General features: G+C 34.1%; 759 protein-coding genes, 7 tRNA genes, 3 other RNA genes and 1 riboswitch (1 of these 770 running past the window's edge). Of the genes, 364 read left to right on the top strand and 405 right to left on the bottom strand.

Annotated features, from left to right (window positions below; translation table 11 throughout):
- Positions 1 to 214 precede the first annotated feature (214 nt).
- Positions 215 to 1357: a tyrosine-type recombinase/integrase gene (locus BUB95_RS13465; RefSeq protein WP_073087332.1), complete on the bottom strand. Its 1143-nt coding sequence runs from the start codon at positions 1355 to 1357 to the stop codon at positions 215 to 217.
- Positions 1358 to 1447: 90 nt separating this feature from the next.
- On the opposite strand from BUB95_RS13465, the gene BUB95_RS13460 reads away from it, so the two are divergent.
- Entirely contained in the window at positions 1448 to 1825 is a 378-nt protein-coding gene (locus BUB95_RS13460) for a hypothetical protein (protein WP_073087462.1), read from the top strand.
- A gap of 458 nt (positions 1826 to 2283) precedes the next feature.
- Here BUB95_RS13460 and BUB95_RS13455 read toward each other — a convergent pair whose 3' ends face one another.
- From BUB95_RS13455 to BUB95_RS13445, 3 genes are all read right to left on the bottom strand, one after another.
- A complete protein-coding gene (locus BUB95_RS13455) occupies positions 2284 to 2922 on the bottom strand; it encodes a hypothetical protein (protein WP_073087330.1) in 639 nt (212 codons plus the stop codon).
- Complete coding sequence (locus BUB95_RS13450) at positions 2919 to 4244, bottom strand: tyrosine-type recombinase/integrase (RefSeq protein WP_073087328.1); 1326 nt, start codon at positions 4242 to 4244, stop codon at positions 2919 to 2921. The genes BUB95_RS13455 and BUB95_RS13450 overlap by 4 nt, the downstream gene beginning before the upstream one ends.
- Positions 4245 to 4299: 55 nt before the next feature.
- Positions 4300 to 4373: transfer RNA gene (locus BUB95_RS13445), tRNA-Met, on the bottom strand.
- Between the two features lie 127 nt (positions 4374 to 4500).
- Between BUB95_RS13445 and BUB95_RS13440 the strand changes: the two genes are divergently transcribed.
- Complete coding sequence (locus BUB95_RS13440) at positions 4501 to 4893, top strand: START-like domain-containing protein (RefSeq protein WP_073087326.1); 393 nt, start codon at positions 4501 to 4503, stop codon at positions 4891 to 4893.
- Positions 4894 to 4947: 54 nt separating this feature from the next.
- Positions 4948 to 5802 (top strand): aminotransferase class IV, encoded by an 855-nt coding sequence (locus BUB95_RS13435; protein ID WP_073087324.1) that lies wholly within the window; start codon positions 4948 to 4950, stop codon positions 5800 to 5802.
- Here BUB95_RS13435 and BUB95_RS13430 read toward each other — a convergent pair.
- The 5 genes from BUB95_RS13430 to BUB95_RS13410 all read right to left on the bottom strand — a co-directional run bounded on the left by BUB95_RS13430 (position 5799) and on the right by BUB95_RS13410 (position 10342).
- Positions 5799 to 6353, bottom strand: a complete 555-nt coding sequence (locus BUB95_RS13430) for a YqgE/AlgH family protein (RefSeq protein WP_073087322.1) — start codon at positions 6351 to 6353, stop codon at positions 5799 to 5801. The genes BUB95_RS13435 and BUB95_RS13430 overlap by 4 nt on opposite strands.
- Before the next feature lie 129 nt (positions 6354 to 6482).
- Positions 6483 to 6755: an HU family DNA-binding protein gene (locus tag BUB95_RS13425; RefSeq protein WP_073087320.1), complete on the bottom strand. Its 273-nt coding sequence runs from the start codon at positions 6753 to 6755 to the stop codon at positions 6483 to 6485.
- A gap of 194 nt (positions 6756 to 6949) precedes the next feature.
- Complete coding sequence (fmt, locus tag BUB95_RS13420; RefSeq protein WP_073087318.1) at positions 6950 to 7909, bottom strand: methionyl-tRNA formyltransferase; 960 nt, start codon at positions 7907 to 7909, stop codon at positions 6950 to 6952.
- Positions 7906 to 9801, bottom strand: coding sequence for a RecQ family ATP-dependent DNA helicase (locus BUB95_RS13415; protein WP_073087316.1), 1896 nt, complete (start codon positions 9799 to 9801; stop codon positions 7906 to 7908). Before BUB95_RS13415 ends, fmt begins: the two co-directional genes overlap by 4 nt.
- A 1-nt stretch (position 9802) precedes the next feature.
- Positions 9803 to 10342: an AAA family ATPase gene (locus BUB95_RS13410; RefSeq protein WP_073087314.1), complete on the bottom strand. Its 540-nt coding sequence runs from the start codon at positions 10340 to 10342 to the stop codon at positions 9803 to 9805.
- An 89-nt stretch (positions 10343 to 10431) separates the two neighbouring features.
- Here BUB95_RS13410 and BUB95_RS13405 point away from each other — a divergent pair, with 89 nt between their 5' ends.
- From BUB95_RS13405 to murA, 3 genes are all read left to right on the top strand, one after another.
- Positions 10432 to 10725 (top strand): DUF493 family protein, encoded by a 294-nt coding sequence (locus BUB95_RS13405; protein ID WP_073087304.1) that lies wholly within the window; start codon positions 10432 to 10434, stop codon positions 10723 to 10725.
- A gap of 88 nt (positions 10726 to 10813) precedes the next feature.
- Positions 10814 to 11464 (top strand): DUF4290 domain-containing protein, encoded by a 651-nt coding sequence (locus BUB95_RS13400; protein ID WP_073087302.1) that lies wholly within the window; start codon positions 10814 to 10816, stop codon positions 11462 to 11464.
- Between the two features lie 5 nt (positions 11465 to 11469).
- Positions 11470 to 12786: a UDP-N-acetylglucosamine 1-carboxyvinyltransferase gene (gene murA / locus BUB95_RS13395; protein WP_073087300.1), complete on the top strand. Its 1317-nt coding sequence runs from the start codon at positions 11470 to 11472 to the stop codon at positions 12784 to 12786.
- 180 nt (positions 12787 to 12966) lie between these two features.
- Here murA and BUB95_RS13390 read toward each other — a convergent pair whose 3' ends face one another.
- The 26 genes from BUB95_RS13390 to BUB95_RS13265 all read right to left on the bottom strand — a co-directional run bounded on the left by BUB95_RS13390 (position 12967) and on the right by BUB95_RS13265 (position 32086).
- On the bottom strand, positions 12967 to 13326 hold the full coding sequence (locus tag BUB95_RS13390) for a nuclear transport factor 2 family protein (RefSeq protein ID WP_073087298.1): 360 nt from the start codon (positions 13324 to 13326) through the stop codon (positions 12967 to 12969).
- A gap of 80 nt (positions 13327 to 13406) precedes the next feature.
- Positions 13407 to 13916 (bottom strand): hypothetical protein, encoded by a 510-nt coding sequence (locus BUB95_RS13385; RefSeq protein WP_073087296.1) that lies wholly within the window; start codon positions 13914 to 13916, stop codon positions 13407 to 13409.
- Positions 13917 to 14019: 103 nt separating this feature from the next.
- A complete protein-coding gene (locus BUB95_RS13380; protein ID WP_073087294.1) occupies positions 14020 to 14457 on the bottom strand; it encodes a hypothetical protein in 438 nt (145 codons plus the stop codon).
- A gap of 213 nt (positions 14458 to 14670) precedes the next feature.
- Positions 14671 to 15975: a cryptochrome/photolyase family protein gene (locus BUB95_RS13375; RefSeq protein ID WP_073087292.1), complete on the bottom strand. Its 1305-nt coding sequence runs from the start codon at positions 15973 to 15975 to the stop codon at positions 14671 to 14673.
- Between the two features lie 8 nt (positions 15976 to 15983).
- On the bottom strand, positions 15984 to 16451 hold the full coding sequence (locus tag BUB95_RS13370) for an SRPBCC family protein (RefSeq protein ID WP_073087290.1): 468 nt from the start codon (positions 16449 to 16451) through the stop codon (positions 15984 to 15986).
- 11 nt (positions 16452 to 16462) lie between these two features.
- Positions 16463 to 16927 carry a TspO/MBR family protein gene (locus tag BUB95_RS13365; RefSeq protein WP_073087288.1) on the bottom strand — a complete coding sequence of 155 codons (465 nt, stop codon included), beginning with the start codon at positions 16925 to 16927 and terminating at the stop codon, positions 16463 to 16465.
- A gap of 3 nt (positions 16928 to 16930) precedes the next feature.
- On the bottom strand, positions 16931 to 17098 hold the full coding sequence (locus BUB95_RS13360) for a Lacal_2735 family protein (RefSeq protein ID WP_143185608.1): 168 nt from the start codon (positions 17096 to 17098) through the stop codon (positions 16931 to 16933).
- Position 17099: 1 nt separating this feature from the next.
- Entirely contained in the window at positions 17100 to 17645 is a 546-nt protein-coding gene (locus BUB95_RS13355) for a glutathione peroxidase (RefSeq protein ID WP_073087284.1), read from the bottom strand.
- A gap of 3 nt (positions 17646 to 17648) precedes the next feature.
- On the bottom strand, positions 17649 to 18332 hold the full coding sequence (locus BUB95_RS13350) for an SDR family NAD(P)-dependent oxidoreductase (protein ID WP_073087282.1): 684 nt from the start codon (positions 18330 to 18332) through the stop codon (positions 17649 to 17651).
- A gap of 1 nt (position 18333) precedes the next feature.
- Entirely contained in the window at positions 18334 to 18561 is a 228-nt protein-coding gene (locus BUB95_RS13345; protein ID WP_073087280.1) for a hypothetical protein, read from the bottom strand.
- 3 nt (positions 18562 to 18564) lie between these two features.
- Entirely contained in the window at positions 18565 to 19257 is a 693-nt protein-coding gene (gene folE / locus BUB95_RS13340; RefSeq protein ID WP_073087278.1) for a GTP cyclohydrolase I FolE, read from the bottom strand.
- Positions 19258 to 19312: 55 nt separating this feature from the next.
- Positions 19313 to 19585: a TIGR03643 family protein gene (locus BUB95_RS13335; RefSeq protein WP_073087276.1), complete on the bottom strand. Its 273-nt coding sequence runs from the start codon at positions 19583 to 19585 to the stop codon at positions 19313 to 19315.
- Positions 19586 to 20011 carry a hypothetical protein gene (locus tag BUB95_RS13330; protein ID WP_073087274.1) on the bottom strand — a complete coding sequence of 142 codons (426 nt, stop codon included), beginning with the start codon at positions 20009 to 20011 and terminating at the stop codon, positions 19586 to 19588. It abuts the gene before it with no gap.
- 88 nt (positions 20012 to 20099) lie between these two features.
- On the bottom strand, positions 20100 to 21593 hold the full coding sequence (locus BUB95_RS13325; RefSeq protein ID WP_073087272.1) for a cryptochrome/deoxyribodipyrimidine photo-lyase family protein: 1494 nt from the start codon (positions 21591 to 21593) through the stop codon (positions 20100 to 20102).
- Complete coding sequence (locus BUB95_RS13320; RefSeq protein WP_073087460.1) at positions 21586 to 23067, bottom strand: cryptochrome/photolyase family protein; 1482 nt, start codon at positions 23065 to 23067, stop codon at positions 21586 to 21588. The genes BUB95_RS13325 and BUB95_RS13320 overlap by 8 nt, the downstream gene beginning before the upstream one ends.
- Positions 23068 to 23083: 16 nt before the next feature.
- Entirely contained in the window at positions 23084 to 23938 is an 855-nt protein-coding gene (locus BUB95_RS13315; RefSeq protein WP_317048465.1) for a hypothetical protein, read from the bottom strand.
- Between the two features lie 69 nt (positions 23939 to 24007).
- Positions 24008 to 25327: a DASH family cryptochrome gene (locus tag BUB95_RS13310; protein WP_073087268.1), complete on the bottom strand. Its 1320-nt coding sequence runs from the start codon at positions 25325 to 25327 to the stop codon at positions 24008 to 24010.
- Positions 25297 to 25449: a DUF2256 domain-containing protein gene (locus BUB95_RS13305; protein WP_073087266.1), complete on the bottom strand. Its 153-nt coding sequence runs from the start codon at positions 25447 to 25449 to the stop codon at positions 25297 to 25299. The genes BUB95_RS13310 and BUB95_RS13305 overlap by 31 nt, the downstream gene beginning before the upstream one ends.
- A gap of 1 nt (position 25450) precedes the next feature.
- Positions 25451 to 26872 carry an SDR family oxidoreductase gene (locus BUB95_RS13300; RefSeq protein WP_073087264.1) on the bottom strand — a complete coding sequence of 474 codons (1422 nt, stop codon included), beginning with the start codon at positions 26870 to 26872 and terminating at the stop codon, positions 25451 to 25453.
- Positions 26873 to 26895: 23 nt separating this feature from the next.
- Positions 26896 to 27531, bottom strand: a complete 636-nt coding sequence (locus tag BUB95_RS13295; RefSeq protein WP_073087262.1) for a flavin reductase family protein — start codon at positions 27529 to 27531, stop codon at positions 26896 to 26898.
- On the bottom strand, positions 27532 to 28842 hold the full coding sequence (locus BUB95_RS13290) for an ABC1 kinase family protein (RefSeq protein WP_073087251.1): 1311 nt from the start codon (positions 28840 to 28842) through the stop codon (positions 27532 to 27534). It lies immediately after the preceding gene.
- 20 nt (positions 28843 to 28862) lie between these two features.
- Positions 28863 to 29519 (bottom strand): TetR family transcriptional regulator C-terminal domain-containing protein, encoded by a 657-nt coding sequence (locus BUB95_RS13285; protein ID WP_073087249.1) that lies wholly within the window; start codon positions 29517 to 29519, stop codon positions 28863 to 28865.
- Between the two features lie 85 nt (positions 29520 to 29604).
- Positions 29605 to 30651, bottom strand: coding sequence for an ACR3 family arsenite efflux transporter (gene arsB / locus BUB95_RS13280; RefSeq protein WP_073087243.1), 1047 nt, complete (start codon positions 30649 to 30651; stop codon positions 29605 to 29607).
- A 2-nt stretch (positions 30652 to 30653) separates the two neighbouring features.
- A complete protein-coding gene (locus tag BUB95_RS13275; protein ID WP_073087241.1) occupies positions 30654 to 31271 on the bottom strand; it encodes an arsenate-mycothiol transferase ArsC in 618 nt (205 codons plus the stop codon).
- A gap of 10 nt (positions 31272 to 31281) precedes the next feature.
- Positions 31282 to 31755, bottom strand: coding sequence for a DUF6428 family protein (locus tag BUB95_RS13270; RefSeq protein WP_073087239.1), 474 nt, complete (start codon positions 31753 to 31755; stop codon positions 31282 to 31284).
- A gap of 1 nt (position 31756) precedes the next feature.
- Positions 31757 to 32086, bottom strand: coding sequence for an ArsR/SmtB family transcription factor (locus BUB95_RS13265; protein ID WP_073087237.1), 330 nt, complete (start codon positions 32084 to 32086; stop codon positions 31757 to 31759).
- A gap of 183 nt (positions 32087 to 32269) precedes the next feature.
- On the opposite strand from BUB95_RS13265, the gene BUB95_RS13260 reads away from it, so the two are divergent.
- Complete coding sequence (locus BUB95_RS13260; RefSeq protein ID WP_073087235.1) at positions 32270 to 33118, top strand: DUF2911 domain-containing protein; 849 nt, start codon at positions 32270 to 32272, stop codon at positions 33116 to 33118.
- A gap of 77 nt (positions 33119 to 33195) precedes the next feature.
- Here BUB95_RS13260 and BUB95_RS13255 read toward each other — a convergent pair whose 3' ends face one another.
- The 10 genes from BUB95_RS13255 to BUB95_RS13210 form a co-directional block, all read right to left on the bottom strand.
- Positions 33196 to 34992 carry a sodium:solute symporter family protein gene (locus tag BUB95_RS13255; RefSeq protein ID WP_073087233.1) on the bottom strand — a complete coding sequence of 599 codons (1797 nt, stop codon included), beginning with the start codon at positions 34990 to 34992 and terminating at the stop codon, positions 33196 to 33198.
- Between the two features lie 115 nt (positions 34993 to 35107).
- Positions 35108 to 37630, bottom strand: a complete 2523-nt coding sequence (locus BUB95_RS13250) for a PIG-L family deacetylase (RefSeq protein ID WP_073087232.1) — start codon at positions 37628 to 37630, stop codon at positions 35108 to 35110.
- 171 nt (positions 37631 to 37801) lie between these two features.
- Entirely contained in the window at positions 37802 to 38869 is a 1068-nt protein-coding gene (corA, locus tag BUB95_RS13245) for a magnesium/cobalt transporter CorA (RefSeq protein ID WP_073087230.1), read from the bottom strand.
- 12 nt (positions 38870 to 38881) lie between these two features.
- Positions 38882 to 39415, bottom strand: coding sequence for a mechanosensitive ion channel domain-containing protein (locus tag BUB95_RS13240; RefSeq protein ID WP_073087228.1), 534 nt, complete (start codon positions 39413 to 39415; stop codon positions 38882 to 38884).
- A 48-nt stretch (positions 39416 to 39463) separates the two neighbouring features.
- Entirely contained in the window at positions 39464 to 40414 is a 951-nt protein-coding gene (locus BUB95_RS13235; RefSeq protein WP_073087226.1) for a septum formation inhibitor Maf, read from the bottom strand.
- Positions 40415 to 40442: 28 nt separating this feature from the next.
- Positions 40443 to 41036 (bottom strand): Maf-like protein, encoded by a 594-nt coding sequence (locus BUB95_RS13230; protein ID WP_073087224.1) that lies wholly within the window; start codon positions 41034 to 41036, stop codon positions 40443 to 40445.
- Entirely contained in the window at positions 41036 to 41965 is a 930-nt protein-coding gene (locus tag BUB95_RS13225) for a geranylgeranylglycerol-phosphate geranylgeranyltransferase (RefSeq protein ID WP_073087222.1), read from the bottom strand. The genes BUB95_RS13230 and BUB95_RS13225 overlap by 1 nt, the downstream gene beginning before the upstream one ends.
- A 7-nt stretch (positions 41966 to 41972) precedes the next feature.
- Entirely contained in the window at positions 41973 to 42284 is a 312-nt protein-coding gene (locus tag BUB95_RS13220) for a hypothetical protein (RefSeq protein WP_073087220.1), read from the bottom strand.
- A 3-nt stretch (positions 42285 to 42287) separates the two neighbouring features.
- Complete coding sequence (locus BUB95_RS13215) at positions 42288 to 42818, bottom strand: KdsC family phosphatase (protein WP_073087219.1); 531 nt, start codon at positions 42816 to 42818, stop codon at positions 42288 to 42290.
- Positions 42819 to 42821: 3 nt separating this feature from the next.
- Complete coding sequence (locus BUB95_RS13210) at positions 42822 to 43610, bottom strand: Rossmann-like and DUF2520 domain-containing protein (RefSeq protein ID WP_073087217.1); 789 nt, start codon at positions 43608 to 43610, stop codon at positions 42822 to 42824.
- A gap of 217 nt (positions 43611 to 43827) precedes the next feature.
- Between BUB95_RS13210 and mscL the strand changes: the two genes are divergently transcribed.
- From mscL to BUB95_RS13170, 8 genes are all read left to right on the top strand, one after another.
- On the top strand, positions 43828 to 44262 hold the full coding sequence (gene mscL / locus BUB95_RS13205; protein WP_073087215.1) for a large conductance mechanosensitive channel protein MscL: 435 nt from the start codon (positions 43828 to 43830) through the stop codon (positions 44260 to 44262).
- Between the two features lie 95 nt (positions 44263 to 44357).
- Entirely contained in the window at positions 44358 to 47561 is a 3204-nt protein-coding gene (ccsA, locus tag BUB95_RS13200) for a cytochrome c biogenesis protein CcsA (protein ID WP_073087214.1), read from the top strand.
- Between the two features lie 78 nt (positions 47562 to 47639).
- Positions 47640 to 47828: a hypothetical protein gene (locus tag BUB95_RS13195; protein WP_073087213.1), complete on the top strand. Its 189-nt coding sequence runs from the start codon at positions 47640 to 47642 to the stop codon at positions 47826 to 47828.
- Positions 47829 to 47977: 149 nt separating this feature from the next.
- Entirely contained in the window at positions 47978 to 48361 is a 384-nt protein-coding gene (locus BUB95_RS13190) for an alkyl hydroperoxide reductase (RefSeq protein WP_073087212.1), read from the top strand.
- The gene (locus BUB95_RS13185) at positions 48346 to 48735 is read left to right on the top strand and encodes a DoxX family protein (protein ID WP_073087211.1); all 390 of its coding nucleotides are present in this window, start codon (positions 48346 to 48348) and stop codon (positions 48733 to 48735) included. The genes BUB95_RS13190 and BUB95_RS13185 overlap by 16 nt, the downstream gene beginning before the upstream one ends.
- Positions 48732 to 49148, top strand: a complete 417-nt coding sequence (locus BUB95_RS13180) for a hypothetical protein (protein WP_073087210.1) — start codon at positions 48732 to 48734, stop codon at positions 49146 to 49148. The genes BUB95_RS13185 and BUB95_RS13180 overlap by 4 nt, the downstream gene beginning before the upstream one ends.
- 134 nt (positions 49149 to 49282) lie before the next feature.
- A complete protein-coding gene (locus BUB95_RS13175; RefSeq protein WP_073087209.1) occupies positions 49283 to 50689 on the top strand; it encodes an MATE family efflux transporter in 1407 nt (468 codons plus the stop codon).
- 50 nt (positions 50690 to 50739) lie between these two features.
- On the top strand, positions 50740 to 51897 hold the full coding sequence (locus BUB95_RS13170) for a trans-sulfuration enzyme family protein (RefSeq protein WP_073087208.1): 1158 nt from the start codon (positions 50740 to 50742) through the stop codon (positions 51895 to 51897).
- Here the strand turns inward: BUB95_RS13170 and BUB95_RS13165 are convergent.
- From BUB95_RS13165 to BUB95_RS13155, 3 genes are read right to left on the bottom strand one after another with little or no spacing between them, the layout of a single operon-like run.
- Positions 51872 to 52561: a DUF2490 domain-containing protein gene (locus BUB95_RS13165; RefSeq protein ID WP_073087207.1), complete on the bottom strand. Its 690-nt coding sequence runs from the start codon at positions 52559 to 52561 to the stop codon at positions 51872 to 51874. The genes BUB95_RS13170 and BUB95_RS13165 overlap by 26 nt on opposite strands.
- 55 nt (positions 52562 to 52616) lie before the next feature.
- Positions 52617 to 54227, bottom strand: a complete 1611-nt coding sequence (gene pckA, locus BUB95_RS13160) for a phosphoenolpyruvate carboxykinase (ATP) (protein WP_234969271.1) — start codon at positions 54225 to 54227, stop codon at positions 52617 to 52619.
- 53 nt (positions 54228 to 54280) lie between these two features.
- Positions 54281 to 56119 (bottom strand): SLC13 family permease, encoded by a 1839-nt coding sequence (locus tag BUB95_RS13155; RefSeq protein WP_073087206.1) that lies wholly within the window; start codon positions 56117 to 56119, stop codon positions 54281 to 54283.
- Between the two features lie 276 nt (positions 56120 to 56395).
- Here BUB95_RS13155 and bshB1 point away from each other — a divergent pair, with 276 nt between their 5' ends.
- Positions 56396 to 57112: a bacillithiol biosynthesis deacetylase BshB1 gene (bshB1, locus tag BUB95_RS13150; protein WP_073087204.1), complete on the top strand. Its 717-nt coding sequence runs from the start codon at positions 56396 to 56398 to the stop codon at positions 57110 to 57112.
- A 45-nt stretch (positions 57113 to 57157) separates the two neighbouring features.
- On the opposite strand, the gene BUB95_RS13145 is transcribed toward bshB1, so the two are convergent.
- From BUB95_RS13145 to BUB95_RS13125, 5 genes are all read right to left on the bottom strand, one after another.
- Positions 57158 to 57233: transfer RNA gene (locus tag BUB95_RS13145), tRNA-His, on the bottom strand.
- Positions 57234 to 57368: 135 nt separating this feature from the next.
- Positions 57369 to 58940 carry a M28 family peptidase gene (locus tag BUB95_RS13140; protein WP_073087456.1) on the bottom strand — a complete coding sequence of 524 codons (1572 nt, stop codon included), beginning with the start codon at positions 58938 to 58940 and terminating at the stop codon, positions 57369 to 57371.
- A gap of 96 nt (positions 58941 to 59036) precedes the next feature.
- On the bottom strand, positions 59037 to 60071 hold the full coding sequence (locus BUB95_RS13135; RefSeq protein WP_073087202.1) for a M28 family metallopeptidase: 1035 nt from the start codon (positions 60069 to 60071) through the stop codon (positions 59037 to 59039).
- A gap of 53 nt (positions 60072 to 60124) precedes the next feature.
- Positions 60125 to 60454: an FUSC family protein gene (locus BUB95_RS13130; protein ID WP_073087200.1), complete on the bottom strand. Its 330-nt coding sequence runs from the start codon at positions 60452 to 60454 to the stop codon at positions 60125 to 60127.
- Positions 60455 to 60458: 4 nt separating this feature from the next.
- Entirely contained in the window at positions 60459 to 61238 is a 780-nt protein-coding gene (locus tag BUB95_RS13125) for a DUF3108 domain-containing protein (protein ID WP_073087198.1), read from the bottom strand.
- Between the two features lie 189 nt (positions 61239 to 61427).
- Between BUB95_RS13125 and BUB95_RS13120 the strand changes: the two genes are divergently transcribed.
- From BUB95_RS13120 to BUB95_RS13060, 13 genes are all read left to right on the top strand, one after another.
- A tRNA-Ser gene (locus BUB95_RS13120) sits at positions 61428 to 61515 on the top strand.
- Between the two features lie 235 nt (positions 61516 to 61750).
- Positions 61751 to 63001 carry a site-specific integrase gene (locus BUB95_RS13115; RefSeq protein ID WP_073087196.1) on the top strand — a complete coding sequence of 417 codons (1251 nt, stop codon included), beginning with the start codon at positions 61751 to 61753 and terminating at the stop codon, positions 62999 to 63001.
- Positions 63002 to 63184: 183 nt separating this feature from the next.
- The gene (locus tag BUB95_RS13110) at positions 63185 to 63448 is read left to right on the top strand and encodes a helix-turn-helix domain-containing protein (protein ID WP_073087194.1); all 264 of its coding nucleotides are present in this window, start codon (positions 63185 to 63187) and stop codon (positions 63446 to 63448) included.
- Entirely contained in the window at positions 63448 to 64959 is a 1512-nt protein-coding gene (locus BUB95_RS13105) for a hypothetical protein (protein ID WP_073087192.1), read from the top strand. Before BUB95_RS13110 ends, BUB95_RS13105 begins: the two co-directional genes overlap by 1 nt.
- Positions 64960 to 65058: 99 nt before the next feature.
- Positions 65059 to 65256 (top strand): helix-turn-helix domain-containing protein, encoded by a 198-nt coding sequence (locus BUB95_RS13100; protein WP_073087190.1) that lies wholly within the window; start codon positions 65059 to 65061, stop codon positions 65254 to 65256.
- Positions 65257 to 65259: 3 nt separating this feature from the next.
- On the top strand, positions 65260 to 67053 hold the full coding sequence (locus BUB95_RS13095; protein WP_073087188.1) for a site-specific DNA-methyltransferase: 1794 nt from the start codon (positions 65260 to 65262) through the stop codon (positions 67051 to 67053).
- 2 nt (positions 67054 to 67055) lie between these two features.
- Positions 67056 to 69701, top strand: a complete 2646-nt coding sequence (locus BUB95_RS13090; protein WP_073087186.1) for a DEAD/DEAH box helicase — start codon at positions 67056 to 67058, stop codon at positions 69699 to 69701.
- Between the two features lies 1 nt (position 69702).
- Positions 69703 to 70611: a DUF5655 domain-containing protein gene (locus BUB95_RS13085; protein WP_073087184.1), complete on the top strand. Its 909-nt coding sequence runs from the start codon at positions 69703 to 69705 to the stop codon at positions 70609 to 70611.
- 59 nt (positions 70612 to 70670) lie between these two features.
- Complete coding sequence (locus BUB95_RS13080; protein ID WP_073087182.1) at positions 70671 to 72980, top strand: hypothetical protein; 2310 nt, start codon at positions 70671 to 70673, stop codon at positions 72978 to 72980.
- On the top strand, positions 72980 to 76945 hold the full coding sequence (locus tag BUB95_RS13075) for a hypothetical protein (RefSeq protein WP_073087180.1): 3966 nt from the start codon (positions 72980 to 72982) through the stop codon (positions 76943 to 76945). Before BUB95_RS13080 ends, BUB95_RS13075 begins: the two co-directional genes overlap by 1 nt.
- On the top strand, positions 76938 to 77450 hold the full coding sequence (locus tag BUB95_RS13070; protein ID WP_073087178.1) for a hypothetical protein: 513 nt from the start codon (positions 76938 to 76940) through the stop codon (positions 77448 to 77450). The genes BUB95_RS13075 and BUB95_RS13070 overlap by 8 nt, the downstream gene beginning before the upstream one ends.
- 103 nt (positions 77451 to 77553) lie before the next feature.
- Positions 77554 to 78216, top strand: a complete 663-nt coding sequence (locus BUB95_RS13065) for a hypothetical protein (RefSeq protein ID WP_159432649.1) — start codon at positions 77554 to 77556, stop codon at positions 78214 to 78216.
- A gap of 457 nt (positions 78217 to 78673) precedes the next feature.
- Positions 78674 to 78961: a helix-turn-helix domain-containing protein gene (locus BUB95_RS13060; protein ID WP_073087174.1), complete on the top strand. Its 288-nt coding sequence runs from the start codon at positions 78674 to 78676 to the stop codon at positions 78959 to 78961.
- Between the two features lie 283 nt (positions 78962 to 79244).
- Here the strand turns inward: BUB95_RS13060 and BUB95_RS13055 are convergent, their stop codons facing one another.
- Positions 79245 to 79994 (bottom strand): hypothetical protein, encoded by a 750-nt coding sequence (locus BUB95_RS13055; protein WP_073087172.1) that lies wholly within the window; start codon positions 79992 to 79994, stop codon positions 79245 to 79247.
- Positions 79995 to 80203: 209 nt separating this feature from the next.
- Here BUB95_RS13055 and BUB95_RS13050 point away from each other — a divergent pair, with 209 nt between their 5' ends.
- Positions 80204 to 80392 carry a hypothetical protein gene (locus BUB95_RS13050; RefSeq protein ID WP_035325018.1) on the top strand — a complete coding sequence of 63 codons (189 nt, stop codon included), beginning with the start codon at positions 80204 to 80206 and terminating at the stop codon, positions 80390 to 80392.
- A gap of 172 nt (positions 80393 to 80564) precedes the next feature.
- On the opposite strand, the gene BUB95_RS14355 is transcribed toward BUB95_RS13050, so the two are convergent.
- The 6 genes from BUB95_RS14355 to BUB95_RS13025 all read right to left on the bottom strand — a co-directional run bounded on the left by BUB95_RS14355 (position 80565) and on the right by BUB95_RS13025 (position 84737).
- Positions 80565 to 80717 (bottom strand): hypothetical protein, encoded by a 153-nt coding sequence (locus BUB95_RS14355; protein WP_200777210.1) that lies wholly within the window; start codon positions 80715 to 80717, stop codon positions 80565 to 80567.
- A gap of 35 nt (positions 80718 to 80752) precedes the next feature.
- Positions 80753 to 80914: a DUF1328 domain-containing protein gene (locus tag BUB95_RS13045; RefSeq protein ID WP_073087170.1), complete on the bottom strand. Its 162-nt coding sequence runs from the start codon at positions 80912 to 80914 to the stop codon at positions 80753 to 80755.
- 59 nt (positions 80915 to 80973) lie between these two features.
- Positions 80974 to 81864 carry a mechanosensitive ion channel family protein gene (locus BUB95_RS13040; protein WP_073087168.1) on the bottom strand — a complete coding sequence of 297 codons (891 nt, stop codon included), beginning with the start codon at positions 81862 to 81864 and terminating at the stop codon, positions 80974 to 80976.
- 26 nt (positions 81865 to 81890) lie between these two features.
- Positions 81891 to 82379 (bottom strand): Dps family protein, encoded by a 489-nt coding sequence (locus BUB95_RS13035; protein WP_073087166.1) that lies wholly within the window; start codon positions 82377 to 82379, stop codon positions 81891 to 81893.
- Between the two features lie 242 nt (positions 82380 to 82621).
- Entirely contained in the window at positions 82622 to 83218 is a 597-nt protein-coding gene (locus BUB95_RS13030; RefSeq protein ID WP_073087164.1) for a methyltransferase domain-containing protein, read from the bottom strand.
- A 121-nt stretch (positions 83219 to 83339) separates the two neighbouring features.
- Complete coding sequence (locus BUB95_RS13025) at positions 83340 to 84737, bottom strand: OmpP1/FadL family transporter (RefSeq protein WP_073087162.1); 1398 nt, start codon at positions 84735 to 84737, stop codon at positions 83340 to 83342.
- A gap of 321 nt (positions 84738 to 85058) precedes the next feature.
- Here BUB95_RS13025 and sqr point away from each other — a divergent pair, with 321 nt between their 5' ends.
- The 6 genes from sqr to BUB95_RS12995 all read left to right on the top strand — a co-directional run bounded on the left by sqr (position 85059) and on the right by BUB95_RS12995 (position 89758).
- Positions 85059 to 86294 carry a type III sulfide quinone reductase, selenoprotein subtype gene (gene sqr, locus BUB95_RS13020; RefSeq protein ID WP_073087160.1) on the top strand — a complete coding sequence of 412 codons (1236 nt, stop codon included), beginning with the start codon at positions 85059 to 85061 and terminating at the stop codon, positions 86292 to 86294.
- 39 nt (positions 86295 to 86333) lie between these two features.
- Entirely contained in the window at positions 86334 to 86642 is a 309-nt protein-coding gene (locus tag BUB95_RS13015) for a TusE/DsrC/DsvC family sulfur relay protein (protein ID WP_073087158.1), read from the top strand.
- 18 nt (positions 86643 to 86660) lie between these two features.
- Positions 86661 to 87134, top strand: coding sequence for a DsrE/DsrF/DrsH-like family protein (locus tag BUB95_RS13010; RefSeq protein ID WP_073087156.1), 474 nt, complete (start codon positions 86661 to 86663; stop codon positions 87132 to 87134).
- A 74-nt stretch (positions 87135 to 87208) separates the two neighbouring features.
- Positions 87209 to 87991: an MlaE family ABC transporter permease gene (locus BUB95_RS13005; RefSeq protein ID WP_073087154.1), complete on the top strand. Its 783-nt coding sequence runs from the start codon at positions 87209 to 87211 to the stop codon at positions 87989 to 87991.
- Positions 87988 to 88770: an ABC transporter ATP-binding protein gene (locus BUB95_RS13000; RefSeq protein ID WP_083573382.1), complete on the top strand. Its 783-nt coding sequence runs from the start codon at positions 87988 to 87990 to the stop codon at positions 88768 to 88770. The genes BUB95_RS13005 and BUB95_RS13000 overlap by 4 nt, the downstream gene beginning before the upstream one ends.
- A gap of 4 nt (positions 88771 to 88774) precedes the next feature.
- Positions 88775 to 89758: an MlaD family protein gene (locus tag BUB95_RS12995; RefSeq protein WP_073087152.1), complete on the top strand. Its 984-nt coding sequence runs from the start codon at positions 88775 to 88777 to the stop codon at positions 89756 to 89758.
- 58 nt (positions 89759 to 89816) lie between these two features.
- On the opposite strand, the gene BUB95_RS12990 is transcribed toward BUB95_RS12995, so the two are convergent.
- The 10 genes from BUB95_RS12990 to BUB95_RS12945 all read right to left on the bottom strand — a co-directional run bounded on the left by BUB95_RS12990 (position 89817) and on the right by BUB95_RS12945 (position 96212).
- Complete coding sequence (locus BUB95_RS12990) at positions 89817 to 90185, bottom strand: GerW family sporulation protein (protein ID WP_073087150.1); 369 nt, start codon at positions 90183 to 90185, stop codon at positions 89817 to 89819.
- Positions 90186 to 90196: 11 nt separating this feature from the next.
- Positions 90197 to 90637, bottom strand: coding sequence for a hypothetical protein (locus BUB95_RS12985; protein ID WP_073087148.1), 441 nt, complete (start codon positions 90635 to 90637; stop codon positions 90197 to 90199).
- Positions 90638 to 90875: 238 nt separating this feature from the next.
- Positions 90876 to 91253 (bottom strand): DUF7670 domain-containing protein, encoded by a 378-nt coding sequence (locus BUB95_RS12980; RefSeq protein WP_073087146.1) that lies wholly within the window; start codon positions 91251 to 91253, stop codon positions 90876 to 90878.
- Between the two features lies 1 nt (position 91254).
- Positions 91255 to 91713 (bottom strand): pyridoxamine 5'-phosphate oxidase family protein, encoded by a 459-nt coding sequence (locus BUB95_RS12975; protein ID WP_073087144.1) that lies wholly within the window; start codon positions 91711 to 91713, stop codon positions 91255 to 91257.
- 107 nt (positions 91714 to 91820) lie between these two features.
- The gene (locus BUB95_RS12970; protein ID WP_073087141.1) at positions 91821 to 92495 is read right to left on the bottom strand and encodes an ABC transporter ATP-binding protein; all 675 of its coding nucleotides are present in this window, start codon (positions 92493 to 92495) and stop codon (positions 91821 to 91823) included.
- Between the two features lie 2 nt (positions 92496 to 92497).
- Positions 92498 to 93760 (bottom strand): ABC transporter permease, encoded by a 1263-nt coding sequence (locus BUB95_RS12965; protein ID WP_073087139.1) that lies wholly within the window; start codon positions 93758 to 93760, stop codon positions 92498 to 92500.
- Positions 93760 to 94839: an efflux RND transporter periplasmic adaptor subunit gene (locus BUB95_RS12960; RefSeq protein ID WP_073087452.1), complete on the bottom strand. Its 1080-nt coding sequence runs from the start codon at positions 94837 to 94839 to the stop codon at positions 93760 to 93762. Before BUB95_RS12960 ends, BUB95_RS12965 begins: the two co-directional genes overlap by 1 nt.
- 9 nt (positions 94840 to 94848) lie before the next feature.
- The gene (locus BUB95_RS12955) at positions 94849 to 95457 is read right to left on the bottom strand and encodes a WG repeat-containing protein (protein ID WP_073087137.1); all 609 of its coding nucleotides are present in this window, start codon (positions 95455 to 95457) and stop codon (positions 94849 to 94851) included.
- A gap of 83 nt (positions 95458 to 95540) precedes the next feature.
- Positions 95541 to 95840 (bottom strand): thioredoxin, encoded by a 300-nt coding sequence (gene trxA / locus BUB95_RS12950; protein ID WP_073087135.1) that lies wholly within the window; start codon positions 95838 to 95840, stop codon positions 95541 to 95543.
- A 3-nt stretch (positions 95841 to 95843) separates the two neighbouring features.
- On the bottom strand, positions 95844 to 96212 hold the full coding sequence (locus BUB95_RS12945; protein ID WP_073087134.1) for a hypothetical protein: 369 nt from the start codon (positions 96210 to 96212) through the stop codon (positions 95844 to 95846).
- Positions 96213 to 96341: 129 nt separating this feature from the next.
- Here BUB95_RS12945 and BUB95_RS12940 point away from each other — a divergent pair, with 129 nt between their 5' ends.
- From BUB95_RS12940 to BUB95_RS12875, 14 genes are all read left to right on the top strand, one after another.
- Positions 96342 to 98225 carry a PAS domain-containing sensor histidine kinase gene (locus BUB95_RS12940; RefSeq protein WP_073087132.1) on the top strand — a complete coding sequence of 628 codons (1884 nt, stop codon included), beginning with the start codon at positions 96342 to 96344 and terminating at the stop codon, positions 98223 to 98225.
- Entirely contained in the window at positions 98218 to 99264 is a 1047-nt protein-coding gene (locus tag BUB95_RS12935) for a response regulator (protein WP_143185611.1), read from the top strand. The genes BUB95_RS12940 and BUB95_RS12935 overlap by 8 nt, the downstream gene beginning before the upstream one ends.
- A 77-nt stretch (positions 99265 to 99341) precedes the next feature.
- A complete protein-coding gene (locus BUB95_RS12930) occupies positions 99342 to 100187 on the top strand; it encodes a universal stress protein (RefSeq protein ID WP_073087128.1) in 846 nt (281 codons plus the stop codon).
- A gap of 5 nt (positions 100188 to 100192) precedes the next feature.
- Positions 100193 to 100579 carry a hypothetical protein gene (locus BUB95_RS12925; protein ID WP_073087126.1) on the top strand — a complete coding sequence of 129 codons (387 nt, stop codon included), beginning with the start codon at positions 100193 to 100195 and terminating at the stop codon, positions 100577 to 100579.
- 289 nt (positions 100580 to 100868) lie between these two features.
- Complete coding sequence (locus BUB95_RS12920; protein WP_073087450.1) at positions 100869 to 101720, top strand: universal stress protein; 852 nt, start codon at positions 100869 to 100871, stop codon at positions 101718 to 101720.
- An 11-nt stretch (positions 101721 to 101731) separates the two neighbouring features.
- A complete protein-coding gene (locus tag BUB95_RS12915) occupies positions 101732 to 102589 on the top strand; it encodes a universal stress protein (protein WP_073087123.1) in 858 nt (285 codons plus the stop codon).
- Entirely contained in the window at positions 102586 to 103416 is an 831-nt protein-coding gene (locus BUB95_RS12910) for a universal stress protein (protein WP_073087121.1), read from the top strand. The genes BUB95_RS12915 and BUB95_RS12910 overlap by 4 nt, the downstream gene beginning before the upstream one ends.
- Positions 103417 to 103464: 48 nt before the next feature.
- Positions 103465 to 104334: a universal stress protein gene (locus BUB95_RS12905; RefSeq protein WP_234969270.1), complete on the top strand. Its 870-nt coding sequence runs from the start codon at positions 103465 to 103467 to the stop codon at positions 104332 to 104334.
- Between the two features lie 11 nt (positions 104335 to 104345).
- Positions 104346 to 104750 carry a hypothetical protein gene (locus tag BUB95_RS12900; RefSeq protein ID WP_073087119.1) on the top strand — a complete coding sequence of 135 codons (405 nt, stop codon included), beginning with the start codon at positions 104346 to 104348 and terminating at the stop codon, positions 104748 to 104750.
- 19 nt (positions 104751 to 104769) lie between these two features.
- On the top strand, positions 104770 to 105627 hold the full coding sequence (locus BUB95_RS12895) for an ATP cone domain-containing protein (protein ID WP_073087117.1): 858 nt from the start codon (positions 104770 to 104772) through the stop codon (positions 105625 to 105627).
- Entirely contained in the window at positions 105624 to 106997 is a 1374-nt protein-coding gene (locus tag BUB95_RS12890; protein ID WP_073087115.1) for an MBL fold metallo-hydrolase RNA specificity domain-containing protein, read from the top strand. Before BUB95_RS12895 ends, BUB95_RS12890 begins: the two co-directional genes overlap by 4 nt.
- A gap of 90 nt (positions 106998 to 107087) precedes the next feature.
- Positions 107088 to 107540 carry an Hsp20/alpha crystallin family protein gene (locus BUB95_RS12885; protein WP_073087113.1) on the top strand — a complete coding sequence of 151 codons (453 nt, stop codon included), beginning with the start codon at positions 107088 to 107090 and terminating at the stop codon, positions 107538 to 107540.
- A 70-nt stretch (positions 107541 to 107610) separates the two neighbouring features.
- On the top strand, positions 107611 to 108054 hold the full coding sequence (locus BUB95_RS12880) for a hypothetical protein (protein ID WP_073087111.1): 444 nt from the start codon (positions 107611 to 107613) through the stop codon (positions 108052 to 108054).
- A gap of 5 nt (positions 108055 to 108059) precedes the next feature.
- Positions 108060 to 108737 (top strand): hypothetical protein, encoded by a 678-nt coding sequence (locus tag BUB95_RS12875; protein WP_073087109.1) that lies wholly within the window; start codon positions 108060 to 108062, stop codon positions 108735 to 108737.
- Here the strand turns inward: BUB95_RS12875 and BUB95_RS12870 are convergent.
- Positions 108685 to 109395, bottom strand: coding sequence for a VIT1/CCC1 transporter family protein (locus BUB95_RS12870; protein WP_073087107.1), 711 nt, complete (start codon positions 109393 to 109395; stop codon positions 108685 to 108687). The genes BUB95_RS12875 and BUB95_RS12870 overlap by 53 nt on opposite strands.
- A 146-nt stretch (positions 109396 to 109541) precedes the next feature.
- Between BUB95_RS12870 and BUB95_RS12865 the strand changes: the two genes are divergently transcribed.
- The 4 genes from BUB95_RS12865 to BUB95_RS12850 all read left to right on the top strand — a co-directional run bounded on the left by BUB95_RS12865 (position 109542) and on the right by BUB95_RS12850 (position 113539).
- Positions 109542 to 110171: an NAD(P)H-dependent oxidoreductase gene (locus tag BUB95_RS12865; RefSeq protein WP_073087105.1), complete on the top strand. Its 630-nt coding sequence runs from the start codon at positions 109542 to 109544 to the stop codon at positions 110169 to 110171.
- Positions 110172 to 110226: 55 nt separating this feature from the next.
- On the top strand, positions 110227 to 110649 hold the full coding sequence (locus BUB95_RS12860; protein ID WP_073087103.1) for a hypothetical protein: 423 nt from the start codon (positions 110227 to 110229) through the stop codon (positions 110647 to 110649).
- A gap of 6 nt (positions 110650 to 110655) precedes the next feature.
- Positions 110656 to 111849, top strand: coding sequence for a DegT/DnrJ/EryC1/StrS family aminotransferase (locus tag BUB95_RS12855; protein ID WP_073087101.1), 1194 nt, complete (start codon positions 110656 to 110658; stop codon positions 111847 to 111849).
- A gap of 103 nt (positions 111850 to 111952) precedes the next feature.
- On the top strand, positions 111953 to 113539 hold the full coding sequence (locus tag BUB95_RS12850; RefSeq protein ID WP_073087099.1) for a family 16 glycosylhydrolase: 1587 nt from the start codon (positions 111953 to 111955) through the stop codon (positions 113537 to 113539).
- Here the strand turns inward: BUB95_RS12850 and ribB are convergent.
- The 8 genes from ribB to pheT form a co-directional block, all read right to left on the bottom strand.
- On the bottom strand, positions 113533 to 114681 hold the full coding sequence (gene ribB / locus BUB95_RS12845; RefSeq protein WP_073087097.1) for a 3,4-dihydroxy-2-butanone-4-phosphate synthase: 1149 nt from the start codon (positions 114679 to 114681) through the stop codon (positions 113533 to 113535). The two genes, BUB95_RS12850 and ribB, sit on opposite strands and share 7 nt — an antisense overlap.
- A gap of 31 nt (positions 114682 to 114712) precedes the next feature.
- A complete protein-coding gene (locus tag BUB95_RS12840; RefSeq protein ID WP_083573381.1) occupies positions 114713 to 116698 on the bottom strand; it encodes an LptF/LptG family permease in 1986 nt (661 codons plus the stop codon).
- A 3-nt stretch (positions 116699 to 116701) separates the two neighbouring features.
- Complete coding sequence (locus BUB95_RS12835) at positions 116702 to 117337, bottom strand: outer membrane lipoprotein periplasmic chaperone LolA1 (RefSeq protein ID WP_073087095.1); 636 nt, start codon at positions 117335 to 117337, stop codon at positions 116702 to 116704.
- Positions 117338 to 117364: 27 nt separating this feature from the next.
- Positions 117365 to 119788, bottom strand: coding sequence for an FtsK/SpoIIIE family DNA translocase (locus BUB95_RS12830; protein WP_073087094.1), 2424 nt, complete (start codon positions 119786 to 119788; stop codon positions 117365 to 117367).
- Positions 119789 to 119924: 136 nt separating this feature from the next.
- Positions 119925 to 120302, bottom strand: coding sequence for a diacylglycerol kinase family protein (locus BUB95_RS12825; protein WP_073087092.1), 378 nt, complete (start codon positions 120300 to 120302; stop codon positions 119925 to 119927).
- Position 120303: 1 nt separating this feature from the next.
- The gene (gene tpx, locus BUB95_RS12820) at positions 120304 to 120804 is read right to left on the bottom strand and encodes a thiol peroxidase (protein WP_073087090.1); all 501 of its coding nucleotides are present in this window, start codon (positions 120802 to 120804) and stop codon (positions 120304 to 120306) included.
- Between the two features lie 90 nt (positions 120805 to 120894).
- Positions 120895 to 121746, bottom strand: a complete 852-nt coding sequence (locus BUB95_RS12815; RefSeq protein WP_073087088.1) for a phosphatase PAP2 family protein — start codon at positions 121744 to 121746, stop codon at positions 120895 to 120897.
- A 2-nt stretch (positions 121747 to 121748) separates the two neighbouring features.
- Complete coding sequence (pheT, locus tag BUB95_RS12810) at positions 121749 to 124175, bottom strand: phenylalanine--tRNA ligase subunit beta (protein ID WP_073087086.1); 2427 nt, start codon at positions 124173 to 124175, stop codon at positions 121749 to 121751.
- A 196-nt stretch (positions 124176 to 124371) separates the two neighbouring features.
- On the opposite strand from pheT, the gene BUB95_RS12805 reads away from it, so the two are divergent.
- Positions 124372 to 125592, top strand: a complete 1221-nt coding sequence (locus tag BUB95_RS12805) for a peroxiredoxin family protein (RefSeq protein WP_073087084.1) — start codon at positions 124372 to 124374, stop codon at positions 125590 to 125592.
- A gap of 148 nt (positions 125593 to 125740) precedes the next feature.
- Here the strand turns inward: BUB95_RS12805 and BUB95_RS12800 are convergent, their stop codons facing one another.
- The 5 genes from BUB95_RS12800 to miaE (BUB95_RS12780) form a co-directional block, all read right to left on the bottom strand.
- Positions 125741 to 126175 (bottom strand): hypothetical protein, encoded by a 435-nt coding sequence (locus BUB95_RS12800; RefSeq protein ID WP_073087082.1) that lies wholly within the window; start codon positions 126173 to 126175, stop codon positions 125741 to 125743.
- Between the two features lie 6 nt (positions 126176 to 126181).
- On the bottom strand, positions 126182 to 126649 hold the full coding sequence (locus BUB95_RS12795; protein ID WP_073087080.1) for a helix-turn-helix domain-containing protein: 468 nt from the start codon (positions 126647 to 126649) through the stop codon (positions 126182 to 126184).
- A gap of 1 nt (position 126650) precedes the next feature.
- Positions 126651 to 127217, bottom strand: a complete 567-nt coding sequence (locus BUB95_RS12790) for a hypothetical protein (protein WP_073087078.1) — start codon at positions 127215 to 127217, stop codon at positions 126651 to 126653.
- A 240-nt stretch (positions 127218 to 127457) separates the two neighbouring features.
- Positions 127458 to 128852 carry a short-chain fatty acid transporter gene (locus tag BUB95_RS12785; RefSeq protein WP_073087076.1) on the bottom strand — a complete coding sequence of 465 codons (1395 nt, stop codon included), beginning with the start codon at positions 128850 to 128852 and terminating at the stop codon, positions 127458 to 127460.
- 11 nt (positions 128853 to 128863) lie between these two features.
- Entirely contained in the window at positions 128864 to 129445 is a 582-nt protein-coding gene (gene miaE / locus BUB95_RS12780; RefSeq protein ID WP_073087074.1) for a MiaE family protein, read from the bottom strand.
- Positions 129446 to 129609: 164 nt separating this feature from the next.
- On the opposite strand from miaE (BUB95_RS12780), the gene BUB95_RS12775 reads away from it, so the two are divergent.
- The gene (locus BUB95_RS12775; protein ID WP_073087072.1) at positions 129610 to 130698 is read left to right on the top strand and encodes a DUF2911 domain-containing protein; all 1089 of its coding nucleotides are present in this window, start codon (positions 129610 to 129612) and stop codon (positions 130696 to 130698) included.
- 75 nt (positions 130699 to 130773) lie between these two features.
- On the opposite strand, the gene BUB95_RS12770 is transcribed toward BUB95_RS12775, so the two are convergent.
- Complete coding sequence (locus BUB95_RS12770) at positions 130774 to 131271, bottom strand: ClbS/DfsB family four-helix bundle protein (protein WP_073087070.1); 498 nt, start codon at positions 131269 to 131271, stop codon at positions 130774 to 130776.
- Between the two features lie 74 nt (positions 131272 to 131345).
- Positions 131346 to 133907 carry a DUF559 domain-containing protein gene (locus BUB95_RS12765; RefSeq protein ID WP_073087068.1) on the bottom strand — a complete coding sequence of 854 codons (2562 nt, stop codon included), beginning with the start codon at positions 133905 to 133907 and terminating at the stop codon, positions 131346 to 131348.
- A gap of 129 nt (positions 133908 to 134036) precedes the next feature.
- Here BUB95_RS12765 and BUB95_RS12760 point away from each other — a divergent pair, with 129 nt between their 5' ends.
- Together BUB95_RS12760 and BUB95_RS12755 are read left to right on the top strand one after the other, a co-directional pair.
- Positions 134037 to 136028, top strand: a complete 1992-nt coding sequence (locus tag BUB95_RS12760) for a M1 family metallopeptidase (protein ID WP_073087066.1) — start codon at positions 134037 to 134039, stop codon at positions 136026 to 136028.
- Positions 136028 to 136909: a patatin-like phospholipase family protein gene (locus tag BUB95_RS12755; protein WP_073087064.1), complete on the top strand. Its 882-nt coding sequence runs from the start codon at positions 136028 to 136030 to the stop codon at positions 136907 to 136909. Before BUB95_RS12760 ends, BUB95_RS12755 begins: the two co-directional genes overlap by 1 nt.
- Here the strand turns inward: BUB95_RS12755 and BUB95_RS12750 are convergent, their stop codons facing one another.
- The 6 genes from BUB95_RS12750 to BUB95_RS12725 form a co-directional block, all read right to left on the bottom strand.
- On the bottom strand, positions 136910 to 137431 hold the full coding sequence (locus tag BUB95_RS12750; protein WP_073087062.1) for a DUF7935 family protein: 522 nt from the start codon (positions 137429 to 137431) through the stop codon (positions 136910 to 136912).
- 35 nt (positions 137432 to 137466) lie between these two features.
- Complete coding sequence (locus BUB95_RS12745; RefSeq protein ID WP_073087060.1) at positions 137467 to 139044, bottom strand: FMN-binding glutamate synthase family protein; 1578 nt, start codon at positions 139042 to 139044, stop codon at positions 137467 to 137469.
- A gap of 4 nt (positions 139045 to 139048) precedes the next feature.
- Entirely contained in the window at positions 139049 to 140317 is a 1269-nt protein-coding gene (locus tag BUB95_RS12740; RefSeq protein ID WP_073087058.1) for an amidohydrolase, read from the bottom strand.
- A 96-nt stretch (positions 140318 to 140413) separates the two neighbouring features.
- The gene (locus BUB95_RS12735) at positions 140414 to 141652 is read right to left on the bottom strand and encodes a T9SS type A sorting domain-containing protein (RefSeq protein WP_073087056.1); all 1239 of its coding nucleotides are present in this window, start codon (positions 141650 to 141652) and stop codon (positions 140414 to 140416) included.
- A 201-nt stretch (positions 141653 to 141853) separates the two neighbouring features.
- A complete protein-coding gene (locus BUB95_RS12730; RefSeq protein ID WP_073087054.1) occupies positions 141854 to 142498 on the bottom strand; it encodes a response regulator transcription factor in 645 nt (214 codons plus the stop codon).
- Positions 142499 to 142501: 3 nt separating this feature from the next.
- Positions 142502 to 145465, bottom strand: coding sequence for a sensor histidine kinase (locus BUB95_RS12725; RefSeq protein ID WP_073087052.1), 2964 nt, complete (start codon positions 145463 to 145465; stop codon positions 142502 to 142504).
- Positions 145466 to 145610: 145 nt separating this feature from the next.
- Between BUB95_RS12725 and BUB95_RS12720 the strand changes: the two genes are divergently transcribed.
- The 4 genes from BUB95_RS12720 to BUB95_RS12705 are packed head-to-tail and all read left to right on the top strand — an operon-like array spanning position 145611 to position 149961.
- Entirely contained in the window at positions 145611 to 147941 is a 2331-nt protein-coding gene (locus BUB95_RS12720; protein WP_073087050.1) for an ATP-dependent helicase, read from the top strand.
- Positions 147942 to 147992: 51 nt separating this feature from the next.
- Complete coding sequence (locus BUB95_RS12715; RefSeq protein WP_073087048.1) at positions 147993 to 148676, top strand: carboxypeptidase-like regulatory domain-containing protein; 684 nt, start codon at positions 147993 to 147995, stop codon at positions 148674 to 148676.
- Positions 148654 to 149322, top strand: a complete 669-nt coding sequence (locus tag BUB95_RS12710; protein ID WP_073087046.1) for a hypothetical protein — start codon at positions 148654 to 148656, stop codon at positions 149320 to 149322. The genes BUB95_RS12715 and BUB95_RS12710 overlap by 23 nt, the downstream gene beginning before the upstream one ends.
- An 18-nt stretch (positions 149323 to 149340) precedes the next feature.
- Complete coding sequence (locus BUB95_RS12705; RefSeq protein ID WP_073087044.1) at positions 149341 to 149961, top strand: L-threonylcarbamoyladenylate synthase; 621 nt, start codon at positions 149341 to 149343, stop codon at positions 149959 to 149961.
- On the opposite strand, the gene BUB95_RS12700 is transcribed toward BUB95_RS12705, so the two are convergent.
- Positions 149958 to 151169 (bottom strand): multidrug effflux MFS transporter, encoded by a 1212-nt coding sequence (locus tag BUB95_RS12700; protein ID WP_073087042.1) that lies wholly within the window; start codon positions 151167 to 151169, stop codon positions 149958 to 149960. The genes BUB95_RS12705 and BUB95_RS12700 overlap by 4 nt on opposite strands.
- An 88-nt stretch (positions 151170 to 151257) precedes the next feature.
- On the opposite strand from BUB95_RS12700, the gene BUB95_RS12695 reads away from it, so the two are divergent.
- A complete protein-coding gene (locus tag BUB95_RS12695) occupies positions 151258 to 151698 on the top strand; it encodes a DinB family protein (RefSeq protein WP_073087040.1) in 441 nt (146 codons plus the stop codon).
- A gap of 55 nt (positions 151699 to 151753) precedes the next feature.
- On the opposite strand, the gene BUB95_RS12690 is transcribed toward BUB95_RS12695, so the two are convergent.
- The 8 genes from BUB95_RS12690 to BUB95_RS12655 form a co-directional block, all read right to left on the bottom strand.
- Positions 151754 to 153295, bottom strand: a complete 1542-nt coding sequence (locus BUB95_RS12690) for an acyl-CoA carboxylase subunit beta (RefSeq protein ID WP_073087038.1) — start codon at positions 153293 to 153295, stop codon at positions 151754 to 151756.
- 7 nt (positions 153296 to 153302) lie between these two features.
- A complete protein-coding gene (gene accC / locus BUB95_RS12685; RefSeq protein ID WP_073087036.1) occupies positions 153303 to 154742 on the bottom strand; it encodes an acetyl-CoA carboxylase biotin carboxylase subunit in 1440 nt (479 codons plus the stop codon).
- A gap of 1 nt (position 154743) precedes the next feature.
- On the bottom strand, positions 154744 to 155220 hold the full coding sequence (locus BUB95_RS12680) for an acyl-CoA carboxylase biotin carboxyl carrier protein subunit (protein ID WP_073087034.1): 477 nt from the start codon (positions 155218 to 155220) through the stop codon (positions 154744 to 154746).
- A 76-nt stretch (positions 155221 to 155296) separates the two neighbouring features.
- Positions 155297 to 155977 (bottom strand): PrsW family intramembrane metalloprotease, encoded by a 681-nt coding sequence (locus BUB95_RS12675; protein WP_073087032.1) that lies wholly within the window; start codon positions 155975 to 155977, stop codon positions 155297 to 155299.
- Positions 155977 to 156531, bottom strand: a complete 555-nt coding sequence (locus tag BUB95_RS12670; protein WP_073087030.1) for an NUDIX hydrolase — start codon at positions 156529 to 156531, stop codon at positions 155977 to 155979. Before BUB95_RS12670 ends, BUB95_RS12675 begins: the two co-directional genes overlap by 1 nt.
- Before the next feature lie 2 nt (positions 156532 to 156533).
- Entirely contained in the window at positions 156534 to 157685 is a 1152-nt protein-coding gene (locus tag BUB95_RS12665; RefSeq protein WP_073087028.1) for an aminotransferase class V-fold PLP-dependent enzyme, read from the bottom strand.
- Between the two features lie 33 nt (positions 157686 to 157718).
- Positions 157719 to 158156, bottom strand: coding sequence for a hypothetical protein (locus BUB95_RS12660; protein ID WP_073087026.1), 438 nt, complete (start codon positions 158154 to 158156; stop codon positions 157719 to 157721).
- A 129-nt stretch (positions 158157 to 158285) separates the two neighbouring features.
- On the bottom strand, positions 158286 to 159374 hold the full coding sequence (locus BUB95_RS12655) for a M42 family metallopeptidase (protein WP_073087024.1): 1089 nt from the start codon (positions 159372 to 159374) through the stop codon (positions 158286 to 158288).
- 126 nt (positions 159375 to 159500) lie between these two features.
- On the opposite strand from BUB95_RS12655, the gene BUB95_RS12650 reads away from it, so the two are divergent.
- Positions 159501 to 160181 (top strand): DUF4294 domain-containing protein, encoded by a 681-nt coding sequence (locus tag BUB95_RS12650; RefSeq protein WP_073087021.1) that lies wholly within the window; start codon positions 159501 to 159503, stop codon positions 160179 to 160181.
- A gap of 2 nt (positions 160182 to 160183) precedes the next feature.
- Complete coding sequence (trhA, locus tag BUB95_RS12645; protein WP_073087019.1) at positions 160184 to 160810, top strand: PAQR family membrane homeostasis protein TrhA; 627 nt, start codon at positions 160184 to 160186, stop codon at positions 160808 to 160810.
- Here trhA and BUB95_RS12640 read toward each other — a convergent pair.
- From BUB95_RS12640 to BUB95_RS12610, 7 genes are all read right to left on the bottom strand, one after another.
- The gene (locus BUB95_RS12640; RefSeq protein WP_073087017.1) at positions 160807 to 161178 is read right to left on the bottom strand and encodes a VOC family protein; all 372 of its coding nucleotides are present in this window, start codon (positions 161176 to 161178) and stop codon (positions 160807 to 160809) included. The two genes, trhA and BUB95_RS12640, sit on opposite strands and share 4 nt — an antisense overlap.
- A gap of 70 nt (positions 161179 to 161248) precedes the next feature.
- Complete coding sequence (locus tag BUB95_RS12635) at positions 161249 to 161647, bottom strand: DoxX family protein (protein ID WP_073087015.1); 399 nt, start codon at positions 161645 to 161647, stop codon at positions 161249 to 161251.
- A 90-nt stretch (positions 161648 to 161737) separates the two neighbouring features.
- Positions 161738 to 162271 carry a GNAT family N-acetyltransferase gene (locus tag BUB95_RS12630; protein ID WP_073087013.1) on the bottom strand — a complete coding sequence of 178 codons (534 nt, stop codon included), beginning with the start codon at positions 162269 to 162271 and terminating at the stop codon, positions 161738 to 161740.
- Positions 162272 to 162276: 5 nt separating this feature from the next.
- Positions 162277 to 163569, bottom strand: a complete 1293-nt coding sequence (locus BUB95_RS12625) for an SRPBCC family protein (protein ID WP_073087011.1) — start codon at positions 163567 to 163569, stop codon at positions 162277 to 162279.
- A 72-nt stretch (positions 163570 to 163641) separates the two neighbouring features.
- Positions 163642 to 164070 carry a DUF4268 domain-containing protein gene (locus BUB95_RS12620; RefSeq protein WP_073087009.1) on the bottom strand — a complete coding sequence of 143 codons (429 nt, stop codon included), beginning with the start codon at positions 164068 to 164070 and terminating at the stop codon, positions 163642 to 163644.
- Positions 164071 to 164745, bottom strand: a complete 675-nt coding sequence (locus BUB95_RS12615; RefSeq protein ID WP_073087007.1) for a ZIP family metal transporter — start codon at positions 164743 to 164745, stop codon at positions 164071 to 164073. It abuts the gene before it with no gap.
- A gap of 9 nt (positions 164746 to 164754) precedes the next feature.
- Positions 164755 to 165486, bottom strand: coding sequence for an SAM-dependent methyltransferase (locus BUB95_RS12610; RefSeq protein WP_073087005.1), 732 nt, complete (start codon positions 165484 to 165486; stop codon positions 164755 to 164757).
- A gap of 88 nt (positions 165487 to 165574) precedes the next feature.
- Between BUB95_RS12610 and BUB95_RS12605 the strand changes: the two genes are divergently transcribed.
- Positions 165575 to 166738 (top strand): THUMP domain-containing class I SAM-dependent RNA methyltransferase, encoded by a 1164-nt coding sequence (locus BUB95_RS12605; RefSeq protein ID WP_073087003.1) that lies wholly within the window; start codon positions 165575 to 165577, stop codon positions 166736 to 166738.
- Here the strand turns inward: BUB95_RS12605 and thrC are convergent.
- From thrC to thrA, 3 genes are read right to left on the bottom strand one after another with little or no spacing between them, the layout of a single operon-like run.
- Entirely contained in the window at positions 166735 to 168033 is a 1299-nt protein-coding gene (gene thrC / locus BUB95_RS12600) for a threonine synthase (protein ID WP_073087001.1), read from the bottom strand. The two genes, BUB95_RS12605 and thrC, sit on opposite strands and share 4 nt — an antisense overlap.
- Positions 168034 to 168954: a homoserine kinase gene (locus tag BUB95_RS12595; RefSeq protein ID WP_073086999.1), complete on the bottom strand. Its 921-nt coding sequence runs from the start codon at positions 168952 to 168954 to the stop codon at positions 168034 to 168036. It lies immediately after the preceding gene.
- A gap of 2 nt (positions 168955 to 168956) precedes the next feature.
- Complete coding sequence (thrA, locus tag BUB95_RS12590; protein ID WP_073086997.1) at positions 168957 to 171404, bottom strand: bifunctional aspartate kinase/homoserine dehydrogenase I; 2448 nt, start codon at positions 171402 to 171404, stop codon at positions 168957 to 168959.
- 195 nt (positions 171405 to 171599) lie between these two features.
- Here thrA and BUB95_RS12585 point away from each other — a divergent pair, with 195 nt between their 5' ends.
- The 3 genes from BUB95_RS12585 to BUB95_RS12575 all read left to right on the top strand — a co-directional run bounded on the left by BUB95_RS12585 (position 171600) and on the right by BUB95_RS12575 (position 175155).
- Complete coding sequence (locus BUB95_RS12585; RefSeq protein ID WP_073086995.1) at positions 171600 to 173156, top strand: bifunctional ADP-dependent NAD(P)H-hydrate dehydratase/NAD(P)H-hydrate epimerase; 1557 nt, start codon at positions 171600 to 171602, stop codon at positions 173154 to 173156.
- 76 nt (positions 173157 to 173232) lie between these two features.
- Entirely contained in the window at positions 173233 to 174780 is a 1548-nt protein-coding gene (hutH, locus tag BUB95_RS12580) for a histidine ammonia-lyase (protein ID WP_073086993.1), read from the top strand.
- The gene (locus tag BUB95_RS12575; RefSeq protein WP_073086991.1) at positions 174781 to 175155 is read left to right on the top strand and encodes a hypothetical protein; all 375 of its coding nucleotides are present in this window, start codon (positions 174781 to 174783) and stop codon (positions 175153 to 175155) included.
- A 77-nt stretch (positions 175156 to 175232) separates the two neighbouring features.
- Here BUB95_RS12575 and BUB95_RS12570 read toward each other — a convergent pair whose 3' ends face one another.
- A complete protein-coding gene (locus tag BUB95_RS12570; RefSeq protein ID WP_073086989.1) occupies positions 175233 to 177791 on the bottom strand; it encodes an ATP-dependent Clp protease ATP-binding subunit in 2559 nt (852 codons plus the stop codon).
- Between the two features lie 259 nt (positions 177792 to 178050).
- Between BUB95_RS12570 and gyrA the strand changes: the two genes are divergently transcribed.
- Together gyrA and BUB95_RS12560 are read left to right on the top strand one after the other, a co-directional pair.
- Positions 178051 to 180579 carry a DNA gyrase subunit A gene (gene gyrA, locus BUB95_RS12565; protein WP_073086987.1) on the top strand — a complete coding sequence of 843 codons (2529 nt, stop codon included), beginning with the start codon at positions 178051 to 178053 and terminating at the stop codon, positions 180577 to 180579.
- 25 nt (positions 180580 to 180604) lie between these two features.
- Positions 180605 to 181882 (top strand): tetratricopeptide repeat protein, encoded by a 1278-nt coding sequence (locus BUB95_RS12560; RefSeq protein ID WP_073086985.1) that lies wholly within the window; start codon positions 180605 to 180607, stop codon positions 181880 to 181882.
- A 47-nt stretch (positions 181883 to 181929) separates the two neighbouring features.
- On the opposite strand, the gene BUB95_RS12555 is transcribed toward BUB95_RS12560, so the two are convergent.
- Together BUB95_RS12555 and BUB95_RS12550 are read right to left on the bottom strand one after the other, a co-directional pair.
- Positions 181930 to 182679, bottom strand: coding sequence for a C40 family peptidase (locus BUB95_RS12555; protein ID WP_073086983.1), 750 nt, complete (start codon positions 182677 to 182679; stop codon positions 181930 to 181932).
- Positions 182680 to 182688: 9 nt separating this feature from the next.
- Positions 182689 to 183867, bottom strand: a complete 1179-nt coding sequence (locus BUB95_RS12550) for an acetyl-CoA C-acyltransferase (RefSeq protein ID WP_073086981.1) — start codon at positions 183865 to 183867, stop codon at positions 182689 to 182691.
- A gap of 114 nt (positions 183868 to 183981) precedes the next feature.
- On the opposite strand from BUB95_RS12550, the gene BUB95_RS12545 reads away from it, so the two are divergent.
- The gene (locus BUB95_RS12545; RefSeq protein WP_073086979.1) at positions 183982 to 186033 is read left to right on the top strand and encodes an HD family phosphohydrolase; all 2052 of its coding nucleotides are present in this window, start codon (positions 183982 to 183984) and stop codon (positions 186031 to 186033) included.
- A 50-nt stretch (positions 186034 to 186083) separates the two neighbouring features.
- On the opposite strand, the gene BUB95_RS12540 is transcribed toward BUB95_RS12545, so the two are convergent.
- Positions 186084 to 187235 (bottom strand): TlpA disulfide reductase family protein, encoded by a 1152-nt coding sequence (locus BUB95_RS12540; protein ID WP_073086977.1) that lies wholly within the window; start codon positions 187233 to 187235, stop codon positions 186084 to 186086.
- Between the two features lie 118 nt (positions 187236 to 187353).
- Between BUB95_RS12540 and mnmE the strand changes: the two genes are divergently transcribed.
- From mnmE to BUB95_RS12530, 3 genes are all read left to right on the top strand, one after another.
- Complete coding sequence (gene mnmE / locus BUB95_RS12535) at positions 187354 to 188745, top strand: tRNA uridine-5-carboxymethylaminomethyl(34) synthesis GTPase MnmE (RefSeq protein ID WP_073086975.1); 1392 nt, start codon at positions 187354 to 187356, stop codon at positions 188743 to 188745.
- An 81-nt stretch (positions 188746 to 188826) separates the two neighbouring features.
- Positions 188827 to 188973, top strand: coding sequence for a hypothetical protein (locus BUB95_RS14350; RefSeq protein ID WP_200777209.1), 147 nt, complete (start codon positions 188827 to 188829; stop codon positions 188971 to 188973).
- A 123-nt stretch (positions 188974 to 189096) separates the two neighbouring features.
- Complete coding sequence (locus tag BUB95_RS12530; protein WP_073087444.1) at positions 189097 to 189435, top strand: DUF4870 domain-containing protein; 339 nt, start codon at positions 189097 to 189099, stop codon at positions 189433 to 189435.
- Between the two features lie 73 nt (positions 189436 to 189508).
- On the opposite strand, the gene dnaN is transcribed toward BUB95_RS12530, so the two are convergent.
- The 6 genes from dnaN to BUB95_RS12500 all read right to left on the bottom strand — a co-directional run bounded on the left by dnaN (position 189509) and on the right by BUB95_RS12500 (position 194821).
- A complete protein-coding gene (dnaN, locus tag BUB95_RS12525) occupies positions 189509 to 190627 on the bottom strand; it encodes a DNA polymerase III subunit beta (protein ID WP_073086973.1) in 1119 nt (372 codons plus the stop codon).
- A gap of 94 nt (positions 190628 to 190721) precedes the next feature.
- Positions 190722 to 192392 (bottom strand): gliding motility-associated ABC transporter substrate-binding protein GldG, encoded by a 1671-nt coding sequence (gldG, locus tag BUB95_RS12520; protein WP_073086970.1) that lies wholly within the window; start codon positions 192390 to 192392, stop codon positions 190722 to 190724.
- Positions 192379 to 192879 carry a hypothetical protein gene (locus tag BUB95_RS12515; protein ID WP_073086968.1) on the bottom strand — a complete coding sequence of 167 codons (501 nt, stop codon included), beginning with the start codon at positions 192877 to 192879 and terminating at the stop codon, positions 192379 to 192381. Before BUB95_RS12515 ends, gldG begins: the two co-directional genes overlap by 14 nt.
- Positions 192880 to 193602, bottom strand: coding sequence for a gliding motility-associated ABC transporter permease subunit GldF (gene gldF / locus BUB95_RS12510; protein ID WP_073087442.1), 723 nt, complete (start codon positions 193600 to 193602; stop codon positions 192880 to 192882).
- Between the two features lie 84 nt (positions 193603 to 193686).
- The gene (locus tag BUB95_RS12505; protein ID WP_073086966.1) at positions 193687 to 193983 is read right to left on the bottom strand and encodes a putative quinol monooxygenase; all 297 of its coding nucleotides are present in this window, start codon (positions 193981 to 193983) and stop codon (positions 193687 to 193689) included.
- Position 193984: 1 nt separating this feature from the next.
- Positions 193985 to 194821 carry an SAM hydrolase/SAM-dependent halogenase family protein gene (locus BUB95_RS12500; RefSeq protein WP_073086964.1) on the bottom strand — a complete coding sequence of 279 codons (837 nt, stop codon included), beginning with the start codon at positions 194819 to 194821 and terminating at the stop codon, positions 193985 to 193987.
- 233 nt (positions 194822 to 195054) lie between these two features.
- Between BUB95_RS12500 and BUB95_RS12495 the strand changes: the two genes are divergently transcribed.
- Both BUB95_RS12495 and BUB95_RS12490 read left to right on the top strand, forming a co-directional pair.
- Complete coding sequence (locus tag BUB95_RS12495) at positions 195055 to 196008, top strand: PhoH family protein (protein ID WP_073086962.1); 954 nt, start codon at positions 195055 to 195057, stop codon at positions 196006 to 196008.
- A complete protein-coding gene (locus tag BUB95_RS12490) occupies positions 196008 to 196964 on the top strand; it encodes a phosphoribosylaminoimidazolesuccinocarboxamide synthase (RefSeq protein ID WP_073086960.1) in 957 nt (318 codons plus the stop codon). The genes BUB95_RS12495 and BUB95_RS12490 overlap by 1 nt, the downstream gene beginning before the upstream one ends.
- 18 nt (positions 196965 to 196982) lie before the next feature.
- Here the strand turns inward: BUB95_RS12490 and BUB95_RS12485 are convergent, their stop codons facing one another.
- From BUB95_RS12485 to BUB95_RS12475, 3 genes are all read right to left on the bottom strand, one after another.
- Positions 196983 to 197945, bottom strand: coding sequence for a sodium-dependent bicarbonate transport family permease (locus BUB95_RS12485; RefSeq protein WP_073086958.1), 963 nt, complete (start codon positions 197943 to 197945; stop codon positions 196983 to 196985).
- A 94-nt stretch (positions 197946 to 198039) separates the two neighbouring features.
- Positions 198040 to 198351, bottom strand: coding sequence for a hypothetical protein (locus BUB95_RS12480; protein ID WP_073086956.1), 312 nt, complete (start codon positions 198349 to 198351; stop codon positions 198040 to 198042).
- 19 nt (positions 198352 to 198370) lie between these two features.
- Positions 198371 to 198631: a hypothetical protein gene (locus BUB95_RS12475; RefSeq protein ID WP_073086954.1), complete on the bottom strand. Its 261-nt coding sequence runs from the start codon at positions 198629 to 198631 to the stop codon at positions 198371 to 198373.
- 84 nt (positions 198632 to 198715) lie between these two features.
- On the opposite strand from BUB95_RS12475, the gene BUB95_RS12470 reads away from it, so the two are divergent.
- Positions 198716 to 199642: a LysR family transcriptional regulator gene (locus BUB95_RS12470; RefSeq protein ID WP_073086952.1), complete on the top strand. Its 927-nt coding sequence runs from the start codon at positions 198716 to 198718 to the stop codon at positions 199640 to 199642.
- Here the strand turns inward: BUB95_RS12470 and BUB95_RS12465 are convergent.
- The 3 genes from BUB95_RS12465 to BUB95_RS12455 form a co-directional block, all read right to left on the bottom strand.
- Positions 199639 to 200535, bottom strand: coding sequence for an alpha/beta hydrolase (locus BUB95_RS12465; protein WP_073086950.1), 897 nt, complete (start codon positions 200533 to 200535; stop codon positions 199639 to 199641). The two genes, BUB95_RS12470 and BUB95_RS12465, sit on opposite strands and share 4 nt — an antisense overlap.
- Before the next feature lie 13 nt (positions 200536 to 200548).
- Positions 200549 to 201652 (bottom strand): heparan-alpha-glucosaminide N-acetyltransferase domain-containing protein, encoded by a 1104-nt coding sequence (locus BUB95_RS12460; protein ID WP_073086948.1) that lies wholly within the window; start codon positions 201650 to 201652, stop codon positions 200549 to 200551.
- A gap of 284 nt (positions 201653 to 201936) precedes the next feature.
- Positions 201937 to 202635 carry a CPBP family intramembrane glutamic endopeptidase gene (locus BUB95_RS12455; RefSeq protein ID WP_073086946.1) on the bottom strand — a complete coding sequence of 233 codons (699 nt, stop codon included), beginning with the start codon at positions 202633 to 202635 and terminating at the stop codon, positions 201937 to 201939.
- Between the two features lie 238 nt (positions 202636 to 202873).
- Here BUB95_RS12455 and BUB95_RS12450 point away from each other — a divergent pair, with 238 nt between their 5' ends.
- The 10 genes from BUB95_RS12450 to acs all read left to right on the top strand — a co-directional run bounded on the left by BUB95_RS12450 (position 202874) and on the right by acs (position 213791).
- Positions 202874 to 204247, top strand: a complete 1374-nt coding sequence (locus BUB95_RS12450; RefSeq protein ID WP_073086944.1) for an alanine/glycine:cation symporter family protein — start codon at positions 202874 to 202876, stop codon at positions 204245 to 204247.
- Between the two features lie 100 nt (positions 204248 to 204347).
- Entirely contained in the window at positions 204348 to 204767 is a 420-nt protein-coding gene (locus BUB95_RS12445) for a transposase-like zinc-binding domain-containing protein (RefSeq protein WP_073086942.1), read from the top strand.
- A 174-nt stretch (positions 204768 to 204941) separates the two neighbouring features.
- Positions 204942 to 206180, top strand: a complete 1239-nt coding sequence (locus BUB95_RS12440; RefSeq protein WP_073086940.1) for a hypothetical protein — start codon at positions 204942 to 204944, stop codon at positions 206178 to 206180.
- An 11-nt stretch (positions 206181 to 206191) separates the two neighbouring features.
- The gene (locus BUB95_RS12435; RefSeq protein ID WP_073086938.1) at positions 206192 to 206452 is read left to right on the top strand and encodes a DUF4212 domain-containing protein; all 261 of its coding nucleotides are present in this window, start codon (positions 206192 to 206194) and stop codon (positions 206450 to 206452) included.
- Between the two features lie 26 nt (positions 206453 to 206478).
- Positions 206479 to 208245: a sodium:solute symporter family protein gene (locus tag BUB95_RS12430; protein WP_073086936.1), complete on the top strand. Its 1767-nt coding sequence runs from the start codon at positions 206479 to 206481 to the stop codon at positions 208243 to 208245.
- A gap of 68 nt (positions 208246 to 208313) precedes the next feature.
- The gene (locus BUB95_RS12425; protein WP_073086934.1) at positions 208314 to 208508 is read left to right on the top strand and encodes a hypothetical protein; all 195 of its coding nucleotides are present in this window, start codon (positions 208314 to 208316) and stop codon (positions 208506 to 208508) included.
- Positions 208501 to 211188, top strand: coding sequence for a sensor histidine kinase (locus BUB95_RS12420; RefSeq protein ID WP_073086931.1), 2688 nt, complete (start codon positions 208501 to 208503; stop codon positions 211186 to 211188). Before BUB95_RS12425 ends, BUB95_RS12420 begins: the two co-directional genes overlap by 8 nt.
- 17 nt (positions 211189 to 211205) lie before the next feature.
- Complete coding sequence (locus BUB95_RS12415; RefSeq protein WP_073086929.1) at positions 211206 to 211571, top strand: response regulator transcription factor; 366 nt, start codon at positions 211206 to 211208, stop codon at positions 211569 to 211571.
- A 68-nt stretch (positions 211572 to 211639) separates the two neighbouring features.
- Entirely contained in the window at positions 211640 to 211870 is a 231-nt protein-coding gene (locus tag BUB95_RS12410) for a hypothetical protein (RefSeq protein ID WP_073086927.1), read from the top strand.
- 13 nt (positions 211871 to 211883) lie between these two features.
- Positions 211884 to 213791, top strand: a complete 1908-nt coding sequence (acs, locus tag BUB95_RS12405; RefSeq protein WP_073086925.1) for an acetate--CoA ligase — start codon at positions 211884 to 211886, stop codon at positions 213789 to 213791.
- Positions 213792 to 213855: 64 nt separating this feature from the next.
- On the opposite strand, the gene BUB95_RS14345 is transcribed toward acs, so the two are convergent.
- Entirely contained in the window at positions 213856 to 214017 is a 162-nt protein-coding gene (locus tag BUB95_RS14345; RefSeq protein ID WP_200777208.1) for a hypothetical protein, read from the bottom strand.
- 67 nt (positions 214018 to 214084) lie between these two features.
- Between BUB95_RS14345 and BUB95_RS12400 the strand changes: the two genes are divergently transcribed.
- A complete protein-coding gene (locus tag BUB95_RS12400) occupies positions 214085 to 214741 on the top strand; it encodes an HAD family hydrolase (protein ID WP_073086923.1) in 657 nt (218 codons plus the stop codon).
- On the opposite strand, the gene BUB95_RS12395 is transcribed toward BUB95_RS12400, so the two are convergent.
- Positions 214738 to 216216: a helix-turn-helix domain-containing protein gene (locus tag BUB95_RS12395; protein WP_073087440.1), complete on the bottom strand. Its 1479-nt coding sequence runs from the start codon at positions 216214 to 216216 to the stop codon at positions 214738 to 214740. The genes BUB95_RS12400 and BUB95_RS12395 overlap by 4 nt on opposite strands.
- 120 nt (positions 216217 to 216336) lie before the next feature.
- Between BUB95_RS12395 and aceB the strand changes: the two genes are divergently transcribed.
- Both aceB and BUB95_RS12385 read left to right on the top strand, forming a co-directional pair.
- Positions 216337 to 217935, top strand: a complete 1599-nt coding sequence (gene aceB, locus BUB95_RS12390; protein WP_073086922.1) for a malate synthase A — start codon at positions 216337 to 216339, stop codon at positions 217933 to 217935.
- Positions 217936 to 218011: 76 nt separating this feature from the next.
- Complete coding sequence (locus BUB95_RS12385) at positions 218012 to 219640, top strand: isocitrate lyase (RefSeq protein WP_073086920.1); 1629 nt, start codon at positions 218012 to 218014, stop codon at positions 219638 to 219640.
- A 78-nt stretch (positions 219641 to 219718) separates the two neighbouring features.
- Here BUB95_RS12385 and BUB95_RS12380 read toward each other — a convergent pair whose 3' ends face one another.
- From BUB95_RS12380 to prfB, 5 genes are all read right to left on the bottom strand, one after another.
- The gene (locus BUB95_RS12380; protein ID WP_073086919.1) at positions 219719 to 220381 is read right to left on the bottom strand and encodes a 3'-5' exonuclease; all 663 of its coding nucleotides are present in this window, start codon (positions 220379 to 220381) and stop codon (positions 219719 to 219721) included.
- Position 220382: 1 nt separating this feature from the next.
- Positions 220383 to 222266, bottom strand: coding sequence for a DUF294 nucleotidyltransferase-like domain-containing protein (locus BUB95_RS12375; RefSeq protein ID WP_073086918.1), 1884 nt, complete (start codon positions 222264 to 222266; stop codon positions 220383 to 220385).
- 59 nt (positions 222267 to 222325) lie between these two features.
- Complete coding sequence (locus BUB95_RS12370; RefSeq protein WP_073086916.1) at positions 222326 to 222805, bottom strand: hypothetical protein; 480 nt, start codon at positions 222803 to 222805, stop codon at positions 222326 to 222328.
- A gap of 1 nt (position 222806) precedes the next feature.
- Positions 222807 to 223148, bottom strand: a complete 342-nt coding sequence (gene arsC / locus BUB95_RS12365) for an arsenate reductase (glutaredoxin) (protein WP_073086914.1) — start codon at positions 223146 to 223148, stop codon at positions 222807 to 222809.
- A 52-nt stretch (positions 223149 to 223200) separates the two neighbouring features.
- Positions 223201 to 224302, bottom strand: a protein-coding gene (gene prfB / locus BUB95_RS12360; RefSeq protein ID WP_143185607.1) for a peptide chain release factor 2 whose coding sequence is annotated in 2 segments (ribosomal slippage) — positions 223201 to 224238 and positions 224240 to 224302 — 1101 coding nt in all. Because the reading frame shifts where the segments join, the coding sequence is not laid out codon by codon here.
- Between the two features lie 105 nt (positions 224303 to 224407).
- On the opposite strand from prfB, the gene BUB95_RS12355 reads away from it, so the two are divergent.
- On the top strand, positions 224408 to 226822 hold the full coding sequence (locus BUB95_RS12355) for a zinc-dependent metalloprotease (protein WP_073086912.1): 2415 nt from the start codon (positions 224408 to 224410) through the stop codon (positions 226820 to 226822).
- Between the two features lie 83 nt (positions 226823 to 226905).
- Positions 226906 to 227925, top strand: a complete 1020-nt coding sequence (locus BUB95_RS12350) for a threonine aldolase family protein (protein WP_073086910.1) — start codon at positions 226906 to 226908, stop codon at positions 227923 to 227925.
- A 186-nt stretch (positions 227926 to 228111) separates the two neighbouring features.
- Here the strand turns inward: BUB95_RS12350 and BUB95_RS12345 are convergent, their stop codons facing one another.
- The gene (locus tag BUB95_RS12345) at positions 228112 to 228423 is read right to left on the bottom strand and encodes a YbaB/EbfC family nucleoid-associated protein (RefSeq protein WP_073086908.1); all 312 of its coding nucleotides are present in this window, start codon (positions 228421 to 228423) and stop codon (positions 228112 to 228114) included.
- Between the two features lie 79 nt (positions 228424 to 228502).
- Here BUB95_RS12345 and BUB95_RS12340 point away from each other — a divergent pair, with 79 nt between their 5' ends.
- From BUB95_RS12340 to BUB95_RS12330, 3 genes are all read left to right on the top strand, one after another.
- Positions 228503 to 230563 carry a S9 family peptidase gene (locus BUB95_RS12340; RefSeq protein ID WP_073086906.1) on the top strand — a complete coding sequence of 687 codons (2061 nt, stop codon included), beginning with the start codon at positions 228503 to 228505 and terminating at the stop codon, positions 230561 to 230563.
- Positions 230564 to 230634: 71 nt separating this feature from the next.
- A complete protein-coding gene (locus BUB95_RS12335; RefSeq protein WP_073086904.1) occupies positions 230635 to 231672 on the top strand; it encodes a cysteate synthase in 1038 nt (345 codons plus the stop codon).
- Positions 231673 to 231877: 205 nt separating this feature from the next.
- A complete protein-coding gene (locus BUB95_RS12330; protein ID WP_073086902.1) occupies positions 231878 to 233137 on the top strand; it encodes a cysteate-C-fatty acyltransferase in 1260 nt (419 codons plus the stop codon).
- A 51-nt stretch (positions 233138 to 233188) separates the two neighbouring features.
- On the opposite strand, the gene BUB95_RS12325 is transcribed toward BUB95_RS12330, so the two are convergent.
- Together BUB95_RS12325 and BUB95_RS12320 are read right to left on the bottom strand one after the other, a co-directional pair.
- Complete coding sequence (locus BUB95_RS12325; protein ID WP_073086900.1) at positions 233189 to 234307, bottom strand: GTP cyclohydrolase; 1119 nt, start codon at positions 234305 to 234307, stop codon at positions 233189 to 233191.
- 9 nt (positions 234308 to 234316) lie between these two features.
- A complete protein-coding gene (locus BUB95_RS12320; RefSeq protein WP_073086898.1) occupies positions 234317 to 235309 on the bottom strand; it encodes a transporter in 993 nt (330 codons plus the stop codon).
- 105 nt (positions 235310 to 235414) lie between these two features.
- On the opposite strand from BUB95_RS12320, the gene BUB95_RS12315 reads away from it, so the two are divergent.
- The 6 genes from BUB95_RS12315 (at position 235415) to bshA (ending at position 245312) form a co-directional block, all read left to right on the top strand.
- The gene (locus tag BUB95_RS12315) at positions 235415 to 235696 is read left to right on the top strand and encodes a DUF4834 family protein (protein ID WP_073086896.1); all 282 of its coding nucleotides are present in this window, start codon (positions 235415 to 235417) and stop codon (positions 235694 to 235696) included.
- Positions 235697 to 235727: 31 nt separating this feature from the next.
- A complete protein-coding gene (locus BUB95_RS12310) occupies positions 235728 to 238160 on the top strand; it encodes a YfhO family protein (RefSeq protein ID WP_073086894.1) in 2433 nt (810 codons plus the stop codon).
- A gap of 4 nt (positions 238161 to 238164) precedes the next feature.
- Positions 238165 to 239454: a glycosyltransferase family 4 protein gene (locus tag BUB95_RS12305; protein WP_073086892.1), complete on the top strand. Its 1290-nt coding sequence runs from the start codon at positions 238165 to 238167 to the stop codon at positions 239452 to 239454.
- A gap of 29 nt (positions 239455 to 239483) precedes the next feature.
- Positions 239484 to 240941: a lipopolysaccharide biosynthesis protein gene (locus BUB95_RS12300; RefSeq protein ID WP_073086890.1), complete on the top strand. Its 1458-nt coding sequence runs from the start codon at positions 239484 to 239486 to the stop codon at positions 240939 to 240941.
- Between the two features lie 189 nt (positions 240942 to 241130).
- Entirely contained in the window at positions 241131 to 244088 is a 2958-nt protein-coding gene (locus tag BUB95_RS12295) for a serine hydrolase domain-containing protein (RefSeq protein WP_073086888.1), read from the top strand.
- An 87-nt stretch (positions 244089 to 244175) separates the two neighbouring features.
- Positions 244176 to 245312 (top strand): N-acetyl-alpha-D-glucosaminyl L-malate synthase BshA, encoded by a 1137-nt coding sequence (gene bshA, locus BUB95_RS12290; RefSeq protein ID WP_073086886.1) that lies wholly within the window; start codon positions 244176 to 244178, stop codon positions 245310 to 245312.
- Positions 245313 to 245357: 45 nt separating this feature from the next.
- Here the strand turns inward: bshA and BUB95_RS12285 are convergent, their stop codons facing one another.
- Positions 245358 to 245834 carry a hypothetical protein gene (locus tag BUB95_RS12285; protein WP_073087438.1) on the bottom strand — a complete coding sequence of 159 codons (477 nt, stop codon included), beginning with the start codon at positions 245832 to 245834 and terminating at the stop codon, positions 245358 to 245360.
- 112 nt (positions 245835 to 245946) lie between these two features.
- On the opposite strand from BUB95_RS12285, the gene BUB95_RS12280 reads away from it, so the two are divergent.
- Positions 245947 to 248847, top strand: coding sequence for an FAD-binding and (Fe-S)-binding domain-containing protein (locus BUB95_RS12280; RefSeq protein ID WP_073086884.1), 2901 nt, complete (start codon positions 245947 to 245949; stop codon positions 248845 to 248847).
- On the opposite strand, the gene BUB95_RS12275 is transcribed toward BUB95_RS12280, so the two are convergent.
- Complete coding sequence (locus BUB95_RS12275) at positions 248848 to 249690, bottom strand: UDP-2,3-diacylglucosamine diphosphatase (protein ID WP_073086882.1); 843 nt, start codon at positions 249688 to 249690, stop codon at positions 248848 to 248850.
- A 186-nt stretch (positions 249691 to 249876) separates the two neighbouring features.
- Between BUB95_RS12275 and aroC the strand changes: the two genes are divergently transcribed.
- From aroC to BUB95_RS12240, 7 genes are all read left to right on the top strand, one after another.
- A complete protein-coding gene (aroC, locus tag BUB95_RS12270) occupies positions 249877 to 250947 on the top strand; it encodes a chorismate synthase (protein WP_073086880.1) in 1071 nt (356 codons plus the stop codon).
- A 52-nt stretch (positions 250948 to 250999) separates the two neighbouring features.
- On the top strand, positions 251000 to 252325 hold the full coding sequence (locus BUB95_RS12265) for a dicarboxylate/amino acid:cation symporter (protein WP_073086878.1): 1326 nt from the start codon (positions 251000 to 251002) through the stop codon (positions 252323 to 252325).
- Between the two features lie 137 nt (positions 252326 to 252462).
- The gene (gene gshB, locus BUB95_RS12260) at positions 252463 to 253500 is read left to right on the top strand and encodes a glutathione synthase (RefSeq protein WP_073086876.1); all 1038 of its coding nucleotides are present in this window, start codon (positions 252463 to 252465) and stop codon (positions 253498 to 253500) included.
- A gap of 9 nt (positions 253501 to 253509) precedes the next feature.
- On the top strand, positions 253510 to 254331 hold the full coding sequence (locus BUB95_RS12255; RefSeq protein WP_073086874.1) for a sulfurtransferase: 822 nt from the start codon (positions 253510 to 253512) through the stop codon (positions 254329 to 254331).
- A 2-nt stretch (positions 254332 to 254333) separates the two neighbouring features.
- Entirely contained in the window at positions 254334 to 254663 is a 330-nt protein-coding gene (locus BUB95_RS12250; RefSeq protein ID WP_073086872.1) for a hypothetical protein, read from the top strand.
- 5 nt (positions 254664 to 254668) lie between these two features.
- Positions 254669 to 255499 (top strand): N-formylglutamate amidohydrolase, encoded by an 831-nt coding sequence (locus tag BUB95_RS12245; protein ID WP_073086870.1) that lies wholly within the window; start codon positions 254669 to 254671, stop codon positions 255497 to 255499.
- Positions 255499 to 256656, top strand: coding sequence for a peptidase MATCAP family protein (locus tag BUB95_RS12240; protein WP_073086868.1), 1158 nt, complete (start codon positions 255499 to 255501; stop codon positions 256654 to 256656). Before BUB95_RS12245 ends, BUB95_RS12240 begins: the two co-directional genes overlap by 1 nt.
- Before the next feature lie 288 nt (positions 256657 to 256944).
- Here BUB95_RS12240 and BUB95_RS12235 read toward each other — a convergent pair whose 3' ends face one another.
- Genes BUB95_RS12235 through BUB95_RS12225 form a run of 3 tightly spaced genes read right to left on the bottom strand, consistent with a single transcriptional unit; the run spans position 256945 to position 261510 of the window.
- Complete coding sequence (locus BUB95_RS12235; protein WP_073086866.1) at positions 256945 to 257367, bottom strand: thiol-disulfide oxidoreductase DCC family protein; 423 nt, start codon at positions 257365 to 257367, stop codon at positions 256945 to 256947.
- Positions 257368 to 257389: 22 nt separating this feature from the next.
- A complete protein-coding gene (locus BUB95_RS12230; RefSeq protein WP_073086864.1) occupies positions 257390 to 259282 on the bottom strand; it encodes a tetratricopeptide repeat protein in 1893 nt (630 codons plus the stop codon).
- Between the two features lie 59 nt (positions 259283 to 259341).
- Positions 259342 to 261510 carry an endonuclease MutS2 gene (locus tag BUB95_RS12225; protein WP_073087436.1) on the bottom strand — a complete coding sequence of 723 codons (2169 nt, stop codon included), beginning with the start codon at positions 261508 to 261510 and terminating at the stop codon, positions 259342 to 259344.
- A gap of 115 nt (positions 261511 to 261625) precedes the next feature.
- Here BUB95_RS12225 and BUB95_RS12220 point away from each other — a divergent pair, with 115 nt between their 5' ends.
- Positions 261626 to 262300, top strand: a complete 675-nt coding sequence (locus BUB95_RS12220; RefSeq protein ID WP_073086862.1) for a uracil-DNA glycosylase — start codon at positions 261626 to 261628, stop codon at positions 262298 to 262300.
- Here BUB95_RS12220 and BUB95_RS12215 read toward each other — a convergent pair.
- Genes BUB95_RS12215 through BUB95_RS12185 form a run of 7 tightly spaced genes read right to left on the bottom strand, consistent with a single transcriptional unit; the run spans position 262293 to position 267097 of the window.
- Positions 262293 to 262892 carry a hypothetical protein gene (locus tag BUB95_RS12215; protein WP_073086861.1) on the bottom strand — a complete coding sequence of 200 codons (600 nt, stop codon included), beginning with the start codon at positions 262890 to 262892 and terminating at the stop codon, positions 262293 to 262295. The two genes, BUB95_RS12220 and BUB95_RS12215, sit on opposite strands and share 8 nt — an antisense overlap.
- 52 nt (positions 262893 to 262944) lie before the next feature.
- Entirely contained in the window at positions 262945 to 263799 is an 855-nt protein-coding gene (locus BUB95_RS12210) for a substrate-binding domain-containing protein (RefSeq protein WP_073086859.1), read from the bottom strand.
- A 1-nt stretch (position 263800) separates the two neighbouring features.
- Positions 263801 to 264001: a hypothetical protein gene (locus tag BUB95_RS12205; RefSeq protein WP_073086857.1), complete on the bottom strand. Its 201-nt coding sequence runs from the start codon at positions 263999 to 264001 to the stop codon at positions 263801 to 263803.
- A gap of 4 nt (positions 264002 to 264005) precedes the next feature.
- Entirely contained in the window at positions 264006 to 264878 is an 873-nt protein-coding gene (locus tag BUB95_RS12200) for a nucleoside phosphorylase (RefSeq protein WP_073086855.1), read from the bottom strand.
- On the bottom strand, positions 264868 to 265809 hold the full coding sequence (locus tag BUB95_RS12195) for a DUF1835 domain-containing protein (RefSeq protein ID WP_073086853.1): 942 nt from the start codon (positions 265807 to 265809) through the stop codon (positions 264868 to 264870). Before BUB95_RS12195 ends, BUB95_RS12200 begins: the two co-directional genes overlap by 11 nt.
- 2 nt (positions 265810 to 265811) lie before the next feature.
- Positions 265812 to 266141 (bottom strand): translation initiation factor, encoded by a 330-nt coding sequence (locus tag BUB95_RS12190; protein ID WP_073086851.1) that lies wholly within the window; start codon positions 266139 to 266141, stop codon positions 265812 to 265814.
- Positions 266142 to 266149: 8 nt separating this feature from the next.
- Positions 266150 to 267097 (bottom strand): isopenicillin N synthase family dioxygenase, encoded by a 948-nt coding sequence (locus BUB95_RS12185; protein WP_073086849.1) that lies wholly within the window; start codon positions 267095 to 267097, stop codon positions 266150 to 266152.
- 145 nt (positions 267098 to 267242) lie between these two features.
- Between BUB95_RS12185 and BUB95_RS12180 the strand changes: the two genes are divergently transcribed.
- Both BUB95_RS12180 and BUB95_RS12175 read left to right on the top strand, forming a co-directional pair.
- On the top strand, positions 267243 to 269243 hold the full coding sequence (locus BUB95_RS12180) for an alpha-ketoacid dehydrogenase subunit alpha/beta (protein WP_083573378.1): 2001 nt from the start codon (positions 267243 to 267245) through the stop codon (positions 269241 to 269243).
- 389 nt (positions 269244 to 269632) lie between these two features.
- Positions 269633 to 270112, top strand: coding sequence for an Hsp20/alpha crystallin family protein (locus tag BUB95_RS12175; protein WP_073086847.1), 480 nt, complete (start codon positions 269633 to 269635; stop codon positions 270110 to 270112).
- 409 nt (positions 270113 to 270521) lie between these two features.
- Here the strand turns inward: BUB95_RS12175 and BUB95_RS12170 are convergent, their stop codons facing one another.
- The gene (locus BUB95_RS12170) at positions 270522 to 271817 is read right to left on the bottom strand and encodes a dipeptidase (RefSeq protein WP_073086845.1); all 1296 of its coding nucleotides are present in this window, start codon (positions 271815 to 271817) and stop codon (positions 270522 to 270524) included.
- Positions 271818 to 272210: 393 nt separating this feature from the next.
- Positions 272211 to 272777 (bottom strand): ExbD/TolR family protein, encoded by a 567-nt coding sequence (locus BUB95_RS12165; protein WP_073086843.1) that lies wholly within the window; start codon positions 272775 to 272777, stop codon positions 272211 to 272213.
- Between the two features lie 172 nt (positions 272778 to 272949).
- Between BUB95_RS12165 and BUB95_RS12160 the strand changes: the two genes are divergently transcribed.
- Together BUB95_RS12160 and BUB95_RS12155 are read left to right on the top strand one after the other, a co-directional pair.
- Positions 272950 to 274464 (top strand): DEAD/DEAH box helicase, encoded by a 1515-nt coding sequence (locus tag BUB95_RS12160; RefSeq protein WP_073086841.1) that lies wholly within the window; start codon positions 272950 to 272952, stop codon positions 274462 to 274464.
- Between the two features lie 93 nt (positions 274465 to 274557).
- A complete protein-coding gene (locus BUB95_RS12155) occupies positions 274558 to 275268 on the top strand; it encodes a hypothetical protein (protein WP_143185606.1) in 711 nt (236 codons plus the stop codon).
- Here the strand turns inward: BUB95_RS12155 and BUB95_RS12150 are convergent.
- Positions 275243 to 275836, bottom strand: a complete 594-nt coding sequence (locus BUB95_RS12150; protein WP_083573377.1) for a pseudouridine synthase — start codon at positions 275834 to 275836, stop codon at positions 275243 to 275245. The two genes, BUB95_RS12155 and BUB95_RS12150, sit on opposite strands and share 26 nt — an antisense overlap.
- A complete protein-coding gene (locus BUB95_RS12145; RefSeq protein WP_073086835.1) occupies positions 275815 to 276621 on the bottom strand; it encodes a DUF1853 family protein in 807 nt (268 codons plus the stop codon). The genes BUB95_RS12150 and BUB95_RS12145 overlap by 22 nt, the downstream gene beginning before the upstream one ends.
- 82 nt (positions 276622 to 276703) lie before the next feature.
- Between BUB95_RS12145 and BUB95_RS12140 the strand changes: the two genes are divergently transcribed.
- Together BUB95_RS12140 and BUB95_RS12135 are read left to right on the top strand one after the other, a co-directional pair.
- Positions 276704 to 277822, top strand: coding sequence for a DEAD/DEAH box helicase (locus BUB95_RS12140; RefSeq protein ID WP_073086833.1), 1119 nt, complete (start codon positions 276704 to 276706; stop codon positions 277820 to 277822).
- A 125-nt stretch (positions 277823 to 277947) separates the two neighbouring features.
- Positions 277948 to 278526: a DUF4251 domain-containing protein gene (locus tag BUB95_RS12135; protein ID WP_143185605.1), complete on the top strand. Its 579-nt coding sequence runs from the start codon at positions 277948 to 277950 to the stop codon at positions 278524 to 278526.
- Here BUB95_RS12135 and BUB95_RS12130 read toward each other — a convergent pair.
- Both BUB95_RS12130 and BUB95_RS12125 read right to left on the bottom strand, forming a co-directional pair.
- Entirely contained in the window at positions 278523 to 280706 is a 2184-nt protein-coding gene (locus BUB95_RS12130; protein ID WP_073086829.1) for an acylase, read from the bottom strand. The two genes, BUB95_RS12135 and BUB95_RS12130, sit on opposite strands and share 4 nt — an antisense overlap.
- Before the next feature lie 62 nt (positions 280707 to 280768).
- Complete coding sequence (locus BUB95_RS12125; protein WP_083573376.1) at positions 280769 to 281689, bottom strand: peptidoglycan DD-metalloendopeptidase family protein; 921 nt, start codon at positions 281687 to 281689, stop codon at positions 280769 to 280771.
- 205 nt (positions 281690 to 281894) lie between these two features.
- Here BUB95_RS12125 and BUB95_RS12120 point away from each other — a divergent pair, with 205 nt between their 5' ends.
- The 3 genes from BUB95_RS12120 to BUB95_RS12110 all read left to right on the top strand — a co-directional run bounded on the left by BUB95_RS12120 (position 281895) and on the right by BUB95_RS12110 (position 289338).
- Positions 281895 to 286670 (top strand): T9SS type B sorting domain-containing protein, encoded by a 4776-nt coding sequence (locus BUB95_RS12120; RefSeq protein WP_083573375.1) that lies wholly within the window; start codon positions 281895 to 281897, stop codon positions 286668 to 286670.
- Between the two features lie 154 nt (positions 286671 to 286824).
- Positions 286825 to 288945 carry an elongation factor G gene (locus tag BUB95_RS12115; RefSeq protein ID WP_073086825.1) on the top strand — a complete coding sequence of 707 codons (2121 nt, stop codon included), beginning with the start codon at positions 286825 to 286827 and terminating at the stop codon, positions 288943 to 288945.
- Positions 288946 to 288957: 12 nt separating this feature from the next.
- Entirely contained in the window at positions 288958 to 289338 is a 381-nt protein-coding gene (locus BUB95_RS12110; RefSeq protein WP_073086823.1) for a hypothetical protein, read from the top strand.
- A 67-nt stretch (positions 289339 to 289405) separates the two neighbouring features.
- Here BUB95_RS12110 and BUB95_RS12105 read toward each other — a convergent pair whose 3' ends face one another.
- From BUB95_RS12105 to BUB95_RS12080, 6 genes are all read right to left on the bottom strand, one after another.
- The gene (locus BUB95_RS12105) at positions 289406 to 290395 is read right to left on the bottom strand and encodes a PorP/SprF family type IX secretion system membrane protein (RefSeq protein ID WP_073086821.1); all 990 of its coding nucleotides are present in this window, start codon (positions 290393 to 290395) and stop codon (positions 289406 to 289408) included.
- A gap of 29 nt (positions 290396 to 290424) precedes the next feature.
- Positions 290425 to 298638 (bottom strand): T9SS type B sorting domain-containing protein, encoded by an 8214-nt coding sequence (locus tag BUB95_RS12100; RefSeq protein WP_073086819.1) that lies wholly within the window; start codon positions 298636 to 298638, stop codon positions 290425 to 290427.
- 77 nt (positions 298639 to 298715) lie between these two features.
- Entirely contained in the window at positions 298716 to 301091 is a 2376-nt protein-coding gene (locus BUB95_RS12095) for a PorP/SprF family type IX secretion system membrane protein (RefSeq protein ID WP_073086817.1), read from the bottom strand.
- Between the two features lies 1 nt (position 301092).
- Complete coding sequence (locus BUB95_RS12090; protein WP_073086815.1) at positions 301093 to 302556, bottom strand: T9SS type B sorting domain-containing protein; 1464 nt, start codon at positions 302554 to 302556, stop codon at positions 301093 to 301095.
- Between the two features lie 127 nt (positions 302557 to 302683).
- Positions 302684 to 304000, bottom strand: a complete 1317-nt coding sequence (locus BUB95_RS12085) for a hypothetical protein (protein WP_073086813.1) — start codon at positions 303998 to 304000, stop codon at positions 302684 to 302686.
- Positions 304001 to 304252: 252 nt separating this feature from the next.
- Positions 304253 to 304705: a hypothetical protein gene (locus BUB95_RS12080; protein WP_073086811.1), complete on the bottom strand. Its 453-nt coding sequence runs from the start codon at positions 304703 to 304705 to the stop codon at positions 304253 to 304255.
- A gap of 378 nt (positions 304706 to 305083) precedes the next feature.
- On the opposite strand from BUB95_RS12080, the gene BUB95_RS12075 reads away from it, so the two are divergent.
- From BUB95_RS12075 to BUB95_RS12055, 5 genes are all read left to right on the top strand, one after another.
- Positions 305084 to 305632: a peptidase associated/transthyretin-like domain-containing protein gene (locus BUB95_RS12075; protein WP_143185604.1), complete on the top strand. Its 549-nt coding sequence runs from the start codon at positions 305084 to 305086 to the stop codon at positions 305630 to 305632.
- 196 nt (positions 305633 to 305828) lie between these two features.
- Positions 305829 to 306179, top strand: coding sequence for a hypothetical protein (locus tag BUB95_RS12070; protein WP_073086807.1), 351 nt, complete (start codon positions 305829 to 305831; stop codon positions 306177 to 306179).
- 4 nt (positions 306180 to 306183) lie between these two features.
- Positions 306184 to 307263 carry a hypothetical protein gene (locus BUB95_RS12065; RefSeq protein ID WP_073086805.1) on the top strand — a complete coding sequence of 360 codons (1080 nt, stop codon included), beginning with the start codon at positions 306184 to 306186 and terminating at the stop codon, positions 307261 to 307263.
- A 9-nt stretch (positions 307264 to 307272) separates the two neighbouring features.
- Positions 307273 to 308955: a patatin-like phospholipase family protein gene (locus tag BUB95_RS12060; RefSeq protein WP_073086803.1), complete on the top strand. Its 1683-nt coding sequence runs from the start codon at positions 307273 to 307275 to the stop codon at positions 308953 to 308955.
- Positions 308956 to 309050: 95 nt separating this feature from the next.
- The gene (locus BUB95_RS12055; protein ID WP_073086801.1) at positions 309051 to 311060 is read left to right on the top strand and encodes a M13 family metallopeptidase; all 2010 of its coding nucleotides are present in this window, start codon (positions 309051 to 309053) and stop codon (positions 311058 to 311060) included.
- Between the two features lie 37 nt (positions 311061 to 311097).
- Here BUB95_RS12055 and BUB95_RS12050 read toward each other — a convergent pair whose 3' ends face one another.
- Both BUB95_RS12050 and hpf read right to left on the bottom strand, forming a co-directional pair.
- Positions 311098 to 311541, bottom strand: coding sequence for a hypothetical protein (locus tag BUB95_RS12050; protein ID WP_073086799.1), 444 nt, complete (start codon positions 311539 to 311541; stop codon positions 311098 to 311100).
- A 13-nt stretch (positions 311542 to 311554) separates the two neighbouring features.
- The gene (gene hpf / locus BUB95_RS12045) at positions 311555 to 311860 is read right to left on the bottom strand and encodes a ribosome hibernation-promoting factor, HPF/YfiA family (RefSeq protein WP_073086797.1); all 306 of its coding nucleotides are present in this window, start codon (positions 311858 to 311860) and stop codon (positions 311555 to 311557) included.
- Between the two features lie 153 nt (positions 311861 to 312013).
- Between hpf and BUB95_RS12040 the strand changes: the two genes are divergently transcribed.
- The gene (locus BUB95_RS12040; RefSeq protein WP_073086796.1) at positions 312014 to 312679 is read left to right on the top strand and encodes a ferredoxin reductase domain-containing protein; all 666 of its coding nucleotides are present in this window, start codon (positions 312014 to 312016) and stop codon (positions 312677 to 312679) included.
- A gap of 10 nt (positions 312680 to 312689) precedes the next feature.
- Entirely contained in the window at positions 312690 to 313052 is a 363-nt protein-coding gene (locus BUB95_RS12035) for a DoxX family protein (protein WP_073086794.1), read from the top strand.
- On the opposite strand, the gene BUB95_RS12030 is transcribed toward BUB95_RS12035, so the two are convergent.
- Both BUB95_RS12030 and BUB95_RS12025 read right to left on the bottom strand, forming a co-directional pair.
- Entirely contained in the window at positions 313044 to 313322 is a 279-nt protein-coding gene (locus BUB95_RS12030) for a DoxX family protein (protein ID WP_234969269.1), read from the bottom strand. The two genes, BUB95_RS12035 and BUB95_RS12030, sit on opposite strands and share 9 nt — an antisense overlap.
- A gap of 150 nt (positions 313323 to 313472) precedes the next feature.
- Positions 313473 to 316028, bottom strand: coding sequence for a ligand-binding sensor domain-containing protein (locus BUB95_RS12025; protein ID WP_073086790.1), 2556 nt, complete (start codon positions 316026 to 316028; stop codon positions 313473 to 313475).
- 270 nt (positions 316029 to 316298) lie between these two features.
- Here BUB95_RS12025 and BUB95_RS12020 point away from each other — a divergent pair, with 270 nt between their 5' ends.
- The 13 genes from BUB95_RS12020 to BUB95_RS11955 all read left to right on the top strand — a co-directional run bounded on the left by BUB95_RS12020 (position 316299) and on the right by BUB95_RS11955 (position 330500).
- On the top strand, positions 316299 to 317579 hold the full coding sequence (locus tag BUB95_RS12020; RefSeq protein WP_073086788.1) for a Kelch repeat-containing protein: 1281 nt from the start codon (positions 316299 to 316301) through the stop codon (positions 317577 to 317579).
- Positions 317580 to 317664: 85 nt separating this feature from the next.
- A complete protein-coding gene (locus BUB95_RS12015; protein ID WP_073086787.1) occupies positions 317665 to 318975 on the top strand; it encodes a T9SS type A sorting domain-containing protein in 1311 nt (436 codons plus the stop codon).
- 6 nt (positions 318976 to 318981) lie between these two features.
- Positions 318982 to 321678: a M4 family metallopeptidase gene (locus BUB95_RS12010; RefSeq protein WP_073086785.1), complete on the top strand. Its 2697-nt coding sequence runs from the start codon at positions 318982 to 318984 to the stop codon at positions 321676 to 321678.
- 32 nt (positions 321679 to 321710) lie between these two features.
- A complete protein-coding gene (locus BUB95_RS12005) occupies positions 321711 to 321929 on the top strand; it encodes a hypothetical protein (protein WP_073086783.1) in 219 nt (72 codons plus the stop codon).
- A gap of 21 nt (positions 321930 to 321950) precedes the next feature.
- A complete protein-coding gene (locus BUB95_RS12000; protein WP_073086780.1) occupies positions 321951 to 322337 on the top strand; it encodes a hypothetical protein in 387 nt (128 codons plus the stop codon).
- A gap of 21 nt (positions 322338 to 322358) precedes the next feature.
- On the top strand, positions 322359 to 322685 hold the full coding sequence (locus BUB95_RS11995; protein WP_143185603.1) for a hypothetical protein: 327 nt from the start codon (positions 322359 to 322361) through the stop codon (positions 322683 to 322685).
- A 16-nt stretch (positions 322686 to 322701) separates the two neighbouring features.
- Positions 322702 to 325305, top strand: coding sequence for a PA3715 family protein (locus BUB95_RS11990; protein ID WP_073086777.1), 2604 nt, complete (start codon positions 322702 to 322704; stop codon positions 325303 to 325305).
- Between the two features lie 426 nt (positions 325306 to 325731).
- Positions 325732 to 325890 carry a DUF2158 domain-containing protein gene (locus BUB95_RS11985; RefSeq protein ID WP_073086775.1) on the top strand — a complete coding sequence of 53 codons (159 nt, stop codon included), beginning with the start codon at positions 325732 to 325734 and terminating at the stop codon, positions 325888 to 325890.
- A 71-nt stretch (positions 325891 to 325961) separates the two neighbouring features.
- Positions 325962 to 326046, top strand: a tRNA-Ile gene (locus tag BUB95_RS11980).
- Between the two features lie 157 nt (positions 326047 to 326203).
- Positions 326204 to 326803: a transcriptional repressor LexA gene (gene lexA / locus BUB95_RS14405; RefSeq protein WP_073086773.1), complete on the top strand. Its 600-nt coding sequence runs from the start codon at positions 326204 to 326206 to the stop codon at positions 326801 to 326803.
- Between the two features lie 147 nt (positions 326804 to 326950).
- Positions 326951 to 327967 carry a CBASS cGAMP-activated phospholipase gene (locus BUB95_RS11970; protein ID WP_073086771.1) on the top strand — a complete coding sequence of 339 codons (1017 nt, stop codon included), beginning with the start codon at positions 326951 to 326953 and terminating at the stop codon, positions 327965 to 327967.
- A gap of 14 nt (positions 327968 to 327981) precedes the next feature.
- A complete protein-coding gene (locus BUB95_RS11965) occupies positions 327982 to 329502 on the top strand; it encodes a nucleotidyltransferase domain-containing protein (RefSeq protein WP_073086769.1) in 1521 nt (506 codons plus the stop codon).
- Positions 329503 to 330230: 728 nt separating this feature from the next.
- Positions 330231 to 330500 carry a hypothetical protein gene (locus tag BUB95_RS11955; protein ID WP_073086766.1) on the top strand — a complete coding sequence of 90 codons (270 nt, stop codon included), beginning with the start codon at positions 330231 to 330233 and terminating at the stop codon, positions 330498 to 330500.
- Between the two features lie 82 nt (positions 330501 to 330582).
- Here the strand turns inward: BUB95_RS11955 and BUB95_RS11950 are convergent, their stop codons facing one another.
- The 3 genes from BUB95_RS11950 to BUB95_RS11940 all read right to left on the bottom strand — a co-directional run bounded on the left by BUB95_RS11950 (position 330583) and on the right by BUB95_RS11940 (position 332748).
- Positions 330583 to 331653 (bottom strand): alkene reductase, encoded by a 1071-nt coding sequence (locus BUB95_RS11950; protein ID WP_073086764.1) that lies wholly within the window; start codon positions 331651 to 331653, stop codon positions 330583 to 330585.
- A gap of 73 nt (positions 331654 to 331726) precedes the next feature.
- A complete protein-coding gene (locus BUB95_RS11945; protein ID WP_073086762.1) occupies positions 331727 to 332101 on the bottom strand; it encodes a hypothetical protein in 375 nt (124 codons plus the stop codon).
- A 50-nt stretch (positions 332102 to 332151) separates the two neighbouring features.
- A complete protein-coding gene (locus BUB95_RS11940; protein ID WP_073086760.1) occupies positions 332152 to 332748 on the bottom strand; it encodes a fasciclin domain-containing protein in 597 nt (198 codons plus the stop codon).
- 210 nt (positions 332749 to 332958) lie between these two features.
- Between BUB95_RS11940 and BUB95_RS11935 the strand changes: the two genes are divergently transcribed.
- Positions 332959 to 335250, top strand: a complete 2292-nt coding sequence (locus tag BUB95_RS11935) for a DNA topoisomerase 3 (protein WP_073086758.1) — start codon at positions 332959 to 332961, stop codon at positions 335248 to 335250.
- Between the two features lie 66 nt (positions 335251 to 335316).
- Here the strand turns inward: BUB95_RS11935 and BUB95_RS11930 are convergent, their stop codons facing one another.
- The 4 genes from BUB95_RS11930 to BUB95_RS11915 all read right to left on the bottom strand — a co-directional run bounded on the left by BUB95_RS11930 (position 335317) and on the right by BUB95_RS11915 (position 340085).
- On the bottom strand, positions 335317 to 335778 hold the full coding sequence (locus tag BUB95_RS11930; RefSeq protein WP_073086756.1) for a cold-shock protein: 462 nt from the start codon (positions 335776 to 335778) through the stop codon (positions 335317 to 335319).
- An 86-nt stretch (positions 335779 to 335864) separates the two neighbouring features.
- Positions 335865 to 336296, bottom strand: coding sequence for a DUF2452 domain-containing protein (locus BUB95_RS11925; protein WP_073086754.1), 432 nt, complete (start codon positions 336294 to 336296; stop codon positions 335865 to 335867).
- Between the two features lie 14 nt (positions 336297 to 336310).
- Entirely contained in the window at positions 336311 to 337585 is a 1275-nt protein-coding gene (locus tag BUB95_RS11920; protein WP_073086752.1) for an FAD-dependent oxidoreductase, read from the bottom strand.
- A 13-nt stretch (positions 337586 to 337598) separates the two neighbouring features.
- Positions 337599 to 340085, bottom strand: a complete 2487-nt coding sequence (locus tag BUB95_RS11915; RefSeq protein WP_073086750.1) for a zinc-dependent metalloprotease — start codon at positions 340083 to 340085, stop codon at positions 337599 to 337601.
- Positions 340086 to 340228: 143 nt separating this feature from the next.
- Between BUB95_RS11915 and BUB95_RS11910 the strand changes: the two genes are divergently transcribed.
- On the top strand, positions 340229 to 340513 hold the full coding sequence (locus tag BUB95_RS11910) for a DUF3817 domain-containing protein (RefSeq protein WP_073086748.1): 285 nt from the start codon (positions 340229 to 340231) through the stop codon (positions 340511 to 340513).
- Between the two features lie 38 nt (positions 340514 to 340551).
- Positions 340552 to 341784: a mechanosensitive ion channel family protein gene (locus BUB95_RS11905; protein WP_073086746.1), complete on the top strand. Its 1233-nt coding sequence runs from the start codon at positions 340552 to 340554 to the stop codon at positions 341782 to 341784.
- Here BUB95_RS11905 and BUB95_RS11900 read toward each other — a convergent pair.
- Together BUB95_RS11900 and BUB95_RS11895 are read right to left on the bottom strand one after the other, a co-directional pair.
- Positions 341781 to 342173 carry an acyl-CoA thioesterase gene (locus BUB95_RS11900; RefSeq protein WP_073086744.1) on the bottom strand — a complete coding sequence of 131 codons (393 nt, stop codon included), beginning with the start codon at positions 342171 to 342173 and terminating at the stop codon, positions 341781 to 341783. The two genes, BUB95_RS11905 and BUB95_RS11900, sit on opposite strands and share 4 nt — an antisense overlap.
- Positions 342174 to 343067, bottom strand: a complete 894-nt coding sequence (locus BUB95_RS11895; protein ID WP_073086742.1) for a DUF72 domain-containing protein — start codon at positions 343065 to 343067, stop codon at positions 342174 to 342176.
- A 153-nt stretch (positions 343068 to 343220) separates the two neighbouring features.
- On the opposite strand from BUB95_RS11895, the gene BUB95_RS11890 reads away from it, so the two are divergent.
- A complete protein-coding gene (locus BUB95_RS11890) occupies positions 343221 to 343637 on the top strand; it encodes a glyoxalase (protein WP_073086740.1) in 417 nt (138 codons plus the stop codon).
- On the opposite strand, the gene BUB95_RS11885 is transcribed toward BUB95_RS11890, so the two are convergent.
- The gene (locus BUB95_RS11885) at positions 343634 to 344311 is read right to left on the bottom strand and encodes a DUF2461 domain-containing protein (protein ID WP_073086738.1); all 678 of its coding nucleotides are present in this window, start codon (positions 344309 to 344311) and stop codon (positions 343634 to 343636) included. The genes BUB95_RS11890 and BUB95_RS11885 overlap by 4 nt on opposite strands.
- A gap of 253 nt (positions 344312 to 344564) precedes the next feature.
- Between BUB95_RS11885 and BUB95_RS11880 the strand changes: the two genes are divergently transcribed.
- Both BUB95_RS11880 and BUB95_RS11875 read left to right on the top strand, forming a co-directional pair.
- Positions 344565 to 344786 carry a hypothetical protein gene (locus BUB95_RS11880; RefSeq protein ID WP_073086736.1) on the top strand — a complete coding sequence of 74 codons (222 nt, stop codon included), beginning with the start codon at positions 344565 to 344567 and terminating at the stop codon, positions 344784 to 344786.
- Positions 344787 to 344899: 113 nt separating this feature from the next.
- Positions 344900 to 345337 carry a hypothetical protein gene (locus BUB95_RS11875; RefSeq protein ID WP_143185602.1) on the top strand — a complete coding sequence of 146 codons (438 nt, stop codon included), beginning with the start codon at positions 344900 to 344902 and terminating at the stop codon, positions 345335 to 345337.
- Between the two features lie 15 nt (positions 345338 to 345352).
- Here BUB95_RS11875 and BUB95_RS11870 read toward each other — a convergent pair whose 3' ends face one another.
- Positions 345353 to 346138: a tRNA pseudouridine synthase A gene (locus BUB95_RS11870; RefSeq protein ID WP_073087430.1), complete on the bottom strand. Its 786-nt coding sequence runs from the start codon at positions 346136 to 346138 to the stop codon at positions 345353 to 345355.
- A gap of 87 nt (positions 346139 to 346225) precedes the next feature.
- On the opposite strand from BUB95_RS11870, the gene BUB95_RS11865 reads away from it, so the two are divergent.
- On the top strand, positions 346226 to 346645 hold the full coding sequence (locus BUB95_RS11865) for a hypothetical protein (RefSeq protein ID WP_073086732.1): 420 nt from the start codon (positions 346226 to 346228) through the stop codon (positions 346643 to 346645).
- A gap of 149 nt (positions 346646 to 346794) precedes the next feature.
- Complete coding sequence (locus BUB95_RS11860) at positions 346795 to 347229, top strand: toxin-antitoxin system YwqK family antitoxin (RefSeq protein ID WP_073086730.1); 435 nt, start codon at positions 346795 to 346797, stop codon at positions 347227 to 347229.
- Here BUB95_RS11860 and hisIE read toward each other — a convergent pair whose 3' ends face one another.
- The 20 genes from hisIE to BUB95_RS11760 form a co-directional block, all read right to left on the bottom strand.
- Positions 347230 to 347829, bottom strand: coding sequence for a bifunctional phosphoribosyl-AMP cyclohydrolase/phosphoribosyl-ATP diphosphatase HisIE (gene hisIE, locus BUB95_RS11855; protein WP_073086728.1), 600 nt, complete (start codon positions 347827 to 347829; stop codon positions 347230 to 347232).
- Between the two features lie 43 nt (positions 347830 to 347872).
- Complete coding sequence (hisF, locus tag BUB95_RS11850) at positions 347873 to 348628, bottom strand: imidazole glycerol phosphate synthase subunit HisF (protein ID WP_073086726.1); 756 nt, start codon at positions 348626 to 348628, stop codon at positions 347873 to 347875.
- Position 348629: 1 nt separating this feature from the next.
- Positions 348630 to 349364: a 1-(5-phosphoribosyl)-5-[(5-phosphoribosylamino)methylideneamino]imidazole-4-carboxamide isomerase gene (hisA, locus tag BUB95_RS11845; RefSeq protein ID WP_073086724.1), complete on the bottom strand. Its 735-nt coding sequence runs from the start codon at positions 349362 to 349364 to the stop codon at positions 348630 to 348632.
- A 92-nt stretch (positions 349365 to 349456) separates the two neighbouring features.
- Positions 349457 to 350038, bottom strand: coding sequence for an imidazole glycerol phosphate synthase subunit HisH (gene hisH, locus BUB95_RS11840; RefSeq protein ID WP_073086722.1), 582 nt, complete (start codon positions 350036 to 350038; stop codon positions 349457 to 349459).
- Complete coding sequence (gene hisB / locus BUB95_RS11835; RefSeq protein WP_073086720.1) at positions 350038 to 351171, bottom strand: bifunctional histidinol-phosphatase/imidazoleglycerol-phosphate dehydratase HisB; 1134 nt, start codon at positions 351169 to 351171, stop codon at positions 350038 to 350040. Before hisB ends, hisH begins: the two co-directional genes overlap by 1 nt.
- On the bottom strand, positions 351171 to 352214 hold the full coding sequence (gene hisC / locus BUB95_RS11830) for a histidinol-phosphate transaminase (protein ID WP_073086718.1): 1044 nt from the start codon (positions 352212 to 352214) through the stop codon (positions 351171 to 351173). Before hisC ends, hisB begins: the two co-directional genes overlap by 1 nt.
- Before the next feature lie 41 nt (positions 352215 to 352255).
- Positions 352256 to 353539, bottom strand: a complete 1284-nt coding sequence (gene hisD, locus BUB95_RS11825; RefSeq protein ID WP_073086716.1) for a histidinol dehydrogenase — start codon at positions 353537 to 353539, stop codon at positions 352256 to 352258.
- Positions 353539 to 354396, bottom strand: coding sequence for an ATP phosphoribosyltransferase (hisG, locus tag BUB95_RS11820; RefSeq protein WP_073086714.1), 858 nt, complete (start codon positions 354394 to 354396; stop codon positions 353539 to 353541). The genes hisD and hisG overlap by 1 nt, the downstream gene beginning before the upstream one ends.
- Before the next feature lie 222 nt (positions 354397 to 354618).
- Positions 354619 to 355431, bottom strand: coding sequence for a prohibitin family protein (locus BUB95_RS11815; protein WP_073086712.1), 813 nt, complete (start codon positions 355429 to 355431; stop codon positions 354619 to 354621).
- 11 nt (positions 355432 to 355442) lie between these two features.
- The gene (locus tag BUB95_RS11810) at positions 355443 to 357470 is read right to left on the bottom strand and encodes a hypothetical protein (protein ID WP_073086710.1); all 2028 of its coding nucleotides are present in this window, start codon (positions 357468 to 357470) and stop codon (positions 355443 to 355445) included.
- Positions 357471 to 357472: 2 nt separating this feature from the next.
- Complete coding sequence (locus BUB95_RS11805; RefSeq protein WP_073086708.1) at positions 357473 to 358069, bottom strand: hypothetical protein; 597 nt, start codon at positions 358067 to 358069, stop codon at positions 357473 to 357475.
- A gap of 12 nt (positions 358070 to 358081) precedes the next feature.
- Positions 358082 to 358828, bottom strand: a complete 747-nt coding sequence (fabG, locus tag BUB95_RS11800; protein ID WP_073086706.1) for a 3-oxoacyl-[acyl-carrier-protein] reductase — start codon at positions 358826 to 358828, stop codon at positions 358082 to 358084.
- A 109-nt stretch (positions 358829 to 358937) separates the two neighbouring features.
- Positions 358938 to 359810 (bottom strand): succinate--CoA ligase subunit alpha, encoded by an 873-nt coding sequence (sucD, locus tag BUB95_RS11795; RefSeq protein WP_073086704.1) that lies wholly within the window; start codon positions 359808 to 359810, stop codon positions 358938 to 358940.
- A gap of 88 nt (positions 359811 to 359898) precedes the next feature.
- A complete protein-coding gene (locus BUB95_RS11790; RefSeq protein ID WP_073086702.1) occupies positions 359899 to 360282 on the bottom strand; it encodes a nuclear transport factor 2 family protein in 384 nt (127 codons plus the stop codon).
- Positions 360283 to 360284: 2 nt separating this feature from the next.
- Complete coding sequence (locus BUB95_RS11785) at positions 360285 to 361226, bottom strand: UDP-3-O-(3-hydroxymyristoyl)glucosamine N-acyltransferase (protein WP_073086700.1); 942 nt, start codon at positions 361224 to 361226, stop codon at positions 360285 to 360287.
- Between the two features lie 62 nt (positions 361227 to 361288).
- Positions 361289 to 361855, bottom strand: a complete 567-nt coding sequence (gene efp / locus BUB95_RS11780) for an elongation factor P (RefSeq protein WP_073086698.1) — start codon at positions 361853 to 361855, stop codon at positions 361289 to 361291.
- 18 nt (positions 361856 to 361873) lie between these two features.
- Positions 361874 to 362659, bottom strand: coding sequence for an acyl-ACP--UDP-N-acetylglucosamine O-acyltransferase (lpxA, locus tag BUB95_RS11775; RefSeq protein ID WP_073086696.1), 786 nt, complete (start codon positions 362657 to 362659; stop codon positions 361874 to 361876).
- 95 nt (positions 362660 to 362754) lie between these two features.
- Positions 362755 to 364161 carry a bifunctional UDP-3-O-[3-hydroxymyristoyl] N-acetylglucosamine deacetylase/3-hydroxyacyl-ACP dehydratase gene (locus tag BUB95_RS11770; RefSeq protein WP_073086694.1) on the bottom strand — a complete coding sequence of 469 codons (1407 nt, stop codon included), beginning with the start codon at positions 364159 to 364161 and terminating at the stop codon, positions 362755 to 362757.
- Complete coding sequence (gene lpxD / locus BUB95_RS11765) at positions 364148 to 365176, bottom strand: UDP-3-O-(3-hydroxymyristoyl)glucosamine N-acyltransferase (RefSeq protein WP_073086692.1); 1029 nt, start codon at positions 365174 to 365176, stop codon at positions 364148 to 364150. Before lpxD ends, BUB95_RS11770 begins: the two co-directional genes overlap by 14 nt.
- Positions 365177 to 365225: 49 nt before the next feature.
- Positions 365226 to 366452, bottom strand: coding sequence for an HD domain-containing protein (locus BUB95_RS11760; protein ID WP_073086689.1), 1227 nt, complete (start codon positions 366450 to 366452; stop codon positions 365226 to 365228).
- Positions 366453 to 366487: 35 nt separating this feature from the next.
- On the opposite strand from BUB95_RS11760, the gene porX reads away from it, so the two are divergent.
- The 6 genes from porX to BUB95_RS11735 all read left to right on the top strand — a co-directional run bounded on the left by porX (position 366488) and on the right by BUB95_RS11735 (position 371086).
- A complete protein-coding gene (porX, locus tag BUB95_RS11755; protein ID WP_073086687.1) occupies positions 366488 to 368041 on the top strand; it encodes a T9SS response regulator signal transducer PorX in 1554 nt (517 codons plus the stop codon).
- Positions 368042 to 368133: 92 nt separating this feature from the next.
- Entirely contained in the window at positions 368134 to 368589 is a 456-nt protein-coding gene (gene tsaE, locus BUB95_RS11750) for a tRNA (adenosine(37)-N6)-threonylcarbamoyltransferase complex ATPase subunit type 1 TsaE (protein WP_234969268.1), read from the top strand.
- A 156-nt stretch (positions 368590 to 368745) separates the two neighbouring features.
- Positions 368746 to 368889 (top strand): hypothetical protein, encoded by a 144-nt coding sequence (locus tag BUB95_RS14340; protein ID WP_200777207.1) that lies wholly within the window; start codon positions 368746 to 368748, stop codon positions 368887 to 368889.
- The gene (locus BUB95_RS11745; protein ID WP_234969267.1) at positions 368876 to 369382 is read left to right on the top strand and encodes a hypothetical protein; all 507 of its coding nucleotides are present in this window, start codon (positions 368876 to 368878) and stop codon (positions 369380 to 369382) included. Before BUB95_RS14340 ends, BUB95_RS11745 begins: the two co-directional genes overlap by 14 nt.
- 63 nt (positions 369383 to 369445) lie before the next feature.
- Complete coding sequence (locus BUB95_RS11740; RefSeq protein WP_073086685.1) at positions 369446 to 370645, top strand: alanine dehydrogenase; 1200 nt, start codon at positions 369446 to 369448, stop codon at positions 370643 to 370645.
- Positions 370646 to 370711: 66 nt separating this feature from the next.
- Positions 370712 to 371086 carry a hypothetical protein gene (locus tag BUB95_RS11735; RefSeq protein WP_073086683.1) on the top strand — a complete coding sequence of 125 codons (375 nt, stop codon included), beginning with the start codon at positions 370712 to 370714 and terminating at the stop codon, positions 371084 to 371086.
- Here the strand turns inward: BUB95_RS11735 and BUB95_RS11730 are convergent.
- Positions 371083 to 372255 (bottom strand): proline dehydrogenase family protein, encoded by a 1173-nt coding sequence (locus BUB95_RS11730; protein WP_073086681.1) that lies wholly within the window; start codon positions 372253 to 372255, stop codon positions 371083 to 371085. The genes BUB95_RS11735 and BUB95_RS11730 overlap by 4 nt on opposite strands.
- Positions 372256 to 372350: 95 nt before the next feature.
- Here BUB95_RS11730 and aroB point away from each other — a divergent pair, with 95 nt between their 5' ends.
- Positions 372351 to 373424 (top strand): 3-dehydroquinate synthase, encoded by a 1074-nt coding sequence (gene aroB, locus BUB95_RS11725; RefSeq protein WP_073086679.1) that lies wholly within the window; start codon positions 372351 to 372353, stop codon positions 373422 to 373424.
- Here aroB and BUB95_RS11720 read toward each other — a convergent pair.
- Positions 373421 to 374485: a DUF3667 domain-containing protein gene (locus tag BUB95_RS11720; RefSeq protein ID WP_073086677.1), complete on the bottom strand. Its 1065-nt coding sequence runs from the start codon at positions 374483 to 374485 to the stop codon at positions 373421 to 373423. The genes aroB and BUB95_RS11720 overlap by 4 nt on opposite strands.
- A 251-nt stretch (positions 374486 to 374736) precedes the next feature.
- Here BUB95_RS11720 and BUB95_RS11715 point away from each other — a divergent pair, with 251 nt between their 5' ends.
- Positions 374737 to 375393, top strand: coding sequence for a hypothetical protein (locus tag BUB95_RS11715; RefSeq protein WP_073086675.1), 657 nt, complete (start codon positions 374737 to 374739; stop codon positions 375391 to 375393).
- Between the two features lie 136 nt (positions 375394 to 375529).
- A complete protein-coding gene (locus tag BUB95_RS11710) occupies positions 375530 to 376819 on the top strand; it encodes a hypothetical protein (protein ID WP_073086673.1) in 1290 nt (429 codons plus the stop codon).
- 58 nt (positions 376820 to 376877) lie between these two features.
- Here BUB95_RS11710 and serB read toward each other — a convergent pair whose 3' ends face one another.
- The 9 genes from serB to BUB95_RS14430 all read right to left on the bottom strand — a co-directional run bounded on the left by serB (position 376878) and on the right by BUB95_RS14430 (position 383768).
- On the bottom strand, positions 376878 to 378101 hold the full coding sequence (serB, locus tag BUB95_RS11705) for a phosphoserine phosphatase SerB (protein WP_073086671.1): 1224 nt from the start codon (positions 378099 to 378101) through the stop codon (positions 376878 to 376880).
- A gap of 115 nt (positions 378102 to 378216) precedes the next feature.
- Entirely contained in the window at positions 378217 to 378699 is a 483-nt protein-coding gene (locus BUB95_RS11700) for an ABC transporter ATPase (protein WP_073086669.1), read from the bottom strand.
- A gap of 4 nt (positions 378700 to 378703) precedes the next feature.
- On the bottom strand, positions 378704 to 378895 hold the full coding sequence (locus tag BUB95_RS11695) for a hypothetical protein (RefSeq protein WP_073086667.1): 192 nt from the start codon (positions 378893 to 378895) through the stop codon (positions 378704 to 378706).
- A gap of 1 nt (position 378896) precedes the next feature.
- The gene (locus tag BUB95_RS11690) at positions 378897 to 379682 is read right to left on the bottom strand and encodes a (Fe-S)-binding protein (RefSeq protein ID WP_073086664.1); all 786 of its coding nucleotides are present in this window, start codon (positions 379680 to 379682) and stop codon (positions 378897 to 378899) included.
- 3 nt (positions 379683 to 379685) lie between these two features.
- Entirely contained in the window at positions 379686 to 380321 is a 636-nt protein-coding gene (locus BUB95_RS11685; protein WP_073086663.1) for a hypothetical protein, read from the bottom strand.
- 3 nt (positions 380322 to 380324) lie between these two features.
- Positions 380325 to 381629 carry a 4Fe-4S dicluster domain-containing protein gene (locus BUB95_RS11680; protein WP_073086662.1) on the bottom strand — a complete coding sequence of 435 codons (1305 nt, stop codon included), beginning with the start codon at positions 381627 to 381629 and terminating at the stop codon, positions 380325 to 380327.
- Positions 381630 to 381639: 10 nt separating this feature from the next.
- On the bottom strand, positions 381640 to 382587 hold the full coding sequence (locus BUB95_RS11675) for an MlaD family protein (RefSeq protein WP_073086661.1): 948 nt from the start codon (positions 382585 to 382587) through the stop codon (positions 381640 to 381642).
- Between the two features lie 59 nt (positions 382588 to 382646).
- On the bottom strand, positions 382647 to 383366 hold the full coding sequence (locus BUB95_RS14435; protein WP_317048464.1) for an N-acetylmuramoyl-L-alanine amidase family protein: 720 nt from the start codon (positions 383364 to 383366) through the stop codon (positions 382647 to 382649).
- A gap of 36 nt (positions 383367 to 383402) precedes the next feature.
- Entirely contained in the window at positions 383403 to 383768 is a 366-nt protein-coding gene (locus BUB95_RS14430) for an N-acetylmuramoyl-L-alanine amidase family protein (protein WP_317048463.1), read from the bottom strand.
- Between the two features lie 113 nt (positions 383769 to 383881).
- On the opposite strand from BUB95_RS14430, the gene BUB95_RS11665 reads away from it, so the two are divergent.
- Positions 383882 to 386671, top strand: a complete 2790-nt coding sequence (locus tag BUB95_RS11665) for a putative LPS assembly protein LptD (RefSeq protein ID WP_073086659.1) — start codon at positions 383882 to 383884, stop codon at positions 386669 to 386671.
- A 120-nt stretch (positions 386672 to 386791) separates the two neighbouring features.
- A complete protein-coding gene (locus BUB95_RS11660) occupies positions 386792 to 387172 on the top strand; it encodes a RidA family protein (protein WP_073086658.1) in 381 nt (126 codons plus the stop codon).
- 151 nt (positions 387173 to 387323) lie between these two features.
- Here BUB95_RS11660 and BUB95_RS11655 read toward each other — a convergent pair whose 3' ends face one another.
- The 3 genes from BUB95_RS11655 to BUB95_RS11645 all read right to left on the bottom strand — a co-directional run bounded on the left by BUB95_RS11655 (position 387324) and on the right by BUB95_RS11645 (position 390785).
- Positions 387324 to 388229 (bottom strand): DUF5694 domain-containing protein, encoded by a 906-nt coding sequence (locus BUB95_RS11655; RefSeq protein ID WP_073086656.1) that lies wholly within the window; start codon positions 388227 to 388229, stop codon positions 387324 to 387326.
- A gap of 83 nt (positions 388230 to 388312) precedes the next feature.
- Complete coding sequence (locus tag BUB95_RS11650) at positions 388313 to 389398, bottom strand: alpha/beta hydrolase family protein (protein ID WP_083573373.1); 1086 nt, start codon at positions 389396 to 389398, stop codon at positions 388313 to 388315.
- 211 nt (positions 389399 to 389609) lie between these two features.
- Positions 389610 to 390785, bottom strand: a complete 1176-nt coding sequence (locus BUB95_RS11645; protein ID WP_073086652.1) for a metallophosphoesterase — start codon at positions 390783 to 390785, stop codon at positions 389610 to 389612.
- 159 nt (positions 390786 to 390944) lie between these two features.
- Between BUB95_RS11645 and BUB95_RS11635 the strand changes: the two genes are divergently transcribed.
- From BUB95_RS11635 to BUB95_RS11615, 5 genes are read left to right on the top strand one after another with little or no spacing between them, the layout of a single operon-like run.
- Entirely contained in the window at positions 390945 to 391823 is an 879-nt protein-coding gene (locus BUB95_RS11635; RefSeq protein ID WP_234969266.1) for a sensor histidine kinase, read from the top strand.
- Entirely contained in the window at positions 391823 to 392515 is a 693-nt protein-coding gene (locus tag BUB95_RS11630) for a LytR/AlgR family response regulator transcription factor (RefSeq protein ID WP_317048462.1), read from the top strand. The genes BUB95_RS11635 and BUB95_RS11630 overlap by 1 nt, the downstream gene beginning before the upstream one ends.
- A 42-nt stretch (positions 392516 to 392557) precedes the next feature.
- Positions 392558 to 393328, top strand: a complete 771-nt coding sequence (locus BUB95_RS11625; RefSeq protein ID WP_394333622.1) for a TIGR02757 family protein — start codon at positions 392558 to 392560, stop codon at positions 393326 to 393328.
- Between the two features lie 43 nt (positions 393329 to 393371).
- Positions 393372 to 394568, top strand: a complete 1197-nt coding sequence (locus BUB95_RS11620; protein ID WP_073086642.1) for a sensor histidine kinase — start codon at positions 393372 to 393374, stop codon at positions 394566 to 394568.
- A 5-nt stretch (positions 394569 to 394573) separates the two neighbouring features.
- A complete protein-coding gene (locus BUB95_RS11615) occupies positions 394574 to 396061 on the top strand; it encodes a S10 family peptidase (protein WP_073086640.1) in 1488 nt (495 codons plus the stop codon).
- 164 nt (positions 396062 to 396225) lie between these two features.
- Here the strand turns inward: BUB95_RS11615 and BUB95_RS11610 are convergent, their stop codons facing one another.
- Entirely contained in the window at positions 396226 to 398115 is a 1890-nt protein-coding gene (locus BUB95_RS11610) for a M61 family metallopeptidase (RefSeq protein ID WP_073086638.1), read from the bottom strand.
- 97 nt (positions 398116 to 398212) lie between these two features.
- Between BUB95_RS11610 and BUB95_RS11605 the strand changes: the two genes are divergently transcribed.
- The 5 genes from BUB95_RS11605 to BUB95_RS11585 all read left to right on the top strand — a co-directional run bounded on the left by BUB95_RS11605 (position 398213) and on the right by BUB95_RS11585 (position 403451).
- Positions 398213 to 399220 carry a glycosyltransferase family 2 protein gene (locus BUB95_RS11605; protein WP_073086636.1) on the top strand — a complete coding sequence of 336 codons (1008 nt, stop codon included), beginning with the start codon at positions 398213 to 398215 and terminating at the stop codon, positions 399218 to 399220.
- Between the two features lie 78 nt (positions 399221 to 399298).
- Complete coding sequence (locus tag BUB95_RS11600; RefSeq protein WP_073086634.1) at positions 399299 to 401221, top strand: BatA domain-containing protein; 1923 nt, start codon at positions 399299 to 399301, stop codon at positions 401219 to 401221.
- Positions 401218 to 402471: a dihydroorotase gene (locus BUB95_RS11595; protein WP_073086632.1), complete on the top strand. Its 1254-nt coding sequence runs from the start codon at positions 401218 to 401220 to the stop codon at positions 402469 to 402471. The genes BUB95_RS11600 and BUB95_RS11595 overlap by 4 nt, the downstream gene beginning before the upstream one ends.
- Positions 402471 to 402800: a hypothetical protein gene (locus tag BUB95_RS11590; protein ID WP_073086630.1), complete on the top strand. Its 330-nt coding sequence runs from the start codon at positions 402471 to 402473 to the stop codon at positions 402798 to 402800. Before BUB95_RS11595 ends, BUB95_RS11590 begins: the two co-directional genes overlap by 1 nt.
- A 3-nt stretch (positions 402801 to 402803) precedes the next feature.
- The gene (locus BUB95_RS11585) at positions 402804 to 403451 is read left to right on the top strand and encodes an alpha/beta hydrolase (RefSeq protein WP_073086628.1); all 648 of its coding nucleotides are present in this window, start codon (positions 402804 to 402806) and stop codon (positions 403449 to 403451) included.
- On the opposite strand, the gene BUB95_RS11580 is transcribed toward BUB95_RS11585, so the two are convergent.
- Both BUB95_RS11580 and BUB95_RS11575 read right to left on the bottom strand, forming a co-directional pair.
- Positions 403448 to 403951 (bottom strand): hydrolase, encoded by a 504-nt coding sequence (locus tag BUB95_RS11580; RefSeq protein ID WP_073086626.1) that lies wholly within the window; start codon positions 403949 to 403951, stop codon positions 403448 to 403450. The two genes, BUB95_RS11585 and BUB95_RS11580, sit on opposite strands and share 4 nt — an antisense overlap.
- Positions 403952 to 403954: 3 nt before the next feature.
- The gene (locus BUB95_RS11575; protein ID WP_073086624.1) at positions 403955 to 404716 is read right to left on the bottom strand and encodes an MBL fold metallo-hydrolase; all 762 of its coding nucleotides are present in this window, start codon (positions 404714 to 404716) and stop codon (positions 403955 to 403957) included.
- Between the two features lie 86 nt (positions 404717 to 404802).
- Here BUB95_RS11575 and BUB95_RS11570 point away from each other — a divergent pair, with 86 nt between their 5' ends.
- The gene (locus BUB95_RS11570) at positions 404803 to 406257 is read left to right on the top strand and encodes a nicotinate-nucleotide adenylyltransferase (protein ID WP_073086622.1); all 1455 of its coding nucleotides are present in this window, start codon (positions 404803 to 404805) and stop codon (positions 406255 to 406257) included.
- 81 nt (positions 406258 to 406338) lie between these two features.
- Here BUB95_RS11570 and bcp read toward each other — a convergent pair whose 3' ends face one another.
- Complete coding sequence (bcp, locus tag BUB95_RS11565; RefSeq protein WP_073086620.1) at positions 406339 to 406797, bottom strand: thioredoxin-dependent thiol peroxidase; 459 nt, start codon at positions 406795 to 406797, stop codon at positions 406339 to 406341.
- Between the two features lie 36 nt (positions 406798 to 406833).
- On the opposite strand from bcp, the gene BUB95_RS11560 reads away from it, so the two are divergent.
- Positions 406834 to 407490 (top strand): endonuclease III domain-containing protein, encoded by a 657-nt coding sequence (locus BUB95_RS11560; RefSeq protein WP_073086618.1) that lies wholly within the window; start codon positions 406834 to 406836, stop codon positions 407488 to 407490.
- Positions 407491 to 407522: 32 nt separating this feature from the next.
- On the opposite strand, the gene BUB95_RS14335 is transcribed toward BUB95_RS11560, so the two are convergent.
- Together BUB95_RS14335 and BUB95_RS11555 are read right to left on the bottom strand one after the other, a co-directional pair.
- Positions 407523 to 407666, bottom strand: a complete 144-nt coding sequence (locus BUB95_RS14335; RefSeq protein ID WP_200777206.1) for a hypothetical protein — start codon at positions 407664 to 407666, stop codon at positions 407523 to 407525.
- A gap of 57 nt (positions 407667 to 407723) precedes the next feature.
- Positions 407724 to 408308, bottom strand: coding sequence for an RNA polymerase sigma factor (locus BUB95_RS11555; RefSeq protein ID WP_073086616.1), 585 nt, complete (start codon positions 408306 to 408308; stop codon positions 407724 to 407726).
- 233 nt (positions 408309 to 408541) lie between these two features.
- Between BUB95_RS11555 and uvrA (BUB95_RS11550) the strand changes: the two genes are divergently transcribed.
- Both uvrA (BUB95_RS11550) and BUB95_RS11545 read left to right on the top strand, forming a co-directional pair.
- On the top strand, positions 408542 to 411331 hold the full coding sequence (uvrA, locus tag BUB95_RS11550; protein WP_073086614.1) for an excinuclease ABC subunit UvrA: 2790 nt from the start codon (positions 408542 to 408544) through the stop codon (positions 411329 to 411331).
- A 2-nt stretch (positions 411332 to 411333) separates the two neighbouring features.
- A complete protein-coding gene (locus BUB95_RS11545) occupies positions 411334 to 411957 on the top strand; it encodes a hypothetical protein (protein WP_073086612.1) in 624 nt (207 codons plus the stop codon).
- Here the strand turns inward: BUB95_RS11545 and BUB95_RS11540 are convergent, their stop codons facing one another.
- The 3 genes from BUB95_RS11540 to BUB95_RS11530 form a co-directional block, all read right to left on the bottom strand.
- Entirely contained in the window at positions 411958 to 412467 is a 510-nt protein-coding gene (locus BUB95_RS11540; RefSeq protein ID WP_073086610.1) for a DinB family protein, read from the bottom strand.
- An 80-nt stretch (positions 412468 to 412547) separates the two neighbouring features.
- A complete protein-coding gene (locus BUB95_RS11535; protein ID WP_073086608.1) occupies positions 412548 to 413027 on the bottom strand; it encodes an Lrp/AsnC family transcriptional regulator in 480 nt (159 codons plus the stop codon).
- A gap of 73 nt (positions 413028 to 413100) precedes the next feature.
- A complete protein-coding gene (locus tag BUB95_RS11530; RefSeq protein ID WP_073086606.1) occupies positions 413101 to 414252 on the bottom strand; it encodes a M14 family metallopeptidase in 1152 nt (383 codons plus the stop codon).
- 302 nt (positions 414253 to 414554) lie between these two features.
- Here BUB95_RS11530 and BUB95_RS11525 point away from each other — a divergent pair, with 302 nt between their 5' ends.
- From BUB95_RS11525 to BUB95_RS11515, 3 genes are read left to right on the top strand one after another with little or no spacing between them, the layout of a single operon-like run.
- Positions 414555 to 414932, top strand: coding sequence for a helix-turn-helix domain-containing protein (locus tag BUB95_RS11525; RefSeq protein WP_073086604.1), 378 nt, complete (start codon positions 414555 to 414557; stop codon positions 414930 to 414932).
- Positions 414933 to 414975: 43 nt separating this feature from the next.
- Positions 414976 to 415362: a hypothetical protein gene (locus BUB95_RS11520; RefSeq protein WP_073086602.1), complete on the top strand. Its 387-nt coding sequence runs from the start codon at positions 414976 to 414978 to the stop codon at positions 415360 to 415362.
- 3 nt (positions 415363 to 415365) lie between these two features.
- The gene (locus tag BUB95_RS11515) at positions 415366 to 416151 is read left to right on the top strand and encodes a TerC family protein (RefSeq protein ID WP_073086600.1); all 786 of its coding nucleotides are present in this window, start codon (positions 415366 to 415368) and stop codon (positions 416149 to 416151) included.
- A 16-nt stretch (positions 416152 to 416167) separates the two neighbouring features.
- On the opposite strand, the gene BUB95_RS11510 is transcribed toward BUB95_RS11515, so the two are convergent.
- From BUB95_RS11510 to ychF, 6 genes are all read right to left on the bottom strand, one after another.
- A complete protein-coding gene (locus tag BUB95_RS11510) occupies positions 416168 to 417049 on the bottom strand; it encodes a pirin family protein (RefSeq protein ID WP_073086598.1) in 882 nt (293 codons plus the stop codon).
- A 3-nt stretch (positions 417050 to 417052) separates the two neighbouring features.
- Entirely contained in the window at positions 417053 to 419752 is a 2700-nt protein-coding gene (locus tag BUB95_RS11505) for a DNA gyrase/topoisomerase IV subunit A (RefSeq protein WP_073086596.1), read from the bottom strand.
- A 34-nt stretch (positions 419753 to 419786) separates the two neighbouring features.
- Positions 419787 to 420650 carry a hypothetical protein gene (locus BUB95_RS11500; protein ID WP_073086594.1) on the bottom strand — a complete coding sequence of 288 codons (864 nt, stop codon included), beginning with the start codon at positions 420648 to 420650 and terminating at the stop codon, positions 419787 to 419789.
- A gap of 26 nt (positions 420651 to 420676) precedes the next feature.
- Positions 420677 to 422530: a DNA topoisomerase IV subunit B gene (locus tag BUB95_RS11495; RefSeq protein ID WP_073086592.1), complete on the bottom strand. Its 1854-nt coding sequence runs from the start codon at positions 422528 to 422530 to the stop codon at positions 420677 to 420679.
- Between the two features lie 215 nt (positions 422531 to 422745).
- The gene (locus BUB95_RS11490; protein WP_073086590.1) at positions 422746 to 423504 is read right to left on the bottom strand and encodes a DUF481 domain-containing protein; all 759 of its coding nucleotides are present in this window, start codon (positions 423502 to 423504) and stop codon (positions 422746 to 422748) included.
- Between the two features lie 36 nt (positions 423505 to 423540).
- A complete protein-coding gene (gene ychF / locus BUB95_RS11485) occupies positions 423541 to 424635 on the bottom strand; it encodes a redox-regulated ATPase YchF (RefSeq protein ID WP_073086588.1) in 1095 nt (364 codons plus the stop codon).
- A 167-nt stretch (positions 424636 to 424802) separates the two neighbouring features.
- On the opposite strand from ychF, the gene BUB95_RS11480 reads away from it, so the two are divergent.
- On the top strand, positions 424803 to 425981 hold the full coding sequence (locus BUB95_RS11480) for a vWA domain-containing protein (RefSeq protein WP_073086586.1): 1179 nt from the start codon (positions 424803 to 424805) through the stop codon (positions 425979 to 425981).
- Positions 425982 to 426073: 92 nt separating this feature from the next.
- Here the strand turns inward: BUB95_RS11480 and BUB95_RS11475 are convergent, their stop codons facing one another.
- From BUB95_RS11475 to BUB95_RS11465, 3 genes are read right to left on the bottom strand one after another with little or no spacing between them, the layout of a single operon-like run.
- Positions 426074 to 426526 carry a pyridoxamine 5'-phosphate oxidase family protein gene (locus BUB95_RS11475; protein WP_073086584.1) on the bottom strand — a complete coding sequence of 151 codons (453 nt, stop codon included), beginning with the start codon at positions 426524 to 426526 and terminating at the stop codon, positions 426074 to 426076.
- A gap of 3 nt (positions 426527 to 426529) precedes the next feature.
- Positions 426530 to 427045: a GNAT family N-acetyltransferase gene (locus tag BUB95_RS11470; protein WP_073086582.1), complete on the bottom strand. Its 516-nt coding sequence runs from the start codon at positions 427043 to 427045 to the stop codon at positions 426530 to 426532.
- Complete coding sequence (locus tag BUB95_RS11465) at positions 427038 to 427268, bottom strand: hypothetical protein (protein ID WP_073086580.1); 231 nt, start codon at positions 427266 to 427268, stop codon at positions 427038 to 427040. The genes BUB95_RS11470 and BUB95_RS11465 overlap by 8 nt, the downstream gene beginning before the upstream one ends.
- An 86-nt stretch (positions 427269 to 427354) precedes the next feature.
- On the opposite strand from BUB95_RS11465, the gene BUB95_RS11460 reads away from it, so the two are divergent.
- Positions 427355 to 427729 carry a winged helix-turn-helix transcriptional regulator gene (locus BUB95_RS11460; protein WP_073086577.1) on the top strand — a complete coding sequence of 125 codons (375 nt, stop codon included), beginning with the start codon at positions 427355 to 427357 and terminating at the stop codon, positions 427727 to 427729.
- 40 nt (positions 427730 to 427769) lie between these two features.
- On the opposite strand, the gene BUB95_RS11455 is transcribed toward BUB95_RS11460, so the two are convergent.
- Positions 427770 to 429278 (bottom strand): HNH endonuclease signature motif containing protein, encoded by a 1509-nt coding sequence (locus tag BUB95_RS11455; RefSeq protein WP_073086575.1) that lies wholly within the window; start codon positions 429276 to 429278, stop codon positions 427770 to 427772.
- A gap of 210 nt (positions 429279 to 429488) precedes the next feature.
- Entirely contained in the window at positions 429489 to 429842 is a 354-nt protein-coding gene (locus BUB95_RS11450; RefSeq protein WP_073087424.1) for a 4Fe-4S dicluster domain-containing protein, read from the bottom strand.
- Between the two features lie 71 nt (positions 429843 to 429913).
- Between BUB95_RS11450 and BUB95_RS11445 the strand changes: the two genes are divergently transcribed.
- The 11 genes from BUB95_RS11445 (at position 429914) to BUB95_RS11395 (ending at position 439714) form a co-directional block, all read left to right on the top strand.
- Complete coding sequence (locus tag BUB95_RS11445; protein WP_073086573.1) at positions 429914 to 430960, top strand: acyl-CoA reductase; 1047 nt, start codon at positions 429914 to 429916, stop codon at positions 430958 to 430960.
- 84 nt (positions 430961 to 431044) lie between these two features.
- On the top strand, positions 431045 to 432106 hold the full coding sequence (serC, locus tag BUB95_RS11440) for a 3-phosphoserine/phosphohydroxythreonine transaminase (RefSeq protein WP_073087422.1): 1062 nt from the start codon (positions 431045 to 431047) through the stop codon (positions 432104 to 432106).
- Positions 432107 to 432124: 18 nt separating this feature from the next.
- The gene (locus BUB95_RS11435) at positions 432125 to 433075 is read left to right on the top strand and encodes a D-2-hydroxyacid dehydrogenase (RefSeq protein ID WP_073086571.1); all 951 of its coding nucleotides are present in this window, start codon (positions 432125 to 432127) and stop codon (positions 433073 to 433075) included.
- 93 nt (positions 433076 to 433168) lie between these two features.
- The gene (locus BUB95_RS11430) at positions 433169 to 433813 is read left to right on the top strand and encodes a DUF937 domain-containing protein (protein WP_073086569.1); all 645 of its coding nucleotides are present in this window, start codon (positions 433169 to 433171) and stop codon (positions 433811 to 433813) included.
- A gap of 198 nt (positions 433814 to 434011) precedes the next feature.
- Complete coding sequence (locus BUB95_RS11425) at positions 434012 to 434449, top strand: DUF6146 family protein (protein ID WP_073086567.1); 438 nt, start codon at positions 434012 to 434014, stop codon at positions 434447 to 434449.
- A gap of 26 nt (positions 434450 to 434475) precedes the next feature.
- The gene (locus BUB95_RS11420) at positions 434476 to 434970 is read left to right on the top strand and encodes a DUF6787 family protein (protein WP_073086556.1); all 495 of its coding nucleotides are present in this window, start codon (positions 434476 to 434478) and stop codon (positions 434968 to 434970) included.
- Positions 434967 to 435299, top strand: coding sequence for a hypothetical protein (locus tag BUB95_RS11415; protein ID WP_234969265.1), 333 nt, complete (start codon positions 434967 to 434969; stop codon positions 435297 to 435299). Before BUB95_RS11420 ends, BUB95_RS11415 begins: the two co-directional genes overlap by 4 nt.
- Before the next feature lie 80 nt (positions 435300 to 435379).
- Positions 435380 to 437779: a TonB-dependent receptor gene (locus BUB95_RS11410; protein ID WP_073086553.1), complete on the top strand. Its 2400-nt coding sequence runs from the start codon at positions 435380 to 435382 to the stop codon at positions 437777 to 437779.
- Between the two features lie 40 nt (positions 437780 to 437819).
- Complete coding sequence (locus tag BUB95_RS11405) at positions 437820 to 438377, top strand: type 1 periplasmic binding fold superfamily protein (protein ID WP_073087420.1); 558 nt, start codon at positions 437820 to 437822, stop codon at positions 438375 to 438377.
- Between the two features lie 71 nt (positions 438378 to 438448).
- The gene (locus tag BUB95_RS11400; RefSeq protein WP_073086551.1) at positions 438449 to 438916 is read left to right on the top strand and encodes a DMP19 family protein; all 468 of its coding nucleotides are present in this window, start codon (positions 438449 to 438451) and stop codon (positions 438914 to 438916) included.
- Between the two features lie 36 nt (positions 438917 to 438952).
- Complete coding sequence (locus BUB95_RS11395; RefSeq protein WP_073086549.1) at positions 438953 to 439714, top strand: CDP-alcohol phosphatidyltransferase family protein; 762 nt, start codon at positions 438953 to 438955, stop codon at positions 439712 to 439714.
- Here BUB95_RS11395 and BUB95_RS11390 read toward each other — a convergent pair.
- A complete protein-coding gene (locus BUB95_RS11390; RefSeq protein ID WP_073086547.1) occupies positions 439709 to 439984 on the bottom strand; it encodes a hypothetical protein in 276 nt (91 codons plus the stop codon). The genes BUB95_RS11395 and BUB95_RS11390 overlap by 6 nt on opposite strands.
- Before the next feature lie 223 nt (positions 439985 to 440207).
- Here BUB95_RS11390 and BUB95_RS11385 point away from each other — a divergent pair, with 223 nt between their 5' ends.
- Together BUB95_RS11385 and BUB95_RS11380 are read left to right on the top strand one after the other, a co-directional pair.
- A complete protein-coding gene (locus BUB95_RS11385) occupies positions 440208 to 442604 on the top strand; it encodes a DUF5916 domain-containing protein (RefSeq protein ID WP_234969264.1) in 2397 nt (798 codons plus the stop codon).
- A 46-nt stretch (positions 442605 to 442650) separates the two neighbouring features.
- Complete coding sequence (locus tag BUB95_RS11380; RefSeq protein ID WP_073087418.1) at positions 442651 to 443313, top strand: ABC transporter ATP-binding protein; 663 nt, start codon at positions 442651 to 442653, stop codon at positions 443311 to 443313.
- 2 nt (positions 443314 to 443315) lie between these two features.
- Here BUB95_RS11380 and BUB95_RS11375 read toward each other — a convergent pair whose 3' ends face one another.
- Complete coding sequence (locus BUB95_RS11375; protein WP_073086543.1) at positions 443316 to 444593, bottom strand: ammonium transporter; 1278 nt, start codon at positions 444591 to 444593, stop codon at positions 443316 to 443318.
- 196 nt (positions 444594 to 444789) lie between these two features.
- On the opposite strand from BUB95_RS11375, the gene fumC reads away from it, so the two are divergent.
- A complete protein-coding gene (gene fumC, locus BUB95_RS11370; RefSeq protein WP_073086541.1) occupies positions 444790 to 446187 on the top strand; it encodes a class II fumarate hydratase in 1398 nt (465 codons plus the stop codon).
- Positions 446188 to 446310: 123 nt separating this feature from the next.
- On the top strand, positions 446311 to 447549 hold the full coding sequence (gene hutI, locus BUB95_RS11365; protein WP_073086540.1) for an imidazolonepropionase: 1239 nt from the start codon (positions 446311 to 446313) through the stop codon (positions 447547 to 447549).
- Between the two features lie 74 nt (positions 447550 to 447623).
- On the opposite strand, the gene BUB95_RS11360 is transcribed toward hutI, so the two are convergent.
- Positions 447624 to 448508: a chromosome partitioning protein ParA gene (locus tag BUB95_RS11360; protein ID WP_073086538.1), complete on the bottom strand. Its 885-nt coding sequence runs from the start codon at positions 448506 to 448508 to the stop codon at positions 447624 to 447626.
- Between the two features lie 96 nt (positions 448509 to 448604).
- On the opposite strand from BUB95_RS11360, the gene BUB95_RS11355 reads away from it, so the two are divergent.
- Positions 448605 to 449633 (top strand): formimidoylglutamase, encoded by a 1029-nt coding sequence (locus BUB95_RS11355; RefSeq protein ID WP_073086536.1) that lies wholly within the window; start codon positions 448605 to 448607, stop codon positions 449631 to 449633.
- On the top strand, positions 449614 to 450078 hold the full coding sequence (locus BUB95_RS11350) for a GNAT family N-acetyltransferase (RefSeq protein WP_073086534.1): 465 nt from the start codon (positions 449614 to 449616) through the stop codon (positions 450076 to 450078). Before BUB95_RS11355 ends, BUB95_RS11350 begins: the two co-directional genes overlap by 20 nt.
- Here the strand turns inward: BUB95_RS11350 and BUB95_RS11345 are convergent.
- The 4 genes from BUB95_RS11345 to BUB95_RS11330 all read right to left on the bottom strand — a co-directional run bounded on the left by BUB95_RS11345 (position 450075) and on the right by BUB95_RS11330 (position 453446).
- Positions 450075 to 450551: a hypothetical protein gene (locus BUB95_RS11345; RefSeq protein ID WP_073086533.1), complete on the bottom strand. Its 477-nt coding sequence runs from the start codon at positions 450549 to 450551 to the stop codon at positions 450075 to 450077. The two genes, BUB95_RS11350 and BUB95_RS11345, sit on opposite strands and share 4 nt — an antisense overlap.
- A 58-nt stretch (positions 450552 to 450609) precedes the next feature.
- A complete protein-coding gene (locus BUB95_RS11340; protein ID WP_073086531.1) occupies positions 450610 to 451107 on the bottom strand; it encodes a hypothetical protein in 498 nt (165 codons plus the stop codon).
- A 1-nt stretch (position 451108) separates the two neighbouring features.
- Positions 451109 to 452797 carry a hypothetical protein gene (locus tag BUB95_RS11335; RefSeq protein WP_073086529.1) on the bottom strand — a complete coding sequence of 563 codons (1689 nt, stop codon included), beginning with the start codon at positions 452795 to 452797 and terminating at the stop codon, positions 451109 to 451111.
- A 97-nt stretch (positions 452798 to 452894) separates the two neighbouring features.
- Positions 452895 to 453446 (bottom strand): hypothetical protein, encoded by a 552-nt coding sequence (locus tag BUB95_RS11330; protein WP_073086527.1) that lies wholly within the window; start codon positions 453444 to 453446, stop codon positions 452895 to 452897.
- A 121-nt stretch (positions 453447 to 453567) separates the two neighbouring features.
- Between BUB95_RS11330 and BUB95_RS11325 the strand changes: the two genes are divergently transcribed.
- The gene (locus BUB95_RS11325) at positions 453568 to 456396 is read left to right on the top strand and encodes a trypsin-like peptidase domain-containing protein (RefSeq protein WP_073086525.1); all 2829 of its coding nucleotides are present in this window, start codon (positions 453568 to 453570) and stop codon (positions 456394 to 456396) included.
- A 61-nt stretch (positions 456397 to 456457) separates the two neighbouring features.
- Here the strand turns inward: BUB95_RS11325 and BUB95_RS11320 are convergent, their stop codons facing one another.
- The 5 genes from BUB95_RS11320 to BUB95_RS11300 all read right to left on the bottom strand — a co-directional run bounded on the left by BUB95_RS11320 (position 456458) and on the right by BUB95_RS11300 (position 463060).
- A complete protein-coding gene (locus BUB95_RS11320) occupies positions 456458 to 457693 on the bottom strand; it encodes a DUF6638 family protein (RefSeq protein ID WP_073086523.1) in 1236 nt (411 codons plus the stop codon).
- Positions 457694 to 457702: 9 nt separating this feature from the next.
- Positions 457703 to 458251 carry a hypothetical protein gene (locus BUB95_RS11315; RefSeq protein ID WP_073086521.1) on the bottom strand — a complete coding sequence of 183 codons (549 nt, stop codon included), beginning with the start codon at positions 458249 to 458251 and terminating at the stop codon, positions 457703 to 457705.
- Positions 458252 to 458353: 102 nt separating this feature from the next.
- Positions 458354 to 460315 carry an AAA family ATPase gene (locus tag BUB95_RS11310; protein WP_073086519.1) on the bottom strand — a complete coding sequence of 654 codons (1962 nt, stop codon included), beginning with the start codon at positions 460313 to 460315 and terminating at the stop codon, positions 458354 to 458356.
- A gap of 43 nt (positions 460316 to 460358) precedes the next feature.
- Positions 460359 to 461393, bottom strand: coding sequence for a hypothetical protein (locus tag BUB95_RS11305; RefSeq protein ID WP_073086517.1), 1035 nt, complete (start codon positions 461391 to 461393; stop codon positions 460359 to 460361).
- A 317-nt stretch (positions 461394 to 461710) separates the two neighbouring features.
- Positions 461711 to 463060 (bottom strand): microtubule-binding protein, encoded by a 1350-nt coding sequence (locus BUB95_RS11300; protein ID WP_073086515.1) that lies wholly within the window; start codon positions 463058 to 463060, stop codon positions 461711 to 461713.
- Between the two features lie 165 nt (positions 463061 to 463225).
- Here BUB95_RS11300 and BUB95_RS11295 point away from each other — a divergent pair, with 165 nt between their 5' ends.
- Entirely contained in the window at positions 463226 to 463999 is a 774-nt protein-coding gene (locus BUB95_RS11295) for an MBL fold metallo-hydrolase (RefSeq protein ID WP_073086513.1), read from the top strand.
- Between the two features lie 113 nt (positions 464000 to 464112).
- Positions 464113 to 464337, top strand: coding sequence for a hypothetical protein (locus BUB95_RS11290; protein ID WP_073086511.1), 225 nt, complete (start codon positions 464113 to 464115; stop codon positions 464335 to 464337).
- Positions 464338 to 464403: 66 nt separating this feature from the next.
- Here the strand turns inward: BUB95_RS11290 and ettA are convergent, their stop codons facing one another.
- From ettA to BUB95_RS11265, 5 genes are all read right to left on the bottom strand, one after another.
- Positions 464404 to 466095 carry an energy-dependent translational throttle protein EttA gene (gene ettA, locus BUB95_RS11285; RefSeq protein ID WP_073086509.1) on the bottom strand — a complete coding sequence of 564 codons (1692 nt, stop codon included), beginning with the start codon at positions 466093 to 466095 and terminating at the stop codon, positions 464404 to 464406.
- Positions 466095 to 466277 carry a CAL67264 family membrane protein gene (locus BUB95_RS11280; RefSeq protein ID WP_073086507.1) on the bottom strand — a complete coding sequence of 61 codons (183 nt, stop codon included), beginning with the start codon at positions 466275 to 466277 and terminating at the stop codon, positions 466095 to 466097. Before BUB95_RS11280 ends, ettA begins: the two co-directional genes overlap by 1 nt.
- A gap of 107 nt (positions 466278 to 466384) precedes the next feature.
- Positions 466385 to 467110, bottom strand: coding sequence for a pirin family protein (locus BUB95_RS11275; protein ID WP_073086505.1), 726 nt, complete (start codon positions 467108 to 467110; stop codon positions 466385 to 466387).
- A 33-nt stretch (positions 467111 to 467143) separates the two neighbouring features.
- On the bottom strand, positions 467144 to 467581 hold the full coding sequence (locus tag BUB95_RS11270; protein WP_073086503.1) for a MarR family winged helix-turn-helix transcriptional regulator: 438 nt from the start codon (positions 467579 to 467581) through the stop codon (positions 467144 to 467146).
- Between the two features lie 12 nt (positions 467582 to 467593).
- A complete protein-coding gene (locus BUB95_RS11265; RefSeq protein ID WP_073086501.1) occupies positions 467594 to 468124 on the bottom strand; it encodes an NADPH-dependent FMN reductase in 531 nt (176 codons plus the stop codon).
- A gap of 154 nt (positions 468125 to 468278) precedes the next feature.
- Between BUB95_RS11265 and BUB95_RS11260 the strand changes: the two genes are divergently transcribed.
- From BUB95_RS11260 to BUB95_RS11245, 4 genes are read left to right on the top strand one after another with little or no spacing between them, the layout of a single operon-like run.
- Positions 468279 to 469922, top strand: a complete 1644-nt coding sequence (locus BUB95_RS11260) for an acyl-CoA carboxylase subunit beta (protein WP_073086499.1) — start codon at positions 468279 to 468281, stop codon at positions 469920 to 469922.
- Positions 469923 to 469928: 6 nt separating this feature from the next.
- Entirely contained in the window at positions 469929 to 470753 is an 825-nt protein-coding gene (locus BUB95_RS11255) for a hypothetical protein (protein WP_073086497.1), read from the top strand.
- Between the two features lie 29 nt (positions 470754 to 470782).
- Positions 470783 to 471616 (top strand): hypothetical protein, encoded by an 834-nt coding sequence (locus BUB95_RS11250; protein WP_143185600.1) that lies wholly within the window; start codon positions 470783 to 470785, stop codon positions 471614 to 471616.
- 3 nt (positions 471617 to 471619) lie between these two features.
- Complete coding sequence (locus BUB95_RS11245; RefSeq protein WP_073086493.1) at positions 471620 to 472894, top strand: MFS transporter; 1275 nt, start codon at positions 471620 to 471622, stop codon at positions 472892 to 472894.
- On the opposite strand, the gene BUB95_RS11240 is transcribed toward BUB95_RS11245, so the two are convergent.
- From BUB95_RS11240 to BUB95_RS11205, 8 genes are all read right to left on the bottom strand, one after another.
- Entirely contained in the window at positions 472891 to 474051 is a 1161-nt protein-coding gene (locus BUB95_RS11240; protein WP_073086491.1) for a DUF3095 family protein, read from the bottom strand. The genes BUB95_RS11245 and BUB95_RS11240 overlap by 4 nt on opposite strands.
- A 19-nt stretch (positions 474052 to 474070) precedes the next feature.
- The gene (locus BUB95_RS11235) at positions 474071 to 475408 is read right to left on the bottom strand and encodes a M24 family metallopeptidase (RefSeq protein WP_073086489.1); all 1338 of its coding nucleotides are present in this window, start codon (positions 475406 to 475408) and stop codon (positions 474071 to 474073) included.
- 95 nt (positions 475409 to 475503) lie between these two features.
- A complete protein-coding gene (locus tag BUB95_RS11230; RefSeq protein WP_073086487.1) occupies positions 475504 to 475683 on the bottom strand; it encodes a hypothetical protein in 180 nt (59 codons plus the stop codon).
- 95 nt (positions 475684 to 475778) lie between these two features.
- On the bottom strand, positions 475779 to 476141 hold the full coding sequence (locus BUB95_RS11225; RefSeq protein ID WP_073086485.1) for a methylglyoxal synthase: 363 nt from the start codon (positions 476139 to 476141) through the stop codon (positions 475779 to 475781).
- 1 nt (position 476142) lies between these two features.
- Positions 476143 to 477003 (bottom strand): BadF/BadG/BcrA/BcrD ATPase family protein, encoded by an 861-nt coding sequence (locus BUB95_RS11220; protein ID WP_073086483.1) that lies wholly within the window; start codon positions 477001 to 477003, stop codon positions 476143 to 476145.
- A gap of 81 nt (positions 477004 to 477084) precedes the next feature.
- Positions 477085 to 478086 (bottom strand): type I glyceraldehyde-3-phosphate dehydrogenase, encoded by a 1002-nt coding sequence (gap, locus tag BUB95_RS11215; protein ID WP_073086481.1) that lies wholly within the window; start codon positions 478084 to 478086, stop codon positions 477085 to 477087.
- 23 nt (positions 478087 to 478109) lie between these two features.
- On the bottom strand, positions 478110 to 479096 hold the full coding sequence (gene pfkA / locus BUB95_RS11210) for a 6-phosphofructokinase (protein ID WP_073086479.1): 987 nt from the start codon (positions 479094 to 479096) through the stop codon (positions 478110 to 478112).
- Between the two features lie 146 nt (positions 479097 to 479242).
- Positions 479243 to 483622, bottom strand: coding sequence for a translocation/assembly module TamB domain-containing protein (locus BUB95_RS11205; protein WP_234969263.1), 4380 nt, complete (start codon positions 483620 to 483622; stop codon positions 479243 to 479245).
- Between the two features lie 183 nt (positions 483623 to 483805).
- On the opposite strand from BUB95_RS11205, the gene tsaD reads away from it, so the two are divergent.
- The 3 genes from tsaD to BUB95_RS11190 all read left to right on the top strand — a co-directional run bounded on the left by tsaD (position 483806) and on the right by BUB95_RS11190 (position 486278).
- The gene (tsaD, locus tag BUB95_RS11200; protein WP_073086475.1) at positions 483806 to 484828 is read left to right on the top strand and encodes a tRNA (adenosine(37)-N6)-threonylcarbamoyltransferase complex transferase subunit TsaD; all 1023 of its coding nucleotides are present in this window, start codon (positions 483806 to 483808) and stop codon (positions 484826 to 484828) included.
- A gap of 116 nt (positions 484829 to 484944) precedes the next feature.
- A complete protein-coding gene (locus BUB95_RS11195; RefSeq protein ID WP_073086473.1) occupies positions 484945 to 485574 on the top strand; it encodes a peptidylprolyl isomerase in 630 nt (209 codons plus the stop codon).
- Positions 485574 to 486278 (top strand): 16S rRNA (uracil(1498)-N(3))-methyltransferase, encoded by a 705-nt coding sequence (locus tag BUB95_RS11190; RefSeq protein ID WP_073086471.1) that lies wholly within the window; start codon positions 485574 to 485576, stop codon positions 486276 to 486278. The genes BUB95_RS11195 and BUB95_RS11190 overlap by 1 nt, the downstream gene beginning before the upstream one ends.
- Here the strand turns inward: BUB95_RS11190 and BUB95_RS11185 are convergent, their stop codons facing one another.
- Positions 486279 to 487010 (bottom strand): DUF1223 domain-containing protein, encoded by a 732-nt coding sequence (locus BUB95_RS11185; protein WP_159432648.1) that lies wholly within the window; start codon positions 487008 to 487010, stop codon positions 486279 to 486281. It abuts the gene before it with no gap.
- Positions 487011 to 487034: 24 nt separating this feature from the next.
- On the opposite strand from BUB95_RS11185, the gene BUB95_RS11180 reads away from it, so the two are divergent.
- The 4 genes from BUB95_RS11180 to BUB95_RS11165 all read left to right on the top strand — a co-directional run bounded on the left by BUB95_RS11180 (position 487035) and on the right by BUB95_RS11165 (position 490761).
- The gene (locus BUB95_RS11180; RefSeq protein ID WP_073086467.1) at positions 487035 to 487697 is read left to right on the top strand and encodes a DUF4159 domain-containing protein; all 663 of its coding nucleotides are present in this window, start codon (positions 487035 to 487037) and stop codon (positions 487695 to 487697) included.
- Between the two features lie 236 nt (positions 487698 to 487933).
- Complete coding sequence (locus BUB95_RS11175; protein WP_073086465.1) at positions 487934 to 488434, top strand: TrmH family RNA methyltransferase; 501 nt, start codon at positions 487934 to 487936, stop codon at positions 488432 to 488434.
- A gap of 53 nt (positions 488435 to 488487) precedes the next feature.
- Complete coding sequence (locus BUB95_RS11170) at positions 488488 to 489576, top strand: AI-2E family transporter (protein ID WP_073086463.1); 1089 nt, start codon at positions 488488 to 488490, stop codon at positions 489574 to 489576.
- Between the two features lie 6 nt (positions 489577 to 489582).
- A complete protein-coding gene (locus tag BUB95_RS11165) occupies positions 489583 to 490761 on the top strand; it encodes a THUMP-like domain-containing protein (RefSeq protein WP_073086461.1) in 1179 nt (392 codons plus the stop codon).
- Here the strand turns inward: BUB95_RS11165 and pdeM are convergent.
- The 9 genes from pdeM to BUB95_RS11120 all read right to left on the bottom strand — a co-directional run bounded on the left by pdeM (position 490751) and on the right by BUB95_RS11120 (position 498091).
- A complete protein-coding gene (pdeM, locus tag BUB95_RS11160) occupies positions 490751 to 491398 on the bottom strand; it encodes a ligase-associated DNA damage response endonuclease PdeM (RefSeq protein WP_073086459.1) in 648 nt (215 codons plus the stop codon). The two genes, BUB95_RS11165 and pdeM, sit on opposite strands and share 11 nt — an antisense overlap.
- Positions 491399 to 493852: a ligase-associated DNA damage response DEXH box helicase gene (locus BUB95_RS11155; protein ID WP_262508112.1), complete on the bottom strand. Its 2454-nt coding sequence runs from the start codon at positions 493850 to 493852 to the stop codon at positions 491399 to 491401.
- Positions 493849 to 495438, bottom strand: a complete 1590-nt coding sequence (locus tag BUB95_RS11150) for an ATP-dependent DNA ligase (protein ID WP_073086455.1) — start codon at positions 495436 to 495438, stop codon at positions 493849 to 493851. The genes BUB95_RS11155 and BUB95_RS11150 overlap by 4 nt, the downstream gene beginning before the upstream one ends.
- Positions 495435 to 496472 carry a ligase-associated DNA damage response exonuclease gene (locus tag BUB95_RS11145; protein ID WP_073086453.1) on the bottom strand — a complete coding sequence of 346 codons (1038 nt, stop codon included), beginning with the start codon at positions 496470 to 496472 and terminating at the stop codon, positions 495435 to 495437. The genes BUB95_RS11150 and BUB95_RS11145 overlap by 4 nt, the downstream gene beginning before the upstream one ends.
- Before the next feature lie 176 nt (positions 496473 to 496648).
- A complete protein-coding gene (locus tag BUB95_RS11140; RefSeq protein WP_234969262.1) occupies positions 496649 to 496924 on the bottom strand; it encodes a GIY-YIG nuclease family protein in 276 nt (91 codons plus the stop codon).
- A gap of 17 nt (positions 496925 to 496941) precedes the next feature.
- A tRNA-Arg gene (locus BUB95_RS11135) sits at positions 496942 to 497015 on the bottom strand.
- 135 nt (positions 497016 to 497150) lie between these two features.
- Positions 497151 to 497225 (bottom strand) — tRNA-Pro (locus tag BUB95_RS11130).
- Between the two features lie 25 nt (positions 497226 to 497250).
- Positions 497251 to 497334 (bottom strand) — tRNA-Ser (locus tag BUB95_RS11125).
- Between the two features lie 121 nt (positions 497335 to 497455).
- The gene (locus BUB95_RS11120) at positions 497456 to 498091 is read right to left on the bottom strand and encodes a rhomboid family intramembrane serine protease (RefSeq protein ID WP_073086449.1); all 636 of its coding nucleotides are present in this window, start codon (positions 498089 to 498091) and stop codon (positions 497456 to 497458) included.
- A gap of 56 nt (positions 498092 to 498147) precedes the next feature.
- On the opposite strand from BUB95_RS11120, the gene BUB95_RS11115 reads away from it, so the two are divergent.
- Positions 498148 to 499038, top strand: coding sequence for a lysophospholipid acyltransferase family protein (locus tag BUB95_RS11115; RefSeq protein WP_073086447.1), 891 nt, complete (start codon positions 498148 to 498150; stop codon positions 499036 to 499038).
- Here the strand turns inward: BUB95_RS11115 and BUB95_RS11110 are convergent.
- Both BUB95_RS11110 and glmM read right to left on the bottom strand, forming a co-directional pair.
- Positions 499035 to 500546 carry an aminotransferase class V-fold PLP-dependent enzyme gene (locus tag BUB95_RS11110; protein ID WP_073086446.1) on the bottom strand — a complete coding sequence of 504 codons (1512 nt, stop codon included), beginning with the start codon at positions 500544 to 500546 and terminating at the stop codon, positions 499035 to 499037. The two genes, BUB95_RS11115 and BUB95_RS11110, sit on opposite strands and share 4 nt — an antisense overlap.
- Positions 500547 to 500574: 28 nt before the next feature.
- Entirely contained in the window at positions 500575 to 501963 is a 1389-nt protein-coding gene (glmM, locus tag BUB95_RS11105; RefSeq protein ID WP_073086444.1) for a phosphoglucosamine mutase, read from the bottom strand.
- A gap of 71 nt (positions 501964 to 502034) precedes the next feature.
- Here glmM and BUB95_RS11100 point away from each other — a divergent pair, with 71 nt between their 5' ends.
- The 5 genes from BUB95_RS11100 to BUB95_RS11080 all read left to right on the top strand — a co-directional run bounded on the left by BUB95_RS11100 (position 502035) and on the right by BUB95_RS11080 (position 511315).
- A complete protein-coding gene (locus BUB95_RS11100) occupies positions 502035 to 502637 on the top strand; it encodes an acyl carrier protein phosphodiesterase (protein ID WP_073086442.1) in 603 nt (200 codons plus the stop codon).
- On the top strand, positions 502634 to 504337 hold the full coding sequence (gene ggt / locus BUB95_RS11095; protein ID WP_073086440.1) for a gamma-glutamyltransferase: 1704 nt from the start codon (positions 502634 to 502636) through the stop codon (positions 504335 to 504337). Before BUB95_RS11100 ends, ggt begins: the two co-directional genes overlap by 4 nt.
- A gap of 73 nt (positions 504338 to 504410) precedes the next feature.
- The gene (locus BUB95_RS11090; protein ID WP_073086438.1) at positions 504411 to 507653 is read left to right on the top strand and encodes a S41 family peptidase; all 3243 of its coding nucleotides are present in this window, start codon (positions 504411 to 504413) and stop codon (positions 507651 to 507653) included.
- Positions 507654 to 507759: 106 nt separating this feature from the next.
- Entirely contained in the window at positions 507760 to 508527 is a 768-nt protein-coding gene (locus BUB95_RS11085; RefSeq protein ID WP_234969261.1) for a hypothetical protein, read from the top strand.
- A 76-nt stretch (positions 508528 to 508603) separates the two neighbouring features.
- Entirely contained in the window at positions 508604 to 511315 is a 2712-nt protein-coding gene (locus tag BUB95_RS11080; RefSeq protein WP_073086437.1) for a zinc-dependent metalloprotease family protein, read from the top strand.
- Positions 511316 to 511390: 75 nt separating this feature from the next.
- Here the strand turns inward: BUB95_RS11080 and BUB95_RS11075 are convergent, their stop codons facing one another.
- Positions 511391 to 511918: a hypothetical protein gene (locus tag BUB95_RS11075; RefSeq protein WP_073086435.1), complete on the bottom strand. Its 528-nt coding sequence runs from the start codon at positions 511916 to 511918 to the stop codon at positions 511391 to 511393.
- A 121-nt stretch (positions 511919 to 512039) separates the two neighbouring features.
- Between BUB95_RS11075 and uvrA (BUB95_RS11070) the strand changes: the two genes are divergently transcribed.
- From uvrA (BUB95_RS11070) to BUB95_RS10940, 26 genes are all read left to right on the top strand, one after another.
- On the top strand, positions 512040 to 514868 hold the full coding sequence (uvrA, locus tag BUB95_RS11070) for an excinuclease ABC subunit UvrA (protein ID WP_073086433.1): 2829 nt from the start codon (positions 512040 to 512042) through the stop codon (positions 514866 to 514868).
- Between the two features lie 70 nt (positions 514869 to 514938).
- Positions 514939 to 515625 (top strand): LOG family protein, encoded by a 687-nt coding sequence (locus BUB95_RS11065; protein WP_073086431.1) that lies wholly within the window; start codon positions 514939 to 514941, stop codon positions 515623 to 515625.
- 9 nt (positions 515626 to 515634) lie between these two features.
- Positions 515635 to 516936, top strand: coding sequence for a T9SS type A sorting domain-containing protein (locus BUB95_RS11060; protein ID WP_143185599.1), 1302 nt, complete (start codon positions 515635 to 515637; stop codon positions 516934 to 516936).
- Entirely contained in the window at positions 516933 to 519770 is a 2838-nt protein-coding gene (locus BUB95_RS11055; protein WP_083573371.1) for a gluzincin family metallopeptidase, read from the top strand. Before BUB95_RS11060 ends, BUB95_RS11055 begins: the two co-directional genes overlap by 4 nt.
- A gap of 153 nt (positions 519771 to 519923) precedes the next feature.
- Positions 519924 to 522335: an alpha-ketoacid dehydrogenase subunit alpha/beta gene (locus BUB95_RS11050; protein WP_073086427.1), complete on the top strand. Its 2412-nt coding sequence runs from the start codon at positions 519924 to 519926 to the stop codon at positions 522333 to 522335.
- 140 nt (positions 522336 to 522475) lie between these two features.
- Positions 522476 to 523330 carry a polyphosphate kinase 2 gene (gene ppk2 / locus BUB95_RS11045; protein WP_073086425.1) on the top strand — a complete coding sequence of 285 codons (855 nt, stop codon included), beginning with the start codon at positions 522476 to 522478 and terminating at the stop codon, positions 523328 to 523330.
- Between the two features lie 10 nt (positions 523331 to 523340).
- Positions 523341 to 524150 carry a polyphosphate kinase 2 gene (gene ppk2 / locus BUB95_RS11040; RefSeq protein WP_073086423.1) on the top strand — a complete coding sequence of 270 codons (810 nt, stop codon included), beginning with the start codon at positions 523341 to 523343 and terminating at the stop codon, positions 524148 to 524150.
- A gap of 222 nt (positions 524151 to 524372) precedes the next feature.
- Positions 524373 to 525116, top strand: coding sequence for a hypothetical protein (locus tag BUB95_RS11035; protein ID WP_073086421.1), 744 nt, complete (start codon positions 524373 to 524375; stop codon positions 525114 to 525116).
- Between the two features lie 101 nt (positions 525117 to 525217).
- A complete protein-coding gene (locus BUB95_RS11030; RefSeq protein ID WP_234969260.1) occupies positions 525218 to 526390 on the top strand; it encodes a helix-turn-helix domain-containing protein in 1173 nt (390 codons plus the stop codon).
- Positions 526391 to 526510: 120 nt separating this feature from the next.
- Positions 526511 to 527005 carry a DoxX family protein gene (locus BUB95_RS11025; RefSeq protein ID WP_073086420.1) on the top strand — a complete coding sequence of 165 codons (495 nt, stop codon included), beginning with the start codon at positions 526511 to 526513 and terminating at the stop codon, positions 527003 to 527005.
- Between the two features lie 22 nt (positions 527006 to 527027).
- Complete coding sequence (locus BUB95_RS11020; protein WP_073086418.1) at positions 527028 to 527513, top strand: hypothetical protein; 486 nt, start codon at positions 527028 to 527030, stop codon at positions 527511 to 527513.
- Positions 527514 to 527525: 12 nt separating this feature from the next.
- Entirely contained in the window at positions 527526 to 527909 is a 384-nt protein-coding gene (locus tag BUB95_RS11015) for a hypothetical protein (RefSeq protein WP_073086416.1), read from the top strand.
- Between the two features lie 8 nt (positions 527910 to 527917).
- Positions 527918 to 528811, top strand: a complete 894-nt coding sequence (locus BUB95_RS11010) for a GIN domain-containing protein (protein ID WP_143185598.1) — start codon at positions 527918 to 527920, stop codon at positions 528809 to 528811.
- 99 nt (positions 528812 to 528910) lie between these two features.
- Positions 528911 to 529294: a DoxX family protein gene (locus tag BUB95_RS11005; RefSeq protein WP_317048461.1), complete on the top strand. Its 384-nt coding sequence runs from the start codon at positions 528911 to 528913 to the stop codon at positions 529292 to 529294.
- Positions 529295 to 529404: 110 nt separating this feature from the next.
- Positions 529405 to 530061 (top strand): hypothetical protein, encoded by a 657-nt coding sequence (locus tag BUB95_RS11000; RefSeq protein ID WP_073086410.1) that lies wholly within the window; start codon positions 529405 to 529407, stop codon positions 530059 to 530061.
- A complete protein-coding gene (locus BUB95_RS10995) occupies positions 530048 to 531109 on the top strand; it encodes a sensor histidine kinase (protein WP_073086408.1) in 1062 nt (353 codons plus the stop codon). Before BUB95_RS11000 ends, BUB95_RS10995 begins: the two co-directional genes overlap by 14 nt.
- A complete protein-coding gene (locus BUB95_RS10990; RefSeq protein ID WP_073086406.1) occupies positions 531102 to 531791 on the top strand; it encodes a LytR/AlgR family response regulator transcription factor in 690 nt (229 codons plus the stop codon). Before BUB95_RS10995 ends, BUB95_RS10990 begins: the two co-directional genes overlap by 8 nt.
- A gap of 1 nt (position 531792) precedes the next feature.
- The gene (locus BUB95_RS10985) at positions 531793 to 532263 is read left to right on the top strand and encodes a hypothetical protein (RefSeq protein WP_073086404.1); all 471 of its coding nucleotides are present in this window, start codon (positions 531793 to 531795) and stop codon (positions 532261 to 532263) included.
- Between the two features lie 548 nt (positions 532264 to 532811).
- A complete protein-coding gene (gene gcvT, locus BUB95_RS10975) occupies positions 532812 to 533894 on the top strand; it encodes a glycine cleavage system aminomethyltransferase GcvT (protein WP_073086402.1) in 1083 nt (360 codons plus the stop codon).
- Positions 533895 to 533921: 27 nt separating this feature from the next.
- Positions 533922 to 534752 (top strand): sugar nucleotide-binding protein, encoded by an 831-nt coding sequence (locus BUB95_RS10970; protein WP_073086400.1) that lies wholly within the window; start codon positions 533922 to 533924, stop codon positions 534750 to 534752.
- 51 nt (positions 534753 to 534803) lie between these two features.
- Positions 534804 to 535094, top strand: a complete 291-nt coding sequence (locus BUB95_RS10965) for a 4a-hydroxytetrahydrobiopterin dehydratase (RefSeq protein WP_073086398.1) — start codon at positions 534804 to 534806, stop codon at positions 535092 to 535094.
- A gap of 3 nt (positions 535095 to 535097) precedes the next feature.
- A complete protein-coding gene (locus tag BUB95_RS10960) occupies positions 535098 to 537152 on the top strand; it encodes a carboxy terminal-processing peptidase (protein ID WP_143185597.1) in 2055 nt (684 codons plus the stop codon).
- 143 nt (positions 537153 to 537295) lie between these two features.
- Positions 537296 to 538042, top strand: coding sequence for a YebC/PmpR family DNA-binding transcriptional regulator (locus BUB95_RS10955; protein ID WP_073086394.1), 747 nt, complete (start codon positions 537296 to 537298; stop codon positions 538040 to 538042).
- Positions 538043 to 538094: 52 nt separating this feature from the next.
- Entirely contained in the window at positions 538095 to 539591 is a 1497-nt protein-coding gene (locus BUB95_RS10950; protein WP_143185596.1) for a hypothetical protein, read from the top strand.
- A gap of 238 nt (positions 539592 to 539829) precedes the next feature.
- Entirely contained in the window at positions 539830 to 540294 is a 465-nt protein-coding gene (locus BUB95_RS10945; RefSeq protein WP_073086390.1) for a nuclear transport factor 2 family protein, read from the top strand.
- 103 nt (positions 540295 to 540397) lie between these two features.
- Positions 540398 to 542992 carry a zinc-dependent metalloprotease gene (locus BUB95_RS10940; RefSeq protein ID WP_073086388.1) on the top strand — a complete coding sequence of 865 codons (2595 nt, stop codon included), beginning with the start codon at positions 540398 to 540400 and terminating at the stop codon, positions 542990 to 542992.
- Positions 542993 to 543138: 146 nt separating this feature from the next.
- Here BUB95_RS10940 and BUB95_RS10935 read toward each other — a convergent pair whose 3' ends face one another.
- The 5 genes from BUB95_RS10935 to BUB95_RS10915 are packed head-to-tail and all read right to left on the bottom strand — an operon-like array spanning position 543139 to position 547732.
- Positions 543139 to 543687: a 1-acyl-sn-glycerol-3-phosphate acyltransferase gene (locus tag BUB95_RS10935; protein WP_073086386.1), complete on the bottom strand. Its 549-nt coding sequence runs from the start codon at positions 543685 to 543687 to the stop codon at positions 543139 to 543141.
- 1 nt (position 543688) lies between these two features.
- Positions 543689 to 544771, bottom strand: coding sequence for an iron-containing alcohol dehydrogenase family protein (locus tag BUB95_RS10930; RefSeq protein ID WP_073086384.1), 1083 nt, complete (start codon positions 544769 to 544771; stop codon positions 543689 to 543691).
- Positions 544772 to 544816: 45 nt separating this feature from the next.
- Entirely contained in the window at positions 544817 to 545524 is a 708-nt protein-coding gene (locus BUB95_RS10925) for an HAD family hydrolase (protein WP_073086382.1), read from the bottom strand.
- Positions 545525 to 546253: a 3-deoxy-manno-octulosonate cytidylyltransferase gene (gene kdsB / locus BUB95_RS10920; RefSeq protein WP_073086380.1), complete on the bottom strand. Its 729-nt coding sequence runs from the start codon at positions 546251 to 546253 to the stop codon at positions 545525 to 545527. It lies immediately after the preceding gene.
- Between the two features lie 48 nt (positions 546254 to 546301).
- A complete protein-coding gene (locus BUB95_RS10915; RefSeq protein ID WP_073086378.1) occupies positions 546302 to 547732 on the bottom strand; it encodes an ATP-dependent DNA helicase in 1431 nt (476 codons plus the stop codon).
- Between the two features lie 159 nt (positions 547733 to 547891).
- Here BUB95_RS10915 and BUB95_RS10910 point away from each other — a divergent pair, with 159 nt between their 5' ends.
- From BUB95_RS10910 to BUB95_RS10900, 3 genes are read left to right on the top strand one after another with little or no spacing between them, the layout of a single operon-like run.
- Complete coding sequence (locus tag BUB95_RS10910; protein WP_073086376.1) at positions 547892 to 548620, top strand: hypothetical protein; 729 nt, start codon at positions 547892 to 547894, stop codon at positions 548618 to 548620.
- A gap of 2 nt (positions 548621 to 548622) precedes the next feature.
- Positions 548623 to 549405 (top strand): DUF3822 family protein, encoded by a 783-nt coding sequence (locus BUB95_RS10905; protein WP_073086374.1) that lies wholly within the window; start codon positions 548623 to 548625, stop codon positions 549403 to 549405.
- A complete protein-coding gene (locus tag BUB95_RS10900) occupies positions 549380 to 549913 on the top strand; it encodes an RsmD family RNA methyltransferase (RefSeq protein ID WP_073086372.1) in 534 nt (177 codons plus the stop codon). The genes BUB95_RS10905 and BUB95_RS10900 overlap by 26 nt, the downstream gene beginning before the upstream one ends.
- A 43-nt stretch (positions 549914 to 549956) precedes the next feature.
- Here the strand turns inward: BUB95_RS10900 and rnpB are convergent.
- An RNA gene (gene rnpB / locus BUB95_RS10895) (RNase P RNA component class A) lies at positions 549957 to 550279 on the bottom strand.
- A 99-nt stretch (positions 550280 to 550378) separates the two neighbouring features.
- On the opposite strand from rnpB, the gene dnaX reads away from it, so the two are divergent.
- The 3 genes from dnaX to miaE (BUB95_RS10880) are packed head-to-tail and all read left to right on the top strand — an operon-like array spanning position 550379 to position 553251.
- Complete coding sequence (gene dnaX / locus BUB95_RS10890) at positions 550379 to 552100, top strand: DNA polymerase III subunit gamma/tau (protein WP_073086370.1); 1722 nt, start codon at positions 550379 to 550381, stop codon at positions 552098 to 552100.
- A gap of 3 nt (positions 552101 to 552103) precedes the next feature.
- Positions 552104 to 552667, top strand: a complete 564-nt coding sequence (locus BUB95_RS10885; protein ID WP_073086368.1) for a hypothetical protein — start codon at positions 552104 to 552106, stop codon at positions 552665 to 552667.
- Between the two features lie 2 nt (positions 552668 to 552669).
- Positions 552670 to 553251 (top strand): MiaE family protein, encoded by a 582-nt coding sequence (gene miaE / locus BUB95_RS10880; protein WP_073086366.1) that lies wholly within the window; start codon positions 552670 to 552672, stop codon positions 553249 to 553251.
- A 57-nt stretch (positions 553252 to 553308) separates the two neighbouring features.
- Here the strand turns inward: miaE (BUB95_RS10880) and BUB95_RS10875 are convergent, their stop codons facing one another.
- The 4 genes from BUB95_RS10875 to BUB95_RS10860 all read right to left on the bottom strand — a co-directional run bounded on the left by BUB95_RS10875 (position 553309) and on the right by BUB95_RS10860 (position 557463).
- Positions 553309 to 553848, bottom strand: coding sequence for a porin family protein (locus tag BUB95_RS10875; RefSeq protein WP_073087411.1), 540 nt, complete (start codon positions 553846 to 553848; stop codon positions 553309 to 553311).
- A gap of 95 nt (positions 553849 to 553943) precedes the next feature.
- Positions 553944 to 554849: a Ppx/GppA phosphatase family protein gene (locus BUB95_RS10870; RefSeq protein WP_073086363.1), complete on the bottom strand. Its 906-nt coding sequence runs from the start codon at positions 554847 to 554849 to the stop codon at positions 553944 to 553946.
- A gap of 1 nt (position 554850) precedes the next feature.
- Complete coding sequence (ppk1, locus tag BUB95_RS10865; RefSeq protein ID WP_073086361.1) at positions 554851 to 556905, bottom strand: polyphosphate kinase 1; 2055 nt, start codon at positions 556903 to 556905, stop codon at positions 554851 to 554853.
- A 63-nt stretch (positions 556906 to 556968) separates the two neighbouring features.
- Positions 556969 to 557463 (bottom strand): SixA phosphatase family protein, encoded by a 495-nt coding sequence (locus BUB95_RS10860; RefSeq protein ID WP_073086359.1) that lies wholly within the window; start codon positions 557461 to 557463, stop codon positions 556969 to 556971.
- A gap of 487 nt (positions 557464 to 557950) precedes the next feature.
- Here BUB95_RS10860 and BUB95_RS14255 point away from each other — a divergent pair, with 487 nt between their 5' ends.
- Genes BUB95_RS14255 through BUB95_RS10845 form a run of 3 tightly spaced genes read left to right on the top strand, consistent with a single transcriptional unit; the run spans position 557951 to position 570795 of the window.
- Positions 557951 to 567907 (top strand): Ig-like domain-containing protein, encoded by a 9957-nt coding sequence (locus BUB95_RS14255; RefSeq protein WP_073086357.1) that lies wholly within the window; start codon positions 557951 to 557953, stop codon positions 567905 to 567907.
- A 24-nt stretch (positions 567908 to 567931) separates the two neighbouring features.
- Positions 567932 to 568861 carry a PorP/SprF family type IX secretion system membrane protein gene (locus BUB95_RS10850; RefSeq protein WP_073086355.1) on the top strand — a complete coding sequence of 310 codons (930 nt, stop codon included), beginning with the start codon at positions 567932 to 567934 and terminating at the stop codon, positions 568859 to 568861.
- Between the two features lie 14 nt (positions 568862 to 568875).
- Positions 568876 to 570795: an OmpA family protein gene (locus tag BUB95_RS10845; protein WP_073086353.1), complete on the top strand. Its 1920-nt coding sequence runs from the start codon at positions 568876 to 568878 to the stop codon at positions 570793 to 570795.
- 347 nt (positions 570796 to 571142) lie between these two features.
- On the opposite strand, the gene BUB95_RS10840 is transcribed toward BUB95_RS10845, so the two are convergent.
- Both BUB95_RS10840 and pdxH read right to left on the bottom strand, forming a co-directional pair.
- Positions 571143 to 571640 (bottom strand): CAP domain-containing protein, encoded by a 498-nt coding sequence (locus BUB95_RS10840; protein WP_073086351.1) that lies wholly within the window; start codon positions 571638 to 571640, stop codon positions 571143 to 571145.
- 190 nt (positions 571641 to 571830) lie between these two features.
- Positions 571831 to 572478 (bottom strand): pyridoxamine 5'-phosphate oxidase, encoded by a 648-nt coding sequence (gene pdxH / locus BUB95_RS10835; protein WP_073086349.1) that lies wholly within the window; start codon positions 572476 to 572478, stop codon positions 571831 to 571833.
- A gap of 67 nt (positions 572479 to 572545) precedes the next feature.
- Between pdxH and BUB95_RS10830 the strand changes: the two genes are divergently transcribed.
- The gene (locus tag BUB95_RS10830; protein WP_073086347.1) at positions 572546 to 572959 is read left to right on the top strand and encodes a hypothetical protein; all 414 of its coding nucleotides are present in this window, start codon (positions 572546 to 572548) and stop codon (positions 572957 to 572959) included.
- Here BUB95_RS10830 and BUB95_RS10825 read toward each other — a convergent pair.
- From BUB95_RS10825 to rpsA, 6 genes are all read right to left on the bottom strand, one after another.
- Positions 572956 to 573861, bottom strand: coding sequence for a ribonuclease Z (locus BUB95_RS10825; RefSeq protein ID WP_073086345.1), 906 nt, complete (start codon positions 573859 to 573861; stop codon positions 572956 to 572958). The genes BUB95_RS10830 and BUB95_RS10825 overlap by 4 nt on opposite strands.
- Before the next feature lies 1 nt (position 573862).
- The gene (locus tag BUB95_RS10820) at positions 573863 to 574195 is read right to left on the bottom strand and encodes a ribonuclease Z (protein ID WP_073086343.1); all 333 of its coding nucleotides are present in this window, start codon (positions 574193 to 574195) and stop codon (positions 573863 to 573865) included.
- Positions 574196 to 574201: 6 nt separating this feature from the next.
- Positions 574202 to 575128, bottom strand: coding sequence for an aspartate carbamoyltransferase catalytic subunit (locus tag BUB95_RS10815; protein ID WP_073086341.1), 927 nt, complete (start codon positions 575126 to 575128; stop codon positions 574202 to 574204).
- Positions 575129 to 575132: 4 nt separating this feature from the next.
- Positions 575133 to 575672 carry a bifunctional pyr operon transcriptional regulator/uracil phosphoribosyltransferase PyrR gene (gene pyrR, locus BUB95_RS10810; RefSeq protein ID WP_073086339.1) on the bottom strand — a complete coding sequence of 180 codons (540 nt, stop codon included), beginning with the start codon at positions 575670 to 575672 and terminating at the stop codon, positions 575133 to 575135.
- Between the two features lie 56 nt (positions 575673 to 575728).
- Complete coding sequence (locus BUB95_RS10805; RefSeq protein ID WP_073086337.1) at positions 575729 to 577261, bottom strand: T9SS type A sorting domain-containing protein; 1533 nt, start codon at positions 577259 to 577261, stop codon at positions 575729 to 575731.
- 92 nt (positions 577262 to 577353) lie between these two features.
- Positions 577354 to 579195, bottom strand: a complete 1842-nt coding sequence (rpsA, locus tag BUB95_RS10800; RefSeq protein ID WP_073086335.1) for a 30S ribosomal protein S1 — start codon at positions 579193 to 579195, stop codon at positions 577354 to 577356.
- 235 nt (positions 579196 to 579430) lie between these two features.
- On the opposite strand from rpsA, the gene BUB95_RS10795 reads away from it, so the two are divergent.
- Entirely contained in the window at positions 579431 to 579805 is a 375-nt protein-coding gene (locus BUB95_RS10795) for a LysM peptidoglycan-binding domain-containing protein (RefSeq protein WP_073086333.1), read from the top strand.
- Between the two features lie 45 nt (positions 579806 to 579850).
- Here the strand turns inward: BUB95_RS10795 and cmk are convergent, their stop codons facing one another.
- From cmk to lon, 3 genes are all read right to left on the bottom strand, one after another.
- Positions 579851 to 580537 carry a (d)CMP kinase gene (gene cmk, locus BUB95_RS10790; protein WP_073086331.1) on the bottom strand — a complete coding sequence of 229 codons (687 nt, stop codon included), beginning with the start codon at positions 580535 to 580537 and terminating at the stop codon, positions 579851 to 579853.
- A 21-nt stretch (positions 580538 to 580558) separates the two neighbouring features.
- Positions 580559 to 581578, bottom strand: a complete 1020-nt coding sequence (gene porQ, locus BUB95_RS10785; protein ID WP_073086329.1) for a type IX secretion system protein PorQ — start codon at positions 581576 to 581578, stop codon at positions 580559 to 580561.
- Positions 581579 to 581675: 97 nt separating this feature from the next.
- Positions 581676 to 584129: an endopeptidase La gene (gene lon, locus BUB95_RS10780; RefSeq protein ID WP_073086327.1), complete on the bottom strand. Its 2454-nt coding sequence runs from the start codon at positions 584127 to 584129 to the stop codon at positions 581676 to 581678.
- Between the two features lie 227 nt (positions 584130 to 584356).
- Between lon and BUB95_RS10775 the strand changes: the two genes are divergently transcribed.
- From BUB95_RS10775 to BUB95_RS10760, 4 genes are read left to right on the top strand one after another with little or no spacing between them, the layout of a single operon-like run.
- Positions 584357 to 584908 (top strand): RNA polymerase sigma factor, encoded by a 552-nt coding sequence (locus BUB95_RS10775; protein WP_073086325.1) that lies wholly within the window; start codon positions 584357 to 584359, stop codon positions 584906 to 584908.
- Entirely contained in the window at positions 584908 to 585462 is a 555-nt protein-coding gene (locus BUB95_RS10770; protein ID WP_234969259.1) for a hypothetical protein, read from the top strand. Before BUB95_RS10775 ends, BUB95_RS10770 begins: the two co-directional genes overlap by 1 nt.
- On the top strand, positions 585440 to 586531 hold the full coding sequence (locus BUB95_RS10765) for a hypothetical protein (RefSeq protein ID WP_073086323.1): 1092 nt from the start codon (positions 585440 to 585442) through the stop codon (positions 586529 to 586531). Before BUB95_RS10770 ends, BUB95_RS10765 begins: the two co-directional genes overlap by 23 nt.
- Positions 586532 to 586576: 45 nt before the next feature.
- Complete coding sequence (locus tag BUB95_RS10760; protein WP_073087407.1) at positions 586577 to 587308, top strand: head GIN domain-containing protein; 732 nt, start codon at positions 586577 to 586579, stop codon at positions 587306 to 587308.
- 43 nt (positions 587309 to 587351) lie between these two features.
- Here the strand turns inward: BUB95_RS10760 and BUB95_RS10755 are convergent, their stop codons facing one another.
- From BUB95_RS10755 to glgA, 9 genes are all read right to left on the bottom strand, one after another.
- Positions 587352 to 588086, bottom strand: a complete 735-nt coding sequence (locus BUB95_RS10755) for a hypothetical protein (RefSeq protein ID WP_073086321.1) — start codon at positions 588084 to 588086, stop codon at positions 587352 to 587354.
- A 44-nt stretch (positions 588087 to 588130) separates the two neighbouring features.
- Positions 588131 to 589510: an MFS transporter gene (locus BUB95_RS10750; protein WP_073086319.1), complete on the bottom strand. Its 1380-nt coding sequence runs from the start codon at positions 589508 to 589510 to the stop codon at positions 588131 to 588133.
- Positions 589511 to 589583: 73 nt separating this feature from the next.
- Positions 589584 to 590411, bottom strand: coding sequence for a M48 family metallopeptidase (locus tag BUB95_RS10745; protein ID WP_073086317.1), 828 nt, complete (start codon positions 590409 to 590411; stop codon positions 589584 to 589586).
- A 76-nt stretch (positions 590412 to 590487) separates the two neighbouring features.
- Positions 590488 to 592890 carry a glycoside hydrolase family 31 protein gene (locus BUB95_RS10740; RefSeq protein ID WP_073086315.1) on the bottom strand — a complete coding sequence of 801 codons (2403 nt, stop codon included), beginning with the start codon at positions 592888 to 592890 and terminating at the stop codon, positions 590488 to 590490.
- A 151-nt stretch (positions 592891 to 593041) separates the two neighbouring features.
- A complete protein-coding gene (gene glgB, locus BUB95_RS10735; RefSeq protein ID WP_073086313.1) occupies positions 593042 to 594949 on the bottom strand; it encodes a 1,4-alpha-glucan branching protein GlgB in 1908 nt (635 codons plus the stop codon).
- 3 nt (positions 594950 to 594952) lie between these two features.
- Positions 594953 to 596587, bottom strand: a complete 1635-nt coding sequence (locus BUB95_RS10730; protein ID WP_073086311.1) for a trehalose synthase — start codon at positions 596585 to 596587, stop codon at positions 594953 to 594955.
- Between the two features lie 3 nt (positions 596588 to 596590).
- The gene (locus tag BUB95_RS10725) at positions 596591 to 598528 is read right to left on the bottom strand and encodes an alpha-1,4-glucan--maltose-1-phosphate maltosyltransferase (RefSeq protein ID WP_073086309.1); all 1938 of its coding nucleotides are present in this window, start codon (positions 598526 to 598528) and stop codon (positions 596591 to 596593) included.
- A gap of 144 nt (positions 598529 to 598672) precedes the next feature.
- On the bottom strand, positions 598673 to 599938 hold the full coding sequence (locus BUB95_RS10720) for a glucose-1-phosphate adenylyltransferase (protein WP_073086307.1): 1266 nt from the start codon (positions 599936 to 599938) through the stop codon (positions 598673 to 598675).
- A 5-nt stretch (positions 599939 to 599943) separates the two neighbouring features.
- Entirely contained in the window at positions 599944 to 601146 is a 1203-nt protein-coding gene (gene glgA / locus BUB95_RS10715; RefSeq protein WP_073086305.1) for a glycogen synthase, read from the bottom strand.
- A 164-nt stretch (positions 601147 to 601310) separates the two neighbouring features.
- Between glgA and msrB the strand changes: the two genes are divergently transcribed.
- Together msrB and lpdA (BUB95_RS10705) are read left to right on the top strand one after the other, a co-directional pair.
- Positions 601311 to 601790, top strand: coding sequence for a peptide-methionine (R)-S-oxide reductase MsrB (msrB, locus tag BUB95_RS10710; protein ID WP_073086303.1), 480 nt, complete (start codon positions 601311 to 601313; stop codon positions 601788 to 601790).
- A gap of 104 nt (positions 601791 to 601894) precedes the next feature.
- Positions 601895 to 603271, top strand: coding sequence for a dihydrolipoyl dehydrogenase (lpdA, locus tag BUB95_RS10705; RefSeq protein WP_073086302.1), 1377 nt, complete (start codon positions 601895 to 601897; stop codon positions 603269 to 603271).
- Positions 603272 to 603356: 85 nt separating this feature from the next.
- Here the strand turns inward: lpdA (BUB95_RS10705) and BUB95_RS10700 are convergent, their stop codons facing one another.
- From BUB95_RS10700 to BUB95_RS10690, 3 genes are all read right to left on the bottom strand, one after another.
- Complete coding sequence (locus BUB95_RS10700; protein WP_073086300.1) at positions 603357 to 603833, bottom strand: hypothetical protein; 477 nt, start codon at positions 603831 to 603833, stop codon at positions 603357 to 603359.
- 10 nt (positions 603834 to 603843) lie between these two features.
- The gene (aroQ, locus tag BUB95_RS10695; protein WP_073086298.1) at positions 603844 to 604260 is read right to left on the bottom strand and encodes a type II 3-dehydroquinate dehydratase; all 417 of its coding nucleotides are present in this window, start codon (positions 604258 to 604260) and stop codon (positions 603844 to 603846) included.
- Positions 604261 to 604332: 72 nt separating this feature from the next.
- Positions 604333 to 605217, bottom strand: coding sequence for a hypothetical protein (locus BUB95_RS10690; RefSeq protein WP_073086296.1), 885 nt, complete (start codon positions 605215 to 605217; stop codon positions 604333 to 604335).
- A gap of 130 nt (positions 605218 to 605347) precedes the next feature.
- Here BUB95_RS10690 and BUB95_RS10685 point away from each other — a divergent pair, with 130 nt between their 5' ends.
- The gene (locus BUB95_RS10685) at positions 605348 to 605692 is read left to right on the top strand and encodes a TM2 domain-containing protein (RefSeq protein WP_073086294.1); all 345 of its coding nucleotides are present in this window, start codon (positions 605348 to 605350) and stop codon (positions 605690 to 605692) included.
- A gap of 63 nt (positions 605693 to 605755) precedes the next feature.
- Here BUB95_RS10685 and BUB95_RS10680 read toward each other — a convergent pair whose 3' ends face one another.
- A complete protein-coding gene (locus BUB95_RS10680; RefSeq protein WP_073086292.1) occupies positions 605756 to 606355 on the bottom strand; it encodes a porin family protein in 600 nt (199 codons plus the stop codon).
- 152 nt (positions 606356 to 606507) lie between these two features.
- A complete protein-coding gene (locus BUB95_RS10675; RefSeq protein WP_073086290.1) occupies positions 606508 to 607029 on the bottom strand; it encodes a hypothetical protein in 522 nt (173 codons plus the stop codon).
- Between the two features lie 216 nt (positions 607030 to 607245).
- On the opposite strand from BUB95_RS10675, the gene xerA reads away from it, so the two are divergent.
- A complete protein-coding gene (gene xerA / locus BUB95_RS10670) occupies positions 607246 to 608157 on the top strand; it encodes a site-specific tyrosine recombinase/integron integrase (RefSeq protein ID WP_073086288.1) in 912 nt (303 codons plus the stop codon).
- Positions 608158 to 608206: 49 nt separating this feature from the next.
- Here xerA and rny read toward each other — a convergent pair whose 3' ends face one another.
- From rny to BUB95_RS10650, 4 genes are all read right to left on the bottom strand, one after another.
- Complete coding sequence (rny, locus tag BUB95_RS10665) at positions 608207 to 609784, bottom strand: ribonuclease Y (RefSeq protein WP_073086286.1); 1578 nt, start codon at positions 609782 to 609784, stop codon at positions 608207 to 608209.
- A gap of 61 nt (positions 609785 to 609845) precedes the next feature.
- A non-coding RNA gene (ssrS, locus tag BUB95_RS10660) (6S RNA) lies at positions 609846 to 609967 on the bottom strand.
- Positions 609968 to 610027: 60 nt separating this feature from the next.
- A complete protein-coding gene (locus BUB95_RS10655; protein ID WP_073086284.1) occupies positions 610028 to 610315 on the bottom strand; it encodes a cell division protein ZapA in 288 nt (95 codons plus the stop codon).
- A gap of 15 nt (positions 610316 to 610330) precedes the next feature.
- On the bottom strand, positions 610331 to 610621 hold the full coding sequence (locus BUB95_RS10650; protein ID WP_073086282.1) for a hypothetical protein: 291 nt from the start codon (positions 610619 to 610621) through the stop codon (positions 610331 to 610333).
- Between the two features lie 177 nt (positions 610622 to 610798).
- Here BUB95_RS10650 and BUB95_RS10645 point away from each other — a divergent pair, with 177 nt between their 5' ends.
- Genes BUB95_RS10645 through BUB95_RS10635 form a run of 3 tightly spaced genes read left to right on the top strand, consistent with a single transcriptional unit; the run spans position 610799 to position 615606 of the window.
- The gene (locus BUB95_RS10645) at positions 610799 to 612487 is read left to right on the top strand and encodes a M23 family metallopeptidase (RefSeq protein ID WP_073086280.1); all 1689 of its coding nucleotides are present in this window, start codon (positions 610799 to 610801) and stop codon (positions 612485 to 612487) included.
- 11 nt (positions 612488 to 612498) lie between these two features.
- Positions 612499 to 614967 (top strand): TonB-dependent receptor, encoded by a 2469-nt coding sequence (locus BUB95_RS10640; protein WP_073086278.1) that lies wholly within the window; start codon positions 612499 to 612501, stop codon positions 614965 to 614967.
- A 6-nt stretch (positions 614968 to 614973) separates the two neighbouring features.
- A complete protein-coding gene (locus BUB95_RS10635; protein ID WP_073086276.1) occupies positions 614974 to 615606 on the top strand; it encodes a hypothetical protein in 633 nt (210 codons plus the stop codon).
- Here the strand turns inward: BUB95_RS10635 and BUB95_RS10630 are convergent.
- Positions 615603 to 616748 (bottom strand): cysteine desulfurase family protein, encoded by a 1146-nt coding sequence (locus BUB95_RS10630; RefSeq protein WP_073087405.1) that lies wholly within the window; start codon positions 616746 to 616748, stop codon positions 615603 to 615605. The two genes, BUB95_RS10635 and BUB95_RS10630, sit on opposite strands and share 4 nt — an antisense overlap.
- A gap of 87 nt (positions 616749 to 616835) precedes the next feature.
- On the opposite strand from BUB95_RS10630, the gene BUB95_RS10625 reads away from it, so the two are divergent.
- Positions 616836 to 617786: a hypothetical protein gene (locus BUB95_RS10625; protein WP_143185595.1), complete on the top strand. Its 951-nt coding sequence runs from the start codon at positions 616836 to 616838 to the stop codon at positions 617784 to 617786.
- Here the strand turns inward: BUB95_RS10625 and BUB95_RS10620 are convergent.
- Complete coding sequence (locus BUB95_RS10620) at positions 617783 to 618337, bottom strand: Smr/MutS family protein (protein ID WP_073086272.1); 555 nt, start codon at positions 618335 to 618337, stop codon at positions 617783 to 617785. The genes BUB95_RS10625 and BUB95_RS10620 overlap by 4 nt on opposite strands.
- Positions 618337 to 618594 (bottom strand): hypothetical protein, encoded by a 258-nt coding sequence (locus tag BUB95_RS10615; protein WP_073086270.1) that lies wholly within the window; start codon positions 618592 to 618594, stop codon positions 618337 to 618339. Before BUB95_RS10615 ends, BUB95_RS10620 begins: the two co-directional genes overlap by 1 nt.
- A 42-nt stretch (positions 618595 to 618636) precedes the next feature.
- On the opposite strand from BUB95_RS10615, the gene BUB95_RS10610 reads away from it, so the two are divergent.
- Both BUB95_RS10610 and BUB95_RS10605 read left to right on the top strand, forming a co-directional pair.
- Positions 618637 to 618936, top strand: a complete 300-nt coding sequence (locus BUB95_RS10610; RefSeq protein ID WP_073086268.1) for a DUF2752 domain-containing protein — start codon at positions 618637 to 618639, stop codon at positions 618934 to 618936.
- A gap of 11 nt (positions 618937 to 618947) precedes the next feature.
- Positions 618948 to 619286 (top strand): CCC motif membrane protein, encoded by a 339-nt coding sequence (locus tag BUB95_RS10605; protein WP_073086266.1) that lies wholly within the window; start codon positions 618948 to 618950, stop codon positions 619284 to 619286.
- Positions 619287 to 619361: 75 nt separating this feature from the next.
- On the opposite strand, the gene rocD is transcribed toward BUB95_RS10605, so the two are convergent.
- The 3 genes from rocD to BUB95_RS10590 form a co-directional block, all read right to left on the bottom strand.
- Entirely contained in the window at positions 619362 to 620642 is a 1281-nt protein-coding gene (gene rocD / locus BUB95_RS10600; protein ID WP_073086264.1) for an ornithine--oxo-acid transaminase, read from the bottom strand.
- A gap of 137 nt (positions 620643 to 620779) precedes the next feature.
- Positions 620780 to 621166, bottom strand: a complete 387-nt coding sequence (locus tag BUB95_RS10595) for a DUF6768 family protein (RefSeq protein WP_073086262.1) — start codon at positions 621164 to 621166, stop codon at positions 620780 to 620782.
- Positions 621156 to 621704: an RNA polymerase sigma factor gene (locus BUB95_RS10590; protein WP_073086260.1), complete on the bottom strand. Its 549-nt coding sequence runs from the start codon at positions 621702 to 621704 to the stop codon at positions 621156 to 621158. The genes BUB95_RS10595 and BUB95_RS10590 overlap by 11 nt, the downstream gene beginning before the upstream one ends.
- 150 nt (positions 621705 to 621854) lie before the next feature.
- On the opposite strand from BUB95_RS10590, the gene rlmD reads away from it, so the two are divergent.
- Genes rlmD through BUB95_RS10575 form a run of 3 tightly spaced genes read left to right on the top strand, consistent with a single transcriptional unit; the run spans position 621855 to position 624644 of the window.
- Complete coding sequence (gene rlmD, locus BUB95_RS10585; protein ID WP_073086258.1) at positions 621855 to 623309, top strand: 23S rRNA (uracil(1939)-C(5))-methyltransferase RlmD; 1455 nt, start codon at positions 621855 to 621857, stop codon at positions 623307 to 623309.
- Positions 623309 to 623896 carry a DUF6452 family protein gene (locus BUB95_RS10580; protein WP_073086256.1) on the top strand — a complete coding sequence of 196 codons (588 nt, stop codon included), beginning with the start codon at positions 623309 to 623311 and terminating at the stop codon, positions 623894 to 623896. Before rlmD ends, BUB95_RS10580 begins: the two co-directional genes overlap by 1 nt.
- Positions 623877 to 624644 (top strand): DUF6048 family protein, encoded by a 768-nt coding sequence (locus BUB95_RS10575; RefSeq protein ID WP_073086254.1) that lies wholly within the window; start codon positions 623877 to 623879, stop codon positions 624642 to 624644. The genes BUB95_RS10580 and BUB95_RS10575 overlap by 20 nt, the downstream gene beginning before the upstream one ends.
- A gap of 112 nt (positions 624645 to 624756) precedes the next feature.
- Here BUB95_RS10575 and holA read toward each other — a convergent pair whose 3' ends face one another.
- Entirely contained in the window at positions 624757 to 625761 is a 1005-nt protein-coding gene (gene holA, locus BUB95_RS10570; RefSeq protein WP_073086252.1) for a DNA polymerase III subunit delta, read from the bottom strand.
- A gap of 89 nt (positions 625762 to 625850) precedes the next feature.
- Between holA and BUB95_RS10565 the strand changes: the two genes are divergently transcribed.
- The 3 genes from BUB95_RS10565 to BUB95_RS10555 all read left to right on the top strand — a co-directional run bounded on the left by BUB95_RS10565 (position 625851) and on the right by BUB95_RS10555 (position 628243).
- Positions 625851 to 626294, top strand: coding sequence for a type I restriction enzyme HsdR N-terminal domain-containing protein (locus BUB95_RS10565; protein WP_073087403.1), 444 nt, complete (start codon positions 625851 to 625853; stop codon positions 626292 to 626294).
- Positions 626294 to 627295, top strand: coding sequence for a glycosyltransferase family 2 protein (locus tag BUB95_RS10560; protein WP_073086250.1), 1002 nt, complete (start codon positions 626294 to 626296; stop codon positions 627293 to 627295). Before BUB95_RS10565 ends, BUB95_RS10560 begins: the two co-directional genes overlap by 1 nt.
- A gap of 90 nt (positions 627296 to 627385) precedes the next feature.
- Positions 627386 to 628243 (top strand): OmpA/MotB family protein, encoded by an 858-nt coding sequence (locus tag BUB95_RS10555; protein ID WP_073086248.1) that lies wholly within the window; start codon positions 627386 to 627388, stop codon positions 628241 to 628243.
- A gap of 54 nt (positions 628244 to 628297) precedes the next feature.
- Here the strand turns inward: BUB95_RS10555 and BUB95_RS10550 are convergent, their stop codons facing one another.
- The 5 genes from BUB95_RS10550 to BUB95_RS10530 all read right to left on the bottom strand — a co-directional run bounded on the left by BUB95_RS10550 (position 628298) and on the right by BUB95_RS10530 (position 635498).
- Positions 628298 to 631726 (bottom strand): VIT domain-containing protein, encoded by a 3429-nt coding sequence (locus BUB95_RS10550; RefSeq protein ID WP_083573370.1) that lies wholly within the window; start codon positions 631724 to 631726, stop codon positions 628298 to 628300.
- A gap of 20 nt (positions 631727 to 631746) precedes the next feature.
- Positions 631747 to 632352, bottom strand: a complete 606-nt coding sequence (locus BUB95_RS10545; protein ID WP_073086244.1) for a vWA domain-containing protein — start codon at positions 632350 to 632352, stop codon at positions 631747 to 631749.
- 91 nt (positions 632353 to 632443) lie between these two features.
- Complete coding sequence (locus BUB95_RS10540; protein ID WP_073086242.1) at positions 632444 to 633526, bottom strand: AMP-binding protein; 1083 nt, start codon at positions 633524 to 633526, stop codon at positions 632444 to 632446.
- Positions 633526 to 634461 carry a CPBP family intramembrane glutamic endopeptidase gene (locus BUB95_RS10535; RefSeq protein WP_073086240.1) on the bottom strand — a complete coding sequence of 312 codons (936 nt, stop codon included), beginning with the start codon at positions 634459 to 634461 and terminating at the stop codon, positions 633526 to 633528. Before BUB95_RS10535 ends, BUB95_RS10540 begins: the two co-directional genes overlap by 1 nt.
- The gene (locus BUB95_RS10530; protein WP_073087401.1) at positions 634458 to 635498 is read right to left on the bottom strand and encodes an o-succinylbenzoate synthase; all 1041 of its coding nucleotides are present in this window, start codon (positions 635496 to 635498) and stop codon (positions 634458 to 634460) included. Before BUB95_RS10530 ends, BUB95_RS10535 begins: the two co-directional genes overlap by 4 nt.
- Before the next feature lie 99 nt (positions 635499 to 635597).
- On the opposite strand from BUB95_RS10530, the gene BUB95_RS10525 reads away from it, so the two are divergent.
- A complete protein-coding gene (locus BUB95_RS10525) occupies positions 635598 to 636389 on the top strand; it encodes an SDR family oxidoreductase (protein WP_073087399.1) in 792 nt (263 codons plus the stop codon).
- Between the two features lie 77 nt (positions 636390 to 636466).
- Here the strand turns inward: BUB95_RS10525 and BUB95_RS10520 are convergent, their stop codons facing one another.
- The 5 genes from BUB95_RS10520 to BUB95_RS10500 all read right to left on the bottom strand — a co-directional run bounded on the left by BUB95_RS10520 (position 636467) and on the right by BUB95_RS10500 (position 640318).
- Positions 636467 to 636970 (bottom strand): mechanosensitive ion channel domain-containing protein, encoded by a 504-nt coding sequence (locus tag BUB95_RS10520; RefSeq protein WP_073086237.1) that lies wholly within the window; start codon positions 636968 to 636970, stop codon positions 636467 to 636469.
- Between the two features lie 12 nt (positions 636971 to 636982).
- The gene (locus tag BUB95_RS10515) at positions 636983 to 637756 is read right to left on the bottom strand and encodes a carbonic anhydrase family protein (RefSeq protein ID WP_073086235.1); all 774 of its coding nucleotides are present in this window, start codon (positions 637754 to 637756) and stop codon (positions 636983 to 636985) included.
- A 30-nt stretch (positions 637757 to 637786) separates the two neighbouring features.
- Positions 637787 to 638473 carry a DUF2490 domain-containing protein gene (locus BUB95_RS10510; protein ID WP_073086233.1) on the bottom strand — a complete coding sequence of 229 codons (687 nt, stop codon included), beginning with the start codon at positions 638471 to 638473 and terminating at the stop codon, positions 637787 to 637789.
- Positions 638474 to 638571: 98 nt separating this feature from the next.
- Complete coding sequence (gene menA / locus BUB95_RS10505) at positions 638572 to 639477, bottom strand: 1,4-dihydroxy-2-naphthoate octaprenyltransferase (protein WP_073086231.1); 906 nt, start codon at positions 639475 to 639477, stop codon at positions 638572 to 638574.
- 10 nt (positions 639478 to 639487) lie between these two features.
- Complete coding sequence (locus BUB95_RS10500) at positions 639488 to 640318, bottom strand: 1,4-dihydroxy-2-naphthoyl-CoA synthase (protein ID WP_073087398.1); 831 nt, start codon at positions 640316 to 640318, stop codon at positions 639488 to 639490.
- A gap of 324 nt (positions 640319 to 640642) precedes the next feature.
- On the opposite strand from BUB95_RS10500, the gene BUB95_RS10495 reads away from it, so the two are divergent.
- On the top strand, positions 640643 to 641065 hold the full coding sequence (locus BUB95_RS10495) for a hypothetical protein (RefSeq protein WP_073086229.1): 423 nt from the start codon (positions 640643 to 640645) through the stop codon (positions 641063 to 641065).
- Here BUB95_RS10495 and BUB95_RS10490 read toward each other — a convergent pair.
- From BUB95_RS10490 to BUB95_RS10470, 5 genes are all read right to left on the bottom strand, one after another.
- Positions 641058 to 641888 carry a CvfB family protein gene (locus BUB95_RS10490; protein WP_073086227.1) on the bottom strand — a complete coding sequence of 277 codons (831 nt, stop codon included), beginning with the start codon at positions 641886 to 641888 and terminating at the stop codon, positions 641058 to 641060. The genes BUB95_RS10495 and BUB95_RS10490 overlap by 8 nt on opposite strands.
- 136 nt (positions 641889 to 642024) lie before the next feature.
- Complete coding sequence (locus tag BUB95_RS10485; protein WP_073086225.1) at positions 642025 to 642363, bottom strand: DUF2853 family protein; 339 nt, start codon at positions 642361 to 642363, stop codon at positions 642025 to 642027.
- A 94-nt stretch (positions 642364 to 642457) separates the two neighbouring features.
- Entirely contained in the window at positions 642458 to 644218 is a 1761-nt protein-coding gene (gene menD, locus BUB95_RS10480; protein WP_073086223.1) for a 2-succinyl-5-enolpyruvyl-6-hydroxy-3-cyclohexene-1-carboxylic-acid synthase, read from the bottom strand.
- Positions 644219 to 644275: 57 nt separating this feature from the next.
- Positions 644276 to 645391 (bottom strand): chorismate-binding protein, encoded by a 1116-nt coding sequence (locus BUB95_RS10475; protein ID WP_073086221.1) that lies wholly within the window; start codon positions 645389 to 645391, stop codon positions 644276 to 644278.
- Entirely contained in the window at positions 645392 to 645817 is a 426-nt protein-coding gene (locus BUB95_RS10470; protein ID WP_073086219.1) for a PaaI family thioesterase, read from the bottom strand.
- A gap of 42 nt (positions 645818 to 645859) precedes the next feature.
- Here BUB95_RS10470 and BUB95_RS10465 point away from each other — a divergent pair, with 42 nt between their 5' ends.
- Positions 645860 to 646510, top strand: coding sequence for an alpha/beta hydrolase (locus BUB95_RS10465; protein WP_073086217.1), 651 nt, complete (start codon positions 645860 to 645862; stop codon positions 646508 to 646510).
- Positions 646507 to 647085: a GNAT family N-acetyltransferase gene (locus tag BUB95_RS10460; protein WP_073086215.1), complete on the top strand. Its 579-nt coding sequence runs from the start codon at positions 646507 to 646509 to the stop codon at positions 647083 to 647085. Before BUB95_RS10465 ends, BUB95_RS10460 begins: the two co-directional genes overlap by 4 nt.
- Before the next feature lie 219 nt (positions 647086 to 647304).
- Here BUB95_RS10460 and BUB95_RS10455 read toward each other — a convergent pair whose 3' ends face one another.
- The 11 genes from BUB95_RS10455 to dnaK form a co-directional block, all read right to left on the bottom strand.
- Positions 647305 to 647625, bottom strand: a complete 321-nt coding sequence (locus BUB95_RS10455; protein WP_073086213.1) for a YtxH domain-containing protein — start codon at positions 647623 to 647625, stop codon at positions 647305 to 647307.
- Between the two features lie 78 nt (positions 647626 to 647703).
- Entirely contained in the window at positions 647704 to 649083 is a 1380-nt protein-coding gene (locus tag BUB95_RS10450) for a serine hydrolase domain-containing protein (protein WP_073086211.1), read from the bottom strand.
- A gap of 373 nt (positions 649084 to 649456) precedes the next feature.
- A complete protein-coding gene (locus BUB95_RS10445; protein WP_073086209.1) occupies positions 649457 to 650362 on the bottom strand; it encodes a hypothetical protein in 906 nt (301 codons plus the stop codon).
- A gap of 219 nt (positions 650363 to 650581) precedes the next feature.
- Positions 650582 to 652069, bottom strand: a complete 1488-nt coding sequence (locus BUB95_RS10440) for an ArnT family glycosyltransferase (RefSeq protein ID WP_073086207.1) — start codon at positions 652067 to 652069, stop codon at positions 650582 to 650584.
- Positions 652070 to 652154: 85 nt separating this feature from the next.
- Positions 652155 to 653630, bottom strand: a complete 1476-nt coding sequence (locus tag BUB95_RS10435; protein WP_073086204.1) for an alpha/beta fold hydrolase — start codon at positions 653628 to 653630, stop codon at positions 652155 to 652157.
- Positions 653631 to 653633: 3 nt separating this feature from the next.
- Positions 653634 to 654026 carry a hypothetical protein gene (locus tag BUB95_RS10430; RefSeq protein WP_073086203.1) on the bottom strand — a complete coding sequence of 131 codons (393 nt, stop codon included), beginning with the start codon at positions 654024 to 654026 and terminating at the stop codon, positions 653634 to 653636.
- Between the two features lie 115 nt (positions 654027 to 654141).
- The gene (locus BUB95_RS10425) at positions 654142 to 655269 is read right to left on the bottom strand and encodes a helix-turn-helix transcriptional regulator (RefSeq protein WP_073086201.1); all 1128 of its coding nucleotides are present in this window, start codon (positions 655267 to 655269) and stop codon (positions 654142 to 654144) included.
- Positions 655270 to 655317: 48 nt separating this feature from the next.
- Entirely contained in the window at positions 655318 to 656271 is a 954-nt protein-coding gene (locus tag BUB95_RS10420) for an NAD(P)H-dependent flavin oxidoreductase (protein ID WP_262508113.1), read from the bottom strand.
- A 344-nt stretch (positions 656272 to 656615) separates the two neighbouring features.
- Positions 656616 to 657845, bottom strand: coding sequence for a class I SAM-dependent rRNA methyltransferase (locus tag BUB95_RS10415; RefSeq protein WP_073086197.1), 1230 nt, complete (start codon positions 657843 to 657845; stop codon positions 656616 to 656618).
- Positions 657846 to 657932: 87 nt separating this feature from the next.
- Positions 657933 to 658937 carry an NADPH-dependent aldehyde reductase Ahr gene (gene ahr, locus BUB95_RS10410; RefSeq protein WP_073086195.1) on the bottom strand — a complete coding sequence of 335 codons (1005 nt, stop codon included), beginning with the start codon at positions 658935 to 658937 and terminating at the stop codon, positions 657933 to 657935.
- A 282-nt stretch (positions 658938 to 659219) separates the two neighbouring features.
- Positions 659220 to 661127, bottom strand: a complete 1908-nt coding sequence (dnaK, locus tag BUB95_RS10405) for a molecular chaperone DnaK (RefSeq protein ID WP_073086193.1) — start codon at positions 661125 to 661127, stop codon at positions 659220 to 659222.
- A 249-nt stretch (positions 661128 to 661376) separates the two neighbouring features.
- Between dnaK and BUB95_RS10400 the strand changes: the two genes are divergently transcribed.
- A complete protein-coding gene (locus tag BUB95_RS10400) occupies positions 661377 to 661877 on the top strand; it encodes a hypothetical protein (protein WP_073086192.1) in 501 nt (166 codons plus the stop codon).
- 98 nt (positions 661878 to 661975) lie between these two features.
- Positions 661976 to 663400 (top strand): L-serine ammonia-lyase, encoded by a 1425-nt coding sequence (locus BUB95_RS10395; protein WP_073086190.1) that lies wholly within the window; start codon positions 661976 to 661978, stop codon positions 663398 to 663400.
- 3 nt (positions 663401 to 663403) lie between these two features.
- Here the strand turns inward: BUB95_RS10395 and BUB95_RS10390 are convergent, their stop codons facing one another.
- Positions 663404 to 663877, bottom strand: coding sequence for a 3-methyl-2-oxobutanoate hydroxymethyltransferase (locus BUB95_RS10390; protein WP_073086188.1), 474 nt, complete (start codon positions 663875 to 663877; stop codon positions 663404 to 663406).
- 113 nt (positions 663878 to 663990) lie between these two features.
- Between BUB95_RS10390 and panB the strand changes: the two genes are divergently transcribed.
- Genes panB through BUB95_RS10375 form a run of 3 tightly spaced genes read left to right on the top strand, consistent with a single transcriptional unit; the run spans position 663991 to position 666058 of the window.
- The gene (gene panB / locus BUB95_RS10385) at positions 663991 to 664809 is read left to right on the top strand and encodes a 3-methyl-2-oxobutanoate hydroxymethyltransferase (RefSeq protein ID WP_073086186.1); all 819 of its coding nucleotides are present in this window, start codon (positions 663991 to 663993) and stop codon (positions 664807 to 664809) included.
- A complete protein-coding gene (locus BUB95_RS10380; RefSeq protein WP_073086184.1) occupies positions 664810 to 665343 on the top strand; it encodes a GNAT family N-acetyltransferase in 534 nt (177 codons plus the stop codon).
- Between the two features lie 19 nt (positions 665344 to 665362).
- Entirely contained in the window at positions 665363 to 666058 is a 696-nt protein-coding gene (locus BUB95_RS10375) for an RluA family pseudouridine synthase (RefSeq protein ID WP_073086182.1), read from the top strand.
- 4 nt (positions 666059 to 666062) lie between these two features.
- On the opposite strand, the gene BUB95_RS10370 is transcribed toward BUB95_RS10375, so the two are convergent.
- The 5 genes from BUB95_RS10370 to BUB95_RS10350 are packed head-to-tail and all read right to left on the bottom strand — an operon-like array spanning position 666063 to position 670718.
- A complete protein-coding gene (locus BUB95_RS10370; RefSeq protein WP_073086180.1) occupies positions 666063 to 666914 on the bottom strand; it encodes a 5-oxoprolinase subunit C family protein in 852 nt (283 codons plus the stop codon).
- Positions 666907 to 667635, bottom strand: a complete 729-nt coding sequence (pxpB, locus tag BUB95_RS10365; protein WP_073086178.1) for a 5-oxoprolinase subunit PxpB — start codon at positions 667633 to 667635, stop codon at positions 666907 to 666909. Before pxpB ends, BUB95_RS10370 begins: the two co-directional genes overlap by 8 nt.
- A gap of 5 nt (positions 667636 to 667640) precedes the next feature.
- Positions 667641 to 668384 carry a 5-oxoprolinase subunit PxpA gene (gene pxpA / locus BUB95_RS10360; protein WP_073086176.1) on the bottom strand — a complete coding sequence of 248 codons (744 nt, stop codon included), beginning with the start codon at positions 668382 to 668384 and terminating at the stop codon, positions 667641 to 667643.
- Positions 668374 to 669597, bottom strand: a complete 1224-nt coding sequence (locus BUB95_RS10355) for an Nramp family divalent metal transporter (RefSeq protein WP_073086174.1) — start codon at positions 669595 to 669597, stop codon at positions 668374 to 668376. The genes pxpA and BUB95_RS10355 overlap by 11 nt, the downstream gene beginning before the upstream one ends.
- Entirely contained in the window at positions 669597 to 670718 is a 1122-nt protein-coding gene (locus tag BUB95_RS10350) for a DUF2891 domain-containing protein (protein ID WP_073086172.1), read from the bottom strand. The genes BUB95_RS10355 and BUB95_RS10350 overlap by 1 nt, the downstream gene beginning before the upstream one ends.
- Before the next feature lie 123 nt (positions 670719 to 670841).
- On the opposite strand from BUB95_RS10350, the gene BUB95_RS10345 reads away from it, so the two are divergent.
- Positions 670842 to 672998, top strand: a complete 2157-nt coding sequence (locus BUB95_RS10345; RefSeq protein WP_143185594.1) for a tetratricopeptide repeat protein — start codon at positions 670842 to 670844, stop codon at positions 672996 to 672998.
- Between the two features lie 4 nt (positions 672999 to 673002).
- Here BUB95_RS10345 and BUB95_RS10340 read toward each other — a convergent pair whose 3' ends face one another.
- From BUB95_RS10340 to tilS, 5 genes are all read right to left on the bottom strand, one after another.
- A complete protein-coding gene (locus tag BUB95_RS10340; RefSeq protein ID WP_073086168.1) occupies positions 673003 to 674541 on the bottom strand; it encodes a YifB family Mg chelatase-like AAA ATPase in 1539 nt (512 codons plus the stop codon).
- Between the two features lie 28 nt (positions 674542 to 674569).
- Positions 674570 to 675529, bottom strand: coding sequence for a YheT family hydrolase (locus BUB95_RS10335; protein WP_073086166.1), 960 nt, complete (start codon positions 675527 to 675529; stop codon positions 674570 to 674572).
- 241 nt (positions 675530 to 675770) lie between these two features.
- A complete protein-coding gene (locus tag BUB95_RS10330; protein ID WP_234969258.1) occupies positions 675771 to 677669 on the bottom strand; it encodes a CocE/NonD family hydrolase in 1899 nt (632 codons plus the stop codon).
- 128 nt (positions 677670 to 677797) lie between these two features.
- A complete protein-coding gene (gene ade / locus BUB95_RS10325; protein WP_073086164.1) occupies positions 677798 to 679450 on the bottom strand; it encodes an adenine deaminase in 1653 nt (550 codons plus the stop codon).
- A gap of 54 nt (positions 679451 to 679504) precedes the next feature.
- On the bottom strand, positions 679505 to 680818 hold the full coding sequence (gene tilS / locus BUB95_RS10320) for a tRNA lysidine(34) synthetase TilS (protein ID WP_073086162.1): 1314 nt from the start codon (positions 680816 to 680818) through the stop codon (positions 679505 to 679507).
- Between the two features lie 122 nt (positions 680819 to 680940).
- Between tilS and BUB95_RS10315 the strand changes: the two genes are divergently transcribed.
- On the top strand, positions 680941 to 681630 hold the full coding sequence (locus tag BUB95_RS10315) for a hypothetical protein (RefSeq protein ID WP_143185593.1): 690 nt from the start codon (positions 680941 to 680943) through the stop codon (positions 681628 to 681630).
- A 3-nt stretch (positions 681631 to 681633) separates the two neighbouring features.
- Here BUB95_RS10315 and pabB read toward each other — a convergent pair whose 3' ends face one another.
- Positions 681634 to 682932 carry an aminodeoxychorismate synthase component I gene (gene pabB, locus BUB95_RS10310; protein ID WP_073086158.1) on the bottom strand — a complete coding sequence of 433 codons (1299 nt, stop codon included), beginning with the start codon at positions 682930 to 682932 and terminating at the stop codon, positions 681634 to 681636.
- Positions 682933 to 683040: 108 nt separating this feature from the next.
- Between pabB and BUB95_RS10305 the strand changes: the two genes are divergently transcribed.
- The gene (locus BUB95_RS10305; RefSeq protein WP_073086156.1) at positions 683041 to 684396 is read left to right on the top strand and encodes a DEAD/DEAH box helicase; all 1356 of its coding nucleotides are present in this window, start codon (positions 683041 to 683043) and stop codon (positions 684394 to 684396) included.
- Between the two features lie 49 nt (positions 684397 to 684445).
- Here BUB95_RS10305 and BUB95_RS10300 read toward each other — a convergent pair whose 3' ends face one another.
- The 4 genes from BUB95_RS10300 to BUB95_RS10285 all read right to left on the bottom strand — a co-directional run bounded on the left by BUB95_RS10300 (position 684446) and on the right by BUB95_RS10285 (position 687401).
- Complete coding sequence (locus BUB95_RS10300) at positions 684446 to 684853, bottom strand: DUF2721 domain-containing protein (RefSeq protein WP_073087394.1); 408 nt, start codon at positions 684851 to 684853, stop codon at positions 684446 to 684448.
- 96 nt (positions 684854 to 684949) lie between these two features.
- Entirely contained in the window at positions 684950 to 686269 is a 1320-nt protein-coding gene (locus BUB95_RS10295) for a serine hydrolase domain-containing protein (RefSeq protein WP_073086154.1), read from the bottom strand.
- 93 nt (positions 686270 to 686362) lie between these two features.
- Complete coding sequence (locus tag BUB95_RS10290; RefSeq protein WP_073086152.1) at positions 686363 to 686992, bottom strand: hypothetical protein; 630 nt, start codon at positions 686990 to 686992, stop codon at positions 686363 to 686365.
- 10 nt (positions 686993 to 687002) lie between these two features.
- Entirely contained in the window at positions 687003 to 687401 is a 399-nt protein-coding gene (locus BUB95_RS10285; RefSeq protein WP_073086150.1) for a MotA/TolQ/ExbB proton channel family protein, read from the bottom strand.
- Positions 687402 to 687593: 192 nt separating this feature from the next.
- On the opposite strand from BUB95_RS10285, the gene BUB95_RS10280 reads away from it, so the two are divergent.
- Positions 687594 to 688652 carry a sensor histidine kinase gene (locus BUB95_RS10280; protein WP_073086148.1) on the top strand — a complete coding sequence of 353 codons (1059 nt, stop codon included), beginning with the start codon at positions 687594 to 687596 and terminating at the stop codon, positions 688650 to 688652.
- Positions 688645 to 689355 (top strand): LytR/AlgR family response regulator transcription factor, encoded by a 711-nt coding sequence (locus BUB95_RS10275; RefSeq protein ID WP_073086146.1) that lies wholly within the window; start codon positions 688645 to 688647, stop codon positions 689353 to 689355. Before BUB95_RS10280 ends, BUB95_RS10275 begins: the two co-directional genes overlap by 8 nt.
- A 92-nt stretch (positions 689356 to 689447) precedes the next feature.
- Here the strand turns inward: BUB95_RS10275 and BUB95_RS10270 are convergent, their stop codons facing one another.
- The 8 genes from BUB95_RS10270 to BUB95_RS10235 all read right to left on the bottom strand — a co-directional run bounded on the left by BUB95_RS10270 (position 689448) and on the right by BUB95_RS10235 (position 696684).
- On the bottom strand, positions 689448 to 690083 hold the full coding sequence (locus BUB95_RS10270; RefSeq protein WP_073086144.1) for a hypothetical protein: 636 nt from the start codon (positions 690081 to 690083) through the stop codon (positions 689448 to 689450).
- A gap of 137 nt (positions 690084 to 690220) precedes the next feature.
- Positions 690221 to 691066, bottom strand: a complete 846-nt coding sequence (locus tag BUB95_RS10265; RefSeq protein WP_073086142.1) for a hypothetical protein — start codon at positions 691064 to 691066, stop codon at positions 690221 to 690223.
- On the bottom strand, positions 691050 to 691592 hold the full coding sequence (locus tag BUB95_RS10260; protein WP_073086140.1) for a DinB family protein: 543 nt from the start codon (positions 691590 to 691592) through the stop codon (positions 691050 to 691052). Before BUB95_RS10260 ends, BUB95_RS10265 begins: the two co-directional genes overlap by 17 nt.
- 70 nt (positions 691593 to 691662) lie before the next feature.
- A complete protein-coding gene (locus tag BUB95_RS10255) occupies positions 691663 to 692118 on the bottom strand; it encodes a hypothetical protein (protein WP_143185592.1) in 456 nt (151 codons plus the stop codon).
- A gap of 13 nt (positions 692119 to 692131) precedes the next feature.
- Complete coding sequence (lpdA, locus tag BUB95_RS10250; protein WP_073086136.1) at positions 692132 to 693538, bottom strand: dihydrolipoyl dehydrogenase; 1407 nt, start codon at positions 693536 to 693538, stop codon at positions 692132 to 692134.
- 349 nt (positions 693539 to 693887) lie between these two features.
- The gene (locus BUB95_RS10245; RefSeq protein ID WP_073087392.1) at positions 693888 to 695486 is read right to left on the bottom strand and encodes a S41 family peptidase; all 1599 of its coding nucleotides are present in this window, start codon (positions 695484 to 695486) and stop codon (positions 693888 to 693890) included.
- A gap of 107 nt (positions 695487 to 695593) precedes the next feature.
- Entirely contained in the window at positions 695594 to 696220 is a 627-nt protein-coding gene (locus BUB95_RS10240; RefSeq protein WP_073086134.1) for a CPBP family intramembrane glutamic endopeptidase, read from the bottom strand.
- Between the two features lie 5 nt (positions 696221 to 696225).
- Positions 696226 to 696684: an Lrp/AsnC family transcriptional regulator gene (locus BUB95_RS10235; RefSeq protein ID WP_073086132.1), complete on the bottom strand. Its 459-nt coding sequence runs from the start codon at positions 696682 to 696684 to the stop codon at positions 696226 to 696228.
- 161 nt (positions 696685 to 696845) lie between these two features.
- On the opposite strand from BUB95_RS10235, the gene BUB95_RS10230 reads away from it, so the two are divergent.
- Positions 696846 to 698060, top strand: coding sequence for an aminotransferase class I/II-fold pyridoxal phosphate-dependent enzyme (locus tag BUB95_RS10230; RefSeq protein ID WP_073086127.1), 1215 nt, complete (start codon positions 696846 to 696848; stop codon positions 698058 to 698060).
- A gap of 8 nt (positions 698061 to 698068) precedes the next feature.
- Here BUB95_RS10230 and BUB95_RS10225 read toward each other — a convergent pair whose 3' ends face one another.
- Positions 698069 to 699103, bottom strand: coding sequence for a metal-dependent hydrolase (locus tag BUB95_RS10225; protein ID WP_073086125.1), 1035 nt, complete (start codon positions 699101 to 699103; stop codon positions 698069 to 698071).
- 84 nt (positions 699104 to 699187) lie between these two features.
- Between BUB95_RS10225 and nhaC the strand changes: the two genes are divergently transcribed.
- Together nhaC and BUB95_RS10215 are read left to right on the top strand one after the other, a co-directional pair.
- On the top strand, positions 699188 to 700678 hold the full coding sequence (gene nhaC / locus BUB95_RS10220) for a Na+/H+ antiporter NhaC (RefSeq protein WP_073086123.1): 1491 nt from the start codon (positions 699188 to 699190) through the stop codon (positions 700676 to 700678).
- Positions 700679 to 700781: 103 nt separating this feature from the next.
- Positions 700782 to 701420, top strand: coding sequence for a peroxiredoxin (locus BUB95_RS10215; RefSeq protein WP_073086121.1), 639 nt, complete (start codon positions 700782 to 700784; stop codon positions 701418 to 701420).
- Positions 701421 to 701475: 55 nt separating this feature from the next.
- Here the strand turns inward: BUB95_RS10215 and BUB95_RS10210 are convergent, their stop codons facing one another.
- Together BUB95_RS10210 and katG are read right to left on the bottom strand one after the other, a co-directional pair.
- On the bottom strand, positions 701476 to 701943 hold the full coding sequence (locus BUB95_RS10210) for an ankyrin repeat domain-containing protein (RefSeq protein ID WP_073086119.1): 468 nt from the start codon (positions 701941 to 701943) through the stop codon (positions 701476 to 701478).
- A 71-nt stretch (positions 701944 to 702014) separates the two neighbouring features.
- Positions 702015 to 704237: a catalase/peroxidase HPI gene (gene katG, locus BUB95_RS10205; RefSeq protein WP_073086117.1), complete on the bottom strand. Its 2223-nt coding sequence runs from the start codon at positions 704235 to 704237 to the stop codon at positions 702015 to 702017.
- Positions 704238 to 704502: 265 nt separating this feature from the next.
- On the opposite strand from katG, the gene BUB95_RS10200 reads away from it, so the two are divergent.
- The 3 genes from BUB95_RS10200 to BUB95_RS10190 all read left to right on the top strand — a co-directional run bounded on the left by BUB95_RS10200 (position 704503) and on the right by BUB95_RS10190 (position 706141).
- Positions 704503 to 705222: a hypothetical protein gene (locus tag BUB95_RS10200; RefSeq protein WP_073087390.1), complete on the top strand. Its 720-nt coding sequence runs from the start codon at positions 704503 to 704505 to the stop codon at positions 705220 to 705222.
- A 71-nt stretch (positions 705223 to 705293) separates the two neighbouring features.
- Complete coding sequence (locus BUB95_RS10195) at positions 705294 to 705530, top strand: putative signal transducing protein (protein ID WP_073086115.1); 237 nt, start codon at positions 705294 to 705296, stop codon at positions 705528 to 705530.
- Between the two features lie 44 nt (positions 705531 to 705574).
- On the top strand, positions 705575 to 706141 hold the full coding sequence (locus tag BUB95_RS10190; RefSeq protein ID WP_143185591.1) for a hypothetical protein: 567 nt from the start codon (positions 705575 to 705577) through the stop codon (positions 706139 to 706141).
- Here the strand turns inward: BUB95_RS10190 and BUB95_RS10185 are convergent.
- The gene (locus BUB95_RS10185) at positions 706138 to 707763 is read right to left on the bottom strand and encodes an ABC-F family ATP-binding cassette domain-containing protein (RefSeq protein WP_073086111.1); all 1626 of its coding nucleotides are present in this window, start codon (positions 707761 to 707763) and stop codon (positions 706138 to 706140) included. The genes BUB95_RS10190 and BUB95_RS10185 overlap by 4 nt on opposite strands.
- 212 nt (positions 707764 to 707975) lie before the next feature.
- Here BUB95_RS10185 and BUB95_RS10180 point away from each other — a divergent pair, with 212 nt between their 5' ends.
- Positions 707976 to 709364: a TlpA family protein disulfide reductase gene (locus BUB95_RS10180; RefSeq protein ID WP_073086109.1), complete on the top strand. Its 1389-nt coding sequence runs from the start codon at positions 707976 to 707978 to the stop codon at positions 709362 to 709364.
- A gap of 29 nt (positions 709365 to 709393) precedes the next feature.
- Here the strand turns inward: BUB95_RS10180 and fsa are convergent, their stop codons facing one another.
- From fsa to ffs, 5 genes are all read right to left on the bottom strand, one after another.
- Positions 709394 to 710047 (bottom strand): fructose-6-phosphate aldolase, encoded by a 654-nt coding sequence (gene fsa / locus BUB95_RS10175; protein WP_073086107.1) that lies wholly within the window; start codon positions 710045 to 710047, stop codon positions 709394 to 709396.
- Between the two features lie 93 nt (positions 710048 to 710140).
- Positions 710141 to 710533: a hypothetical protein gene (locus tag BUB95_RS10170; protein WP_143185590.1), complete on the bottom strand. Its 393-nt coding sequence runs from the start codon at positions 710531 to 710533 to the stop codon at positions 710141 to 710143.
- Positions 710534 to 710601: 68 nt separating this feature from the next.
- The gene (locus tag BUB95_RS10165; protein ID WP_073086103.1) at positions 710602 to 711009 is read right to left on the bottom strand and encodes a hypothetical protein; all 408 of its coding nucleotides are present in this window, start codon (positions 711007 to 711009) and stop codon (positions 710602 to 710604) included.
- A gap of 44 nt (positions 711010 to 711053) precedes the next feature.
- Entirely contained in the window at positions 711054 to 711854 is an 801-nt protein-coding gene (locus BUB95_RS10160) for an SDR family oxidoreductase (protein ID WP_073086101.1), read from the bottom strand.
- 86 nt (positions 711855 to 711940) lie between these two features.
- Positions 711941 to 712039, bottom strand: an RNA gene (gene ffs / locus BUB95_RS10155) — signal recognition particle sRNA small type.
- Positions 712040 to 712128: 89 nt separating this feature from the next.
- Here ffs and BUB95_RS10150 point away from each other — a divergent pair.
- The 5 genes from BUB95_RS10150 to BUB95_RS10130 all read left to right on the top strand — a co-directional run bounded on the left by BUB95_RS10150 (position 712129) and on the right by BUB95_RS10130 (position 716575).
- A complete protein-coding gene (locus tag BUB95_RS10150) occupies positions 712129 to 713154 on the top strand; it encodes a glutaminyl-peptide cyclotransferase (RefSeq protein ID WP_073086099.1) in 1026 nt (341 codons plus the stop codon).
- A 3-nt stretch (positions 713155 to 713157) separates the two neighbouring features.
- Positions 713158 to 713541: an acyl-CoA thioesterase gene (locus BUB95_RS10145; protein ID WP_073086097.1), complete on the top strand. Its 384-nt coding sequence runs from the start codon at positions 713158 to 713160 to the stop codon at positions 713539 to 713541.
- Between the two features lie 84 nt (positions 713542 to 713625).
- Positions 713626 to 714375: a hypothetical protein gene (locus BUB95_RS10140; RefSeq protein ID WP_073086095.1), complete on the top strand. Its 750-nt coding sequence runs from the start codon at positions 713626 to 713628 to the stop codon at positions 714373 to 714375.
- Positions 714376 to 714449: 74 nt separating this feature from the next.
- Positions 714450 to 716027 carry a hypothetical protein gene (locus BUB95_RS10135; RefSeq protein WP_073086094.1) on the top strand — a complete coding sequence of 526 codons (1578 nt, stop codon included), beginning with the start codon at positions 714450 to 714452 and terminating at the stop codon, positions 716025 to 716027.
- 2 nt (positions 716028 to 716029) lie between these two features.
- Positions 716030 to 716575 (top strand): hypothetical protein, encoded by a 546-nt coding sequence (locus tag BUB95_RS10130; protein WP_073086092.1) that lies wholly within the window; start codon positions 716030 to 716032, stop codon positions 716573 to 716575.
- A gap of 58 nt (positions 716576 to 716633) precedes the next feature.
- Here the strand turns inward: BUB95_RS10130 and BUB95_RS10125 are convergent, their stop codons facing one another.
- Positions 716634 to 717908 carry a serine hydroxymethyltransferase gene (locus BUB95_RS10125; protein WP_073086090.1) on the bottom strand — a complete coding sequence of 425 codons (1275 nt, stop codon included), beginning with the start codon at positions 717906 to 717908 and terminating at the stop codon, positions 716634 to 716636.
- 112 nt (positions 717909 to 718020) lie between these two features.
- Here BUB95_RS10125 and fahA point away from each other — a divergent pair, with 112 nt between their 5' ends.
- From fahA to BUB95_RS10075, 10 genes are all read left to right on the top strand, one after another.
- Positions 718021 to 719313, top strand: a complete 1293-nt coding sequence (gene fahA / locus BUB95_RS10120) for a fumarylacetoacetase (RefSeq protein ID WP_073087388.1) — start codon at positions 718021 to 718023, stop codon at positions 719311 to 719313.
- Positions 719314 to 719338: 25 nt separating this feature from the next.
- A complete protein-coding gene (locus tag BUB95_RS10115) occupies positions 719339 to 719947 on the top strand; it encodes a hypothetical protein (protein WP_073086088.1) in 609 nt (202 codons plus the stop codon).
- Positions 719948 to 720028: 81 nt separating this feature from the next.
- Positions 720029 to 721204, top strand: a complete 1176-nt coding sequence (locus BUB95_RS10110; protein WP_073086086.1) for a hypothetical protein — start codon at positions 720029 to 720031, stop codon at positions 721202 to 721204.
- A gap of 79 nt (positions 721205 to 721283) precedes the next feature.
- Entirely contained in the window at positions 721284 to 721859 is a 576-nt protein-coding gene (locus BUB95_RS10105) for a non-canonical purine NTP diphosphatase (RefSeq protein WP_073086084.1), read from the top strand.
- A 43-nt stretch (positions 721860 to 721902) separates the two neighbouring features.
- A complete protein-coding gene (locus BUB95_RS10100; RefSeq protein ID WP_143185589.1) occupies positions 721903 to 722742 on the top strand; it encodes a hypothetical protein in 840 nt (279 codons plus the stop codon).
- 77 nt (positions 722743 to 722819) lie between these two features.
- Entirely contained in the window at positions 722820 to 723998 is a 1179-nt protein-coding gene (locus tag BUB95_RS10095; protein WP_073086080.1) for a serine hydrolase domain-containing protein, read from the top strand.
- Positions 723999 to 724181: 183 nt separating this feature from the next.
- Entirely contained in the window at positions 724182 to 725354 is a 1173-nt protein-coding gene (locus tag BUB95_RS10090) for an Ntn hydrolase family protein (RefSeq protein ID WP_073086078.1), read from the top strand.
- A gap of 85 nt (positions 725355 to 725439) precedes the next feature.
- Positions 725440 to 725898 carry a hypothetical protein gene (locus tag BUB95_RS10085; RefSeq protein WP_143185588.1) on the top strand — a complete coding sequence of 153 codons (459 nt, stop codon included), beginning with the start codon at positions 725440 to 725442 and terminating at the stop codon, positions 725896 to 725898.
- 331 nt (positions 725899 to 726229) lie between these two features.
- On the top strand, positions 726230 to 728056 hold the full coding sequence (locus tag BUB95_RS10080; protein WP_073086074.1) for a DEAD/DEAH box helicase: 1827 nt from the start codon (positions 726230 to 726232) through the stop codon (positions 728054 to 728056).
- 233 nt (positions 728057 to 728289) lie between these two features.
- Positions 728290 to 729093, top strand: a complete 804-nt coding sequence (locus tag BUB95_RS10075) for a carboxypeptidase-like regulatory domain-containing protein (protein ID WP_073086072.1) — start codon at positions 728290 to 728292, stop codon at positions 729091 to 729093.
- Here the strand turns inward: BUB95_RS10075 and BUB95_RS10070 are convergent.
- Positions 729090 to 729452 carry a VOC family protein gene (locus BUB95_RS10070; RefSeq protein ID WP_073086070.1) on the bottom strand — a complete coding sequence of 121 codons (363 nt, stop codon included), beginning with the start codon at positions 729450 to 729452 and terminating at the stop codon, positions 729090 to 729092. The two genes, BUB95_RS10075 and BUB95_RS10070, sit on opposite strands and share 4 nt — an antisense overlap.
- Positions 729453 to 729482: 30 nt before the next feature.
- Entirely contained in the window at positions 729483 to 730139 is a 657-nt protein-coding gene (locus BUB95_RS10065; protein ID WP_073086068.1) for a TrmH family RNA methyltransferase, read from the bottom strand.
- Positions 730140 to 730180: 41 nt separating this feature from the next.
- Between BUB95_RS10065 and BUB95_RS10060 the strand changes: the two genes are divergently transcribed.
- Positions 730181 to 731395 carry a tetratricopeptide repeat protein gene (locus BUB95_RS10060; protein WP_073086066.1) on the top strand — a complete coding sequence of 405 codons (1215 nt, stop codon included), beginning with the start codon at positions 730181 to 730183 and terminating at the stop codon, positions 731393 to 731395.
- Between the two features lie 4 nt (positions 731396 to 731399).
- Positions 731400 to 732074, top strand: a complete 675-nt coding sequence (locus BUB95_RS10055) for an SIR2 family NAD-dependent protein deacylase (protein WP_073086064.1) — start codon at positions 731400 to 731402, stop codon at positions 732072 to 732074.
- A 37-nt stretch (positions 732075 to 732111) separates the two neighbouring features.
- Here the strand turns inward: BUB95_RS10055 and BUB95_RS10050 are convergent, their stop codons facing one another.
- Both BUB95_RS10050 and BUB95_RS10045 read right to left on the bottom strand, forming a co-directional pair.
- On the bottom strand, positions 732112 to 732312 hold the full coding sequence (locus tag BUB95_RS10050; RefSeq protein WP_073086063.1) for a helix-turn-helix transcriptional regulator: 201 nt from the start codon (positions 732310 to 732312) through the stop codon (positions 732112 to 732114).
- Entirely contained in the window at positions 732312 to 732758 is a 447-nt protein-coding gene (locus BUB95_RS10045) for a hypothetical protein (protein ID WP_073086062.1), read from the bottom strand. The genes BUB95_RS10050 and BUB95_RS10045 overlap by 1 nt, the downstream gene beginning before the upstream one ends.
- Positions 732759 to 733018: 260 nt before the next feature.
- Here BUB95_RS10045 and BUB95_RS10040 point away from each other — a divergent pair, with 260 nt between their 5' ends.
- Positions 733019 to 733765 carry a hypothetical protein gene (locus tag BUB95_RS10040; protein WP_073086061.1) on the top strand — a complete coding sequence of 249 codons (747 nt, stop codon included), beginning with the start codon at positions 733019 to 733021 and terminating at the stop codon, positions 733763 to 733765.
- 152 nt (positions 733766 to 733917) lie between these two features.
- On the opposite strand, the gene BUB95_RS10035 is transcribed toward BUB95_RS10040, so the two are convergent.
- Complete coding sequence (locus BUB95_RS10035; RefSeq protein ID WP_073086059.1) at positions 733918 to 735153, bottom strand: glycosyltransferase; 1236 nt, start codon at positions 735151 to 735153, stop codon at positions 733918 to 733920.
- Positions 735154 to 735157: 4 nt separating this feature from the next.
- Complete coding sequence (locus tag BUB95_RS10030; protein WP_073086057.1) at positions 735158 to 735637, bottom strand: heme-binding domain-containing protein; 480 nt, start codon at positions 735635 to 735637, stop codon at positions 735158 to 735160.
- A 45-nt stretch (positions 735638 to 735682) separates the two neighbouring features.
- Here BUB95_RS10030 and BUB95_RS10025 point away from each other — a divergent pair, with 45 nt between their 5' ends.
- The 3 genes from BUB95_RS10025 (at position 735683) to BUB95_RS10015 (ending at position 737917) form a co-directional block, all read left to right on the top strand.
- The gene (locus BUB95_RS10025) at positions 735683 to 736255 is read left to right on the top strand and encodes an adenylosuccinate lyase (RefSeq protein WP_073086055.1); all 573 of its coding nucleotides are present in this window, start codon (positions 735683 to 735685) and stop codon (positions 736253 to 736255) included.
- An 85-nt stretch (positions 736256 to 736340) separates the two neighbouring features.
- Entirely contained in the window at positions 736341 to 737684 is a 1344-nt protein-coding gene (gene purB, locus BUB95_RS10020) for an adenylosuccinate lyase (protein WP_073086053.1), read from the top strand.
- Positions 737681 to 737917, top strand: coding sequence for a hypothetical protein (locus BUB95_RS10015; protein ID WP_073086051.1), 237 nt, complete (start codon positions 737681 to 737683; stop codon positions 737915 to 737917). The genes purB and BUB95_RS10015 overlap by 4 nt, the downstream gene beginning before the upstream one ends.
- 28 nt (positions 737918 to 737945) lie before the next feature.
- Here the strand turns inward: BUB95_RS10015 and BUB95_RS10010 are convergent, their stop codons facing one another.
- The 4 genes from BUB95_RS10010 to BUB95_RS09995 are packed head-to-tail and all read right to left on the bottom strand — an operon-like array spanning position 737946 to position 740088.
- Positions 737946 to 738494 carry a DUF4252 domain-containing protein gene (locus tag BUB95_RS10010; RefSeq protein WP_073086049.1) on the bottom strand — a complete coding sequence of 183 codons (549 nt, stop codon included), beginning with the start codon at positions 738492 to 738494 and terminating at the stop codon, positions 737946 to 737948.
- 12 nt (positions 738495 to 738506) lie between these two features.
- A complete protein-coding gene (locus BUB95_RS10005) occupies positions 738507 to 739076 on the bottom strand; it encodes a DUF4252 domain-containing protein (RefSeq protein WP_073086047.1) in 570 nt (189 codons plus the stop codon).
- Positions 739077 to 739100: 24 nt separating this feature from the next.
- Complete coding sequence (locus BUB95_RS10000; RefSeq protein WP_073086045.1) at positions 739101 to 739589, bottom strand: hypothetical protein; 489 nt, start codon at positions 739587 to 739589, stop codon at positions 739101 to 739103.
- The gene (locus tag BUB95_RS09995) at positions 739576 to 740088 is read right to left on the bottom strand and encodes an RNA polymerase sigma factor (RefSeq protein ID WP_073086043.1); all 513 of its coding nucleotides are present in this window, start codon (positions 740086 to 740088) and stop codon (positions 739576 to 739578) included. Before BUB95_RS09995 ends, BUB95_RS10000 begins: the two co-directional genes overlap by 14 nt.
- 252 nt (positions 740089 to 740340) lie before the next feature.
- Between BUB95_RS09995 and BUB95_RS09990 the strand changes: the two genes are divergently transcribed.
- A complete protein-coding gene (locus BUB95_RS09990) occupies positions 740341 to 741780 on the top strand; it encodes a S41 family peptidase (RefSeq protein ID WP_073086041.1) in 1440 nt (479 codons plus the stop codon).
- 56 nt (positions 741781 to 741836) lie between these two features.
- On the opposite strand, the gene BUB95_RS09985 is transcribed toward BUB95_RS09990, so the two are convergent.
- A complete protein-coding gene (locus BUB95_RS09985; protein ID WP_073086039.1) occupies positions 741837 to 743711 on the bottom strand; it encodes a TonB-dependent receptor plug domain-containing protein in 1875 nt (624 codons plus the stop codon).
- A 64-nt stretch (positions 743712 to 743775) separates the two neighbouring features.
- A riboswitch (cobalamin riboswitch) is annotated at positions 743776 to 743992 on the bottom strand.
- 118 nt (positions 743993 to 744110) lie between these two features.
- Between BUB95_RS09985 and BUB95_RS09980 the strand changes: the two genes are divergently transcribed.
- From BUB95_RS09980 to BUB95_RS09950, 7 genes are all read left to right on the top strand, one after another.
- Complete coding sequence (locus BUB95_RS09980; RefSeq protein ID WP_073086037.1) at positions 744111 to 745277, top strand: ABC transporter substrate-binding protein; 1167 nt, start codon at positions 744111 to 744113, stop codon at positions 745275 to 745277.
- Positions 745267 to 746295, top strand: a complete 1029-nt coding sequence (locus BUB95_RS09975; protein ID WP_073086035.1) for a FecCD family ABC transporter permease — start codon at positions 745267 to 745269, stop codon at positions 746293 to 746295. The genes BUB95_RS09980 and BUB95_RS09975 overlap by 11 nt, the downstream gene beginning before the upstream one ends.
- Positions 746296 to 746297: 2 nt before the next feature.
- Positions 746298 to 747092 carry an ABC transporter ATP-binding protein gene (locus BUB95_RS09970; protein WP_073087386.1) on the top strand — a complete coding sequence of 265 codons (795 nt, stop codon included), beginning with the start codon at positions 746298 to 746300 and terminating at the stop codon, positions 747090 to 747092.
- A gap of 57 nt (positions 747093 to 747149) precedes the next feature.
- Positions 747150 to 748472 (top strand): DNA recombination protein RmuC, encoded by a 1323-nt coding sequence (gene rmuC, locus BUB95_RS09965; RefSeq protein ID WP_073086033.1) that lies wholly within the window; start codon positions 747150 to 747152, stop codon positions 748470 to 748472.
- 100 nt (positions 748473 to 748572) lie between these two features.
- Positions 748573 to 749298 carry a SatD family protein gene (locus tag BUB95_RS09960; RefSeq protein ID WP_073086031.1) on the top strand — a complete coding sequence of 242 codons (726 nt, stop codon included), beginning with the start codon at positions 748573 to 748575 and terminating at the stop codon, positions 749296 to 749298.
- Positions 749295 to 750008, top strand: a complete 714-nt coding sequence (locus tag BUB95_RS09955) for a DUF3307 domain-containing protein (RefSeq protein ID WP_073086029.1) — start codon at positions 749295 to 749297, stop codon at positions 750006 to 750008. The genes BUB95_RS09960 and BUB95_RS09955 overlap by 4 nt, the downstream gene beginning before the upstream one ends.
- A complete protein-coding gene (locus tag BUB95_RS09950; protein WP_073086027.1) occupies positions 750001 to 750537 on the top strand; it encodes an acyl-CoA thioesterase in 537 nt (178 codons plus the stop codon). The genes BUB95_RS09955 and BUB95_RS09950 overlap by 8 nt, the downstream gene beginning before the upstream one ends.
- Positions 750538 to 750640: 103 nt before the next feature.
- Here the strand turns inward: BUB95_RS09950 and BUB95_RS09945 are convergent, their stop codons facing one another.
- The 4 genes from BUB95_RS09945 to rpmH form a co-directional block, all read right to left on the bottom strand.
- Positions 750641 to 751471: a T9SS type A sorting domain-containing protein gene (locus BUB95_RS09945; protein ID WP_073086025.1), complete on the bottom strand. Its 831-nt coding sequence runs from the start codon at positions 751469 to 751471 to the stop codon at positions 750641 to 750643.
- A gap of 4 nt (positions 751472 to 751475) precedes the next feature.
- Positions 751476 to 752006: an ankyrin repeat domain-containing protein gene (locus BUB95_RS09940; protein ID WP_159432647.1), complete on the bottom strand. Its 531-nt coding sequence runs from the start codon at positions 752004 to 752006 to the stop codon at positions 751476 to 751478.
- 87 nt (positions 752007 to 752093) lie between these two features.
- Positions 752094 to 754946 (bottom strand): carbamoyl-phosphate synthase large subunit, encoded by a 2853-nt coding sequence (gene carB, locus BUB95_RS09935; RefSeq protein ID WP_073086021.1) that lies wholly within the window; start codon positions 754944 to 754946, stop codon positions 752094 to 752096.
- 101 nt (positions 754947 to 755047) lie between these two features.
- The gene (gene rpmH / locus BUB95_RS09930; protein ID WP_073086019.1) at positions 755048 to 755209 is read right to left on the bottom strand and encodes a 50S ribosomal protein L34; all 162 of its coding nucleotides are present in this window, start codon (positions 755207 to 755209) and stop codon (positions 755048 to 755050) included.
- A gap of 158 nt (positions 755210 to 755367) precedes the next feature.
- Here rpmH and BUB95_RS09925 point away from each other — a divergent pair, with 158 nt between their 5' ends.
- Complete coding sequence (locus BUB95_RS09925) at positions 755368 to 755946, top strand: tetratricopeptide repeat protein (protein ID WP_073086018.1); 579 nt, start codon at positions 755368 to 755370, stop codon at positions 755944 to 755946.
- Positions 755947 to 755955: 9 nt separating this feature from the next.
- Here BUB95_RS09925 and cls read toward each other — a convergent pair whose 3' ends face one another.
- Genes cls through BUB95_RS09910 form a run of 3 tightly spaced genes read right to left on the bottom strand, consistent with a single transcriptional unit; the run spans position 755956 to position 759059 of the window.
- A complete protein-coding gene (cls, locus tag BUB95_RS09920; RefSeq protein WP_073086016.1) occupies positions 755956 to 757404 on the bottom strand; it encodes a cardiolipin synthase in 1449 nt (482 codons plus the stop codon).
- A gap of 9 nt (positions 757405 to 757413) precedes the next feature.
- Positions 757414 to 758346 (bottom strand): lytic transglycosylase domain-containing protein, encoded by a 933-nt coding sequence (locus tag BUB95_RS09915; RefSeq protein WP_073087384.1) that lies wholly within the window; start codon positions 758344 to 758346, stop codon positions 757414 to 757416.
- 44 nt (positions 758347 to 758390) lie between these two features.
- Positions 758391 to 759059 carry an alpha/beta hydrolase gene (locus BUB95_RS09910; protein ID WP_073086014.1) on the bottom strand — a complete coding sequence of 223 codons (669 nt, stop codon included), beginning with the start codon at positions 759057 to 759059 and terminating at the stop codon, positions 758391 to 758393.
- A gap of 177 nt (positions 759060 to 759236) precedes the next feature.
- On the opposite strand from BUB95_RS09910, the gene BUB95_RS09905 reads away from it, so the two are divergent.
- Positions 759237 to 759533 (top strand): N-acetyltransferase, encoded by a 297-nt coding sequence (locus BUB95_RS09905; protein ID WP_073086012.1) that lies wholly within the window; start codon positions 759237 to 759239, stop codon positions 759531 to 759533.
- Between the two features lie 56 nt (positions 759534 to 759589).
- On the opposite strand, the gene BUB95_RS09900 is transcribed toward BUB95_RS09905, so the two are convergent.
- Together BUB95_RS09900 and mtaB are read right to left on the bottom strand one after the other, a co-directional pair.
- A complete protein-coding gene (locus BUB95_RS09900) occupies positions 759590 to 760093 on the bottom strand; it encodes a hypothetical protein (protein WP_073086010.1) in 504 nt (167 codons plus the stop codon).
- Between the two features lie 34 nt (positions 760094 to 760127).
- Complete coding sequence (gene mtaB / locus BUB95_RS09895; protein ID WP_073086008.1) at positions 760128 to 761447, bottom strand: tRNA (N(6)-L-threonylcarbamoyladenosine(37)-C(2))-methylthiotransferase MtaB; 1320 nt, start codon at positions 761445 to 761447, stop codon at positions 760128 to 760130.
- Between the two features lie 110 nt (positions 761448 to 761557).
- Between mtaB and BUB95_RS09890 the strand changes: the two genes are divergently transcribed.
- Positions 761558 to 763195: an ABC transporter substrate-binding protein gene (locus BUB95_RS09890; protein ID WP_073086006.1), complete on the top strand. Its 1638-nt coding sequence runs from the start codon at positions 761558 to 761560 to the stop codon at positions 763193 to 763195.
- Here BUB95_RS09890 and BUB95_RS09885 read toward each other — a convergent pair.
- The 4 genes from BUB95_RS09885 to BUB95_RS09870 form a co-directional block, all read right to left on the bottom strand.
- Positions 763149 to 763964 (bottom strand): TolB family protein, encoded by an 816-nt coding sequence (locus BUB95_RS09885; RefSeq protein ID WP_073086004.1) that lies wholly within the window; start codon positions 763962 to 763964, stop codon positions 763149 to 763151. The genes BUB95_RS09890 and BUB95_RS09885 overlap by 47 nt on opposite strands.
- 183 nt (positions 763965 to 764147) lie before the next feature.
- Positions 764148 to 764492: a hypothetical protein gene (locus tag BUB95_RS09880; protein WP_073086002.1), complete on the bottom strand. Its 345-nt coding sequence runs from the start codon at positions 764490 to 764492 to the stop codon at positions 764148 to 764150.
- Between the two features lie 3 nt (positions 764493 to 764495).
- The gene (locus BUB95_RS09875) at positions 764496 to 765671 is read right to left on the bottom strand and encodes a GlmU family protein (protein ID WP_073086000.1); all 1176 of its coding nucleotides are present in this window, start codon (positions 765669 to 765671) and stop codon (positions 764496 to 764498) included.
- A gap of 77 nt (positions 765672 to 765748) precedes the next feature.
- Positions 765749 to 766000 (bottom strand): type B 50S ribosomal protein L31, encoded by a 252-nt coding sequence (locus tag BUB95_RS09870; RefSeq protein WP_073087382.1) that lies wholly within the window; start codon positions 765998 to 766000, stop codon positions 765749 to 765751.
- 219 nt (positions 766001 to 766219) lie between these two features.
- Here BUB95_RS09870 and BUB95_RS09865 point away from each other — a divergent pair, with 219 nt between their 5' ends.
- The 7 genes from BUB95_RS09865 (at position 766220) to BUB95_RS09835 (ending at position 773005) form a co-directional block, all read left to right on the top strand.
- The gene (locus BUB95_RS09865; protein ID WP_083573366.1) at positions 766220 to 766744 is read left to right on the top strand and encodes a DUF4199 domain-containing protein; all 525 of its coding nucleotides are present in this window, start codon (positions 766220 to 766222) and stop codon (positions 766742 to 766744) included.
- A gap of 44 nt (positions 766745 to 766788) precedes the next feature.
- Entirely contained in the window at positions 766789 to 767739 is a 951-nt protein-coding gene (locus tag BUB95_RS09860) for a glycosyltransferase family 2 protein (protein WP_073085996.1), read from the top strand.
- A gap of 64 nt (positions 767740 to 767803) precedes the next feature.
- The gene (locus BUB95_RS09855; RefSeq protein WP_073085994.1) at positions 767804 to 769531 is read left to right on the top strand and encodes a phospho-sugar mutase; all 1728 of its coding nucleotides are present in this window, start codon (positions 767804 to 767806) and stop codon (positions 769529 to 769531) included.
- On the top strand, positions 769532 to 771358 hold the full coding sequence (locus BUB95_RS09850; protein WP_073085992.1) for an ABC transporter ATP-binding protein: 1827 nt from the start codon (positions 769532 to 769534) through the stop codon (positions 771356 to 771358).
- Positions 771359 to 771429: 71 nt separating this feature from the next.
- Positions 771430 to 771972, top strand: a complete 543-nt coding sequence (locus BUB95_RS09845; protein ID WP_073085990.1) for an RNA polymerase sigma factor — start codon at positions 771430 to 771432, stop codon at positions 771970 to 771972.
- Positions 771973 to 772034: 62 nt separating this feature from the next.
- Complete coding sequence (locus BUB95_RS09840) at positions 772035 to 772538, top strand: hypothetical protein (protein WP_073085988.1); 504 nt, start codon at positions 772035 to 772037, stop codon at positions 772536 to 772538.
- Between the two features lie 14 nt (positions 772539 to 772552).
- Positions 772553 to 773005 (top strand): hypothetical protein, encoded by a 453-nt coding sequence (locus BUB95_RS09835; protein ID WP_073085986.1) that lies wholly within the window; start codon positions 772553 to 772555, stop codon positions 773003 to 773005.
- 28 nt (positions 773006 to 773033) lie between these two features.
- On the opposite strand, the gene BUB95_RS09830 is transcribed toward BUB95_RS09835, so the two are convergent.
- The gene (locus BUB95_RS09830; protein WP_073085984.1) at positions 773034 to 774092 is read right to left on the bottom strand and encodes a WD40/YVTN/BNR-like repeat-containing protein; all 1059 of its coding nucleotides are present in this window, start codon (positions 774090 to 774092) and stop codon (positions 773034 to 773036) included.
- 147 nt (positions 774093 to 774239) lie between these two features.
- Between BUB95_RS09830 and BUB95_RS09825 the strand changes: the two genes are divergently transcribed.
- From BUB95_RS09825 to BUB95_RS09740, 18 genes are all read left to right on the top strand, one after another.
- Entirely contained in the window at positions 774240 to 775451 is a 1212-nt protein-coding gene (locus BUB95_RS09825) for an RsmB/NOP family class I SAM-dependent RNA methyltransferase (RefSeq protein WP_073087379.1), read from the top strand.
- Positions 775452 to 775462: 11 nt separating this feature from the next.
- The gene (locus tag BUB95_RS09820) at positions 775463 to 776461 is read left to right on the top strand and encodes an endonuclease (protein ID WP_073085982.1); all 999 of its coding nucleotides are present in this window, start codon (positions 775463 to 775465) and stop codon (positions 776459 to 776461) included.
- 136 nt (positions 776462 to 776597) lie between these two features.
- On the top strand, positions 776598 to 780323 hold the full coding sequence (gene purL, locus BUB95_RS09815) for a phosphoribosylformylglycinamidine synthase (RefSeq protein WP_073085980.1): 3726 nt from the start codon (positions 776598 to 776600) through the stop codon (positions 780321 to 780323).
- 89 nt (positions 780324 to 780412) lie between these two features.
- On the top strand, positions 780413 to 782188 hold the full coding sequence (locus tag BUB95_RS09810; RefSeq protein WP_073085978.1) for an AMP-dependent synthetase/ligase: 1776 nt from the start codon (positions 780413 to 780415) through the stop codon (positions 782186 to 782188).
- A gap of 164 nt (positions 782189 to 782352) precedes the next feature.
- Entirely contained in the window at positions 782353 to 782808 is a 456-nt protein-coding gene (locus BUB95_RS09805; RefSeq protein ID WP_073085976.1) for a MarR family winged helix-turn-helix transcriptional regulator, read from the top strand.
- 1 nt (position 782809) lies between these two features.
- The gene (locus tag BUB95_RS09800) at positions 782810 to 785218 is read left to right on the top strand and encodes a 3-hydroxyacyl-CoA dehydrogenase/enoyl-CoA hydratase family protein (RefSeq protein WP_073085974.1); all 2409 of its coding nucleotides are present in this window, start codon (positions 782810 to 782812) and stop codon (positions 785216 to 785218) included.
- 4 nt (positions 785219 to 785222) lie between these two features.
- Complete coding sequence (locus BUB95_RS09795) at positions 785223 to 786413, top strand: acetyl-CoA C-acyltransferase (RefSeq protein ID WP_073085972.1); 1191 nt, start codon at positions 785223 to 785225, stop codon at positions 786411 to 786413.
- 28 nt (positions 786414 to 786441) lie between these two features.
- Positions 786442 to 788247 (top strand): acyl-CoA dehydrogenase family protein, encoded by a 1806-nt coding sequence (locus BUB95_RS09790; RefSeq protein WP_073085970.1) that lies wholly within the window; start codon positions 786442 to 786444, stop codon positions 788245 to 788247.
- A 122-nt stretch (positions 788248 to 788369) separates the two neighbouring features.
- Positions 788370 to 789548, top strand: a complete 1179-nt coding sequence (locus tag BUB95_RS14330) for a nuclear transport factor 2 family protein (RefSeq protein ID WP_200777205.1) — start codon at positions 788370 to 788372, stop codon at positions 789546 to 789548.
- Positions 789549 to 789634: 86 nt separating this feature from the next.
- On the top strand, positions 789635 to 790678 hold the full coding sequence (locus BUB95_RS09780; protein WP_073085969.1) for a DUF6090 family protein: 1044 nt from the start codon (positions 789635 to 789637) through the stop codon (positions 790676 to 790678).
- Between the two features lie 54 nt (positions 790679 to 790732).
- Positions 790733 to 792538 carry a potassium channel family protein gene (locus BUB95_RS09775; protein ID WP_073085967.1) on the top strand — a complete coding sequence of 602 codons (1806 nt, stop codon included), beginning with the start codon at positions 790733 to 790735 and terminating at the stop codon, positions 792536 to 792538.
- Positions 792539 to 792540: 2 nt separating this feature from the next.
- A complete protein-coding gene (locus tag BUB95_RS09770) occupies positions 792541 to 793251 on the top strand; it encodes a DUF6090 family protein (RefSeq protein WP_073085965.1) in 711 nt (236 codons plus the stop codon).
- A 28-nt stretch (positions 793252 to 793279) separates the two neighbouring features.
- Complete coding sequence (locus tag BUB95_RS09765) at positions 793280 to 794023, top strand: DUF6090 family protein (RefSeq protein WP_073085963.1); 744 nt, start codon at positions 793280 to 793282, stop codon at positions 794021 to 794023.
- 40 nt (positions 794024 to 794063) lie between these two features.
- The gene (locus BUB95_RS09760; RefSeq protein ID WP_083573365.1) at positions 794064 to 794567 is read left to right on the top strand and encodes a RidA family protein; all 504 of its coding nucleotides are present in this window, start codon (positions 794064 to 794066) and stop codon (positions 794565 to 794567) included.
- Positions 794568 to 794681: 114 nt separating this feature from the next.
- On the top strand, positions 794682 to 795425 hold the full coding sequence (locus tag BUB95_RS09755) for a DUF6090 family protein (RefSeq protein WP_073085961.1): 744 nt from the start codon (positions 794682 to 794684) through the stop codon (positions 795423 to 795425).
- Positions 795426 to 795463: 38 nt separating this feature from the next.
- Entirely contained in the window at positions 795464 to 796210 is a 747-nt protein-coding gene (locus BUB95_RS09750) for a DUF6090 family protein (protein WP_200777214.1), read from the top strand.
- 121 nt (positions 796211 to 796331) lie between these two features.
- Positions 796332 to 797054: a DUF6090 family protein gene (locus tag BUB95_RS09745; protein ID WP_143185587.1), complete on the top strand. Its 723-nt coding sequence runs from the start codon at positions 796332 to 796334 to the stop codon at positions 797052 to 797054.
- Positions 797055 to 797117: 63 nt separating this feature from the next.
- On the top strand, positions 797118 to 797876 hold the full coding sequence (locus BUB95_RS09740; protein WP_073085955.1) for a DUF6090 family protein: 759 nt from the start codon (positions 797118 to 797120) through the stop codon (positions 797874 to 797876).
- A 91-nt stretch (positions 797877 to 797967) separates the two neighbouring features.
- On the opposite strand, the gene BUB95_RS09735 is transcribed toward BUB95_RS09740, so the two are convergent.
- Positions 797968 to 799299, bottom strand: coding sequence for a M24 family metallopeptidase (locus BUB95_RS09735; protein ID WP_073085953.1), 1332 nt, complete (start codon positions 799297 to 799299; stop codon positions 797968 to 797970).
- A 50-nt stretch (positions 799300 to 799349) separates the two neighbouring features.
- Here BUB95_RS09735 and BUB95_RS09730 point away from each other — a divergent pair, with 50 nt between their 5' ends.
- The 5 genes from BUB95_RS09730 (at position 799350) to BUB95_RS09710 (ending at position 804931) form a co-directional block, all read left to right on the top strand.
- Positions 799350 to 800498 carry a DUF6265 family protein gene (locus BUB95_RS09730; protein ID WP_234969256.1) on the top strand — a complete coding sequence of 383 codons (1149 nt, stop codon included), beginning with the start codon at positions 799350 to 799352 and terminating at the stop codon, positions 800496 to 800498.
- Between the two features lie 82 nt (positions 800499 to 800580).
- Entirely contained in the window at positions 800581 to 801912 is a 1332-nt protein-coding gene (locus BUB95_RS09725; protein WP_073085951.1) for a M28 family metallopeptidase, read from the top strand.
- Between the two features lie 5 nt (positions 801913 to 801917).
- Positions 801918 to 802721, top strand: a complete 804-nt coding sequence (locus tag BUB95_RS09720; RefSeq protein ID WP_073085949.1) for a M23 family metallopeptidase — start codon at positions 801918 to 801920, stop codon at positions 802719 to 802721.
- Between the two features lies 1 nt (position 802722).
- Positions 802723 to 804357, top strand: coding sequence for a M1 family metallopeptidase (locus BUB95_RS09715; protein ID WP_073085947.1), 1635 nt, complete (start codon positions 802723 to 802725; stop codon positions 804355 to 804357).
- A gap of 1 nt (position 804358) precedes the next feature.
- Positions 804359 to 804931 (top strand): YdeI/OmpD-associated family protein, encoded by a 573-nt coding sequence (locus BUB95_RS09710; RefSeq protein ID WP_073085945.1) that lies wholly within the window; start codon positions 804359 to 804361, stop codon positions 804929 to 804931.
- On the opposite strand, the gene BUB95_RS09705 is transcribed toward BUB95_RS09710, so the two are convergent.
- Both BUB95_RS09705 and BUB95_RS09700 read right to left on the bottom strand, forming a co-directional pair.
- Positions 804932 to 805660 (bottom strand): LytR/AlgR family response regulator transcription factor, encoded by a 729-nt coding sequence (locus tag BUB95_RS09705; protein ID WP_073085943.1) that lies wholly within the window; start codon positions 805658 to 805660, stop codon positions 804932 to 804934.
- Positions 805657 to 806703, bottom strand: a complete 1047-nt coding sequence (locus BUB95_RS09700) for a sensor histidine kinase (RefSeq protein WP_234969255.1) — start codon at positions 806701 to 806703, stop codon at positions 805657 to 805659. Before BUB95_RS09700 ends, BUB95_RS09705 begins: the two co-directional genes overlap by 4 nt.
- Before the next feature lie 187 nt (positions 806704 to 806890).
- Between BUB95_RS09700 and BUB95_RS09695 the strand changes: the two genes are divergently transcribed.
- The 5 genes from BUB95_RS09695 (at position 806891) to BUB95_RS09675 (ending at position 812702) form a co-directional block, all read left to right on the top strand.
- Positions 806891 to 809290, top strand: a complete 2400-nt coding sequence (locus tag BUB95_RS09695; protein WP_073085939.1) for an outer membrane beta-barrel family protein — start codon at positions 806891 to 806893, stop codon at positions 809288 to 809290.
- A gap of 19 nt (positions 809291 to 809309) precedes the next feature.
- On the top strand, positions 809310 to 809957 hold the full coding sequence (locus BUB95_RS09690; protein WP_143185586.1) for a hypothetical protein: 648 nt from the start codon (positions 809310 to 809312) through the stop codon (positions 809955 to 809957).
- Positions 809958 to 809971: 14 nt separating this feature from the next.
- The gene (locus tag BUB95_RS09685) at positions 809972 to 810574 is read left to right on the top strand and encodes a hypothetical protein (protein WP_073085936.1); all 603 of its coding nucleotides are present in this window, start codon (positions 809972 to 809974) and stop codon (positions 810572 to 810574) included.
- 80 nt (positions 810575 to 810654) lie between these two features.
- Positions 810655 to 811332: a hypothetical protein gene (locus BUB95_RS09680; protein WP_073085934.1), complete on the top strand. Its 678-nt coding sequence runs from the start codon at positions 810655 to 810657 to the stop codon at positions 811330 to 811332.
- 11 nt (positions 811333 to 811343) lie between these two features.
- On the top strand, positions 811344 to 812702 hold the full coding sequence (locus tag BUB95_RS09675; RefSeq protein ID WP_073085932.1) for an alpha/beta hydrolase family protein: 1359 nt from the start codon (positions 811344 to 811346) through the stop codon (positions 812700 to 812702).
- Positions 812703 to 812708: 6 nt separating this feature from the next.
- Here BUB95_RS09675 and BUB95_RS09670 read toward each other — a convergent pair whose 3' ends face one another.
- Both BUB95_RS09670 and BUB95_RS09665 read right to left on the bottom strand, forming a co-directional pair.
- Entirely contained in the window at positions 812709 to 814172 is a 1464-nt protein-coding gene (locus tag BUB95_RS09670) for a MoxR family ATPase (RefSeq protein ID WP_073085930.1), read from the bottom strand.
- 102 nt (positions 814173 to 814274) lie between these two features.
- On the bottom strand, positions 814275 to 815417 hold the full coding sequence (locus BUB95_RS09665; protein ID WP_073085928.1) for a vWA domain-containing protein: 1143 nt from the start codon (positions 815415 to 815417) through the stop codon (positions 814275 to 814277).
- 114 nt (positions 815418 to 815531) lie between these two features.
- Here BUB95_RS09665 and BUB95_RS09660 point away from each other — a divergent pair, with 114 nt between their 5' ends.
- A complete protein-coding gene (locus BUB95_RS09660; RefSeq protein ID WP_073085926.1) occupies positions 815532 to 818738 on the top strand; it encodes a VPS10 domain-containing protein in 3207 nt (1068 codons plus the stop codon).
- A 76-nt stretch (positions 818739 to 818814) separates the two neighbouring features.
- Here BUB95_RS09660 and BUB95_RS09655 read toward each other — a convergent pair whose 3' ends face one another.
- The gene (locus tag BUB95_RS09655) at positions 818815 to 819492 is read right to left on the bottom strand and encodes a Crp/Fnr family transcriptional regulator (RefSeq protein WP_073085924.1); all 678 of its coding nucleotides are present in this window, start codon (positions 819490 to 819492) and stop codon (positions 818815 to 818817) included.
- 108 nt (positions 819493 to 819600) lie between these two features.
- On the opposite strand from BUB95_RS09655, the gene BUB95_RS09650 reads away from it, so the two are divergent.
- The 3 genes from BUB95_RS09650 to ccoN form a co-directional block, all read left to right on the top strand.
- A complete protein-coding gene (locus BUB95_RS09650; protein WP_073085922.1) occupies positions 819601 to 821973 on the top strand; it encodes a heavy metal translocating P-type ATPase in 2373 nt (790 codons plus the stop codon).
- Positions 821974 to 822052: 79 nt separating this feature from the next.
- Positions 822053 to 822217: a cbb3-type cytochrome oxidase assembly protein CcoS gene (gene ccoS / locus BUB95_RS09645; protein ID WP_073085920.1), complete on the top strand. Its 165-nt coding sequence runs from the start codon at positions 822053 to 822055 to the stop codon at positions 822215 to 822217.
- A gap of 29 nt (positions 822218 to 822246) precedes the next feature.
- Positions 822247 to 824099: the 5' portion of a cytochrome-c oxidase, cbb3-type subunit I gene (gene ccoN / locus BUB95_RS09640; protein ID WP_073085918.1), read on the top strand. The gene runs 340 nt beyond the window's last position; only the first 1853 of its 2193 coding nucleotides appear in the window; it begins with the start codon at positions 822247 to 822249; its stop codon lies beyond the right edge, outside the window.

The following is an 824099-nucleotide window of genomic DNA, read 5'->3' as shown; positions in this document are numbered from 1 at the left end:
ATTCAGTCAGCTTTTCTACTTCATTAATGAATTCCGTGTAATCTTTCCAGTATTTTTCGTCTTTTGCGGTATCCATTTTTCAGCTTGCGTACAACTAGTTTATATGGATGATTGAATATTCTATAATGTGACAAATTGGAGGGATAACGATGATTATTCGTCAAATTTCTCATCTATATATTATTCAAAATCCAATTTTAAATATAGCTACTTTTTAGAGATTATCGAAAGGATTTTTAATTTCTGATAAACTAGTCGACGAAACATGGGTGTATATCATTGTAGTTTTAGGACTATTATGTCCCAAAAGCTCTTGTATATATCTTAAATCAGTGCCACTTTCGAGTAAATGTGTTGCAAAACTATGCCTAAGTGTATGTAAAGTAGCATATTTCTTTATGCCTGCTTTCTGAATTGCATTTTTTAAAACTTGTCTTGCGCTTACCTGTGTGTATGCTTCACCAGACCGACCCTCAAACAGAAAGGTATTAGGTTTGTAATGATTAATGTAAGATTCTAAAAGCGGAACGAAGCTAGGTGCTAAGAGCGTATAACGGTCTTTACGTCCTTTAGCCGCTTTGATATGTATTAGATGTCGTTCTGTATCAATATCTTTTACTTTAAGATTTAGAGCTTCGCCTATTCTTAAACCTCCTGAATAGACCAAGCTAAGTAGCGTTCGATGTTTAAGATTTGTTGTTGCTTCCAAAATTGATTTTACCTCTGGTTTACTTAATACCGTAGGCAGTTTTTTATCTTTTTTAGGTCGTCTGATTTCAAAATCTTCAATGGTAATTCCCTTAAAGTTTAAATAGTGTTTAATACCACTTATGCATTGGTTTTGGTAGGATACCGACTTATTAGTTTTAAAAATAAAGTCGTAGTTAAACTGTTCTATAGTTCTTTCAGAAATAGAATTAATATTCTTTAGATTAAGATACCTTAAAAACAATCCAGTCACCTCAACATAAGTGTGTACAGTATTCTCGCTAAATCGTTTTTGTTGCAACCATTTACCATATTTAATGAGTGTTTTATTCTGAATATCAGTAACAGGAGGTAACTTGTAATTGTCTAAAAAGTTATTGCTTGTTTTTTTAGTAGAAGACTTTGTTGATGTAGTTTTAAACGCAGAATAGTCTACGTACCAATTTTTATCTCTAAAATAGTTAAAGAGCTCATTTATAACAGTGTCATAGTATTTAATATAGAAAGTGTTATTTTTCTTACCTTGTTTAATACCATAGAACCGCTTGATATAGTCTTTTACTTCAGATGAATTATTGAAATGGATAACAACATAGTCCGTATTGTTATGCGTTACAGGTTCTAATGTTATGGTTGTTTTATTTTTCATATCATTTTTGTCAAAAATATAAATTGAAAAAACGATAGTAGTACTATATTCGATTATTTTACGTATAATATACTGTTAATAATGGAATTTATGCGATTAATAAAAAATTGTCTTTACTGTAATAAGAAGTTAATAGGTAGAACAGATAAAAAGTATTGTGACCCTCAATGCAAAAGTTCTCACCAATACCAAAGAGAAAAACAAAAACCAAAGCGCTTCTATAATAAGGTAGATAATCAATTACGCTTAAACCGAAAGTTATTGAAAGAATATAATAGAGCAGGGAAGGCGACAGTGCGAAGTGGTATTCTAATAAAAGAAGGCTTTAATCCGAAATTTTTCACACACTATTGGAAAAATAAAAAAGAAGATGTTTACTTTTTTGTTTATGAATACGGTTTTTTAAAACGAAAAGAAAACGGAATTGAAAAATACGTACTTATACAGTGGCAGGATTATATGAACTAAAAATAATAATTGTAGACAATTCATTGCGAATTTTATTGTAACAGGTTTGTTTTCCTGCTATTGCCAACAATAAAGATATTCAATACAGTTAGATAGCTATTACGACAAAATCAATAATGATAATTTCAACATCTTCTTTTGTTGCTGCCTTTCTGTTTTCAGTAGTAAGTACAGTTTTTTATAGTTGCGGCAATATTTCTTGATGCGGTATTAACGACCTCAGGCAAAGACCTTATTTTTATATTGGTTTAGCAACAACAACAGCAATAAAACAATTGTTGTTGTTGTTGTTGTTGAACGTTTAGTTTCTAAATAAAAATGAAGTTGAAAAATAAAAGTATAATAATCATTGAAGGCTTAAATATTAGCTACTAATTAAGCAGCAGCAATAATAGTTTTTATTGTTGCTGCAATATTTTAATGATTAGGGGAAATTAATAAACAACAATAATAATGCTTCATTGTTCAACATTAAATACCGTTTGCAATAAATAGGCATCAGCAGCAACATCTGTCAACAACACCCTCTTCTCAGTAGTTTTATTGTTGTTGATTTTAAGATTAGATATTTTGTCTTGATATACATTTAACTTAGAAGCAGGTTCTGCTTCTATTTTATTTCTGTTTTTTAGAATTGTATTGAACGAAGCAATCAGTTCTGATTGATGTTCTTTTAGAGCTCTCTTTTGAATTTCAAGAGTAGATTGAATGACATTAGAATAGCCATTAACATGATGCTTTGAATTGCTTGATAACCATTCACTAGACCAAAGCCAAGCTTTAACTTCTTCGAAATAGTTATTCATTAAGAAATCAAAAGACTTTTCATCGAGCTTTGATTGCAACTCTAGTAATTGAAAAATATTAGACTTTAATAGTTTATGCTTTTCCATGATGGCATAATCATCTATTCCCTCTTTATAGTTTGAAGCCTTATTGTCTTTATTTAGAAAGAAGAGTTGTTTTATAAATCCAATGTCTTCGAGTTGTTGTTTAGTGTCTTTAGATTTGCCTTCTACTAAATCATCAGGTAAGAAGAAGAGGATAGGTAACCTAATACTATCAATCAATGCTTGCATATCTTTATTTAAACTCATAGTAACTCTGAATAATCTTGTGGTAATTCTGCATCAATATCTCTAAGGTATTTTTCTAAAGCAGACATGGTAGCATGACCTGTAATTTGCATGAGCTTACTTTTAGCTGCGTAAGGTGAACTGTCTTTAGCTAATGCTCTATATAACTTGGTTATAAACGTATGTCTAAAGCTATATAGACCATAGTTGTCATTAAACCCAAATTCATCCTTAACAACCTTTTTAAAACGGCTAGTAAAATACCCTCTTCTATTAACCTCAGTAGCGTCCCATTGTTTTCCAAATCCGTTTGGTGTAAATAAAAGCGCATTTGGGTCTAGCCTTGATAAGTCTGGAAGTTCTGACAGCAATATCTCTGGAATAATCTTCGTTTTAAATGCTTTATTCTTTGCTTGAAACTGAACTATATTTTGTTCTAGGTTTAAGTCTTTAACCTTTAGCCTACACACTTCTATTGGGCGTAAAAGATTATAAGAAATAAACTTTATAAACAACAACAATACTTTATCGTTGTTTTCAAGATATTTAAATATTATTTCTTGCTCTTTGGCTGTATAGGTTTTATTCTTTCGAGGTTTAGCTTGTAATGGCTTTATTCGTTTAATGAAGTTTACAGAAATCAGTTCGTTATCTTCTAAACTTTGAAATATACTTCCTAGACAGGTACGGTAATTATTCCTGTTTCTTGCTGATGTACTTTGCAAAACTGAATTTAAAAAAGCAATAACATGTTTCTTTTCTAATTGATTAATGGTTTTAACATCGGGATAATTTGTATCTAAGTATTCAATCAGTTTATTACATCTGCTCTTATAGTCTGAAAGGGTAGATGCACCGACCAAATTCTTTTTAATATTCAATGCAAAATTAAAAGCTTCTGAAACTGTTCTTTCTTTTTCAAATTCGTTTTGAGCTACATTCTCAGAGGATAAACTAGATGCACCATTGGCAACAGCAATATTGCTTTTTGTTGTTGTTGCTTGCTGATTAGCTTTTCTTTTTTCGTAAAGCTCTTGATTATCAGCATAAGGGTTAAAGCCTTCATGAAGTAACTTAGAGAGACGCTTCTTATAAATATTTAAAATATAATAACGCTCTGTTTTTGTTTTATAACGATTTGTCTTTCCATAAATATTCTTACACCGTTCCTTTTTACCAGTCTTTGGATTTACATAAGAGAAATAGATATACCAACGTTTGGTTAAATCACCATTGGCATCGTAAATCTTAGGTTCTGAAAATAGACTTTTGTGTTCTGTTTCGTGTTCCAAATCGTGTTCTTTTTGGACATCTAAAGTAATTAAATCATAAATAGTTTGCATAAAAAAACGGTTTAGAGTGAACTAAACCGTTGACGTTTCTAGGAAACTAACTTTGTAGCGAGACCGAGATTTGAACTCGGGACCTCCGGGTTATGAATCCGACGCTCTAACCAACTGAGCTATCTCGCCGTTTGCGGGTGCAAATATATAAACAAATTCTACTTCAACAAACATATTGTTTCTAAAAAATATTTTCTCTATTATGTTTTAAACTAAACTAATATTATATATATTGAGCAAATAATAAATTGTTTTTATGGACGACAAAATAAAGTACGAGTTAGAATTTCCTATCCATGCGTCACCTTCATTATTATTTCAGTACATATCTACACCATCCGGTCTATCTGAATGGTATGCAGATAATGTAAATAGTAGAGGAGAGCTGTTTACTTTCATTTGGGATGGAAGTGAAGAGCAAGCCAAACTACTAGTAAAGAAAAGTGGTGAACGTGTAAAGTTTAGATGGTTAGAGGATGAAGAAGAAGGAAGTTCTTGCTATTTTGAAATAAGAATTCAAGTAGATGAGATTACTAAAGATGTATCTCTTATGGTTACAGATTTTGCCGAAGAAGATGAAATAGATGAGTCTAAAATGCTTTGGGAGAATATGATTGGAAGTTTAAAACAAGTTTTAGGTTCTGCTTAATAATATTGTAGATACAACACTTATCTTTGTCCCGATTTTAATCGGGATTTTTTTATGGTAAATTTTAATGGTGATTTGTTAGAAACTTCTGAAGCAAAACTCAATCTAGAAAATAGAGGTTATAAATATGGAGACGCTCTTTTTGAGACGCTTAGAGTTGTAAATGGCAAAATATTTTTTCTTGAAGACCACTACTTTAGGTTAATGTCTTCAATGCGAATTCTTCGTATGGATATCCCGATGAATTTTACTATGGAGTTCTTTGAAGAAGAAATTCTTAAGACTATTAAAGCTAACCCTTCTTTTAATAATTCTGCACGTATACGATTAAATGTAGATAGAGGAGATGGTGGAAAATATCTTCCGGATGATAATTCAAAACCTTCTTTTAATATTGTTGCAGAGCCACTCCAGAATCTTTTTTATCAAGTTAATCCGTTTGAAGATTATCGTGTGGATTTGTATAAAGATTTTTATGTGTCTCCAGGTTTACTTTCTGGACTTAAATCCAATAACAAGGTAATTCAAGTTATAGGTAGCATATATGCAAAAGAAAACAACCTTTCTAATTGTTTGGTTTTAAATACAGATAAATCAATTATTGAAGGTTTAAACGGAAATCTTTTTTTGGTAAAAGGCGAGAGTATTAAAACACCACCTTTGGAAGATGGTTGTTTAAAAGGCGTGATGCGTAAGCAAATTTTGAGTTTACTTCATAATAATCCTAATTATGATATTGAAGAAGCTTCAATTTCACCTTTTGAATTGCAAAAAGCAGATGAGTTATTCATAACAAATACTATAGTTGGAATTCAATCTATTGGAAGTTATCGTAAAAAGAAATATGCTAATACAGTCGCTGTAGATATCTTAAATAAGCTTAATGCTAGATTAAGACTTGGTAGTTAGTTATAACTCGGGTTTTCTGGAGCATTAGACCAAATAGAATATTCGCCTCCCATCTCTAACATCTTTTCTTTCCAGAATTCGTTACAGCATTTGGAGATTATTTTATTCTCATAAGTATTTTTGGTTACAAGCCAAGCGTGAGAGTCTAGTTCATCACTTAATTGTTTTTCTGCCCAACCAGAATAGCCAAGGAAAAATTTAATGTCTTCGCAATTAATTTTTTTAGAGTTGATTAGTTCTAAAACAGTCTCAAAATCACCGCCCCAAAAAATACCTTGAGATATTTCTATACTATTAGGAATTAATTCAGGTGATTTGTGTATAAAATAGAGATTGTCTTGCTCTACTGGGCCACCATTGTAAATTGGGAAGTCGGACTCAGTGCCCTCTACTAAATCTTTAAGATTATATTCCAATTTTTTATTAAGAATAAACCCTACTGAGCCTAGGTCATTGTGATCCGCAAGAAGCACTACCGCTCTATTGAAGGATAAATCTCCGATAATAGAAGGTTCAGCGATAAGAAGGCTTCCTTTTTCTGGTTTTTTCACAGTTGGTGTAGGATTTTTCTAAAAGAAAGATAATAATATTTTTTTGATACACAATCATTTACGCTCGCAAATTTGTGTATAAAAAAAGCCTGCTAAATAGCAGGCTTCAATATTGTAAACAAAAATAGCTTAGTTTACAGCATCGCTTAAGTCAGAACCTGCCTTAAACTTTACTACATTTTTAGCTTTGATTTTTATTGTTTTTCCAGTTTGTGGATTTCTTCCGTCTCTTGCAGCTCTTCTAGTAACTGACCAAGAACCAAAACCTACTAAAGATACGCGGTTACCTTTTTGTAAAGATCCTTCGATATCAATTAATAATCCGTCTAATGCTTTCTTAGCTGCAGCTTTAGTGATACCTGCATTTTCAGCCATGCTGTTGATTAAATCTGTTTTGTTCATAAAATGTTAAATTTAAATTATTAAATGTTTTGCTTTCAACATAAATGTTAAAATCAGTAACAAATTTATACGTATAAACGTGCTATGCAAGTAAAACCCTAGTAAATACGCGGTTTTGTTAATAACTTAGCGCATTTGTTAATAAAGGTATGCATTTCATCGATGTTTTCTCGAATCCTACTAGGGATAGGGGTTTAGAGCATTTTTGCGTTTTTTTCAAATTCGTAACCATTTAATAATGCTTTTGCATCCATTTTTCGCTTGTTTGGAAGCTGTAATTCTTCAATATTAATGAATCCATTTTTGCAGGCTACTTTTATTTTATTATCCGTAATTATTATAGCTCCATTTTCATAATCATGTAATTCTTCAATTTTTGAAACATCATATAGTTTTACGGACAGATTTTTATCACCACCATTATTTAGATAGCACCATGCTGTCGGAAAAGGATTTAAACCACGTATCTTATTATATATAGTATCTAAATTCTGTTCCCAATTTATTTTGCAATTATCTCTATTGAGCTTATAAGCTGTTTTTAAGTCTTTGGTTTCTGATTGAATTTTGGTTTCAACCGTATTTGTTTCTATGTGCTCAATTGTTTTTACCACCAAGTCACTTCCTAAGTGCATTAGTTTATCATGAAGCTGCCCTACAGTTTCATCAGCTCCAATATCAGTTTCTTGTTTTAGTATAATTGCACCAGTATCTATTTTCTCGTCAATAAAGAAGGTGGTAGCTCCTGTTTTTTCTTCACCATTAATAATAGCCCAATGTATAGGAGCCGCACCGCGATAGTTGGGTAGAAGTGATGCATGAAGATTAAATGTACCGTATTCTGGCATTTGCCAAACGACTTTTGGTAACATTCTAAATGCTACTACAATTTGAAGATTAGCGTTTAAAGATTCTAGTTCTTCGATAAACTCTTCAGACTTTAAGTTTGTGGGTTGCAGAATTTTTAACCCTTGCTCTAAAGCAAATTCTTTGACTGCGGAAGATTTTAATTTTCTACCACGGCCAGCAGGTCTGTCTGGAGCAGTAATAACACCTACAACCTTATAATTATGTTCTAGAATAGTTTTTAAGGTTTCCACCGCAAAATCTGGTGTGCCCATAAAGACTATTCGTATATCGCGTTTTTTTGTCATTTTAGTAAATATGTATTTCTATCAGTAATCTTGATGGTTTCTTGCTCTAAAAGTAGAGCTATGCTTTTTAATAATTCAGTTTGTTCGCATTGCAAAGCACTTAAGAGTTCTCTAGATGAGTGTTCTTTTGTTTTTAGCAATTCTATAATTTCTTTTTGAATTTCAGAATCTAATCTTTTTGAATTATTAGGGCTGTTAGCTAAGCATACTGAGCACTTTCCACAATTCTTGGCAGAAGATTCATCAAAATAGTTTAGCAATTGTATTTGCTTACATAAACCATCATTATTAGTATAATTAATAACTGAAGTGATTTGCTGACGTTTTAAGTTATTCTGTTGCTCTATAATAGGAATTATTGGATTAATTGTTTTTTCGTCCTCTCTGGGTTTTATAAATGTAATTTCAGAGTCTGTATTTGCTATTTTAAGGTCAATGATACTGTGAGTTTCTAAATCTTTTAAAATGGCGAGTAACTGATTTATAGTTGTCTCTGCCTTAGAAGCTACGAGCTCTAAATTTATTTTTGTTGGGTAATCTAAAATACCTCCGTAAGTTCTAAGTAAGGCTTTAATAGCCTTATTCTGATGCTTGTTGTTTTCTAAATAATGAAAAATGGCAGCATTATTTACTTTGAATTGTACGGTTGTTTTATAATTGAATTGTTGATTGAGTGAAATAATACTATTGTTATCTAATACTTTTAGAGCGTTGAAGGTCAAAGATGCTTTAAGTTGATAGATGTTGCAAAATGTTTTAAAGTTGAGTTGATATAATACATTTTGTCCTTCACCATATGATATCTGAAAATAGTTGCACAACTTCTTGTACACATATTTAATGGCATCTACTGAAGGAAGTGCACTTAAAAATTGAGATTTAAGTTTTTCTTCATCGATATTTTTTTTCAAAATAATGGCTACGGCATCTTGTCCGTTACGACCAGCTCGACCAGCTTCTTGATAATAGCTTTCAAGACTTTCTGGTAAATTATAATGAATAATAGTTTTTACATCAGCTTTATCAATTCCCATACCAAATGCTGTAGTGGCAACCATTATGTGTTTTTGATTGTTAGTCCAAAGTTGTAAGCGTTCTGTTTTTTCAGAAGTGGTAAGTCCTCCATGATAGAAGGTGGCATTAAACCCTTTAGAAATAAGAAAATCGCTCACACTTATGGTCGCTTTTCTACTACGAACATATATTATTGAAGCGCCTTGATTTTGTTGAAGTGTATGGACTAAGTGATAGTTTTTGTCTTCGGTATTAATAACACGATAGCTAATATTGTCTCTTTTAAAAGAGGCTTTAAATACCTTAGCATCTATAAAATCTAAAGAATCTATGATATCATCAATAACTTTGGATTTTGCAGTAGCCGTAAGCGCAATACAATTTACTGTAGGCTGAAGCTCTCTCAAAGTCACTATTGCACTATAAGCTGGCCTAAAATCATTTCCCCATTGGCTGATACAATGTGCTTCATCAACAGCGATAAGGTTCACATTCATTTGCTGTATACGTTCCTGAACTAATGTTTGTTGCAAACGTTCTGGCGATAAGTACAGAAACTTATAATTGCCATAGATACAATTGTCTAGCATAGTATCTAGGTCTTTATAAGATACCCCTGAAGAAATAGCCATGGCCTTTATGCCTTTTTGCTTCAGTGTATTCACTTGATCTTGCATTAAGGCCACAAGCGGTGAAATAACAACGCAAATTCCGGGTTTAATTAATGCAGGTATTTGAAAACAAACAGATTTTCCGCCACCAGTTGGAAGTAAAGCAAAGGTGTCATTATTTAGGAGTACAGACGTTATAATCTCTTCCTGAAGAGGTCTGAAAGCAGTATGATTCCAATAACGTTCTAATACTTCTATAGGGTGCATATTACAAATCTAAAGTCTGTAATATAAAGTTAACTCTTTCTTCAACAGTCCCAAAGGGAACTTCTAATAAATCGTAACCAAATCTAGTATAGGTTTTAGATAAATGCTCATGGATGATTTGAGATTCCTCAAAACTTTCATAACGTTCACTGTCTGGAGTAAAAATAGATTCCCACGGCGGCAGTATAAAAATACTATCATAAGTGTGATTTTTGCAAGATTCAACAAAATATTCGGGGTATTCATCACCTATAAAATCCATATACGCCAATACATCTGGAATACCTCTATCTAAAAATACGACTTCAGCGGTTTCATTAGAAGCCTTATTGTATTGCTCAGTTCTGCCTTCGAGAAGTTTCTGGCTAAATAAAAGAGGTTCAGTTAAAAATAACTGTTCAATTCCATCTTCACGCGCCTGAAGCGTCAATTGTCTAGAAATTTCTTCGTAGCACAAGTAGTCTTTTTCTAGTAAGGCATTAATGATTGAGGTTTTTCCTGTCCCAGGTCCGCCAGTTATTGCTATTTTCTTAGGATTCAAATCTAATATGAGTTTGGCACAAAATTCGTAATTAAAAATTAAATAAAAACTATAAACTTAAGTGTATCTTTGCATTTCAAATTTTGACTATGAATTCATCAGAAAAATCAGAAGCATTCTATAAAAAATTAAAAACTCAGCTGCAAGACACAGCACTCTGGCCATCAGAGTATTTGTACAAATTTATTGTGCCAACTAATGGAGGTCAAATCAAAAAACTAGATAATTTATTTAATAATTTAGGTGCAGTAATTACGACCAAAGAATCCAAAAATGGCAAGTACACAAGTGTTTCTGTTAATGTTAAGATGAAGAACCCTGATGCCGTAATTGCCAAGTACAAAGAAGTGGCCGAAAAAATAGAGAATGTAATTTCTTTATAATGTTGGTGTAGCTATCTAAATTTTTGTACTTTGCGACAGAACCAGTAACTACAGGTTCGCGATATATTTACTACACATTTTTACAATTTTGATAGACGATTTAGAATACAACACTGAGCGTGAACATTTAATTATTCCAGAATATGGACGTCATCTACAGAAGATGATAAACCACGCTAAATCTCGAGAAACTAAAGAAGAACGTAATAAGTTGGCAAAAGCCATTATTTCTGTAATGGGTAATTTACAGCCCCATTTAAGAGACGTTCCAGATTTTCAGCATAAGCTATGGGATCAGCTTTTCATAATGGCAGATTTTGATATCGATGTCGATTCGCCATACGATAAGCCAGAGCGCGAAGTTATACAAGCACGACCAGAGCCTTTAAAATACCCTCAAAATCATCCAAAATACCGTTTTTATGGTAATAACATAAAGACGATGATAGATGTAGCTATTACTTGGGAAGAAGGTGAAATGAGAGAAGCTCTAGTCTACACTATTGCTAATCACATGAAAAAGTCTTTCTTAAACTGGAACAAAGATACTGTTGAAGATGATGTTATTTTTGACCATCTTTTTGAATTGTCTAACGGTAAGCTTAATCTTAAAGAAAGTACTGAAGACTTAACAGACTCTACGAGTTTGCTGCGTGCTAAATCTAAATATGGAAATAAAAGCAGCAAGAAGAATACGAGTAATAAGAAGAAATATTCCAATAACAGAAAACGTTACTAAAACGTATGGGAACATTTAAAATTGAAGGTGGTCACCAACTCAAAGGAGATATTACACCACAAGGCGCAAAAAATGAAGCATTACAAATTCTTTGTGCTGTACTACTAACACCAGAAACTGTAAAAATTGATAATATCCCAGATATTGTTGATGTTAATAAGCTTATAAAGTTACTCGGTAATCTTGGTGTTGAGGTCAAAAAATTAGGGCCAAATTCTTATTCGTTTAAAGCTGAAAACGTAAATCTAGAGTATTTAGAGTCCGAAGCTTTCAAAATTGAAGGTAGAGGTCTCAGAGGATCCATAATGATTGTTGGTCCGTTACTTGCGCGTTTTGGTAAAGGTTATATACCAAAGCCAGGAGGCGATAAAATTGGCCGTCGTCGTTTAGATACCCATTTTGAAGGCTTTATAAAATTAGGAGCTACCTTTAGATATAACCGTGAGGATTATTTCTATGGCGTAGAAGCCGATGAACTTCATGGGACATATATGTTATTAGACGAAGCATCTGTAACCGGAACGGCAAATATTGTTATGGCTGCAGTTTTAGCCAAAGGCACAACAACGATTTACAATGCGGCTTGTGAACCTTACTTGCAGCAATTGTGTAAAATGCTGAACAGAATGGGCGCCAAGATTTCTGGTGTTGGTTCTAATCTACTAACAATTGAAGGTGTTGAAAGTTTAGGAGGTACAGACCATAGAATGTTACCAGATATGATTGAAATTGGTAGCTGGATTGGTCTTGCAGCAATGACTAAAAGTGAATTGACCATTAAAAATGTAAGTTGGGACGATTTAGGTGTTATTCCAAGTGTGTTTCGTAAAATAGGAATTACAGTAGAGCGTCAAGGTGATGATATTCATATTCCTGCACATACTGATGGTTATGAAATTCAGAGTTATATCGATGGTTCTATCTTAACCATAGCAGATGCACCGTGGCCTGGATTTACGCCAGATTTATTAAGTATTGTTCTTACCGTACTTATCCAAGCTAGAGGAAGTGCTGTAGTTCATCAAAAAATGTTTGAAAGTCGTTTATTCTTTGTAGATAAGTTAATAGATATGGGAGCAAAGATTATTCTTTGTGACCCACACAGAGCAACGATAATTGGTCATGATTTTAAATCTCAGTTAAAAGCAACAACTATGACCTCTCCAGATATTAGAGCTGGAGTTTCTTTACTAATTGCGGCATTATCTGCTAAGGGAACGTCTATAATTCATAATATCGAGCAGATAGATCGCGGTTACGAAAATATAGACACGCGATTGAGAGCCATTGGCGCTAAGATTGAGCGTTTGGAAGGGAATTAGAAATCACTCGATTGAGTAATTAAAAAAGCTTCAAGAAATTCTTGAAGCTTTTTTAATTGTCATTTTGATCGCAGTCAAAAAATCTTATTTATATATCAAATCATTAGATTTCTCCGTTTCAGTCGAAATGACAGCTATTTTTCTTTTCAAACAATCTACTTGTCTATTACAAGTATATTTTTACATAGAGTAGAAGTACTGCTCACTAGCAATTTTACCATCTTTTACCTCGTAGACGCATACTTCTTCCATTTGCTGTCTTCCTCTGTCTTTAAAGGTGCAATCAAAGCCCATTTTAGCTGTAAAGAAGTTACCTGCAACTACGGGCTCACTAATACTACTAGAATGAAAATCTTCTACGTTTTCTAACCATTCTTTGCTTTTATTCCATACGTTTTGTTTTCCTTCAATAATTTCTCCTGGCATGCCAGGCATTTCTCTACTCACAATATTTTCTGCGTATAGTTCGTTGATGCACTCCAAGTTTTTACCTTGTTCGCACATTTCTTTCCATTTTTTTGCAACATCCCAAGTGTTCATAATTTAATTGATTTAATTATTAGTGGCTTAAAGTTATATAAATCAGTTGATTATTGTGTTAGTGTAGTATTAATGTTTTACTATTTTATTTTTCCAATTTGTTTCAGAATCAGAAGTGTAATACCAAGTAAGACTCCAATTCCTCCAAGAATATAGCCTCCAAATTTGTCTTTGTTTCCACGGATAAAATAGGCTTCGCCATCTTTGTCAACAAATTGTACGGTTTTATTAAACCTCAAATCTCTATTTCTTTGGAGCGGTGTTTTGTCTGCATGGTAAACTGTAATTTCATCTCCAACTTTTAACTTATCTAATTGTTCAAATTTAGGACCAAAATCTCCTGTTTCTTTTCCAACAAATATGTCAAATACAAGAGGGAAATCCTCAATATGTATAAATCTATGATTTCCTTTATTTCTATAATTTATTTCTTGAAATGTTTTGTCAAAATAGTCTATTTTACCTGTCACGCTTTCAAACTCAGTTTTTTCTTTACTTCCTCTTATTGATAAGTAAATTCCAAATCCTACAATGGCTATGCAAGCAATAAGGGATGTATGAAATATTTCTTTAGGCTCTTTTTTAGTCATTTAGTTTTAGTTATTTATAAGAGTTTTAATAGTTTCCAAAATAGTATTGTGCTATTTGTAAAGAATTTCAGATGCAATTGATTATAAATATTATTGTTTACAGTTATTTTTTAATACGAATAAATTCAATCTGTTCGGATTTACAGTTACCTAAATTTGTTTTACCCCAAACATATTTTGTTATATTTTCACAATCAGCGTAAATTTTTCCGTTTTTAATTATCATATTTTTAAGTTTTGGTCTTTCTGATGATAGAAAGTCACTTTCCAATTCGGTAATTAATATTTCATTCTCTTTAACGGAAATAGTTCCACTTATCGAATTTTCAAGATTTTGTTTTTCTGCAAAAGTTTCTTCTGATATATCTATTGGCCATTCATCCATCAAAAAGAATTGTATAGAGTCCATTTCGGAACTTATCCTAAGCGCATAGAATAAATCGTTATTTACTGCTTTAAATTGTCCTCCATTTTTAAATTCATCTTCATTACAATTTTGAAGGAGTGAAGTCAGTAATAATAGCGGTAAAATTCTTTTCATATTTGATTTGTGTTAATTGCAGACAAGAGTTTTAGTAAATATAATCTGCAAAACATACAATTTGAAACTTTTTTATAAAATAAAAAGCCCTGAAAATCAGAGCTTTTTAAATTGTTTTTGAAATGGTTATTCCGTCTAAGACATTACTGTCTTAATACAGCAACGTACAATATTTTGTTTTATTGTATAGAAGAATAAAAAAAATGTAAACTATTAGTTTAGAGCCGCTTTGTAAGTTTCTAAACAACGCTCTCTAGCCATTTTGTGGTCTACCATTTTTTCTGGATAGGTATCGGATTCAAAATTTGTAACCCATTTTTTTATGTATGCCCTATTTTTATCAAATTTATCTATCTGAGTAGTAGGATTAAAAATCCTAAAGTAAGGTGCTGCATCCACACCAGAGCCTGCCACCCATTGCCAATTACCTACATTACTCGCCATTTCGTAATCGTGTAGTTTCTCAGCAAAATAAGCTTCGCCCCAACGCCAGTCTATCAACAAATGTTTGCACAAAAAGCTACCCACGAGCATGCGTACACGGTTGTGCATAAAACCAGTTTCATTTAGTTGTCGCATACCTGCATCGACCAAAGGATAGCCTGTTTTACCTTCGCACCATTTTTTAAAATCTTCTTCATTGTTTCGCCATTCAATTCTATCATATTTAGATTTAAAGGCTTTGTCTTTTGTATGAGGATAGTGCCAGAGAATTTGCATAAAAAACTCGCGCCAGATTAATTCTTTTAAAAACGTATTGTTCTCTTCATTCATGGCTTTTTTTACCATCTTACGTACACTAACAGTACCAAAACGCAAATGAGGTCCCAAGCGTGATGTTTTGTCCTTTGATGGGTAATTACGTGTGGCTTCATACTCTTGTATAAGCGTAGGTGTTACCTCATAAGGCGTGATTTCTTGAGAGGATTTTACAAAACCCATATCTGATAGTGATAGATTTGGTAACCTTGAATTTTTTACGACATTATCTAAATGTTGACTGGTGTAATGGATTTTAAAATCAAGGGTTTCAAAATTTTCAAGCCATGTGCGTGAGTAAGGTGTGTAAACCACATAAGGGTCACCATCTTTTTTTACAACTTCATCTTTTTCAAATATCACTTGATCTTTAAAAGTGAGAAATTCAATGTTTTTAGATGCTAAGAATTTTTCTATTTCAGTATCTCGTTCTGTTGCATAAGGCTCGTAATCTCTGTTGGTAAAGACTTTTTCAATTTCATAATCCTCCGCAAGTTGCTTGTATATCTCCAGAGGTGTTCCGTAATACATAGCAATACTGCTGTCGTATTCCTTTTGAAGTGTTTGCCTCATGTCTTGCAGTGTCTCGTATATAAACGTTACACGCGCATCGTCTTCTGGGAGTTTATCGAGAATTTCTTTGTCAAAAATAAAAATGGGTAAAACGGGATTATCGCCTTTTAAGGCTTCTAAAAAGCCAACGTTATCATCTAATCTTAAATCGCGTCTAAACCAAAATATATTGATAGGTTGCTCCATTGTATTGTTTAGTTTTCTAATTTACCAAATAATGCCTCCATTTGTTCTTTTCGGTAGTTGAATATAGATTCGAGTTTTGGTTTTACCAAAATAGGATGTAAAAGTTGACCAAGAATACCAAATGGAACTTTATAATCTATAATGTCTTCTATCTCCACTCCACCTTCAATTTTGTTTACAAAATGCTTGTGATGCCAAAACGCATAAGGACCGTATAATTGGTCATCTACAAAGTAATTTTTATCTACATATTGCGTAATCTCGCTCACCCATTTTGTCTTTATTCCAGCAAGTGGCGTGACGCTGTATTGCAAAACTTGCCCTGCATACATGGGTCTATCTGCTCCAGAAATTATTTTCATATTCATTTCCGGAGGTGTTAGTTTAGAAAGATTAGCAGGATTGCAAAGAAAATTCCACGCCTCGTCTAATGTAATTGGTAATTTTTGTTTCTTATGTAGTGTGTAAATTTTCATTACCTGAAAGCTTAATTGTTAAAAACTATATAACCGTTTAATGACGTTGCAATACAAAGCCATATCATGTAGGGAAGTAATAGATATTTAGCACACTTTAGCCTGTCGTTTCTAAAGGTTATAAAGTAGTAAAATATAACTAGCGTAAGTAATATTATGGTGATTAGCCCAATTTTTGTTAGGTGTTGGTTAAAAAAAATCCAATTCCAACTTACATTTAAAATGACTTGAAACGTAAATAAACTCCATAAAAATTTTGATGCTCTCAAATAAAATAGCTCGGCTAAATACCAAGAAAAGCAAAGCATTATAAGAGTCCATGCTGTTCCAAAAACCCAACCTGGAGGTGTCCAAGGTGCTTTATGAAGATTGTTATACCATGTTCCTGTAGAGCCACCATCCATTAACCAGCTTCCTAAAGCCAAGCCACCAAAATTAATGACAAGAAATAAAATGAAATAGTAGACTTTTTTCAAATCCTAAGATTTTAAGGCCTCTATTTGCTTAAGGATTTGTTCAGCTTCAGCGTATTTTTTATCACTTTCTGCTCGGTTGGTTGTTGATAGTCTATGCCAATCCGCCATGAGTTTTTCGTACTTTTTTTGAAGCTTATCCAGTTCTGAGGTTTTTTTAAAAAGTCCAAACATATTAATATGATTTAAAGTATGAAGTGATTCTTCCATTCATAGGCTTAGTAATAGAGTAGAAGTAGTCTAAAAATTCGCCTTGCTCATCAATTAAATACTTCTGAAAATTCCACTTCACTGTAGTGGTTTGTTTTCCATTTACACCTTTTGTGGTTAACCATCTGTAAAGCGGATGCTGATTAGCGCCTTTAACATCAATCTTCTCTGTAATTAAAAACGAAACGCCGTAATTAACTTCACAAAATTCTTGTATTTCATCAGAGTTGCCTGGTTCTTGTTTTCCAAATTGATTGCAAGGAACACCAATAACCACAACTTCATCAGAGTAGGTGTCATGTAACTCCTGCAACTCACGATACTGTGGTGTAAAACCACATTTGGAAGCGACGTTTACAAAGAGGATTTTTTTGCCCTTGAACTCGGATAAATCAATCTTATGACCTTGTAGAGAATTGATAGCAATATCATATATAGATTCTGTTGCATTTTGTTTTATGTTTTTATCTGTTGCTGTTAAAGTGCCGACAAATGCTTTTAATGGATTCATATATTATATTTTAAAACTCGTTATACCACAATCCATTTTAAAGACTTGGCCAGATAGAGAAGCGGCTTTATCAGACAATAAAAATGTTGCCATGTCTGCCACCTCTTGTGGTTGTAAATACTTTTTAAGCGGGTGACGCTCTTTCATGTTCTCTACCATGCGCTCGTTTCGTAATAATTTTGACGCAAGCTCAGTATCTGTTACAGTTGGTGCAATAGCATTAACTCTAACTGTTGGTGCTAATTCTGCACCAAGTGACTTGGTTAAGCCTTCTACAGCAGATTTAGATGCTGCAACTGACGCATGGAAAGGCATACCTAAATCTGAAGCTACTGTACTAAAAAAGACAACAGAAGGATTTTTTCCGTTTTTTAAAGCGGGTAAATACGATTGCACAGCTTTTACAGCGCCTATAACATTAATCTCAAAATCTGATTTAAAATCTTCAATACTTAATCTGTTGATAGGTTTTAGATTAATGCTACCAGGACAATACACTAAGCCATCAGCTTCAGAAATTTGGGGGAACTCATCATTTATAACATCACAATTATGATGCGTTAGATTTTCATGAGAAATTTCTGGAGCCGAACGACTTAGATTAATAACTTCATGGTGTTTTAAAAGGTTATTTACAATAGCATTACCAATTCCTTTGCTACCTCCGATTACTATATATTTACCCATATTATGCTGCTGTTAAAGGACGCCCTTTAAGTCGCTTTTCTATTTTTTGTTTTATTACTGTAAGACGCTTCATCAATTCCATTAATTTAGCATCTTTCTTTTCTTTATACACTTCATTAACAGCAAGAATAATATCTTTTGCTTCTCTAGCTGCTAAAATCCGGTCACTTGTGGTTTTGAATGAAAACTTCCTGTTTTCGAATTCAATTGCTCTTTTAATTGCATCCATAGTTTAACTGTTTATATAATTTTGAAGTTCATTAATTTTTTCGGGTGTATTAAAAACACCGCCATAATATGTTGTTACCGTAGCAGATGTGTCGTCCTTAACACCTCTTGAAGACACGCATAAATGCTTAGCATCTATAATCACTGCGACATCTTCAGTTTCTAATACGGTCTTGAGTTCGTTGGCAATTTGCTGTGTTAAGCGCTCTTGTACTTGAGGGCGTTTGGCATAATACTGCACAATTCTATTAAGCTTAGAAAGTCCAATAACTTTCCCTGATGAAATGTAAGCAACGTGTGCTTTCCCAATGATAGGTACAAAGTGATGCTCGCAATTAGAATAAAACGTTATATCCTTTTCTACCAACATTTGATTGTATTGATACTTATTATCAAACAATGCCACTTTAGGTTTATTTTTTGGGTCTAAGCCCGAAAATATTTCTTCAACATACATTTTGGCAACTCGGTCTGGTGTACCTTTAAGAGAGTCATCTGTTAAGTCCAAACCTAATACGTCCATTATTTCTGAAAATAAGATGGAGATACGTTCCTTTTTTTCGCTATCCGGCATATCAAAGGCGTTTGCCTTCATTGGTGTATCCAGGCTTGTAAAAAGGTGGTCGTCACCAATATCTTCAATACTGAAGCCATTTAAGGCGTGACCATTTTTTGTTTTTAATGTTTCTGTTTTCATAGAATCTTTTTAATGTGCTGTCTTTAAGTACTCCAAGCTTAAATCAAAGCACGGTTTATCGTTTTGATATAGAGTTATTAGAAATTGTTCGTTGACGTGAGCACTTAAATCTACCCTCGTCAAAATTTCGTTTTTTTTGATGTTTTGTTGCTCTTCCTTGTACGCGTTCTCTCCAGAGTCTAAAGCTACTCGGCTTCATCTCTCGACGCATAAGATTAATAACCTCTTGTTCTTTTAAACCAAACTGAAATTTTATGGCATCGAAAGTGGTTCGGTCTTCCCAAGCCATTTCAATAATTCGGTCTATATCTCGTGTTGTTAATTCCATTTATTGAGGCATACTGTATGCCATATCGTATTTTACTTTTTCGTCTAAAAGCTTATCAAAAAACTTCTTATTTTCTTTAAACGTTTTATTATCTCTAAAATGAACAAAACGTCCTTGGGCATGAATACTACTGCCGTTAGTTTTGTAAATTACTAATTGATAATATGGAATTATCCACGTGAAATTTTTGAGGCCTTGATTAATCATAATCAGTATACCCTTTGGTCGTAATTCAATATTACCATAATTGATATCCGAAACAACATTCATTATTGATTTCATGTTTGGGCTTACCTCGTCAATTATCATACGCTTGCTGCCCACACCATTCATCTTCAACTTCTGTACCAAAGAAAACTCTGAACCAACTAAGTCAGCTATAAGTTGTTTGTGTTCGGAATTAAAGTGTGTAGTATTTAATATCATAATAACTCAAAATTACAAATGTTTAACGTTTTATAATAATAGTTAAACAAAAATTAACAGAGAATTATGATTGTAAGAATTAAGCTTGCTATTCTGTTCTGAGCATTCGATTTCTGTCGCTAATTGTATGTCGTTTTAATATTCTAAAACTTTCGCGAATAACATCTGGGTCTTTTTTCATATTCCAAAGAATATCACTCGCTTTTTTACGATTTTCTTTTATATCTACAATGGGTTTAGGATAGTCTTTACCCAATTCAAAATTATAAAAAGCGGACTCCATAGGTGTCATAAGATACGGCTCATGAACAAAAGGTGTATCAAGATGAGCTAATTCTGGCACCCATTTTCTGATAAAAGTTGCATCGGGGTCGTGTTTAAGACTGTTAGTTGTAGGATTGTAGATTCTTAGATTATTTATACCTGTTTCGCCTGCTTGCATCTGCAATTGAGGAAAATGAATACCAGGTTCGAAGTCTAAGAATTGTTGTGACAAATGCGCTGAAGCATCTTGCCATGGTTGCCAAAGAATATGTGTAAAAAACGAAGCTAACATAGCTCGCATTCTAAAGTTTACGTAACCCGTCTCTATAAGGCAGCGCATACTTGCATCTACTAACGGAAAGCCGGTCTGTCCTTCTCGCCAAGCTATCTGGTACTTTTCCGAAACACTCTTTTTGAGTTTTTGGTAACCTTTATTCACACTGGCATGCTCCATAGTGTGCTCCATTTCAAACTTTTGAATAAAGTGTGCTTGCCAGCGTAAACGTGATAAAAAAGCCCCAATGTGTCGTCTGTCTATACTTTGCTGTTTTACCTCTTGACCTTTCTGAAAAATTTGCCGTATCGATACATTTCCCCAAGAAATATAAGGCGAAAATCGGCTACAACTTGTTCTTGAATTTTCTGGTTTAGAAATGTTGAACATATAGTCTTTATGTCGGCTTTCAAAAAAAGAATCGGCATATTTCCATGCTGTTGTGCTGCCTCCTTTTTGGAACTGGGTTTCCTTTGGTGTTTCTAAATTGGTAGGATTTAAAATAGTTTCTAAGGCTTTTAAATCTTCAAGATTAAGAAAATCAGCTGGTTGAGCATTAAACTTAAAAAGAGGTTCAGCCATGTAGGCTTCCCAATTTTCAAACCAATTATCTCTATTAACCAAACCTCGCTCTACACCGTTGTTTTTGGTTTCTACCCAGTTGATGAGGTTATTACGGCAATAGCGCTTAAACTCCTTATCTCTGTTGTAGGTCGCTAAAATTCCTGTTTCAACATGAGAAAATGTAGTCTCTATTTTATAAACCGATTGGATTTGATTTAAAATACTAAAGACATCTCCAGTAACGCTTAAAATACTCGTGTTCAGAGTTTCTAATCTAGAATTGATATCTCTAATCGATTCTTTTATAAAGTTGAAATGCCGCTCACTATAATGTGGGTCGTTAAGGATAAAATTCTCAAAAGGATAGAGCAGTAAGACACGATTTTTTGTTTCGAGTGCTCTGAAAATCACTTCATTATCTTCTAACCTTAAATCGCGTTTAAACCAAACAACATCTATATGTTCTTTATTTTCAGGCATTATCTAGAGTTTCAAAGAATTTTTCTGCTGCATCAAAGTGGCCTTCTAAGGTCTCTTTATTCATTCGGTCTAAATTGCCTAAAAGCATACCCAATCTAGGATTTCCAGAAAAGAAATCACGGTGTTTATCCATAAACGTCCAAAATAAGCCGTCCCAAGTGGTCTCCCAATCGGCTTTACCATAATTACTCATTTTTTTAATGTAATTACTACTGCTGATGTAGGGTTTTGTGGACATTAAACCACCATCTGCGTAAAGACTCATACCATAAACATTTGGCACCATTACCCAATCGTAAGCATCGATAAAGAGCTCCATAAACCATTGGTAGACCTCGTCTGGGTCAAATTCGCACAATACCATAAAATTGCCTAGAACCATGAGGCGTTCTATATGGTGGGCGTAAGCCGTTTTATTTACCTTTTTAATCACATCATCTACGGGCTGTATACCTGTTGTGCCATCATAAAAAGACGCAGGGATTTTTCGTTTAAAACCCCAAAAGTTTTTGGTACGTTCTTCTGTACCTTTTGCTTCGTAAACACCTCTTATAAATTCTCGCCAACCTAGAATTTGCCTCACGAAACCTTCTGTAGAATTTATAGGAACATCATTTTCTTCGGCATAGTCTAAGGCTTTATCTATAACGTCTTTAGGATTTAGAAGTCCAACATTAATAAGAGGCGAAAGCAAGCTATGATTGAGAAAGTGCTCTTCTTTTACAATGGCATCTTCGTAGGCTCCAAACTCGTGAAAACGCTGCTCAAAAAATTGTTGTAACCAAGCTTCAGCAGATTCAAAATTTATGGGGTAAACTATATAGTCGTTAAGTTCGCCATAATTTTTGCTAAAGTTGTTTTTTACATAGTCTTCTGCTTCTTTGTGGTGTTTTGTTTTATCAGGAAATTGGATACTAGGCGGGGTTTTATCTTTTGGATATTTCTTCCGGTTTTCGCCATCAAAGGTCCATTTGTCTCCTTTTGGCTCATCACCATTCATTAAAATATTTCTGTCTTTGCGTTCATTTTTATAGAACGAGGTTTGAAAGAATTTCTTTTTCGATGGTTTAAAAAATGAGCTTAATAAATCGTCTTTTTTGTTAATGAACAACGGATTATCATACCAAACAATGTCTAAATCATCACTACTTTCTTTGATGTGTTTTTCTAACCAATTGTCCGTTGGGTCTATGATGTGTACAGACTCAAACCCTTCATCCTTTAAATGCGGAAGTAATTCTCTGATATCACTGAGTTTGTCTGTGGCATTAATGTAGTTTACTTCAATGTCCTTGGACTCCAAGTAATCGGCATACGCTTTCATACTTGCGCGATGAAACGCAATTTTCTGTTTGTGAAATTTATATTGATTAAAAAACAGATATTCTTCTAACAAATAGACAGCATCAACCTGGTCTAAAACTTCTGATGTTTTAAAGAGTTGATGTGGGAATATTATTTGAATTTTTTTCATAAACTTTTTAGATTCTTTAATCTGAAATGTCATTTAAACTATTTTCATATTTATTATGAATTAAGATAATGGTTAGTCCAAATAAAACTGCGGCAATAATTAAAATAGTACTTACTAAACCGCTTACGCCAAAAGACATACGTATTAGAATGGTGGAAACTACAAACCCAGAATTTCTAATGATTTTATGAAACTTATCTGTGTAAAAGAAAGACACTAGGAGTATAACGACATCGACTAAAATCAGAACCGTAAAAAATTCGTCAAAAAACAGATTGTTTATGGTCTCAAAGCCAGATATAGTATTAGATGTATTTGATAGTCCTGCTGACCAGGTAATTAAAGTGATGATTGCCATAATAAAGAAGGTAGGCACTAGGAAAATGGCAATTAATTTTTTTCTTTCAATAAATCTATCAATCCTATCTACAATTCTATCCTTGTACTTAATCTTAATTTTTCCTTGCTTTTGAAATTGAAAAATCAAATAAAACAGTATAATTGAGGCTAAAATATCATAAGTAAACTGAAGGTCTCCCTTTATTTCAAACCAATTAGACGTTAATTTTATTTCCGATAAATCTTTAAATAATTTTCTGATTAGGATAAGCGTAATAATCTCATACTGTTTAGTAATGTATGTCGTGAAAGATTTTGGTAAATAATAAATGAGCAAATAAACCTCGTAAACTAATATAAAAGAGAACGGCGTGTATATTGCAGATATAGGATTCGTCAATAAATCTAATTCTGAAACAAAAGTAATAACATTAAATTTTGATAGATATATTAGTCCTAAGTGTACAATGAAGCCTAACAGTGCAACATACAATATCACCTTTTCAATCTTTTTTTTAGTTTTTTCAGACAAAAAAATTGAATAGAGTTTATCTAGGATTTTTATAGTATCAAACATTAGTTGTTTATCCTTAAAAATTTTTTAAAAAAGCGAAGCTTGTAACCAACGCCTTCTAAATTTACCATTGGTGTCATAGCGTTCGGCCTGTAAATCGACATTAAATTTTCGGTCTCTCGGATCGTTGCCAACGCCAGCTACATACATCCAATTGCCGTAATTACTGTGAACGTCGTAATCGAGCAGGAGCGACTCAAAATAGGCAGCGCCGATGCGCCAATCGAGTTCTAATTCTTTCGCAAAATACGATGCTACATTCTGGCGTCCACGATTACTCATCCAACCGGTTTCTTTAAGCTCTATCATGTTGGCATTTACGAAATCTGAATGGGTTTCTCCGTTAATCCAAGCGTTTATCTTGTTCTGGTTTCTGGACCATGCATAATCTTTCTTTAAGATGCCTTCGAGTTTAAAGATTTGGTTGCCATGTTTTAGCGATACATACTTAAAGTAATCGCGCCAGATTAACTCAAAGATTAACCAATAGGTTGATTCATTTTTGAAATGCTCCGCTTCAAACTTTTTAATTTGCCAATAAATTGTTCGGGCAGAAATACTTCCATTGGCCAGCCATGGCGAAAATTTAGAGCTGTAGTCTACACCAACTAGGCCATTACGCGTTTTTTTGTAAAACCCTAGTTTTTTAGTTTCAAAAAAATAATTATTTAATCGTTTTAGAGCTTCGGTTTCTCCACCTTTAAAAGGAAAAGCCGAATGTGGATGCGTTTCAAAATCCTCGAAACCTAAATCGGACAATGTTGGGATTTGAGTTGTGTTTTCAATACGATTCGAGTCTGCTTTCTTTTCTATTTGTACTTCATCTCTGATATCTACATATTTCTCCAGTTTTTTTCTGAAAACCGTAAATACCTGAGGCGTTTTATCAATCTCGAAATTGATATCTTCTGGATGATATAAAAACTGATTATAAGCTGAAAGAAATGTTATATTCTTATTGGTGGCAGAGATACGCGAAGCCACAACATCTTCAATAGCTTTTTCTTCATCGGTCCATTCATTTTGAAAATAAACAGCATCGATTTCGTATGTATCACGAAGCTGTGGTAGCGCAGCTTCAGGTTTATCGAAATAAACGAGTAAATCAATATTTTTTTTAGCTAAATTTTCTTTTAAATCGTTTAGCGTTTCTAGAAGAAATTTAGCTCTAAATTTTTCTGTTTTTTTAAATCCAAATTTATCCTGTTCAAAATGTCTAGGGTCTAAACAATAGACTGCAATAACACTATCACTTTCGTTGCAGGCTTTTGCGAGAACAGCGTTATCGTTAACGCGTAAATCGTTTCTGAACCAAACTAAACTTGTGTTATTTTTTGTTTTCTGCATCTTTCACTACAATATTTTACATTATCCCAATCCTTTGCCCATTTTTTTCGCCACGTAAACGGGCGTTCACAAATTGGGCATACTTTTGTTGGTAGGTTTTCTTTTTTTACGCCTCTAGGCATTTTATTTCTTAGTTACCAGTGCGTTAATCATTCCGTTAAATACAAATGCATGAAATGGTAATACGGCATACCAATATAATCGACCCCAAACACCTTTTGGTCTAAAGACAGCACGTTGAAATAGTTTGTCTTTTACGATTTTAAACTCTAACCACGCTTCACCAGGTAGTTTCATTTCAGCAAACAGTAAAAGACGTTTTTCTTTTTTATCTGCAAATAGTACACGCCAAAAATCGAGTGGGTCACCAGGTTCTAAATACGTGTCGTGTGTGCGTCCGCGTCTAAGACCAACACCACCAAAAAGTTTGTCTATATAACCGCGAATTTTCCATAATCTGTTAAAGCTGTACCATCCGTTGCGTCCACCTATACTCCAAATTTGGTTTATGGTAAATTCTTCGTCTTCAATAACGCGGCTTCTTACATCTTTAAAACAACCGTATTGTGGCAATTCGATATGCTTAGAAAGCTGGTCTTTAAAAACGCCACTACTTACAGCATCTTTCCAGCTAGAAATCACAGAATTTTGTTCAATTTTTTGAAAAGCCAATTCAACCGCTGTTTTGTAGGTCATTGGCTGAATATCGATATGCTCATTGATGTCACTTTCCTTACCAATAACTTCTACTTTCATACTATCCACAAGTGCCGAGGCCAATTGAAATGACGTTGATGTCACAAAATAAAGCCAATACGAAGATAACTTAGGTGTTAAAACCGGAAGTGTAACAATGTATCGTTTTAACTCTCTTACTTCTGCAAATTGCAGGAGCATTTGTTTGTAAGTCAATATTTCCGGACCAAAAATATCATAGGAATTGTTGTAAAGTTCTTTTTTACCTAAGGCCCCAGACAAATACGTTAATACATCTCGAATGCCAATGGGTTGTGTTTTTGTGTTTAACCATTTAGGCGTAATCATAAAGGGTAATTTCTCTACGATGTCTCTAATAATTTCGAAAGATGCACTTCCACTTCCTACAATTATTCCAGCTCTGAACGTCGTCAAGGCATAATTATCAGATTTTAAAGTTTGTTCAACTTGAAGACGAGATTTTAAATGCTTTGATAACGAGTCATCATTTACAATACCACTGAGATAAATAACTTGCTTGCACTGAGTCTTGTTAACGAGCTCTTTAAAGTTTTGAGCACATTTTTTTTCAAGTTCCTCGAAGTCATTACTAGAATTAGACATCGAGTGTATTAAATAATAAGCAACCTCGATATCATCTGGGATTTCTGCGAGTTCTGGCTCTAAAAAATCAACTTTTATAAATGTGCATTGTGGATGGTCTTCGATTTCATCCGGAATACGCTCCATGTCTCTTACACAGCAAACTAGTTCATGGTTGTCTTCTAGCAACTGAAGCGCTAGGCGCTTTGCTATGTAACCTGTAGTACCGGTAAGTAGAATTTTCATGATAGTGTACGCTTTTAAGCATTTTAATCTCTATGTGCAAATCCAGCTTTTGGACGTTGGTATTCTAATCGTGTTTTTAAATCAGGTACGGCATAACCGTCTAAACCATTAATAGTTACTACTTTTCCTTTGGATAAATTAATGAAACCATCTTTCTCAATTAATTCATCAGGCACATAAAGCTTTTCGATTTTACCAACGACTAAAATGGTGTTGTTGGCCTTGATGTGATATTCTTCAACAAAACTCATGGCGATTTGTATTGGGCATCCTGCTACAAATGGTGCATGAAAATGGTCTTTATATTCTTCTTGTAGTTCAGTAACATCAAACTCAGAAACAGATTTATCGTATTTGGCAGAGGTGTGATGCGCATCTGTTATGATTTGCTCATGGATATGATTTACGGTGTAATATCCTGTGTTTTTTAAATTTTCATACGTATGTCTAATTACAGTTGTAGGCCTCATAAAAACGCCTAATAATCCTGGATTAGAACCCATGTGGGTTAACGAGCTAAAAACAGCAAGATTGGAATTACCATCAGCGTCTTTTGTTCCGATAAGGTTTGCAGATTTATAACCAGAACAACTGTTAATTAAGTTGATGCGATACAAATGATGCATTTTGTTTATGTCTTCTAAACTGAATTCTGCCATCTAAAGATTGATAAAGTTGTTGATTTTTACATTTTCTGCCTTTAAATCGAACATGAGGTTATACAATCCGAAAAATGTACGATTGATATAAATAAAGTGTTTAGAGCCACGATTACCATTCATGTTTCTAAGCTCTGTACTCTTTGAATAGCGTTGTCCCATTTCGGCAACTTGGTTAAAGAAGTCTGGGTTTGAAAAATCAAACGTTTCACTATGAAAGGGTTGTGTAAACAAGCTCAACAAGTCATGAAACATGGCGCTAAAAAATGCTATTTCTTCTTTTGTATCATCTTCACGTAAGATTTCTAATTCGTATAATTTTTTTGTGAAAAATGTTTCGTCTTCCAAGCTTTCTTTCTTTGCTAATTCAAAATAAGGCACGTAAAACGATTCTGGAATTTCCTTCATACAACCAAAATCTAAAGCGATTAATTTCCCTTCTTCAGAAATTAGGAAATTACCTGGATGTGGGTCTGCATGTACTTTTCTTAGTTTATGGATTTGATACATGTAAAAGTCCCACAGCGCTTGACCTAGTTGATTTGAAATGTTCTGGTCAGTGTTATGTGCAACAAATTCAGATAAATGTTCACCTTTCATGTAATCCATGGTGATGATACGCTCAGAAGACAATTCCTCGTAATAATTAGGAAACTCGAGATTTGGAATGTGTTTACAAGCTTCTACAACCGCTTTACTTTGTTCAATTTCTAGTAAATAGTTGGTTTCTTCGGTAAGCTTGTTTTCTACTTCCTTGAAGTATTTATCAGAATCTTTACCTTTAATATTAAACATTTTTATAGCAATTGGTTTTACCAGTGCCAAATCGGAAGCAATACTTTCTGCAACCCCAGGATATTGAATTTTCACAGCAAATTTTTTCCCATCCTTTTCTGCAAGGTGGACCTGCCCAATACTGGCAGCGTTTACTGAGGTTGCGTTGAAAGTATCGAACAAATCTTCGGGGTGTTTTCCAAAATATTTTTTGAACGTTTTTATCACCAATGGAGGTGATAATGGGGGAACCGAAAATTGTGATAATGAGAACTTTTCGACATACGCCTTAGGCAAAATACTTTTTTCCATGCTAAGCATTTGCGCCACTTTAAGCGCACTTCCTTTAAGCTTTTTAAGGCTATCGTAAATGTCTTCTGCGTTATTTTGATTGAGACGTTCTTTGGCATCTTCCTTAGAATTTACCATTTTGTCTCCGTAATATTTTAGATAATTAACACCAACTTTTGCACCCGTAGAAACTAGTTTAGTTGCTCGAGAAATTTTACTAATGGGTATGCTGTCTATGGTTTTCATTTATGCTGAAGGTATCAGTATTAGTTGTTATGCATTCTTTCTTTGAACAAGAATTTGCCAAAGTCAATAATGCTTTTTAGCGGTGTTGTATCTATTAAATCGAAACTTGCTTTTACAGATTTCTCTATAAAAATATCGGTCTTTTCAAAAGACGGTGAGGTGTCATCTAACCAGAATTTCATAGTTACTAATAATTGAAACCATGCAGATTCCTTTAAACCTCTGTTTTGAAGTTTTTCTAATTGTTCTTGCTTTAAATCGATAGTGTTTATACCAAGACGTTCTATGTAGTTATTAAAACTTTTCTTTAAGTGCGAAAGTACTTTTAAAGATTTCATACCTTCTTTTTGGTTTCCTATAGCATGAACGACATAACTTCTGTTCGCGGTTAAGTTTTCAAAAAAGGTGTAGTAAAAACTAAGTAGTTTGTTACGCGCATCAAAAGACTGATAGTCTTCGCTTTTTTCTAAAGCAGTGAGTGTATTATCGAAAAATACTTTAAAAATAGATTGTTCTAAAGCTTCAAACGACCCAAAATGCTCATAGAATTTAGACTCTTCAAAATTATTATCTTTTGCAAATGCATAAACAGATTTTGGTTTATGGTCGTGCATGAGCACGTAATCCATGTAAAATGTGATTAGGTCTGTTTGTGAGATTGATTTTTTCTTTGCCATTGTATTGATTTTACAATGTAAAGATACTATTTGTTTAACTATTTTAATACATAGTTAAACAAAATTTAACTTATAGAATTAGATTCTATGATACATTCCCTAAATAAAACCTTTTTCGTAACCAAAACGATACACGAACTAATAAGATTAGTGCAGGTACTTCGACCAATGGACCAATGACTCCAGCAAAGGCTTGACCTGAGTTTAGCCCAAAAACAGCAATAGCTACGGCAATAGCCAACTCAAAATTATTTCCTGCTGCGGTAAAAGCTACTGACGCCGTTTTATCATATTCCGCTCCCATAGCTTTTGTAACAAAAAAGCCAACAATAAACATTAACGCAAAATAGATGAGCAAAGGAATGGCTATAATTAGGACATCAAACGGAATTTGAACAATTAATTCACCTTTTAACGAAAACATGATTACAATGGTGAATAATAGCGCTATTAAAGTTAAAGGAGAAATTGTTGGAATAAATTTGGTCATATACCAATCTTCACCTTTAAGTTTAACTAATATGAGTCTACTCAATATTCCTAGTGCAAACGGAATGCCTAAATAAATTGCAACACTTTCTGCAATCGTTACTATAGAAATATCTACAATAGCACCTTGAAAGCCAAAATATGGAGGTAATATTGTAATAAAAATCCATGCATAAAAACTGTAGGCAAATACTTGAAAAACACTATTTAAAGCAACTAATCCAGCACCATATTCGGTATTTCCTTCTGCAAGGTCATTCCAAACCAACACCATGGCAATACAGCGTGCCAAACCAATTAAAATAAGTCCTACCATGTATTCTGGATAATCTCTCAAAAACGTAATGGCCAAAACAAACATTAATACAGGACCAATTACCCAATTAAGAACAAGAGAAATCGAAAGAATCTTTGTATTTCTAAAAACCTTTGGCAACAACGCATAATTGACCTTAGCCAAAGGAGGATACATCATTAAAATTAAACCAATGGCAATAGGAATATTAGTTGTACCGCTGTTGAATGTATTTAAGATTTCTGGAAAAGATGGTATAAAATAACCAATTGCAACACCTACTATCATTGCTGCAAAAATCCAAAGCGTTAGATTTTTATCAAGAAAACTTAATTTTTTTTGTGCCATTTTTAGGATTTGATTTTTGAGAATACATATTTCATTTCTGTAGCAATTTGAAGACTACGCTCTTCGTATTTTTTAAATTGAAGCGGTGTATTATCATACGCCTTGGGGTCGTCGTATCTCACAGCAATACGTTGTTCTGCACCAGCAATGAATGGACAATTTTCATCGGCATGCGAGCAAGTCATTACTGCAGCGAAGCTTTTTTTGGGATTGAAATTTGCATCAAAGGTTTTTGAAAAACACACGATAGGATGCCGGTCTTCAGCGTATTTTACAGCATAAACCGGATTTTTTTCGTTTGATAGTTTATTAATTTGAAACCCTTGATTTACAAGCGTATCTCCCACAACAGGAAACATCGCAGTGGCTTCTGTTCCTCCAGAATAGCAAAATACATTGCCAATATTGAATTTGTAAGCCATCGTTTGTGCCCAAATCTGAGATAAATGGCTTCGACGCGAATTATGAGTGCAAATAAAATTAAGGTTTACTGGAAGATTTTTATCCTTTTTTGATTGAATGAATTCTACTAGCTCACTAAGTATACCTTTTCTTTCTTCTGATATTGTAGATGGCTCTAGAGTTTCAATCAGATGATTTAATTTTTCGTTCACATCCATTTATTCGATTTTAACAACAACCAGAATCTGGTGTACAACAAGATGTTGCTTGATTTTGTAATTCTGAAAGTTTTAGTTTAGGTTTTAGGGTTGGTATTCCACAATTATCTTTTGCTAAACAATTGGTTTGCTTAGAGGTCAATAAAAAGCTTTTGCCATCAAAGCCTAATCCGTATTTTCCGATGGTGTCCGATTGATACTCGACTTCGATATCTACGTCTCTTAACTTTAATTTTTCTTCAGAAAGCGTTATAATATTTAGTAGTTTTTCTGGGTGCAAACGATGGTCGTAATCGTTAGCTTCCCAAAGTTGAAAGTTAATCACACTTTCTTGACGCAGTGTTCCACCACAGTCTATAAAAGTTTTTGAAATTTTCCCTACTTCTGTGACATGAAAATGACTAGGCACTAACTCGCCATTTGGGAGTTTGAATTCAATCGTTTCAAGCGTTTCGAGGTGTTTTTTTATTTCTGAAAGTGTCATTTTAACAGCAATTAGTATTCGTTATGTCTTGATTCAAAAACTGATTTATGATAGATTTCATTTCAGTCCATTGTTCTTTATCTATGCAATAGCACACGCTAGTGCCTTCGATGTTACCTTTGATTAATCCAATAGTCTTTAATTCCTTGAGATGTTGAGAAATAGTGGATTGTGCCAAACCGATTTCATCAACTAAATCACCACAAATACAAGTGTCTGTGTTAAAAATATGTTGTAAAATGGCGACTCTTGCCGGATGCGCAAATGCTTTTGCTAAAAGCGAAATCTTGTTTTGTTGGTCTGTAAATATTTCAGATCTGACAAGTCCCATATGGCTACTTTATTTGTTTATTGCAATATTACGATTAAGTATTTTTCTAAACAAGATTTATCTTTAAAAAAGGACAGAATTGGTAATTATTATAGGTACCTATTTTAAGTCTTTCTTAACATTAGTAGGAGTATTGAAGTCGTAATTTTACGGTGAAAAATTAAACACTAACACCATATTAAAATGAAAAAAATCGTATTATTTGCATTTGCCCTAGCACTAATGTTTAGTGTCAATGCACAGATTGAAACACCACAGCCAAGTCCAAGTGCGAAATTGGAACAAAAGGTGGGATTAACAGATATTACTATAGAATATTCAAGACCTGGAGTAAAAGGAAGAACAATATTTGGAGAGTTAGAGCCATGGGGCACTATTTGGCGTACAGGTGCTAATAAGAATACTACCATAACATTTAGTGACGATGTTACTTTCGCTGGACAAGACGTTAAAGCAGGAACGTATGCCATATTTACAAAGTTGAATTCTGCTAAGCAATGGGATGTTATGTTATATAGCGATACTGAAAACTGGGGAGCACCACAAAAATGGGACGATAGCAAGGTCGTAGCAACAGCAAAGGTTGATGTTGAGGAAATTCCTTTTAATGTTGAAACATTTGCTATTGATATTAACAACATTACTGATAATGGAGGAACGCTTGAGTTAATTTGGGAGAAATCTTATGCAGGTATACCTTTTACAGTACCAACAGATAAAACGGTTAGCGCTGCAATTGATAGAGTAATGAATGGTCCATCTGCAAATGATTTATATGCTTCGGCTGTGTACTACATGAACGCAGGAAAAGACATAAATAAAGCCAAAGAATGGATAGACAAAGCTTTAAGTATGATTGAAAAGCCACGTTTCTGGCATTTAAGACAAAAATCATTGATTTATGCAGCAGCTGGCGATAAAACTGGAGCTATAAAAGCTGCAAAAGCTTCACTAGCTGATGCTGAGGCATCTGGTAATGCTGGATACGTAAAAATGAATAAAGACTCATTAAAAGAGTGGGGCGCAATGTAATTTACAGTGCTATTAATACAAAAAAGCGACTGCACTTCGAGAACCTCAGTGACCAGTCGCTTTTTTGTTTTGATTTTTTAGTCTTTATTTCTTAATAATTGAATCATATTGGCAATAAGAATAACCAATACGCAACCAAATAAATTGAGCCATAAGTAAGGCATCCAATCGTACCACCAACCAATAATTATGATTACTTGAGTAATAAGAGCTCCGGTAAAAACGGCATTCCCTTTTATATGTTTAAAGAAAAAGGCCAATAAGAATATGCCTAGCACATTTCCATAGAAAATAGAACCAATAATATTTACTAGCTGAATAAGATTCTCTGCCAAGTTAGCAAAGCAGGCGATAATTATTGCTACGATGCCCCAAGCCAATGTAAATAATTTAGTGACTTTAACCATGTGTGCTTCGTCTTTTTCACCTTTAACGTTTCTGCCGTATAAATCTATTGATGTAATTGTGGCCAATGCATTTATCTCAGAAGCAGTCGAAGACATGGCGGCAGACAGAATTACCGCAAGTAGCAGGCCAATGAGTCCAACAGGTAAATGGTTAAGTATAAATCGGATAAACATGTAATCCCTATCATTTGTTTGGGTGTCTTTTGCTGAAGACTTATACAAAGTATCTAATTCTTCGGATTTTGCTATGTAATTTTCACTTTTAGGGTTTGCAGAGAGTTTATCAACCTCCGACTTCAAATTGTTGTATGCTATTGTATAATCAGAATCAATAGCTTTTTTTATTAAGAATTTAGACTCTAATCGATATGCTTTTTCTATACTATCTAACCTATAAGCTTGTGTTTTTAAACTCTCATTATTCCCTTTAGCCATTAAGAGGCTTAGTGCTTTTTTCTCATTAAAAAGGATATTTTGTTTTTGCTGTAGCGTTCTGTATTCGTCGCCATATTCTGAAGCTAACACAGTCTCGGTTGATGCGTCAATAAAATTTAATGGCGCTGGGTTAAATTGATAAAAGACAAATACCATAACTCCAACGAGTAGTATAAAAAATTGCATTGGAACTTTTAGAAGACCATTAAAGATAAGTCCCATTTGCATTTGTTTCATGCTTTTCCCAGACAAGTAGCGTTGTACTTGACTTTGGTCAGTTCCGAAGTAAGAGAGTGCTAAAAATGTTCCGCCTATAAGTCCAGACCAAACGGTATATCTATTTTCTAAATCGAACGAAAAGTCCAAAACTTCCATACGACCACTTGAACCAGCAATCTCCAAAGCATCCGTAAAGGATACCTCGTCAGGAATTAAATTTAAAGTGATAAATAATGCAGCTAACATTCCAGCAAAAATCACAAACATTTGTTGCTTTTGTGTTACAGTTACTGCCTTTGTTCCACCAGAAACTGTGTATATAATTACTAGAAAACCAATGATAACGTTAAGATAAATAATGTTTATTTCTAATACGATTGAAAGAATAATAGCTGGAGCAAAAATGGTAATTCCTGCTGCTAATCCGCGCTGAATTAAAAATAAAATAGCAGTAAGACTACGAGTTTTTAAATCGAAACGATTTTCTAAGAATTCGTAAGCTGTATAAACTTTTAAGCGATGATATAACGGTATAAAAACAGCACAAATAATAACCATGGCTATTGGTAAGCCAAAATAGAATTGTACAAAGCCCATACCATCAGAAAACGCCTGTCCTGTTGTAGACAAAAAGGTAATGGCGCTAGCTTGAGTGGCCATAACGGACAAACCTATTGTCCACCAACGTGTTGTGTTTCCGCCTTTTATGTAATCTTGTGCGCTTTTATTATGTCTTGTAACCCAAGTACCATAACCCACGATGGTTAAAAGTGTTGCTGAAAGTACCGTCCAATCTATCCAACTTAATACCATGCTAAAATGCTTGAGTTATAAAATAAAATAGAATGATATAAATTAAGTTTGCCACTAGAACTAAAGTGTATGACTTTAACCATGGCTGTTTTTCGTGTGTTTGTTTATCCATGATTTAGTCGTTTAATTTTTTGTTTGGTGTGTTTTCTTTTCCTGCAGAGAGCATATTGGCAAATAGTCGATAAGCTCCAGAGACACCAGCTGGGAATTCTCTAAAGAAACTTAACCCTGTATAAATGTAATTTCCTTTGCCATACTTGGCAATGAGTAAACTCCCTTTTTTAGGAGATTCCCCTTTATCATTAGTAGAAAACAAAGGAGTAAATTCGTCTGACCATTCATTTGGAAAATATAATCCTCGTTCTTGAACCCAACCTTCAAAATCTTTTTCTGTGATTTTATTCGGGAAGTTTAGAAGTGGATGATTAGGTTCTAGAATTTGTATCTCTGCATTTTCATCCGTAACTCTATCGCGCGATAATTTTAGTTCATATGGTGCAATATTATCAGCTTTTAATCTTCTACTTGTGTTGTATTGTACGATAAGATTACCGCCATCATTAACGTAGTCTAAAAGGAATTTTTGTTTGAATTTTAAATCGTCTAATATGTTGTAAGCTCTAATACCAATAACAATAGCATCAAAATCGCTAAGATTGTCAGATGTAATCTGGTCAGGTTTTATAATAGTAACATTGTAACCAATTTGTCTCAAACTTTCTGGAACTACATCACCAGCGCCTTCTATATAACCAATGTTATTTCCAGCTTTCTTTATATCTAATCGTACAATTTTACTTTCGCTTGGGAGATATACGGTCTGATAAGGAATGTGACTGTAGTCGATTTCTACAAGTTCTCTAGTGTAGAATTCTCCATCTATATTTATCATAGGTGTTATTAAACCTTCGGCCTGATTTTTTGGAGGAATTACAGTGAACACTAAAGTTTGCTCATCATTTTTATTAACAATTTCAATCTTTTGCTTAGCAGGATAGACACTCCAATCATTTGGATAAGCAAGCTGTACATAGCCTTCAATATTATCTTTCCCAGCTTTTACAATCACTTCGATATCTCGCTGTTTGTCATTATCGAAAATGAAAACCTTGTCTTTTAAACTAGCAGAAACTGGAGGTACAATCTCAAACGGACGATATAATTCACCTTTTTCTGGTTTAGAATAGCGATATACCACAGGTTTTGTGATGGGTACTGAAACACCATCGATATTTAAATTAAAAGTGACATTTATAGCTCTTGGAGTTTCTGGTTTTCCTATCAGTGATTGCTTTTCAACATTGTACATGCCTAAGCTTCCCTTTTTGTTGAGCCAATATGCATTTGTATAGTTTATATTTGACGGAATGGTAATGCCTTCTTCCAAATTAATACGCTGATTTTGTGATAAGACGATGTTTTTTTCAATCGCATTGTCTAAAGATGTCATATTATAAGACACCAATTGAATACTTGTATTACTGCGATTTAAGGCTTCAAATCTTAAGTTGACCCTTTCGTTTTTGGTTGCAGTTGGGCTACCTGCAGAAACTTCTAAATACAAACCGGCACAAGCTTCGATAATACGTTTTAATTCTTCTGTTTTAATCGTTTTCCAATGCTCATCTTTTACATTTTGAAGGAGTTGATATGCACGAAGCAATTGGGGAATATGAGATGAAGGATTAGCGAAGTTGAAGTTGTTTTCAATATTACTTAAAATCTCCCCAATAGCTTTTCCACCTTCGATTCTATTCCATGTGATATCTATTCCAGCAAAAGGATTATCACCGTTTAGGGCTTCGCCTTTTAAAAACTCAATATATTCTTCTTGAGTTCCACGAGACGTCATACGACCAAAACCTTGACATAAGTGTTGACTACTGGCTATAGAAGCTAGCTCGTTATTAGACATGCCTTTTAGAGGATAATATACACCAACATCAAAATTGAGCATGTTGCTTTTATCAATTTTATCAAAAGCATCACGACTGCCGTAGCGCCACCAAGACGTATTGTAGAAGATTCGCTTTGGTTGCCAAGTTTCTGTGTATTTTAACTGAGAAGGATACTTTGTGGCGTCGTTAACCAAATCGAAAGCTTCTAGACTCAACATAGCAGAGCTTGTATGATGTCCGTGTGTTTGTCCCGCACGTCTGTGGTCAAAACGGTTGATGATAATATCTGGTTTAAATTGTCTGATATTCCAAACGACATCGGCTAAAACGTCATCTTTATTCCAAATGCTTAATGTTTCGTCCGGATGTTTGGAATAGCCAAAATCATTTGCGCGTGTAAAACGTTGTTCGCCACCATCAACACCTCTTGCAGCGAGTAATTCTTGAGTACGCATGATGCCTAAAAGCTCTCTAATTTCTGGTCCGATAAGGTTTTGCCCACCATCACCACGCGTTAGAGAAAGGTAAGCTGTACGCGCTTTAATTTGGTTAGACATGTAGGCAATTAGACGTGTATTTTCGTCATCTGGATGGGCAGCTACATAAAGTACAGAAGCTAGAACATTTAGCTTTTGAAGTGCTTCATATATTTCTGATGAATTTAATTTTTTTGGTTGTTGCGCATTCACAGAACATGTAAGAGCAATAAGTAATAGAATACCTAGTTTTATGCGATGCATAGTGTTTGAGTTAGTTACTCGAAAATCGAGATTTAAATTTACGGACTAAACTACAAATCTCAAGATTATTTAATAAAACTTATGTTGAGTTAGCCCAAATCTTAGCTGCTCAAAGGTAAAAAAGTTACTAGGCTGTCTATTGGATTTTAGATTTATTTAACGGTTGCAGAGTTACAACCATTTTTTTCTTTTGAAATAAATAATCATTCCCACAAAAAGTAGAATCATAACGACCCAAAGAATAAAATAGCTGTACTTGTAATCAAGCTCAGGTATATATTCAAAATTCATCCCATAAATACCTGCAATGAATGTAAGAGGAATGAATATGGTAGCAATAATGGTTAGAACTTTCATTACTTCATTCATTTTGTTGCTAATGGTTGTCATATACATATCCATTAAACTCCAAATCATTTCGCGATAGATATCTATGTTTTCTGAAACTTGAATTAAGTGATCGTACACATCTCTAAAATAGGCAAGGGTGCGTTTGTTTATAAGACTATTTTCAGATTTTTCAATACGACTTATGATTTCTCGGAGTGGAAAAATAGCACGTCTTACTTTAAGGATTTCGCGCTTTAGTTGTTGTACTTCTATATTGATGCCCTCTCTTTGTGTGCCAGCAAATAGTTCTGTTTCTAAGTCTTCAATTTTATTGCCTAAGGTTTCAATGACGCTAAAATAATTGTCGACAACAGCATCAATAAGCGTATACATGAGATAATCTGATTTTAACCCACGTATTCTTCCTTTGTTTTGGCGGAGTCTATCCCTTATGGTATCAAAAACATCGCCTTCGGCTTCTTGAAATGTAAGTACGTAATTTTCTCCTAAGACAAAACTTACTTGCTCTACTACAATATTTTCGGAATCATCATAATACAACATTTTTAAGACCACGAACATGTAATCATCGTATTCATCAATCTTTGGGCGTTGCCCTGTGTGTGTTATATCTTCTAGGACTAAAGGGTGGAGGTTGTATTGATTACCGATATTTGATATTTCTTCGGTATAATTAAGGCCATTAATATTTATCCAAGTAACAGAAGGCGTTTCTTTGTAAGAAGCTGCGTCTTCTATGTTTAGTAGTACGGTTTCTTCAATATTTTCTTTGGTATAGTCAAAAGAATGTATATGAAGTTTTTTATTGGTTTTTTTCCCTGTATATATAACAGAGCCAGGTACTTGCCCGACGTGTTTTTTGTAATTTTCGGTACGCTTTTTAGTCATAATAGGGTTAATTTACAAAATACTACTATCATCTAGCGCATCTTTTTGTATAAGCGTTACTGGTTTTTGTAAAATGAGATTGTTTGGGTAAGTGACTAAGTCACCACTATCTTCTCTAAGAATAAGCTGAAAAGCTCTAATATCTTCTATGATAGCTACAACAGGAAAATCTTTATCATGTATTTTGATTTTGTCTCCTACTTTATAAGGAAAAGAAAAAAACATAATCACACCAGAAGTGACATTACTTAGAATAGACCAAATAGCAAAAAGCGCGATACCTATTACTGCAAATATTGAGGAAAATAGTAAGGAAATATCTCCAAAATCTGCTCCAAGTATAAAGGCCTCTACTAAAACACCAAGGAGAAATATGGTTACTGTGGCATAGCGACCAATGAGGTTGGCTCTGGCTTCACTTGTTCCACTAGATTTTCCGATTTTTTTTACGGCAACAACTATCATAGCCCTTATGATAATAAGCACAATGATTAGAATTGCTGAATATATAAGTTCAGTTTTATAAGTTGCGAAAAAGTTATTCATTCTATTATTTGTTAGTCATTAACAAATATAGGGTAGTTTTTCTTTTGATTATTCTAGACCAAGTGTATTTCTTAAGCTTTCGTCTGCGTTAGAGTTTTTACCCCAATAGGCTGATTTTATAGTTTTGATTTTTGTAGCCTTAGTAGTGAGCATCTTAGCATTAGGTCCATAACCATCTTTGTAACTTTCTTTCCAACCTAAGATATCATAAGGAAATTCAGAATTAAATTCAATACGCAACGTTCGGTTTAAATCTGGATAAAATAACGAGTAATAGTTTTTATCAAAACTTGCGATGGCTTTATAAGACTTAAATTCACTATGTTTTAGTCGTATATATTCTAAAGATGGTATTACATCTATTTTCCCAGTAGGAAGCGATTGCGGATTAATACGTAGTTGCGTCCAAAGTTCGTTTTCTGTTATTGCTTTCTTAATATTTAGCTTTTGGTCGCCTTCGGATTGAAAGTAGGAGTGCGACTTAATTTCAAAAACCTCTCTATTATTAAGCTGTGCGTAAACATGGCCACACCATTCTTGAATTGAAGCTGATACTTTTATTGCGTGTTTGTTATTAGAAACAGGATAAAATGTACTCTGCATTATCGAATACGGGTAGATACCTGTATTAAAATTTTTAGTAGCGTTCAATTTTAAAACAGGAATATTGTCTTTACTGTAGTTATCTGCCTTTACTTGCTCCTCTGGTAAAAAATCTTCGGTAACAAATACGAGGACTGCTTTCCCGTCTCTTATTTCGCCATAACGGGCTTGCTCAAGTCTATAAGACGAAATTTCAGCTTCGCCAGCATACCAATACTCATTAAAATTTTTTGAGGGCTGAAAAGCTGGTTTTGATATCTCAGATTTTATTTCTGCTTTTGCAATAACTGGACTTTCTGATTTTTGTTTTAAGCTTTCATCTTTACAAGAAATTGCAATAACAAAAGCACATATAAAACAGACAAAAACAGCTATGCTTTTTACGGAATTATTCATTTCAATTTTTTGTTTTAAAGATACAAACTTATTCGCCTTTTGAAATGTTAATTAACGTTTCATAAAGCAAATGGGTAGGTAAGCCAACTACGTTATTATAAGAGCCTTTTATTTCTGAAATCCCAATGGCTCCAATCCATTCTTGTATGCCATAAGCACCAGCTTTATCAAAGGGTTTGAAGTTGTTGATGTAATACCAAATCTCTTGGTCAGTTAAATTTTTAAAGGTAACTTCTGTAGTTGTATTTACTAAAATTTGTTGCTTAGTAGTGGTAAAACAAACAGACGAAATAACACTGTGCGTATCGCCGCTCATAGACTCCAACATGTTATATGCTTCCTGTTCATCTTTGGGTTTTCCTAATGCTTTTTTATTATGCCAAACAATAGTATCGCTTGTAACTAGTATGTCCTTTGGTTTTAATTCTGAAAGAAGTGGTTCTGCTTTAAGTTTAGATAGGTAATCTGTGATTTCTTCAATCTTGAGATGTTTTGGATAAACTTCTTCAACAGGTTTTAAAATAACTTCAAAATCTAAATCCAAAGATTTAAAAAAAGCATGACGTCTTGGTGAGCCCGAAGCCAAAATAAGATGATATGGTTTTAGAAGTTCTTTAAGCATTATTTGACCAAAATAAATTGAAATAATAGTAAAGATAAAATACCCATAAGCATCACTAGTTTTAGAACTGTACTAATATGTATAAACTCTTTTTTATGCTCGGCACTGTAGATTTTTATACTACAATATAACATTGGCGCTACAATAAATAATAATACATAGCCCAGAGCAATAGGCTGTTGATACAAATTGTTTGAAAGGTAGAAAATGATAACCAATAACGGTATTAAAGACAAAACAAACACTAATTTTGTCGCACGATGTCTTCCTAGGATTATAGGTATACTTTTTACATCAATTTTATAATCGCCATCAATATCCTCAATGTCTTTAACTAACTCACGAAATAAGTTGAGCATAAATGCAAAAACAGCATAATCTTTTATGAGGTCTAAAAAAAAAAGTTGCGAAACTGTATTTGTTTCATTCATAGCAGGAACTAAATCACAAATACCAACCAAAAGAATGCTAAAACTTACCAAGCTAGCAACTACTAGGTTTCCGATTAACGTAATTTTTTTTAGATAGGTGGAATAGATGTAAAGTAAGCCAGAAGTGAGTATAAAAAGCAGAACAAAATTCGATTTTTCAACGGCGTTGGATATAAAATAACCAGCGATAATTCCGATTACATTCAACGCTATGAATAGGTAAGTGGCATTTGTTTCGCTAATATGCTTACCAATAATTACTTTATTCGGTTTATTAATTTTATCTGCTTCTACATCTTCAATATCATTGATAATATATCCAGCAGCAGCGATACAAACTGTTGAAAAAACTAGAAGAATAAAACCTAAATTTGTTAGTGCTGTGTCAAAACCATAGCTAATTTTTAGAGGCTCTAATAAGGCATATTTAATTAGTGCTTGAGCTAAAATGATTAATAATAAATTCTTCCAACGAATAAGTTTAAGGATGTACGTCATAAAACTATTAGCGTGACATTATTTGTTGAACAAGGTGAAATACAGAATAGGCGAGTCCGCTAAATAAAATTACTGTGACAATAACGGTACGCTGATTTGCAATACGCTCTTGTTTTCTAATTTTTTCTTTAATTTTTTGCTTATCAGCTTTGGTTAAGTTTTTATGTAGGAAATGCATTTTGTAATGCAAATGTGCCTCTAGGTCAAGTTTTTCCTTGTATGAAGAAAAAGGTTTCTTAGAACTTTGATTAAAAGTCGCTTGACTATTACCAAAACCTATATATCCAAATCCTGTGCTATGTCTTCTTCCTCTTGGCAATATTTAGTCGTATTTAGCATTAAAATTACCATACCATTTTCCTTGAACTTTAAGAACTTGCTCAATAACATCTCTTGCAGCGCCTTGTCCGCCATTTTTATGCGAAATGTATTTGGAAACTGCTTTTATCTCTGGTACAGCATCTTGTGGACAACAGGGTAAAGCCACCAATTTCATAACAGGATAATCTGGTATGTCGTCACCCATGTATAGGGCTTGAGAATCTGCAATTCCTTTTTTATTAAAATAATCTTCAAGCTGCTCAATTTTATTATGTGCACCTAGATAGATGTCTTTAATACCTAATCCATTAAGTCTTTTTCTAACACCTTCGTTAGAACCACCAGAGATGATACAAACATTGTACCCCATGTCTACAGCAGTTTTTAGAGCAAAACCATCTTTAATACTCATTGTTCTTAGCATTTCGCCTTCTGTAGTTACAGTTACTGTTCCATCAGTAAGAACACCATCAACATCAAAAATAAATGTGGTAATATCGTTGAGATATTCTTTGTAGCTTTTATCGTCCATGTATTAGTTTTTCTTTTTGCTGTTGAATTTGTATTTAATACCGTGTGTTTTTTGAATAGACTGGGTTAGTAATTCGTAAATATCACGATGCTCTTCATTTTCTAGAAGTTTTATATGACGTTTTAATGTTTTCTTATCGTTACGCTTTGCTGGTCCGGTTTGCGACATGTAAGGCGACATTTCCTGAACTTTGTTTGCAGTCTCTAAGATAAGAGGTTTTAATATATCAAAATTAATATGTTTTGCATCGCTAATCTCATGAGCAATACGATACATTTGATTACTAAAGTTATTTACAAATACAGCAGAAAGATGAAGCGTTTGTCTTTGTTCGGTCGATATTTTATAAGGCTTGCTATCAATAGCTTCAGCCAAATCTTTAAGCATTTGCAGTTTAGTTTTTTCTTCGGTTTCTATACAAATAGGAACATTACTAAAATCCATTTCAGCCTCTTTTGAAAAACTCTGAAGCGGATAAAACACGCCTCTTGTATTCTTTTTATCTAAGTCATGCAGACTTACGCTTCCCGAAGTATGGACAACAAAACGATTTGTAAAAGGAAGTGTTTTAGATAAGCTAGCAACAGCATCATCACTTACTGCCATGATATATACATCTGCTTCTTTGAGTTGAGACAAATCGTTTATAACTTCAGTATCGTTTTTATAGGATTTTATAGCCTCAAAAGAGCGATTGTACCATTGTTTCACAACAACAGATTCAGCATTTAAAAATGCTCTATATAGATGAGAAGCCACGTTACCAGCTCCGATTAATATTACTGAAATCATAATGCTAAAATACTAAGAAATGTAGCAGGACAAAAATTTGATGATGCTCAAATTAAAGCGCGAAAGATTTTATTTTTACACTTTCTTAAATCTAAAAATAAATGAAACATCCATGACTAATTTTTGTACCTGAAACAGAATAATTATCAAAGATGTTTTATACCTAAACTAAGTAGAGCCAAAGTGAAAGCATTCAACAAACAATAAAAACAGATACATGAAATTATTAAAAGAATTTAAAGAGTTTGCAGTAAAAGGGAATATGATGGATATGGCCATAGGTATCATCATTGGTGCTGCATTTAATAAGGTTATCGATGTTTTAGCAAAACAGGTATTATTACCACCATTATCGCTACTATCTGATGATGTAAATCTCGAAAATCAAAAGCTAATACTGCGAGAAGCAACTTCAAAAGTAGATGAAGTTTCCATTGCCTATGGCAAACTTGCAGAGGTTTTCTTAGATTTTTTAATTATCGGATTTACAGTGTTTGTAGTTGTAAAGGCAATGAATCGATTAAAACGCAAGGCTCAGGACTCGAAAGACACTACGGTAAGTACACCTAAGGATATAGAATTGTTAAGTCATCTTACAGAGTTAATGGAAGAGCAAAATCAGATTTTGAAAACACTAAAGCCTTCAAAATAATTGAAAGAAATTTAACAACTTTTAGCAATAAAGTTAGCTTAGAAAAATCGGTGAAAAGACTTATCTTTGCACGAGCTTAAAATAAGCCATTCGCTATGCAAAAGAAAATCGCTAATTTCCTATTTTCCACAAGACTTACTGGTATTTTATTTATTGTTTTTGCTGTTGCTATGGCAGTTGGTACCATTTTAGACCGTAATATGGAAACCTCACCAACACCTTACACAAGAGAATTAATCTATAATGCTTGGTGGTTCGAGGCAATTATGGTCTTTTTTCTTATCAACTTTTTTGGAAATATTGGTAGATATCGATTATGGCGAAAAGAAAAATGGGCGACTTTAATTTTACATCTTTCATGGATTTTAATTATTGTAGGAGCTGGAGTAACGCGATATATTGGTTATGAAGGTGCAATGCCTATTCGTGAGGGAGAAACGGCAAATCAAATGCTTTCGCTTAAAACATATATCAAAGGGCGAATCGTTGGAGATTACAAAGTGAAAGGGCAAAACCAACAACGAAATGTCGAAGAAGAAGTTGACTTCTCTCCACGGTTAAATAACGATTTCAATAAAACTTACGATTATGGCGATACTGAAGTCACCATAGCTCTAAAAGATTTTATAGTTGGTGCTGAAAAAGATATTATTCCTGAAGATAATGGAGAAGCCTATCTTAAAATTGTTGAAGCTGGTAATGGAAAACCTCATAATCATTTCTTAAAAGATGGTGAGATTGAAAATATCCATAACATCCTCTTTACGCTTAATAAGTATCAAGAAGGTGCTATAAATATTACTAACACAGAAGAAGGGCTTTTTATTCAGTCGCCTTACGACGGTGAATATTTAACCATGGCAACAATGACTCAAGGTAAATTGGTTAAGGACAGTCTACAACCATTAGCCTTGCGTTCTCGCTATGTAATAGAAAATATGCAAATTGTATTCCCTAAACCTGTGGTTAAAGGAAAGTTTGGCGTTGTAAAAAAATCTAAAATTCTTAAGAACGATGAAGATGGTGTGGTTTTAGATATCACTGCTAATGGTGAAACCAAAGAAATTGGTTTATTAGGGGGACAAGGGTCTTACAATGGTTTTGAAAACATAAATGTTGGTGGTTTAGATATCGAACTATTTTATGGATCAAAAATTATTGAGTTACCATTTTCAATTAAACTAAACGATTTTATAGCCGAAAAATATCCAGGTACGCAGAATGTCCCTAAATCTTTTGAAAGTAAAGTCACCGTTTTTGATGGAGATAAAGAAGATTTTGATTACAGAATTTACATGAACCATGTGTTAGACCACAAAGGTTTTCGTTTTTTTCAATCAGGTTACGACCCAGATGAAAAAGGAACTATCTTATCTGTAAATCATGATATGTGGGGAACCTACATTACATATGCTGGGTATTTACTGCTTTATTTTGGTTTATTAGCTATTATGTTTGCCAAGCATACCCGTTTTGATGATTTACGAAAGCAACTCGAAAAGTTAAAAAAGAAAAAGGCTAAACTCCTAACAGTTCTATTTTTAAGCTTTGGTCTGTTTAGCTTTTCGCAAGAGCATTCAGCTGATGATGGTCACGACCATGGAGCTGCTATTGAACGACCTCAGAAAGCGCTGCTTGATTCTATTTTAAAAGCTAATATAACACCACAAGAACATGCAGATAAGTTTGCAAAAATGGTGATACAAGATGTTAGCGGTCGTATGATGCCTATGCACACCTTTGCGTCTGAGGTTTTAAGAAAGCTGAGTAAAAAAGATACTTACGAAGACTTTAGCGCAACTCAGATTTTCTTATCAATACAAGAGAGTCCTCAGCTTTGGTATAATATGCCAGTAATTTATCTCACACCGAGAAAAGCAGATACGGTTAGAAGTATTATAGGTGTTGGGACTTCAGAAAAATATGTGAGTTTATTGGATTTTATTAATCCAAACGGAACAAATAAACTAGACCCTTATCTAGAGGAAGCCTTTAGCGCTGCCATACCAAACGGTACGCAAAAAGAAATAAAGATGGCTTATGAGCGTCTGAGCTTACTGTCTGGTATTATTGAGGGACGTTCTCTCAAAATATTTCCTGTTCCTAATGATGAAAATAACACTTGGATTTCATCTTACGAATATAAATCAGGACGTTTTAATAAAGAAATAAAAGAAACAGATTCGCTTTACGGTAATTTTATTAGAAACGGATTTAGTTATTATTTAATGACGTTGAATGCTGCAAAGCAGAAAAATGATTTTACAAATGCTGACAGACTTTTAGAGGATTTTAAATCCACACAGAAAAAGTACGGAAGCGAAGTCATGCTTACTGACGCTAAAGTAGAAACAGAAATAGCTTATAATAAGTACGATATTTTTAAGAGATTATTTAGCTGGTATATGTACGCAAGTACTTTGCTTTTTATTTTACTAATCTGGCAAATATTGAAGCATAGGAGTAAGGCTCTAGAAGTTGCAGTTAAAATCTTAGTTGGTGTCATTGTATTTTTATTTGTTCTGCACATAGGAGGATTAATAGCACGTTGGTATTTATCGGGGCATGCACCTTGGAGTGACGCTTATGAATCTATGATTTATGTCTCTTGGGCAACGATGTTGTTTGGATTATTGTTTGGTAGAAAAAGTAGATTAACGATAGCCGCGTCTGCTTTTGTAGTGTCTGTAATTTTAATGGTAGCCCATTGGAATTGGATGGACCCAGCCATTGGAAATCTTCAACCTGTATTGCAAGGGTATTGGTTAATGATACATGTGTCAGTAATTGTTGCAAGTTATGGTCCTTTTGCTATAGGAATGATTTTAGGTCTTGTGGCTTTATTCTTAATGATAATGACTAATAACGAGAACAAAGAGCGAATTAAAATCAATATTAAAGAAATTACTATTATAAATGAATTGGCTCTAACGGTAGGTTTGGTTATGCTCACTATAGGAAACTTCCTTGGCGGCATGTGGGCAAACGAAAGTTGGGGACGCTATTGGGGCTGGGACCCAAAAGAAACTTGGGCCTTAATTAGTATTATGCTCTATGCGTTTGTAATTCACATGCGCTTAATTCCAGGTTTACGAAGCAAATGGCTTTATAATTTGTTTTCGGTCTTGACTTTTGGTAGTATTTTAATGACCTATTTTGGTGTTAATTTTTACCTTTCGGGGCTTCATGCATATGCAAGTGGAGACCAAATTATTAGTTTTCAGTTTATAGCTATAACGGTTGTTATCATAAGCATCATAGCCTTTTTTGCTTATAGAAAATATAAGGCTCATTACTGATAGAATTATTTTTCTTTCAGATTATATACAACCAAATTCTATTTTGTGTAACTTGTTACCGTTAAACCAACCTTTTAGATGAATTACTTCAAAAAATTAGGGACTGCCAACTTTCTTATGTTAGCGTTATGTGCAATCATAATTATTGTAGCAGAGTACTTATTTTTAACTGGTGATAAATTGCACGGTATTTTTGTAGGTCTCTGGGCTCCAACCTTACTAGGTGTAATGATTTACCTTAAAATCATTAATAATGGAGGCAGATGATATCGTATTTTGGTTTTCCATTATTGTTTCTGCACTAGTGGCGCTTTGGGCTATAATTATTATTAGAGCCTATAACAACATTGGTAAAGATTAGTTAAATGCTTTAATTTGACTAGTAGCAGGTCTTAATTTTACATAAAATTATAGTTATGAAATTAACACTTCGCTTAGCAGCTATTTACAATATTTTATGGGGAGCTTGGGTCGTTTTATTCCCAAATCATTTTTTTAATTTGGTAGGCATGCAACCACTAAATCATCCTATGGTTTGGCAAGGCATGGGTATGGTTATTGGTGTTTATGGCTTAGGTTATTGGTGGGCATCTTATAACCCTATGAAGCATTGGCCAATCGTAGCTGTTGGGTTTTTAGGTAAAATTTTTGGGCCTTTAGGTTTTATTTTTAATTACTTAAAAGGAGATGTTCCTTTTGAATTTATATACACACTACTTACAAACGATTTTATCTGGTGGATACCTTTCTTTTTAATTCTGAAGAATGTCCACACAGATTATAAATGGAAATTATCGTGATTATAGTTCTTCGTGTTTTACTAATTACTTTTTATGCTTTTGCTGGAATTTATCATTTTATAAATCCTGAATTCTACTATCCATTAATTCCAGATTATTTACCATTTCCTGAGCTTATAAATTACCTCAGTGGTTTTTTTGAGATTATTTTGGCTATTGGAGTAGTGGTACCAAAAACACGATTATTAGCCGTAAAAGGTCTAATTTTAATACTCATCGCATTTATTCCATCTCACATTTATTTTATAACCGAAGGCGGTTGTATGTCTGAGTCGCTATGCGTACCGCTTTGGGTAGCTTGGGTGAGGTTAGTTCTAATTCATCCTTTGCTCATTCTATGGGCTTGGTCAGTAAGAAAAACAAATAAGGTATGAGTTTAGAGTTAGTTCGATTGTTAGTTGATGCTGGATTTTTAGTACTCATTTGGGCAGTACAATTGGTAATCTATCCAAGTTTTGCATACTATTCTCAATCTAATTTATTGTTATGGCATCGCAGTTATACAAAGCGCGTTACCATAATCGTGTTACCATTAATGTTTAGCCAACTCATTTTAGGAATAATACATTTATACCAAGTTCAAAATTGGTACAGTATTTTAAGTTTAGGTATAATTGTCACACTTTGGCTTTTAACATTTCTCATTTTCGTACCGCTACATCAAAGTATAGACAAGAATAAACCTGTTACCAACGCTTGTAAAAAGCTGGTAAATTACAATTGGTATAGAACATTCCTTTGGACAATACTATTTCTAACCAGTATGCTATATTTTCTTTCTATTTAAAAAATAATGTGCATATTTGTGACATTATGATTGCATAAGTCCACTTCGGAAAAGAAAAATTATCGCTAATACTTCAGCGGTGTAAGTGTATTCTACAGTCTAGAATACTATGTTTTATTATACATTTCAATATTATGCAATCCAATAAAATTTCATTAAAACAATTTTTTAAATATTTAAAAATCGCGGTCTCCGGGAAGGAGCAAGATTTTACAACAGGTAGTATCCGTCGTGCAGTTTTTATGCTTTCTATACCTATGATTTTAGAAATGTTGATGGAATCTATCTTCGCCATTGTAGATATTTTCTATGTTTCAAAAGTTAGTGTTAATGCAGTGGCTACAATTGGTTTAACGGAGTCCGTAATTACCTTGGTTTATGCTGTGGCTATAGGATTAAGTATGGCGGCCACTGCTATCGTCGCCCGAAGAATTGGTGAAAAAGATAAAGAAGGCGCATCTCAAGCGGCAGTACAAGTGATTTTCTTGGGTGTTGTTGTAGCTGCTTTTATTAGCGTTATGGGTATTATATATCCTAAAGAAATTCTTGGTTTAATGGGAGGTGAAGCTGACCTCATTGAAGAAGGTTATGGTTATACCCAAATACTTATGGGAGGAAACGTAACTATAATGTTACTTTTTCTAATTAATGCCATATTTAGAGGTGCTGGTGATGCCTCTGTAGCCATGTGGGCTTTAATAGTTTCTAATGGACTTAATATTATTTTAGATCCATTATTTATTTTTGGATTTGGGCCAATTCCAGCTTATGGTGTACAAGGCGCTGCAATAGCCACAACCATAGGAAGAGGTACGGCAGTTATTTTTCAGCTGTTTGTCTTGTTTTACGGATGGAGTCGTATCAAAGTTGGTTTTAAAGATTTGGTAATTAGAGTCGCCGTGATGTTTAATCTTATAAAAGTTTCCCTTGGAGGTATAGGGCAGTTTTTAATCGGAACCTCCTCCTGGGTGTTTCTAATGCGTATTATGAGCGAGTTTGGGAGTGAAGTTTTAGCAGGTTATACTATAGCTATTCGTGTTATGATGTTTACGTTAATGCCTGCTTGGGGTATGAGTAATGCAGCAGCGACCTTAGTTGGTCAGAATTTAGGTGCTCAAAAACCTGAACGCGCAGAACAATCTGTTTGGAAAACTGGAAAGTATAGTGCTATTTTTATGGGTATAGTTTCCATTGTTTACTTATTATTTGCACCTCAGATTATACAACTATTCTCTCAAGAATCAGAAGTTGTAAAGAATGGTGCGTTATGTCTAAGAATTATTGCTGCTGGTTATGTCTTTTATGGATACGGTATGGTGGTAATTAATGCTTTTAATGGTGCAGGAGATACTAAGACGCCAACATGGATTAACTTTATATGCTTTTGGCTATTTCAATTACCCTTTGCCTACTTAATGGCACTAACTTTTAATCTTGGTCCTTTGGGTGTGTTTATGGCTATAACATTAGCTGAGGTTTTAATCGTGATTATAGGCATAGTTTGGTTTAAAAAAGGGTATTGGAAATCTATTAAAGTATAAAGAAGCTTTATTTAGTTTTCATTATTTTTATCCGAGTTAATAATTACGCTATGTCAAAAGATAAATTAGGTGTAAATACCATTTGCACACATGTTGGTGAAGTTAAGGACGAACAGTTTAAAGGCGCTGTATCTCCAATGTATTTAAGTTCGTCTTACGAATTTCTTGATGTCGATGTGAAACGCTACCCAAGGTATTTTAATACGCCAAACCAAGAGTATTTATCTAAAAAAATAGCAGCATTAGAGGGCGCGGAATCGGCCATGATTTTTGGTTCTGGTATGGCGGCTATAAGTCATATGTTTTTAGCTTTTCTTCAAAAAGGCGACCATTTGGTGGTGCAGAATACGCTATATGGCGGAACAGTAAATTTTATAAAGGAAGAGTTTCCAAAGTATGGTATAGAATATACATTTACTAATGGTTATAAAGCCAGAGATTTTGAAGCAGCTATTCAAGAAAATACCAAACTAATTCATATTGAAACGCCTTCTAATCCATTGTTAACAATAACTGATATAAGAGACATTACGCAACTAGCCAAGACTAAAGGGATTCTAACCTCTATTGACAATACGTTTGCATCTCCTGTGAATCAAAAACCAATAGATTTTGGAGTTGATATGGTAATGCATTCTGCAACCAAATATTTTGGAGGCCACAGTGATATTTGTGCTGGTGCTGTTGCCAGTTCTAAAGAGAATATGGAGCGCATTTGGAATGTCTCAAAAAATTTAGGTGGAAGCCTTAGTGATATGACGGTTTGGATGCTAGAGCGTAGCATGAAAACTTTGGGCTTGCGTGTAAAAGCGCAAACCAAGAATGCGATGAAATTGGCAAAATGGTTAAATAAACATCCCAAAATCTCCAAAGTTTATTACCCAGGTTTAAAATCGCATCCGGAACATAAATTGGCCAAAGCACAAATGCAAGGTTATGGCGCAATGTTGTCGTTTGAATTAAGTGAAGATTTAGACTCATACAAGTTTCAGAAGGCGTTAAAGCTCATTAAATCATCAATGAGTTTAGCAGGTGTGGAGAGTACAATGATATCACCGCACTTAACGTCCCATGCCTTATTAACTGAAGAAGAACGGAAGGCAGTTGGAATCAGTGACCAATTGATACGCTTCTCTGTTGGAATAGAAAATGCTAAAGACTTAAAAGCAGATATCAATCAAGCTATAGAACAGCTATTGAATGCTTAGACTTTCTATGGTCAGTTTTTATACTTATACCTACTTGTATTCTGTTTAGGTTATTTTTTCTAATATGTTGTTTTAGATAGCCTATTTGAAGCTGAGAGTGTTTCAATATTTTTATATCTAAACCAGCATAAAATCTGTTTTCATGAAATACTTGGTCTTGAAAATTGATAAAAGGTTCTTCAGTTATTTTTACAGAAAAAGTGCTATTCAAAACATATTTCAAGCCAATGCGATATCTTAATCTATTCTGAATTTCGTTTCTATCTTTAAAATCTAAAAGACGTTGTTCTAATTGTGCTCGGTGTGTAAGCAAAAATTTTCCGAATGTTTTTTGTGCCGAGTAACTCTCGAATATTCGGTTTTCATGAACATTGGGTTCGTTATCAAATTCAAAAACGGTATCAATATCTAAGTACGCGTATCCCAAACCTACGGATTGATTGTTCTTAAAATGGTAACTACCTCGCAGAGAGAAAAAAGCAAGATTGTAGTTGGAAGAAGGCTCATAGAAGCGCAATTCTCCGTAAGGACTTAAACTAAATCTTTCGCTAAGTCTGTGATTGCTGCCGTAGGTGTACCAAGAACCTAAATAATCCTCTGAGGGATTTTGAGATAGTAAAGAAATTGAAAAAAAGAAAAGGCTTAAGGATAGGGTAACTTTCATAAATAAATAAAATGAAAAGAGAGCCCAGAAATGGGCTCTCCAAATCATGGAATTATTAAACGTGGTCGGTTAAGTGATGATGCTCATCAATTAGTGGACCGCCTTCGATAATTTGTTCTGACGCCTCACTTGCAAATTTTTCAAAATTTAAGTGGAAAGAGTGTGCTAACTGAATAGCCTTACTAATATAAGCGCCTTTTTGTAACCAAGTATTCATTGGGTCTAACATTTCTGTTGGAACATTAGGACAATACTTAGGCATAAATAATCCAAAGATTGGATGTTGTTCAAATTCAACATTATCTAGTTCGCCTTCTAAAATAGCTGTAATCATAGCTCTTGTGTACTTAAGTTTTATACGAGAGCCAACGCCGTAAGGACCGCCACTCCAGCCTGTATTTAATAACCACACATTAACACCAGCTTCTTGCATTTTTTTGCTTAGCATCTCTGCATATTTGGTTGGATGCAATGGCATAAAAGGCTCACCAAAACATGCTGAGAAAGAAGGTACAGGCTCTGTGATTCCTGCCTCTGTACCTGCGACTTTAGCTGTATAACCAGAAATAAAATGGTAAGCGGCTTGGCCAGGTGTTAACTTTGAAACTGGAGGTAATACACCAAAAGCATCACAAGTTAAAAAGAAGATGTTTTTAGGATTATCTGCGTAAGATGGCTGCTGAATATTATCAATATGATAAATAGGGTAGCTAACACGTGTATTTTGAGTGATACTACTGTCAAAATAATCAACTTCATTGTTGTCTTTAAAAACAACATTTTCAAGAATAGCACCAGGTTTAATAGCTCTGTAGATGTCTGGTTCTTTCTCTTCAGTAAGGTCAATAACTTTTGCGTAACATCCACCTTCAAAATTAAAAATGCGGTTTTCTGCGGTCCAACCATGCTCGTCATCTCCGATTAGTTTACGGTCTGGGTCTGCAGAAAGTGTTGTTTTTCCTGTTCCAGAAAGTCCAAAGAAAATGGCAGTATCTCCATCCTCGCCAACATTAGCAGAACAGTGCATCGGTAAGACATTTTTATCTACAGGAAGAATCATGTTTAATGCAGAGAAAATACCTTTTTTCATTTCACCTGTATATGCAGAGCCTCCAACTAAAGCTATCTTTTTAGTAAAGTTTAAAATAGAAAAGTTACCTTGTCTAAGACCGTATTTCGATGGTTCTTCGCATACGTATCCTGGAGCACAAAGCACTAACCATTCTTCTTCAAAATTTTCTAATTCTTCAGCAGTAGGTCTTAAAAACATGTTGTAAATAAACATATTAGACCATGGGTATTCTGTTATGGTTCTTACATTCATTTTGTAAGCTGGGTCAGCACAGACGTAGCCGTCTCTTACATAGATTTCTTTTCCGCTTAGGTAGTTCTCGATTTCAGATTGTAAATAATCAAAATTCTCTGGAGAAATACCCTTGTTTGTTTTTCCCCACCAAACGCGGTCTTTTGTATAATCATCTTTTACTAGAAAACGGTCCTGTGGTGAGCGTCCAGTAAATTTTCCTGTATTTATAGCCAATGTCCCATTAGCAGTTTCTCTTCCCATTCCTTTTTCAATAGTAATGGCTTGTAGCTCTTCGGGTGAAAGATTCCAATGGGCATTGGTATCTTTTAATCCATACTTGGTAAGGTCTCTTGTTTTCATAATCGGTTGTTTTAATAATGTTTCCATGAGTAAATTATTTTTATTGTCTTTATTTAAAATGGCCAAATCAATGGCACTAGTAATAGCGTTGTTATTAGAAATAGTAGAAGCAAAGGCGCACCTACTTTTAAATAGTCTTGGAATTTGTATCCGCCAGCTGTCATTACCATAGCATTTGTTGTAGTGCCTACAGGTGTTAAAAATGCTGTAGATGCACTTATGGCAACAGCAATCATAAATGGTGCTGCAGATAGATTTAGGGTTTTAGCAGCTATTAAAACAATTGGTGCCATAAGTACTGCGGTTGCCGAGTTATTAATCACTTGGCTAAACGTTGTAGTCAGTAGAAAAACTCCTGCGAGTAATGCCACTGGATGAAAGCTACCGAGTGTTTTAACCAGACCACTTGCAATTAATTGGGCTGTACCTGTTTTTTGTAATGCGATACCCATAGGTATCATAGCGGCAATCATCACCACGCTTATCCAACTTATACCTTTATACGCTTTAGCAATTGGCACGCTACCAGAGATTAATACTATTCCAGCAGAAATTAATGCAGCAACTGCACCAGGAACAATTTTAAATACTAATAAGGTAATCATAAGCACCAACGCGAATAACGCGATGTATGATTTTATAGACAGTTGCGTTACTGTTTTTGCTATACCTTCTGGGCTACCACAAATCACTAAATTTTCGTGATGTTCTTTTAACTGTTCTATGTCGCTCCAGATACCTCTAACAAGATAAGCATCACCTGCTTTTACAGTTATTTCACGCTCTGTAAAAGGTTTATTATTTCTAGAAGCTGCCATTAGTTGTACACCAAAACGTTGGAAGAAATTCCCTAGTTTAATCTTTCGACCGACTAAAACAGATTTTGGAGTCACCAATATTTCGGCCATACCAACTTCTTGGTTGATAAGATTTGTTTTTAATTCTTCTTCAATAGGTTCAAGTGGTAGTAGGCCAAGTCTAAATTTTATCATTAGCGCATTAATAGCCTCAGTATCGCCTTTTACAGTAATAATATCATGATAGAGAAACTCTGTAGAATTGGTCGGAAACTCAATAAAAGCCTCATTACCTTTTAAGAAATTTGGATGTCTTCTTTTAATCCTGATGATAGCAACACGATGCTCTTTTTCGAAATCCCAATCTCCGATTTTTGTATTTAGTAGAGGCGACACAGAACGAACTCTTAGCCTGTAATAGTTGTCATCGACTTTGTAGGCTTCTATCCACTTGTGTAGTGTTGAGCTAATATCAACGGGTTTATTGTTTGTTTTGTTGCTTGGTAATAGTTTATACCCAATATATCTAAAATAGAGTAGCGCTATAATAAGTAACGGAAGACCAATTAATCCAAACTCAAAGAAAGAAAAACCTTCTAGCCCGCTATCTATCATCGTGTTATTTACAATAATATTTGGTGGTGTACCTGTTAAGGTTAAAAGACCACCAGTATTAGAACCAAAGGCAATTGGCATTAGTAATTTTGATGGTAAGGTGCCAATACTCCAAGCAGAAGAAATAGTCACTGGCATTAGTGTAGCCACAGTACCTGTATTGCTCACGATACCCGACAGAACGCCAGCACCCAAACTAGTTATAACCAGCAGACGCGTAATACTTTTACCTGCTAGTTGCATAAATTTTTCTCCAGCTAAAGCCGTCCAACCGGTTTGAGATAAGCCTTCTCCAATAATAAAAAGAGCGGCAATCATAATTACTGTAGGATTACTAAAACCGCTCAACGTCTCATTTAAGTCTAGAATCCCGAATAGGAAAAGACTTAGCATAGACAAGAGCGCAATAATGTCTGGTGTGAATTTTCCCCATATGAAAAGTAGGATTGTAACAGATAAAATAATTAGCATTAAGCTCATAGGAGGAAACCTTTTAATTATAGTATAAAATTACAGGCTATAGCACCTAATTATTATGACGAATGTCATGATAGGATTGAATTACGAAGTTTTCAATTTTATGTAGAATTGGATAGATAAAATCATCATTTTGTTAAGCGAAACCGTTTGCGTAATAAAAAGAAACCTGTTATCTCTATTCTTTTTAATACTTTTGACAATGAACTTTGATTAAATCGATAAAAAAACCATAGTTTTTTATAAAAATTAATCGATTTCTTATTGAAAATATAATTAATGAAACTAGACATATTAGCTTTTGGCGCACATCCTGATGATGTGGAATTAGGTTGTGGGGCTGTTCTTGCCAAAGAAGTTGAAAACGGTAAGAGCGTTGGAATTATAGATTTAACCCGAGGCGAATTAGGTACGCGAGGCACAGAACAAACCAGAGATGAGGAAGCGACGAATGCCGCTAAAATACTAGGAATTGCCGTTAGAGAAAATTTAGGATTTGCAGATGGTTTTTTTGTTAATGATAAAAAGCACCAGATAGAAATCATAAAAATGATTCGTAAGTATCGACCAGAAATTGTGCTTTGCAACGCAATTGAAGACAGGCACATAGATCACGGAAAAGGTAGTAAACTTGTTAGTGATGCTTGTTTTTTAAGTGGGTTAGTTAAGATTGAAACTGAGCTAGATGGCGTTATTCAAGACAATTGGAGGCCAAAGGTAGTTTATCATTATATCCAGTGGAAAGACATTAAGCCAGATTTTGTAGTGGATGTCTCTGGTTTTATGGATAAAAAAATGGAAGCCGTTTTGGCTTATAAAACGCAATTTTACAATCCAAAGAGCAGCGAACCAGAAACACCAATATCCAGTAAAAATTTTACAGATAGTATAGCGTATAGAGCTAGAAACTTAGGAAGACTTATAGGTGTAGAATATGCAGAAGGATTTACAACAGAGCGTTATGCGGCGGTAGATAGTTTATTTGATTTAATATAAACCTACAAAAAAAGCCTCTCATTTCTGAAAGGCTTTACTTATTATGGGTGGAAGATGGGGCTCGAACCCACGACTTTCGGTACCACAAACCGACGCTCTAACCAACTGAGCTACAACCACCATTTTTGATTAGGAGTGCAAATGTAATTCAAATCTATTTTTTTGCAAAACCTTTTTAATACTAATTTAAAAAATAAAACCTTTCTACAAATAGTAGAAAGGCTTTAGATTTGATTTTAAGAATTTTAAATCTTTATTATTTCTCTTCTGCCTTGTCAACAACGGGTCTATTATCTCTATTGGCAACTTCCCAAGCCGTATGGAAAACCAGACGTGTTCTGTTTTCTAATAAATCGTATTCAATTTTATCTGGTGTATCACTTGGTCTATGATAATCGTCGTGTGTACCATTAAAATAGAAGATTACCGGAACATTATTTTTTGCAAAATTATAATGGTCTGAGCGGTAGTAGTAACGATTTCTGTCATTTTCGTCATTGTATGTATAATCTAATTCTATATTGGTATACTTTTTATTGACTTCCTCCGATAGATTATGTAGTTCTGTACTTAACTTGTCACTACCAATTAGATATACGTAGTTACGCTCTCCTTCTTTACGTTTAGGGTCCATACGACCAATCATATCGATATTTAAATCGGCAACCGTATTTTCAAGAGGGAAAATAGGGTCCATGTCTGTATAATATCTAGAACCTAAGAGCCCTTTTTCTTCACCCGTTACGTGCAAAAATAGAATGGAACGCTTTGGTTGATAACCATCTTTTACAGCTTGCTGAAAAGCTTCAGCAATTTCTAAAATAGCTACTGTACCAGAACCATCGTCGTCTGCACCATTGTATACTTCACCATTCTTGATACCTTCATGGTCAAGGTGAGCAGAAATCACTAAGATTTCATCTGGCTTTTCTGAGCCTTTAATGAAAGCTACAACATTTTCAGACATCACATCTTCAGCTTCATTTTGAGCTTTCAATATTAAATTTGTATTAACCACTTTTGAAGAATCATCTTCATCAATTGTTGGTAGTAAAGCTTTTCCCAATTCATCATTTATCATGATAAATGCAAAGTCATCAGTATTATTTTTTAAAGATAAACGTCCTGACGACCCAGCTTGTGCTTGTCTTTGATAAAAAGGTGCATATCTAGAGAATAGTCCGTTATCTAGGTATAACATGGCCTTTGCACCATTTTCTCTTGCAGCATTTCGTTTGCTAGATAAAGATTGACGACCATTGGTCCATTTTGTGTCTTCAGTTGTACCTGAGGTAACATAATTTCCATTAGCATCTTTTGGCTCACCAGCTTTGGCTAATACTATTTTTCCTTTTACGTCTAAATCTTTATAGTCTGAATAATTTTCAGCATCAATACCATAGCCTGTAAATACAATTTCAGAAGTATTAATGTCAAGGCTTTTAGATAGTGCTAAAACTATATGATGCTTGTAAGCATCAAAAGTAGTACCGTTAACTGATATTTGAGCTTCGGAAACTTTTTGTTTTTGTAATGGTACCTCTTGAAAATAATCATCACCAGAATATGGCGAAGCTATACCCATAGATTGGTATTGCTTTTTTAGGTATTCAACAGCCATTTTCTGACCTTTTTCTCCTGTATTACGACCCTCAAACTCATCAGAAGCATAAGTATATAGCAGTTCTTTAAGTTCATCTTGTGTAATGGTTTTAGCATAATCTTCAGGATTAGCTGGTGCTTTTGCAGTAGATTTAGTTCCTGTATTACTACCACCACAAGCGGTTAATACAACTGCTAAGCCTAAGGCTTGTATTGTTTTTTTCATATTAAAATTATTTGAGCTAAATAAGGTTGATTTCATAAAATTAATTAATAATAGTGCATCAAAGTTTTTGAGCTTGTGCTTTAACACAATTTAACATCATAAGACCTCTTTTGTAGGTGCATTTTCAGCATTTGCAACATACCATGCTGTGGCAAAAATGAGTTGTGTTCGTTTTCTAAGACTTTCGAAATGTATTTTGTCAACAGTATCTGTTGCTTTATGGTAATCTTCATGCTCACCATTAAAGAAGAAAATAACTGGAATATCTTGTAAAGCAAAGTTGTAATGGTCTGAACGACTATAGTATCTGTTAGAATCGTTATAGGCATTGTATTTATAGTCTAGTTCGAGGTGAGTAAACTCATCGTTAGCTTTTCTGACTATAAAATCTAGCTCGGTACTAATTCTATCCGAGCCAATGAGATACACATAATCTGGATTGTCTGCATGTCGTTTATCTATTCGCCCAATCATATCTGTATTGAGATTAGCTACAGTTTTTTCTAAAGGAAATGCCGGATTATCGATATAATAACGAGAGCCATAAAGACCGTGTTCTTCTGCAGTAACATGAAGAAATACAATACTTCGCTTTGGTTTTGCACCATTCTTTTCAGCAATTTTAAAGGCTTCAGCAATTTCTAAAAGCGCGGATGTACCAGAGCCATTATCGTCGGCACCATTATACACTTTACCGTCTATAACACCCATATGGTCGGAATGTGCAGAAACGATAAGATATTCATCTGGAAAAACCTCTCCCTCGATAAAAGCAATAACATTCTGCGATTGATTGAGTTCTTCTGGTAGGTAAGATTTAGGAACAGTTTGGAAGTAGTTTGAATATTTATTTGGAGCTTTAATTCCTAAAGAATCGTAGTGCGCTCTTAGGTAGTTACAGATTTCATTATGTCCATCTTCTCCTGACATACGACCAGCATATTTATCCGAAGCTATCTCATATAAATGCTCTTTTAACTCAGCTTCAGTGATGGTGTTGAGGTAGGTTTCTACATTAGATTTGTTATCAAAACTTATGGATTCCTTTAAATCGCTCACCTTCTCACTATGTCTTTTATTTGAGCAAGTACCCATTAAGAGTAGAAGTGAAGCCACTACTAGAATTTTCATTTTCTATAGATTAAACTTCAAAAATAAGAGAAAAAACAAACTTCTGTAAGAAATTATCCGTCAATTTCGATATCTTCTAGCTCTTTTATAGCCTCTTCTTCAGAGGTTTCGTCAAGTTGTTCGAGTTCTTCGGTGTTACCAACTTCAGCTTTTTGAAAAACGCTTTTATATATCGTAAATGATAACGAAATAATAGCTAACAAAAATACATACTGAATAGCTTTGGTTTTGAATTGGTTTTTCTTAGCTAAGAAAACGAGGCCTAATCCACACAAAAAGGCAACGACTACAGGAAATAATGAAAGTTTAAATAAAGGCGTTACTGATAGTACGACTGCTAATATTGAAGAGATAAAACCTAAAATGACTAATAACTTTTTCATAATGCTAATGTTTTAAACCTGTTGCAGATTTTATTTTAAGCTCTCCATTACCCACTGGGATTTTAAACTTGGCAAATACAGGAACTTTGTTTGCATCTGCTGTAAGCCATATAATATTTGCGTTATTTCCTTTGAGTAAATCTGAACCTTTTAGGCTTATGGCTATTTTATAACATTCTTTACGACCTAAAACTGTGGAGATAGTTTCTTTGCCTAAGTATTTAAAGACTACTGTAGATTCTACATTATCAAATAAAACTTTGAAGCTAGAGGAATCTCCAACATTCGCTTTGTGAATATCTAAATTACGTAAGGTGTATAATGTGGCTACTAAATCTTTTGTTGAACTACCGATGCTTAGTTGTTTTTTTTCTTCCCAAATTGTCCCATCACTTCGTCTTTTCTTTTTGGTACTCTCAACAGATTTAGACTTACGTCGGTATTTATATTGCATAAACTTGTAATAACCGCCTTCGTTGATATCGCGCTTATATAAATATGGTGTTAAGCTGGTTGGACTCACATAGCTTTCGTATAAATCTCTGACTTTAAAGAAACTATCGAAACTACTAAAGGTAGCCGCAGAACATTTAAGACGCATCAAAGTACTAGACGATGTCTTTATTTTACTCGTCTCCATAGTAACCTGTGCTATATCTGTAAGCAAACCAGACATATTATAAGATGCTGTAAAGACAAGCTTTTCTCCAAAGGCTATAGTTTTGTTTTGACCAAAACTAAGTAGAGAATAACTTAAGCTTAAAAATAATAAAATACGCTTCATTAAAAAATCTTTTGATTATAACGATTATTGAATCATTTATTGTGCCGAAATTACAATTGTAAGCTTAAATGCGTTTGTTTTTTTGATAAAATTTAAGTGAAAATAAAAAAAAGAAAAAAGCCTTGGTAGAAGCGAAAAAGGATTTTATATTTGCATCCGCATTTAGGGAATTCCTAATGAGGCACTCAAGGAGAAATGGCAGAGTGGTCGAATGCGGCAGTCTTGAAAACTGTTGAGGGTCACACCTCCGGGGGTTCGAATCCCTCTTTCTCCGCCAAGATTTATTCAAAATCGACGAAAGTCCTGTAAACTCAATGTTTATGGGACTTTTAATTTTACCCAAAACATCAAAATATGTATTAAATACCATTCTGTTGGTGACCTATTAGGTGACCTTTTTTAAACCTTAATTAGGTCACCTAATTGTTTATAACTGTTTATAAATCAGCAAAATATATCAATTAAAAGACCTCGAAATTTTGTAAATTAATGTATAATTAAAGGTCACCAGAATGAACAAAACATTTGGATTATTATTCTACTTAAAAAAGAGTAAAGTAGATGCACAGGGCAAATGCCCTATTTACCTACGTATTACCATAGATGGTAAGCGTACAGAGATTAGTACAAAACGTACCATTGAGATTGAGAAATGGAGCGTTGAAGCCAATAAAGCTATTGGAAGAACAGAGGATATACGAGAGCTAAATGCCTATTTAGATTCACTTACTACAAAAGTATATCAAAGCCAAAGAGACTTAATTCAAGATAACAAAGAGGTTACAACTGAAACCCTTAAAAACAAGTTTTTAGGCGTTGAGGAAAAACAAAGAACACTCATAACCATTTTTAAAAATCACAACAAGCAAGTTGAGAAATTAGTTGGTAGAGAGTTTTCGGCAGGAACTTTAGAGCGTTATAAAACAGTATGTAAGCATCTGCAAGAGTTTATGCAACATCAATACAATGTAAGTGATATACCGGTAAACAGAATAGACCACAAGTATATTACAGATTTTGAGTTCTATTTAAAAACCGTTAGAAACTGCGGACATAACAGTACGATTAAGTATATCAAGAACTTTAAAAAGATAGTACGTATTGCAATAGCCAATGATTGGATTAAAAAAGACCCATTTTTAAATTATAAAGTGCGCTTAAAAGAAGTAGAACGTCAATTCCTATCAGAAGAAGAAATACAAACAATGCTCGAAAAAGAATTACACACCAATCGTTTAGAGCAAGTAAGAGACATTTTTATATTCTGTTGTTTTACAGGTTTAGCATATAGCGACGTTAAGAAGCTCTCAAAAGATAATTTGGTATTTGGTATTGATGGTGATAAATGGATAAAGACAAAGCGTACTAAAACCGATACACGCAGTAATATTCCACTACTTCCAACTGCTTTAGAGATTATAAAGAAATACGAGAACCATCCAGAGGCAGTTACAAAAGGCGTATTACTTCCTGTATTAAGCAATCAAAAGTCTAATGCCTATTTAAAAGAGATAGCTGACTTGTGTGGTATCAATAAAAACTTAACCACCCATTTAGCTCGTCATACGTTTGCAACTACGGTAACGCTTTCTAATGGTGTACCAATGGAATCGGTAAGTAAAATGTTAGGTCATAAATCACTCAAAACGACACAGCATTATGCTAAAATATTGTATCGAAAAGTAAGTGATGATATGGCAATTTTGAAACAAAAGTTTGCTGATAAAAATACTCGACCAAACACCAATAAGATAGCCCAATAACAATTTAATCTAAAAATAGAGATTTATACGTGAAACTACCTGTAATACAGGTAGTTTCTTGTTAAAAAGTTCACCTATTTCGTTAATAACTGTCAATAACTTTTCATTTAAAAAAGGTGATTTTGGCGTATATTGTATGTTAGAAATCAGGTAGTTAATACCTATGAATATTTTTTATATAGAATGACATTTGAAGTAATTACAAAGGATGATTTAAAGACTCTAAAACAAGAAATCATTACAGAACTTAAGACAATTTTAGGAAGCCAAAACGAGCAAAAAAAGTGGTTAAAATCAGCAGACGTACGTGAGCTATTAAATATTTCAGCAGGCACGTTGCAGAACTTACGAATCAACGGAACATTACCTTATACCAAAATGGGTAAAACGATGTACTATGAGTATGATGATGTAATCGGAATTTTAATCCAAAACAAAAGTGCATAATGAGATTATACATACCAGAGAATTTGGATGTCGACCAATTGATGTATGATAATCCACCGAATTTTAAAAAATACGGATGCAAAAGAGATAAACTACTTTATATTATTCACTTAATAAATGCGCTACCTCTTTATAACAAAGATTTGATGTTTGATGGCTTTGTTCCATTAAACTCTAAACTCTTACAAGATAAAATATCCAATTATAGGGAGTACATAGATTATCTATTGTTGGACTTAAAAATAATTGAGACTGATGGGCAATATATACCAGGTTTTAAATCCAAAGGGTATCGATTAGTAGATGAATACAATACAGCAATTACTTCCACAGCAGTAACAGATTTTACGTTTTACAGAAAACTAAAAGTAGAACGAAACAATAGAGAAGCATCTGTTAAGCATCTTGACTATTTAACAAAGTGGTTTAATGACAAGTTAGAAATTGATATTAATTACGTCAATGAATTTTTAGCACAAGAATTTGAATTAAAAGATAATAACGAGCAGTTAAAAGACTATGACAGAAGTCGAAAAAAATTCAAAGAACCTATATCACAATTAAACCACGCAAAAATTAGCGCAGAAAAAATTAGTCGTGAAGAATACTATTTGTTGCACGATGATAATGTGTATCGCTTTCATTCCAACCTTACCAATATGCGAAGCGTTATCAGAAATGCAGTAACGTATGATGGCCAAAAATTAATTTCGATTGATATAAAAAATAGTCAACCTTATTTAAGCACTATATTGTTGAGTCGCTCGTTTTGGATTGAGCAAAAAAATGAGCCAAATGCACCAAAAGAGTTATCAATCACATTCGATAAGCCCAAAAAGTCGCTATTTTCTTCTTTTAATAATATAAATGATAATATTTATAAGGTTAGTGGTAGGATAAATGATAGATTAAATATATCACATATTAAAATCCACGATACTGATTCTTACATTATGTTAGGAGATATTGATAAAGCACTTATGAGTAGTGAGTTTAGTCAGTATATAAATCTTGTGGTGAGTGGTACGCTTTATGAGTTTTTAGAGCAACAATTTAGCCTACGATTAGGTGAAACATTTGCTAACCGTAAAGAGGTTAAAACAGCAGTATTTCAAGTGCTATTTACAGATAATAGATTCTTGGGTCAAGAAGATGCAAAACCAAAGAAAATGTTTAAGGAGATGTTCCCATACGTATATGAGGTGTTTAGACAACTTAAACGTAAAGACAAAACATTGCTTCCAAGATTATTGCAGAGTATTGAGAGTTACTTAATGATTAATGTTATAGCAAAGCGTATATCAGAAGAATATCCAGATGCACCTATATTTACAATCCACGATAGTATTTCTACAACAGAAGAATATGTGGATGTAGTCGAAGCTATAATGAAAGAGGAATTATCTAAAGCGATTGGTCACGCACCTAAATTAGCACGAGAGGTATGGTGTAAAAGCAATATGGTAAAGCATCTTGAGACTTTAAAAGAAAAAGCAAAGGTTGTCGCTTAACACATAATCACCTACATTCATATTTATTATAAAAATATAACGTATTACGATGTATTAATACAAAGTAAATACTATATTTAACATTCAAAATAATTCCCTATGAACCGTATTAAAGAAGTCCTCGAAGAACGAGGAGTTAAGCAGGTATGGCTTGCTGAGCGATTAGGTAAGAGTTTCAATACTGTAAATGGTTATGTGCAGAATCGTACCCAGCCAAGTTTAGAAACCTTATACGAGATTGCTTCAATCCTTAAAATAGATGCAAAAGAATTATTAGTTACAAAAGATATTAAATAAGATATGCCAACATTACATTGGATAGGAAAAGATAAAGTAGTAAGTCATCACCAAGATGTAGCCTATAGAGTTTTAGAACATCAGTATGGTTTTAAAGATAAAGCAGAACACAGTTTTGAGACTAATAGTGGTAATAAAATTATACACGGTGACAACCTCGAAGCGTTAAAATCGTTATTACCTGAATATGAATCTAAAATACAGTGTATTTATATAGACCCACCATATAATACAGGTAAAGAGGGATGGGTGTATAATGATAATGTAAATCACCCTAAAATTAAAAAGTGGTTTCAAGAGGTAGTTGGTAAAGAGGGAGAAGATTTAACACGTCACGACAAGTGGTTGTGTATGATGTATCCGCGTCTAAAGTTATTACATAAATTACTTTCCGATGATGGCTTTATAGTAATTCATATTGACGAAAATGAGTATCCTACACTTATCTTATTATTAGAAGAGATTTTTGGGAGAAGAAACAATTTAGGAACAATAGTATGGGATAAAAAAAACCCAAAGGGTGATGCGAAAAAATTATCTTATCAACACGAAAGTATTATAGTATTTTCTAAAAATTTTGAAACCATAAAAGGAAAGGTAATAAGGAAAAAGAAAAATGCTATTGAGATACTCAAATATGCGGAGAAAGTTTTCTCTAAGTTGGGGAAGACAACTTACCCTGAAGATATTATTGATATATGTAAAAAGTATAAATTAGATAAGGCCATTTTTGAAGAGTATAAATTTGAATACGATTTAGAAAAGGTTAATAAAGAATTTCAAAATTGGATAAAGAATCAAGATTTTTCAGGTGGTGAAAAGGCTTATAAATTTATAGATAAGAAAGGAGAGGTATACAGAGGTGTATCTATGGCGTGGCCAAATAAAAAGGATGCGCCAGAAGATTATTTTATTCCATTAATACATCCTAAAACTAAGAAAGAATGTCCAATTCCAGCTCGTGGATGGCGTAATCCACCAGATACGATGAAAGCATTACTTGATAATAAAAAGATAATTTTTGGAGAAGACGAATCAAAACAACCTGAACGAAAATATATATTGAGCGAAAATATGTTTGAAAATATTAGTACTATGGTTGGTTTTGCAGGAAGTGATGATGAATTTCAAAAATTGGTTGGAATTAAGTTAGAAAACCCCAAACCACACCTTTTTGCTACAGAGTTAGTAGAGTGGTTTTCTAATGATGATGCTATTGTATTAGATTCTTATGCAGGTTCAGGTACTACAGGTCACGCAGTTTTAAAACTTAATAGTGAAAATGAACATTCTAAAAGAAAGTTTATTTTAATTCAATGTGATGAATATGATAAGAAAGGAAACCTATTAAATATTTGTGAGGATATAACTATCAAAAGAGTAAAAGCAGTTATCGATGGTTATGGCAATGCAAAAAAACAAATTGATGGAACAGGAGGTTCTTTCGATTTCTACGAGTTAGGTAAGCCAATTTTTAAAGACAATGAAAATCTTAATGAAGAAGTGGGTGAAGATATAATAAGAAATTACATCTTCTATACAGAAACTAAGCAATCATTGAAAAGACCACAATCTAAAGATGCTAAATACCTGTTAGATAATTATCAAGATACAGGCTATTATTTTTACTATGAAAAAGATAGTTTAACCACATTAGATAATAATAGTTTAGGCATTATAAAGGAGCTACAAGAACAGTATATTATTTATGCAGACATCTGTTTATTAGATGAAGCCTATATGCTTAATAAAAATATCATATTTAAAAAGATACCAAGAGATATAAAACGTTTCTAAGAATGGAATTAAAAAAATACCAACAAGAGGTAATTAATGACCTTACGAAGTATATAGAGGAGCTTGATACTACAAGACATCTTAATAATGCGTTTGCTAACTTTTGGGAAAGCAAAGGTATATCATTACAGACCTTAGAAGATAATTTTCTAAGACCTTATGATAATTCTATTAAAGGTGTACCAAGAGTAACGGTAAAAGTTCCAACAGCTGGTGGTAAAACATTTATAGCCTGTAATGCTTTAAAACCTATCTTCGATAGTTTTCCGTTAGATAAGCCACAAGTAGTAGTTTGGTTTGTGCCTTCAGATACTATTTTAAAACAGACCTATAAAAATCTAAATAATCCTGCTCATCCATACAGGCAAAAAATAGATGCTCATTTTAATGGTAATGTAAAAGTATATGACAAAGAAGCTCTATTATTTGGTCAAGGATTCAATCCTGTAGAGGTAAAAGAACAATTAAGCATTTTAGTATTAAGTGTTCAATCATTTGTAGAAACGGTTAGAAAAGGGCTACCAAGAGCTTATAGAGAAAATGAGAATTTAGCAGAATTTGTATCTCATTTTAGAGACTTAAAAGCTAATCTTGACAATGTAGATGATACTGCGTTAATACAAGTAATAGCCTATTTAAATCCTGTTATCGTTATAGATGAAAGTCACAATTTTGAAGCAGATTTAAGGATAGATATGTTAAATAATATCAATCCAAGTTTCATATTTGATTTAACCGCAACACCACGTAATAAGAGTAATATCATAAGTTTTGTAGATGCTATTAAGTTGAAGAGAAACAATATGGTAAAACTACCTGTTATTGTTTACAATCATCAAGATACTACAGAGGTATTAAGTAGTGCCATACAGATGCAAAAGACCTTAGAAGCTAAAGCGAAAGTGCAAGAATCTAATGGTGGTAAATATATTAGACCTATAGTATTATTCCAGGCACAACCCAAAACCAATGATGATAACATCACTTTTGATAAAATTAAAAATAGCCTTATAGAAATAGGTATACCAGAGAATCAAATCAAAATTAAAACTGCTAATAAGGACGAGATTAAGAATGTAGACTTGTTGAGTCGTGATTGTGAAGTTCGTTACATCATAACTGTAAATGCTTTAAAAGAGGGTTGGGATTGTCCGTTTGCTTATATTTTAGCGTCATTGGCAAATAAATCATCATCAGTAGATGTAGAACAAATTTTAGGTAGAGTATTAAGATTACCCTATGTTACCAAACATCAAGAAGATTTATTGAATTACTCGTATGTATTTACATCATCTAATAATTTCTTAAACACTTTAGATAAAATCATTTTAGGTCTTAACAAGTCAGGATTTAGTGCAAAAGATTATCGAGTAAAAGAACAGCAAGTAGAATCTAAAATAGACACCTCAACTGGTAAAGGCAGTTTTGAAGACTTGTTCGGCAAACAGCAAGAGCAATCAACTACTTCAACTACTGAAAATGAAAACTCAGAAGTTGAAATTAATGTTGATGACGTAAAACAGCTTACAGAGTCTGAAAAAGGTTCAAACCAATTAGAAGACATTTTAAAACTTGCAGGTGATACCAATGCAGAGTTTGAGAAGAAAATGGAAGAACTGGAAAAAGAAGATAATTTAATACCAACCGAATTGAAAGAAAAGATAAAAGTATTCCCAATCAAAGAGGTTTTTAAAGAAGAAGCAAATAAAGTAGTAATTCCAACATTCCATATTAAAACTGCACCTTCACTTATTGAACCTGAAAATCTTGTTCCGCTTACTAAAAACCTTTTATTACAAGGCTTTGAATTAGATAAACAGGATAGTAATATAGACTTAACTCGTACAGCTTCTAAAATGGCAAGCATAGATTTAGCAGAGGGTAGAAAGGATGAGTATGTACCTGAGTATAAGTATGTGGATAATTACGTAAAAGAAGCATTTGCAGAATATCTATCAACGCTTACACCTGAGCAAAAGGTAAATCAAATTGCAGGTCGTATTACCAAAATAATTAAGAAGATAGACCAAATACCAGAGCCACAGATTATTGCTTATGTAAAGAAGATAATAAAAGACCTTAATAGTGAAAAGGTTGCTGAAATTACCAATAATGAGCCTTTTTACGCTAAACTAATTAAGAATAAAATAAACGAATTAGCAGACCAACATTCTGAAAAACAGTTTGATATTTTATTAGATAAAGGAACTGTAGTGTGCGAACCATCATTTAAGTTCTCTAAAAAAATAAGTCCAAAAAACACGCTAAAAGGAATCACTAAAAACCTATATATCGAAGAGGGTGAAATGAATGATTTTGAAAAACAAGTTATTAACGAAGTTGCAAACCTTGATAGCGTAGTATTCTGGCATAGAAATTTAGAACGTGGTAAGGGCTTATTGATAAATGGATTTTTAAATCATTATCCCGATTTCATTGTTAAAATGAAAAATGGTAAAACTATTTTAATTGAAACTAAAGGAGACCATTTAGATGGTTCAGACAGTCAACAAAAATTACGGTTAGGTGAAAAGTGGGCAAGTAAAGCAGGTGATGACTATCGCTACTTTATGGTGTTTAAAACTGACAGATTAGATGGCGCAAGAACAGTTGCAGAATTAATAGATATTTTAAAGGATATGAAATAATATGAATATATATAGTCTACAGTCTAAGAATAGTATTCAAGTTTTAAAAGAGAAGCCTTTTAAATTAGAAAGAGAAATACAGGCTCTTTTTGAAAGTAATTTAGATGATTTGATGAATTTACAATTAGTAAAATCAGAATTTTCAATTAAAAATAAGCGTATCGATACATTGGCATACGATACACAATCAAATGCTTTTATAATTATTGAATATAAGCGCAGTAAAAATATAAGTGTTGTTGACCAAGGTTTTACCTATTTGAGTTTGATGCTCGAAAACAAAGCAGATTTTATAGTAGAGTATAATGAAACACTAAAACAAAATTTACAGCGAACGGATGTAGATTGGAGTCAAACAAGAGTTGTGTTTGTTTCAACAGGTTTTACTGAAAACCAAAAAACAGCAACAAACTTTAAAGATATTGCTATTGAATTATGGGAAGTAAAGAGATATGAGAATAACTTAATAAGCGTAAATCAAATAAAGAAAAGTAAGTCAGCAGAAAGTGTAAAGCCTATTACTTCAAGTAATACAGAATTACAAGCTGTTACTAAAGAAATTAAAGTTTATTCGGAAGAAGACCATACGTTAAATAAGTCTGATAGTGCAGTAGAATTGTATGAGACTTTTAGAGATGCTATTCTAAACTTCAAAGAAGACATAGAAATAATACCACGCAAGAAAAGAATTGCATTTAAAGGTAACCGTATCATTTGTGATATTTTAATTCAAAAAAGTGGTATAAAGCTATGGGTAAACTTAAAAAGTGGTGAACTTGATGACCCAAAAAACTTGATGCGTGATGTTTCTAATATTGGTCATTGGGGAAATGGAGATTATGAATTGGTAATCAAGAATACAGACGATTTAGAATACATAATGAGTTTGATTAAACAAGCTATTCAATAAATCTCTGTTATAAAAAAAGGTGTTGATTATGTTTTAAAAAGATTTTATAATTATTTAATATGAACCAAAAACTTGAAATAATAATAAACGATAAAGTTGTTTCTTTAAGTGTAGTTAATAAAGACTTAATACAACCATACAAACAACTATTGATAGAAAGAAAATCTGTTTCTTTTATTGAGTTTATTTTTAATAATCAAGTAGAAAGGTTGGATGAATTATTATATGCATACGTTGCATTGATATGCAAAAAAAACAACCTTAATAGAGTTAAGTTTACATTTACCAAACAAGAACCAGAATCTAAGGTTTTACGTTTAGCTCTTCAATATTCTGGAGTATATAGAAAAATCCCCTATAATTTAACCTTTGATATTTTTAATAAGGGTAAACGTCAAGCGTATTTTTTTGAAGGCTCTAAAGAATTTCTACCACCACTTTTAATTAATAAAAGTGTATATGAAAGACTTTTCATTGAAGAGAGGAATAATGACAATGATTTATTGAAGTACATAAAAAGACAGAAAGAAAAAAAGCAGTTAGATGTTATTTTTAATGAAATAACACGAAAAGAAGGTTTTAGAAAAGCTGTTTTAAATTCATTATTTGATAATGACGCTGTAAATTATGCTTGGCGCTATATGTTTAAAGCGTTTTCATATCTAAATGTTTTAAGGTTCATAATTCAAGAAAAATACAACGAAACAGTTGATGATTCTCTAAAGAAAAATAATGAGTTTAGTTTTGGTAAAATAAGAAATGTTAGTGTTGCGACAGACTTTATGACTGATATTAGTCATACTCTTAAGGATAATAGATTTTTCAGTTTTAATTATTTTCAAGTATTTATTTTCTCAATTCTTGTTCAAAATAGCACTCTTTTTGATGCTTCAAAACTTATTGACCCTAAAGATGATTTAGAAGGATTCGAAGAATATAAAAAACAATATTTAAGTCATCTAAAATATATAATAAACTACACCAGAGATATAGCATTTGGTATTCAAGAACTCTCAAAGAATATAATTGAACACACTATAGGTGATGAAATAGAGTACAAAGGAGCTATAACAGTTCGTGTATTAAGTAAAGATGGATTTAATACAATTACTGATTCTGAGAAAAATGAAGTATTAAAGGATTGGAAGAATTATACGTTAAATAGTGAGCCAAATATTCTACAGATAAATGTTGTTGATTTAGGTCAAGCGTCTGTAATGTCAACTTATCAAAATAATATCCAATCTCTTATTTCGACTTGCGATGATTATTCTAAGAAATTGTTAGAGGAAGATTTAGAGGATATTAAAAGTGGTGAATTTAATATTTCACACTTTTTAGATTTCACAAACATATACTTAAATCATCAAGTAAAGAGGGTTTATGCGAGATTAGGTTTACTTATTTTTTCAAATCTAATTTTGGATAAAAAAAATGGTGTAATTAGAACATCTTCCTATGGGTTAAAAGACAAATCATCAGTTTCATATGTAAGCTATAATGATAAACATATTAACATTGACTCAGATGAAGTAACTAATGTTATTGAATTAGGAACCAGCTACAACATTAATATACCTGTTAATGAGTCTTTTGATGAATATAGAGGCGCATTTGATACTCAGGACATTGACTCTACTGGTATGCCTGTTACAGACTCTACTTTATTTGTAGAATTGTTTAAATATAAGAGTGGTGATATTGCAACTGATTTCTCTAATAAAATAGCCTTATTAGAGATAGATTTATCAAAGGTTGATGAATTTGATAAATATGATAAAATTAAAAAGGCTAAAGAATTAATTAATCATTCTATATCAGTTGTAAAAAATTCTCAAGATACTGTTATTGTGCTTGATGCAAAAGAATGTTCAAAAATTATTAATAATTCAAGTGATTGGATAAGGCTTTTAGGGTCTCTACATTTAGAAAACCCAAATAAAGATAGTAACATTATAATTAAAAATGTAACTGAGAATACCCACAATGAAATAATAAGTCTGAATAAATTATTTAAAGATACTGAATTGGGTTTTTGGAGTGACAATGAGTTTATTTTGTTTTTTGTCGAGGTAGTGAATAACGAATTACCATTTTTCTTTAATGATTTACTAACATCTAAAAATTACTTGAATTATATCAAATTAAATAAGTCTATTTCAAATTATCATTTAAATATGTATTCAATAACAGAACAAGATTATGAAGAGGATGATTTACCAAATGATGAATACTCGTTATCAAATAATCTACTTAAAAATGGTAAACTATTAAACTTTGAATTACTGTTGAAAGCTGATGAGCATTTAACTATTTATGAAAAAACGGCTTATTCATTCCTGAACTTGGAGATTAAAGAAAAAATATAATGGATAAAAGAGAGTCATACTTTAACAATATCGAAGGGTATAAAATTATTGGTGGACATTTAAAGTTAGGGTCTCGTATTCACATAACTGATTATTTTTATGCTAAAAGGCTATTTTATAATAGCTTCTTTACCAACCGTTTTGCATTTTTAATAAGTCAGTATATTATAAATAATTACTCAGTTCATATAAATAAATTACCTAAAGATTCAAAAGTTACTTTAATAGGCTATGAAATGTATTCAGAATTATTGGTAAGTAGTATTAGAAAAATACTAAACGACCAATATATTCGGGAGCATCAAGAAGAGAAATTTAATCATCATATATACAAAAGGGATAAACTTTTTTCAAAAGACCCAAATAAAATATCTGAGAGTGTAATTCTTATTACGCCTATAAGTACAACATTTTCTACATCCATAAGAATTAAAACAGAGATAAAGAATACTTTACAGAGTAAATACAACAAAACTGATGTCAACTTTTTAGAGCCTTATATAAGTTGTTTAGTAATTGGGAATAAAGAATCTTTTGTTCCTAATGATGGTGCAATGCACATCTATGAACAAAAAGATATTGAGTACGAATATGGTTGGCAAAAAGCATACTTAAATGAAGGAATCGTTGAAATAAAACCACAGATAGATAAGTATTCAAAAGATTCAAACATTAAAATTAAATATTTTATCCCTCTTAATACTGATTGGGTGAAAACATATAATTGTTTTCAATGCTATCCTGACAAAGCCAACACCAGTTTAGAACTCACAAAGGAAAAAGTATTAATAGAAACTGATAAAAATTCCCTTGTCCCAGATTTGATTTTTGAATATCCTCGAACTAAAGCTAGCGATACTTCTGCCATATTCAATAAATTAAATTTCCGTGATAACAAAAACAGAATTGTATTAAGAGAGCATTTCAAAAAAAACAATTCTAATTATATCTACTATGTCAAAGCAGGTCAGTTTCTAAAAAATAATAAAGATGATATAAGCGAAAATTGGATACGAAGAATAAAAGACACAACCGAGGTATTTAAATCATCTAAGAATATAGTTATTATTACGCCTACTGGTGGTTCAAATTCAGGATTTGTCAATTTAGTGAATGATAAGTTATTTAATGATAATGCCACAATCATTCAATATGATGTTAAGAATGAACTGATTCATAATTTTCAAATATTTTATAAAAATATTATTCAATCTGCAGATAAGATTTTATTCGTAGATGATGTAATGGCAACCGCAGAAGCTTTTGGTTTAATTAATTTTTATGTAAAAAATATTAGAGGTAAAATCGGAGTAGATTTTGCATTGTGTCTAATTAATAGATTAGGCTTTTTTAATGAAAAAAAGCTTTTGTCAAAGCTACCAGAAGCAAAAGGCTTTCTTTACTATTTGAGAGCTAATGTACCACCAATACCATATAGAAATGAATATCCCTATACACGCCTAAAATCGTCATTTAAGCATTTAGCAAATAATTCAGTATTAGATATGATGCAAATGCATTTCAGGGAAAGGGAAGGCAAATTTAAGCCTGTTAATTTAAATACAACTGCAAATATTGATGATAAAATTTCAGAACATAAAAGCCTATTTCAATTCTTACTTGAGCACGAATTAAATAATCTTTTTGACTGTTCGGAAGAAAAGAATAGCTTTAATTATTCAGAAAAAGACAAAATAATTTCCTTTTTTCAAGATGAAAATCATAAAGCACTTCTTAGATACTTTCGTAGAAGAGAATCTATAAAAGGATTTTTAAAGTATTATCCAATATATAAATCTGAGTTAAAGAATTTATTACTTAAAATTTTTACTATTGAGCCATATATTAGGTTTCATAATATAAAAAAATCTGCTTTTAAATGGGTTATAACAGACTTATCCAATTCAGTAAACAAAATTTGCAGTCCAGAATGGGATAAAGAAGGTTTTTTTGAGGTAGATAAGCTTACTAAATATTCCGAATACCATAGCTTTAAATTCTTGCTAAAAAGGGCTACAAAGTTGAATATGAATTATATCTATTCAATAGATATGTTAAAGGCTGTAAGAGTTTTATTGTCGAATTTCTCAGACGAACAGCAATCCCATTCAAATAGGTATGTATGGAATATTGAAAAAAATAAATACAACCTAATAAAGGATGATAAAAATATATTCATATTTGGATTTACTACTTATTATGTAAGTTTAATTCAAGAATTAATAGTTGACCACGAAGCAAAAGCTATCGAGTTAGTTAAAAATATCAAGAAAATGCTTGGTGTTATTAACAAAGACAGAGTTAAAAAAGTCAATTTATTAAACGACTATAATGACTCATTCTTACATTTATTAAGGTTATTGGTATTAGAGAATACATTTATCTTCAAAACGTTTTGCGATAAGTTTATCGCTGAAGTAAATAATGACTCTAAACAACCTATAAGTTTTGAGACTATTGATTACTCTATAATTAGCGGTAAGTTAGATTTATATAACAAGAATGATATTTATATTTTTCAAGGTGTAAAGCAAATGTTATCGAAATTTGATGATAATGTACCAATGCCAGAACACAACCCTCAATTGAATTTATTTGAGTCATTTAAACAATTAGTCGTTGCTAAAACATTTATTAGCAATGATATTAAGCAGAAAAATAATATTGGTCAAATAGGAATTAAAAAGAAGATTTTAAAAATATTAGAATTATCCTGTAAGATATTAGGTGTAGATAATGGTGGTGCATTTTTAGTTCTTAAATATAAAGGGGAAGAAAAGGACACAAACTATAATAATTTAAATGTGATAGGTGAATATTATACTTCTAAAGAGCATAGTTTAATTGGAAAAGAAAAAATTGAGGATAGTATAGTTAATCAAATGTTTGAAGGTATCTATGAATTAAAAACAAACAAGCCAAGGTCAACATTTGAAGTTTCTTTATGTAATGAAGACCAGTACCATTACAGAAAGTCTTTCAAAGAAAATAGTGATGTTGTAATTGATTTAAAAGATAAAATAGAACTAAATGGTTCAGATAGATATAGAAATTTATTCTTTTTAAGAATCGCAAAAATAAAAAGAGACAAATCATTTAATGAGAACGGTTTTAGATATAAATCATCACCAATTGCTGTAATTTGTTTTTATAACAATACTCAAATTGAGGCAGACAAAGAAACTTATCATTACAAACGTTTTGACCCGAAATTACTAAGATTGCTGTTGCTGTTAAGAGAAGACATTCAGGGCTTTATTAATCATCATTTGATAAATGATAGTTTAAGGGCATTTGTTGAGGAACAAAATAGGCTTATTGATTATTCCGCACCAGGTCACGGTGAAGAGATTACGGTTAATGAATTACATCGTGTTACTCATAGCCATATTGATAAATGGCAGTCTGATTATTATCAAAAATATGCTAAATTTTTAATGTTAGATTTAAGTATTAAACATCAGATTAAGGAGTCTTTTCCATATTTAGCAGAAAAAATAGGTGAAGAGAGAAAACCTTATCTTGTGAAGAACAAATTACAAGAGTATTTTGATTTTGTTTTTAATGGAGAGTTAACTGATAATAAAGATTCATCAAGAAAAATTAATTTTATATCGGATGATGTAGATTTTGGAATCACATTAAATAAAAATGTTTTTCTTACATTAATGAAAGAGGTATTTATTAATTGCAAAAAAGGCGGAGTTCCTGGTGAAGATATTCAAATTGAGTTAATTGATTTATTTGAAACAAAAAAAATAAGAATTTTTAATCTGATGAGTGACCCAAAGGATTTAAGTGACTATGATAAGAGAAAAATTAAAAGAGATGGTTATAGAGATAAAAAAACTAAGGGCTTGTATCTAAATTATTTAATTTGTAAAAATTTACAGTACCCAACACCTATCTATGATATTGATGATAAATATTTTTATGTAACATATAATTTTAGCAAAAATGAGTAAGTATTTTTTAATTATCGAAGATAGAGAAAATCAATATAATCAAATTAAAGATGTATTTGACGGTGAAGATGGCTTTACAAATGTTGTTGGTAATTATTCTGAGATAAATGAATTTAAAGAAGTTTTACAGGTTAATCAACCACAAAATAATTATGAACCTATTAATGAGAGAATAGGGGAAATGCTAAGTAAAGTAAAAGGTGATTTCGTTTTGCTCTGTGATTTGAATTTATACTCTGCAAAAAGTGAATCTCAAAAAATGCAACAAGGCATAAACATATTAAGGGATTTATTCTTACCTCAAATTGACCTAACGCTCAATGCATATAGTAGTAAGATAATAGTCTGTACAAAATACGAAGAAGAACTTATTGAACCTCATTTTGTAAAATTAAATAAACAATTTTCTGATAAAAACATAACATTTGAATATGTTCAAAAAAAGTTTGAGTTGAGCCTATTACACGAAGATTTTATCGAAGATTTAAAAAATTTAATAACTTAAAGATATGAAGCCAAAGTTCACAAGAAAGTTTGCGACTAATTTATTTTATAGCGCATTAATTATTTTAGTAGGCATTATAATTACATATATAATTAGGTATGGTATGCTTGACTCTTCAATGTGGCATTTAAATAATTTATCACGTTTAGCAACTATTTTACTAGGTTCTGTTGGTGTAATAATAACATTTACAGGTGTAATGTTATATTTTTCAGTTTTATATAAGAACAATTTTACAAGTAAACTTACTCTATCATTGAATAACTTTATTTTCTTCCTAGAGCATCATAATGTTGATAATCCAAACGGCAAAACTTATCTTGAAAATGATGGCTTAGAACTTATTTCTGACACTTATAAATACTTGCGTAAGGGTTTCTCACCAGATAAAGATTTTGATGTAAGTGATATGGATTTATTATCAATTTTAAATAGTAATATGGTAAAGACTTATGAAGATGTTTTTGTTAGATATTTCAATTTTGTGAATCATATAACCGATTTAATATTTGAATCTGAAATTAGTGCTGATGAAAAAACAGAATACTATAATACTTTAAAATTGAATCTATCCTCAAATACAATTGCACCTTTATTATACATTTATTACAATAAGCTCGAAACGATTGAAAATGGTGATGCAAAGAAAAAATTGAGTAAAAAAATAAAAGAGTCAGGTCTTTTTGATGATTATTCTTTAAAAAATTATTTATTGAATCCAATAGATAAAGTATTGTTTGATAAGAAGGTAAATCAGTTTATATAAGTCCCCACAACCCAAAACCCAGTTTTTTCGTACCTCAAAATCCTCTTTCTTTTGTGTTGTTCCGCTCACCTAACAAGTTTAGCGTTTTTTTGTCTTTAAGGTAATAGCATATTACAGCTTTGCTTTTCATAAAATCAAACCAAACTGCAATAAGCTATTCTGTTATTATTATATCATAAAACCCTAAACTCACCCAAGTTATGTTACATAATACAAGTTATAGTAGCAAAAATCCTTTCAAGGGTTTGCTAACGCAGTATTCTTATATTTTCGTAGCTATAACTGGTATTATGTAAAATATCCGCTTATCCCACGCTCACATTGGAACTTCAAAGAAAATGACGTTATCTCATTCAACTGCACAAAATCATCGTTAAGTCCAAGTATTCCTTACCTCAAATCTTTGTTTGCTTCATTTCGTTAACTTTCATTTTATAACAACTTAAAAAGTAATAATATGATAACAAAGACAATACAAATTCAAGAAATTACAGTAGATGAATTAGCGGATAAAGTAGCAGATAAACTATTAAATAAGATTAAACAATATTTAGATGATTTACATAGTAATGAAAGTGATGTATATCTAACAAGACAAGAAACAGCAGATTTTTTAAAGATTAATATTACTACACTTTGGCATTGGACAAACAAGGGTAAAATAAAAAGCTATGGTATTGGCAATAGAAGATATTACAATAAGCAAGAAATAATTGCCTTACTAAAGAAGAATGAGTTGAGGTAATAAAATAAAAAAGAGAGCAAATATAGGTAGCTTCCATCAGCCAACGCTCAATACTGTAAAGGTCACGCCCTACGGGTTTTGAATAAAACTTTTTTATGAAGCAATCGTTATAGGTTTCAAGATTTTAGAGTAAAAAACTTTTACCCAAAAACCTTGACAGCATCATCCACGCTACCTTTAACATTGGCTATCTTTTTTCTTTTCTTCAAAAAAATTATGGCAAAAGAAAAAGCCCTACAATAAAAATTATAGGACTCTTTCAGCTTCAAAGGTCAGAATGAAACTATGCTACTTCAACGATATTTAAAACGTTATATGCGCCATTTTTAAGCGGATACTGAACACCGTTAATCTCTTGGAAGAACTCTACTAATAAAACGAATATATCGTTTCCTGTGCCTGTTGGTACACCTGCAGGCGTTAGTGTTTGAGTTGCAGAGGTTGAATCTATCGGAATATTTACAGTTGGACTGTATTCAATTGAATTATCTGTTGTATCAAAGTCAACTTTAAGAAATGCTGAACTTAAACTTACGTGTGTTGCGCCACTTGGATATGCTATATCATTCGCAGGAGTTAAATTTGGAATCGTAATTTCACCTGTTGCACCATCTACAGTAAACGGAGCGAATAAAACAGCACTTAAAATGGCTTTATTATTAAAATCCAAGCCTTTTAATGTGGCTTTACCTTCTGGTGTTGCTAATCCCGTAGCTACATTTCTTTGTCCTCTTACAGAGGTTGTATCAAAGTTTTTAATTTGAGTCATTTTTTGAGTAACACGACTTGAAACTCGATTGTCTTTTGCTCTAATCATTAAGTTTCTTACAGACGTTCTCAATAACTTACCAGATGATGCAGAACTTCCAAATTCTGAACCGTTTTCACGAGTACGCTCAAATGCTGGGTCATTCTGAATACGTTCTTTAGAAACACCGCCTTTAGTTTTTACTAAATAACCCTCTTTTGCTTTGTAAAAAGTTAGGTTGTCTAACGTTCCCTCTAACTTAATAATACCTTTTAATTTTGCCATAACTAATACATTTTTTGATGATGAATATCAAATATACGAGCTATTGAATGTCAATGCATTAGAGTGCTTCCGTAGTGTTTATAAGTTGCCAAAACTTCCGTTTTAGTTAGTTTTTTCAATGGGATATTAGTCGTATATTGTATATAAGTGCTTTATAGCAACGGTATAGATAAAGTATAGTTAGAGTATTAATTTTAAATTTAAAGTGAATGAGTAGAATCTGTATTTACCCTAAAGACGTGCAGGTAGTAACAGGAAAGAGTGAGCGTTATGGCAGAACAATAATCAAAGCGATTAAAGAACGCCTTAACAAAGAAGCTCATCAGTTAGTTACTATCGATGAATTTTGCGACTTTATGGGCTTTGAAATCAGTAAAGTACAAGGATTAATCAAGTAAATTCCTTATCTTTACTACAAGGTATAAAGGTGACCTATTAGGTGACCCAACAATGGTACAGGACTGAAACAGTAATAAATAAAGGCACTACGTAAGAGGTTCACTTACCTCTTTCTCCGCAAAAAAAACCGCAACGATAGTTGCGGTTTTTTATTTAAAAATATTTGAAATTCTATTTGGTAGCATCATCAATCTCATCCGTTACTTCTTCAACACCTTCTTCCAAAGCTTCTCCTGCTTTTTCAGCAGTAGTCTGTTCTCTACAATTGAAAAGTGATATTGATAGTAATGTTAATAATGCAAAAGTTATTGTTTTTAATTTCATGTTTAATGATTTTAAGTTATAAGTAAGTTCATTAATTATTTAGTAGCTCCTTTTTTAAATAGAGAGATGATAAATAATACTAGAAATACAAAAAATAAGATTTTTGCTATTCCTGTAGCAGCTCCTGCTATTCCTCCAAATCCAAGGATTCCAGCGATTATTGCAATAATAATAAATATAATTGTCCAGCGTAACATAGTTGTCTTTTTAAGGTTAGTAAAATATTTGAAAATTTATTGGATAAATGAACTACTTATTAGTTCATCTCAGCCACTGTGTGATTTTGTTTTTGAGTAATTGGTAGATTACCATCAAATTGCAACGTTCTGATAGGGAATGGAATGTTGATATCTGCTTTATCAAATGCTTTCTTCAATTGAATCATGGCTTTACTCTTTGCTCTTAATCTGTCCAAACCAGATTTACCATCTATCCAAAATCTTGTAATAAAGTTAATTGAGCTATCCCCAAATTCAGTATAATAAAACTCTAATTCTTTGTCTATTGCTTCTTGGTCAAAGCAGGAATTTAAAGTGTCTTTGGTAATTTTTTCAACGTCTTCTAAATTAGATTCATAGCCAATACCACACTCAATTGTAATTCTCATCTTAGAGGTTAAAGAGTAGTTTTTAAAAGGGTTTTCAATAATAGTTTTATTTGGTATTACAACCATATTATTATCGGCTTCTTTCAATACAAAATAGTTGAGATTAATATCAATGACTTCTCCTGCATAGCCATTTGTTTCTACCCAGTTTCCTACTCTTATATTTTTTCTGAACGAAAGAACTATACCAGAAAACGTGTTTGATAGTGTGCCTTGCAATGCCAAACCAATAACTAAACCAGATATTCCGGCTCCTGTAAGTAGGGTATTTAAGGTATCACCAAGATTTAGTGCACTTAATGCTAAAAATAAACCAGCTAAGACTACTACGGTTGAACTTATTCTTGCAATTAATCTTACAACTGATGTTTGTTTAACTCTATTATAGATAAGTTTTTTGGTGATGTTATAGACTAACTTTGATATAAAGTAAGATAAAGTAGTTACAACTACAGCAATACCTAAGTTTGGCAAGTTTGATACCAAAGCATCCCACCACGAGTTAAGTTTATCTAGTATAATTGTTTTTTCTTCGTTCATGTTGTTATTTAGTTTTATTGTTTTAATTAGGCTTTAATCATTTTGGCATCAACTTTTTGATGCGTCTCTTCGAGCCAAGCACTTAACATCCAGTTTTCTTTTTCCATCTCTCTGAGGTATGCCCCTAATAAATCTATTGTACCTTCATCTGCGGCTTTATCTGCTTGCTCAATAGTTTCTCTTATTTGATTTATGATAATTAACTGGTCATTCTTCAATTCTTTTATCATAGTCTCGGCTTCCGTAATAGTCTTTACTTCCTCAATATTTGATATTTTTAAATATTCGCTATATCTACTTATAGGATGGTATTTAAGAGTTAATATTCGTTCTGCTATTTCATCAATTTTTACTCTAGCGTCATTATACAATTCTTCAAATTTATTGTGTAGTGTAAAGAAGTTATTCCCACTAATGTTCCAATGGAAATTTCTAAGTTTTTGATAATACATATGAAAATCTGCTAGTAAAACATTCATTCCAAAAATTACGGGTACAAGTTTTTTATCATTCATAATTAAATGTGATTTTTTTAAAAGATTAATAATTTGTTTTGAAACACTAGAAAAAAAGAAAGCAATAAATATTGCAATAAAGAAAGATGGTTAAAGCTAGTGCTGATTTGTGTTTTCTTTATAATTAATATATGGCAGAAAGCAATTTTGTCAAGTCGTTTAACAGGGTTTAACTGTATTTAAGGACTATTAACATAAGAGAATGTTAAAGAAAGACCTAAATGTTAAAGCATTTAAGAGAATTATTTAGCTATAAACACACCAAATAGCTCTTTATCCGCTCGTTCTGGAATAGAATTGTAGCTTTTATCAAATACTTTTGTTGTAAAATGTGGCGCGAGGTATTTTAAGTACAGTTGTTTATCACCTCCAAAGGGACGTTTTTCCATGTCACCAGTTAAAGGGAAATCGAACCACAATCCTACAAGTTTTCCATTAGCTTTTAATAATTGATGCATTTGTTTTACATAAGCGTTTCTATTTTTATCAGTAGGTACAAATGAACAGAAAAATGTCTGCTCCATGATTAAATCATAAGTTTCATTATGATTAAAAAAGTCTTCATGCAGTAATTCTTCTTTAGGAAAATCAGGATTTCGTTTTTTAAAATCCTCTAACGGAATTTCAGAAATATCCATAACAAATACGTTCTTAAAACCTATATTGAATAGATATTCGGCTTCATACGCATTACCAGCACCAGGTATTAGGATTTTTATAGTCTTATCTTGTAACTGGTCAATATATGTTTTTATTGGAGTGGATGCATAGCCAATATCCCAACCTGTGCGTTCTTCTTTATAGCGTTGTGTCCAATAGTTTTGTTCGGATAAATTCATAGTTTATAAAGTTATAGCTTTTTATAAATATTGATTAAACAAATGTGACAGCCCAATTTTTAAAAATTATATTGCCACATTTGTGCAAAAGGATGAATTTTAAATAATACAACACAACATACTATTCATCAGCCTTTTTATTAAATATATAGTTCACACCAACCATAATCATAGATGTCTTCATATCATAATATACTGATGTGCCAGGAATAGCACCAAGCGGATTTGCAGGAGAAACTTGCATAGGGTCTAATATTTGTCCCTCAGTAGCGTCTCCACTAAACCCATAATGGAATGTACTATCTAACGAAAGTCTATCAGAAAGTTGATAACTTAAACCAAGTTGAAAGGCGTTTTTAATAACCGCTGTAGCGGGAATATTGAAAAAAGCTACATCACTATTAATGGGGTTAGAACTGTATGTATAACCCACACGCAATGGTAACTTATTAAAGCCTTTGTATTGTAGACCAGCAGAGATAATGGAAATATTCTCCCAACCAAAGCCTGCTACAGAACCCGTTTGTGTCCATCCTGTTTCTGAAAACCCATCAGTGTTTTCATAATCCACTAAACGATAATCTAAAGCTAAGTCAAACTTATCAGTAGAATATCCGAGCCCAAAGGATAATATTGAAGGGTAATCCATATTAAAGGAGTTATTACCTGTAGAATTATCTAAGTAGGTGTTGTCAAATTCAAAATCGCTAAATGTTTGTGTTGTCTTATAAGATGCACCTGCCTTAAATCCTTTTCCAGAGTCATAAAATAGTCCAAACTGTGCACCATAACCTGTGGCATAAGCCTTGTTTGTGCTTGGATAACCTGCCATAGTTGGATTAGCCGTAGGATTTGGCATTAACTCAAGATTTGCATAGTTAAATGTAGGTTGTATACCAAAAGAAAGTTTGTCTGAAATCTCGTATGCCCATGTAAAACCTATTTGTAAGAGTATGTATTCAGATTCTATATGCCCAAAACCTCTTAAGGCTTGTGGCCAAGTCACAGGGTTTGAGTTGTTTGGATTCCAGTTAGCGTTTGGCATTCCATTTTGGTCAAAAGGTAAGTTGGTTTCTTGAGGGAAAGTAACCCCAAATCCACTAATGCCAAAAGCAGAAGCACCAAAAGTATGCTTACTATTTTCTTTACCCCAAACCATAGCCAAAGCTGGTAGAGGAGAAACACCTCTATCATCTTTTGTAGTACCAAAAACAGGAGGTGAGGCTGGTGAACCTGGCCCCATATCTCCAGCTTGAAATAATAAACCTTCAGGTAAACTGGCACTTAACTCTGGGGACGAGAAGAAAAACCCAATATCAAAGCGTATAATCTTATCGTCAAAAGTTGATATCGATGCTGGATTCCAGTGCAGTGCACCAGAAATATCTAGAGGTTGTGCAGTAGCTGCTCCACCCATAGACATATTCACATTCCCTACACCTTGCATAATATGACCCGCTTGTGAAAATAGAGCCGTTGAGAATAACAAGGCAAAAAATTTAAGAAGAGTTGTTTTCATGATGAGAGTTTTTATGGTATTCAGCAAAAAAATATGCTGAATGACTGTTTATTTTTTTTCTAAAAAATCGATGTCTGAGCTATGTGATATTCACAAAATTACGGGCAGAATAATGAGGGATACATGACAATTATCATAGATGAAAATTGCTGCGTTTATGAATCTTTAAAACCGTCATAAAGCACTGTTTTTCATATAGTTGTGATATGTAACATTTGCTACATAAGAATATGACAGATGTCATGCGAGTTTTTGCTGTATCACAGTAACTTTATTCATAGTTAAAATCATATGCTTAGTCATATTTAAAGAATATTAGCAATGAAAAATTTAATCATATTAGGAGCGGGTACAGCTGGTACAATGATGGCTAATCATTTAGTAAAAAAGCTCCCAAAGAAGGACTGGAAAATTACCATCATAGACCAATACAAAACGCATTATTATCAGCCAGGATTTTTGTTTTTGCCTTTTGATATTTACACTGAAAATCAAGTGAAAAAGGATGGCAAAAAGTTTATTCCCAAGGACGTCAATTATGTGCAGAAGCTGATAGAGCTTATCAATCCAGACGCTAATACTATACAACTAGAAGATGATGAAATGCTACCTTATGATATACTCGTAGTAGCTACTGGCTCTAAGACTGCCCCAGAAGAGATTGATGGAATGTCTGGACCAGATTGGTACAAAACTATTTTTGATTTTTATACTTATGAGGGCGCTAAAGCTCTACGAGATAAACTGCGTGATTGGAAAGGCGGAAAGCTTGTTGTGCATATTACAGAAATGCCAATAAAATGCCCTGTTGCGCCTCTAGAATTTGCATTTTTAGCGGATTCCTATTTTAGAAAAAAAGGGATGCGTGACAAAGTAGATATAACCTATGTTACGCCACTAAGTGGTGCATTTACTAAGCCAAAAGCTACTAAAGCATTACATCATTTATTAGAAGAAAAAGACATTAAAGAAGTGGTTGACTTTAATATCGAGCGTGTGGATTATAAGAACAACAAAATCGTTGACTATGCAGATGTTGAAGTTGAGTATGATTTGCTTGTTACAGTACCTACAAATATGGGTGATGAACTTATAGAGCGCTCTGGTTTAGGTGATGAGCTAAATTTTATCCCTACACATAAGACCACGTTACAGTCTAAAAATCATGAAAATATTTTTGTCATCGGAGATGCTACCAATTTACCAACATCAAAAGCAGGCTCTGTAGCGCATTTTGAAGCTGAAATACTTGAAGAAAACATCCTTAGATATATTGAAGGAAAGCCTCTAAAAGAAGACTTTGATGGTCATGCCAACTGTTTCGTAGAAACAGGAAATAATAAAGCCTTACTCATAGACTTTAATTACGACCATGAGCCAGTAGAAGGAAAGTTTCCATTTCAAGGTATCGGCCCTATGAGTTTACTAAAGGAAAACCGTATGAATCATTGGGGTAAGTTGGCTTTTCGATGGATTTATTGGAATATGCTTTTAAAAGGCATCCCTATACCATTTGTACCCTCAAAGATGTCTCTGAAAGGAAAGAATTTTGAATAGTAAGTTTAAAATAAATATAGAATCAAAAATTTAGAAATCATGAAAAAGTTAATTGCAAATAGAGAAATAGATGTAAATGAAGAAGGCTATTTAATAGACTTTAAGCAATGGGACCGAGAAGTTTGTGAATGTATAGCGGGCGAATGTAATGTTGTTATGACGGAAAAGCATTGGGAAGTTATAGAGTATCTCCAAGATAAGCATCGCAAAGAAGAACCTTTATCTATAAGAGGTATAAAGCGTAGTGGTGTTATTAACATTAAAGAGTTTTATAATCTGTTTCCAGGAGGACCTTTAAAGAAATCTACTTTAATAGCAGGTATTCCAAAACCTAAAAGTTGTATCTAAACCATAAATCAATAAATCATGAGCACTAAAGTTAAAAAAATGCTTTTTATACTGTCTAAAGCTACAATTGAGAATGCTTACGCGGCTTTTGTCATGGCTAATGGCGCACGTATGGAAGGTATAGAGTCTGAGATATTTTTCACCTTTTTTGGATTAGAAGCCATACAGAAGAAAAAACTAGAACACCTTCATGTGGCAACAGTTGGTAACCCTGCAATGCACATACCTACAATGTTGGGTGGTTTGCCTGGAGTAGAGGCATTAGCTACCAAAATGATGAAAAAGGAAATGGAAAAACTAGATATGCCACCAATAGGAGAATTCTTAGAAATACTTTCAGATTCTGGATGTAAGCTTTGGGCATGTAAGCTAGCTGTAGAAATGTTTCATCTAGAAGAGAAGGATTTTATTGACGATTTAGATGGTATTTTAACCATTGGAGACTTCTATAATAGAGCAGATCAAGAAGGTACTCAGATATTGTTTATCTAGTTGCTTGTTAAGTGATTATAATCATTTCTGGAGCAAGTATATTCCTATAAATTTGATGAAAATGGTCACAAATAATGTTAAGTATCCGAAGCTTAAGACAGCAAATAGATTCCTTTTTTATAGAAATTGGAGAGCTATCTTATTTCGCAGGACGCTATTTTAAGGAGTCGGTAAAGCCACCATTTGAGTTTAAAGAGCTGTTATGTCAATGCTATAGCATGGGTAACCGCTCTTTATTGTTAGTCATAATTACGGGGTTTATTATTGGACTTGTCTTAACTCTGCAAACAAGACCTACTTTGATGGAATTTGGTGCTGTATCTTGGATGCCATCTATGGTTGGTATTTCGATTGTGCGAGAAATTGGCCCCATGATAACCGCATTAGTTTGTGCAGGTAGAATAGGCTCTGGTATCGGAGCTGAACTTGGTTCTATGCGAGTTACGGAGCAAATCGATGCCATGGAAGTTTCAGGTACCAACCCATTTAAATATTTAGTGGTTACAAGAATAGTAGCAACTACAATGATGTTACCGCTTTTAGTAATTATCGGAGATGCAGTGGCGTTATATGGCTCATTTTTAGTAGAAAATTTAAAAGGAAACGTTTCTTTCACTTTATACTTTAATCAAGTTTTTAATTCATTAGAGTTTGGAGATATAATACCAGCCACTATAAAGTCTTTTTTCTTTGGTTTTGCTATTGGTTTAGTTGGTTGTTTTAAAGGTTATTACTGTAAAAAAGGTACGGCAGGAGTAGGTAAATCGGCTAATTCTGCAGTAGTTTTTACATCGTTATTACTTTTTGTTATTGATTTTATTGCTGTGTTTGTAACCGATATTTTTTATGATTTATGAGTGAAGGTAAACACATATCAAAGCATACTGATACTATGAATCAAAAAGACATAGTTCTTCAAATCAATAATTTGTATAAGAGTTTTGGAGATAACCATGTGCTTAACGGTTTTAATATGACTTTACGTAAGGGTGAAAACTTAGTCATCATGGGGAAATCAGGGTCAGGAAAATCCGTAATGATTAAGTGTCTTGTAGGTTTAATGGAAGCAGATAAAGGTTCTATTTCTGTAATGGGTAAAGATATTACAACTTTGAATCAAGAAACGCTTGATATCCTGAGAGCAGATATTGGCTTTTTATTTCAAGGAAGTGCTTTGTATGATTCTATGACGGTGAGAGAAAATTTAGAATTTCCTTTGCGACGTCATTCAGAAAAATTTGATGGTAAAGTAGATACAAATTCTATGGTTATTAAAGCTTTAGAAAATGTTGGACTAGCTGAAGCTATAGATTTAATGCCTTCTGAATTATCCGGAGGTATGAAACGACGCGTAGCTTTGGCTAGAACCTTGATTCTGCAGCCTAAAATAATTTTATACGATGAACCTACGAGTGGATTAGACCCAATTACGGCTAAGGAAATAATAATATTAATGCAGGAAATTCAGAAAAAATATGGAACGTCTTCACTAATTATTACTCATGATGTTGATTGTGCAAGAGTGATTTCCGACCGTATGATTTTATTAATAGATGGAATTAATTATGCAGAAGGCACTTATGCGCAACTGTCTATTTCTAAAGATTCGAAGATTAAAGCATTTTTTAAACATTAGAGCGATGAAACAATCAAAATCACAAAAAATACGACTGGGCTTATTTGTAATCATTGGTACTATATTATTTGTAACCGGAATATATCTTATTGGCCAACGACAAGATATGTTTAAGAAAACTTTTACGATAAGCTCTTATTTTCAGAATGTAATTGGGCTACAAAAAGGAAATAATGTACGCTATTCAGGTATTGATATTGGTACGGTAAAAAACATATCAATGATTAATGATTCAACTATAAAGGTTGATATGACTATAGAGGAGAAAATAATTTCTCATATTAAAAAAGACGCTATTGCTACTATTGGCTCTGATGGTTTGGTAGGTAATATGATAGTAAATATTGTGCCTGGCAAAGGTACAGAAGCATCTGTTAAAAACGGAGATATTATTGAATCGTACAGCAAGATTGGAGCAGATGATATTTTAACTACGTTGGGTTCAAGTTCAGAAAACATTGCGATTTTGGCTTCAGACCTTCTTAAAATTACTAATGCTATAATAGAGGGAAAAGGAACAATAGGTATGCTTATAAACGATACATTAGTAGCTAAAAATTTAAGCCAATCTATTTATAATCTTAAGGTAACATCTTTTAAAGCAACTGAATCGGTTAATGAGCTTAATGCAATTCTTACAGATATTAAAACAAATGAGAATACACTTTTGGGTCAAATGATTAATGATACGATATCTGGAAGAAAACTAAAAAATATTGTGTCCAATCTTGAAGCCTCAAGTATAGAAATAGAAAGTTTACTTAAGAATTCTAATGATTTAATTAATAATATTAACTCTAATGGAGGTGCTGTAAACTATATACTTAATGATACATCGTTGGTTAATAGCTTAAAATCTACTATTAAGAACGTTAATGAAGGAACAGATAAGTTTAATCAGAGTATGGAAGCTCTTAAACATAATTTTTTAACTCGAGGTTATTTTAGAAAGTTAGAACGACTTGAGAAAAAGAAGCAATTAGATTAATAATAAAAGCCGAGTAGATTATTAAATCTACTCGGCTTAATAAACTCACCAAACTAGGTTAAGTAGTCATAGTTTCTCTATTTCTACTTTCTATTATCTTTTCGATTACTTCTGGCATTTTTTCAAATGCAGCTGCTAATCCGTGCGCCTTACCTGCTTCAATAAATGATATCTCATCTCCTTTGGTAGCTAAAAAACCTATTGGCTCAATACCCATGCCAGCTCCAGCACCTAAGCCTTCACCTTTCTTTCCTTTTGTTTCGGAACCTTCGGCACCGCCTGAACCAAATCCCATACCTACTTTAATAACAGGTACAATTTTAAATTCGCCTAATTGAAATTCTTTACCAACAACAGTTTCAGTGTTGGCTTCTGTTTTCATAAAATCTGTGATTTTTGTCAGTAATTCTTCTAAATGTAGTTCCATAATTTTATTATTTAAAGATTAATAAATGATTTTATAATCCGTACAGGCCTGTTTTGTATAATAAGCTGCACGTTGTTTTCTCCGACAAAGTTTACATTGCAATTTGTTGCTTTGTAAAAGTTTAAAAAACTAAAGACAGGATAAAGCTTCGCGTTTGCTGTGTAATCCCCAGTATCTAAATTCAAATAGAATTTTTTAATGTTAAAGGACTTTATAACTCGTAATACTCTTTTTAAGTTTTTAGAGTTAATAAATCTCTCTTTTTTTGGTTTTAAGACTTTAGTCTTTTTTGATTTTTTAATGGCCATCCTCTTTAGAGGATACATATAAGATTTGAAGAATAATATTCTCATTTTTATCTTTAAAACTTCAATATTATCTTCAATCACACTAGCTTTAGCTAAACCTTTTAATTCTAAATAATACGTGTTGTTAATTGTATCTATTACCATGGTTATTGGTACCAATAGCAGACACAAAAGGATTGATAGTAATAGCAGTATTATAACTAGCCATATCATTATTTAAGTTTTATTCAAAGGAAGAGAATATGCAAACGTAGAACAATGATATTCATCAATTTGGGTTAGATTATTTTTAAATTTTATGTAAGATTATGTTTTTACTATTCACCTGACAAAATCAATAATCTTTAAAATCATTAACCAATATTAAATAATATCTTAAGAATCATTTGTTTGTGTTAGAAATATTCCAACTAACAAGAAATAACATTCCAAAGACACTTATGAGTGAAGTTAGGATTAGACTTGGCCACCAAAAATTATCTCCACTAAAGTTAAAATAGTATATAATAAATAACCCATAGGAGAATATTAAAATTCCTCCTATGAGCTCATATTTCCAGGCAATTATTAAGAGAAGTAATAAAATTAACCAAGGAAATGCGTTAGGTATATTTTTAATAATGCCATCTAAATCATTGTTATTGACTTCAGCTCCAGAGAGAATTGAAAAGGTGAGTACTAATAGTGTAATTGATAGTAGTCCGTATCGTGCTATAAATCTCCATATGATTAGGCGTCTATTTGATTGATTTTGTCTCATTTTAACTATACTTTCTTTCTCTTCCTGTTATTTCTTCAACATTAATTTTAAAAACTATTGGCGGACCTTCTTTATATATTTTACTCGAAAATTCACTAAGAAATTTTAAATCTTTGCCTTCTTTTTTGCTAATAACTTCTTTAACACCTTCTGAGAATTTATGAAGATTTATTTTTGCGGTACTACCTTCAAACTCTTTATAAGAACCTTGTACTAAAATGGATTTCCAATTGTTTACCGATTCTATTTCGGACACTTCCATAGCTACTTGATTATTAATGCGTAAAGCTCTTATTTTATGTCCTTTTCCAGAATATCCAATGATTATATTATTTAAAACATCGTAATAATAAGTAATAGGAAGTACATAAGGCTTGTCTTTAAATAAATAAGATAAGTGTCCTATATAGTTATTGGCTAGTAGATGTTTACTTTCAATATCTTTTAAAGCTCTAATCACGGCATATATGGTTTTGAACTAAAAATATTTTAATTTATGTAGAATAAGAATGACCTTAATCAGTTTTAAGAGTCTATTTATTGGGTTTTGAAGAGTAGAGATGCTAGTTATTGTAAAATTCTCCCATCGGACATTTGAATTATCCTATCCGTTTTTTTTGCAAATTCTTCGTCATGAGTTACAATGAGTAAAGACAAACCTTGTTCATCGCTTAAACGCTTAAAGATGTTAAAAACATTATTAGCATTATAGCTGTCTAAATTTCCGGTAGGTTCATCACCCATGATTATCGAAGGGTCGTTAATCAATGCCCTAGCAATAGCTACCCGTTGTTTTTCCCCACCAGAAATCCTAGATGCTCTTTTTGGTGCCAAATGGTCTATATCCAACATTTTTAGTTTTTCAATAGCATCTTGTTCAATTTCTTCCAGTGATTTTTCAGCTAGTTTTTTTGCAGGTAACATCACATTTTCTAAAACAGTAAACTCTGATAGTAAATAATGAAACTGAAACACAAAGCCTATATGTTTATTTCTAAGGTATGATAGGTACTGATTGTCTTTTCCTGTGACTAAGGTATTGTTTAGATAAAGTTCTCCTTCATAATCTGTATCCATAGTAGATAAGATGTAGAGTAAGGTAGATTTTCCACAACCAGATTTTCCCATAATGGATGCAAACTCTCCTTTTTTTATTTCAAAATTCAAGTCCTTTAATACATGAAAGAGTACAGGCTTTTTAAAGTATTTGTCTATATGTCTTGCTTCGAGTACGTTATCCATTTTTACTGGCCTCTAATTATACGAACAGGGTCAATCTTTTTAGCTTTTTTTGAAGGTAAGTAGCCTGCAAGGAAGGTTGAAAGCATTGCGAAAGAAAAACCTATAACAAAGAAAACAGGGTTCATATTTATAGGGTAAGTCTCTACAGTTGGTAAGGCTTCAGTTTGAAACGGAATAGTATCTATTAAACTTGCCAAACCAAAACCTATAAGTAGACCTAAGACACCTCCTATAAATCCAATTATCATAGCCTGACTCATAAAAATAAGTTGTACATCTTTACCAGAAAATCCTGTGGCTCTGAGTATGGCTATATCATTCATTTTTTCATAAATGAGCATGTTCAATATGTTATATATACCAAAGCCTGCAACAATAAGTAATGTTATAGAAACGGCATAAGTGATTAGGTTACGAATAGTTGTACCGGTTTCAAATTGTGCATTTGCAGTATTAATATCTATCGCTGTAAGATTAAATTGTTGCTCAATTTTTTGAGCTAAAGCAACAGCACCTTCCATATTGTAAAGCTTGACATTAATATCCGTTATATAGTTTTTGGGTTTACCTAAAATGCGTTGTACAGTCTTAATATTTGTAAAACTTTGTATGGCATCAAGGTCTGCAATGCCACTTTGATAGAAGCCCACTATTTTTAAAGGGAAAATGCCTCCATTTATAGGACTAACCTGCACACGGTCTCCAACTTTTAAAGACATTTTTCTAGCAATTCCAATACCTAATAGAATCCCATTATCACTATTTTCTAATGCTTCTGCTGAGCCTTTTACAATATAATCTTGCATGTTAAATAACTTGGCTTCATCTACAGGGTTTATACCTGTAAGATTTCCGCCTAATTCTATTGAGCCCGCCATATAGAATATTTGTGTTTTTATTTGAGGTAAAGCTCCTTTAATATTTTCAGTGTTTTCTAAATATTTGATGATAGGTAAAGCATTATGAATTTTCTTTTGACTTAGTTTGGGCTTTATAGAGTGTACTACAGTAAAACTCTCTTTAGCATCATCTATAAAAGAAGCGGGTTGTTTTTTTGAAGGTTCTATCTCGTTGTAAATATGTACATGAGGTGTTTGGTTTAAGATAAGGTCATCTAGCATGCCATTTAGACCTGTCATAAAACAAACAAGAGTAATGTAAGAGCCAATACCAAAAGTCACACCAAGGGCAGCAGTAGAGGTCTGTTTAATCTTAGTTATAAGATGGGTTTTAGCAATACTTAATATAACACTCCAGTTATTCATTATTTGGGTTTATAGATGTATGTGTCTTTATCGATGCCAGATATTATTTCTACGTAGTCCATGTTTTGTAAGCCTTTGTTAATTTTTATTAGTCCTTTTTCTGTTTTTACCTTGTTATCATCAATTAAGTATGCTTTTGGTATTGTGAGAACATTTTCTTTTTTTGCAATGATAATATTGGCTTCGCCAGACAAACCCGGATATAATACTTTTGGAGGTCTTTCAAAAACGGCCTCAACTTTAAAGGTTTGATTTCTTTCATCTTTTTTTGGTAAAATCTTAGATACTTTGCCTTTAAAGATTTCACCTTTATAGGCATCTAGAGTCATTAAGAGATCTTTTCCTACTTGTATTTTAACAATGTCTACTTCGTCTACTAGAAGCTCTATAATAAAATTGTTTTTACTTCCAATAGAAGCTAATGCTTCCATAGTATTTACAATCTCTCCTGGTTCTTTGTAGAGTGCATATAGTTTGCCATTAATTTTACTTTTTACAGTAAAATCCTTTGTTGCAATTAAGGACGTTTTATAATTGTTTTGAGCTTGTTTTACAGCAGTTTCTAGTTCGTTCTTTGTTCTTAAGTATTTGCTTTGCAATAATTTTAGACTATTAGAGGCTAACTCATAACTTAACTTACTATTATCAAACTCTGCTTTTGAACCTATTTGTTGTTTCCATAAATTTTTTTGTCTGAAATAATTAACAGAGTCGTTATTTAATTTGATTTGAGCAGCAACTATCTCGTCTTGTATACTTCTAAGTATTGCGGAACTTCCATTGTAGTTCTGTTTTGCTAAGTCTAGTGTTAATTTAGAGTTTTGCGTATTAAGTTTTGGTGTGCTATTTATAATCTGAATTATGGGTTGGTTTTTAGAAACTAAATCACCTTCTTCAGCAAGGTTACTGTCTAAAATACCCGATACTGCGGCATAAACTTGATATAGGCTATCAGGCTGAATAGTTGCAGACGCATAAACATACTCAGTGAGTTCTTGTTCCTGCGGTTGTATTTTCTCAGTATTATCTGAACATGATACAAAACAGATAGCTATAAAAATGTGATAAATAAGTCGCATATTATGCATCTATAAAGTCTTTATAGACCAAGTTCTATTACCATTCTTTTGAGCAACAAGTGTTTCAGAAATAAACTTGGACTTAATTTCTGGAGGGGATTTTATAAAATCCTTTGATAGCGTGATATGTGTCGGCTTTTCTGATAGGAAATGTACAATTTTTCCGTTTGGATTTATTGCTGATTCCGTGTAGCTATAATCAATCATTTTCTTGTCTAATACATCGTTTTTACCAAGAATGTTTTTGTGTAGCTCAAGTATGATTGCCAATCCATTTTCAAAATTTGTGGCGTTGAGATATTGAGGTTGTATTATTGTATTACCTTCTTTATCTATGTATCCGTAATAGGATATACCGTCTTTTACTTCTTCAATTAAACAGCGTCCAGAATTAAATACGGGATAGTCATAGTCTTCAAAATTGGTAATAACCAAATCATCTCTGTAATCAACTACTATTTTGCCTTCAGTATTTATAAAAGCCCATTGATTATCTTTTTTTATTGCAGCAACACCATCATTATATGGCGAAATAAAACTTATATCGTCTATTTTTTGAGCATTAATTTCTATAGAACCCAACAAAATCGTTACCAATAATACCAATAGATTTTTCATGATACAACATTTTAAAATTTGAAGGATAAATGTAGTATCTACTAGAAGTTTGCAAAATGATATTGGTCAATAAAGGGAGTATATCAGCTGTGCTGCTTAATGATAGAAATAAGACTTTCCTTTTGTAAAACGCCAGATTGTCTCCAAACTTGGTTTTTGTTTTTAAAGAGTATCAACGTAGGGACACCTCTTACCTGATACCTATTTGCTAGTGGCTGATTTTTGTCAACATCAATTTTTATAATTTTTATGGCTTCACCCATTTCGCTTTTTACATCTTTTAGTATAGGTGCAAGGGCTTTACATGGGCCACACCAATCTGCATAAAAGTCTACCAATACAGGTATGCTAGAATTAATTATAGAGTTAAAATCGCTTTTCATTCTCTACTGTTTTTTGAGTTCAAGACTAAGTTTCGCCAACAAAATAAGTTCAGATTTATTAATTCCAGCAAACGAATGAGCAATTTTATTTGCTGTTTTTAAGATAAGACTTTTTAAATCTTTGGTAAATAGTGCTGGATTCCTTCTTAAGTACTCCACAAAATTAGTATAGCAGGTATTTGGGTTTGCGTTACATGCCTGTAGCTCATTAAAGGTTTCTTTCATGTACTTATACTCATCCTTACTTAGATGGCTCCATTTCTTTTCTGTATAATCTATAAAGCGACAATACTCTTCATAACTAAGGTTGCCATCTGCTTTTGCAATGGCATAAAATATGGCACCTATATTCTTTGATAATTCTGTTGTCATTTCTTAACTAGATTATGGATAGGCTAATGTATTTTATTGCTAAATATTAAAGAATGATATTCATCATAGTCATAGAATATTAGGGCTAAATTTCGTATATTTAAAGGAGTGCCATTAACATGTTCTATCATGATAGGTCAAGACCAAGAAATATTTAATATTCTTCTAGAAACAGTTTCAGAAGCCGTAGTTATTGTTGATGAAAATCAGAACATAATGGAAATTAATGGCGTAGCAGAAACGGTTTTTGGTTACAATAAGTTAGATATAAAGAATAAACATTTAGACATCCTTATTCCTTCTAATTATCATAAAAAGCATGATAAACACGTAAAAGAATTTATAGAGCTAAATACACAGCGTAGAATGGCTAAGACTACAGAAGTTTATGGTCTAACAAAATCTGGCGAAATTATTCCTGTAGAGATAGAACTCAATCCTTTTAAAATATACGACAAGACTTATGTCATGGCTTTAATAAAGGATATCTCTAAACAAAAAAAGAGCGAATACGATTTTATGCTGCGTAGCAAAGCTTTAGAATCTGCTAGTAATGGTATTTTAATTACAGATGCGCAAAAGCCAGATAATCCAATAGTCTACTGTAATAAAGCTTTTACAGAATTAACAGGGTACTCTAGAGAAGAAGTTTTAAACAAAAACTGTAGATTTTTGCAGGGAAAAGACAAAGAGCAAGAAGCACTTTATAAACTTAGAAATGCAATTAAAATAGGAGAGAGTTGTTTGGTGACTTTACGTAACTATAAAAAAGATGGTACTCTATTTTGGAATGATTTATACATCACACCAATAACAAACAGAAGAGGTATTATTACCAACTTTATTGGTATACAAAATGATGTTACGGAACGAGTAAGAGCAGAAGAAGAACGTAACCATTTGGCGACAATTTTTAACGAATCCTTAAACGAAATTTATGTCTTTGATGCACACGATTTAAAGTTTATATCTGTAAATCGTGGGGCCATAGAAAATATTGGTTATTCTTTAGAAGAGCTTAAAACAATGTCTCCTTTGGATATTAAAATAAATATTGACAAAAAAGTCCTCAGAGCAAAATATATACAACCACTACTTAATAAAGAAAAAGAGAAAGTTGAGTTTGAAACCATCCATAAACGAAAAGATGGCACAACATATCCTGTTAATGTGCATTTGCAACTGTCTTATCTGAAAGAGAAACCTGTATTTATGGCTATTATAGCGGATATCACTGAGCAAAAAGATTACTTAAATAGATTAGAGAAAAAAGTTAAAGAGAGAACCGAACAGTTACAAATTGCCCTAAGTAAAGAAAAGGAACTCAATGACCTTAAAACAAAATTCTTATCCTTGGTTTCTCACGAATTCAAAACACCATTAAGCGGTATTTCTACGTCCGTAATGCTTCTCGAAAAATATAAGCAAGAGCAAGAACAAGACAAAAGAAACAAACACTTAAGTATTATAAAAGATAAGGTACATTATCTCAACAATATTCTTAATGACTTTTTATCTATAGAGCGTTTAGAGGCAGGAACGGTGAATTATAAGTTTAGTCATTTTAACCTCAGTAAAGTTATTAATGAGGTGGTTTACAATGCTAATATGTTACTAAAAGAGGGGCAACGCATTAATTACCCAGATAATATTGATGAAATGACCATGTACCAAGATGAAAGAATTTTGGAGCTCGTACTCACAAATATTGTCCAGAATGCTGTAAAATATTCGAATGAAAACTCAGAAATAGACATTAAAATCACTCAAGTAAATGGCTTTACCCAAATTGAAGTAAAAGACCAAGGTATAGGTATTCCTAAAAAGGATTTGGAGAATATATTTACTCGGTATTTTAGAGCAGAGAACGTGCTTAATATGCAAGGGACAGGTATTGGTCTTAATATAGCTAAAACGCATACAGAGAATTTAGGCGGAAACATATCTCTAACCAGTAAAGAGAACAAAGGCACAACAGTAACTTTACAAATACCAACCGCTCATGATAACTAAAGTACTACTCATAGAAGATGATATTGTATTAAGAGATAATACGGCAGAGTTGTTAGAGCTTCTCAATTACGTGGTAGTAACTGCATCTAATGGAAAAGAAGGGGTAAAAACTGCAATATTAAACACTCCAGATATAATTATTTGTGATATAATGATGCCAGAAATGGATGGATATAAGGTTTTAGAACAACTCTCTACAAACAACAAAACAAGTCATATTCCCTTCATATTTCTTTCTGCTAAAACAGAGCATCAAGATATACGCAAAGGCATGAATATGGGAGCCGATGACTACATTACAAAACCCTTTACAGAAGATGAATTGGTAAGTGCCATTAAAAGTAGATTGGCTAAAGTAGCTATACTCAAGGAACAAGGAGGTCTTAATAAAGCTGAAGTGGAGACTGAAGAACTTCGCTCTTTAAACGATTTAAAAAACTATTTTGATAATAATGGTACAGAATTAAGTTTTGAAAAGAATGAGATAATTTATAACGAAGGTGACCACTCTAATCAAATTTATTTAATTTCTAGAGGTGCTGTAAAATGCCACAAGCTAGATGAGCATGGCAAGGAGTTGACAACAGCTCTATATAAAGAGGACGACTTATTTGGTTACACGTCTTTTACACATACCATAACTCATAAAGAGACAGCAACTGCAATTGAGAAAACACAAGTCATGGGGATTTCTATTATACAGCTCACCAAAATTCTTAATGATAATCATAAAGTTGCTATTGCATTAATAGATTTACTAACGGATGACTTATCTAATGTGAAAGAGCAACTTTTAGAAATGGCTTATAGTTCTGTAAATAAAAAAACAGCCAATACAATTATTCAATTTGCTGAAAAGATAAATCGTAAGCCAGATGATCCTATAAAAATTTCTAGAAATGATTTGGCTAGTGTAGCCGGTGTAGCCACAGAGACTTTTATTAGAACGCTTACCAATTTTAAAAACAAGGGTCTAATTAAATCAGAAGGCAGAAATATTGTGGTTCTGGATTTAAAACGACTTAAGCTTATTACCTAAACACTAATGTTTAAATGACGAGAGTCATTTTAAACCTTTTTTAAAGCTTCTAAATTTGAGTTTTAAATAGGTGAGCTATGAAAAGTGTATTATTACCAACAGATTTTTCGGATAATTCGTGGAATGCTATAAAATACGCTTTAGCATTTTTACAGGATGAAGAATGCCTTTTTTATCTCCTACATGTTAATACCATGAGCCATGCAATATTAAATGACCCCGCTTATATTGCCTCTGAAAATGTTATTGAAGACGTTTATATAAAACCTTCCAAAGTAAAACTTCGTTCTATTTTAAAGCGTATTTCAGAGGTTTCTAATTCAAATTTACATAAGTTTTATACAGTAGTAGACTATGGTTTTTTTATAGATTCTATACGGAAGCAGATTGTTGAGAAAAGTATAGATTTAATAGTAATGGGTACAAAAGGCGCTTCAGGTCTTAAGAAAATAATTATAGGTAGTAATGCAGGAGATGTTGTTGTGAAGGTAAAATGTGCAACCTTGGTTGTGCCTGAGAATTGTGAATATAAACATATTGAAGAAGTTGCTTTCCCAACAGATTTTTCCTCATTTAATAGTTTTAAAACGTTAAAACCTCTACTAAGTATTATAGAGAATTATGGTGCTAAGCTTAGTTTTTTACATGTTTCTAAGAATAAATCTCAGCTAAATTACGAACAACAAAAAAACAAAGAGTTGCTTATCGATTTCTTTGCAGGCTATAATACGAAGTGTTATTACTTAAGCAATAGGCATCTAGAAGATGCTGTACAATGTTTTACTGAGAGTAGAGGCATAAACATGATTGCTATGGTTGCAAAAAACTTGAATTATTTTCAACAAATTCTATTTCACACAAGGGTAGAAAAAATTACTTATCATACAGAAATACCGTTTTTGGTACTTCATGAAAAAATATAAATATTATGGATATTTCACTAACTTTTGCAAAATTTTGGGGCTGGTATCTTATCATTTTCTTTCTAATATTAAGCCTAAATCCAAAACGAACAAAACAAATATTTGATGACCTTAGAGATGAAAAATTCTTAATCCTAAGCTCTTTTATGGCTATAATCATAGGTCTTTTAAGCATCATTTTCCACAATGTTTGGGAGCCTAATTATAAGATAATAATTACGCTTATTGGATGGTTTTCTCTCATTATTGGCTTGGCCTTATTTATATTTCCTAAGCCCACTGTTAATTGGCTACAGATTACTAACGTAAAATTTGTTCAGGTTATTTATACACTGCTATTTTTTGTTGGGCTATTTTTGTTAAATCGAGTTTATCAATTAATCCATTATTAATTAAAAACTGATTCAAATCAGTTTTTAAACCTATTCGATTTAATATATTTACAAATGTGTTTTGGCTGGGGGAAGCCTTAATGTTATTAATCATTGATAAGCTAGAAAGCTAGATTTTTAATCAAAAATCTAGCTTTCTTTTTTTTAACTACCATTTTAATTACAAATGCTTTTATTACTCTAAGCTTCCAAAAGGGCATATTGATATTCCTTATAGACTAGTCTGATATTTATCATTGTAGAAATTCTTATTTGGGTATAGTTTTATAAATATTTAAAACCTATGACCATGAAAAATGTACTTATACCTACCGATTTTTCAGAAAACTCAATGAATGCCATACGTTATGCTTTGGAGCTTTTTAAGTATGAAAAAACAGAGTTTTATATTCTAAATGCCTATGAAGATGAGGTCTATAGTAATCATGAGCTACTGGAAGAAGAACCTTTTGAAGAAGTTATTGAGATGGCAAAAAATAGATCTCAGCTAAAATTAGATTTACTACTTGAAGAAATACAGACATTAGCACCACATCCTAGATTTAAATACCATATGGTTTCTGCTTATAACTCACTTATAGATGAGGTAGATAAGATAGTGATTGGAAAAGATATTGACATTATTGTTATGGGTACAAAAGGCGAAAGTTATGCCAAAACGTATGTGTTTGGAAGTAATACACTACAGGTTTTAAAATATGTATCATGTCCGGTTTTGGTAATACCTGAGTTTTACGAATACAAGCAACCAAAGCACGTTCTGTTTGCTTCAAATTACTTAATCCCATATAGACGACGAGAAATAAAGTTGTTGAGTACTTTACTATCACCATTTAGGTCTATAATAGATATGCTTTATATATCAAAAAGTGACCACCTTTCTAAAAGACAAAAAGACAATAAAGCTTTTTTAGAGGAAGGTTTGGAGAAACTTCAATTTAAATTTAAACATATAGACAGTAAAAATGTGTCTAAAGCCATTTCTAACTATGCTTCAGAAAATGAAATGGACTTATTAGTAATGGTAAATACAAGGCACTCCTTTTTAGAGGATATGCTGTTCAGGTCTAAAGTAGATGATATTTGCCTGCATACAAATATTCCATTTTTAGCATTGCAAAATATAAGAAGAAACATTTAAAATTCTATGTCATGAAAAGAATATTAATGCCCACCGATTTTTCAGAAAACTCATGGAATGCCATTGCATATGCGCTACAGTTATTCAAAGACGAAACCTGTAAATTTTATCTTTTGCATACATACACACCAGTTATTTATCAGATAGAATATGTGTCTGTCAGTGCTGCGCAATATGGCTTGGTAGATGCAATTAAAGATGTTGCAGAAACAAAAATGGGGGTGTTATTGGCTAAGATTAGAGATAAATTTGAAAATCCAAACCACACGTTTGAGACAATTTCAGTTTTTAGTACCCTTATCTCAGAAATTAAACATGTATCACAAACCAAAGATGTAGATTTTATAGTAATGGGTACAAAAGGTGCTACAGGCGCAAAAGAAATTCTTTTTGGTTCTAATACTGTACAAGTCTTTAAAAATGTAAAATGTCCAGTAATAGCTGTACCTAGCAATTTTGAATATGAGCGTCCTCTAGATATATTATTTCCTTCTGATTATGAAGTAAGCTTTGAAGAAAAGCATCTTAAACCCATATTAGATATGGTAGAAATCCATAAGAGTAGGCTTAACATTATGCATGTATCTTATGGTTATGGTCTTTTAGATAATCAAAAAAAGAATAGGGATATTTTAAAAAAGTATTTCGAAAAATATTCTCCTTTATTCCATGATATAAGAAACGAAAACGTTACTGATGCTATTGATAAGTTTCAAATAAAGCATAAGATTAACTTATTGGTGATGCTTAATAATAAGCACTCATTTTTTGAAAATTTATTTTTTAAGTCTACAATAAACCAGATAGGTTTTCATCTACATATCCCACTATTAGTAATACCGTCTCAACAGCAAAATTTTAAATCATGAAACGCCGAATCCTTTTACCCACCGATTTCTCAGATAATTCTTGGAGTGCAATTGTATATGCACTTAAGCTCTTTAAAGATGAAGAATGCATCTTCTATCTTTTAAATTCTATTGCATTAAAAGCATCTACTATTTCAAACTTTTCAAACAGTCTATTAAAGGTCATGAAAGAAAATGCATTAAAAGAATTAGATGCTCTTAAAAAGCAAATAGAGACAGCTGATGCTAATGCTAATCATGAGTTTTATAATGTGCTAAGTACACAAGACTTGTATGACGCAATTAAGTTTGAGGTCAAGCAGAATAATATAGATTTAATAGTAATGGGTACAAAAGGTGCTACTGGAGCTAAAGAAATTTTCTTAGGAAGCAATACTATAAGAGTAATTAAGAAAATTAAAAATTGTCCTATTCTAATTGTGCCAGACGAGTACGATTATGTAATTCCAAGGCAAATTACTTTTCCAACAGATTTTAAAAAACATTATAGGGAAGAAGAATTAAATACTTTGAAATCTATAGTAGAGTTGCATGATTCTAAAATAAGAGTATTACATATCAACGAGGAAGAAGAATTGAGTATAACTCAAGAAAAGAATTGTAACAATCTTAAGGCAGAACTAAGCAATTTTAAACTTAGTTTTCATTGGATGCCAGATTATAGTACTAAGGAGACTGAAATTAATGAATTCATAAAAGATTTAGGTATTAACATATTGTTTATGGTCAACTACAAACGAAGCTTAATAGAAAAGATAATGAACGAGCCGGTAATCAAAAAAATAGGATTGCAGCCAGTCATACCTTTTTTAGTGATATCATCCTAGATTGATATATGTCATTGTGTCTAGCATAACCTTTGACTAAGTTTAATTATGAAAAACCAAAGTATGATGAAACGTAAAATATTATTTCCTACAGATTTTTCAAAAAATTCATGGCACGCTATTAATTATGCACTTGAATTATATAAAGATGATGATTGCGATTTTTTTCTTTTAAATGTATTTTCTTTAAGCGGGAATGTAATGAAAAGTCTTTTAAACATGGAACCAGGCAGTGAACTTTATGAAAGTGCTAAGGTGCATTCTGAAACAGGCTTAAACAGAATGCTAGACATGTTAATCATTAAAAGAGAGACACAGCCCAATCATCATTTTACAACTATATCTATGTTTAATGATACTCTAGAAGCAATTAAAACTGTTGTAGATAATAAGGACATAGATATAATTGTCATGGGGTCTAAAGGAGAAACAGACTCAAGAACTTCTGTCTATGGTAGTACTGCCGTCAACGTTATGGAAAAAGTACGTAATTGTCCAGTTCTTGTAGTTCCACAAGAGGCAGATTATGCTCTACCAAAAGAGATTGTTTTTCCCACTGATTATAAAATTCCTTTTAAAAGAAGAGAGTTGAACTTTCTTATAGAAATAGCTAAAAAGTCTTTTGCAACTGTACAGGTTATATATGTAAACGAAGGTGAGTTAAGTGAATATCAATTAAAAAATAAAGTGCTTTTAGAAGAGTATTTCGAGGAAATCAACCATAATTTCAGAGTAATTAGAAATATTTCGGTTCATTCAGCGATAAGTTGCTTTGTTGAAAGTAGAGAGAGTGATATGATAGCATTTATAAATAAGAAGCACTTGTTTTTTGGAAGTATTTTAAATCAAGCTTTAGTAAAAGAAGTAGGTTACAACTCCAAAGTACCAATACTTGTAATGCACGATTTAAAAAATTAAAATTTAGAATTATGAAAAATATAGGTATTTGGATAGACAAAGAGAAAGCACACATATTAAGTGTTACAGCGGAAAGTGTGGATATGATTACGATTAAATCCCAAGAAGATGAATCTACATTTCAAATGATGGGACGCCCTGGTGGTGCTACAGAAATTATAAAAGACAGAAAAGTATTAGAGCGTCAGAAACAAAAAACCAAACAGTTTTTTAATGACGTCATTTCAAATATAGGAGAAGAGATTAAAGGGCTCATTATTTTAGGACCATCTCAAATGATACAGCAATTTGCAAAAGTTATTAAACAAGATTATAAGAATTTAGATAAAAAAGTCCGAGAAGTTGTAAAGTCTCAAAAGATGACTGATAATCAACTAAAGGCTTTTGTAAAAGAGTTTTACATGCCAAAACAGTAGTCTTCATTATTTCCAAATCATGGATAAAAACAACATTGATATTATCAAATCTAGTGGCAAGAAAGTTAAGTTTTCTTTAAGCAAATTGCGGTCTTCACTAAAAAGAATTGGAGCAAGCAGAGAAACTATTAATTCTATTATAGACACTGTACGAGATGAACTTTATCAAGGAATTTCTACTAATGAAATTTACAATAGAGCATATGCTATTCTTAAAAAGAAGAAAAGCTATATGGCGTCTAAGTACAAACTTAAAAAGGCCATCTATGAGCTTGGGCCTACAGGATTTCCTTTTGAAAGATTTATAAAAGCGCTATTACAATATTCGGGTTATGATGCTTTTGTTGGCGAAGTGTTGCAAGGCAAATGTGTATCTCATGAGATAGATGTTGTTGCACATAAAGGGAACGAAACCACAGTTATTGAATGTAAATTCCATGGAGAACAAGGATTAAATTGTAATGTTAAAGTACCTCTTTATATTAATTCAAGATTTCAAGACGTAAAAGAGCATTGGAATAATGTAAGTGAAAATGGAACTAAACTCAATGCAGGATGGGTAGTTACTAATACACGTTTTACAGAAGATGCGGTAAAATACGGTCGTTGTTGCGGATTGTATTTGCTAAGTTGGGATTATCCAGAGGGAGAGAGTTTAAGAGATAGGATAGATAATTTAGGACTTTACCCTATAACGGTGTCTACATTACTCACAAAGCGTGAGAAACAATTTTTACTGAGTAGAAGTATTGTCTTATGTAGGCAACTTATAGGAGATGTCTTTTATTTAGATCACCTAGGAATTTCAGAAGAAAGAAAAGAAAAAATTCTTAATGAGATAGAACTACTTTGTAATTACTCAATTCAATACGAATGAAACCAATAGTAAAAGTGAATTTTCTGGGCGGAGCAAGCACAGTAACTGGATCTAAATTTTTGCTAGAAACTTCAGAGTTCAATATTCTTATCGATTGTGGTATGTTTCAAGGACTAAAGAAGCTAAGAGAACTTAATTGGGTTGATTTACCTATAGATGTGTCAAGTATCGATGTGGTACTATTAACTCATGGTCATTTAGATCATGTAGGGTATTTGCCAAGACTAATAAAGCAAGGTTTTAAAGGAAAAATATATGGTACAGCTCCAACGTTAGCCATAGCTCAAATTATTTTGCTAGATAGTGCCAAAATTCATGAGGAAGATGCCAAAAAAGCTAATAAAGAAAAATACACTAAGCATAAGCCAGCATTACCATTTTATACAATTGAAGAAGCAGAAAAAGCGATTACTTTTTTTGAAGTCATTCAAGAAGATAAATGGTTAACACTATCAGAAAATATATCAGCAAGATTTCAGTATAACGGTCATATTATTGGAGCAACTTTCATAGAAATAGACATTAATGGAAAGCGCTTTGTTTTTTCTGGTGATGTAGGTAGAAACAATGATTATCTGCTAAATGACCCTAAAAAACCAGAATGGGCAGATTATCTGTTTATAGAAAGTACTTATGGAGATAAGAAACATCCGGAGCAAGATATTGAAACTATACTCATTGACCTCATTAATAAAACGATACATAATCAAGGTAATTTAATCATACCAAGCTTTGCAGTTGAGCGTCTTCAGACACTTATGTATATTCTCTGGAAATTATACAAAGCGCACAGAATTCCAAATATTCCCATATTTATAGATAGTCCAATGGGGAACAATGTTTTAGACGTTTTTAAAAGATTTCCTAAGTGGCACCGATTATCATCTTCTGAGTATTATGCGATGTGCGAGTATGTAAATATTGTGAGTTCATATAGAGAAACTTGGGAAACCATAGATAATAAAAGACCTAAAGTTGTTATTGCTGGTAGTGGTATGGTTACTGGTGGAAGAGTCTTAACTTATTTACAGCAATTTATTGATGAACCATCAACTACAGTTTTGTTAGTGGGGTATCAAGCAGAAGGAACTCGAGGACGTCAACTTAAAGATGGTGTACATGAAATCAAATTTTTTGGTAAATACTATCCGGTTAATGCACAAATAAAACATATCGAAAGTTTATCTGCTCATGCCGATCAAGAGGAGCTTTTAGCCTGGGTTAGTAACATCAAAAATGTGCCAGAGCAAGTTTATTTAATTCACGGCGAGGCATCAGCATTAAACACCTTTAGAGTAAAATTAGAGACAACATACAATTGGTTTGTAAAAGTTCCTAAGATTACTGATGTAGAACAGCTAATCGTTTAAAGCTAAACTGATTAAAATCATTTCATAAAGTGATAACTGTAATTAAATTACGGATGTTAGAAAAAGTTTAACATCAAAAAAATTACGATTATGTCACTAATTAAATTTAACAATCGAAACAGATTATTCCCATGGAATAACAATCAGCTAAAAGACTTTTTTAGCTCAGATGATTTTTTGTTTAGCGATGACTTTTTTGATGAAGATTCTTTAATGCCAGCAATGAACGTTAAAGAATTAGATGAAGAGTTTGAGGTTGAATTTGCTGCACCAGGCTTTAAAAAATCCGATTTCGAAGTCACTTTAGAAAATCATGTACTTAATGTATCTGCAAAGAAAGAGACAAAAAAAGAGGAAGAAGATAAAGACTATATGCGCAAAGAGTTCAGCTATAATGCTTTTAAGCGTTCTTTGAGGTTACCAGAAACTGTTGACGATATGGCAGATATTAAAGCCATTTATAATGATGGTATTCTTAAACTCAACCTTCATAAAAAAGAACAAGCTAAAGAAACACCTAAAAAAGTTATAGAAGTTATCTAAATCAAAATCAAATTCGGCAGAGTGTGTTTTAGGTGTTTCACACTCTGCTTTTTTAAAAGTAGGTAGAATCATGAAAACAATACATACTAAAGCAAAGCATACAGAATGGTTAAGTGCTGAAGACATGCACGATTCTTCAAAATTATGGTTATCAGAATTATCATTTTATAAAGAAGAGCAAATCTTTTTTGAAGATTTGATTAAATCGTACACACTTCAATTAATAGATAATAAGCATTTTGAAGAAAGCAAATCTATAGTTAATAGACTCTCCGAAATTGTGAAGCAAACGCAGGTGTTAATCAATGCCGTAAAATCTCACGAAAAGGAACTGTCTATTATGGTAGATGGGATAGACCAGTTAGAAGAGGAAGCGGTATATAGAAAAGAACATAGAAACTTAATAGAGCTTATTGGAGAATTTAAAAAGCGCTACCAATCTATTAAGAAGACGCTTTTTGATTTAATAAAATTGGTAATTAAAGAAAGCAAACAAAAACGATTTTTAAAATAAGAGCTATGAAACGAGTTATATTTTTATTAGCTACGCTATTTATTGTGAGTTGTTCTGACACACAATTAGTAGATTACTGGAAAAGTCCTGACACAGATACTTATAGTCCTACAAAAGTTTTAGTATTAGGAGTAACATCAGATAAGGTGGCAAGGTTAGAATTTGAAAACCAATTAAAAAACCAACTAGAGTTAAGAGGCATTGAGGTACAAAGAAGTTTAGACCTTAAAGAGTTTTCATTAGATAGCGGACAAATTACTGAAGCACAACTAGACCAATTAGAAGACAAGCTACTTGATGAATATTTTGATACTATCATTCTCAGTAAAGTAGTTGGGGTAGAAGACAAAATAGTTTACAGAAGTAATTACAAAAATTACGATGAAACCTATAGACGCTTTAAAGACGATTATTTAAGGTACCAAGACATTTATTACAATCCAGATTATTATAATGAGTATACTGTCTATCATGCGGAAACAGCAATGTATTGTATCTGCCCAACCAAAGACAGAGAACTATTATGGAAGGGGTATATAGATATTACAGACCCTAACCAAAAAGAATTGGCAAAAACGGTGAAACGATATGTCAATGTAGTTATTATGTCATTAGAAGAACTTAACTTGGTTAGCCCCCAATTAGAGCTTCCAGAAGATCACCCACAAAGTACGCAACAGTAGCAGCAATAGCGCCAAGTATCAAAGTTTCAAGTATGCCTTTTAATCGACTTGTTTCGGTAATGTATGTTTTTAAAAACCCGATGAGTATAAAGGCAAATGAAGTTAATATACTCGTCCAAATAAATAAATGACCTGGAAACTCCCAAATTAAGTCCCAGACGTAAACAGTGAGAGGTATTAAGCCTATTGAAATAAAAGAAATATAGGTGATTAATCCTATTTTAAATGGAGACTTTATAGGTTTAATTAATCTAGCCTTTTCTTCATCCAATGATTTAATTAATTGCTTTTTTTCTGAAACAACTTCATTAGCTACGGCATCTAATAATAACCCTTCGTAACCTTTGCCTGAATATATTTGACGAATTTTATGAATATCTATCTCATTTTCGACATTCAAATTTTCTTTATTCTTATTTAGTTTTTTATTGTTATCGGCTACGGATTTTGCAGATAAATAGGCTCCTACAGACATCGCAAAACCATCTGCGAGTAAGTTAGCAAAACCAAGAATAATGATAACAGAATTGTTCAAACTTGCACCCACAGCACCAGATACGACGGCAAATGTGGTCACAGCGCCATCAATACCGCCATATACAAATTCGCCTAAGTAATCTTGTAATTTCAGAAGCCAACCCGATATCTTTGTTTTCATGCCTATTGCTTTTATTCTATACGATGAACGATATAAAAGTACAATGCTTTCTCAGGCTTAAATATGATAATAGTCACATCGGTTTTATTTAAATCCAGGTTAAATAAAATTCAGAATAGTATTACGTATTTTTGCAAAAAAAAGCTATGAATGTTATAAAGCAGCTAAAATGGCGTTATGCTACTAAGAAATTTGATACACAAGCAATATTATCAGATTCTAAATTGGATATATTAAAGGAAGCTTTTAATCTTACAGCGTTATCATACGGTTTACAGACATTAAAACTCGTTATTGTTGCAGATAAGCCTAAAAGAGAAGCACTTGTTGAGCATTCGTTTGGACAACGACAAGTTGCAGACGCATCGCATCTTCTTGTTTTATGTATTCAAGACGAAATAAACCAAAACGATGTTAATGAACATTTTGAGAATATAGTTGATATAAGAAACACGCCAAAAACTATCCTTGAGCCTTTCAAAAATCAACTAAATTCCACAATAGAAACCATGCCAAAGGATAAGAAGGAAGATTGGGCTATAAGACAAGCTTACATTGCTTTGGGGAATTTAATGACGGTTTGCGCTATTGAAGAAATAGATAGTTGTCCTATGGAAGGTTTTAATCCTGAAGCTTTTGACCAAAGTCTTCAACTAGACAAAAAAGGCTTAAAATCGGTTTTGTTACTACCTGTAGGGAAACGCGCTAAAGATGATATGTTTGCAGAACTAAAAAAAGTAAGAAAACCACTAAGTGAGACCGTTATCGAATTGTAATATAATAGCACTTTAAGCGTTCAAAATACTATATTTGTTAGATAAATTTTTCAAGATGAAATATCATATACTCTCAGTCCTTTTTTGTTTCATAGCTATTTCTAGTTTTTCTCAAAACGTTAAATGGGAAAATAACTATGCTAAAGCTATAGAGTCAACTCGCAATACAGATAAAACCTTATTACTCTATTTTGTTGATGGAGAGGATAGTGGCACAGAACGTAAGATTAAGCAGGAAATTTTTAAGGCTGATGAGCTAAAGTCTTTAACAAAAGACTTTGTAGTTTACAAGATAGATGTAAATACAAAATCTCGTGATTCTAAGTATAATGAGCGATTAATTTCATCTTACAATTATAATCGTGTGTTTCCTTCTATAAAAATAGCAGTAGTTCCTTCTGTATATGCGCCTCAACTTTTTACAAATTTTGATGATGAAGGCATCAAAGCCTTTTTAGATACTCTCAAAAAATTATAATCAATTATGCCAGGATTTGAGTTATTTGGTGATGCAGAACGCAATAGCGTTAAAGATGTGTTGGATAACGGTGTGCTAATGCGTTACGGTTTTGACGGTATGCGTAATGGCCATTGGAAAGCAAAAGAGCTTGAAAGAGAACTTCAAAATACTTTTAAAACTAATTATGTACAATTAGTTTCAAGTGGAACAGCTGCTGTCTCTGTGGCTCTAGCTTCAGCAGGAGTTGGAGCAGGAGATGAGGTGATTATGCCAACATTTACGTTTGTGGCAAGTTTTGAAGCTATTATGATGCTTGGTGCTATTCCTATATTAGTAGATATTGATAGCACATTAACCCTAGACCCAAAAGCGGTTGAGAAGGCGATTACACCAAAGACTAAAGCTGTCATGGTGGTTCAAATGTGCGGAAGTATGGGTAATATGGATGTGCTTAAATCTATTTGCGATACGCATAATTTAGTTTTTGTGGAAGACGCATGTCAAGCTATTGGCGGAACTTACAATGGTAAGCCGTTAGGTAGTATTGCAGATGTGGGTTGCTTTTCGTTTGACTTTGTAAAGACGATTACCTGTGGAGAAGGTGGTGCGGTTGTTACAAACAATAGCGCATATTATCTTCACGCTGACCATTACAGTGACCATGGCCACGACCATGTTGGTAATGATAGAGGTGCTGAGTCCCATCCGTTTTTAGGATATAATTTCAGAATTTCAGAATTACACGCAGCTGTAGGTTTGGCTCAGGTAAAGCGTTTACCAGAGTTTCTAGATATACAAAGACGAAATTTTGATATCATAAGGGCAGAATTAAGTCAAATTCCAGAGGTTGAATTTAGGACTGTTCCTGAAGGCGGAGTTGAGAGTTGTGCTTTCCTAAACTTCTTTTTACCAGATTTAGAAACAGCTCGCAATGTCTCTAAGGCTTTTAAATCTAATAGTATTGATGCATGTTTTCATTATTACGATAACAATTGGCATTACATTAGAAAATGGGACCACTTAAAGAACTTAAAATCATTATTCCCAATTACCGAAGAAGTTAAGAACGGTCTCAAATATTTAGAAACAACAACTTTTAAGCAATCAGATAATTACATCGCTAGAAATCTATCTTGCCTTATAAAATTGTCTTGGACCGAAGATGAAGTAAAAGAAAGAGCCAAAAAAATGGCTGAGCTTATTAAAGTCAATCTATAGCTTTCATAATTTACAATTTCTACTATCGGTGTTGTGTTAATGTATGGGTTATTTAATTGCTCCATCAATTTTTGAAACTTAATTTTGGTAAAATTGAAATTTTATGAGTCGAAGACTTACCTACATTCTTTTTTTTCTCTGTACAGCACAAGTCTTGTTTTCTCAACAATTACCTTTAGATTTTTCAGATAATAATGATGTATTTATTGGTTTTAGTGGAAGTGATTTTGCTTTTCGTACTGTAGCACCATCTAGTGATGTTAATAGAGGTGGGCAATTTAATAATAATGGTCTAAATGCTAGTCAAGGGTTTTATATAGATTTGGCACAACCTATTACTATAAATAGCGATAACAAACTATTCACTTTAAAATTTTATGCTTTTGATCCTCTTGACCATAATATTCTTTTAAAACTAGAGGATGATAATAACACAGATGTGCAAGTAAAAGTCAATTTTAGTGTGCCTTCACCTTCTGATTGGATAACTGTGAATTTTGACTTTTCTGATGCAGTAGATAGTTCCGATGGAACTTCTCCTGTAGATATAGCTGGAAATTATTCAAGAATTACATTATTTATTGATGAAGGCTTAAGCGCTGCTGGTACGTATATCATAGATGATATTTCTAACGGTGACACACCGCCACCGCCACCAAACCCTAATGAGATTGATGTTGAGTATACTGATTTAGTGTGGTTTGATGAATTTGATGGTACAAATGGTGCAATTGATTCAAACAAATGGTTTCACCAAACACAATTACCAGCCGGAGGGAACTGGTTTAACGGGGAAGAGCAGCATTATACTAATCGTACAGAAAATTCTAGAGTTGAAAATGGTTTTTTAATCATAACTGCAAAAAAAGAATCATTTACTGATCAAGGGTATACCAAGCAATATACCTCTGCAAGACTTAATTCAAAGTTTGCGTTCACTTACGGAAGAGTAGATGTTAGGGCGCGACTTCCTTTTGGTCAAGGAACGTGGCCAGCTATCTGGACTTTAGGTAAAAATATAAATGAAGATGGCGCTTATTGGGATAACGAAGGTTTTGGGTCAACTTCTTGGCCAGCTTGCGGAGAAATTGATATTATGGAGCATGGATTACATGCTTTAAATGAAGTTAGTGTAGCTTTGCATACACCTTCTAGTTTTGGAGCAACTATTAATACTGAAACACAACTATTAGCTGATGTGGCAAATGACTTTCATGTTTATTCAATGAATTGGTCTCCAGACAAGATTGTTTTTTTAATTGATGATATTCCTTTTTATTCTTATAATCCTTCGGATAAAAACGCTTCAAATTGGCCTTTTACTCAGGATCAGTATCTGTTGTTAAACATCGCCATGGGAGGAGTTGCTGGTTCTATAGATTCTAGTTTTACAGAAAGCTCAATGACTATAGATTATGTAAGGGTTTATCAAAATTCAGTATTGAATACCTCAGTCTATGATATTAATACTAAGTTTAAGGTTTATCCAAATCCTGCAACCAGTTTGGTATCCGTTTCATCTTTATTACCAATAGATAGACTTCAATTATATAATACATTGGGGCAATTAGTTATTGAAACCTTTGGTACTTCATCTATGGATATAACTTTTATGAAGAAAGGTGTTTATATCTTAAAAATTACATCTGGTAATTTAGTAATCAATGAAAAGTTACTAATTAATCAGTAATTTACGTACGCTGTTATTTCTAAACCATAACCAATCATACCTACACGTTTGGTTTGCTCACTATTAGAAATCAATTGAATCTTACTAATATTTAAATCATGAAGGATTTGGGCGCCAATGCCAAAATCTTTACTATCCATAGCTATACGAGGTGCCTTAGCAATCTCTCCAGCATTTTGATTCTCCTTTAGAACCGAAAGTCTATTAAGTAGATTTGTAGATTGATTTTGCTGGTTTATAAATACAATGGCACCTTTTCCAGCCTTGTTAATTACATTAAACATATCATCTAGCTTCTGGTCCGCATTATTGGTGAGTGTCCCCAAAATGTCATTGTTCACTAGAGTTGAGTTAATTCTAGTTAATACTTCGTCACCAGAGTTCCAGCTTCCTTTTGTTAGAGCTATATGTATTTGATTATTGGTTGTTTGTTCATAAGCACGAAGTCTATATCTACCAAAACGTGTTTCGATATCAAAATCTTCTTTCTTTTCAATCAAAGAATCATGCTCCATACGGTAAGCCACCAAATCTTCAATAGAAACAATTTTTAAATCGAACTTTTTAGCAACTTCTGTAAGCTGTGGTAGACGTGCCATGGTACCGTCTTCATTCATAATTTCAACAATACAACCTGCAGGTTCAAAACCAGCCAAGCGCGCAAAGTCTATAGCAGCCTCTGTGTGGCCAGTTCTTCTTAATACGCCACCTTCTTTAGCAACTAATGGAAAAATATGTCCAGGACGTGCTAATTCAAAAGGTTTTGTGTCTCTTTCTACTAAGGCTTTTACGGTTTTAGCACGGTCACTGGCAGAGATACCCGTTGTTACACCATTACCACGTAAATCTACTGAAACTGTAAACGCAGTTTCCATGGGGTCCGTGTTATTACGCACCATCATATTTAACTCGAGCTCTTTGCAACGTTGCTCAGTTAGAGGCGTACAAATAAGTCCACGTCCGTGAGTGGCCATGAAATTTATCATTTCTGGAGTAACCGTTTCTGCAGCAGCTAAAAAGTCACCTTCGTTTTCCCTATTTTCATCATCAACAACAATAATTACTTTACCTTGACGGATATCTTCAATAGCTTCCTCGATAGTATTTAATACAATTTTTGTGCTCACGGTTTCTGCAATCATGACTTACCTTTTTGATTTTGCAAAGATAAGTTTATTTTATTTGGTAAAGACAACTTAAATGGAAGTCTTCTTTAATTCTAGATTTAAGAATAAAATATTTAATTGGATAGAAAGGTAGACTTAAAAGAATTAAAAAGGGATTGACTCTTTTTTTCGTTTGTCCAATAGATTTATAGAATTTTGAATAATATACGGATGATACAATTACGTATAACGCATAAATACTAAATGAAATAAAACTAAGCAGCTTTGCAATCTCGGCTAACTCAGGAAGTTTATTGTTTTTAAAGACAAAATGAAGGATTAATAAAATGGCTCCGATACTAAAAGTAACCAAATTAGTTGTCGAGTAATCTAGATAATCTTTGAGTTCTGTCTTTGCTTTTTTAATATTTTCTGGAATTGTTAATCCTTTTTCTTCCAAATCATTTAAAGTCACTTTTCTATCAGATAAGTGTTGAAGCGCAATTTGTTTTGGTTTTTTGTCTAAATCGTATTCACCTTGATTTTTTACGATTCCCACCAATTCATCTATACTGTACTTATTATAATAACTATAGGATTGTATAGCTTTAATATCATTAAGCTCTGATTTAGACTTGAAAGCAAAGAACTTTTTGAGTGGTACAGTTATTACATCGAGATTTATTAATCCTTTGTCATTTGTTGCGCGATGGGTTAAGTATATACTTAATGGTAGCATAATTAACGTGGATAACCATGTGCCAAATGCTGGATCTATAGAATCTGTTTTTGCATTGTTTTTAATGAATATACCTATAAAGTGATAGGTTAAAAATAGGAGTATAGCAATAACCATTGGCAGCCCAATACCTCCTTTTCTTATTAATGCACCTAGTGGGGCACCGACAAAAAACAAAATAATACATGCAAAGCCTAATGAATATTTTTCATGTAAGGCAATAATGTGTTTATTGCGATTCGAGGTTCTTTGCTTGAAGGTATTCTCATTGGTTTGTAATATTTGTGAGGTACTACTAGCAGTATTAAAGGCTAAACCAATGATTTGAACTTTTGTTTTAGTATTAAAAAGATTCAGAATATTAGCATCGTACATGCTGTCATTTTTTGCTTCAATAGTTGTTTTTAAGTTAGCATAAGTACTACGATTAAATAAACTTGTGGATAAAGCTTCATAATCTTTTTTACGTTCTACAAAAAGTGAATCTATAGTGTAATCTAGCTCATTTACACTTTGCATATTGTACCTATCGTCTGTACTTTTCTCGTCTAAATCTTCTTTTCCTAAATTCCCCAAATCCATATTAATGGTGTAGGATTTAAATTGGCTTTGGGCATGGGGTTTTCGTTTATTAAAGTTTCTCATATCTCGAGAAATCATTTCATCATAGAAATTACCGTTGGTCAATTCTAACTTTAAGATATTAGAATCTTCAGCACTTTTTAGTTCTCCTTTTTCTGCAATTATGGTTGTGTAATTACCACGTTTGAAAGATTTTTTCTGATGGATAATCACCTTATCTAAAAACTCTCCGCGGTCACCACTTTTCTTCTCAACTCTAATGTTAATGTTCCCGATTTCGTTAAACTGACCTTCTGCAATGGCCAGAGCAGGCTTCACTTTGGCAATGTTCCGTCTTAAATTATAGAAATTGTATTCGCCCCATGGAATTACATTATTAGCAAAGAAGAAGCAAGCAATACCAAGACCAACTATGAAAAGTGATAAACTCCGCATAGCGCGCTGTAGCGAGATTCCTGTTGATTTCATTGCTGCAAACTCATAGTTCTCTGCAAAATTTCCAAAGACCATAATAGAAGCAAGTAGCACAGTTAATGGTACAACTAGCGGAATAAGTTTAGGAGAATAGTAAAAAATGAATTTTAGCGTAGTGGCCACATCTAAATCCTTACCAGCAAGCTCAGAGATGTAGAGCCAAAGACCTTGTAAAACAAAAATGAACATAAATATTACAAATATGCTCACAAATGTATTTAGGTAGGTTTTAAGTATGTACCTGTCTAAAATTTTCAAAGTTTAGTCTATTTTATTGATGTAGTAATCTGAGTATTTACTTTCATCAAAAGTAAAAAGGCTTTTTGGTATAGCCTGATTGGTTTTGAAAGAATTAACGGTTAATGTTGTTTTTACGCCACCTTTTCCAACTTCAATCAGATTATAAATATGTTTCGTTGTTGCATCTATGCCTAAAAGCACATGCTTAATTTCAGAATTACTATCAATAGGCGTTAATTTTACATATTGTATTTTTCTACCTTTTACATTCTGAACAATATCCATTTTGTAAGTGTAACCTTCCTCATAAAATGATAACATTTTACTTGGCGTAATTGTACCTTCGTCCTCAGTGTTTTCAGAAGAAATAGTAACTTCTTCATCTTCTGGACTGATGTTGTATAATGTCTTTCCGTCATAGATACGAGTAATACCTAAAACATTCAGTACATACTTTTCATCTTGAATAGTAACATCTCCTTTAGTGACTTGCGAAATATTTTCACTTACGTTATTTAATTCGTATTTAAAATCCACACTGATATTGTCGTAAGCTTTTACTTTTTTACTTACTTCATTTAGTAATGCTTCTGCTTTGTCTTGAGCAAATACACTGGTGGTAATAATTAATGCTAAAAGAATACTTAATTTTTTCATTTCTAATTGTAATAATTTTATTGTCTTTTACTGACTTTCGTTTGCTAATAATTGTTCAAGAGCTACTAAATCCGTGACTAGTACTTGTCTTGCTTTACTGCCTTCAAAACCACCAACAATTCCAGCGGCTTCTAATTGGTCGATAAGCCTACCGGCTCTATTGTACCCCAATTTCAACTTTCGTTGAAGGAGTGATGCTGATCCTTGTTGCGCTGTGACTATGATTTCTGCAGCTTCTTTAAACAATTTATCTCTATCTGCAATGTCTATATCAAGATTTGTGCCACCTTCTTCGCCAACATATTCTGGTAACATGTAAGCGTCTGGATAGGCTTTTTGAGAGCCAATAAATTCAGTAATACGTTCTACTTCTGGCGTGTCTACAAATGCACATTGAATACGTATTAAATCATTACCCTGTGTGTATAGCATGTCACCACGACCAATCAACTGGTCTGCACCAGCACCATCTAAAATGGTACGCGAATCTATTTTGGAGGTGACTCTAAATGCAATACGTGCTGGGAAATTCGCTTTAATAATACCCGTAATCACATTAACCGATGGACGTTGCGTTGCAATAATTAAATGTATACCAATGGCACGTGCGAGTTGTGCTAAACGCGCTATAGGTGTTTCCACTTCTTTACCCGCAGTCATAATTAAATCCGCAAACTCATCAACGACTAACACGATATAAGGTAAAAATTGATGCCCATCATTTGGGTTGAGTTTACGCTCTTTAAATTTCTTATTGTATTCGGCAATATTTCTACAAAATGCATTTTTAAGTAACTCGTAGCGGTTATCCATTTCAATACATAGTGAATTTAAAGTGTTTATCACCTTTGTATTGTCTGTTATAATGGCATCTTCGCTATCTGGAAGTTTAGCTAGATAATGACGCTCAATTTTATTGAATAAGGTTAATTCTACCTTTTTCGGGTCGACTAAAACAAATTTTACTTCAGCTGGATGCTTTTTGTAGAGTAGAGAAGTCAATACTGCATTCAATCCTACAGATTTACCTTGTCCTGTTGCACCAGCCATCAATAGATGTGGCATTTTAGCTAAATCTACAACCATAGTTTCGTTACTTATGGTTTTTCCTAGAGCAATAGGTAACTGCATTTTGGACGATTGAAACTTCTTAGAAGCTATTGCCGAATGCATAGAAACAATTGTCGCTTTTTTGTTTGGCACTTCAATACCAATAGTACCTTTCCCTGGGATTGGTGCAATAATTCTGATTCCTAAAGCTGAAAGCGAGAGAGCGATATCATCTTCAAGATTTTTAATTTTTGAAATTCTTATACCAGCTTCTGGAACAATTTCATAGAGTGTGACTGTAGGTCCAATTGTTGCCGATATACTCGTGATGCCAATTTTGTAGTTGTTTAAGGTTTCTACAATTCGGTTTTTATTTTCTTCAAGTTCGTCTTGGTCTATAGAAATACCTTCGTTATCGTACTTTTTTAATAAGTCTAATGTTGGAAACTGAAAATTACTCAACTCTAAAGTCGGGTCAAATTGTCCAAAATCTTCAACGAGCTTATCTGCTAGATTATCAGTTTCAGATTTTTCTTCTTTAGCCACTTCAACTTGCATTTCAACTTCCGGTTCAGGGTCTTTTATAACAACCTCGATTTCTTTCTTAGGTTCTGCTTTAGGTGCAGGCTGTTCTTTTTCAAGTTTTGAATGGTTAGAAATGGTAGGTTCTAAATTTTCAAGCGGAATCTCAAAAGCAGACTTAATAGATTCTGCTTCTTCAGAAAGACTATTGTCAATTGGAACAACATCATCCGCGGCTGCTGTGTTTTCTTCAGAACCAAAATCTTTTTTGAGGTCAGATTTCGCACTTTTAAATAGATTCACGAAAGTATCGCCTGTCATATTAAAACGAATTGCCAAATAGACGATGAGCCCAAAAGCGAGTAGGAGCGCAGTTCCAATTTTACCAATATAATCTTGAAAAAAATGATTCATCTCATAACCAATAACGCCGCCAAGTATGTCATATTTGTGCGTAAAGAAGCCTAGAAAAATAGATAACCATATCACAATCAATGTTCCCCAAATCCAATGCTTACGAAGCTTAGATAGTTTTAGATTTAAAGTAATATAGACACCAGAAAGAAATAGCAAACCAGAAAATATAAATGAAGGAATACCGAAACCTTTTGTAATAAACCATTCGCTTAGCTTTGCTCCAAATTGGCTTGCCCAATTTTTGGCTTCTACTTGCCTAGAAGGAAACTCGGCTAAGATGCTTTGGTCTTCTTTACCAGTAAACAAAAAGGAAACAAAAGAAATAAAAAGCAAAATCCCCAAAATAATAAGCAAACTACCCAATATCAGTTTTTGCTGATTAGAGATTTTAAAAGACGGTTTTTTAAACGTCTTTTTTGATGTTTTGGTTGTTTTTTTGCTAGTAGTCTTCCGTTTTGCCATGTATTGTAAACAAAGCCTGAGGAGCACCCAGACTTAAGCTGATTGAATTGCGATTTAGTTATTAAATCAAAAATACAAATTAGTAACGTTTATCCTAACGGTTTTGGTATTATTGCTAAGAGGTTATTAACAGTTTTTAACCTAAGATTTTCGGCACATAAATTATTCCAGCTACAATAATAGCTGCTATGGATGCAATAAATACTGCTCCAGCACCTATGTCTTTAATTAAGCCAATTTTTGGATGATGTTCTGGGTGAATAAAATCCGCCATGTATTCTATAGCCGTATTTGCACCTTCGACGCTCATGACCATAGCAATCATCACAATTTGAATAAGCCATTCCGTTGTAGAGATATTAAAATATATCCCTGCAATGGTAACTATTGTGGCAATAATCAATTGAAGTTTAATACTATTTTCGGTTTTGATTAAAACCATAAGACCCTTAGAGGCATATCCAACGCTCTTAAGACGATTAACTCCAAAAGATTCTTTATTTCGGTTTGGCATATTAGCTCAATGCATTTAAAGCCGCTTCGTAATTTGGTTCTTCACCAGTTTCTGAAACTTGCTCGGTATGTAATATGGTGCCATCGGTATCCACAACTACAACAGCTCTAGAAAGTAAACTTTCAAATACTGAGTCTTTAAAAGTAACGCCGTAGGTTTGTCCAAATTCTCCTGTTTTATAATCCGAAAGATTTTCGACATTATTTAAACCTTCAGCGCCACAAAAGCGAGCCATAGCAAATGGTAAGTCTTTAGAAATGCAAAGTACTTTAGTGTTGTTTAGACTACTTGCTTTTTCATTAAAAGTTCTGATAGATTGTGCGCAAACACCAGTGTCTACACTCGGAAATATATTTAAAACCAATTTTGTACCTGCATAATCAGATAAAGACTTGTCTGCTAAATCTGTATTTGTTAGTTTAAAATCTGGTGCTTTTGTTCCTGTTTGTGGTAGGTTTCCAACCGTTGTTGCTGGGTTTCCTCCTAAAGTTATGTTGGCCATGTTTATTGTGTTTTGTTAAATGTTAAAATTAACAAATATACCGTGTTGAAATGTGAAGAAAATGATAATGTTTGTGGCGAATACTTTTTTTTAAAAAACACCAACCACACCAATCTGATTTGCTCCAAATCTTAAATTCCAAGAAATTTGTTTTTCTTTTTTTGGTAAGCCATAAGCATCTTGCTTATTTAGAAATTTGTCAATGGCATCAACAACAAAAATACTTACCGCCGTACTAAACGCAATATCACTAAGCCAATGTGCATCGTCTACCAATCTTGATATTGGCGGAATAGCACCAACAGTGTAAATGCCTACTTTCACCCAAGGATTTTCAAATTGTTTGGCAATAGAATGTGCCATAGTTACAGATAAAATGGTATGTCCAGAAGGAAAAGAGGTATAGCCTACATCGTTAGCAAAAGGATTAAAAGTTAAATGCCCTTCGTTACGTCCTGGTCGAGCTCTACCAATAGCATTTTTGGTAAAGGTTTGTATAAGTCCTGTGGTAATTGAAGATGAAATAATAAGGACACTTGTTTTACGTACTTTTTCATTTTTGGTAATAAGTCCAAATCCATAAAGACCTGCATTGGCCATAAAATAGTTTTGTGGACTTCCAAAATACCAACCAAAATCACGGACTACAGTTGGGAAATCTTCTGCGTTACTCTGAAAAACGCGTCTAACTTCTCTGTCTGCTAAAGTCAACGACGCTGTACCGCCAATTAAAATACCGAGTTTAGCAAAGTCATCGCCTTTCCAATGTAGAGGTCTTGTAAAGGAATGTCCAACACTTTTTAAAGTGTACTTGGTGTCTTGCTTTACCATTTGCCAAAGATTTTGTGCACTGTCTTTAGCAGTTAAATTTAATTGTTGCGCATGCGACAAACCCATACTAGCGACAAGTACGAAAGTGATAAAGAAAGACTTAAATTGCATAGTTACCTTAATTCTGCTCCAAGCTTGGTCTCAAAATTAGATTGAAGCTTACTCATGATTTTGTCAATCTGCTTATCGTTAAGCGTTTTGTGTTCATCTTGAAGTGTAAAACTTACCGCGTAACTCTTCTTGCCAGCAGGTAAATTCTTTCCCTCGTAAACATCAAATAGATTGACATTTTTAAGCAATTGCTTTTCAGTTTGCTTGGCTATGGTATAGATATCATCAAACGACACACTATTGTCTATTAATAAAGCAAAATCACGACGCACTTCAGGATACTTCGGAATGGCTTTAAACTTAATAGAATTATGTTGCCCCATTTCTATAACATTATCCCAATTAAAATCTGCAAAAAGCACAGGCTGAGAAATTCCAAAATGTTTTAATACTGATTTTTTAATGAGCCCAAAATCTACCAACTTTTTCTTACCTAATGAGAGTGATACACCTTCACTTAAAAGGTCTGTTTTAGTAGGAGCAGACTTTAATCTGTTTAAGCCCAAACGTTGTAAAATAGTTTCTACAGTTCCTTTCATATAGAAAAAGTCACTTGGCGTTACAGCTGAGTTCCAACGTTCTTCAGTTTTATTTCCTGTAACAAATAAGGATAAGTGCTTGTATTCTTCTCTGTTCTCAGAATATTGGTGGTACGTTTTACCGAATTCAAACAGTTTTAAATCACTACGTTTTCTATTGATGTTGTATGCCACTGCTTCTAATCCTGAAAATAATAATGACTGACGCATAACACCCAAATCATTACTAAGTGGATTAAGCATCTCTACATTATTATCGGATTTTAATTGTTCACTTAACTCCACATATTTTGGAGTAGTTAATGAATTAGCCATGATTTCGAAGAAACCTTGCGATGCCAATTGATTGCCAATGATATTTTGAATTTTATAGTCTTCAAAACGTGTGGAATTAGATATAGATGCGTTTAGTTTTTCAGTTGTACCCACATTATTGTAGCCATATACTCGAAGAATTTCTTCGATAATATCTGCTTCACGTTGTACATCGTTTCTGTAAGCAGGTACCGTAAGACCTAAACCAGTTTCTGTGACATTATTAACTTTAATGTCAAGAGAGGTCAAGATACTTTTTATAGTTTCTCTTGGGATTTCTTCACCAATTAATTTCTTAGCATTGTCGAAGCTTAAACGCACTTGAAAATCTTCAATCTTATTAATATAAGTATCGGAAATATCACTAGAAATTTCACCACCAGCAATCTCAGTAATTAATAAAGCGGCACGTTTTAGTGCATATTCTGTAATATTTGGATCGATGCCACGCTCAAAACGGAAAGAGGCATCTGTATTTAGTGCATGACGCTTAGCGGTTTTACGAATACTTACAGGATTAAAGTAAGCACTTTCTAAAAAGATACTCGTTGTACCTTCTGTAACTCCAGAATTTAGTCCTCCAAATACACCAGCAATACAAAGCGGTTTTTCGGCATCACAAATCATTAAATCATCTTCGTGTAATTCGCGTTCAACCTCGTCTAGTGTTGTAAATTTTGTTCCAGCAGCACAGGTTTTGACTTCAATTTTATTTCCTGATATTTTGTTAGCATCAAACGCGTGTAGCGGTTGACCAAGTTCATGTAAGACATAATTGGTGATGTCTACCACATTATTAATTGGTGCTAAGCCAATAGACTTTAAGCGGTGTTGTAACCAACTTGGTGAGTCATCTACTTTAATACCAGAAATGGTAACACCACAATAACGCGGCGCTCTTTCTTTATCTTGTACATCTACATCAATTTTAAGCGATCGTGCATCAACATGATACGAACTTACCGATGGTGTAATTAATTCTAATTTCACATCTTTTTGTAATAATCCAGCTTTTAAATCACGAGCCACACCGTAATGACTCATAGCATCCGCACGGTTTGGTGTCAACCCAATTTCGAAAATAGCATCGTTTTCAATTTCAAATACGTCTGCAGCTGGAGTTCCTACTTTCAAGCTAGTATCTAAGACCATAATGCCGTCATGAGATTCGCCGAGACCAAGCTCATCTTCGGCACATATCATTCCGTGGCTTTCTTCACCACGAATCTTACCTTTTTTTATTTTCCAAGCTTCACCTTCAGCAGTGTAGAGTGTAGTTCCTATAGTCGCAACTGGTACTTTTTGTCCAGCAGCAACATTTGGCGCTCCACAGACAATTTGTACAGGAGCTTCTTCACCAATATTTACGGTAGTTACTTTTAGTCGGTCTGCATTTGGGTGTTGCTTACAAGTCAATACCTCACCAACAACGATGCCTTTAAGACCTCCTTTTACAGATTCGTAAGTGTCTATGCCTTCTATTTCAAGACCCAAGTCTGTAAGTAATTCGCCTGTTTTATCTGCGTCCCAATCTATTTTGATAAACTGCTTTAACCAGTTGTATGAAATCTTCATAATGTCAAAAATATAAGGGACAAAGATAATAATACTTGTAGGTTAATGAAATATACGCCAATTAAAATTTGATAGATGATTAAACATGAATTCTCAATTTTTAACGCAAATACAAAAACCTGTAGCATATCCAAGACTTTGCTTTTTTTTGTAAGGTATTTGTTGTTATTTCGAACTTTAATACAAACTTATTCTAATGCGATACCTATCTCTATTTATAGTTGCTTTATTACTCACGTCTTGTAAAAACGAAGAAACGCCACAAACCCTTAAAAACGGAAGCTATAGAGCGGTTTTAGAAGTACAGGACAAGCAAGGGTTACCGTTTATTTTTAGAGTAACTTCTCCAACAACGCTTAAGATTTTTAATGCTGAAGAAGTGATTGAGGTCGATGAGGTCGAATACCGTAACGACTCTATTTTTATCACCGCACCTGTATTTGAAGGCTATTTTGCTGCTACGTTTGATGGCGACAATCTTAGAGGACAATTCATTCAAGAAAGTTTAGACAGAATTGTACCGTTTACCGCAACCTATAACAATGATGTGCGTTTTGCCAAACATCCAAAAAGCCCAACATCGACTTCTGTAGATGGCGTTTGGGAAGCCGTGTTTAGCCAAGGTATTGAAGGCGACGAGTATATTGCCAAAGGTATTTTTGAGCAGGTCGAGCATTTTGTGTATGGTACGTTTAGAACTACTACTGGCGATTACCGCTATCTCGAAGGGATTATGGATAATAACATCCTAAAACTCTCCACCTTTGATGGCGCACATGCCTTTTTATTTACCGCAAAAGTGACCGACTCTACTATGGAAGGCCAGTTTTACTCGGGTAACCATTGGAAAGAGCCCTTTGTAGCTAAGCGCAACCCTGATTACGAATTGCCAAGTGCAGATAGCCTCACCTTTTTAAAAGACGGCTATGATAGTATAGATTTTACATTCCCTAATGCTAAAGGCGAGATGGTAAGCCTTAAAGACCAGCGTTTTAAAGACAAAGTGGTTGTGGTGCAAATTATGGGAACTTGGTGCCCAAACTGTTTGGATGAAAGTAAGTACTATGCCGACTTTTATACCAAAAACAAAGACAAAGACCTAGAAATTATTGCCTTGGCGTTTGAGTCTGCCAAAACCGAAGAGAAAGCCTTTAACCGTATTGAGCGCTTAACTTCTAAGATTGGAATAGACTACCCCGTTTTATTAGCGCAATATGGTACCTACGATAAAGAGAAAGCGGCTGAAAAACTACCCATGCTTAACCATGTATTGTCGTATCCAACCTCAATTTTTATAGACAAAATAGGAAAAGTACGTAAAATACACACAGGCTTTAATGGCCCAGCCACAGGTGAAAAATATACCGAGTTTAAAACAGAATTTGAAAGCTTTATTGCAGAGTTGTTGGCGGAGTAGGGTTTGTGTCGCTTATCGGTTTTGTGTATGAGTCTTTGCGGAAAATCATAGCTGATTTTCCGCAGTAACCGAAAGATAGTAAATTGCAATGAATTCCAATTAGGAACTTCGGTCGTAATGAATTATAGCCATTGTTATACACTGGCTTTTAAAAATTAAAAATAACGTCTTCTTCTAACATATTTTGGACATCAATTGTCGGTAAGAGATATTCATTAAATGGAGTTCCTTCTGTCTTGGCATGTAAAATTCCTCTAGCAGAACCAATTGTCAACACAGCAAAATGAACTGCAAGACCTTTTGCTATAAGGTAAGTTTTATTATCTTGTTTCATTTTATTTAAGAAGTCATTTTTTTCTATTTCGAATAGTCCTTGAACTTCTAAAACAAGAAATGGTTGATCCTTTTTTTTCTCAAAAGAAAAGCGAGTATTACAAGTCACTGTATGATCGTCAATATCTAAACCAAATCCTAAACCAGTCATTAAATTTGTATCACCAGTTTTTTTGTAGGCTTTCTCAATAATTGCAAAAGACATAGTTTTTAATCCTATAAAAGCAAAACCTAATTTATTATATGTCATAGCTTTTTAAATTTGTTTGGCTGTGTAGTTGTATGGGTCTAAGTTTTCCATATTTGGTTGTAAAACGGGATTTCTTTTTACTATCTTTTCAGAGGTTAATTCTTCCTCAATGGTCCTGTATTTGCGTTTATGAACAATTTGCATTGAATATTGAATAATAGCTGAATTAGTCCTGTTACTTGACTTTATTTTTGGGGATGAAATATCAACTCCTAAAGCATCGGCAATCTTATCTATTGTTTCGAATGTTAAATTCGCTTTAGCACGTAGAATTTTATTTACCTGTTGAGCACTTACATCCATTCTATTAGCTAAATCTATTTGTTTGATTTTATGTAAATCCATATAATCCAACAACTCTAGTGCGAATGCTTGAGCTCTTGTAATATTTCTCCTGTTGGAACGATCTTTTTTAGCTCGTTCTTTCCATTTAGTTGCTGTTTTTGTAACTACTTTGTTTAGGTTTTTTTCCATTTTATAATTCGGTAGAGTCTGTGATGTTTTCTTGTTTTAGCCATGACTTTAAATAAGTCATTTTATCTAATTCCAATATTAAAGGTTCTGTATCCATCTTATCGACTAATTTAATACCAGCGCCTGTGATTACAATAGCACTGTTACCAACTCGCACTCCATATAGTCTTAATAAAGATCCGTGGTCATAAGTGTACATTTTTTTTCTTCCAGGGTCATCATATCTTTCAGATTTTGATAATTCAACAAATTCATCGAACAAAGTTTCAAAACAATCACCGTTTTGAGATTTTTCACTTATTTCATCTAATTTATCAAACAAATCACCAGCTTCTTGAAGAATTTCATTTGTTAAAAATGCCAAGCTATGATTTTTATATGCACCTTGTTTCCAACCCGATTTAGAAGATTTAATAAAATTCCGTACAAACAAGGGGTCTTGAAGTTGATCCTGTATTTTATCCAGTTCTGTTTCATGCTCTGTTGGTGTTTGATAAAACGAACAATTATCAAAGTTTGCAATGTAAACTCCTTGATACTGTTTGTCAAATGTACGGAAAATTATCATAAAATCAACCTGAAGGTTTATTTTTGTGCCAAAATTAACACATATGTATTTTCAAAAGCAAATCATTAATTAAAACTTATTAACATAAATTGACTATTATTTAACGTGTAAATGTGTTAATTTAAGCTTGTGTACAACATTAAAATAAGATTAGCTATAATTGAATATATCGATTGATAAGCTAAGTTAGACTTTTTAACCTATACCAGTCAATACGTAAAACTACGTAATTTTAAAAGTCTATAAAGGCAGGTAAGTAACGAGTAGCGATTGCACCAAAAACAGCGCCACAAAAGGGATAAAGAGGTAACCCACCACATCGCGGGCTTGTATTTTTATATTTTTACCCATCACAGGAAAAACGATTAAAAGGAAAAACGGCTGTAACAAATTGCTTAAACTTTCGCCATAAGCTACAGACATAGATGCGCGTGCGGTCATGGCAATAATTTCGGTTTGTGAGAGGTTAGCGCCTAACTCTTGTACCATGTTAATAATACTTGGGCCAATCACAGCAAACTCACCACCAGCTGATGGTATAGCAAAATTAATAACGCCACCAGTTAGGTAAGAGATAAAGGCATATGATTTTGGCGTGGCAATTGTTACCAACGCATCACTTATTAAAGCGCCCAAACCAGAAGCCATCATAATGCCCATAATCCCTGCGTAAAACGGATATTGGAACAAGATACCAGAGATATTGCTACTGGCACGTTTCATGGCTATACTGTAACGCATGGGTGTGATGTGCAATAGCATCCCAGCGATTAAAAAGATAAAAATCATGATATTAAAATTGAGGTCAAACCCATTTTTAATAAAATGATAAACAATGTATATAACGCCCAGTAACGCCACACTTAGTTGTAGCCAACCCGCATTGTTCAAGGCATCAGACACGGCTTTAAATGGGAGTTTGTACGACAAGGCTTCGTCTTTTACAGAGCTGTCTTCCGTTTCAGTAGTGTTAGTTAAATCTTTTAATTCTTTACCTTTAGCAGACTTTGGGATTAACAAATACATGAGTAATGGCGACACAATAACAAAGAGTACAATCATAGCAATGTTTAGTGTGGAGCCTAAACTGTAACTTGTGGAAATGGTCTGGTCTAGAATGCCGCTTTCTATTAAAAAGTTGTTGTCCGTATTTAATAACAAGGCAATAGAACTCGATAAGCCGCAAACCCAACCATTAAACGAAAAGTACACGCAAGCCACTAAAAACGGGTAGTGGATACCTTTTATTCGCAAGGCTAACTCACGTCCTAAAATGGCAGTAATTACGACCATACCAAAGCTGATAAGCGATAATAAGGCGCCTAAAGCAATAACGGTTAGGTACACTTGTGTTGGCGTTTTAATCACCAAAGCTAATTTGTCAATCCCTTGTTTTACAGGACTGGACTGCGCAATACAATACGCGGTAATAATAATTAATACAATTTGCATCCCAAAGGCGAGGAGTTTCCAAAACCCATCGTACCAGCCTTCTAAAACGGTTATCGGTTTAGCATCTGTGAGTGTGAGTGCTAAAATACCTGTGATTAGCGTGAGCAATAAAGCAAATACATAAGCGCTTGGCATGTATTTGGTAAAACCGTCCGTAAATTTTTGGCCTAGTTTGGTGAGCATCTATTAAAAGTTTACCCGTGAATAGTTTCGGATTTACCGTAGCTTTTTATGATTTCGCCTTCAAACTCTACGAGTTCTTTCCAGCGTTTTTCTACATCGATACCTTTTCCGTATTTTCTAGCAAAAGTGATAAACACGGTGTAATGTCCGGCTTCGCTGACCATTAAATCGTAATAGAATTTAGACAGTTCTGGGTCGCTAATACGTTGGGATAACAGTTTAAAACGTTCGCAGCTACGTGCTTCTATCATTGCAGAGAATAACAAGCGGTCTACCATACTTTGTAGTTTGTTTCCGCCACGATTCATAAATCGGAATAATTGATTAACGTAATGGTCTTTTCGCTTTGGACCTAAAGTATAACCGCGTTTTTTAATAATCTCATGCACCATCTGAAAATGCTCTAGTTCTTCTTTGGCCAATTCTAAAAGTTTAGTGACTAAATCTTCATATTCGCTATTATGTGTAATTATGGTAATGGCGTTTGTAGCGGCCTTTTGCTCGCACCAAGCATGGTCAACAAGGATTTCTTCAATATTCGATTCAACAATGTTTACCCATCGCGGGTCAGTTTCTAATTTTAGGTGCAGCATGGACATAAACGTGATTTAAGAATTCAAAGATAATTAGTTTTTTGGCGATTCTTAAGGTTTAGTTAATTAACAACCTCCAAGAGTTCTTTAACATCTTCCTAACAGGAGGACTTTCAAGATTGGTATAATTTGGCAGTACTACTAATCAAAAACCAATATAAAAAATGAGAACTACGATTACTTCTTTTGTAATGTGTTTGCTTCTTTGTACCTCGTTTACATTACAGGCACAATTAAATACACCGCGTGGTAGCCAAATGGCATCAGTAATGCAGCGTATTGGCACAACAGATGTTACCATTACCTATTCTAGACCTAGTGTGAGAGACCGAGAAGTCTGGGGGAAATTAGTGCCTTTTGGACTTAACGATTTTGGTTTCGGAACCTCTAAAGCCGCGCCTTGGCGTGCTGGAGCTAATGAAAATACCCTAATTACGTTTACCCACGATGCCAAAGTTGAAGGTAAAGCTATAACAGCAGGAACTTACGGACTGCATATCAATGTTAAGGATGCTGATAATGCAACCCTAATTTTATCTAAGGATACTGAGGCTTGGGGAAGTTATTTCTACGACCCATCCAATGACGCTTTACGCGTGGATGTAAAACTAAAAGATATACCACATACAGAGCTATTAACCTATGCTTTTGATCAGGTTGGCGCCGATTACGCTGTTGCCGAGCTGCAATGGGAAAAGAAGGCTATTCCTTTTAAAATTGAAGTTGATGTGCGTTCTATTGTTACTGAAGACTTGAGGTCTAAACTAACAGGGCAAAATGCGTTTATTAGTCAGCATTGGGAGCAGGCTGCAAACTGGTTGTTGAATAATGATGGTGATTTAGATGAAGCTTTGGCGTGGATAAATAAAGGTTTAGAAGGTCAGTTTTTTAGTCAGAAAACCTTCAATGGCCTTGTAATTAAAGCCAATATTTTAAACAAAAAAGGCGACTCAGAAGGTTTTGGAAGCACCTTAGACGAGGCTTTTGCAATGTCTAATCCAAATCAAATCAATAGGCTAGGTTATTTGGCGTTACAATCGAACGACTATAATCGTGCAATTCAATACTTTAATTCTAATGTGAAAAATTCGCCTGACAGTGCGAATTGGCATGGTAGTTTAGCTGATGCTTATAAAGCAAAAGGCGATAAAAAATTAGCGATTAAGCATTACAAGAAGGCTTTATCTCTAAATCCTAATGCTAGAGTAAAAGCTAGAGTAGAAAAAGGATTAAAAGAGGTAACGGCCTCATAATTATTTCATCACTCATCAAAACACGAGTAATTATGTTTTGGAGGCCTGGTAATGGTTGGTGGCCAGGCCTTTTTTTTATTTAAAGGCTTTTTTAATTAGTTTAAGCGCCCAATCGTAATGACTCGATGTCGCAGAAACAAAGTAACTTCCCATTGATGTAGAGCCTGTCCATTTGTAACGTTTTTTCTCAAAAAGTTCCTCGTTTGAATGTTTACTGATAATTTTTTGGACTTGCTGATAGCTTTCAAAAAGTAATGATTTTGCCTCGTCTAATGTAGTGGCGTCATAATGATTAAATATCCACCGATTTAATTCTGGTGTTGTTTTCCAGGTATAGCCTTTTGCGGGCATGTCTGGTTTTTCGCCTTTCATACCAACGTCGTACCACTGTAATATCATAGTATGCCAGTGGTGTAGATGCGCCAAAACATCTCGTATATTTCGGTTCATAGTACCTGCAGGGAATTCTTGGTGTTGTAAGTCAGTACTTAAGTCATTGATATAAGTCATCAATTTTTTGAAGTTTTCTTGACTAAGTTCAATTAATTCAGATTTAGATTTTGGACGTGGCATTTTGCTAAGTATTTCTTAGCTTAAAGTTAGGAAGTCTCTCCCTTAAAAACGCTGATAAGCGTCATGTATACTGTTTAAGATATGTAGTTCCAGATATTCTTGTATCTGCTCATCTCTCTATATGTATTGAGAATACTTTTATGCTCCGGTAAACCCAAAGGAGGGTCAGCATTTAATACTTTTTTAGCGTGGTATCTAGCTTCTTGTAAGATATCTTTATCCTTTACCACATCTGCAATTCTCAGATTAAGAACACCGCTTTGCTGTGTGCCCATAATATCACCAGGACCACGTAGTCTTAAATCTACTTCAGCAATTTCAAAACCATCATTAGAGCGTACCATCGTTTCTAGTCGGGTTTTACTGTCATTACTCAATTTGTGGCTGGTCATCAAAATACAATAACTCTGTTCGGCTCCACGACCGACGCGTCCACGAAGCTGGTGTAATTGCGATAAACCAAAACGTTCGGCACTTTCTATAATCATTACAGAAGCATTTGGGACGTTAACACCAACCTCAATAACCGTAGTGGCTACCATAATCTGAGTTTCACCTTTGGCAAAACGTTGCATTTCGTAATCTTTGTCGGCAGGCTTCATTTTGCCGTGAACAATAGAAATCTGGTAATCCGGCATCGGAAACTCTCTAGAAATACTCTCGTAACCGTCCATTAAATCTTTATAATCCATTTTCTCACTTTCTTGTATCAATGGATATACGACGTAGATTTGACGGCCTTTTGCGATTTCGTCTCTTATAAAACGAAACACTTTAAGTCTATTGTTGTCATATCGATGGACCGTTTTTACAGGTTTTCGACCAGCAGGTAATTCATCTATGACGGAGATGTCCAAATCGCCATAAACAGACATCGCCAAGGTCCTTGGAATTGGTGTTGCTGTCATCACTAAAATGTGGGGTGGGATAGAAGCCCCCTTATTTTCCCCCAAAGGTGGAATTTTACTCAGTGTTCTGGAGATTTTGTCTAATACTGAATTGATATTTCCAATAACTTCTTCATTAGTAAAGCGAATGACTTTAAACCCTAAATCTTTGAGTATAGCAGTACGAATTTCATCCACTTCTTTTTGCTGAATACTGTTGTGGTAACCGCCATCAACTTCGATAACTAAGTTTTTTTCTAAACAAACAAAATCAACTATAAATTCATCAATAATGTGTTGACGTCTAAATTTGAAATCTAAATTTTTTCCTCTTAAACATTCCCATAAAATACGCTCTGCTTCAGTACTATTTTTTTTGTTTTCCTGTTGTAATTCTTTCATCAACTTGTATGTTGATGGTCGCGCCGTCATATATTTTTTGAGCACGTTTTTAGCTTCCTCCCTTTGGGAGGATTGAGGAGGGCTTTGAGAATTTTTTTTTGGTCCTTTCTTCCACAATTTACTTCGTTGCGCCACTCCAAAACGATGCTGCTCATCTATAATAGCAAGGCCCAAATTTTTGAATTTCACCTTATCTTCAAGTAGGGCATGAGTACCAACTAAGATTTGCAAATTGCCATTTTCAAGATTTTCTTGGATTTCTCTTCGTTTTGAAGTTTTAGTTGAACCAGTTAATATTTCTATACTGATATTCAATGGTTTACATAATTCTAATAATCCATTGTAGTGTTGGACTGACAAAATTTCAGTCGGCGCCATTAAACAGCATTGAAAACCGTTGTCAAGCCCCATGAGCATTGACATAAAGGCAACTATTGTCTTTCCGGAACCTACATCACCTTGTAAAAGCCGATTCATCTGTGCATTGCTACCTAAATCTAATCGGATTTCTTTCAAAACACGTTTCTGTGCATTGGTTAAATCGAAGGGTAAATGCTCATTGAAAAAGGTGTTGAAATACGTTCCGACTTTATCGAATTTTAGACCTTTAATTTTTGATTTGTGAATCAGATTTTTGAGAATTAATTGCAATTGGATATAGAACAATTCTTCAAATTTCAACCTGAATTTTGCTCTTGCTAAAAGCTCTGGTGTTTTAGGAAAATGAATGTTAAACAGTGCCTCAGATTTAGAGAGTAATTTTAAATCTTTTAGAATGTAATCTGGAAGCGTTTCTACAAATCGGCCTTTAGTTTCTAAAAACAATTGCTGCATTATTTTTGAAACCACTTTATTTGTCACGCCTTTATTAGATAGTTTTTCTGTTGACGGATAAATGGCTTGCATGGATGAGCGTAAGTTTTTTTCGTGCTCAGATAACAGTTCTGTTTCTGGATGCGGCATACTGTATCTGCCATTAAACCAGTTAGTACGCCCAAAAATAACATAAGGTTTGCCAATTTTTAAACTCTCTCGTATCCACTTTTGTCCGCGAAACCAAACCAGTTCCATCATGCCGCTATCGTCTTTAAAGTCGGCCACTAGGCGTTTACCACGTTTTTGGGCAACTTCTCTAAATCCTGTAATAACCCCAATAACTTGGACTTCGGCATTGTTGCGTTGTAATTCGTTGATTTTGTAGTAACGTGTACGGTCTATATAGCGGTTAGGAAAAAGATTGAGTAAATCTTGATAGGTTTTTATTCCAAGCTCCGAGCGTAGCAAATCTGCACGATTTGGGCCAACGCCTTTAAGATAGTCGATAGGAGTTTGGAGGTTTACACTCATAAAGCGAATTTACCGATTTCAATTAAAATCTCAATGCGTCACTTCGAGTGTTCTGAAATTTATTTCAGAATGTATCGAGAAGTTGCTTAAATAATTGATTTTGGTCTTATCCTTGTGTAGTTTTACAGCATGAAGAAGTTTTTAGTCATATTTGGTCTTTTGTGTTCGGTGTTTTTGTCTGCGCAGCAAACGGAATATGTGGATTTTAAAAAGTTAGATGCTTTTATCACAATTATTCCAGATTCGTCTAAAGTGAAAGGAAGTTTAACTTACCATTTTGAAATTGTAAAAGATACGGACTCCATTTTCATAGATGCTAAACATATGACATTCAGCGATTATAAGCTCATAGAAAGAGGTGTTCACACGGATGTTGAGATTTTAGACGTAGAGTATGTAAATGATGATAGTCATTTGATTGTCCGTAATAATTTTAAAGAAAACAGGTTGTATGAACTAAGATTCAAATATTCAGCAAAGCCTAAAAAGGCACTTTATTTTTTAAAGCGAAACGAAAAGTGGAATATTTGGACTCAAGGGCAAGGCAAATACACAAGTAATTGGCTACCAAGTTTTGATGATGTGAATGAGAAATTCATTTTTGATTTATCGATGTGGTATTATTCTAGCTATAAAATTACATCGAATGGTATAATAGATTCTGAAATGTATCATCCACATTCTGGAAAAAGACTTATTTCATTTAATATGAAAAATCCGATGTCTAGCTACCTCGTGGCTCTAGCTATTGGTAAATACGATGTAAAAAGAGAAACCTCAAAAAGTGGAATTCCTCTAGAACTATACTATTATCCTGAAGATTCCTTAAAAGTTGAGTCGACCTATCGTTATACCAAGAAAATATTTGATTTTTTAGAGGAAGAAATTGGATTTGCATATCCGTGGCAAAATTACAAGCAAGTGCCTGTTCATGATTTTCTGTATGCAGGAATGGAAAATACGAGCTTAACCATATTCTCTGACGCATTTGTGGTCGATTCTACAGGGTTTAATGATAAAAACTATGTCAACGTTAATGCTCACGAGTTGGCGCATCAGTGGTTTGGTGATTTGGTAACGGCGACTTCTGGCGAGCATCATTGGTTGCAAGAAGGTTTTGCAACGTACTACGCACTTTTGGCAGAGCGCGAAGTGTTTGGTCAAGATTATTTTGATTTTAAACTTTACAATTCAGCACAAGATTTAGCACGACAAGATTTGGCGGGTAGTGGTACGTCGCTTCTCAATCCTAAATCAAGTAGTTTAACCTTTTATCAGCGTGGTGCATGGGTGTTGTATGCCATGCGTGAAAAAGTTGGTGATGCTGTCTTCAAAAAAGCAGTCGTTAATTATTTGAATAAACACCAATTTGCGAATGTGGAAACGTCTGATTTTATTTCTGAAGTTGAAGCGCTTTATGGTCAGTCTCTAAGTGACTTTGTTTCAAAATGGATAAAAGCAGAAGCATTTCTGTTTGAGGATGCGCTAACTTTACTGAGGCGAAATTCTACATTCATTCAAGAATACATCATGGTGTATTGCGAAGCAAATTCGTCTAAATGCGAAGATTATTTAAAGTATTATGTGTCAGACGAGGCTAAGGTTAAGGTGATTTCACAACGGCCAGATTTAGTGTCTAAGGAAACTTTTAAAGAAGGCTTGAAAGTGCGCCAAGCCATTGCGCTATATCTAACTAATATTCCTGCTGAATTAAAAGCGGATTACGAAACGTTGCTAACGGATGATTCTTATGTAACCATCGAGAATGCGCTGTACAATTTGTGGGTCAATTTCCCGACATCACGTTCTCAATATTTATTCAAAACAAAGACTTTTCAAGGCTTTCACGATAAAAACGTGCGCCTGTTGTGGTTGGTGTTACATTTAAATACACCAGAATATCAAACGGATAAAAAACAAGAGATATTTAACGAGTTAAAAAATTATACCAATCCCGAGCATAATTTTGAGCTTAGAATGAATGCTTTCAAGTATTTAGATTTAATAAAAGCTTGTGATGCAGATTGTAAGTCTAATTTAGAGCAAGCAAAGTCTCATCACAACTGGAGAATGGTTAAGTTTGCCAAAGAACTTTTAGAAACACTTAATCAAAAACCATAATGCGTGCATTAGTTATATCGGGAGGCGGAAGTAAAGGCGCGTTTGCTGGTGGTGTAGCGCAGTATCTCATGGAGCGCGAAAACCGAGAGTACGATATGTTTTTGGGTACTTCTACAGGTAGTCTATTGGTACCGCATCTGGCTTGTGGTGAAATTGGAAAGCTCTATGATATATTTACTAACGTGCAGCAACATGATATTTTTAGTGTTAGTCCTTTTGTGCAGCGTAAAAAAGGCGACCGTGAATATGTATCAATAGATTTTGTGAATTCCTTGTGGCAATTTATAAAGCGGAAGCGTACGTTTGGTGAAAGCAAAGCATTAAAACGGAATATCCGAAAGAATTTTACACTTGAGGAATTTAATAAAATTCAGAAGGAAAAGCACGATGTTGTAATTACGGTAGCTAATTTGTCTATGAATCGGGTAGAGTACAAATCTATCCAAGAATGTACTTACGAAGAATTTTGTGATTGGATTTGGATTTCCTGTAATTACGTACCATTTATGTCGCTCGCTGTTGTCAACGGTCACGAATATGCCGATGGAGGTTTAGGGAGTGTAATTCCTATACGAGAAGCCATACTTCGTGGTGCGACCGAAGTTGACGCTATAGTTTTAGAAGCTGAAACTATGGATAGGCAAAAAGTCTTGGGTAAAAATCCTTTTTCTTTAATGCTGAATTTGTTTGGGCATCTTTTAGACCAAAACGAAAGAAACGATATTCTTATTGGTAAATTAGCTGCTAAAAATCGAGGTGCAAAACTGAATCTGTATTACACGCCAACGACACTAACAGAGAACTCTTTGATATTTAGTAAGCACTTAATGGAGAAGTGGTGGCAGCAAGGCTATGACTATGCAGAGAAAAAGCATAGCTAACTACCAGAGTTCACTCACTTCATTTTTTATAAACGAAAGACCAGCATTACTAGGTGCAGATTTGTCCATTAAATTAGTAAGAATAACTTCTCTAAGCTTGTCTGCTGAGTCTACTTTTTCACTTAAGCTAGACTTTCTAATCAATTGAATAGTTGCATTTTTTGAAGCATTGATAACATTCCAACATTCATCAGTAATATAAATTTGCTGTGCGAGATTATGCTCAAATTCTTGTTCAATACTTGCTATAAGTAAGTTTTCGTAATCTTCTTTCTTTGAGGAAGTTGGCCTTACTCTAACTACCAATTTATTTGGAGAGATACGTTCTAAAAATAAAGCCATGCGCTCATAGGCTTGTAAGCGTAGTGGTAAAGATTCTTTTTGAGTATTTCTTTGTAGCTGAAAACGTCTTCGTTTGTTTTCATTATCGATATGTCCTTTAAAAAAGTAGTATGCTATTGCTGCGACAATGAATGTTGGTAGTAGGTTGATGAATAATTGTAGGATAGTATCTGAGGTCATAAGTTTTAGTTTTTAGCAAACATAATAGGTTTGGCTTAATTCTGCAATTGTTTGGTTTTAGTTTTTCCTCCGAGATAAATGCAATCTTTAAGGTCTTGCATACTTTTAAAATCTATAGGTGTTTTGTTGTAACCAAAAGTAGAGTTGAATTCTTTAGTTAGGTTGTGGTCATCGACATTCATTTCAATATCAGTCATGTTGAACTGGCAAGGATGCTCGTAGCCTGCGGCATGCGTAATTTCTATCAATTCTTTTCTAAATGTTTTGAAATATTGCGCCAAACGTTCAGATTTTAAAGGAATATTAATACCGTTTTGTAGCCATTTACTTTGTGTAGCAATACCAGCAGGACAGCGATTTGTGTGGCAGATTTGCGCTTGTATGCAGCCAATACTCATCATAGCCTCACGGGCTACATTGATGCAATCGACGCCCATTGCAAATGCCATAGCAGCTTTTGCTGGGAAACCTAGTTTACCACTGCCAATAAACACAACGCGTTTTTCAATTCCATATTTTTGAAAGAGCTTATAAATATCGCTAAAGCCGTAAACCCATGGTAAAGAGACGTGGTCGGCAAAACTTGGAGGTGCAGCTCCTGTACCGCCTTCGCCACCATCTACAGCAATAAAATCTGGGCCGCGATTTTCGGATTTCATAATTTTAGCTAATTCTTCCCATTGTTCTAATTTTCCAATAGCCGCTTTTATACCTACTGGTAATCCAGTTGCTTCCGCAATGGCTTCAATAAAATCTACCAGTTCAGGGACATTAGAAAAAGCTTTATGATTTGGAGGAGATAAGACATCTTTTCCGACTTCGACACCACGTATTTCTGCAATTTCTTTAGAAATCTTTTTACCAGGTAAAACACCACCTTTACCTGGCTTGGCGCCTTGTGATAGTTTAACTTCTATAGCACGAATAAAAGGATTGTCTTCAACCAGTTTAATCATTTTTTCCATGGAGAATCCACCATCTTCCGCACGAACCCCAAAATATCCTGTACCAAAATGAAACACCACATCGCCACCATGACTATGGTAAGGCGACAGACCGCCTTCACCTGTGTTGTGGTAAGCATCTGCTATTTTCACGCCTTTATTTAGCGATTCTACTGCTTTAGCAGACAATGAACCAAAACTCATTGCAGAAACGTTTATAATTGATGCTGGACGGTAAGGCTTTTTACGTTTGTTGTATTCGCCCATGACTTTTGCGCATGGTAAAAAGCATTTATCGATGGCATTAGGATGATTATCCTCAACTTTATAAGGCATCATTGCATTATTAATAAATATATGCTGATGCGCATAGATATCTCTATCTGTACCAAAACCTTCGTAGTTGTTCTCCTTCTTTGCTGAAGCATAAATCCAGCCACGCTCAATACGGTTAAACGGTAATTCTTCACGATTGTTTGCTACAAAATACTGACGCATTTCTGGGCCAATACTCTCTAACCAATAGCGTAAATGGCCAACGATAGGAAAATTATGACTTATAGTGTGACGCTTTTGAAAGAAAATGTCTCTAATAGCAACAATTGCCAAAGCTATGATAATCCAAAGCCACCATGGGATTTGCCCAAGAAACTGAAGAATAGTATCCATAAAATTAATTGTTCAAGTAGTCTAAGGTGATTTGTGTAAAGGCTTTAACACCCAAAAGCATCCCACTTTCATCAATTTGAAAATCTGGTGTGTGATGTGGAAAAGCTTCCGTATTTCCTGGTGTCATACCACCTAAAAAGAAATAAACGCCTGGTACTTTTTCTTGAAAATAAGAGAAATCTTCACCGCCAGTAGTCGCTTTCATGAGTTGTACATTTTCTGCGCCCGCAACTTTTTGAATGGATGGTAAAATTTGTTCAGTTAAAGCCGCATCGTTATACGTTATGGATGTATTATTCTGAAAGGTAATCGTCGCCTCGCCACCGTAAGCTTTGGCAATAGTCTCCACCATTTCTTTCATACGACGCTCAATCATAGCACGCATTTTTGGGTCTAGTGTTCTCACAGTACCAATCATTTCAGCAGATTCCGGAATGATATTAAAACGTGTTCCTGAAGTAATTTTTCCAACCGTAATTACAGCAGCTTCATCCGTTAAACGTGCTTCACGACTGATAATCGTTTGCAAACCATCGATAATTTTTGCTGAAATTAATATTGGGTCAACACCAGACCATGGCTGAGAACCGTGTGTTTGTTTTCCTTTTACGTTGATAACAAAGCGCTCTACAGATGCCATAATACCTCCTGTTTTGTATTTAATAACACCAGCTGGCGTTTGCGAGTTAATATGCAATCCAAAAATAGCATCGACCTTAGGATTATCTAAAACCCCTTCTTTAATCATCAATTTTGCGCCACCTTCCTCACCTGGTGGTGGACCTTCTTCAGCAGGTTGAAAAATGAATTTTATAGTGCCGTTAATTTTGTCTTTGTGTTTGCTAAATACTTCGGCAGTTGCCATTAATATGGCGGTATGTGTATCATGACCACAAGCATGCATCACACCAGTTTCAGTATTTAAGAAGGTAGTTTTTACTTCAGATTTGAAGGGTAAATCGTTACGCTCGGTTACTGGCAGAGCATCGATATCAGCACGTAAAGCCACGACTTTTCCAGGGTTGTCTCCTTTTAAAATACCAACAATGCCTGTTTTAGCGACATTGACTTCAACGTCTAAACCTAAAGACTTAAGATGCTTAGCAATTTTCTCCGCCGTTTTAAACTCACGATTAGAGAGTTCTGGATTTTGATGAAAATCGCGACGCCATTCAATGAGTTTATCTTCGATGTCAATAATGTCTTGTTCCATTGAGTTTTGTGCTGTAATGCTAAAGGAAGCGAGTAGAAGTAAGGTTAGGAGTTTTTTCATATCAATTAATAATTTCCACTAAGATATTTAAAAAAAGAAAACCATCCTTATAGATTTAAGAATGGTTTTGTATGTGTATGTGCTATTATGTTTGGGTTACTCTATAATTATTTTTTTAGTTGCTACACCATCGGCAGTATATATTTTAAAAAAGTAAATCGAAGGGTTTAATGCAGATAAATCTATGGTCTGTACATTCGTAAATCCTTCTAGGTCTATGGTTTGTATGAGTGCGCCTTTAACATCTATAAGCTCTGCACTGTTTAGATTTAGTCCTGATGTATTCTTTAGAGTAAATTGACCTTGTGAAGGATTTGGAAACAACGAAATATTTCTGCTTACAATATCGTCTAGCTCGTTAGTAGAGAGTGTTTGATTGCTAACGTTTATTGTAAATGTACAATCGCTTGAGTTACCAGCACTATCTGTTGCAGTTATTGTTATCTCTGTACCATCTACTGCACCTAAACCAGCTGGTGGCGATTGTGTATAGCTAATTGTAGTAGAAGTATCATTATCTGTTGCAGTAGTTGTAGTTGTGTAATCTGGTATTGTGTAAAATGTATCACAATCTGCTGTTACGTTTTGGTCACCTGAACAATTAGTAATAGTTGGTGCTTCTATATCTGTATAAGTTACTGTTATGTTTCCGTTGGAAAAACTAAGTTGGGGTAGAAACCCATTAATGGGATTACTTAAAGATAAAGAGTTAAAAAAGTCATTATTAACACCAGTAAATAGTGTAAAACTAGAATTGTTAACAATTGTTACAGAATTATCAAAATTAACTGTAATAGAATTGTTAGCTGAAGATGGACCTGTACCCACATCTGTAACAGTGTCAAAATCAGTAGTGCTGAAAACATCGAAAATAAATTGAATGTTATTAATAGAACTAAAGTTTTGAATAGAAATTGTTCCAGAACTAGTGTCTCCTCCTGGGTTTATTGTGCTATTAGATAACTGACCATTGGAAGTTATTACTTCTCCAGATCCAAAAAGTGTTGTGTTACCAGAGATGTTTCTAAAAACTCTAAGAGTACCATTATCTAAAAACACATCATTGAAAAAAGATAAACCGTTATTACTTTGGAATTCAAGAGCACCAGATATATTTAATTGAGCATTTACATTAAATATAATATCTTGATAAATACAAGAACCATCAATATTAATGATATAATCTGGGTTAGATAAACCATTATCTCCAGGGTATGAAGGCGACCAGTTGGCTTGGTCTGTCCAGTTGCCTGTACCTGTATATGTAAACTCGGTTTGTGCTTGTGTAGCAATGCTTATTAATAATGCTAGTGTAAAAAGTAGTTTTGTTTTCATTTTTCTTAGATTTAAAAACCTGCTCTACCTACGACTCCTCTAAAGATATATATGTCATGTTTCCCCCGAAACAATTGTCTTAAATTTTGGAGCCGCAAGTAGAGCAGGCTATAAATTTTAATTTATAGTGCAATTTAGCTGCTAATTATATTACAGACAATACGTATGTATGTCAAAAATTACGTAGGGGTACGTAGTGATTTAAATAGAGGAAAGAATAGATTTATTAGAAATTACCCAGTTGTTAAGTGCGTCTTGGTCGGAGCTTAAATTGAGTTTCTGTATAATGTTGGTGCGGTGTTTTTGTATGGTTCTCACAGATATTAAAAGGCTTTCGGCCATTTCTTTCGAGGATTTTCCGTCGGCTATCATACGAACAATAGTACGCTCAGATGGGGATAGTAGTTTTAATTTTTCAATTTCTGGCGAGATTTCGTTTTCAAAAACAGAATTAAAGGTAGAGCTAAAATAAGTTTCGTTTTTTGCTATCTGTTCTATGCAATTTTGTATTTCGCTAAAGGGTTCGTCTTTTAATAAATATCCCGAAATATTCAGCGATTTGGCTTTATATATATAGCGATTTTCTTTGTGTGAGGTTAAGACTATAAATTTGGTTTTGATTCCTTCTTCTAGACATTTGTTAATGACTTCAAAACCTGTTAATAACGGCATTTCTATATCTAAAATGGCAATATCTGGCCGTTCAGATACTATTTTTTCTAGAGCTTCCGCACCGTTGTTAGCTGTTAACACGCCTTGGTAATTAGAGCTTATGAGCTCGTCTTTTAAACCTTTTAGCAGCATTGGATGGTCGTCGGCTACAAGAATTTTAATGTCTTTGTTCATGTTTTAAATCGGGATTTTTGCTGTAGTTGTTGTGCCTTGATTGTTCTTACTTTCTATAGTTAATTCGCCATTAAGAAAACGGATGCGCTCTTCTAGCGTTTTTAAACCTAAACTATTTTTGATTCTGGCACTACTTACATCAAATCCTTTTCCGTTATCTTTTATTTGGACTAAAATTAAGCTTTTTTGTTTTTCTATGGTAATGGCAAATGCTTTGGCTTCAGAATGCTTTAATATGTTATTAATACATTCTTGAATAAACCTATACAAATGCAGGGATTGGTCATCGGTTAAAAGCGCATCAACATTTTCAATATTTGTAGAGATAAATATAGCATTAGTTTCGTCGATATCTAAGGCTAATTGCTCAACACTTTCTGTAAACCCTAATTGTTTGAGCAAAGGTGGAAAAAGTCCTCTGGAAATTTGCCTTACTTCTTCGAGTGTATTATTTGTAAGCTCCGATATCTCTGTTTGTTCTGTGCTTTGTGCTTTACGTTTTATAAGTGTGAGTTGTTGGCTTACACTATCATGAAGTTCTCGTGCAATACGTTTGCGCTCGTCTTCCTGCGATTGTATTAAGTCTAAGGCAAACTGGTCTTGCAGCTTTTTCCTAAGCTGGAACTGTCTTAAAAAGTAGAGTAGAACCGCAATTACTGCAAGCGACAGCGCAACAATAAACCACCATGTTTTATAAAAGAACTCTCTACTTTTTATTTTTACGAGTAATGGTTCGCCTACTTGGTTTCCTGAAAAATCAGAAGCTATGATTTCTAAATTATAATTACCAGCGGCTAGATTAGGAAATGCAATAGAGTTTTGTTGCTTTAGGTTAACCCAATTTTTATCATTTAGGCGGTACTTAAAACTATAGCTATTATCTCTTGCGTATATGTTTTTTAAGGCAAAACTTAGACTTAAAGCCCTGTTTTCAACAGGAAGTTCAATGGTTTTGCTTTTTTCAAATATGTTTTGGTCGTAATTATCTTTAAAGGTCTCAGAGTTTTCGTCGTACCAATTGGCTTTCAATAAAATTAGGTTAGCGTTTTCGTCTAGCGGTTTTAAATCATTTGGATTAAAGACATTGAGACCGTCTATAGAGCCCACAAAATATTGCTCACCTATCTTCAAAGCACTATATCTGTTTGCTTCATTATTACTAAATCCATCCTTATCAGAATAGCGTTTTGTTGATTTGTCTTTGAGATTAAAATCTACGTAACCATTAAACGTGTTTATCCATAGTCCATTTTCTTGTGGAAAAATTGTAGCTATACCTGCATTAAATTCGTCTTTGTAAATTTTAGAGAAGGTTTTGTTTTTTTCGTCGTAGTTGAGAATATGACCACTTCTAGACCCTAATAAGAAGCCATAATCTTTGTGATAGTCCGTCATTAAGAAAAAGGAATCTTCAAATTGTGATGCATCATAAAACTGATGTGTATTATTCTCGAAATCGTAGATTAAAGCTCCTTTGTCTGTTGCGCAAAGTATATTGTTTTGGTCTTTTATGGCAATATCAAAAATGTATAAAGAATCTGTACTTACTAATGGGATATGTGCTTTTGTTTTCTTATTAAAGCTCATGAGATTGTACCCATTTGTACCATACAAAAGGAGGCTATCGTTAAGTTGTTCTAAAGCTATTACAGGATAGTGTCTATACTTTTTAAGTGTGTAATCTGTTTTGCCTAATTCTATAATATTACTTGCAGAGGATGTCCAAATAGTATTATCTTCTATAAAGATATTTCTACTAGAATTTAATGAACTATTATTATCATCTAATCTTGTATTTATTGGAGTAACCGAATCTGTTTTTCTATTAAGATTAAACCAACCTTTAGCTTCTGTACTTACAATTACATTAGTGCTATCTAGTTGTTTTATTGCCCTTATGCTATGGTCTCTAAGATAAGTTTTAACATTTTGCGTTGGAAATTTGAAATAGTGAAGCTTACCATCGGTAGCCAACCAAATATCCTGGCTTAAATCTTTGGATACAACCTTAATTCCATCACATTTTCTTAATGGGATTTTATATTTAGTCTTTATCGTATTTCCTTCGAGTATACTTAATTTCAACTCTCTGTCTTCAAAAGAAATGATAAGATGATTGTTGTTTTCATCATTATAAGTATTTAAGTGCAAATTATCTAAATAGGGTTTATTATTTACAGGTTTAATTGTACTTGTAGCTACATCAATTTCTTGTAAAACGCTATTATTGTTTTTGAAGATATAATTAGTATTGTTTGAAATAAATGTCTCATCAATCCATTTTCTTGGCTTTGATGATTCGACTTTTAAAAGATTGCCATTCCAATCAAAATATTTAATTGCGAAGTTATCATCACTAATGATGCAGTAGTCTTCGAAGCCTATAAATTGAGTTGCCGCTTCTACTAAAAATTTATTTTCTTCTGAAGTAAAGCTAAATAGAGGCGTGAGTGTATTATCTTTTTCGAGAATATTAAGCGTAATTATTCGCCCTTCTTGGCTAAGTATATAATTATTATTATTGTATTTAAAAATATGTGACAAGCCAAAGGATTGTTGTTTTCCATGGATTGAAATATGTTTAAATTCAGTTGTGCTAGGATTAAGTTCAAAAAGCCCATAACTATTCGCATATTTTACAACAACATAAAAGCTACCATTATCTCGTTTAAATAATTGCGAAACTCCCAAAACATCTTCTGTAATGTCATTTGGTAAGGGAATGTTATCAAAAGAATAACCATTAAAGCGTTGGAGTGGTGGTTTGGATTTTTCTGCTATAATTAGCCTATTATCTAGATTATTACCTCCAATCCATAAAAAACCATAATCATCAAACGCCAGAGTTTGTGCAAAGTCTATTTCAAAACCTTCGTTATTGTCGTAAATCTTTTGATAGAGTTCTGTGGTTTGTCCAAAACCAATTGAAAATAGAATAAGAAAAAAACAATTACAGATTGTTTTCATTTAAGGGTCTAAACGATTTTGTTATCTTTTTAAAGTTATAAAAATAGTCTTTTTAAGGTAAATCAATTGTTTATAATTATTCATAAAAACAACCAATAAAAACAGGAGCTTTGCTTAAATTCACACTTTTAAAATTGCTACACTTTTGGAAAAGTATTTAAGTCAACTTAACGATGCTCAGCTAGCGCCAACACTACAGAAAGATGGTCCCATGATTGTTATTGCAGGTGCAGGTTCAGGGAAAACTCGCGTGCTTACATTTAGGATTGCGTATCTCATGAGTCAAGGCGTAGACCCTTTTAATATCTTGGCGTTGACATTTACCAATAAAGCTGCTCGCGAGATGAAAGGGCGTATCGCTGAGATAGTAGGACAAAGTGAAGCAAAGAATCTGTGGATGGGTACATTTCATTCCGTTTTTGCCAAAATTTTACGGATTGAAGCTGATAGGTTGGGTTACCCAAGCAATTTTACGATTTATGATACACAAGATTCCGATAGATTAATCTCATCTATCATAAAGGAAATGGGCTTAGATAAGGATATTTATAAGTACAAACAGGTACGTTCTCGCATTTCATCTTACAAGAATAGCTTAATAACTGTAAAAGCTTACTACAACAATCCTGAACTCATGGAGTCTGATGCTGCGGCAAGACGTCCTAAAATGGGAGAAATATATAAGGAATATGTAGAACGCTGTTTTAAAGCGGGCGCTATGGATTTTGATGATTTATTATTGAAAACCAACGAACTTTTGACACGCTTTCCTGATGTATTAGCTAAATACCAAGATAGATTTAGATACATCTTGGTAGATGAGTATCAAGATACCAATCATTCGCAATACTTAATTGTGAGAGCTTTATCAGATAGATTTCAGAATATATGTGTAGTAGGAGATGATGCCCAAAGTATTTATGCGTTCCGTGGTGCTAATATCAATAACATACTAAACTTCCAAAGAGATTACGATAATGTAAAAGTCTTTAGACTTGAGCAAAATTACCGCTCCACAAAAAATATTGTAAATGCGGCTAATTCGGTTATAGATAAAAACCAAACCAAGCTTGATAAAGTAGTTTGGACCGCAAATGATGAAGGACCTAAAATAAAAGTGCACCGTTCTATGACGGATGGAGATGAAGGACGTTTTGTGGCCAGTACCATTTTTGAAGAAAAGATGCAGAATCAGCTACATAACAAAGATTTTGCAGTACTCTACCGCACCAATGCGCAGTCTCGTGCTATTGAAGATGCCTTACGTAAACGCGATATTCCATACCGAATTTATGGTGGTTTGTCTTTCTATCAACGTAAAGAGATTAAAGACGTATTGTCGTATCTGCGTTTGATTATTAATCCTGCGGATGAAGAAGCTCTAAAACGAATTATTAATTTCCCTGCACGAGGAATAGGGCAAACCACTATAGATAGATTAATTGTAGCGGCTAGTGCTTATGATAAGCCGATTTTCGATGTCTTGAAAGATATCGATAATCTAAATGTAAATATTAATGGCGGCACAAGAAACAAGCTAAAAAACTTCGTGACTATGATTGAGAGTTTTCAGGTCATGAATCAAAATGCAAATGCGTTTGAGTTAGCCGAGCATGTGGTAAAGGTTTCTGGATTAATTAAAGAATTTAATAAAGATGGCACACCAGAAGGAGTGGCTAAAATGGAAAATATTGAAGAATTACTCAATGGTATGGGTGATTTTGTTGAAGGGCAAAAAGAAATAGCTGATAGTACTGCCTCACTTGCAGAATTCCTTGAAGATGTAGCATTGGCTACTGATTTAGATGCTGACAAAGGCAATCCAGACCATGTGGCTTTGATGACGATTCACTTAGCAAAAGGGTTAGAGTTTCCGCACGTGTTTATCGTTGGAATGGAGGAAGATTTATTCCCTAGTGCTATGAGCATGAATACACGAAGTGAGCTCGAAGAAGAACGCCGTTTGTTCTATGTGGCATTAACACGAGCAGAGCAGCAAGCCTATTTAACTTATACCGTTTCTCGTTACCGCTGGGGTAAACTTATAGATGCCGAGCCGAGTCGTTTTATCGAAGAGATTGACGAACAGTATTTAGATAATATTACCCCAATCCAAGAACAGCGTTTTAATCCTATGTTAGACGCATCTATATTTGGTGATATTGAACCGAATAAAATACGTTTTGCAAAGCCTAAGTCACCAAAGTTTAAGAAAAAAGAAGAACGAAAAACTCCTGAAAACTTTCAGATAAGCTCTCCTAAAAAGATGAAACCGATAAGTAAAACTAACGGTGGTTCAAATTTATTTGATAGTAAACTTACTGTTGGTAATATTGTAAATCATCAACGTTTTGGTAGAGGAGAAGTCCTAAAAATTGAAGGTGCTGGTGGTGATTTAAAAGCCGAAATAAAATTTTCTAATGGTGCAGTAAAGAAGTTATTACTGCGTTTTGCTAAATTGGAAATTATTTCCTAGTAACAACGCAACCTTTTTGTTGTTCAAGCATCTCTAAATAAAACTTGTTATATGAGGCTAAAACAGCTGGCGCTTTTATTATTATTACTGTTTCTAAATTGTGCCGATACACAGGTTGATAATAATGTAAGAGTTTTAGTTACAGGTACTGTTTTAGACCAAAATGATATTCCTATTTATAATGCCAATGTAAAAATAGTTACAGATGCTAACTCGAATGGGGCTTTACCAGTACTCTTAGCAGAAGGGTTAGGTGATGTGTCAGGTAATTTTGAAATTATATCCCTTTTTGGCTCTAATAATTTATTTTATATAGAAATATCTGCCGATGGCTACTCAACCTACACTTACAGAACTAATACTTCAGAATTTAGACCAGAAGACTTAATTTTTAACCTTGGAGATATCACCTTAAAAAAGCTTAGTAAATTCAATTATACCATAACGAGAGAGAGTTCTTTGGGTACCACTTTAGATTTTTCACTAAGTTATATAACTCCTACTTGTATTCAAGTTTTTGACGAAGGTGTTTTAAATACTAATGAAAGTTTCTGTTTTGAAGAGAATTTCATAGCGAGAACCTTGAATGACAATTTCCCTGATATCGCAAACAGAAGTTTTTTTGTAGGACTTGGTGATATTGTAAAATTCACCTACGGTGTCAATGGCGGAGTTGAGCAAGAGGATATATTAACCATCAACTCCGAAGATTATGTATTTGAATTTACGTATTAGTCTAATATTAATTATTGTTTCAGTATTTAGTTTTGCTCAAACAGATAATACAGCGACTGAGCGTAATTTTTTTTATGATGCCTCAAGTCAAAAATCAATGGCAGTAACTTTGAGTCACCAAATCCTTAATACCACAGGCAATAATTTTTTAGGACAAGCTTATAATGGTGACGGTGGCTATAATTTTAGTTTTAAATTGTTTCTATATAAAAATTTATTCATTCGATACAGTGGTGGAAGAAGTTCGTTTGATATAACAAATACAGAATTAGTTGGTAATTATACGAAATCAAGGCTCGGTGAACGTTTTTTTAGTTTAGGTTACGAGTTTGTGCCTTTGAATAAAGTTAAAATTGGAATTAATGCATCAATATACGGCACATTTGCATTAGAGAATACTATTGAAAATGGTGAGCAAAGAGATACTGGTAACCTTCGGAGTTATGGACTTAGTTTACAATATGAGGTGATAAGGAATCTAAGTATTTACAGCGCATTTGATTTTAGACAATTGAAAACAAATATTGAAGCTCCTGAGTCGCTGACTTCATTTTTCAGAAAAGGAGACTATAATACTTTTAACATTGGTATTTGCTACGCTGTAGGAGATAAAGATGTTTTAAGTGCTGTAGGAATTTTAAAATAAATCCTTAGATTTATACATATGGCAGAATTCATAAAAATATATCCAGAGAATCCTAATCCAAAAGCTATTCAGAGAGTAGTTGATGTATTAAAAAGTGGCGGTTTGGTTATATATCCTACAGACACAGTTTACGGACTAGGGTGTGATATGACTAATATGAAAGCTTTGGAACGTCTTGCCAAAATTAAAAATGTAAAGTTAGAGAAAGCCAATTTCTCTTTCATCTGTGAGGATTTAAGTAACCTTAGTGATTACATTAAGCAAATAGACACATCAACTTTCAAAATTTTAAAGCGTGCATTACCTGGCCCATATACATTTATTTTACCAGGTTCTAAAAATTTACCTAACCCTTTTAAAAAGCGTAAAACTGTGGGCATCCGTGTTCCTGATAATTCTATCATTCTAGCTTTGCTTAATGCTTTAGGAAACCCCATCGTGTCTACATCTATACGAGACGATGATGATGTTTTAGAATATACCACAGACCCAGAATTAATTCATGAAAAATGGGATAATCTTGTAGATGTTGTTATTGATGGTGGTTATGGCGATAACGAAGCCTCAACGGTTATCGATTTATCAGAAGATGAACCTCTTATCGTTAGAGAAGGAAAAGGGAGCTTAGAGATTTTTTAGGCACGTTTTAGTAGCCTTGAAACTCTGCTGGTTATAGAGTAAAATAGCGCTAGAGAAATCAATCCACATACTAAAAATCCTATAAATAGCGGTGTCACAGAATCCGTTACAAACTTACCTATATAATCGGCAATGGGTACTGCCATGACTGTAGAAATAAAACCATTTAAAGCAGAACCGATACCTGCGATATGTCCCATAGGTTCCATGGCCAATGCTCGTAGATTTCCAAAGATAAACCCAATGGTTAAAAACTGAAGGGCAAAAAAGCCAATAAGCACTTCAATACTCGGATTTGCACCAGAAGAAAACATGATAACGAATACCAAGGCAATAATTACAAAGCTTAACATAGCGGTATGAACGATTCGTCGCATACCAAACCTAACCACAAGTTGACTATTTAAAAACGTAGATAAACCAACCGATACAGCGATACTTGCAAAGATTAAGGGAAACTCCTCTGCCATATTATATTGCTGCTCAAAAATACGTTGTGAGGTACTTAGGTAAACCATAAAAGAACCAGTAATTAATCCTGATAAAATGGTATAAATCACAGCAGGTTTTATTTTAAAGAATGCAATGGTACCTGTTTTAAAAATAGCTAGACGATATTTAATTCTATGCTTATCCTTTAAGGTTTCGGGTTGTCTGAGCCAAAACCAGAGCATCACTAAAACACCAAAACCAAGATTGAACATAAAAATAGATTTCCAATGGTATTGTTGCATTAAAAACTGGCCAAGTGAAGGTGCAATAATAGGCACCAAAATAAAAATCATAACTACAAAAGATAAAATCTTTGCCATGTAGTCGCCACTGTAGGAATCTCTAACCATGGCTATACACATAGTACGAGGCGATGCCAACCCAATTCCTTGAAGAATACGTCCAAAGAGCATCATTTCAAAACTCTTTGTCGTTACACAAATAACCGAAGCAATAATAAATACAATAAAGCCAATGTAAACAATTGGTTTTCTGCCAAAGCTATCAGACAGAGGACCAAATAATAGTTGACCAAAGCCTAAACCAAGAAATATAAACGTTATGACTTTAGGATTATCTGAAGTATCACCAACATTTAAAAAACTACCAATCTCAGGAAGCGCTGGTAAAACAGCATCTATGGATAATGCTACTATAGACATCAATGCGGCCATTAAAACAACAAATTCTACTTGTGACCGACTTTGATTTTTCATGAAGTAAAAGTAAGCTAATTATTAGCTATTTTTAAAGTACAGAATTTGTTTTCTGAATATCAAAATAACAACTCTTAATATCTTGAACATGCTTCAATCTTTAATAAAATTATTCAATCGTGATTTAGATGCTGTAAAGCACGAATTATTGGCTTACACAGATGAAAATACAATCTGGAAAATTGATAAAAATATTAGTAATTGTGCAGGTAATTTAGCATTACATTTGGTAGGAAACCTAAATCATTTTATTGGAGCTATTTTAGGAAATACGAATTATATAAGGCAGCGTGATTTAGAATTTTCTCAGAAAAACGTCCCAGTTGAAGAGATTGTTAAACAATTGGAAGATACTAAAGTTATGATTGAAAGTACTTTATCTAATTTAGACGAAACTGATTTGCAAAAAGAGTATCGACGCAATCCATTTGAAGATTATATGACTACAGAGTATTTTTTAATGCACTTAAAGTCGCATTTGGCATATCATTTAGGGCAAATCAATTATCATAGACGATTACTGGATTAAAAAAGCCCCAAAACGATTAGAATTGAGGCTTGTTAAGGAAATTTATTTAGAATTCTTATAAAGGAATATTACCGTGCTTTCTATTCGGTCTATTCACTTCTTTATTTTCTAGCATACTAAACGCTTTAATAAGTTTGCGTCTTGTGTTTTTAGGTAAAATCACTTCATCTACAAAACCGCGTTCAGCAGCACTGTAAGGATTCGCAAATAGTTCTGCATATTCTGCTTCCTTTTCTTTCCATTTTTCTTCAGGGTTATCAGAAGAAGAAATTTCACGTTTAAAGATAATTTCAGCTGCGCCTTTTGCGCCCATAACGGCAATTTCGGCTGTAGGCCATGCAAAGTTCATATCAGCTCCAATATGTTTTGAGTTCATCACATCATAGGCGCCACCATAGGCTTTGCGCGTTATCACCGTTACTCTAGGTACTGTCGCTTCGCTAAAGGCGTATAATAATTTTGCACCGTGAACGATAATACCGTTCCATTCTTGGTCCGTTCCTGGTAAAAATCCTGGAACATCTTCCAATACTAAAAGCGGAATATTAAAAGCATCACAAAAACGCACAAATCTTGCGGCTTTTTTAGAACTCTTTACACCGAGAACACCAGCTAAGAACATCGGTTGGTTGGCAACAATACCAATGGATTTACCACCTAAACGTGCAAAACCAACTATAATATTTTCGGCATAATCTTTATGAATCTCATAAAACGAATCTTCATCGATAATACCTTCAATCACTTGATGCATATCGTAAGGTTTATTTGGATTGTCCGGGACAATATCCGATAAGCTCTCTCGAACTTCATCTTTTAACTCAAACTCCAAATCATCGGGAAATTCTCTATTATTTTGTGGTAAATAACTTAATAGCTTTTTAACGTCTTCTAAACACTCAACATCGTTTGCTGAGGTTTTATGCGCTACACCTGATTTAGTAGAGTGTACACTTGCACCACCTAGTTCTTCACTAGTAACTTCTTCATTGGTTACCGTTTTTACAACATTTGGTCCAGTAACAAACATATAACTCGTGTCTTGTACCATGATTGTAAAGTCTGTCATTGCTGGTGAATAAACAGCACCACCAGCACATGGTCCCATAATGGCTGATATTTGTGGAATAACGCCAGAAGCCTGAACGTTTCTGTAAAAAATATCCGCATAACCACCTAAGGAGCGCACACCTTCTTGAATACGTGCACCACCAGAATCATTCAAACCAATGATTGGTGCGCCAACATTAACCGCCATGTCCATAATTTTACAAATTTTCTCAGCATGAGTTTCAGAGAGAGAGCCTCCGAACACGGTAAAATCTTGAGCAAATACATAAACTAGTCTGCCATTTACTGTTCCGTAGCCTGTTATAACACCATCACCGTAGAATTTTTGGCTTTCCATACCAAAATCTTTGGTTCTGTGCGTCACTAAAGCACCTATCTCTTCAAATGAGCCTTCGTCTAACAGGTAGAGTACACGTTCTCTTGCAGTCAGTTTTTTCTTTTGGTGTTGCTTATCAATTCTAGCTTGACCACCACCTAATCTAGATAGTTCTAGCTTTTCATTTAAGGTTTTTATTTTTGAGTTCATAGTTATCTTAATTAGGTAGTCTTAATAGTTTTTGTTCTTCTAAATACGTTTTTAAAGCTATTTGTGCAGCGATTTCAGCTTCTGCTTTATGTTGTTCTTCTAACAGGCTAGGCGAGTAATAATTTTTTACAAAGTGTGTATCAAAATTTCCACTTCTAAAAGCCTCGTGTTCGCAAACAAATCGACCAAATGGCAATGTTGTTTCTACACCTTCTACTTTATAATTATCGATGGCTCTTATCATTAGCTCTATAGCTTCTGCTCGAGTTTTGCCATAAGTAATCAATTTAGAGAGCATCGGGTCGTAGTAAATAGGAATATCCATACCTTCTTCAAAACCATTATCCACACGAATATTTTCGCCCACTGGTAATTGGTAAACTTCTAGATTACCGACACTTGGTAAAAAGTCGTTCATTGGGTCTTCTGCATAAACACGAAGTTCCAGAGCATGTCCGTTAATTTTTAAATCCTCTTGTTTTATATCTAGTGCTTCTCCGCGAGCGACTTTGATTTGTAGTTCTACTAAGTCCACACCCGAAATCCACTCAGAAACTGGATGCTCAACTTGTAAGCGTGTATTCATTTCTAAGAAATAGAAATTGTGGTCAGCATCAAGTAAAAACTCAACGGTACCTGCACCTAAATAATCACAAGCACGAGCAACATCAATAGCTGCTTTTCCCATACGCTCTCGTAATTCTGGGGTTAAAACCGCAGATGGTGCTTCTTCAACTACTTTTTGGTGACGACGTTGTATAGAACATTCACGCTCAAAAAAGTGAAGGAAATTACCATGACTATCTGCCATCACCTGAATTTCGATGTGGCGAGGTGATTTTACATATTTTTCAATAAATACAGAACCATCTCCGAATGCAGAAGTAGCTTCACTTATGGCACGTTTCATTTGTTCCTCGAGGTTTTCTTCTTTCTCGACAATACGCATCCCTTTTCCACCGCCACCAGCAGCAGCTTTAATTAAGATTGGGAAACCTATATTTTTTGCAATATCAATAGCTTCTTTTGGGTCTGTGACCGAATGGTCTACACCAGGAATCATTGGAATATCATAGTCTTTCACAGCATCTTTGGCAGCCAATTTATCACCCATCATCTCAATGGCTTTAGATTTTGGACCAATAAAAATCACATCATTTGCTTCACATAGTTCTGCAAACTTTGAATTTTCACTTAAAAATCCATAACCTGGATGTATAGCATCTACCTGTAACGATTTGGCAACTTCAATAATTTTATCGCCTAGTAAGTAGGATTGATTAGACGGCGCTGGACCGATGCAAACAGCCTCGTCAGCATATTTTACATGAGGTGAGTTTCTGTCAACTTCAGAAAAGACAGCAACCGTTTTTATTCCCATTTTTTTTGCAGTTCGCATCACGCGAATAGCAATTTCGCCACGATTGGCAACTAATATTTTTTTCATCTTATTCGAATTCGATTAATAACGCATTTTTATCTACAGTTTCGCCTTTGGCTACCGAAATAGATTTTATAATGCCATTTCTAGGAGAGTTAATAACGTTCTCCATTTTCATGGCTTCTAAAATAAGTAGGGCATCATTTTCAGCAACCTCGTCGCCTTCTGCAACATTAATATCTAGTATTAATCCAGGCATTGGTGCTTTAATGTTATTGACTTGTTTTGCTTTACCGATTTCGAATCCTAATTCTGAAATGAGTTGGTCTAAATCGTCTTGAATTTCTACGGTATACAAGTTGTTATTTACTTCTACCGAGTACGATTTAGCGTTAAAGTTAGAATCTAAAATAGCGGCTTTTACCGAAGCGTTATTTTGAAGAATATGGAATTGGTTTTTGGAGGTTTCAACCAGATCTAGTTTTTCGATGTCTTCCATAGAGACATTAAAACTATGACCGTTGTTGACTTTGAGTTTATACATAAAATATGATTTTATATTTCAACAAAACTAATGAACGACCTCGTATAAAAATATGAAGAAAATCATAATATTTGGTTTATTTATCAGTGTTGAAATGAGAGTTATTTTGATGTCTTAGCATTGCTTTTTTTGATAGTATAAGTCCGATTATTAGAGAAATAAATGCGCCTATTGAAATGCCAGGAATAAAATTTATAAACAGGAAGAAATCGTAGGCACCATGAAATAACGTGGCTAAGAAAAGACCGGCCATATTCAATTGAAACCTATTTTTAGAGAATTTAGCTTTGCCCATAAAATACCCCATTAAAATACCAAAAGTCGCATGCGCAGGTACTGCTGTAAACGCTCTTAAAATAGCCACTTCAGTACCACCATTAAAGACATACATAATATTTTCTGTACAAGCAAAGCCCATCGATACCATTACGGCGTACATGATGCCATCGTAAGGTTCGTTAAATTCTTTTTTGGGTTGCGCAAAATATTTTACAATGACATACTTGCTAAATTCTTCTGATAGTGCTACCACAAAGAATGCTTGAATAAATTGTTGAACAACACTAAACTTATCCGTAACAGGTATAAATCGCCCAGTAAAAAGATAAAGCGTTAAAACAATAAGAACACTGACTATAGCACCAAGAAAAAAGCTTTTAAGTAATAAGCCTATAGGCTCTTTTTCGTGTTTGTCGTGCAGATAGATATAGGTGCTAATAGCTAATATTGGTGCGACGGCAAGTAGAAGTAATTGCATTAAATGTGTTGTTTTTTAATATGTTCTAAAACGAATTTATAATAAGCACTATTTGAAGCTATAAAATGCGAATTGGTTTCACTATGTTTTAATAAGTTTTCAAACTCGTTAAAAGTAACCAATTTAAGCGCTTCGACTTCATCTTGCTGAGGTGTTAATTGATTTAGGTCTACTTTGAGTTGAGCGATGTAGACTTGATGAAATTCAAAATCTTTTATGTCGCCATTATTATAGATTGACTTATGCAAATGTTTTCCAATCTTTATCAAGTCCGTTTCTTTAAGTTGAAGTCCGATTTCTTCGTTCGTTTCACGTACAGCTGCTTCAGTAAACGTTTCGCCAGCATCGATATGTCCGGCAACAGAAACATCCCAAAGTAAAGGATAGATGGCTTTTTTATGTGAACGTTGTTGTAGTAATATCTCACCTGAATTGGTATATAACCATAAATGAACGGTGTTATGATACCATCCGTTTTTATGTATTTCGGATTTTAGTGCGGTCTTTCCCGTTGGATGTCCTTCTGCATCGACTATGTCTAATAGCTCATCCATAACTACGCTTTGATTACGGATTTTACAACGTTTACCAATTTTTCAAAATGGGCTTCGGTATTAAAAATATGACAGGATACACGCATGTATTCGCCTCGGAAAGACAAATGAATGTTATTAGCTTTCAATGCTGCTTTTAAATCGTCTACATTGACAAACTCAGGAATTTTTACACCAAACAAATGCTTAGCTCTAAAATCAGGATGAGTACTTGTAAACCCTAAATCACTGAGCTCTTTTAAGACTTTATGTGAAATATTATGACAATACTCTTGTAATTCTGAAGGCTTAATTTTTAGAATTTCCTTAAGCGCGGCGGTTTGCATTTTTACATAAATGAAACTTCCGCTTTCGCCCATAGCATATCTATTGGCTTTGGGTTTGTATTGCGATTGATAGGCTGTTAGGCCAGCTAAATTCTCACTTCCCAATCGGTTTGCCCAGTTTTGCTCAATAGGTTTGCCATTATCAAAGTACGAGCCGTAATACCCATACGCGCAACCATAAGGCCCAAACAACCATTTGTAGCCAGCACAAATTAGTGCATCGGGTTGAATGTCTTTTATAGAAAACGGAAGCGCGCCAATAGATTGACTTCCGTCGATGACGAAGAGCGCGTTATTCTGTTTTGTTTTTGCTCTGATGGCTTTTAAATCAAAAGTATAGCCGTTTGCCCAATGGATATGACCAATGGCGACTAAAGCCGTTTTTGGGTTAATTTGCTCGAGTAGAGACGCATTCCAATCCTCAATAGTTTCTGGTTGCGAAATCGTTACAATTTTGGCGTTGTAGCGTTTAGCCAAATCTTCCCAGATGTAATAATTACTAGGAAATTGCTCTTCTATAATTATAATCTCGTCATCGTCTTTTAACTCAATATTATTCGCCACATTGGCCATACCGTAAGACACGGAAGGCAAAGTCACAACACGGTTGTAATCGTCTTCATTAATTAGTTGCGCAAATAATTTTCGTAATGCTACAACAGGCTCAAATAAATCTGAGGCTTGCCGTAGCTCCGGATTGCTTTTTTGTTTCATGCCTTCTATACCAGCAGCTTCAACAGATTTAAAAGCAGGAGAGAAGCTCGCCGTGTTGAGATAGGTCAAGTCTTCTGAGATGTTGAAAAGCTGTTTTTGTTGGGTTAGTGGCATATTTGTGTTTTATTCTTGCTATGAATCACGGTTTTAACCGTATAAATCAAAAATTGTTTTATCTAATGCATTGCTAAAGTCTTTTAAGAATTGAAATTCAATTCTATTGCTGTTTCCTCCTTTCTTTTGATAAAAATATCTCCAATCATCGTAAAGATTTGAATGAGCTTTGAGAATTACATGAAATAAAATTATTGGTGGTAAATTAGTTAGTTTTATTATATGCTCTTGTGTCTTAGGTTTTAATTCTAAAAATAAGTCATATAATTTGTGACCAGTTTTATGATTTCCTTCTTTAATCAAAAGACATTTTAAAAATAATTCTATTGCTAATGCATAATTTACGGTTGCAGGTATTATTAGCCATCTATCAATTTTAGGATAATATTTTCTCTCTTCTTGTTCAAATAAACAGATGGCAGCTGCAATTCTGAATTGTCTTGCCTCGTCCAAAGTTTTTTTGTAATCCATTAAGTTTCAAAATTTATTTACCACTAGATATTTATAGAATAGATTGTTTACAATCAATATTCTAACGGATGCAGAAACACATCAAAATTCCAAAATTATTCAGACTTGAAATATTATATATTGAACAATCTACTTAAAATAACTAAACGTTTCGCCATCTTCAATCTTTAAAAGCGTCTCGTAAATTAAGCGAATGACGTTTTCTACATCGTCTTTATGTACCATCTCAACCGTAGTGTGCATGTAACGTAATGGTAATGAAATTAAAGCAGAAGCTACGCCACCATTGCTATAGGCAAAGGCATCGGTATCTGTGCCTGTTGCTCTAGATAAGGCCGCACGCTGAAAAGGTATTTTCTTTTCTTCGGCTGTATCTGTAATTAAATCTCGTAATTTTTGCTGTACCGCCGGCGCATAAGCCACCACAGGACCAGCACCAATCTCCGCTAAACCTTGCTTTTTAGGGTCTATCATTGGTGTGGTTGTGTCGTGTGTTACGTCTGTTACAATGGCTACATTTGGTTTAATGGTTTGGGTAATCATTTCGGCACCGCGAAGTCCAATTTCTTCTTGTACTGAGTTGGTAACGTATAAGCCAAAAGGTAATTTCTTTTTATTTTCTTTAAGTAAACGAGCGACTTCGGCAATCATAAAACCACCCATACGGTTGTCTAAAGCGCGACATACAAACTTATCTTTATTTAGGATATGAAATTCATCTGGATAGGTTATCACACAACCCACATGAACGCCCATTTTTTCGACTTCTTTTTTGTCTTTGGCACCGATATCTATGCAAATGTTGTCTGGTTTAGGTGGCTCCTCTTTAGATTTATTTCTTGTATGAATAGCTGGCCATCCAAACACTCCTTTAACTATGCCTTTTTTGGTGTGAATGTTAACAATCTTACTTGGTGCAATTTGGTGGTCACTGCCGCCATTTCTAATAACGTAAAGCAAACCATTATCAGAAATATAGTTGACATACCACGAAATCTCGTCTGCGTGTCCTTCGATAACCACTTTGAATTTTGCTTTTGGGTTAATAACACCAACTGCAGTACCATAGGTATCGGTTATAAACTCATCGACATAAGGTTTTAGATAATCCATCCAGATTTTCTGTCCTTCCCATTCGTATCCTGTAGGTGATGCGTTATTTAAGTATTTTTCTAAAAAGTCCATTGACTTTTTGTTGAGTAATTTCTGTTTTGCCATGCGAATAAATTTTTCTTAAAAATAACAATATTAAAGGTAAAATTAGGGTTATAGCATTGATAAATTCTTAATTTTGATTTGTGCTAAAATGTAGTTTTGGAACAGTTTTAGCAATGAATTAATGGTATGAAACAATTACTCACATTATTTGTTTGTTTTCCAATGCTTTTGTTTGCACAGATAGAGCCAGTGCCACAGGATACGCTTGCAGATAAATATATCCGTGTCGAAGGCGATTCGCTATTTAAAAAAGCCATTGACCTTGATGAAGTTATTGTTTTACCAAGGCTTAGCCTAAAAACTAAGGATGAGCGTGTCCGTTACTACATATTAAAACGAAAGACGCTTAAAGTTTATCCTTATGCTAAAATGGCTGCTGAGCGTTTAGTGGAGCTAAACAAAGAGCTTGAAAAATTCAGTAAGCGCAGAAAGAAGAAGAAACATGCGAAAAAAGTTCAAAAGTTTATAGAAAAAGAATTTTCAGCAGAACTTAAGAAACTCACTAAAACAGAAGGACAAATTTTGGTAAAATTAATTCACCGGCAAACAGGAAAAACAGCCTTTCAATTGGTAAAAGAACTACGTAACGGTTGGCGTGCGTTTTGGTACAATAATACCGCAAGCTTGTTTGACATTAAACTAAAGCGTGAATTTGCTCCACTAGATGTTGAAGAGGATTTTTTAATAGAGGATATTTTGCTTCGCGCATTCCAGAATGGGCAATTAGAACGGCAAGACCCAGCCTTTGACATCGATTATTACGATTTGACTGATAAATGGCTTAATCCTAAAAAATCCAAGAAGTAATTATGAGCGTGCAGTCTAAACGTGAAGAGCTACTCAATGCTTGGTCTCACGGAGTAGGAGCTTTGCTAGGAGTAATTGGCTTAATTGCTTTAATCGTAAATGTTGATAGCTCAAAACCTTGGTATTTGTTTAGTGTTGTGGTTTATGGGTTGTCTATAATTATTTTGTTTTTAGCATCGACTTTATATCATGCAGTGACTAATGAAACCCTTAAAAAGAAATTTAGGGTTGTTGATCATATAAGCATATATCTTCTTATAGCTGGCACTTACACGCCAGTTTTGTTAATAATGTTGCCAGACAGTCTAGGTTGGCCGTTATTTTATGCCGTATGGGGAATAGCCCTTTTTGGTGTAATCTTAAAGCTCTTTTTTACAGGACGGTTCGAAATATTTTCAACGCTTCTGTATTTGGTCATGGGTTGGTTAATTGTTTTTGACTTTACGACCTTGTCTAACCTTATGCATTCCAACGGCATCCTTTGGTTATTTGCTGGAGGCTTATTATATACCGTCGGCATCGTGTTTTATGCTATTAATAAAATACCTTACAATCACGTGATTTGGCATTTCTTTGTTTTGGCAGGAGCCATTTGTCATTTTATGATGATTTACGAGTATGTAATTTAAACATGCTGATCAATTAGAATGGTATTGCCATCAGGGTCAAATAGTGTGATGCTTTCAGGACCTTTAGTATTAGCGTCTGCTTCTTTGATGAGTTTTATACCAGAGGCCTTTAAATGCCGTTGTATAGCTCTTACATCATCAAAATTATCTTGTGTTTCAGCATCTTGATTCCAACCAGGATTAAAGGTGAGAATGTTCTGCTCAAACATGCCTTGAAATAGACCTACAATGGTGTCACCATTTTTCATAATGAGATAATTCCGTTCCATATCTCCAGCAAATACTGAGAATCCTAAGGTTTCATAAAATTCTTTAGAGGCTTTTATATCCTTAACGCTTAAGCTTATTGAAAATGCTCCGAGTTTCATAATTGATTGAGTTTAGAAATTGATATTCTAAAGGTAATCAAATTGAATAAATAGGATAAAGTTGCATGGACTAGTTACTATGAGCAGAAAACCATTTTTTACCAATTATAGGGATATCTTTTCGTGCAAACCACAAGCTTACTACACTTAATAAAAATGTTACAATTGCCGTGTAAAACAATAATCCATTATCATTATTAATCTCAATTCCTAATTGGGTAAGGTGCATCATTATTGCGCCGCCAATAATACCAATTACTGCAAGAGACCCAAGCCATGTTGTCCTTGGAATTAAGATGAGAATACTTGCAACAAGTTCTACGACACCTATACCAATTCTGCCATAAGGTTCAAGGCCAACCTCTGTGAAAATATAAACACTATCTGGATGTGCTGTAAATTTGAATCTTAATGTTTGAATTAGAATGACTGCTATTGCAATACGGATGATGAGTTTTATATATTTCATAAAGTATTCTAGTTGGTTATTGAGCAATAAGTCAGTTATTTATATAGATACTTACAACGTTGATATAATTAATATCAAATATTACAGAAATTACTCGTTACTCAATTTACCATAGTACACAAGGTCTATTAAATCTCCTGAGGTTGTTTTGTAATCACATCGTATGGTGCCTTCGTTTTTAAAGCCCGCTTTTTCAGCAATTTTTCGTGCTGGATAATTTTGAGGATGTGTTCTGAGGAAAAGTTTTTTAAAGCCATGTGTATCAAAGCAATAGTCGCAGAATAGTTTAAATGCTTTGGATGAAACACCTTTATCGGCGTAGTCTTCATCAATGTAGAGTCCCATTTCGGTTTTTGGTATTTTCCAATCAACATTTTTGAGGTCCAAAAAACCCGCTATGGTATTTGTATTGATATCTTCTATTAAATAGGGATAGTATTCTCTTTTATTCACCCTTTCTAGCATTTCAGCCAGAAATACTTTAGTATCTTCAAAAGTCTGAGTTCTAGATGTGGTGCCGGTAAAGAAATCTTCTAAACGTTTTCTGTTTTTAGACACCATACCGTAATAGGCCTCTAAATCCGTGTTTTTTAATAATCGTATTCGGTAATTATCAAATTGCATTCGGATTATTTCAATTTATAAAACAACAAACGACTTTGCTTATTCATGGGTAATAATAAGAGTTGTTTTTCTTTAACATAGGCTATATCTCCAACACTTTGACCTACTGTAAGTATGTTTTCAGTATTTCCTTCTGCATCTATAAGATGAATGTTTCCACTTCTCCAATCCGAAATTATCATTCGGTTGGCATCGTATGGTCTTATGCCATCGAGATTACCTATTATGGTTGAAATAGAATCTACAGATTTAGTATTCATATCTATTTTTGAAACACGCCCACCTTCTGGAGCAGAACCCCATGATGCTACATACATGGTATTGCCTTGTACCAAAAGTCCATTTGGATTATCTAGAGCGGCGTCGGCTAACCATAATGAAAAGTTACCATTAGTGCCAAGTTGATATATTTCTGAAGTTCTAGTGTCTGAAACATAAACGTTCCCCGAATTATCTATTGCCACATCATTTAGAAATGCAATACTTTCTGAAGTATATTTGTTTAAGATTTTACCTGTTTTTAAATCTGCTTCAACAAGTTCAGTAACATCAGAGACATATAATTTATCTTTTGTTATAGCAATACCTTTTGGGTCGTTTAGTCCTGCTACAAAAGTTTTATTCAGGATTTTACCATCTAAGCCAATAGTCGCTACTGAGCCATCACCATCTTCTCGATTACCAATAAGCGAAGCATAAATTCTATTATTCTGCGCGTCATAAACTGCAGATTCGCAATGTGTAAGCTCTAGAGTTTCAGAAATAAGCGTTGGAGTCGTACTTTCATTTTCTTCAATTACCTTTTTAAGATTTGCCAGATTTGTTTCTTCTTGTTCTTTTATAGAGCTACTCATTAAAGCCATTAACGATTTTGAAAACATACCATTACCTTTGGCATTAGTGCTAGAACTAATTTTAGTTTTTCCATCTACAGCATTCATACTAAGTTTATAGTCCATGTCCATGAAATCTGAAGTAAACGTCATGGCCACCGACTCGTTGGGTACAATTTCAGTAATTGTTTCTCGTATAACCATCTCTTGACCTTCTGTTATAAAGTGAACATCTGATACAGCACCAACAGAATCTGGCGTTCCGCTGATATGCTCAATCTTTTGGAAGCCTTCTAACCAATCTGCCATTTTACTTTCGTCCTGGCTCACTGCCCACGATTCGGCAAGCGGTTTATCTACAATAACTTGGCAATCGTAAGAAACCTCAGATTTAATGACACCTAAAAGAAAAAATCCTATAGCGAGAATAGCTATTATTCCTAGTATATACTTTAAGTATTTCATGATATTGATGATTTAGTTAAGCTGATTAGCTTTAAAGGTAATAAAAAAGGGGTTAAGCTAGATGTACGATGTTTACGACTTAATAATATCTCTATATTCTTCAAAAAAAGCTTCAAACAACGACATTTTTTCAAAAAAGAATTCCATAACATCGCGCCATGTATTTTTGTTATGAATGGATACTTTTTGTTCAAGAGGAATATAAATTCTAGAAATTTCTTTACCATTATCTAGGTAAAACTCTTCTTCGTAAATAGCATCAGGAAGATATTCAGAATGAAGAATGCCTTTAAGGGCTTCAAGCTTTTCCCAGCAATTAATTCGGTTTTCTAAATCGTCTTCAAGGTCTAGTGAAACAAAAGCTTTTTTGGTATCAAAATAGAACTTAAAAGATAGACCTTTAATCTTAGTGTTGTAAAGCAACCACTTTCTAGGAAAGGATTTCCCGAAGCTTATCCAAAAGTCTTCTCGCAGTTTTCGGCTTTCTTCTTTGCTAAACATTTATACAAAATAGGCTATGAGGATTCCTAAACAAATAACCACTAGTTTTGATAAATTGAACTTGTGACCTTCACCACTTTCAAATAAAATAGTTGTTGAAATATGAAGAAAAATACCAATTACTAAGGCATTAATTGCAGTGAGATACTCTGGTGCAATAGATGTTGTATTAGAGACTAATGTTCCTAAAGGCGTCATGGCAGCAAAAATTAACATAAAGCTTATAGCTTGACCTTTTACATACATAGATTCCAGCAAGAATGTGGTAAGAAGTATAGCAATAGGTATTTTATGTATAAAAACCCCGTAGACCATATCGTTATGTTGATTAATAGGGAAGCCTTCTAAAAAACTGTGAATACATAAACTAATAAATAGAAGCCAAGGAAATTGAGTATCATCCTTATGAATGTGTAGGTGACCATGTTCAGCACCTTTAGAGAAAAACTCTAATATAATCTGAAGCAGAATACCACACATAATAAAAAGTCCGGTACGCTTAGCGTCTAAATGCTCGTAAACTTCTGGAAGCAAATCAAAAAGTGTTAGTGCCAATAGAAAAGCCCCACTAAAAGAAAGGAGTAGCTTTGTGCCAATGGTCTTCTTGTTCTTGGTTAAAAACGCAATAACAACACCAATGATTATGGCATAAACAGGAAATAGAAACTTATTCATGTTGGCAATTTACTTAAAAATCATAATCGAACGCTCAGAAGTTTTTTGGTGATACTTACGAAGTTTATAATCGCCAAAAACATCTAACAGATGTACACCAGCTTTTTCAAAAAGCACTTCAAAATCATTTAAAGTAAAAGCTTTAACGCGTTCTTGAAACTGATAATCTTCGCCATCTGCCGTAAAAGAGATGTCTTTAATAATATAACCATCTTCTACTTTTCGTTGTTGTAAAAAGGTAATATCATCCACAGTTTTAGTGTCTTCAGCAACAAGATTGTCTATGATGTACTCAGAATTCATAAAATCAATAACCCCAAAACCAAAGTCATTCAGCTCAGCTTTAATGGACTCTATAGTTTTTAAATTGCAGATGTCATCTTCAAAATAACCAAAGCTTGTAAACAAATTGAAAACAGCATCAAATGTTTCAGGATAGGGTTTGGTCATATCATGTACATCAAACTTTAAGCTATCATTTTCATATTGCTTAGCATGAGTAATACTTTGCTCAGATAAATCTACACCTGTAACATTGTAACCTAGCTTATTTAGGTAAATAGAATGGCGACCTTTACCACAAGCTAAATCTAATATCTTTCCATTTTCTGGAAGGTTGAGATAGTTGGTGAGATTATCCATAAAAGCCTGTGCTTCAGTATAATCTCTGTCTTTATATAAAATATGGTAGTATGGTGTATCAAACCAAGAAGCATACCATTTTTCTGTTGTTTTTGTCATAGTTGGTGTGGTCTTTCGACTTCACAAAAATACTGTATTTTTGCAACCTATCGAACCGTTTTAAAGGTTTTGATATTTGACGAAATATATGGACGAAAATTTCAAAATGGTTGCCAAAACCTTATTTGGCTTTGAAGATATTTTAGCTAGAGAGCTTGTACAACTAGGTGCAATGGATGTTGAAAAGGGTGTCAGAGTTGTGTCTTTTGTTGGTGATAAAGGTTTTATGTATAAAGCCAATTTGGGGATTAGAACAGCCATTAAAATATTGAAGCCTATTAAATCCTTCCGTATAACTAGAGAAGAAGATTTGTACAATGGAGTTAAAAATATTAAATGGGAAAACTATCTAAAACCAGAAGGTTCTCTAGCTGTTGATGCCACTGTACATCATAGTATTTTCACTCATTCGCAATACACGGCTTTAAAAACTAAAGATGCTATTGTTGACCGTTTTAGAGAAAACAGCGGTACACGTCCTAATATAGATTTGCGATTTCCTGATTTAAAAATTAATGTACACATCGACCGCCAACGTTGTACTATTTCATTAGATACTTCAGGTGAATCGCTACATCGTCGCGGGTATAAAACGGCGACTAATATTGCACCTATAAATGAGGTTTTAGCAGCTGGTTTAATAATGATGAGTGGATGGGACGGACAAACCGATTTTATGGATCCTATGTGTGGTAGTGGTACTATTTTGGCTGAAGCGGCTATGATTGCTTGTAATATTCCGCCTAACTTAATGCGTAAAGAATTTGCTTTTGAGCGTTGGCAAGATTGGGATGTGGATTTATTTGAAAAGATTGAAGAATCACTTTTGAAGAAAACGCGAGATTTTCATCATAAGATATTGGGTTATGATAAATCACCTTCTGCTGTAGCTAAAGCCAAAGAGAATATTAAAAATGCGCATTTGGATGAGTTTATCCATATACAACATGAAGATTTCTTTAAAACTCAAAAGGCTGGAAACAGTAAGCTGCATATGGTATTTAATCCGCCTTATGGAGAGCGTTTAGAAAACCTGAATGTTGAAGAATTCTATGGCAATATTGGTACAACTTTAAAACACGGTTATCCCAATACAGATGCTTGGTTAGTCACGTCTAATCTTGAAGCATTAAAATCAGTTGGCTTACGTCCATCTCGAAAAATAAAAGTATTTAATGCAAAGTTAGAATCTCGTTTAGTTAAATACGAAATGTACGAAGGTAGCCGTAAAGCAAAGAAGCAGAATAATTAATTCTTGTTAAGTAGATACGTTTTTAACTCTGAATAGCTAGAAATAGGAATAGATACTTTTTCTTTATCTATAACCGCTTTAATCTGTTCGGGCAATTCAACCCTAATATTAATAACGTCTTCAACAACATCTAAAAACTTTGTCGGATGAGCCGTTTCTAAAAATACAACGTGGTCTCCTGGATTATTCTGCAAATACTTTTTTGCGCCCAAATATCCTACTGCACCATGAGGGTCAGCAATGTAATTATACGTCTTATGTATTTCTAATAAGGCTTTACGTGTCTCATCATCCGAAAAACTGTAAGAAGAAAGGTTTTCTTTTAATTCATTAAAATCAGAGTTGTATAATTCTTTAATCCTTATAAAGTTACTCGGATTGCCAACATCCATAGCATTACTAATGGTTTGCACGGAAGCCTTTGGTTGGTATGACTTTGTTTCTAGATAGTTAGTGACTACGCAATTAGAATTATTAGAAGCTATAAAATGTTTTATTGGCAATCCTAGTTTTTGAGCCACCATACCCGCACAAATATTCCCGAAATTACCGCTAGGTACAGAAAATACAATATTTTCATACTTACTTTTTAGCTGTTTGTATGAAAATAAAAAGTAGAACAATTGTGGTAACCAACGTGCAATGTTTATAGAATTAGCGGAGGTTAACTGCATTTTACTCGTCAATTCTTCATCAACGAAAGCTTGTTTTACCATATCTTGACAATCGTCAAAAACACCATCGACTTCTAGAGCAGTAATGTTTTGTCCAAGAGTCGTCAATTGTTTTTCTTGAATGGCACTGACTTTTCCAGAAGGGTAGAGTATAACTACATCAACTCCTTTAACACCTAAAAAGCCATTGGCTACGGCACCACCAGTATCACCAGAGGTGGCAACCAAAACGGTAACTTTTCTAGAATTATTTTTATTGAAATACTCTAAACATCTGGCCATAAATCTGGCACCAACATCTTTAAATGCCATAGTTGGTCCATGGAATAACTCTAAAGATGAAATTTTAAAATCTAATTCTACTACAGGAAAATCGAATGAGAGCGTGTCCTTAACAATAGTTCTTAAGTCGTTTTCAGGGATTTCATCACCAACAAATTGTTTAATGGCTTCGAAAGCGATTTCAGAATTGGATTTGTTTTCAATAGAATCAAAAAAGGAATAGGGTAGAGGCGTGATATACTCTGGGAAGTATAAACCTTTATCTGGCGCTAATCCTCTAACTACGGCATCTTCAAAAGTGGTTTTAGGCGCTTTTTTATTCAGACTGTAATACTTCATTTATAAAATTTTAATCCCTTCAGTATTTATTTTTGAAACAAAAGTGTAAAACGGAATTTCAGTTTTCTCATATACATTTTGCATTACTTTCTCCACCTCTGTAGCTTTAGCTTTTCCTTTACTCAAAGCAAATATTGAAGGTCCAGAACCTGAAATACCACAACCTAAAGCTCCAGCATTAATAACTTCTGTTTTTAGTTTATCAAATTCTGGTATGAGTTGTTTTCGGTAAGGTTCTACAACAATATCATTTAGTGTTTTACTCAAAAGATGATAATCATTTGTGTGAAGGGCATGCACTAAACTACCTACATTAGACCATTGTGTAATGGCATTACTCAACGGAACTTCATTTGGTAAAATAGCACGAGCTTCTGATGTTTTTATTTCAATTTGTGGATGAATTAATGTCGTATATAAGTCATTAGGTGTTGGAAGTTGCAATACATCAACCGGATTTACGCTACGAACCAAAGTAAAACCTCCGAAAATCGCTGGAGCAAGATTATCGGCATGTTCTGACCCGCTAGCTAAGGCCTCGCCTTTGAGTGCATATTTGGTAAGTTGTAGCTTGCTTAATGGTTTTCCAAGAAGTTCATTGATACCAAATACACTTCCTGCAGCACTAGCTGAACTACTTCCAATACCACTTCCGGGTTTTATGTTTTTGTAGATTTCGATTTCAAAACCACAATCAGGTTTTAAATAATTATATAATGCTAATGCAGAAACTCCGGCAACATTATCTTCAGGATTAAATGGTAAATCAGATCCTTCAATTTTTGTAATTCTAATACCTTTTTCTGAAGTTTTTCGGATGACCATTTCGTCACCAACACTGTCTAGGCAAAATCCTAAAACATCAAAACCACAGGATACATTGGCTACAGTCGCAGGAGAAAATATTTTGATACGCTCCATAACTATTTGTTACCAATTTTTATAATATCCGCAAATAGACCAGAAGCAGTGACATCTGCACCAGCTCCAGCACCTTTAACAATAAGAGGTTGCTCAGGGTAACGCTCAGTATAGAACATCACGATATTGTCTTTGCCCTCTAAATTGTAAAATGGATGACCTTCAGGGATTTCTCTTAAACCCACTTTTGCTTTCCCGTTTTTAAATTCAGCTACATATTTTAATTGACAGCCTTTTTCTTTTGCAGAAGCATATATATCTTGAAAATGAGATTCGTCTTCTTTAAGTGTGTCATAAAAATCGTCAACAGTATCACTTTCTAAGTTTGCTTTGGTAAGGAAGGATTCGTTTTCAATGTCTTCAATTTCCATTTTTTCGCCATTCTCTCTGGCTAGAATTAAAATCTTACGCGCCACATCTATTCCGCTTAAATCTATACGTGGGTCTGGTTCTGTGTAGCCTTCAAATTGAGCTCGTTTTACGGTATCATGAAAATTGGTGTGGTCTCCAAAATTGTTGAATACGAAATTGAGACTTCCTGATAAAACAGCTTCAATACTCGTTACTTTATCCCCAGAAGCTACTAAATTATTGAGTGTGTTTATGATGGGTAAGCCTGCGCCTACATTAGTTTCGTAAAGAAACGAAGTGTTATAGCTCAGTGCTAAGTCATGTAAGTTTTCATATAAACTATATGCTCCAGAACATGCTATTTTGTTGCAAGCAACTACAGAAATACTCTGACGTAAGTAATGCTCATACCAATAAGATACCTCTTCTTCTGCAGTAATGTCTACAAAAATACTATTACGAAGATTAAGGTCTAACACTCTATTGTAGAATATCTCTAGGTTAGTTTTTTCAGCAAAATCAAAAGCAGAGGGCCAATCTTCTAAATCAATTCCTTCTTCATTAAAAATCATCTTTCTGGAGTTTGCCATGCCTACAATACGAACATCAATTTTTAGTTTTTCTTTCAAAAATTGATGTTGTTGTTCTATTTGGTCTATGAGACGTTCGCCAACATTACCAACACCAACGATAAAAACATTAAGTTGTTTAGTCTCGACTTCAAAAAAGCGTTCGTGTAAGGCATTAAGTGCTTTTTTTACATCAATTTCGTCAATTATTGCTGAAATATTTCGTTCTGAAGCGCCTTGTGCTATAGCTCTAACATTGATGTTGTTTTTGCCGAGTGTACTAAACATTCTACCGCTAATACCTTGGTAGTTTTTCATATTATCCCCAATAAGTGCTATGATAGAAAGTCCACTCTCTACAAGTATGGGTTCAATCTTTTTAAGTGTGATTTCGTACTCAAAAGCCTTATTAATAGAATTTTCAGCTGTTTCTTTATCCTTTGTGTCTATACCAAAACAAATGGCATGCTCAGAGGAAGCCTGCGTTATAAAAATGACATTAATTTTTTCAAGAGCTAAAGTTTCAAATAGCCGTTTTGAAAAACCAGGAATCCCCACCATACCTGGACCTTGGAGTGTAAGCAAAGCTATATTGTCTATATGAGTAATCCCTTTAACAGGATTTTTTATAGACTTTTCGGTGAAATCTGAAATTCTTGTTCCTACATCTTCTGGATACATCGTATTCTTTATAAGAATAGGAACATTAGCATCTAAAACAGGTTGTACTGTTGGTGGATAAAGGACTTTTGCACCAAAATGAGATAGTTCTAAGGCTTCTTGAAATGATATTTGCTCTATGGGCTTGGCTTGTTTTACTAGACTTGGATTTGCTGTATACATGCCACTGACGTCTGTCCAAATTTCTAAAACTTCTGCATTTAAAGTAGCTGCAACAATAGATGCTGTGTAGTCAGAACCTCCACGACCAAGCGTCGTCTCTTCTCCTGTTGTGGAGTTTGCAACAAAACCTGGTAATACTGTAATTCTATGTTTTGAACTCTTAAAATACTCAACAATGTTAGCTCTAGTTGGTTGTATGGATACTTCCGCATTACCATGATTTGAATCCGTAATTATAAGCTCTTGACTATTTTTTCTTTTTGCATCAATTCCTCTTGACTTTAGGGTTTCTGAGATGATATAAGATGAAATAAGCTCTCCAAAACTCACTAATTTGTCTGATATTTTTGGAGTCAATTCGTTTAGAAGGTACAATCCATCAAGTAAACTTAAGAGCGCTTCAAGCTTCTTACCTATTGTAGAAATTATAAGCTCATTATCCTCAGGAATGAGTTCTTGTACAATAGAGAAATGGATATTTTGGATGTCTTCAAACACAGTCTTATAAACTTCATCCTTTAGTATTGCAAGGCGTCCCGCATTTAGAAGCTTATCTGTAATACCGCCAACAGCAGACACAACCACGACAATTGGAGTGTCCTCTGACTTTTTGTCTAGGATAGCTATAACTTTATTTATATTACTAGCAGAACCAACGGATGTTCCACCAAATTTCAAGACTTTCATGATATTTGAGATTTGAAAACTTGTTAAGTTTACGACTTAAATTTCCTAAGCACTACATGCGAAAGTGTATTTTGTCTTCAGTGCTAATCAAATGTATTATTTTTGGCACAATAAAAAAACCTAAGCTCATGTTTAGTCCTATTTTTATAAAAAGAATAAAATAGAGGTTGGTTTTTTAAATAAATCATAGTGTAGATGAAAATCTTTTCGAAAACTCAAATATATGAAGGTGATAAAATCACCGAGCAACGTCAAAGCTTGCCGCCATCAGAATTAATGGAACGTGCTGGTTTGCAAATTTTTAATTGGATGCATTTACGAATGCAAGGTGCCCAAGTGCCTATCCATATTTTTTGTGGTATTGGTAATAATGGAGGTGATGGTCTAGTTATAGCAAGACACCTAATTACCCATGGTTATAATGTAGAAGTTTATGTAGTGAATTGTGGGAATAGCCGTTCTCAAGATTTCTTAACAAGTTATGATAAAGTAAAGGCGGTTACCAAAAAATGGCCTCAATTATTAAAGTGCGAAACTGATTTTCCTGAGATTCATAAAGATGATATTATTGTCGATGCTATCTTTGGCATTGGCCTTAATCGTTCTATTGAAGATTGGATAAAAGCACTATTTCATCATTTTAAGGCTTCGGATGCTTTTACACTTTCTGTAGATATCCCATCTGGATGGTATACAGATAAGCCCATACAAGATAAAGATGGTGTGGTTAGAGCAAATTACACCTTGAGTTTTCAATCGCCAAAATTGATTTTCTTTTTGCCTGAAACTTCAGATTGTACTGTTCAGTGGGAAGTTATAGACATAGGCATCGACCGAGAGTATTTAATATCTTCTGAAACTGAGTACGAGTTAATTTCTAAGAATGAAGTACTCCCAATGTATAAGCCTAGAGAAAAGTTTTCTCATAAAGGCGATTTTGGACATGGACTTATTATTGGTGGAAGTTATGGTAAAATTGGTGCTGTGCAATTAGCTACGCGTTCTGTTTTATCATCAGGGGCAGGTTTGGCTACTGCTTATGTTCCGAAATGTGGCTATTATCCATTACAATCTAGTTTACCAGAAGCAATGGTTATTGCAAATGCTGATGAAAAGAAGATAACAGATATCAATTTTGATATTGAGCCATCCGCTATTGGAATTGGTGTAGGTTTGGGAAAATCTTCTGAAACTGTTTCCGCACTGCAAACTTTTCTAAAATCTAACAAAGCCCCATTAGTTATTGATGCAGATGCTATAAATATTATTTCTGAAAATAATGCGTTGCTAAAATCAATTCCAGAAAACTCAATATTAACACCGCACCCTAAAGAATTAGAGCGATTAGTAGGTAAGTGGTCAGATGATTTTGATAAGCTTAAAAAAGCATCAGATTTTTCAGTGAAGCACAAGGTTATAGTCGTTATAAAAGGAGCTCATACCATTACAGTCTTTGGTGAAAAGAAATATATAAATGTTACAGGAAATCCAGGTATGGCAACAGGCGGTTCCGGAGATGTTTTAACGGGTGTTATTACGGGGCTTTTATGCCAAAAATACAATCCAATTGAGGCTACACTCTTTGGAGTATATCTGCATGGTAGAGCTGGTGATTTAGCTATTGAAGAATATGGTTACCAAAGCTTATTGGCTGGCCATATTATAGACTATTTAGGCGAAGCTTATATTGATTTATTTAAGCAACCAGAACAAACCCAAGTTGAAGGCGAAGAAGAAGTTGATGAAGCATAAAATACTATGTAATTATTAACATTTGTTGCATAGCCAAAAAGATATTTTCACTTTTGATTTTTAGAAAACTCACAAAATGGCAAAATACTATACAATTTCTTCCTCTTTATTGACGCTAAAGGATATTAACACTATCATTTTTGAGAATAAGAAGATTAAACTATCGGAAGAAGCCAAATCTAAAATCAAAAAATCTAAAAGCTATTTAGAAAAGAAGCTTGCTGATAGTGACACTCCTTTTTATGGTATTAATACGGGTTTTGGTTCCTTATACAATGTTGAGATTTCTAAGCGTGATTTAACAAAATTGCAGGAGAATTTGGTGATGTCTCATGCTTGTGGTACTGGAGATAAAGTCCCAGAAGTCATCGTTAAAATAATGCTCTTGCTAAAGATAAAGTCTTTAAGTTTTGGGCATTCTGGTGTGCAATTAGATACGGTGAAACGTTTAATTGATTTTTTTAATAATGATATTTTCCCGTTTGTATATACGCAAGGTTCACTAGGTGCATCTGGAGATTTAGCACCATTAGCACATTTGTCTTTGCCAATTATCGGTAAAGGAAAAGTGACTTACCAAAATCGGCTGGTAAAGACATCTACAGTATTAAAGAAATTCAATTGGAAGCCTATAAAACTTGAGGCAAAAGAAGGTTTAGCCTTATTAAACGGAACACAGTTTATGACTGCTTATGGTGTATACTGTCTTTTGTTATCTCACAAGGCATCTTACTTAGCGGACATTGTTGCTAGTATTTCATTGGATGCTTTTGATGGTAGAATAGAGCCCTTTAACGATTTGGTGCATATAGTAAGACCTCATGCAGGGCAATTAAAAGTTGCGCGTCGTTTTAGAGAATTTTTAAAAGGAAGTGAATTAATTGCTCGTGAGAAAGAGCATGTGCAAGACCCATATTCTTTTAGATGTATTCCTCAAGTACATGGCGCAACAAAAGACACGATAGATTTTGTGGAGAAAACAATGATTACAGAAATCAATTCGGTGACTGATAATCCTAATATTTTTCCTGATGAAGATGAAATTATATCTGCTGGAAACTTCCATGGACAGCCACTAGCTTTAGCTTTTGATTATCTAAAAATCGCTATGGCAGAAATTGGAAATATATCAGAAAGACGTGTTTTTCAATTGGTTTCTGGCTTGAGAGGTTTACCAGCATTTTTGGTGAACAATCCTGGTCTCAATTCTGGTTTTATGATTCCGCAATACACAGCAGCAAGTATTGTAAGTGCTAATAAGCAGTTAGCAACACCAGCTAGTGTAGACAGTATTGTATCAAGTAACGGGCAAGAAGACCATGTGAGTATGGGCGCCAATGCTGCGGTACAAGCATATAATTTAATCCGAAATGTAGAACGCATTATAGCTATAGAATTGTTTAATGCTTCGCAAGCTATGGAATTTAGAAAACCATTAAAATCCTCTAGGTTTATAGAGTTGTTTTTGAAAGCCTACAGAAAGGAAGTCCCTTTTTTAAAGAAAGACGAAATTCTTCATGATGATATTGAAAAGTCAATCCAGTTTTTAAAGAAATACAATATCACAGATTTTGAATTATTCTTGAATGATTATGGAATAAAAGCAGATTTGTTGGAGCAGTAAATGAAGTTCATAAAAAAGAACGAAAAGATAATAGGTATACTAATACTTGGATTTATAATTATAGGTGGAATTTACTACAACACTATAAGATATGATGAGCTTGAAGAGTATGGTAAAATAACTGAAGCTGAAATAATCAATTTTAGGTATAGGAGCAATGCTAGATATACAATTTCATATAGGTTTAAGGTAGATGGGAAATCATATGTTGGTTCTACATCTTTATCTTTTTTCAGATGTGATGAATCTGACAATAAGCGAAAAGGTTGCATAGGTAAAATGTTTAAACTTACCTATTCATCAAAAGACCCTAATATTAATGAAATTGATTTAGGAAAATATAATCGCTTCAAAGGAATTAAGCCTCATTTTTAGGATTAATGAAATAAAAAAAGCCATTTCATCCTGAGGTGCCGGGAGAAATGGCTTTTCAAAATTTATAAATAAAAAAATTAAGATTCCTCAGTAGGTTTCTCTTCAGATTTCTTCACTTTTATCTTTAAAACATCATTCTTTTCATCTAAATCCATAGAAATTGTATCACCTTCTTGAATTTTTGAAGCAATGATTTCTTCGGCTAAAGCGTCTTCAATATATTTCTGAATTGCGCGCTTTAAAGGTCTTGCGCCGTATTGAGAATCAAAACCTTTTTCAGCAATGTAATCTTTAGCTTTAGCAGAAAGTTTAAGCTCGTAACCTAAACCACTTATACGCTTAACTAATTTCACTAATTCAATATCAATAATTTTGTTGATGTCTTCTTTTTCAAGCGTATTAAACACAACGACATCGTCAATTCTGTTTAAGAATTCTGGTGCAAATGCTTTTTTAAGGGCGTTTTCTATAATGCCTTTAGCATGGTCTGCAGCTTGTGATTCTTTTGCAGCTGTACCAAATCCTACACCAGTACCAAAATCTTTTAGCTTACGCGCACCAATATTAGAAGTCATTATAATTATGGTATTTCTAAAATCGATTTTGCGTCCTAAGCTGTCTGTCAGATATCCGTCATCCAGAACTTGTAATAGCATATTAAATACATCTGGATGTGCTTTCTCAATTTCATCGAGTAAAACAACCGCATAAGGCTTGCGACGTACTTTTTCTGTTAACTGACCACCTTCTTCGTAACCTACGTAGCCTGGAGGTGCACCTATTAAGCGTGAAATGGCAAATTTCTCCATGTATTCACTCATGTCAATTCTAATGAGTGCATCGTCGTTATCAAATAGCTCGTTTGCTAAAACTTTAGCTAACTGCGTCTTACCAACACCTGTCTGTCCTAAGAAGATAAAAGAACCTATTGGTTTGTCAGGGTCTTTTAAACCAGCTCTATTGCGTTGAATAGCTTTTACAACCTTTTTCACAGCATCATCTTGGCCAATAACGCGACCTTTAATAAGGTTTGGTAATTCAGCAAGTTTATTAATCTCAGTTTGAGCAATTTTATTTACAGGTATACCTGTCATCATAGAGATGACATCAGCTACATTTTCTTCAGTCACAACTTCGCGATGAAGCTTTGTTTCGTCCTCCCATTTTTCTTGAGCTAATGCTAAATCTTTCTCGAGTCGTTTTTCATCATCTCTAAGTTTAGCCGCTTCTTCATACTTCTGTTTCTTAACCACAGAGTTTTTAGTTTCTCTTACTTCTTCGAGTTTTTTCTCTAACTCAATAATTTGCTTTGGCACATCAATGTTTGTGATATGCACACGAGAACCTGCTTCGTCTAAAGCATCAATAGCTTTGTCTGGTAAAAAACGCTCCGTCATGTAACGGTTGGTAAGCTTAACACAAGCTTCTATAGCTTCATCTGTATAATCAACATTGTGATGCTCTTCGTATTTACCTTTAATGTTATTAAGTATTTCAATAGTCTGCTCAACGCTAGTTGGCTCTACTAGTACCTTTTGGAAACGACGTTCTAAAGCACCATCTTTCTCTATGTATTGTCTGTACTCGTCTAGAGTGGTAGCACCGACACATTGAATTTCACCTCTAGCAAGTGCAGGTTTAAACATATTAGAAGCATCTAAACTTCCTGTAGCTCCACCAGCTCCAACTATGGTATGAATCTCGTCAATGAAGAGTATAATATCATCATTTTTTTCGAGCTCGTTCATTACTGCTTTCATACGTTCTTCAAACTGACCTCTATATTTTGTGCCTGCAACTAAACTAGCAAGGTCAAGCGTAACAACACGTTTATTAAATAGTGTGCGCGATACTTTTCGTTTTACAATACGCAAAGCCAAGCCTTCTGCAATGGCAGATTTACCTACGCCAGGCTCACCGATAAGTAGCGGATTGTTCTTTTTACGTCTGCTAAGTATCTGAGAAACACGCTGTATTTCTTCTTCACGTCCTACTACAGGGTCTAATTTCCCTTCTTCGGCTAATACCGTTAAATCTCTCCCAAAGTTGTCTAAAACAGGTGTTTTAGACTTTTTGTTACCTTTTTGAGATGTTCCACCAAAAGGATTTTGTTTTTCATTGTCTTCTGCTTCATTCATATCGTCATCAGAAAATGATTCTGCTTTTGGTGTTTCTAAGAAATCGTCATCGTTTGTTATCATAGATTTAAATTCTTCTTTAGTGTTATCATAATCGACCTTTAGCTTATTTAAAAGTTTAGTTGTTGGGTCGTTTTCGTTTCGCAAAATGCACAATAATAAATGTGCAGTATTTATAGACGTACTCTGAAAAAGTTTAGCTTCTAAAAAAGTAGTCTTTAACGCACGCTCAGCTTGTCTGGTGAGGTGCAAGTTTTTCTTTTCGTTAGATGTTACTGAAATATTTGGATTTGCAGGGCTTAAAATCTCGACTTTACGACGCAGATGATTTAAGTCTACATCTAAAGAATTTAAAATATCTATAGCCTTGCCATTGCCATCACGTAGCAAGCCAAGCATTAAATGCTCAGTTCCAATAAAGTCGTGCCCTAACCGTAAAGCTTCTTCTTTACTGTAGGCAATTACATCTTTAACTCTAGGTGAAAAATTATCGTCCATATTAAAATTCGTTCTGCATTAAAAATAATAAATTCAATAACAATAGGGCAAAAACTATACCTTATTAATATGAAATTAACGAATAGACTAAAAAAGGACTGTAAAACAAAATATTGGGTAAGATACTTATTAACGATTTTAGCGTTAAAAATTGTTAATAAATACCCTCAAAAGAACCGTTTGAATACACGACTAAACCTAATGAAATTCATATATTAGCACGTTACGAAAATTAAGTAAATAAATTAACATTTATAATATGGCAGAAGGCGAAAAATTAATCCCTATTAACATTGAAGATGAAATGAAATCGGCTTACATCGATTATTCGATGTCGGTCATTGTGTCACGTGCATTACCGGACGTGAGGGATGGATTAAAACCTGTGCATAGACGTGTTCTTTACGGTATGCACGAACTAGGAGTTAGAGCAAATACAGCACATAAAAAATCAGCAAGAATTGTTGGTGAAGTATTAGGTAAATATCACCCACATGGCGATACTTCGGTGTATGACACTATGGTACGTATGGCGCAAGATTGGAGCTTACGTTACTTACTTGTAGATGGCCAAGGAAATTTTGGTTCTATTGATGGTGATAGTCCTGCGGCAATGCGTTACACAGAAGCGCGTATGCAAAAGATTTCTGAGGACATGTTGGCAGATATAGATAAAGATACTGTAGACCACAAACTAAATTTTGACGATACCTTAAAAGAGCCTACAGTTTTACCCACACGTATTCCTGGTCTTTTAGTAAATGGAGCTTCAGGTATCGCAGTAGGTATGGCCACAAACATGCCGCCTCATAACTTAACTGAGGTTGTAGATGGTACTGTTGCATATATTGAGAATAATGACATTGAAATTGATGAATTAATGCAGCACATCAAAGCGCCAGATTTCCCAACAGGAGGAACAATCTATGGTTATGATGGTGTTAAAGAAGCATTTCATACAGGTCGTGGTAGAGTTGTTCTAAGAGGTAAAGCTAACATTGAAGAAGTTAACGGTAGAGAATGTATTATCGTAAACGAAATTCCATATCAAGTGAACAAGGCAGATATGATTAAAAAAACTGCCGATTTAATCAATGATAAGAAAATTGATGGTATTTCTACGATTCGTGATGAATCTGATAGAAATGGAATGCGTATTGTTTACGTTTTAAAGCGTGACGCTATTCCAAATATCGTTCTTAACAAATTATACAAGTATACAGCATTACAGTCTTCTTTTAGTGTAAATAACATTGCACTTGTAAATGGTAGACCAGAGATGTTGAATTTAAAAGATTTAATTCATCATTTTGTTGAGCACAGACACGAAGTTGTTGTAAGACGTACGAAATACGAATTAAAGAAAGCTGAAGAACGTGCCCATATCCTTGAAGGATTAATTATAGCCTCAGATAATATTGATGAAGTTATTGCACTAATCCGTGCAAGTGCAAATGCAGACGAAGCTCGTAATAAGTTAATTGAACGTTTCAAGCTATCTGAATTACAAGCTAAGGCTATCGTAGAAATGCGATTACGTCAGTTAACAGGTCTTGAACAAGATAAGCTACGTGCTGAGTACGAAGAATTAATGAAAACCATAGAAGACCTCAAAGATATTTTAGAGAAGAAAGAGCGTCGTATGGATATCATTAAAGAAGAATTAAGAGAAGTTCAGTCTAAATATGGTGATGAGCGTCGTTCTAATATCGAATATGCTGGTGGAGACTTAAGCATCGAAGATATGATTCCGGATGAAAAGGTAGTTATTACTATTTCTCATGCAGGCTATATCAAGCGAACATCTTTAACAGAATACAAGACTCAAAATAGAGGAGGAGTTGGTCAAAAAGCTTCTACTACTCGTAATGAAGATTTCTTAGAGCATTTGTTTGTGGGTACAAACCATCAATACATGCTGTTTTTCACACAAAAAGGAAAATGTTTCTGGATGCGTGTTTATGAAATCCCTGAAGGTAGTAAAACCTCTAAAGGTAGAGCTATTCAGAATCTCATTAATATTGAACAAGATGATAAGGTAATGGCATTTATTTGTACTCAAGATTTAAAAGATGAGGAGTACATTAATAACCATTATGTAATTATGGCCACTAAAAATGGTCAGGTTAAGAAGACATCTCTTGAGCAATATTCTCGTCCAAGAACCAATGGTATTAACGCTATTACCATTAAAGAAAACGACGAGTTATTAGAAGCTAAATTAACCACAGGCGAAAGTCAGGTGATGTTGGCATTACGTTCGGGTAAAGCCATACGATTTGAAGAAGCCAAAACACGCCCAATGGGTCGTAATGCTTCAGGTGTAAGAGGTATCACACTTCAGCATGATAAAGATGAAGTTATTGGTATGATTGCAGTTAATGACATGGAGAGTAACATACTTGTCGTATCTGAAAACGGTTATGGTAAACGATCTAGTTTAGAAGATTACCGCATTACTAACCGTGGTGGAAAAGGTGTAAAGACGATTTCTATTACAGAAAAAACTGGTAACTTAGTAGCAATTAAGAATGTTACTGATGAAGATGACTTAATGATTATTAATAAGTCAGGAATAGCTATTCGTATGGAAGTATCAGATTTGCGCGTTATGGGAAGAGCTACTCAAGGTGTTAAACTAATTAATCTCAAGGGTAATGATTCAATTGCAGCTGTTGCAAAAGTGATGAAAGATGATGAAGAACCAGAAGTAGAGGCTGAAGGTATTGAAAATACTGATGTTTCAGAAAATGGCACGGCTATTGATAATAACGAAACTGAAAACTAAGATTAACTAAAAATAAATTTTTAAAATGAAAAAAATTATAACTTTAATTTGTGCTGTTGTTATTAGCACGATGTCGTTTGCACAGAAAAACGAGATTAAGGCTATAGAAAAAGCACTAAAAAATAACGATTTTGGCACTGCAAAAGCTAGTGTTGCCGCAGCTGAGTCCTTGTTAGCCAATATGGACGATAAAACTAAAGACAAATTTTATTTCTTAAAAGCTAAGTCTTTATTCTCTAATGGTGCAATTGCAGACACTGATGTTGATGCTGCATTACAAGCAGTAGAAGACCTAATGACTTTAGATGAAAAGACAGGTAAGTCTAAATATAAGTCTGATGCCATTTCTATTAAAAGTAGAATACTTGAATCTGTTGTGCAATCTGCTTATGAAGCATCACGAAGAGGTCAAAACGAATTAGCAGGTGCCAAATTTCACAGAGCTTATACTCTTTCACCATCAGACACTTTATATCTTTATGCTGCTGCATCGTCTTATTTGAATGCACAGAAATATGAAAAATCATTAGGATATTATGAGCAACTTCAAGATTTAAATTATCAAGGTGTTTCTACTCAATACGTTGCTACTCTTAAAGAGACTGGTAAAGAAGAAATTTTTAACAGTAAACAATTGAGAGATGCAGCAGTAAAATCTAAGCAGTATATTGCACCAAAGGATAAGAAACTGCCTTCAAAACAAGGAGAAATACTTAGATATATGGCTTTAATTTATTCTAGTCAAGATAAGGCAGATAAAGCTTTGGAATTAATTGCACAAGCTAAAAAGTTTAATCCTGATGACATGCAATTGGTAATAGCAGAGGCTAAAGCATATTTGGCTTCTAATCAAAATGAAAAAATTAAACCTTTATTAGAAAGTGCTAACAGCTTAATAAAAGGAGATGCAATAAACCTTATGAACTTTGGGATTTTTGCAATGGAGATTTCTGAAAATGAAATGGCAAAAGAATATTTTAAGCAGGCAATGGACGCAGATGAAAAACTTTCTGAGCCATATCTAAACATGGGTGCATTATTATTAGATGATGATAAAGCTATTGTTGAGGAAATGAATAGTCTGGGGAATTCTGCGGCTGATAATGCACGTTACGATGTGTTAAGAGACAAGCGTTTAGAATTATATAAAGAAGCTATACCTTTTATTGAAAAAGCATTTGAGCTTAAACCAGATTTAGCTACAGGTAAGTATTTAAGAGACTTGTATAGTGCTGCTTTTATGACAGACAAATATAAAGAGATGAAGCAAAAAGTTGCGGACATGGAAGCTTCTGGCAACTAATAGAATTAAATCTTAAAAAAAAGCGGTCAAATTTTTGACCGCTTTTTTTATATAATTTTCTTTATAACCCTGAGTTTATGGGTGTGTGTATTAGTTTCTACATTGTATATACCACTATGGTCTAAGCGGTCTATTCTTACCTTACCATGAGCATGTATAATATAATTGTCTTCCATAATTATACCTACATGAATAATATCACCCTCAGCATTATCAAAAAAAGCTAAATCACCAGGTTCACTTTCTTCTATAAAGCTAAGCGCGTCACCCTGAGTCGCTTGTTGAGATGCGTCTCGTTTAAGCTTGTGACCGTTAATACGGTATACCATTTGAGTAAAACCAGAACAGTCAACACCAAAAGGTGTTTTTCCTCCCCATAAATAAGGTGAGTTTAGATACAAAAAAGCTGTTTTTATTAGTTGAGATTTATCCTCAACCTTGTCATATCTATTACCATCAAAATTATGTTCAAGAACTTCTAATCCATTTAGCGTCGAGCCTAATGGAATGGTATAGATGTTATTGTTTTTATCCGAAACGTACTCTAATAAATCACCTGATAGAATTGTATTAGACTTTGATATATCATTGTAAGTCTCTTGAGAAATTTCAAGATATTGCTTATTATCAATCCATGCCTCATACTTATCATAAGAAACTCTAATACGGCTCCATTTCTTTCGTTTTTCTATAACTTTAAAACATTCGCCATAGAGTAACTGAGAGACAAGTTCGGACTTATCGCTCGGCTCAAAACGCATAGGTACAATACCAAGATTACAGATGCCGTATTGCATAAGTTTTATTTATGAGCGCTCTAGAACTAATGATGAAGCTCCACCGCCACCATTACATATAGCTGCAGCTCCATATTTGGCATTGTTTTGCTCTAATACATTAATAAGAGTTACTAATATTCTAGCTCCTGAGCAACCCAGTGGATGGCCTAAAGACACAGCACCTCCATTAACATTAACATTACTATCGTTTAAGCCTAATATTTTCATATTAGCTAATCCTACTACAGAAAAAGCTTCATTAAATTCAAAGAAATCTATGTCATCTATTGTAAGATTAGCTTTGGCAAGAGCTTTTGGTAAGGCCTTTGCTGGGGCTGTGGTAAACCACTTTGGCTCTTGAGCAGCATCAGCATAACTTTTTATAGTTGCTAAAGGTTTTAATCCTAATTCTTCAGCTTTTTCTTTACTCATGAGCACCATTGCCGCTGCACCATCGTTAATGGTAGAAGCATTAGCAGCTGTCACGGTCCCATCTTTTGTAAATGCTGGACGTAAAGCCGGAATTTTCTCTATTTTTACGTTTGTATATTCTTGATCTTTATCAACCACTATAGCATCTCCACGTCTTTGCGGAACTTCTACTGGAATCACTTCATTATCAAACTTACCAGAGTCCCATGCTGCTTTTGACCTATTGTATGATTGAATTGCGTAGGCATCTTGGTCTTCACGAGAGAACTCGTACTCAGTTGCACAAGCATCTGCACAAACTCCCATAGCATTTTTGTCATAAACATCAACCAAACCATCCTTTTGCATACCATCTTCTAAAGTTGCAGATCCAAATTTTGTTGCTGAACGTGCATGGTAATAATGCGGAATTAAACTCATGTTTTCCATACCGCCTGCAACAATAACTTCTGCATCACCAAGTTGTATCGCTTGTGCAGCTTGCATTACAGCTTTCATGCCAGAGGCGCAAACTTTGTTTACAGTTGTACAAGGCACAGTGTCAGGAATTCCAGCATATATCGCAGCTTGCCTTGCTGGAGCTTGACCAGTACCAGCTTGTACAACATTACCCATTAAGACTTCTTCTACCAATTCTGGTTTCAGATTTATTTTGTCTAGAGAACCTTTTATAGCTGCAGCTCCTAATCTAGGAGCTGTTACAGTAGATAAGGCACCAAGAAAACTACCAATAGGTGTTCTAACAGCCGATACGATAACAACTTCTTTATTCATCTTACTTTTATTTGAATTTTGCTGTTGCGAATTTAATGATTTTTGAGAGATTTGATAACGAAAAATCTCCTAAACAAACTCCAAAATACATATATTTATTACATTTGGTTGTATATGAATGAACTCGTAAATAAATGGTATCGAAATCATGCGCTAATCTATAAGTTGCTTCTTTTATTAGGTACAACTTTTTTTATTGTCTACCTATTTCCAAAGACAGGGAAGTTTAGGTACTCTTTCGAAAAAGGAAAACCTTGGCAATCAGAAACTTTATATTCTCCTTTTGATTTTGCTATTAAAAAATCTAATGAACAAATTAATCAAGAAGTTGAGTTAGTTACTGATAAAAGTGAAGTTTATTTTGACATCAATTCTGATATAAAACGAAATATAACGGATAGTTATCTACCTAAATTTAATTCAGTATTTAAAGATTCTGTATCTGGTTTTGAAGACAGAGTATTGCTTTATAGCACTGGACAAAATGCTTTAAAAGACTTATATAAATATGGTATACTAAACTCTGTTTATAATTATGAAGATAGTAAAGATGTTATTCTCGTTGAAAATAATCAAGAAATTGACAAGATTCAATTTGGTGATTTAATTGAACAAAATCAAATAAGACCTTATCTAGAAAAGTTGCTGGAACAGAATAAACTTGAAAAGTATAAAGACGATTTTGTTTCAATGTTTTTTAATCTAATTGAGACAAACGTTAGCTTTAATAAATCTCTTACAGACAGTGCTTTAGAGGAGGCATTAGCTAATGTGTCTCCAACTAGAGGTATAGTTTCTGAAGGCACTTTAATCATTTCTAAAGGTCAAGTCGTAGAAGATAATCAGTTTAATGTACTTAATTCTCTTAAATCCGAGTACGAATCTCAGGTTTGGAGTTCCAAAAGTTATAATTGGGTGATTGTGGCTTACACACTGCTTGTTGCATTGGCACTTTTGATGTTATTATTGTTTTTACGAAAGTATCGCGCAAGTGTTTTTGCAAATAATACTAAAGTCACTTTTATTTTTTTCAATATTTTAGTTATGATTTTGCTCACCACATTGGTGATAAACTATAATTCGCAATACTTGTATGTTGTACCGTTATGTATTCTTCCGCTTGTATTAAAAGCCTTTTTTGATGCCAGATTGGGTTTGTTTGCACATGTACTTACGGTATTATTATTAGGTTTTATAGTTCCTAATAGTTACGAGTATATGTTTCTTCAAATCATAGCGGGAATAGTAACTATACTCACGGTTTCAGAATTATATAAAAGAGCTAATCTTTTTATCTCTGTAGGACAGATTACACTTATATATATCATAGCCTATTTTGCCTTTTTTGTTATTCATGAAGGACAAATATTTACTATAAAATGGAGTACGTTTGGTCTTTTTGTTCTTGGCGGTTTAGCGACTTTATTTGTTCAGCCTCTTATATATATTTATGAAAAATTATTTGGTTTAGTTTCAGATGTGTCTTTATTAGAATTATCAGATACCAATACCGCGTTATTAAAGGAATTGTCTAACAAAGCTCCAGGTACTTTTCATCACTCATTAAATGTTGCAAATTTAGCTGAAGCTTCTGCTAACGAAATTGGAGCTAATGCTATGTTGGCAAGAGTGGGTGCTCTATATCATGATATTGGTAAGATGAAGAATCCTACCTTTTTTACAGAAAACCAGTCTACCGGAATTAACCCGCATGATGAATTATCTGCAACCGAAAGCGCTTCTGTAATCATTAACCATGTTTTAGATGGTATTGAAATAGCCAAAAAAAATAATTTACCTGATCGCGTTATAGATTTTATAAGAACCCATCATGGTACTAGTACGGTTTACTATTTCTACATGAAAGGAAAAGCCAGTAATGAGGATGCAAAAGAAGAAGATTTTAAATACTTAGGACCAAAGCCTTTCAGTAAAGAGACGGCTATATTAATGATGTGCGATAGTGTTGAAGCGGCGTCAAAAAGCTTAAAATCTCCAACAAACACAAAAATTAATGAGTTTGTTGAGAATATAATAAGCAAACAAGTTGAAAGCGGTCAGTTTTTAAATGCTGATATTACATTTAAAGATATTGAAGCCATTAAGAAAGTTCTTAAACTAAAACTTGCAAATATTTATCATTTACGGATTGAATATCCTGAATAAAAAAGGCCAGTTACTTACTGACCTTTGTAATTTTTGAGGTAAAAATTTTATTAATTGAGTAACTCCGCAATTTTCCTTTCTAGTGCAAGGCCTCTGAGATTTTTTGCCACTATTTTTCCTTCACTATCTAATACAAACATTGCAGGTATAGCTTTTATGTTATATAGCTTAGCAATTTCATCAAAATATCTTAGGTTAGATACTTGATGCCAAGTAAGTCTATCGTTTTCAATTGCTTTAATCCAAGCTTCTTTTGGGTTTTGCTGTCCACGACGTCCATCTAGACCAACACCAATAATTTCTAATCCTTTGTCATGGTATTTTTCATAAACCTTTACCACGTTTGGATTTTCTCTTCTACAAGGTCCACACCATGCCGCCCAAAAATCGATAATTGTTATTTTTCCTTTAGAAACGACATCACTTAACGCTAGTGATTTACCATCTGGTGTAGGTGCAGAAAATTCAGGAGCTTTTACACCAATAGCTGTAGCTTTTTCTGCCTCTAATTGGGCTTTGAGAGTTTTTAAACCCTCTTCTATATCAATAGCTTCTTTAGTATTTTTTATTTCTTCTGGTAGTGATTCATAAATTTTAAAAATCTTTTCTAAATCAAAATTTCTATTATTTATCTGGCTTTTTATCAAAGGCAGAACGGCATAGTTGTCTGTATTATTTTCAATAAATTTATAAGGAAAGTTTGTAAATTTATCGTTAAGCTTTTCAAGTACTTTTTTATCAGATTTCATAGTAGCAGAATCCCTAAGAAAAGTAGACTCATCAAGATTTTTAGTAGCTAATAGTAATTTATTTTTCAAATCAGCTAATTTTTCATTATATTCAGTGTATATATTATTACTTATCGATCCAGATAGTATTGTATTAGTAAGTATTTTATTATCGACACTTAAAAGCAAATCACCATTTTCAATCATCAGAGGAACACGTCCATTTACACCATTAACAGTTAAATAAAAAAGAGAAGGATAGTCCACAGAGCCGTCAAGAACAAATTTTTCATTCATAACAATAGCAGTATCAACAGCAGTAAGCCTACCTCGATCATCCATTTTGTTTAGATATACTCTTATACCATTGTACAAACCTTCACCCGTTCCATTTATAACATAATCTGTTCTGGGTTCATTTTTGCAACCCAAAAGAAATAATCCTAAAAAAATAATACAAAACAAGTTTCTCATGTTATTTAATTTTAAAACTAGACAAATATAAAAAGTTAGTGCATAGTTGTTATATCTATTGATGTAAATTATATCTTAAAATATGCAAAAGTCTTACTTTTGTTCAAAAGTATTGAGAATGATTAATAATGATACAATTGTTGCATTAGCCACAGCTTCCGGTAGTGGTGCTATTGCTGTAATTAGACTTTCAGGTAAAGATGCAATATCCATTGCTGATAAGCATTTTAAATCTGTAAAATCGTCTAAATCTTTATTTAATCAAAAGTCTCATACCATACATTTGGGTCATATTATTGATGATAATCGTTTTATTGACGAGGCTTTAGTATCTATATTCAAGAATCCTAACTCTTATACTGGAGAAAATGTTGTTGAAATTTCATGTCACGGTTCTACTTTTATTCAGCAAGAAATTATACAATTGTTCTTACGAAATGGTTGTCGTATGGCAGACGCAGGAGAGTTTACGCTTCGCGCATTTTTAAATGGTAAGTTAGATTTAAGTCAGGCCGAAGCTGTGGCTGATTTAATAGCTAGTGATAATGCTGCATCACACCAAATTGCAATGCAACAAATGCGAGGTGGGTTTTCTAGTGAAATTGCAAAACTTCGTGAGGAACTTATGAATTTTGCCAGTTTAATAGAACTTGAACTCGATTTCTCAGAAGAAGATGTAGAGTTTGCAGATAGAACTCAATTTAAAGCGCTTATAGATAGAATTTCATATGTATTAAAACGTCTTATTGATTCTTTTGCTGTTGGTAACGTGATTAAAAATGGAATTCCTGTGGCTATTGTTGGCGAACCAAATGTTGGTAAATCCACTTTACTCAATGCACTTTTAAATGAAGAACGCGCTATAGTTAGCGATATAGCAGGAACAACAAGAGATACCATCGAAGACGAAATTTCTATTGGTGGTATAGGCTTTAGATTTATAGATACTGCAGGTATACGAGAAACAGAGGATGTTGTTGAAAGTATTGGCATAAAAAAAACCTTTGAAAAAATGGAGCAGGCTCAAGTGGTTGTTCTGTTATTTTCTGCCGAAGAGTTTAAAACTAAATGCCAACGCTTGAAGATAGAAATCGAAAAAATTAAAAATCGTTTTCCTCAAAAGCCATTGATAATTATTGCTAATAAGATAGATAAGCTTAGTAAAGACGAACTAGAGAAGTTGCAATCTCAATTTGAAAACCTTCATTTGCTTTCTGCCAAAATAGGAATAGGAGTTGAAGCTCTTAAAGAAAAACTTATAGGATTTGTAAATACAGGCGCGCTTCGCAATAATGAGACAATAGTCACTAACACACGTCATTACGACTCACTTCTAAAGGCTTTTGAAGAAATATCTAAAGTAAAGTCAGGACTAGAAATGGGACTTTCTGGAGACTTGATGGCTATAGATATACGTCAAGCATTATTTCATTTTGGTGAAATCACTGGTGAGATTACTACAGATGATTTGTTAGGCAATATATTTGCTAATTTCTGTATCGGGAAGTAAATCAACTTTTCCAAATGACTTTTATCATATTTAGTTTTAAGGTTTTAGTATAGTTTTACTTAAATACTAAAATTTTGCATCATGATTAAATTACTAACTACGCTATTATATGACTGGACTAACGGGGTTATAATGATAAGTGTTTTTGCGCTTGTAGTCTTTATACTTGTAGGTGTATTGATTAATTTTATGGCTAGCGGAAAAAAGGATAAGGCATCAGATAATTAATAATCACTCTTATTATTAGATTGCAAAGGGCACATTTCTGTGCTCTTTTTTGTAACATTTTCATATTGGTGACGTCATATAATAAAATTGTCAATCATGGAATCAAATTATTACGAAGTATCAATGCGAAGAGACAATCAATTATTGGTTGTGACGCATCTATGTCAGTTATTAACTTGTATAACTGGTTTTGGAGGGCTCATAGTACCATTAATCTTATGGGCCACACAGAAAGATAGAGTTGAAGGTATGGACGCTCATGGTAAAGCTATCATCAACTTTCAGCTAAGCATAATAATCTACAGTATTTTAAGTATACCACTTATCTTATTATTCGGACTCGGAATTTTATTACTTATTGGTATTGGTTTATTATCAATTATTCTACCAATAATAAATGCTATAAAGGCTAGTAATGGTGAATTACCTAGCTATCCATTATCTCTTAATTTTGTTAGTTAGTTATTTTATAAAGAGGTAATCAAAAAAGGCTCACCAATCGGTGAGCCTTTCTTAGTTTTATAATATTTTACGTTTAGTTGTTTAGCATTACAGGCATAACGAGCATCGTGACTTGTTCACCTTCATCTAAACCGTCGGTAGGTGTTAAAATACCTGCTCTGTTAGGTAAGCTCATTTCTAGCTGAACATTATCTGCATTAAGATTATTAATCATCTCGGTTAAGAAACGAGAATTGAAGCCAATTTGCATATCGTCACCTTGGTAATCACAGCTTAAACGCTCTTCAGCTTTGTTGCTGTAATCAATATCTTCAGCAGAGATATTTAATTCTGCTCCAGCAATTTTTAAACGAATTTGATGTGTTGTTTTATTTGAAAATATACTAACGCGTCTTACAGAGTTTAAAAACTGTGTACGGTCAATAACTAATTTATTAGGATTTTCCTTCGGAATTACCGCTTCATAATTAGGATATTTTCCGTCAATTAAACGGCAAACCAATTCAGAATTATTGAATGTGAATTTTGCGTTTGAATCATTATATTCGATTGTCACTGCTTCTTCGCTTCCTGCTAAAATTCCTTTAAGAAGATTTAAAGGTTTTTTTGGCATAATAAATTCTGCAACAGCATCAGCTGAAACATCTTCACGTGTATATTTTACCAATTTGTGAGCATCTGTAGCTACGAATGTTAAGTTATCCTGAGAAAACTGAAAGAAGACACCACTCATAACAGGACGTAAATCATCGTTCCCTGCAGCAAATATGGTTTTACTGATTGCTGTAGCTAAGATATCACCTTCAATAGTTGTCGTACTTGGGTTGTCTAATGCTACTGCTTTAGGAAACTCAGCACCATTGGCATAAGCCAATGCATACTTACCATGGTTTGAGCTAATCTCTACAGTGTTATTTTCTTCAACAACAAATGTTAAAGGTTGCTCTGGGAACGTCTTTAGCGTATCTAATAACAACCTTGCAGGTAAAGCAATACTTCCTTCAGAATCACTTTCAACATCAATAGTTGATGTCATTGTAGTTTCTAAATCACTTGCTGAAACAGTTAAGTTAGATTGCTTTAATTCAAATAGAAAATTATCTAGAATAGGTAAGGTATTGCTACTGTTAATAACACCTCCTAATACTTGAAGTTGCTTTAATAAATATGTACTTGATACTATAAATTTCATAATAGTTATTGCGAATTTTAACGACTTTTTACATCATTACAAATATATCTTAATGCCTTGTTTTAAGAAAACAAACTTATTAACAAAAATTCAGTTACTTTTTTGTGTATTTACGCTTTCTAAAGAAATTAAATATAAACCCAAAAATCCCCAAAAGTCCTAGTGGCAAAGCTATATTAACAAATTGCCAAAATCCTTTTTTTGTTTCAATTTTTTCAGAATCTAAAAATGCTATTTCTACAGATTTAGCTCTTATGTTTATAAGTCCGGTGTCGTCTAAGAGGTAGTTAACGGCATTGAGCAAAAATTCTTTATTTCCAAATGTTCTTCCAGTGATGCGTTCAAAACCTAATTGCATTGGTCGGTTTCTAGATACTTCGTTTTTTATAACATCACCATCAGAAATAACAATCATCTTTGTTGGTTCACTTTCTGCTTTAAAGTCATTTATTTCAAAAGGTAAAATCCTATTCTTGTAAACCGAATTAAATTCGCCTTCTAACAATACAGCTAAATTCTGTTTTCCTTGATTATAATTCTCTTCATCAGGCTGCTGAGTTACACTAGAGAGTGAAATGTTTTTTAAAGGACCTTCTAATTTTGTACGTTCTGAACTTTGTAATAAAACAGTCTTTTTTATACTGTTCTTTAAAGTGTCTATTTGACTTGCAAAATCAAATTTCACTAAGTCAATATTATCACTAATGGGATGTTTTAAATCTGATGTTGCCAAAGGCGAATATTGCCATTGCACAGGTTGAAACTGTGTGTTATTCCCTTTGCCAATAGCCAAAGGGATAGGAGCAGAGTACAAGTCTTTCACTAGGTTTTGATTGATGCGCACCCCATATTGAAAGAAAAAATCTGTTAGGTTAAGTTCTTTACCTATACTTACCGAAGTTCCTGATTCATTGTACAGGCTATCTCTATCCATGCTTACAGCCTCAGTGAGCCAAATGCTTTTTCCTCCAGACATGGTATATTGGTCTAGAACTAATTTTTCGTTTTCTGAAAAGACTTCATTGGGTTTGGCTGAAATGATTAAATCGTATTTTTTTAAGTCACTTAGAGTTTTCTTTGGGTTTGAAGCAACAGAATCGAGTGTAAACTGCGCTAAATTATAATACGGTTTTACCGTTTGAAGAAAATCTGCAATGTAGATATCTGATAACTGTCCATTACCCTTTAAAATAGCAATAGTCTTTGTTTTTTCTTTTGATAATTGTTTAAAAGCATCAGCGAAATTATATTCTAATTGCTGTACAGAATTAGCCACTTGCGTTTGCAAATCTTCTGTAATACTCTTTTTAAAGAGCGGAATTTTTACAGTACGTTCTTTATAGCTCGCAAATCCCCAAGGAAACAAAAGTTCCTGAGTTAATTTACCACTTACTTTTTTGCTATTCACGTATGGTTCCAATCCACTTCTAGTCAGCTCGCTTATAACCCGTTCACGATTATCTTCATCTTCAAGTGGGTCTATGTAGTTAACCTTTACAAGAGGATTCAAGGTTTGGAATTCTTCAATGAGCTGCTTTGTTTCTGTTTGAAGTAATTTAAATTCCGAAGGCAAATCACCTTCGAGAAATATGTCTATGATTAATGGAGAATCTGCAGAATATACAAGGTCTTTTGTAGTTTCAGATAACGTATATCGACCATCTTTAGTAAGGTCAAACCGCTTATAAACGTAATTAGCCAGAACATTAACTAGAATGACTATCGCTAGGACAGAAAGTATATATGTAAGTTTATTCTTTTTCAACGTCGTCAAAAGTTATGGGTTCTGTATATGCTTTTAATGTAGAGACTTTGTTGTTTGTAAATGTAATTTCTACATTGCTTTTTTCATCTGTAAACGCACCAGGTTCAATACCTAAACCATAGTTCCATTTATTGGGGTCATGTGCTTTTTTAGCATCATCCCAAGTTAGCCACTCTGCTTTTCCTAGAAGCGCTTCTATTTCAGATTTGGTCTTTCCTTTTAAGGTGTCGGTTTCAATAGTGGAGTCAATCATTTCATATCGTAACGCTGGTTTTTCTAACCAAGCTTCAGAATCAAAATATTTTTGATGATGGTAATTACTCACAATATTTATAAAGGGATATAGCATGTAGAAATACACAAATGGTGTTAAAACCAGACTTATAATACCTGTGAGCCATTTGCGCTCGTCTACTGTTTTCAAAAACAGAAATAGAAGTATGAATACGACAACTAATAGAATTACTAATATGGGTGTAATAATCATTTAGCTTTGCTTTATATTTAATTTAGTTAACAAAATAAATAGTCCTGCAATACTTAGAAAGTAAACCAAATCTCTAGTATCTATAACACCACGGCTCATACTTTTGTAATGAGATGACATGCCAAGAGATTCTAGATTAAAACCAGAACCAAATAAGTTATAACTCGCAATACCGTCGAATCCAAAATAAAACAGGAAACAGATAAAAATGGCTATGATAAACGATACAATTTGATTGTCCGTTAAGCTTGAGGCAAACACACCAATAGCGGTATAGGCTGCCACTAAAAACAATAGTCCAAAATATGAGCCAATAGTACTGCCCATATCTAGATTGCCTTCAGGATTTCCTAATTTATATATGGTAAATACATAAAGCAAAGTTGGTATTAATGCGATGACGATTAATAAAAAAGCGCCTAAGTACTTTCCCAATACTATTTGAAGATGTGATATTGGTTTTGTCACTAAAAGTTCTAATGTGCCTTGTTTTTTTTCATCACTAAAACTTCGCATGGTTACTGCGGGAACTAAGAAAATTAAAATCCATGGCGCTAATAAAAAGAACGAAGATAAATCTGCATAACCATTATCTAACACATTAAACTCTCCTGTAAATACCCAAAGGAATAATCCATTAAGCACCAAAAAGACAGCAATCACCAAGTATCCTATTGGCGAGGCGAAGAAGGTGTTTATTTCTTTTTTTAGAATGGCAATCATATTAAATTCAGTATTCAGTCTATTTTTTGGTGTCGTCATTCTGAACTTATTTCAGAATCACAAAATATTATTATCACTAAAATCTTACTCCAACGAAGCTACTTTCTCTACACTCCAGGCTTCTGGCTTTGCATTAAATAGAGGTTTAGTTTTTGACCAAACGCCTTTAAACAAATCAGAATGTCTATAAGTATTCAAATCTGCTTCAGATGTCCAATAGCTATACGTAAAAAAGATGTTTGTATTGTTTTGGACTCTATACAATTCTAAAAAATTACAACCATCAAACGCACGAATCTTAGTTTTATTCGCTTCAAAATTAGATAAAAATTCATCTACTTTTTCTGGTTGAAAACTCATTTTTACAATTCGTATTAACATCTTAAATCTTATCAAAAGTTACAGTTACTGTGTCCATTTCTTTTAATCCCATAAGCGTCGATGCACTTCCAACAGTGCTACAATTACTTTTATATACGGCTATTTCTAGATAGTTGGAAGCGTTAAAAACTACCAAAGCCTTACCCTCGTCATTTCGTTTTTCTTCTGGTATTTCAAAATTTATAATATCTCCGTAGCGGTCATACACTTTTTTAAACTTATAGTTCCTAGCTGCGATTTCATAATTTCTTGTTTTCTGAATATTCTCAAAGAATTTCCGCTTAATATTGGTAATCACATTCCCATAATTATCAATGTATATTACGGTGCCTATAATCTGAGTTTTTTCGTCATTAACAAAGGGGACCAAATACTTAATTGGTTTTATATTGTTAATAACTTTTCCTATGACCTCTAGCGTTCCTCCACGGGCAATATGGCAAGCCACTTTTACAAACACATCAAGTACAGGGAAGCTTGTTTGTATTTTATCGTGGATATTGATTTCTACAATTTTCTCTGGTGCTATATCTTGACATATCATACTCATAATACCGTTGTTTGCACAGATAAAATAGTGGTCGTCTAGTTTTACGGCAATATGCTTGTTCTCTGGGCTTAGCTCAGAGTCTATACCAATAATATGTATGGTTCCTTCAGGAAAACTACTGTACGCATTTTGTATCGTGTATGCGGCTTCCATAATGTTAAAAGGCGAAATAGAATGCGAAACATCAACAATTCTAACATCCGAAAGTTCACTATAAATAGCCCCTTTAACCGCACCAGCGAAATGGTCTTTTTCTCCAAAATCAGTAGTTAAAGTTATAATTGGCATTAGCGGATTGTTAATATTTTTTTAACCAATCGAGGGATTAAATTATTAGATTTGTTGAAGCACAAAAGTACACGAATTTTTTAATTCAAAGATTCGTTTTTCTGAATGAAAAAATTACGTGAACTAACGTAGTGGTTACCGAAGTAAAGCTAAATTTTGTATATAAAATTTGAGCTTCTACAGAGGAAAGCTAATAAAACTGAACTGATATATTCACTAAATCCAAGTTGCTTTTGAACGAACTTATCCTTGAACTTGAAGAAATTTCTCCAAAAGAATTTTTTGGTGCTCAAAACGCCAATATAGCCCTACTAAAAAAATATTTCCCTAAACTAAAAATTGTAGCCAGAGGCAATAAGATTAAAGCTTATGGTGATGAAGAACTCCTTGAAGAGTTTGACCGTCGTATGACGATGCTTATGACGCATTTTGGTAAATACAATAAGCTTGATGAAAATGTAATTGAGCGTGTATTAACAAGTCAAACCAGTGATGACTATAGCACTTCTGAAAACAGTGGCGAAGTTATAGTCCACGGCGTAGGTGGAAAATTAATCAAAGCACAAACGGCTAATCAACGTAAGTTGGTTGAGAGCATGCGTAAGAACGATATGGTTTTTGCTATCGGACCAGCAGGTACCGGAAAAACATATACAGGCGTGGCTTTGGCAGTAGAGGCCTTAAAGAACAAACAAGTTAAACGTATTATTTTAACGCGTCCAGCTGTTGAAGCAGGAGAGAACTTAGGTTTTTTACCTGGAGATTTAAAAGAAAAGCTAGATCCATACATGCAACCGCTTTATGACGCTTTAAGAGATATGATACCTGCAGAAAAGCTAGCAAATTATATCGAGAAAGGCGTTGTGCAAATAGCGCCATTGGCTTTTATGCGTGGTCGTACACTTGATAATGCTTTTGTAATATTAGATGAAGGTCAGAATACGACGCATAACCAAATGAAGATGTTTTTAACTCGTATGGGTAAAAACGCCAAGTTTTTGTTAACGGGCGACCCAGGTCAAGTTGATTTACCGCGTCGCACAATTTCTGGATTAAAAGAGGCGCTTTTAGTCCTTAAGAATGTAGATGGTATCGGTATGATTTATTTGGATGATAAAGATGTTATCCGTCATAAACTGGTTAAGAAAGTTATTGCAGCGTATAAAGAAATTGAAAATAGAGATTAATGAGTAATACCATCATAGACACCAACTTCAACTTTCCAAATCAGAAAAGTGTTTACAAAGGAAAAGTTAGAGAAGTTTATAATATCAACGACGACCAATTGATTATGATTGCTACAGATAGGCTTTCTGCTTTTGATGTGGTTATGTCCAAAGGAATACCATACAAAGGACAAATTTTAAATCAGATTGCCACACAAATGATGAAGGCTACTGAAGATTTAGTGCCTAATTGGCTAGTCGCAACACCAGACCCAAACGTTGCTGTTGGGCATCTGTGTGAGCCTTTTAAAGTAGAAATGGTGATTCGAGGTTACATGTCGGGTCATGCAGCGCGAGAGTATAAACTGGGTAAGCGTATGCTTTGTGGTGTGCCAATGCCAGATGGTATGCAAGAGAATGATAAGTTCCCAGAACCAATAATAACTCCGGCCACTAAAGCCGAAATGGGTGACCATGATGAAGACATTTCAAGAGAAGATATTCTTAAACGAGGTATTGTCTCTGAAGAAGATTATGTAGTTCTCGAAGATTACACACGAAAGTTGTTTCAGCGCGGAACAGAAATTGCTGCTAAGCGTGGTTTAATTTTGGTGGATACCAAGTACGAATTCGGGAAAACAAAAGATGGGAAGATTGTTCTTATTGATGAAATCCACACGCCAGACTCATCCCGTTATTTCTATGCCGATGGTTATGAAGAACGTCAAAGCAGAGGAGAGGCTCAAAAACAATTGTCTAAAGAGTTTGTACGTCAGTGGTTGATATCAAATAATTTTCAAGGATTAGAAGGACAAACAGTTCCATTTATGTCAGATGAATATATAGAAACCGTTAGTGAACGTTATATTGAGCTTTACGAAAATATTACTGGTGAACCATTTGTAAAAGCAGATGTCTCCAACATTCAGCAACGTATAGAAAATAACGTACTAAAGTATTTAGAGACATCTAAGTAAAAAACAAACAATATCTTATTAAAAACAGTTGATGACGCCCAAATAGAGCGGTAATCCAAGCGTTATATTAAACGGAAACGTAATAGCCAAAGCCATTGGCAAATACAAACTTGGGTTTGCTTTAGGAGCCGCTAAGCGCATCGCTGCTGGTACGGCGATATAGGACGCACTTGCCGCAAGTATAGAGAACAATAATCGATTTCCTACACTATCGGTAATCCAGCCACTAACTACAGCGACCGTAACACCATTTATAATTGGAATAATTATAGCAAATAGAAATGCAAACCATCCTTTTTTTAAGAAAGTTCCCAATTTTTTCCCACTAGTAATTCCCATATCTAATAGAAAAACCATTAAAAAGCCTTTAAAAATATCTGTTGTGAAAGGCTTAATACCGTCAGCTTGTGCATCACTTGTAAGCATTCCAATAATAAGACTGCCTAAAATTAAAAGCACACTACCATTAGTAAAAGAATGTTTCACTAGTTTAGGAATGGAAATATCTGTTTTATTCGTTTTATCGTAAATTGAAATAAGTAAAACACCTACAATAATCGATGGCGCTTCCATTAATGCCATAATGGCTACCATGTGTCCACTAAACGGAATATTTGCTATTTCTAAAAAAGAGACTGCTGTTACAAAGGTTACTGCACTAATAGAACCATAGGTTGCAGCAATTGCCCCAGAATTTACCACATTAAATTTTCGTCTTAGAATAAAATAGGTGTAAAAGGGAACAATGATCGCTAATAGTATTCCCAATAATAATGATAGAATAATTTCAGTATTTAGTGTGCTATGCGCTAACTCATGTCCACCTTTAAAACCAATAGATAATAAAAGATATAGTGAGATAAATTTTGAAGAATTTTCTGGGAGCGCTAAATCACTTTTTACTTGTACGGCAATAATACCTAAAAAGAAAAATAAAAGCGCAGGGTTAGTAAGATTATCAAAGAGTAAATGTAAATCCATTAAATAATCGTTTAGTAGTTCAAGTCTAAAGACTTGTTTTTTAAAGTGTTAGTCTGAAAAAATCCCGCTGGTTAAGCGGGATTGAAGTGGTTTGTTATTTTTTTACAAATCGTATCTCTAGAACACCATCTATAAAGACGTCGTAGCCTTCTTTTCGTGCTTTGTCAATGTATGATTTAGCTATAAGCTTTTCGTTTTCTAATTCAGCAATACGCTTATTGGCATAACGCGTATCGGAGTTTTCATCACCTTCGCAAAGTCTTAAACGTTGTAGTTTATGGAAATTTATTTTTTCGTTAATAAGCTCGTTAATAACAAATGATGCTTCAGAACAAGTAAATTCTCCTTCTACAAGTTGTACTTCTTGTTTAGTACTCACTAATGGTTTTTCAGAAATTTTAGACATAATATTTAGTTTCAATTAATTAAAGTTGTTTTGTAGGCCCACTCATTTTTATTAAGAGTATACATGAAATGATAAACAATGAAATTCCTAGATGGTCAAAAATTACACCTTGGCCTGAAGAGAAAATCGTTATTGAGCCCATTATTAGTAAAAAAAGAAATGCAGCATATATCGCACCGCGCTTTTCTCTAATAGCTATAGATTCTTGTTTTTTAGATTTTACATCAGACATTATACGTTCTGACTCTTTAGTTTGCTTAGGTATGTAATTGCTGTTCATAGTTTTTTATTTACGGTGCAAAATTGAAATAAATAATTCATATATTTTTATATATATTTGTTATAATATGTATAAGCAAAACTTATGAATTACACATTACATCAACTTCAAATATTCTTGAAAGTCGCTAAACTAAAGAGTATTACTAAAGCTTCTGAAGAGTTATTTTTGAGCCAACCTGCAGTATCTATGCAGTTAAAAAAATTTCAAGATCAGTTTTCAATTCCCTTAACAGAAGTGGTTGGTCGACAACTCTATGTCACCGATTTTGGTAATGAAATAGTAGAAGCTGCCGAAAAAATATTGAATGAAGTAGAAGCCATTAATTACAAAACCTTATCACGCCAAGGTCAATTAGCAGGAAAGCTAAAAATTGCTATCGTTTCTACGGCAAAATACGCAATGCCTTATTTTCTCACGGGATTTTTACAGAAACATCAAGGTGTTGACTTAGAAATGGATGTTACCAACAAAGCAGGTGTTATAAAAAGCTTAGAGAATAATGAAGTTGATTTTGCCATGGTGTCTGTTTTACCAGAGCATTTGAGTCTTAATCAAGTAGAATTAATGACAAATAAGCTATTTTTAGTTGGTAGTGCGCATACAGATACTCGAGATAAACGTATTACTAGGACCATTTTTGAAAAATACCCTTTGCTTTATCGAGAAAAAGGTTCTGCAACACGTTCTGCAATGGAAACCTTTCTTACTAAGCTCAGTGTTCCTAACAAGAAAAAAATGGAGCTTACTTCTAACGAAGCACTAAAACAAGCGCTTATTGCAGGTTTAGGAATTTCTATAATGCCACTAATTGGCTTGAAGAATGAATTAAAGGATGAAGAGTTGCATATAATTCCGTATAAAGGTTTGCCCATTAAAACCAATTGGAATCTAATCTGGTTAAAATCTAAAAATTTATCGCCTGTAGCCTCGGCATATCTCAGCTATGTAGAAACAGAAAAAGCGAGAATAATTCACGATACCTTCAATTGGTATGAGGCCTATAACTAAAATCCAATGGTACGTTCGGTCTGTCGCTTGGCGTTATTGAGCACATCATTGTAAAGAAAGTCAGTCACTTCCATAATACAACGGCTCATTGGTATACCAGACCAGCTATGCGTTCCTCCGTTTATAGAAAAAAGGTAATAAGACTTTCCTAAGCCTTTTAATCGGTCAGCGATAGCACGACTTCCATATAACAGCATATAACCTTTAGAATTTGGACTACAATAGTGATGCGCTGCAATATGATAGGGCACCAAATTATCGTTAGTGCCATGAAATAATTGTGTTGGTATAGCTTTATCCGCATCAATGTGTTCAAGCGTTGTAATGGCACCAGCTAAACCGATTACGCCAGCAAGTTTAAACTTTTTGGGTAATATTTTGTTTTCATAGACATAAGCTAGATGTAAAACGGCTTCAGCACCAGCACTCGTTCCGGAAATTACCACTCTATCTTTGTCAATATTAAAGATGTCATCATTCTTTAAAATGAATTTTATGGCTAGGCTTATGTCTTCGGCAGCAGTATCAAAAGCTATAATTTTTTCTTTGGTTTTAGTATCGCAGCCAAAGCCTAATTTTTTCATGATGAGTTGGTAGGAAATTGAAGCAACAGCATAACCTTTCTCCGCCATTTTTGTAGCAAATTGTACAGTATTGCTATCGTCACGTACACCACCAGAAAAACCACCACCATGCACGTAGAGTAGAAGCGGCAACTCTTTATCTACATCTACAGGCTTGTAAAAGTCTAGTTGAAGACTATCCTTTTTACTGAGTTTTAGGTAAGTATGGGTAGAGGTTTCAACCGTGTAAAGCGAATCTAAAAATTCAGTTTGGGAATATGCTGATAGAAAATTTAAAAAAACTATGAGAAGAGTAATTGTGTATTTCATTGTTTATATGTCGTTAACTACGCTTAAGTCCTTTCACCTTAAAAAATAAAGTTCGCAATTTTCCATAGATATAGGCATTTGTTTGTACATAATAGAACGAAATAAAGCAAACTATCGTTAAGAAAAGTGCTGCACCAATAACAGCTTGCCATGGTGATAATGTTTTTCCTATGAGTTGACTTAGCCCGATACCTGTAAAACTACCGTAAATAATAATGAAATGAATCACATATATGGATAAGGTTTTTTGTCCAATTTTCAGTAATAAAGGAGGTTTTAAATAACGCTCTAAACCATAAAAAATCGCAAAATAGATAAATACGTTTCCTAATCTTGAAAACAAATAATTATAGTTTGCAGAATCTAAAAACAATTGAATATCGGTCCATTTGTTTAAATAAAACAATGCATGAGACGACCATTCTATTAAAAAATAACCCACAATAAAAAATACTGAAAGTGTAACGGGCTTAAAATTTGGTTTTTCTAGATGCCTGTAAAATGCTGTAGCGATGTAAGCCCCAAATGCCATATAGCCAAACCATGGAATAATAGTAAATACTGACCCATTAGTTTTAGTTATGTAATTAGCTAATATTAAGGGCACATTTTCTAAAGAGAGATTTCTGTAAAGCGGTTCTGTAACAAATATAATAAACCCAATCGCTAAAGTTACCATAGAAAATAAGGTTGTATTTTTAAAACAAAGAAAGTATAAGCCTACAATACACATTAGGGATAAACCTATAATTTGCAAGACGTCCACAACAAGAAAGTAGGTGTTAAAATGACCCGTAAACCAACTCAGGAAAGGCGCTCTCAACAAATATCCAATACCAATAAGCATAATGCCTCGATTAAGACCTTTACGCATGCGATATTTTTCGGTATCTTTTTCTTTGGCTTTGAGTAATAGATAAGTAAATATTAACCCAGAAATTGTAAAAAATGTCGGCGCTGTAATTCCTCTAAAGTAAGACCATATTCTATAGGCTACATGAGACATATCTCGATGCTCAGGAGCTAGCAAGGTATCTATAAAATGTCCTTGTAGCATCATTAAAATAGCAAATGCACGTACGGCATCAATAAAGTAGAGACGTTGGTTAGTACTCAATGGTGTTTACGTTGATAACGTAAATATAATATTTAAGGAATTAATAGGTTTTTTTATATGACGCTTATCGTGTTTGTTAATAATTTAGTTGCTGAGTTAGAGTATTTCTATAATTAGCTTTTGCTGAATCAGCTGACTGAAAGAATACAAGCAAAAAACAGCGTTAACTAGAGCGAGGCTATTGCAATCTAAGTCAAGATTTTAGTAACTAATCAAGGCAAAGATTTTTCTTAGGCATAAGCATCTTTACAATTAATTATACGCCTTTTAAGTTTACAATCTTTTTAGTAAATTTTTCCAACCATAGACATAATGTTAAGTATGCAATGAGCAATAACCAAAGGCCATAAATTTCTCCCAAATTTTACATATGCTATTCCCATCACTAAACCTATAATTCCAACTGTAATTGACCTTTCTGAAATGTCATATGAATGTCTAAACCCAAAAATCATTGCTTGTAAAAGAACGGCAATAGAAGTAGCAAACGAAGTTTTAGAAAACACGCGTTCAAACCAATTAATTAAAAAGCCTCTGTCCAATAGTTCTTCTAATGCTGATTGAATTAATATAAATGGAATAATTGTAAAAAAATGAATCCAATTTCCTTTTAAATCTCCAAATTTAGAAATTGCATCTTGTGACGAAGTATCTGGTGATAAATTGAAAGGAAGTAAATTTTGAATTAGCTGAAAAACTATAATTAATATGGGGATAGCTATTAATATTCCGATAGTTGTCAATAGTGTTTTTAATAGATTTTCTGGTTTTCGTAATCCTATATCTTTCCACGTAATATTTCGAGCTTTCATTCTCCATATGGCAATTATTAAAGTTGATAATGACCACATTAATCCATTTGCAATAAAAGGCAGTTGAGAAAAGTAAAACTCCCTTATCAAAAACATTACTGAGAGGTAAAGTATAATATCAAAAACAAATCCTTTATAATTGATTTGTTTAGAGGCTAGTTCTGTATTCATTTCTTAAGCTTATTCTATAATAGGACGATAAGAAGTTATATGAAGTTACATCTATTTGTAAAATTTAGTTCAAATGCACACTAACCTCAAGATGAGCTCAGTTATAATACTTCTGCCTGTTCAATATAACATTGAGTTTATCAATTAACAAGAGAAGTAATACTTAAAGTCAACACTTAAAACTACGTGTTTTTGCAAAAATTGTTAACTCTGAGTAAGTTTTGTATTTTTAGCATCCATGGAAAAACTAAACACTATTCTTGCAGAATTTTCTTCTCTTGCTTGGGGATTACCCTTACTTATTATATTAATTGGTGGTGGTTTGTATCTTATTATCCGCTCTCAATTTTTACCATTTCGTTATCTCGGTCATGCCATACAAGTGCTGCGTGGTAAATACGATGACCCCAACGACCCTGGTCAGATAACACATTTCCAAGCTTTATCCACGGCTTTATCTTCTACTATTGGTATGGGAAATATTTCTGGTGTAGCGTTAGCGATTGTTGTTGGTGGGCCAGGAGCCGTTTTTTGGATGTGGGTCAGTGCCGTAATTGGCATGAGTACTAAATATTTTACATCAACTCTAGCCATTCTATATCGAGGCAAAGACAGTGAAGGCGAGCTACAAGGCGGCCCCATGTACTTTATAGTTGAAGGTTTAGGTAAACGTTGGAAATTTTTGGCCTTAATGTTCAGCTTTTTTGGAATCTTAGGTGCTTTACCTGTGGTAAACGTCAACCAGTTAAAGCAAGCCATTAACGATATTATTTTAATACCTAATGGTGTAGAAGTTTCGTTAACGTCCAATCTTATTATTGCTGCTGTTTTGGTTATTTTTACAAGTATTGTAGTTTTTGGTGGTTTAAAACGTATAAGTAACTGGGCATCTAAACTAGTACCGTCTATGGTACTCTTATATTTCGTTTTGGTGCTTATTATTCTGTTTGTTAATTACACGGAAGTTCCAAAATATCTAGCCATGATTGTCACGGATGCCTTTAGCGCAGAGTATTATCCAAAAGATAAACCGTTTCTTGGTGGCGTATTAGGTGCATTAATACTACATGGTATTAAGCGCGGTGCGTTTTCTAACGAAGCTGGTTTAGGTACAGCAGCCATGGCGCATGGTGCTGCAAAAACAGATGAGCCAGTTCGTGAAGGTTTAGTAGCCATGTTAGGTCCTGCAATAGATACTCTGATTGTATGTACGTTAACGGCTTTAGCAATTTTAGTTACTGGAGTTTGGGAAACTACAGCGAGTAATGGTGTGAGTTTAACGGCAGAAGCATTTCAAAATGCCATTCCTGGATTCGGGCAGTATTTATTAATGATTTGCGTGTTTATTTTTAGTGTGTCGTCCTTGTTTTCGTATGCTTATTACGGAAATAAATGCTTGTCCTTTCTTATTGGTGCAAAACGAAAGCACTATTATAACTATCTATATATTGCGAGCATAGTTTTAGCAGCAACAACAGATTTTAAAGCTATGATAAACTTTATCGATGGCGTATTTGCGTTAATGGCTATTCCAACAATGATAGCAACTATTATTTTAGCACCAAAAGTCATAGCAGCGTCTAGAATTTACTTTAGTAAGTTAAAGTCTTAAAATTATATTTTGTTTAGGCTTTCTAATCTTTAATTTAGACATAATCAACCGATTTGTATATAATGCGCTAAATTGATATATTTATGCTAAATTAATATATATGAATGTATCTAACTGTCCAAATTGCAATTCTGAAGACTATGTTAAGAGTGGTGTTATTAAAAATAGACAGCGTTACAAATGTAAGTCTTGCAATTATTTCTTTACAGTAAACAAGATAGGGAAGAAGATAGACGATTACTACGTTAACAAGGCACTTCAACTCTATTTAGAAGGTCTAACTTACCGTGAAATTGAACGTATTTTGGGGATTTCTCATGTTAGTATAATGAACTGGGTAAAAAAATATAATATAAAGCGTCCTTATAACACTAACTATCACCCAACTTATAAAATTTTAAATGCTCAGGAGCTTTCAACCTTTTTTTCTAATTCACTAAACCTTAAAGGAGCAGGTACTATTGTCACGGAGTTAGGAGATAAATTTATGCTCATAAAATGGGAACGTTTTAGAGAGTGATGGCTATTTTATTCTTTTTTGTTTAACATAGGAGTTCGTATTTTACAATTACTCTTTTTAATATTTATATATAAATTTAACAGATATATATACTATCTTTTTTTTCCTATTTCATTTTTTGGAGTTTAGTGGTGCACACAAAATCATTGTTTAACTAACTAAACTTCAATTTGTATGAAAAAATTAAGCATAGTACTGATAGGTGTTTTTTGCACCTTTCAGTTATGTTTTTCCCAAGGTGCTCCAGATTATACTGGTGGTATGAAGGTAAAACTTAATGAAGAAGGTACGAAGTACTTTCGTATTATCTCTTGGGCTCAATTCTGGGCGCAACACAATTCTGACAGGCCATTAGACGTAAATGGTAATGAACAAAGCGACTTAAACTTTAGTATAAGGCGTGCACGTGTTTTAATGTACGCGCAGCTTAACAAAAAGTTTATGATTTTAACGCATTTTGGACTTAATAGTCTTAATGGTGATAACCTATCGCCAACTGGTAAGGGCGAAAGCTCTCAATTATTCTTCCATGATGTATGGGGTGAGTATAGCCTTTCTAAAAATCATGCTATTGGCGGTGGTTTGCACTATTGGAATGGCATATCTAGAGCAAATAATCAAAGTACCTTAAATATTATGATGCTAGATAATACGCGTCAAGCTTGGGCTACTATTGGTTTGTCGGACCAATTTGCACGTCATATGGGCGTATATGTAAAAGGAAAGTTTGATAAACTTCAATACCGTGTATCTATAAACGATGCGGTAACAAACAATTTACAGGCTTCTGCTTCTCCAGTTAATGGAGCTGCTATATACTCTGGTCGCCGTTTATTAGGTTCTAAAGATGCGGGAAGAACATATGCTGGTTATTTTGATTATAATTTTTTAGACCAAGAATCAAATTTCCTTCCTTATAAAGTCGGTACATACCTAGGAACCAAAAAAGTATTTAACGTTGGTGCTGGTTTCTTTTTACACCCAAAAGGCTCGGTTTCTTTAGATAATAATTCAAACTTGGAAGGTGAAGACGTTTCTATTTTTGCTGTAGATGCATTTTATGATGCACCTCTTGGTGAAAATGGTGCAGCTATTACAGCTTATGGTTTAGCCCAATTTAATGACTACGGCAATAACTTTACTTTGGGTCAGACGTATGAAACTGGCACAATGCTTCACGCTCATTTAGGCTATGTTATTCCTTCTTCAAACAGTACAAAGTTTCAGCCTTATGCCCATTTTACAACGCGGAGTATTGATGCATTAGACGATAATGCCAATCAATTTGGCATTGGAGCAAACGCCTATTTCAGTGGGCATCATTCAAAACTAACCTTAGAGTATCAAAACACGAAGTATGCTAACAATGATGCTGTTGGTACAATTACGCTTCAGGCTATGATATATCTATAACATTTAAAATTATGTCAGAAAAACAAAAACATGCAACAGCATATTGGAAAGAGAATGTAAAATACCTTTCTATACTTTTAGTCATTTGGTTTATAGTATCCTATGGCTGTGGTATCCTCTTTAAGGATGCATTAAATGAAATAAGACTTGGTGGCTTTAAGCTTGGCTTTTGGTTTGCACAACAAGGCTCAATCTATGTATTCGTTATTTTAATTTTCGTTTACGTAAGAATCATGAATAAACTAGATAAAAAATACGGTTTCGACGAATAGTCTGCCACTACTAAAAATAAAATATTATGAGTGTACAAGTATGGACATGGATATTAGTAGGTGTAACATTTGCACTATACTTCGGAATTGCAATATGGGCTAGAGCAGGCTCTACAAAAGAATTTTATGTTGCTGGCGGTGGTGTATCACCTTTAGCAAATGGTATGGCAACGGCAGCCGATTGGATGAGTGCCGCGTCATTTATTTCAATGGCAGGTATTATTTCTTTTACTGGTTACGATGGCTCTGTTTATCTTATGGGTTGGACAGGTGGTTATGTGCTTCTAGCTTTATTATTAGCACCGTATTTAAGAAAGTTTGGAAAATTTACGGTTCCCGATTTTATTGGAGACCGCTATTATTCTAATGTGGCAAGAACAGTAGCTGTAATATGTGCGTTAATAGTGTCTTTCACCTATGTTGCTGGTCAAATGCGAGGTGTTGGTGTTGTTTTCTCACAATTCCTTCAAGTTGATATTACTTTTGGAGTAATAATAGGTATGGCTGTGGTATTAATTTTCGCTTTTCTCGGCGGAATGAAAGGTATTACCTATACACAAGTAGCACAATATTGCGTATTAATTTTCGCCTTTATGGTTCCTGCATTTTTTATATCTATTCAAATGACTGGAAATGTAATTCCGCAATTAGGAATGGGAGGCACAGTTGAAGATGGTACTTATCTACTCGATAAGTTAGATCAATTACATACACAATTAGGTTTTAAAGAATATACGGACGGAACAAAATCTACTTGGGATGTTTTTGCAATAACACTGGCGCTTATGGTTGGTACAGCAGGTTTACCACATGTTATTGTTCGTTTTTTCACAGTACCAAAGGTAAAAGATGCTCGTAAGTCAGCGGGTTATGCATTATTACTTATTGCTATTCTATATACAACTGCACCTGCAATTGCGGTTTTTGCAAGAACAAACCTTATCGAAACTGTTAGTGAAACTAAGTATGCAGATGTACCCGATTGGTTTAAAAACTGGGAAGACACAGGTTTAATAGCTTGGAGCGATAAGAATGGTGATGGTAAAATACAGTATGTAGCTGGTGGCGCAATAGAAGGTAAAAAGCCAGTCTATACAGAAGAACGCGGTGATTATGGTGAGCGTTTAATCTCCAATGCAAATGCAAATGCTAACGAGTTGTATGTAGATAGAGACATTATGGTTTTAGCAAATCCTGAAATTGCCAAACTACCAAATTGGGTGATTGCTTTGGTGGCAGCAGGTGGATTAGCAGCAGCCTTATCTACAGCAGCAGGATTATTGCTAGTTATTTCTACATCTATTTCACATGATTTAATAAAAAAGCAAATAAAACCAGACATTTCGGATAAAGGCGAATTAATGTGGGCACGTATCGCTATCGTTGGTGCGGTTATTATTGCAGGATACTTTGGTATTAATCCACCAGGATTTGTCGCCGCAGTAGTCGCATTAGCCTTTGGTTTGGCTGCAGCATCATTTTTTCCAGCGATTATATTAGGCATTTTTGATAAGCGAATGAACAAGGAAGGTGCTATTGCTGGTATGGTCGTAGGAATTACACTAATGCTTTTTTACATGATGAAATTTAAACTTGGATTTTTTGGAGGTGGAACAGAAGCAGATTGGTGGTTCGGAACATCACCTGAAGGATTTGGCACTATAGCAATGCTAGTTAATGTTGTTATTTCCTTGGTAGTGTCTCGAGCAACCGCTGCACCACCGCAATATGTTCAAGAAATTGTTGAAAATATCAGAATCCCTTCTGGTGCTGGTGAGGCACAATCTCACTAGGTAATTTTTTAGTTAGCTTTAAACAGTGTTGTGAAATACCAACACTGTTTTTTGTATTTTAGTTCATTATGAAAAAACGTCACGAGCAGAAACTTATCATTAATAGCATAGCAGTTTTTATTATTCTAAATATACCTCTGATATTTATTTTTAATAGTGATAAATCAGTTTTTGGAATTCCTATTTTCTATTTTGCTGTATTCTGTGTTTGGGCAATTTCAATTCTTATCTCTTATGTTGTCTTAAAGCGTCATTATGAGTAATTACGTGCTGTTTTTTATTATAATCATTTATCTCTCGCTACTTTTTGGAATTGCTTTTTTTGCTGAAAAGAAATCAAAGAGCCGTTGGGTAAATAGTCCAATTATTTATGCCCTTGCATTGGCTGTTTACTGTACGGCCTGGACCTACTATGGCAGTATTGGTATTGCAGCCACTTCTGGCATAGATTTTCTGCCTATTTATTTAGGACCTGTAATTGCAGCACCACTTTGGATACTTTTGTTGCGAAAGGTTATAAGAATATCAAAGCAACATAAGATAAGTTCTATAGCAGATTTTATTTCTCTGCGCTATGGCAATCATAGATTTTTAGGAGCTTTGGTCACTGTTATTTGTTTATTGGGAATAATACCTTACATAGCTTTACAACTTCAAGCGGTATCAGAAACGTTTCAGATATTGGCAGATGATACGAGTTATGTTTCCAAATCCATTTATGACGACTCTACACTTTACATTGCCCTTATATTAGCTGTGTTTGCAACATTTTTTGGTACGCAATCTAGCGACGCATCCGTAAAACACAAAGGTATTTTAGTTTCCGTTGCTTTCGAGTCTGTAATAAAGCTAATATTTTTCTTGTGTATTGGCGTTTATGTAACTTATGTTTTGTTTGATGGTACTGAGGATATTTATACAAAAATGTCTCAATTTTCAAATTTTGAACGTTTAACTACTATAAATGGTTTTGAAAGTGGTTTTAATTGGATGTATACAATTTTACTTTCATTTATGGCTATCTTTTTATTACCAAGACAATTTCAAGTTTCAGTTGTAGAAAATGTTAGAGAAAAGCATCTTAAAACCGCAATATGGCTGTTTCCTTTGTACTTACTACTGTTTAATATTTTTGTGATTTTTATAGCTTGGGGCGGCAACTTAGCTATAGGAAATCCTGAGCAAGCTGAATATTATGCACTCCTGTTGCCTTTGCAAAATAACAATACGCTTTTGGCATCCTTAGTTTTTTTAGGCGGTTTTTCAGCAGTCATTTCAATGGTTGTAGTATCAACTTTGGCGTTATCTACCATGTTGAGTAATAACTTAATTATTCCTTATGGGTTTTTAGATAGGTTTTTAAAAAATCACCCAGACAGAAATGCAAAATATATTAAGAATATTAGGCGTATATCTATATTTTCAATTATCATATTAGCCTATGCATTTTATGTAAATTTCTCTTATGAGCTATCATTATATTCCATAGGTCTTATGGCTTTTGTAATAATAGCGCAGTTAGCTCCTTCTTTTTTTATTGGATTATTCTGGAATCGTGGGTCTTCTAGAGCTACAATAATTGGCATTATAGCAGGCTTTGCTGTGGTTTTTTATACTTTAATCCTGCCGTTCTCTATTCAAGCACTTACAGGGTCAGATGATTTTGTAGAATATGGATTTTACGGTATTTCGCCATTAAAACCTCATGCATTATTAGGAATAGATTTTCTCAGTCCACCAGCGCATGCTTTCTTTTGGAGCATGCTTGTTAATTGTTTGTTTTATGGGCTCTTCTCTTTACTATACAAAGGCAACTACCGCGAGCGCAATTATGCCGAAATGTTTATTGATAGCAAAAACTATAATGATTTACAAGATGGCGCATTGGTCTGGAAAGGTGAAGCCTACGTTGCGGAAATTAAAAATGTTTTGAATAAATTTTTGGGTGAAGAGAGAACGAATCGTGCGTTAAATCTATTCTTCAAAAAATATAACATATCACCAGAAACACAAATGGCAGATTCTCGACTCATAAATTTTTCAGAGAAGTTATTGACAGGAAGTATTGGTAGTGCTTCTGCAAAAATTTTAATTAGTAGTGTTGTTAAAGAAGAAGAGGTTAGTCTTGTGGAAGTTTTAAAAATTCTTGAAGAGTCTAAAGAAACCATTGCCCGAAATAAATTACTCCGCGAAAAATCTGAAGAATTAACTAAACTCACGGATAAGCTTAGTGAAGCTAATGAAGAACTAATTCAAAAAGATTTGCAAAAAGACGAATTTTTAGATACGGTGGCTCACGAACTTAAAACACCAATAACAGGTATAAGAGCCTCTACTGAGCTACTCATAGAAGACGCAGAAATGCCAAAAGAAATTCAAGCTCAATTCCTTAGTAATATGCTCCAGGATAGCGATAGACTCTCACGATTAATTCAGAATATTCTCGATTTCGAAAAACTATCCAATGGTCGCTCAAGTCTTAATTTTAAGAAAAATAATATCAGAGAGACTATACAAAAAGCCATTGGTGGACTTAGGCAAATAGCTTCAAAAAAGAACATTAAAATTATTAGTTCTAACACAAGTGATGTCTTTGCTGTGTACGATGAAGACAAAATCTGGCAGGTATTAACCAATTTAATATCTAATGCTATAAAGTATTGCAAAGATGGTAATGGCATTATTATTGTCGATTATAAATACGAAAAAGGTTTTTTAGAAGTTACCATAAACGACAACGGAACAGGTATTCCTGAGGCGGATATGCCATTTATTTTCGATAAATTTTTTCAGTCCAAAAACCAAAATATTATAAAGCCGCAAGGCAGCGGATTAGGGCTTGCAATATCCAAACAAATAATTAGCAAACACAAAGGCTCTATTTGGGCAAAAAATAACAAGAAAAACGGGGTAACCTTTGGTTTTTATCTCCCATTTAAGTAAATTGTAAAAGCTTTTAAATGAAAAAGAAAATTGTAATTGTTGATGACGAGCCCAACATAGTAATGACGCTAGAATATACCTTTAAGAAGAACAATTTCGAGGTATATATTGCAAGAGACGGTAGTGAGGCTTTAGATATTTTGAAGAGTATCATCCCAGATGTAATTATGTTGGATGTAATGATGCCCAAAGTTGATGGGTACCAAACCTTAAAAGCAATAAAAGAGAATAAAGCGTTAGCAAACACAAAAGTGGTGTTTATTACAGCAAAAAATAAAGCTTCGGATATTGAAAAAGGCTTAAAACTTGGAGCAGATAAATATTTAACCAAGCCGTTTTCGATAAAACAAATAGTTTCAGAAATTAATGAGCTCATCGCTTAGTATTTCAAACTTTAATCTATAATGGTTTTGTGTGCAAACAAACAATGTATAATTAAAGTGAAATTAAAATGAAACGACTTCAATTCAATGCTTTAGCATCAGATATATTTATTACTATCTATGTTATAGTTACCCTATTTTTACGTTTTAAATTAGAAAGCCAAACAGCAACTGGTGCCATAGAATCTGTTATTATGGGCTTGTGCTTCGTAGTCCTGTTGTGGGCTTTAATAAAGCTAAAGGTTTTAAATCCAAACTGGTTTGGTCTATTTAAAACTCGAGAAAAATTAAGTAAATAAAAAGTAAACTAAAATGAGTAATTACCATATAAAACATTTCGAAGAGTATTTTCAAGTCTATCGTAAATCTGTAAGAAATCCTGAAGTATTTTGGGAAGAAATTGCCGAAGAACATTTCCTTTGGCGAAAAAAATGGGATAATGTATTAAGCTGGGATTTTAAAAAACCAGAAATCAAATGGTTTGAAGGTGCGCAACTAAATATTACCGAAAACTGTATTGACAGACATCTGCATACGAGAGGCGATAAAACTGCCATTTTGTTTGAGCCTAATAATCCCGAAGAGCCAACAGAACATATTACGTATCGTCAACTACATGAGCGTGTATGTAAATTTGCAAATGTTCTAAAATCTAAAGGCATAAAAAAGGGCGACCGTGTTTGTATTTATCTGCCCATGATTCCAGAATTGGCTATCTCTGTTTTAGCATGTGCAAGGATAGGAGCAGTACATTCAGTAGTTTTTGCAGGCTTTTCTGCTACAGCTTTATCTACAAGAATTAACGATTGTGATGCTAAAATGGTACTAACCTCAGATGGGTCTTATCGTGGAGCTAAAACTATAGATTTAAAAGGTATTGTAGACGAAGCTTTAGAAGACTGCCCAGGAGTAGAATCTGTTTTAGTCGCAAAACGTATCAATTCAGAAATTAATATGAAAGCTGGACGTGATGAGTGGCTTCAACCTTTGTTAGATGAAGCGTACAGTGATTGTGTCATTGAAATTATGGATACGGAAGACCCGCTTTTTATCTTGTATACATCGGGCTCTACAGGTATGCCAAAAGGGATGTTGCACACAACGGCAGGTTACATGGTTTACACCGCTTATACGTTTAAAAATGTGTTTCAGTATCGCGAAAATGATGTGTACTGGTGTACTGCAGACATTGGTTGGATTACTGGTCATAGTTACATTGTTTACGGACCATTAGCAAACGGAGCAACAACCGTAATGTTTGAAGGCGTACCAAGTTACCCTGACTTTGGGCGTTTTTGGGATATCGTAGATAAGCATAAAGTGACACAATTTTACACTGCACCAACAGCCATTAGAGCATTGGCAAAACAAGGCTCAGAATTGGTAGAGAAATACGATTTATCGTCGTTAAAAGTTCTTGGCTCAGTAGGAGAGCCTATCAATGAAGAAGCTTGGCATTGGTACAACGAAAATGTAGGTAAGAAAAAGAGTCCTATTGTAGATACCTGGTGGCAAACCGAAACAGGCGGAATTATGATTACGCCTATACCGTTTTCTACGCCAACGAAACCAACATATGCTACGTTGCCATTCATTGGAATTCAACCAGCATTAATGGACGAGAACGGTAAAGAAATCAAAGGCAATCAGGTTGATGGCCGTTTGTGTATTAAATTTCCTTGGCCATCTATGGCGAGGACTATATGGGGAAATCATCAGCGTTACAAAGACACCTATTTCTCAGCTTTTGAAGATATGTATTTTACAGGTGATGGTGCCTTACGAGACGAAGTTGGTTTTTACAGAATTACAGGTCGAGTAGATGATGTAATTATTGTATCTGGTCATAACCTTGGTACTGCACCAATTGAAGATGCTATAAATGAACATCAAGCGGTTGCAGAATCTGCTATTGTTGGTTTTCCGCATGATGTAAAAGGAAATGCACTTTATGGTTACGTGACTCTAAAAGATACTGGAGAAGGCAGAGACCATGATAACGTTCGTAAAGAGATTAATCAGTTAATTACAGACAGAATAGGGCCTATTGCTAAGTTAGATAAAATTCAGTTTACTACAGGATTACCAAAAACTAGAAGCGGAAAAATTATGCGTCGTATTTTAAGAAAAATAGCATCCAATGATGCTGAAAACCTTGGCGATATAAGTACTTTGTTAAATCCAGAAGTGGTGCAAGATATAAAGGATAATGTACTTTAATCTAAATTAAGAGTTTCGAGCGACATCCTGATACTTTGGGATTTCGCTCGAAGTTTAGATATCTTTATTTGTTAGTATCTCTAGACTCTTTTGCTTTTTTTGTAATAGCTTTTAATCGTTCTTTTCTAAGCTCAGCTTCCTGTTTTTTCTTGTTCTTCTTCTGATTAACAAGTCGGCTGTGCTTGGCTTTATTCTTCGTGTTTTTTTCTTGTCCCTTTTTGGCCATGATAAATTTCTAATGCCGTTTTATATGTTTATTTTCGGCTTTATAAATTCAAAATTACTAATTATTTATGCTCAAAGCGGTATTGTTTGATATGGATGGTGTTATTGTAGATACAGAACCTTTACACCGAAAGGCCTATTTTCAAATGTTTTCAGATGTAAATATTGAAGTTGATGAAGAATTGTACACTTCTTTTACTGGGCAGTCCACCATAAACATTTGCAAACGCTTGGTCAATCATTTTAATTTGTCCGAAAGTCCAGAAATGTTAGTTAACTTGAAACGCAAACATTTTAAATACTTATTTGAAAACGATGTAGATTTAACACTAATTGATAGTGTTTTAGACTTGATAAAAAACTACCACGCAAATGGTTTGAAATTGGTCGTGGCATCGTCGGCGTCAATGCCAAACATTAATCGCATTTTTGAAAGATTTGAGTTAAATCAATATTTTATGGGTAAGTTTAGTGGTGCCGACTTAAAACAATCTAAACCACATCCCGAAATTTTTATAAAAGCTGCTGCGCATACGGGTTTTAATAAAACTGATTGTATAGTCATAGAAGATTCAACAAACGGAATTGCAGCTGCTCATTCTGCAGGTATTTTTTGCGTAGGGTTTAAAAGTTTACATTCAACAGGGCAAGTTTATACTAAAGCAGATTTGGTGATTTCTAATTTTGAAGAAATCAGTTTTAGTAAAATCTCAGTCTTATTCTAAGAACTATATTTCTCAGTGATTTCTGCTACAATTTGGGCTGTCTTTTCTTCTTTGTTTTTTGTTTTTATTATAACGGGTTCAACTTGTCTTAGTTCGCAATTCAAAATAGAACAGCGTTCACAGGTAACCCCAACTTCAACTGGTTTTAGACTTTTGTCTTTAATAAAATTGGTTTTACGTTCTAATTGCGTATTTAATTCAATGCCAATAGAAATACTGCGGAAGCTGTTGGTTTTAAAGGGGTCTGTAGTCGCAGAAGCCAATACAAGATAGCTTTTTTGATCTTCAGGATAATATGATATTTGGGCACCAAACTCGTGCTCAGAATTACTTTGACTAATAGCTTTTAAAACCTTTAAAGATATCCATCGTTGACAGTAATGCTCATTACTTTCGTTTGCTCTTGGCGACTGGTGTTTTGCTAGGTGTAGCTCTTTATTTAGGTGAAATTTTTTTGTTTCAACTTCATAAGAAAATCGTAAAAAGAACAAATTATTCAACTTAAAATCTTTTGGTAATATGTTTGTAAAACGTTGGTATATAGACTCTGGAGAAGCATTGTAACGGTCTAAAAGTGTTTCAAAATCGTTTTTATTTAAAACCTTTTTTGAAAACAATGTTTTAATATCTTCAGTTATAGACAGCCTAGGAATTACAAGAGCACCTGCAAAATATGATGCGTAAAAGTTGTTTAATACTTCATCAAAATTATCAAACTTTATCCAAGAAAAGGTATACAGTCTTTCAGATATTTTTAAGTAGTTATACGCTAATTCCTTAGCGTAAATAAAGGCGCGCTGGGCGTCATCTATACTTTTGGTGATTAATAATGTCCTCGATTTTGGAATGTAAATTGAGCGAAGATTTTCTAACTCACTATGCGTTTCTAGCTCTTCATTATTTATGGTATACTTAAATTCTTCAACCAATATGTCTTCTAAATCTTTGGTCTTTATCCGTTGAGATAAATCTATCTGATATTCTTTAGCAAATGCCAAAACAGAGTCTTCTAAATCACTGAAATAATTATGATTAGCTTCTTGAAAAGAACGCAAGGATGCCAAATAAAAACTCTCTTTGCTAAAGTTGTAATTTTTGGCAATCTCTATAATGGTGCTTATAAATGCGGTGACTTTTTGAGGCGCGTTAGATATGATATCTATAAGCGTATTTTCTTGAATCCCAAACAGCTCTAACGGAATTTCTTTTAACAATTTAGATTGCAATATCTCGCCGATTGGAGCTAAATTTTTATCTAGTTTTAGAGATACCAAATCATCATAAGGGATATCTAAATGTTCTGAAAGCAAAGAAATTTTATCTGGTTTAGGATATTTTTTGCCCTTTTCAATTTCGTTTAAATACGATTTTGAAAGCCCGGATAATTTTGATAATCCAAAAAGCGAAAGCCCACGTTCTGTGCGTATTTGCTTAAGTTTTAGACCAAAAATAAGTTTTATATAATCTTGTTCCATATAAACAAATATACGACTATTTGCGAATATCCATTTTAAGCGAATTAATAAGTTTAGCGAACGTTCGCTTGTTTTTCTGAAAAAAGTATCGTAACATTGTTTCATCAAAATTATTAGTCTATGGAAACTTTAGTTACAACACAGCAAAACATCAGATTCTCAAAAGATGTAAAAACATTTTATTCTAATCTACTAACTGAAGACGCTAAGCGATTTCTTGTAGAGCTTCATAAAAAATTTAATAATAGGCGCTTGTTGCTGCTAGAAAGACGTGAGCTAGAACAACAACTTTTTGATAGAGGTCATTTCCCAAAATTTCCTATTGAGACTAAAACTATAAGAAATTCTGATTGGACAGCTGCTCCAATTCCAGAAGATTTATTAGATAGACGAGTTGAGATAACTGGACCTGTAGACCGTAAAATGGTTATTAACGCTCTAAATTCGGGAGCTAAAACATTTATGGCTGATTTTGAAGATAGTAATGCGCCAAGCTGGACAAACACTATGGATGGCCAGCAAAATTTAATTGACGCTAACCAAAAAACCATAGAATTAATTGACAAATCTCGCGGAAAACATTACAAATTAAATGATAAAACCGCAGTACTTTTAGTGAGACCTCGCGGCTTGCATCTTCAAGAAAAACACCTTATTGTAGACGGACAAACACTTTCTGGAAGTTTAGTTGATTTTGGGTTGTATGTTTTTCATAATACTAAAACGTTACTCGCAAATAATACCGCACCATATTTTTATCTACCAAAACTAGAACACTATTTAGAAGCGCGCTGGTGGAATGACGTATTTGTATTTGCACAAGAATATCTCGGCGTGCCAAAAGGAACTTTTAAAGCCACACTACTCATTGAAACAATTACAGCAAGTTTTCAACTCAACGAGTTTATCTATGAGCTAAAAGACCATATCGTTGGTCTTAATTGCGGACGTTGGGATTACATATTTTCTTACATCAAAAAGTTTAGAAATCATGATGGATTTGTTGTGCCTAATCGCGATCAAGTGACCATGACAACACCATTTATGAAAGCGTATTCTAAGCTAGTTATCAAAACGTGCCATAAGCGTGGAATCCATGCTATGGGCGGCATGGCAGCACAAATTCCTATTAAAAACAATCCTCAAGCAAATGCAGCTGCATTAGAAAAAGTTAGGATTGATAAAGAACGTGAAGCTAAAAATGGGCATGATGGCACTTGGGTTGCACATCCTGCTTTAGTTGATGTTGCTATGAAAGAATTTGATAAATATATGCCAACGCAAAATCAAATATCTAAATCTTTTAAAGACTATCATGTTATTGAATCGGATTTAGTAGAACTGCCAAAAGGAACAATTACTGAGGCAGGAATACGCAAAAACATCAACGTAGGTATTCTGTACATTGAAGCTTGGTTAAGAGGTTTTGGAGCAGTGGCACTTTACAATTTAATGGAAGATGCGGCAACAGCCGAAATATCCAGAACACAAGTATGGCAATGGCTTAAGAATGAAGTTATCTTAGAAGATGGGCGTAAATTTAATCAAGGTCTATTCAATATTTTATTTAATGATGAAGTTGAAAAAATCGTTGCAGAAGTGGGTGAAGATACTATTAAAAACACCAAATTCTGTGAGGCTGTTTCATTGTTTAAAAGATTGGTTACGCAGGATGAGTTTGAAGAATTTTTAACCATATCAGCATACGAACAATTATAAAAAAAATCCCGCTAATGCGGCAACATTAGACGGGAAATATATTAAATCTAAATCATCATTAATACATTTTAAAATTATGAAAAATCTATCACATTTCAACTACAATTCGGCTTTACAGACCGTGAGAGCACTTAAAGAAAAGTTCGGTGATGCTTGGAGTGGTGTAGAACCATCAAGTGTTGCACGTATGGCAGCTCAAAATCAGTTTAAAACAGGTTTGGATATTGCAAAATACACAGCAGCCATAATGCGTAAGGATATGGCAGAATATGATGCAGACTCATCACAATATACCCAATCTTTAGGATGCTGGCATGGTTTTGTGGCGCAACAGAATATGATTGCTGTAAAAAAGCATCATAAAACAACAGACAAGCGTTATTTGTACTTATCTGGTTGGATGGTAGCAGCTTTGCGCTCAGAATTTGGTCCACTACCAGACCAATCTATGCACGAAAAAACTGCAGTGTATAGCTTGATAGAAGAGATATATGATTTTTTGAAACAAGCAGACGCCATAGAACTTAATGATTTATTTCGTCGGTTAGATAATGGTGAAGATGTTCAAAATGAAATAGATAATTGTCAAACACATGTAGTACCAATTATAGCAGATATCGATGCTGGTTTTGGTAATGAAGAAGCTACATATTTACTCGCAAAAAAAATGATTGAAGCTGGAGCTTGCGCTATCCAAATAGAAAATCAAGTTTCTGATGCTAAGCAATGCGGACATCAAGATGGAAAAGTAACAGTTCCGCACGAAGATTTTATTGCAAAACTAAACGCAGTACGTTACGCCTTTTTAGAATTGGGAGTCGAAGATGGAATTATTGTAGCTCGTACCGATTCTGAAGGTGCTGGATTAACTCAAAAATTACCAGTAAGTAAAGAAAAAGGAGATTTAGCATCACAATATTTGGCTTTTGTAGATGCTGAAGAAGTGGCTATTGAAGGTGTAAAAGATGATGATATTTTATTAAAGCGTAACGGTAAATTGGTACGTCCAAAGCGTCTTCCTAATGGCTTGTATAAGTTTAGCGAAGGTACTAATATCGATAGAGTAGTGTTAGATTGTATAACGAGTATTCAAAATGGCGCTGATTTATTATGGATAGAAACACCAACACCAAACGTTGCGCAAATTGCACATATGATGAATAGAGTAAAGGCCGTAGTTCCTAATGCAAAGTTGGTATACAATAATTCACCATCATTTAATTGGACATTGAATTTTAGAAAGCAAGTGTTTGAAGAAATGTTGTTAGAAGGTATGGACATGTCAGCTTACGACAAAGACCTCTTAATGGATAAAAAGTACGATGATACTGAATTGAGTTACAGAGCTGACGAGAAAATCAGAACATTTCAAAAAGACGGCGCTAGAGAAGCCGGAATTTTCCATCACTTGATTACATTGCCTACTTATCATACCACAGCCTTACATATGAATGACCTGGCTAAAGGATATTATGGAGAAGAGGCAATGTTAACTTATGTAAAAGATGTACAGCGTCAAGAAATTAGAAAAGCTGTGTCTTGTGTAAAACACCAACGTATGGCTGGCTCCGACCTTGGTGATGACCATAAAACGTTCTTTGCAGGTGAAAAAGCTTTAAAAGCTGGTGGCGAAAAAAATACATCTAATCAATTTGAAATTCCTGCTGCACAACCTAAAAAGCAAGAACTAAGTGTTGTAGCTTAAAATACCGATTAATTGCAATGTGTTTGTAATCTTTATTAGTTTAGTTAGTTAAATACACACTCAGAAATGGGTGTGTTTTTATAATAAGCCAACTCTATTTACTGGTCGTAATAAATCCTTCAATTTCAAATCTTGATTTACGGTAAGTTTTGTAATCAATTTTAAAAAGAGTAATGCTGTAATATAGGCATCACCTGATGCTGTATGTCTATCGTGAAGCGGAATATGAAACCGTTCTGATAGCTCATCTAAGCTAAAATGTGCCTTAGAGGTATCTAATTTTGTTTTTTGAAATAGATGTCCAGTGTCTATAACCTTGTTCTTTAATTTTGGCAGACCCATTTGTTTTAGTGCGGTATTTATCATAGCAACATCAAAAGCAGCATGATGAGCAACCAAAACAGCATCTTTAACATAATCTAAAAAATGAATAATTGCTTCTGATTCCTGTACTTTAGATATTTTGCCATCTTTGAGTAAGCCATGAATTTTAACGGTTTCGGTATTAAAATGTTTTTGCTTAACATAAATTTCGAGTTGGTCGGCAACTCTAATTTTTAAATTTTCTACAGCAATACAACCTATTGAGAGAATTTTATCCTTGTTTATATCTAATCCTGTTGTTTCGGTATCAAAAACTACAAATCGGGTAGCATTTAAATCTTGATTTTGAGGAGATTTAAAAAACGAAAGGTATGCTTCCCAGAACTCAGGATAGGATTTAGATTTAAACCAATTCATATTACATAAGTTGAGAGAGTTTAAAACGTGTTGTAATTAATTCTTGAATAGATTTTACTGCCTTAAAACTTCGCTTTAGTTTTAGACGATTGCCTTTGCTTAACGATTCTAAATCTATAAAACGCCCAGAATCTTTATTTGCTAAGCCTTGCTCTGTTCTAAAACGTAGTAAATCCTTAAAAGCGTCTATGCAAAATAGATAAGTATCTTTGTTTTGTGGCTCTAATTCTACCAGCTTTTCGTAACGTTCAATCGTATTGTTTACAGACTTAATATTATGCGATAGTATAAGTAATCTAGCTGCATCAACTAATGGCATAATCGCTCGAGCCTTTATGTCAAAGTAATCTTTGTGTTCACCGTTAGCCTCTACCAAAAATTGTCTAAAAAAACTGAGTGGCGGCGGATTTTGAAGCGCATTTCTACCAAGATAAGTGAGGAAGATATCGTTAGATTCTATACTCTGAAAAATGCGTTCTGACAATTGCTTTACTAAGGTTTTATCGCCATAAACATTGTCATAATCAAAGAAAATAGTTGATAGCATTAGACTATTTTGGTCTGGTGTTGTAATCCATTTATGAAACTGATCAGACCATTCTGTAACAGACAGACACCATTTTGGATTATTGGCCATCATCTCTGCAGGACATAATTCAAAGCCAACAGCTTCTAAATCTTTAGTTATAAAATCTGAAAGTTCTAAAAAATAGGTTTTTGTTTTATCGTAATCTTGAGCATCTACATCTTCAAAGACAATAGCATTATCTTGATCTGTTAGTAACAACTGCTCTTGCCGACCTTGACTGCCTATAGATAACCAAACGAATTCAGCTGGTGGTTTGGAGGGCATCTTAGAGAGCGCTATATCTATTATTCTTTTAGTTATAGCATCATTTATAGATGAAATAATTCTTGCAACAATATCTATCGGAATGTTTTGGTCTAAATATCTTTCTATTAAATCCTGAGCACGATTTCTAATATTCTTTAATTGTTCAGACGATTTGCTTCGTCGTATTTCTTTAACAAGTGAAGAGGCATTATGTTCTCTTAAGACTATAATATCGTGTTCGGATAAAATGCCTATAAGTTTAGTATTTACTGTTCCATCTTCAGTAATACACAAGTGGGTAATTTTATGACGCAACATAGCAATTTGTGCCTCTGCAACGGTAATGGTTTTTGGATAGGTAATAACAGGAGATGACATAATTGAGGATACTAAATCGTTAATTTTATGCTTTCCTGTCGCAATTTTTGTCCGTAAATCCTTATCTGTTATAATACCAATTGGTCTTTCTTGTTCTACAACAACTATAGAGCCTACGTGATTATCGGTCATAATTATAGATGCTTCTTTAATAGTAGTTATTTTAGAACAAGTAATTGGATGTTTTGAATAATCTACTGACTGTAAGTCTGAATATAAAACATCATTAGTTATAATTACTGAATCCTCCGAATTATTAATCACTTTTGTGTTAGCAACAAATGATTGCATTAAAAATTGACTAGCTTCGGCGTTTGTAGTGATGTACGTATTGAGTAATTCTGAAGAAATGCTGTATAGTACAGATTCTTCTATAGCTTTGGCCTTTAGGATATAAGTTCCTTTTCGGATTAAGGCTCTAAGCCCAAAAATGTCACCTTCGTCACACTGATCAATTAGCTGATTGTTTTGATCAAAAAGCCCAATAGCACCATTCTTAACTACATAAAAATACTGCTCTATTGGTTGATTAATATCAAAGATAGCAGAACCGTTTTCTAGATAGTGAACATCAACAGCTTTAGAAATTTCTATAAGCTGACTTTTGGTAAGTAAATTAAAAGGAGGAAAATCTTTTAGAAAATCGTTTATACGAAGAGCTATGGTATTCATTTTAGCAAATTAGCTAAAAAACGACCAAACACAAATGATAAGTATCATATAAATATAAGCTAGTTATCATCATCACCTTTTTTCTTTTTCTTACGTTTTTTCTTCTTTTTCTTCTTTTTTACTTCAGTTTCATCAAATTCACCTTTAAAAAAATCATCTAATTTTTTTTGGTCATTTTCTGAGAGTAGTGAGCGCGATTCTTTAAAATGTTCTCTTCTAAAAGCCTCAAAAGCATCCTTACGTTGAACGGAATTCTCAAAAGGTTGTTTCATAAACACTTTAACTTTTTCAAAATAGTCATTCATGTTTTGCTTAAGAATTTCTTTTGTAAAATCGTCAGCTTCTAGAGTTGTTAAAAAATTCGCAACAAATTCTTGTCTACGCTCCTCAGCTTTTTTCTCAGCAGCTTCAATCTGACTATCACTAGGAGGAGAAGCTGGTGGTTGGCGATTAAATCTATTCTGGCGTTGACCTCCAAATTGTGCAGATGCTGCAAATGAGGTTAATAAAACACAGATGAAAAGTATTGCTTTTTTCATGTTATAATATGATATTTATAGCTTCTGTTGGTCGTCCAACAACTGCTTTATTTTTATTAATAACTATTGGACGTTCAATAAGTTTTGGATGTTTAACCATAGCTGTGATAATGTCTTCATCAGATAGATTTTTTCCTTTATAATCGCTCTTCCAGATTACCTCATTTTTTCTTACTAAATCCAAAGGCGAAATTCCTAATTTACTGATAATGGATTTTAATTCCAAAATGGTAAGTGGATTATCCAAATATTTAATAACCTCAAATTCATTATTTGTGGCTTCCAAGAGTTGAAGACCTTCTCTAGATTTTTGACATCTTGGATTGTGTAAAATTTGTATCATATTTACTTCCCGTGAAATTGGGAATCTTATTTTATTAAACTCTTTTAATCAATTACTGTGCCGAATCTTTTTGACCCATCATCATCAAATATTCCTTTAAAAACGCTTCGATATCGCCATCCATAACGGCATCGATGTTTCCTGTTTCGTGCCCAGTCCTAACATCTTTAACCAATTTATAAGGATGCATCACATAGTTACGTATCTGGCTTCCCCATTCAATTTTCATCTTTCCAGCTTCAATATCTTCACGTTGTGCCATTCGCTTTTGTAATTCTATTTCATAAAGTTGAGACTTCAACATTTGTAAAGCACGTGCTCGGTTATCGTGTTGTGAACGCGTTTCGGAGCACTGAATTTGAATTCCCGAAGGCTTATGCAACAGCTGCACTTTTGTTTCAACTTTATTGACATTTTGACCACCTGCGCCACTAGAACGTGCGGTTGTGATTTCTAAATCTGAAGGATTGATTTCAATTTCAATAGAATCATCCACCAAAGGATACACATAAACCGAAGCAAAACTCGTATGGCGTTTGGCATTACTATCAAAAGGTGAAATACGTACCAAACGATGTACACCATTTTCACCTTTAAGCCAACCAAAGGCATAAGAACCCTCAATTTCTAGGGTCACTGTTTTTATACCAGCGACATCACCATCTTGAAGGTTAAGCTCTTTTATTTTAAAACCACTTTTTTCGGCATACATCATGTACATACGCATGAGCATACTTGCCCAATCGCAACTTTCGGTTCCGCCAGCACCAGCAGTAATTTGAAGGACAGCACTTAGAGAATCACCTTCTTCAGAAAGCATATTTTTAAACTCCAACTTTTCAATGGCGTTTACGGCTTTTTCATAACGTGCTTCAACGTTTTCCATTGGTGCCTCGTCTTCTTTGAAAAATTCGTAAATAACTTCTAAATCTTCGTAAAGGGTTTCGGCAGCTTCGTAATCATTAACCCAGCTTTTCTTTTCACGAAGTGATTTCATCACGGCTTCTGCCTTTTTAGAGTCGTTCCAAAAATTAGGGTCAAAGGTTTGCTCTTCTTCGTTGGTAATTTCTATGCGTTTGGCATCTAAGTCAAAGATACTGTCTCAGTGTGTCGAGACGGGAATTAAGTGCTTTTATTTGGTCTGAAGTAATCATCAATCATCAATTTCTGCAAATATAATAGGATGCTTTAAAGTCTTGCTGATTTTGAAGGAAATTTTTAGAAATTCCGTAGTTTTATGTCGCTTAAAAAAATCAACTATGAAACACGTTATACAACTCACTTTTCTTTTTTTGTTTTCCATATCTATTCAAGCTCAAGTTACCAATAAAAAGGATCTGAAAGCTTATGAAGGGTATTTTGATTTTTATTATGAAGAAGCTACTGATAAAATTTATCTAAAAGTTGAAAAGCTGAACGACCAATTTCTTTACGTGAATTCTCTTGCTTCAGGTGTTGGTAGTAACGACATTGGTTTAGACCGTGGACAATTGGGTAACGAACGTGTGGTTTATTTTCAAAAAGCAGGAAATAAATTATTGCTAATTCAGCCAAATTTAAAATTTCGTGCAAATACCGATAACGAGTTAGAAAAGAAAAGCATAGAACAAGCCTTTGCGAAGTCCGTTTTATTCGGATTCAAAATATTAGAACAAAAAGACGACGCATTTTATGTTGATTTTACGCCATTTTTAATGGAAGATGCACATAATGTTTCAGGACGTTTAAAAGGTAGAGGCGAAGGCACTTACAAAATAGATGCATCAAAAAGCGCATTAGCTTTAGAACGCACAAAAGCATTTCCTAAGAATGTGGAATTTGAAGCCATGCTAACGTTTAAGGGAAATCCCACAGGTAGAAATCTACGAAGCGTTACACCAACATCGACATTGGTGACTGTGACACAGCATCATTCTTTTATAGAGTTGCCAGACGATAATTACAAACCAAGAGCTTTTGATACACGTAGCGGTGCGATTTCTATGAGTTATATGGATTATGCAACGCCAATTCAAGAGGATATTAGAAAACGCTTTATCATTCGTCATCGCTTAGAAAAGAAAAATCCTAATGCTGAAATTAGCGAAGCTAAAGAGCCAATTATTTATTATCTCGACCCAGGAACGCCAGAACCAGTGCGTTCTGCATTGTTAGAAGGAGCGCGATGGTGGAACCAAGCTTATGAAGCCATTGGTTTTAAAGATGCATTTCAGGTTAAAATGCTACCCAAAGACGCAGACCCAATGGATTGTAGATACAACGTGATTCAATGGGTGCACAGAAGTACGCGTGGTTGGAGTTATGGCGGCAGTGTGGTTGACCCAAGAACTGGAGAAATAATCAAAGGTCATGTGAGTTTGGGGAGTTTGCGGATTCGTCAAGATTTTATGATTGCTCAAGCATTGATGAATAAACCTTTTGCCGACCGTGACGATAATTACCAACCAATGTTAGACATGGCTTTGGCGCGTATCCGTCAATTAAGCGCTCACGAAGTTGGTCATACAATTGGTTTTGCACATAACTTCGCAGCCAGTGCCAATAATCGCGCTTCGGTTATGGATTATCCGCATCCACAAATTGAACTTAAAAAAGGAAAGATAGATTTCAGTAACGCTTACGCGACAGGTATTGGCGATTGGGATAAAGTCACCGTAGCGTATAGTTATTCTGAATTCGATAAAAATTCTGATGAGAAAACTGAATTAAATAAAATTTTGAAAAAAGCAACTGAAGATGGTCATCGTTTTATCACAGACTCTGATGCTCGAGCAGCTGGCGGCGCACATTCTACGGCACATTTGTGGGACAATGGCAAAAGTGCTGCTGAAGAATTAAATGCTGTTTTAGAATTACGCAAACAAGCAATTGCAAATTTTTCTGAGGATAATATCAAGAGTTACGAGCCGTATTCGGTTTTAGAAGATGTGTTTGTGCCGCTTTATTTTTATCATCGTTACCAAACGGAAGCTGCGACTAAGGTTATAGGTGGATTGGATTATAATTATGCGGTTAAAGATGGTGAAGAGTTTACGGTGAAACCTGTTGACGTTAAACTTCAAAAAGAAACCTTAGATGCAATTTTGAAAACGCTTTCAGCCGAAAATTTAGCCATTCCAAAAGATAAATTGAGTTTATTTCCGCCTAGAGCATTTGGTTATGGGCGTACTCGAGAATCTTTTAAAGGAAAAACTGGAGTTGCTTTTGACCCATTTAGTGCGGCAAATACGGCAAGTGACGTGACGTTGAAATTCTTGTTGCATCCTGAACGTGCAAATCGTTTGGTATTGCAAAAGAGTTTGGATGATAAGCAGATTGGGTTGGAAGAAGTAATTAATGAAATAATGAGTAATACTTTTGGTAAAAATTATTCCGATAGTTATATCAATGATAGTCAACATCAAGTCAATGTTAATGTTCTTAAATATTTGATGAATCTTGCTGTGAATGATGAATCTTATTTTCAAGTTAAAGCAATTGTAAATAATATTTTAGTTAAATCATTAGAGAATTTTGGTAAAAGTTATAGTGAATCTGAAAAGTTTGATTTGCAATATAAAATTATGATGAAAGAGTTTTTTGAACACCCAGAAAAATTCAAATTAGAAGCAGCACCAAAAATCCCTGATGGTTCGCCAATTGGAAGTGGTGTTTGTGAGTATAATCAAAATTGAAATAGACATCAAATTAACGTTAAATAAAATTGCTGTCCGTTCGAGCGCAGTCGAGAACTAAATAATAAAATAGATAATAGTCCATGATAATAGACCTAAGAAGCGACACCGTAACCAAACCAACCAAAGGCATGTTAGATGCCATGCTATCCGCAGAAGTTGGTGACGATGTGTATAAAGAAGACCCAAGTATTAATGCTTTAGAGCAACGAATAGCCGATATGTTTGGCATGGACGAAGCCTTATTTTTCCCAACAGGAAGTATGGCCAACCAAGCCGCTTTAAAATTACATACCAATCCAGGTGAGCAAGTGATTTGTGATAAATACGCCCATATTTATAATTATGAAGGTGGCGGCGCATCATTTAATAGCGGAATCTCATGCAAATTGGTCGATGGTCATCGTGGTATGTTTACCGCCAAACAAGCCGAAGCATCTATAAATCCACCAGATTTTTATCATAGTCCATTAACTTCATTAATTGCTGTAGAAAACACAACGAACAAAGGCGGTGGTGCTTGTTGGGATTTTGAAGAACTTAAAAAATTGAGACGCGTAGCAACAAAACACGATTTAGGCTATCATCTAGATGGTGCACGACTTTGGAATGCCTTAATAGCAACAGGGCAATCGCCAAAACAATATGGCGAATTGTTTGACACAATTTCAGTGTGTCTAAGTAAAGGTTTGGGTTGCCCAATGGGTTCGGTTTTAATTGGTAATTCTGAATTGATGAAAGGTGCCATCCGTGTTCGTAAGATTTTAGGTGGCGGAATGCGACAAGTGGGATTTGCAGCAGCTGCTGGATTATATGCACTAGATAATCATTTTGAAAGATTAGCCGAAGACCACAAAAAAGCTAAGGAAATAGGTGAGGTATTGCATCAACATTCGGCGATTGAAAAAGTGGAACCAATTGAAACCAACATCATCATTTTTGAATTAAAATCTCATATTGATGAAGCTGAATTTCTAAATAAATTATCTGAGCAAAACATCAAGATTATAGGCATGGGAAGCAATAAGCTGAGAATGGTAACGCATTTGGATTATACCGATGCGATGCATGAGCGGGTTTTGGAGATTTTGAAAAGTTTATAGTTTTGAATTGAAAAGACCTCACAGGTTTTCGGTGGCTGAGCGGAGGCGAAGCCAAAACCTCTGAGGTCTCAAATTATATGTGAGATGCTGAATCAAGTTCAGCATGACAAACAATAATAAGGCACCGTCACAACACAACAGTGAACAGATTTTCTCCTTTGGGGAAATGTCCGAAGGACAATGGGGCTATAATCCAGGAATATTCGGCATGCCTTCCTTTGCTACTGCAGCCAATTCCGTTTCATATACAGCAGTAGCGCGTTCAATGGCTTTGTTAAGGGTTAAGATTAAATAATCTTCGAGCATTTCTTTATCGGTCAATAATTCCTCGTCTATTTCCAAAGATTTTATGGTTCTGTTTGCCGTAATCGTCACCTTTAATTTATTGTCGTTACTGGCTTCGTCTAACAAAACGCTATGCAAACGTTCTTTGGTTTCTTCAACTTTCTTTTGGGCTTCTTTTAGTTTATTCATCATGCCCATCATATCTCCAAACATAATCTTTTCGATTTAAAAATTTATACGTAGCAAAATTAGTAAATTGCGCCACTTTTTTATTTTAAAATATTTATAAAATATGGCTGATACTTCCCTCAAAAATCCACCAATTGCAAAGCAAGTCCCTCATAAGCTTGAAAAGCATGGAGATGTAAGGATTGATAATTATTTTTGGATGGCAAATAGAGAAAATGAAGACATTATCAATCATCTTAAAACAGAGAATGCATATTATGATGCCATGATGGCGCATACTAAAGATTTTCAGAAGGATTTATTTGAAGAAATGAAAGCCCGAATTAAGGAAGATGACGAGTCTGTGCCTTACAAATACAATGGCTATTGGTATATCACCAAGTTCGAAAAAGGAAAAGATTACCCAATCTACACGCGTAAGAAAGAGACTTTAGAAGCAGAAGAAGAGTTGCTCTTTGATTGTAATAAAATGGCAGAGGGTCATAGTTATTTTAAGCTTGTGGGTATTTCTATAAGTCCAGATAATACCACGGTTTCTTATGGCTTAGATGTAACAGGAAGACGTAACTACACGATTTATGTAAAAGATTTAGTTAGTGGAGACATTAAAAAAGACCAAATTGAATACACCACAGGTTCTTCAAGCTGGGCTAACGATAACAAAACACTGTTTTATACCAAAAAAGATGAAAAGACATTACGCTCATTTCAAATCTATAAACATAAACTTGGAGAAACTGAAGACCAGCTAGTTTTTGAAGAAGGTGATGATACTTTTGGTGTTGCTGTTTATAAGTCTAAATCTCGAAAGTATATCATTATTGCTTGCTATAGTACATTGACGAACGAGTATCATGTTTTAAGTGCTGATAATCCAGATGGAAAATTCAAAGTTTTTAGTCCTAGAGTTAGAGGTTTAGAATATAGTATTGCGCATTACAATGGAGATTTCTATGTATTAACCAATAAAGACAAATCAGCCAATTTTAAGTTAATGAAAACTTCAGAAACCAATACTAATATTAGTAATTGGGAAGATGTCATTCCGCATAGAGCTGAAACTTTGATTGAAAATGTCGATATTTTTAAAGATTATCTAGTATTAAGCGAACGTACCAATGGTCTAAATCAAATACGAATATTGCGATGGGATGGAAGTGAAGATTATTATTTACCATTTGCTTCTGAGACGTATACAGCCTACACAAGCACAAATGTAGATTTTGATATAGAAATTCTACGTTACAGTTATAATTCTTTAAACACACCTGCTTCGGTTATAGATTTTAACATGAGAACGAAATCTCAAATGGTTTTAAAAGAACAAGAAGTTTTAGGAGGTACATTTAAAAAAGAGAATTATGTTGAGGAACGTTTATGGGCAACTGCAGATGACGGAACCAAAATCCCTATGTCTGTAGTTTATAAAAAAGGATTAAAAAAAGACGGAAATAACCCGTTATTGCAATATGCGTATGGGTCGTATGGCTCAACGGTAGACCCTTATTTTTCCACGATTCGATTAAGTCTTTTAGACAGAGGATTTATTTATGTTATATCTCATATTCGTGGTGGCGAATATTTAGGTCGTAATTGGTACGATGATGGAAAGCTTTTAAAAAAGAAGAACACGTTCACAGACTTTATCGCGTGCTCCATTCATTTAATAAAAGAGCGTTACACGTCTTCACAGCACTTGTACGCCATGGGCGGAAGTGCAGGTGGTTTACTCATGGGTGCCGTTATAAATGAAGCTCCAGAATTATACAATGGCATTATTGCTGCTGTTCCTTTTGTGGATGTTGTAACGACTATGCTAGACGATTCAATTCCATTAACTACTGGCGAGTATGATGAATGGGGAAATCCTAATGATAGATTATACTACGATTATATGAAATCGTATTCACCTTATGACAATATTCAGGCTAAAGATTATCCTAATATGTTAGTCACAGCTGGATTGCATGATTCACAAGTACAGTACTGGGAACCAGCTAAATGGGTAGCCAAACTACGTGAATTAAAAACAGATAACAATAAATTGTTTTTAAAAACAAATATGGATGCTGGTCATGGTGGTGCCTCAGGTCGTTTTGAATCTCTAAAAGAAGATGCTGAAGAGTTTGCCTTTCTACTAGACCTTGAGGGAATTACGGCATAATCCAAAAAAAAATTGTAATTTTGCACGGTTTTAGGTAGCATTTTTTATATTGTTACTAGTAAATTACAAATATGACGAAAAGTAAACACGTTTATGACAATGTACTTCAGCTTATAGGAAGTACGCCCCTAATTAAATTAAACAAGGTTACAGAAGGTTTCGATGGCAACTTTTTTGCAAAGGTTGAAGCTTTTAATCCAGGTCACTCTTCAAAAGACAGAATTGCACTTCATATTATAGAAGAAGCCGAACGCCAAGGTATTCTTAATCCTGGTGATACTATAATTGAAACCACATCTGGTAATACAGGTTTTAGTATTGCTATGGTAAGTATCATCAAAGGGTACGAATGTATTTTAGCAGTAAGCTCAAAATCTTCTCCAGATAAGATTGACATGTTAAAGTCAATGGGAGCAAAGGTTTACGTTTGCCCTGCTCACGTAAAAGCGGATGACCCAAGGTCTTATTACGAAGTTGCAAAGCGTTTACATAGTGAAATTAAAGGTTCAGTATACATTAATCAATATTTTAATGTTTTAAATACTGAAGCACATTATAAAACTACAGGTCCAGAAATTTGGGAACAAACTGAAGGAAAGATTACACATTTAGTAGCGTGTAGTGGAACAGGTGGGACTATATCTGGTATTGCAAAATATTTGAAAGAGCAGAATCCAAATGTAAAAATATTAGGTGTCGATGCCTACGGTTCAGTATTAAAGAAATATCACGAAACTCGTGAGTTCGATTCTAATGAAATATACCCTTACCGTATTGAAGGTCTTGGAAAAAATCTAATTCCTACAGCAACAGATTTTGATGCTATAGACAAATTTGTAAAAGTAGGAGATGAAGAAAGTGCGCACTCTGCACGTGAGATTTCTTGTAAAGAAGGTCTTTTTGTTGGTTATACAAGCGGTGCAGCTTTACAGGCTATCAAGCAATTAAACGAAGAAGGTGAGTTTAAGCCTACGGATAATATAGTTGTGGTATTCCCTGATCATGGATCCAGATATATGAGTAAAGTTTACAATGATAAGTGGATGGAAGACCAAGGCTTTTTTGATACGCAAACAGAAATGCAAGCCACAATAGAGTACGTGAAGTAAACTATTAGAGCTATTATAATATAGAACCCTTCGGAATTTCGAGGGGTTTTTTATGTTTAAAACTTGGTGAATATAAAGCCTAAATAAATTATGCAATCATAATATTTTGCCTTAATTTTGCTCAGTTAAGCTAAACTAATTTTAACAAAAAATTAATAAATCAGATTCAAAGTAATTTGGTTTACATGATTTCGAAAGCGATAATATGAAGGATTTATTCGAAAAGATTTACAGAGATAAGGGACCGCTAGGAAAATGGGCATCTCAAGCTGAAGGTTATTTTGTTTTTCCAAAACTTGAAGGACAGATATCTAACCGTATGATGTTTCAAGGTAAAGAAGTTATTACATGGAGTATAAACGATTATTTAGGCCTTGCCAATCATCCAGAAGTTCGTAAAGTAGATGCAGAAGCTGCAGCAGAATATGGTTCAGCCTATCCAATGGGAGCGCGTATGATGTCAGGTCATACAGACTTACATGAGCAACTTCAAAACGAGTTAGCAGCATTTGTAAATAAAGAAGCTGCATATCTTTTAAATTTTGGTTACCAAGGTATCATGTCAACTATCGATGCTTTAGTTGGTAAGGACGATATTATTGTATACGATGTTGATGCACACGCTTGTATTATAGATGGTGTTCGTTTACATATGGGTAAACGTTTTACTTATAAACATAATGATGTAGAAAGTTTAGAGAAGAACTTAGAGCGTGCAACAAAAATGGCAGAGCAAACCGGTGGAGGAATTCTTGTGATTTCAGAAGGTGTGTTTGGTATGCGTGGTGAGCAAGGTCGTTTAAAAGAAATCGTTGAGCTAAAAAAGAAGTTCAATTTTAGATTTTTGGTTGATGATGCTCATGGCTTTGGAACCTTAGGTGCAACTGGTGCCGGAGCAGGAGAAGAACAAGGCGTACAAGATGATATTGATGTGTACTTTGCTACATTTGCTAAGTCTATGGCAAGTACAGGTGCATTTATTGCTGGCGATAAAGAAATTATAGATTACCTTAAATATAACTTACGTTCTCAAATGTTTGCAAAATCATTGCAAATGACCTTGACAAAAGGTGCTCTAAAGCGATTGGATATGTTACGAACAATGCCTGAGTTAAAGGAAAATCTTTGGAAGATTGTAAATGCCTTACAGTCAGGTTTAAAAGCGCGTGGATTTGATATAGGAACAACGCAAAGTTGTGTAACTCCAGTATATTTAAAAGGAAGTATACCTGAAGCTATGGCTTTAGTTAGAGACTTAAGAGAAAATCATGGAATCTTCTGTTCTATAGTGGTTTATCCTGTGATACCTAAAGGATTAATTTTACTAAGAATGATTCCTACAGCAACGCATACATTACAAGATGTTGAAGAAACTCTAGATGCTTTTGATGCCATTAGAGAACGATTAGATAACGGAACTTACAAGCGCATGTCAGCAGCATTAATGGCGGCAATGGGTGAGTAATTTTTTCTATTATGATATAAAAAAAGCTACCACATGGTAGCTTTTTTTGTTTTATAGATTTTTCTTAAACGTCTTTCGACGCTTATAAACTACAGGGTCAAAATGCTTCCAGATTTTATGGATAGCTTCGTTATCTTCAAGCTCAGGTGTTCTGTAGCAAGTTTGTATACCTTTAGCTGTAAATGTTTCATACATTTCATTAAACAACACGGCATGGACTCCTTTATTTTGATAATCTGGGTGAACACCGATGAGATAAAAAATAACATCCTTACTGTGCTTTTTTGCTTTCAGAATATGATATACGCCAAACGGAAAGATTTTACCTTTAGCTTTTTGTAAAGCATCTGCAAAACGAGGCATTACTATGGCGAACGCTACAAGATTTTCATTTTCATCCAAAACAAATTTGATATATTCAGGATTTACAAAACTTATAAACTTCTTTTTAAAGTATTCTTTTTGAATATCAGTAATTTCTACAAATGAAGACAGTGACGCATAACTTTTATTAAATAAATCAAACATGCGGTCTGCATAAGGCATAACCTCACTCGTTTTAATAAAATTTAATGCGGTTAATTTGTAACGTCTTTTAATCAGCTCTTGTGCTTTTTTAAAAAATTCTGGCTTTACATTGGCAAAAGGAAATTTGCTTTCAGAATACTCTTTTTCAACAGTATATCCATGTGCTTGATAATGATTTACATAATATGGATGATTGTACCATGTGATCATTGGCGCTATAGAATCAAAACCTTCGGTCATTACACCAACCTTATCAAGATTAGAAAAACCAACAGGTCCTTCTGTATATTTGAGGTTATGTTCTTTGCCAATCTTCTCAACAGTTTTTAGTAAGGCTTTACTAACTTGTAAGTCATCAATAAAATCAAACCAACCAAAACGCATCTTTTGTATATCTTGATTTTTTATCTCCAGCCAATTAATTATAGCAGCGACCCTACCAACGATTTCATTGTTTTTGTAGGCTAGAAAAAAACGAGCTTCGGCATCATTAAAAACAGGGTTTTCCGATTTATCAAAAGTTTTTAGCTCTTCGCTTATGATGGGAGGCACCCAATATTTTGAATTTTTATAGAGTTTAAAAGGAAATTTTACAAACTGTTTCAATTCCTTTTTAGAAATCGCTTCTTTAATTTCAATCATGTAGTTAGGCTATATATTATCGGAATCGAAATCTGTATTTTTCTTTTTTCGTTTTGTCTTTCTTTTAGACGTATCCACTTTATCACTAGCCTTTCCACCATTATCGATTTCTTTGTCCTTATGCCAATCAAATCGATACGAAGCACCAAAAGCAATATTGAAAACCGAAGGCGTGTCTTTGGCATTAAATGCAATATTGGCATCTAACTGAAAGTTCTTAGTCCACAGATATGCACCACCAAATCTGAATATATTGTCAGAGTAAAAATCACTTTTAATACCTTGTGCTTCACCAAATAAAACCCATTGTTCAGAAAATGAATGTGTCAAGGTTAATATATACTGAAAGTCTGAGAAATCGGTACCAATTCTATCTTTAAAAAAATTCATAACAAAGACCCATCCACCAGCAAAGTTATTTTGCGTAGCAATCATCACTTTTGGGCTTATACCACTTTCTAGAGATTGTGCAAATGGTGTATATGGAACATACGGGTTATTTTCTGTATCAAAATTGACACCTAAATACACAGCGACTGCAGGAATAAGTGATTTCCACTTAAAACGTCTATTTGCATGATAACTGTATATGTTGGGTTTATCTTCCTCAGCATTTTTATAGGGGTCATAAACTAAATATTTGGCACCAATTGTAAAAGTCCTAAAATTTGACCTTTTATCTTCTGTAGGAATAGCAGAAGCGTTCGATGTAAACGTATCATTTTGATAAATACCTTCAATATTTACCTCTAATTCTTCTAAAAGCAAACCAAATCGCGCAGCAAAATCAACACCAAAACCAGAAACCTCGTAGTTTAAAGGTGTATGCTCTTCTTTGTTTGTGTAGCCACCTAATTCTAACTGTAATACATTAGTACCTACAGAAAAAGCAGCTTTAGAAACACCAGGTCTATTAGAGTTTATAACGTCTGTATATTGTGACATAGCTGGGATAGAGGCAGCCAGCATCAAAGACAAAAAAAGAGGTTTTAGTAGTTTCATGGTAAATAGGTTAGATTTCAAATATAGATATTTTATACTTTTTTTAGGGATTTATAACGGATTATAAATCATGTTAATTGTATTTTTGAAATATAATTGATTCATATGATTTTTACTTTATCAGTCTATGGTGTAGCCCGAATGCTACTTTACATAATTGCTGTATATTTTATAATTAAAATTTTATCGCGAATATTCGCACCTATATTAATACGTTTTGCTGCCCGAAAAATGGAACAAAAATTTGGGCAACAGTTTAATGCGCAACAACGCGCACAGCAACCCAAACAAAAAGAAGGAGAAACGGTTATTGATAAAATGCCGTCTAGAGATGATGCTTCAAATAAAAATGTTGGTGAATATATCGATTACGAAGAAATTGATTAATTTTCAGCCTAATTCATTTTAATTCTTTTTCATGTCAAAATACCTAAAGGGATTTCTTCCGCATTTGTTAGTATTATTAGGTTTTGTAGTCTTATCGCTTGCTTACTTTAGTCCTGTTTTACAAGGCAAAAAAATATTTCAGAGTGATATAATGCATTACAAAGGTATGGCCAAGCAACAGCTTGATTATGCTGAGAAAGAAGGAGAAGAAACCTACTGGACCAATAGCGCTTTTGGAGGCATGCCTACTTATCAGTTAGGTGCTAAGTATCCACATAACTATATTAAGAAGTTAGATTTAGCTATTCGTTTTTTACCGCGTCCAGCCGACTATCTATTCCTTTATTTTATTGGCTTTTACATCTTGCTTTTAAGTCTTAAAGTGGACTTTAAGCTTGCAGCTTTGGGGTCTTTAGCTTTTGGTTTTTCAACATATATGATAATTATTTTAGGTGTTGGTCATAATTCTAAAGCCCACGCTATTGCTTATATGCCTTTAGTTTTATCTGGCATCATTCTGACTTTTCGGAAGAAATACATTTGGGGTTTTTTACTCACCATTGTAGCTCTAGGTTTAGAAATAGTAGCCAATCATTACCAAATGACCTATTATTTGTTGCTTTTGGTTCTTGTTCTAGGGCTTACTTATCTTATTGATGCATATCAGAAAAAACAATTAGCTCACTTTTTTAAATCTGTAGGATTACTAACTGTTGCAGCTATTATAGCTGTAGGTCTTAATGCTACAAACCTTATGGCTACGCAAGAGTATGTTAAAGAAAGTACACGTGGTAAAAGTGATTTAACGTTTCTACCGAATGGCCAGCCTAAAGAAGTTAAAGAAGGTTTAGACCCAACCTACATTACAGAGTACAGTTATGGATTAGCTGAGACTTTTAATCTATACATTCCAAAATTTATGGGCGGTGGGAGCACTGAAGATGTAGGCAAAGATTCAGAATTTTATAAAGCTTATATCAATTTGGGAGCTTCTCCAATAGAAGCTATTGAGGCTTCGCGTAATGCACCAATGTATTGGGGAGACCAAACTATAGTTGAAGCACCAGCATATGTTGGAGCAGTAATTATTTTCCTTTTTGTTTTAGGTTTATTCTTAGTTAAAGGAAGATTAAAGTGGTGGCTCGTTGGTGGGACTTTACTGTCTTTATTATTGTCCTATGGAAAGAACTTAGGCTTCTTAACAGATTTCTTTATCGACTATGTGCCACTTTACAATAAGTTTAGAGCAGTAAGTTCAATACAAGTTATTTTAGAATTATGTATTCCTGTTTTAGGTATTTTTGCTTTAGTAAGACTTTTTAACGATTTTCAGAAAAAAGAAGAAAAACTTAAGGCTTTAAAATATACAATACTTATCTGTGGTGGATTAGCTTTAGTGTTCTTAGTATTTCATTCCTTCTTATTTGAATTTACAAACTCACGAGAAAAAGAATACCCTGAAGCTTTATTGAATGCCTTAATCTCAGATAGAAAATCTCTTTTTGTTTCTGATACTATAAGAACATTGATTTTGGTTTTGCTTTCAGCTGGAATCATATTCTATTTCCTTAAAGAAAAACTGTCTGAAAAACTAGTTGTGGTTGTTTTTGCTGTATTGATTGTATTCGATTTAGTTTCAGTAGATAGAGCCTATGTTAACACAGAAAGTTTTAAATCTGCTCGAGAGATTGATAAGCCATATCAAGCCTCTAATGCCGATAAAGAAATCTTAAATGATGATGGACATTTTAGAGTTTTAGATGTTTCGCGAGATGGACAATCTAGACCAGCTAGAGCCGCTTATTTCCACAATTCTTTAAATGGCTATCACGCCGCAAAATTAAATCGTTTTGAAGCTTTGATGGATTTTCATGTTTATAGAAATAATACTGAAGTCTTAAACATGCTTAATACAAAGTATGTGTTAGCTGAGGACCAATCTGGTAGAGTAGAAGCCTCAACCCGATACACAGAGCCTAATGGAAATGCATGGTTTGTTTCAGAATTAGACACAGTGGTGAATGGAGATGAAGAGATACGAGCTTTAGATAGTTTAGATACGAAGAACAAAGCTGTTGTTTTAAAATCTGTTTTTGATGAATTCAATTTAAAAAGAACATATCAAAAAGATAGTACTGCATCGATTTACTTAACAGAATACAAACCTAACTACTTAAAGTACGAATCAATAAACACTAATGATGGTTTGGCTGTTTTTTCCGAAATGTATTATTACAAAGGTTGGCAGGCTTATATTGATGGAAAAGAAGTACCACATTTAAGAGTTAACTACGCATTAAGAGGATTGCAAATTCCTGTGGGTAAACATACCATAGAATTTAAGTTTGAACCACAAGTGGTTGAAACCGGAAGTAAAATTGCCTTAGGAAGTTCTGTTTTATTTGCAATTTTATTTGTCTTAGGCGGATTTTTACAATTCAAAAAACGTAAGTCGACTTCATAAATTTATGACCGACAAAAAAGTACTTATCATTACTTACTATTGGCCGCCAGCAGGTGGTCCAGGCGTTCAACGTTGGTTAAAGTTTACCAAGTATTTACCAGAATTTGGAATAACCCCAATAGTTTATTGTCCCGAAAATCCAAATTATCCTATTGTAGATGACAGTCTTTTAGATGAAATTCCTAAAGACCTCGCAGTTATTAAACGACCTATAAAAGAGCCATATAAATTTGCAAAAATCTTATCAAGCAAAAGTGCTAAAACTATTAGTTCTGGAGTCATCCCTGATAAGAAAAAGCAATCTTTAGTAGAACGATTACTGCTTTTTATTCGTGGTAATTTCTTTATTCCAGATGCCCGTAAAAACTGGATAAAGCCATCGGTTAGTTTTCTTTCGGATTATATCCAAAACAATAACATTGAAACTATAATTTCAACTGGTCCGCCACATAGTTTGCACCTCATAGGTTTAAAATTAAAAAAAGAGCTTGGTGTTAATTGGGTAGCTGATTTTCGTGACCCGTGGACAACTATTGGTTACCACAAGTCATTAAAATTATTAAAGTCTTCCGCAGCGAAGCATCATCAATTAGAGCTTAATGTTCTCCAGAATGCAGACCAAATTGTAGTAACAAGTCATCACACAAAAAGAGAATTTGAGGCAAAGACCGAACGCCCTATAACTGTTATTACCAATGGTTATGATTCAAATAATATTACTGTAGATTCCAAAGATTCAAAGTTCACTTTGTCGCATATTGGTTCTTTACTATCAGAACGAAATCCCAAGGTACTATGGGAAGTGCTATCTGAGTTGATGAAAGAAAATGAAACGTTTAAATCTAGTTTTGAGTTGAATTTAGTTGGTGTTGTAAGTGATACCATAATAAATTCAATTAAATCATATGGACTTGAAGATGTATTAAATCTTATAGGTTATGTAAACCACGATGAAGCTATTGCATTTCAGAAAAAATCACAATTATTACTTCTTATAGAAATTGATTCTGAAGACACCAAAGCTATTATTCCGGGTAAGTTATTTGAATACATGGTTTCTGAAACTCCAATATTGGCAATAGGTCCAAGAGATTCAGATGTAGAAGATATTATCAAATCTACAAATACAGGTACTTATTTTCAATATGATGAAAAAGCAAAACTTAAGACTCAAATTTTAGAGTGTTTTGAAGCTTATAAGAATGATGGCTTAAAATCTTATCCTATAGGACTTCAGAAATACAGTCGCAAAGCTTTAACTGAAAAACTTTCACAATTACTTCATAGTCTTTAGATGCTTGTAAAAAATTGTACTTTTAAATTATGGGAATAGTAATCAGGCAATCCTTTAAAAATACGTTAAGCACATATATTGGCTTTGGGATTGGTGCTATTAACACGCTTTTTCTCTATACCAATTTTTTAACGGATGAGTATTATGGCCTGGTTGCCTTTATTCTTTCTGCAGCAAATATTATGTTGCCATTTATGGCATTTGGTGTTCAAAATGCATTGATAAAATTTTATTCAACATTCAAAACAAAGAATACTCTTAATAGCTTTTTAACGCTAATGTTATTACTGCCATTAGTCTTTATAATACCTACTACAATCTTTGGGCTAATTGGTTACGATTTTATTGCAAGTCTTTTGTCTGAAAAGAACCCTTTAGTGTATGGTTATTTATGGCATATTTTGATTACAGCTATTGCCATGGCGTATTTTGAAGTATTTTTCTCTTGGTCTAAAGTACAAATGAAAACCGTTTTTGGTAATGTGATGCGAGAGATATTTCATAGGTTTTGTATTATGATTTTATTAGGGTGTGTTTATATGGGTTGGATATCTGTTAATACCTTTATTGGAGCAGTAGTAGCCGTATATGTTGCAAGAATGTTTATTATGAAAATATATGCATTTACACTGCGTTTTCCAGTTATTAAATTCAATAAAATTGAAAATGTTTCTTCAATTTTAAAGTACAGCTTTCTCATCATCATAGCAGGTTCTATAGCTATGGTGATTTTAGATTTAGATAAGTTTATGATTGGTCAATATCTGGAGATAGAAAACGTGGCTTATTATAGTGTTGCTATTTTTATAGCTACTGTAATTTCTGTTCCACAGCGGTCGATGCATCAAATACTCATGCCGATTACAGCAAAGTTTTTGAATGATGGTAATAAAGAAGAACTTAAGAGCTTATATCAAAAGAGCTCTTTGAGTCTTTTAGTCATTAGCGGACTTATATTTTTACTTATTGTATTAAATATTAATATGCTTTATCAAATTCTTCCAGAAAAATTTACTGGAGGTCTTTTTGTTGTGATTATCATTGGGATAGCAAAAGTATATGACAATGCAATGGGAAACAATAATGCTATTTTATTTAATAGTGATTATTACCGCATTGTTCTTTTTTTTGGTGTACTCTTAGCTTTATTAGCGATTGTTTTTAATGTAATTCTTATTCCTTTATATGGCATTGAAGGTTCAGCAATGGCAACATTTTTAGCTATAGTTATTTATAATACTCTAAAACTGATTTTCGTAAGAATTAAATTAAATATTCAGCCATTTAGTTTAGCTTCATTTAAAGTGTTAGTCCTTGTTGCAGTCTTAGGCCTTGCTTTGTATTGGGTTGATTTTCCACTTAACCCTATAGTTGGTATTGTATTAAAATCTATACTTGTTTCTTTACTTTATTGCTTTACAGTGTATAAGCTTGATATTTCTGAAGATATAAATGGAATAATTAAAAAATATATTCCGTTTTTATAAGGAGTCATCCAGAAGACTTTTTTACTCCATCGATGAGAACTTTATATAGCTAATTAATAACCTAGACCATATATTAGATAATGTTAATTAATGTCTTTATAAATCTATCATAAAGTCTTTTTACTTATGGTCATTTATGCTAATTTGGCATAGTATTCGTTATAAACATCACATATTAAATACAAATTCATGCAGCGCATTGCTATCATTATATTTTTATTCTTTTTAAGTTATAGTTTTTCTCAAGAAGAAACGCCAAATCCATTACTAACAGAAGATATTGAGGCTCAACAAAAATGGGTGGATAGTATATATGAAGGCATGACGCTGAAAGAACGTGTTGGGCAATTGTTCATGGTTCAGGCTTTTTCAAACAAAGGCTATAAGCATGAGAATGAAATTTCGGCATTAATAACAAAGCATCATATAGGAGGTGTTATTTATTCAAAAGGTGGTCCAACAAGACAAGTTAAGCTTGATAATAATCTACAGTCTCTATCAAAAGTTCCATTATTAATAGGTATGGATGCAGAATGGGGATTGAGCATGCGTTTAGATTCTACCTACGCTTTCCCTTGGAACATGACTTTAGGAGCCATTTCGAACAATAAATTAATTGAACAGACGGGATACCAAATTGGAGAACACTGCAAACGTGTAGGTGTACATTTCAATTTTGCGCCGGTAGTAGATATAAATACAAATCCTAAAAATCCTATAATAGGTAACCGCTCATTTGGAGAAGACAAAGATAATGTTACCGAAAAAGCTGCAGCTTTTATGAAAGGTATGCAAGCTGCTGGAGTTTTAGCTAACGCTAAGCATTTCCCAGGTCATGGCGATACAGATGCGGATTCGCATAAGACATTACCAACGGTTAACTTTAACAAGCAACGTATAGATTCAGTTGAGTTGTACCCTTACAGAAGGCTTATTAAAGAAGGGTTGTCGAGTGTTATGGTTGCTCATCTGAATATTCCAAGACTTGATATTAGAAACGGTTTACCTACCTCATTATCAAAATACGTTGTTACAGACTTACTCAAAAAAGAGTTAGGATTTAAAGGCTTGATATTTACTGATGCATTGACAATGAAAGGTGCAGCAGATTTCATTCAGCCTTCAGTAGACGGTGCTGCAACAAATAAAATGGATACAGGTGGTGAGATAGACCTCATGGCCTTTAAGGCAGGAAATGATGTAATGCTCATGTCAGAAGATGTAGCCAAAGGAATTGAGAAGATTTCAAAAGCTATTGAAAAAGGTGATATTACTGAAGAACGTTTGGCACACTCAGTAAAAAAGATTTTAATGGCAAAATATAAAGTTGGACTTCACAATTATAGTCCATTAAGTATCAGAGGTGTTCATGGTGATGTAAAACGGATTGAAGATGATGTTTTATATGGAAAGCTTTTAGAAGAAGCTATCACCGTCTTAAAGAACAAGAATGATATTCTTCCACTACGCAATCTAGAAACCAAAAAAATAGCATATGTCAGTCTTGGAGATGATAATAGTTCACCTTTTTATTCAGAATTAAAAAAGTATACTAAAGTTCATAAAATATCAGCAGATAATCTGGGTGATTTAATAGAAAAATTAAAAAACTATAACACAGTTATTGTAGGTTTTCATAAATCCAATGAAAATCCATGGAAATCTTACAAATTCTCTAATAAAGAATTGACTTGGTTATATGAAATCGCCAGAACAAATATGGTAATTCTAGATGTGTTCGCTAGGCCTTACGCTCTGATGGATATAAAATCTATCGAGAATATTGAAGCTATTGTGATGAGTTATCAAAATAGCAATATAGCTCAACAAAAATCTGCTCAAGCACTTTTTGGTGCTGTCGGTGCTAAGGGAAAACTGCCAGTGTCTGCAGGAGCGTATTTTAGTAGTGACCAAGGTATAAGCTATAACTCCTTAAACAATCTTGGTTATGGTTTACCAGAAGACGTTGGCATGAGCTCAGAAAAGCTTTTAAAGTTAGATTCTATTGCTAACTATGCCGTTAAAGAACAGATGACTCCAGGTATTCAACTTTTGGTAGCTAGAAAAGGAAAAGTGATTTACAACAAAAACTTTGGGTATCATACCTATAACAAAAAGAATAAAGTAGATTTTGATGACGTATACGATGTGGCTTCCCTAACTAAAGTTTTGGCAACTTTGCCTTTAGTCATGGAGTTGCAAGAGAAGAATATATTATCACTCAATTCTAAGATTTCCAGATTACTACCAGAATACAGGGGAACCAATAAAGAAGATATCACCTTGAAGCAAATGCTGTCTCACTATGCGAGATTAAGACCTTGGGTACCGTTTTATGCCAAAACATTAGATACTGTTACAGGAAAACCACTTAAAAAATGGTATCGTAATACTAAAGGTAAAAGTTATAATGTAGAAGTGACAGATAAACTTTTTATGCGCAAAGACTATAAAGATTCTATTAATGAGATTATTAAGGAAACAGAATTACTTTCTACGTTACGATATAGATATAGTGATTTGCCATATTATATCTTAAAACAATATCTAGAAAAGTATTATAATAAAGGCTTAGATGAATTGGTGCAAGACCACTTCTATCAATCCATTGGTGCCAACTATACTACCTACAGACCAAGAGAAAAATTTAGTCTAAAAGATATAATCCCAACAGAAGTTGACGATTATTTTCGTTATCAAAAAGTACATGGCTACGTGCATGATATGGGTGCGGCGATGCAAGACGGTGTTGGCGGGCATGCTGGTGTTTTTAGTAATGCCAATGACGTAGCAAAGTTGATGCAAATGTATTTGCAAAAGGGCTTTTATGGTGGAAAACGTTATTTTAAAACTGAAACATTAGATGAGTTTACAAAATGCCATTATTGCCATAAAGACAATAGAAGAGGTGTTGGTTTTGATAAACCACAACTAGGAGATTTGGGACCAACATGCGGTTGTATTTCTATGACCAGCTTTGGGCATTCAGGTTTTACTGGCACTTATGCTTGGGCTGACCCTGAGGAAGAGATTGTCTATGTATTTTTAGCTAATCGTACGTATCCTAAGGCGGGAAAAAATAGACTGCTTCGCGAAAATATAAGAACAGAAATCCAGCGATTAATTTATGAAGCTATTGAGGATTAATAAGTTCTAAATTATTCGTTAAAACTCGTATTCTTCAAATAACAATACATTAAAACCTTTAAATTAGCCTATCATAATTAAAGATACATGAAGATAGGTATTGTTTGCTATCCAACTTTTGGAGGTAGCGGTGTAGTAGCCACCGAGTTAGGTTTAGAATTATCTAAACGCGGGCACGAAATCCATTTTATTACATACAGACAACCTGTTCGTTTAGAATTGTTGAGTAAAAATGTTCATTTCCATGAGGTACATGTGCCAGAATATCCTTTATTTCATTATCAACCCTACGAATTAGCATTATCTAGTAAGCTGGTAGATATGGTTAAGTTGCATGGTATAGAACTTCTACACGTGCATTATGCAATCCCACATGCTTATGCAGCTTACATGGCACAACAAATGCTTAAAGACGAAAATATTTATGTACCTATAGTAACAACTCTACATGGTACAGATATTACTCTTGTGGGAAGCCATCCATTTTATAAGCCAGCAGTAACTTTTAGTATTAATAAGTCTAATGCAGTAACTTCGGTTTCAGAAAGCTTAAAGCAAGATACTTTGCGTTTGTTCAATATTAAAAATGAAATTGAAGTTGTACCTAACTTTATAGATATTGAAAAGCATCAACCTAGTTTTACAGATTGTCAACGTAGTATGATGGCTACTGAAGATGAACGTATTATAACCCACATTAGTAACTTTAGAGAAGTAAAAAACATTCCAGATGTCATTAAGATTTTTTATAATGTTCAAAGGGGAATTCCTTCGAAATTAATGATGGTTGGTGAAGGTCCCGAAAAAGAACAAGCAGAAATTCTTGTTGAAGAATTAGGGATAAGCGATAAAGTTGTTTTCTTTGGAAATAGCAATGAAATTGATAGAATACTTTGCTTTAGCGATTTGTTTTTACTGCCATCAGAAACTGAGAGCTTCGGTTTAGCAGCGCTTGAGGCCATGGCATCTAGTGTGCCAGTGATATCTTCTAATTCGGGTGGATTACCTGAAGTGAATAAAGATGGTATTTCAGGATATTTAAGTGATGTTGGAGATATCAAAGAAATGACTCAAAAAGCTATAGCGATACTACAAGATGACCAAACACTAAATACTTTTAAAGAAAATGCAAAGCAACAATCTTTGAATTTTGATTTACATGCAATTGTACCAAAATATGAAGCTATTTACGAAAAAACACTATCTGATTGTTATGTGAAATAAAAAAAGCCATCTCGAAAGAGATGGCTTTTTAGCTTATATTCTAGTCTAGAATTGGTACCTAATACCTAGAGCGATATCAAAATCAGAATCATCATTTAAATCTCCAAAAGCAATTTCTGGTCTAAAATCTAATGATAGTATAAGTGGTATATCAAAATCGTATTCAATACCAACATTCCCGGCAACAAAGAAAAAGGTTTCACTATCGTTTATTGGAGCATCAAAATCATAAGCACCAATACCACCACCAGCACCAGCGTACCAGTTAAAACCTCCATCAATATTCCAAACCCATTGGTAAAGTCCAGTTAGCTTATAGCCATCAAAGCTGCTTCCTGTGCGCCACCCTAAGTCTAATTCTAGCCTGTTATTATCACCTAATGCACGTTGATAAGAGATTTCAGCACCAAAACCATCACTATCGCCAAGACGTAATCCAATGGCGTTATCAGAAATGTTTTGCGCATCTACAAATAATAAACATCCAAAAACAGTAAAAACTGTCAAAACTAATTTTTTCATAATGTATCGTTTTTTATTGATTTTAATTGCTTCTCCAAAAATAACGCCAAAAGTGCATTTATATTTGTAAATAGTCATAGTTTTATAAAAAGATAAGTACTAAAAGTTGTTAATGAAAGACCAATTAAAAGCCTTAAGTTCTAGTTTTCAAGGTGAAATATATTATGACGGATTAATGCGAAGCATATATGCTACTGATGCTTCTGTATATAAAATTTTGCCACTTGCAGTTGCTATACCTAAGACGACTAATGACATAAAGCAACTTATAGCTTTTGCAAACAAAAATAAAACGTCTCTTATACCTAGAACTGCAGGCACTTCTCTGGCTGGTCAGTGCGTTGGAGAAGGAATTGTTGTAGATGTTTCTAAGTGCTTTAATAAAATTATCAGTGTAGACGAAATAAATAAAACAGTCACTGTACAACCAGGTTTAGTTAGAGATGAGTTAAATAATTATCTTAAACCATATGGACTGTTTTTTGGACCTAATACATCGACTTCAAATCGTTGCATGATTGGCGGTATGGTGGGGAATAATTCATCAGGTACAACATCTATTCAACATGGAGTTACAAGAGACAAGGTGTTAAATCTTAAAACCATTTTAAGTGATGGGAGTGAAGTTGAATTTAAACCTATTTCAAAAGCTGAATTTAAAAATAAAATAGTTCAGAACGATTTAGAAGGAAAAATTTATAAAACCATTTATGAGGAATTAAAGTCTACCGAAGTTCAAAAAAATATCATTGATAATTTCCCTAAACCATTTATTCATAGAAGAAATACGGGTTATGCCATTGATGAATTGATAAAATCTGAAGTCTTTTCAAAAGATAACGCATCACAATTCAACATTTGTCAATTATTATCTGGTAGTGAGGGAACTTTGGCGTTTACGACAGAAATTACGTTGCAGCTAGATGATTTACCACCTTCAGAGAATGCAATGGTAGCGCTTCATTTTGATAGTATTGAAGCCTGTATGAAATCTGTGCATCAACTTATGCAACACAATTTGCATACTTGCGAAATGATGGATGATACCATTCTAAATTTAACAAAGCACAACGCTAAACAACAAGAAAACCGAAAGTTTATACAAGGTAATCCTGTTGCCATTTTAATGTGCGAATTAAGAGCAGAAACAGATACAGAACTCAATGACAGTATTGAGAAGTTACTTGAAACAATAAAATATCAAGGACTTAGTTATGCTGCACCAATTCTTCAAGGTACAGAGATAGACAAAGCTATGGAACTTCGTAAGGCCGGCTTAGGGCTTTTGGGAAATATGATTGGCGACAAAAAAGCAGTAGCTTGTATTGAAGATACGGCTGTAGCCTTAGAAGATTTAAGTGATTTTATTGAGGAATTCACGGCTATTATGAAGGGTTATAATCAAGATGCTGTTTATTATGCTCACGCTGGTGCTGGTGAAATTCATCTAAGACCAATTCTTAATCTCAAGCAAAAAGAAGATGTTACTTTATTCCGTAAAATCACAACGGATGTAGCGCATTTGGTCAAGAAATATAAAGGCTCCATGTCTGGAGAACATGGGGATGGTATTGTACGTGCAGAGTTTATTCCTTTGATGATAGGCGAGGATAATTATCAGATTTTAAAACAAATAAAAACTGCTTTCGACCCTAATACTATTTTTAATCCAGGTAAAATAGTTGATGCTTTGCCAATGGATAAAAATTTGCGATATAAAGTTGATAGAAAGGAGCCAATAATTAATACGATACTAGATTTTTCCGCATCACAAGGGATTCTTCGAGAAGCCGAAAAATGTAATGGCTCTGGAGATTGTAGAAAACTCCCTGAGTTTGGTGGGACCATGTGCCCAAGTTACCGAGCAACACGAAATGAAAAAGACACCACTAGAGCGCGTGCCAATGCTCTGAGGGAATTTTTAACCACTTCAGAGAAGGCTAATAAATTCAATCATGAAGAGCTAAAAGATGTTTTCGATTTGTGTTTGAGCTGTAAAGCGTGTTCGAGCGAATGCCCTAGTAGTGTGGATGTGGCGAGTTTAAAGGCAGAGTTTCAGTATCAATACCAAAAAACGAACGGATTCTCGTTTAAAGATAAATTTTTTGCCAATGCAACAAAGTATAACAAGTTAGGTTCAAAAGCACCTAGTTTGTCTAATGCTGTTTTTCAAAGTAGTTTCGCATCAAGCATTGTAAAGAATATTCTTGGAGTTCATGCAAAACGTAGTTTGCCAAAGTTTACAAAGTCATTTAATTATTCCATAAATAAAACGCATTCTTCTAGCACTAAAACTGTATATCTTTTTGTAGATGAGTTTACGAAATATCTAGAATCAGATATTGCGAATGATGCAGTTATTCTGCTTCAAAAACTGAATTATAACGTACAGTTTATTCAGCATCACGAAAGCGGACGAAGTTATTTATCCAAAGGCTTCTTAGAAGAAGCAAAAGACTTAGCCAACAAAAACGTTTCAATCTTTAAAGACTTAATCACCAAAGACACACCGTTGATAGGTATAGAGCCTTCAGCAATTTTAACATTCAAAGATGAGTATATTAAACTATCAGATGATGTTGAAGCAGCTAAATCCATTGCTAAACATACTTTCTTAATTGAAGAATTTATTCAGCAAGAAATTGAGCTTGGCAACATTACTTCAGAGCAATTTACTAAAGAAGCTAAAGTCATCAAGTTTCATGGACACTGTCACCAAAAAGCTTTAGCTAATCAAAAATCTAGTTTTGATGTCTTAAATCTGCCTGAAAATTATAAAGTTACCATAATCCCAAGTGGATGCTGTGGTATGGCTGGTAGTTTTGGTTATGAAAAAGATAAATACGAGATAAGCATGCAAATTGGCGAACAAACGCTTTTTCCTGCTATTAGAAAGGCATCAAATGATATTATCATTTCAGCAAATGGGACTAGTTGCAGGCATCAAATCAAAGATGGAACGAATGTTGTTGCAAAACACCCTGTAACTATTCTAAAAGAAGCACTTCTATAGCTATTCTTCTTCAGGCTGCTCTACAATGGTAATAGCTGCTATGAGGTCTTTTATATTCATATCTTTTAGCTCTTCGTCAGGAGCAAAAGGAATAAGTTTGTCTTTGGTATAATCGTAAAGTTTCCAGCGTTTTAATCGGTATTCCAGCGCGGTTAAGTTTTCTACCCAATCCCCAGAATTCATATAAGTTGTTGTACCTCTCTTATTAGTTTTAACCGAAATAGTTGGCTGATGAATATGTCCACAAATTACATAGTCGAAGCCATTTTCAATAGCCAAATCTGATGCTGTTTTTTCAAAATCACCAATATATTTTACGGCTAGTTTCACGTTATCTTTTATCTTCTTTGAAAGAGAATAACGAGCTTTTCCTCGTTTTTGCAAATACCAATTAACCCAACGATTTAGTATAATTAGCATATCATAACCCCAACTTCCAAGTTTAGCAATCCACTTTGCTTTCTGAATAGAAACATCAAACACATCCCCATGGAAAATCCAAGTTCTTTTACCGTCTAAATCGAGTAACAATTTGTTAACAATAGAAATGTTACCAATCTCGGTATCGTTAAACTTTCTTAGCAACTCGTCATGATTTCCTGTGATGTATGTCACCTTTGTGCCATTGGCAGATAGGCTCATTATTCTTTTTATAACCTTGAGGTGAGTTTTAGGAAAGTATCGCTTATTAAATTGCCAAATATCAATAATATCGCCATTAAGTACTAAATGCTTAGGCTCAATACTATTCAAATAGTTAAGTAATTTCTTTGCATTACAGCCATGAGTACCTAAATGTACATCAGAAATTACAACAATATCAAGTTTTCTTTTAATATTCAAAACCACAGGATTAATACTGCAAATAACTTATTGTAATGTGACTTTAGTGTTAAAGCATAATTAACTGTAATTAAGCTTATTGTTATTAAAGTGTTATGCAAAACCAGGTTTGTAAAACTTATAAATTGAGACCTAGACTTTTTATTGTTTATATAAACAATTACATTAGCGTAAAATAATTGGTTAATGGCAGGAAATTCTTTCGGAAAGTTATTTAAACTCACCACTTTTGGTGAATCTCACGGTAGAGCAATAGGAGGAATAATTGACGGTTGTCCAGCTGGAATTGAGCTCGATTTTGAAGCTATTCAAAACGAAATGAATCGTCGTAAACCTGGTCAGTCTAAAATCGTTACGCAACGTAAAGAACCAGATACTGTAGAGTTTTATTCAGGAATTTTTGAAGGCAAAACTACAGGAACACCCATTGGTTTTTTAATCCATAATACCAACCAAAAATCTAAAGATTATTCGCATATCAAGGATGTATATCGTCCAAGTCATGCAGATTATACATATGATAAAAAATATGGTGTGCGCGATTATCGAGGTGGCGGAAGAAGTTCAGCTCGTGAAACGGCAAGTAGAGTAGTAGCTGGAGCTATTGCAAAGCAGTTTTTACGTCAGACTAAAATTAATGCTTTTACATCTTCGGTTGGAGAGATTTTTGTTGATAAACCCTATCAGGATTTAGACTTTTCTAAAATTGAATCTAACGTTATTCGTTGCCCAGATAAAGCTACTGCAGAAAAAATGATTGCCAAAGTTTCTGAAGTAAAAAAACAAGGCGATACCATCGGAGGAACAATCACCTGTGTCATTCAGAATGTCCCGGCTGGATTAGGAGAACCTGTTTTTGATAAGCTTCATGCAGAGCTCGGTAAAGCCATGCTTTCTATTAACGCCGTAAAAGGGTTTGAATATGGTAGTGGTTTCTGTGGCGCCAAAATGAAAGGAAGTGAGCATAACGATAAGTTTAATGAAGATGGAAGTACACAGACCAATTTATCAGGTGGTGTTCAAGGTGGTATTAGCAATGGCATGGATATCTACTTTAGAGTGGCTTTTAAACCTGTAGCAACAACGCTTCAAAAACAAGAAACTATAAATAGTGCAGGAGAAACTGTAGAAATGCAAGGTAAAGGACGTCACGACCCATGTGTAGTGCCTCGTGCAGTGCCTATTGTTGAATCTATGGCTGCTTTGGTTATTGCAGATTATATGTTGTTAAGAAGACAGGAAACTAAGGATTGGTAAAGGAATTATAAATAAATGTTTTCCACTTTCGTGGAAATAAAACTTCGTTTTAATGAAAAAACTCGCATTACACTGGAAGATTATTATAGGAATGATTCTTGGAATCATCTTTGGTTTTATAATGAATTCCGTGAACGGACAACAATTCGTCACTGATTGGATTGCGCCATTTGGTAAAATATTCATCAATCTTCTTAAACTTATTGCAGTACCATTAATTTTGGCGTCGCTAATTAAAGGAATCTCAGATTTAAAAGACATTTCTAAGATTAAAGCCATGGGACTACGTACTATACTGATATATGTCGGTACAACTTTAGTAGCAATCATTATTGGTCTTTCTATAGTTAATGTTGTAAAACCTGGAACAGGAATGCCTGCAGAAACTATTGAGAATATAAAACTAAAATATGCCAATGATGCTGGGGTAACAGACAAATTAATGAAAGCAAGCGCACAGCAAGATGCTGGACCATTACAAGCACTAGTAGATATTTTTCCAAGTAATATTTTTCAGTCTATGGCAAACGCGAGTATGTTGCAAGTTATATTCTTTGCCTTATTTGTTGGTATTTGCTTATTACTAATTGGTGAAAAGAAAGCTAAACCTATGATTGATATTTTTGATTCGTTGAATGAAGTCGTCATGAAAATGGTGGACTTAATTATGCTTTTTGCACCTTATGCTGTATTTGCCTTAATGGCAAATGTAATTATTGCTTTTGATGACACAACCATACTCGTTAAGCTATTACAATATGCATTCTGCGTTGTTGGAGGATTAATCGTTATGATTGGCTTCTATATGACTTTAGTCAATATATACGGAAAGAAATCACCATTATGGTTTCTAAGTAAGATTAGCCCTGCTCAATTACTAGCATTTTCTACAAGTAGTAGTGCGGCAACATTACCCGTAACTATGGAACGTGTTGAAGAGCATGTAGGTGTGGATAAAGAAGTTTCAGGGTTTGTACTTCCTGTTGGCGCTACGGTAAATATGGATGGAACAAGTCTGTATCAAGGTATCGCAGCCGTATTTATTATGCAAGTGATATGGCCAGAAGGATTGACATTTACTAATCAATTAGTAATTGTTTTTACAGCACTATTGGCGTCTATTGGTTCAGCAGCAGTACCGAGTGCAGGTATGGTAATGCTCGTTATTGTTCTAGAATCTATTGGTTTTCCAGCGGAATTATTGCCAATTGGTCTAGCATTGATTTTTGCTGTTGATAGACCATTAGATATGTGTAGAACAGTTGTAAATGTCACAGGAGATGCCACAGTATCGCTTCTTGTTGCTAAGTCCTTGGGGAAACTTCATGAGTACCCTAAGGCCAAAGAATGGGATGACCATTATGATGAGGTGAAATAAGTAGAGAACATATTTTTCTCTAAAAAAAATGTAGTGAATCACTTACACTGAGCGAAGTCGAAGTGTCTCAAAAAAAACTAACTAAATTTTGTATTTTTAATTTTCAGAATAATGAAAACTAAACCAACCTTAGAATTATGAATGTATGCTTCATTATGTATCCTTGGGAAACCATTGATCCAGAAAACGATACAAGTTTAGCTTTAATAAAAGAATGTGTAAAACGTGGTCATGGTGTTGCCATGTGTACACCTGCTAACCTAACCATTAGAGATAGTGTTACCAACGCATTTTGTACAGTCGTAGGACGTATGGACAAGGTGCCTACGTCACTTAAGGCATTTTATAAAAAGGCAAGTTTGCGTGAAGAAATGCTACCACTTGCAGGTTTTGATACTATATTTTTTAGAGCCAATCCACCTTTAGACCCATTAATGCTCAACTTTTTAGATTCAGTAAAAGACGATGTGTTTATTGTGAATTCTCTTCAAGGCATGCGCGAGGCCAATAACAAATTATATACAGCAGCTTTTGGAGATGCGCATAGTAATATCATTCCAAATACGCATGTATCTAAAAATAAAGAGTATTTAGTGCAGCAGATTAAAGAGTCTAAAGCAGACAAAATGATTCTAAAACCATTAAACGGTTTTGGTGGTTCTGGTGTTATTCTTATTGAAAAGTCTGCGATGAACAATATCAACTCGTTATTGGATTTCTACATTAGCGCAGGTGATGGTGAATCTAATTACGTTATACTTCAAGATTATATAGAAGGCGCCGATAAAGGTGATGTTCGTATTTTATTATTAAATGGTGAGCCTGTTGGCGCCATGAAGCGTGTTCCTGGTTCTGATGACCACCGTTCTAATGTATCTGCTGGAGGTTCTGTACAACGACATACCTTAACAAAAGAGGAAAAAGCACTTTGCAAACAAATTGGACCTAAATTGGTTAAAGACGGATTGTACTTTGTTGGTATTGATGTTATAGGCGGAAAATTAGTTGAGGTTAATGTCATGTCTCCAGGTGGAATTACTTACATCAACAAGGTGTATAAAAATAAGCGAAAAGTAGAGGAAAAGGTTATAGACTTTCTTGAAAGTAAAGTCTTAGATAATCTTGAAGCGTTTAATAGACGTACCCGATTACGAAAGACTGTAGAAGACGCATAATATTAAGATATGCTTCAAGTTGAATCGCCTTTAGTCTCAGTGAATTGGCTTCAGAAACATATTGAAGCTGAAAACATTGTGGTTCTTGATGCTACAATTCCTAAAGTAGCGGGTTCTAGCTTGCAGAATAATTCTGGATATATTCCTAAATCTCAGTTTTTCGATATTAAAAAGACATTTAGCGATGTTAATGCTAGGTTTCCAAATACACTGCCTTCCGCTCAACAATTTCAAACTGAAGCGCAAAAATTGGGAATTAATAAAGATTCTTTAATTATAGTGTATGACCAACACGGTATTTACTCAAGTGCTCGTGCTTGGTGGTTATTTAGATATTTTGGTCATGAAAATGTAGCTGTTCTAAACGGCGGTTTACCGGAATGGCAACGTCAGGGGTTTGATACTATAAAGGCTTATGACGAAGCTTCTGATATAGGTGATTTTATTGCCAATGTCAATAAAGACTTGTTCACTAATTTTGAAGGGGTTAATCAGTACTCGAAATCGGATAATACTCTGATTCTTGACGCACGTTCTTACAAACGATTTTCAGGCGAAACACCAGAACCCCGACAAGGTTTACGAAGTGGAACCATAGTAAATTCTCTGAACTTACCATATACAGAATTACTTGATGGATTTGTTTTAAAATCCGGAGATGAACTAAAGCAAATTTTTGATAATTTAGTTACTACACAAAAGAAGCTCGTATTCAGCTGTGGCACTGGTATCACGGCATGTAATTTGGCATTAGGCGCTACACTGGCAGGCTATGAAGATGTAGTTGTTTATGACGGTTCATGGACAGAATATGGAACATTAACGCAATAATAATGGAAGCACCAAACTGGACAAAGGATGAACTGATTGCATACACCTTATTGTATGCTGCGCATTCAGATTTGAAGGAGAATAATCACGAACGCAACGTTATTATTTCAAAGGTGGATATGCAAACTTTTCAAAAAATTCATGATGAATTTTCAGCTGATAATGACTTTCAAAGCATTCAAAAGATTTTAGCGTCTATAGAAAAGCATCAGTATTCTAAAGAGAATTTGGACCAAATCTTAGCAGACATTAAAGGTCTATTTTTTGCTGATGGCGATTTCGATATTCGCGAACATTCTATGTTATTATTTCTAAAACGTATTTTAAACTAGAGCTTATGAAAAGGCTTTCAATTTCAAAAATTATAGAAAACATAAATGATGAGAAGTGTTTTCATGCTGTTGCGGACGATTATTCGTTTACACTAAAAATTGAAGAATATGTGCCTTATGCATGCGGTGCAGTTCACGATGGGCATCAGTTTAGAAAGGAGTTATGGGATAATTGTCTGCATTCTGAATACGACCGTTGGTATGAGGAAGATCCAGAAACTAAAAATATGATAACTAGGCATCCAATAGTTATCGCAGGTTGTGATTCTCGTTTTGAATATGATTTAAACCGTACGCCAGAAGAAGCTGTTTTTGAAACCGCTTGGGGCAAACAGCTTTGGAAGTTACCTTTGGCAGAAGCGCAAAAACAGAAAAGTCAGCAAAAACATGCCAATTTCTATAAAGTAGTAGCCGCTTTAATTTCTAAGCTAGAAGAAAAATTTGGCATTTGTATTGTTTACGATATGCACAGCTACAACTGGCAACGTTGGGATAGGGAAGTGCCAACTTGGAATTTGGGAACGTCTAATGTAGATAATGAGCGCTTTGGTGCTTGTATCGAAGATTGGCGACAGGCTTTAGCTTCGATTAAATTACCTCATGGAATTAAGCAGACTTCAAAGATTAATGATACGTTTCATGGTAATGGGTATTTCTTAAAATTTATTACCCAGAACTTTAAAAATACCTTAGTTTTGGCAACTGAGATTGCAAAAGTATATTGCGATGAGTACAACCAAGTCATTTATCCAGAAGTAGTGGCTGCGGTAGAACAACAGCTTAGAGAAATTTTACCAAAGCATGCGGCTGAGTTTTACAAAACGTTTTCAAATTAATGCCAAGTATTAAAACAACTACAGAGTTTCAAGATGTTTTTGATATCGATTCTAACTTAGATCGATTAGTTAAAAATATTGAATTACTCAATTATATAAATCCACTTAACATTTCGGTTGAAAAAAAGAAATTCTTTTCAGCTAAATACAACTACGAGCCAGAATTTAAATACCCTAAGATAAAATTCAATGGGTATAAACTACATCGTTTATTCTTTTCGCAGCGCTTAGAGCGTATTGAAGATGCTGATATCCGGCAGCTGTACGAAGATATTATTTATGAATATTCAGGTTTAATAGAATGTATTGAAACTATTGGTCAAGGTCGAAAATTCTACTACAACAGCCTCAAGAGTTTTGGTACACCTACGGAAAATGATATTGAAAACGCAAAATTTATTCTACGATTTGACGATGTAGATGAAGCTGATTTAGAGCCCATTCACGATGTGGATTATGCTAAATCTTATTTTGAAGACTATGCTAAGCGGTACAATTTTAAATATAATCTTAAGATAAGTAATAATATTTCTGCGGCGGCAATGGTGCTTAATAACACGCAGACTTTGGTACTTAGAAAAAATCATAAGTTTAGTAATAATCAACTTAAGGTCTTAGCAAATCATGAAATTGGTGTGCACATGGTAACGACTTTTAATGGGTTGTCTCAGCCTCTAAAAGTGTTTTCTAACGGTTTTCCTAACAATGTAGAAACTCAAGAGGGATTAGCCGTATATGCGGAATATATGAGTGGTTCTTTAACCATGTTTCGCTTACGCGAATTGGCTTTTAGAGTTATTGCTGCTGATAGTCTGAGTAAAGGCTACAGTTTTGCAGATACTTTTGATTTACTTCATAGACAATACAAATTAGAGCGTAATAAAGCATTCAGTATCACACAGCGTATACACCGTGGTGGCGGATTTACCAAAGATTATTTATATCTAACTGGGCTAAGAAATGTATATAAATATGCTAAGCAAGAGAACGACTTAGGTAAATTATTAATGGGGAAAGTTTGTATGTCTTATTTACCAACTATTGATAAACTATTGGATTTAGGATTAGCAATTCCTCCAACGCACTATACAGATGCATACGAAACTAATAGCAATACTAATTCTAATTTAGATTTTATTCTGAGTGGTTTGAAATAAAAACCTCAAAGCCAGATTTTTCGGTCTATCATTTTCTAATGACACTTTCAATAGGGTAGACTTGCCATATTGAAAGAGCTCGATTCGTTCCCAACTAACTGAAGCTAGGCTCAAACTAACATAATCCGGCTTTGAGGTTTAGAATAGCGATTACATTTTGCAACCGAAAGAATTTAACCATCAACCTTAAACTCGTAATAAAGGTAAAATCAGATTATAATATTTAAAAACTACTTTGAGTGAATGATGCCATTTAAAAGGTGAAATACCCTTTTAAGTGAGTGAACGTTAATCTAAGAATTTTGCTTTTAATTCTGGAGTTGGAATCATACAAGACTCACGTTTGCCATACCATTTATAGCGATTTTTCGCAATAAAATCATAGAACCAATTTCTAAGTCCTGATGGAAACACTAAAAAAAGGGAGAGTATTTTTGTGGGGAATGTTAATTCTTTAGCAATTTTAAGTGCTGCTGTAGATTTACTATAAATTTTTTGCTCTGAAGTATTGTAAAGTATTATAGAGTCTGTCTGATTGGTGTCTATATTAAATTCATTAATGATGGCTTCTCCTATAGCACTTTGTAAAGGCGCGAAAAGAAACTTATTATTCTTATCTCTTTTAATGACGTATAATACGCTGCTATTACAGAGATTGCAAATCCCATCAAACAGTATTAATTGCTTATCATTTGGTACACGTTCTATCACAATGCAAAGATAGAATACAGTGTTATATCGAGTTTAAAAATTGCGTTAAATCATCATCCTTACCTAAAGATAATTTATTTTTAAGTCTATATTTAGATTTTTTTACGCTATCTGGCTGAACGTTAAGCATTGATGCGATTTCTTTAGTTGTTAGATTCATCCTTAAGAACGATGCTAGACGTATCTCTTTTTCAGAGATATCGTTAGAAATTTCTTTAATTTTTATATCAAAGTTATTGTGAACTTCAGAGAAATAAGATTTAAAAACTTCCCAATCTTTGTCTTCTGCGCTTTCTTTTTTCAGCAACATAACTAGTCGTCTAAATTCTACTTTAAAAAGTTCTGGCGATTTTTTTATTTTTTCTAAGTTTTCCTTTAGCTCTTGAATAAATGAATTTTTCTGAACCAGATGTAATGTTTGCGAAGCCAATTCTTTCTTTTTAAATTCAATTTCTTGTTTGTAAATGGCCTCTTGTTTCTCTCTAGCAATTCTATTTTTTTTAATTCGTTGTTTAAACCCAAAATAAAGCAATCCAGCTATCGTCAAAAACGAAAACATACCAATACCATAAAGTGATTTTGTAAGCTTATCGTTTTTTGCTTTTACCGTTAGACTTTCTATTTCCCTATTTTTTATTATCAACTCTGCTTCTTTTTTTTCTGTTTCATAAATAGCCTTAAGCTCTTCAATCTGTCTCGATTTTTTTAGATTATATAAGCTGTCATTAATTTTTTGAGCTTCTTTTAGATATTTTATAGCCTCATTAGAATTACCAGATTTTAACAAGATGTCTGAGTGAAGTTGATAGGTGTCTTTTAAATGTGGCAAAGCATTAATCGATTTAGACATATCTAACGCTTTTTGATTGTAATCTAATGCACTGCTAAATTTATTAAGATGGTAATCTACCTGAGATAATCCTTGGTAAGCGTTTACAAGACTAAGTTTTAAGTTTTCACTCTCGGATATGTCTTTTGCTTCAAGAAACAAATCTCTGGCCTTTTTATAGTTTTTCTTCAATAACTCTAGCTCTCCAAGATTGTGTAAGGCATTAGATGTAGAAAGTTTGTTTTCGACTGCTCGAGAATTTTCAAGACCTAGATTATATTGTGTCTTCGCATTATCATATCGTTTTAGTTCTTGATAAGATATGCCTAAAGAGTTATGTGCATAAGCGAGATACATTTTATCATCCAACTCTTTGTATAAATCAATTGCTTCTTGAAAATATGATATAGAAGACTCATAATTTCCTAAAGCAGTTTCGATATCGCCAATCTGTTTCAGAACATCGGCTTTTCTACTTTTATGATTAATTTCCTCAAAGTATTTTAAAGCCTTTAAGGCTTCCGATAAGGCTAGATTGTAATTACCTTTTTCTATGTAAATACCAGCTAGGGAATTGTGTTGTGCCCCTATGAATTTGGTTTTTAGGTCACCGTCTTTTTCAAATTTTTCAATGGCTTTAAGAGTTTCTTTTGTGATTGCAATTGCTTCATCAAACTCACCATTAGTTTGTTTAATACTAGAAATGGAGTGATTAATAAAAATTATACCGCGAGTACTTTTCGTCTCTTTAAAAATAGATTTAGCCTCCGTAAAGTAGTATAAAGCGGAATCATTTTCACCACGATTAGAGTGGTAATTCCCTAAATGCATATTGCCAATTCCTAATCCTCTTTTGTAATTATTTTTTTTTGAAATAGCCAAAGTCTGCAGCGCATATTGTTTTGCTTCCTCTGGTTTGGAAAACATAAGTTTTTCGTGAAGTTTAGTAAGTATTAGAACTTTAATCGAGTCGTCTTCTTTTCTGTTTTTTAATTCTAATTTTAGACTATCTATAAGTTGAGATTGTTGTGAAGAAGAAACTTCTGCTACTAGCAATAACGCTATACTTATAATTAAAGTCCTCATGATTGGTTAGTTTGCTTAAAATTAGATTATTATGCGGATTCCACAAAGTATAATACTAATTACTTTGATGCTTCTACCAGTTCTAATAAGTCCATACTAACATTGGTTGTAAATAAGCCGTAGTTTACTGTAGCTTTATTTTTCTCTATAGTATCTATGCTACCTACAGCACGTCCATCATGCATTCTTACACGGTCACCAACCTTTAGGACAGGTTTAGGTGGAGTTGGCTTTTCTTTCTCTTTTTGTTTTTCTTCTTTTTTCTTTTTTCTGATGACTTCAACCTTTTTCTCAGCTTCTTTTTTTATCTGAGCTTCTTTGGCTTTTTCAGCACGCTTCTGTTTTGCAGATACTTTTTTACGCTTAGAATTTTCTATCTGAACGAGTTTAAATAATTCACCCATTAACTCTCGTTTTCGGTTGTTATTCTGAAATTTTTCTGCCAAGTCATTAACCTTTTGCCCGAGATATATTAGGCGTTGATTGCTGTCATATAGCTCTTGGTAACTTTCTAGTTTTTTCTGAATTTTTTGATTTATCTCTTCGAGTTTTTCTGCTTCAGTTTGTGTCTTTTTTTCGTTAGCTTTTAAAGACTGTTCTGTTTTTTCTAAACGGCTACGTTGCTTTTGAAGCTTTGCGATGGTCGCATCAAAGCGTACTTTGCCACGTTCAATCTTCTTTTTTGCTTTATTGATTAAGCTATACGGAATACCGTTTTTTTGAGCGACTTCAAAAGTAAATGAGCTTCCGGCTTGTCCGATTACTAATTTGTAAATTGGCTCTAACGTACGCTCATTAAATAACATATTGGCATTGCGCATATATGGCAATTCGTTAGCAAGTAGCTTTAGGTTAGAGTAGTGAGTGGTTATAATCCCAAAAGCTTTTCGGTCATAGAAGACTTCTAGAAATGTCTCAGCAAGAGAACCACCTAATTCTGGGTCAGAACCTGTACCAAACTCATCAATTAAAAATAGGGTGTTTTTATTGCATTTCTTTAAGAAATAATTCATCTGTTTTAACCTGTAGCTATACGTACTTAGATGATTTTCTATAGATTGATTATCGCCAATGTCGCTCAAGATTCTGTCGAATAAACACATTTTACTGCGTTCATGTACGGGAACAAGTAGTCCGCTTTGTAACATAACTTGAAGCAAACCAACAGTTTTCAACGTAATACTCTTTCCTCCAGCGTTTGGACCAGAAATAACAATAATTCTGGCATCGTCTTCTAGGCTTATCGTCTGCGGGAATGTCTTTTCACCTTTCTCTGTATTAGTTAAATAGAGTAGTGGATGGTACGCATCCCTAAGATACATGTTGCGTTCTTCTGAAATTTCGGGAAGAATAGCATTCATGCTTCTGGCATATTTTGCCTTAGCAGAAATCACATCTATCTTAATTAAAAAGTCTTGATATTGGTTAAGAAGCGATAAAAATAATCGAATGTAATTGGTTAATTCTTTCAGTATTTTAATAACCTCTTCTTTTTCTTCATATAAAAGGTTATTTAATTCTCTAGAATACTGAAGTGTAGTTTCTGGCTCGATATAAACAATGCTACCCGTTTTGCTTCCACCCATTATAGCACCTTTAACTTTGCGTCTATACATGGATTTTACGGCCAAAACGCGTTTATTTTCTACTACAGATTCGCGAATATCATCTAAATAGTCTAAACTGTGATATTTGCTTAATGCTGAAGCAAAACTCGTATTGATTTTTGTGCGTAAACTAGCAATAGATTTTCGAAGCACAGAAAGCGCAGGAGATGCATTGTCTTTAATGTCGCCAAAACGGTCAACAACAGCGTCTACTTGTTCTATTATGGCTGTAGTATGCTCAATCGGTTGAGAAAGCTGATGCAAGTTTTCATAATATTCTTTAAATTTCTCTAAAAACTTAAGAATACTATTTACTGTTAGCGATGTACTTACTAACTTTTGCAAACTCGGGACTTCTAAATACGTGTTTTCAATATTTAAAAGCTTTATTTCCTTAGTTAAAGACTCAAAACCATGATTGGGAATACAGTTGTCATTATCGAAAGACGATAGATATTCGTTGGTGTAAGCTAATTCTTGTTTTAATAGTTCAGCATCAGAAAATGGCTGAATTTGAAGCGCAGCTTCTTTACCTAAGTTAGTGACACAATGTTCGCTTAGTTGAGACTGAACCGTACCAAACTCTAAATCGTCTAGTGTTTTTTGATGAATATTTATGATTCGTTCTTTTTTCAAAATAGCTTTTCCTAATTCCGAATACAAATTTAAGTGAATTACCAATGCACACCTAATGCATTAAGAGGCTTTTATAAGTCTTTAATTTTATATTTGTAGGATGAATGTATCTATCGATAATAGCTGGAAACCCTATCTTAATCTGGAGTTCGAAAAACCGTATTTCTCGGACCTTGTAAACTTTGTAAAATCTGAATATAACAATCATGCCTGTTACCCTAAAGGAAGAGATATTTTTAATGCTTTTAATCACTGTAAATTTGAAGATTTAAAGGTTGTGATTATCGGACAAGACCCTTACCATGGGCCAAACCAGGCGAATGGTTTGTGCTTTTCAGTCAACGATGGTGTAGCACATCCACCATCGTTAATCAACATCTTTAAAGAACTAGAAACAGATTTAGAGATGCCCTATCCAACAAGTGGTGATTTAATGCCTTGGGCCGACCAAGGTGTGCTATTATTAAACGCTACTTTAACAGTTAGAGCGCACGAAGCTGGTAGCCATCAAAATAAAGGATGGGAGCTATTTACAGATGCCGTAATAGATGCTATAAGCAATAACAAAGACGACGTAATTTTTTTGTTATGGGGCGGTTTTGCAAAGAAAAAAGCAAAACGTATTAATTCTAAAAAACACCATATTTTAAATTCCGGACATCCATCGCCACTAAGCGCTAACCGAGGTTATTGGTTTGGAAACAAACACTTTAGTAAGACTAATGCTATTTTAAAATCAATAGGTAAGACACCAATAGATTGGCAAATTAATTAACTGTAAATACAAATTTACCGTCTTCGTCAGAATTAATAATTTTAGACGTAATATCTACAAACCCTTTTTCGTAAACACCAACATTTATAGTCGTTTCGCCGCCAGAATTATTAAAGAGCAATCGTGGACCTGCGAGATAGAAAGTTCCAGATTCTAGTAGTCGAATACTAAATTTACTGCGGAATGTATTACCATCATATAAACTTATAACCTCTATTAATTGATTGTTTAGTCTAACGTCACCAGAGTTAACTTCTATACTGCTTTCGTTTAAGGGGATTTGTACCACAGATTCAAATGCAGTTTCTTTATACAGCGCTAACTGATGAAAAGCTCTCGATTCTCCAATTTCGGCATAGGTAAAATCGCTTAACGTAATATTAAGGTTATCTATGGTCAACTGGTCATTTTCAATAACAGTTTCTATAACAATAGTATCGCCGACGTCGTAGGTGGTTTGATTATTCTCTACAGAAATAATAGTATCATTTTGGACAAAAAGGGTTTGGTCTAAATAGTCGTCTTCTTCTGGGCAACAAAGCGATGCACATAGTGAAATACCAACCATTACAGAAAAAGAGAGTGCCTTCATACATTTAATTTTTTACTAGATGTATAAAGTTTAAAAAGGTTGCGTGTAAGACTTATAATTTATACACCAAATCCTTGTAATCCCATTTTTCTGGAATGATATTTAAATGAAGTAACTCATCTTGCACGTGATTAAGTGTTTTCTTATCAATTAATTCTTGCGACCATTCGGTAAGCGATAACCATTCTCGCACATCCTCGAGTTCTTGTTCGTAACGGTTAGCAATCGTTCTGTCAATGCTAGGTATATTTTTAAATTCTGAGGTCGTATTGTTTATAATCTCTAGAATAGTTCTAACATCTTCTTCATTATGTTTTAAAAATTCATCTCTAACGGCGATAACAAAGCACGGCCAAGGCGATGGACAATTTCCTATGCGTCTAAATATTCCGTCGTCTACCAAAGGTTTAGTAGTAAATTTTTCCCACATAAAATAATCGGCATCACCATTGGTAAGACCTTCAATAGCGCCATCTAAATTTTTAATAACCGAGAATTCTAAATCTTTTTCTAGATTCCAATCGTTGTTTTTTGCATTAACATACGCCATGAGATGCGAGCCAGAACCATAACGACTAATGGCTGCTCTAGTTCCTTTAATATCATCTATATTTTTAAACTCTGAATCTGCCGCCACATGGATTCCCCATATTAAAGGTGATTGTGTATAGGTTTGAACGATTTTAGACGGATTTCCTGCTATAATATCTTTTACAATCCCTTCCGTTAGGATGACGGCCATATCAATATCACCTTCTCTAAGGCCTTTACACATCTGTCCTGTACCACCATGATAATCGTGCCAACGGAGATTTATACCTTCAGCTTTATACTCACCATTTTTTAAAGTTAGATACCAGGCTAAATTAAAGTGCTCTGGTACACCGCCGATATTAATTTTTTTCAAACTATGAGTTTTTACTTGATTTTAAATAGAAGAATCTAACTACGATTATTAAAATTGAAATACCCCAAACAGCATAAATATTATTATTAAAAATACGTTCTATAGGCATCCCTATAATAAGATATATCAAAGTTCTGATAATTGTTGCAGCCAGTAGAATAGCAGCAAATACAAGTAGAACATTGAATAATTTAATCAGCATAATCTTAGATATTGATGATGCGCTCTAGGGCATAAAGGATTAAACTATCTACAACAGCTTTTGGGTCTGTACTAAACGTACCATTAGCTCTATTGGCTATTATAGCATTTAGCGAAAGTGCTTCGTGCCCAAGTAGTTTTGATAGTCCGTATATTACTGAGGTTTCCATTTCAAAATTTGTAATTCTAAAGTCACGATAATTAAAATTATCGAGTTTAGAATTTAAACTTGCGTCTTGTAAAGGCAAACGAAGCACACGACCTTGTGGCCCATAAAAACCACCAGCTGTACCAGTCATTCCTTTGTGGATAATATCACTTTCAAAATACTTTTGTAAATACGTGCTGCCGTTAATAATAATTGGACGTGCTTTATTTTTATCCCAAGATGTATGTGTAATAAATGCGTCTTCAATATCTGGATTAGAAATTCCATCGATTTGATAAAAATGAAGCATGCCGTTAATGTCTAGACCATGAGAACTCATAACAAAAGAATCCACTGGAATATCAGCTTGTAGTGAGCCAGAAGTGCCTATGCGAATAATGTTTAAACTCGTAAGATCTTCTTTTGGCTTTCTTGTTTTTAAATCAATGTTGACCAAAGCATCTAATTCATTAAGAACTATATCTATATTGTCTGGTCCAATACCTGTAGAGATTACTGTTATTCTACTATCTTTATAATAACCTGTTTGCGTTTTGAATTCTCTTTTTTGCGTTGAGAATTCTATACTATCAAAATACTTGGTGATTTTTTCTACGCGGTCTTGATCACCTACAAAAATAATAGTATCGGAAATATCTTCTGGTTTAAGATTTAAGTGGTAAACACTTCCGTCCGGGTTTAATATGAGTTCGGAGTCTTTAATTGACATTCGTTATAGTTTTAATGAGTTTGTTTTCTGAAACACTAAACTGATAATCTAATCTAGAAACCCCGCCAAAATCTATCTCATTATAGATTTCAGAGGCGTAATTATGCTCGCCAATTAATGCTTCGTGTCCTTTTCTATTTAGTTTAACACCATTATCTGTAACATCATAAAAGTCAGATAGTTTATCAAGCATTCTTCGGTATTGTATTTCACCAAACCCATAGAAACCTTGATGATTTAGACAGTTACCTAACAAATGATGTTCAGACTTAATATCTTTATTCTTTATCAGTTTAAGTATGTTTTCTTCAATGGTACAGAGTCCATTTTTTTGATTAGGAAAGCGCTCAAGATGTGCTTTTAAACAGTTGGTTAAATATTTAAAACTTGAATTTTCTACAATGTAAGGTTTAAAGATATTATGGTCTTTTCCGCAGTACGTACGCCATAAAGCTACTGCCAAGTCTATATCAGAAGCCGTGAGTTTTATTTTATTTTTATAATGATTTTTGAGTTGATTAGGGCTTAATTCCGCCAAACCTTTAAGTTCTTTTTCGCCCTCAACACGGCCACTGCAGATAAGATATAATGGTTTATTAATCTCTTTTTGATGCAAGAGGCTTATAACGGCTAAAAGATTGATATGGCAAAACAAATCGTATTCAAACCATAAATTTACTTCATCATAATCATCTATGTTATCTAATAAACTGATGCTTTCTTTTAAGTTATATTTTGATATCTCAACATCATAAAATTCACTTAAGAAATTTTTGCGCGTATTGTAAAACTCGTCAGAATCTATTAGCGGCACCGTTGGTCCTTCACATAACATTTCTCGCCAAGTGAGGATGTCATCTTCAAAATCGAGTTCTCTTAGATAGTTTGTGAGGCTATCGCCATTAGTAATGTGTAAATTTTTATTAGACATAATTACCCTCCAACACGTTTTACGTTAAAACCTTTTGATTTGAGTATGGTCATAATTTTATCTCTATAATCGCCTTGGATAATGATTTTATCATCTTTAAAGCTTCCGCCAACACTGAGTTTTTGTTTTAAATCTTTTGCTAATTTTTTGAAATCTTCCGTAGCTCCTGTATATCCTTCTAAAATTGTAATCGGTTTGCCTTTACGTTTTTCATATTTACAAATAATAGGGTCGTCTTGTAGCCAAATATCACTGTTTTCTTCAGTGCTTTCTTCAGATACTTCAGGGGTATGGTCAGGAAAAAGATTTTTGAGCTGGTCTTGTAAATCCATTTGTAGTTTTATTTTTTGAGACCTAACTCAATCAATCTCTCATTTAAGAACTCACCAGCAGTGATGTCTTCGAACTGTTTTGGATTATTTTCATCTATACAACTTTCTAAAACGTCTAGTTTCATCTCACTAATAGGATGCATAAAGAAAGGAATAGAGTAGCGCGAAGTGCCCCATAATTCACGTGGTGGATTTACAACACGGTGAATCGTAGATTTTAGCTTGTTGTTGGTATGTCTAGATAACATATCGCCAACATTAATCATTAATTCGTCTGGTTCTGCAATAGCATCTATCCAATCGCCTTTATGATTTTGTACTTGTAGACCTCGTCCTTGCGCTCCCATTAACAATGTAATGAGGTTAATATCGCCATGAGCAGCGGCTCTTACCGCATTTTTAGGCTCTTCTAAAATAGGAGGATAATGTATAGGTCTTAAAATTGAATTTCCGTTATGGATGTAATTATCAAAGTAAGTTTCTTCCAAACCAACATGCAAAGCTAATGCACGTAATACGTGTTTTGCAGTCTCTTCTAATTTTTGGTATGCTTTTTTACCTATTTCATTGAACTTAGGTAATTCCTTTACTTCAACATTTTCTGGATATTCTTTGCGACGCTCTTCATCATCTTCAACATATTGACCAAAGTGCCAAAATTCTTTTAAATCGCCTTCTTTTTTACCTTTAGCACTTTCTTTACCAAAAGAAATATAACCACGTTGTCCACCAATGCCTTCAATCTCATATTCACGTTTTTTTTCAACCGGTAAATCAAAAAAGTTTTTGACTTCCTTATAAAGATTATCTACCAATTCGTCATCTAGAAAATGTCCTTTCAGAGCCACAAAACCAATGTCTTCATAGGCTTTTCCTATTTCATTAATAAACTTTTGCTTTCTATTAGGGTCACCTGATAAAAAATCTTTCAGGTCTACGCTAGGTATTCTCTCCATGATATAAAATTTATGTGATGTAAATACAAATCTAATGAAAAGCCTTTAAAATTGGGAGATTTCTATTGATAAAATTGCTCGACGATTGCTAATGATTTATTCTGATTTTAGTTACATTTGAAATACAAACCAAAAGCACTTGTAGATGCCTAACTCAACGTTGAAGTCTATGGACTTCGAAAGAAAGAATTTAAGTGACGATACCCTTTTAGAGTTATATAAAAATATGCTAAAACCTCGATTAATAGAGGAGAAGATGCTTATTCTATTACGTCAAGGAAAGATATCTAAATGGTTTTCTGGTATTGGTCAAGAAGCGATTTCTGTAGGTGTTACCATGTCATTGAATAAGGAAGAATATATCTTACCAATGCATCGTAATTTAGGTGTTTTTACAACTCGCGAGATTCCTTTGTTTCGCTTATTTTGTCAATGGCAAGGTAAGGTAAGTGGTTTTACAAAAGGACGTGACCGCTCTTTTCATTTTGGGACGCAAGACTACAATATTGTAGGGATGATTTCGCATTTGGGTCCACAACTTGGTGTTGCAGATGGTATTGCGTTGGCCAATCTACTAAAGAAGAATAACAAAGTTACAGCTGTATTTACAGGTGAAGGTGGAACAAGTGAAGGAGACTTTCATGAAGCTTTAAATGTGGCTTCCGTATGGCAATTACCAGTGTTATTTTGTATTGAGAATAACGGTTACGGTCTATCTACACCCACAAAAGAGCAGTATAATTGCGAAAACTTAGCGGATAGAGGAAAAGGTTACGGAATGGAGTCTCATATTATTGATGGGAATAACATTTTGGAAGTGTACACAAAGGTTTCAGAATTAGCTGCTGATATACGCCAAAATCCAAGGCCAGTGCTTCTTGAGTTTAAAACCTTCAGAATGCGAGGCCATGAAGAGGCAAGTGGCACCAAATATGTACCACAGGACTTAATGGATGTGTGGGCAGCAAAAGACCCTATTGAGAATTACCAAGAATATCTCATAGAACACCAAATATTATCCCAAGAAAAAGAGGTAGAATTAAAAGAAGAAATTGTTCACGAAATCAATGAAGCTTTAGAAAAAGCTTATGCTGAAGACGCAATAACTCCAAATTTAAGTACTGAATTAGATGATGTTTATAAAGCATTTGTATATCAGGAAGTTAGACCTAATTCAGAAGCGCAAGAATTACGATTAATCGATGCCATTTCCGAAGGTTTGAAACAGTCCATGGAGCGTCATGATGACCTTGTAATAATGGGACAAGACATCGCTGAATACGGCGGTGTTTTTAAAATCACAGAAGGCTTTGTTGAGCAGTTTGGAAAAGAGCGCGTCCGTAATACACCTATTTGTGAATCTGCTATAGTTGAAGCTGGCATGGGATTATCTATAGCTGGTATGAAAGCTGTGGTAGAAATGCAATTCTCAGACTTTGTGACTTCAGGATTTAATCCTATTGTAAACTATTTGGCAAAATCGTATTACCGTTGGAGTCAGCAAGCAGATGTGGTGGTGCGTATGCCTTGTGGTGCTGGTGTTGCTGCTGGGCCATTTCACTCGCAAACTAATGAAGCTTGGTTTACTAAAACACCAGGCCTAAAAGTAGTGTATCCTGCTTTTCCTGCGGATGCTAAAGGCTTATTAGCTACAGCTATCAATGACCCAAATCCTGTATTATTTTTTGAACACAAGGCTTTATACAGAAGTATTCGTGAAGATGTACCGGCGGATTATTACACGTTGCCATTAGGTAAAGCGTCGCTTTTAAAAGAAGGAAATGACATTACGATTATATCTTACGGCGCAGGCGTACATTGGGCTTTAGAGACTTTAGAAAACAATCCTGAAATCTCAGCAGATTTAATCGATTTACGCTCATTACAACCTTTAGACAAGGATGCTATAATATCTTCCGTTAAGAAAACTAATAAAGCCATTATTTTGCAAGAAGACTCTCTATTTGGTGGTATTGCTAGTGATTTATCGGCAATGTTGATGGAAGAATGCTTTGAATATCTCGATGCGCCTGTAAAACGTGTAGCGAGTTTAGAAACACCTATCCCTTTTGACAGCCAATTAGAACAGCAATATTTGGCAAAAGGGAGATTTGAAGAGGCTTTGAAACAATTGCTATCATACTAAATATTTGATTTACAAAACCATGAAATCATTTAATAAAAAGTTAATTGATATTTTCTTCTGGATACTTAAATGGAGTATAATAGCAATTATAGTGATTGCCATTATTTTTATTGCATTTAATTCAAGGACTTACTCAAATTTAGATACATTATTGAATGGTTAAGCTATGGTAATTTATGAGATGCTGAAACAAGTTCAGCATGACAAAGGATTATTTCAAACTCATAGCCACAGCCTGCACTTCATCTAAAACTCTCACCAGATCACGGAACAATATTATAATCTGAAAAATTGTCAGAATACCTGCAATTATTTCATATTTAAGTAGATGGTATTTTTTTTGCTTAAGTAATGACAAATTAATTGTTTAATTATAAATCTATTTTATTATGAGTAATTTAATTCCAACATTTAAAAATGGTAGTGATGCAAATTCTAATTTAGGTTTAAGAACACTACCGAGTCTATCATCTTGGATGGATGATATATTTAATAGAACGTTTAACAATGATTTGGTGTCTAATTTTAATACAGGCATCACATTGCCAGCAGTTAACGTATTGGACAATGATGAAGAATATATCGTTGAAATGGCAGTGCCTGGTTTAAAAAAATCAGACTTTGATATTAATTTAGATAACCAGATGTTATCGATTTCTGCAGAAATTAATAAGTCTAGTGAAGATTCTAACGAAAATTATACACGTAGAGAATTTGGGTACTCCTTATTTAAGCGAACATTTTCTTTACCAGAAACTGTGGAAGTAGATAAGATTAATGCCAAATACGAAGATGGTATTTTAAAAGTTTTATTGCCTAAGCGTGATGAAGCTAAAAAGAAGCCAATTAAACAGATTAAGATTTCTTAATTTTATTAGCAAATTTGAATTAGAAAAGCCAGCATTCGCTGGCTTTTTTATTGTAGGTTTATGAGATAATGAAGTAACTTTGACTTCACTCTTCTTTGACTTTGGAAGCTACAGTTGAGAATGACAAAAATTTAATTCAAACTCTCAGCTACAGCCTGCATGCAATTAAAAATGCTGATTAAAACAATTGATATAACCATAAATAAACTATTAACAGCAAGTTGTAAATCGCATAGCTTTTAAACATAAATTTAGCTATAACAAATACATTTTTCAGCTTATTTGCTCGAGTTAAATTCCTTTTATTTAGATAGGCCTTAATTCTATCAACTAGCCATTGGCCTCCAAACCAAGAAAAATATGCTCTACCGAGGTACAGTAATGAAAATGCTATTAGAATTGCCAAAACCTATTTCAAACTCTCAGCAACAGCCTGTACTTCATCTAAAACCCTCAACAAATTCCCCGACCACAGTTGTTCAATCTCTTTTTCAGAATAACCACGACGTACCAATTCTAAAGTTACATTAAAGGTTTCTGAAGCATCATTCCAACCTTCAACTCCGCCGCCGCCATCGAAATCGCTACTAATACCTACATGGTCTAATCCTATTTTTTTAACCAAATAATCGATATGGTCTACAAAATCTGAAACATTAACTTCTGGTGGAAAATCTGTCATAGCATCAATCTTAGCCTTAGCTAAATCATTAATTTTAGATAAATAACCGCTTTCTCTAATAGAATCTTGAAGGGTTTTCTCTAAAGCTCTAAATTCTCGACGACCATAATAAGTCACGCCCATAGAGTCCGCTATTTGCTTTCGTATTGCTGTAGCTTTTTCATTCCTTGCTTCAGATTTTTCTTTACTTACGTAACTTCTAAACGCTACAGTTTGTACAACGCCACCATTATCTTTTACCCATTGTAATTGCTCGTCATCTAAATTTCTACTATGGTCGCAAAGCGCTCTGGCTGAAGAATGTGATGCAATTACTGGTGCTTTAGACAACTCAATCATCTGACGAATCGCTTCTTTCGAAGGGTGCGAGATATCTATCATCATTCCCACTTTATTCATTTCTTTAATTACTTCTTTTCCAAAATCACTAACGCCATTATGAAGCCACTTTCCATCAGCTTCACCAGTGTTACTGTCGCATAACTGACTGTGTCCGTTGTGAGATAAAGACATGTAGCGTGCGCCTAAATCGTAAAACTTTTGAACATTATCTATATTCAAACCTACAGGATAACCATTTTCTATACCAATCATGGCTACTTTTTTACCTGATTTAACAATACGTCTAACATCATCTGAGGTTCTAGCCAATTCAATTTTGTCTGGTGCATAGTCATTTACTAGTCGATGTATGGCATTGAACTTAGACATGGCATTAGCGTAGGCGTTTTCAAAGCCTTCACGTGACAAACTATCTTGTCCTGTGTATACAATAAACCAAGGTACATCCAATCCGCCTTCAATCATTTTTGGTAAGTTAACCTGGTTATTTAGGCGCTGCGTATAGTTAATTGAATCCGTAAAATTGGCAACATTAATATCACAATGCGTGTCTAGTGTAATGACACGTTCGTGTATGTCTTTTGCGAAGGCAATAAGCTCTTCTTCGGTTTTTGGTTCAGATTTACAGCTAGATAATAATAATGCAAATACAAAAAGTGGGAGTAAAGATTTTAGATTCATGGTTAGGTTTCAATTTTTTATAAAAATAGACTAGAAACCTTTAAAAACAAAAAACCAGCATCATTACGGATACTGGTTTACTTTAAATGGATGTTTTTAAAACTCATCTTCTAATGTTTTCTAGGTCATCATCTAAACTGTTAGATGTATTGACGATTTTGGATAATGCTTTCATAACTCTGTGTTTTAAAAGATTACCTAAAGCGTCTTTTACTATTCCAAGTAAAACTTTTTGCTTCTGAATTTCGGCTCGTTAACTGATTGTTGTCTAGTGTTCTCATGATTGTTCGATTTTTAATTGATTACACTATATAGACGAGTAAAAAACAATCATGTTACAAGTAATGTGCTGATTTAACACACGTTAACTTTGTATTAACCTAGAATTGCAATTTAGTTACGTTCAACTTTAACTTCAGAAAGTATAAAAGGGTAGGCCTTTTTTACCTGTTCTAATTCATCTTTCGAAAGTTCTTCAGGTGTTTTATTAAAAACAGATTTAGCATAGGCTGTTCTTAATTCTAGATAAGCTTTGCTTACTTCGTCTTGTACGCTAATAAACATACCGTAATTGGTTTGTGCATCATGTTTTAAGGATATAATAGCTTCCGAAGGTTTATCAGACGATGTTAAGAGTTGTTTGCCATTACAGTAATCACATGTCTTTTCACCATTGTTATCAATAAAATTAATAAGAATATCTTTTAATTCTGAAAGCTCTATAATAGCATCGTCTTCAATCATGATTTTGTTCTCCTTGTTAACAAACACTTTTAGAATATTTCTATCATTAATTGTTATGTCACATGGTGGTTCTACACATTTATTTGGAAGTTTCCTCAGAATCCCTTTATCGGCTGATATGGTAGTCGTTACTAAAAAGAAAATAAGCAGTAAAAAAGCGATATCTGCCATTGAGCCTGCATTAACTGTTGGGGCATTTCGTCTAAGATTTCTCATAATTATTCAAGTTTTTAGGATTAATGTTAAAGAATTCACAAAAACGATACCACTTTTAAAATGTTGTTAACATCCGTATATAAAACCGTTATTATGCCCTATTTTTGCAAAATTGGTCTATTAACCATGTGTAGACCTGAGCTATTAATCAATTAATATACAATACCGCTATATGTCTGTAGAGACTCAAGTACAAGTAGAACAAGAGAGTAAAAAGCGTCTTTATGATTATCAAATTGCTGATTTGCGTCGCATTTTTGATGTTATGGACGAGGCTCCAGCCGATTACAACCTTTTATATCAGTTACCAACTGGAGGTGGTAAAACGGTTATCTTTTCTGAAATTGTACGTCGCTATATCAAAGAAAAAAACCAAAAAGTAGTTATCCTTACGCATCGTATAGAATTATGTAAGCAGACTTCTCGTGTTTTATCTGGCTTTAATGTTAAGAATAAGATTATTAACAGTAAAGTAAAGGAATTACCAGACCAAGACGATTACCAATGCTTTGTAGCTATGGTAGAAACTCTAAATAACCGTCTATCTGAGAATGATTTTGAACTTAAAAATGTTGGTCTTGTTATAATTGATGAAGCACATTACAACTCATTTAGGAAGTTATTTAAGTTCTTTGACCAGTGTTTTATATTGGGTGTTACAGCTACACCATTGAGTAGTAATATTAAGCTCCCAATGAAAGATAATTATGACAAATTAATTGTTGGAGATGATATTTCTACTTTGATAAAAAATGGGTTTTTGGCAAAAGCAGAAACTGTAAGCTTTGATGTTGGTCTAACCAGTCTTAAGGTTGGTATTAATGGCGATTACACCGTAAAATCTTCTGAAGCACTATATACAAATAGCTTTATGCAAACAAAGCTATTAACCGCATTTGAGGAGACTTCAAAGGGCAAAAAAACTTTAATCTTTAATAATGGAATTCATACTTCTAAGGAAGTCTATTATACCTTCAAACGCGCTGGTTATAATGTAAAACATCTAGATAACACAGCTAGTAAAGAAGAACGTAAGGAAACGCTTCTGTGGTTTAAAAAAACACCTGATGCTGTATTAACTTCCGTTAGTATCTTAACTACAGGGTTTGACGAACCTTCTGTTGAGTCTATTATCTTAAATAGAGCCACACGCTCATTAACATTATACTTTCAAATGATTGGTCGTGGGTCTCGTATCTACAAGAACAGAGACACATTTCAAGTTGTAGATTTAGGAAACAATATTGCACGTTTTGGACCTTGGGACCAACCTGTAGATTGGCAGCATATTTTTAAATATCCTGATTTTTACCTAGAAAATATTGTAGATGACGATACTCTAGAGCGTGATTTTGTTTATGAAATGCCTGATGCGCTTCGTAAAAAGTTTAAAAAGTCTGAATCTCTTGATTTTGATGTTAAAGCAGAATATAAGAAGGTTTTAAACTCAGGCAAGAAGTCTTTTACAGTAATTGAGCGCTCTATAGAACAACATTCTCAAATCTGTATCGAGAACTGTGAAGACGTTTTTGAGGCAAGAGAGCGCATAAAAGAGTTACAGGACGAAATTGGATACAGAATTAAGCAATATTGCTATTGTATAATGAACAGCACACAAAACTACAAAGACTGGCTTTTTGAAGAGTATAATAGACGTTTACGCTTAAGTTTCAACGGAAAGTTTTAACGTTTTTTTGAAAGGTTTTTGTTTTTTATACGTTTAATTTGAAATAGGTATAGTTTTTGTTATCATATAACTAATCTATTTCGAAACTTAGGTATGAATAATCGCTACTTCTTAATACTATGCATTTTAGCCTTTGGGATGTCGCTTAACGCGCAAGTGACAGACAAAGAGAAAAAGTCTATTAGGATACCTGCGGTTGAGTCTAAAAAAGAGAAAGATTCTACACCTAAAAAAATTAAAGTAGCTCCAAAGAAGAATCCAAAAGCCGATGCTGATAAATCTAAGAATAATAGTGCTACCATATCCAGAACTAAAGTTAAAGAATTAGAACGTCCATTTTCAATGACGGGAGGAGACGGTCTAAGAAGTCCAGGTGAGATTTTTGAAGAACGATGGCGAAAAGAAGCTCAGGCACTCGGTATTCGTCGATACATGAGTGACCAATTTCTTGGGCAATACGATATTGATACTGAGTTTGTAAATATTGTATGTAGAGACCATGAGTATCCAGATGGAGACCGTGTAAGTGTTTCTGTAAATGACAATATTGTTTACCGAAATGTTTTGCTCACATCTCAGTATAGACGTTTAAAAATCAATTTGAGTCAAGGTATTAACAAAATTGATATTAAAGCCTTAAATCAGGGTGATTCTGGGCCAAATACTGCAGAGTTCGTAGTCTACGATGATAAAGGTAATGTGGTGTCTTCAAAAGAATGGAACTTGTTAACAGGCGTTAAAGCTACCATTACATTCATAAACGAAAAACCACAGATTACTACGGCAAAGAATGATGGGAATTAATCTCCTCAGAGTCTCCAGGTTTTAAACTGTCTAAAGTATATTCTCCAATCCTAATACGAACTAAACGCAATGTTGGTAATCCAATACTAGCGGTCATTTTTCGTACCTGTCTAAATTTCCCTTCAGTAATAGTAATACTTAGCCATGATGTTGTCCCATGACGTTCATCACGCACAAAACGGTTAATAATATGAGAAGTGTCTTTTAAAATTTCTGCTTCACACGATTTTGTAATGTACGGTTTCCCGTTTAATGATATTTCTACTCCATTTTTAAGTTTTTCAATATGTTTTAGAGTGATTATACCATCAACCATAACATGGTATTCTTTTTCAACTTTTGCACTTCTAATATATTCGCTAAACTTACCATCCGTTGTGAGTAAGAGTAGACCTTCAGATTTCTCGTCCAAACGGCCAATAGCCATAGTTTCTTTTGAAAAGTTAAATAAATCGGATAATAACTTTTTATTACGACGTTTGTTTTGATTATTTACAAACTGACTTAAATACCCGTAAGGCTTGTATATCTTATAGTGTTTGTGCATTACCAGAATGTGATGAAGCATTTCTGCAGGTTATTATTTTGGTCTTTAAGCCATACCATTGGTGAGCGTTCTTCATTTATATAACCTGTAATTATTTCTTTAGCCTCGGTAAAGTCTATCCAATCAACTTTATCATGAGGTTCAATTAGCCAATCCAGTTTTGAAGGTTTATAAAAACTAAAATTTCTTAAGATTTCAATCTTATTAAAAGAGAGATAAAATCCTGAAATACAATTATTTTTTAGAGGTGAAATGTCTTTAATATTGCTTTCAAAGGGTAAAAATAATTGTGCTTTATAACAAACTTGTTGTGTAATATCTTTAGCTTGAAGATTACATGTTCCCAACGTTTTTTTGCAATGCTTAGAGTAGAGCAGTGGCAACTGCCTATCCTTTAGCTTTTGTAGTTTATAAACTAAAGTATCTTTTCGATTTGGACCAATCCATTTTGATAATTCATCACCTTTGACATCTGGGTCATAGAGGTAGAATTTGTAAATCACTTCGAGATGAATACATTTGGATTTATCTCTCAGTAAAAAGTCTAACTCTCCAACAGTAATTTTGTTATCCTTAATCTGAATATTTTCAGCTATAACATCTATTTTTCGTGTACTTTTCAGATGATGACTTAAGAATTCTTCAACACGTTTTCCTAGTCTTATTTCTTTAAATCTTTGAGTATTTTCAATGGAAAATGTCTTAGCTTCAAACTGAAACTGGTCAAGTTCAAAAACATCTGAATTCCTCCAAAGATTATGAGTTTTTAAAAAGCCTTTATACTGTAATTCGATGTTGTTTTTCATTCAGAATTAAAAATACAAAGAAGCATTAATAATTGAAGTAGCAGACTTAAATAAGTTTACCTTTGCAGCAAAATTATTGATAATGGCCACATTTTTAGAGCTCGGTGTATCTAAAGCATACGTAAAAGGATTAAAAGAATTAGGGATAAAGCATCCAACGAGAATTCAGCAAGAAGTTATTCCTGTTTTGTTAGAGTCTAAAACGGACCTCATTGGTTTGGCGCAAACGGGTACGGGCAAAACAGCAGCTTTTGGATTACCAGTTTTAAATGCTATTGACCCAAAAAATGATAATGTACAAGCCTTAATTATTGCTCCAACTCGAGAGTTGGTACAACAGATTAAGAAGCAGCTTTTTAAGTTCACAAAATATATTGACCATAAAATATTTGTTGAAGGTGTTTATGGTGGTGAAAAAATGGACAAGCAGATTAAAGCTCTAACTCGCACAACTCATATTGTAGTTGCTACTCCAGGACGATTATTGGACTTAATAGAACGCGGCGCTGTAGATATAAGTCAGGTTAAAACACTGATTCTAGATGAGGCTGATGAGATGCTGAGCATGGGCTTTAAAGAAGATTTGAGTAAAATTTTAAAGTATAATACAGAATCTCGAAAGACTTGGCTTTTTTCTGCAACCATGCCAAGCGACATTCAGCACATGGTAAAAACATATATGTCTGCTGATGCTGTACGTATTGAAATTGACAAAAATTCCTTGGTTAATGCCAATATCTTTCATCATTTTATAAATACTAGTATAAAAGACAAGCTGAGTATAGTTTCGTGTCTATTAGATAAACATCCTAATGACCGCGGTATCATTTTTTGCCGTACAAAAGCAGGAACAAAGAAGTTTGCACAAGAGTTAAAAAATGAAGGGTTTTCAGTAGATGCATTAGAAGGCGATATGCAGCAAAAAGAACGTGATAAAGTAATGCGTGCTTTTAAAAACGAAAGTTTACAGTTTTTAGTTTCAACAGATGTTTCTGCACGTGGTATAGATGTTAACAATCTGGCTTTTGTTATTCATCATCAATTACCAGAGCAATTAGAATATTACACGCATCGTAGCGGGAGAACTGCACGCGCAGGAAAGACCGGGCAATCCATAGCGCTTATAATTCCAGGCGAAATGCAGAAATTAATAGATATCCAGAATGCTTTAGGAATTACGTTTAAAGAAATGTCCTTGTAAAATTTTTGAAAGTTTATATTTTAAGACTAAAAATTAATAAGATACAATTTCTACCATACTGTTAAACTCTTACAAAACAGTGTTTTGGATTGATTTTTGTTGTAAATTTAGCTAAAAGCATCATTATGAAAAAGTTAGCGTTATTTTTTACACTTGCATTTTTTACGTTCAACTCATTTTCCCAATCTAGACAAGAACGTAAAGCTGAAAAGAAAGCCAAACTTGAGTCCCAATTTAAAGACACAAAAGCATTATTAGATTCTAAAAACTTAATGTTTGAAGCGCGTTGGGCCAATCCCTTAGGGAATGATGTGGCTACCATAGGTATGAGTTTACCTGGTGGTGCTGGTGTTTTTCAGGGAAATAGAGTAGATGTATCTACAAACACCAATTTTGTAAAGCTCTCAGATATTAATGCAGATTTATTTTTACCTTATTTTGGGCGAGTATTTTTTCCTAAGCGCGTTGGTAATGAGAGTGGAATTAGATACAAAGGCGAAATAAAAAATTATAGTCTTAAAGTCAATGAAAAGAAAAAGACTTTTGTATTAAAATTTGAGGCTAAAACCGAAGATGACTTTTTGCAGTTTAACTTTAGAATAAATGCGAGTGGTTACACCACAGTTACAGTTACTAGTACAAATCGCCAGATTATATCCTATGATGGCACAATTACTGAACTAGAGGAGGAAGATAGCAATTAGTTTCTCTGTCCAGGCTTGTAAGTTTCTTTAGCAACTTTAAGTACATCTTCCTTGTAATAGGGTACATCTTTAAACTTCATGTCTGCATACCGTTGTGCTTGGTCATCAAAATGAGGCGAATTAACATCACTACTTTGTCCACCTGCTAACATGCTTTTTGCTTTTACCTTATCCCCAAATTCTACTACAGCTACAAAACTATTACCACGTGTACCATATATTTTTTTGGCTTCTGGATTGGTATAGCTAACACCATAAGCAGCTAATGCGCCCCAACGACCAGAGGCGAAACCAATAGGAATACTTGGTTTATTGTCATCAAATTTTTGTTTGATATCACTGTTGAGCCTTTGATAACGATTGACTTCTCCCCAAGGTAAATTCCATGTGCCAAAAGTATCAGTTAAATAATCTACTGTTTGTTCAAAAAGTTTTAATCTTTCACCTTCTGGTGAATTCTCGCCGAAGTAAATAATGAATTCCATAGAAGACATAGGTTTTGGACGCTCTCCGTTTCTCAAAATATTTATACCGTAATAATGCGCTAAAGTCATAGCAACCGATTCTTTTGATGTTCTGTAATCCCATTTATCTAATATTTCTATGGCTTTTTGCATAAAAGGGTGTTTGTAATCAACTGTTTTATATGCTTCAATTAGCCCAGGAATTAAAGCTTCAAATGCTGGTAAATAAGGGTCGTGTGCTAGTTCTATAACAGAATCTAGTGTGTAATCCTTGTTTTTTGACAACAAATCAATGGCGTGAACACCTCTAAAGTTTTCACGATTTAGGGACATGTAGCTTGGGTAGTCTTCCACTTTTGGGCTGTATTCGGCAGCAGCTGTAAATGGTGTAGAATTACAGTTTTGTAGCCAGCCATTTTCTGGATTTAATAAAGTAATGTGCTCATCCACCTCATGTAAACCTTGCCAATCTGTTTCTGGGTTACTACCATCTACAGGTTGTCTGTAATTAAAATTAGTATTTCGTTTTGGAATAAAATTGCCGTGGAAATAGGCAATATTGCCTTCAGCATCTGCATAAACCGTATTGTTAGACGAATTAGTTTTGATATCCATCATATCTCTAAAACCTTTGTAACCATTTTGCTTTGTGCGAATGTAGGATTGTTCCAATGCTTTTACTGGTTCCCACATCATAGCCGTAGCTATCCATTTACCATCTTTACTCTGCGTAATTGGTCCGTGATGCGTTCTGTAAAACGGAAAGGTTTTAGACTTCTGTGTATCTCCATCTTTATATTTAAGTGTTGTTTCAAACGTTTGGACTTCTCTTAATTCCTCACCATAACGGTACATTAATTTATCGTCTATTTTCACTAAGTCTTCTTCAAATTCATCTATAACATCTGTATAAGTTGAGGTGTGCATCCAGCCTGTCTTTTCATTAAATCCTTGATAAACAAAAAACTGTCCCCATGTTACGGCACCATATGCATTAAGTCCTTCTTGGCTAACAACATGTACTTCTCCACGAAAAAAGAATGAGGTATGAGGATTAATGAGTAGAATAGGGTTTCCAGATTTGGTTAACTTTCCTGATATGGCAATACCATTGGAGCCTGATGGTTCAGTCTCTAACTGCTCTTTTTTGGGCGCTTGTTCTTCAAATAATTTTGAATCTTTTCCTTCATAAAACGCTTTTATTTTTCGTGTAGAGACACGCTCTATATCACCACCAATAGAACCTTCGCTAAAATACATAGGCATCCAAGGTTCAAATTCGGTAAGTAATCTTGGTTTTACTTCGGGATGCGTATATAAGTAGTAGTTAATACCATCCGCAAAAGCATTACAAAGTTCTTTTAACCAATCTGGACTTTTATTATAGTTTTCTTTGGCTTCATCTTCTGTCATAAATAGTTTTGCACGTAAATCACTATAAATTGCAGATTCGCCTTCAACTTCTGCCAATCGTCCTGTCGCCCAAATATAATTTTGTTCTACACGATTAAAATCATCTTCACATTGTGCATACAATAGACCAAATACGGCATCTGCATCAGATTTCCCATAAATGTGTGGTACTCCAAAATTGTCTCTTATTATAGTGATATTCTCTGCAATACTTTGCCATCTTTCGGCATCGGATTGCTGAGATTTATCTGTTTTACAAGAAATAAATAATAGGGTCGTGCATAGAAGTAAAATATATCTCATAGTGGGTATAATTTGCAGTGTGAAGTTACTAGACTTCAACTACAAATCAAAACACCAATTTATTATAGCTCAAGAACGAGTTTTTGTCCAATTTTTAAGGTAGACGATTTTCTAATGGAATTGGTTTTGCAAATTGAAGCTATTGATACATTGTTACGTTTAGATATACGCGATAATGTATCACCAGACTTAACAACATAAATTTTCTTAGTTTTTACTAAGCTAGCCAAAGCTTCTTTTTCAGTAGTATAAAGCTTTAATTTGCTTTTACGACGAGCGCTATGAAATGATGCTCGTGTCCATTCTTTTGTCACCCAAAGTTCTTGAGCACGGATTTTATTGTCTTCGTTAAAATTGAAAATATATTCTGGGTGAATGTATTGTCCTTTGTAACTAGTAACTAAGTGTAAGTGACTTCCTGTAGAACGCCCTGTATTTCCACCTTTACCAATAAATTGGCCTTTGGCTACAGAGTCGTTAGGTTTAACATTTATTGAAGAAAGATGCGCATAGGCTGTTTCTAAACCATTATAATGCCTTACAACAACAACTTTACCATGTCCGCGACTGTATCTTGCATAGCGTACAATACCATCTAGAATACTGTAAACACTATCGCCAGTAACCAAATCAATATCTATACCTTGGTGTGGCCTACCACGGCGCCAACCATAACGAGACGTAATGACTTTATTTTTAGAAATTGGTGAAGCGTAGTTAGAATCTTGAAATGTTATCTGTAGAGGGAACTTAACCACTTCATTTCTATATGGATTAAAACTTACAGTGTCCCAAAATTCGCCCTTAATATCAGAAGATTTAGTAGTATCAGCATCTATTATAGGAATAAAAACCTCCTGCTTAGATAACCCTTTAGCTATTTTAGGTTCAATAATGATTTTTAGAGAATCCTCAGAATTGATTTGAGCATTTACCTTGAGGCCAATTAATATAACGCTAAGCGTAATAAACAGTCGTTGCATTGTTTTTAATTGATGATGCAAATTTAAACGAATATTAAGGTTTCGTATTGTGTATATTTTATGTTTATAAACAAAATAATACACATTATATATTACTGTTTTAGAGATTTTTTTTTATGTAAAACCTATTGATAATTAACACAATACACTATTTGATTTAATATCAAAAATTCAGTTATTTGTATGAATTACCAATCATACCTACATGAAACGCCTCAACCTACATTTCCTCATCGTTTTTTTATTTAATCTCTTTTGTTATAGTCAGACCACCGTGGTCGATTCAGTTTTCGAACAAGAACTTATTAATTTAGGAATAGACACTAATGGTGTTACTGGCGATATTTTAGATGTCGATGCCCAATCTGTCACCGTGCTTAACTTAAGTGGTGCAACTAACATTACCGATATAACAGGAATTAATGCTTTTGTAAATGTTACCAATCTAGATTTGGGAAATAATCAAGTCGCAGTGGTTGAGCCTACAGCGTTGACATCTTTGCTTCATTTTAGAACTAATGCTAATGAGGTGTTATCATCTTTAGATTTAACACAAAATACACTTTTAGAAACGTTCTATCTCCATGGAGATTTTCCAAATGAGCCTCCAATAACACAAATAGATTTATCTCAAAATGTTAATCTCGTTTCTATAGATGGTGATTTTTTAGATTTTGTAACAGATTTTATTTTTCCGACAACATCTACTAGCTTAACCAATATATCGCTCCGTTATTTGTCAGACCCATTAATCGATGTTTCTGCATTCCCTAATCTAGAGGTTTTTAATATAGGAGGCTGGCGTAGTAATGTTGATATTGTTTTACCAGCAACAAATACACTAAGAGACTTACGTATTACGAGCATAGAGATACCTACAATAGATTTATCTGTATTTACCAATCTAGAGAATTTGTATTTATGGGGAACTTATGTGCAGAATTTAATTTTACCAAATTCTAACGCTTTCACGGATATTTTTGTCATTTTACACGATATCCAAAATCCTTTGGATTTTTCTGTAGCTCCTAATCTTACTGATATAGATATTACGTCTAATCGAGATACACCGTTAGTAGTAGACTTAACGCAAAATCCAGTTTTGGAGGATTTAGATTTATCCCGAAACGACATGAATTCAATTGATTTAACCCAAAATTTGCTTTTAGAAACGCTAAGGTTAAATGTTAATAATTTCACCAATTTAGATGTCACTCAAAATGTTTTATTAGATAGGTTTGATGCTTACAGTAATCAGTTGCCAAATGTAGATTTATCTCAAAACACTGTTCTTAGATATTTAAACTTAAATGACAATCTAATTCCAAATATAGACGTAACGCAGAATGTCGAATTACGTTCTATAAGTATTAATAACAATCTGTTAACGACAACAGGTTTCGCTTTAACACATAATATAGACCTTACGAGTTTAGATGTATCGTACAATCAAATTGAGTCTTTAGATATTACACAAAACGTTGAGCTGTTTTCTTTCGATTTATCTCATAATTTGTTTCCAGGTAATGATATTTTGAATCAATTCTCCACGATTGTAGCAAATCAAGGCAGACTTAGAGGTCGATTAATTGCTAATAACAATTTATTAGAAGGGCCAATTCCAGACTTTTATGGTTTATACGACCCAACCATTCAGACCAGACGATTTGAACTATTTATAAATGAAAATCGATTCCATTTTGGAGATTTTGAAGCACAACATCTTGGTTTAGTTAGTCTTTTGACTACGATGTCTATTGGTCCTTCGCCAGACGTTGTGATGCGCGAATATTGGTACGCACCTCAAGCTCGCGTAAATAATATTGAAAACTTTACCGTCAATGCTGGTGATGACATTACCTTAACTACAACAGTTAGAGGCGAGCAAAATCATTATGTCTGGTTTAAAGATGGCGTGGTAATTCCAGATGCTCCAGATGCTCCAGAATATACAATTACTAATGTAAATAGTTGTGACCAAGCCGTGTATCATTCTGAAATAAGAAGCGATTTAGTGCCTTTTGAAAACGCAAATCCGCCAGGTACAGGTGGAAAAAATTTATTGTTAAGACGAAACAATATAACGCTCAACGTCGTTTCACCAGCCGAAACGTGCAGTAGTTTAGTGACTCCAATCGCTGGAAGTACAAATATTCCTTTAAATCAAACTATAGAATGGACGTCTAATGCTGGTGCTTGCGGTTATATATTAAGCATAGGTACAACTTCTGGCGGAACTGATATTTTTACTGGTGATGTAGAAGATGTAACGTCTTATAATATTGGAACGAATCTACCACCTAATACTCTAGTTTACGTAACAATCACGCCATATTTTGCCTCTGGAAATGTGTTGACTTGTGATAATACTGCAGATACCTTTACTACAAGCGCTATAGAATCTCCAATAGTTTGTACCGCCTTATTGCCTGCTTATGCTAGTGCCACCTTACCAACTTATACAAATTTAGAATGGTCTCCTGCTGATTTTGCTATTGGTTATTTCGTGACTATTGGAACTACACCAAGTGGAAACGATATTTACGATATGTTAGATGTTGGTAATACAACAGTATTCAATCCACCATCGGACTTTATGCCAGGTGAGACATATTACATTACAATAACGCCGTATAATGGTCTTGGCAATGCTACAGGTTGTGTTAATGAATCTTTTATGACGGAATCCATGGGATTAGCCTGTACAAATCTTACATCGCCAAGTAGCGGCGATATGGATGTAGCAATAGATGCTATTTTAAATTGGAATTCGGTCACCGGCGCAACAGGCTATACCTTAAATGTCGGAACAAGTTCTGGTGGTACAGATATTTTTTCAGGAGATGTTGGTAATGTTTTAACCTATGATTTGCCGAGTAGCTTTCCGCAGAATACAGAAATATTTGTTACAGTTGTTCCTTACAATGCAACCGTAACTGCCATAAACTGCACTGAAGAATCTTTTACCACAGTACTTTTGCCGCCTTCATGTACCACAATTACATCACCAGCAAATGGTGCTACAAATATTGATATAAATGCCTCATTTGTATGGGATGCCGTTGCTAATGCATCTGGATATACTCTTAATGTAGGAACAACAACAGGTGGAGCAGAACTATTTAATGGCGATATAGGTAATGTTACGACATATACTTTGTCAAATGAATTACCGCAAATTACCGAGATATTTGTAACTGTCATACCTTACAATGCTTCAGGAAATGCTTCGGGATGTAATGAGATTTCATTTACAACAGAGTTACTAGTACCAGATTGCACAACAACTCTATTATCACCAGCAGCATTAACGGATGTCCCTATCACAACTAATTTACAATGGGATACGACTGCTTATACAGACGGTTATATTTTAACAGTTGGAACAACTCCTGGTGGTAACGATATTGTGGATGCAGAAGATGTTGGCAATACAAACAACTATACGTTCGCTTCAAATTTACCGCAAGGCGAAACTATTTACGTTAATATAATACCATACAATGCAATAGGTAACGCTATAAATTGTGCTGAATATAGTTTTGTAACAGAAATACTTCCTGTCGGATGTTCATCAATTATATCTCCTGCCCAGTCTGAAATAAATGTAGCTTTAGATGCAATTATAACTTGGTCTGCAGCAGAGAATGCAAATAATTATGAAGTTCTTATAGGTACAGGTTTACCCGGCGCATCAAATATTTTTAGTGGTATTGTAGGAAATGTGACTTCACTTAATTTGCCTAATGATTTACCGTCTAATGAGGAAATTTTAGTTCAGATACAAGCGTTTAATGATATCACAGGAGCACAAGGCTGTGTAAATGCATTTTCTTTTACAACAACAGAAGTTATCCCCGATTGCACCAATCTAATAGTTCCTATTGATGGTTCTACAGATATTTCTATTACTACTGGCTTACAATGGGATGCCGTTACTAATGCAACAGGCTACATTGTTAATGTTGGTACACAACCAGATGGAACAGATATCGTTAATGCGGTAGATGTTGGTAATGTGACGACTTATAATTTCCCTTCAGATTTACCACAAAACACAGAAATTTTTGTTTCAATTCACCCATATAATTCAGCTGGTGTAAATATGTTTTGTGTAGGACCAAGTTTCACTACAGAACTTTTAATACCCGAATGTGCTACAATTTCATTGCCGATGAACGGAGCAATAGATGTTGCTGTTAATACTGAAATTAGTTGGAATAGTGTTCTTTATGCTGATGGTTACATACTTAATATTGGGACATCAACCGGAGTAACTGATGTTGTTGATAATCTAGATGTAGGAAATAGCACTTCAATAACGTTATCCGAAGATTTGCCAAGTGAAACCACATTATATCTTACAATTATTCCTTATAATTCTGAAGGCGAAGCTATTGGCTGTAACGAGATAGTTTTTGAAACTGAAGTTATTATCCCAGAATGTACCGAAATGATTTCGCCTGTCAATAATGTGGAAGATGTTTCGGTAACTACTTCGATTTCTTGGGACATGATTAATAATGCAGACGGCTATGTATTATCTATTGAAACAGAAGACTTAGATACCATTGTTGATGGCGTCGATGTAGGTAATACAACGACATTCAATCCAAATACAGAATTACCAGACAATACGGTAATATTTGTAAATATTACGCCATATAACGAAGCTGGTAATGCTTTAGATTGTTTTACGTTTCAGTTTACAACTGAAAATAGACAGATAATTATCCCAAAATTCTTTACACCAAATAATGATTCTAATCACGATTATTGGCGAGTAGAAGACCCTCAAAACGAAATAAAGCGTATTTATATATTCGATAGATTTGGCAAGCTCCTAAAAACATTATCGCCTACATCTGTGGGTTGGGATGGGCAATTTAATGGCACACCATTACCTAATAGTGATTATTGGTTCCAAATCGAACGTTTTGCAGGCGTTAACATAACAGGTCATTTTACGTTAAAACGTTAGTTAAGCGTTATTACATATGTTCACTTTTAATAATTAGAATGTTCTAAGATTTAATTACCGAAACCTAACAGGTGTCATATTTTTTACGATTTATCAGAGTTACCTTTAAGAGATTATTTTTTTCAAGGAATCGTTAACTGATAAATCAAATTATATGAAAGTATTTGACAATAAACACATTAAAAATGTGGCTTTTGTTGGTGCACATCGCTCTGGCAAAACCACACTATCTGAAACCATGCTCTATGAGGCAGGTTTAATTAACAGACGTGGCACTGTAGAGCAAAAAAATACTGTATCCGATTATCATGAGTTTGAGCACCAACGCGGTGCTTCCGTTTTTTCTACACCTTTGCATACCGAATGGCGCAACTATAAAATAAATATTATAGATACTCCTGGGTTAGATGATTTTATAGGTGATATTATATCTGCTATTCGTGTATCAGACACTATTGTTACGGTGATTAATGCCAAACATGGTGCAGATATTGGTACAGAAATCATTTGGAATTACGCAGACCGTTTTCATAAACCTACATTATTTGTTATTAACAAAATAGATAGTGAAAAAGCCAATCTTGAGATGAGCTTTAATAGCCTTAAGGAATTGGTAGGAAATAACGCGGTACTAATTCAATATCCGGTAGTTATTGATGATGCGCAATGTATAATAGATGTACTAAAAATGCGCTGTTATAAATTTGGGCCCGAAGGCGGAAAACCAGAAAAGCTTCCTATCCCAGAGGCACAATTAGACTATGCCAATGAACTGCATAATATTTTGGTAGAAAAGGCTGCCGAAAATGATGAAGAGCTCATGGAATTGTATTTCGACAAGGGCACACTTAACGAAGACGAGTTACGTAAGGGAATTAAGCTAGGTATGCTTAATCACGATATGTTTCCTGTATTCTGCGTTTCGGCATTAAAAGACATGGGAACAGGTCGTTTAATGGGCTTTATAGATAATGTTGCACCTGCAGCCGCTGATTTAAAACCAGAACAAACGATTGAAGGGCAACTAATTACTCCTGATGTAAGTGCAGATACCTCTTTGTTTGTTTTTAAAACAATTTATCAACCTAACTTAGGACAAATCACGTTCTTCAAAGTTATGTCTGGTGAGGTTAGCTGCAACGATAAGCTTTTTAATACACGTACTGGAGAATCTGAAACCATCAATCAATTATACATAATGGATGGTAAACAAAAGCATTCAGTAGAAAAACTTACGGTCGGAGATATAGGGGCGACTACCAAATTAAAGTTTACCGAAACTAATGACACCTTAGCTACAAAAGCCGAGGCAGGAACTATTAGACCAATAAAATATCCACAACCAAGATTGGTTAAAGCAGCCTTTGCAGCAGATAAATCTGAAGAAGAAAAACTCAGTGAGGCATTAAGACGTATTCACAGTCAAGATTTAACAATAGATGTAAGCTACAATAGCGAAACCAAACAAACTTTGGTAGGCACTCAAGGCGAATTACATTTGGCAACACTTACTTGGCTTTTAGAGAATATTTATGACGTAACACCTCGATTTGAAACGCCAAAAATTTCTTATCGCGAAACTATTCAGAGAAGCGCAACAGCCAATTATAGACACAAAAAACAGAGTGGCGGCTCTGGGCAATTCGGCCAAGTACATCTTAAAATAGAACCTTATTTTGAGGGTATGCCAGAACCAGAAGGTTTCTCTTTGCGTGGTAAAGAAGTGGTTGATTTGCCTTGGGACGGAAAATTAGTGTTTTATAATTGCATCGTAGGTGGTGTTGTAGATCAGCGCTATTTACCTTCTATAATGAAAGGTATTTTAGAAGTTATGGAATCTGGACCTTTAACAGATTCTTTTATTAGAGATGTAAGAGTTATTGTCTATGACGGAAAAATGCACCCAGTAGATTCTAATGATATTTCTTTTAAGATTGCTGGAGCGCACGCCTTTAAAGATGCTTTTTTAAATGCAAATCCAAAACTTTTAGAACCTACTGAGAAAATGGAATTACGTCTTCCGGAATCAATGATAGGAAATGTAATGACCGAATTGCAAAGCCGACGAGCCATTATCCAAGGTATTGATACAGAAACGCATTATCAGATTTTAAAATGTGCAATTCCGAGTGTAGAGCTTTCAGATTTTTCAAGTCAGTTACGTTCAATTACACAAGGTCGTGCCACATATACTTCAAAATTTGACGGTTACGCTGTTGTACCGAATCATATTCAGAAAGAAATTATACAAAAACGAGAATTATTAACCGTATAAAACCAAAGAGATATGCAAACTAAATTAATGTATTTAAGCGATTTAAAGTTTAATATAGATACTTGGAAACGTGAACTACGTTTTCATTTTAACGAGATGGATACATTTCAAGAAAAACTTGAAGAGATTGTAAAACGCGAACAAGACCCTATGGTGTTAGTAAAACTAGAGGTTTTTCAGAATAGAATAATGATAGAAAAAGATGCTATTTCTAAGCTTTTGCATAGATGTAGAAATAAAATGGCCAATATCATTAATGCTGATATTAATGAGAATATAGATGGTCGATTACAAAATGAACAAAACACCTTAAAAGAAGATATGCGCACATACATAAAACTGCATTACGAGCTTAAGGAAGAAATGATGGACTATTTCTTAGAAGTGCTTTAAAAACCTAACTAAATCAATTACCAAAAGCCATAGATATAAAAATTTATGGCTTTTTTTTATTGTTTAATTATTGATATTTCCAATAACGTCTTGCACCAGTAGTACAAGCACAATTACTAGCATTTTGAAGAAAATCAATACCAATGGTAATCATATGTGTACCAGAGTTATATGCTGCTAAATCGTTTATGGTAATTTGATAGGAATACGCGAAATAAAATTTATTCATCATTATTCCTGCCATTGGACCAATATTTAAAGGCTTTAGTATTTGGTCATTAAGAAATCGGTAAGAACCACCAATCCAATAGTAATCGCCTTCACGATTGGTAAACTTTCTATATTTAAAGTTTACATCTGTACTAGAACGTCCATCACTATTAAAACGTTGATAGAAAACTGATGGCTCGTATTCAACCATTCTACTTTGTTCACTTTTAAAAACCATTCCTGTATAAGCTTGAAAATTTAGTAAACTGTTTGGTTCTACACCTATGAAAGGATTTACATCTTTTTCTAAAAGATTATTAGCATTAAAGCTGAAAAAGAAGTTTCTGTTTCTGTATAAAAAACCAACATCGAAATTGTTATTACTTTGAGAACGGTCATCAATAATACTTGGGTCCACAATAGGAATATCAGGTGTGGGTTGAAAGTTTTCTATATCTATTCTAAAGCTATTGATATTATATGAAAGGCCTAATGATAAGTATTGTTTTGACTTATAGTCTAGTGTTAAATGGTGTGCGAATGAAAACTTAACACCTTTCTGTCTCGTGTTACCATTCTTATCGTTATATGCACTTACACCAATTCCAGAACGGTTAGATATTCTAAAATCTGCATACAACGCCTGATTGTCTGGAGCACCTTTAATTCCTACCCACTGCGTTAAACCATTAGCTCTAATTCGCATGTTGTCACCAATACCCGCAAAGGTTGGGGATATTACAAATTCATTATCGGCTAAATATTGTGTAAATACAGGTAAGTTAAGCTCTTGAGCAGATATATAGCTCGAGATAAATAGTAGGGTATATAGTAGATGATTTTTCATTTGGGTCTTGTTTAGTAGGTTTGGAGCGGTTAACGATAAAGGGTAAAATGGCCAACAAAAGATTCTGAAACGGTATCATCATTCGGTCTTACTACATACCAGTAATCTCCTGTAGGTAGTTCTGTTCCATTGTAACGTCCATCCCAATATTCTCCAGCACGATAGGTAGCGACTTTACGGCCGTATCTATCAAAAATGTCGAATTCTAAATTTGGATAATTCTCAATACATCCTGGTGACCAAGTGTCTACAACACCGTCTCCATTAGGCGTAAAATAATTTGGAATACATATTTCTATAAATTCACGTTCAACTTGGGCTATTGCTGTACAGCCGTTGGTGTCAGTTACTGTGACGGTATAAATTCCGGATTGGCCGATAGTGTAGGTGTTCTCAGCTCCGTAATCTTCTTCGTTGAATGTAAATGTATATTCTCCTGTACCACCTCCTGCTTCGGCTACAATTTGATTTAATTCTTCACCACCAGTCAAGACTAATGTCACAGGCTCATAAGTAGACATATCAAACAATTCAGTTCGTTGAATACATCCATTACTATGTCTAACATCGATATAATTATCTGATGTAGGCGGAATATCTGTGAATATATTACTTGCTTGATAAGGACCACCATTGAGTGAAAAATCAAGTTCAGACATATCAGTTATAGATTCGTCTACAGTAACAGTTACGGTATTGAATTGAGCGTTTTGCTCACAATTATATTCTACTTCTACAACAGGATTTATCCTTGCAGAATTTGGAAATGTAATATTCCATTCAGACTCACAACCTTCAGCATCTCTGACATAAACAATATGGTCGCCGCCTGATAAATTAGTGAAATCGAACTGCGTTTGCCCTACAGCACCCATAGTGTATGGTCCATCGTAGTTATCTAAGCTTACACTGTAAGGTGTTGTTCCTCCTGAGATATCTATACTAAATTCACCATCAGCATCACCGTCACAAACCTCAGGCAAAATCGAGTTAGGCACTAATCCCAATAATACCTGAACGGGTTCTGTGACAGTTTCAGTAAACGTTAAATAACAACCTAATTCGTCTTGTACAATAATATCGTATGTGCCAGGAGCGAGGTTGTCAAATACGTTTGTATCAAAAAACTGATTTAATTGTGGTGATATGGCATACTTAATTATACCTGTTCCTCCAGAAGCATTAATTGTGATTTGACCGTTTTCAGTTCCTGCGCACTGTACATTAATTACAGATGGAGTTGCTTGCAGTATAGTACTTGGTTCTGTTATACTAATAGAAGTAGATAAAGCTGTACAGTCACCACTTTCAACAAAAACAACATAATTTCCTGCAAGCAGCTCTGTGAAATAGCCTGGGCTATTTTGCGTTGCATTTATAGTGTTTCCTGAAGTATCTTGTAATGTATAAATGTAATTTCCTAACCCACCTGTAGCTGTTGCTGTGATTGTTCCTGTATTATCTCCAGCACAATTAATAGTTGGGTTTTGTGATTGAAGACCTACCATTAAGTCTGGAAGAGGGTCAATAGTGATATCATTAGAAACATTAGCTAAACAGTTGTTAGCATCCCTCACATAATAGTTATGAGTGCCTACCGGAACATCAAAAGTTGTTGAAGCGTTGAATGTGCCTAATATGGTTGAAAAACTACTATCCATACTATACGAATATGGCGCAGTTCCGCCAGAGGCACTTAAAGTCAATGTAGCTTCCGTTAAGCATGTTTGGTTTGTCGCTAGTACTAAGTTAGCATTAATAGGACTAGGCTCGTCAATTGTCATTTCTATTGATGTCATTGTACAGTCAAATCCATCAGTAATGGTTACTGAGTATGTTCCGGCTGATAAATCGTTAAATACATTAGATGTTTGCGGTCCAGAAGTTGTGACTACAGGAGAAATCATATTAAGTGTATAAGTATAATTTTCCCCTTGGCCTCCCGACACTGTGCTTATAGTTATACTTGCATTAGCGTCACCAAAACAATCTAACATAGTCGTACTTGGCGTAAACGTAGCGTTGATAAGTGTAGGCTCTTCTAAAGTAATATTTTCTGAAACTACACAGCCTTGAGCATCTCTAACATTTACGGTATAGTTACCAGCTGATAAATCTGTGAATGTTCCATTAGGAGAAAACGCTACAGTCGCATCTCCTGTTAGCTCATATTGATAATCTCCCCAACCACCTGTAGCTATTGCAGTGATGGTTCCTTGATTATTATTACAAGTAACGTTAGAAGTTTCTGTTACATCTAGTAATAATTCTTCTTGTGGAGAACCTACAATTACTTCGGCAGTAGATGAACAAAATGGCACATCAGTTTGTATAATATTAACAGTGTATGTTCCTGATGTTAATCCATTTACTGTTATAGGATTTGTGGAGGTATTAGCCGCTACAACTCCAAAAACAGATGTATTTGAAGCATCAATGACCTCGTAAGTATATGCTCCAGAATAGTTAGTGACTTCTAAATCAAAAGCACCACTATTATCTCCAAAACAAGTAACAGAATTTGGACTTAGTGTAACGGTAGGCGCTATAGCCTCAGGCAATGAAACTGAAACATCTTCAGTACAACCAGTATTCGTATCTGTAACAGTAATATCATAAAGCCCTGAAGGTACTCCAGAAATAGTGTTACCAGTTATAACTATTGATGGTGGACTTGGTAAAATAGTATAAGTGTAGTTACCAGAACCTCCAATCGTCGTTAGAGTAATTTCACCATCATCATTATTACAAGTAGGTAGTGTGTTAACAGTAGGTGACAGGTCTAAAACAGGTAAAATATCAACGGATATTAAGTTGCCACAACCATTGGCATCATTAATCTCAACAGTATGAGTTCCTGATGCTAAATTTGAAATAGTGAAAGGAAAATTTTGCGTTTGAAAAGCACCTCCATCTATACTAATACTGTAAGGCGCTATTCCTGCTAAAGCTAAATCTACATCTATTTGAAACGTTCCATCAACATCTAAACAGTCATCATTTACAACAGCTGTAATCACTGGTGAATCATCCATTGGAAGAATTGTAGCTGGGCTTGTAACAATACAACCATAAGCATCTAAAACATGTACATAGTAAGTGTTTGCATCTAAATTAAATGTACTAGCCGAGTTCCAACCCGTATCAGTAGCTAACGGTGCTGTAGGTGTTGTGGTAATTTGATATTGATATGGCGCAGTACCATTTTCCGCAACTGCAGAAATAACTCCTGAGTTTGGATTACAATTTGCATTTTGATTTACAAAAACAGATAAGTCTAGAGGAAATTCTGATTCAGTAATGTTAAAAGGCGCAGTAACAATTCCACAACCCGCATTAGGGCCTGATGTTTCTACAATGGATACAAAATAATTTCCAAAAGGTAAACTTTCAAAGTCAGTAACTACTAAATTTCCATTAGCTGGAACTGTTCCTGTTGCTATAGTACCAATAGGAGTTAATGACTGCGATTCATAAACTTGATAACTCACATCAACACTAGTAGAATATATACTTTCAATAGTGAAAGACACATTACCATCTGCATTACCAGTACAGGTTATATTATTACTACCGAACGCACTTAAAGTCAAGGTTGAATTCGTAGGAATTGAAGCTGTAGCTGTTTCATAATAGGTACAGTTAGTAGCACTATCATATACTACGAATGTGTATTGTACTCCAGGGATTAACCCAGTAAATATAGTAGAAGCACTTCCTGCAGGATTCTCTGCCAACCAATTTGGGTCACCAACAGTATATGGTACAAATGGCTCTTGATAAATCGAAAAGAAAAATGGACCAGAACTACTTAATGCTGAACTCACAGCTATTGTTGCTTCACCGCCTGTAGAACAATTAACAGTTGGTGTTATAGTTATATCTAAATCTGATGGAGGTGAGGCTACTAAAACATCTTGAATTAAAACAGAGCAACCATTGGCATCTACGACATTGATTTGGTACAAACCAAAGTCAACAACATCAAAACTTACAGATGTTGACCCTGTAGCATTAAGCTCTGAATTGGAATAGCCATTAGTTCCTGTCACAAAGTAGTTATACGGAGCAGTACCTCCAGTTACATTGTTTATGATAACCGAACCTTGTGAAATACCAGATGCTGTACAAGTAATATCTACTGTACTAGAATTAACAACTATAGCATCAGGCTGAGATATTGTTACAGTTTGAGTATCCGTACAAGAATTTGCATCGGTAATAGTAACTGTATAGTCACCAGCTGGTAAGCTGGTGGTTTGGTTTCCATAATCTGTACTCGTAGTATCATTATTTACATTAATAACAAATGGCGGTGTACCAAGAGTATTATCAATTGTTATGTCTAAAGCACCTGTAGCTTCACCATTACAATTTATATTTTGGCTTTGCACTAATGCTGAAATTGATGGTGGTACTAATGGGTTTATTGTTAAAACTGAAGACAATGCAGTACATCCATTACCATCAGTAATCTCAAATTGATAATCACCTGCAGTACTTGTAGAATATGTAAATGTATTGCCTGTAGTACCTAAAGAACTAAATGTAGAACCGTTAATTGAAACAGCATAAGTATATGGAGCAGTACCGTTTATAGTACCTGTTATAACAGCATCTGGACTACCTGTACAATCTAATCCTTCAGTTAATACAATATTTACAGTAGATACTGGTAAAGGGTCAACAGTGTAAGACTCACTATAAATACAATCATTTTCATCTTGAACTTGAAACGTATAAGTTCCTGGTTGTAATCCATTAAAAGTAGGAGACGATTGATATGGTGTTGCTGAACCAGAAGGTGCTATAATTTGATATTCTAAAGTACCCGTGCCTCCAATAACATTTGTAATTGTTATATCTGTGGTATTAGCAGCACAATCAATAGGAGAGTGGCTAAAATCCATATCTGTTGGAGGATTTAAAGGTAAGATGGTAATCTGATTTGTTGTTAGTGTACAGCTATTTCCATCGCTTATAGTTACAGTATATGTTCCTTGCGTTAATCCAGTAAAACTATTTCCAGATTGAAAGTTTATACCATCTATACTATACATGTACGGAGCTGTTCCCCCAGAGACACCTGTAACTGTAATTGTTCCATTGCTAGTACAAGTATATGGAGCGCTTAATTCTGCTGTACCTGTGATTGGTGGATTTTCATTTATTGTTACATTTTGTGGACTTGTCGTACAAATCGCACCTCCAAATGTGTATTCTAAAACGACCATATAATTCCCTGCAGATAGTCCAGAAAATACATTTGAATTAAAAAATGTTAATCCATTATCAATACTGTACTGTATAGAGTTGCCATTTGCATTGCTGACGTTGATTGTAATAGTTCCATTATTATCACCTGGACATAATATGTCTGTAGTATTTACAGTGAAGTCTGGTGGTGAAGCTGCATCAACATTAATCGTTGTTGTGGCACTACAGTTGTTAGCATCTACAACAGTAATATCATAAGATCCAGCAGATGTTACTGTATATTCTGGAACAGTTTGGAAATCTGTAGTACTATTAATAAAATAGAAATATGGTGCAGTTCCGCCTTCAGGATAAATAGTTATTTCTCCATCTGTACAGGTTAAAGGTGTTGTCAGTGCTGCGGTTACTGTTAGTAAAGGTGGTTCAACAATTGTAACATCTTCAGAGTATGTACAACCATCTTCGGTAGTAATATTAAGGGTGTAAGTTCCTGTATTTAAGTTTTCAAAGCTATAAGTGTTCTCAATGATAGGTCCAACACTATTTACCAAAGTGCCACCTTCATAGATTTCAAATGTATATTGTGGTTCTACATCATTAGCAGAAATTTGAATACTCCCCAAATCACCATTACAAAGTGGTTGAGTAACTACGGTAGATACAGTAAAGTCACGTTCTCTAATTAAAACATCAGGAACAGTGAAAATACATGGGTTGGTAGTAATACCAACCTGTCTAATGTAAACGGTATAAATACCAGGTGTATTAACTGTAAATGCGTTACTAGCTTGATAATTTACACCATCGATACTATATTCATATCCAGAAGGTACATCATTAACAATAATGCTACCAGGCGTTGTACAAATGATATCTTCTGAAACAACTGAAGGCGCTAATAAGTTTTCGTATACATTAAAATAAAACTGAACAAAACAACCACCATCATAATTAATAGTTAATCGGTATTGACCAGCAGTATCGGCAACAAAATCAGGACCAGTTGCTACTTGATTCCAAGTACAAGCGCTATCTTCATTAGCACAATCATTATCAGCTACTGGAGGACAACTAGACTCATCTAATTGCTCCCAAATAATTGATGAAGCACCAGATATATCAGTATCTATATCTACAAAATCATCCGCGCCACATAAATAAATATTCGGTAATTCTTTACCGTCATTTGGACAAATAACCACCTCATCTGCAAAAGGTATAACAGGATTAGTTGTTGTATTTCCAAATAATTCAACATTAAACTGCTGAACAATTGATTGACATGGTGCATCAGCAGTATTAAAAGCATAATACGTCCCTGTATTACTTACTGTAATAGTTTGTGTAGAACCAATTACTGGAGTACCTGATGGACTTGTAGACCATGAATATGAAGAGTAACCATTAGCAGCAGTTAAATCTAAAGTTGAGCCACAAAGTACTTGGTCGTATTCAAATGTACAATCTAAATTAATTAGGAAATTAGTGGCCTGAGGCGTTAATAAACAACCTGTATTACTATTAATACTCGGGTCGTCTGTAATTTGAAAGGTTGGATTAAAAAATCCATTATAGGTTGCAAATGCTTGATTATTGATAATATTAGAACAAGCATCAGCTAATTGATTACATGTATCTACAGTTTGTACTTCGATACGAATTTCGTTGACTGGATCATTTTCTTCTACTAAATAATCCTCTACATCAAAAATCAATTCTCTAGTTGCAGGATTATAACTTGAAACTGTTACTCCAGCTGGTAGCACTAAATCTGTGGGGTGATTGTAAATAATATTGATTGGCAGAACATCTCTAATTTGAAGGTTAGTCGCATTATCATTTCCTGTATTCTGAAAACCAATAACATAATTTAAAGGTGTTGATAATCCTACACCTGTACCACCAATATTATTACCAGAATCATCTTCTACAATTTTTGTAAGTACAATGTTTGGTTCGATAATTTCAACTGCGAAAGCAAAGAAATAATTGAAGTAGGTATCCCCACTTGTTTCTAAGCGCACTGTAGCAGCAGTAGCGTCATTTGCAATAACTGTATTTCCTGGATTTGGAACAGCCATTACACCTGTGTCAAAACCTAATGTATTTGTACTGTTGGGAACTCTGTCATTTACAGGTGTTGCATTGAGCTGTGTTACCGAACTATTAAAAAAGTTTCCTACTGGTCTATCTACAGTTGATAATGGAACACCATTCAGTAATAATCTGTCTCCTAAAATTGGGCTATCACCTTCAAGCGTAGCAAATGCAAAATTTGCTCTAACTGGAGCAGGAGCTGGGACTGTTCTAAATCCTGATACAGGAATATCTAAATTAGGATTTCCTCCAGGAACACTGATGGCACTAAACCCATCAAAACTAGTAATGGATTTTCCTGGAAGTGTAGGGTCTTCATATACAACAAATAATGACCAACCGGCAGATTGTCCTGTACCATTATAAGGGTCGAAAGTAGAAGTTTCACCACGAGCAGCAGATACATTAGCAACGGTATAAGTTCCTAAATCTGTTCCTAGATTTGTTACAATATCTGTGACATCTGCAAAACAAGCATAAGAAAAACTATCTCCACCATCAACAGACGTATTGCCTGCATCAAAGATTATAGTCCCCGTAATATCATTATAACCACCTGTAGGGCCACTAAACCTAACATTGGTGATGGGTTCATCTCCTGCGGTAACTGCACCCCAATACAGACCAGCATAAATAATCTCGTAACAATTTGGATTTGGAATATTTAAATCCGCACTCGAAGAACTAAAGGTGCTTGCATCTCCATCAATATCAATATACTGCATATCGACATTGTGATTATAAACCGAATTATCATTAAAGGCATTGTTATCTGGTCCAAGGATATTATTTCCTATTAGAATAATATCTCCTTTTAAGTCTTGGTTGAATCTTGGGGTAAAAGGAACGTAATTTTGAGTGTAGGCATTTATGCCTATAAAAATCGTTACGATTATAGTAGTTATCCTAGAAAAAGTAGGTTTTTTCATGGTAATGTAATTTAGTTTTCCTTTATCTATCGGTCTTTGGGGCTTGACAGGTAAAGAATGCTTTTAATGATATGTTCTTAGTTTTCGATTTTAATAATTGTCATTTTTGAATTGTACGATTTTGTTCCTCTTTGTTTTATGGTTGAATTTGCTTCTTGGACACTATTGAATTTTTTCTGGTAGATGAAATACTGACTCGTATTTACATCATAGAAAAACTCAATATCTGCTACACCAGAAGCGATAGCTTTAGTTATAAATTCATCTCTTTTTTCTGTATCTGTATGTACTGCAAGTACCATGTAGTAGCCACTTTCAGTATAATTTACATTCTTTAGAATAGTGATATTATTACTTTGCTCAATACCAAAATCAAAATCCTCCGGTTCTAAATTGGCAGTACCAATATCTGTGGATGCTTTAAGATTTTTAAGTGTTGCTCTGTCTTGTGCATAGCGTTCTTCTTCATTATCATACTCTGCACGTTTTATACGACGTCTCTTTTCGAATTCAATACCAATCTGAATTTGCTCTAGTTTATTTTCTAGGTCAAGTTTAATATCATTTGCATTGCGTTGTTCTTTCTTTAGTTCAGCAATCTCCTTCTTATAGTATAGCATCACTAACTCGTTTACAATGGTATCAGCTTCGTACATGTCATCGTATAGTTCTTCAAGCTCTTTTATTTTCTGATTACGCTTTAAGATGACATCATCTAACTCGGTCTTAATAGCCCTGAGTCTATCGTTTTCTTTGGTTACACTCTTAAATGCTTTTGGTTTCACAACTATACCTTGATCACCTAAATCATTCTCCTCTTTAAGATTCTTTAAGTTCTCGTTTTTACCTTCTACAGCCTTATTATATTGTTCTAATAAATCCGATTGCTTAGTCTTATCGTCTTCAGCATCTTTAGTTAAGCTTAGCATGGCTCTACCAAATTCATCCTTTGGATTTGCAATTAATTCGTTTTCAGCTTTCTCTTTTGCAAGTCGTTCGGCTTCTAGTTTTATTGCTTCTTCATCAGCTTTTTCCTTAGCTAAACGTTCTGATTCAATCTTGGCTAGTCTATCAGTCTCTTCTTGCTCTTTTTGAGCTTCAAGTTCTTTTGCTCTTCTCTCTGCAGCTAATTTTTCATCAGCTATTCTTTTTTGTTCAGCAATGCGTTCTCTTTCAAGTTTAGCTAATCTTTCGGCTTCTTGTCGTTGTTTTTGTTCCTCTAGAGCTTTTGCACGCTTATCAGCTTCAATCTTTGCTCTAGCAATGCGTTTTTGCTCTGCAAGTCGTTCTTCTTCAATTTTGGCTAACCTTGCAGCTTCTTCTTGTGCTTCCTTTAAGCGCTCTGCCTCAGCTTTTTCTTTTGCTAATCGTTCTGCTTCTAATTGTGCATTTTCTTGGTCTAGTTTTAGTAATGCTTCTGCTTCAGGGTTTTTTGTTTTTACTGCAGGAACTATTTTTCTTTCAGGTTTTCTAGAGGCTACAACACGACGACGTGGTTTCTTGTCTGTCGAAATTAAACCAGATACTTCATCTTGTCTACTGTAATCAAAATAACGTTCATTCTTAAAACGGTAGGCGAGAGTGACCTCGTGTGAAGGTCCAAAATCTCCGAAAGCCGTTTCAAAATTGTATTCTATAGCTATCTCCTTAGTAATATTAATACCAACACCACCAGAAGCTCCATAAAGTGAATTATATCCACCCTGAAACCAAAGGCCTTTTGGTACATAGACCATAGCATTTGCAGAGATTATAGTTTCATCTTCAGTAAACTCACTTCTCAATAAACCTGAGAATCGACTATCGTCAAAAAATCCACGACTAGACATATAACCAGTATACATTACATGTGCCTGAATTCCCTGATTAGGGTCGTCCTTAAGCATTGAAGAGTTTTCTAAATTGTAGACGAACAAATTGTTTACTGCAACACCAAAATCTAAAAATGTTGTCCCATAATTGATTCCTGGATTTACCGTAAGTAAAAAATTAGAAGGTACATTTTGTAGTGATGGATCCGCAAAATTTGTAGTGGTATTATTAGTATTTATTCCACTGCTATAAGCACCTATATTAAGACCAAATGTTAAGTTATTATCTCTATCTATTCTAGCGTTATATGCAAAGTTGAGAATACCTCCAAAGGTTGTTAATACGCCATAGTTTTGCTGGAATAAGCCAACACCAGCACCAATATTTTCTGCAAAACGTCCTGAATAACTTGCTAAATAGGTGAGCGGTGCATCATTGAATTGTACCCATTCTCTTTTGTTGTATATACTAGCAAATTTATGCTGCTCTCTAACAAAACTAAAAGTTGGGTTAATCGTGTAGCGATTAAACATTAAAGAGTTTCTAACAGGCACATCAAAAGATACCACACCATCATTCTCTTGCGAAAGAAGCAGTTGCGTAGCACAGCTGAAAAGCACTATTAGAAGTCTTATTTTCATATTATTTAATTACAGTTATAGACCCTTTTTCTGTAGTTCCATCTGGTGTTTCTATAATGTAATAGTATACCTGATTGATACTTGTTAAGCCTAAATCCTCTTGAGGCCAATTATTTTGATAATCGTTAGTTTGAAACACCAATTTTCCTTGATTAGTTAATATGCGTATTGATGTATTTGTACCACTAACAAAGCGTTGAGGTATAATCCATGTATCGTTAATGCCATCATTATTTGGACTTATGAGATTTGGAATATTTTCAACATCTGGGAATAAGTCCAAGGCTTCTTGAAGTGTAAATTGATATTCTACAGCCCCAATACAGCCATTATTTTCTGTAATGACTACTTTGTAATTTCCAAATTCTGAAGCATCATATGTTGCGTCAGTTTCATCTTGTATAAGGCTATTGTTAAAGTACCACTCGTAAGTTGGGTTATTCGCATCGTCTGTTACTGTTACCGTTAGTGTTTCGCCTTCTTCCATGGTATTAATTTCTTCAACATTAATATCACTATTAAAGAGCTCACTAACTAAATCTATAGACCCTGTTGCCATACATTCACCTAAATCTACTTGTACGGAAAAATCTCCAGAATCGTTTGTCTGGTACATCTGATTTGTAGCACCCTCGATTATATTTCCGTCTTTATACCATTGATAGCTGTTACCACCAATTGTGGTTAATGTGGTTAATCCTTGTGCAGGACAATAGGGATTACCTAAGCTAGATGCAATTGTAGCATCTGCTTGGCCATTTGTTGCTTCACTAATAGTTACACGATTTGATGCTGAATTAGATGTACAGCTTCCATAATTAGTCTCAACAAAATAAGTACCTTCTGTACTCACTTCTAGTATTGCTCCTTCGGCAACAAAAACCGATGTAGTAGGACTAGTTTCTCTGTACCACTTATAGTTTAGACTAGGGTAGTTAAGTGGAGAATCGTTTGTTGGAGAACCAGGATTGTCAATAGTTAATAAGTAACTGCTTCCAGTGCAATAAGCACCTGTGGAAACCAAGTTATTAATTGAGAATGGTGAATCTTGTAATTTATAATAGGCTGCAAAAGCGACAGATGATGAACTTGTGGCAACTGGAGCAGTACTTTTAATACGAATTTTATAGTTTTCTCCTCCTGTAGTCTGAGGAATTGAAAAATCTAATGAAGCAGGAGAAGCAGTTACTGAGCCTGCAGCAGAAGTGAATATAACTGTTGCATCTGAAAAATCGCCATCTGCATCAGAAAGTTCAACAATAAATTGATTAGAAGCATCTAGGTTAGCCTCAGGAGAAAAAACAAAGGTTGTTGTATAACTATTAAATGATTCACTAGCACATGCCTGACTAAAACCTAATGATGGTGCGCCAATAACTATTTGAGCCTTGGCAGTAAAAGTTAACATGAGTACTGCAATGCACAACCAAAAAGCGCTTGCCTTTATGCTTGTTAAATTATTCATTAGTGAAGTGTGTAGTGTTGTTTTATATATTCTTAGTGTTACAATTGCTTATAATCATCCTAACTAGAGTATATGCTCTAGTTTCGGTAAATGTCAATATTGAAAAGGGTAATGGATTAAGATTTAATTAATCGTCATCAGGATTATCCACGTCCGTTGTAGCTATAATTTTATTGATACGAAGCCTGAAATCTGGGTTTCTAGAATTATTTGAATCAATAAACGTTTCTGAATCTGGACCTTTAGAATATACATTGTCAAATGCACGACTACCATACCAACTTTCTAAGTCTTCATTATCTGAGTTGAATTTGGTAAAGATGTTTCCTTTGCAGTTATTAAAGTAAGTACGTTCAAAATGTATACGCTGTAGATTTTCGTCATTAATTGCAATCTTATTATCTAGTATTACAGCTGGATTAAAGCCAGATATTACACTTTTGTCTAATTTGAAAAAGGTATTTTCTTCTACAAGAATAGCTTCTTTAACCAAACCTATTTTAATATCGTTATCTAAATTCTTGCTTACATTTATGAGAGACATATTTGTTGCATACACATTGGTATGTGGTTTAGATAAGTCTGCATCGTCTATTATATCATAAGAGGATACTTGGATAGATCTAAAACCATCAGAACTTGAAATATAAGGAGATCTTACAGCTAAGGAGTTACTGATGCTAGTTTGTGTTCCATAATTAAATGTATAGTCATTTTTATTAGAACGAAAAGACACCATTTTCTCTAATATCACATTGCCTCCTAATACATTAAAAGAATTTCCTCTGCAATAGCTTACCATAACATTGTCTATAACAGTTTCTTCTCCAACACCTGCAAGTGTTAAGCCACTAAAATAGCCATACTGCTTAGTACGTTTGCCAGCAAATTCAATGCGTACATATCGCATAATACCAGAATTGCTTAAAGTGTTTTCTCCACCATATTTTAGATTTTCAAAAGAATCTGGTTTAAGACCATAGTTTATAGATGCTTCATTACCAAATCTGTTTGTAGGTGCATCTCCAAGAATAAAAACACCACCCCAATCACCAGGCTTTTTTAAAGGCCTATTTGATGTAAATACTATTGGGTCTGTTTGTTCTCCTTTAGCTATTATCTTAGAGCCATTGGCAATGGTCAGAGAGCCATTGGTTTTAAAATCACCTAAGATTACTGTTCCAGGTTCGATTGTAAGAGTTGTACTATCTGTAACAAAAACATCACCAAGTAATAAATAAACATCACGCTTCTTTAGAGTGAGGTCTTTATCTATTGTTCCTGTTAAAATTTGAGAGGGCTCTCCGTAAATTGTTTTGCTTGGATTAAAATCTGTCCAAGAGTCAAGCCAATTATCAAAGCCATAGATTCCTTTTTCTTGCTGAGCAGAAGTGCTACAGATTATAAAAATGAATAAGACGAAGCTTAATGTAATTCTTTTCATACTAGGTTAAGTTTATTTATCTATAAGGGGCATACCAAACATAGTATTATAGCCTATTAAATACAACTAATATCGATGTAATGCATAAATTATTTAGAAAAAAAAGAATATACTTACAATTTTTTGCATTTCGTCTAGGTTTAAATTTTGAATTAGCTAATAAATTGATAATCAATGAAATTTGTTGGTAAGAAAAAAGCCTCAATAATATTGAGGCTTTCATTACATTACATTAATTAAAACTATCGAAATCTAATTCGATTTAAAGTCATTATAGGTATACAAGGATTTTAATGTTGACTCATAAAAAAGGATGGCCGATATTAAATCTGATGTATCTGAGTAGGGTAGTATTTTTTTCTGAAATTCTATAGTACTATCAAAATAGACTTCTGATGCTTCAATATTTTCTTCAAGAGCTTTTTTATTCTCTTTAGTGTTAGGAATACCAATATCACTCATCGTAACATTTGGATTAGTTGCAAAGGCAATGTTTGGAAGTATATTAACAATAACCTCTATACGCTCAATATATAATTGAAGCAATTTACCTTTTGGCATACGGTCTAATTCTTCGCGTTCGTGGTATTTAGATATATTCACTTTCCCACTAATAAAACTTAGTGGTTTACTCTTTTTTTGAGCATATGTTATAGTAGAAACACAGAAAAGTGCAATCACAAGTAGGAGTAATTTAGCTTTCATTTTTATAGTTTTTAATAGACTGGGTGAGACAAATCTATTGAATTAATTAAGAAAACCAAGTAAAATTTAAGTTTTTTTAATAAAAAAATCACCAATAAAGTGTTCGATTTATCAGATAAAGTGTATAAATAAAGGACTAAATGCATATTTTTTAGATGAAATGCTTTTGCTAAAAATTGAACAAAAACTAATGACTTTTTTGAGAAAAATGAATCAATTTTCATCTTACTTGTGCTTATAGTACTTTTTAAAACAAGCCGTTCATCCGAAAATATTGCACCCAAAGTTCTTTCATCGTTTATTTTTTGAATTCATATGATTTCTAAGGGTTTACAAAAATTATTACTCAATTTAGTCGACCAAATTATAGTAAACCCCATGAAAACACTTATTAGATTTACAGCTGTAGTATTGTTTTTGTTAAGTGCACCTACTTTTTCTCAAACCAATGCATTAAGTTATTCTGCTACAATTGGTGATTACGAATCCTCAGACGAAAAGTTCAAAATCTCAGGCACATTATATATGAGTGATGGTGTAACACCAGCTAAGGATTATATAATTACCATTAATCAAGCTGATAAGAATGGTGATTTCATTATTGATGAAAATAACAACTTAATAACGAGTGCGACAGTTAAGACAGATGCTGAAGGTAAATACGAGTTTAAAACCTTTGTACCTGGTACAGACCGCTTATATAACAAACTCCAAGAGATTTTTATGAAAGTCGAAACACCTACTGGAGAATCATATGCCATGCCAACATTATTATTTGATGCCGACCCAAAGCTTACAAAACGTTGCAGAAAACAAATAGCAAAACGAAGCGATATATCTCGTATTTTGAAACTGAATAAAGTTAACGACCAAACCGTTGTAGAACGTGATATGATATTACGATTAGATTTAGACCGAATTAACTAAAAAGGTTTTAGGTTTAATTTTAAATCCCTGAATATATATGATTTAGGGATTTTTTTATACCAAACTAATAGTAAGTTTTATATCTTTACAATTCCCCCTCAATAAAGCTATTACAATTCAATAATTACATTAAGAGGTATTCCTAGTTTAAAAACTAGGGTAGTTTCGTGTTGTGCATTAAACACATATATCTCTTATGAAAACATTCAAATTTAAAGCGGGGGAAAGCGTAAAACTCACCGTAAAGATTAGCTCCGACGCTAATGTAGGTTCTAATGTCAATCTAGACGACATAGTTCTTAAAAAAAGTATAACCAATAAATTTAGTGTAGAACTAGGTAAAATCGAGAAAATCGATGGTAAAACACTTTCGGTTGTTTCAAATTTCTTCGTTATATCTGGAGCAATAGATGCTATAATAGAAGCTAGTCACGTGGATTGCATATTATCTTCCGAGAGTCTATCAGAAAGCATTTCTGCAGCAAAAGTAAAACTAAATGCCAATTTATTTATGGCATACATTGTTGTAAAACTTAAAAAAGACTAAAGTTATGAAAAGTTACTATTTAATCATTCCAATTTTTTTAAGTCTTTGTGTTACAGCACAAGAAGTAGATTTAAGTCAGTTTACATTAGCCAATACATCTTCTCCAGCTTTTGTTTTGGTTGAAGAAACTCCAACAGCAATTTACATGCCCGAAAATTTAAAGGCCTTGGCTATACATGCCTTGGATAATTTTGGCGAAAGTTTATCTGTAGAATTAGCGCCTCATTTTCTAATAAATCAAAATCGTAAGGACAGAACTTATCAGCAATATATTGGTGTAATGGTAGACCCTGATACTAAAGAATTAAAACAAAATCCATTTAGTGGTCTAAATACAACGACACTTTCCTTGGCCTATGTTAATAAAGATTTTTCTGGATTAGCAGATGAACGTAAGACATATTCTCTTGGTTTAAGAACAACATTACTACGTTTTTACAATAAAGAAAAAGTACATGCAAATACTATTGGTATGGCAACAGCTTTATCAAATATTAAGGTACCTTCAGAAGTATTGATTCAAGGAGAAGAAGCTATTCAGGAGTATTATAATAGTAATCAAGATGAAATTAATGCCCTAATTCAACCATTTCAGAAAACAATAAAGCCACTATTTCGATTAGATGCAGCTGCTGGTTATTCTGTATTATTCAAAGAGAATAAAATAGATTCTGGCACAGCTAGCCGCTTTGGAAGTTGGTTAACTGCAGAAACAAGTATTATTCTTAATGAAAATAATGAAGCAAAAACGAATAACTATTTCAATCTTTTTCTTACAGGTCGCTATATTGAAGACGGCTTTAATGCTACAGGTACTGATTTCTTCACCAATTATTATAGAGATTTTGGTGGAAAAGTAGAGTTTGAATTCGGTCGTGTAGGTTTTGCTTATGAATATATTTCTAGAGATGGAACCATTAGTAGTGAGCGCTCTGTAGGAAGTATCAATTTCACTATTACAAAAGATATTACGATTAACGGTGGTTTTGGTAAAGATTTCGCAGTTACAGAGGATAATCTCATTACAATCTTTGGGATTCATTGGGGACTGAACACTGGTAATAGTAAAGTTAAACTCAATTAGATTCATCAAATGACTGATACCAAAAATACATTTCAACCTTTCAACTCTATTGGGCTGTGCTTCAGTGGAGGCGGCTATAGAGCTACGTTTTTTGCATTAGGAATTGTATCTTACTTAGATAATGTATCTTACAACGGTAAATCTTTGTTATCTTCTGTAAAAGCATTGAGCAGTGTGAGTGGCGGAACTTTATTGGCAATAGCCTACGCAAAAGCCGTTCAAGCTAAAGATTACGATTTTAAGACCTTTTTTAAAACCTTCTATCAGGCCTTTACTCCAGAAAATGATAAGCTACTAGAAACAGCCATTGCAAAACTTGAAGACGACGAAGTTTGGAAAGCGCATCCCTATAAAAAGCGCTCGCTTATCAATGCATTTGCATTAACTTATGCAGAAATGCCTGTTTTTAGTGGGAACTTTCAACATTTTGAAACTAAACTCATCAAGCAGTTAGAACAAGTCTGTTTTAATGCTACAGATTTCTCTTTTGGTCTAACGTACAGATTTCAAAATAGAGGTTACTTTGGCAATAATCCTTTGTATCGTAATTATCAGAAGGAAGTTAACGCACTACGAAATGATGTAAAACTAGGTGATGTTATAGCCTCATCTTCTTGCTTTCCTGTCGGATTTGAGCCCTTAGTGTTTCCTGATGATTATTTCGAAAATCATAACTCATCCGAATACAAAAATTTAAAAGGATTGGACCGCTTTATAGATGGTGTAGGCATAATGGATGGTGGCATTGCCGATAACCAAGGGATTGGTAGCATGATGCTGATTAATGAGCGCATGGATAATGGTTTGGATTTGATTATGGTTAACGATGTGGGTAGCTATAAAATGCAACCTTGGCAACAGGATACGAGCACAATAGGAAAGAGCTCTACAGTAAAACTAATAATCAACAAGATTCTCCAGTATTTTACAATCAAGCCATTATACATTATCATCCTTGTTGTTGGTTTGTTATTGGTATTGCTAAATAGTATGAATATATTCGGACCAACGGCTTATACAGGTTTATATATTGTGGGAAGTATTATACTCGGTTTTGGGCTGCTACTTACTGTTTTTGGCTTGGTGGCATCAATCATAAAAACTAATATACTTGGTAGACTCAAACGCATATTCAAAAAGAATGTACCAGAACCTTTGTTAGATGATATTTTAACCTTCCAAAAATTAGATATAAGCTTAGTTCAGCGAATGCTTACAGATAGATTAACCTCTGCCATGACTATGATTAATGATGTGTTCTTGAAACAAATGCGCCGTTTGAATTACGATTTGTTTTATTCTAAATCATTACTAAAAAATAGACGAATCACAGCAACAGTTTATAAGCTGAATGGCCAAGAAACACCATATAATAAGGGCAAAGGCTATAACAAAGACATAAAACCACATCCAAGTAAAAGTTTGCAAAGTGTTGGACTCACAGCATCGGAAACACCAACAACTTTGTGGTGGGACAAAACGGATATTGCCAAAAATCGTATGGAAACACTTATTGCCTGTGGTCAGTTTACAGCCTGCTACGAATTGATGGATTATATTCTAGAACTCAAAAAAGATGAAAATTCTGGTATTACAGATTACACTGAGTTAGATACACTCTACAATGCCTTGGAAAAAGACTGGAAAGCCTTTAATAAGTCTCCGTTGTGGTTGGTAGATAAGTTAAAGTAATTCTAGACAAGGTTAATGCTAGGTTAAATGGTCATCCAAATCTGCAATTACAAATTATTCATTATTATATTTGAGAGAATCAATCTATATTACTCATGAAACGTTTTTTATCCTTAGTATGTCTCATATTCATATTTAATTCTTGTAAAGAGGAACCAAAACCTGAAGTTCAAGCTATTGTTTTTGACGGTATTTCTGAGAATATCAAGCCAGGTGATAACTTCTTTAATCATGTCAATAAAAAGTGGATGGATAGCGCTGTTATTGCTGACGACCAAGTTGGAGTAGGTGCTTACCGTTTTCTAAATATTCCGCAACAAGAGTTACTAAAAAACATCTTAGTTGAAGTCTCTGAGCAAAAGCATCCTAAAGGGAGTGTAGAACAACTTGTTGGCGATTTCTTTGCTTCTGGGATGGATACTACTAAAATTAATGAACGGGGTATAAAACCTATTGAACCAATTTTAAATCGAATTGAAGCTATTGATACTATTGAAGGGCTCACAGAATTTGTAGCAACACAAATACAGTACGGCGATTACTCTATGTTTGGTCCTTACATTTCGCCAGACCAAAAGAATAGCGAATTAAATATCCTACATTTGGCGCAAACAGGCTTGGGATTACCAGATAGAGATTATTATTTTATAGAAGATGAGTCTGTCTTAGAAATACAAAATGCCTATAAAACATATGTAGCACGTTTGTTTGAATTGGTTGGAGATTCAGAAGCTCAATCAAAAGCTGAAATTGTTTACAATATTGAAAAACAATTGGCTGAATCTCATAAAACACGTATTGAACGTAGAGATGTAAAAGCCAACTACAACAAAATGGCTGTTGCAGATTTAGACCAAAGACACAAAAACATTGATTGGAGTAATATATTAGCGCTTCTTGGAGCAACGACAGACTCTGTCGATGTTGCGCAGCCTGCGTATTATGATACTTTAGATAGAATGCTTTCTGAAGTATCATTAGACGATTGGAAACTTTACCTTAGAGCAAATTCAATAGGTTCTCACGATAATATTTTAAGTAAACCCTTTCAAGATGCCGCTTTTGAATATTCTAAGGTACTTTCAGGGCAAACAGAACAGCAACCAAGAGATAAACAAATGGTACGTCGCGTAGACCAGCAAATTGGCTTTGCTTTAGGACAACTATATGTAAAGCGTTACTTTAATGAAGATGCAAAAAAACGAGCTTTAGATTTAGTAAATAATTTCCAGAAAGTATTAGAAAAACGTATTGATAATCTAGAGTGGATGAGTGATAGTACCAAAGTGAAAGCTAAAGAAAAGCTCTTCGCTATAAATAAAAAAATAGGCTATCCTGATGTTTGGCGTACTTACGATGTTACCATTGACCGCAATCAGTTTTTTGAGAACGTGGTTGCATTACGAAAAAGCGATTATCAATACGAGCTTAAACAATTAAATCAACCTCCAAATAAAGACGAGTGGGGCACAACACCATCAACAGTAACAGCCTATTACAATCCGTCATTGAATGAAATAGTATTCCCGGCAGGCATCTTACAAGCACCATATTTTGATTTGTATGCCGATGATGCTGTTAATTATGGAGGAATAGGTATGGTTATAGGTCACGAGTTTACACATGCTTTTGATGATCAAGGGGCACAGTTTGATAAAGACGGTAATGTCACCAATTGGTGGACAGAAGATGACTATAAAAAATTCAAAGAAAAGACCAATCAGATTGTGAAACAATACGGTGCATTTACTGTTTTAGATAGCGTTCATCTTAAAGGTGCCTTAACGGTTGGGGAAAACACAGCAGATAATGGCGGAATAGCTATTGCGTATGATGCCTTTAAACTGACCAAACAAGGTCAAGACACGATTAAAATTGGAGGCTATACGCCTGACCAACGTTTCTTTTTATCTATAGCCAATATATGGCGTGTAAAAATGCGTGATGAGTTTTTAAGAAATTATGTTGCTAATGACCCACACTCACCACCAATGTGGCGTGTTAATGGACCATTAATGAATTTTACACCGTTTTATGAAGCCTTTGATGTAAAACCTGGTGAGGCTAATTATAGGACAGAAGAGGAGCGCATAAAGATTTGGTAGAAATCTATATTAAAACTCTTTAATATTTTATTTGCTTCTACAGAAATGTATCATTGTTTGTTTGGCTTTCAATTGTAGGGTCTTCAAAATGAAGTGTTTTTTCTAAGCCTGCAGAGTCAACATTAAAGAATTTTAATATAGATGTGTATTGAGTGATATGCTCTATGCGATTATCCTCTAGAAGAATTGCTCCGATTAAAGCATCGGGGTATTTTGCTAATATTTTTACTAAATCATCCTCTTCAAAATCTGTATTTCTATCTAAATCATCAATTTTACTTTTATCTATTAAGTCGTTTAAACTAATATTTAAGCGTACCGCAATATCATGCCATTGGGTATCAGACGGCATAGATTCTTTTATGTCTTTAAAAAAAACTGCCTTTTTTGTTGCCTCAGCCAGAGCCTTTAGTTGCTTACCAAATTTAGTTCCAGATGCGTAAATACAAGTAATTTGTTGTTTTTCGGTATTAATTGTCATTGTAAGTTGGTTATTAGTAAGATTTCATGGTTTCTTTTTTCTTTTTCAATTGTCTTGTCAAATCATTGATGCATTCGTTTACTGCACCTCTAAAATTATCTTGACTTGATTCTGCAAATAATCTTGGACCTGGAGCGCTAAGTCTAATGCCTGCTTTCATTCCAGTATTATCGTTGGATGTGTTTTCAGTTTTAAAGAAAACATCTGCACGAACTACAAATTCGTTATGATTGAAAATCTTTTCTAGTTTTTCTCTTGTGTAAGTTTCTAGACTTTCACTAGCCGTTACATCGTGGTATTCAAATATTATGTCTTTCATAGTTTAATTATTTTGTTTAATTTAATAAACACAAAAATTAAACAAAAACAAGGATTTTAATAGTATTTTAAGACTTATATCTAATCTTTAAATTTTAATTTTTATTTAAGGAACTTTTAAATTCTATTCTATATTTTAAAAAGAAAACAACTAATGGAACATCAGATTACTATTGAACAAATTGAACACATTAATCATAACGTAATAAGAATAATTACAAGTAAACCAAGTGGATATTCTTTTTCTCCCGGTCAAGCAACAGAAATGGCTATAGATAAGGATGGTTATAGAGAAAAGAAAAGGCCATTTACATTTACAAGTTTGCCAGAAGACAATAAATTAGAGTTTACCATTAAAGTATATAATTCCCATAATGGTGTAACAGATGAGCTAGAGACTTTAAAAGTTGATGATAAGCTAATAATAGGTGATGCTTGGGGTGCGATTTCTTATAAAGGTGAAGGCACTTTTATTGCTGGTGGTGCTGGAGTAACACCATTTATTGCTATTCTAAAGGATTTGCAGCGCAAAGGCGAGTTAAAAAATCAGAAATTATTATGTAGTAATAAAAAAGAGAAGGATATTATCCTAAAAAATAATTTTGAAGCATGGCTTGGTAATAATGCAACTTTTATCTTGTCAGAAGAAAACCATTCAGATTATTACAATGGGCATATAGATAAACAATTTCTTAAATCACAGAACTTAGATATTTCTAAACCCGTATATTTATGTGGACCACCAGCTATGGAATCTGCTGTTAAAACAGATTTATATGCCATGGGATTATCAGAGAATTTACTAATTACAGAAGCATAAAATATTTAATATGGAATATCTAATTACAGTCTTAAAACTTATTGTAGGTCTTAGCCTATTGAATGTATGGCTTTTACAACGTGATAAAAACACAAAATGGCGTGGTGGAAATGCATCTACCTTAAGTGAAGAGTTTAAGGTTTATGGGCTATCGCCATATATGTTTAAAATAGTTGGCGGGCTTAAAATTATCCTTGCAATTGGTCTCTTACTATCAATCTATTATACAAGCTTTGCCTCAATATGTGCTATTGGATTGGCTATTTTATTAACTGGTTCTATTGCAATGCATCTTAAAATTAAAGACCCATTATTTAAATCTTTTCCTGCTGCATTATTTTTAACACTATGTCTTATTATAGCATTAAGTTAATAAAAGGGATAACGAAAAACTTTTGTAAAATATATATAAGCTCAGTAGAGCATAAATAAGAGCTGGCGCCGATTTTAGAGCGCCATCTTTTATTTTAAGCCTGGTCGAAAACCCTAAAACCATTAATATAAATAGACCAAGGGCTGAAACTTTTAAGAGTAGAAGGTTATAATGTAATCCTAATAATAGCCCTAATCCACCCATTAATTGGAGAATACCTACGATGACTCGAAACTTGGCTAAGCCGTAACGCTCGAATTCTAATTTCATATATTTTTTATGAAGGCAACTCTTCCCGAAAATAATAAAAGAGAGTGCTACAAAGTATATTATCAATGATAATGTAGTCATCCAGTAAAGGTATGTGTTTTTTCTAGTTACTTCTGAATTTAAAATTTTAAAAAAAAGAAAGTTAACTTATTAAAACTTAATATTTTCTAGTTCTTTTAGGTAGGTTTCTCCAACAGGGATTTTATTATCTTTAATAACAACCCAATTACGGCCTTTGCTAGATACTTGGTCTATTCGTATAATATAGGAGCGATGTACTCTAAGGTATTCTAAACTATCTGGCGTGCTACTAATAAAATCACCTATTTTGCACCTTATAGTATATGCCTTCTTTAAAGTGACAATATCTAAATAATTACCTTGAGAATGAACGAATAAAATCTCATGAGTCGGTATCTTAAAATCCTCTCCATTTGCTCTAAACTTATAAAACTGTTCCTTGCGCTTAAGACGTTTAACAGCTAGTCGCATAAGCTCTCTTATAATATCCTTATTATAGGAAAGAACTCTGAGCTTAAAAAACAAATAGAAAAGACCAGAAACAAAAATGAATGCTAAGGTCTTAAACCACCAGCTTTTCCAAAATGGAGGTTGTATTTGAAAAGAATAAGATGTCAGCAGATTGTTTTCAATATTATTAACTTCAGCTTTAGCTTCAAAAGTATATATACCTGGAGAAAGGGAAGGAAAACTAATAGTGCGATTAACCGTACTTGACCAAGACGAATCAATTTCTTTAAGTCTGTAGAGATATTCAATTTTATCAACATTACGATGGGAGACTGCTTCAACTTCAAAATCTATTGAGTTTTGGTTGTGTTTAAGCTTTATATTCTTTTCATCTACTTTTGTTTTATTAACACGAACATCTTTTAAGTTTAACGATAACACATTTACACTATCTTTTTTATCAATTAAGTCTTTTTTAAAGAAACAAAGTCCTCGTTTTGTGGCTACCCAAACCGTATCGTTGATTATTTCTACATCATTAATGTCATTACTCAATAGGCCATCGGATTTTGTAATGGTATCAACTGAAAATGTGTTACTAGATTTAAATTTAATTCTATTTAGACCAGTATTGGTACATGCCCAAACAGTAGAGTCATTTTCAATATGTACCTCATTGACAATATTATTAGTCAACCCTTTAGATGTGGTTATATTATAAATACTATCATTGTATACAATAACACCATTATCTTGTGAAGCCATGTAAACTGTATTTGTTTCTTTGGGGGTATCTAAATCATACAATCTTGATTTAAGTAAAGGAGAAGGTTGATGAGGCATAATTTTATTATCCTTTTGAATATAAAGACCAGATGGTGTAGCTATCAATACATTGTTCTTGTAAGCACATACATCTTCTGTTCTCAAACCAGCATCATAGTATACAATGGAGTCTTTCTCAACCATTTTAAAAACATTTGAAGCAACATTAATTAATGGATTTAATACGTCTTCTGATAGTTTTCTAACGCCATTAATAAAAATTGTGGGTTCTTGTTTGTTTGAGAGATTCAACATTTTAAAGTCACTCGCTCCGTGAACTTCTAACTTTGATGAATTAAACTCGACAAATGCAGGGCGATCATTTTTTCCTTTGTAAAGCAACTCGGTATTAAAATTTAATATACGGGCTATATTTCCATTATGATACCCCAAAAACAGTTGTCCTTTGTCATCTTTAACCAAAGAGACAACATTATCATTGGTATATACTTTTATTTTTGGATTTTTAACTCTGTAGACCCCATCATCTAGTGTAGTAAACCAATAACTTCCTTCAGCATCTATCAAAAAATTACTTACAGATTTTTTTTGCAAAAAAGAGTCCAAGATATTACCAGAAGTATCTCTGATTTCTGCACCTTTACTATAGTAACCTACCCAAAAACTACTGTCAGAAATTCGTTGTATTCCTATTGGGAATTGTTCTGTTTCATAGTATTTTACATCTTTATTTTTTGTAGCAATACCTAGCTTATGATCAATAAATACATGCTGATTATCATTTAATTTTATAACATCGAGTCTTGAAGTAATACTGTTTTCTATTGGGATTATTGAAAGCTGATTTTTCTCTGAATACCTATGATTTATTGCACTAAAGGCATTGCCGTCACTCAATATTCCTATTCCTGTGTGATTTTTACGTTTTAAATACGGTAAGTGAGCATGTAAGTCTTTATTGTAAATCTTCTCTAAGTTTCCATCGTTTGAAACTTTAATAAAGCCTTTAAAGAGATATCCACCTAACAATAAACTACCATCCTTATCTGTGAAAATACTTTTAACCGTAGTGTTTGGTGTTATTACCTTTCTTAAAATATCATTAAAAGGATAAATCTTAAAACCATCAAAAACTTCATCAAAATAGAAAAGTGTGCGTGTATGAAGTTCGAAACAAAATACTTTACCGTCATATTGCGGATAAAAATCTAGTATAGTATTTCCTGGTAAACCATCCTCGGTTGTGTAATTTTTAAATTCGTAGCCATTAAAACGAGACAATCCTTTATCTGTGGCAAACCATATATAGCCTAATTTATCTTGATACACATCATAAACTTCGGAACTTGGAAAACCTTCATCAACACCAAAATGCTCATAAATATAGGTTTGAGAATAGCCTATTTGAAGTGCAAGAAGTAGTACAAAAATAGATTTGATAGCTTTCAATAAAAATATGTTTAAACAAATGTAATATTATTTAACATAGGACGAATATAGCCCTCTTTATGTTGGTCACAATTTTGATAGGTTTCGTCACAAGTCCTTTATTAATAGGCAACTCTAGGGTCTGTATTGAGTTTTTTTCAGTTTGATACTATCAAAAATATCTTCATCACTTTTTAATATAGGTTTCGTCACAAATTATTTTTTTCTTACTAAAAGTACAGTTTTCTCATGATACTTTGGTGTCAGTATAATCTTAATAATGAATTAAAAATGAAAAAAACTCTCAAATTTACAAACCTCTTAATGTTTGCAGTATTACTTATCAGTTTTAGTTGTAGCGATGACGACAGTGTAGAAATTACGCTTGAAGATTTAACCGTAACTATTGACGAAAATCCTTTAAATGGGCAAATCATAGGGACTGTTGAAGTCATGGGAACATCAAGTCCAGACTTTAGTATTTCTAGCCAAACACCAAACGGTGCCTTAAATATTGATGCCAGTTCTGGTGAACTAACTGTAGCAGACGCGGCATTATTTGATTTTGAAACTAACCCTGTAATCACAGCAACTATTTCTGCTATTGGAACTTCAAATACAGCAGCAGTTACGATAAACCTTTTAGACACTCATGAAGCACTTACAGGACAATTTAGTGAAGTAACAGTAACTGGAAATATTTTTTCAGCGAGATGGAGACATCAGGTCGTAAGCTTTAATAATAAAATATGGGTAATTGGTGGAGAAGATACATCTGGCCGTAAAAATGACATTTGGAGTAGTACAGATGGTATTACTTGGCAAGAAGAAACACCTATTGGAAATCATTTTTCAGAACGAACGCTTCACACAGCTATCGTATTTGATGATAAAATATGGGTCATTGGTGGACGAACCATAGGAAACTCTCTTCTTAATGATGTATGGAGTTCTCCCGATGGTGTAACATGGACTCAAGTTGGTAATGTACCTTTATTTATAGATACGGCATCATTAACTGTTTTTGAAAATAAATTATGGCTTGTAGGTGGACGTACTGCTGGCTCTCAAAACAATAGCGATATCTTTTCTACATCAGATGGAATAACTTGGGATGTAGAAACAACAACAGGTAGTTTGTTTTCTCCAAGATTTCTGCATCAAGCATTTGTACTAAACAACAAATTATTTGTGACTGGAGGTAATGATAATAGTACAGTAGTAAATGATACTTGGAGCTCTACAGACGGTACTAATTGGTTAGAAGAAAACAGTAATTCTAACATTTACTCTCCTAGATATTACCATAATACTTTTGTTAAAAATAATGATACTGTATTTTTAATAGGAGGTGCTTCTGGATCAACAGGAGCAAATTATAAAGATTTATGGACCTCTATAGATGGTGTTAATTGGTTAGAAAATGTAGATGTATTTCCAGCAGGGTATTCTGTAAGAAGAGGTCAGCAAACTGTATTCCATAACGATACAATTATTGTTATAGGCGGAAACTCAGGAAGTAGCAGTTCATCTCCAACCTTATTAAACGATGTATGGAAGTATGATTTTTAGAATTAAAATGATTTGATATAATATAAATTTGGAGCCATTTATAATCTGTATTCATAAATGGCTCTTTTATTCAAAACTCAAAGGCATGAAAAAAATTACTTTTTTATTCTTATTACAGTTTGTTATGGCTAATATTTGTGCTCAGAACGTTACTATACCAGATGCAAACTTTAAAGCTTGTTTATTAGCCAATATAAATATTAATACTAACGGAGATACTGAAATACAGCTATCGGAAGCAATGGCTTTTACAGGGCACATCGATTGTCCAAACATGAATATCTCCGATTTAGAAGGCATTGAAGCCTTTGTTAATATTACTAACTTAAGTTGTTACAATAACAATCTTACAGTTTTAAATCTTGAACAAAACACCAAATTAGAGGCTTTAGCAGCTCATTCTAATCAGATTATAAGTGTATCGCTTAATACAATAAATCCTCTACTATGGTTTATTAACTTAAGTTCTAACCAACTAACAAACTTTAATAGCATCGAACAATCAGCATTAAAAATCTTGGTTATAAATTCAAATCAATTAACAAATCTAGATGTTACCCAAAATGCTTTGTTAGAAAATTTAAGATGTGATTTTAATCAACTAACTACATTAGACATAAGTCAAAACCCATTACTATATAGCCTGTTATGTAATAATAACTTATTGTCAAGTTTAGATGTCACCCAAAATCCTTTGCTATTTAACTTAATTTGCAGAAACAATCAATTGATAAATCTTGATTTAACACAATCTTTTTTACTAGAGAATTTAGACTGTTCCTATAATCTAATAACAAGTTTAAATGTTACAAATAATAATGTTTTAGACGAACTTATATGCCATAAGAATTCATTGACTAGTTTAGACGTAAGTCAGAATACTATGCTAACAGAGCTAAGATGTGATTTAAATTTTATCACAAATCTTGATGTTTCTGATAATGCAAACTTAACCTTACTAACATGTTCTTCCAATCAATTAACTTTTTTAAATGCTCGAAATAGTAACAATACAAATTTTATCGGTTATAACTCCCAAGGAAATCCTCAATTGTCTTGTATTATAGTAGATGATGCCATTTATAGCACAACAAATTGGACAGGAGTAGATTCTACATCAACATTTGTAGATAATATTCCTGCTTGTAACACTTTATCAACCGATAATTTTTCAATAAATAAAGATGTTAAAATCTATCCTAACTCTAGTAACTCACATATTATTATAGAATACAATGGGAGCAATGCTAACATTATACTATACAATGCTATTGGTCAAAAAATAATAGAAACCACTAATCGGTACATAAGTACTGAGGTATTAAACCCAGGTATTTACTTTGCAAAACTTGATTTTAACAAAGGAATTGTGACGAAAAAATTTATAATAAAATAATATGTTATGAAAAAAAATGTATCTCAATTCTTATTACTATTCGTGGCTTTCAATCTATATGCCCAAGAAGGGTCTTTGATAAATTCTCGTTTAGTAAATAATGAAGGTGTTGTAAAATCTATAACATTTAAACAAAATAAAATTGCTAATTCTAATGACGGTATAGCTCTATTAAAACAATTCTTAAAAGCTTCCGATAAAATAACTTTTGAAAAAATCGAAACCAATATCGATAAAATAGGAATGACACATGAAACGTATCAGCAATACTACAATGGTATTCCTGTTGCCTTTGGTATTTATAAAGTGCACTTTAAAAAACAATCGTTGTCATCAATCAATGGTGATTTCTATCCAATAGAAAACCTAAATACAACACCATCTATTTCTGGAATAGAGGTCATTTTAAAGGCAAAACAGCATATCAATGCCAGAAACTATTTAGAAATTTCTGAGCCTTCTTTAGTCATCCTTCCAAAAATGGCAGGCATTAACTATAGTAATCGATTAGCCTACAAACTCGATATTTATGCAGAATCGCCTTTATATCGCGCAGATGTGTATGTAGATGCATACACGGGAGATATTATATTTGAAAATACTAAAATCCATTCCATAGATGTTCCAGCATCTGGAGATACACTATACAATGGTGTGCAAAACTTCACCGCAGAAGACATGGGTGGCACCTACAGATTACGCCAAACTACAAGTGGTAATGGCATCCAAACGTTTGATGCTATTAACAATTTGGGATTAGCAAATGCGACGGATATAACAAGTAGTACAACAGATTTTTCGGCCAATCCAATTGGTGCCCAAGCACATTGGGGAGCAGAACAGGCCTATGACTATTATTCTGTAAAGCATGGACGTAATTCGTATGATGACAACGGTGCAATTATTAAATCCTATATCAATTTTGGAAATGCGAGCAGCCTAGCCAATGCGTATTGGAGCGGAAGCGAAATGGTATTTAATGATGGAAATGATGATAACACCATAAGTCATATGGTGGCTTTAGATATTATAGGGCATGAATTAACGCATGGTGTGATACAGCATTCTGCTGGTTTAATTTATTCGTATCAACCCGGTGCATTAAACGAATCGTTTGCAGATATTTTTGCTGAAATGATTGAAAATCATGCGCAGCAAGGCGTAAACGATTGGCTATGTGGTGCCGATGTTTTTGTAACGTCTAATGATGCATTTCGGTCAATGTCTAACCCTAAATCAAAAAATCATCCAGACACGTATCTAGGTCAATATTGGGAAACATCATCAACTGATGACTTTGGTGTGCACATAAACTCAGGCGTTCAGAATAAATGGTTTCACTTATTATCTGAAGGCGGAACAGGTATTAATGATAATAGCTTTAATTATTCAGTTACCGGTGTAGGAATAACGATAGCAGCAGAAATTGCTTATAGAAACCTTACCGTGTATCTAACGCCTAACTCTAATTTTTTTGATGCCCGAGCTGGAGCTATACAGTCTGCTATTGACTTGTATCCTGGAAATTCAACAATTTTAAATGCAGTAATAGACGCTTGGGATGCTGTAGGCGTCGGTGTGGCTTCATCAGATACAATGCCACCAACAGCGCCTTTAAATTTGGTGGCTTCAAACTTTAACGAGTATAATATCGACTTGGTTTGGGATGCCTCCACGGATAATGTTGGTGTCGTTGGTTACAATATTTATAAAGATGGGGATTTAATAGATGTTAGTTCTAGCACAAGCTACAGTAATAATAATCTACCTTACATGCCTCCTAATATAATTTATGAATTCACTGTTGCTGCTTTTGATGCCGCAGGAAATATTTCGGGAATTAGCAATGTAGAAAGCGTTTGGAAAGATACTTTAGACCCTAGTACACCCGTAAATCTTACGAGTTCGAATACTACTGAAACGACTACAGATTTAAGTTGGGATGCAGCAACAGATAATATTGGAGTAGCAGAATATGATATTTTTAAAGATAATGTTTATCTGACTTCAACCACAAATACAGCTTTTAATGTTACTGGTTTAATGCCAGACACAACGTACGATTTTACTGTTTTAGCGGTTGATGGCTACGGCAACGAGTCTAATATGAGTAGCGCAGAAACGGTTACGACGCTTGCGCCATGTGCTAGTAATAATCTAACCCTAACTATAGATTTAGATTTTTATCCACAAGAAACCAGCTGGGATATTAAAAATGATGCCAATGTTGTAGTTGCATCTGGCGGAAATTATCTAGCCATTGATGCCATGACCACCAAAGTCTATAATTTCACTTTAGGCTCTGGCTATTATACACTTAATATGCACGATACTGTAGGTGACGGCTTAATTCCACCAGCAGGATATACACTAGAAAGTAATGTGGTTATTGCTACAGAAGGTCCTTATGGCCCAATAGAACCTACAGTCACACACGCATTCTGTATAGATGCTGATGCAGTACTGGGAAATCCTGATTTTCAATTAAATGAAACTGTTAAGGTTATTAATACAGAAGATGGATTAAGGGTACTAACAGAGCATGATACGCAATTTAAAAGCTACAGAATATATAGCATGACGGGAGCTAAGGTAGCTGAAGGCAATACAAAGGATATTTATATCTCGTTTTTAGCAAATAGCGTATATATCCTACATCTTGAATTAGATGCAGGAGTAATTATCAAAAAAATTATTAAGTAACTATTAATACTAACTAGAATCAAATTATAAAAATGGAACAAATCACATCAAAACTAGGAAAAGGCGGACTTTTACTCGCTGCAATGGGAATTATATCAATTCTTCTTTCAATTTTCAATTATAATCTACGCTTACTCGCCTGGATAGATATGTGGGGAAACACCACAGGCTGGATAATTCGTATTCTTTTAATCGTAGGTGGAGGCGCACTTTTCTTTCTTTTCGGAAGGGAAGAAGAAGAGGACGAATAGAATATTTAAATTACAATAACTATGGAAAACTTAATCGAAGTCAAAAACGACTATAACACTTTAGATAAATTACACAATCGCCTTAAAAAGGAAGCAAATTACGACTGTTCTAAAACCTACGATTCCTGGGAAGTAAGAACGGACGCTAATGGACACATGGCGCAATGTTTAGTGCTTAAAAAAAGCGGCATGCACGCCGTTAAAGCCTACTTTATAAACGACAACACCATAAAAATTAATTACATTATCCCAAACAAAGTGTTGCACGCTTATTTTGGCAAGAGTGTAAAAGCAAGGCGAAATATTCTTGAAATCGCTACTGGTGCCATTAAAGAAGCTGTTTTGGCGGGCTCACAAAAAAAAGCGTTTGAGGAGTTAGAAAATACGATTAAAAGAGCAACGGCATAGCTTGTTAGGTAATACTATTAGATGCTTATCTTAAGGCGATTATTAGCATACTGTATTTGGATACTCATTGCTTTTGCACTTGCATTTTTGGCAATGCATATGCTCTTAGATGACGAATCTACATTAATAGGTCATGGCGTTCTAAAAAAGATTGTTATTCTACATATCGTTCCTATAACGGGTAGTATTATCGCGTTTTTATATATATTTTTCGATATACTATATCTTAGGAAAACCCTTAAAAACCAGAAAAATGCAATCTATGTTCGTTTTTTAGCTATAGTCACTATTTGTGTTCTTGTAACAGCAATACACTATGTTTTAGAAAAAGGCATCGACATTATTTAAACCAAAAGCACACACATTGAAATACATTTACGTCTTACTAACTGTTATTTTTCTATGTTCTTGTAAAGAGAATAAAACTAGCATTCCACAACCTGAAAAGCCAACTGACACTAGCGTAGCGGCTGTAGCAGAGGAACGACCAGAAATAGATATCGTAGATGCAGTTATTTCTCAGCTAAGTCTGAATACAGATAAATCGGTATACGAATATAATATCAAGGAACAGAGTCCATTAAATGCAGATGAAACGCTCGTGATTTTAGCAGAAATCGAAGGTGAAAATGCAAAGTACGATGATATGGCCTTTACAAGTCATATTATAATCGCAAATACCACGACTAAAACGGTGCTTAATTATTTCACCCAAACATCTTCTGGTAATGGTTGGGTGTCCGATGCTATAATGCTTACCAACATTAGCATTAATACAGAGCCTTACACGCTTAATGCTACAGATACTGCTTTTGGACTCACCATTTCGCATCGAAGCGGCTCTCAACCAAACCCGTATAACGAAAAACATCTATCGCTTTACACCAAAAAAGATTCAACGCTGCAAAAGATTTTAGATTATTATCCTATATATGAACGAGGTGGTGAAGTTAATGTGAATGCCTGCTTTGCCGAATACATTACTATGGACAAGCAGTTGATGGTTAGTGATGATAAAACCAATGGTTTTAATGATATTATCGTAAAGCAGACCAATTCTAAAACCACCTATCAAGAGGATGAAAATGGCGACTGTAATCCAATAGAAGAACTTATTTCTGTTGAAGATTATTATCTAAAGTATGATGGCGAATTGTATACGGAAACGTACCAAAAAGCAACTACTATTGAGAACGACAGCATTAATTTTCAGATGAAAATTAGGGATTTGGAGTTTAAGAATTTACCACTTAAAGAAGCCACAAATTTTGATAGTTTTATAGACCCAGACGATTACAAAAGGGTAGATGCTAAAACCTTTAAAATAGACCAGATATATCCAGATTATACCGAAGGCGATTATGGCCACAATGCTATTGCTGCCCACAGACTAAATATCTCTGAAACATTCTACACGCTTCTAATAACGGTAAAAAAAGGGGATAGCGAAATGGAAACCTTACTTATCAATTACCGTTTAGATGGCAGTTTAATAGATTACAAAGTGGTGTCTTATGACGAAATTGCCGAAGGTTGGAGTAGGCGTGTTTCTAGAATAAGTAAACATACAATCACCACAAATTACATTACATGGTTTGATGATAAAGAAATTCAGCAAATCGAATACACCATAAATAACAATGGTAAAATTATCGAAGAACATTCAGAATATTTGCATAAAACCATTCCAAATTATCATGTAATCAATAGCGTTTTAGAGCATTTTGACATCAAATGGATTCAACTAAAAACCAACCTCATAACTTCAAAGACCTTAGCGGAAAGCCCCGAAGAAACTGTAATTGTGCTTCCAAGAGTAACTGATGAAGAAGAAGGCTATTTACAGTTAAAAGTAGATATTGTAGTTGCTGATAATGATTCAGAAAACAATAATCGCAAGTATATAAAAAGTAAAGAACCCATGGCGTTAACCTCTGATGCTGTACAGTTACGACAACTAAAAATCGGCGATACCACTTATGCCATTTCGGAGGATTCAAAAGCTTACGGCATTAAAGCGCAGTACAGTACTTCTTCACAAATTGTAGTGTACGAAAATGAAACTTTATCCCTTTTTGTGAGAGATAACGAAACACTCAAAACCATTTTAAATCAATATGATGTTAAGCTTTACACTGGCGAATGGGTAAATGAATGTACAGGAGAAACAATTTCCGAAAAAAAGACGCTACAACTTAGCAACCAAAAGACGAAAGGTTTTTTTGACATTTCTGTAAAAAACGAAATGACCACAACGCAATCTAGCTTCAAAAATGAAAATACTACCAATAGTGATTGCGACATGCAGGAGTCCGAAGTCTATAAATATTCTACTTTGAAATTTGAAAACGAAAACTATATAGAATATAAAGACGCCGATAGTACCGCTTTTGGAGTTAACTATTTTAGATTTCAACCACAAAAAATAATCCAACCAAATATCCCTAATTTTCATGTCGATAATTCCTATCAATTAGGAGCGTCCAAAATTGTTACTGGGCATTACAAACCTGTAGACGGACAAATAGTGGCACCTGATACGGAAAGTGATTGGGGAGACCGACTTTTGGTTATAGATGCAAATAATGAAATTATTTTTAAATCCGTGGGCGTTGGTGATGCATATGGATTCGAACCTCATTTTTATAAGAACAATACCAATGATAAAACCATAATTATTTGTCAGCTAAGTTTTGAATATCCGTTTGGAGGCGAAGCATTTCTATTTGACAATGGGACCACTAGATACATGGGAACACTCAACATTGAAGGGTATGACATAGAACAATCTGGAGAAAAATACCTAACGGAAATCGTAAAAATCAACGAGCGTGATACTATTATCGCATTCACGTTCAAGGCAGATAGCTTAGTTTTAAATCCTGGTGGTAAAGACCAAATTATTATTAAAAACGACAATGTGAAATATGTTTATAAAGCAAGCAAATTGTCTTTGGAAAGAAACTAATTAAGAATAAAGTATGCAATCGTTTTGTATTTCTATTTAATCTTCTAACTGATAATCAAATACATATAATATCCTATAATGTACTAGCGTTATGTAAACATGGGCTTTATTAGCGAGATATCTATTTAAGATTATTGAGCTCATGAATCTTCAATTTGGTTAAAAGCCCATGTTAGTATATAGTTTCTGAAAAATTTCTTCTAAAAGGTTCTCTACGATGTTAATGGAACACTAATTTTAAGAAAGGGCAGAGGAGTGGCGGAAAATGTGTGTGGAATGTATTTAGAACCAAAAAGCTTAATGACATTTCGTCAGTTATTTTATGCGATATTTAAGCTTATGTCAGTAATTATATTAAAATTTGAAGAATAATCGAATGGCATAACTATTGAATTAAAGAAATCATAATTAAGTAAAATATTAAATATGGATGATTTAAAAATTGGAGATGTAGTTATGTTAAAAGCTGGAGGACCGAAAATGACAATATATGCTATTGGTAACGATGTTAGTTGCAAATGGTTTGACGGCAATGATTTAAAATATGGTGGATTTGAAAAAGAAGAATTAGTAAAATTGGAATAATTTCTAATATTTAACGAATCCAAAGCGGTGATTTTACCTTCTACATTTCCGAAAGGAATAATAATCTTTTCGGAGTTGGCAGAGCGGTCTAATGCAGCTGATTTATAATCAGCCGAACTCTAACGGGTTCCATGGGTTCGAATCCCATACTCTCCGCAAGAAAGACTCTCGTAAGAGAGTCTTTCCCATTTAGAATAGTCTTTAGGGTATTATTGTTGATAAATAATATCATATTGTTAATATAATATATCTCATTTAATGATATAGTAAAACACTATTTTTTAATTTTACATCTGCAAATCAATTCTTTATAATGAATCGCATAAAAGAGGTTTTAGAATTAAAAGGTGTCAAGCAGACTTGGCTGGCTGAAAGGCTTAATAAGAGTTATAATATGGTAAATTCTTATGTTCAAAATCGAAGACAACCAAGCCTGGAAATTCTTTATGAAATAGCAAATCTGTTGCAGGTTGAAGCAAAAGAGCTACTAGATTCTAATCAATTAGTCAAGAGGGAATCGAATAGTATTGATACTATAGAAGTTCCGTTAGTAGGTTCTGTCTCTTGTGGCTTACCAATATTAGCAGAGGAAAATATTGAAGCACATATACCTGTAGCCACAAAATTAATCCGAAAATCTAATAATTATTTTCTTTTACGAGCTTTTGGTGATTCGATGAATAAAAAGGGAATCAATAGTGGTGATTTGTTATTGATTAAGCAACAGCAAGTAGCTGAAGACAAAGATTTGGTTTTGGCACTAGTAGATGACGAGGCTACTGTGAAAGAGTTTATTGATAATGGTGATACTATTGTCTTAAAACCTCACTCTACAAATCCGAAACATCAACCTATAATATTAACAAATGATTTTAGAATACAAGGAATTGTAGAAAAAGTAATCGCACTTTAAAATATAAAATTATGGCAAGACAAAGCAAAAGAGGTAGGGACGCAGGAACTGGAAGGTTCGTTACTATCAAAGAAGCAAAGAGAAGACCAAAAACTACAGTCATTGAGACTATAAAAGTTGGAAGGACAAAAAAGAGAAAATAAATAGTTGAGTAATAAAAAATTTAAAATATTATCAATTGATGGAGGAGGCATTAAAGGTGTTTTTCCTGCATATTTATTAATGTTAATTGAATCTGAACTTGAAAAAAGAAAGGACGGAAAAACTAAAATATATCAATATTTTGATTTAATAACTGGAACGTCTACAGGTGGTATAATTGCGTTAGCTCTTTCATTTGGTGTACCAGCAAAAGAAATCTATGAGTTATACTTGAATAATGCTAAAAGCATTTTTGGAAACAAAAAAAGCTTTTTTAAACAATTATTTTCTGCTTCTCATAAAAGTGATTTTTTAGAGAATCTTATAAAAGAAAAGTATAAAGAATACAATAATGGTGTTGACCCTAGACTAAAAGATTGTAAAACTGATGTTTGTATCCCAATTTATGACCTAATTAGAGGAAATCCAAGCGTTTTAAAAACTCCCTATCACGAAGCATTCATTAGAGATTTTCACATACCTGCTTATCAAGCAGCTATGGCAACAGCTGCTGCACCCACTTACTTTAATCCATATTCGAGTACATATGTTGATTTAGAGAATATTAATAAATCATTTATTAACAAAGTTGACGGAGGAGTAATGGCCAATAATCCTACATTAATTGCATTTTTGGAAGCAATAAAAGCTTTTAAAGTTGAAATTTCTGATTTAGAGATATTTTCCATTGGTACTGGCCACAAGAATTTCACAGATATTAAATCTAGAAATAACTGGGGTTTATACTATTGGATGAGGAAGAATAAAAGAAAAAGGCTTATTGAATTATTTATGCAAAGTCAATCACAATTAGTAGCTAATTATATAAGCCTATTGCATAAAGGAATTGATAGAAGAGAAAACGAAAATTTTATCTACGATAGAGTAGACGTTGAATTAACTGAAGATAGCCATTTGGAAATGGATGAATATGATGAAAAACTAATTTCAAATTTTGCTGAATTAGCAGCAATTGAGTATCAATATAAAAGAACAGATATTTTAAAGAGACATTTTTATTAATAAAAAATTAATTAATGAGTAATCAAATACTATTACAAGTAGCGCAGTACCTAGATATATCTCCTACAGATTTTAAAATAGCGCAGGAACGATTTAATGCAGTTAAAAATTGGTTAAACGAAGGAACATATAGGTCTGGTTATTTACCTGATGTATATCTGCAGGGCTCATTTAGACTTGGTACTGTAGTAAGACCATATCGTAAAGACAAAGATGGAAATTTTGATATCGACCAAGTGTGCGAATTGACAAAATATAATGAATCTAAATCTTCTGAAATTCTAAAGAATGACATTGGTGATAGATTAAAAGAAAATAGTGATTATGAAAGAATGATGGATGAAGAAGGTAAACGATGTTGGACAATAGAATATGCCACTGAAAATAACAGACCAGGTTTTCATATAGATATTCTACCAGCATTAAAATCTGATGAGGGAACATTACATAATATAGATATTACGCATAAGGAGAATAATGTTTATACCTGGTCTACTAGTAATCCAAAAGGGTACTACCTATGGTTTAAATCAAAAAATACTTATTCTACTAGCTTTATTGAATCACAAAGAAATGCCATTTTCAACGCTAATAGAGAGTTATATGAGAGAAAAGAAGAAGTTCCTAAACAGCTATTTAGGACCTCTTTACAACGTGCAATCCAAATAATGAAGAGGCATAGAGACGTCCATTTTGTTAATAAAGATTTTAAGCCGATTTCAATAATTATTACAACCATTACTACTCAAGTATATAATGCAGAAAGTAATATAGTTGAGATAATCGACCAGTTTGTAAATTATGCATTGAGCAGAAATGAATTTCTAATAAAAAATGGGTATTTAAACAAAGATAACATCCTAGATTATTCAAACGGTAAATGGTTAATTCCAAATCCTGTAGACTACGCAAGACCTGAAAGTGAAAGAGAAAATTTTGCTGACAAATGGAATATAGAATCAAAATTGGCAAATGCTTTTTTTGAATGGTGTCAGCAATTAAAAAGAGATATAAATAGTTTTAAGAAAAGTGGGCTTTCAGATAGTTTAGACTTAAAAACTAAATCATTTGGAACTGGAGAAAAAGTTGATAAAGTTTTGATAAAAGAAACGGATAAAATATTGGAAAATGGAATAGGTATATCTTCTTCCAATAATCGGGAATTATTAGAGTTAATTCATTTGGGAATTGAAGGTAAAACTGAATGGGAACCTGTTAAGGAATTAGCCGAAAGATATTATCATAAGGCAGATGAAGGAGAGAGTAAAGACGTAGCTAAAGTTAACTATTATCAAATTGCTAGACATAGAGGTAAATCATTTTCTGAAGAAGCAAGAGCAGATATTATGGATGTTTTAAGTAGAAATAATAATTCGGCGTCTTTTGTTTTATGCTGCAATCTCTTGCTTGGTTCTGCTACTCAACAAATGATAAGAGCTTGTATGAAAGAATTTAATTATGAAAATATTTTAGAATGGCCTATATTAAGATTGTACAATCGTCCCTTTGTTTTGGAAAACACCGTTGAAGTCTAGTTGAAACTAACTTAATTTACGATTTTATGCGGCCTCATAGAATTTTATTCATTTCATTTTTATTGTTTCAAATAAGAATTCATGAACCTCGTCCCTCGGTTTGGTTAAAATAATAGGCGAGTGTAACGACCATATTTTGGGTCATGTAATACTAATGTAAATCATCATGACATGATTTACATACAGATTCTAACCATTCTATAGGTTCTTTACCAATATTATATTTTGCATAACGCGTATGATGTACTTGTGTTGCTCGTTTGCCACAATACACACATTTCCAATTATCCCGTCTTAAAACAACATAGCGTTTACGCTGCCAAGCATCAGATTTTAAATATACGTTCCTATAATAATCACGTCGAGCTTTCCTATGTTTTTCCCAGGTGTATTTTCTATACCATGAACTTAAAATATAAATGATTATAAATATAAACGCCATTAGTATTATCATGTAATCATCACTACTTAAGTTGTTTAGCCATTCCATATCGTAAAGATATTATATATATACAAATTTATACAATTGTCCTATAATTTATATTATGTAAAATATAAAGTATCACAGAATACCAATATACTTCTCTTTCGCTATTTATGTTATTCACCGATACTTTTATCCAATTACAAACGCTTAGCGAAAAATTCTGTTACTTAACTTAGAAATTAAAATCGTATACCAAGCTGTTTTTAAATTGCATAAGCCCTCGATTTAAAACTTATGTATTATGGACAAAAATCTAGCCTTATTCACGCAAATCAATAGTTTATCGTATTGGTTACTTCAAGAAAGCAATTTTAAAAGTTCTGTATCCTTAGATGCTACTGACGATAGTTTCTTTATTTCCATAAAAGACGGTTTAGAATCTATCTATAAGCACCACATTGAAGATTTTAGCAAAAAAGACCAGCGTTTCCTTAGAATTGAGCTCTCTTCTATCGTTTCGCATTTACTACAAATTAAGCGCTCTGTACAGAAACATAAGCAAGCCTCGTAGGCTTTTAATTTCGGTTTAAAACCAACAAAAGGCCATATTTTTAACAAATATGACCTTTTGCGAACCATAGTTAAACAACTAACTACTCATAATCGGTATAGCCTTCTGCGCCTGGCGTATAAAATAAATCGGCATTTGGTTCTTTTAAATCTTTATCGCTTTTAAACTTCGCTACCAAATCTGGATTAGAGATAAATGGACGTCCTACATACGCTAAGTCGTAGCCATCATCTATTACGTTTTGGGCATCGTCTTTAGAATTCACATCACCTCCAGTGATTATTGTGCCATTAAAATTCAGTTTTATGGTCGATTTAATATCGGTTTTAAAGTCTGGTGCGCCCATAGTTCCACTGTGGTCCGCAATATGGATGTATGCAATGCCTAATTTTCGTAGTTCTTGTGCCAAATACGTGTATAAATCAATTAAATCATCGTAGTCATGGTCCACATCGTTCATTGCGCCGTATGGCGAAATACGAATACCTACTTTCCCAGCGCCAATAGCTGAGGCTACTTTTTCGGCTGTTTCTATAACAAAACGTGCTCTGTTTTTAAAATCGCCACCGTAATCGTCGGTTCTCATATTCGATTTTGGGTTTAAGAACTGGTCTAATAAATACCCGTTAGCTGCATGCAATTCAACACCATCCACGCCTACTCTTACTAGCTTTTGTGCGCTATCTACAAATTCTTGTTGGGTGGTTTCTATTTGCTCGGTTAATATTGCTTTTGGTGTCGCATGTTCTACCATACCTTTAGAATCGGTGTACATCTCTCCTGCTGCTTTTACCGCACTTGGCGCTACAACAGTTCCACCTTCTGGTAAATTTTCGGAAGCACTGACACGACCACAATGCATTAATTGTACAAATAGTTTTCCGTTATTATCATGCACGCTTTTGGCTATGGTTTTCCAACCTTCAATTTGTGCCGGACTGTATGCACCAGGAATTCGGGCATAACCTATACCGTTTACAGATGGTGATGTCCCTTCTGAAATTATCAGTCCTGCTGAGGCACGTTGTCCATAATAGGTTGCCATTAAATCGTTTGGTATGTTGTCAATGGCACGGCATCTGGTCATTGGTGCCATGACAATTCGGTTATTCAGTGTGATATCTCCTAATTGGTAAGATTCAAATATGTTCATAGTTATTATTCGTTGTTTTATGTTGTTTATATGGTTATTAGATTTATAATTATAATTATAATTGAAAAGCTAATTAGTTTTTCTCTGTTTTCACTACAGCAAGCGGCTGTATTTCTGGTTTAATACGTTTGTAAACATCAAATTGAATTTGCGTTAATACATTTCGCATTTCCATAGTTTCAGCTTTACGTAGCTCGTTAATTAAATCAAGCTTTTGCTTTCCACTATAGTTATTGTGAATTTTCTCTTCTCGAATCAAAAATTCTTCGACTTTCTTCTGAAATAACATAAACTGCTCACCTTCTAAGGACAATTTGTCGTCATAGGTTCTTGTAATTTTGGTGGCTATTTCGTCTAATGTTTCGTTATTTCGTTGTAATAATGGGTCTTGGGCAAAACCTTGCGCCACAAAAAGCGACAAGATTAAGGTGTATATTATCTTCTTCATAATTCTGTTTTTTTATTAATAATTAGTGTTTTAAATGAGTCGACGATATCCTATTTGGTAATTGGAATAAGAACATTTTCGATACCATGGATAACGCCGTTAGAGGTTTCGATGTCTGGCTCACTCACTTTACTCTCAGTACCATGCTCGTCTGTGATTATGATGTCGCCTTCAACTAAGCGTAACGATATATAGCCGCCAGTTAATGTTTTTAATCTGTAAGGCGTATCCATATCTTTTAAAGTAGCGAGTAGTGTTGCAGCATCCGTTTCGCCTTGCACAATATGATATTTAAGAATATTTTGAAGTTTTTCTAGATTTTGTGGTAGTCTTAAATTATCGTAAGTGCCTTCTGGTAAACGATTAATTGCTGCGTTTGTTGGTGCAAAAAACGTAACATCGCTCAATCCTTTTACGGCATCAATCATCTGCGCTTGATTAACTAGTTTTAATAAGCTGTTGTAATTTGGGTCTTGCTCCAAAGCTTCAAAAGTAGTTACAACATCATCAAAAGTAGCATCAGGTTGGAGTTCATCCAACGGCTTTTCAGCTACTGGTGTTTGGTCTTGTGTTTTGTTTGTGTCTTTGCATGAATTAAATGAAATCAACATAAGAAATGCTGAAAGGGTAAGAATAATCTTTTTCATAGTTGTTAGTAATTTTATGGTTCACTCTTTAATATACAGATGAAAAGGAAAATCCCAAATATTTTAAGAAAGCTTAACGGTATATGCCCGTATTTAACAATTGTTAAGTGTTTTAAGATTCGTGAATAACTTTATGGCATCAGTATAAATTTTAATCTTTAAAATCGATGAATTTCTTTATTTTGGGTGCTTCAAATTCTAAATAAATAAGTGAAAGTCTGTATTGCCGAAAAACCTAGTGTTGCTCGCGAAATTGCCGCTGTTCTTGGTGCTACCACCAAACATGATGGTTATTTTGAAGGTAATGGTTATGCCGTAACTTACACGTTTGGACACTTATGTACGCTTAAAGAACCTGCGGATTATAAACCGTATTGGAAAAGTTGGGATTTAAACAACTTACCTATGCTTCCAGAGAAATTTGAAGTCAAAGTTTCTGAAAATGACGGCATAAAAAAGCAATTCAATATTGTAAAACGTTTATTTGATAAGGCTGAAGTTGTTATAAATTGTGGTGATGCTGGCCAAGAAGGCGAACTGATACAACGCTGGGTACTTAATCAAGCTAACTATAAAGGCGAAGTTAAACGTCTTTGGATTTCATCTTTAACAACAGAAGCTATAAAAGAAGGTTTTGAAAATCTCAAACCTTCAGAAGATTACGACAACCTCTATTATGCTGGTTTTTCGCGCTCTATTGGCGATTGGTTGTTAGGTATTAATGCCACGAGATTATATACCGTAAAACACGGTGGTTACAAGCAAGTACTTTCTGTTGGGCGTGTACAAACACCTACGCTTGCAATGCTAGTTAATAGATACAAAGAGATTGAAAACTTTAAGCCTCAACCCTATTGGGAATTGCAAACGACCTACCGAGATACCCTTTTTAATTATGAAGAAGGCCGTTTTTTGAAGATGGAAGATGGTGAGGTTTTGGCCAATAAGGTTAAAGACGACCAATTTGAAATTGTATCCATTACCAAAAAGAAAGGCACAGAATACGCGCCAAAACTATTTGACTTAACGGGTTTACAGGTCTATTGTAATACCAAGTTTGGTATGTCTGCAGATGAGACTTTAAAAGCTGCACAGCGTTTATACGAACAAAAAGCTATCTCTTACCCAAGAGTAGACACCACATTTTTGCCAAACGATGTGTATCCTAAGGTAAAAGGTATTTTAAGTAAACTCACCAACTATTCAGAGCTAACCTTACCTCTGCTTGATAAAAAGATAAAGAAGTCTACTAAAGTTTTTAATGATAAAAAGGTCACAGACCACCATGCAATTATTCCTACCGGAATGCAAATAAACATGCAACATGGCGACCAAAAAGTCTATAATGCCATTGTAAAACGCTTTATCGCTGTGTTTTATGAGGATTGCAAAGTGTCAAATACTTTGGTCATTGGTCAAGCGGCCGATGTGAAATTTAGAACTACAGGAAAGGAAATATTGTCTAAAGGTTGGCGTGTAGTGTTTGAATATGGTAAAACAAATAATGATAAAAAAGAGAGTCTCTTACCCACTTTTGAAAAAGGTGAAAAAGGACCGCATGAGCCCTCGTTTATAGAAAAGCAGACCAAACCACCAAATCAATATACTGAAGCCTCTCTCCTACGCGCTATGGAAACTGCTGGGAAACAGGTAGATGACGAAGAGTTACGCGATATTATGAAAGAAAACGGTATTGGTCGACCATCAACACGCGCCAATATTATTGAAACCCTTTTTAAGCGTAAATATATTAAGCGTAATAAGAAACAAATTCTCCCAACAATTACTGGTATTCAGTTGATTGATACCATTCAGAATGAATTATTAAAGTCGGCCGAACTAACAGGAACTTGGGAAAAACAGCTAAAAGACATTGAAAAAGGTGAATATTCTGCATCTGCATTTATAAAAAGTATGAAGCGTATGGTAGATGCCTTAGTTTACGAAGTACGCACAGAAAAAGTGACGACACGCATTTCTGCAGTAAATAATAAGCCTTCAAAAACGTCGAAAACTAAAACTAAATCGTCAAAAGGTGTTGTTGGGAGAACTTGCCCGAAATGTAAATCTGGACAATTAATAAAAGGAAAAACAGCTTTTGGTTGTAACCACCATGGAACGTCTTGTGATTTCACTTTACCATTTAAATTTGAAAATAAAAAGATATCAGAAAATCAGTTAGTTAGACTTTTAAGTAAAGGTTCAACGGTTAGTCTTAAAGGATTTAAAATCAATAATATATCTACAGAAGGCTTATTGCGATTTGATGATGCTTTCAAGTTGAAATTAGAACCAAAAAAAGGTACAAATCTTAAAACTGAAATACCAGAAAATGCCTGTCCTAAATGTAAAAAAGGTACTATCATTAAGGGAAAAACAGCTTATGGCTGTTCTGACTATAAATTAGGTTGTGATTTTAGATTTTCTTATGAGCTATTGCGCCAAAAAGCTAATGGTAAAACCCTTACAAAAGAATTGGCATATAAAATATTGAAAGGATAAGTTTGTTCGCAAACAAAAAAGCCACTATCGTCGATAATGGCCTTTTTTATGAGTTATTTTAAAGGACTAAACACGTTTTACTCTAACGGCATTCATGCCACGCTGTCCTTTTTCAAGTTCAAATTCTACTTTGTCGTTCTCCGCGATTTCATCTATTAAACCGCTAACATGCACAAAGTACTTTTCGTTATTCTCTGCATCGATAATAAAACCAAAACCTTTAGAGCTATCAAAAAAGTTTACTTTTCCTTTTCTAATTGGGTCAATTTCTTCTTTCTCTCCAGGCAAAGTTTTAGGAATACTTACCTCTATATTTTCTGCTTCGATTTCTACCTTTTGTGTTGGGTCTGGTGGCGTATCTGTTAAATTACCATTGTAATCTACATAAGCAATAGGAATTCCATCAGAACCGCCATTTGCTTCTTTTTCGGCTTTACGCGCTTCCATTTTTTTACGTTTATCTTCGCGCTTTTTTAAACGTTTTTTTTCTTTTTCACTTTTACTAAAGGTCTGCTGCGATTTAGCCATGTATTAAATTTACTGTTTTTAGGATTTCGATAAAGATACCGTTATATGCGCAGTTATACCCCAAAAAACGTAATTATCTTAAATATTTAGTGTTTTATAGATACTGAATCACTGTTATTTTCAATTTTTTCCCATAAATAATCTGAGGTTAATCTAAAGCTGCCTAAATACTCAAAACTACAAGTATCTGGGTTGATTATTGATAGAAATGGCTCACTATTCTTGTTATTGTACAAATGATAAATTTCCCCAATAAGAGGTTCAAAAGAAAATTTTGAACTCGTGATGAGTTCATTGTATTCGAGTACTTTCATTAGCTCCTCGTACTCTGCACGTAATGCTTCGTATTTTGCCTTAAGGTGTTTATTTGCTTTGTAAATTTGAGAGTTTTTCCAACTTCCGTTATTAGGTGCCTTAATTTGTGGCGCACTAAAACTTGTTGCATAGGGTAAAAAAGCAGCATTATATTGCCCTTTTTCCTCATCATAAACTACCATATCAGGCTTTTTTTCTGCCATGTTTTATTGTTTTTCTAAATATATTCTGAAGTTAAATTTTCTACCACCAAACCGTCTTCAAGGCTTGTAATTAATCCCTGTGCAGCGCGTTCTCCAGAAAGCATTGCTGCATTTAAAGAACCATTTAACAAATAATCACCAGCTAAAAATATAGTGGGCTTTATTTGTGTTTCCGTAGGTTGAATATCGTAGTGTAATTGTTCAATATCCGGAAGTGCATTCTTAATGTGATACGTTTTAAGATGTTTTACAACATTGATCTTATATTTTGTAGTCAGCTCCTCTTCTACTTTTTTCTCAAGCTCTGAGTTATCCATATCTTTTACAACAGTCACAGATAACAATTCCTTATTGCCTTTGGTGTTAGTTTTTAAACTATTATGAAAAAAAATGTTATTAATCACAGTATCGTCATCAGCCATCAAACCAATTAGAGGTTTCTCAATAGTTCGATTTTCAACCTCGAAATAGAGATTATAACAAGATTTCCACTTTACATCTTGATTATTTAAATTCTTAATTAAATAACTAGCACCAGAAGTAATAATGGTAAAATGGGTGTCTATTACTGTTCCATCAGATAAGCTTAGTGATTTGTCATCTACGGATTCTACTTTGGTATTAAATACAAACTCTGTGTCGTTAAGTTGTGATTTTAATTGCTCTGAAATAGCACCTATTCCAGCCTTTGGCAAAACAGCTAGTCCCTCACCAAACATTTTGTAAACAAACTCAAACATTCGGCTAGAGGTTTTTAAATCAGGCTCTAAAAAGATGCCAGAGAAAAATGGTTTAAAGAATGTTTTGATGATGTGTTCTGAAAATCCTTTTTGCTTCAAATACTTAAGAGTGGAATATTCTTCATCTGAAAATATAGCAGGAATAGACTTCTTCTTTAATTCTGAATTTAGTTTTAGTATTTTAATCTTATCAGAAATACTTCCTATTGATGCAAATAATGTTGGAAACAATAACCCAATATCTCGCAATGGGTCTCCAATAGTTTGTTTCTTGTTACCAAAAAAGATAGTTGCTCCAGGTAAAAACTCTTGTAACTCTAAAGCTTTAAAATCTAAATGCTCTATAGCTTTAGGATAAGCGTTTAACAATACCTGAAATCCATGGTCTAGCTGATAACCTTCTACAATATCGGTTTTTACACGTCCACCTACTCTATCTGTTGCCTCAATTATTATGGGCTTGTAGCCTTGGTTTTCAAGTGTTTTAGCTGCGATAAGCCCACTTATGCCTGCGCCAATGATATGTATTTTATAATCTTCTCTATTCATTTTTATCTCCCAATTATTTTGGGTCTAAAATGCTATTTACGCGCTCTAAAGCGTCTCTATAATGATACTTTGTTTCTGTATTAACTGCTGAATTTGCACCTGCTTTTAAACGCTGTTTTAAAACATTTAGCTCACCTCTTACTAATGCTCTAACATCAGATTGGTTGACATTATAGTACTTTCTAGAACGTGCTCTATTCATATCTTCAGTCATTAAATACTTCATTTGGTCTACATATGCACGTTGTAAATTCCTTCTGTAAACCGAAACATTCTGTCCCGAATTAATTTCTGACCAAATTCCTTTTCGTAAATCTCTAAGCATCTCTAATGCTGAGTAATTGTTAGTATCTAAAGCATTGTAATCTATTAATCGACCCAAAGTTTCAAAGTTCAATAATCGGTTTAATTGTCTTACTTGAAGTCCTCTTAAACGCTCAGTATAACCAGCGTAATCAATTTTATTTAGAATATTTTTATCTACTAACCAAGTTGGGCTCGCAAAGGCATTTTTATGCAACCATTGCATAGCTGATTTTTGTAGGGTTTTTGGAACCATAGTATAGACATCGCCAGCTTGAGAAGGGTTCTTGGTGTCTTCGTAAACACCACCAATATGTGTTGCTACGTGTCCTACATAACGATTCCAAACGCCTAACATTTCGCCATATAATTCGCCTAAGTCATCATAATTATTAGTTTGGTCACTTGTCCAAGCTGGTAGATTTTTTGCAACAATTTTAAGATTACTTAATCCATAAGTACTAGCTTTGATACTATTGTTCCCAATATCTTCAGTTTGAGACCTTGGGTCAAAACGGCTTCCTTGACTTCCAAACATATAGACTGGGTCACCCGATTTTGCAGAAACGAGTTGGTCTAAGATTTCGCGCTCATCATCAGCAGATTTAGCTTCAGGATAATAGCGGTATCCAAAATTGATTGCATAATCGTCATAAGGTCCTAATTGTCTTATAAAGCGAATATTCTGATCTCCAGGCTGCGCAATATAATTGTATCGTGCATAATCCATAATCGTCGCTGCGATACCATTCTTTTGAGTAAATGCACCATCACGATAGTTCTCCACATCATATGCATAACTTGCCGCCATGTTATGAGGCAAACCAAGTGTATGTCCAACTTCGTGAGCAATTACCATTTTCATCATTTCTCCTATTTCTTCTTCTGGAGTATCTAGTGTTCGAGCTGAAGGGTTAGACGCGCCAGTCTCTAATAAATAACGGTTACGGTATGAGCGTAAATGATTATGATACCAAATGATATCACTTTCAATAATTTCCCCTGTTCTTGGGTCAGATACACTTGGGCCAGTAGCATTACGTGTTGTACTTGCTACGTATCTAATTACCGAATAGCGAATGTCTTCAGGACTAAAATCTGGGTCTTCTTCTTTCGTTGGTGGGTCTTTTGCAATAATTGCATTTTTAAAGCCTGCAGCTTCAAAAGCTTTCTGCCATAACTCAACACCTTCTTTCATGTAAGAACGAAACTTTTCTGGAGTTGCTGGGTCGAGATAATATACAATAGGCTTTACAGGCTCTACTAATTCACCTCTTTTATAAGCTTCAATATCTTTTGGAACTAATCGCCATTTACGGATGTAAGTTTTACGGTCTGCTTTTAATTTCTCACTACTGTAATCGTATTTACTTAAAGTAAACCAACCTACACGTTCATCAAAATAGCGTGGCTGCATCTTATCTTTAGGTAGCAAAATCATAGATTGATTCATCTGAATGCTAATAGTTTCATCGCCTGTATTTACTGGAGGTTCTGATGCATTGTATGTAAAATCCTGAATGACTTCTATATTTTCGGGAAAACTCTTTACCGAATTAATAAAACTTCTTGATTTATCTAAATTCCTAACCTTATACTGCTTTCTGAAACGCGCTGGTAAACCACTTAAAGCTTTAACATCAGTACCATAAAACGAAGTAACATCAACAACTACTGCAGAAGAATCTTTAGAAATCGCCTGTATATCAAAAGCATATAATGTTGGTGCATAATTATTGTTTTGTACAGATATATTGATAGGCAAACTGTCTTGAGCAACAGCACTGTAAGATTTCTCTTTGATTAATATTTTGTCTTTAAAGCGTTGCCATTGAATTAATCTCGTATTTGTTTTAGTGCCTGCATTTACATAACCACCACCGAGCTGAGAAGGTAACTTTGCAAAACGACTGACTAAAAGCATATCTGTATCTAGATATTCATTAGGAATTTCAAAAAAATACTTCTCACCTACTTGATGTGTTTTAAATAAGCCATCATCTGTAATAGCGTCTTTGGTAATTACCTTATCATAATCTTTTATTTTACCTTTTTTCTTTGCTTCTGTTTTTGGTATAGCAGCTTCGGATTTTGCTTGTTTTTTACTCTTACGCTTAGATTGGGCATTGCTTACGTCAAAGACTAAAAATGCTGATAAACAAAGGACTGTTACAAGAGTTTTTTTAGAAAAAATCATTTGAAATTGGTTGTTTTTTTAGTTAGAAAATGTAAAGATAATTAATCCAACTTTAGTTTTAATTTAATTCTTAAAAGCTGTTAAAATCAGTTGCATTTAGCTATTATCAAAGTATTTTTGCAGTACTTATTTGTAGATGAATTATGATTAATTTTTTTCGACTTGTAGCCTTTTTAGAAGGTGTTTCATATTTATTATTGCTCTTTGTTGCTGTTCCTATAAAATACATTAATGACGACCCGCAGTACGTGAAATTATTAGGAATGCCTCATGGATTATTATTTGTGGCTTACATCGTGCTAGCAATATGGCTAAAGCCAGATTTTAAATGGACTCAGAAAACCTTTTGGATTGTATTAATTGCCTCAGTAATTCCTTTCGGTACATTTTATGTTGAAAAGAACTACCTAAAATCATATTCCGCTTAGTCACAAACACCTAATTTTACAGAAATAATCGTATTACAATGAAACATTACATTTACGATTTACTCATCGAAAATGGGTTTACGCAAAGTGCTGCAAAATACTTAAACATGCTTGCGCTTCTTGTTGCACTGTTAATTGTCGCTTTTATTATAGACTTTATTACTAAACGCATATTGTGGAGGGTTTCTTCTGGCATTGCAAAACGTACGAAAACCGATTTTGATGACATATTAATTACTAACAAGTTACCTAGAAATGTTGCTCACATTATTCCTTTAATCATCTTAATTGAATTTGTTCCTCAGGTTTTTTCAGACTTTCCTTTTGTAGAGTCTATTATTGAAAAAACTTTGAAAGTTGTAGCCATACTTTTAGCATTACGCATTTTACGAAGTATTTTATTATCGGTTAAAGATTACTTGAAGACTTTACCGAAGTATAAAGACAAACCAATTTACAGCTACATCCAAGTGTTTATGATATTTATGTGGTTGCTCGCTATTTTTTCAATTTTTGCGATAATCACTGGAATTTCATTTTGGGAATTTGTAACTAGTCTAGGAGCTGTTTCAGCAATTATTATTCTTGTATTTAGAGATAGTATTTTAGGTTTTGTGGCGAGTATTCAAGTTACCGTCAATGATATGGTACGTATTGGCGATTGGATAACTTTTGAAAAATATGGTGCAGATGGTGATGTCATAGAAATTACGCTTGCAACGGTGAAAGTACAGAACTGGGATAAAACCATTACAACCATACCGACTTATGCATTAATTTCAGATTCCTTTAAAAACTGGCGTGGCATGTCTAATTCTGGTGGAAGGCGTATTAAACGTTCTGTGATTATTAAAGCTTCTACTATTAAGTTTTTAACAGACAAAGATATTGAACGCTTTAAGAAAATAGAATTAGTTTCAGAATACTTGAACACACGCTCAAACGAAATATCAAAACACAATATTCAACTAAATATTGATAAATCTGTCTTAATTAATGGTAGAAATCTCACCAATTTTGGAGTATTTAGAAAGTATCTCCAAACCTATATTGAAACCCATTCTGCCATAAAGAAAGATATGACTTTAATGGTCCGCCAACTCGAGCAAACTCCTCAAGGCATTCCTCTTGAAATATATGCATTTAGCAGTGACCAACGTTGGCAGAACTATGAGTATATCATGGGTGATATCTTTGACCATGTTCTGGCATCCGTAAAGTATTTTGATTTAGAAGTTTATGAATTAAGCATGGACTTAGCAAGCAACTAATCGTTATTTAATCTATCCTTTACATATTCTACCTCTGTTTTACCATGCGGCGCTGGTTTACCCTCTTTTCCTAGATTAACCATTATCATATTGTCAACAGTTAATATGGTTTCTCGAGTCATTTTATTACGTGCTTCACACTTCATAGTAATAGATGTTCTTCCAAATTTAATAACCTCCATTCCAATCTCTACAATATCTCCCTTTTTGGCTGAAGCCATAAAGTTAATCTCAGACATGTATTTAGTCACTATTTTAGGATTTTCAAGCTGAATTATAGTATAAAGAGCAGCCTCTTCATCTATCCAAGCTAATAATTGGCCACCAAATAAGGTGCCGTTTGGATTTAAATCTTCGGGTTTTACCCATTTACGTGTATTAAATCTCATTTACAATAAAGTTTGTTGTCCATTAGAATCGTCATTAGGGATTTTTAAGTCAGTTCCCAACTCCGTATTCATCTTTTTAATTAAATATGCTGAAAGCAATGGTGATTCTTTTTCTATATTTTGATGCACAAAGAAATTGACATCTTTAATCCCAGCATGTTTCCATGTTTTTAGTCGGTCTACCCAATCATCTAACCTGCTATAATCTGTTTGATGATTAGCGCCGACATACCTGACAAACGCTCTAGAATTTGTTAAACGCATGTGAATAATATCTCTTCTTCCTGCAGAATCTACAATAATATTGGAAATGTTATTTTCTTCTAATAACTGGTATAAATCTTCCGAAACAGCTTCGTCGTTATACCAATCCGTATGTCTAAACTCAAGGGCTAAAGGAATTTCTTTTGGCCAAGATTCAACAAAATCAACAACACGATTAAAGTCTTTTGGTGCAAAGTTATTATGCATTTGAAGAAACACACAGCCTAGCTTTTCTTTTAAGTTAACAGCGCTGTAGAGATAATTTTCAACAACTGGACCTACATCTTCATTTAATCTTTTCCAGTGGCTAATTTCTTGATTTAGTTTCGGAAAGAATTTAAAATTTGAGGGTGTTTTTTCGTACCATTTTTCAAACTGTTCTGGTGAAAATATGCGATAAAATGTAGCATTCAATTCAATGGAATTAAATTGTCGTGAATAATATTCAAGCTCATCTTTTGTGCCTCGAGGATAAAACCCTTTTAAATCTGCCCTATTCCATTTAGCACAACCTACAAAGACATTAAATTCGTCACAGGCATTTTCTTTCAATACTCTTGCTGTATCCGGGTGGTCTTTTGGTAAGGTAAAATCTATAGTTTCTGGATAATCAACACTGCCAAACTTCATATTTTAAAAATTTTAGCTAAAGATACTAACAAGAAATTGCTCTAGCCAAAATTACTATTGTTAATAACACCGTTAACAAGATAATGTTTGCGAAAGCTTTCTGAGGTTATATATATTTAAATTTAATTCCATATTAATTGTAATCCTATTCTTATGGAGACTCGCTCTAAACTACTGCTGAATATACGACCTCAAATTCCTTCAGCTAAAATCTACGATACAATGTCGAACGACGAAGCTTTTCAGAACAAAACATTGCGTCCAATTATTAAAATGCAACACGATTTACTTATAGCAGTTTTTAGGAATTACATTGCTAAACGTAAGCATGTGTTTTATGATTTAACGCTTCCAAAACAAATGGCTTACATAGAAAATGCTATACATAAGGACATGAAATTTAGAAATTCTGTAAAAGGAATGATTATAGGGCAGTTTACCGTTGAAGAATACGAGCTTTACATCAAAAACTCTTCCGCCCTCAACAAACGTATGATGAATATTGTAAAAGAGCGGTTGGTAGATAGCATTCAACTCTTTGTAAAGCCAGAATATTTAAAAGCGGTTTAAATTATAGACTCTCCATTTAAATTAGTGGTTAAAACGTCACTCATATAATCAAAATATGGACGAGCACTTTTAAAGGCGTTATTCACATTTTCAATAAATTTATCTGAAGTGACTTCTTCGTCACTGTATTTTTTTATAAAAATGTACTGTTTTTTACGGATTAAATCTACTGCTGGATGCTCTTTATCAAAACCTCTTGGCGCAGTTTTTAATTCGTCCCCAACCAAATCACCCCAAGTGGACTTAAAGGCTTTATGATTTAATATCTCTCGTATTTCTTGGTCATCCATTTCAAATTCTTTACGAATACGCATTAAATCGTCTTTATGCGGTTCCCAAAAACCAATGGCGATAAAAGACTCATTATTTGGCTGAATATGTAGATAATAACCACCACGGAGTTCAGGTTTTTTACGATGAAAAGACCCACCAAAATGTGTTTTATAGGGTAGCTTATTCTTAGAGAATCGTACATCTCTATAGATTCTAAATAGTTTTACCTTGTCTATATTGTCATGAGAATTCATGAGTTCTCCAATGGAATTGTAAACGAACTTTACGTGAGCTTCAATTTTTTTGAATTCTGGTTTATGTTCGTTAAACCAATCTCTATTATTGTTTTTTTGAAGTTTTTTGAAGAATGAAAGTGCAGTTTTGGGTATGGTATTACTCATAGAATTTTTTATAAAAATAAAACAATGTTCTTTTTAAGGCTAAAATGTTTGAAATATTATTTATTAAATCAATATAATCTTACATAAAAACTCAGATTTTAATAATGTGAAAATTATGAAGAATTAACATTTATTGCTTTGTCTATATATTATTTTAACAAATTGAGTATTGTATTTTTAATATTTATTAAATGATTTGTAAAATGAAAGAATTTTCACTATTATGCAGAAATTTTAATATTTATATTTACACATGGGTAGACCCGCAACAAAGCCGACAAAACTTAAAGATGGTTTTTATATAGAGATACGTAACAAAGGTTCTAAGTCCGGAGTTAAACTATATAACGGCACTAAAATGCAGATGGATCGTGCTATAAAAATGTACGAGAGGTCTAAAGAAGTCATTATTTTAGGCGAATCTGTTAACGGAAAATTTGTAGAAAAAGAGCCTAAGCTTCATGTTGTTGAGTAAAAATCGCTCTTCCAAAATGTGATAATTCTCATATTTATTCCTTTATTTTCTTTCTACCTTGTTGATTGTTAAGTCGCGTTAAGCGTTTTGTATTAACTAAACAATCAATGATTATGACAAATTTATCTTATTCTAAAACCCCATTTTGGTATTGGATTATATCGCTTTTGGCATTCCTATGGTATGCTTTAGGTGCTTATTATTTTATATCACAAGCTTATAACACATCAGCTTATCGGTCAATGTACTCTCCAGAACAACTGATGGTAGTAGATAAAATGCCTGTATGGGCTATAGCAGCATTTGGCCTTGCAGTTTTTGTAGGTTTAGTTGGTGTTATTGGCATGTTTTTGAAAAAGAATTGGTCTAAAACACTATTCCTAATCTCATTATTTGCCATAATACTTCAGTACGTATATAATGTATTTATTGGTAAAATGTACGAACTATTCTCTCTAGCTGAGAACATTAGATATTTTATTATTCCAATTATTGCGTTTCTACTTTACTATATCGTTTCAAATGTGAGTAAACGGAATTGGTTTAGATAAAACAGAAGGCTTTATTTATTCAAAATTTATAGAATGTAATATTAATCCAGAAGCTGGTGCTATGTAATCCATAACTTCAGTACTATTGTCGGTTAAGGAGTCTTTGATATAATCTAGAGTCACTTCTCCTCTGCCTAACTTTATTAAAACACCAAACATTAGTCGTATTTGATTACGCATAAAACCTTTACCTCTAACTCTTAAAACATAAGATTTTTTAGGAAAAAAATTTGCAGTGTATAGCGAGTTCTCCTCCAAACCGCAATATTCTATTGTTCGTATGAATTCGCCTGTTTCTGATGCTTTATAACAATATGATTTAAAATTATGAGTACCATTAAATAATTGAGCTCCTTCTTTCATCAACTCTACATCCAGGGAATCAAGTATTGTCGTTAATATTGGTGCACAAAACGGATGATTTTTCTGCCCTTCAGAAAACACATAATGGTATTCTTTAATTTTTGAATCTTGAATAACGTTAAAATCCTTATCAACTTCTTTAATACTTAATGCCCTAATGTCTTGCGGAAGATTGTGATTAAAAAGGTCTAAAAACGCATCAAAATCCTCTATTGGCGTATCATAAAGAAATAATTCTAAGGCAGCTTCATTAGCAGAAACCATAGCATCCGTACGACCCGCACCAAGGGTTTTAAACCGTTGCTTACCCAAAATAAATTTGAGTGTGCGGTCTATCATTAGATGTATGGTTTTTACATCAGGCTGCTTTTGCCAACCATGAAACCGATACCCTAAATATTGAATTTTTATAAGATAATAATAGCTTTTTTGAAACATCATACTAGTGCCGAAATTAGTCTTTGCCCAACACTCTATCAAATTTTTTTTAACTTGAAACCATTAACTAACTAAAATCAACCTATTATGACAACAACAAAACCACCAATTTGGTTCTGGATTGTGAGTGTTTTAGCACTCCTTTGGAACGGCATGGGCGTACTCGCTTACATTGGGCAAGCCTTTATTACAGAAGACATGATTGCACAATTACCTGCAGACCAACAAGCACAATATCTTATGGAACATCCTGCATGGTATACAGCTGCATTTGCAACAGCTGTTTTCGCTGGTGCTTTAGGAGCATTATGTTTACTAATACGAAAAAAATGGGCTTATTTTCTCTTTGTAATTTCGGCATTAGGAGCCATTATTCAGCATGTCTATTTATTTATGAATATTGAAATGACAGGCGCGCAAATGATAATGCCAGTAATGGTTATTGTGGTTTGCTTATTCTTAATTTATTTTTCGAAAAATGCAATTTCAAAACAATGGATTAAATAATACTTGAAAATTAATTCTAAATCAAAGCATCAGTTTTAGTGGTGCTTTTTTTTGTTAGAATACCAAATCACCAATACTGTTAAGATTGATTTATTTCAAAATACTCATCCAAAATCAATTTACTTGTGTATATGTAATAAACAAATACCATGAAAACAATCCTATCACTACTTTTAATTATCATTTGTGCAATTACAGGATTTGCTCAAAATGAAAAGCTAGTTTCTATGAGCAACACATACCAAAAAGCCTATAAACTTGGCTCCAAATATTACGAGATTGGCTCTAAAAAACCTTTTACAGGTACTCTGTATGGCAAATATGATAATGGGAACTATATGACTATGCAAGAATATGTAGACGGTGTTGGAAATGGCAAATGGATTGACTTTGACCCTTATGGTAGAAAAACATGCGAAGGCACTTATAAAGATAATAGAGTCGAAGGCCCGGTAACATTCTTCTACGAAGATGGTAGCATAAAATCTAAAGGACAATATTTACATTGGAAAAAGCCAATTGGTAAATGGACGTATTATGACAAAGAAGGAAATGTTGTTTCTACAATGACATACACACGCTGATTATTTTTGACGAGATTTTAAAACGTCTACAACATCATTCAGCTTAAAACCTTTTGCCTGAAGTAGCATTAAATAATGAAATAGCAAATCAGCACTTTCTTCAAGGAATAAATCGTCATTATTGTCCTTGGCCTCAATGACTACTTCTACTGCTTCTTCTCCAACCTTTTGCGCAACTTTATTGATACCTTTTGCAAATAATGACGCCACATAAGATTTTTTGGTATCTGCATTTTCAATACGTGAAGTAATAGTGTTTTCTAATTTTGAGATAAACCCGAAGGACTCTTTATTTTCTAAATTCCAGCACGTATCAGAACCTTTATGACAAGTTGGCCCTTTTGGGTTTACAGAGATTAGAAGTGTATCATTGTCGCAATCTAATTTCATATCAATCAGATTCAAAACATTTCCACTTTCTTCTCCTTTCGTCCAAAGACGTTGTTTTGTTCGGCTGAAAAAGGTTACCAAACCCGTTTCTTTCGTTTTGTTGAAAGCTTCTTGATTCATATAACCTAACATTAAAACATTTTTAGTTATAGCATCTTGAATAATTGCTGGCACTAGTCCGTCTTTATTTTTATTGAAATCTATGTTCATTTTTGTTATATTTTAAGATGCTGAAATAGGTTCAGCATGAGGGCTAAAGCCGCACGGGTATTCCCTGTTTTTTTAATTCTTTCTTTAGTTCTAAAATTGGTATTTCACCAAAATGAAAAACACTCGCAGCTAAAGCAGCATCAGCTTTTCCATCTATAAATGTATCTGCAAAATGCTGAATTGTTCCAGCTCCACCAGAAGCAATAATTGGAATGTTTACTAATTCTGAAAGCTTGGCTAATGCTTCATTTGCAAAACCAGCTTTGGTTCCATCATGATTCATGGATGTAAATAATATTTCACCGGCACCACGTTGCTCTACTTCTATTGCCCAATCGAACAATTTTATATCTGTCGGGATTGTACCACCAGCCAAATGCACAAACCATTCGCCATCAATTTGCTTGGCATCAATCGCTACAACCACACATTGACTCCCGAATTTATTGGATAATTCGTTAATTAATTCAGGTCGCTTAACAGCCGAAGAATTAATGGACACCTTATCTGCTCCGCAATGTAATAACGCATCAACATCTTCAACAGAAGAAATTCCACCACCAACAGTAAACGGAATATTAACTTGTTCTGCCACTTTTAAAACCATGTCATGCATGGTTTTTCTGTTTTCTAAAGTTGCAGCGATATCGAGAAAAACCAATTCGTCTGCACCCAAATCTGCATATTGCTTCGCTAAAATTACTGGGTCGCCAGCATCACGTAAATCAACAAAATTGACACCTTTTACGGTACGCCCATTTTTTATATCTAGACAAGGGACTATTCGTTTTGTAAGCATCTTATATAAACTCTTCTAACTGTTTTAAACTAATTCTGTTTTCGTAAATAGCCTTTCCAATAATTACGCCTTCACAGCCTATAGCTTTTAAATTATGCAAGTCTTCGATATCTGAAACGCCACCAGAAGCTATAAGTTTTATAGACTGTGCACCACTTTTATTGCTGCACTCTGAGATAATCGTTTTGTACAACTCTATTGATGGGCCTTCAAGCATTCCATCTTTTGAAATATCAGTGCATATTACATATTGTATATGCTTTCTTTGATAGTTTTTTATAAACGATATCACTTCTTCTTTACTATTCTCTTGCCATCCGTTTATAGCAATTTTTCCGTCGTTACTATCTGCACCTAGAATGATTTTTTGTGCTCCGTATTTAGAAATCCAACCTTCAAACGTTTCTCTATCGCTTACCGCAATGCTTCCTCCTGTTATCTGTCTTGCACCACTATTGAAAGCTATGTTTAAATCTTCGTTAGATTTTAATCCGCCTCCAAAATCAATTTTTAATTTTGTTTTTGAAGCAATTTGCTCTAATACTTTGTAATTGACAATATGCTTTGCTTTGGCGCCGTCCAAATCTACGAGATGTAAGTATTCTATACCTGATGCTTCAAACTGTTTAGCGACTTCAAGTGGATTTTCATTATATATTTTTTTTGTATCGTAATCGCCTTTAGTGAGTCTTACACACTTTCCGTCGATGATATCTATGGCTGGTATTATTCTCATATTTATTTCCTGCGCTGGCAAGAATCTATTTTAATTAATATTTGGTTTTATTAAGACCTTTCGATTACGCTCAAGGTAACATTTCAATTCGGTTAAAGTTCTAAAAAGTTCTTTAACAACTGCTCACCTGCTTTAGATGATTTTTCAGGGTGAAATTGAACTCCATAAAAATTATCCTTTTGTAAAGCAGAAGCATATTCTAATTCATAATCTGATGTTGCTATGGATTCTTCACAATTTTCAGCATAAAAACTATGAACCAAATACATGTAATCTCCTTCAGATATATTTTTAAATAAATTTGATTTAAGACTTCTAACTGTATTCCAACCCATTTGTGGTACCTTAACATTATTTGAAAAACGCTTAACGTTGGTGTTAAATATGCCTAGTCCTTTTGTGTCGCCTTCTTCGGTACAGTTGCACATGAGTTGCATACCTAAACAAATACCTAAAACCGGCTGCTCGAGCTTTGGAATTAGAGCATCTAAGCCACTTTGCTTAAGTTTTTTCATTGCTGAACTTGCCTCACCAACACCAGGAAAAATCACTTTATCTGCTTTAATTATTTCATCTGGATTATCTGATAATATTGCTTCATATCCCAAACGCTGAAAGGCAAATTGAATGCTTTTGATATTTCCTGCTCCGTAATTAACTATTTTCAAATCCATTACAGCATTCCTTTTGTTGATGGTAAAATCATTTTTTCAACATCTTGCTTTACTGCCATTTTAATAGCCTTTGCAAAGGCTTTGAATATGGCTTCAATTTTGTGATGCTCATTTGTGCCTTCAACTTTTATGTTAAGGTTACATTTAGCGCCATCTGTAAAAGATTTAAAGAAATGATAGAACATTTCAGTTGGCATTTTACCAATCATTTCACGCTTAAATTCAGCATCCCAGACGAGCCAATTTCGGCCTCCAAAATCAATAGCTACTTGCGCTAAACAATCGTCCATCGGCAAACTAAATCCGTAACGCTCAATACCTAATTTATTACCAAGTGTAGTTGTAAATACTTCACCTAAAGCAATAGCAGTATCTTCTATGGTGTGGTGTTCGTCAACTTCTAAATCACCATCAACCTTGATATCTAAATCTAGTTGTCCATGACGCGCAATTTGGTCGAGCATGTGGTCGAAAAATGCAATGCCCGTTGAGATTTTGCTTTTTCCAGTTCCGTCGAGATTTAAATTAATTTTAATCTTAGTCTCATTGGTGTTTCTTTCTATAGAACCTAAACGTTCTGACGTTTTTAGAAATCGATAAATTTTTTCCCAATCGTTAGTTTCTAAGGCGATGTACTGCTTTAATTCACTATTACTAACAGTAACTTCGTCTGTTCCGAGATTAGTGTTGTCATTAATAAAAATACCTTTTGCTCCAAGGTTCTTAGCTAATTCTACATCCGTTAGTCTATCGCCTATGACGAATGAATTTGCTAAATCATAATCCTCAGAAAAGTATTTGGTCAATAACCCAGTATTTGGTTTACGAGTTGGTGCATTGTCTTTGGCAAAGGTTCTATCGATAAATTGCTCTTTAAACACAACCCCTTCGGCCTCAAAAGTTTTTAAAACAAAATTATGGACTGGCCAAAAAGTGTCCTCTGGATAAACCTCTGTGCCTAAACCATCTTGATTGGTAATCATTACGATTTCGAAATTTAGTTCCTTTGCTATTTTACTTAAATATTGAAATACTTTTGGGTAAAATTCTAATTTTTCAAATGAGTCGATTTGCTCATCTGCTGGTTCTTTAATTAGAGTTCCGTCGCGGTCTATGAATAAAACTGGTTTCATTACAGTTGCTTTAAAATCTTAATTAATATTTGATTTTCAATCTTAGTTCCAATTGAAAAGCGCAAAGTGTTTTTGCATAAAGGTTGCGTTGTTCTATTTCTTACAACCACACCTTTTTCTATAAGTTGTTTGTAACGTTTATTAGCATCATCAACCTTTACTAAAATGAAGTTTGCATCAGAATTGTAAACTGTCTCTACAAATGTTATTGTTTGTAAGGCCTCTATCAATTTATCTCTTTCTGATAAAATAGTAGAAACTTCTTTTTCTACTTTTTCTAAATCATTCAAACGCTCCAAAGCCTTTTCTTGTGTAAGCTGATTAACATTGTATGGTGGTTTTATTTTATTTAAGATTGAAATAATAAATTCTGAAGCATAACATATACCCAGCCTAATTCCTGCTAAACCATAAGCCTTAGAGAGCGTCTGAGTAACTACGAGATTAGGAAATTCATTCAATCGGCTTAACCAACTTTCGGTGTTTGAAAAATCAATATAAGCTTCATCAATAACTACAATACCTTTAAATTCTGTAATTAGCTTTTCAATTTTTGAAGCATCAAAACTATTTGCCGTTGGGTTATTTGGCGAACATAAAAACAATAGTTTACTGTTTTCATTTTGAGCAGCTAAAATTTCTTCATCTTTAGGCTGAAAATCTTTATCTAAAAGCACTTCTTTTATTGAAATAGCATTCAAATCTGCTAAAACCGAATACATTCCATATGTTGGTGGTAGCGTGATGACATTATCTCTATTTGGCTCGCAAAAGGCTCTAAATAATAGGTCTAACACTTCGTCACTTCCGTTTCCAAGGAGGATTTGCGACGATGGTATATTCTTAATTTCTGACAAACGCGCTTTTACTTTAGACTGTTTTGGGTCTGGATAACGGTTAACGTTGGTCTGAAACGGATTTTCATTTGCATCTATAAAAACCATTTCTGTGCTCGCATCTTTGTACTCATCTCTGGCCGATGAATACGCTTTTATAGTTTTTATATTTTCTCTTAAAAGATTATTAATATTTAGTTTTTTCATTTTTTTGAGACCTCTCGACTCCGCTCAAGGTGACATTTAGTTTATTTTAAATCTTTTAATCTTAGTGTTACCGCATTTTTATGCGCTTGTAAACCTTCGGCTTCAGCCATTAATTCAATAGCATTTCCTATGTTTTGTATCCCTTTTTCGGATATCTTCTGAAACGTCATACTCTTTTGAAAACTATCAAGGTTCACACCCGAATACGCTTTAGAAAAACCGTTTGTAGGCAATGTATGGTTGGTCCCTGAGGCATAATCTCCTGCACTTTCAGGCGTATAATTACCGATAAAGACGGAACCTGCGTTGCTTATTCTTTCAACAAAATAATCATCATTTTTTGTAGCAACAATAAAGTGTTCTGGACCATATTCATCAATTAAATCTAAAGCGGTTTCGAAACTGTCTACTATTATTGATTTTGAATTTTCGATAGCTTTAAACGCCATATCTTTACGTGGTAATACATTTAATTGCTTTTGAACTTCAGCATTAACCTCTTTTGCAAATTCATTTGATGTTGTAACAAAAATGACTTGACTATCCGCTCCGTGTTCGGCTTGACTCAATAAATCTGAAGCCACGTAAGCAGCACTTGCTGTTTCATCAGCCATCACTAATAATTCACTTGGACCAGCAGGCATATCTATAGCTACTCCGAATTTGGTCGCCAATTGTTTAGCTACAGTAACGTATTGATTTCCTGGGCCGAAAATTTTATAAACTTGAGGAATAGATTCCGTGCCAAACGTTAATCCTGCTACAGCTTGTATCCCACCAACTTTAATAATTTTGGTTACACCACATAGTTGTGCAGCATATAATATTTCATTTGCTACTTTTCCTTGAGAATTTGGCGGCGAACATAAAACTATCTCATTGCAACCAGCAATATTTGCAGGTACGGCTAACATTAAAACTGTTGAAAATAGTGGTGCTGTTCCGCCTGGAATGTATAACCCAACTTTTTGAATTGGCCTTTTTTCTTGCCAACACTCAACACCATCCATAGTTTCAACGAAAATCTTTTCAGTTTTTTGTGCTTTATGAAATTTTTCAATATTGGATTTCGCTAATTTTATGGCATTTTTAAGCTCTTCAGAAACTGATTCAGCAGCTGAATCAATTTTATCTTGACTCACGATAATTTCATCTAAACTTACTTTATCAAATCTTTCCGTATAACGCTTGATTGCTTCGTCTCCATTAGTTTCAATATCTTTAAAAACCTCTAAAACTGTCTCTTCAATATCGTCAACAGATTTAGTTGGTCGTTTTAGAATATCTTTCCAATCGGATTTTTCTGGGTTGGTATATGTTTTCATTACAAAACCATATTTTCAATTGGACAAACTAAAATTCCTTCGGCGCCATTAACTTTTAATTCATCAATAACATCCCAGAAATCGTTTTTATTAATCACAGAGTGCAAAGAACTCCAACCTTCTTTAGCTAATGGCAGAATAGTTGGTGAGTTCATTCCAGGAAGGATTTTAACAATTCTATCTAACTTATCGTTCGGCGCATTTAGTAAAACATATTTATTTTCTCTTCCTTTTAAAACCGATTGTAATCTGAACTGAATTTTATCAATGATTGCCTGATTATCTTGAGAAATCTTTGGTGACGTTGCTAAGACGGCTTCAGATTTTAAGAGCACTTCAATCTCTTTCAACCCATTTTTAAATAAGGTGCTTCCGCTTGAGACAATATCACAGACTGCATCGGCTAAACCTATATTAGGTGCTATCTCTACAGAACCGTTAATAATATGAAGATTTGCGTCAATACCTGCTTTATCTAAAAACTGATTAACCGTATTTGGGTACGATGTTGCTATACGTTTTCCTTCTAAATCCTTTAAAGATTTTGCTCCTGAAGATTTTGGTACCGCAATAGATACACGGCATTTAGAGAAGCCTAATCGTTCTACTATGTTTAAATCATTTCCTTTTTCGATAAGCACGTTTTCGCCAATAATAGCGGCATCTACAACACCATCTCTGAGGTATTGAGGTATATCTCCATTTCGTAAATAGAAAACCTCTAAAGGAAAGTTGCGGGCTGAAGCTTTAAGTTGGTCTTTACCATTATCTATAGAAATTCCTATGGCTTTAAGAATTTTCATAGAATCTTCGTTAAGTCGACCCGATTTTTGAACTGCAATTTTTAATTTACTCATTTTTGGTTTTTGTCTGGTTTGAGAATACCAAGAGTTAAAAAATAAAACCCGTTTGATAGTCTCAAACGGGTTTATAATATATTTTGAATTTATTCAATACATCATTAGCTCGCTTGAGGGCAAGTATGTAAATGATGATGTAATTGAATAGATTTCATGTGTCTTTTTGTTAAAGCAAATTTTCAGAAAAAATAATTACAATTCCAAGTCTTTAACAAACTTTTATTGGTTTCCTAAAATTATAGGCATTCCGCTATCTCCTGAACCAATTACAATTACTTTGCTATTTGGTGATTCAGATAATTTAACTGTAGCCTCAATACCTTTGTCTTGCAAAATTTTATCAGTTAACGAAGCACTTAATATACGGTTAGCGTCTGCTTTACCTTGTGCTTCAATAATTACTTTTTCAGCTTCTTTTTGAGCGGTAACTAATCTAAACTCGTACTCTAAAGATTCTTGCTCTTGTTTTAATTTTCGCTCAATAGCTTGCTTAATTGTTGGCGGTAAAGTTACATCTCTAATTAGAACACTATTCAATTGTATATACTGACTTTCAACAATCTTTTTTGTTTCCATAAAGATTTCTTCTTGTATCGCATCACGCTTACTAGAATACAGTTGCTCAGGCGTATAGCGTCCTACGACACTTCTTGCAGCAGAACGAATAGCTGGTTGCAAAACTCTATTTAAATAATTTCTACCCTTTTCTTTATGCAACTTTGCCAAGTTTACAACATCTGGTTGGTAAAGTACAGAAGCATCTAATTGAATATCTAATCCGTTTGATGATAAAACAGACATTTTCTCAGGAATCTCTTGTTGTCTTACTTCGTATTCTATAACGCTATTCCAGGGTGCAACAAAGTTAATCCCTTCGCCTAAAGGCTCTGAATCAGGGTCTACACCACCATTTAATTTATATAAAACTCCTGCATAACCTGCATCAATAGTTACTACTGATTTTGCAAGAATTATAATTAATGCCACAACGGCTATTAAAATAGGTAATCCAATCTTAGGTAATCTTTCCATTTCTTTCTTTTTTAAATTAATCCGTTATACTTTCTAATAAACCACTCCAAAGATAAGGCTAAAGCAATTAAACCTAGTAAATATTTGTAATCTATTAACGGTATTACACTTCGTTTACTTTTCTGTATGGTCGCAAAACGTTCGTCATTAATTAAATCTTCAGCTACACTATTTGCCTGGTCAATAAAATAAGGTTTACCATTAGTACTTGTTGCAATAGCTTGTAGCTTTGTTACATCTGCATTTAGAAATTGCTGCTCTACATTGTACGCCAGTATCTTAAAAACACCTGAAGCCGATATAGGCTCATCATTGCTCTTAACAGTAAATACATAATCTCCAGGTGTGATACTACTTAAATCTACAACATACGACGCATTTTTAAGCAAAAACGGTAATGTTCTAGAAACATTAGTTTCTTTGTTTCTGTACGTTATCTCAAGATTGGCATCTGCATCAAATTCATAATTTTTATTGAAGTATTGGGCGCTAATGACTATATTCTCATTTTGATTGTAGAACGATTTATAATCTAAATTTAGACGGTTTCGTTTTTTATTCGAGCTTAGATATTGGACGAGTTTTCCTATAATATTATCAAAATCCTCAAAGCTTTCTGTATCTAAGTGACATTGCGCACGCCAACGCCAAATACCGTCTCCGTTGAGAAATGCATGCTTTTGATTATCTGCTTCAAAAGTACTTAGTAATGTTTCGTCTGTAATAAGACCATTTATGGTTTTGTATAACAATGTCTCTTCTGGTACAGAAAATGTAACTGAACCAAACTCTGAGCGTAATGGCGGATAATTGTCAAAAGTAATATTATTGACTATAAATGTTCCATAATTAGCATTTAAAATAGGCTGATAATCTTCGGTTTGATTTGTGATTTCTTGAGTGAAATAAGGTTGATTGGCATTAAGAAAATTCCAATCTGTACTAGCACCTGCTATAGTAAACGTATTAAGCTTTTGGTCGGATATTTTATCAAAAGCTAACTTAAAGTTTGTGTTTGGCTGATAAACAATAACTAATTGAAAATCTTTATCTTGAGCTATAAATTCTTTAGGGTTTAAAATCGAAACACTTCGCTGTTCATTGCTCTCAATAGATTTTTTAAGAGCGCCTAAATCAGGATGTATAGTTTCTGCTACGATAGCAATATTTGTTTTTTGGTCAATGACTTCAACAGCAAAATTTTTATAGTTGTTTATTGTGTTCTTTTCATTATCGAGTGGAGCCAACTCAACACGATAGGTCTTAACACCGACACTAGTCGCATTAAGATTGGTATTTACTATTTCCGAAGTTTTACTTGGACTGAGTTTAATATTTTTAGAAAAGACAATACTATTCCCAGAACGAATATTAAGCTTTGCCAATACTTCAGTGTTGCCAGAATAATTGACTATAGCTTCTACAGGAAATCTATTTTTTAAATATGCGTAGCGATTGACATTTACCTGGCTAATCCTTAAATCTGAAAAGGTTGTTGTATCACCAAGAATAACTGGAAATATTGGTTGCTTCTTGTTTACAGCGTATTGATAATCATTTCCTATGGTTTGGTTACCATCTGTGATTAATAGCAAGGGTGAAGTAATACCTTTATAAAGCTCATTATAGTTCTTAAAAAACCGAGATAGATTAGATTGACTTTCGACAAAATTTAAAGAGTCTACAGAGGTAACATCAGACCCAAAACTAAAAGTTTCAATATTAAATTTATCTTCTAGTGCTTTGTTGCTCAGTATTGATTCGAAAAATGACTTAGCTTTCTCAGCTTGTTTTAGATAAGAAACAGATTCAGAATTATCAATGGCTACAACTAGATTTGGCTTCTCTTCATAATAGCTTACAGCTTCAAATTTTGGATTTATGAGTAATACTAGAGTTGCAAATATTGCTATAAATCTTAGTGGAATTAATATAGCTCTTAGTTTTGAGTTTTTTGATTTATATACATACTGAAATAGCGCTAATAAAAGCGCTATAATTCCAGATACTATTAATAAAATTAGGGTTTGATTACTCAATATTATTTCACTTTTAAAATATCGAAAGAATCCATAAAACGCCTAATACTTTTATTGCCATCGTTACTTGGCATAGTAATAACCTGGGTAATAAACATTACATTTTCTACTAAATAGGCATTGATATAAATGTAACCACTTTCTGTTTGAATTTTTATAGACCGTCCTGGATAGCCATTAAGCTTTATTTTTTTATCGGAAAGTTTTGTGCCATTTACATTAGTCACAGCCCCTTCCACGGCGCCATCTAAAATACTAGACTGTTTTTCTTGGTCAGCATCTTTAAATTGCTCTTCGGGGTAATCTGACCGTATGAGCGAATAAACAGCATTGTCATCACCGCTCATCAATGGTGCATACATTACCATGTGCATGTCTAGACTCCCAACTGCCGTTTGTACCTTCTGAACAGATTCTTTTGGAGTAGCAGGAAATATTGCGGTTACTGCTAATTCTTCTGATTTATACTTTACCCAACCGTTGGGTACATTTGTAACAACAGCAGATGAATTTGATTCTTCTCCATGCTGTCCGGCATCTTGACTAAAGCCGTTTATTGATGCGCTAAATATTAGGGCTATTAGAAGGATTTTCTTCATTTTTAGTATTGTTTAGGTTAACATTCCACCATCTACATTGAGTGTTTGACCAGTAACATAGGCACTTAAGTCACTAGCTAAATACACGCAAGCATTTGCTATATCTTCTGGTGTACCTCCACGTTTTAGTGGAATGGCAGCTCTCCACCCTTTTACGGTTTCTTCATCTAATTTAGCCGTCATTTCAGTTTCTATAAAACCTGGTGCAATGACGTTACTTCTAATATTACGTGACCCTAACTCTAAGGCTACAGATTTAGAAAATCCAATGATTCCTGCTTTAGATGCTGCATAGTTTGTCTGACCAGCATTTCCTTTTACGCCTACAACAGAACTCATATTAATAATTGAGCCTTTACGTTGTTTTAGCATGGTGCGTTGCACAGCTTTTGTCATATTAAATACAGACTTCAAGTTAACTTCAATAACCTTGTCAAAATCTTCCTCGCCCATACGCATGAGGAGATTATCTTTTGTAATCCCTGCATTATTAACTAATATGTCAATACTTCCGAATTCTGCTAAAACATCTTCAGCCAATTTTTGTGCATCATCAAAATTTGCTGCATTACTCTGGTATCCTTTTGCTTTTATTCCTTTTGAATTTAAATCTGCTTCTAAAGCATTTGCTGCCTCGACAGATGAGCTATATGTAAATGCTACATTAGCACCATGTTCTGCAAAAACTTCTGCAATACCCTTACCAATTCCTCGAGAAGCTCCTGTTATAATTGCGGTTTTACCTTCTAATAATTTCATGTGATTGAATAGTTGTTTATATGTAACTCAAAGATATAAATTACAAATTGCATCAAATAAAAAAACCTTACAAGATTTTGTAAGGTTTTTAACAGTAATGTTATTTAGCTTAGCCAAGTACTTCGGCTACTTTCTTTCCTATTTCTGCTGGAGAATCTACTACGTGAATACCACATTCTCTCATGATCTTCTTTTTGGCTTGGGCAGTATCATCACTACCACCTACAATCGCTCCCGCGTGCCCCATTGTACGTCCTGCTGGTGCAGTTTCACCTGCAATAAAACCTACAACCGGCTTCTTACTTCCTGAGTCTTTGTACCATTGCGCTGCATCTGCTTCTAACTGTCCTCCTATTTCTCCAATCATGACTACAGCTTCAGTCTCTGAATCATTGATTAGTAACTCAACAGCTTCTTTAGTCGTGGTACCAATAATTGGGTCACCACCAATACCGATTGCTGTTGTAATTCCTAATCCTTGTTTTACTACTTGGTCAGCAGCTTCATAAGTTAAAGTACCTGATTTTGAAACAATACCTACTTTACCAGATTTGAAAACAAATCCTGGCATAATACCAACTTTAGCTTCACCTGGAGTAATAACACCTGGGCAGTTAGGACCAACTAAACGGCAGTCTCTATCTTTTATGTAATCAGCAGCTTTAATCATATCTGCAACAGGGATACCTTCAGTAATCGTAATAATAACTTTGATACCTGCATCTGCAGCTTCCATAATTGCATCAGCCGCAAATGCTGGTGGTACAAATATAATTGTTGTATCTGCTCCTACTTTCTCAACAGCTTCAGAAACTGTATTAAAAACAGGTCTATCTAAGTGAGTTTGCCCACCTTTACCTGGCGTAACACCACCTACAACATTAGTACCATATTCAATCATTTGACTAGCGTGAAAGGTACCTTCACTACCTGTAAAACCTTGAACAATTATTTTTGAATCTTTATTGACTAAAACGCTCATGTATATTTTGAATTTTAATTCGGTTAAAAACGTTGCAAAAATAAGTTTTTTAACACGTATTACCGAAGTATTTTTTAGTAATATTTTGTTAAGCTTGTAATGTTTTTTCGTCTGCCAATTGGCTAAGCTCGTAACAACGGTAAAGCTTATTGTCTTTCACCTCCCAAATAGCAATAAAATGCGCCAAAAGATTTTCATCATTTGGGTCTTCAATAGTTTGCGCATACACATGATGACGACTTGTTACTTGGTTTCCGCTTTCAAACAAATGTGTATGAACGAACCTTAACGAGTCATAGGACGTTCTAACCCCTTCAAAAAAAGCAACAACATCGTTGTACTTTAATAATGAAAAGCCATTACTACTATTCCAATGTAATTCGCAGTCTTTATGAAAAAAGTCTTCGACTAATGTTTCATTATTGGCTACATCTGAATTATAAAATTTTTCTAATAATGACTTTGCCGACATTTTTATGATTTTAATTTTTTAATTTCCTTTAATATGTCTGGTATTTTCTTGATATATGCCATTTCTTTAAATTGAGTCCTTGCTTCTTGAGCAGGAGACCCAAAATATGTTTTACCTTCATCTGTAGTATGACCTAAACCAGATTGTGCATAAAGCACAGTACCTTTTGTAATTGTAATTCCACTTTTAACACCTACTTGTCCCCAAATGGTTACATTATCCTCTACTACTACACAACCAGCAATACCTGTTTGGGATGCTATAAGACATTTCTCGCCTATTGTAGTATCGTGACCTATTTGAATCAGGTTGTCTAGTTTAGAACCTTCACCAACGGTTGTATCTCCGGTAACGCCTCTGTCAATAGTACATGAAGCACCAATATCTACATTATCTTTAATAACTACTCTACCGCAAGATTTTAAGCGGTCGTAGCCTTCTGGTCTTTTTTTGTAATAAAAAGCATTGGCACCTAACACAGTTCCAGAATGAATTGTAACATTATCGCCAATGACTGCATCATCATAGATGGTTACATTGGCATGTATAATACAATTTTTGCCAATAGACACATTATGACCTATAAAACAATTAGGCTGTATTACAGAATTATCTCCGATACTAGCCGAGACCGATATTGAAGCTGTAGAACTTACAAATGGTTTAAACTTGTCTGTAAGTTTATTAAAATCCCTAAATGGGTCATCAGAAATTAGCAAAGCTTTACCTTCTGGACAAGCGACTTCTTTGTTAATGAGTATTATTGTAGCATCAGAATTTAAGGCTTTATCGTAGTATTTAGGATGGTCAACAAATACGATATCACCCGGTTCTACAACATGAATTTCATTCATACCCAAAACAGAAAAATCATCTGCTCCTACATAATTAGAGTTGATGATTTCTGCAATTTCTTTTAAAGTGTAAGGTTTTGGAAATTTCATATTATGTCTATCCAAGATGAAACACTTTGACTACGCTCAGTGTGACAAATCAGAAAGTTTATTTATTCTTTAATACGCTCTTTATAAGTTCCTTTTTCGGTCTCAATTTTAATTTTATCACCTTCATTGATAAATAAAGGTACATTAACCGTAGCTCCTGTCTCAACCGTCGCTGGTTTTGTTGCGTTTGTTGCTGTATTTCCCTTTACTCCAGGTTCTGTTGCAGTGACTTCGAGGATTACAGTTGCAGGTAAATCTACAGAAAGCGGCATGTTATCTTCAGTATTAATCTGAATGGTAACCACTTCCCCTTCTTTCATTAATTCTGGTTTGTCTAAAGCACTTTCGGACAATTGAATTTGCGAATAATCAGCTTCATTCATGAAATGATAGAAATCACCATCATTATATAAAAATTGAAATTTATGTGTTTCTACACGAACATCTTCAATTTTATGTCCTGCAGAAAATGTATTGTCTAACACTTTTCCTGTGGTGACACTTTTAAGTTTAGTTCTTACAAACGCTGGGCCTTTTCCAGGTTTTACATGAAGAAATTCAACAATTTTATAAATATCGTTATTATACTTGATGCATAATCCGTTTCTTATATCTGATGTACTTGCCATATTATGAGTTTAGTTTTATTAGTTTGATTTAAAGTAGCCCTTCATGATACCACGATGTGAATTCTTGATAAATTGAAGAATTTCATCGCGTTCTGAAGTCGCTTCCATTTCCGCTTCAATAATTTCTGAAGCCTGCGTATTGTTATAGTTTTTTTGATAAAGTATTCTATAAATACTTTGTATTTCTCTTATTTTTTCGGTTGTAAAACCTCTTCGTCTTAACCCTACTGAATTAATACCCACGTATGATAATGGCTCTCTTGCAGCTTTTACAAAAGGAGGAACGTCTTTTCTTACTAAAGAACCACCTGTAACAAATGCGTGATTACCAATAGAACAAAACTGATGAACAGCTGTCATACCTGCTAAAATTACATAATCACCAACAGTAATATGTCCGGCAAGTGTACTATTATTAGAAAAAATGCAATTATTACCAACAATACAATCGTGAGCGACATGACAATAAGCCATTATTAGACAATTATTCCCAATAACGGTTTTCATTCTATCAGCAGTACCTCTATTTATAGTAACACACTCTCTAATAGTGACGTTATCACCAATTTCTACTGTGGTTTCCTCATCATTATATTTAAGATCTTGTGGAACTGCAGAAATTACTGCTCCAGGAAAAATATTGCAATTTTTTCCAATACGAGCACCTTCCATAATGGTAACATTACTACCAATCCATGTGCCTTCTCCAATTACGACATTATTATGAATTGTTGTAAATGGCTCTATAACTACATTCTTGGCGATTTTTGCTCCAGGATGTACGTATGCTAAAGGTTGATTCATTTTCGTAATTTTATTTTTAATAAATAGGAGAAAATGTATCCGCCTATCAACTTACCAGATACACTAAAAAATTCTAAAGTGGCTCGGTTCATATATTATTTTACTTTTGAAATTTGTGCCATTAATTCCGCTTCTGCACATAATTTACCATTAGCATAGGCATAACCCTGCATGTGACAAATTCCTCTTCGAATTGGTGTAATTAAATCGCACTTAAATATTAATGTGTCGCCAGGGACTACCTTTTGTTTAAATTTTACTTTATCAATCTTCATAAAGAAGGTGAGGTAATTTTCTGGGTCAGGAACCGTATTTAAGACTAAAATTCCACCTGTTTGCGCCATTGCTTCAACAATTAAAACTCCTGGCATAACTGGTGCTCCAGGAAAATGTCCTCTAAAGAATTCTTCATTCATCGTAACATTTTTCATTCCTATAACGCTACTTTCAGTCAACTCAAAAATCTTGTCTATTAATAAGAATGGCTGTCTGTGTGGTAACATGTCCATGATTTGATTCACATCCATTAAAGGTGGTGAATTCAAATCTATTGTTGGTACATTATTGCGTCTTTCGTTTTTTATAATCTTAGACATCTTCTTCGCAAACTGTGTGTTTACAAAGTGTCCTGGTTTGTTTGCAATGACTTTACCTCTTATTCGAGTGCCAATTAAAGCTAAATCTCCTATAACGTCTAATAGCTTATGCCTAGCTGCTTCATTAGGATGATGAAGGGTAAGATTATCTAAAATACCGTTAGGTTTAACCGCGATTTCATCTTTCTTAAAGGCTACTCGCAATTTATCCATAGTCTCTGGTGATAATTCTTTATCCACGTAAACTATAGCATTGTTTAAGTCCCCGCCTTTAATTAAACCATGCTCCAACAGCATCTCAATTTCATGTAAGAAACTAAATGTTCTTGAATCAGCAATCTCAGTTTTAAAATCTGAAATTTTATTTAGCGTTGCATTCTGTGTGCCTAAAACCTTTGTACCAAAGTCTACCATCGTAGTGACTTGGTAGCTGTTGGAAGGCATTAATATAATTTCACTTCCTGATTCCTCATCAGTGTATGAAACGACTTCGGTCACCACATACTCTTCTCGGTTAGCATCTTGTTCTACAATACCAGCTTTTTCTAGTGCTTCTATAAAAAACTTTGAAGAGCCATCCATTATAGGTGGCTCAGAAGCATTTAGTTCTATCACTGCATTGTCTATATCTAAACCAACTAGAGCTGCTAATACATGTTCACAAGTTTGAATAGTAACACCATTCTTTTCTAGACAGGTTCCTCTTTGTGTATTAGTCACATAGTTAGCATCAGCCTCAATCTTTGGACGTCCTTCTAAATCAACACGCTCAAATACAAACCCTGAATTTGGTGCTCCAGATTTAAAAACTAAAGTAACGTTGTCACCTGTATGAAGCCCAACACCTTCTAAGCTGACTTCATTTTCAATAGTCTTTTGCTTTATATCGGTTTTAACTATTGCCATCTATTTTCTTTTCTAAATCGTTTATATTTTTTACAATCTTTGGCAAGTTCTTAAAGTGAACGTAAGATTTGTTGTAGTCACCGTAACCTAATGCAGGTGAGCCCTGTAATACTTCGTTGTCTTTAATACTTCTACCAATACCTGATTGTGCTTGTATTTTTACATTGTTACCAATAGTAATGTGCCCAACAATACCAACTTGACCACCAATTTGACAATTCTCGCCAATCTTTGTAGAACCTGCTATACCAGTTTGTGCGGCAATAACAGTGTTTTTACCAATCTCAACGTTATGAGCTATTTGTATTTGGTTATCGAGCTTCACGCCTTTTCTGATAATGGTTGAGCCTAATGTTGCTCTATCTATGGTTGTCCCTGCACCAATATCTACATTGTCTTCTAAAATCACATTACCAATTTGTGGAACTTTAGAATACTCTCCCTTTTCATCTGGAGCAAAACCAAAACCGTCAGCACCAATAATTGCACCAGAATTAATGACACAATTGTTACCTATAATACATTCTGAATATATTTTTCCGCCAGAAAAAACAATACTGTTGTCTCCGATAGTAACATTATCACCGATATAAGAATTAGGAAATACCTTAACATTATCACCTAATTTTACATTATCGCCTATATAAGAAAAAGCACCTATATAATTATTATCTCCAATTGATGCAGAATCTGATATAAATGAAGGATTTTCAATTCCTGATTTATTAAGTTTTATCTGATTGTAGTATTCCAAAAGCTTTGTGAATGCTTTATAAGCATCATCTACTTTTATGAGTGTAGTATCTAAAGCTTCTTCAGTTTCAAAATCTGAATTAACTATAGTTATAGACGCCTTAGTAGAATATATATATGACTTATATTTTGGATTTGCTAAGAATGTCAGTGTACCTTCTGTACCTTCTTCAATCTTGGCTAATTGAGATACCTCGATATTTGGGTCACCAATAACGGTTCCTTCTAAAATGCCGGCAATCTGTTCTGCTGTAAATTTCAACTGTTTTGTTTAAGCTAATGGTTGGTCTGGCAAAAATAGAAAAAATGTCTTACATTTTGTTTTTAGGGTAACAGATATAATATTTAGTTACTGGTTTGCTCAAGGCCTTAAGGTTTAATTGGTCTGAAGCCTTAATAATATCTTTTACTTTTCCTGTTTTCAACAAAATCTTAATCTGTTCTTTTGATTTTTTATAAGCCTGATTAGTAATTTCTCCGTTAAACACAAAATAGCTAGCTTCAGACTTTGTGATAGAATACTCAGCCATTAGTGCTTCTTTATGTGCTTTTAAATTTGATTGTTTTACGGGGTTATTTTTCAACTTTATACGAAGCAAATCACGATTAATAATAATATCGCACAAGTTTCTCAATACAAAGTCCTCATGGTATTGCCAAGCCTTCATAGCTGAAACAATATCGTAATCGTCTAAACGTGAAAATATCTCAAGGCTTTCATCATTAAAATTCGAAAGATTAATAGTATGACTCAAAAAATATTTGAGAGGCTCGCTAGCACCTAGTTGCACTCCATTTTCCACTAATTCTTTTGCGCGTCTTAATACACGTGTAAGCATCTGCTCTGCAACAAGACCTGTTTTGTGCAAATACACTTGCCAATACATAAAACGTCTCGCAATAAGGAATTTTTCGACACTATAAATTCCTTTTTCTTCAATTAGCAATTCGTCATCAACAACAGTAAGCATTGTTATTAGACGTTCACTATTAATATTACCTTCAGCAACACCAGTATAAAAACTATCACGTTTTAAATAATCGGCACGATCCATATCTAACTGACTTGAAATTAACTGGCACATAAAGCGTCTTTGATATTCCCCTTTGAATATTTGAATGGCTAAGGTTAAACTTCCGTTAAATTCTACATTTAACTTTTCCATAAAATAGAGTGAAATCTCCTCATGAGATATGCCATTAACAATACTATGTTCCATAGCATGAGAGAAAGGTCCATGGCCAATATCATGCAATAAAATAGCTACATAAAGCGCTGTTTCTTCATCTTCAGAGATTGTAACACCCTTAAAACGAAGTACATTCACCGCTTTTTGCATTAAATGCATACTTCCTAGTGCATGATGGAATCTTGTGTGATGTGCTCCAGGATATACCAAATAAGACATTCCCATCTGGCTAATACGTCGCAATCGTTGGAAATATTTATGCTCTATTAAATCAAAAATAAGCGTATTAGGGATTGTAATAAAACCGTAAATTGGGTCGTTAAATATTTTAAGTTTGTTATTTGGCAAACGTCTAAATTTTATTAATCAGAAAACAAATATACATGAACACTATAAATATCCTTTGGGTTGACGACGAAATTGACCTTTTAAAGCCTCATATTCTATTCTTAGAAAAAAAGGAATACAACGTCACGACCTGTCAAAGTGGTACTGAAGCTCTAGAAACTATTGGAGACACCAACTTTGATATTGTGTTCTTAGATGAAAATATGCCTGGATTAACGGGGCTTGAAACTCTATCTGAACTCAAAGAGCGTCGACCGAATCTTCCGGTAGTTATGATTACCAAAAGTGAGGAAGAATATATTATGGAAGAGGCCATTGGAAGTAAAATTGCCGATTACTTAATTAAACCTGTAAATCCTAATCAGATTTTATTGAGTTTAAAGAAGAATTTAGACCACTCACGTCTCATATCTGAAAAAACAACTTCAAATTACCAACAAGAGTTCAGAAAAATAGCCATGGACTTATCTATGGTTAACACTTTTGAAGAATGGGCGGATTTGTACCAGAAATTAATTTACTGGGAATTAGAACTCGAAGATATTGAAGATGTTGGCATGACAGATATTTTAGAATCTCAAAAAAACGAAGCCAATTCTCAGTTTGGTAAATTTATCGAAAAGAACTATACAGATTGGTTTCTACCAAATGCTGATGCACCGTTAATGTCTCACAATCTCTTCAAAGAAAAAGTAGTTCCTGAGCTTTCAGATAAGCAACCTACGCTTCTCGTAGTGATTGATAATTTAAGATATGACCAATGGCGTGCTTTTGAGCCTATTGTGAATAATTATTATAAAAAAGTATCTGAAACTTCTTTTTACAGTATTCTACCTACTGCGACGCAATATGCGCGTAATGCTATATTTTCTGGGTTAATGCCTAGCGATATGGAAAAATTATATCCACAATATTGGAAAAACGACACAGACGAAGGAGGCAAAAACTTACACGAAGAAGATTTTTTAAGAGAACAACTAAAGCGTTTAGGCTTAACTCATGTTAGCTACGAATATCATAAAATAACAAGTTTAAAATCCGGAAAGAAGCTTGTTGAGAATTTTAAGAGTTTAAAAGATAATGACTTAAATGTAGTTGTTTACAACTTTGTAGATATGCTTTCTCACTCTAAAACTGAAATGGAAGTCGTAAAAGAATTAGCATCAAATGATAAGGCATACCGTTCTTTGACCCAAAGTTGGTTTAAAAATTCGCCATTATTAGAAATGATACAATTATCACAACAGTTAGGGTTTAAACTCATATTAACTACAGACCACGGTACTATAAACGTAAAAGCTCCAACAAAAGTTATTGGTGATAGAGATACGAGTCTTAACCTTAGGTATAAAACTGGTCGAAGCTTAACGTATAACGACAAAGACGTTTTGGCAATAAAAGACCCAAAATCAATTCATTTGCCATCAATAACGATGAGTAGCTCCTTTATATTTGCTAAAAACGACTTGTTTTTAGCTTACCCAAACAACTTTAATCATTATGTAAGTTACTACAGAAACACCTACCAACATGGTGGTGTTTCATTGGAAGAAATGATAATTCCGTTCGTAGTTTTAGACCCTAAGTAAATCTACGTAAAGCAAAAAAATCCGACGAAATACATATTTTCTTAGGTTTTCTAACAAATTATAAGTAATATTGTCTTGCTAAATTTTTAAGCTTGATAACTAAGTCTTATACATATCATTTAGACCAAATAGAATCTGTTGCTTTGGATTTGCTTCCAAAGTTAAACTCAAAAATGGTAGTCTTCAATGGCGAAATGGGTGCTGGTAAAACCACACTAATAAAAGCATTAGTAAAGGCGATGGGAAGTGAGGATGCCGTAAATAGCCCCACTTTTTCAATAGTAAATGAATATTTAATACCTAATGATAAAGTTTACCACTTCGATTTTTACAGAATAGAATCTATCGAAGAAGCTTATAATTTTGGAATTGAAGATTATTTTTCCTCTAACCATTGGTTATTTATAGAATGGGCTGAACGAGTAGAAGAATTAATTCTTGATGATATATGCTTAATAGACATTAGTATACTTAACCCAACTGAAAGAACCCTCAAATTAACCATAGAAACTAATAATTTAACCGAAAACATGCAATATAACAGCTAATATATAACATAGACTACTACCAAATTAGTTTTAGTATTACGGTTTTTCCGTAATTGAAATACTAAAATTCATTGGATTTTAACACACTTTGGTTTCGTAAACAAGGTAAAGCGACCTTAAATTTGTAACTAATTAATTAATTAAATCCCTTGAATTATGAAAAGTAAAAAACTAATCTTAGCTATTGCTATTTTCGGTGGTATGTTGTTCACAGCTGAAGCAACTAACATCATTGATTTAGATGGACAAACTAAAACAGAGCTTAAAAAGAAAAAGCGAAATATTGGTGGGAACGGATAAACCCAGCAAAAAGTCTATAATTATAGGTACGTTGATTGCAACCTTCATTGGTGCATCTCCGTACCTATTTTATTTGTATGAAAATGTGCCAGACACCCAAGTTTGGACAAATCAATGGTTTACCTATGATAGCCATGAATGGGAAAGTGCAAACTTTGCTATGTGGATTTTCACAAATAAATTAATCCCATTATTATTTATTTTAATTTGGTTCTTTACGTGTCGCCATTGGTGGTATCACGTTTTAATAGTGCCTATCGCGATGTATGTTTATCAAACCATAGGAATCTTTAATAGTAATCTTGAATTTATAGATAGATTTGAGTTAATATATTTAATACCGGTAATGGCCTTAATAATACCATCTATATATCTATTAAGAGCTCAAATGTTTAATAAACTTAATACGGCTGATAAAACCATGGAAGAGCTCGAGGCTGAGTTTATGCTAAAGCCAAAAACATTATGGGGCAAGATTAAGCAGTATTTTTAGTAATAAATCCTATATATTTTATTTTTATTCGTAATTTGAGTTATCAAATCAATTAATCACTCAATGAGTAAATCGCTTTCGCCATTCACAAAAGCACAATTACTTCCGCAAGAAGAAACTTTAGAAATTTTTAAGCAGAAAGGGGAACTTTTTATAGGAATTCCTAAAGAAACACACTTTCAAGAAAAACGTGTATGCCTTACGCCTGATGCAGTCTCTGCGTTAACGGCTAATGGCCATCGTGTAATGGTAGAGTCTGGCGCAGGAAATGGCGCAAATTTTAAAGACAAAAATTACAGTGATGCTGGTGCTGAAGTTACAAAAGATACCGCTAAAGTATTCTCCTGTCCTATTCTACTCAAAGTAGAACCGCCTTCTATTGATCAAATCAAGTTAATCAACCCGCAAACCATAATTATATCTGCTTTACAATTAAAAACACAATCTAAAAACTATTTTAAAGCGCTTGCGGAAAAACGTATCACAGCTTTTGCATTTGAATTTATTAAAGATGATGATGGTGCATATCCTGCAGTCAGGTCTTTAAGTGAAATTGCAGGTACAGCTTCCGTGTTAATCGCGTCCGAGCTGTTATCTAATGTTAATGGTGGTAATGGCTTGATGTTTGGCAATATCAGTGGTGTTCCACCTACAGAAATTGTTATTCTTGGCGCTGGTACGGTTGGTGAATTTGCCGCACGCTCTGCAACTGGTTTGGGAGCAAATATTAAAGTTTTTGATAATTCTATTACAAAGCTTCGTTGTTTACAATCTAATTTGAAACAACCTATTTATACATCAACGATGCAACCAAAAAATGTTTTAAAAGCCTTAAAACGTTGTGATGTTGCTATTGGAGCTGTGAGAGGAAATAACCGATCTCCTATTGTTGTGACCAAAACTATGGTAGAACATATGAAACCTGGAGCTGTGATTATTGACGTTAGTATAGATATGGGCGGTTGTTTTGAAACCAGTGAAGTTACCACTCACGACCACCCGACCTTTGATTACAATGGCGTAATACACTATTGTGTACCAAATATCCCAGCAAGATATTCTAGAACTGCCTCGGTATCAATAAGTAATATTTTTACGCCTTACCTACTCCAAATCGGAGAAAATGGTGGTATAGAAAATACCTTGAGATTTGATAAAGGTTTAAGAAATGGATTGTATTTTTACCACGGAATACTAACTAACAAATCTGTTGCAGATTGGTTTGGCTTAGATTTTAGTGACGCTAATTTGTTGATTTTTTAGTACTTCGACTGCCTGTCTAGCGTCAAGGTTGGCGCTCAGTTTAACAGTCTTATCTTATTTACATTTATGAAATTTATACAACGTCTTGGATACTATCTTGGTGGATTTTCAATAGGAATTATTATTCTTTTATTTTTCTTAAACGGAAAGGAAGCCTCTTGTGACTATGGACCTAATGCGCGTACTGTAAAAAATATTATACTAAAGAAGTTTCAGTATTCTGATGAAGTCATTAATGTAATTTCATCATATGAAATAGACACAGCTAGCGTAAGACAGCTAGTGAAGTATGGTAATGTTAATTTCTCTGAAAGCGATACAAAATCAGTGCCGTGTAAAACCTATCAAGTTGAAAACACTTATAAAGAACGTGATGTCATTTTACGCGTTAAGAATTGTAGTTTGGTGGCTACGATTCTAGATTTCAAAATCAAAAATTAAACTTTTCTACGTTTTCTTTCGGTTTTAATTAACTCTAATTCTCTATTGGTTTGCCCAGCTACAGAAGTATTTTCTTCTGCGCGTCTAATGAGGTAAGGCATCACGTCTTTAACCGGGCCAAATGGTAAATACTTAGCAACATTATAACCTTGCTCCGCTAGGTTAAAACTAATATGGTCACTCATTCCGTACAACTGGCCAAACCATACATTATTGTCGGATTTAGAAATATTTAATTTATTCATTAAATCCATGGCGAGATAACAACTATCTTCATTATGAGTACCAATAAATACGGAGATGTCCTTATTATTTTCTAATATATATTTTAAGCCATTATTAAAGTTGTCGTCTGTGATGGCCTTGGTTTCACAAATTGGTGATTTATACCCAAGCTCTTCTGCTCTATCTCGCTCCTTTTCCATATAGGCACCACGAACAATCTTCATACCTATTTTAAAATTTTCTGCTTTAGCTCGAGAATAAAGTTCTTTTAAATAATCTAATCTGTCCCAACGATATAATTGCAGTGTATTATATACTATGGCTTTTTCGGTATTATAGATTTTCATCATATCTTCAACTAAATCATCAGCAGCCGTCTGCATCCAGCTCTCTTCGCCATCAATTAATACCTCTACATCTTTTTCTTTGGCCAATTTACAGACCTCATGAAATCGGTTTACCACACGAGACCACTCTTCTTGTTCTTCAGGAGAAAAACTTAGGCCGTCTGATTTCTTTTCATATAAATAAAAACGACCAAATGCTGTAGGCTTGAAAACAACAATTGGCATAGCTTCACGCTCATCGCAGAACTTCACAATTTTTAAAATCTTTTGTAATGCATCATCAAATTGGTCTTCTGAAGCTTTACCCTCAACCGAATAATCCAAAACAGAACTTACGCCTTTGGTATACATTTTTTCAATTGCTGGTAAACAATCTTCCTCATTAACACCACCACAGAAATGGTCAAAAACAGTAGATCTAATTAAACCTTCAACTGGTAAACTAGCGTTTAATGCAAATTTAGTGACTGCCGTACCAATTCTAACTAAAGGCTCCTTGGATATCATCTTAAAAAGAAAATATGCGCGTTCTAACTCAGAATCTGACTTTAAAGTAAAAGCTGTTTTTGTATTATTGAAAAGCGATTTGTCGGTCATTTTTTAGCATTTTAAAACAAAAATAAATATAAGATGTCTTATTTTTCTGAAAAAACAGACTATTTTCACAACGTAATTCTAACTTATTAGTTTTAATGCAATCCATTAACACCAAAAATGCCATAGTTCACTTTAATTCAAATGTTTATTCTGAATTAAATTCATACATAAAGGCAGAAAAACCTTCAAAAATTTTTATCCTAGTTGACACCAATACTCATGATTTGTGTCTACCTCAATTCATGGCAAATTTAGAACCTGGATATATCCAAACTGAAGTTATGGAAATGCCAGAAGGTGAAGACCACAAAACTATAGATATTTGTATGGGTGTATGGGAAGCGATGTCGCAATACGGTGCTGATCGTAAAAGTCTTCTGATAAACCTCGGAGGTGGTGTAGTTACAGATTTAGGAGGTTTTGTGGCAAGCACATACATGCGCGGTATTACATATATAAATGTTCCAACGTCCCTATTAGCTATGGTAGACGCTTCTGTAGGTGGAAAGACTGGTGTAGATTTAGGTGTTTTAAAAAATCAAGTTGGTGTGATTAGTGAAGGAGCAATGGTACTTATAGATGTTTCATTTTTAGCAACTTTGCCACAGAGTCAAATGGTTTCTGGTTTTGCTGAAATGCTAAAACATGGACTAATTACAGACAAAAATTATTGGTATACGCTCACGCATTTAGAAGATTTAGATATTTCGGATTTAGACCAATTGATTTACGATTCTGTTATCATAAAGAACGACATTGTTACCAACGACCCAACTGAAAAAGGCTTTCGAAAAACTTTGAATTTTGGTCATACACTTGGTCATGCTATAGAAAGCTATTTTTTAGAGTATGATGAAAAAACGACTTTACTTCATGGTGAAGCAATCGCTATAGGAATGATTTTAGAAAGCTATATTTCTACTAAAGTTGCTGGTTTATCAATTGAAAGCCTTGACGAAATATCTAAAGGTATATTAAAAACATTCTCTAAGATTACGTTTAATACCGAAGACTATAGTCATATCATGAAATTGATGAAGCATGACAAAAAAAATAGTCATGGTATCATAAAATTTGTTTTGCTCGAGTCTATTGGTAAGGCTAAAATAGATTGTGAAGTCCCAAATGAAATCATTCTAGAAGCATTTGACTATTACAAATCACTCTAAGCATTTGCCAAACCAAAAACAAATAGGACACCAAACGCCGTTGGAATCATAGTCAACAAAAATATGAAAGTAATAACGCCGCTTTTAAGTAATGTGGTAAACCAGTGTCTTTTATAAAAATGCAATAATGCCATATAAAAATAGAAAAAGGTTGATAAAACAATAAGCCAGCTAATCCAGCCTGGGAATTCTTCAAATACTAAATCAACTCCTAATAACATGGCAAATACCATGAATAAAAACGAAAAGAAGTAAAAGCTAAATACCAAATGGTAGGAGTAACGCCCTCGCCTAAAATAAAATAGCTTTAACAACAATGCAAACAAAGGCAAAAGAATAAACATGGCTATTGGTACAGCATCGAACATTCGTTTTATGATGTTACCAAAACCACTACCCTTGGCAATATCTAAACTTCCTTTATAGATTTGTCTCTCAAAGTAGCCGGCATCTTCTGACATTCCCATTTCTTTAAAGATTACATCTTCTGAAGCGCCAATAGCAACAAGAGAGTCCACTTTAGATTTATTAAAACCCCAAGAAGTTTTAAGGCCTCCTAATTTCTGAGAACGCATTATGGAGTCGGTTCGAGCTAATTCCTCATCAGACATCCCAATTAGATTTTGATTCTGCTTTAGAGCATTTAATACTATTTGGTTATTAATGGAGTCCCGTTTTCGTTGTGCTTCACTGTTTTCTACCACATCTGCTTCAGCAATTTTTTTGTTTAGGTCATTAGCATCTTTGCTCCAATCATTTACCAAAAAAGAAAACAAAAAGAAAAAAATTACAGAAACAAACAAATACATGTTGCCTGGATGCAAGTATTGAGAACGTTTACCTTCTACAAAGGCTCTTGCCAGATATCCAGGCCTAAACATTAAAGGAGCGAAACTTCGTAGAAACTTAGCATCAAAAGATAGATAATTACTAATGGTATTATAAAATAACACTCCAATTGTAAGCTCTTCATTAGTTTTTTGTCCGCAGTTTGGACAAAACTTAAATCCTTCTTCAAAAGGTTGCTCACAATTTTGGCAGTTAATTTCTTTGATTTCCATGATTGACAGTTAGTAAAGCTAAAATTACAAAAATCTCCTACTAAGTTGTGACTCCATTTACAAATAAGAAGATTAAAAACTTATAATGTTACCTTAAAAGAATTCAAGTACACTAATTAAGACATAAAACAAATGCATAATTATTTGATAATAAGATACTTAAAATATTGGCACGCTAATTGGTTTTCTTTAGTCAAATAGCGTAAGCCGAAAAGCTAAATATGAGTAGGCACAATCTAAATTCTTAAATTATGAAAAAGGTAACTTTACTTTTAGCAGTAATGTTAATAGGATTAACAACTGCAACAGCAGCAGAAAAAGTGTCTGCAAACATTGAAAGAGATTTAGACATTACATCACGCTATAATTATGTACAACCTATTTTGTTCGTAGAACGTGGTGTAGAGTTCTTAATCTTTGCTGATGGTAGCTTTGATTTTAATACCGATGTATTCGGTAACTCAACAAGACCAAACTACTATCGTAACCGTCGTGGAAACGTAAACAGGTCGTTTGGCGCACCAGGAACTACGTACAGACATCGTGGAGCAAGAGGCGTAAGTATTACGCACGATTATCTTGGACGCGTAAGACGTATAGGTAATGTTTTTATTAACTATGACAGACAAGGCCGAATAAAACGAGTAGGAACAGTTTACATGAGATATCGTTTTAACCGATTGCAACAAGTTGGTAACTTGAGATTGCAATACAACCGAAGAGGGCGTTTAATTGGCTTTAGAGGATTTGTAAACCATAACAATAGAGATTGCAACATATTTCAAATAAACGATTGGAATAATTGGGATAATGATTATGATGATGACGATGATTTTTACTATTACCGCCAAAACGGGAAAGTAAAAAAGCATAAAAAGCTTAATAGACGTTTTCGTGATGACGATTAATTTCTAAAAACAATATAAGCCTGGAGCATTAAACTTCAGGCTTTTTTTATTGAAACCCTTGTAAAACCTATAGTTTAGAATTTTGGCACGCTGTTTGGTACTGTATAATTGAGTTTAATTTTAAAACCCAAATATTATGAAAAGGATTCTATTTTTATTAGCAGGTATGTTCCTCATCGGAGGCACATCTTATGCATCAACCAACACAGTAAGTGAAGCAGAAGCTTCAGTAAATACATTTGTTAGAGGTTATGGTAATTCTTTCATATTTACTGAAGGTGGTATAGAGTTTTCGGTATTCCCAGATGGGCAATTTGACTTTTATGCTAGAGCTTTTGGACCAGATGTAGCTTTTGGTGTAAGCAATAGAAACTTCAGCTTTAGTTTTAATACAGGTTACAATTATAATCCATATGTTCAGTATGATGAGTTTGGAGCAGTTATACAAGTAGAAAACACGCCTATCTTTTACGATTTTTATGGTCGTGTTAATCAGATTGGAGATATCTTCATTGATTATAATGGATTTGGTCGTGTCGCAAGAGTTGGTGGATTAAATATTTTCTATAGAGGAAACGTATTCTCGCACTATACAGGATTTATCAATGTATATAACAGAAGATATATCTATAGACCATGGCATAGATTCTACACAGTACCTGCTGTAAACTTATGTATTGTAAATACAAGACCTTACCGCCAGTTTTACACACCTTACCGTAATGTGTTTTATAGACCTTATGTAAATAATGTACGCTATGTTAATATAAACGGTAGACGTGGTTATAATGACTTTGGAAGAAGAAATAATAGAGATTACTACCGTAGATATGCTCAAACGCCGAGAAATAGCAGAGAGCGCAATATAGGAAGACGTGTACAGGAACGTAATGAGCGTTTAACACGAAGTAGAAATACGAGATTATCTTCTAATAACTCAGGCAGAAGAAATAATGTAGCTTCTTCTAGAACTAATTCTAGCAGAAATGATAGAGCAACGAGAAGTACAACTCGTAATAGAAACACTGATGCAAGTAGAACTACTAGACAAAATGATACTAGACGTGCTAATACATCAAGAAATTCTAGAACAGTTACTCAAGCACGTTCTAATAGAGATCGTAATGTAAATAGAACTACTACAAGAACTACTAGACCGCAAGCGAGTCAGAAATCCTCTAAAAATTCTAATGTCTCTAGTAGCTCAAGAACAACTAGACCTACGGTTTCTAAAAGAAGTAATAGACAAAATACATCTTCTGCTAGAAAGTCTACGGCCAGCAAATCTAACAGAACTGCCCCACAAAGACAGCAGCGTAGTGTGAGTCAAAGTAAAAGAAAATCATCTGCGGCTGTTACTAGGTCTAGCACTAACAGAAGTTCAAAATCTAGAGCAACGAAATCAACATCACGGAGACGTGGATAAATAATTTTTTTTTGATTGGTTAATTGTTAAAGCCTTCTCGAAATTCGAGAGGGCTTTTTTAATCTAATAAGTCTATATGCCTATCGTGGTACCCTAGTAAATACAAAACACCATCAAGACCAATACTAGAGATTGAGCTTTGTGCATTATCTTTTACTTTAGGTTTGGCATGGAAAGCAATACCTAAACCAGCCAAATCGAGCATTGGTAAATCATTTGCGCCATCACCTACCGCAATAGTTTGACCAATATCTATACCTTCTTTAGCTGCCAATTCTCTTAAATATTCGGCTTTTTTATTTCCATCTACAATCTCACCAACATAACCACCAGTGAGAACACCGTCTTTTATTTCAAGTTGATTTGCATAGACATAATCGATATCTAATTTTTCTTTAAGATAATTTCCGAAATACGTAAAACCACCAGAAAGTATGGCGGTTTTAAAACCGTAACTATGAAGCGTATCTACCAAACGTCTTGCACCTTTTGTAATAGGTAGACGTTCTGCTATGTCTTTCAAAACATCCTCTGATAAGCCTTTGAGTAATGCCATTCGTCTTTTAAAACTTTCATTAAAATCAATCTCTCCCTGCATAGCAGACTCAGTAATGGCTTTTACTTCTTCTCCAACTCCAGCTAATTCAGCGAGCTCATCAATCACTTCGGTTTGGATTAAAGTCGAATCCATATCAAAGCATACTAAACGTCTATTTCTCCTAAAGATATTATCTTCTTGAAATGCAATATCTACATCTAAATCACTAGAAAGTTCAAGAAATTTTTCAGTTAATTCGGTTTTGCACTGAATCTTACCTCGTATTGATAATTGGATAGACGCTCTAGGGTATTCTTCATTTCTTACTAAAGACAAACGACCTGTCAATCTTTTTATAGAATCTATATTCAATCCTTTCTCAGAAATAACACTAGTCACTTTAGAAATTTGCTCAGCCGTTAATTTTTCACCTAAAATTGTAATGATATAGCGGTCTTTCCCTTGGAGATTAACCCATTTCTCATAGTCTTCCAAAGATATCGGTGTAAATTTTGTAGTAATACCCAACTCATAAGCTTTGAACAATAAATCTTTTTGTACTGCAGATGATTTTGCCCCAGATTCAATTTCAAACATCATGCCTAATGATAGTGTATCATGAATGTTAGCTTGTCCAATATCCAAAATTTTTGCACCATATTCTGCCAAAACACTTGTCAGTCCTGATGTTAAACCAGGCTTATCTTGACCTGAAATATTGAGTAGAAAGATATCCGTTTTCAAAAAAGAGAATTTAAAATTTACGAGATGTAAATATGCTCAATCTCATCCAATTAGTAAAATAATTGGAGATGCTAAATTGATAAAAATAATTTGAAATTAGTGAGAAATCAATAAACTATAGAAAACGACTGTGCCAACTTTCGCTTGCAGGGACTTCCCAATTTTCTTTAAATTCCGCAATATTAGTCACTAAATTATTGAAAACAATAGTGTTTTTAGATACTGCCTTTTGCTTAGCCATTTTCTTAAAGTCAAGAAGTGACTTGTGGGCAATAAACTCACCTTGTTTATAAGACACATTCATTTTGTCCATTAAATCTACATTATAGTCTTTTTCTAATTGCTGAATAAAATGCACAGAGGCATCAATAGAGCAACCAGTGGCGGCATTAAGATTTTGATTAAGTGAAATAACTATAAAACGTTTGTATACAATTTTGAAACCCGCTTGTAAATCTTGACCATGTGCTGTCCAAGCTTTAATAAAAACCTGAAGCTTCGCTTCTATCTCTTTAATTTCAACCTCGGAAAATGAACGATTGGCTTGGTAAATCCAAACTCTAGATTCTTCGGGAAGTGTATCAAAATCTACTAACATCTATTTATTCTTTAGATTTTTTATTCATGTAATAATAACGCAATGCGCCTGTAGCTGCGAAAAATAAAAACCAAATAGGTATCCATTTGTAATTAATCATTCCGTTTTTAAAGTAACTGATAACTAAAAGTACAAGCGTAAACATAACGCCATTCCGTAAGGCAACTTTGAGCATCTGTTTATCTGATGCATTCATTTTATAATGAATTTGCTAAAACTTCCGCCACATCAAGAACAGTAACAGTGTCTTCTTTTTCTTTGGCTTTAATTCCGTCTGTCATCATGGTATTACAGTATGGACAACCTGTAGCAATAATATCTGGAGTAGTTTCTAAAGCCTGCTCTGTTCTTAGAATGTTAACGTCCTTATCTCCTTTTTCGGGTTCTTTAAACATTTGTGCGCCACCTGCACCACAGCATAAGGCAAAACGCTTATTTTTTTTCATTTCTACCAAATTAGCATTGGTATTTCGCAATACACTTCGAGGTGCGTGAAACTCACTATTTGCACGCCCCAAATAACATGGGTCATGGAACGTGATACGTTTTCCTTTATAAGTATCACCTTTGACAGATAATCGCCCTGCATCTATTAATTGTTTTATGTACTGCGTATGATGTACAACATCGTAAACACCACCCAAACTTGGGTATTCATTTTTAATGCAATTAAACGAATGTGGGTCACAGGTTACAATACGCTTTATTTCATAAGCATTTAAAACCTCGATATTCATCATAGCTTGCATCTGAAATAAAAACTCATTTCCTGCGCGCTTGGCAACGTCTCCAGTATTACTTTCTTCGGCACCTAAAACGGCAAATTCTACGCCTGCATTATTTAAAAGCTTTACGAAGGCTTTGGTGATTTTTTTTGCTCTATCGTCATAACTACCAGCAGAACCTACCCAAAATAAAACTTCTGGTTGCTTGCCTTCTGCCATGTATTCTGCCATTGTTTTTACTTGTAATTGCTCGCTCATCGCTTAGTTCTTTTTTTTAGATTCTAACTGAAGTTTTTGATAATATGCCATAGACTTCTCAATAACTTCTACAGGTAATAAATCTGCGAAAATTGGTGAATTTGGGTCATAGTTTAGCATTTTCCAAGTATCGTTGGTTTCATTGTCTTTTATAAAAATAACCAAACGATTTGGTGCCTTTACATTTACTTTACTGTTATTTTCAAAAGATGCGTCCATACCTTGAATCTTCATCATCTTTATCATCATGTCTTTACTTTCATCATCAAACTCTTGCTGTTTGAATATCATAGACATAAACATATCATAACTTAAAAAAGCATATTCTGTACTATCCTTTTCGCTTTTATAAATCTCTGTTAAAGTATACTCTGGTGTTTGCTTTGGCAAATCTATTGCCATCTCGTCTGTTCCTTGAAACATAGAAATAAAAACCGTTTTCATTGTCTCTTTTGGGACAAGCTCAAAAATTTTAGGATAGGTCATATCCAACAAAGCATCGAAATTACGGTCGTTAGTGTACTGAAACATTTTATCCGACATTTCCTTAAGCTCTGAATTACTATCTTGAGCAACCGCAGATGGTATGATAAATGCAAGCGTTAATAAAATCAGTAAAAGTCTTAAATTCTTTTTCATAAACTATTCGTTAACCCAATTTAAACGGTCTTGTTGGTTATAAGGCCAAGGTGCGCCGTTGTTTTCAATATTGGTCATCATGTTGTTTAATTCCATTGGTGCTGCGCTCTCTTCCATTACTAAGTATCGTCGCATTTCCATAATAATAGATAATGGGTCTATACTTACCGGACAAGCTTCTACACAAGCATTACAAGTGGTACATGCCCAAAGTTCTTCATTAGTGATATAATCGCCTAAAAGTTGTTTTCCATCATCTTTAAACTCACCACCATTGGCATCGATATTTTTACCAACTTCCACCAATCGGTCGCGGGTATCCATCATAATCTTTCTTGGCGATAATTTTTTTCCTGTTTGGTTTGCAGGACATTCACTTGTACAACGTCCGCATTCCGTACAGGTATACGCATTAAGTAATTGAATACGATTTAAGTCCATAACATCACTAGCGCCAAACTTTGCCGGTTCTTCTGCATTATCATCTTCAGCTGGAGCTGCAAATGGGTCTGCATTAGGGTCCATCATTAGTTTTACCTCATTGGTTACTGCTTCAAGATTATTGAACTGCCCTTTTGGTGTTAGTTTACCATAATACGTATTTGGGAAAGCTAAAAGAATGTGCAAATGCTTAGAGAAATATAAATAGTTGAGGAAAACTAAAATCCCTACAATGTGTAACCACCAAGCCGAGCGTTCTATTAGATGTAGTGTATCTGGATTATCGCTAAACCAAGGTGAAATAAATTGTGAAATGACATTTCCTGCTCCCATATTTTGAAATGAAGTATCCGTTGCATTCATAACTAAGAATAAGCACATGAGTACAACTTCAAAATATAAGATGATGTTACCATCATTTTTAGGCCAACCTTTTAAACTTTTGAAACGCTTAATATTGATGATATTTCGTCTTAACCAAAATACAACAACTGCGATCAAGACAAGCACTGCCAATATCTCAAAACTACCGATTAAAAAGCCATAAACTGATTCTGGAAGAACTTTAAGCCCTATACGGTGCGTACCAAACAATCCGTCTATGATGATTTCTAAAACTTCGATATTTATTATAATGAAACCTACGTAAACTATTATATGCAAAAATCCAGCTATAGGTCTTACAACCATTTTACTTTGGCCAAGAGCAATACGTGCCATGTTTTTCCAACGTTGAGACTTATTATCGCTAGCATCTACCTCACGACCTAGTTTTATATTACGAATGAGCTTTTTTATGTTTCTGGCAAAATATCCAATACCAGCAATAAGTATTAAAGCAAAAATGATATTTGGTAAGTAGTTCATATATGGTTATCTAATTCTTTTGTAATTGTTCTTCTGTAGGTGCTTGGTAAGGAATTTCTTTTTTAGACAATATGCGTCTGTATCTTGCAGGATGAAGCTTTATATCTAACAATAATAACTCCATTTCTTTTGTAGCTGCTTCTAAGTTGTTGTATAGTTTATCGTCTTTAAGTAATTTTCCTAAAGAACCTTCTCCTTTTTCAAAATTTTCTAAAAGCGAATTAATGTTCAATAAAGTTTTATCAAAATCACCAATAGTTTTAGAAAGTTCTACTTTCTTTAAATCCTCAGATAATACTGAAAGGTTTTCGCTTGCTGTTTTAAAACTCTCTAATGTTGAAGTTATTTTTTCATCATTAGCTTTTACGACATTCTGAATTGAATAGGATAGGTTTTTAAAAGATTTTAAAGTTGAATTCAATTCCTTGATTGTTGCTTTTAATCCTGCGTCAGATTCATCTGTAACTAAACCATTAAGGCTCACCATCAGTGTGTCTGCAGAACGTAAAGTTTTATCCAAATCTGTACTTAAACCTGTAAAATTATCTTTTAATGAACTGATTAAACCTGGTTGAATTTCTGATTTAATAAAATCACCTTTCTTAGCTTTTTCGCCTTCGTAAGAATCTATGACGGCAAGAGCATTACCGCCCATAATCCCTGTTTCGTATAGTCTAATTATTGAAGATTTTGAAAACGATAATCTTGGGTCTACAGAAAATTCAACTCGAGTCATTCCTGATTTAAAATCGTAAGAAATATTTTCAACCTTACCAACCACATTACCTTTGATGGTAACAGGAGAAGACATAGTTAATGCATTATAGTCGAATTCTGTGTAAAAATCTACTTCATCAGAAAACAAATCTTCGCCCTTGAGGTAATTAAATAGATATATAAAAAGAAGTACTCCAGATATAACGAGTATGGCAGTTTTAATCTCTCTAGAAATTTTCAATGGTGCTTTGTTTGATTATTAGCAAAATTAGGAATAAAAAAATTAAGAAGCTTTCTAATTTATCTCCTTTTAAGCGCTTCTTTAACTGGGATTTTCTTTCCGTTTTTATAAGCTACAATAAAACAGGAGCCATAACCCTTAGCCTTAGCTTTCTCTTGGAGTAATTGCGCTTCGTTGTAATCTGAAGTTGAACCAAAATAATACTTATAAATACTGCCTTGGGCTTCTCGACTTATATCTGTTAAACCTTTAAAATTATAAGACTTAGGCTCTAACTTACGAGAACTCGCCGCAATTTGTACTTTAAACGTAACATCTTTTACAACATTAGGTGTTGTATTATTCTCTTCAGATGAGGAATTACTATTGTTATCATCAACAAAAATGTTCTCACCAACATTGTTATCTAATTCTTTCTTATAATCTAAAATTGCATCCCTAATAGCACCTGCAATTTTTATTTGCCCAGATTTAGAATTTAAATACGCACCTTCTTTTTTATTGGTTATAAATCCCGTTTCAACAAGTACGCTTGGCATATATGTGTTGTGCAGTACCCAAAGACTCAATTGTTTTAGTCCACGACTTCTTCGTTTGAGCTTATTGCCAAAGTTATTTTCAATCTTTCGAGCTAAAACGATACTTTGCTCAACATATATTTCTTGTTCTATACCTATAGCTATAGTCGTTTCAGGTGAGCTAGGATTAAATCCCGCATAATTCTTTTCGTAATCTTCTTCAAGAAAAATAACTTCATTTTCTGCCTTGGCAATAGACATATTTCGTTCTGAGTTTTTAGCTCCTAAAACATAAGTCTATGTGCCGTATGCTTGAGTATGGTGGGCGTTACAATGTATTGAGATGAACAAATCCGCATCAGCTTTATTGGCTATGGCTGCACGCTCGTAAAGCTCTAAGAACTTATCTGTTTTACGTGTATAAATAACTTTAAAATCAGGATTTTTCTCTAGCTCTTTTCCAAGCTTCAAAACAATATCTAAAGCAATGGTCTTTTCTTTGTAACCATTTTTTGTTGGTCTTCCAGGGTCTTTACCTCCATGACCGGCATCTAATACAACAACAAACTTATCTGCGCTAGGTTGTGCAAAAGTTATAGATGTTAAAGATGTGATAAATACAACTAGAAGTAATACTAATATGCGATGTTTGTTCGTTTTCATGTAAATTTTAAAACGTCAATTATACGGTGTTTATTACCTTATTTTATCTGGCTAAATTATATTTACAACTTTAATTGCAATATTAAATCAATCACAAAAAAATATATGTAATTTTGAGGTTTCAAAAACCGAGCCATACTATTACAAAAATACCATTAAAAGGTTTGCGTACAAATAGCCTAAAGATACTTTTTGCCCTTAGTTTTACAGTGTTTATCAACACTTTTGGCTACACACAAGATATTCCACCAAAACCTAAACCTATAAAGCCCGAGGTTAAGCCAAAAGAGGTCAAAAGAGATACGGCTACAGTTTCAGTAGATTCTATACTTAAACCCAATCTTAACACTAAAGAAATTGATTCTGTAAAGCAAGATTCTATAAAGAAACCTAAAGAATTTTTGGAGGATGTGGTGACCTACAGTGCTGATGGCTATGTGGCACTTAACAATAAAGAACAAAAGATATACCTGTACGATAACGCAGTAATTAAGTATCAGGATATGGAAATTACGGCTGGTACAATTGTTATAGACAATAACACAGGTTTAATATATGCAGGCCGTGTAAAAGATTCTACCGGGTATTCGCAGCGTCCAGTTTTTACTCAGGCTCAGAATAAGGTTGAACCAGATTCCATAATATTTAATAAGGATACCAAAAAGGCTATAATCTTTAATTCTAGAACTGAAGACTCGGGATTGAATATATTTTCACCCATTACTAAGCGTGAAAATGACTCAACCATCTTTATGCAAGATGCGCGCTTTACAACATCTGAAAATTTGGATGACCCAGAATACCAATTTATTTCAGACAAAATAAAACTAGTGCCTGGCAAAAAAATTGTTGTTGGACCAACATATATGGAAATCTATGGCGTGCCTACTCCAATAGCATTACCTTTTGCTTACTTTCCGTTAAGTAAAGAACAAAAATCGGGTATAATCTTTCCTACTTTTGGTGAAGATACTGGTAGTGACCGAGGTTACTTTATACAGAATGGCGGCTACTATTTTGCAATCAGCGACTATTTGGATTTAGCAGTACTAGGTGATTATTACACCAACGGAAGTTATGGTGTGCGTGTAGAGAGTAATTATGCTAAGCGCTATCGTTTTAATGGAAATGTGGCCATACGCTATGAAAATCTTCTAACAAGTGAACGTGCTTTCCCAGATTTTACGCAGAACACCATTTACAATATTCGTTGGTCACACGCCCAAGATTCTAAATCCAATCCAAATTCTAGGTTTTCTGCATCCGTAAACTTGGGAAGTAGCCAGTTTTTTAGACAATCTATTAACCAAAACAATATCGTTAACTCCCAGAATAACACATTAGCTTCGTCTGTATCGTACTCTAAAACCTTTCCAGGTGAGCCACAAGTAAATGTTAATGCTACGGCAACACACTCGCAAAATACACAGACCGAGACTATTAATTTAACCTTACCTACACTACAAATGTCAGTGGGAAGAGTATTTCCATTTCAACCAAAGTCTGGCGCTAAAAAAGGAATTATCCAAAACATCAACTTTCAATATAATTCAAGAGCCGAATACCGTATTACTACAACAGATTCATTATTTGGTAAAAGTGAAATGTTTGATGATGCACTTGCGGGTATGCAACACTCTATTCCAATTACAACCAACTTCAAAGTCTTTGATTATTTTAGTGTAAGTGCAAGTACAAATTTTCAAGAAAACTGGACATTAAACACCATTAACCGTCAGTTTGATAGCAATACACAGTCCGTAATTACTACTGATATTAATGGATTTGACAGCTTCAGAACCTATAACTTTAGTGCTAATATAGGAACAACGCTTTACGGAATGTTCCCTTTTAATAACAAAAATAAGGACGCTAAAATACAAGCGATTCGTCACGTTATGCGACCATCTATAAGTTATACCGTTCAACCTGCTTTTGACCAATTTTATGAAACTTATGATGTTCTTGATGCCAACGGACAAACTACAGAAACTGTAGAATACACACGCTTTGAGCGTTCAATTTTTGGTGCGCCTGGAAATCGCTATTCTAGCAGTATAGGTTTAGATATCGGAAATAATTTTGAAGCTAAAATTCGCTCTAAAGATTCTACAAAAACAGAACCTGAAAAAATTACACTAATCAATAACCTAAACGTCAGTACAAGCTACGATTTGGCTGCAGACTCCCTTAATCTTTCTCCAGTGCGAATCAATGGTGGTTTAAAGCTGTTTAAAGACAAAATGAGTATCAATTTTGGTGCAACTCTAGACCCTTATGCACTAGACAACAACAATAATAAAATCAACACTTTTAATATTGATAATGGCGGAAGTTTATTTAGATTGACGTCTGGTAATATAAATATGAGTTACGCTTTAAGTAATGAGACTTTTAGCAAAGATGGTGAATCTGAAAAAGATAATAGACAGTTTGATGAAGCGGTACGCTCTAATGGTAGAACTGATGATTTATTTGGGCGTACTGAAGATTTTTCTACTCGCATATACACAGATGAAGATAAAGAACGACAAAAGGAAAAAGAAGCTAATCTGTCTGATTACAACTATAAAATTCCATGGAATTTACGCCTCGCCTATGCTGTAAACTATAACAATACACGACGTGAAAATAGGATTGCCTCGCACTCATTGATGTTTTCTGGCGATATAGAAATTTCACCTAAATGGACTGTGGGCGCATCTTCTGGTTACGATTTTTTAAATAAAGGATTTTCGTTTACGCAGTTCCGTTTTGAACGGGATTTATTGAGTTGGCGCATGAATTTCTCTTGGGTACCATTTAGTAATTTGTCTTCTTGGAATTTCTTTATTGGTATTAAATCTAACTTCTTGCAAGACCTTAAATACGAACAGCGTCGTCAACCAGACCAACGCTTGTAATATTTTTTTGAAATTTATTTGTCAGACTGAGCGCAGTCGAAGTGCAATTGAAACTTCTTTTGGTACTTGAGTTAATTTAGCCTTCTTTGACTATTTTTGAATAATCAAAATTCTGCACAAATGAAAAAAATCATCAACACGACTGATGCTCCTGCACCAATAGGACCTTACAACCAAGCTGTTTTATCTGGTAATACACTCTATACATCTGGACAAATTGCCTTGCATCCAGAAACTATGGAATTGGTTTTAGACGATATTAAGACTGAAACCAAACAAGTGATGGAAAACATGAAAGCGGTTTTAAAAGCAGCTGATATGACCTTTGAAAACGTTATTAAAACCTCAATATTTATTAGCGATATGATCAATTTCTCACAAATTAATGAGGTGTATGGTAGTTATTTTGATGAAGCCACAGCGCCAGCGCGAGAAACTGTAGAAGTTGCTAACTTACCAAAGTTTGTAAATGTGGAGATTAGTATGATTGCGGTGAAGTGATTTTTGGGTTACGCTTATCGGCTTTGTGTATGGTTAGTTGCTTGATTTAGCACGGAATTTAGCAAATAAAAATAGAATAGAAAATCCGCGAGGATTTTTGTGAGTAGTCGAGAAACAAGCGATTAATTATACAAGGTGTTGGCAACAGTATTTATTTCGCCAGATACTCATTCGATTCAATATAATCAAAATCGGGCGAGTCTGTAAAAAATTGTCTCAATTGCCATACATGTCCAGAACCATATATCAATAAAAGTCGGTCTTCCTTGTCAAAATCGGTTAAATCGTAAGCGTTAGAAAATATTCTTAAATTCCGTCTGTACCATCTCGCCACTCCATCAGCACCCAAATAATTATCGCCAGCACCTTCTAAAACACCTTCTGTAAGATATGCTTGATGGTCTTTCAATCTGTTTTTTGGTCTGTTTCTAAAAAACAGATGCTCTGTTAAAGTTTGAACACTTTTTATCGAATCGCCTAATTCATAAAAGGATTCATAATCATATCGAGTGGATTTTTCAAACTGTCCTTTTGATTTTAAATATACTTCTTCGTCATAATTGTCCCAATCCAGTTCAACACCGAACCAATCGGCAGACGCGTCAGAGCAATAAACTCGATTATGGTCTAATTTTTTGGCAAGTTTAAAACCAATTTGATAAATCTCGTTACTTTTATCATTAAGATTGAAAGAGCCATTCAGATAATTTTGATATCGTTCATTGGTAATGCTATCCATTTTAATTCTTGGCCATTCAAGCAATATTTTAGTCGGTTTGTATTCTGCTATTTTGTTCAGTAGCGTGTCTAATTCAGATTGTCTTCTACTTTCTAAAATATTAAACGGAAACTTTGGTTTGTAGCTGTCCAAATTTGGATTGTCGAAATGAAAAACTCCCAAAACCATAGCTTTTGCTTTGTGTTTGCCGACAAATATATTTGGGTCTTCTATTGGATTTAATTCCTCGGACTGTACTGTTTCTTTAACTGTTTTATTTTCTTTTTTGCACGATGTTATGCAGAAAATTAAAATTACAAGTAGAATGTTTCTTGTCATCTCTCGGTTTTTATATTGTTGCCGACGCCCACAGTGTATGGCGTAGTGAGGTACGCCTCACGGAGAGCCATTGTTGGCAACAGTTATTTTGTTTGTTTTTTAATCCATTTACTTATTTCGTTCATTGCGATGACAGAAAAGGATTCGTTAAGTTTTTCATATTCATCTGGCAGACCAGTTTCACAAGTTTGGAATAAATGATTTAGATTTTGCAATTCTTTTGTTGTTACATTTTTATTGCCTGAACTCTCTAAAATTCTTTTCCATTCTGATAAGTTTTCAGAAGATAAAATTTGCAAATCTTTCGTTCCATTTAAGGCAAGAACTGGAACTCGAACTTGCTCAATATATTTTTCAGGATTGTACCTTAAAAAATTTACCATCCAAGGTCTTAAAATACCTTTTACTTGAGCATTAACATATTCATCATAAGTCATATTTTCAGGCTTTTCAGGGTCATTTAAGGATATTTCTTCAATGTATTCAGTCATTCTTTTCCTCAAGGTATCCTCGTCTTTGTAAAGTTTGACTATCTCAAAAGCTGCTCGATTTAATTTTTGATTTTTTTTGACTTCTGATTTATCTGTTCCTTTTGCTAAAGCAATAGCTTTTTGTTGCGATAATAAGATTTTGTCTCCAGATAAGCTCGGACCTGCTAAAGAAACAATAAAAGCTACATTTGAAGATTGAGAAGCGACGATTGGTGCAATCAGTCCGCCCTCACTATGCCCAATTAAACCAATTTCATTACTTTTAATTTCCTCTCTTGTGAGCAAATATTCAATTGCAGAATTGACATCATTTGCAAAATCAAAAGAATTGGCTGAATTGTAATTACCTGTTGATTCTCCTACTCCTCTTTTGTCATATCGCAAGACAGCAATTCCCTGTTTTGTCAAGTAATTAGAAATATCTAAAAAGGGTTTGAAATTTCCGAATTCTTCATTTCTATTATGTTCTCCATTTCCACTTATCAAAACTACTGCAGGAAAAGTTCCATCTTTGCTAGGTATTGATAGTGTTCCAGACAGTATTATGTTATCATTAATAATGTTTTTAAATGTAATATTTTCAGAAATTGGGTTTTCGTATACCTTTTCTTTTTTACATCCCGAAAATGATATCACTAAAACTAAAAGTATTATTTTGTAAATATTTTTGGACATCATTTTACATTCTTTCTAATAAGATGACTGATATATAAGTTTGTCACTTTGTTGTGGTAATTGTTACAACGTTAAGATATGGTTCGTTAACTATGAACTATATCGTCTGATACTGAAATAAGTTCAGCACAAGTAAGCGAAGTTAGCTTTTTATTTATACAACTTCAAGAGTAGATAATTACATTTATTAATAAATGGGTGTTAACTTCGTTTTTCATATCTCACTTATACTTCCGTCACTTAATACTCTATAATATTTTTCGTTTTCTATAAGCAATCCCTCTGACGTTTTCTTAGGCCAATTTTTATGATAATCTTTAGGGTGTTGTACATCTATACCTATAACCTTTCCTTCAAAAACTCTTTTAACTTTGTTTTGTAACGTATGACCAACAACAATTGATTTTGCGTCAAACTTATCTAAACTACTATCTACTTGCTTTTGAGATAAATCATCTTCTCTAAAATAACCACGATACCAGCTAACCCCAGTTTTTGAGGATAGTAATAATTCAGTTTTTGCTTTATTTGCTTTTGGATATGGTGCGTTGTAATAATTTGCTCTTAGAAAACTGTTTATCTCATCTAGAGTCATATCAATCTTTGAAATATCTGGATGTAAACCACCATGCGCAAAGAGGTTTCCATTAATAGACTCTATAGCATTTTTACTAGATAACCATTTGCCTAAAAATGAGTTTTTGTCATACAGATTAGCTTGTGTTTTTCCTAAAATTGAAGTCACAAAAGTATACTTCAGAGATGCAGCTCCATAGTCTCCATACATATTCTTTAGTTCGTGATTTCCTATAATAAAATGGACATTTCCTTTATGCTTTTTTGCCTCCTGCTCCAATTTGTATATAAACCAAAGCACTTGCGTTGTAGAAAAACCTCTATCAACAAAATCACCAACTAAAACCAAATGCCCTTTACCGAATGTCCAATTCAGATCTTGGTCTATAACCTTGTTATTTATTAAAAAATCTCTGAAAGTTCTATACCCACTTTCAATATCAGAAACTGCTATAATCTTTTGATTATCGGTATATGTCGATTCTGGTATTTGGAAATCTGAATCAAGATTAAAACTAAAACTAGTAGAATCTAATGCAAAAAAACTCCTTGCCAATGCGGACTGCTTTGTTGAAACTTCTTTCTCATCTACATAAAATCCTTCTTTTTTACTCCCTTTAATGTAATTGATATTTAGGGTACTATCATTTTTATAAAACACATACGGACCTTCGTTATCCCAATCCATTTTTTTAGGATTATCTCCGTAATGAATACTTCCATTTTCATATATTAAAATTGAAGCACCGATTGCCATAAATATTATGATAGTTCCTAAGATGTGCTTTAAATAACGTAAGACTCTTTTTTTCATTTTAATACGTTTTTAGATGATTACTATACGTTTTTTGATTGGCACAAATATTATCCATAAGTCTGTCCGTATGAAATTTATGTGATGAATGTCCTATTTTTCATTGTATAGCTACCTAACTGACGTTCATCCCAATAATTGAAAGCTTTAAAACTCTTTATGAAGCGTTTGTCACCTTTCTTAAAAGCATCAAGAGTATTCTTATTATTTTGCAGTATGATTTCAATCTTAAAAAAGAATAATTGGCTTTTACTAAAAATCATCATCCTTACAACTATACTAGTACCCCTTGGGATAACAGCCTATGAGATTATTGTACTTCAGAAAGAATCGGTCTTATTTCTAGGCAATTTTCATCCTGCACTAGCCACTATTGTATTGGTATATTATGGCATTCTTCTATTAGCTGGAGCTATTTGGATAATTCTGCAATTAAAATCTGTTCTTAAGCTTAAAAATGAAAGAATTAAAAATGAATTACTACATCTTCAAAGCCAAGTAAATCCGCATTTTTTTTTCAATATGCTGAACAACCTTTACGGATTAGTAGATGTAGATTCTGAAAAAGCCAAAGCACTAATTCTAAAGTTATCAGAATTGATGCGTTACAGCATTTATGAAGGTGAACGAAAAACCGTAACGTTAAAAGAAGAAGTCGACTATTTACAGAATTATATAGATTTACATCGCATGCGATACCACAAAGCTATAGACATAGAATTCAATGTGGATTTTGATAAGAATATGAACTACAATATAATGCCACTACTCTATATTATTTTAGTAGAAAACGCCTTTAAGCATGGTGTAGAAAACTTAAGACAAAAGGCCTTTGTGCATATAAGTTTAAATGCTACATACAAACATATCTCTTTTGTAGTTAAAAACAATTATGATAAAGATGAGCTTCCTAAAAAACCAGGAATTGGAATTAAAAACCTAAAACGAAGATTAGAGCTAGCATACCCTAACCAACATAATCTTACTTTTACATCAGTAAACGATATTCATACTGCTCATCTAGACTTAAATTTATAATGACATATCTTATTATTGATGACGAGCGTATAGCTCACGAAATTATAAAAGGCTACTGCGATAAGATGCCCAACATGCAGTTAATAAAGCATTGTTATGATGCTCTAGAAGCTTTAGAATATTTACGAGAGCAAAGTGTAGATTTAATTTTCTTAGACATTAACATGCCTAAGCTAAAAGGTTTTGAGTTTTTAAAAACGCTTACAACCCCTCCAAAGGTTATTGTCACTACAGCTTATCAAGAATATGCTCTGGAAGGCTATACACTTAATGTGGTTGATTACCTATTAAAACCTTTTAGTTTTGAACGCTTTATAACAGCAATTCAAAAAGTAAAAATCGAAAACATTTCAGCAAAAACTGAAGCTAAAAAGACTGAAGATAATACTGAATCTATCTTTATTTATTCTGATAAGAAGCATATACAAATTAATAGTAACACCATTCTTTATATAGAAGCTGCTGGCAATTACGTAAAGCTAGTAACCACCACAAAAACGCACTTAATAAGAGAGAAAATTTCTGAAATTCTTAAAAAACTTCCTACAGACAAATTTATGCAAGTACACAAGTCCTACGCGGTATCTAAACAACATATAAGTATTGTAGAAGGTAATAGAATTAAGATTGAAGATTATAGCATTCCTATAGGGAAATCATACAAGGAAAAAGTGAAACAGTTATTGCTGTAGAATATGATTTGGCTTAACTTCGTTTTTTCAAATCTACGCAAATTGAAACTCAAAAAAGCAGAACTCAAAGAATTCTTAGACAGCAAAGTTGCTGAATACAATAACCCAAAGTTTATTGAGAGCGACCCTATACAAATTCCGCATTTATTCTCAAAAAAAGAAGACATTGAGATTATTGGTTTTCTAACAGCGACCATTGCTTGGGGAAATCGAAAAAGTATTATCACTAATGCTAAGCGTATGGTTACGTTTTTAGATAATTCGCCTTACGAATTTATCATGCAACATCAGGAGCAAGATTTAGAGAAGCTTTTGCCTTTTGTGCATCGAACGTTTAATGGCTCTGATTTTATTCAGTTTATAACAAGCTTAAAGCATATTTATAATCATCACGATGGATTAGAAGCCATTTTTGCCAAATATGCAGAAGCTAATTCGCTTCAAAATTCAATTCATCAGCTCAAGAAACACTTTTTTGAGATTGCGCATTTAGAGCGTAGTAAAAAGCATGTAAGTGACCCACTAAAAAATTCAGCAGCAAAACGTATTAACATGTTTTTACGTTGGATGGTCCGAAATGATAATACTGGTGTAGATTTCGGTATTTGGAAAAGCCTCTCTCCTGCTCAGTTAGGTTGTCCTCTGGATGTTCACTCTGGCAATGTGGCTCGTAAATTAGGTTTACTAAAACGCAAACAAAACGACGGAAAAGCATTGGCAGAATTAGACAAAAATCTACGAAAGCTCGATGCTGCCGACCCAGTTAAATACGATTTTGCCCTTTTTGGTCTCGGTGTTTTTGAAAATTTCTAGTGTTTTATTCTGCCATTACAACTAGATTTTTAATATTTACTAAATGATAAGTCCAGAATTTCCAATAAACGAAAGTGAACGTTTAAATGCTGTAAAAAGTTACAGTCTTTTAGATACGCTTCCAGAGACAGATTTTGATGATATTACAGCATTAATCTCAGCAATTTGCGAAGTACCAATTTCTTTGATAACACTTTTAGACACAGAGCGTAATTTTTTAAAATCTCATCATGGAGTTGAATTATCTGAATCGCCAAGGTCTATTTCTTTCTGCGGACATGCCATTTTAAGTGATGATGAAATTTATATTATTGAAGATGCTCGTAAAAGCAAAATCTTCCACGATAATCCATTAGTTACAGAGTTCAAAGCTATTTTTTACGCTGGAGTTCCGTTAAGAAATCCTGAAGGTTTTCCCTTAGGAACGTTATGTGTTTACGACCATAAACCTCGACAGCTTAGTGAAAATCAAATCCGAACTTTAAAAATTATAGCAAAACAGGTAATGAATTTGTTTGAATTGAGAAAAACAAATCTACAGCTTGATAGTGCAATAACAAGCCTTGAAACGCAAAATGCTTTTTTAGAAAAATTTTCTGGTCAAGTTTCACATGATTTAAAGTCGCCTTTGGCAAATATTAGTTCACTAACCGAGTTTATTAAAGAAGAGAACGGAGAACGTCTTTCACAAGAATCACTTGAGTATTTAGATTTAATAAACGAATCCTCAGAATCATTAAGAAACTATATAGATGGTGCACTACATCACTACAGAGCCGATGCTTCAGTTCGAAATGCTAAAGAAGATTTCAGTTTAGAATCTGTTTTTAATGAAATTAGTAAAATTCAAAACTTAAGGCATAAAAACTTTGTTCTAAAAAATGATGTAGAACTCAAAAACGCCAATAAATCAGCTTTAACTCAAATTTTATTTAATTTGGTCGACAATGCCTATAAATACAATAATAACACTAATCCAAAGGTAGAGTTAGACTTTGAAGATTCTGACTCTCACTATTATTTTTTAGTTATTGATAACGGTATGGGTATAGAAAAAAAGGATTTAGACAAAATTTTTGAGTTATTTAATATCTCAAATCCAAAAGATGTGTTTGGCAAAAAAGGGTCAGGAATTGGTCTTTTTACCGTAAAATCAATGATTGAAAAGTTAGGAGGAACTATAAGTGTAACTTCCAAACCACATTTTGGCACCACTTTTAGATTCTCAATAAAAAAATAAATTATATGAAAGTTTTAATTTCTCTCTTCGCATTATCATTCTCAATGCTAATATCTAGCCAAAACCTAGAAACACCAATAGATACAGTAGTTACAACGACACATGCCACCAAAATAAAAGGGCAAACAGTCAACTACAAAGCTATGACTGGCTTTCAGCCCGTTTGGAACAACGACGGCGAGGTTATGGCGTCCTTGTATTATACGTACTACAAACGCACCAATGACACCAAAGGCAATAAACGTCCTTTAATCATATCTTTTAATGGTGGACCAGGTTCTGCATCGGTTTGGATGCACATTGCCTACACTGGGCCAAAAGTTTTAAATGTAGATGATGAAGGCTATCCTGTACAGCCATATGGCGTAAAGACGAATCCAAATTCCATTTTAGATGTTGCAGATATTGTATTTGTTAACCCAGTAAATACAGGTTATTCGCGTAAAGTAATGCTTAAAAATGGTAAATATCAGGACGACAAAACCTTCTTCGGAATCAATGCTGATGTAAAATATTTAGCTAGTTGGATTAACACTTTTGTCACTAGAAATAACCGTTGGGAATCTCCTAAATATATTATTGGCGAAAGTTATGGCGGAACTCGAGTTATGGGCTTAGCCTTAGAGTTGCAAAACAGCCAATGGATGTATCTCAATGGCGTAATTATGGTGTCTCCTGCAGATTACAAAGTGTTGCGTGTTGGCGGACCTGTGTCTTCAAGTTTGAATTTGCCGTATTATACAGCGGCGGCTTGGTATCATAAGATGTTACCGGCTGAACTTCAAAGTAAAGACTTATTAGACATTCTACCTGAAGCCGAAGATTTTGCAGTTAATAAACTAATGCCTGCTATTGCAAAAGGTGGTTTTATTTCGGATTCTGAAAGAAAGGCAATCGCTAAGAAAATGAGCTTCTACTCTGGCCTATCTGAAGACGTTATTCTTAAACAAAACCTAGATGTTCCAAATCGCTTTTTCTGGAAAGAATTATTACGTGATAAAACAGGGCAAACCATCGGAAGATTAGACAGTCGCTATTTAGGCATTGATAAAGTTGAAACTGGAGATTCACCAGATTATAGTGCAGAATTAACCTCGTGGCTGCACTCGTTTACACCAGCTATAAATTACTATATCCAAAATGAATTAGGTTTTAAAACCGACCTTAAATACAATGTCTTTGGAAATGTTGGCAATTGGGACAGAAGTAATGATAACGTACGTGATAATCTTCGTCAAGCTATGGCGCAAAACCCTTACTTAAAAATCTTAACACAATCAGGTTATTACGATGGTGCTACGACGTATTTTCAAGCCAAGTATAGCCAATGGCAAATTGACCCAAGTGGAAAGCTAAAAGACCGAATGTATTTTAAAGGCTACAGAAGTGGGCACATGATGTACCTTAGAAACGAGGATTTAATCAAAGCTAATGATGATTTAAGGGAGTTTATTACAAACTCTTCCGCTAATGGTAAAGCGGCCAAATATTAGAAATTATTTTAAGATGAGATGCTGAAATAAATTCAGCATGACAAAATTTGATTATTTTATTATCTTAGGAATAGACTGTCATTCTGAACTTGTTTCAGAATCCATTTGAAGACAAAAAAGGCTTCCTCGAATGGAAGCCTTTTCAAAACCTAAAACTTTATAATTTATCCTTTTAACCAAGCTTTTCGCGTAGCGATTTGCTCTGCCGTTGCATTTGAATCTTCTACTAAACCTGTTGCCATAACAGTAGGATTAGTTAATGTTGTTTTTATATTAATGGTTTCTCCATTGCGGTCTAATACCATTTCTATCTCTTGACCTTCTTGCCAAGAGAACATTTTTGTAATGACTTCTTGTGCATTTTGCAAGGTTAATTCTTCACCATTAACAGACTTAATCACATCATTAGCTTGAATGCCTTGAGATTTCCAGAATGAATTTTTTAAAGCCACTTCGGTAAAGAAAATACCTTTATCTGGTGCGCCACTAAAAATTATATTTTGTCCACCTGCAAAAATGTAATTGGTTTCTACTTCAGTTTCGCCTTGCGTCAAACCAACCATTGTAAAGAAATCGTTATAATTGATTGGTAAATCACCCTCAACATGTGTCTCTAAGAAATCTCCAACACTTGGATATGTCATTTCGGTAATTTCAGCAATTAATTTATCATCTTCAAACGGTTTATTCTTCCCGTATCTAGCAGAAAGCTCTTTCATCAATGACATCATACTACGCGTTCCGTTACTTTCTTTCCGCATTAAAATATCTATACACATCCCAATTAATGCGCCTTTCTGGTAAACGTTGACATAATTTTCTTTATATCCTTTTTTGAGGACATTTTCACTCATAATTGTAAAACTCTGAGTATCATTATAGCGCTTAGAAATCTCTATTTTATTTTGAATAACACTATAAAATTCTGAAGGCTCCATTAAACCTTCGTACACCTGAAAATGCTGTGCAAAATACTCTGTCACGCCTTCGTACATCCATAAATGCTTAGAAAATGTAGGGTTATTATAATCGAAATAATGGACATCTTCAGAATGGACTGACAATGGTGTTACAATATGAAAAAACTCATGAGCCACAACATCTGTCATCGATTTTGCTAAACTTGTTGCATCCATTGCTTCTGGTAAAACCACTACCGTAGATGTATGATGCTCTAAAGCACCAAAACCTTTTGGAGCAGTTTCAGAACCATCCGATAGATACAAATAAATGTCGTAACGAGGCGTGCTATTAACGTCTCCTAGATATGCCTTCTGCCCTTGCATCATATCGTAAATTGTTTGCTTTAGGCTTTCAGCAGAATGTACATTATTTGGAGAATACACACTTAATACAATCTTGATATCACCAACCATAAATTCTTGCACGTCTAGTTTACCGTACATCATTGGATTATCTGTGATATCAAAATAACGTTGTGCAAAGTATTTACTCGTTACAGATTTACCATCTGTAGACGTAACTGAACCTTTATCTTCTAAAGCCGATGTTCTTACAAAATCAGCTGGTGCTGTTACATCTAAGGCATATTGATTAGTCTTTAAACTATCAAAATAACCTATAAATCCGTGTAAATTCAATACATAATTTTTTTCTTCTATATTAGTTCCTGCAGGTGAGAAAATGTCTTCTCCTCCAATACCGCCTTGTTTCTCTATGTCGTAAGTGTCATTTACTAAGTAAGTGATTTTATCGAGCTTAGTCGCATCTGCAATAGTCCAAGTATTAGTATCTACCTTTTTAACTTCAAGTGAGTTACCATCGTAATCAATTGCTTTTAAATCATCCACATAACGTCCATAATCTGCAACAGAATAGGTTCCTTGTACTACTTTTGGCAGACGGTAAGTTACCGTTTCAGCAGTAAAACGCCCAGGATTGATGGTCACAGGAACTCTATCATTATCAATATTCGTTAAGTCTAATGCGGTGACAATAGGATTGTTTGTTGCCAAATCGTCAACTTTTGGTTTTGCAGAACCACAACCAAACAAAAGTCCTGAGAGAACAACAACAGCAATATAATTTTTCATTTTTTAATTGAAATTTTAGTTAATGCGCAAATCTAATTATCTACTTGGATTATTATCCTAAAGGTTTTGTTAAAATGAGGATTACTATATTCGTGCCATGGCACAACCACTTGTAAGCATATTAACGCCTTTTAAGAATGTAGAACCCTATATTGAAGAGTGCTTAGATTCTATCCTAAAACAAACCTACACTAATTGGGAATTGCTCATTATTAATGACCACTCTACGGATGAATCACCTAGTATTGTGGAAGCTTATGCCTTGAAAGACCAACGTATAAAGCTGTTTAAAAATGAAGGAAGCGGTATTATAGCGGCACTTCAACTAGCTTTTAAAAATTCTTCGGGAGATTTTATTACCCGAATGGATAGCGATGACATCATGATTGAAAATAAACTCGAAGTCATGGTTGGTCAACTTCAGGAATATGGCAAAAAGCACGTTGCGCTAGGTTTGGTAAAGTATTTTAGTGCTAATGGTATTAGTGATGGTTACGCTAAATATGAAGCTTGGCTTAATAGACTCACCAAAGTAGGTTCCAATTATGCCGAAATTTATAAAGAATGTGTTATTGCTTCTCCATGTTGGATGTTGCATCGTGAAGATTTAATTGCTTGCGATGCCTTTAATCCTAACCGATATCCTGAAGATTACGACTTAACCTTTCGATTTTACGAGCATAATTTTAAGTGTATTCCAAATAATCAATTATTGCACTATTGGCGCGACTACAGCACGCGTACATCACGTACTCACGAGCATTATGCACAAAACTACTTTTTAGATATTAAGCTGCGCTATTTTCTAAAATTAGACTACGACCATTCACGTCCATTAACGATTTGGGGCGCTGGATTTAAAGGAAAAACTATTGCAAAATCATTGGTAGATAAAGGTGTTCCGTTTTACTGGATTTGCGACAATGAAAAGAAAATTGGTAAATCCATTTATGGTGTAAAGCTTCTCCCTTTTGAAGATTTGAAAATGATAAACAACCCTCAGACTATTGTAACCGTAGCCAATGAAGACGAACAAAAAAGCATTGTATGGTATTTTGAATCTCTAAATATGTATGCTGTTAAAGACTATATCTTTTTCTGTTAAATTTCTCAAAACCGAAGTGTTCTAATCTTAATCCAATTCCTATATTTGAATTTAACTACTAATTGATAACATAAGCGAATGCAGTTTAAACATCCTGAACTTCTGTGGGCACTACTCGTACTGCTTATTCCTATCATAATCCATTTATTTCAATTACGACGTTTTCAGAAGGTAGCCTTTACAAATGTTAAGTTTCTTAAAAAGGTAAAGCTGCAAACCCGCAAAAGCTCCCAGATAAAAAAATGGTTGACTCTACTAACGCGTATGCTATTATTAGCTTGCTTAGTTTTTGCGTTTGCTCAACCATTTACTACAAATTCAGACACTTTTAATGCTAAGAACGAAACGGTTATTTACTTGGATAATTCTTTTAGTATGCAAGCTAAGGGTAATAATGGCAGTTTACTCAATGCATCTATTCAAGATATTTTAAGAAGTTATTCTGAAGATGAAGAATTAACCATTTTCACTAATGACGATACTTACAGAAACACTACGGTAAAAGCTATTGCAAACGATTTAATTGGCCTTCAATACTCCGCTAATCAATTATCTTATAAATCAGCGTATTTAAAGGGGAAACAGTACTTTTCAAAAGATGCATCTTCATTAAAGAACTTAATCCTAGTATCTGATTTTCAACAAAAAGATGAACCTTTAGAATTTGATAGAGACTCTACAGTTGCACTAAGACTCGTTAAACCAAAAGCAGTTTACAGCAATAACATTAGTGTTGACAGTATTTACATTTCAAAATACAATAATTCGAATATTGAGATTGGGGTTGATTTATCGCATAAAGGCGACCCGATAAAAAACGTCTCTGTATCACTCCATAATAATGAAGAGCTTGTCGCTAAAACTTCAGTTGATATTAATGAAGAAGCACAAACAGCCTTTACAATACCAAATAATACAGAGTTTAATGGCGTTGTAAGTATTGAAGATGCAAGTCTGCAATACGATAATAAATTTTACTTCAACATTAATACAAGTGACAAAATTAAAGTCTTAAGTATCAATGAAGCTTCTGATGAATTCCTAAAAAAATTATATACTGACGACGAATTTGTTTATACTGCTTTTGATTACAAATCCATTGACTATAGCAAAATTGAAACTCAAAATCTTATAGTTTTAAATGAATTAAAAACTATTCCTAATGCTTTAATAACAGCTTTAAAAGCCTTTAAAGATGATGGAGGAAGTATTGTAATAATCACTTCAGATAACTTATCTCTAAACACTTATAATCAATTACTTACAGTTGTTTCACTTCCCGTGTTGACTAAAGAAAATGATAATAAAAAGCAAATCACTAGTATTAACTACGACCACCCAATACTTAGTGATGCGTTTTATAATCGGGTTTCTAATTTTCAGTATCCAAAAGTAAATACGTCTTACAGCCTAAGCTCAAATACAAATGCAGTATATAAATATGATGACAATACACCTTTTTTAGTCGGAAATAACAAGTCATTCTTATTTACAGCACCAATAAATACAGAGAATAGTAATTTTAAAAAATCACCTCTTATTGTACCGGTGCTTTATAACATTGGTATGCAAAGTCTAGAAATACCGAAATTATATTATACTATTGGTACTGATAACACCATAGATATTAATGTACAATTATCTCAAGACGAAATTTTAAGTCTTGAGAAAAATGGCGATAAAATTATACCTCTTCAGCAGACGTACAGTAAAAAAGTGAGTATCTTCACGAACGAGTTTCCTAAGGATTCTGGTATACTTAATGTAAAGAATAGCACAGAAACACTAAAGAAATTAAGCTTTAACCACGCGCGAACTGAGAGTAACCTAGTTTACTACAACCTCATTAAAAACAATAACTACAGCATAGATACATCGTTAACTTCTGCTATTGAAACCATAAAAAGTAATGCGAGTATTAATGCGCTATGGAAATGGTTTGTTATTTTTGCGCTAGTATTTTTGATAATAGAAATGCTAATTCTAAAATATCTTAAATGAATGCACTCCTAAAATCTGCTACAGTCGTTGATTCTAAAAGTGATTTCCACAATCAAAATGTTGATATTTTAATAGAGAACGGCATAATTACTAAGATTTCAAAACGCATTTCAAATCCAAAAAATTACCGAGAAATAAAATTAGACAACCTTCATGTCTCACAAGGATGGTTTGATAGTTCGGTTTCGTTTGGAGAACCTGGATTTGAAGAACGAGAAACCATAGCCAATGGTCTTGATACAGCTGCAAAGTCAGGATTTACTTCAGTACTACTTAATGCTAATACTAATCCTGTGTTAGACAGTAATGCAGATATTGCATTTGTTCTTGCAAAAGCGAATAATCATGCAGTAAACCTTAAACCTATAGGAGCGCTGACAAAAGATAGTGCTAGTCAAGATTTAGCGGAGTTGTTTGATATGCACTCTGCGGGAGCCGTTGCTTTCTATGATTATAAGAAACCTGTTAGCAATCCTAATCTTTTAAAGATAGCTCTACTCTACGCTAGTAATTTTGATGGTTTAGTGATGTCCTTTCCTCAAGAATCTAAAATTTCTGGACTAGGTGTGATGAATGAACATATCAACAGTACAAAGTTAGGCTTAAAAGGAAATCCTAGCTTAGCCGAAGAGTTACAAGTTGCTAGAGACATATTCTTACTCGAATACACTGAAGGAAAACTACATATACCAACGATAAGTACTGCTAAATCTGTAGAATTGATTCGTGAGGCAAAAGCAAAAAAACTAGACGTGACTTGTTCTGTTGCTTTACATAACATTTGTTTTACAGATGAAAAGCTCACTGATTTTGATACTAATTTTAAAGTCTTACCGCCACTTAGAACACAAACTGATGTGGATGCCTTAATTGAAGGTTTAAAAGATGGCACCATTGATATGGTAACCACTGACCACAACCCTATTGACATAGAGCACAAAAAAGTAGAGTTCGACCTTGCAGCTTACGGAACAATTGGTTTGGAGACTGCATTAGGAGCATTACAGTCAGTGTTTTCAACAAAAAAAGCCATTTCAATACTCACTAAAGGCAAATCTAGATTCGGAATAGAAGATAACGTTATAGCTGAAGGTCAAAAAGCTAATCTAACGCTCTTTAATCCAGATGCAACATATACCTTTAGCAAAAAAGACATTCATTCTACATCTAAGAATAGTTGTTTCTTAGACACCAAATTAAAAGGTAAAGCTTACGGTATTATTGCCAACAAAAAAATTAAAATTCAGTAATGACAGAAGAAACCATTAAAAAAGGTAAAACTTATGCTATTGTTGCTTACATCACCATTATTGGGACACTTGTAGCATACTTTATGAGCCAAGAAAAGAAGAATACGTTTACTGCATTTCATGTCAGACAAGGCTTAGGCTTGTGGCTCATGTATTTTGCGCTTGCATATGTTGCTGGAGGTTTTGATAGCTGGATGATTAGTTATGCCTTTTGGATTTTCTTTTTTGCACTTTTTACATACGGTATTATTGGTGCAGTTACAGGAAAGCTACACAAACTACCTTTAGTTGGAGAGGTTTTTCAACGTATTTTTAAATCTTTAGAATAAATCATGTCTGCAAAGCTTCATTATATTTCGCGTCCTTCGACGTTAAAAGAGAATGCACCACTTTTAATTATGTGTCACGGTTATGGTAGTGATGAAAATGATTTATTTTCTTTCGCGCAAGAATTACCAGAAGAGTTATTTATTATTTCGCTTCGTGCGCCATACCAAATGCAACCCTATGGTAATGCGTGGTACGCCATAAATTTTGATGCAGAAAAAGGCAAATGGAGCGATAATGAGCAAGCCAAATTATCTAGAGATTTAATTTTAGAATTTATTGATTATGCTTGCGAAACTTACGCCGTGAACAAAGATAATGTTACACTTTTAGGCTTTAGTCAAGGTACAATTCTAAGTTATTCTGTAGCACTCACCTATCCTGAAAAAGTAAAAAACATTATTGCGCTCAGCGGCTATATTAATCAAGATATTTTTCCAGAAAGCTTAGATAAATCAAAATTAGCACATTTAGATTTTTACTGCTCACACGGTTCAGTTGACCAAGTTATTCCTGTAGATTGGGCACGTCAATCAAAACCGTTTTTAGACCATTTAGGCATAAAGAGCACTTATAGCGAGTTTCCTGTAGGTCACGGTGTAGCACCACAAAATTTCTATGAGTTCAAAGATTGGCTAGCTAAGCGTATTTAATTTATAGGATACAGAAAATAGTCAGTTAACTTGTAAGATAGTTTTCCTTCTTCATTAACTTCATAATTAATAAAGAGTTCTCCCCAATGCTTGCCATCCGTGAAGTTAGCTAAAATCCATTTGTGATTTAAAACTTTAATTTGGTCTATAATAATTTTTGACTCCGTCATTGACGCATAAGGAATTATCGGGTGGTCCACACCTTGATAAGCATTCATTTCTAGAAGACCATCTTTAAGTTTAGGCAACAACTCTTCTGTATTAATACCTTGGTCTTCAAAATAAGTTAATGCCTCCTCATTTCCTTCAATATTAAAATAAGACAAGTCGTAAATCTTATCGTTAAGCTTTACACGTTCATCCTCGAGCTCAGCAACCTTAACCTTGTAAGTTTTGATATCTTTTTCGTATTTATCAAGAATACGTTTATCATTGGTATACTGAAAAATGATTGCTAAAACCGCGAAAATAAATAGATACATAAAAAGTCTACTTTTCATAAGCTAAATAGTAATTTGAAGGTTATCGTAAGCTAAATAAACGTTTTCTGGTAGTTTTTGTTGCACTTCATCATGAAAGCCCATATGATGGCTAATATGCGTTAAGTAAGCACGTTTCGGCTTTACTTTTTCTATAAAATTCAAGGCTTCCTCTAGGTTAAAATGTGATAAATGCGGCTCTTCGCGTAACGCATTAACCACTAAGACATCCAAATTTTGAAGTTTTTTCATTTCTGAATCTGCAACCGTTTTCATATCCGTTAAATAGGCAAACTTATCAAAACGGTACCCATAGACTTGTAGAGTATTGTGCAAACCATCAATAGGCACGACCTCTAAACTCCCAATTCTAAAAGGTGTGCCATCCACATAGTGTTCATTCACACTCGGGGCGCCTGGATATTTGTTTTCAGTTTCAAAAATATAAGCAAACATGCGCTCTAGTGCATTTATGACGCGTTGATGTCCATAAATATCAATATTTCCTTGTCTGAAGAAAAAAGGCCTAATATCATCGAGTCCCATAACATGGTCAGCATGCTCATGAGTAAAAATAATACCATCAACTTTTTCACAATTTGCTCTAAGCATTTGTTGCCTAAAATCTGGACCACAATCCACAACATAACTGTAGTTGTCCCACTCTACTAACACAGAAACACGAAGGCGTTTATCTTTGGGATTATCGCTTAGACAAACAGGATGTGTGCTTCCAATTACAGGGATACCTTGAGAAGTTCCAGTACCAAGAAATGTGACTTTCAAATTGTGTTAAGTTTAAAACAAAAATAAACTTATTTTTTTGTTTACTAGCCTAAAACAGTACCTTTGTCTAGCTTGAAAATTCAATAATGATGACCGAAATTAAGTACAGAGCTGATAAGGAATTTGAAAACATTCCATCACTCAGAGACAAATGCTTACGAATTAATCTAAACGCAGATATTTACGGAACTTTTGCCGAGATTGGTGCAGGACAAGAAACTGTAAGGCAGTTCTTTAGAGCTGGTGGTGCTTCAGGAACTATAGCCAAAACTATGTCCGCTTACGATAAAGATTTTAGTGATGCCATTTACGGGATAGAAGATGATAAGCGCTACGTTACAGAAGCCCGACTGAGGAAAATGCTTAATCATGAAATGGGCCTTATTGAGCAACGTATTACTAGAGATAAGCATCCAGATAAAATCTTTTTCTCTTATGCTAATACTGTTGCCACCATTGATTTTGCTAAAAAATACAAAGGTCATGGCTGGGTAGGAATTAAATACCAAGTTAAGCCAGGACAAGATTATAATGAGATTGTATTACACATTCGTTTTAAAGAAAATGATGCGCGTTTACAGCAAGAAACTTTAGGTGTTCTTGGTACAAATCTTATATATGGTGCATTCTATAAATACAATGAGCCTAAAAAATTACTTCGATATCTATACGACCACTTAGACAAGGACCAATTAGAAATTGACACTATAAACTTCTCAGGCCCTGTATTTAGGGACGTAGATAATCGGTTGATGAGTTTACAACTGGTAAAAAATGGTATGACTGATGCCGTAATGTTTGCGCCAGATGGTAATAATGTACTTCCAGCTCGTGTACTTTATAAGAGAAATATTTTAGCGCTTAGAGGTAGTTTTAGACCTGTAACAAAGGTAAATATGGACATGTTTGAGAAATCATACGAAATGTTCATAAAAGAGAATAAGGTAGATAAGGAAAAAACTCAGGTTATTTTTGAAATTACCCTATCTAACCTTCGAGCTGAAGGAGAAATTGACGAGCAAGATTTCATGGATAGAGCAAGACTTTTGTGTTCGCTTGGGCAAACAGTATTGATTTCAAATTTTAAAGAGTATTATCGTCTTGTGGAATACTTCTCTCAATATTCTAAAAATAGAATGGGATTAGCCATGGGTGTAAATAATCTCGTTGATATTTTTGACGAGAAATATTACCGTCACTTAAGTGGTGGAATACTTGAAGCATTTGGCAAATTATTCTACAAAGACTTACGTGTGTACTTGTACCCTATGGTAAATGAAGATGGAAGTATTACTTCTAGCGAAAACCTAAAAGTACATCCACGTATGAAAGAACTTTACAAGTTCTTTAAATACAATGGTAAGGTTGTAGATATCAATGATTATGACCCTTCAATTTTATCAATTTTCTCACGAAAAGTGTTAGCAAAAATTGCAGCAGGAGAATCTGGATGGGAAGAGATGCTTCCTGAAGGTGTTGCAAAACTCATAAAAGAAAAGAGTTTATTTGGTTGCGAGTCTGAAGAGGTGATGCACAAATAATAGAGACTATTTATACAAAATGAAAAAGCCTTGAAATTAACATCAAGGCTTTTTTTATGCTTTTCTGGAAATCTAGAGTAATTATACCAACTCTAAAATCTGAGCTGCATGGTCTTTTGTCTTTACTTTATCTATAACGTGCTCCACAATACCTTCCTCATTAACTAAAAAAGTTTTACGGTGAATACCATCATATTCTTTACCCATAAATTTTTTGTTTCCCCAAACACCAAACGCATTTATAACTTCTTTTTCTTCATCGGCTAAAAGCGGAAACGGAAAATTGTATTTATTCTTGAAATTGGTCTGGCGCTTTTCACTATCAGCGCTGACACCGAGGATTTCGAAACCATGTTTTTGTAACTCTGCATAGTTATCTGTTAAGTTACATGCTTCAGCAGTACAACCAGGTGTGCTTGCTTTTGGATAAAAGAAAACAATTAGCTTCTTCCCTTTATAATCGCTTAAAGAAACTGGATTACCATCTTGATTATTTACTGTAAAATCAGGCACTTTATCGCCTTGTTTTAGTGTGTTCATAGTTGTAAATTTGAATTTCTTTCAAAAATACAACTAATGACTAAGCAAGAAAAGGTTGATTTTGTTATAACTACGTTAAAACAGCTTTATCCAGAAATCCCAATTCCTCTAGACCACAAAGACCCATACACTTTACTTATAGCAGTTTTAATGTCCGCTCAGAGTACAGATGTCCGTGTTAACCAAATCACACCACTGCTTTTTGAAAGAGCTGACAATCCTTATGATATGATTAAGCTCTCCGTTGAGGAAATAAGAGAGATTATAAAACCTGTAGGATTATCACCCATGAAAAGTAAAGGCATTCATGGTCTATCTCATATCTTGATTGATAAGCATAACGGTGAAGTCCCAAAAACTTATGAAGAATTAGAAGCATTACCAGCTGTAGGACATAAAACGGCTGCCGTAGTTTTATCTCAGGCCTTTGGCATACCTGCATTCCCTGTTGACACGCACATTCACCGCTTGATGTATCGCTGGAATTTAACCAACGGCAAAAACGTTGTACAAACTGAAAAAGATGCTAAACGACTTTTTCCAGAAGAACTTTGGAATGATTTACATCTTCAAATCATTTGGTATGGCCGCGAATATTCACCTGCTCGTGGTTGGGATTTAGATAAAGATATTATAACTAAAACCATAGGACGTAAATCAGTTTTAGATGATTATTACAAGAAGAAGAAATAAAAACCCTGATTTTTCAATCAGGGTTTCTTAAACTAATTCAGAAGCGCTTCAAACTTCATTTTTTTATAACAATTAACACGTAAAGCCTTAGAATAATTCAGTAGAAAATCTACTGTTTCTTGTTTTGGGTTAAGTTGAATGTCTTTTGAGGTGTAGTCAGAGTAAATTTTTGCCATTTGCGTAATTTTATGTTCATATAAAACACATAACGCAAAAAAATCTAACTTATTATATCAATTTGTTAAAACTATATTATGCTGCTCTATAACCTTACGCAAATTGATAAGTGCATAACGCATTCTTCCTAAAGCGGTATTAATACTCACACCTGTTCGTTCAGAGATTTCTTTAAAACTCATATCTTGATACATACGCATTAATAACACTTGTTTTTGGTCCTCTGGTAACTCTTCAATAATACGTCTTACATCAGATTCTACTTGGTCTTTAATAATCGTTTTTTCAGCATTAAGTGATGAATCACTCAACACTGAGAAAATACTAAACTCGCCTGTATTATCAAATTTTGGCATTCTGCTATTACGTCTAAAATGGTCTATAACCAAATTATGAGCAATACGCATTACCCAAGGTAAAAATTTACCTTCTTCATTATATTTTCCTCTCTTTAAGGTTTTAATCACCTTAATAAAGGTATCTTGAAAAACATCTTCAGTAATATCTCTATCATATACCTTAGAGTAGATAAAACTGTAAATTTTCTGTTTGTGCCTGTTTATCAATATAGATAAAGCACTTTCGTCTCCGTTAATGTAATTTCTGACAAGGACTGCGTCGTCGATAAGTTTTCTTTTCATAATAAGTACTTTAAGCAACAAAGACTAGGCTTTGCTTGGGGTTTTCAGCTTTTTCTTAAAGTAATATTATGCTATACGCAGTTGTTTTGTTTGGATATTAGTTTCAAATAAACAAGAATCATTCCGAAAAAACAAAATTTCACCCTAAATTTTAACATTTAATCTAACATATCATCACTTTTACCTGTAAAATAGATATGGTATCTTTGCAAAACTTTTAGCAAAATATCTATATGAACACCACGGTTTTAGACGTCAATCCAAAAGAAAATATAATTATAAAAGGAGCTAAACTCCACAACCTTAAAAACATTGACGTTGTAATTCCAAGAAACAAACTCGTGGTTATTACTGGTCTTTCCGGCTCTGGAAAATCAAGCTTAGCCTTTGATACTTTGTATGCAGAAGGTCAGCGCAGGTATGTAGAAAGTCTGAGTAGCTATGCGCGCCAATTCTTAGGTCGTCTTAACAAACCTATGGTAGATTATATCAAAGGTATTGCTCCAGCAATTGCTATTGAACAAAAAGTAAACTCTACAAATCCACGCTCTACAGTTGGAACTACCACGGAAATATACGACTACCTAAAACTCTTATTTGCTAGAATTGGTAAGACCTACTCTCCTATTTCTGGTGAGTTAGTGAAAAAGCATACAACCAGTGATGTTATAGAATATATAAAAACATTTGAAGAGAACACAAAGCTTCTACTCCTTTCTCCTATAATTCTTGAAGAAGGACGAACTATGGAGAATAAGCTTCAAACCCTACAACAACAAGGTTATGCACGACTAAAAGTTAAAGAAGAAGTTTTAAGAATCGATGACGCTTTAAAAACTGAAATTGACTCAAACAAAGATATTTTCCTAGTTGTAGATAGAATTGTTTTTAAGGATGATGAAGATTTTCTTAATCGATTAGCAGATGCGGTTGAGACTGCTTTTTTTGAAGGTGTAGGCACGTGTATTATTGAATCGCTAAGCGACAAGAAACAGAAAGCCTTCAACAATAAGTTTGAATTAGATGGTATGGCATTTTTAGAGCCAAATGCACATCTATTTAGTTTTAATAATCCATATGGTGCATGCTCTAAGTGCGAAGGCTATGGCGATGTTATTGGTATAGATGAAGATTTAGTAGTTCCTAATACTTCACTTTCAGTTTATGAAAATGCTATTTTCCCTTGGCGAGGCGAAAGTATGAGTTGGTACAAAGACCAATTAGTAAATAACTCGCATAAATTCGATTTTCCGATTCATAAGCCTTATTTCGAGTTAACTGAAGAGCAAAAAACACTTATTTGGACAGGTAATGCATATTTTGAAGGCCTAGATAGCTTTTTTGCAGAACTAGAGTCTAAAGCTTATAAAATTCAGAATCGCGTCATGTTATCGCGCTATCGCGGGAAGACTAAATGTAACGTTTGTAAAGGCAAACGTTTACGCGAGGAAGCTTCATATGTGAAAATTGCTGAGAAAACCATTATGGATTTGGTAGATTTACCATTAGATGAGTTAGCTGATTTCTTCAAGAGTTTAGAACTCAATGAACACGACACTAAAATCGCAAAGCGTCTATTAAAAGAAATCAATACCAGATTAGAATTTTTAGCTAATGTTGGCTTAAACTACTTAACCTTAAACCGAAAATCGAATACCCTTTCCGGTGGAGAAAGTCAGCGTATTAATCTTGCAACTTCGCTTGGGAGTAGTTTGGTGGGTTCTATGTATATTTTAGATGAACCTAGTATTGGACTTCATCCAAAAGACACTGAACGATTAATAGATGTTTTAAAATCTTTACGCGACTTAGGAAATACCGTAATTGTTGTTGAGCATGACGAAGACATCATGAAAGCCGCCGACGAAATCATTGATATTGGCCCAGAAGCTGGAACTTTTGGTGGAAATGTTGTCGCTACAGGAACGTTTAAAGATATTATCGTTGCAGATACCTTAACCGCAGGATATCTTAATGGCAAGTTAGAAATTGAATTGCCAAAGAAACGTAGAACTTCAAAATACAATGTCGAAATTATCGGCGCCAGAGAAAATAACTTAAAGAATATTGATGTCAACTTCCCTTTGAATATGCTTAGCGTCATCACCGGTGTTTCAGGAAGTGGAAAAAGCACATTAGTCAAGAAAATTCTATATCCTGCGTTACAAAAGAAGTTGACAGGTTTTGGTGATAAGCCAGGACAATTCACAGAATTGAAAGGTAATTTTTCAAATATTGAAAGTGTTGAGTTTGTAGACCAAAACCCAATTGGTCGTTCTTCGCGTTCGAATCCTGTGACGTATATAAAGGCTTACGATGATATTCGATCGTTGTTTGCTTCCCAAAAGTTGAGTAAAATTAGAAATTACCAAGCCAAACATTTTAGTTTTAATGTAGATGGTGGACGTTGCGAAACTTGCAAAGGCGAAGGTGAAGTAACGATTGAAATGCAATTTATGGCAGACGTGCATCTCACTTGCGAAACTTGTAACGGCAAACGTTTTAAAAAAGAAGTGCTTGAAGTCAAGTTTGAAGACAAGTCCATCGATGATATTCTGAATATGACCATCGATGATGCTGTAGAATTTTTTGAAACTCACAAGCAAGATAAAATTCAGCGTAAGCTTCAACCTTTAAAAGATGTTGGTTTAGGTTACGTCACGCTAGGTCAATCTTCTTCTACGCTTTCTGGCGGTGAAGCACAGCGTATTAAATTAGCTTCATTTCTCGGGAAAGGTTCTCGTGGTGATACTACGCTATTCATCTTTGACGAACCTACAACTGGACTTCATTTTCATGATATTAAAAAATTGTTGAAATCCTTTCAGGCATTAATTGAAATCGGACATTCAATTATAGTAATTGAACACAATATCGATTTAATCAAATGCGCCGACTACATTATCGATTTAGGACCAGAAGGCGGAAAAAATGGAGGTAAATTGGTAGCACAAGGCACACCAGAAGACATTGCTAAAAACAAAAAATCTGTTACTGGGAAATATCTTGAAGAAAAGCTTTAGTAATGGAAAAGCCAAGCGAATTTAACAAAGAAGCAATTGAAGCCTATGAAAATAGGCCAGATAATCTTTCTATAAAAGAAACAGTTGCAACACATCCTTTAAAATCTGGCGGTTCAAATTTTCGCACTCATAAACTAACTGAAGAAAATAGTTGTAGACTAGTATTTAGACCTACTGTATTTGCAATTACCTTTAGTTCAATATTTATCTTCATCGGGTTGGCAATGTTGTATTTTGGGTATACTAAATATCAAAATAATGAAACCGAGTATTTATTGTTTTTTGGAGGTCTATTATTTTTTATTGTAGGAAATATAATTCTTTATCACATATACCAACCGAGAGTTTTTGACAAGAAAGAGAATATATATTATAAAGGTATTACACCTAATGAGAGAAATAGTGTTCCGCTTTCGAGCATAGTTGCACTTCAAATTATTGGTGAAATAATTCATGATGATGACGGAAGCTACAAAAGTTTTGAAATTAACTTAGTTTTAGATGATTCAAGCCGAAAAAACGTAACTGACCATGGCAGCTTAAAATCTACAATTGCAGACGCGCAATGGCTAAGTGATTTTTTGAAAATTCCTATTTGGCATGCATCCTCGCATACAGAAGATTAACTATAAATACCGTTCTTCAATCACGCAATTATGATGATTCTCATGACCAGTAATAATATGCCCAATAGCTCTCACAGAAATTGGAGAACCACTCGCCCTACCAATCGACTTTAATTGGGTTTCAGAAAATGAACCAAATAAGGAAATTGTAGCGTTTCTCACTGATTTGTATTCATTCAACAGATTTTCTAATGTTCTATTGTTTGCTTTTCCAGACTCAATATAGTCGTCTTGCTCAAAACCAACCATTTCTGTTTTATCACCTCTTGCAATTCGTAAAGCGCGGTAACTGAAAATACGTTCTGTATCAATAATGTGAAGTAAAATATCTTTTGGTGTCCACTTCCCTTCTGCATAAGCGAATTCCAACCTACTATCTGGTAAATTATTATAAAAATCTACAACATTTTTAAGGTTTAAGGTTAAGCTTTTTACTATAGAATTGGCTTTGGTTGCACCCTCAATATACGGTGCGTAATACGGATTAAATTCCTCTGGAGATAAATGCATTTGGTATAGTTTAGGCCATAAAAATAAAAAAAGCCTTAGCGTAAGTACTAAGGCTTTAACATCGTTTTTTATATATGGGCTTATAATTCGTTAAAAATTGTATGCATTAAGCGTTTCTTATCGTTAATACTTTCTTCAAGTGAAATCATTGTTTCTGTTCTGTAAACACCATCAATGTCGTCTAACATAAAGATAATATCCTTTGCATGCATAGTATCTTTTGCTCTAATTTTACAAAAAATATTGAATTTACCTGTAGTGATATGCGCCACTGTAACATATGGTATTTGAGAAATACGCTCTAAAACAAACTTAGTCTGCGATGTATTTTGCAAAAACACACCAACGTAAGCAATAAAAGAATATCCCAATTTCTTGTAGTCTAGAGTTAACGAAGAACCTTTAATAATACCAGCCTCTTCCATTTTTTTCACTCTAACATGTACTGTACCAGCAGAAATCAATAATTTTTTTGCGATATCTGTAAAAGGAATACGCGTATTGTCGATAAGCATATCCAAAATTTGGTGGTCAATTTCGTCTAATTTAAACTTAGCCATAATATAATTTTGTTGAATTATATGCAAAAATAAGACAATTTCTTTGATAAAAAGAAGCTAAAACGAGTAATATTTAAGATTTTATCAAGATTTTTCGATTATTTAACATTACGAAAACGATTTCGTTAGCAACTTTAAGAGGTAAATTCTTTTCATCTAATACTAAATGACCCTTAGCATCAATTTCATAATGAGCAAAATACTCATCTAGATTTTCAATTTTTTCAACGATTGGGACAAAATTAATAGTATGATTCTCTAATACTTCTTTAAATTGAATAGCAATATCTGTACTATGAGCATCTTTAGATTGTGTTTTTGCATTTCTTATAATCACATCATAGAAATTCTTTTTGTTCTCGGGAATTGCAAAATAGTGTTCCACTCTATCTACTAGAGTTTTTTCGTTAGAAATAGCTTCTAAGCCATAATAAATAGCTTTAAAGATATATTCTCTTGTTATCTCTCTATCATAATCATTTGCATAATGTCCAGCTTCATACAAAACTGTTGGTACACCAAGTGACTGAAATATGTCTCCTACACAGTTGATATTAAAACCATCATCATACCTACCAATTGCATTAGGAAGTTCTTGCTGGAGTTTATGATTAATCAGAGAAATAATCGTCATAGCCTTCTTTCGTGTTGTTGTCACTGTTCGTTCTTGATCCTCAGAGGGAGACAAAAATGAGAGCGTAGCAGGTTTACCTGTATCTCCAGCCCCAAATATGGTACGCTGACCATGAAGATTAAAGCAATAGTTAGGCTGAAAAGCATCAAAACATTGTCTAAGCACTTTACTCTCTGGCTGAGACAAATCGTTTGCATCCCTATTTAAGTCAACTTCATTAGCATTTAGACGTGTATAACGTTCAGCACCATCAGGGTTAAGCATAGGGATAATCTGCAAAGTACAATTATATAATGTCGTTTTAAACTCAGAATTTGATGTAGAAAATACATTCAGTATATCAAAAATGGCCTTAGTCGTTGTCGACTCATTGCCGTGCATTTGCGACCATAACAAAATTTTAATTGGTCCGTTTCCGACTTTAACCGAATGGATAGGTTTTTGTTTCACCGAATATCCAATCAAAGAAACCTCAAAATCCGATTCAAATTTCTTTAAAAGAGGTGCAATTTTTTCGAGCGTAATGTAACGTCCAAAAAGTGATTTTTCTTTATAGATTTTATAGAGTTCTGATAACCGACTTATATCCATTTATAAATATTAAAACACAAAGGTATACAATTGTAAATTTACATTTGTAAACACTTAAAATCTGATTATTTGTTACGATTGTATACAAATTTACAGTACAATAGTTAGATTTGTAATTAGCGGAATTGAAAATTCTCATAAATATATATAATTATACATTAAAATATTTATTTTCAGTTGTTTAAATATACTTATATAAAGTAATAATTCATTTTATTTTGTTTAATTATTCATTTTAATTAGTTACTCACAACAACTATTGTTACATTTGTAACGTATATATCTACAGAATTGAGTTTACAATGATAAACACCTCAGAATTTACTGAACGCTTACAGAAAGTCATTGCTTTTTATGATGAAAGTGCCTCTAGTTTTGCTGAAAAAATTGGAGTGCAACGCTCTAGTATTTCTCACATTCTCTCTGGTAGAAATAAGCCAAGTTTAGACTTTGTGATGAAAGTTCTTCATGCCTACCCTGAAGTCGATTTGTATTGGCTGATGAATGGCAAAGGTGAATTTCTTGTGTCTCCAAAAAATGAAACAAAATCGTCGGAGCTAAAATTTTCAGATTCACACCCAGAACCTTTAACTTCAATTAATCAGTCTTCAAATTCTACTGAAATAGAAAAAATTATTATTTTCTACAAAGACGGAAGTTTTAAGAGCTATCAAAATTAAGCCACGTATAATCCTTATTTTTGTATAAAGATTAAATTTAAAAATGAAGCAAATCTTATTAATCCTTCTCTGCATTGCTTTTACGAGCTGTTATAATATAGAGCGCAATTGTAGTGATTATAAAACCGGAAAATTTAAGTTCACTTACGTTATTGATGGCGAAGAAAAGACCGGGACTTTTGTTCGTACGGATAAGTATAGTGTTGATTATTTTGAAGGAAAAGTAGACTCATCCTCTATTAGATGGATAAATGATTGTGAATTCATCTTAAAAAAGATAAATCCTCAAAACACTTCTGAAGACGATGCTATACACATGAAAATCCTTTCAACAACAGACTCTTCATATAATTTTGAATATAAATTAGCAATAAAAAAGAAGAACCGAGCTGCTCGTGTAGAAAAAGGAACGGTTTACAGGATAAAATAATATATGTTAGAATTTTTACTTTCTGGAGACGCTATTATAGCATTATTAACGCTTACATTCCTTGAGATTATTCTGGGTATAGACAATATTGTGTTTATATCTATTGCTGCCAATAAGCTACCCGAACATCAGCGCGGTAAAGCTACTAATATTGGACTGGTTTTAGCAATGGTGCAGCGTATTATTCTTTTATTCTTCGTGTCTTTTTTAGTTGGCCTTAAAAAGCCTTTTTATGAATTTGAAAATTCTTGGTTAGAACTACACCTCAGTTGGCAAGCCATTATCCTTTTCGTCGGAGGCTTATTTCTGATTTATAAAAGTACTTCAGAGATTAGAGAAAAAGTTGAAGAACCATCGCATGATGAGGACAGTATTAAAGGTAAGGTAATAAGCTCGCTATCTCAAGCTATAGTACAAATTCTAATTATAGATTTTATTTTCTCTGTAGACTCTATACTAACAGCTATAGGAATGACAAACGGTTTGCACCCTAACCCAAACTACAGTTTAGTTTTAATGATTATTGCTGTGGTAATTTCTATAATCATCATGATTGCATTTGCAAACCCAATAAGACGATTTATAGACAAACACCCAAGTATGCAAGTTCTAGGTTTGGCCTTTTTAATTCTTATTGGTTTTATGCTGATTACCGAAGCCGCACATTTATCTAACACACAATTCTTTGGTAACGAAGTAGGCGCTATACCTAAAGGCTACTTATACTTTGCTATTGCTTTCTCTTTGTTTGTGGAATTTTTGAATCAAAAAACAGCGCGAAAGAAATAGGTTATATTACTAAAATCTAACGCTTCAATTCGGGAATTGGGATATAGGTATCGTCACCAGGTACTTTAGGAAACTGTTTATTTTTCCATCTTTCTTTTGCCTTTTGAAGTTTCTCTTTACTGCTAGAAACGAAATTCCAAAGTAAAAAATGTTCGTCCTTTAGCGGTTCTCCTCCGAACAATAAAAGGCGTGTTCCTTTATCAAGGCAGATACTGCACTGCTCATCTGTTTTACTTATTAACATTTGTCCCGCTTCAACCTTATGGTCTTTTTTGGTAATTTCTCCCTTAACGATAACGAAAGCAACTTCACCTTTAAGCTGGTTAGCTAAATTAAGTGTCGTCTCTTCTTCTGCCAGTATATCCACCATAAACATAGACGAATACCCTTGCAGTGGTGCAGATTTTCCGAAGGCATTACCAGCAACCAATCTAAGTTTGAGACCATCTTTCTCCCATGAAGGAATATCTGAACTAGGATAAAATTTAAAGTTAGGGTCTATATCCTCTTTATCTTTAGGAAGTGCTACCCAAATTTGGTAACCATGCATCGTAAAATTTTCAAGAGTTCTTCGAAATTCTGGTGTACGCTCTGTATGCGTTACGCCATGACCAGAGGTCATAAAACCCACATCACCAGGTGAAATAATTTTATGGCTTCCCAAACTATCTTTATGTTCTATTTCACCTTCAAATAAATAGGTAAGTGTACTTAAACCTATATGCGGATGTTGGTCCACATCAACATATTTACCGTTACCCAAAATCGCCGGCCCCATGTGGTCAATAAATGTAAAAGGACCAACTTGGCGCTTTTTACGAAACGGCAACAAACGACCAACCATAAAGTTACCTAAATCAGCTTGTCTTTCGTTTACTAAAAGTTTATTATTTGCCATAACTTAAAACAAACTCGCCTGACCAGTCTCATCTACATCTAAATCTTCATCATTTGCTTTTGGAGTTTCAGATTTTGGCGTTGGGTCTAAATCGACTTTCACTTCCTTTTCAGTAGCATCACTAGACTCCGCAGTAACTTGCTCTTCACCCACAACCTCTAAGTCATCAGCATGCACTTCTTCTGGTGCTTCAAAAGGCAATGAATCTTTTAAGTCTATTTGATTCACTTTATCTTTTGTTAACTGATTTCCCATTGCAGCTATGCCTTTGACGTCAATAAACTCTTCGAAGTTGACTTCCATCTTAGGTTTTCTGTCTTTACCACGTTCTTTAGTAAACTCAACCTCAGCAACTGGTCGCCAATCTGTGGAAACGACTTCTAATTGAGAGTTTGGATGGTCCGAAATAAATGACTCTTCTTTTCCTTCATTTTCAATTAGAAAACGCTTGACGTAATACAGCTCTTTTTCGCCATTGTAATAAATTGCAGAGATTGGTTTTTTAGGAATCCATTTTTCTAGCACAATCATATCATTATCGAAATGCGTGGTCAATTCTGGAATTATGGTTTTAACCATTCCTGACTGATTGATAATTAACAAGCGGTCTTCGCCTCTAAATTCACCAATCAATTCACCTCTGCCATCAACATTAAGGCGTTGTACAGTATCATCAAACCAAATTTTACGTGGTTTTAAGGTAGAAACACCTTTTTCTTTAAGTTCTATACGTTTTATAGCATATTTGGTAACAAGATTACCTTTAGAAGCTCTTCCTTTTATGAGTATATCAGAAAAATCTAAATCCCACTTCAACTTCTTAATACTTCCTACTTGGCGCAAAGAGATAGACACCACCTCAGCTTCGCCATTTGGGTTTGCAGAGAAATACGATACAACTGAACTTTTGTTTCCGTTAGTTAAGTCGTACTCACGATCACGTGTTATCGACGTTACCGCAAAACGTTTAACATAAGATGGTCCACCTTTACCATCACGGTAAATCATGTTGTAAATGGTACGCTTATCCTTCTTTTTAAAGACAGCAACATGAATAATATCCTTACCTATAAAGGTTTTAGAGTCCACTTTAGTGACCATCATCTTACCATCTTTGGTAAAGGCTATAATGTCGTCTATATCGCTACAATCGCAAACATATTCATCACGACGCAATGATGTTCCAACGAAACCTTCCTCACGATTAACGTATAGCTTTGTATTACGGATAACCACCTTAGTAGCGTCTACATCATCAAAAATTCGGATTTCCGTTTTACGCTCTTTTCCTTCGCCGTATTCTTTCTTTAATCTTTCAAAATAAGCGATAGCGTAGTCGATAAGATTGGCTAAATGATGCTTCACTTCAGCAATTTGCTCCTCTAAAGCATCAATTTTTTGCTGTGCTTTATCAATATCAAATTTTGAAATACGCTTGATCCGGATTTCAGTTAAGCGCGTGATATCTTCTACCGTAATTTCACGTTTAAGATGCTTAATATGTGGTTTTAAACCTTTATCGATAGCATTGATAACTCCATCCCAAGTTTCTTCCTCTTCGATATCACGATAAATTCGGTTTTCTATAAAAATACGCTCTAAAGATGCAAAGTGCCATTGCTCTTCCAGCTCGCCTAGTTTTATTTCTAGTTCACTTTTTAAGAGTTGTACCGTGTTATCCGTTGAACGGCGTAACATCTCGGAAACCCCAATAAACAAAGGCTTATTGTCTTCTATAACACAACCTAATGGTGAAATTGATACTTCGCAACTCGTAAATGCGTAAAGCGCATCAATGGTTTTATCTGGTGAAATACCAGAAGGTAAATGCACTAAAATTTCTACTTCAGCTGCTGTGTTATCTTCAATCTTTTTAATCTTAATTTTACCCTTGTCGTTCGCTTTAAGGATAGAATCTATTAGCGACTGCGTGGTTGTACTAAACGGAATCTCTGTAATAACGAGCGTATTCTTACTATGCTGAGAAATTTTTGCTCTAACTCTAACCTTTCCACCTCGATTTCCATCATTATAATTGGTAAAATCAGCAATTCCAGCTGTTGGAAAATCTGGAACTATCGTAAAGCGTTTGCCTTTTAAATGCTTAACAGAGGCATCGATAAGTTCTATAAAATTATGGGGTAATATTTTTGTGGAAAGCCCTACAGCAATACCTTCTCCTCCTTGCGCTAACAACAGCGGAAACATGACTGGTAAATTGATTGGCTCTTTACGGCGACCATCGTAAGAGGCTTGCCACTCGGTAATCTTTGGGTTATAAACAACATCTAGGGCAAATTTTGAAAGCCTTGCCTCAATGTAACGCGAAGCTGCTGCTCTATCACCTGTGAGAATATTTCCCCAGTTTCCTTGGGTATCTATTAACAAGTCTTTCTGGCCTATCTGTACCATAGCGTCAGCAATACTTGCATCTCCATGGGGATGGTACTGCATGGTGTGTCCTACAATGTTTGCTACTTTGTTATAACGCCCATCATCCAAATCTTTCATTGAATGCATAATACGACGTTGCACAGGCTTAAAACCATCCTCAATAGCTGGTACAGCACGCTCTAGGATTACATAAGAAGCATAATCCAAAAACCAATCCTTGTACATGCCCGTAACCTTAGTTATGGTTTCCTGGGGCTCTTGGTTGTCTTCGTTATTTATATTTTCTAAGTCTTCGTGTTCTTCGCTCATAAGCCTCCTAAATCCTCCAAAGGAGGACTTCTAATTAATTTCCTAAGATATTTTTTGATTTACTAATTGCTCTATCCAACTCATAGAATTTGTCATACCAAACATCAATAACAAAAATTCCCATAAATCTATTTTTTAAGGTTGAATAAATTCTTATTTCTGATGGTCTTTCAAGTTTCTCAAAATTCACTTTATATCTATGTACATATCTAAAAACTGAATCTGTCAAAGAACTGCTATACTTCAAATTCAATAACTTACCGTTTTTCTGTTTAATAGAATCACATTCTTTAAGTAAAAACTTTTTCCAACCCTTCTTTAGAGACCTATATGACGAATTTTCTTCAGTCAACTCAATAAATTCATTTACGGAACATTCATTATAAGAAGAGAATGCAAATTCTAAATTTCTTTTTTTTAAATTGAAATTGATTAAGGAAGTATCAATTTCAACAACTTTTGGATTTTCTAGACCTTCATAATAATCATCAGACCAATATCCTTTTCCTGTTAATCCAATGATTTTATCATTTTTGTCTAAAAAAACTCTTCTTTCAAATTGATTGTCTAAATACCTTCTAAAAACTCTATACCTAAAAATCTTTCTATTTGAATCATCTGAAAGTAGAACTTTCTCTAATTCAATGTTCTCAATCTCTCCAAAGTCTTCATCCAAAGCTTTTGCACTTTCCAAAATATCAATACTCTTAAATCGAGTTCTAAAACTAGCCTTTGAATTTCTAGGATTTAATATTGGTAACTTTTTATCTATATATATTTTTTTAATAAAATCATAAACAAACTCTTTATTTTCAACTTGGTCAATAGGTAATACGGAATATTGCGAATAACCTTTAATAACAATCATAAAAATCAAAAAGAAAAAATAATTTTTCATAGTTTTTAAATTCTTTGATAATTAAGTTACTCTTCAACAACATCCAATTCCACCTTCAAGTTATCTATAATAAACTCTTGTCGTGATGGTGTATTCTTACCCATATAGAACGACAATAGTTCTTCAATAGACATATCCTTATCTAGCATCACAGGATCTAAGCGCATATCTCTACCTATAAAATGCTTAAACTCATCTGGTGATATTTCACCCAACCCTTTAAATCGCGTAATCTCTGGTTTAGGTTTTAACTTTTCTATAGCATCTCTTCTTTCTTCATCAGAATAACAATAAATAGTTTCTTTCTTGTTTCGGACTCTGAATAATGGTGTTTGTAAAATATACAAATGCCCTTCTTTAATCACTTCTGGGAAAAACTGCAAGAAGAATGTAATGAGTAACAAACGAATATGCATCCCATCGACATCGGCATCCGTAGCAATAACAATATTATTGTAACGCAAATCTTCAAGTGATTCTTCGATATTTAGAGCTGCTTGCAAAAGATTGAATTCTTCGTTTTCGTAAACAATCTTTTTAGATAAACCATAAGAATTTAAAGGCTTACCCTTTAAGCTGAAAACCGCTTGAGTATTAACATCTCTAGATTTTGTAATACTACCTGATGCCGAATCTCCCTCTGTGATAAACAACGTCGATTCTAAATTACGCTCATGCTTGGTGTCTCCAAAATGCACACGGCAATCGCGTAATTTTTTATTGTGTAGACTCGCTTTTTTAGCACGGTCTTTGGCTAGTTTTCTAATTCCAGATAATTCCTTACGCTCGCGCTCTGCTTGAAGAATCTTACGCTGGAGTTTTTCTGCCGTTTCTGGATTTTTATGTAAATAATTGTCGAGATAGGTTTTTACAAAATCGTTGATGTAAGTTCTCACCGTTGGAAGGTCGCCACCCATATCGGTAGACCCTAACTTGGTTTTGGTCTGACTCTCAAAAACAGGCTCCATCACCTTTATGGCAATGGCAGAAACCACAGACTTTCTAATATCTGAAGCATCGTAATTCTTTCCGTAATATTCTCTTACTGTTTTTACTAATGCTTCACGAAACGCCGCTAAATGCGTACCACCTTGAGTCGTATTTTGTCCATTGACAAAGGAGTGGTACTCTTCGCTATACTGCGTTTTGCTATGCGTTAAAGCAATTTCGATATCATCACCACGTAAGTGAATAACAGGATATAGTAAATCACTGTCGTTTATATTTTCGGCCAATAAATCCTTCAGACCATTCTCACTAAAGTATTTTTCGCCATTGAAGACTATTGTCAACCCAGGATTTAGGTACACATAATTCTTCAACATTTTAACGATATACTCGCTACGGAATTTGTAATTCTTAAAGATGGATTCATCTGGAATAAAAGAGACCTTAGTTCCTTTACGACGCGAGGTATCGTCTAACAATTCTTGATTGGTCAAATTTCCTTGCTCAAATTCGGCTGAAGCAGATTTTCCATCTCTTGTAGATTCCACACGGAAATACGTAGACAAAGCGTTTACTGCCTTTGTCCCTACACCATTCAATCCAACAGACTTTTTAAAAGCTTTAGAGTCGTATTTTCCTCCAGTATTCATTTTAGAGACAACATCTACCACTTTGCCTAATGGAATACCACGACCATAATCACGCACGATAACTTTGTCGCCATGAATAGAAATCTCAATAGTCTTTCCAGCGCCCATAACAAATTCATCAATAGAATTGTCGAGTACTTCTTTCAAAAGAATATAAATACCATCATCAGGAGAAGACCCATCGCCTAGCTTACCGATATACATACCTGGACGCATTCGGATATGTTCTTTCCAATCGAGCGAGCGTATATTATCTTCGGTATATTTTGTTTGTTCGGACATAGAAATGAGGAAACTTTGATGAAAGGCTAAATATAATATTATACCTCAAAAAAAGAAATACGGATGAAGTAAAGTAATTAACAATAAAAAGCCAAAGTTGTTGAGAACATTGGCTTTTATGGATTGGTCAAATAATTGATTGATGATATTCAAATATACACCACTAGATCGCTCGTTTGCGTTAATAAGCGTTAAGTTCTGTTAAGCTTCTTATTTTAAAAATTCTTTAAAGTAAACCCAAAGGTTAGAAACTGGTCTTCTTCTTCTTGATTTTCAATAACTATACTTTCAAAAGTTCTGAGATAATTGATTTTAAAACTCAAAAACTTCCAAATAGGAAATTCTGCTGAAAGGTCTGCACTCCAGCGGTAATTATCTTCGTTTTCCAACGAAGGTTGAAAATAACTTTCATGCTTCAACACTACTTTCTTTTTAAATAGCTCGTACTTGCCACTAACCCAAATTGTACCGCGAAGCGTATTTATAGATTTATCGCCATTAAACTCCATTTTGTTAAACAAGGCTCTTCTAAAGTCCGTTTCTTCATATTCTAATGTAAGTGAAGCCTTAAGCCAATTTTTATCACCTTGAATTATTTGATAAGTTCCGCCAGCACCGACTAAATAACGTTGCGCAATTTCACGTCTAAAATTAGTACTTATAAAGCCTAAAACTTGAGGATAAAATCGTTTTTCGGGATTAAAATACAGAAAATTAAGACTCAGAAAGTCAGAATCTGCCTTGGTTTTATCAAAAGCCTGATATACATAAGAGTTAGTTGATTTATACACCCACTTCTTCCATGGGCGAACACTAAAATCTGTGCGTCCTCTTAAAATTAGCGTTTCAACATTTCCTGATTGCCATAAGCCCGTAAACGATAAACTCGCTTTAAGCTTCAGCGTATCGCTCTCATTAATTTGAGAAAAACCAAAAAATGGAAAAACTAAAAAATAGAAAATGTATTTTTTCATTGTATTCCAATTTAGAGTTTACAATGTGTCTAGTATCTACACGTTAAACAAGAAATGCATCACATCACCATCTTTAACGATGTAATTTTTTCCTTCGACACGCATTTTACCAGCTTCTTTCACTTTTGCTTCACTTCCGTAAGACACATAATCATCGTAAGCAATAACTTCTGCACGGATAAATCCTTTTTCAAAATCAGTATGAATAACACCAGCAGCCTGTGGTGCCGTAGAGCCCACAGTAACAGTCCACGCACGCACCTCTTTAACTCCAGCAGTAAAATAAGTTTGCTGATTTAATAGTTTGTAAGCCGCACGAATTAACTTTGCAGAACCAGGTTCGTCTAAACCTATATCGGCTAAGAACATTTGACGCTCTTCATAATCGTCCAATTCATTGATATCGGCTTCTGTACCAACCGCTAATACTAATACTTCAGCATTTTCATCTTTTACAGCTTCTCTCACCTGCTCTACATAAGCGTTTCCAGTAGTAGCAGCACCTTCATCTACATTACAAACGTACATCACTGGCTTGTCCGTAATAAAATGAGATGGCTTTACATAATCTGCATAGTCTTCATCTGAAAATTCTAAAGCACGGACAGATGTACCAGCTTCTAAACCTTCTTTTATCTTTAGTAAAACAGCTTCTTCAGCTTGTGCTTCTTTATTTCCGGTTTTGGCAGAACGCTTTACTTTATCAAGTTTCTTCTCTACAGTTTCAAGGTCTTTTAACTGTAATTCCATATCAATGGTTTCTTTATCACGAATAGGATCAACAGAACCATCGACATGTACAATATTATCATTGTCAAAACAACGTAATACATGCAAAATAGCATCGGTTTCGCGAATGTTAGCTAAAAACTGATTTCCTAAACCTTCACCTTTACTGGCGCCTTTTACCAAACCAGCAATGTCTACAATCTCTACAGTTGCAGGAATCACTTTTTCTGGATTTACCAATTCTTCTAGTTTAGCTAATCTTGAGTCTGGAACGTTAACAACACCAATATTTGGCTCTATAGTACAAAACGGAAAGTTAGCACTTTGCGCCTTGGCATTAGATAAACAGTTAAACAGGGTCGATTTTCCTACGTTTGGTAATCCTACTATTCCAGCTTTCATGTGTTGTAAATTTTGCGAGTGCAAATGTAACTAATTCGCTTAATAAAATTAGTTACACTAACTAAATTAATGACTACACTCATCAAAAACACCAAGTCACGAGTTTTAGATTGTTGATATGATGCATTACGAATAGTTTAGCTCAATATTCATCAAATCAAAATATTATGAAACTTAAAAGAAAAATTTCAATCATCGCATTAGCGATATTATTGTTTAATTGTAGAAACAACAACGAAGTACAAGCCTCGAATAAGAGTAATGTTGCCGTTTTATTAGAAACCTCAAAATCGCATCCGCATCCTACTAAAAATGCAGAAATTGTGTTTTGCCTAGACGCTACAGGCAGTATGGGTGGCCTTATTGGCACGGCTAAAGAAAAAATCTGGGATATTGTAAGTGAATTGGCTCAAGATGGTGATATAGACACTTTAAAATTGGGCATGGTCTTTTACCGTGACCGAGGAGATAGTTTTGTGACAAAGCAAATTGCCATGACTACAGATTTGGACGACGTTTATTCAGAGCTTTTAGAAATTGGCGCTGCTGGCGGTGGTGATTCACCAGAGAGTGTTAACCAAGGTCTATACGAAGCCATTACTCAGATGCAATGGTCATCGGATAAGAAAACCTATAGAACCGTTTTTGTAGTTGGCGATTGTCCGCCACATATGGACTATCAAGATGATGTGAAGTATACTGAAAGCTGCAAACTCGCCACTAAAAAAGGTATTACTATTAATACTATAAAATTAGGTAACGCTTGTCGTGAAGCCATTCCACATTTTAGAAATATGGCATCCTGTACTAATGGCGAATTTTTAATGCTTGACCAAAACGCAAAAGATTATGTGGTTGCCACACCGTACGATGATGAAATTAATCGCTTGTCCCGTAACATAGACGATACTCGTATGTACTACGGAGATAAAGAATTACGTGAAGTTAACTACTCTAAAAAAGCAAAATCTATGGCGGTTTACGATAGTGGTTCTACAACAGCTAATAGTGCACGTGCCGAATACAAGCAGAGCAAAACTGGACAAAAAGTAGCTTACGGAACTCAAGAAATTATTAGCGATTACGATAGCGGAAAACTAAATCTAGAAGAGATAGAAGATGATAAACTTCCTGAAAACCTTAAAGGGAAATCTCTCGAAGAAAAAGAGATTATTGTAAAAGAACAATCTGAAAAGCGAAAAGTAGACAATACAAAGCTTAAAGACTTATTAAAGAAAAAACGTGAGTATATAAATAAAAAAGCTTCTGAAGAAACGGATAAACCGTCTTTTAGTAAAGATGTATTGAAAGTAATGAAAAAACAGGCGAATAAGAAGGCTAGCTAAATATTAAAACAAAGCTCCCAAACACTAAATAGTTTGGGAGTTTTGTGTTTAACAAATTAATTATATCATCCAAATAAGAAATTTATCCATTTTCAAAACCCATAAGCTTTTCTTGCACTTTCAATTTGTTGGTCTTCTGTGGTTTCTGGATAAAGTATGTATTTAGGTGCTATTATAGGCTTAACATGATTTAAGGTAATCTCGGTTATAGTAGAAAACGGAAAATCACCACCTGTCATTTCGATTAGTACCTTCTCCATTTCAAGATAATCGGCATCGTGCTTTGTAATGATTCTTGCTTTTCCTTTTATTTGAAAACCCTTCTGTACCAAGATATCTACAAAACTTATACAAACATTTTCGTTTTGACTAATATTCCTAACTGTTTGAGGCGAAGCTATATTAGCCATAATGATTCTGTCCTTACCAAAATAATTGAAGATTTCCTTTGGCGATACATTAGGCACATTAGCATCAGAAACAGTTGCCAACCAGCAGAGTACACTTTTGTCTATGGCGTCCTTTATTTCTTGAGTTAATTCCATAAATTATAAATCTTTAGAAAACACCATATTCTCATAGGCTTTTCCATTAACGATAAATATAGATAGACCTACGTCTTTAAAATCATTTTTTTGATAGAATCGTATAGCTCTTTCATTTTTGTTATAAACCGAAAGCCAAATGGTATTAAACTCCAAGGCTTTAGCTTCAGCTTCAAGAAACGTAAGGAATTGTTGCCCGATTTTCAACGGGATAAAATCTTTTAGAATGTAAATCCGCTCTAACTGACAACTGTTTTCTGAATGCATATCTTCATAGCCAGAATTCAGTACGAGTTTGGCGTAACCCACTGGTAAATCATCAGCATAACTGATATAAAATCTATTCTTTGGGTCGGTTATATCTTGCTTGGTTTTAGACACCGAAAAAGCAGTCTCCATATACGCCATTAAATCATCATTGTTATCAATAAAATGCCCGTGAGATTCAGAATAGGTTACTCTTCCCAAAAGTGCTAAAACTTCGGCATCTGCTATAGTAGCTGGTCTTATATCAATCATTTCTGTTAGGCTTTAAATTCTTTAAACGGTACACATGTAAAAAGACGGCTATGGAACAACCAATGATTATAGGATACGCATTGAGCAATATACCATAACCAATATATATGGTATTGGCGATGGCCGAGATAAACCGTAGCCTATACTCACCTTTAACGGACATTGAATAGAGATTAAGAACTAAGGCTATGTAACCTACGGTGTCAACAGTTAGAGAATTCATATACTATACTTTTTACAGTACAAATGTATTTTGATTATATTAGACCTGCAATAACTGTCATACTAGACAGGTTAACATTTTAGATTATGATTATTGAAGGAGAACACAAAGCCTATAAAATTGATGAGAATATTTACCACTGTGGTACAAGCGTCACCATGAGTTTTATTGGCGGAAAATGGAAATGCGTGGTCTTATGGTATCTCCGTAATGGCTCTTTACGTTTTTCTGAGCTAAAACGACTAAGCCCTTACATTACTGAGAAAATGCTAAGCATACAATTAAAAGCCTTACAAGCCGATGGCTTAATAGACCGTAAAAGTTACGGGGAAAAAGCACCTTTTAGAGTACAATACACCTTAACACCGTTTGGAGAGTCTTTAATTCCTGTAATAGAAGTGATTACCAAATGGGGAACAACACTTGCTAATAAAAAGGGAGAAATTGTAGATGTGCAATAGTTTTTAGATGTGACGCTTATACGTTGTTGTACGTAGTGCTTTATTCACTTGCTCCCATTAAATAGCCCGTTGTTAATCCTTTTTCTTTAAACCATTTTTTGATTTCACTTTTATTATCGGATAAAATTCTGTCAATATCCGAGTTTAATGGACTATCCCAAACATTCCAGTATATTAGTCTTCGAATGTTAAATTTTATTTGCTCAAAATCTTGGTCAGAGAGATTTCTATGCATTAGCTTTAATTTGTCGTCAGAATCAAAAAGTTTTAGACTAGCGCAAACCGAATCGTATAAAATCTCCGCCCAAGATATAATCGATTTTGACCTAAATATCCTTGATAATTTAAGTTGTTGTGGGTCAGAGCTTGTTTTTTCACTATCCCAATTTAATAAACTTTCATCGTAGATTATATTTAAAAGTTTTACAACATTATTAAACTCAATCTCACGAATATATTTGTCAGTCGTCATATCGGTTTCGACAGGTTGACGAAATAGAAAATTGGAAAAAATCGATTTTTCCAACATATCCATCGTAATAGGTGTTTCTACAGAACTTCTGTTACCTTTTGATACAAATTTTGCAAGTTTATTATTACTGTCATCGAGAATTGAATTATACAGAAAACTTCTAAATCTCTTATTTAATTCAGCTTTTGTTAATTGTTCTTTTTCTTTTAGATAGTTTAGAAAACCTAATTCTGATTTTGTCTTATTATCCTCTAAACTTTTATATTCCTCAAATTCTCTACCAAATTGAGCTCCTAATTTTGCAACCATAATACTCGAAAAAAATCGAGTTTGTGCAAATTTATCGTGAGCTGAAATATTGGTTTTATTTAATAAATTAGGTTCTGGGTCAAGATAAACTTTGCATTCAAATTTTTTCCGACCACCCCAAAGTAAGCCAGCAATCTTATGTTGACCATCAAAAACTAAAATTCTATTCTTGTGAATACGGCAAATTGAAGGCTGAAGTACTGGATGTCTTTGAAAATGTCTAAAAAGATTAAACACTTTTTGTTTAATCAAATATCTTGGTTGTAAACCTATTTCATTGTCAGCATCATCATCACTATCTAAAATTTCTATAGGTAGTGTTGCGTAAAAATAATTCCAACTGGTTGTTGGACAAGTGTAAAGAGTGAATCTTCGGTTGATATTTTGAATTTCTACTTCAATAGAATTTTCTTCTTTATCTATAATTGAAATGGTTTCGCCATAGGTCTGTAAATCTTTTTTAGACTTTAAATATTCTAACTCATCTTTTAAAGTCAAATTATCTCCGTTGGCAAAAAATTCTTCTATTTTTAATTTGATTTTAAAGTCATATAGTGATAATTGCCCTTTTTGCTTATTGTGTTTACCACACATTGGTGCAATATTATCAATTTCAGATGCACCTTTTTGAGCATAAGCTTTAATGTGGTCAAATTGAATATTACCGTCTTCAATTGGATGCCCTGTTGCAAAACAATTTTTACCAAATCGATTAAGAACCACAGCTTTTTCATCATCAGAAATTTGTCTTTTAAGTAATATTGCCATTTAGATTTTTCGGTTTTTAATGTTAGTAGGATGTTTTTTTTGCATTACGTACAATGTTAAGATAAACTCAGTTTCAATTGTGTTTATCGATTGATAAGCGAAGTTAGACTTTTAATAACACAAAGTCAATACGTAAAACTACGTGTTTTGCATAAAAAAATCCCAAGCTACTAGCCCAGGATTCTTAAATATTATTAATGTGGTTATTCTCTAACCATCAGGGTGCATAAACTTTTGCTTCGCTAATAGTTCTTCTTCCGTTTCTACAATATTTTCGTCTGGCACACAACAATCCACAGGACAAACCTCGGCACATTGTGGCACTTCATGGAAGCCCATACACTCTGTACATTTATCTGGTGCAATGTAATAGATTTCGTCGCTAATAGGCTCTTGTGTCTCATCCGCATCTACTTCTTTACCACTTGGCAAAACTATCTTTCCTTTAAGACTTGTACCATCTTTGTAACGCCAATCATCTGCGCCTTCGTAAATTGCTGTATTTGGGCACTCTGGTTCGCAAGCACCACAGTTAATACATTCGTCTGTTATTATAATAGCCATTTTTTCTTTTCCTTTTTCGTAATTTTGCAGTTGCAAAAATAAAGCCAAAACCTATTATTACCAAACCTTATATGGAATTACAACAAAGAGTTAACGCTTTTGTAAGATTAGGGCACTTTTTAAGTCAATTTACCACATCTCCAAAAGATGAAGCTATTGACCAAGCCTTCATCGATGGTTTTAGGCACCAGCTTAAGCTAGCTCAAGAACATAATGGGTGGTTTACAAAGAATAATCTCGATTTTGCACTGCAATCTTGGATAGATGCTTTATCTGAAGAAAACTTAATTAAATGGACGTCTAACTATAGTTTTGACATCCAAAATCCACAAACTATAGCCATAATTATGGCCGGAAATATCCCTTTAGTGGGTTTTCATGACTTTTTAAGTGTATTGATTTGTGGGCATAATGTTTTAGTAAAACAATCCTCAAATGACAAGCACCTTCTTCCCTATTTAGCTAAATACCTAGAACTTATAGAACCTGGCTTTAAAGGAAAGATAACTTTTACCGAAGAAAAGCTCGACGGTTTTGATGCGGTTATCGCCACAGGAAGCAACAATACGGCTCGCTATTTTGAATATTACTTTAAAGACAATCCGTCGATAATTCGTAAAAACAGAAACTCGGTTGCCATCCTCACAGGAAATGAAACCGAAGAGCAACTTTCTGCATTATCTGATGACATCTTTAGATACTATGGTTTGGGTTGCCGTAATGTATCTAAATTATACATACCAGAAGATTACAACTTTGACGCCTTCTTCAATGCTGTTTTTAAGTGGAAAGACATCATCAACGAAAGTAAATACGCCAATAATTACGACTATAACAAAGCCGTATACATTATGAGTGAATTTGATATGCTCGAAAATGGTTTCTTGATGATAAAAGAAGACCAAAGCTTTGGTTCGCCAATTGCTACGGTGTTTTATGAGAAATATTCAAATATAGAAACTTTAAAACGGCATTTAGATTCGCAAAAAGATAATATACAGTGTATTGTGGCTGATGGATATTCTAATTCTGAAATTCCATTTGGGAAAACTCAAGAACCCCAATTATGGGATTATGCAGATAATGTAGATACTGTTGATTTCTTGTTGACATTATAGCCTAAAAATTATTAATTTCTTAATAGTATTTTCTCATTTAATCGCCACCTTTGTAACGTTTAAAATTGAAAATCAGAATACATGATTAAGAAACATAACTTTAGTGCAGGTCCTTGTGTATTACCAAAATCAGTTACACAAAAAGCCTCAGAAGCTTTATTAGATTTTGATAACGGATTATCTCTAATTGAGATTTCGCACCGTAGTAAGCCTTTTGTAGATGTTATGGAGCAAGCACGTGCTTTGGCTCTAGAGCTTTTAGGTTTAGAGGGTAAAGGTTACAAAGCCTTATTCCTACAAGGTGGAGCAAGCACACAGTTTTTAATGGTGGCGCTTAACTTGTTAGAGAAAAGAGCAGGTTACCTTAATACCGGAACTTGGTCAGACAAAGCCATTAAAGAAGCAAAAATCTATGATGATATCTATGAGGTAGGCTCTTCTAAATCAGCTGGTTTCAATTATATCCCAAAAGGATACGATATCCCAGAAGATTACGATTATTTCCACTGTACGTCTAACAATACCATTTTTGGGACGCAGATGAAACAATTTCCAGACTCACCAATCCCAATGGTTTGCGATATGAGTAGTGATATTTTTTCGCGTCAGTTAGATTTTTCAAAATTCGATTTAATTTATGCAGGCGCTCAAAAAAATATGGGTCCAGCAGGAACAACATTAGTTGTCGTAAAAGAAGATATACTAGGAAAAGTATCGCGTAAAATTCCATCAATGATGGATTACAAAGTGCATATCAGTAAAGGAAGTATGTTTAATACACCTCCAGTTTTTGCCGTTTATGTATCTATGCTAACTATGCAATGGTTGAAGGATTTAGGCGGAATAAAAGCGATTGAAGAAGAAAACGAAAAGAAAGCACGTTTGATCTACTCAGAAATAGATTTAAATCCACTGTTTAAAGGATATGCCGTTAAGGAAGACCGCTCTAACATGAATGCGACCTTCACATTAGAAAACGAAAATCTAAAGGAAACATTCGATGCCATGTGGAAAGAAGCAGGCATCAATGGCTTAAACGGTCATAGAAGTGTTGGTGGTTACCGTGCATCAATGTATAACGCATTATCGTTGGATAGCGTTAAAGCATTGGTTGAAGTGATGAGTGAATTAGAAAGTAAAGCTTAATAAACATTAAATTTTAAAATGAAAGTATTAGCAAACGACGGTGTTTCACAAAGCGGAATAGATGCGCTTGAAGCTGCAGGATTTGAAGTATTAACAACAACCGTTGCTCAAGAGCAATTAGAAAATTACATAAACAACAACGATATTACTGTGCTTCTTGTAAGAAGTGCGACAAAAGTTCGCAAAAATATTATTGACAACTGCCCTAGCCTAAAAATTATTGGTCGTGGCGGTGTTGGTATGGATAATATTGACGTTGAGTATGCGCGCGAAAAAGGCTTGCATGTAATTAATACACCAGCAGCATCGTCTCATTCGGTTGCAGAATTGGTATTTGGACATTTTTATAGTTTAGCACGTTTTTTACATAACTCCAATAGAGACATGCCTTTAGAAGGTGATACTAACTTTAAGAAATTAAAGAAAGCTTATGCTAAAGGAACAGAATTAAAAGGAAAGACTTTAGGCGTCTTAGGTTTTGGTCGTATTGGTCAAGCTACAGCTAAAGTAGCTATTGGCGCAGGTATGAAAGTCGTTGCGTTTGACCCTTATATGGAAGAGGCTAATTTAGAATTAGAGTTTTTCGATGGGCAAAAAGTTAATTTCAATATCCAAACAGTTTCTAAGGAAGAAGTCTTAAAACAAGCGGATTTCTTAACGCTTCATGTACCAGCTCAAAAAGAGTATGTTATTGACGAAAAGGAATTCAACCAAATGAAAGATGGTGTAATCATTGCCAATGCGGCTCGTGGTGGTGTTGTTAATGAAGTAGCCCTTGTAAAAGCTATAGAAAGTGGTAAAGTGGCAAGAGCTGCACTAGATGTATTTGAAAAAGAGCCAGAGCCAGAAATGGGACTTTTAATGAATCCTGCACTGTCCTTAACACCTCATACTGGTGCTGCAACAAATGAAGCACAAGATAGAATTGGCGAAGAATTAGCTTCTCAAATCATATCTATCTTAAAGTAAATACCATACAAGAATTTTGTTAATAAAAGTCTCAGTAAAAATTGAGACTTTTTTCGTACATTGAAATTCTTTACTAACAAAAACTATACAACTATGGAAGGCATTTTAGACTTATTAAACAGTGATTTAGGAAAAACAATCATAAGCGGTGTATCTGGTTCTACAAACACAGACCAAAATAAAACAAGTAGCGTATTAACTATGGCACTGCCCGTGCTAATGAAGGCTATGGAGCGTAATGCTTCAACACCAGAAGGTGCACAAGGATTAATGGGTGCATTGAGTAATAAACACGATGGTAGTATTTTAGACAATCTAAGTGGTCTTTTTGGAGGCGGCGTAGATGAAGAGGTAAAAAATGATGGTTCTAAAATATTAGGACACGTTTTAGGACAAAGGCAACAGGGTGTTCAGCAAGTTATTGGCCAAAAAGCTGGTTTAGATTCTGGCTCAGTTGGGGAAATTTTAAAAGTTGCCGCTCCAATTCTTATGGGAGTTTTAGGTAAACAATCAAGACAAAATAATGTAAGCTCTCAAAGTGATTTAAGTGGTTTACTTGGAGGTTTATTAGGCGGAAGTTCTGCAAAGAAAGAACAAAGCTTCTTAGAACAAATACTAGATGCTGACGGAGATGGTAGCGTTGTTGATGATGTGGCTGGAATGGTACTTGGTGGTGCCTCTAAGAAAAAAGGTGGTCTTGGCGGATTGTTAGGCGGACTTTTTGGTCGAGGAAGATAATCTTTCCGAATAAATAAATTTTTTAAAGCAGCTTCTTAAGGCTGCTTTTTTTGTTACTCATTTAAAACTGTGGTTTACTCAATAGTAAGCATCATTAACGTATTACAGTTTTAAAATTCCTATAACTATTCGGTTATTTGAAGTGTTAAATACAACGTATAACCCTAAAACAAATTCAATATTTAATAACTTTATATTATGAAAACACTAATCCCATTTCTTTTATTACTAATTCTTATTTCTAGTTGCAAAACTGTAGACGCGCCAAAACCAGTTGGTGATGAGCGAGAAGAAAGCCTTGTGGCAAATGATACAGTTGTCATAGATAGTGACGAAAATGAATACGAAATAATAATTATTGAGCCTGGTTTTAATGCTTGGTTACAGAGTACAGCTCGTCCTAGACATTACTATTCCCAAAACTTTTTAGAAACTCGTAATCAAATTTATGTTACCAACTGGAATATAAGAGTTAATCAGCCTCAACAGTTTGACCCAAATTTATACGAGCTTCGGATAGATTACAATCCACGCGAAGATTATGGCTATGAGATTAATTATAAACTCTACAACTACTTCATTTACTTTCAGTTGACCTATAATCAAAAATTAGGACCTTTTGTCGTCAGAATTTAATGTAAATTTGTAGCGTTTTTAACGCTATGGAAAAATTTAAAAATCGCTGGGAAATAACTCAAAACTGGCAATTAATATTCCCTGTAATCGGGGTAATTGCCCTTGGCTATTCATCTTTTAAAATTGCAAACGCCATAATTAGCAAATTTGGCATTGCTACAATAGTCATTGTATCAATATTGTGTTTTTTCTTGTTGTTAAAGTTCACTTTATTTTTATTTAAAAAACTTGAAAACAAATGGATTCTTGACCAGAAATGGGAAATGATTCGTGTATTTATTGTTTTTGCTATCACTGGTAGTTCATCAATGTTTATTGGTAGACCGATAATAAAGTTTGTAGGAATTACTAAAGAAAACCTAAACCCAATCGTTTATTGGTTTTTATTTATTATAATTGGGCTAATTTTTTATCAAATATTACTTGTTTTCTTTGGTTGGCTTTTTGGTCAGTTTCAGTTTTTTTGGAATTTTGAAAAGAAAATGTTGAGACGATTTGGTTTAGGACGATTTATAGATTGAAAGACTTTAAACTACATATCATAGCTAGAATATCTGCCCTTTTGCTAGTAATAGCAATACTCGCACCATCTATGGTTAAGTTTTCTCATGGTTTTCAAAATCATGAGCATGAAATCTGTTACGGTAAATCTACGTCTCACTTTCACGAATTAGATATTGATTGTGAGTTTTATAAATTTAAACTCAACACGCAATACGTTCATCTTCTAAAACCAATTGATGTTTTAGAATTTAATATTAAAAACCCCGACGTTAAGTCGCAATACTCATTTATTAGCGACTATCAGAGGCTTCAAACTTCATTACGAGGCCCGCCAATTTCAATATAAATTAAAGTATTGAAATTCATTCTGTAAAAACACCTATATAATCTTAGCGTGTTCGTTACATCTTATTTAATTTTTATTTAATGAAGCATTTTATTGCAATCATTGCGCTTTTTGTTAGTCTTTCTGGCTATTCTCAAGACTGTAATTTTATCTTTTTAGGAGAAATTGTAGACTTTCATGATAAAACACCTATTGTTGGTGCGACTATATATATCAAAGAACTAGACAAATATGTTGCATCAGATATTGATGGAAAGTTTAAGATTGAAAGCCTTTGTGCTGGTGAAATTACACTAATAATCACCCACGTTGCATGCGAGAATAAGACAGAAAAGTATACGATTACTAGCGATACCTTTAAGACCATTTCTTTAGAACATCACATAGAAGAACTAAACGAAGTTTCTGTAAATGCTAATGCCAACAAAAATGAGACTAAAACAGCACAAGAAACTGTTATAGATTCTAAAAAGCTAAAGCGTTACAGCAGTTTAAGTCTTGGTGATGCACTTAAAGAAGTGCCCGGAATTTCGTCTATAAATACGGGAAATACTATTGTTAAACCAATGATAAATGGTATGCATAGCAGCCGCTTATTAATTGTAAATAACAATGTACGTATGCAAGACCAAGAATGGGGAATTGAGCATGCGCCAAGCATAGATATTAATTCTGCCAATCAAATATCCGTTATTAAAGGTTCTGGTGCTTTGCGTTATGGTGGTGATGCTGTTGGCGGTGTTGTAGTCATTAATCCTAGACGTGTTATTCTAAAAGATACACTCTATGGAAATACAACATTAAGCGGACAAACAAACGGTCGAGGTTTTACTGCATCAACATCGTTAAATAAAACGTTTAAAACAGGTTGGTTTGCCAATGTTCAAGGCTCAGTTAAACAAAATGGAGACTTTGAGTCGCCAGATTATTTATTGACCAATACCGGAGCAAAATCATATGGTTTTACGGCAAATGGAGGTAAAAAAACATTAGAGTCTGGTTTTGAAGTCTTCTACAGTTTTTTGAATAACGAAATTGGTATACTCCGTTCATCACACATTGGTAATATTAATGATTTAGTTACGGCTATAAATTCTGATGAGCCTTTTGTTGTCGATGATTTTAGTTATGATATCAATTCGCCAAAACAAGAGATTAGACATCATTTGCTTAAGGGATTGTATTACAAGCGTTTTCAGAATTTTGGAAAGCTAAGCTTACAATACGACTACCAAAATAATCAACGATTTGAGTTTGATATCCGTGTTGGAGAAGACAGAGACAAACCTGCATTAGATTTAAATCTACAAACGCATACGGTATCGGCAGATGTTGTCGTAGATTCTAATCTAGACCGAAAGTTAAGCTTTGGTGTTATGGGCAGATATCAGAATAATTTTGCAAATCCTGATACTGGAGTAAGGCGTCTAATCCCTGATTACGATAAATACGATTTTGGAATTTATGGCACTAGCGAATGGAAATTAAATGATGATGTGACCATTGACGCTGGTTTGAGGTATGATTTTAACCGTATTGATGCTAAGAAGTTTTACAGAACAAGCCGCTGGGAAGAACGTGGATATGATGTGGAGTTTGCTGAATTTGAGATTGAAGATTTAGGTACACAAATTCTGACTAATCCCATTTTTAACTTCCATAACATTTCGGCTTCTGCTGGTGCAAAGTTCGATTTAAATAGTAATAGCTACTTATTAGCCAATTACAGTTTAGCGAGCAGACCACCAAATCCTTCGGAATTATTTAGTGATGGTTTACACCATTCCGCAGCGCGTATTGAGCTTGGAGATTTGCGTTTAGACCAAGAAATATCTAATCGCATTTCGGCAACTTATAATGTGCAAACCTCTAATTTTGAGCTTAATGTCGATGTGTTTTATAATAGAATCAATGATTTTATTTACATAAGACCTTTTGGTGTTGAACAAACCATTAGAGGCGCGTTTCCTGTTTGGAATTTCACTAAAACTGATGCTGAATTTTTTGGTATTGATATTTCGGCAAATTATGATATTAATTCAAACTTTAATTTGAGTAATAGCACATCGTTTATTAAGGCAAATGACTTGGACGAAAACCGACCAATTATAGATATTCCGCCTTTTAATATCAATAACGCAATTACTTTTAATAAAGCAGAATGGAATAATTTTTCAGCTAGCTTAAAGTCTGAATGGATGTTTAGACAGAATGAATTTCCTGATTTCAATTTTGAAGTTACAAACGCTTCAACAAACGAGACGACTGTTGTGGATATTAGCACGCCACCTTCAGCCTATCATTTGCTTCATTTTTATACCGAAGCTACCTTTCCTATATCTAAAAAAACAAGTTTAAATGTAGGATTAAACATTAACAATTTATTAAACACTAATTATAGAAACTACCTGAATCGTCTAAGATATTTTGCCGATGATTTGGGAAGAAACATTCTATTACAAGTACAATTAACCTATTAAAAAAACAATTATGAAAACCAATTTTTTAAACTTATCAAACATGAAAACTTTTAAATTATTAGCCATCCCGTTTTTATGCTTAGCATTATTTACATCTTGTAGTGATGATGATAATCCAACACTAGTAAATGAAGAAGAGGTAATTACAACAATGACTATTGAATTAACTCCAACTGCGGGCGGAAATACGGTTACTTTACAAACAAGAGATTTAGATGGTGATGGTCCAAACCCTCCAGTAATTACCAATGGAACATTAATGGCAAATACAACTTACAATGGCTCTATTGAATTACTAGACGAAACAGATTTAAATAATGTAGAAGACATCACAGAAGAAGTTGAAGAAGAAGATGATGAGCACCAATTTTTCTTTACAACTGGATTAGGTACAGTTGCATATGCAGACATGGATGGTAATGGAAATCCAGTAGGATTGAGCTTTACTTTTACCACTGGTGCAGCTGCTTCTGGAGACTTCACAGTTACTCTAAGACATGAGCCAGTAAAAGATGCTGCAGGTGTAAGCAGTGGAGATATTACTAATGCTGGTGGTGAAACAGATATAATTGCTACATTTAATGTTACTGTGCAATAATTTCACCGACTAACAAATAAGAAAAGCACCATTAATGGTGCTTTTTTTCATTAAATTAAACATGAATTGAAATGACCGAAATCGACTTCGCGCTTTCCCAAGAATCTGATACTGATAAAATTGAATTAGTAGGGACAGTTTTGTGGAATAAATCTCACAAAGCAGGTCATTTTACAAAACTCTCCAAAGCCGAACAAAACTTTGTTTTTATTGATATTTTTGAAAGCGAAATCAATAACAATGGTCTGTTTGGCTTTTTTTACAATACTTCTGGAGAATATGCACACGAAGTATTGCAAGCGTTTCAAGATATAGACGCTCACAAAACGGCATTAATAATTAATGACGCTATAAGCATTTTTGAAGCGTTACCAATTCCGAAAGATATCATAGAAAGACGACGAATTATACTAAAATCTAAAGATTATCTTTCTAGTCATTGGTCAAAATTAGATGACGCACTTATAAATGTTAATGAAGACATTGTTACGCTAATGATTGCGTATATTGCAGCTCGAAAAACAGATTTCGAATATTGATATATTTCAGCAAAATGTATTCTGTTTAATTTTTAAATGTCTAAGTTACCAACTGCACATAAATTTATTGACCTTTCTGACTACGGAAGACCTGCCGCAAGAGTCATATCTAAAGCCTTAAAAAACACAAACTTCACTCCTATTCATGTGACTATAGGATTTATAATCTCTGGTCTAATAGCCACGATTTGTATACTCAAAAATGCCTATTGGTTGGCTGCTTTATTTCTTGTTTTAAAATCTATCCTTGACGCTGCTGATGGTGAGTTAGCTCGAGTAAAAAACACACCTTCTTACACAGGAAGGTACTTAGATTCTGTTTCAGACTTCATTTTAAATGCTATTTTTTTATTCGCTATTTATCACGTTACGGAGAGTAATATATGGCTTACACTTTTAGCCTTTTTATGTATACAGCTGCAAGGAACACTATACAATTATTATTATGTTATATTGAGAACACGGCATAATGGTGATACAACAAGCAGAATTTTTGAAGAAAAAACACCAACAGCACTCAAGGGAGAAACACAAAGTAACGTCAATATTCTATTCAAACTTTACAAACTATTTTATGGGCCTTTTGATAAGATTATTTACACATTAGACCACAAAGCCTCCACAGGAAAAACGCTTCCCAATTGGTTAATGACTTCACTTTCAATTTTTGGGTTGGGTTTTCAGCTTTTAATGATAGCTATTTTGCTTATACTCGGGCTAAAAGAGTACATAATACCCTATTTTATAAGCACTTCTATTTTAATAGCTGGCTTTATTAGTATTAGAAAATCACTATAGTTGTTTTTTTGTTTTAGATGTAATCAGATAGGTATAAATCCACATAATTGTAAATGTAGGTACCACATCACTAAACGGAAATGCTTCTTCTACAAAAGCTATTACACCTGCAATTCGGCCTGCCTTACCTTTGTAAAGTTTTGTCATAATATATCCAGATAATGGCGCCCAAATAACATCTGAAAATTCACCAATACCAGGTATTACAAAAGAGAGATAACCCACTGCATCGAGCATAAGGCAGAGAAATAGTTTTAAAAATTTATTCATTCAATAGTTTTAGCAATTGTAAATCAATAAGTATTCCAAAAAAATGAAACGTCATTATGGCATTTACAGGGATATTTTTAACGTTTAATTAAGAGCGGTAATGTACCTAGCTTATTAGCTTTGCGCCGTTGTTAATTCGAAACTAAATACTAAAGCCATCCGTCTCCTTTTCTCTTACAATATTAAACGTTCTATCTTACTTGCCACAGTAATCTTTTTCGGCGTGAAGAATTTTAGTCAGAGCAAAAAAATACTGAATATAGAACGCACAACAATAGCCCCTAAAATAGATGGTATTTTAAATGATGAAGTTTGGAAAAATGCAGAAATTGCTACAGATTTTATCTCTTTTCAGCCAGAAATTGGTTTAAAAGCACCTAAGTCAGAACGTACCGAGGTAAAAATCACTTATGATAATCAAGCTATATATGTATCTGCATATATGTACGACGACCCGAGCAAGATAATGAAACAGCTGACCAACAGAGATGATTTTGGTCAATCAGACTTTTTTCTATTAGTTCTAAACCCAAATAATGACGCTCAAAATGATATCACATTTTTTGTTTTTGCTTCTGGTCAACAAGCGGATGCTATTGTAAATCCTACTATTGGAGAAGATTTTGGTTGGAATGCCGTTTGGCAAAGTGCTGTAAAAATGCATGACAACGGTTGGTCTGTTGAGATGAAAATACCTTATCGCGCTTTACGTTTTCCTGAGCAAGATACACCAACTTGGGGTATCCAATTTCACCGTGAAGTTAGGAGAACACGAACACGTTTTACATGGAATCCTATTGACCCAACACAAGGAAATATTGGTTTATATCATGGTGAGCTAAAAGGTTTAGACAATATTAAGCCACCTGTGAGATTAAACCTTTACCCTTTTACTACCGGGATTGCCAGTACTTTTGATGGCGAATCGGAAACCGACTTACGATTTGGACTGGATGTAAAATATGGTATTACCGATAACTTTACTCTAGATGCAACTTTAGTTCCAGATTTTAGTCAAGTTGGTTTTGACAATTTAGAATTAAACCTTGGTCCTTTTGAACAAACTTTTCGCGAGCAACGGCAATTTTTTACTGAAGGTGTCGACTTATTTAGTAAAGGAGGATTGTTTTTTTCGAGACGTATCGGAAGTGCTCCTGTTGGAAATGTAGATTTAGCTGAAGGCGAAAATTTAAACAGACCAAATACAACCAAAGTTTTAAACGCTGTAAAAGTCTCAGGACGAACCAAAAGTGGTTTAGGTATTGGTATCTTAAATGCAATTACCGAAAATACGAATGCAACTGTAACTGATGATGACGGTAATTTTTTAAGAAATGAAGTTGTTGAGCCGTTTACAAATTATAATGTTTTAGCAATAGACCAACAGTACAATGGCAATTCTTCTATTAGTCTGATTAATACTAATGTATTACGTGAAGGCAGTTTTAGAGATGCAAACGCCACGGCTTTGGTAAGCAACTTTCAAAACAAAAGAAATACGTTTAGAGTAGATACTGAGCTAAGAATGAGTTATGTTGATTATCAAGATGCTGATGCCGAAACTGGTTTTAGTAGTTTCTTTTTTATAGGAAAAACACATGGAAATTGGCGCTATAGTTTTGACCACAGATTTGCAGATACCAAATTTAATATTAACGATATAGGCTTAAACCTAAGAAATAATCGTAACGATTTTGGCGCGGATTGGTCTTACGAAATTTTTACACCAACAGAAAAACTCAACCGTTTTAGAATTAACGGTTTTGTAAATTACAGGCGTTTGTCTAATCCAGGTGTATTCACAGGTTTTAATTTCGGTGCTAATTATTTTGCTGTTGCTAAAAAATCACTAGATGCATACGGCTTTAACTTTAGATTTAGCCCAGGAAAACAGTTTGACTATTTTGAGTCAAGAGATGGACGTCCATTTATTTTTGAGAATTCTGGACGCATTGGTGGTTTTATTTCTACTAATTACGACCGTCCATTTGCATATGATATTAGAGCATCAGTTGGTGCTATTTTTGAAGATGGTCGTGATTTTACGTCTGCAAATTTAGAATTAGAGCCCAGATATCGCTTTAATGACAAATTCCTCTTAATCTATAATATTGAGTACAATAAACGCAAAGGTGAGCGTGGATTTGCTACTAGAGAAAATGACGAGACTATTTTTGGAGAACGTGATAGACGTCGTGTTACCAATACAATTACAGCAAATTATACCTTTAATCCGCTACATACAGTTTCACTGAACTTAAGACATTATTGGGATACCGTTGATTATGATTATGAGTTGTTTACCTTATTAGGAAATACTGGAAGGCTAACCACAAACTCTGGCTATAATTTGGATAATATTTCTAGTGACCCAAATGTAAATTTTAGTACATGGAATGTAGATTTAAGTTACCAGTGGCAATTTGCGCCTGGTAGTTTCTTAACCGCACTTTATAGAAATCAATTGTTTAACGTAAATGATGATGCTTTTGATACATTTTCTGGAAGTTTAGATAATCTTTTTGAACAACCTGCACTCCACCAATTCTCATTACGTTTGCAATACTTTATAGATTTTAATGGAATAAAATCTGTCTTCAAAAAAAATACTTCTAGCTAATTGCTTCACTAGAGTTTTAATAGTAATTTCACACACTATGGGAGCTATCATCACAGCAAAACAAATTTTTAAAGCTTATAGCGATTTACAAGTCCTAAAAGGTGTAGATATAACAATAGAAGAAAGCGAAATTATTTCTATCGTAGGCGCCTCTGGCGCAGGAAAAACAACTCTTCTACAAATTCTTGGTACTTTGGATAAACCAGATTATAAAGACGAAACCCAACTTTTAATCAATAACACAGCTATTAATCAGCTTAGTGACAAAGATTTAGCTAAGTTTAGAAATACTAATATTGGTTTTATTTTTCAGTTTCATCAATTACTACCAGAGTTTACTGCATTAGAAAATGTTTGCATACCTGCTTTTATAAATAAAACACCAAAAGCAGAAGCTGAGAAAAGAGCTAAAGAAATACTGACCTATCTTGGCTTAAGCGAACGTATAGACCATAAGCCAAATTCTATGTCTGGTGGTGAACAACAACGTGTGGCAGTTGCTAGAGCCTTAATCAATAACCCGAAGATTATATTTGCTGATGAACCTTCTGGAAATTTAGATAGTGAATCTGCAGAACAACTACATCAACTCTTCTTTAAACTCCGAGAAGAATTTAAGCAAACGTTTGTTATCGTCACCCACAATCAAGAGCTAGCCGCAATGGCAGATAGAAAGTTAACTATGGTAGATGGCAAGATTATGAGTTGATATTATTCTACTGTTTCTCCATGCTGACTTATATCCAGGCCACGCTCCTCTTGGTCGTCTCTTACTCGCATTTTCAAGAGTTTATCAACCAAAAAGAATAGTAAATAACTTCCACCGAACGTAAATATTGCTGTAATGAACAAGGCAATTATATGGTAATAAAACGTAGTTGTTTCACCATAAACTAAACCAACATTGGCTGCGAAGACCGCAGTTAGAATCATACCTACAACACCACCAATACCATGAGAAGGAAAAACATCTAATGTATCATCAATACTCGTTTTGTTTTTAAGGTGTATCATCCAATTAGAGATAATAGATGCAACAAAACCAATAAGAATAGATTGCCCGATATTTACAAATCCAGCGGCTGGTGTAATAGCCACCAAACCAACAACAGCTCCTATACAAGCACCAACTGCGGACATTTTACGTCCCATAAAACGCTCGTAAAACAACCAAGCTATCATTGCTGTTGCAGAAGCTACATTGGTATTTGCAAAGGCAATAACCGCATCACCATTTGCTCCTAGAGCAGAACCTGCATTAAATCCAAACCACCCAAACCAAAGTAATCCCGTACCCAAAATAACGTAAGGTACATTAGCAGGACTCTCTTCAGCTTTTTTACGTTTACCTAAGTATATGGCACCTGCTAATGCAGCAAATCCAGCAGACATGTGTACTACTGTACCACCAGCAAAATCGAGGACACCCCAATTTCTTAATAAACCGTCAGGATGCCAGGTCATATGTGCTAATGGACTATAAATAAATAAGCTAAATAATACCATAAATAAGATGTAGCTTCTAAAACGAATTCTTCCTGCAAAACTCCCTGTAATCAACGCAGGCGTTATTATGGCAAATTTTAATTGGAATAATGCATATAATAGAAAAGGTATGGTTTCAGAAAAATCTGGATTAGGCTCAATACCAACATTTTTGAAATTTAGGTAAGTGAATGGATTACCAATAATACCACCTATACTCTCTCCAAATGCTAAACTAAAACCTAATAAAACCCAAAGCACACTTATAACCCCTAAAGCCACAAAACTTTGGAGCATGGTAGATATAATATTCTTTTTATTTATCATACCTCCATAAAAAAAGGATAAACCAGGTGTCATTAGTAATACAAAAGCACTAGCAACAAGCATCCAAGCCGTATCGCCTTTGTCAATTGTTGAAGATAATTCCTGATAACTCGTTGCCGTAAAGGCACAAAAAATAACAATAAGTGTTAGAACAATGAAGTTGATTTTCTTTCCCATTAGTAGTGAGAATAATTTAGTTAGTATTAGTGCAGCAAATTAGTTTTTATGTATTTGAAAATCAATGTGAATTTCATAAAAATAGTTTTGAAATTTTTAGAATTTCATAATTAACATATGAATATTTCAGTGTAATTTGATTCAAAAAACGAGCTATAAATCGTACCTTTGTGAGACTAAATAATCAAAATTTAACATGAGTTACAGAATAGAAAAAGATACTATGGGCGAGGTAAAAGTCCCTGCTGATAAACTTTGGGGAGCACAAACAGAACGCTCAAGAAATAACTTTAAAATCGGTGCCCCAGCATCAATGCCTTTAGAAGTTGTTTACGGTTTTGCATACCTCAAAAAAGCTGCGGCTTATACCAATTGTGAACTTGGTGTCTTAGATGAATATAAACGAGATTTAATCGCTCAAGTTTGTGATGAAATTTTAGATAGAAAACATGACGACCAGTTTCCTTTAGTGATTTGGCAAACAGGTTCTGGTACACAAAGTAACATGAATGTTAATGAGGTTATTGCTAACAGAGCACATCAAATAGCAGGACATAATATTGGTGAAGGTGAAAAAACGATTCAACCTAATGATGATGTTAATAAATCACAATCATCTAATGACACCTTCCCTACTGGAATGCATATTGCAGCCTACAAAAAAGTTGTTGAAACAACTATTCCAGGGATTATACAACTTAGAAATACGCTTCATAAAAAATCAATAGAATTCAACGATGTTGTAAAAATTGGGCGAACTCACTTAATGGATGCTACGCCTTTAACTTTAGGTCAAGAATTTTCTGGTTACGTATCGCAATTAGACCATGGTATTATTGCTTTAGAAAACACACTTAAGCACCTTAGCGAATTAGCACTTGGTGGAACTGCTGTAGGTACAGGCTTAAACACACCAGATGGCTACGATGTACTGGTTGCAAAATATATTGCGGACTTTACAAATCATCCATTTGTAACAGCTAAAAATAAGTTTGAAGCTTTAGCTGCACATGATGCGATAGTGGAAACGCATGGTGCACTAAAACAAATCGCTGTATCTCTAAATAAAATTGCAAACGACATCAGAATGATGGCTTCAGGACCACGCTCAGGGATTGGAGAGATTATTATCCCAGCTAATGAGCCAGGAAGTTCTATTATGCCAGGAAAAGTAAATCCTACGCAATGTGAAGCCTTAACTATGGTTTGTGCACAAGTTATGGGTAACGATGTCGCAGTTACTGTTGGAGGTACACAAGGTCATTACGAGCTTAATGTATTTAAGCCTATGATGGCTGCTAACTTGTTGCAATCTGCCCAATTAATAGGTGATGCTTGTGTAAGCTTTGATGAGCACTGTGCTTCTGGTATTGAGCCAAATCATAGTGTTATAAAAGAACTCCTTAACAACTCTTTAATGTTAGTAACCGCTTTAAACACCAAAATAGGTTACTACAAGGCTGCCGAAATTGCAAATACTGCACATAAGAACGGAACTACCTTAAAAGAGGAAGCTATAAACTTAGGTTATGTAAGTGCTGAAGATTATGACGAGTGGGTAAAACCAGAAGATATGGTTGGTAGTTTAAAATAAATATCATCAAATAAATAATCATGCTGCCATTTTAATCTAAGTTAAAGTGGCAGTTTTCTTTTATAATAATACTAAAGAATTTTCGTAACTTTAAATGCTTTACGACCCCTAAACTTCCAATCATTGTCTATTCTCATAAAAAATATAAAACAGCTAATTCAAGTTCATGAAAACAGTATTCTCATTGTTAAGGGAGAAGACATGAAAACACTTCCTGTAATAGAGAACGCCTATTTATACATCCAAGATGATACTATTGTAGAATATGGAACTATGGATTTTTGTGAAGGTATGGATGCGGAAACCGTTATTGATGCTACTGGTAAAATTGTTTTACCCTCATGGTGCGATTCGCATACACATATTGTTTATGCTGGAAATAGAGTATCTGAGTTTGTAGATAGAATTAATGGTCTGAGTTATGCCGAGATTGCTAATCGCGGTGGAGGTATACTAAATTCCGCAAAACAACTTCAAAATACTTCTGAAGATGATTTATACAATCAATCTATAAAACGTTTGGATGAAATGATTGCTATGGGAACGGGAGCTGTAGAAATTAAAACGGGTTACGGACTTACTATTGATGCCGAATTGAAAATGCTTAAGGTCATTAAGAGAATTAAGCAAGATAGTTTAGCCAAAATAGCACCTACACTACTAGCTGCGCATGCGATTCCATCAGAATACAGAAAAGATAAATCAGCATATATTGATAAAATTATTAACGAACTTATCCCTAAAGCATCTGCTTTACGTGTTGCAAAATATATAGATGTATTTTGTGAGAAAGGCTATTTTTCAGTTGAAGACACTGAAAAGATTTTAAAAGCTGGAAAAAAATACAATCTAATTCCTAAAATACATGTCAACCAGTTTAATATTCTAGGTGGCGTAAAGCTTGGCGTAGACCATAATGCGCTATCTGTAGACCATCTGGAAGAACTTAATGAAGATGATATAGAAGCACTTAGAGATAGTGATACTATGCCTGTGGCGCTGCCTGGTTGCTCCTACTTCTTAGAAATACCATACACACCTGCTCGCCAAATTATTGATGCTGGTCTTCCTTTAGCCATTGCTACCGATTATAACCCAGGTTCTACACCTAGTGGTAATATGAATTTTATAGTGAGTTCTGCATGCATCAAGTTAAAAATGACTCCAGAAGAAGCCATCAATGCTGCTACTATTAATGGTGCTTACGCGATGGGGTTTAGTAATATGTACGGTAGTATTACACGTGGAAAAAAAGCTAATATTATCATTACAAAACCAATGGATAGCTATGCTGAAATTCCTTATGCGTTTGGACATAATCCTATCAATACTGTAATTATAAATGGACAAGTTTGGACATAAAAAAAAGCCTGAAGCAGTTCATCTTTACTTCAGGCTTTTTAAATAAATAAACTAACCAACCAAATATTTAATTTTTATTTCAGAGTAAACTCCGAAGTAGAAATCAAGTCTTTTTCATCAAATACATTAACGACGTAGCGTCCTTTTTCAAAATCTTCATCACCATTTGGTGCTACAAACTCGCAAATATTTAAGTTTCTGTTCTCGTAGTTAAATCGACTAATTAAACTGTAGTTTAATACTTTGTCTTCAAATTCAACTTGATTGTTTGCTCCTAAAACATTGTTTTGTGGGTCTATAACCTGTACATACAATTCTTTGTCACCGGCATCGGCTAAAGTATTCTTAGCCACAGTGTAGCAAATTCTAATTTTATCACTACGTCTTGCACGTTCAGTTGGTATAAGCTTACCACTGCTTCGCTCGATAACACCAAAGCCTTTAAGACCTATAGTTTGCAATGCACCAGCATCTTTAACAACATCTGCTAACTCTGTGTTTTGGACTAAAAGAGAGTCTGTAAAAGCGGAACGCTCTGCTAACTGAATCTGTGTACTGTCTAGTGTTGTAGCCAATAACTCATTTTCAACTTTTAAACGGTCATTTTCCTCTAACAATACATTCATCTCTTCTTGTAAAGCCATGTACTTCTTTCTGTATCTCCACAAGCTGTTCACGCTATTTTGTGATACTTTTAAAGAGTCCATTAAGCCTTGGATACGTTCCCTAGCTTCAACTAATTTTTCGTTTGCAATCTCATTTTCACCGATGGCTGCATCATATTGCTTTGCCATTACGGTTAAGTCATTCATTACTTGCTTTTTCTCCTTTACCAATGTGGCTTCGGTTTCCTTTTTCTCGCTGTAAAGCTTTGAAGCGTAAAATCCTGTTCCTAAAAATAAGGCGAGTAAAATTCCTAAACCTACCTTAAGACCAATGTTGTTGTTTGCGCTACTCATAATTCTTGTTTTAAGTTATTTTTAATTCTTGTTTTTTATTGCATTTCAAGTTTGATATCATATTAAACTGTAATTTTATTTAAATTTTCATCTCAAATGCAAAATCTAATTTTATTTACGTCTAATCACCTTAAATCGACAGTTAAAACTCGTAAAGGCGAAACCAAACTTGGTGAACACGTTCAGTTGATTAACAACCTCACTACCATTTACGAAGACATTAAAGCTTTGGATGTCGACTATGTAATTTTTGGTGTTTGTGAAGATATTGGAGTTATTGCAAATCACGGAAAATCAGGTACATATAAGGCTTGGGATGCTACAATAAAAATTTTGTTAAATACACAGAGTAATGCGTTCCTCAATGCAAAAAAAATATTGGTATTAGGATATTTAGAATATGAAGAACAACTAAAGTTCGTAAAAGACGAATCACTTACGGATAAAAAACGCGTAGCATTAGCAAGAAAACTAACGGAAACTGTTGATGAAGATGTATCTCATTTGGTGTTTTCTATTATAAAAGCTGGTAAAACGCCTATTATTATTGGCGGTGGACATAACAATGCCTACGGTAACATTAAAGGCACTTCTCTGGCATTAAAGCAACCAGTTAATGCTATTAATTTTGATGCGCATCACGATTTTAGACCGGAAGAAGGGCGTCATAGTGGTAACGGCTTTAGCTATGCCTATAATGAGGGTTTTTTGAAAAACTATTTCATATTTGGATTACATGAAAACTATATCTCACAGAAAAGTTTAGAAACTTTAAACGAAACGAAATCGATTGAGTATAATACGTTTGAAGCGCTTTATGTAAGGAAAGAACAGGGTTTTTCTGATGAACTAAAACGTGCAATTGCACATGTGGGAAATTCTAGTTTTGGGATTGAAGTTGATTGCGACGCTATAGAAAATGTACCGAGTAGCGCTATGACACCAAGTGGCTTTTCTTCATCCAAGGCAAGACAGTTTGTAAATAAACTAGGGCAACAGAAAAATGCAAAGTATTTGCATATTTGCGAAGCGGCACCTAGCAAGAAAAACAAAGCACAAGTCGGAAAATTGATTAGTTATTTAATTATAGATTTTATTAAAGCACATGCAAACCGAAATAGTTAATTACCAGCCAAAATATGCTACCTATTTCTACGATTATAATATCGAGTGGCTACAGACCTTTTTCTATATAGAACCTTATGATGAAGAAGTTTTAAGTCAACCTGAAAAGTATATTATCAACAAAGGCGGACATATATTTTTTGCAAAACAGAATGAAGCAATTTTAGGAACTGTAGCGCTTATGCCTACTCAAGAAAAAGGTGTATTTGAATTGACAAAAATGGCTGTTTTACCCAAAGCAAGAGGTCAAAAAATAGGTCAAAAATTGTTGCAGTATTGCATTGATTTTGCAAAGAAGCAAAACCTAAAAGGGTTTATGCTCTATTCTAACACCAAATTAGAAAACGCTATATATCTGTATAGAAAATATGGCTTTATTGAGTTAGAATTAGAGAAAGACAACCCTTATGAGCGTGCAGATATAAAGATGCTATTGAAATTTTAATCTGTCTTTATACTTTCAAGTTCTTCACAATACTTACCATGATTATAGCAAGTCATAATTGCTGACTGTATTAGCAGCTCTTTTGCTTCAATATTATCTGGATAGATTGCAATAGCTAATTTAAATTCTGAATATGCACCAATTACATTTTGTTGATTAAGACGCTCTCTTCCTGATTTCATTAAGAAGTTAAACTCCCAGTTTGTTTTGCTTTCGTTTATTACTTTTAGACTTTTGAAATGATTTTGCTCATATACTCTCCATTGATAAAGCAATTGTACCGTAATTATTGAGAACAGAGCTATAACCACTGTTTTTATAAAAAAGTCTGTTTTTATATTTGAATACTGAATTTTAAATGTTCGTTTATACTTTGGTATAACGGTAAATGAGCCTTTACGCTCCATAGAAAATGGTTTACGAGGTCGCATCGTATAAATCCATTTCTGCATGCCCATTCCCATATATCCCATAGTAAATGCTTTATATATAGGTCTATATAACTGCTATAATGTTACTGTGAAAAGTAAATTAATTATGGAAGTTTCTTCCTTCTACTTTAATATTTTCAGGAACTAAATAATCGGTTATAAGTCGGCTGGTATTGCCAAACTGTTTATGCCTGAATTTAATTACCAATAAGGAATCAGTTAAGTCTAGTATCTTAAAATACTTATAGTCCTTTTCTTGATTAAGCAATTCTTTTACTTTATCACCTTTTAGCTTAATAAAGCTTCCGTTATCATCAGTATAAAAACTCCAATCAACATTCATGGAATCACCACAATCTTTATTTAAAGCGTTGTTATCTGTAGTTTTTCCATTATTGCTATACGTAACGCGATAGGATAAGAAACAATCTCCCATATTCATCCGATGGTCGCCATTAAATCGCTTAGCGATTTTCCAGATTTTAGAGGAATTATTAGTTAAAAGCTCATTTGCATTAGATGGCAGTTGAAACTTATCTTCAGAACAAGATGTAAAGAAAATTAACAGAACTAAAATGAGAAGAACATTCAATTTCATATTAATTCTCCAAAGCTTTTAAAGAATCTAACTTACGCTGTAAAGCTTCAATCTGCTCAGTATTATCCTTAATTTTTGGTACCACCTTCAAAGAATCTATAGTTTGCTGAATATCTACATCTGATTTTGGCCTTTCATTAAAATAGTAACCGATACCTTCGCTAGATCGCCAAGCTTCGTTTAATTGATTATAAATAGTCTCATCCCAAGTGCTTGGGTGTTTTACATCTATCCAAACCACATCACGGTATTCACTATCTACTAAGGCTAAATCTGGTGTTGCAGAGCCATCAAACTGTCCTTTTTTGTTTATTGCAGAAACAGTTCCTAAAAAGAACATACGTTTACGACCAGCAATGTCCTTGATGTATGGTCTAAATTCTACGGGTTTATTGGCATCCCAATCAAACTCTTTGCGAGACTCTATTATTTTTAAAGGCATTGCCGAAACACCTGCATAACCTTGTTTTTTACTTGCATGGTCATAGTAATATAATTTGTCTGTTCCATCAGCTGGAATAAATACACTATAACTTAAGCTCGTTCGGTCTGCACCCACAGGCTCAAGACCAAACCAATGATACAAACCACTGTAAGCATTTGTATTACTATCTACAAAATCGAAGTCTGTAACGTAAGGTTGTTGATTTTGGTCTTCTGGCATTTCTGGGATCTTTACAGCGGTTTCCATATTCCATGGTAATGGGTCGCTAAAACCACCTAAAAACTTTAAAGATTCTGCCTGTAGTTGAGATACTTTTTCAGACAAAGTATTCTGCTTAGTTAAAAATGGATAATTCTTTATTTCATCTGGACTAACAAAAGTACCTTTTCCAATAGTGATTCTCTCTAAATAATCATTAAAATCGTGTTCGCCATTGTCTATAATCATCACTCCTCCAAAAGTTGGGTATGGAAAGAAAAAACCTTTCCATTTAATTAAGCTAACGACCTGAACCCATTCACCGTTGTCATTTTTCATATAAAACGTATCACTAGGCTCATAATTAAATAACATCCAAGGATTAAATCGTTGTACTACAGCATTATATGTGTTTCGGCTAAACTTTAAGGTTTCACCTATAGAAAAGGTCACAGGTATACGATTATCATTAGAAAAACGCGGAAATGGCGTGGTACTACTTACAGAGAAAACCTCTTCGGTATTATCACTAATACGCTGCATAATATACTTTTCACTAGGTTGAATGGCCATCGTCCATTTATTCTCATCATCTACTCTAACCAAATGCGGAAGAGATACATCTTTTGTTTCACCTACACTTTCGTTTGCCATAGAAAAAATATTTCGCAACGGTTGAATACGCTCGTTTTGTGTTAGTGGGAGTTCATGAATTTCAACACGATTTAGATGATTAAACACATTGTATGTTTTCATATAATCATACATCCCATAATGCCAACCAAAAACATATAGTATTCCAAAGAAAACAAGTAATAAGCCTAAAATACCTAAACGAGCTCCAGTACTAGCCGTTTTTCTGAATTTTCGTAATCCTAATATCAGAATGACTAAACTAACTACTATTATAAAGATGAATTTTCTTAGAAATAATAATGCTGGTTGATAGTCGTCTCTTAAAATAAACAAGAGAATAAGTAAGATTATACTAAGTAATACTGTAATAATCTTTTGTTTACGTCCTTTTTTCCAATAAGATTTTATCATTTTAAATGTTTTAGCCCCATTGTCCTTCGGACATTTCCCCAAAGGGGAAAATAGGGAATTGAGTTTCCTTCCCTTTGGGAAGGATTAAGGATGGGCTTTACATCAACCCCTTATCCTTCAATCGCTCACGAGCAGATTTTTGGTCTACTTCATCACTTTTAGGTTTTGGTGTTTCTTTTATTTCCTCTTTAGCTGCTTCTACGACCTTAGTATCTTTGGTCTTTAAATCTTCAATCAAATCCTTACCTTTTTCAACAGCTTCGCCAACCAAGTCTGTAAGAGAATCGCTTTTTTCCTCTATCACTTGAGTAGATTTTAAAACAAAGCTTGCCAAATAAGTACCTATCAGCGTACCTACAGCAAAAGATGCAAAAGCAGATATACCATTATAACTTGAAAAAACAGCTATTGGCGTTAGAAACTCAACAATAAGAGCAGCAATTAATACCAGTGTAACAACAAATATAATGCGCGGTAAAAGACCTTGTTTATAGACAAATCCTTTTGGGTCGTCTGGTGACATCTGAAGCTCCTTACTATTCACAATTTTATTTAAAGTACGATACGCGCCATTTCCATTAGATTCTCTCCAATACAAGAAAATCCCAAATAAAATAGCTGCGATAAATATGACGAGTTCTAGTCCCATGGTTTTATTTTATAAGTCTTCTAAATTATACTAATGTTACGCTATCTACAAATATATTTATTTATGAGATTATATAAATAATACTTAGATTTACTGAAAATAATTTTTTAACGATTTTATAATGAGAAAATACTTACTTTTTTTAACATTCTTATTTAGTCTTTTTATTAGTGCACAAGAGGTTTCTGCACCCTTAAAAGTTGGTGACGAGATTGAAGTAAACCTTACTTCTAACACAGAGTATAACAATACAAATTCTGGTATCGTGTATTTTAAAGAATTTAGATCTACAGGTTCTGGATACGTTAAGGTGTATTTTGAAAATTTTGATTTAAATGATAATGACTACTTACGAATTTATGGAGCATCTAATAGCCAGGAATTTATATATACAGGTTCAGGAAAAGTAATTAATAATAATGGAGATACCATAAGCGAATTTTGGTCAGCCACCATATGGGACGATCACATAATTATGGAATTACATAGTCAAAACGGTAATGGTAATCATTATGGCTTTGATATCTCACGTGTTGCATATGGATACCCTATAAATAAAATTACTGGTGCTTTTGAAACAACTTCTCAACAACTTGAAACTGTCTGTGGTGGAGACGAAAGAGAGCAAGCAGCATGTTACGACGGCACAGAAATAGGTAGGAAATCCGAAGCTATTTGTAGATTATTGATTGGTGGTGGAAGTTTATGTACAGGATGGTTACTAGGCACTGAAGGCCATGTAATGACCAATAATCACTGCGTTGAAAATGCAGCTGATGCAGCAAATACAGAATTCTGGTTTAATTACCGCAATACTGATTGCTCAGGTTTAAATGCAGATGCAACAGATATAGTAGCCACTTCTGCAACTTTCATTCAAACCTCAGGTACATTAGATTTTACTTTACTATTACTACCTAGTCCTACTGATCCAAACGAGCTTACAGCAGTTGAAAAATATGGTTACCTCAGTTTGGCCTCAACACCTGCCGAGGTTGGAGACCGTATCTATCACCCCCAACACCCTGGTGGTAGACGCAACGAAATAGCTGTTACTACAGATACAAATCCTGGTCCAGGAGGTTTTACAACTGTCACTAATGCTGGTGATGGCGGAGCGAGAGTAGAATATTTTCATGATACTGAAGGCGGTAGTTCTGGATCACCAGTCTTGAGATATGAAGATCATTTAGTCATTGGGCTTCATAACACAGGTGGATGTCCTAATGGCGCAGCTGGGCGCTCTGATGAAATAATAAATGCAATTGGTGTTGCAAACATGCCTGCAGGTAGTATTGATGATCCAAATCCAGATACTCCAAGAGTTAGTTTTGGTAGTGTTCCTAGTGAAAGTTCTGAAGGCTCAGATTGTAATTTTCAGGAAATTACATTTAATTTAAGGATTGCAATGCCTCCTTCCGAAAATGCCGATGTAACAATTAATACATCTGGAACTGCTACCGCTGGTTCTGATTTTGAGATTTTAACACCAAATCCAATTACATTTTTAGCTGGAGATGATGAAGATAAACAGATAACTCTTCGTATTTATAATGATGGCTTTGTTGAAGGAAATGAAGAATTTACACTTGATTTATCTTTAGATGCTAACGGTGGAGATGCTAGTCTTGCAGAAAATAGTAGTTTCACACATATTATAATGGACGATGATTTCACTCCAGATGTAGGAAGTCAAGCTACACTTATGTCTGAAGATTTTGAAACCGATTTATCTAATTGGACTATCTCAGGAAACGGCACTACAAATTTTTCTATTGGTACAGCTACTGATGCATCTTCCGCTAACTGGAGTGCTAATGGTAATGACACAAGTTTTGTTTATGTTAATGACGATAGCTGTAACTGTGACATGAGTGAAGAACGTCTGGAATATTCAACACCTATAGATCTCTCTAACTATAATAATGCAAGTCTGAATTTTGATATTAAATATTTAGACTCAAACGACCAATATGCATCAGATGCATTTGTTCAAACATCTATTGACAATGGTGCTACTTGGCAAAATATTGGAGGCGAAATACCTTCCTCTAGTCAATGGAGTAGTATGAGCATCGATTTAACACCACTCATTGGTCAATCTAATGTATTAATCTCATTTCTTTATAATGATTTAGGTAATTGGGCTTATGCTATGGCATTAGATAATATTTCTATTTCAGGATTTGGTGAAGCTCAAATTCAAACCTCTACTAGCGAAAGTGGAAATAATGAAACTTTATTTAATGGTCTTGGAACTATGTATGTCTACGAGTCAGTTTCAGGAAATATTTTAGCTGCTCTTTCTAATAACAATAATGAGGCATATGAATGTATAGATTTATTTGTTTCAAGGTCAGGGACAGGTGCTCAATCCTTTCAGGGTTCCACTGCACCTGATTTAGCTATGGATAAGCAATTTAATATTACAGTAGGTCAACAGGCTACAAATGGAGATGTAGATGTTACCTTCTATTTCACTGAAGCAGAAATATCTGGCTGGGAAAATGCTATAAGTGCTGCTGGAGGAAGTTATACTAGAGCAGATTTATCTATTAATAGAAAACCAAGAAATGGTAATGCAGAACTAAGTTCTGCAACCCTTGGAACATATAATGGAGGTGTAACATTAACAGGTAATTTTAGCAATATTGATGGTGTTTACTCTTTTATTCCCCAGGAAGTTTTGAGTGTTAATAGCAATGAAGATATTAGCTTTTCAGTTTTTCCAAATCCAACTAAAGATATTTTAAACATAGAATCTAAAGTTGATTTTAATAAAATTGAAATTTACAATATTGTTGGTAAAAAAATAAAATCATTAAAACTAAATGAAAATAAGCGTTTTTCTAAAATTGATATGACAGATTTAGATGTAGGGCTATATTTTATAAAGCTTTTCCATTCAACTAATGGTCAGTCATCCATATTAAAAATTATGAAGAATTAATTAGTTATAGTTTTTAATACCAAATAAAGCCGCATATAGTTTACTAAATGCGGCTTTATTATTATATATTAGATAATATCTCGTCTATCACCCAGTCTCTAAACGACTCATCCCAAGCATCATAATTCTTGTAAAATTGCTCCTTATCGTACCAGTACAGAAAGAGCACATCTTTAGGTGCCACGTTGATTAATAATTTCCAAATTAAATCTTGATGCTTTACATCTAAAGATGAATGTGGTTGATGCAACGCAAAATACATTTGCTCATCTACCATATCCTCTAGCTTATAGGCATTACTGCGCTCTAGCCGCTCAAGATAAAGTTCTACACTCATAACTTGCTTTCGAGATTGCACATCAAGTTTGTTCAGATAACTTTTAAATAATACAGAGTCTGATAAAATATCATTAATTGGATGTTGTGTATCCTTTAGTAATTGCGCAAACTCATACTTTTTTATTCTTTCGTACTTTCGTGTATTAACAATAGCTTCCAAATTACACTCAATAATAATGTGGTCCCTAAGTTTTTCTATAAGCTCTGGATGTGATATATGATAAATCAGCACATCATAATGTGTGTCTTTTATAGCCTCTTTATAAGACACCATATCTTCAAAAACGACGATAGGCTTTATAAAATCTCGAAGCACATAAACACCACCAAACGCCTTTGTATAAAAGGAATTCGTTTCAAACTTAAGATTTGGTAATGTTAAATCTCTACCGCGCAAATCGCCATAAGCTTTAGCTGATTCCAAAATTTGAGCTTGCAGTGTTTCATCTATAAAATTATGACCCGTTTTAAACTTCTCAATAAGCTGAAATTGCTCTTGCTGCTGATGATACAGATTATCCATCAGATGGAAATTAATGGTTATGGTACCGTATTTTAGAACATCTAATGGCTCATAAAACGTATCTATCTTTTGGTCAAAATCTATAATTATAGCCGAATCGCGAGTGATGTCATTGATTTTTTTTGAATAGCTTTTGAAAATCAACTGCATCATATCACGGTCGAACGAATGGTAAGGCGAATAAACCGGCTTACGGTTCTGCAAAGGCGAAATAATAATGCCGTGCGGATTTGAAGGTCCATTACACAAGTAATTATCGTCTTTCTTTTCTTCTGCTACTTCTGGACTCCAACCCACACCATCAATAGAAAACTTTTTGAGCTTAGTTTCTGTAAACCCCAATTTTAATAGGCATTTGTTATAACGCTCAACGAGTTTGCCACTTACCGGAATAAGCTCACTTCTGTATAAATTTGCTACTTTGAGCTTTTGCATCTCTCTTTTTTAAACCCTTTTTAAATAATCTTCTTTGACTTCGCAAACATAATCTTTACTCTTATTCCATTTAACAAGACTAATAGATTTAAAATTATTTTTAACTAGATAATCAATCATTTTATTTATTTCTCTATTCAAATCTATATAATTGATTTTTGAAAATTCTTTTTTATTGTAATACTTATTGAGACTCTGCAAATCATTAAAATAATCTGTATTTCCAAAATCATTTTTTTTTATGAAATGGTTAAAAGACATTATTTTATCTTTAGAATATGGATTAAATAAAACTTTTAGATAGTAACTTGGATTTTTTTGATAATCTTCCCATTCAATACCAACTAAAACAAAATAATTATTTATTATTCCTCTATAATAGCTATTTTGTTTTTCAAATTTCTTCATTTTGAAATCTGAAAAAGGTTTCAAATCAAGCCACTTTTCTATTCTCTTAGGTCTTATTTTCTCATACTTTAAGTATTCTATAAAATCTAAGATTGATAAAAAAAGACCTATAATTCCAAAGAGAATTAATGATATGTAAATATTTTTCATTCCCTTAAAATTTAACAAACTAACAACAATGATTAAGCTTATAACTATAATCCATGAAGTCAGAAAATACTTTTTTATTATATGCCAAACTTTTTTCAAAACTTAATCGCGTTTCCCAAACTGCTCTCTTGCTTCAGTTTCAATATTTAATTGATTAACTCTAGCGTCAACTTTACGTTTAAAGTCTGTATCTGCAATAGTAGCCACATTATCTAAATAACGAATAACCTCTTGACGACGAATGTCTGAGAAGTTTAAACCTTTCATATTAGCCTTCATCAATTCCTGAAGCATATTGAATTTAGTCGCGTAATCCTTCTTAAAATATTTATCCGGATTCTCAAACCAATCTTTTTCTAAATCAAAATCAGTTAAACGTAGTGATATTGCCGATTGTATGTTACGCACATCACGAGACGAAAAGAACGGAAATATCTTCTGAATCTCTTTGTATAAGGTTGCATAGAACATATGGTCTTCGGATTGATGTAACTTTTCCACCTTATCAAAAGTATCGTACACGCGTTCTTCTGTTGGCTTTTCTACTGCATTAAGAATTTCTCCCATGCTTTTTGCTAAGCCTTGGTCTGCTAAGTATTTGTAACCTTCAGGGTCATTCATATTTATAAAATCTGGCATCGTATCTTGTAATTTTCGCCACCAAATATAATCTTGGTCTAAGAAATCGTGCTCAGTTCGTGCGCCATCTATCTTAAATCGACCTTGCACACGAGAAATTACAGCCTTATCCAACATTTCTGGAAGGTTTGTAAATAATCCTATAGAACTATTACCGTAGTTTACCGCGTAAGCACCTTCAGTATATCTTAAGAATACACCAATGACTTCCTTAACACCTGCGGAAACCCCTTGTGCGGTACGTTCTTGTAAATTATTTTCGGCATCATCAATAGGTGCAAAAATTAATTTTGTTGGGTCTTGAAGTGGTTTCATCCACTCTACCATTTTCTCAGCCGAACCACCTTGAAATGTACTAATCAAGGTATCTGGCATAGGATGAAATAAAAACGGAATATCTAAGTTATCGCAATGCGCTTTTAGTCGCGTAGCAATAGCTGCAATAAGCATACTTTTACCTGTTCCGGGAATTCCATAACCCATAAAAACTGGCATAAATCCACCAAGTTCTTGAAATGGGTTTTTCTTAGCCTCAAAATCGTAGCTTAACATACGCTCGGTTAAACGACGTGCAAAATGCTTGGCATCTCGGTTACCAACAATTTGCTCAAACTGTATTTTATTGAATTCTACGCTTTTGGCAGTACCTTCAAATGTGTTGCTCCAACCATCGATAGCAAAGTCGCTATTTTCTAACTTGTAAGCTCTATCGACAATAGTTTCGGTATATTCTAAAGTGCTTTTTCGTAGCTGAATTTCTGAAATCAACGCTTCAAAATATACTACCGTAAAATCAACAACATCTTTGTCTGTTTTAATGATTTCAGGATGACCTAAATACTTATCATAATAAAAGAGACTGCAAGAAATTCCTTTTAAAGGCGTTAAAAAAGATACTTCTGGAATACCAGCAAATTTCTGTTTCATGACGCTTAAATCATCGGAAGCTTTAGGTTTTAAGTCGTGTAAAATTTTATAAGCAATCGAGAATAACATAAATGCTGTTGCGGTAAGCATTTTGCTTTCGTACTCGCGTTTACCGTTACTATCTAAAGCCGATTTGTTTTCGATTAAAGATGATAATCCTGATGCATCATAATAACTATCTCGTATCCATAATCCCATACCAATACCTTCTTGTACTGCATATAATGTGCTATTTAAGTGTACAGGAAGTGCAACAGATTCTGGTAGAAGACGCTTTTTTAATTCTAAAATGGTTTTTGAAACCGACGTTAGTTCTGTTCCTCCATTGCCTTTTGCTCGTGACAAGTAAAGTAAAATAGATTCGTCTTGTGCGTCTTTATCTTTATTTCGTGCGCGCTCGCCTTGCTCCCATTGTATACTTTTTATATACGATGTGGCTTCATCACGAAGCATATCTAGTTCGGATTGTTTTATTGGGAATGTTGAGTTGTGTTCCAAAGTAGTTTAAAGTTTTAAGTTCTAAAGTTTCAAGTTGAAAATTTTATAAATCACTCACTTGAATTGGCGGCTTTGCCAATTTATCAATGACTTCTGGAGTTTTGTTATATAGTAATTGAATTACACGATGTGGTGCCAGAACATATTTTTGCTTAATAATCTGACCCCATTTTTGAAAGATTTGCTTACTAAAAAAACTGCCTTCTTTAAATTCTGAAGTTGATTTTAACTCATCTATTTTTAGTGAAAACGCATAGCTTTCTAAAGGAATATCTTTTTTAGCAATAGCGTCTAATATAGTATGTGTAATATCATTCTCATCTTTAGCAAAAACGTTATGTAATGGCCCTAAATCAATACGCTTTACATATTTAGGCATTACATCTGGCAACTTTCTATCTAAAGCGTAAGCCATTGCATCGAGATTCATTTCGCGGTCAGCAGATTGCTTAATAGCTTGGTAAATTTCTGTTTTATCTTTATTAGGGTCTCTACCGTCGTAATTAAAATACATAAAGCAAATAAAAGGTCTGTTATGAGACACATCGTAAAAACTCCAACTGGTCATGTATTCTGCAATCTCTGGATTTGGCGATTTTAAAATCTTACCTTGTACAAAGCGATTAAAGATAAATTGCTGCTTGACATTAGTATAATAGACTATGGATGCAGCCTGAAAAAGTTTCGATTTTTTAATCGGTTCTTTTTTTCGCATTAAGGTATCTAAGAACTCGTCTTGAAGCGTTTCTACCGAAGTTAAACGATTTAGATATTCCTCACGCAGTGCCAAGTCATTAAATAGATAGCGAAACTCTAAATAATTTGGAAAGCCTGAGTCAGTGAGGTCAATTTTCATATTATCCTCATCATCGTACATGTATTTTACACGCATGGCTTCGATTGAATACAGCAGTAAATCGCAGTATTGTTTGAAAAACACCAATTCTTGCTCACTGCACAATTGCTGTTGTTGCATTTTTACAATAAGCTCCTTGACCGTAAAGTCTACCATACGATGATAAAACTCGTACTGTTGTTTGGAATCTAATTGTGCGGAATCTAAAGGTGTTACTATCATTTTTATCGCTGAAAATTATTTCTTCTCAGATTTAAATACAATTTGAATTATAAACATTGCTATTGTAAGAATGAATCCAAATAAAACTGATGCCAACAAATTTTTGTGAACAATAAAAATTACAATGCTAAAGACAAGAAAATATAAGAGAAAAGTCTTTATATTTTTTTCAGTGAAATAATTTGTCATCTATAATTAAATTTGTTTTCTGCGTTAAGGATTGAGCAATTGTTGGAGCTCTCCCGATAGGGAAGCGACTTGCGAAAGCCTGACCAAGACAATGCCTTTCGGCATGTCTTGGTAACGCCCAAATTATTTTATCCTAATAAATCGTCTTCTGCCTGAGGTTTTGGCGCATCGTTGCCGCCAGCATTATCACTTTCAGGGTTATTTGGAACCGTATTGTCTGAATTGTAATATTCGTCAAAAATAGCTTTCATATCTATGCCGTAACGGTCTGCAAAGTTTTTCTGAATTTCGATATCTTTATTACGGATTTCCTTCAAAGCTTCAGCATAACTTCCATAAACACCTTGCATTACTTTTTCGTGAACCGGAATATTATCCATCATTTCTTGACGTGCTCTTGCACTAGCGGTATGCATTGCTGCAAGTGTCTCACCAATATGCTCATCTGTTTTAACACCTAAGTGTTCTAAAATGGCGGCAAATTCTTGGTCTGTACGTGCTTTTAAAGCCACAATGTAACCGTCGTAATATTTTAAACGCTCGTCTGTATCACTCTTTAATTTAGCACGGTGCGTTTGTAAGTTGCTTCTTAACGAGGTTAAAACCTTAATTGTTAAATTGTGTTTATGTACAAAACTATCTTTAGAAGCTGCTAAAGTGGTATAGGCGTTTTTAAGACCTTCAAGTTCTTCAACAGACTGCTCTAGTTTTGTTACTTTAGACAATGCTTCGGAATACTCAGTAGATTGCTTATCCGCAACGTCTGTTAATGCTTGACGTGCTTGTTTAAGTAATGCATACTCTGCCTCCAATTTATCTTCAACTTCAGCTTTTTTCTCTAAAGCTTTGGTATGATTTTTACTTGCTTCTACAATAGCGTCTTGAAGTTTGTCTTCAACTTCTTTAATTTCAACTTCACGGTCTTTAAGACGTTTGATTGCTGCCTGACTTTTAAATGATAATTCATTTAATAATGTCTGAACATCAGCAGTTTCAATACGCTCTTGAAACATAGCTTTTGCTCTGTTATCGGCAGAATCGCGTTCTTTTTGTGCAGCGGCAAGCTCGTCTTCGGCATTTTTAATCTTGCTCTTACGCCCCCAAAGATTATTCCACCAGGTATCGGGCTTATTTTTAGCATCTTCAAGTTCAACTTTAGCGCGCTCTAAACGTTTAACAGCATCATCGATGATTTTTTGCTCTGCTGCATTAAGTGCAGAAAATCCTTCGAACATAATACCAACTTCGTCTTGATAATCTGTTAAATCTTTAATAGCATCTAAGAGCGTTGTCCTATCTTTTTCTGCCATATCAACAACATTGTCTAACGTGGCATTTAAGATTTTCTGACGACTTTCTGGGTCATCCTCTTGGGCTAATTTAGATTTCATTTGGTCAATGGCTTTACCCCAATTGACATCAACTTTTTCTGGTTTTTCTTGTGAATTGGTTTCTAGTAAATCAAAATCATCAGACATATTGTGATGGTATTTTTAGGTTGAACAATAATGGTTAAGCAATTTCGGTAATTTTTTAAGAGTATAAAAAGATTACGACTAAAATATAAGTAGGAAAATGATTAAAAATGTTACAATCCTTTTTCAGCAAACTGACTTGTAATATCTTTGATAAAAATAATAATCATGAAGTTAACTAAATATATCTGGATTTTTGCGCTAGGCGTTTTGCTTTGTAACTGTAATTCCGACAAGAAGAAAAGTATCTCTTTGGACGAATCGGATACCTCAAGTAATTCGAAAACAATTGAAGTAAAACCTATTAATCACGGTACTTTAGTATTAAAAAGTGAAGATTATACCTTTTACATAGACCCTGTTGGAGGCGCCGATAAATTTAACGGCATGGGCAGACCTGATTTTGTGCTCATCACAGATATTCACGGAGACCATCTAAATATTGACACGCTTAAGGATTTAAATTTGAGTGAAACAACCCTAGTTGCTCCAAAAGCAGTAATCGATAAACTCCCAAATAGTATAGCTAATAATGTAGTTGTTCTTAATAACGACGACAATTTTGAGATAGATAACCTTAAAATCGAAGCAATACCGATGTATAATCTAAGAGAAGAGGCTTTAAAATTTCATCCTAAAGGTAGAGGAAATGGTTATGTTATTAATATTGATTTCAAGCGAATCTATATTTCTGGCGACACAGAAGATATCCCTGAAATGAGAAATTTAAAAGATATAGATATGGCATTTGTCTGTATGAATTTACCTTACACTATGACAGAAAAAAGCGCTGCTAGTGCCGTGCTAGATTTTAAACCTAAAAAGGTTTATCCTTATCACTATCGTGGCAAAGATGGTTTGAGTGATGTTGAAGCCTTTAAAAATGAGGTAAGTGCAAAAAATTCAGATATAAAAGTAATGTTATTAAACTGGTATAATTAACACTTAATCGTATATCTGTTTATAAGTTTTTTGTAAAATATTTATTATTAAATAGTTACAAATTACACTTTTTTACTATATTCGCATCGTATCCGAATCGTAATTAATCTAAAATGAGTGGAATTTTCCTACTTTCGTCTTCCGCTGTAAGTACACATCAACTTACTCTCATACTCCTAACTGTATGCTTTGTTTTCATAGTTTTAATTGCTATTGCAATAATTAAGATGTATAAACTTAAAGCTCAGAATAAGAAGTTAATGGAAACAAATGCGTTTAGAGATGTGGACGATTCATATAAAGACTTTACCAGCGGCCATCTCTATGATGACCTTTGAAACAAATAGTATAAAACAAAAAACCAGCCTTATAGGCTGGTTTTTTTATGTAAATGTCTTACAATTTTATCTTACTAACTTTTTATACTTAATTCGTTTTGGAATTAAGTCACCACCAAGACGTTTCTTTTTATTTTCTTCATATTCAGAAAAACCACCTTCAAAGAAATAAACTTGTGAGTCACCCTCAAAAGCTAAGATGTGTGTACATATTCTATCTAAGAACCATCTGTCGTGACTAATCACAACTGCACAACCAGCAAAATTTTCCAAACCTTCTTCTAAGGCTCTCAAAGTATTTACATCTAAATCATTTGTTGGCTCATCTAAAAGTAGCACGTTACCTTCTTCTTTTAGTGTCATTGCTAAGTGCAAACGATTACGTTCTCCACCAGATAGCAAACTCACTTTTTTGTTTTGTTCACTGCCCGAGAAATTGAATCGGCTTAAATACGCTCGAGAATTGACTTGTTTTCCACCCATCATTACTAATTCCTGCTCATCACTAAAGTTTTGCCAAATCGTTTTTTCTGGGTCTATATTAGAATGTGATTGATCTACATAAGCAATTTTAGCTGTTTCTCCAACGATAAATTCGCCTTTATCTGGCGTTTCTTCACCCATAATCATTCTAAAAATTGTGGTCTTTCCAGCACCATTAGGTCCAATAACACCAACAATTCCTGCTTGAGGTAAATTGAAGTTTAAGTCTTCATAAAGCAATTTGTCATCATAACCTTTACTTACACCTTTAGCTTCAATAACATTTGTTCCTAAACGCGGACCGTTAGGGATATATATTTCCAGCTTTTCATCAAGTTGCTTTTGGTCTTGACTCATAAGCTTATCATAATTTTTTAAACGTGCCTTTTGCTTAGTCTGGCGACCTTTTGCGCCTTGTCTTACCCATTCTAACTCTCGTTCTAATGTTTTCTGACGCTTAGAGGCTGTTTTACTTTCTTGAGCTAAACGTTTAGACTTTTGGTCTAACCAAGATGAATAATTGCCTTTCCACGGAATACCTTCACCTCTATCGAGTTCTAAAATCCAACCAGCTACATTATCCAAGAAATATCTATCGTGCGTTACAGCGATAACAGTGCCTTTGTATTGTGCCAAATGATGCTCCAACCAATGTACAGACTCTGCATCTAAGTGGTTGGTAGGCTCATCTAAAAGAAGAACATCTGGTTCTTGTAACAATAAACGACACAAAGCCACACGTCGTCTTTCTCCTCCAGAAAGTACTCCTATTTTCTTATCACCATCTGGCGTACGAAGTGCGTCCATTGCTATTTCTAACTTTGTGTCAAGTTCCCAAGCATTTGATGCATCTATCTGATCTTGTAATTCGGCTTGACGGTTCATAAGCTTTTCCATTTTATCTGGATCGCTATACACCTCTTCTAAACCAAATTGGTCATTAATTTTATTGTACTCATCAAGAATGGCTACAGTTTCTGCAGCACCTTCTTTTACAACTTCAAGAACAGTTTTTTCTTCATCTAACTGAGGCTCTTGCTCTAAATAACCAACTGAGTAGTCTTGAGAAAAGACAACATCACCTTGATAATTTTTATCTACGCCCGCTATAATCTTCAGTAATGTAGATTTACCAGAACCATTAAGACCAAGAATACCAATTTTAGCACCGTAGAAAAAACTTAAATAGATATTCTTTAAAACAGGCGTGTTTGCAGATTGAAATGTCTTTGTAACACCAGACATTGAAAAAATTATTTTTTTATCGTCACTCATTATACACGTCCTTTTAATGCATTAAACACCCAAGCGATGCAGAAAAAGCCACCACCGACAGCAGCAAATCCCCATCCTGCAACATCATCATATCTAAAAGCTCCAAGTGCTATTAAACATAAACCTACTATTATCATTATTGTGGTAGCCCAAGCTAACACTGTATTTTTATTCATTGCCATAATTGTAATCTTAATTTTTGTCAGTTAGATGAAACACAAATATCGTGAATTAAACAAAAATAAGCATCCAAAAAATGGATGCTTATTTTTATAAATAGCTATTGGGCTTATAACTCAATCATGGGAACTTCAATAAATAAAAGCTCACTATCAGTTTTAGATGTGATTTCAAAACCATCTGTTTTAGATATGCCTACTGCATCTCTAGAATCAATTTCTTTTTCCTCAACACTAATACGACCCGAGATACTCATAACATATACGCCATGGTTTTCACTTTTAAGTCTATAATTAAAAGACTGTTTAGCCTTTAAATCAATTCGTGAAAGTCTAGCCTCTTGATGAATTTTTAAACTTTCTTCGTCTTTATCATCAAAGGATGAAACTAGCGTCTGTAATTTTCCTTTTCGTCCTTCAACGCTAAAACGCTTTTGGTCATATCGTGGTTGTACGTTTTGTTTTGATGGAATAATCCATATTTGAAACAAACTTAAATATTCATCAACAGAACCATTAATTTCTGAATGTTGCACACCAGTCCCAGCAGACATAACTTGCACTTCGCCCGGAGTTACTGGAATCCACTCATCACCCATATTGTCACGGTGCTTTAAAACACCGCTTAGAGGAATTGTTATAATCTCCATATTATCATGTGGGTGTGTCCCAAATCCCATTTTTGGTGCAATGATGTCGTCATTTAATACTCTTAATGCACCAAAATGAACTTTTTCTGGGTTATACCAACTTGCAAAACTAAATGAGTGGTTGGCTTGTAACCATCCGTGGTTAGCGAATCCTCTGCTATTTGCTCTATGTATTATTGTAGTCATTATTCTTTGATTTTTAATTTTTCTAAAAAAAACTTAACGCATTTTATCAAGCAAATTGCTCAGCTGTTCTGCTTCTTCCTCAGAAAGATTTTTTAATAAATCTCTATTTAAATTCTTAGGAATCTCATTTAAGAGCTTTAGACCTTCTTGAGTAATTACAATTTTTACAACACGTCTATCTTCTTCAGATGGTAAACGTTCTATATATCCTTTTGCACAAAGCTTATCCATAAGTCTTGTTGCATTTGGAGCACGTTCTAACATTCTATCTTTTATAGTCTGAACATTTAAAGCCGTATTTGCCCCTCTCAATATTCTTAGAATATTATATTGCTGTGGAGAAATCCCGAAAGGTTTAAAAAACTCGTTCTGGCAGCTAGTTATCCAGTTTGCAGTATAAATAATGTTCAATAGCGCTTTGATTCTATTGCTTTCAAATTTTGAATTAATGTCTTTGGCTAAATCTCCCATTACTTGAGTAGGTTACAGACTATTTTCAAATTGTTTTACTTCTTCCATTAAATCTGAAAGTAAATCGCTATTGATTATTTTACCGTCTTGGAAATTATCATTAAAGTTTGGTAAAGAAAACTTACCTATAATATTTCCGCCCATATACTGGAAACGGTCTGCAGCAATGTTCAAGCCGGTCTGTCCACCTCTTGCTCCTGGAGAGGTCGCCATTAATAACATTGGTTTTTCACTCCATAATTTGCCATCAATTCGTGACATCCAATCAAATAAGTTCTTAAAAACCGTCGCGTATGTACCATTGTGTTCTGCCAAGGATAATACGATGCCATCAGACGACTTGATAATTTTTAAAAATTTATGTGCGTTATCTGGAATACCGTTAGCTTTTTCTTTATCCATACTATATAAAGGCAATTCAAAATCATTTAAATCTAAAACGTTTACTTGTACTCCACCAACTAATGACGCTGCGTATGTAGCTAGTTTTTTATTTATTGAAGTGCTGCTATCGCTTCCTGCAAATGCTATAATAGTTTTCATATGTGTTTGTTTTTGTTGTACAAACTTATGAATAAAATATTTATATTCCAAGGAATATATTTCCATGTAATTAATATTTAACGTTTCATTTAGAATTTAAGCTAAATACAAAAGCATATAGTTTTGTAAATTCGTGCAAAAGAAAAAAGCATCGATGGATATAAAATTCAATAAAAACGAAGACCATAACAAACTTTTAGTTTCCGACTTAAAAAAACGTTTAGCCAAAGTAAAACTTGGTGGTGGCGAACGAAGTATTGAAAAACATCACAGTAAAGGCAAATTAACAGCTAGAGAGCGTATTGACTATTTATTAGACCCAAAGTCTAAATCAATTGAAATAGGTGCGTTTGCAGGTGAAGATATGTATCCTGAATACGGTGGATGTCCTTCTGGCGGTGTTGTGGTAAAAATTGGTTATGTAAAAGGAAAGCAATGTATCGTCGTTGCTAATGATGCCACGGTGAAAGCAGGTGCATGGTTTCCGATTACTGGCAAAAAGAATCTTAGAGCTCAAGAAATTGCTATTGAAAATAGATTACCAATCATTTATCTTGTTGATTCTGCTGGTGTGTTTTTACCAATGCAAGATGAAATCTTCCCAGATAAAGAGCACTTTGGGCGTATTTTTAGAAATAACGCCGTGATGAGTAGTATGGGGATTACGCAAATCGCTGCCGTTATGGGCAGTTGTGTTGCTGGTGGCGCCTACTTACCTATTATGAGTGACGAAGCGCTTATCGTAGATAAAACAGGCAGTATTTTCCTAGCAGGCAGCTATCTAGTAAAAGCAGCTATTGGAGAAACCATTGATAATGAAACGCTCGGTGGTGCAACAACCCATTGCGAAATTTCTGGAGTCACTGATTACAAGGCTAAAGACGACAAAGACGCACTAGACAAAATAAAAAACATCGTTGATAAAATTGGTGATTTTGATAAAGCAGGTTTTAATAGAATCGACTCCAAAAAACCTACCGAAAATGAGCAAGATATATACGGAATTCTGCCTGAGAGTCGCTCTGACCAATATGATATGAATGATATTATCCATCGCTTAGTGGATAATTCAGAATTTGAAGAATACAAAAAAGGTTACGGACAAACTATAATTACTGGCTATGCTCGCATTGATGGTTGGGCCGTCGGTATAGTTGCAAATCAGCGTCAAATTGTAAAAACAAAAGGTGCAAAAACTAAACCCTCGGAAATGCAATTTGGTGGTGTGATTTATAACGATTCGGCAGATAAGGCTACACGTTTTATTGCGAATTGTAATCAGAAAAAAATTCCGCTAGTATTCTTACAAGATGTTACGGGTTTTATGGTTGGCAGTAAATCCGAACATGGCGGCATTATTAAAGACGGCGCCAAAATGGTAAATGCGGTAAGTAATTCGGTTGTTCCAAAATTTACGATTGTTATTGGCAATAGTTACGGCGCAGGTAATTATGCCATGTGCGGAAAAGCGTATGACCCAAATCTCATCGTTGCTTGGCCAAGTGCTGAATTGGCAGTAATGAGTGGAAAATCAGCAGCAAAAGTATTACTTCAAATTGAAAAAGCTTCTCTAAAAAAGAAAGGCGAAGAAATTACCAAAGAAAAAGAAGAAGAGCTATTCAATAAAATTAAAGATAGATACGATAACCAAGTATCGCCATATTATGCGGCAGCTCGTTTGTGGACAGATGGCGTTATTGACCCATTAGATACTAGAACTTGGATTAGCATGGGAATTGAAGCGGCTAACCACGCTCCTATCGAAAAACCTTTTAACTTAGGGGTTTTACAAGTTTAAAATATTATGACCCGAATTTTTATATTCATAACGTATTTACTCTTTTCAGTAAGTTCTTTTAGTCAGACCAAAATTTCTTACTCTAAAGAAAAACTAAAAGGTTCTTATAAATGGTTAGATAGATATGTAGTAATTGATAACGATACCATGTACGGATACAATTCTTCTTTGAGCCAAAATGAAATTAAATATTTTTGTGATAATCTTAACGATAAGAAAATATTAAGATTATACAAAGATGTCGTTTACAATAATCTAGATTGTGGTAAATATGAACATGTTAACTCTAAACAATGGGCAAGTGAAATAATTGTTTACTTCGACAAGAGTATTCCCAAAAAAATCCAAAAAGATTTTAAAAAATTCTTTAGTACAATAAAAGTAGAAAATCTTAAAATCAACTTCACAAGAAATAAAGAAAAATCAAATTACCTAATAAAGACTACAGAAGATATTATACCCGACCTAGAAACTATAAAAGAAAAGGGAGAAGCTCATCCTTACAATTTAGTTACTTATAATTTTATGGGTGATAATAATTCAAAATTTTACAGTGGTATTCTAAGGATAAATACTAAATTAATCAAAGATAAATCATTGATTCTTTCTAAACTAAAACAAATGTTTTTTGTAGGCCTTGGGCAGTTTACATTTGACAAAGATGTTAAAGAAAATAGTCTTTTAAGTTATAAGTATAACAACTCTGAAGTGCTCTCGAATGAGGACGCAGCCTTGCTAAATTTACATTATCTCAAGATACAGGATACTCCTCTAAATTGTCATTTTTTCAGTACTTTCATCAAAGATTTACAATCAAAATGCAAACTCTAAAAAACAGTTTATTTTATATACTCCTTTTTTTGATATATCCAATAATCTCCTCCGGACAGTCAAAAGTTAAACATATTCAGCAAATTTTTGTTCCGCATTCCTATTACAAAGAGTACTACACCAAGACTGACTCTCTAGGATATAAAATAAAAGATAAGGATACGCTTATACATGTCAGTAGTTTTATAAAACCAAAAGGCGTTGGAGTGCCTTACGAATTTAAAGATGATACTTTTCTTGAAGTTTATAAACCCATAGCGTTTCAGTCAACTGAGAAAAAAAATTCAGATAGCGAACCTATGAAATACTGGAAAGAGGAGATTAAAATATATTTTACCCCAAATATTTCAAAAAGAGTAAAAAAAGAATTCTTACGTTTTACAAAAACTATTGACAAAAATGTTGACTCTTTAAAAGTGAGAAATGTAAAAAATATAGAAAATGCAAATTATATAATTTACACCAATAATGATTTTGAATATGAAGAAAATTTAAAGTCAATGAGCTCAGGTGGGTATTACATAAATTGGAATAGAAAAAATCAAATCATCAAGGGTCATATAAAACTAAACACCAAAAATTTATTCTCAGATTTAGTACAGATTCAAAAAGCTAAAGAACTTTTTATTCTAAGTCTAGGTTGGTTTAAACCTAGTAATACGCTTGACTGTACGAGTTATTTTTCAAATTGTTTTTCAGATAAAAAAGTTATGAGTTCTTTAGATTGGGAAATCTTGAAATACCATTATTCATACGGAATATGCAAAGGCACGAAAATTAGCCAATTTGAAGAACAACACAAACGTGGCAAAAAATCTATGAAAAATCCTCACAACAAATTTGTAATATATCATCATTATTAGTCAATGGAAAGTGAGCAAACTCAAAAAAAACAGCCTCTGTACGTTATTCTTTTATTGATATTAGCTGCAGAGGCCGTTTTTATTTTACCATTTGTTCTACCTAGAATTTTTAGAACCACTTTTCTAGAGTCTTTTAATATTGCTCAGCTAGAATTAGGAAGTTGTTTCTCTGTATATGGCATAGTAGCTTTGTTTTCTTATCTATTTGGAGGGCCACTAGCAGACAAATTTAAACCCAATGTTTTAATGTCTGTTGCATTACTATTAACCGCTCTCGGTGGATTTTATCTGGCAACGTATCCTAACCTTTATAACCTTCATATTCTATACGGTTTTTGGGGATTTACAACTATTTTCTTGTTTTGGGCAGCAATGATTAAAGCCACTAGAATCTGGGGAGGAACCAACAAACAAGGTATAGCCTTTGGATTCTTAGATGGTGGTCGTGGATTAGTGGCAGCACTTTTTGGTTCGGTTGGGGTGATAATTTTCTCCTTATTTATAACAAAAGATATTGAATTAACCACTATTGCCGAACGCAAAATAGCCTTTAAAGAAGTTATAACTTATACGTCTCTTGCTGTTGTAACAATTGGTATTATTGTTTTCTTCTTTCTAAAATTAAATTTTGAAAATTCTAATTCGTCTGAAAAAGTTGCAAAATTAATTACCATCAAGAATTTTAAAAGCGTGATGCACTACAAAGCGGTCTGGTTATTAATGATAATTATTTTGTGTGCGTATTACGGTTATAAAATGACCAATCTTTTTAGTCAATATGCCGAACAGGTGATGTATTATGATAAAATTGAAGCCGCAAAAGTTGGAACTTATTTGCTATATGTTCGTCCAATCATCGGAGTTGTTATTGGACTTTTAGCAGATAGAACAAGGGCAAGTTTATGGATTATTATAGGTTTCTTTTTAATGGCAACAACAAGTCTACTATTTGCATCAGGAATTATTACTAACTCAACAAATTTATTATTTGTCTTATCCATAGGTCTAATGGCTATTGGTGTATATTCAGCAAGGGTTTTATACTTCGCCACTTTAGAGGAAGCAAAGATTCCGCTAGCTGTTACAGGTACTGCAGTTGGTTTTATATCTGTGGTTGGTTACACGCCAGATATTTTTACAGGTTTAATAAATGGCTATTTTTTAGATAATTACAATGAAATTGTTGGACATCAATTGGTGTTTGGGGTAATGAGTGTATTTTCGCTAATTGGATGTATCGCCGCAATTAAACTTTACAATTTTTCCAAGAGAGCTTAACTTGCTTTTGAAGCTTTTATCTTTTCCTTTAAAATAGTTGCTGCGCTTGTATAACCACCTTCTGTACCATCTACAAAATGAATGTGGTTTTTATCCATGTTCTCTACATAACAAGACATTATGGAAGCATATGTTGTATGAATACCATATAAAATTTTATTACTGCATTCTAATTGTTCTAAATTGCCTCTAAGCAAATCCATTTGCTTTTGTGTTCCTGATAGTACAGTTGTTAAAGACCCGTCTATCATAATGGTATCAGACAATTGGCTAACACTAAATAAATATTTTTTCCCTTTCGGAAAAAACTTAAAGTAGTAAACACCTATTGAGGTCAACAACCAATTTTGTAACAAATAACCAAAGTTAAATTTGCCTAACTTTATATTCATTTCTGATTTAATCTTTTTTAAAGTAGGCTTTAATTTTAGGTTGATTGCGTTTATAGGTCTTCGCTTATCTAAATTTCCAAATATTTTATCAATCTTAGAGATAATGCCAGAGTATACCATTGCTTGTTCATTTTCGTTATTACAAAGCACTATTAAACAGAAAACTTTCAATTTTTCTTCAATTGGCCTAATCTCATCCCATCGACATTCCATACCTTTTAGATTGACAGGTTTTGGTGAAATATCATGATAATTAAGTTCATATTGACTTTTTACAACTGCTTCAGCTTCTTTTAATCCATTACCTAAAACAATTGGAATAGCTAATAATTTGTTTTGCTGAAGTTTTGTAATCTTAATTTGAAATCCAGATTCATAAATATCCTTAACAGATACTTTTCCTACTCTTAGATTAAGTTTAAACTGTTTTAATACATGGACTTTATAGTTGTCTACAACTTCAAAAACAACATCTATCAATTTTGGTGGAACTAAAAATGTGACGCCATCTCCACCATAAAAATATGGCACTACAGTTACATCATCAGTTTCCTTAACTTTATTTAATACAGAAACAATACATCCAGTTGCAGCTAAATTAACGTCACTGTGAAAGTTTTGAGCTACAGCTTGAGTAGAATTTTCAATATCTGTAACAACTATGAACCATGAGTTTGGAACTTCTTCAAAACTACTTTCACGTTTAAGCAGCGTCTGTAATGGTGTGAAATTTGGCTTAAGGTTTTGATAAAAATGATGGCTCATGAATTAAATATAGGCTTATTTAATTTCCCTGATGGTCTTTTACTCTAGGAATCGTCAATAATTTAGTTTGTCTACCATTCACATATCTAAAACCATTTTCTCCCCAAAAGCCTGCTTCTTCTAACATTATTCTAATATCGCGTTTCCATTCTCGGACAGTAACTGTTGTATTTAACTCAATGGCATAAACTGTATTTTCATGCAGCGGATAGTCACCATTTACTGGGACGCCGCCTTGAGAATCCCACATGCCCAAAGTTGTACCTGAAGAATGCCCATAGGTTCCTAATGGGTGCGTATAAATTGCTGGTCTTAAGCCTTCAGACTTTCCTTGCTTTAAAGACTCAGCAAGAATTTTGTTTCCTGTTTTTCCTGTTTCAAAATTATTCGTGAAAATATCCTGAACACGATTTCCTTCTTTTAAAGCCTCTTGTAAAAACTTTGGAGGTTCAGTTTCATTTGGCTTTAAAACATAAGCTAACTCTTGGCAATCCGTATTTAATCTTAAATAGGTAATGCCAAAATCGCAATGCAACAAGTCTCCTGGAAGAATTACCATATCCTCAGGGCGATTTGAAAACGCATACAAATGATTTCCTAGTTTTTCTGCTGTACGCTGAACATCTACAGTTGGGTGAAACCAAGTCTCCAAACCTAATGCTGTTACTTTATCTCTCATCCACCATTCTACATCGGTTGTAGTTGTAATGCCAGGCGTAATCACTTTTTCTGAGAATGCTTCTGAAATAATATCATGAGTAATATCTACTAATTGATTGTAAATAACCATTTCGGTTTCAGTTCTAGTTTCAATCCAACCAATTGCTAATTTTTCAGCAGATTTTACTCTTGGCTTATAACCATTTGGCAGATTATTCATAAAAGCCTCATAATCTGTTTTTACAATACCGTCACAAATATTAAAATGGTCTGAATAATTAAGTCCAATAGATTGAGGGTTTCGTTCTTCAATAATCTGCATTAATCGTTTCCATTGATTTGGCTCTTTCTCTTTATCCCAAGCTGAGATAATATTTTCTCCAAAATTATATCGAGCAACCGCTAATTTTTCAATCGTACTCTTAGTTTTATCTCTATAAAACACCAATATTGTTCTACGTCTTGCATTTAACCATGTTGCTGGTAACATGGTTTTAAGTACTGGGTCTTCATTATACTCGCGAGAAATAAGAATCCACATATCAAAACCTGTGTCATCCATCAATTTTGGTAATAAATTATCGAATCTATCTTTTAAGATATTATCTACTACTTCAGCTCGCTGGCGTTCTGGCAGAATTTGTTGCGCTTGTACACAAAGCGTAAAACAGAAAAGAAAAATGCAGACTAGTTTCATATTTATTTATTTGAAACTACTAATTTACTTAAATAGACTGCATAAAAAAAGAGCTCCTAACAGGAACTCTTTTTACAATATCTAAGTTTAAACTTTTAATGCGCTGCCGCACGTTTCGCTTTTCTCTCTTCTCTAATTTCTTTGAAACGCTCGATTGATGCTCCAAACACCCAATAAGGGATTACAAACGTTAAAAGGAATATCATTAACCAAAAACCGATAGTTAAGATGGTTAAAAATGCTAAGAAACCTAAGTACTGGTCAAATTCGAACATAATCGTTTTTCTTTTTTAAGATATGGCAAAGATAAAACCAAAATATAAGTTTTACAATAGCCAAATTGAGATTTATTAACACAAAATGAACATTTTTATAATGCCCTCACTAACAATTCTGCCGTTGCAGGATTTGTTGCTAAAGGAATGTTGTGTACATCGCATAAGCGCATGAGCATTAAAATATCTGGCTCATGAGGATGTTTATCTAGTGGGTCTCTGAAAAATAGTACCATTTTACATTGACCTTCTGCTACTCTTGCAGCAATTTGAGCATCACCTCCAAGTGGTCCTGAAAGAAGAGCTTCTACCTCAAGACCAGCATCTATGACACGTTTTCCTGTGGTACCAGTAGAAATAAGTGTTACTTTTTTCTGTTGTAATATCTCAATGTGTTTGTTTAAAAACTGAACCATTTCAGCTTTCTTCCCATCATGAGCAATTAGAGCTATTTCCATATTAGAGATTCTTTATATGATAATCTACTAATCCATCTATTGGGCGTCTTATAAAATTACCAACAGTATAGCCGTACTCTTTAGCAACTTCATGAATTTCCTCTTGAGCAAAAAAGGCAATAGACCCCGCAAAATGAACAGGAACTGTTTTTAATTCTTCTTTAAACTGAAGAATCATACTTTCAGTAAATACCCTAAGTCCTTGTTTGATTAGCTCATGTATGTATCCTGAATCCTTATTTAAAAACATAAATTCTGCAAAACTCGCTAGATATGCATTTGGATTTGCCTGCTTATATAGATTATATTTTATGTAATCTGCATCGAGATTATACTTGTGCTCAAACGCTAATCTTATAGTATCTGGCATTTTATTGAAATAATAATCTCTTAATAGCTGTTTTCCGTAATAATTACCACTAGCATCATCCATAATAGAATATCCCAAGCTTTTTACACGCTGGTGTAGTTTCTTTCCATCATAATAACTACAGTTAGAGCCTGTACCCATTATACAAACCACAGCTGCCTCTTCATTATGATTGAGAGAAGATCTAACTGCTGCCATTGTATCCTCTTGAACTTCTACATTTGCATTAACAAAAACATCTTGCAATACTTCTGTCAGTGTTTGTTTTGGTTTTTCGGTACCACAGCCTGCACCATAGAAAAATACATGAGTGACCTCTCTTTTTAATTCTTGAAGTTCATCGCTTTTCTTCAAAATTTTTCTAAGCTTTCGTTCTTCAAGAATAGCTGGATTTAATCCTTTAGTTCTTATCTTATTAGTGGCAAATTGCCCATCGCTGTTAATAGCAATCCAATCGCATTTTGTAGAGCCACCATCGGTAATTAAAATCATACGTCTTATTTTTAAAATAAAACTCCGTAGATTACAAGAGTGTAAACATTACGGAGTTTTATATCTACTCTATGTTAAAGCTTAAAGTGAATTTACTTTTTGAGCTAAATCAACTAACTTGTTAGAATATCCAAACTCGTTATCGTACCATGATACTAACTTAAAAAAAGTTGGGTTTAATTCAATTGCTGAGTCTGCATCAAAAACACTAGTCTTGACCTCGCTCACAAAATCTTGAGAAACTACAGCATCCTCAGTATATCCCATAACGCCTTGCATAGAACCTTCAGATACTTTTTTAACAGCAGCTTTAATTTCTTCTAAAGATGTAGCTTTTTTCGTTTTTACTGTTAAATCTACAACAGATACATCCGCCGTTGGGACTCTAAAAGCCATACCGGTAAGTTTTCCATCTAATGCTGGGATTACTTTACCTACAGCTTTTGCTGCTCCAGTAGATGTTGGTATAATATTGTTTAATGCAGAACGTCCTAATCTGTAGTTTTTACGAGAAGGTGCATCTACAGTAAACTGAGTTGAAGTCGCTGCGTGTATTGTTGTCATTAATGCTTCTTCGATACCAAAATTATCTTCGATAACTTTTGCTAATGGGGCTAAACAGTTAGTTGTACAAGATGCATTAGATACAATTGTATCACTTGCTTTTAATGTGTCGTCATTAACACCCATTACAAACATCGGTGCATCTTTACTTGGCGCAGAAATCACTACTTTTTTAGCACCACCATCAATATGATATTGTGCAGTTTCTAAAGTTGTGAAAATTCCTGTACATTCTGCAACAACATCTGCTCCTGCTTCATCCCACTTTAAGTTCTTTGGGTCACGCTCAGCAGTTACTCTTATTGTTTTTCCGTCAACTACTAAGTGACCATCTTTTACTTCTACGGTACCATCAAAACGACCGTGAACAGAGTCGTACTTTAATAAATATGCTAGATGATTAACGTCTAATAAATCGTTAATTGCAACCACATCTACATCACTTCTCTTTACCGTTGCTCTAAAAACGATTCTTCCAATTCTACCGAATCCGTTAATTCCTAATTTTAAATTTGCCATCTTTCTATCTTGTTTTTATTATTTTAAATTGTCATTATATCCGAAACTCTTATAAGTTCCATATTTATTTTTGATTTTCCTTTTACAGCTTGGTCAAATGGTGTTAAGTCCATCACGTCATTTTTAAGACCGACCATATAATTACTTTTTCCTGTGATTAAGCTTTCAACAGCTTTTACGCCCATGCGACTTGCCAAAACCCTATCAAAGCATGATGGAGACCCACCACGTTGCATGTGACCAACAACAGATACACGAACTTCATATTCCGACATATTCTCTTCAACATAATCTGCCAACTCAAATACGTTTTTACCGATCTTATCGCCTTCAGCTACTACGACTATACTAGACGATTTACCAGAACGCTTGCTTCGCCTTAGAGATTCTAAAAGTCTATCTAAACCTAAATCTTCTTCAGGTATTAAAATTTCTTCAGCACCCGCACCAACACCAACGTTAAGGGCAATATGACCAACATCGCGTCCCATGACTTCTATAAAGAATAAACGGTTGTGAGAACTCGCGGTATCTCTAATCTTATCTATAGCTTCTACAGCTGTATTTAAGGCAGTATCATACCCCAATGTATGTGTAGTTCCATAAATATCATTATCTATAGTCCCTGGAATACCCATTACCGGAAAATTATACTCTTGATTAAAAATCATAGCACCAGTAAAGCTTCCGTCCCCACCAATAACTACAAATGCATCAATACCAGCTTTTTTAAGCTGTTTGTAAGCTTCTGCTCTTCCTTCTTTGGTTCTAAACTTTTTAGAACGTGCAGATTTAAGAATTGTCCCTCCTTTGTTGATGATTCCTTTTACACTTCGAGCATCCATTTTTTCAAAATCACCTTCTATCATTCCCTCGTAGCCTCTATATATTCCGTAGCATTCAATATCATGAAAGGCACAAGTCCTCACTACTGAACGTACTGCAGCATTCATACCTGGAGAATCTCCTCCAGATGTAAAAACACCTATTTTTTTAATCGTTTTTAGCATTTATAATTTTTATTTACAGTAAAATTATGAAACCTAGGACACAATAATATGACTAAAATCATAAAAAAAAGGCACTAAAAATATCTCAAACGTTATAGTTAATAAATATTTAAGTGTTTTATTGAATATATGACAATTATGGACTGTTAATTGTTCTTTTTCTTGACAGTAATAAAATCTGGCGTGACTTCTTCTTCCTCAGATTTCGTATCTTCTTCCTTCTTCTCTTCTTTCTCCTTTTTGTTTTTTCCAGAGAATATTTTTTGAAGTAATTCTTTAAACGTATCGAATTCTACATTATAGGAAATTCCAACGCCTTGTGTGAAGCCAATTCGGTCTCCAACAAAATTTTGGATTGTATTTTCTCGGTTGAAAACAGTTGCTTTTAGTGTGCCATCATCATTTAATAACCAATCAATTTGTACATCTCCTGCGATGGTGGTTTGTGTTGTACTTCCAAAAGGTACACCAACCTTACCATTTATTAAAACCTTCTCTGATATTTTGGTTTGAAGCGTTACAGCGACACGACTCTCTGTTTCAAAATTTGGATTGTTTTGCGCTAAGTCTAAATCTAAACCTACTTTAAAGTTATCGTTGTCGTCTCCAAATATGCTGCCTATGATACCGCTAAGACGTTCTGAAATAGTACCAGAAACATTTAAGTCTGCCAAACCACTAGCAAAACTTCCCGTTGCTAATAAATATAATGCTTGATTATCGCGCTCTTCTTTAGACGATAATCGGTAATCTAATTCAGATTTTATTGTTGAGCCTACACTAGGAAATTCAAATCTAAAGTCTGGTTCTGGACGCTCTAATTGCCCAGTAAGATTAATTTCTAAGTTTACTGGTATGGCTCTATTGATTGGTGCGTCTAATAAAACTGAAGGGTTTGTTGTAGTTTGGTAAAGTGCTTTTAAATTAATCTCTGCACCAAGTGGTGAACCTGTCCATGTTATATTTCCTCCAGGCTCTACAGAGAATTTCTTTTCGGCAATACCTCTGTATTTAAAATTATATTCACCTTCAGACACCACAAAGTCTCCATACATTTCGAATTTACCATTGGTATTAATAAAGAACCCTAAATAACCATTTCCGCGTCCTTTTATAGTACTACCTGACTCCTTATCGATAACAATTTCAATTTCCGCATTGGGATTTACAACCAAATCAAATTCAAGGTTTAAACCTTTGATTTCTGTGTTTCTTGTAATCTCTCCCTTCGCACGCTTCTCTTTATCTTCTGGACTTAAAAATTTGATGTATGAGTTATCTCCAAAACTTTCAGCGTCATTAAGCGGTATATTAAACACTGTACCTGGTTCGGTCTGACCATCAACCTTGATAGTTAAATTGTCCGTATAACCAGAAATCTCCGCATCTCCTGAAATAAATCCCGTACCATAATACAATTCGTCTTCAGACTCTTCGGTATTAAGAACAAGTAAACGGTCTGCTGTTAAATCTAAACCAAGTCTCCAATCACTAAAGTTGTTATGCTCTATAAAACCGTTTAAAGCGCCTTTTGAGAAATATTTAGTATCTGTTAACGCTACATTATCAAATATAAATTGCTGCTTCCTGAGCTCTACCCGAGAATCGAAATCAAAACTTAAATCCACATTGAGATATGGAATACTTAAGCCGGCTTTGTCTAAAAGCAGTTCTCCAGAAATGTCAGGCTTTTTTAAACTCCCCGAAACTTTAGCTTCCCCAGAGACAAGTCCTCTAATATTGCTAATTACACCTTCTCCTAAAGGATTTAGCGGGTCTATTAAGAAGTCATCAAAAGCAATATCTACGTCTATAGTTGGGCGACTTTTATTTAAATCTATTGAACCTTCAGCATTTAAGGTCTTTACACTAGTATTCTGTAACTCAACATCAACATTATATTTGGTTAAAGAATTATCTCCGCTTACTACAGCTTTAAGATTACCTAAATTGTATTGATTAACGTTAAATTGCTCTATTTCTATATCAGATTTAGGCAAATAAATACCATTGTTTTGCAATAACGCTAATTTTCCATTAACTCTACCTGCTAACGCTAAACTGTCTATACGTGGCGTAATTTTTACTAACTCAACGTTATTAAAGTCTAAATTTAAATCTTTATAGGTTGAATCTCTTAGAACACCTGCTAATAAAATCTCTTCTTCACCTTGATTAACTCTAATATCCTCAATGATAAAATTTTTGAAACGCTTATCAAAAGTTATTTTATTGAGGTTATCCTTATCCGAATTTATCACCCAATCAAACCCTTTGAACTTAAAATCTGATTTTCTTATCCCAACAACTGAGGTATTGTCTTCATTAATGGTATAGAAAAAATTCATGTTGTAATCGTCAGATTGGTTTTCTCCTCCTTTAAATTCTGACTTTACAAACAGCGTATCTCTTTTTGTCACGTTAATGAGATTAAAATCTGAGATGTTATATATATCAGAATTTAGTTTCTTAATCTCTAAATACGTATTGTAAACTGGATTTGCATTATCTACTTCTAAGTTCACGTTTGAGGCCACATAGTCTTTAAAAGAGATTCTTGGAGATTGAAATTCTAACTCAAATCCTTTTTCATCTGTTTCTACACGACCTTTTACTCTTGTATTTTGTCCTATGTTTAAATTCTTGTCAAAAACTGCTGCAATCTGGTTGTAAATTTTAAAGTTGAAATTGAGATACTGACCTTCAGAAATTTCATGAGGCACATAATTGGTATATATACTTCCCAAAGCATTTTCAGAAAGTTTAATGATTTCTTCAATTTTAAACTTCCCAGTAACTTCGCCTTCAATAATATCTGGTGAGTTTACTTTTATGGTTCTAATAGCATTATTAAAACTAGAAACAATAGCAAAATCCTTGAAACTATAACGTTTATCCTGATTTTTATAAGTCGTATTCTTTACATCTATTTTACCTTTCAAGTTATCGTATGTAGAACCAGTTACAGCCATATCTACAAGACCTCTAAATTCAGATATACTATCTCTAGTGACAAAATTTAAAGCTCTTAAGTTTGCATAAGTGACGTTAGCCTTAAAATCGAATTTCCTAATTTCATTAGACATATCTGCCAAACCATTAAAGTCTAAAACAATATTTGGATCATTGGCATTAAGCTTTCCATTAAAGATATTTTTTCCCACGTCACCAGATACAGTAATACCAGAATATTTGTAGTTGTTATAATCTAAATATGTGACCTCGCCTTTGATATTAGTTTCAATAGCATCAAGCTTAAAACTAGAACCTTCGACATCTAAGTTAAGTGATGTGTTTTCTACCAATGGGTCATTAAGTAATACACCTATATTAAAATCTTCGAGGATAATATTACCTATATAATCGGCATTATCAATGTCATCAATATTTGTGAGTTTTAAATCAGATTTTACAAATCCTAGCTCTGTGGTAATATCTAAATCAGCATCAATTTCTTCGTTTGTAATAATTGAGGTTCCGGTAAGTCTAAAGTTACCTACCTTAGAAAAAAGCGAAGGAATAGAATTCCCAAGTACGTTTGGTAAAAGTGCCGTTAAATCATTATAGTTTGAGGATAAGTTGGTATATCTTCCATCAAGAACAAACTTATCTTTAGCGCCATTAAAAATATTTTTGAAATTAATATCACCTAAGATTTTTGTATTTCTTGTCGTACTTATGTTCAGATTGCTAGCTTGTAAGTTATTTAATGTACCAGATAAATCAACATCTAAACTTGCACGTTGATTGGTACCGAACTCATTGTAGAATGCATTTAACTCACTTAACTGTACATAAGAATTTTTAAAATTAGCCGTTATGTTTACCTTATCTGTAAACACCCTAAGGTCGTCACGCTTATAATCAAAACGAAGGTCTCCTACTAAATTTGAAGCCTTCGTTTTTATATTGAGTTGGTTAAAACTCATATGGTCTAAAGCGTACTCAAAGTTAGTCATAAGATTTTCCACTCTAACACCTCTATTATCTAAAAAGCTAAAGGTATTAATACGTGTTCTCACTTCTGGGCCATTGATTACAAAGTCTGTGGCATTTGCGTTTAGCTCCGAGAATTCAAGAATATTTTTGGTTTCTCTATTTTCATCAATCAATCTAAAAACACCATTGTAAATAGACACATCACTAGAAGACAATAAAAAACTGCTTGGTCCTTGGCGCGGGTTATCGTCCTCAAATCGTTCAACAAAAATATCGAGATTCGTATCTTCGTCGCCTTCATACGTTTTTAGGTTGAAGACTAAATCTTCAATATCGATATCTCCAAACGTCAACTTACCATTGTAAAGGTTGTTTACGCTAATAATTGATGTGTTTAGCTCTTGAATACTAAAAAGGGTATCCAGCTTATAATCTTTAATCAAGATTTCTTTTAATTCTACATCACCATTAAACTGAAGACCAACCTTACCAATATTAATATTCGTTTTATAATCTTCGTTTAATCGCTTGGTGGCGTATTTACCAAGTTTGGTTTGAACTGCTGGTATTGAGAGAATTAAAACCAAAATAATAAAAAGAAGCAGAATGATGCCTGCTATTTTTCCTATTATTTTTAGTACTCTTTTGATAGTATTTTGGTTTTAATTGATGTACGCAAAACCCTTATATTTGCACTTAATAGTACGATTTTAAATGGTATTTGGCCTACGTATTTCAAAATTAACAATTATTGTGCCTAATCATAATTAATGGCTAAAGAAAATATATACATTTTAGGGATTGAATCTTCTTGTGACGATACATCTGCTGCGGTACTTTGTAACGATAGTATTTTGAGTAATGTTGTTGCTAGTCAGAAAATACATGAAGAATACGGTGGTGTTGTACCAGAATTGGCATCTAGAGCGCATCAATCTAATATTGTTCCTGTTGTAGACCAAGCACTAGAAAAAGCCGGAATAAGCAAAAAACAGCTTCAAGCCATAGCCTTTACTCGTGGACCAGGATTAATGGGTTCGCTATTAGTTGGTACTTCTTTTGCAAAATCATTAGCCTACGGATTAGACATCCCACTGATTGATGTTAACCACATGCAAGGCCATATCTTGGCGCATTTTATTGAGGAAGATGGCTATACAAAACCACCATTTCCTTTTTTGGCAATGACAATCTCTGGCGGTCATACACAAATCGTAAAAGTGAATAACTACTTTGATATGGAAGTTATTGGTGAAACTATTGATGATGCTGTTGGTGAGGCATATGACAAAAGTGGAAAAATATTAGGTCTTGGTTATCCTGCTGGACCACAGATAGACCAATTGGCTCAAAAAGGAAATCCAAAAGCCTACAAGTTTACTAAGCCAAAAGTTGAGGGTTTAAATTTTAGCTTCTCAGGATTAAAAACAGCTATACTCTATTTTGTTCAACGCGAAACTAAAGCCAATCCTGATTTTGTAAAAGACAACTTAGCTGATATCTGTGCTTCGATACAATATACCATTATTGGGATTTTAATGGATAAACTAAAATTGGCGGTAAAAGAAACGGGTATTACCCATATTGCTATTGGAGGTGGTGTTTCTGCTAACTCAGGGATAAGAATCGCTCTAAAAAATGCCGAGCAAAAATTTGGTTGGATTACCTACATCCCAAAGTTTGAATACACTACAGATAACGCCGCAATGATTGCTATTGTAGGCTACTTAAAGTATTTAGAAAAAGATTTTTCAGATTTTGACGTTATGGCTACGGCGAGATTAAAGATTTAGTTAAAGCCTCAATCAAAATTCTATTTATATTTAACCTAATAATTGCATCAATAAGGCATTTTAGAAAAAGGCATGAAATTTGAATTCATAACACTGAATTAAACACTAAACTAAACATGAAATACTACTTTACGCTATTACTCTTAATTCCTTTTATAAGTTTTTCTCAAGCAAAACTTGAGGCTTCAATTGACAGTATTTCAACAAAGGAAGAAGCTAAAGCATTCTTGAAGTCTTACAAGAATGAAGCCAAAGGAAAACTTATAACCTTCAATAAAGAAAAGCATAAAACTAAATTGGCTAAAGAACTTTTCGAACTATCTAAAGGCGGAAAAAAGGTGATTAAATCTGAAAACGGAAAGACGATATACAAGCTAATTGATAAAAAAACATCTTCGCATTACAAAGCAAGTATCATGCTATTTGATAGTAAAAAGACAACTATTTCTGAAATAAATTCACTACGCTCATTTATATTAAAAGGCTTAAAAAACAAAGAGCATAAGTTCGAAAATTTAGCTCGTGTCTATTCTGCACATCCAACAGCAAAAACAGGTGGCGACTTAGGTTGGGTAAAAAAAGGAACATTCTCTAAGCGCTTCGAAAAAGCGATTGCTGACAAACGTGTAGGACAAGTTTTTAGTTTTGATGAACACCGTGAGAAAAAGCATTACGTCATAATGAAAACTGAGGACAATCAAAACATCGAAGAAATTACTGTTCTCAAAATTAGCGAGCTTAACTAATGCAACTGTTTTACAACCCCAATGTTTCCGACAGTAACGATGTTATCAATTTTGATAAAGATGAAAGTCGCCATATTGTCAAAGTGTTACGCAAATCTGTTGGAGACCAATTACACATTACCAACGGAAAAGGTTGGCTATTTACATCAGAATTAATCACAGCAGAACAAAAGCATTGTACTGCAAAAATTATTGAGAAAGAAGAGTATGCAAAACGTGATTACAAGTTGCACATTGCAGTAGCTCCAACTAAAATGAATGACCGTTTTGAATGGTTTCTAGAAAAAGCTACAGAGATTGGCATACATACGATAACACCTCTCCTTTGCGACCATAGCGAGCGCAAAGTCATAAAAACAGAACGTTTTGAAAAGATTATCCAGTCGGCAATGAAGCAATCGCTTCAATATCATCTACCAGAATTAAAGCCACTAACCTCATTTAAAGAATTTATTTCTCAAGATTTTTCTGGACAACGATTTATTGCGCATTGCGAAGAAACTGACCGTAAATCTTTGAAGTCAGAAATTGAACCTAATTCTGATGTTACCATCTTAATTGGCCCAGAAGGCGATTTTAGCACTAAAGAAATAGAAGCTGCAATCGCAACTGGTTTTGTTCCTGTGACTCTAGGGGAAACGAGATTAAGAACAGAAACCGCAGCAATTGCAGCCTGTCATTCTGTAGTTTTTACAAATGAATAATTACAAGCTTTTCTGAGCTGCTGTAGTAATATCCATTGTATCATTTTCTAAAATTAATACCAAAGACAAATTATCATTTGCTTCGACAATCTTTGGTATTAGTATTACTCCCGAACCTGAGGATTTATCAAGCTTGAATTTTTGTTCGGCTACTACTATATTATTATTTACAAGCACTTTATTACGATTTTCACCTCGCTTTACTGAGGTTTTTCGCTCATCAATCACCAATACAATTCGTAGATTATCATTGGGTTTTAAGTCTTCAATTACATAATCGAAATCTACTTTTGTATCATTTGTTGAAGCTTTTAAAATAGAAATATGACTTTCTGATTTTTTAGTTGAATATTGCTTGATTTTTTGTTGAAGTTTTCGCTTATCTGAACCTACAAAATGCTCTCTACCGTTTACCACCAATTGTGGCGTGTAAATAGTACTGCTATAAAACTTGTTTCCGTATCGTCGTTGCTTTCTTGTGAATTCCTCATTACTAAAAGGGTCTTTCCAGCCAATATAATTCCAATAATCTACATGATAAGATAGTGTAATCACCTTGTCTGATTTTACGTCTTTCAGCAATCTATCTGCAGGTGGACAGCTTGAGCAACCTTGAGATGTAAACAATTCTAAAACCACTGGATTTGTCCCAAAATTTGTGCTGTCTGGAGTTTGAAATGTCGTTACTAATAAAAACGGAATTATAAATAATGTTAAGACTGTAGATTTCATAAACATTCTTTTTAAATTTGGAATATGAGATTTAGTACGTCCAAAAAAACTTTACTTACACTAAGCGCTTGCTTTATAATAGGTTTAACGCTTAATGCGCAAGATGTAGCAGTATTAAAATACAATGGTGGTGGTGACTGGTATGGTAATCCAACTGCATTACCAAACTTGGTGAAATTCTGTAACGATAATATAAATACCAATATTAACGAATCTATTGAAACGGTAGAAGTGAGTAGTACTGATATTTTTCAATATCCTTTTTTACACATGACAGGTCATGGCAATGTCTTTTTTAGTGATGAGGATGCTGAAAACCTAAGAAATTATCTATTCTCAGGTGGATTTCTTCATATTGATGATAATTATGGAATGGAGCCTTACATTACTAAAGAATTAAAAAAAGTATTCCCGAATAAGGAATTAGTAGAAATTCCTAAGACGCATCCTATATTTAATGCAGCCTATGAATTTCCTAATGGATTACCTAAAATTCATGAACATGATGGTAAGGCGCCGCAAGCACTTGGAATTTTTGATGAAGGACGTCTTCTGCTTCTCTTTACTTTTGAAAGCGATATCGGTGATGGTTGGGAAGACCCAGAAGTACATAACGACCCTGAAGATGTGCGATTAAAAGCTTTAAAAATGGGTGCGAATATTATGAAATATGTTTTTGTAAATTAAATGTAATGAAGAAATTTTCATTGAGATATAAAATAGTTGCTATTATATTGATTTTGTCTTTTACATTTCAAACTATGAGTTCTATAAATTGGCACACTTACAACTCAAAAGGTGTAGTAATACATAGACATGACTGCACGAATCCAATGCATCTTTCTCATTATTGCGAAAAAACCGAGAGAATAAGTTTCTAGGTATATCTTCATTGTCTTAATCTATATTTTATATCTCAACAATTGCAACTCACCCACTACAATTCTGAATTCAAAAAGCAAACTTTTTCCATAACTATTGTTTGTGATAATGTGAATAATGCACCAAATATTGGTAGCTTATTCCGTATTGCTGATGCTTTTGGTGTTGAGGAATTAATTTTCTGCGGTGAAGATATTCCGCTAGGAAAACGAATGAAACGCACATCGCGTTCTACTGAGAAATATGTAAAACATGCTATTGAAAATGATATTCAAAAAGTTTTAGAATATCTAAAATCTAAAAACTATCATCTCATCGCTTTAGAGATTACAAAGGATAGCATGCCAATCAATGATTGCAAAATGCCAAAAGACAAACCCATAGCACTCATTATTGGAAACGAAAATCATGGTGTATCAGAAACAGTTTTAAATCATATAGATAAGGCGCTACACATAAACATGTATGGCGAAAATAGTAGCATGAATGTCGTTCAAGCTACAGCCGTTGCTCTTTATGAATTGACCAATCAACTAAAATAACATCTTATTTGCGCTACTAAAATTATTTCAGCATCTTTGAGTAAACAAAGCCTATGAATTCAAAAATTATAGCCAACGGTATATTAAGAGCAGTAGGCATATTTTTAGCTGTTGCGCTAATTTTATTCTTTTTATATCAAATTCAGTCGGTCATCGTTTACATACTAGTAGCCGCTGTCATATCACTTATAGGGCGACCAATTGTTCTCTTTTTAAGGCGTAGACTAAAATTCAATAACACATTAGCTGTAGTTGTTACTATGGTTTTATTTATTAGTGTTTTTGTAGGTTTGGTAGGCTTGTTTATTCCTTTAGTTGCGGAGCAAGGACAAAATTTAGCCTTACTGAACATTGACCAATTACAGAGCAATGTTCAAGACTTATATAATCAAATCGTTACTTATTTTGAATTCAAAAATATTGATGTTGAAGAATCCATCAAAGATTCTGGAGTATTGTCTAAAATAGATTTCTCGCTAATTCCAGATTATCTCAATAAGATTGTAAGCGGTTTAGGTAGCTTTAGTATTGGCTTATTTTCTGTATTATTTATTGTCTTTTTCTTTTTAAAGGACAGTCAGTTATTTGAAAACGGAATCATGACTTTTGTTCCTCAAGGCAACGAACAGAAAACAAGACGCTCAATAAATACCATTAAAGATTTATTATCTCGCTATTTTGGAGGATTACTGCTTCAAATCTTAATCTTGTTTATCATCTATACCGTTGTGCTTCTCGTTTTCGGAATCGATAATGCTGTGGTTATTGCTTTTTTATGTGCTTTACTCAACTTAGTACCCTATGTGGGTCCACTAGTTAGTGGTTTTTTAATGTTACTGTTAAGTATGTCAAGTAATCTTGGTGAAAGTTTTAGTGCCGTGATTCTGCCAAAAACCACTTATGTTATGATTGGTTTTATCATTGCCCAATTGGTAGATAATTTTTTTAGTCAACCCTATATATTTTCAAAAAGCGTAAAATCGCATCCTTTAGAAATTTTCTTAATTATTATTATTTCAGGAATTTTATTTGGCATTGTAGGCATGATTATCGCTGTACCAACTTACACCGCTATTAAAGTCATTTTAAAGGAATTTTTATCAGAATACAAGTTTGTAAAAAAACTCACTAAAGGCTTATAATCGCATTTGAATCCTGAAATTTTAAATACCAAAGTCCAAGAGTTTATCAACCAAAACTTAAAGACAGATATCAATAAACTTTTATTAAAAGGAATAGGCTTTGAAGCTGTAGATTCTAAACAAATAATCGAACAGATTGAAGCCAAAAAACGCTCTGAAAAGAAGTTACCAACTTGGTTTAATACTGAAAATATATATTACCCAAACAAGCTCAACATAGAACAAACATCGTCTGAAATTACAGGTAAATACAAAGCCATCTTAGTTTCTGGAGAATCTCTTATTGATTTGACTGGCGGATTTGGAATTGATGCCTTTTATTTTGCAAAACAAATAAAGCACATCACACATTGCGAAATAAATACCGAATTATCGAAAATTGTTACACACAATTACAAACAATTAAAAGCTGATAATATTGAGTGTTTGAATGAAAACGGCATTGATGCTTTAAAGCGAATCGACCAGCAATTCAACTGGATTTATATTGACCCATCACGACGAGATGATGCCAAACAAAAAGTATTTTTATTGTCGGATTGTGCCCCAAACATTAAAACATTTCAAGGGCTATTTTTAAAGTATGCTGAAAATGTAATGGTAAAAACATCGCCATTACTAGATTTGAAAGCGACGTTATCTGATTTAAAACACGTCAAAGAAATTCATATTGTAGCATTAAACAATGAGGTAAAAGAACTTATCTGGATTTTAAAACGAAATTTTGAAAGTGAAACTCTCGTGAAAACTGTAAATATTCAGAAAGAAACTAATCAAACTTTCAACTTTAATATAGATGAGGAAACCGAAAGTCAAGCTGATTACAGTTTGCCACTCACCTATTTGTACGAGCCAAATGTTTCTGTTCTTAAGGCTGGTGCATTTAATGTTTTGAGTACAAAATTAAGTATTCCGAAATTGCATCAACACTCACATTTATATACTTCTGAAGATGTAGTTGAATTTCCTGGAAGACGCTTTAAGATTGAAAAAAAACTACCGTTCAACAAAAAAGCTTTCGCTAAAGAAAAAATCTCAAAAGCTAACGTCACCACTCGGAATTTCCCTTTATCCGTTGGTGATATCAGAAAGAAACTTAAAGTTAAAGACGGCGGAAATATCTATCTGTTTTTCACCATAAATATGAAGGATGAGAAGATAATTTTAGTCTGTTCTAAAATTTAAAAATCGATTCGTCTGTAAAGGCATAACAAACCGAATCCTTAAGTTGACTCGCAGTATTTAAACCAGTAAACAAGCTAAAAGCAGGTAAAACTATCTGATTTTTAGAAATCTGATAACAAGGTAATTTCAGTTTCTGCCTGCCTTTACCTTTGATTAAAACACCAGGATGTGTATGTCCTGAAATTGTAAAAACATCAGAATGACTTTTTAAATGTTCATGAACTAACGTGAAAGGTTCTAAATTCAATTCTTTTTCAACTTTAATCCTTAAATCAATCATTAGTTTTTTAGACTGTCTGTCGTGATTGCCTTTTATTAAAACCAATTTTAATTCTTCAAACTGACTCAACCATTCTTTAAATGTCGTCATATCAACATTAGTTTCAGCATGGAACAAATCGCCAACAATTAATAAAGTTTTCGGCTTAAAATGAAGTATAAGATGTTGTAAACGCTCTAAATCTTTTTGAAGAATATCATCTGGCATAGGAATACCATTTCGTCTAAAATGAGCTGTTTTACCAATATGAATGTCCGACAATATCAACGCATTTTCGCGTTGCCAATAAATGGCGCGATGGTTGGTTAGCATTAAAACCTCTTTGTTAATGGTGATATTTTCGGTGATGATTTTCATTTAATCAATCTTAAAAGCCTGCTCTTTAATACGCTGAATACGTTTATCTAAACTTTCGTTACTCATAGTACCACGCAAACTATCAACCTTCAGTGGAAAACTTAACGGCGTAAAAGATTTAGCACGTTTTACAATAATTTTACTTTTAGAAATACGCTCAAAAGCTTTTTGCAATCGCGCTTCTTCTAATTGCTGATTAAAAACTTCGGTATACGCCTGACGTAATAATAAATTATCAGGTTCGTAATCTTCTAAAACTCTAAAAATTAATCCCGACGAAGATTGCAAACTCTTATTATTTTTACGAACTCCTGGCTGACTTTGGACCACCAAACCTGCAATAACGGCAATATCTCTAAACTTACGAGATGCCATTTCTGAAGCGTTGATACTCGCAATAACATCATCCATTAAGTTTTCTTTTGATAACAACTGTTCTACATTATCTTCTGAAATAGGGATTGGTTGGTCACTCAGTAATTCAAAACCGTAGTCGTTCATGGCAATAGTGAATGTCAATGGCTTTAATTTACTAATTCTATACGCCATTAAAGCAGAGAAGACTTCGTGTACCAAACGCCCTTCAAACGGATACATAAATAAGTGATGCCCATCTCGTGTTTCAATCAGTTCTACTAAGAATTCATCTGCTTTTGGGATGTGAGAATGCGCATCTTGACGACTTATTAAAGGATTTAAAAATCTTAGTTCTTTTTCTAATCTTCCAGGTTCCAACGCATCAGATAATTTCTCACGCATATAATGACTCAAATGCGATGTTAATGGCAATCGTCCGCCAAGCCAACTTGGAGTAACGGCTTTTTTGGCTTTGCTCCTACGAACTAAAACCGTCATATCTTTTATTTGCTGGAGTTCTAATATTCTTCCAGCTAAAATAAAGCTGTCACCAGGCTTTAATTTTGAAATAAAAAACTCTTCAATCATGCCAATATAACCGCCAGAAAAGAACTTTACCATGAGCATCACCTCACTGACGATAGCTCCAATATTCATACGATGTAACATGCTTACACGACGGCTTTTTACTTTATATAAGCCGTCTTCATCTTGAATAACTTTATGAAATTCCTCATAGTTATTCAGCGTTTTTCCACCTTTGGTAATAAACTGTAAACACCATTGCCAATCATCTTCTGTGATATAATGAAAAGCATGAACTTGCTGAATTCTTTTAAATAATTCTTCAGCAACAAAACCTTCACCAACAGCAAGTGTGACCATAAACTGAACTAAAGTATCGTAAGTCAGAACCATTGGGTCACGAGACTCAATTTGCCTTTCTTTTACCGCTTCTTTTAATGCGGAAACTTCTACCAATTCTAATGAATGCGTTGGTACAAAATAGATTTTAGAACGCTCGTAAGGTGAATGACCACTTCGCCCAGCGCGTTGCATAAAACGTGCAACGCCTTTTACCGAACCAATTTGAATTACACAATCTACTGGTTTAAAATCAACGCCTAAATCAAGTGATGACGTACAAACCACAGCTTTAAGATAACCCGAAGCGATATTATCTTCAATCCAATTCCGAAGTTTTTTATCTATAGAACCATGATGAATGGCGATTAAACCTGCTAAATCTGGTTGTGCGGTTAACAATAGTTGATACCATAATTCTGACTGACCACGTGTGTTTGTAAATATTAAAGTCGTTGTATTATTTGCAATAATTGGCAAAATTTTATCAACCATTTTAGCACCTAAATGTCCTGCCCAAGGCAAGACTTCAATTTCATCTGGTAAAACAGAAATGATATCAATTTTCTTCTTTTCGGAAGCTTTTATCTGCGTGACTTTAAGATTTGGATATGGTAAAAGCACCATTTTAGCTTCTTCAAGATTACCAATGGTTGCTGTGATTCCCCAAATTTGAAGTTTTGGTGAATAATGTCGCAGTTGAGAAATCGCCAATTCTGTCAATACGCCGCGCTTATTTCCTAATAATTCATGCCACTCGTCAATAGCGACACATTTTACATTTTTAAACCAACGCGAATTTTTCTTCTGAGAAAACAACAAATGCATTGTTTCTGGAGTCGTAAGCATGACATCTGGCATAAGACGCTCTTGTTGACGACGCACTTTTGTTGGTGTATCACCATTTCGGACTTGCACCGACCAATCAAGGCCAATTTCATCTACAGCTTCGCTCATGGCTTTTGCCAAATCTTTTGCCAAAGAACGTAAGGGACTTACCCATAATAATTTGAGACCTTTGGGATATTTCTCAGGATGATTAAGATAATCGATAACTACAGCAAGAAATACTGAGAACGTTTTACCAAAACCAGTTGGCGCCACAACCATACCTGAATAGCCATTAGAAAATCGTTGCCATGTTTGCATCTGAAACGTAAAAGGTGCGTTACCTTTTTCTACCATCCAATTATTGATGATGCGTAAACCTTCGCTATCTCTAAAGTTGCTCAAAACGCTGTGATTAATTCTTTAACGGATTCGATAGTGTCAATTTCATCAACAGGCTTATCTTTTCGCCAACGTGCAATTCTTGGAAAACGCAATGCTACACCTGATTTGTGACGATTGCTGAGCGCGATACCTTCAAAAGCAATTTCAAAAACCAACTCAGGTTTTACAGTACGTACTGGACCGAATTTTTCAATGGCATTTTTGTTGACCCATTTAGAGATTTCGGTAATTTCTTTATCGGTTAAACCAGAATACGCTTTAGCTACCGTAACTAAGGCATCATCTTTTTTAACAGCAAATGTATAATCTGTGTATTTACTACTTCGGCGACCGCTACCTTTTTGGGCGTAAATCATGACGGCATCAATCGTTAATGGGTCCACTTTCCATTTCCACCAATCGCCTTTTTTTCGACCTGTATGATATGGTGAAGCTTTCTGCTTCAACATTAAACCTTCGCTATTTACGCTTCGAGAATTTTCTCTAATCGCATATAATTCTTCCCACTGTTTAAATTGAACTAAATGCGAAAGCTTTATATGACTTGGTAATGAAACTAAACCAAAAAGTAATTCTAAAACCTGACGTCTTTCTGAAAATGGTTTATTGCGAATATCCTCACCATTATATTCTAACAAGTCGTAAGCATAAAACCCGATAGGTACTTCTTCTAATAATTTTTTTGTAACATTTTTTCGATTTAAGCGTTTTTGCAAGTCGTTAAATAACAGAACAGCACTGTCTTTAATGGCTAATATTTCGCCATCAATAACAAAATCATCTTGAAAGTTCGACATCGCTTCTACCAACTCTGGAAACTGCTGTGTGACCAATTCTTCACCACGAGACCAAATAAAAATTTCATCATTTCGCTTTACAATTTGTCCACGAATGCCATCCCATTTTTGCTCAACAATCCAATCATTCGGTTCTCCAAGTTCTGTAATATCTTTTTCCAAGGCATAAGCTAGACAAAACGGATAAGGTTTGGAGTTATCGTAATTAATATGCTTACCAAGAATTAAATCTTCAAATGAAATTTTATCAACTTCCCAACTCCCTATTATACTGTGCATTAATTGGTTAGCATCAATGCCTGTTAGCTTTGCTAAGGCATTTACCAAAGTCTTTTTTGAAACACCAATACGAAAACTTCCACCTATTAATTTATTAAAAATTAAACGCTCTTGTTGATTTAATCCTGACCACGCTTGAAGAACAAACTCTTTTTTTTCTTCATCTGATTTTGGTTTTAGCTGTTTCAGTTCTGTCATCCATTCGCTCAACGTAATATCAATATGATGCGTAGGATTTGGCAATAATAAGGCAATCGTTTCGCCCAAATCTCCAACAGTACTGTAGCTTTCTAAGAATAACCACTCTGGCAATTCTGTAATCTCCATACACCATTGCTTCATCAATGCAGTTTTTACAGGACGTGAAGGTCTTTTGCCTGTGAATAAGGCGATAAGCCATAATTTGTCTTTTTCTGGCGCTGTGCGGAAATATTCAACCAAAGCATCAATCTTAGCATTTGTTTTATTGGTAATTTCTATAGCAGAAATAAGTTTGGAAAACTGCTTCATTCGGTTTCGATTTTTTCAGTTTCCTTTTCAGCCTGTGCTAAGGCTTCATCACCATATTCTGTTTTAAGCTCGTAGGCTTCAATACCGATTTCATTTAAATATTTTGAAAATGTCGCTTGAGAACCGTGCGTCACATAAACGCGCTCAGCTTCAGTAGCTTTTACGGCTGAAATTAGGCCATTCCAATCGGCATGGTCACTGACTACAAAACCAGCATCAACGGCTTGCCAGCGTTTGTTTCCTCGTATCTGCATCCAACCCGAACAGAGTGCTGTTGCGGCATTGGGAACCCGTTTAAGCATTCGTGAACCTAATAAAGCTGGCGGTGCAATTATTATTTTATTCTGAAGTTCTTTTTTATCTAAGTCAGCTGACCAAAGTTTGGATTTAGGCAAATCTATACCTGAACCAGAAATAGCATTATTTAAATTATGAATGGCACGATGCACGTAAATATCGTCACAGCCATCTAAGAGGGACATTAAACGCTGTGCTTTTCCGAGAGAATAGCCAAAAAATACAGAAGTTCTATTATTAGCTTGATTGGTTTTTACCCACGATTGTAGTTCCGTTTGAAGCTCTTCTTCAGTTTTCCAATTGTAAATTGGCAATCCGAATGTACTTTCTGTAATGAAAGTGTGACATTTAATTGGCTCAAATGGTGTACTGATAAAATCGGGTTGGGTTTTATAATCACCCGAAAAAACTACGACATAGCCTTTGTATTCTAAACGAATTTGTGCCGAACCAATGACGTGACCGGCAGGATGAAAACTTACAGATACGTCATTAATTTTTAAAACTTCGTTGTACGGAATACTTTGAATATTGATGTCTGCTCCTAAACGATGTTGAAGAATAGCTTTAGAGTCGTTTGTACATAAATAGCGTTTCATTCCCAAACGCGCGTGGTCTGCATGTCCATGAGAAATAATTGCGTAATCTACTGGATACCATGGGTCAAGGTAGAATTTTCCTTGTGGGCAATAAATCCCTTTTTTGGTAAACTTAAGGAGTTGGTTTTCTTCTAACATTGCAACACGAAGTTATTGAAAATAAAATCGTAGGAATTGTAAAAAGACGTTAAAGATTAGCTAAAAACACCTGAAAACAAAAAAGTCCTACCATGAAGGTAAGACTCTTTGTGATTACGATATCCCGAAAGCTTTCGGGAGAACCTATGACCGTCCCGATTGAAAATCGGGATGCTCTATCCAGCAATCAATCTTTCGATATGTTTTCTTGACTTCTTATTCTTAATTGATAATTCACGTTTTATGGCTTCGGATTTTTCTGAATATTCCTCAAAATATTTCAATTCCCAATCATTTGCTTTTCCAGTAAAACCTTTGTGATTTGTGTTATGTTTTCTTATTCTTTCTTCTAAAATGTCACCAGAATAACCAACATAAAACTTATCGATTTTATTAGAATAAATGATGTAAACTTTGAATAGCATATTCTTAAAACAAAAAAGTCCTACCATAAAGGTAAGACTTTTTGTGATCGCGACAGGATTCGAACCTGTGACCGTCTGCTTAGAAGGCAGATGCTCTATCCAGCTGAGCTACGCGACCATTCAAGGATTACTTCGCTTTGCTCAGTCATCCTGATTAAGGTTGTTGCAAATTAAAGCAATACTTTAATTTTTATAAAACGTTTTACTTTTTTAAGAAAGTGAACTTTCTACAAAAACAGCACGCTTTATTTTGTCGGGGTGGCAGGATTCGAACCTGCGACCTCCGCGTCCCAAACGCGGCGCGATAACCGGGCTACGCTACACCCCGAAAAACGGTTATCATTTCAATTTTGCGGAGAGACCGGGATTCGAACCCGGGCAACACTTACGCGTTGACAGATTAGCAATCTGCTCCATTACCACTCTGGCACCTCTCCAATACAATAAATTAAGAACGTTCCTTAAAATTGCGGATGCAAATGTAACTTTTCATATTAAAGAACGCAACAATTTTTTTGAGTTTTTTAGAATAAAATCTAATCTGTTGATTAGTAATATCTACGAGAGTTTACCTGTCTTATACATCACAAATAAAATAACTATTGGTATTGCCAATAAACCAACATATAACAAATCTGTTTTAAGTAACGAAGGCTCTAGTACTAAAGTAATCACATAACCGCCTATTGCACCTCCAAAATGAGCATCGTGGCCAATATTTCCGATGCGTTTTTTCATCCCATAGATAGAATATAAGAGGTATCCTACACCAAATATATAACCAGGTATAAAATTAATTCTCAAAGTGGGCTCAAGTAAAATTGCAGAGTATAATATACCTGTTACTGCACCACTAGCACCAATAGCACTATACCAATACTCATCTTTATGAAAATATAATGACAATAGATTTCCAAAAATTAGACTTGCTATATAAATAATAATAAAATTGTAACTTCCTAAATCTTTTATTACTGTGCCAGCAAAAAAGAATAATGTTATCATATTAAAAGCAAGATGCTTAGTATCCGCATGTAAAAACCCAGAACTAAACATACGGATATGCTCATTACGCTTAATGCTCCCCACATTAAACTTATAACGCTCAAAAAAAAGACGGTCTTCGAAGCCTTTGAATGAGATAATTACATTAGCTGCTATAATTACAATGGTGACTAAACTTAAATTGAGCATATATCTTACAGTTATAGTTCAAATATAAATATATTTGCGCTTTAAATTGGAAGTAAATGCAACTACTCGCATACATCATTTTATATCCCATTCTTTGGTTAATCTCTATTTTACCTTTTAGATTACTTTATGGTCTATCTGACGTATTTCATTTTTTTATTTTTAGAATATTCAAGTATCGTAAGAAGGTTGTAAAATCTAATCTCAGACTGGTATTCCCAGATAAATCAATGGAGGAAATCGAAGATATTTGCTGTAAATTTTATCATCATTTATGCGATATGATTCTTGAAGCCATAAAATCTATGACCATTTCTGAAGCTTCTATGATGAAACGCTACAAGTTTACTAATCTAGAATTAATCCATGATTTAGAAGAAAAGAAAAAAAGCATCATGTTAATGTGTGCTCACTATGGCAGTTGGGAATGGATTTTTATTCTACAGCCACAAATTAATCATAAAGGTTATGCAGTCTATAAAAAATTGGCAAACAAGTACTTTGACAAGCTTGTAAAACGTATACGTGCAAAATACGACTCATACCTCATCACCACAAAAGAAACCTATAAAGTCCTAGAAAAGTCACAAAAAAAGGGAGAATTAACTATCAACGGCTTTGCATCTGATCAATCTCCAAAAATTCGAGAAAATTTACATTGGAATAAATTTATGGGTATTAAAGTACCGATGCATACTGGTGCAGAAACTATAGCAAAACAATTTGATATGGCCGTAGTATTTTTTAGTGTTAAACGTATAAAACGTGGCTATTACCAGACCACTTTTCAGACTATAACCGAAAGCCCAAATAACTTTAAAGACTTTGAAATAACTGATAATTTCTTCAGGTTAGTAGAAGAACAAATACTTGAAGAACCTCAATACTATTTATGGACGCATAAACGTTGGAAACATAAAGACCGATATGAGGAATTCAGTAATTAGTCTAGATTAAACCAATCGTTAACGGAAGTAGCCTCACAGGGTTTGCCAACTAAGCTCTTGTGGATAAACTCATTATTACATCTAGAATATTCGTAATCCATTGCCCATTCTTTATGATGCTTAGCTAAGGCGATAATACTATCGCAAACGAATTCAATTTCTTGATTTGTTGTTGTTGGATGAATAGACATGCGAATCCAACCTGGTTTTCTGACCAAATCACCTATAGTTATTTCATCTGTTAATTCCTTAGATGTTTTTTGATCAACATGAAGCAAAAAATGCCCGTAAGTACCTGCACAACTACAACCACCCCGCGTTTGCACGCCAAACTTATCGTTTAATAATTTTACACCAAGGTTGTAATGCAAGTCGTCAATATAAAAGGAAATAACACCTAATCTATCTTTATGTTGTCCGGCAAGAATATTGATGTTTTCAACAGAATCTAATCTATTAAAAATAGTATCTACTAACTCATGCTCACGCTTAAGAATGTTATCAACACCCATCTGCTCTTTCAACTTTATGGAAAGCGCCGTTTTTATAGTTTGAAGAAATCCTGGTGTACCGCCGTCTTCGCGTTCTTCAATATTATCAATATACTTATGCTCTCCCCAAGGATTTGTCCAACTTACTGTACCGCCACCAGGACAATCTGGCACCATGTTTTTATATAGTTTCTTACTAAAAACTAGTACACCTGATGTACCTGGACCTCCTAAAAATTTATGTGGTGAAAAGAAGATAGCATCTAAGCTTTCGTCTTCATTCTCTGGGTGCATATTAATATCTACGTATGGACCGGAACATGCAAAATCTACAAAGCAAACACCACCGTTTTGGTGCATTAATTTAGCAATATCATGATATGGTGTTTCTATACCAGTAACGTTAGATCCTGCAATAACAGAGGCTATTTTTATGGTGCAATCTTTATACTCAACAAGTAGTTTTTCTAAATTCTCTAAGCTAAACAATCCATCGTTGCTTGGAGGAATCACCTCAACCTTTGCCATTGTCTCTAACCATGAGGTATGATTGGAGTGATGCTCCATATGAGATACAAAAACCACAGGTCGCATTTCATCAGGAATGCTTGTAAAATCTCTTAAATTTTCTGGAACCTTTAATCCTAAAATACGCTGAAATTTATTGATAACGCCCGTCATCCCATTACCAGAGACAATTAAGACATCATCTTCATTACAGTTAACGTGATTTTTAATAATGTGCTTGGCCTTGTGGTAAGCCTGTGTCATAGCCGTACCAGATACTGTAGTTTCGGTATGTGTATTGGCTACAAAAGGACCAAAATCGTTAAGTAGCTTCTCTTCTATTGGTCTATACAAACGACCAGAAGCTGTCCAATCGGTATAGATTATCTTCTTTTCCCCATAAGGTGAAACAAACGTTTGGTCAATTCCAACAATTTGCGCTCTGAACTTTTTAAAATACTGCTCGAGTTCTGTTGATGACTTTGAAACTGATGTTGAAACAACTGACATAATTGACTGTTAACGTTTTACGAAGATATTAAATATTTGCGATAGCTTTTATCTCTTCTATTATTCTATCAGCAAGCGTATCAGCTTCGTTTTGTGAAGGTGCTTCGGTATATATTCTAATAATCGGTTCCGTGTTGCTTTTACGAAGATGTACCCAACTATTTTCGAAATCAATCTTAACACCATCTATTGTAGTTAATTTTTCATGGCTGTAGTTAGACTCCATTGTTTTTAAAATCCCATCTACATCCAAACCTGGTGTTAATTCAATCTTCTTTTTGCTCATAAAATAGTTTGGATAACTTGCTCTTAATTCGCTCACTGCCATTTTCTTTTCAGCTAAAAGACTTAGAAATAAAGCAACCCCAACTAATGCATCACGACCATAATGCGATTCTGGGTATATGATACCACCATTACCTTCGCCTCCGATAATAGCATTATTTTTCTTCATTAATTCTACAACATTCACTTCACCAACAGCGCTAGCTTCGTAAGTTCCACCATGTTTTTCAGTAACGTCATGTAATGCTCTTGTAGAACTCATGTTACTCACCGTATTTCCTGGCGTTTTGCTCAAGACATAATCGGCGCAAGCCACGAGTGTATATTCTTCACCAAACATTTCACCTTTTTCATCCATAAATGCCAAACGGTCTACATCTGGGTCGACAACAATACCAAAATCAGCATGATTTTTTACAACAGCATCTGCCAAATCTCCTAAATGTTCTTTTAAAGGTTCTGGGTTATGCGGAAAATGACCCGTTGGGTCGCAATATAGTTTTACAGCTTCAACTCCTAAACGCTCTAAAAGTAAAGGAATAGCGATACCTCCTGTAGAATTAACACCATCTACTACGACTTTAAAATTTGCAGCCTCTATGGCTTCTTTATTTACCAATGGCAAATCTAAAACCTCATCAATATGAATATCGATATATGCTTCATTTTTAGTGATAACTCCTAAATCATCAACCTCGGCAAAGGTCATGTCAGAAGACTCAGCTATCTCTAAAATTTTCTTACCATCTGCACCATTCAAAAATTCGCCTTTAGCATTCAACAACTTTAGCGCATTCCATTGTTTAGGGTTATGACTTGCCGTTAAAATAATTCCACCATCAGCATGTTCTAGAGGCACAGCAATTTCAACCGTTGGTGTAGTTGACAAACCTAAATCTATAACATGAATTCCCATACCGACAAGTGTGTTCATCACTAAATTCTGAATCATTTCTCCAGACAAACGTGCATCACGACCAACTACAACTCTATAATTTTCTTTAGAACGTTGTTGTCTCAACCATGTGCCGTATGCTGCTGCGAATTTTACAGCATCAATAGGTGTTAAATTTTCTTCAACAGCGCCTCCGATAGTACCACGAATTCCTGATATAGATTTTATTAAAGTCATGTCTATTTTGTTTTTGGCAAATATAATTAGTTAATCCTATTTTATGATTACGAATTTGTAAATTCGGGGCAATGAACTTTTTAGCCCATATTTACCTATCTGGAGAAAACGAACTACTTACCATTGGCAATTTTGCCGCAGATGGCATAAGAGGAAGACGTTATAAAGACTATCCTAAAGCAATGCAAGTCGGTATTTTATTGCATCGGTTTATCGATTCTTACACGGATGCACATCCCAGCTTTAGGGATAGCACAAGAAGATTGCATAAAGCTTATGGCCATTACAGCGGTGTCATTGTAGATATTTTTTATGATCATTTTTTAGCAAAAAACTGGAACGATTATAATGAGCAATCCTTGGACGCTTACATTCAGAACTTTTATAACAGTTTAAAACAACATTTTGAAATATTACCTGAACGCTTTAAAAAACTAGTGCCCTTTATGATAAACGATAACTGGTTGTTGAGTTATGCCACTATTGAAGGTATTCAGAAAGTTTTAGATGGCATGAATCGTAGAACAAAAGGACGCTCTAAAATGAATGAAGCAACAAAGGAACTTGTTGAATTTTATGAAGCCTTTGAAAATGATTTTAAACTCTTCTTTGAGGAACTAAAACAAGAAACTGAAACAAAGCGAATAGCATTAGAAAAAGAATACAGCTTATGAGAAAACATCTTTTTTTATTACTTCTAATATCTCTACTATTCAATTGTAAAGAGACAACTAAAGAATCCAAAACCACCATTAATAATAGAGGACTAATTACCGAAAATGCTATGGTAGTTAGCGCACGTAAAGAAGCATCAAAAATAGGCTCAAATATTATGGCTAAAGGTGGAAATGCTTTTGATGCCATGATGGCCACAGAACTAGCGTTGGCTGTAAGTTACCCATATGCTGGTAATTTAGGTGGTGGTGGATTTTTGGTTTACCGCTTAGCAAATGGAGAAGTTGGTGCATTAGACTATCGCGAAAAAGCACCTCTGGCAGCAACTAAAGACATGTATCTTGATGAAGAGGGAAATGTTATAAAAGGAAAAAGTACAGTTGGTCCTCTAGCTATTGGAATTCCAGGTACAATCGCTGGTATTTTCAAAGCTCAGGAACGCTTTGGAAACTTAGATGTAAAAACCATCTTACAGCTAGTTATCGATTTGGCCAATAATGGATTTGTTGTAACCAAAAATCAGGAGAACAGATTTAAAAGCTACGATAGCATATTTAGAGTTATTAATGGAAAGAAAATCCTCTTTAATAAAGACTTAAAGGAAAACGATAAAGTCTTCAATTTCGCTTTAGCAGAAACATTAACGCGAATTGCAACTAATGGACGAGATGAGTTCTACAAAGGCGAAACAGCTAAAAAACTCGTGACGTTTCTTCAAGAAAAAGGTAGCATTATAACGCTAGAAGATTTAACAAAATACGAAGCTAAATGGCGTCAACCCATTCAGTTTATGTACGATGATTTAACCATCACATCCATGTCGCCACCGTCGTCTGGTGGTATTTGTTTAAATCAGATAATGACGATGATTGAAGATTTTGATTTAGCTGGTTCTGGGCATAATTCATTAAAAACCATCCAAGTATTAGTGGAAGCTGAAAAACGTGCTTATGCAGATAGAAGCTATTATTTGGGCGACCCTGATTTTGTTGAAATACCCACGGAAACCTTAACTAGCAGTGTTTATCTAGAAAATAGAATGAAGGACTTCTCTTTCAATCAAGCAACGCCAGTAGATTCCATCTCTCACGGACAAATTATTGGCTACGAAAGTGACGAAACCACCCATTATTCTATTGTAGACCAATTTGGAAATGCCATTGCAGTTACTACGACCTTAAACGGAGGTTATGGCTCTAAGCTCTACGCAGACGATTTAGGCTTCTTTTTAAATAACGAGATGGATGATTTTAGCTCTAAACCTGGAGAACCCAATTATTATGGCCTTATTGGCGCGGAAGCCAATAGTATTGCTCCAGAAAAAAGAATGCTAAGCTCTATGACGCCTACAATTGTTGAAAAAGATGGCGAATTGTTAATGACAGTTGGTACACCTGGTGGCTCTACAATAATTACTTCGGTTTTGCAGACTATTTTAAATGTTCACGAATTTAAAATGACCATGCAAGACGCCGTTAACGCTCCAAGATTTCATAATCAATGGCTGCCAGATGAAATCCGAATGGAACCCAATTCATTTGATAAAACCCTTATCAAACAACTCGAAGCTAAAGGCTACATAATAAATGAGTCTCGTTCACCAATTATTGGTATTGTAGATGGCATTCTAAAGCTAGAAAATGGTAAATTAGAAGGTGGCGCAGACAAACGCGGAGACGATACTGCAGTTGGCTTTTAAGGTTTTAACATTGTCTTATAATTTCATATAACGCATAGTTGTATCTTTAATTGGTATAATTAAATCGACCAACATGAAACATCTATTATCGGGTTTAGCACTTCTTCTTGTGCTTAATCTTAACGCTCAAGGCACACAACTGTTAAGACAACCAACACTGCATGGTAACGATGTGGTATTTGTTTATGCCAATGATCTTTGGAAAGCAAATATTAATGGCGGCAACGCTATTCGACTAACTAGTGACGAAGGTTACGAATCTAGCCCGCATTTCTCTAAAGACGGAAAGCAAATAGCCTTTACTGCGCAATACGATGGAAATATAGACGTCTTTGTTATTCCTTCTGAAGGTGGCGAACCAAAACGATTAACGTATCATCCTGATGGCGATTTTGTGCAAGGCTGGACACCAGACGGAAAAGTATTATTTCGTTCGGGAAGAGAGAATCAACCAACAATGACGAGCAAATTCTTCACAGTAGCCACCGATAGCGGTTTACCGGAAGCACTAGATATTCCTCGTGCTGCTTATGGCGAATTATCACCAGACGGAAAATATCTAGCCTACACACCGATTACAGGTTGGGATGCAGAATGGCGAAATTATCGTGGTGGACAAGCCATGCCAATTTGGGTAGTTAATATGAAAACAAAAGCGCTGATAAGAACCCAGCAGCCAACCCAAGAACGTCATCTTGACCCGGTTTGGTTAAACGGATTGGTTTACTATTTGTCCGAGCGTGACTATACGATGAATATATGGTCATTTAATCCCGATACAAAAGAAGAAAAACAAGTGACGTTTCATAAAAAATTTGATGTCAAAAGTTTAGATGCAAGTGATAATCAAATTGTTTATGAGCAAGGTGGCTATTTACACCTTTATAATCCTTCAAACGGAAATACAAAACAACTCAACATCACTGTTAATGGTGACCTCAACTTTTACAGACCAAGATGGGAAAATGTTTCAGCAAGTAGTTTAAGCAACCCCAACGTATCACCAACTGGTAAACGCGCTATTTTTGAACACAGAGGCGAAATCTTTACTATTCCAAAAGAAAATGGTACTTGGACTAACTTAACCAATTCACCTGGTGTTGCAGACCGTGCACCAATTTGGTCTCCAAAAGGTGATAAAGTTGCTTGGTTTTCTGATAAAAGCGGTGAATACCAACTGATGTTAGCAGACCAACATGGCCAGAATATAGAAGCTATTACTTTACCAAATCCTACGTTTTATTTTCAACCCGATTGGTCTCCTGATGGAAAGCACATAGCCTACACAGATACACATTACAACATTTGGATTATAAATCTTGAAACAAAAAAAACAAACATTGTAGATACAGATAGTTATGCCCATCCAAACAGAGCTATGAATCCTGTTTGGTCTCCAGATAGTAAGTGGATTGCATATGCCAAACAACAGAAAAGTCATTTTAAATCCATCTTTGCTTACAATATAGAGTCCAAAGAAATCATTCAATTAACAGACCCAATAGCAGATGCCATTACACCAATTTGGGATGCTTCAGGCAAATACCTTTATACACTAGCTAGCACTAATTACGGCTTATCGTCTGGTTGGTTAGATATGAGTAATTACGACCCAGGTGCCAATTTAGCCAGAAGCCTTTATGCTGTTGTACTGAGCAAAAATGATAAAGCGCCAAACCTTCCAAAGAGTGATCTGGAAGACGTTAAAACTGACGATGACAGCGAAAAGAAAAACGAGGATAAAAAAGACGTTAAAGTAAGCATTCATAAAGAAGGCATCTTTGATAGAGCAGTAGCCTTAGATTTACCAGCAAGAAACTATGTAGCTCTTGCTAAAGGTCCAAAACATAAAATATTTATAGCGGAAACTATACCGAACAAACAAGGGTTTAAATTACACTCTTATGATGTAGAAAAAGAAGAAGCGTCGGACTTTGCCGACGGCGTTACCCAACTGGTGACTTCAGCAGACAGAAAATCAATTCTATTATTTAGTGGTGGAAAATGGATGTTAACAAGTACGTCTTCAGCTCCAAAACCAGGTAAAGATGTCCTAAAAACAAATCTAAAGATAAAATTAGACCCTAAAGCAGAAGCACATCAAATTTTTAAAGAAGGCTGGCGCTATATGCGAGATTTCTTGTATGTGGACAACGTACATGGTGCGCCATGGGATGAGGTTTATCAATGGTATTCGCCTTGGATAGACCATGTGCGCCATAGAACAGACCTCAACTATGTCGTAGACATAATGAGTGGTGAGGTAGCCGTAGGACATTCTTATGTGTCTGGAGGCGATTTCCCTGATTTAGACAATGTGCCTGTTGGTCTTTTAGGTTGTGATTTTGAAGTTTCTAATGGACGTTATAAAATCTCAAAAATCTATAATGGTGAACGTTGGAATCCAAATCTAGATGCACCATTGGCAAAACCCGGTTTAAATATTAAAGAAGGTGATTATATTATAGCCATTAATGGTAAACCTATTTCAGGTTCTGAAAACATCTACAAGCATTTAGAACAAACAGCGGGAAGAGAGATTACATTGACAGTAAACTCTAAACCTTCAGAAAACGATTCAAGAGACGTTTTAATAAAACCAATTAGAAATGAACGCGGACTTAGAACCATTGATTGGGTGGAAAGCAATAGACGTAAAGTAGATAAATTATCAAACGGAAAATTAGCTTACGTTTATGTTCCAAACACCTCAGGTGGCGGCTTTACCTCTTTCAACCGTTACTATTTTGCACAACAAGATAAAAAAGGGGCTGTTATCGATGAGCGTAACAACGGTGGTGGCTCCGCAGCAGATTACATGATAGATATAATGTCTAGAGAGTTATTTGGCTATTTTAATAGCAAAGCAAACGACAACCGACCTTGGACAACGCCAATGGCAGGAATTTGGGGTCCTAAAGTAATGCTTATTAACGAGCGTTCAGGTTCTGGTGGTGATTTGTTGCCGTATATGTTTAAGATGAAAAATATCGGACCACTTATAGGAACTAGAACTTGGGGTGGATTAGTTGGTACTTGGGATACACCAAGATTTATAGATGGTGGTCGTATGGTTGCACCTCGTGGTGGATTTTATGATGTTGATGGAAAATGGGCTGTTGAAGGCGAAGGCGTCGCTCCAGATATCGAAGTTATTCAGCATCCAAAAGAAACAGCAAAAGGTAACGACCCACAATTGGAGCGTGCTGTTGAAGAAGCCATGAAACTATTAAAAACCGAAGAATTTCAATTAAAACCTGAACCTGCTCCTCCTATTAGATGGAAACGTCCAGAAGGCTATAAAAATGATAATTAAAGAACTATTATAAATTAAGATATGGACGGATTGATAATTCGATGATTTATCAATCCGTTTTTTAATCTCATAATTGTAATTTTGAAATTTTAAAACAAACAATATCTTGTTCAAATTCAAAAGAATAAAACCATTTAGTAAGCTTTCACCAAAGCAAAAGATATTCCGAATATTAAAGTTCATAGGCGGTGCTGTTGTTTTTATTACACTTCCTACACTACTCTTTTTTGGGTTTATTTACTTAAAATACAATGAGCCTCTGCCAGAAGCTATCGAAAGCCCAAAAGCAGACCTATTAGCCCATAAAATGCTGAACGCTCTTGATTATGAAGCCTACAAAAATACCGATTATATTGAGTGGACATTTAAAAGTGCACATAGCTACAAATGGTATAAATCTGCTGATAGTTGTGAGGTAAAATGGAAAGATTTCACAGTAATACTTCAACTAAAAAATCCAGAAAAATCAAGTGTATTTGTTTCAAATAAAAAATACAATGGTATTGAGAAACAAAATTTAATAAGTAAGGCGGAGTCTTATTTTAATAACGATTCGTTTTGGTTAGTAGCACCTTATAAAGTATTCGATAAAGGAACGATAAGAAAGCTGGCAAAAACAGAAGACAATAAAGAGGCATTATTGGTGACCTATACTTCTGGAGGCACCACACCTGGGGATTCTTATCTTTGGCATATCAATGAAAAAGGTATGCCAACAAGCTATCAAATGTGGGTTGATATTTTGCCCATTTCTGGGCTTAAAGCGACATGGAATAATTGGAAAACAATGTCTAGTGGAGCTAATTTACCGACACATCACAAGTTATTATTTTTAGATTTAGAACTTACAAATTTGAAAGGAATAAACTATTGAGATTAAATTAGGTCGCTTTATTAACATATTTTTTTCTTAAAATCTGTTAACTTTAGCCATTTAAATTTAATTACTCATGAAAAAAATCTACTTATTCTTACTGATTTTGCCCTTTTTTGCTTTTTCTCAAGAAAAATCATTTTGGTCTAAAACATCAGCAAGTAAAATTCAGCAAAGCCAATTGTTAGATAGGAACTCAACTCCTACTAAATTTGATGTTTACAACCTAAATTTTGAAGGTATAAAAAACGAACTGGGAAATGCTGTTAGCCGTTCTTCTAATTTAGAATCTGATACCTATATAAAATTCCCGAATGCTAAAGGAGAATTAGAACGTTATCAGATTTACAATGCCTCAATCATGGAGGCAGAATTTGCGGAAAAGCATCCAGACATTCAATCTTATGTTGGCATAAATATCGATAATCCTGGAGTATCAATGCGTTTTAGTACAACTATTTTTGGATTTCATGCTTCAATTTACACTATTGGTAAAACGTATTATATAGACCCTTACACAGAAGATTTAGGCTCTTACATATTGTATGCAAAAGATAACCTGTATTCCGATATCGATAGATTAAGCTGCCAATTAACGGACGAAATGGCTTTAAATAGCCCTTATCAACCAGACTCTAATAGACTACAAAATCTGAGAAATGCAAATGACGGTCTATTTAGGACTTTTCGTTTTGCATTAGCGTCAACCCAAGAATATTCTAATTTCCATATTAATGCAGCCGGTCAGCAAGCTGCAACTGACGAAGTAAAAAGAGCAACTGTATTAGCTGCAATGAATGTAACCATGACAAGAGTTAATGGTATATATGAGAGGGACTTATCTGCCTCCATGATGCTAATTGATAATACAAATATCATCTTTCTTGCAGAAAATGATGGCTATACAAACAATGATGGTTTTGCAATGTTAGCTCAAAATCAATCAATTATTGATGCAAATATAGGTACTGCCAATTATGATGTCGGTCATGTATTTTCAACTGGTGGTGGTGGTGTTGCATCCTTAGGTGGAATTTGTTTTTCTAACACAAAAGCTAGAGCTGTAACTGGTCTCAACAGCCCTATTGGTGATGTATTTGATGTCGATTTTGTAGCACATGAAGTAGGACATCATTTTGGTGCAAACCATAGTTATAATGGTGGAGATGGCAATTGTGGTGGACAACGAAACCAAGGAACAGCTGTAGAGGTTGGAAGTGGTAATACTATCATGGGTTACGCAGGTATCTGTGCGTCAGATAATGTACAGCCAAATAGTGATGACCATTTTCATGCAGTAAGCATAGATGAAATGTATGCAAGAATAACTTCTTCGCCAACGTGTTCTGTTAATACACCAAATGGCAATACTGCACCAACTGCTGATGCAGGTGATGATTATACAATTCCGTTTGGAACAGCATTTACGCTCACCGGCACAGGTACGGATATAGATTCTGGCGCTTCACTTTCTTACAATTGGGAGCAGGTAGACACAGGTACAACTACTGACCAACCTAATACTACTAGTACAACTAACCCGCAATTTAGATCAAGACCTTCATTATCTACCGGTGAGAGAACATTTCCTCAATTAAGTGATATTTTAGATGATAACTTAACACCGCAATGGGAAGTCATTCCTAATGTAGCTCGTACAATGAATTTTGCACTAACAGTAAGAGATAATCAATCACCCAATGGAGGACAGACTAATAGAGATGATATGATAGTTACTACTGCTAATGTAGGTCCATTTCAAATTACTTCTCAGTCAACTCCAGTGGTTTTTATGGAAAATTCATCAACAACTGTAGAATGGGATGTTGCCGGCACCACAGCAAATGGAATTAATACATCACAAGTAAATATATTACTTTCAACAGATGGTGGATTAAATTTTAATACAACTTTAGCTGCAAACACTGCAAATGACGGGACAGAATCAGTTACATTTCCTCCTGGAGTTACTTCTGGGGATTGTAGAATAAAAATAGAAGCTGTAGGCAATATTTATTTTGCAATAAACAAATCATTTTTTGCTATTGGAAATTATACTATAGTCAATAACGAATCATGTCAAGATTATATTTTTAATGTAAATCAAACAATTCCTGTCAGTAGTACAACATACACTGGTTTTGCACTTACTATTAATGACTCTGAAACTATAACTGATGTAGATGTAAGTGTAAATATAACTCATCCAAATAATGGAGAAGTTTTCACAGCAATAATAAGCCCGGAACAAGCCTCAGGTTTTCAAGAATTAAGTAATGGAAGTTGTAACGGAACCGCTAACACTGATTTCACCTATGATGATGAAGCAGGAACTATTAATTGTGTAGATTTTAATTCTGGAGGCTCAGGGCAACCAGCTGAGACACTATCAATTTACGATGGCCAAAACTCAAATGGTCAATGGGTATTTTTAATTACAGATGTTAGTGATAATGCAAATACTGGAACCTTAGATACAGTTACTATAACTATATGTTCAGGTACAGTTGAAGCTGTACTAGGAGATAATGACTTTGAGCTTAATGATTTCGCGTTATTCCCGAATCCAAATAATGGTGATTTTACGATACAATTTAATTCTAATTCAGGTATTGGGGTTAATGTAGATGTATACGATATTTCAGGTAAGTTAGTATTTAACAAAAATTACGATCCGACATCAAGATTTGATAAGCAAATTAATCTTAACAACGTTAGTACTGGTATTTACATCATGAAAGTAAATGACGGTGATAAAAGCGTTACACGAAAACTTATTATAAAATAACGCCATTAAATAATTCAAACAAAAACGCCGAAGCTAATACCTCGGCGTTTTTGTTTTTACAGGAATTAATATTTTTTATTTTGAAGACTGCCCTTTAAACTGTTGACTCTTTAGTTTAAACAACACATTAAAACTTGTTAAACTTCCGTAGCTACGGGTAATATACTGCTGTAAGTCTATTTTTTCTTGCTCATCCAAGTTCTTACTAGAATTAATTTTCTGTTCCATAACTCTAAGCCTATCTCTTACCATTGTGATTTTATGAAAAAACGTATCGATTGGCATTTCTTTTCCTTGTAGATTAGGGTCTCCAGCTTCAAAAATCAACTTTCCTCCTTTCCACTTATCAGCTATGTTAACCACTTCAGAAACGTCTGACCATCTTTTAAGAATACGTCGCAAACTCTTCTCTACTTCATAAAAACTAACCGTGTCTACATCATCTTCAGCACCTTCAATCACCTCAAAGTTTTCATCTAATTCTAATGTTTCCAATCCGTTTTCAATAAAGGTTACCCAATAATGTTGAGATGTCACGTTGGTTACAACACCTTTTCCGTATTCAGTATGATTTATTCTTGAGCCTATTCCTAATAATTTCATAGTATTTCTTTTAAATTTCTAACACAATTATAATAATTCTGAGGCAAACCTTAGCACTAAATTAACAACTAAATATTGTACCTTTACGACTTGCTTAATAAAGAAAAAGAAGGAAGATTTTATGTCCAAATTTGATGATGCTATCGAAGTACAAGGCGCACGAGTTCATAATTTAAAAAATATAGATGTTACCATACCAAGGGAAAAACTAGTTGTAATAACGGGTTTATCTGGTAGCGGGAAATCTTCTTTAGCGTTTGATACTATCTATGCCGAAGGTCAACGTCGTTATATCGAGACATTTTCTGCATACGCACGTCAGTTTTTAGGAAGTTTAGAACGGCCAGATGTAGATAAAATAGATGGTTTATCTCCAGTAATAGCCATTGAGCAAAAAACCACAAGTAAATCGCCACGTTCTACAGTTGGCACTATTACAGAAATCTATGATTTTTTAAGACTTCTTTTTGCTCGTGCTGCAGACGCTTACAGTTATGAAACTGGGGACAAAATGGTAAGATATTCTGATGAGCAAATTAAAGATTTGGTTTTAGAATCTTTTAGGGGAAAACGCATTAATATATTGGCACCTGTCATTCGTTCTCGTAAAGGACACTATCGGGAGCTTTTTGAGCAAATTGCCAAACAAGGTTTTGTAAAAGTTCGTACCGACGGTGAGATTGTTGACCTCGAAAAGGGTATGAAACTCGACCGCTACAAAACACATGATATAGAAATTGTTATTGACCGTTTAAAAATTGACGATTCCAAAGACAATGAAAAGCGCGTCATGGAATCTATCAATACTGCCATGTATCACGGCGATGATGTGCTTATGGTTATTGACCAAGATACCAATGAACCTCGGTATTTTAGTCGGAATTTAATGTGTCCGTCTTCAGGAATTTCATATCCAAATCCAGAGCCAAATAATTTCTCATTTAACTCACCTAAAGGTGCTTGCCCAAAATGTAATGGCATTGGCGAGTTGTATGTTGTAAACGAGAAAAAATTAGTACCAGACGAATCTTTATCCATCAAAAATGGGGCTTTAGCACCTCATGGACCGCAAAAAAAGAGTTGGATTTTTAAGCAATTTGATACCATTGCACAACGCTTCGACTTTTCACTAGATAGCGCTTGGAAAGATATTCCTAAAGAGGCTAAACAAATGATTTTTTATGGCGGTAATGAAAAATTTACTGTTGAAAGCAAACTACTAGGCGTTTCTAGAAATTATGATATCGATTTTGAAGGTGTTGCCAATTTTATAGAAAGTCAATACAAGTCTAACTCAACTTCTCTTGTGCGTTGGGCAAAAGAGTTTATGGACAAAGTTGAATGCCCTACTTGTGAAGGTTCACGTTTAAGAAAAGAATCACTCTACTTTAAAGTTGATAATAAAAGTATTGCCGATTTAGTAAAAATGGATATTATTGAGTTAGGTGAATGGATTGATAATCTTAAAGAAAGACTATCTTCAAAACAACAAAAAATCGCAGCCGAAATAATAAAAGAGATAAAAGCTAGAGTACAATTTTTGGTAGATGTTGGTCTTACTTATTTATCCTTAAACCGAAGCTCAAAATCGCTTTCTGGCGGAGAAGCACAGCGCATACGCTTAGCAACACAGATAGGGTCACAATTGGTTGGCGTCCTATATATTTTAGACGAGCCTAGCATTGGTTTGCACCAGCGCGATAATGAAAAACTTATCAATTCCTTAATATCACTTCGTGACGTTGGCAACTCTGTAATTGTCGTAGAACATGACAAAGATATGATAGAGCGTGCAGACCATGTTATAGATATAGGACCTTTTGCTGGTAAACATGGTGGAGAAATTATAAGTGAAGGTACCCCAAAAGCACTCATAGCAGAAAGTACGCTAACTGCTGAATATCTCAACGGAGAAAAAGAAATAGCCATACCAAAGAAACGCCGTAAAGGCAATGGTAAGAAGCTAATCTTAAAAGGCTGTACGGGGAATAATCTTAAGAATGTCGATGTAGAATTTCCTTTAGGTCAAATGATTGGTGTTACTGGTGTTTCTGGTAGTGGTAAATCGACTTTGATAAATGGCACGCTCTACCCAATTCTCAATACCCATTATTTTAATGGCGTAAAAAAGCCAATGCCGTACAAAAGTATCAAAGGTTTAGAGCATATAGACAAAGTAATAGACATTAACCAATCGCCAATTGGTCGCACACCACGCAGCAATCCAGCAACGTACACCAAGACCTTTGACGAGATAAGAAAACTTTTTGCCATGATTCCTGAAGCTATGATTCGTGGGTACAAAGCGGGGCGTTTTAGTTTTAATGTAGCGGGAGGACGATGTGAAACTTGTCAAGGTGGCGGGCTTAAAGTTATAGAAATGAATTTTCTGCCAGATGTTTATGTAGAATGTGAAACTTGTCAAGGTAAACGTTTCAATAGAGAAACATTAGAAATTCGTTATAAAGGAAAATCAATTAGTGATGTACTGAATATGACGATTAATGAAGCTGTAGATTTCTTTGAGCATATTCCAAAAATATATAGAAAGCTTAAAACCATAAAAGATGTTGGCCTGGGCTACATTACTCTGGGTCAACAAAGCACAACCCTCTCAGGTGGTGAAGCACAGCGTATAAAATTAGCAACTGAGTTAAGCAAGCGTGATACAGGAAATACATTTTATATTCTAGACGAACCTACTACTGGTTTACATTTTGAAGATATCAATGTACTAATGAAAGTATTGAATAAATTGGCAGACAAAGGCAATACGGTTTTAATTATCGAGCACAATTTAGACGTTATCAAAACCGTTGACTACATTATAGATATTGGTCACGAAGGTGGAAAAGGTGGTGGCGAAGTTGTTGCAAAAGGGACTCCAGAAGAAATAATAAAAAATAAAAAAAGCTACACAGCTAAATTTTTGAAGAAAGAGTTAAATTAGCAAGCTTTGGAAATCTCAAAGACAGACTTTCAAAAGAGCTAGAACTGAATCAACTTAACAATCAAAATAAATGAGAAAAGAAAAACACTATAAAGGCTGGAACGAAATAAAAACAAACGACTCATGGGCGATTTTTAAAATCATGGGAGAATTTGTAAATGGGTATGAAAAACTGAGTAAAATTGGGCCTTGTGTTTCAATATTTGGGTCGGCACGTACAAAACCAGACCATGAATATTACAAATTAGCTGAAGAGGTTGCTAGTAAGATTGTAGATAGTGGTTATGGTGTTATCACTGGTGGTGGACCTGGTATTATGGAGGCTGGTAACAAAGGTGCACACATTGCTGGTGGGACATCTGTTGGTTTAAATATAGAATTACCTTTTGAGCAACACGATAATCCCTATATAGATTCTGATAAGAGCTTAGATTTCGATTATTTCTTTGTTCGTAAGGTTATGTTCGTAAAATACTCCCAAGGTTTTGTAGTTATGCCCGGTGGCTTTGGTACTCTCGATGAATTGTTTGAAGCTATCACCCTAATACAAACTCATAAAATAGACACCTTCCCTATTGTTTTGGTTGGAACTAAATTTTGGGGTGGATTAGTCGATTGGATTAAAAACACATTACTTACCGAAGGTAATATTAGTCCAAAAGATATTGATTTGATTCATGTAGTAGACACAGCAGACGAAGTTGTGAGTATACTAAACAACTTCTACGAAAAATCTGAATTAAGCCCTAATTTCTAAACAAAAACTGTGAAAAAGAAGATTATAGGATTTGGGATTGTACTTTTATTTGGTTTTTGTGGTTATGCTCAAGAAACATTTAAAGTGATGTTTTACAATCTTCTTAATTACCCATTAGAAAATACGCTTCCAAACAGAGAAGATAATCTCGAGTTTATCTTAGGAAGTTACCAACCAGATTTGCTTTTAGTCTGTGAGTTGAATAATGAAACAGGAGCTAATTCTGTCTTAAGTATTGCTCAGAATATTATTAGTTCAGATTATGAATCGGCAACTTTTGTATCCAATACCTCAGATTTTGAACCGCCTGGAGCTGATGGTTTACATGGTTTGTTCTATTACAATAAAACCAAGTTAAGTATAACAGATGAAGTTATTGTACAAACCAATATTAGAGACTTTAACGTTTACAAAATTCTCTTTAATACTGTAGACAAAGCTTCTAACCCAATTGAGGCTTACATAATCGTTGGACATTTAAAAGCTTCTGATTCTCCAGAAGACGCCCAAAAAAGACTATTAATGGTTGAAGAACTTGATGACTATTTAAGTACCATTCCTGCAAATAGCAACGTAATTTTTGGTGGTGATTTAAATCTTTACCGCGCTTCTGAACCTGCATTTCAATTATTAGTAGATACTAGCAACAATATTCCATTTGTAGACCCTGTAAACAGAGTTGGAGAGTGGAGTGATACAGGAAGTCAATTCGTAGACGTGTTTACGCAGTCTACACGTACTACATTTGGGCTTGGTGGTGCAGCTGGCGGATTTGATGACCGTTTCGATTTCCTCTTAAGTTCTACCAATCTCTTAAATTCATCAAACAATTTAAGATATGTAACTAACAGCTACGAAGCATATGGTAATAATAAAGAAACCGATTGTTTTAATCGCGCCATAAACTCAATAGATTGTGCTGAAGGAGCAGATAGCGGAAACCCAGATAATAATACAGGTTATACATTCAACCTAAGGGAAGCATTACATAATTTTAGTGATCACCTTCCTGTTGTTATGGAAGTTGAAATCGATGACCAACTATTAAGTACCGAAGTGGTAAATGCAACTGAAATAAAAATTTTAGAAAAAAATATTGTAAAATATCAACTTGTTTTAAAGCTAAGCTCTCCACTACTCCGCAACAAAACATTCAGTATTTACAATGCCATTGGTCAGCAAATCATAGCTAAAAGAACAAATACTAATTTACAAGAGACCATTGATGTTTCTTCTTTAAGCAATGGTATTTATTACTTAAGATTTTCTGATACTAATATCAACCCTGTTAAATTTATTATTGCACGTTGATTAAATTGAAAATCATATCATTTTTACTTTGTGTTTTTTCAGCTGTAGGGTATAGTCAAAACAAGATATCAGTCGAAGGTAACGTTAATCCTGAAGAACGCACCATAAACATTAAACAGACTATAGTTTATCAAAACGCGTCAAATGATACGCTAAGAGAAGTGTTTCTAAGCGATTGGAATAATAGTTACGCTACAAAATCTACAGCTTTAGCCAAGCGATTTGAAGAAGAGTTTAGCACCAAATTTCATTTAGCAAAAGACAGACAAAGAGGCTTTACTACGATTTCAAAAATTACAGATAGTAAAGGGAACACACTTAGCAATAATCATCTAGAGAATCAAATAGATGTCTTAAAAGTAACGCTAGCAAATCCGCTATTACCAAATGAGTCTTATAGCATTGAGCTCAATTATGTTATTAAATTGCCTGATGCCTCTTTTACAGATTATGGTTATACCAATTCAGGTAATTTAGAACTTAAATATTGGTATCTCACACCTGCTGTGTATGATGGAAATTGGCAGTATTACAGTAATAAAAATTTAGATGATTTATATATACCAAAGTCGGACGTTAGCATAAAACTAACTTTCCCAAAAGAATTCTATCTAACTTCAGAATTAAATACAGTAGAAGAAATTGAATCTGATTTAAAAACAGTAACTCTAAAAGGTAATGACCGTGTTGACACTTATCTTTCGCTGAATAAACTGAAGGCGTTTAACCAAGTCACTACAGACGATTTCACCTTAGTTTCAGATATTGTTGAAAAAGGTTTATCTCCACAAGACAAAGCTATAATTACAGATAGAGTAACTAAATTTCTAACCGATAATCTTGGTGAGTATCCACATGAGCGTTTATTGGTAAGCCAAATAGATTACAACAAGAATCCACTTTATGGTCTCAACCAATTACCAAGTTTTTTAAGACCTTTTAAAAGCGGTTTTCAATACGAATTAAAGCTATTAAAAACTGCATTGAACAAATACATCTACAACACACACTTAGTAAATCCTCGTAAGGACCATTGGCTCAATGATGGCCTAATTATCTATTTTTTAATGAAATATGTTGAGGATTACTACCCAGATAGCAAACTATTGGGAACTTTAGCTAAAGTTTGGGGCATACGTTCATTTCATATTGCAGATTTAGATTATAATGCCAAATACTTCCTCTATTCTATGGAAGTGGCTAGAAAAAATAATGACCAAGCCATCACAACTTCAAAAGATTCTTTGACAAAGTTCAACGCTAATATAGCTGGACGATATAAAACTGGTGTAGGTTTCAACTACTTAGACGAATATGCCATTGATATGGATTTTAGAAGTTTAGCTAAAGACTATCTTGAAAGACGTAAATTAACAAAGGTTAATACAAGTGCTTTTGAAACTTTTTTAAAATCTAAAACCGAAAAAGATATAGATTGGTTCTTTACAGATTATATCAATACCAGAAAGAAAATAGATTTTAAGCTTACCAAAGTTAGCGCTACTGAAGATTCTATTCAGCTCACTATTAAGAATAAGCGTGATAATTCCATGCCTATTTCTTTATTTAGCTTAAAAAACGATTCAGTAGTTAATAAAATTTGGATAGACAGTGTAGGTACTTCTAAAACACTTAAAATCCCAAATTACGATACAGAGCGTTTGGTTTTAGACTATGACAATGTCGTGCCAGAATTTAACCAACGTGATAATTACAAGTCTACCAATGGTTCTTCATTTTGGTCAAAACCACTTCAGTTTAGGTTATTCAAAGATGTTGAAGACCCATACTACAACCAAGTATTTTTAATGCCGCTTGCAGAGTTTAAAAACATCTATGACGGATTTACACTAGGTGCCAAAGTATATAACAAAACCATTCTCCGAAAGCGTTTAAATTATAGATTTTCTCCGCAATATGCTTTTAATTCAAAATCGATTACCGGTTCAGGAAATATATTTTACACCCATAATCTAGAAGACACCAATTTATTTAATGTCTCATACGGAATAGATGCCAGTTACCAATCTTTTGCGCAAGATGCTTTCTTTAGACGTATTAGACCTAGTGTCACCTTTGGGTTTAGAGATAAAGACGACTTAAGGTCTGACAAAAGACATACTATAAGGTTACGTTACGTAGATATTGCTAGAACTATTGGGCCAGATGCTATCCTAGAAGAATTAGAAACAGAGCCAGATTATAGCGTCCTTAACTTAAGATATGTGCATTCTAGTCCAGGAATTATTAACTTTTCAAGATTTTTTGCAGACTTCCAAGTGGCAAGTAACTTTAGTAAGATTGCCCTAAATTATGAGTTCAGAAAACTCACAAAAAAGAATCGCAATTATAATCTTAGATTATTTGCAGGTACATTTCTAAAGAACAATACAGACCCATCTTCTAACTTTTTCAGTTTTGCATTAGACCGTCCAACGGATTACTTATTCGATTTTAATTATTTGGGGCGTTCTGAAGCGTCAGGAATATTTAGTCAGCAAATCATTATAGCAGAAGGTGGCTTTAAATCGCAACTCGATACAGCTTTTGCCAATCAATGGATGGCCACTGCTAACTTTAGTACCTCCATTTGGCGATATATTCAACTTTATGGTGATGCAGGTTTTGTTAAGAATAAGTTTAGTAGTGCAAAATTTGTTTACGATTCTGGTATTCGTCTAAATTTAGTCGAAGACTATTTTGAGATATTCTTACCGTTGTATTCCAATAATGGTTGGGAAATTGCTCAACCTGGCTATGACCAAAAAATCCGCTTTATGTTTACTGTTGACCCTCAAGTACTTCTAGGGTTATTTAGACGCAAATGGTATTAACATATTCTTACTGAAATGTTAAATTTTATTCTTTTTTTGAAGAATTTGTAAATTATTTCAAAATTACGAAGAATAATTCAAAATTATAACACTTTTTGACATTGCGTAGCTTCCAAAGATATCTTACTTTTGTGAGACCTAAAAATTCAATTTATGAAGCCAAATACAAATACGAAAACTGAGATTACGTTTGAAGATTTTAAAGCTGAAGTTTTAAATGATTACAAAACTGTAGTGACCAGTCGTGAGTGTAGCCTTCTAGGCCGTCGCGAAGTATTAACAGGAAAGGCTAAATTCGGGATTTTTGGAGACGGTAAAGAAGTACCACAAATTGCTTGGGCAAAAGCGTTTCAAAATGGAGACTTCCGCTCTGGGTATTACCGAGACCAAACCTTTATGATGGCTATTGGTGAGCTAACCATTGAGCAGTTTTTTGCAGGCTTATATGCCAATACTAACTTAGAAGATGAGCCTATGTCTGCTGGTCGCCAAATGGGCGGACACTTTGCAACGCACAGTTTAGATGAAAATGGCGAATGGAAAAATCTCACAGAGCAGAAAAACTCGAGTGCAGACATCTCTCCTACTGCCGGGCAAATGCCAAGACTTTTGGGTCTAGCACAGGCTTCTAAAATATACCGAAATGTAAAAGGTATTGATACCACTAAATTTTCTAAAGAAGGAAACGAAGTCGCTTGGGGAACTATTGGTAATGCTAGTACAAGTGAAGGTTTGTTTTTTGAAACTATAAATGCAGCTGGGGTTTTACAAGTACCAATGGTAATTAGCATTTGGGATGATGAATATGGTATTTCTGTACATGCAAGACACCAAACCACTAAAGAAAATATCTCTGAAATATTAAAAGGTTTTCAACGTGATGAAAACGGAAATGGATATGAAATCTTCCGAGTTAATGGTTGGAACTATGCTGAGTTAATTGACACCTACCAACGTGCGGCACAAGTAGCACGCAAAGAGCATGTGCCTGTGATGATTCACGTAAAAGAATTAACACAGCCGCAAGGACATTCAACCTCTGGTTCTCATGAGCGTTACAAAGACGAAGCGCGTTTAGCTTGGGAAGCAGAATACGACTGTAACGCACAAATGCGTCTTTGGATGATAGAGAATAACATCGCCACTGACGAGGCGTTAAAAGCCATCGAAAAAGATATTAAAAAAGCCGTAAGAGATGGTAAAAAAGCCGCTTGGTCTGCATTTATAAACCCTATAAAAGCTGAAAGAGACGAAGCCGTTTCTTTATTAGACCGCGTTGCTAACTCTAGTGCTAACGGTGTTTTCATTACCAAACTTAAAAACGATTTAGCCTCAATAGATGAGCCAATTCGTAAAGATATATTATCAGCAACACGTAAAGCCTTACGTTATGTAGTTTCAGAAAGTTCTTCAGAAAAAACTGAGCTTCAAAATTGGATAAATAGTTATATCGAAACAATTCAGCCAAAATACAGCTCACATCTATTAAGCCATTCGGAGAAGAAAGCATTGAACCAAACTGAAGTGTTACCAACTTACGATACAAATGCTGAAGAGGTTGATGGTCGTCTCGTCTTAAGAGATAATTTTGATGCTATTTTTGGCAATTACCCAGAAGCGTTGATTTTTGGTGAAGATGCCGGACATATTGGTGATGTAAACCAAGGACTAGAAGGTCTACAAGCTAAGTATGGCGAACTTCGAGTAGCAGATACTGGGATTAGAGAAGCCACTATTTTAGGTTCAGGAATTGGAATGGCCATGCGTGGTTTGCGCCCAATTGCAGAGATACAATATTTAGATTATATCTTGTATGCGTTACAATTAATGAGTGACGATTTGGCAACCGTACATTATCGTACAAAAGGGCGCCAGAAAGCACCACTAATTGTAAGAACACGTGGTCACCGTTTAGAAGGTATTTGGCATTCTGGCTCACAAATGGGTGGTATTCTTAATTTAGTGCGTGGTATCCATGTGCTTGTACCAAGAAATATGACTAAAGCCGCTGGATTTTACAATACACTTTTAGAAAGTGATGAGCCTGCTTTAGTTGTAGAATGTCTCAACGGTTACCGTCTTAAAGAAAAGATGCCAAACAACATTGGAAAGTTTAAAACACCAATAGGTGTGGTAGAAACAATTAAAGAAGGTGAAGACATTACTTTAGTATCTTACGGCTCAACACTGCGCCTAGTTGAGCAGGCTGCAAAAGAATTGCAAGAAGTTGGTATTAATGCCGAAATTATTGACGTACAATCGTTACTACCTTTTGATGTTAACCATGATATCGTAAAAAGTGTTTCTAAAACCAATCGTTTAATGGTGATTGACGAGGATGTTTCTGGTGGAGCTTCCGCATATATTTTAGACGAAATACTAAACAAACAGAACGCCTACAAACATTTAGACAGTCAACCAAAAACGTTAGCGGCAAAACCGCATAGACCAGCTTATGGTACAGACGGCGATTATTTTTCCAAACCATCTGTAGAAGATATTTTTGAAGCGATTTACAATGTGATGCACGAGGCAAATCCTACGGATTTTCCTAAGCTGAGATAAGTTTATTTCTTGTATAATATAAAAAACCTTCTAAAAAAGAAGGTTTTTTGTTTTTTATAAAGTCATTATGATTTTTATCATATACCATTATTTCTAATTATAGTAAGTTTAATTTCTATATCACATACTCAACTAAATATATGCTTACAGAAGAACTCTTAAAAACTCTAAAAACAAATACAGATTTAGTTGCATACTTAACAGCAAATAAAGAACATAATCCGATTTATAAATCTGCTCTTGAGAAATTTGAATACGAACAAGAACTACTACCACTTCAAGCAGAGTTGGTTGAATTTCAGCGCTGGGTTCAGAAAGAAAATAAAAAAATAGCCATCATTTTTGAAGGCAGAGATGCTTCTGGAAAAGGTGGTACAATTAAGCGCTTTAAAGAACATTTAAACCCTAGAGCTATGCGGATTGTAGCTTTAAACAAACCTACAGAAGTAGAAAAAAATCAATGGTACTTTAATCGCTACATTAAAGAATTACCAAACGCAGGAGAAATTGTATTTTTTGACCGTAGTTGGTATAATCGCGCTGTTGTTGAGCCTGTCATGGGATTTTGTGATAAAAAACAATATAATCGATTTATGATACAAGTACCTGAGTTTGAAAACATGCTTCATGAATCTGGTACTACAATTATAAAGTTTTGGTTTTCCGTATCTAAAGAAGAGCAACAACGGCGTTTTGAAAAACGATTAAATAATCCATTGAAAAAATGGAAATTTAGTCCTGTAGATGAAAAAGGTCAAGAATTATGGGATGATTTTTCAACTTATAAAAATCAAATGTTTTCTAGGACACATAATTCGTTTTCGCCATGGGTTATTGTAAAATCAAATAACAAAAAACAAGCACGACTTGAGAGTATAAAATATGTTTTAAGTCTTTTTGACTACGATAATAAAGGCAAAAACTGCAAAACAATTTTACCAGACCCAAATGTAGTACAGCGCTATTTTAGAAATACAATTCAATTAGACCGTTAAACTCTTTATCATGATAGAAAAAGATTTAAAAATTATCAATTCAAAAGAGGGATTAGAAGCACTGTTAAGGCTAAATCGATTAGATACTAATAAAGCTATACGCAATGTTAAGTACGAAAAACGCTTGTCTCGTTTGCAAGAAGAAATGCTAATACTTCAGCAATGGGTTGCTAAAAACAATAAAAAAGTTGTTATTCTTTTTGAAGGACGAGATGCAGCCGGAAAAGGTGGAGCCATACGTCGTATTATACAACATCTTCCGCCAAGAGCTATTAGAGTTGTAGCTTTACCTAAACCTAATGAAACTGAGCAAGGACAATGGTATTTTCAACGCTACATCAATAGGCTACCAAACAATGGCGAAATTGTATTCTTTGACCGTAGTTGGTATAACCGTGCTGTAGTAGAGCCCGTAAATGAGTTTTGTACCAAAAAAGAGTATGATATTTTTATGAAACAAGTGAACGAGTTTGAACAAATGATTCAAGACTCTGGTATTTATCTACTAAAACTCTACTTTTCTATTACTAAAGCCGAACAAGAACGTCGATTTAAAGATATTATTAGTTCTCCTATTAAAAAATGGAAATATAGTGCAGTAGACAGACGTGCATTATCTCTTTGGGATGAGTATACAACGTACAAAGAAGCTATGTTTAAAAACACACAACAATACGCACCTTGGAAAATTATAAAAGCTAATAGAAAAACCAATGCTCGTATTGCTGCATTTGAATATATACTTAAAGAAATACCATATGAAACTAAGGACTTAGACAGAATACGTCATAAGTCCATGCGTAAATTATTAGAAGAGTAAAACATCCTTCCAAAAATCATATAAGAGGTACTAATGAATATAGTAAACACACAGCTGAAAATGGAGTTATTGCAAAGTTGGTAACAGAAACAACTCAAGAATAATTGCAATCTAATTAAAGGCTTGTAACCGTCAAGACACAGTAAAAATTATGTGTACAGCTCATTTTATTAATTAAGAATCATTTATTAATATTGATAAAAAATAGTAAAGAACAATTTTATGCGCAGAAGGTCAATAAACATTTACAGTCTATTATTTATTACGTTAATACTTCTTAGTTACACAAACAAACTACATGCACAATTCTATATTACGAGTAGAAGTCTAAAAAAAGAACAACCTAGAATTGCTTTTGATTCATTGACCTATACATCTGTTAATAATGAAACAGTATCAGGTTTTGGTTTTGTTAACCCTATAGATGCCAAATCAATTGTATTTGTAAAGGAAAAGCCGAATGAAAGCCTTGTTAAAGGCTGGAAAGATGTAAAAGTAAAATCTGCAACAATATATACTTCAAAGCTCAAAGACTTATCTTTTAGAATGCTTGATTTAGACCCTAATTTAGATTCTATTCAGAAAAAAAGAATATTAACTACAAATTATGCTATAGACGATACTATACAGGTGTTCTTCTTAAGAAATATAAAAGGTGCTATAGCCAATAGTCTGCGTACGTTATATTATGAAAATAGCAAAGCTCGAATTTTTAAAGATATAAGTTCAAATTATTACGCAACTTCACAGATAGTTTACTTTCAAAAGACAGAAAAACCAGTTTATGAAAGCGACACCTATTTTCTAAATTATAATAACCATAAAGCTTTTAAAAAATCTGTAAAACGCTTTTTTAAAACCTGTCCAAAAATTGTTGAAAATGCTCAAAATGGGGATTACTTTCCAAGAAGCGGAAAAGCTTTTAGAAAAATAGCTGATGATTATGAACGTTATTGCGAAAATTGATGGAATTTTTCCTGTAGTTTGCCTTTGAAACAATTTGAGCCGTATTCATTTTTCAATTCTCTCATAAAATAGATACATTTAGGTTTTAAATTAAACACAGAATGTTTCCAGATTTTAACCGTTGGAGTTTACCGCTTTTAATTTTGGCTTTGCAAGGCCTTGTTTTTGTATGCCTTCTATTCGGTAGGTATTTTAAAAAGCGTAACCTTTCAGATTTGTTTTTAGGATGCATTCTATTACTTACCTCATACTCTCAGACCTGTTATACTCTAGGATTTATGGGCTGGTATGATGCTTTTAGAACTACAAAAATCAATTACTTTCTTATAAATATTGGCATTGCATTAGCGCCATTAATTTACTTGTATGTCAAGTCTGTAACGACTTCAAATTTTAAATTCAAAAAAAACTATTGGTGGCATTTTGCTTTGGCAATCGCTTTCGTAGTCTACCGATTTTCAATTTACACTTATGATGCGCTGCAACCTGGATTTAGTGATACGCAGAATGGTGTGCTTAAAATCTCCTTAGATGAGGAATACATTTTAAGCATCATGTCTTACATAGAACCTCCGTTTATGTTGCTGTATTTAGCATTTACGTTTCAACTATTTTATAGCTACCGTAAAAAGATTATGCAGTATTTTTCAAATACGTATAAGCTAGAACTTAATTGGATTTTAACTTTCTTAATACTCTTTAGCACGCTATTTCTTTACGGTACCGTTCAAGATATTATTGGTTCGCGTTTTATGGAATTAGGATATCAAGAACGTTGGTGGCTCAACTTTTTGGCTGCCTTGGTGACCTTGTTTGTCGGTATTAAAGGTTACTTTACAGACACCACAAAACTGAATAAATTAGACTTTAGCTTCTCTCCAAAAACTATTGGGATTCCAGAGGAAAGAGATAACATAGAGCATAAATCTGTTTCTGAAAACGATATTGCTACGGTAAATTATTTAATGGTAGAACAAAAAGCCTATTTAAATCCTGAGCTTAATTTATCAGACTTAGCCAAAATGGCTAACATGACTAGAGGACAACTTTCCGAAACTATAAATTCGGGCTACAACAAAAACTTCAACGATTTTGTAAATGGCTATCGTGTTGAAGCGTTTAAAACTATGCTGAAAGAAAATAAGCAACAACAATTATCCTTACTTGGTATTGCTCAAGAATGTGGTTTTAACAGCAAGGCTACTTTCAATAGAGTATTTAAAAAGCTAACGAGCTTCTCTCCTACCGAATATTTAAAAACACAACTAAAATAAGACGTCTCAAATCGTATTTAGGACGTTCTAGTACGCTTTAAGTCGTTCAGGGAGCGTTTGTGTCGCAAATTTGTATCATCAATCTCGCTGATGTATGTCAGCCCTTAAAACACAAATACGATGACACGCTTAAAAACTTTCCTCAAATTTTTAATTACACCTACTGTTCAGAAAAACTGGTTTTCAGATTTCGTATTCTTTATTATCAGATTCGGATGCGGGATTGGACTCTCTATTGGTTTTGGTGCTGACAAATTTGGTGTGCCATGGACGCCAGATAGTCAAAATCTCAACTTATTCGAAGTCGCTGCCTGGTTCCCGGAAGACGTTAAAGCTTACGGCGGTATCTTTGCTATGTTCCCCGTCTTTTTTGCTTGGATGGGCGCTTTTAGCGAAGCTGTAGGCGGAATATTATTGGCTCTAGGTATTGGTACGCGTATCTCTTCTTTCTTAATTATGTGTACCATGCTTGTTGCAATTTTTCTACAAAAATGGAATGGACCAGCTTGGAACATGCTACCAGCAATGGGCTTTTTATGGGTTGCGATTTACAACTTAACATTGGGTTCAGGACGCTTTGGACTTGACTTTTTTATCAGTAAAAAATTAAAATAATCATTTAAAAAAACAATATATTATGAAAACTCTATTTACAACATTCGCTTTACTATTCGCAGTAATAACTATTAACGCACAAGACACCATTTCACTTTCAGATTTTGAAAGTATGAACAATACCAGTTGGGAAGGCACTTTAACTTACAAAGACTACCAATCTGGCAAACAAGAAACTATAGATGCTACTATGCAGTTTAAGATTGAAGGTGACAAATTAATCTCCAATGTACAATACACTTACGAGCCGAGCAAAAACCATAAAGGTTCAGTGAAAATCAAAAAGAACGGCACCTATTTTGGCAATGAGAAGGTGTTAAGTTTTAAAGAAGAAAACGGAACCAAAACTCTGGTGACCAGCTACCAAAGTAGAGATAATGGCAAAAAGGCCGATATGTTTATCACACATACTTTAACGGATTCAACATATACTGTGACGAAAGAAGTTTCATATCTAGACAGCGATGAAAAATTTGTAAGAAACACCTACAGTTACACTAAACTTTAAAATAAAGAACTCATGAAAAATTATAAATCACTTTTAATTTTAATCGCAATCTTATTTATAACAAGTTGCGTGCAAGAAACACATCTCAAAACCATCACATTTAAAGTAGATATGAGAGGTCTAGAGAATATTACTAATCCAGGCGTGAGAGGTCAGTTTACAAGTCCAGCTTGGAAAGAATTAGTTCCGCTCACAGATGAAAACAAAGACAGCATTTATGAAGCAAAAGTTGAATTTCAAGCAGCGCAATACGATATCAAATTCAAATTTGTAAATAATGACGAATATGAATTACAAAATCAACCAAATCGCTCGATAAAATTTGAATATGAGCCTGAAAACTTCACTTATGAAGCAACTTTCAATACTCCTGAGGCAAAAACCACAAAAAAATAATTCATAAAATGAAAAAGTTAAGCTTATTGCTAATGCTTGTAGGATTTACAGGTCTAGCACAAATAAAAGGAAATAAAAAAGTAGAAACTCGAGCATTTCCGTTTGAAAATGTTGAAACCATAAAAATAGATTTATACGCCAATATTACCATTGATAATTCTACAAGTGAAAGCTTGGAAATTACCGCAGAGTCTAACCTATTTAAATACATTGATACAGAAATTGTAGATGGCACCATTCACTTTAGTCAGCTAAAATGGATTGCACCTACTCAAAAAATTAGTATAAAAATTGGTGCACCCAACCTAAAACGTGTTGTGCACGATACGCATGACAAAACCATAATTACTAATGTAAACAATGCTATTTTAAGAGTCAATGCCAATATTGGTAAGGTAATTATAGAAGGAAAAACAAAAGAGCTGCGTTTGGGTACAGAGATAGGTCAAATAGACGCATCAAACATAGAGGCAGAAAAGGTTTTTGTAAATCTTTGGGATTCTGGGACTATAAAAGTTAATCCAACCAAATACTTATGGGCAGATGTTTCAAACGATGGAAAATTACTTTATACACAACTCCCAAAAGACAATAAAATAAAAACGAAGTCTGGCGGCATGGTAGAATCGTCTTCAAATTACAAGATGAAAAAAGAAGATATAAAGTGGATATCTTTTAAAATAAAAAACAATTCGTCTAACAGAAATCAATTTATAGTTAAAGGCCCAAAAGCAGACGGTAGTTATTTTGGTTACGGTTTCCCAATGATGCCCAACTCTAAACGTAAAGAAAAATGGTCTGTAGGCACAAAAGTATATAAACAAAACGCACTAGGCTTTAAAAAATTATTAGTGATTATTAAACCAGAAGACGAAGGTAAAGTCGTAAATCTATTTGAATAGAGGTTAATTGTAGGACAAATAATTTCAAAACTTCAAAATTTGAAGGTTTATTATTTCTGTCTATATTTAGACGATAACTAATTAATAACACCCACTATTTTGAAAACAAACTACAACGACCTAGCGTTATTAATCCATAGAGTTGGATTCTCAGCACTAATGCTAATAAATCATGGTATCCCAAAACTCGATAAACTAAACGGACCCATTGAATTTGCAGACCCATTAGGTATTGGTGCAACGGCGTCTTTAATCCTTTGTCTTGTTGGCGAAGTATTAGCACCAGTACTAATTATTTTTGGCATAAAAACTAAGTTTGCTGCAATTCCGGCGGCTATTACAATGGCTGTCGCAGCATTTATTGTTCACGGTAGTGACCCATTAGCACGTAAAGAAATGGCATTGTTATATTTAATTGCTTTTGTGGTTATCTTTTTAGCTGGTCCTGGAAAATTCTCTGTAGACGGAAGAAAGGGACGCTAGAACTTATAACTTAGTAAGTGTTTGACATGAGTTGCAACGTGTTTGTCGAAAAACGTTGCAACTCATTGTCTTTTATAAGAGTTTAGCATAAACTTTTAAAATCAAAAATTATGAAAACGAGATTAGTAGTAGTGAGTTTATGTGTTTTGCTATTTAGCTCTTGTATAGTAAAATCTATTCAGCCGTTTTATACAAAATCAAGTATAAATTATTCAGGAAAGCTTGTAGGCAATTGGACAGATAATAAAAACGGACAATGGGATATTCGCTCGTTTAAAGACGAATGGGAAAAAGAAACGGACCCAAATACAACGCTGTCTAAGGAATCAAAAGAGGCTTTTGAGCGCTTTAAAGATGGGTATTACATTAAGTATAAAAAGAAAGATACTGAAGCCTCGTTTATCGCCATGCCCTTTATGGTAGATGAACACCTTTTTATAGACCTTACGCCTTTTGAATACGATAGTGATGATTTAAATAAATTAGTTGCGCAGCACCTATTAAAAACCCATTCTACCGCTTTTGTAGATATCACAAATGAAGGCTTTACTTTAAAATGGTTATCAGAAAAGGCAGTCAATAAACTGATAACTGAAAAACGGTTACGCATTAAGCACGAAAGAACTGGTATTGATGAAGATTTGGTCTTAACTGCCACAAGTGAGGAACTGCATAATTTTCTAAAGAAATTTATGGTCTCAGATTTTGAAGATAAATGGGATAATGATGATATTAGAAGATTAAAGCCAAACAATGCAAAGCCTTAATATTAAAACCATATTACAACGCAGCAATTACCACAGACCGCTATTATTTAATGGCATACTGTGGTTTTTGGCATTTCTTATTTTACTCTTTATTTTTTCAAAAGGTAAAATACCAATTACTGCAGATTATATATACACATTAGGCTTTTTAGTCGTGGTAATAGTTCCTGTTTCCATCAACTTTTACATACTAATACCCAAGTTTTTAAAACAAGAACGCTATGCCATATATATCCTGCTTTTTATTCTGAATTTTGGTGTGTTTTCATTTCTAAACGCACAGTTTTTTAATTCAATTCTAGATATTTTATTTTCTAAATATTTCTTTATCTCCTATTTGTCTAAAACCAATATTTACTTAACCTATGGCATTATTTTAATTGCAACAACGCTCCTTAAATTGGCTGAAGACTGGTTGTATTACAACACCAATGAGAACAAGCTATTAAAACTTCAAAATCAGCAAATACAAACACAATTATCTGCCTTACGAGCTCAGATAAATCCGCATTTTTTATTCAATTCGCTAAATGTGATTTACGCCATGGCATTAGAAAAAAAGGAGAATATAAAAACTGCTATTGTAGAACTTTCGGACATTCTACGTTACATTATTTACGATTCGGACACAGAGCGTGTTTCACTTAAAGACGAATTAGAATTACTGCACAACTATATTTCGTTTCAAAAATATCGTGGACACTCAGAAAATACGGTTGATGTCATTGTAGATATCGAAGATGAGAGCTTCAAAATATATCCTATGCTTTTGTTACCACTTATTGAAAACGCCTATAAATATGGATTTTCTGAAGATAATATCTTGGACAAAATTAAGATAGAGTTTATTCAAAAAAGTGATGATTTTATGTTTAGAATCGAAAATTCAAATGGAACTAATCAACATAGTATAGACGACAACTATTCTGGCGTAGGCTTAGAAAATTTGAAGAATAATCTAAATTTGGTCTATCCAAATAGGCATAAACTCAATATTGAAAACACAGCGCAAACCTTTATAGTCACTCTGAATCTAAAGAATGAATAACCAAAATCGCATAACCTGTATTATTGTTGATGACGAATTATCGTCTCAAAAAGTGTTGCAGCATTTTGTTTCGGAAACCGAAGTTTTAGAGCTTAAACAAACCTGTATTAATACTGCGGAAGCCTTTAAATATCTACAACTCAATTCAGCAGTGGACTTGTTATTTTTAGATATTAATATGCCAAAACAAACCGGATTGGATTTTTATAAAAGTTTGCAGCATCCGCCAGCTGTAATTTTCACTACCGCTTATCCGCAATATGCTGTAGAGGGTTTTGAGGTCAATGCTACCGACTATCTTTTAAAACCAATTGCTTACGAACGGTTTTTAACGGCGATTAATAAAGTTCTGAATGAAAAAGCACTTCAGCCAAAACAAGATTTCTTGATTCTTAAAGAAAATAAAGCACTGCATAAAGTCTTCTTTTCAGACATTGCTGTTATTGAAGCCTTTGGAGATTATGTAAAAGTGCATTTGGCAGACAAAACTATAGTAACACACAGTACATTTTCAGGTTTTATTGAGCAATTACCGACTCATTTTATAAGAGTCCACAAATCGTTTAGTATTAATTTGAATAAAATGGAGCAACTTTCGGGTAATCAAATTCAGATTTCTGGACATAAAATTCCTATAGGACAAACCTACAAATCAAAAGTTTTAAAAGCCTTAGATTTGTAATATGAAGGCCGAATCTATTGTTATCATAAAAAAAGAATTACAACATCTTCCTAAAGAAGACTTATTACAATTATGCCTCCGCTTAGGGCGATTTAAAAAGGAAAATAAGGAACTGCTCACCTATTTATTATTTCAAGCACACGATGAAGACCGCTATATCGAAAGCATTAAAGAAACCCTAGACGTGCAATTTGAAAGTATGAATACGGATAGCTATTTCTACATGAAAAAAACCATCCGAAAAATCCTGCGCCAGATAAAAACCTTTAGTCGTTACAGCCTTACCAAAACCACTGAAATTGAACTTCTCCTCTACTTTTGCGAACGCCTCAATGATTTAAAACCTAACATTCATCGTAACCGAACCCTTGATAATCTTTACCAAAGACAGATTATAGCTATAGAGAAGAAAATCTCTGCATTTCATGAAGACTTACAGTATGATTATCGCATGCAATTGGAAGAGTTATAAAATGATTTTATCTTTAAAGTGTATCATTAACTACAAATCGCACATATAACTAGTATCAGCTAATTTTAAAATGACCTTAAACGAATTAAAGATAAATATAAAGTGGTGGGAATCTAAGAGGTGGCTATATAATGTTCTAGTAGGACTATCCGGTATAGTGTCTATATTTAATGTGCTAGCAGAAAGCCCTTATGACTGGACATTTGACGATACTATTGGCGTTATCATTTGAGGAATTGGAGCTAACATTTTTTATTCGCTGGGAACTTTAGTTGAACTCTTTGATTGGTATTATTTGAAAAACAGACTTGGTATCAAAAGATTTAGATTATTCTTTTTTATTGCAGGTACATTTTTGAGTTGTCTTTATACTTTTTGGTGTGTTATGGCATATTTTTTATGGTCAGTCTTTTAAAAATACTACCAACAACACACATATACAACTTATAAAATGTAATCAAAAAACTACCTATAACAATCTCTTAATTCAAATACACTTCCTTTAAAAAAATCCTTAATTTAGCGTTTCAAATTTTGAAACGTAAATCATGAAAAATACTGCATTAACAGATACTCATATAGCTTTAGGTGCAAAGATGGTTCCTTTTGCTGGTTACAATATGCCTGTTCAATACGAAGGCGTAAACATAGAACATGAAACTGTAAGAAACGCCGTTGGTGTTTTTGACGTGTCGCATATGGGTGAGTTTTTAATCGAAGGACCAAACGCCTTAGATTTAATACAAAAAGTATCTAGTAATGATGCGTCAAAATTAGAAGTCGGTAAAGCACAATACAGTTGCCTACCAAATGATGATGGCGGCATTGTAGACGATTTAATCATCTACAAGATTAAAGATGAAACCTACCTTCTAGTTGTTAACGCTAGTAATATAGAAAAAGATTGGAACTGGATTTCATCAAAAAACGATGTCGGTGCCGAAATGCGCGATTTAAGTGAAGATTATTCATTACTTGCCATTCAAGGCCCAAAAGCTGTAGAAGCAATGCAGTCTCTATCTAGTCATGATTTATCAGAAATCAATTTTTACAATTTCCTCGTTGGTGATTTTGCAGGCATAGAACACGTAATTATTTCGGCAACAGGTTATACTGGTAGTGGTGGCTTTGAGATTTATTGCAAGAACACTGAAGTAAAACAAATTTGGGATAAAGTCTTGGAAGCTGGAACCGATTTTGGCATTAAACCTATCGGATTAGCAGCAAGAGATACACTTCGTTTAGAAATGGGTTATTGTTTGTATGGTAACGATATCGATGACACGACTTCACCTATTGAAGCGGGATTGAGCTGGGTGTGTAAATTCAATAAAGCGTTTACCAATAGTGAAGCACTACAAGCCGAAAAAGAGCGTAAACCAGAAAATAGACTCGTAGGCTTTAAGATGGACGAGCGCGGCATTCCACGTAACGCCTATGATATTGTCGATGGGTCTGGTAAAACTATTGGACGTGTAACGTCTGGAACCATGAGTCCAAGTTTAGGTATTGGTATAGGTCTTGGTTATGTACCGCGTGTCTTTGCTTCAGTGGATAGTAAAATTAATATTCAGATACGTAAAAAAGCAATTCCTGCTACTGTGGTAAAATTACCATTTTATAAAGGCTAAATTTCTGTTCTTAGCGTTGTAAGATTAATGAAGAAGATAGAAAAGAAATATAGAATCTTGGTTCTTGGTGCTAGTGGTTATCTAGGTAACGCTATATACAAGGAGCTCTGCATGTATTTTAATACCTACGGCACCTATTTTTCGCCTAAAAAAGAATTTGAAAACAACAAACATTTTTTTCACTACAATGTTGAAGAAGATGACATCTACGACATTTTAGAAGCCACAAAACCAGATATCATCGTTTCGGCTTTACGTGGCGATTTTCATGCACAGACTATAGCGCACGCACATGTTGCAGAATATGCTTTAGAACATGGTTCAAAAATTATATTTCTATCATCAGCCAATGCATTTGATGCTTACAGCAAATACCCTAGCTACGAAACGGATAAAACCTTAAGTCATAGTATTTATGGGCATTTCAAAATAAAAATTGAGAATATGCTCATGCGTATGCCTAAGCGTCAAGTAGCAATTTTACGTATGCCTATGGTTTTTGGCACTAACTGTCCAAGAATACAAGAAATAAAACAACTCATCTCAGAGAAAGAAGCTGTTGAGATTTTCCCAAACTTAATAATGAATGTCACTCTCGACAAGAAAGTGACGCAACAGATTCATTACATTATTAATCGTAATAAATATGGGATTTTTCATTTGGGTAGTACAGATTTAGTCCATCACGATGAGTTTATCCAAGAATTGGTGGCTAGTCTATTCCCGACAAAAGTGGCTTTCAAAAATGTGTATACGACTAATGATGACCGTTATTTGGCAGTTCTACCCAAATACAATACGTTACCAAAGCATCTTCAGATTACAAGTCAAAAAGTTCTAGAAGAACTTCAAAAATAGGTTTGATTAAACCACATTATTTGTTAAATTTCCTTTTCATAAAATTAGCCTATGAAATTAGACGACTCGACTATAGAAAAACGATTACTGCATCTCCCAGATTGGGACTATTTTGATAATGCACTTCATGCTGAATTTGAATTTGAAAACTTTAAAGATTGCTTCAGTGCAATGAGTCGTATCGCCTTTGAGTGCGAAGCTTTAAATCATCACCCAGACTGGACTAACGTATACAACGTTTTAAAAATCTCTTTATCTACACATGATGCTGGAGGTGTAACTGACAAAGATTTTAAATTAGCTCAGGCTATTGAGCGTATTGTTGAGCCTGAAGACGAATAGCCCTTGCAAAACTCTATTATCAAATTTCTCGGTTTAGTCTTGTGCTGCTTCTACTTTCAATCTGGAGCACAGACTGATTCTTTTTGTGGTAAAGTTGAGGCTGTCTCTAACTTAGTAGACACCTATCACTTTAAGCCAAAAAAGCTAAATGACAGCCTTTCTATTGGAGTTTACGACTTGTTTATTGAACTTATTGACCCAAAAAAAAGGTTATTAACACAATCTGATACTGCTGCTTTTAACGTTGATAGACTTAAAATAGATGACTACATTAAAGACAAAAATTGCAATTTTATTGGTAAGTATGCCAAAATCCTTAAGTCTAGAATCAATGAGTCTAAAGGATATTTAGAAGCACTTTCTAATGCCAAATTAGACTACACAGGTAGTGATAGCCTATACTTTAATGCAGGAAAAGTGGACTCCTACTTCAGAGATGAAAGTTCTGTAAAACGCTATTGGAATAAGCGCGTACGTTATGAGCTTATCTTTAAACTCATGGAGCAAGATTCAGTTCTCGAAAATTTAAAATCTAATTTTAAAACCTTAGAACTAAAGTACAGACAAACCGTTATTGAGAATGAAATTTGTGTGCTTAACGAAATTGAAAACAGAGATGGCGGGCTTCTTCAGTTTGTAGAAGAATCTTTTTTAAATGCTTATCTCTCTTATCAAGACCCAAATTCATCTTACTTCAACTCTTCAGAAAAGTCACTATTTGAACAAGGTATCTCCAATACACAGTTTTCTTTTGGGATAGATACCTACAAAAATGATGATGGTAAAATCATTATAGGCTATATAACTAACGGTAGTGCAGCCTTTAAGAATGGTAATTTTGATGTTAATGATGAAATCTTAGTACTAAATTATAAAAACACAAGTTTAGAGACTAACTGCATATCTAATGATGCAGTTGTAGCCTTTTTAAACAACGAAGACTATGATGACGTCAACTTTAAAATAAAAAAGAAAGACGGGAGTGTAAAAACTATTAAGCTTTCAAAAGAAGAAACAAAAGTTGAAGATAATACCGTTAAAGGTTACATTATTGAAGGCGAAAAACGGTTAGGTTACATCAAAATTTCAAGTTTTTACACAGACTTAGAGTCTTTTAATGGCCTGGGACTTGCTAATGATGTTTCAAAACAATTGTATTTACTGCAAAGAGAAGGAATAGAAGGACTTATTATTGATTTACGCTATAACGGCGGAGGTTCAATGAAAGAAGCAGCAGAATTAACAGGCCTATTTATAGACAGAGGTCCTGTAGCAATAACTAAAGACAGAATAGATGGCCAGTTTACAGTTAGAGACCCAAATCGTGGAATGGCATTCTACAAACCAATTATTGTTTTACAAGACCATTTTAGTGCCTCTGCTTCAGAATTCTTCGCAGGCGCCATGCAAGATTACAAGAGAGCTGTAATTGTTGGAAGTGGTACACATGGAAAAGCGACTTCGCAACAAATCATTCCTTTAAATGATAAAGAAAATATAGGATTTGCACGACTGTCAATTCAAAAATTTTATAGAATAACTGGCAGAAGTCATCAATCCATTGGTGTGATACCAGATATAGAACTTCCAGATTTTTATGATGATTTTAAAACTGAAGAGAAATTCTATAAATATGCCATTGAAAATGACACTATAAATACTACAATGACATACATACCCTTAAGAGGATATGGCATTGCTGACCTAAAAAGAAAAAGTGAAGCAAGAACGAATAAAAACGTTGCTTTTAAAGAACTTAAGTCCATAAACCAAAAAATGGTAAAGCATGTCATCAACCGAAAAGCTATTGTACCATTAACCCTAGAAGGTATCTATGAGGATACTGAAACTTATAAGAGGATGTGGCAAGCCTACAGTAATTTCAATTCTAAAAATTCGGGTTTATTAAAGGTAATGAATACAAAATCTACAGCAGAACGCTTGGAATATAATAAAGACGAAAAAACTATAAACAATCAATATTTAAAGACTTTATCTAACGATATACATCTTACGGAAGCTGCTAATATTCTCCAAGATGTATTAAGCAATTATTAATATAAAACAAGAGTTAAATAAAATGGGAGCGACTGCAATCATTAACCAAATACAGTTAATCAAAACTTTTTGAGTCGTCATATACCAAATGACTAAGGAATGCAGATAATTATTTAAATTTGACAAAACAAATACAATAGACTATGGGAAGAGCTTTTGAATTTAGAAAAGCAAGAAAAATGAAACGTTGGTCCGCAATGAGCAAAGCCTTTACGCGTATTGGTAAAGATATTGTAATGGCTGTAAAAGAAGGTGGACCAGACCCCGATAGCAATAGTAGACTTAGAGCAGTAATACAAAATGCAAAGTCTGTTAACATGCCTAAAGACAATATAGAACGTGCTATAAAAAGGGCATCCGATAAAAGTCAAGGCGACTACAAAGAAGTAATATTCGAAGGTTATGCACCTCACGGCATCGCCATTTTAGTAGAAACCGCCACAGATAATAATACCAGAACTGTGGCTAATGTAAGAAGTTATTTTAATAAGTGCGATGGTAGCTTAGGCACCTCTGGTTCTGTAGTTTTTATGTTTGACCATACTTGTAATTTTAAAATTAAAGGTGAAGAGCTTGATTTAGAAGAACTAGAACTAGAACTGATTGATTTTGGTGTTGAAGAAATATTTGAAGACACCGATGAAGACGACGACGGAAACGAAGTGAAGAGTGTAATGATTTACGCACCTTTTGAAAGCTTTGGTAAAATACAGTCTTATTTAGAAGAAAATAATATTGAAATCCTTTCCTCTGGTTTTGAGCGTATCCCACAAGTCACAAAAAAATTAACTCCAGAACAAGCTGCGGATGTAGAAAAACTTCTAGAAAAAATTGAAGAAGACGATGATGTACAAAACGTATATCATACTATGGAAGAAGCTTCAGAATAATTAACAATACACGTTTCCATTTCAATTTTAACCAAAACACTATAATCATTCAATGAGGAAACTATTTACATTGGCTATTACCCTTGTAATGGCCTTGTCTGCTTTTGCACAAACTGCGCAACTCGCTGTTAGCGAAAGTCCCGAATTTAAAGACAAAGAAAAAGCTGGCGGTGTCCTTGCTATTTATACGAATAAAGAAAGTATAACAGCGCTTATTAGAGAAAGTAAAAGACATATTCTCTTTGATGTATTCGATAGTTCACTAAACAAAACCCATTCATCTTTAATAGAGACCGATAAAAGGGAATTTTTTAAAGATTATGTAACGTATGGCGACGAGATAAAAGTATTTACGCTCTATTCCCCAAGCAAAAAAGAGCGCGTAATAAATTGCCACACCTTTAATGTTAAGACCAAAAAACATTCTAAAACGCAATTACTGAGCAAAACCATTACAAAGAGATTCCCTATTTTTTCTGGTGGTAGAAAACGTGAAACTAGTTTTGCCATTTCGCCAAACGGCCAATACATAGCTATGGCTACAGATGATATTAAAAAGAACTCCAATGCTTATAGCATCCATGTCTTCGACACTGACGATTTGAGTCTTGTATATTCAAAATCTTACAAGGACGAAGAAAATAAATATTTTGAATTTAATGATTTAGCTATTAACAATGATGCAATTACATACAGTCTTGGTAAACTTTATAAAACAAGCGATTATGATAAAGTAAACGGTAAAGCCAACTACGACTTTATTATCTATAAAATTATAGAAGACAATGTACAAGCTACGGACATAATCTTGAAAGGAGAGCAGTTTATACGCTCACTAAGTATCAGTCAAAACGATACTAATCTACAGCTTACTGGCTTTTATTCTGAAAGAAACTCATCAAGAATTAAAGGTGGTTGCACATTCACAGTGAATTCAGAAAGTTTGTCAATAGAAAAAAGTAATCATTTTGAATTACCAAAACAGGTATATTATGATTTATATTCTGAAAGCGCAGCGAAACGTAAAAAAACTAAAGGCAAAGAACTCTCTAACTTTTACACAGATTACATAATTGAAGACGAAGGCGGAAATACCTATTTAGTGGCCGAAGAGTTTTACATTACTACAAACTATGTTCCTAATGGCATGGGTGGAGGCTATATGCAAACTATACCTCATTATGACGATATTTTAATCATGAAAATAAATAAAGCTGGAAATCTCGATTGGGGACGAAGTATTTTCAAAAGGTCAGGAGCTCCTTCTTACAACGTATTTCTTAAAGACGACAAATTACATGTACTGCTAAACTCCGGAAAAAACTTAATAGAAAAAGAAGATGGTCGCACAAAAGTATCTAAAGGTTGGTTTGAATCTACATCGCTCTATGATATTGTTTTTGATAAATATGGCGATTCGTCTTATAACAAAGTACAGGATAATAAAGGCAATACCCATTATATTCCATATTTTGGTACTTTCAATAACGGTACATTTATTATGACTAGCGCTGGCAGAAAAAAGAAACAGTTTATGATTTTAAAGTAAACACAAGAAAATAAAATCAAAAAGGCTATCAAATTAATGATAGCCTTTTCTTCCTTTTTCAATTAATCCATTAAATTAAAAAAAGGGGAATTTTATGTGTTTAGCATACTTTACGAGTGAGCAAAGATAAATCAATATTACGTATTTACGTTACAAACCTCTTTTTGGATGTTTTGTCGTAAAAAAAATCAATTCATTTCTAATGTAATGCTGAATTTACTTTTTGTAGCTTTAGAAAATGGAAGAATTAGTTACAAAATTTTACACCGCTTTTGCCAATCATGATACAGAAACTATGGTAAGTTGTTACCATAAAGATGTAATTTTTGAAGACCCTGCTTTTGGTGTTTTAAAGGGTGAACGCGCTAAGGATATGTGGCGTATGCTCAGTGCCTCTCAAAAAGGAAAAGAATTTAAAATTTCATTTTCTAATGTAGAAAGTCATGAAAATAGGTGTTCTGCCAATTGGGAAGCTGTATATCATTTCAGCAAAACTGGGCGAAAAGTTCATAATAAAATTTCGGCCCAATTTGAGTTTAAAGATGGATTAATCATTAAACATACAGATACTTTTAATTTGCATAAATGGGCTTCACAGGCTATGGGATTTAAAGGATGGCTTATAGGTGGCACATCATTCTTTCAAAAAAAATTACAAAAACAGACTAACGCATTACTAGATAAGTTTGAAAAAAAGTACTAATCTTTTAACACTAGTTAACTCAAAGCAAAACTCATATTTTATATATTGTAGAACTATTCTTTCACGGAATACATCTATTTACCACTAAACCAAATTATTAATTATGAAAATGACATCAATCAAAGCCATAAAACTTATGACTATGGCTCTACTTTTGTGTGCGTTTATAATGCCACAAAATTCTTTTGCGCAACGCAAGAAAAAAAGAAAAAAGGATAAGACTGAAGCAGCTGCTCCTACGCCTGCTAAGAAAAAAGAAAAATCAATCAAAGACTTAACTAAGTCCAGTAAAAAGATTGATGGTCTTTTTACCATTTATCAAGATACAATCACTGGCACTATGCATATGATTGTAAAAGAAGACCAAATTGGCAAAGAATACATCTATTTTAGTCAAGTTTCTAATGGTAGTACAGATGCAGGTCTTTTCCGTGGTGCATATGGTGGCTCTAAAGTTTTTAAAGTGAATAAGAACTTTAATAAATTAGAGTTTGAAGGACAAAACACTTCGTTCTACTTTGATGAAAATAATGCCATATCACGTTCAAAAGATGCAAATGTTACAAACGGAAAAATGGCTTCTATTAAAGTAGAAGCACATGACGAGAAAACCGGAGAGTATCTTATAAAAGCCGATGATATTTTCCTAAAAGAGACTTTAAGACAATTAAAGCGTCCACGTTTCCCTGGTCAATCACCATTTGCTTTCTCACTAGGAAACCTTGATAAAAATAAAACTACAGTAAAAACTATAAATAATTATGAAGACAATACCAATTTAGAAGTTGAGTATGTGTATTCTAAACCTTCTGTTTTAAACGGTGGTTCTGCAGCTATCGCAGATGGAAGAAATGTTAGCGTACAAGTATTCCACAGTTTTATTGCTATGCCAGACAATGATTATGAAATACGTTTAGATGACCCACGCGTGGGATATTTTACGACACAAGTTGAAGACCAAACAGCAACAAACTCTACGCCGTTTAGAGATTTAGTCCACCGTTGGAATCTTAAAAAGAAAGACCCAAATGCTGCAATTTCTGAGCCCGTAAAGCCAATTACATGGTGGATGGAAAATTCTACACCTGTAGAATGGAGAGAAACTATAAAGCAAGGGGTTTTAGAGTGGAACAAAGCTTTTGAAAAAGCTGGTTTTAAAAACGCTATGGTGGTGAAAATGCAACCAGACGATGCAACTTGGGATGCTGGAGATATCAATTATAATGTATTACGCTGGACATCTTCTCCAAATCCTCCTTTTGGTGGTTATGGACCAAGTTTTGTAAATCCTAAAACGGGTGAAATTATGGGTGCAGATATTATGTTAGAGTACGTGCACTTTACAAATAGAGTAATGTATGATAAGCTTTTTGATTTATCTGCCAAGCCAAAAGCTTTTGACCCTTCAGAATTCTTAAGAGAGAATAAAGTATTCTGTTCAATGGGACATGTGATGCATGAAAACACCATGTTTGGTCAAGCGGTTTTAGAAGTTGCTGGAGCAGATGATTTAGAAATGGCACGTATGAAAAAAGAAGCCATGTTAGCTTTAATCATGCATGAAGTTGGTCATACTCTTGGACTTAACCACAATATGAAGGCGAGTCAGTTATTTTCGCCAGAACAATTAGCAGATGCAGATTTTATAGAGGGTAAATGCCTTACAGGTTCTGTAATGGATTATGCAGGTATTAACTTAACATTAGACAGAAGCAAGCAAGGTCAATATTACGACACCTCTGTAGGACCATATGATGTTTGGGCAATTCAGTTTGGGTATACACCTTTTAAAACTGGAGCCGAAAAAGAAGCGCTTTTAAGTCAATCTACAAAACCAGAACTAATTTTTGGAAATGATGCAGATGATATGCGTGCTCCAGGAAAAGCTATTGACCCACGTGTAATGATTGGTGATTTATCTAATGACCAAATTGGATATTCTATTGACAGATTTAAGCTAGTTGACCAAATGATGGGTAACATTAAGACTAAGTTTGCAAAGCGAGGAGAATCTTTCCAAGAAATGCGTCGTGCCTATTATATTCTTAGCGGGCAACGCGCTACAGCTGGTAATGTTATTTCAAGATTTATTGGTGGTGTTTATGTAGACCGCGCTATGGTAGGACAACCTGGAGCTACTAAGCCATACACGCCTGTAAGTTTAGAAGACCAAAAACGTGCAATGGACGCCCTTAAAACTTATGTTTTTGCACCAGATGCATTTGATGCACCTAACGATTTGTATAACTATTTAGCCATGCAGCGTAGAGGTTACAACTTCTTTGGAGGACCAGAAGACCCAAAAATTCACAATCAAGTATTAAACTATCAAAGAGGCGTTTTAATTCATATTCTACATCCTAATACATTACAACGTATTACTGACAGTGAGTTATATGGAAATAAGTATAAGTTATCTAGTTTTATGACGGACTTAAATAATGCTATTTTTAAAGCTGATATTTACGGAAATGTAAATTCTTTCAGACAGAATTTACAATTAGAATACACTAATATGCTTATAGATATGCTTACGGGTAAACAAAGTGGTAGGTTTACAAATAATGCAAAATCTATGGCGCTTTATAACCTAAAGAATATTAGAACCATGGCAGCACCTACGGGTGATGTTTCATCAAAAGCACATAAGCAACATTTAAGAACACTTATAGATAATGCTTTGAAAGAAGTAAAATAAAGTTCTCAAATTATATACTGAAAAAAGGCTATCAAAATTACTTGATAGCCTTTTTTAATGGTAATGTTTCTTTCTAGTGACACTTTTAAGTTTATTTTATGTTTCATTACATTTACAATAAATCAAACCTTGTGCCAAACTAGATCTTAGGAATAGTCAGGCACCTTACCAACAACACCTTCATAAAACGCATGCATAAATGCAAAATCTGCTTCTTTATCATCTGTTGGATAAAAAGGCTCAGATACTTTATTTTGCTTATTCTTAAAATCTAGAGTAAACATTATTATAGGCACTTTTGCCGCTTTAGCGATATAGTAGAATCCTGTTTTCCATTCGTCAACTTTTTTACGAGTACCTTCAGGAGCAAGCGTGAGTCTAAATTCTTCTTCACCTTCAAATAACTTTGCAATGGCCTCTACCTTATTCTGACCCGAGGTACGGTCAACTGGTCTACCGCCAATGGCTCTAAAGTAATATTTTAAAGGCCAAACAAATAATTCTTTCTTGCCGATAAAATTAGTCTTTACGCCTGTAACTTTTCTCAGGTACAAACCTATAAAAAAGTCATGCCAGCTTGTATGTGGTGCCGCAATGATGACAGCTTTCTTTACTTTGTCTTGTGAGAAATTGGTATTGCCTACAACTTTCCAGCCGAGCAACTTAAAATAGATAAACTTTGCAAGAGCTTTCATACTACATTTTTAAGTACAGCTCTTTGAGTTTTTGAGGTGTGATAATGTCTTTCCAGTTTTTACCAATAGCATTCTCCCAAAGCGGCTCTAAACTCAAGGCTACATTAATCATAATGTCTAATTCTTCTTCTTCAAGGTTGGCACATATTCCTTTTGGTAAAACAATATTATGCTTGGCCTTCATTTCTTTGAAAAGCTTCACACCATCTGGATAGAATTCTTCTAGATGGTCAAAAACAATACAATTGCCAATACCATGTTTTATTCCTAAAAGATACCCCAAACCATAACTCATGGCGTGAGCCACACCAACTTGAGAATAAGCAATACTCATACCGCCATGCCAAGAGGCCATCATGAGTTTATCTTGAGCTTCCTCTTCAGAAAGATTATCACCTAAAAAAACTTCTTTACAAATTTCGAAAGCTTTCTCGCCATAAGATTGACTGAAAGAATTTAAATAGCTCCCATTTAGAGACTCTATACAATGTACATAGCAATCCATACCTGTGTAAAACCATTGGTCTTTAGGCACATCTTTGGTTAATTCTGGGTCTAATATAACTTGATCAAAAGGTGTATAATCACTATTAATACCCAATTTGCGGTCTGGTCCTGTTAGAATAGTTGTACGAGAGACTTCTGCTCCTGTACCAGAAATTGTCGGAATACCAACATGATAGATTGCCGGATTTTTTACTAAATCCCAACCCTGATAATCTTTAGCTTCGCCTTCATTAGTTAGCATTATGGATACGGCTTTTGCAATATCTAATACAATTCCACCACCGATACCGATGATACCAGATGGACGCTCACTAAACTCTAAAATAATATCTTCTACAAGCTGGTCTATTTGAGACGTTTTAGGCTCTTCCTTTGTTGGTACATAGATTATTTTATCCTTGTAAGACAATGAAATTCTTGAAGTCAACCAAGGGTTTCCTTTAAAAACATCATCTACATAGTAAATAAAAGGAGCTTCACGTCCTTGGCGTTTTGGAGTAATAATTTCATCTAATTGATTGAAACTACCACGCCCAAACATGACACGCGAAACCATTGGAAAATTCTTAAAACTCATTGACTTAATTTCTCTAACAAAAATATAAATACTTATACGTTCTACCTATTGATTTAAATAATTTAAAACCTCATTAATCGAATCTACAGTTAAATAATCTGCATTATCAGCTACCGATTGCGATACGGTCTCATGTTGCCATGTGGTATGAAAGGGAACATGAATTGCCTTGGCTCCTATTTCTACTAAAGGCAAAATATCAGATTTTAAAGAGTTTCCCACCATTAAAAATTCTGATGGATTAATATCTAAATGCGCTAATAATTTTGAATAATTTGCACTCTCTTTTTCACTCAACACTTCGATATGATGGAAATAATGTAATAATCCTGACTTCTCCAGCTTTCGTTCTTGGTCTAACAAATCGCCTTTAGTGGCTACAATTAACCGATATTTTCTTGAAAGTGACTTTAAGGTCTCTTCAACGCCGTCCAATAACTCTACGGGCTTATTAATCATGTCTTTACCTATATCTAAGATTTTCTCTATAGTTTTACTAGATACGGTATGGTTAGATAATTCTAAAGCCATCTCTACCATAGAAAGTACAAATCCTTTAACACCGTAACCGTAAACAGGAAGGTTTTTCATTTCCATTTTAAAGAGCTCTTGGTCTATTTTATTTGGTGTTTCAAACTGAGACAACAATAGAGCAAACTCTTGTTCTGCATCTCTAAAATACGTTTCATTAACCCAAAGCGTATCGTCTGCATCAAAACCTATGACTTTTATGTTATTGTAATCAGCCTTCAATTACTTCCAAAGTTTTTTAGCACGTTCTAAATCTTCAGGTGTATCTATTTCAACACCTTGAATATCTGTTTCTACCATTTTAATTCGCTTTCCGTATTCCAGATACCGTATGCATTCTATCTTTTCTGTAGCTTCCAAAAATTGCATTGGCAATACTGTAAAGTCTAATAAAGCTTCCTTTCTAAAAGCATATATACCTTTATGCTTAAAATATCGTGAAGCCACACTCTTATCGCGTGGATAAGGAATTGGGCTTCTAGAAAAATAGAGTGCAAAGTTGTTTTGGTCTACAATAACTTTAACCGTATTAGGGTTTTCAATCTCATCCCAATCCGTAATTTCTACCATCAGTGATGCTAAGTCAATAGCTTTGTCTTTATCATGCTTAAAGACACTCAATACTTTTTCTAAACTCGCGCGTTCTGTAAATGGCTCATCGCCTTGAACATTTACTATAATATCACAATCTACGTTCGTTACAGCTTCAGCAATTCTATCACTACCAGACTCGTGCTCCTTTATACTCATAATCGCCTTGCCACCATTGGATGTAATTTCGTCAAAAATTATTGTGCTATCTGTAACCACATAGACTTCAGAAAATAAGCCTGTAGCTACTGTAGCCTCGTAGGTTCTAGTAATTACCGTTTTACCAGCTAAATCTTGCATAAGTTTAGCAGGGAAACGTGAGGCCGCATAGCGTGCGGGAATCATGGCAATAACCTTCATTTATGGATTGTTTTATATATCAAAAATAACAGTTTGAAATGATATATACTATTCAACAAAAGAATCGTCTTTAAAACCAATAAGATATAATTTTTCTTTTGCTCTAGTCACTGCAGTATATAACCATCTTATATAATCTCTATCTGGTCCGCTAGGTAAATAAGGTTGTTCTACAAAAATAGTATTCCATTGACCTCCTTGAGATTTATGACAGGTTATTGCATAAGAAAACTTAACCTGTAAAGCATTGAAGAATTTATTATTCTTAACACCTAAGAAACGTTTGTAATTAGAAGCTTCGTTTGCATAGTCCTTAGCTACTTCTTGATAAAGCTTGTTTGATTCGTCATAAGTTAAAGAAGCACTTTCTGAAGAAATCGTGTCTAAAAGTAAAACTGTTTCAAACGGGCGCATTTTTGGATAATCTACCATTTTAACTTTCACTTCAGCAAACTTAAACCCGTAAAGCTCTTTGATACTGAAGATTTCTAGCACTTCAATAATATCGCCATTGGCAATAAAACCTGCTTCTGTTGTAGGCTTTATCCAGAAATAATTATTCTTTACCACCATGAGATAATCTCCTGCAGAGAGTTCACTGTCATTGAATAATATTCGATTTCTAATCTGTTGATTATATAGGTTTGCACGTTTGTTACTTCTTACTATTATTGCAGTTTCTTCATAACCGTTATTGTTATAAGCATCATTAATAGCATCCATTATCTCGTGGCCATCAATCAATCTCACGATATCTTTATAAGGTGACACGTTAAATTTAAAACTATCGTAAAACGAAGTTTCTAAAACGGCTCTAAGCTCGGTAGCATTCTCTAAAATTCCAGAATCTTGCTCTTGACGAACCACTTCATCCAACTCTACGGACTGGACAGATTTATTATAGTTAAGGTCTAATTTTGAAGCATCCAATGCCGGACTTAACTCAGACTTAACAGGTGGTAATTGCGCAGTATCACCTATTAAAAGCAATTTACATTTATGTCCTGAATATACATATTGAATTAAATCGTCTAAAAGCGAACCATTTTCGAATAATTTAGAGTCAGCAGGAATATCTGGTATCATTGAGGCTTCGTCAACAATAAAAATGGTATTTCTGTGCTTGTTGGGTTGCATCACAAACTTTACACCACCGCCTTTTTCTTTTTTAGGGAAATAAATTTTCTTATGTATGGTAAACGCCTCTTTTTTTGAGTAATTAGATATTACTTTAGCTGCTCTACCCGTAGGAGCTAATAAAACAGCACTAACTTTGGCTTGCCATAAGTTTGAAACTATGGTGCCAATAATACTCGTCTTACCTGTACCTGCAAAACCTTTTAAAAGATATAAGGCATTAGGTTTAGTATCAAAAATAAACTCCGATAACTGTAATAAAACAACATCTTGTTTTTCAGTGGGTTGAAAAGGAAATTTAGACTTTATTAGTCTATAAAAATCTGACGCGTTTTCTAGCATTAATCATTATAAAATTCTAGAGCAAGATACCATTATATATTTATATAGGCACTCAATGTTTACTGTGCAAAATTCATTTTTTTATATTTTTATTTATTATGTTTTTACGAACAAAAAAAAATTGTAGATTTGCGAAAGACCTAATAAAATAAACTAACTATGTTAAAAGTAATTATTGCAATTGTTGCTATTATTCTCCTAACTATACTTATCGTTTGGTTAATAGACAAATTTGTTCCTAAAAAATTAAAACCAGTGCTTAACTTAGTCCTTTGGGGATTAATCATTTACCTTGGTTATATTACTTTTAATTCGGTTTATGACGAGTTAAGATTCAAAGAAATTAAGGACGACCGTTATCAGGTTGTTGTAGATCGTCTTATTGATATTCAAAAAGCACAAATCGCTTACAAGGATGTTAATGGAGAGTATACAGATAAGTACGAGAATTTAATTCGTTTTATTGATACAGCTAAGGTACCAATTACACAAAGACGTGATAGTACTGTGAGAGATGAAGAAAAGAGTCGTCAGTTTGGTATTGATATGATGAAAACAATTACACTCGTAGATACCTTAGATTACTATTCTGTGAAAGATTCTCTTTTCAAAAATGTAGAATATCAAAAAATAATGAATGTTGGTGTTGGTGAGCCAGGTGCTAAGTTTGAATTAAAAGCAGGTAAGATAGACGATATTCCTGTTTTTGAAGCAAGTGTTGACAAAGCTGTTGTTTTACATGACCAAAACAAAAACTTAGTGGCTAACGAAAAACAAGTAGTTTCTGTTGATGGTGTAAACGGACCAAAGATTGCTGTAGGTTCTATGAACGAAATTAGTACATCTGGTAACTGGCCAAAAAACTTTGCAAAATCTAAAAAAGAATAGATTTGACTCAAAATAAAATTAAAGATTTGTCCATTCAAGTTAATTTGAATGGACTTTCTTTTTGTATACTTAATCGAACGGATAACAGTATTGAGTATATAAACGCTATCTCTTTTGATCAAAAACTAACGCCTTTTGAAACCCTTAAACGTCTTAAGGCAGAATTAGCCTCTAATACTGTGTTTTCTAGTGAGTTTAACTCTATAAATGTCATTCACTACAACGAATTAGCCACGCTTGTACCTAAAGCCTTGTATGATGAAGCTAATAATGCAGAATATTTAAAATTTAACTCAAAAATTTTAAAAACAGATTTTATCGCCTCAGATGAACTATCATCTTATGATATCGTGAGTGTTTATGTACCCTATGTTAACATCAATAACTATATTTTTGAAACCTTTGGTGCTTTCTCTTACACACATGCATCAACCGTGTTCTTAAATGCTGCTGATAAAATAATTACAGATACTCATAATTCAACACTAATTGTAAATATTCAGGATACTACAATGCAAGTTTTGGTAAAAGGTAAATCCTTAGAATTCTATAATTACTTTGAATTTACTACACCCGAAGATTTTATCTATTACCTCCTATTTACTTGTGAGCAGAAACAATTAGACCCTGAAAACTTAGCACTGAAGCTTTGTGGAACGGTAAACAAAGAAGATGCACTTTATACCATTGCTTATAAATATATTAGACATGTTGATATTGTTGAGGACTCACAACATTTTTTAATTAAAAATAGTTTTGATGCGAATCATATCGGGACAATATAAAGGACGCAAAATTATGGCGCCAAAACAGCTTCCTGTTAGACCAACTACAGATATGGCTAAAGAAGCACTTTTCAACATCTTGAATAATAGCTATTATTTTGATGACATTTCTGTTTTAGACCTATTTTCAGGAACAGGAAATATAAGTTACGAATTTGCTTCAAGAGGCACAGAAGAAATCCTAGCTGTTGATGCAAATTTTGGTTGTATAAAATTTATCAATCAAACCGCTGAAAGCTTCGAGATGCCAATTAAAACCATAAAAAGTGATGTGTTTAAATTTCTAGAAAACTCAAAGCAAAAACACACATTAATCTTTGCAGATCCACCTTATGATTTTGATGTTGATGCCTTCTCTAAAATACCAGAATTAGTCTTTAAAAATGAACTCTTAGAAGATGAAGGCCTTCTCATAATAGAGCATTCAAAACATACCGATTTAAGTCATTTACAAAACTACAGCCACTCTAAGAGCTACGGTGGCAATATGTTTAGTTTCTTTGATTAGCCAAGAAATAAACAAAGCCTTCTACCAAAGTAAAAGGCTTGTTTATAAAAGCAAATCTATAAGCCGAATTCTGTCCTATGACGACGTTACCGTGTCACGGCCTTATCATTTATCTGCGTTTACTGTTACCAGTAAACTTTAGCTGCCTACCCTCCAACAATCGGACGTGCAGCCCTCAAGCGTTGGTATACATGGCATTGCACCTTATAGAGTTTACCTGATTTCACTACAGCATGACCTGTACATTCTTTCTGTTGCACTTTTCCTCACCTCACGGTGGATGGCTGTTAACCACTATAATTGCACTACGGTGTTCGGACTTTCCTCAGAGACTTTAATTGCCACTGCGATAAGGCGATTTACTTCAGCAAAAGTAAACAAATTGTTAATAACTCCTATTAAATTTAGGACTCTGAAAATGGCTATTTAATCCTTATTCTTAAATTTGTAATTCAGTAGTTTTCTATGGAACATTTTGTAGTATCGGCACGTAAATATAGACCTCAAACATTCAAGGATGTTGTGGGGCAACAAGCCATTACAAATACCTTATTAAATGCCATAGAAAATAATCATTTAGCGCAGGCGCTTCTATTTACAGGGCCACGCGGTGTAGGAAAAACGACTTGTGCGCGTATCCTAGCTAAGATGATTAATAGTGATGGCAATACTAGCGAAGATGAAGACTTTGCTTTCAATATTTTTGAACTTGATGCTGCTTCTAATAACTCAGTAGATGATATTAGAAATTTAACCGACCAAGTACGCATACCTCCACAAGTTGGTAAGTACAAAGTTTATATTATTGATGAGGTTCACATGCTCTCTCAAGCAGCTTTTAATGCTTTTTTAAAGACTTTAGAAGAACCTCCAAAACATTGTGTTTTTATTTTAGCAACTACTGAAAAGCATAAGATTATCCCTACTATTCTTTCACGTTGTCAAATATTCGATTTTAAGCGTATCACGGTAAAAGACGCTAAAGAATATTTAAAATATATCGCTGAAGAACAAGGTGTAACTGCTGAAGATGATGCGTTGCATATTATAGCGCAAAAGGCAGATGGTGCTATGCGTGATGCCTTATCTATTTTTGATCGAGTGGTTAGTTTTTCTGGTAAAAACTTAACGAGGCAGGCAGTGACTGAGAATTTAAACGTCCTAGACTACGAAACTTACTTTACAAGTACAGACTTTATCTTAGAGAATAAGATTCCTGAATTATTAATTCATTTCAACACCGTACTCTCCAAAGGGTTTGACGGACATCATTATATTGCTGGATTAGCGTCGCATTTTAGGGATTTATTGGTGTGCAAAAATCCTTCAACAATAGAATTACTTGAAGTTGGAGAAGACACCAAGATAAAATACGTTGAACAGGCTCAGAAAGCCTCTCAAGCCTTTCTAATTAAAGGTATAGACATTGCTAATGACTGTGACCTAAAATATAAAAACAGTAAAAATCAGCGTCTTCTCGTAGAATTAGCTCTTATGCAATTAGCCTCTATCACTTTTGATGGAGAAAAAAAAAATAGTAGACATTACATAATTCCGCCCTCATACTTTAAGGCTAAAGGTATTGTTCCAATTCCTGTTTCTAAACCTGAACTTAAGTCCAAAGCTGAAGAGAAAAAGAGTATTCCTCAAACAGCTAAGCCAGTAGAAGAACCTGTTATGGAAGTTGCTGAGCCAGTAATTCCTAAATTATCGATTAACAAACCTGCTAAAGTCACCTCTGGCTTATCTCTTAAAAGTATTCGTGAAAAGAAAGAACATCAAATTAAACAAATGGATGTTGTTATCGACGAAGAAAATCTACCGAAAGAGCCTGTTACTCAAGAAGCATTAATCGAGGCTTGGAATAGCTACACGGCAACACTACATAAAAAAGGAGAAAAAATAATGGCCTCTATTATGGAAATGGAAGTGCCAAAATTAGAAGACACTGCAATTTGTATTACCTACTCTAATAATACTAGTAAAATTGAATTAGAACGTGCTCAATATCCGCTTTTAGCACATTTAAAGAAAGCGTGTAAAAATTACGACTTACATCTCAACATTACCGTAAATGAAGAAGTTGCAAAAAAATATGCATTTACACCATTAGAAAAGTACGAAAAATTGAAAGAGAAAAATCCAAATATGGATTTACTGAAGCGTACATTTGGGCTAGATATTTAGATTATGAAAAAAATACTTTACATAATTCCAATTCTCATCATAGCCTTTACAAGTTGTGAAGGCAGAAAATCTCATACTAAAGCATTATCAGAAAGCATCGAAGCTTTTAAAGCTAAAACTACTATTGAAAAAGTAGAGTATATTCCTGAAAATTATAGAGAAATTGCTATTGATACCACTTTATCAAATGGTTTCAGTATTAAGATAAAGACCTTTACTAACATGAATAATCATATTACAATTGAAGATGCTAAGGATTCTTTATTCTTAAAAAAACATTATCGTACTGTAAATAGTCATATTTCTATAACGCATCAAGACCATAACATTTTTGAAAAGACTATAGACAAGTCTTTCTTAATTACTCAAAACGAAAGATTATCAGATTATCTAACGATTGCTAATCTTAAAGGGGTCTGGATAAACCAATTGCAGTCTTCTAATAGTCAGGTAGTGCTAGACATTGACTACTGTATGATTGAAACTAGTGATTGCAAATCGCTTAAACTAAATATCAATAAGGATGGGTCGTACCATCTAATTTCAACTGAAGACGATTTCTTATAATTATGCTTGGACTTAAACTACCAACAGACCCAAGATGGGTAAACATCGTTGAAAAGAATATCGAAGATATTTTAACCGACCATGCCTATTGCGAGCAAAAAGCTGCGAGTACAGCTGTTTCTTTAATTGTTAGTTTTCCTGAATATACTGAGCTCGTTCAGGAAATGATTGACTTGGTAAATGAAGAAATGAGCCATTTTAAAATGGTACATGACCTTATTCTTGAAAAAGGCTGGGTCCTAGGTAGAGACAGAAAAGACGACTATGTTATTCAGCTATTAAAGTTCTTTCCTAAAGGTGGAAGCAGAACTACACAATTAGTGCATAGACTATTATATGCCGCTTTAATTGAGGCAAGAAGCTGTGAGCGCTTCAGACTTTTATCTGAAGGACTTGAGGATAAAAAATTAGCTAAATTTTACCGAAAGCTTATGATTAGTGAGGCCGGACATTATACCATGTTCTTAAAATTTGCTAGAAAATATGGTGATAAAGAAGAAGTTGATAAAAAATGGCAAGACCTCTTAGATTATGAAGCTGAAATAATTAAAACCCTTGGGAATAAGGAAACCATACATGGATAAAAAGAAAAGCCCCTTCAAATGAAGAGGCTTTTCTTTTATGTAATAAACTAAATAGTTTTAAATCTTAATACCAATTCCTACTTGAATGGTAAACTGTGTAGCTTCTAATGGAGATAGATTTTCATCTAATAAATTTTTAAAATCATAACCAGCTCTAACATCTATAAAATAGTCTTCCAAAAATTTGTATTCTATACCTCCAACACCAGAAAATCTAAAAGTGTCAAAGGCGTCCGCACTCTTCCATGTTTTAACTCCAATTTGTGGTCCAGCTCCTAATGTGAAATGCTCCCCTAATTTAAATTTTAATTGTATTGGCAAGTTAAGGTAATTTGCTCTCCAGTTTTCATCTTTTGCGCCTTCAGCAGACCAAAGTAACTCAGTGCTTAACCAAGTAGTCTCAGATAATGAAAACTCTGCGAAACCTCCAAAATAAAAGCCATTTCTATGAAGATTTCTATTTACAGGAGAAGGATCAAAATCTAAGTTAGATATATTAACACCTGCTCTTATACCATACTTTGTAGACTCATATCCTTGAGCAAAACTAAAAGCTATGAATAATATAAATACTGAGGTAAGTAAAACTTTTTTCATAAGTAATTTAACATTTAAGTTACGAATATATGTTTCCAATATTAGAATTGATTAATTATTAGACTTTTGATAGAAAAAATAGGACAAACGGTAAATTACAAAGATGTACTCATTATCGTTTTGTAGTATATACTCTTTACAATACCATCTGATAAACCAATTTTTGGTACTAAAATATCTTTGGCACCACTCCATTTCATTGCCGACAAATAAATGCGCAGTGCAGGTATTATTACATCCGCTCTATCTTGGTTAAGATTAAGCTCAGTAATACGCTCTTCGTAAGAATAGTTTTGTAATTCGTTATAATAACTTGTTAAGTAAAAATAAGATAAAGGCTTACCAATATCTTTTCCAGAGATTTTAAAAATCTTATTAATGTTTCCACCAGAACCTATGAGCTCTATTTTATCGTAAACATTAGTATTTGCTTTTATCCATTCTTCTAAAGATTTCCATGTTTCATTCTTAACGCTATCATTTAGCAAACGCACTGTTCCTATTTTAAATGACTTTGATTCAACCTTGTTAGAATTATGAATTATAGAAAATTCTGTACTACCACCACCAACATCTACATAGAGATACGTCTTGTCTGGATTAATAAACTTATGTAAATCTGTGGCAGCAATTATAGTTGCTTCTTCTTCACCATCAATAATATCTATTTTAATATTACATTCTGCTTTAACCAAATCACAGACTTCTTTGCCATTACTGGCTTCACGCATTGCAGAAGTTGCACATGCTTTATAACGCACAATACCATGAGATTTCATTAAAAGATAAAAAGCTTTCATTGTATCTTTAATTCTGTTTTTATTGTATTCTGAAATTTCTCCAGAAATAAAAACATCTGCTCCTAACCTTATTGGCACACGAACTAAAGCGTTTTTCTTAAATATAACAGGTTTATCTTCTTGTTCTATAATGCTAGTAATTAATAACCTTACGGCATTAGAACCGATATCAATAGCTCCATATTTTTTGATATTAAGCATACTAACTCTCTAATTGGTTTTTATAGTAATCATACACTTTGAATTGAGAGCGTATTTTTTCACTAGATGTGGTTGTTCTGTAATTATTGTCTTGATTTTGGTCGATGACACGAGCCTTTACATTATCACTCCAATAAATTTCAAACATATCTAATAACTCTCTTTTAATATCTTCATCATAAATAGGACAAGTCACTTCTACTCTATTATCTATATTTCTGGTCATCCAATCTGCTGAAGAAATATAGATTATTGGCTTGTCATTGTTTCCGAATACGTAAAGTCTTGTATGTTCAAGAAACTTGTCTACAATACTGATGACTTCAATATTTTCGCTCATCCCTTCTACTCCAGGTACTAAACAGCAAATACCGCGAATAATCATTTGTATTTTTACCCCAAAACGACTTGCCTCGTAAAGTTTGTCAATCATTTTGTAGCTACTCATGCTATTCATCTTCAATTTAATAAAAGCTGGCTTACCTTCTTTTGCATTTTCAATTTCTTTATCGATTAATGCAAATATTTTACCCTGAGTGTAATGTGGTGAGGTTATAATATGTTTGTACCTGTTAATCTTATAGTTAACTTCAAAGAAATTAAAGACTTTATTAATATCTTTTAATAGCCTTTGGTCAGATGTTAGAAGCGTAAAATCTGTGTAGATTCTAGCTGTAGATTCGTTAAAATTTCCTGTACTAATAAAGCCATAACGTTTTGTCTTTTTATCTTCTTGGCGCTCAATAACACACATTTTACTATGTACTTTTAGTCCTGTGACTCCAAATAACATATGAACACCTTCACTTTGCATCTGCTCAGCGTACATAATGTTTGCTTCTTCATCAAATCGTGCACGTAGCTCAATAGATACAGTAACTTTCTTTCCGTTTTTTGCTGCGTTAATTAATGAGCTAGCTACATGAGAGATTTGCGCTAATCTATATATGGTGATTTTTATGGTCTTTACTTTAGGGTCAAGTGCTGCCTCTCTTAGGAACTTTACAACGTAATTAAATGTATGATATGGCGTATGAACCATATAATCTTTTTTTGCTATTGCGTTAAATATACTTTCGTTAAGACTTAATCCTTTAACAGGAAGCGGAGCTATCTTCTCATACATTAAATCATTTCGACCTAAACTAGGGAAACCCATATAATCTCTTCGGTTATGATATCTTCCGCCAGGGATTACACTATCCTTGTCATCAATACCCATTTTATCCATGAGGTACTTAAGTGTATCTTCGTCGATAGTTTTATCGTACACAAATCTTACTGGCTCTCCTATCTGACGATCCTTAACGCTATCAGAGATTTTTGCAATAAAACTTTTACTTAAGTCGCTATCAAAATCTAACTCACCATCTCTCGTAATCTTTATCATATTTGCTGATATGGCAGTATAGTCAAAAATATCAAAGATGTCTTTTAAACAATAGCGGATTAAGTCGTCCACAAGAATGATATAACTTTTTCCATTATGCTCAGGCAAAACAACAAATCTGTCCATCGTTTTAGATATCTCTAGTAACGCATATTGATTAGCTCCTGAGCTCAAATCCATTTTTACAACTAAGTAAGCCGCAGTATCTTTTAACAAAGGGAGTTCTACTTGGTCATTTAATATTATGGTCACTAAACCAGGACTGACTTCTTGATGAAAATAGTTTTTTATAAAATCGTGATGAAATGATTCAATTTTTGTTTCATCTATAATATGTATGTTCTCTACTTGCAATTCTTTTTGAATACGACTTAAAATACCAAGACTGGTACTTTGGTGCTCAATAACTGTATTAGTAATAAGCTTTAACAAATCGCTAGCCTTAATCCCTAACTGACTTTTTCCACCTTTTCCAGCTTGATCAATACGCTTTACCGTAGCGTACCTAACTTTAAAAAACTCATCAAGATTATTAGAGAAAATTCCTATGAATCGCAAACGTTCAATAAGAGGAACGTTTTCATCAGCTGCTTCTTGAAGTACACGGGCATTAAATTTAAGCCAACTTAGTTCTCTATTAATATAGATATTATTGGATTTGGTCATTAAGAAATCTTTTTTCAAATATAACCGTTCAAAAAAACAAGTACTAGTGAATTAAGTAAAAAATTAAGGCCTATAATCTCTCGGAAACATAATGAGTTCTGTTTGTCCATATTTAGCATATTTCCATGAGTCTATATCAAACTTTAGCACAACCAAACCAGAAGTTGGCAAATTATCGATGTACTTATCTCCCATAAGGTTAATAATTGAGGTAAGAGCGTGGTTATGACCAAATATAACTACTGTTTCAAGTTGATTATCGATGTTTTTTATAAAATTTATGACTTGCTCCCCACTAAAGTCGTATAATTCTTCATCATTCTCAATTAAATCAGGTGACCAACCAAGAATGTCTTTAAATATATTACAAGTAGATAATGCTCTATTTGCAGGACTAGAATACACAGCATCTATACTATAATTTTTGCTTTTAAATTCTTTAGCTATTAGTGATGCGTCTCTAACTCCTCTTGTTTTGAGTGGACGTTCGACATCAGAAACATTGTGCTCCCAAGATGATTTTGCGTGCCTAACTATGATTAAAATTTTATAGTTCATTCGGTGAAATACATTTTTTTACGATTAAATGTTTGTTTTTTCAGATTAAAGTCATAGATTGCACAAATTTTAACAGTCAATTTTTGACAAAAGAGAAAAAACCAATCGAATTATTAATAATAAATTAACAAAAATGATAGCAATTTAAATGAGTTTTTGCTAAAAATGTAAAGCTTTTCGCTAATTGTTTAGAATAATCAACAATTATAGACGAATAGTAATTTAAATCGTTAAAATACACGATAATGTCGCTCAACGAATATATATGTACTTAAAAAGGTTTATTTGTAACTACAGCGTGATGTGTGTTGATTTGTATAGCTATTAAATCAATTATATTAATCCATAAGTGCTTTAAATAAGCATTCCCTCCAGAAAATAAGATTTAGAATAATGCTTACAGCGTGTACTTTTTTTCAATTTTTTATAATTGAATTTTAGTATGAGTTGTTTGGTGTGATAAAAATATATAGATAACCCTTGTATTATGAAAAACAAGTACAATTGTATTTCAATCTTTAAAGTATTAAGAGTATTCGTTATTCTCGGATTACTTTATCTTCCTAACAAAATATTTGCTCAAGTTGGTACACAATCACCATCCATTAGAACTGGTGTTACTTTCCAATGGTCAGACATACAAGATGTGGATGGTAATGGAGATATAGACCCTACTGAGAATAACCGAGCGGCAACTATAGAGTCCATAACCATTAACGGGGTGGTCTTTGACGCTTTTGCTGCACCTACGGCTTACCAGTTAACACGATTAGGCGGAACCGGTGGCGAAAACGGAAGACATAACCGAAATGGTATTGTTTTGAATAGTCAAAATCCATTACCACCATATACCACAGGACCCTTTACTGGTGAAATAATAGGTACTAGTGAAACTGCTACATTTGACCCTACAGATACTACTAGCGATTGGGATAATGCTGCTCTAACGGCATTTAAATCCAAAAATCTCAACTTTTATTTTACATCTAACGGTAATGGAGATGATATCTGTGAAGACTTTGATCAAGCTAACGGAACTAATGGTGAGACAGAGACAGATGCACAAATACAAACCTTATTTTATAATCCTGCAATACCTTCTAACGAAGGCGGTATTTTGGCAGTTACAGAACGTGGAGGTAACAACTGTTACTACATCAGAATGTTTGGTACCCGTTTTGGAGAAACAACTGAAACTGTATTAGGTGATACGTTTGTAAGAACATCTGGTGATTTAAGAGACGGTGATGGTCCTAATCCTCCTGCGGATGGATCGGATTATTGGGAGTCTGATAGAGAAGTTAATAATACGCAATCCATTGCAATAGCCATATTTGAATTAGATAATATAGCCCCTGTAGGTTCTAAAATATCTAGAGTAGAGTTTGTTGCTGCTTCAAAAGATGATGGAGATGGGAAACTTTTTATACTACAAAGATATGCGCTACCACAAACTGGTTTAGGCTGTATTGATGGTATTTATAACGGAGAGATTGACAACAGTACGTCTGTTCCTGATGGTTCAACATATTCTCTAGTGGCTAACACTTTACAAACCACGCCTTCAAACCTTGGTACAGGTACTCTAAATTTTAGTGAACCTGATGGTACGTTTACATACATGCCACCTGCAGGTTTTATTGGTACAGTTACTTTTGAATACGAGGTTTGTCTACCTCCATCTTTCGGAAGCATTTGCGACACAAATACCGTAACATTAACATATAATGCCGATCCAGATAACCCAACACTAGATGTTTCTTGTAATGCCGATGGTACTTACAATTTAGAAGTAGTAGACCCTATTGGAGGCTTTTTTGAATATAATGTAGATATCGTAAATGGTGGTGCTTACCAGTCTTCACCTATTTTTAACAATTTAGGTCCTGGAACTTATGTATTTGGCATAAGAAATATAGCAACTGGATGTGAAAACACTCCTAGTACAACTCAAATAACACTTGCCACTCTAGAAGCAGAAGTTAATTCTACTACAGATATAGATTGTTTTGGTAACACAAATGGTGCTATAGACCTTAATATTACTGGCGGATTTCCACCTTATACATATTCATGGACAAAAGATGGAAACCCCATATCAGATACCACACAGGATTTAAACAATCTTTCTGCAGGTCAATATAATGTCGTAGTTGAAGATTCTGCTGGTTGCTCATTTACGTTTGCAAGCGGTATGGAGATAATTATTGATAGTCCTTCTGCAGAACTTTCAATATCTAACTCGAATATAACTGATGCTCAATGTAATGGAGAGGCTTCAGGTGCTATTGATATTACTGTTTCTGGAGGTACCGCGCCATATTCATATTTATGGTCAAATAATGGAACAACTCAAGATCTTAATGGAGTTGCTGCTGGTAACTATTCTGTGACTATTACTGATGCTAATGGGTGTACTCTTGCTGAAAGCTTTACTATAGACCAGCCAAATACAGAACTTACTGCTAGTGCAACTGTAGCTTCTGAAATCTCTTGTTTTGGCTTAACTGATGGGTCTATCACAATCAGCTTTGCTGGTGGAACAAGTCCTTATGATATTTCTGGGGACTTTACGGCAACAGATGTAACAACTGACCAAACACATTCTGGGCTTGCTGCTGGTACTTATAACTATACGATTACTGATGCTAACGGATGTACGGAAACGGCTAGCGCTACTATTGCTGCTGCACCTTCTGATGTAACAGCTAGTGCAACTGTAGCTTCTGAAATCTCTTGTTTTGGCTTAACTGATGGGTCAATCACAATCAGCTTTGCTGGTGGAACAAGTCCTTATGATATTTCTGGTGACTTTACGGCAACAGATGTAACAACTGACCAAACACATTCTGGGCTTGCTGCTGGTACTTATAACTATACGATTACTGATGCTAACGGATGTACGGAAACAGCTAGTGCTACTATTGCTGCTGCACCTTCTGATGTAACAGCTAGTGCAACTGTAGCTTCTGAAATCTCTTGTTTTGGCTTAACTGATGGGTCAATCACAATCAGCTTTGCTGGTGGTACAAGTCCTTATGATATTTCTGGGGACTTTACGGCAACAGATGTAACAACTGACCAAACGCATTCTGGTTTAGCGGCTGGTACTTATAACTATACGATTACTGATGCTAACGGATGTACGGAAACGGCTAGTGCTACTATTGCTGCTGCACCTTCTGATGTAACAGCTAGTGCAACTGTAGCTTCTGAAATCTCTTGTTTCGGCTTAACTGATGGGTCTATTACTATTAGCTTTGCTGGTGGTACAAGTCCTTATGATATTTCTGGTGACTTTACGGCAACAGATGTTACAACTGACCAAACGCATTCTGGGCTTGCTGCTGGTACTTATAACTATACGATTACTGATGCTAACGGATGTACGGAAACAGCTAGTGCTACTATTGCTGCTGCGCCTTCTGATGTAACAGCTAGTGCAACTGTAGCTTCTGAAATCTCTTGTTTTGGTTTAACCGATGGATCAATTACAATCAGCTTTGCTGGTGGAACAAGTCCTTATGATATTTCTGGTGACTTTACGGCAACAGATGTAACAACTGACCAAACACATTCTGGGCTTGCTGCTGGTACTTATAACTATACGATTACAGATGCTAACGGATGTACGGAAACAGCTAGTGCTACTATTGCTGCTGCGCCTTCTGATGTAACAGCTAGTGCAACTGTAGCTTCTAATGTTTCGTGTTTCGGTTTTTCTGATGGGTCTATAACGATTAGTTTTGCTGGTGGAACGAGTCCTTATGATATTTCTGGGGACTTTACGGCAACAGATGTTACAACTGACCAAACACATTCTGGGCTTGCTGCAGGAACTTATAACTATACGATTACTGATGCTAACGGATGTACGGAAACAGCTAGCGCCACTATTGCTCAACCCGATGCTGAGCTTACTGTACAAGCTACCGGTACAAACTTATTATGTAATGGAGATAATTCAGGATCTATTGATTTAACTGTTGATGGCGGAACATTACCATATACTTATGCTTGGTCTAATGGTGCTGATACAGAAGATCTTTCTGGTTTAGCAGCTGATAGCTATAATGTTATTGTTACTGATGCTAATGGTTGTACTGCAACATTATCTACCCCAGTACAAATTACTCAGCCTGAAGTAATAAGTTTAGAGTTAACAAAAACGAATGCGAATGCAACATTAGGATGTGCTAATGGTACAGCTACTGCGACTCCTTCAGGAGGTACTGGAGCGTATACATATTTATGGAGTGACGGTCAAACAACACAAACAGCTACTAACCTTTCAGGAGATATAACTGGAGGTACTCAATATTCCGTTACAGTTACTGATGCTAATGGCTGTACTGCGGTGCAAAGTGTAGTAATCAATTGTGTGAGTGATTGTGATGCTGTAATCGCTGTTGGTGATATAGACAACATATTGTGTAAAGGTGATAGTACTGGAAATGCTACTGTAACTGCAAGTTCTATAGCAAATTCAAATGCTACATTTACTTTTACCTGGAATACAACACCACAGCAAATAGATAGTGGTGTTACTTCAAGTACAATAAGTAATCAAATAGCTGGGGTTTACACTGTAAGTGTAACAATTGACGGAACTGTCTGTTCTCCAGTTGAAGAAAGTATTACAATTACTGAACCGTCTACGGCAGTTAGTGTTACTGCGACATCTACTGATGAGACTGGACCTACAACTAACGACGGAACAGTTACAGCTAATCCTTCTGGTGGAACACCTGGATATACATATTCTTGGAATACAACACCTATACAAACAACTCAAACTGCTACTAATTTAAGTGATGGAAATTATACAGTTACTGTAACTGACGAAAATGGTTGTACAGCCACTACTACTGTCTCAGTAAATGATGGTGATTGTAGAAATCTTTCAGCTGTAGCTTCTTCTACTGATGTATCATGTAATGGAGGAAATGATGGAAACGCAACAGTAAACGTAACTGGTGGTTTAGGCAATTTTACTTATTTATGGAGTAATGGTGAAACTACGCAATCTATATCAGGTTTAGTAGCTGGCACTTATACTGTTACTGTAAGTGATACAGATACTGGTTGTGATTCTGTGAGTTCTACTACTGTAAATGAACCAACCGCTTTAAGTACAGGAATAGCTGTTACAGATGTAGCTTGTCATGGAGAAAACACAGGTTCTTTAGACTTAACAGTCAATGGTGGAACTACTGATTATACTTTCTTGTGGTCAAATGGAGCAACTACTGAAGATATTACAAATCTTCCTGCAGGAACTTATTCTGTTACAATTACTGATGCTAATGGATGTACTATTACTGACAGTGCAACCGTTGAAGAACCCCTTGCTGCTCTAACTGCTAGTATTACTTCTCAAACTGATATTGTTTGCTCTGCCACTGGAAGTGTAACTGTTGAAGCCCAAGACGGAACTGCACCTTATACATATAATATTGATGGTGGCACTAATCAAAATAATGGGACATTTAATGATTTATCAGCAGGTGTTTACACTGTAAATGTTATTGATGCTAACTTATGCACAACTACAGTTGAAGTTACGATTCTTGCTAATTGTATTACTGCCATCAACGATATCAATGATACATTCGTCAACACGCCTGTTTCTGGTGATGTGGGTACTAATGACCTGAACCCTGATGGGCCTGCAGGTACAGAAACGTTTACACTTATTACTGGTACTGGTCCTAATAATGGTACGCTAGTATTCAATCCTGATGGTACCTATACCTATACACCTAATACCGATTTCGTAGGGGAAGATACCTTCACTTACGAAGTATGTGATGCCGGGAATCCTATCGCTTGTGATACGGCTATCGTAACTATCGAAGTAGCACCTATGCCTACCTCTGGTAACGAGCCGCCAGTAGCTAATGACGATACCAACACTACTGAAGTCGATACGCCTGTATCGGGTACGGTCATTGCAAATGACTTTGACCCAGATGGGGACCCGATTACAGTAACAGCAAACACGGACCCTGCTAATGGTACCGTGGTAGTAAATCCTGATGGTACCTACACCTACACACCTAATCCAGGCTTTGAAGGTGAAGATACTTTTACTTACACTATCTGCGATGATAATACGCCTACACCAGCTTGTGATACCGCTACAGTAACTATTCAAGTGGTACCTGATAATGCTAATATCACAGTCGCTAATGATGATGCCTATACAACAATATCTGATACGGATGTCTCTGGTAATGTAACGGATAACGATAATGACCCTGAAGGGGATGACTTTACCGTGACAAGTAATACAAACCCTAGCAATGGAACACTGGTAATAAACCCTGACGGTACATTTACCTATACGCCTAACTCTGGCTTTAGTGGTACAGACTCTTTTACCTACACCATCACTGATGATAATGGCGCTACAGATACTGCTACGGTATACATTACTGTGGCTGGTGATTCTGGTAATGATATCATGGCTATTAACGATATCAATGATACATTCGTCAACACGCCTGTTTCTGGTGATGTGGGTACTAATGACCTGAACCCTGATGGGCCTGCAGGTACAGAAACATTTACACTTATTACTGGTACTGGTCCTAATAATGGTACGCTAGTATTCAATCCTGATGGTACCTATACCTATACACCTAATACCGATTTCGTAGGGGAAGATACCTTCACTTACGAAGTATGTGATGCCGGGAATCCTATCGCTTGTGATACGGCTATCGTAACTATCGAAGTAGCACCTATGCCTACCTCTGGTAACGAGCCGCCAGTAGCTAATGACGATACCAACACTACTGAAGTCGATACGCCTGTATCGGGTACGGTCATTGCAAATGACTTTGACCCAGATGGGGACCCGATTACAGTAACAGCAAACACGGACCCTGCTAATGGTACCGTGGTAGTAAATCCTGATGGTACCTACACCTACACACCTAATCCAGGCTTTGAAGGTGAAGATACTTTTACTTACACTATCTGCGATGATAATACGCCTACACCAGCTTGTGATACCGCTACAGTAACTATTCAAGTGGTATCTGATAATGCTAATATCACAGTCGCTAATGATGATGCCTATAATGGTGAAGTGGATACTACCATCACTGGTAATGTAACGGATAACGATAATGACCCGGAAGGGGATGACTTTACCGTGACAAGTAATACAAACCCTAGCAATGGAACACTGGTAATAAACCCTGACGGTACATTTACCTATACGCCTAACTCTGGCTTTAGTGGTACAGATTCTTTTACCTACACCATCACTGATGATAATGGCGCTACAGATACTGCTACAGTATATATTACGATTCAGCAAACACCTGCACCTGCTATAGCATTAATAAAAACTGCTGTCTTTGTAGATGGTAATCAAAATCAATGTTCTGATGTGGATGAAACTATTGATTATACCTTCACTGTAACTAACCAAGGTAATGTGCCTTTAAGTGCCATTTCTATAACAGATCCTCTATTTGAAGCTCCAAATCCAGTAATAAATATTGTATTAGTAAGTGGAGATGACAATTCAGATAACTTATTAGATGTAAACGAAACTTGGATTTTCAATGCAACTTATCTTATCACACAAGATGATATCGATGCTGGAAGTGTTACTAACCAAGCAACTGTTCAAGGTACATCGTCTGGACCAAACCAAGATGTTGTTACTGATTTATCAGATAACGATATTGTAACAGAAGATAATCCGACAATTACAGCACTCTGTAATTCTGCTTCAATAGCTTTAGTAAAAGTTGGAGTATTTAATAATGAAAACATTAATCAATGTTCTGAGGTTGGTGAAACTATTACTTACACCATTACATTAACAAATACTGGTAATACAAGTTTAGAGAATGTTGTTGTTACTGATTCACTACTCGATAATGCAACTCCTGCTATTCCTCTAGTGCTAGCTTCTGGGGATACCGATGGGGATAATGAACTAGATACAAATGAAACTTGGGTCTATACGGCTAACTATCCTATTACGGAAGATGATGTTATTGCTCTAGAGGTTGACAATACAGCGATTGTTACAGCTACAGATGTAACTAATGGAACTCCTGTAACTGCAATGACAGAAATTACTACTGATTTAATTGCTGATACTACACCGCCTGACACTTCTCAATGCAGTGTTTTGGATGAAACTCTTGAATGTGATGGAGATAATAATGAAGCTTTAGCAAATGCTTGGGATGCAGCTAATATTCAGACATTATTAAATTGTGCAACTGATAATTGTGATTCAAACTTTACAGTGACATCGAATTATTCTTATAATAATTTAGTAATTGCTTGCGGTGCAGCTGGCTCGATAGATGTTATTTATACATTAACCGATGCTTCAAATAACTCTAGTACTTATAATGCAACATTTACAATTGTAGACACTACAGCTCCAGTTATTGATATGCTTCCTGCAGAATCAACAATCAACTGTCCTGCTACGCCTGAGTTCGCTCAAGCTACAGCTACAGATGCTTGTGGTTCGGATTTCACTTTAACTTTCGACGATGTAACTACTCCTGGTGACTGTGCTGGTGAATATAGTGTAACACGTACTTGGACAGCTACTGATGACTGTGGCAACTCATCTACGGCAACACAAACAATTAATGTAATTGATACGGATGCGCCTGTATTCGACGCACTTCCTGCAGAATCAACAATTAACTGTCCTGCTGCGCCTGAGTTCGCTCAAGCTACAGCTACAGATGCTTGTGGTTCGGATTTCACTTTAACTTTCGACGATGTAACTACTCCTGGTGACTGTGCTGGTGAATATAGTGTAACACGTACTTGGACGGCTACTGATGACTGTGGCAACTCATCTACGGCAACACAAACAATTAATGTAATTGATACGGATGCGCCTGTATTCGACGCACTTCCTGCAGAATCAACAATCAACTGTCCTGCTACGCCTGAGTTCGCTCAAGCTACAGCTACAGATGCTTGTGGTTCGGATTTCACTTTAACTTTCGACGATGTAACTACTTCTGGTGACTGTGCTGGTGAGTATAGTGTAACACGTACTTGGACAGCTACTGATGACTGTGGTAACTCATCTACGGCAACACAAACAATTAATGTCATTGATACGGATGCACCTGTTATCACTGTTCCAGCTGATATAACAATTGAATGTTCAGAGGATAGCTCAACTAACGCTACAGGAATCGCCACTGCTACAGATACATGCAGTCAAACTATTAACATTACTTCAGAAGATGTTACATCTCCTGGTAATTGTGATGGTCAATTTACAATAATACGTACTTGGACTGCAACTGATGAATGTGGAAATACTGCAACTGATGTACAAACAATAAACGTTGTAGATACAACCGCTCCTGAGGTTACAACTCCAGAAGGTAATTTAGATGTAACTATTGAGTGTTCTGATACTACTGCATTAGACGATGCATTAATTTTAGAGCCTGAAGTAACTGATAATTGTTCTTCTAATATTACTACAACATTGGTAAGTGATGAAACGGTAGCTGATACTGACTGCACTAATGCTTACGTTAGAACAAGAACTTGGACATTCGATGATGGATGTGGTAATATTTCTGAACCATTTATTCAGACCATAACTGTTATTGACAGTACGGCTCCAACTTTGGTTACTACTGACTTTGATAACAATATAACGGTAGAATGCGATGCAATTCCAGAAATTCCAGATTTAGAATTCGAGGATAATTGTTCTGCAAATGTAACAGTAGAATTCGAAGAAACCATCAACTTCTTCCCTAATACAGATGACTACGAAATTATTAGAGATTGGACTGTTGATGATGGTTGCGGAAACATAACTATTGTTTCACAAGTAATCGCTGTAACGACACCTCAAATCACTGCTACAGATGGTAATAGATGTATTGATGATGGTATAATTGACTTATTTGACTTCTTACAACCAGATGTTGATACAAGCGGAATTTGGTCTATCGTTATTGGAAACACAATAACATTGGATAATAACTTATTTAATCCACAAGATGGTGGAGCTGTTGGTGAGATATACACCTTCAGATATTCGTTAGGTAATACGTGTCCAGTAGAAGTTGATGTTAATATAACTCTCAACGGTGATTGTATTGTGTTACCATGTGGTCAGGAAGATGTTAGAATATCGAAGACTGTAACAGCCAATGGAGATGGTACGAATGACACTTTCCAAATTGGAGGAGTTGAAGCCTGCGGTTTTGTGTATGAAGTAGAGATTTATAACAGATGGGGAGCTATAGTTTACAAAAACAACAATTATCAAAACGATTGGGGTGGACAAACAATTAACTCTTCAGTTGGTAACTCTGGTAACGTGCCAACAGGAACGTATTACTATGTGATTACCCTTAGAAATAGTGGTCTAAAACCATTTGCAGGTCCAATTTACGTAGTAACTGATAAGTAATAAAAAAGTATAAAACTGATACCTATGAAGTTAAATAAATTTTACAGCTTTGCATTTATGTTACTGATTACATCGGTAGCCTTTGCTCAGCAACTTCCGCAGTTTACACAATATATGTTTAATACCATTTCTATAAACCCAGCTTATGCAGGTTCTAGAGAGACATTAAGCGCTGTTGGCCTGCATAGAAGTCAATGGGTAGGTCTTGAGGGTGGTCCCCAAACTCAAACTCTATCTATACATGCGCCGTTACGAAACGAAAAAATCGGTCTTGGTGTGTCTGTGATAAACGACGAGCTTGGGTATGAAAATTTTCAATATGTTTTTGGAGATTTTTCATACACGGTTAGAACTGGAACCAATTCTAAACTCGCTTTCGGTGTCAAAGCTGGAATTACAGCATTTAATCTTGACGCTGACTTCCGTAATGATCCTGACGTAACGCCTGACCAATTAATATTTGGTATTCAAGATCGTATGGACTTTAACGTTGGAGCTGGTGTATATTGGCATAGTGATAGATGGTACTTAGGCTTATCTGCACCAAGAATTTTAAATAATGAATATTCTGGTGAAGGTCAATTCGAAGCACTTGAGCGTGTGAGTTATTATTTTACTGGTGGTTATGTTTTTGATTTGACTGATGAAATTAAACTAAAACCTTCTGCCTTAGTAAAAGCTACTAATGGTGCGCCTATATCTTTTGATATTTCAGCAAACTTCTTATTCAATGAAAAGTTTTGGATTGGTGGAGGCTACCGTGTTAATGAGCAAACCAATGCACTAGGTGGAATCATAGACTTCCAAGTTTCAAGACAATTTAGAATTGGCTATGCTTACGAACAAGAATTAAATAATAGTGGTCTGAGAGCTTTTAATAACGGAACTCATGAGATTTTATTAATGTTCGAAATATTCAAAAGCCGTAGAATTAAATCCCCTAGATACTTCTAAAAATGCAGTGTAATATGAAAACAAGATTAACCATTATATTATTAACCCTTTGTTTTTCTTCAAGCTTTGCACAGTTGAAGTTGGCTGACAAATTCTATAAAAGTTATAGTTACATAAAAGCTATAGAATTGTATAAAGAAGTTGTAAAAAAAGGTGATAGCTCTATGCATGTACTTACAAGATTAGGAGATGCATATTATAACAATACTCAAACCGAAGAGTCTGCCCTTTGGTATGGCTTGGCAGTAGACAAATACGAGAGAAAAATTGACAATGAATATATCTTTAAATACATACAATCTTTAGTAAGTATTAAAGACTATGAAAAGGCTGAGTTGTGGGTTGCCAAGCTCAGAGAAAAACAAGATAAAGACACAGATGACAACAGATTCATCCAAGATAATTTTGATATCTATAAAATCTCTAAACAAGATAATGATAGACGCGTTGTAAACCTATACAATGTAGATTTTAATACAGACAAGTCAGATTTTGGTTCTTATGTTAAAGACAACACGCTTTATTTTGCATCTTCAAGAGATACTTCTTCTAAGTTATACGTCTGGAATAAAGAGCCATTTTTAGATATTTACCAAACTGAAATTATAAGAGGTAACAAAACTTTAGCTTTTGGCTCACCAAGTAAAGTATCTGGGGATAGAATTAACTCAAATTATCACGAATCTTCTGTAGCGATTACCAATGATGGCAAAACTATTTACTTTACTCGTGATAATCTTACAAAGAGAGACCGCCTAGATTACGATAAAAAAGGAACAACACACTTAGAATTATTTAGAGCTAAACTAGATGAAGAAACTAACCAATGGACAGACTTAGAGTTGTTACCATTTAACTTAGAGCTCTATTCTACAGCACATCCTGCATTAAGTCCAGATAACAAGAAACTATATTTCGCTTCAGATCGAGAGGGAGGATATGGTCTTTCAGATTTATACGTTGTAGATATTAAAGAAGATGGTTCTTTTTCTGAGCCTCGTAATTTAGGAGATAAAATAAATACCGCTGGTCGTGATACCTTCCCGTTTGTTGCAAAAGATGGAACTCTTTATTATTCTTCAGATGGTTTTGTCAATTATGGGCTATTAGATATTTTTAAGTCAGATATAATTAATAACCCTGATGCAGAAAGCGTAAACATAGGTGAGCCTTTCAATTCTAGTTTTGATGATTTCGCATACATATTTGATACAGATACAGAAGAAGGTTACTTATCTTCTAATCGTGAAGGTGGAAAAGGTAGTGACGATATCTATACATTTAATACTTACATCTGTCAGCAAAGTATAGAAGGTGTAGTTAGAGATGAATTGACTGAGGAAGTCATTCCTGACGCTACCGTAAAATTAGTTGATGATAAGGGTAAAGTCATTGCTGAAATGACTACAGATGCAGATGGAAAATACGAATTCTCAAATCAACTTTGTGAAAAAACATATACCGTAGTTGCTAGTAAAGATGATTACAAAGACGACCAAAAAACAGTAACGACTACAGATGAAAAAGATAAAGTTAATATTGCTGATTTAATGTTAACACCGCTAATTATAGATAACCAAATAGTCATTAACCCCATTTTCTTTGACTTTGACAAGTGGAATATCAGAACAGATGCTCAATTTGAATTAGAAAATATTGTGGATGTTATGCGTAAACACCCTACTATGGTGATAAAAATTGAATCACATACAGATAGTCGTGGTGGTGAACGCTACAACATGAGATTATCTGACAGACGTGCTAAATCTACTAGAGATTATATCATATCTCGTGGTATTGAAGCCAACAGAATAGAAAGTGCTATAGGCTATGGAGAATCTCAACTTCTTAACAGATGTGCTAATGGTATAAAGTGTTCTAAAGAAGAGCATCAAAAAAATAGACGTTCTTACTTCTATATCATAAAAGAATAAAAGTTAGCAAATACAAAAAAACGCCTAGCAAATTGCTAGGCGTTTTTTTATGGCATAAACAGATTCAAACAAGACCAATTAATAATGTAGAAACAAACCCCATTAAATTTATTAGAAATATAGTATTATGAAATCAAAAATGTAATAATATCTAATTAATTGCTTTCACAATAATTATTAATATTACAAAGCAATGAATGTGTAATAATTAGAATCAATCAGAATAAGTAATTAATCAAATAAAACGAAGAATAAAAATTACTCATAGAAGCTAAGAGGAATTATTTAAACAAAAAAAAGACCGCAAAAATGCGGTCTTATAAATACATAATTAAAACTCACTAAAATTATCTTTTTATAAATATGTTGGTATAATACCACCCACCATCTTCATCTTGCTCTGCAGAGATGTCGAAGTGTGTAAAGTTTCCTTCAATATTATTTCTATGCGAAGGGCTATTAAGCCATGCATTAACCAATGACTCAGCATTAGTGTAGCCATAAGCTACATTTTCTGATACAATTTGCGCATTTTCGTTTTCCTCAAGACTTTGCTTTCTAACGTAAAAATTGTGATGAGAGACATCATTAGATTGTCTCATGTAATCTGAATGTGTAAAAGCTACAGCTTTAACAGTATTATTGTTTGATAATGCATTAAGTCCGCTGTTAATGCGATGATTATTTATTAGCTCTAAAACTTCGATTTCTAATGGCTTTGCTTGTGGTGCAGTTGCTATATCAACTGTGAATACTTCTTCCTCATTTACACTCTCAGTAGAGCAAGACGTAAAGGATAACAAAGCACAAATTGCCAGTACTGGCATTAGTGTAGAAACTTTCATAAGTAGGTATTTTATTGTTTGGGACTACTAAAGTAAGTTTCATCTAAAGTTACACTGTTAATAAAATGTTAAAATCGATTAAAAACATGTATTTTATCGATTTTATATGTTTTTAATCGTTTATGAATGATTTTATAGTGTATTTCACCTTAATAAATTACCTTTTACCGATTTAACTCTATTGTGTTAATTAAGGTGATAGACGCTCAATTTTCCATTGAAAATCGTCTTGTAATTTATATCTAATTCTGTCGTGTAATCGATTAGGTCTACCCTGCCAAAACTCAATTTCTACAGGTTTAATAATAAATCCACCCCAATGTTTTGGACGAGGAATATCTTTTCCTTCATATTCCTCTTCAAGATTCTTCAGTTTATTTTCAAGTTCAGCTCTGTCATTAACTACCTCACTCTGATTAGAAACTACAGCACCTAATTGACTTCCTCGTGGTCTAGATTCAAAATAACCATCACTTAGGTTCTCCGCTATTTTTTCGGCTTTACCCTTTATTATAATTTGACGTTCTGCATCTGCCCAAAAAAAAGAAAGACATACATTAGGGTTAGCTATTATAGCCTTTCCTTTTTCACTATTATAATTGGTATAGAAAATAAAACCCTCGTAGGTATATTTTTTTAGAAGTACTACTCTACTCTTGGGATATCCGTCTAATCCTATTGTAGAAATGGTCATAGCATTAGTTTCTCGTTGGTTAAAATGCTGTTCTACTTCAATAAACCAATCTCTGAATAATTCTATAGGATTTTCAGGTACATTTTTTTTTAATAGCTCCCCTTTTTCGTAGGATTCTCTATAATTACTTAAATCTTTTTCCATAGACTATAAAGTTAATTCAAAATTTCATCTACTTCAAAAAAAGTGTATTTTTAGCGAAATTTTAAGAATGAGATTTGAAGATTCCCCCATTTCAAAATCTATAAATTACCGTAAAGGAACTTTAAGCTTTTGTGACTATTATGCTGCCGATAAATTTATCATTGTAGAAGTAAATCAAGGAGTGCATTTTGATGAAGAAAAACTTGAGACTCTTATAGAAGAATTTATAGATATTTATCCTCCCACTCAACAACTGGCTTACATAACCAATAGAATAAACAACTACTCTTCTGACCCAATTTTATGGAATTATTTAGATAACGATATTCCTGTAGTCGGAGCAGCAATTGTTACTTATAGAGACTCAACACTTCTTTCTGCTAATATTGAAAAGCATATTTCTAAAATAAGTGTAAAACGTGCTTATACTATTGAAGAAGCTATCGGATGGGCTTTAAGGTTGAAGGAATTACAATGCTAAAATTCAAATACTTTACCATCATCTCCTAATTCTACATTTTCAAAAACCGTTTGTGCCTCTTTTTTAAATAGAGATAAATCGTCGTAACGTGTAGAGTAATGGCCTAAAATTAATGTTCCTGCATTTGCTTTTTTAGCTATTGTAGCCGCTTGTTTAGCAGAGGAATGCATGGTCGGTTCACACAGATTGGCATTCTTTTCTAAGAATGTAGATTCGTGATATAATACATCTACACCACTAATTAAAGGTAGTTTGGCTTCATCATAAAGTGTGTCGCTACAAAAGGCATAACTTTTAGGTTTTGATGGTGATAGAGTTACAGTTTCGTTTTTCACAGTCTTACCCTTCTTGTTTTCAACATCAAAACCTTGCTTTAGCTTTCTGTAATAAGCTACATCTATATCAGCACTAAAAACAGCCGCCATGTCTAATTTTCTTTCGCCTTCTTTTTCTTTAAACAAAAAACCATTGGTATATACACGATGCTGAAGCGGGATGGTGTGTACCTCTACTTTATCGTCTTCAAAAATAAGTTCGGATTCTTTAGAGGTTAATTCATGGAAATAAAGATTATAATTGGTCCATGAGTCAGATAATTTCATCTGAAGTGTAATGACCTCCTTTAATCCTTTTGGTCCATATATGTGAAGGTCTGCTTCTCGCTTCAACAATCGAAACGTAGAAATTAGTCCAACTAAACCAAAATAATGGTCACCATGCAAATGCGAGATAAAGATGTGCTTTATTCGTGAAAACTTAATCTTGTTTTTTCTGAGCTGGACTTGGGTACCTTCGCCACAATCAATCAAAAACAAATGATTTCTAATTTCTAAAACTTGTGATGTAGGATTGGTAAATGTACGAGGTGTGGCGCTATAGCAACCTAGAATATTTAACTTCATATCAAAATCCTAAATCGCGCTCTATATCTTCCATTTCAATTATATCGTATGCCTCGTGCATCGTAGGTACAACACAAATTTCGTCTGGCATAGCGTCTAAATCTACTTTGTCTGATACTACAACAAATGATTTTTTGTCACCTCGATGTGTATTACTTATTCTAAGAAACTCAATAATATCTTCTAATGAAATTGAATCTAAACTAGACAGATTTACGATAATATGGTCGTTCTTGTACTTATCATAAACCTGCTCAATATTATTGACTAAGGTCTTAACTGACGCCTTTTCTTGGGTAATAATTGTAATGTTACCATCTTTATCAAATATCATAACACCTTATTTTATTTTTGAAGCTAATAAATAAATCACTGCCATACGAATGGCTACCCCATTTTCCACTTGGTTAAGTATAATGGATTGGTCGGAGTCAGCAACATCACTCGTTATCTCTACTCCACGGTTAATTGGTCCTGGATGCATGATTGTAATTTTTTTATCTAAACTATCTAGCAACACTTTATTGACTCCAAACTGTTGCGCATATTCTCTAGTCGTTGGAAAGTAACTGATGTCCATTCGTTCATTTTGCACACGTAGCATATTTGCAACATCACACCAATTTAAAGCCTTACGGAGATTAGTTTCTACTTTAACGCCTAAATCTTTAATGTATTTTGGCAATAAGGTTTTTGGTCCACAAACCATAACATTAGCACCTTGTAATTGCAGCGCATAAATATTAGACAATGCCACGCGGCTATGCAAAATATCGCCTACAATCACCACATTTTTTCCTTTTACACTACCTAAAGACTCTCTGATAGAGTAAGAATCTAACAATGCTTGCGTAGGATGTTCGTGTGCACCGTCTCCGGCATTAACAATGCTGGCATCTATGTGCTTTGATAAAAATATACCTGCTCCTGGACTTGGATGGCGCATCACTACCATATCTACCTTCATTGAAAGAATATTGTTTACCGTATCTATAAGTGTTTCTCCTTTTTTAACCGAAGACTGACTTGCAGAAAAATTTATTACATCTGCAGAGAGACGTTTCTCGGCAAGTTCAAAAGACAACTTTGTACGTGTAGAATTTTCGAAAAATAAGTTAGCAATGGTAATGTCTCTAAGCGAAGGGACTTTTTTAATTGGTCGATTAATAACCTCTTTAAATTGGTCTGCAGTTTCAAAAATAAGCTGAATATCTGCTTCGTTTAGATATTTAATTCCCAGTAAGTGATTGACACTTAATTGACTCATGCTCTTATTTATTTATTAAGTAAACGGTATCTTCTCCTTCGTTCTCTTTCCAGTTTACTATAACTTTTTCTTTATTTATGGCATCTACCTGTCTCCCACGATAATCTGGTTGTATAGGTAAATGACGACTAAAACGTCTGTCTATTAATGTTAGTAATTCTATATGGTTTGGTCTTCCAAAAGATTGAATTGCGGTTAATGCTGCTCTTATACTACGTCCTGTGTACAATACATCGTCCACAAAAACGACATTTTTGCCTTCAACTATAAAGTTGATATCTGTTTTATTAGCTTCTAAAGGTTTATCACCACGACGGAAATCATCCCTAAAAAACGTAATATCCAAATGACCGTATTTAAGGTCTTTTACTTTGTAATCTTCTTTTAAAATTTTTGCTAATCGGTCTGCAAGAAATTTACCTCTAGGTTGTAATCCTATGATTGCAGTATTAGAAAAGTCGTTGTGATTTTCAATAAGTTGACAAGCCAATCTGTGAAGGATAATGTTTACTTCTTTAGAATTAAGTAATACTTTTTGACTCATATAACTTCCAAACGTATTTGGGATGTAAAGTTAAACTAAATAAATTAAAGATCAAATCACTCTTTAATGATTTTAATAGTAGCAATTGTTTCAAAACTATTTTTAATATTCATAAAATAAAGCCCTGATTTAGCATTTAAATGAATTTCAAATTCTGAAACATCATTATATCTTTTATTTAATAAGACTTCTCCAATAACATTAACGATAGAGACTTCTAATTCATCATAAACCTCTTGTAGTTCAACATTATAGCTATAACTAGATGGATTTGGAGAAACAAAAATATTTTGAAATCTAAAATTATTTGAAGATAAATTTGAATTAATTTCAAACGCATAGGCCGACCCAGCATTGAATACCACCGAATTATCATTCGGATTAAGACCTTCACTAGCAAATGCTCCTACTATGATTTGCCCTAAATGAAGGTCTAAATCATAACCAAATATATCATCTTCTTCTCTATCACTAGCTTCTATTGTTTCCTGAAAATTCCATTGATTTAAAGTATCTCTATTATATATGTAAACGAGTCCAGAATTTGATAGAAAATTAGTTCCATTTATATCCTTATCATCCAAATGTGAACCTATTGCAATATAATCTTGACTTACAGCCACGCTTTTCCCAAAGTCATCGGTAAGATTAGAAATATTTGGTAAAAGTTTAGAAGTTTCTGACCAATTTCCGGTAGTCAGTTTTTCAAAAACATAAGCCGCACCAGTAGCTTGGGAAGAATCGTCTGTACATCTTACACAACCTATAACAATACTACCTTCAAATATAGAAACATCATCTCCAAAACTCATATCATTAACTCTATCACTTGGGGTAAGCTTGATAATTTGGTTCCAAATATTTAACTCATCTAATTCAAATACATATACTGCTCCAGAGCCAAACAGTGTATTTGTCTCGTTTGCATCTTGATCCTCACCTCTTGCTGCTATGACAATTGTATTATTATACAAGCTTACTCTTTGTCCAAATAAATCTGCGTCAGTTCTTATATTTGAAACAAGTTTTTGTGTTTCTTCCCATTGATTAGAAACCATACTTATTTCATAAACATAAGCCGCACCAAACAAGTTGTTAGAGTTTGGACCTTGAAATGTAGCTCCAACTACTATATGATTTTCTGAAATAGCAACAGATTCTCCAAACCTATCGTTAGAAGTTGTATCAGAGCCTACCAATTCTTGAAAGCTACTCCAGTTTCCAATACCATCATTTTTAAATACATAAACTTTGTCCTTACTCAAAACACCAACTACTATATAATCGTTTTTAATATCTATAGAACTTGGAGTTTGACGTCCAGGAGTTCCATCTGCAATGGACAATTCTTGAATTAAATCCCAATCATTAGTACTGCTTTTTTTATAAATACTAATACTCCCCGTTGATGTATCATTCTTACCCGCATTAGCAGCAATAACCATGTAATCTCCGTCAACAGCAACTCTTATTCCAAAATTGCTATTAATTAAAGTATTTTCTGGTACAAATAGATTGGTTTCTAACCAATTCTGGGCAGATACTGGAAGTATAATTAATAAAAGTAATAGTGTTATATTAAGTTTCATGATAAATTAAATCGAATGCAAATTAATACTTTTAATAATAAAAAAGCCTCTCAAAAATGAGAGGCTTTTAATTTTATAAAAATCTGGAAGAATTACTTCTTACCGTCCATTTTATCTTTAAGCGCTTGTAATGCATCATTAGCGTCACCTAAAGTTGGCTTAGCTTCTGCTGCTTGAGCTTCTGCTTTACGTACAGCTTGCTTTACAATCTTAGCTTCTTCTTCTCTAAATACAGCTGTGTGAGATGCTACAACTCTTTTGAATTCTTTATTAAATTCAATGATTTTGAATTCTGCTTCTTCACCTTTCTTTAATTTAGAACCGTCTTCTTTTTCTAAGTGACGTTGTGGAACAAAAGCAACGATATCTTCGTTAAACTCTATAGTTGCACCTTTGTCAACGATTTCAGAAATCGCAGCTTTATGTACAGACTCTAAAGCAAACTCAGTTTCGTACTTATCCCAAGGGTTTTCAGTAGTTTGTTTGTGACCTAAAGATAATTTACGTCCTTCTACGTCTAACTCTAATACAACAACATCTAACTTATCACCTACATTACAGAACTCGCTAGGGTGCTTCACTTTCTTAGTCCAAGATAAATCAGAGATGTAAATTAATCCATCGATACCTTCTTCTAATTCTACGAATACACCAAAGTTTGTAAAGTTACGTACAATACCTGTGTGCTTAGAACCTACAGGGTATTTAGATGTAATATCTGTCCATGGGTCTGGTGTTAATTGCTTAATACCAAGTGACATTTTACGATCTTCTCTATCTAATGTTAAGATAACAGCATCAATCTCATCTCCTACAGAAACGAAATCTTGTGCAGAACGTAAGTGTGTAGACCATGACATTTCAGAAACGTGTACTAATCCTTCAACACCATCAGCAACTTCGATAAATGCACCGTAATCAGCGATTACAACTACTTTACCTTTTACTTTGTCACCAACTTTTACGTCTTCAGCTAAAGCTTCCCAAGGGTGCTTAGATAACTGCTTAAGACCTAATTGGATTCTTGACTTATCTTCATCAAAATCAAGGATTACAACATTTAATTTCTGATCTAACTCAACAATCTCGTTTGGATGGTTGATACGTGACCAAGAAAGGTCTGTAATATGAACTAAACCATCTACACCACCAAGATCAATAAACACACCGTAAGAAGTAATGTTTTTAACAACACCTTCTAATACTTGTCCTTTTTCTAACTGGCCAATGATTTCTTTCTTCTGCTCTTCAATATCAGCTTCGATAAGTGCTTTGTGAGATACAACAATGTTTTTGAACTCGTGGTTGATTTTTACAACTTTAAATTCCATTGTTTTGTTTACGTACTGATCGTAATCTCTAATAGGCTTCACATCGATTTGAGAACCCGGTAAGAACGCTTCTATACCAAATACGTCTACAATCATTCCGCCTTTAGTTCTGCATTTTACAAAACCGTTTACGATTTCACCAGTATCGTGTGCATTGTTTACACGATCCCACGCCTTAATTACACGTGCTTTTCTATGAGATAATACTAACTGACCTGTTGCGTCTTCACGAACGTCAATTAATACTTCAACCTTATCACCTACTTTTAAATCTGGGTTGTAACGGAACTCGTTAAGTGAAATTACACCTTCAGATTTAGCGTTGATGTCAATAATTGCGTCACGGTCTGTAATAGCAATTACAGTTCCTTCTACAACTTGATCATCTAAAGTATCAACGAAGTTTTCAGATACTAACTTCTCGAACTCTTCAAGTTTAGTGTCTTCTACTTGTTCAATACCTTCTTCGTAGTTGTGCCAATCAAACTCCTTTAAGAATTTTTCTGGGTTTGCCTGAGCTTCAGATACTACAGGTGCTTGGGTTGCTTTTGCTTCAGTTGCTTCTACTGCTACTTCAGCTTCTTTTGTTTTGTTTTCAGCCATTGCTGATAAAAATTTGTATTCTATATGCTGTAGGAAAATTTATGCGATAAACACATAGAAGTGTTAAAATAAATTTTTATATTGTCTTTTGTCTTCCTACTAATCGCCAAAAGGAGCGCAAAAATACGAATAACATTAATAATTACCTAAAATTTAAGCAGTTAAATTCTCATACGTTTTAGAGTAACTATTTAAGATACAAACAACAATAATATTAATTAAAAACTTTTTAAAAATGAGAGCAAAATATCAAGCAGTACTTGACTTAGGAGAACAACTAAACATTAAAGACGGAAAAGTTGAAGAAGCTGACGGAAAACTTAAAGTTTGGGGTACAGCAAGTACGCAATACGAAAAAGACGCTTTATGGAATAAGATAAAGGAAATCGGCGGTGATAATCCTGCGGATATCATGGCGGATATCAAAGTAGAAGACACTTCTGTTTACGCAAGACATACAGTTTCTTCTGGTGAAACTTTAGGAAAAATAGCAAAGCACTATTATGGTGATGCTATGAAGTACAAAGAAATTTTTGCTGCGAATACACACATTCTGAAAAACCCAGATGTTATTCATCCAGACCAAGAATTAGTAATTCCAAACTTATAAGATTATACATTTCTACAAAAAAGGCATCTAAATTAGATGCCTTTTTTATTTTAATTTGTCTTCTACTAAAGCCCGTATGGCTTGTAATTGTTCTTCAATGGTCATTTCGGAATTATCAAATTCAATAGCATCTTCAGACTTTATTAGTGGAGAATCTTCACGAGTTGAATCTATTTCATCACGAGTTATAACATTTTGAAGCACCTCATCATAGCTTAAGTTATGACCACGCTCTAACAATTCTTTGTAACGTCTTGTAGCACGTTTTTCAGCGGAAGCGGTCATAAAAATCTTTAATTCTGCATCAGGGAATACAACGGTTGCAATATCTCTACCATCCATAACAACACCTTTGTCTTTGCCCATCAACTGCTGTTGTTGTACTAGCTTACGACGCACTTCTGAAATTTCAGCAATATGACTTACATGTTGTGAGACTTTAAGTGTGCGAATATCTGCTTCAATATTTTCATCATTTAAGTAAACCTCTGCAAAACCTAAATCTGGATTAAACTTAAAGGTTATGTGAATATTTTCTAATTCTGAAATCAGACCTTCTTTGTCCAATTCATTTTCTGAAACAAATCCGTTTACTAGAGCAAAATAAGTCACTGCGCGGTACATGGCGCCAGTATCTACATAGATATAGCCCAACTCTTTAGCCAGTAGTTTGGCAACTGTGCTTTTTCCTGTAGATGAAAACCCGTCTATGGCTATAACTATTTTACTCATTTATGCTGAATCTATTCAATATTAATTCAAATCAATTTGAAGTCCAAAAAAGCTAGTATTTGCAGACGCTGTGTATCTTGCATGAGTATAGCTAAACTTCATTTTATTAATCTTTAGGCCAACACCAAAAGATAAACCAGAAAAGTTTCTTTGGTCTAAAATACGTAATTCTTCAGCACGCCTAAAATTATATCCTAACCTTAAATTAAATCCTCTATCTGGCCATAACTCAGCTCCCAATATCAAATGACGAAGCGTATTGTTTAGAAAGCCAACTTTTTCTTCAGTTTGGTTACCACTTAAATCTGTAGTTGCTCTTGCAGGATTAGAAACACCAATAGGCCATTCTTGCAGATTCTCTAGTGTTAAGTGCCATCGTAGTGGAATATATTCTAAGGTTTGGGACATTCCAAAATTTACTTCAAAAGGCAAGCGTTCATTTACACCTGCATAAGTTGTAAATTGAGTTCCTAAATTTCTAACCGTAAGAGCTGCATGAAAATCTAGGTTTTCATTAATATACATAACACCTAAATCTATAGCACCTCCAACAGAATTGTATTGTTCTAATTGAGATGTTATCACTTTTGCATTTGCACCTACATAAAAATCTGTAAAAGGGATATTATAATTGTAACCAAAAGATAAGGCAACTTCATTTCCACTAAAAGTACCCGTTGCTATACCATTTAAATCACGTCCATCAAATTCTCCGTAGTTGATATAAGTAACCCCAAAATGAAAGGTTTGTACACGTCTATCCCAAGTATAGGCATAAGCCGCTGTTCCGTATGTAATTCCACCTAAATAACTAGAGACGTTTAAAGCTGCTTGATTATGCATGTCGCTATTAATAGACGCCGGATTATATAGCGCTTCAGTGACATCTTTATCAAAATTTGTGATTATTTTTCCGCCTAATGCAGCTTGTCTTGGAGAAGATATAAGATTAAGAAACTGGTATGTAGACTCGCCTCCCAATTGGGCGAAACACACCGAAGCAAACCCTAAAAAAAACAGAGCGGTAATTCTCCTAATCATAGCATGCAAAATAACTAAATCTATCTTAGAACGCAGTTCTAAATCTTTTATTTTTTGAAAAGCAAAAACCTCAGTTCTTACACTGAGGTTTTGATTATTAAAGTGATTTAGGATTTTTTACCTTTTGTTTGGTTATTGCCAATTCTAAAACCTCATCCATGTCTTTAACATAATGGAATGTGAGGCCTTTTAGGTATTCTGGTTTTATTTCGTCAATATCCCTTTTGTTGTCTTCGCAAAGTAAAATTTCTTTGATTTTTGCACGCTTAGCAGCTAAAATCTTCTCTTTGATGCCTCCTACTGGCAAGACCTTACCTCTCAAGGTAATCTCTCCTGTCATGGCAATACTTTTCTTCACTTTACGCTGCGTAAATAATGACACTAAAGATGTTAGCATCGTTACACCTGCACTTGGCCCATCTTTTGGTGTAGCGCCTTCTGGAACGTGAATGTGCACATTATACTTATCAAAAACTTCGGAATTAATCCCAAATTTATCTGCATTTGCTTTTATGTATTCCATAGCAATGGTAGCAGATTCTTTCATGACTTTTCCTAAGTTTCCTGTTATAGATAAACTTCCTTTTCCTTTTGAAAGAATAGACTCTATAAATAAAATATCGCCTCCTACTCTAGTCCAAGCCAAGCCAGTAACAACTCCAGCGACATTGTTATTCTCATACTTATCGCGTTCTAGTCTTGGGCTTCCTAAAATCTCTACAACATCTTCGTTAGACACTTTAACATTGTAGTCTTCTTCCATTGCAATGTTTTTGGCCGCATAACGTACCATTTTGGCTACTTGCTTTTCTAATCCACGTACTCCAGACTCTCTCGTATAACCTTCAACGATTTTCTCAAGTTGAGGTTTACCAATTTTTAATGCTTTCTCATCTAACCCATGTTCTTTAAGTTGTTTAGGCAATAAATGACGTTTTGCTATTTCTACTTTTTCTTCTATGGTATAACCCGTAACATTAATGATTTCCATACGGTCACGTAATGCAGGCTGAATAGTATTTAAACTATTAGATGTAGCTATAAACATGACTTTAGACAGATCATAACCCATTTCTAAGAAATTATCGTAGAATTCATTATTTTGTTCTGGGTCTAACACTTCTAACATTGCCGAAGACGGGTCACCTTGATGACCAGAAGATAATTTATCTATTTCATCTAAAACAAAAACAGGGTTAGACGTTCCTGCCTTTTTTAAACTCTGAATAATACGTCCTGGCATAGCACCGATATAAGTCTTACGGTGTCCTCTAATCTCGGCCTCGTCTCGTAAACCACCTAGTGAGATACGCACATACTCTCTCCCTAAAGCTTCGGCTACAGATTTTCCTAAAGATGTTTTACCGACTCCTGGAGGACCGTAAAGACAAAGAATTGGCGACTTCATGTCGTTACGAAGCTTCAATACCGCTAAATACTCTATAATACGCTTTTTAACATCGTCTAAACCAAAATGGTCACGATCTAAGATTTTCATCGCGCGCTTTAAATCGAATTGGTCTTCACTAAACTCATTCCAAGGTAAATCCAAAAACAAGTCTAGATAATTCCGCTGGATTGAATACTCAGCTACCTGAGGATTCATGCGTTGCATCTTAGCTAATTCTTTATCAAAATGCTCTTTGACTTTAGTATCCCATTGTTTCTCTTTAGCACGCTGACGCATATCTTCAATTTCCTCACCAGAAGACACGCCTCCACCCAACTCTTCTTGGATAGTTTTCATCTGTTGGTGTAAGAAATACTCTCGTTGTTGCTGGTTCATATCGCTCTGAACCTTATTCTGTATATCATTCTTAAGCTCTAACTTTTGATATTCTAGATTCATGAACTTTAACGTAGAAAGCGCACGTTCTTTTAAATCGTTAATTTGAAGTAATTCTTGCTTTTCTTCAACCTTAAGGTTCATATTTGAAGACACAAAATTGACAAGAAAAGAACTACTTTCAATATTTTTTATGGCGAAGCTCGCCTCAGTTGGAATATTAGGACTCTCTTTTATAATCTCTAAAGACAAATCTTTAATAGACTCAATAATAGCTTTGAATTCCTCATTATCCTTCGCAGGCTTAGCCTCAGCTAAATCAGATATTGTTGCTGTTAGATACGGTGTTTCAGAAACGACTTCCTTAATTTGGAAGCGCTTTTTCCCCTGAATGATAACTGTTGTGTTACCGTCAGGCATCTTTAACACCTTTAAAATACGAGCTACAGTACCTGTTTTATAAATATCATTCTCTGTAGGGTTTTCAACAGCTTCATCTTTCTGAGATACTACTCCGATAACTTTTCCGCCATTATTAGCATCGTTGATAAGCTTTATAGACGCATCGCGCCCAGCAGTAATAGGAATCACCACTCCAGGAAACAAAACAGTGTTTCGCAACGGTAAAATTGAAAGTGATTCTGGAAGAACTTCGTTATTTATTAATTCTTCATCTTCTGGAGTCATTAAAGGAATTAATTCTGAATTTTCATCAAAATCCTGAAATGACAAACTGTCAAGCCCTAAAAATTTTCGTTTTGCCATATTATATTTTAAGCCATTCTGTCATTAAAAGACACAGAATGTACTAATGTTTCGTTTTACATTTTCTAACTTTACGTTAGATTATAAGGTTTTATAGCTATTTATAAGCTATTAACTCTTCATTAAATTCAATTGTTATGCCATTCAGAATTAAATTTGTAAAAGTTTTTTATTTAAAACTGTAACACTTCACAAACAAGTCTATCTATAAGTAAAAGCATTAGTTTTTGTCTACAACCAATCAAAATATAGAACAATTACTCAGGCTTTGTAGTACGGGCAACCAACGTGCACAATTAGAAATTTACAACCGCTACTACAAAGCTATGTATAACACATCAATTAGAATTGTACGAGATACGTACAAGGCAGAAGATGTAATGCAAGAGTCTTTTTTAACTGCTTTTGATAAGTTAGAAAGCTTAAAAGATAAAACAGTTTTTGGTTCTTGGCTAAAACGGATAGTAATTAATAATAGTATTGTAGAGTACAACAGGCAAATAAAGGAGAATAACGTTGCTTTAGACGATGTGCTTTATAAAGTTGAAGATAATAATGGTATTGAAGAAACCGATTTAGAAAACGAAAAAGTGAATTATATCCTAAAAACAATAAAGCAACTAAAATCTAATTACAGTTTAGGTTTAACACTGCATCTCATTGAAGGCTATGATTATGAAGAAATCTCAGAAATAATGAATATCTCTTATGCTAACTGTAGAACATTAATCTCAAGAGCTAAAGAGAGTTTAAGACAAAAACTAAGCGTTAACGCATAATGATGAATAAACAAGATAATATAGAAACTCTATTTGAAGACTTAAAAGGAAAGTTTGATGTTCTGGAGCCTAATAAAGGACATGGAGCTCGTTTCCTAGAAAAGCTCGATGCAAAATCTTCTGGAAAAAAGGAAAACAAATTGAGTACTTTTTGGAAGCCTCTTTTAGCTGTTGCAGCAAGCGTTGTTATTGCAATTAGTGTATTCGGTGGAATTAATCAAACTGAAGACACTCTTGATTTAGCTAGCGTATCTCCTGAGTTTTCTGAAGCACAAGACTTTTTTACTACTACAATTAGTGAAGAATTAAAAAAGTTAAATGCTGAGCGCTCACCTCTAACAGAAAATATTATTTACGAAGCAGAGCGTCAATTAAAAACTCTTGAAGAAGACTACGAAGATTTAAAGAACGACCTTAAAGAGAGTGGAAATGATAAGCGCGTTATTTACGCTATGATATCAAACTTTCAAAGCAGGATAGATATCCTAAACGACATATTAGATAAAATTGAAGACTTAAAAGACACAAATTATGATACAGAAAATACACTATAATTTACTAGCAGTTTTATTACTGTTACCAGCATTAGTTTCAGCTAATACACTCTCGTATAACGATGCTTTAACTACAAAAGAACGCGTTATTCAAAAATCGTACAACGTAAATAAAGATGCGACTTTAAAAGTGAGTAACCGCTTTGGTAATATTGATATTATTACTTGGGATAAAAACACTATTGAATTTGACGTTCTAATAAGAGTAAGTGGCAATGATGAAGAAAAAGTAGAAGACCGTTTGGAGAGAATAGATATTAATTTTTCAGCTTCAAATTCTCTTGTTTCTGCGATTACAAAAATTGAAAAAAATGAATCTAGATGGTGGAATTGGGGTAAAAAAATGAATCTCAAGCTTGAAATCAACTATGTTATTAAAATTCCAAAAACTAATAGCATAGACATTGATAATGATTTTGGAAGTGTTAGTGTTGACACCCTAGAAGGTGTAGCAAGAATAAATTGTGATTATGGAAAAATAACCACAAAAGAATTGCTGGCTGATGGAAACGAATTGAATTTTGACCATACAAAAGATAGCTATTTTGAGTATATAAACAGCGGAAAGATAAATGCGGATTTTAGCAGCTACACTGTTGCAAAAACCAAGAATCTAAGTATCAACGCAGACCACACCTCAAGTTATATAGAAGCTGCAGAAAACATCACTTATAACTGTGATTTTAATTCACTTAAAATAGATAATGTGAATAATATTACCGGTAATGCAGACCATCTTACGCTACGCATAGGTAGTGTCTATAAAAATGCTTCGGTAAAATCAGATTTTGGAAGTGTAAAGATTGAAAAAGTGGCTTCTAATGCTCAAAATATAGAGATTGTTGCAGAGCATGCAAGCATTACGCTAGGTTATGATTCAGCTTATCATTTTAATTTTGATATCTCCTTAGAACATGCCTCATTAAAAAACAGCGACGACTTTTACTTTTCAAAAAACATAATCAAATCATCAGATAAATACTACTCAGGCCATTATGGTGAAAGTAACACTGGAAATCTGGTTAAAATCAATTCTGAATTCGGAAGCGTAACATTTAAAAAACAATAATTAATCAAAAAACGAACAGTCATGTTTGTTATAAAACCAAAAATCATGAGAAATTTAAAATTTACATTCAGCTTTATTCTTTTATTAGCTTTAACAACATCTCATGCCCAATGGTGGGGCGGAAAAGGTGTACGAGGCAACGGAGACGTTACAACAATTACTCGAAATACCGGAGACTATGATGGTATTAAATGTGGTGGCTTTATGGACTTTAAGCTAGTTCCTGGAGAAGAAGGAAAAATTACTATTAAAGGTGAGTCCAACTTATTAGAGTATATTGTTACAGAAGTTAAAGGTGGCGACTTAGTCATTAAAGTAAAAAATGGGAAAAACATCAATCCTTCAAAAAACAATGGCATCTTAATCACTATTCCTTACAAAGATGTAGATAAAGTATCGTTAGCAGGTTCTGGAGACCTTTGGAATGAAGGTATTATAAAAGCAGATGACTTTTCTACTTCTGTAGCAGGTTCGGGAGATTTAATTTTGAATATAGATACAAACTACACTGATGCTAGTGTAGCAGGATCGGGAGATTTAACTTTAAAAGGAAAAGCAAAAAATCTTAAAGTAAGAGTTGCGGGTTCTGGCGATATTCACGGATTTAAATTAGATTCTGTAAATGTAGACGCTTCAGTTGCAGGTTCTGGAGATATCAGTGTTAACTGCTCAGGTGAACTTAAAGCTCGTGTTGCGGGTTCTGGAGACATTGAATATCGTGGTAATCCTACGAAAGAAGATACTAAGGTTTCTGGTTCTGGAAGTATTGAGAATTAAAAACAAGTTTATAAAACAAAAAAGCCGCTTTTAGCGGCTTTTTTTATTGTTTAGTATATACAAATGTTAAATCTTGTATTGTATTAACTGTAGCATCTTCTGTATTGATTACAGTAAAACCTTCTGGAATAGTAGTTGACAAAGTATTGCCCTCCAAAGTCCAATCAAACGTTCCAAAAACATCTGTAGTTGTAATGATATTCCCTGATTGTGTCCATGTAAAATTAGTTGTTTCATTTTCAAGAATACAATCTACTGTGAAATCAAATTCTTCCGAATTGTCTGGGTCAAGAAATATTTCAATATCAGCATATGAAGTACTTATCGATGCACCTGTACCATCATTATTAAAAACAAAAGTTTCGTTATTATAACAGTCCATTTCTTCTAAGAAATTGATACTACCTGTTCCATCGTTATCTAAGTCTACTGGTTCTGTTCCATTCCAAGCTGTTAATAACCACGTACCTACCACGCCTTCTTCAGTCATATCTGGAACGCAATCACCCAACTCATCAATTAAACCTTGTAAACTACCATCTTCATCACCACAAGCTGCTATTTGAGCTTCAAGAGCTGTTTTATATGCATTACATACCTCACTAAAATCTTCATTAGAAACGCCTAAAAAAGCTAGCGCAGCTTCTGCGGTATTCTGAGCTGCTAAAGCACATGCAGCTTCAGTATCTGTTATAAACTCACCTTCTAGTGGCTCATCTTCACATTGAAAAGCTGAACAAATTAAAAACACACAGAATAAAGCAATTATTTTTTTCATAATCTATATAGAATTGGGTTATGAGATTACAAACATAACATAAATTAAATTGTTTTATTTTCTGGTACTCTAAAAAGCATTACTATACCAACCAAAAAGAACATAAATAAAAACAAAATGGCATATCTCATAGAACTTATTTGGTCTACAATTGCAAATATGAGCATTCCTATTACAATCCCTATTTTTTCAGCGACATCGTAAAAACTAAAATAAGACGTGGTATCTTCTGTTTCGGGTAAAAACTTGGAATACGTCGAGCGACCTAAAGACTGTACACCACCCATTACTAAACCTACTATACCTGCTGCTATATAAAATTGAATTGGCGTTTCCATAAAGTAAGCATAAATACATACCAACATCCAAATCGTATTTACGCCAATTAGCGTTTTAATATTACCATATTTAGCAGATGCTCTAGAGGTAAATATTGCACCTAGTATGGCTACCAGTTGAATAACAAGAATACTAACTATAAGTCCTACTGTCTTCTCACTATCTGAACCCCACAAAATTTCTTTTTCACCGAAATATACGGCCATTAGCATAATGGTTTGTACCGCCATACTAAATACAAAAAAGGCATTTAGATATCTTTTTAATCTTAAATTCCCTTTTAATTCTTTCCAAACATTTTTTAATTCCTTAAATCCATTAAATAAAACTTCTTTGGTCACCTTATGTCCGCTAGAGACTCCTTTTGGCAGTATATAAAAACTATATTGGCTAAATCCTATCCACCATAATCCAACAGTAATAAATGAAATCTTCATAGCTTTAACAGCAGCAATATTCTTAGCCGTCTCCATAGCCTCAGCTATCGCAATTTCATTTCCTGAGTTTGCAATTTCATTAGAAATACTAATATCAAAGCCAAAATATTGAGGCATCATTACCATTCCTAGGTTTATTAGCAATAAAATTACACTACCTATGTAACCCAATGAAAATCCTTTAGCACTAGCAGAATCTTGCTGTTCTTCAAAAGCTATGTCTGGTAAATATGAATTATAGAATACAAGACTGCCCCAGTATCCTAAGAGTCCCATGAAATAAAACAGCAGACTTGTATGAATCATATCTAAGTTAAACCAATAGAGCCCCATACATCCAATTCCACCCATGTAGCAAAAAAACTTCATAAAGCTTTTCTTATTGCCAACATAATCTGCTATACCAGATAATATTGGAGAAGAAACTGCTACCACCAAAAATGTGAATGCTGTAATTATTGAAATAAGTACGGTTTGCTTCATTTCAAAGCCAAAAGCATTGACTAATTCATTTTTATCAGTGAATAATGTTGAATAAAAAATGGGGAATATTGAAGATGCTATAGTTAAAGTATATACAGAGTTTGCCCAGTCATAAAATGCCCAAGCATTAATCAATTTTTTACTCCCTTTTTCAAATGTTGCCATAAGTATTTTTTAAAATAAAAAGCCGCTCAATTGAACGGCTTACTAAAGTAAACAATATATTATTATCGTTAGATTAATTTATTGGTCTAAACTCGGTGACTCCGAATTTTGCAGCTTCAGCTTTAGCCGCAGGAGCCCACTGTTTTAAGTTATTGATACGTGTATCGTTACTTGGATGCGTACTTAAAAACTCTGGTGGTGCTTGTCCTCCGCTCTTAGCTTTCATACGTTTCCATAATTCCGAAGCTTCATCTGGATTGTAACCAGCTAATGCCATCAATCGTAATCCTATTTCGTCTGCTTGTGTCTCATGAGAACGACTAAAAGGTAGCATACCTCCAACAGTAGAAACAACACCATATGACTGGTTAAATATTTGCTGCTTTTGTGGGTCGTTCATCAATGCTACATTTCCAGCTAAGGCTAAACCTTGCTGTAAGTAGGCAGCACTCATACGTTGTTGACCATGATTAGCCAAAGCGTGGGCTACCTCGTGTCCCATAATAGCTGCTACACCTGTTTCATTAGCTGCTATTGGTAAAATACCTGTGTAAAATGCTATTTTACCACCTGGCATACACCAAGCATTTACCTGCTCAGATTCTATAAGCTTATATTCCCATTTGTAATCTTTAAGATAACCTTGATGTCCGTTAGCATTAAGCCAGCGCTCAGATGCTACTGCTATTCGCTGTCCAACACGTCTAATCATCTCGGCCTCTGATGTACCAGTAACAACTTTATTTTCACTTAACACTTGGTTATACTGAGAAAATGAAGCTGGAAATAGTTGATTATTTGACACAAAAGCCATTGTTTTTTTACCAGTAAACGGATTGGTTGCACATGATATAAACATGAGAAGCAATACCAATATTGCTGTGATTTTTTTAGTATTCATGATGATTAAAATTGTGTTGCTTACTAAAATACAAAAAACACTTCTACTATAAAACTTAGTTTAATAAGAAGTTGAATTATGCCATAAAATGAAGTTCAGAAAAGTTCTTATCTACAACTATACTATGGGTTCCATTAACTTTTATTTGTTCTAAAGAAATAGTCTGATTGTCTAATTCAATTTCGTTAATATCAAAAGGTAAACCATGAATATTTATCTTGAAGGTTTCGTATTCAGTAATGTATTTACCTTCTTTAAATTGATTAATTATAAGCTCATCTTTTCGTCCAGTTAAAGTGAAATTTCTTAGGCTATAACGCCCTTTAGTATAATCATATCCATCATTGGCATCACTAAACAATTCGCTATTTTCCTTTCCTTCTTTATAATAGACATCTAGTGTTATCTCTGTAATTTTCTTTTCTCCGACATACTGTTGTATAGGATATTTAGGAATTATAGCGCCTTCTTTTACAAAAATTGGCATACTATCAATATCGGCATCGACCCACATTTCTTTACCGCCTTTTACAACCTCATCGGTCCAGTAATTATACCAGCTACCTCTTGGCAAATACATTCGACGACCTTTTGCATTTGGTTCTAAAATAGGGCAAGCTAAAATGTGTTCACCAAAAATAAATTCGTCAGTTCTATAATGTGTTTGCACATCTTCCTGATCGTATAAGACTAACGATTTAAGCATTGGTGTACCGTGGTCAACATAGTTCCAAAATGCTGTATACAAATACGGAAGTAATTGATACCTAATTTCTATAAACTTACGAACGATATCTGTTACATCCTCATCAAATGCCCAAGGTTCTTGGTCGCCGTGATCGCCTGAGGAATGTACTCTAAAAAATGGATGAAAAATTCCCAGTTGAATCCAACGTGTGAATAATTCGCCTTGTGGCTGCTCGGCAAAACCACCAATATCACTACCTGCAAATCCAAAACCAGACATTGCCATGCGTTGTGCCTGAATATTAGCTATCCAAAGATGCTCCCACGTTGCCACATTATCTCCAGTCCATGTCGACGTATAGCGCTGCGTACCCGAATAAGCTGCTCTTGTTATTACAAAAGGGCGCTTTGGATATCGAAATTTTTTAAGACCATGATAAGTCGCTCTAGCCATTTGCATCCCATATATATTGTGCGCTTTTCTATGACTACATGGATTTCCATCGTAATCATGACGCACATCATCTGGAAAGGTTTTATTAGGTACTTCCATGACTGCTGGCTCGTTCATATCATTCCAAACACCCTTAATACCAACATCTTCAATAAGTTCTTTAAAAAGTCCCGACCACCAATCTCTTACTTCTGGTCTCGTAAAATCTGGAAAGTAACATTCTCCTGGCCATACTTTTCCTTTCATATATGCTCCATCTGCTCGTTTACAGAAGTAATCTTTTTCTAATCCTTCTTTAAAAACAGAGTAATGCTTATCTATTTTGATTCCTGGATCAATTATAGCAACAGTTTTAAAGCCATCATCTTCAAGCTCTTTAACCATACGTTTTGGGTCAGGAAAATGCTCTTTATTCCATGTAAAGCAACGAAAACCATCCATGTAATCAATGTCTAAATAAATAGCATCGCATGGTATTTGAAGCTTTCTAAAGGTAGATGTAATCTCTTTAACTTTACTTTCTGGATAGTAACTCCACTTGCATTGATGAAAGCCCAACGCCCACATTGGCGGTAATTGGTGAGGCTTTCCTGTTAAATCAGTATAACTTTCTACAACATCTGTCATTTTTGGGCCATAGAAAAAATAGTAATTCATTTCGCCACCTTGCGCCCAAAAACTTGTTACGTTTCGTCGCTCGTTTGCAAAGTCAAAGAAACTCTGAAATGTATTATCGAAAAAGACACCATAAGCTTTGCCATGATGCAAGCCAGTATAGAAAGGAATAGATTTATAAATTGGATCGGTATCTTTGCCATAAGCATAAGAATCTGTAACCCAGTTGGTATAACGCTTACCTTTTAAATTTAGATGATTAGGTTTATCACCCAGTCCGTAATAGCTCTCGCCATCATTAGACACCTTACTCATTTTTACGATATTACCTCCAAACTGATAACTTTCTTCCCAGTGAAATCCTATTTCATCTTGGTTAATTAGCGTGTTATCCTTAGCATCAAAAATACTTACACGAAGGCTCTCTTTAGAAATCTCACAACGTAATTTAGAAGTTGTAACTATGTACTTATCCTTCTTATCATCTATTTCTAACTTATTATAACCTGTACTGGCGTATTTTGTAATGGCATAAGAGAAGTCATTATCAAAATTACCAACCGTAGTATATCTAAAACGTAAAACACTGTCTCTTACAACAGTTATCTGAAGAATGACATCATTATTGGTATAGAAATAAAGCCTATCGACATCCTTTTTAAAGTCTATTATTTTTGAAGGAAATTGGTTTCCTTTATTCTCTAATTCGGTATTTACAATCATAGCACGATTTTAGTGTAAAATGTGCGTAAAAAAACGGAAAAAAACTAACTTATAAAAGTCTTAAAAACACTAATTATAAGCTGTTTATTAACTACATCGATTGCGTTAAATATGGTAGATTAAAAACTCAATAAATTCCTCAAACTTCTGGTTAAGAATATTTAAATACAACTAATCCCAAAGGTGGAATATCTACTTCGATGGAATCGTCTCTAAACTGCCAAGCTTCATCCTTTGTAGTTTGCATTTTGTTCTTGTAGGCTCCACTTCCATAATACTTTTTTAAGTCGCTATTAAAGATTTCCTTTAGTTTCCCTGCTCTTGGCATTCCTATTTTATAGTTTTCTCTAGGAATAGGCGTCATATTACAAGCGATAACCAAATCGTCTTTAGTATCATTTCCTTTTCGGATATAAACCAATACAGAATTTTCAGAATCATTGTAGTCTATCCATTCAAAACCTTCTGCTGAGAATTGTTTTTGGTAAAGTGCAGGTTCTTTTTTATAGAGTATATTTAAATCTTTTATTAAAGCTTGCACGCCTTTGTGCGGTTCGTATTGCAATAAATGCCAATCTAGGCTTTGTTGAAAATTCCACTCTTCGCTTTGTCCGAACTCTGCACCTTGAAACAATAAATTTGTTCCAGGATGTGTAAACATATAACTATACAATAAACGCAAGTTTGCAAAACGCTGCCACTCATCTCCTGGCATACGTCCTAAAATAGAATGCTTACCGTAAACGACCTCATCGTGACTAAGTGGTAGCATAAAATTTTCTGTAAAAGCATAGGTCATACTAAAGGTTAAGTCGTTCTGATGATGCTTTCTATAAATAGGTTCTTTGGCAAAATACTGAAGCGTATCGTGCATCCATCCCATCATCCATTTCATCCCAAATCCTAAACCACCAATGTAGGTTGGTTTTGATACCATAGGAAAAGACGTTGATTCTTCGGCAATGGTTTGTACATCTGGAAAGCTTTCATAAACCGCTTCATTCATTTCGCGCATAAAAGAGATGGCTTCTAAATTTTCACGCCCACCAAACATGTTTGGTTCCCACTCACCATCTTCTCTACTGTAATCTAAAAATAACATCGATGCCACGGCATCAACTCGCAATCCATCTGCATGATATTGGTCTAGCCAAAAAATAGCGTTGCTTATTAAAAACGATTTTACCTCGTTTCGACCATAATTAAAGATTAAGCTCTTCCAGTCTGGATGGTAGCCTTTTCGTTTGTCTGGATGTTCGTACAAACAGGAACCATCAAAAAAACCGAGGCCATGCGCATCTTCGGGAAAATGCGATGGTACCCAATCGAGAATAATACCTATATCGTTTTGATGTAATTTATCAACAAGTAATTTAAATTCTTCGGGATATCCAAAACGTGATGTTGGAGCAAAGTAGCCTGTAAGCTGGTAACCCCAAGATGGGTCGTAAGGATACTCCATGATGGGCATTAACTCTACATGCGTAAAATTCATCTCCTTTACATAATTCACCAAATCGTCCGCTAATTCTACATAAGATAAAAAACGGTTTTCTTCTAGTTGTTTTTTCCAAGAACCGAGATGTACTTCATAAACCGAAAAAGGAGCATCTAGCGCGTTATGCTTTGCTCTTTTCTTCATCCAATTATTGTCTTTCCATTTGTAGTTGTCATCCCAAACGATTGATGCTGTTTTTGGTGGATGTTCACAGCGTCTAGCATATGGGTCGGCCTTTTCGGTTTTAATATCGTTATGATGGCTTTGTATTTTGTACTTATAAATACTCCCTTTTCCTGCACCTGGGATAAAACCTTCCCAAATACCGCTTTGGTCCCAGCGCACATTAAGCTGGTGCTCGCCTTCTAACCAAAAGTTAAAATCGCCTATGACAGATACAGATTTAGCACTCGGCGCCCAAACAGCAAAATAGGTGCCCTCGACACCATTTAAAGTCATGATGTGAGAACCAAATTTCTCGTATAATCGGTAATGCTTCCCTGATTTGAATAGGTTGATATCAAATTCTGTAAATAGACTGTGCGGTGTTACTTCTGCCATAAATTAGTTGTTGATAATGTTTGAAATTCCCTTGAGCGGAATAACAGCCCATCGTGGACGTGAATTAAGCTCGTAACCCAACTCGTAAACTGCTTTTTCTAATAATGAGTATTTCAACAAGAAAATGCGTTCTTGGTTATAACCTATATTGATATTAGCTTCTTGTATCTCATAAACATAAGTTCCTAAAAATACACCAACTAGATATTGGTAAAGTTTTTCACCAGCTTCAAACAGTTCTTCCTGAGAATGCTTATATAATTTTATATTGTTGAATATTGTTGCATAAATGGCATAATGAAATGACCTAAATATACCTGCTACATCTTTAAGTGGTGGTTGCTTAACTTTTCTGTCTCTAATTGTACTTTCTGGCTCGCCTTCAAAATCTAGTATATAAAAATCATCGCCTTTTACAAGAACTTGACCTAAGTGGTAATCCCCATGAACACGTAAACGTTCGCTTTTTAATTTAGTCCAATCGAAGCTTACAAAACGTTTTCTTATCTCGTTTTTCTTATCTAAAAACTCGTTTGCCAATTCTAAGGCCAAACCATCGAGCTTATGAAGATTGTTTTCTACGGTATTTAACCGATTTTGAAATTGGTACAACAGTCTATTTTTTAACCAAACTGTATAATCGTTATTAAAGCGTGTTGGTGTAAATGCCGTATCCTCGAATTCCGACCCCAAAGCAATGTGCATCTCGGCAGTGCGTTTTGCTAATTTCTGAATCTTTGTAAAAATGTTTAGCCCTGCCCAATCTATAATTTGTGGCGGCACATCTCTTATATCTAAACGAAGAAAATCTTCAGTTCTTGGTAAATTGGCAACGGTAATGTTTTTGTACTCTAAGTTAGAAAACACTTTATGAAGCTCACTTAACATATAATCCCAAGCATCTCCATCATTCTCTACCATTTCTTGCATTAAACCAATGGTAATATTTACATTTTCGTGGTCTTTTATTTGAATGCTTCCTAAATATGCAGGTGTATTTTTGAATTCTTTTTTCTCTGAAAGAAACCGACTCATCTCGTAATCGGGATTTCGGTCTGCATATATACGTCTGAAGAATTTGAGAACAAACTTTTCGTTATAGACTATTGAGGTATTACTTTGCTCCAGCCCCATAAATCGTGATGATTCGTAAACAACATCGTGAAATAATAAACTTTTATTGTACTGAACTCGCGTGGTATCGTTAGGAACTGCGGTTAAAATACGTTCAAACACGACTTTTCTAAACGCTTCTAGATTAATAGCGTCGATAATAAACCCTTCTTGATTTTGTATACTAATTGGTAAAATTCTATCATCTTGAGCAAAATTCTCGTCCGATACAAACGCTATTGGTAAAAAATAGTGTTGATAAAACGCTTCAACAAAATTCACTTCTAAAATTAGACCGTAGTAGACCTCTTCATTTTGCTGAATTCTAAAATATTCAGCTAATTCAATATACTTTAACTTACTCGCTTTTCCGCCATACCAACGCTGCTTAATAATGTAATCTTCAAGAACATCTGAAAGAAACACTTTTACGAAGTCCTTATTTTTCATAAGTTCTTCCCAGCGTGTATCAAAATTGTAGAGCGCTGTTTTCTGTATTTTAGATGAGGTCGATTTCTTGGCCATTTTCTATTTATTTATCTTAAATATATGAAATGGTAAGGTTGGGTGCAACTCTACAAAATTCCACTCGCTATGCCAATTGTAACTGCTTCCTGTAACTAAATCCTTTACCGTAATTTGTTGACCGTTATGAATACCTAAATCTTGTAACGGTAATTGTACGGTTCCCTGTTGTGCATAGTACTGGTCCAAACTAATAATTATTAAAAGCTCGTCCGTTTTGTCTTGATTCCACTTATAAAAGGCTAAAAGATTATCATTTTCGACATGACAAAATTTAATGTTGTTGGTCTGTTGTAAAGCTTCGTGCTGATGCCGAATTTGATTGATTTTTGAAATAATCATCGTTAGTTTATTCTGCTTAAACCAATCGTAATGCTTTAGCTGAAATTTCTCAGACATATAGTATTCCTCTTTACCAGGAATGGCATCATCTATCATCTGCTCAAATACCGGCCCGTAAATACCAATATTAGAGCTTAAGGTCGCTGCTAGCGCATAACGTTGCATATACTTAGACTCGTTAGCACCTTGCAAATGAAAAGGATTAATATCTGGTGTATTTGGCCAGAAGTTTGGGCGCATATACTCACGTTGATTGGTTTGCGTAAGCTCAGTCATATACTCTACAAGTTCTTGCTTTGTATTACGCCATGTAAAATAGGTATACGACTGTGTGTAACCTTGCTTAGCTAGTTGCTGCATGACTTTTGGCTTTGTAAAAGCTTCTGCTAAGAAAAGCACATCGGGATGTTCCTTTTTGACTTCTGAAATAATCCAATTCCAAAAATAATAAGGTTTGGTATGTGGATTATCTACTCTAAAGACATTAACACCGCAATCTATCCAGTAAAAGAGCGTATCTAAACATTCTTTCCAAAGATTTTTATAGTCCTTACTTTCCCAATAAATAGGTAAAATATCTTGATACTTTTTTGGTGGATTTTCAGCGTATTGTACTGTTCCGTCTGGTCGCCATTTAAACCAATCTGGATGCGATTTTACCCATGGATGGTCTGGCGCAGCTTGTAGTGCATAATCCATAGCAATCTCAATGCCTAAGTTTTTAGCTTTTTTTACCAAAGTCTTAAAATCTTCTACAGTTCCCAATTTTGGATGAATGTCTTTGTGACCACCTTCGTGGGAGCCAATACCCCAAGCTGAGCCTACATCACCATCATATGCTTCGGTCGTATTGTTTTTTCCTTTTCTATTAACATAGCCTATTGGATGTACTGGTGGAAAATACAAGGTATCAAAGCCCATTTCAGCTATACGAGGCAGTAATCTTTCGCAGTCTTTAAAGGTGCCATGTTGTCCTTCTATCTCTGAAGCTGACCTTGGAAAAAACTCGTACCATGTGCTAAATAGTGCTTTTTTTCTATCTACATAGACTTGATAAACTTCCGTTGAATTTGCTAAAAATTTTTCGGGATATTTATAAAAAATTTGGTGTAGCGTTTCGCTTTTTGCTTCTGCAACAGCGTTGTCGTATTGATTTTCATCACCAAAAGCATCGATACACATTTGGAGATATTTTTTTTCTGATGCTGTAGCCTTTTTAAGTAACGGCTTTAAATACTCTATACCTTCAAGTAACTCTGACTTAACATGCTGATTATCTTCAATTTTTCGCTCAATACCATGTTGCCAGTTTAGGGCGTAATCTACCCAAGCTTCGACTTTATACGAATAAAATCCTTGCTTTTCGACAGTAAAAGATGCTTTCCATTCGTCGTTATTAATTAGCGCCATGCGCGTTTCTTTCCAACTACGTTCTTTTTCATGTTTATATAAAACAGATGCTGCAATAACATCGTGACCGTCTACGAGGACATGCGCATCAATATTAATTACTTCATTTACAATTCGTTTTATAAAAAATTTACCATCATTAATTTGTGGCGATACATAATCGATGACAACTCGCTTTTGATTTTGCATTTTTAAAAAATATTGACTTTAAAATTCCGAATTTAATAAAATTAGAGTGGATTTTGAGTAATGAAACGCTATAATTGACCATCTTAAGAAATTACAACGTTTGCGTAATTTATTTAAGAACTGAAAAAGTAAAAAGGACTAAAATTATATAACAAAACCTTTAGGAATAACAGCACCTTTTTTAATGACCACGATGCCGTCTTTAATGAGGTACATCTCAGTCTCTTTGTCTTCAAGATGTTTACCGCCATTGATACGGACATCATCGCCTATCCTGCAATTTTTATCAATAATTGTGTTTTTAATAAAGCATCGCTCTCCTATTCCTAAAAGGATTGGGATATTATTAGATTGTATTTCTTCTAACGATTCGTAAAAATCGCAACCCATCATATAGGTATTAATTACTGTAGATTCCTTACCTATACGAGAGCGAATTCCTATAACGGAACGCTCAATCATTGCGGCGTGAATTAGACAGCCTTCTGCAATAACTGATGAATTTAACGTTGTACCAGAAATTTTTGATGTTGGTAAAATACGTGCTCTTGTATATACACGCTGATTGACGTCGTATAAATTAAAATCTGGAATGGCATCTGTTAAACCCAAATTAGCCTCGAAAAAAGAATCTATATTTCCGATATCTGTCCAATAGCCTTCAAACGGATAGCTCAAAGTTTTGTGTTTGTTAATCGATTGCGGAATTATTTCTTTACCAAAGTCTATAGTATCTGGGTTATCCATTAACTCAATAAGCAAATCTCTGTTAAATATGTAAATACCCATGGATGCCAAATATTCTCTACCATCAGATTTCATATCATCACTAACTTCAGATTTCCAATCTTTTAATTGATCTTCCGAAGGCTTTTCGATAAATGAAGTTATGACATTATTTTCGTCGGATTTTAAAATCCCAAAAGACGTGGCATCTTTTGCATTTACAGGGTATGTTGCTATGGATATTTTTGCTCCAGCTTCTTCATGTCTTGCAATCATATTATTGAAATCCATCTGATACAATTGGTCGCCAGAAAGAATAAGCGCATATTCAAAATCATGCTGAAGAAAATGATGCATACTTTGTCTAACAGCGTCTGCTGTGCCTTGAAACCATTTGTCGCTAGCAATGGTTTGTTCGGCCGCTAAAACATCGACAAAGGCAGAGCTAAAAAAACTAAAATGATACGTGTTTTTTATATGCCTATTAAGAGAAGCAGAATTAAACTGAGTGAGCACGTACATGCGTTTTATATCTGAATTGATACAATTTGAAATAGGTATATCTACCAACCTGTACTTACCTGCTATCGGTACAGCTGGTTTAGATCTAGAAGCAGTTAATGGGTATAATCGAGAACCTTGTCCTCCGCCTAGTATAATACTGAGTACTTTATCGTTAATCATTACTCTTAAATTAAAGCTTTATAAATAGTTAGTGTTTGTTTGGCTATGGCTTCCCAATCGAAATAATCTTCTACGCGTTGTCTTCCTTTTTTAGCCATAGACTCACGACGTTTTTCATCCTTAACCAACGTATTAATACCGTTTGCCAAATCTCTTGAAAATTTATCAGGATTAACAGGCTCAAAAGGCGCTTTATTTTGTTGCTCTACAGGAATTAAAAGTCCTGTTTCGTTATGTACAACAACCTCTTTAATACCTCCAACAGCACTTGCCACTACTGCTGTCTCACAGGCCATTGCCTCTATATTAATAATTCCAAAAGGCTCGTATATCGAAGGACAGCAAAACACGTCTGCATGAGAATATAATTGAATAACCTCTTGCTTTTCTAGCATTTTATCTATCCAAATAATATTGCCTCTGCTCTCAGATGCTTTTTTAACGGCTTCCTGCATTTCTTTGGCAATTTCTGCAGTATCGGGAGCGCCTGCGCACAATACAATTTGGGTTTCTGTGTCTATATATTTGATAGCGTTAACAAGATGTATAATTCCTTTTTGGCGCGTAATACGTCCTACAAATAACACATAAGGTTTATCAGGATTTATACCATATTCTTGAAGTGTAGATGTGTCATTTACCACAACATACTCCTTTAAATCTATGCCGTTGTACACAACTTCTATCTTATCTTCTTTGACATTAAAATGCTTTAGAACATCTTCTTTAGTTTCATCTGATACAGCGATAATAGCATCTGCCATTTCTATGGCTGTTTTTTCTATCCAAGAAGATGTATCATAACCTCTACCTAATTGTTCGCGTTTCCAAGGGCGTAATGGTTCTAAGGAATGTGTAGTAATTACCAAAGGAATACCGTAACATAATTTGGCCATAATACCTGCAAAATGCGAATACCACGTATGGCAGTGCACAACATCTGCATTTATTACTTCTGCATTCATGGCAATGCAGGTACTTAACGTTTTAAAAATAGGCTTCAGTTTGTCGTCTGCACCCTCAAAACTTAATGTCTCGAACGGAAATCCCTGAACTTGCAGGTTAGGTTCAGTAGTGTTTTGGTCTCCAAAAGCGCGAACTTCTACATCTATGTATTTCGATAGATTTTTTGCTAAATATTCTACATGAACTCCAGCGCCTCCATAAACATACGGCGGAAATTCTCTAGTTAGAAATAAGGCTTTCATAAAAATGTGTAAGTATTAGTGTTCTACAGAGACAAACTGTTAAGTTTTAGATATTGTAAATAAAACTTAAATATAATCTAAAATTTAAAGAATTGAATTAAGATTAGGTTAAAGTGCCTTTACAATACTATTTTACTAATTATCTTTACTAAAATTTAAATTGAATGAAAAAAATAGCCTTAATCTTTATAGTTGCCCTATTATTTAATTGTAACGGTAACGCACAGAAAAAAGAAACTAATCAAAAAGAATTTCCTGTTTCTAAAACCGACGCCGAATGGAAAGCAGAATTGTCGGATATGGAATATTATGTTTTACGAGAAGCTGGTACCGAACGTCCGTTTACAAGTCCGTTAAACAAAAAATACGAAAAAGGTGTTTATCACTGTGCTGCTTGCAACACACCCTTGTTTAAAAGTGAAACTAAATTTGACTCCGGAACAGGTTGGCCAAGTTTTTATAAAGAAATAGAAGGCAATGTTGAATTTTCTACGGACTATAAAATAGGTTATGCACGTACCGAAGAACATTGTGCTACTTGCGGCGGTCATTTAGGACATGTTTTTAATGACGGCCCAAAACCAACAGGAAAAAGGCATTGTATTAATGGGGTAGCGTTAAAATTTGTACCAGCAGAAAAATAATGTACTTTATCAAAACCAAAATGAAAAGCTTCTCTATGAGAGGCTTTTTTTATAGCTTAATTTATTACTTTTGTTCTTTCAAAAATTTATAAAATAACTTACTCATGAGTAAATACGATATTATAGTTTTAGGTAGTGGTCCAGGTGGCTATGTTACAGCAATTAGAGCATCTCAACTTGGTTTTAAAACAGCAGTTATAGAGAAAGAAAGTCTTGGTGGTGTATGCCTTAATTGGGGCTGTATCCCAACAAAAGCTTTACTAAAATCTGCTCAAGTTTTTGAATATCTAAAGCATGCTGAAGACTACGGACTTAAAGTAAAAGATGCAGAACACGATTTTGATGCTGTTGTAAAACGAAGCCGTGGTGTTGCTGAAGGTATGAGTAACGGCGTTAAGTTTTTGATGAAGAAAAACAAAATCGATGTTATTGAAGGATTTGGTAAACTAAAACCAGGTAAAAAAGTAGATGTCGACGGAACCGAATATTCAGCAGACCATATTATTATAGCAACTGGTGCGCGTTCTAGAGAGTTACCCAGCTTACCTCAAGACGGTGAAAAAGTGATTGGCTACAGAAAAGCAATGACCTTAGAAAAGCAACCTAAAAGGATGATTGTTGTTGGTTCTGGTGCTATTGGTGTAGAGTTTGCTTACTTCTACAACTCTATGGGTACAGAAGTGACAATCGTTGAGTACATGCCTAAAATTGTTCCTGTTGAGGACGATGAAGTATCAAAACAACTAGAGCGTAGCTTTAAAAAATCTGGAATTAAGATTATGACTTCTGCCGAAGTCACTTCTGTAGATACTTCTGGTGAAGGAGTTAAAGCCACAGTAAAAACAAAAAAAGGAGAAGAAGTTCTTGAAGCCGATATCGTTTTATCTGCGGTTGGTATTAAATCTAACATCGAAAATATTGGTTTAGAAGATGTGGGTATTGCCGTAGATATAGACAAAATCTTAGTAAACGATTATTACCAAACAAATATTCCAGGTTATTACGCTATTGGTGATGTTACACCAGGTCAAGCGTTAGCTCACGTTGCATCTGCTGAAGGTATTCTGTGTGTTGAAAAAATTGCAGGACATCATGTTGAAGCTTTAGACTACGGAAATATTCCTGGTTGTACCTATTGTTCACCAGAAATTGCTAGTGTAGGTTTAACTGAAGCTCAGGCAAAAGAACAAGGTTTAGACGTTAAGATTGGTAAATTTCCATTCTCTGCTTCTGGTAAAGCAAGTGCTGGCGGTAATAAAGACGGTTTTGTAAAAGTAATTTTTGATGCTAAATATGGCGAATGGCTAGGCTGCCACATGATTGGAGCTGGTGTAACCGATATGATTGCTGAAGCTGTTTTAGGTCGTAAACTCGAAACTACAGGACACGAAGTATTAAAAGCAGTGCATCCTCACCCAACGATGAGTGAAGCGGTTATGGAAGCGGTTGCCGATGCTTATGATGAAGTTATTCATTTATAGACGTTAGACGTTAGACGTTAGAAAAATTAAAAATCCGATAGCAATTATTTACTATCGGATTTTTTTATTTCTTATTTATAGGTATTTACAATCTATAACCGAGTCCAATAAAAAGGATATTTGGTGATATTTCTTCAAAACCTATGGTGTATTTTAGACTAATATCCAAGTCCTCTGTAATATCGTAAGCTATACTAACATCTGCCCTTACTCTAAACTTATTATTGAAAAAATTGAAAAAATAATTCAAACTCGGTCCAGCAAGTATATGAAAGTTGTTATCTACATCATATTTTAAGTAAATAGGCAAATTCATAAATTCAAAATCACCGATACCTTTATATAACAATTCTGGCTGAATGTGAAAGCCTTTGTCAATAATAATATCTAAAAATACACCGCCAAAGTAACCAACTTCAGTTTCAGGATTTTCACCAAAAACACCATTATCTTCATTAAAGAAAGTAAGACTCATACCGCCTTTGATACCAAAATTGGTTTGCGAATGTATCTCAAGTGAAACACTAACTAATAAAACAAATACTAAAATATAGTGCTTCATGATTTTTAATTTAAATGAGACTTCTAACAGCTAACTCATAACTCTTTATACCAAAGCCAATTATTATTCCTTTGGCATTTGGCGCTAAATAGGATTTATGTCTAAACTCTTCTCGTGAATAGGTATTTGAAATGTGAACCTCTATCACGGGCGTCTCAATTCCTGCTACAGCGTCACCGATACCAACAGATGTATGTGTATAAGCTCCTGCATTAAGTATAATTCCATCGTAAGAAAAACCAACATCATGAAGCTTATTAATAAGCTCTCCTTCTACATTACTTTGGTAATAATCTAGCTGAACATCTGGAAATTTTTGTTTTAAATCTTCCATGTAATCTTCAAAAGTTTGGCTGCCATAAATTTCGGGTTCTCGTTTACCTAAAAGATTAAGGTTAGGACCATTTATAATTATGAGTTTCTTCATAAAGTAAAGGTATTAAAATTTGGGCATAAAAAAACCGAAGCAAATGCTTCGGTTTTTCTCTAAATGCTTTGTCTATTTTGTTTTCTTCTTTAATATGTCAATTTCAGTAGTTTCCCCTTTTTGTAAGTTAGTCATAGTCTTAATGGTATTTCCTTTATCTAACACTTCTATTATTGCTGTATTAGAACCAATACTGCCTACAGATTCTGATAATATTTTAATACGTGTTATATCATTGTTCAACTGAATTTCGAGCACTTTTTTTGATGCAGAAATTTTATATTTTGTCAGAATAGGCTTGTTATCCTGGTAAATAGAAATAAGGTCATCATCAATCTGTCCTCCATCATAAACGAATAGTTTTAATGTTTTTGAAGACGTAGGAATTGAAGTAATTTCATTCTTTTTAAGAACGTTAAGGTTTAGCGTATCTACAATCTTAATATTCTGAACTTTATTTTTAATACTATCAGCTATTCGATTAGACTTTTTAACTTTTTTTGTAAACTTAGCAACACGTTTCTGAATTTTCTCTACAGAACTCATAGCAATTTCACCATCTAAACATTTTGTTCCATCACTAAATCTTCCTTTAAATTCACCAGACATCTTATCTGAACCAAGTTTGAATCGACTAGAAGTAAAATCAACATTACAAAAATCAAAGTCATCTAATGATACTGGTGATTTGGTGTAAATCAATCCTACCTCTTTAAAAGAAATCTTCTTAGTATCTTCATCGTAGATTCCTTCTATTCTAGATTTTGTTTCATGTTCTCCACCATGGTCTGTTAAACTGTATCCAGAAATTAAACCCCCGTTTTCTTGGAACTCAATTTTGTATTTGATGAGAAGCGTATCCTGTATTTTTATAAAACCCGCAAATCTATTTTTCTCTTGTCCCTGTGAAATATGACAAAATAGAAATAAGACTAAGAAAAAATTGAAATATTTCATTAAAAGTTATCGTTGTAAAATATACATTAGGTAATTAGTTACTAACAGAAAATAAATAATATAAATATGAAAGAAATTTCTTGTTAGTTTCTATTTTTTCATAATTTTAGACAAACTTAAACCAATTTTTATGAAAATTAAATTATTACTTACTGCTTTTGCTATTATGCTAAGCTTTAGTGCTGCTTATGCTTCATTTCCTGTGAAAAGAGCTGCTGTAGCTACTGAAAACAATGTGATTAACGAAACTTCTGAAGAAGATGTAATGAAAGCTGTACCAGCTGCTAGAGCTGGAAAAGACAAATGGGTTGCTGCGGCACTCTGGTTTGTTTTAGGTGGATTTGCTGCTCACAGATGGTACATTGGTAGTCCTTGGTATTGGAATGTACTTTACATCATTACATTAGGATTTTTCTTAGTTGGACACATTATTGATATTGTCCAAATATTGACCGACTCTTATCCTGGTTTATAACAATACTAAATATTATAAAAAAACCGAAGCATATGCTTCGGTTTTTTTATTTCTATAGAAGTCTTACAACTTAAATATTACACCAATATTAAAAGCTGATGTAGCATTTTTTAAATCAATAGGAAGATCGTCCGTAACATTGACAAACCCATTATAACCTTGATATTGTAGGAAAAACTCTGTGTTTTCATCTAAATTGAATTTATAGCCAATACCTAAACCAAGACCAATATCAAAAGAATTAGTGGTGTCCTTAATATCTATTTCTCCTTCTGGTATATCAGCCTTTGCACTTGACAAAAAGTTTAGTGTTGGTCCAAAATTTAAAAACCAATTTCTTCCGCTTCCGAAATGCCAGTTGGCATGTAACGGTAGAGATATATAATTTAATTTATCGATAAATTCTTCACCAGCCTCTTCTATTCTTGTTCCCTTTGAGTCGTAGACCAAACCCGTGCGTAAACTCCATCTATTACTAAAATAGTACTCGCCTATTACACCAGCATTAAATGCTACTCTAATTTTGTTACTAAGATTCTCGGAACTTGAATAATTAGAGAGATTAAGTCCTACTTGTGGTGCTAAAGTAAAATCACCTTTGTCAGATTGACCCATAACGAGTGAAACAGATAATAACAATCCGACTAAAAAAACATTTTTCATAAAAATTGATTTGATTTAAATTTAATTAATATCGCCAAATGTAATAATTTTCTTAATAAAGCAAACATGATAATTATCATATGATTTTAAGAAATGAGCATAAAAAAAAGCCGAAGCAAATGCTTCGGCTTTTTATTTTTATTTACAATTTCTTATAAGAATAATGTGAAACCAATATTGAATTGGAATACACCTTCATCAGTAAAATCTTCGTTTAAAGATAAGTTGTAACGTAATCCTGGCTCAATAGCAATGTGATCAGTTATAAACCAAGCATAACCACCCTGTAAACCTAACCATAATGGATTTTCTTGAGCATCTTTAATTGACGCACCAGTTAAATCAACTCCAATAGGGAATTCTCCTCCTAAATAATACTTAGCACCTAATCTGTAAGAGAATATATTGGTATCAGCAGCACTATCTCCACCAAATCCTAAACCTACTCTAACAGCTAAATCATCAGAAATAAAATAACCTCCATCTAAACCTAAGTTGTAAACTGATTCACCATCTTGAGAAGTAAAGGTAAAGGCTGTACTACCAACCATAGCGTTACCAGTATTAGCTTCAATTAACCAAGTACCTTGTGATGTAGCTGAACCACCTTCATCTTGTGCGTTAGAAAAACTAAACGCGAATACTGCTAAAGCAGCAAATAATAATTTTTTCATAATGTTAAAAGTTTTAAAATTGATAGTGCAAACTAAACACTTTTTTTTCTAATTCTTAATGACTTTTTTAGGTTTATTAACATTTTTATAAACAAACAAACTTAAAATACTGATAATCAATACTTTAATTTTTTAGATATTAACAAATGTTTTAAATTATCCCAATTAAACTAAACAATTTACCTACTTTTACCGATATATTTATACAGATAAACGATGAAATGGAGCTCTTTAATCACTGATTTTGAACACTTTCTAAGATTAGAAAGAGGGCTGTCTGACAATACTATTAACAACTATAACTACGATATAAAACGACTCATATCTTACTTAAATGACAATTACAATCATATAGTTTCTCCAATAGATATTAGTCAAGGTACTATTCAACAATTTATATATACTATATCTAAAGATTTGAGCGCAAGGACCCAAGCGCGTATAATATCTGGACTTCGGAACTTCTTTGATTACTTAGTTTTTGAAAATTATAGAGAAACCAATCCTGTCGACCAAATAGAATCACCACGTTTAGGACTAAAACTCCCAGATACACTATCTATTGAAGATATAGACCAAATTATAGCTGCTATAGACCTTAATTATCAGTTTAGAGGTGTTAATCTTGGTCATCGTAACAAGGCCATTATAGAAAGTCTTTACAGCTGTGGGCTTCGAGTAAGCGAATTAACTCATCTTAAAATTTCGGATTTATTTTTTCAAGAGGGATTTATAAAAGTAACTGGAAAAGGGAACAAAGAGCGTTTTGTTCCAATCGGGAAAAGCACGCAGAAGCTTATTAAAATCTGGCTAGATATCAGAAAACAAATAGATGTTGCATCTGAAGCTAAAGATATTTTATTCTTAAACTATAAAGGAAATCAGCTCACAAGGGCTATGATTTTTACAATTATAAAAAAACTTGTAGAAAAGGTTGGGCTTAAGAAAACGGTTTCTCCGCATACATTTAGACACTCTTTTGCTACACATCTATTAGAAAATGGTGCGGACCTCCGTGCTATACAAATGATGCTAGGACACGAAAGCATAACAACAACAGAGATTTATACCCACATAGATAAATCTCAGCTAAACAAAGTTATCAATACATTTCATCCGAGAAAATAAAAAAAGGCGCTCATTAGGAGTGCCTTTTCAATATAGTTTAAGAAAGAACCTATTTAGCTATGTTAACCGCTCGAGTTTCTCTTATTACAGTAACTTTTACCTGACCAGGATAAGTCATGTCGGTTTGGATTTTCTGAGAAATCTCAAAAGATAAACTTGCAGCTCTGTCATCGCTCACTTTCTCGCTTTCTACGATAACACGTAATTCTCTACCTGCTTGAATAGCGTATGCTTTTTTGACGCCACTAAAACCAAAAGCAACTGCTTCTAAATCTTTAAGACGTTGTATGTAAGAATCTAATACTTGACGTCTCGCTCCAGGGCGCGCTCCAGAAATTGCATCACAAACTTGAATAATTGGTGACAATAACGTCGTCATCTCTATCTCGTCGTGGTGAGCGCCAATAGCGTTACAAACTTCTGGCTTTTCACCATGCTTTTCTGCCCATTTCATACCCAAAATAGCGTGAGGTGTTTCTACATCTGCTTCTGCATCTGGCACCTTACCTATATCGTGAAGTAATCCTGCACGCTTAGCTAGTTTAGGATTAAGTCCTAATTCTGCTGCCATAACACCACAAAGCTTAGCTACTTCACGTGAGTGTTGTAATAAGTTTTGTCCGTAAGACGAACGGTACTTCATACGACCCACCATCTTTATTAATTCTGGATGTAACCCGTGAATACCTAAATCGATTACGGTGCGTTTACCTACCTCTATAATTTCTTGCTCAATCTGCTTTTGAGTTTTCTTTACTACTTCTTCAATACGAGCTGGGTGAATACGACCATCTGTAACTAATTTGTGTAGCGACAGTCGAGCTATTTCACGACGAACAGAATCAAAACAAGAGAGTATGATAGCTTCGGGTGTATCATCAACAATAATTTCTACACCAGTAGCAGCCTCGATAGCACGTATATTACGACCTTCTCTACCTATAATTCGACCTTTAACATCATCTGATTCTATATTGAATACTGACACACAGTTATCAACAGCTTCCTCTGTACCAATACGCTGAATAGTATTGATAATAATTTTCTTAGCTTCTTGTTGTGCTGTTAATTTAGCTTCCTCTACTCTGTCTTGAACAAATGCCATAGCATCTGTCTTAGCTTCTTCTTTAAGCGATTCAACAAGTTGCTCCTTAGCTTCATCTGCAGATAAACCAGAAATTACCTCTAGTTGCTTGATTTGGCTTTTGTGCGCCTTTTCGAGTTCTTCTTTTTTCTTCTCTACAAACTCTAGTCTGAAGTCGTAATCTTTTATTTTATCCTCTAAAGATTGATTAGATTTTTTTGTTTTTGATAATTCGTTTGAGATTTGAGATTCTTTATCTCTTATACGTTTTTCCGCTTCAGCCATTTTCTTATCGCGAGATAAAATGACTTTTTCATGCTCAGCTTTTAACTCAATAAATTTCTCTTTAGCTTGAAGAATCTTATCTTTCTTAAGAGCCTCTGCATCAGATTTTGCTTGTTTTAAAATTGACTTAGACTCTATCTCTGCTTCAGAAATTAATTTTGAAGCCTTGCCTTTTTCTAAGGATTTAGCGATAACAAAACCTATTATCAATCCTAGAACAGCGGCAATCGCTATATATATAATTGTGTTAGTATCCATATGTTTAGTTTAGTTGATGTATATCTATAAAAAAAGCCTACATCAGTTTTGGATTCTGTATAAACTCCTTAAAAACAAGTTTAGGGCTAACAAGCTGCTCAAAAATCTGCCCAGAATCTATAAAGAAACAGCAGCACGGTTTTACAACTTCAACTCACCCTTTTTAAAGAATTAACGTTGAGTTTATCAAAAAATATAACTAATGTAGGCAGTAACCTTTTTGTATTTTAAAGAACGTACGAGTTAAATATGTGTTTGCAAAAGTTCATTTAAGGCTTCTAGCTTTTCTTGAACTTCTTCATTTACATATTCCTTATCTATTGTTTTTTGCTCTACTTGAGCTGCAAATTGCAAAGCGCACATGGCCAATACATCTTGCTTATCTCTAACAGAGTAATTCTGCTCAAATTGCCCAATCATTGCCTCTATCTTCTTTGCGGCTTTACGCAAACCTTCTTCTTGGCTCGGATTTATGGTTAATGGATATACCCTATTAGCTATCGAAATTTTTATTTTAAGCTGTTCTGACATCCACACTATTTATCACTATTCAGACAGTTGTGCTATACAATGGTCTATATCTCGAATAAGTGAATTTATTTTGAGCTTTGTTTCTCGTTTATTTTCGTCACTACCAAGCATTGCATTTGCAGTTTTGAGTGTCTCATATCTATCAGACCATTCGCTCACTTGCTCTTGGTAATCAAGAATTTGTTTTTGATAAGTTTCGAGTTGTTCTGTTAGTTTTGCATTTGTTTGTTTAAGCACTTCTTGCTTGTGCAAAACCTTTGAAATTCGGTTTTCTAACGTATCAACAATGTCTTCTATTTTACTCATTTAAGCAATACAACACTATGTAACAAAGTTAACATACGATTTTTAAAAACCCAATTGTTTTACAATTATTTTTGATTTAGATAACATCAATGAGATTAATCCGTTAAGAAAATTATTACTGATTTTGCATTTGCAAATCGCTTTCAAAATTATATTTTAGCTACAATAGATTCCTAAATGAAAAAAATTCTTCTCTTTTTTCTACTTACAAGTAGTTTGTATTCGCAATCAGAATATCCTCAAGACTATTTTAGAAATCCTTTGGATATTACTCTTGTGCTCTCTGGTACTTTTGCAGAGTTACGTTCTAATCACTTTCATTCTGGCTTAGATATTAAGACGCAACGCAAAACAGGATTAAAAGTTTATACGGCTGCCATGGGTTATGTGAGTAGAATAAAAGTTTCGCATTACGGATACGGTAAAGCACTTTATATCACACATCCAAATGGCTATACTACCGTTTATGGACACCTTAAAAAATTTTCTCCAAAAATTGAAGCTTACATTAAAAATTGCCAATATGAGAAAGAAAGCTATGAGGTAGAAATGTTTCCTAACAAAACTGAATTATTGGTAGATACTGACGAAGTTGTTGCTTTTTCTGGAAACACGGGCGGTTCAGGTGGCCCACATTTACATTTTGAAATACGAGACAACGCAGAGCGCCCAATAAATCCTATGTTGTTTGGTATTGATATTAAAGACAGTAAAAAGCCATACATATCAGCAGTTTATGCGTATCCAAAAGATGAAAATTCTTTCATAAACGGAAAAAACAAAAGGACTCCGCTTCGTTTAATTCCAAAAGATAATGGCGATTACAATGTTGAGAAGATTTCAGCATACGGAAATATTGGTTTTGGTGTTGTGAGTTACGACAAACAAGATTTAGCTCCAAATAATAATGGCGTGAGTAATATTTCGTCATACTTTAACGGTAATCAAGTCTTTGAAATGGATTTTAAACGTTTCAGCTTTAGCGAGACTAAACATCTCAATCGTTTTATAGATTTTGAGTTGTGGAAAACCAAAAAAACGCGAAGTCAGAAGCTCTTTGTTGAGGAAAATAATCCGCTAAGCATGTTTAAGAATGTTGTTGACCAAGGTTATGTAAAGATTGAAGACAGTACTTCATCTATCTATAAAGCTGAAATAAAAGATTTTAAAGGTAATACCACAAAATTAATTATTCCCATTAAAGGACAATTGAAAAAACCTGAAACTCCCCAAGAAGTTTTATCTCCTGAAAGGCATCTTGTAAAACAAAAAGAGACTACAGTTTTAAAAGACCACTTAGCAGGCGTCACTTTTTATCCAAATACTGTTTATGAAGATGTTTTAATGGACTTTAGGGTGAGCTCTGACACCATTCATTTGCATGAAGATATCATTCCGCTTCAGAAAAATTTTGTGGTAAATTACGACATCAGTCAATACAAAGATGTAGACAAAAGTAAACTCTTTATTGCTCGACTCTACGGTTACTATAAAAAACCAAGCTATGTTAGCACCAGAAGAAAGGGAGATACCCTAACTGCTAGAAGCAAAACATTGGGTATTTATACTTTAGCGTCAGATACTGTAGCTCCAACCATAAAGCCTATAAACTTCACCAATAAAAAATGGCTAAGCAAATACCGCTATCTTAAGGTGAAAATCACCGATGATTTATCAGGAATTTCGAAATATAGAGCAACTGTCAACGGTAAATGGATTTTGATGGAATACGACTACAAAACCAACACCTTAACTCACGATTTTAATGACAATGTCATTACAGATACTAAAAACAATTTAAAAATTATTGTAACTGATAATGTTGGAAATAGTTCTACATTTGAAGCAACATTTTATAGAAAATAAAACTCAACTTCTTGAAAAACGCTAAACCCTTACTAACTGCATTATTTTTTCTACTTACCATAACCGCATTTGCACAATCTGCCGTTATAAGAGGTATTATTTTAGATGAGAATAATCAACCTATCGAAAATGTAAATATTAAAGCTAATACAGGAGAAGGCGCTACAACTAACAAAAATGGGTTTTATGAGCTTAGAATACCCTCTGACCAAGACGTTTTAGTCGTATTTACACATGTATCTCATAAACGTGTAGAGCAAAAATTTAATCTTAAAAATGGTAGCGAAATTGAATATAATACTGTTCTAAAGGTTAATGTAGAGCAAATCGCTGAAGTTGTAATTAATAAAAACACAAGTCAAAGCAGAACTGGCGTCACTACGATATCACCAAGAGTGATTAGAACTATAAAAGGAGCACAACCTGGCGTAGAAAATATTTTAAAGACACTACCCGGTGTTAATATATCTAACGAATTAAGTACACAGTATTCAGTTCGTGGTGGAAACTTTGACGAAAATTTGGTATATGTCAACGAGATTGAAGTATATCGTCCTTTTCTTATCCGTTCTGGTAATCAAGAAGGTTTAAGTTTTGTGAATACAGACTTAGTTTCTAATGTAGATTTTTCTGCTGGAGGATTCCAAGCACGATATGGAGATAAGCTGTCCTCTGTGCTTGACATCACCTATAAAAAGCCTTCAAAGTTTGGTGTAAGTGCAGATTTAAGTCTTTTAGGCGGGAGTGTTGCTGTAGAAACAGCATCCGAAAATGGTAAGTTTTCTAGTATCTCTGGCGTAAGATATCGCGATAATAGCTTGGTACTTAATAGCCTTGAAACGAACGGAAATGTAGAACCTGTATTTGCAGATGTTCAAACTTATTTAACTTATCGTTTTACGGATAAATTTCATCTGAATTTTTTAGGAAACATCTCTTTAAACCAATACAATTTTGAACCAGAAAATAGACAGACCAATTTTGGCACCGTAGATGAGCCTGTAGCCTTATTGGTTTTCTACGAAGGGCAAGAACAAACCGAATACCAAACATATTTCGGGGCTTTTAAAGCCAATTACTTTCTGAATGATAAAACTACATTAAAACTTATTGGTTCTGCATATCATGCTACGGAACAAGAGTACTTCGATATTTTTGCGCAATACCGTTTAGGCGAAGTAAATACTAATATTGGAGATGAGAATTTAGGTGAAGTTGAATTTAGCGAAGGTATTGGTTCTCAGCTAACAAGAGCGCGTAACGATTTAGATGCGTTGATTTTCAACTTAGAACATCGCGGTGATTACAACATTAATGAAGATAGTAATATTGAATGGTCTGTAAAGTATACTCGTGAGGATATCCGTGACCGATTGGTAGAATCCGAAGTTATTGACTCAGCAGGGTTTTCAATCCGTCCACCATCAGTAATGCAACCAAACTTTCAACCAGATGTACCTTTTAATGGACCTTTAACGGCATTTCAGAATATTAGAGCTTTTAACGAAGTACAAATAAATAGGCTCCAAGCTTTTGTGCAATACAAAAAAAACACCAAAATTGGTGAGCATGACGCATACTACAATATTGGTGTAAGAGCACATAATTGGTCCGTTAATGGCGAAGGTATTGAAAGTAACTCTCAAACGGTGTTTAGTCCTCGAGCACAATTTGCTATAAAACCCAACTGGGACAAAGACATGCTCTTTAGAGTTGCTGGTGGTTTGTACTATCAACCTCCTTTTTATAGAGAATTAAGAGATTCCTCCGGAGTTGTACAGCCTAATGTAAAAGCACAGAAATCTTTTCATATTGTATTGGGTAATGAGTACAGTTTTAAAATGTGGGATAGACCATTTAAGCTAGTTACTGAGGCTTATTATAAAGGTTTATCTGATGTGAATCCTTACACGTTAGAAAACGTAAGAATACGATACCGTGCAAACAACAACGCAAAAGCCTACGCGTACGGATTAGATATGCGTTTAAATGGAGAGTTTGTCCCTGGAACAGAGTCTTGGTTTAGTTTTGGTTACCTAAAAACCGAAGAAAACATTAACGACCGTGGGTATATTTCACGACCTACCGACCAGCGTTTAAAATTTGGTGTTTTATTTCAGGATTATGTACCAAATATGCCTGACTTAAAAATGTATCTCAACCTTGTTTACAATACAGGTTTACCTGGTGGCTCTCCAAGTTATGCAGACCCTTATGATTTTCAGTTTAGGCTGCGTGATTATAGACGTGCGGATTTAGGAATGTCTTACGAAATTGTAAATTCTGAAAAGACCTATAGCTCCAAATGGAAAAAGTCGTTTAGAAGCCTATCTCTTGGTTTTGAAATCTACAACATGTTTAATAACCAAAACGCGATTACCAATACTTGGGTACGTGATGTTAATAGCCAACGTCAGTTTGCTATTCCTAATTTTTTAACGCCACGTGTTTTTAATTTAAGATTGTCGGCGAGATTATAATATAAAATGAGAATAGATATTATTTCTTTTATATTGCTTTGCATTTGTTGCTCAACTTATTCGCAAGATAAGCCAGTCTATTTTTATGATATAAATGGATTACCTATTTCAAAAGAACTTTATATAAACATTCGAAAAGAACGCAAAGAGAAAAGTAGTGTTTGGCCATTAGTATTTGAAAATGACACATGCTATATTAACACTTTTTTTCGTAGAAAAAATTATGGTAGACTCACAGAAACAGATTTTAAAAAATTAAATGCATTTTTAAATAATTCTAATACAAAACCGAAGTCTAATTATACCATCATTCAATATCATCCAGGAAGAGATAGGTGCAATGGAGGAAAATTTTACGGCAATAGGTACGAAAAGAAATATTTAAAAAAACTGAAAAAAAATTATAGTTTTAATAACTATTGGATTCATAAAAAAGACACTACTATTAAATTCAAAAATGGTAGAGTTTTATGGCAACTTGATAAAAATAGAATTGTTGAAAAATTATTTTTCAAATACCATTATCCTTGCTCTAGTTTTGTAATTATTAATAATGAAACAAAAAACTACATTGCTATATTCGGTGAATATGGAGACTATACCGTAGTAAAAACTCTGGAAAAATTTAGTGAGATTTAGCTTTTAGCAAATTCACAAAGCGTATCCACGACATAATCAATTTCTTCTTGAGTATTATACTTACTAAACGAAAAACGTACAGATGGACGTTGCAATAAATCTTCTGGTAAAACTTGAGTTAATACATGTGATTGCATAGAGCTACCGCTTTGGCAAGCACTACCTTTTGAGCAAGCTATTCCTTTTAAATCTAGTTGAAATTGCAACATTACTGCCTTTTCTGGTGGCAATGGTAAGCAAACATTGACTAGAGTGTACGTGCTCTTTTCTAAATCTGATGAATAGCCGTTAAAATGACATCCTGGCAATTTAGCATTTAAACTATCAATAAAATACTGCTTCAATGCTTTTATAGATTTACGTTCTTCTTCGAGATTAAGGTAAGATAACCGCAAAGCTTCGTCCATACCCACAATATTATGTAAGCATTCTGTACCAGCCCTGTAGCCACGCTCCTGCTCTCCTCCAAAAATCAAAGGTTTTAACCCAGATTCCTTTCTTACAAAACAAAAACCGCCACCTTTAGGTCCATGAAATTTATGGGCGCTAGCGGCTAAAAAGTCGACCTGTATGTCTTGTAAATCAATATGATAATGTCCAACAGATTGTACAGTATCTGTTTGAAATAATGCATCATTCGCTTTACATAAATCAGCGACACGTTTAAGGTCAAGAATATTCCCTATCTCGTTGTTAATATGCATTAAACTGACCAGCTTTTTACCTTCCGTTTGCAGTAAACCTTCTAGATGTGTGTAATCTACTGTTCCTTTTTCATCAAGCTGAACATAAGATACCTTGATATTATATTCATTTTTAAGCTGCTCAACGGTATGTAAAACGGCATGATGTTCAATCTTAGAGGTAATAATTTCAGTAACACCTAAATCTCTAACTGCGCTTCGTAGCGCTAGATTATCTGCCTCTGTACCTCCAGAAGTAAATACAATCTCGCTAGCTGCCACATTAAAATATGCTGCAATATTCTTTCGACATTGTTCCATTATAGATTTTGCAGAACGCCCAAAACTGTGGGTAGATGAAGCATTACCATAATTATTTTGTAATACTTCAGCCATTTTTTCAATCACTTCTGGTCGTAATTGCGTAGTAGCTGCGCTATCAAGGTAAATATTTTTCATGCCACAAAAATAAGGCATAAAATTATTTTATCAATGCCACGTTATAATTTGACAAATGGATTATTTTTGTTGAAAACTCAAGAGAACATGCGTTATATTTTAGTGGTTGTATTCGCTTTATTATTAGTAACAAGTTGTGATGATGGAGATATCATTACAATAGATTTAAATTTTGACCAAACACTGAGCCTCTGCGATAATAATACGGAGTCGTTTATTATATACGATTTAAGAAATGACCCATCCGAATCTCTTTCGCTTATTATACCAAGAGGTGTAAATGATGTTGTTCCGTTTTTTAACCCAACTCCAACCGACACACCGCAAACTATCACGATAAATAACAGTACTAATAGATTTTTGTATCGCACTTACAATAGAGACATAGTAGATACAGCTACTAATCAAGAGTTATGTGATGCGGTTGTACCTTCGGATTTAATCATCCAAGAAAATTATGAAGCTACAGGAGGTACTGTTGAAGTTACCGTGACTGTGATAGATGATGATGGCGATGGTATTCCATCAGAATTTGAAGGTCGTGGAGATGCTGATGAAAATGGCGATTTCCCAAATGCTGTAGATACCGATGGGGATACTATACCAGATTATCTTGATCAAGACGATGATGATGATAATGTACTCACACAGTTTGAAATTGATACAGTAAATGTAGATGCCGATGATAACCCTACAACTAATCCTTTGGATACAGATGGAGATGGCACACCTGATTATTTAGACACGGATGATGATGAAGATGGTGTATTAACTATAAACGAAGATCAGGACCAAAATTTTAATCCTCGTGATGATTTAGCAAACGATGTTAATGAGATGTTGACACCACATTATCTAAACAGTATTGAAAATATCGATTATGGTTCTCCAGGAAAATTACCGACCAATGAATATACTAGAACCATTACCTCTCGAATTTTCATTAGAGATTACAATCTTGAAATATTAAGCGGAGATCTTATAGACTTCGGAACGCTTATCAATACCGTTACAGTAATAGAAGAATTTGAAGATTAAAGCGCTACATTCTGAAATATCTTAACCTCGGTTGCTCCCAAACCAAATTCTCTATAATCGGCATCGTAAAAGGTTACGTTATTGTATCGTCTTAAAACCGTATGTAATTCCTGCTTAAGTACGCCTTCACCCACACCATGAATGAATACCATTTTAGGCATGCGCTCTCGTATAGCAAATTCTAGTTGACCTCGGGCAGTATCTAATTGTAAATTAAGCATATCAAAATTTGTCATGCCCTTGGTTGAGTCCGTGAGTTGATGAATATGCAAATCCACAACAAATGTAGGTCTGTGGCGTTTTTTTGGTTTTCCTGTTGAAATCTTTCGCTTTGGAACCCCTTCTTTTTCTTTAGCTATCTCTGAAATAGATTGATAAGAAAACGAACCTAAATTAATGGACTCTTCTGGGTTGAGTTTTATCAGTTCGTTTTTAGAAAATTCAAATTCAAAACCATCTTCACCTTCAACAAATACGGTATCACCATCAACTTTGGTGACAGTACCTCTAATGGCATCGTCAATAGTTTCAACTTTGTCTCCTTTCTTCATTATTCCACTTTTTTGTCTTTTGAAATTTGGTCACTTAAAGAAGTCGAAGTGTCTCTTTCGGTTTTGACAAATGATTCTTCTTCGGCTTTATCGAACTTACTAGGCACATTTCGAGATATGCGATAAATTCCAAACATTAAGAGTACAATTCCGCCAATTAAAATATAGGTGTTTTGTTGTGCTTCGGCCTGGGCATATATGGCTATAACACCTCCAAGAATAATGCAAATAATATTTATTAGTTTGGATAAATTCATAGAACAAAAATAATCTATTCTTAAAACATTTATATTTGAAACATGAAGTTACTTCTTATACAGCTTGAAGATTATATGCTGCCTTGCCTTAACAAAAGTCTATTTGGCTTTGACTGTATGGGTTGTGGTTTGCAACGTTCTTTAAATCTAATTCTTCAAGGCGAATTTTTAGCAGCGTTTTACATGTATCCTACTATCTATCCGCTGCTAAGTCTATTTGCTGTAATAGGGATTAACATTTTCAAAAAAATAAAATATTTCAATAAAATAATTACTATTTTGGCTATTGTTACCGTAGCTACAATTATGGTAAGCTTTATTATTAAAACCTTTATCAACTAAAAGAAAACAAAATGGAAAAAGAAAAATTGAATCCTGTCTTGGTTTATGTATTAGCAATTGTAGGTCTACTATGTTGCTGCTTCGGTGGACTTGGATTTATTTTAGCAGGTGCTGCTTATTTTATTGCACACACACAGCTTAATAAAGTAAAAGATAATCCTGAAGCTTTTGATTTAGATTCAGCTAAAGCCATGAAGACTGCTAAAATCGTAGCATTGGTAATTTTAATTATAAATGTATTGTATTTGCTTTGGTCCCTTTATTCCATTCAGCAAATGGGTGGTTGGGATGCCTACATGGAAACTGTACAGAAAATGGTTGAAGAAATGCAAAAAGCGCAAGGGCAATAATTTCTTTGAATACTACTATATAAAAAAGCCTTTTCAAATGAAAAGGCTTTTTTATATCTAATTATTGAGGCATTATTAAACTTCAAACTCTTTTAACGTCTTCGTTATTATTGAAACACAATCGAGTAACTGCTCTTCAGTCATTACTAATGGTGGTGCAAAACGGATAATGTTTCCATGTGTAGGTTTTGCTAACAAACCATTATCTCTTAGTCGTAAACAAATGTTCCAAGCCGTATCACTATCTTCATCATCATTAATTAAAATAGCATTAAGCAGTCCTCTTCCTCTAACCAAATTAACAATAGTACTGTCTTTAATATATTTATTCATTTCGGCTCTAAAAAGTTTACCTAAATAGTCCGCATTTTCTGCCAGTTTTTCATCCTTCACCACTTCTAAAGCAGCTATAGCAACAGCAGCAGCAATAGGATTTCCTCCAAATGTACTACCGTGATTTCCTGGTTGTATGACATTCATTATTTCGTTATTTGCCATTACTGCGGAAACAGGATATAATCCGCCACTTAAGGCTTTACCTAAAACTAAAACATCTGGTTTTACATCAGGCGTACCAGAACAATCTTTGTTTTCACACGAACAGTTACCACAAGTTGCCAATAATCTTCCTGTACGGGCGATGCCTGTTTGTACTTCGTCGGCAATAAATAAGACATTATATTTCTCGCACAATGCTTTGGCTTCTCTTAAATAATTCTCACTTGGCACATAAACACCGGCTTCGCCTTGTATAGGTTCAACCATAAAACCAGCGATATTAGGATTTGTACTTAAAACATCTTCTAACTCTTGCAAATTGTCGTACTCGACCTTTATAAATCCATCTGTATAAGGTCCAAAGTTTTTACGAGCTACCGGGTCGTTAGAAAATGAAATAATAGTAGTCGTTCTACCGTGAAAATTATTTTTACAGACAACAATTTCGGCTTTATTTAAATCAATTCCTTTCACCTCATAGGCCCACTTTCTACACAACTTTAATGCAGTTTCTACAGCTTCTGCACCAGAATTCATAGGTAACATTTTATCGAACCTAAAATATTCCGTGGCATATTTCTCATAACGCCCAAGCATATCATTGTAAAATGCACGAGAGGTAAGTGTCAATCTCTGAGCCTGCTCGTTCATTGCATTAACAATTTTAGGGTGACAGTGTCCTTGATTCAATGAGGAGTAGGCCGATAAAAAATCATAATACTTTTTTCCTTCTACGTCCCAAACATAAACACCTTCGCCTTTAGATAATACTACGGGTAATGGATGATAATTTTGTGCTCCATACTTATTTTCTAGTGCCATCGCTTCTTGCGATGAAATGTGGTCTAAAACAGCCATTTTTAATTTGTTTTAAATTAGTAAATAACCATTCCTTGTCTACCTTTATCCTTCCGAAAAGTGTCGAAAATTCAGCGTGGGAAAGAAATCATCCCTAGAGCTTGCAAATTACTAAATATTCTTTTCGCTTAAAAACACTATTCCGAAATTTTGTTAGAAAGTGAAGAAACTTGTAGTTCTAATCGTTTTATTTCTCTAGTTAAAGCATTTTTATGAATTTGCATCCAAGCATATATTTTAAACATGCTCATCAACATAAAGCAGAAAAAGAATCCAGCTATCCAGAGTATGAGGTCGTTCGTTTTCTCTACGTCAAATGTTTGAATAAGGCAATAAATAGCCAATACCAAAGCAATGACATTAAATGCATTCATTACAACAACCATCCATGAATTTTTTCCTCTATACAAGCTGGTTATCATTTGCCAAAGATTTTGTTCATCAAGTGAATCGTAAAATTTAGCTTCCTCTTCTGTTAGTGTTTCTTTAATTAACTCGTCTATTTCATTCGTATTAGTTTTCATATCTATTAGTTTTTAAAATTGTTTTTAATTTCTCCCTTGCATGAAATAATCTAGATTTTACTGTTCCTACAGAAATGTCAAGAATCTCACTAATTTGTTTTAAACTATAGCTCTGGGTATAGAAAAGTTGAATTACAATCTTCTGTTGCTGCGGTAAACTCTTTATAGCCACTAATAATCTTTTTTTTTGTTGCTCTCTTTCAGAATTATCATCAACTTCATCTATTATATTTTGAGAATAGCTCGTTGTTTTATTATTTGTGGATGACCTTAAATAATCCATAGATTTATTAACCACTATTCTGTATGCCCAAAATTTAAAGCGCTCAGGTTTTTGTAGCGTATCAATTTTATCTATAATAATCACCCAACTTTCCTGAGCAATATCTTTTGCAACCTGCTTATCCTTTACTAACCAAAACGACTTTTCGCAAAATAGTTTGTGCCATTTCCTCACCAAAACAGTCAACGCACTCTTATCTCCTAATTGCAGTTTCTTAACTAAATAAGCATCGTTATGGATTGGTTGGTTTGTCATCTAGCTTAAGCTTCTACTCTTAAAGACGGATAAGTTTTAAAAAGGTTCATTTATTATGACTAAAAGATTAAAGATACCTTAAAATGGAAAATAAAATTATAGATTGATAATTCTAAAATGCCACTATCTTTGCAATCTAATTTTTAGAACATGCCTCGAAGAGAACGAAACAAATTTGTAAAGCGCGGACAAGTCCTTGAACTATTGATTGAAGATTATGCCTTTGGCGGAAAAGGTATTGGACGCATACGCAATGAGCATGGCGAATTTGTGGTTTTTGTACCCAATACGTTACCAGGGCAGTTGGTAAAAGCCCAAGTAAAGAAATCGAGTAAGACTTATGCTGAGTGTAAGTTGTTTGAGGTTTTAAAAAACTCTGAAGATGAAGTAGAACTACCTTACCAAGACATTCCAGGCGCACCTTATATAAAGCTGCCCATAGAAAAACAACACACCTATAAAAAGCAAAGTACGCTAGAGCTTTTTAAGCGTATAGGTAAAGTTGCTGATATAGAAGATAAGTTTGATGAATTTGTAACCTCACCTAACACCTTCCATTACCGTAATAAAATGGAATATGGTTTCTCAGCTATTGGTTACAATCACGAATTAAAGACTGATGTGGATGAGTTTACTTTAGGCTTTAAAAAACGTGGTACATGGTGGTGTGGTGATAATCTTAATAACGATTCTGGCCTTTTTGACAAGCAGGTTGAAGATAATCTTAAACTCATTAGAGCGTATTGCCAAAATACTGGCTTAGCACCTTGGCATGCACCAAAAAAGGAAGGCTTCTTTAGGTATTTTGTAGTTAGAAAATCATATAAAACTAATCGATTACTTTTCAATTTAGTAACCACGTCTTACGACTTACCAAAGTTTGATTTAGATGCTTTTGCTCAGTATTTAGTAGAACTTTTTGGAGACCGCGTTGCTGGTTTATTACATACTATAAATGACGAAATTGGAGACCGAACCATCGCTACAACAGGAAGCATTAATCTTGTTTATGGCGAAAATAAAATCGTTGAAGAGCTTCTGGGTTTAAATTTTGAAATTAGTATGAAAAGCTTTTTTCAAACCAATCCTAAGTCGGCCGAAAAGCTGTATTCTAAGGTTATAGATTATGCTCTGGACGATAAATCAGCCATTGATGACTCTGTGGTTATGGATTTATTCTGTGGAACAGGAACTATAGGGCAAATCTTAGCATCACGTAGTAATAATACAAAGATTGTTGGTGTAGATATTGTAGCTTCAGCCATCGAAGACGCCATGGAAAATGCCAAACGTAACGGTATCGAAGGTTTAAAATTCTACGCCGCAGATGTTGGTAAATTCTTAAACGAACACCCAGAATATAATAATAAAATAAAGACTATAATTCTTGATCCTGCTCGTGCTGGCATTGCTCCAAAAACCCTTAAAAAAATAATAAACCTCAATGCAGACCGTTTGGTTTATGTATCTTGTAATCCTGCTACGCAAGCGAGAGATACGGAGCAATTAATGCAAGCCGGTTATACTATAAAAAAGTTTAGTTTAGTAGACCAGTTTCCACATACAGCCCATATTGAGACTGTATTTTTATTTGAAAAAGCCTAATGAAAAAATACGCTTACCTATTTCTTTTAATCAGTTTAATTTTATTCAGCTGCGAGCGCGATGACATCTGTGCAGATGGTACGCCGACAACACCAAGATTATTAATTGAATTTTTTGATGCTGTAGATACTGAAGTTTCAAAAACAGTAACACGACTTACCATTTATGCGGATGATGCAAATATTACAATACCAGATAATGAAAACTCATCAGGTGCTATTTTAGTCGAACCCTTTGAGCAAGAAAGAATATTTAATAGAAACTCTAATTCTGCTGGTCTTCCTTTAAAAATTGATGATGAGGGTGAAACTACAATAACGCGTTATTTTTTTGAAAAAGACACCAATCTAAGATTAGATGAAGATAATTCTACCAATTCTAATATAGATGTTATTGAGATTACTTATGAAACTGAGTTTATATATATTTCGAGAGCTTGTGGTTTCAAAAGTATTTTTAAAAATATTGAAATTGACATTATAGATGATGGTGATAATTGGATTCAAAATACAAGATTTGCTAACACCACGGATTTACAAATAACTGTTGAAAACGAAGACACCACCCATGTACAGATATTTCATTAAGAGTTTAATCGTTTTATTGGTTTGTTCTTCTTCAGTTTTAGCTCAAACCGAAGACACAGAAACAGCTACAGACACTACAGCAATCCAGCAAAAATATGGATTACGTTTGGGTGCTGATATTTCAAAATTGGTACGAAGTGCTATTGACGACGATTATCAAGGCTTTGAAATTAATGGTGATTATCGTTTAACTCAGCGTTTATATATTGCTGGTGAGTTAGGAAATGAACAGCGAACCTTATCAAATGATTTTTTAAATTCCACAGCAAAAGGAAGTTATTTTAAAGCTGGTGTAGACTATAACCTATATCGCAACTGGCTAGATATGGAAAACATGATATATTCTGGTTTTAGAGTTGGTGTAAGTTCTTTTAGTCAAACACTGAATAGTTACACTATATACGATGTAAATAATCAATATTTTGGACAGCAATTTGAAGTAACTAATCCTGAAGAGTTTGACGGATTATCTGCCATTTGGGGAGAAATTATTTTAGGTATTAAAGCTGAAGTATTGAATAACCTTTTTATGGGGCTCAACCTTCAATTAAAGTTCTTGGTTTCGGAAACTAGTCCAGATAATTTTGAAAATCTCTATATCCCAGGTTTTAATCGTACATACGACAGTGGTATTGTTGGCGCAGGATTTGGGTATAATATTTCGTATTTAATTCCTATTTACAAGAAAGACAAGGTTATAAAAAGGGATGAGGATGATGCAGAGGAAGAAACTGAAGAAAACAATTAAAGATAAAGTCATTTCGAGCTATGCGAGAAATCACATCATCATTTTATAATTCTTAGGTCCTAATGTGATGTCTCACATGCGTTCGACATGACAAAACTACAATTTGAACTAACTACCCAAAAATCTTTACTAAAAGCTCCTTCAATAAATCGCCTTGAGGTGTGGCGTTAGCACCAACACCTTTACCTTTTACATCAAAATCACGCAATAAAGCCACTGCTTTACTTACGTTTTTCATGGGAAAATTACGAGCGGCACTCGTATATTCATTTACAAAATAAGGGTTGATTTTTAATGCAGAAGCTACACTTCGAGGAGATTTATCATTCAATCCGTGGTATTGCAATAATTGCGAAAAGAAATTGAATAGTAATGATACCGTTACTACCATTGGGTTGTCTTTTGGGTTGTCTCCAAAATACTTTACAATCCTAAACGCTTTACCCATATTACGCTCTCCAACGGCTTTGCGCAATTCAAAATTATTGAAGTCTTTACTAATGCCTATGTTTTCTTCAATAGCTTCTGGTGTAATTTGAGCGCCCTGTGGCAATACTATTTTTAGTTTATTGAGTTCGTTTTCAATTTTAGATAAGTCAGTGCCTAGAAACTCTACAAGCATTTGCGCCGCTTTTGGTGTAATCTGATAGCCTTGCCCTGAAAGTACGCGACGAATCCAGTCTGGGACTTGATTATCATAAAGTTTTTTACTTTCTAAAACTACACCCGACTTCTTTAAAGCTTTGTATAAGCCTTTACGCTTGTCAATTTTTTTGTACTTGTAATTAACTACTAAAACAGTAGTAGGTTGTGGATTATTTACATAATCTACTAACTTTTCAATAGTACGGCTTAAGTCTTGTGCCTCTTTTACAATAACAACTTGGCGTTCTGCCATCATTGGATAACGCTTGGCATTACTCACAATATCATCTATAGCAACATCACGACCATACAGCACCATTTGGTTAAAGCCTTTTTCAGCTTCGTCGAGAATATTATTTTCAATGTATTCAGAAACCTTATCAATATAATAGGCTTCCTCTCCCATCAAAAAATAGATAGGCTTAATGTTACCTTGCTGAATGTCTGTGACTATTTGCTTTGCTTCTTCCAACTAATAAAAGTTTCAAATTTCAAAAACTTAATTCCAAAAAGAATGGATTTGAGATTTGCTATTTGGGGATTGAAAATTACCTTTGTGTAGTGCAAGACCTTAATTTTCCAAAGTTCGACTACCGTTTCAAAAGTACAGAAAATAAAGTTTCTATTTTTGATATTATTCGCAAAAAATTTGTGGTTTTACAACCCGAAGAATGGGTACGTCAACATTGTGTGCATTATCTGATTTCTGAAAAGAAATATCCTAAATCATTAATTAATGTCGAAAAAGAACTCACTGTCAATGGCTTAAAAAAACGTTATGATATTGTGGTATTCAATCCAGATGGTTCTATTTTTTTGATTGTGGAATGTAAAGCACCAAAAATTAAAATCAATCAAGATACTTTTGACCAAATAGCACGTTATAACATGACGCTAAATGCTACTTATTTGATGGTAACCAACGGAATAAATCATTATTATTGTCAGATGGACGTTGAAGCGCAACACTATGATTTTCTAAAAGAAATTCCGGATTACAATTAATGAATTACAGTAGTAAAGATATCGCCGTAGTTATACTCAACTGGAATGGAAAAGCCCTTTTAGAGCAGTTTCTACCTTTAGTAATACTATATTCTGCTGAAGCCAAAATCTATGTTGCCGATAATGCCTCAACAGATGATTCTGTTTCTTTTGTGACTAAAAATTTTCCAGAAGTAAAAATCATTCAGAATACAGAGAACGGTGGCTATGCCAAAGGTTACAATGATGCCTTAAAGCAAGTTGATGCGCCTATTCTTTGTCTTTTAAATAGCGATATTGAAGTCACTAAAGACTGGTTACTTCCTGTTGTTGAAAAATACAACACTGATAATGTTGCCATTATTCAACCAAAAATCTTAGACTATAAAAAGAAATCACATTTTGAATATGCTGGTGCAGCAGGCGGTTTTATAGATAAGTACAGTTACCCGTATTGCCGTGGCCGTATTTTTGACACTATTGAAGAAGACAAGGGGCAATACAACGAAACCTCAGATATATTATGGGCTTCCGGCGCTTGTTTCTTTATTAAAAATGAGGTTTTTAAAACTTTGAATGGCTTTGACGAATCTTATTTTGCCCATATGGAAGAGATAGACTTATGTTGGCGTGCCTTTAATAACAATTACTCAAGTAAATATGTAGGAGCCTCTACGGTTTATCATGTTGGTGGTGCTACGCTTCAAAATACAAATCCGCGAAAGACGTACTTAAACTTTAGAAACAGCCTTTTTACTTTGGTAAAAAACACAGATAGAAATGTACTTAGCCGTGTTTTAATAAGAATGATTTTAGATGGTATCGCTGGGATTCGGTTTTTACTAAAAGGTCAGCCTTCATTCTTCTTTTCAGTTCTAAAAGCCCATGGAAGTTTCTATGCATCGTTACCAAAATTACTAAAGCAGCGTAGGACTTTAAAAAAGAAACCTGGCTATTATAACCGCACTTCAATTGTGTGGGATTATTTCATTAAAAAGAAACAAAAATTTGACTGTTTATAAATCTGTTAAAGTTTTTGTTAATCAGTTACGTCAGCGCCTTTCTTTTCTATAGTTTTGTATTGATTTAAAACAATAAATTATTAATTCACTATGAGAAAATCAATTCTTTTGAGTTTAGGTGCTTTGCTGATTCTTACAGCATGTGTATCTAAAAAAGATTATTTAGCATTACAGGAAAAACAAAAAGAAACCCAAGACTTATTAAATACAGCTACAGTAAAACTTAACGCTTGTTTGTCTGACCAAGCTGCTGCAAATGCACGCTTAGAAGGCCTTAAAGAGCAGTTAGCAGATATGCGTCGTAGCAACGAAGCTTTAATAAAAAGCTCTCAAGACTTAACAGAATTAACAAGTAAAGGTGCAGAAAACCTTGAAAAGTCTTTAGAATCTTTAAAAGAACGTGATTTAAAAATTACACGTCTACAAGATGCTTTGAATAGAAAAGATAGCGTTACACTAGCTATTGTAACTAGCTTAAAGAAAGAAGTTGGTATCAACGACCCAGACATCGAGGTTAACGTTGAGAAAGGTGTTGTGTTTATTTCTATTGCTGATAAGTTATTATTTAAGAGTGGTAGTTATAACGTAACGACTCGTGCAAAAGAAGTATTAGGAAAAGTAGCTAAAGTAATTAATAGCAAGCCTAATTTTGAAGCTATGGTAGAGTCGCATACAGATAATGTACCATACAACAAACCTCCGTTATTAGACAACTGGGATTTAAGTGTAAAACGTGCGACGTCAGTGGTAAGAGTTTTAGAGAGTTTAGATGTTAATCCTCAACAATTAATCGCAGCTGGACGTAGTTCTTATGTGCCACTAGTTGAAAATGATACTGCTGAAAATAGAGCAAAAAACAGACGTACCCGTATTATTGTATTACCAAAAATTGATGAGTTTTACGATATGATAGAAGAAGAAATGAAAAATCTTTCTGCTGGTAACTAAGCATTAATTTTAAAATATTAAAAACCCCGATGAACATCATCGGGGTTTTGTTTTTTATATAACTAATGTATCAGCTTTTATAATGCCTTCTTCATCTGTTAATCTTAAAACTTTTATTTCTTTTGTTTGATTAGACTTTCCAAAATTTCTGAAGACTGTAACTTTCAAACTTGTAGGCCCTATTATTTTCTGAACACTACTTGAAAAATATTTGACACTGATTTTATAATTTCCTTTCTGTGCATTCTTTATTTTAAATGTCTCCGGACCGTAGCCCTCAGTCATATCATCAGAGATAATACCCCCAAATCTTGAAGTTGTTTTTCCATAATATAAATCCTCTCCTGCGGGATTCTTTATATGCAGATCTAAATCTGTGTTGGCATGATTCCAATCAATAACTACTCTAATATCTACTTCTACATCAATAAAGTCTTTTTTATATTTTTTAAGCTTTTTACTATTAGATACAAGGTTACTCAACTCTATATATGCAATTTGTTCTATACCATAGTAATTGCTTGCTTCATCTTTTTCTAATAAATCACCTTCTACAATTTTATTTAATAATTTATATGCTTTTTCATCTTCTCCAATTTCTATATATGCCAATGCTAAATCTCTAACCGATTGAGGCTCTTCGGGTCTCAAATTAAGGACTTCTTCATAAACATGAACTACTAAATCGTATTCCTTGTATTGCTCTAACTTGTATGCTAAAGCTCTAATTAGTTCATGATTATCAATTTCTATTTCTATAAGGTTAGACACCACTCTTAAAGCATATCTATAATTATTTCTAGACTCAAAAAATTCTGCTACATCTAAGAAGAAAGATGGTGTGTTATGATATTTCTCTCTTAGTTCTAAATACAGCTTATAGGCTTTGTCTATATCTACTTGCTCATTTAACAATGCTAAATATGACGCATTTTTTTTCCATGACTGCAATGTAGTATGCTCTTCAATTTTTGAATCTAACTCTTTGATTAGTTCACTTCTATTCTCTAATCCTTCCATTGTTTTAATTACAATAACCCCATTAGCACCTCTATTACCATAAATGGCTGTAGCACCAGCATCTTTAAGAACAGAGACTTCTGCAATATCTTTTGGGTTAAGATTTCTAAATTCATTTTCAGATATGAGAACACCATCTACCACAAATAGCGGGTTCGTGTTTCCATTAATTGAAGATACGCCTCTTATTTGCACTATGCTATTACCACCTGGATTTCCCGACGCAGTGGTAATATTAAGACCTGGAACTTGACCCGACAAAGTTTGAACGAAGCTTGCATTTGGTCTATTCTCAATTTGTTCACTTGAAATTCTTACTGATGAAACAGAAGACTTTGCCCTTGTAGTTGTTGCGTAACCTGTTATGACTACTTCATCCAAAGAAGATGTGTTATCTTTCATAACCAAATCAACATTTTGTTGATTATTTAAAACTATTTCTTCGGTTTGCATACTGACAAATGAGAACACCAATGTTTCCCCTCGCTCTGCATTAATAGTATATTTTCCATCAAAATCTGTCTGAGTCCCACGTGTTGAACCTTTTATATAAACATTTACTCCTGGTAATGGTAGTCCATCACTTGAAGCAGTTATTATTCCAGAAATAGTAGGTTGTAATGAATCAAATTCTCTAGAAACTGATGCAGTAGACTGATTTACTAAATTCGTAGAAGTTGGTACATTAGAAATTGTAGGCTTTATTTCGGGTTTAACTTTAATTTTTGGCTTTAAGTTAAAATCTTTAGTATACCATTCAATTAAATCTTCATAATCTTCTTTTAAACTTTCTAGTCTTCTTTCAATAATTTTGGCTCTTGACACTTCTTGTCGTTTACTATTAGATAAAAGCCTTTTATAATCATCCATTAGCTCTATAGGTGGTTCAATTTTATAACGCACATAATCTGAAATTCTATCTAAAACAATCATTGAAGTATATTGAGATATTAAATGATTGTCCTTACTATGTCCAATAATTTTTTCTTTATTTTCTTTGGCTGACTTTTCTAAATATTTTAGTTTTTGCTTAGCCCAAAGTCGTTTTGCCAAATTGGATTTTACGCCAGTTTGCATATCAATTTTTATGGTTTTGACTACTTCATCTTTATAACCAAATAATAATTCAACTTTATTAGCATTAAAATGCTTCCCTCCTAAGGAAAAATTACCATTCACAACCTCATTATTTTTTGGATAAACTTCAAAAATCCTGTTGTTACTTTTTATTCCTAGAAATTGTAATGATTCATTTCTAAGTTTCTCTAAACTTAAAATGACTGTATCTCTATTTAGATTAATATAATTACCTCCAAACTTATTACTATAAGCTTCCAGCAATTCATGATTAGCAGATTTTACAGAATTAATTGCATAAAATCTTTTAAAGTTCTTAGGATTTAAATTACCCAAATTATGCATCCCATCAGAAACTAGGATAACTTCATCAACATTTGAAATAGGTAATTTTTGATAAGATGTACCACCATCATAATCGACATTCTCTAGCTTATTTCTTAAATAACTCCAATTACCATCTTTAATAATCATCTTTTCTACTTGAAGAACTGAATTACTGAAGGCTATCAATTCTACTTTTACATTTTCAAACTCTGAAAAATATAAATCTAATAATTCAAGTTCTTTTTCTAAATTCTTGTACTGCATAGAATAAGATGCATCCCATAGCAATACAATTGATTCTGGATTCTCCTTCAATCTTGACTTAGCTTGTATATTCTTGTTCAAAAAAAAGTGGTCATCTTCTACAATTAAACTAACATTAGAATTTGTAGGGAATTTAATCTTGAGACTATTATTAGCACTGAAATCTTTTGCTTTAAATTGAGCTATTACATTTTTAGAATTTCTCTTAAATTTTAAATTATTTTGAAATAAACCATCAACTATCGGCATTATTTCTTTTGAATTTTGAATTATTTCTAACTCAAAATCATCCAATCTATTCTTAAAATCAAAAGGAATTTCAAATAAATAATTATTATCCAGAACTGAAAGATTTTGCTCATAACTGATTACTATTCTTTTGTATCCTTTTGCTGGAATTGGGTATACTCTAACTTTATAATTATTTCCTTTTGTCTTTTCCAATAAGACGGGGTCAATTCGCTGCTTAATAGTGTTCTCATAAGCTACACGTCCAAGCTCTTTTTCTACAACAACTGCATCTCTTAAAATACCATTTAAATCCATTGATAAATGAGATACTGTTTGGCCTTGACCTAAAGGAAAAGCCAATTCCCCTTCTAATATTCTATTCTTTCCATTATAGAAAGTCATATCATAAGTTACTTTAGCATATTGATTAGAGATGTCAGCTGTAACTTTTAGCATGCTTAATTTTAGTTGTTTATCACCATTTATTTTTAATTGTGGAGATGTTTGAGAATAAGCATTACTAATAAATATAAACATCACAAAGAATTGTATTAAATTTTTCATAATAAGATGTTTTAGAAGGTTTAATTTTTAATAACTTGAATGATTTCTGGTAAAAGCGCCAATGCAGATAGTACTATTGCAGTGCCATTACCTTTTTGTTTTGTGGTTGCAGTAGTTGCAGCTACAGGATTCACTAGGTTATTTGCTGTAGATTTTCGCTCAGGAAGACGAATCATTATAACTTTATTGTCATAATCTTCTTCAAAATTTATATTGGCATACTTGTAAGCAAACTCAATACCATCTTTGGCAAATGCTTCGATACTTTCTTTTGGATGCTCAATTGCATAAAGCATCTTCTTTAGCTGAGTAGCTGGAGTTTTAGAAAGTGCAATGCCGCTATAATGGTTATAAGTGGCAATACTAATGTAATCGTCTTCTGTAAGACGTTTTGAAAGCAGTTTGAAGGTTTGCTTTAAAATAAATTTGTCTTCTTCTGAAAAATCACCTTTATGTGTCTTTAATAAAAAGGTGACGTTCTGTGGATTACCATCTTCTTCAAAATGGTCTACGATAAACGTAAAAAGGTTGTCTAGAGTTACGGATTCGGTTTCAATTCTTCGTTCTTGGCTTTGCAGTTGTGCTGTTACTAACAGTAATACAACTAGTTGGATTAGCTTTTTCATGGGTTCTACATTTTAAAGTTTGCATAAAACTAAATGCAATACCTTGGTTATAAAATGCAGAATGAGTGAAGCTTATACTTTGGTGAGTGAACTAGCCTAAAACAGAATTAATGGTTTTTTTACGCTGAACTTTACCACTTGCTGTCTCAATAAACCTATCTATAGTGTAGATGTCTTTAGGAACTTCAAACTTAGCAAGCCCTTTAAGATGCTTTAAACGTGTTTTGAAACTATCTATTGAGTCTCGAGGATTTTCTATGATAAGTATTAATTTTTCGCCAAGGCTATCATGAGCTTCAGAGGCTACAATAAAACGTTCATCTATGACTTCTTGTAATTTATCTTCTATTTGTTCTGGAAATAATTTAACACCTCCAGAATTAATAACGTTATCATAGCGCCCAAGCCAAATAAAGCTTGTTTCAGATTTCAAATCAACAACATCATTAGTAACCAATGCGTCTTCAACTAAATTTGGCGCATTAATTACTAAGCATTGTCTCTCATCTTGTTTAAAAGTCACCTCAGGAAGTGCGGTAAAAACAGATTCACCTTTATGCGCTTTAGACTCTAACCGCTTTAAAGCAACGTGTGTTACAGTCTCTGTCATACCGTAAGTCTCGTAGAATAGTGAGGTACTTACTTTGATTTTCTCTACTAGTGGTTGTGTAATTTTTGACCCACCAATAATAATCGTCTTTACATTCTGAGTATAATTTATAGTATGCTTTAATTGAAGCGGAATCATTGCACAGAAATCGTATGGCTTCTCGTAATCGAAAATGGGATGCGTACTTGGCTCAACACAATCGATTTCTAAACCTAAAATCATGGCACGAACCAACATCATTTTACCAGCTATATAGTGACTAGGTAAGCAATTCATTGCAGTATCTCCTGGTTTCAAACCAAAAAAATCACCTGTAGCTATAGCCGAATTTACCATGGCTTGCTTCTGAAGTTTTATGCGTTTTGGCTGTCCTGTTGAACCAGAGGTATTAACGAATAAAAAGTCATCATTATTTAACCAATCCGTTAGAAAATCTCCCATAGTTTGGCTAAAAGGCTGCCCTTCTTTTATAAGACTGTAAGCGACTTCTTTAAGTTCTTCATGACTAAAATGATGTCCGTTGAACTTAAATCGGTTATGAATTTTATTAAAACTTGGCGTCATTAGTCTAGTACTTTATAATCTTCTTTTGGTGGAGGTATTACTTTACCAAACAAGCGTTCTTTCCAGTTGGTCCATCCATACTTTTTAGAGAGAATTAAAAGCATTATTGGATAAACGATGATAACAGGTGCTAAAATTTCTGTAATGGAACTTATACCCTGCTCAGCAGTATTTTTAAACATCGCATCCGTTTGTAATGCAGACCAATCTGAAGTAATCAGTAAAGCCGCTAGAAGATTATTTCCTAAATGAAATCCTAAAGCAAGCTCTAAACCTTCGTCCATCAATGTCATAATTCCAAGAAGTAAACCAGTACCTACATAAAATATCATCATTTTAAAATATCCGATTTCGGCAACTTCAGGATTTGCACTGTGCATAATACCAAAGAGTACTGAAGTTAAAATCAATGGAAACCATTTATTCTTAACAATAACACCTATATGCTGCATCAAATAACCTCTAAATAGATATTCTTCTAAACCAATCTGAAAAGGAAACAGAACAACACATATCAAAAACAGAATGGCAAATCTTCCCGGGTTAAATTGGTAAACGATATCTGAAGAATCGTAGTAATAACCTATCGCAAATGTTGCTATTGTAAAACCAACGACTAAAAAAAATGAGAAAAAAACACGTTTAAAATCTACCTTAGACCTTGATGTCGTTAGAGACAAAACACTTCGTTGATGTACATATTTTACAAGAGCAAATAACAGTAAGAGTAACGGTACGAAAATACCTAAGTTTAAAATCAACATAAGATTAGAGTCCCAACTTTTCATCATCTCATAAGCCATGTCTAAATCCTCTGGTGAGGAAAATAGATAAAAGATAAAATTGATGACGAATAATCCTGAAACTAATACCGTTGTGAGTATCACCATCCAGGTCTCAAGTTTTCCTTTATAAGCTTGTTGTATATAATTCATTTTAAAATATTAAGTTCCCAATTTGTTTTTATATCGTATTGCAAAGTACCATTTTTTACAATTAATGGCGAATGGAAATTATTAGTAAATAAACCTCCCGTTCCCAAACCTTGTGGTAAACTATTCTGAAGCGTATATGTCCATTGAGCAATAGCGTTTAAGCCTATATTACTCTCAAGCGCACTAGTAACCCACCATTTTATAGTATGCTTTTCCGCAATATCTATCCATTCTTGACTGCCCTGAAAACCGCCTACCAAACTAGGTTTTAAAATGATATATTGGGGTTTTATAATAGAAATAAGTTCTTCCTTTTCGCTCTCAAAAAAAACACCTATCAACTCTTCATCTAAAGCAATATCTATTGGAGAAGTCTCACAAAGCTTAGCCATTTGCTCAAATTGTTTAGGCTTTATAGGCTGTTCTATGGAATGCAAGTGGTATTCTGAAAGACGATTTAACTTTTCTAAAGCTTCTTTAGGGCGAAAAGCGCCATTGGCATCCACTCGCAATTCTATATCAGATATTGAAAATTCTTTCCGAATGGATTTTAAAATATCTAATTCAGTTTGAAAATCAATAGCTCCAATTTTTAGCTTAATACATTTAAAACCAGATTCAATTTTCTCAATAATTTGCTGACGCATAAAAGCTTCATCTCCCATCCAAACCAAACCATTAATATGTATACTGTCTTTTCCTTTTGTAAAGTTTGAAGGAAATAATTTAAACAAATTAGCCGAATCTAAAGATTTGAATGCCATTTCTAATCCGAATTGGATGCTTGGCATTTCAACAAGATGATTAAGCAATTTTTCTAAACCTAAATTAATATTTTCGCAAGCCCATTTTAGTTGATTTTCATAATCTGGTCTATCGTCGATAGAAAGTCCTCTTAAAATACCACATTCGCCAATTCCAACTTTACCGTCTTTTTCTAGGCGAATAAACCAGGTTTCTTTAGTGGTCATTGTACCTCTAGAAGTCCCACTAGGCCGTTTAAAATTTAAAATATATTGTTGGTAAGTTGCCTTAATCATAAGTGCATCAAAGATACTTAAATAATTATCTTTTTTTGAAACATCAACATGGCAATTAGCTTAGATTTTCTACTTTTAAAACATAAATTACGTTTTATGGATTTTAATGATAAAGTGATTTGGATAACTGGTGCTTCTAGCGGGATTGGTAAAGCTTTAGCTCTAGAATTTTCTAAACAAAATTGCAAACTCATCCTTTCCGCTAGACGAGAAACAGAATTAAATAAAGTGAAGTCTGAATGTAATAACACTGAGGCTATTTCTATTCTACCTTTTGATTTGGCAGACTACAGCCTTATGAAACCTATTGCTGAGAAAGCAGTTTCATTTTTCGGAAAAGTAGACATCCTTGTCAATAATGGTGGTATAAGCCAACGGTCTTTAATTGTAGATACTGATATTTCTGTTGATAAAAAGCTAATGGAAGTTGATTATTTAGGAACAGTGGCCTTATCTAAAGCACTATTACCACACTTTATTAGCAATAAATCAGGACACTATGTTACTGTAACCAGCTTAATGGGGAAATTTGGTTCGCCATTCCGTTCTGGGTACTGTGGAGCTAAACATGCGCTTCATGGCTTTTTTGATGTGTTACGTATGGAACACGAAAAAGACAATATAAAAGTCACCTTAATATGTCCAGGTTTTGTGAATACAGATGTATCTCACAATGCGCTGACTGGTGATGGCTCTCAACTTAATCAACTTGATGAAGCTACTGAAAATGGCTTACCAGTAGATGAATTTGCAAAGCGAATGCTCAAAGCCATCTCCAAAGAAAAATTTGAAGCTTACATAGGAAGAAAAGAGACTACAGGTGTGTTCTTAAAACGTTTCTTTCCTAAACTATTGCACAAAGTAGTAACTAAAAGTAAAGTGAGGTAAGTTGAATATTTAGAAAAAAATATGGTGCCTAGTAAAGCACCATATTAATCTATTTTAAACTACCATAATTAAACCTTCTAAACTTCTTCTGTAATATTTTTTATGCTTTTCTGAATAAAAATATTGTTGGGTAATGTAATCTCACCAGAGTCTTTAGTTCTTAATGTCACAAAGAATAATCCAATATTAATCACTTGTCCTTCTAGTACATAATCCTTTCCTTCCAAAATAACGATTGAATCGTTTAGTTTTACTGGGTGATTAAAAAATATGATAATACTAGACGTAATATTAGACAGCAAAGACCATTGCGCAAAGAAAGCAACTCCAACTACTGCTAATATAGATCCTAAAAAAACAAGTAAGTCAGACTGTTTAACACCCCATATTACAAAAATAAACATGGAGCAAACAACTAATAACAAGAGGTTTAATACTTTTCGTATTACTAATCCTCTAGAATTATGGATTAGTTTACTTAATAGTCTCTTTGACACGACATTAAAAACAACTCGTCGCAATAACACATATAATGTAATTACGAAGAGTGTTTCTATGATTTTCACATAGTATAATTCCATTTAATGAATTAATTACATAAATTTCACTTTACCTGTGGCCATATCATATACAGCTGGTACAATTTTAATCTTTCCTTCTTTTTCAAGCTTAGCCATTTGAGGTGATTGCTTACGAATATCCTCTACTGTAACTTTTGCATTTTGAGTAATCACACTATTTGTATACTCTACGTTTTTTGAAGAAACCTCCCCATTTTTTTCTGTTGCAATTATAGAAGGTTGAATTTCATCTAATAAATTCTGAAGCGCATACATCTCCATAGACGCTGCATCCGTATTATCTATAGCATGTTTTACTGCACCACAAGAAGTATGCCCCATGACTATTACTAATTTAGACCCAGCTACTGCTGTGGCAAACTCCATAGAACCAACTATGTCTGGATTTTCAATATTTCCAGCTACACGAGCAACAAAAATATCACCAATTCCTAAGTCAAAAACATCTTCCACGGGTACTCTACTATCTACACAAGACAGTACAATGGCTTTTGGGTATTGCCCAAGCATGGCATCTACACGTTGCGCAGAATGGTCTCTTCTTGTAAGATTATTACGCATAAAGTTTTCATTTCCTTTTTTTAGACGTCCAATAATTTCATCAGGTGTCATGTCTGCTTGCTCTTCTGCAGTTAGAACACTTTCTATTGGAATTTGTTCAATAATTGTATCTGTTTTACTTTCGACTGTATTATTGGCGTTTTTTGTTTCTACCGAAACTTCTTTACACGAAACATAACCAACAGCTAATATTACGATAAACAATGAATTTAAAAGTTTTCTCATTTTGAATTTTGGTTTTAAAATTAATTTCTATTAAAAATTATGATGCATACTAAATTGTAACTGTCCTTTACCCCATGCGGTTGTTTTTTGATTCATCCAACCCAATTGAAATCTTATTTTTGAATTCAATACATAACCCATACCCAAATAAGTACGGTTTCTGTCAAATAGCTCCACAGTTTTCCCATCTCCAATATCTTCCTGTCCGTTGATAAACAATTCGTTGTAAAGTGCAACATAGAGAGCTTTTGGACTTAAGTCCTTTTTGTTTACCGGTACGTTTAAAAATAAATTATATCTATATCGTGTTCTAAAATCTTGTCCCTCATTAAAGCGTTGTTCATACCTAAAACGATGTGTTAGATAAAACCTATTTCCTAGTTTTTGAGGTATTAGTGCTTCTTGATAAATACGATTCTCGTTTACAGTCTCATCACTGTCTCCAAACTCACCTGTGGTTATATTTGCATAACCCAGTGTAAACATTACACCAGAATCTTTTGGTGTATAGGTGAAACCAGAGCGAAGTAGAAGTTGTTCCATATCGCCTAGGCCTTGCCAATCACGATATTGGAAATCACCCTGAATACCAAACTGACTATTTTTAAATTGGTGATTGTAAAAGTACATATACCAAGCTCCTGTTTGTGATTCATCCACCTGGCTAAATCCCGAAAATTGATATAAAAGCAATAATGCTAAAAGTATTTTTTTCATTGTTAATTATTTTGATTGCAAATTTAATAGTAATACTTTCATTTTTAGACATAATTATTTCGTTTAACTAAAATTTAACTTTGCTAAACGGTTTAAAATTAATGAAGAAGATAACCTACTCCCAAGAGCACCGAAAATAAAAAAGTAGTTAATGCTAAAACTTTTAACTGGCCATCAAAATCACTAGGTGTTTCAGCCTTTTGTATTTTCCTTAAGTGAAATATCAAAGGAATGAAGCTCAAAAAAAAAAGAAAGTTGTAAGGTTCTACATAATAGAGGATGCTAAAAATAGAGGAAGTAATCATAGCACCAATAATTAAAAAATAGTGGTAATTTTTAGCGCCTTGGTTTCCTAATTTTACAGCTACTGTAATTTTATTCACTTTAGCATCTTCCTCGCGGTCTCTCATGTTATTTAAATTAAGAACAGCTACGCTTAACAATCCAAGTGCTGTTGCAGGAAGAAAAACAATATGGTCTATATCTTTAATATTTAATAAATAAGTACCTAACACACTTACGAAACCGAAAAAGATAAATACAAATATGTCTCCTAAAGCACGATAACCGTAGGGAGAGTCTCCCATGGTGTAGTTAATTGCAGCAAAAACTGATAGGCCACCTAAAAAAATAATGAGTAATGCATGTAAAAAGTATTGATGACCAAAAGCAAAATAGACTAGGGATATTGTCAATGCTATAACCACTAAAATGTTCATTTTTATTGCCTCGAACATTTGCTCTGGCGATATTTCTCCACTTTGTATGGCGCGTTGTGGGCCTACTCTATCATCATTATCTGTTCCTCTAACACCATCTCCATAATCATTTGCTAGATTTGATAAAATCTGAAGACTTATAGTTGTTAGAGTCGCTAAAATAAAAACCCATACATTAAACCTTCCATTATAAGCAGCAAGACACGTACCAATAATAATGCCTGATATTGATAATGGCAAGGTTCGTAGACGCATTGCCGATAGCCATGGTTTTAGTTTTTTCATAAACTATAGACTAAGGAATCCATTTTTTAGGGAAATTAGGCTTTCGCTTTTCTAAAAAAGCATCTCTTCCTTCTTTTGCTTCGTCCGTCATGTAAGCTAAACGCGTAGCCTCACCAGCAAAAACTTGCTGACCTACCATACCGTCGTCTGTAAGATTCATTGCAAATTTGAGCATTTTGATAGAAGTTGGTGATTTGGCTAAAATCTCTTGAGCCCATTCGTATGCTGTTTCTTCAAGTTTTTCATGAGGAATCACTGCATTTACCATACCCATGTTATAAGCATCTTGGGCTGAGTAGTTTCTGCCTAAAAAGAAGATTTCGCGCGCTTTTTTCTGACCAACCATCTTTGCCAAATACGCGGAACCGTAACCTCCATCAAAACTCGTGACATCTGCATCCGTCTGCTTAAAGATTGCATGTTCTTTACTCGCCAAGGTTAAGTCACAAACCACATGTAAACTATGTCCTCCACCAACTGCCCAACCAGGCACAACAGCTATAACAGCTTTAGGCATAAAACGTATAAGACGCTGTACTTCAAGTATGTTTAGTCTATGATAACCATCGTCACCAACATATCCTTGGTGTCCTCTTGCTTTTTGGTCTCCACCAGAACAAAAACTCCAGATACCATCTTTTGTAGATGGTCCTTCTGCACTTAAAAGCACCACTCCAATATCAACATCTTCATTAGCATCATAAAATGCATCATAAAGTTCTGATGTAGTTTTTGGTCTAAATGCATTTCGTACGTCTGGCCTATTAAAAGCTATTCTGGCAACTCCATCACATTTTTTATAGGTAATATCTTCATACTCCTTTGCTGTTACCCATTTTATATCTTCCATATGTGTCTTATAATTTTGGCAAACAAAAATAAGGATAAATTCTTTCTTTGGTTTTATTTATGCAAATCTGTTTTTAGGCAAAAAAAGAAACAGAAAAATAGTTATTAACATACGAAAACGTTGTAATTAATTTAATTACAATAACTTAATTATCAATCAATTGCATTATTCTCAAAAATTTTATTCAAGCTATGTCAATCTGTTCAATTTTTGGCTTCTTTTATTTATAAAAAACACTTAAAAAGGTTAAAGTGAAAAAACAGTATTTAATTACTATGCTTGCATAGTAATTTTGCAGTCCCAAAAGTGAAGAGGATGTCTATAATTGAATTTGAAAATTGCCCCGAATTGATTGATTATCAAGAAATTAAACTTGGTAAATTATATTTTTTTAAATCATTTGTTGTGAGTGAGTTTGATGAAGGAGTGCACATTACTTTTGATAATTTTCAAGAAGCAACGAAGTTGATTAACAATTTTTACAATGAAAAGCCTTATGGTTTTATTGCAAATAGAACAAACTCGTATTCTATAGACCTGAATGATGCTAAACGCTTTAATGAAAGCTTTCCGTATCTAAAAGCTTATGCTGTTGTCTGTAACACCTTGTTTGGCAGAGGTATATTCGAGGTTGAAAATCAATTTTTTACATTCAACAGACAAATATTTAAAACTATTGAAGATGCTATTAATTGGGTAGAAAGTACATTAGAAGTTAGTCCAAAGAAAGCTATTTAAGATAAATACCATCGTCTTTAATCTCTATCTGACGTGATTTATATAGAGAACCAATAGCTTTCTTAAAACTCTTTTTACTCATTTGAAGTACATCTTTTATATCATCAGGAGCAGATTTATCATTTAATGGCAGAAATCCCCCATTATCCCCCAATTCTGTCAGAATAAATTTTGCGTTGGGCTCGATATTACGATACCCGATTTGGCTTAAGGAAATATCAAGTTTATTTCCTGGTCTAATTTTTTTAACGATGCCCTTTAACCTGTCACCGACGCTTATGTCTTTGAAGATTTCATCTTTGAAGACTAGGCCAAGGTGACAATTATTCACAATAACATTCATTCCAATATCTGATGGATGAGATACAATAATATCTACCTCTTCATATAATTCTACGGTCAATTCCTTATTATCTAAAAAACGATTGGTCTTACTAGAAGCAACTAATCGACCAGACTCCTCATCTAAATAACAATGCACCAAATACCAACCACCTGCTTTCATTTTAAAAGCCTGTTCCTTAAAAGGACAAAACAATTCTTTAACCAATCCCCAATCTAAGAAAGCACCAAACTTAGTTACTTGGTTACAACGCAATAGCGCAAATTCGTCTCTCTTAATATATGGCTTATCGGTAATAGCAACTGGACGTTCTTCATTATCTAAATAAACAAATACATCAATTTTATCGCCAATTTCAAAAGTTTCTGGTACATAGCGATTGGGCAATAAAATTTCGTTCTCTTCATCATCACCCAGAAACAAACCTGGTTCTGTATCTCTTAAAATTGTAAGTGTATTGTATTTGCCTAAATGTATCATGTCGCAAAGGTAAATAAAGTTAGAAGTCCTAAGTTTAATTCCGCATAAATATTATTAGATGTTGAAATAAATCTAATACAAAGAAAAAGCGTTAGTATTATTAAACACTAACGCTTTTTCTAAAAAATGTCTTATTCTAGTATACAGACTCTTTCTTAAAGTGTTTTACTAACATGTAGTAAATAACAGCTCTATACTTATTTCTGTTTGAGCGACCATAAGTATCTATTACACTATCTATAGCTTTATCTAAATCCGAGCTATCCTTCAAACCTAATTTTTTGATTAAAAAATTATTTTTTACAGTAGCTAATTCTTTATCATCAGAACCAGAAACCGTTGCTGCATCTGCATTGTAAATAGAAGGTCCTAAGCCAACAGTTACTTTTGTTAATAAATCCATATCAGGATTCATACCACACTTATCTTTAAGGTCTGCGGCATATTTTGCGATTAGGTCGTCTCTTTTGCTCATTTTATAAAAGTTTTAAGTTAATACGTATATACCCTAAAGATAAGAAAATTTGATGTTCAAAATCAAGGGCTTACAAAAATAGTTCAGAATTTTACTACTTTATATATTTAAAATAATCTAGTAAAATAGAATCGTTTAATTCTGAAGGTGTAAAAACTTCTAACAATTTAGGGCTATTTGAAGCTAAATAAAACGACTCTAAAGCCGAGGCTAAAGATTGAATATCAGTTGCAGATGTATATTCAAAACCATACATATTGCATAAGTCTGAAGCATTTAAATTATGCTTAGTCTCGAAATACGTATCGAAGTTATCCGTGTTTTTGTGTCCAGGTAAAATTCGGAAAATACCACCACCAGAATTATTTAAAACAATGATTCTAAAATTGTTAGGAATGTAGTTATTCCACAACGCGTTACTATCGTAGAAAAAACTTAAATCACCTGTTATAAATGTCACTGGTTTTTCTGAAGCTACTGCTGCTCCAACAGCAGTACTAGTGCTACCATCTATACCACTTGTACCTCGATTACAAAATACGGTTATATCTTCTCTAAGCTGAAACAATTGCGTATAACGTATCGCAGAACTGTTACCGACTTGTAATTGATTACCTGATGGAATGGACTTTAAAACCTTATCAAAAACTGTAAAATCTGAAAACGGAATAACCTCTAAATAGGTATCATGTAACTCGCGTCGACGCTCTCGTAACTTTAAGAAATAAGGCTTGAAATCATTTTTACTGATTTGCAATGGTTCACTTAATAACCCTTCAAAAAAAGTGTTTGGTAATAACTTGATATGCTTATCTAAAACAAAAAAGGTATCATTTGCATGATACAAATCGACATGCCAATGTGTTTGAGGCTTGTATTCTCTTAAATAACGTTTTATACGTTTTGAAACAATTAATCCACCTAATGTTAGTAAGATTTCAGGTTGAAACTTTTCTAAGTCTTCTGTATCAAAAGCTGTGATAAGTTTATCAATTCCTGAAAATATATCGTTATGGTGAAGATTTGAAGTCGTCTCTGTTAAGATAATTACACCATCATCTTTAGCTAATTCATCTAACCATTTTTTATCTATAGAGTTTGGAGGTAAAACACCAACAAGAATTAGCTTTCGCTTGGCTTTAGACCAAACTTCAGAACATTCAGAAATAATATCTTCATTAATATGTTCTTCTAAATCTGGAAGTTTGAAAGGTTTAGGGCTAATTGTTAAGCTTTCCACTCTTTCATACAAAGGCTCATCAAAAGGTGCATTGATGTGTACTGGACCCGAATTTAAAACGGCTGCATTTAATGCGTTATGTATTTCCGTCTCGTTTTGCGCCTGAATACCATTCTGAAGCCCCAACAGCTTCTCGACCTTGTTCTCAAGATTTTTAAACAGTGGAACATCTTCTTTTTGGGGTTGTTGTGCTTCTTCTCTTAAATCTAATTTTAAGTTGGCATTATAAAATACATGCTCTCCATAAACATTTTTCTGCTTGATGGTTTGTCCGTCGCCGATATCTACTAAATGCTTTGGACGGTCAGCTGAAATAACTACCAAAGGAATTCTGCTGTAATAGGCTTCTGAAACCGCCGGATAATAATTTAACAACGCGCTCCCAGATGTGCAAACTACAGCTGTTGGCTGTTGCAGTTGCTGTGCTATACCCATAGCAAAAAAAGCGGCGCAACGTTCATCCACTATGCTATAACACGTAAAAAAATCGTCATGAGTAAACCCAATTGTAAGCGGTGCATTGCGACTCCCAGGAGATATAATGATGTGTTTGATATCATGCGTTTTGCATAAAGTAACAACCGTTTGAGCTAATGGAATTTTGGAGTAGTTCATCTAAGTACAAAAATACGAAGTGCGACGAGGATTATAAAACATAAGTCGGCAATTAACTTATGTTAAGATATAGCCCATTGTTTTTGCCTTATTCTGCGTTTCTTTCCACTCGTTATTTGCATCGGAGCCTTTAGTTATACCACCACCAACATAAATCTTTGCTTTGTCTCCTATAATCTGTACGCAACGCAGATTCACATAAAAATTAGATTGTTTTTTTACAACGCTATACGCATTGTTTTCTACATTTCTTCTGTTTGTGTTTCGTGTTTTAGAAAACTGAAGGTTTAATTCGCCAAGAAAACCCGTATAAAATTCGCGATTATAGTTTTCGTTATCTAGAATAAATTGCATGGCCTTCTTTTTAGGGAAACCGCAAACTGCTGGTGTGGGATGCAATGCTTGTATTATCGATTTAAGTTTTGTCTCGGTAGATATTCGGCTTATCAGACGCGTTTTAAGATGCCATAAATTTCCAGCTCTAATAGTTTCTACCTCGGAGATATTCGTATTATCCGTATATGGTGCAATTTGTTCTGCTAAGTAATCCGTGACTATTTGCTGTTCTTTTAACTCTTTCTCTGTCCAAGAAGCTGTTTCGTCTGCATTATAGGGTTGAGTACCTGCTAAAGAGATGGTGGTTAATTGTTGACCTTCGACCTTAAACAACAATTCTGGTGTTGCGCCTAACCATAAACCCACTTTTGGATGGTACCAGCAATAGACCATTGCATTCTTGTAGGTATTAAATAATCGTTTAAAGAGTGTTATTGGATGCTCTGAGACCAACCGTTCTTCACACCGAGACAGCACAACTTTATCAAGTTGACCAGATTTAATGGCGGTAAGGCCTTTTTCTACTAATTCAATATGTGTTTGCTTTCCAGACGTATTAGATTCGAAGTCTTCATTCTTAACGGTTTCTAGTTGAAGATTTTCTATCTCTAAAACATGATGTTCACATTCGTTCTGCGGTAAAACTATCGCAGGATTATTTAAATCGAAAGGTGAAAACACAAAGCCGCTTTCTTCAAACGTATTGGTTTTATTTAAGGCATCGTCTTTTTGTAACCAACATTTTATAATGGAGTTTATAGGCCGACTGTAAACTACAAAAGGTAATTGAGCGTCGTATTGTTGCTCTAAGCGTTCAAAAAAAGCTGACTCGCTCATCTACTTCTTTTTAGGCAACGTAATGGTTGATAAACGGCAAATAGACACCAAGTTATCGTCTTCATCAGTCACGCGGATATCTATAAGTTGCGTTGTACGTCCACGGTGTAGAAATGACGCTTTTGCGTAAATATAACCTTTTGTTACACTCTTTATATGGTTTGCTGTAATCTCCAATCCACGTACAAAAAACTCTTCAGTATTTATAAAAATATGAGACGCAAAACTGCCAACACTTTCTGCTAAAGCTGCAGTAGCACCACCATGTAACACGCCATCTGGCTGATGTACTTTAGGTGTTACGGGCATACGTGCCGTCAACGTCTCTTCAGTAAAATCTACAATTTCAATCTCTAAGGTTTCCATCAGCGTATTTTTGCTTGCTGCGTTGGCCTTTTTGAGCAATTCGTCTTTAGATATTTGCATAGTAATGCCTACTTTTAATGTCGGAATGCAAAAATACTGAAAGTGCAAGGAAAAACGAATTTGGAAGAGAAAGAAATCACATACACAACTAGCAACTCTTATGCTACGTTAAATACAATGTCTAACAACACAAAAAATGTCTGGTTAGTTTTTCATGGTATGGGCTATCTAAGCCAGTATTTTCTTAAATATTTTAAAGGCTTAAATCGAGATGAGAATTATCTTGTAGCACCTCAAGCGCCAAGTAAGTACTACATTCAACCAAAAATGCATGTTGGAGCTAATTGGCTCACACGTGACAATACGGAAGTTGAAATGCAAAATATCCTAAATTATTTAGATGCTGTTTTAGTTGCTGAAGATATCCCGACTGATAAAAACCTCATCATATTAGGGTATTCTCAAGGTGTTAGCATTGCTACACGCTACGCTACTAAACGCCAATTACAACCATCGCAATTGGTGTTACATTCTGGTGGTATACCTAAAGAGTTAACTTCTAAAGATTTTGAATATCTAAATAAATCTTGCAAAGTGAAACTCATTTACGGTACTGAGGACGAATATTTAGACGAAGCCCGAATTGAAATTGAACACAAACGTGCTATAAAATTATTTGGTGACCGGTTGGAAGTTTTACCTTTTGATGGAAAACATGTTGTTAATGTAGATTATATAAATGCCTTGGTATGAAAGCACCAACATTAGAAAACAATCGTGTAAAACTAAGCTTAATCGATTTAAGTAATTTCAAGCAATTACAGACAATAGCTCAGGAAAAAGACCTCATCCACTACTCGCCTTCCGATATATCTACACCAGATAAATTACGCGATTATGTGCAGGTAGCCGTTGATGGGTATTACCATAAGAGCATTATTCCATTTATTATTTATGATAAAGAAAAACAAGCCTACGCAGGTTCTACACGATTTGGATTGATTAATTGGAAAAATAAAGTCTTACATATTGGTTGGACATGGATTGGACATAAATTTCAAGGTACAGGTTTAAATAAGAATATAAAGTTTTTGATGCTGCAATACGCTTTTGAAACTTTAGAATTTGAAAAAGTAGAATTTAGGATTGATGAGCGAAATCAGAAATCACGTCGTGCAGTAGAAAAACTAGGTGCTAAGCTTGAAGGTATCTTAAGAAAAGATACAGTAATGAAAGATGGTTTTAGACGAAGTACGTGTTGTTATGGAATTTTAAAAGAAGAATGGCCAACTATAAAAGAAGTTTTATCTAAGAATATAGACTTTTAAAGTTATGTTCATTTTGTCTTGAAACAAAACGAACCAAAAATTCAAAACGATTTATTATGAAATTACTGCGTAACGTTCGCCGATAATTAAAAAAAGAAAAGCTCTAAATCGTATTTATCTTTCAATCCTTGAAGATTTTACTTAACAAAATTTAGAGCTCACTATTTCTGAAAATCGTTGTTTCCGACTGTGTCGGAATTCTAACTTACTGTTGCCGGATTAGCTTGTTTGCTGAAGCGTTTTATTTTTTTCTTTAAGAATGGCTAATTGCTTTTCTAAAAACGTAATAGCTTTTTCTGCTTTTTGGCTTGCTTTAACTTTTAAATCTTCGATTTCTTCGCTTAGCTTTTCTTTACCTGAAGCTGCGGCTTTGGAAACATCTTCTTTTACTTCTTTAAAATCTGAAACGATTTGCTCTTTAACGTCTTTACCTTCCTTTTTTAATTTAGCTCGCGTATCGCTTCCTTTTTCTGGAGCGATTAACATACCAATACCTGTGCCTATTGCAGTTCCTAATAATAATGCTGGAATATGAATCATAGCTTTTGTTTTTTAATTGTTGTGTATACTTATAAGACGCTAGAAACTTTAATTTGTTACAAATAAAGACTTTAGATTTTACTTTTCCTTTTTAAACATAAAACTCTGTCCGCCTTGAGTGAAGTCAATAGTATCATCTTCCAAATTAAAAACCAAGGAAATTTGCGCAGGGTCGAACTTAAAGGTATGATTAGCATAGTTATCTAAAGGAAATGCACCTTGACCATCGCCTTGACCCATTAAGACACCGTCTTTTACGAAGAATTCAATTTTAATAGGAAAGTTTTCGTTTGAAAAAATACCCGTGTATTTCTTTAGTTTTTCTGCTGTAAGCTTAATAGTTTTCTTAATCTCAAGAGACTCATCATTAAGAATTTTACGTACTTCTTTGCTAGGTAAAACGTTTAAACCCGTATCGTTATTCTGAAGAATGATAAAGGTTTTGTCATTATCCAATTGACGTTCTATAAACGTAAGATTTCCTGCCCATGACCCTGAGTGGTTAGCTATTCTTCCATATTTCTCTGATGCACCAACACCCCAACCAAAACCGTAACCCGAACCTTTTCCGTCTTTGGTTTCTGCTTCACTAAAGATTACCGCTTTATCATCTGCATTAACCAATTGGTCAGTATACAAAGCTCTATCCCATTTTAATAAATCGTCTAGCGTAGAATTCACCATACCATCTCCAACAATACCATCGAGATAGTAAAACGGAATTTGATTACCAAAATGCTCAGGGCGCACTTTATTTCCACTATTATCTGCGATATAGCCCAAAGCAATATTGTCGATATCTCTTGACTCATAACGACTTCTGTAAACAAATGTATTGTTCATGCTTAAAGGCTTAAATATGGTAGACGCTAAATGCTCTGAAAAAGACTTACCAGATACTTTTTCAATAATAGAAGCCAACAACGCGTAACCGGTATTGCTATACTCAAACTTACGGTTAGGTTTAAAATTTGCCTTTGGTTTCTGTGTTGCAAAAATATTGATGATATCTTGGTTAGTAGCAAACTTAGATTTGTCCCATTTTTTTTCAAACAAACCCATATAATCTGGTAAACCACCTGTATGGTTTAGTAAATGCCTTATGGTAACATCACCGTAAAAATCTAACTCAGGAATGTATTTGGAAATTTTATCATCATAATCCAATTTCCCCGCTTTTTGAAGCGTTACAATTCCCATGGCTGTGAATTGCTTTGAAACAGATGCCAACTCAAAAATGGTCTCGTTATTAATTTTTTGCTGAGTTTCTTCATTAGCAATACCATAACTTTTTTTGAAAATAACTTCACCCTTATCAGCGACTAAAACATTACCGTTAAATTGCTTTTTGGCATGTAACGCGGTAAACAAGCTATCTAAAAGCTCAGGGCGTTTGTCTTGAGCAATAAGTGTTTGAAATAAAGCAAAAGTAAGTAGTAGTAATAATGTCTTTTTCATTGATTTTTATTTGAAGATAAATTCAACGCTAAGTTAAGACTTTATATAATAATTTTAATCTTGGGAATTTCTTTTGCGCTTATCGTGTTTGTGTATGAATAGTGCCGTGTTTAAGCACCTAATTTTGCAAATAAAAACCGAATAGACACGAACGAAGTGAACTGTGCGTAGCAAAAATCCGCTAGACAAGAACACGGAGTACGAACTGTGCGTAAGCAAATTTTCGTAAGTAGGCGCGTCAACAAGACATTAATTATACACGTTGTAGTAGCCAGTAATTTTATTCGATTTATTGGATTTTCTGTTTGTAATTCTATGTTCTTGAGTTAGTTTTGCCAAGTCCATTTTTCTGTAAAAGAGAGATATATTATCATTACCAATCATCTTTTTCAATTATTCCTGAGGCCGTTACTTTATCAGTATATAGGATATGTGTATATTCATTTTGCTCTTCAGGAAATTTCTTATATAAAAACATATCATGGGATAAGGTAGTATTATAGATATTATCCTCTCTTTCAATAGTGCGAATTTTTAAACCTGTACCGTCATTATTTAACATGCTGCCTTCACTAAATACATGATTAATGGACATGATTTTTTTAGAATTAAAATTAAGAGAGTCTTTTAACAAGTAACCTCCAATTCTTTCTTTGTCAAAAAGGGGTGTAAAAGAATTATGTACATTTCCTGTTAGAGTAACTATTTTGGTGTTTGGATATTTAATATGGATGTTGCGTATTTCCCTGTACATGGACGAATCTCTGGGAGAAGACGGGTAAGAATTATCAATAAATTTTAAAATGATTCTTTCATTTTTAATGCTCTTATGTACTAAATCAAGCCATGCTACACCATTTCTACCATCAAAATTCTTTCTGCGAAAGAAATCCAATTCTTTTAACTCGGAAATTGATATATCGTCTGACAAGTTATTCATAAGTGAAGAACGAATTTCCATAGCCATTATCACATTGTCTTCATGTTCAGTAATTAGTTCACATAACCCATAAGCAAATTGAGCAGGTTCATTTGTTCCGTGCATTTCGCCAATCATTAATATTTCAAAATTTGCAATTTCATCATATATCTTGTTGCTTAACTTTGATAAGCTCTCAATTGGTATCGCGTTCTTTTTCAAATCCTTTTGCTTTTCTGTCATTTCTGCAGAATTTTCAATAGTATTTGATGTGTCATCAGATGCTGTTTGTTTTTCTATATTTTCTTTACAAGAAGTTAATCCAAGCAGAATAATAAATAGAAGTATGACTTTTTTCATTTATAGTGATATTTTAACTCTACAAATGTAGAGGTTTTATTTAACTTCTACAAATGTAGAATATACTTTTTAAGTCTTGATATTCAATCGGCTACAATGTTGAGACATGAATCGTTAATAATGATATATATCGATTGATAAGCGAAGCTAGATTTTTGCATTCTAAATATCAATAAGCAAAAGTCATGACTTATAAACAGTTATCAACAATAACGCACACTAATCAAAAACATGGTCTTTGTAATCTGCCCACCATTTTGGGATATCAACTTTAGGTTTCCGGCAGATGTATAACGGGATGTTGTTTTCCTCGCTAATCGCGTATTTATGAGTAATCATCTTTACAAGTTGTACGTCTTCAAAAACTGAGTTTACAGAAGAGGTTTCATTTCCTAAACTTATCCAAACCTCAGCGTCTTTGTCATCATAACCCCAAAGCCAAAAACTACCATGTCTGCTAATTAGGTTTGATAGATTATATTGTTTTCCTAAAATTTTAAGCGCACCAGCTTCGCCATAATTTTCAGCCCATAAGACACAGTTTTGTTGCTCTCTTGGCGATAAGGATTTGTAAACGCTATCCACAAGTTTTACTTGTTCTTCCCAACCAAACATATCTGCATAGTCGCCAGTTAATTCGTAACGTCCATCTTTTTCTTCTAGTCCCATATAGTTTACATAAGTTTCTACAGGTAATAACGGCGTGGCTTCTGGGATAAAGTAAATCACCGGTAAAAACACAAAAGCTGCTATGGCATAAACAAATGCTGATTTTTCAGATAATAAGTGTTCTATTTGAGCTGCTCCTGCTGCAAAAAGTATTGGATAAATGGAAAATGCATAATAGGCTTTAGATTTTAAAATCCATAAGGTTACAAAAGTTATTAAAACAGCGACCCCAATAGCTCGATAATCTTTAAAGCGTTTTACAAATAGCAAAGCGCCTAGACCAATAACACTAATTATAAATGTAAAAGGCACATCGAACTGCTCGACTAAAAAATCCATAGAACTACTGCCGTCGAGTTGCTTCTCATTTAAAGATTGAAGATGTTTTAATAGTGGCAAATCATTCTGAAATTGCCAGATTATATTAGGCAAAAAGACGAGTAAGCCCAATAATCCTGAAATATAAAGCCATTTGTTTCTGAAGAGTCTGCCTTTATTGTAAAAGAACAAGCCTACAAACAAACCAAAGGCCCAAACCAAGACGGTGTATTTATTTAATAGTCCTAAGCCCAAGGTTAAACCCAATAAAAGCAAATACTCTTTGTTTTTGGTGTTGATGTATTTTACCAAAAAGTAGAACCCAAGCGTCCAAAAGAGTTGGTCGAAAGCTACAGGTTGAAATAAGGTGTGATTGCGATAAAATGGTATAAATGCCAAAACACATATTCCAGCTAAGAAAATACCTTTAGACTTTGCGCCAAGTTCTTTAGCTATTAAGCAACACAAAACTAAAATAGCAACGCCAGCTAAAGTTGGAAATAAGCGTACACCCCAAAGTGAATAATCGAAAAACAAATATGACAACTTACCGATAAAAGCTACAAATGGTGGGAACTCCATAAAACCCCATTCCATATGCTCGCTGACAGAAAGATGTAATAATTCATCACGATGAAAACCATAATTACGATTACCAATACATTGTATGATAAATTTTACAGCGGCAAGGCTAAAAATGATTGGCAGATATTTTTTCACTAAGCAAGTCTAATTTTAGTATTAGTTCATAAAATCTAGACTAAGTTACATTTTTAACCAAATATTCAAATCTGCTCTGATATAATTATTCCGCTAGTTTAAATTTTGGAGTTTTGATTTTCTTGTAACAATCCACTTCAGCAATTTTATTGGGGTTATTAAAAAAACTATTCGCAAGTTCCATAGCGCATTGGTTACTCCAATTTGTTGTTGGTCCATGTCGCCAACCTTTAAAAACGAAATGTTGACTATTGCTAAGATTATTAGTCATACTTTTTGCCCATCTCGGTGGAGTTTCACTATCATAATCCCCGTTAATTAATAGAACTGGTATGGTACTCTTAACTGGTTCATTCTCGATATCTTTTGCCTTTTTAACACCCCATATATCACATACAGATTTGCTAAAAACAGATGAACTTAGGCCTTTTAATTCTTTATATTTATTTACTTCATATTTAATATTAGATTCAGAATTAAATGGCTCTTCCTCAGCACACCAGACTGATAAACGCATACCTTGTCCTGCTCCAAACCCTTTATTATTAAATAGTTGTGCTAATTGATATTTTAAAGAACTTAAATCGCTGTTTAAAAGCTTATTAATCTCATAAGGAATATTAGTAACTGAAGCATTTTCAAAAACTGCAACTAGATCTGCCCCAGTTAGATAAAAAGTCTCTTCTTTTTTTGTATTGGGATTAGCGACAGATACGATTAAAGGGTTCTCAGTTTTTTCTTTGAGATAACTCAAAAATCTATGCTTCAAGTTTGGATATGACTTCCTACAATCGATGTCGGTTTGACAGTCAGAAAATAGAGTATCTAAAGCATTCATTAAGTTGGTTATACTCTCTTCATCGTAATTAACTTCTAACGGTAATGGAGAGTCCATAACGACACTTCTAATACCTTCGGGATAATCTCTAATTAAAACCTGAGCAATTTTAGTGCTATAAGAAAGCGATAATAAATTGTAAGTATCTATGTTTAATGCATTTTTTAAATCAACAATATCAGCTGCAATAGCATTAGTATTGTAAGTACTGAGGTTAATCCCTTTTTCTTCTAGCCTTTTTTTGCATTGCTTAGCAGCGTTTTCAAATAATTTGTCTGACCCAGCAGAATCAAAACTTGGTAAATTGGATTTATATACGGCTTCTGACCATTCGGGGCAGTCTAAATGTGGTTGCGCATATTGTGTTCCTCTTTGTTCAAATAAAATGAAGTCTCTATCATCTAAATACATATAAGAATTCATATACTGTGCAGAACGCATAGTTGAAGAACCTGGACCACCAACTGTATAAATTATTGGGTCTTTACTAGGGTTAGAATTTCGGCTTTTAAAAATATATACTGGAAGCTTTAATTTTGTGCCCTCAGGTTTACTTTTGTCTTCTAATACTTCTAGATATCCGAAAGTAAAATCTTGATTTTCGGGAATTTTATGGGTAGTTTCTGAAGAAATGATAAAAGTTGGCTGAAACTTGTTGTTGTCCTCTTTACAAGACGTAACCAATGTGATTAACAATAATAGTCTAATTAAGTACTTCATCATTTTTTAATTCATTTTAGTTCCAATCCATACAGCTAAAAAATCCTTGTGTACTGAATGTGTTGTACCATGTAGTGCTCCATTTTTGTAATAAAAAGTGGTATTATACTCTCCAGAATTATCACCAGAAATTAAAGTGCCATAAATAATACCTAGTTGCGTATTGATACGACCTTCTCTAATTCGTACACCTTCGCGATAGAACTCACCTTTAAATGTGCTATTGTCAATTTTGGTAATTTTCATCGTAGCAAAGTTGTTATCTGTTTTGTCTTGCGGACTCATGTCAAGTTTCCAAGTACCTTTTAAAACGTTTAAGTCTAAATCTTTAGATTGTGAGTGAATAGAAGTTGTAAAAGATAGCACGGCTGCACAGAAAAATAATTGAAATCTTTTCATTATATAATATTTAAGTTTTGAGCAAACCTATAGTATTCACTAATGCATATCGTTTCAATTTGCAATTTGAAACACAGTTTTTATGAATTATTAGGGTCAATTTTAAAAATGGAACTCAATTGGATTTTAAGTCGCTCGGTAAAATCCCTAAGTGTTTTTTTATGGCGCGGTTAAAAGAGGATTTAGAATTAAAGCCTGCTTCCAAAGCCAAACTTAGTAATGTGTATTTAAAATTTTCTTCGTCCTTAAGCAGCTCTTGAACTTCATTAACTCGGTATTTATTTATATAGTCATTGAATCTAACATCAAAAACTTCACTAACACTTCTGGAAATGAGATAAGGTTTTATATCTAAAGTTTTTCCCAAACTGTTTAATGACAGTTCTGGGTCTTTGTAGAGTTTTTGATTTCTCATCACCTCTTCTACTTGTTCTGAAATACGTTTTAGCTTGTCAAAATCTTCTTTTGAAATTGGATTTTTCTTAGCTTCTTCTTTTTCATTCCGTCTTGCGAATCCTTCGAGTCCAATCCAATACGTTAATACGGCTAAACCAATAAAAAACGGATAGTAATAAAAACGTATGAAATAAAAATATGAGTCTTCGTTTGCAGCGCTAAAGGCTATTAAATCTGCTAAAAGCACAATTAAAACAAAAGAAAAATAAATTAAGAAAGAACGAATAATACGCCGTATCCAAGACTGTCTCTTATCTTGAATTAATGATTTTTCTCTTCCAGATTTTAAAAGCTGAAGTGCTTTGTATGTGTAAATAATAATGAGAATACTGGCAACGATATAGATTGTGGGGTTATTCATCCAAACCACATAGCCATAATAACCCAACCAAGATAGACTCTCTTTAGTACCGTCCCAATATAAATTTTGTAGTCTTACAAAAATGCTAAATATGATTTGCAGTGCTACAGGAATAAAATGCCATAAATCCTTTGTCTTAAATTTAAATTTAGAGTATAAATGCGCCTTTGTGTAGAAATACAATAATGCGCCATGAATCCAACTTATATCTATCATGGCATAATACCAAGCATCATAATACCCAATACCAAATAATCGCATGACTTGCACAATTAACCTATAAGAGAGAATAAATAAAATTATGGATAGGATTCGGTTTGCAAGTTTGTTTTGCGATGTAGACCTAAATAGAATTATACCATAAATAATCCCTTGAATAGCACCAAGAGATAATAAAATTATGATGAAGATTTTACTTATTTCCATAAAGGTTTTTAAAAACCTTTACAAATATAATAATATAGCATTGGTAAATTATGTAGTTAATTTAGCCACAATATCTTTAACAGGAAGTATTTCCTTAGTGTGCTCAATACTAGGTCCAGCTACCCATACCGTTTTGTAAGTCGCTTTTTTAGCGGCTTTTTCTGTGGCTTTCATACCAATTGAAAAACGAATCATCTTCACCCACTTCTTAAGCTTTCGGTTTTTGTTTAAAACAGATTCTAGCCAAGTTTGTTTAGTTCCTATTTTCTGAACATAAGGTGTATTAATCACCGTACACGGTGTACCAGAAATGCGCTCTGTCATTACAATATCGTCTGCGCCGTAATCTACACAGGCTTGCTTGTACTCGTCAGTTACTCCTGCTTCTATTGAAGCTATAAATGGGCTACCAACGGAAACACCTTCCGCGCCGTAACTCAACATTTTATCAATATCTGCTTTACAGCCTACACCGCCTGCAGAAATCACAGGAATCGATAATTCTTTACTTAGTAATCCTGTTAACTCTTCTGGCGTCATATTTCCGCGATGACCGCCAGCTTCGTTATTTACAGCAATAGCTGCATCTGCACCTAAACCTTCTACCTTTTTAGCAAATTTTAAATCTACTACATCACAAAATACTTTAATTCCAGCTTTGTGTGCTTGTTTAATGGTTTCTTCTGGGCTTCCTAATGATGTAATGATGAAATCGCAACCTTCTTCACAAATAACTTCTAATTGCCCTTTGTACTTTACGTTAGATTTGTTTACAATTAAATTAAACCCAAATGAACCGCCTTCTGGCTTATTCGCTTTTAACTGTTTTAGTGCTGCTCTTAACTCTTCTAATGTTCTATAATTTAAAGCTGGAATACAACCTGCAATACCTGCATTCATAGCTTCTGTTACCATAGCTACGTTAGAAACCAAGAACATTGGTGCTTGAATTATTGGGTATTTTATATTAAGCAGTTGGGTGAGTTTTGTTTGCATATTTATTTCCCGTGAAAACGGGAATCTATTAGTTAAACTTAGTTTTTCCAAATATAATTAAAAAAATGTTATGCGTGCATAACAATAATTTGTCTGAAATATTTAGTACTTTCATTTTGTCTTGAAACAAAACGAACCAAAAATTCAATACTATTTATTATGAAATTGCTAAAGCACCACTCGCCTGTTAAATAACGAGTTTTCATTTTATTAAAATTATACTCCTATCCTTGTATTACTATCTAAACAATAATAATTGGCGAGTTATTTCTGAAAATCATAGCTTCCGACTATGTCGGAATTTGAACCAATCGGAACGGAGGAGTTGTGAGTGGAAACATCTACTTCGATTATTCCAAAAATTTATAATATCCACACTTTAAATAAGCACCTTCGGGGAAAGATACTGGATGATCTATATCGTGTTTGGTTTTTAGAATCGTTTCAAATAAACGGGGATGCGAACTTAAAACACGTTGATTTAAATCAAAAAAAGATTGTGCTAATATTCTAGATGAACAAGAGGCTAAAACTAACAACCCGTTTTTTGCGGTTAATTGCGCTCCTAACTCTGCCAGTTGGGCATATTTCTTTTTGGCTAATTCAATTTCAGACTGTTGTTTGGCAAAACTTGGTGGGTCAATCACAACGACGTCGAAGCGCTTTGCTTTTTCAATCATTTTTTTCATTTCTGCAAAAGCATCTCCAGAAATAGTTTTATGAATGCCTTGGTAGTCATTCAACTTCCCGTTTTCACGTGCCATATCTAAAGCCTGTTTGCTGATATCTAAACTTGTGACTTCTTCTGCACCATTAGCTAATGCATGTACCGAAAAACCACCTGCATACGAGAAAACATCTAAAACCGTTTTCCCCTTACTTAACTCACCAACGCGTCTTCTATTGTCACGGTGGTCTAGAAAATAACCTGTTTTGTGACCTTTAATAACGTTTGCCGAAAAATGAATGCCATGCTCCACAAATTGAACAACCTCATCTTCTAAAACACCATAAATAATAGCACCATCTTTTAAGTTATGATTATTGCTGTTTTGGAGGTTGCGACTCAAACGCATGACTACAGTTTTCGCCATAGAAATTTGCTGCAAACTTTTTAAAATAGGGTCTAAATAAGGCAACCATATTTCTGAATACAATTTTACAACCAATACCTCAGCATAAACATCAGCAATAAGTCCTGGGAAGCCATCATTTTCTCCAAAAAGTAAACGGTAACTATTGGTATTGGTTGCTAATAATTCAGTTCGTAAGGCAAAAGCCTTTTCAATTTTATCATGAAAAAATTCAGCATTTACATCTGCCTTAGTATGTGCATTGTGAATGATTTTTATTCGGATAGGCGATTTCTCATCATACAAACCTATACCAACAACTTTATTTTTATTCTTGCTGAAAATAATAGCTAAATCACCGGTTTTGGCTTCCTCATTAATCTTTACAATACTATTAGAGAACACCCAGGGATGACCCTTTACAACAGATTGTTCGCCTTTTGCATTTAATTTTACGGCCAAGCGCTTATGCTGATAGTTCGATTTTATTTTTAATGAAAAAGACATTTGTTTTAGTTTGAATGCAAAGTAAAACTAATAAACGAAAAAAGCGTAATCGTTTGGATTACGCTTGTGACTTAATGAGCATCTGTTTTAGGCTTTAAGAACTAGCCTAAAACGTGCTTTCCCATCATGTAGATGCTTGATTGCTTTATTAACATCTTCCATTTTAAATTCTTCAACCGTAGGATAAATATCATGACGCACACAGAATTCTAGCATTTTTCGTGTTAGCGCTATACTTCCTAACGGACTTCCCCCAACAGATTTTTCACCAGAAATCATACTAAAGGCTGGTATTTCCATAGGCTCTAATACGGCACCAACCGTATGTAATTTTCCTTGTGGCGCTAATGTGGTTAAATAGGCATCCCAATCTAATTTTACATTGGTTGTGTTTAAAATAAAATCTAAAGTTCCTGTGATACGTTCTAACTCATCGGAGTTTGTGGAATCTACAACATTATGAGCTCCCATTTTTTTAAGAGCATCTTCTTTACTCTTATTAGATGTAAATGCTGTAACCTCACATCCCCAAGCTTTTAAAAACTTTAAAGCCATGTGTCCTAAGCCTCCAATACCAATCACACCAACCTTATCTGTTGGTTTAACGCCTGATAAAACTATTGGATTAAACACTGTAATTCCACCACAGAATAAAGGTCCGGCTTTTGACATATCGATGCCTTCTGGTAAGACTGTTGCCCACGACCAATGTCCACGAACAACATCTGCAAATCCACCATGACGACCCACAATTGTGGCCTCTGCCGTATTACACAAATGTTGCTTTCCGTCCATACATTGATTGCAATGCATACAAGATGCACTGTACCATCCCATGCCTACCTTATCTCCTTTTTTTAAACCCTTGACCTCGCTACCAACATTGATAACTTCTCCTACAATCTCGTGCCCTGGAACCAAGGGATACTCAGACATGCCCCAGTCATTATTAATCATACTTATATCGCTATGACATAAGCCACAATAATCCACTTTAATATCTACTTGTTCTTTATCGATATCACCGAGCTCGTACTCGAATGGTTGTAATTCTCCTTTTGCTTCTTTTGCTGCGTATGCTTTTACTTTCATGAGTTTGATTTTTGTGTTATTTATAAGATAAGAATATGCTGAGATGTTTCTATTAATATCGTGTTAAGATTTACTTATAAAAAAGCCCAACATAAATTTTAGACATAAAAAAACGCAACCGAATTAACGGTTGCGTTTTTTATTTTGATTACCATTACAATATCGACATGCGTTAATATTGCTTTTGCTTCATCAAAATGCTGTAATTTTTTCAGAAGATTCCGAAACAAGTTCGGAATAAGCGATTCGCACAATCTCGAATTTTTCGAGATTGCTCTCTGCTTACTTCACTTCTTCGAAGTCTACATCCTCCACATCGCTACTCTCATCAGCTGGCTGACCTTGTGCACCAGCATCTGGTCCAGGTTGAGCGCCACCTTGAGCTTCGGCTTGTGCTTTGTACATTTCTTCGCTAGCCACTTTCCAAGCTTCATTGATTTTCTCTAAAGCTGGCTCGATAACAGCGATATCTTTAGTCTCGTACGCTTTCTTTAATTCTTCAAGCGCATCTTCAATAGGCTTTTTCTTATCGTCTGATAATTTATCACCAAACTCTGATAACTGACTTTCAGTTTGGAAAATCATAGCATCAGCTTGATTTAATTTTTCAGCAGTTTCTTTTGCTTTTGCATCTGCTTCAGCATTAGCTTCTGCTTCGGCTTTCATTTTTGCAATTTCTTCTTCTGTTAATCCTGAAGATGCTTCGATACGGATATCTTGTTTCTTACCTGTTGCTTTATCTTCAGCAGACACTTTAATGATACCGTTGGCATCAATATCAAAAGTCACTTCAATTTGTGGTGTTCCTCTTTTTGCTGGTGGAATACCATCTAAGTGGAAACGACCAATTGTTTTATTATCTGCTGCCATTGGACGTTCACCTTGTAAAACGTGAATTTCTACCGATGGCTGATTGTCCGCTGCCGTTGAGAATACTTGTGACTTCTTTGTTGGGATTGTCGTATTTGCTTCAATCAACTTTGTCATCACATTCCCCATAGTTTCGATACCAAGAGATAATGGTGTTACGTCTAATAAAAGAACGTCTTTCACATCACCTGTTAATACACCACCTTGGATTCCTGCACCTAGAGATACAACTTCGTCTGGGTTTACACCTTTACTTGGCGCTTTTCCGAAGAATTTCTCTACAGCTTCTTGTACTGCTGGGATACGTGTAGAACCACCAACCAAAATAATCTCATCGATATCTGATTTTGATAAACCTGCGGCCTTTAACGCTGACTCACATGGCTCGATAGTTCTTTTAATTAAGTCGTCAATTAACTGCTCAAATTTAGAACGTGTTAATGTACGTACCAAGTGTTTTGGTCCGCTTGCTGTTGCTGTTACGTAAGGCAAGTTGATTTCTGTTTGAGACGAAGAAGATAATTCAATTTTAGCTTTTTCAGCCGCTTCTTTGAGACGTTGTAAAGCCATTGGGTCTTTACGTAAATCCATATCTTCATCCTTGATAAACTCTTCAGCTAACCAATCGATAATTCTTTCATCAACATCATCACCACCTAAGTGTGTATCACCATCTGTAGATAATACTTCAAATACACCATCTCCTAATTCTAAGATAGAAACATCATGCGTACCACCACCAAAATCGAATACTACGATTTTCTGGTCAGTACCTTTTTTGTCCATACCATAAGCTAAAGCTGCGGCTGTAGGCTCATTGATAATACGCTCTACTTTAAGACCAGCAATTTCTCCAGCTTCTTTAGTTGCCTGACGTTGTGCATCGTTAAAATATGCTGGTACGGTAATAACTGCTCTAGACACATCTGTACCTAAATAATCCTCAGCTGTTTTCTTCATTTTCTGTAGAATCATTGCAGATAACTCTTGTGGCGTATATAAACGACCATCAATGTCTACACGAGGTGTGTCATTATCACCTTTAACAACTGTATAAGGTACACGCTCTGCCTCATTCTTAGATTCAGAATATTTGTTACCCATAAAACGCTTAATAGAATAAACGGTTTTTGTAGGGTTTGTTACAGCTTGTCTTTTTGCTGGATCACCAACTTTAATTTCACCACCTTCTACGAAAGCAATGACCGAAGGCGTGGTGCGTTTACCTTCTGCATTAGGGATTACAACAGGCTCGTTACCTTCCATTACTGAAACGCAAGAGTTGGTTGTTCCTAAGTCAATTCCAATAATCTTACTCATAATTTGTTTATAGTTTTAAAATTTTCTGTCTAAACAGAAATTGTAATGTGATTCATTAAATAATTCGATTTCTATAAGTCAATGATTATGCCATCGAAAAAAATATGACATGATGTCACATTTGTGAATATAAACTCGAAACTGAACTTGAGATTTGAAAAATGCATTATTCAATTTCGACTTCGATTTCATATTCGACTTCATTTATGGTATGACATTTGATATAATAGAAGAAAAACCATAGACATTATGAAACGTATACTTACACTTATCACTGCTTTTACTTTAGTATTTACTGCTTGCGAAGGTCCTCAAGGTCCTCCGGGATTTGATGGATTAAATGGAGTAAATTTTGTTGGACAATCCTTTGAAAGAACTGTTGACCTAGTTGCTCCTGATTATAGAGCAGAAATTGAAATTCCATTAGATATAGAATTATTTGAAACTGATATGGTTCTTGTATATCATTTACTAGGAGTTGATAATGATGGCTTTGATATATGGAGATTACTTCCTGATACTGTATATACTGACAATGGTCTAGAATTTCAATATAATTTTGAACACAACTTCGATTTTGTGGATATATTTATTGAAGGACCTTCAACTCTGGATTTAAGTACTTTGTTACCCGGAGACACCTTAGATCAAACCTTTAGAATTGTTATCTTACCTGTGGATTTTGTTAACAGTGTAGACTTAAATCTTAATGATTTAAATTCAGTAATGAATTATGTTGAAGTAAATTAGAAATTAAGCAAAAAAATATTAAAAGCCTGAACTCAGTTTCAGGCTTTTTTAATTACAACAAAATGTATATTTGCTGCGAAACTAAATTGATTTCGCAAATGGAAAGTATTTCTGTTTTTGATATGCTAAGTATAGGTGTAGGACCATCAAGTTCGCATACTTTAGGTCCTTGGCGTGCTGCAAATGCTTGGATAGACAAATTGCAGCGTTTAGAGCAATTTACTATGGTAGATTCTATTTCTGTAGACCTCTACGGTTCTTTATCATTAACAGGTAAAGGTCACGCCACTGATGTTGCCGTAGTCATGGGTTTGCTAGGAACTGACTCTGTCACCTATCCTATTGACGAAATCCCAAAGACCATAGAAGCTGTAAAAACTACCAAAACAATTCAGCTAAATTCTGAAAAACCGATTTCTTTTTGTTTTGAAAGCGATATAAAATTCAACAGAAAATTTCTAAAGTTTCATCCTAACGGAATAACGTTTAGAGCCACACTCAGAAATGGCAAAAAAGTATCTGACACCTATTACTCTATCGGTGGCGGATTCATAGTTCAACAAGAACGAAAACGCGCCAAGCGCCAAATCGAAAGATTCTCTTTATTTCCATATCCTGTTGAAAAAGCCACACAACTCATTGAGTACTGTCATGCAGAAAATTTATCAATAAGTGAGTTAGTACTTAAAAATGAATTATCGCTTAGAGCTCCAGAAAGAATTGATGATAAACTAAAAGCTATTTGGAACGTCATGTTAGACAGCATGTATGTGGGTTGTCATACTCAAGGCATACTGCCTGGAGGTCTTAATGTAAAACGCCGAGCTTTTGAAACTCACGAAAAGCTCAAAGGTGATAAGGTTTATTCTAATCCTATAGAATGGATTTCAGCAATTAGAAATACGGAAGTAAAATTTAGACAAATCTTAAAATGGGTGTCTTGTTTTGCTTTGGCTGTAAACGAAGTTAATGCCTCTTTAGGCCGTGTTGTAACTGCACCAACTAATGGAAGTGCTGGTGTTATTCCTGCTGTATTGATGTACTACCTCGTAATTGAAAACCACGACGGTAATTTTGAAGATATTAAAAAGTTTTTATTGGTTGCTGGAGAGATAGGTAGCTTATTTAAAAAAGGCGCTACGATTTCTGCAGCAATGGGTGGATGCCAAGCCGAAATTGGTGTATCATCTGCTATGGCTGCTGGAGCACTAACGGAACTTATGGGTGGTACACCTGAACAAGTTTTAATGGCAGCAGAAATTGCTATGGAACATCATTTAGGACTAACCTGTGACCCAATTGCAGGATTGGTACAAATCCCATGCATAGAACGCAATGCTATGGGCGCAATAAAGGCAATAAATGCTTGTGAAATGGCTCTCGATGGTGACCCAAAAGATGCAAAAATCCCATTAGATAAAGTAATTGCTACCATGTGGGAAACAGCAAAAGACATGACCTCTAAGTATAAAGAAACTAGTGAAGGTGGTCTTGCCGTACAGGTAAACATTAGTGATTGCTAAGATTTAACCTTTACTTAATACTTTACAGCCTTCACGTCTACGTGTATCTACTAAATAGATAATTTTCCAATCATCCTCTTCTTTAACGAGTTGAAAAGAGTTAACGCCGCAGTGACTAAAATTTCCATTAAACCAGAATTCGTAGTCAGTCCAAGCATTAGCCATTTTACCGTCAATTCTAATTTTAAAATCCAGAAGCTTCTCCTCAAACGTTTTATCATCAGGTATACCTGCAATATTTTTTACAAAACCATAATAATCATTTTCATCTAAACGTGTTTTACCTTCTTTGTTTACTGAAATGGATTGCATGTTAATATTGCCTTTTGCCATTGACTTTAGCTTTACAGTATCCTGTTTGTGAAAGGCATCAAAAAAATCAATAATGGTTTGTTTTACTTGAGCTTCTTCTGAAGTTTGAGCAGTGCCAGCACCAAAGACAATAAGCGTTATTAGTGTGAATATTTGTTTTTTCATTATAGAGATTGATTTATTTGATTTCAAAGTACCTTCAAAATGGCATTTCATCTTAAAGTTAAACAAAAGTTTAACAAATCTGATTATTTTTACAATTCACAAACTAATAGAGCATGTCAGTAGCCAAAAAAGAATATAAGAGAATTACCGTAAAGACTTTAGTAGATATGAAGTCTAAAGGCGAAAAAATATCAATGTTAACTGCATACGATTATACAATGGCTAAAATTGTAGATGGTGCTGGTGTCGATGTTATTTTAGTCGGAGATTCTGCCAGTAACGTAATGGCGGGACATGAGACCACCTTACCTATAACTCTTGACCAAATGATTTATCACGCGTCTTCAGTTATAAGAGCTGCGCAACGTTCTTTAGTTGTAGTTGATTTACCCTTCGGAACCTATCAAAGTGACCCAAAAGAAGCACTACGTTCTGCTATAAGGATTATGAAAGAGTCTGGCGGACACGCTGTAAAATTGGAAGGCGGAAAAGAAATAAAAGAATCTATTAAACGTATCCTAAATGCTGGAATTCCTGTAATGGGACATTTAGGTTTAACTCCTCAATCTATTTACAAATTCGGGACTTACACCGTAAGAGCTAAAGAAGAGCAAGAAGCACAACAACTTAAAGAAGATGCTTTAATGCTTGAAAAAGCGGGGTGCTTTGCTATAGTTTTAGAGAAAATACCTGCTGTGTTAGCTAAAGAAGTGGCTCAGAGTATATCTATCCCTGTCATAGGTATTGGTGCAGGTGACGGTGTTGACGGACAAGTTCTCGTGCTTCACGATATGGTTGGTATGACGCATGAGTTTAATCCCAGGTTCTTACGTCGTTACATGAACCTTTATGAAGAAATGACAACAGCTATTGGCCAATATGTTACAGATGTAAAGTCAGAGGACTTCCCAAATGAGAAGGAGCAATATTAAATGACAACTAGTTTTCCCATCTTAGAATCTCAAAGGTTAAAACTTAGACAATTTCATGATTCTGATTTAGAGAATGTTTTCAAAGGGCTTTCTCATCCAGATATCATAAAGTATTATGGGGTTAGTTATGGTTCTATAGAAGCCACTAAAGAACAACTCACTTGGTTTTCTGGCCTTGAAAAAAATGGAACAGGCATTTGGTGGGCAGTTTGCTCAAAAATTGATGGTTCTTTTCTAGGCGCTGGAGGTTTAAACGATTTAAGTATTGAAAACAAAAAAGCTGAAATCGGATTTTGGTTATTGCCAAATAGTTGGGGAAAAGGCTATATGACAGAAGCGATGCCATTAATTTTAAATCATGCATTTAATACTGTAGGCTTACACAGAATTGAAGGATTTGTAGAGACTGAGAATAAGAACTGTAAAAAGGCATTAGCCAAACTTGATTTTAATCTTGAAGGCACCATGCAGGATTGTGAAATAAAGAATGGAAAATTTATAAGTCTTGACATTTACTCAAAGTTGAAAAAATAGCTTCTGTCAAAGCGAATACATGTCAAAAATAATTTCAAATAAGGACAATTTACAGGTTATCTACGAAGACAACCACATCATCGTTGTGAATAAACGAGCTGGAGATATTGTGCAAGGTGATAAGACTGGAGATAAACCCTTAAGCGATGTCGTAAAAGAATACATTGCAAAAAAGTATAAAAAGCCCGGAAATGTCTATTTAGGCGTTGTACATCGCTTAGATAGACCAACAACTGGTATTGTACTGTTTTCCAAAACCAGTAAAGCGCTACCTAGACTTAATAAATTGTTTGCTGAGAAAAAAGCCAATAAAACCTATTGGGCATTAGTTAAAAACCAACCACCAAAGAATCGAGACACCCTAATCAATTGGCTAAAAAAAAATCCTAAAAACAATAAATCCACAGCTTATAAAAAGGAAATTGAAAACAGTAAAAAAGCCATTTTACATTACGAAATCATAAAGCAACTAGATAACTATCTCCTTTTGGAAGTTAATCTGGAAACTGGAAGACATCATCAAATACGGAGTCAATTATCGAGTATTGGCAGTCCTATTAAAGGTGACTTAAAGTATGGTTTTGACCGCAGTAATAAAGATGGAAGTATTAGTCTTCATGCAAGAAAGCTTGAATTTATACATCCTGTAAAAAAAGAGCCTATCAGCATTATTGCTCCGCTTCCAAAAGACCCCGTTTGGGATGCTTGTCTTTAAAAAACTAATCCTTTCTTAAAACAAAACTAACTTTATCTCGCTCCTTTTTTTGGCTAAGAAGGTTAATTGCTCGTTCTGTAAGTTGTAAAACTCTTGGGTAACCACCAGTCGTTTGGCAATCACGCATTAAGACGATTAATCGCCCTGATGGTGTTAATTGAACCGTCCCTGATAAAACTGGGCCAGTTAATATAGATGGCAAGTCATTCTCTAAATTAGGAGTTAATTGATAAGCCATTCGGTCATAAAGGTTTGAAATTTCAAACTCTCCAATTTTCAGTTTTTCTTTTTGCTCAGATGAGAGTAAATCGTATTCAGGGCCTTTAAAAGCTTCAATTAAGTTTAAAGAAAAATCATGAGGCTTGAGTTTAGAATAGCCCTGTTTACTATGATTGTTTATTATAGAAGCCTCTATTCTCAACATATCTCCCTCTCTGATAGCATTAATTTTTGTTATTCCATCATAAAAACTTCTGCTTCCGAGCACAACATCTGTTTTAATACCTCCTTTGACTCCAAGATAGGTTCTTAATCCATTTTTTAAAGAACCAAAGCTTAAAATATCACCTTCAGCAACAGTGGTAACTTGATTATTGAATACCTTTCTACCATTTATAGTCGGTGACATATCAGCTCCTGTAATGACAAGCTGAGTTGACACTAAGAACTGAAGCTTAGCTCCAATCATAGTCATTTCCAGAGCAGCATCATCTTTTGTATTACCTAAAAGTGCATTCGCCATTTCGAAAGAAAAACTATCCATTGCTCCGCTAAAAGGCACTCCAAACTCACGATAACTAAATCGACCCAAATCTTGTATTGAAGATAATAACCCAGATTTTAAAACCTTAATCATAAATTCTAGATTTAAGTTGAAATGAATTGCTCTTAACTTCGCTTAAAATTTCATCGTAAATAGCTCTAGAAACAGGTTGAAATTTTACTTTATCGCCAGCTTTTGCAAAGCAAGGATTATCACTATTTATATCAAAAAAATCGATTGGTGATTGCCCAATAATATGCCATCCGCCGGGACTGTTTTTTGGATAGATTCCCGTCTGGTTTCCACCTATACCAACAGCACCTTTTTTAATATCTAAATTTGGTGTTGATTTACGATTAAAATGTAGTGATTCATCCAGGCCACCTAAGTATAAAAAGCCAGGTAAAAAACCAATAAAAAAAACAGTGTATATTTGTTCTGAGTGACGCTTAATAATCTCTGCTTTTGAAAGTGATTTAGCAATCGACATGGCTTCTAAATCAAATCCAAAATCATCATTATAGCAAACAGGAATTTCCCAAAGTCGCGTTTCAAGTATGTCACCAATATTTAGCCCAGAATAAAGGCTTGAAAGATGTAACATCTCATCATTGATATTTTCAATAGTGAATTCACAACTAATTAATATTGAATTATATGTGTTGATTATTTCAACTTTTTGTTCAATATATAATTTTTGAATACATTTTTTGAAATTTAGTATGTCTTGAAGCATGTTTTCGTCAATAAACTGTGGCCATTCTATTAAAATAGAGCGTTCTCCAAAGCGACTATATTTTAAATTATACTTCAATTCTTTTATGAAATTTCAATATGATTAGCGATTAAATTAGTGTGTAAATATTGCAAAATATCTACAGCATTTTTTGTGTCTCCATGTACGCAAATTGTATCAACAAAAAGCTCCACTTCTACTCCATTTATGGCTTTAACTTTTTGATTAGAAATCATCTGAAAAACATGCTCAAAAACATGCTCTTTTTTTGTGATTAATGCCTTAGTATTTTGACGCGAAACTAAGGACAAATCTTCATTATAATTTCGGTCTGCAAAACCCTCAAAAACAACATCGATTTGTTTCGATTTTGCTATTTCAGAAATAACAGATTTATATGGTGCGTACAATTTTAATTCCTTGGAGAAATAACATAACACATCTACAATAACTTCAGCTGTATTTTTATCTTTTGCTGCCAAATTATATAATGCACCATGTGGTTTAATATGATTCATTTTTAAATCATGGCTCTGTAAAACATCTTGCAAGTCTTGAATTTGAACTCTCAAGCTTTCATATAAATCTTTAGTATTCATACTCAACTCAGTGCGGCCAAAACTTGCCTTATCAGGAAAAGATGGATGAGCACCTATTTTTACATTATGATGCTTAGCCAAACTCACAACAGTTGACATCGTCTCAAAATCTCCTGCATGACCGCCACAAGCAATATTACAGGATGATAAATAAGGTATCAAGTCTGCTTCATTAGCTAAACCTTCCCCTAAATCTGCATTGATATCTATTTTTAGATTAGATGACATTAAATACGCTTAAAATTGTTTTTGCTCCCAAGAAAATTGTAATTCCTAAAATAACAAACCCCAGCACATTTTGAAGACTAGAATTTCTGTGGCTACCTAAAATGTTTGATTTATTCATTACCCATAGTAAAACTCCTGCAATAACAGGTAAGAGCAAACCATTAGCGACTTGAGCAAATTTTATAATTTCTATAGATTTAAAACCTACTGACGAGAAAATAACACCCAATAGCAGAATAAAAATCCAAACCATCCTAAATTTTTTCGCCTTTAAATCACTACCCCAGCCTAAACATCCCGAAGCTACAAATGCCGCTGCTAAAGGAGCTGTAATAGCACTAGTTATTCCTGCAGAAAATAAACCCATAGACAAGAAATATGTAGCATAATCCCCAAACAAAGGTTTTAACGCCAGTGCCAAATCGGAAGCATTATTTATATCTTGAAATGACACAGAGGAAGCCGAAATGATGATACACATAGATACCAAACCTCCTAAGACTACAGCTATAACTGTATCTTTTCTCGCATACTGCAAATCGGATTTATAACTCCACTTTGTTTTTGCTAATGAAGCGTGTAGAAATATATTATAAGGCACTACAGTTGTTCCTATTAGCCCAATAATAGTTAATATACTTTTCTGAGGGAATTGCGGCACAAACATACCTTTTAATACTTCAGGAATATTAGGTTTAGTCAAAATTGCTGTTATCAAAAAAGCTAAACTCATTAGAATAACCATAAAAACTAATACACGTTCAATAATTTTATAATTCCCTATATACAAAAGAAAGAAAGCTATAATTCCAATAAGTAATGGCCAAAGCTTTAGTTCTAGACCAAAAACATCAGCTTTTCCAGTCCCAAAAAGTTTTTCCATACCCAATGCACCTCCTGATATGTTTCCAGCTTCATAAGCAGCATTTCCAATTACAATTGCAGATAGAATAAGAACAATAATTATGGATTTTAGTAATGGACTTTTTATTTCATTACGCAACGTTTCTGACAATCCTTTTTGGGTTACAACGCCCAAACGCGCTGACATTTCTTGTAAAACAACAGTTGCCAAAATAGAAAGTGTCATTGCCCAAAGCAGAGCATAACCAAAGTTTACCCCAGCCAAAGTACAAAGTGTTACTGTACCCGGTCCAATAAATGCTGCAGCAACTAATGGTCCAGGACCAATGTTTTTAAAAAACTTTTTCATTAACGCTCAATTGAATTTAGTGCATAAATAGCAAAACTACCCAACCAGTGTCCGCCTTCATAACTGTCATCAACAATACTTGGTAATGAATTATTAATATGTGTATTGGCTAAGTTTTTAAGATGCGAATACTCAGGTAAGTCCTTAGCAATATAGTTTAGGCTCCAAGCTCTTGAGAAATTAACGCCATCTAAATGCACTAGCTTACCGTCTGTACGGTCTGAGACTCTACCAACTTCGAGATTAAAGCTTTCATCTTTTAGTTGCGGTAGAAAGTCGCCAAACCAGATTACAAATTCTTCTTTAGGTAAAACACGTTTCATCAAAGCAGCTTCTTCCAAGCATGGAGACAAGAAATCAAAGCCACTTGGCTCCCATCCTAACGGACAACCAGAATCAAAAAAATAAAAATCTTTGGCCCGCTTTTCAATTAATAATTTTAACTCCGTATTATTCAAAGTTATAGCATAGTCATACGCAAAACTCAACCCAAATGACGTGTTAGGATGTTCTCCCACTCGGATTGGGTAATTTAGTTTTGGCAGGAATTCTATATACTTATCAACGATTAAATCTGTTAAAGGCTGAAGATTTTTTTCTACTTCTCGCGCCACTTTACTATCCCATTTATGAAGCTCTTCAGCAAGTTTCAATAACCACGCCCAGCCATAAGTTCGTTCAAAAGACTTATTATTTTTATCATCAAAGTAGGCTACTTCTCTTTCAATATTTTCTTTTGAAATGCTATTTAGCAACCATGCTTCTATTTCATTAGCTCTATTTAAATCAGGAAATTGACGCATCAAGCTAACCAAACTCCAATGTCCGTGAACTGCAGAATGCCAATCAAAACAGCCGTAAAAAGCAGGATGCAACTCCTTCGGAGATTTTAAATCTTTATCACTACCCAAAGTTTGTCCCAATCGGTTTGGATATTCAACATTAACACACGCTAAAGGGAGTTCGGCTAAACGATTAGCTTCATCGCTATTTAAAACTGGCGCTTCAGATTGTTTTATAACCTTTTCACTTTTAATTGATGAAGATTCTATGCTGGTTGATTTATCTTCAACACAACTAAAAACTATAAAAACTAAAAGCGCTATTCTAAAATTTTTCATTCTACATTTTTATTAGTGGCATTCTCAAAAATACAATTTACAATTCTTCACTTTTCATTAATATTATATATCTTTCAAATTGAATTCAAAAAAAAGTTACCGCTTAACAAGTTAAAAAAGTTTATGGAAGGACAGTCGCGAAAAAGAAAGTGGATAAAAACCTTACAATTTTTGGCTGCCTATCTCGTTGCCGCATGGACATTTTTACAGTTTGTAGATTGGATTCTAAATCGTTACGATATTTCTCCTAATTGGGTAGATTTACTCTTATGGATTTTTATCGGGGTCATCCCATCTGTGCTTATCTATTTTTACAATCAAGACCGCATTAATGAAGGTATACTTAAGCTCAGAGAAAAAATTATCTTTCCACTAAATGTTATTTTACTTGCTATCATTACTTATTTTGGATTTGGTAATAGCGACTTAGGCGCTACCACGAAGGAGATAAGTTACACCAACGACGAAGGTAATCTGGCCACACAACTCATCACCAAAGAAGAGTTTAGGATAGGACTCCCTATTTATCAGTTTGAACCTACAGTAAATGACACTATTAATACATGGTTACAAGACGGCATTCAAGAACTCCTTTACCAAGATTTGTCGCAAGACAAAACACTTTCTGTCACTAAATCAGACTCGTATGGCACGGTTAATAAGGTGACGGAGTCTCGAATTTTTAATGATTATTATGTCGATGGTACTTATGAGGTTAACGGTGATACTTTTAAGGTGACTCCAAAAGTTAGAAATGCTAAAAATGGTAAAGTTCTTTCGGAAAAAACTTTTGAAGGAAACGATTTGTTGAATCTTTTAGACGAAGCAAGTGTATTTGTTAAAGACAATATTGGGCTAACAGAAGTAAAAAGGGACTTATATATTGACCTAAACCTTAACGAGTTTTACAGCAACTCGCTTGAAGCTATAAAAGCTCATATTAACCGTGATTATTACAGAGCGCAAGAATTAGACCCTACATTTGCTATGTCTTATTTTGAAAACGCACAGCGTAGTATTCGTTATAGTTTTGGTGAAGAGGGCGAGAAAAAACTCATTAATCAAGCCTATCGTTATAGTGGAAAACTCCCACTACAGCGTCAGCTTCAAATTAGAATATTAAGACATATTGCCTACGAAGAATGGGATATGGCTGAAAAATTACTGAAACTTCAACTAGAAATTGACCCAAGTGACGAAATATATAACAGGCTTTTGTATGCGGTTTATGGCGAAACAAAGCAAGTTGAAGCCTATACTAAATACTCGCAAGAACGTTACGACAACAATAAAAGCATTGAAAATGGAACTAATTTATTGAATGCTAGTTTAGTCTCTGGTAATTATGATGAAATTATAACAGCAATAAAGAGTTTAGAGATTGTACAGCCAAACAATCCTAGTCTCTTTGCGCTAAAAATAAGACCGCAATTACTAAAAGGAGATATAGAAGCTGCTAAAAAAACCCAAGAACGTGCTAAACTACTTAACCCTGGATGGAAAAACTTTACAGAACCTGTTGACTCTGTAATTGATTATTTATCTAAAAATAAAGCAACAAAAAAAGCATTACTAAGATTTGTAGGGAAATATAGGTCACAAAGTTTAGAACAAGTTTACGAATATTGGATGGAGAACGATAAATTGTTATGCTATGTATCTAACCAACAACTAAGTGCACCTATTTTAGCCGATGACAATAAGCTAATGTTAGGAAGCTATATTAATGGAAATATAAATATCAATACATTTTTAGAAGATAGTAAAGGTAAATTTTACGCAACGGTTAATACGGAGCATAACTACAACAATAGGAATGTCTACTATTATTGGCGCTATGACGATACCATAAAAAATGCTGAAGAAGCGTTAGTTAAAAGCGATTATGAAACTGCTGAAAAACTCTACAAAATAGCAATAGAAAATTATCCTGAACACTACTTTTTAAAACTTGGCTTACAACATATAGAATATGTAAAATCTAAACCTGAAGAAGAAATCATTGAGCAATACTCTAACATAATTGGTAGTTATGGTAATGCTCGTCAATTTTGGATTGAAGATAACAAACTCTATTACGAGCGTCAAGGAAATACCAAACTCCACTTGTATCCTATCTCTGAAGATAGCTATATTTCACTTTCTAGATATAACAATCAGTATGCGTTTGAAACTACAGCAAATGGCAGACAAGCCTCTGCGGTGTATAGTTATGAAAACGAAACCAAAACTTGGAAAAAGTTAATGGAAAACAATAATTACTTATTCAAAGACGAGTAAGTGTCTAACCTAGCCAACCATCACGGTCTAAACTACGATATTGAATAGCTTCACTAATATGGTTGCCTTGCACATCTTTTGTTCCTTCTAAATCAGCGATAGTTCTGGCGACTTTTAGTATTCTATCATAAGCTCTTGCCGACAAATTTAAACGCTCCATAGCAGATTTTAAAAGCTGAAGCGAAGCATCGTCTAACTTGCAGTACTCACGAATTTGTTTAGTATTCATTTGTGCGTTGTAATGCACATTTTCTAATTCTTTAAAGCGTTTTGTCTGAACTTCTCTAGCAGCAGTTACTCGCTTTCTTATCTCCACCGAAGACTCGCCTTTTCGTTCTTCTGACAATTTTTCAAAAGGTACAGGTGTCACTTCGATATGTATATCAATACGGTCTAATAATGGCCCTGAAATTTTACCCATATAACGCTGCATTTCTGCTGGACTAGAGGTTATTGGTGCATCTGGGTCATTGAAATAACCGCTTGGACTTGGATTCATACTGGCCACCAACATGAACGAACTTGGATACGTCACTGTGAATTTTGCTCGAGAAATCGTGACTTCTCTATCCTCCAAAGGTTGTCTCATCACTTCAAGAACTTCACGTTTAAACTCTGGTAATTCATCTAAAAACAAAACACCATTATGGGATAAGGATATTTCACCAGGTTGTGGATAACTTCCACCACCGACTAGAGCAACGTTTGATATCGTATGGTGAGGACTTCGAAACGGTCGCTGTGCCATTAATCCTGCATGCGCTTTTACTCTGCCAACAACGGAATGTATTTTAGTCGTTTCTAAAGCCTCATGTAAAGTCATTGGTGGTAAAATACTCGGCAAACGCTTTGCCAACATGGTTTTACCAGAACCTGGTGGACCAATCAAAATAATATTATGTCCACCAGCCGCCGCAATCTCCATGCAACGTTTAATACTTTCTTGACCTTTGACATCTGCAAAATCAAACTCTGGAAAATCTAGATTTTTATAGAATTCTTCACGTGTATTTATAATAGTTTGCTCAAGTTGCTCGCCTTTATCAAAGTGATTAATGACTTGATTGATATTATCAACCCCAAAAACTTTTAAATCATTTACAATCGCAGCTTCTTTAGCATTCTGAATAGGCAAAATAAAACCTTTAAAACCTTCTTCTCTCGCCTTAACAGCAATTGGCAATGCTCCTTTTATGGGTTGCAAACTTCCATCTAAAGATAATTCGCCCATAATGAGATAATCTTCTAAGTCTTCTGCTTTTATTTGGTTAGATGCGGCTAGAATACCTATAGCCAAAGTTAAATCGTAAGCCGAACCTTCTTTTCGTAAATCGGCTGGCGCCATGTTAATGGTAATCTTCTTACCTGGAATTCTAAACCCATTATTCTGAAGCGCCGCTGCAATACGATAATTACTCTCTTTAATAGCATTATCTGGCAGACCTACCAAATGGTAACCAACACCTTTATCTACATTAACCTCAACAGTGATTGTTGAAGCTTCAACACCAAAAACGGCGGAGGCGAAGACTTTTTTGAGCATAGATTATAATTTGAATTAAAGCTACAATTTAAAGTTTATTTATAAAATCCAAAGCCCGCATCTCATTATAATAAAATTCTCCTTTTTGTATAAACCCTACATGACCGCCATATTTCGGCATTTCTAAATGGAGATTAGGATTGTTCTTCGCTTCTTTTACAGGATAGCATCCCGCAGATAAAAACGAATCATTCAACGCATTAATTACTAATGACGGGACTTTAATATTGGGTAAAAACTGCAAACTGCTTGCTTTATCATAGTAATCGTAAGCATCTATAAATCCGTGAGCTTTCGAGGTGTACACATGGTCAAAATCGATAAGCGTTTTAATAGACTTATAGTCGGCTACTGAAATTTTATCTGAAAACTGCTCTAACTTAGGTTTTAGCTTTTGCTTTAAATGGTCCAAAAATCGGAGAGCATACGCTTTGTTTTTTAAACTCAGTAATTCATCGCAAGAGCCTTTTAAATCACAAGGCGCTGAGATTGCTATAACGGCTTTTATTTGTTTGGATACCTCTCGTTCTTCGCCTACATATTTCAACGCCATATTTGCACCCAGACTAATACCTTTGATGTAAATTTCCTCATACTTATCTAATGAAACAATATGGTTCACAACTGATGCTAAATCTTCCGTAGCTCCTGAATGATAACTTCTGTAAAGCAAGTTTGGCTCACCGCTACAGCCTCTAAAATTGACTGCACAAGCATCTATTCCGTTTTGGTTGAATAGTTTAGCCGCTCCTGTTAAGTATGGACGTTGCGCATGACCTTCTAATCCATGCAAAAGAATGATACATTTTTGACTTGGCTTTTCAGCATAACTCCAGTCTAAATCCAAAAAATCAGTATCGGGTAGCGTGATGCGTTCTCTAATTTGATTAACGCCATTGACTTTTCTAGCTAAACCAGAAAATACTGTAGACACGAAACCACTCTTAGCCCAAAAGAGTGGTTTGTAAGTTGATTCTATTATTGGCATATTGGCCCCATCATGTTTTACAATTTAGCTTCGCTGAATTGCAACATATTTCCCCAAAGGGGAAAAGTTGCAATTGTTAAAAAAATAGTATTTAGACTTCTCAATTTTTAAATATTAAAATTTAAAATGCTGTCAGTTCGAGTATTCACATTTCGCCTAAGCTTTAGCGGATGAGCAAGTCGAGAGCAGATTAATTTCCCCTAAGTATCTCGACTACGCTCGATATGACAATTATTAACAATTATTTCAAAATTGTAAACTCAATAGAAGAATCGTTATACACCTTATGCGTTTGTGTTTTGAAGTCTTCTTCCTTAGCTTCAAAAATATTCTCCACATAGGTTTGTGGATTCGCATCTATGTAAGGAAAAAAGGTACTTTGCACTTGCACCTGAATTTTATGTCCTTTTTTAAACGTATGAAACACATCTTGTAATTTCAGATTTATCGGTGTTTTTTGGTTTGGCACAAAAGGTTCAGGAATACTCATACTATTTCTAAAACGTCCACGAAGCACTTCACTCCTCACCATCATGTGGTAATTACTTAATTTTAAATGGTCTTGCACATCATCTGTATTTTCTGTGTCAGCCGGAAATACATCAATAACTTTAACTATCCAATCGGCTGCTGTTCCTGTTGTAGATACATTTAATTTTGCCAAAATATCACCTACCATTGTAACGTCGTTTTCTAAAACTTCCGTTTCAAAAGTTAAAACATCTGGACGACGAGACGCAAAACGCTGGTCGTCTGTCATAAACTTTCTCGGCGTGAATACCACTTTTATATCTTCCGTATACGGTACAGGTTTTTTGGGATTACTAATAAAATCTGATGTCGCGATATTTCTAGTTACTTGTTTTGTTAATCGCTCTTCAGGCTGCAAAAACCAGCTTTGCTTTGTTGTATTTTTTGGAGGCCATTGCTCAAAAGATTCCCACACTTTAGTACCCGTATTAAACATGTGTGCTTCTGCTAAACCGGTTTCGCCATTGGCTTCGCCTTTTAGAAAATGATTAAAAAACTTAGTTTCAATCTCTTTTTGGAAATAATCAGATAAATTATCGCCGAAGTGAATATTACCAATCACTTGTCGCTCACTAGTTCTTGCCCAATCACCATGACTCCAAGGTCCAAACACTACGGTGTTGTAATTATTGCTATTGGCTTCTATACTCTTGTAAGTGTTGTATGGTCCGTATAAATCTTCGGCATCGAACTGTCCGCCAACAATCATCGTCGCTGGTTTAATATCTTTTAAATGCTGAATAATACCGCGGCTCTGCCAAAATTCATCATAAGTGACATGCTCTTTTAGCTGCTCCATAAATACATTATCCTCGCCATAATACCCATCTAGCTTACTTAGCGGCATATTATCAAGGAAAAATTGATATTGGTCTTCCGTACCAATATCCGGAAACTCATACCATGCTTCTTTTGTTGGTGTATCTTTCATATAACCAAACACAGATGTTGCTCTCCAATAACTTAATAAATAGGCGCCGTTGTGAATAAAATCATCAAAAAAGAAATCACCAATACATGCTTGTGGTGATGATGCTTTTAATGCAGGATGCCCCGATAAAAGAGAATACGTCGCATAGAATCCTGGGTACGAAATACCGTATGTACCCACATTTCCGTTGTTATTTTCCACATTATTCACTAACCATTCAATGGTATCGTAAGTATCACTCGCCTCATCCGTTTGGTTACCCGTTTTATTAGGAATGTAAGCACGCATATTATCGTAAACACCTTCGCTATTCCAGCGTCCGCGCACATCTTGATAGACCATAATGTTACCTTCTTCCATCAAATATTTATTTGGTCCCAATTTAGATTTATATTCGTTTTCTCCATAAGGTCTACAACTGTACGGTGTACGCATCATTAAAATTGGGTATGTTTTAGAGGTGTCTTTTGGTGAATAAATCGTGGTGTGAAGCTTAATACCATCGCGCATCTCTATCATTACTTCTTGCTTATTGTAATGTTCTTTAGCGTAAGTATCATCGGAAATACTAATTTTATTTGCAGCTGTTTCGGCTTCGGTAAGATTGATGTCTTTTGTGTCTTTGCAACCTAACATTGCAATTGAAAACACTGCGAGTAGTAAAATTCTTTTAATCATGGTGGTTAGTTGGTTTGAATTTAATGCTTAAAGATAAATGAATTTTGATTTTTTGAATAGGACTTTAGAAACCTTTAGGATTTTACGAGATGCTGAATCAAGTTCAGCATGACAAATCGATTATTTCATTATTTAACTTCCAAATCAGTAAACTGAAAAGAATTACCATCAAACAGACCTTTATCTCCCAATTTTAAAGACGGAATAACGAGTAAAGCCATAAAAGATAAACTCATGTAAGGCGCGTGTAATTTGCTTCCTAAATCTTTTGCCATTTTATCGAGTTCTGCGTAAGCTTTACCAATGGTTTCGGCATTTTGGTCACTCATAATTCCTGCAACAGGAAGAGGAACAACTTTTTCTTCAGAATTTGAAATAGCGCAAATACCTCCTTTATTTTCGATTAATAGATTAACTGCTTTACAAATAGCTTCGTCAGAAACGCCAACGGCAATGATGTTATGAGAATCATGACCCACTGAACTGGCAATTGCGCCTTCTTTTAATCCGAAGTTTTTTATAAATGCTATCGACGGTTTTTCATTTTGGTAACGATTAACAACCGTCATTTTTAGAATATCCGTTTCGGTGTTGGAAATTAAATTGCCGTTTTCTATTGTTGAATTTTCTATAATTTCATTGGTAACCAATTCGCCATCCAAACATTCGATAATGCGTATTTTAGATTTATTAGACTGATTAGATTGGCTAGATTTATTAGACTCAAATCTAAAATCTGATACTTTCTTTTTTTTGGTATTGAAATTATTCAGAATTTCGAAATCGACATGCTCGATTTTTGATTCGCCATTATCAAATACCAATTCGCCATTTATATAAGTCTGAAGCGCTTTAAACAACTTTAAATCTTCAACGACTATGCAATCCGCGGCGTCCCCAACTTGCAGTAAACCTACGTCTAAATTATAATGCTTTACTGGATTAATACATGTGGCTTGTAATACTTTAAACACATCAATACCTTTTGCAACAGAGCGTTCTGCAAGTTGATTAATATGTCCTAAAAGCAAATCGTCAGGATGTTTATCATCACTACAGAACATCATATTCTCATAATATTCAGGTAACAAATCGATTAAAGCGTCGAAGTTTTTGGCAGCGCTTCCTTCTCGAATGATTACTTTCATCCCTTTTTGAAGTTTCTCTAAAGCTTCATCATAAGTAAAACATTCGTGGTCCGTGGAAATTCCTGACGAAATGTATTTGTCTAAATCATCGCCTCGTAAACCTGGAGCATGACCGTCAACAGGTTTATTAAAATACTTTGCCCACTCTATTTTTTTATGGACTTCTGCATCGTTGTAAATAACGCCAGGATAATTCATCATTTCCGCCAAATATTTAATATCTGGATGAGATAGTAAATGCTTAATATCATCGGAATCGATGATAGCTCCAGCAGATTCAAAAGGTGTGGCCGGAACACAACTTGGTGCACCAAAATTGAATTTAAAAGGTGTTTTCTTGCCGTTTTCTATCATAAACTCCACGCCTTTCACACCAAGTACATTGGCGATCTCGTGTGGGTCGGATACTGTAGCAACTGTTCCGTGTTTTATAGCAATCTTAGCGAACTCTGAAGGCACTAACATTGAACTTTCTATATGAATATGTGCATCTACGAAACCAGGAAGAAAGTAATGGTTTTCTTCACAATCTTTTTCCATGATTGATTTTATTTTACCGTCAGCAATATGGATTTCGCCTTTAAAGATTCTATGGTCTTGGATATCTACTATGTTGCCTTTTAATATGACCATTATATTTTTTCGAACACACCCAAAGTCTCCTCAAGGGGACAATTGAGTTATAAATTACTTATCAAGTTTAATTTGCAAAATATTCTCTGTTTTGTCAGTCACCTTGAAACGGTCGTCGCCTCGTCTTCCGACAATCCATACAATCTTTTCATCCGAAAGTAATACCCAAGTGTTCTCCTTTTCAATTGGTGTTAACTTTTCATCTTTTAGATATTTACTCACTCTCTTTTTGCCTGTCATTCCAAATGGATGAAAGTAATCTCCTGCTTTCCAGGGTCTTATTTCTAATGGATATTTAAGCTTTTCCTTATCGGCAAACAAAACAGAATTATTGGCTTCACCAATTTGTTTTACTTCTTTAAAACTCAAAGAACCAAATAGCCCATAACTTATAACCGTAGATTCTTTTATTTGCTTAGTTGCATAATTTCCTTTGGGAAATTCAGTCAATAATAGGAATTCACGATACTTAATTAAACGATATGAATTTGACTTAACATACTTTCCTGTTTCGGCGTCTAATAAATTGACAATGTCATTCCATTCGGTGAAACCAAACTCTTTGAACATTTCAAACAAATAAGCTTTTGGATTGTTGACTTTTTTAAATTCGGACACTTTGTAAGTTATCCCGTTTTCGTTGATATCCACAATAGCACGTTTTGCAACTGCATTAAGACTTTCTTCAACAATATCCGCAGTATCATTCAAATTGTCGAGCGTGCTCTCAAAACTATCTAAAAGCTGTGGATTGATTTCTTTCAGAATTGGTACTACCTCATGTCGCAATTTATTTCGCAAATACTTCCGAGAAGAGTTACTACTATCGTCGCGCCATTTAATGTCACTTTCTTTTGCATAATTCTCGATAGTTTCACGAGAGAATGGTAATAATGGACGTACAATATTATCGTTAATCATTGGGATTCCAGTGAGTCCGTTTAGACCTGTGCCACGAGTGAAATTGATAAGAAATGTCTCTAAATTATCGTCGGCATGATGCGCGGTTAAGACATAATCAAAGTCTAATTGCGCTGCTAAGTCCTTAAACCAATCGTAACGCAACTCACGAGCCGCCATTTGGGTGGAACGCTTATGTTCTTTGGCATAAGCTTCGGTATTAAAACGCTGAGTAAATACTTCAACATTTATGTCTTCTCCTAATTTTATAACAAATTCTTCATCTGCATCACTTTCATCTCCGCGAAGTGAAAAATTACAATGCGCCAAAGCAAAATCAAAACCCAATTTTTTGCATAAATGTGCTAATACTACGCTATCAATTCCGCCAGAAATAGCAACAACTAATCGCGCGTTTTTTAGAAAGCTGAGTTTCGATAAAATATGTTCAGAAAACAGTTGTAACATAATGTAAATATACAATATTGATAGTGCCGAACAATTGTAGAATTTGAAATTAAAATGACAAATATCATAGTAATATCTCAATGTTATATGTAGCTTTAGAAAACTTAATTAAATTTTTGGTTATGAGCACTTTTAAAGAACTTTCATCAAAATCTGCAAAAACTGCCTTTGACAAAAAGGTACTTTCTGTAGTGCAACATTTACACCCATATGTAAAACACAGAATTTACATTGCTGAAACTACTGGTATCATACCTAAAAATATGTATTCGTCTAATGGAATCATTGACGAATGTGTTATTGAATTATACAGCAAAGGATTTAACATCGAAGCTGAAAAAAATGAAGTAAAACTCGAACTATTTAAGCTCGTAGACAATTATATGAACGTTCTTTTTAAAAAGGAAGCCTATCATAAAAATACGATAAGTACAGACACTATTTTGCAAGACGAGATGTCCAAACTTGGTGAGGATTATACTATTAATGCTGACTTGGACTTAGTGTTAAACACAGAATTGAATGACATATCTTACCACCAAGACCATAGCAACCATTTGTATTTGTATGAAGATAAAGAAACTTCGATTTTAAAAGCATTTGAGCTCGAGGACTTGTCGCCTTCACAGTCTCCGAAAGTGTTTGGTCGCTTCTATAATTGGCTACCCATCAACATCTCTAATATTGTCGATTTATACATTTTTGGTAAACTGGATTTTGATGCTATCGCAAAGATTAAAAATATTGAAACGTCTAGAGTTGAACTGATTTTTGAAAAAGTAAAGAAAAGTTTTAGACGTCATTTAGAGTAACTTCTAATTTTCCAAAACCTCTCGCATGGCTTTGGCTTTAATCAAACACTCTTCGTATTCTCTAAGCGGATTGCTTTTAGCTGTAATGGCACTTCCTACAGAGTAAGAAACGTATTTTTCTGTTTGGTTATAGAGAATACTTCTGATAATAACATTAAAATCGAAATCGCCATTTGGTGTGAAGTAGCCAACCGAACCTGAATACAAACCACGCTTGGTTTCCTCTAAATTTTCGATGATTTGCATGGCCGAAATTTTTGGAGCACCAGTCATACTTCCCATTGGGAATGTTGTTTTTAATAAATCTGCTGAAGTCGTATCATCGTCAACTTCAGAAACCACAGTAGAAATCATTTGATGCACCTGTAAAAACGAATAGACGTTGCAGAGTTCTTCTACTTTTACACTACCCTTTTTAGCTGTATGAGATAAGTCGTTACGTACCAAATCGACAATCATAATATTTTCGCTGCGCTCTTTTTCGTCTTTTGCCAAAGCTTCCGCCAGCTGTACATCTTCATCTTTGTCTTCTGAGCGTTTTGCTGTTCCTTTTATGGGTTGAGAAATAACTTTATTTCCTTCTTTTTTTAGGTAACGTTCTGGTGATGCTGAAAGTAAGTATTTATCGTCTGTTTTTAGAAAAGTAGCAAAAGGTGGTTTAGAAATATCATTAAGTCTATTAAACGTTTCTAAAGGCTGAATATCTGTATCCTCTGCATAAAACTCTTGACAAAAATTAGCTTCGTAAATGTCGCCACGATGAATGTGAGCGAGCATCTGCTCTACTTTTTTGAAGTAGTCATCCTTGGTGATGCGGAGTTTAATCTTAATAGACTCGTTATATATATTGTCTTCGATAAGCTCAGACTGACATTGAAAAATCAATTTTAAATCGTTATCAATTTCGTCATCAACCATTCGCAGATATTGAACTTCAACAGTATCGCCTTTAATTAGAAAAAGCTTTTTAGGCTGAAAGAAATATAAATCGGGGAAATGTAAGCCATCGAAATTTTCGGATTTTAAATCTTCAACAGCATTCTTTAAATCGTAAGTGAGATAACCGAAAATCCAATCTTTTGTGGTGTTTTGATACTCATTCAGTTTATCAAAAGCATCAAAATAATCGGTTTTTAAACTCGTAAATGCATCTACAGCAAGAACAGCGTCATACGTACTGTATTTCTCATCATGATTATTAGAATCTAACCAGACCACATCATCAAATTGCTGTGCCCAATTCAATAGCTTCTGTTTAAAGCTATCTATATTTTTTGGATGATAAAACTGCTGTGTTCTCAATAAAAACTTAAACTACAAATACCAATAATTTCGCAATACAAATATACCTACACCATTTTAAATAACAGTGCAGGAAAGAATACTATCTTTGTGCCATAAATCAATATTGTGACTTTTAGAGAACTTAATTTAAATACGCCTTTATATAACGCCCTTGACGATTTAGGGTTTACAACGCCAACACCTATCCAAGCGGAATCCTTTAATGTGGTGGCCTCTGGAAAAGATGTGGTAGGTATTGCACAAACGGGTACTGGTAAAACCTATGCCTATATGTTGCCTATTCTTAAGAATTTAAAATATTCGCGTCAAGAAAACCCTAGAATTCTAATTTTAGTGCCAACTCGCGAACTCGTGGTGCAAGTCGTTAACGAAATTGAAAAACTCTCTAAATACATCAACAATCGTGTTCTTGGTGTTTATGGCGGGACTAATATTAATACCCAAAAACAAGCCGTAGCGCAAGGTTTGGATATATTAGTCGCTACTCCTGGACGTTTGTACGACTTAGCTGCGAGTCGCGTATTACAATTAAAATCTATTCAGAAATTAGTGATTGATGAAGTGGATGTGATGCTAGACCTTGGTTTTAGACATCAACTGATGAATATTTTTGACATTCTGCCTGAGCGCAGACAAAACATTATGTTCTCGGCAACAATGACCACTGATGTTGACGAATTGATTACAGATTTTTTTATCAATCCGACTAAAATATCTATTGCAGTTTCTGGTACTCCTCTGGAAAATATTACGCAACAACGGTATGACGTTCCCAATTTTTACACCAAAGTAAATCTATTAGAAGATTTACTCTCTGATAAAGACACCTTTTCGCGGGTTTTAATTTTTGTGGCCTATAAGCGCATGGCAGACCGATTGTTTGATAAGCTGGAAGACTTATTTCCTGGTCAAACCTGTGTGATTCATTCTAATAAAACCCAGAACTATAGACTACGAAGTATTGAACAATTCCGCGAAGGTGAACACCGTCTTTTGGTCGCTACAGATGTTATGGCGCGTGGTTTAGACATAGATGATGTGTCTCATGTGATTAATTTTGATACACCAGATTATCCTGAAAACTACATGCACCGAATTGGTAGAACTGGTCGTGCCGAGCGCAAAGGAAACGCCATCCTATTATCTACTGAAAAAGAACAACAAGCACGAGAAGACGTTGAGGCTTTAATGCAAATGCAGATTGAGACGCTTGAAATCCCTGAGCATATTGAAATTTCTAAAGAACTGATTGAAGAAGAGCGTGACGTCATCAAAGAACGCTACAACCCAACAAAGCGACGTGATGAAGATGCTCCTGGACCTGCATTTCATGAAAAGAAAGAAAAAAACCAAAAAGTAAATCTTGGTGGTTCGTACCGTCGTGAAATGGCTAAAAAATATAAAAAGCCTAAAACACGTGGCGATAAAAATTATAATAAGCGGAATAAAAAGAAGAAATAATTTTAGCTCTCAACTACGTTGAAACAAAACACATTTTTTTTATGGTTTATTAGCGATTTTTCAAATCATCCTCAATATCGCTTAAATGATGTTTTAATGCTTTTGCAGAAATCTGGATTTCCCAAATAAGAAATGCTAGAGACGTTATAAGTAATAACAAAGCCACTCCAAAAACCCAAGCAGCAACTAATCTATTTTCAATATAGATTAAAAACATAGTCAACACGCAAAGTAACAAACTTGTAATGCCAAAAATCTGCATATAACGGGTTAGGTTTAGTCGAAGCTTCAAATTGTTTATCTGTCTTATTAATGACGCTTCTTGCTGCTGCAAGTATTTGTCCCTTAAGTTTCTTATTACGGCAGCGTATGCCAAAAACCGATTGGTATAAGCTAACATGATTAATGAAATTGCTGAAAATAAAAGCGCAGGAGTGGTAAGTGTAAGTTGTTCCAAAAGCGTGTTTTTATCAAAGTTAGGTATAAAGTAGGAAGCATTAAAAAAAGCGAACTTAAAAGTTCGCTTTTTGAACAAAATAACCTTTCAAATAGATTAAAGTTTCTTAAACATTATCGGTGCTTCATTACCTTTTGTAAACTTTACTGCCTCAATACCTGGATAGAAGTCAAGTATAATACCCAAAGTGTCAAACGTGAATTGATGCTGTTTTGTTGGTACTAATTCTTTTAGATTACTCTGCTCAGGAGCTCCCATTAAAACAGTCCCGTTGGCTTTAAAAATTAATTTATAAGGCACTTCTGAACTTGCGTACTCGCCTTCATAAATTTTTACTTGTTCTTCGGTCAGTTCTAACTTTGTAAAGATTGGCATTGTAATAGGCTTACCGTTAAACGCTCCTAACACCGTTAACATAATTTGCATTTTACTGTAATCTAAACCATTAGCCGTTAATGCCATGGTATTTTTAAATTTAGGAATATGAACTAAAATAGATTGAAATCCATCAATACCGCCTTCGCTGGCGTAAATATCCAAACCATTAAGATTGGCATAAAAGATGCCGTGACACACCTCTCCATTATTTGTTTTCTTCATGGCTTCTAAACTTGAATCTGATATTAGTTTACCTGCAAAAAGTGCATTCATAAACTTTGTTAAATCTTCTGAAGTTGAGACTATAGCTCCAGCTCCTCCTGGATTTGACATATCAGTTTCTAACTGCTTTTCCCATAGCAAATCATTAATTGAATACGAATAGCTTTCATTTTTATTTGTACTTATCTTATCACCAAAGTATGTATTTTTAAGTCCTATTTTTTTAGTAATTCGACGCTCTAAAGCTTGGGCATAAATATCTTTATCTATACTTTCAATAATGTATCCGAGTAAAATATAATTGGTATTACTGTAGGCAGTTTCTTCTCCTGGATTAAACACTATATCGTAGGCTTTAATCCTTTTTAGCATATCACCTCTTGATGATGGCTTTAGCATCCAATCACCAAAATCCGAGGCATTAGTAATATTAAATAATCCACTACTATGATTTAGTAAGTTTGCAATTGTAATATTTGATGCGTTGGGTATATCATCAAAATATAAAGATAAAGGCGTATCTAATGTTAATCGTTTTTCATCTATAAGCTGAAAAATCATAACTGCTGTAAATGCTTTTGTGATAGAACCAATTCTGAATTTTGTCTCATTTGTATTTTTTACATTGCTAGAAACATCTGCAAATCCAACTGCTTTATTGTAAAATTGATTTCCGTCTTTTGTAACAGAAATTGTTGCCATAAGCTTATTATTATCTTCTAGCACATTCAAATAATCATCGATTTGTTTTGTGTCTTGTGCATTTAAGTTTACCGCATTGCAAAGCAACACGAAAAGGAAAAGTATCTTTTTCAAAATTGTATTAGATTTTAAGTATGGTTGAAATTATTTTGGATTATTTTACACCTAATTTATACCTATCACTGTAACTATGTACCAGTCTATATTTTAATTCTGTGGTCGCTCTGGGATGTAAACAACATCTACTTCGATATCATTGCCATATTTTAATACCAACGAACATAACACTGAAACGCTTTTCCCATTGTGAATAGCAGGTTTCATAACTGGTATCTTTCTGAGTACTCTTAAGATTTCTGCCTGAATGTTTACTTCTGCATCTCTAACTTTCATCCCAGTTCGGTTTCCGTTTTCATCGATAATAAAAAAAGCTTCTACTTGCTTTTGTTCTGCAAGATTTAAATCTTTAAACACCTTCACATTAAACTCTCGTTTTATAAATGCTGTCACTTTATTCTTAAAACATGCTTTTGTTTCTTCAGCAGAAAGTTCCTCACAACCCTCGTACACGGGCGCTATATCAACATCTTTTAATACCATTCTGTTATCTGGACTGTAATCACCTAAACCATCACTCTTTGACATAATGCTACATAAACTTAACATGGCCTGCTCCTCTTCTTCACTTATATTTCCTTGCACCATGACCTGCTGTTGAACAGCATTTATTTTATGTATCAATTCGCTTTCTGATGTATTTGATGATGATTTTTGCTCACAAGAAAAAAGAAAAGCTATTACGAGCAGTGAAATTAATTTAGTTTTTGAAATTTCCATGTTGTCCAATTTATTGCTCAGCATTGTCTGAGTTTAAACTCCACTTATAAGCTAAAATGCCTATTCGTGCTACTGTGAAAGAGAATAATCCAAACGTTATGGTCAATAACGATACTTTGATACCAGCGGCAAACAAATCTGGTCTAGTTTCTCCAATAGCTTCTAACATATCAAACAACTCAATAATTCCCATAACAGAAGCTAAACATCCCATGACCAAAGCCACTAAACTAGATTCGGCAGCCAAACCAATCATTTTATTAGATGACCTCACATTTTTATTCTTTTTTATAGAAGCCAAGACTATAAAAACTATTGATAACAAAAAGGCTATTAAAATAAAATACATACCTGTTCCGCCTTCACTTAGACGTTTTAAAAAAGGATTTGATGTGATTAAAGCAATCATAATTTATATTTTTTAGTTAAACTTAAAACAAACATAAGATGAGATTTGCTTAAAAAAAGTAGAATGCGACCAACGACAAATTTCCATCGGGTTTTAACACAGATGTCAAAACGGGCACAAAATCTGTTATTCGTCTACAAAATAATCTCAGCACCTAAAAATAAACTATTATTGTGCCGAGAATATACAAACGTGAAGACTAACAAAACAACAACTAATAGATTAAAACAAGTGCTTCTGCACGTTTTGTTTTGGTTAGCCATACTTTTCTTTTTTACACTCACGTTTAGTGCAGACAATACTATTAATAGTAATATCTTTTATTTTTCCTTGTTTTTAATGCCCATAACCATTGGTATCACTTACGTTTCTATTTACAAGCTTATTCCAGATTACCTCGTTACGAAACGTTATTTTCTATTTGGGCTTTATAGTCTATATACGATAATCATATCTGTCTTTAGCATTATGTTTTCGGTGTTTTATGGAATTGCGTTTTTAACCGACTTTATGTTTACTAAGGTTGAATCATTAACACGAAACACGCTATTTATTATTGCTTGTATTTATCTAGTTGTCATTGTAGTTAGTGCTTTTAAACTCTTAAAGTTGAATTTAAAGCAATCCAAATACAATGCTGAGCTTGAAGCTAAAATACTGGAAGCACAACTAAAATTAAAAGAGCAAGAGTTGAAGTACTTGAAGATGCAAATTCATCCACATTTTTTGTTTAACACACTAAATACAATGTATGGTTTTGCACTAAAAAAATCTGATACAACACCAGAAATGATTCTGAAGCTCTCTAATCTATTGGATTATTTGTTATATCAGGTAGATAAACCTTCAGTTGCTTTGACTGAAGAAATTAATCATATACAAGATTATATCGACCTCGAACAAATGCGTTTTAGTGACACATTAGATGTTAGTTTTACATCTAATAATTGTATAGGTACCATTTCTGTAGCACCAATGCTTTTTTTACCATTTGTAGAAAACAGTTTTAAACACGGTAAGATTCTAGAAGGAAAACTAAACATTGATATCGCTTTTAAATGTAGTGGTAGAAATATAGATTTCAGCATATCTAATTCGCATGAAAAAAGCCAATCTACGCCACATGGTATTGGCTTAGAAAACATTAAAAAGCGTTTAGAGTTGCTATACAAAGGCCAATACAAACTGGATATTTCAGAAAGCAATGATAGTTACCAAGTACAACTAAATCTAGAGTTACCTCATGGCTAAAGCTATTAATTGTATTATAGTAGATGACGAAGCTATAGCAAGAGATATCATTGCTTTACACCTTTCTAAAATAGAACGTATTTCTGTGGTGGCGCAATGTAGTAATGCCGTCGAAGCCTTTAATGCCATTAGTCAGAACGCTATTGATTTGGTGTTTTTAGACATTAATATGCCTGAAATCTCTGGAATTGCCTTTGCGAAATCTATAAACAAAAACATCAAAGTTATTTTTACGACAGCTTATCGCGATTATGCTGTTGAAGGATTTGATTTGCAAGCCGTAGACTATGTCATGAAACCTATTTCTTTTGAGCGTTTACTTAAGGCTGTAAATCGTTATTTTGAAATCTCTAACACAAGCGTTTCTGAAAGTTCAAGCTCAAATGAGACTCAAGATTTTATTTTTGTACGGTCAGATAGACAAATGCAGAAGATAGATTTTGAAAATATTATTTATATAGAAAGTTATAGTGATTATATTAAAATACACTATAAAGATAGGTCTGTTGTTACCCGAGAAACGATTAGTAATATAGAAGCTAAACTGCCCAAATCTCAGTTTTTACGTATTCACCGCTCTTATATTGTAGCCATAAAAGAAATAACTGCCTTTACCAATGAGTTTGTTACTATTGCAGAAAAATCTTTAACCATTAGCCGAAGTTACAAGACTAAGGTTTTAAAAATATTGGAACGTTTATAGGGATTACGCTTATCGGTTTGTGTATGGCTTGTTGCGGAAAATCAGCTATGATTTTCCGCCGTAACCGAAAGATAATCCATTGTTAGATACAGTCATTTTAGTTCAAACACTTTTTCTTCGATTTCTTTTTCGGTCAATTCAGTCGCCAAATAAGTTATTTTAAAAAACTCCGTTTCAATTGAAAATTTTAGATATGGTCTTTTGGCGAGACTATAATAGTCATTTAGAAAAAAGTCGTTATGGTTTGAATAGAATTCGGGATTTAGTTTTGCAGTTTTAGGGCTAAAACAATAATTCAAAGTTATATTTTGGATATCATCGCTTGAAGCTTTATACTCATAACAATCACATTCAAAATCTATTATTTTTTGACTTTCCACTTTATTTTTTCGTGCTAACTTTATTGAATTTTGTGTTACATCTAAAGTATCAACTTGTGTACTGTTTTTATGCGTGAAGATGAGTTTCCCATTGTTGTCAATGTAAAATTGTGAGTCGGTTCCGAAATCAGCACTATTCAGATGTACTCTGCGAAAGTTCCCATTTTTTGAGTAATACATTAGCAAACTGTCTCCATATTTGTCATTCAACTGTTTTTGAAATCCGTTTGGAGCTAATTCAGTTGTAGTTATTTCAGTTGAGAACTTTATAATTCCTTCAAAATTATTTTGTCCATTTGAAGAGCAACTTACTAAAATCAAAAAAGCTAATATCAATAATTTATTCATTTTTTTCTAATTGTGCCTAACATCTAGATACAGTTCGTTATCAATGAACTATATCCACTGATAAGCGAAATTAAATTTTAAAGCAATAGTAATCAAGAGGTTAATACATGGGGTTATTAAAAGTTTTAAACAAAAAATCACTTCTTATAAGCCTCATATTTTGCCAACTCTATCTCAACAATAGCTTCCCATTTTTCTTGGGTGTCTTGCTTTTCGCCTTTTTGGGTATCGGCATCATAACGGTCTTGGAAGAGCTTGTATTCTAAAAATGTGGCATCAAACAAAGCTCTTGCTCTATCTATATTTTTACTCGTTAGGTTATTATCTGATATGGCTTTGCGCAGTTTTCGTGTAAAGATTTCTGTAATATCAAAATGCAGTTGTTCGTGTTTTAATACATAGGCATTTCTATGCTCTGGTAATCCCCAACTTTTAAAAGTATTAAAGGTATTTCGGACAATAATCTCAGACTCCCTAAATGGATTAAAACTGGACTCAAATCCAAAACCAGAATTGGTTAGCGCTAATGTATTTGGGTATTCTTGGGTATTAGGTTCACCTTTAAAATCGTTCCAAGTCAACGTTCTATCTTCACTCCACTCTATTTGCGTTTCGTAACGTTTAGGATTATCTACTTTATAAATATCTCCCATTAGCCTGTAACAGGAGCTTAATCGACTTGGTGCCTTTACTTCTGTTATTTTCACCAAATTAGCGCCTGAGTTTCGTGCAATAGCTTTTAAATTATCAATATTTTGGTAAAAGCCACAATTAACCGAAAAACCATTATCCTGCGCACTCACTTTACCAGCTAGCGTACCTTCTATATCTTGATTATCGGCTAATTCTAAAACAACAATCAATTCGCTTTTAGGTAACGGCTCTAGCTTGGTAATGATAGTACTCTTCAATTTTGGAGCGCAAGCCACAAAAACAAGAGATAGAAAAACAATCAGTTGAAATCGCTTATTGGTATAAAACATATCTTGGTGGGGTTATTCCGTTTAATTTTAATGTCACAAGCATTTGGCCTCTATGGTGCGTTACGTGGTCTGCAAGTAACATCAATATTTGTCGTTTTGTTCTATTTGAGCCAAAATAATCTAATCGTTCCGAGAGTTTATTGGTATCGAAATTAGTAATAAGTTTTATTGTCTCATCAAAGGTTTTATTAATGAGCTTAATCATGTCTTCCTTAGATTTATGAGCAGTTTTAAAAACTGTATCAGTTTTCCAAATTCTAGCTTCACGTCCTCCTAATAATGATTGACTATGCCAGTCCATAGCGTAACCAATATGAAGTAAGTTTTCTGCAAAGCTCATTGATTCTGGTGTTACACGGTAATTGTATTTATCTTCTGGAAGCATTTCTGCTATTTTTAGAATATACTTTTTAGAGTTTTCTAATCGCTGTAAATATTCTTTAACATAAACATCGTCTTGTGCCTGAACTGGGAGATTAAATAAGCCAACAAAGGCAATCCAGATAATTAATAGAGTGCTTTTCATTCTATAAAAATAAAAAAAGCGAATCTTTCGACCCGCTTTTATTTTTAATATCTTAAATCTACTATTAGTCTTAGTTTTGGCTAGTTCCCATATCGTAAAACACTTTTAGAACCTTACATGAGTCTTCACTACTCAAATAATTCATCAAATATTTATGAGCTTCCGTTTTGGGATTATCAAACCTCCTTTTTAATGCTTTATCTTGAATTGAAGATGTATCACAATTCTCAATTCTTGCACCAAAAGCTGGTTCTTGCATGACTTGAAAAGACTTCATAAATGCTTGCTGCTCTGCATCACTCTCTTCTTGTAAAACTTTAGTGATGTATTGTTCCATCTTTTGCTGACCTTCTGTGGCTAATATATTTATAGCCTTGATAGCCTTTGGATGCAACTCGTTTAGAATATTGTTAAAACATCCACACATCTTTAAAGCATAAGTTTCAATATCTTTTTTCTCATCTTCTGAAACTTGACCAAACGATAAAAAAGGAACGATTAATAATAGAGCAAGTAATTTTTTCATAATTATATAAATTTTAAACGTGTAAAGCCCTATCATCTGTAGCCGCTAAAGCAGCTTCTTTAATGGCTTCAGCAAATGTTGGATGCGCATGTGAGTAACGGGAAATATCTTCAGCAGAAGCTCTAAATTCCATAGCGGTTACGGCTTCGGCAATTAAATCGGCACAACGTGCACCAATCATATGCACACCTAAGACTTCGTCAGTTGTTTTATCTGCGAGGATTTTTACAAATCCATCGATGTCTCCACTTGCACGCGCACGCCCTAAGGCTCTAAACGGAAACTGCCCTACTTTATAGTCTACATTATCTGCTTTTAATTCTTCTTCGGTTTTACCAACAGCAGCAACTTCTGGCCAAGTGTAAACCACTCCAGGAATTAAGTTATAATCGATATGAGGTTTTTGTCCGGCTAAAGTTTCAGCAACAAAAACACCTTCTTCTTCGGCTTTATGAGCTAACATGGCACCGCGCACAACATCGCCAATGGCATAAATATTAGAAACTGATGTCTGTAAATGTTCGTTAACTTCTACTTGACCTCTATCATTAATTTTAACGCCTGCCGCTTCAGCATTTAAGCCATCTGTATATGGACGACGACCAACAGAAACTAAGCAATAGTCACCTTTAAACTCAACAATTTCGCCTTTTTTGTTTTCAGCTTTTACAATCACTTCGTCACCTTTGCGCTCGACAGATTGCACTTTGTGAGACATCATCATCTTACACTTCGCCTTCTTAAAGACTTTGTTTAATTCTTTAGATAATCCAGCATCCATGGTTGGTAAAATACGGTCCATGTACTCAATTACAGTAACTTCTGCACCTAATCTGTAATACACTTGACCAAGCTCCAAACCAATAACACCGCCACCAATAACAATCATATGCTTTGGCACTTCTTTAAGTTTTAAGGCTTCTGTAGAAGTTATGATGCGCTCTTTATCTAGCTCTATAAATGGTAAGTTACTTGGCTTACTTCCTGTAGCTATGATGATGTTTTTTCCTTCGATAGTTTCTGTAGAACCATCATTTTTAGCAATATTTACATGCGTAGCATCTTTAAAAGACCCTAAACCTTCGTAAACATCGATATTGTTTTTCTTCATTAAGAAATCAATTCCGCCAGTCGTTTGGTCTACAACAGATTGCTTACGAGCAATCATCTTTTCTAAATTCACCTTGATATCTCCAGGAATTTCAATTCCGTGGTCCGCAAAATGCTTAGTGGCTTCCTCATAATGGTGCGAAGAACTTAAAAGTGCTTTACTAGGAATACAGCCTACGTTAAGACATGTACCACCAAGTGTTGAATATTTTTCGATTATTGCGGTTTTCATTCCTAGTTGTGCACAACGGATTGCTGCAACATATCCACCAGGACCAGAACCTATAACTACGACATCGTATGAATTCATAAATTTTGTATTTGTGTTTAAAAAAGAGATGCTTCGACAAGCTCAGCATGCCATCTTAAGTGTGCACAAAAATACAACTTAGAATAAAGATTTACGAATTTTGAAATGGATATTTATTGATGTTTACAGAGTGAATCACAGAAATATTTTGACACGAATTTCACTAATTTTCACGAATATTTTCTTTACGGCTTAACGCTTTTGCGACTTTGCGAAAACTATGATACTTAACTTTAGAGAATTTATATAGAGATACAGTGAAAAGCCTAACACGAATCTCACGAATTGTCACTAAATTTTCTCATTGAAACTGCAGAACACTGTACGCAGAATACCTACTACTTACTGCTTACTGCTTCCTACTCTCAATATCCTTTAAAACCCACTCTAATTCTGGGTCAATGTTATTCAGACGGTCTTGATAGGTTGGAATAATCTCTATGTCTGGCTTTACGCCATAACCATCTGGCTCTGTTTTGTATTTACTATCAATATGCATCAGACCAATTCTAGCGCGGACTTTAGTATTAGGTAACTCATATATTTTGTAGAAGCCTGCAACGGTACCATTATAAGCGCCGCCAGTTTCTTCGCCAACAAAAGTGGATCGGTTACTTCCTTGAAGCTGAGTAGACAAGATTGAAGATGCCGAAAACGAATTTCCGTTAATCAGCACGTAAATATTGCCTTTAAAATTTAGCGGATTAGCCTCACGTTCTTTTCCTGCTTTAAATTTGTAATACAACTGCCCATCTTTTTTACTTGTATGTAACAGATTATGAACGATAACAACCGGAGATAATAGTCCATATACCGCTTTGGTAGCAATTGAATTACTATTGCTCATAGCCATTTTAAGTATTGGGATTCGGCTATTAACTTCACTTTTATTGATTAAGGTGAAGTTTTTATCCGTTAAATACGAATACAAAGTCATGATTTCGTTTAGACGTCCACCAAAATTATCTCTTAAATCAATGACTAAATCTTTTGTACCTAAAGAATCTAAAGTAGCAAAAGTTTCCTCATAGAAGTCTTTGTATTTTCCGCTACTAAAACCTCTAATTTTTAGTAAGGCGACAGTACTGTCTTTACCAACAAAAGAAAGGTTTCTATTGTTTAATTTGGTGGTGTAGTTGTAACCATATTTCTGTCGGTCTTTGCGTTGTTTCTTTGCTTTAAGTTTTTTTGCCTTCTTTTCAACTTTGGTTAGTTTCTTAGGCTTAATTTTCTTTAAAGAGTCTAGTTTTACAGAATCTTTCTCCGTTTTCTTTTTGGCTTTTGGGATGCGCTTGTATTTTTTGATAAATGTAGAATCTTCATTTTTCAACTTCAACGTAATGCTATCATAACGTCCAATATCTTGATTGTAATACCCAAAGAAACGCTTACCCGCAACACGTTGGTGAAAGGTTGTATTATAACCATCCGAAGCTATGGTTTTTTTGAATTTTTGTATTAAATCTTGCGGGTTTTTGCCATCTACTTCAAGAATTTCAGCGTGTAATAGTAGAGAGTCGTTTCCTCTTGCACGACTTATGAATAGCTTGTCATCTAAGTATTCAGTTTCTAGATTATTTATATCGAACTTTAGTTTAAGTCGAGCCTTACGCTCTTTTCTGTCAAAGCGCGTGGATGGCGGTGAAACAGACATGTGTCCTTGACCAACAAATTTGGTAACTTTTGCTAATTCTTTATGAAAAGCTCTACTTGTCATAGGCTCATTTATTGCCGTTTTTAAGCTATCGAATTTAAAATCTAATGTCTCTTTAGGTGTAAACTGATACAAGCGTGGATGCAAACGTTTTAATTGCTTATAAACGGCATCAACGTCTTCATGCAAGTCTTCAACAGGATGCATTTTGGTGACTGCTTCATTATACGTTTCTATACTTCCGCAAGAAGATAATACAAGGGCTAGACTAAATAAGAGTAAAAATTTCTTCATGTGTTTTGCTGAATTTACTTCAGTAGTGTTTAAAATTGATAAATTAAAAATAGTGTCTTTCTTATAAAGACGTAAACTATTTAACAATGGTTGCCCGAAGAAAATAATTAAGATGGAAAACCTAGCATATTTCCCATACCGACAGTAAATAACCAGCAACCGTAGACAGCATGCTCTATAGACACTAGAACAGTTGACTTGGTTTTATTGAAAGTTAGTGCAAACAAAAGCCCTCCAATAAATGTTAAAAACATGACTAATGTATTCTGAAAAAATATATGTGCTAAAGAAAATAAAGCGGCATTGATAATTAGAAATAGTGTTTTGCTCTTGAAGAGGTTTTTGTAGCGCTTAAAAAAGAACGTTCTGTAAATCAATTCTTGTGGATAAACAGAGAAAAACGAATACACAAACAATATAAAAACCCACAATAATGGTTTGTTAAGTAGCACTACAAAAAGATTTTTAGGGTCAACCAGCCACATATACAAAGCTGTTAGAATAGCTACACCAACTAATTTAATGAGCGTAAGTTTCCAGAATTGTTTCCACTTAAGACCCTTGGTAACTTCAAATTTAATGCGCTCAATACGCAATAACACAAACAATATATAAGCAAACCCAAGAGCACCAATTATTAGCTTTATCACAGGAGAATAGGACAATGCAAAACTTACAGGTACCAAAACAAAGACAATAAAAAGTTCTGTAAGTCTGTATTTTGCGGTATGCATCTTTTCTATATTGTAATTGTTGTGGTGTGCTTTACTTCGTTAATCATAAACATACTGTGGGTACTCCCAATATGGTCAATGTTTGTTAGCTTTTTTACCATAAACTCTCTAAACTCTTGCATGTCTTTTACTAAGACTTTTAAAATATAATCGTAATCACCACTGATATGATAGCATTCTAAAACCTCATGTAATTTAGCAACTTCTCGCTCAAATTTCACTACATAATCCTGAGAATGTTGCACGAGCTTTATATGACAGAACGCCACAAAACTTTTATCCACTTGCTCTTTATTAACTAAAGCCACGTAATTACTTATCACGCCTGAGTTTTCGAGCTTTTTTATACGTTCGTACACCGCAGTAACAGAAAGCCCTAAAACATTAGACAATGCTTTATTGGTCTGCTTACAATCCTTCTGAAGTAATTTTAATAGCGTTTTATCGGTTTCATCTAAAAGCATAAGTGAAAAATATTTGGTTGCATCATGTAAACATATCATAAAATTAGATAAATAAATTAATATAACTTATTTATATAGTTTTATTTTCTATAAAATAAAATATCAATTGATTTTTATTCGGAATAAGTTGAATTTTGAATATCAATTTAAACAATATAATCATGGCTTTTAAACCCGCAAATAATATTCAAGATTTACAATACTTCGGAGAATTTGGAGGTGTTAATCCTTCAATTTCAGATTCTTCTACCTATACGTTTTTATCCGCAAAAACAATGTTTGATACGTTTGAAGGTAATGCAGAAGGTTGCTATTTGTATTCGCGTCACTCCTCGCCTTCAAATCTATATTTAGGTGAGGCTTTAGCTGCTATGGAAGGTACAGAAACAGCTACGGTAACAGCTTCCGGTATGGGTGCCATTACACCTGTTCTTTTACAACTTTGCGGAAGTGGTGATCATGTGGTTAGTAGTCGAACTATTTACGGCGGAACCTATGCGTTTCTGAAGAATTTTACACCAAGATTAGGCGTTAGCACTTCTTTTGTTGACATTACAAAGTTAGACATCGTTGAAGCCGCTATTACACCAAAAACTAAAGTTTTGTACTGCGAATCTGTTAGTAATCCGCTTTTAGAAGTTGCCGACATTAAGGGTTTAGCCAACTTAGCGAAGAAACACAACTTACAATTGGTAGTTGACAATACGTTTTCACCTTTATCCATTTCACCAAAAAAATTAGGTGCAGATGTAGTGATACATAGTTTAACTAAATTCATTAATGGCACAAGTGATACTGTTGGCGGTGTGGTTTGTGGCACTCAAGAGTTTATAGACCAATTACGAAATGTTAATGATGGTGCTGCTATGCTTCTAGGTTCTACCATGGATAGTTTGCGCTCTGCTTCTGTATTGAAGAATTTAAGAACACTACACATAAGAATGCAGCAGCATAGTAAAAATGCTACATACTTGGCAAAAAAGTTTGAAAACGCTGGACTAAAAACTGTATATCCAGGATTAGAATCCCATCCTTCACACCAGTTATTTAAGTCTATGATGAATCCTGAATATGGATTTGGAGGTATGCTAACTATAGATGTAGGCTCTTTAGACAAAGCCAATACCCTTATGGAATTAATGCAAGAACGAAATCTAGGTTACCTCGCCGTAAGTTTAGGTTTCTACAAAACACTATTCTCAGCTCCGGGAAGTTCTACATCATCAGAGATACCTGAAGATGAACAAGCAGAAATGGGACTTAGTGACGGATTAATACGCTTCTCCATTGGCTTAGACGCTGATATAGAACGTACTTTTGATATGATGCATCAATGTATGACTGAGCTCGGCATTTTGGAAATAGAAATGGCCTAACTAGAAGGTTATTTTCCTTTTAAGCGTTCTATCATAGGCCCAAAAACAGATGAAAACGAAGCATCTTCATTAATTTCTGGTCGATTATTTTTTAAATCCCAACGCCCATTGTTATTGAATACTCTAAAGGTAAATAATGACGTTTTTGCATCATCAGGATTAAGTAAAGGATAGCGTAAATCACTATAGATAAATTCATCGCTGTTTTCTGAAGGTCTGATGCCGTAATATCCATCACTAAACCATGCCAATGTTGATAAATCTTCATCTGACATAGGAATTAAATGGTGTTGCTTTTCAATTTTTGCCCAGTCCGTAATCACTTTTTTGTTGTCTAATAACGAGTAGAATCCCACATAATATTCCGTATCATTCTCAGCAACGCCATACCAAAGAATATTATTGAAAATTGTGGGCTGCGTCTGAAAACGCCTAAAATCAATAGAATTGCTTTCTAATGATGTTCTGTAAACTGAATTGACATAGTATTTATTAAAAACCGTTAATGTCATGTAAGCAGAACTCACAATTACACCAATGCACAACCATAATTTTCTTTTGGTTTTTGTTCGTTTAAAAAACATGAGCACAATCAAACTAATCAGAAAAGGTATGGTATATAAAGGGTCAGCTACAGAGATAGTATTGAATGCTACTCTATAATCTGAAAAAGGTGAAAATAGCTGAGTTCCATATGGCGTAAAACAATCTAGAATAGGATGTGTAAATAGAGACCAAAAGAATAAAAGTATCCAATCTTTCTGACTTGTAGTATTTAGACGCTTTCCTTTATCGTACAACTTATGGATCAACCAACCAAACGCAAATGCACCCAGAATAGAAAATAAAATTGAGTGCATAAACCCACGATGAAAAGCCATTGCTTGTATTTCATTGCTATGCAATAATGCACCAACAAACACGTCTAAATCTGGTATAGTACCTCCAATGGCACCAAACAATAGTGCTTTATTTCCTATTTTTTTGCCTAAAACAGCTTCACCGCATGCGGCGCCTAATACGATTTGAGTTAATGAATCCATATAATGACAGTAAAAGTAAGCAACTAAATCGATTTGCATATCGTTGCTCAAAATCGTAACATTACGCAACTAAACTAACAGCAAATGCAAGAGGATAACAACATCAGCAATATAAAAGCTAACGACCAAAATATAGTTAAAAACAAAGAACTAAACATTTGGGAAGCACTACTTCCTGTGTTTGTTTTAGTAGGCATGTTGGCCTATAATGTTTTTGTTTTTGGTGATGATGCGTTGAGTGGCTCTAATCAGTTTATTTTACTTCTTGGAGGTGCTGTAGCTGCTATTGTAGGCTATTTCAATAAGGTATCTTACAAACAAATGATGGCTGAAGTAGCAGAAAATGTGAAATCTACATCAGGTGCATTACTCATTTTATTAATGGTCGGTGCACTTGCCGGAACCTGGCTTATTAGCGGTATTATCCCTTCAATGATATATTACGGATTACAAATTCTTAATCCTACCATATTTCTTGCTGCTTGTGTTATTATATGCGCTATTATATCGATTGCTACAGGAAGTTCATGGACAACTGCTGCTACGGTTGGTATTGCTTTAATTGGTATCGGTGAAGCTTTAGGTATATCATTAGGAATGACAGCAGGTGCTGTACTTTCAGGTGCTTATTTTGGCGATAAAATGTCGCCTTTAAGTGATACTACAAACCTTGCTCCAGCAATGGCTGGAGGTGAACTTTTTAGTCATATTAAATACATGGCATATACGACAGTCCCTACAATTGTCGTCACGTTAATTGTATTTATTATACTTGGACTTACTATAGATACTACAGGTGAAGCAGATACATCTTCTATTGTCTCAGCTATAAACGAATCTTTTAATATAAGTGGTTGGTTATTTATAGTTCCGATTGTAGTTATACTTCTTATTTTGAAGAAAACACCACCGCTATTAGCTTTATTGGTTGGTACTCTACTTGGTGGTGTAGCTGCTCTTATAGCGCAACCAGAAATTGTAATGAGCATCACTAATGCAGATACTCTAACATTTGAATCTGGTTACAAAGGTATCATGAAAGCATTAACTGTAGATGTTGCAGTAGAAACAACAAATACAGATTTAAATGACCTATTTACGTCTGGTGGTATGAGCGGCATGTTAGGCACCATTTGGTTAATCATCTGCGCTATGGTTTTTGGTGGTGTTATGGACGGTATAGGCGCCTTAGCAAGAATTAGCCAAGCCTTGTTAAACTTAGCGTCTAGTGTTTTTGGTTTATTCGCGAGTACAGTTGCAAGTTGCTTGGCACTTAATGTTACAGCATCTGACCAATACTTGGCATTAGTTGTACCGGGAAAAATGTTTAAACAAGCCTATGAAGATAAAGGCTTAGCTCCTGAAAACTTAAGTCGTACCCTTGAAGATTCAGGTACTGTTACCTCTGTTTTAGTGCCTTGGAATACCTGTGGCGCTTATCACAGTGGAGTTCTTGGAGTTGGCGTTGGAGAATATTTTGTTTATGCTATCTTCAATTGGCTTAGTCCTTTTATGACCTTACTTTTTGCTGCTTTTAGAATTAAAATAAAGCAACTTTCAGGTAAAAATTTATAAGAAAATCTTTTCAATTTTTAATTGATTTTAGTCATTGCCATACGTGTTGGTATAGCTATATTTGCAGCCAAATTTTAATTTTCAAATCAAAAATATTTATTTAATGGCTGTATTAGTAGGAAAAAAAGCACCTCAATTTAATGCACAAGCGGTAGTTAATGGCCGTGAATTTGTAACTGATTTTTCATTAAACCAATTCATTGGTAACAAGCACGTTGTTTTATTCTTTTACCCAAAGGATTTTACATTTGTTTGCCCAACAGAATTACATGCGTTTCAAGAAAAATTAGACGAATTTAAATCTAGAAACACGGAAGTTATTGCTGTATCTACAGATACTGAGCAATCGCACTTCGGTTGGTTACAAATGGAAAAGAATCATGGTGGAATTAAAGGTATCACTTACCCACTAGTTGCGGACACTAACAAAACTATCTCTAAGAATTACGATGTTTTAGCAGGTGATTACTTCTATGATGAAAATGATATGTTACAAGCCGAAGGTGAGCTTATTGCTTACAGAGGCTTATTTTTAATAGATAAGGAAGGTATTGTACGCCACCAAATTGTTAACGATTTACCACTAGGAAGAAACGTTGACGAAGCCTTACGTATGGTAGACGCTTTACAGTTCGTAGAAGAAAACGGTGAAGTTTGCCCAGCAAACTGGAATAAAGGAAAAACAGGAATGCAAGCCACTCACGAAGGTGTTGCTGAATTCTTAGAAAAACACGTTAACTAAATAATACATTTAGAAAGCAAAAAACCACTTCAGGCGAAGTGGTTTTTTATTTTAATTACAAAAGCTTTATTAGCGAATCCAATGCTTTCTCTCTGGCATAATCCATAGCTGTTTTACCTGAACTATCTTTAGCAGTTTTGTCTGCTTTGTGCTTCAACAATAACTTAATCACAGCTTCATGATTATACATTACAGCATAAATAAGAGGTGTAACTCCCGTATTGTTGGTGGCATTAACATTTGCGCCTTTATCAATTAAGATTTCCGCAAGAACTAAATTTCCTTTAAAACAGACACCAAGTAGAGCCGTGTTTCCAGAGGCATCTTTAGCATCTATTTCTGCATTATGTTTTAAAAGAATTTCAGCAGCAGTTTCATTTCCAAAATAAGTAGCAAATATTAGTGGTGTAAATCCACGAGCATCTTTTGCGTTTACTACTTGTGGATTATTCGCTATCTGTACTTCTATCCTATCATTAAAACCTTTTCTTATGGTATCGAAGAATAATTCTGTTGCGTTCATATACTATTATTTAAATAAAAAGGAATGCATCATAGCGAAACATTCCTTTTTTATGTGTATAATTTTTAAAATTATTTTAAATCGAAACGGTCTAAATTCATCACCTTATTCCATGCTGCAACAAAATCGTTTACAAATTTTGTTTCACCATCGTTTGCACCGTAAACTTCGCAAACTGCTCTTAACTCCGTATTAGAACCAAAGATTAAATCGGCACGAGTACCTTTGAATTTTAATTCTCCTGTTCTGCGGTCACGACCTTCAAAATGTGTTTCTGCTTCAGATGTTTCACTCCAAGTATAAGTCATATCTAGGATATTCTTAAAGAAATCATTAGATAAAGCCCCTACATTATCGGTAAACACACCGTAATCAGAATTGTCATAATTTGCACCTAAAACACGCATTCCACCTACGAGTACAGTCATTTCCGGGATAGAAAGTGACAACAGATTCGCTTTATCCACAAGTAAATCTTCAGCTTTTACATCTGCATTTGCATTTTGATAATTTCTAAATCCATCACCAACTGGCTTTAAATAATTAAATTGTTCTATATCTGTTTGCTCTTGACTCGCGTCACCTCGTCCAGGTGTAAAAGGCACACTAATATCATGCCCTGCTTTTCTTGCCGCTTCTTCGACACCAGCTACACCAGCTAATACAATTAAATCAGCAAGAGAAATTTCTCCGCTAAATTCATTTTGAATACCTCGGTAAACATTAAGAACTTTATTTAATTCTTCTGGGTTATTAACTTTCCAGCTACGCTGTGGCTCTAGAGCAATACGTGCTCCATTAGCACCTCCACGTCTATCAGAATTTCTAAATGTAGAAGCAGATGCCCAAGCTGTTTTAACCAGCTCAGAGACTGTTAATCCTGAAGCCAAAATCATTTTCTTTAGAGAATCTATATCAGAATCGCTTAATGCGTAGCTAACTTTAGGGATAGGGTCTTGCCAAATTAATTCTTCAGAAGGTACTTCCGGACCGACGTAACAATCTTTTGGTCCCATATCACGATGTGTTAACTTAAACCATGCAAGTGCAAAGGCATCTTCGAATGCTTTGTGGTCTTTATGAAAACGCTTAGAAATTTCTAAATAAGCTGGGTCCATTTTTAGAGCTATATCAGCTGTGGTCATCATCAGAGCTTGCTGCCCTTCTCCTCCGGCTCTAGGTGCCATACGTGCCTTAGATTCTGCTGTTGGTGTCCATTGGTGTGCTCCTGCAGGACTTTTTGTTAATTCCCAATCGTAATTTAGGAGTACATCAAAATAATCGGCATCCCATTGTGTTGGGTTTGGTGTCCATGCACCTTCTATTCCAGAGGTAATGACATCTTCTAAAACACCAGATTGGTAAGAGTTTTTCCAGCCAGTACTCATCTCTGCCATTGTTGCACCATGCGGCTCTACACCAACATATCTACTTGGGTCTGCTGCACCGTGCGCTTTACCAAATGTATGACCGCCAGCTACTAAAGCTACAGTTTCTTCATCATTCATAGCCATACGTCCAAAAGTCTCACGCACGTCATGAGCTGAGCCTATTGGGTCTGGATTTCCATCTGGACCTTCAGGATTAACATATATCCAACCCATCATTACTGCTGCTAATGGGTCTTCTAAATCACGTTTTGCTGGGTCTTTTTCACCATCGTAACGCGCTGCATTTTCTCCCCATTCAGTCTCGCTTCCCCAATAAACATCTTGTTCTGGTTCGTAAATATCCTCACGACCACCAGAGAAACCAAATGTTGGGAATCCCATAGACTCTAAAGCTACATTACCAGCCAAAATCATTAAGTCTGCCCAAGACAACTTGCTACCGTATTTTTGTTTTATTGGCCAAAGTAAGAGACGTGCTTTATCTAAATTTCCGTTATCTGGCCAACTATTTATAGGCGCAAAACGCTGATTACCAGTACCTGCTCCACCTCGACCATCTCCAACTCTATAGGTCCCTGCACTGTGCCACGCCATACGAATCATTAACCCGCCATAATGCCCGTAATCTGCAGGCCACCAATCTTGAGAATCGGTCATAAGGTTATGCAAGTCTTGTTTTAATTCGTCGTAATTAATGCTACTAAATGCTTTTGCATAATCGAAATCTTCTCCATAAGGATTATTCTTCTTAGCATGCTGACGTAAAATATTAAGTTTCAACTCGTTTGGCCACCAGTCTCTGTTTTGTATTCCCTTACCAGCACTACTCTTTTGCTTACCACTTAAAAAAGGGCATTGTTCTGCACTGCTACTGTTAATGTCAAAGTTACTTTTGTTATCCATTGGTATTAGTTTTTTGAGTTCAATTTTACAAGCTTAAAATTATTAAATAAAAAAGCTTCTTTTTTAATGTGATATACTATCTCTTTATTTTTTCATAAAGATTCTCTATGGTAAATATTTTTTGAATTGCTTAATCGAATATTTAATGTGAATCTTGTTTAACGAAATTGATATATTTCCCCTTAAAGTTAAGCAATAATTAAACACGAATGTTAAAGAGTTGTACTGTATTGATTTGATGCGTATTTTTATAAATAAAAACGCTATGTTATTGAAAAAGACCAACATTGAGGAAAAACTTAAGCGCTTAAAAGAAAAGAAAACTTCTGAACAATCTATTTTAGAATCTGTAAAATCCATCTTAGATAAAGACAATCAAACAGAAGACAGAATTTTAGAAACTCTGAACTCTGGAGAATACACAAACGGAAACGATTTTAATTTTGATTTACTTGAAACCGATAAAATTTATCACATTAATGAGATAAAATCTATTTGTATTGATTATCGACTTCGTTTTCTAGATTCAAAATACTTTAAAGCAAAGTTACCTTACGAAGCCATTTCAAAAATTAAAGCTTTAGAAAAAGCTCACAATACAGAGCTTAAAGGTTTTAAAATTATAGCTCCATCTAAACTTTTTAAGCTTGAGAATGCTGATGACCCATTGTTGTTTGCGCCAATTGGCAACGGTTATTTTTATTTGGTTCACAAATGGGGAAATGACCTTAACCCATTCCGTAAATTATTGATGTGGCCATACAAGAATTTTGGCAATCTTATATTTACAGTATTCATTTTAAGTATACTAGCCACAGCATTGTTTCCAGAAGGTATATTTTCTAATAAACCCAACTCATCACAAGCTGGTATGATTTTCTTTTTCATTTTTAAATCTGTAGCAGCTATGGTAATTTATTATGGCTTTGCGGCTGGTAAAAACTTTAATCACGCTATTTGGAATAGTAAATATTTTAATGCTTAAACTCAATCTTTATTGTAACATTTATTAAAATTTTGTAACTTATAGGTACATTAATTTTAAATCTAGATGTTATGAGTGATACAGAATATACCAAAGTCTACAGTGGCAATTTTATATTAGTCACTCGTGTAAAAAGTGAATTAGAAGCTATAGGAATCATCCCAATTATTAAAGACGAAGGCGAATCTCAGCGTCTTGCGGGTTACGCATCTATGAATCAAGGATTCCAAGAAGTTTTTGTAAACAATGATGAACTTGATAAAGCTATGGACATTGTCAATCGTGTTAAAGCAGAGATGGAGGCTTGATTTTAAGTCGCAGTAAACAGTTTTCAGTTTGCAGTCTTTAATATATGATGGATTTTAAACCTTATTTAGCTTTCTTCTTATTTGTTTTGTTTGGATGTAGTTCTAATCAGAAACAAGAAGAGATTATTGTATTTGAATATATCTTAGGAGAAAGCAATACAAAATCGCTTGACTTATTAGTGTCAGATTTTGAATTGAATCTAAAAAAAATATATCCTAAATTATCTCTTACAGAAGCTTATAAGCAATACATGAAAGACATAGTTAATCCTAAAATAAAGGATTGGGACAAATTCTATTTTAAATCTGAAAAAACGAGAAATCTATTTAAGGAGAGTGGTTTCTATGATGAACTTTACATAAATAATAAATCGTTTGATTTATTAGCTAAAGACTCAATAAATACAATAGAATTTAATAGCATTGGAAAATATATGCATGCATTATATTCAATTAAAGATTCTGACTCCCTAATTAATAAATACTATAACAGAAAAGAAGCTGTAGGCATAATGCAAAATAAACTATTTGTGAATGGATTTCTTTCTTTTGAACCGAACTTTAATAATTACTTTCACAAAAGAATTGCTGTAATAGAATTTAGCTTTTAAACCTCAACAGCATACATCTTTTCGCGTTGCTCCTTAATCTTTTTGTCGCTCATATACTCATCAAAAGTCATATAACGGTCTATAACTCCATTTGGTGTTAACTCAATAATACGGTTACCCACAGTTTGTGCAAACTCATGGTCATGTGTTGTTAAAAGCACTGTACCTTTAAAATTAGTTAACGAGTTATTAAATGCTGTAATACTCTCTAAATCTAAATGATTTGTTGGCTCATCTAACATTAATACATTAGCACGCATCATCATCATTCGGCTCAACATACAACGTACTTTTTCGCCTCCAGACAAAACATCAGCCGTTTTAAGTGCTTCTTCTCCACTAAAAATCATTTTCCCAAGGAAACCTCTAATGTTTACTTCCTCGCGCTCTTCTTCGGTTTGTGCCCATTGACGTAACCAATCTACTAAAGTTTGCTTTTCTTGGAAATATTCACTGTTATCTAAAGGTAAGTATGATTGAGTCGTCGTCACACCCCAAGCAAATTTTCCAGAATCTGCTTTTTCTTTACCGTTTAGTATTTGGTAGAATGCTGTTGTAGCTCTAGAATCTTTAGAATACACAACAACTTTATCGCCTTTTGCTAGATTAATGTCTACGTTTCTAAATAAGACTTCGCCATCTAAACTTGCAGATAAGCCTTCTACATTTAAAATTTGGTCACCAGCTTCGCGGTCACGCTCAAAAATAATCGCAGGATAACGACGGCTGGATGGTTTTATATCAGCAATATTTAATTTATCAATCATCTTCTTACGGCTAGTTGCTTGCTTAGACTTTGCAACGTTTGCTGAGAAACGACGGATAAATTCTTCTAATTCTTTCTTCTTTTCTTCAGCTTTTTTGTTCTGTTGCGCACGTTGTCTTGCTGCTAATTGCGATGACTCATACCAGAATGTATAGTTACCAGAAAAGTGATTAATTTTTCCAAAATCTATATCCGAAATATGTGTACAAACCGCATCTAAAAAGTGACGGTCGTGCGATACTACAATAACACAGTTATCGTAATTGGCTAAGAAATTTTCTAACCAAGAAATAGTTTCGTAATCTAAATCGTTGGTAGGCTCATCCATGATGAGTACATCTGGACTTCCAAAAAGTGCTTGTGCTAAAAGTACACGTACCTTTTGTTTACCATCTAAGTCTGCCATTAAGGTATGGTGTAAATCTTCTTTAATACCTAAGTTAGATAGCATTGCCGCAGCATCACTATCGGCGTTCCAACCATTCATTTCTTCAAATTGCACTTGAAGCTCTCCTATTTTCTCAGCATTTTCATCTGAATAATCGGCATAAAGTGCATCGATTTCAGATTTCAATTTGTATAAAGGTTTATTTCCTTTTAAAACAGTATCTAAAACAGTATCCTCATCGTGCTTATTGTGGTTTTGCTCCAATACAGACATACGTTTACCTGCTTCTAAATGCACATGACCAGAAGTTGGGTCCATTTTACCTGCAAGAATCTTTAAAAACGTAGACTTACCGGCACCGTTTGCACCGATAATACCATAGCAATTACCATTGTTAAAAGTGGTATTTACTTCATCAAATAATATACGTTTACCAAATTGTACTGATAGATTAGAAACTGATAACATTTTAAGCGCTTTTAATTGGCGGCAAAAGTAGAAAATTTAAGTCATTACAAGAAATATAAACCAATGATAGTAACATTTAACGCAGCATTAACAAGACAAAACATATGCAACACATATTTTTGTCACTGATGTTGACGAAAAAAGTACATTCTATAAAATTTGTAATTGCCCTGTTACCTCTAGTATTTTTGAGTGTTACAGCATGCAAAAATATGTCTATTAGTGAAGCTGACACAGCCTACTTTGGAGGCGAAATCATTAACCCTAAAGGCGATAAGGTTATCCTCTACAATCGCAGGATACAAGTTAGCGACACTTTACAACTCGATAAAAACAACAGGTTTAGTTATAAAATTTCTAATCTAGAGCCAGCTGTTTACACATTTTGGCACGGTGGCGAAATACAATTTGTCATATTAGAGCCTAATGACAGTGTTATGATTCGTCTTAATACTTATGAATTTGATAAATCACTTGTATTTACTGGCGAAGGTTCTAAGAAGAACAATTACCTCATTAAAACGTTTTTGAATAATGATAAAAAATCTAAAAATCTCGTAAAAAACATTCAGAAAAAGGAACCTGAAGAATTTGAAGCTTATGTAAATAATAGACATCAGAAAGAATTAAGAGATTTTGAAAACTTTAAGCGTAAGAATCCTATATCTCAATTAGCAAGTTCCGTTATTCAGGCCAACATTGATTATCGTAATTATGCAGATAAGGAGATTTATCCTTTTGCTTATTTTGGTGAAAACAAACTCGTACACATTAAAGATTTACCTGATGGATTTTATGATTTCAGAAAAGAAATTGATTACAATGCAACGCATTTAAGCGAAATTTTTGCTTACAATCGCTACTTATTCTTTCATATAGACAACCTTGCTGCTACTAAGTATTATAATGATAATACCTTTCATAGTAAATTTAATAGACATCAGCTCGCCTACAATAAGTCTAAGCTAAATCTTGTGGATAGTTTGGTGAAAGATGAAATTATTAAGAACAATATTCTGAAATACAAAACAAGAGAGTTTATTAATCACAGTAGAAATCAAGATGAAGTTAATGAGCTTATGGCTTCTTATGCTGCAAAAACTACAAATGAGGAAGATATCAAATCTTTAAATAAGCTTATTTCTTCATTAAACAATTTAAAACCAGGAAAAGGACTACCAGATTTATTAGTTATTGACTCAAAAAATCAGGAATACACAATAGCAGATGTCGTTAAAAAACCTACACTGATTTATTTTTGGTCTACAAATGAGAAAAAACACTACAAGAATAGTCATTACAGAGTAAAAGAGTTACAAGTACTATTTCCTGAGATGGGCTTTATGTCTATAAATATTAACGACAACCCAGATAAATTCTGGAAAGAAACTATACATCAATACAAGTTTAACTTAGATAATGAGTATCGTTTTAAAAATCCTAAAGAAGCTTTAGAAACTCTTGCTGTTAGTTACCTCTACAAAGTAATTATAGTTGATAGTAAAGCAAATATCATTCATCCAAATGTCAACATCTTCAATGAAGATTTTGAAAATACACTTAAGGATATGATACAAAAAAAGGAGCTCATATTAAAATAGAACTCCTTTAAGTCATTATTTTTTTATCCTTAGTTTCCTTTTTTATAGTCTGCTAAGAATTTTTCTAAACCTATATCCGTTAAAGGATGCTTTAATAATCCTGCGATAGAACTTAGAGGTCCTGTCATAACATCTGCCCCTAACTTTGCACAATCTATAACGTGCATTGTATGACGCACAGAAGCTGCTAAAATTTCAGTTTCAAAAGCATAGTTATCATAAATATGTCTGATTTCTGCAATAAGGTTAAGACCATCTGTAGAAATATCATCCAAACGTCCTATAAATGGCGAAACATAAGTAGCTCCAGCTTTAGCAGCTAATAATGCCTGGCCAGGAGAAAACACTAAAGTCACGTTAGTTTTTATACCTCTATCCGAAAAATAATTACATGCCTTAACGCCGTCTTTAATCATAGGTAGTTTAACAACGATTTGGTCATGCAATTCAGCTAAAGCCTCACCTTCGCGAACCATACCTTCAAAATCTGTAGAAATCACCTCAGCAGAAACATCTCCATCTACAATATTGCAGATGTCTACATAATGTTTCATTATATTATCATGACCCGTGATGCCTTCTTTAGCCATTAACGAAGGATTGGTTGTTACACCATCTAAAATACCCATGTCTTGAGCTTCTTTAATTTGCTCTAAGTTGGCAGTATCAATAAAAAATTTCATTTAATTATAGTTTGAATGTTGTGTTTTTAATAGTTCACGAAGTTACAACAATTCATAGTGTTTAATTTAAAATGAGAAAAAAGAAATCAACTATTATTCAACAGGAATAAACAAAAGCTTTTCAAAAGAATTATTGATTGCTATTTGGAGCGTATCACTAAAAAACAAACGATGAAATTTTCTGTCATTCATCCTCACATTTTTCATGTATTTTAATTCATCAAAGAATTCACCAGTTTGCAGAGCTGAGCAAGAATCTGTCACAAAGACTTTTGAACAAACTTCTACCTCATTATCCTCAGGATAAAAAACATGAAACACTTTTACTTTAGGCGTACAGAATACCTGAACGTTATTAATCTCATAATTACCTAAAGGTCTGTAGACATGTCCGTGTGGTGCAGGAGTCATTAAAGGACAAGACCACATGAATAGACATAAAATGATTGTGAAAACAAAGTAACCCTTAGACCTTTTCCTACCCATTATTAGTGGTTTTATGGTAAAACGCAATTTTTTGTAAAAGATTTTACTTCAGGGATAATCTATCACACTTATTCAGTTACGACTAGTGAAAAGTTTTTACTCACTTCATCAGAACACGTTGGGCTAGCATCGAAAAAACCATTATCAAAACTCTCTACATACAAGTACACTCTAAAATTAAATGTACCAACCTCTTGAGGTCTTCCTACCAATTCTATACGCCTTGCAAAAAACAATACGTCTATACCTGGCGGAAGGTCACCGTATATTTCGAAAAAATAATCATAGGCATTATCATTGGGGTCGTTATCTACCTCGCCTGTAATAATCTGAAAATACTCTTGGTCTAGTTGTGCTGGAGCAACACTATTCTCATTAATTTCTGGGTCTAAGCCAAAGGCACATTCTAAAGCTTCTTCACAAGAGGATAAAGCAAAAAATGATACTAAAAAAAGTGTAATTGTTTTTGATTTCATGATGAAAGATTTTCTTTTTGAAATCACAAAAAACATACCAAACCTTACAACTTGTAATGATTCATTAGAAGTTTTTCGTAAACCTTGTCTGGAAGAATTCGTTTTATAACAATAGAGAACTTTTGCATAAAAGCACCTACTTTGTAATGAATCTTAGGATTTTTGGTTTCTATAATATTTAAAACAGCTTTTGCGACCAAAATAGGTGAGCTGCTATTATCTACATCGGCATCAATATCCTTTAAAACATCTGCATATTTTGTGTAAGGAGAATCTGCTTTTGCTGGCGCGTGATAACGCCCTGCAGCAATATTAGTAGCAAAATCTCCTGGCGCCAAATTGCACATGTGTACATTAAAAGATTTAAGCTCCATACGGAAAGCTTCGGTCACCAATTCTAATGCGCCTTTACTGGCGCTGTAAACACCACGGTATGGCAGCCCCATATAACCAGCAATTGAGGTAATATTAATTACCAAACCAGAGTTTTGTTTACGCATGGTTGGCAAAACCGCTTTAATCACATTTATAGGGCCAAATAAATTGGTTTCAAAATTTCGTTTTATTTCTTCATCAGGGATTTCTTCCATCGGACCTGTAATACCCGCACCAGCGTTATTAACAAGAATATCTATTCTATGTTCTTTGTCTAAAACTTCAGCAATACAAGTAGAAATGGTTTCAGTCTTTGTAACATCTAAAGCCACTAAAGGAAATTGACTATCTGGATATCTATTTGGATTACGGCTAGTACCATAAACTCTAAACTCTTTTGTTAAGAGATATTCCCCAATAGACTTTCCGATTCCTGATGAACCGCCAGTGATTAAAACAACTTTAGACATATTTTAAAAAGCTTAGAAGTTAAAAGTACAAAGTTTCTAAAAATAGGAATAATTCATTCTGTAAAACCTTGACTTTAGGGTACAAAAAAAGGCAAGCTACCTACATCACACCGCTACGACCATTTACCTTTGCTTCGTTCCCGACCTGGAGGATTCAACAGGAGCTGGTTGTGTAGGACTTGCCCGGCGGCAAAGATACAACCTTTTAATACTTTCACAATATTTTTTTAATCCTATTTTTTATAAATATCTTGCCAAAAATTGATTAAAATTTATGTTTAGATTTAAATATTTCATTGTCACTTGCTTAGGACTATTATTAGCGAGTTGCGCTAGCGAAAAGCCACAATTTTCTGTAAAAACGTCTGCTAAAAAAAGTATAGCCAAACTAGGGGAAACGGTTAAACTATCGCTCAACAACCCTGATGGTGCTTCCATAAATTCTATTACCTACTCATTAGATGGTAAAAAAGTATCTGAAAGCTTAAGTCTAAAAGATGTAAAACTAGGCAAGCAAGATTTAATTGCCACTGTGGTTTCTGGCAATGATACTATAGTAGCGGAGAGCAATCTTATTGTACTGAGCAACAAACGCCCTCAGCTTTATACCTTCGAAATTATAAATACCTATCCGCACGACCCAACATCTTATACTCAAGGCTTGGAATTTTATAACGGTGAATTGTACGAAAGCACAGGACAATATGGCGAGTCTAAGTTGCGCAAAGTGGACTATAAAACTGGGGAAGTTCTTAAAAACTTAGATTTAAATAATGGCTATTTTGCTGAAGGTCTTACAATTTTGAACGATAAAATCTACCAACTCACTTGGAAAGCTGATACAGGCATTATATACGATGTGAGTACATTTGAAAAGTTAGGCATTTTTAGATACAACCAAAGTAAGGAAGGTTGGGGTTTGTGTAACGATGGAAATAGTTTATACAAATCTGATGGTACTGAAAAAATCTGGACATTAAATACAACAACACTTACAGAAGACAATAAGATTGAAGCCTATACCGATAAAGGAAAAATAGGCCGCCTAAACGAATTAGAATGGATTGAAGGTAAAATCTACGCTAACATCTACGAAAACACAGGCGTAGCTATTATTAACCCTAATAATGGAGCAACTGAAGGTGTTGTAGATTTTACACCACTAACAGCACAGATATCTAATTACTCGTCTAATGACAATGTACTTAATGGTATTGCTTACAATCCAGAAACCCAAACTGTTTTTGTCACTGGTAAGCGTTGGGATAAGTTGTTTGAGGTGAAGATTATAAAGAAATAGCGTTTGCAAGTATTCACCAAAAAAATAACAGTTTCAGAATCTGATTTAGACCAGCTCAATCATGTAAACAATGTTACTTATGTACAATGGGTTCAAAATATAGCAGAAGCCCATTGGCTAAAAAATGCATCCTCTGATATTCTAAACACTTACTACTGGGTGCTAGTCAAACATACAATCGATTACAAGGGACAAGCATTTCTTAACGATAAGATTTTTATAAAAACCTTTGTAGCGTCCTCCGAAGGTGTTTCCTCTATTCGTAAAGTTGAGATGTATAACGGTGAAAAACTTATTATTTCTTCAGAAACCAAATGGTGTCTCATCGACGCAAAAAGTAATCGTCCTACCCGCATTACACAAGAAATAGCCGAATTGTTTAATTAACATTATCTTAGGTTAAAGTTTTATAAAATACTGATGTTGCCTAAAAATATTGCGCGTAATTGCGTCTCAACTAACCTATCAAGCATGTTTAAAAATCTACTTCTATTTCTATTCTTTAGTTTTTCTATTTCACTATGGAGCCAAGAAGTAAACGGTATTGTTTACGATGCGGAATCTCGAGTTAAAGGCGTGAAGGTTTTAAACATCACACAAAAGATTTTAACGACTACTAATGACCAAGGCGAATTTACGCTCAAAGCTAAAGTGAGTGACACTCTATCTTTTCAATCTATTTTTTATAAGCCTATTTTCACGATAGTTAAAGCCGATTATTTTGAAGGTACCTATGTTTTTGAGCTTCAAAAAATAATCAATGAGCTCGACCCTGTAAACATAAAAGACAAACCCAAAGCAAAACTTTTTGGTGAAGCCGCTTTTAATGCCAATATGAAACAAATTATTGCGCTAGACAAAAAGAAAGAACCTCAAAAGTACACTGCTGCTCCAAAATATGGTTTAGATTTTATACAAGTGGCCAAGCTTATTGGTAAGCTATTTAAAAAGAAAAAGAAACCTACACCAAACACCATAACTTACAATCAATACAAGCTCCTTTTTGAAACCAATAATTTCTTCACTAAAAAAATGTTGACTGAAGATTTAAAAGTTCCAGAACAATATCAGTCGCTGTTTTACGAGTTTTTAGAAAGTAAATCTATACTTGAAAGTAAATTAGACTATAATCAACGTTTAATTCTGCTTGATGATTTTACGCAGTACGCGCAAGAATTTATCATTATTGTAGAAATGGCTGAGGAAGAAGTCAAAGATTAGGTATTCTTTTCCATTTCAATACTAAATCATAATTTGAAAAGTTATATTTTTAGCCTGAAATAACTTTTCAACCTATGAAGCGACTGCTATACTTCTTTATCTGTTTTGGATTATTAATTTTTTGGAGTTCTTGCCGTAATGATTTTGAATTCTCTCCAAGCACAGGAAATCTTGAGTTTGCTAGAGATACTGTGTATTTAGACACGGTGTTCAACAATATTGGCTCAAGCACATATAACCTAAAAGTTTATAACCGCAGTGATGAAGATATCGTAATCCCGACTATACAATTAGAACGCGGAAACGGGTCTTTTTACAGACTTAACGTAGATGGTGGCACAGGAAACGAAGGCTCTCCAGAGGAAGGTAAATTCTTTGAAAATGTAGAGTTATTAGCTAATGATAGTCTATTCATTTTTGTTGAAACTACAATAGATATCGCAGCATTACCAACTTTAGATAACGAGTTTTTATACACCGATAGAATTCTCTTTGATGGTGGAAGCAATCAGCAAGATGTAGATTTGGTAACATTAGTTAGAGACGCTGTCTTTATTTATCCCGATTTCCAAGGAACAAGCACCGTTTTTGAAAACCTAAATTTTGATGTCGATGGTGATGGAATGGTTGATGAAACATCACTGCCAGGGCGTTTTCTAGATAATACCGAATTAACTTTTACCAACGAAAAACCCTATGTTATTTATGGTTATGCAGCAGTTCCTGAGGGAGAAACTTTAACCATAGAAGCTGGCGCAAGAGTCCATTTTCATGCAGATTCTGGGATTCTAGTAACTAATAATGCCACCTTAAATATTAATGGTGCTGCTAGTACAGACCCCCAACTTTTAGAAAACGAAGTCATTCTGGAGGGCGACCGACTTGAGCCACTTTTTGAAGATGTTCCTGGACAATGGGGCACCATATATTTATTTAATGGAAGTGTGAACAATACCATTAACCACGCTACAATTAAAAATGCAACTATTGGTGTTTTAGCAGAAGGCAATGATGATGCGGTTACGGATAAATTGACCATTACAAATTCTCAGATTTACAATACAAGTTCTTTTGGAATTTTAGGAAGAGCTACATCAATTACAGCAGAAAATGTGGTGATTAACAATTCCGGACAATCCTCTTTTGCGGGAACTGTTGGCGGAAAATATAACTTTACCCATTGTACGATTGCTAATTATTGGAATAATAGTTTTAGACAATTCCCTGCATTATTATTAAATGATTTTACACAAGTTGACGAATCTACAATTGGTACTAATCCATTGGTTGAAGCTAACTTCAATAACTGTATTGTCTATGGGAATGATAATCCAGAATTTATCCTCGACCAACAAGGCGATGATTTCAACTTTAAATTTACCAATTGCCTGTTACGTTTCGATAATTCAAATTTAGAAGGAACGACTAATTACGTTTTTTCTGATGACACCTATTACGATAGTAATATCTTTAATGAAGACCCAGACTTTAAAGCCCCTTTCGATAATCTTATGAATATTGGTGAAGACTCAGGAGCCAACGGAATTGGAAGTACTTTATTTTCAATGCAAGTCCCATTTGATTTACTAAATACTTCAAGGGCAGCTACCCCTGATGCTGGTGCATACGAAAGTGTGATTCTTGATGATTAAATATGATTAATAAACCATTCAATAAACTTACCGATTCTGATTGGTCGAAAATAATCAAAGAGATAAATCGTCTTTTTCAAACTGAAGTATTATTACCAACGGAAGAAACTATCATTTCATTTTTTGTAAACGTCCTCAAGAATGAAAATGAATTTCAGCTTTTAAAAATTGGTGATTTACCCGAAAAAGTAGAAATTATATATTCACCATCTGATGCTGTAATGTCTTGGTTACGCGCTTCAGCAGATAGTGAAACCTATGATTATGAGGCTTTAAAAAACGAACCCGAAATAGATTTAGACAGTTATTCATTTTATATTGGTGATGAACTAGCCCAAAAAGCATTTAACAATCTTAATGTAGATTATTCTGAAGAATTTGAGGATGAAGTAGAAGATGCTTACGCCTTTTGGGATGATAAATTTGAATTGGAGGTGAACTTTGCCAAAAAATGTTGGCAACAAGCACTTAAGAGAACAAATAAATCTGTCATTGGTATTTTCGTTGCTGGTGATGGCTCAAACAGTGAGATAATACTTAATAAATAAACAAAAAAGCCTTTCAAAATTAAAATGAAAGGCTTTTAAATATATCACAATCTACTTTTTAAGCATTAAACAAAGGTCTATCACTCATTAAGGCGTTCACTTTTTCTGCAACAGCTTCAAGTACAGTTTCATTTTCATAATTCATAAGCACTTCATCAATCAAGTCAACTACGTAAGCCATATCATCTTCTTTAAGTCCACGCGTTGTAATCGCAGGTGTACCAACTCTAATTCCCGATGTTACAAAAGGACTTTCGGTATCGAACGGCACCATGTTTTTATTCACAGTAATATCAGCTTTTACAAGAGCTTGTTCAGCTGCTTTTCCTGTAATATCTTTATTTCTTAGGTCAATCAGCATCATGTGGTTGTCTGTTCCACCAGATATGAGGTTGTAATCTTTAGCTACAAAAGCTTTAGCCATTGCATCTGCATTAGCCTTTACTTGCAACATATAGTGAAGAAATTCATCCGTTAAACATTCGCCAAATGCTATGGCTTTAGCAGCGATTGTATGCATCAACGGACCACCTTGATTACCTGGAAAAATCCCCGAGTCTAGTAAACCAGACATCTTACGAAGATTTCCGTTTTTCAATTTTAACCCGAATGGATTATCAAAATTTTCACCCATCATAATTAATCCACCTCGTGGACCACGTAATGTTTTGTGCGTAGTTGTTGTAACGACATGGCAATGCGGCATTGGGTCGTTGAGAATACCTTTTGCGATTAAACCTGAAGGATGCGAAATGTCTGCTAATAAAATAGCCCCAACATTATCAGCCACTTCTCTAAACTTTGCAAAATCTATATCTCTAGAATAAGCAGAAGCTCCAGCTATAATCAATTTTGGTTGTTCTTTTTCCGCCATATCAGATAACATATCATAATCGATAAGGCCTGTATCTTTCTTTACACCATAAAATGTAGGATTATACAAACGCCCAGAAAAATTTACAGGTGAACCATGTGTTAAATGACCACCGTGCGATAAATCGAATCCTAAAATCGTATCTCCTGGCTTAATACACGCATGAAACACAGCCGTATTAGCTTGACTTCCAGAATGTGGCTGTACGTTTGCATATGCAGCTCCAAATAACGTTTTTGCGCGGTCAATAGCAATAGTTTCAACTTCATCTACCACTTCACATCCGCCATAATAACGCTTACCTGGGTAACCTTCGGCATACTTATTAGTTAATACTGAGCCACAAGCTTCCATAACTTGGGGACTCGTGAAATTCTCAGATGCGATAAGCTCTATTCCGTCAATTTGACGTTCTTTTTCAGCCTCTATTAATTCAAAAATTTGTTCGTCGCGTTGCATATATCTAATATGATGTTAAATGAGTTTCAAAAATACGAATTGTATTAGTTTTAATATGAAAAAACATGTAGATTTGAATAGAAATAATCAACACTTAATCAACACAGCACATATGCCACTTTCAGCAAATAATCCTGACCGAATTTCATGGTTACATGTTAACAGAGACTCTGATTTCCCAATACAGAATATCCCTTTTGGTGTATTCTTAACCAAAGACGACATTATAACCATTGGAACTCGAATTGGAGATACGGCAATTGACCTAGGTGCATTACATCAGTTGGGCTATTTTGAAGGTATTCCGTTAACAGACGATATTTTTCTTCAAGATACCTTGAACGATTTTATTGCAGATGGTCGTAAAACATGGCGTTTGGTTCGTAATCGTATTGCTGAAATTTTTGATGCCGAAAATCCGACTTTAAAAAACAATACAGCACATAAGGAAACTATTTTATTTCGCCTAGACGAAATTGAAATGCAGCTCCCTATATACATTGGTGATTATACAGACTTCTATGCCAGCAAAGAGCATGCTACTAATGTTGGAAGCATGTTTAGAGACCCAGAAAATGCTTTAATGCCTAATTGGTTGCATTTGCCTGTAGGCTATCATGGAAGAAGTTCATCTATAATTCCATCTGGTATTCCTATACATCGTCCGCAAGGACAAACCATGCCTGAAGGTGCAAAAACACCTGTGTTTGGTCCATCAAAACTAGTAGATTTTGAATTAGAAATGGCTTTTATAACTACTGATGCAAACGATTTAGGAGAACCAATTCCTATCGATGAGGCTGAAGAATATATTTTTGGACTCGTATTGTTTAATGATTGGTCTGCAAGAGATATCCAGAAATGGGAATATGTGCCATTAGGTCCATTTTTAGGAAAAAATTTCGCATCTTCTATGTCGCCTTGGATTGTGACTCTAGATGCTTTAGAACCTTTCAGAGTAGAAAGTCCAAAACAAGACCCAAAACCATTACCATACCTTCAATCTAAAGGAAAAAAGAGTTTTGATATTAATCTCGAGGCTTCAATAATGCCAAAAGGCGCTAAAGAAACCACGGTTTGTAAATCTAACTTTAAGTATATGTATTGGAACATGTCTCAACAACTGGCACATCACACTGTAAATGGTTGCCCTGTAAACTCCGGAGATATGATGGGAAGTGGTACTATTTCTGGTCCAACTGAGGATTCGTATGGTTCTATGTTAGAATTAAGTTGGAAAGGTACCAAACCTGTAAAAATGCGTGATGGCTCAGAACGAAAATTCATCAACGATTACGATACTGTAATTATGAGAGGCTATTGTAAAAATGACGATGTACGTATTGGATTTGGTTCTGTAAAAACACAATTACTTCCTGTATTTAATCCCAAGAAAACTAAATAACATATCAATCATTCTATAATAAATCGTGGACAAAAAATTTATTTCTGCTTTTGTTATAATTATTACCATTTCGTTTTATGCAAATGGACAATGGAGAAATAGATATCCAAAAAATGCCTTTAAATCTGTACAAATTTTAGATTATAATCCTGTAATCAATAATGACTCAATTGTAATAAATGAGCTGAGATTTTCTGGGGTTCGCGACAGGCATTATATCCAAAAAGGAATGTATGATAATTTTGGCAAATGGTCTCAAAAGATATTGTCTACTCATTCAGACACTCTATTAATATGGAATAATATAAAGTTATTAAAAAATCAAGATAAACTATTTAGTGTAGCTGCAAAAGGACGGAGAATTCAGAGTAATGTTTACACTGCTGTATTTATTTTCGACAAAAATGATGTAGACCAACTAAATTTAAACTCACCATACAGAAAGGAATTAATCGATTATTTCAAGAACTTGATTAAAAATAGCAACGATGAAAATGTCGATTTTTATCTGGAATTCTGGAAGACGTTTGCTGAAGAAAATAACAATTCACGTAGTGTAAAATATATGCTCAAAAAATACGAAAGTATTAAAAAGAAAAATACCCGAAAGGCGCTAAGAAATAATAGAAATTAGTCCCTCTGTAGAAGTTTGGCATAGCTATTGAAATCTATAATATAATCTCGATTATCGAGTGAAACCTTAAAACTTACGATTATGAAAAAAATTACACTACTATTCGTATCAGTTGCTTTTTTAGTGTCCTGTGGCTCTAAGAAAAAGGTGGAACGCGCTTTAACCTCTGGCAACTACAATGAAGCCATTGCAAAGAGCATCAATAAATTAAGTGCTAACAAAGAGGCTAAACGTAAGCAGGACTATATCTTACTTTTAAAAGATGCTTATGACAAAGCAAACGAAAGAGATATTAACGCTATTGCAAAATTTAAAGCAAATAATAACCCAGAATATTACAAACGTATCTATGAGACCTATATCGCGTTAGAGCAAAGGCAAAATGCGGTAAATCCTTTGCTTCCATTGCGTATTAATGGTCGCGAAGTCTTTTTTAAGATGGAAAATTATACTAATGAAATTATCTCTGCACGAGATAATGTTTCAGACCATTTATACGAAAAAGGTATTGCGTTATTAGAGAGTGATGACAAATTTCAAATACGTAAAGCCTACAATACATTAGCCTATATTGAAGACATAAATCCTAATTACGAAAAAACACGTGATTTAATGCAAGAAGCTCATGAGCGAGGTACGGCGCATGTTATTGTTGCCATAGAAAATAGAAGCAATCAGGTTATCCCAAGACGATTGGAAGACGCCCTACTCGACTTTGACACCTATGGCTTAGACCAATTCTGGACATCATATCATGCCGTAGAAAGCACAGATGTGAACTATGATTACGCCATGCAGCTACAGTTAAGCAGAATTAACATTTCTCCAGAGCAAGTACGTGAGCGTGAAGTTTTGCGTCAACGTGAAATTAAAGATGGATGGCAATATAAATTAGATGGCGCTGGCAACGTAATGAAAGATAGTTTGGGTAATGATATCAAGGAAGATAAAATCATAACCGTGAGAGCGAGATTGTTTGAAACGCAACAGTACAAACAATCCGAAATATTGGCTAGCGTAGTCTTAACCGATTTAAAAGCCAATGAGACAGTTGAACAGTTTAATTTAGATAGCGGTTTTGTCTTTGAGCATTTCTACGCTACATTTAGAGGAGACAGACGCGCCTTAAATAGTGACGATAGAAATTTACTAAGAAACCGTCCAGTACCGTTTCCTTCTAATGAACAAATGGTGTTCGACTCTGGTGAAGATTTAAAAATAAGACTGAAAGACATAATTCAGGATTACAAACTATGATGGTAACTAAAAATTAAGCCTCGAAATATCGAGGCTTTTTTATGGCTTTTATTTAATTTCACAAAGCAAAATCAATTATATGAAACTCGTATTCGCTACTAACAATCTCAATAAACTCAAAGAAGTTCAAGCTTTAGTGCCTGACCATATAAAACTATTGAGTTTAGCAGATATTGGCTGTAATGAAGACATTCCCGAAACACAACCAACTATTGAAGGTAACGCTATTCAAAAAGCAGAATATTTGGCTAAAAATTATGGCTTCAACTGTTTTGCAGACGACACAGGTCTCGAGGTTGAAGCACTTAATGGCGAACCAGGTGTCTACTCCGCACGTTATGCAGGCCCACAACGTGATGCCAATGACAATATGGATAAGCTTTTAGACAACTTAAAAGATAAATCTAACCGTAAAGCCCAATTCAAAACTGTAATAGCATTACATCTCAATGGCGAATTAAAAACCTTTACAGGCATTTGTAAAGGCCAAATCACAAAAGAGAAACAAGGTAAAAAAGGCTTTGGATACGACCCTATTTTTAAAGCCGAAGGTTACACTGAGACTTTTGCTGAAATTTCTTTAGAAGAAAAAAATAAGATTGGACATCGTGGTAAAGCTGTCCTTAAATTAATTCATTTTTTAAATCACCTATAATAATCATATGCCTTTCAAGACCTTATTTCCTTTAATTATAATAATGCTATCTATTTTTATCTGTAATGCACAATCAGAAGAAGATAAAGTTATAAAAACGTGCAATCAATTTATTCAAGGTCGAAAGCTATTAAGAGTAAACGATTCTTCATTAATAAAAAGTGTTACAAGTGACTCATTATATGAACTTTTAATGCTCAACGATAAATATTCAAAAATGCTGAAAGCACGAATTATTGGAGCAGATTTAGACATGAAAGTTAAATCTGTAGAAATTTATGATGATTGTGCCAGCTGTGTAATGACAAGCTACGAATATTATAAAATCCACCTTTGCAAAGATGACAATGACAAATGGCGTATTAAAGGTGAAAATAGCATATTCCCAACTAAAGAACGTATTAATCGCATAAAGAAAAAGATTACAAATTACGGGAAACAGCAGAAATTAAAACCTAAAACAGACTCAATTATAAAGGCTGTAAATATCTTTTTTAAAAAAATTGACAGTTATTTTCTTGAAGAAGAGATAAAACCATTAAAATCAATAACAGACGACGACACTTATCAATTTTTACAAACGTTCTATAAGTATGCCAAACAACGTAGTGGTTTAGAAATTTTGCATAAAGAACTCAAAGCACAAGACTTTACAGTTGGTGATTACTACAACGAAAATGGCTTAACAGAATTTAAATTTTATAAAGAAGATATTACACTCATCTTAGAAAAAAATAGCGACAACGAATTTATAATTGTAGGTTTCAATGGCTACAAATCTTCAACTATAACTGAACCAATCATGAAATCACTGTATCTAGAGTTTCTTCGTGCTATGAAATTAGTACGTAAACCTAGATATAGAAATAAAGACCTAAACTGATAAAGTTCGACATTAAAAAAAAAGTGTTGATTGTTATAATTAATCGTAATTTTAAATGATCAAAAAACACTTTCAATATGTTTAGAATTAAACACTTGGCAAAATTATCTGTCTTTCTATTTTTTATAATTTTCATCTCGCAAGTATCAGCTCAAGCAAACCCAACTTATTCCGAAGCCGTAGAATCCAGGATTAAAGCCGTAGAAAACAATCTGCGAGATAAACCTATGGATTCTAGCGACACAACTCATAATATTACGGAACGGATGAAATTTCATAATATTCCAGCAGTAAGTATAGCTGTTATAAAAAACTATGAACTAGATTGGGCAAGAGCTTATGGTTTTGCAGACAAAGAAGCTCAAATTCCTGCGACGACTAAAACCCTATTCCAAGCCGCATCCATAAGTAAGTCTTTAAATGCTGTTGGTGTTTTAAGATGGGCAGAAACTAATAATATTGACTTAGAAGCAGACATAGATACCTATTTAAAAAATTGGAAATTAAAATCTCGAAAAAAAGCTAATGGCAAAACTATAAGCATTGCAAGTATATTGTCACATTCGGCTGGCTTATCTAGACATGGTTTTGGAGGTTATGAAGTTGGTGAAGCGCTTCCGACTACGCAGCAAATTTTAGATGGTAAAAAACCCGCAAATACTAATAAAGTAAAGTCACTTTTTGAGCCTAATACAAAGTTTAAATACTCTGGAGGTGGTACAACCATAACACAACTAATTCTAACTGAAAATACTGGTATTGCGTACGATACTTACATGAAAGAGCAAATCTTGAATCCTTTAGGAATGACTCAAAGTTTCTACACACAACCACCACCAAAAGATGCGCCATTAGCAACTGCCTATTGGTCTAAAGGTAAACCTCTTAAAACTAAATATCATGTCTATCCTGAAATGGCAGCAGCTGGATTATGGACAACACCGACTGATTTATCAAAGTACATTATAGAGATGCAAAAATCTTTAAAAGGTGAATCTAATAAGCTGTTATCAAAAGACATGACTAAAAAAATGATGACACCTTATTTAGAAGGCGAAACAGCAGGTTTCGGCGTTTTCTTTTCTGAAATTTTAGGGAAAACCTATTTCCAACATGGTGGAAGTAATGAAGGTTTTAAATGTCACTATTATGCCAGTTTAGAAGGTGGAAATGGTGTGGTGATTATGGTAAACTCAGAAAATTACGACATCATTACTGAGATTATAAGAAGTGTGGTCAAAGTTTACGAATGGTAAACTGTTTATAAATACTGCAAACCTTAATTATCTAATCTATTGATTTTTAACCCTTAAAAAACTAACTTCGCTTAACTGTTGATATAGTTCATTAAAACGAACCATATCTTTGAGTTGGCAACAATATAGAGTAACAACAACCCAAATTAAGCGTCCTACATAAAATCACGAAATAAATATCTCATGAAAGATCTTATAAGAATAGGTTTAATAATAATGTTAATTTATCCTAATCTTGGAATGGCTTGTAGTATGTACAAGCTTACCAAAAATGGGAAAACAATTGTTGGAAACAATGAAGACTTTTTTAGTCCAAATGGTCAGTTTTGGTTTGAGACTGGAGCGAAAGATACATATGGAGTAATGTATATGGGTTTTTTAGACAATTTTGCTCAAGGTGCTATTAATGAAGCAGGTTTAATGTTTGATGGTTTTCTTGAGCCATATCTCGAAGTTAAAAACACAAATGGAAAATTAGATATTCCAATTCAAGCTGCGCTAAAAAAGATAATGCAAACAATGAAAAGTGTAGAAGAAGTTCAATCTTATTTAAATACCATTAACCTCAAAATATTAGAAAAAGGTCAGCTTGTGTTTGTTGATAAATCAGGCACATATTTGATAGTCGAAGGTGATAAAATGTTTATTGGTGATGAAGAAGAGAAAACATTCTCCAATTTCTACTATTCACAAACTGAATCATTGAAAGATGTCGAATTAGATTACTATCAAAAAGGATTAAATTTTATAAATAGTACGAAAACCAAACACAATTTTGAGTATTGCTCTATGGCAATGCAAAGCTTTGCCCAATCAAAGATCGCAGCTACCCAGTATTCCACCATTTATGATTTAAAGAAGCTAAAAATAAGAGTTTATTTATTTAACGATTTCTCGAGTTTCATAGAAATAGACTTAACAAAGGAATTAAGAAAAGGAAATCATCAAACTATGATTGCACACCTTTTTCCAAAAAATTCAGAAGGTTATATACATTACAAGAAATACAATAATCCAGAGAATCCAACTCAATTTCTTAGCGAAATATTTGGAGATGCTGAGATTTCAGAACAAGTGTTTTTGGATAGTGGTATTGACGCTGTAATAAATATTATAGGCTATGAATGGCTGAATGATATAAAAAATGTGAAGGGAGCAATCAAAGTTTTTGAATATGGAGTATCATTAATGCCTAATAATTCCAATCTGTACGATAGTTTAGGAGAGGCCCATTATACAAATAAAGACTGGAATAACGCTATAAAAAATTATGCTAAATCGTTAGTTCTTAATCCTGTAAACGAAAATGCTATAGCAATGATTGTAAAAATAAATAAAATGCGAAAGGAAAATTAATAATGTTACAACATATAAATAAAACTACAATAGGCTAGATTGCTAGCCTATGACGTTTGTGATTCCCTTGATAAAAATTTGAACATTGAGAATAGAATATTTACAAAGGTTAAAGAATAATCCTAAAATAGACGGAATGACTGATGAGGGAATTTCTGAAAAGGAAATAATGCAATTAGAGGAATTTTTTAATAAAGGAAATGAATTTCCTCAAGTTTTACGAGAGCTTCTTTTCCTATCGGGCAAATTCTGCAATTTTTTAGACTATGGTATTTATGATAGTCAGATGGAAATGCAAATAGAAGAAAGAAAAGAACTTTTAACATTAAGAGGTTTTTCTATTTCTCGTCCACATTATTTCGTTTGTTTGGCTTCACAAGGATTACCATTATTTTTATACTTAGATGAAGGAAACAATCCTGACCTTTATCAAATTTCCAACCACCTGACTAAAGAAAGTCATTCAAGAAATCTCGGAGATAGCCTAAAAACATTAATAAACCATAGAATAGAAAAATGTAAAAGTGGCTACAATCCTTTTTAATAATAAATACTGTTGCCAACATTGTATAAAAATAATAGCGATTTAATCGCTAAAACGAAAATGAATTTTATTAATCGTACAACGGTTACAAGCGAAAAAGTAAGTACATAAATCCACTACTATTCTTATAAGTTACAGTTAAGCGCACCTTAAAAATCACTCTTAAAAACAAAGTCAAATAAAAGTGTATCTTTGCACGCTGAAAGTCAAAGAATTGATTTTCATTTATTTCCTCAGGGTGAGGATGTGTTACAAGAAGTCTTAGGTTTAAGTATGTCGATTACCTTCTTATGTAACACTACATAACATAATCGAATACTTACAAAAAAGAATGAGTACATTCCAAGAACTCGGTCTTAACGAAGACCTTTTGAATGCTATCACGGATATGGGTTTTATAACCCCAAGTGATGTACAACAACAAGCCATCCCTTTATTATTAAACGAAGAGCGCGATTTAGTAGCTTTGGCACAAACCGGTACTGGTAAAACAGCGGCCTTTGGTTTCCCAATGTTGCAAAAAATTGACGTTGACAGTCGTACAACCCAAGGCTTAATCTTATCGCCTACGCGTGAGCTTTGCTTACAAATAACTAACGAGCTTAAGCAATACGGTAAATACTGTAATGGTCTTAACGTGGTTGCTATTTACGGAGGTGCTAGTATAACAGACCAGGCCAAGCAAGTAAAACGTGGTGCACAAATTGTCGTGGCTACACCAGGTCGTATGAAAGATATGATTAGCCGTAAAATGGTGGATATTTCTAAAATACAATACAGTGTTTTAGACGAAGCCGATGAGATGCTAAACATGGGCTTCTATGAAGACATTACAGACATCTTGTCACACACACCAGACGATAAAAGTACCTGGTTATTCTCTGCAACAATGCCAAGAGAAGTGGCTTCTATTGCTAAAAAATTTATGTACGACCCGTTTGAAATCACCGTTGGCAATAAAAACGAAAGTACAAATAACGTCTCTCACGAATACTATTTGGTAAACGCAAGAGACCGTTACCAAGCCCTAAAGCGTTTGGCGGATGCCAATCCAGATATTTTCTCTGTTGTCTTTTGTAGAACTAAACGTGATACACAAAAAGTAGCTGAAAATCTCATAGAAAGCGGTTATAGCGCTGGTGCGCTTCATGGAGATTTAAGTCAGAATCAACGCGACTTAGTGATGAAGTCTTTCAGAAACAAACAGATACAAATGCTTGTAGCGACAGATGTAGCTGCTCGTGGTATCGATGTAGATGATATTACTCATGTGATTAATTACCAATTACCAGACGAAATAGAAACTTATACACACCGCTCTGGTCGTACAGGTCGTGCTGGCAAGACAGGTGTATCGATGGTTATTGTTTCAAAAAGTGAATTACGCAAAATAAAAAGTATTGAGCGTATCATTAAAAAACAATTCGAGAAAAAAGACATTCCTAGCGGAACAGAAATTACTGAAGTGCAGTTAATGTCGCTTGCAAATAAAATTCATAATACAGAAATTGGACACGAGATTGACAAATATCTTGATAGCATCAATGAGTTATTTGAAGATACCTCTAAAGAAGATTTAATCAAAAAGTTTTTCTCTGTAGAGTTTAACCGTTTTCATAACTATTACCAAAAATCTAAAGATTTAGGCGTTGTAGACTCTAGAGATACTAGTGAAGGAAGAGTATCATCAAATGACACCCGCTATTTCATCAACGTTGGTCGTAAAGACGGTTTCGATTGGATGAAATTGAAAGATTTCTTAAAAGAGAAATTAGAACTAGGACGTGATGATGTCTTTAAAGTTGATGTAAAAGAAAGCTTCTCTTTCTTTAATACTGAGAAGGAAATGCAAGAGAAAGTCTTAGCATTCTTTACAGACTTTAAACACGAAGGTCGTTTTGTAAATGTTGAAGTTTCTGAAAATAAAGGTCGTAGTGGCGGTGGTCGCCGACGTGATGGTGGCGGACGTGGAAAACGCCGTTTTGATGATAAGCCAAGAGGAGAAAGACGCTCTCGCCGTAGTAATGATGGTGACAGAAATAGAGACGATAATAGAGGCGATAGAAGACGTCGCTCTGATGACAAACCGAGAGGAAGACGTTCAGAAAAGTCAAACTTTTCGGGTTCTGATAGACCAAGACGTTCTCGTAGAAAATAAATGTAAATAGGCAGTATAAAAAGTCTAATCTTTGTCTTATTGAGTCTGTCGAAATGTTTTAATACACGGATATACAATATCAGTTTCGACAAGCTCAACTTGACAAGTTTACTTATAAAAACGTTTTATACAGCCTCTTTTTTGTAAGTATGGTGTTAATATTTAGTCAAATCTAAAATAGGAAACTGCCAAAATGCGTTTTGTTTAGTACCTTTAACCCATTAAGAAAAAGAATGCGATTATATTTTAGCCTCATATTATTCTGCTTTTGTTTTTTGGGATTGGCTCAAGAAACAGAAACTGAACCTACAAGAGTACAAGCCACCATTATAAGTAGCACCACTAAAGAGCCTCTAGTTGAAGTTAATGTTGTAAACCTTAACCAAGTTATAGGTACAACTACTAACGACGAAGGTATGTTTGATATCCGTGCAAAAGTTAACGATACGCTTCATTTTTCTTACTTAGGCTACAAATCCATTAAAGTGCGTGTGACCAACGACTGGATTAAGTTTGGTAACACTGAAATTGAAATGACTGACGAGGCACTTGCCTTAGAAGAAGTTGTTGTAAATCAGTTGAAACTTACAGGATATCTTGAAGTGGATATTAAACAAATTCCTATTAGAACAAACAATCGTTTTAGAATTTCTGGTATTCCTAACCAAGGTTATGAAGGCGGACAAACTAACGTTGTCAACAAAGTATTAGGCGCTATTTTTAATCCTGCAGATTTCCTTTACAAAATGTTTGGCAAGAAGCCTAACCAGATGCGAAAGCTAAAGGAAATGAAAAAAGACGATGAGATTAGAAACCAATTAGCCAAGCGCTTTGACCGTGAAATGCTAACCGTTTTATTACAAGTAGATAAATACGATTTAGACGAAATTGTAAACCAGTGCAACTACTCACGCGACTTTATAAGAAGCGCTAATGACCTTCAAATTTTAGATGCTATTAGTGAGTGTTATGAAGAGTATAAGGTTCTTAACCGCAATAATGAACGCATAAGAAACAAGCGTAAAACACAACCTTAGTTTTTGGAGTGTAACGCTACTCGATTACCTTCAGAATCAATAAAAACGCCCATACAACCATGCTCTTCTGAGATTTTAGTTTTTGGTTGAAATATGTTTCCGCCAGCAGCTTCTACTCTCCCTAATTCATTATTGACATCGTCGGACATAAAATACACCAAAGTCCCTTCTTGACTTGGGATATATGATTCTTGCTGTATTAATGTTCCAGTTGCCCCATAAGTACCATCATTGTTAGGAAACCATCCCATTTTTAAACCTCCAAAATCAACCAAGTTAATTTTAATTTTAAAAACTGCTTCATAGAACGCTTTAGCACGTTCCATATCGTTTACTGGAATTTCAAACCAACCTACCATAATCTTATCGTTTTTCTAAAATTAAACATTTTATTTATCAGCTTTATAACGCTCTACGATAGCATCGTAATCTTTAATTGTTTTTTTTATCCAATCAAAACGTTTGGCTATAATTTCATCTTCGGTAAGTTTCCAATTAATATTAGATTTTCTGAGCTTAGATGTTACATGCTGAAGAATAATTGCAGCGGATACAGAAATATTTAAACTCTCCGTAAAGCCCACCATAGGTATTTTTAAAAAGCTATTGGCTTGCTGCATGGCATAGTCTGATAGACCTTCGGTTTCTCTTCCGAAAAAGAAACAGGACTTTTTGGTAACATCAAAATCCATAAGCTCACAATCGTTTGTATGTGGTGTTGTTGCAACAATTTGGTAACCTTTAGCCTTCAAGTCATCTATACAAGCTTTTACACTATTGTAACGATTAAGGTCCACCCATTTTTGAGCACCCATAGCAATTTCACGGTCAATACGCTTAGAATTAACTTCTTCAATAACATTAACTTCCTGTATGCCAAAAACATCGCATGAGCGTATAACAGCGCTTGTATTATGCAATTGGTAGACATCTTCCGTAGCCACAGTAAAATGTTGAGTACGTTGAGATAACACTTGGTTAAAACGTTTACGTCTATTCTCGGTGAGGTAACTTTCTAAATATGTAAGAAGTTTCAGGTCTGTCATTAAAAAAAGAGTATATTTAAATTTATAAAATTTCTTAACCTATGCCTATTTTTCTGTATAGTTTCCGTAAATATCTGTTCGGTAGCTTTCTACTTATTTCTATACTTAGTTTTTCTCAAAATACTGAAAAAAAACGTGTTAAAGACACTCTTTCTAATACCTTAGCAAATGACCTTAAGGTGAAAGCTTTAGGCGACTCGCTTCAAAATGCTATAATTAATTATGAGTCCGAAAAATTTCTGACCTATTTTTCTAATGAAGAATTTATAGAACGATTAAAGAAGTTAAATACGGATGCCGATTACGAAGATAACTTTGTTAAAGGACTACTGTCTGGTGTGCTTAAAGGTTTCAATGCATTTCCAAATAGAATTATATCAGAACTAAAGGCAGATGGCTATTACGATTTTGTAAATTACCGCTATGATGAGTATGAGCAAACCTATTTTATTCTCTTTAGGCTCTACTCGCAATCCGGACTGAATTATCACGATTATCGCATCAGAAAAAATCCAGATACTGGAGATTTTGAGTTTACAGATATTTATATCTACTTAACTGGGGAAGACTTCTCTCAAACCTTGGGCAGAATTATCACTTTTACCATGAATTCTTCAAATTCTAAAGGTAAAACACTTAAAGGCTTTCAGGATTTTATGCAGCTAGAAAAAGCTATAAAAGCCAATCAAGTTGGTAATCCCCAACGAGGTTATTACATCATGGAGAAAATTAAAGGAGATATTTCTAAAGATAAATTCTTTTTAATCTTAAAATCAATGATGGCAGCCAATCTTGGTGACGAGGAATACCTAAAATCATTAGAAGAATTATTTGCAATTCACGGAGACGACCCTACTATTTTTCTGAATAAAATAGACTACTACTTGCTTAAAGGCATGAACTATGAAGCCGTAGAATGTGTTGAAAAACTTAAGAAAATAACTGAAGATGACTTTCTAAATTATTCTAAAGCAAATATTGCTTATATGGATGAAAATTATCAAGTGGCTTTAGACAACTACAAATATATTGTAGATAACTACGAAGGTTTTTTTGATGCTCAAAGTTCGTACTTGGCCATACTTACTGTTCTTAATAGAAATGATGAAGCTATTGATTATCTCAACACGCTTGTAGAAGAGTATGATAAAGAAGATTTAATCGAATATTTAGAAGAGCTCGATGAGAACAATGAAAATGTTTTTGAAGACTTTATAAAAACCGAAGCCTACAAAACTTGGAAAACAGCAGAATAACAGAATGAAACATCTAGTTGTACTTACAGGTGCTGGTACGAGTGCAGAAAGTGGCATTAAAACCTTTAGAGACGCTAATGGGCTTTGGGAAGGTCATGATGTTATGGAAGTGGCCTCTCCACAAGGTTTTAAAAATAATCCTGAATTGGTTTTAGATTTTTACAATCAACGCCGCAGACAACTTAAAGAAGTAAAACCTAATGCTGCGCATTTAGCAATATCAGATTTAGAAAATACTTATAAGGTATCTATCGTAACACAGAATGTAGACGACTTGCATGAGCAATCTGGAAGTTCAAATGTTCTTCACCTTCATGGAGAATTACGCAAAATACGAAGCACGGGAAATCCAAATGATATTAGAACCTGGACAGAAGACATACATCTTGGCGACACCTGTGATTTGGGCTATCAATTGCGGCCACATATTGTGTGGTTTGGAGAAGATGTCCCAATGATAGAAAAAGCCATTGACATTTGCGAAACTGCAGATATTTTGGTTATCATTGGTACAAGCATGCAGGTATATCCTGCTGCTAGTCTGATGAATTTTGTGAGTACGAATATTCCTATTTATTACATTGACCCTAATCCTGCATTGATTGATAATTCTAGAGTGACAACTATAAAAGCTACTGCTACTGCCGGAATGACAAAACTTCTAGGGCTATTAAAATAATAGACTTACCACCATAACCACTAGAATTATTGCTAAATTAATCATCATCAGATAGTTTAAAAAAATCGTTTACAGGTTTATTAAAAACCTCTGATAACTTTAAAGCTAAAACCGTCGAAGGCACATATCTATTAGCTTCTATAGAATTGATGGTTTGCCGTGATACGCCTATTTTTTTGGCCAAATCGTCTTGGGTTAAGCTCAATATAGCACGCTCTACTTTAATTGTATTTTCCATTATCTGTAGCGTTTTAAGGTGTAATAAAACCCTAGTTGAATTAAAAACATAAAACTCAATAACTGAAAATCTCCTAAATCTTTGTAGGCTTCCCCGCCAGAGTGCACAACATTAGATACTCCGAACTCAACATAAGGCATAATTAGTGCATATAAAACCCCAATAATAAAAGCAATAGCATAAGACTGCGCTCTCAAGGCAATAGTCATTTCATCCTCTTCCTTATCCCTAGAAAGTGAAATACACAATAGACCTACGATAAATAGTTTTCGTCCAATATCTCTAATAACTACTGCTGAATCTGGGAATTGATTTTTAACAAAAAATAGAACAAATGCTGCTACAACTAAAAGTGCTCCCACCCACTTAAAGACTTCTGGCAATCTAAAATCTATTAACTTCTGAATGCGCTGACGCTCACACTCTACAAAACTTTTCTTACTCATAATTGACAAATTTACTTTATATTAAGTAAAAATATTTTTACCATATGACAAATATACTTTACATTTTAGAATTATGCAAGTGTGTTTACTAAAACTTGATATTGTAGTTTTTAAAAGCTAACTTCGTTTAACATTTGATATAATTCTGTTGCTGAGCAAAGTCTGAAGCATTAAAACAGAATCATATCATTAATAGTTGTGCTGCATTTTGGAACATTAATTGATATTGACCTTAATATTAAAATTAAAGAGAAATTTTTATGAATAAATTACAAATTTTATTGCTTCTGATTCTTATTCCAGCCATAACAATTGGGCAAAGGAAAAAAAATCAAAATCTGGCGGAAATGGCATACAGTACGATTCAGAAGAAATTAGATGCTTCAACAAGTGATAAACGAGATGCAACAGTTAAAACACTAAATGGAATTGTGGAAATGTCAAAAAAAGAGGAATTTATTGACAAAGTGAGCAATCATAAAAAATATCTTGAAAGTTTAGAATATTTTGAGATTCCAACAGCCAACATTTCTATCATTAATGATAGTCTGGTTTCCTCAAAAGGTTTGGTGTTCGAAAAGAGTGAGAATAAATATTATATCGAACCAAATAAGGCATTTAAAGAAGTAATAGAAAAGAATAAAACGGGAATCTATCTTTATCTATACATTAATGAAAACAACAAAATGTATTTGGAGTTTGTTAATTATACTAACGGAAAGAAATTGCTCTTAATTGAGAAAGCTAAAATAAAATTTGATGACAAAGAATTTGAATACTATTTAAATTGGGTTAAATCAAGAGAAAATGGCTTTGAGTTTTGTACAATAGAAACCAACACTAAAAATTTTATTGACTTATTTAATGCAATATACAGTCATCAAGGTGAAATGACAATTGAATTCACTGGAATAAATGGAATTAGAACAGAAACAATACCTAACGAAATGATTGAACAAATAAGTAATGTTTTTGACCTATATTCTCAATTAAAAGTAAAAGAATAAAAAACGCAGTACAACAATGTGTATAGCTCATTGCGACTGAATTCCTTAAACGGAATTCATTGCAATTTGCTAACTTTCGGTTACGGCGGAAAATCATAGCTGATTTTCCGCAACGAGCCATACACAAATACTTTAAACGAAACCATTAAAAATCACTTATTCTTAGCCTCAATCCACTTACTCATATATTTAGTGCTTTGTAAAGTATGATGCCTCAATAATTGACCCATAAAATTGTCTTGTCTGTGTTTTAAAATATCTTCAGACAACTCACTGATTTTTTGAGAAAAATCGGTTTCAAAATTTAAAATATTAAAGCGTTGGTTTAAGACATTAAAACCAGCGCTTTTCTTTTTCTGCCACTCTTCTTTATTCGTGTATAAACTAACAGCCCTATCAACAAATGCTTTTGAGTCATTGCAGATATGGCCATTTTCTTCAAACTCCCCAAACATTCCTTCGGCAGCTATAGAAGACATTATACATGGTGTACCATTTTGCATGGCATCAACGAGTTTACCTTTTAATCCTGCACCAAAGCGCAATGGTGCTAAACAAACTTTAGCGCCTTGCATGACTTCATTGACATCTTCAGCATAACCTTTAATTAAAAAACCATCTTTGGGTTGATGCAACTGTTTAACTTTTTGAGATGCGTAAGCGCCATAAACATGTAACTCGACTTCTGGAAGTTTCTTTCTAATTAACGGCCACAACACTTCTTTTAGATATAACACCGCATCGTAGTTTGGTGGATGCAGAAAGTTTCCGATGGTTATAAAATGATTACGCGCATCAAAATCGGGCAAATCACTAATTCTGTCTTCAGAAATTGGCTCAAATAAAAATGGTAAATAGTAGAGTAAACTTTTATCTACTTTTAATTGTTTGGTTAAAATTTCGATTTCAGCTTCAGAAATCATCAAACTTAAATCACAACGATACATACTCGCCACTTCACGTTTTGTTGTATCGTTTTGTAGATGTTTAATAGAGAACTCTTCTTTACTTTTTAAAGCAGCTACTCTTCCCTTTCGCAGTCCATGAAAATCTTCGGTATCTAAAATCCTAATAGCATCAGGACATTGCTCTGTAACCCGCCAACCAAACTGCTCTTCAGTCATAAAACGGTCGAACAGAACAATAGCTGGATTTAGATTTGTTATAAACGCATCAAAAGATGGGTCATTTAATAAAATACCTTGAGTTTTTACGGCTATTGAATTCAAATCAAAAGCCTGAGTACTCTCATTGGCTGTTGTTGCAAAAGTTATGTCATATCCTTGTTTTTGAAACAAGGATATCAGTTGCAGCATCCTGCTTCCTGCGGCAGAACTTTTTGGCTCTGGCCACACAAAACCAATGATTAAAAGTGTTTTAGGAGACACTTTCTTATTGTGGTTGCTTAATCTGCAAAGCGTATTTCGTACGTACTTGTTTTGCCCAAGTCACTACAGCTTCAATTTGCTCTGGAGATAAATCTGCATCGCCATGAGTCCAAGTATAACTAGGTAAAGGCATTTCTTTCTCTTCGACTTCCTCGATAAGTTCATCTAACTTATGGTCTTTCTTCTTTAATGAATAATCATTCCATTTAGACACATTAAAATGACCTTTTCCATGCTTTATATGGTCATTTAACCAGTAATTAACCGGAGTAATAGCATTATACCAAGGATAAGTGGTATTATCACTATGACAATCGAAACAAGCATTCTTAAGAATGACTTTTACATCTTCTGGTGGGTTAGTCTCCGCCAAAAAAGCATCAACGGATGCTAAATCACCTTGGTTTTTTTCCGGTCCAAAAAACTGAGCCAATACAAATACTATTAAGAGCGCTAAGCCTAATTTTTTAAGCAATTTTTTCATCTTGTAATTTTAACTAATTTAGAAGCGTTAAAAATAAGAAACGTTTTGACAAAAGACCAACTTTTTAAAGAATTAGATTATGTAAATGCCACGCGAGAGTGTAGAGCAAAATATGCCACTATTGTTGCCTCTAATCCTAGTTTAATTAGACCTTTGCTCGAAATTGTATTTGCTGGAGATAGAAAAAAATCACCAAGAGCTTCGTGGATTTTTGAATTTGTATTTAAAGATGATGCTAAGATTCTCTTCCCGCATCTCGATTATTTTTTTGAAAATCTGAAAACGCTACAAATAGATTCTGCAACACGACCTTGTGTTAAAGTCGTAGAACTTTTAATCGAATCTTACTACAAAGAAAAGAACCCAACCGTCATAAATCTCATAACTGCAAAACACAAAGAGCAAATTATAGAAGCTTGTTTCGATTGGTTAATTAGAGATGAAAAAGTGGCCGTAAAAGTATATAGTATGAATTCACTTTACTTTTTAGGAATGGAATTCGATTGGATACATCCAGAATTAAAAACCATTATCGAGCGTGATTACCATTCACACAGTGCCGGTTTTAAAGCCAAATCTAGACATATTCTAAAATGGATGTCTAAATTGAAACAATAGATGAAGGCCTTGTTTTAGCTCTTAAAAAGCTTCCGTCTTCGCGTAGACTTTGCTATATTTGATGCTTTTAAAATTCTGAACAACAATGGCACTTTCATCACTGAATGCAATCTCTCCAATAGACGGTAGATACCGCTCTAAAGTTGAATCTCTAGGTAATTATTTTTCTGAAGAAGCTCTTATAAAATATCGTGTTTTAGTAGAAATAGAATACTTTATCGCACTTTGTGAAATTCCATTACCTCAACTGCAAACCGTATCAAATTCTGTTTTTGATGATTTAAGAGCCATTTACAAAAACTTTACTGCAGAAGATGCCACCGCAATAAAAGACATAGAGAAAGTCACCAATCATGATGTAAAGGCTGTTGAATATTTCATCAAAGAAAAATTTGATGCTCTAGGCTTATCAGATTATAAAGAATTTATTCATTTTGGATTAACATCTCAAGACATCAATAATACGGCTATACCATTGAGTATTAAAGAAGCCATGAATGATGTATATGTTCCAGAATATTTCATCTTATTAGAAAAAATTGAAAGTTTAGCTGAGGAATGGAAAGCTATACCAATGTTGGCGAGAACGCACGGACAACCTGCATCTCCTACGCGACTAGGAAAAGAAATTCTGGTATTTGCTGTTCGTTTAAAAGAGCAATTTAATTTACTAAACGATATACCTAGTGCTGCAAAATTTGGAGGAGCAACTGGTAATTTTAATGCACATAAAGTCGCTTACCCAAATATAGATTGGAAAGATTTTGGAACTCGTTTTGTTCAAGAAAAGCTTGGGCTTCAACATTCTTTTCCAACCACCCAGATAGAGCATTACGACCACATGGCTGCTCTTTTTGATGCCTTAAAACGTATCAACACCATTATTATAGATTTAGACCGTGATATCTGGACGTATGTATCCATGGACTACTTTAAGCAGAAAATTAAAAAAGGAGAAGTGGGTAGCTCAGCGATGCCGCATAAAGTAAATCCTATAGACTTTGAAAATAGCGAGGGTAATTTAGGAATTGCGAATGCTATTTTTGAACATCTTTCTGCCAAATTACCAATTAGTAGATTACAACGTGATTTAACAGACAGTACCGTTTTACGAAATGCTGGTGTTCCTTTTGCACACACACTAATTGCATTTAAATCTACGTTAAAAGGATTGGGTAAACTATTGCTCAACAAAACAAAGTTTGAAAACGATTTGGAAAACAATTGGGCTGTTGTTGCAGAGGCCATACAGACCATTTTAAGACGTGAAGACTATCCAAACCCATATGAGGCGCTAAAAGGTCTTACACGGACAAATGAAACTATTACACAGTCTTCGATATCAAATTTTATTGACACCTTAGACGTTAGTGATACTATAAAAACTGAACTTAAAGCAATAACACCTAGTAATTATACGGGTATATGAAATTTAAGTTACCATTTCCTATAAATAACAATACTATTGCACTTTGTTTTGTTGCCGCAATTACTGTTATTTTTATTATTGCTGGTATTTTTGATGTATTAGACTATGCCATCATTAAAATACTACTCATTGGTTTGACTTCTGGTTTGGCACTAATTACCTCTGTTATTTTATTCAAAAAGGAAATAAAAAGAAATCGTCTTAAGGGTAATCCTCAAGACGATTATAATTAACATTTTAATCTTTTAAATAGCGGTCAGTCTATTTAAAAAAATCTGTTAGACCATTAAGGTCTGTACTTTCAAAATTTGCTTTATCTAATGCCGTTCTGAGTGATAGCAAATCGTTTGCATTCATATCATCACCAAGAATTCTTATAACTGCAAATCCTTTATCGTTTGCATTTCCTAGAACAATTAGCTCGTCTATGCTTTCAACATCTCCTAAAAACTTAACTATAAATTTTCCATCTGCCGTGTTTCCGCCACGCATTAATTCTTCGTACTTAGGGTTTTTAAGAATGGTCTTTATTTTTTCTAACTCAACTTTATACTGCTCTTTATTATTTTCATCAATTTGAAAAATAAGTGCATTAAGTTTATCCACAGACTTATAGGCTCTCTCTTGCTGTTCTGTAAGCTCTACTTTATCTACATTGATTAAGCTTGTTGGAGCGTCAAATGTGGTAAAGCCAGGCTTTAACTCATTATCCACATAATAGGTTTGCAATGTTGGCCCATTATTACAGCTTGAAAAAGCAGTAATAATTAGGGCTAACATCACAAGTTTTTTGATTGATTGAAGTTGCATAATACTAAATAATTAGTTCTTCTTGTTCGCCTTTTTTAACTGGTCACCTCCTGGTAAGTCCATTTTATTAGCCAATTTAGAAACTTGTCTTAAATCGATATCTCCTGTAAGTGTAATTAATACAGTTTCGATCTCACGCTTTTTACCATTAATCTCAATGTTTTGTCCTTGAGTCATTTCTTTAAGACCATTAACAAACATTAATAATTCTTTGACGTGATTTTCGTCTTTACCTTCTTTTACGTAAAACTTCACTGTCTGTGCACCATCCTTAATACGCATTAACTCTTCTAAATCAGAGCTTTTAAGGTATTTTTTAACGGTAGCATTCATGTCTGCCGAAATTTTTTCGTTTCCTGTTGTAAATACTTTTACTCCGGTAATTTTCTTTACCATATTGTAAAATTCTTGCTCTTCAGGATTGTCTAAATCAATATCTATACTAGCTAACATGCTAAACATTTTTTGATTTAAAATCACTGTACCTACATCGTCCATGTCTTCATATCTATCAAAGATACTCTGCCCAAAAGATAAGATTGGAGCTACGATAAGTGCTATTAATACGATTACTTTTTTCATGATATTTGTTGTTTTAATTGTCTATTAATTGTTTTTAAAAATTCTGCTTTTTGCTTTATTAAATTCATTTAGTCTACTTGCGCCTTGTCTTCCGTTTTCAAAATTATCAGAAACTAAGCTCAAAGTGTTTAATTGCTCTTTACCTTCATTCATCCCAATAGATATAAGACTTAAAGCGTCCATAGCTTTGTTATATGCTAATAAGGCTTCTTCTTTTTCTTGTTCAGAAGGTCCAAAAGCTTGTGGTATCATAATACCGAGCATTATAACGGCAACAGCTGCGACAGAAATCCATTGGTATAATCTAGTTTTCTTTTTGGTGTTTAATGGAACGTCTTTGGTAAATGCCTCTTGCTGCGTATTAGTAAAATAGACAAACAAAGGTTTGTAGTGCTCCAAATGTGGAGCAACATTGTCACTACTAAAGTAAGCTCTTAACTGTGCTTCTTCTTGCAGTGTTGTCTCTGCATTGTCGTACCTTTCTAATAGGTTTTCAATATTATTTAATACCATAACTATGTGTATTAGTTAATTTTTCTCTTATAGTTTTTCTAGCTCTCGATAAGGCCACACGAATTGCGGTTTCGTTCATGTCTAACATTTTAGAAATCTCTGCAAAATCATATTGCTCAATATCTCTAAGCTGTACTATAATTTTTTGTTGTTCTGGTAATGTTTCTATGATGCTCGAGACCCAGTCAACACTATCTCTTGCTTCTACTTGCTTTTGTAATGACGAATGGCTGTTATCTTGATAGTTACTATGAACTATCTTTAGATTTTGTGCTTGCTTAGACTTTAAACGGTCTAGACAAAAATTCTTAGTCATGGTCATAGAAAAAGCTTCTACATTGTTGTAGTCACTGATTTTCTGTTTGTTATTCCATAATTTCAAAAGTATTTCTTGCGTGGCGTCCTCAGCTTCTTCACGAGAAACGAGTAATCGTTTTGCTAAACGAAACACTTTGTCCTTAAATGGCATCACTAAGCTTACAAAATCTGCCTGTGTCATTACTTGGTTTTGATTGGTCGGAAAGCATTTTTAGGCGCTTTCATAATTACGACGAAACATAACTTATTTTGTTACATCTAGTCTAAAATATTTTGTAATTAACTAATAATCAATAATTTAAAATTAAATATAAATTCAATGAATTATATAAGAAACTAGCATATACGTTTATTTCTTTTTATTCTACAATATTGTAAGTAAATTTAGAGTTTTACAACTTAAATACTATTGCTAGCCTAAATAGAAAGAAAAATGAATCAAAAATTTAAACTATTACTTCTTACAATAACAGTAGCTTTTTTTGCTACAAGTTGTTTTGAAGATCAAGATGATAATCTCGTACTAACGGCAGATGTTAAAGACTTTGTTTGGAAAGGTATGAATGAGTTCTATCTGTACGGAGAAGATGTCCCTGATTTAAGAAATACAAGATTTGGAATTAATGGTGGAGATAATCGTTACGAATCTACACCTGAATACTTAGAGTATTTAAATGGGTTTTCATCTCCTGAAGCTTTATTTGATGCCTTAGTTTTTGATGCTGGGAATACAGACAGGTTTAGTCAAATTTTTCCAGATTTATTTGCTGCTATAGATTTGTTAAATGGTACAAATGAAACTAATGGCCTCAGGCGTTTATTTGGTTTTGAGCTTAATGGTTCATTTTACGTTAGAGTTGGCTTAGTACTCAATGGTAGTAATGCTGATTTGGCTGGAGTTCGTCGCAATATGGTTATATCTGGAGTAAATGGTACAACTCTAACCGCAGAGAATGCAAATAGTTTACTATCACAAAATACTATAACACTAAATTTTGCAGATTACGATGATAATGGAACCGAAGAGCTTGATGATGATACTGCTACACCTAACGGACAAAGTATAACCGTTTCTAGAGAACAATTCACTGATAATCCTGTACATAGAGTCGAAGTAATTCAAGAGGGAAATGAAACTATTGGTTACTTAATGTATAATGGCTTTAGAAATAATTTTGAAACTGAACTAAATGCTGCTTTCGCTCAATTAAGTGCAGCAAACGTTGAACATCTAGTTATAGATTTAAGATATAATGGTGGAGGTGCAATCGTAACAGCGGCTAGACTTGCTAGCATGATTACTGGTCAATTTGACGGACAAGTTTTAGCCAAAACAGTTAATGGTCCTAACAGACAAGAAGACAATACTGATTTTACGTTTACAAATTCTATTGACGGAGGAGCAGCAATAAACAGTTTAGGACTGGATAAAGTTTATGTTATTACTACTAGTAATTCTGCATCTGCGAGTGAGTTAATAATTAATAGTCTAAATCCTTACATTCAAGTAATTCAAGTAGGTACAACAACAACTGGTAAAACAACATCTAACCGCTTAGTTTTTGACTCTCCTGATTTCGGAACATCTTCTGTAACTTCTGCACATATTTATGCCCTCTTTCCTCTTGTTGGAAATGTCACTAATAGAGACGATGTCTCTGTTCCATCAACAGGCCTTGTTCCAGATATAGAATTAGCAGAATCAAGTGCTAATTTTGGAACTTTAGGAGACCCTGAAGAGCCTTTATTAAAGAGAGCTATTGAAGATATAACCGGTGCTGGACGCTTTGCTAATTTCTCAAATAATACTGGTCCATCTGAGTTAAAATCTATAGGAGCAGAAGAACCCTTTTTTGGTTATATGTATGAATAAAATAAAAAAAGCCGCTTCAATTGAAGCGGCTTTTTCATCCCCCATTTTACAAGTAACTAAAACTTGAGGTTAAACCCAAGGTCGACATTTCTACCTTGTGTGGTATAACCTAAAATTTCAAAATAATCCTCGTTAAATAGGTTGTTAATGCTTGCAAAAAACTTCAGCTTATTATTTTCTAAAAGCTTGTGACTAAAGTATAGGTTAATTAACGAATAAGCTTCTAAATCTACATTAGTAAAGGTTGAAAAGTCTGTGTCTTGCCTTTCACCAGCATATTGATAATCAATAGACGCGAATGTTTTACTAGAAAAATCGTAACCTAAACTCGCATTAGCACGGTGCTTTGGTAAACGAATGCGTATGCCGTCTTTTAACTCTGTAAAGGTATAGTTAGCAGTGATGGACAAATCTTTAACCAAATTAACTTCAGCTTCAACCTCAACACCTCTTACCGTTGCTTCTGTTGTAGCATTTTCATAACCACTACTACCAAAAATAATTGTATTTTCTTCGTTTCTAATAAAATGAACAAGACTTATCCTTAAACCTTCATTAGTATTAAATTCAGCTCCTCCTTCAATAGTTGCATTCTCCTCAGGTTCTAAATTTGGATTTGGACCAAAGAAACCAAATAACTGCGATAAATTTGGTGCAATAAATGATGTCGCGTAAGACCAAAATACTTTTGCGTAACCTTCATTTACTTCAATTTTATATGAGGGATTGATATTATACACAAACTGAGAGCCATATTCGCTGTGGTTATTCAATCGTCCACCTACATTAAGTGTTAGGTCTAGGTCTGTTACCCAAACCACATTTACGTAAGGGTCTGTCGTTGTAAAACTCTCTTCTTCTACGAATCTACTTTTATAATCACCATAGTTAAGACCAACTATAGTGTATATATTATCATTAAATGTGTACTTATTAAAAACATCTACAACAAAGCTCTCGCCTTCGTTAACAGTAGTTGAGAAAGGCGTAATGGTTTCACGTTCAATATCCGTGTATGCGGCATTTATCTGAAAACTACCATTGTTGTAAGAGAATTTTGGAGCAATCCCTACCCGCTTTTGCTCAGAATTGAATCTATCATCCGTATCCGTAATAGTAAAATTTGGTGGTGGAAAACCATCAATATCTGTTTTAAATCTATCTATACTTCCATAAGCCGTTAGACTAAACTTATCTGAAAACTCGTAGCCTAACTTAAGATTTACATTATATCTAGAAAATGGGTCTGCTTCAGGGTTATCTGATTGTGCCGCAGATAATCCCTCAGAAAATTGGTTACCAAAACTCGCTATATAACTAAAGTCCTTAACAGTTCCGTTTACAGAAACATTATTCGTAAACGCTTCTAAACGATAATCGTCCTCATCTTGCGATTGATTAGTCCCAACCACACTAGAAAAGTTTGCAGAGATTGTTTTTTTTGAAGACTTCCTAGTTGTGATATTAATCACAGCTGTAGCTGCAGAATTACCATAAAGTGTACTTGCTGCACCCTTGACAATCTCAATAGTTTCTATTGTATTAAGGTCTAATAAACGTAAATCAAATTCGTTATTTGGTAAAGATGGGTCATTTACCTGTACACCATCTATAAGAACCAATACCTGTCTGTTATTACCTCCTCTAACAAAGTAACCTAAGTTCTGCCCTGCTACACTGCGTGTTCCGTTAATTTCCATACCACTCTTGGTATTAATCAACTGCGCAATTGTACGTCCTTGATTACGCTCAATCTCTTCTCTAGAAATTTTAATAACCGTTTTACCAGAATTTTCACGCTTTATGGCAAAACGTGTATCTGTAACTACCACTTCATCTAACTTTTCAACCTTAGTAGAATCTTGTGCTTGCACAACAATAGTGCTTAGTGTACTCATAGCGAGTATACCTAACCCTTTAAGTTTTTTCATTTTAAATTTTAATTGCTCGAGAACATACAGCGAACTATACGTAAACTTTTATCCCGAAAGTTTTACTTATTTGTTGAAATTGGCAGGTCTCCTGACTTGTTTTTTGCTATTCGGCCTTCCCATAATGACGTTTACCGTGATTACAGTGGCATTGCAGTAAATAGCAACTCACTTTGTGAGGTACTGAAATGAATTCAGTATAAACTTACAGTTGCGGGAACAGCTCTGGATTTTCACCAGATTCCCTTTTAATTGGCTATGCCATCCCGAACTTGCTTCGGGACCTTTTTTGTCCCTAGCACAAATTCTTATTGACAATGCCAAACCAAATTTCGGAGCGAAATTAAACAATTACTTTAATCTACATACTATAACTTAAATAATTCTTAGTTTTGATTTATGAAGAAGATTAAACCTAAATGGAAAGCCCTGTTTTACACTTTAATGGTTTTCTGCTTGCTCTCATGTAAAAACGAAACCAAAATAGAGCAACTTCCTGGTTCTGAAGTAAAACAACTTCAACTCAAGTATGCTGAAGGATTTTCTGTGTCAGAATATAATGACTATAAAGTCATCACCGTTTCGAAACCTTGGCCAAAATCTGAAAAAACCTATACCTATTTGGTAGCATCTAAAGACGCTTTATCTAAAATGACGTTTCCAAAAGATGCCTACGATGGCGTAATCGTTAACCCGATTGAAAATATCGTCGTAACATCTACGACGCACATTCCTTCTTTAGAACTCCTTGGCGTTGAAGAAAAGCTTGTGGGTTTTCCTGGAACAGATTATATCTCTTCAGAAAAAACAAGACAACGAATAGACAAAGGACTTGTCAGAGAGTTGGGAAAGAATGAAGGTATTAATACAGAAGTACTTCTAGAAATTAACCCGAATCTCGTTGTTGGTTTTGGTGTAGATGGTGCAAACAAAACGTTTGAAACGATTAAGAAAGCAAATATTCCCGTTATTTATCATGGTGGCTGGGTAGAATCTTCTGCTTTGGGTAAAGCCGAATGGATTAAGTTCTTTGGGGTATTATATAATAAAGAAAAGGAAGCCGATTCTATTTTTAATAAAATTGAAAAAGATTATCAAGATGCCAAAGCATTGGCTAAGAATGCAACCACAAAACCTAGTGTATTAAGTGGCGCTATGACTAAAGACGTGTGGCATTTGCCAAACGGCAACAGCCCAGAAGCTCAATTTCTAAAAGATGCTAACGTCAACTACCTTTGGAGTGATACTGACGGCAACGGCAGCTTATATCAAAGTTTTGAGGCTGTTCTAGATAAAGCTAAAGATGCGGATATTTGGTTAAGCCCATCGTATTACAGGAGTTTAAAACAAATGAAAGATGCCAATCCGCTCTATACAAATTTTGATGCTTTCAAAAGTAGAGAAGTTTACAGTTTTACAAACGCCGTTGGTGCAACAGGTGGAAATTTGTATTACGAGCTAGGTGCCGCTCGCCCAGATTTAATTCTAAAAGATATTATAAAGATTACACATCCAGAACTTTTGGAGGATTACAAACCTTACTTTTTCAAGAAATTTGAAGACTAACAAAACATACAAACTTCAATTTTTATTACTATTCGTGATTTTAGCTTTATGCTTCTTTACGAATATTAGTCTTGGCTCTGTGAGCATCCCTTTTAAAAGTATTTTTGGAAGTTTGTTTAGTACCATAGAAAATTCTACTTGGGAAGTTATAATTACAAATTTTAGACTACCAAAGGCTATTACAGCCATTCTGGTTGGCTCTGGTTTAGGGATTTCGGGTCTGCTAATGCAAACCTTATTCAGAAACCCTTTAGCTGGACCTTTTGTATTAGGCATTAGTTCTGGTGCGAGTTTGGGAGTGGCCTTAGTGATACTTGGCTCTGGTCTCTTTGGTGGAGCTTTTGCCATTGCCTTAGCTAGCAAATGGAGTATTGTCATTGCTGCAAGTTTGGGGAGTTTTCTGGTTTTAATGTCTGTCCTAGCCGTTTCACATAGAGTAAGAGATACTATGGCAATTTTAATCATAGGACTCATGTTTGGAAGTATTACTGCCGCGGTAGTTAGTGTCCTCTCCTATTTTAGTTCTGCCGAACAATTGCAACAATACATTTTTTGGGGTTTTGGTAGTTTGAGTAACTTATCTTGGAATGAACTCTTGATATTTTCAGGAATCTACTTTGTAGGATTAATTCTAAGTATTGCTTCAATTAAAGGCTTAAATAGTCTTTTGTTAGGCGACAACTATGCAAAAAGTTTAGGTATTAACTTAAAGAAAAATCGATTTATTATTATCATAGCTACAAGTTTAATTGCCGGTACAATTACAGCTTTCGCTGGCCCAATAGCCTTTATTGGTTTGGCTATTCCGCATCTAACACGACAAATTTTCACGACGTCTAATCATAAGATTCTATTACCAGCCGTTTGTCTATTTGGAGCCATAGTGATGCTTATTTGCGATAGCGTGGCACAATTACCAGGAAGTGATTATATATTGCCTATTAATGCCATCACAGCGTTAGTTGGTGCGCCTGTAGTAATTTGGTTATTGGTAAGACAACGAAAAATGATGTTTTAATTTTGAAAACCGAAAGCAAACATATCATCTTAAAGGCAGAGCAGCTTTCTATTGGTTACAAAACCAAAAAGAAAGATATGGTCATTTCTTCAGATATTAATTTTGATTTAGAAAAAGGTCAATTGATTGGTTTAGTCGGTGAAAATGGCATTGGAAAATCAACCTTATTAAGAACATTAATCAAAGTTCAGCCTGAATTATCAGGAAATATATCTCTAAACAATCAAAACTTAAAGCAAATCTCTGCTCACCATCTCGCTACACAATTAAGCATTGTACTTACAGAACAATTAACCTCCAAAAATCTTTCAGTTTTTGAGCTTGTTGCACTCGGTCGTCACCCATATACGAATTGGATTGGTAATTTAACCGAGATTGATTTTGAGAAAATAAATCAAGCTCTAGAATTAGTTGGTGTTTCAGATTTAAAAGAAAAAAAATGCTTTGAGTTGAGTGATGGACAGCTTCAAAAGGTAATGATAGCACGTGCTTTAGCTCAAGACACAGACATTATTGTTCTGGATGAACCAACGACTCATCTAGATATGTATCATAAAGCCTATATCTTAAAACTACTGAAAAGGTTAACTCAAGACACAGGCAAAACAATTCTATTTTCGTCACACGAAATTAATTTGGCGATTCAGTTGTGTGACACTATGATTGTAATGACAAAAGAAGTAACAGTTACCGACCAACCATGCCATTTGATTGAAAAAGGTGTTTTCAATTCCCTTTTCCCAAAAGATATGATTGCTTTTGACAGTAAGACAGGAAGTTTTAGAGTTACTAAATAGTTTTCTGTTTCTATTTCAACATTAAAATTTATCTTTGATAAAACTCACATTCAAAACATGAACGACACGCTTATTCTTCTTATTTCTATTATAGTTTCTGCAGCAGTTGGCGGATATATTGGGCTTAAATTCGCACAGCTAAAAAGCAAAAGCGACAAAAGTACTTTGGAAGAGCGTCAGCTTCAACTTAATTATTCTATAGCGGATTTAAAGCAAACCATCGATAATGTAGAAAGTGAGCGTGAAGAGATTCGTCGTGAAAAAGAGTTTCTGAGTACTGAGTTATCGCGTCGAAATACCGAAATGGAAAATCTCCAACAACAAAACTTAAAGCGAGATGAAGAATTAGCCAAGCAGCAAGAGCAACTACGTAAAGATTTTGAGTTAATGGCGCAAAAAATTCTTGATGAAAAGTCAGAGAAATTTACAAATCAGAATAAAGAAAACATTAAAAACATCCTTAATCCGCTTGAAGAGAAAATAAAAACCTTCGAGAAAAAAGTAGAAGATTCTCAAAAAGAAAGTATAAGTATGCACTCGGCTTTAAAAGAGCAATTACTTGGTTTAAAAGACCTCAACCAACAAATGGCTAAAGAAGCGACCAACCTTACCAAAGCACTTAAAGGCGATAGTAAAACTCAAGGTAATTGGGGTGAGTTGGTGTTGGAGCGTGTCTTAGAAAAATCTGGTTTAGAAAAAGACCGCGAGTATTTTGTACAGCAAAACTTTCAGCGAGAAGATGGTTCTCGTGTTATGCCAGATGTTGTGTTACACCTTCCAGACTCTAAGAAAATGATTATCGATTCCAAAGTCTCTTTGGTAGATTACGAGCGTATGGTTAATGCTGAGGATGATGAACGAGCGGTCTATCTAAAAGCACATGTTAATTCTATAAAAAAGCATGTAGACCAACTTTCGGCGAAAAATTATCAAGATTTATACGATATAGAATCGCCAGATTTTGTGCTGATGTTTATTCCGATAGAGCCTGCTTTTGCAGTTGCGATTAATGAAGATAATACACTCTACAACAAAGCTTTTGAACAAAACATTGTTATTGTTACGCCTTCTACACTTTTAGCAACACTACGTACAATAGATACGATGTGGAATAACGAAAAACAGCAACAAAATGCTATTGAAATAGCCCGACAAGCTGGCGCTTTATATGATAAGTTTGAAGGCTTAGTTACCGATTTAACTGGTGTAGGTAAAAAAATAGACGCTGCTAAAAGCGACTACGCTTCTGCCATGAATAAATTGGTTGAAGGCAAAGGTAATCTGATTTCGCGTGTAGAAAATATTAAGAAAATGGGGGCAAAAGCTAAAAAGTCATTGCCGGAAGCTATTATAAAACGAGCTGAAGAGGATGACGATTAGACTATTCCTTTAAAAAGGCATAATTAATAATATTCCATAATTAAGGCATAAATTAGATTATTCCATAAAAAAGGCATATATTTGAAAAAATATCGAATATATGACAAGTGTAATCACAGGAGATATTATAAACTCAAGAAGTGTCATCAATCAAGATGTATGGCTAAAACCTCTAAAAGAAGCTTTACAATACATAAGTGAAGGAGATAACTCAAAATATGAAATCTACAGAGGAGACAGTTTTCAAATTGAAATTGAAGATATTACATATACTTTTATAAAAGCTATGTATATAAAAGCTTGCATTAAATCTATAAAAGGGTTTGATGTCAGACTAGCCGTAGGTGTTGGAGACAAAACTCATAGAGCTCATAATGTTTCAGAGTCAAACGGAAGTGCATTCTTAAATTCAGGCAGTTTACTGGATTTTATGAAGCGAAATAAGATTAATTTAAGAATTAAGTCAGATTTAATAACTCCTGTAGACTTATTATCACAAACGAAAACATCTAAAATAGGTTCTCTCTTATATGATTTTGATAGAATATTTAATCTTTACTTCAGATTTGCTTCAGTAATTATGGATAATTGGACTGTAAATTCAGCAGAAACTGTAAAACTATTAATAGCTCCTAACGTATTAGATTCTAAATTAGAAAGACCAAAACAGGTATCCATTGCAGAGAAAATAAACCTAAATCAAGAAGCTGTAAGTAAAAGGTTAAAACGTGCAAACATTGATGAACTCTTAGAGCTACAAGATGTTTATGAAAATCATACACGTAATCTCTTAGATATACTTGATAAAAAATCTACACAGTCATGATTCTTCTCATTTTAAAACTCATCCTAGCACACCTTATTGGCGATTTCTTTCTTCAGCCACAACATTGGGTAAAACATAAAGAGAAACAAAAATTAAAGTCTAAATGGCTTTACATTCATGTTTTAATTCATATAGTATTAATGTTTCTTTTTGTGTGGGACTTAACGTTATGGCCTTTAATTGTTTGCATTGGGACTATTCATTATAGTATTGATGCCGCAAAACTTTTACTTCAGAATAAGAAAAACAAAAGGTTACTATTCTTCTTAGACCAATTACTTCATTTACTAACCATTTTTATTGCTGTTTGGGTGTTTAATGGCCAATTGGTTTTATTCGATTTTATCACTCAAAATAGCTTGTTATTGTTGATTTGTGTACTGTTATTAATTCAGCCGACATCAATTATTATGAAAACCATTTTTTCTAAGTGGAACATTAATAAGATTACAAAAGGCAACGAGTCGCTAAAAGATGCAGGTAAATACATTGGAATACTCGAAAGGCTACTTGTTTTTATATTCATCGTTGTTGGTCGATGGGAAGCTGTTGGCTTTTTAATTACTGCTAAATCAGTTTTTCGGTTTGGAGATTTAACGGCTTCAAAGGAGCGAAAACTAACAGAATACATTCTTATTGGAACTTTAATAAGTTTTGGAATCGCTATTTTAATAGGATTACTTTATCTAAACCTTCAGTCTTATGTTTAAATCTGTAAAATCCTCTAGAATAGAGATTTCGCAATTGATGTTGCCTTCTAACACCAATTTTGGAGGGAAAATTCACGGTGGTTACATACTTAGCTTAATGGACCAAATTGCTTTTAGTTGTGCTTCTAAACATTCGCAATCGTATTGCGTAACAGCTTCGGTTGACAAGGTGAATTTTTTAAATCCTATTGAAGTTGGCGAGTTGGTTACCATGAAGGCATCCGTTAACTATGTTGGTAACTCATCTATGGTCGTTGGTATTAGAGTTGAGTCAGAAAATATTAGAACGGGTAAAAAGAAACATTGCAATTCGTCTTACTTTACCATGGTCGCCGTCGATGAAAGCGGAAATACCGTAGAAGTGCCAGGATTAAAAATTACTAATGAAGAAGAATTAAAACGCTTTTTAAAAGCGATTAAGCGTAATGAAGCTAATAAAATGCGAAAACTAGAGTTTTCTGAGGAAAACTTTTCGGTTGAAGATTATAAAGAATCGCTTAAATCCTACAGAGTAGATATTAAACTATAGTCCTAATTGAATATTTTTCATAACTTTATATCAGACTGTATTTCAATTTAATATGAAAAAAAACCAACTATAATAGTTGGTTTTGTATAAAATTCTTGACTGCTTATTGTTTGATAAATCGCTTCGTTTGTGTTGCCTCATCACTAGAAAGCTTTATCAAATAAACACCTCTTCTCCAATTGGAAGCATCAATAGAATTATTATCTTTTGTTAACTGTCCTCTATAAATTTGTTTTCCTAACACGTCATAAACCTCAAGGTTATATGCTCTACTCGAGTTATAGTTTATACCCACATTTAAATCTCTATTACTTGGATTTGGAGAAATTGTAAAACGCACAGGATTTAGTTGGAAATCATCGTTACTTAAAACAGAAAAACTAGCCATGGTACCACCATAATTCCCAGAGCCATGATAGCCAAATGAACTTCCTCCATAAGCAAAAATAAATGGCATATCAAAGGGTGTTGTATTCGGAAATACTGTATCCTCCGAATCGTTACTGGTAAATGTATCCCTAGCTCTTGTCGCAATAAGTGTTCTTACACCTCCACTTTGAGTATTAGAAGTTACAATCCATTCGTCATCTATGTCGCCAGAATCATCTAATGCTGGTTGGCCTGTGCCAGAAGGCATATTCCGATCTTCAATACCTGTATTTCTACCAATAACAGCATCGTCATCTAAATCCCCCATATTTTGAAATCTAGCAATATCATTCTCAGTTCCCTGACTCATACCAATACCTAACCAAGTATTATCTGGAAATACAAGTGTCATAGTGACTATGTCTGTAGATGTATTAATATCAAATTTAACACTCCTAGTTACATTAGGACCAGAAGTTGTTAAATCAATAACACCAGATGTTATAACTTGAGAAAATCCAAAACTAGTTACAATTGAGAAGCATAATAAAGTAATTTTTTTCATAACATTAAGATTTTTGGAGGTTAAGTAGTTTGTTTAATTTTTCGTCGTTGTGGCTTAGTGCGTAATCCAAAGCGGATTTGTCAACATTATTTTTTATTGTAAAATCTGCATTAGCGTTCACCAGTTTTTCAACAATATCGTAATTTTTGAATAATACAGCATAGTGGGCAGCAGTGACGCCTTGCTCATCAGTAATATTTGGGTCAACCTTGTTCGCTAATAAGATATCAACAATATTGTCGTAACCTTTTACTGTTGCTGCCATTAAAGGGGATCCATAAGATGTTTTATCGTTCAGGCTTTTTACTTTATCTACCAAAAACTCAACAATATTCTCATGTCCGTAATAGCATGCTAAAACTAAAGGTGTGTATCCAGTTTCTTCTTGAATATTGATACTATTTTCATCAATAGTATAAATCTTAATAACAGTATCCAAATCGCCTTGTCTGCAAGCATCAAAAATATTTTGCTGCGCAGTTAATAGTGTTACACAACTAAGAAATAAAATAAACAAACAAACTTTCTTGTTCAAAATCAGTCAATTAACTTACAAGTTATGAAAAAAAAACAATAAACAAGTATTTTGTCGGTTAATTACACTTTTTGTCGGGATTTTAACTTATTTACTCAAATACATCTTACGTCTAGAATATAAGTCATAAAACTCATCATCCTTAAGACTATCAATAAATAAGATACTTTCACCAGTACTTTTCATTTCTGGCCCCAATTTTTTATTCACATTAGGGAATTTATTAAATGAGAATACTGGTTGCTTAATTGCAAAACCATCAAGTTGTGGGTTAAAATTAAAATCAGTGACTTTCTTCTCGCCTAACATTACTTTAGTGGCATAATTCACATAAGGCTCTTTGTAAGCTTTAGCAATAAAAGGTACTGTACGTGACGCTCTAGGATTTGCTTCTATTATATATACCATATCGTCTTTAATGGCAAACTGAATATTTATTAAGCCTACAGTATTAAGTGCTAAGGCTATTTTGTGCGTATGATCTTTAATTTGCTGCATTACAAACTCTCCAAGATTGAAAGCTGGCAATGTTGCATTACTATCACCAGAATGTATTCCACAAGGCTCTATATGCTCCATGATACCAATGATGTAGACATTTTCACCATCACATATGGCATCTGCTTCTGCCTCAATGGCACCATCTAAGTAATGGTCAAGTAGTAATTTATTATTTGGAATTTTGTTTAATAAATCTACTACATGCTCTTCTAGTTCTTGCTTATTAATTACAATCTTCATCCCTTGTCCACCAAGAACGTACGAAGGTCTTACAAGTATTGGAAAGTTCAGTTTATCTGCCACAGCTAGAGCTTCATCGGCTGTTTCAGCCGTATCAAACTCCGGATATGGGATGTTGTTATCTTTTAATAACGTTGAGAAACTACCACGATCTTCTGCAACATCAAGTGCTTTGTATGTGGTTCCCATGATTTTTACGCCATAACGCTCTAACTTTTCAGCAAGCTTTAGAGCGGTTTGTCCACCTAATTGTACAATAACACCTTCTGGTTTCTCATGCTGGATAATATCGTAGATATGTTCCCAAAATACGGGCTCAAAGTAAAGCTTATCTGCGATATCAAAATCCGTAGAAACTGTTTCAGGATTACAATTAATCATTATGGTTTCGTAACCACATTCTGAAGCCGCTAAAACGCCGTGAACACAGCAATAATCAAATTCTATACCTTGTCCAATTCGGTTAGGACCAGAACCTAAAACAATAATTTTTTTCTTGTCTGTTACAACACTTTCATTAGCTACTGTAACTTCACCGTCAGCCGTTTGCATTTCAGACTCAAACGTGGAATAATAATATGGTGTTTGCGCTTTAAACTCCGCAGCACATGTATCAACAAGCTTATAAACTCTATTGATTTTAAGTTCTTTTCTTTTATTGTATACTTGACTTTCAAGACAACCTAGCATATGTGCTATTTGTCGGTCACCATAACCCTTTTGCTTAGCTTCAAGAAGTAGCTCTCTATCAATATTTTCAATTTTGAATGTAGATATCTCTTTTTCAAGTTGAAATAATTCTTCATACTGCTTAAGATACCACATGTCTATTTTTGTAATCTCGTATATACGGCTTAATGGTATTCCCATTGCAATCGCATCGTAAATTACAAATACGCGGTCCCAACTCGCATGAGTTAGCTTTTCGATTACGGTATCATAATCTTTATAACCTTTACCATCAGCTCCAAGACCATTTCTTTTTATTTCTAGAGATTGTGTGGCTTTGTGGAGCGCCTCTTGGAACGAGCGTCCAATACCCATGACTTCACCAACAGCCTTCATTTGCAATCCTAAAGTTCTATCTGAACCTTCAAATTTATCGAAATTCCAACGTGGAATTTTTACAATAACATAGTCTAGTGTTGGCTCAAATAAAGCCGATGTCGATTTTGTTATTTGATTATCTAACTCATCTAGTGTGTAACCCAATGCCAACTTTGCAGCAATCTTAGCAATTGGATATCCAGTTGCTTTACTTGCTAATGCTGACGAACGTGATACACGAGGATTAATTTCTATAGCTATTATTTCTTCTTGGTCGTCTGGGCTTACAGCAAACTGCACGTTACATCCACCTGCAAAATCTCCGATACTGCGCATCATGTGTATGGCCATATCGCGCATTTTCTGTTGCGTTTTATCGGATAATGTCATAGCTGGAGCAACTGTGATAGAATCTCCTGTATGGATGCCCATTGGGTCCATATTCTCGATGGTACAAATAATAACAACATTATCATTCTTGTCTCTAAGTAGCTCCAACTCATACTCTTTCCATCCCATCATAGCTTTATCTATCATCACCTCATGAATAGGCGATATTTCTAAACCACGTGTTAAGGCTTCATCAAAATCCTCTTCGTTGTACACTATAGAAGCTCCTGCTCCACCAAGTGTAAAAGATGCTCTAATACAAAGTGGAAAACCAAACTCTTGAGCTATCTCTTTACCTTTTAAAAATGAAGTAGCAGTAGCTTGTGGTGCCATACCTACACCTATTTCTGTCATTAGCTCTCTAAACTTCTCTCGGTCTTCAGTAATATTAATAGCGTCTATATCTACACCAATAATATCTACTCCAAAATCTTCCCAAATACCTTTTTCATCTGCCTCTATACATAAATTTAATGCCGTTTGGCCTCCCATAGTTGGTAATACGGTATCAATCTGAGGATGTTCTTTTAATATTTTGATGATAGATTTGGTGGTCAAAGGCAACAAATAAACGTGATCTGCCATTGACGGATCTGTCATAATTGTTGCTGGGTTAGAGTTGATTAGAATTGTCTCAATTCCGTCTTCTCTAAGTGAACGAAGGGCTTGAGAACCAGAGTAATCAAATTCGCAGGCTTGACCAATGATAATCGGACCTGAACCGATAAGTAAAATAGATTTAATGTTTTTATTTTTTGGCATGATGTTGTGTTATGTTCGTTTACAAAAATAAATATCGATTGGGTACAAAAAAAGGTGTTACACCTAAGTAACACCTTTAAAATATTAACAATTGTTAATCATTATTTTTTATGTCTTAATTCTGAAGATACAGATAATCTTTTTCTTCCTTTAGCGCGACGACGTGCTAAGACTTTTCTACCATTAGCAGAAGCCATTCTTTCTCTGAAACCATGTTTGTTCCTTCTCTTTCTTTTTGACGGTTGAAACGTTCTTTTCGGCATGTCTTATATATTTAAAATCTTGATTGTAAAACTTGATTTGGCTATCTTTCCAAAACTGCGTGCAAATATACAACAAGTTTTTACTTTACCAAGCCTTAGATTAAAATAATTTCTAATTGTTTTTATTACCTTTGCCACCCGCAAAATAATGTATAAATATGTTCAATAAAAATATAAAACTAGTCATTGCCGCCTTAATCATAGGCTATGCTATATATCAATTTACAGAAGGTTACATAGGTAATGGTATCATGTATATCTTACTTTCTCTAATCTTTGTTTTTCTATATTTTAAAAATGAAATGATTTTATTAGCCTTCTTAAGATTAAGAAAGCAAGATTTTGAAGGTGCTAAAAAATGGCTCGATAAAATTAAAAATCCAAAAGCTGCTTTGGTAAAAAAACAACAAGGCTATCTAAATTATTTAAATGGTGTTATGGTTTCTCAGACAAACATGAATGAAGCCGAAAAGTATTTTAAAAAAGCAATAAGTTTAGGATTATCTATGGACCATGATTTGGCTATGGCAAAATTGAATTTAGCTGGTATTGCATTTAGTAAACGAAGAAAGCAAGAAGCGCAAAAACTTTTAGCCGAAGCTCAAAAATTAGATAAGCGAGATATGCTTGCAGAACAAATAAAGATGATGAAACAGCAAATGAAAAAAGCTGCAATTCCTCGTCAACAATACGGACAACCCACCTCTTCTAGACAAAATAGACGAAGTAGACGATAACTTAGCAGCTTATAACAAAGGCGCCATTAGATTTGCAATAGCTTCAATAGCCTTTGTGCGCTTGTTCCTGTTTTTCCATAAGTCTAGCTCCATCTTTTCAGCAGACTCTAGATCTTCAATAAATAAATCTTCTAAACGCTTTGAAGTTTTTTCATCATAGAAGAGTGCGTTGACTTCAAAATTAATATTGAAACTTCTATAATCCATATTTGTAGTACCTATGGTGGAAAACATACCGTCAACAACCATTGTTTTAGCGTGTATAAAACCTTTTGTATACCTGTAGACTTCAATTTTCGCCTCAAGAAGTCTTTCTAAATAAGAGTTTGTGGCATATTCTGCTACCCATGAATCCGATTTCTTTGGCACCAAAAGCTTTACTTTAACATTACTTCTAGCGGCTACCTGGAGCGCTGTAACTATTTCGTCATTCGGAATAAAATATGGTGTAGTGATATAAATGTAATCTGAAGCATTTGTTATGGCTGTAAAAATTGCTTCCATGATATTGGACCAATCTGTATCTGGTCCGCTAGCAGAAATTTGCACAGGTGTATCGCCCTTATCGTCTATCTTGGGAAAATAGTCGCTAGAAACCTTTAAATCTTTTTCTGTTACAAAATCCCAAGTTGTAAAAAACAGAATTTGAAGCTGATTAACGGCTTCTCCTTCAATTCTGCAATGTGTATCTCTAAAGTAAGATGTTTTGTTTGCATTGAGATAATTATTAGAAATATTAATCCCACCTACATAACCAATCTCTCCATCAATGACCACAATTTTTCTATGGTCTCTATAATTCATTTTTCCAGTAGATTTAGAAAAAAGCACTGGCATAAATTTATAAACCTCAACACCACTTTCTTTTAGCTTAGCTATTGTATTATTTGAAACATCACTTCCTACATCATCCATTATCAGTTTCACTTGTACTCCATCTTTTGCTTTTTTAGAAAGCACATTAAGAAACTTTAAACCAAAATCATCATCTTTAACTATAAAATATTCTAAATGAATATGATGCTTAGCTTTTTCGATGTCTTTAAAAAGTAAGTCAAACTTCATGTCTCCGTCTTTAATGACGGTAACCTTATTATTGACAGTTAACTTGGAATTTTCGCTATTGTAGATAAGAGGAATTAACTTTGATTTCTCTTTTAATCGGTCTTCAATATCATCTACAACATGGGCATCAATATCTGCTGTTTCCTGTATTGATTTGACAGTAGATTGATTTAAAACCTTTTTTCGATTAAAAATTTTTGATTTTCTATAATCTTGACCAAAAAGATAATACACTAAAAGCCCAAGAAAGGGAATTAGCAAAAGGGCTATTATATAGCTTAAAGTCTTTGTGGGGTTTATTCTTTTAAAAAGAATAGTAATTACTGCAGATACTGCTATAATGTAATTTAGAATAGTAAGTATCGCCCAGATATGATTTTTTATAAAGTCCAAAAGAAGAAATTAAGGCTTATAAATACCCTCTTTAGGAATCTCAATTTCGTATAATTTTCTAGACTTATTATTTAAATGTGGTTCACGCAACCAAGGATTATGGATTTTTAGGATTTTGTAGTTAATCCCAAACTTTTCAGCAAACTTTGTAAAATCAGTAACTGCTGTATCTACTTTTACCTTTGTAGTTGGAACGTATTTATATAAATCATTATCACTAAAATTAAAACCGTATTTAACTGGATTATTTAATATCTCCTTTAACGCTACAATTCTAAACATATATCTACCTGTTTCTTCACCTAGAAGCAAATCATAGTAATCATCAACATTTTGTTCTTTCAATCGATTAGCGATTCCTGCCTTACCTGCATTGTACGATGCCGCTGCAAGTGTCCAACTTCCAAATCTATCTTTAGCCTCTTTTAAGTATTTACAAGCCACTTTTGTAGCTTTTTCAAGATGATAACGCTCATCTACATTACTATTAATTTCTAAACCATTTTCTCTACCTGTTGCTTTCATAATTTGCCAAAATCCACGTGCTCCAGCAGGAGATACTGCATTAGTTAAACCACTTTCTATGACTGACAAGTATTTAAAATCTTCTGGAATACCATTTTCTTTTAAAATAGGCTCTATTATAGGAAAATATTTTTGTGCACGTTTAAACATGAGCAATCCGTTAGATTGCCAGTAGGTATTGACCAAAAGCTCACGATCCATACGCTCATATATATCTGGATTTTCTATAGGCACTGCTTCACCAGCAAAATTTAAATCCGATGGCATTTCTAGAGCGTAGACATTATATCCATTTTTGACCTCTTTTGTTGGAGTATCAATCATATTGTCTTGAGGCCCTTTTTGCATGGCAAAAATGAGAATACTTGAAACTAAAACTAAACAGACTACTAGGAAAATATTTTTAACGGCTTTCATAAGAATTTCTTTTGTTCTAAATGTATTAAATAAACCTTTGGATGTCAAGAGCTTTGAAGAATAAGTTTTGGTAAATTTTCGTTAAACCATTTGTACTTATTTATAATCATAATATGTGTACCACCTTTGATAATAATGCAATTACCCTCACAAGAATGTGGGAATACAATATCCTTATCTCCATGAATATATATAGCATCTTTATTTGGTGTTTCTTGGTCCCAACATACCACCTGCTTTATTGCCCAGTCTAAATAAGTCTTATCGTTTACAGACAGATACTTCTTGTAAAGCTCAACTCGCTTTTTTATAGTTTCGCCAAAGGCATATTTAGCAAGCATATCTATATTACCAACAAGTTGCGTAGGCAATATTTTATAGGCTTTGGTATATTTTAGAAGCTTTAAACGTTTAGGTAATTCGTGATGCGATTTTACACTTGAGACCACAAATAACTTCTTTAAAGACATGTATTTACTCATTTCCTGAACTAAAATACCTCCAAAAGAAACACCAAGAAGTACAATATCTTCATGCTTAATATCTGCAATCATACGCTTAGCATAGGCTTCTAAACTTTCATTCTTGGTAGGTATTTTCCACTCTAACCAATGAATCTCAAACTGATTTTCTGGCAATTTTATATGCTCAAAAATAGAAGGATTAGCAGCCATACCTGGCATCATGTAAATGTGTATAATTTTATCCTTCATCTGGTTTAATCTCTAAAAAGCCGTAAAATGTGTATTCAAACAAATCAAAATGACTTAAATATCAGTGTTTTAACACCTAAAACCCTTAAGTTTACTAGATTTTTTGTACATTTGCACAAATCTATTGAAAAAATAGTATCTACTCTAGCCAACCGCTAATTTAAATACAAAAAGATTATGACAGAGACTGCCGAATTAATTGACAATGAATTTTTACGTCAATTTGAATTAAAGGTTGAAAATGAAATGGCTGTTATTGAATATTCTCTACAAGAGCGTAAGATATTCTTAACAAAACTTATTATCCCTGAGACGATTAGGTCTAGAGAGTTTGAACTAGAGTTTATTGACTTGGTATTTAGCAACATTAAAGAGCGTAACATTTGTGTTGTTCCTACTAGTCCTGAAATTGCAAAATTTGTAAGAGCTAACAGAAAATATAAGCGTATGCTACCAGTTGGCATCCGTATTTAAGCATTAAAATATTTCATAGAAAAAGCCGAAGTATTCACTTCGGCTTTTTTAATTATTTACTTTTTTAGATTATATTTTCTTATATAAGTTAAAACCAAATCTTTTGTTTCTAATACTTCAGAAAAATCTTGATTATATACTTTTATAAAGCCTTTAAATGTTCTTGTTAATTTATTTCTATTCAGAATATATTCTCCACCTTCTTCGAGTACAAGAGTATCATTAATTTTCTTGAACGCACTAGAAAAACCAAGACTTCCTTTGTTACATTTTTCCGAAACTTTATAGACAGCTCCTTCTTTAGAAACTCTTAAATTGGAACTAAAGGTTTTCTTTGAACCTAGAGTATTATTAGATTTTAAGGTGAGTACTTCTTGATTAACACATGATGTTTCTTCTAATAAATTGAAACTAGATGTATTGTCATTATTCAAATCCATTTCTATATCAAAAGACCAGCTTTGCAATTCCCAATCACCGAGATATTCATTATTTTCTTGACAAGAAATTACAGCATATGTAAATAATAGAAGTAAGCATACAGAAAATGTATTTCTCATATATTGTTAAGCAATTAATTAATCCTCAGTAAACCTAGCTAATAAATTCTAAACGCACCAGACCATCCTCATCAATTTTAGTAAGTTTTACCTTACTAAGCGTGTTTACCAATTCTGGATTCCAAGGTGCTTTAACTTTTACATAGTTTTCTGTAAATCCGTGAATGTAACCTTCTTTGTTTTCACCTTCAAATAAAACAGTGCGCTCAGAACCAATTTGACTTTCGTAGAAGGCACGACGTTTCTTAGCAGATAGACCTCGCAACATCTTGCTTCGTTTTGCTCTTACATTTTTTGGAACGACGCTCTCAAAGCTAGCTGCTTCAGTATTATCTCTTTCAGAATAAGTAAAAACATGTAGATACGATATGTCTAATTCACTCAAGTAGTTGTAAGTTTCTAAAAACAGCTCATCTGTCTCACCAGGAAACCCAACAATAACGTCTACACCAATGCACGCATGTGGCATCACTTCTTTTATTTTAGATACGCGGTCGGTATACAATTCGCGCATGTAACGACGTTTCATTTTCTTGAGAAGTGTATTGCTACCACTTTGCAATGGCACGTGAAAATGAGGGACAAATGCTCTTGAGTTTGAAACTAATTCAATAGTTTCATTCTTCAAAAGATTGGGTTCTATAGAAGATATTCTTAATCGCTCTATGCCTTCAACTTTATCAAGTTCTGAAACTAAATCTAGAAATGTATGCTCGTGTTTCTTGTTTCCAAACTCACCTTTACCATAATCACCAATATTAACGCCCGTTAAAACAATTTCTTTAATTCCTTTTTCTGAAATCTCTTTAGCATTTTTTAATACATTCTGCATCGTATCACTACGAGAAATTCCTCTAGCCAATGGAATAGTACAATAGGTACATTTGTAATCGCAACCATCTTGCACCTTTAAGAATGCACGGGTTCTATCTCCTATTGAATAACTACCGACATAGAAATCGGCTTCTTCTATCTCACAAGAGTGTACCTCACCAAAATCATTCTTGGATAAATCGTTAATATAATCTGTAATCTTGAATTTTTCTGTAGCACCAAGTACCAAGTCAACACCATCTACTGCCGCCAATTCTTCTGGCTTTAGCTGCGCATAACAACCTACCGCGGCAACAAAGGCTTCTGGATTAACATTTTGAGCTTGCTTTACTATAGTTTTAAAACGCTTATCCGCATTTTCTGTAACAGAGCAAGTGTTAATCACATAGATATCTGCTTTTTCTTTAAAATCTACGCGGTCAAAACCCTCGTCATTAAAGTTTCTTGCAATTGTAGAGGTTTCAGAAAAATTAAGCTTACAACCTAAAGTGTAAAATGCGACTTTTTTTCTAGCGTTCATTCTTGTACTTTTACTCGATAATCGAGATTTAACTTTCTTCTAAGCTTACTCAAATATGAGTTTACTTAAAAGATTTTATCAAGGCGGCAAATTTACAACTTATACCTAAAATGCTAAAACAATTATCGGCTTATAATCAATTCAATCTTAACCATATAGTTGTTTTTTTTGCTTTGGTTTTTGCTTTTTCTTGTTCAGAAACCAATACTTCAGACAAAGACCATCTCGTTTTTAGATACAATGAACATCGAAATATTAGCTCGTTAGACCCTGCTTTCTCAAAGGATTTAGCTGATATTTGGGGAACAAATCAAATTTTCAACGGGCTAGTGCAAATGGATGATAACCTCAACGTTACACCTGCCATTGCAAAAAGTTGGACCATAACGGATAGCGCAACAACTTACACATTTTCGCTTAGAAAAGATGTCTATTATCATAAACATCATCTCTTTGGTAAAGATTCCACACGTACCGTTAACGCAAGTGATTTTGAATATAGCTTCAACCGCATAAGAGATAAAAAGATAGCTTCTCCTGGTGCTTGGGTCTTTAGTAAGGTTGATGATTTTTTTGCAAAAAACGATTCAACATTTGTTATAAAATTAAAACAACCCTTTCCTGCATTTCTAGGCCTACTTACCATGAAATACTGCTCTGTAGTGCCAAAAGAGATAGTAGAACACTATGGAACTGATTTTAGAGCAAATCCCATTGGTACAGGACCATTTCTATTTAAACGTTGGGAAGAAAATGTAAAGTTGGTCTTGAGACGAAATTCTAATTATTTTGAAAAAGATGAAAATGGAGTCTCTTTACCTTATCTGGAAGCTGTGGCTATTACCTTTTTACCAGACAAGCAGAGTGAGTTTCTACAATTCGCTCAAGGTAACATTGACTTTGTTTCAGGCCTAGATGCTTCTTACAAAGACGAAATCTTAACCTCTAAAGGCACACTTAAAGATAATTATGTAGAAGAAGTGAAAATGATTAGAGGTCCTTACTTAAATACAGAATATCTAGGCTTTTTTATGGAAACTGATGTCGACGAAGTACAATCTCAACTCATAAGACAAGTCATAAACCTTGGATTTGACCGCAAAAAGATGATTACCTATTTGCGTAATGGTATTGGCATTCCTGCTAATGGAGGATTTATACCAAAAGGGCTGCCAGGATATAACAAATCTATTGGTTTTGCATACAATCCTGAAAAGGCAAGAAATTTGCTTGAAAAATTCAAGAGCGAAAGTGGTATTTCCAATCCGTCTGTCACTTTAACAACTACAAGTAATTATTTAAATTTCTGCGAGTACATCCAACGAGAACTTCAGAAAATTGGACTTGAAATTAATATAGATGTCATTCCTGCTTCAAGCTTAAAAGACTTGAAAGCTAATGGTCAACTTGATTTTTTTAGAGCCAGTTGGATTGCAGATTATCCTGATGCAGAAAACTATTTATCGCTCTATTACAGCAAGAATTTTGCGCCTAACGGACCAAACTACACACACTTTAGCAGCGAGGTTTTTGATAATTTATATGAACAGGCTTATTTAGAAACTGACACAGGCAAACGTTCAGAATTATATACCAAAATGGATAGTTTGGTTATGGAGTCAGCTCCAATTGTGCCTTTATTTTATGATGAAGTTGTAAGATTTACAAGAAAAAACGTAAAAGGATTAGGTATTAACCCTGTTAATCTGCTAAATTTAAAACAGGTTTCGAAGCTTGAAAACCTTTAAAATAATAGATATCGTCATCGCCTTTTCCATCCACACGTCTAGAGGTGAAAAAACCACGTTTTCCATCGTCCATTAGATAAAAAGAAAAATCCTCACCAATACTATTAATTGGTTCTGGCAAAAGCTTTGGCTGCTGCTTTTCATCTTCGTTATTTAAATCAAAACTGTAAATATCGTAACCGCCAAGACCACCTCTTCTATTCGAGGAAAAATAAATTTTATTATCTGAAGATATAAAAGGAAATAACTCGGTCCTCGGAGAATTGATGTTATCACCTAAACGTTCTGGTTCACCGTAAGATTTATGCTCAAAAATTGAAACCTTAAAGATGTCTGTTCTGCCTTTGGTGCCCTTCATATTAGACACAAAATAGAGCGTTTTTCCATCTTTACTAAGCGTTGGGTGTGCATAACTATAATCTTTATCACAAAACGACAATTCCGTTGGGTTAGACCAACCTTTACCCTCGATATATTCTGCACGATGAATTTGTAGGTTAAATGTTCTAAAGTCTTTACTTTTATTTTCGCCAATAATATCAGAATTTGTTGTAAAATACATGAATTTACCGTCATTAGTAAATGTTGCTACAGATACATTGGCGAAACCTAATTTAGAGTCGCTAGCAGGTCTTAAGTTACTTATCTCTCCTTGACTATCTACGTATCCGCTGACTAAAGTATATAAATATGTATTTAGTCTTGTCTTTACAGGTTTACCTTTAGAATTAAGTTTATTCTGACTAAAATACACTTTACCTTTATTCATATTAGCAGCAAAATGATTAAGCTTGTTATTAAGCTTTATATTCTTAATCTTGATATTTTGAGAAAATAATGCTGAGACACTTAAGAATAGAGAAAATACAAAAACATTAAAAGTCTTGCTCTTAATTCTATGTAATAGAAAGTATATCAACATCTTCACAATAATTTTTTATCCCCAATTTAATTATTCTTCTTCAGATGAAGGAGTTAAAGCTTTAGATCTATACAATTCATTATCTAAATTTCTTTCATATTGTTCTTTCCAATTAGGTTTTAAGATGCTATAAAAAAGAAAAGACATTCCTATTCCAAAGGGAAGCGCTATTATGCCAAGACCGTAATTGTTTTCAAAATCTATATTCCAAGAGAATATTTCCATTAAAACACCTAGAATTACTCCAGCTAATAGTGTTCCAACGTAATAGGCTACAATTCCAAGGATAGCAAAAAGCCAGGCATTCTTATTATACTTCTCAGCCAATTTGTAAAAGTGCCTGCCAATAAAAATTAAAATTAATATTCCTAACATGTTCTATTCTCTTCTATATTTTTTTGTCAACTCAAAAACGTGCTCTAAAATTTGCTTATCCGCTTCTGAAAAATTTACACTACGTCGTTTCATAACTACTTCTGCAACTTCAAAGGCTTTACTTGTTTTGTACGTAACAAATCCCTTGCTTCCGCCCCAAGAGAAACTTGGCACAAAGTTTCTTGGAAAACCACTTCCAAAAATATTTGAACTTACACCTACAACCGTACCTGTGTTAAACATGGTATTAATTCCACATTTACTATGGTCGCCCATCATTAATCCGCAAAACTGAAGCCCAGTTTTTGCAAAACCTTCGCTATTGTAGTCCCAAAGGCGAACTTCGGCGTAGTTGTTTTTAAGGTTAGAATTATTAGAATCTGCGCCTAAATTGCACCATTCTCCGAGTACTGAATTTCCTAAAAATCCATCATGGCCCTTGTTAGAATAACCAAAAATTACAGAGTTATTTACCTCTCCTCCTACTTTACTGTGAGGCCCTACTGTAGTAGGACCATAAATTTTTGCTCCCAATTTAAGGGTAGAATTATTACAAAGTGCAAAAGGACCTCTTACCAAACTACCTTCCATAATTTCTGCATCTCTACCAATATAAATAGGTCCTGAACTTGCATTCAATGAAGAAAAATTGACTTTAGCTCCCTTTTCAATAAAGATATGTTCTGGGTTTATAGCATTAACACTAGTCGGAATAGGTTCTGATTTTCGGTTTTTGGTAATCAATTCAAAATCATCAGTAATAGCTTCTCCATTTTTGGAGAATATTTCCCAGGTGTGTTCAATTTTTATAATATCGTTTTCAAATTCTACAGCTTCAAAATTATCAAAGCCGTCGTGCTCAGCACCTTCTTCAACACAGAAAGCAATAACATCTTCACCTTTAAAAACAGCTTGATTAACTTTTAACTCTTGTATTAAGGCAATAATCTCGTAGTTAGGAAGATAAGATGCGTTAATCATAACATTGACCTCCATCTCTACCATAGGAAACTTCTCAGAAAGGTAATATTCTGTAACCGTAGTGGTTGTGTAATCTAGGTAAGATTCCCATTTTTCTCTAATAGTTAAGATACCTACTCTAATATCCGCAACGGGTCTCGTATACGTAAAAGGTAAAAGATTGTTTCTATTAGGGCCGTCAAAAAGAATATAATTCATCAGTTATTGAATTTATGTAAAAATAAAAAAGCCTTTCTGTTAAGGAAAGGCTTTTTAAAAATATATGTAAACTAAGTTTATTTCTTAAACTTAGCGTATTTGTTTTTAAACTTATCGATACGTCCTGCAGTATCTACTAACTTAGACTTACCAGTGTAGTATGGGTGTGATGTTCTAGAGATTTCTAGTTTTACTAATGGGTACTCAACACCATCAACCTCAATCGTTTCATTTGTGTCTGCTGTAGATTTAGTTAAAAAAACATCATCGTTAGACATGTCTTTGAATGCTACTACTCTATAATTTTCTGGATGTATACCTTTTCTCATCACTAAATTCTTTAATGTATTTTCGATTTTTTCGAGGTGCAAATTTAATCAATTTTTATAATTCTACAATCTTTTTTTAGTCTTTATTTAAAAACTTATCTTTTTTGCGAATTTCAATCTTAAAAACACAATTAGTTTAAACATTACTTCAGATAAAATGTAACGTTTTACTATATTTAGGTACAAACTAACGAATTAACTAATCAACAATAATTTATCATGGAAAAATCAACTTCAAAAAAAATCGCAATTAACTTTGGTATTATATCAGGTTTAATAGGTGTAGCAATTGGAATAATTAAGTATTTAATGAATTGGCATCTAGAACAACATACAATTGAAATATTTCTAGGTATTGCTATTACCGTAACTATTTTAGTACTGGCATTTAATCAATTTAAAAAATCTAACGGCGGATTTATGTCGCTGGGACAAGCGTTAAAACTAGGAATGGGAATTATTTTGATTTCATCGATAATTACCATCATTTTTGGTTACATCTTAATGAATGTTATTGAACCAGATATGGTTGCTCAAATGCAAGAAGTTCAAATGGAAAAGATGATTGAACAAAATCCAAATTTAACACAGGAACAAATTGATATGTCAAAAGCATGGTCGGATAAATTTTCCTCTCCAGCGGTAATTGCTGCAATGCAATTATTTATAGGGTTATTTTTTGGTTTTATAATTACCTTGATTACTGGCCTAGTCATGAAACGAAATAATCCTGCTGTCTCTTAAAATTATTGTCTATTTTTACTCTTAATTAAAAGAATAAAAATTACATGAATATATCTATAGTCATTCCGCTTCTCAACGAGGCTGAGTCGCTAACAGAATTACACGATTGGATTGTATCTGTGATGCAATCCAATTCGTTTTCTTACGAAATTCTGTTTATCGATGATGGTAGTACAGATAATTCATGGAACGTTATTTCATCACTTTCTGACAAAAACGAAAACGTAAAAGGCATCCGTTTCCTAAAAAACTTTGGTAAATCGCAAGCACTACATGCAGGTTTTGCTAAAACAAAAGGAGATGTAGTAATTACAATGGATGCGGATTTACAGGATAATCCAGAAGAGATACCTGAGCTCCACCAAATGATTACCAAAGATAATTACGATTTGGTTTCTGGATGGAAGAAAAAACGTTACGACTCTGTAATTGCTAAAAATTTACCTTCAAAATTATTTAATTGGGCAGCAAGACGTACATCTGGTGTTAAACTTCATGATTTTAATTGTGGTCTTAAGGCATACAAAAACGCCGTGGTAAAAAATATTGATGTTAATGGCGAAATGCATAGATACATCCCTGTCTTAGCTAAAAACGCAGGCTTCACCTCTATTAGTGAAAAGGTAGTAAAACATCAAGCGCGTAAATACGGGACTACTAAATTTGGGATGAATCGTTTTATCAATGGCTTTTTGGATTTAATAACTATTTGGTTTATCTCTCGTTTTGGGAAACGACCTATGCACCTCTTTGGGGCTTTAGGAGTTATAATGTTTTTAATAGGCTTTACCTTTGCTTTCTATATGGGTATTGACAAACTCTTTCTTAACCCAACTGGACGATTAATTACCCAACGACCATCTTTCTACATCGCTCTAGCGACAATGATTATTGGTACACAATCCTTTATTGCTGGTTTCTTGGGTGAACTTATTTTACGCTCCAAAAGAGAAAGTAAACGCTACCTCATTAAAGAGAATTTAAATCTAGATTAATTTCCCAATCTATCTTAATGCCTAAACCTCGTAATTTGTACTTTTGCAAACAGAATACTACGCTATGCTACATATTGAACCTGAAATATTAGAAAAAGTAAACGAATGGCTAACTCCAACTTTTGATACCGATACGCAACAAAAAGTTGATAGAATGATTGCCGGTAATCCTAAAGAACTTAAGGAAAGTTTTTACAAAAACTTAGAATTTGGTACTGGCGGAATGCGAGGAATTATGGGTGTTGGTAATAATCGTATTAACAAATACACCTTGGGAAAAAATACGCAAGGATTAAGCAACTACTTAAAGCAAAGTTTCTCTGGTGGACAGATAAAAGTTGCTATAGCATACGATTGTAGGCATAACAGTCAAGCTTTTGGTAAAGTTGTTGCCGATGTATTTTCTGCAAATAACATCGAAGTTTTTCTGTTTGAAGATTTAAGACCTACACCAGAATTATCATTTGCCCTAAAGCACCTTAATTGCCATTGTGGTATTGTATTAACGGCATCTCATAATCCACCAGAGTATAACGGTTATAAAGTGTATTGGCAAGACGGCGGACAATTAGTACCACCACAGGATGCTGAGATTATTGCAGAAATCAATAGTTTAAATTATTCTGATATTAAGTTTGAAAGTAATCCTGACTTAATCAGATATATAGGACAAGATGTTGATGATGTATTTATTAATGCATCGGTGAAAAATGGAAGTTTTAACACTCAGCAAGAAGCTAAAGACAATCTAAATATTGTATTTACTTCACTTCATGGAACATCAATTACAACCATACCTGAAACCTTAAAACGCGCGGGATATAACAATGTAAGTATTGTTGAAGAACAAGCAGAACCTAATGGCGATTTCCCAACTGTGGATTCTCCAAATCCTGAAGAGCCTGCAGCTCTTAAAATGGCTATAGAATTAGCTGAAAGTGTAAATGGAGACATTGTTATTGGTACAGATCCTGATAGCGATCGTGTTGGTATAGCCATAAGAGATTTAGATGGGCAACTAAAACTCTTAAATGGTAATCAAACGATGGTTGTGATGACAGATTTCCTACTAAAACAATGGCAAAAAGAGGACAAACTTAAGGGTAAAGAATTTATAGGCTCGACTATTGTTTCTACACCCATGATGTCTGTTTTAGCAGATGCTTACCAAACGGAAATCAAAATTGGTTTGACAGGTTTTAAGTGGATTGCCAAAATGATAAAAGATTTTCCAGAACTTGATTTCATTGGAGGCGGCGAAGAGAGTTTTGGTTTTATGGTTGGCGACTTTGTGCGAGATAAAGACGCTGTCACTTCTACCCTATTGGCATGTGAAATTGCAGCTCAAGCCAAAGCAAAAGGAAGTTCGTTTTATAAAGAATTAATTCTACTTTACACAAAGTATGGATTTTACAAAGAACGTTTAGTCTCACTTGTAAAAAAGGGAATTGAAGGCTCAGAGGAAATCAAACAAATGATGATTGACGCCAGAGACAATCCTTTAAAGGAGGTTAATGGCGAAAAAGTAGTGCTTATTGAAGACTATCAATTGTCTATCGCTAAAAACCTTCAAACTCATGAAGAATACCAGCTTGATGTACCAAAATCTAATGTTCTAATTTACTACACAGAAAATGGAAGTAAAATAGCATTGAGACCGAGTGGTACTGAGCCAAAAATAAAGTTCTACATTAGCGTTAACTCGACACTTGACAATATGTCTGACTTTAGCAAAACGGAGCAGTTATTGGAATCTAAGATTGATGCTATCTTAAAAGACATGAATATCTAGATGAATTATTTCAAACAAATTATTCGCTTTGCGTTACCTTATAAAACATATGCCATTCTCAATGTTATATGTAATATTTTTTATGCACTTTTTTCGGGACTGTCTTTTATGGTATTGATGCCTCTTTTAGAAGTCATGTTTAAAAAAGATGCTATAAAAATAACAGAAAAACCTACTTATACAGGCTTTACAGAATTTGGCGATTATTTTAGTAATAGTCTAAATTACCAAATAAATCAAATGGCTGGTGACGATGCTTCAAAGGCTTTAACATTTGTTATTATTCTTATTATTTCGGTATTCTTTTTGAAAAACTTGTTCAATTATTTCGCCATGTATTTCATCACTTTTTTGAGAAATGGTGTGTTACGCGATTTACGAAATGATTTATACGACAAAACTGTTGAGCTACCTATTTCTTTTTATTCTGAAAAGCGAAAAGGTGATATCATGGCACGTTTTGGAACAGATGTTTTAGAAATTCAACATTCGTTTCTTTCGATTTTAGAACTGATTTTTAGAGAACCGCTGACCATTATTTTTACGATACTTTTTATGCTAACAATTAGTGTAAAACTAACAATATTCGTTTTCATTTTTATTCCAATTTCAGGAATTATTATTTCATTAATCGGAAAAAGTTTAAAGCGAAAATCGGACAAAGTCCAAAAAGAACAAGGTTATTTTCTTTCAATATTAGAGGAAACCTTAGGTGGTTTAAAAGTGATAAAAAGCTACAATTCTGAAGGTAGCTTTGCTAATAAATTTCAGAAATCTACAAGTCGGTTTTTTAAATTTTCAAATTCATTATTAAACCGAACCAACTTAGCAAAACCAACAAGCGAATTTCTTGGAATCGCAGTTATCGGTGTCTTATTATGGTTTGGCGGACACATGGTTTTGGTTGAAGGTGTTCTAGAAGGCGAACAATTTTTAACATTTATGGGCTTGGCCTATAACATTCTTACCCCAGCAAAAGCTATAAGTAAAGCCAGTTACAGTGTTAAAAAAGGAAATGCAGCTGCGGAACGGGTTCTAGAAGTCTTAAACACTGAATCACCACTAAAAGATTCACCAAACGCAAAAACGAAAGACGATTTTACATCAGAAATTGGCATTAATAATATCTCATTTAAATACGAGGATGAGCTAGTACTCAAAAACTTTACACTTAAAGTTCCTAAAGGAAAAAGCGTTGCTTTGGTTGGACAATCTGGAAGTGGAAAAAGTACGATTGCCAATCTAGTGACACGCTTTTACGACGTCAATGAAGGTAATATCTCAATTGACGGTGAAGACATTAAAACTCTAAAAAAGTCTTCACTCCGAGGATTAATGGGCTTGGTAACTCAAGATTCTATTCTTTTTAATGACACTGTTAAGAATAATATTCTAATTGGTAAAGAAGATGCTTCTGATGATGAGATTGTTGAAGCGCTAAAAATTGCCAATGCTTGGGAGTTTGTTAAAGACCTTCCAAAAGGTATAGAAACCAATATTGGTGATTCTGGAGGAAAATTATCCGGTGGTCAAAAACAACGTTTAAGTATTGCTAGAGCTGTTCTTAAAAATCCTCCAATCATGATTCTAGATGAAGCCACTTCTGCTCTTGACACTGAGAGTGAGCGTCTAGTACAAGTTGCCTTAGAAAACATGATGAAGAATAGAACATCGATTGTTATTGCGCATCGATTATCTACCATCCAAAATGCAGACCAAATCGTGGTGATGTCTAAAGGCGAAATTGCAGAGCAAGGTACGCACAACGAACTTCTAGCAAAAAATGGTGTTTACAAAAAGCTTGTAGAAATGCAGAGTTTTGAGTAAATGAAAAAATAATTCTTACGCAATTAAACCATTTCTAGTTATCTTAGTCAAACCTGCAAATAACATGTTTTTTGACGGACGAACTAGACTTAATATCTCAGCTTAAAAACACCGCTACAAAGGAAACTGCTTTTAGAGAGCTAATGTCACTCTATAAAGAGCGCCTGTATTGGCATATCCGTAAAATTGTTATTAGTCATGACGATGCAGATGATGTGCTTCAAAATACATTCATAAAAGTGTTTCGCAGCATAGATAAGTTCAAAGGCGATAGTAAACTCTACTCATGGATGTATAGAATTGCAACAAACGAATCAATAACGCATATCAACAAAAATGCAAAGCGATTACAAATTTCTAATGAGGACATACAGACCAACGCTATAAATAATTTAACCGCGGACGTGTATTTTGAAGGCAATGAGATACAATTAAAGTTACAAAAAGCAATAGCTACATTGCCTCATAAACAACAATTGGTTTTTAATATGAAATACTTTGATGACATGAAATACAAAGAGATGTCCGAAATTTTAGAAACAAGTGAAGGCGCATTAAAAACATCGTATCATATCGCAGTAAAGAAAATAGAAACGTTTTTAACCTCTGATTAAACCATTTAGAGATTTCAGAGTCAAAGACATAGAAATAGATACTGAAACAAGTTCAGCACAAAGTGAAAAAAGACAAATTACATAACATTAATTCTAGCGGTTTTAAAGCACCTAAAGACTATTTTGAGTCTTTTGATGAAAAGCTTATGCAGCGTTTAGAGAATGAAACTTCTTTTAGTAAAGTTGAATCTCCTGGATTTAAAACGCCTGAAGCTTATTTCGACACTATCGAAGACAGTGTTCTTAATCGTCTAAATACCAAAGAGCAAACCCCAGTTATTAGTCTATTTAGAAGTAAAAAGCTCTATTATATTTCTGGTATTGCGGCTTCACTCCTATTGTTATTCGCTGTTTTTATAAATCAGTCAAATACAGCGGAAATATCTGTAGAAATGGTAGAGAATTACTTTATAGAAAGTGATTTAGACACTTATGATTTGGCAGAATTATTAACACAAGTAGAGGTTTTAGAAGAAGATTTTAAAATTACCGAAACCACATATAACGAAGACAATCTAGAAGAATACCTACTAGAAAACGCAGACATCGAAGCCATTTTAGAATAAAAATAATATTAAAAATGAAACAAATAATTACTTTACTTTTAATTTTTACAGGACTATTAAGTCTTGCCCAACTGCCTCAAGATGGAAAAATGAGGGATAAAATAAAAGCTCAAAAAGTCGCTTTTATTACGGAAAAATTAGAATTATCTACGGATGAAGCTCAGAAATTTTGGCCAATTTATAATCAGTTTGAAGAAAGCTCAAATAAAATTAAGTCTGACTATTTTAGACCGATTATGCGCAAAATGCGTAGGAACCAAGATGTGTCGGATAGTGAAGCTAGTTCTTTTTTAGAGCAGATGATTGAAGGTGAAAACAAAATGCACCAAGCAAAACAAAAACTTTTAAAAGATTTAAAATCTGCAATTCCGGCAAAGAAAATCATACGCCTCAAAGTGGTCGAAGACCAATTCAATAGACAACTCCTAGAGCGTCTCAAAAAATTGAGAGGTAAACGAAAAGATTAAATGAAAGAAGCCTAGTTAGGCTTCTTTTTTATTTAAATATTAATTTACTTATGCGTCCATTACCTGCAGCATAGGCAACAGAATCGTTTAAGAACCGAATGGTATAAAAGCCTTCATCACTGAGATGTTTCCAGTTTTCACCACCATCATTACTGTAATCTATCCCTTTAAAACCGATAGCCACTAATTCCTGAGCATCTCCGTTAGGCACATATTGCACGCAGCTTCTGTAACCAGGCGACTTTCCATTACCAACAACTTGCCAAGTTTTGCCACCATCAGCAGTTCTAATCTTGTTGTTTATGGAGTCGTCAGGCTTTGTGTAATCACCGCCAATAGCAAAGCCATTTTTAGCATCATAAAAATCTAAAGAATATATGCCTGTAGTTGGTTTGCCTTGGATAATAGGCGTGTCATATATTTCCCATGTTTTTCCTTTATCGGGAGAGTAAATAATACGACTAGCCATACCACCTGTAGAAATCCAGGTGTCGTCGCCAACAATAGCGATATTAGTGTCACTCGCAGCAAATGCAGCTTCACCTTCAACAGCTTTTGGTAAAACGTCACAGGATAATTTAGTCCAAGATTCACCGCCATCACGTGTTATAATAATGCTTATGCAATCGTCCGTTGGGTCACCCATAGCAATGCCTTCTTGGTCATTCCAAAAATCCATGGAATCGTAGAAGGCTTTTGGGTGAGTTTCTTTATAGACAAGTCTTCCATCTTTGAATAATTTAGTAGGACTAGAAATAGTAATTCCAAGTACAGCTGGTAACCTGCTTGGATTGTAATATTTAATCTGGGATACAGCTCTAAAATTATTCATGTTAATTGAATCTTGATAATTAATGAAGAAAATTTGTGCAAAAATATCGCTATCATCAACAAGACTGTAAAACTCACCCTTAGATGTTGCCACTACAACCCTGTCTTTCATTATATCCAAAGCCCTAACATTCAATGTAGAGTCTTGCAAAAGGGTTTCAATTTTAACTTCAGAAAAACTTCTAGATTTTATCCTCTTTTCAGATGTACAAGAACCTAAGCAAATCAATAAGAAACATATAACTAGTAAACGCATAAACTGTATTTTCTTTAAAAATAAAAAAGCCAACCGAATAAACGACTAAACACTACAACAAATAAACATTTAATCGTACATTTGCACGCTAATTTAAATATGGTTTTATACAGTAAAATCGTATTTAAAACACTGAATACTAGAATCATGCGATTACACAGGAATTTATGCTTTGCCGTTATTGATGGTCTTCACCTCATTTTTAATGAAGGAGAATACGCCGATAAGGTTGTACAACAACTTTTAAAACGTGATAAGCGCTGGGGAAGTCGCGACCGTGGTTTTGTAGCCGAAACAGTCTACCAAATCGTAAGATACAAACGCTTATATGCAGAAATCGCTGATGTAAAAGAACCTTTTGATAGAGACAATTTATGGCGAATCTTCGCCGTGTGGGCAACACTAAAAGGCATCAAGCTCCCTGATTGGAAATATTTTACAGAAACCCCAACTCGAAAAATTAAAGGGCGATTTGATGAGCTTTCTAAAACACGTAAACTAAGAGAATCTATTCCAGATTGGATAGATGAGTTAGGTATTAAAGAACTAGGTGAAAACGTTTGGACAGACGAAATAGCCAAGCAAAACGAACAAGCCGATGTTATTTTAAGAGTAAATACACTTAAAACCACCAAAAAAGATTTACAACTCAAGCTTCAATCTGAAGAAATAGAAACAGAGTTTATACCAAATTACCCTTCGGCTTTAAAATTAGTAGAACGTGCCAATGTTTTTAAAACTGAAGCCTTTAAAAATGGCTGGTTCGAGGTACAAGATGCTTCATCACAATTAGTTGCAGATTTTTTAGATGTAAAACCGGGCATGAAAGTTGTAGATGTATGTGCAGGTGCAGGTGGTAAAACGCTTCATTTGGCATCATTGATGGAAAATAAAGGACAAATTATAGCCATGGATATTTACGAAAGTAAATTAAGAAAGCTAAAGGTTAGAGCGCGTCGTAACGGTGTTCATAACATAGAGTTAAAGGCTATTGACTCTACTAAACCTATAAAAAAATTACATGGTAAAGCAGACCGATTATTAATCGATGCGCCATGTTCTGGTCTTGGTGTTTTAAGACGAAACCCAGATGCCAAATGGAAATTGCAACCAGAGTTTATAGAGAATATAAAGAAAACTCAAGAATATGTGTTACAACAATACTCTAAAATGGTAAAAAGCAGCGGGAAAATGGTGTATGCCACCTGTTCTGTTTTACCTTCTGAAAATGAAAAACAAGTTGAGAAATTCTTAACAACAGATATCGGAAAAGATTTTAACTTTGTAAAAGATAAAAAAGTATTAGCCCACAAATCTGGATTTGATGGCTTTTATATGGCATTATTAGAAAAAAAATAAATCCCCTACACATGAAACATATTTACCTACTCTTTTTATTATTAACAACTGGTATATTCAGCCAAACAGTTGTTCCTCCTGCAAATTTAGCAGCTTACTACGATAGTAATAATGTTGACTATTCTGCATCAAATTCAAATTTATATGATGAATTGGCAACAATCACCATAGGAAATCACACAACTTTTTTGACATATTCACAGAGGCATAATTTTTTATATGATGCAGACACTCCGGCCAACGACCCAGATAATGTAACTCTTATTTATAGTGGTGACGTTCAACCAGACGACCAATGGTTGTCAGGTAATAATCCTAACACACCTCAAACTTACAATACAGAGCATGTATATCCACGGTCTTTACTTGGCTCAGGTACCGCAGAAGCTGATTTACACTTGTTGCGTGCCTGTATTACAGCTGTAAATACATTAAGAGGTAATGACCCGTTTAGAGACGGCTCAGGAAACTATTTTTCATCAAATGGTGAGTTCTTTCCAGGTGATGATTGGCGTGGAGATGTTGCCAGGATAATAATGTATGTTAATTTAAGATACAATGAACCTTTTACAGATGTTGGTAATTTAGCTTTATTCCTTGAATGGAATGCTGCAGACCCTGTAGTTGACAATGGAATTGAAGATAATAGAAATACAGTTATAAGCGGAGCTCAAGGAAATAGAAATCCTTTTGTGGATAACCCATATTTAGCCACACTAATATGGGGAGGAACTCCAGCCCAAAATAGATGGACAGTATTATCTACTAATGATTTTCAACAGCCAGAAGTAAAGGTTTATCCTAATCCAGTTAGTAGCAATGAAGTGACTATCATTTCAAACAAAGATATATTTGTAGAGGTTTATGATGTTTTAGGCAAAAAAGTAAAACAACAAAATTTAACCTCCAACCAGAAAAAGATTAACATCGCTGGACTCAAAAAAGGCATATACCTATTGAGGTTAAAATCCGACTCTGGTACAGTAACCAAAAAATTAGTAAGACAGTAATTCAAAGCGACCAATTTGGTCGCTTTTTTGTTTAAAAATAAGTGGATAACTCTAAATTTTCTTTAAGATAATTTGAGATAAATACACTTAAAAAAAGTAAATTTACAGCTTCAAAAACACAACATAATCTTTTATAATGATTCACTTCTTCGGAAACCAAAACAGTAAAGTATTTGCTGTTCAAGCCACAAAAGAATTATCAACAGAAACCATCTCTAAACTCGTATGGTTATTTGGCGACCAACCTAAAATAGAACAAGCATCAATCGATGCTTTTTTTGTTGGACCACGCGCTGCCATGATAACGCCTTGGAGTACAAATGCTGTTGAAATCACCCAAAATATGGGAATTGATGGCATCATCCGAATTGAAGAGTTTAAGGCTTCAACAGAAGGATTTAAAGATTACGACCCAATGATTTCTGAGAAATTCAATGGTTTAAATCAAGATATTTTTACAATTGATATTCAACCTGAACCAATTCTTGATATTGAAGATATTGCGGCCTATAATCTCAAAGAAGGTTTAGCACTTAGTGATGAAGAAGTTGTGTATCTTGAAGGTGTTTCAAAAAAAATTGGTCGACCGTTAACAGACTCTGAAGTGTTTGGTTTTTCTCAAGTGAATTCAGAACACTGTCGTCATAAAATCTTCAATGGTACTTTCGTTATTGATGGCGAAGAAAAGCCGATGTCACTCTTTAAGATGATTAAAGAAACATCGAAACAAAACCCGAATGATATTGTTTCAGCATACAAAGACAACGTTGCATTTATTAAAGGTCCAAAAGTGGAACAGTTTGCACCTAAACGAGCAGATATTCCGGATTACTATACCACAAAAGAATTCGATTCTGTTATTTCATTAAAAGCAGAAACACACAACTTTCCTACGACAGTAGAACCATTTAACGGCGCTGCAACAGGTTCTGGTGGCGAAATTAGAGATAGACTCGCTGGTGGAAAAGGTTCTATACCGCTAGCAGGCACAGCTGTATACATGACCTCTTATTCGCGTTTAGAAGAAGACCGACCTTGGGAACAAAAATTCGAAGCCAGAAAATGGCTCTACCAAACGCCAATTGATATCTTAATTAAAGCCTCTAATGGAGCGTCAGACTTTGGAAACAAATTCGGGCAACCATTAATTTGTGGTTCTGTTTTAACATTTGAACATAAAGAAGATAACAATATGGTGCCTGAGGCTCTCGAAGGCACGAATGAGGCTTCGAGAGCCTCAGCCTCCAGAAAACTCGGCTACGACAAAGTCATCATGCAAGCTGGCGGAATTGGTTACGGAAAAGCAGAACAAGCTTTAAAAGATACACCACAAGAAGGTGATAAAATTGTAATTCTTGGAGGCGAAAATTACCGTATTGGAATGGGTGGTGCTGCCGTATCATCAGCAGATACTGGTGAGTTTTCAACAGGCATAGAATTAAACGCTGTTCAACGTTCTAACCCAGAAATGCAAAAACGTGCCGCAAATGCCGTGCGTGGTATGGTTGAAAGTGAAGAAAATCATATCGTCTCCATTCACGACCATGGTGCAGGTGGACATTTAAACTGTCTGTCTGAATTGGTGGAGGATACTGGTGGCAAAATTGACTTAGATAAATTACCAGTTGGTGACCCAACGCTTTCAGATAAAGAAATTATAGGTAACGAATCTCAAGAACGTATGGGATTAGTCATTGCCGAAAAACATCTCGACACACTTAATAAAATTGCAGAGCGCGAGCGTTCACCAATTTACGAAGTTGGTGATGTGACAAACGACCATAGATTTACTTTTAAATCTAAAACCAAAGGCAATACGCCAATGGATTTGGGACTTGCAGATATGTTTGGTAGTTCGCCAAAAACGATAATGACAGATAACACTGTTAACCGCGATTATGGCGGAATATCCTATAATCCTGATGACTTTTACACCTATTTAGACCAAGTACTTCAACTTGAAGCTGTGGCTTGTAAAGATTGGCTAACTAATAAAGTAGACCGTTGTGTTGGCGGAAAAGTCGCTAAGCAACAATGTGCTGGTCCGCTACAATTACCGTTAAATAACCTTGGCGTTATGGCACTCGATTACAACGGAAAAGAAGGTATTGCTACCTCAATTGGCCACTCGCCTATTTCGGGTTTAATTAATCCTATTGCTGGAAGCAGAAATAGCATTGCAGAAGCCTTGACCAACATTATGTGGGCACCACTTAAAGATGGATTAAAAAGTGTTTCGCTATCAGCAAACTGGATGTGGCCTTGTAAAAATGAAGGCGAAGATGCACGTTTGTACGAAGCGGTAAAAGCTATTTCAAAATTTTCTATCGATTTAGGAATCAACGTGCCGACAGGAAAAGATTCCTTGTCGATGAAGCAAAAATATCCTGATGGAGATGTTATTTCTCCAGGAACAGTAATTATTTCTGCCGCTGCAAATTGTAACGATATTACAAATGTTATTGAGCCCGTTTTTCAAAAAGGAAAAGGTGACATTTATTACATCAACATTTCGCAAGATGGTTATAAATTAGGTGGAAGTAGTTTTGCGCAAATCAAAAATAAAATTGGAAACACAACTCCAAATGTTCAAAGCGCAGATTATGTAAAAACGGTTTTTAACACCATTCAAAAGTTAATAAACGATAACAAAATTGTTGCTGGGCATGATGTGTCTTCTGGTGGATTGATTACAACCTTATTAGAATTATGTTTCGCAGATAATAACCTTGGTGCCGAATTAGATATTTCTGCACTTCAACAAAAAGATTCCATTAAAGTACTATTTGCCGAAAATGCTGGTATTGTTTTTCAAGCTGAAGACAATTCAATAGAAGCTATACTTTCAGAAGCAAATATCGATTTCCATAATATCGGTAAAGTTACAGAAAGTGACGTCTTAAGCATCATCAATAAAGATGAAGTTTACACCATGACGGTTTCTCGTTTAAGAGATATGTGGTACAAGACTTCATATCTATTAGACCAAAAACAAACGGCAAATGGTTTGGCAAAAGCACGATTTGAAAATTATGCAACTCAACCTTTAGACTACAAATTCCCTTCAAAATTTGATGGTGTTTTAAAAGACTACAGGGTCAATTCTAACAAACCAAAAGCGGCAATAATTCGTGAAAAAGGAAGTAATTCCGAACGCGAAATGGCAAACGCAATGTATCTCGCCGGTTTTGATGTTAAAGACGTGCATATGACCGATTTAATTTCTGGCCGAGAAACCCTTAAAGACATTCAGTTTATTGGTGCCGTTGGTGGATTTAGTAATTCTGATGTTTTAGGCTCAGCAAAAGGTTGGGCTGGCGCCTTTAAATACAATGAAAAAGCCAACAAAGCATTGAAAAATTTCTTCAAAAGAGAAGACACCTTGTCTGTAGGTATTTGTAATGGTTGCCAATTATGGATGGAATTAGACCTTATCAATCCAGACCATGAAAAACATGGAAAAATGACCTACAATGATTCTGGAAAACACGAAAGTGCCTTTACTTCGGTGAAAATCCAAGAAAACAACTCTGTGATGTTATCGACTCTAGCCGGAACAACTTTAGGTGTTTGGATTTCTCATGGTGAAGGTAAATTTAGCTTACCATACACTGAAGATAAGTACGACATTGTTGCTAAATATGCTTACGATGCATATCCACACAACCCAAATGGTTCTGACTTTAATACGGCAATGATGACGGATAAAACAGGGCGTCATTTAGTAACGATGCCACATATTGAGCGTTCAACATTCCCATGGAACTGGGCACACTATCCAAAAGACAGAAATGATAAAGTATCGCCTTGGTTAGAAGCATTTGTAAATGCCAGAAAGTGGATAGAAAAGAGAAATTCTTAAAATATTCGTTCAAAACTATTAATCTTTTAGTTTCTACTATTAATTTTCATATTTTCGTAATATTGCGTTCCCTTAACTGAAAATTGACTATGACAGAAATAAAAAGACTCTTTGACTTTCCATACCATCAGCTCGAAAATAACCCTAACAATTCCGCTTTAGTAACTAAATACGATGGTAAATGGACGCCGATGTCCACGCAAGACTATTTAGACAAAGCCAATGCAGTTAGTCGTGCTTTACTGAAAATGGGCGTAAAAAAAGGTGATAAAATTGCGCTTATTTCTTCAACAAACAGAACCGAATGGAACATTATGGACATCGGTACACTACAAATTGGTGCTACAAATGTTCCCATTTATCCAACCATTTGTGCAGAAGATTATGAGTATGTCTTGAATCATAGCGAATCTATTTACTGCTTTGTTTCAGATGAAGAAGTTTTAGAGAAAGTAAATAAAATTAAGGCAAATACCAAACTGAAAGACGTTTACTCTTTTGACCACATTGAAGGTTGTAAGCATTATTCAGAATTATTTGAACTTGGAAAAGACAAAAGTAACCAACCCGAAGTTGAAGCTAGAAAAGACGAAGTCGATAAACACGATTTAGCAACCATAATTTACACGTCGGGTACAACAGGAAAACCAAAAGGGGTTATGCTAAGTCATTGGAATATTACTAGTAATGTTTTAGCAAGTTCACCTCGTGTGCCACTACCAGAATCTAGCGAAACTAGAATATTAAGCTTCTTGCCTATTTGCCATATTTTTGAGCGTGTACTTATTTACGTTTATCAATACGCTGGGACGTCTATTTACTTTGCTGAAGCCCTAGATAAAATTGGTGATAATGCTAAAGAAGTTAAACCAAATCTTATGAGTGTTGTACCTCGTTTACTTGAAAAAGTGTTTGATAAAATTATGCTTAAAGGAGAAGAGCTTACAGGTATTAAAAAAGCGCTTTTCTTTTGGGCGGTTAGTTTGGGCGAAAAATGGGAGCCTTACGGAAAAAATGGTGCATGGTACGAGTTTAAACTTAAGATTGCAAACAAACTTATTTTTAGTAAATGGCGTGAGGCATTAGGTGGTCAGCTATATACTATGGTATCTGGTAGTGCAGCTTTGCAACCAAGATTGGCTAGAGTTTTTGGGGCTGCTGGTATGCGTGTTATGGAAGGCTACGGCCTTACAGAAACATCTCCTGTAGTTTCTGTTGGTCTTTACAAAAATAATATGTATCAAATTGGTACAGTTGGGAAACCGATAGATGGTGTAGAAGTAAAAATTGCAGATGATGGCGAAATTTTAATTAAAGGACCAAATGTCATGCAAGGCTATTACAAGGATTCAGAAAAAACAGCTGAAGTCATGTCTGGCGATTATTTTCATACAGGAGATAAAGGAGAAGTCACTGCTGATGGATTTCTTAAAATAACAGGACGTAAAAAAGAAATGTTTAAAACCTCAGGCGGTAAATACGTTATCCCTACGCTTCTAGAGAATGATTTAAAACAATCCTTATTTATAGAACAAATTATGGTTGTAGGCGAAGGTGAAAAAATGCCCTGCGCTCTTATTCAACCAAATTTTGATTTCGTAAGAGATTGGATAGAACATAAAGGTCATAATATCGGAACGTCTAATGAAGAAATTGCTGCTTCGGAAATTGTAATAAAGCGTATCCAAAAAGAGGTTGATAAATACAATATCAATTTTGGAAAGTGGGAACAGATTAAGAAATTCGAATTAACATCTTCAGTCTGGTCTATTGATAATGGAGAACTAACACCGACGATGAAGATGAAACGCAGCGTTATTAAAGACATGTATAGCAACTTATACGAGAAGATGTATCGCGGATAACTAAGAATCTTCTCATCGAAATGTAAGTAAATGTCTCACTAACTCTGAGACATTTTTTTATATCAATAGTTAAATTTACTATGCATGCATAATTTATTTTTAAATACTATGCGTGCATAGTATTTTTTATTATATTTGTCTTCCTAATACGAAAACGTTTGAGTTTGAAAGACAAAACTATAGATTACGTACTCAGAACCACATGGTTAGCCGTAAATAAAATGTATAACGAAGAAGCCGCTCAATTCGATACAACTATGGCTACAGGTTTCGCTTTATTAAGTATTGACCCCGAAGAAGGAACACCTTCCACCTCACTTGGGCCAAAAATGGGAATGGAAGCTACAAGTCTTTCGCGCACCCTTAAAACAATGGAGGAAAAAGGACTGATTACAAGAAAACCTAATCCTGAGGATGGTCGTGGCGTACTAATTCACCTAACTGATTTTGGAAGAGAAAAGCGTGCCTACTCAAGAGACCGTGTACTTACGTTTAATGAAGCCATTAGAGATAACGTTTCTAGAGAAGAACTCGCTGGCTTTTACAAAGTAGCAGAGATTATAAATCATATGATATCAAATAAGAAAATATACAATCAAAAAGAAAAAATTCTAAAATAACATGAGCAAACGTAGAATTAAAAAAGTAGCAATTATCGGTTCCGGAATTATGGGAAGCGGTATTGCTTGTCATTTTGCCAATATAGGTGTAGATGTCCTTTTACTAGATATTGTTCCACGAGAACTAAATGAAAAAGAAAAAGTAATGGGACTTACACTTGATGACAAAGTAGTAAGAAATCGCATTGTTAACACTGCGCTTCAAACCTCTTTAAAGTCGAAGCCATCTCCTATTTACAACCAAAAGTTTGCTAGTAGAATTACCACAGGTAATCTCGAAGATGATATTGCTAAAGTAGCGGATGTCGATTGGATTATGGAAGTGGTTGTTGAGCGTCTCGATATTAAACAACAAGTTTTTGAGAAGTTAGAAAAATACAGAACACCAGGTACTATTATTTCATCTAACACTTCTGGTATTCCTATTAAATTTATGAACGAAGGCCGTTCTGAAGATTTCCGTAAGCATTTTGCAGTGACGCATTTCTTTAATCCGCCACGTTACTTAAAGTTATTTGAGGTTGTTCCAGGTCCAGATTGTAAGCAAGAAGTTACTGACTTCTTAATGGAGTATGGCGAAAAATTCTTAGGTAAGACTTCGGTTTTAGCCAAAGACACGCCAGCTTTTATCGGTAACCGTATTGGAATTTTCGGGATTCAATCCTTGTTCCACCAAGTAAAAGAACTAGGCTTAACGGTTGAAGAAGTTGATAAATTAACCGGTCCAGTTATTGGTCGTCCAAAATCGGCAACCTTCCGTACAGTAGACGTTGTTGGATTGGATACATTAGTTCACGTGGCTAACGGTATTTATGACAATTGTCCAGATGATGAAGCGCATGAGCTTTTCAAACTACCAGATTTCATCGATACGATGATGGAAAACAAATGGTTAGGAAGCAAAACTGGTCAAGGATTTTATAAGAAATCTGTAAATGCAGATGGCAAAAAAGAAATCTTAACGCTCGATTTGGATACGATGGAATATCGTTCTAAAAAACGTGCGTCTTTTGCCACTTTAGAATTAACTAAAACCATTGACAAACCAATCGATAGATTTAAAGTATTGGCTGGTGGGAAAGACAAAGCTGGTGAATTCTACCGCAAAAACTTTGCGGCCATGTTTGCTTACGTACAAAATAGAATTCCAGAAATATCTGATGAGTTATACCGAATTGACGATGCTATGAAAGCTGGTTTCGGTTGGGAAAATGGACCATTCGAAATTTGGGATGCTGTTGGTATAGAAAAAGGTATTGAACTTATGAAAGCTGAAGGCAAAGAACCAGCAGTATGGGTTACTGAAATGGTAGCTAAAGGCGAAACGTCTTTCTATACAGTTAAAGACGGTGCGACATACTATTATGATATTCCTTCAAAATCTCAGGTTAAAAAACCTGGTCAAGATGCATTTATCATCTTAGACAACATCCGCAAGTCGAACGAAGTATTTAAAAACTCTGGCGTTGTTATAGAAGATTTAGGTGATGGAATTATCAATTGTGAGTTCCAATCTAAAATGAATACCATCGGTGGTGATGTTTTAGCTGGTCTTAATAAAGCAATTGATTTAGCAGAAAAAGATTTTGATGGATTGGTTGTTGGTAACCAAGGTGCAAACTTCTCGGTTGGTGCAAACATCGGAATGATTTTTATGATGGCTGTTGAGCAAGAATATGACGAGCTTAACATGGCTATTAAATATTTCCAAGACACGATGATGCGTATGCGTTATTCATCTATCCCAACAATTTCTGCGCCCCATGGTATGACGCTTGGTGGTGGATGTGAATTATCACTTCACGCTGATAAAGTAGTCGCTGCTGCAGAAACGTATATGGGACTTGTTGAGTTTGGTGTTGGTGTTATTCCTGGCGGTGGTGGTTCTAAAGAAATGGCGTTGAGAGCTTCAGATACATTCCGTAAAGGTGATGTGCAGCTGAATGTTCTCCAAGAGTATTTCTTAACTATTGGTATGGCCAAAGTATCGACTTCAGCTTATGAAGCTTACGATTTAGGTTTATTACAGTACGGTAAAGATGTTGTTGTGGTTAATAAAGACCGTCAAATTGCTGAAGCTAAAAAGCATGCCAAATTATTGGCAGATGCTGGTTATACGCAACCTGTAAAACGCAATGATGTTTTAGTTTTAGGTAAGCAAGCATTAGGTGCATTTTTAGTGGCGACAGATTCTATGCAAGCCAGCAACTTTATTTCAGAACACGACCAGAAAATCGCTAACAAGTTAGCTTATGTAATGGCTGGTGGCGATTTATCTGAACCAACAAAAGTATCAGAGCAGTATCTATTAGACATCGAGCGCGAAGCTTTCTTAAGTCTTTGTACGGAACGTAAAACATTAGAGCGTATTCAGCACATGTTAAAAACTGGTAAACCATTAAGAAACTAAGACAATGAAAACAGCATATATAGTAAAAGGATATAGAACAGCCGTTGGGAAATCCAAAAAAGGCGCGTTCAGATTTAAAAGAGCTGATGAGTTAGCTGCAGAAACCATCTCATACATGATGGAGCAGTTGCCAGAATTCGATAAAACACGTATCGACGATGTTATTGTTGGTAATGCAATGCCAGAAGGTTCTCAAGGACTAAACATGGCACGTCTCATCTCTCTTATGGGATTAAAAATTGAAGATGTACCTGGTGTAACCGTTAACCGTTTTTGCTCTTCGGGATTAGAAACTATTGGTATGGCCGTCGCAAAAATTCAATCTGGAATGGCAGATTGTATCATTGCTGGTGGTGTAGAGAGTATGAGTTCTGTACCAATGACAGGTTTTAAACCAGAATTAAACTACGATACCGTTGCAGATGGGCACGCCGATTATTACTGGGGAATGGGAAACACTGCTGAAGAAGTGGCAAACAAATTCAATGTGTCTCGTGAAGACCAAGATGAATTTGCTTACAATTCTCATATGAAAGCCTTAAAAGCTTTAGAAGAAAATCGTTTCCAAGACCAAATTGTTCCGATTGAAGTTGAAGAAACCTACATCGATTCCAAAGGAAAAAAAGCGACGCGTACATACACGGTGACTAAAGATGAAGGTCCTCGTAAAGGAACTAGCAAAGAGGCTCTAGCCAAGCTTAGACCTGTTTTCGCTCAAGGTGGAAGCGTTACTGCTGGTAACTCCTCACAAACAAGTGATGGTGCTGCCTTTGTTATGGTGATGAGTGAAGATATGGTTAAAGAACTTAATCTCAAACCAATTGCACGAATGGTAAGTTATGCCGCTGCAGGTGTGCCACCACGTATTATGGGAATTGGCCCTGTTGCTGCGGTACCAAAAGCTTTGAAACAAGCTGGACTTAAACAAGAAGATATAAAACTTATTGAACTTAATGAAGCCTTTGCTTCACAATCGTTGGCGGTTATTCGCGAACTAGATTTAAATCCAGATATCATTAATGTAAATGGCGGTGCCATTGCTCTAGGTCACCCGTTAGGATGTACAGGTGCTAAATTATCGGTACAACTTTTTGATGAAATGCGTAAACGAAAAATGCAAGGACAATACGGAATGGTAACCATGTGTGTTGGTACTGGACAAGGTGCTGCAGGAATATTCGAATTTTTAAACTAAGACAAAAAGACAATAAAATATAAAAGTTATGGAAGCGACTCAAGAAAAAGAAATCCTTCGCGGCGGACAATTCCTCGTTAAGGAAACCAAATGCGAAGATATCTTCACACCAGAAGATTTCAACGAAGAACAAACAATGATGAAAGAAGCGGTTATGGAATTTAACGACCGCGAAATCATTGCACATAGAGAACGTTTTGAAAAGAAAGACTATGCCTTTACAGAAGAATCCATGAAAAAAGCCGGAGAATTAGGTTTCTTAGGCGTTGCGGTACCAGAAGAATATGGCGGATTAGGAATGGGCTTTGTCTCTACAATGTTGGTTTGTGATTATATTTCTTCGGGAACAGGTTCTTTTAGTACAGCTTTCGGAGCGCATACAGGTATTGGTACCATGCCAATTACTTTATATGGTACGGAAGAGCAAAAGCAAAAATATGTTCCAAAATTAGCTACAGGCGAATGGTTTGGTGCTTACTGTTTAACTGAGCCAGGTGCAGGTTCTGATGCCAATTCTGGTAAAACAACTGCAGAATTAACTGCAGATGGAAAGCACTACAAAATTAATGGACAAAAAATGTGGATTTCTAATGCAGGTTTCTGTCAATTATTCATTGTTTTTGCGCGTTTAGAAGATGATAAAAACATTACAGGATTCATCGTTGAGAATGACCCATCAAACGGTATTACTCTTGGCGAAGAAGAGCACAAATTAGGTATTCGTGCAAGTTCTACACGTCAAGTATTCTTTAACGATTGCTTGGTGCCTGTAGAAAATATGTTGGCTGGTCGTGGCGAAGGTTTTAAAATTGCCATGAACGCATTGAATGTTGGTCGTATTAAATTGGCCGCTGCTTGTTTAGATTCGCAAAGACGTATCATTACTACTGGTGTACAATACGCAAACGAACGCAAGCAATTCAAAACACCAATTGCCGACTTTGGAGCTATCAAAGCAAAGATTGCAGAAATGGCAACAAGTGCATATGCAGGCGAATCTGCATCATACAGAGCAGCGAAAAACATCGAAGACCGCATTGCAATGCGTATTGCAGCAGGTAATACTCATCAAGAGGCTGAATTAAAAGGTGTTGAAGAATATGCTATTGAATGTTCTATCTTAAAAGTTGCCGTATCAGAAGATGTACAAAACTGTGCAGATGAAGGTATCCAAATTTTTGGCGGAATGGGCTTTTCTGAAGAAACACCAATGGAAGCGGCTTGGAGAGATGCGCGTATTGCACGTATCTACGAAGGAACTAACGAAATCAACAGAATGCTTTCTGTAGGTATGTTAGTTAAAAAGGCTATGAAAGGTCATGTCGATTTATTAGGTCCTGCAATGAAAGTGGCAGACGAGCTTATGGGAATTCCTTCATTTGATGTACCAGACTATTCTGAGTTATTCTCTGAAGAAAAAGAAATGATTGCAAAGCTTAAAAAGGTCTTCTTAATGGTAGCAGGTTCTGCTGTACAAAAATATGGTCCAGACCTAGAGCAACACCAACAGTTATTAATGAATGCTTCTAATATCTTAATTGAGATATATATGGCAGAGTCAGCAATATTGAGAGCTGAGAAAAATGCAAAACGTTTTGGAGAAGACTCACAAGAAGTACAAATAGCTATGGCAAGATTATACTTATTTAATGCTGTTGAAATTATTAAGAAAAACGGTATTGAAGGCGTTGTATCTTTTGCTGAAGGCGATGAGCAAAAAATGATGTTAATGGGGCTTAAGCGCTTTACAAAATACGCTAACTATCCTAACATTGTTGCTTTACGTAACACTATAGCAGAAAAAGTAAAGGCAGAAAATAAGTACTGCTTTTAAAATAGAGTGATTAAATCTCATAAAAGGTTTAAGTTTAATTAGATGTGAAAAGTCGGATTGTGGTAATAGCAATTCGACTTTTTTATTTGTGTATATTTAGATTTCAAAAAAACTGAAAGTCTATGAAATCTATAGTATACATTCTCTTATTTGCATTTGCAACCACTACTCTAGCGCAGAATACCGAAGTCTATCTCTTTGATATAGCCAATTCAGATGGAAAACTAACGCTTACCAACAAAAGAAATATTTCTAACAACAAAGGCTATGACAATCAACCAAGTTTTTATAACGACAATTTAGTCAGTTTTGTTTCAACAAAAAATGGACAGACAGATATTGCATTCTACCATTTAAACAAACAAATGGTATCTTTTGCTAATTCTACACCAAATGGTGGTGAGTATTCACCTTTGAAAATTCCAAATTCAAAAGATATATCAGCCGTAAGACTAGATAACGATGGCAAACAACGTTTGTATCGTTACGATTTTAGAACAGGAGAATCTACAGAATTGGTTAAAGATTTAGTAGTAGCCTACTATACTTGGTACGACGAGAGTACAATTGTTGCCGCCGTTATAGAAGAAAGCGGACTTAATCTTTATGTGATAGACGTCAATACTGGTAAAAGCCGAAGAGATGCCATTAATGTTGGGCGTTCCTTTCATAAAATACCAAATAGTAAACTGGTAAGTTTTGTAGAAAAACGAGACGACAAGTGGACTCTAAAATCACTCAACCCAATTACTAGTGAAACTAGAGATATTTTAGAACTCCCAAATAAAACAGAAGATATTTGCTGGCTTATTGATGGAAGCATCGTTATTCCTATCAATAATAATGTCTACTTATTCAATCCAAAAAAGGACAAACAGTTTAGACTTTTAGCAAATTTTGACGATGATAATCTTCAGAAAATAACTCGTATTGCAACAAATGAAATAGGAACCATGCTGGCCTTAGTTTCAGAAATTTCACCAGAAGAGATTGTACAACAGCAATTAGACGCTTACAATGCTAGAGATATAGACGCTTTTATGGCCACATATTCAAACAATATAAAACTCTATAATTTTCCTAACGAGTTACGTACAGAAGGCCAAGAGGCAATGAAAAACTCATACAAAGGCTTTTTTGAAAATACACCAGACCTTAACTGTAAAATATTAAAACGTATAGTTACAGGAAACAAAGTTATAGACCACGAATTAGTGACCGCTAATGGCAATACGTTTAGAGCTGTTGCAATCTATGAAGTTGAAAACGGACTAATAAGTAAAGTAACATTTGTAAGATAATGTAACATTATACTATCTTTAAATACAAATAGTTAACTAGCCAAAACTACCACCATCTTAATTTGCTTTCAACCTAAAGAAAGTAAATGATTAAATTTTTTAGGCGAATCCGCCAGCAACTTCTCTCTGAAAATAAATTTTCAAAGTACCTCCTATACGCCATAGGCGAAATAGTTCTTGTGGTTATTGGGATTTTAATTGCGTTACAGATTAATAACTGGAATGAAGCTAAAGCAAATGAAGCGCGTTTAATAAAAATATTAAAGGAAATAAGACTAGACCTAGAAACAGATGTTATTAATTCTGAAAGGATTTTAATTTCCGGTAAAGAAATAGATTCGTTATCTAGATTAGTTTTAGTTAACAAATTCTCAAAAGAAGATTATAAAGAGAAAGGTCCAAGAAACTTATTTTGGGTAGGTCTACAATTTCAGTCTTTCGATTATCAAAAAACAGCTTTTACAAAGTTTGAAAACTTTCAAGGTATTATTCCAGAAAAGTACGATGCTATTCTAAAAGATATAAATTATTATTACAACGATGTTGGTCAGCTACACGATGATATTTACTTAAATCTTAGACAACAAATAAAAGACCGCCATGACTATTTGGCCAATACTACAGATTGGTACCATAAAATGAGAGCTCATGAAGTAACTGAGCAAATGGTTGATTTTTATGCAAATAATCCTATTTACAAAAATTGGGTGTCTCAGCATATAGGAGATAATACAGCTGGAAAATATGGGACAATAAATGCATTACAAACCAATGGATTTTATCTGCTTCAACAAATAAACAATTTACTAAACGATTCGTATAATTTTAAAGATTCAAAAATCATAAAAAAATATGGTAAGCCTATACCATATGCAAAAGAGTTGGTAGGTAAGTATAGAGCAACAGATACTAATTGGGAGTTTACCATCACAGAATTAAACGGCTACACATACAACGACAAGACAGATATTTTAAAAGAGAAGTCTAAAGATACTCTAATAGGCAAAGACGACGATAGCTTACAGACCATAGTTGTAAGAGATAAGGACGGAAAAGTTATAGGCTTAAAACTAATAAAATCTAACGATACAACCTTTTTAAGAGAAGCCACTAAAATAAAAGATAATTAAAACTTTTAAATAAATATAACCCTGCTTCACTTATGTTTCAATTATAGAATTGATATGAAAAAAACAATTTTACTTTTTATACTATGCTTTTCTCTGAATAGTTTTTCTCAAGATGAGACCTCTAAAGAATACTCGTATTCTGAATTTTTTGAATTGATAAAAAAAGAAAAGGATACCATTTTTATACTCAAAGATGCTATTGTAAAATATGATTCGATACAAGATAAAGAATTTTTAGCACCTGATTATTCTATATCGCGTAATGCGAATAAAGCATATGATAAGGAAAGACACATTGTTAATAAGGCCATAGTATTAGAGAATGTTCAATTTATCGTTTACCAAGATTATAAAGCTGACGTAATGAGTAGCATCCATAGCATTGTTTTTGAAAAAGATGTGACTATTCTCAATTCATTTGAGTTTGCTTTTAGTAATTGTATTTTTAAAAAAGCTTTTAAACACTCAAACTTTAAATACCCCAAGTTTGAAGTTTTCAAAGAGAAATATCCTGCTGCTACCGGAAGTACTTATATTTATCAATCTCAATTTCTTGGCAGTTGCAGAATCATAAATAGTTCAACCAACCTTGAAGATAAAAATGATTTTGGATGGCAATTTGTAAATAACACATTTGGCGAAAAATGTTCTAGAATATACATTGGTAACTTTTTATTAAATTTTGTTGATTTTAGCTATAATACATTTAATACCTCTTACCCACATTATATTCATATTGAACAATTAACACAAGCTGTAATTGAAAACAATACATTTAATAATGGGTTACCTCAATTTTATTGTATTGAAATAGATGAACTTATTTTTAAAGACAATGCATTTAATGTACCGTCTTTAATAAACTTTAAAGCAACCAATAATGTTAATTTTATTGGAGTAAATCAATTTAAATCAACGACCAGTTCTTTAGATGGGTTTGATGATTATAAACGAAGTCTAAACCAATGGATTAACTTTACGGATATAAGCAACTTTGACCTCTTTAATAATTATAATACAAAAGAAAAAATACAAAATCCCACAACTTACCAATATGAGCTAGACCAAAAAAGTGTGTTCTACAATTACTTTAAAGAGAAGCACAATACAGTAGAAGCTAATAAATTTTATGTAGAAATTAAAGAGCTAGAAAGTCAAAGAATCGCTTATGAACATAATTTAAACCCTACATTCAATACGTTTTTTAAGCTTCAGATTAATAAATTTTTAAAGCTATTCTCAAATTATGGTACAGAGCCAGAAGGTGCTGTAGTTGTATCAATCTATGTTATCCTATTATTTGCATTAATTTACCTCTTCTTCCCTAACTCTTGGGACAAACACGGTAAAAATCGCATCATGGACCGTTACCGCTTTTTTACCAAATACATGAGCAAAGACGCTGGCATGCACGATGTCTACCTAGAAGAACAACAAGATGAGCTTTTAGCATCCGAAGATTTTAAAACCTATATGCTTAAGGCAGAAAAACACATTCCTAAGTTTTTTATAGCTACTGCTCTACCCTTATACAGATGGTCTGTCTCAGGTACTAAACTCTCAGCTTCTTTTCTAAAACGTGTAGATATCATGAAAGGCACTTGGAATGAGTTGCCAAAATCTAAGCGTGTCTGGAAATCCATTTTGTTAGTAGGCGCATTTTTAATAGCCATTGTATACGATATCTTCATAAAAATACTCAACGCCCTAATGCTCTCTATAAACACCTTTACCACTTTAGGCTTTGGAGAAATCCCTATTAAAGGTTTACCACGCTACTTAGCCATAATACAAGGGTTTATTGGGTGGTTTATGCTTACCATATTCTCAGTTTCGTTAATCTCGCAACTACTCAATTAATTATGATAAAATTCTTTAGAAAGATTAGAAAATCGATGTTAGATCAAAACAAAACAGGAAAATATTTAAAATACGCTATTGGCGAAATTATTCTGGTGATTATTGGAATTCTAATTGCACTTCAAATCAACAATTGGAATGAAAATCAAAAAATTGAAAGTGAATTGCAAAGTTCACTAGTAAATATGATAGACGAGCTGCAAGAGAACATGAATTTCTTTAGCGAAGAAGGTGAAAGTTTCCAAGAACGCCTAGAGAAAATTCAAAAACTCATGAACAACGAAGCCACGGATGATGATTTAAAGGTGTTAATTAATTATATCGCTCAAGATGTTAATGCCAAACCCTTCAAGAGAGTGTTTGAATTAATAAAAGACAACAAACAACTCCACCTAATTGAAGATGAAGAATTAATTAAACAAATAAATCAGTTTTATGAACACACGCTCCCTGACGTCTATAAGATAGCTGCATGGCATGACGGTTTTGTAAGCAACAATATTGACCCCTATGTCCTAGAAAATATACCTCTTGAAAATGGATTAGTAGACCCTAAGATTTCAAGAAAACTTTTAAAAGAAATTAAATTTAAAAACATCTTAACCTATCAAAGTATTATTTATGAAGGCTATGTAAAATCGTGCACATTTATAGTAGAGCAAGCACAAGAATTAAGAAATATGATAACATCTTATCTAAAACAGCATGATTAAACTCTTCCGCCAAATACGATATAAACTTATGAGCGAAAACAAAACCAGCCGCTATTTTAAATACGCCATAGGCGAAATCATTTTGGTGGTTATTGGAATTTTGATAGCACTACAGATTAACAATTGGAATCAATACAAAAAAGACCAAAAATTAGAACAACAATACTATTGCAGATTACTGGAAGATGTTAATCAAGATTTAGTAAACTTCAACGATTATGTTCATTTATTGAATGAAAAGATAGCTACAAATAACACATTAATCCAAAGGTTACAAGACCAATCAATGCCTTTAGATAGCATTGCACCACTTGTTCTAAAATCTATAAAGTATTCTATTAGAGACGCTAAAGCTACAACGGATGCTTTTGAGGATATCAAATCGAGCGGAAACTTAAACATTATCAAGGATTTATCTCTAAAAAATCAATTAGCAGACTATTACAAGACTTTAGCAAATACAAGTGCTGTAATAGAAAGTAGTGGTTTGGCAATTACAGACAAACGCTTTTTTGAAAGTGAAGATTTATTAAGTTCTGGATGGATAAAATTAATCGAAGATTTTAATACAATTGATACCACAAAAGTCAACTATGAATCACTCAAATCTAATATTAACTTCACCAAAGAAATCAGAAAAAATATGTTGAATGATGCTATATTTTACTTAGGTATTAATTCAAGAAACAGACAACTATTAATGCGACTCGAAAAAGAAATAGTAGCAATGATTGAAATACTCAATTCTAAATGTAAAAATGCTATTGATTAAACTTTTCGAAAAATAGACTCAAAACAAAACGAACTGAATTATGAAAACAATTAAAAACCTTATTTATCTCTTCACTTTTATTTCACTGACTATGGCCATTCAAGGTTGTGACCAACAGCAAAGAGAAAAGGAAAAAGAAGTCATCATTAAATCCGAGAAACCCGAATATTTTCAATTACGACCAGAAGTAGAAAAGGCTTATGGATACACACACGCTGTAAAAATTGGAAATAACATTAAAATTTCTGGCGCAGTAAGTATGGATGATGAAGGCAACCCAACTGCTATTGGCAATATAGAACAGCAAATGAAAAACTGTTATGCAGATTTAGAAAAAATACTAAAACACTATGGTTGCACTTTTGATGATGTAATTAAAGAAGACATCTTCACCACTGATATGGCACAAATGCTTGAAAAATCTGGTTACAGAGCTGAAATTTATAATAATGGATTCCCAACAGGCTCATGGCTTGAGGTAAAAGGATTAGCATTACCAGAATTTATGGTGGAGATTGAATTGGAAGTACACAAACCTGAATAAGAAATAACGATGGTAAAATTCTTCCGATTATTGAAACACAATTTTGCATTTGTAAAATCAAATGTCCAGTGGACATTTGGTGAAGATAGCCGCTTGCGGAAAAAAACTTAACGGATGATAAAACTCTTTAAGAATATTAGAAGAAAGCTACTTGCTGAAAACCGTTTTAACAAATATTTACTTTATGCCATAGGCGAAATCATCTTAGTAATGATTGGGATTCTTTTGGCACTTCAGGTAAATAATTGGAATACCACACGATTATTAAAGTCTAAAGAGCAGGTCTATTTAAAACAAATTAGAATTAGCTTAATTGGCGATTTAGAAAGGATAAAAGAAGTAAAAGAATTTAATGCTTTAAAAGCCTCAAAAATAGACTCAACCTTTATGATGTTTGAAAAAACGTCTAATCCTGAAAAATATGTACCTACAATTGTAAATCATATGTATGTAATGAATGAATTTGATGTTTTTGAACCGAACACTATTGCTTTTGAAAATATGATAACTTCAGAAAATATTGATTTGATTACAAATATGGAGTTAAGAAATAACCTTTCACAATATTATCAAAGAAACTTTGTGAATAGTACCCAAGAACGCGTTAAAGAAAAAACACGACAATTTGTAGACGATATCTCTCCTAAAATAGGCAACCGACAATTGTTAAAACAATTCAGGCTACGAGATTCTCATTTACCCAATATTTCAGAGGTTAACATACATAGCGATAAACAAGTTTATTCTAACCTGATAATTATGGATTTAAGTATTGATGGTCAAAATAAACTTTTAGACACTACTGCTGAAGAAATAAGACGATTACTGGATTTAATTGATAATAATCTAAAATCATAAGCATGATTAAGTTATTCCGTAAAATTAGATTCGACCTCATGAAACAAAATAAGATGTCAAAATACTTTAAATACGCCATCGGCGAAATTATTCTTGTGGTTATTGGTATTCTCATTGCACTTCAAATTAACAATTGGAATGAACAACGCAAAGAAAATAGTAATGAGCAAGCCATATTAAAAAGACTTGAAAAGGAATTTATATCTAATAAAGAACAACTTCTAGATAAAATTGAGTTCAGAAATACTTTGATTGAGAGTTGTAAGCAATTATTAGACTATTTTGACAACCCAGAAAACGCTACACGCGATAGTATCCTTGTTTATTTAAGCACCATTCAACCACCGACTTTTGACCCTATACAAAACGACTTAGTAAGTTCTGGAACTATAGAAATTTTGAAAGATGAAGAATTAAAACAGCTGCTTGTTAACTGGAGCACTGATGTGATTCAACTACAAGAAGTAGAGCGCATATTTCTTAGATTTTGTGAACAGAGATTCTATCCCTATGTAAATGAAATAGATATACAGCGTGATGTAGCATATAACTTTTTTAAAGACATACCTAAAAACTTGTTAGAATCTAAACAAGTCGAAAACCTTATTCCAGGAAAATCAAAACTCATTACAAGAACCACTAATGAACTTTTGACAGACCCAAAATTAGAAGGTAAGATTGCGTGGGCATTAACCCTAAATATGTTTAATAATCAAGAATCTGAAACCTTAATGAAACGAATAAATACCATCCTAAAAGCTTTAGATAAAGAAATTAAGAGATAAATGATAAAATTTTTTAGACTATCCGAAATAAAAGGTCTTGCAGACCTTTGATAAGGATACAAATTGAAAAATAGAATATAAAACTATGATTAAGTTTTTTAGAAAAATTAGATATAACCTTATGAGTGAGAACAAAACAGGTCGCTACTTTAAATACGCAATTGGCGAAATCATCCTCGTGGTCATTGGAATTTTAATTGCATTACAAATCAATAATTGGAATACAGAACGATTAGAACGAAAAACCGAAACCGAATATTACTGCCAATTGTTAGATGATTTTGAATTGGACAAAGCAGAATTAAAAGGACTTATTGATGCGTCTAAACAAAGAGTAGAAGTAGCAAAACAGTTGCTTTTAGATATAGATGCTCAAACCAAAACTAAAGAAGAAATTCTATTGACTTTTTTCTTTGCGTTAAGGTCAGACGCTTTTATACCAAGCAAGTTGGCGATAACAGACTTAACCTCAACTGGAAAACTTAGTCTGATTAAGGATAAAACATTGAAAAAGAAACTGTTTGAACATTATGAGAATTTAGATAATAAATCAGAAATAGCTAAAAGTAATAGGATATCAAATTCTGATAAGCTTTTATCGAATAATGTTATAGAATTTGGTTGGCAAGATTTCTCTGGCTTAGAGTTAGATAAAAATATACGCAAAACACTACCAAGTTTAGATTGGCATTTAGACAAAAACAGTCCGTATTACAAAGATTGCCAAGAATCACTAATATTTTCAATAGGTATAAATTTTCGCGAACAAGAGTTATATAATAGTATACTAACTGATATTGAACCGCTTATTAAAGAATTAAAATTAAACTGTAATAGCAATTAAATGTGCTAATCAATTAAAATAACAAGCTTTATCCCGATAGCTATCGGGACTAATCAAAAAACGATGATAAAACTCTTTAAAAGTATTAGAAGAAAGCTACTCACTGAAAACCGTTTCAACAAATATCTATTGTATGCCATTGGCGAAATAATATTAGTTGTCATCGGTATTTTAATTGCCTTAGGCATAAATAATTGGAATGAAAACAGAAAAAGCAGTATCCAAGAAGTTGAAGTCCTAAAAAGTCTGCGGAACAATTTGCAACAAGCCGAAAAACAATCTAAAGCACTTATTAACCATGAAACTGAAGTGAAACAAATTCTTATCGAATCTATAAATACAGCAAACGAAAATAACAGGTATCATACAAAACAAATTACGGATTCAATTTTTAAAATAGCAGTTTGGGATTTACAAAGAGACTTACCAACGTTAACAACATACTTGAATCTAAAAAATACCAACCAATTAGGTTTGATAAAAAACAAAGTAATAAGTGAAAAGTTTACGCAGTTAGATTTTAAGTATAACAGACTATCAGACATATTAAATGATAGATTGAATGTTCAAGAAATAAGAATTGACAATATTTCAGAAAACGAAATCAACTTTATTCCATTAATAAAATCGGAAATTCCTGAAATTGATTCAGCAAACGAAATAGCAACAGATTACATAGAAATCCTTAAAGATAAAAACGTAAGAAATCTTCTTGGGATGAAACTCACCTTAACACAAGATATTTTAACCCGACGATTAGAACTCGATACCGAAATTAAAGAACTGCTACAACTTATAGATGCACAATTGAAAATTAGATGATTAAATTTTTCAGAAATATCAGAAAATCACTTATCAAGCAAAAACAAATGAAAAAAATATACTAACTAGCTTTATAATTTTAGTTACCTCTTTAATTAACTATCAAAATCAATTCCTCCTGCGGAGCAATTAGATATTCAGCACCGTTTTCTTTTACAACAGCCATTTCCTCTACCGATATGGTTTTTGTACCACCATCCTCAAGTTTCCAAGCGTGGAAACCATCAAAAGCAAAGGTCATTCCTTCTTTTATGATTTTTTCTGATGCTGGTCTTACATGAGACGCTTGAGAGCCGCCAAGATTTGGCCCAACATCATGCGCTACATAACCCACTGGATGTCCTGTGCTCCACATCACATAATCCGAGCCTGCTTCTTTCATAAGTACACGTTGTGCCCTGTCAACATCCACACCTTTTACGCCAGGTTTCATAGCTGCAAGCGCTGCACGATTTCCTGCTTTACCACTTTCCCAATAATGCAAAATATCATCAGGTGCTTCTGTTTCGCCATCTTTTAAAACATAAGCAAAACGCTGAATATCACTAACCCAACGGTCGTAAACTTTTATACCAAAATCTATTTGTATCACATCGCCTAGCATAATTACTTTGTCCGTTGCGTGTGAATGTCCGCGATCAGCGCCAGAATTTACATTCGGGTTTTGGTCTGGTGCCCAGCCATCTTTCACACCATATTCTACCATTTTTTGCTTTAAAAATTTAGCAATATCGGCATCTGTAGATTTGCCTGGAATCACTTGTTTATAGGCTTCAATCTGCCAGTCAGCAGTCAACTGTGCCGCTTTGCGAAGAATCTCGACTTCTTCTGGTAGTTTTATAGATAGCCATTCGTAAACAACTTCTGTAGATGGTACTAAACGGTAAGAATAATCGCCTAATAATTTTTCTAAATTCTGTCGTTGCGAGTACGATAGTCCGTCTGCCATAGCGTTGCTCTTAGACGAATTAACAGCTATAGTTCCAAATTCTTTTTCTTTTATAAAATCTACTGCCATCGTCACCGCAGATGTACCACGCTCAACACTCACAACCTCATCGTGAATGTCTAAATCGTCTAAAGCTGTAGCTTCACCAGATGGTGAGAATACTTTAGAATGAAATCCATTTTCGTCATTATAAAACAAGAACACAGCAGTACCTCCAGCATTTTCGCCTCCGATATGGTCAGCAATTGGGTCGTTATTATTTTCTCTACAGATAATTAACCAACAATCTACTTCTGCATTTTCAAGTGCATTTGGAAGTAGTGTATTGATACGCTTTTTTCTAATCTCTGGCCAAGGGCTTTCGCCCCAATAGGTTTCAGGATTTATGGTTGTTGTTTCAGCAGTTGTTGAAACAGTGTTATCAACACAGCCAAAAAATAGAATTACAAGTAATACCAGATAAAATCGTTTCATTTTTTAACTTTATAAAATCTTAACGAAGATAAGTATTAATCAAAACTCGCATGAAGCAATTTTCAATTTTTCTACTGCTTATGTCCTGCTCACTAATCGCTCAAGAACAAAAACTAGAGCCAAAATTAGAAAACATCGCTTGGATTTCTGGTACGTGGCATGGTGAAGCTTTTGGTGGAAAAACCGAAGAAATCTGGAGTGAGCCGTCAGGTGGTTCTATGATGGCAACCTTTAAATTAACAGTAGATAACAAGGTGCAATTTTATGAAATAGAAATTATCCGTGAGATAGAAAACTCACTTGTCCTTCAACTCAAACATTTCAATAACGACCTTAAAGGCTGGGAAACCAAAGACGAAACCATAGACTTTCCACTAAAATATATTACCAAAAACAAAGTCGTATTTGAAGGCATGTCATTTGAAAAAGTTAGCGATACAGAGATGAATGTTTACGTTGAAATTAAAGCGGAAGATAAAGTTGAAACCGTAAAATTTAATTACAAAAAACAAATACCCGTAAAAAAGCCAGTCAACCAACTTATAGAAGTAAAAAAAGCGGCTGTAACTCCAATAATTGACGGAAAAGCTAATGAAGCTGTTTGGGGAAAATCGGAATGGCAACCAATAAATCAGTTATGGTTAGGAGAAGCCTATTCACAAGTAGATTTTCAAGGACGCTATAAGCTAGCTTGGACAGAAGATGCCTTATACCTTTTGGCTGAAATTACTGATGATATTCTTCTGGATAAAGAAAAAGACCCGTTAAAAGCGTGGTGGGACGATGACTGCTTAGAGATTTTTGTTGACGAAGACAATAGCGGTGGAAATCATCAGTTTAATCATAACGCCTTTGCTTATCATATAGCCTTAGATGGTAATGTCGTAGATATGTCAACAGAAGAAAAGGGAATACTTTTCAACTCTCACATAACATCAAAACGAATCACTGCAAGAAATCAATCGGTTTGGGAAGTGAAAATTTCTTTATATGATGACACCTATAACGAATCTGAGACTAATTTCCCCGTAAAATTAAGCGCCAATAAAAATGTAGGTTTTGCCCTTGCCTATTGCGATAATGATAATAGTGCCACTCGCGAAAACTTTATCGGCTCTGTAAAAGTTGAAGGTGAAGATAAAAACCGTGGCTGGATTGACGCTAATATTTTTGGCACGCTTTTACTTGTAGACGACTAAAAACAGATTAACGTATTAACAAATCTTTAAACACAAAGCTTTAGCGAAAGCCTTATTTTTAGGCTTCAAAACACTAACTCTCATGAAAAAAATTATTTTAGGACTTGCCTTATTTGGCTTTACAATAAATCAAGCTCAAACCGACCCAAAACTTTACGATATTATTGATGCTGTTTCTGAAGAACGCTTAAGAAACGATGTGAAAACCCTTGCCGATTTTGGTACACGTCACACCTTAAGCGACACCTTATCGGACACACGCGGTATTGGCGCAGCGCGTCGTTGGATTAAGTCTGAGTTTGATAAAATTTCTAAAGATTGTGGCGATTGCCTAGAGGTGTTCTATCAAAAAGATTTAGTTGAAAAAGGCACTAATCAACGCATAGTTAAGGACGTTATGGTGGTTAATGTCGTCGCTATACAACGCGGCAACAAATATCCAAATCGTTTTATTATTATGAGTGGTGATATCGATTCACGAGTGTCAGACCCAACGGATTTTACATCAGATTCACCAGGTGCCAACGATAACGCTTCAGGTATGGCTGGCGCTATAGAAGCTGCTCGGGTATTATCTAAATACAAATTTGATAGCAGTATTATCTACGTAGGTCTTTCAGGAGAAGAACAAGGCCTCTTTGGCGGTCAAGGATTAGCAAAATATGCACAAGACAACAATTGGGATATCGTAGGAATTTTAAATAACGACATGATTGGAAATATTAAAGGCGTTGATGGCGTGATTGACAACCGCACATTCAGAATCTTCTCAGAACCAGTACCTGCAAACGAAAGTGAACGTGCACGTCGTGCAAGACGGTTTTATGGTGGTGAAGTTGATGGGATTTCACGTCAATTGGCGCGCTATGTGCATAAAACTGTGAAGACGTATATGCCAGAGATGAATCCAATGATGGTCTACCGCTTAGACCGATTTGGCCGTGGCGGACACCACAGACCTTTCAACGATGTTGGTTTTGCGGGAATCCGTATTATGGAAGCACACGAAAATTATACGCAACAACATCAAGACATTCGTACAGAAGATGGCATTGATTACGGTGATACCTTTGAGCATGTTAACTTCCCATATTGTAAAAAGCTAACCGCTGTAAACGCAATAAATTTAGCAAGCATTGCCTCTTCTCCACCGGCACCAAAAAACGTAGGTATTGGTGGAATAGTTCAACCTTCTGCTAAATTTAGCTGGGATAGAGTTGATGGCGCTGTAGGTTATAAAATTTATTGGAGAGATACAACCTCACCTACTTGGGACAATAGTCGCTATGTTGGAGATGTTAGTGAATATACCTTAGATGGTATTGTCGTCGATAACTTCTTTTTCGGCATCGCGGCTGTGGGTAAAGATGGTCACGAAAGTCTAGTAACGTTCCCTAATAAAATTATTCGCTAGTAAAAATGAAACGGTGTTTCTTTCTGCTCATATTTTTTATTTCATTGGTGGTAGGTTGCTCAAAAAAACTTACAGCGCCAAGATTTATAAAATTTAAGGTTGAAAATGATTCGCTTTTAGTGATTTCAAAAAATCACTTGGTTTCTCCCATGTATGTAAAAGTTATTAATAGAGAGACAGATGAAACACTTTTTAAACAATTAGAACCCAAAGAAGAAGAACAAATTTTCGGATATCGTCTTACGGAAACAGACTCCAATTCAGTTTTAAAAAAGTATAGATTTTTAGCTTATTATGGCAAATATCCATTTACAGAATACGATACCAATTATGTTTATACGCTTCCGTTTCAGAAAGGTTACGAGTCTAAAATAATTCAAGGCTATGATGGCGATTTTTCTCATAAAGGCGCTTTTTCTTCAAAATGTATAGATTTTGACATGGCTATTGGAGATACAATAGTAGCCGCAAGAGATGGGGTTGTAGTTAATGTTGTCGCCAAACACAATAAACAAGGAGTTACTGAAGATTTTAAAAATTACGGAAATTATGTGATGCTATATCATGAAGACAACACATTTTCACAATATGTGCATCTAAAACAAAATGGAAATTTGGTAAAAATTGGTGACTCCGTCAAAGCCAACCAACCTATTGCATTATCAGGTTTTACGGGATGGACGACCGTTCCGCATTTACATTTTGGTGTTTACAAACCAACTGCGGACGGATTAGTATCAATTCCCGTAATTTTAGACTCTATTCCAGCAAAAACATTAAAACGAGGACTTATCATTTCAAAAAAATAAAATGAAAAAAATTCTACTTGCATTACTAATTATCATCCCGTGCCTAAGTACATCTCAAGGTTTGTTATCTAAAAAAGAAACGTTTACGCGACAAGATACTTTGCGTGGCAGCATTACACCAGAACGTGCATGGTGGGATTTAACATATTATCACCTCGATGTTGAAGTGAAGCCTGAAGAGAAATTCATTTCAGGAAAAAACACTATAAACTATCGTGTTTTAAAGGCTAAACCAGAGCTTCAAATCGATTTACAAGCGCCAATGAAAATCACGAAAGTGATTCAGGATGGTGATGAATTAGAGTTTAGAACTGAGGGAAACGCTCATTTTATTAAAGTTGAAAGTGAACAACCTGTTGGTGCTATAAAATCCATAACAATCTATTACGAAGGCTATCCTCGCGAAGCTAAACGTGCTCCTTGGGATGGCGGATTTTCTTGGAAAAAAGATGCTAACGGTAAGCACTTTATCGCAACATCTAACCAAGGTTTGGGCGCCAGTGTTTGGTGGCCAAACAAAGACCATATGTACGACGAAGTCGATAGCATGCTTATTAGTGTGACCAATCCAAAAGGCTTAACAAACGTCTCGAACGGTCGACTGAGAAAACTTGAAGATTTAGGCAATAAAGTAAAATCTCACTGGTTTGTCAATAACCCAATTAATAATTACGGTGTAAATATTAATATTGGTGACTATGTTAATTCTTCTGAAACCTATCAAGGTGAAAAAGGCGAATTAGATATGGATTATTGGGTGTTAAAGGATAATCTTGAAAAAGCAAAAGAGCACTTTAAAGACGCACCAAAAATGATGAAAGCTTTCGAACATTGGTTTGGTCCTTATCCATTTTATGAAGATAGTTTTAAACTCGTAGAAGTCCCATATCTTGGTATGGAGCATCAGAGCTCTGTAACTTATGGTAATCAATACAAAAAAGGTTATCTAGGCAACGATTTATCTGGTACAGGTTGGGGATTAAAATTCGATTTTATTATCATTCACGAAGCGGGTCACGAGTGGTTTGCAAATAACATCACCTACAAAGATGCGGCAGATATGTGGATTCACGAAGGGTTTACAGCCTATTCCGAAAATTTGTTTTTAGATTATTATTATGGAAAAGAAGCTTCAGCAGATTACGTCATCGGTACGCGAGCTAATATTAGAAATGACAGGCCTGTAATTGGTCAGTATAATGTAAACAACGAAGGCTCTGGAGACATGTATTACAAAGGCGCAAATATGTTGCATACCTTAAGACAGCTTATTGAAGATGACGAAAAATGGCGAGAAATTCTACGAGGCTTAAATAAAGAGTTTTATCATCAAACCGTAACTACTGCACAAATTGAAAGCTACATTAGTAACAAAACAAAGAAAGATTTATCCGCCTTTTTTAATCAATATCTCAGAGATACACGCATTCCTACTTTAGAATATTTAATTGAAGACAATCAACTAAAATATAGGTATGTCAATATTGTAAAGGATTTTGATATGCCTATTGAAGTTAAAATTGACGGTAAAACACAATGGCTATTCCCAAATTCTGAATGGAAAACCATGGCTATTGAGAATGATGATTTTATAGTCGATAGAGACTACTACATAAATGTGAGTAAAGTAAAATAGAATGAAGTTTCCAGAGCTCTATTTTCAACGTGATGTAGAATGGTACGATTGGCTCCTCGCTAATCATACTAAGGAAAAAGCGGTTTATCTGGTATTTTACAAACTAGAAACCAAAATACCAACCATGCGTTGGGAAGAAGCTGTAAAAGTGGCTTTATGTTTTGGGTGGATAGATTCTACGGTAAAGAGTTTAGGAAACGGTAAGCGTATCCAATATTTTACACAACGTAATCCTAAAAGTTCTTGGAGTGCACTTAATAAAAAGTATATCGAAGAATTAGAAGCCGCAGGATTAATCCAAGAGGCAGGTTATAAAATGATTGACCTTGCCAAACAAACAGGAACTTGGACGGCGATGGATGATGTTGAAAATGATGTTATACCAGATAATCTTCAACAAGCGTTTGATAAAAATCCACAAGCATTCGAAAACTACCAAAACTTCTCCAAAGGCTACAGAAAAAGTTATCTGTCTTGGTTAAATAGTGCTAAACGCGAAGACACCAAACAAAAAAGAATTGCAGAAATTATAAGACTCTGCGAGGCTAATATTAAAAGTAGGAATGCTTGGTAGCTAAAACATAAGCTTTTTTATATTCTCCATATAACCTCTACTTACCCTAACAACATCTCCATTTTTCATGGTCACATCGTAACTTTTTGTATACTTATTTAGCTCTTTTACCGCATTGAGATTAATAATTGATGAACGGTGAATTCTTATAAAAATAGATTCATTCAATTTTTCTTCTAGCGTAGAAATTCCATAATTACTGACATAAGTTTTTGCTTCAGTAACTAACTTCGAATAATCTCCGTAGGCTTCAATTCTAATTACATCTTCAACTGCAATTGTCACCAATTTGTTTTGGCTCTGGACCAAAATACGTTCAGGATATTTTGGTGTATCCATCAATAAACTTTCTGCTAATGGTCTGGCCTTATTCACTTGTACATTTTCTTTTAATTTGTCTACAGCTATCTTAAAACGTTCTTTGGTGTAAGGTTTTAAGAGGTAATCTACGGCATGAACTTCAAAGGCTTTAAGCGCATATTGGTCGTAAGCGGTTGAGAAAATAATTTGAGGTAACTCTTCTAAATGCGTGAGTACATCAAACCCTGTCATTCCTGGCATTTGAATATCTAAAAACACCAAATCGGGTTTAAACTCATTAATAATTTTTACAGCATCAACGCCATTATTGGCTTCACCAAGAAGAATTAATTCTGGGTAGTCTTCTAGGTATTGCTTTATCAACTGACGTCCCGCAGACTCGTCATCAATTATAACTACCTTTTTCATAGAGTAAAGCTAATTTTTAAGCCTTTTGGACTATTATCGCTAAGATTTAAAGTCGTCTGATACATTTTTTCTAAACGCAATTTGGTATTGGTTAACCCTATGCCTTTATCAAAAACCGATAATTTATTTTCAATTCCAATGCCAGTATCTGCAATTTCAAAATGTAATTTATCTTCTTTTTTAAATATTGAAATAGAAATCTCTCCGCCTTCGATTAAAGAAGATAGGCCATGCTTAACTGAATTTTCAACCAAGGGTTGAAGCAGCATTGGTGGAACCATCTCATCTAATAAATTCTCCTTTACATTAATACTAACTTTTAAGCGTTCTTGGAATCGTTCTTTTTCTAAATCGAGATATTTATTAACAAACTCTAATTCTTCTCTCAACGGAACTTTTTCGACTTTCGATGCCTTTAGCTGATAACGAAACAAATCTGAAAGCTCTGCAATCAGGTGTCTTGTTTTTTCATTTTCTGGCGGTACTGATGCACTTATGGTATTAAATATATTGTATAAAAAATGTGGATTTAATTGTGCTTTTAATGCTGATAGTTCGCTTTTTAAAGCGACTGTTTTTAACTCGCCTTCAACCTTTAATTTTTGCTGATTTTCCTTGAAATAACGGTATGCAAAGAAACAACCAAACTGAATCATCATAAATAATGTTGGGATATACCAATCCCAAACTGCACCTGCACCACCCAAATGCCATATATCAATGCTATCTAAAAAAATATATCTAGACTCTCTAATAAAATATACGACAATTGGTATAAGAACTGCAACAACACTTATTTGAACTATTTTTTTTCTATTTTTTAAAAGATAAACACCTAAAAACCAGATAAAAATAGAGGCAATAAAGTAGAAAACATACTGCATGCCTGCCATGTACCAATAATCTCGAAGTTTTGCCCAACCCCAGAATCCTTCTGATTCATAATTATTTGCGCTATACCATAACACTATACGATATAAGATTGAAAAGAATAAGTAAAATCCAAAGATGATTCCTAATTCTTTTAATTTAATATTCTTCATAACTGTATTCATATGACTCAAATATAATGTAAGTCTAATCATTAATTAAACAAATAAAGACGAGTTGACCCATAGCCCGATGAATGGACTTGGCCACTCATCACTCTATTTTCCTACTTATCGGTTTAGGCGTGTATAGACTAAGTTAATGCTTCAAATTTGTTTCAGAAATTAAAAACAAACTATTATGAAGTCTTTTATTCTCCTACTCCTAAGCTTAGTATTTGGAGTGACATGGTCACAAAACACAATAACCGGTAAGATTGTTACAGAAAACAAACAATCCGTTCAAGCTGCAATTATTTCGCTTTTAGATGTTCAAACCAATGGATTTATTAAAGGAGAACTCTCTAATGAAAAAGGCGAATTTTTATTTAAATCTATTGAGAATGGTAGTTACTATTTACTTATAACAAGTTTGGGATTAAAAGACTACAAATCGGAGCCTTTTGATTTAGAAAATACTAACAAAACTTTTGAGCAAATAGTAATGCAAGATGATTCTGAAGCTTTAGAAGAAGTAACTATTGTTGCGGAAAGGCCAATGATACAAGTACAAGCAGATAAAACTGTTTTTAACGTTGCTAACACCGTTAATGCTATTGGCGATAATGGATTTGAACTATTACGAAAAGCCCCAGGAATAATTATAGACAACTCAGATAGTATCATTGTAGAAGGAAAAGCAGGTGTGTTATTCTACATTGATGATAGACCATCAGTTCTAAGAGGTCAGGATTTAGTTAACTTTTTAAAGACGCTTCAGGCTAGCGACATAGACAATATTGAAATTATAACACAACCGTCTTCGCGTTACGATGCCGAAGGTAATGCTGGAATTATCAATATAAAATTAAAACGAGATAAAAGCTTAGGAACCAATGGCAGCATTGCATCTGGACTCACGGTTGGAGATTATGCGAGATATAACAACTCTATATCTTTTAATAATAGAAACAAAAGGACAAGTTTATATGGTACGTATAGTAACAATTTTGGTAAGAGTACAGGTTTTATAAACCTTAACCGAACTCAAAACAATATTAACTTCGATGCGCGGTCAAATAGTGTTTTTGATAACAATAGTAATAACCTAAGATTGGGGTTTGATTACTATGCAAATGACAAATCTACATTTGGTATCATAGCCACTGGAAACTTTAACAACTCGTCATCTGAGACAGATTCGAGAACGCCTATCCGACCAGTTTCACAGCAAAATCCTGATGAAGTGTTAATCTCAGGAAGTGATTCCGATAATAAAACCACAAATATTTTTACTAACCTCAATTACCGATTCAAAGACACCCTTGGACACTCTTTAAATGTTGATTTAGATTATGGAAAATACAATAGCGAACGTTTTAATTTACAACCCAACCGCTATTTTAATGGAGATGAAACGCAAGTAATCAGTGAAAACATTGTGTTTTTTGATACACCTATTGATATCTCTATCGTTTCTGGACAGGCAGATTACAAACAAAACTTCCTTAAAGGTGTTTTAAGTGCTGGTTTTAAATACTCCAAAGTATATACAGAAAATAGCTTTGATGCCTTTGATAGAACTAACGGTGCAAATGATTTAGATGAATCTCAGTCTAATGATTTTGATTATGACGAGCAAATCTATGCCGCCTATTTTAACTACAATAGAAAATTTGAAAAACTAAATATTCAAATTGGTCTACGAATGGAGAATACAGTTTCTGACGGACAACTAACAAGTCTTCAAGCCAATCAAAACAATCGTGTAGAACGCAACTACACGAATTGGTTTCCTAGCGGCGGAATAACGTATCAAGTTAATAGAAAAAACACTTTATCTCTAAACTATAGTAAGCGCATTCAGCGTCCTAATTATCAAAGTTTAAATCCTTTTCAGTACAGAATCGATGAGCTATCTTTTAGACAAGGGAATCCGTTTCTACAGCCTCAATATACAGATAACTTAAAATTATCACACACATACAATTACAGACTAACCACCTCAATCAGCTATACATTTGTTAGTGATTTCTTTGCTCAGATTACTGAAGCAGGACCAAACAATACCAACTTCATTATCCAAAGAAATGTAGCCAATCAAAAAATAATAAACCTTGGTGTATCGTATCCCACAAAGTTTAATGATTGGTGGAATGTATATATAAGTCTCAACGCTTACCGTAGTATTTATGAAGCAACGAATCCAGATTTTGTAGAGACACAACAAAATACATTAAGTCTTTATGCGCAAAATACATTTAAGATTTCAAAAGGGCTTACTGCAGAAATTTCAGGTTGGTTTAACTCGCCATCTGTTTGGGGCGGAACTTATGAAACAGAGAGCTTAGGCGCACTAAACATTGCTTTCCAAAAACGATTTTTAGATGATAAACTCACTGCCAGATTAGCCTTTAACGATATCTTATTTACATCACCATGGCGAGGGACTACACAATTTGGAGACCTATTTATTGATGGTAATGGTGGTAACGATAGTAGACAAGTACGCTTTAATCTCACTTACAATTTTGGTAGGGATGAGATTAAAAAAGCTCAAAAAAGAAAAACAGGAATTGAAGACGAAAAAAACAGAATATAACAACTGAAAAATAAAAATTATGAAAACAAGAAACACAATGAAAGTATTAGCAAGCATAGCGTTATTAATGCTTATGAACTTAACATTTGGACAAAACGACTATCTAAAAATCACAAAAAGTGATAAAGAAAATGACTTTATCAAATATCCACCTGGCTCCAGATTTGAGCTTACAGACACAAATAATAATATTGTTTACAGCGACAAATCATCAGAAAAAGAATTTATCATAAATCAAACCTATAAACTCACTGTCTATCCTACTTATAAAAACACCAGTAATATTTATTATTTGAGTGAAGGAAAAATTGAAATAAAAAGTAATGCTGAGTATTTCAAAGCTATAAAAGAGCATAGTACCAGAAAGAAAAACAAACAAGATTATGGTTATTATGAATATGATAAAAGCAATTTTACAAATGGGTTAACAATGAAAAAGACACTACATAAATCCAGTAGCAATCCAAAAATTTACAACGCTACTTTTGAGTTTAATAATGGAATAACTATGACTTATATAGATGGTGAGATGACTGCCGAACAAAACGGAGAACCTTTAAAAATTGAAGGTAATTATATCATCTATACAAAATCTGGAGTGATAAAGCTAAGCTACAGACCAACAAATGGAGAAACATGGTGGTTTTTTAAAACCTACAAGAATTAAAAAAAATAGAAATTATGAAAACTAAAAAAACAAAACTCACAACATTAGTATTATGCTTATTTATCAGTATTGCTGGATACTCGCAAACCACTTATTTGAAGATTACAAAATCTAACGAAGCAAATGATTACGAAATGTATCCACCAGGTACAAAATTTGAATTAAAAAATGAACATGGCTACATTATTTTCAAAAATAGTGATGACCCTGGTGAAATAGATATTGACGGTAATTATACACTTTACGTTTATCCTTCATGGAAAGACTCAGCGGATGTTTTTAAGCTAAAAGAAGGACGCGTAGAAAAAGTATTAACCTCTAGCTATAAAGAAAAACATTCCGATGAATATTCAATAAAAAGTAATGGTGTCACAGCCGACTATTCTGTTACAGACTCTAGAGAAATAGAAGGTAAAAAAAATCTAAAATTTGAACTTAGTAACGGGATTACATTTATATACGAAGACCTTAAGTACAGAGCCTATCTTAATGATGAAAATAATTACATCCGTATACAAGGAAAATATTTAATTGAGTCCGAAATCGGTACTTTAAAATTAAGCTTTAATCCTAGCAATGGAGTTGTATGGTGGGTTTTTGAACCAAAGAAAAAATAATACTAATTTTAATTTAACTCATCCATAAGTAGAAATTATGTGTACATTAGAATAGTAATAATCATTAAAATTCACCATCCATGAAACGGCAATTTATTCTTCTACTAGTCTTTGCATTAGTTTTAAACTCTTGTAAAGACTCTAAAAAGGAAGTGCAAAAATTAGATACAGAAGACCAACAAACCATAAAAAAACAATTAGCAAAAGTAACAGAAGAAAACTTTGACATAAGGAATGATTCATTGATTTTTAAATCTGCAACTATTGAGAATTTTGATAAAGATGGTAATTCAATTGATGTGTATTGGATTGGTAAAAAACGTGATACCGTTCTAAGGTTCTACAGAAAATATGATTATAATATGAAACTTATTGGTGCTGAGTATTATGAAGAAGATGATATTGAGCCGAGCCGAGATACGGTCTACACAGATATGGAAGGGAATCGTGTAGAAGCATCTTTAAACACTGATAACCAAATACGATGGAAATCCACAATTCATCAAGATGTAAATGGAAATGATGTATTGATGGCCTACTCAAATGGTAAGGGAGAATACCGAGGCTTTGATAGTTTGTATTATGATAATAAGAATAGAGTAATAAAAGGCTTCTATGAAAACTCAAAAGGGAAACGCTACAGTACAAAAACATATAGGTATCTTAAAACCGACGATTATGATAACTGGATTGAACGTCATATGCTTAAAAACGATACTTTAAGTCAAAAACAATTGAGAACCTTAGTTTATTATTAATAGAAAATACTATGAAAAAAATTCTACTACTTTTTTTAATAATACTGCCATTACAAATTAGTTCACAACAAAGTAAAGAGATTGAAGATGCTTTAATTGGGTATTGGGAAGGTGCATTTATTAAAAACAATGCTTATCAAAAAATAGATATAAAGTTTAGAAAAAGTGGAGATAAGATTTTTGGACTACAAATTATGGAAGAATGGCATCCTAGTTATGGTGAATTTGAAGTTCCTGTAAAAATTGATTCTTTAAATCTTATTTCTTTTGGAACTGGCTATGGTAAAGCAGAATTAAAACTAGATAAGAACAACTTAGAACTCGTTGGCGCTATGGATGGAATCAATCCTACAGTTTATTTGCATTTTAAAAAGACTGCTAATCCTCCAAAAAATTACAATGTTGAGGAAATAAAATTCGATTCTGGAACTGTAAAACTTAATGGTCATCTACACATACCTAAGATAAAAAAGCATAAAACAGCGATTGTCTTAGTAAGTGGCCGTGGGTGTTACAGTGAAGAAACTCAGTTTAATCTTTATGCAAAAGTTTTAAGAGAATATGGCATTACCGTTTTGGCATATCAAAAGCGTGGCACAGGTAAATCAACTGGTGATTGCTCAAAAGCTACCATAAAGGATTTAGCAGATGATTTGATTGAGGCTAAGAGATTTTTAAGTAAGCATCCTAATGACTACAAACACATTGGTGTTTTAGGAACCAGTGCTGGAGGTTGGACTATGGTAAAAGCAGAGGAATCTACTAACTTTGATTTTATGATTAGTATCGTAGGACCTTCGACATCCGTTAAAGACCAACAATTCCAATCGATGAAATACGGACATGAATTTTATGGTTTAAGTAATTCAGCCTTAAAAAGCTTATCAAGATATACAGAGCTTATGTTTTCTGCTAAAAACTCTAAAAAGGATTACGAAGAAATGCAAGAGCTATTGAAAGTTTCGGAAACGGAAAATTGGAAACAACTCCTAGACGATACGGATATTCCAACTTCAGCCAAAGAGATAAAAAACTTATGGGTAAGACGTCATAATTTTAATCCAAAAAATATCTTAAAATCTTACAAAAAACCTTTTTTAGGAATTTATGGAGAGCGAGATTGGATTGTCCCTGCAAAAGAGAACATAGAATCCCTTCAAGATTACTTTTCTGGCAGAACAAATTTACTTACTACTATAGAGGCATACGATGCTGAGCATGGAATGGAAATGCGAGCACGTCAGATAAAATTAGATAATACCCTCAACTTCTTAGGTGGCAATCATAGCTATTGGCACTTTTACAGAATCTCTCCAAGTGTAAAAATTGAAATGATAGACTTTTTAAAAAAACACAATTTTATAGATTAGCAATTATCATAACCCATTAATAAAACTACCATAAGGATCTTGAAACTGTAGACCTTCTGAATAGCGATATTTACTTAACTTCTTGAACTGCGTTAAACCCCAAAGAATAAATTCTTTTTCAAAATAGACATCACGATTATCTATATCTGGTTGGTAATCTGCCAAAAGTGCATCTAATGGTTTTACCTCATCAAGCTTAGATTTATAGGTTGTATCATTATCATCATCTAAAAGCTCAAAACCATCCGAATTAAAGAACCAAGAAATTAAATCGTCATAAGGTGTTTCTTCATCCTGTTTCTGTAGCTTTTCTACCTTAGGGAAATATCGCGGAAATAATGTTTTAATAGCATTATCTAACAAAGCATTGGCCACAAAATCTGCACCTTCTTGCTCACCTTCATATACCAATTCTACCTTTCCTGTTATGGCTGGGATAATTCCTATAAAATCTGATAATCTTACGGCTGTATTGGTATCACCATTTATTAAGGCACGACGTTCAGCGGTACTTAATAAATTCTCAAAAGCAGTAATACTCATTCTCGCACTCACACCACTTTTTACGTCCACATATTCGCTCTCTCGAGCTTCAAAACTAATCTGTTCTAATAAATCTTTTGCCAAATCTGGAATATGAATTGCTTCCGACTGACGGTCATCCAATCGCGCTTCTTGTGCAGTGATGGTCCTTGCCGTATCGACATTATCTGGGTAATGGGTTAAAATTTGACTTCCAATCCTATCCTTCAGAGGTGTTACAATACTACCACGATTGGTATAATCTTCAGGATTTGCTGTAAAAACAAACTGCATATCTAAAGGTAAACGCAATTTAAATCCTCTAATTTGAATATCACCTTCTTGCAGAATATTAAATAATGCAACCTGAATACGCGCTTGCAAATCTGGTAACTCGTTAATTACAAAAATGCAACGGTTAGCTCTCGGAATCATCCCGTAATGAATCACTCTATCATCAGCATAACTTAATTTTAAATTGGCCGCTTTTATGGGGTCAACATCACCAATAATATCTGCTACCGTAACATCTGGCGTTGCTAATTTCTCTGCAAAACGTTCGTTTCTATGTAACCAAGTGATTGGTGTATCATCTCCTTTTTCTGCGATTAATTCTGTAGCAAATCTTGAAATGGGTTGTGATGGGTCGTCATTAATTTCAGAACCTTCAACTACCGGAATATACTCATCTAGCAGATTTACCATCATTCGCGCTAAGCGTGTTTTGGCTTGTCCTCGTAATCCTAGTAAATTGATATTGTGTCTTGATAAAATCGCTCGTTCTAACTCAGGAATCACCGTATTTTCGTAACCGTGAATACCTTCGAACGTGGTGACCTTATGCTTTATGTTTTCAATTAAATTATCACGTAATTCATCTTTAATAGATTTCGATTGATAACCGGACTGTTTTAATTCGCCTAGTGTTTTAATTTGTTCTAGTTTCATATATTTTTTTCAATTGATACATCTCGACTGCGCTCGATGTGACAGCATTATTATTTTAGTATTAGTATTTATTCTTCCCCTTTGGGGAAGCTAGATGGGGCTTTAACCCTTAATTCTTTTCTTTCTATTATTCTCGTAATCCTCAAAAATCATTTCACCTAAACCTTTCAATCCTGTATAGAATGCTTTACCACGATTGGCTTGTGTAAACTCTCTAACAAACTGCATTAAATATGGGTCTTCAGCAATCATAAATGTGGTAATTGGTATGTGCAAACGTCTCGCCTGCTGAGCCATAGCATAACATTTGTTTGTAATGTATGGGTCGAGACCATTAGAATTTTTATAATACTGACCATCTGGTAAGCGCAAACAACTTGGTTTACCATCAGTAATCATAAAAATCTGTTTGTTGGTGTTTCGTTTTCTGCGCAACATATCCATCGCCAATTGCAATCCTGCAACAGTATTAGTATGATAAGGCCCAACTTTAAGATAGGGTAAATCTTTAATTTTTATCGGCCAAGCATCATTCCCGAAAACCAATATTTCTATAGAGTCTTTTGGGTAGCGCGTTGTGATTAATTCCGACAATGCCATGGCCACTTTTTTGGCAGGTGTGATGCGGTCTTCGCCATACAAAATCATGCTGTGGCTAATATCTATCATTAACACCGTACTCATTTGGCTTTTGTGTAATGTTTCTTCAACTACCAAATCGTCTTCAGTTAAACTGAAGTCGCCAAGACCATTATTAATTTGAGCATTTCGTAAACTTTCGGTCATCGATACTTTTTCTAGAGCATCACCAAATTGGTAGGCTCGAAATTCGCCAGTATGCTCATCTCCTATGCCAACGCCTTTGCTTTTGTGGTTTCCTGCGCCGCTTCGTTTTATTTTTCCAAAAATGTGGTCTAAAGCTTGCTGACGTATCGCACGCTCGGTCTTTGCTGTAATTGCAAATTTACCTTTGCCATCACCTTCACCGTCGCCTTCGCCCGTTGGGTCTATTTCTTCACTTATATACCCTTTATTTTTAAGGTCTTCAATAAAATCATCAATAGTGTAATCTGGTGTGGTTAGCTCGTACTCTTTATCGAGTTGACGCAACCAATCAATAGCTTCATCAAAATCACCAGAGGTATAAGTAATGAGCTCCTTGAAAATTTCAAAAAGCTTCTCAAAAGGTGACTGATTTGGTGCTTCGTAAGTCTTAAATACAAAACCTGATTTTCTTGTTTTCATAGCAGTATAAAAATACCGCTTTTTCAACTCCTAACGAAAGCATTAACATCTCTTTTGGAAATCCTTCGATAGTTTTCATTAATTTTAGGCTTTACGCAAACTAACCTAAATAAAATGAAACAATTTTTCTCTGTTGTTATGCTGTTTTGCATGACACTCCTTTCTGCACAAGATTTTTCTATGGACATGGTAAAGAACATGAAACCAAGAAATATTGGACCTGGCGGCATGTCTGGTCGTGTAACAGCCATTGATGTTGTAAACAGCAACCCCGATGTTATGTACGTCGGTACAGCTTCTGGTGGTCTATGGAAATCGACTTCTGGCGGCATAAAATGGGAACCTATTTTCGATAAAGAATTAACAGCTTCAATCGGAGCAGTAGAAATTCAGCAATCTAACCCAAGTGTCATTTGGGTTGGTACAGGAGAAGGTAATCCGCGTAACTCACTTAATGGCGGTTACGGTGTTTACAAATCCCTCGATGGTGGAAAAACATGGATGTCTATGGGATTAGAAAAAACCCGTCATATCCACAGAATAATTGTAGACCCAACAAATCCTGATGTAGTCTATGTTGGCGCTATTGGTTCGCCTTGGGGCGAGCATCCAGAGCGCGGTGTTTTTAAAACGACTGATGGCGGAAAAACGTGGAATAAAATCCTTTTTGCCAATAACAAAACTGGTGTTGCCGATATGGTGATGGACCCAACTAACCCAAATAAATTATTTGTGGCTATGTGGGAGCATAAGCGTGACCCATGGTTTTTTAATTCTGGTGGAAAAGGCTCAGGATTGCATATGACGCATGATGGCGGAAAAACTTGGAAAAAATTAACCGATGAAGATGGATTACCAAAAGGAGATTTAGGTCGTATTGGTATCGCCATTGCACCTAACAAACCTAACATCGTTTATGCCTTAGTTGAAGCAAAAAAGAATGCGCTATACAAAAGTGAAGATGGTGGCTTTAGCTGGAAAATGATTAACAATAAAAGTGATATCGGTAACCGACCATTCTATTATTCTGAAATCTATGTGGACCCACAAAATGAAAACCGCGTTTATTCTGTGTTTACTTATGTGAATGTTTCTGAAGATGGTGGAAAAAACTTCAATCAATTGATGCCAGCTTATGGCGTAAGCAATGGTGTACATCCAGACCACCATGCGTGGTGGATTCATCCAGAAGACGGAAGTTTTATGATTGACGGTAACGATGGTGGAATGAATATTACCAAAGATGGCGGAAAATCTTGGCGTTTTATTGGCAATTTACCTGTAGCTCAATTCTATCATATTAATGTAGATAACGAATATCCTTACAATGTTTACGGCGGAATGCAAGATAACGGTTCGTGGCGAGGTCCAGCTTATGTCTGGCGCGCACAAGGCATTAGAAATAGCTACTGGCAAGAAATTAGTTTTGGCGATGGTTTTGATGTAGTACCAGACAGAGACGATAGCCGTTACGGATGGTCAATGAGTCAGCAAGGTTTTGTAAGTCGTTACGATTGGAAAACAGGAAATAATTATGGTGTTCGACCAACACATCCCGATGCTGATGTGCGTTTAAGATTCAACTGGAATTCAGCCATAAATATCGACCCTTTTGACAATAGCACCATTTACTTCGGAAGTCAGTTTGTGCACAAATCGACAGATAAAGGCGAAACTTGGACCGTCATTTCTCCAGATTTATCGACTAACGACCCAGAAAAACAAAAGCAATCCGAAAGTGGTGGATTAACCATGGATGCAACTGGTGCAGAAAATCACTGTACTATTTTAGTGATTGAGCCATCACCAGTAGAGAAAGATATGATTTGGGCAGGAACAGACGATGGGCGTGTACACTACACCACAAATGGTGGAGAAACTTGGAACGAAGTTACTAATAACATTAAAGGTTTACCAAAAGGAAGTTGGGTTGCGCAAATAAAAGCGTCTAATAAAAATAAAGGCGAAGCACTGATAATCGCCAACGATTATAGACGTTTTAATTACACACCTTATGCCTATAGAACTAAAAATTATGGTAAAACTTGGGAGCGTATTGTAGATGAAAATAATGTGCAAAGTTACACACTAGCCATTGTTGAAGATTTAGAAGAACCAAACTTAATGTTCCTAGGCACAGATGATGGTTTGTATGTATCCATAAACGCAGGCGCAAAATGGACCAAATGGACAAACGGTTTCCCTACAACTTCTGTAAAAGATTTAGTAATCCATCCACGTGAGCACGATTTAGTGATTGGTACTTTTGGTCGCGCCGCTTGGGTTTTAGATGATATTAGACCGTTAAGAGAAATAGCGAAAAATTCATCGACATTATCTTCAAATATTAAATTATTTAATCCGCCAACGGCATATCAAGCAGCTTACCAACAACCAACAGGAAGTCGTTTTGGTGCAGATGCCATGTATCATGGCGAAAATAGACCTGGCGGAGCACGATTTGCTTATATGTTTAATAAAAAGGAATTGCCAAAGAAAGAGAAAAAAGAAAAAAGTGATGAGACCCTGAAACAAGTTCAGGGTGACGACAAAAATGTCGTTAAGTGGGATTCGCTTCAATTAAAAATTTACGATGGTACACGATTAATAAGAACTTTAAAACAAAAAGCACCAAAAGAAAACGGGTTACAACATTGGACGTGGTACATGGACGAAGCTGGCGTAGACAGACCATCTAGACGTATCAGAAAATCGACAAGAGAACCAAGCGGTGTTTCCGTAAAACCAGGAACTTACAAAGCGGTGTTACATTATGGTGACCAAACTTCTGAGACTACGATTGCTGTAGAATCTGACCCAAGGCTAAATGTATCTCAGAAAAACATCGACGAGGTCTATTCTGCTGCGAAAGAGTTAGAAAATATATCGCAAACGCTTGCTGATGCTTCAAAACAACTGGTTGAAAGTAAAGATATTGCTTCAAAATACCAGTCGGAATTAAAAAAGCTAGACAAAGAAGCCTATAAAGCTCAGATAGAAGCTTCCGATTCTGTTGTAAAGTCTATAGATAATCTTCTCGATAAATTCTTTGGTAAAGAAGATAAGCGTCAAGGTATAACAAGAAATCCTGAGGTTACTGCGTTACAACGCTTACGTACCGCTACAGGATATATTTACGGAAGTCAAACAGGGTTAACATCGACCGAAACAATACTGTTAAAACATGCGAAAGATGCTGTAAAAGAATTACTAAGTGAAACCAATGCATTTTTCAATAACCAATGGAAGAACTATGAAGCAGAAATGAAAATGCTTCAGACCAATCCATTCAAAGAAACCAAAACTTTTGGGATTGATTAAATAGATATTGATATTAAATTTAAAAAGCCGATAATGTACAGTTATCGGCTTTTATATTTCATGACTTTTAATACCTTTACTCAACCCATTTAAGAGCGTTAGCATCTTCTATTTTTATACGCTTTCCAGAAGTACTAATCAACCCTTCCTTTTTAAATTGTGACAAAATTCTAATCGCAGATTCCGTAGCAGTACCCACAATACTTGCATAATCTTCTCGAGATAAAACAATGGTTAAATAACCATCTTCATCCGTACCAAAACCATCATGGATATAGAGTAAAGCCTCAGCCATTCTTTTCTTAACAGGTTTTTGCGCCATATTTACTATAGAATGTTCGGACTCTTTTAAGTCTTCCGTCATCTTTTGCAAAACATCTAGCGTAAAATTTGGATTTTTTTGAAGGTCAGCCAGAATCTCAGCCTTTGGTATAAAACACATCTCCATTTCGGTAAGTGCCGTTGCTGTTAAGCTAGAAGACTCGTTGGTAACTAACGAACGCTTACCTAAAAGTCCGCCTTTAACTATGAGTTTAACCACTTGGTCTTTTCCGTTTTCACTAAGCTTTGTGAGTTTGCATACCCCGTCTTTCACACAGTAGACACCGTTAATAGTATCACCTTCTTCAAAAATAACACGTCCTTTGTTAAAAGTTTTACCTGTTTTGCAAGCCGAAACCCGCATTAACTCGTCTCTAGTCAAAGCTTTTAAAGAATTAAATTCTTTAACAATACATGACTCACATTTACCCATACCTATTGATTAAGTGATTACTCAAAAATAATAATTAATATGATTTTTATCATATTTTTAACAGTAATCTATTCAGACTTTTGTCTCAGGTATAAATAAGCAAGTTGAATGGATACTAACACCTGTTATCACTGTGGTGATGATTGTGGGAAATCACCTATAAGTTATCAAAAAAAATATTTTTGCTGTAATGGCTGTAAAACTGTTTTCGAAATTTTTAATGAAAACGATTTAACCTGTTATTACGATTTACAAAATGCACCTGGCGCCATACCAAAAGAAGTTGAAGGCAAATACGATTTCTTTTCTCAAGAGAACATTGTAGAAAAACTCACAGAGTTTAGAAGTGACACGATTGAAATCGCTACGCTATACATCCCACATATACATTGTAGTTCTTGTATCTGGATACTAGAAAACCTCAACAAACTCAATCCAAGTATTACAGACTCACAGGTGAATTTTGGCAAGAAAACAGTTAGAGTCACCTACAAAAATGAAGAAACAGACCTTAAATCAGTAGTACTCTTATTAAGCACTATTGGTTATGAGCCTTATATTAGTTTAGATGACTTTAGTACAAAAAAGAATCATATCAATCGGTCATTGATATACAAATTGGGTGTCGCTGGTTTTGGTTTTGGAAACATTATGTTTTTGTCCTTTCCTGAGTATTTTGAAGTCAATGAATTTTGGTTAGAACAATACAAACATCTGTTTAGATGGTTAATGTTTGCACTATCATTACCCGTAGTTTTTTACTCTTCTCAAGACTACTTTATTTCAGCCTACAAAGGCTTAAAATCAAAACTTCTAAACATCGATGTACCTATTGCTCTTGGTATTAGTGTACTATTCATTAGGAGTACAGTAGATATCGCTTTAGATTTAGGTTCTGGTTTTTTTGATAGTTTAGCTGGGCTCGTTTTCTTCTTATTGGTAGGGAAATTTTTTCAGCAAAAAACTTATGATTTTTTATCCTTTGAACGCGATTATAAATCTTATTTCCCAATTGCGATTACAAAAATTAAAAATGGAGAAGAGACTAGCGTTCAGGTATATGATATAGAAAAAGGAGACCGACTTCTTATAAGAAATGAAGAGCTTATTCCTGTTGATGGAATTTTAATTAATGGACGTGCTAAAATAGATTACAGTTTTGTTTCTGGAGAATCGCAACCCGTAACTAAACATTCTGGAGACAAGCTCTTTGCTGGTGGTAAACAAACCTCTGGCGTCATAGAAATTGAAGCGCTTAAATCTGTTGAACAAAGCTATTTAACGCAATTATGGAGTAATGATGTTTTCAACAAAAACAAAGAAGAAAGCTTTAAAAATATTACCAATTCTATAAGTAAACATTTTACGATTGTTATTTTGAGTATTGCTTTTATCGCCACAGTTTTTTGGCTGTTTTATGATGCAACAAAAGCAATGAATGTTTTTACAGCAGTATTAATTATTGCATGCCCTTGTGCTATAGCCTTGTCTGCGCCTTTTACATTTGGAAATTTATTACGCATTTTCGGTAACCTAAAATTCTATATAAAAAACGCTAGCGTTATAGAGCAATTAGCACAAATTGACACTATTATTTTTGATAAAACCGGAACCATCACCTCCAACAAGTCAAGCACTGCGGAGTATGAAGGTGAATTACTTTCAGATAGTGAAACATCCATTCTAAAAAGCTCGCTACGCGGTTCTAATCACCCATTAAGTCGTACACTCTATGACATATTAAAAGCAAATGATATTGTAAGCTTAGATACGTTTGAAGAGCACGTAGGAAAAGGGATTGAGGCTAAATACAAATCAAAAGAACTAAAAATTGGCTCAGCCCAATTTGTAGGAAACACAAATACTGATACCATTTTAAATACAACGGTACATATTAGCAGTAACAATACTTATAAAGGAAAATTTATATTTTATAACAGTTACAGAGAAGGCGTTTCAAAACTGTTTAATCAGCTTAAAAAACAATTTGACTTGGCAATCCTTTCGGGCGATAATGAAGGTGAGCGAGAAAACCTAAAAAAACTTCTTCCATCCAAAACAAAGCTAATCTTTAATCAGAAGCCAGAAGACAAGTTAGAATACATTAAATATCACCAAAGTGAAGGCGCAAAAGTATTAATGATTGGTGACGGATTAAATGATGCTGGTGCTCTTGCGCAGAGTGACGTAGGTATTGTGATTTCTGAAGATGTAAATGTCTTCTCACCTGCTTGCGATGCAATTTTAGATGCTTCAAAATTTAAAAATTTATACAATTATATAAAGGCTTCAAAATCGGCTATTTCGATAATTAAATGGAGTTTTTTACTGTCGTTTTTCTACAATGTTATAGGCCTATATTTTGCCGTAACTGGCCAGTTAGCGCCTGTTATTGCAGCGATATTAATGCCTTTAAGTTCAATTAGCATTGTGGTTTTCACAACGATTGCAACTAATCTTTTAGGACGACGATTAAAATGAGAAAATTAATTAGATATGATAAAAGTCATGTTTTTAAAAAGGGTTCAACAGTATTTTTGAACCATAACTTCAAATAGGTATGAGCGTTATATACATTTTACTTGCTGTAAGCATTATTGTTGCTATTGTATTCTTTGCAGTCTTTGTTTTTGCTGTAAAATCTGGGCAATATGATGATAGCTACACACCGTCTGTACGTATGCTTTTTGAAGATGAATTAGTAAAAGCTAAAAAAGAAAAATAATTCAACTAAATAAATCAATTACACTAACTATGGAAATTCAACAATTTTATTACGATAACAAAGTCGTTAAAAAATTCCTCTATGCTACTATACTTTGGGGAGTTGTTGGAATGCTGGTAGGGCTTATACTGGCATTTATGTTTTTATTCCCAAACATGACCGATGGCATATCCTGGTTAAGCTTTGGTCGTTTAAGACCATTGCATACCAATGCCGTTATTTTTGCATTTGTAGGTAACGCTATTTTTGCCGGAGTCTACTACTCCACGCAACGTTTACTTAAGGCAAGAATGTTTAGTGACTTCCTAAGTAATTTTAATTTTTGGGCATGGCAATTACTTATCGTGGGTGCTGCCATTACATTACCATTAGGTTATACCACATCGAAAGAATATGCGGAATTAGAGTGGCCTTTCGATATTGCTATTGCTTTAATCTGGGTCGCTTTTGGTGTTAATCTTATTGGTACTATACTAAAACGTCGTCAACGCCATTTATATGTAGCAATATGGTTTTATCTAGCTACGTTTGTTACTGTAGCAGTACTTCATATTTTTAATAGTTTAGAATTGCCAGTTAGTGGTTTAAAAAGTTACTCTGTTTATGCAGGTGTACAAGATGCTTTAGTACAATGGTGGTACGGACACAATGCTGTAGCATTTTTCTTAACAACACCGTTCTTGGGCTTGATGTATTACTTTGTGCCTAAAGCCGCTAATAGACCAGTATATTCGTACAGACTTTCCATAGTTCACTTTTGGTCTTTAATATTCATTTACATCTGGGCTGGACCACACCATTTATTATATACAGCTTTACCAGAATGGGCACAACACTTAGGCGTAGCCTTCTCTGTAATGCTTATTGCACCTTCTTGGGGTGGTATGATTAATGGTCTTTTAACCTTACGAGGTGCTTGGGATAAAGTACGTACAGACCCAGTTCTAAAATTTATGGTTGTTGCCATCACAGGTTATGGTATGGCCACCTTTGAAGGTCCTATGCTTTCGCTTAAAAACGTGAATGCAATTGCCCACTTTACAGATTGGATTATTGCCCACGTTCACGTCGGTGCTTTAGCTTGGAATGGTTTCTTGGCCTTTGGGATGATTTACTGGTTAATTCCAAGATTATTTAAAACCAAACTTTATTCTATTGGCCTGGCAAATATGCACTTCTGGATAGGGACTTTAGGTATCATTTTATATGCTTTACCAATGTACGTTGCTGGATTTACACAAGCGAGTATGTGGAAACAGTTTCAACCAGACGGAACAATCGTTTATGGTAACTTCTTAGAAACCGTAACCGAAATTATGCCAATGTACTGGATGCGTGCTATTGGAGGTACACTATACATCGCAGGTATGCTCATCTTAGTTTACAATGTTATTCTAACGGTAAGACGTTCTGGTGAAAAAGTAACGGATGAATTGGCTGAAGCACCAGCATTACAACGCGTGTCTAAGCGAAGAGTTGCTGGAGAAGGCTGGCACACATGGTTAGAGCGCAAGCCTGTTCTATTAACTATCTATGCTACAGTAGCCATCTTAATTGGAGGTATTGTTCAGATTATTCCAACCTTAGTTGTAGAATCTAATATTCCTACAATCAGTAGTGTAAAACCATACACACCATTAGAATTGGAAGGTAGAGACATCTACATCCGTGAAGGTTGTGTAGGCTGTCACTCTCAAATGGTAAGACCTTTTAGAAGTGAAGTGGAGCGTTATGGCGAATACTCAAAAGCTGGGGAATATGTGTATGACCATCCATTCCTTTGGGGAAGTAAACGTACTGGACCTGATTTACATCGTGTCGGTGGAAAATATACAGATAGTTGGCACTTAAGTCACATGTATGATCCGCAAGCCATGAACGA

This window comes from Winogradskyella jejuensis, assembly GCF_900129745.1.
In the GTDB taxonomy this organism is placed as follows: domain Bacteria; phylum Bacteroidota; class Bacteroidia; order Flavobacteriales; family Flavobacteriaceae; genus Winogradskyella; species Winogradskyella jejuensis.
This window is presented reverse-complemented; position numbering and strand designations above follow the sequence as displayed.

Coding starts and splice junctions, on each gene's coding strand:
- ade (WP_073086164.1), bottom strand. CDS start 679,450: ATGGTCATATTAAAAGGCAACATAGTAGATATCCAAGACCATAGAATC.
- BUB95_RS12060 (WP_073086803.1), top strand. CDS start 307,273: ATGACTGATACCAAAAATACATTTCAACCTTTCAACTCTATTGGGCTG.
- BUB95_RS12015 (WP_073086787.1), top strand. CDS start 317,665: ATGAAAAAAATTACTTTTTTATTCTTATTACAGTTTGTTATGGCTAAT.
- BUB95_RS12545 (WP_073086979.1), top strand. CDS start 183,982: ATGAATGAACTCGTAAATAAATGGTATCGAAATCATGCGCTAATCTAT.
- BUB95_RS10455 (WP_073086213.1), bottom strand. CDS start 647,625: ATGATTCATATTCCAGCATTATTATTAGGAACTGCAATAGGCACAGGT.
- BUB95_RS11025 (WP_073086420.1), top strand. CDS start 526,511: ATGACACGCTTAAAAACTTTCCTCAAATTTTTAATTACACCTACTGTT.
- BUB95_RS10870 (WP_073086363.1), bottom strand. CDS start 554,849: ATGCTTAATATCAAAAAATATGGAGCTATTGATATCGGTTCTAATGCC.
- BUB95_RS10885 (WP_073086368.1), top strand. CDS start 552,104: ATGAAAAAAATACTTTACATAATTCCAATTCTCATCATAGCCTTTACA.
- BUB95_RS09740 (WP_073085955.1), top strand. CDS start 797,118: ATGATAAAACTCTTTAAAAGTATTAGAAGAAAGCTACTCACTGAAAAC.
- BUB95_RS10135 (WP_073086094.1), top strand. CDS start 714,450: ATGAAGCGACTGCTATACTTCTTTATCTGTTTTGGATTATTAATTTTT.
- BUB95_RS13100 (WP_073087190.1), top strand. CDS start 65,059: ATGAACCGTATTAAAGAAGTCCTCGAAGAACGAGGAGTTAAGCAGGTA.
- BUB95_RS10550 (WP_083573370.1), bottom strand. CDS start 631,726: ATGAAAAATTTAATACAATTCTTTGTGATGTTTATATTTATTAGTAAT.
- BUB95_RS10610 (WP_073086268.1), top strand. CDS start 618,637: ATGAAGTTACTTCTTATACAGCTTGAAGATTATATGCTGCCTTGCCTT.
- dnaN (WP_073086973.1), bottom strand. CDS start 190,627: ATGAAATTTATAGTATCAAGTACATATTTATTAAAGCAACTTCAAGTA.
- aceB (WP_073086922.1), top strand. CDS start 216,337: ATGGAAACTTTAGTTACAACACAGCAAAACATCAGATTCTCAAAAGAT.
- BUB95_RS12550 (WP_073086981.1), bottom strand. CDS start 183,867: ATGAATAAAGAAGTTGTTATCGTATCGGCTGTTAGAACACCTATTGGT.
- BUB95_RS12825 (WP_073087092.1), bottom strand. CDS start 120,302: ATGCCAAACCGAAATAAAGAATCTTTTGGAGTTAATCGTCTTAAGAGC.
- BUB95_RS10375 (WP_073086182.1), top strand. CDS start 665,363: ATGTCAAAAATAATTTCAAATAAGGACAATTTACAGGTTATCTACGAA.
- BUB95_RS13215 (WP_073087219.1), bottom strand. CDS start 42,818: ATGGACGATAAAAGCTACAAAGAATATCTCAACGATATTACCACATTT.
- BUB95_RS11985 (WP_073086775.1), top strand. CDS start 325,732: ATGGATGATTTAAAAATTGGAGATGTAGTTATGTTAAAAGCTGGAGGA.
- BUB95_RS11400 (WP_073086551.1), top strand. CDS start 438,449: ATGACCGAAATCGACTTCGCGCTTTCCCAAGAATCTGATACTGATAAA.
- trxA (WP_073087135.1), bottom strand. CDS start 95,840: ATGAAAAGCGATTTTAACTCTATAATTAATTCTAGCATACCTGTATTG.
- BUB95_RS12020 (WP_073086788.1), top strand. CDS start 316,299: ATGAAAAAAACTCTCAAATTTACAAACCTCTTAATGTTTGCAGTATTA.
- BUB95_RS10900 (WP_073086372.1), top strand. CDS start 549,380: ATGCGAATCATATCGGGACAATATAAAGGACGCAAAATTATGGCGCCA.
- fumC (WP_073086541.1), top strand. CDS start 444,790: ATGAGTTACAGAATAGAAAAAGATACTATGGGCGAGGTAAAAGTCCCT.
- BUB95_RS12475 (WP_073086954.1), bottom strand. CDS start 198,631: ATGAACAGCAATTACATACCTAAGCAAACTAAAGAGTCAGAACGTATA.
- BUB95_RS13460 (WP_073087462.1), top strand. CDS start 1,448: ATGCGATTAATAAAAAATTGTCTTTACTGTAATAAGAAGTTAATAGGT.
- BUB95_RS11635 (WP_234969266.1), top strand. CDS start 390,945: ATGAAGCGTTTGTCACCTTTCTTAAAAGCATCAAGAGTATTCTTATTA.
- ychF (WP_073086588.1), bottom strand. CDS start 424,635: ATGAAAGCTGGAATAGTAGGATTACCAAACGTAGGAAAATCGACCCTG.
- BUB95_RS11220 (WP_073086483.1), bottom strand. CDS start 477,003: ATGATTTTAATTACCGATGGTGGCTCTACAAAATGCGATTGGATTGCT.
- BUB95_RS11280 (WP_073086507.1), bottom strand. CDS start 466,277: ATGGCAATGAATAAAAATACAGTGTTAGCTTGGGCTACCACAATAATG.
- BUB95_RS10950 (WP_143185596.1), top strand. CDS start 538,095: ATGAGGAAACTATTTACATTGGCTATTACCCTTGTAATGGCCTTGTCT.
- lpdA (WP_073086302.1), top strand. CDS start 601,895: ATGAGTAAATACGATATTATAGTTTTAGGTAGTGGTCCAGGTGGCTAT.
- BUB95_RS10180 (WP_073086109.1), top strand. CDS start 707,976: ATGTCTATTAGTGAAGCTGACACAGCCTACTTTGGAGGCGAAATCATT.
- BUB95_RS11595 (WP_073086632.1), top strand. CDS start 401,218: ATGAATGCACTCCTAAAATCTGCTACAGTCGTTGATTCTAAAAGTGAT.
- BUB95_RS10770 (WP_234969259.1), top strand. CDS start 584,908: ATGATGAATAAACAAGATAATATAGAAACTCTATTTGAAGACTTAAAA.
- msrB (WP_073086303.1), top strand. CDS start 601,311: ATGAAAAAAATAGCCTTAATCTTTATAGTTGCCCTATTATTTAATTGT.
- BUB95_RS10005 (WP_073086047.1), bottom strand. CDS start 739,076: ATGAAAAAAGTAATCGTATTAATAGCACTTATCGTAGCTCCAATCTTA.
- ettA (WP_073086509.1), bottom strand. CDS start 466,095: ATGAGTGACGATAAAAAAATAATTTTTTCAATGTCTGGTGTTACAAAG.
- BUB95_RS10260 (WP_073086140.1), bottom strand. CDS start 691,592: ATGAAAAGCACTCTATTAATTATCTGGATTGCCTTTGTTGGCTTATTT.
- BUB95_RS09880 (WP_073086002.1), bottom strand. CDS start 764,492: ATGTTAGGAATATTAATTTTAATTTTTATTGGCAGGCACTTTTACAAA.
- xerA (WP_073086288.1), top strand. CDS start 607,246: ATGAAATGGAGCTCTTTAATCACTGATTTTGAACACTTTCTAAGATTA.
- bcp (WP_073086620.1), bottom strand. CDS start 406,797: ATGAACACACTAAAACAAGGCGATAAAGTGCCTGATTTTACAGTAAAT.
- fmt (WP_073087318.1), bottom strand. CDS start 7,909: ATGACAAAAAAACGCGATATACGAATAGTCTTTATGGGCACACCAGAT.
- BUB95_RS14345 (WP_200777208.1), bottom strand. CDS start 214,017: ATGGCCAAAAAGGGACAAGAAAAAAACACGAAGAATAAAGCCAAGCAC.
- BUB95_RS10750 (WP_073086319.1), bottom strand. CDS start 589,510: ATGGCAACATTTGAAAAAGGGAGTAAAAAATTGATTAATGCTTGGGCA.
- BUB95_RS11080 (WP_073086437.1), top strand. CDS start 508,604: ATGAAAAAAATCTACTTATTCTTACTGATTTTGCCCTTTTTTGCTTTT.
- BUB95_RS09950 (WP_073086027.1), top strand. CDS start 750,001: ATGTTTAAATCTGTAAAATCCTCTAGAATAGAGATTTCGCAATTGATG.
- BUB95_RS11730 (WP_073086681.1), bottom strand. CDS start 372,255: ATGACCGACAAATCGCTTTTCAATAATACAAAAACAGCTTTTACTTTA.
- BUB95_RS13000 (WP_083573382.1), top strand. CDS start 87,988: ATGAGTGAAGGTAAACACATATCAAAGCATACTGATACTATGAATCAA.
- BUB95_RS13465 (WP_073087332.1), bottom strand. CDS start 1,357: ATGAAAAATAAAACAACCATAACATTAGAACCTGTAACGCATAACAAT.
- BUB95_RS13305 (WP_073087266.1), bottom strand. CDS start 25,449: ATGCCTAGAGGCGTAAAAAAAGAAAACCTACCAACAAAAGTATGCCCA.
- folE (WP_073087278.1), bottom strand. CDS start 19,257: ATGAAAACAGAAACATTAAAAACAAAAAATGGTCACGCCTTAAATGGC.
- BUB95_RS11115 (WP_073086447.1), top strand. CDS start 498,148: ATGCAACTACTCGCATACATCATTTTATATCCCATTCTTTGGTTAATC.
- BUB95_RS10850 (WP_073086355.1), top strand. CDS start 567,932: ATGAAGTTAAATAAATTTTACAGCTTTGCATTTATGTTACTGATTACA.
- BUB95_RS11290 (WP_073086511.1), top strand. CDS start 464,113: ATGAGTGGAATTTTCCTACTTTCGTCTTCCGCTGTAAGTACACATCAA.
- BUB95_RS11355 (WP_073086536.1), top strand. CDS start 448,605: ATGCAAAATCTAATTTTATTTACGTCTAATCACCTTAAATCGACAGTT.
- BUB95_RS10555 (WP_073086248.1), top strand. CDS start 627,386: ATGAGAAAATCAATTCTTTTGAGTTTAGGTGCTTTGCTGATTCTTACA.
- BUB95_RS10010 (WP_073086049.1), bottom strand. CDS start 738,494: ATGCAACTTCAATCAATCAAAAAACTTGTGATGTTAGCCCTAATTATT.
- BUB95_RS12615 (WP_073087007.1), bottom strand. CDS start 164,745: ATGAATAAGTTTCTATTTCCTGTTTATGCCATAATCATTGGTGTTGTT.
- BUB95_RS12165 (WP_073086843.1), bottom strand. CDS start 272,777: ATGAGAAATCTTAGACGAAATGCCCCAACAGTTAATGCAGGCTCAATG.
- BUB95_RS12995 (WP_073087152.1), top strand. CDS start 88,775: ATGAAACAATCAAAATCACAAAAAATACGACTGGGCTTATTTGTAATC.
- BUB95_RS12965 (WP_073087139.1), bottom strand. CDS start 93,760: ATGAATAACTGGAGTGTTATATTAAGTATTGCTAAAACCCATCTTATA.
- BUB95_RS12675 (WP_073087032.1), bottom strand. CDS start 155,977: ATGCAATTACTTCTACTTGCCGTCGCACCAATATTAGCTATTAGCACC.
- BUB95_RS10450 (WP_073086211.1), bottom strand. CDS start 649,083: ATGAAAAAGACATTATTACTACTACTTACTTTTGCTTTATTTCAAACA.
- BUB95_RS11420 (WP_073086556.1), top strand. CDS start 434,476: ATGGAAAAATTTAAAAATCGCTGGGAAATAACTCAAAACTGGCAATTA.
- BUB95_RS11090 (WP_073086438.1), top strand. CDS start 504,411: ATGAAACATCTATTATCGGGTTTAGCACTTCTTCTTGTGCTTAATCTT.
- BUB95_RS13380 (WP_073087294.1), bottom strand. CDS start 14,457: ATGAAAAGAATTTTACCGCTATTATTACTGACTTCACTCCTTCAAAAT.
- BUB95_RS10520 (WP_073086237.1), bottom strand. CDS start 636,970: ATGGAATTATACTATGTGAAAATCATAGAAACACTCTTCGTAATTACA.
- BUB95_RS10130 (WP_073086092.1), top strand. CDS start 716,030: ATGATTAATAAACCATTCAATAAACTTACCGATTCTGATTGGTCGAAA.
- BUB95_RS13285 (WP_073087249.1), bottom strand. CDS start 29,519: ATGGCAAAGAAAAAATCAATCTCACAAACAGACCTAATCACATTTTAC.
- BUB95_RS13180 (WP_073087210.1), top strand. CDS start 48,732: ATGAGTTTAGAGTTAGTTCGATTGTTAGTTGATGCTGGATTTTTAGTA.
- BUB95_RS12940 (WP_073087132.1), top strand. CDS start 96,342: ATGATAGGTCAAGACCAAGAAATATTTAATATTCTTCTAGAAACAGTT.
- BUB95_RS13385 (WP_073087296.1), bottom strand. CDS start 13,916: ATGACTAAAAAAGAGCCTAAAGAAATATTTCATACATCCCTTATTGCT.
- BUB95_RS12750 (WP_073087062.1), bottom strand. CDS start 137,431: ATGACCTCAGATACTATCCTACAATTATTCATCAACCTACTACCAACA.
- BUB95_RS11735 (WP_073086683.1), top strand. CDS start 370,712: ATGAAATTTATACAACGTCTTGGATACTATCTTGGTGGATTTTCAATA.
- BUB95_RS10165 (WP_073086103.1), bottom strand. CDS start 711,009: ATGAAATCAAAAACAATTACACTTTTTTTAGTATCATTTTTTGCTTTA.
- BUB95_RS10460 (WP_073086215.1), top strand. CDS start 646,507: ATGAAAGCACCAACATTAGAAAACAATCGTGTAAAACTAAGCTTAATC.
- BUB95_RS10045 (WP_073086062.1), bottom strand. CDS start 732,758: ATGAGTAAGAAAAGTTTTGTAGAGTGTGAGCGTCAGCGCATTCAGAAG.
- BUB95_RS10040 (WP_073086061.1), top strand. CDS start 733,019: ATGAATAAATTACAAATTTTATTGCTTCTGATTCTTATTCCAGCCATA.
- BUB95_RS12660 (WP_073087026.1), bottom strand. CDS start 158,156: ATGGATTACAAAAAAACTTTGGACGAGGCAAGACAATTCAGAATTGCA.
- BUB95_RS10265 (WP_073086142.1), bottom strand. CDS start 691,066: ATGTTTTATACCAATAAGCGATTTCAACTGATTGTTTTTCTATCTCTT.
- BUB95_RS13450 (WP_073087328.1), bottom strand. CDS start 4,244: ATGCAAACTATTTATGATTTAATTACTTTAGATGTCCAAAAAGAACAC.
- BUB95_RS09700 (WP_234969255.1), bottom strand. CDS start 806,703: ATGAAGAATATTAAATTAAAAGAATTAGGAATCATCTTTGGATTTTAC.
- BUB95_RS12415 (WP_073086929.1), top strand. CDS start 211,206: ATGAAAAAGAAAATTGTAATTGTTGATGACGAGCCCAACATAGTAATG.
- BUB95_RS12920 (WP_073087450.1), top strand. CDS start 100,869: ATGAAAAATGTACTTATACCTACCGATTTTTCAGAAAACTCAATGAAT.
- BUB95_RS10540 (WP_073086242.1), bottom strand. CDS start 633,526: ATGACGCCAAGTTTTAATAAAATTCATAACCGATTTAAGTTCAACGGA.
- aroQ (WP_073086298.1), bottom strand. CDS start 604,260: ATGAAGAAACTCATAATTATAAATGGTCCTAACCTTAATCTTTTAGGT.
- BUB95_RS11585 (WP_073086628.1), top strand. CDS start 402,804: ATGTCTGCAAAGCTTCATTATATTTCGCGTCCTTCGACGTTAAAAGAG.
- BUB95_RS12760 (WP_073087066.1), top strand. CDS start 134,037: ATGAAGAAGTTTTTAGTCATATTTGGTCTTTTGTGTTCGGTGTTTTTG.
- BUB95_RS12375 (WP_073086918.1), bottom strand. CDS start 222,266: ATGAATACCATAGCTCTTCGTATAAACGATTTTCTAAAAGATTTTCCT.
- BUB95_RS11195 (WP_073086473.1), top strand. CDS start 484,945: ATGAAATACTACTTTACGCTATTACTCTTAATTCCTTTTATAAGTTTT.
- BUB95_RS12450 (WP_073086944.1), top strand. CDS start 202,874: ATGGAAAAACTAAACACTATTCTTGCAGAATTTTCTTCTCTTGCTTGG.
- BUB95_RS13045 (WP_073087170.1), bottom strand. CDS start 80,914: ATGTTACGCTGGACAATTATATTTATTATTATTGCAATAATCGCTGGA.
- BUB95_RS09850 (WP_073085992.1), top strand. CDS start 769,532: ATGAATTATTTCAAACAAATTATTCGCTTTGCGTTACCTTATAAAACA.
- BUB95_RS11955 (WP_073086766.1), top strand. CDS start 330,231: ATGGACAAAAATCTAGCCTTATTCACGCAAATCAATAGTTTATCGTAT.
- arsC (WP_073086914.1), bottom strand. CDS start 223,148: ATGATACAAATTTTACACAATCCAAGATGTCAAAAATCTAGAGAAGGT.
- BUB95_RS10620 (WP_073086272.1), bottom strand. CDS start 618,337: ATGAAGAAAGGAGACAAAGTTGAAACTATTGACGATGCCATTAGAGGT.
- BUB95_RS14430 (WP_317048463.1), bottom strand. CDS start 383,768: ATGAAAACGAACAAACATCGCATATTAGTATTACTTCTAGTTGTATTT.
- BUB95_RS11915 (WP_073086750.1), bottom strand. CDS start 340,085: ATGATTTTTTCTAAAAAAACTCTTGTAACAGTCCTTTGTTTATCAGCA.
- BUB95_RS12125 (WP_083573376.1), bottom strand. CDS start 281,689: ATGCAACGACTGTTTATTACGCTTAGCGTTATATTAATTGGCCTCAAG.
- BUB95_RS10140 (WP_073086095.1), top strand. CDS start 713,626: ATGTTTAAAAATCTACTTCTATTTCTATTCTTTAGTTTTTCTATTTCA.
- BUB95_RS13185 (WP_073087211.1), top strand. CDS start 48,346: ATGGAAATTATCGTGATTATAGTTCTTCGTGTTTTACTAATTACTTTT.
- miaE (WP_073087074.1), bottom strand. CDS start 129,445: ATGCTGCACCTAAAATTAGAAACTGACCCGCGATGGGTAAACATTGTT.
- BUB95_RS10820 (WP_073086343.1), bottom strand. CDS start 574,195: ATGATATTTGATAAAGATGGTAACATTACAATTATTACCCAAGAAAAG.
- BUB95_RS10605 (WP_073086266.1), top strand. CDS start 618,948: ATGGAAAAAGAAAAATTGAATCCTGTCTTGGTTTATGTATTAGCAATT.
- kdsB (WP_073086380.1), bottom strand. CDS start 546,253: ATGAAGGTTATTGCCATGATTCCCGCACGCTATGCGGCCTCACGTTTC.
- BUB95_RS11995 (WP_143185603.1), top strand. CDS start 322,359: ATGCTTATCTTAAGGCGATTATTAGCATACTGTATTTGGATACTCATT.
- BUB95_RS11940 (WP_073086760.1), bottom strand. CDS start 332,748: ATGAAAAAGATTATTCTTACCCTTTCAGCATTTCTTATGTTGATTTCA.
- BUB95_RS12240 (WP_073086868.1), top strand. CDS start 255,499: ATGCCAAGTATTAAAACAACTACAGAGTTTCAAGATGTTTTTGATATC.
- BUB95_RS10590 (WP_073086260.1), bottom strand. CDS start 621,704: ATGACAAACCAACCAATCCATAACGATGCTTATTTAGTTAAGAAACTG.
- BUB95_RS10015 (WP_073086051.1), top strand. CDS start 737,681: ATGAAATTTAAGTTACCATTTCCTATAAATAACAATACTATTGCACTT.
- fahA (WP_073087388.1), top strand. CDS start 718,021: ATGCCACTTTCAGCAAATAATCCTGACCGAATTTCATGGTTACATGTT.
- BUB95_RS12085 (WP_073086813.1), bottom strand. CDS start 304,000: ATGAAAAGAATTACATTAAGCTTCGTCTTATTCATTTTTATAATCTGT.
- BUB95_RS09715 (WP_073085947.1), top strand. CDS start 802,723: ATGAAAAAAATTCTACTTGCATTACTAATTATCATCCCGTGCCTAAGT.
- BUB95_RS12695 (WP_073087040.1), top strand. CDS start 151,258: ATGCTTCAATCTTTAATAAAATTATTCAATCGTGATTTAGATGCTGTA.
- hutH (WP_073086993.1), top strand. CDS start 173,233: ATGGCAAAATACTATACAATTTCTTCCTCTTTATTGACGCTAAAGGAT.
- BUB95_RS10815 (WP_073086341.1), bottom strand. CDS start 575,128: ATGAGTCAATTAAGTGTCAATCACTTACTGGGAATTAAATATCTAAAC.
- ppk1 (WP_073086361.1), bottom strand. CDS start 556,905: ATGACCAAATCCAATAATATCTATATTAATAGAGAACTAAGTTGGCTT.
- BUB95_RS11265 (WP_073086501.1), bottom strand. CDS start 468,124: ATGAAAACTATTATAGCATTTGCAGGAAGCGATAGCAGCACTTCAATA.
- BUB95_RS11950 (WP_073086764.1), bottom strand. CDS start 331,653: ATGAACATATTTGAATCTTACCAATTAGGAGATATCACACTGAATAAC.
- BUB95_RS10580 (WP_073086256.1), top strand. CDS start 623,309: ATGAAAAAATACGCTTACCTATTTCTTTTAATCAGTTTAATTTTATTC.
- BUB95_RS13320 (WP_073087460.1), bottom strand. CDS start 23,067: ATGAAAAAAATTCAAATAATATTCCCACATCAACTCTTTAAAACATCA.
- BUB95_RS12830 (WP_073087094.1), bottom strand. CDS start 119,788: ATGGCAAAACGGAAGACTACTAGCAAAAAAACAACCAAAACATCAAAA.
- hisIE (WP_073086728.1), bottom strand. CDS start 347,829: ATGAACATAGATTTCAATAAAAATAAAGACGGACTAGTGCCAGCAATT.
- BUB95_RS12690 (WP_073087038.1), bottom strand. CDS start 153,295: ATGAACTCAAAAATAAAAACCTTAAATGAAAAGCTAGAACTATCTAGA.
- BUB95_RS14350 (WP_200777209.1), top strand. CDS start 188,827: ATGATTAAATTACTAACTACGCTATTATATGACTGGACTAACGGGGTT.
- BUB95_RS12800 (WP_073087082.1), bottom strand. CDS start 126,175: ATGACATATAATAAATTAGGTTTTGCTTTTATAGGATTAAAAACTATG.
- BUB95_RS09680 (WP_073085934.1), top strand. CDS start 810,655: ATGAAACGGCAATTTATTCTTCTACTAGTCTTTGCATTAGTTTTAAAC.
- BUB95_RS10065 (WP_073086068.1), bottom strand. CDS start 730,139: ATGACAGACCTGAAACTTCTTACATATTTAGAAAGTTACCTCACCGAG.
- BUB95_RS11685 (WP_073086663.1), bottom strand. CDS start 380,321: ATGAAAAAGAATTTAAGACTTTTACTGATTTTATTAACGCTTGCATTT.
- corA (WP_073087230.1), bottom strand. CDS start 38,869: ATGACTAAAAAGCGTACCGAAAATTACAAAAAACACGTCGGGCAAGTA.
- BUB95_RS09960 (WP_073086031.1), top strand. CDS start 748,573: ATGACAAGTGTAATCACAGGAGATATTATAAACTCAAGAAGTGTCATC.
- BUB95_RS12885 (WP_073087113.1), top strand. CDS start 107,088: ATGTCACTAATTAAATTTAACAATCGAAACAGATTATTCCCATGGAAT.
- BUB95_RS11770 (WP_073086694.1), bottom strand. CDS start 364,161: ATGGCAATAGTTAAAACCGATATAAAGCAAAAGACTATTGAAAATGAA.
- BUB95_RS09755 (WP_073085961.1), top strand. CDS start 794,682: ATGATAAAACTCTTTAAGAATATTAGAAGAAAGCTACTTGCTGAAAAC.
- BUB95_RS12500 (WP_073086964.1), bottom strand. CDS start 194,821: ATGCCAATTATAACTTTAACTACTGATTTTGGAGAAAAAGACCATTTC.
- BUB95_RS11520 (WP_073086602.1), top strand. CDS start 414,976: ATGAAGCAAATCTTATTAATCCTTCTCTGCATTGCTTTTACGAGCTGT.
- BUB95_RS13165 (WP_073087207.1), bottom strand. CDS start 52,561: ATGAAAGTTACCCTATCCTTAAGCCTTTTCTTTTTTTCAATTTCTTTA.
- BUB95_RS12300 (WP_073086890.1), top strand. CDS start 239,484: ATGGGAATAGTAATCAGGCAATCCTTTAAAAATACGTTAAGCACATAT.
- lexA (WP_073086773.1), top strand. CDS start 326,204: ATGAATCGCATAAAAGAGGTTTTAGAATTAAAAGGTGTCAAGCAGACT.
- BUB95_RS13355 (WP_073087284.1), bottom strand. CDS start 17,645: ATGAATCCATTAAAAGCATTTGTCGGCACTTTAACAGCAACAGATAAA.
- carB (WP_073086021.1), bottom strand. CDS start 754,946: ATGCCAAAAAATAAAAACATTAAATCTATTTTACTTATCGGTTCAGGT.
- BUB95_RS10235 (WP_073086132.1), bottom strand. CDS start 696,684: ATGCTTTTAGATGAAACCGATAAAACGCTATTAAAATTACTTCAGAAG.
- BUB95_RS10370 (WP_073086180.1), bottom strand. CDS start 666,914: ATGATTAAGGTTTTAAAATCTGGGTTATTATCTTCAATACAAGATTTG.
- BUB95_RS12155 (WP_143185606.1), top strand. CDS start 274,558: ATGAATAATCGCTACTTCTTAATACTATGCATTTTAGCCTTTGGGATG.
- BUB95_RS12255 (WP_073086874.1), top strand. CDS start 253,510: ATGCTTCAAGTTGAATCGCCTTTAGTCTCAGTGAATTGGCTTCAGAAA.
- BUB95_RS11695 (WP_073086667.1), bottom strand. CDS start 378,895: ATGAATGCATCAGATAAACAGATGCTCAAAGTTGCCTTACGGAATGGC.
- BUB95_RS12890 (WP_073087115.1), top strand. CDS start 105,624: ATGAAACCAATAGTAAAAGTGAATTTTCTGGGCGGAGCAAGCACAGTA.
- BUB95_RS12000 (WP_073086780.1), top strand. CDS start 321,951: ATGGAAAACTTAATCGAAGTCAAAAACGACTATAACACTTTAGATAAA.
- BUB95_RS12215 (WP_073086861.1), bottom strand. CDS start 262,892: ATGAAGGCACTCTCTTTTTCTGTAATGGTTGGTATTTCACTATGTGCA.
- pyrR (WP_073086339.1), bottom strand. CDS start 575,672: ATGAGTCAAAAAGTATTACTTAATTCTAAAGAAGTAAACATTATCCTT.
- BUB95_RS09695 (WP_073085939.1), top strand. CDS start 806,891: ATGAAGTCTTTTATTCTCCTACTCCTAAGCTTAGTATTTGGAGTGACA.
- BUB95_RS11930 (WP_073086756.1), bottom strand. CDS start 335,778: ATGGCTAAATCGCAGCAGACCTTTAGTAAAAGTGAAAAAGAAAAAAAA.
- BUB95_RS12865 (WP_073087105.1), top strand. CDS start 109,542: ATGAATGTTATAAAGCAGCTAAAATGGCGTTATGCTACTAAGAAATTT.
- BUB95_RS11015 (WP_073086416.1), top strand. CDS start 527,526: ATGAAAAATTATAAATCACTTTTAATTTTAATCGCAATCTTATTTATA.
- BUB95_RS12120 (WP_083573375.1), top strand. CDS start 281,895: ATGAAACGCCTCAACCTACATTTCCTCATCGTTTTTTTATTTAATCTC.
- BUB95_RS13155 (WP_073087206.1), bottom strand. CDS start 56,119: ATGAGCTTAATGCTAATTATTTTATCTGTTACAATCCTACTTTTCATA.
- BUB95_RS11455 (WP_073086575.1), bottom strand. CDS start 429,278: ATGGCAATATTACTTAAAAGACAAATTTCTGATGATGAAAAAGCTGTG.
- BUB95_RS12230 (WP_073086864.1), bottom strand. CDS start 259,282: ATGAGGACTTTAATTATAAGTATAGCGTTATTGCTAGTAGCAGAAGTT.
- pdeM (WP_073086459.1), bottom strand. CDS start 491,398: ATGAAAATCATCACCGAAAATATCACCATTAACAAAGAGGTTTTAATG.
- BUB95_RS12585 (WP_073086995.1), top strand. CDS start 171,600: ATGAAAATCTTTTCGAAAACTCAAATATATGAAGGTGATAAAATCACC.
- gcvT (WP_073086402.1), top strand. CDS start 532,812: ATGAAAAATACTGCATTAACAGATACTCATATAGCTTTAGGTGCAAAG.
- BUB95_RS10935 (WP_073086386.1), bottom strand. CDS start 543,687: ATGAAAGCTCTTGCAAAGTTTATCTATTTTAAGTTGCTCGGCTGGAAA.
- BUB95_RS12115 (WP_073086825.1), top strand. CDS start 286,825: ATGAAAGTATTTGACAATAAACACATTAAAAATGTGGCTTTTGTTGGT.
- BUB95_RS10625 (WP_143185595.1), top strand. CDS start 616,836: ATGCGTTATATTTTAGTGGTTGTATTCGCTTTATTATTAGTAACAAGT.
- menA (WP_073086231.1), bottom strand. CDS start 639,477: ATGAAAAAACTAAAACCATGGCTATCGGCAATGCGTCTACGAACCTTG.
- BUB95_RS10100 (WP_143185589.1), top strand. CDS start 721,903: ATGCTATCTATTTTTATCTGTAATGCACAATCAGAAGAAGATAAAGTT.
- BUB95_RS11490 (WP_073086590.1), bottom strand. CDS start 423,504: ATGAAAAAATACATTTTCTATTTTTTAGTTTTTCCATTTTTTGGTTTT.
- BUB95_RS13005 (WP_073087154.1), top strand. CDS start 87,209: ATGTTAAGTATCCGAAGCTTAAGACAGCAAATAGATTCCTTTTTTATA.
- BUB95_RS11605 (WP_073086636.1), top strand. CDS start 398,213: ATGGCACAACCACTTGTAAGCATATTAACGCCTTTTAAGAATGTAGAA.
- BUB95_RS12980 (WP_073087146.1), bottom strand. CDS start 91,253: ATGAGACAAAATCAATCAAATAGACGCCTAATCATATGGAGATTTATA.
- BUB95_RS11700 (WP_073086669.1), bottom strand. CDS start 378,699: ATGTTAGTAGATTTTGATACACTTCCCGAAGAATCTAGAGTTTGGATT.
- BUB95_RS10690 (WP_073086296.1), bottom strand. CDS start 605,217: ATGAAATATTTCAATTTTTTCTTAGTCTTATTTCTATTTTGTCATATT.
- ggt (WP_073086440.1), top strand. CDS start 502,634: ATGAGAAAACATCTTTTTTTATTACTTCTAATATCTCTACTATTCAAT.
- BUB95_RS10795 (WP_073086333.1), top strand. CDS start 579,431: ATGAGAGCAAAATATCAAGCAGTACTTGACTTAGGAGAACAACTAAAC.
- BUB95_RS09760 (WP_083573365.1), top strand. CDS start 794,064: ATGAAAACAATTAAAAACCTTATTTATCTCTTCACTTTTATTTCACTG.
- BUB95_RS11460 (WP_073086577.1), top strand. CDS start 427,355: ATGATTATTGAAGGAGAACACAAAGCCTATAAAATTGATGAGAATATT.
- BUB95_RS11500 (WP_073086594.1), bottom strand. CDS start 420,650: ATGAAAAATTATTTTTTCTTTTTGATTTTTATGATTGTTATTAAAGGT.
- BUB95_RS13110 (WP_073087194.1), top strand. CDS start 63,185: ATGACATTTGAAGTAATTACAAAGGATGATTTAAAGACTCTAAAACAA.
- BUB95_RS11010 (WP_143185598.1), top strand. CDS start 527,918: ATGAAAAAGTTAAGCTTATTGCTAATGCTTGTAGGATTTACAGGTCTA.
- BUB95_RS12095 (WP_073086817.1), bottom strand. CDS start 301,091: ATGAAAATAAGACTTCTAATAGTGCTTTTCAGCTGTGCTACGCAACTG.
- BUB95_RS13270 (WP_073087239.1), bottom strand. CDS start 31,755: ATGACACTTTCAGAAATAAAAAAACACCTCGAAACGCTTGAAACGATT.
- BUB95_RS11715 (WP_073086675.1), top strand. CDS start 374,737: ATGAAAAAGGTAACTTTACTTTTAGCAGTAATGTTAATAGGATTAACA.
- BUB95_RS10490 (WP_073086227.1), bottom strand. CDS start 641,888: ATGATACATTTAGGCAAATACAATACACTTACAATTTTAAGAGATACA.
- BUB95_RS09835 (WP_073085986.1), top strand. CDS start 772,553: ATGAAACAAATAATTACTTTACTTTTAATTTTTACAGGACTATTAAGT.
- BUB95_RS09865 (WP_083573366.1), top strand. CDS start 766,220: ATGGAAAAATCAACTTCAAAAAAAATCGCAATTAACTTTGGTATTATA.
- BUB95_RS12310 (WP_073086894.1), top strand. CDS start 235,728: ATGTCAAAATACCTAAAGGGATTTCTTCCGCATTTGTTAGTATTATTA.
- BUB95_RS09800 (WP_073085974.1), top strand. CDS start 782,810: ATGAGCAAACGTAGAATTAAAAAAGTAGCAATTATCGGTTCCGGAATT.
- BUB95_RS09710 (WP_073085945.1), top strand. CDS start 804,359: ATGAAGTTTCCAGAGCTCTATTTTCAACGTGATGTAGAATGGTACGAT.
- BUB95_RS09650 (WP_073085922.1), top strand. CDS start 819,601: ATGGATACTAACACCTGTTATCACTGTGGTGATGATTGTGGGAAATCA.
- BUB95_RS12925 (WP_073087126.1), top strand. CDS start 100,193: ATGGATATTTCACTAACTTTTGCAAAATTTTGGGGCTGGTATCTTATC.
- BUB95_RS13425 (WP_073087320.1), bottom strand. CDS start 6,755: ATGAACAAAACAGATTTAATCAACAGCATGGCTGAAAATGCAGGTATC.
- BUB95_RS09885 (WP_073086004.1), bottom strand. CDS start 763,964: ATGAATAAAGGTAAAGTGTATTTTAGTCAGAATAAACTTAATTCTAAA.
- BUB95_RS10070 (WP_073086070.1), bottom strand. CDS start 729,452: ATGGTAGGTTGGTTTGAAATTCCAGTAAACGATATGGAACGTGCTAAA.
- BUB95_RS10330 (WP_234969258.1), bottom strand. CDS start 677,669: ATGATTAAAAGAATTTTACTACTCGCAGTGTTTTCAATTGCAATGTTA.
- BUB95_RS10430 (WP_073086203.1), bottom strand. CDS start 654,026: ATGAAAAGATTTCAATTATTTTTCTGTGCAGCCGTGCTATCTTTTACA.
- BUB95_RS13275 (WP_073087241.1), bottom strand. CDS start 31,271: ATGGATGTGAACGAAAAATTAAATCATCTGATTGAAACTCTAGAGCCA.
- BUB95_RS10720 (WP_073086307.1), bottom strand. CDS start 599,938: ATGATTAACGATAAAGTACTCAGTATTATACTAGGCGGAGGACAAGGT.
- BUB95_RS12635 (WP_073087015.1), bottom strand. CDS start 161,647: ATGAAATATATAAAACTCATCATCCGTATTGCAATAGCAGTCATTCTA.
- BUB95_RS11890 (WP_073086740.1), top strand. CDS start 343,221: ATGGAGACTCGCTCTAAACTACTGCTGAATATACGACCTCAAATTCCT.
- BUB95_RS13240 (WP_073087228.1), bottom strand. CDS start 39,415: ATGAATAACTTTTTCGCAACTTATAAAACTGAACTTATATATTCAGCA.
- BUB95_RS10030 (WP_073086057.1), bottom strand. CDS start 735,637: ATGAAAAAATTGCTTAAAAAATTAGGCTTAGCGCTCTTAATAGTATTT.
- rpmH (WP_073086019.1), bottom strand. CDS start 755,209: ATGCCGAAAAGAACGTTTCAACCGTCAAAAAGAAAGAGAAGGAACAAA.
- BUB95_RS12560 (WP_073086985.1), top strand. CDS start 180,605: ATGAAAAAAATTATAACTTTAATTTGTGCTGTTGTTATTAGCACGATG.
- BUB95_RS10635 (WP_073086276.1), top strand. CDS start 614,974: ATGAGAATAGATATTATTTCTTTTATATTGCTTTGCATTTGTTGCTCA.
- BUB95_RS11895 (WP_073086742.1), bottom strand. CDS start 343,067: ATGAAGTTTGGCAGTGTTGATTATCCAGAAACTATAGATTTTACCTTA.
- hisA (WP_073086724.1), bottom strand. CDS start 349,364: ATGAGAATAATACCAGCCATAGATATCATCGACGGAAAGTGTGTAAGA.
- BUB95_RS12455 (WP_073086946.1), bottom strand. CDS start 202,635: ATGAATACAGAACTAGCCTCTAAACAAATCAATTATAAAGGATTTGTT.
- BUB95_RS09910 (WP_073086014.1), bottom strand. CDS start 759,059: ATGAAGGATAAAATTATACACATTTACATGATGCCAGGTATGGCTGCT.
- BUB95_RS12895 (WP_073087117.1), top strand. CDS start 104,770: ATGGATAAAAACAACATTGATATTATCAAATCTAGTGGCAAGAAAGTT.
- BUB95_RS13375 (WP_073087292.1), bottom strand. CDS start 15,975: ATGGAGCAACCTATCAATATATTTTGGTTTAGACGCGATTTAAGATTA.
- BUB95_RS13440 (WP_073087326.1), top strand. CDS start 4,501: ATGGACGACAAAATAAAGTACGAGTTAGAATTTCCTATCCATGCGTCA.
- BUB95_RS12745 (WP_073087060.1), bottom strand. CDS start 139,044: ATGGATACTATTCTTCAGTTTCTTGGGCAAATCCCATGGTGGCTTTGG.
- ccoS (WP_073085920.1), top strand. CDS start 822,053: ATGAGCGTTATATACATTTTACTTGCTGTAAGCATTATTGTTGCTATT.
- BUB95_RS10680 (WP_073086292.1), bottom strand. CDS start 606,355: ATGAAAAATGTTTTTTTAGTCGGATTGTTATTATCTGTTTCACTCGTT.
- BUB95_RS09685 (WP_073085936.1), top strand. CDS start 809,972: ATGAAAACTAAAAAAACAAAACTCACAACATTAGTATTATGCTTATTT.
- murA (WP_073087300.1), top strand. CDS start 11,470: ATGGGAACATTTAAAATTGAAGGTGGTCACCAACTCAAAGGAGATATT.
- BUB95_RS10990 (WP_073086406.1), top strand. CDS start 531,102: ATGAATAACCAAAATCGCATAACCTGTATTATTGTTGATGACGAATTA.
- pheT (WP_073087086.1), bottom strand. CDS start 124,175: ATGAAGATTTCATACAACTGGTTAAAGCAGTTTATCAAAATAGATTGG.
- BUB95_RS11790 (WP_073086702.1), bottom strand. CDS start 360,282: ATGTCGGCAAAGTCATTATTAGAAAAATTTTATAATTCAGATGTAGCC.
- BUB95_RS12330 (WP_073086902.1), top strand. CDS start 231,878: ATGAAGGATTTATTCGAAAAGATTTACAGAGATAAGGGACCGCTAGGA.
- acs (WP_073086925.1), top strand. CDS start 211,884: ATGAGTAATTACCATATAAAACATTTCGAAGAGTATTTTCAAGTCTAT.
- BUB95_RS13250 (WP_073087232.1), bottom strand. CDS start 37,630: ATGCATCGCATAAAACTAGGTATTCTATTACTTATTGCTCTTACATGT.
- BUB95_RS11320 (WP_073086523.1), bottom strand. CDS start 457,693: ATGCAAAAGCTCAAAGTAGCAAATTTATACAGAAGTGAGCTTATTCCG.
- porQ (WP_073086329.1), bottom strand. CDS start 581,578: ATGATTAGGAGAATTACCGCTCTGTTTTTTTTAGGGTTTGCTTCGGTG.
- BUB95_RS11190 (WP_073086471.1), top strand. CDS start 485,574: ATGCAACTGTTTTACAACCCCAATGTTTCCGACAGTAACGATGTTATC.
- BUB95_RS11035 (WP_073086421.1), top strand. CDS start 524,373: ATGCGCAGAAGGTCAATAAACATTTACAGTCTATTATTTATTACGTTA.
- BUB95_RS11350 (WP_073086534.1), top strand. CDS start 449,614: ATGCAAACCGAAATAGTTAATTACCAGCCAAAATATGCTACCTATTTC.
- ahr (WP_073086195.1), bottom strand. CDS start 658,937: ATGAAAGTAAAAGCATACGCAGCAAAAGAAGCAAAAGGAGAATTACAA.
- BUB95_RS11620 (WP_073086642.1), top strand. CDS start 393,372: ATGATAAGTCCAGAATTTCCAATAAACGAAAGTGAACGTTTAAATGCT.
- BUB95_RS10270 (WP_073086144.1), bottom strand. CDS start 690,083: ATGAATAAATTATTGATATTAGCTTTTTTGATTTTAGTAAGTTGCTCT.
- BUB95_RS11140 (WP_234969262.1), bottom strand. CDS start 496,924: ATGGTAGGACTTTTTTGTTTTAAGAATATGCTATTCAAAGTTTACATC.
- lpdA (WP_073086136.1), bottom strand. CDS start 693,538: ATGAATTCATACGATGTCGTAGTTATAGGTTCTGGTCCTGGTGGATAT.
- BUB95_RS12900 (WP_073087119.1), top strand. CDS start 104,346: ATGAAAAATATAGGTATTTGGATAGACAAAGAGAAAGCACACATATTA.
- BUB95_RS12320 (WP_073086898.1), bottom strand. CDS start 235,309: ATGAAACTACTAAAACCTCTTTTTTTGTCTTTGATGCTGGCTGCCTCT.
- porX (WP_073086687.1), top strand. CDS start 366,488: ATGAACACTATAAATATCCTTTGGGTTGACGACGAAATTGACCTTTTA.
- BUB95_RS09675 (WP_073085932.1), top strand. CDS start 811,344: ATGAAAAAAATTCTACTACTTTTTTTAATAATACTGCCATTACAAATT.
- BUB95_RS10125 (WP_073086090.1), bottom strand. CDS start 717,908: ATGCAACGCGACGAACAAATTTTTGAATTAATAGAGGCTGAAAAAGAA.
- BUB95_RS13415 (WP_073087316.1), bottom strand. CDS start 9,801: ATGCACCCTATAGAAGTATTAGAACGTTATTGGAATCATACTGCTTTC.
- BUB95_RS13125 (WP_073087198.1), bottom strand. CDS start 61,238: ATGAAGCGTATTTTATTATTTTTAAGCTTAAGTTATTCTCTACTTAGT.
- BUB95_RS10840 (WP_073086351.1), bottom strand. CDS start 571,640: ATGAAAGTTTCTACACTAATGCCAGTACTGGCAATTTGTGCTTTGTTA.
- BUB95_RS10195 (WP_073086115.1), top strand. CDS start 705,294: ATGAGTGATACAGAATATACCAAAGTCTACAGTGGCAATTTTATATTA.
- BUB95_RS12860 (WP_073087103.1), top strand. CDS start 110,227: ATGAAATATCATATACTCTCAGTCCTTTTTTGTTTCATAGCTATTTCT.
- BUB95_RS10525 (WP_073087399.1), top strand. CDS start 635,598: ATGGATTTTAATGATAAAGTGATTTGGATAACTGGTGCTTCTAGCGGG.
- BUB95_RS11260 (WP_073086499.1), top strand. CDS start 468,279: ATGGATATAAAATTCAATAAAAACGAAGACCATAACAAACTTTTAGTT.
- BUB95_RS12160 (WP_073086841.1), top strand. CDS start 272,950: ATGTCTGTAGAGACTCAAGTACAAGTAGAACAAGAGAGTAAAAAGCGT.
- BUB95_RS10825 (WP_073086345.1), bottom strand. CDS start 573,861: ATGAAGTTAAATATTCTAGGTTGCTATAGCGCCACACCTCGTACATTT.
- sqr (WP_073087160.1), top strand. CDS start 85,059: ATGAAAAATTTAATCATATTAGGAGCGGGTACAGCTGGTACAATGATG.
- BUB95_RS12850 (WP_073087099.1), top strand. CDS start 111,953: ATGAGTCGAAGACTTACCTACATTCTTTTTTTTCTCTGTACAGCACAA.
- gldF (WP_073087442.1), bottom strand. CDS start 193,602: ATGATTGCCATTCTAAAAAAAGAAATAAACACCTTCTTCGCCTCGCCA.
- BUB95_RS12380 (WP_073086919.1), bottom strand. CDS start 220,381: ATGAATTGGTTTAAATCTAAATCCTATCCTGAGTTCTGGGAAGCATAC.
- purB (WP_073086053.1), top strand. CDS start 736,341: ATGGCACTTTCATCACTGAATGCAATCTCTCCAATAGACGGTAGATAC.
- BUB95_RS10230 (WP_073086127.1), top strand. CDS start 696,846: ATGGCTTTTAAACCCGCAAATAATATTCAAGATTTACAATACTTCGGA.
- glgA (WP_073086305.1), bottom strand. CDS start 601,146: ATGAAAGCCTTATTTCTAACTAGAGAATTTCCGCCGTATGTTTATGGA.
- BUB95_RS12665 (WP_073087028.1), bottom strand. CDS start 157,685: ATGCCACTAACCCAACAAAAACAGCTTTTCAACATCTCAGAAGACTTG.
- BUB95_RS12570 (WP_073086989.1), bottom strand. CDS start 177,791: ATGGACGATAATTTTTCACCTAGAGTTAAAGATGTAATTGCCTACAGT.
- BUB95_RS12785 (WP_073087076.1), bottom strand. CDS start 128,852: ATGCTCACCAAACTAGGCCAAAAATTTACGGACGGTTTTACCAAATAC.
- BUB95_RS10955 (WP_073086394.1), top strand. CDS start 537,296: ATGGGAAGAGCTTTTGAATTTAGAAAAGCAAGAAAAATGAAACGTTGG.
- BUB95_RS12875 (WP_073087109.1), top strand. CDS start 108,060: ATGAAACGAGTTATATTTTTATTAGCTACGCTATTTATTGTGAGTTGT.
- cmk (WP_073086331.1), bottom strand. CDS start 580,537: ATGAGTAAAATAGTTATAGCCATAGACGGGTTTTCATCTACAGGAAAA.
- BUB95_RS13090 (WP_073087186.1), top strand. CDS start 67,056: ATGGAATTAAAAAAATACCAACAAGAGGTAATTAATGACCTTACGAAG.
- BUB95_RS10170 (WP_143185590.1), bottom strand. CDS start 710,533: ATGGGTAGGAAAAGGTCTAAGGGTTACTTTGTTTTCACAATCATTTTA.
- BUB95_RS12620 (WP_073087009.1), bottom strand. CDS start 164,070: ATGTTTAGCAAAGAAGAAAGCCGAAAACTGCGAGAAGACTTTTGGATA.
- pfkA (WP_073086479.1), bottom strand. CDS start 479,096: ATGCTAAAAACGATTAAAAAAATAGGTGTTTTTACATCTGGAGGAGAT.
- pckA (WP_234969271.1), bottom strand. CDS start 54,227: ATGAAAACAAGAGACCTTACCAAGTATGGATTAAAAGATACCAATGCC.
- BUB95_RS11330 (WP_073086527.1), bottom strand. CDS start 453,446: ATGGGACTAGAACTCGTCATATTTATCGCAGCTATTTTATTTGGGATT.
- BUB95_RS12205 (WP_073086857.1), bottom strand. CDS start 264,001: ATGCTGATTAAATTATTCAATGTTCTACTTGTATTTGCTGCTATTCTA.
- BUB95_RS11540 (WP_073086610.1), bottom strand. CDS start 412,467: ATGCATTTATCTCCAGAGGAATTTAATCCGTATTACGCACCGTATATT.
- BUB95_RS13065 (WP_159432649.1), top strand. CDS start 77,554: ATGCTTGACTCTTCAATGTGGCATTTAAATAATTTATCACGTTTAGCA.
- thrC (WP_073087001.1), bottom strand. CDS start 168,033: ATGAAGTATTACAGTCTGAATAAAAAAGCGCCTAAAACCACTTTTGAA.
- BUB95_RS09890 (WP_073086006.1), top strand. CDS start 761,558: ATGCTAAAACAATTATCGGCTTATAATCAATTCAATCTTAACCATATA.
- BUB95_RS11275 (WP_073086505.1), bottom strand. CDS start 467,110: ATGACTACAATAATACATAGAGCAAATAGCAGAGGATTCGCTAACCAC.
- BUB95_RS12960 (WP_073087452.1), bottom strand. CDS start 94,839: ATGCGACTTATTTATCACATTTTTATAGCTATCTGTTTTGTATCATGT.
- BUB95_RS12440 (WP_073086940.1), top strand. CDS start 204,942: ATGAAAAAATTAAGCATAGTACTGATAGGTGTTTTTTGCACCTTTCAG.
- BUB95_RS11470 (WP_073086582.1), bottom strand. CDS start 427,045: ATGATTGATATAAGACCAGCTACTATAGCAGATGCCGAAGTTTTAGCA.
- BUB95_RS11255 (WP_073086497.1), top strand. CDS start 469,929: ATGACCCGAATTTTTATATTCATAACGTATTTACTCTTTTCAGTAAGT.
- BUB95_RS10515 (WP_073086235.1), bottom strand. CDS start 637,756: ATGAGAAAACTTTTAAATTCATTGTTTATCGTAATATTAGCTGTTGGT.
- BUB95_RS11475 (WP_073086584.1), bottom strand. CDS start 426,526: ATGGAATTAACTCAAGAAATAAAGGACGCCATAGACAAAAGTGTACTC.
- BUB95_RS10060 (WP_073086066.1), top strand. CDS start 730,181: ATGCCTATTTTTCTGTATAGTTTCCGTAAATATCTGTTCGGTAGCTTT.
- BUB95_RS13435 (WP_073087324.1), top strand. CDS start 4,948: ATGGTAAATTTTAATGGTGATTTGTTAGAAACTTCTGAAGCAAAACTC.
- BUB95_RS12105 (WP_073086821.1), bottom strand. CDS start 290,395: ATGAAAAATCATCTACTATATACCCTACTATTTATCTCGAGCTATATA.
- BUB95_RS10945 (WP_073086390.1), top strand. CDS start 539,830: ATGGAAGAATTAGTTACAAAATTTTACACCGCTTTTGCCAATCATGAT.
- BUB95_RS12425 (WP_073086934.1), top strand. CDS start 208,314: ATGAAAAAACGTCACGAGCAGAAACTTATCATTAATAGCATAGCAGTT.
- BUB95_RS12435 (WP_073086938.1), top strand. CDS start 206,192: ATGTCAGAAAAACAAAAACATGCAACAGCATATTGGAAAGAGAATGTA.
- BUB95_RS12870 (WP_073087107.1), bottom strand. CDS start 109,395: ATGAAAACAAAGATATCGGGTTGGCTTCTGAAATTACAAGATTACTTA.
- fabG (WP_073086706.1), bottom strand. CDS start 358,828: ATGAAATTATTAGAAGGTAAAACCGCAATTATAACAGGAGCTTCTCGA.
- BUB95_RS09945 (WP_073086025.1), bottom strand. CDS start 751,471: ATGAAAAAAATTACTTTATTATGCTTCTCAATTGTAACTAGTTTTGGA.
- hisC (WP_073086718.1), bottom strand. CDS start 352,214: ATGAAAAAACTAAATATTAATAATCTTTTAAGAGAAAATATAAAAACT.
- BUB95_RS12400 (WP_073086923.1), top strand. CDS start 214,085: ATGCTCAAAGCGGTATTGTTTGATATGGATGGTGTTATTGTAGATACA.
- BUB95_RS11570 (WP_073086622.1), top strand. CDS start 404,803: ATGATGACCGAAATTAAGTACAGAGCTGATAAGGAATTTGAAAACATT.
- BUB95_RS12220 (WP_073086862.1), top strand. CDS start 261,626: ATGAATGTATCTATCGATAATAGCTGGAAACCCTATCTTAATCTGGAG.
- BUB95_RS10875 (WP_073087411.1), bottom strand. CDS start 553,848: ATGAAAAAAGTTTTACTTACCTCAGTATTTATATTATTCATAGCTTTT.
- BUB95_RS10985 (WP_073086404.1), top strand. CDS start 531,793: ATGAAGGCCGAATCTATTGTTATCATAAAAAAAGAATTACAACATCTT.
- BUB95_RS10545 (WP_073086244.1), bottom strand. CDS start 632,352: ATGAAAAAGCTAATCCAACTAGTTGTATTACTGTTAGTAACAGCACAA.
- bshB1 (WP_073087204.1), top strand. CDS start 56,396: ATGAAACTAGACATATTAGCTTTTGGCGCACATCCTGATGATGTGGAA.
- BUB95_RS10650 (WP_073086282.1), bottom strand. CDS start 610,621: ATGAGTAAAATAGAAGACATTGTTGATACGTTAGAAAACCGAATTTCA.
- mtaB (WP_073086008.1), bottom strand. CDS start 761,447: ATGAACGCTAGAAAAAAAGTCGCATTTTACACTTTAGGTTGTAAGCTT.
- BUB95_RS11945 (WP_073086762.1), bottom strand. CDS start 332,101: ATGAAGAAGATAATATACACCTTAATCTTGTCGCTTTTTGTGGCGCAA.
- ribB (WP_073087097.1), bottom strand. CDS start 114,681: ATGATTGCAGAAACCGTGAGCACAAAAATTGTATTAAATACTATCGAG.
- BUB95_RS13225 (WP_073087222.1), bottom strand. CDS start 41,965: ATGACGTACATCCTTAAACTTATTCGTTGGAAGAATTTATTATTAATC.
- BUB95_RS12470 (WP_073086952.1), top strand. CDS start 198,716: ATGAATTACACATTACATCAACTTCAAATATTCTTGAAAGTCGCTAAA.
- BUB95_RS13330 (WP_073087274.1), bottom strand. CDS start 20,011: ATGATATTAAATACTACACACTTTAATTCCGAACACAAACAACTTATA.
- BUB95_RS12630 (WP_073087013.1), bottom strand. CDS start 162,271: ATGCAATTTGATAATTACCGAATACGATTATTAAAAAACACGGATTTA.
- BUB95_RS12100 (WP_073086819.1), bottom strand. CDS start 298,638: ATGAAAAAACCTACTTTTTCTAGGATAACTACTATAATCGTAACGATT.
- BUB95_RS12910 (WP_073087121.1), top strand. CDS start 102,586: ATGAAACGCCGAATCCTTTTACCCACCGATTTCTCAGATAATTCTTGG.
- BUB95_RS12985 (WP_073087148.1), bottom strand. CDS start 90,637: ATGGTAATAGATACAATTAACAACACGTATTATTTAGAATTAAAAGGT.
- BUB95_RS12265 (WP_073086878.1), top strand. CDS start 251,000: ATGAAAAAACTCGCATTACACTGGAAGATTATTATAGGAATGATTCTT.
- BUB95_RS13370 (WP_073087290.1), bottom strand. CDS start 16,451: ATGAAAATTTACACACTACATAAGAAACAAAAATTACCAATTACATTA.
- BUB95_RS09810 (WP_073085978.1), top strand. CDS start 780,413: ATGACAGAAATAAAAAGACTCTTTGACTTTCCATACCATCAGCTCGAA.
- BUB95_RS10755 (WP_073086321.1), bottom strand. CDS start 588,086: ATGAAAAAAATAATTGCTTTATTCTGTGTGTTTTTAATTTGTTCAGCT.
- gap (WP_073086481.1), bottom strand. CDS start 478,086: ATGGCAAATTTAAAATTAGGAATTAACGGATTCGGTAGAATTGGAAGA.
- BUB95_RS13290 (WP_073087251.1), bottom strand. CDS start 28,842: ATGAAAACCATAGACAGCATACCCATTAGTAAAATTTCTCGAGCAACT.
- BUB95_RS11000 (WP_073086410.1), top strand. CDS start 529,405: ATGAAAACGAGATTAGTAGTAGTGAGTTTATGTGTTTTGCTATTTAGC.
- BUB95_RS10350 (WP_073086172.1), bottom strand. CDS start 670,718: ATGAAAAATTTTAGAATAGCGCTTTTAGTTTTTATAGTTTTTAGTTGT.
- BUB95_RS12305 (WP_073086892.1), top strand. CDS start 238,165: ATGACCGACAAAAAAGTACTTATCATTACTTACTATTGGCCGCCAGCA.
- BUB95_RS09725 (WP_073085951.1), top strand. CDS start 800,581: ATGAAAAAAATTATTTTAGGACTTGCCTTATTTGGCTTTACAATAAAT.
- BUB95_RS12190 (WP_073086851.1), bottom strand. CDS start 266,141: ATGGATTTACAAGACCAGCTCAAAAATCTTTTTCCTGACCATACCCCT.
- BUB95_RS13095 (WP_073087188.1), top strand. CDS start 65,260: ATGCCAACATTACATTGGATAGGAAAAGATAAAGTAGTAAGTCATCAC.
- BUB95_RS09820 (WP_073085982.1), top strand. CDS start 775,463: ATGAAACATATTTACCTACTCTTTTTATTATTAACAACTGGTATATTC.
- BUB95_RS11515 (WP_073086600.1), top strand. CDS start 415,366: ATGTTAGAATTTTTACTTTCTGGAGACGCTATTATAGCATTATTAACG.
- BUB95_RS11230 (WP_073086487.1), bottom strand. CDS start 475,683: ATGTTCGAATTTGACCAGTACTTAGGTTTCTTAGCATTTTTAACCATC.
- BUB95_RS11445 (WP_073086573.1), top strand. CDS start 429,914: ATGGAATTACAACAAAGAGTTAACGCTTTTGTAAGATTAGGGCACTTT.
- BUB95_RS12410 (WP_073086927.1), top strand. CDS start 211,640: ATGAAACGACTTCAATTCAATGCTTTAGCATCAGATATATTTATTACT.
- BUB95_RS10340 (WP_073086168.1), bottom strand. CDS start 674,541: ATGCTCAAAAAAGTCTTCGCCTCCGCCGTTTTTGGTGTTGAAGCTTCA.
- BUB95_RS11225 (WP_073086485.1), bottom strand. CDS start 476,141: ATGGAAATAGCTCTAATTGCTCATGATGGGAAGAAAGCTGAAATGGTT.
- BUB95_RS10970 (WP_073086400.1), top strand. CDS start 533,922: ATGAAGAAGATAGAAAAGAAATATAGAATCTTGGTTCTTGGTGCTAGT.
- BUB95_RS11905 (WP_073086746.1), top strand. CDS start 340,552: ATGAAACATTACATTTACGATTTACTCATCGAAAATGGGTTTACGCAA.
- hisF (WP_073086726.1), bottom strand. CDS start 348,628: ATGCTTACAAAACGAATAGTCCCTTGTCTAGATATAAAAAATGGGCGT.
- BUB95_RS13350 (WP_073087282.1), bottom strand. CDS start 18,332: ATGGGTAAATATATAGTAATCGGAGGTAGCAAAGGAATTGGTAATGCT.
- BUB95_RS10095 (WP_073086080.1), top strand. CDS start 722,820: ATGTTTAGAATTAAACACTTGGCAAAATTATCTGTCTTTCTATTTTTT.
- BUB95_RS10055 (WP_073086064.1), top strand. CDS start 731,400: ATGAAACATCTAGTTGTACTTACAGGTGCTGGTACGAGTGCAGAAAGT.
- BUB95_RS10805 (WP_073086337.1), bottom strand. CDS start 577,261: ATGAAACTTAATATAACACTATTACTTTTATTAATTATACTTCCAGTA.
- BUB95_RS10355 (WP_073086174.1), bottom strand. CDS start 669,597: ATGAAAAAGTTTTTTAAAAACATTGGTCCTGGACCATTAGTTGCTGCA.
- BUB95_RS10730 (WP_073086311.1), bottom strand. CDS start 596,587: ATGGCCAAGAAATCGACCTCATCTAAAATACAGAAAACAGCGCTCTAC.
- fsa (WP_073086107.1), bottom strand. CDS start 710,047: ATGAAATTTTTTATTGATACTGCCAACTTAGAGCAAATTAAAGAAGCT.
- BUB95_RS11170 (WP_073086463.1), top strand. CDS start 488,488: ATGAATTCAAAAATTATAGCCAACGGTATATTAAGAGCAGTAGGCATA.
- BUB95_RS12130 (WP_073086829.1), bottom strand. CDS start 280,706: ATGAGATATATTTTACTTCTATGCACGACCCTATTATTTATTTCTTGT.
- BUB95_RS11600 (WP_073086634.1), top strand. CDS start 399,299: ATGCAGTTTAAACATCCTGAACTTCTGTGGGCACTACTCGTACTGCTT.
- BUB95_RS14340 (WP_200777207.1), top strand. CDS start 368,746: ATGAAAAGTAAAAAACTAATCTTAGCTATTGCTATTTTCGGTGGTATG.
- BUB95_RS11815 (WP_073086712.1), bottom strand. CDS start 355,431: ATGGAAAGATTACCTAAGATTGGATTACCTATTTTAATAGCCGTTGTG.
- BUB95_RS12805 (WP_073087084.1), top strand. CDS start 124,372: ATGCGATACCTATCTCTATTTATAGTTGCTTTATTACTCACGTCTTGT.
- BUB95_RS10215 (WP_073086121.1), top strand. CDS start 700,782: ATGGCTGTATTAGTAGGAAAAAAAGCACCTCAATTTAATGCACAAGCG.
- BUB95_RS09720 (WP_073085949.1), top strand. CDS start 801,918: ATGAAACGGTGTTTCTTTCTGCTCATATTTTTTATTTCATTGGTGGTA.
- BUB95_RS13130 (WP_073087200.1), bottom strand. CDS start 60,454: ATGAAAAAGTTATTAGTCATTTTAGGTTTTATCTCTTCAATATTAGCA.
- BUB95_RS09780 (WP_073085969.1), top strand. CDS start 789,635: ATGATTAAATTTTTTAGGCGAATCCGCCAGCAACTTCTCTCTGAAAAT.
- BUB95_RS13405 (WP_073087304.1), top strand. CDS start 10,432: ATGAATTCATCAGAAAAATCAGAAGCATTCTATAAAAAATTAAAAACT.
- rny (WP_073086286.1), bottom strand. CDS start 609,784: ATGGATACTAACACAATTATATATATAGCGATTGCCGCTGTTCTAGGA.
- BUB95_RS10645 (WP_073086280.1), top strand. CDS start 610,799: ATGAAAAAAATTCTTCTCTTTTTTCTACTTACAAGTAGTTTGTATTCG.
- BUB95_RS12540 (WP_073086977.1), bottom strand. CDS start 187,235: ATGAGAAACTTGTTTTGTATTATTTTTTTAGGATTATTTCTTTTGGGT.
- tilS (WP_073086162.1), bottom strand. CDS start 680,818: ATGTTACAACTGTTTTCTGAACATATTTTATCGAAACTCAGCTTTCTA.
- BUB95_RS10740 (WP_073086315.1), bottom strand. CDS start 592,890: ATGATTGTAAATACCGAATTAGAGAATAAAGGAAACCAATTTCCTTCA.
- BUB95_RS11300 (WP_073086515.1), bottom strand. CDS start 463,060: ATGTCTGATGATTTTGATTTACTAGAAACCAATTCACAAGAAAAACCA.
- BUB95_RS11150 (WP_073086455.1), bottom strand. CDS start 495,438: ATGAAGCAGTTTTCCAAACTTATTTCTGCTATAGAAATTACCAATAAA.
- BUB95_RS10445 (WP_073086209.1), bottom strand. CDS start 650,362: ATGAAAAAAGTCATACTTCTATTTATTATTCTGCTTGGATTAACTTCT.
- BUB95_RS11925 (WP_073086754.1), bottom strand. CDS start 336,296: ATGGCAGAAAAAAAGCCTGATATGGTAGTTTATGATGAGGAAAAAGGG.
- BUB95_RS10940 (WP_073086388.1), top strand. CDS start 540,398: ATGAAAATGACATCAATCAAAGCCATAAAACTTATGACTATGGCTCTA.
- BUB95_RS12175 (WP_073086847.1), top strand. CDS start 269,633: ATGAGTAATTTAATTCCAACATTTAAAAATGGTAGTGATGCAAATTCT.
- BUB95_RS12195 (WP_073086853.1), bottom strand. CDS start 265,809: ATGTCTAATAAAAATTTACACATTACTAATGGCGATAGCCTCACAAAC.
- BUB95_RS12515 (WP_073086968.1), bottom strand. CDS start 192,879: ATGATTATTACACCCATATTAGTAATTCTATTAGTTGTCGTATTCATA.
- menD (WP_073086223.1), bottom strand. CDS start 644,218: ATGAACTACTCCAAAATTCCATTAGCTCAAACGGTTGTTACTTTATGC.
- hisD (WP_073086716.1), bottom strand. CDS start 353,539: ATGAAAACATATACCAACCCAGAAAAATCCGATTGGAAAGATATTCTA.
- BUB95_RS12670 (WP_073087030.1), bottom strand. CDS start 156,531: ATGGATGAGCTATTAGACATAGTCGATGCAGAAGGACATCCAACGGGA.
- efp (WP_073086698.1), bottom strand. CDS start 361,855: ATGGCAAGTACATCAGATATAAGAAACGGATTATGCATCAAGTATAAT.
- BUB95_RS14335 (WP_200777206.1), bottom strand. CDS start 407,666: ATGGCAAAAATTTACTCTGACTACACCTCAAAAGACATTCAACTTAAC.
- BUB95_RS13105 (WP_073087192.1), top strand. CDS start 63,448: ATGAGATTATACATACCAGAGAATTTGGATGTCGACCAATTGATGTAT.
- ccsA (WP_073087214.1), top strand. CDS start 44,358: ATGCAAAAGAAAATCGCTAATTTCCTATTTTCCACAAGACTTACTGGT.
- BUB95_RS12555 (WP_073086983.1), bottom strand. CDS start 182,679: ATGCAATACGGCATCTGTAATCTTGGTATTGTACCTATGCGTTTTGAG.
- BUB95_RS11530 (WP_073086606.1), bottom strand. CDS start 414,252: ATGGATATAAGTCGGTTATCAGAACTCTATAAAATCTATAAAGAAAAA.
- BUB95_RS11430 (WP_073086569.1), top strand. CDS start 433,169: ATGGAAGGCATTTTAGACTTATTAAACAGTGATTTAGGAAAAACAATC.
- BUB95_RS13170 (WP_073087208.1), top strand. CDS start 50,740: ATGTCAAAAGATAAATTAGGTGTAAATACCATTTGCACACATGTTGGT.
- BUB95_RS12070 (WP_073086807.1), top strand. CDS start 305,829: ATGAAAACATTCAAATTTAAAGCGGGGGAAAGCGTAAAACTCACCGTA.
- BUB95_RS12445 (WP_073086942.1), top strand. CDS start 204,348: ATGAATGTATCTAACTGTCCAAATTGCAATTCTGAAGACTATGTTAAG.
- BUB95_RS12755 (WP_073087064.1), top strand. CDS start 136,028: ATGCGTGCATTAGTTATATCGGGAGGCGGAAGTAAAGGCGCGTTTGCT.
- BUB95_RS10075 (WP_073086072.1), top strand. CDS start 728,290: ATGCGATTATATTTTAGCCTCATATTATTCTGCTTTTGTTTTTTGGGA.
- BUB95_RS12605 (WP_073087003.1), top strand. CDS start 165,575: ATGGACGAAAATTTCAAAATGGTTGCCAAAACCTTATTTGGCTTTGAA.
- BUB95_RS13255 (WP_073087233.1), bottom strand. CDS start 34,992: ATGGTATTAAGTTGGATAGATTGGACGGTACTTTCAGCAACACTTTTA.
- BUB95_RS11885 (WP_073086738.1), bottom strand. CDS start 344,311: ATGAGTAATACCATACCCAAAACTGCACTTTCATTCTTCAAAAAACTT.
- BUB95_RS12035 (WP_073086794.1), top strand. CDS start 312,690: ATGGAATATCTAATTACAGTCTTAAAACTTATTGTAGGTCTTAGCCTA.
- BUB95_RS11120 (WP_073086449.1), bottom strand. CDS start 498,091: ATGCTCAATTTAAGTTTAGTCACCATTGTAATTATAGCAGCTAATGTA.
- BUB95_RS09985 (WP_073086039.1), bottom strand. CDS start 743,711: ATGAAAAAACTTAAAGGGTTAGGTATACTCGCTATGAGTACACTAAGC.
- BUB95_RS11535 (WP_073086608.1), bottom strand. CDS start 413,027: ATGGCTAAGTTTAAATTAGACGAAATTGACCACCAAATTTTGGATATG.
- BUB95_RS10185 (WP_073086111.1), bottom strand. CDS start 707,763: ATGTTATCAGTTTCTAATCTATCAGTACAATTTGGTAAACGTATATTA.
- BUB95_RS10050 (WP_073086063.1), bottom strand. CDS start 732,312: ATGGAAAATACAATTAAAGTAGAGCGTGCTATATTGAGCTTAACCCAA.
- BUB95_RS13050 (WP_035325018.1), top strand. CDS start 80,204: ATGAGTAGAATCTGTATTTACCCTAAAGACGTGCAGGTAGTAACAGGA.
- BUB95_RS10245 (WP_073087392.1), bottom strand. CDS start 695,486: ATGAAGAAATTTTTACTCTTATTTAGTCTAGCCCTTGTATTATCTTCT.
- BUB95_RS11305 (WP_073086517.1), bottom strand. CDS start 461,393: ATGATAGTAACACCTTTAGATTCCGCACAATTAGATTCCAAACAACAG.
- sucD (WP_073086704.1), bottom strand. CDS start 359,810: ATGAGCGTTTTAGTCAATAAAGATTCAAAAATAATTGTTCAAGGTTTT.
- BUB95_RS09870 (WP_073087382.1), bottom strand. CDS start 766,000: ATGAGAAAAGGTATACATCCAGAAAATTATAGAGTAGTAGCATTCAAA.
- BUB95_RS11335 (WP_073086529.1), bottom strand. CDS start 452,797: ATGATAAAATCTTATTGGAAAAAAGGACGTAAACAAAAGATTATTACA.
- BUB95_RS12075 (WP_143185604.1), top strand. CDS start 305,084: ATGAAAACACTTATTAGATTTACAGCTGTAGTATTGTTTTTGTTAAGT.
- BUB95_RS11410 (WP_073086553.1), top strand. CDS start 435,380: ATGAAGCATTTTATTGCAATCATTGCGCTTTTTGTTAGTCTTTCTGGC.
- BUB95_RS10475 (WP_073086221.1), bottom strand. CDS start 645,391: ATGAGCGAGTCAGCTTTTTTTGAACGCTTAGAGCAACAATACGACGCT.
- BUB95_RS12420 (WP_073086931.1), top strand. CDS start 208,501: ATGAGTAATTACGTGCTGTTTTTTATTATAATCATTTATCTCTCGCTA.
- BUB95_RS13265 (WP_073087237.1), bottom strand. CDS start 32,086: ATGGGACTTGTCAGATCTGAAATATTTACAGACCAACAAAACAAGATT.
- BUB95_RS12465 (WP_073086950.1), bottom strand. CDS start 200,535: ATGAAATACACAATTACTCTTCTCATAGTTTTTTTAAATTTTCTATCA.
- BUB95_RS12505 (WP_073086966.1), bottom strand. CDS start 193,983: ATGTTAATACGAATTGTAAAAATGAGTTTTCAACCAGAAAAAGTAGAT.
- BUB95_RS11785 (WP_073086700.1), bottom strand. CDS start 361,226: ATGAAATTTCCAAAACCTTACACTTTAAAAGAAATTGCAGAAATCATC.
- bshA (WP_073086886.1), top strand. CDS start 244,176: ATGAAGATAGGTATTGTTTGCTATCCAACTTTTGGAGGTAGCGGTGTA.
- BUB95_RS10080 (WP_073086074.1), top strand. CDS start 726,230: ATGAGTACATTCCAAGAACTCGGTCTTAACGAAGACCTTTTGAATGCT.
- BUB95_RS11965 (WP_073086769.1), top strand. CDS start 327,982: ATGAGTAATCAAATACTATTACAAGTAGCGCAGTACCTAGATATATCT.
- accC (WP_073087036.1), bottom strand. CDS start 154,742: ATGAAAAAAATATTAGTTGCCAATCGTGGCGAAATTGCTATTCGCGTG.
- BUB95_RS12730 (WP_073087054.1), bottom strand. CDS start 142,498: ATGAACAAAGACATTAAAATTCTTGTAGCCGACGACCATCCAATGCTG.
- thrA (WP_073086997.1), bottom strand. CDS start 171,404: ATGAAAGTCTTGAAATTTGGTGGAACATCCGTTGGTTCTGCTAGTAAT.
- BUB95_RS11465 (WP_073086580.1), bottom strand. CDS start 427,268: ATGAATTCTCTAACTGTTGACACCGTAGGTTACATAGCCTTAGTTCTT.
- BUB95_RS12530 (WP_073087444.1), top strand. CDS start 189,097: ATGCGAAGAGACAATCAATTATTGGTTGTGACGCATCTATGTCAGTTA.
- BUB95_RS13075 (WP_073087180.1), top strand. CDS start 72,980: ATGGATAAAAGAGAGTCATACTTTAACAATATCGAAGGGTATAAAATT.
- BUB95_RS12725 (WP_073087052.1), bottom strand. CDS start 145,465: ATGAAAACAATCTGTAATTGTTTTTTTCTTATTCTATTTTCAATTGGT.
- BUB95_RS12180 (WP_083573378.1), top strand. CDS start 267,243: ATGCCTAACTCAACGTTGAAGTCTATGGACTTCGAAAGAAAGAATTTA.
- BUB95_RS10435 (WP_073086204.1), bottom strand. CDS start 653,630: ATGATGAAGTACTTAATTAGACTATTATTGTTAATCACATTGGTTACG.
- BUB95_RS10285 (WP_073086150.1), bottom strand. CDS start 687,401: ATGATTGCTTTAATCACATCAAATCCTTTTTTAAAACGTCTAAGTGAA.
- BUB95_RS14435 (WP_317048464.1), bottom strand. CDS start 383,366: ATGTCTATTGCCAAGGCAGAAAATGAAGTTATTTTTCTTGAAGAAGAT.
- BUB95_RS12245 (WP_073086870.1), top strand. CDS start 254,669: ATGAAAAGGCTTTCAATTTCAAAAATTATAGAAAACATAAATGATGAG.
- BUB95_RS12715 (WP_073087048.1), top strand. CDS start 147,993: ATGAGGCTAAAACAGCTGGCGCTTTTATTATTATTACTGTTTCTAAAT.
- BUB95_RS12055 (WP_073086801.1), top strand. CDS start 309,051: ATGAAACGTTTTTTATCCTTAGTATGTCTCATATTCATATTTAATTCT.
- BUB95_RS12700 (WP_073087042.1), bottom strand. CDS start 151,169: ATGAAAAATCAAAGTCGGTCACAAGTAGAATTTGTTGTTTTAATGGCC.
- BUB95_RS13040 (WP_073087168.1), bottom strand. CDS start 81,864: ATGAACGAAGAAAAAACAATTATACTAGATAAACTTAACTCGTGGTGG.
- BUB95_RS09990 (WP_073086041.1), top strand. CDS start 740,341: ATGAATCAAAAATTTAAACTATTACTTCTTACAATAACAGTAGCTTTT.
- BUB95_RS13055 (WP_073087172.1), bottom strand. CDS start 79,994: ATGGCAAAATTAAAAGGTATTATTAAGTTAGAGGGAACGTTAGACAAC.
- BUB95_RS11435 (WP_073086571.1), top strand. CDS start 432,125: ATGAAAGTATTAGCAAACGACGGTGTTTCACAAAGCGGAATAGATGCG.
- BUB95_RS10655 (WP_073086284.1), bottom strand. CDS start 610,315: ATGTCAGAACAGCTTAAAATAAAAATTTCGATAGCTAATAGGGTATAT.
- BUB95_RS12835 (WP_073087095.1), bottom strand. CDS start 117,337: ATGAAAAAATTAAGTATTCTTTTAGCATTAATTATTACCACCAGTGTA.
- BUB95_RS14255 (WP_073086357.1), top strand. CDS start 557,951: ATGAAAAACAAGTACAATTGTATTTCAATCTTTAAAGTATTAAGAGTA.
- BUB95_RS11615 (WP_073086640.1), top strand. CDS start 394,574: ATGAAAGTTTTAATTTCTCTCTTCGCATTATCATTCTCAATGCTAATA.
- BUB95_RS09750 (WP_200777214.1), top strand. CDS start 795,464: ATGAAACAAAATAAGATGTCAAAATACTTTAAATACGCCATCGGCGAA.
- BUB95_RS11340 (WP_073086531.1), bottom strand. CDS start 451,107: ATGAAATTGAATGTTCTTCTCATTTTAGTTCTGTTAATTTTCTTTACA.
- BUB95_RS10210 (WP_073086119.1), bottom strand. CDS start 701,943: ATGAACGCAACAGAATTATTCTTCGATACCATAAGAAAAGGTTTTAAT.
- BUB95_RS12295 (WP_073086888.1), top strand. CDS start 241,131: ATGCAGCGCATTGCTATCATTATATTTTTATTCTTTTTAAGTTATAGT.
- BUB95_RS12335 (WP_073086904.1), top strand. CDS start 230,635: ATGACGAAAAGTAAACACGTTTATGACAATGTACTTCAGCTTATAGGA.
- BUB95_RS13455 (WP_073087330.1), bottom strand. CDS start 2,922: ATGAGTTTAAATAAAGATATGCAAGCATTGATTGATAGTATTAGGTTA.
- BUB95_RS09915 (WP_073087384.1), bottom strand. CDS start 758,346: ATGAAAGCCGTTAAAAATATTTTCCTAGTAGTCTGTTTAGTTTTAGTT.
- BUB95_RS12595 (WP_073086999.1), bottom strand. CDS start 168,954: ATGGAGCGTATCAAAATATTTTCTCCTGCGACTGTAGCCAATGTATCC.
- hisB (WP_073086720.1), bottom strand. CDS start 351,171: ATGAAACCAGTTTTATTCATAGACCGCGACGGAACTCTAATTAAAGAA.
- BUB95_RS12110 (WP_073086823.1), top strand. CDS start 288,958: ATGCAAACTAAATTAATGTATTTAAGCGATTTAAAGTTTAATATAGAT.
- BUB95_RS12650 (WP_073087021.1), top strand. CDS start 159,501: ATGAAACAATTACTCACATTATTTGTTTGTTTTCCAATGCTTTTGTTT.
- BUB95_RS12710 (WP_073087046.1), top strand. CDS start 148,654: ATGTATTTGAATTTACGTATTAGTCTAATATTAATTATTGTTTCAGTA.
- BUB95_RS09730 (WP_234969256.1), top strand. CDS start 799,350: ATGAAGCAATTTTCAATTTTTCTACTGCTTATGTCCTGCTCACTAATC.
- BUB95_RS12250 (WP_073086872.1), top strand. CDS start 254,334: ATGGAAGCACCAAACTGGACAAAGGATGAACTGATTGCATACACCTTA.
- BUB95_RS12905 (WP_234969270.1), top strand. CDS start 103,465: ATGAAAAACCAAAGTATGATGAAACGTAAAATATTATTTCCTACAGAT.
- BUB95_RS12345 (WP_073086908.1), bottom strand. CDS start 228,423: ATGTTTGGAGATATGATGGGCATGATGAATAAACTAAAAGAAGCCCAA.
- BUB95_RS13030 (WP_073087164.1), bottom strand. CDS start 83,218: ATGAATTTATCCGAACAAAACTATTGGACACAACGCTATAAAGAAGAA.
- BUB95_RS09855 (WP_073085994.1), top strand. CDS start 767,804: ATGCTACATATTGAACCTGAAATATTAGAAAAAGTAAACGAATGGCTA.
- BUB95_RS12775 (WP_073087072.1), top strand. CDS start 129,610: ATGAGAACTACGATTACTTCTTTTGTAATGTGTTTGCTTCTTTGTACC.
- BUB95_RS10860 (WP_073086359.1), bottom strand. CDS start 557,463: ATGAACTATAAAATTTTAATCATAGTTAGGCACGCAAAATCATCTTGG.
- panB (WP_073086186.1), top strand. CDS start 663,991: ATGTCAGTAGCCAAAAAAGAATATAAGAGAATTACCGTAAAGACTTTA.
- BUB95_RS10240 (WP_073086134.1), bottom strand. CDS start 696,220: ATGCATACCGCAAAATACAGACTTACAGAACTTTTTATTGTCTTTGTT.
- BUB95_RS10765 (WP_073086323.1), top strand. CDS start 585,440: ATGATACAGAAAATACACTATAATTTACTAGCAGTTTTATTACTGTTA.
- rmuC (WP_073086033.1), top strand. CDS start 747,150: ATGAACGACACGCTTATTCTTCTTATTTCTATTATAGTTTCTGCAGCA.
- BUB95_RS11030 (WP_234969260.1), top strand. CDS start 525,218: ATGTTTCCAGATTTTAACCGTTGGAGTTTACCGCTTTTAATTTTGGCT.
- BUB95_RS12705 (WP_073087044.1), top strand. CDS start 149,341: ATGGCAGAATTCATAAAAATATATCCAGAGAATCCTAATCCAAAAGCT.
- BUB95_RS10105 (WP_073086084.1), top strand. CDS start 721,284: ATGAAACTCGTATTCGCTACTAACAATCTCAATAAACTCAAAGAAGTT.
- purL (WP_073085980.1), top strand. CDS start 776,598: ATGATTCACTTCTTCGGAAACCAAAACAGTAAAGTATTTGCTGTTCAA.
- BUB95_RS11425 (WP_073086567.1), top strand. CDS start 434,012: ATGAAAACACTAATCCCATTTCTTTTATTACTAATTCTTATTTCTAGT.
- BUB95_RS10830 (WP_073086347.1), top strand. CDS start 572,546: ATGAGATTTGAAGATTCCCCCATTTCAAAATCTATAAATTACCGTAAA.
- BUB95_RS09765 (WP_073085963.1), top strand. CDS start 793,280: ATGAGCGAAAACAAAACCAGCCGCTATTTTAAATACGCCATAGGCGAA.
- BUB95_RS11405 (WP_073087420.1), top strand. CDS start 437,820: ATGAAAACTTTTAAATTATTAGCCATCCCGTTTTTATGCTTAGCATTA.
- BUB95_RS09660 (WP_073085926.1), top strand. CDS start 815,532: ATGAAACAATTTTTCTCTGTTGTTATGCTGTTTTGCATGACACTCCTT.
- BUB95_RS11655 (WP_073086656.1), bottom strand. CDS start 388,229: ATGACAAGAAACATTCTACTTGTAATTTTAATTTTCTGCATAACATCG.
- ppk2 (WP_073086423.1), top strand. CDS start 523,341: ATGATAGAAAAAGATTTAAAAATTATCAATTCAAAAGAGGGATTAGAA.
- BUB95_RS09925 (WP_073086018.1), top strand. CDS start 755,368: ATGTTCAATAAAAATATAAAACTAGTCATTGCCGCCTTAATCATAGGC.
- BUB95_RS12005 (WP_073086783.1), top strand. CDS start 321,711: ATGGAACAAATCACATCAAAACTAGGAAAAGGCGGACTTTTACTCGCT.
- BUB95_RS12385 (WP_073086920.1), top strand. CDS start 218,012: ATGAAAAATCTATCACATTTCAACTACAATTCGGCTTTACAGACCGTG.
- BUB95_RS12170 (WP_073086845.1), bottom strand. CDS start 271,817: ATGAATCTAAAATCTTTACTCCCACTTTTTGTATTTGCATTATTATTA.
- miaE (WP_073086366.1), top strand. CDS start 552,670: ATGCTTGGACTTAAACTACCAACAGACCCAAGATGGGTAAACATCGTT.
- BUB95_RS12575 (WP_073086991.1), top strand. CDS start 174,781: ATGAAGTTCATAAAAAAGAACGAAAAGATAATAGGTATACTAATACTT.
- BUB95_RS13345 (WP_073087280.1), bottom strand. CDS start 18,561: ATGGATGCAATTAAAAGAGCAATTGAATTCGAAAACAGGAAGTTTTCA.
- BUB95_RS12315 (WP_073086896.1), top strand. CDS start 235,415: ATGATTTTTACTTTATCAGTCTATGGTGTAGCCCGAATGCTACTTTAC.
- BUB95_RS09670 (WP_073085930.1), bottom strand. CDS start 814,172: ATGAAACTAGAACAAATTAAAACACTAGGCGAATTAAAACAGTCCGGT.
- hisH (WP_073086722.1), bottom strand. CDS start 350,038: ATGGATTTGAAAATAGTTAATTACGGAGCAGGAAATATCAAAAGCATT.
- BUB95_RS12140 (WP_073086833.1), top strand. CDS start 276,704: ATGGCCACATTTTTAGAGCTCGGTGTATCTAAAGCATACGTAAAAGGA.
- BUB95_RS09905 (WP_073086012.1), top strand. CDS start 759,237: ATGACAGAGACTGCCGAATTAATTGACAATGAATTTTTACGTCAATTT.
- BUB95_RS13190 (WP_073087212.1), top strand. CDS start 47,978: ATGAAATTAACACTTCGCTTAGCAGCTATTTACAATATTTTATGGGGA.
- BUB95_RS12395 (WP_073087440.1), bottom strand. CDS start 216,216: ATGGAACAAGATTATATAAAACTTATTTTTGGTCTAAAACTTAAGCAA.
- BUB95_RS12480 (WP_073086956.1), bottom strand. CDS start 198,351: ATGTCTAAAATTTCTGAAAAACCATTAGTGAGTACTAAACAAGAAGTA.
- BUB95_RS14330 (WP_200777205.1), top strand. CDS start 788,370: ATGAAATCTATAGTATACATTCTCTTATTTGCATTTGCAACCACTACT.
- BUB95_RS09745 (WP_143185587.1), top strand. CDS start 796,332: ATGAGTGAGAACAAAACAGGTCGCTACTTTAAATACGCAATTGGCGAA.
- hisG (WP_073086714.1), bottom strand. CDS start 354,396: ATGAGTAAATTAAAAATTGCAGTTCAAAAATCGGGTCGACTTAACGAA.
- BUB95_RS11375 (WP_073086543.1), bottom strand. CDS start 444,593: ATGGGAAAGAAAATCAACTTCATTGTTCTAACACTTATTGTTATTTTT.
- arsB (WP_073087243.1), bottom strand. CDS start 30,651: ATGGCACAAAAAAAATTAAGTTTTCTTGATAAAAATCTAACGCTTTGG.
- BUB95_RS10400 (WP_073086192.1), top strand. CDS start 661,377: ATGAAACGTATACTTACACTTATCACTGCTTTTACTTTAGTATTTACT.
- BUB95_RS11050 (WP_073086427.1), top strand. CDS start 519,924: ATGAAGCCAAATACAAATACGAAAACTGAGATTACGTTTGAAGATTTT.
- BUB95_RS11865 (WP_073086732.1), top strand. CDS start 346,226: ATGACAACAACAAAACCACCAATTTGGTTCTGGATTGTGAGTGTTTTA.
- BUB95_RS14355 (WP_200777210.1), bottom strand. CDS start 80,717: ATGAAATTAAAAACAATAACTTTTGCATTATTAACATTACTATCAATA.
- hpf (WP_073086797.1), bottom strand. CDS start 311,860: ATGAAAGACATAATATTTGAATACCACGATGTAACGGCTAGTGAAAGT.
- BUB95_RS12145 (WP_073086835.1), bottom strand. CDS start 276,621: ATGAAAAACAACATCGAATTACAGTATAAAGGCTTTTTAAAAACTCAT.
- tsaD (WP_073086475.1), top strand. CDS start 483,806: ATGGCTAAAGAAAATATATACATTTTAGGGATTGAATCTTCTTGTGAC.
- BUB95_RS11720 (WP_073086677.1), bottom strand. CDS start 374,485: ATGGAAATCAAAGAAATTAACTGCCAAAATTGTGAGCAACCTTTTGAA.
- BUB95_RS09735 (WP_073085953.1), bottom strand. CDS start 799,299: ATGAAACGATTTTATCTGGTATTACTTGTAATTCTATTTTTTGGCTGT.
- BUB95_RS12370 (WP_073086916.1), bottom strand. CDS start 222,805: ATGAAAAAAGCAATACTTTTCATCTGTGTTTTATTAACCTCATTTGCA.
- BUB95_RS09860 (WP_073085996.1), top strand. CDS start 766,789: ATGAATATATCTATAGTCATTCCGCTTCTCAACGAGGCTGAGTCGCTA.
- BUB95_RS13210 (WP_073087217.1), bottom strand. CDS start 43,610: ATGATTTCAGTAATATTAATCGGAGCTGGTAACGTGGCTTCTCATCTA.
- BUB95_RS12655 (WP_073087024.1), bottom strand. CDS start 159,374: ATGGCAAAACAGAAATTACTCAACAAAAAGTCAATGGACTTTTTAGAA.
- lon (WP_073086327.1), bottom strand. CDS start 584,129: ATGGCAAAACGAAAATTTTTAGGGCTTGACAGTTTGTCATTTCAGGAT.
- BUB95_RS11100 (WP_073086442.1), top strand. CDS start 502,035: ATGAACTTTTTAGCCCATATTTACCTATCTGGAGAAAACGAACTACTT.
- BUB95_RS09655 (WP_073085924.1), bottom strand. CDS start 819,492: ATGGGTAAATGTGAGTCATGTATTGTTAAAGAATTTAATTCTTTAAAA.
- BUB95_RS13010 (WP_073087156.1), top strand. CDS start 86,661: ATGAGCACTAAAGTTAAAAAAATGCTTTTTATACTGTCTAAAGCTACA.
- BUB95_RS13080 (WP_073087182.1), top strand. CDS start 70,671: ATGAACCAAAAACTTGAAATAATAATAAACGATAAAGTTGTTTCTTTA.
- BUB95_RS10290 (WP_073086152.1), bottom strand. CDS start 686,992: ATGGAAATTTCAAAAACTAAATTAATTTCACTGCTCGTAATAGCTTTT.
- BUB95_RS10000 (WP_073086045.1), bottom strand. CDS start 739,589: ATGGTATTAAATAATATTGAAAACCTATTAGAAAGGTACGACAATGCA.
- BUB95_RS11480 (WP_073086586.1), top strand. CDS start 424,803: ATGAAACTTAAAAGAAAAATTTCAATCATCGCATTAGCGATATTATTG.
- BUB95_RS10425 (WP_073086201.1), bottom strand. CDS start 655,269: ATGGAAATAAGTAAAATCTTCATCATAATTTTATTATCTCTTGGTGCT.
- BUB95_RS11545 (WP_073086612.1), top strand. CDS start 411,334: ATGGAAAAGCCAAGCGAATTTAACAAAGAAGCAATTGAAGCCTATGAA.
- BUB95_RS09955 (WP_073086029.1), top strand. CDS start 749,295: ATGATTCTTCTCATTTTAAAACTCATCCTAGCACACCTTATTGGCGAT.
- BUB95_RS10760 (WP_073087407.1), top strand. CDS start 586,577: ATGAGAAATTTAAAATTTACATTCAGCTTTATTCTTTTATTAGCTTTA.
- BUB95_RS11020 (WP_073086418.1), top strand. CDS start 527,028: ATGAAAACTCTATTTACAACATTCGCTTTACTATTCGCAGTAATAACT.
- BUB95_RS09775 (WP_073085967.1), top strand. CDS start 790,733: ATGAAAAAAACAATTTTACTTTTTATACTATGCTTTTCTCTGAATAGT.
- BUB95_RS11920 (WP_073086752.1), bottom strand. CDS start 337,585: ATGAATAGAGAAGATTATAAAATACATATCATTGGCGCAGGCATAAGT.
- BUB95_RS12030 (WP_234969269.1), bottom strand. CDS start 313,322: ATGAAATTAGAATTCGAGCGTTACGGCTTAGCCAAGTTTCGAGTCATC.
- BUB95_RS11870 (WP_073087430.1), bottom strand. CDS start 346,138: ATGTTTCAAAAAAGCTATTATTATCTTATAAAAATTCAATATTTAGGG.
- BUB95_RS13300 (WP_073087264.1), bottom strand. CDS start 26,872: ATGAAAATTCTACTTACCGGTACTACAGGTTACATAGCAAAGCGCCTA.
- BUB95_RS12285 (WP_073087438.1), bottom strand. CDS start 245,834: ATGAAAAAATTAGTTTTGACAGTTTTTACTGTTTTTGGATGTTTATTA.
- BUB95_RS11315 (WP_073086521.1), bottom strand. CDS start 458,251: ATGAAAAATATTTACATATCATTAATTCTCTTTGGAATTATAGGTCTT.
- BUB95_RS12765 (WP_073087068.1), bottom strand. CDS start 133,907: ATGAGTGTAAACCTCCAAACTCCTATCGACTATCTTAAAGGCGTTGGC.
- katG (WP_073086117.1), bottom strand. CDS start 704,237: ATGGATAACAAAAGTAACTTTGACATTAACAGTAGCAGTGCAGAACAA.
- BUB95_RS10510 (WP_073086233.1), bottom strand. CDS start 638,473: ATGAAAAAAATACTTTTAGCATTATTGCTTTTATATCAATTTTCGGGA.
- BUB95_RS11560 (WP_073086618.1), top strand. CDS start 406,834: ATGACTAAGCAAGAAAAGGTTGATTTTGTTATAACTACGTTAAAACAG.
- BUB95_RS11345 (WP_073086533.1), bottom strand. CDS start 450,551: ATGGGATATATGGGAATGGGCATGCAGAAATGGATTTATACGATGCGA.
- pxpA (WP_073086176.1), bottom strand. CDS start 668,384: ATGTCATCTAATCTAAAAATAGATATCAATGCAGATTTAGGGGAAGGT.
- BUB95_RS11240 (WP_073086491.1), bottom strand. CDS start 474,051: ATGAGCCATCATTTTTATCAAAACCTTAAGCCAAATTTCACACCATTA.
- BUB95_RS09705 (WP_073085943.1), bottom strand. CDS start 805,660: ATGAAAAAGGTAGTTATAATTGATGACGAGTCTGCGGGACGTCAGTTG.
- BUB95_RS12080 (WP_073086811.1), bottom strand. CDS start 304,705: ATGAAAGCTAAATTACTCCTACTTGTGATTGCACTTTTCTGTGTTTCT.
- uvrA (WP_073086433.1), top strand. CDS start 512,040: ATGTCCAAATTTGATGATGCTATCGAAGTACAAGGCGCACGAGTTCAT.
- ppk2 (WP_073086425.1), top strand. CDS start 522,476: ATGCTTACAGAAGAACTCTTAAAAACTCTAAAAACAAATACAGATTTA.
- BUB95_RS11710 (WP_073086673.1), top strand. CDS start 375,530: ATGAAAAGGATTCTATTTTTATTAGCAGGTATGTTCCTCATCGGAGGC.
- BUB95_RS10930 (WP_073086384.1), bottom strand. CDS start 544,771: ATGAGTTTTAAGAATTTTCCAATGGTTTCGCGTGTCATGTTTGGGCGT.
- BUB95_RS09795 (WP_073085972.1), top strand. CDS start 785,223: ATGAAAACAGCATATATAGTAAAAGGATATAGAACAGCCGTTGGGAAA.
- lpxA (WP_073086696.1), bottom strand. CDS start 362,659: ATGAATCAACCTTTAGCATACGTACATCCTGGAGCAAAAATCGCCAAG.
- BUB95_RS11590 (WP_073086630.1), top strand. CDS start 402,471: ATGACAGAAGAAACCATTAAAAAAGGTAAAACTTATGCTATTGTTGCT.
- BUB95_RS10915 (WP_073086378.1), bottom strand. CDS start 547,732: ATGCTAGAAAACGCGTCAGATTTTTATAGACTAATAAAGTCTAAATTT.
- aroB (WP_073086679.1), top strand. CDS start 372,351: ATGCAATCCATTAACACCAAAAATGCCATAGTTCACTTTAATTCAAAT.
- BUB95_RS12050 (WP_073086799.1), bottom strand. CDS start 311,541: ATGACAATTAATACCGAAAAACAACAAATTACTTGTATTTACGCATCT.
- BUB95_RS10110 (WP_073086086.1), top strand. CDS start 720,029: ATGAAAAAAATTACACTACTATTCGTATCAGTTGCTTTTTTAGTGTCC.
- BUB95_RS10685 (WP_073086294.1), top strand. CDS start 605,348: ATGAAAATTAAATTATTACTTACTGCTTTTGCTATTATGCTAAGCTTT.
- BUB95_RS12150 (WP_083573377.1), bottom strand. CDS start 275,836: ATGCTTCATCACATTCTGGTAATGCACAAACACTATAAGATATACAAG.
- BUB95_RS11645 (WP_073086652.1), bottom strand. CDS start 390,785: ATGAAAAAAAGAGTCTTACGTTATTTAAAGCACATCTTAGGAACTATC.
- BUB95_RS10315 (WP_143185593.1), top strand. CDS start 680,941: ATGAGCACTTTTAAAGAACTTTCATCAAAATCTGCAAAAACTGCCTTT.
- dnaX (WP_073086370.1), top strand. CDS start 550,379: ATGGAACATTTTGTAGTATCGGCACGTAAATATAGACCTCAAACATTC.
- BUB95_RS11065 (WP_073086431.1), top strand. CDS start 514,939: ATGAGAAAAGAAAAACACTATAAAGGCTGGAACGAAATAAAAACAAAC.
- BUB95_RS11295 (WP_073086513.1), top strand. CDS start 463,226: ATGAAGTTAACTAAATATATCTGGATTTTTGCGCTAGGCGTTTTGCTT.
- BUB95_RS11395 (WP_073086549.1), top strand. CDS start 438,953: ATGTCTAAGTTACCAACTGCACATAAATTTATTGACCTTTCTGACTAC.
- BUB95_RS13115 (WP_073087196.1), top strand. CDS start 61,751: ATGAACAAAACATTTGGATTATTATTCTACTTAAAAAAGAGTAAAGTA.
- BUB95_RS11610 (WP_073086638.1), bottom strand. CDS start 398,115: ATGAAAAATTATATTGCTGTTGTTGTTCTCTCAGGACTTTTGTTTGGT.
- BUB95_RS09995 (WP_073086043.1), bottom strand. CDS start 740,088: ATGACACAGGCAGATTTTGTAAGCTTAGTGATGCCATTTAAGGACAAA.
- BUB95_RS11860 (WP_073086730.1), top strand. CDS start 346,795: ATGAAAACAATCCTATCACTACTTTTAATTATCATTTGTGCAATTACA.
- BUB95_RS12610 (WP_073087005.1), bottom strand. CDS start 165,486: ATGACAAAAACAACAGAAAAATGGTATGCTTCTTGGTTTGATACACCA.
- BUB95_RS13015 (WP_073087158.1), top strand. CDS start 86,334: ATGAAAAAGTTAATTGCAAATAGAGAAATAGATGTAAATGAAGAAGGC.
- BUB95_RS11510 (WP_073086598.1), bottom strand. CDS start 417,049: ATGGCAAATAATAAACTTTTAGTAAACGAAAGACAAGCTGATTTAGGT.
- BUB95_RS12955 (WP_073087137.1), bottom strand. CDS start 95,457: ATGAAAAATCTATTGGTATTATTGGTAACGATTTTGTTGGGTTCTATA.
- mnmE (WP_073086975.1), top strand. CDS start 187,354: ATGATTAATAATGATACAATTGTTGCATTAGCCACAGCTTCCGGTAGT.
- BUB95_RS10615 (WP_073086270.1), bottom strand. CDS start 618,594: ATGAATTTATCCAAACTAATAAATATTATTTGCATTATTCTTGGAGGT.
- BUB95_RS10595 (WP_073086262.1), bottom strand. CDS start 621,166: ATGAAAACTAATACGAATGAAATAGACGAGTTAATTAAAGAAACACTA.
- BUB95_RS10275 (WP_073086146.1), top strand. CDS start 688,645: ATGGCTAAAGCTATTAATTGTATTATAGTAGATGACGAAGCTATAGCA.
- BUB95_RS11875 (WP_143185602.1), top strand. CDS start 344,900: ATGACAAATTTATCTTATTCTAAAACCCCATTTTGGTATTGGATTATA.
- BUB95_RS12040 (WP_073086796.1), top strand. CDS start 312,014: ATGGAACATCAGATTACTATTGAACAAATTGAACACATTAATCATAAC.
- BUB95_RS11145 (WP_073086453.1), bottom strand. CDS start 496,472: ATGTTAGAAGAAAACCAACTCCTTAAGTTTACCAAAAAAGGGATTTAT.
- BUB95_RS13390 (WP_073087298.1), bottom strand. CDS start 13,326: ATGAACACTTGGGATGTTGCAAAAAAATGGAAAGAAATGTGCGAACAA.
- BUB95_RS11630 (WP_317048462.1), top strand. CDS start 391,823: ATGACATATCTTATTATTGATGACGAGCGTATAGCTCACGAAATTATA.
- uvrA (WP_073086614.1), top strand. CDS start 408,542: ATGAACACCACGGTTTTAGACGTCAATCCAAAAGAAAATATAATTATA.
- BUB95_RS11270 (WP_073086503.1), bottom strand. CDS start 467,581: ATGGGAGATTTAGCCAAAGACATTAATTCAAAATTTGAAAGCAATAGA.
- BUB95_RS12325 (WP_073086900.1), bottom strand. CDS start 234,307: ATGATTGAAATTAAAGAAGCGATTTCTAAAAAGGAATTGAAACAGTTT.
- BUB95_RS12490 (WP_073086960.1), top strand. CDS start 196,008: ATGAGTAATACCATCATAGACACCAACTTCAACTTTCCAAATCAGAAA.
- BUB95_RS11390 (WP_073086547.1), bottom strand. CDS start 439,984: ATGAATAAATTTTTAAAACTATTTCTCTGCCTTATGCTCGATGCAGTG.
- gshB (WP_073086876.1), top strand. CDS start 252,463: ATGAATGTATGCTTCATTATGTATCCTTGGGAAACCATTGATCCAGAA.
- BUB95_RS12135 (WP_143185605.1), top strand. CDS start 277,948: ATGAAAAAGTTAGCGTTATTTTTTACACTTGCATTTTTTACGTTCAAC.
- BUB95_RS10910 (WP_073086376.1), top strand. CDS start 547,892: ATGTTAAAAGTAATTATTGCAATTGTTGCTATTATTCTCCTAACTATA.
- BUB95_RS09830 (WP_073085984.1), bottom strand. CDS start 774,092: ATGCGTTTACTAGTTATATGTTTCTTATTGATTTGCTTAGGTTCTTGT.
- BUB95_RS11075 (WP_073086435.1), bottom strand. CDS start 511,918: ATGAAATTATTAGGAATAGGCTCAAGAATAAATCATACTGAATACGGA.
- BUB95_RS13260 (WP_073087235.1), top strand. CDS start 32,270: ATGAAAAAAATCGTATTATTTGCATTTGCCCTAGCACTAATGTTTAGT.
- BUB95_RS10700 (WP_073086300.1), bottom strand. CDS start 603,833: ATGAAGCACTATATTTTAGTATTTGTTTTATTAGTTAGTGTTTCACTT.
- BUB95_RS10560 (WP_073086250.1), top strand. CDS start 626,294: ATGAATTACAGTAGTAAAGATATCGCCGTAGTTATACTCAACTGGAAT.
- BUB95_RS12855 (WP_073087101.1), top strand. CDS start 110,656: ATGCCAGGATTTGAGTTATTTGGTGATGCAGAACGCAATAGCGTTAAA.
- BUB95_RS13025 (WP_073087162.1), bottom strand. CDS start 84,737: ATGAAAACAACTCTTCTTAAATTTTTTGCCTTGTTATTCTCAACGGCT.
- BUB95_RS10995 (WP_073086408.1), top strand. CDS start 530,048: ATGCAAAGCCTTAATATTAAAACCATATTACAACGCAGCAATTACCAC.
- BUB95_RS10190 (WP_143185591.1), top strand. CDS start 705,575: ATGATGGATTTTAAACCTTATTTAGCTTTCTTCTTATTTGTTTTGTTT.
- BUB95_RS10395 (WP_073086190.1), top strand. CDS start 661,976: ATGGAAAGTATTTCTGTTTTTGATATGCTAAGTATAGGTGTAGGACCA.
- BUB95_RS12735 (WP_073087056.1), bottom strand. CDS start 141,652: ATGAAAACAAAACTACTTTTTACACTAGCATTATTAATAAGCATTGCT.
- BUB95_RS10575 (WP_073086254.1), top strand. CDS start 623,877: ATGTACAGATATTTCATTAAGAGTTTAATCGTTTTATTGGTTTGTTCT.
- BUB95_RS10630 (WP_073087405.1), bottom strand. CDS start 616,748: ATGAAAAATATTTACCTTGATAGCGCAGCTACTACGCAATTACGACCA.
- BUB95_RS11360 (WP_073086538.1), bottom strand. CDS start 448,508: ATGAGTAGCGCAAACAACAACATTGGTCTTAAGGTAGGTTTAGGAATT.
- BUB95_RS10090 (WP_073086078.1), top strand. CDS start 724,182: ATGAAAGATCTTATAAGAATAGGTTTAATAATAATGTTAATTTATCCT.
- glmM (WP_073086444.1), bottom strand. CDS start 501,963: ATGACTTTAATAAAATCTATATCAGGAATTCGTGGTACTATCGGAGGC.
- nhaC (WP_073086123.1), top strand. CDS start 699,188: ATGCAAGAGGATAACAACATCAGCAATATAAAAGCTAACGACCAAAAT.
- BUB95_RS11505 (WP_073086596.1), bottom strand. CDS start 419,752: ATGAGCGAAGAACACGAAGACTTAGAAAATATAAATAACGAAGACAAC.
- BUB95_RS10200 (WP_073087390.1), top strand. CDS start 704,503: ATGTTATTGAAAAAGACCAACATTGAGGAAAAACTTAAGCGCTTAAAA.
- BUB95_RS11525 (WP_073086604.1), top strand. CDS start 414,555: ATGATAAACACCTCAGAATTTACTGAACGCTTACAGAAAGTCATTGCT.
- BUB95_RS13060 (WP_073087174.1), top strand. CDS start 78,674: ATGATAACAAAGACAATACAAATTCAAGAAATTACAGTAGATGAATTA.
- trhA (WP_073087019.1), top strand. CDS start 160,184: ATGAGCGTGCAGTCTAAACGTGAAGAGCTACTCAATGCTTGGTCTCAC.
- BUB95_RS12185 (WP_073086849.1), bottom strand. CDS start 267,097: ATGGAGAGAATACCTAGCGTAGACCTGAAAGATTTTTTATCAGGTGAC.
- BUB95_RS10965 (WP_073086398.1), top strand. CDS start 534,804: ATGAAATTAGACGACTCGACTATAGAAAAACGATTACTGCATCTCCCA.
- BUB95_RS13295 (WP_073087262.1), bottom strand. CDS start 27,531: ATGGCAGAATTCAGTTTAGAAGACATAAACAAAATGCATCATTTGTAT.
- BUB95_RS12430 (WP_073086936.1), top strand. CDS start 206,479: ATGAGTGTACAAGTATGGACATGGATATTAGTAGGTGTAACATTTGCA.
- BUB95_RS13195 (WP_073087213.1), top strand. CDS start 47,640: ATGAATTACTTCAAAAAATTAGGGACTGCCAACTTTCTTATGTTAGCG.
- BUB95_RS12090 (WP_073086815.1), bottom strand. CDS start 302,556: ATGAATAATTTAACAAGCATAAAGGCAAGCGCTTTTTGGTTGTGCATT.
- BUB95_RS13070 (WP_073087178.1), top strand. CDS start 76,938: ATGAGTAAGTATTTTTTAATTATCGAAGATAGAGAAAATCAATATAAT.
- BUB95_RS09690 (WP_143185586.1), top strand. CDS start 809,310: ATGAAAACAAGAAACACAATGAAAGTATTAGCAAGCATAGCGTTATTA.
- BUB95_RS13325 (WP_073087272.1), bottom strand. CDS start 21,593: ATGCCTGAAAATAAAGAACATATAGATGTTGTTTGGTTTAAACGCGAT.
- BUB95_RS10335 (WP_073086166.1), bottom strand. CDS start 675,529: ATGCCAATAATAGAATCAACTTACAAACCACTCTTTTGGGCTAAGAGT.
- BUB95_RS12945 (WP_073087134.1), bottom strand. CDS start 96,212: ATGACAACAGAATTATCAAAGAATATAGGTGCCATATTTTATGCCATT.
- rpsA (WP_073086335.1), bottom strand. CDS start 579,195: ATGGCTGAAAACAAAACAAAAGAAGCTGAAGTAGCAGTAGAAGCAACT.
- glgB (WP_073086313.1), bottom strand. CDS start 594,949: ATGGCAGAAGTAACACCGCACAGTCTATTTACAGAATTTGATATCAAC.
- BUB95_RS13035 (WP_073087166.1), bottom strand. CDS start 82,379: ATGAATGATAAAAAACTTGTACCCGTAATTTTTGGAATGAATGTTTTA.
- dnaK (WP_073086193.1), bottom strand. CDS start 661,127: ATGAGTAAGATTATTGGAATTGACTTAGGAACAACCAACTCTTGCGTT.
- BUB95_RS11880 (WP_073086736.1), top strand. CDS start 344,565: ATGGGTAGACCCGCAACAAAGCCGACAAAACTTAAAGATGGTTTTTAT.
- BUB95_RS10845 (WP_073086353.1), top strand. CDS start 568,876: ATGAAAACAAGATTAACCATTATATTATTAACCCTTTGTTTTTCTTCA.
- BUB95_RS12355 (WP_073086912.1), top strand. CDS start 224,408: ATGAAACACGTTATACAACTCACTTTTCTTTTTTTGTTTTCCATATCT.
- BUB95_RS11245 (WP_073086493.1), top strand. CDS start 471,620: ATGGAAAGTGAGCAAACTCAAAAAAAACAGCCTCTGTACGTTATTCTT.
- BUB95_RS11580 (WP_073086626.1), bottom strand. CDS start 403,951: ATGAAAAGTAGACTTTTTATGTATCTATTTATTTTCGCGGTTTTAGCA.
- gyrA (WP_073086987.1), top strand. CDS start 178,051: ATGGCAGAAGGCGAAAAATTAATCCCTATTAACATTGAAGATGAAATG.
- BUB95_RS10675 (WP_073086290.1), bottom strand. CDS start 607,029: ATGAAAAAATTATTATTTGCTGCTTTAGCAGTATTCGCGTTTAGTTTT.
- BUB95_RS09790 (WP_073085970.1), top strand. CDS start 786,442: ATGGAAGCGACTCAAGAAAAAGAAATCCTTCGCGGCGGACAATTCCTC.
- BUB95_RS12795 (WP_073087080.1), bottom strand. CDS start 126,649: ATGGAAAAAAACCTAAACAAAGTAGTTACAAAAACAGCAACTAAATGG.
- BUB95_RS13310 (WP_073087268.1), bottom strand. CDS start 25,327: ATGCAGAAAACAAAAAATAACACAAGTTTAGTTTGGTTCAGAAACGAT.
- BUB95_RS10255 (WP_143185592.1), bottom strand. CDS start 692,118: ATGAAAAAATTACTTGCTCTATTATTAATCGTTCCTTTTTTATCGTTT.
- BUB95_RS11495 (WP_073086592.1), bottom strand. CDS start 422,530: ATGTCCGAACAAACAAAATATACCGAAGATAATATACGCTCGCTCGAT.
- BUB95_RS10745 (WP_073086317.1), bottom strand. CDS start 590,411: ATGAATACTAAAAAAATCACAGCAATATTGGTATTGCTTCTCATGTTT.
- BUB95_RS11805 (WP_073086708.1), bottom strand. CDS start 358,069: ATGAAGAAAATCCTTCTAATAGCCCTAATATTTAGCGCATCAATAAAC.
- BUB95_RS10345 (WP_143185594.1), top strand. CDS start 670,842: ATGGAAGGACAGTCGCGAAAAAGAAAGTGGATAAAAACCTTACAATTT.
- BUB95_RS13175 (WP_073087209.1), top strand. CDS start 49,283: ATGCAATCCAATAAAATTTCATTAAAACAATTTTTTAAATATTTAAAA.
- BUB95_RS12970 (WP_073087141.1), bottom strand. CDS start 92,495: ATGGATAACGTACTCGAAGCAAGACATATAGACAAATACTTTAAAAAG.
- BUB95_RS11185 (WP_159432648.1), bottom strand. CDS start 487,010: ATGAAATCTACAGTCTTAACATTATTTATAATTCCGTTTTTATTAGTA.
- BUB95_RS12740 (WP_073087058.1), bottom strand. CDS start 140,317: ATGAAAAAACTCCTAACCTTACTTCTACTCGCTTCCTTTAGCATTACA.
- mscL (WP_073087215.1), top strand. CDS start 43,828: ATGAAATTATTAAAAGAATTTAAAGAGTTTGCAGTAAAAGGGAATATG.
- tpx (WP_073087090.1), bottom strand. CDS start 120,804: ATGGCCAACATAACTTTAGGAGGAAACCCAGCAACAACGGTTGGAAAC.
- BUB95_RS12930 (WP_073087128.1), top strand. CDS start 99,342: ATGAAAAGTGTATTATTACCAACAGATTTTTCGGATAATTCGTGGAAT.
- BUB95_RS10225 (WP_073086125.1), bottom strand. CDS start 699,103: ATGGATTCATTAACTCAAATCGTATTAGGCGCCGCATGCGGTGAAGCT.
- BUB95_RS13085 (WP_073087184.1), top strand. CDS start 69,703: ATGAATATATATAGTCTACAGTCTAAGAATAGTATTCAAGTTTTAAAA.
- BUB95_RS11555 (WP_073086616.1), bottom strand. CDS start 408,308: ATGAAAAGAAAACTTATCGACGACGCAGTCCTTGTCAGAAATTACATT.
- BUB95_RS11900 (WP_073086744.1), bottom strand. CDS start 342,173: ATGAGATTTAATACACGTAAATGGGTAAAACCCGAAGATTTAAATCCA.
- BUB95_RS10470 (WP_073086219.1), bottom strand. CDS start 645,817: ATGCAAATATCTAAAGACGAATTGCTCAAAAAGGCCAACGCAGCAAGC.
- BUB95_RS10485 (WP_073086225.1), bottom strand. CDS start 642,363: ATGAGCAAAAGAGACGACCTAATCGCAAAATATGCCGCAGACCTTAAA.
- BUB95_RS12790 (WP_073087078.1), bottom strand. CDS start 127,217: ATGATAATTTTCCGTACATTTGACAAACAGTATCAAGGAGTTTACATT.
- BUB95_RS10160 (WP_073086101.1), bottom strand. CDS start 711,854: ATGTCTAAAGTTGTTTTAATCACTGGCGGTTCATCAGGAATCGGAAAG.
- BUB95_RS09665 (WP_073085928.1), bottom strand. CDS start 815,417: ATGAAAACAAGAAAATCAGGTTTTGTATTTAAGACTTACGAAGCACCA.
- BUB95_RS10535 (WP_073086240.1), bottom strand. CDS start 634,461: ATGAATTATATACAACAAGCTTATAAAGGAAAACTTGAGACCTGGATG.
- BUB95_RS10495 (WP_073086229.1), top strand. CDS start 640,643: ATGTCTATAATTGAATTTGAAAATTGCCCCGAATTGATTGATTATCAA.
- BUB95_RS10150 (WP_073086099.1), top strand. CDS start 712,129: ATGTTTAGATTTAAATATTTCATTGTCACTTGCTTAGGACTATTATTA.
- BUB95_RS13360 (WP_143185608.1), bottom strand. CDS start 17,098: ATGTTTGGACTTTTTAAAAAAACCTCAGAACTGGATAAGCTTCAAAAA.
- aroC (WP_073086880.1), top strand. CDS start 249,877: ATGGCAGGAAATTCTTTCGGAAAGTTATTTAAACTCACCACTTTTGGT.
- BUB95_RS09900 (WP_073086010.1), bottom strand. CDS start 760,093: ATGAGAAATACATTTTCTGTATGCTTACTTCTATTATTTACATATGCT.
- BUB95_RS10390 (WP_073086188.1), bottom strand. CDS start 663,877: ATGAAAAAACAAATATTCACACTAATAACGCTTATTGTCTTTGGTGCT.
- BUB95_RS09825 (WP_073087379.1), top strand. CDS start 774,240: ATGCGATTACACAGGAATTTATGCTTTGCCGTTATTGATGGTCTTCAC.
- BUB95_RS11450 (WP_073087424.1), bottom strand. CDS start 429,842: ATGGCTATTATAATAACAGACGAATGTATTAACTGTGGTGCTTGCGAA.
- BUB95_RS13140 (WP_073087456.1), bottom strand. CDS start 58,940: ATGAAAAAAACAATACAAGCCTTAGGCTTAGCAGTTGTATTAACCGCT.
- BUB95_RS11680 (WP_073086662.1), bottom strand. CDS start 381,629: ATGAACTACTTACCAAATATCATTTTTGCTTTAATACTTATTGCTGGT.
- BUB95_RS13135 (WP_073087202.1), bottom strand. CDS start 60,071: ATGAAAATTCTAGTAGTGGCTTCACTTCTACTCTTAATGGGTACTTGC.
- rlmD (WP_073086258.1), top strand. CDS start 621,855: ATGCCTCGAAGAGAACGAAACAAATTTGTAAAGCGCGGACAAGTCCTT.
- BUB95_RS12815 (WP_073087088.1), bottom strand. CDS start 121,746: ATGCAATTTAAGTCTTTCTTTATCACTTTCGTACTTGTCGCTAGTATG.
- BUB95_RS13230 (WP_073087224.1), bottom strand. CDS start 41,036: ATGCTTAAAGAACTTCTAAAACCATATCATCTTATTTTGGCTTCGGGC.
- BUB95_RS12485 (WP_073086958.1), bottom strand. CDS start 197,945: ATGGATTTACATTTACTCTTTGATAATCTTACTAACCCTGCGCTTTTA.
- BUB95_RS13235 (WP_073087226.1), bottom strand. CDS start 40,414: ATGAATAATTCCGTAAAAAGCATAGCTGTTTTTGTCTGTTTTATATGT.
- BUB95_RS12200 (WP_073086855.1), bottom strand. CDS start 264,878: ATGTCAATTAAAGACTCCGAACTCATATTAAACCCGGACGGAAGTGTT.
- BUB95_RS11650 (WP_083573373.1), bottom strand. CDS start 389,398: ATGATGTCCAAAAATATTTACAAAATAATACTTTTAGTTTTAGTGATA.
- BUB95_RS11325 (WP_073086525.1), top strand. CDS start 453,568: ATGAGAAAATACTTACTTTTTTTAACATTCTTATTTAGTCTTTTTATT.
- BUB95_RS10380 (WP_073086184.1), top strand. CDS start 664,810: ATGACAACTAGTTTTCCCATCTTAGAATCTCAAAGGTTAAAACTTAGA.
- BUB95_RS12010 (WP_073086785.1), top strand. CDS start 318,982: ATGAAAAAAAATGTATCTCAATTCTTATTACTATTCGTGGCTTTCAAT.
- BUB95_RS12990 (WP_073087150.1), bottom strand. CDS start 90,185: ATGGAACTACATTTAGAAGAATTACTGACAAAAATCACAGATTTTATG.
- BUB95_RS12640 (WP_073087017.1), bottom strand. CDS start 161,178: ATGAAACTCGGAGCATTTTCAATAAGCTTAAGCGTTAAGGATATAAAA.
- BUB95_RS11740 (WP_073086685.1), top strand. CDS start 369,446: ATGAGTAAATCGCTTTCGCCATTCACAAAAGCACAATTACTTCCGCAA.
- BUB95_RS13335 (WP_073087276.1), bottom strand. CDS start 19,585: ATGGAATTAACAACACGAGATATAGACCGAATTATTGAAATGGCTTGG.
- BUB95_RS12625 (WP_073087011.1), bottom strand. CDS start 163,569: ATGAAATACTTAAAGTATATACTAGGAATAATAGCTATTCTCGCTATA.
- BUB95_RS12770 (WP_073087070.1), bottom strand. CDS start 131,271: ATGCCACGTCCAAAATCTAAATCTGAATTAATTGAACTTAGTCAAGAA.
- BUB95_RS12915 (WP_073087123.1), top strand. CDS start 101,732: ATGAAAAGAATATTAATGCCCACCGATTTTTCAGAAAACTCATGGAAT.
- BUB95_RS11660 (WP_073086658.1), top strand. CDS start 386,792: ATGAAAAAAATCATCAACACGACTGATGCTCCTGCACCAATAGGACCT.
- BUB95_RS11235 (WP_073086489.1), bottom strand. CDS start 475,408: ATGAAACTAGTCTGCATTTTTCTTTTCTGTTTTACGCTTTGTGTACAA.
- BUB95_RS10725 (WP_073086309.1), bottom strand. CDS start 598,528: ATGCAAAATCAAAAGCGAGTTGTCATCGATTATGTATCGCCACAAATT.
- BUB95_RS12880 (WP_073087111.1), top strand. CDS start 107,611: ATGAAAACAATACATACTAAAGCAAAGCATACAGAATGGTTAAGTGCT.
- BUB95_RS10415 (WP_073086197.1), bottom strand. CDS start 657,845: ATGTCTTTTTCATTAAAAATAAAATCGAACTATCAGCATAAGCGCTTG.
- BUB95_RS11690 (WP_073086664.1), bottom strand. CDS start 379,682: ATGAGCGAGCAATTACAAGTAAAAACAATGGCAGAATACATGGCAGAA.
- BUB95_RS12350 (WP_073086910.1), top strand. CDS start 226,906: ATGATAATAGACCTAAGAAGCGACACCGTAACCAAACCAACCAAAGGC.
- BUB95_RS12065 (WP_073086805.1), top strand. CDS start 306,184: ATGAAAAGTTACTATTTAATCATTCCAATTTTTTTAAGTCTTTGTGTT.
- BUB95_RS12340 (WP_073086906.1), top strand. CDS start 228,503: ATGGCTGATACTTCCCTCAAAAATCCACCAATTGCAAAGCAAGTCCCT.
- rocD (WP_073086264.1), bottom strand. CDS start 620,642: ATGGCTGTTTTAGACCACATTTCATCGCAAGAAGCGATGGCACTAGAA.
- BUB95_RS09980 (WP_073086037.1), top strand. CDS start 744,111: ATGAAGAAGATTAAACCTAAATGGAAAGCCCTGTTTTACACTTTAATG.
- pdxH (WP_073086349.1), bottom strand. CDS start 572,478: ATGGAAAAAGATTTAAGTAATTATAGAGAATCCTACGAAAAAGGGGAG.
- BUB95_RS12680 (WP_073087034.1), bottom strand. CDS start 155,220: ATGTATAAACTCAAAGTCAACAACGGTCATAGTTTTAATGTCTCTATG.
- BUB95_RS09770 (WP_073085965.1), top strand. CDS start 792,541: ATGATAAAATTCTTTAGAAAGATTAGAAAATCGATGTTAGATCAAAAC.
- BUB95_RS12280 (WP_073086884.1), top strand. CDS start 245,947: ATGAAAGACCAATTAAAAGCCTTAAGTTCTAGTTTTCAAGGTGAAATA.
- BUB95_RS11910 (WP_073086748.1), top strand. CDS start 340,229: ATGATTAATTTTTTTCGACTTGTAGCCTTTTTAGAAGGTGTTTCATAT.
- BUB95_RS09875 (WP_073086000.1), bottom strand. CDS start 765,671: ATGAATTATATTCTTTTTGACGGCCCTAATAGAAACAATCTTTTACCT.
- BUB95_RS11180 (WP_073086467.1), top strand. CDS start 487,035: ATGAGATTTAGTACGTCCAAAAAAACTTTACTTACACTAAGCGCTTGC.
- BUB95_RS11110 (WP_073086446.1), bottom strand. CDS start 500,546: ATGTCAGTTGTTTCAACATCAGTTTCAAAGTCATCAACAGAACTCGAG.